Source organism: Pseudoxanthomonas sp. UC19_8 (assembly GCF_042700505.1).
GTDB classification, from domain to species: Bacteria; Pseudomonadota; Gammaproteobacteria; order Xanthomonadales; family Xanthomonadaceae; genus Pseudoxanthomonas_A; species Pseudoxanthomonas_A winnipegensis.
The window spans coordinates 2,009,307-2,921,894 of the sequence record NZ_CP170559.1 but is presented as its reverse complement, the minus strand read 5'-3'; the positions used below and the strand labels follow the sequence as shown (position 1 = coordinate 2,921,894).

761 protein-coding genes, 25 tRNA genes, 1 other RNA gene, 43 pseudogenes and 2 riboswitches (2 of these 832 running past the window's edge) are annotated in these 912,588 nt (G+C 68.1%); of the genes and pseudogenes, 516 read left to right on the top strand and 314 right to left on the bottom strand.

The annotated features are described in order from the left end of the window. The 19 genes and pseudogenes from ACFJIT_RS12895 to flgB all read right to left on the bottom strand — a co-directional run. Positions 1-424: the 5' portion of a sigma-54 dependent transcriptional regulator gene (locus tag ACFJIT_RS12895; RefSeq protein WP_379653825.1), read on the bottom strand. It extends 1,091 nt beyond the left edge of the window; 424 of the gene's 1,515 nt are visible here — the first part of the coding sequence; the start codon lies at positions 422-424; its stop codon lies off the left edge, out of view. Between the two features lies 1 nt (position 425). Then, a complete protein-coding gene (gene rpoN, locus ACFJIT_RS12890; protein WP_379653824.1) occupies positions 426-1,820 on the bottom strand; it encodes an RNA polymerase factor sigma-54 in 1,395 nt (464 codons plus the stop codon). 363 nt (positions 1,821-2,183) lie between these two features. Further along, positions 2,184-2,813: a response regulator transcription factor gene (locus ACFJIT_RS12885; RefSeq protein WP_130516209.1), complete on the bottom strand. Its 630-nt coding sequence runs from the start codon at positions 2,811-2,813 to the stop codon at positions 2,184-2,186. A gap of 103 nt (positions 2,814-2,916) precedes the next feature. Next, a complete protein-coding gene (locus ACFJIT_RS12880) occupies positions 2,917-3,498 on the bottom strand; it encodes a PilZ domain-containing protein (protein WP_379653823.1) in 582 nt (193 codons plus the stop codon). 98 nt (positions 3,499-3,596) lie between these two features. Beyond that, positions 3,597-3,914 carry a hypothetical protein gene (locus tag ACFJIT_RS12875; protein ID WP_130533503.1) on the bottom strand — a complete coding sequence of 106 codons (318 nt, stop codon included), beginning with the start codon at positions 3,912-3,914 and terminating at the stop codon, positions 3,597-3,599. Further along, positions 3,914-4,303: a flagellar export chaperone FliS gene (gene fliS / locus ACFJIT_RS12870; RefSeq protein WP_379653822.1), complete on the bottom strand. Its 390-nt coding sequence runs from the start codon at positions 4,301-4,303 to the stop codon at positions 3,914-3,916. Before fliS ends, ACFJIT_RS12875 begins: the two co-directional genes overlap by 1 nt. Positions 4,304-4,318: 15 nt before the next feature. Then, positions 4,319-5,677, bottom strand: a complete 1,359-nt coding sequence (gene fliD, locus ACFJIT_RS12865) for a flagellar filament capping protein FliD (RefSeq protein WP_379653821.1) — start codon at positions 5,675-5,677, stop codon at positions 4,319-4,321. A 214-nt stretch (positions 5,678-5,891) separates the two neighbouring features. Next, positions 5,892-7,045: pseudogene (locus ACFJIT_RS12860) on the bottom strand (flagellin). Positions 7,046-7,509: 464 nt separating this feature from the next. After that, positions 7,510-8,712, bottom strand: a complete 1,203-nt coding sequence (gene flgL / locus ACFJIT_RS12855) for a flagellar hook-associated protein FlgL (protein ID WP_130523225.1) — start codon at positions 8,710-8,712, stop codon at positions 7,510-7,512. 15 nt (positions 8,713-8,727) lie between these two features. Beyond that, entirely contained in the window at positions 8,728-10,620 is a 1,893-nt protein-coding gene (gene flgK / locus ACFJIT_RS12850) for a flagellar hook-associated protein FlgK (protein ID WP_379653820.1), read from the bottom strand. Between the two features lie 19 nt (positions 10,621-10,639). Next, the gene (gene flgJ / locus ACFJIT_RS12845; RefSeq protein ID WP_130561196.1) at positions 10,640-11,806 is read right to left on the bottom strand and encodes a flagellar assembly peptidoglycan hydrolase FlgJ; all 1,167 of its coding nucleotides are present in this window, start codon (positions 11,804-11,806) and stop codon (positions 10,640-10,642) included. Between the two features lie 423 nt (positions 11,807-12,229). Continuing rightward, entirely contained in the window at positions 12,230-13,342 is a 1,113-nt protein-coding gene (locus tag ACFJIT_RS12840; RefSeq protein WP_130530823.1) for a flagellar basal body P-ring protein FlgI, read from the bottom strand. An 11-nt stretch (positions 13,343-13,353) separates the two neighbouring features. Continuing rightward, entirely contained in the window at positions 13,354-14,127 is a 774-nt protein-coding gene (locus ACFJIT_RS12835) for a flagellar basal body L-ring protein FlgH (protein ID WP_379653819.1), read from the bottom strand. An 8-nt stretch (positions 14,128-14,135) separates the two neighbouring features. After that, positions 14,136-14,921: a flagellar basal-body rod protein FlgG gene (gene flgG / locus ACFJIT_RS12830; protein ID WP_130515592.1), complete on the bottom strand. Its 786-nt coding sequence runs from the start codon at positions 14,919-14,921 to the stop codon at positions 14,136-14,138. Between the two features lie 33 nt (positions 14,922-14,954). Further along, entirely contained in the window at positions 14,955-15,701 is a 747-nt protein-coding gene (locus tag ACFJIT_RS12825) for a flagellar basal body rod protein FlgF (RefSeq protein ID WP_130523230.1), read from the bottom strand. Positions 15,702-16,010: 309 nt separating this feature from the next. Continuing rightward, positions 16,011-17,231 carry a flagellar hook protein FlgE gene (gene flgE, locus ACFJIT_RS12820; RefSeq protein WP_379653818.1) on the bottom strand — a complete coding sequence of 407 codons (1,221 nt, stop codon included), beginning with the start codon at positions 17,229-17,231 and terminating at the stop codon, positions 16,011-16,013. 36 nt (positions 17,232-17,267) lie between these two features. Beyond that, a complete protein-coding gene (locus ACFJIT_RS12815; protein ID WP_130523232.1) occupies positions 17,268-17,963 on the bottom strand; it encodes a flagellar hook assembly protein FlgD in 696 nt (231 codons plus the stop codon). 30 nt (positions 17,964-17,993) lie between these two features. Next, positions 17,994-18,401 carry a flagellar basal body rod protein FlgC gene (flgC, locus tag ACFJIT_RS12810; protein WP_130515600.1) on the bottom strand — a complete coding sequence of 136 codons (408 nt, stop codon included), beginning with the start codon at positions 18,399-18,401 and terminating at the stop codon, positions 17,994-17,996. A gap of 13 nt (positions 18,402-18,414) precedes the next feature. After that, complete coding sequence (gene flgB / locus ACFJIT_RS12805; protein WP_130515602.1) at positions 18,415-18,789, bottom strand: flagellar basal body rod protein FlgB; 375 nt, start codon at positions 18,787-18,789, stop codon at positions 18,415-18,417. A 530-nt stretch (positions 18,790-19,319) separates the two neighbouring features. Here flgB and flgA point away from each other — a divergent pair. From flgA to ACFJIT_RS12785, 4 genes and pseudogenes are all read left to right on the top strand, one after another. Further along, entirely contained in the window at positions 19,320-19,985 is a 666-nt protein-coding gene (gene flgA / locus ACFJIT_RS12800; protein WP_130561192.1) for a flagellar basal body P-ring formation chaperone FlgA, read from the top strand. Between the two features lie 97 nt (positions 19,986-20,082). Then, positions 20,083-20,394, top strand: a complete 312-nt coding sequence (flgM, locus tag ACFJIT_RS12795; protein ID WP_130515606.1) for a flagellar biosynthesis anti-sigma factor FlgM — start codon at positions 20,083-20,085, stop codon at positions 20,392-20,394. 1 nt (position 20,395) lies between these two features. Next, entirely contained in the window at positions 20,396-20,743 is a 348-nt protein-coding gene (locus tag ACFJIT_RS12790; protein WP_130515608.1) for a flagellar protein FlgN, read from the top strand. 180 nt (positions 20,744-20,923) lie between these two features. Further along, a pseudogene (locus ACFJIT_RS12785) lies at positions 20,924-21,650 on the top strand (hypothetical protein). A 61-nt stretch (positions 21,651-21,711) separates the two neighbouring features. Here the strand turns inward: ACFJIT_RS12785 and ACFJIT_RS12780 are convergent. Next, entirely contained in the window at positions 21,712-21,948 is a 237-nt protein-coding gene (locus tag ACFJIT_RS12780; protein ID WP_379653817.1) for a hypothetical protein, read from the bottom strand. A 291-nt stretch (positions 21,949-22,239) separates the two neighbouring features. On the opposite strand from ACFJIT_RS12780, the gene ACFJIT_RS12775 reads away from it, so the two are divergent. After that, complete coding sequence (locus ACFJIT_RS12775) at positions 22,240-23,361, top strand: OprO/OprP family phosphate-selective porin (protein ID WP_165403053.1); 1,122 nt, start codon at positions 22,240-22,242, stop codon at positions 23,359-23,361. Between the two features lie 571 nt (positions 23,362-23,932). On the opposite strand, the gene ACFJIT_RS12770 is transcribed toward ACFJIT_RS12775, so the two are convergent. The 3 genes from ACFJIT_RS12770 to ACFJIT_RS12760 all read right to left on the bottom strand — a co-directional run bounded on the left by ACFJIT_RS12770 (position 23,933) and on the right by ACFJIT_RS12760 (position 27,917). After that, positions 23,933-24,922, bottom strand: coding sequence for a glycosyltransferase family 2 protein (locus ACFJIT_RS12770; protein ID WP_379653816.1), 990 nt, complete (start codon positions 24,920-24,922; stop codon positions 23,933-23,935). A gap of 13 nt (positions 24,923-24,935) precedes the next feature. Then, positions 24,936-26,459 (bottom strand): lipopolysaccharide biosynthesis protein, encoded by a 1,524-nt coding sequence (locus tag ACFJIT_RS12765; RefSeq protein WP_379653815.1) that lies wholly within the window; start codon positions 26,457-26,459, stop codon positions 24,936-24,938. Positions 26,460-26,984: 525 nt separating this feature from the next. Next, the gene (locus ACFJIT_RS12760) at positions 26,985-27,917 is read right to left on the bottom strand and encodes a carbohydrate kinase family protein (protein ID WP_130523238.1); all 933 of its coding nucleotides are present in this window, start codon (positions 27,915-27,917) and stop codon (positions 26,985-26,987) included. Positions 27,918-28,219: 302 nt separating this feature from the next. On the opposite strand from ACFJIT_RS12760, the gene ACFJIT_RS12755 reads away from it, so the two are divergent. The 11 genes and pseudogenes from ACFJIT_RS12755 to glnE all read left to right on the top strand — a co-directional run bounded on the left by ACFJIT_RS12755 (position 28,220) and on the right by glnE (position 42,360). Beyond that, positions 28,220-29,266: a rod shape-determining protein gene (locus ACFJIT_RS12755; RefSeq protein ID WP_130515619.1), complete on the top strand. Its 1,047-nt coding sequence runs from the start codon at positions 28,220-28,222 to the stop codon at positions 29,264-29,266. 143 nt (positions 29,267-29,409) lie between these two features. Next, positions 29,410-30,558 (top strand): rod shape-determining protein MreC, encoded by a 1,149-nt coding sequence (gene mreC, locus ACFJIT_RS12750; protein WP_379653814.1) that lies wholly within the window; start codon positions 29,410-29,412, stop codon positions 30,556-30,558. After that, positions 30,555-31,034, top strand: a complete 480-nt coding sequence (gene mreD, locus ACFJIT_RS12745; RefSeq protein ID WP_130515623.1) for a rod shape-determining protein MreD — start codon at positions 30,555-30,557, stop codon at positions 31,032-31,034. Before mreC ends, mreD begins: the two co-directional genes overlap by 4 nt. 16 nt (positions 31,035-31,050) lie before the next feature. Continuing rightward, positions 31,051-33,077, top strand: a pseudogene (mrdA, locus tag ACFJIT_RS12740) (penicillin-binding protein 2). After that, positions 33,074-34,189, top strand: a complete 1,116-nt coding sequence (rodA, locus tag ACFJIT_RS12735) for a rod shape-determining protein RodA (RefSeq protein ID WP_130530844.1) — start codon at positions 33,074-33,076, stop codon at positions 34,187-34,189. The pseudogene mrdA and the gene rodA overlap by 4 nt, the downstream one beginning before the upstream one ends. 130 nt (positions 34,190-34,319) lie before the next feature. Next, on the top strand, positions 34,320-35,483 hold the full coding sequence (gene mltB, locus ACFJIT_RS12730) for a lytic murein transglycosylase B (protein ID WP_130515630.1): 1,164 nt from the start codon (positions 34,320-34,322) through the stop codon (positions 35,481-35,483). Beyond that, positions 35,480-36,889: a septal ring lytic transglycosylase RlpA family protein gene (locus ACFJIT_RS12725; protein WP_379653813.1), complete on the top strand. Its 1,410-nt coding sequence runs from the start codon at positions 35,480-35,482 to the stop codon at positions 36,887-36,889. Before mltB ends, ACFJIT_RS12725 begins: the two co-directional genes overlap by 4 nt. Positions 36,890-36,962: 73 nt before the next feature. Further along, positions 36,963-38,162 carry a D-alanyl-D-alanine carboxypeptidase family protein gene (locus ACFJIT_RS12720; RefSeq protein ID WP_130530850.1) on the top strand — a complete coding sequence of 400 codons (1,200 nt, stop codon included), beginning with the start codon at positions 36,963-36,965 and terminating at the stop codon, positions 38,160-38,162. 176 nt (positions 38,163-38,338) lie between these two features. Further along, entirely contained in the window at positions 38,339-38,617 is a 279-nt protein-coding gene (locus tag ACFJIT_RS12715) for a DUF493 family protein (RefSeq protein ID WP_130515636.1), read from the top strand. Further along, positions 38,605-39,333, top strand: a complete 729-nt coding sequence (gene lipB, locus ACFJIT_RS12710; protein WP_379653812.1) for a lipoyl(octanoyl) transferase LipB — start codon at positions 38,605-38,607, stop codon at positions 39,331-39,333. Before ACFJIT_RS12715 ends, lipB begins: the two co-directional genes overlap by 13 nt. Before the next feature lie 189 nt (positions 39,334-39,522). Continuing rightward, the gene (gene glnE / locus ACFJIT_RS12705; protein ID WP_379653811.1) at positions 39,523-42,360 is read left to right on the top strand and encodes a bifunctional [glutamate--ammonia ligase]-adenylyl-L-tyrosine phosphorylase/[glutamate--ammonia-ligase] adenylyltransferase; all 2,838 of its coding nucleotides are present in this window, start codon (positions 39,523-39,525) and stop codon (positions 42,358-42,360) included. 513 nt (positions 42,361-42,873) lie between these two features. Here the strand turns inward: glnE and ACFJIT_RS12700 are convergent. Further along, positions 42,874-43,842, bottom strand: coding sequence for a mitochondrial fission ELM1 family protein (locus ACFJIT_RS12700; RefSeq protein WP_379653810.1), 969 nt, complete (start codon positions 43,840-43,842; stop codon positions 42,874-42,876). Positions 43,843-44,013: 171 nt separating this feature from the next. Between ACFJIT_RS12700 and ACFJIT_RS12695 the strand changes: the two genes are divergently transcribed. Together ACFJIT_RS12695 and ACFJIT_RS12690 are read left to right on the top strand one after the other, a co-directional pair. Continuing rightward, positions 44,014-44,604 carry a malonic semialdehyde reductase gene (locus ACFJIT_RS12695; protein WP_130515644.1) on the top strand — a complete coding sequence of 197 codons (591 nt, stop codon included), beginning with the start codon at positions 44,014-44,016 and terminating at the stop codon, positions 44,602-44,604. Continuing rightward, positions 44,604-45,263 (top strand): YceI family protein, encoded by a 660-nt coding sequence (locus ACFJIT_RS12690; RefSeq protein WP_379653809.1) that lies wholly within the window; start codon positions 44,604-44,606, stop codon positions 45,261-45,263. The genes ACFJIT_RS12695 and ACFJIT_RS12690 overlap by 1 nt, the downstream gene beginning before the upstream one ends. A gap of 748 nt (positions 45,264-46,011) precedes the next feature. On the opposite strand, the gene ACFJIT_RS12685 is transcribed toward ACFJIT_RS12690, so the two are convergent. Beyond that, a complete protein-coding gene (locus ACFJIT_RS12685) occupies positions 46,012-46,671 on the bottom strand; it encodes an HAD-IA family hydrolase (RefSeq protein ID WP_130561188.1) in 660 nt (219 codons plus the stop codon). 263 nt (positions 46,672-46,934) lie between these two features. Here ACFJIT_RS12685 and ACFJIT_RS12680 point away from each other — a divergent pair, with 263 nt between their 5' ends. From ACFJIT_RS12680 to ACFJIT_RS12660, 5 genes are all read left to right on the top strand, one after another. Continuing rightward, on the top strand, positions 46,935-49,715 hold the full coding sequence (locus ACFJIT_RS12680; RefSeq protein ID WP_130530866.1) for a TonB-dependent siderophore receptor: 2,781 nt from the start codon (positions 46,935-46,937) through the stop codon (positions 49,713-49,715). A 135-nt stretch (positions 49,716-49,850) separates the two neighbouring features. Further along, on the top strand, positions 49,851-51,437 hold the full coding sequence (locus ACFJIT_RS12675) for a flavin monoamine oxidase family protein (protein WP_130516213.1): 1,587 nt from the start codon (positions 49,851-49,853) through the stop codon (positions 51,435-51,437). After that, on the top strand, positions 51,434-51,901 hold the full coding sequence (locus ACFJIT_RS12670; RefSeq protein WP_130515651.1) for a cytochrome c: 468 nt from the start codon (positions 51,434-51,436) through the stop codon (positions 51,899-51,901). The genes ACFJIT_RS12675 and ACFJIT_RS12670 overlap by 4 nt, the downstream gene beginning before the upstream one ends. A gap of 37 nt (positions 51,902-51,938) precedes the next feature. Beyond that, positions 51,939-52,433 carry a RidA family protein gene (locus ACFJIT_RS12665; RefSeq protein ID WP_205953491.1) on the top strand — a complete coding sequence of 165 codons (495 nt, stop codon included), beginning with the start codon at positions 51,939-51,941 and terminating at the stop codon, positions 52,431-52,433. A gap of 22 nt (positions 52,434-52,455) precedes the next feature. Beyond that, positions 52,456-53,679 (top strand): pyridoxal phosphate-dependent aminotransferase, encoded by a 1,224-nt coding sequence (locus ACFJIT_RS12660; protein WP_131660157.1) that lies wholly within the window; start codon positions 52,456-52,458, stop codon positions 53,677-53,679. Between the two features lie 48 nt (positions 53,680-53,727). Here the strand turns inward: ACFJIT_RS12660 and ACFJIT_RS12655 are convergent, their stop codons facing one another. Both ACFJIT_RS12655 and hemL read right to left on the bottom strand, forming a co-directional pair. After that, complete coding sequence (locus ACFJIT_RS12655) at positions 53,728-56,481, bottom strand: LuxR C-terminal-related transcriptional regulator (protein WP_379655775.1); 2,754 nt, start codon at positions 56,479-56,481, stop codon at positions 53,728-53,730. Between the two features lie 181 nt (positions 56,482-56,662). After that, a complete protein-coding gene (gene hemL, locus ACFJIT_RS12650; RefSeq protein ID WP_379653808.1) occupies positions 56,663-57,955 on the bottom strand; it encodes a glutamate-1-semialdehyde 2,1-aminomutase in 1,293 nt (430 codons plus the stop codon). 312 nt (positions 57,956-58,267) lie between these two features. Between hemL and ACFJIT_RS12645 the strand changes: the two genes are divergently transcribed. Together ACFJIT_RS12645 and ACFJIT_RS12640 are read left to right on the top strand one after the other, a co-directional pair. After that, the gene (locus ACFJIT_RS12645) at positions 58,268-61,444 is read left to right on the top strand and encodes a TonB-dependent receptor (protein WP_306993406.1); all 3,177 of its coding nucleotides are present in this window, start codon (positions 58,268-58,270) and stop codon (positions 61,442-61,444) included. Between the two features lie 117 nt (positions 61,445-61,561). Continuing rightward, entirely contained in the window at positions 61,562-62,827 is a 1,266-nt protein-coding gene (locus ACFJIT_RS12640) for a dipeptidase (protein WP_379653807.1), read from the top strand. A 23-nt stretch (positions 62,828-62,850) separates the two neighbouring features. On the opposite strand, the gene thiE is transcribed toward ACFJIT_RS12640, so the two are convergent. Then, the gene (gene thiE, locus ACFJIT_RS12635) at positions 62,851-63,480 is read right to left on the bottom strand and encodes a thiamine phosphate synthase (RefSeq protein WP_379653806.1); all 630 of its coding nucleotides are present in this window, start codon (positions 63,478-63,480) and stop codon (positions 62,851-62,853) included. A gap of 64 nt (positions 63,481-63,544) precedes the next feature. Here thiE and ACFJIT_RS12630 point away from each other — a divergent pair, with 64 nt between their 5' ends. The 5 genes from ACFJIT_RS12630 (at position 63,545) to hemC (ending at position 67,316) form a co-directional block, all read left to right on the top strand. Next, a complete protein-coding gene (locus ACFJIT_RS12630) occupies positions 63,545-63,736 on the top strand; it encodes a rubredoxin (protein WP_130515663.1) in 192 nt (63 codons plus the stop codon). Positions 63,737-63,778: 42 nt separating this feature from the next. Next, positions 63,779-64,447 carry an alpha/beta hydrolase gene (locus tag ACFJIT_RS12625; protein ID WP_286576700.1) on the top strand — a complete coding sequence of 223 codons (669 nt, stop codon included), beginning with the start codon at positions 63,779-63,781 and terminating at the stop codon, positions 64,445-64,447. Between the two features lie 44 nt (positions 64,448-64,491). Next, positions 64,492-65,502, top strand: a complete 1,011-nt coding sequence (locus ACFJIT_RS12620) for a sensor histidine kinase (RefSeq protein ID WP_379653805.1) — start codon at positions 64,492-64,494, stop codon at positions 65,500-65,502. A gap of 7 nt (positions 65,503-65,509) precedes the next feature. Next, on the top strand, positions 65,510-66,250 hold the full coding sequence (locus ACFJIT_RS12615) for a LytTR family DNA-binding domain-containing protein (RefSeq protein WP_205953480.1): 741 nt from the start codon (positions 65,510-65,512) through the stop codon (positions 66,248-66,250). A 145-nt stretch (positions 66,251-66,395) separates the two neighbouring features. Then, on the top strand, positions 66,396-67,316 hold the full coding sequence (gene hemC / locus ACFJIT_RS12610; RefSeq protein WP_379653804.1) for a hydroxymethylbilane synthase: 921 nt from the start codon (positions 66,396-66,398) through the stop codon (positions 67,314-67,316). A gap of 445 nt (positions 67,317-67,761) precedes the next feature. On the opposite strand, the gene ACFJIT_RS12605 is transcribed toward hemC, so the two are convergent. Beyond that, the gene (locus ACFJIT_RS12605) at positions 67,762-68,514 is read right to left on the bottom strand and encodes a YdiY family protein (RefSeq protein WP_130515669.1); all 753 of its coding nucleotides are present in this window, start codon (positions 68,512-68,514) and stop codon (positions 67,762-67,764) included. 162 nt (positions 68,515-68,676) lie between these two features. Next, entirely contained in the window at positions 68,677-69,291 is a 615-nt protein-coding gene (locus ACFJIT_RS12600; protein WP_379653803.1) for a hypothetical protein, read from the bottom strand. A gap of 121 nt (positions 69,292-69,412) precedes the next feature. Here ACFJIT_RS12600 and ACFJIT_RS12595 point away from each other — a divergent pair, with 121 nt between their 5' ends. After that, a complete protein-coding gene (locus ACFJIT_RS12595) occupies positions 69,413-70,396 on the top strand; it encodes a YafY family protein (RefSeq protein WP_130523262.1) in 984 nt (327 codons plus the stop codon). A 367-nt stretch (positions 70,397-70,763) separates the two neighbouring features. Continuing rightward, positions 70,764-71,723, top strand: coding sequence for a Nudix family hydrolase (locus tag ACFJIT_RS12590; protein WP_379653802.1), 960 nt, complete (start codon positions 70,764-70,766; stop codon positions 71,721-71,723). A 16-nt stretch (positions 71,724-71,739) separates the two neighbouring features. On the opposite strand, the pseudogene coaE reads toward ACFJIT_RS12590, so the two are convergent. Continuing rightward, a pseudogene (gene coaE / locus ACFJIT_RS12585) lies at positions 71,740-72,352 on the bottom strand (dephospho-CoA kinase). Positions 72,353-72,499: 147 nt separating this feature from the next. Beyond that, positions 72,500-73,003, bottom strand: coding sequence for a methyltransferase family protein (locus tag ACFJIT_RS12580; protein ID WP_379655774.1), 504 nt, complete (start codon positions 73,001-73,003; stop codon positions 72,500-72,502). Between the two features lie 99 nt (positions 73,004-73,102). On the opposite strand from ACFJIT_RS12580, the gene ACFJIT_RS12575 reads away from it, so the two are divergent. From ACFJIT_RS12575 to ACFJIT_RS12545, 7 genes and pseudogenes are all read left to right on the top strand, one after another. Beyond that, positions 73,103-74,122 carry a 3',5'-cyclic-nucleotide phosphodiesterase gene (locus ACFJIT_RS12575; protein WP_379653801.1) on the top strand — a complete coding sequence of 340 codons (1,020 nt, stop codon included), beginning with the start codon at positions 73,103-73,105 and terminating at the stop codon, positions 74,120-74,122. A gap of 523 nt (positions 74,123-74,645) precedes the next feature. Beyond that, the gene (locus ACFJIT_RS12570; RefSeq protein ID WP_379653800.1) at positions 74,646-75,947 is read left to right on the top strand and encodes an NCS2 family permease; all 1,302 of its coding nucleotides are present in this window, start codon (positions 74,646-74,648) and stop codon (positions 75,945-75,947) included. A gap of 169 nt (positions 75,948-76,116) precedes the next feature. Beyond that, positions 76,117-77,549 (top strand): annotated as a pseudogene (locus tag ACFJIT_RS12565) (adenosine deaminase). Further along, a complete protein-coding gene (locus tag ACFJIT_RS12560; RefSeq protein ID WP_379653799.1) occupies positions 77,546-78,685 on the top strand; it encodes a nucleoside hydrolase in 1,140 nt (379 codons plus the stop codon). The pseudogene ACFJIT_RS12565 and the gene ACFJIT_RS12560 overlap by 4 nt, the downstream one beginning before the upstream one ends. 116 nt (positions 78,686-78,801) lie before the next feature. After that, positions 78,802-81,168 (top strand): TonB-dependent receptor, encoded by a 2,367-nt coding sequence (locus ACFJIT_RS12555; RefSeq protein WP_379653798.1) that lies wholly within the window; start codon positions 78,802-78,804, stop codon positions 81,166-81,168. A gap of 260 nt (positions 81,169-81,428) precedes the next feature. Continuing rightward, the gene (locus ACFJIT_RS12550; protein WP_379653797.1) at positions 81,429-82,448 is read left to right on the top strand and encodes a purine-nucleoside phosphorylase; all 1,020 of its coding nucleotides are present in this window, start codon (positions 81,429-81,431) and stop codon (positions 82,446-82,448) included. A 4-nt stretch (positions 82,449-82,452) separates the two neighbouring features. Then, positions 82,453-83,373: a glycerophosphodiester phosphodiesterase family protein gene (locus ACFJIT_RS12545; protein WP_379653796.1), complete on the top strand. Its 921-nt coding sequence runs from the start codon at positions 82,453-82,455 to the stop codon at positions 83,371-83,373. 495 nt (positions 83,374-83,868) lie between these two features. On the opposite strand, the gene cysK is transcribed toward ACFJIT_RS12545, so the two are convergent. Both cysK and cysG read right to left on the bottom strand, forming a co-directional pair. After that, positions 83,869-84,828, bottom strand: a complete 960-nt coding sequence (gene cysK, locus ACFJIT_RS12540) for a cysteine synthase A (RefSeq protein WP_130515693.1) — start codon at positions 84,826-84,828, stop codon at positions 83,869-83,871. Positions 84,829-84,861: 33 nt separating this feature from the next. Next, entirely contained in the window at positions 84,862-86,316 is a 1,455-nt protein-coding gene (cysG, locus tag ACFJIT_RS12535) for a siroheme synthase CysG (RefSeq protein WP_379653795.1), read from the bottom strand. A gap of 171 nt (positions 86,317-86,487) precedes the next feature. Here cysG and ACFJIT_RS12530 point away from each other — a divergent pair, with 171 nt between their 5' ends. Further along, positions 86,488-87,471 carry a LysR family transcriptional regulator gene (locus tag ACFJIT_RS12530; protein ID WP_131660140.1) on the top strand — a complete coding sequence of 328 codons (984 nt, stop codon included), beginning with the start codon at positions 86,488-86,490 and terminating at the stop codon, positions 87,469-87,471. A 191-nt stretch (positions 87,472-87,662) separates the two neighbouring features. Further along, complete coding sequence (locus ACFJIT_RS12525) at positions 87,663-87,938, top strand: DUF4242 domain-containing protein (protein ID WP_379653794.1); 276 nt, start codon at positions 87,663-87,665, stop codon at positions 87,936-87,938. A gap of 64 nt (positions 87,939-88,002) precedes the next feature. Here ACFJIT_RS12525 and ACFJIT_RS12520 read toward each other — a convergent pair whose 3' ends face one another. Further along, positions 88,003-89,223 (bottom strand): ATP-binding protein, encoded by a 1,221-nt coding sequence (locus tag ACFJIT_RS12520; RefSeq protein ID WP_379653793.1) that lies wholly within the window; start codon positions 89,221-89,223, stop codon positions 88,003-88,005. 167 nt (positions 89,224-89,390) lie between these two features. Between ACFJIT_RS12520 and ACFJIT_RS12515 the strand changes: the two genes are divergently transcribed. From ACFJIT_RS12515 to ACFJIT_RS12490, 6 genes and pseudogenes are all read left to right on the top strand, one after another. Beyond that, positions 89,391-89,861, top strand: a complete 471-nt coding sequence (locus tag ACFJIT_RS12515) for a DUF2946 family protein (protein WP_379653792.1) — start codon at positions 89,391-89,393, stop codon at positions 89,859-89,861. A 67-nt stretch (positions 89,862-89,928) separates the two neighbouring features. Continuing rightward, positions 89,929-92,037, top strand: a complete 2,109-nt coding sequence (locus tag ACFJIT_RS12510; protein WP_379653791.1) for a TonB-dependent copper receptor — start codon at positions 89,929-89,931, stop codon at positions 92,035-92,037. Positions 92,038-92,118: 81 nt separating this feature from the next. Continuing rightward, positions 92,119-94,158, top strand: a complete 2,040-nt coding sequence (locus ACFJIT_RS12505) for a TonB-dependent receptor (RefSeq protein WP_379655773.1) — start codon at positions 92,119-92,121, stop codon at positions 94,156-94,158. Continuing rightward, a pseudogene (locus ACFJIT_RS12500) lies at positions 94,158-95,631 on the top strand (PepSY-associated TM helix domain-containing protein). Before ACFJIT_RS12505 ends, ACFJIT_RS12500 begins: the two are co-directional and overlap by 1 nt. Positions 95,632-95,706: 75 nt before the next feature. Further along, positions 95,707-96,180 carry a copper chaperone PCu(A)C gene (locus ACFJIT_RS12495; protein WP_379653790.1) on the top strand — a complete coding sequence of 158 codons (474 nt, stop codon included), beginning with the start codon at positions 95,707-95,709 and terminating at the stop codon, positions 96,178-96,180. A 53-nt stretch (positions 96,181-96,233) separates the two neighbouring features. After that, positions 96,234-96,584 (top strand): hypothetical protein, encoded by a 351-nt coding sequence (locus tag ACFJIT_RS12490; RefSeq protein WP_130533551.1) that lies wholly within the window; start codon positions 96,234-96,236, stop codon positions 96,582-96,584. A 213-nt stretch (positions 96,585-96,797) separates the two neighbouring features. Here ACFJIT_RS12490 and ACFJIT_RS12485 read toward each other — a convergent pair whose 3' ends face one another. The 5 genes from ACFJIT_RS12485 to ACFJIT_RS12465 all read right to left on the bottom strand — a co-directional run bounded on the left by ACFJIT_RS12485 (position 96,798) and on the right by ACFJIT_RS12465 (position 104,718). Then, a complete protein-coding gene (locus ACFJIT_RS12485; protein WP_379653789.1) occupies positions 96,798-98,417 on the bottom strand; it encodes an AMP-binding protein in 1,620 nt (539 codons plus the stop codon). A gap of 74 nt (positions 98,418-98,491) precedes the next feature. Beyond that, on the bottom strand, positions 98,492-99,883 hold the full coding sequence (locus ACFJIT_RS12480; RefSeq protein ID WP_379653788.1) for an APC family permease: 1,392 nt from the start codon (positions 99,881-99,883) through the stop codon (positions 98,492-98,494). A 432-nt stretch (positions 99,884-100,315) separates the two neighbouring features. Beyond that, complete coding sequence (locus ACFJIT_RS12475; RefSeq protein WP_379653787.1) at positions 100,316-101,053, bottom strand: phosphoadenylyl-sulfate reductase; 738 nt, start codon at positions 101,051-101,053, stop codon at positions 100,316-100,318. Further along, positions 101,050-102,762, bottom strand: a complete 1,713-nt coding sequence (cysI, locus tag ACFJIT_RS12470; protein WP_379653786.1) for an assimilatory sulfite reductase (NADPH) hemoprotein subunit — start codon at positions 102,760-102,762, stop codon at positions 101,050-101,052. The genes ACFJIT_RS12475 and cysI overlap by 4 nt, the downstream gene beginning before the upstream one ends. Before the next feature lie 93 nt (positions 102,763-102,855). Then, the gene (locus ACFJIT_RS12465) at positions 102,856-104,718 is read right to left on the bottom strand and encodes an assimilatory sulfite reductase (NADPH) flavoprotein subunit (RefSeq protein WP_379653785.1); all 1,863 of its coding nucleotides are present in this window, start codon (positions 104,716-104,718) and stop codon (positions 102,856-102,858) included. 191 nt (positions 104,719-104,909) lie between these two features. On the opposite strand from ACFJIT_RS12465, the gene cysD reads away from it, so the two are divergent. The 3 genes from cysD to ACFJIT_RS12450 all read left to right on the top strand — a co-directional run bounded on the left by cysD (position 104,910) and on the right by ACFJIT_RS12450 (position 109,022). Beyond that, positions 104,910-105,821 carry a sulfate adenylyltransferase subunit CysD gene (cysD, locus tag ACFJIT_RS12460; RefSeq protein ID WP_379653784.1) on the top strand — a complete coding sequence of 304 codons (912 nt, stop codon included), beginning with the start codon at positions 104,910-104,912 and terminating at the stop codon, positions 105,819-105,821. Then, positions 105,821-107,806: a sulfate adenylyltransferase subunit CysN gene (gene cysN, locus ACFJIT_RS12455; protein ID WP_379653783.1), complete on the top strand. Its 1,986-nt coding sequence runs from the start codon at positions 105,821-105,823 to the stop codon at positions 107,804-107,806. The genes cysD and cysN overlap by 1 nt, the downstream gene beginning before the upstream one ends. A gap of 361 nt (positions 107,807-108,167) precedes the next feature. Continuing rightward, the gene (locus ACFJIT_RS12450; RefSeq protein WP_379653782.1) at positions 108,168-109,022 is read left to right on the top strand and encodes a TrmH family RNA methyltransferase; all 855 of its coding nucleotides are present in this window, start codon (positions 108,168-108,170) and stop codon (positions 109,020-109,022) included. Between the two features lie 330 nt (positions 109,023-109,352). On the opposite strand, the gene ACFJIT_RS12445 is transcribed toward ACFJIT_RS12450, so the two are convergent. From ACFJIT_RS12445 to ACFJIT_RS12430, 4 genes are all read right to left on the bottom strand, one after another. Further along, the gene (locus ACFJIT_RS12445; protein ID WP_379653781.1) at positions 109,353-110,762 is read right to left on the bottom strand and encodes a M28 family peptidase; all 1,410 of its coding nucleotides are present in this window, start codon (positions 110,760-110,762) and stop codon (positions 109,353-109,355) included. A gap of 73 nt (positions 110,763-110,835) precedes the next feature. After that, positions 110,836-111,240 carry a large-conductance mechanosensitive channel protein MscL gene (mscL, locus tag ACFJIT_RS12440; RefSeq protein WP_130523292.1) on the bottom strand — a complete coding sequence of 135 codons (405 nt, stop codon included), beginning with the start codon at positions 111,238-111,240 and terminating at the stop codon, positions 110,836-110,838. 67 nt (positions 111,241-111,307) lie between these two features. Next, the gene (locus tag ACFJIT_RS12435; RefSeq protein WP_130532376.1) at positions 111,308-112,015 is read right to left on the bottom strand and encodes a fumarylacetoacetate hydrolase family protein; all 708 of its coding nucleotides are present in this window, start codon (positions 112,013-112,015) and stop codon (positions 111,308-111,310) included. A 58-nt stretch (positions 112,016-112,073) separates the two neighbouring features. Further along, a complete protein-coding gene (locus ACFJIT_RS12430; protein WP_130515732.1) occupies positions 112,074-112,349 on the bottom strand; it encodes a hypothetical protein in 276 nt (91 codons plus the stop codon). Positions 112,350-112,432: 83 nt separating this feature from the next. On the opposite strand from ACFJIT_RS12430, the pseudogene ACFJIT_RS12425 reads away from it, so the two are divergent. Beyond that, positions 112,433-112,755, top strand: a pseudogene (locus ACFJIT_RS12425) (Rieske (2Fe-2S) protein). A gap of 240 nt (positions 112,756-112,995) precedes the next feature. Here ACFJIT_RS12425 and ACFJIT_RS12420 read toward each other — a convergent pair. The 3 genes and pseudogenes from ACFJIT_RS12420 to trmB all read right to left on the bottom strand — a co-directional run bounded on the left by ACFJIT_RS12420 (position 112,996) and on the right by trmB (position 116,051). Further along, positions 112,996-113,400, bottom strand: a complete 405-nt coding sequence (locus ACFJIT_RS12420; RefSeq protein ID WP_379653780.1) for an ACT domain-containing protein — start codon at positions 113,398-113,400, stop codon at positions 112,996-112,998. Positions 113,401-113,418: 18 nt separating this feature from the next. Continuing rightward, the gene (locus ACFJIT_RS12415) at positions 113,419-115,281 is read right to left on the bottom strand and encodes an SLC13 family permease (RefSeq protein ID WP_130515739.1); all 1,863 of its coding nucleotides are present in this window, start codon (positions 115,279-115,281) and stop codon (positions 113,419-113,421) included. 36 nt (positions 115,282-115,317) lie between these two features. After that, positions 115,318-116,051: pseudogene (gene trmB, locus ACFJIT_RS12410) on the bottom strand (tRNA (guanosine(46)-N7)-methyltransferase TrmB). 404 nt (positions 116,052-116,455) lie between these two features. Between trmB and ACFJIT_RS12405 the strand changes: the two are divergent. The 6 genes and pseudogenes from ACFJIT_RS12405 (at position 116,456) to ACFJIT_RS12380 (ending at position 122,113) form a co-directional block, all read left to right on the top strand. Continuing rightward, positions 116,456-118,253 (top strand): annotated as a pseudogene (locus ACFJIT_RS12405) (autotransporter domain-containing protein). A gap of 109 nt (positions 118,254-118,362) precedes the next feature. Continuing rightward, positions 118,363-118,436: transfer RNA gene (locus ACFJIT_RS12400), tRNA-Gly, on the top strand. Positions 118,437-118,538: 102 nt separating this feature from the next. Continuing rightward, positions 118,539-118,718: pseudogene (locus ACFJIT_RS12395) on the top strand (DUF6538 domain-containing protein); the annotation flags it as partial. Between the two features lie 24 nt (positions 118,719-118,742). Then, on the top strand, positions 118,743-120,119 hold the full coding sequence (locus tag ACFJIT_RS12390) for a site-specific integrase (RefSeq protein WP_379655772.1): 1,377 nt from the start codon (positions 118,743-118,745) through the stop codon (positions 120,117-120,119). An 80-nt stretch (positions 120,120-120,199) separates the two neighbouring features. Beyond that, the gene (locus ACFJIT_RS12385; RefSeq protein ID WP_379653779.1) at positions 120,200-120,994 is read left to right on the top strand and encodes an SEC-C metal-binding domain-containing protein; all 795 of its coding nucleotides are present in this window, start codon (positions 120,200-120,202) and stop codon (positions 120,992-120,994) included. A gap of 69 nt (positions 120,995-121,063) precedes the next feature. Continuing rightward, the gene (locus ACFJIT_RS12380; protein WP_379653778.1) at positions 121,064-122,113 is read left to right on the top strand and encodes a hypothetical protein; all 1,050 of its coding nucleotides are present in this window, start codon (positions 121,064-121,066) and stop codon (positions 122,111-122,113) included. Between the two features lie 134 nt (positions 122,114-122,247). Here the strand turns inward: ACFJIT_RS12380 and ACFJIT_RS12375 are convergent, their stop codons facing one another. From ACFJIT_RS12375 to ACFJIT_RS12365, 3 genes are all read right to left on the bottom strand, one after another. Further along, positions 122,248-123,123, bottom strand: a complete 876-nt coding sequence (locus ACFJIT_RS12375) for a hypothetical protein (RefSeq protein WP_379653777.1) — start codon at positions 123,121-123,123, stop codon at positions 122,248-122,250. 106 nt (positions 123,124-123,229) lie between these two features. Next, positions 123,230-126,322 (bottom strand): UvrD-helicase domain-containing protein, encoded by a 3,093-nt coding sequence (locus tag ACFJIT_RS12370; protein ID WP_379653776.1) that lies wholly within the window; start codon positions 126,320-126,322, stop codon positions 123,230-123,232. Between the two features lie 59 nt (positions 126,323-126,381). Beyond that, positions 126,382-127,416 carry a lysozyme inhibitor LprI family protein gene (locus ACFJIT_RS12365; protein WP_379653775.1) on the bottom strand — a complete coding sequence of 345 codons (1,035 nt, stop codon included), beginning with the start codon at positions 127,414-127,416 and terminating at the stop codon, positions 126,382-126,384. Between the two features lie 221 nt (positions 127,417-127,637). Between ACFJIT_RS12365 and ACFJIT_RS12360 the strand changes: the two genes are divergently transcribed. After that, the gene (locus ACFJIT_RS12360) at positions 127,638-128,033 is read left to right on the top strand and encodes an H-NS family nucleoid-associated regulatory protein (protein ID WP_379653774.1); all 396 of its coding nucleotides are present in this window, start codon (positions 127,638-127,640) and stop codon (positions 128,031-128,033) included. A gap of 90 nt (positions 128,034-128,123) precedes the next feature. Next, positions 128,124-128,810, top strand: a complete 687-nt coding sequence (locus ACFJIT_RS12355; RefSeq protein ID WP_379653773.1) for an exodeoxyribonuclease III — start codon at positions 128,124-128,126, stop codon at positions 128,808-128,810. Between the two features lie 896 nt (positions 128,811-129,706). Here the strand turns inward: ACFJIT_RS12355 and ACFJIT_RS12350 are convergent. Continuing rightward, a complete protein-coding gene (locus ACFJIT_RS12350) occupies positions 129,707-130,741 on the bottom strand; it encodes a cytochrome-c peroxidase (RefSeq protein ID WP_379653772.1) in 1,035 nt (344 codons plus the stop codon). Positions 130,742-130,854: 113 nt separating this feature from the next. Between ACFJIT_RS12350 and ACFJIT_RS12345 the strand changes: the two genes are divergently transcribed. The 7 genes from ACFJIT_RS12345 (at position 130,855) to ACFJIT_RS12315 (ending at position 143,003) form a co-directional block, all read left to right on the top strand. Continuing rightward, entirely contained in the window at positions 130,855-135,186 is a 4,332-nt protein-coding gene (locus ACFJIT_RS12345; RefSeq protein ID WP_379653771.1) for an IPT/TIG domain-containing protein, read from the top strand. 118 nt (positions 135,187-135,304) lie between these two features. Beyond that, positions 135,305-140,314: an RHS repeat-associated core domain-containing protein gene (locus ACFJIT_RS12340; protein WP_379653770.1), complete on the top strand. Its 5,010-nt coding sequence runs from the start codon at positions 135,305-135,307 to the stop codon at positions 140,312-140,314. Continuing rightward, on the top strand, positions 140,307-140,735 hold the full coding sequence (locus tag ACFJIT_RS12335) for a hypothetical protein (RefSeq protein WP_379653769.1): 429 nt from the start codon (positions 140,307-140,309) through the stop codon (positions 140,733-140,735). The genes ACFJIT_RS12340 and ACFJIT_RS12335 overlap by 8 nt, the downstream gene beginning before the upstream one ends. Positions 140,736-140,742: 7 nt before the next feature. Further along, positions 140,743-141,201 (top strand): Imm26 family immunity protein, encoded by a 459-nt coding sequence (locus tag ACFJIT_RS12330; protein WP_379653768.1) that lies wholly within the window; start codon positions 140,743-140,745, stop codon positions 141,199-141,201. Between the two features lie 58 nt (positions 141,202-141,259). Further along, positions 141,260-141,670: a DUF4259 domain-containing protein gene (locus ACFJIT_RS12325; protein ID WP_379653767.1), complete on the top strand. Its 411-nt coding sequence runs from the start codon at positions 141,260-141,262 to the stop codon at positions 141,668-141,670. A 271-nt stretch (positions 141,671-141,941) separates the two neighbouring features. Continuing rightward, on the top strand, positions 141,942-142,592 hold the full coding sequence (locus ACFJIT_RS12320; protein ID WP_379653766.1) for a hypothetical protein: 651 nt from the start codon (positions 141,942-141,944) through the stop codon (positions 142,590-142,592). Positions 142,593-142,769: 177 nt separating this feature from the next. Further along, positions 142,770-143,003, top strand: a complete 234-nt coding sequence (locus tag ACFJIT_RS12315; protein ID WP_379653765.1) for a hypothetical protein — start codon at positions 142,770-142,772, stop codon at positions 143,001-143,003. A gap of 593 nt (positions 143,004-143,596) precedes the next feature. On the opposite strand, the gene ACFJIT_RS12310 is transcribed toward ACFJIT_RS12315, so the two are convergent. Further along, positions 143,597-144,964 carry a site-specific integrase gene (locus ACFJIT_RS12310; protein ID WP_379653764.1) on the bottom strand — a complete coding sequence of 456 codons (1,368 nt, stop codon included), beginning with the start codon at positions 144,962-144,964 and terminating at the stop codon, positions 143,597-143,599. Between the two features lie 401 nt (positions 144,965-145,365). Between ACFJIT_RS12310 and ACFJIT_RS12305 the strand changes: the two genes are divergently transcribed. Beyond that, positions 145,366-146,430, top strand: a complete 1,065-nt coding sequence (locus ACFJIT_RS12305) for an ankyrin repeat domain-containing protein (RefSeq protein WP_379653763.1) — start codon at positions 145,366-145,368, stop codon at positions 146,428-146,430. Positions 146,431-146,547: 117 nt separating this feature from the next. Further along, complete coding sequence (locus ACFJIT_RS12300; RefSeq protein ID WP_379653762.1) at positions 146,548-147,411, top strand: MobA/MobL family protein; 864 nt, start codon at positions 146,548-146,550, stop codon at positions 147,409-147,411. A 51-nt stretch (positions 147,412-147,462) separates the two neighbouring features. Here ACFJIT_RS12300 and ACFJIT_RS12295 read toward each other — a convergent pair whose 3' ends face one another. Beyond that, entirely contained in the window at positions 147,463-147,855 is a 393-nt protein-coding gene (locus ACFJIT_RS12295) for a DUF4755 domain-containing protein (protein WP_379653761.1), read from the bottom strand. Between the two features lie 37 nt (positions 147,856-147,892). Beyond that, on the bottom strand, positions 147,893-148,201 hold the full coding sequence (locus tag ACFJIT_RS12290) for a hypothetical protein (protein ID WP_379653760.1): 309 nt from the start codon (positions 148,199-148,201) through the stop codon (positions 147,893-147,895). Between the two features lie 126 nt (positions 148,202-148,327). On the opposite strand from ACFJIT_RS12290, the gene ACFJIT_RS12285 reads away from it, so the two are divergent. The 3 genes and pseudogenes from ACFJIT_RS12285 (at position 148,328) to ACFJIT_RS12275 (ending at position 150,786) form a co-directional block, all read left to right on the top strand. Further along, positions 148,328-148,807, top strand: coding sequence for a helix-turn-helix domain-containing protein (locus tag ACFJIT_RS12285; RefSeq protein ID WP_379653759.1), 480 nt, complete (start codon positions 148,328-148,330; stop codon positions 148,805-148,807). A gap of 335 nt (positions 148,808-149,142) precedes the next feature. Further along, positions 149,143-149,845: pseudogene (locus tag ACFJIT_RS12280) on the top strand (MobA/MobL family protein). Between the two features lie 71 nt (positions 149,846-149,916). Then, complete coding sequence (locus tag ACFJIT_RS12275) at positions 149,917-150,786, top strand: plasmid mobilization protein (RefSeq protein WP_379653758.1); 870 nt, start codon at positions 149,917-149,919, stop codon at positions 150,784-150,786. A 74-nt stretch (positions 150,787-150,860) separates the two neighbouring features. On the opposite strand, the gene ACFJIT_RS12270 is transcribed toward ACFJIT_RS12275, so the two are convergent. Next, positions 150,861-151,610 carry an abortive infection family protein gene (locus tag ACFJIT_RS12270; protein WP_379653757.1) on the bottom strand — a complete coding sequence of 250 codons (750 nt, stop codon included), beginning with the start codon at positions 151,608-151,610 and terminating at the stop codon, positions 150,861-150,863. Positions 151,611-151,762: 152 nt separating this feature from the next. Between ACFJIT_RS12270 and ACFJIT_RS12265 the strand changes: the two genes are divergently transcribed. The 3 genes and pseudogenes from ACFJIT_RS12265 (at position 151,763) to ACFJIT_RS12255 (ending at position 158,152) form a co-directional block, all read left to right on the top strand. Continuing rightward, positions 151,763-152,919 (top strand): IS3-like element ISStma5 family transposase gene (locus tag ACFJIT_RS12265; RefSeq protein ID WP_087944427.1). Its coding sequence is split into 2 segments (ribosomal slippage): positions 151,763-152,003 and positions 152,003-152,919, totalling 1,158 coding nucleotides; the frame shifts between segments, so codons are not numbered across the junction. 6 nt (positions 152,920-152,925) lie between these two features. Then, positions 152,926-157,356: pseudogene (locus ACFJIT_RS12260) on the top strand (DUF3320 domain-containing protein); the annotation flags it as partial. Between the two features lie 19 nt (positions 157,357-157,375). After that, positions 157,376-158,152: a hypothetical protein gene (locus ACFJIT_RS12255; protein WP_379653756.1), complete on the top strand. Its 777-nt coding sequence runs from the start codon at positions 157,376-157,378 to the stop codon at positions 158,150-158,152. A 473-nt stretch (positions 158,153-158,625) separates the two neighbouring features. Here the strand turns inward: ACFJIT_RS12255 and ACFJIT_RS12250 are convergent, their stop codons facing one another. Next, entirely contained in the window at positions 158,626-158,901 is a 276-nt protein-coding gene (locus ACFJIT_RS12250; protein ID WP_379653755.1) for a hypothetical protein, read from the bottom strand. Positions 158,902-159,094: 193 nt separating this feature from the next. Here ACFJIT_RS12250 and ACFJIT_RS12245 point away from each other — a divergent pair, with 193 nt between their 5' ends. Beyond that, entirely contained in the window at positions 159,095-160,909 is a 1,815-nt protein-coding gene (locus ACFJIT_RS12245; RefSeq protein ID WP_379653754.1) for a P-loop NTPase fold protein, read from the top strand. Between the two features lie 401 nt (positions 160,910-161,310). On the opposite strand, the gene ACFJIT_RS12240 is transcribed toward ACFJIT_RS12245, so the two are convergent. Further along, positions 161,311-162,051 carry a DNA/RNA non-specific endonuclease gene (locus tag ACFJIT_RS12240; protein WP_379653753.1) on the bottom strand — a complete coding sequence of 247 codons (741 nt, stop codon included), beginning with the start codon at positions 162,049-162,051 and terminating at the stop codon, positions 161,311-161,313. Between the two features lie 654 nt (positions 162,052-162,705). Here ACFJIT_RS12240 and ACFJIT_RS12235 point away from each other — a divergent pair. After that, positions 162,706-164,226 carry an XVIPCD domain-containing protein gene (locus ACFJIT_RS12235; protein WP_379653752.1) on the top strand — a complete coding sequence of 507 codons (1,521 nt, stop codon included), beginning with the start codon at positions 162,706-162,708 and terminating at the stop codon, positions 164,224-164,226. A 27-nt stretch (positions 164,227-164,253) separates the two neighbouring features. Here the strand turns inward: ACFJIT_RS12235 and ACFJIT_RS12230 are convergent, their stop codons facing one another. After that, positions 164,254-164,496: a hypothetical protein gene (locus ACFJIT_RS12230; RefSeq protein WP_379653751.1), complete on the bottom strand. Its 243-nt coding sequence runs from the start codon at positions 164,494-164,496 to the stop codon at positions 164,254-164,256. Between the two features lie 623 nt (positions 164,497-165,119). Here ACFJIT_RS12230 and ACFJIT_RS12225 point away from each other — a divergent pair. The 8 genes from ACFJIT_RS12225 (at position 165,120) to ACFJIT_RS12190 (ending at position 179,741) form a co-directional block, all read left to right on the top strand. Further along, positions 165,120-169,532 carry an OmpA family protein gene (locus tag ACFJIT_RS12225; RefSeq protein ID WP_379653750.1) on the top strand — a complete coding sequence of 1,471 codons (4,413 nt, stop codon included), beginning with the start codon at positions 165,120-165,122 and terminating at the stop codon, positions 169,530-169,532. An 11-nt stretch (positions 169,533-169,543) separates the two neighbouring features. Continuing rightward, on the top strand, positions 169,544-171,547 hold the full coding sequence (locus tag ACFJIT_RS12220) for a hypothetical protein (protein WP_379653749.1): 2,004 nt from the start codon (positions 169,544-169,546) through the stop codon (positions 171,545-171,547). Positions 171,548-171,637: 90 nt separating this feature from the next. After that, complete coding sequence (locus ACFJIT_RS12215) at positions 171,638-173,263, top strand: hypothetical protein (protein ID WP_379653748.1); 1,626 nt, start codon at positions 171,638-171,640, stop codon at positions 173,261-173,263. Then, positions 173,263-174,948, top strand: a complete 1,686-nt coding sequence (locus tag ACFJIT_RS12210; RefSeq protein WP_379653747.1) for a CshA/CshB family fibrillar adhesin-related protein — start codon at positions 173,263-173,265, stop codon at positions 174,946-174,948. The genes ACFJIT_RS12215 and ACFJIT_RS12210 overlap by 1 nt, the downstream gene beginning before the upstream one ends. A 312-nt stretch (positions 174,949-175,260) precedes the next feature. Next, positions 175,261-176,550, top strand: a complete 1,290-nt coding sequence (locus ACFJIT_RS12205) for a hypothetical protein (protein WP_379653746.1) — start codon at positions 175,261-175,263, stop codon at positions 176,548-176,550. 79 nt (positions 176,551-176,629) lie between these two features. Then, positions 176,630-177,547: a 30S ribosomal protein S6--L-glutamate ligase gene (gene rimK, locus ACFJIT_RS12200; protein WP_379653745.1), complete on the top strand. Its 918-nt coding sequence runs from the start codon at positions 176,630-176,632 to the stop codon at positions 177,545-177,547. A gap of 186 nt (positions 177,548-177,733) precedes the next feature. Continuing rightward, positions 177,734-178,411 carry a response regulator transcription factor gene (locus ACFJIT_RS12195; RefSeq protein WP_130515758.1) on the top strand — a complete coding sequence of 226 codons (678 nt, stop codon included), beginning with the start codon at positions 177,734-177,736 and terminating at the stop codon, positions 178,409-178,411. Further along, on the top strand, positions 178,374-179,741 hold the full coding sequence (locus ACFJIT_RS12190; protein WP_379653744.1) for a sensor histidine kinase: 1,368 nt from the start codon (positions 178,374-178,376) through the stop codon (positions 179,739-179,741). The genes ACFJIT_RS12195 and ACFJIT_RS12190 overlap by 38 nt, the downstream gene beginning before the upstream one ends. 76 nt (positions 179,742-179,817) lie before the next feature. Here the strand turns inward: ACFJIT_RS12190 and ACFJIT_RS12185 are convergent, their stop codons facing one another. Both ACFJIT_RS12185 and metF read right to left on the bottom strand, forming a co-directional pair. Beyond that, a complete protein-coding gene (locus ACFJIT_RS12185) occupies positions 179,818-180,426 on the bottom strand; it encodes a DUF4124 domain-containing protein (protein WP_379653743.1) in 609 nt (202 codons plus the stop codon). Between the two features lie 466 nt (positions 180,427-180,892). Further along, positions 180,893-181,723 (bottom strand): methylenetetrahydrofolate reductase [NAD(P)H], encoded by an 831-nt coding sequence (gene metF / locus ACFJIT_RS12180; protein WP_130515763.1) that lies wholly within the window; start codon positions 181,721-181,723, stop codon positions 180,893-180,895. A 137-nt stretch (positions 181,724-181,860) separates the two neighbouring features. Here metF and ACFJIT_RS12175 point away from each other — a divergent pair, with 137 nt between their 5' ends. Together ACFJIT_RS12175 and ACFJIT_RS12170 are read left to right on the top strand one after the other, a co-directional pair. Beyond that, positions 181,861-182,784, top strand: coding sequence for a M14 family metallocarboxypeptidase (locus ACFJIT_RS12175; protein WP_379653742.1), 924 nt, complete (start codon positions 181,861-181,863; stop codon positions 182,782-182,784). 6 nt (positions 182,785-182,790) lie between these two features. Continuing rightward, positions 182,791-183,348, top strand: coding sequence for a DUF3228 family protein (locus ACFJIT_RS12170; RefSeq protein WP_379653741.1), 558 nt, complete (start codon positions 182,791-182,793; stop codon positions 183,346-183,348). A 72-nt stretch (positions 183,349-183,420) separates the two neighbouring features. Here ACFJIT_RS12170 and ACFJIT_RS12165 read toward each other — a convergent pair whose 3' ends face one another. The 6 genes from ACFJIT_RS12165 to ACFJIT_RS12140 are packed head-to-tail and all read right to left on the bottom strand — an operon-like array spanning position 183,421 to position 191,719. Further along, positions 183,421-185,265 carry an NPCBM/NEW2 domain-containing protein gene (locus ACFJIT_RS12165; protein ID WP_379653740.1) on the bottom strand — a complete coding sequence of 615 codons (1,845 nt, stop codon included), beginning with the start codon at positions 185,263-185,265 and terminating at the stop codon, positions 183,421-183,423. Positions 185,266-185,308: 43 nt separating this feature from the next. Next, positions 185,309-186,256 carry an N-acetylglucosamine kinase gene (locus ACFJIT_RS12160; protein ID WP_379653739.1) on the bottom strand — a complete coding sequence of 316 codons (948 nt, stop codon included), beginning with the start codon at positions 186,254-186,256 and terminating at the stop codon, positions 185,309-185,311. 5 nt (positions 186,257-186,261) lie between these two features. Further along, positions 186,262-187,434, bottom strand: a complete 1,173-nt coding sequence (locus tag ACFJIT_RS12155) for an SIS domain-containing protein (RefSeq protein ID WP_379653738.1) — start codon at positions 187,432-187,434, stop codon at positions 186,262-186,264. Continuing rightward, positions 187,406-188,695 (bottom strand): D-tagatose-bisphosphate aldolase, class II, non-catalytic subunit, encoded by a 1,290-nt coding sequence (locus ACFJIT_RS12150; protein ID WP_379653737.1) that lies wholly within the window; start codon positions 188,693-188,695, stop codon positions 187,406-187,408. The genes ACFJIT_RS12155 and ACFJIT_RS12150 overlap by 29 nt, the downstream gene beginning before the upstream one ends. Before the next feature lie 16 nt (positions 188,696-188,711). Next, the gene (locus ACFJIT_RS12145; protein WP_379653736.1) at positions 188,712-189,632 is read right to left on the bottom strand and encodes an EamA family transporter; all 921 of its coding nucleotides are present in this window, start codon (positions 189,630-189,632) and stop codon (positions 188,712-188,714) included. Beyond that, entirely contained in the window at positions 189,629-191,719 is a 2,091-nt protein-coding gene (locus ACFJIT_RS12140; protein ID WP_379653735.1) for a glycoside hydrolase family 36 protein, read from the bottom strand. The genes ACFJIT_RS12145 and ACFJIT_RS12140 overlap by 4 nt, the downstream gene beginning before the upstream one ends. Positions 191,720-191,836: 117 nt before the next feature. Between ACFJIT_RS12140 and ACFJIT_RS12135 the strand changes: the two genes are divergently transcribed. Next, the gene (locus ACFJIT_RS12135; protein WP_379653734.1) at positions 191,837-192,979 is read left to right on the top strand and encodes an amidohydrolase family protein; all 1,143 of its coding nucleotides are present in this window, start codon (positions 191,837-191,839) and stop codon (positions 192,977-192,979) included. A 207-nt stretch (positions 192,980-193,186) separates the two neighbouring features. Here the strand turns inward: ACFJIT_RS12135 and agaR are convergent, their stop codons facing one another. Beyond that, entirely contained in the window at positions 193,187-193,969 is a 783-nt protein-coding gene (agaR, locus tag ACFJIT_RS12130; protein ID WP_130561167.1) for a transcriptional repressor AgaR, read from the bottom strand. Between the two features lie 143 nt (positions 193,970-194,112). Here agaR and ACFJIT_RS12125 point away from each other — a divergent pair, with 143 nt between their 5' ends. Next, entirely contained in the window at positions 194,113-194,499 is a 387-nt protein-coding gene (locus tag ACFJIT_RS12125) for a TonB-dependent receptor plug domain-containing protein (protein ID WP_379653733.1), read from the top strand. 372 nt (positions 194,500-194,871) lie between these two features. Continuing rightward, the gene (locus tag ACFJIT_RS12120) at positions 194,872-196,986 is read left to right on the top strand and encodes a TonB-dependent receptor (RefSeq protein ID WP_379655771.1); all 2,115 of its coding nucleotides are present in this window, start codon (positions 194,872-194,874) and stop codon (positions 196,984-196,986) included. Positions 196,987-197,347: 361 nt separating this feature from the next. Here ACFJIT_RS12120 and ACFJIT_RS12115 read toward each other — a convergent pair whose 3' ends face one another. Further along, positions 197,348-198,268, bottom strand: coding sequence for a LysR family transcriptional regulator (locus ACFJIT_RS12115; RefSeq protein WP_130523353.1), 921 nt, complete (start codon positions 198,266-198,268; stop codon positions 197,348-197,350). A 108-nt stretch (positions 198,269-198,376) separates the two neighbouring features. On the opposite strand from ACFJIT_RS12115, the gene ACFJIT_RS12110 reads away from it, so the two are divergent. From ACFJIT_RS12110 to ACFJIT_RS12090, 5 genes are all read left to right on the top strand, one after another. Beyond that, a complete protein-coding gene (locus tag ACFJIT_RS12110; RefSeq protein ID WP_379653732.1) occupies positions 198,377-199,483 on the top strand; it encodes a 4-oxalomesaconate tautomerase in 1,107 nt (368 codons plus the stop codon). Positions 199,484-199,544: 61 nt separating this feature from the next. Beyond that, on the top strand, positions 199,545-200,621 hold the full coding sequence (locus ACFJIT_RS12105) for an ABC transporter substrate-binding protein (RefSeq protein ID WP_130515788.1): 1,077 nt from the start codon (positions 199,545-199,547) through the stop codon (positions 200,619-200,621). A gap of 15 nt (positions 200,622-200,636) precedes the next feature. After that, the gene (locus ACFJIT_RS12100) at positions 200,637-201,470 is read left to right on the top strand and encodes an ABC transporter ATP-binding protein (protein ID WP_130515790.1); all 834 of its coding nucleotides are present in this window, start codon (positions 200,637-200,639) and stop codon (positions 201,468-201,470) included. Then, positions 201,454-202,230 (top strand): ABC transporter permease, encoded by a 777-nt coding sequence (locus ACFJIT_RS12095; RefSeq protein ID WP_130515792.1) that lies wholly within the window; start codon positions 201,454-201,456, stop codon positions 202,228-202,230. Before ACFJIT_RS12100 ends, ACFJIT_RS12095 begins: the two co-directional genes overlap by 17 nt. Positions 202,231-202,347: 117 nt before the next feature. Beyond that, positions 202,348-203,772 carry an OprO/OprP family phosphate-selective porin gene (locus ACFJIT_RS12090; protein ID WP_379653731.1) on the top strand — a complete coding sequence of 475 codons (1,425 nt, stop codon included), beginning with the start codon at positions 202,348-202,350 and terminating at the stop codon, positions 203,770-203,772. A 34-nt stretch (positions 203,773-203,806) separates the two neighbouring features. Here ACFJIT_RS12090 and ybaK read toward each other — a convergent pair whose 3' ends face one another. The 4 genes from ybaK to ahcY form a co-directional block, all read right to left on the bottom strand. Then, complete coding sequence (gene ybaK, locus ACFJIT_RS12085) at positions 203,807-204,280, bottom strand: Cys-tRNA(Pro) deacylase (protein WP_379653730.1); 474 nt, start codon at positions 204,278-204,280, stop codon at positions 203,807-203,809. A gap of 398 nt (positions 204,281-204,678) precedes the next feature. Further along, positions 204,679-204,978, bottom strand: a complete 300-nt coding sequence (locus tag ACFJIT_RS12080; RefSeq protein WP_379653729.1) for a type II toxin-antitoxin system RelE/ParE family toxin — start codon at positions 204,976-204,978, stop codon at positions 204,679-204,681. 1 nt (position 204,979) lies between these two features. Further along, the gene (locus tag ACFJIT_RS12075; protein WP_379653728.1) at positions 204,980-205,264 is read right to left on the bottom strand and encodes a DUF1778 domain-containing protein; all 285 of its coding nucleotides are present in this window, start codon (positions 205,262-205,264) and stop codon (positions 204,980-204,982) included. 145 nt (positions 205,265-205,409) lie between these two features. Further along, entirely contained in the window at positions 205,410-206,852 is a 1,443-nt protein-coding gene (ahcY, locus tag ACFJIT_RS12070) for an adenosylhomocysteinase (protein ID WP_130515798.1), read from the bottom strand. Positions 206,853-206,890: 38 nt separating this feature from the next. After that, a riboswitch (S-adenosyl-L-homocysteine riboswitch) is annotated at positions 206,891-206,980 on the bottom strand. 98 nt (positions 206,981-207,078) lie between these two features. Here ahcY and ppc point away from each other — a divergent pair. Further along, positions 207,079-209,808 (top strand): phosphoenolpyruvate carboxylase, encoded by a 2,730-nt coding sequence (gene ppc / locus ACFJIT_RS12065; protein ID WP_379653727.1) that lies wholly within the window; start codon positions 207,079-207,081, stop codon positions 209,806-209,808. A 105-nt stretch (positions 209,809-209,913) separates the two neighbouring features. Here ppc and ACFJIT_RS12060 read toward each other — a convergent pair whose 3' ends face one another. Further along, positions 209,914-210,741 (bottom strand): aldo/keto reductase, encoded by an 828-nt coding sequence (locus ACFJIT_RS12060; RefSeq protein WP_379653726.1) that lies wholly within the window; start codon positions 210,739-210,741, stop codon positions 209,914-209,916. Between the two features lie 110 nt (positions 210,742-210,851). Here ACFJIT_RS12060 and ACFJIT_RS12055 point away from each other — a divergent pair, with 110 nt between their 5' ends. Then, positions 210,852-211,880 (top strand): DUF4105 domain-containing protein, encoded by a 1,029-nt coding sequence (locus ACFJIT_RS12055; RefSeq protein WP_379653725.1) that lies wholly within the window; start codon positions 210,852-210,854, stop codon positions 211,878-211,880. Positions 211,881-212,090: 210 nt separating this feature from the next. Here the strand turns inward: ACFJIT_RS12055 and ACFJIT_RS12050 are convergent, their stop codons facing one another. Next, the gene (locus ACFJIT_RS12050; RefSeq protein ID WP_379653724.1) at positions 212,091-213,992 is read right to left on the bottom strand and encodes an ATP-binding cassette domain-containing protein; all 1,902 of its coding nucleotides are present in this window, start codon (positions 213,990-213,992) and stop codon (positions 212,091-212,093) included. A 47-nt stretch (positions 213,993-214,039) separates the two neighbouring features. On the opposite strand from ACFJIT_RS12050, the gene ACFJIT_RS12045 reads away from it, so the two are divergent. Both ACFJIT_RS12045 and ACFJIT_RS12040 read left to right on the top strand, forming a co-directional pair. Then, positions 214,040-214,552 (top strand): hypothetical protein, encoded by a 513-nt coding sequence (locus ACFJIT_RS12045; protein WP_379653723.1) that lies wholly within the window; start codon positions 214,040-214,042, stop codon positions 214,550-214,552. Further along, the gene (locus ACFJIT_RS12040) at positions 214,549-215,877 is read left to right on the top strand and encodes a DUF6056 family protein (protein WP_379653722.1); all 1,329 of its coding nucleotides are present in this window, start codon (positions 214,549-214,551) and stop codon (positions 215,875-215,877) included. Before ACFJIT_RS12045 ends, ACFJIT_RS12040 begins: the two co-directional genes overlap by 4 nt. Positions 215,878-215,905: 28 nt before the next feature. On the opposite strand, the pseudogene ACFJIT_RS12035 reads toward ACFJIT_RS12040, so the two are convergent. From ACFJIT_RS12035 to ACFJIT_RS12025, 3 genes and pseudogenes are all read right to left on the bottom strand, one after another. Continuing rightward, positions 215,906-216,043 (bottom strand): annotated as a pseudogene (locus ACFJIT_RS12035) (phosphatidate cytidylyltransferase); the annotation flags it as partial. A gap of 44 nt (positions 216,044-216,087) precedes the next feature. Then, positions 216,088-218,379 (bottom strand): glucosylglycerol-phosphate synthase, encoded by a 2,292-nt coding sequence (ggpS, locus tag ACFJIT_RS12030; protein WP_379655770.1) that lies wholly within the window; start codon positions 218,377-218,379, stop codon positions 216,088-216,090. Between the two features lie 61 nt (positions 218,380-218,440). Then, the gene (locus tag ACFJIT_RS12025; protein WP_379653721.1) at positions 218,441-219,682 is read right to left on the bottom strand and encodes an MFS transporter; all 1,242 of its coding nucleotides are present in this window, start codon (positions 219,680-219,682) and stop codon (positions 218,441-218,443) included. A gap of 223 nt (positions 219,683-219,905) precedes the next feature. On the opposite strand from ACFJIT_RS12025, the gene ACFJIT_RS12020 reads away from it, so the two are divergent. After that, positions 219,906-221,207 carry a cation:proton antiporter gene (locus ACFJIT_RS12020; protein WP_379653720.1) on the top strand — a complete coding sequence of 434 codons (1,302 nt, stop codon included), beginning with the start codon at positions 219,906-219,908 and terminating at the stop codon, positions 221,205-221,207. 65 nt (positions 221,208-221,272) lie between these two features. Then, a complete protein-coding gene (locus ACFJIT_RS12015; RefSeq protein ID WP_130523365.1) occupies positions 221,273-221,569 on the top strand; it encodes an FmdB family zinc ribbon protein in 297 nt (98 codons plus the stop codon). A gap of 692 nt (positions 221,570-222,261) precedes the next feature. Here the strand turns inward: ACFJIT_RS12015 and ACFJIT_RS12010 are convergent. After that, on the bottom strand, positions 222,262-222,972 hold the full coding sequence (locus tag ACFJIT_RS12010) for a DUF3011 domain-containing protein (protein WP_379653719.1): 711 nt from the start codon (positions 222,970-222,972) through the stop codon (positions 222,262-222,264). Positions 222,973-223,137: 165 nt separating this feature from the next. Between ACFJIT_RS12010 and aspS the strand changes: the two genes are divergently transcribed. From aspS to serB, 22 genes are all read left to right on the top strand, one after another. After that, entirely contained in the window at positions 223,138-224,892 is a 1,755-nt protein-coding gene (gene aspS, locus ACFJIT_RS12005) for an aspartate--tRNA ligase (protein WP_379653718.1), read from the top strand. Between the two features lie 96 nt (positions 224,893-224,988). After that, positions 224,989-225,498 (top strand): GNAT family N-acetyltransferase, encoded by a 510-nt coding sequence (locus ACFJIT_RS12000; protein WP_379653717.1) that lies wholly within the window; start codon positions 224,989-224,991, stop codon positions 225,496-225,498. A gap of 64 nt (positions 225,499-225,562) precedes the next feature. Next, positions 225,563-225,838 carry a hypothetical protein gene (locus ACFJIT_RS11995; RefSeq protein WP_379653716.1) on the top strand — a complete coding sequence of 92 codons (276 nt, stop codon included), beginning with the start codon at positions 225,563-225,565 and terminating at the stop codon, positions 225,836-225,838. Between the two features lie 83 nt (positions 225,839-225,921). Then, positions 225,922-226,506 carry a lipase family alpha/beta hydrolase gene (locus tag ACFJIT_RS11990; protein WP_379655769.1) on the top strand — a complete coding sequence of 195 codons (585 nt, stop codon included), beginning with the start codon at positions 225,922-225,924 and terminating at the stop codon, positions 226,504-226,506. A gap of 127 nt (positions 226,507-226,633) precedes the next feature. Then, positions 226,634-227,371: a YebC/PmpR family DNA-binding transcriptional regulator gene (locus ACFJIT_RS11985; protein WP_379653715.1), complete on the top strand. Its 738-nt coding sequence runs from the start codon at positions 226,634-226,636 to the stop codon at positions 227,369-227,371. 158 nt (positions 227,372-227,529) lie between these two features. Then, positions 227,530-228,042 carry a crossover junction endodeoxyribonuclease RuvC gene (gene ruvC, locus ACFJIT_RS11980; RefSeq protein ID WP_379655768.1) on the top strand — a complete coding sequence of 171 codons (513 nt, stop codon included), beginning with the start codon at positions 227,530-227,532 and terminating at the stop codon, positions 228,040-228,042. A 141-nt stretch (positions 228,043-228,183) separates the two neighbouring features. Beyond that, positions 228,184-228,774 (top strand): Holliday junction branch migration protein RuvA, encoded by a 591-nt coding sequence (gene ruvA / locus ACFJIT_RS11975; protein ID WP_379653714.1) that lies wholly within the window; start codon positions 228,184-228,186, stop codon positions 228,772-228,774. A gap of 45 nt (positions 228,775-228,819) precedes the next feature. Beyond that, positions 228,820-230,742, top strand: a complete 1,923-nt coding sequence (locus ACFJIT_RS11970; RefSeq protein WP_379653713.1) for a potassium transporter Kup — start codon at positions 228,820-228,822, stop codon at positions 230,740-230,742. Between the two features lie 87 nt (positions 230,743-230,829). After that, the gene (gene ruvB / locus ACFJIT_RS11965) at positions 230,830-231,870 is read left to right on the top strand and encodes a Holliday junction branch migration DNA helicase RuvB (protein ID WP_379653712.1); all 1,041 of its coding nucleotides are present in this window, start codon (positions 230,830-230,832) and stop codon (positions 231,868-231,870) included. 52 nt (positions 231,871-231,922) lie between these two features. Continuing rightward, complete coding sequence (gene ybgC, locus ACFJIT_RS11960) at positions 231,923-232,372, top strand: tol-pal system-associated acyl-CoA thioesterase (RefSeq protein ID WP_379653711.1); 450 nt, start codon at positions 231,923-231,925, stop codon at positions 232,370-232,372. A gap of 53 nt (positions 232,373-232,425) precedes the next feature. Continuing rightward, positions 232,426-233,199, top strand: coding sequence for a protein TolQ (tolQ, locus tag ACFJIT_RS11955; RefSeq protein ID WP_130515834.1), 774 nt, complete (start codon positions 232,426-232,428; stop codon positions 233,197-233,199). 11 nt (positions 233,200-233,210) lie between these two features. Beyond that, positions 233,211-233,669, top strand: coding sequence for a protein TolR (tolR, locus tag ACFJIT_RS11950; protein ID WP_130515836.1), 459 nt, complete (start codon positions 233,211-233,213; stop codon positions 233,667-233,669). Beyond that, positions 233,659-234,690, top strand: coding sequence for a cell envelope integrity protein TolA (tolA, locus tag ACFJIT_RS11945; protein ID WP_130515837.1), 1,032 nt, complete (start codon positions 233,659-233,661; stop codon positions 234,688-234,690). Before tolR ends, tolA begins: the two co-directional genes overlap by 11 nt. Before the next feature lie 109 nt (positions 234,691-234,799). Then, entirely contained in the window at positions 234,800-236,128 is a 1,329-nt protein-coding gene (gene tolB / locus ACFJIT_RS11940) for a Tol-Pal system beta propeller repeat protein TolB (RefSeq protein ID WP_130515839.1), read from the top strand. 89 nt (positions 236,129-236,217) lie between these two features. After that, positions 236,218-236,733 (top strand): peptidoglycan-associated lipoprotein Pal, encoded by a 516-nt coding sequence (gene pal, locus ACFJIT_RS11935; RefSeq protein WP_130533607.1) that lies wholly within the window; start codon positions 236,218-236,220, stop codon positions 236,731-236,733. Positions 236,734-236,912: 179 nt separating this feature from the next. Continuing rightward, entirely contained in the window at positions 236,913-237,743 is an 831-nt protein-coding gene (gene ybgF / locus ACFJIT_RS11930; RefSeq protein ID WP_379655767.1) for a tol-pal system protein YbgF, read from the top strand. A 104-nt stretch (positions 237,744-237,847) separates the two neighbouring features. Then, entirely contained in the window at positions 237,848-238,534 is a 687-nt protein-coding gene (gene queE, locus ACFJIT_RS11925; protein ID WP_379653710.1) for a 7-carboxy-7-deazaguanine synthase QueE, read from the top strand. A gap of 85 nt (positions 238,535-238,619) precedes the next feature. Next, on the top strand, positions 238,620-239,285 hold the full coding sequence (gene queC / locus ACFJIT_RS11920; protein WP_379653709.1) for a 7-cyano-7-deazaguanine synthase QueC: 666 nt from the start codon (positions 238,620-238,622) through the stop codon (positions 239,283-239,285). A 70-nt stretch (positions 239,286-239,355) separates the two neighbouring features. After that, positions 239,356-239,431, top strand: a tRNA-Lys gene (locus ACFJIT_RS11915). A 506-nt stretch (positions 239,432-239,937) separates the two neighbouring features. Continuing rightward, on the top strand, positions 239,938-240,846 hold the full coding sequence (locus ACFJIT_RS11910; RefSeq protein ID WP_379653708.1) for a DUF922 domain-containing protein: 909 nt from the start codon (positions 239,938-239,940) through the stop codon (positions 240,844-240,846). Positions 240,847-240,957: 111 nt separating this feature from the next. Next, a complete protein-coding gene (locus ACFJIT_RS11905) occupies positions 240,958-241,644 on the top strand; it encodes a YoaK family protein (protein ID WP_286576874.1) in 687 nt (228 codons plus the stop codon). 72 nt (positions 241,645-241,716) lie between these two features. Further along, positions 241,717-242,430: a phosphoserine phosphatase SerB gene (gene serB, locus ACFJIT_RS11900; protein ID WP_379653707.1), complete on the top strand. Its 714-nt coding sequence runs from the start codon at positions 241,717-241,719 to the stop codon at positions 242,428-242,430. A 93-nt stretch (positions 242,431-242,523) separates the two neighbouring features. On the opposite strand, the gene ACFJIT_RS11895 is transcribed toward serB, so the two are convergent. The 5 genes from ACFJIT_RS11895 to ACFJIT_RS11875 all read right to left on the bottom strand — a co-directional run bounded on the left by ACFJIT_RS11895 (position 242,524) and on the right by ACFJIT_RS11875 (position 248,525). Beyond that, positions 242,524-243,483, bottom strand: coding sequence for a transaldolase (locus ACFJIT_RS11895; RefSeq protein WP_379653706.1), 960 nt, complete (start codon positions 243,481-243,483; stop codon positions 242,524-242,526). A gap of 43 nt (positions 243,484-243,526) precedes the next feature. Next, positions 243,527-244,489, bottom strand: a complete 963-nt coding sequence (locus tag ACFJIT_RS11890; protein ID WP_130515859.1) for a LysR substrate-binding domain-containing protein — start codon at positions 244,487-244,489, stop codon at positions 243,527-243,529. Positions 244,490-245,216: 727 nt separating this feature from the next. Then, a complete protein-coding gene (ahpF, locus tag ACFJIT_RS11885; RefSeq protein ID WP_379653705.1) occupies positions 245,217-246,812 on the bottom strand; it encodes an alkyl hydroperoxide reductase subunit F in 1,596 nt (531 codons plus the stop codon). 158 nt (positions 246,813-246,970) lie between these two features. After that, entirely contained in the window at positions 246,971-247,531 is a 561-nt protein-coding gene (ahpC, locus tag ACFJIT_RS11880) for an alkyl hydroperoxide reductase subunit C (RefSeq protein WP_130515863.1), read from the bottom strand. 154 nt (positions 247,532-247,685) lie between these two features. Beyond that, positions 247,686-248,525, bottom strand: coding sequence for an alpha/beta hydrolase (locus tag ACFJIT_RS11875; RefSeq protein WP_379653704.1), 840 nt, complete (start codon positions 248,523-248,525; stop codon positions 247,686-247,688). A 63-nt stretch (positions 248,526-248,588) separates the two neighbouring features. Between ACFJIT_RS11875 and prmC the strand changes: the two genes are divergently transcribed. After that, on the top strand, positions 248,589-249,461 hold the full coding sequence (gene prmC / locus ACFJIT_RS11870) for a peptide chain release factor N(5)-glutamine methyltransferase (protein WP_379653703.1): 873 nt from the start codon (positions 248,589-248,591) through the stop codon (positions 249,459-249,461). Between the two features lie 35 nt (positions 249,462-249,496). After that, positions 249,497-250,438: a prolyl aminopeptidase gene (gene pip / locus ACFJIT_RS11865; RefSeq protein WP_379653702.1), complete on the top strand. Its 942-nt coding sequence runs from the start codon at positions 249,497-249,499 to the stop codon at positions 250,436-250,438. Positions 250,439-250,451: 13 nt separating this feature from the next. On the opposite strand, the gene ACFJIT_RS11860 is transcribed toward pip, so the two are convergent. The 5 genes from ACFJIT_RS11860 to ACFJIT_RS11840 form a co-directional block, all read right to left on the bottom strand. Next, positions 250,452-251,318 (bottom strand): transglutaminase family protein, encoded by an 867-nt coding sequence (locus ACFJIT_RS11860; protein WP_130523384.1) that lies wholly within the window; start codon positions 251,316-251,318, stop codon positions 250,452-250,454. A gap of 43 nt (positions 251,319-251,361) precedes the next feature. Continuing rightward, the gene (locus tag ACFJIT_RS11855) at positions 251,362-252,138 is read right to left on the bottom strand and encodes an N-formylglutamate amidohydrolase (RefSeq protein ID WP_379653701.1); all 777 of its coding nucleotides are present in this window, start codon (positions 252,136-252,138) and stop codon (positions 251,362-251,364) included. Beyond that, positions 252,131-252,682 carry an NUDIX hydrolase gene (locus ACFJIT_RS11850; RefSeq protein ID WP_130523386.1) on the bottom strand — a complete coding sequence of 184 codons (552 nt, stop codon included), beginning with the start codon at positions 252,680-252,682 and terminating at the stop codon, positions 252,131-252,133. Before ACFJIT_RS11850 ends, ACFJIT_RS11855 begins: the two co-directional genes overlap by 8 nt. Continuing rightward, positions 252,679-253,572 (bottom strand): 5'-3' exonuclease H3TH domain-containing protein, encoded by an 894-nt coding sequence (locus tag ACFJIT_RS11845; protein WP_340647775.1) that lies wholly within the window; start codon positions 253,570-253,572, stop codon positions 252,679-252,681. The genes ACFJIT_RS11850 and ACFJIT_RS11845 overlap by 4 nt, the downstream gene beginning before the upstream one ends. Positions 253,573-253,689: 117 nt before the next feature. Continuing rightward, a complete protein-coding gene (locus ACFJIT_RS11840; RefSeq protein ID WP_340647776.1) occupies positions 253,690-254,274 on the bottom strand; it encodes a nitroreductase in 585 nt (194 codons plus the stop codon). A gap of 139 nt (positions 254,275-254,413) precedes the next feature. Here ACFJIT_RS11840 and ACFJIT_RS11835 point away from each other — a divergent pair, with 139 nt between their 5' ends. From ACFJIT_RS11835 to ACFJIT_RS11825, 3 genes are all read left to right on the top strand, one after another. Continuing rightward, positions 254,414-256,639 (top strand): DUF1631 family protein, encoded by a 2,226-nt coding sequence (locus ACFJIT_RS11835; protein ID WP_379653700.1) that lies wholly within the window; start codon positions 254,414-254,416, stop codon positions 256,637-256,639. Between the two features lie 136 nt (positions 256,640-256,775). Beyond that, complete coding sequence (locus ACFJIT_RS11830) at positions 256,776-259,166, top strand: DUF1631 domain-containing protein (RefSeq protein ID WP_379653699.1); 2,391 nt, start codon at positions 256,776-256,778, stop codon at positions 259,164-259,166. Positions 259,167-259,233: 67 nt separating this feature from the next. Next, positions 259,234-260,331 carry an NAD(P) transhydrogenase subunit alpha gene (locus tag ACFJIT_RS11825; protein ID WP_379653698.1) on the top strand — a complete coding sequence of 366 codons (1,098 nt, stop codon included), beginning with the start codon at positions 259,234-259,236 and terminating at the stop codon, positions 260,329-260,331. A 186-nt stretch (positions 260,332-260,517) separates the two neighbouring features. Here the strand turns inward: ACFJIT_RS11825 and ACFJIT_RS11820 are convergent, their stop codons facing one another. From ACFJIT_RS11820 to ACFJIT_RS11810, 3 genes are read right to left on the bottom strand one after another with little or no spacing between them, the layout of a single operon-like run. Beyond that, entirely contained in the window at positions 260,518-261,003 is a 486-nt protein-coding gene (locus tag ACFJIT_RS11820) for a DUF3106 domain-containing protein (protein WP_130523391.1), read from the bottom strand. Continuing rightward, positions 261,000-261,368, bottom strand: a complete 369-nt coding sequence (locus tag ACFJIT_RS11815) for a hypothetical protein (protein WP_131660842.1) — start codon at positions 261,366-261,368, stop codon at positions 261,000-261,002. Before ACFJIT_RS11815 ends, ACFJIT_RS11820 begins: the two co-directional genes overlap by 4 nt. Next, a complete protein-coding gene (locus tag ACFJIT_RS11810; RefSeq protein WP_130515885.1) occupies positions 261,365-261,937 on the bottom strand; it encodes an RNA polymerase sigma factor in 573 nt (190 codons plus the stop codon). The genes ACFJIT_RS11815 and ACFJIT_RS11810 overlap by 4 nt, the downstream gene beginning before the upstream one ends. Before the next feature lie 145 nt (positions 261,938-262,082). Here ACFJIT_RS11810 and ACFJIT_RS11805 point away from each other — a divergent pair, with 145 nt between their 5' ends. Continuing rightward, positions 262,083-262,382 (top strand): NAD(P) transhydrogenase subunit alpha, encoded by a 300-nt coding sequence (locus tag ACFJIT_RS11805; RefSeq protein WP_130515887.1) that lies wholly within the window; start codon positions 262,083-262,085, stop codon positions 262,380-262,382. Continuing rightward, positions 262,379-263,833 (top strand): NAD(P)(+) transhydrogenase (Re/Si-specific) subunit beta, encoded by a 1,455-nt coding sequence (locus ACFJIT_RS11800; protein ID WP_379653697.1) that lies wholly within the window; start codon positions 262,379-262,381, stop codon positions 263,831-263,833. Before ACFJIT_RS11805 ends, ACFJIT_RS11800 begins: the two co-directional genes overlap by 4 nt. Before the next feature lie 27 nt (positions 263,834-263,860). Here the strand turns inward: ACFJIT_RS11800 and ACFJIT_RS11795 are convergent, their stop codons facing one another. Continuing rightward, on the bottom strand, positions 263,861-264,274 hold the full coding sequence (locus ACFJIT_RS11795; RefSeq protein WP_130515891.1) for a hypothetical protein: 414 nt from the start codon (positions 264,272-264,274) through the stop codon (positions 263,861-263,863). 155 nt (positions 264,275-264,429) lie between these two features. On the opposite strand from ACFJIT_RS11795, the gene sufT reads away from it, so the two are divergent. From sufT to ACFJIT_RS11780, 3 genes are all read left to right on the top strand, one after another. Continuing rightward, positions 264,430-264,981: a putative Fe-S cluster assembly protein SufT gene (gene sufT / locus ACFJIT_RS11790; RefSeq protein WP_130515893.1), complete on the top strand. Its 552-nt coding sequence runs from the start codon at positions 264,430-264,432 to the stop codon at positions 264,979-264,981. Between the two features lie 109 nt (positions 264,982-265,090). Further along, the gene (locus ACFJIT_RS11785) at positions 265,091-266,185 is read left to right on the top strand and encodes a branched-chain amino acid aminotransferase (RefSeq protein ID WP_130523395.1); all 1,095 of its coding nucleotides are present in this window, start codon (positions 265,091-265,093) and stop codon (positions 266,183-266,185) included. Positions 266,186-266,595: 410 nt separating this feature from the next. Continuing rightward, complete coding sequence (locus ACFJIT_RS11780; protein WP_337054770.1) at positions 266,596-268,401, top strand: S8 family peptidase; 1,806 nt, start codon at positions 266,596-266,598, stop codon at positions 268,399-268,401. 497 nt (positions 268,402-268,898) lie between these two features. On the opposite strand, the gene ACFJIT_RS11775 is transcribed toward ACFJIT_RS11780, so the two are convergent. From ACFJIT_RS11775 to wrbA, 3 genes are read right to left on the bottom strand one after another with little or no spacing between them, the layout of a single operon-like run. Continuing rightward, positions 268,899-269,384, bottom strand: a complete 486-nt coding sequence (locus ACFJIT_RS11775) for an asparaginase domain-containing protein (RefSeq protein WP_130516244.1) — start codon at positions 269,382-269,384, stop codon at positions 268,899-268,901. Positions 269,385-269,440: 56 nt separating this feature from the next. Then, on the bottom strand, positions 269,441-269,803 hold the full coding sequence (locus ACFJIT_RS11770; RefSeq protein WP_379653696.1) for a DUF2069 domain-containing protein: 363 nt from the start codon (positions 269,801-269,803) through the stop codon (positions 269,441-269,443). Next, positions 269,800-270,399, bottom strand: coding sequence for an NAD(P)H:quinone oxidoreductase (gene wrbA, locus ACFJIT_RS11765; protein WP_130523398.1), 600 nt, complete (start codon positions 270,397-270,399; stop codon positions 269,800-269,802). The genes ACFJIT_RS11770 and wrbA overlap by 4 nt, the downstream gene beginning before the upstream one ends. A gap of 117 nt (positions 270,400-270,516) precedes the next feature. On the opposite strand from wrbA, the gene ACFJIT_RS11760 reads away from it, so the two are divergent. From ACFJIT_RS11760 to ACFJIT_RS11750, 3 genes are read left to right on the top strand one after another with little or no spacing between them, the layout of a single operon-like run. Further along, positions 270,517-271,794, top strand: a complete 1,278-nt coding sequence (locus tag ACFJIT_RS11760) for a YihY family inner membrane protein (RefSeq protein WP_379653695.1) — start codon at positions 270,517-270,519, stop codon at positions 271,792-271,794. Next, the gene (locus ACFJIT_RS11755) at positions 271,794-272,369 is read left to right on the top strand and encodes a TlpA family protein disulfide reductase (protein WP_379653694.1); all 576 of its coding nucleotides are present in this window, start codon (positions 271,794-271,796) and stop codon (positions 272,367-272,369) included. The genes ACFJIT_RS11760 and ACFJIT_RS11755 overlap by 1 nt, the downstream gene beginning before the upstream one ends. After that, positions 272,366-272,638: an acylphosphatase gene (locus tag ACFJIT_RS11750; protein ID WP_379655766.1), complete on the top strand. Its 273-nt coding sequence runs from the start codon at positions 272,366-272,368 to the stop codon at positions 272,636-272,638. Before ACFJIT_RS11755 ends, ACFJIT_RS11750 begins: the two co-directional genes overlap by 4 nt. Before the next feature lie 12 nt (positions 272,639-272,650). On the opposite strand, the gene ACFJIT_RS11745 is transcribed toward ACFJIT_RS11750, so the two are convergent. From ACFJIT_RS11745 to ACFJIT_RS11725, 5 genes are all read right to left on the bottom strand, one after another. Further along, positions 272,651-273,718: a glycosyltransferase gene (locus ACFJIT_RS11745; RefSeq protein ID WP_379653693.1), complete on the bottom strand. Its 1,068-nt coding sequence runs from the start codon at positions 273,716-273,718 to the stop codon at positions 272,651-272,653. A 155-nt stretch (positions 273,719-273,873) separates the two neighbouring features. Next, a complete protein-coding gene (gene ppk2 / locus ACFJIT_RS11740) occupies positions 273,874-274,659 on the bottom strand; it encodes a polyphosphate kinase 2 (RefSeq protein WP_379653692.1) in 786 nt (261 codons plus the stop codon). A gap of 32 nt (positions 274,660-274,691) precedes the next feature. Then, on the bottom strand, positions 274,692-275,210 hold the full coding sequence (gene moaB / locus ACFJIT_RS11735) for a molybdenum cofactor biosynthesis protein B (RefSeq protein ID WP_130523401.1): 519 nt from the start codon (positions 275,208-275,210) through the stop codon (positions 274,692-274,694). Between the two features lie 108 nt (positions 275,211-275,318). Next, a complete protein-coding gene (locus tag ACFJIT_RS11730) occupies positions 275,319-276,203 on the bottom strand; it encodes a hypothetical protein (protein ID WP_379653691.1) in 885 nt (294 codons plus the stop codon). A gap of 83 nt (positions 276,204-276,286) precedes the next feature. Then, positions 276,287-277,513, bottom strand: a complete 1,227-nt coding sequence (locus ACFJIT_RS11725; protein ID WP_379653690.1) for a S8 family serine peptidase — start codon at positions 277,511-277,513, stop codon at positions 276,287-276,289. A gap of 139 nt (positions 277,514-277,652) precedes the next feature. Between ACFJIT_RS11725 and ACFJIT_RS11720 the strand changes: the two genes are divergently transcribed. Beyond that, a complete protein-coding gene (locus ACFJIT_RS11720; protein ID WP_379653689.1) occupies positions 277,653-278,162 on the top strand; it encodes an RNA polymerase sigma factor in 510 nt (169 codons plus the stop codon). Further along, positions 278,159-278,905, top strand: a complete 747-nt coding sequence (locus ACFJIT_RS11715; RefSeq protein WP_379653688.1) for a hypothetical protein — start codon at positions 278,159-278,161, stop codon at positions 278,903-278,905. The genes ACFJIT_RS11720 and ACFJIT_RS11715 overlap by 4 nt, the downstream gene beginning before the upstream one ends. A 434-nt stretch (positions 278,906-279,339) precedes the next feature. On the opposite strand, the gene prfA is transcribed toward ACFJIT_RS11715, so the two are convergent. Then, positions 279,340-280,422 carry a peptide chain release factor 1 gene (gene prfA, locus ACFJIT_RS11710; RefSeq protein ID WP_379653687.1) on the bottom strand — a complete coding sequence of 361 codons (1,083 nt, stop codon included), beginning with the start codon at positions 280,420-280,422 and terminating at the stop codon, positions 279,340-279,342. Then, complete coding sequence (hemA, locus tag ACFJIT_RS11705) at positions 280,400-281,680, bottom strand: glutamyl-tRNA reductase (RefSeq protein ID WP_130523406.1); 1,281 nt, start codon at positions 281,678-281,680, stop codon at positions 280,400-280,402. The genes prfA and hemA overlap by 23 nt, the downstream gene beginning before the upstream one ends. A 64-nt stretch (positions 281,681-281,744) precedes the next feature. Between hemA and ACFJIT_RS11700 the strand changes: the two are divergent. The 8 genes and pseudogenes from ACFJIT_RS11700 to ychF all read left to right on the top strand — a co-directional run bounded on the left by ACFJIT_RS11700 (position 281,745) and on the right by ychF (position 288,784). Continuing rightward, positions 281,745-283,428, top strand: a pseudogene (locus ACFJIT_RS11700) (tetratricopeptide repeat protein). Then, entirely contained in the window at positions 283,425-284,072 is a 648-nt protein-coding gene (gene lolB / locus ACFJIT_RS11695; RefSeq protein WP_379653686.1) for a lipoprotein insertase outer membrane protein LolB, read from the top strand. The pseudogene ACFJIT_RS11700 and the gene lolB overlap by 4 nt, the downstream one beginning before the upstream one ends. 11 nt (positions 284,073-284,083) lie before the next feature. After that, positions 284,084-284,951 (top strand): annotated as a pseudogene (gene ispE, locus ACFJIT_RS11690) (4-(cytidine 5'-diphospho)-2-C-methyl-D-erythritol kinase). Positions 284,952-284,956: 5 nt separating this feature from the next. After that, positions 284,957-285,034 (top strand) — tRNA-Gln (locus tag ACFJIT_RS11685). 149 nt (positions 285,035-285,183) lie between these two features. Further along, on the top strand, positions 285,184-286,143 hold the full coding sequence (locus ACFJIT_RS11680) for a ribose-phosphate diphosphokinase (protein WP_130515930.1): 960 nt from the start codon (positions 285,184-285,186) through the stop codon (positions 286,141-286,143). 165 nt (positions 286,144-286,308) lie between these two features. Beyond that, positions 286,309-286,977, top strand: coding sequence for a 50S ribosomal protein L25/general stress protein Ctc (locus ACFJIT_RS11675; RefSeq protein WP_130533641.1), 669 nt, complete (start codon positions 286,309-286,311; stop codon positions 286,975-286,977). A gap of 54 nt (positions 286,978-287,031) precedes the next feature. Further along, positions 287,032-287,613, top strand: coding sequence for an aminoacyl-tRNA hydrolase (gene pth, locus ACFJIT_RS11670; RefSeq protein WP_131658398.1), 582 nt, complete (start codon positions 287,032-287,034; stop codon positions 287,611-287,613). Between the two features lie 79 nt (positions 287,614-287,692). Continuing rightward, the gene (ychF, locus tag ACFJIT_RS11665; protein ID WP_379653685.1) at positions 287,693-288,784 is read left to right on the top strand and encodes a redox-regulated ATPase YchF; all 1,092 of its coding nucleotides are present in this window, start codon (positions 287,693-287,695) and stop codon (positions 288,782-288,784) included. 217 nt (positions 288,785-289,001) lie between these two features. Here the strand turns inward: ychF and ACFJIT_RS11660 are convergent, their stop codons facing one another. After that, the gene (locus tag ACFJIT_RS11660) at positions 289,002-290,162 is read right to left on the bottom strand and encodes an isovaleryl-CoA dehydrogenase (RefSeq protein ID WP_379653684.1); all 1,161 of its coding nucleotides are present in this window, start codon (positions 290,160-290,162) and stop codon (positions 289,002-289,004) included. Positions 290,163-290,469: 307 nt separating this feature from the next. On the opposite strand from ACFJIT_RS11660, the gene ACFJIT_RS11655 reads away from it, so the two are divergent. The 45 genes and pseudogenes from ACFJIT_RS11655 (at position 290,470) to ACFJIT_RS11435 (ending at position 324,911) form a co-directional block, all read left to right on the top strand. Next, a tRNA-Tyr gene (locus ACFJIT_RS11655) sits at positions 290,470-290,555 on the top strand. Positions 290,556-290,584: 29 nt separating this feature from the next. Further along, positions 290,585-290,658, top strand: a tRNA-Gly gene (locus ACFJIT_RS11650). A gap of 53 nt (positions 290,659-290,711) precedes the next feature. After that, a tRNA-Thr gene (locus ACFJIT_RS11645) sits at positions 290,712-290,787 on the top strand. Positions 290,788-290,838: 51 nt separating this feature from the next. Next, entirely contained in the window at positions 290,839-292,029 is a 1,191-nt protein-coding gene (tuf, locus tag ACFJIT_RS11640; RefSeq protein ID WP_130515940.1) for an elongation factor Tu, read from the top strand. Positions 292,030-292,228: 199 nt separating this feature from the next. Continuing rightward, positions 292,229-292,304 (top strand) — tRNA-Trp (locus ACFJIT_RS11635). 59 nt (positions 292,305-292,363) lie between these two features. Next, on the top strand, positions 292,364-292,756 hold the full coding sequence (gene secE, locus ACFJIT_RS11630) for a preprotein translocase subunit SecE (protein ID WP_130515941.1): 393 nt from the start codon (positions 292,364-292,366) through the stop codon (positions 292,754-292,756). A 13-nt stretch (positions 292,757-292,769) separates the two neighbouring features. Then, positions 292,770-293,327: a transcription termination/antitermination protein NusG gene (nusG, locus tag ACFJIT_RS11625; RefSeq protein WP_130515943.1), complete on the top strand. Its 558-nt coding sequence runs from the start codon at positions 292,770-292,772 to the stop codon at positions 293,325-293,327. A 203-nt stretch (positions 293,328-293,530) separates the two neighbouring features. Further along, positions 293,531-293,959 (top strand): 50S ribosomal protein L11, encoded by a 429-nt coding sequence (gene rplK, locus ACFJIT_RS11620; RefSeq protein WP_130515946.1) that lies wholly within the window; start codon positions 293,531-293,533, stop codon positions 293,957-293,959. A gap of 4 nt (positions 293,960-293,963) precedes the next feature. Then, the gene (rplA, locus tag ACFJIT_RS11615) at positions 293,964-294,662 is read left to right on the top strand and encodes a 50S ribosomal protein L1 (protein WP_130515948.1); all 699 of its coding nucleotides are present in this window, start codon (positions 293,964-293,966) and stop codon (positions 294,660-294,662) included. Between the two features lie 408 nt (positions 294,663-295,070). Then, entirely contained in the window at positions 295,071-295,607 is a 537-nt protein-coding gene (gene rplJ, locus ACFJIT_RS11610; RefSeq protein ID WP_130515950.1) for a 50S ribosomal protein L10, read from the top strand. Between the two features lie 42 nt (positions 295,608-295,649). Beyond that, the gene (gene rplL / locus ACFJIT_RS11605) at positions 295,650-296,018 is read left to right on the top strand and encodes a 50S ribosomal protein L7/L12 (protein ID WP_130515951.1); all 369 of its coding nucleotides are present in this window, start codon (positions 295,650-295,652) and stop codon (positions 296,016-296,018) included. 296 nt (positions 296,019-296,314) lie between these two features. Further along, positions 296,315-300,508, top strand: a complete 4,194-nt coding sequence (rpoB, locus tag ACFJIT_RS11600) for a DNA-directed RNA polymerase subunit beta (protein ID WP_130515953.1) — start codon at positions 296,315-296,317, stop codon at positions 300,506-300,508. A gap of 133 nt (positions 300,509-300,641) precedes the next feature. After that, positions 300,642-304,865: a DNA-directed RNA polymerase subunit beta' gene (gene rpoC / locus ACFJIT_RS11595; RefSeq protein ID WP_130528942.1), complete on the top strand. Its 4,224-nt coding sequence runs from the start codon at positions 300,642-300,644 to the stop codon at positions 304,863-304,865. A gap of 233 nt (positions 304,866-305,098) precedes the next feature. After that, positions 305,099-305,473: a 30S ribosomal protein S12 gene (rpsL, locus tag ACFJIT_RS11590; protein WP_130515957.1), complete on the top strand. Its 375-nt coding sequence runs from the start codon at positions 305,099-305,101 to the stop codon at positions 305,471-305,473. A gap of 11 nt (positions 305,474-305,484) precedes the next feature. Then, positions 305,485-305,952, top strand: coding sequence for a 30S ribosomal protein S7 (gene rpsG, locus ACFJIT_RS11585; RefSeq protein ID WP_130515959.1), 468 nt, complete (start codon positions 305,485-305,487; stop codon positions 305,950-305,952). A 186-nt stretch (positions 305,953-306,138) separates the two neighbouring features. Continuing rightward, positions 306,139-308,226: an elongation factor G gene (gene fusA / locus ACFJIT_RS11580; protein ID WP_130515961.1), complete on the top strand. Its 2,088-nt coding sequence runs from the start codon at positions 306,139-306,141 to the stop codon at positions 308,224-308,226. A gap of 53 nt (positions 308,227-308,279) precedes the next feature. Next, positions 308,280-309,470, top strand: a complete 1,191-nt coding sequence (tuf, locus tag ACFJIT_RS11575; protein ID WP_130515940.1) for an elongation factor Tu — start codon at positions 308,280-308,282, stop codon at positions 309,468-309,470. 508 nt (positions 309,471-309,978) lie between these two features. Then, a complete protein-coding gene (gene rpsJ, locus ACFJIT_RS11570; protein ID WP_014161383.1) occupies positions 309,979-310,290 on the top strand; it encodes a 30S ribosomal protein S10 in 312 nt (103 codons plus the stop codon). Positions 310,291-310,301: 11 nt separating this feature from the next. After that, complete coding sequence (gene rplC / locus ACFJIT_RS11565) at positions 310,302-310,955, top strand: 50S ribosomal protein L3 (protein WP_130515965.1); 654 nt, start codon at positions 310,302-310,304, stop codon at positions 310,953-310,955. An 11-nt stretch (positions 310,956-310,966) separates the two neighbouring features. Then, positions 310,967-311,572 (top strand): 50S ribosomal protein L4, encoded by a 606-nt coding sequence (gene rplD / locus ACFJIT_RS11560; protein ID WP_130523414.1) that lies wholly within the window; start codon positions 310,967-310,969, stop codon positions 311,570-311,572. Next, positions 311,569-311,868: a 50S ribosomal protein L23 gene (gene rplW / locus ACFJIT_RS11555; RefSeq protein ID WP_130515969.1), complete on the top strand. Its 300-nt coding sequence runs from the start codon at positions 311,569-311,571 to the stop codon at positions 311,866-311,868. Before rplD ends, rplW begins: the two co-directional genes overlap by 4 nt. 11 nt (positions 311,869-311,879) lie before the next feature. After that, positions 311,880-312,707 (top strand): 50S ribosomal protein L2, encoded by an 828-nt coding sequence (gene rplB / locus ACFJIT_RS11550; RefSeq protein ID WP_130515971.1) that lies wholly within the window; start codon positions 311,880-311,882, stop codon positions 312,705-312,707. Between the two features lie 6 nt (positions 312,708-312,713). Then, positions 312,714-312,990 (top strand): annotated as a pseudogene (rpsS, locus tag ACFJIT_RS11545) (30S ribosomal protein S19). 12 nt (positions 312,991-313,002) lie between these two features. Further along, positions 313,003-313,344, top strand: coding sequence for a 50S ribosomal protein L22 (gene rplV, locus ACFJIT_RS11540; RefSeq protein ID WP_130515975.1), 342 nt, complete (start codon positions 313,003-313,005; stop codon positions 313,342-313,344). Between the two features lie 4 nt (positions 313,345-313,348). After that, the gene (rpsC, locus tag ACFJIT_RS11535) at positions 313,349-314,068 is read left to right on the top strand and encodes a 30S ribosomal protein S3 (RefSeq protein ID WP_130515977.1); all 720 of its coding nucleotides are present in this window, start codon (positions 313,349-313,351) and stop codon (positions 314,066-314,068) included. Between the two features lie 5 nt (positions 314,069-314,073). Then, positions 314,074-314,487, top strand: coding sequence for a 50S ribosomal protein L16 (gene rplP, locus ACFJIT_RS11530; protein WP_130515980.1), 414 nt, complete (start codon positions 314,074-314,076; stop codon positions 314,485-314,487). Beyond that, positions 314,487-314,672 carry a 50S ribosomal protein L29 gene (gene rpmC / locus ACFJIT_RS11525; protein ID WP_093135061.1) on the top strand — a complete coding sequence of 62 codons (186 nt, stop codon included), beginning with the start codon at positions 314,487-314,489 and terminating at the stop codon, positions 314,670-314,672. The genes rplP and rpmC overlap by 1 nt, the downstream gene beginning before the upstream one ends. A gap of 11 nt (positions 314,673-314,683) precedes the next feature. Continuing rightward, positions 314,684-314,950, top strand: a complete 267-nt coding sequence (rpsQ, locus tag ACFJIT_RS11520) for a 30S ribosomal protein S17 (RefSeq protein ID WP_130515982.1) — start codon at positions 314,684-314,686, stop codon at positions 314,948-314,950. A 15-nt stretch (positions 314,951-314,965) separates the two neighbouring features. Further along, positions 314,966-315,334: a 50S ribosomal protein L14 gene (gene rplN / locus ACFJIT_RS11515; protein ID WP_014161372.1), complete on the top strand. Its 369-nt coding sequence runs from the start codon at positions 314,966-314,968 to the stop codon at positions 315,332-315,334. Between the two features lie 15 nt (positions 315,335-315,349). Then, a complete protein-coding gene (rplX, locus tag ACFJIT_RS11510; protein ID WP_130515984.1) occupies positions 315,350-315,667 on the top strand; it encodes a 50S ribosomal protein L24 in 318 nt (105 codons plus the stop codon). An 11-nt stretch (positions 315,668-315,678) separates the two neighbouring features. Continuing rightward, positions 315,679-316,221, top strand: a complete 543-nt coding sequence (gene rplE, locus ACFJIT_RS11505; RefSeq protein WP_130515986.1) for a 50S ribosomal protein L5 — start codon at positions 315,679-315,681, stop codon at positions 316,219-316,221. A gap of 15 nt (positions 316,222-316,236) precedes the next feature. Beyond that, complete coding sequence (gene rpsN, locus ACFJIT_RS11500; RefSeq protein ID WP_379653683.1) at positions 316,237-316,542, top strand: 30S ribosomal protein S14; 306 nt, start codon at positions 316,237-316,239, stop codon at positions 316,540-316,542. A 186-nt stretch (positions 316,543-316,728) separates the two neighbouring features. Continuing rightward, positions 316,729-317,127, top strand: coding sequence for a 30S ribosomal protein S8 (gene rpsH, locus ACFJIT_RS11495; protein ID WP_130533646.1), 399 nt, complete (start codon positions 316,729-316,731; stop codon positions 317,125-317,127). A 16-nt stretch (positions 317,128-317,143) separates the two neighbouring features. Beyond that, positions 317,144-317,670: pseudogene (gene rplF / locus ACFJIT_RS11490) on the top strand (50S ribosomal protein L6). Between the two features lie 80 nt (positions 317,671-317,750). Continuing rightward, positions 317,751-318,107, top strand: coding sequence for a 50S ribosomal protein L18 (rplR, locus tag ACFJIT_RS11485; RefSeq protein WP_379653682.1), 357 nt, complete (start codon positions 317,751-317,753; stop codon positions 318,105-318,107). Between the two features lie 155 nt (positions 318,108-318,262). Continuing rightward, the gene (rpsE, locus tag ACFJIT_RS11480; RefSeq protein WP_130515996.1) at positions 318,263-318,799 is read left to right on the top strand and encodes a 30S ribosomal protein S5; all 537 of its coding nucleotides are present in this window, start codon (positions 318,263-318,265) and stop codon (positions 318,797-318,799) included. Beyond that, positions 318,792-318,983: a 50S ribosomal protein L30 gene (gene rpmD, locus ACFJIT_RS11475; protein ID WP_014161364.1), complete on the top strand. Its 192-nt coding sequence runs from the start codon at positions 318,792-318,794 to the stop codon at positions 318,981-318,983. Before rpsE ends, rpmD begins: the two co-directional genes overlap by 8 nt. Continuing rightward, positions 318,983-319,426 (top strand): 50S ribosomal protein L15, encoded by a 444-nt coding sequence (rplO, locus tag ACFJIT_RS11470; protein ID WP_165394587.1) that lies wholly within the window; start codon positions 318,983-318,985, stop codon positions 319,424-319,426. The genes rpmD and rplO overlap by 1 nt, the downstream gene beginning before the upstream one ends. Before the next feature lie 7 nt (positions 319,427-319,433). Next, positions 319,434-320,777 carry a preprotein translocase subunit SecY gene (secY, locus tag ACFJIT_RS11465; protein WP_130516000.1) on the top strand — a complete coding sequence of 448 codons (1,344 nt, stop codon included), beginning with the start codon at positions 319,434-319,436 and terminating at the stop codon, positions 320,775-320,777. A 354-nt stretch (positions 320,778-321,131) separates the two neighbouring features. Then, a complete protein-coding gene (rpsM, locus tag ACFJIT_RS11460) occupies positions 321,132-321,488 on the top strand; it encodes a 30S ribosomal protein S13 (protein ID WP_130516001.1) in 357 nt (118 codons plus the stop codon). A gap of 12 nt (positions 321,489-321,500) precedes the next feature. After that, a complete protein-coding gene (rpsK, locus tag ACFJIT_RS11455; protein WP_130516003.1) occupies positions 321,501-321,896 on the top strand; it encodes a 30S ribosomal protein S11 in 396 nt (131 codons plus the stop codon). Between the two features lie 15 nt (positions 321,897-321,911). Continuing rightward, on the top strand, positions 321,912-322,541 hold the full coding sequence (gene rpsD, locus ACFJIT_RS11450; protein ID WP_014161359.1) for a 30S ribosomal protein S4: 630 nt from the start codon (positions 321,912-321,914) through the stop codon (positions 322,539-322,541). A 49-nt stretch (positions 322,542-322,590) separates the two neighbouring features. Next, positions 322,591-323,589 (top strand): DNA-directed RNA polymerase subunit alpha, encoded by a 999-nt coding sequence (locus ACFJIT_RS11445; protein ID WP_130516005.1) that lies wholly within the window; start codon positions 322,591-322,593, stop codon positions 323,587-323,589. Between the two features lie 271 nt (positions 323,590-323,860). Next, a complete protein-coding gene (gene rplQ / locus ACFJIT_RS11440) occupies positions 323,861-324,232 on the top strand; it encodes a 50S ribosomal protein L17 (RefSeq protein ID WP_130516007.1) in 372 nt (123 codons plus the stop codon). Positions 324,233-324,377: 145 nt separating this feature from the next. Further along, complete coding sequence (locus tag ACFJIT_RS11435; RefSeq protein WP_130516009.1) at positions 324,378-324,911, top strand: disulfide bond formation protein B; 534 nt, start codon at positions 324,378-324,380, stop codon at positions 324,909-324,911. Positions 324,912-324,978: 67 nt separating this feature from the next. Here ACFJIT_RS11435 and ACFJIT_RS11430 read toward each other — a convergent pair whose 3' ends face one another. Next, complete coding sequence (locus ACFJIT_RS11430) at positions 324,979-327,102, bottom strand: TonB-dependent receptor (protein WP_379653681.1); 2,124 nt, start codon at positions 327,100-327,102, stop codon at positions 324,979-324,981. 198 nt (positions 327,103-327,300) lie between these two features. Between ACFJIT_RS11430 and ACFJIT_RS11425 the strand changes: the two genes are divergently transcribed. Together ACFJIT_RS11425 and ACFJIT_RS11420 are read left to right on the top strand one after the other, a co-directional pair. Continuing rightward, positions 327,301-328,692 (top strand): class II 3-deoxy-7-phosphoheptulonate synthase, encoded by a 1,392-nt coding sequence (locus tag ACFJIT_RS11425; protein WP_130523418.1) that lies wholly within the window; start codon positions 327,301-327,303, stop codon positions 328,690-328,692. A gap of 280 nt (positions 328,693-328,972) precedes the next feature. Then, a complete protein-coding gene (locus ACFJIT_RS11420) occupies positions 328,973-330,136 on the top strand; it encodes a mechanosensitive ion channel family protein (RefSeq protein WP_379653680.1) in 1,164 nt (387 codons plus the stop codon). A gap of 19 nt (positions 330,137-330,155) precedes the next feature. Here ACFJIT_RS11420 and ACFJIT_RS11415 read toward each other — a convergent pair whose 3' ends face one another. The 3 genes from ACFJIT_RS11415 to typA all read right to left on the bottom strand — a co-directional run bounded on the left by ACFJIT_RS11415 (position 330,156) and on the right by typA (position 334,203). Then, positions 330,156-331,754 carry an amidase gene (locus ACFJIT_RS11415; RefSeq protein ID WP_379653679.1) on the bottom strand — a complete coding sequence of 533 codons (1,599 nt, stop codon included), beginning with the start codon at positions 331,752-331,754 and terminating at the stop codon, positions 330,156-330,158. Positions 331,755-331,818: 64 nt separating this feature from the next. Further along, positions 331,819-332,295 carry a DUF2127 domain-containing protein gene (locus ACFJIT_RS11410; RefSeq protein WP_130516019.1) on the bottom strand — a complete coding sequence of 159 codons (477 nt, stop codon included), beginning with the start codon at positions 332,293-332,295 and terminating at the stop codon, positions 331,819-331,821. Between the two features lie 78 nt (positions 332,296-332,373). Beyond that, the gene (gene typA / locus ACFJIT_RS11405; protein ID WP_130516021.1) at positions 332,374-334,203 is read right to left on the bottom strand and encodes a translational GTPase TypA; all 1,830 of its coding nucleotides are present in this window, start codon (positions 334,201-334,203) and stop codon (positions 332,374-332,376) included. Between the two features lie 101 nt (positions 334,204-334,304). On the opposite strand from typA, the pseudogene ACFJIT_RS11400 reads away from it, so the two are divergent. From ACFJIT_RS11400 to ACFJIT_RS11390, 3 genes and pseudogenes are all read left to right on the top strand, one after another. Then, positions 334,305-334,798, top strand: a pseudogene (locus tag ACFJIT_RS11400) (peptidylprolyl isomerase). A 267-nt stretch (positions 334,799-335,065) separates the two neighbouring features. Beyond that, positions 335,066-336,052: a malate dehydrogenase gene (locus ACFJIT_RS11395; protein ID WP_130528956.1), complete on the top strand. Its 987-nt coding sequence runs from the start codon at positions 335,066-335,068 to the stop codon at positions 336,050-336,052. A gap of 183 nt (positions 336,053-336,235) precedes the next feature. Next, positions 336,236-336,985: a hypothetical protein gene (locus ACFJIT_RS11390; protein ID WP_379653678.1), complete on the top strand. Its 750-nt coding sequence runs from the start codon at positions 336,236-336,238 to the stop codon at positions 336,983-336,985. 187 nt (positions 336,986-337,172) lie between these two features. Here ACFJIT_RS11390 and ACFJIT_RS11385 read toward each other — a convergent pair whose 3' ends face one another. The 3 genes from ACFJIT_RS11385 to ACFJIT_RS11375 all read right to left on the bottom strand — a co-directional run bounded on the left by ACFJIT_RS11385 (position 337,173) and on the right by ACFJIT_RS11375 (position 341,757). Further along, complete coding sequence (locus ACFJIT_RS11385; RefSeq protein ID WP_379653677.1) at positions 337,173-338,408, bottom strand: FAD-dependent oxidoreductase; 1,236 nt, start codon at positions 338,406-338,408, stop codon at positions 337,173-337,175. A gap of 68 nt (positions 338,409-338,476) precedes the next feature. After that, the gene (locus tag ACFJIT_RS11380; protein WP_165422671.1) at positions 338,477-338,881 is read right to left on the bottom strand and encodes a c-type cytochrome; all 405 of its coding nucleotides are present in this window, start codon (positions 338,879-338,881) and stop codon (positions 338,477-338,479) included. Between the two features lie 104 nt (positions 338,882-338,985). Further along, positions 338,986-341,757 (bottom strand): TonB-dependent receptor plug domain-containing protein, encoded by a 2,772-nt coding sequence (locus tag ACFJIT_RS11375; RefSeq protein WP_379653676.1) that lies wholly within the window; start codon positions 341,755-341,757, stop codon positions 338,986-338,988. Positions 341,758-342,179: 422 nt separating this feature from the next. Between ACFJIT_RS11375 and ACFJIT_RS11370 the strand changes: the two genes are divergently transcribed. From ACFJIT_RS11370 to prpE, 3 genes are all read left to right on the top strand, one after another. Beyond that, positions 342,180-343,805, top strand: coding sequence for an acyl-CoA synthetase (locus ACFJIT_RS11370; protein WP_379653675.1), 1,626 nt, complete (start codon positions 342,180-342,182; stop codon positions 343,803-343,805). Positions 343,806-343,854: 49 nt separating this feature from the next. Further along, positions 343,855-344,646, top strand: coding sequence for a hypothetical protein (locus ACFJIT_RS11365; protein WP_379653674.1), 792 nt, complete (start codon positions 343,855-343,857; stop codon positions 344,644-344,646). Positions 344,647-344,779: 133 nt separating this feature from the next. Beyond that, complete coding sequence (gene prpE / locus ACFJIT_RS11360) at positions 344,780-346,684, top strand: propionate--CoA ligase (RefSeq protein WP_379653673.1); 1,905 nt, start codon at positions 344,780-344,782, stop codon at positions 346,682-346,684. Positions 346,685-346,726: 42 nt separating this feature from the next. Here the strand turns inward: prpE and ACFJIT_RS11355 are convergent, their stop codons facing one another. Then, positions 346,727-347,956 carry a citrate synthase family protein gene (locus ACFJIT_RS11355; RefSeq protein WP_379653672.1) on the bottom strand — a complete coding sequence of 410 codons (1,230 nt, stop codon included), beginning with the start codon at positions 347,954-347,956 and terminating at the stop codon, positions 346,727-346,729. 117 nt (positions 347,957-348,073) lie between these two features. Here ACFJIT_RS11355 and prpB point away from each other — a divergent pair, with 117 nt between their 5' ends. From prpB to prpC, 3 genes are read left to right on the top strand one after another with little or no spacing between them, the layout of a single operon-like run. Continuing rightward, positions 348,074-348,961, top strand: a complete 888-nt coding sequence (gene prpB, locus ACFJIT_RS11350; RefSeq protein WP_379653671.1) for a methylisocitrate lyase — start codon at positions 348,074-348,076, stop codon at positions 348,959-348,961. A gap of 33 nt (positions 348,962-348,994) precedes the next feature. After that, positions 348,995-349,600, top strand: a complete 606-nt coding sequence (locus ACFJIT_RS11345; RefSeq protein WP_130523431.1) for a DUF1003 domain-containing protein — start codon at positions 348,995-348,997, stop codon at positions 349,598-349,600. A gap of 36 nt (positions 349,601-349,636) precedes the next feature. Continuing rightward, complete coding sequence (prpC, locus tag ACFJIT_RS11340) at positions 349,637-350,791, top strand: 2-methylcitrate synthase (RefSeq protein ID WP_379653670.1); 1,155 nt, start codon at positions 349,637-349,639, stop codon at positions 350,789-350,791. 105 nt (positions 350,792-350,896) lie between these two features. On the opposite strand, the gene ACFJIT_RS11335 is transcribed toward prpC, so the two are convergent. Both ACFJIT_RS11335 and ACFJIT_RS11330 read right to left on the bottom strand, forming a co-directional pair. Then, positions 350,897-351,355, bottom strand: a complete 459-nt coding sequence (locus ACFJIT_RS11335; RefSeq protein WP_130516048.1) for a cell wall hydrolase — start codon at positions 351,353-351,355, stop codon at positions 350,897-350,899. A gap of 325 nt (positions 351,356-351,680) precedes the next feature. Beyond that, positions 351,681-353,738, bottom strand: a complete 2,058-nt coding sequence (locus tag ACFJIT_RS11330; RefSeq protein WP_379653669.1) for an FAD-dependent oxidoreductase — start codon at positions 353,736-353,738, stop codon at positions 351,681-351,683. Between the two features lie 372 nt (positions 353,739-354,110). On the opposite strand from ACFJIT_RS11330, the pseudogene ACFJIT_RS11325 reads away from it, so the two are divergent. The 3 genes and pseudogenes from ACFJIT_RS11325 (at position 354,111) to ACFJIT_RS11315 (ending at position 357,336) form a co-directional block, all read left to right on the top strand. After that, positions 354,111-355,200: pseudogene (locus ACFJIT_RS11325) on the top strand (outer membrane beta-barrel protein). A gap of 774 nt (positions 355,201-355,974) precedes the next feature. Next, positions 355,975-356,499 carry a hypothetical protein gene (locus ACFJIT_RS11320; protein WP_379653668.1) on the top strand — a complete coding sequence of 175 codons (525 nt, stop codon included), beginning with the start codon at positions 355,975-355,977 and terminating at the stop codon, positions 356,497-356,499. Between the two features lie 48 nt (positions 356,500-356,547). Continuing rightward, on the top strand, positions 356,548-357,336 hold the full coding sequence (locus ACFJIT_RS11315; protein ID WP_379653667.1) for a pseudouridine synthase: 789 nt from the start codon (positions 356,548-356,550) through the stop codon (positions 357,334-357,336). Between the two features lie 142 nt (positions 357,337-357,478). Here the strand turns inward: ACFJIT_RS11315 and kbl are convergent, their stop codons facing one another. After that, positions 357,479-358,687, bottom strand: coding sequence for a glycine C-acetyltransferase (gene kbl, locus ACFJIT_RS11310; RefSeq protein WP_379653666.1), 1,209 nt, complete (start codon positions 358,685-358,687; stop codon positions 357,479-357,481). A gap of 197 nt (positions 358,688-358,884) precedes the next feature. Between kbl and ACFJIT_RS11305 the strand changes: the two genes are divergently transcribed. From ACFJIT_RS11305 to ACFJIT_RS11290, 4 genes are all read left to right on the top strand, one after another. Further along, positions 358,885-359,925, top strand: a complete 1,041-nt coding sequence (locus tag ACFJIT_RS11305; RefSeq protein WP_379653665.1) for a sulfate ABC transporter substrate-binding protein — start codon at positions 358,885-358,887, stop codon at positions 359,923-359,925. Further along, on the top strand, positions 359,922-360,782 hold the full coding sequence (gene cysT, locus ACFJIT_RS11300) for a sulfate ABC transporter permease subunit CysT (protein WP_130516063.1): 861 nt from the start codon (positions 359,922-359,924) through the stop codon (positions 360,780-360,782). Before ACFJIT_RS11305 ends, cysT begins: the two co-directional genes overlap by 4 nt. A gap of 65 nt (positions 360,783-360,847) precedes the next feature. Further along, complete coding sequence (cysW, locus tag ACFJIT_RS11295; RefSeq protein WP_379655765.1) at positions 360,848-361,699, top strand: sulfate ABC transporter permease subunit CysW; 852 nt, start codon at positions 360,848-360,850, stop codon at positions 361,697-361,699. A gap of 20 nt (positions 361,700-361,719) precedes the next feature. Then, positions 361,720-362,763, top strand: a complete 1,044-nt coding sequence (locus tag ACFJIT_RS11290) for a sulfate/molybdate ABC transporter ATP-binding protein (RefSeq protein WP_379653664.1) — start codon at positions 361,720-361,722, stop codon at positions 362,761-362,763. Between the two features lie 147 nt (positions 362,764-362,910). Here ACFJIT_RS11290 and tdh read toward each other — a convergent pair. Both tdh and ACFJIT_RS11280 read right to left on the bottom strand, forming a co-directional pair. Next, positions 362,911-363,946 (bottom strand): annotated as a pseudogene (gene tdh / locus ACFJIT_RS11285) (L-threonine 3-dehydrogenase). A gap of 97 nt (positions 363,947-364,043) precedes the next feature. Next, complete coding sequence (locus ACFJIT_RS11280; RefSeq protein WP_379653663.1) at positions 364,044-366,350, bottom strand: TonB-dependent receptor family protein; 2,307 nt, start codon at positions 366,348-366,350, stop codon at positions 364,044-364,046. Between the two features lie 166 nt (positions 366,351-366,516). Between ACFJIT_RS11280 and ACFJIT_RS11275 the strand changes: the two genes are divergently transcribed. The 7 genes from ACFJIT_RS11275 (at position 366,517) to ACFJIT_RS11245 (ending at position 374,701) form a co-directional block, all read left to right on the top strand. After that, complete coding sequence (locus tag ACFJIT_RS11275; protein WP_379653662.1) at positions 366,517-368,574, top strand: phosphocholine-specific phospholipase C; 2,058 nt, start codon at positions 366,517-366,519, stop codon at positions 368,572-368,574. A 73-nt stretch (positions 368,575-368,647) separates the two neighbouring features. Then, entirely contained in the window at positions 368,648-369,922 is a 1,275-nt protein-coding gene (folC, locus tag ACFJIT_RS11270) for a bifunctional tetrahydrofolate synthase/dihydrofolate synthase (RefSeq protein WP_379653661.1), read from the top strand. Between the two features lie 65 nt (positions 369,923-369,987). Continuing rightward, positions 369,988-370,995 (top strand): SPOR domain-containing protein, encoded by a 1,008-nt coding sequence (locus tag ACFJIT_RS11265; protein WP_379653660.1) that lies wholly within the window; start codon positions 369,988-369,990, stop codon positions 370,993-370,995. A gap of 94 nt (positions 370,996-371,089) precedes the next feature. Beyond that, complete coding sequence (locus ACFJIT_RS11260; protein WP_130516079.1) at positions 371,090-371,866, top strand: CvpA family protein; 777 nt, start codon at positions 371,090-371,092, stop codon at positions 371,864-371,866. Between the two features lie 43 nt (positions 371,867-371,909). Further along, complete coding sequence (gene purF / locus ACFJIT_RS11255) at positions 371,910-373,379, top strand: amidophosphoribosyltransferase (protein ID WP_306993107.1); 1,470 nt, start codon at positions 371,910-371,912, stop codon at positions 373,377-373,379. A 15-nt stretch (positions 373,380-373,394) separates the two neighbouring features. After that, positions 373,395-373,883: a T6SS immunity protein Tdi1 domain-containing protein gene (locus tag ACFJIT_RS11250; protein WP_306993105.1), complete on the top strand. Its 489-nt coding sequence runs from the start codon at positions 373,395-373,397 to the stop codon at positions 373,881-373,883. Then, on the top strand, positions 373,880-374,701 hold the full coding sequence (locus ACFJIT_RS11245; protein WP_379653659.1) for a ferritin-like domain-containing protein: 822 nt from the start codon (positions 373,880-373,882) through the stop codon (positions 374,699-374,701). The genes ACFJIT_RS11250 and ACFJIT_RS11245 overlap by 4 nt, the downstream gene beginning before the upstream one ends. A gap of 166 nt (positions 374,702-374,867) precedes the next feature. Here the strand turns inward: ACFJIT_RS11245 and lpxH are convergent, their stop codons facing one another. Beyond that, complete coding sequence (gene lpxH, locus ACFJIT_RS11240) at positions 374,868-375,611, bottom strand: UDP-2,3-diacylglucosamine diphosphatase (RefSeq protein ID WP_130533677.1); 744 nt, start codon at positions 375,609-375,611, stop codon at positions 374,868-374,870. An 81-nt stretch (positions 375,612-375,692) separates the two neighbouring features. On the opposite strand from lpxH, the gene gltX reads away from it, so the two are divergent. Both gltX and ACFJIT_RS11230 read left to right on the top strand, forming a co-directional pair. Beyond that, positions 375,693-377,099 carry a glutamate--tRNA ligase gene (gene gltX, locus ACFJIT_RS11235; RefSeq protein ID WP_379653658.1) on the top strand — a complete coding sequence of 469 codons (1,407 nt, stop codon included), beginning with the start codon at positions 375,693-375,695 and terminating at the stop codon, positions 377,097-377,099. A gap of 20 nt (positions 377,100-377,119) precedes the next feature. Continuing rightward, entirely contained in the window at positions 377,120-377,614 is a 495-nt protein-coding gene (locus ACFJIT_RS11230; RefSeq protein WP_130516090.1) for a transcriptional repressor, read from the top strand. Between the two features lie 679 nt (positions 377,615-378,293). On the opposite strand, the gene ACFJIT_RS11225 is transcribed toward ACFJIT_RS11230, so the two are convergent. The 3 genes from ACFJIT_RS11225 to ACFJIT_RS11215 form a co-directional block, all read right to left on the bottom strand. Next, positions 378,294-379,523, bottom strand: a complete 1,230-nt coding sequence (locus ACFJIT_RS11225) for an MFS transporter (protein WP_379653657.1) — start codon at positions 379,521-379,523, stop codon at positions 378,294-378,296. Next, positions 379,520-379,960 (bottom strand): MarR family winged helix-turn-helix transcriptional regulator, encoded by a 441-nt coding sequence (locus ACFJIT_RS11220; protein WP_228257773.1) that lies wholly within the window; start codon positions 379,958-379,960, stop codon positions 379,520-379,522. Before ACFJIT_RS11220 ends, ACFJIT_RS11225 begins: the two co-directional genes overlap by 4 nt. A 317-nt stretch (positions 379,961-380,277) precedes the next feature. After that, on the bottom strand, positions 380,278-382,335 hold the full coding sequence (locus ACFJIT_RS11215) for a TonB-dependent receptor (protein ID WP_379653656.1): 2,058 nt from the start codon (positions 382,333-382,335) through the stop codon (positions 380,278-380,280). A gap of 99 nt (positions 382,336-382,434) precedes the next feature. On the opposite strand from ACFJIT_RS11215, the gene ACFJIT_RS11210 reads away from it, so the two are divergent. Continuing rightward, entirely contained in the window at positions 382,435-382,842 is a 408-nt protein-coding gene (locus ACFJIT_RS11210; protein ID WP_130516096.1) for a MerC domain-containing protein, read from the top strand. 122 nt (positions 382,843-382,964) lie between these two features. Then, positions 382,965-383,132 (top strand): 30S ribosomal protein THX, encoded by a 168-nt coding sequence (locus ACFJIT_RS11205; RefSeq protein WP_130516098.1) that lies wholly within the window; start codon positions 382,965-382,967, stop codon positions 383,130-383,132. A 663-nt stretch (positions 383,133-383,795) separates the two neighbouring features. On the opposite strand, the gene ACFJIT_RS11200 is transcribed toward ACFJIT_RS11205, so the two are convergent. The 4 genes from ACFJIT_RS11200 to ACFJIT_RS11185 all read right to left on the bottom strand — a co-directional run bounded on the left by ACFJIT_RS11200 (position 383,796) and on the right by ACFJIT_RS11185 (position 387,656). Then, positions 383,796-384,176: a VOC family protein gene (locus ACFJIT_RS11200; protein ID WP_379653655.1), complete on the bottom strand. Its 381-nt coding sequence runs from the start codon at positions 384,174-384,176 to the stop codon at positions 383,796-383,798. Between the two features lie 164 nt (positions 384,177-384,340). After that, on the bottom strand, positions 384,341-384,853 hold the full coding sequence (locus ACFJIT_RS11195; protein ID WP_130519810.1) for a methylated-DNA--[protein]-cysteine S-methyltransferase: 513 nt from the start codon (positions 384,851-384,853) through the stop codon (positions 384,341-384,343). Further along, positions 384,850-386,358 carry an AlkA N-terminal domain-containing protein gene (locus tag ACFJIT_RS11190; RefSeq protein ID WP_379653654.1) on the bottom strand — a complete coding sequence of 503 codons (1,509 nt, stop codon included), beginning with the start codon at positions 386,356-386,358 and terminating at the stop codon, positions 384,850-384,852. Before ACFJIT_RS11190 ends, ACFJIT_RS11195 begins: the two co-directional genes overlap by 4 nt. A 50-nt stretch (positions 386,359-386,408) precedes the next feature. Continuing rightward, positions 386,409-387,656, bottom strand: coding sequence for an ectonucleotide pyrophosphatase/phosphodiesterase (locus tag ACFJIT_RS11185; protein ID WP_379653653.1), 1,248 nt, complete (start codon positions 387,654-387,656; stop codon positions 386,409-386,411). A gap of 189 nt (positions 387,657-387,845) precedes the next feature. Between ACFJIT_RS11185 and ACFJIT_RS11180 the strand changes: the two genes are divergently transcribed. The 3 genes from ACFJIT_RS11180 (at position 387,846) to ACFJIT_RS11170 (ending at position 397,173) form a co-directional block, all read left to right on the top strand. Then, positions 387,846-388,025, top strand: coding sequence for a CsbD family protein (locus ACFJIT_RS11180; RefSeq protein ID WP_130533684.1), 180 nt, complete (start codon positions 387,846-387,848; stop codon positions 388,023-388,025). Positions 388,026-388,288: 263 nt separating this feature from the next. Continuing rightward, entirely contained in the window at positions 388,289-396,952 is an 8,664-nt protein-coding gene (locus ACFJIT_RS11175; protein WP_379653652.1) for a GH36-type glycosyl hydrolase domain-containing protein, read from the top strand. Next, positions 396,949-397,173 (top strand): hypothetical protein, encoded by a 225-nt coding sequence (locus tag ACFJIT_RS11170; RefSeq protein WP_379653651.1) that lies wholly within the window; start codon positions 396,949-396,951, stop codon positions 397,171-397,173. The genes ACFJIT_RS11175 and ACFJIT_RS11170 overlap by 4 nt, the downstream gene beginning before the upstream one ends. A gap of 18 nt (positions 397,174-397,191) precedes the next feature. Here ACFJIT_RS11170 and ACFJIT_RS11165 read toward each other — a convergent pair whose 3' ends face one another. From ACFJIT_RS11165 to ACFJIT_RS11155, 3 genes are read right to left on the bottom strand one after another with little or no spacing between them, the layout of a single operon-like run. Further along, entirely contained in the window at positions 397,192-397,416 is a 225-nt protein-coding gene (locus ACFJIT_RS11165) for an RNA-binding S4 domain-containing protein (protein ID WP_130529011.1), read from the bottom strand. A gap of 59 nt (positions 397,417-397,475) precedes the next feature. Further along, on the bottom strand, positions 397,476-398,114 hold the full coding sequence (locus tag ACFJIT_RS11160; protein WP_379653650.1) for a hypothetical protein: 639 nt from the start codon (positions 398,112-398,114) through the stop codon (positions 397,476-397,478). Between the two features lie 45 nt (positions 398,115-398,159). After that, positions 398,160-398,687: an RNA polymerase sigma factor gene (locus ACFJIT_RS11155; RefSeq protein WP_130519825.1), complete on the bottom strand. Its 528-nt coding sequence runs from the start codon at positions 398,685-398,687 to the stop codon at positions 398,160-398,162. A gap of 107 nt (positions 398,688-398,794) precedes the next feature. Here ACFJIT_RS11155 and ubiM point away from each other — a divergent pair, with 107 nt between their 5' ends. The 4 genes and pseudogenes from ubiM (at position 398,795) to ACFJIT_RS11135 (ending at position 404,210) form a co-directional block, all read left to right on the top strand. Beyond that, positions 398,795-399,982 carry a 5-demethoxyubiquinol-8 5-hydroxylase UbiM gene (ubiM, locus tag ACFJIT_RS11150; protein WP_379653649.1) on the top strand — a complete coding sequence of 396 codons (1,188 nt, stop codon included), beginning with the start codon at positions 398,795-398,797 and terminating at the stop codon, positions 399,980-399,982. A 134-nt stretch (positions 399,983-400,116) separates the two neighbouring features. After that, positions 400,117-402,045 (top strand): DEAD/DEAH box helicase, encoded by a 1,929-nt coding sequence (locus tag ACFJIT_RS11145; RefSeq protein ID WP_379653648.1) that lies wholly within the window; start codon positions 400,117-400,119, stop codon positions 402,043-402,045. A 258-nt stretch (positions 402,046-402,303) separates the two neighbouring features. Continuing rightward, positions 402,304-403,047 (top strand): pseudouridine synthase, encoded by a 744-nt coding sequence (locus ACFJIT_RS11140; protein WP_379653647.1) that lies wholly within the window; start codon positions 402,304-402,306, stop codon positions 403,045-403,047. Positions 403,048-403,137: 90 nt separating this feature from the next. Next, a pseudogene (locus tag ACFJIT_RS11135) lies at positions 403,138-404,210 on the top strand (GGDEF domain-containing protein). 10 nt (positions 404,211-404,220) lie between these two features. Here ACFJIT_RS11135 and ACFJIT_RS11130 read toward each other — a convergent pair. Then, a complete protein-coding gene (locus ACFJIT_RS11130) occupies positions 404,221-405,165 on the bottom strand; it encodes a DMT family transporter (protein WP_379653646.1) in 945 nt (314 codons plus the stop codon). Positions 405,166-405,206: 41 nt separating this feature from the next. Continuing rightward, positions 405,207-406,055 (bottom strand): DUF72 domain-containing protein, encoded by an 849-nt coding sequence (locus tag ACFJIT_RS11125; RefSeq protein WP_379653645.1) that lies wholly within the window; start codon positions 406,053-406,055, stop codon positions 405,207-405,209. A 150-nt stretch (positions 406,056-406,205) separates the two neighbouring features. Between ACFJIT_RS11125 and ACFJIT_RS11120 the strand changes: the two genes are divergently transcribed. From ACFJIT_RS11120 to ACFJIT_RS11095, 6 genes are all read left to right on the top strand, one after another. Next, positions 406,206-407,243, top strand: a complete 1,038-nt coding sequence (locus ACFJIT_RS11120; RefSeq protein WP_379653644.1) for a lipid A deacylase LpxR family protein — start codon at positions 406,206-406,208, stop codon at positions 407,241-407,243. A gap of 23 nt (positions 407,244-407,266) precedes the next feature. Next, on the top strand, positions 407,267-407,746 hold the full coding sequence (rraA, locus tag ACFJIT_RS11115; protein WP_130519837.1) for a ribonuclease E activity regulator RraA: 480 nt from the start codon (positions 407,267-407,269) through the stop codon (positions 407,744-407,746). Between the two features lie 104 nt (positions 407,747-407,850). Next, the gene (locus tag ACFJIT_RS11110; RefSeq protein ID WP_379655764.1) at positions 407,851-409,701 is read left to right on the top strand and encodes an ABC transporter ATP-binding protein; all 1,851 of its coding nucleotides are present in this window, start codon (positions 407,851-407,853) and stop codon (positions 409,699-409,701) included. Positions 409,702-409,885: 184 nt separating this feature from the next. After that, the gene (locus tag ACFJIT_RS11105; protein WP_379653643.1) at positions 409,886-411,166 is read left to right on the top strand and encodes an HD-GYP domain-containing protein; all 1,281 of its coding nucleotides are present in this window, start codon (positions 409,886-409,888) and stop codon (positions 411,164-411,166) included. Positions 411,167-411,219: 53 nt separating this feature from the next. Next, on the top strand, positions 411,220-412,440 hold the full coding sequence (locus ACFJIT_RS11100) for a bifunctional diguanylate cyclase/phosphodiesterase (protein WP_130519839.1): 1,221 nt from the start codon (positions 411,220-411,222) through the stop codon (positions 412,438-412,440). Between the two features lie 69 nt (positions 412,441-412,509). Further along, a complete protein-coding gene (locus ACFJIT_RS11095; RefSeq protein WP_130533697.1) occupies positions 412,510-412,857 on the top strand; it encodes a GFA family protein in 348 nt (115 codons plus the stop codon). Between the two features lie 8 nt (positions 412,858-412,865). On the opposite strand, the gene ACFJIT_RS11090 is transcribed toward ACFJIT_RS11095, so the two are convergent. Then, a complete protein-coding gene (locus ACFJIT_RS11090) occupies positions 412,866-413,801 on the bottom strand; it encodes a LysR substrate-binding domain-containing protein (protein WP_379653642.1) in 936 nt (311 codons plus the stop codon). Between the two features lie 78 nt (positions 413,802-413,879). Then, complete coding sequence (locus tag ACFJIT_RS11085) at positions 413,880-414,002, bottom strand: hypothetical protein (protein ID WP_379653641.1); 123 nt, start codon at positions 414,000-414,002, stop codon at positions 413,880-413,882. Between ACFJIT_RS11085 and ACFJIT_RS11080 the strand changes: the two genes are divergently transcribed. Further along, positions 414,001-414,912, top strand: coding sequence for a DMT family transporter (locus ACFJIT_RS11080; RefSeq protein ID WP_379653640.1), 912 nt, complete (start codon positions 414,001-414,003; stop codon positions 414,910-414,912). The genes ACFJIT_RS11085 and ACFJIT_RS11080 overlap by 2 nt on opposite strands. Before the next feature lie 34 nt (positions 414,913-414,946). Further along, complete coding sequence (locus ACFJIT_RS11075) at positions 414,947-415,441, top strand: DinB family protein (protein ID WP_379653639.1); 495 nt, start codon at positions 414,947-414,949, stop codon at positions 415,439-415,441. Between the two features lie 60 nt (positions 415,442-415,501). On the opposite strand, the gene ACFJIT_RS11070 is transcribed toward ACFJIT_RS11075, so the two are convergent. The 8 genes and pseudogenes from ACFJIT_RS11070 to ACFJIT_RS11035 form a co-directional block, all read right to left on the bottom strand. Continuing rightward, the gene (locus ACFJIT_RS11070) at positions 415,502-416,434 is read right to left on the bottom strand and encodes a peptidylprolyl isomerase (protein ID WP_379653638.1); all 933 of its coding nucleotides are present in this window, start codon (positions 416,432-416,434) and stop codon (positions 415,502-415,504) included. 153 nt (positions 416,435-416,587) lie between these two features. After that, positions 416,588-417,771, bottom strand: a pseudogene (locus ACFJIT_RS11065) (DUF4105 domain-containing protein). A 2-nt stretch (positions 417,772-417,773) separates the two neighbouring features. Then, positions 417,774-418,637 (bottom strand): HlyC/CorC family transporter, encoded by an 864-nt coding sequence (locus ACFJIT_RS11060; RefSeq protein ID WP_379653637.1) that lies wholly within the window; start codon positions 418,635-418,637, stop codon positions 417,774-417,776. A gap of 81 nt (positions 418,638-418,718) precedes the next feature. Beyond that, positions 418,719-419,303, bottom strand: a complete 585-nt coding sequence (locus tag ACFJIT_RS11055) for a hypothetical protein (protein ID WP_379653636.1) — start codon at positions 419,301-419,303, stop codon at positions 418,719-418,721. Beyond that, entirely contained in the window at positions 419,300-419,797 is a 498-nt protein-coding gene (gene ybeY, locus ACFJIT_RS11050) for an rRNA maturation RNase YbeY (protein WP_130523466.1), read from the bottom strand. Before ybeY ends, ACFJIT_RS11055 begins: the two co-directional genes overlap by 4 nt. A 12-nt stretch (positions 419,798-419,809) precedes the next feature. Then, a complete protein-coding gene (locus ACFJIT_RS11045) occupies positions 419,810-420,784 on the bottom strand; it encodes a PhoH family protein (protein ID WP_130523467.1) in 975 nt (324 codons plus the stop codon). A gap of 7 nt (positions 420,785-420,791) precedes the next feature. After that, complete coding sequence (locus ACFJIT_RS11040) at positions 420,792-421,712, bottom strand: class I SAM-dependent methyltransferase (protein WP_379653635.1); 921 nt, start codon at positions 421,710-421,712, stop codon at positions 420,792-420,794. 1 nt (position 421,713) lies between these two features. Beyond that, complete coding sequence (locus tag ACFJIT_RS11035) at positions 421,714-423,120, bottom strand: FAD-dependent oxidoreductase (protein ID WP_379653634.1); 1,407 nt, start codon at positions 423,118-423,120, stop codon at positions 421,714-421,716. Between the two features lie 121 nt (positions 423,121-423,241). Here ACFJIT_RS11035 and ACFJIT_RS11030 point away from each other — a divergent pair, with 121 nt between their 5' ends. After that, on the top strand, positions 423,242-424,018 hold the full coding sequence (locus ACFJIT_RS11030; protein WP_130519862.1) for a helix-turn-helix transcriptional regulator: 777 nt from the start codon (positions 423,242-423,244) through the stop codon (positions 424,016-424,018). On the opposite strand, the gene ACFJIT_RS11025 is transcribed toward ACFJIT_RS11030, so the two are convergent. Beyond that, positions 424,019-424,837 (bottom strand): shikimate 5-dehydrogenase, encoded by an 819-nt coding sequence (locus ACFJIT_RS11025; RefSeq protein ID WP_130529043.1) that lies wholly within the window; start codon positions 424,835-424,837, stop codon positions 424,019-424,021. Beyond that, positions 424,834-426,264: a tRNA (N6-isopentenyl adenosine(37)-C2)-methylthiotransferase MiaB gene (gene miaB / locus ACFJIT_RS11020; protein ID WP_379653633.1), complete on the bottom strand. Its 1,431-nt coding sequence runs from the start codon at positions 426,262-426,264 to the stop codon at positions 424,834-424,836. The genes ACFJIT_RS11025 and miaB overlap by 4 nt, the downstream gene beginning before the upstream one ends. A gap of 200 nt (positions 426,265-426,464) precedes the next feature. On the opposite strand from miaB, the gene ACFJIT_RS11015 reads away from it, so the two are divergent. The 7 genes from ACFJIT_RS11015 (at position 426,465) to ACFJIT_RS10985 (ending at position 431,929) form a co-directional block, all read left to right on the top strand. Then, entirely contained in the window at positions 426,465-427,385 is a 921-nt protein-coding gene (locus ACFJIT_RS11015; RefSeq protein WP_379653632.1) for a lytic transglycosylase domain-containing protein, read from the top strand. Positions 427,386-427,572: 187 nt separating this feature from the next. Next, positions 427,573-428,193 (top strand): ubiquinol-cytochrome c reductase iron-sulfur subunit, encoded by a 621-nt coding sequence (gene petA / locus ACFJIT_RS11010; protein ID WP_130519869.1) that lies wholly within the window; start codon positions 427,573-427,575, stop codon positions 428,191-428,193. Further along, the gene (locus ACFJIT_RS11005) at positions 428,193-429,458 is read left to right on the top strand and encodes a cytochrome bc complex cytochrome b subunit (protein WP_130519871.1); all 1,266 of its coding nucleotides are present in this window, start codon (positions 428,193-428,195) and stop codon (positions 429,456-429,458) included. The genes petA and ACFJIT_RS11005 overlap by 1 nt, the downstream gene beginning before the upstream one ends. After that, positions 429,451-430,197 carry a cytochrome c1 gene (locus ACFJIT_RS11000; protein WP_130519873.1) on the top strand — a complete coding sequence of 249 codons (747 nt, stop codon included), beginning with the start codon at positions 429,451-429,453 and terminating at the stop codon, positions 430,195-430,197. Before ACFJIT_RS11005 ends, ACFJIT_RS11000 begins: the two co-directional genes overlap by 8 nt. Positions 430,198-430,361: 164 nt before the next feature. Further along, positions 430,362-430,991 carry a glutathione S-transferase N-terminal domain-containing protein gene (locus ACFJIT_RS10995; RefSeq protein ID WP_130523470.1) on the top strand — a complete coding sequence of 210 codons (630 nt, stop codon included), beginning with the start codon at positions 430,362-430,364 and terminating at the stop codon, positions 430,989-430,991. 100 nt (positions 430,992-431,091) lie between these two features. Next, positions 431,092-431,535 carry a ClpXP protease specificity-enhancing factor gene (locus tag ACFJIT_RS10990; RefSeq protein WP_130519878.1) on the top strand — a complete coding sequence of 148 codons (444 nt, stop codon included), beginning with the start codon at positions 431,092-431,094 and terminating at the stop codon, positions 431,533-431,535. Positions 431,536-431,689: 154 nt separating this feature from the next. Then, positions 431,690-431,929, top strand: coding sequence for a hypothetical protein (locus ACFJIT_RS10985; RefSeq protein ID WP_379653631.1), 240 nt, complete (start codon positions 431,690-431,692; stop codon positions 431,927-431,929). 33 nt (positions 431,930-431,962) lie between these two features. Here the strand turns inward: ACFJIT_RS10985 and ACFJIT_RS10980 are convergent, their stop codons facing one another. The 4 genes from ACFJIT_RS10980 to ACFJIT_RS10965 all read right to left on the bottom strand — a co-directional run bounded on the left by ACFJIT_RS10980 (position 431,963) and on the right by ACFJIT_RS10965 (position 434,617). Further along, the gene (locus tag ACFJIT_RS10980; protein WP_130553893.1) at positions 431,963-432,295 is read right to left on the bottom strand and encodes a DUF3301 domain-containing protein; all 333 of its coding nucleotides are present in this window, start codon (positions 432,293-432,295) and stop codon (positions 431,963-431,965) included. Positions 432,296-432,338: 43 nt separating this feature from the next. Beyond that, positions 432,339-433,406: a DUF2272 domain-containing protein gene (locus ACFJIT_RS10975; protein ID WP_379653630.1), complete on the bottom strand. Its 1,068-nt coding sequence runs from the start codon at positions 433,404-433,406 to the stop codon at positions 432,339-432,341. Between the two features lie 84 nt (positions 433,407-433,490). Further along, a complete protein-coding gene (gene nadC, locus ACFJIT_RS10970; RefSeq protein WP_379653629.1) occupies positions 433,491-434,354 on the bottom strand; it encodes a carboxylating nicotinate-nucleotide diphosphorylase in 864 nt (287 codons plus the stop codon). Further along, positions 434,351-434,617 (bottom strand): Trm112 family protein, encoded by a 267-nt coding sequence (locus ACFJIT_RS10965; protein WP_130529061.1) that lies wholly within the window; start codon positions 434,615-434,617, stop codon positions 434,351-434,353. Before ACFJIT_RS10965 ends, nadC begins: the two co-directional genes overlap by 4 nt. A 58-nt stretch (positions 434,618-434,675) precedes the next feature. Between ACFJIT_RS10965 and purE the strand changes: the two genes are divergently transcribed. Beyond that, the gene (gene purE / locus ACFJIT_RS10960; protein WP_379653628.1) at positions 434,676-435,179 is read left to right on the top strand and encodes a 5-(carboxyamino)imidazole ribonucleotide mutase; all 504 of its coding nucleotides are present in this window, start codon (positions 434,676-434,678) and stop codon (positions 435,177-435,179) included. A 34-nt stretch (positions 435,180-435,213) separates the two neighbouring features. Beyond that, positions 435,214-436,359, top strand: coding sequence for a 5-(carboxyamino)imidazole ribonucleotide synthase (locus ACFJIT_RS10955; protein ID WP_379653627.1), 1,146 nt, complete (start codon positions 435,214-435,216; stop codon positions 436,357-436,359). 90 nt (positions 436,360-436,449) lie between these two features. Here the strand turns inward: ACFJIT_RS10955 and ACFJIT_RS10950 are convergent, their stop codons facing one another. Further along, positions 436,450-437,028 (bottom strand): superoxide dismutase, encoded by a 579-nt coding sequence (locus tag ACFJIT_RS10950; protein ID WP_130519894.1) that lies wholly within the window; start codon positions 437,026-437,028, stop codon positions 436,450-436,452. A gap of 158 nt (positions 437,029-437,186) precedes the next feature. Between ACFJIT_RS10950 and grxD the strand changes: the two genes are divergently transcribed. The 12 genes and pseudogenes from grxD (at position 437,187) to ACFJIT_RS10890 (ending at position 451,193) form a co-directional block, all read left to right on the top strand. Then, positions 437,187-437,507, top strand: a complete 321-nt coding sequence (grxD, locus tag ACFJIT_RS10945; RefSeq protein ID WP_130519896.1) for a Grx4 family monothiol glutaredoxin — start codon at positions 437,187-437,189, stop codon at positions 437,505-437,507. Between the two features lie 17 nt (positions 437,508-437,524). After that, positions 437,525-438,241 (top strand): annotated as a pseudogene (locus ACFJIT_RS10940) (SDR family NAD(P)-dependent oxidoreductase); the annotation flags it as partial. A gap of 4 nt (positions 438,242-438,245) precedes the next feature. After that, complete coding sequence (locus ACFJIT_RS10935; RefSeq protein WP_379653626.1) at positions 438,246-438,845, top strand: MarC family protein; 600 nt, start codon at positions 438,246-438,248, stop codon at positions 438,843-438,845. 384 nt (positions 438,846-439,229) lie between these two features. Next, positions 439,230-442,505: a TonB-dependent receptor gene (locus tag ACFJIT_RS10930; RefSeq protein WP_130529069.1), complete on the top strand. Its 3,276-nt coding sequence runs from the start codon at positions 439,230-439,232 to the stop codon at positions 442,503-442,505. Between the two features lie 141 nt (positions 442,506-442,646). Continuing rightward, positions 442,647-444,029: a nucleotide 5'-monophosphate nucleosidase PpnN gene (ppnN, locus tag ACFJIT_RS10925; RefSeq protein ID WP_130529070.1), complete on the top strand. Its 1,383-nt coding sequence runs from the start codon at positions 442,647-442,649 to the stop codon at positions 444,027-444,029. Between the two features lie 158 nt (positions 444,030-444,187). Further along, on the top strand, positions 444,188-444,730 hold the full coding sequence (locus ACFJIT_RS10920; RefSeq protein WP_379653625.1) for a GspH/FimT family pseudopilin: 543 nt from the start codon (positions 444,188-444,190) through the stop codon (positions 444,728-444,730). Beyond that, positions 444,727-445,218 (top strand): type IV pilus modification protein PilV, encoded by a 492-nt coding sequence (gene pilV / locus ACFJIT_RS10915; RefSeq protein WP_379653624.1) that lies wholly within the window; start codon positions 444,727-444,729, stop codon positions 445,216-445,218. The genes ACFJIT_RS10920 and pilV (ACFJIT_RS10915) overlap by 4 nt, the downstream gene beginning before the upstream one ends. Then, positions 445,215-446,378, top strand: a complete 1,164-nt coding sequence (locus ACFJIT_RS10910) for a PilW family protein (RefSeq protein ID WP_379653623.1) — start codon at positions 445,215-445,217, stop codon at positions 446,376-446,378. The genes pilV (ACFJIT_RS10915) and ACFJIT_RS10910 overlap by 4 nt, the downstream gene beginning before the upstream one ends. Positions 446,379-446,389: 11 nt before the next feature. Next, positions 446,390-446,893 carry a PilX N-terminal domain-containing pilus assembly protein gene (locus tag ACFJIT_RS10905; protein WP_379653622.1) on the top strand — a complete coding sequence of 168 codons (504 nt, stop codon included), beginning with the start codon at positions 446,390-446,392 and terminating at the stop codon, positions 446,891-446,893. 8 nt (positions 446,894-446,901) lie between these two features. Continuing rightward, positions 446,902-450,318: a pilus assembly protein gene (locus ACFJIT_RS10900; protein WP_379653621.1), complete on the top strand. Its 3,417-nt coding sequence runs from the start codon at positions 446,902-446,904 to the stop codon at positions 450,316-450,318. A 292-nt stretch (positions 450,319-450,610) separates the two neighbouring features. Next, on the top strand, positions 450,611-451,021 hold the full coding sequence (locus ACFJIT_RS10895; protein ID WP_379653620.1) for a type IV pilin protein: 411 nt from the start codon (positions 450,611-450,613) through the stop codon (positions 451,019-451,021). Between the two features lie 95 nt (positions 451,022-451,116). Beyond that, a tRNA-Asn gene (locus ACFJIT_RS10890) sits at positions 451,117-451,193 on the top strand. Between the two features lie 176 nt (positions 451,194-451,369). On the opposite strand, the gene ACFJIT_RS10885 is transcribed toward ACFJIT_RS10890, so the two are convergent. Next, positions 451,370-451,921, bottom strand: coding sequence for a GspH/FimT family pseudopilin (locus tag ACFJIT_RS10885; protein ID WP_379653619.1), 552 nt, complete (start codon positions 451,919-451,921; stop codon positions 451,370-451,372). Between the two features lie 157 nt (positions 451,922-452,078). Here ACFJIT_RS10885 and uvrB point away from each other — a divergent pair, with 157 nt between their 5' ends. The 19 genes and pseudogenes from uvrB (at position 452,079) to ACFJIT_RS10790 (ending at position 470,037) form a co-directional block, all read left to right on the top strand. After that, on the top strand, positions 452,079-454,100 hold the full coding sequence (gene uvrB, locus ACFJIT_RS10880) for an excinuclease ABC subunit UvrB (protein ID WP_379653618.1): 2,022 nt from the start codon (positions 452,079-452,081) through the stop codon (positions 454,098-454,100). A gap of 119 nt (positions 454,101-454,219) precedes the next feature. Continuing rightward, positions 454,220-454,294: transfer RNA gene (locus tag ACFJIT_RS10875), tRNA-Val, on the top strand. 216 nt (positions 454,295-454,510) lie between these two features. Beyond that, entirely contained in the window at positions 454,511-454,780 is a 270-nt protein-coding gene (locus ACFJIT_RS10870) for a hypothetical protein (RefSeq protein ID WP_306993004.1), read from the top strand. A gap of 43 nt (positions 454,781-454,823) precedes the next feature. Beyond that, positions 454,824-456,494, top strand: coding sequence for a type IV secretory system conjugative DNA transfer family protein (locus ACFJIT_RS10865; protein WP_379653617.1), 1,671 nt, complete (start codon positions 454,824-454,826; stop codon positions 456,492-456,494). Positions 456,495-456,897: 403 nt separating this feature from the next. Continuing rightward, positions 456,898-457,347, top strand: coding sequence for a hypothetical protein (locus ACFJIT_RS10860; RefSeq protein ID WP_379653616.1), 450 nt, complete (start codon positions 456,898-456,900; stop codon positions 457,345-457,347). A 67-nt stretch (positions 457,348-457,414) separates the two neighbouring features. Beyond that, a pseudogene (locus tag ACFJIT_RS10855) lies at positions 457,415-457,708 on the top strand (VirB8/TrbF family protein); the annotation flags it as partial. Positions 457,709-457,824: 116 nt separating this feature from the next. After that, positions 457,825-458,981, top strand: a protein-coding gene (locus tag ACFJIT_RS10850) for an IS3-like element ISStma5 family transposase (RefSeq protein WP_087944427.1) whose coding sequence is annotated in 2 segments (ribosomal slippage) — positions 457,825-458,065 and positions 458,065-458,981 — 1,158 coding nt in all. Because the reading frame shifts where the segments join, the coding sequence is not laid out codon by codon here. Further along, positions 458,882-459,529, top strand: a complete 648-nt coding sequence (locus tag ACFJIT_RS10845) for a VirB8/TrbF family protein (protein ID WP_379655763.1) — start codon at positions 458,882-458,884, stop codon at positions 459,527-459,529. The genes ACFJIT_RS10850 and ACFJIT_RS10845 overlap by 100 nt, the downstream gene beginning before the upstream one ends. Next, positions 459,526-460,311 (top strand): TrbG/VirB9 family P-type conjugative transfer protein, encoded by a 786-nt coding sequence (locus ACFJIT_RS10840; protein WP_130533783.1) that lies wholly within the window; start codon positions 459,526-459,528, stop codon positions 460,309-460,311. Before ACFJIT_RS10845 ends, ACFJIT_RS10840 begins: the two co-directional genes overlap by 4 nt. Continuing rightward, entirely contained in the window at positions 460,308-461,531 is a 1,224-nt protein-coding gene (locus ACFJIT_RS10835) for a TrbI/VirB10 family protein (protein ID WP_379653615.1), read from the top strand. The genes ACFJIT_RS10840 and ACFJIT_RS10835 overlap by 4 nt, the downstream gene beginning before the upstream one ends. Before the next feature lie 17 nt (positions 461,532-461,548). Then, positions 461,549-462,592, top strand: a complete 1,044-nt coding sequence (virB11, locus tag ACFJIT_RS10830; protein ID WP_379653614.1) for a P-type DNA transfer ATPase VirB11 — start codon at positions 461,549-461,551, stop codon at positions 462,590-462,592. Positions 462,593-462,782: 190 nt separating this feature from the next. Next, a complete protein-coding gene (locus ACFJIT_RS10825) occupies positions 462,783-463,628 on the top strand; it encodes a lytic transglycosylase domain-containing protein (protein WP_379653613.1) in 846 nt (281 codons plus the stop codon). An 80-nt stretch (positions 463,629-463,708) separates the two neighbouring features. Then, positions 463,709-464,119, top strand: coding sequence for a TrbC/VirB2 family protein (locus ACFJIT_RS10820; protein WP_379653612.1), 411 nt, complete (start codon positions 463,709-463,711; stop codon positions 464,117-464,119). Between the two features lie 3 nt (positions 464,120-464,122). Then, a complete protein-coding gene (locus ACFJIT_RS10815) occupies positions 464,123-464,434 on the top strand; it encodes a type IV secretion system protein VirB3 (RefSeq protein WP_130519931.1) in 312 nt (103 codons plus the stop codon). A 64-nt stretch (positions 464,435-464,498) separates the two neighbouring features. Continuing rightward, positions 464,499-466,959, top strand: a pseudogene (locus tag ACFJIT_RS10810) (VirB4 family type IV secretion/conjugal transfer ATPase). Positions 466,960-466,999: 40 nt separating this feature from the next. Then, positions 467,000-467,746, top strand: coding sequence for a hypothetical protein (locus ACFJIT_RS10805; protein WP_379653611.1), 747 nt, complete (start codon positions 467,000-467,002; stop codon positions 467,744-467,746). 57 nt (positions 467,747-467,803) lie between these two features. Continuing rightward, positions 467,804-468,910, top strand: coding sequence for a type IV secretion system protein (locus tag ACFJIT_RS10800; protein ID WP_286577057.1), 1,107 nt, complete (start codon positions 467,804-467,806; stop codon positions 468,908-468,910). Positions 468,911-469,014: 104 nt separating this feature from the next. Beyond that, entirely contained in the window at positions 469,015-469,527 is a 513-nt protein-coding gene (locus ACFJIT_RS10795; protein ID WP_379653610.1) for a DUF4189 domain-containing protein, read from the top strand. Between the two features lie 138 nt (positions 469,528-469,665). Next, the gene (locus tag ACFJIT_RS10790; RefSeq protein ID WP_379655762.1) at positions 469,666-470,037 is read left to right on the top strand and encodes a DUF4189 domain-containing protein; all 372 of its coding nucleotides are present in this window, start codon (positions 469,666-469,668) and stop codon (positions 470,035-470,037) included. Between the two features lie 13 nt (positions 470,038-470,050). Here the strand turns inward: ACFJIT_RS10790 and ACFJIT_RS10785 are convergent, their stop codons facing one another. The 3 genes from ACFJIT_RS10785 to ACFJIT_RS10775 all read right to left on the bottom strand — a co-directional run bounded on the left by ACFJIT_RS10785 (position 470,051) and on the right by ACFJIT_RS10775 (position 472,964). Further along, entirely contained in the window at positions 470,051-470,392 is a 342-nt protein-coding gene (locus ACFJIT_RS10785) for a lipid-A-disaccharide synthase N-terminal domain-containing protein (protein ID WP_130519944.1), read from the bottom strand. Between the two features lie 3 nt (positions 470,393-470,395). Next, a complete protein-coding gene (locus tag ACFJIT_RS10780) occupies positions 470,396-471,118 on the bottom strand; it encodes a glycosyltransferase family 2 protein (RefSeq protein ID WP_379653609.1) in 723 nt (240 codons plus the stop codon). A gap of 160 nt (positions 471,119-471,278) precedes the next feature. After that, positions 471,279-472,964 (bottom strand): electron transfer flavoprotein-ubiquinone oxidoreductase, encoded by a 1,686-nt coding sequence (locus ACFJIT_RS10775; RefSeq protein ID WP_379653608.1) that lies wholly within the window; start codon positions 472,962-472,964, stop codon positions 471,279-471,281. A 207-nt stretch (positions 472,965-473,171) separates the two neighbouring features. Here ACFJIT_RS10775 and acnD point away from each other — a divergent pair, with 207 nt between their 5' ends. The 7 genes from acnD to hflX all read left to right on the top strand — a co-directional run bounded on the left by acnD (position 473,172) and on the right by hflX (position 480,841). Next, positions 473,172-475,781 carry a Fe/S-dependent 2-methylisocitrate dehydratase AcnD gene (acnD, locus tag ACFJIT_RS10770; RefSeq protein ID WP_379653607.1) on the top strand — a complete coding sequence of 870 codons (2,610 nt, stop codon included), beginning with the start codon at positions 473,172-473,174 and terminating at the stop codon, positions 475,779-475,781. 16 nt (positions 475,782-475,797) lie between these two features. Beyond that, positions 475,798-476,439 carry a hypothetical protein gene (locus ACFJIT_RS10765; RefSeq protein WP_379653606.1) on the top strand — a complete coding sequence of 214 codons (642 nt, stop codon included), beginning with the start codon at positions 475,798-475,800 and terminating at the stop codon, positions 476,437-476,439. Positions 476,440-476,478: 39 nt separating this feature from the next. Beyond that, entirely contained in the window at positions 476,479-477,666 is a 1,188-nt protein-coding gene (prpF, locus tag ACFJIT_RS10760; RefSeq protein WP_379653605.1) for a 2-methylaconitate cis-trans isomerase PrpF, read from the top strand. A 285-nt stretch (positions 477,667-477,951) separates the two neighbouring features. Next, positions 477,952-478,908, top strand: coding sequence for a tRNA (adenosine(37)-N6)-dimethylallyltransferase MiaA (gene miaA / locus ACFJIT_RS10755; protein WP_379653604.1), 957 nt, complete (start codon positions 477,952-477,954; stop codon positions 478,906-478,908). A gap of 149 nt (positions 478,909-479,057) precedes the next feature. After that, a complete protein-coding gene (gene hfq, locus ACFJIT_RS10750) occupies positions 479,058-479,342 on the top strand; it encodes an RNA chaperone Hfq (RefSeq protein ID WP_130533796.1) in 285 nt (94 codons plus the stop codon). Positions 479,343-479,483: 141 nt separating this feature from the next. After that, entirely contained in the window at positions 479,484-479,813 is a 330-nt protein-coding gene (locus tag ACFJIT_RS10745) for a hypothetical protein (RefSeq protein WP_379653603.1), read from the top strand. Beyond that, a complete protein-coding gene (hflX, locus tag ACFJIT_RS10740) occupies positions 479,792-480,841 on the top strand; it encodes a GTPase HflX (RefSeq protein ID WP_379653602.1) in 1,050 nt (349 codons plus the stop codon). The genes ACFJIT_RS10745 and hflX overlap by 22 nt, the downstream gene beginning before the upstream one ends. Positions 480,842-480,859: 18 nt before the next feature. Here hflX and ACFJIT_RS10735 read toward each other — a convergent pair whose 3' ends face one another. The 8 genes and pseudogenes from ACFJIT_RS10735 to ACFJIT_RS10700 form a co-directional block, all read right to left on the bottom strand. After that, on the bottom strand, positions 480,860-481,405 hold the full coding sequence (locus tag ACFJIT_RS10735; protein ID WP_379653601.1) for a phosphatase PAP2 family protein: 546 nt from the start codon (positions 481,403-481,405) through the stop codon (positions 480,860-480,862). Next, positions 481,389-482,533, bottom strand: a pseudogene (locus tag ACFJIT_RS10730) (glycosyltransferase family 4 protein). Before ACFJIT_RS10730 ends, ACFJIT_RS10735 begins: the two are co-directional and overlap by 17 nt. A 657-nt stretch (positions 482,534-483,190) precedes the next feature. Next, on the bottom strand, positions 483,191-484,441 hold the full coding sequence (locus ACFJIT_RS10725) for an EAL domain-containing protein (RefSeq protein WP_379653600.1): 1,251 nt from the start codon (positions 484,439-484,441) through the stop codon (positions 483,191-483,193). Positions 484,442-484,623: 182 nt separating this feature from the next. Beyond that, positions 484,624-486,156 (bottom strand): exopolyphosphatase, encoded by a 1,533-nt coding sequence (ppx, locus tag ACFJIT_RS10720; protein ID WP_379653599.1) that lies wholly within the window; start codon positions 486,154-486,156, stop codon positions 484,624-484,626. Positions 486,157-486,214: 58 nt separating this feature from the next. After that, a complete protein-coding gene (ppk1, locus tag ACFJIT_RS10715; RefSeq protein WP_379653598.1) occupies positions 486,215-488,296 on the bottom strand; it encodes a polyphosphate kinase 1 in 2,082 nt (693 codons plus the stop codon). Then, positions 488,293-489,627: a phosphate regulon sensor histidine kinase PhoR gene (phoR, locus tag ACFJIT_RS10710; RefSeq protein ID WP_379653597.1), complete on the bottom strand. Its 1,335-nt coding sequence runs from the start codon at positions 489,625-489,627 to the stop codon at positions 488,293-488,295. Before phoR ends, ppk1 begins: the two co-directional genes overlap by 4 nt. 139 nt (positions 489,628-489,766) lie before the next feature. Further along, entirely contained in the window at positions 489,767-490,456 is a 690-nt protein-coding gene (phoB, locus tag ACFJIT_RS10705) for a phosphate regulon transcriptional regulator PhoB (protein WP_130519977.1), read from the bottom strand. 96 nt (positions 490,457-490,552) lie between these two features. After that, positions 490,553-492,217: a M48 family metalloprotease gene (locus tag ACFJIT_RS10700; protein WP_235872769.1), complete on the bottom strand. Its 1,665-nt coding sequence runs from the start codon at positions 492,215-492,217 to the stop codon at positions 490,553-490,555. 147 nt (positions 492,218-492,364) lie between these two features. Here ACFJIT_RS10700 and grxC point away from each other — a divergent pair, with 147 nt between their 5' ends. The 3 genes from grxC to ACFJIT_RS10685 all read left to right on the top strand — a co-directional run bounded on the left by grxC (position 492,365) and on the right by ACFJIT_RS10685 (position 494,828). After that, complete coding sequence (grxC, locus tag ACFJIT_RS10695; RefSeq protein ID WP_379653596.1) at positions 492,365-492,634, top strand: glutaredoxin 3; 270 nt, start codon at positions 492,365-492,367, stop codon at positions 492,632-492,634. Continuing rightward, entirely contained in the window at positions 492,631-493,026 is a 396-nt protein-coding gene (locus tag ACFJIT_RS10690) for a carboxymuconolactone decarboxylase family protein (protein WP_379653595.1), read from the top strand. The genes grxC and ACFJIT_RS10690 overlap by 4 nt, the downstream gene beginning before the upstream one ends. A 794-nt stretch (positions 493,027-493,820) precedes the next feature. Next, complete coding sequence (locus tag ACFJIT_RS10685; RefSeq protein ID WP_130529136.1) at positions 493,821-494,828, top strand: isocitrate dehydrogenase; 1,008 nt, start codon at positions 493,821-493,823, stop codon at positions 494,826-494,828. 130 nt (positions 494,829-494,958) lie between these two features. On the opposite strand, the gene ACFJIT_RS10680 is transcribed toward ACFJIT_RS10685, so the two are convergent. The 6 genes from ACFJIT_RS10680 to ACFJIT_RS10655 all read right to left on the bottom strand — a co-directional run bounded on the left by ACFJIT_RS10680 (position 494,959) and on the right by ACFJIT_RS10655 (position 496,523). Next, a complete protein-coding gene (locus ACFJIT_RS10680; RefSeq protein ID WP_306992962.1) occupies positions 494,959-495,735 on the bottom strand; it encodes a Bax inhibitor-1/YccA family protein in 777 nt (258 codons plus the stop codon). Positions 495,736-495,768: 33 nt separating this feature from the next. Then, positions 495,769-495,854, bottom strand: a tRNA-Leu gene (locus tag ACFJIT_RS10675). Between the two features lie 209 nt (positions 495,855-496,063). Beyond that, a tRNA-Lys gene (locus tag ACFJIT_RS10670) sits at positions 496,064-496,139 on the bottom strand. A gap of 73 nt (positions 496,140-496,212) precedes the next feature. After that, positions 496,213-496,289, bottom strand: a tRNA-His gene (locus ACFJIT_RS10665). A gap of 36 nt (positions 496,290-496,325) precedes the next feature. Further along, positions 496,326-496,402, bottom strand: a tRNA-Arg gene (locus ACFJIT_RS10660). 44 nt (positions 496,403-496,446) lie between these two features. Beyond that, positions 496,447-496,523, bottom strand: a tRNA-Pro gene (locus ACFJIT_RS10655). Positions 496,524-496,785: 262 nt separating this feature from the next. Here ACFJIT_RS10655 and tig point away from each other — a divergent pair. The 9 genes from tig to ACFJIT_RS10610 all read left to right on the top strand — a co-directional run bounded on the left by tig (position 496,786) and on the right by ACFJIT_RS10610 (position 506,178). Continuing rightward, positions 496,786-498,078, top strand: a complete 1,293-nt coding sequence (gene tig, locus ACFJIT_RS10650; protein ID WP_379653594.1) for a trigger factor — start codon at positions 496,786-496,788, stop codon at positions 498,076-498,078. 128 nt (positions 498,079-498,206) lie between these two features. Then, on the top strand, positions 498,207-498,833 hold the full coding sequence (gene clpP, locus ACFJIT_RS10645) for an ATP-dependent Clp endopeptidase proteolytic subunit ClpP (protein WP_130519989.1): 627 nt from the start codon (positions 498,207-498,209) through the stop codon (positions 498,831-498,833). A 232-nt stretch (positions 498,834-499,065) separates the two neighbouring features. Next, positions 499,066-500,352 (top strand): ATP-dependent Clp protease ATP-binding subunit ClpX, encoded by a 1,287-nt coding sequence (gene clpX, locus ACFJIT_RS10640; protein WP_130519991.1) that lies wholly within the window; start codon positions 499,066-499,068, stop codon positions 500,350-500,352. Between the two features lie 145 nt (positions 500,353-500,497). Then, on the top strand, positions 500,498-502,939 hold the full coding sequence (lon, locus tag ACFJIT_RS10635) for an endopeptidase La (RefSeq protein WP_130519993.1): 2,442 nt from the start codon (positions 500,498-500,500) through the stop codon (positions 502,937-502,939). Positions 502,940-503,149: 210 nt separating this feature from the next. Continuing rightward, on the top strand, positions 503,150-503,422 hold the full coding sequence (locus tag ACFJIT_RS10630) for an HU family DNA-binding protein (protein ID WP_130519995.1): 273 nt from the start codon (positions 503,150-503,152) through the stop codon (positions 503,420-503,422). Between the two features lie 16 nt (positions 503,423-503,438). Then, positions 503,439-503,513, top strand: a tRNA-Val gene (locus ACFJIT_RS10625). A gap of 27 nt (positions 503,514-503,540) precedes the next feature. Beyond that, positions 503,541-503,617 (top strand) — tRNA-Asp (locus ACFJIT_RS10620). Between the two features lie 84 nt (positions 503,618-503,701). Then, positions 503,702-503,778 (top strand) — tRNA-Asp (locus ACFJIT_RS10615). A gap of 429 nt (positions 503,779-504,207) precedes the next feature. Further along, positions 504,208-506,178, top strand: a complete 1,971-nt coding sequence (locus ACFJIT_RS10610) for a SurA N-terminal domain-containing protein (protein ID WP_379653593.1) — start codon at positions 504,208-504,210, stop codon at positions 506,176-506,178. 355 nt (positions 506,179-506,533) lie between these two features. On the opposite strand, the gene ACFJIT_RS10605 is transcribed toward ACFJIT_RS10610, so the two are convergent. The 3 genes from ACFJIT_RS10605 to gloB form a co-directional block, all read right to left on the bottom strand. Continuing rightward, the gene (locus ACFJIT_RS10605) at positions 506,534-507,181 is read right to left on the bottom strand and encodes an enoyl-ACP reductase (protein WP_379655761.1); all 648 of its coding nucleotides are present in this window, start codon (positions 507,179-507,181) and stop codon (positions 506,534-506,536) included. Between the two features lie 207 nt (positions 507,182-507,388). Continuing rightward, on the bottom strand, positions 507,389-508,546 hold the full coding sequence (locus ACFJIT_RS10600) for a transglycosylase SLT domain-containing protein (protein WP_379653592.1): 1,158 nt from the start codon (positions 508,544-508,546) through the stop codon (positions 507,389-507,391). 14 nt (positions 508,547-508,560) lie between these two features. Then, entirely contained in the window at positions 508,561-509,337 is a 777-nt protein-coding gene (gene gloB / locus ACFJIT_RS10595) for a hydroxyacylglutathione hydrolase (RefSeq protein WP_379655760.1), read from the bottom strand. Between the two features lie 48 nt (positions 509,338-509,385). Here gloB and ACFJIT_RS10590 point away from each other — a divergent pair, with 48 nt between their 5' ends. From ACFJIT_RS10590 to dnaQ, 4 genes are read left to right on the top strand one after another with little or no spacing between them, the layout of a single operon-like run. Continuing rightward, positions 509,386-510,021 (top strand): methyltransferase domain-containing protein, encoded by a 636-nt coding sequence (locus ACFJIT_RS10590; protein ID WP_130534579.1) that lies wholly within the window; start codon positions 509,386-509,388, stop codon positions 510,019-510,021. Between the two features lie 17 nt (positions 510,022-510,038). Beyond that, positions 510,039-510,488: a ribonuclease HI gene (rnhA, locus tag ACFJIT_RS10585; RefSeq protein ID WP_130520007.1), complete on the top strand. Its 450-nt coding sequence runs from the start codon at positions 510,039-510,041 to the stop codon at positions 510,486-510,488. Next, on the top strand, positions 510,485-511,036 hold the full coding sequence (locus ACFJIT_RS10580; protein ID WP_379653591.1) for a GNAT family N-acetyltransferase: 552 nt from the start codon (positions 510,485-510,487) through the stop codon (positions 511,034-511,036). Before rnhA ends, ACFJIT_RS10580 begins: the two co-directional genes overlap by 4 nt. 3 nt (positions 511,037-511,039) lie before the next feature. Next, complete coding sequence (gene dnaQ, locus ACFJIT_RS10575; RefSeq protein WP_379653590.1) at positions 511,040-511,795, top strand: DNA polymerase III subunit epsilon; 756 nt, start codon at positions 511,040-511,042, stop codon at positions 511,793-511,795. A gap of 309 nt (positions 511,796-512,104) precedes the next feature. Here dnaQ and ACFJIT_RS10570 read toward each other — a convergent pair whose 3' ends face one another. Continuing rightward, positions 512,105-512,809 carry a PP2C family serine/threonine-protein phosphatase gene (locus ACFJIT_RS10570; protein ID WP_130520013.1) on the bottom strand — a complete coding sequence of 235 codons (705 nt, stop codon included), beginning with the start codon at positions 512,807-512,809 and terminating at the stop codon, positions 512,105-512,107. Positions 512,810-513,017: 208 nt separating this feature from the next. Here ACFJIT_RS10570 and ACFJIT_RS10565 point away from each other — a divergent pair. Next, positions 513,018-513,107, top strand: a tRNA-Ser gene (locus tag ACFJIT_RS10565). A 112-nt stretch (positions 513,108-513,219) separates the two neighbouring features. Then, entirely contained in the window at positions 513,220-513,627 is a 408-nt protein-coding gene (locus tag ACFJIT_RS10560; protein WP_130529152.1) for a DUF6165 family protein, read from the top strand. A gap of 58 nt (positions 513,628-513,685) precedes the next feature. Here ACFJIT_RS10560 and ACFJIT_RS10555 read toward each other — a convergent pair whose 3' ends face one another. Continuing rightward, complete coding sequence (locus ACFJIT_RS10555) at positions 513,686-514,729, bottom strand: glycosyltransferase family 9 protein (protein ID WP_379653589.1); 1,044 nt, start codon at positions 514,727-514,729, stop codon at positions 513,686-513,688. An 18-nt stretch (positions 514,730-514,747) separates the two neighbouring features. On the opposite strand from ACFJIT_RS10555, the gene ACFJIT_RS10550 reads away from it, so the two are divergent. The 7 genes from ACFJIT_RS10550 to ACFJIT_RS10520 are packed head-to-tail and all read left to right on the top strand — an operon-like array spanning position 514,748 to position 518,865. Next, positions 514,748-515,497 (top strand): 3-deoxy-D-manno-octulosonic acid kinase, encoded by a 750-nt coding sequence (locus tag ACFJIT_RS10550; protein WP_130534572.1) that lies wholly within the window; start codon positions 514,748-514,750, stop codon positions 515,495-515,497. Between the two features lie 8 nt (positions 515,498-515,505). Continuing rightward, the gene (locus ACFJIT_RS10545; RefSeq protein ID WP_379653588.1) at positions 515,506-516,261 is read left to right on the top strand and encodes an MBL fold metallo-hydrolase; all 756 of its coding nucleotides are present in this window, start codon (positions 515,506-515,508) and stop codon (positions 516,259-516,261) included. A gap of 1 nt (position 516,262) precedes the next feature. Further along, on the top strand, positions 516,263-517,288 hold the full coding sequence (gene moaA, locus ACFJIT_RS10540; RefSeq protein ID WP_379653587.1) for a GTP 3',8-cyclase MoaA: 1,026 nt from the start codon (positions 516,263-516,265) through the stop codon (positions 517,286-517,288). A gap of 3 nt (positions 517,289-517,291) precedes the next feature. After that, on the top strand, positions 517,292-517,672 hold the full coding sequence (locus ACFJIT_RS10535) for a DUF4440 domain-containing protein (RefSeq protein WP_379653586.1): 381 nt from the start codon (positions 517,292-517,294) through the stop codon (positions 517,670-517,672). A gap of 25 nt (positions 517,673-517,697) precedes the next feature. Beyond that, a complete protein-coding gene (gene moaC, locus ACFJIT_RS10530; RefSeq protein ID WP_379653585.1) occupies positions 517,698-518,186 on the top strand; it encodes a cyclic pyranopterin monophosphate synthase MoaC in 489 nt (162 codons plus the stop codon). Beyond that, positions 518,183-518,425 (top strand): MoaD/ThiS family protein, encoded by a 243-nt coding sequence (locus tag ACFJIT_RS10525; protein WP_130520054.1) that lies wholly within the window; start codon positions 518,183-518,185, stop codon positions 518,423-518,425. The genes moaC and ACFJIT_RS10525 overlap by 4 nt, the downstream gene beginning before the upstream one ends. Before the next feature lie 2 nt (positions 518,426-518,427). Beyond that, positions 518,428-518,865, top strand: coding sequence for a molybdenum cofactor biosynthesis protein MoaE (locus ACFJIT_RS10520; RefSeq protein ID WP_379653584.1), 438 nt, complete (start codon positions 518,428-518,430; stop codon positions 518,863-518,865). Between the two features lie 147 nt (positions 518,866-519,012). On the opposite strand, the gene ffs is transcribed toward ACFJIT_RS10520, so the two are convergent. Together ffs and ACFJIT_RS10510 are read right to left on the bottom strand one after the other, a co-directional pair. Beyond that, positions 519,013-519,109, bottom strand: an RNA gene (ffs, locus tag ACFJIT_RS10515) — signal recognition particle sRNA small type. Positions 519,110-519,343: 234 nt separating this feature from the next. Beyond that, positions 519,344-519,436, bottom strand: a tRNA-Ser gene (locus tag ACFJIT_RS10510). 178 nt (positions 519,437-519,614) lie between these two features. Between ACFJIT_RS10510 and dnaX the strand changes: the two genes are divergently transcribed. From dnaX to ACFJIT_RS10490, 4 genes are all read left to right on the top strand, one after another. Then, entirely contained in the window at positions 519,615-521,477 is a 1,863-nt protein-coding gene (dnaX, locus tag ACFJIT_RS10505) for a DNA polymerase III subunit gamma/tau (protein WP_379653583.1), read from the top strand. Between the two features lie 7 nt (positions 521,478-521,484). Then, complete coding sequence (locus tag ACFJIT_RS10500) at positions 521,485-521,805, top strand: YbaB/EbfC family nucleoid-associated protein (RefSeq protein ID WP_130520062.1); 321 nt, start codon at positions 521,485-521,487, stop codon at positions 521,803-521,805. An 82-nt stretch (positions 521,806-521,887) separates the two neighbouring features. Beyond that, on the top strand, positions 521,888-522,484 hold the full coding sequence (gene recR, locus ACFJIT_RS10495; RefSeq protein ID WP_235873078.1) for a recombination mediator RecR: 597 nt from the start codon (positions 521,888-521,890) through the stop codon (positions 522,482-522,484). A gap of 108 nt (positions 522,485-522,592) precedes the next feature. Continuing rightward, on the top strand, positions 522,593-522,949 hold the full coding sequence (locus ACFJIT_RS10490) for a histidine triad nucleotide-binding protein (RefSeq protein WP_130520065.1): 357 nt from the start codon (positions 522,593-522,595) through the stop codon (positions 522,947-522,949). Positions 522,950-523,532: 583 nt separating this feature from the next. Here ACFJIT_RS10490 and ACFJIT_RS10485 read toward each other — a convergent pair. The 4 genes from ACFJIT_RS10485 to ACFJIT_RS10470 are packed head-to-tail and all read right to left on the bottom strand — an operon-like array spanning position 523,533 to position 527,985. Next, a complete protein-coding gene (locus ACFJIT_RS10485; protein WP_130520067.1) occupies positions 523,533-524,060 on the bottom strand; it encodes a Slp family lipoprotein in 528 nt (175 codons plus the stop codon). Between the two features lie 26 nt (positions 524,061-524,086). Continuing rightward, positions 524,087-526,054, bottom strand: a complete 1,968-nt coding sequence (locus tag ACFJIT_RS10480) for a transglutaminaseTgpA domain-containing protein (RefSeq protein WP_379655759.1) — start codon at positions 526,052-526,054, stop codon at positions 524,087-524,089. Positions 526,055-526,065: 11 nt separating this feature from the next. Continuing rightward, positions 526,066-527,022, bottom strand: a complete 957-nt coding sequence (locus ACFJIT_RS10475) for a DUF58 domain-containing protein (protein WP_379655758.1) — start codon at positions 527,020-527,022, stop codon at positions 526,066-526,068. A gap of 9 nt (positions 527,023-527,031) precedes the next feature. Continuing rightward, a complete protein-coding gene (locus tag ACFJIT_RS10470) occupies positions 527,032-527,985 on the bottom strand; it encodes an AAA family ATPase (protein WP_379653582.1) in 954 nt (317 codons plus the stop codon). A 41-nt stretch (positions 527,986-528,026) separates the two neighbouring features. Here ACFJIT_RS10470 and ACFJIT_RS10465 point away from each other — a divergent pair. The 15 genes and pseudogenes from ACFJIT_RS10465 to ACFJIT_RS10395 all read left to right on the top strand — a co-directional run bounded on the left by ACFJIT_RS10465 (position 528,027) and on the right by ACFJIT_RS10395 (position 541,696). After that, positions 528,027-529,891 (top strand): annotated as a pseudogene (locus tag ACFJIT_RS10465) (ArnT family glycosyltransferase). 159 nt (positions 529,892-530,050) lie between these two features. After that, positions 530,051-530,557, top strand: a complete 507-nt coding sequence (locus ACFJIT_RS10460) for a DUF177 domain-containing protein (protein WP_130520073.1) — start codon at positions 530,051-530,053, stop codon at positions 530,555-530,557. A 45-nt stretch (positions 530,558-530,602) separates the two neighbouring features. Further along, the gene (gene rpmF / locus ACFJIT_RS10455) at positions 530,603-530,797 is read left to right on the top strand and encodes a 50S ribosomal protein L32 (RefSeq protein ID WP_130520075.1); all 195 of its coding nucleotides are present in this window, start codon (positions 530,603-530,605) and stop codon (positions 530,795-530,797) included. A gap of 84 nt (positions 530,798-530,881) precedes the next feature. After that, positions 530,882-531,877: a beta-ketoacyl-ACP synthase III gene (locus ACFJIT_RS10450; protein ID WP_379653581.1), complete on the top strand. Its 996-nt coding sequence runs from the start codon at positions 530,882-530,884 to the stop codon at positions 531,875-531,877. A gap of 238 nt (positions 531,878-532,115) precedes the next feature. Continuing rightward, on the top strand, positions 532,116-533,021 hold the full coding sequence (locus tag ACFJIT_RS10445) for a serine/threonine protein phosphatase (RefSeq protein WP_379653580.1): 906 nt from the start codon (positions 532,116-532,118) through the stop codon (positions 533,019-533,021). Then, on the top strand, positions 533,018-533,965 hold the full coding sequence (gene fabD, locus ACFJIT_RS10440; RefSeq protein ID WP_130520080.1) for an ACP S-malonyltransferase: 948 nt from the start codon (positions 533,018-533,020) through the stop codon (positions 533,963-533,965). Before ACFJIT_RS10445 ends, fabD begins: the two co-directional genes overlap by 4 nt. After that, positions 533,962-534,711, top strand: coding sequence for a 3-oxoacyl-ACP reductase FabG (fabG, locus tag ACFJIT_RS10435; RefSeq protein ID WP_379653579.1), 750 nt, complete (start codon positions 533,962-533,964; stop codon positions 534,709-534,711). The genes fabD and fabG overlap by 4 nt, the downstream gene beginning before the upstream one ends. A 116-nt stretch (positions 534,712-534,827) precedes the next feature. Beyond that, positions 534,828-535,067: an acyl carrier protein gene (acpP, locus tag ACFJIT_RS10430; RefSeq protein WP_130520084.1), complete on the top strand. Its 240-nt coding sequence runs from the start codon at positions 534,828-534,830 to the stop codon at positions 535,065-535,067. A gap of 128 nt (positions 535,068-535,195) precedes the next feature. Beyond that, entirely contained in the window at positions 535,196-536,434 is a 1,239-nt protein-coding gene (fabF, locus tag ACFJIT_RS10425) for a beta-ketoacyl-ACP synthase II (protein WP_286577101.1), read from the top strand. Positions 536,435-536,515: 81 nt separating this feature from the next. Then, the gene (locus ACFJIT_RS10420; RefSeq protein WP_379653578.1) at positions 536,516-537,874 is read left to right on the top strand and encodes an aminodeoxychorismate synthase component I; all 1,359 of its coding nucleotides are present in this window, start codon (positions 536,516-536,518) and stop codon (positions 537,872-537,874) included. 120 nt (positions 537,875-537,994) lie between these two features. Continuing rightward, entirely contained in the window at positions 537,995-539,128 is a 1,134-nt protein-coding gene (mltG, locus tag ACFJIT_RS10415; RefSeq protein WP_379655757.1) for an endolytic transglycosylase MltG, read from the top strand. Further along, positions 539,125-539,773, top strand: a pseudogene (tmk, locus tag ACFJIT_RS10410) (dTMP kinase). Before mltG ends, tmk begins: the two are co-directional and overlap by 4 nt. Beyond that, positions 539,770-540,729, top strand: coding sequence for a DNA polymerase III subunit delta' (locus ACFJIT_RS10405; protein ID WP_130520094.1), 960 nt, complete (start codon positions 539,770-539,772; stop codon positions 540,727-540,729). The pseudogene tmk and the gene ACFJIT_RS10405 overlap by 4 nt, the downstream one beginning before the upstream one ends. Further along, positions 540,726-541,073 (top strand): PilZ domain-containing protein, encoded by a 348-nt coding sequence (locus ACFJIT_RS10400; RefSeq protein ID WP_130520096.1) that lies wholly within the window; start codon positions 540,726-540,728, stop codon positions 541,071-541,073. The genes ACFJIT_RS10405 and ACFJIT_RS10400 overlap by 4 nt, the downstream gene beginning before the upstream one ends. Continuing rightward, positions 541,070-541,696, top strand: coding sequence for a hypothetical protein (locus ACFJIT_RS10395; protein WP_379653577.1), 627 nt, complete (start codon positions 541,070-541,072; stop codon positions 541,694-541,696). Before ACFJIT_RS10400 ends, ACFJIT_RS10395 begins: the two co-directional genes overlap by 4 nt. Positions 541,697-541,722: 26 nt before the next feature. Here the strand turns inward: ACFJIT_RS10395 and ACFJIT_RS10390 are convergent, their stop codons facing one another. Further along, on the bottom strand, positions 541,723-541,896 hold the full coding sequence (locus ACFJIT_RS10390; protein ID WP_165394575.1) for a hypothetical protein: 174 nt from the start codon (positions 541,894-541,896) through the stop codon (positions 541,723-541,725). 367 nt (positions 541,897-542,263) lie between these two features. Next, on the bottom strand, positions 542,264-544,327 hold the full coding sequence (locus ACFJIT_RS10385; RefSeq protein WP_379653576.1) for a 3-hydroxyacyl-CoA dehydrogenase NAD-binding domain-containing protein: 2,064 nt from the start codon (positions 544,325-544,327) through the stop codon (positions 542,264-542,266). A gap of 233 nt (positions 544,328-544,560) precedes the next feature. On the opposite strand from ACFJIT_RS10385, the gene rpoE reads away from it, so the two are divergent. From rpoE to recO, 9 genes and pseudogenes are all read left to right on the top strand, one after another. After that, positions 544,561-545,178, top strand: a complete 618-nt coding sequence (rpoE, locus tag ACFJIT_RS10380; protein ID WP_130520214.1) for an RNA polymerase sigma factor RpoE — start codon at positions 544,561-544,563, stop codon at positions 545,176-545,178. After that, positions 545,175-546,008: a sigma-E factor negative regulatory protein gene (locus ACFJIT_RS10375; protein WP_379653575.1), complete on the top strand. Its 834-nt coding sequence runs from the start codon at positions 545,175-545,177 to the stop codon at positions 546,006-546,008. The genes rpoE and ACFJIT_RS10375 overlap by 4 nt, the downstream gene beginning before the upstream one ends. A gap of 72 nt (positions 546,009-546,080) precedes the next feature. Further along, a pseudogene (locus ACFJIT_RS10370) lies at positions 546,081-547,623 on the top strand (Do family serine endopeptidase). 137 nt (positions 547,624-547,760) lie between these two features. After that, positions 547,761-549,554 (top strand): translation elongation factor 4, encoded by a 1,794-nt coding sequence (lepA, locus tag ACFJIT_RS10365; protein WP_130534445.1) that lies wholly within the window; start codon positions 547,761-547,763, stop codon positions 549,552-549,554. Between the two features lie 109 nt (positions 549,555-549,663). Beyond that, positions 549,664-550,458 carry a signal peptidase I gene (gene lepB / locus ACFJIT_RS10360; protein WP_130520105.1) on the top strand — a complete coding sequence of 265 codons (795 nt, stop codon included), beginning with the start codon at positions 549,664-549,666 and terminating at the stop codon, positions 550,456-550,458. Between the two features lie 29 nt (positions 550,459-550,487). After that, on the top strand, positions 550,488-550,871 hold the full coding sequence (locus tag ACFJIT_RS10355) for a DUF4845 domain-containing protein (protein ID WP_130520107.1): 384 nt from the start codon (positions 550,488-550,490) through the stop codon (positions 550,869-550,871). Then, positions 550,858-551,538 carry a ribonuclease III gene (rnc, locus tag ACFJIT_RS10350; RefSeq protein ID WP_131661009.1) on the top strand — a complete coding sequence of 227 codons (681 nt, stop codon included), beginning with the start codon at positions 550,858-550,860 and terminating at the stop codon, positions 551,536-551,538. The genes ACFJIT_RS10355 and rnc overlap by 14 nt, the downstream gene beginning before the upstream one ends. A gap of 158 nt (positions 551,539-551,696) precedes the next feature. Then, the gene (gene era, locus ACFJIT_RS10345) at positions 551,697-552,605 is read left to right on the top strand and encodes a GTPase Era (RefSeq protein WP_379653574.1); all 909 of its coding nucleotides are present in this window, start codon (positions 551,697-551,699) and stop codon (positions 552,603-552,605) included. Between the two features lie 128 nt (positions 552,606-552,733). After that, complete coding sequence (gene recO / locus ACFJIT_RS10340; RefSeq protein ID WP_379653573.1) at positions 552,734-553,483, top strand: DNA repair protein RecO; 750 nt, start codon at positions 552,734-552,736, stop codon at positions 553,481-553,483. A 156-nt stretch (positions 553,484-553,639) separates the two neighbouring features. On the opposite strand, the gene ACFJIT_RS10335 is transcribed toward recO, so the two are convergent. After that, positions 553,640-554,341 (bottom strand): response regulator, encoded by a 702-nt coding sequence (locus ACFJIT_RS10335; RefSeq protein WP_379653572.1) that lies wholly within the window; start codon positions 554,339-554,341, stop codon positions 553,640-553,642. A gap of 92 nt (positions 554,342-554,433) precedes the next feature. On the opposite strand from ACFJIT_RS10335, the gene rlmD reads away from it, so the two are divergent. The 7 genes from rlmD (at position 554,434) to ACFJIT_RS10300 (ending at position 560,783) form a co-directional block, all read left to right on the top strand. Continuing rightward, positions 554,434-555,774 (top strand): 23S rRNA (uracil(1939)-C(5))-methyltransferase RlmD, encoded by a 1,341-nt coding sequence (gene rlmD, locus ACFJIT_RS10330; RefSeq protein ID WP_379653571.1) that lies wholly within the window; start codon positions 554,434-554,436, stop codon positions 555,772-555,774. Between the two features lie 202 nt (positions 555,775-555,976). Then, the gene (locus ACFJIT_RS10325; protein WP_379653570.1) at positions 555,977-556,504 is read left to right on the top strand and encodes a CYTH domain-containing protein; all 528 of its coding nucleotides are present in this window, start codon (positions 555,977-555,979) and stop codon (positions 556,502-556,504) included. A 103-nt stretch (positions 556,505-556,607) separates the two neighbouring features. Then, complete coding sequence (nagZ, locus tag ACFJIT_RS10320) at positions 556,608-557,609, top strand: beta-N-acetylhexosaminidase (RefSeq protein ID WP_379653569.1); 1,002 nt, start codon at positions 556,608-556,610, stop codon at positions 557,607-557,609. Next, on the top strand, positions 557,609-558,175 hold the full coding sequence (locus tag ACFJIT_RS10315) for a hypoxanthine-guanine phosphoribosyltransferase (RefSeq protein ID WP_130520121.1): 567 nt from the start codon (positions 557,609-557,611) through the stop codon (positions 558,173-558,175). Before nagZ ends, ACFJIT_RS10315 begins: the two co-directional genes overlap by 1 nt. Then, positions 558,172-558,918 carry an S-methyl-5'-thioinosine phosphorylase gene (locus ACFJIT_RS10310; RefSeq protein WP_130523541.1) on the top strand — a complete coding sequence of 249 codons (747 nt, stop codon included), beginning with the start codon at positions 558,172-558,174 and terminating at the stop codon, positions 558,916-558,918. The genes ACFJIT_RS10315 and ACFJIT_RS10310 overlap by 4 nt, the downstream gene beginning before the upstream one ends. Positions 558,919-559,009: 91 nt before the next feature. After that, positions 559,010-559,216 carry a cold-shock protein gene (locus ACFJIT_RS10305; protein ID WP_130520125.1) on the top strand — a complete coding sequence of 69 codons (207 nt, stop codon included), beginning with the start codon at positions 559,010-559,012 and terminating at the stop codon, positions 559,214-559,216. Positions 559,217-559,928: 712 nt separating this feature from the next. Further along, complete coding sequence (locus ACFJIT_RS10300) at positions 559,929-560,783, top strand: pirin family protein (RefSeq protein ID WP_379653568.1); 855 nt, start codon at positions 559,929-559,931, stop codon at positions 560,781-560,783. 88 nt (positions 560,784-560,871) lie between these two features. Here ACFJIT_RS10300 and ACFJIT_RS10295 read toward each other — a convergent pair whose 3' ends face one another. Then, the gene (locus tag ACFJIT_RS10295) at positions 560,872-561,330 is read right to left on the bottom strand and encodes a hypothetical protein (RefSeq protein WP_379653567.1); all 459 of its coding nucleotides are present in this window, start codon (positions 561,328-561,330) and stop codon (positions 560,872-560,874) included. Between the two features lie 252 nt (positions 561,331-561,582). Next, on the bottom strand, positions 561,583-562,446 hold the full coding sequence (locus ACFJIT_RS10290; RefSeq protein ID WP_379653566.1) for a pirin family protein: 864 nt from the start codon (positions 562,444-562,446) through the stop codon (positions 561,583-561,585). A 198-nt stretch (positions 562,447-562,644) separates the two neighbouring features. Here ACFJIT_RS10290 and ACFJIT_RS10285 point away from each other — a divergent pair, with 198 nt between their 5' ends. Continuing rightward, positions 562,645-563,547: a LytR/AlgR family response regulator transcription factor gene (locus tag ACFJIT_RS10285; protein WP_379653565.1), complete on the top strand. Its 903-nt coding sequence runs from the start codon at positions 562,645-562,647 to the stop codon at positions 563,545-563,547. Positions 563,548-563,697: 150 nt separating this feature from the next. Continuing rightward, entirely contained in the window at positions 563,698-565,974 is a 2,277-nt protein-coding gene (locus ACFJIT_RS10280; RefSeq protein WP_379653564.1) for a CocE/NonD family hydrolase, read from the top strand. Between the two features lie 255 nt (positions 565,975-566,229). Here ACFJIT_RS10280 and nfi read toward each other — a convergent pair whose 3' ends face one another. The 7 genes from nfi to ACFJIT_RS10245 form a co-directional block, all read right to left on the bottom strand. Further along, positions 566,230-566,934 carry a deoxyribonuclease V gene (nfi, locus tag ACFJIT_RS10275; protein WP_379653563.1) on the bottom strand — a complete coding sequence of 235 codons (705 nt, stop codon included), beginning with the start codon at positions 566,932-566,934 and terminating at the stop codon, positions 566,230-566,232. Beyond that, on the bottom strand, positions 566,931-567,443 hold the full coding sequence (locus ACFJIT_RS10270) for a histidine phosphatase family protein (RefSeq protein WP_379653562.1): 513 nt from the start codon (positions 567,441-567,443) through the stop codon (positions 566,931-566,933). The genes nfi and ACFJIT_RS10270 overlap by 4 nt, the downstream gene beginning before the upstream one ends. A 61-nt stretch (positions 567,444-567,504) precedes the next feature. Then, positions 567,505-567,696: a DUF3606 domain-containing protein gene (locus ACFJIT_RS10265; RefSeq protein ID WP_130520139.1), complete on the bottom strand. Its 192-nt coding sequence runs from the start codon at positions 567,694-567,696 to the stop codon at positions 567,505-567,507. A 99-nt stretch (positions 567,697-567,795) separates the two neighbouring features. Continuing rightward, a complete protein-coding gene (locus ACFJIT_RS10260) occupies positions 567,796-569,583 on the bottom strand; it encodes an ABC transporter transmembrane domain-containing protein (protein ID WP_379653561.1) in 1,788 nt (595 codons plus the stop codon). Positions 569,584-569,734: 151 nt separating this feature from the next. Then, positions 569,735-570,331 (bottom strand): IMPACT family protein, encoded by a 597-nt coding sequence (locus ACFJIT_RS10255; RefSeq protein ID WP_379653560.1) that lies wholly within the window; start codon positions 570,329-570,331, stop codon positions 569,735-569,737. Then, positions 570,328-570,726 (bottom strand): hypothetical protein, encoded by a 399-nt coding sequence (locus ACFJIT_RS10250; protein ID WP_379653559.1) that lies wholly within the window; start codon positions 570,724-570,726, stop codon positions 570,328-570,330. Before ACFJIT_RS10250 ends, ACFJIT_RS10255 begins: the two co-directional genes overlap by 4 nt. A 765-nt stretch (positions 570,727-571,491) precedes the next feature. Then, positions 571,492-572,046: an RNA polymerase sigma factor gene (locus ACFJIT_RS10245; protein ID WP_130523550.1), complete on the bottom strand. Its 555-nt coding sequence runs from the start codon at positions 572,044-572,046 to the stop codon at positions 571,492-571,494. A gap of 234 nt (positions 572,047-572,280) precedes the next feature. On the opposite strand from ACFJIT_RS10245, the gene ACFJIT_RS10240 reads away from it, so the two are divergent. Further along, on the top strand, positions 572,281-575,181 hold the full coding sequence (locus ACFJIT_RS10240; protein WP_379653558.1) for an EAL domain-containing protein: 2,901 nt from the start codon (positions 572,281-572,283) through the stop codon (positions 575,179-575,181). On the opposite strand, the gene ACFJIT_RS10235 is transcribed toward ACFJIT_RS10240, so the two are convergent. Then, a complete protein-coding gene (locus ACFJIT_RS10235) occupies positions 575,178-576,917 on the bottom strand; it encodes a von Willebrand factor type A domain-containing protein (RefSeq protein ID WP_379653557.1) in 1,740 nt (579 codons plus the stop codon). The genes ACFJIT_RS10240 and ACFJIT_RS10235 overlap by 4 nt on opposite strands. A 177-nt stretch (positions 576,918-577,094) precedes the next feature. On the opposite strand from ACFJIT_RS10235, the gene ACFJIT_RS10230 reads away from it, so the two are divergent. Both ACFJIT_RS10230 and ACFJIT_RS10225 read left to right on the top strand, forming a co-directional pair. Next, complete coding sequence (locus ACFJIT_RS10230) at positions 577,095-578,333, top strand: virulence factor family protein (protein WP_130561813.1); 1,239 nt, start codon at positions 577,095-577,097, stop codon at positions 578,331-578,333. Positions 578,334-578,485: 152 nt separating this feature from the next. Next, entirely contained in the window at positions 578,486-579,715 is a 1,230-nt protein-coding gene (locus ACFJIT_RS10225) for an AcvB/VirJ family lysyl-phosphatidylglycerol hydrolase (RefSeq protein WP_379653556.1), read from the top strand. Here ACFJIT_RS10225 and xseA read toward each other — a convergent pair. Next, positions 579,687-581,027, bottom strand: a complete 1,341-nt coding sequence (gene xseA / locus ACFJIT_RS10220) for an exodeoxyribonuclease VII large subunit (protein WP_379653555.1) — start codon at positions 581,025-581,027, stop codon at positions 579,687-579,689. The genes ACFJIT_RS10225 and xseA overlap by 29 nt on opposite strands. 244 nt (positions 581,028-581,271) lie before the next feature. On the opposite strand from xseA, the gene ispG reads away from it, so the two are divergent. Together ispG and ACFJIT_RS10210 are read left to right on the top strand one after the other, a co-directional pair. Then, complete coding sequence (gene ispG, locus ACFJIT_RS10215) at positions 581,272-582,549, top strand: flavodoxin-dependent (E)-4-hydroxy-3-methylbut-2-enyl-diphosphate synthase (protein WP_379653554.1); 1,278 nt, start codon at positions 581,272-581,274, stop codon at positions 582,547-582,549. Next, positions 582,527-583,243, top strand: coding sequence for a phosphatase PAP2 family protein (locus ACFJIT_RS10210; RefSeq protein WP_379655756.1), 717 nt, complete (start codon positions 582,527-582,529; stop codon positions 583,241-583,243). Before ispG ends, ACFJIT_RS10210 begins: the two co-directional genes overlap by 23 nt. Here ACFJIT_RS10210 and ACFJIT_RS10205 read toward each other — a convergent pair whose 3' ends face one another. From ACFJIT_RS10205 to ACFJIT_RS10145, 13 genes are all read right to left on the bottom strand, one after another. Continuing rightward, positions 583,244-583,933: an aspartate/glutamate racemase family protein gene (locus ACFJIT_RS10205; protein WP_379653553.1), complete on the bottom strand. Its 690-nt coding sequence runs from the start codon at positions 583,931-583,933 to the stop codon at positions 583,244-583,246. A 273-nt stretch (positions 583,934-584,206) separates the two neighbouring features. Further along, entirely contained in the window at positions 584,207-585,085 is an 879-nt protein-coding gene (locus ACFJIT_RS10200; RefSeq protein ID WP_379653552.1) for a TPM domain-containing protein, read from the bottom strand. Between the two features lie 219 nt (positions 585,086-585,304). Beyond that, positions 585,305-586,216, bottom strand: coding sequence for a DMT family transporter (locus ACFJIT_RS10195; RefSeq protein ID WP_379655755.1), 912 nt, complete (start codon positions 586,214-586,216; stop codon positions 585,305-585,307). Next, complete coding sequence (gene murB / locus ACFJIT_RS10190) at positions 586,216-587,259, bottom strand: UDP-N-acetylmuramate dehydrogenase (RefSeq protein ID WP_379653551.1); 1,044 nt, start codon at positions 587,257-587,259, stop codon at positions 586,216-586,218. The genes ACFJIT_RS10195 and murB overlap by 1 nt, the downstream gene beginning before the upstream one ends. Further along, positions 587,256-588,311, bottom strand: coding sequence for a quinone-dependent dihydroorotate dehydrogenase (locus ACFJIT_RS10185; protein WP_130529850.1), 1,056 nt, complete (start codon positions 588,309-588,311; stop codon positions 587,256-587,258). Before ACFJIT_RS10185 ends, murB begins: the two co-directional genes overlap by 4 nt. A gap of 17 nt (positions 588,312-588,328) precedes the next feature. After that, positions 588,329-588,613 (bottom strand): DUF4190 domain-containing protein, encoded by a 285-nt coding sequence (locus ACFJIT_RS10180; protein WP_130523561.1) that lies wholly within the window; start codon positions 588,611-588,613, stop codon positions 588,329-588,331. Between the two features lie 12 nt (positions 588,614-588,625). Then, a complete protein-coding gene (locus ACFJIT_RS10175) occupies positions 588,626-589,399 on the bottom strand; it encodes a class I SAM-dependent methyltransferase (RefSeq protein WP_130520168.1) in 774 nt (257 codons plus the stop codon). A 272-nt stretch (positions 589,400-589,671) separates the two neighbouring features. After that, positions 589,672-591,234: a sodium/sugar symporter gene (locus ACFJIT_RS10170; RefSeq protein WP_337054523.1), complete on the bottom strand. Its 1,563-nt coding sequence runs from the start codon at positions 591,232-591,234 to the stop codon at positions 589,672-589,674. Positions 591,235-591,316: 82 nt separating this feature from the next. Continuing rightward, a complete protein-coding gene (locus tag ACFJIT_RS10165) occupies positions 591,317-592,192 on the bottom strand; it encodes a 2-dehydro-3-deoxygalactonokinase (protein ID WP_379653550.1) in 876 nt (291 codons plus the stop codon). Continuing rightward, a complete protein-coding gene (locus tag ACFJIT_RS10160) occupies positions 592,189-593,088 on the bottom strand; it encodes an SMP-30/gluconolactonase/LRE family protein (protein ID WP_379653549.1) in 900 nt (299 codons plus the stop codon). Before ACFJIT_RS10160 ends, ACFJIT_RS10165 begins: the two co-directional genes overlap by 4 nt. Before the next feature lie 4 nt (positions 593,089-593,092). Continuing rightward, a complete protein-coding gene (gene dgoD / locus ACFJIT_RS10155; protein ID WP_379653548.1) occupies positions 593,093-594,241 on the bottom strand; it encodes a galactonate dehydratase in 1,149 nt (382 codons plus the stop codon). After that, positions 594,238-594,864: a 2-dehydro-3-deoxy-6-phosphogalactonate aldolase gene (locus ACFJIT_RS10150; RefSeq protein ID WP_379653547.1), complete on the bottom strand. Its 627-nt coding sequence runs from the start codon at positions 594,862-594,864 to the stop codon at positions 594,238-594,240. The genes dgoD and ACFJIT_RS10150 overlap by 4 nt, the downstream gene beginning before the upstream one ends. Positions 594,865-594,868: 4 nt before the next feature. After that, positions 594,869-595,609, bottom strand: a complete 741-nt coding sequence (locus ACFJIT_RS10145; RefSeq protein WP_379653546.1) for an SDR family oxidoreductase — start codon at positions 595,607-595,609, stop codon at positions 594,869-594,871. A gap of 284 nt (positions 595,610-595,893) precedes the next feature. Between ACFJIT_RS10145 and ACFJIT_RS10140 the strand changes: the two genes are divergently transcribed. From ACFJIT_RS10140 to galA, 4 genes and pseudogenes are all read left to right on the top strand, one after another. Continuing rightward, entirely contained in the window at positions 595,894-596,811 is a 918-nt protein-coding gene (locus tag ACFJIT_RS10140; protein WP_379653545.1) for a LysR substrate-binding domain-containing protein, read from the top strand. A gap of 301 nt (positions 596,812-597,112) precedes the next feature. Next, the gene (locus tag ACFJIT_RS10135; protein WP_379653544.1) at positions 597,113-599,794 is read left to right on the top strand and encodes a TonB-dependent receptor; all 2,682 of its coding nucleotides are present in this window, start codon (positions 597,113-597,115) and stop codon (positions 599,792-599,794) included. Positions 599,795-599,807: 13 nt separating this feature from the next. Then, positions 599,808-600,935, top strand: a pseudogene (locus tag ACFJIT_RS10130) (arabinogalactan endo-beta-1,4-galactanase); the annotation flags it as partial. 11 nt (positions 600,936-600,946) lie between these two features. Beyond that, positions 600,947-603,514 carry a beta-galactosidase GalA gene (galA, locus tag ACFJIT_RS10125; protein ID WP_379653543.1) on the top strand — a complete coding sequence of 856 codons (2,568 nt, stop codon included), beginning with the start codon at positions 600,947-600,949 and terminating at the stop codon, positions 603,512-603,514. Between the two features lie 81 nt (positions 603,515-603,595). On the opposite strand, the gene ACFJIT_RS10120 is transcribed toward galA, so the two are convergent. The 3 genes from ACFJIT_RS10120 to ACFJIT_RS10110 all read right to left on the bottom strand — a co-directional run bounded on the left by ACFJIT_RS10120 (position 603,596) and on the right by ACFJIT_RS10110 (position 607,150). Next, complete coding sequence (locus ACFJIT_RS10120) at positions 603,596-605,128, bottom strand: aldehyde dehydrogenase family protein (RefSeq protein ID WP_379653542.1); 1,533 nt, start codon at positions 605,126-605,128, stop codon at positions 603,596-603,598. A 359-nt stretch (positions 605,129-605,487) separates the two neighbouring features. After that, the gene (locus ACFJIT_RS10115) at positions 605,488-606,315 is read right to left on the bottom strand and encodes a S1/P1 nuclease (protein ID WP_379655754.1); all 828 of its coding nucleotides are present in this window, start codon (positions 606,313-606,315) and stop codon (positions 605,488-605,490) included. Between the two features lie 211 nt (positions 606,316-606,526). Then, positions 606,527-607,150: an OmpW family protein gene (locus ACFJIT_RS10110; protein WP_379653541.1), complete on the bottom strand. Its 624-nt coding sequence runs from the start codon at positions 607,148-607,150 to the stop codon at positions 606,527-606,529. A gap of 224 nt (positions 607,151-607,374) precedes the next feature. Between ACFJIT_RS10110 and gap the strand changes: the two genes are divergently transcribed. The 6 genes and pseudogenes from gap (at position 607,375) to ACFJIT_RS10080 (ending at position 614,591) form a co-directional block, all read left to right on the top strand. Continuing rightward, the gene (gene gap / locus ACFJIT_RS10105) at positions 607,375-608,379 is read left to right on the top strand and encodes a type I glyceraldehyde-3-phosphate dehydrogenase (RefSeq protein ID WP_379653540.1); all 1,005 of its coding nucleotides are present in this window, start codon (positions 607,375-607,377) and stop codon (positions 608,377-608,379) included. A gap of 230 nt (positions 608,380-608,609) precedes the next feature. Continuing rightward, positions 608,610-609,122, top strand: a complete 513-nt coding sequence (locus ACFJIT_RS10100) for a hypothetical protein (protein WP_379653539.1) — start codon at positions 608,610-608,612, stop codon at positions 609,120-609,122. An 824-nt stretch (positions 609,123-609,946) separates the two neighbouring features. Continuing rightward, positions 609,947-611,122, top strand: coding sequence for a phosphoglycerate kinase (locus ACFJIT_RS10095; protein ID WP_379653538.1), 1,176 nt, complete (start codon positions 609,947-609,949; stop codon positions 611,120-611,122). A gap of 75 nt (positions 611,123-611,197) precedes the next feature. Beyond that, the gene (locus ACFJIT_RS10090) at positions 611,198-611,860 is read left to right on the top strand and encodes an HAD-IA family hydrolase (RefSeq protein ID WP_379653537.1); all 663 of its coding nucleotides are present in this window, start codon (positions 611,198-611,200) and stop codon (positions 611,858-611,860) included. Positions 611,861-612,045: 185 nt separating this feature from the next. Beyond that, positions 612,046-613,516: pseudogene (gene pyk / locus ACFJIT_RS10085) on the top strand (pyruvate kinase). A 70-nt stretch (positions 613,517-613,586) separates the two neighbouring features. Then, positions 613,587-614,591: a class I fructose-bisphosphate aldolase gene (locus ACFJIT_RS10080; RefSeq protein WP_130561822.1), complete on the top strand. Its 1,005-nt coding sequence runs from the start codon at positions 613,587-613,589 to the stop codon at positions 614,589-614,591. A 237-nt stretch (positions 614,592-614,828) separates the two neighbouring features. On the opposite strand, the gene ACFJIT_RS10075 is transcribed toward ACFJIT_RS10080, so the two are convergent. The 6 genes from ACFJIT_RS10075 to ACFJIT_RS10050 all read right to left on the bottom strand — a co-directional run bounded on the left by ACFJIT_RS10075 (position 614,829) and on the right by ACFJIT_RS10050 (position 623,014). After that, a complete protein-coding gene (locus ACFJIT_RS10075; protein ID WP_130561823.1) occupies positions 614,829-615,692 on the bottom strand; it encodes an A24 family peptidase in 864 nt (287 codons plus the stop codon). A gap of 3 nt (positions 615,693-615,695) precedes the next feature. Further along, positions 615,696-616,958: a type II secretion system F family protein gene (locus tag ACFJIT_RS10070; RefSeq protein ID WP_130561824.1), complete on the bottom strand. Its 1,263-nt coding sequence runs from the start codon at positions 616,956-616,958 to the stop codon at positions 615,696-615,698. Between the two features lie 141 nt (positions 616,959-617,099). Next, complete coding sequence (gene pilB / locus ACFJIT_RS10065) at positions 617,100-618,824, bottom strand: type IV-A pilus assembly ATPase PilB (RefSeq protein WP_130561825.1); 1,725 nt, start codon at positions 618,822-618,824, stop codon at positions 617,100-617,102. A 208-nt stretch (positions 618,825-619,032) separates the two neighbouring features. After that, entirely contained in the window at positions 619,033-619,479 is a 447-nt protein-coding gene (locus ACFJIT_RS10060; RefSeq protein ID WP_130561826.1) for a pilin, read from the bottom strand. 351 nt (positions 619,480-619,830) lie between these two features. Further along, positions 619,831-621,294, bottom strand: coding sequence for a sigma-54 dependent transcriptional regulator (locus tag ACFJIT_RS10055; RefSeq protein WP_130561827.1), 1,464 nt, complete (start codon positions 621,292-621,294; stop codon positions 619,831-619,833). A 91-nt stretch (positions 621,295-621,385) separates the two neighbouring features. Further along, positions 621,386-623,014 carry a PAS domain-containing sensor histidine kinase gene (locus ACFJIT_RS10050; RefSeq protein ID WP_130561828.1) on the bottom strand — a complete coding sequence of 543 codons (1,629 nt, stop codon included), beginning with the start codon at positions 623,012-623,014 and terminating at the stop codon, positions 621,386-621,388. A gap of 188 nt (positions 623,015-623,202) precedes the next feature. Here ACFJIT_RS10050 and sucC point away from each other — a divergent pair, with 188 nt between their 5' ends. The 3 genes from sucC (at position 623,203) to tsaB (ending at position 626,391) form a co-directional block, all read left to right on the top strand. After that, positions 623,203-624,372 carry an ADP-forming succinate--CoA ligase subunit beta gene (gene sucC, locus ACFJIT_RS10045; protein WP_130519285.1) on the top strand — a complete coding sequence of 390 codons (1,170 nt, stop codon included), beginning with the start codon at positions 623,203-623,205 and terminating at the stop codon, positions 624,370-624,372. 23 nt (positions 624,373-624,395) lie between these two features. Continuing rightward, entirely contained in the window at positions 624,396-625,271 is an 876-nt protein-coding gene (gene sucD / locus ACFJIT_RS10040; RefSeq protein WP_130519284.1) for a succinate--CoA ligase subunit alpha, read from the top strand. Between the two features lie 400 nt (positions 625,272-625,671). Beyond that, entirely contained in the window at positions 625,672-626,391 is a 720-nt protein-coding gene (gene tsaB, locus ACFJIT_RS10035) for a tRNA (adenosine(37)-N6)-threonylcarbamoyltransferase complex dimerization subunit type 1 TsaB (protein ID WP_130561829.1), read from the top strand. 287 nt (positions 626,392-626,678) lie between these two features. Here the strand turns inward: tsaB and ACFJIT_RS10030 are convergent, their stop codons facing one another. Beyond that, the gene (locus ACFJIT_RS10030) at positions 626,679-627,554 is read right to left on the bottom strand and encodes an energy transducer TonB (RefSeq protein ID WP_130519280.1); all 876 of its coding nucleotides are present in this window, start codon (positions 627,552-627,554) and stop codon (positions 626,679-626,681) included. Positions 627,555-627,562: 8 nt separating this feature from the next. Next, positions 627,563-628,513: a glutathione synthase gene (gene gshB, locus ACFJIT_RS10025; protein WP_130523588.1), complete on the bottom strand. Its 951-nt coding sequence runs from the start codon at positions 628,511-628,513 to the stop codon at positions 627,563-627,565. Positions 628,514-628,709: 196 nt separating this feature from the next. Here gshB and pilG point away from each other — a divergent pair, with 196 nt between their 5' ends. From pilG to ACFJIT_RS09995, 6 genes are all read left to right on the top strand, one after another. After that, a complete protein-coding gene (pilG, locus tag ACFJIT_RS10020; RefSeq protein WP_130561830.1) occupies positions 628,710-629,111 on the top strand; it encodes a twitching motility response regulator PilG in 402 nt (133 codons plus the stop codon). A gap of 348 nt (positions 629,112-629,459) precedes the next feature. Then, complete coding sequence (locus ACFJIT_RS10015; RefSeq protein WP_130519341.1) at positions 629,460-629,990, top strand: chemotaxis protein CheW; 531 nt, start codon at positions 629,460-629,462, stop codon at positions 629,988-629,990. 76 nt (positions 629,991-630,066) lie between these two features. Continuing rightward, positions 630,067-632,100: a methyl-accepting chemotaxis protein gene (locus ACFJIT_RS10010; RefSeq protein ID WP_130519273.1), complete on the top strand. Its 2,034-nt coding sequence runs from the start codon at positions 630,067-630,069 to the stop codon at positions 632,098-632,100. Between the two features lie 60 nt (positions 632,101-632,160). Further along, positions 632,161-639,516, top strand: a complete 7,356-nt coding sequence (locus ACFJIT_RS10005) for an Hpt domain-containing protein (RefSeq protein WP_130561831.1) — start codon at positions 632,161-632,163, stop codon at positions 639,514-639,516. After that, entirely contained in the window at positions 639,503-641,050 is a 1,548-nt protein-coding gene (locus ACFJIT_RS10000; RefSeq protein WP_228257965.1) for a chemotaxis protein CheB, read from the top strand. Before ACFJIT_RS10005 ends, ACFJIT_RS10000 begins: the two co-directional genes overlap by 14 nt. Before the next feature lie 4 nt (positions 641,051-641,054). After that, complete coding sequence (locus ACFJIT_RS09995; protein ID WP_130519269.1) at positions 641,055-641,525, top strand: chemotaxis protein CheW; 471 nt, start codon at positions 641,055-641,057, stop codon at positions 641,523-641,525. Between the two features lie 251 nt (positions 641,526-641,776). On the opposite strand, the gene ACFJIT_RS09990 is transcribed toward ACFJIT_RS09995, so the two are convergent. Beyond that, positions 641,777-642,511, bottom strand: a complete 735-nt coding sequence (locus ACFJIT_RS09990) for a 16S rRNA (uracil(1498)-N(3))-methyltransferase (RefSeq protein ID WP_130561832.1) — start codon at positions 642,509-642,511, stop codon at positions 641,777-641,779. A gap of 118 nt (positions 642,512-642,629) precedes the next feature. On the opposite strand from ACFJIT_RS09990, the gene nudE reads away from it, so the two are divergent. The 8 genes and pseudogenes from nudE (at position 642,630) to ACFJIT_RS09950 (ending at position 648,670) form a co-directional block, all read left to right on the top strand. Beyond that, positions 642,630-643,178 carry an ADP compounds hydrolase NudE gene (gene nudE, locus ACFJIT_RS09985; protein ID WP_130519266.1) on the top strand — a complete coding sequence of 183 codons (549 nt, stop codon included), beginning with the start codon at positions 642,630-642,632 and terminating at the stop codon, positions 643,176-643,178. Beyond that, positions 643,175-643,969 carry a 3'(2'),5'-bisphosphate nucleotidase CysQ gene (cysQ, locus tag ACFJIT_RS09980; RefSeq protein ID WP_130519264.1) on the top strand — a complete coding sequence of 265 codons (795 nt, stop codon included), beginning with the start codon at positions 643,175-643,177 and terminating at the stop codon, positions 643,967-643,969. The genes nudE and cysQ overlap by 4 nt, the downstream gene beginning before the upstream one ends. A gap of 39 nt (positions 643,970-644,008) precedes the next feature. Then, positions 644,009-644,830 (top strand): nucleoside triphosphate pyrophosphohydrolase, encoded by an 822-nt coding sequence (gene mazG, locus ACFJIT_RS09975; RefSeq protein ID WP_130561833.1) that lies wholly within the window; start codon positions 644,009-644,011, stop codon positions 644,828-644,830. Then, positions 644,827-645,150: a YnfA family protein gene (locus tag ACFJIT_RS09970; RefSeq protein WP_130561834.1), complete on the top strand. Its 324-nt coding sequence runs from the start codon at positions 644,827-644,829 to the stop codon at positions 645,148-645,150. Before mazG ends, ACFJIT_RS09970 begins: the two co-directional genes overlap by 4 nt. A gap of 72 nt (positions 645,151-645,222) precedes the next feature. Next, complete coding sequence (locus tag ACFJIT_RS09965; RefSeq protein WP_130519258.1) at positions 645,223-645,525, top strand: DUF962 domain-containing protein; 303 nt, start codon at positions 645,223-645,225, stop codon at positions 645,523-645,525. 179 nt (positions 645,526-645,704) lie between these two features. Next, a complete protein-coding gene (locus ACFJIT_RS09960) occupies positions 645,705-646,406 on the top strand; it encodes a response regulator transcription factor (protein ID WP_014159900.1) in 702 nt (233 codons plus the stop codon). A 60-nt stretch (positions 646,407-646,466) separates the two neighbouring features. Beyond that, positions 646,467-647,728 (top strand): annotated as a pseudogene (locus tag ACFJIT_RS09955) (sensor histidine kinase). A gap of 12 nt (positions 647,729-647,740) precedes the next feature. Then, positions 647,741-648,670, top strand: coding sequence for an isoaspartyl peptidase/L-asparaginase family protein (locus tag ACFJIT_RS09950; protein WP_130561836.1), 930 nt, complete (start codon positions 647,741-647,743; stop codon positions 648,668-648,670). A gap of 4 nt (positions 648,671-648,674) precedes the next feature. Here the strand turns inward: ACFJIT_RS09950 and ACFJIT_RS09945 are convergent, their stop codons facing one another. Next, a complete protein-coding gene (locus ACFJIT_RS09945) occupies positions 648,675-649,418 on the bottom strand; it encodes an SGNH/GDSL hydrolase family protein (protein ID WP_379655753.1) in 744 nt (247 codons plus the stop codon). Positions 649,419-649,686: 268 nt separating this feature from the next. Between ACFJIT_RS09945 and ACFJIT_RS09940 the strand changes: the two genes are divergently transcribed. The 9 genes from ACFJIT_RS09940 (at position 649,687) to ACFJIT_RS09900 (ending at position 656,352) form a co-directional block, all read left to right on the top strand. Beyond that, positions 649,687-650,088, top strand: a complete 402-nt coding sequence (locus ACFJIT_RS09940; protein ID WP_130519253.1) for a diacylglycerol kinase — start codon at positions 649,687-649,689, stop codon at positions 650,086-650,088. Between the two features lie 16 nt (positions 650,089-650,104). Further along, the gene (locus ACFJIT_RS09935; RefSeq protein ID WP_130523597.1) at positions 650,105-650,842 is read left to right on the top strand and encodes a TerC family protein; all 738 of its coding nucleotides are present in this window, start codon (positions 650,105-650,107) and stop codon (positions 650,840-650,842) included. Between the two features lie 94 nt (positions 650,843-650,936). Further along, a complete protein-coding gene (locus ACFJIT_RS09930) occupies positions 650,937-651,605 on the top strand; it encodes a LemA family protein (protein WP_130519249.1) in 669 nt (222 codons plus the stop codon). Between the two features lie 19 nt (positions 651,606-651,624). Further along, the gene (locus ACFJIT_RS09925; protein ID WP_130561837.1) at positions 651,625-652,527 is read left to right on the top strand and encodes a YgcG family protein; all 903 of its coding nucleotides are present in this window, start codon (positions 651,625-651,627) and stop codon (positions 652,525-652,527) included. Further along, positions 652,527-653,015 (top strand): TPM domain-containing protein, encoded by a 489-nt coding sequence (locus ACFJIT_RS09920; protein WP_130523599.1) that lies wholly within the window; start codon positions 652,527-652,529, stop codon positions 653,013-653,015. The genes ACFJIT_RS09925 and ACFJIT_RS09920 overlap by 1 nt, the downstream gene beginning before the upstream one ends. Before the next feature lie 366 nt (positions 653,016-653,381). Further along, positions 653,382-653,951, top strand: coding sequence for a hypothetical protein (locus ACFJIT_RS09915; RefSeq protein ID WP_379653536.1), 570 nt, complete (start codon positions 653,382-653,384; stop codon positions 653,949-653,951). A 108-nt stretch (positions 653,952-654,059) separates the two neighbouring features. After that, positions 654,060-654,959, top strand: coding sequence for a prolipoprotein diacylglyceryl transferase (gene lgt, locus ACFJIT_RS09910; protein ID WP_379653535.1), 900 nt, complete (start codon positions 654,060-654,062; stop codon positions 654,957-654,959). After that, positions 654,959-655,753, top strand: a complete 795-nt coding sequence (locus ACFJIT_RS09905; RefSeq protein WP_130519240.1) for a thymidylate synthase — start codon at positions 654,959-654,961, stop codon at positions 655,751-655,753. The genes lgt and ACFJIT_RS09905 overlap by 1 nt, the downstream gene beginning before the upstream one ends. Then, the gene (locus ACFJIT_RS09900) at positions 655,750-656,352 is read left to right on the top strand and encodes a dihydrofolate reductase (RefSeq protein ID WP_379653534.1); all 603 of its coding nucleotides are present in this window, start codon (positions 655,750-655,752) and stop codon (positions 656,350-656,352) included. Before ACFJIT_RS09905 ends, ACFJIT_RS09900 begins: the two co-directional genes overlap by 4 nt. Positions 656,353-656,494: 142 nt before the next feature. Here ACFJIT_RS09900 and ACFJIT_RS09895 read toward each other — a convergent pair whose 3' ends face one another. The 9 genes and pseudogenes from ACFJIT_RS09895 to ACFJIT_RS09855 form a co-directional block, all read right to left on the bottom strand. Continuing rightward, the gene (locus ACFJIT_RS09895; RefSeq protein ID WP_379653533.1) at positions 656,495-657,340 is read right to left on the bottom strand and encodes a symmetrical bis(5'-nucleosyl)-tetraphosphatase; all 846 of its coding nucleotides are present in this window, start codon (positions 657,338-657,340) and stop codon (positions 656,495-656,497) included. Between the two features lie 5 nt (positions 657,341-657,345). After that, positions 657,346-657,726: a Co2+/Mg2+ efflux protein ApaG gene (gene apaG / locus ACFJIT_RS09890; protein WP_379653532.1), complete on the bottom strand. Its 381-nt coding sequence runs from the start codon at positions 657,724-657,726 to the stop codon at positions 657,346-657,348. Between the two features lie 20 nt (positions 657,727-657,746). Further along, positions 657,747-658,560, bottom strand: a pseudogene (gene rsmA / locus ACFJIT_RS09885) (16S rRNA (adenine(1518)-N(6)/adenine(1519)-N(6))-dimethyltransferase RsmA). A 284-nt stretch (positions 658,561-658,844) separates the two neighbouring features. Next, positions 658,845-659,825: a 4-hydroxythreonine-4-phosphate dehydrogenase PdxA gene (gene pdxA, locus ACFJIT_RS09880; RefSeq protein ID WP_379653531.1), complete on the bottom strand. Its 981-nt coding sequence runs from the start codon at positions 659,823-659,825 to the stop codon at positions 658,845-658,847. Between the two features lie 10 nt (positions 659,826-659,835). After that, positions 659,836-661,269 (bottom strand): peptidylprolyl isomerase, encoded by a 1,434-nt coding sequence (locus ACFJIT_RS09875; protein ID WP_379653530.1) that lies wholly within the window; start codon positions 661,267-661,269, stop codon positions 659,836-659,838. A gap of 8 nt (positions 661,270-661,277) precedes the next feature. After that, entirely contained in the window at positions 661,278-663,707 is a 2,430-nt protein-coding gene (lptD, locus tag ACFJIT_RS09870; protein ID WP_130523604.1) for an LPS assembly protein LptD, read from the bottom strand. A gap of 113 nt (positions 663,708-663,820) precedes the next feature. After that, positions 663,821-664,729, bottom strand: coding sequence for a histone deacetylase family protein (locus tag ACFJIT_RS09865; RefSeq protein ID WP_379653529.1), 909 nt, complete (start codon positions 664,727-664,729; stop codon positions 663,821-663,823). Beyond that, complete coding sequence (locus ACFJIT_RS09860; RefSeq protein ID WP_130523606.1) at positions 664,726-665,289, bottom strand: cob(I)yrinic acid a,c-diamide adenosyltransferase; 564 nt, start codon at positions 665,287-665,289, stop codon at positions 664,726-664,728. The genes ACFJIT_RS09865 and ACFJIT_RS09860 overlap by 4 nt, the downstream gene beginning before the upstream one ends. 16 nt (positions 665,290-665,305) lie before the next feature. After that, on the bottom strand, positions 665,306-665,926 hold the full coding sequence (locus tag ACFJIT_RS09855; protein WP_379653528.1) for a hypothetical protein: 621 nt from the start codon (positions 665,924-665,926) through the stop codon (positions 665,306-665,308). Positions 665,927-666,073: 147 nt separating this feature from the next. Here ACFJIT_RS09855 and ACFJIT_RS09850 point away from each other — a divergent pair, with 147 nt between their 5' ends. The 9 genes from ACFJIT_RS09850 to ACFJIT_RS09810 are packed head-to-tail and all read left to right on the top strand — an operon-like array spanning position 666,074 to position 676,466. Beyond that, entirely contained in the window at positions 666,074-666,751 is a 678-nt protein-coding gene (locus ACFJIT_RS09850; protein WP_379653527.1) for a GspH/FimT family protein, read from the top strand. After that, entirely contained in the window at positions 666,748-667,233 is a 486-nt protein-coding gene (pilV, locus tag ACFJIT_RS09845; RefSeq protein WP_379653526.1) for a type IV pilus modification protein PilV, read from the top strand. The genes ACFJIT_RS09850 and pilV (ACFJIT_RS09845) overlap by 4 nt, the downstream gene beginning before the upstream one ends. Then, positions 667,230-668,423 (top strand): PilW family protein, encoded by a 1,194-nt coding sequence (locus ACFJIT_RS09840; RefSeq protein ID WP_130519220.1) that lies wholly within the window; start codon positions 667,230-667,232, stop codon positions 668,421-668,423. The genes pilV (ACFJIT_RS09845) and ACFJIT_RS09840 overlap by 4 nt, the downstream gene beginning before the upstream one ends. Beyond that, positions 668,413-668,892 (top strand): PilX N-terminal domain-containing pilus assembly protein, encoded by a 480-nt coding sequence (locus tag ACFJIT_RS09835; protein ID WP_130519218.1) that lies wholly within the window; start codon positions 668,413-668,415, stop codon positions 668,890-668,892. The genes ACFJIT_RS09840 and ACFJIT_RS09835 overlap by 11 nt, the downstream gene beginning before the upstream one ends. Next, on the top strand, positions 668,889-672,209 hold the full coding sequence (locus ACFJIT_RS09830) for a hypothetical protein (protein WP_379653525.1): 3,321 nt from the start codon (positions 668,889-668,891) through the stop codon (positions 672,207-672,209). Before ACFJIT_RS09835 ends, ACFJIT_RS09830 begins: the two co-directional genes overlap by 4 nt. Then, a complete protein-coding gene (locus tag ACFJIT_RS09825; protein WP_379653524.1) occupies positions 672,148-673,605 on the top strand; it encodes a pilus assembly protein in 1,458 nt (485 codons plus the stop codon). Before ACFJIT_RS09830 ends, ACFJIT_RS09825 begins: the two co-directional genes overlap by 62 nt. A gap of 24 nt (positions 673,606-673,629) precedes the next feature. Beyond that, a complete protein-coding gene (locus tag ACFJIT_RS09820; RefSeq protein WP_379653523.1) occupies positions 673,630-674,037 on the top strand; it encodes a type IV pilin protein in 408 nt (135 codons plus the stop codon). Positions 674,038-674,082: 45 nt separating this feature from the next. After that, positions 674,083-675,291 (top strand): 2-octaprenyl-6-methoxyphenyl hydroxylase, encoded by a 1,209-nt coding sequence (gene ubiH, locus ACFJIT_RS09815; protein ID WP_379653522.1) that lies wholly within the window; start codon positions 674,083-674,085, stop codon positions 675,289-675,291. Beyond that, entirely contained in the window at positions 675,288-676,466 is a 1,179-nt protein-coding gene (locus ACFJIT_RS09810) for a UbiH/UbiF family hydroxylase (RefSeq protein WP_379653521.1), read from the top strand. The genes ubiH and ACFJIT_RS09810 overlap by 4 nt, the downstream gene beginning before the upstream one ends. 479 nt (positions 676,467-676,945) lie before the next feature. On the opposite strand, the gene ACFJIT_RS09805 is transcribed toward ACFJIT_RS09810, so the two are convergent. The 6 genes from ACFJIT_RS09805 to ACFJIT_RS09780 all read right to left on the bottom strand — a co-directional run bounded on the left by ACFJIT_RS09805 (position 676,946) and on the right by ACFJIT_RS09780 (position 682,259). After that, complete coding sequence (locus ACFJIT_RS09805) at positions 676,946-677,665, bottom strand: hypothetical protein (RefSeq protein WP_130519209.1); 720 nt, start codon at positions 677,663-677,665, stop codon at positions 676,946-676,948. Between the two features lie 150 nt (positions 677,666-677,815). Then, positions 677,816-678,868, bottom strand: coding sequence for a 23S rRNA (cytidine(2498)-2'-O)-methyltransferase RlmM (gene rlmM / locus ACFJIT_RS09800; RefSeq protein WP_379653520.1), 1,053 nt, complete (start codon positions 678,866-678,868; stop codon positions 677,816-677,818). A gap of 49 nt (positions 678,869-678,917) precedes the next feature. Beyond that, entirely contained in the window at positions 678,918-679,427 is a 510-nt protein-coding gene (locus ACFJIT_RS09795) for a GNAT family N-acetyltransferase (RefSeq protein ID WP_379653519.1), read from the bottom strand. Positions 679,428-679,480: 53 nt separating this feature from the next. Further along, positions 679,481-680,038: a nucleoside deaminase gene (locus ACFJIT_RS09790; RefSeq protein ID WP_379653518.1), complete on the bottom strand. Its 558-nt coding sequence runs from the start codon at positions 680,036-680,038 to the stop codon at positions 679,481-679,483. Next, entirely contained in the window at positions 680,038-680,481 is a 444-nt protein-coding gene (locus ACFJIT_RS09785; protein ID WP_379653517.1) for a hypothetical protein, read from the bottom strand. Before ACFJIT_RS09785 ends, ACFJIT_RS09790 begins: the two co-directional genes overlap by 1 nt. Continuing rightward, the gene (locus tag ACFJIT_RS09780) at positions 680,481-682,259 is read right to left on the bottom strand and encodes a glutamine--tRNA ligase/YqeY domain fusion protein (protein ID WP_379653516.1); all 1,779 of its coding nucleotides are present in this window, start codon (positions 682,257-682,259) and stop codon (positions 680,481-680,483) included. The genes ACFJIT_RS09785 and ACFJIT_RS09780 overlap by 1 nt, the downstream gene beginning before the upstream one ends. A gap of 427 nt (positions 682,260-682,686) precedes the next feature. Here ACFJIT_RS09780 and ACFJIT_RS09775 point away from each other — a divergent pair, with 427 nt between their 5' ends. The 3 genes from ACFJIT_RS09775 (at position 682,687) to ACFJIT_RS09765 (ending at position 684,483) form a co-directional block, all read left to right on the top strand. Beyond that, on the top strand, positions 682,687-682,953 hold the full coding sequence (locus tag ACFJIT_RS09775) for a DUF2007 domain-containing protein (RefSeq protein WP_130519198.1): 267 nt from the start codon (positions 682,687-682,689) through the stop codon (positions 682,951-682,953). A gap of 92 nt (positions 682,954-683,045) precedes the next feature. After that, a complete protein-coding gene (gene msrA / locus ACFJIT_RS09770) occupies positions 683,046-683,717 on the top strand; it encodes a peptide-methionine (S)-S-oxide reductase MsrA (protein WP_379653515.1) in 672 nt (223 codons plus the stop codon). Positions 683,718-683,841: 124 nt separating this feature from the next. After that, entirely contained in the window at positions 683,842-684,483 is a 642-nt protein-coding gene (locus tag ACFJIT_RS09765; RefSeq protein WP_379653514.1) for a hypothetical protein, read from the top strand. A 30-nt stretch (positions 684,484-684,513) separates the two neighbouring features. On the opposite strand, the pseudogene ACFJIT_RS09760 reads toward ACFJIT_RS09765, so the two are convergent. Next, a pseudogene (locus ACFJIT_RS09760) lies at positions 684,514-684,735 on the bottom strand (glutamine amidotransferase); the annotation flags it as partial. Between the two features lie 2 nt (positions 684,736-684,737). Between ACFJIT_RS09760 and ACFJIT_RS09755 the strand changes: the two are divergent. After that, a pseudogene (locus tag ACFJIT_RS09755) lies at positions 684,738-685,403 on the top strand (IS3 family transposase); the annotation flags it as partial. Between the two features lie 357 nt (positions 685,404-685,760). On the opposite strand, the gene ACFJIT_RS09750 reads toward ACFJIT_RS09755, so the two are convergent. The 3 genes from ACFJIT_RS09750 to ACFJIT_RS09740 form a co-directional block, all read right to left on the bottom strand. Next, entirely contained in the window at positions 685,761-686,453 is a 693-nt protein-coding gene (locus tag ACFJIT_RS09750; protein WP_379655752.1) for a hypothetical protein, read from the bottom strand. A 17-nt stretch (positions 686,454-686,470) separates the two neighbouring features. Beyond that, positions 686,471-687,475, bottom strand: a complete 1,005-nt coding sequence (locus tag ACFJIT_RS09745; RefSeq protein WP_379653513.1) for a transglutaminase family protein — start codon at positions 687,473-687,475, stop codon at positions 686,471-686,473. Between the two features lie 154 nt (positions 687,476-687,629). Further along, positions 687,630-688,241, bottom strand: a complete 612-nt coding sequence (locus ACFJIT_RS09740; protein ID WP_379653512.1) for a type 1 glutamine amidotransferase family protein — start codon at positions 688,239-688,241, stop codon at positions 687,630-687,632. A 120-nt stretch (positions 688,242-688,361) separates the two neighbouring features. On the opposite strand from ACFJIT_RS09740, the gene ACFJIT_RS09735 reads away from it, so the two are divergent. The 3 genes from ACFJIT_RS09735 (at position 688,362) to ACFJIT_RS09725 (ending at position 690,489) form a co-directional block, all read left to right on the top strand. After that, complete coding sequence (locus ACFJIT_RS09735) at positions 688,362-688,928, top strand: YqgE/AlgH family protein (protein ID WP_130529401.1); 567 nt, start codon at positions 688,362-688,364, stop codon at positions 688,926-688,928. Positions 688,929-689,004: 76 nt separating this feature from the next. Continuing rightward, positions 689,005-689,454, top strand: coding sequence for a Holliday junction resolvase RuvX (gene ruvX, locus ACFJIT_RS09730; protein WP_130519188.1), 450 nt, complete (start codon positions 689,005-689,007; stop codon positions 689,452-689,454). 93 nt (positions 689,455-689,547) lie between these two features. Further along, positions 689,548-690,489 (top strand): aspartate carbamoyltransferase catalytic subunit, encoded by a 942-nt coding sequence (locus ACFJIT_RS09725; RefSeq protein ID WP_130519186.1) that lies wholly within the window; start codon positions 689,548-689,550, stop codon positions 690,487-690,489. 52 nt (positions 690,490-690,541) lie between these two features. On the opposite strand, the gene ACFJIT_RS09720 is transcribed toward ACFJIT_RS09725, so the two are convergent. The 6 genes from ACFJIT_RS09720 to ACFJIT_RS09695 form a co-directional block, all read right to left on the bottom strand. Continuing rightward, positions 690,542-691,198 (bottom strand): thiopurine S-methyltransferase, encoded by a 657-nt coding sequence (locus tag ACFJIT_RS09720; RefSeq protein ID WP_130534803.1) that lies wholly within the window; start codon positions 691,196-691,198, stop codon positions 690,542-690,544. Then, positions 691,199-691,732: a DinB family protein gene (locus ACFJIT_RS09715; RefSeq protein ID WP_379653511.1), complete on the bottom strand. Its 534-nt coding sequence runs from the start codon at positions 691,730-691,732 to the stop codon at positions 691,199-691,201. A gap of 51 nt (positions 691,733-691,783) precedes the next feature. Then, entirely contained in the window at positions 691,784-694,030 is a 2,247-nt protein-coding gene (gene parC / locus ACFJIT_RS09710; RefSeq protein WP_379653510.1) for a DNA topoisomerase IV subunit A, read from the bottom strand. A 78-nt stretch (positions 694,031-694,108) separates the two neighbouring features. After that, the gene (locus ACFJIT_RS09705) at positions 694,109-695,935 is read right to left on the bottom strand and encodes an SLC13 family permease (protein WP_379655751.1); all 1,827 of its coding nucleotides are present in this window, start codon (positions 695,933-695,935) and stop codon (positions 694,109-694,111) included. Between the two features lie 156 nt (positions 695,936-696,091). Then, positions 696,092-696,176 (bottom strand) — tRNA-Leu (locus ACFJIT_RS09700). Positions 696,177-696,872: 696 nt separating this feature from the next. Then, positions 696,873-696,957 (bottom strand) — tRNA-Leu (locus tag ACFJIT_RS09695). Between the two features lie 94 nt (positions 696,958-697,051). Here ACFJIT_RS09695 and rnr point away from each other — a divergent pair. The 4 genes and pseudogenes from rnr to ACFJIT_RS09675 all read left to right on the top strand — a co-directional run bounded on the left by rnr (position 697,052) and on the right by ACFJIT_RS09675 (position 703,988). Next, a pseudogene (rnr, locus tag ACFJIT_RS09690) lies at positions 697,052-699,594 on the top strand (ribonuclease R). 15 nt (positions 699,595-699,609) lie between these two features. Beyond that, positions 699,610-700,059, top strand: a complete 450-nt coding sequence (locus ACFJIT_RS09685; protein ID WP_286577235.1) for a GFA family protein — start codon at positions 699,610-699,612, stop codon at positions 700,057-700,059. 142 nt (positions 700,060-700,201) lie between these two features. Next, the gene (gene rlmB / locus ACFJIT_RS09680; RefSeq protein ID WP_130529409.1) at positions 700,202-700,948 is read left to right on the top strand and encodes a 23S rRNA (guanosine(2251)-2'-O)-methyltransferase RlmB; all 747 of its coding nucleotides are present in this window, start codon (positions 700,202-700,204) and stop codon (positions 700,946-700,948) included. Positions 700,949-700,984: 36 nt separating this feature from the next. Further along, positions 700,985-703,988, top strand: a pseudogene (locus tag ACFJIT_RS09675) (diguanylate cyclase). Between the two features lie 178 nt (positions 703,989-704,166). On the opposite strand, the gene ACFJIT_RS09670 reads toward ACFJIT_RS09675, so the two are convergent. Both ACFJIT_RS09670 and ACFJIT_RS09665 read right to left on the bottom strand, forming a co-directional pair. Next, on the bottom strand, positions 704,167-704,673 hold the full coding sequence (locus ACFJIT_RS09670) for an O-acetyl-ADP-ribose deacetylase (protein WP_379653509.1): 507 nt from the start codon (positions 704,671-704,673) through the stop codon (positions 704,167-704,169). Between the two features lie 47 nt (positions 704,674-704,720). Next, a complete protein-coding gene (locus ACFJIT_RS09665; RefSeq protein WP_379653508.1) occupies positions 704,721-705,263 on the bottom strand; it encodes a helix-turn-helix domain-containing protein in 543 nt (180 codons plus the stop codon). 99 nt (positions 705,264-705,362) lie between these two features. On the opposite strand from ACFJIT_RS09665, the gene rhtA reads away from it, so the two are divergent. Further along, a complete protein-coding gene (gene rhtA / locus ACFJIT_RS09660) occupies positions 705,363-706,253 on the top strand; it encodes a threonine/homoserine exporter RhtA (protein WP_130529417.1) in 891 nt (296 codons plus the stop codon). A gap of 4 nt (positions 706,254-706,257) precedes the next feature. Here the strand turns inward: rhtA and ACFJIT_RS09655 are convergent, their stop codons facing one another. The 9 genes from ACFJIT_RS09655 to pstS (ACFJIT_RS09615) form a co-directional block, all read right to left on the bottom strand. Beyond that, positions 706,258-706,599 carry a DUF6966 domain-containing protein gene (locus ACFJIT_RS09655; RefSeq protein ID WP_130519163.1) on the bottom strand — a complete coding sequence of 114 codons (342 nt, stop codon included), beginning with the start codon at positions 706,597-706,599 and terminating at the stop codon, positions 706,258-706,260. Continuing rightward, on the bottom strand, positions 706,599-707,258 hold the full coding sequence (rnt, locus tag ACFJIT_RS09650; RefSeq protein WP_340650129.1) for a ribonuclease T: 660 nt from the start codon (positions 707,256-707,258) through the stop codon (positions 706,599-706,601). The genes ACFJIT_RS09655 and rnt overlap by 1 nt, the downstream gene beginning before the upstream one ends. Positions 707,259-707,375: 117 nt before the next feature. After that, complete coding sequence (locus ACFJIT_RS09645) at positions 707,376-707,696, bottom strand: RcnB family protein (protein ID WP_306992706.1); 321 nt, start codon at positions 707,694-707,696, stop codon at positions 707,376-707,378. A gap of 102 nt (positions 707,697-707,798) precedes the next feature. Next, the gene (gene phoU / locus ACFJIT_RS09640; protein ID WP_130519159.1) at positions 707,799-708,530 is read right to left on the bottom strand and encodes a phosphate signaling complex protein PhoU; all 732 of its coding nucleotides are present in this window, start codon (positions 708,528-708,530) and stop codon (positions 707,799-707,801) included. 138 nt (positions 708,531-708,668) lie between these two features. Further along, complete coding sequence (pstB, locus tag ACFJIT_RS09635; RefSeq protein ID WP_379653507.1) at positions 708,669-709,499, bottom strand: phosphate ABC transporter ATP-binding protein PstB; 831 nt, start codon at positions 709,497-709,499, stop codon at positions 708,669-708,671. Between the two features lie 19 nt (positions 709,500-709,518). Beyond that, entirely contained in the window at positions 709,519-710,370 is an 852-nt protein-coding gene (gene pstA / locus ACFJIT_RS09630) for a phosphate ABC transporter permease PstA (RefSeq protein WP_130519155.1), read from the bottom strand. Continuing rightward, positions 710,370-711,338, bottom strand: a complete 969-nt coding sequence (gene pstC, locus ACFJIT_RS09625; protein ID WP_130519153.1) for a phosphate ABC transporter permease subunit PstC — start codon at positions 711,336-711,338, stop codon at positions 710,370-710,372. The genes pstA and pstC overlap by 1 nt, the downstream gene beginning before the upstream one ends. Positions 711,339-711,700: 362 nt before the next feature. After that, positions 711,701-712,801: a phosphate ABC transporter substrate-binding protein PstS gene (gene pstS / locus ACFJIT_RS09620; protein ID WP_130529427.1), complete on the bottom strand. Its 1,101-nt coding sequence runs from the start codon at positions 712,799-712,801 to the stop codon at positions 711,701-711,703. A gap of 628 nt (positions 712,802-713,429) precedes the next feature. Next, the gene (gene pstS, locus ACFJIT_RS09615; protein ID WP_379653506.1) at positions 713,430-714,494 is read right to left on the bottom strand and encodes a phosphate ABC transporter substrate-binding protein PstS; all 1,065 of its coding nucleotides are present in this window, start codon (positions 714,492-714,494) and stop codon (positions 713,430-713,432) included. Positions 714,495-714,714: 220 nt separating this feature from the next. On the opposite strand from pstS (ACFJIT_RS09615), the gene ACFJIT_RS09610 reads away from it, so the two are divergent. Continuing rightward, complete coding sequence (locus tag ACFJIT_RS09610) at positions 714,715-716,004, top strand: porin (protein ID WP_130519147.1); 1,290 nt, start codon at positions 714,715-714,717, stop codon at positions 716,002-716,004. A 619-nt stretch (positions 716,005-716,623) separates the two neighbouring features. Here the strand turns inward: ACFJIT_RS09610 and nth are convergent. The 3 genes from nth to ACFJIT_RS09595 are packed head-to-tail and all read right to left on the bottom strand — an operon-like array spanning position 716,624 to position 718,445. Continuing rightward, the gene (gene nth / locus ACFJIT_RS09605) at positions 716,624-717,301 is read right to left on the bottom strand and encodes an endonuclease III (protein ID WP_379653505.1); all 678 of its coding nucleotides are present in this window, start codon (positions 717,299-717,301) and stop codon (positions 716,624-716,626) included. Continuing rightward, positions 717,298-717,663, bottom strand: coding sequence for a hypothetical protein (locus ACFJIT_RS09600; protein ID WP_379653504.1), 366 nt, complete (start codon positions 717,661-717,663; stop codon positions 717,298-717,300). The genes nth and ACFJIT_RS09600 overlap by 4 nt, the downstream gene beginning before the upstream one ends. Next, positions 717,663-718,445 carry an enoyl-CoA hydratase/isomerase family protein gene (locus ACFJIT_RS09595; RefSeq protein ID WP_379653503.1) on the bottom strand — a complete coding sequence of 261 codons (783 nt, stop codon included), beginning with the start codon at positions 718,443-718,445 and terminating at the stop codon, positions 717,663-717,665. The genes ACFJIT_RS09600 and ACFJIT_RS09595 overlap by 1 nt, the downstream gene beginning before the upstream one ends. A gap of 175 nt (positions 718,446-718,620) precedes the next feature. Between ACFJIT_RS09595 and ACFJIT_RS09590 the strand changes: the two genes are divergently transcribed. From ACFJIT_RS09590 to ACFJIT_RS09580, 3 genes are all read left to right on the top strand, one after another. Continuing rightward, entirely contained in the window at positions 718,621-719,349 is a 729-nt protein-coding gene (locus tag ACFJIT_RS09590) for an FKBP-type peptidyl-prolyl cis-trans isomerase N-terminal domain-containing protein (protein ID WP_130519139.1), read from the top strand. 98 nt (positions 719,350-719,447) lie between these two features. Next, positions 719,448-720,248, top strand: a complete 801-nt coding sequence (locus tag ACFJIT_RS09585) for a CoA pyrophosphatase (RefSeq protein WP_379653502.1) — start codon at positions 719,448-719,450, stop codon at positions 720,246-720,248. Next, positions 720,245-721,099 carry a sulfurtransferase gene (locus tag ACFJIT_RS09580; RefSeq protein ID WP_379653501.1) on the top strand — a complete coding sequence of 285 codons (855 nt, stop codon included), beginning with the start codon at positions 720,245-720,247 and terminating at the stop codon, positions 721,097-721,099. Before ACFJIT_RS09585 ends, ACFJIT_RS09580 begins: the two co-directional genes overlap by 4 nt. Here the strand turns inward: ACFJIT_RS09580 and ACFJIT_RS09575 are convergent. The 3 genes from ACFJIT_RS09575 to uvrA form a co-directional block, all read right to left on the bottom strand. Next, complete coding sequence (locus tag ACFJIT_RS09575) at positions 721,074-721,865, bottom strand: enoyl-CoA hydratase/isomerase family protein (protein WP_379653500.1); 792 nt, start codon at positions 721,863-721,865, stop codon at positions 721,074-721,076. The genes ACFJIT_RS09580 and ACFJIT_RS09575 overlap by 26 nt on opposite strands. Before the next feature lie 82 nt (positions 721,866-721,947). Continuing rightward, positions 721,948-722,376, bottom strand: coding sequence for an acyl-CoA thioesterase (locus tag ACFJIT_RS09570; protein ID WP_379653499.1), 429 nt, complete (start codon positions 722,374-722,376; stop codon positions 721,948-721,950). Further along, the gene (gene uvrA / locus ACFJIT_RS09565; protein WP_379653498.1) at positions 722,376-725,345 is read right to left on the bottom strand and encodes an excinuclease ABC subunit UvrA; all 2,970 of its coding nucleotides are present in this window, start codon (positions 725,343-725,345) and stop codon (positions 722,376-722,378) included. The genes ACFJIT_RS09570 and uvrA overlap by 1 nt, the downstream gene beginning before the upstream one ends. 276 nt (positions 725,346-725,621) lie before the next feature. Here uvrA and rplU point away from each other — a divergent pair, with 276 nt between their 5' ends. From rplU to obgE, 3 genes are all read left to right on the top strand, one after another. Further along, entirely contained in the window at positions 725,622-725,945 is a 324-nt protein-coding gene (rplU, locus tag ACFJIT_RS09560) for a 50S ribosomal protein L21 (protein WP_130519127.1), read from the top strand. 12 nt (positions 725,946-725,957) lie between these two features. Then, on the top strand, positions 725,958-726,218 hold the full coding sequence (rpmA, locus tag ACFJIT_RS09555; RefSeq protein WP_130519125.1) for a 50S ribosomal protein L27: 261 nt from the start codon (positions 725,958-725,960) through the stop codon (positions 726,216-726,218). Between the two features lie 242 nt (positions 726,219-726,460). Beyond that, positions 726,461-727,528 carry a GTPase ObgE gene (gene obgE / locus ACFJIT_RS09550; RefSeq protein ID WP_337052150.1) on the top strand — a complete coding sequence of 356 codons (1,068 nt, stop codon included), beginning with the start codon at positions 726,461-726,463 and terminating at the stop codon, positions 727,526-727,528. 269 nt (positions 727,529-727,797) lie between these two features. Here the strand turns inward: obgE and rpsT are convergent, their stop codons facing one another. Then, the gene (gene rpsT, locus ACFJIT_RS09545; protein ID WP_130519121.1) at positions 727,798-728,067 is read right to left on the bottom strand and encodes a 30S ribosomal protein S20; all 270 of its coding nucleotides are present in this window, start codon (positions 728,065-728,067) and stop codon (positions 727,798-727,800) included. A gap of 119 nt (positions 728,068-728,186) precedes the next feature. Between rpsT and murJ the strand changes: the two genes are divergently transcribed. The 5 genes from murJ to ispH all read left to right on the top strand — a co-directional run bounded on the left by murJ (position 728,187) and on the right by ispH (position 735,344). Then, entirely contained in the window at positions 728,187-729,779 is a 1,593-nt protein-coding gene (gene murJ / locus ACFJIT_RS09540) for a murein biosynthesis integral membrane protein MurJ (protein ID WP_379655750.1), read from the top strand. Positions 729,780-729,878: 99 nt separating this feature from the next. Then, positions 729,879-730,829 (top strand): bifunctional riboflavin kinase/FAD synthetase, encoded by a 951-nt coding sequence (locus ACFJIT_RS09535; RefSeq protein WP_379653497.1) that lies wholly within the window; start codon positions 729,879-729,881, stop codon positions 730,827-730,829. Between the two features lie 76 nt (positions 730,830-730,905). After that, entirely contained in the window at positions 730,906-733,737 is a 2,832-nt protein-coding gene (gene ileS / locus ACFJIT_RS09530) for an isoleucine--tRNA ligase (RefSeq protein WP_379653496.1), read from the top strand. 110 nt (positions 733,738-733,847) lie between these two features. Further along, on the top strand, positions 733,848-734,336 hold the full coding sequence (gene lspA / locus ACFJIT_RS09525; RefSeq protein ID WP_379655749.1) for a signal peptidase II: 489 nt from the start codon (positions 733,848-733,850) through the stop codon (positions 734,334-734,336). Positions 734,337-734,393: 57 nt separating this feature from the next. Next, on the top strand, positions 734,394-735,344 hold the full coding sequence (gene ispH, locus ACFJIT_RS09520; protein WP_130523648.1) for a 4-hydroxy-3-methylbut-2-enyl diphosphate reductase: 951 nt from the start codon (positions 734,394-734,396) through the stop codon (positions 735,342-735,344). 9 nt (positions 735,345-735,353) lie between these two features. On the opposite strand, the gene ACFJIT_RS09515 is transcribed toward ispH, so the two are convergent. Beyond that, entirely contained in the window at positions 735,354-736,328 is a 975-nt protein-coding gene (locus ACFJIT_RS09515) for a Dyp-type peroxidase (protein ID WP_379653495.1), read from the bottom strand. Between the two features lie 168 nt (positions 736,329-736,496). Here ACFJIT_RS09515 and ACFJIT_RS09510 point away from each other — a divergent pair. From ACFJIT_RS09510 to ACFJIT_RS09495, 4 genes are all read left to right on the top strand, one after another. Then, positions 736,497-736,572: transfer RNA gene (locus ACFJIT_RS09510), tRNA-Thr, on the top strand. Between the two features lie 146 nt (positions 736,573-736,718). Beyond that, entirely contained in the window at positions 736,719-737,501 is a 783-nt protein-coding gene (locus ACFJIT_RS09505; protein ID WP_379653494.1) for a hypothetical protein, read from the top strand. A gap of 120 nt (positions 737,502-737,621) precedes the next feature. Beyond that, on the top strand, positions 737,622-738,461 hold the full coding sequence (locus ACFJIT_RS09500; RefSeq protein ID WP_379653493.1) for a hypothetical protein: 840 nt from the start codon (positions 737,622-737,624) through the stop codon (positions 738,459-738,461). A 208-nt stretch (positions 738,462-738,669) separates the two neighbouring features. Continuing rightward, positions 738,670-738,918, top strand: a complete 249-nt coding sequence (locus tag ACFJIT_RS09495) for a hypothetical protein (RefSeq protein ID WP_379653492.1) — start codon at positions 738,670-738,672, stop codon at positions 738,916-738,918. A gap of 8 nt (positions 738,919-738,926) precedes the next feature. On the opposite strand, the gene ACFJIT_RS09490 is transcribed toward ACFJIT_RS09495, so the two are convergent. Continuing rightward, a protein-coding gene (locus ACFJIT_RS09490) for an IS3-like element ISStma5 family transposase (RefSeq protein WP_087944427.1) occupies positions 738,927-740,083 on the bottom strand; the annotation gives its coding sequence in 2 pieces (ribosomal slippage) (positions 738,927-739,843 and positions 739,843-740,083; 1,158 coding nt in all). A 921-nt stretch (positions 740,084-741,004) separates the two neighbouring features. Here ACFJIT_RS09490 and ACFJIT_RS09485 point away from each other — a divergent pair. From ACFJIT_RS09485 to ACFJIT_RS09400, 18 genes are all read left to right on the top strand, one after another. After that, positions 741,005-741,895 (top strand): hypothetical protein, encoded by an 891-nt coding sequence (locus ACFJIT_RS09485; RefSeq protein ID WP_379653491.1) that lies wholly within the window; start codon positions 741,005-741,007, stop codon positions 741,893-741,895. Positions 741,896-741,929: 34 nt separating this feature from the next. After that, on the top strand, positions 741,930-742,712 hold the full coding sequence (locus ACFJIT_RS09480) for a hypothetical protein (protein WP_379653490.1): 783 nt from the start codon (positions 741,930-741,932) through the stop codon (positions 742,710-742,712). A gap of 115 nt (positions 742,713-742,827) precedes the next feature. Then, positions 742,828-745,290 (top strand): hypothetical protein, encoded by a 2,463-nt coding sequence (locus ACFJIT_RS09475; protein WP_379653489.1) that lies wholly within the window; start codon positions 742,828-742,830, stop codon positions 745,288-745,290. Continuing rightward, entirely contained in the window at positions 745,290-745,766 is a 477-nt protein-coding gene (locus ACFJIT_RS09470) for a toxin-activating lysine-acyltransferase (protein WP_379653488.1), read from the top strand. The genes ACFJIT_RS09475 and ACFJIT_RS09470 overlap by 1 nt, the downstream gene beginning before the upstream one ends. After that, the gene (locus ACFJIT_RS09465) at positions 745,744-747,174 is read left to right on the top strand and encodes a hypothetical protein (RefSeq protein WP_379655809.1); all 1,431 of its coding nucleotides are present in this window, start codon (positions 745,744-745,746) and stop codon (positions 747,172-747,174) included. Before ACFJIT_RS09470 ends, ACFJIT_RS09465 begins: the two co-directional genes overlap by 23 nt. Positions 747,175-747,225: 51 nt before the next feature. Further along, the gene (locus tag ACFJIT_RS09460; RefSeq protein ID WP_379653487.1) at positions 747,226-748,110 is read left to right on the top strand and encodes a hypothetical protein; all 885 of its coding nucleotides are present in this window, start codon (positions 747,226-747,228) and stop codon (positions 748,108-748,110) included. Continuing rightward, positions 748,100-750,223 carry a peptidase domain-containing ABC transporter gene (locus ACFJIT_RS09455; RefSeq protein WP_379653486.1) on the top strand — a complete coding sequence of 708 codons (2,124 nt, stop codon included), beginning with the start codon at positions 748,100-748,102 and terminating at the stop codon, positions 750,221-750,223. Before ACFJIT_RS09460 ends, ACFJIT_RS09455 begins: the two co-directional genes overlap by 11 nt. 1,958 nt (positions 750,224-752,181) lie before the next feature. After that, positions 752,182-756,225 carry an RHS repeat protein gene (locus tag ACFJIT_RS09450; protein ID WP_379653485.1) on the top strand — a complete coding sequence of 1,348 codons (4,044 nt, stop codon included), beginning with the start codon at positions 752,182-752,184 and terminating at the stop codon, positions 756,223-756,225. A gap of 31 nt (positions 756,226-756,256) precedes the next feature. Further along, positions 756,257-757,258, top strand: a complete 1,002-nt coding sequence (locus ACFJIT_RS09445; RefSeq protein ID WP_379653484.1) for an RHS repeat domain-containing protein — start codon at positions 756,257-756,259, stop codon at positions 757,256-757,258. Beyond that, a complete protein-coding gene (locus ACFJIT_RS09440) occupies positions 757,255-757,644 on the top strand; it encodes a hypothetical protein (RefSeq protein ID WP_379653483.1) in 390 nt (129 codons plus the stop codon). The genes ACFJIT_RS09445 and ACFJIT_RS09440 overlap by 4 nt, the downstream gene beginning before the upstream one ends. Positions 757,645-758,805: 1,161 nt before the next feature. Further along, positions 758,806-760,227: a DUF262 domain-containing protein gene (locus ACFJIT_RS09435; protein ID WP_379653482.1), complete on the top strand. Its 1,422-nt coding sequence runs from the start codon at positions 758,806-758,808 to the stop codon at positions 760,225-760,227. Next, a protein-coding gene (locus tag ACFJIT_RS09430; protein WP_087944427.1) for an IS3-like element ISStma5 family transposase occupies positions 760,178-761,334 on the top strand; the annotation gives its coding sequence in 2 pieces (ribosomal slippage) (positions 760,178-760,418 and positions 760,418-761,334; 1,158 coding nt in all). The genes ACFJIT_RS09435 and ACFJIT_RS09430 overlap by 50 nt, the downstream gene beginning before the upstream one ends. A 12-nt stretch (positions 761,335-761,346) precedes the next feature. Then, the gene (locus ACFJIT_RS09425; RefSeq protein ID WP_379655748.1) at positions 761,347-761,874 is read left to right on the top strand and encodes an HNH endonuclease family protein; all 528 of its coding nucleotides are present in this window, start codon (positions 761,347-761,349) and stop codon (positions 761,872-761,874) included. 688 nt (positions 761,875-762,562) lie between these two features. Continuing rightward, the gene (gene cyoA / locus ACFJIT_RS09420) at positions 762,563-763,648 is read left to right on the top strand and encodes a ubiquinol oxidase subunit II (protein WP_130519066.1); all 1,086 of its coding nucleotides are present in this window, start codon (positions 762,563-762,565) and stop codon (positions 763,646-763,648) included. A 2-nt stretch (positions 763,649-763,650) separates the two neighbouring features. Continuing rightward, positions 763,651-765,648 carry a cytochrome o ubiquinol oxidase subunit I gene (gene cyoB, locus ACFJIT_RS09415; RefSeq protein WP_130519321.1) on the top strand — a complete coding sequence of 666 codons (1,998 nt, stop codon included), beginning with the start codon at positions 763,651-763,653 and terminating at the stop codon, positions 765,646-765,648. 1 nt (position 765,649) lies between these two features. Continuing rightward, on the top strand, positions 765,650-766,273 hold the full coding sequence (cyoC, locus tag ACFJIT_RS09410; protein ID WP_130519064.1) for a cytochrome o ubiquinol oxidase subunit III: 624 nt from the start codon (positions 765,650-765,652) through the stop codon (positions 766,271-766,273). Further along, positions 766,273-766,617 (top strand): cytochrome o ubiquinol oxidase subunit IV, encoded by a 345-nt coding sequence (gene cyoD, locus ACFJIT_RS09405; protein ID WP_130519062.1) that lies wholly within the window; start codon positions 766,273-766,275, stop codon positions 766,615-766,617. Before cyoC ends, cyoD begins: the two co-directional genes overlap by 1 nt. Positions 766,618-766,779: 162 nt before the next feature. Further along, on the top strand, positions 766,780-768,672 hold the full coding sequence (locus ACFJIT_RS09400) for a M61 family metallopeptidase (protein ID WP_130523663.1): 1,893 nt from the start codon (positions 766,780-766,782) through the stop codon (positions 768,670-768,672). Between the two features lie 247 nt (positions 768,673-768,919). Here the strand turns inward: ACFJIT_RS09400 and ACFJIT_RS09395 are convergent, their stop codons facing one another. Further along, on the bottom strand, positions 768,920-770,620 hold the full coding sequence (locus tag ACFJIT_RS09395) for an alkaline phosphatase (protein WP_379655679.1): 1,701 nt from the start codon (positions 770,618-770,620) through the stop codon (positions 768,920-768,922). A gap of 203 nt (positions 770,621-770,823) precedes the next feature. Here ACFJIT_RS09395 and ACFJIT_RS09390 point away from each other — a divergent pair, with 203 nt between their 5' ends. After that, positions 770,824-772,146 carry a dicarboxylate/amino acid:cation symporter gene (locus tag ACFJIT_RS09390; protein ID WP_130519056.1) on the top strand — a complete coding sequence of 441 codons (1,323 nt, stop codon included), beginning with the start codon at positions 770,824-770,826 and terminating at the stop codon, positions 772,144-772,146. A 261-nt stretch (positions 772,147-772,407) separates the two neighbouring features. On the opposite strand, the gene ACFJIT_RS09385 is transcribed toward ACFJIT_RS09390, so the two are convergent. After that, complete coding sequence (locus ACFJIT_RS09385) at positions 772,408-772,812, bottom strand: hypothetical protein (protein WP_130519054.1); 405 nt, start codon at positions 772,810-772,812, stop codon at positions 772,408-772,410. 149 nt (positions 772,813-772,961) lie between these two features. Between ACFJIT_RS09385 and ACFJIT_RS09380 the strand changes: the two genes are divergently transcribed. Continuing rightward, complete coding sequence (locus tag ACFJIT_RS09380; protein ID WP_130519052.1) at positions 772,962-773,453, top strand: acyl-CoA thioesterase; 492 nt, start codon at positions 772,962-772,964, stop codon at positions 773,451-773,453. Positions 773,454-774,022: 569 nt separating this feature from the next. On the opposite strand, the gene ACFJIT_RS09375 is transcribed toward ACFJIT_RS09380, so the two are convergent. Both ACFJIT_RS09375 and ACFJIT_RS09370 read right to left on the bottom strand, forming a co-directional pair. Beyond that, positions 774,023-774,847 (bottom strand): C40 family peptidase, encoded by an 825-nt coding sequence (locus ACFJIT_RS09375; protein ID WP_379655747.1) that lies wholly within the window; start codon positions 774,845-774,847, stop codon positions 774,023-774,025. 236 nt (positions 774,848-775,083) lie between these two features. Further along, positions 775,084-775,662, bottom strand: a complete 579-nt coding sequence (locus ACFJIT_RS09370; protein ID WP_379655678.1) for a C40 family peptidase — start codon at positions 775,660-775,662, stop codon at positions 775,084-775,086. A 73-nt stretch (positions 775,663-775,735) separates the two neighbouring features. Between ACFJIT_RS09370 and ACFJIT_RS09365 the strand changes: the two genes are divergently transcribed. The 3 genes from ACFJIT_RS09365 (at position 775,736) to gorA (ending at position 778,978) form a co-directional block, all read left to right on the top strand. Further along, entirely contained in the window at positions 775,736-776,215 is a 480-nt protein-coding gene (locus ACFJIT_RS09365) for a peptidylprolyl isomerase (protein WP_130519048.1), read from the top strand. Between the two features lie 72 nt (positions 776,216-776,287). Continuing rightward, the gene (locus tag ACFJIT_RS09360; RefSeq protein WP_379655677.1) at positions 776,288-777,526 is read left to right on the top strand and encodes a DUF418 domain-containing protein; all 1,239 of its coding nucleotides are present in this window, start codon (positions 776,288-776,290) and stop codon (positions 777,524-777,526) included. A gap of 87 nt (positions 777,527-777,613) precedes the next feature. Further along, on the top strand, positions 777,614-778,978 hold the full coding sequence (gorA, locus tag ACFJIT_RS09355; RefSeq protein ID WP_379655676.1) for a glutathione-disulfide reductase: 1,365 nt from the start codon (positions 777,614-777,616) through the stop codon (positions 778,976-778,978). Between the two features lie 12 nt (positions 778,979-778,990). Here the strand turns inward: gorA and ACFJIT_RS09350 are convergent, their stop codons facing one another. After that, entirely contained in the window at positions 778,991-779,860 is an 870-nt protein-coding gene (locus tag ACFJIT_RS09350; RefSeq protein ID WP_379655675.1) for a LysR family transcriptional regulator, read from the bottom strand. A gap of 110 nt (positions 779,861-779,970) precedes the next feature. Here ACFJIT_RS09350 and ACFJIT_RS09345 point away from each other — a divergent pair, with 110 nt between their 5' ends. Continuing rightward, positions 779,971-780,957 carry an alpha/beta hydrolase gene (locus ACFJIT_RS09345; protein ID WP_379655674.1) on the top strand — a complete coding sequence of 329 codons (987 nt, stop codon included), beginning with the start codon at positions 779,971-779,973 and terminating at the stop codon, positions 780,955-780,957. Positions 780,958-781,150: 193 nt separating this feature from the next. Here the strand turns inward: ACFJIT_RS09345 and ACFJIT_RS09340 are convergent, their stop codons facing one another. The 5 genes from ACFJIT_RS09340 to ACFJIT_RS09320 form a co-directional block, all read right to left on the bottom strand. Further along, positions 781,151-782,740: a DHA2 family efflux MFS transporter permease subunit gene (locus tag ACFJIT_RS09340; RefSeq protein WP_379655673.1), complete on the bottom strand. Its 1,590-nt coding sequence runs from the start codon at positions 782,738-782,740 to the stop codon at positions 781,151-781,153. A gap of 10 nt (positions 782,741-782,750) precedes the next feature. After that, positions 782,751-783,947 carry an efflux RND transporter periplasmic adaptor subunit gene (locus tag ACFJIT_RS09335; RefSeq protein WP_379655672.1) on the bottom strand — a complete coding sequence of 399 codons (1,197 nt, stop codon included), beginning with the start codon at positions 783,945-783,947 and terminating at the stop codon, positions 782,751-782,753. After that, a complete protein-coding gene (locus ACFJIT_RS09330) occupies positions 783,944-785,428 on the bottom strand; it encodes an efflux transporter outer membrane subunit (RefSeq protein WP_337052158.1) in 1,485 nt (494 codons plus the stop codon). The genes ACFJIT_RS09335 and ACFJIT_RS09330 overlap by 4 nt, the downstream gene beginning before the upstream one ends. Positions 785,429-785,430: 2 nt before the next feature. Further along, positions 785,431-785,892: a MarR family winged helix-turn-helix transcriptional regulator gene (locus tag ACFJIT_RS09325; RefSeq protein ID WP_130519036.1), complete on the bottom strand. Its 462-nt coding sequence runs from the start codon at positions 785,890-785,892 to the stop codon at positions 785,431-785,433. Positions 785,893-785,991: 99 nt separating this feature from the next. Then, the gene (locus ACFJIT_RS09320) at positions 785,992-786,783 is read right to left on the bottom strand and encodes an inner membrane protein YpjD (RefSeq protein ID WP_130523671.1); all 792 of its coding nucleotides are present in this window, start codon (positions 786,781-786,783) and stop codon (positions 785,992-785,994) included. A gap of 189 nt (positions 786,784-786,972) precedes the next feature. On the opposite strand from ACFJIT_RS09320, the pseudogene ffh reads away from it, so the two are divergent. The 10 genes and pseudogenes from ffh (at position 786,973) to ACFJIT_RS09270 (ending at position 793,970) form a co-directional block, all read left to right on the top strand. Further along, positions 786,973-788,360: pseudogene (ffh, locus tag ACFJIT_RS09315) on the top strand (signal recognition particle protein). A gap of 7 nt (positions 788,361-788,367) precedes the next feature. Next, positions 788,368-789,438, top strand: a complete 1,071-nt coding sequence (locus ACFJIT_RS09310; protein ID WP_379655671.1) for an NAD(P)H-dependent flavin oxidoreductase — start codon at positions 788,368-788,370, stop codon at positions 789,436-789,438. After that, on the top strand, positions 789,435-790,241 hold the full coding sequence (locus ACFJIT_RS09305) for an aminotransferase class IV (RefSeq protein WP_379655670.1): 807 nt from the start codon (positions 789,435-789,437) through the stop codon (positions 790,239-790,241). The genes ACFJIT_RS09310 and ACFJIT_RS09305 overlap by 4 nt, the downstream gene beginning before the upstream one ends. A gap of 101 nt (positions 790,242-790,342) precedes the next feature. Beyond that, positions 790,343-790,606 carry a 30S ribosomal protein S16 gene (rpsP, locus tag ACFJIT_RS09300; RefSeq protein ID WP_130519026.1) on the top strand — a complete coding sequence of 88 codons (264 nt, stop codon included), beginning with the start codon at positions 790,343-790,345 and terminating at the stop codon, positions 790,604-790,606. A gap of 38 nt (positions 790,607-790,644) precedes the next feature. Further along, positions 790,645-791,160 (top strand): ribosome maturation factor RimM, encoded by a 516-nt coding sequence (gene rimM, locus ACFJIT_RS09295; RefSeq protein ID WP_130519024.1) that lies wholly within the window; start codon positions 790,645-790,647, stop codon positions 791,158-791,160. Between the two features lie 78 nt (positions 791,161-791,238). After that, positions 791,239-792,006 (top strand): tRNA (guanosine(37)-N1)-methyltransferase TrmD, encoded by a 768-nt coding sequence (gene trmD, locus ACFJIT_RS09290; RefSeq protein WP_379655669.1) that lies wholly within the window; start codon positions 791,239-791,241, stop codon positions 792,004-792,006. Between the two features lie 428 nt (positions 792,007-792,434). Continuing rightward, a complete protein-coding gene (rplS, locus tag ACFJIT_RS09285; RefSeq protein WP_130519020.1) occupies positions 792,435-792,839 on the top strand; it encodes a 50S ribosomal protein L19 in 405 nt (134 codons plus the stop codon). A 122-nt stretch (positions 792,840-792,961) separates the two neighbouring features. Further along, positions 792,962-793,246: a hypothetical protein gene (locus ACFJIT_RS09280; protein WP_379655668.1), complete on the top strand. Its 285-nt coding sequence runs from the start codon at positions 792,962-792,964 to the stop codon at positions 793,244-793,246. A 63-nt stretch (positions 793,247-793,309) separates the two neighbouring features. Next, positions 793,310-793,573 (top strand): hypothetical protein, encoded by a 264-nt coding sequence (locus ACFJIT_RS09275; protein WP_379655667.1) that lies wholly within the window; start codon positions 793,310-793,312, stop codon positions 793,571-793,573. Then, positions 793,566-793,970: an RNA-binding S4 domain-containing protein gene (locus ACFJIT_RS09270; RefSeq protein ID WP_379655666.1), complete on the top strand. Its 405-nt coding sequence runs from the start codon at positions 793,566-793,568 to the stop codon at positions 793,968-793,970. The genes ACFJIT_RS09275 and ACFJIT_RS09270 overlap by 8 nt, the downstream gene beginning before the upstream one ends. 15 nt (positions 793,971-793,985) lie before the next feature. Here the strand turns inward: ACFJIT_RS09270 and ACFJIT_RS09265 are convergent, their stop codons facing one another. The 6 genes and pseudogenes from ACFJIT_RS09265 to ACFJIT_RS09240 form a co-directional block, all read right to left on the bottom strand. Further along, positions 793,986-795,473 (bottom strand): MATE family efflux transporter, encoded by a 1,488-nt coding sequence (locus tag ACFJIT_RS09265; protein WP_130529518.1) that lies wholly within the window; start codon positions 795,471-795,473, stop codon positions 793,986-793,988. 58 nt (positions 795,474-795,531) lie between these two features. Then, positions 795,532-796,113 carry a nicotinamide riboside transporter PnuC gene (pnuC, locus tag ACFJIT_RS09260; RefSeq protein WP_337052171.1) on the bottom strand — a complete coding sequence of 194 codons (582 nt, stop codon included), beginning with the start codon at positions 796,111-796,113 and terminating at the stop codon, positions 795,532-795,534. Then, positions 796,110-798,285: pseudogene (locus ACFJIT_RS09255) on the bottom strand (TonB-dependent siderophore receptor). The gene pnuC and the pseudogene ACFJIT_RS09255 overlap by 4 nt, the downstream one beginning before the upstream one ends. Positions 798,286-798,358: 73 nt before the next feature. Further along, positions 798,359-798,454: riboswitch (TPP riboswitch) on the bottom strand. Positions 798,455-798,497: 43 nt separating this feature from the next. Further along, entirely contained in the window at positions 798,498-799,637 is a 1,140-nt protein-coding gene (locus ACFJIT_RS09250; RefSeq protein WP_379655665.1) for a phosphotransferase enzyme family protein, read from the bottom strand. A 243-nt stretch (positions 799,638-799,880) separates the two neighbouring features. Next, entirely contained in the window at positions 799,881-802,076 is a 2,196-nt protein-coding gene (katG, locus tag ACFJIT_RS09245; protein ID WP_379655664.1) for a catalase/peroxidase HPI, read from the bottom strand. A gap of 161 nt (positions 802,077-802,237) precedes the next feature. After that, on the bottom strand, positions 802,238-802,867 hold the full coding sequence (locus ACFJIT_RS09240) for a DUF937 domain-containing protein (RefSeq protein ID WP_379655663.1): 630 nt from the start codon (positions 802,865-802,867) through the stop codon (positions 802,238-802,240). A 112-nt stretch (positions 802,868-802,979) separates the two neighbouring features. On the opposite strand from ACFJIT_RS09240, the gene ACFJIT_RS09235 reads away from it, so the two are divergent. Continuing rightward, positions 802,980-803,675, top strand: coding sequence for a YafY family protein (locus ACFJIT_RS09235; protein WP_130529526.1), 696 nt, complete (start codon positions 802,980-802,982; stop codon positions 803,673-803,675). A gap of 68 nt (positions 803,676-803,743) precedes the next feature. After that, complete coding sequence (locus tag ACFJIT_RS09230; protein WP_379655662.1) at positions 803,744-804,391, top strand: glutathione S-transferase family protein; 648 nt, start codon at positions 803,744-803,746, stop codon at positions 804,389-804,391. Positions 804,392-804,796: 405 nt separating this feature from the next. Here the strand turns inward: ACFJIT_RS09230 and mutS are convergent, their stop codons facing one another. Continuing rightward, positions 804,797-807,391 carry a DNA mismatch repair protein MutS gene (mutS, locus tag ACFJIT_RS09225; RefSeq protein ID WP_379655746.1) on the bottom strand — a complete coding sequence of 865 codons (2,595 nt, stop codon included), beginning with the start codon at positions 807,389-807,391 and terminating at the stop codon, positions 804,797-804,799. A gap of 355 nt (positions 807,392-807,746) precedes the next feature. After that, positions 807,747-808,748: an NAD-dependent epimerase/dehydratase family protein gene (locus ACFJIT_RS09220; protein ID WP_379655745.1), complete on the bottom strand. Its 1,002-nt coding sequence runs from the start codon at positions 808,746-808,748 to the stop codon at positions 807,747-807,749. A gap of 100 nt (positions 808,749-808,848) precedes the next feature. Between ACFJIT_RS09220 and ACFJIT_RS09215 the strand changes: the two genes are divergently transcribed. From ACFJIT_RS09215 to ACFJIT_RS09205, 3 genes are all read left to right on the top strand, one after another. Further along, positions 808,849-809,775, top strand: coding sequence for a LysR family transcriptional regulator (locus tag ACFJIT_RS09215; RefSeq protein ID WP_379655661.1), 927 nt, complete (start codon positions 808,849-808,851; stop codon positions 809,773-809,775). 117 nt (positions 809,776-809,892) lie between these two features. After that, positions 809,893-810,282: an OsmC family protein gene (locus ACFJIT_RS09210; protein WP_379655660.1), complete on the top strand. Its 390-nt coding sequence runs from the start codon at positions 809,893-809,895 to the stop codon at positions 810,280-810,282. A gap of 155 nt (positions 810,283-810,437) precedes the next feature. Further along, positions 810,438-811,274, top strand: coding sequence for an aldo/keto reductase (locus tag ACFJIT_RS09205; RefSeq protein ID WP_379655659.1), 837 nt, complete (start codon positions 810,438-810,440; stop codon positions 811,272-811,274). Positions 811,275-811,346: 72 nt separating this feature from the next. Here ACFJIT_RS09205 and ACFJIT_RS09200 read toward each other — a convergent pair whose 3' ends face one another. Then, the gene (locus ACFJIT_RS09200) at positions 811,347-812,360 is read right to left on the bottom strand and encodes a transporter (RefSeq protein ID WP_379655658.1); all 1,014 of its coding nucleotides are present in this window, start codon (positions 812,358-812,360) and stop codon (positions 811,347-811,349) included. A 206-nt stretch (positions 812,361-812,566) separates the two neighbouring features. Beyond that, the gene (locus ACFJIT_RS09195) at positions 812,567-814,858 is read right to left on the bottom strand and encodes a glycoside hydrolase family 3 N-terminal domain-containing protein (RefSeq protein WP_379655657.1); all 2,292 of its coding nucleotides are present in this window, start codon (positions 814,856-814,858) and stop codon (positions 812,567-812,569) included. Between the two features lie 174 nt (positions 814,859-815,032). On the opposite strand from ACFJIT_RS09195, the gene ACFJIT_RS09190 reads away from it, so the two are divergent. The 12 genes and pseudogenes from ACFJIT_RS09190 (at position 815,033) to ACFJIT_RS09135 (ending at position 828,412) form a co-directional block, all read left to right on the top strand. After that, complete coding sequence (locus ACFJIT_RS09190) at positions 815,033-815,524, top strand: CinA family protein (protein WP_130518983.1); 492 nt, start codon at positions 815,033-815,035, stop codon at positions 815,522-815,524. Positions 815,525-815,541: 17 nt separating this feature from the next. Next, positions 815,542-817,209, top strand: coding sequence for an AarF/ABC1/UbiB kinase family protein (locus ACFJIT_RS09185; protein WP_130519312.1), 1,668 nt, complete (start codon positions 815,542-815,544; stop codon positions 817,207-817,209). Between the two features lie 202 nt (positions 817,210-817,411). Beyond that, a pseudogene (gene lexA, locus ACFJIT_RS09180) lies at positions 817,412-818,057 on the top strand (transcriptional repressor LexA). Between the two features lie 173 nt (positions 818,058-818,230). Beyond that, positions 818,231-819,265, top strand: a complete 1,035-nt coding sequence (recA, locus tag ACFJIT_RS09175; protein ID WP_130518973.1) for a recombinase RecA — start codon at positions 818,231-818,233, stop codon at positions 819,263-819,265. A gap of 197 nt (positions 819,266-819,462) precedes the next feature. Further along, positions 819,463-819,951, top strand: a complete 489-nt coding sequence (recX, locus tag ACFJIT_RS09170; RefSeq protein WP_379655744.1) for a recombination regulator RecX — start codon at positions 819,463-819,465, stop codon at positions 819,949-819,951. Between the two features lie 114 nt (positions 819,952-820,065). Continuing rightward, entirely contained in the window at positions 820,066-822,714 is a 2,649-nt protein-coding gene (gene alaS, locus ACFJIT_RS09165; RefSeq protein WP_379655656.1) for an alanine--tRNA ligase, read from the top strand. Positions 822,715-822,857: 143 nt separating this feature from the next. Beyond that, complete coding sequence (gene csrA, locus ACFJIT_RS09160; RefSeq protein ID WP_130518967.1) at positions 822,858-823,067, top strand: carbon storage regulator CsrA; 210 nt, start codon at positions 822,858-822,860, stop codon at positions 823,065-823,067. 75 nt (positions 823,068-823,142) lie between these two features. Further along, a tRNA-Ser gene (locus ACFJIT_RS09155) sits at positions 823,143-823,235 on the top strand. 69 nt (positions 823,236-823,304) lie between these two features. Continuing rightward, complete coding sequence (locus tag ACFJIT_RS09150) at positions 823,305-824,765, top strand: DUF6538 domain-containing protein (RefSeq protein ID WP_379655655.1); 1,461 nt, start codon at positions 823,305-823,307, stop codon at positions 824,763-824,765. Between the two features lie 431 nt (positions 824,766-825,196). Next, positions 825,197-825,817 carry a hypothetical protein gene (locus tag ACFJIT_RS09145; RefSeq protein ID WP_379655654.1) on the top strand — a complete coding sequence of 207 codons (621 nt, stop codon included), beginning with the start codon at positions 825,197-825,199 and terminating at the stop codon, positions 825,815-825,817. 163 nt (positions 825,818-825,980) lie between these two features. Continuing rightward, a complete protein-coding gene (locus tag ACFJIT_RS09140) occupies positions 825,981-826,385 on the top strand; it encodes an H-NS histone family protein (RefSeq protein WP_379655653.1) in 405 nt (134 codons plus the stop codon). Between the two features lie 146 nt (positions 826,386-826,531). Beyond that, positions 826,532-828,412 carry an ATP-binding protein gene (locus ACFJIT_RS09135; RefSeq protein WP_379655652.1) on the top strand — a complete coding sequence of 627 codons (1,881 nt, stop codon included), beginning with the start codon at positions 826,532-826,534 and terminating at the stop codon, positions 828,410-828,412. 114 nt (positions 828,413-828,526) lie between these two features. Here the strand turns inward: ACFJIT_RS09135 and ACFJIT_RS09130 are convergent, their stop codons facing one another. From ACFJIT_RS09130 to ACFJIT_RS09120, 3 genes and pseudogenes are all read right to left on the bottom strand, one after another. After that, positions 828,527-828,901, bottom strand: a complete 375-nt coding sequence (locus ACFJIT_RS09130) for a hypothetical protein (RefSeq protein ID WP_379655651.1) — start codon at positions 828,899-828,901, stop codon at positions 828,527-828,529. After that, positions 828,898-829,212 carry a hypothetical protein gene (locus ACFJIT_RS09125; protein WP_379655650.1) on the bottom strand — a complete coding sequence of 105 codons (315 nt, stop codon included), beginning with the start codon at positions 829,210-829,212 and terminating at the stop codon, positions 828,898-828,900. The genes ACFJIT_RS09130 and ACFJIT_RS09125 overlap by 4 nt, the downstream gene beginning before the upstream one ends. A 77-nt stretch (positions 829,213-829,289) precedes the next feature. Further along, a pseudogene (locus tag ACFJIT_RS09120) lies at positions 829,290-829,568 on the bottom strand (hypothetical protein); the annotation flags it as partial. 64 nt (positions 829,569-829,632) lie between these two features. Between ACFJIT_RS09120 and ACFJIT_RS09115 the strand changes: the two are divergent. Continuing rightward, positions 829,633-830,789 (top strand): IS3-like element ISStma5 family transposase gene (locus tag ACFJIT_RS09115; RefSeq protein WP_087944427.1). Its coding sequence is split into 2 segments (ribosomal slippage): positions 829,633-829,873 and positions 829,873-830,789, totalling 1,158 coding nucleotides; the frame shifts between segments, so codons are not numbered across the junction. A 60-nt stretch (positions 830,790-830,849) separates the two neighbouring features. Here ACFJIT_RS09115 and ACFJIT_RS09110 read toward each other — a convergent pair. Continuing rightward, entirely contained in the window at positions 830,850-832,250 is a 1,401-nt protein-coding gene (locus ACFJIT_RS09110) for a site-specific integrase (protein WP_379655649.1), read from the bottom strand. 515 nt (positions 832,251-832,765) lie between these two features. Between ACFJIT_RS09110 and ACFJIT_RS09105 the strand changes: the two genes are divergently transcribed. The 3 genes from ACFJIT_RS09105 to ACFJIT_RS09095 all read left to right on the top strand — a co-directional run bounded on the left by ACFJIT_RS09105 (position 832,766) and on the right by ACFJIT_RS09095 (position 834,794). Beyond that, positions 832,766-832,990 carry a hypothetical protein gene (locus ACFJIT_RS09105; protein ID WP_379655648.1) on the top strand — a complete coding sequence of 75 codons (225 nt, stop codon included), beginning with the start codon at positions 832,766-832,768 and terminating at the stop codon, positions 832,988-832,990. Positions 832,991-833,391: 401 nt separating this feature from the next. After that, positions 833,392-833,871: a RadC family protein gene (locus tag ACFJIT_RS09100; RefSeq protein ID WP_379655647.1), complete on the top strand. Its 480-nt coding sequence runs from the start codon at positions 833,392-833,394 to the stop codon at positions 833,869-833,871. Between the two features lie 533 nt (positions 833,872-834,404). Beyond that, positions 834,405-834,794 carry a hypothetical protein gene (locus ACFJIT_RS09095; RefSeq protein ID WP_379655646.1) on the top strand — a complete coding sequence of 130 codons (390 nt, stop codon included), beginning with the start codon at positions 834,405-834,407 and terminating at the stop codon, positions 834,792-834,794. Between the two features lie 249 nt (positions 834,795-835,043). Here the strand turns inward: ACFJIT_RS09095 and ACFJIT_RS09090 are convergent, their stop codons facing one another. After that, positions 835,044-835,298 carry a hypothetical protein gene (locus tag ACFJIT_RS09090; protein ID WP_379655645.1) on the bottom strand — a complete coding sequence of 85 codons (255 nt, stop codon included), beginning with the start codon at positions 835,296-835,298 and terminating at the stop codon, positions 835,044-835,046. Between the two features lie 261 nt (positions 835,299-835,559). Between ACFJIT_RS09090 and ACFJIT_RS09085 the strand changes: the two genes are divergently transcribed. After that, a complete protein-coding gene (locus ACFJIT_RS09085) occupies positions 835,560-837,143 on the top strand; it encodes a MobA/MobL family protein (protein ID WP_379655644.1) in 1,584 nt (527 codons plus the stop codon). A gap of 51 nt (positions 837,144-837,194) precedes the next feature. Here the strand turns inward: ACFJIT_RS09085 and ACFJIT_RS09080 are convergent, their stop codons facing one another. From ACFJIT_RS09080 to ACFJIT_RS09040, 9 genes are all read right to left on the bottom strand, one after another. Next, positions 837,195-837,521, bottom strand: coding sequence for a hypothetical protein (locus ACFJIT_RS09080; RefSeq protein WP_379655643.1), 327 nt, complete (start codon positions 837,519-837,521; stop codon positions 837,195-837,197). A gap of 162 nt (positions 837,522-837,683) precedes the next feature. Continuing rightward, positions 837,684-838,343: a hypothetical protein gene (locus ACFJIT_RS09075; RefSeq protein ID WP_379655642.1), complete on the bottom strand. Its 660-nt coding sequence runs from the start codon at positions 838,341-838,343 to the stop codon at positions 837,684-837,686. Between the two features lie 673 nt (positions 838,344-839,016). Continuing rightward, a tRNA-Arg gene (locus ACFJIT_RS09070) sits at positions 839,017-839,093 on the bottom strand. Positions 839,094-839,236: 143 nt separating this feature from the next. Further along, complete coding sequence (locus tag ACFJIT_RS09065) at positions 839,237-840,244, bottom strand: NAD-dependent epimerase (RefSeq protein WP_379655641.1); 1,008 nt, start codon at positions 840,242-840,244, stop codon at positions 839,237-839,239. Between the two features lie 34 nt (positions 840,245-840,278). Next, positions 840,279-841,562, bottom strand: a complete 1,284-nt coding sequence (locus tag ACFJIT_RS09060; RefSeq protein WP_379655640.1) for a nucleotide sugar dehydrogenase — start codon at positions 841,560-841,562, stop codon at positions 840,279-840,281. A 77-nt stretch (positions 841,563-841,639) separates the two neighbouring features. Beyond that, a complete protein-coding gene (locus ACFJIT_RS09055; protein WP_379655639.1) occupies positions 841,640-842,488 on the bottom strand; it encodes an alpha/beta fold hydrolase in 849 nt (282 codons plus the stop codon). 60 nt (positions 842,489-842,548) lie between these two features. Beyond that, entirely contained in the window at positions 842,549-843,952 is a 1,404-nt protein-coding gene (locus ACFJIT_RS09050) for a PhoH family protein (RefSeq protein ID WP_130518959.1), read from the bottom strand. A gap of 82 nt (positions 843,953-844,034) precedes the next feature. Beyond that, a complete protein-coding gene (locus ACFJIT_RS09045; RefSeq protein WP_379655638.1) occupies positions 844,035-844,517 on the bottom strand; it encodes a peroxiredoxin in 483 nt (160 codons plus the stop codon). A gap of 2 nt (positions 844,518-844,519) precedes the next feature. Then, the gene (locus tag ACFJIT_RS09040; protein ID WP_130518955.1) at positions 844,520-845,095 is read right to left on the bottom strand and encodes a glycine cleavage system protein R; all 576 of its coding nucleotides are present in this window, start codon (positions 845,093-845,095) and stop codon (positions 844,520-844,522) included. 136 nt (positions 845,096-845,231) lie between these two features. On the opposite strand from ACFJIT_RS09040, the gene dapA reads away from it, so the two are divergent. After that, a complete protein-coding gene (gene dapA / locus ACFJIT_RS09035; RefSeq protein WP_379655637.1) occupies positions 845,232-846,140 on the top strand; it encodes a 4-hydroxy-tetrahydrodipicolinate synthase in 909 nt (302 codons plus the stop codon). Between the two features lie 22 nt (positions 846,141-846,162). Beyond that, complete coding sequence (locus ACFJIT_RS09030) at positions 846,163-846,684, top strand: hypothetical protein (RefSeq protein WP_130518951.1); 522 nt, start codon at positions 846,163-846,165, stop codon at positions 846,682-846,684. Between the two features lie 94 nt (positions 846,685-846,778). Here ACFJIT_RS09030 and fdxA read toward each other — a convergent pair whose 3' ends face one another. Both fdxA and ACFJIT_RS09020 read right to left on the bottom strand, forming a co-directional pair. Next, positions 846,779-847,102, bottom strand: a complete 324-nt coding sequence (gene fdxA / locus ACFJIT_RS09025) for a ferredoxin FdxA (protein ID WP_130518949.1) — start codon at positions 847,100-847,102, stop codon at positions 846,779-846,781. A gap of 138 nt (positions 847,103-847,240) precedes the next feature. Further along, positions 847,241-847,315: transfer RNA gene (locus tag ACFJIT_RS09020), tRNA-Glu, on the bottom strand. Positions 847,316-847,371: 56 nt separating this feature from the next. On the opposite strand from ACFJIT_RS09020, the pseudogene pcnB reads away from it, so the two are divergent. The 6 genes and pseudogenes from pcnB (at position 847,372) to pgi (ending at position 852,914) form a co-directional block, all read left to right on the top strand. Continuing rightward, a pseudogene (pcnB, locus tag ACFJIT_RS09015) lies at positions 847,372-848,746 on the top strand (polynucleotide adenylyltransferase PcnB). Next, entirely contained in the window at positions 848,743-849,234 is a 492-nt protein-coding gene (gene folK, locus ACFJIT_RS09010) for a 2-amino-4-hydroxy-6-hydroxymethyldihydropteridine diphosphokinase (RefSeq protein ID WP_379655636.1), read from the top strand. Before pcnB ends, folK begins: the two are co-directional and overlap by 4 nt. 17 nt (positions 849,235-849,251) lie before the next feature. Beyond that, on the top strand, positions 849,252-850,064 hold the full coding sequence (gene panB / locus ACFJIT_RS09005) for a 3-methyl-2-oxobutanoate hydroxymethyltransferase (RefSeq protein WP_379655635.1): 813 nt from the start codon (positions 849,252-849,254) through the stop codon (positions 850,062-850,064). A 44-nt stretch (positions 850,065-850,108) separates the two neighbouring features. Further along, complete coding sequence (gene panC, locus ACFJIT_RS09000) at positions 850,109-850,951, top strand: pantoate--beta-alanine ligase (protein WP_379655634.1); 843 nt, start codon at positions 850,109-850,111, stop codon at positions 850,949-850,951. Between the two features lie 80 nt (positions 850,952-851,031). After that, on the top strand, positions 851,032-851,412 hold the full coding sequence (gene panD / locus ACFJIT_RS08995) for an aspartate 1-decarboxylase (RefSeq protein ID WP_130518939.1): 381 nt from the start codon (positions 851,032-851,034) through the stop codon (positions 851,410-851,412). Then, positions 851,412-852,914, top strand: a complete 1,503-nt coding sequence (gene pgi / locus ACFJIT_RS08990) for a glucose-6-phosphate isomerase (protein ID WP_379655633.1) — start codon at positions 851,412-851,414, stop codon at positions 852,912-852,914. Before panD ends, pgi begins: the two co-directional genes overlap by 1 nt. A gap of 204 nt (positions 852,915-853,118) precedes the next feature. Here pgi and queG read toward each other — a convergent pair whose 3' ends face one another. Continuing rightward, entirely contained in the window at positions 853,119-854,189 is a 1,071-nt protein-coding gene (queG, locus tag ACFJIT_RS08985; protein WP_379655632.1) for a tRNA epoxyqueuosine(34) reductase QueG, read from the bottom strand. A gap of 25 nt (positions 854,190-854,214) precedes the next feature. Here queG and ACFJIT_RS08980 point away from each other — a divergent pair. The 6 genes and pseudogenes from ACFJIT_RS08980 (at position 854,215) to ACFJIT_RS08955 (ending at position 861,636) form a co-directional block, all read left to right on the top strand. Further along, positions 854,215-855,703 (top strand): annotated as a pseudogene (locus tag ACFJIT_RS08980) (NAD(P)H-hydrate dehydratase). Further along, a complete protein-coding gene (gene tsaE / locus ACFJIT_RS08975) occupies positions 855,703-856,158 on the top strand; it encodes a tRNA (adenosine(37)-N6)-threonylcarbamoyltransferase complex ATPase subunit type 1 TsaE (protein ID WP_130534096.1) in 456 nt (151 codons plus the stop codon). The pseudogene ACFJIT_RS08980 and the gene tsaE overlap by 1 nt, the downstream one beginning before the upstream one ends. Positions 856,159-856,258: 100 nt before the next feature. Then, positions 856,259-857,836 (top strand): N-acetylmuramoyl-L-alanine amidase, encoded by a 1,578-nt coding sequence (locus ACFJIT_RS08970; RefSeq protein WP_379655631.1) that lies wholly within the window; start codon positions 856,259-856,261, stop codon positions 857,834-857,836. Positions 857,837-857,933: 97 nt separating this feature from the next. Continuing rightward, on the top strand, positions 857,934-859,769 hold the full coding sequence (mutL, locus tag ACFJIT_RS08965; RefSeq protein WP_379655630.1) for a DNA mismatch repair endonuclease MutL: 1,836 nt from the start codon (positions 857,934-857,936) through the stop codon (positions 859,767-859,769). 8 nt (positions 859,770-859,777) lie between these two features. Further along, the gene (locus ACFJIT_RS08960) at positions 859,778-860,728 is read left to right on the top strand and encodes a DUF1684 domain-containing protein (RefSeq protein ID WP_379655629.1); all 951 of its coding nucleotides are present in this window, start codon (positions 859,778-859,780) and stop codon (positions 860,726-860,728) included. After that, a complete protein-coding gene (locus ACFJIT_RS08955; protein WP_379655628.1) occupies positions 860,728-861,636 on the top strand; it encodes a TraB/GumN family protein in 909 nt (302 codons plus the stop codon). The genes ACFJIT_RS08960 and ACFJIT_RS08955 overlap by 1 nt, the downstream gene beginning before the upstream one ends. A gap of 29 nt (positions 861,637-861,665) precedes the next feature. Here the strand turns inward: ACFJIT_RS08955 and rnfB are convergent, their stop codons facing one another. The 6 genes from rnfB to ACFJIT_RS08925 all read right to left on the bottom strand — a co-directional run bounded on the left by rnfB (position 861,666) and on the right by ACFJIT_RS08925 (position 868,353). Continuing rightward, positions 861,666-862,085 carry an Rnf electron transport complex subunit RnfB gene (gene rnfB / locus ACFJIT_RS08950; RefSeq protein ID WP_130529583.1) on the bottom strand — a complete coding sequence of 140 codons (420 nt, stop codon included), beginning with the start codon at positions 862,083-862,085 and terminating at the stop codon, positions 861,666-861,668. A 37-nt stretch (positions 862,086-862,122) separates the two neighbouring features. Continuing rightward, positions 862,123-862,713: an HAD-IB family hydrolase gene (locus tag ACFJIT_RS08945; RefSeq protein WP_379655627.1), complete on the bottom strand. Its 591-nt coding sequence runs from the start codon at positions 862,711-862,713 to the stop codon at positions 862,123-862,125. 21 nt (positions 862,714-862,734) lie between these two features. After that, complete coding sequence (locus ACFJIT_RS08940) at positions 862,735-863,982, bottom strand: arsenic transporter (protein ID WP_379655626.1); 1,248 nt, start codon at positions 863,980-863,982, stop codon at positions 862,735-862,737. Next, complete coding sequence (locus ACFJIT_RS08935) at positions 863,979-865,217, bottom strand: MFS transporter (protein WP_379655625.1); 1,239 nt, start codon at positions 865,215-865,217, stop codon at positions 863,979-863,981. The genes ACFJIT_RS08940 and ACFJIT_RS08935 overlap by 4 nt, the downstream gene beginning before the upstream one ends. Before the next feature lie 83 nt (positions 865,218-865,300). Continuing rightward, positions 865,301-867,379 (bottom strand): methionine--tRNA ligase, encoded by a 2,079-nt coding sequence (gene metG, locus ACFJIT_RS08930; RefSeq protein ID WP_379655624.1) that lies wholly within the window; start codon positions 867,377-867,379, stop codon positions 865,301-865,303. A 533-nt stretch (positions 867,380-867,912) separates the two neighbouring features. After that, positions 867,913-868,353, bottom strand: a complete 441-nt coding sequence (locus ACFJIT_RS08925) for a DUF2147 domain-containing protein (protein WP_130522197.1) — start codon at positions 868,351-868,353, stop codon at positions 867,913-867,915. A gap of 391 nt (positions 868,354-868,744) precedes the next feature. On the opposite strand from ACFJIT_RS08925, the gene ACFJIT_RS08920 reads away from it, so the two are divergent. Continuing rightward, a complete protein-coding gene (locus ACFJIT_RS08920) occupies positions 868,745-871,783 on the top strand; it encodes a carboxypeptidase regulatory-like domain-containing protein (protein ID WP_379655623.1) in 3,039 nt (1,012 codons plus the stop codon). A gap of 114 nt (positions 871,784-871,897) precedes the next feature. Here ACFJIT_RS08920 and ACFJIT_RS08915 read toward each other — a convergent pair whose 3' ends face one another. Both ACFJIT_RS08915 and ACFJIT_RS08910 read right to left on the bottom strand, forming a co-directional pair. Further along, complete coding sequence (locus ACFJIT_RS08915; protein WP_379655622.1) at positions 871,898-873,496, bottom strand: sulfotransferase; 1,599 nt, start codon at positions 873,494-873,496, stop codon at positions 871,898-871,900. A gap of 68 nt (positions 873,497-873,564) precedes the next feature. Continuing rightward, positions 873,565-876,339, bottom strand: a complete 2,775-nt coding sequence (locus ACFJIT_RS08910) for a TonB-dependent receptor domain-containing protein (protein WP_379655621.1) — start codon at positions 876,337-876,339, stop codon at positions 873,565-873,567. A gap of 298 nt (positions 876,340-876,637) precedes the next feature. On the opposite strand from ACFJIT_RS08910, the gene apbC reads away from it, so the two are divergent. Beyond that, positions 876,638-877,477, top strand: a complete 840-nt coding sequence (apbC, locus tag ACFJIT_RS08905; RefSeq protein WP_379655620.1) for an iron-sulfur cluster carrier protein ApbC — start codon at positions 876,638-876,640, stop codon at positions 877,475-877,477. A gap of 64 nt (positions 877,478-877,541) precedes the next feature. Further along, entirely contained in the window at positions 877,542-878,117 is a 576-nt protein-coding gene (dcd, locus tag ACFJIT_RS08900) for a dCTP deaminase (protein WP_379655619.1), read from the top strand. A 588-nt stretch (positions 878,118-878,705) separates the two neighbouring features. Here the strand turns inward: dcd and ACFJIT_RS08895 are convergent. Genes ACFJIT_RS08895 through ACFJIT_RS08885 form a run of 3 tightly spaced genes read right to left on the bottom strand, consistent with a single transcriptional unit; the run spans position 878,706 to position 880,105 of the window. Continuing rightward, complete coding sequence (locus ACFJIT_RS08895) at positions 878,706-878,969, bottom strand: LiaI-LiaF-like domain-containing protein (protein WP_379655618.1); 264 nt, start codon at positions 878,967-878,969, stop codon at positions 878,706-878,708. Positions 878,970-879,020: 51 nt separating this feature from the next. Continuing rightward, positions 879,021-879,437, bottom strand: a complete 417-nt coding sequence (locus tag ACFJIT_RS08890; RefSeq protein WP_379655617.1) for an HIT family protein — start codon at positions 879,435-879,437, stop codon at positions 879,021-879,023. Then, positions 879,434-880,105 carry a dienelactone hydrolase family protein gene (locus ACFJIT_RS08885; RefSeq protein ID WP_379655616.1) on the bottom strand — a complete coding sequence of 224 codons (672 nt, stop codon included), beginning with the start codon at positions 880,103-880,105 and terminating at the stop codon, positions 879,434-879,436. The genes ACFJIT_RS08890 and ACFJIT_RS08885 overlap by 4 nt, the downstream gene beginning before the upstream one ends. A gap of 166 nt (positions 880,106-880,271) precedes the next feature. On the opposite strand from ACFJIT_RS08885, the gene rimO reads away from it, so the two are divergent. Continuing rightward, positions 880,272-881,645, top strand: coding sequence for a 30S ribosomal protein S12 methylthiotransferase RimO (gene rimO, locus ACFJIT_RS08880; protein WP_379655615.1), 1,374 nt, complete (start codon positions 880,272-880,274; stop codon positions 881,643-881,645). A gap of 163 nt (positions 881,646-881,808) precedes the next feature. Here rimO and greB read toward each other — a convergent pair whose 3' ends face one another. The 3 genes from greB to ACFJIT_RS08865 all read right to left on the bottom strand — a co-directional run bounded on the left by greB (position 881,809) and on the right by ACFJIT_RS08865 (position 884,402). Then, positions 881,809-882,315 carry a transcription elongation factor GreB gene (gene greB / locus ACFJIT_RS08875; RefSeq protein ID WP_130518891.1) on the bottom strand — a complete coding sequence of 169 codons (507 nt, stop codon included), beginning with the start codon at positions 882,313-882,315 and terminating at the stop codon, positions 881,809-881,811. A 51-nt stretch (positions 882,316-882,366) separates the two neighbouring features. Then, complete coding sequence (locus ACFJIT_RS08870; RefSeq protein ID WP_379655614.1) at positions 882,367-882,798, bottom strand: hypothetical protein; 432 nt, start codon at positions 882,796-882,798, stop codon at positions 882,367-882,369. A 95-nt stretch (positions 882,799-882,893) separates the two neighbouring features. After that, positions 882,894-884,402 carry a helicase HerA-like domain-containing protein gene (locus ACFJIT_RS08865; protein WP_379655613.1) on the bottom strand — a complete coding sequence of 503 codons (1,509 nt, stop codon included), beginning with the start codon at positions 884,400-884,402 and terminating at the stop codon, positions 882,894-882,896. A gap of 171 nt (positions 884,403-884,573) precedes the next feature. Here ACFJIT_RS08865 and ACFJIT_RS08860 point away from each other — a divergent pair, with 171 nt between their 5' ends. The 5 genes from ACFJIT_RS08860 (at position 884,574) to ACFJIT_RS08840 (ending at position 894,681) form a co-directional block, all read left to right on the top strand. Next, a complete protein-coding gene (locus ACFJIT_RS08860; protein ID WP_379655612.1) occupies positions 884,574-886,163 on the top strand; it encodes a transglycosylase SLT domain-containing protein in 1,590 nt (529 codons plus the stop codon). Between the two features lie 208 nt (positions 886,164-886,371). Further along, positions 886,372-887,598 carry an efflux RND transporter periplasmic adaptor subunit gene (locus ACFJIT_RS08855; RefSeq protein ID WP_379655611.1) on the top strand — a complete coding sequence of 409 codons (1,227 nt, stop codon included), beginning with the start codon at positions 886,372-886,374 and terminating at the stop codon, positions 887,596-887,598. Between the two features lie 72 nt (positions 887,599-887,670). Continuing rightward, a complete protein-coding gene (locus ACFJIT_RS08850; RefSeq protein WP_130522208.1) occupies positions 887,671-890,904 on the top strand; it encodes an efflux RND transporter permease subunit in 3,234 nt (1,077 codons plus the stop codon). A gap of 39 nt (positions 890,905-890,943) precedes the next feature. Further along, positions 890,944-894,090 carry an efflux RND transporter permease subunit gene (locus ACFJIT_RS08845; RefSeq protein WP_379655610.1) on the top strand — a complete coding sequence of 1,049 codons (3,147 nt, stop codon included), beginning with the start codon at positions 890,944-890,946 and terminating at the stop codon, positions 894,088-894,090. 243 nt (positions 894,091-894,333) lie between these two features. Next, entirely contained in the window at positions 894,334-894,681 is a 348-nt protein-coding gene (locus tag ACFJIT_RS08840; protein WP_379655609.1) for a hypothetical protein, read from the top strand. A 200-nt stretch (positions 894,682-894,881) separates the two neighbouring features. Here ACFJIT_RS08840 and asd read toward each other — a convergent pair whose 3' ends face one another. Beyond that, positions 894,882-895,730 (bottom strand): archaetidylserine decarboxylase, encoded by an 849-nt coding sequence (gene asd, locus ACFJIT_RS08835; RefSeq protein ID WP_337052223.1) that lies wholly within the window; start codon positions 895,728-895,730, stop codon positions 894,882-894,884. Beyond that, positions 895,727-896,383 carry an SCO family protein gene (locus tag ACFJIT_RS08830; protein ID WP_379655608.1) on the bottom strand — a complete coding sequence of 219 codons (657 nt, stop codon included), beginning with the start codon at positions 896,381-896,383 and terminating at the stop codon, positions 895,727-895,729. The genes asd and ACFJIT_RS08830 overlap by 4 nt, the downstream gene beginning before the upstream one ends. An 85-nt stretch (positions 896,384-896,468) precedes the next feature. Between ACFJIT_RS08830 and prmB the strand changes: the two genes are divergently transcribed. The 9 genes from prmB to ACFJIT_RS08785 all read left to right on the top strand — a co-directional run bounded on the left by prmB (position 896,469) and on the right by ACFJIT_RS08785 (position 906,203). Continuing rightward, positions 896,469-897,398, top strand: coding sequence for a 50S ribosomal protein L3 N(5)-glutamine methyltransferase (prmB, locus tag ACFJIT_RS08825; RefSeq protein WP_379655607.1), 930 nt, complete (start codon positions 896,469-896,471; stop codon positions 897,396-897,398). Positions 897,399-897,417: 19 nt separating this feature from the next. Continuing rightward, positions 897,418-898,521, top strand: a complete 1,104-nt coding sequence (gene aroC / locus ACFJIT_RS08820) for a chorismate synthase (RefSeq protein ID WP_131660711.1) — start codon at positions 897,418-897,420, stop codon at positions 898,519-898,521. After that, positions 898,514-899,566, top strand: a complete 1,053-nt coding sequence (locus tag ACFJIT_RS08815) for a 2-hydroxyacid dehydrogenase (protein ID WP_379655606.1) — start codon at positions 898,514-898,516, stop codon at positions 899,564-899,566. The genes aroC and ACFJIT_RS08815 overlap by 8 nt, the downstream gene beginning before the upstream one ends. A 103-nt stretch (positions 899,567-899,669) precedes the next feature. Beyond that, positions 899,670-900,695, top strand: coding sequence for an aspartate-semialdehyde dehydrogenase (locus ACFJIT_RS08810; protein ID WP_130529623.1), 1,026 nt, complete (start codon positions 899,670-899,672; stop codon positions 900,693-900,695). 151 nt (positions 900,696-900,846) lie between these two features. Further along, positions 900,847-902,781 (top strand): FimV/HubP family polar landmark protein, encoded by a 1,935-nt coding sequence (locus ACFJIT_RS08805; RefSeq protein WP_379655605.1) that lies wholly within the window; start codon positions 900,847-900,849, stop codon positions 902,779-902,781. A gap of 26 nt (positions 902,782-902,807) precedes the next feature. Continuing rightward, entirely contained in the window at positions 902,808-903,602 is a 795-nt protein-coding gene (gene truA, locus ACFJIT_RS08800) for a tRNA pseudouridine(38-40) synthase TruA (RefSeq protein ID WP_379655604.1), read from the top strand. A gap of 80 nt (positions 903,603-903,682) precedes the next feature. Then, positions 903,683-904,318: a phosphoribosylanthranilate isomerase gene (locus ACFJIT_RS08795; protein ID WP_130534069.1), complete on the top strand. Its 636-nt coding sequence runs from the start codon at positions 903,683-903,685 to the stop codon at positions 904,316-904,318. Between the two features lie 116 nt (positions 904,319-904,434). Beyond that, positions 904,435-906,036 carry an ABC transporter transmembrane domain-containing protein gene (locus ACFJIT_RS08790; RefSeq protein WP_379655603.1) on the top strand — a complete coding sequence of 534 codons (1,602 nt, stop codon included), beginning with the start codon at positions 904,435-904,437 and terminating at the stop codon, positions 906,034-906,036. Between the two features lie 5 nt (positions 906,037-906,041). Further along, positions 906,042-906,203, top strand: coding sequence for a hypothetical protein (locus tag ACFJIT_RS08785; protein WP_379655602.1), 162 nt, complete (start codon positions 906,042-906,044; stop codon positions 906,201-906,203). 10 nt (positions 906,204-906,213) lie between these two features. On the opposite strand, the gene ACFJIT_RS08780 is transcribed toward ACFJIT_RS08785, so the two are convergent. Further along, on the bottom strand, positions 906,214-907,113 hold the full coding sequence (locus tag ACFJIT_RS08780; RefSeq protein ID WP_379655601.1) for a LysR family transcriptional regulator: 900 nt from the start codon (positions 907,111-907,113) through the stop codon (positions 906,214-906,216). Positions 907,114-907,209: 96 nt separating this feature from the next. Between ACFJIT_RS08780 and trpB the strand changes: the two genes are divergently transcribed. The 6 genes from trpB to ACFJIT_RS08750 form a co-directional block, all read left to right on the top strand. Beyond that, positions 907,210-908,427: a tryptophan synthase subunit beta gene (trpB, locus tag ACFJIT_RS08775; protein ID WP_130522221.1), complete on the top strand. Its 1,218-nt coding sequence runs from the start codon at positions 907,210-907,212 to the stop codon at positions 908,425-908,427. Positions 908,428-908,475: 48 nt separating this feature from the next. Next, the gene (locus ACFJIT_RS08770; protein ID WP_379655600.1) at positions 908,476-908,850 is read left to right on the top strand and encodes a DUF3144 domain-containing protein; all 375 of its coding nucleotides are present in this window, start codon (positions 908,476-908,478) and stop codon (positions 908,848-908,850) included. After that, entirely contained in the window at positions 908,847-909,659 is an 813-nt protein-coding gene (gene trpA / locus ACFJIT_RS08765; protein WP_379655599.1) for a tryptophan synthase subunit alpha, read from the top strand. Before ACFJIT_RS08770 ends, trpA begins: the two co-directional genes overlap by 4 nt. A gap of 57 nt (positions 909,660-909,716) precedes the next feature. After that, positions 909,717-910,604, top strand: a complete 888-nt coding sequence (gene accD, locus ACFJIT_RS08760) for an acetyl-CoA carboxylase, carboxyltransferase subunit beta (RefSeq protein ID WP_130518839.1) — start codon at positions 909,717-909,719, stop codon at positions 910,602-910,604. Further along, positions 910,604-911,968 (top strand): phosphoglucosamine mutase, encoded by a 1,365-nt coding sequence (gene glmM / locus ACFJIT_RS08755; RefSeq protein WP_130534064.1) that lies wholly within the window; start codon positions 910,604-910,606, stop codon positions 911,966-911,968. Before accD ends, glmM begins: the two co-directional genes overlap by 1 nt. A gap of 124 nt (positions 911,969-912,092) precedes the next feature. Continuing rightward, positions 912,093-912,588, top strand: the 5' portion of a protein-coding gene (locus ACFJIT_RS08750) for an isopenicillin N synthase family dioxygenase (RefSeq protein ID WP_379655598.1). Its footprint extends 458 nt past the window's final position; the window shows 496 of its 954 coding nt (coding positions 1-496); the start codon lies at positions 912,093-912,095; its stop codon lies beyond the right edge, outside the window.

Below are 912,588 nucleotides of genomic sequence, written 5' to 3'. Positions count from 1 at the left end.
CCGCGCTGCGCCCGGTCGGGCCGGACTGGGCGCGGCCGACGCGGGCCTCGGCCTCGGCGTGCTTGACCGCGGCCTTGGACAGCGCGTCCTGCAGCTGGGTGCGGCGCACCGGGAAGTCCAGCGGCCACACCGTCTGCCGATGCAGCGGCGCGCGCCAGGCCGCGTCCGGCGCGTGGCCGGGCAGCTCCAGCACAGGCGGGTGCAGCGGCTGGGTCGACAGCCAGCTGGTGAAGGTGACCAGCGCGGACGCCTCGACGTCGCCGACGATCACCGCCATCCAGTCGTTGGGACGCGCGCGGCCCAGGTCCAGGTCGGCGACCTCGGCGACGATGCGCGGGGTGTAGTCCATGAATTCCAGCAGCGTGGCCACGCGCTCGGCGCGGTCCATGTCCTGGTCGATGACGAGAATGCGGGCGGTGTTCATGTCAGGCGGCAACCGAAATGGAAGGACGGGACAGCTGGCGGGCCTTGGCCGGGCCGATGGCCAGCTGGTCGCGGTACTTGGCCACGGTGCGGCGCGCGATGCGCACGCCCTGGCGGGCCAGCAGGCTGGCGATGACGTCGTCGGCCAGCGGCGCGGTGCGGGGCTCTTCCTCGATCAGGCGCTTGACCATGGCGCGCACGGCGCTGCCGGAGACGTCGGCGCCTTCCAGGCGCACGGCGAACAGGCGCTTGAGTTCGATCGTGCCGCGCGGGGTCTGCATGTACTTGCCGGCGACGATGCGCGAGACGGTGGACTCGTGCACGCCGATGGCGTCGGCCACCTCGCGCAGGGTCAGCGGCAGGATGGCTTCCTCGCCCTGCTCCAGGAATCCGCGCTGGCGCTCGACCAGCAGCTGGGCGGTGCGCAGCAAGGTGTCGTTGCGCATGTTCAGGCCACGCACCAGCCAGCGCGCCTCGTCCAGCAGGCCGCGCAGCACGGCGTTCTCGCCGCCGTTGCCGGCCAGGGCGCGCTCGCAGTGGGCGCTGATGCGCACGCGCGGGGTGGTGTAGCGGCCCAGCGCCACGCGCCAGGCGCCGCCGGCGAACCAGGCCACCACGTCGGGCAGGATGTGGCTGTCCTCGGTCGCGGCCGGGGCTTCGACCGGATGGGCGCGCAGCGACAGCACCAGCGCCACCGCGGCGCGCACCTCGTCCAGGCTGGCCTGGGTGGCGGCGGCCAGCGCGGCATCGTCGTGCGCGGCCAGCAGGTCCAGGTGATCGGCCAGGATGCGCGCGGCCAGGGTGCGGGCCGGGCTGTCGGCTAGCGTGCGCAGCTGCGCGCGCAGGCACTCGGCCGGATCGGTGGCGGCCATGCCGGCCCATTCGCCGTGCAGCAGGCGCTGGCGCACCAGCTGCAGCGCGTCCAGGTCGAACTGCTGTCCGCCTTCGGCCAGCAGCGCGTCCAGCGGCTGCTCCAGATAGCCGCGGTCGTCGCAGCGGTCCAGCCACCAGGCGGCCATGGCCAGATCGGCGGCGGTCCAGCTCACCGCCAGCAGGGTCAGCAGGCGCACGCGCATGTCCGACGACTCGCCGGCGGCGATGCGCGCGGTGGCGTCTTCGTCCAGGGTGCCGCCGGCGTTGCCGGACAGGCCGGCCATGAACGCAGGCTCGGGCAGTTCGTCCCACGCGGCCGCTTCCAGCTGGGCCGCATCGTCGGCTTCGAGCGTCTGCGCCTCGGCCTCGGGCTCGTCGGTTTCCAGCAGCGGGTTGCGCTCCAGGGTCTGGGCCAGCTCCAGCTCCAGCTGCTGGCTGGTGAGCTGCAGCAGGCGGATGGACTGGAGCAGTTGCGGCGTCAGGTTGACGCCTTGCGCCATCTTGGCGGTCAGGGTGCCTTTCACGTTCATGATCTCCGTCGCATCGGCCCAATGCCGGTGTGTGGAGCTATCGTGGAATTGACGCGCCGACTTCCGAATCGGGGCAAACCCTGTAGGGACTCAGGGTAATCCTGTCGTCTTGTAGGGGCATCCCCCACTTTGCGTCGTAAATCTGACGTGAAAGCCAGCTGAACGTAGAAAGTTGACCCAATGCGTCACGTGCGACACGGATCACAAGCCGGGTTTTTGGCGGACCGTGCGCCATGTGCCGACACCTTGCGGCAACGCACCCGGGCAAGGCGTCGAAAAGTGGTCGCCGATGCGCGGGCTGCTGAGCGTGTCAGCACGCGCCGTGCCACGGGACGATGACGGCCTTCCGACGCGCGATCAGGGACGATCGTGGTGACGCATCGCCACGCGCAGCAGCTCGCTGGCGTTGCGGCAGCCCAGGGCTTCCATCATCCGCGCGCGATGGGTCTCCACGGTCTTGACGCTGATGCTGAGGTCAGCGGCGATCTGCTTGGTCGTCCGCCCGGCGCCGAGCGCGTCGAGGATCTCGCGCTGCCGGCGCGGCAGGCTCTCCACATCGCCCGGCTCGCGCGGGGCGCGATAGCCGCGCAGCTGCGGCGCGGACACCTGCGGACTGAGGAAGGTCCGGCCGGCTGCCGCGGCGCGCAGCGCGATCTCCAGTTCCGCCGGCGAGGAATCCTTGACCACATAGCCCAACGCGCCGCGCGTGAGCGCCTCGCGCACGTGCAGCACATCCTCGTGCATGGACAGCACCACGATGGCCACGTCGGGATGCAGCCGGCGCAGTTCGGCCAGCGCGTCGAAGCCGGTGCGGCCCTTGAGCGAGAGGTCGAGCACCACGACATGGGGCAGCAGCTGCTTGGTGCGTATCACCACCTCGTCGGCGCTGGCGGCTTCGCCCACGATCTCGACGCCTTCCATGGCTTCCAGCAGGCGTCGCACGCCGGCTCGCACCAGCGCGTGGTCATCGCATATCAGGACGGACAGCACGCGCCGCTCCTTCGTTTTGTTTCCGTGTAACCCCCTGCGCGTGGCACCTTAACGAACCACGTCGCGGCTGAAAAGGGCTTGCATCACGTCGCAAGCGTGCCTAGGTCCCGCGCCGACGTTGCGCGATGTCACGTCGATGGATGCGGAACACGTGCCGTTCCAGCGCCGCCTCGAGCGCGGGCGAGCTTGGCCCGAAGGCCAGCCAGGCGCGCGTGCCGGCCGCGTCGGGCGCGGCGGCCACCACCTGCGCGGGCAGTACCAGCGGGGAGGGCAGCCAGTCCGAGGCGCGCACGCGGAAGACGCCCTGCGTGCCGGGTGGCACGGCCTGGTCCAGCACCAGTTCGACGCCGCGCGCCGACCAGCGCAGCGCGCGCTGTGCGTCCTGCGCGGCCTGTCCGCCGGCCAGGTCGGCCACCAGCAGGGTCAGCAGATCCAGCTTGGCCTCCAGGCGCAGCAGCGCCGGGTCGGGCGGCTGGTCCGGATCGTCGCCGCGGCCGATGCCATCGTCGATCACCGCCAGCGCGCGCAGCAGCGACTCGGCCCGGCCAAGCAGTCCCTCCACGGCCGACGGCACCAGCGCCTGCGGCACGAAGGCCGCCGCGCGCGTCTCCTCCAGCGTCAGGATCTCGTCGAACAGCAGCGCGTGCGCCTGTTCGGGCGTCGCGGGCACGGGGTCGGTCATCGCGCGGACTCGGGGGACGAAGACGGCAGGATGCCGCAAGTCGCGTGCAGGATGCGGATAGGACAGCGGCGGCGCGTCAGCTGCGCCGACGCGGGGCGCTACTTCAGCGCACGCATCCAGGCATTGGCGCCGCGACGGCCGGCGCCGAGGCGGGCCAGTTCGGCGCTGGCGGCGTCGCGGCCGGCGCGCAGTTCGTCCATCAGCAGCTGGTAGTCGGCCAGCAGGGCCAGCCACGGGCCGCGGTCGGCGGTCTTCAGGTCGATCCGCGACAGCGCCAGGACCAGCTGGTGCTGGTAGCGGCTGAGCAGTTCGTCCGCCGCCTCCCAGGTCTCCAGGTGGATGGCGTGGCGGATCTGCTCGATCGGCAGCGCGGGCACCTGCGCCAGGGCCGACGAGGGCGGCTGCGCGATCTCCATCACGCGCTCTGCGGCGCGATCTGGCGCCAGGCGGCCTCGATCTCGCCCAGCAGGCCGTCCACTTCCTGCAGCGGGGCCAGGTCGTTGTTGAGGTTGGCGGCCAGCAGGCGGCGCTGGCAGTAGTCGTACAGCGCGGCCAGGCCCGCGGCGATCTCGCCGCCGGCGTCCATGTTCAGCGAGCCGTTGAGCCCGCCGATGATGGCGCAGGTGTCGGTGATCGCATGCGCCTTGCGGGTGACGTCGCCGCGTTCGAGCGAGGCGATCGCCAGGCGGATGCGCTCGCGCGCGGTGGACAGCATGATCGCGATCAGCTGGTGCGGGCTGGCGTCCAGCGTCGCGCTGCTGGCGCCGGTCTGCTTGTACTGGTTGGCTAGGCTGCGGGCATTCATGGCAAGGCTCGTCGATTAGTCTTCGCTGCTGCTCTTGCTGAGCTGCTGGGTCAAAAAGTCGCTGGTGCTCTGCAGCTTGGTCATCATCGTGTCCAGTGCGGTGAACTGCGCCTTGTAGCGGGCCTCGGCCGCGGCCATGCGCGTGTCCAGGGCCTCCTTCTGCGCATCGAGCTTCTTGGTCTGTGCGGTGAGGCTGTCGCTGCGGGTGCTGAGCAGGCCGCCGCTGTCGATCATCGCGCCCATGGTCGTGGCCATCTTGCCGGCCATGGTGTCGCTGCCGCTGCCGAACACGCGGCTCAGCGCGGCGGGGTCCTTGGACAGCCCCGCGTTGAACTGGGTCTGGTCCAGGGTCAGCGTGCCGTCGGTACCGATGCTGATGCCCAGCGACTTGAGGTCGACCACGTTGGCGCTGAGCGTGTTGCGCAGCTGGCTGGTCACCCCGCGCACCATCGCATCGCCGTTGAGCGCGGCGGCGACCTTGGTGCTGGCGTTGTAGTTGGTGGTGCTGGCGATGGCGTACAGCGCGGCGTTGAACTTGTCGACGAAGTCCTTGACCGCGCTCAGCTGCGCCGAGGTGTCGGTGGCCACGTCCATGGAGATGACCGTGCCCGGCGCGGCCGCCTTGAGATTCAGGGTCACGCCCTGGACCAGGTCGGTGATGGTGTTGCTCGAGCTGGTGCGCAGCACTCCGTCGACCTTGACTTGGGCGTCGCTGGCGGCCACCAGCTGGGTCATGCCGCTGCCGGCGCTGCCGTCGTAGGAGAACGCGGCCAGGCCGCCGTCGCCGCCGCTGGCGGTGACCGAGATCTGGTTGGCCGTGCCGCCGTCGAGCGAGGTCAGCACCAGATGCGCGCCATCGTCGCCGGTGACGATGCTCGCCGAGATGCCCGAGCCGCCCGCGGCGGTGTTGATCGCATCGCGGATGCCCGACAGCGTACCGTTGGCTGTGGTGATGTCCACCGACAGCGTCTTGCCGCCGTAGCTGATGCTGAGGTTGCCGGTGCCGACCACCGCGGTGCCGTCGCCGCTGAAGCCGCTGGAGGCGAGCTTCTGCGCCGCGGCCAGCGACAGCACTTCGACGTTGTAGCTGCCGCGCGCCGCGCCTGCGGCGGCCGTGGCGCTGAAGCCGGTGTTGGCCGACAGGCTGACCGCGCGCGCGTTGGCGGTGCTGCCGCCCTGCAGGACGGTGAGCGAGGAATCCAGGTTGGAGAAGGCCGAGCGCAGCGTGGCCACGGCCGAGACCTGGGCGGTGATCTTGGTCTGCGTCGCGGCGTAGCGGGTGTCGGTCGGCGCCCGTTCGGCGGCGACCAGCTGCGCGGCCATCGTCGCCGGGTCGATGCCCGAGGAGCTGCTGGTGCTGCCGATGGTGGTCATGCGCGGCCTCCGGCGAGGGCGCTCGGCGCGGTGGGCAGCGTGTCGGCGTTGCGCATGGCGCGGTCCTCGCGGGGCGGGAAGAACGGGGGGGCGATCGTGCTGGCGGCCGTGGGGTCGCCGTGGAAAGACGCAGCTCGTCCTGTTCCAAGCCGGCGCGGCGCGCGGGCTTGGAACAGGACGCGACCGGAAGGTCGCGTCCTGGTGACGCTTGGGATTACGAGATCAGCTTCAGCACCGACTGGGCCGACTGGTTGGCCTGGGCCAGCATCGCCGTACCGGCCTGCTGCAGGATCTGGTTGCGGGTCAGCTTGGCCGACTCGGCCGCGTAGTCGGTGTCCTGGATGCGGCTGCGGGCCGCCGACAGGTTCTCCGAGGTGGTCGACAGGTTGGACACCACCGAGCTGAAGCGGTTCTGGATGGCACCCATGTTGGCGCGGGCGGTATTGACCGAGGCCAGGGCCGCATCCATCAGGTTGATCGCATCGTTGGCATCGGCCGCGGTGGTCAGCTTGAGGTCGGTCAGGCCGGTGTGGCTGACCGAGGTCGCAGCCGCGGTCGTGGTGCCGCTGACGCCGCCGGCGTTGGTGAGCGCGGTGAAGGTGGCCGTCGAGCCCTGGCCGGTGACCGTGAACTTGCCGGTCGCATCGTCGAAGGACACGTTGGCCAGCGCGGTGTTGGACGCCTTGGCGGTGTTGAACGCCGATTCGAACGCGGTGGCGGCCTGCGCGGCGGTGCGGCCGGACGCGGCGGCGATGGACACGGCCACGCCGTTGATGGTCACTGAGGTCGCGGCGGCGGCGTCTGTGTAGGTCAGCGCGGCGCTGTCGGCGGTGTAGGTGGTCGAGGTCCAGGTGCCGCCCAGCGAGGCCTTGGTGGCGTTGGCGATGCTGGCGATGGAGATCGTGTCGCCGACGTTGGCGCCGACCTGGAAGGCCTGCGCGGTGAACGAGCCGTCCAGCAGGTTCACGCCGTTGAACTTGGTGCTGGTGGCGACGCGGTCGATTTCGTCCTTCAGGGCCTGGGCTTCCAGATCCAGCGCGGCGCGGTCGGTCGAGTTGTTGGTGGCGTTGGCCGACTGCACGGCCAGTTCGCGGATGCGCTGCAGGTTGTCGCCGATGGCGCTCAGCGCGCCTTCGGCGGTCTGCGCCAGCGAGATGCCGTCGTTGGCGTTGCGGGCAGCCGGTCCAGGCCACGGATCTGGGCGGTCATACGCTGGCTGATGGCCAGGCCGGCCGCGTCGTCCTTGGCGCTGTTGATGCGCAGGCCCGAGGACAGACGCTGCATGGCGGTGGCCAGGTCGCTGCTGGACGCGGTCAGGTTGCGCTGAGCGTTCAGCGAGCTCACGTTGGTATTGATGACAGACGACATGAGAAGTCTCCTAGTTGAGGGTCCGGCGGCGACTGAGAGGGTTGGGGCCGGTTCCGCAGGGTGTGGCCGGGATTGGCCCTCTCCGCTGCTGATAGGGTTATCGGCGCGCTCGGCGCCGCCTTTAGCCCTGGGTCGAAAGAAATCCGAGCTTTCTTCCCAGCGCGACATGCCAAACACGTGCACAAGCAGTAGCGCGAACCGGACGTGTCATGTGGGTCATGCCGCGACGCCAACGCGCTTGCCTCCTGTAACGGCGACCCGAGCGCGGACTTGAGTCCGGATCAAAAATCCCTTGTTTTGCGCTGTTTCCCGCGCTCTTGACCTCGAAGCTTCTTGTGCGAAAACACAGAACCGCACTGGCTTGGTGGGAGCCGCCATGGCGGCGACGAGGCTCTCCCTGGACAGCCCTATCGCCGCCATGGCGGCTCCCACCGAGCAGCCGAACGACTGTCGCGTTCTGTGACCTACATCAAATCGAACAGTGACTTGCTTTGCACCGCGAGCATCGTCTTCTGCGCCGCCTCCAGCGCGACCTGCTGCAGCGAGAGCCGGCTGGCCGCCTCGGCCGGGTCGACGTCGCGCAGGTTGGACAGGGTGCTCTGCAGGCTGACGCCGTAGGCGCTGCGCGCGTCGGTGGCATCGTCCAGCGCGGCCAGGCGCGAACCGGTCTGCGAACGCGACAGCAGGAAGTGGTCCTGTGCGCTGGCGATGTCGCTCAGCGCGCCATTGAGCGCGTTGCTGCGCGCGGCCTTCTGCGCATCGGTCGTGGCCGGGGTCTCCAGCGCGGTGGCCAGGCTGTCCAGCGTGCTGAAGATGTCGCGGTTGGGCGCCTTGCCCACAGTGAAGGTGTCGCCGGCCGCGGGCGCGCCGCTGAGGGTCATCTGGATGCCGCCGCCGCTGATCGCGCTGCCGGCGGTGTAGGTGCCGGTGGAGACGACCGCGCCGCTGCCGTCCAGGATCTGGTAGCTGTCGGCGGCGGTGAACTTCACGGTGACCGACTGCCCGTTCCAGGCGCTGCTGTCGATCACCGAACTGTTGCCCAGCACGCCGGTGCCGGTGTTGCCGGCACCCACGCTGGCCACGCTGATGCCATCGCCGGTGCGCACGCGCAGGAACAGGTCGCTGCCCGGATCGGTGTCGGCCACCTTGAGGTTGGGCGCCACCTCGACCTGGTTCTGGCCGTCGTCGCCGACATAGGTCACCTGGCCGCTGGCGTTCTGCGCGAAGGGGATCACGCCATCGCGCGATCCGGCGAACAGCTGCTTGCCGGTGCCGTCGTCGCGGTTGGCGATGGCCAGGATGGCCGCGCGGATCTGGCGCAGCTCGTCGGCGATCGAGGCGCGGTCGCTGTCCGAGACGGTGGCGGTGTTGGCCTGGATGGTCAGCTCGCGCGCGCGGTCCAGCTGCGTGCCGACATCGCTCAGGGCCTGCTCCTGCGAGCGCAGCCGGTGCTCGACCAGCGCCGCGTCCTTGTCCTGCTGGTCCAGCGTGGACAGCGCATGGTCCAGGCGTTGGGCCTGGGCCATGCCGGCCGGGTCGTCGGCCGCGGTGATCAGCTTCTTCTGCGTGGTCAGTTCCAGCTGCGTGCGCGAGACCTTGGACTGCTGGGCCAGCATCGCGGCCAGACTCTGCTGGTGCATGCCGTTGGTGGAAAGGCGAAGGGTCATGAACAGGCTCCGGGTTCAGCGCGCCACGGCGGACAGAAGGGTCTGGAACAGGGTGTCGGAGGTCTTGAGTACCTGCGCGGCGGCCTGGTAGGCCTGCTGGAACTTCATCATGTCGGCCGCTTCCTCATCGAGGTTGACGCCGCTGACCGACTCGCGCTCGGCGCTGACCTGCGCATCGATGGTCTGCTGCGCCTCCAGGCTCATCTGCGCGTGGCTGGCCTCGGTGCCGGCCTTGGCGGTGAGCTGGCTCATGGCCATCGTCAGCGACTGGGTGCCCCCGCTGAGCAGTTGCTTGGTATCCAGGGCCGAGAACGCCTGGGCATTGGCATTGCTGGACGAGCGTGCGGGCGTCGGCGCCAGGCTGAAGCTGTCGCCCGCCGTGGGCGTGCCCTTGAGGGTGATCGACCAGCCGCCGGCCGGATCGCTGATGGCACCCCCGCTATAGGTCTGCGGACTGCCACCGTTGATGGTGTAGGTGGTGTCGTCGATGAATTCGATGTGCGCGCCGCTGAAGGAGGCGAAGGCGCTGGCGCTGGTCACCGCCGTGCTCGCCACCGAAGCCTTGCCCAGGTTGCTGGTGGCGGCGCTGGCGCTGATGGCGCCGGCCGCGGCGATGCCGGTCGGGTCGCTCATCGTCACCGTCAGGCTGCCGGCCGCGCCGGTGGTCGGGCGCACGGTGAACTTGTCGCCGGCCGCGGCTGCGCCGGACAGCACCAGCGAGACACCTTGCACGACGAACGGGTTGCCGGCCGAGCCGTCGCCGCTCATCGGCACCGTCGCGCCGGTGTCGGCGCGCTGGGCGGTCCAGCCGCTGCCGCTGTAGCGCAGCACGATGTCGCTGCCGGTGAGCTGGGAGACGTCGCCGACCGTGGCGGCGAAGCTCGCCGAGCCGGTGTTGGCCGCGTTGGACGCCACCGCCGGTGCGGCCAGCTTGAACAGGTCGGCGCCGATCTGGCCGTTGTAGTCCACGCCGTTGGCCTGGGCCTGGTTGAAGGCCAGCGCCACGCCGGTGGCCAGGCGGCCGAGTTCATTGCGCGCCGGGTCGAGCACGTTGGTGCGGAACTGCAGCAGGCCGCCCAGCTCGCCCGAGATCGAGGCATCGGGCAGACGCACCGGCGTGCCGTTGCCGGCGTCCAGGCCCACCTGCAGCCGCCCGGGCTGGTCCGGGTCCTGCAGCGCGGTCAGCGTGCTGGCCTTGGCGCCGATCACCAGCGGCTGGCCGCCGGTGGTGAACACGCTCAGCGAGCCGTCGGCCTGCTGGACCGTCGTCGCCCCGATCAGCCCGGCCAGCTTGGTCACGCGCAGGTCGCGCGCGTCCAGCAGTTCGGAGGAGGCGTTGGCGCCGGAGGAGGCGATGGTCTTGTTGAGGTCGGCGATCTCCTTGGCCAGCTGGTTGGCCTGGCCGACCTTGTCGGAGAGGTTCTGGTTGGTCTCATCGTCGATGGTGGACAGCTGGCCATCGAGGGAATTGAAGCGGCCGGCCAGCGACCGGGCCGCCGCCAGCAGCGCCTCGCGCGCGCTGGTGCTGGTCGGGTCGCTGGACACCCCGCGCGCGGCGTCGAAGAAGGCCGACATCGGCGTGGACAGGCCCGTGCTCGAATCGGACAGCAGCGTATCGACCCGCCCGGCCATCGACGACAGGCTGGTCAGGCGCCCGACCTCGCCGCTGCTGTCCACCTGGCGGGCGAACACCAGCCCGTCGGCCAGGCGCTGCAGCGCGGCCACATCCACGCCCTGGCCGCTGTTGCCCACGCCGGCGGCGATGTTGTTGCCCACGCGCGCGGCCAGGCTCACGCGCTGGCGGCTGTAGCCCTCGGTGGTGGCGTTGGCCACGTTGTTGCTGACGGTGCCCAGCGCGCGCTGGAACGCCAACAGGGCCGAGCTACCGGTGGAAAGCAGACTGGTCATGGCGCGGTCCTGTCAGAGGTCAATAGCGCGCCACGGCGCGATAGCGGTCGCCGAGCGCGGCGAACACCGAGGTGTCCACGCCGGCGCCGGAGGCGGAGGTAGCCGGCTGGGCCGAGGCCAGCTGCGCGTCGTTGCCGTAGCGGCCCAGTTCGCCGCCGCCGGGCAGGCTGGCCAGCGCGCGGTTGATCGTGGCGCCGTTGGCGATCGCGGTCAGCTTGGAGGCGTAGTGCGGGTCGGTCGCATAGCCGGCGCGCTGCAGCGCGGTGGCGAAGCGGTGCGTGTCCTGGCCGGTGCCGCGCGCCCCGGCGTAGCGCTCGTTGCCGAGCAGGCGCGTGTAGTCGGCGAAGCTCTCGGCGGCCGAGCCGTAGGCGCGGAAGTTGGCGCGCTCGGAGCGGCGCACGCCGTTGCTGTATTCGGTGGTGGCGACGTTGACGCTGTCGCCGTCCCAGCTGGCGCCGGCCTTGATGCCGAACAGGTTGTTCGAGGTCACGCCACCCTTGCCGGCCAGGCGCCGGCCCCAGCCGGTCTCCAGCGCGGCCTGGGCGACCAGCGCCTTGGCCGGGACGCCCAGGGCCTGCGCGGCCTTCTGCGCGTGCGGCCAGATGGACTGGACGAAGGCCTCCGGACTACTGCAGTCCAGCTGGCAGTCCTCGTCGATCGGCGGCGGCAGCGGCGTCGCCGTGGCCGGCAGCGCCTGCAGCGACACCCCGGCATGCGAGGCCGCGAGCGACAGGCCGCCGACGCCGGCCACCGGCGTCGCGCCGGAGGACGCATTGGGCGCGCGCAGCGGCAGCACGCCGGACAGCGGGAAGGCGCTGGCGCGCGCAGAAGTGTCCAGCCGCATCGGCGCGCCCTGCGCGCCGCGGGCCGCCGGCAGCGTCGTGTCCAGCGCCTGGCCGGCCGCGCTGCCGCCGTTGTCGCGGCTCAGCTGTTTCTCGATCACCGCCTGCAGGCCCAGGCCGCGGCCCTTGGTCAGCTCCTTGGCCAGCTGCTGGTCGTACATGTCGCGGTAGGTGGTATCGCCGCCGGCCAGCGGATCGCCGCCGGTGGTGCCACGCATGGACTTGACCAGCATCGAGGCGAACTGGGTTTCCAGTTCCTTCGAGGCCTTCTTGATCTGCTCGGGCGAAGCGGTATGCGACTTCGTCAGGGGCAGTGCAGTGGTGCCGGGCAGCTGCAGGGTCATGGCGGTAGGTCGGGCGGGCCGGGAAAGCGGTGTCGTTCCTTCCTAGGCAAGAGCTGTGCCGGGGGGTGTCAAAAGGCTGGCGGGGGATTGGAGCTGGGAATCGGGAATCGGGAATCGGGAGTCGGGAGTCGGGAGTCGGGCAGCGGCGTCTCCGACCTCGGGGTCTGCCCCCTCCCTTGCGAAGCAGGGGAGCTCGAAGTCGCGGCTAGCGACTGAGGGGGAGGGGTTGGCTTTTGCTTTTGCTGTTGTTGTCGCTTTTGCCTTCGCCGTTGCATCAAGCGAAAAGCGACCCCTCCCCAGCCCTCCCCTTCGCTGCGCGAAAGGGAGGGGGCGGAAGCGTCGCTTTGGGCGAGTTCATTGCGATTGTCAGCAGTTCAATCCGCGGCATTGAGTTGCCGCCACTTGGGCCTAACCCCTCACCCCTCAAATAATCTCCAGCTCCGCCCGCAGCGCCCCGGCGCGCTTCAGCGCTTCCAGGATCGCCACCAGGTCACCCGGCGCGGCGCCGACGGCGTTGACTGCGCGGACGATGGACTCCAGCGAGGTGCCGCCCTGGAACATGAACATCTTGCCGCCCTCGGCGGTGGCGCTGATGGTGGACTGCGGGACCACCGCGGTCTGACCGCCGCGCGAGAAGGGTTCGGGCTGGCTGACCAGCGTGTTCTCGCTGATCGACACGGTCAGTGAACCATGCGAGACCGCCGCCGGCAGCACGGCGATGTTGCCGCCCATGACCACCGTGCCGGTGCGTGCATTGACCACCACCTTGGCCGCGGCCGCGCCGGGGCTGACGTCCAGCGACTCGAGCTGGGCCATGAAGCCGATGCGGTTGCCCGGCGGGGCGGCGATCTGGATGGTGACCGGATCCACCGCCTGCGCGCGGCCGTTGCCGAAGGTGCGGTTGACCGCATCGACGATGCGCGAGGCGGTGGTGAAGTCGGCCTCGTGCAGGTTCAGCGTGACCAGGCCGTTGTCGGCGCCGCCGCCGGGCGCGGGGCGTTCGACGGTGGCGCCGTTGGGGATCGAGCCGCCATTGGGCGCGTTGACCGAGATCTTGGAGCCATCCTTGCCCGAGGCGCCGAAGCCGCTGACCACCAGCGTGCCCTGGGCCATCGCATAGATCTGGCCGTCGGCTCCGCGCAGCGGCGCCATCAGCAGCGCGCCGCCGCGCAGCGAGCCGGCGTTGCCGATCGAGGACACGGTCACATCGATGGTCTGGCCCGGCTTGGCGAACGGCGGCAGCTCGGCCTGAATGGCCACCGCGGCGACATTCTTCAGCTGCGGATTGGTGCCCGGCGGCAGGGTCACGCCCAGCTGGTCGAGCATGGTCTTCAGGCTCTGCACGGTGAAGGGCGTTTGGCTGGTGCGATCGCCGCTGCCATCCAGGCCCACGACCAGGCCATAGCCGACCAGCTGGTTGCCGCGCACCCCGGCCACCTGGGCCAGGTCCTTGATGCGTTCGGCCTGGGCGGGAGCGGCAATGAGCGCGGCCAGGGCCAGCACGGCGGTGACAAGACGGGAGTTCGAAGCGCGCATGGCGGCGTTACTCAGTAGGGCGCGGCGGCGGAATTGAAGAAGCGGCTCAGCCAGCCCATGGCGTTGGAACGCGCCACGGCGCCACGGCCGCCGTACACGATGCGGGCATCGCCCACGCGGTCGGAGGTGATGCGGTTATCCGGGCCGATGTCGGCCACGCGCACGATGCCCTGCACCTGCACCAGCTCATCGCCCTGGTTCAGGCGCACCTGCTTCTCGCCGGCCACGCGCAGGTTGCCGTTGCCCAGGCGCTGGACCACGGTCACGGTGATGTCGCCATCCAGCGAGTTGCTCTGCTGGGTGTCGCCGGCACCGTTGAAGCCGCGCTTGGCGTCCACCTCGGCCTGCAGGATGTTCTTGCCGTTGTAGGTCACGCTCTGGCCGAGCACGGTCGGCGCGCCCATGGCGATGCTGTCGTTCTTGCTGATGCCGGTCTTGGCGTTGGACTTGGCGCTGGTGCTCTCCACCAGCACGATGGTCAGCAGGTCGCCGACCTCGCGCGCCTTGTTGTCCTGGAACAGGCGAATGCCGCGGTTGCCGCTGCCGTCGGCGGCGGTGGCGAAGATCGAGCCCCCGCCATCGCCCGGCGCCGGCTGCGCATAGCCCGGCTGCGGCGAGGGCAGCTGGGTGTACTGGCCCGGCGAGCGGCCCAGCAGGGTGTTCTTGTCCAGCGCCTGCTGCGGTGCCAGCTGGTCGGAGAAGGGACGCACGTCGCCGACCACCGTGGCGCAGCCGGTGAGCAAGCCGAGGGCGCAGAGCAGGGCGAAAGACAGGAGCACACGCATGGCGACGGTCACAGGTTCTGGTTGAGGAAGCCCAGCATCGAATCGACGGTGCTGATGGCCTTGGCATTGGTTTCGTAGGCGCGCTGGGTCTCGATCATCGACACCAGCTCTTCGACGCTGTTGACGTTGGAGCCTTCCAGCGAGCCCTGGATCAGCAGGCCGGCGCCGTTCTCGCCCGGCGTGCCGGTCTGGGCCGGGCCGGAGGCGCCGGTCTCGGTGTACAGGTTGCCGCCCTTGGACTGCAGGCCGGCCGGGTTGACGAAGTCGGTGACGGTCAGCTGGCCGACCTGCGTGGCCGCGGCCTGGCCGGCCAGCTGCACGCTGACGGTGCCGTCGCTGCCGATGGTGATGCTCTGCGCGCCTTCGGGGATCTGCAGGCCCGGCTGCACCGGATAACCCTCGTTGGTCACCACCTCGTTCTCGGCGTTGACCTGGAAGGCGCCGTCGCGGGTATAAGCCGACGAACCATCGGGCAGCAGCACCTCGAAGAAGCCGCGCCCGTTGATCGCCACATCCAGCGCGTTGCCGGTCTGGCTCAGGTTGCCCTGGGTGAATGACTTGGCCGTGGTGGCCACGCGCACGCCGGTGCCGGTGGACATGCCCGAGGGCAGCATCGTCTGCTCGGAGGTCGCACCGCCGGGCTGGCGCTGGGTCTGATACAGCAGGTCCTCGAAATTGGCACGGTCGCGCTTGAAGCCGGTCGTGTTGATGTTGGCGAGGTTGTTGGAGATGACCGCCATGCGCGTCTGCTGCGCGTCGAGGCCGGTCTTGGCGATCCAAAGCGCCTGGGTCATGACGGTTCTCCGTTACGGGAAAGGGGCGGGGGGTCAGCTCGAACGCAGCAGGGAATTGGCGCTCTGCGCGGTCTCGTCTCCGCTGTGCAAGACGCGTACCTGCATCTCGAACTGGCGCGCCAGCTCGATCATCGACACGAGCGAACCGGTGGCATCGACATTGCTGTTCTCCAGCACGCCGGTGGACAGCACCGCGCCGGCGGCCGGCGTCGGTGCGGGCGCACCCGGCGCCTGGCGCATCAGTCCATCCTCGCCGCGGGCCAGGTCCAGGGTGCTGGTGCGCACCACCTGCAGGCGGCCGATCTGGGTCATCGATGAGGCAGGCGAGCCCTGCGGAATGACCGAGATCGTGCCGTCGGCGCCGATGTCCATGCCGTCGTTGGGCGGGATCACCATCGGCGCGCCGCCGGCATCGAGCAGCTGCAGGCCGGAGGAGGTGGTGAGCAGCCCGTTCTGGGTGATCTTCAGATCGCCGGCGCGGGTGTAGGCGGTGCCGCCGGCCTTGTCCTGCACGGCGAACCAGTGGCCTGGCTGCAGCGCCACGTCCATGCCGTTGCCGGTGGTACTGAGCGAACCGCTGGCATCGGAGACGCCGACCAGGCGCTGGGCGGTGGCCACGCGCGAGGCCAGCCCGTTGCCGGTCACCGGCATCGCCTGGGTCGCATCGAGCGTGGCCTGGAAGCCGACGGTCTGCGCATTGGCCAGGTTGTGGGACACGGTCGCCTGCGACTTGAGCGTCGCGCTGGCGCCGGTCATGGCGATGTAGAGGGCTCTGTCCATACCCGGAGCATGCAAGTGGTGTGCCGGGGGTGAGGAGTGAGGAATGAGTGGGAAGCGCGATCCGCAAGAGGCACGCAGTAAGACGTCATCCCGACGTGGCTTGCAGCCGCCAAAGCGAAAGCGCCGGCACAGGGCCGGCGCTTCGCTTTGGCTTTTTTGCCCCCTCCCTTGCGAAGCAGGGGAGGGCTGGGGAGGGGTTGGCTGTTGCTGTTGCTGTTGCCCTTGCTTCTTCTCGCCCATCGGGAAAAAGCAAAAGCACCCCTCCCCAGCCCTCCCCTTCGCTGCGCGAAAGGGAGGGGGCGAAGCGGATCACCGCAGGTTGATGATCGTCTGGGTGATCTGGTCCTGGGTCTGGATCATCTGCGCGTTGGCCTGGAAGTTGCGCTGGGCGCTGATCATGTTGACCAGCTCGGCGGTCTGGTCGACGTTGGAGGCCTCCAGCGCGCCACCCTGGACCAGGCCGAAGTCCGAGGTGCCGGCCGCGCCGCGCACCGCCTGGCCCGAGGCGAAGGTCTCGGCGAAGGCGTTGTCGCCCTTCTGCTGCAGGCCCTGCGGGCTGGCGAAGCTGCTCAGGGCGACCTGGCCGATCGCCTTGGTCACGCCGTTGGAGTAGCTGGCCTGGACCACGCCCTCGGACGACACCGAGATGCCCGACAGGCTGCCGGTGCCGTAGCCGTCCTGGTTCAGCGCCGACACGGCGAACTTCTGCCCGTACTGCGCCGACTTGCTCAGGTCCAGGCTCAGCGCCATCGCGCCGGCGCCGCCGGGCGGGGTGTAGGCGGGCAGGGCGAGCTGGCCGTTGGCCGGGCTGACCAGCGCACCGCTGGAATCGTAGGTCAGCGTCTGCGTGCCGCCCACGCTGACCCCGTCGATCTGGGTCTGCACCGTCCATTCGTTGGGGTTGGCGGTCTTGCTGAAGTACAGCGACTGGGTGTGCGCCGCGCCCAGCGAGTCGTACACCGTCAGCGAGGTGGTCTGGCTGTAGGTGGTCGGGTCGGCGGCGTTGAACGGGCTGTTGGTCGGCGCGGTGGCGTTGCCGGGCAGGGTCACGCTGGCCTGGACCTTGGTGGTGACCTTGGGCGGCGCATCGCCGGTGGCCAGCTGCAGGTCGCTGAGCTTGCCGGTGTTGAAGGTGGTGCCGTCGTCGTTGGGCGCGAACACCTGCAGGCGCTGGCCGGACGGGTTGACCACGTAACCGCTGGCGTCGGTGCTGAAGTTGCCGGCGCGCGAATAGACCGTGGTGCCGTTGTCGGACAGGGTGAAGAAGCCCTGGCCGGAGACCGCCATGTCCAGCGAGTTGCCGGTGAAGTCGATGTTGCCCTGGGTGAACTGCTGGGCCACCCGCTGCAGGCGCGCGCCGGCGCCGGTGGCGTTGCTGGACACGCCATAGACCGAGGCGGCGAACACGTCGCCGAACTCGGCGCGGCTGCTCTTGAAGCCGGTGGTGTTGCTATTGGCGATGTTGTTGGAAACGACGTTCAGGTCGGACGAGGCGGCGTTCATGCCGCTTAAGGAAATGCGGAAGCTCATGGAAGGTTCTCCGTGGAGGCGTGACGGTGAGAGGGATCAGCTGACGCGGCGGATCGAGGACAGCGGGAAGCCGCCCACGCCCGCCAGGTTCAGGGTCAGTCCGGTGGACTCGATCGAGACGCTGTCCACATGCGCCATCACCCCGATGTCCAGGGCGGTGGCGGATTTCATGTCGGCGGCGGCCACCGAGCCGGTCACCGCCTTGAGGGTGTAGGTGCCGGTGCCGGCGGCAGTGCCGCTGTCGGTCAGGCCGTCCCAGTGGAACGCGGTGGCGCCGGACGCCGCCGCCTCCACCTGCAGGGTGCGCACTACGTTGCCGTTGGCGTCGGTGACCTGCAGGGTGACCGGGCCGGCGGTGGCGGCGGTGATTTCGCCGTCCAGCGTGGTGCCGGCGGTGTGGGCGACCGAGGAGGCGGTGACCATCGCGTCGTGGCCGACCAGCGAGGCCGCGCGCAGGGTCTGGTCGGACTCCATGACGCTGGCCATCGAGCCCATCGCCGTCTGCATGCCCTCGATGCCCTGCACCGTGGAGAACTGCGCCAGCTGGCCCAGGAACTGCTGGCTGTCCAGTGGCTTGAGCGGGTCCTGGTTCTTCAGCTGCTCGGTCATCAGCTTGAGGAAGTCGGCCTGGCCCAGCGCGCCGGTCGAGGCGTTCTTGTCGCTGGTGGACTTGGCCGTGCTGCTCAGGCCCAGGGCGGTGAGCTTGTCGGTGCTGGCGGTGGTGGTGACCATGGTGTGGTTGTTGTCCTGGGAAGAGCCGTTTTAGCGGCCCATGTTCAAGGTGGCGGTGGCCGTGTCCTTGGCGCTGTTGAAGACCTCCACGTTGGCCTGGTAGCTGCGCGTGGCCGAGATCAGGTCGACCATCTGCGCCACCGGATCGATGTCCGGCGCGTAGACGTAGCCATTGCCGTCGGCCAGCGGGTTGCCCGGCTCGTAGCGCTTGATCGGCGCGGCGTTGGAGTCCTGCACGGCGGCGGTGCGCACGCCGACCAGCGCCGGGTTGTTGCCGACCTGTTCGGTGGTGAACACCGGCTGCTTGGCGCGGAACACGCTGCTCGGGTCGCCGGAGACCGAGTCGGCGTTGGCCAGGTTGGAGGCCACCGTGCTCAGCCGCACCGACTGGGCGTTCATCGCCGAACCGGCGACGTCGAAGATGGGCAGGTTGCTCATGGCGGGACCTCGCTTACTGGCCGGTGATGGCGGTCAGCATCGACCGCACCTTGGATTCGATGAACGACAGCGAGGCCCGGTACTCCAGCGTGGCCTGGGCGTAGGCGGCGTTCTCGCGATCGCCGTCCACGGTGTTGCCGTCCAGGCTGGGCTGGCTGGACGGGCGGTAGAAATGCGCCGCCGCGCCGGCCTGGCCGATGGCGTTGCCGCCCTCCAGCGCGTTGGCGCCGGCCGGGGCCTGCAGGGCCGCGCCCAGGGCCGCGTTGAAGTCCAGGTCCTGCGCCTGGTAGCCGGGGGTGTCGGCGTTGGCGATATTCGAGGCCAACAGCTGCAGCCGCTGCTCGCGGATGGCCAGCGCGGTGCCGTGGATACCAAGGAAGTCGGACATGGGACGCTCCGGGGACGGATGTACGTCCAAGGCAAGGCAAGCGGCGTGCCACGCCCGGCGCGCAGGCGCGGGTGTCGGGATGCCGACGGCTTTGGTGCGGGGGTGCTCGCGTGCCTACGCGCGCGAGCACTAGTTGGGATTTGGTGCGGCGGCGCGTTCGGCATCGCCACACGTCGGCGAGCGCCGGATCAGGCGCGGCGCTCGCCGCCGCCTTGCCAAAAATCCGGCACCTGCGACGCACTGCCCAGTTCGCGCATCCAATCCCCCCGCGCGCGTCTCGCGATGCGGCGCTGCTCTCCTTCCCCAGCAATGCTGCTTGGCCCCCTCCCTTGCGAAGCAGGGGAGGGCTGGGGAGGGGTTGGCTGTTGCTGTTGCCGTTGCTCCTTCTCGCCCATCACGAAAAAAGCAAAAGCAAAGGCACCCCTCCCCCATCCCTCCCCTTCGCTTCGCGAAAGGGAGGGGGCGGGTCATGGCGACGGAAGGGGGCATGGGCACCCCTTGCCGGCACAGGACTTGCACCCACCCGCGCCATGAATCGATGCCTCGCTTCCGTCGTCCTGTCCCTGGCCGCGCTGGCGCCCGGCAATGGCCGTGCCGCCGAGCTGCAGTCGCTCGACGCCGTGCGCGCCGCGGCGCTGCAGGCGGTCGGCGGCCCGCAGGCGCAGGGCGAGGCGCGTCTGGACAACGCCCTGCGGCTGGTGGCCTGCACCCAGCCCCTGCAGGCCGTCGCCCAGGGCACGCGCATGGCCCAGGTGCGCTGCGACGACGCCCCGGGCTGGAAGATCTTCGTCCCGGTGACCGTGCGCCGCGAGGCCGACGTGGTCGTGGCCGGCGGCCCGGTGCGCCCGGGCGAACCGGTGGCCAACGCCAACCTGGTCGTCCAGCGCCGCGACCTGGGCACCACCGAAGGCGCGACCTTCGCCAGCCCCGAGCAGCTGACCGGCGCCATCGCCGCCCGCGCCCTGTCGGCCGGTGACATCGTCACCGCCGGCGACCTGCAGCAGGGCCAGCCGCTGCACCGCGGCGACCCGGTCGTGCTGGTCTCGCGCGTGGCCGGGGCGGAGATCCGCATGCCCGGCGTGGCCCTGGGCAACGCCCAGGCAGGCCAGCGCGTGGCCGTGCAGAACAGCGCCTCCAACAAGGTGGTGCGCGGCCGCGTATCGCTGGTCCCCGGCGAAGTGGACGTCGTCCAGTGAAGCTGAACAGGCACGTGACAAAATCTGTCACCCAGGTCTCAAGTTCCTGCCTGGGACGCCGTTACCGGGTTCGACTGAAGCACTTCAGGAGTGCCCCATGAGCTACAAGATCGACGGACTGCCGCCGGCCGCACACGCCGCCACCGTCGCCGCCTCGCTGGCGGCCACGCGGGTCGGTGGCGCGCGCAACGAACCCATTTCCGCCACGGCCGAGACCGACCGCCTCAGCCTGACCGGCGACGCAGAAGGACTCAAGGCCATGGGACGTGAACTGGGATCGGCACCGGCCGGCATCGACATGGGCCGCGTCGCCGCGCTCAAGGACGCCATCGCCCACGGCCGCTATACGATCGACCCGCAGGCCATCGCCTCGCGCATGCTCGACCTGGACCGCGAGCTGGGAGGCTGACATGACGACCGCCACGCTCGACCACGGCCCGCTGGGCGCGCTGGAGCAGGCGCTGCAGGAAGAACGCCGCGCGCTGCTGGACAATGATGTGATGGCCCTGCTGGCTTCCACCGAGGCCAAGGTGCGCGCGCTGCGCCAGGCCGAGGCCAACCCGCCGCCGGCCGCCGCCGCCGAACGCCTGGACGATCTGCGTCGGCTCAACCAGGCCAACGGCGTGCTGCTGGCGCGCCGCCGCCGCGAAGTGGACTGGGCGCTGCGCCACCTCGGCCGCGTCGAATCCACCGGCACCTATAACGCCGCCGGCCTGGCCGGCACGCGCGCCCACGGGCGCAGCCTCGCCGTTGTCTGAGCGGCCTGCGGGCGGGCCCGACCGCGCTCGGCAGGCGCCGCCACGCCCTGTACGCTGTGCGCCGTGTGCCTCGCCACGCGCCGCATGGCTTCGCTGGTCACCGACTGACTGAACCGGTGCAAGCATCTCCCAAGCGCGCCGGCGGGCCCGAACCCGCCCGCCGTTGAGGAGTCGCCCGTGATGAAAGCCGTGCTGTCCGTCGCCCTGTGTGCCCTGGCCCTGGCAGGCTGCACCGACCAGGAGGCCCAGCGCCGCGAACAGGCCGCCCAGCAGGCCGCCGCGCAGGCCAAGGCCGCCGACGCGCTGGCCGCGCAGTTCGACCAGGCCTATACCGCGCAGAACTGGGACCTGGCCCGCGCCCACGGCAGCGCACTGCTGCAGCAGTATCCCGACAGCCCGGCCGCGCAGAAGATCCAGGCGCGGTACGAGGAGGCCAAGTCCAAGGCCGACGCCGCGCGCGAACAGCGCCGCCTGGCCAACCTGTGGAACTACAACCAGGTGATGATCGGCAAGGGCGCCCAGGTCTCGGCCTCGATCATGAGCGCCGAGCCGCTGGACACCGACGGCAGCGGCCGCAAGCAGGACGTGCAGCTGGTGTTCCGCGACCACCCTGAGTGGAAGCGCAGCGCCTATCTGGTGCTCAAGGCCGGCGACTTCCCGTGCCTGAAGGGCTGCAAGGTCAAGGTCAGCGTCGACGACGGTAAGCCCAAGGCGATGGACGCCTGGCGCCGGACACCGACGAGGCCATCGCCATGTTCATCGAGGACTACAAGGGCCTGTGGAAGCTGGCCGCGCAGGCCAAGACGCTGAAGATCGAGTTCCCGGTCAAGGCCGGCGGCACGCGCACGGCCGAGTTCGAGACCGGCGGCCTGATACGGCGCAGATGCCGGGGTGGGGTGGGAAGTAGGCGATTGGTCGTTGGCGGAGATCTGCGGGCTGGCGTCAGAAGCAAGCCATCCGTCCATCCGTCATTCCCGCGAACGCGGGAAGTGCTTCTTGGCAGGCGCATGTCTGACCATCCAGTGCCTTCGCCTTTCTGCGAGCCCTTGCAAAAGTCCCTGGATTCCCGCGTTCGCGGGAATGACGATAAGGGGTGTTTCGCGCACCTTGGGGTTGAAGGCGGTGCGTGCCAAGGGGCGCTGATGCGCCTGCGGCATCTGCTCATGGTCGATGCTTATCACCGCGCCGCGCGCGGCGTGATGCACTGGCCGGCCTCGATCTGCCCGGGAGCCGCCCTTGATCCGCGTGCCTGGCGATGACCTCGCCACCTCGCTCCGTCCCCGCCACGCCGCGTCCCCGTTCAGGCGCATCGCGGCCCGATGTCGCGGGCCCACGGCCTGCCCGCGACCCGCGCTTTCGACGATTGGGCTATACAGCCCGGCCGGCGCGGGCGACTAAAGTCCTGCACACGGCATCTGGCTGACAAAGCCGTCACACCCGCATGCCACGCGGCCAAACGCCGCGCTCGGGCATGCACAAGCACATTGGGAGAGAACATGAAGCGGACACTGCTCACCGCAGGTCTTCTGTGCGCCGCGGGCGCTGCGAGCGCGGCGGACTGGCCGACCAGCTACAAATTCGACAACGGCGGGCAGCTGGGCATCACCGGCAACTTCGCCTACGACCAGAACCACTTCAGCGGCGACGACGCGCGCTTCGAGAACGCCGACGACATGCGGCGCAAGGAGTTCGGCGCGTTCTACAAGCTCGATGGCGTGTTCGAGATCGGCGCCCAGTACGATTACCAGTCGCACCTGTGGCTGGACGTGGCCGCGCGCTTCCAGACCAAGGCCTGGTTCGGCAAGGACTACGGCGCCATCCGCGTGGGCTACTTCAAGACCCCGATCGGCCTGGATTCGGTCGGCGCTTCGCGCACCATCTCCTTCCTGGAAGCGCCGCTGGCCACCCAGGCCATCTACGAAGGCCGGCGCACCGGCGTGGAGTGGTCGCTGACCCGCAAGACCTGGAACGTGCAGCTGCAGGCGCTGTCCGGCGCGACGATGGAAGGCACCAACTCCGGCACGACCATGGCCGGGCACTTCGCCTGGACGCCGCACAAGGCCGAGGGCGATGTCATCCACCTGGGCGTGGGCTATTCGGTCGAGAACCCGGACGCCACCTCCACCCGCGTGCGCACCAAAATCGAGGCCGGCCTGACCGACACCCGCCTGATCGACAGCGGCGCCCTGCCGGGCACCACCCATATCGAACGCGGCGGCCTGGAGTTCATCCGCATCGCCGGCCCGTTCACCGTGCTGGCCGAGCACCTGGAGGAACAGGTCGCGCGCGACGGCTACAGCGACTTCCACGCCCAGGGCAACACCGTCTACGGCAGCTGGATCGTCACTGGCGAGTCGCGCCCGTACAACGGCACGCTCGGCAACGTTGTGCCCAAGAACCCCGCCGGCGCCGTGGAACTGCTGCTGCGCTACAGCGACCTGGACCTCAACGACGCCGGCATCCGCGGCGGCTACCAGCACGACTGGACCGTGGGCGCCAACTACTACTACTCCAAGCACTTCAAGGTGCAGGCCAACTACATCAAGGCCTACAGCCGCCGCGCCGGCGTGGAAGTCGACCCCAATGCCTTCGAAGTGCGCGCGCAGGTGATGTTCTAAGCACGCCGCGCCGCGTCCTTCGACGTGGAAGAGAGCGGGCCTTCGGGCCCGCTTTTTTTGTGGTTTTTCATCAGCGTGCGCGGGACGTGTACAGGATGACATGCGCACGTGGGCGGAGAGCCCACTTCGCCGAGGAGCCGCGCCCGGCCGGGTCGAGGCGCCGCGGTCGGAAAGATCAGGACTGCTTTAGACCCAAAGGCGTTGGGCAAGCGCCTTGCCCCCTCCCTTTCGCCGCAGGCGAAGGGGAGGGCCGGGGTGGGGTGCTTTTGCTCTTCGCTTCGGTGGCTTGCCCGGTAAAGCCCCAACCCCTCCCCATCCCTCCCCTGCGCTTCGCGCAAGGGAGGGGGCACAAACCGAAGCCCTTTTACCTGACGCGCGATGCAGCGGTCCGGCGGGCGGGGGCCGCGCCTAGCGAGGCAGGACGCCGAGCGCCCGAATCAGGGCAGGATGCCCTGATTGAGGGGAAAGCGGCCCCCGCCCGCCGGACCGCTGCCCCTCCGAAGCGGGAAACGCTCGCCCAGTGGCCCCAGCGCTGGCGAGAAGAATCTCTACTCCAGCCGCGAGATGCCGCTCAAGAAGCCAATCGCGACGACAGGTTGCGCAGCTTGATCGAAGTCGAGCGCGCCGCGTAACCCCACAGCCGCGGCGTGGTGGCCAGATCGAGCATCGCCGCGGCGCGGCCTCCGTAGAGATCGGCCTTGATCTGTTCGAACTGCTGCAGCCCCTGCGCCCCCTGCTTGCAGCGCGCCAGCGCCCGCCGTAGCTCGGGCGACAGACGATCGCGATAGGCGTGCAGCAGATGGTCCACGTTGCGCAGCACCGGCTGCAGATTCATCACCGTGCGCGAATGCGGCGAGCGTGTCCTGGACACCTCGCTGTACGGCAGGGTGTACACGTAGTACGCCTCCGGCACGATGACCACGCTGGCGCCTTCCAGCAGACAGCGGATGTGCAGATCGAAGTCCTCCCCGATCTTGCAGGCCGGGTCGTAGCGCAGCGCATGCGCCTGCAGGAAGTCGCGGCGCACGATCGGCTTGATCACCGGGAAATAGGCGGCGATCCGCCCCGACAGGATCTCGCGCACCTTGGGCACGTTGTCGGAGTTGCGCAGGAACGTCGCCGCGTCCAGCCGCATCGGCGCGTCTCCCGGATTGAACGCCATCACCCCGACGTTGCGATCCAGATGCACATCGCGCAGCCACTGGTTGTCGCCGACCACGTCCAGCGCCTGCGCATCGGCCAGCGCGACCAGCCGCTCCAGCCGCTCCGGCAGCAGCGCATCGTCGGCATCCAGGAACGCGAGATAGCGCCCGCGCGCCTGATCGATGCCCGTGTTGCGCGCCACCGCCACGCCCCCGTTGCGCGCCTGCGTGAAGACACGGATGCGCGCGTCCTGCGCGGCCAACGCCTGAGCCGTGGCCAGCGTGTCGTCGCCCGAGGCGTCGTCGACGATGAGGATCTCGAAATCCTGCAGCGTCTGCTGCTGTACCGAGGCCACCGCACGGCCGATGAACTCGGCCGCGCGGTAGGCGGGAATGACGATCGAAACCAGAGGGGCCATGGGGGAGGGCTGCCTATGCGTGGGGGAGGGGTTTGCGAACCAGGTGCGCGCGCAGGACCGAACTGCCCAGCGCCGCGGCGGCCATCACGCACAGGCCCATCGCGCTCAGCGCCAGGAAGATCTCCAGCCGACCCAGGCCCATGACCCAGTGCCGCCCGAGCCCGTACAGCACGGCCAGCGTCACCAGCGCACAGGCGGCGATCGGCAGCAGATCCTGGCGCATCCAGGCGCCGTAGAGGCCCGGCACCAGCCGCCGCTGCACCACCGGCGGGTAGGCCACAAACGTCACCACCTGCACGGCGCAAGTGGACAGCGCCGTGCCCATCGCCCCGTAGCGGTAGGCCGACCAGGCGATCAGCGGCGCCCCCAGCACGGCCTGCACCGTGCTCACCCGCAGGTTCAGGCGCAGGTCGCCGAAGGCGTACTGCAGGTAGTACTGGTAGGAAGTGAAGGTCAGGAACGCGATGCCGACCATGTACCAGAACAGGATCGGCGCGGCCCACTGCGCCGCGGCCAGGTTGCCGGTCCAGGCGTACATGAGCTCCTCGCCGAACACCGCCACCATGCCGGTCAGGGGAATCATCACCACCGCGGTGAGCTGGGTGGCGCTGCGGTACAGGCGCACCAGCGGCCCAATCTCCCCACGCGAGTGCAGATAGGTCAGGCGCGGGATCAGCGCACTGCTGATCGGCGAGGCCGCCAAGATCACCGCCCCGCACAGCGCGGTGACCAGCGAGAAATACCCGTAGTCGGTCAATGGCAGCAGGCCGGACAGCAGCAGCCGGTCCAGCTGCGACAGCAGCATCCACAGCACCGAGGTGTAGGCCACGCTCAGGCCGAAGGGCAGGGCGGCCACCAGCGGCGCCCGGGCGAAGCGCAGGCCGATGCGCATGGCCGTGGCCGGGAACACCTGGTAGCTGCGCCAGGCCAGCACCACCGGCTCGACCACGGCCACCACCAGCTGGAACAGGAAGAACGCCAGCGGCGTGGGGCTGACGAACTTCAGCACCGCCAGCGACCCCAGCGCCTTGACCAGCGCCAGCACGATGTTGATGGCATTGAGCGAGACTTGCGCCTCCATGCCGTTGAGCGCGGTACGGTAGATCGAGGCGAAGAAGCGCAGGCCGATCATCCAGCCCATCAGCGCCACGCACAGACTGACCTGGCCGGGGTCCAGCGTCTGCACCTTGAACCAGTGCGCGCCGATCAGCGGACTGGCCGCACTCATCGCCAGCCCGGTCGCCAGCGCGATGCCGGCGAAGATCAGCTCGACGCTGCGCAGGATCCGGCGGAAGTCCGTGAAGCCCTCCGCCGTGGCGCGCGCACGCGCCACCTCGCGGTTGAGCATCGGGGATAGCCCCACGTCCAGCAGCCCCAGCCACAGCTGCAGGACCACGAAGAACCCGACCAGGCCATAGGCCTCTGCCCCCAGGTACTTCAGATAGAACGGCACGAACACGATGCCGACCAGCGTCGAGACACCCTGCCCCAGATAGTTGGCCAGCGCATTCATGCGCACGGAGGGGGGGCGGGTCATGGAATCCAGGTGTGGCCGAAAGCTGCGAGAGAACATAACGCGCGGACCGGTCTTTTTAGGACGCCGTCGCACGAATCTGTAACGTCCTGACAAAAAGCGGCTCTCGGCCGAGGCAGCGTGAGGTCCGTGCACGCGCCCAGCCCCCTCCCTTTCGCCGCAGGCGAAGGGGAGGGCCGGGGAGGGGTGCTTTTGCCTCGCTTCGGCGGATTGCCCGGGAAAGCCTCAACCCCTCCCCATCCCTCCCCTGCGCTTCGCGCAAGGGAGGGGGCTCAAACCGAAGCCCCTTAACCTGACGCGAGAGGCAGCGGGCCGGCTGGCGGGGGGCGCCTAGCGAGGCAGGAGCCGAGCGCCCGAATCAGGGCAGGATGCCCTGATCGAGGGAAAAGCGGACGCCGCCCGCCGGACCGCTGTCCATCCGAAGCCAGAGCGCTCTCAACCGCCCGATCCCCAAACCGAGAGAAGAACCAAAACAAAGGGCGGCCCAAAGGCCGCCCCTTCACACCCAGGTCGCGACCAGCGCAGCCCCTACAGCGCGTAGCCGAACTGCTGCTTGAACTGGTCGTTGAACTCGTCGAAGTCGAAGCGCTGGTTCTGCGTGCCCGGATGCTCGACCTTGAGCGCGCCCATCAGATTGCCCATGCGGCCGATGGTCAGCCAGTCGCAGCCACGCTCGATGCCGAAGATCAGCCCCGCGCGGAACGCATCGCCGCAGCCGGTCGGGTCCACCACCCGGCGCTCGTGCGCCGGCGGAATGTCGTAGGTCTTGCCCGGCGTATGCACCAGCGCCCCCTTGGGGCCCTGCGTGGTGATGTAGGCCTCCACCCGCGAGACGATGTCCTGCTCGTTCCAGCCGGTGCGCTCCTGCAGCAGATTGGACTCGTAATCGTTGACGACCACGTAGTTGGCCTGCTCGATGAAGGTGCGCAGCTCCTCGCCGTTGAACAGCGGCATCGCCTGACCCGGATCGAAGATGAAGCGGATCCCGCCTTCGGCGAACTCCTGCGAGTTCTGCAGCATGCCCTCGCGCCCGTCGGGCCCGACCAGCCCGATGGTCACCCCGGGCACATCCTTCACGTGGTTCTCGTAGGACCGCATCATCGCCCCCGGATGGAAGGCGGTGATCTGGTTGTTGTCGTGATCGGTGGTGATGAAGGCCTGGGGCGTGAACAGCTCATCGATCACCTTCACACAGGACAGATCGATGCCCAGCGACTCGAAATGCTCCCGGTACGGCCCGAAGTCCTGGCCCACCGTGCCCATCGGCAGCGGCTTGCCGCCCAGCAAATGCAGGTTGTAGGCGATGTTGCCGGCGCAGCCGCCGAACTCGCGGCGCATGCGCGGGACCAGGAAGGACACATTCAGGATGTGCACCTTGTCCGGCAGAATGTGGTTCTTGAACTGGTCCGGAAACACCATGATGGTGTCGTAGGCGAGGGAACCACAGATCAGTGCGGACATTGGCTCGTGTCTGGCTGGCGTTGGCGCGGCCGGCCGGCGCGGGTCGCACGCGGCAGGCTCGGGATAAGAGGAACCGACCCGACCGGGGCGGCAAACGGCGACAAGGGTATCGTCTGGGGCCGGGCAGGGCCAGACGCGCGTGCGGCGGCCGACCCGCCGAAGGTGGCCGAGGGCCTTGTTCAGCCAGCGATTTTCCTTGTATGGCGCAGGGGGGATTGCTAGGCTAGCCGACCCCTTTTTTGCCCATTTTTTCGCCAGCGGCGCAGGGCATTCGCACTTTTTTCGAAGGATCTGGTCCCCCGATGTTCAAAAAGCTGCGCGGCATGTTCTCCAACGACCTGTCCATCGACCTGGGCACGGCCAACACCCTGATCTACGTGCGCGGCCAGGGCATCGTGCTCAACGAACCCTCGGTGGTCGCCGTGCGCCAGGACCGCGCCATCGGCGGCACCCGCTCGGTCGCCGCGGTCGGCTCGGAGGCCAAGCAGATGCTGGGCCGCACCCCCGGCCACATCACCACCATCCGCCCGATGAAGGACGGCGTCATCGCCGACTTCACCTACACCGAGGCGATGCTCAAGTACTTCATCAAGAAGGTGCACAAGTCGCGCGTACTGCGTCCCTCGCCGCGCGTGCTGGTGTGCGTGCCGGCCGGCAGCACCCAGGTCGAGCGCCGCGCGATCAAGGAATCGGCCGAGGAGGCCGGCGCCCGCGACGTCTACCTGATCGAGGAACCGATGGCCGCGGCGATCGGCGCCGGCCTGCCGGTGACCGAGGCGCGCGGCTCGATGGTCATCGACATCGGCGGCGGCACCACCGAGGTGGCGGTGATCTCGCTCAACGGCATCGTCTACTCGCAGTCGGTGCGCATCGGCGGCGACAAGTTCGACGAGTCGATCACCAACTACGTGCGCCGCAACCACGGCATGCTGATCGGCGAGGCCACCGCCGAGCGGATCAAGGTCGAACTGGGCTGCGCCTACCCGCCGCCGGTGGTGGAGGAGATGGAGATCTCCGGCCGCAACCTGGCCGAGGGCGTGCCCAAGATGATCCGGATCAACTCCAACGAGGTCCTCGAGGCCCTGCACGAGCCGCTGTCGGGCATCGTCAGCGCGGTCAAGCTGGCCCTGGAGCAGACCCCGCCGGAGCTGTGCGCCGACGTGGCCGAGCGCGGCATCGTGCTGACCGGCGGCGGCGCCCTGCTGCGCGACCTGGACAAGCTGATCTCCGAGGAAACCGGCCTGCACGTGCAGGTCGCCGACGATCCGCTGACCTGCGTGGCCCGCGGCGGCGGCCGCGCGCTGGAGCTGGTGGACATGCACGGCAACGAGTTCTTCGCGCCGGAATGAGAGCGGCGCAGGGAGCGGAGTCCAGGGGCCAGCGGCCAGTGCAAGGCGCCTGATCGTCCGTCTCCCGAGCGCGCGCCGTCGGTGCCGCCCGCGTTCGCTGTTTCCTGATCCCTGGCCTCCGACCCCTGGCCCCTGCCGAGTTCATGCCTTCCTACGCCGGCCCTCCTGTAGCCCCCCGTCCGGGCGAGATCGCCAGCTCCCTGCGGCTGCTGGCGTACCTGGCGCTGGGCGTGGCGCTGGTGATCCTGGACCACCGCGGCGGCTGGCTGGCCCAGGCCAGGCAGCAGCTGGGCCTGGCCGCGCAACCGCTGTGGTGGGTGGCCGGGCTGCCCGGCAAGCTGGGCGCGCGCCTGCAGGACGACGCGGCCACGCTGGGCCAGCTGACCGAGGAAAACCGCCGCCTGCGCGACGAGCTGCTGATCTCCAACGCGCGCCTGACCCGGCTGAGCGCCGCGGTGGCCGACAACGCCCAGCTGCGCGCCCTGCTGGGCGCGGCCGGCAACCGCGGCCTGGACGTACAGCTGGCCGCGGTGCTCAACATCGACCTGGACCCGACCCGGCAGCGCCTGGTGATCGACGCCGGCAGCCGCGACGGCGTGCACGTGGGCCAGCCGGTGATCGACGCCGGCGGCCTGCTCGGCCAGATCGTGCAGGTGATGCCGACCTATTCCACCGTGCTGCTGCTGACCGACCCGGACCACGCCGTGCCGGTGATGGTCCAGCGCAGCGGCGTGCGCCTGCTGGCCTCCGGCAACGGCCGCAGCGACCAGCTGCAGCTGGTCAACGTGCCGCTCAACGCCGACATCAAGGACGGCGACGTGGTGGTGACCTCCGGCCTCGGCGGGCGCTTCCCGCCCGGCTTCCCGGTCGGCACCGTGGCCGACCTGCACGCCGACGACAGCCGCACCTTCCTGGTCGGCGAGCTGCGCCCGGCCGCGCACCTGGACCGCGGGCGCAATGTGCTGCTGCTCAAGGCGGCCGCGGCGGTGCCGGCGGTTCCCAATGTCGGGATGCCAGGCGAGGGACCGGACGCCGGGGGCCAGGAGCCGGCGAAAGGCAATGGCAAGGCCAGCGGCAGGAACGACGGCGGTGGCGTGGCAGGCGCGACACTTTCGCAGCCCTCGGCATCTGCCGCTTCCGCGCCTCGCCCGGCACCTGGCGCCCAGCCCGCAACCCCAACTCCCGGCGCCTCCGCTTCTGCCCCGGCTGCAGGCGCACGCTCGCCGAGCCCGGCGCCTGACGCCTCTGCTGCTTCCCCGGCCCCCGCCTCTGCGCAGGAGCCCCGCCCATGAGCCGCCAGCGCAAGGGCTGGGTGCTGCCGGTGAGCGTGCTGGTGGCGCTGCTGCTGGCCCTGCTACCGCTGCCGCCGCTGCTGCAGCCGTTGCGGCCGTACTGGCTGGCGCTGGTGCTGGCTTACTGGGTGATCGAGGAACCGGAACGGGTCGGGCTGGGCTTCGTGTTCGTGGTCGGGCTGATCGCCGACATCAGCTTCGGCGGCTTGCTCGGCGAGCAGGCGCTGCGGCTGGTGGTGATGGCCTTCATCCTGCAGCGCTTCCGCGCACGGCTGCGCTTCTTCCCGCTCTCCCAGCAGGCGCTGGCGCTGGGCGGGCTGCTGCTCAACGACCGCATCGTCGCCAGCGCGATCCATCTGGCCATCGGCGAGCCGCTGCTGCCCTGGGCCTACTGGTGGGCGCCGCTGATCGGCATGGCGCTGTGGCCGCCGGTGTTCGTGCTGCTCGACGCGCTGCGCCTGGGCCGGCGTTCCTGAGCGGGCAACCCTGACCATGTCGCGTCGCCGCCCGCTCAAGAATGCCCATGCCGAGGCCGACCAGTTCCGCCGGCGCGCGGCGCTGGGCTTCCTGGGCGTGTTCGTCTGCCTGGCCGGGCTGGGCGCGTGGTACTTCAAGCTGCAGGTGCTCGATCACGCCGAGTACGCCACGCGCTCGGAGGCCAACCGCATCAAGCTGCGCCCAGTCGTGCCGGCGCGCGGCAGCATCTACGACCGCAACGGCGTGCTGCTGGCCGAGAACATCCCGGCCTTCCGCCTGGACGTGGTGCCCGACCAGGCCGGCGATCCGGACGAGTGGCTGGATGCGCTGGGCAAGGTGGTGGCGCTGGATCCGGAGGAGGTCAAGCACTTCCTGGCCGTGCGCAAGGTCAGCCGCGGGTTTCGCGGCATCACCATCAAGCCCAAGCTGAGCGAGGAGGAGATCGCCGCGCTGGCGGTGGACCGCTGGCGCTTCCCGGGCGTGGAAGTGGTGCCTTATCTGACCCGCCACTACCCCTATGGCCCGCTGCTGGCGCACGTCATCGGCTACGTCGGGCGCGTGGACGAGGCCGACCTGGCGCAGCTCGGTGAAGGCAACTCGGCGCTGACCCATGTCGGCAAGACCGGCCTGGAGCGCTATTACGAGCAGCAGCTGCGCGGCAAGGTCGGCTACGAGAAGGTCGAGACCAACGTGGAAGGCCGCGCCCTGGGCGTGGTCGGGCGCGTGCCGGCCCAGGCCGGCACCGATCTGAAGCTGTCTATCGACATCAAGCTGCAGCAGGCCATGACCGAGGCCTTCGGCCAATACGAGGGCGCGGCGGTGGCGATGGACCCGCGCACCGGGCAGATCCTGGGCATGGTCAGCCTGCCCAGCTACGACACCAACCTGTTCGTCAACGGCATCTCCACCCGCGACTTCAAGGCGCTCAACGAGAACCCCTCGCGCCCGCAGTTCAACCGGCTGGTGCTGGGCGGCGTGGCGCCGGGCTCGACCATCAAGCCGCTGATGGGCCTGGCCGGGCTGGACAGCGGCACGCGCCGGCCGCAGGACAAGATCCTGTCCACCGGCATGTTCTACCTGCCCGGCGTCAGCCGCGGCTGGGCGACTCGCACCGCGGCGGCCATGGCTGGACCGACCTGCGCAAGTCCATCGCCCAGTCGGTCAACACCTACTACTACAAGCTCGCCGTGGACATGGGCATCACCCAGGTCGACGCGTACATGACCAAGTACGGCTTCGGCGCGCCCACCGGCATCGACCTGGCCGGCGAGATCGGCGGCATCGTGCCGTCGCCGGCCTACAAGATGAAGAGCCGCAAGGAGGCCTGGTATCCCGGCGATACGGTCAACATCGCCATCGGCCAGGGCGACTGGAAGGTCACCCCGCTGCAGCTGGTGCGCGCCATCTCCGGCGTGGCCGACGGCCAGCTGCGCACCCCGCGCCTGGTGATGGACACGCGCAACGGCTTCGACCAGCCCTGGCAGCCGATCGCGCCCGGTCCGACCAAGCCGATCAGCGATCGCCCGGACAATCTGCAGTGGGTGCGCGAGGGCATGATGGACACCATGCGCCCGGGCGGCAGCGGCTATGCCATCGCCGTCGGCGCGCCGTACCAGATGGCCGGCAAGACCGGCACCGCGCAGGTGGTCAGCCGCAAGGGACTGGCCGCGGTCGATCCGCGCAGCCTGCCCATGCACCTGCGTCACCGCTCGCTGTTCGAGGGCTTCGCCCCGGCCCAGGCGCCGACCATCGCCCTGGCCATCGCGGTGGAGGGCGGCGGCTACGGCGCCAGCACCGCCGCGCCGATCGCGCGCAGGATCTTCGACGCCTGGCTGCTGGGCAAGATGCCGGGCGACACGCCGGACGCGCCGGACATCGTCGTGCCCGAGGACGGCACCGACACCGGCGCCGCGCCGCCGGCCCCGTCCGAGATCCCGGGCGCGCCCGGACCGACCCCGCCGCCGGCCCCGACCGCCGCGCCGGTGCCGGCCGCCGCGCCGGTGCCGGCCGAGGCGCCGCGCGAACCGCAGGCCGCGCCATGACCGGCCTGCTGCGCTACCTGGGCGATCTGGTCTGGCGCTTCGCGCGCAGCCTGGACTGGGTGCTGTGCCTGGCCCTGGCCGGCGTGATGTGCTTCGGCCTGGCGGTGATGAAGAGCGCCGGTGGCGCCACCGGCGGCACCCATCTGGTGATCGCCCAGGGCATGCGCTTCGTCATCGGCGCCGGCGCGATGTGGGCGCTCTCGCGCGTGCAGATGCCGCGCCTGCGCGCCTGGACGCCGCTGATCTACGCGCTGTCCATGTTGCCGCTGCTGGCGGTGTTCGTGCTGGGCACCGGCAAGTACGGGCGCCAGTGGCTGGACCTGAAGGTGTTCTACCTGCAGCCGGCCGAGCTGCTCAAGATCACCATGCCGATGATGGTGGCCTGGTACCTGTACCGCGTGCCGCTGCCGCCGCGCTTCACCACCGTGCTGATCGCCGCGGCGATCATCGGCATTCCCACCGGGCTGATCATGCTGCAGCCGGACTTCGGCACCGGCGTGCTGATCGCCGCTTCCGGCGCGTTCGCGCTGCTGCTGGCCGGGCTGCCGTGGTGGTGGGTCGGCATCGGCGTGGCCGGCGTGGCCAGCGCCGCGCCGCTGGCCTGGTTCTTCCTGCTGCGGCCCTACCAGAAGGACCGCATCATGATGTTCCTCAACCCCGAGAGCGATGCGCTGGGCGCGGGCTGGAACATCATCCAGTCCAAGATCGCCATCGGCTCGGGCGGCCTGACCGGCAAGGGCTGGGGCCTGGGCAGCCAGTCGCATCTGAACTTCATCCCCGAGCAGACCACCGACTTCGCCTTCTCGGTGCTGAGCGAGGAGTTCGGCTGGATCGGCGTGGCCACGCTGCTGACGCTGTATCTGGTGATCGTCGGGCGCTGCCTGTGGATCGCCATGCAGGCGCGCGACACCTATTCGCGCGTGCTGGCCGGCTCGCTGGGGCTGGCGTTCTTCGTCTACGTGCTGGTCAACGGCGGCATGATCTCCGGCCTGCTGCCGGTAGTGGGCGTGCCGATGCCGCTGATGAGCTACGGCGGCACCTCGGCGGTGTCGCTGCTGGCCGGACTGGGCCTGGTGATGGCGGTGCGCTCGCACCGGCCGGTGAATCGCTAGCGCCTGCCTGGGCACCGATCACAGGCCCTGGATGTCCGTCGCAATCCCGCGACGACACATGAACAAAATCGGGCAAGTGACTGACGCGACAGGGTTCATTTCCCGTTATCGCGTGCTAATCTCGGCGCCGATGATCCGACGCGCACTTGCCTGCCTGTTCACGCTCGGCCTGGTCGCCTGTGCGACCCAGCCAAGGCCTTCGACCCCGCCGAAACAGACCGCCCCGCAGCCGCGTCCCACGCCGGCCGCGCCGGTGCCGACCGGTCCTGCGCCCGCGGAGACCTCGGTCGAGCGCCGCGCCGACGCGGCGCCGGTGGACCTGACCCCGGTGCCCTTCGAGGTGGCGCGGGCCAACTTCATCCGCGACACCGCCGCGCGCTTCGGCTTGGATCCGGCCTTCATCGAGGCCACGCTGGCCCGCGCCAATTGGCGCGAGGACACGATCAAGCTGATGTCCAAGCCGGCCGAGCGCACCATCGGCTGGAACGAATACCGGCCGCGCTTCATCACCGCCTCGCGCATCAGCGCAGGGCAGGCCTTCCTGGCCGAGCATCGCGCCCAGCTCAGCCGCGTCGAGCAGCGCACCGGTGTGCCGGCCGAGATCATCGTGGCCATCCTCGGCGTGGAGACCAGCTACGGCGGCTACACCGGCAAGACGCCGGTGATCGATGCGCTCTACACGCTGGCCTTCCGCTATCCGCGCAGCGGCAATCCCGACCGCGCCCAGTACGAGGCGCGCCGCGAGCTGTTCTTCCGCGATGAGCTGGCGCAGCTGTTCGCCCTGGCCAAGGAGCAGCGGCTGGACCTGTCCACGCTCACCGGCAGCTACGCCGGGGCGATGGGGCTGGGGCAGTTCATGCCTTCCAGCTATCGCGACTTCGGTGTGGACGGCGACGGCGATGGCCGCATCGACCTGCTGACCGACCTGGACGATGTCTTCGCCTCGGTGGCCAACTACTTCGTCAAGAAGGGTGGCGCCTACGGCTGGGAACGCGGCGGCCCGGTGGCCGTGCAGGCCAGGCTGGCGCCGGGCGCGGTGGAGTTCAACCCCGATGACTGGACCCCGACCTGGACGCTGGGCGAGCTGGCCACGCGCGGCTACACCCCGCTGGCGCCGGTGCCGGCCGGCGAGACCGCCACGCCGGTGACCCTGTCCACCAGCAGCGGCCCGCAGTACTGGCTGGGCTTCCGCAACTACTACGCCATTACCCGATACAACAACTCCAAAATGTACGCGATGGCCGTATGGCAACTTTCAGAAGCGATCGCCGGCCGCCCGCTGCCGCCGGCATGAAAACCTGGCTGCTCCTGGCGCTGGTGGCGACCCTGGCGGCGTGCAGCAGCGCGCCGCGCAGCAAGGGCGCCAAGCCGGGCGAGGCCACCATCATCGTCCCCAAGGGCGAGAAGGCCCCGGCCGCGGTCGCCGCCGGCTGCCTGGGGCGTTACGCCCCGGCGGTCGAGGATCCGTCCACGCGCGGCGACTACACCGCCGGCGGGCTGTACAAGCCCGGCGTGTCGGACAGCACGCCCACCGAAGTCCCCGACGTGGACTGCATCGCCGAGCCGACCATCGCCGCCGAGCCGCTGTCGGACTACGGCAACAAGTCGCCCTACAGCGTGCTGGGCAAGAACTACACGGTGCTCGATACCGCCGCCGATTACGAAGAGACCGGCCTGGCCTCGTACTACGGGCAGAAGTTCCATGGCCGCAAGACCTCCAACCACGAGGTCTACGACATGTACCAGTTCACCGCCGCGCACAAGACGCTGCCGCTGCCCAGCTTCGCCCTGGTGACCAACCTGGACAACGGCAAGAACGTGATCGTGCGCATCAACGACCGCGGGCCGTTCCACGATGGTCGCGTGATCGATCTGAGCTACGCCGCGGCGGTCAAGCTGGGCATCACCGGGCGCGGCACGGGCCGGGTCGAGGTCAAGGCACTGCATCCGGACGATCCCAAGCTGCCGGCGCTGCTGGCCAGCCGCAACGCCGTGCGCAGGCCAGTGGCCACCACCGTGGCGACCGGCGTGCCCACCACCATCGCCACCGGCAAGCCGGCCGCGGTCAGGCCCTCGGCCATGGATCAGCTGGTCGGCGGCCTGCCGGCCGCGTCGCGGACCGCGGCGGTCGCGGCACAGCCGGTGCCTGCCGCCGCCGCCCCGATGGACACCAAGGCGGCGCCGAGCGATCCCTCGCTGCGCTACTACACCATTCCCAATACCAAGAAGCCGGCCAGCGCCGACCGCTTCGAGGCCTGGATGAAGAGCCAGGGCGTGCACGTGGCCACCGGCAAGCCCGGTGCCCCGGCACCCGCGCCGGCGACCGCGGTCGCCGTGGCGACGCCCGTCGCTGCCGGCAAGGGCGCGGCCGAGGCGGCGCCTGCCGCACGCCCGGCCCCGGCGCCGGCCCGGCCGGTCGCCTCGGCCGCCAGCACCGGCAACGGCAACGGCACCTATGGCCAGTCGGCCATGGCCGTGCTGCTGCAGGTCGCCAGTTTCGCCAGCCGCGACAATGCCGAGCGCGCCCTGGCCCGGCTGGTGGCGGCTGGCATCCCCACGGCGACGCTGAGCGATGTCATCGCCGGCGGTCGCACCCTGTGGCGCGTGCGGGTCGGCGCAGCGGACAATGACGGGGCCGACGCCCTGGCCGCGCGCATCGCCGGGCTGGGCTTCGCGCGGCCGCAGGTCGTGCGCGAGTGATCCGCACGCCGCCGCGCGGGTCGCGGCCGGCGTCTCTTTTCTTCGTCTTCGCTTTTGCAAAGGTAAGTCCTCCATGAAGTTCCGTTTCGCCTTCGCCGCCCTGGCGACCGTCGCCTTCGGCGCGGCCATCGCCCAGACGCCGCCGCCTTCCGACGCCGTCACCGCGCCGCCGCCGGACATCAAGATCCCCGACGCGCCGGCGCCGGCCGTGGCCAAGGCCTGGATCGTGATGGACGCGGCCAGCGGCCAGGTGCTGGCGGGCAACAACATCCATGAGCATCTGGCCCCGGCCAGCATGACCAAGGTGATGACCTCCTATGTGCTCGCCGCCGAGCTGAAGGCCGGCAAGATCACGCGCGACGACCAGGTCATGATGAGCGAGCGCGCCTGGCGCGAGGGCGGTGCCGGCACCGATGGCAGCTACAGCGGCTTCCCGGTCAACCAGACCGCGCGCCTGGAGGACATGGAAAAGGGCATGGTGGTGCAGTCGGGCAACGACGCGGCCATCGCCCTGGCCGAGCACACCGCCGGCAGCGCAGAGGCCTTCGTCGAGCTGATGAACGCCTACGCCCAGCGCATCGGCATGAAGGACAGCCACTTCGTCGACGTCCACGGCCTGGCCGCCGACGGCCACTACTCCAGCGCCTACGACATGGCCCTGCTGGGCCGCGCGCTGATCCGCGACTACCCCGACACCTACGCCTACAACAGCATCAAGGAACTGACGGTCAACGGCATCACCCAGCCCAACCGCAACCTGCTGCTGTGGCGCGACCCGAGCGTGGACGGCATCAAGACCGGGCATACCTCGCAGGCCGGCTACTGCATCATGAATTCGGCCAAGCGCGGCGACCAGCGCCTGATCACCGTGATCATGGGCGATGTGTCGGAGAAGCAGCGCGCCGAGGACTCGCTGGCCCTGCTCAACTGGGGCTTCCGCTTCTACGAGACCCATCGCCTGTACGAGCCGGGCAAGGTGCTGGCCACGCAGAAGGTGTGGAAGGGCGACCAGCGCCAGGTGCAGCTGGGCGTCGCCGCGCCGCTGCTGGTGACCGTGCCGCGCGGGCGCTATGAGCAGCTCAAGCCGTCGATGGACGTGCCCAAGCAGCTGGTAGCGCCGATCAAGCAGGGTCAGCAGATCGGCACCGTCAAGGTCAGCCTGGATGGCAAGGTCATCGCCCAGGCGCCGCTGGTGGCGGTCAATGCGGTCGAGGAGGGTGGCTTCTTCCGCCGGCTGTGGGATGCGTTCTGGATGTGGTGGGAATCGGTCTGACCAGACCCGGGGCGTCCGCAAACGTGTGAGCGGGGCGCCTTTGTCTGAGCGTCCCGCGTTCGCGGGCACGACGATGAGACCGCATGTTGGAACGAAGAAGCCGGCGCAAGCCGGCTTCTTCGCGTGCGGGCCGCGGTGGACTTGGGTTTGCGCGGGTCCGACCCGATAATCCGCCGATGGACATCACTTCGGACAATCCCGAACACGGCTTCCAGTTTCCCGGCACCTTCGAGCTCAGCGCCATGGGCCGGGCCGGCATCGAACTGGAGCGCGAACTGCCGCGCCTGCTGGCCGGCGCCGGCGTGGACGTACTCGAAGAGCGCGTGAGCTGGAAGCATTCGGCCAACGGCAAGTACGTCTCGGTGCGCATCGCCTTCCGCGCCGACTCGCGCGAGCAGTACGACGCGGCCCACCGGGCCCTGCGCGGCCACCCGGAAGTGAAGTGGACGCTCTAGCCGCGGCCTGCCCCTCGCCGCAGGGCGATGCGGCCATCGCCGCGCGCGCGCCGCTGCCGGCCAGCGTGTACGAACTGGGTCGCCAGCCCTACGAACCGGTCTGGCGCGCGATGCAGGCCTTCACCGACGCCCGCGACGAGACCACGCCCGACGCGCTGTGGATGGTCGAGCACGAACCGGTGTTCACCCTGGGCCAGGCCGGCAAGCCCGAGCACGTGCTGGCGCCGGGCGACATCCCGGTGCTGCACGTGGACCGCGGCGGCCAGGTGACCTACCACGGGCCGGGCCAGATCGTGCTCTACCCGCTGCTGGACCTGAAGCGGCTGAAGATCGGCGTGCGCGACTACGTATGCCGCATCGAGCAGGCGATCATCGACACCTGCGCCGAATGGAACATCCATGCCGAGCGCAAGGACGGCGCGCCCGGCGTGTACGTGGCCGGCGCCAAGATCGGCGCGCTGGGCATCCGCGTGCGTCGCGGCTGCACCTTCCACGGCCTGAGCTTCAACATCGCCATGGACCTGGAGCCGTTCCACCGCATCAATCCCTGCGGCTACGAAGGCCTGCAGACCGTGGCCCTGTCCGACCTGGGCGGCCCGTCCTCGATGGAGGCGGTCAAGGCGGTGCTGCTGGAGAAGATCGCCGCGCAGTTCGGGCTGGTGCTGACGCGTGCGGACGGCTTGCCGCCTGGCGTGCCCGCGCCGCACGCCGCCTAGCGCGACCCGCCCTGCGGCTCCCACCTGTAGAGCGGAGCTTGCTCCGCTGCGTTTCGTCCGGATTGTCGGGAAGGCCCCAGCGGAGCAAGCTCCGCTCTACAAGGAGGCGGCGACTCGATCTGAGAGACCGTTGCTCCCACAGGGCATAGCGCGCCATGCGCAACGCAGGCTGATGCACACTTGCCGCCCATGATCGATGTGCAAGCCCATGTTGCCGCGTCCCTGCGCCGGCTGATCGCCACGGCACCCGAGCTCGAGGCCACGCTGGAACAGCCGCAGGCGCGGGCCGCGGTCCAAGCGCTGGCGCTGGTCAGCGACTTCGCCATCGACACGCTGTGCCGGCAGCCGGCGGTGCTGGAGGAGCTGCTCGACGATGCGGCCACCGCCTTCGCGCCGCCGGACCTGCGGCAGGCGCCGGCCGCGCAGTGGCCGGCGCTGCTGCGCCGCTTCCGCGCGGCCGAATCCACCCGGCTGATCTGGCGCGACGTGGTCGAGGGCGCCGATGTCGACGAGATCCTGGCCGGCAGCACGGCCCTGGCCGAGGCCTGCCTGCATGCCGCGCTGGACGCGCTGGAGGAGGAATTCGCCCAGCGCCACGGCGTGGTGCGCGATGCCCAGGGCCAGCTGGTGCGGCTGGTGGTCTTCGGCCTTGGCAAGCTCGGCGGTGGCGAGCTGAACTTCTCCTCCGACATCGACCTGGTCTACGCCTTCGCCGGCGGCGGCGAGTCCGAGCCTGCCTCCGCGCAGGCGGGGAAGCCGCGGACGCTGGCGGCCGAGGAGTACTTCTCCCGCCTGGGGCAGCGGCTGGCCCGGCTGCTGGACGAGACCACCGCCGAGGGCTTCAGCCACCGCGTCGACCTGCGCCTGCGGCCGTACGGCAGCGCCGGGCGCGTGGCGCTGTCGTTCGCGGCGATGGACCGCTACTTCCAGACCGAAGGCCGCGACTGGGAGCGCTACGCCTGGCTCAAGGCGCGCGCGGTGGCCGGCGACATCGCCGCCGGCGAGGCCTGGCTGCATACCCTGCAGCCGTTCGTGTACCGGCGCTACCTGGACTTCACCGCGCTCGATGGCCTGCGCGCGATGAAGGCGATGATCACCGCCGAGGTCGCGCGTCGCGAGCTGGCCGACGACATCAAGCGCGGGCCGGGCGGCATCCGCGAGATCGAGTTCCTGGCCCAGGCCCTGCAGCTGGTGCACGGCGGCCGCGATGCGCGACTGCGCCAGCGCGGCCTGCGCGCGGCGCTGCAGGCGCTTGTGCAGGCGCGCCTGCTCGCGCCGGAGACCGGCGCCGCGCTGCGCGAGGCCTACCGCTTCCTGCGCGTGCTGGAGAACCGCCTGCAGATGCTGCGCGACGCGCAGACCCACGTGCTGCCGGACAACGCGCAGGACGCGCTGCGCATCGCGCGCGGGCTGGGCCATGCGGACGGCGCCGCGCTGCGCGCCGCCCTGGCGGCGCAGCGCGCGGTGGTGAGCGCGGCCTTCGCGCCGCTGATGGCCGCGCCCGAGGACGCCGAGGACGGCGCGGCGCTGGCGCCGTTCCAGCGCATGCTCGATGGCGCCAATGCGAGCCAGGCGCTGGAGGATGCCGGCTTCGCCGATGCCGCGCAGTCGGCGTCTCGGCTGCAGGATTTCCTCGCCTCGCCGGGCGTGGCGCATCTGTCCGACAGCGCGCGCACGCGGCTGGAGCGCGTGCTGCCGGCCATGCTGCAGGCCGCCGCGGCCTCCGATCTGCCCGACGCCGCCCTGCAGCGCTGCCTGGCGCTGCTGCAGTCGATCCTGCGCCGCACCAGCTATCTGGCCCTGCTGGACGAAGTGCCCAGCGCGCTGGCGCGCCTGGTGGATGTGGTCGCGCGCAGCGCCTGGCTGGCCGAGCGCGTGGCCCAGTACCCGCTGCTGCTGGACGAACTGCTCGACGCGCGCGCCGCCGGGCCCTTGCCCGATCGCGCCGCGATGCAGGCCGCCTGCGCGGCCGCGGGCCAGCACGCCGACCCCGAGCAGGCGCTGCGCCGGCTCAACGAGACGCGCCTGGCCTTCAGCTTCCGCATCGCCCTGGCGGCGCTGGACGCGCGCCAGCCGCCGCAGGATTCGGCGCGGCAACTGGCCTGGCTGGCCGATGCGGTGTGCGTGCAGGTGCTGGCGATGGCGCGGGCCGCGGTCGAGGCGGCGCACGGCCGGGTCGCCGGCGGCCAGTTCGGGCTGATCGGCTACGGCAGCCTGGGCGGGCTGGAGATGGGCTTCGGCTCGGACCTGGACCTGGTGTTCCTGTACGACGCGCCGGGCGATGCGGTCTCCGCGCCTGTTTCCGCGCACGCGGGCGGCGCCCGCGCGCTGGAGCCGGGGCGCTACTACGCACGCGTGGCGCAGAAGGTCGTCGCGCTGCTGGAAACCATGACCGGCGCCGGCCGTCTCTACGCGGTGGACGTGCGCCTGCGCCCGGACGGCGCCAAGGGCCTGCTGGTGACCTCGCGCGCCAGCTACGAGGACTACCAGCGCCAGCGCGCCTGGACCTGGGAACACCAGGCGCTGGTGCGCGCGCGCCCGGTGGTCGGCGATGCCGCGCTGCTCGAGGCCTTCGAACGCATCCGCGCCGAGACGCTGGGCCGGGCGCGCGAAGCGGAGGCGCTGCATCAGGACGTGGTGCACATGCGCGGCCGCATGCGCGCCGAGCTGGACCGCAGTGCGCCGGGGCGGTTCGATCTGAAGCAGGGCGCCGGCGGCCTGGTGGATCTGGAATTCCTGCTGCAGGCGCGCGTGCTCGAACATGCCGCCGCGCATCCGGCCGTGCTGGCCCCCCGCAATACCCGCGACCTGATCGCCGCGCTGGCCGATGCCGGGCTGCTCGAAGCCGGCGAGCGCACGGCGCTGCTGGAGGCGCACGCGACCCTGCTCGCCGCGGGGCTGTCGTGCACGCTGGACCGTCGCCCGCGCCTGACCGCGCCGACGCCCGCGCTGGAGCACGCGCGGCAGGCGGTGACGGCGGCCTGTCGGGCCCATGGCTTGGCGTTCGCGCCGGGCAAGGACGTCTGAAAGCCAAAGATTCGGTCATCCCGCGTACGGGGGCAGGGCTGTTCGGCGGACGCATGTCCGACAGTCCAGCGCCTGTGCCGTTCCGCGCGAAAGTCCCTGGGTTCCCGCATTCGCGGGAACGACGGTCTGGTTGAGTACGCGCGCCTCAACTTGCCCGACCTGGCCTGAGCGAAGCGGCCCAGTCGCCGCCGCAGAACGCAGCGGCTGCTGAGCGACGCAGTAAATGTTCGCTTCTCCCGTGGGAGCCGCCATGGCGGTGATGGGGCTTTACCGGCAGAGCCCTATCGCCGCCATTGGCCGAAAAGGCCACAAGGGCGGCTCCCACCTGTAGAGCGGAGCTCGCTCCGCTGGGGCCTTCCCCACGCACCGAACGAAGCGCAGCAGAGTCCCCTGAAAAGAGATTGCCACAAGCTCCGCGCTACAGGCAGGCCGCCGCGAGATTTGAGGAGGCAGTGGCTCCCACCCAGCATGGCCAGCCGCGCGCCTCACGCGAAAGCGATGTCTTGCTGCGCGTTACTGAGCGCCCGCCTCATCCCACCCGCCCAACCGCTCGCGCACCAGTGCGGCGATCCGCGCGGTCTCGCGCAGCGGGGTGACGGCAAACGGCGCAAGCCCCCCGTCCAGCGCGGCGATGCGCCCGCGCGCCTGCAGGGCGGCGATGAACTGCGCCGGCCGACCGCGCACGCGCTGCGGCGCATGCACGAACACCGGCGCGGGCGTGGCACAGGCCTCGGACAGCATGTTGACCGAGTCGGCGGTGCAAACGATGCGGTCGGCGCAGGCGAGCAGGCCAGGGTAGGGGTTGGGCCCGTCCTGCGCGCCGGTCCACACCAGGTGCGGCGTGCCGGCGTAGTGGCGGCGCAGCGCCTCCACCAGTGCCGGCGGCGTGCGCCGCGACACGGTGGCCATCACCGTGCCGCCGTGCGCGCGCAGCGCGGCATCGAGCGCGGCGGTGATCGAGGCGAGGTCCTCCGCTTCCAGCCGCGCATGCGCGCTGGGCCCGCCGACCAGCAGCGCGGTCCGCGGGCCGGGCAGGGCGCCCAGGGCAGGGAAGTCCGCGCGCGCCTGCGCCAGCCAGGCGTCATCGACCGGATGCAGGCTGCCCAGCAGGGTCAGCACATTGGCCGCGCGCAGCCCGTCGTGTTCCGGCGCGATCACCAGGTCCCAGTGCCGCGGCGCGAGGCGCGGATCCAGGATCTGCACGGCCTGCGCGCCGCGCGCCCGCAGCAGCCGCGTGGCCAGCGCCGCCTGGCGCCCGCAGCCGATCGCCAGCCGCGGCGGTGCCGCCAGCGCCTGCGCGAAGCCGGGCCCGAACGCCTGGTCCGCGCCCGGCAGCCGGCGCGGTGCGAGCGTCTTCCACGGCGCGCGCGGCTGCAGCGTCCAGGCCTGCGCGGGCAGGCGCAGGGCCCGCGCCAGCGCCTCGGCCTGGCGCAGGTTGCCGGCATGGCCATCGGTGAGAGTCCAGGTGCGCGCGGGCGTCATGGGCAACGTTCGACGAAACCGACAAAGCTGTCAGGAGGGGATTGGTGTTGCAACCCAAAACAATCCGTTGCGGGTCCCCTTGGTGTCGCCGGGGTGGTCGCACCCTACACTGCGCCCGGTCGTCGCGCTGGTTCGGCGTCCGTACCCCCTTGCTCTGATGGAGTGGTTCCGATGTCGCAGTCCCTCGATGCCGCCGCGCTGGATCAGCTGTTCCGCAGCGCGCGCACCTATAGCGCCTTCACCGACGAGCCGGTCACCGATCAGACGCTGCACGCGCTCTACGACCTGCTCAAGTGGGGCCCGACCGGCGCCAACAGCACCCCGGCGCGCTTCGTCTTCGTCCGCTCGCCCGAGGCCAAGGCCAGGCTCAAGCCCTCGCTCGCCCCGGGCAACGTGGACAAGACCATGGCCGCGCCGGTGACGGTGATCGTGGCCTACGACCTGGATTTCCACGAGCACCTGCCCAAGCTCTACCCGCATACCGATGCCAAGGCCTGGTTCGACGGCCCGCAGGAGGCCCGCCGCGAGCCGGCCCTGCTCAGCGCCGTGCTGCAGGGCGCCTATCTGATCCTGGCCGCCCGCGCACTGGGCCTGGATGCGGGCCCGATGTCCGGCTTCGACGCGGCCAAGGCCGACGAAGCCTTCTTCGCCGGCACCTCGCTGCGCGCCAGCTTCCTGGTCAACCTGGGCTATGGCGATGCGTCCGCGCTGCATCCGCGCCTGCCCCGGCTGTCCTTCGACGAGGCCGCGCGCATCGTCTGATGCCGCGGCCGGTTTGCGATTCACCCGGCTCCAACGCCACCGCTGTTCCCTTAGCGCCACACCACCAAGGAGTTCCTCGCATGCGCAAGTTCCTGCTCGCCGCCGCCCTGTCGGCCCTGGTCGCCCCGGCCTTCGCCGCCCCGACCACCTACAAGCTCGACCCGGGCCACACCGATGTGATCGCCACCTGGAACCACTTCGGCTTCTCCAACCCCAGCGCCCACTTCGGCAACGTCGACGGCACGCTGACCTACGATCCGGCCAACGTGGCCGCCTCCAGCGTCCAGGTGACCCTGCCGCTATCGGGCCTGGAAAGCTTCGTGCCCAAGTTGAACGAGCACCTGGCCGGCTCGGATTTCTTCGACGCCGCCAAGTTCCCCACCGCCACCTTCAAGTCCACCAAGGTCCAGTCGACCGGCAAGGACAAGCTCAAGGTGACCGGCGACCTGACCATCAAGGGCATCACCAAGCCCGTGGTGCTGGACGTGACCCTGAACAAGGCCGGTGAGCACGCGATGAAGAAGGTGCAGTCGATCGGCTTCGACGCTACCGCCACGGTCAAGCGTTCGGACTTCGGCGTCGGCGCCTACGCGCCGATGGTCAGCGACGAGGTCAAGCTGCACATCACCACCGAGGCCGACGCGGCCAAGGCCAAGTAAGCCCGCGCGGCCGACTCGGCCGCGTCTTGCGCAAGCACGGAAGCCGCTGGGGATGTCCCGGCGGCTTTTTTCTTTTGGAGTGCTTCGCGCGGTGCGAGGTCGCTGATCCCACTTCGCCGACCAGCCTCGACCCGGCCGGGCGCGACTCCTCGGCTCGGTCCGCCATCCCTGGCGGACTCGCCGCTGCGGGCCATCTCTGGCCCGCTCCCCGCGCGCCTGACCGTGTCGAGGCTCTGCGAGCGTACAGAACAGGACTCCTTCCAACTCGAAGGCACTGAGCAAGTGCTCTGCCCCCTCCCTTTCGCCGCAGGCGAAGGGGAGGGCGGGGGTGGGGTGCTTTTGCTTTTGCTTCTGTGGCTTACTCGGGAAAGCCCCGACCCCTCCCCCTCAGTCGCTAGCCGCGACTTCGAGCTCCCCTGCGCTGCGCGCAAGGGAGGGGGCTCAAGCCAAAGCCTTCTGACTTCAAGCGCGGCACCGCTCGCCGAACCGCTGCCCTTTCGAAGTGAGCAACACCCCAGCGTGAGCCCCAGCCTCGTGGTCGTTTTGATCAATGGCGAAAGGTTTCGCCGGGAAAGCCTCATCGCCGCCATGGCGGCTCACACGTGTAGAGCGGAGCTTGCTCCGCTGGGGCTTTCCCCACGAACCGAACGAAGAGCAGCGGAGCAAGCTCCGCTCTACAGGCAGGCCGCTGCGAGATTTGAGGAGACAGTTGCTCCCACATGGAGCGAACCGCTTCGGAGGAGCTCTTTCAGGCACCGGTTTCCAGACCGTAGAGCGCCAGCGCACGCCGCAGGGTGGCGGCGCTCGAGAAGCCCAGCGCGTCCAGTCCCGCCGCGCGGGCGCCGTTGACGTTCTCGTCGCGGTCGTCGATGAACAGCGTCTCGGCCGGCGCCGCATCCAGCAGCGCGAGCGCACGCAGGTAGGCCTCCGGCGAAGGCTTGGCGATGCCGACATCGCCCGCGCCCACGACCCGGTCGGCGAACAGCGGGAACAGCGGCGGACAGATGCGCCCCAGGTGCAGCGTCAGGAACGGCCCGTTGTTGGTGAAGATCGCCACCGCCGCCTGCCGCGACACCGCCCCGGCCAGCGCCACCATCGCCGGATCGGCCGGCGTGGCCAGCGCACGCGCGGCGATGCAGTCCTCCAGCGTCAGCCGCGCCCCCAGGCGGCGCGAGAGCTCGTCGGCATAGTCCACCGGCCGCCACAGACCGACGTCCGACTCGTGTTCCAGCCCCGAGTCGAACAGCGCCGCCTGCACCGCGCCCGGCGTGGTGCCGCTGCGGCGCGCCAGCTCGCACAGGCGCAGGCGGCGGTCGTAGCGCGCCAGCACGTCGTCCAGATCGAACAGCACCAGCCTGGGCTGGCGGAACGGGCGTGGCCGGGAGCGGGGTTGGGGTGTGGACAACATGAACAGGCCGATCGGAGCGAGCTGCCGAGCATAGCCGCCTCCGGGCGGGTGGGCCGAGGTTGTCCCAATTCCTGTCCCGGCCTACCCACCAAGGCGCCACTCACCCGTCACGGGAGATGGCCGGGGTGACAGCTGAGGTTAGCTTCGTGTCAACGCAGGGCGTCGCCTTCCCGCACGCCGCACGGTCAAGGGGGCCGTTGCGCCGCCCTGCGCCCCACCCCCCACCTCGCTTTACCTATTCCGCCTTGCAAGGAGTACAGGTCATGCGCAGTCGCTTCACCCGCCATTCCCTCGCCGTCGCCGTCGCGGCTTCCCTCGCCCCCTCCCGTGCGAGCCTGCGTGGCCTGTCCTCGGCCATGCTGCTCGGCCTGGCGGTCCAGGCGGCCAGCGCCGCCGACCTGCCCGCGGCGCCCGCCGCCGACGAGACGCCGGCCGAGCCCCAGGCCAAGACCCTGGACGCCGTCAGCGTCATCTCCACCGGTACGCGCAAGGCCAACATGGCCGTGACCGACAGCCCGGCGCCGATCCAGCTGGTCAGCGCCGAGGCGCTGTCCAAGACCGCCGCGCCCGACCTGATGAACGCCATCGCCAACCAGGTGCCCTCGTACAACGCCTCCCAGGTCGGCGGCGACATGGCCAGCCAGACCCTGACCGCCTCCATGCGCGGCCTGACCGCCAACCACACCCTGGTGCTGGTCAACGGCAAGCGCCGCCACGTCACCTCCAACTTCGGCGTGGCCGGCAGCGGCGAGATGGCCACCGACCTGTCCTTCATCCCGCAGTCCGCGATCGACCATGTCGAAGTGCTGACCGACGGCGCCGCGGCGCTGTACGGCTCGGACGCCATCGCCGGCGTGATCAACATCATCCTGAAGAAGAACTCCTCCGGCGGCGAGTTCAACGCCGGCTATGCCGGCTACTCCGATGGCGGTGGCGGCACCGATTCGTGGGGCGGCAACATCGGCCTGGGCGGCGACAACGGCTTCGTCAGCATCAGCGTCGAGGCCGAGAACCGCGAGTCGGTCTACCGCTTCTCCAACCCCAGCTACGCCAACTGCCTGCTCAACCAGGACGCGTGCCGCGCCTACGCCACCGCCAACGGTCGCTCGGACCTGCTCAGCCGCCTGGCCAACGACCAGGGCGCGCTGCTCAACAAGCGCTTCCCCGGCCTCAACGCCTGGCTGAACCCGCCCGAGATTCACCGCAAGATCGCCATGTTCAACGCCGGCTACGACTTCGGCGACGGCCTGGAGTTCTACGCCTTCGGCAGCTACGGCAAGAAGACCGCCCAGTCCGAGGAGAACTATCGCCGTCCCTCGCAGGACGGTGGTTACACCGATCCGACCACCGGTGAGGTCAAGCACAAGTACGCCTACGGCTTCAATCCGTCCGAGCGCTCGGAGGAGAAGGACTACGACATCACCGCAGGCCTGAAGGGCGATTTCGCCGACGGCTGGATGTGGGACATCTCGACCGAGTACGGCCGCAACGAGATGGACGTCTACACCGTCAACTCGATGAACTTCTCGCTGTGGCAGGCCACCGGCAGCTCGCCGGAGAACTTCTACGACGGCACCTTTTACAGCACCCAGTGGGATACCAACGCCAGCGTCACCAAGGACTTCGACATCGGCCTGAGCGGCGGCCCGCTGACCCTGAACGCCGGCCTGAACTACCGCCGCGACGGCTACGGCATCGAAGCCGGCGAGCCGGCCTCCTACTACGGCGCCGGCGCCTCGTCCTTCCCGGGCTACAACCCCCTCTCGGCCGGCGACTACTCGCGCCACAGCCAGGCGGTGTTCGCCGACGTGATCCTGTACCCGGTCGATGCCTGGCTGGTGGACATCGCCGGTCGCTACGAGAAGTACAGCGACTTCGGCAGCAAGGCGATCGGCAAGTTCACCACGCGCTACGACTTCTCCGACACCTTCGCCATCCGCGGCACGGCCAGTACCGGCTTCCGCGCGCCGAACATGGGTGAGAACTATTACACCGCCATCCAGGTCAGCCCGACCGGCGCGACCGCCACGCTGGCCGGCGCCTCGGTCGGCAACGGCCTGAAGCCGGAGACCAGCACGAACTTCTCACTGGGCCTGGTGTTCTCGCCGCTGCCCAACCTGACCTCGACCCTGGACGCCTACCAGATCAAGATCTCCGACCGCACCTACATGGGCTCCTTCGCCTATTCGCAGGCGCAGTCGGCGGCCACCCGCACCGGCCGCACCACGGGCCGCTGGAACGCCGACCTGCCCGATCCGGCCGACACCGACGGCGACGGCGTTCCGGACGACAACTACAACCAGATCCTGGGCAACGCCCTGGTCGCCGGCGGCTTCATCAGCAACGCCAACGACCCGTCCGCGCCGGGCGGCAGCTTCGACCAGACCGCGCGCGCCAACATCAACCTGAGCTTCCTCAGCAATGTGCTGGACACCAAGACCACCGGCGTGGACTGGGTGACCAACTACACCAGCGACATGTCCTGGGGCTCGATCGACTGGCTGCTGGCGGCCAACTACAACAAGACCGAGGTGACCCGGGCCGGCCGCGTGCCGGGCTTCGAGACCATCCCGCTGTTCACCGAAGCCAACATCTACGACATCGAGCACGCCAGCCCGAAGTTCCGCGTCAACCTGGCGGCGACCTTCAACTGGCAGAAGTTCACCCTCACCCTGCGCGAGTCGATCTACGGCCCGCAGACCCAGGTCAACAGCCTGGCCGGCTATGAGAGCCTGGCCGACCAGCTGGACGTGATCACCCTGGGCAGCGGCGAGTACTACAAGCTCAAGCTCGGCACGATGGCCACCACCGGCTTCGACCTGAGCTTCAAACCCACCGACAGCTGGACCCTGAGCGTGGGCGGCGACAACGTGTTCAACAAGTACCCCGACAAGATCCCGTCGGCGGTGTGGAACTACGACGTGGCCAACTACCAGAACGGCAACAACGAGTACATCGCCAGCAGCAACTACGCCGGCTTCAGTGGCAGCCCGATCGGTTACTTCGGCGCGCGCTACTACGCCAAGCTCACCTACCGCTTCTGATCCAAACCCGCCGGTGCGCGCCTGGTGCGCGCATCGGCGGTGCCTTGCGCGGGTGCGTTTCCGCGTTCTCCCGAAACAGGCCGCTTCGGCGGCCACGCAGACGAGTCAGACATGCAAGACAGTGTTCGTAACGGCATGACCCGTCGCCAGCTGCTGGGCCGCATCGGCCTGGCCGCCGGCGGCACGATGATGTACCAGGCGATGACCAGCCTGGGGTTCGCCGCCGATTCGGGCTACGCAGGCCCGGTCAAGCTGCAGGGCAATCCCAAGGGCGCCACCGTGCTGATCCTGGGCGCGGGCCTGGCCGGCATGAGCGCAGCCTACGAGCTGCGCAAGGCCGGCTACAAGGTCAAGATCCTCGAGTACAACGCCCGTCCCGGCGGTCGCAACTGGACCCTGCGCGGCGGCGACACCTATACCGAGCTGGGCGGCGAGACGCAGCACTGCGGCTTCGACCCCGGCCTGTACATCAATCCCGGTCCGTGGCGCATCCCGCACCACCACCGCGCGATGCTGGCCTACTGCAAGCAGTTCGGCGTGGCGCTGGAGTCCTTCGTCCAGGTCAACTACAACGCCTACCTGCACAACACCAACGCCTTCGGCGGCAAGCCGCAGCGCTTCCGCGAGATCGATGCCGACTACCAGGGTAACGTCTCCGAGCTGCTGGCCAAGATCACCCGCCAGGGCGCGCTGGACAAGCTGGTCACCAAGGAGGACCAGGAGCTGCTGCTCGAATCGCTGCGCAGCTGGGGCGCGTTGGACAAGAACTTCGCCTACACCACCAGCGACATCAGCAGCATGCGCCGCGGCTTCGCCAAGTACCCCGGCGGCGGCGTGTCGGGCAAGCCGGAGTTCTCCAAGCCGATGTCGCTGCAGGACGTGCTGGGCTCGCACCTGTGGAACCAGCTGGCGGCCGGCAAGAACATCGAGATGCAGACCGCCATGTTCCAGCCGGTCGGCGGCATGGACATGGTCGGCAAGGCCTTCGCCCGCGAACTGGGCCCGGGCGTGATCCAGTACAACGCCAAGGTCGTGGACATCGACCAGGACGACCACGGCGTCAGCGTCACCTACGAGGACACCGGCGCGCCGGGCAACAAGCAGGTCGCCAAGGCCGACTGGTGCATCTGCACCATTCCCTTCTCGGTGCTCAGCCGCATCCCGGTCAAGGTCGGCCCGGCCATGACCGAGGCGATCACCAATCTGCCCTACGCCTCCTCGGTCAAGGTGGGCCTGCAGTTCAAGCGCCGCTTCTGGGAGGAGGACGACAACATCTACGGCGGCATCAGCTACACCAACCTGCCGATCACCAACATCAGCTATCCCAGCACCGGCTTCCACGCCGCGGGCAAGGGCGTGCTGCTGGGCGCCTACATCTGGGGCCTGGACGCCTACGACTTCACCTCGCACAGCCCGGCCGAGCGCGTGCGCCGCGCGGTGGCCTTCGGCAGCCAGATCCATCCGCAGTATCCGGCCGAGTTCGACAACGGTGTGTCGGTGGCCTGGCATCGTGTGCCCAGCAACCATGGCTGCTTCGGCCAGTGGGACGAAGCCCTGCGCGCCAAGCACTACGCCGCGGCCACGCAGATCGACGGCCGCATCGCCATGGCCGGCGAACACATCTCCTACATCCCGGCCTGGCAGGAGGGCGCGGTGCTGTCCGCGCACGATGTCATCGGCCGCCTGCACGCCAAGGTCATGGCGACCGGAGGCCGGGCATGAGCCGCCGCACGTGGTATCGCTTCGGCGGCGCGCTGACGCTGGCCGCTTCCGCGCTGGCCCTGCCGGCGCTGTGGGCACCGGGCGCGCAGGCGCAGACCTCGGACGCCACCGGCCTGCTGCAGACGCGCGATTTCTCGCACGCTGACGGCGCCCAGGTGTACGCCACCATCTGCGCCGGCTGCCACATGCCGGCCGGGCAGGGCGCGCGCGGCGCGGGCGAATACCCCGCGTTGGCGGGCAACCCCAAGCTGGGCGCGGCGCCGTACGTGGAAATGATGGTGTTGAACGGCCATGGCGCCATGCCGGGCTTCGGTCCTATGCTCAGCGACGGGCAGATCGCGCAGGTCACCACCTACGTGCGCACCCATTTCGGCAACCAGTACGACGATGCGGTGAGCGAGGCCGACGTCAAGGCGCTGCGCGCCTCGCTGGCGAGCACCGCCACGCCCGAGCAAGACGACTGACATCCTTTCCATGAAGATCCCAGGAGCCACCATGACCCTGTCCCGCCGCCTGTCCCTGTTCCTGCTGGCCGCGCCGCTGGCGCTGTCGGCCCACGCCGCCGACGTCAAGCGCTACGCCATCCCCGGCAGCGACTTCCCGATCGCCTCGGCCGTGGAGATCCCGGCCGGCAAGACCACCATCTACCTCAGCGGCAAGGTGCCGGCCGTGGCCGACCCGGCCGCGCCCAAGGACTCGATGGAGGCCTTCGGCGACACCAAGACCCAGACCATCAGCGTGCTCACCCAGATCAAGCAGCAGCTCGAAGGCATGGGCCTGGGCATGAAGGACGTGGTCAAGATGCAGGCCTTCCTGGTCGGCGGCCCGGAGAACGGCGGCAAGATGGATTTCAAGGGCTTCATGGAGGGCTATACCCAGTTCTTCGGCAAGGAGGCCAAGCAGATGAACCTGCCGGCGCGCTCGGCCTTCCAGATCGCCGCCCTGGGCAATCCGGGTATGCGCATCGAAATCGAAGTCGTCGCCGTCCGTCCCTGATCCCGATCGAGGAATCGTTCCCATGAAGCAGCCGCTCTCCCGTCGTGGTTTCCTGCGTGGTTCCGCCCTGGCCGCCGGTGCGGGCGTCGGCGCACCCCTGCTGTCCCTGTCCGGCCTGGCCCTGGCCCAGAACCAGTCGCGCAAGCGCCTGAAGGTCGACCCGGCGGCCTCGGCCGCCGCCGGCCTGGCGCCGGTCTACATCAACGCCAACGAGAACCCCTACGGCCCCAGCCCGGCGGCGCTGAAGGCCATCGACGGCATCGCCCCGCAGGGCGGTCGCTATCTGGGCGATCTGCAGACCGAGCTGGTCGGCGAGCTAGCCAGCCAGCTCGGCCTCAAGCCGGAAAACATCGTGCCCTACGCCGGCTCGACCCCGCCGCTGCAGTACACGGTGATGGCCTTCACCTCGCCGAGCGCGGCGCTGGTCACCGCCGACCCCACCTTCGAGCAGGCCTGGCGGGTGGCCGATGCGATCAAGGCGCCGGTGCACAAGCTGCCGCTGCGCAAGGACTACAGCCACGACGTGCAGGCCATGTGCGCCGCCGACGCCAGCGCCGGCATGCTCTACATCTGCAATCCCAACAATCCCACCGGCTCGCTGACCACGCGCAAGGACATCGAGTACGCCCTGGCCAACAAGCCCAAGGGCAGCATCCTGGTGCTGGACGAGGCCTACATCCATCTCTCGCCCAACGCGGTCAGCGGCGTGGACCTGGTGGCCAAGGGCGAAGACGTGGTGGTGCTGCGCACCTTCTCCAAGCTCTACGGCATGGCCGGCATCCGCCTGGGCTATGCGGCCGCCCGCCCGGACCTGTTGGCCAAGCTGACCTACTACGGCTTCAACTCGCTGCCGGTGACCGCCGCCGCGGCCGGCCTGGCCAGCCTGCGCGATCCGCAGCTGGTCCCGCAGCGGCGCAACGCCAACACCGTGTTGCGCGATGAGGTCACCACTTGGCTGACCGCGCAGGGCTATCCCTGCACGACGTCGGAAAGCAACTGCTTCATGGTCGACGTCAAGCGCCCGGCGCCGGAGTTCATGAAGGCCATGGCGACCTACGGCGTCTTCGTCGGTCGCGCCTGGGCGGTGTGGCCGACCTGGTCGCGCATCACCGTGGGCACGCCGGCGGAAATGGCGCGATTCAAGGACGCCTTCGCCAAGGTCATGGCCGGGCAGATGGGTCCGCTGGACGTCAAGACCGCGATGCTCAGCGACGAACGCCGCGACGGCAGCCTGACCCTGGTCTGATCTCTGCGTTGAAGCAAGGGCCGGCGCGCAATGCGCCGGCCCTTTGCGTTACTCCGGGCTGCTGGCCGCGCCGATCAGCCCGCGCTGCAGGGCGTTGCCCAGCGCGGCTTCGCGTGTACCGGCTTCCAGCTTGCGGTAGAGATTCTTCAGGTGGAACTTGACCGTGTTCTCCGACAGCGACAGGCGTCGGGCGATCTGCTTGTTGGACAGGCCGCTGGCCAGCTCCTGCAGGACTTCCAGCTCGCGCTCGCTGAAGAGTTGCACCGCCAGCGCATCCTCGCAGGACAGCTTGTCCAGCAGGGTCTGGATGGTCAGGGCGCGGGTGGTGCCGGCCACGGCTTCGGGATCGTGCTGCCGCGCCACGCGTAGCAGCGCCTTGACCGGCAGACCCGGTTCCAGTGCGACCTGCCAGGCACGCGTGGCGGCGATGCGGTCCAGCGCGGCCGACAGTGCCGGCAGGGCCTGCTGCAGTTCGCCGCGCTGCTGGCGCACCAAGGCCATGCGCACGCGCACGCGGTCCAGGTGGTGGGCGTCGTCGCGTTCGCGGGCATCGTTCTCCAGCGCCTGCAGCAGCGCCAGGGCGCGGCCGCTGCGGCCGGCTTCGGCATGCCAGCGCGCCAGCGCCAGGCCCAGCGCCTGCGACTGGCGCCAGGTGTGGGCATTGGCCAGCGCGTGCTGCAGGGCCATTTCGCCGCCGCTGCGGGCCAGGGCGGCATCCAGTGCGTGGTCGGCGGGCAGGTCCAGCTGCACGTCCACCCGCCAGGCGGCGGAGAGGTCGGCCAGACGCGTCAGGTGACGACGCGCCGCCAGTGCATCGAGGCGATCGAGCAGCGCGCAGGCGGTACGGCCGCTGCGGTCGCGCTGGCGCGCCAGTGCCAGTGCGGTGCCGAAACCGGCGACGTAGACATCGACCCAGCCGTCGCCCGCTTCCAGCACCTCGAGCGCGCCGTCAAGCTGGTCTGCGGCCTCGTCGTGGCGCCCGCGTTCGAGCAGCAGCTGGGCGATCAGGCAGCGGCAGGCCGCCACCAGCACCGCATCGCTGCCCTGGTGCGATTGCGCCAGCTGCATGGCGCGCGCGTATACGGCTTCGGCCTGATCCAGCGCGCCGCGGTAGAAATAGCTCTGGCCCAGGTGCGTCAGCGCATAGCCCACCGCGATCTGGGTGCGGTCCTGTTCGAAGGCCAGCGCGCCCTCGCGCGCCAGCTGCTCGGCCTGGGCGAACTGACCGCGCCCCAGCGCGGTGGTTGCGCAGATGCACAGCAGGGTGCCGCGGCCGAGGTGGTCCTCCTGATCCAGCGCCTGCGCCTGCGCGGCCAGCTGCGCCACACCGCGCGGCTGCGAGCAGATCTGATCCATCAGGTCGCGCAGCAGCGCCACGACCACGGTGTAGTCGCGCTCCAGCGGCGCGCGCACCTCGTCGGGGAAGCTGCGGAACCGCTCCAGCAGAGTCTGCGCGTGGCCGAATTCGCCCACGCGCAGGTGCAGATAGGCCTGGGTGAGATTGAGCGCCGGGGTATCGCGCACCGTGCGCGGATCGAACTGGCGCAGCAGTGCGCGTGTGGCGGCGATGCCCTGGGAGAGCAGCAGCTGCCAGGTGCCGGCGCGCGCGATGCAGTCGGCGGCCAGGGCCACATCGTGGGCGCCCAGCGCATGGCGCACCGCTTCGGCCAGCTGCCCGTGCGCGGCGCACCATAGCGCGGCGCGGCGATGCAGGGTCTGGCCCAGCGCCGGCGACCGGCGCTCCAGCTGCAGATGCAGGAACTCGGCGAACAGCGGGTGGTACCGGAACCAGGCGTGGTCGTCGTCCAGCGGCACCAGCAGGCCGTGGAAGTGGCCCAGCCGGTCCAGCAGCCGGCCGCTGTCCTGGCGCTGGCGCACCGCATCGGCCAGGGGCGCGTTGAAGCGCGCCAGGCCCGAGGTCTCCAGCAGGAAGTCCCGCAGCTCCTCGTCCAGGTCGCTGACCACCTGTTCGGCCAGATAGGCCGCCAGTCCGGCCGAGCGGCCGCTGAAACGCGCGATGTCATCCCCGCGGGTCTGGCCGCCGGCGAGCCAGGCGGCAGCCAGGCGCACGGCCACAGGCCAGCCTTCGGTCTTGCCGCGCAGACGCTTGGCATCCTCGTCGCTGGCCTGCGTGCCGAGCAGGGCGCGGGTCTCGCCGCCGTTCATGGCCAGCTGCGCGGCATCGATCCGCTGCAGGGCGCCGCGCACCGACAGCCGCGCCAGCGGCAGCGCGGGCGCGCGCCGGGTCGCCAGCAGCACATGCAGATGCGGGCCGCCGTGTTCGACCAGCAGGGTGATCAGTTCGTCGTTGCGCGGGCAGGCGGCGCGGTCGTAATCGTCCAGCACCAGCACCAGCGGGCGCTGCGTGCAGCGGATGGCGCGCAACAGCGCGGTGCGCAGCGCGGCCAGGTCCAGTTCGCGCCAGTGCAGCCCGCCCAGCGGCGTGGCGCCGGCCTCGCCAGCGGTGACGCCCAAGGCCAGGCCCAGATAGGCCAGCAGGCGGCCGGGCTCGGCATCGTCCTCGTCCAGGGACAGCCAGGCCGCATCGACGGTGCAGCGCTCGAGCAGATGCGCATGCCACTGCGCCAGCAGCGTGGTCTTGCCGAACCCCGGCGGCGCCAGCAGCAGGGTCAGCGGCACGCCGATACCGGCGTCCAGGTGCGCCAGCAGACGGTCACGGCGCACGGCGTCCAGATGCAGGCGAGGCGGCTCGAGCTTGTCCGGCAGCACCCAGTCCCCGGTGGAGCCGGGCTCACGGGCAGCGGGTGGACGGCGTCCGACCAGAGCAACGGGTTTGGCGATGGGCACGACGAGTCTCCGCAGCGGCGGCCTCGTCCAAGGCCATCCCGCGTGGTGTGGCAGCCCGGCGGTTCAGACCCGGCTGCGCGTGGGCCCCCGCCCATGCCCATCCACTGGACATCCTGTTCCAGACATTAAAGTTTCGTGAGGCGCTTGCCAAGCGCCGGGCGTCGGCTGCGCCGGTTCAGTGTGCGGAGATCGCCCTGAAGGCGCCGCGCGCCGCCTCCAGTGTGGCCTGGATGACAGAATCGTCATGCGCGCTGGAGACGAAGCCGGCCTCATAGGCCGAGGGCGCCAGGAACACGCCGCGCTCGAGCATCGCCTGGAAGAAGCGGTTGAACGCGCCGATGTCGCAGGCCGTGGCCTGGGCATAGGTGTCCACCTGGGCATCGGTGAAGAACAGGCCGAACATCGCCCCGACCTGGTTGGTGGTCACCGCCACGCCGGCCTCGTGCGCGGCCGCGCGCAGGCCTTCGCACAAGCGCGCGGTGGTGGCGCTCAGCCGCTCGTGGAAGCCGGGCGCCTGGATCAGCTCCAGCATCGCCAGGCCGGCGGCCATGGCCACCGGATTACCGGAGAGCGTGCCGGCCTGGTAGATCGGCCCGGCCGGCGCGATCTGCTGCATCAGGTCGGCGCGGCCGCCGTAGGCGCCCACCGGCATGCCGCCGCCGATGATCTTGCCGAAGGTGGTCAGGTCCGGGGTGATGCCGTACAGCGCCTGCGCGCCGCCCAGGGCGACGCGGAAGCCGGTCATCACCTCGTCGAAGATCAGCAGCGCGCCGTGGCGGGTGCACAGCGCGCGCAGGTGCTGCAGATAGCCCGGGCGCGGCGGGATGCAGTTGGCGTTGCCCACCACCGGCTCGATGATCACCGCGGCGATCTCCCCCCCGCAGGCATCGAACAGCGCGCTGGCCTCGTCGAAGTCGTTGTAGCTCAGCGTGCTGGTGAGCTCGCTCAGCGCGGCCGGCACGCCCGGCGAGGTCGGTACGCCCAGGGTCAGCATGCCGCTGCCGGCCTTGACCAGGAACGAGTCGCCGTGGCCGTGGTAGTTGCCCTCGAACTTAACGATGCGGCTGCGCCCGGTGGCGCCGCGCGCCAGGCGGATCGCCGACAGGGTGGCCTCGGTCCCGGAATTGACCATGCGCACCATCTCGCACGCCGGCACCAAGCGGGTGATCGTCTCGGCCATGGTCACCTCGGCCGGGCAGGGCGCGCCGAAGGACAGGCCGTCGGCGATCGCCCGGGCCACCGCCTCGCGCACGTGCGGATGGTTGTGGCCGACGATCATCGGACCCCACGAGCCGACGTAATCGATGTAACGGTTGCCGTCGACGTCGTACAGATACGCGCCGTCGGCGCGCTGGACGAAGAACGGCTCGCCGCCGACCGACTTGAACGCCCGCACCGGCGAGTTCACGCCCCCGGGGATCAGCTGCCGGGCGCGGGCGAAGAGGGCGTGGGAGCGGTCGTGGTTCATCGAGGCGAGTCCTGGCAGGGCGGGGGTCGTTTCATCGGAAAGCGACGAAACGCAGCGCCCTATTGTCGTGGCAGCGCCCTGCCGGGGCCAACCCGACCCGAACTACCCGGCCGGGTGGGCCCTACCCGCCGCTGATGGGGCGCCAGGTCGTGTCGGCGCATAGCATCGGCCGACACACAGTGGCCGGCATAAGGTCATGGCGAAGCATCATTCGCCATCTGCGGCATGCAGCTCCCACTGTGTAAGACGCAGCGCCACATGGGGGTGGCGCTGTGTATCGACCACAGTTCCACTCGGGGAAAACACCAACATATGAAGCGCATCCTCCGCCGCAGCGCCCTGGCGCTCGCATTGACGCTGGCTGCAGGCAGCACCTATGCCCAGTCCACCACCGGCCGCATCTTCGGTACCGTCCAGGGCGCAGAGACCGGCGACACGGTCCTGGTCCAGAGCGGCAGCGGCTTCTCGCGCGAAGTGCCGGTCGAAGGCGGCCGCTACGCGCTGGGCAGCCTGCCGCTGGGCAGCTACACCGTGACCCTCAAGCACGCCGGCCAGACGGTCGACACGCGCGAGAACGTCAGCATCCTGGTCGGCGCGGGCACCGAGGTCGGCCTGTCGGCCGGTGGCGGCGGCTCGGCCACCACGCTGGGCGCGGTCAAAGTCTCGGCGATGAGCCTGTCGCCGATCGACGTGTCCAGCGTCGACACGCGCACGGTGGTCACCGCCGAGCAGCTGCAGCAGCTGCCGCTGGGCCGCAACGCCGAGGCCATCGCCCTGCTGGCGCCGGGCGTGGTGGTCAACAGCGGCGGCTTCGACAACGGCCCGCTGGGCGGCTCGCTGCCGAGCTTCGGCGGTTCGGCCGCGTCGGAGAACGCGTACTACCTCAACGGCTTCAACACCACCTCGACCGCCAACAACCTGGGCGGCCTGACGCTGCCGTACGGCGCGATCGACCAGCAGGAAGTCATCGTCGGCGGCTACGGTGCCCAGTACGGCCGCTCCAACGGCGGCGTGATCAGCCAGATCGGCAAGAGTGGCACCAACGAATGGAAGTTCGGCGCCTCGGCGGTGTTCGAGCCCGAGGCCTTCAAGGCCAGCCAGAAGGACATCTACTGGCGTCCTGACAGCCAGAGCTCCACGGTCAACAACACCGCCTACCGCTATGCGCGTGCGGCCAATGGTCTGTACCAGCCGCTGAGCGAGACCAAGGCGACCTCGGAGACCTACAGCGCCTACGTCGGCGGCCCGATCATCCAGGACAAGCTGTTCTTCTTCCTCGCCGGCGAACGCGTCAACTCGCACGGCACCCGCATCCTCAGCAACCGCGACGCCGACAACGGCAATGTCGGCGGCCTGACCGAGTACGAGTATCAGCAGAACCGCCTGTACGGCAAGGTGAACTGGTACATCACCGACAACCACCTGCTGGAACTGACCGGCGCCAGCGACAAGTACAAGACCAACGGCGACATCTATCGCTACAACTACATCACCCGCACCAAGGGCGCGTTCTACAACAAGGAAAACACCAACGAGGCCGGTCCGCGCCTGTACCTGGCCAAGTACACGGGCTATTTCGGCGACAACGTCACCGTCAGCGCGCTGTACGGTCAGATGAACACGCCCGACGAGATCAGCTACTACAACTACGATCCGGGCAAGGGTCCGGTGATCAACAGCGTCGCGCTGCAGAACCCGGCCTACAACGGTGGCACGCCGATCGTCGGCGCGCAGAAGCAGACCTCGATCACCGCGCCGGACCGTGAGTACGAGAAGCGCAACCTGCGCCTGAGCGTGGAATGGCGCATCGGCGATCACGCGATCACCGCCGGCGTCGACAACCAGAAGCTGCAGGCCACCAACATCGGTACCTACGCCTCCGGCCCCGGCTATGCCTGGACCTACGGCCGCACCAATGATCCCTATGGCCTGCAGACCGGCGGCCTGATCAGCCAGTCCGCCAACGAGGCGGGTGGCAAGGGCGCGCCGAGCCCCGGCCTGGTCGATCCGACCTACGGTGCCTCGGGTTACTACGTGACCAAGGACACCACCACCGGCCTGAACTCATACGACGCCGACCAGAAGGCCTACTACCTGGAAGACAAGTGGCAGGTCACCGACAACGTGCTGCTGAGCCTGGGCCTGCGTAAGGACGAGTTCACCAACTACGTGCCGATCAGCCACGTGCCCTACATCAGCGTCGACGCCTGGTCGCCGCGCGTGGGCTTCAGCTGGGACGTGCACGGCGATTCCAGCCTGAAGATCTTCGGTAACGTCGGCCGCTACTACCTGGGCCTGCCGCTGTCGGCCGTGGGCCTGTTCACCGCCAACGTCTCCAAGAGCGAGTACTTCACCTACAGCGGCATCAACCCCGACGGCACGCCGATCGTGTCCAGGTCGCTGGGTCCGGCGGTGTCGGCCAACTCGCGCTTCGGTCGCGCCTCGGACCCGAGTGCCGCGGTGGTCAAGGACATCAAGGGCGAGAACCAGGACGAGGTCATCCTGGGCTTCAGCCAGGATCTGAGCATCGGCTGGACCTATGGCGTGCGCGCCATCTACCGCCGCCTCAACGACGCCATCGACGACCAGAACTTCGACACCGACAACCGCGGCCTGGTGCAGTCCGCCGCCGCCCAGGGCGTCGCGGTCGACTGGACCCGCACCGCCGGTGCCGAGCTGATCAACCCGGGCAAGACCAATGTCTGGAACGTCTACGACACCAGCGGCAACCTGCGCCAGGTGACGGTGACGCGTGAGGCGGCCGGCTTCCCCGAGCTCAAGCGCGACTATGGTGCGCTGGAGTTCAACCTGGAGCGTCCGTTCGACGGCAAGTGGTACACCAAGATGAACTACGTCTGGTCCCACAGCTATGGCACCACCGAGGGTCAGCTGCGTTCGGATCTGTTCCGTTCCGGCGGCGCCCTGGGCAGCTACCAAGGCCAGGCGGCGGTCTCCACGACGCAGAGCTGGGACCACGCGGCGCTGATGGAGCACGTCAACGGCGATCAGTCCAACGATCACCGTCACCAGATCAAGATGTACGGCTATTACCAGCTGACCGAAGAATGGGGTGTCTCGGGTAACCTGAGCATGATCTCCGGCGCGCCGAAGCACTGCCTGGGCAACTACTACGGCACGGCCTATACCGGCACCGACCCGGCCGGTTACGGCGGCAGCTCGGTCACCGGTGGTCCCTACCACTACTGCTACAACCCCGCGACCGGCAAGGGCGAGCCTTCGCCTCCCGGCTCGCATGGGCGCCTGCCGTGGGTCAACCAGTTCGACCTGGGCCTGACCTGGAAGCCGGTGTTCGCCGACGGCAAGCTGGCCGTGAGCCTGAACGTGTTCAACCTGCTCAACGCGCAGAAGGCGATCACGGTCTATCCGTTCTCGCAGCTGCCCGATGGTTCGGTCAACCCGCTGTACGGCCAGAACGTGGTCTACCAGACTCCGCGCTACGCCCGTCTGACCGCCAGCTACGATTGGTAAGCCGCTGTCGCGTCCGCCCCGGCCTTCGGGGCGGACGCATGGGGACATCGAGTGGATCACGGCGCCGCGGCACGTCCGCGGCGTCGTCTTGTTCGAAAGCACAATGAGGAGTGGGTCATGGGTGTCATGAAGAAGAAGTTGCTGGTCGCCGCGCTGCTGGCGTGCACGGGCCTGTCCGGCCAGGCGCCGGCCAAGGATGTGGTGGTGTCGGAGAAGGCGCGCGCGCTGCAGGCCAGCGCGATCAATCTGGATACGCATCTGGACACGCCGGCGCTGTTCGGCCAGCCGGGCTGGAAGATCACCGACCGGCATTCCTTCCAGGGCGACGGCAGCCAGATCGACTATCCGCGCATGGTCGAAGGCGGCCTGGACGGCGGCTTCTGGGTGGTCTACACCGGCCAGGGTCCGCTGGATGAGATGAGCAAGCGCAAGGCGCGCGATTTCGGCCTCAAGCGACTGGGCGAGATCCGCGAGATGGTCGCGGCCAACCCCGACAAGTTCGCGCTGGCCACCGTGGCCGGCGATGCGGCGCGGATCAAGGCCGAGGGCAAGAAGTCGGTCTACATCAGCATGGAGAACGCCTATCCGCTCTCGCACGATCCCACGCTGCTGAGCTACTACTACAAGGCCGGCCTGCGCATGCTCTCGCTGGTGCACGGCAGCCACAACGACTTCGCCGACTCGGCCGGCACCGCGCCCGGCGCGGTGACCGCGCGCGAGGGCCTGACCGACAAGGGCCGGCAGATGATCGTCGAGGCCAACAAGCTCGGCATCATCCTGGACCACTCGCACGCCTCGCCGGAGGTGTTCGACCAGATGATCGCCCTGTCCAAGGCGCCGATCATCCTGTCCCACAGCGGCGCGTGGGACGTCTACCCGCATCCGCGCAACCTGGACGACAAGCGCCTGAAGGTGCTGGCCGCGCATGGCGGCGTGATCCAGGTGAATTCGCTGGGCGGCTACCTCATCGACACCGGCGCCACGCCGGAGTACCGCGCCGAGCTGGGCAAGATCTACCAGTCCTTCGGCGGTCGGCGCGGGCTCGATGCCGACGCGCGCAAGCAGGCGATGGCGCAGATCGCCGCGCTGGACGCCAAGTACAACATCAAGAAGGCCAACTTCGACGATTACATGCGCCACCTGCTGCACATCATCGAGGTGGCCGGCTGGCAGCACGTCGGCCTGGGCGCGGACTGGGATGGCGGCGGTGGCGTGGCCGGCTACGAGGACATCACCGCCCTGCCCAAGGTGGTGCAGGCGCTGCTGGACGCCGGCTACAAGAACGATCAGGTCCGCGCCATCCTCGGCGGCAACACCGTACGCCTGATCGAGACGGTGCAGTCGCTGGCCGACCCGGCCGCGGTCAAGGCCGCGCTCGATTAAACGAGCGGGCCGCGGCGTCCGCGTTAGTCCTGGTCGAAAAAGGCCCGCAGCGCGCGGGCCGTGGCCACCGGATCGGGCGCGTCGAACACACCGCCGATCGCCGCCACCAGGTCGGCGCCGGCGGCGATGATCGGCCCGGCGTTGGCGGGCGTCAGCCCGCCGATCGCCACGCGCGGCACGCGCAGGCCTGCGGTGGCGTCGAACACCGCGGTGGTCGCCCGATGCGGGCCCGGCTTGCTGCGGCTGGCGAAGAAGGCGCCGAAGCTGACGTAGCTGGCGCCTTCCTCCACGGCCTCGTAGGCCAGCGCCGGCTGGTCGTAGCACGAGGCGCCGAGCAGCGCGTCGGGGCCGAGGGCGGCGCGCAGCTCGGCCAGCGGCGTGGTGGTGTCTTCGCGATGCAGGCCGGCCGCGCCGAGCTCGAGCGCCAGCGCGGCATCGTCGTTGATGATCAGCGGCACGCCTGCGGCCCGGCACAGCGTCAGCAGGGCGGTGGCCTGGCGCGCGCGCTGGGCATCGCCCACCGACTTGTTGCGGTACTGCAGCCAGGTGACCGCGCCGCTGTCCAGCAGCGGTCGCACGCGCGCCAGCAGCTGCGCGTCATCGTCGAGATCGGGCGTGAGCAGGTACAGGCCACGGGGCAGGGAAGCAGGCATGGCGACTCCGGTGTGCAGGGGGGCTGTGTGACAATGGGGCACCCCTAGGACCTGCGATTATCCGATGCCCGAGCCCGATGCCACCACCTACCGCAACTGGATGTGCGTGGTCTGTGGATTCATCTACCGCGAAGCCGACGGCCTGCCCGAGGAAGGCATCGCGCCGGGCACGCGCTGGGAGGACGTGCCGGACACCTGGACCTGCCCCGACTGCGGGGTGACGAAGGACGACTTCGAAATGGTCGAGCTGGACTGAGCCTCCGGCGCCCGCGTCGTCGCCCCTGACACGAGAATCCCCATGACCGAACTCCTCGACGCCGTCGAACTGCAGACCGGCCCCCAGCCGGCCTGGAGCGTGCTGTGGCTGCATGGCCTGGGCGCCGATGGCAACGATTTCGCGCCGATCGTGCCCGAGCTGGTGCGTCCGGGCTGGCCGGCGCTGCGCTTCGTGTTCCCGCATGCGCCGGTGCGGCCGGTCACGATCAACAACGGCCTGCGCATGCGCGCCTGGTACGACATCGCCGGCATGGATTTCGCCACGCGGGCCGATGCCGCCGGCGTGGAACAGTCCATCGGCCAGGTCGAGGCGCTGCTGGCGCGCGAGGGCGAACGTGGCATCGCGCCGTCCAACGTGCTGCTGGCCGGGTTCTCGCAGGGCGGGGCGATCACCCTGGCCGCCGGCGTGCGCCGCCGCGTGCCGCTGGCGGGCCTGATCGCGCTGTCCACCTATCTGCCCGGCGCGGACCAGCTGGCCGATTTCGCCAGCGAGGCCGCCAAGGCCCAGCCGATCTTCATGGGCCATGGCACCTCCGACCCGGTGGTGCTGCCGGCCTTCGGCCAGCGCAGCGCGCAGGCGCTGAAGGCCGCCGGCTTCCAGGTGGACTGGCACGACTATCCGATGGCGCATTCGGTCAGTGCCGAGGAAGTGCGCGACCTCGGCGACTGGATGTCGCGGCGCTTCGCCTGACGCATGACCACCACGCCCGCCGCGCAGGGGTGGTTGCCCGAACTGTGCACGCTGCCGCGGCTGACGATCATCCTGGCCTGGCCGAGCTGGTGGTCGTGGTGCTGGCGCTGGCGCCGGATCGCACGGGCAAGTGGAGCGTGGAGCACTTCGCCTCGATCAGCGCCTTCGCGCTGTGGCAGGCGATCGCGGCGACCGCCCTGCTGTGCCTGCTGCGCCCGCAGCTGAGCCGCCTGCCGCCGCGCCTGGGCGCCGTGGCGGCGCTGGCGCTGGCCGGCGCGGTGGGACTGCTGTCGGCCAGCGCGTTGTTCGTGCTGTATTCCACCATCGGCCTGCCCGAGGGCGCGCCGGCGGTGGGCTTCTGGCGCTTCAGCCTGAGCAGCGCGGCGATGGTGATGCTGATCGGCGCGCTGGCGCTGCGCTACTTCTATGTCAGCGATCGCTGGGCCGCGCAGGTGCAGGCCAGCGCGCGTGCCGAGGCCGATGCGCTGCAGGCGCGGATCCGCCCGCACTTCCTCTTCAACAGCATGAATCTCATCGCCGGCCTGCTGCACAGCGCGCCGCAGGTGGCCGAGCGCGCGGTGCTGGATCTGTCCGACCTGTTCCGCGCGGCCTTGGGCGCGGGCGAGGACAACTCCACCCTGGCCCAGGAAGTGGAGCTGGCCGAGCAGTATCTGTCGATCGAATCGCTGCGCCTCGGCGAGCGCCTGACGGTGCGCTGGGAGCGTACCGAGCCGCTGCCCTGGGACCTGGTGCTGCCGCGCCTGGTGCTGCAGCCGATGGTGGAGAACGCGGTGCTGCACGGCATCTCGCGCCTGCCGCAGGGCGGCACCATCGACATCGCCCTGGCGGTAGAGCACAAGACGCTGCGCATCGTCGTGCGCAATCCGGCGCCCGAGCCGGGCAGCGTGCCGGTACCGGCGGTGGGACGCGGCGCTGGCCACGCCCAGCGCAATATCGCCCACCGGCTGGCGTATCGCTTCGGCGCAGGGGCGCGGGTGACGGGCTTCTGGGCGCAAGGCTACTATGCCTGCGAACTCGCCCTTCCCCTGGCCTGAGGTGCGCATGCCCCTGACGGTGGTGATCGCAGACGACGAACCGCTGGCCCGCGAGCGCCTGCGCACGCTGTTGGCCGAGCAGCCCGGCACCGAAGTGGTGGCCGAGGTCGGCGATGGGCTGGCCGCGCTGCAGGCGGTGGCCGAACTGCGCCCCGATCTGGTGCTGCTGGATATCTCCATGCCCGGGGTCGATGGGCTGGAAGCGGCGCGTCATCTGGCGGCGTTCGATCCGCGGCCGGCGGTGGTGTTCTGCACCGCCTACGATGCGCATGCGCTGTCGGCGTTCGAGGCCGCGGCGATCGACTACCTGATGAAGCCGGTGCGCGCCGAGCGCCTGGCCTCGGCGCTGGAACGCGCGCGCACCTTCGCCGCCGGCCGCAGCACCGCGCCGGCGCCCAGCGCGGCGCAGCGCCAGGCGCGCACGCACCTGTGCGCGCGCCTGCGCGGCAGCCTGCGGCTGATCCCGCTGGACGACATCCACTACCTGCAGGCCGAGGAGAAGTACGTGGTGGTGCACCACGCGCGCGGCGAGGACCTGATCGAGGAATCGCTCAAGTCGCTGGAGGAGGAATTCGCCAGCCGCTTCGTGCGCATCCACCGCAACTGCCTGGTCGCTCGCCACGAGCTGATGGAACTGCGCCGGGTCGACGACGGCAAGGTGCAGGCCGTGTTGCGTCATGCGCCCGCGCCGCTGGAAGTCAGCCGCCGCTGCGTGCCCGCCCTGCGCGAGACGGTCAAGACACTCTAGGGGCTGGGATCGGCGGGGCAGGGAAAAGTAATCTGCTTGTGCTCGTCATTCCTGGGGTCGCGGAAATGACGGTACGAAAGTCAACCTAAGCTCCCCAATCCCCAATCCCCAATCCCCAATCCCCACTTGCGGCGATAATGCCCGCATGAGATCGCTGCGCATCGCCACCCGCAAGAGCGCGCTCGCCCTATGGCAGAGCGAGTATGTCGCCCACCAGCTGCGCTTGGCCCATCCGGGCCTGGAGGTCGAGCTGGTGCCGATGAGCACGCGCGGCGACGAGGTGCTGGACCGCTCGCTGGCGGCGATCGGCGGCAAAGGCCTGTTCCTCAAGGAACTGGAGCTGGCCATGCTCGATGGCCGCGCCGACTGCGCGGTGCATTCGCTCAAGGACGTGCCGATGGAGCTGGAGGGCCCGTTCGTGCTGCCGGCCATCCTGGAGCGCGCCGATCCGGCCGATGCCTTCGTCTCCAATGCCTATCGGCGGCTGGATGCGCTGCCGCATGGCGCGCGCGTGGGCACCTCCTCGCTGCGGCGCCAGGCGCAGCTGCGCGCGCTGCGGCCGGATCTGCAGCTGGTCGACCTGCGCGGCAACGTCAACACCCGTCTGGCCCGGCTCGACGCGGGCAGCTACGACGCCATCATCCTGGCCTGCGCCGGCTTGCAGCGGCTGGGCTTCGACGCGCGCATCGCCACGCGCCTTGCCGCACCGCAGTGGCTGCCGGCACCGGCGCAGGGCGCCATCGCGGTGGAATGCCGCAGCGATGCGCCGCAGGTGCTGGCGCTGTTCGCCGCCCTGGACCACCTGCCCACGCGCCGCTGCGTCGAAGCCGAGCGCGCCATGAACCGCGCCCTGCACGGCAGCTGCCACGTGCCGGTCGGCGCGTTCGCCGAGGAAACCGCCAGCGGCATGCGCCTGCGCGGCCTGGTGGGCTCGGCGCAGGCCGGCACGCTGGTGCACGCGGAGGCTTCCTCGCCCGATCTGACGCCCGAGAACCTGGGCCATCAGGTCGCCCAGGCGCTGCTGGCCAATGGCGCCGATGCGCTGCTGGCCGAGCTGGAAGTCTGAGGCACCAGATCGCTTGCCGGCAGGTCGAACCCTGCGCTGCGTCGACGCCCGGCAGCACCATTGTTCGAGAACGACGGGCTGCGTCGTCCCTTCAGCACGCCCAACAGCCATCGTCGTTCCCGCGAAGGCGGGAACCCAAGGACGTTGCCGGACCTGCATGGAAGTCCATGGATCCCCGCGTTCGCGGGGATGGCGAGCTTTGAGTTGGCAGTGCTAGGTCGCGAGCAAACCTCTAAGCGTCGTTCCCGCGAGCGCGGCAACCCAGCGACTTTGCTGCTAGGGCTGAAGGCGCTGGATGGTCAGACATGCGTCTGCCAAGAAGCACCTCCCGCGTTCGCGGGAATGACGGGAGGGGTGTCCCGCGTCTTCGATGCACTCGGGCTTCAACGTAAAAAGCCCCCGCCGTGTCGCCACGGCGAGGGCTTTGATCGCGCAGGCGCGCGGCTTACTTGAAGTTGTAGACGATGTTGACCGTGGTCAGGTTGTCGGTCTTCTTGGTGTCCGGATCGACCTCGGTGTTGTGGCGCGTCTCCAGCCCGGCCTTGAGCGCCAGGCGTTCGGACATGGCCACCTGCAGGCCGAACAGGTTCTTGATGAAGGTGTTGTCGCTGCCCGATTCGACCAGCAGGGTGTCCACCAGCGAGGTGGTCGAGGTCAGCTTGTAGCCGTAGTCGATCATGCCGCGGCCGATGGTCTCGTTGTGGTGCACCTGCACGCCCTGGTCCTTGGACCAGCGGTAACCCGGACCGATCTCGAAGGTCAGGTGCTGGGTGTCGTTCTTGATCGCCTCGTAGCCGTAACCGACGGCGGTGGTCCACTGGTACTCGTAGCTGGTGTAGTGGTCGCGCTCGTTGCGCACCGAGCCCCAGATGTAGCTGCGCTCGCTCAGGCGGCGGCCGCTGGTGCCGAACAGTTCGTAGCGGCGCGCGGTCTCCTCGCCGTCGTCCTTGGCGTACTGGCCGGCCACGCCGAAGGCGTGCTTCCAGGTGTCGTCGCTGTAGGCGAGGTTGGCCTTGCCGACGAAGGTCTCGTTGTCGGTGTTGCCCTTCGAGATGGCCAGGCCCAGTTCGCCGTTGCCGGTCCAGCCGGTGTTGTTGTCGATCTTGGCCAGGCTGGGCGTGTCGACCAGATTGCCGGCCAGGGCGGGCAGCGGCGCTGCCACGGCGAGCAACAGGGCGCAGGGAAGGCGTCGGAACATGAGGAATCTCCGTGTGGGTGGGGGGCGCGGGGATAGCAAAAAGGCCGGTGATCCCCGGCCTTCGGCGCGAAAGTGTCTTTTCGCAACGTTGAATGTCAACGTAATGCGCCCGCTTGCCGTCCTCGTCTCCAGACGCTAGGCGAGCCCGATCTGGCGGCGCCCTCAGGGCGTGGACACGGGCGTTTCGATGACGATGGCCGGGTCGTTGAAGCGGCTGTAGCGCACCGTCATGGTGTAGGGCTGCTGTTGGGACAGGCCGCTGTGGCGCAGCTGCAGCGGCAGGCCGTCCGGCCCGATCCAGTAGGTGAACTGCACCGGCGCCTGCGCCGGGCCGTTGGTCACTTCGTACTGCCGCGCCTGCACGCCGTCGATCCGGCTGACGCCGGCCTCGCGCACGCGTAGCTGGCCGCGGCTCTCGTGTACGCGCATGGGGTCGCGCCACTGCGCCACCATGCCTTCGGGCAGCTGCAGCTTCTCGGTGCGGCCCTGCGACTGCAGGTAGAGCACGTTGCCGACGATCACCTGGGTGCCGATGGGCATCTGCAGGCGGTAGCGGTCGGGGGCGACGAAATCCAGCGTGTCGCGGGTTTCGCGCGCGCCCTGCAGGTGCATCTCGGCGTGGAAGCTGCGCGCGTCCTGGAAGGCCTGCATCGACGCGGTGACCCGTTCGAGCGGCGTGCCGGCCGCCGTGGCGGGCGGGGGGCTGGCCGGTGGCGAGGAGGGGCTGCAGGCGGCCAGCAGCAGGCAGGCCAGGGCGGGGACGGCGGGGCGGTGCATGGGGCGAACGGACTCCGGCGGCGGGCAGGGCGGGAACCCGTCCCGCGGGCGCAAGACTGCGCGCGGGCGGCTGAAGCGCACCTGCGTCTTCTTGATGCCATGCTCGGCCATAATCGGGCGCATGGACAAGATCGAACGCATCACCGCGCTGCATCGCATCCTCAAGGGCGCGCGCTACCCGGTCACCGTCAAGCGCCTGCAGGACGAGCTGGGGTGCTCGCGCGCCACCGTCTACCGCGACCTGGCCTACCTGCGCGATGCGCTGATGGCGCCGGTGGAGGGCGACGGCGAGGCCGGCTTCCGCTATGCGGCCGGGCAGAGCGACCGCTTCGAGCTGCCGGGCCTGTGGCTCAGCTCGGACGAACTCTACGCGCTGGTCGCCTCGCAGCAGCTGCTGCTGCGCACCGGCGGCGGGGTGCTGGCCGGCGCGCTGGCGCCGCTGCAGAAGCGCCTGGAGGGCCTGCTGGCCGACCATGCCGGCGCCCAGCGCTGGCCGGTCGAACGTGTGAGGGTGATCCCGCATCGCGGCCGGCGCCTGGACGAGGCGGCGTTCCGCTGCGTGGCCAGCACCGTGCTGGAGCGGCGCCAGCTGAGCTTCGAATACCGCGCCCGCTCCACCGACGAGCGCACCCGCCGCGTGGTCTCGCCCCAGCGCATCACCCACTACCGCGACAACTGGTACCTGGACGCCTGGGACCACGGCCGCGAGGCGCTGCGCAGTTTCGCGGTGGACCGTATCAGCAATGCCCGCGCACTGGACGAGGCCGCGGTGGAGATGGGCAAGGACGAGCTGAGCCAGCACCTGGCCTCCAGCTACGGCATCTTCTCCGGCGAGCCCAAGGGCTGGGCGACGATCGTGTTCAGCCCCAAGGCGGCGCGCTGGGTCGCCGACGAGCAGTGGCATGCGCGCCAGGAGGGCCGCTTCCTGCCCGACGGCCGCTACGAGTTGAAGGTGCCCTACAGCGCCTCGCGCGAGCTGCTGATGGACGTGCTGCACTACGGCTCGGACGCGGAGATCGTCGCCCCGCCGGTGCTGCGCGAGCAGGCCAAGGCCCTGCTCGAACTGGCCCTGTCCAACTACGAGCGCGTGCCGGACAAGCACTGAGCGGTTGTGGGAACAGCTGTCCCCTCCAATCCAGTCGCGGACTCCCTGTAGAGCGGAGCTTGCTCCGCTGGGGCCTTCCCCGCCAACCGAACGAAGAGCAGCTGAGCTTGGTCCGCCGCGTTTCGGCCGAATCGGCGGAAAGCCTGAGCGGAGCAAGCTCCGCTCTACAGGTGGGGGCCGCCTTTGTGGCCTTCGGGCAACGGCGGCGAGGGCTTTACCAGGAAAGCCTCGTCGCCGCCATGGCGGCTCCCACGGGCGCTCGTCCGGTACCATGGTGGCGTTCCCGCATGATCGGTGCGGTGGCCGCGCGGTTGGCGGCTGCCGGGTCCGAGTGCGCACCTTCCCCTCTGACGATCCCGCACCGCCCGTGTCCACCACCGAGCCCGCACCGCTGCGCTTCATCCATGTCGTGGCCGCCGCCATCACCGATGCGCGCGGCCGCCTGCTGCTGGCCCGACGCGGCGACGGCCGCGATCTGGCCGGGCTGTGGGAGTTCCCCGGCGGCAAGCGCGAGCCGGGCGAATCCACCGAGGAGACGCTGGTGCGTGAGCTGCAGGAGGAGCTGGGCATCACCGTGCAGGTCGGCGCGCCGATCATGCGCGTGCCGCACCTGTATCCGGACAAGCGCCTGCTGCTGGACGTGCGCCGGGTGACCACCTGGAAGGGCGTGCCGCGCGGCATGGAGGGCCAGGCGCTGGCCTGGGTGGCGCAGGACAAGCTGCAGCGCTATCCGATGCCGGCGGCCGACAAGCCCGTGGTGGCGGTGCTGCAGCAGCCCGACCGGTACCTGATCACGCCCGAACCGGATGCGGACTCCGCGGCCTGGCTGGCGGGCCTGGAGGCCGCGCTGGCCGGCGGCGCGCGCCGCGTGCGGCTGCGCGCGCGCAGCCTGGAGGGCGACGCGGGCTGGCCGCCGCTGGCCGCCGCCGCGGTGGCGCTGTGCCGCGATGCCGGCGCCGAGGTGCTGCTGGAGGGCGCCGCCAAGCTGGCGCGCGATCTGGGCGTGGGCCTGCACCTGCGCACCGAGCAGCTGATGCGCATCGAGGCGCGCCCGGTCGCGGCCGGTGTGGGCCTGGCCGCCTCGTGCCGGTCGGCCGAGCACCTGCGCCGCGCCGAGGCGCTGGGCTGCGACTTCGTCACCCTGGGCCCGGTGCGCGGCACCGACACCCAGCCCGCGCTGGGCTGGGACGCCTTCGCCGCCCTGCGCGAGATCGTGTCGCTGCCGATCTACGCCACCGGTGGGCTGGGGGTGGACGACATGGCCCAGGCGCACCAGCACGGCGCACAGGGCATCGCCGCGCTCCGCGGGCTGTGGCCTTCGGGCTGAGGTCCTTGTGCGGCGCTCAGGCGCCGGCGAGCAGGCGATAACGCGCGTCCAGCTCGGCCACGGCCTGGTCGATCTCTTCCAGGCTGCCATCGTTGCGCACGATGTCGTCGGCGATGGCCAGGCGCTGGGCGTCGCTGGCCTGGGCCTTGGATCATGCGCTGGGCCAGCGCCTGGTCGATGCCATCGCGCGCCAGCAGCCGCGCCATGCGCACCTCCAGCGGCGCGGTGACCACGCAGATGCGCTGCAGCCACGGGTAGCGCTCGCGTCCGCCGCCTTCGGCCAGCAGCGGGATCATCGCCACCGCATACGGGCTGGCGGCGGCGCGGCACTGCGCCTCCAGCGCCGCGCGCACGGCCGGATGGACGATGGCCTCCAGCGCCCGGCGCGCGTTTTCGTCCTCGAACACGCGCCGGCGCATCGCCGCGCGGTCCAGCCCGGCCTGCGCATCGAGCACCTCCGCGCTGAAGTGCGCCACGATGGCGGCCAGCGCCGGGGTGCCGGGCGCGACCACCTCGCGCGCGATCCGGTCGGCGTCGGCCACGACGATGCCGCGCGCCAGGAAGGCGCGCTCCAGCGCGCTCTTGCCCGAGGCGATGCCGCCGGTGAGGCCGATGCAGGTCTGGCTCATGACCGCATTATCCACGCGTCCCTGCCACGGTAGAGCGGAGCTTGCTCCGCTGCGCTTCGCTCGGTTCGTGGGAAAGTCCCCAGCCGAGCTTGCTCCGCTGCGCTTCGTTCGGTCCGTGAGCAAGGCCCCAGCGGAGCAAGCTCCGCTCTACAGCCAGCGGCGCACGCGGGCGCAGTAGCGCGCGTAGGCGGGGCCGAACTCGGGGCGCAGGCGCGCTTCCTCGAACGGGATCACCACCTGCCGCAGCGCCAGCCACGGCAGCGGCAGCAGGACCAGCGCCCAGGGCACGACCACATAGCCGGCCAGGCCGATGTAGCTGGCCAGCAGGCTGACGTACATCGGGTTGCGGGTCAGGCGGTACGGGCCGCGCTCCACCAGGGACGAGGGCTGGCTGGAGGGCAGGATGGTGGTGCGGCGCGTGGCGAACAGCGCGAAGCACCACAGCGCCAGGCCCAGCGCGGCCAGGGCCAGCAGCGAGCCGGCCCATTGCATCGCCAGCAGCGCGCCGCCCTGCGGCAGCGGCAGGGCCAGCACGCGCTGGGCCAGCGCGGCGAGGCCGAAGGCGAGCAGGAAATGCACCGGCGCGGTCAGGCGGACCAGCAGCGGGATGTTCGACAGGCGCGCAGCGCCTTCCAGGGTGTGTTCTTCCAGCACGCCGCGTGATCGTCCTTGTGTCCGGGGCGACATCTTAGCCCGCGGCCTGCGGGAAAGCGCCCGTAGACTGGCCGCCCCACCTGCCAGGGTTCGCCGATGTCCATCGCCCGTCTTCGTACGCTCTTCCGCATTGGCCTGCTGGCGCTGCTACTGCCGGCCAGCCTCGCGCTGGCCGCGCCGAAGGACGCGGGATTCGAGCTGGTGGCGCTTGGGGTCGAGGGCGGGCTGGACGAGGGCAACCTGTCGTCCTACCTGATCCGCGCCAAGGCCGACACGCGCTATCTGGCGCTGGATGCCGGGACCGTGCTGCCGGGCATCGCGCAGGCGCTGCGGCAGGGCGCGTTCGCCGATATACGGCCCGCCGACGGGCTCACCCCACAGGGACAGGTGCTGCGCAACCTGATCGCCGGCACCTTCATCAGCCATGCGCATCTGGATCATGTCGGCGGGCTGCTGGTCGCGGCCACCGACGATGCCGGCCGCAAGCCGATCTACGGGCTGGCGCCGACGCTGGAGACGCTCAGCGCCGACTACTTCAACTGGCAGGCCTGGCCCAACTTCGCCGACCGCGGGCCGGCGCCGGCGCTGGGCCGCTATGTGCTGACCGAAGTCTTACCGGGGCGGTGGTTCGATGTGCCCGGGACCTCGCTGTCGGCCTGCGCCTATCCGCTGTGGCACGACCGGCTGACCTCGACGATGCTGCTGGTGCGCAGCGGCGATGCGTACTTCGCCTACTTCGGCGATACCGGGCCCGATGCGCTGTCCGGCGGCCAGCATCGGCTGGCGGACATCTGGCAGGGGCTGGCGCCGCTGGTGCGCCGGCACGCGCTCAAGGGGCTGCTGATCGAGGCCTCGTTCCCGGACGATGTGCCCGATGCGCAGCTGTTCGGCCATCTCACCCCGGCCTGGCTGCTGCGCGAGCTGGACGGGCTGGCCGCCGCGACCGGCGGCACCGCGCCGCTGAAGGGCCTGCCGGTGCTGGTGGGGCATATCAAGCCGAGCCTGGTGCAGGGGCGCGATCCGCGCGCGCTGGTGAAGACCGAGCTGGAGGCGGGCAACCGCCAGGGCGTCGCGTTCGTGCTGCCGGCCCAGGGGCAGGTGCTGCGGCTGCCTTGAGGGGGGGCAGGGGGAGCGGCCGCCGAGCGATACGGGGCGAGCCCCAAAAGCGACCCCTCCCCAGCCCTCCCCTTCGCTGCGCGAAAGGGAGGGGGCGGATCCTGCGGCGGGATGCAGTCGGAGCAGTGCCGCGGGAATCCTCCTACCGTCATTCCCGCGAACGCGGGAATCCGGGGACTTTCGCTGGGGGGGCGAGAGGCGCCGACCTCCGCCCCTCGCGGCAAGGGCGACCCCGCGCGCCGCATCCAATAAGGCGGAAATGTCGCCTATCTGTCACACACCGTGACTTTCGACGGCTTGCAAATCCGTAAGTTCCGTGTGAAAAGATCGTGTTGCTCTGCAGCATCGCCTGGCCGGCCGCGCGCCGGGTCCGGCGCGGGAATCCGCCCGTGCCGTGATCCGCGCCGTGCAGCGCCCGCGCCGCGATGCCGCCCAAGCCGCACCCCTTCGCCACCGGACCGCTCATGCCCCGATTGCAGCCCGCCGCCATTGCCTCGCCCGCTCCCGTACGGGGCGCCCGCCGGTGAGGGGCCGCGGCTTCGATCTGGCCGGCAACGGCAGCTCGGTGCGCACCGAGCTGCTGGCCGGGGCGACGACCTTCCTGACGATGGCCTACATCGTCTTCGTCAACCCGGACATCCTGGGCGCGGCCGGCATGGACAAGGGCGCGGTGTTCGTCGCCACCTGCCTGGCCGCGGCGCTGGGGTCGGCGCTGATGGGGCTGCTGGCCAACTGGCCGATCGGCCTGGCGCCGGGCATGGGGCTCAACGCCTTCTTCGCCTTCACCGTGGTCGGCACGATGGGCTATCCCTGGCCGCAGGCGCTGGGGCTGGTGTTCCTGTCCGGCTGCCTGTTCGTGCTGCTGACCCTGACCGGGGCGCGGCGCTGGCTGGTCGACGGCATCCCGCTGTCGCTGCGCAGCGGCATCGCCGCGGGCATCGGCCTGTTCCTGGCCTTCATCGGCCTGCAGGGCGCGGGGCTGGTGGTGGACAGCCCGGCCACGCTGGTGACCCTGGGCGACCTGCACCGGCCCGAGCCGCTGCTGGCCCTGGCAGGGCTGGTGCTGATCGGGATCCTGGACGCGCTGCGGGTGCGCGGGGCGATCCTGATCGGCATCCTGGCGGTGACCGCCGCCGGGCTGGCGCTGGGCAAGGTGCACTACGCCGGGCTGATGGCGTGGCCGCCGAGCCTGGCGCCGACCTTCCTCAAGCTCGACATCGCCGGGGCGCTGAGCCAGCACGGCGGCGTGGCCGCGCTGCTGCACGTGCTGCTGGTGTTCCTGCTGGTGGAGATGTTCGACGCCACCGGCACGCTGGCCGGCGTGGCCCAGCGCGCCGGGCTGCTGGATCGCCCGGACCAGCGCAAGCGTTTCGACCGCGCGCTGGTGGCCGACAGCACCGCGATCCTGGCCGGCTCGCTGCTGGGCACCTCCAGCACCACCGCCTACGTGGAGAGCGCGGCCGGCGTGCAGGCCGGCGGCCGCACCGGGCTGACCGCACTCACCGTGGCGGCGCTGTTCCTGCTGGCGCTGCTGTTCTCGCCGCTGGCCGCGATGGTGCCGGCCTACGCGACCGCGCCGGCGCTGATCTACGTGGCCGGGCTGATGCTGCGCGAGCTGGTCCACCTGGACTGGAGCGATGTCACCGAGGCCATGCCGGCCAGCCTGGCGGCGCTGGGCATGCCGTTCACCTATTCCATCGCCAACGGCCTGGCGCTGGGCTTCGTCAGCTATGCGCTGCTCAAGCTCGGCACCGGGCGCTGGCGCGGCGTGCACGCGGCGACCTGGGTGGTGGCGGCGCTGTTCGTGCTGCGTTACGCGCTGTAGCGCGACGCGGGCGGTGAGGGTTTCGCAAGACGTTTTGGCAAGGGGAGTCGTGCACGTGGTGGGAAGTAGAACAATCTGGGGCGTGATCGCCTGTGTGGCGCTGGCCGGCCAGGCCTGGGCGGCCGATGGCGGCGGCGCGGCTGGCGCGCGCGAGGCGAAGGTGGCCGCGCTGATGCAGCGCGTGGCGGGCAACGGCCCGCAGCTGCGCGCCTTCCTGCAGGCCATGCCCAAGGGCGCGGACCTGCACAACCATGTGGGTGGCAGCAACTACGCCGAGGATTTCCTGCGCTGGGCCGACGAGGACCAGGGCTGCATCGCCCGCGACACCCACCAGCTGCTGCCGCCGCCGTGCGGCGAGGGCACGGTGCCGGCGCGCGGCCTGGCCGCGCGCGATGCGGCGTTCTTCTCCGCCACGGTCGATGCGCTGTCGATGCGCAACTTCGTGCAGGGCAATGCGGCCGCCTCGGGGCACGACCAGTTCTTCAGCACCTTCGCCCGTTTCGGCAGTTCGCAGGCGCGTCGCCCCGACGCGATCGCCGCGACGCTGGAGCAGGCCGCGCGCGACCGCGTCAGCTATGTCGAGCTGATCGCCAACCCCGCCCAGTCGGCCGAGCTCGGCAAGCGCGCCGGCGCGCTGGACTGGGACGCCACCGACCTGGCCGCCAACCTGACGCCGCTGCAGGCCCAGCTGCCGGCTCTGGTCGAGGCGGCCAAGGCCGACACCGCCGCGCTCGATGCGCGCGTGGCCCAGCTGCTGCGCTGCGGCCAGGCCGATGCCAGCATCGGCTGCGGCGTGCGCTATCGCTATGTGCCGTACGCACTGCGCACGCTGCCGGCGCCGGTGGTGTTCGGACAGATGCTGATGGGCTATGCGGTGGTGCAGGCCGATCCGCAGCGCTACGCCGGGGTCAACATCGTCGCGCCGGAGGACAACCCGGTCGCGCTGCGCGACTACCGCCTGCACATGGCGATGTTCAAGCTGCTGTCCGCGCGCTACCCGCAGGTGCCGCTGACCCTGCACGCGGGCGAACTGAGCCTGGCCTGGTGCCGCCGGCGGACCTGCGCTTCCACATCCGCGATGCGGTGGCCATCGGCGCCCGGCGCATCGGTCACGGCGTGGACATCGGTTACGAGGACGATGCCGCCGGACTGCTGCGACAGATGAAGGCCCAGCACGTGGCGGTGGAGATCAACCTGACCAGCAACGACGTGATTCTCGGGGTCAAGGGCAGCGACCATCCGCTGCCGATGTACCTGGCCGCCGGCGTGCCGGTGGTGCTGTCCACCGATGACGAGGGCGTCTCGCGCAGCGACATGACCCACGAGTACCAGCGCGCGGTGACCGAGCAGGGCCTGGACTACGCCACGCTCAAGCAGGTCGCGCGCAATGGGCTGACCTATTCCTTCGCGCCTGGCCAGAGCCTGTGGGACGCGGACGGCCGCACGCCCGTGGCCGCCTGCGCCGGCTCGCTGATTTCCGGCAGCGCCGATGCGCGCTGCAAGGCGCTGCTCGAGGGCAGCGAGAAGGCGCGCCTGCAGTGGCAGCTGGAGCGCGACTTCGTCGCCTTCGAGACCCAGCAGCTGGCCGAGGCGGGCCGATGAGCCGCCTCGCACGGGCCCTGGCGCAGGGCGTGCTGCTGCTGTCGCTTGCCGCGAGCGCCTCGGCATGGGCGGGGCAGAAGCAGCTGGTGATCCTGGACGACGACCTGGACGGCTTCGCGCCGGCCCAGGTGATGGCGCTGCAGGCGCCCGATGTGCAGGTGCTGGGCCTGACCACGGTCAGCGGCAACGCCTGGGCCACCCAGGCCACCGCGCATGCGCGGCGCATGCTGGAGATCACCGGTCATCCCGAGGTACCGGTGGTGCAGGGCGCGATCGATCCGCTGGTCAACACCGAAGCGCAGACCGAGCGCTGGGAAGCGCTGTACGGCAAGCTGGTGTGGAAGGGCGTGTGGATGAGGCACTGGGTCGAGGACAACTTCCAGGCCGACCCCGATTACCACGGCCCGGAGGTGGTGCGCGATCTGAAGCTGGGCAATCCCAGCGTGGTCAAGGCCAGCGACGAGCCGGCGGCGCTGTTCCTGGTGCGCATGGTCCGCGCGTGTCCGGGCCAGGTGACCATCATCGCCACCGGCCCGCTGACCAATCTGGCGCTGGCCCAGCGCCTGGATCCGCAGTTCGCCAGCCTGGCCAAGGAACTGGTCTACATGGGCGGCAGCCTGGAGCCCAGGCAGACGCGCGACAGCGAGGCGGCGCGGCAGTTCGCGCGCGAGTTCGTCAACACGCCGCGGCGCGAGTTCAACATCCGCTTCGATCCCGAGGCCGCCAGCATCGTCATGCGCGCGCCGTGGAAGAAGATCGTGATGGTGCCGGTCGATCCGTCCACCGCCACCGAGGTCACCCCGGCGCTGCTGGCGCGCATGCGCGCGGCCGACACGCCGATCGCCCGCGCGCTGGCCTCGCGCCAGACCGGCTTCCCGCTGTGGGACGAGCTGGCCGTGGCGGTGTGGCTGGACCCCTCGCTGATTACCCAGTCCGACGAGTTGATGGTCGATACCAACCTCGACCGCGGCGCCGGCTACGGCGACATCCTGTCCTGGAGCCCGCCGTACGCGCCGGGCCTGGGCGAGCGGCGTCAGACCGTGGTGCGCAGCGTCGATGTACCGCGTTTCGAGGCGCTGATGGCGCGCCTGCTGACCCGGCCCCAGCCGCGCGCGGTCGGCGCGGCGGTGCCCTGAATCCCGGAGTTGAAAGCGGCAGGGCCAAGGACGCGGCCCGGACGCTGATCGGTGCCCGCGCGCGCCGACGCGGCGGTGTCTTGGCTAGAACCCTTACCCACACAGGCAATCCCCACATGAACAAAGCGCTCCTTTCCCTTGCCGTCACGGCCGCGTTGTACGCGACCGCCGGCGCCGCCTTCGCCCAGGACGCCACCGGCACCGACGCCGGGCAGCGCAGCAGCGTCACCACCACCTCCAACACCACCAACTCCAACGCCACCCAGCGCGCGCGCCAGCTCGACGCGGTCAAGGTCACCGGCACCTCGCTGTCGCTGGGCGGCGGCAACATGCAGGTCCAGGACGCGCCCAAGGCCGTGTCCACCATCGGCCGCGAAGCCATCCTCAAGGCCGCGCCCGGCGCCAACTTCACCCAGATGCTGTCCAGCATCCCCGGCGCGACCTCGGCCACCAACGACGTGACCGGCCTCAACGACGGCCAGTTCTCCGTGCGTGGCTACCCGCCCGATGAGGTGGGCGTGACCGTCAACGGCGTGCCGATCAACGACTCGGGCAACTACAAGATGTACGCCACCGAGTACGGCGACACCGAGAACATGGGCGACATCACCGTCGAGCAGGGCTATCCCAGCGTGACCTCGCCGGTGATCGGCGCGGCCGGCGGCAACATCGCCTGGGTCACCGTCGATCCGACCGCCGAGGCGGGTCTGGACTTCAGCCAGAGCGCGGGCAGCAACGGCTACCACCGCACCTTCCTGCGCTACAACACCGGCGATACCGGCCCGCTGCGTTCGTGGATCTCCTACTCCAACAACGAGACCAGCCTGTGGCGCGGCACCGGCAAGTCGCTGGTGACCAAGGTCGACGCCAAGTCGGTGTGGACCATCGACGAGGACAACTCGATCACCGGCTCGCTGCAGTACAACCGCGAGTTCAAGAACAACTACCGCAACGTCACCAAGGCCCAGGCCCACCAGAACTACCACTTCGGCTACGACGGCAACTACAACCCGGCCGTGCCCAGCGCCTATGCCTGGATGCAGACCAACCCGTTCCGCAGCTGGATCGCCAGCCTGGACGGCGAGTTCACCCTGACCGACTCGCTGCACCTGTCGGTGGTGCCGTACATGGTCTACGGCTACGGCGGTGGCGGCAGCGGCACCACCCAGAACGAGTCGGCCTATGGCGGCATCGACGCCAACAAGGACGGCGACACGCGCGATACCAATGTGCCGGTCTATCAGATGTTCACCTCCGACACCTACCGCCCCGGTATCCACGTCAAGTTCAAGCAGGACTTCGGCCTCAACGACAGCCTGGAGTTCGGCGCACTCTACGAGCGTCCGCGCAACCAGCAGAGCCGCAACCTGATGCCCACCAGCATCGATGGCGACCCGTCCAACCTGTGGGGCCAGGACAACGAGGACATGCTGACCTATCCCAACGGCAGCGCCCTGCAGACCTATCGTTCCTACTCGATCACCGATACCAAGCGCCTGTTCGCGACCAACACCTGGACGCCCAACGACCAGTGGACCGTGACGCTGGGCGGCGCCTACACCTGGGTCAACCGCAAGGGCTGGTACACCAATCTGCCGGATTCGGGCATCGCGACCACCGGCATCAGCCTGGGTGAGGTGACCGGCGAGGGCGAGGCCAAGTACAACAAGTTCACCCCGACCGGCGGCGTCAAGTTCCAGCTCGACGAGCGCAACCAGTTCTACTTCGGCATCGGCCAGGCCTACCGCGCCCCGATCAACACCGCGGCGCTGAACTACTTCTACAGCAAGGCCGCGGCCGCGGCGCTGGCCCAGCCCAGCGGCACGATCAAGCCCAAGCCCGAGTCCTCCTGGACCGCCGACCTGGGCTGGCGCTACTACGGCGATCAGATCAGCGCGATGGTCGACATCTACAGCAGCAAGTTCAAGGACAAGCAGGTCAGCGGCACCGACCCGGTCAGCAAGGCCTCGGTCTACACCACGCTGGACAAGGTCGATGTGACCGGCATCAACGGCGAGGTCAGCTACAAGTTCAACGACAACTGGTCCACCTACGCCTCCTACGCCTACAACAAGTCGGAGATGAAGAGCGATCTGACCGTGGCCGGCGTCACCTACGACACCGACGGCAAGACCATGATCAACGCGCCCAAGAACGTGGGCTACGTCGCGGTGAACTACGACCAGGGTCCGTTCTGGGCCAGCGCCAACGCCAATGTCCTGGGCGGCATCTATGCCGACTGGGAGAACCGCGCCCATGCCGGCGGCTACACCACGATCAACCTCAATGGCGGCTGGAACTTCGCCGATGCGGGCTGGCTGAAGAAGCCCTACATCAAGGTCAACCTGTGGAACGTGGCCAACCGCAAGGCCTTCACCTGGGCCTCCAGCGTGACGACCTATCGCTCGGTCGGTACCGATACCTACCAGCTGCTGCAGGACCGCACCTTCATGGTCACGGTGGGCGGTTCGTTCGACCTGTAACGCCGGGGTGCCGCGCAGCCGCGGGCCACGGTCCGCGCTGCGCGCTTCATCGTCCGCGGGGCCTCGTCCCCGCGGACCCTGCGTCTGTCGCCCTGCCCGCAGGGCGGCAGAGGCGGTGCGAGTCTTTCCATGCGGTCGATGGTCCGCTCCCAGCGCGTGATGCGCGGAGATCGTGACCTCGTTGCGTCCGCGCTTCCCGACGATCGGCGCCGCCTGTCCGGTCCGTGCGTCTCCTTCTCCTATTCCACACCGGAGGCCCTATGTTCCGTCCTCTGATCAAGCTCCTGCTGCCGACGCTGCTCGGCCTGTGTGCCATGCCGGCGCTCGCGCAGAAGCCGCTGGCGCCCAAGGTGCTGGTGATCACCATGTTCGCGCCGGAGGCAGCGCCCTGGCGCGAGGCCGAGCGCTTCGACACGCAGGTGTCCGTGCCGGGCCTGTCGCCCAAGTACCCGACCGTGGACTGCACGCGCGCCGGGCTGTGCCTGATGACCACCGACATGGGCCTGGCCAACGCGGCCAGCTCGGTCGCCGCGCTGGTGGCCTCGCCGCGCTTCGACCTGCGCCGCACCTACTTCCTGATCGCCGGCATCGGCGGCGTCGCGCCGGAGCAGGGCACGCTGGGCTCGGCGCACTGGGCACGCTACGCCATCGATGGCGGCCTGATGCGCGCGGTCGATCCGCGCCAGCAGCCGGCCGGCTGGTCGTCCAACCTGCTGATGCTCGGCGCCACCGCGCCGGGGCAGAAGGTCGAGCACCGCACCGGGACCGAGGTGTTCCAGCTCGACGAGGCCCTGCTGCAGAAGGCCTACGCCCTGAGCGCGGGCGTGCCGCTGGAGGACAGCGACGCGGCCGCGGCCTATCGCCTGCAGTATCCGCAGCCGGCCGCGCGTGCCGCGCCGGCGGTGAGCATCTGCGACAGCCTGACCAGCGACACCTACTGGCACGGCAGCCTGATCGCCACGGCGATGGAGGCTTACGTGCAGCTGACCACCGACGGGCGCGGCCACTACTGCATCACGCAGATGGAGGACAATGCCACCCTGACCGCGCTCCAGCGGGGAGCCGAGGCGGGCAGTCTGCAGTTCGCCCGCGTCGCCCTGCTGCGCACGGCCTCCAATTTCGATCGCGAGGCGCCAGGACAGGACGTGGGCGCCTCGCTGTCGGCCAAGTCCGGTGGCTTCCTGCCATCCACCCACAACGCCTACCGAGTCGGGCATGCGTTGACCGAGGCCATCCTGGCGCACTGGGAGGCGTGGTCGCACGGCGTGCCGAAGGAATGACCTCATGCCTGCCAACCTCGCTTCCTCCCGCCCCCTGCGCGCCCTGTCGCTGGCGGCCCTGGCCCTGCTGATGGCCGCGCCCGCGCTGGCGCAGAGTCGCCGCCAGGGCGCCGAGCTGCCGCAGATGCGACTGTCCCAGCGGCCGCTGATCGTGGCCCACCGCGGCCGCGCCACCTCCGACGGCGCCGAGAACAGTCTGGTGCAGATGCAGCAGGTGGCCAGCCACCAGATCGGCGTGGAAATGGACCTGGCCGCCAGCCAGGACGGCGTGCTCTATCTGCTGCACGACGCCACCCTCGACCGCACCACCACCGGCACCGGCCCGATCAAGGCGCAGACCAGCCAGGCGCTGGACGCGGTCAAGCTCAAGGACGGCCACGGCAAGCCGACCGACGAGGCCCTGCCGCGCCTGACCAAGGTCCTGGACTGGGCCGCCGGCGTGCCCGACGTGATCCTGATGATCGATCTGAAGGGCATCAAGGCGGCCACGCTGGCGCCGCTGCTGCGCGAGCGCAAGCTGCAGGACCGCGTCATCCTGCTGACCTTCGAGCGCGGCGCGGCGGCCGAGGCGCTGGCCAGTGCCGATGGCGCCATGGTCTCGGTGCTGATCAAGACCCAGTCCGACGCCAACTACTACAAGCGCATCGCCGCCGGCCGGCCGCTGGCGATGTACGTGCCGCAGGACTCCAAGAACAAGGTCTTCGGCTACGCAAAGACCGCCGGGGCGGTGCTGGTGACCGACGTGATCGACGGCGAGGGCGAGGACAGCGCGGCGCTGAACGCCAAGGTCGCCAAGCAGGGCTGCAAGGCCTATCTCGACTACATCGATGCCCACTACACCGACGTGCTGGTGACCAACCACCCCAAGTGCGCGGCGCAGACGCTCAAGGCCTACGTGCCGACCACGGACAACGGGCCGCATTGAGCGGCCGTCGTTGCCTCTTCGACGCTGGTGGGGAGCCTTGAATTAGGTTCTTCTCCTGATCGAGGGATCAAAGGGCGTTCGCGTTCTTGCTTCCTTCGGAGGCGCTGCGGTCAGGCGGGCTGTAACCGCTTATCCCTCGATCAGGGAATCCTGCCTCCTGCCTTAAGGCGCTCTGCCTCCTGCCTCGCTCGTCGCGGACACCACCCACCGCACCTCTGCCTTGCGCGGTGAGTTGGAGGGCTCCGGATCGTGGGAGCAGCTGTCTCGCAGTGGCATGACTGTAGAGCGGAGCTTGCTCCGCTGCTGTTCGTTCGGTTCGCGGGAAAGGCCCCAGCGGAGCGAGCTCCGCTCTACAGGTGGGTCCGCCTGGTGGGCGGGCCGAGCAGAGGCGCCATGCAGGGTCGGGTCGAGGCGGGTTTAAGAGGCGTGCCCACCGGCCCGGTCCTCAGGCCATCAATACGTCGACATTCCCGTTCACCGGCGAGGGACCCCGAATCAGGGCAGCCCGGCCAGCCAGTCGTCGTCGCTGCCTTCGTTGATGTCGGCGAACAGCGGCGTGGAGAAGTAGCGCTCGCCCGTATCGGGCAGCATCGCCAGGATCACCGAGCCCGGCACGGCCTTCTCGGCCACTTCCAGCGCGGTGGCCAGGGTGGCGCCTGCGGAGATGCCGACGAAGATGCCTTCCTCGGCCGCCAGCCGGCGCGAGGTCTCGATCGCGCGCTCGTCGGTGACGGTGTAGAGCTCGTCGTAGACCTCGCGGTTGAGCACCTCGGGCACGAAGTCCGGGGTCCAGCCCTGGATCTTGTGCGGCTTCCACTCATCGCCCTTCAGCAGCGCCGCGCCGGCCGGCTCGGTGGCGATGATCCTGGTCTCCGGGCGCGCGACTTTAAGCACTTCGCCCACGCCGGTCAGCGTGCCGCCCGTGCCCCAGCCGGTGACGAAGAAGTCCAGGCGCTGACCGGCGAAGTCGCGCAGGATCTCAGGCCCGGTGGTGTTGCGGTGATAGGCCGGATTGGCCGGGTTGGCGAACTGGCTGGCCAGGAACCAGCCGTGCTGTTCGGCCAGCTCCTTGGCCTTGCGCACCATGCCGCTGCCGCGCTCGGCGGCCGGGGTGAGGATGACCTTGGCGCCGTAGGCGCGCATCAGCTTGCGGCGCTCGATGGAGAAGGTCTCCACCATCGTGGCCACGAACTTGTAGCCGCGCGCCGCGCACACCATCGCCAGCGCCACGCCGGTATTGCCCGAGGTGGCCTCGACCACCGTGTCGCCCGGCTTGAGCAGGCCGCGGGCCTCGGCGTCTAGGATGATCGCCAGCGCCAGGCGGTCCTTGACCGAGCCGCCGGGATTGAACGACTCGACCTTGGCATACACCGTGGTGTGCGCCGGCGCGAGGCGATGGAGCTTGACCACCGGGGTGCGGCCGATGGTGTCCAGGATGTTGTCGTAGATGGCCATGCGAAGACGTCTCTTCCGATTAGAAGGGTGGGATCAGGCAGCGAGCGACAGCGTGGGCGCGTCGATGTTGTCGGGATGTTGTGATGCCGGCGCGGACAGGGGCGCATCGCCGTGCCAGTGCAGCGTGTGCGCCAGCGCGGCGACCTCGCCCAGGATCAGCAGGGCCGGCGAGCGCACCTGGTGGTGGCGCGCGGTCTCGGCCAGGTCGGCCAGGGTGCCGGTGACCACGCGCTGGGTGCGGCGCGAGCCGTTCTCGACCAGCGCGAAGGGCGTGGCGGCGGCGCGGCCGTGGGCGATGAGGCGCTCGCGGAAGGTCTCCAGCCCGGCCACGCCCATGTAGACGGCCAGGGTCTGGCGTTCCTGCGCCAGCGCCTGCCAGTCCAGCGTGTCCAGGGAGTCGCGGCAGTGCGCGGTCACCAGGCGCAGGCCTTGCGCGTGGTCGCGGTGGGTCAGCGGGATGCCCGAATACGCCGCGCAGGCCAGCGCGGCGGTGATGCCGGGCACCACTTCGAAGGCGATGCCGTGGGCCTTGAGGAATTCCAGCTCCTCGCCGCCGCGGCCGAACACGAACGGATCGCCGCCCTTGAGCCGCACCACGCGCCGGCCGGCGCGGGCGTGTTCGAGCATCAGCGCGTGGATGTCGTCCTGGCGCGTGCTGTGGCCCTGGGCCGACTTGCCCACCTCGATGCGGGTGGCGTCGCGTCGGGCCATGGCCAGCACCTCGGCGCTGACCAGGCGGTCGTGCAGGATCACGTCGGCCTCGTTCATCGCGCGCAGCGCGTTGAGCGTGAGCAGGCCGGCATCGCCCGGGCCGGCGCCGACCAGCGTGACGGTGCCGGCGTGGGCCTGGGCGGCGCTGGACAGCGCGCGCTGCAGTTCGGTCTCGGCGGCCGCGTCCTGTCGCTGGCGCAGCAGGCGCGGCACGGTGCCGGCGAGCAGTTGCTCGAAGAAGCGCCGGCGAGCGCCCATCTCGGGGAAGCGCGCGCGGATGCGGGCGCGCTGCCGGCCGAGCAGGGCGACCAGCGACCCCCAGGACTCGTCCAGCAGCGTCTCCAGCTGACGGCGGATGTGGCGCGCCACCATCGGCGCATGGCCGCCGCTGGAGATGGCGATCTGCAGGGCGCCGCGTTCGACCAGGGCCGGCACCTGGAAGCTGGACAGCTCGGCGTCGTCGACCACGTTGGCCAGCAGGCGCCGCGCGGCGGCCGCGTCGGCCACCGCGCGATTGACCTCGCCCTCGTCGGTGGCGGCGATCACCAGCCACACCCCGTCCAGCCAGTCGGGCGTGAAACTGCCCGGCTGCCAGGCGATGCGGCCCTGCTCGGCCCACTGCGCCAGGCGCGGGGTCAGGGTCGGTGCGCCCACGTGGGGGAGGGCGCCGGCGTGGAGCAGGGCCTCGACCTTGCGCTCGGCGACCGCGCCACCGCCGACCACGCGGACCGCACGGCCACGCAGGTCGGCGAACAGAGGAAACAGGGCAGCGCTCACGGGCGGGTCCGGGTCGAGAGGGCCACGACGCTACGCCCCGCTTATGACGGTCGGAAATGACTTGCCGCTGCGTTCAGATAACCCTACGTTATAAGCAGCGGTGGCCGGAACACGTAAATTCGTTTTCCCCATAAGCGGCCGCGCCGCACCTCGCCAGCGATCCTTCCGCAGATGACCCTGACCCAGCTCCGCTATCTGGTCGCCATCGCCGACGCCGACTTCAACATCACCCTGGCGGCCGCGCGCGTGCACGCCACCCAGCCCGGTCTGTCCAAGCAGCTCAAGCAGCTGGAGGATGAGCTGGGCTTCCTGCTGTTCGTGCGCAAGGGCCGCAGTCTTGAATCGGTGACCCCGGCCGGGGTGGAAGTCATCCAGCGCGCCCGTGCCGTGCTGTCCGAGGCCAACAACATCCGCACCTACGCGGCCAACCAGCGCCGCGAGAGCCAGGGCCAGCTGGTGCTGGCCACCACGCACACCCAGTCGCGCTTCGTGCTGCCGCACGCGGTGGCGCAGATCAAGCGCGCCTATCCGCAGGTCAGCGTGCACCTGCAGCAGGCGGCCGAGGCCGATGCGCTGGATCTGCTGGGCCAGGGCGATGCCGACATGGCGGTGATCAGCACCTCCGGCGACACGCCGGCGGCCGGCCTGGCCGTGCCGCTGTACCGCTGGCGCCGCCTGGTGGTGGTGCCACGCGGGCACGCGCTGGACCGCAAGGGCGCAGCGCCGGACCTGGCCGCCCTGGCGGGCCAGCCGCTGATCAGCTACGAGTCCTCGACCCGGCCCGGCTCCTCCCTGCAGCGCGCCTTCGTGCATGCCGGCCTGGAGCCCAACATCGCGCTCACCGCACTGGATGCGGACCTGATCAAGACCTACGTGCGTACCGGCATGGGCGTGGGCCTGCTGGCCGAGATGGCGGTCAATGCCGGCGACGCCGACCTACGCGCCTGGCCGGCGCCGGCGGAGATCAGCGAGTGCATCGCCTGGGCGGTGCTGCCGCGTGAGCGGGTGCTGCGCGATTACGCGCTGGATCTGGTGCACGTGCTGGCGCCGCAGATCGACAAGCGCGACCTGCGTCAGGTGATGGATGGCAACCGCGAACCGGACTGGCCGGTGCCGCCGACGTGGGAAGCGTTGACCCAGACCATCACGAGTTGAGGGTCCGCGTCAGCGAGCGCCAGGATGAGCGCAGGCGCGAGCGACCAGACCGATCTCGAAGTCGTCATTCCCGCGCCTGCGGGATCCAGGCGAAAGTCCCCTTGCTGTTGCGCCGCGTCACGCCCTGCAAAACCGTGCGCGCTACGATCCGCCTCCCCCGCGTCCATGCAACGTCTTTCGAGGAGGCCATCGTGCCCAAGTACGTGATCGAACGTGACATCCCCGGCGCGGGGAAGCTGACGCCCGCCGAGCTCAACGGCATTTCCCAGCACTCCTGCAGCGTGCTGCACGGGATGGGGCCGCAGATCCAGTGGCTGCACAGCTATGTCACCGACGACAAGATCTATTGCGTCTATATCGCGCCGGACGAGGCCAGCGTGCGAGAGCACGCGGCCAAGGGAGGATTCCCGGCCAATTCGGTCGCCCAGGTGCGCACGGTGATCGATCCGACCACCGCCGAAGCCTGATGCCCCTTCAGGGATCGACCCCAACGCGCCGCTGATCCGGCGCGTTGCTGTCCGCCAGGCCGGCTCAGGCCAGCGGCACCACCACCCGAAAGCGACTCCCGCGCCCCTTGCGCGTGTGCACTTCGACCGGATACCCCAGCGTCTGCGCGGTGCGACTGACGATCCACAGGCCCAGGCCCAGGCCTTCCCCGTGCGGATTGGCCTGGCGGAAGGCGCTGAAGATCTCGCGCGCGTCCTGCGCGTCCATGCCCACGCCGGTGTCGAGCACCTCGATCGCCACGTGGTCGCCGTGGCGGCGGCAGCCGATCAGCACTGAGCCGTTCTCGGTGTACTTGACCGCGTTGCCGAGCAGGTTGCCCAGCAGCGTGGACAGCAGCGTGCGATGGCTGCGCACGCGCAGGGTGGTGGGGACATTGCGCAGGCGCAGACCGCGCTGCTGCGCCGGACGACGCCAGGTGGCCAGGATGTCGTCGAGCACGTCCTGCAGGGGCAGTTCGATCAGGTCGGGGCGCACCTCGTCGCCGCCGGCGATCGCCAGGCTGGCCAGTTGGTCGAAGCCGCGGCTGATCTGCCCCAGCGAGACGCGCGCGTCGTCCAGCGCCGGCAGGGTGGGGGCGTCGCTGGGCAGGGTGCGGCGCAGCTTCTCCAGCGCATAGCCGGCGCTGCGCAGCGGCGTCTTGAGGTCGTGGCCGGCGATGGCCATCAGCCGCGCGCGGTAATGGTTGGCCTCCTGCGCCATGGCCAGGGTGCGGCGCAGTTCCATCAGGGCCATGGTCTGGCGCGCCAGGGCCTGCAGGGCGTCGAGCTGTTGCGGGCTGATGCTGCGCGGCAAGGTGTCGAGCACGCACAGCGAGCCCAGCGGCAGGCCGTCGGGGCTGCGCAGCACCGCGCCGGCGTAGAAGCGCAGGTACGGCTCGCCGCTGACCAGCGGGTTGCAGGCGAAGCGCGGCTCGGCCAGCGTGTCCTCGACCACCAGCACCTCGTCCTCCAGGATCGCGTGGGCGCAGATGGACGAGTGCAGCGGGGTCTGCTGCGCGCCCATGCCGACTTCGCTCTTGAACCACTGCCGGTCGGCATCGACCAGGCTGATCAGCGCCATCGGCGCATTGCAGATCAGCGCGGCCAGGTTCGTGATGTCGTCGAAGGCGGCCTCACGCGGTGTATCGAGGATCGCGTAGGCGTGCAGCGTCTCCAGCCGCAGCGTCTCGTTGACGGCGCGCGGCGCGGTGGACGCGGCGCACTCCAGGGGCGGCGTGGCGCGCGGGGGCGGACTGACGGCTGACATGCGAAGAGAAGCTTCCTGGCGGAGGCGCTGCGCCGCGGCGGACCGCCGCAACGGGGCGGACAGAGTAGGGCGCGCCTGGGTCTGGGCCGTGAAGGTTCTTACACGGCCGCGCTGGCGCGTCGCCGCCGGCTTCGCACTTGCCGGCCGGAGGCTCTAGACTGCGCGCCATGCTGCGCCACCGCCGCTTCCTGGGACTGATGCATCGGCTCGCCCTGCTGGGCGCGCTGCTGATGGTCGTGGCGCCGGTGGTCAGCCGCTGGCTGCAGTGGCATGGCCCGGCCGAGCCGCTGCGCGTCCTGACCGCGCTATGCACCAGCGGCGGCATGCGCCTGGTCGATCTGGGCGCCGCCGCGCCGCAGGCCGCAGGCCACGGCGACCACGCGCCGAACCTGGCGATGGACATGGCCAGCATGGGCCACGCCGCGCCCGACGGCATGCCCGCCGACCACCACGAGGGCATGGCCTGCGACTACTGCCTGCTGGCCGCGCGGCTGCTGCCCTTCGTCCTGATCCTGCTGTTGCTGCCGCTGCTGCAGGCGGCGCCTTCGCTGTTGCCCGAACACCGGGCCACGCCGCGCCAGGCGCTGCCCTGGCCGGCCCACGCCGCACGCGGACCTCCGCACACCCTGGTCGCCTGATCCCACCGATCCGCGCGGGCGCTCGCCTGCGTGGGCGTCGACCCGTGTGCTGTGCTGGAGTGTCCCGATGTCTGTTTTCCGCCCCGCGACGGCCGTGCCGTCGCGCCTGGCGTGCGCGCTCGCGTGCGTCCTGTCGTCCCCTTGCGTGTCCGCCGCCGATGTCGATCCGGTCGACGACGCGCACACCTTCGCGCCGCTGGTGATCACCGCCGTGCGGCCGTCCACGCCGCTGACCTGGACCACCGACCCGCGGCTGCCGCGCCAGCCGGTGCCGGCCAGCGATGGCGCCGATTACCTCAAGACCATTCCCGGCTTCACCGCCATCCGCAACGGCGGCACCAATGGCGACCCGGTGCTGCGCGGGATGTTCGGTTCGCGCCTGAACGTGCTGACCAACGACGGCGCCATGCCCGGCGCCTGCCCGGCACGCATGGACAATCCGCTGAGCTATGTCTCGCCGGAGACCTACGACGGCCTGACCATCGTCAAGGGCCCGCAGACCGTGCTGTGGGGGCCGGGCGCCTCGGCCGGCACGGTGCGCTTCGAGCGCGACACGCCGCATTTCGAACGGCCCACGCTGCAGGCGCAGGGCAGCGCGCTGGGCGGCTCGCGCAGCCGCAACGATCAGAACCTGGCCGTGACCGGCGGCGACACGCACGGCTATGCGCGGGTGACCGCCAGCCGCTCGGAGTCGGACGACTACAAGGACGGCGCCGACGACGTGGTGCCCTCGAAGTGGCGCAAGTGGAACACCGACGCGGCCATCGGCTGGACGCCCGATCCCGACACGGTGCTGGAGGTCAACGCCGGCGTCGGCGATGGCCTGGCGCGCTATGCCGGGCGCGGCATGGACGGGCGCCAGTTCCGCCGCACCAGCGTTGGCGCGCGCTTCGAGCAGACCGGCCTGCCCGGCGCCTGGGAGTCGATCAAGGCCAGCGTCTACGCCAACGATGCCGACCACATCATGGACAACTACAGCCTGCGCACGCCCAACCCCGACTCGGCCATGCCGATGCCGATGGCGGCCAACGTCGACCGCCGCACCAGCGGCGGACGGATCGCCTCGGAATGGGCCTGGGACCATGCGGGACTGACGGCCGGTGTGGACTGGCAGGCCAGCCGCCACCGCAGCCGCAATGCGATGGCCCGCATGCCGTATGAGCCCTGGCAGCGCGATGCCAATCTGGGCAACCAGGGCGTGTTCTCTGAACTGACCCTGCATCTGGCCAAGACGCAGCGGGTGATCGTCGGCGCGCGCCTGGACCGGGCGTCGGTCAAGGATCTGCGCGCGCAGGCCAGCGGCATGGCGATGGACGATGGCATGGGGTCCGGGATGGGCATGGGCGCTGCGATGCCCAACCCCACCTTCGGCCAGATCCGTCGGCAGACGCTGACCTCGGGCTTCGCCCGCTTCGAGGCCGATGCGGGCGATCTGCCGCTGACCTGGTATGCCGGCCTGGGCCATGTCGAGCGCATGCCCGACTACTGGGAACTGTTCTCCGCCGACCGCGGGCCGGTGGGCGCGGTCAACGCCTTCGCCGCACTGCGGCCCGAGAAGACCACCCAGTTGGACATCGGCGCGCAGTACAGGAGCGCGCGCGTGGATGCCTGGGTCTCGGCCTATGTGGGCCGCATCGATGACTATCTGCTGTTCACCTACAGCGCGGGCGGGATGATGAGCCCCAGTTCGCAGGTGGGCAACGTCGACGCCGACATCCATGGCGCCGAGGCCGGCCTCGAACTGCGCCCGGCCGACGGCTGGAAGCTCGGCGGCAGCCTGGCCTGGGCCTGGGGTGCGAACCGCAGCGACGGCCGCGCGCTGCCGCAGATGCCACCGCTGGAAGCGCGGGCGAATGCCTCCTGGGAAGGACGGCGCTGGTCGGCTGGCGCACTGCTGCGCGCGGTCGCCCGCCAGGACCGGGTCAGCGTGGGCCAGGGCAACGTCGTGGGCCGCGACCTGGGGCCGAGCGCGGGCTTCGCCACCTTCGCGCTCAACGCCGGCTACCGGCTCAGCGACGCCTGGCAGCTCACCGCTGGCGTGGACAACGTGTTCGACCGCGACTACGCCGAGCACCTGAACCTGTCCGGCAGCGCGGACTTCGGCTTCCCCGCCGATCCGGTGCGCATCCACGAGCCCGGCCGCACCGCCTGGGTGCGGCTGGGCTTCAAGTACTGAGCAACGCGCGGCCGCCTGTGCGGCGCGCGTCACCGGTGCCGGGCATCGCGCCCGCACCGCATGAATCGAAAGGGATCGAAGATGACGTGTTGTTCTCCACCTCTGATCAGGACCGTCGGCTGGGCGCTGACGGCCTGTGCGTTGTACGTGCCGGTTGCCGTCGCGCAGACCTCCGGCGCCGATGAGCGCGATGCCGTGTTGACCCTGGGCAAGGTCCACGCCCAGGGCGCCAAGCGCGGCGCCTTGCCCGCGCGCAAGGTACTCAGCTCGGTCGATGTGATCGGTGCCGATCAGGTCCAGGACCAGCACGTGGACAACAGCTGGGAGCTGTTCGCCAAGGTGCCGGGCATGCAGCTGACGCCGTTCCGCATGGGCACCGAGGCGGGCCGGTTCTCCTTCCGCGGGTTCAACGGCGAAGGGCGCATCAACGCGGTCAAGCTGCTGATCGACGGCATTCCCAGCAACGACAACGCCGGCGCCATGCCTTACCTGGACTCGGTGATGTCCGGCGACATCGCCGCCATCGAAGTCGTGCGCGGCACCAACGATGCGCGCTACGGGCTCAATGCCATCGCCGGCGACGTGAACCTGGTCACGCGCGTGGGCGGCGACGAAGGGCATCTGAGCGTCACCGCCGGCAGCTTCGGCACCCGCGAGGTGCAGCTGTCCAAGGGCTTCGAGACCGGGCCGTGGACGCAGAACTACTTCCTGGGCTGGCGCGACTCGGAGGGGTATCGCGACCATGCCAAGGCGATCAAACGCAACTTCGCCGGCAAGTGGGGCTTCAACGCGCCCGAGGGCGACTGGAGCGCGCTGCTGAGCACGCGCTACTACCACAACCAGGCGCAGGAGCCCGGCTACTTCCCCACCTATCTGCAGGCGCGCGCCGCGCCGCGCGATGCGGTGGCCTATGCGGCGGCCGACGCCGGCGAGCGTCAGACCACGCAGACCGCGCTGCATCTGGATGGCCTGATCGGCAGCGACTGGACCTGGAGCAGCAAGGCCTACGTCAATCGCTACACCAATGCGCGCTACGTGCGCTTCTCCCAGGCCGGCAGCCAGCAGGAGCGCGACAACGACGAGACCCAGCGCGGCGCCATCGCCACCGCGACCTGGACGCCGAGCCGCGTGCTGGCCGTGGAGACCGGCGTGGACGCGCAGTGGCAGGACAACACCGCGCGGCGCTGGCGCACCGCCGCGCGCCAGCGCCTGGCGCACACGCGCGACTGGGACTACACGCTGCAGACCCACGGCACCTACGTGCAGGCCGTGCTGCAGCCGCTGGAGGGCCTGCAGCTGGTGCCGGCCTATCGCATCGACCGGGTCGACGGACACCTGGACGACCGCCTCACCGGGCGGCGCTACGACGCCTATGGATACGGCACGATCCGCCAGCCCAAGCTCAGCGCCTCCTACGCGCTGGGCGCGGCCTGGACCGCCTATGCCAACTGGGGGCGCAGCTTCCAGATCGGTGCCGGCGACGGCGCCTACCGCACCACGGTCCACGACCTGGGGCCGTCCATCAACACCGGCTGGGAGGCGGGCCTGAAGTTCGTGCCGGCCACGTGGCTGAGCGGACGGGTGGCCTATTGGGAGCAGCGCGCCGACGGCGAGGTCGCCACGGTGCTGGGCGCGACCGGGACCGGCAGCGACGTGGTCAATGTCGGGCGCACCTTCCGCCGCGGTTGGGACGCACAGGTGAACCTGCAGCCGGACGCGCGCTGGAACGCGTGGCTGGCCTATTCGCGGCAACGCGCGACGGTGGCGCGCGCCGCGCCCGGCGCGCTGCAGACCGAGGGGCGCGACATCGAGAACGTGCCGCACTGGCTGGCCTCGGCCGGCGTCGATTGGCAGGTCAGCGACCGGCTCAGGCTCAGCGCCTGGGGCAACGGCCAGGGCGACTACCACCTCGAACGCACCAACACGCTCGGGCGCTACGGCGGCTACGCCCTGGCCAACCTCGGTGCCAGCTGGACGCTGGATGCGCGCAACGAGGTCTCGCTGCAGCTGAAGAACCTCACCGATCGCTTCTACGTCTACGCCTGGTACGACAGCGGCGTGTACGGGTTCTCGCCCGGCGACGGGCGCGGGCTGTACGCCAGCTGGAACTGGAGCTTCTGATGGCCAGCACCGCCGCCGCGCAGGCCTCCACGACGCATGCCGGCGCGCTGTATCGCGCGATCTGGCGATGGCACTTCTACGCCGGGCTGCTGGTGCTGCCGCTGCTGGCCTGGCTGGCCGTGACCGGGGCCGGCTTCGTGTATCACCGGCCGCTGGATCGGCTGGTGCATCACCAACTGCTGATGGTGGCGCCCGCCGCGCCCGGCGAGCGCCCGGCCACGCCGCAGCGCATCGTGCAGGCGGCCCTGGCCGCGCAGCCGGGGCAGGTGTTCCGCTACACCACGCCGGCGGCGGCCGATGCCTCGGCGGAGGTCGGCATCGTGGCCCCGGACGGCGCGCGTCGGGTGGTGTATGTGGATCCGGTGCACGCGCGCGTGCTCGGCAGCCTGGCCGATCGCGGCACCTTCGGCTGGACACTGCGCCGCCTGCACAGCCTGGACCTGCTCGGCGACGGGGCCCGTGCGCTGGTGGAGCTGGCCGCGGGCTGGGCCATCGTGCTGGTGTTGACCGGTGTCTACCTGTGGTGGCCGCGCGGCACCGTGCGCATCCCCAGCAAGCGCGCGCCCACGCCTGAGCGGGGGCGCACGCTGGGCGGCGTGGTCACGGTGCGCGGCAGGCCGTCGCAGCGCCTGTTCTGGCGTGACCTGCATGCGGTGGTCGGCATCGGCGCGGGCGCGGCGGTGCTGTTCCTGGCCATGTCCGGCATGCCCTGGTCGTGGCTGTGGGGGGCGCAGGTCAACAAGGTGGTCAACGGCCACAACTTCGGCTATCCCGCCGGCCTGCGCGTGCAGCTGCCGATGTCGCAGGCGCGCGTGGCCGACAGCGCCGACCAGGCCTGGTCGCTGCAGCAGGCACGCGTGCCGCAGTCGGCCGCGCACGCGGCCATGGCCGACATGCCCGGCATGGAGCACGCCGGGCATGGGGCGGGCCATGCGAGTGCGGCGCAGCCAGGCGCGATCGGGCTGGATCGCGCCGTTGCCGCGTTCGACGCGCGCGGCATCGGCGCCGGCTACAGCGTGTCGATGCCGCAGGGTGCGCGCGGGGGTCTATACCGCCTCGCTCTACAACGGCGTGTTGGACCAGCAGCGCGTGATCCACCTGGACCAATACAGCGGGCGGACCCTGCTCGACATGCGCTATGCCGACTACGGCCCGGCGGCCAAGGCGCTGGAATGGGGCATCAACGTGCACATGGGCGACGAGTTCGGCAGCACCAACCGGGTGCTGCTGGTGCTGGCCTGCGCCTGCACGCTGGTGCTGTGCATCAGTGCCGCGGTGATGTGGTGGAAGCGGCGTCCGCGCGGCGCGCTGGGCGTGCCGCCGCTGCCGGCGCAGCCGCGGACGCTGAAGGTCGTGGCGGGCATGCTGGCGGTGGGCGGGGTGCTGTTCCCGCTGGTGGGCGCCTCGTGGCTGGTGATGCTCGCGGTGGACCTGGGCTGGGTGCAGCCTCGCCAACGGGCGCGGCGCGCATGAGATAACAGCCGGCGGCGGCCGGCGCGTTGGCAACGGGCAAGACGTCGTTCAACCTTGAAGGAGAGGGCAAGGCTTATGGGCAAGATCATCATCACCGCGGCAATGCTGCTGCTGTCCGCGCTGGCGCAGGCGGCCACGCCGGGCTCAGGCATCCAGGTGCGCGCGGCCTGGACGCGCGCCACCCCGCCGCAGGCGCCCAGCGCGGCGGGCTATCTGACCCTGGTCAACAGCGGGGCGCAGGCCGACCGGCTGGTGTCGGTGAGCTCGCCGGCGGCGACGCGGGTGGAGCTCCACGAGAGCCGCATGGACGGCGGCGTGATGCGTATGCGCCGCCTCGACGGGCTGGACCTGCCGGCCGGTGCGACGGTGGCGCTGGCGCCCTCGGGCGCGCACCTGATGCTGATCGGGCCCAGGCAGCCGCTGGTCGCCGGCCAGACGATCGAGCTGGTCCTGCGCTTCGCCCACGCGCCCCCGCAGACCGTCAGGTTGCAGGTGCGCCCGATCGACGCGGCGGGGCCTGCGGATGACATGCACGGCATGCACATGTGAGCGGATAGATTGCGGCGGCAGCGCCGCTGGCGGCGCACGGACAGGGGGCGGGGATGAGGCGGTTTTCGCGGATGGTGGCGCGGCTGTACGCACCGGCGCCGGTGCTGGTGGCCGCCGGCTGGGTGCTGTCGTTCGTGGTCGAGCACCAGGAGGCGCTGATTGGCGCCGCCGCGGCGCGACGGGTTGGCTCGCTGCTGGCCCTGACCGGTGTCGCGCTCGGGCTGGTGTGGGCGTCGCTGGCCAGCTGGCGCCTGTACCTGTGGCTGCGCGGGATGGAGCAGGGGCGCTGCCCCTGCGGCGGGCTGCTCTCGCGGCCGCGCCACAAGCATGGTCAGCACTATCGCAAGTGCCTGGCCTGCGGCGAGAAGGTGCCGCTGACGCCGGTGCCGGTGGTGGGGGATTAGGGGTTCGGGATTAGGGATTCGGGATTCGGGATTCGGGATTCGGGATTCGGGATTCGGGATTCGGGATTGTTGCAAGGTTTGCGGACGGATGGGGCGCTGTGTTGTCGCGGGGGTGTAGGGCCACGTCTGCGTTCGGTTGTGCGCGTTGACGTCCATGGGTTCCCGCGTGCGCGGGAACGACGGTAGAGGGGGCGTCGGGCGTTTGAGGGCGGCTTAGGCCGCTGGTGCCGTTTCGGCTTCGGCGCGGGCCTGGTTGCGCAGCAGGAAGCGCTGGATCTTGCCGCTGGGGGTCTTGGGCAGCTCGTCGACGAAGGCGATCTCGCGCGGGTAGGCGTGGGCCGACAGTCGTGTCTTGACGTGCTGGGCCAGCGCGGCCGCCAGCGCCTCGTCGCCGGCCACGCCGGGGCGCAGCACCACATAGGCCTTGACCCGTTCGAACCGCTCCGGATCCGGCTTGCCGACCGCGGCGGCCTCGACCACGTCGGGATGCTCGAGCAGGCAGCTCTCCACGTCAAACGGACCGATGCGGTAGCCGCTGGAGGTGATCACATCATCGCTGCGGCCGACGAAGGCGATGGAGCCATCGGCGTTGCGCTCGACCGTGTCGCCGGTGAGGTACCAGCCGTCCTTGAACGGCTGCGTCTCCGTGTTCTCGTAGCCGCGGAAGAACAGCGCGGGCGAATCGTCGACATGCACGGCCAGCATCCCCGGCACGCCGACCGGCTGCGGCTGGCCGTCGTCGCTCAGCACGTCCAGCCGGTACCCCGGCAGGGGAAAGCCGGCGCTGCCCGGCTGCACCGGATGGGCCAGCGCGTGGTGGTTGCACAGGGTCATGCCGGTCTCGGTCTGGCCGTAATGGTCGTGGATGACCGTCCCCAGCGCCTGGTCGAACCAGCGGATCACCTCGGGGTTGAGCGGCTCGCCGGCGCTGCTGACCACGCGCAGCCGGCCCTTGACCGGCGCGGCCGCGGCGTCGCCGGCGGCCATCAGCATGCGGTAGGCGGTGGGCGCCCCCATCAGATTGGTCACGCCCAGCTCGGCGATGGTGCGGTAACAGCTGTCCACGGTGAACGGGCCTTCGTGGAAGGTCACCGAATGCCCGAGCGCCAGCGGCCCGGCGATGCCGTAGTACAGCCCGTAGGCCCAGCCCGGGTCGGCGATGTTCCACAGCACATCGTCCGGCCGCAGGTCCACCGCGTCGCGCATATACGTGGCGATGGCATCGAGCGCGTGCAGCGGCACGCGCAGCGCCTTGGCCGCCCCGGTGGTGCCGGAGGTGAACATGATCATGCACGGGTCCTCGCGCCGCCGCGGCACGGGGTCGAAGGTCTGCGGCTGGCCTTCCAGCGCGGCCCAGAAGTCCTCGCCATCGCCGCTGCCCAGGGTCAGGATCGGCGGCGCGGCGGCGACCTCGTCCAGCTTGGGGCGCTGCTCGGCCGAGCACACCACCAGCGCCGCGCCGCTGGCCGCCAGCCGGTGCTCCAGCGCCTTGGGGCCGAAGGCGGTGAACAGCGGCTGGTACACCGCGCCCGCGCGCCAGGTGCCCAGCACCACGATCAGCAGCTCCAGCCGCCGCGGCAGCAGCCCGGCCACCACCGCGCCCGGCCCGATTCCGCGTGCGCGCAGCAGCTGGGCGAACTGGGCCGACCAGCTGTCGAGCTGTTCGAAGGTGTAGCGCCGCACCACGCGCTGGGTGTCGATCCAGCACAGCGCCTCGCGCTGCGCGCCCAGGTGCGCGCCGATGCAGGTCTGCCAGGCGTTGCGCGGCCCGGGCGCCGGCACGAAGTCGAGCGTGCGGACGTGTTCGAAGTAATCGCGGATCGGGCGGTCCATGCGGTACGTCATGTGATGCGTTGGGGACCCACTCTAGCGCGTCGGTCCCGGCCACGACGCTGCGGCGCAGCGCTTCAAGGCCCCGGCGGCGAGGCCTGGTCCAGGGCGAGCTGCAGCGAACGCCCGCGCCGGCGCAGCACCAGCGCCACCACCGCGCCGGTCGCCAGCCAGGCCAGGCCGCCGATCTGCGCCAGGCGATCTGCGTTGTAGAGCACGTACAGCAGGATCAGCCCGCCCACCAGCGGCACCACCCCATGGATCAGCCAGCGCCCGGAGCGGCGGAAATGCCAGGCCACCGCCACGTGCAGCAGCGCGAAGGCCGTCAGCGCGCCGAAGTTGCACACCGTGGCCAGCAGCGCGATCTTGCCAAGGAACAGCAGACCCAGCACCAGGCTCAGGCCTGCCACCAGCAGGATCGCCCGGCGCGGCACGCCGCTGCCTGCATGCACCTTGCGCAGGAAGCGCGGCAGCTGACCGTCGCGCGCCATCGCGAACAGCAGCCGCGAGGTCGCCGCCTGCGAGACCAGCGCGTTGGCCAGCGCCGCGCCGACGGCCACGGTCAGCGCGATCACGATCTGCATCCACGGCCCGGCCACGCGCCGGCCGACCTCGAAGAAGGCGTTGTTGGACGCCGCCTCGTCGGGGAAGCGGCGCAGCTCGGGCAGCAGCAGCGCCGCCAGCCAGGTCTGCAGCACGAACAGCGCCGCCACCAGGGCCAGCGACACCACGGTCGCGCGGCCGACGGCGCGCGCGCCGCCACGGCTCTCCTCGGTCAGGGTGGAGATCGCATCGAAGCCGAGGAAGGACAGCACCGCCATCGACAGCGCGCCGAACAGCATCGGCAGCGAAAAGGCGGTCGGGTCGTACAGCGGGCGCAGGCTCCAGTGCGCCCCGTAGGCGCCACGCTGGATCGCCAGCGCCGCCAGCACGGCGAACACCGCCAGCACCACCAGCTGCACGCCCAGGAACACCAGGTTGGCGCGCGCCGTGGTCTCCACGCCACGCAGGTTCACCGCCGTGTTGAGCACGACGAAGAACACGATCCACGCATGTTGCGGGATGCCCGGCCACACGGTGGCCATGGCGTTGGCGCCGATCACGTAGAGCAGGGTGGGGATGAGCAGGTAGTCCAGCAGGATCGCCCAGCCGGCCAGGAAGCCGACGCTCTCGTGCAGGCCGCGGCCCACATAGGCGTAGACCGAGCCGGCGACCGGGAAGGCCTGCGCCATCTGCTGGTAGCTCAGCGCGGTGAACAGCATCGCGCCGAAGCCCACCAGGTACACCAGCGGCACCATGCCGTGGCTGACGTCGAACACCCCGCCGAAGATGGCGAACGGCGCGGTCGGCACCATGCAGACCAGGCCATAGACCAGCAGATCGCCCAGGCCGAGCCTGCGGCGCAGTTCGGGTCGGTAGCCCAGGCGGGTGAGTTCCTGGTCGGGGGAATCGGAGGCAGCGTCGGTCATGGCGGGCGGGAGGCGGTGGGCGCGGGCGCGTGGCGGGGCCAGCCTCCCTCCGGGGCCGGTGCGACAGTTCTAGCGCATCGCCCCGGTCCAAGGCCAGTGGCACAGCAGCGCCCGCAGGATGCGGCCCCACCTGTAGAGCGGAGCTTGCTCCGCTGGGGCCTTCCCCAAGAACCGAACGAAGAGCAGCGGAGTCCCCAAGAGGGGATTGCCACAAGCTCCGCTCTACAAGCAGGCCGCTGAGATTTGAGGAGACGATTGCCCCCCCGCGCGCTCTGCCCCTCCCCCTTCGCGCAGCGAAGGGGGAGGTTGGGAGGGGGTGCTTTTGCTTCTGACGTTGCCGCGAAGAGCGACCCGCCCCCCTCAGTCGCTAGCCGCGACTTCGAGCTCCCCTTGGCCTATGGTCAAAAGGGAGGGCGCGAAAGCGCACAGCGCTCAGATGTCCTCGTGGATCCCGCACTCGCGCTTGAGGCCGAAGAAGCGGGTGTCTTCCTCGCGCATGCCCGGCTCCCAGCGGCGGGTGGTGTGGAAGTCGCCGATGGACACGTAACCCTCTTCCCACAGCGGGTGATAGGGCAGGTCGTGCTGCTTCATGTACTGCCACACGTCGCGGTCGGTCCAGTCGGCGATCGGGCTGACCTTCCAGCGCTCACCGCGCAGCTGCACGATCGGCGTGGCGGCGCGGCTGGTCGACTGCTGGCGGCGCAGGCCGGTGAACCAGGTGCCCACGTCCAGCTCGTCCAGCGCCCGGCGCATCGGCTCGACCTTGCGCAGGTTGTTGTACTGCTCGATGCCGACCACGCCCTGTTCCCACAGGCGGCCGTGGCGCGCCTCCATCCAGGCGCGGCTGACCAGCGGGCGGAAGATCTGGATGTTGAGCTTGAGCCGCTCGATCAGCGCGTCGGCGAAGCGATAGGTCTCTGGGAACAGATAGCCGGTGTCCACCAGGATCACCGGGATGTCCGGCTGCTGCTGGGTCAGCAGGTGCAGGGCCACGGCCGACTGCGCGCCGAAGCTGGAGGACAGCGCCGCCTGCGCCGGGCCATGCGCCAGCGCCCAGGTCACGCGCGCCGGCGCGTCCATCGCCTCGAGCGCGGCGTTGGCCGCGTCCAGGTCGATGGTGGACGGACGGGCGTCCAGATGCGGATCGTCGTTGGCGGGCAGGGCGGTCATGCGTGCAGCTCCACGGGAATGGCACGATGGGTGGGATAGGGCGGCAGGTCGATCTCGCCGGCGCGGTGCAGGAAGTCGCCGAAGCCTTCGGCGTCGTCGCGTTCGGCGGCATAGCGGCCGAACAAGGGGTCGAGCGCGCCGAGGATCTCCTCCTCGGTGATGTTCTCGCGGTACAGCGTGTTGAGCCGCTGGCCGCGGTGGTCGCCGCCCAGCATCAGGTTGTAGCGGCCGGGCGCCTTGCCGACCAGGGCGATCTCGGCCAGGTACGGCCGCGAGCAGCCGTTGGGGCAGCCGGAGATGCGCAGCACGATCGGCGCCTGGGCCAGGCCGTGTTTCTCGAGCAGCGGCTGCAGCTTGCCGGTGAAGTCGGGCAGATAGCGCTCTGCCTCGGCCATGGCCAGCCCGCAGGTGGGCAGGGCGACGCAGGCCATGGCCTTGCGCGCCAGCGCGGTCGGCAGCGCGTTGCCGGCATCCAGGCCATGGGCCGACACCAGCGCATCGACGGTGGCCTTCAGCGCATCGTCGAGGTTGGAGATGACCAGGTTCTGGTTGGAGGTCATGCGGAACTCGCCGACACCCGCCTCCTGCAGCCGCAGCGCGATCTCGCGCAGCCCGGTGAGCTGGGTGGCGGTGCCGACATCGGCGATGCGCCCGGCGCCCAGCGACAGGGTCAGATGCCAGCGGCCGTCGCTGCCCTGCGTCCAGCCGTAGCGGTCGCCGTTGTGCTCGAACGCGAACGGTCGCGCCGGCGCGAAGGCGATCCCGGCGCGCTGCTCGATCTGCGCCTTGATGAAGTCCAACCCGTGGTCGTCGATGGTGTACTTGAAGCGCGCGCGCTTGCGCACCGCGCGGTTGCCGTAGTCACGCTGGGTGGTGACCACGGCGGTGGCCACCTCCAGCAGCCGCTCGCGCGGGATGTAGCCGGCCACATCGGCCACGCGCGGCCAGGTCTGCGCATCGCCATGGGTCGCGCCCATGCCGCCGCCCAGGCTGACGTTGTAGCCGACGATCCGGCCGGCTTCATCGGTCACACCGATGAAGCCCAGATCGTTGGCGAACACGTCCACATCGTTGATCGGCGGCAGCGCGAACCCGATCTTGAACTTGCGCGGCAGATACTTGTTGCCGTAGATCGGCTCTTCTTCCTCGCCCGCGCCGGCCACCTTCTCCTCATCCAGCCAGATCTCGTAATAGGCGCGGGTGTTGGGCAGCAAATGCTCGGAGGTCGCCGCGGCATCGGCGTAGAGCGTGGCGTGCGCCTCGGACAGCAGCGGGTTGGCCGCGACCTGCACGTTGCGGTTGACGTCGCCGCAGGCGGCCAGCGTGTCGATCAGCGCGGCGTTGATGGCCTGCATGGTCGCCTTCAGCTCGCGCTTGATGACGCCATGGAACTGGAAGGCCTGGCGCGTGGTCACGCGCAGCGAGTGGTTGCCGTAGCGGGTGGCGATGGCATCCAGCTGCAGCCACTGCGCGGGCGTGACCACGCCGCCGGGCGTGCGCGTGCGGATCATGAACTGGTAGGCCGGCTCGAGCTTCTGCCGACGGCGCTCGTCGCGCAGGTCGCGGTCGTCCTGCTGGTAGCTGCCGTGGTACTTGATCAGCGTCTGGTCGTCCTCGCGCAGCGCGCCGGTGACCGGATCGGCCAGGCTCTCGAGCAGGCTGCCGCGCAGGCGGCGGCTCTCGGCCTTGATGTCTTCTACTGAATGCATGGGGATTGGGGATTCGGGATTGGGGATTGGCAGAGGCAAGGGCGTGCGGGCTGCGGACATCGCATCCCCAATCCCGAATCCCCGATCCCCGTCTCAATAGACATCGCGCGCATACCGCCCCTCCGTCTGCAGCGTGGTGAGGTAGTCGTGCGCGGCATCGGCGTCCAGGGCGCCGTGTTCGGCGACGATGTCGGTCAGGGCGGCGTGCACGTCCTTGCCCATGGCGATCGAACCGCACACGTAGAAGTGCGCGCCGGACTGCAGCCAGTCGAAGACCTCGCGGCCGCGCTCGCGCAGCCGGTGCTGCACGTACAGCTTGTCGGCCTGGTCGCGCGAGAACGCCAGGTCCAGCCGGTCCAGCTCGCCGCGCTTGAGCGCGTCCTGCCATTCGCTCTGGTAGAGGAAGCCGCTGTTGAAGTGCTGCGCGCCGAAGAACAGCCAGTTGCGCCCGCGCGCACCGGTCTCGGCCCGCTCCTGGACGAAGGCGCGGAACGGCGCCACGCCGGTGCCGGGGCCGACCATGAGGATGTCGCGCGCACCGTCGGCCGGCACGCGGAAGCGGTCGTTGGCTTCGATGTAGACCGGCGCGCGGTCGCCCTCGGCCAGCCCGGCCAGGAAGCCACTGGCCGAGCCGCTGTGCGCGTGGCCGTGCGCGTGGTAGCCCAGCACGTCCACGGTCAGGTGGACCTCCTCGCCCACGCGCTTGCGGCTGGAGGCGATGGAATACAGGCGCGGCGCCAGTGGCCGCAGCGCGGCCAGCAGCTCGCCCACGTTCCAGTCCACCGGCCAGCGGCGCAGCACGTCGATCACCTGGTGGCTGGAGAGCAGGGCGGAGAGGTCGGCATTGCCGGGGGCGAGCAGGTCCTCCAACTCGCGCGCGCCGGCCAGGCGCGCATGCGCGGCCAGGAACGGGCGCGAGAGCTTGCTCAGCTCACGATGCCCGGCCAGCCACTCGCGCACGCTGCGCTGGGTGCCATCGACATGGTGGGCAGCGTCGCCGTCCAGCTTGAGCGCCGCCAGCAGGGGCTCGACCAGCGCGTCGGGATTGCGGTGGACGATGCCCAGCGCATCGCCGGGCTCGTAGCTCAGGCCGCTGCCATCCAGCGACAGCTCGATGTGGCGCACCTGCTTGTCCGGCGCACCGTGGCGGCCGAAGTCCGGACCCTTGAAGTCGCGGCCGGCGATGGGCTGGTTGGCCAGCACCTCGGCCTGGAAAGGCGCGCTGTGCGAGACCGCCTGCGTCGCCGGCGCCGGGCGCAGCGGGGTGACCTTGGCGCTGGGCGCGGCCGGGGCGCTCTTGAGGACCTTGCGGGCCTGCTCCAGGGCCTGCTCGCGCCAGGGCTGGGCGACGGTGTCGATGTCCAGGTCGGCCTCGCCGGCCGGCAGCAGGCGGGTGGCGCCCAGCTCGGCCAGGCGCGCGTCCAGGCGCCGGGAGATGCCGCAGAAGTCGGCATAGCTCGAGTCGCCCAGGCCGAGCACGGCGAACTTCAGCTCCGGCAGCTTGGGCGCGCGACGGCCGAGCAGGAATTCGCTGAACCCGATCGCATCGTCCGGCGGATCGCCCTCGCCCTGGGTGCTGATCACCAGGTAGAGCAGGCGCTCGGCGGCCAGTTCGCGCGTGGCATAGGCATCGGTGCGCAGCAGGCGCACGGCCAGGCCGGCGCCCTCCAGCGTGGCGGCCAGGGCCTCGGCCGCGCGCTTGGCATTGCCGGTCTGGCTGCCGTACAGCACGGTGGCCCGTTCGCCGCTGCCCGTGGCGGGCGGCGCCGCTCCGGCGGCCGTGCCCTGCAGCAGGGCCAGGTGCGGCGCCGGGTGCGCGGCCTGGGCCAGGCCGGCGGTGAAGCCGGACAGCCACCACAGCGAGGCGCTGTCCAGGCCATCGACCACCCGTGCCAGCAGCGCCTTGCGGTCGTCGGGCAAGGGGCCGGCAGCCAGCGCGGGGGGTACAGCGGACATCGCGATTCCGTAGAGCGGCGTGTGGGAGCGTCGATGCTAGGCGCCGCTGTCACAGGGCTGAAAGGATGCAGGGTTATGGGCTTATGCTCCCTGCTTATTTCGTCCGGGAATAAGCGGTGCCAATACTGCCGGCCCACCGTCCGAGTCCGGTCCCCGCTGCGTCCGGGCCCCGTTCCTCTCCACCCGAGCCGATGAGCGCTGTGCCGACCCTGTCCCATCTCGACCGCCTGGAGGCCGAGAGCATCCACATCCTGCGCGAGGTGGCCGCCGCGTTCCGCAACCCGGTGATGCTGTATTCGGTCGGCAAGGATTCCTCGGTGCTGCTGCACCTGCTGCTCAAGGCCTTCGCCCCGGCGGTGCCGCCGATCCCGCTGCTGCACGTGGACACGCGCTGGAAGTTCCGCGAGATGATCGCCTTCCGCGACCGTCGCGCCGCCGAGACCGGCGTCGAGCTGCGCGTGCACATCAACCCGGATGGCGTGGCGCAGAACGTCGGTCCGTTCAGTCACGGCGCCACGGTCCACACCGACATCATGAAGACCCAGGGCCTGAAGCAGGCGCTGGATCAATACAAGTTCGACGCGGCCATCGGCGGCGCGCGCCGCGACGAGGAGAAGGCACGGGCCAAGGAACGCGTGTTCTCCTTCCGCAACGACAGGCACCGCTGGGACCCCAAGCACCAGCGCCCCGAGCTGTGGAACCTCTACAACGCCCGCATCCACCCCGGCGAGAGCGTGCGCGCCTTCCCCTTGAGCAACTGGACCGAGCTGGACATCTGGCTCTACATCTACCGCGAGCGCATCCCGGTGGTGCCGCTGTACTTCGCCGCCAGGCGCCCGGTGGTCGAACGCGACGGCGCGTTGATCATGGTCGACGACGAACGCCTGCCGCTGCGCGAGGGCGAGGTGCCGCAGCTGAAGTCGGTGCGCTTCCGCACGCTGGGCTGCTATCCGCTGACCGGCGCGATCGAGTCGCAGGCCGACACCCTGGAGAAGATCATCGCCGAGATGCTGGTGGCCACCAGCTCCGAGCGCCAGGGCCGCGTGATCGACCAGGATCCGGGCGCGTCGATGGAGCAGAAGAAGCTGGAAGGGTATTTCTGATGGAAGGCAGGGATTCGGGATTGGGGATTGGGGATTCGCAAAAGCGCGGCCTGCTGGCGGATGCGGCAACGGGAGGAAGCGCCGTTGCCAATCCCGAATTCCCAATCCCCAATCCCGACGACAAAGCCGTCAAAGCCTACCTGCGGCAGCACGAATCCAAGCCGCTGCTGCGCTTCATCACCTGCGGCAGCGTGGACGATGGCAAGAGCACGCTGATCGGGCGGCTGCTGCACGACAGCAAGCGGCTGTTCGACGATCAGCTGGCCGCGCTGGAAAGCGACAGCCGCCGCCATGGCACGCAGGGCGCGCGCATCGACTACGCCTTGCTGCTCGACGGCCTGGCCGCCGAGCGCGAGCAGGGCATCACCATCGACGTGGCCTACCGCTATTTCGATACCGAGCGGCGCAAGTACATCGTGGCCGACTGCCCGGGTCATGCGCAGTACACGCGCAACATGGCCACCGGCGCCTCCACCGCCGACGTGGCCGTGGTGCTGGTCGACGCGCGCAAGGGCCTGCAGACCCAGACGCGCCGGCACAGCTACATCGTCTCGCTGCTGGGCCTGCGGCACGTGGTGCTGGCGGTGAACAAGATGGACCTGGTCGACTTCGACCAGGCCGTGTTCGACGCCATCGTGCGCGACTACGGCGCGCTGGCCGAGCAGCTCGGCATCGCGCAGGTGCAGGCGATCCCGCTCTCGGCGCTGGAGGGCGACAACCTGTCCAGCCGCTCGTCGCGCACGCCTTGGTATGACGGTCCCAGCCTGCTGGAACACCTGGACACGCTGACGCTGGACGACGCGACGCAGACGCTCGGCCTGCGCCTGCCGGTGCAGTACGTCAACCGCCCGCACGCGAACTTCCGCGGCTTCGCCGGCACCCTCGCCGCCGGCGAGGTGCGCCCGGGCGATGCGGTGGTGGTGCTGCCCTCGGCGCGACGTTCGACCGTGGCCAGGGTGCTGGATGCCAATGGCGACGTGCCGTTCGCCCGCGCCGGCCAGGCGGTGACGCTGACCCTGGCCGACGAGATCGACATCAGCCGCGGCGATGTGATCGCCGCCGCCGGCGACCCGCCCGAGGTGTCCGACCAGTTCGCCGCCCATCTGCTGTGGATGGACGATGCGCCGCTGCTGCCGGGCCGCCCTTACTGGCTGCAGATCGGCGCGCGCACCGTGCCGGCCAGCGTCAGCGAGATCAAGCACCGCATCGACGTGAACACCCAGGAGGCGCTGGCCGCCAAGCGCCTGGAACTCAACGAAGTGGGCGTGTGCAACCTGTCGCTGGACGCCCCGATCGCCTTCGAGCCCTATGCGCGCAACCGCGCGCTGGGCGGCTTCATCCTGATCGACCGCCAGACCAATGCCACCGTCGGCGCGGGCACGCTGGACTTCGCCCTGCGCCGCGCCGGCAACGTGCACTGGCAGCATCTGGACGTGGACAAGGCCGCGCGGGCGCGGATCAAGGGCCAGACCCCGCGCGTGCTGTGGTTCACCGGCCTGTCCGGCGCCGGCAAGTCCACCATCGCTAACCGCGTCGAGAAGCGGCTGCACGCCGCGGGCCACCACACCTTCCTGCTCGACGGCGACAACGTGCGCCACGGCCTGAATCGCGACCTGGGCTTCACCGACGAGGATCGCGTGGAGAACATCCGGCGCGTGGCCGAGGTCGCGCGGCTGATGGCCGACGCCGGGCTGATCGTGCTGGTGAGCTTCATCTCGCCGTTCCGCGCCGAGCGGCGCATGGCGCGCGAACGCTTCGCGCCGGGCGAGTTCGTCGAGGTCTTCGTCGATGTGCCGCTGGCCGTGGCCGAAGCGCGCGACGTCAAGGGCCTGTATGCCAAGGCGCGCGCCGGCAAGATCCCCAACTTCACCGGCATCGACTCGCCCTACGAGGCCCCCGAGGCACCGGAACTGCATCTGCACGCCGCCGAGGAATCCACCGACCAGATGGCCGAGCGCGTTCTGGACCACCTCGGCCTCGCCTGACTGGACTGCCCCGTGGGCGTGGGAGCCACTGTCTCCCATCTCAATTCGCGGCCTCCCTGTAGAGCGGAGCTTGCTCCGCTGCTCTCCGTTCGGTTCGTGGGGAAGGCTCCAGCGGAGCAAGCTCCGCTGATCTTCGTTTGTCTCCTAGGGAAGGCCCCAGCGGAGCAAGCTCCGCTCTACAGGTGGCGCCACGCCGACCCGTGCACGCGCATCGAACGCCCCTCCCATCGGCCGCCGCTCCGCTGTGCGAAGCGGTCTCTGCCGACGCTTCGGGTAAGGTAGGCATCCAGTTGCCCTCACCGCCGCGCGCCGGCGGACGTCCCATGAAGTCTTTCCTCTCCGCTTTCCCGCTGGTGCACGCATGACCGGCCCCTGGCAGAAGCTCCCCCCGCGCCGTCCGCCGGTTGCCCGCAAGGCGCCCGACGGCGAACGCGCGCCGCCCGAGGGGCCGCAGGCGCCCGCACGTCCCGTCCGGCGCGGCGAGGAAGTGCGCCTGTACGGCCTCAACGCGGTGCGTGCGCTGTTCGACGCGCGGCCCGAGGCGCTGCGCAAGCTCTACCTGACCCAGGCGCGCGTGCCGGCGCTCAAGCCGATCCTGGCCTGGTGCGTGGCCAACCGCGTGGGCTATCGCGTGGTCGAAGAGGGCGACCTGGACCGGCTCGCCGCCAGCAGCCATCACGAAGGCGTCGTGGCCGACGTGCTGCGGCGCGCGCCGCTGTCGCTTGATGCCTGGCTCGAGGCGCTGCCGGCCGGCCCGGCGCTGGCGCTGTGGCTGGACGGGGTGGGCAATCCGCACAACTTCGGCGCGATCCTGCGGTCGGCCGCGCACTTCGGCGTGGCCGGCGTGCTGCTGCCGCAGGATTCGCCGCTGGCGTTGTCCGGTGCCGCCGCGCGCGTGGCCGAAGGCGGCGCCGAGGCGGTGACGCTGGTGCAGGCCGGCGCCCCCGCGGACGCGTTCGCCCCGCTGCGCGCCGCCGGCTTCGGCCTGGCCGCCACGCTGGTGCACGGCGGTGGCGACCTGTTCGCCGCGCGGCTGCCGCAGCGGCTGGTCTATGTGATGGGCGCCGAAGGCGAGGGCATGGACCGCGGCCTGGCCAAGGCCTGCGACCTGGCCCTGTCCATCCCCGGCACCGGCCGCGTGGAGAGCCTCAACGTCGCCGCGGCCACCGCCGTGCTGCTGGCGCAATGGGCGAGCGGGCGCGCGCGAGGCGGTTGATACGCGGGCGGGCGGCCATATGGCGCATGCCGCTGGGCCTCGTGTGGATCGATCTCGGCACACCTGACGAGGCGCATCAGCGAACCCGCCGAGGTGATGCCTGGTGGGAGCCGCCATGGCGGGGAGTGGCCTTACCGGGAAAGCTTCATCGCCGCCATGGCGGCTCCCACAGGGTCTATCGCTCGTCCTCGCGTTTTCGGGGGGATAGCGCTGCTTGCCGCGAAAAGCAAAAGTCCATGGGTTCCCGCGTGCGCGGGAACGACGGTAGGAGACTACCGGCGGCTTTGGGTCTGCGTAGTCGAGCGCGACGGCAAGGAGCGAACCCGCGACTCAGTGCGCTTCCTTGTTCGTCCCCGCCGGCACCGGCGCGCTGCCGAAATCGCCCTTCGCTTCCGCCGCCAGGTACAGGAACACCGCGTAGGCGGCGACGTTCTGCGCCAGGACCTTCGGGTCGATCTTGTCCAGCGTGTCGTCCGCGTTGTGGTGCAGGTCGAAGTAGTCGGTGCCGTCATGGCCCAGCCAGGCCCAGCGCATGCCGAGCTGGGCCATCGGGCCGATGTCCGACTCCGGATCGCCCTGGCCGGGCAGATAGGCCACATCCAGCGGCTTGAGCGCGGCGGCGATCGTCTCGATCGCGCCCTTGGCATGGGCGTCGGCATTGCTGCTGAAGCCATAGATGTGATCCGCGCCGAAGTCGCTCTCGGCGGCGATGACGTGCTGGGCGATCTCCTTGGCGTGCGCCTGCGCGTAGGCGCGGCCGCCGTACAGGCCCTGCTCCTCGTTGGCGAAGGCGACCACGCGGATCGTGCGCGCCGGGCGCAGCTGGCCGGCGAGTCTGGCGGCGGCCATGGAAATGCCGATGCCGGCCGCATCGTCGATGGCGCCCGTGCCCAGATCCCACGAATCCAGATGCCCACCGGTCAGCACGATCTCGCCGGGCTTGCTGCGCCCGGTGATCTGGCCGATCACGTTGTAGCTGGTGGCCTGGCCGTCCCAGCCGCAGTCCAGCGCCAGGCGCACCTTCACCGGGCCGCGCGCGACCAGGCGCGCCAGCTGGTCGGCGTCGGGAATCGACACCGCCGCCGCCGGGATCGGCGTCAGCCCTTCCTCGTAGCGGGTGATGCCGGTATTGACCACGCGATGCGGCGTGGTGCCGGCCGAGCGCATCAGAAAGCCGATCGCGCCCTTCTTGATCGCCTCCGACGGGCCGCGTCCGCGGATCCCGCCGCCATAGCGGTAATCGCCGCCGTCCTGCTTCTTGTGCATCTGGAAGTCGACGAAGGCGATCTTGCCGGCCAGCGACCCGGCCGGCGCGGCCTGCAGCGCGTCCAGGTCGGCGAAGCGCACGATCTCGCCTTCGACCGTGCCGCCGGCGCTGCCGCCCAGCGCGGTCACCAGCAGCGGCTGCGCGTTGGCGCCCAGCACCTGGGCATGCTCACTACGGCGCTCCCATTTGGGGAAGGTCACCGGTTCGGTCCACACCTTGTCGAAGCCGAGCTGCTTGAACTTGGCCTGCGCCCAGGCCACCGCACGCGCATCGGCCTCGCTGCCCGCCAGACGCGGGCCGACCTCGGTGGTCAGCGATTCGACGACCTTCCAGCCGGTATCGTCGGCCAGCGCCTGCTGGCGCAGCGCGTCGGCGCGTTTGAGTGCCGCGTCGGGGATCGTGGTCGGGCCGGCGGCCTGCAGTGGAAACGAGGCGCACAGCAAGAGGGCGCAGGACAGGATCGAACGACGCATGCAGGCAGGCTCGCGAGTGGGGGAGCGGCGAGCTTAACAGCCGCCGCTTGCCTCGCTCGCCGCCGCCCGAGGCTTACCTCTTGAGCGAGTCGCGGATCTCGCGCAGCAGCAGCACGTCTTCCGGCGTGGCGGCCGGGGCGGCCTCCTTCTTCGGCGCCAGACGGTTGATCGCCTTGACCACCAGGAAGATCGCGAACGCCACGATGATGAACTGCACCAGCGTATTGAGGAAATCGCCGTAGCCGATCACCACCGCGGGGATCTCCTTGCCATCGGCACCGATGGTGGCCGGCTTGAGCACCCAGGCGAGCCTGGAGAAATCGATGCCGCCGATCAGCAGACCGATGGGCGGCATGATGATCTTGTCCACCAGCGAGGTGACGATCTTGCCGAAGGCCGCACCGATCACCACACCGACCGCCAGATCCACCACGTTGCCGCGCATGGCGAAGGTCTTGAATTCGCTGAGCATGCCCATCTCTCGTCTCTCCTGAAGGCTCGGGGGAAGGTCCGGCAACGTTACCGGACCCCACGTGCGCGCGGAGTCAAACGCCGATCGCGCCGCGCAGTTCGCCCACCCCCTCCAGCGTGGCCACGAACGTGTCCCCACGCTGCAGCGCGCCGACGCCGGAGGGCGTGCCCATGAAGACCAGGTCGCCCGCCTTGAGCGCATAGAGCTTGGACAGCTCGTGCAGGATCTCCGGCACGTTCCAGATCATGTCGTGCAGCGTGCCGCGCTGGCGCACCTGATCGTTGACGGTCAGCGCGATCACGGCGTCCTGCAGCGCCCCGACCTGCGCAGCGGGCACGATCTGGCTGATCGGCGCGGAGTGATCGAAGGCCTTGCCGGTGTCCCAGGGCAGGCCGGCCTTCTTGGCCGCGGCCTGCAGATCGCGGCGGGTCAGATCCAGGCCCACGGCATAGCCGTAGATCAGCGCGTTGCCGGCCTCGCCTTCGAGCACGCCGGCCGGCGCGTCCTGGCCCAGCGCGACGACCAGCTCGACCTCATGGTGCAGGTCGGCCGTGCCGGGCGGGTAGGGGATGGTGCGATCGCCGGTGACGATGGCATCGGCCGGCTTGGAGAAGAAGACCGGCTGGCCGCGTTCGGCCTTCGAGGCCGGCGCGGTGGCGCCCATCTCGCGCGCATGGTCGGCGAAGTTGCGGCCGACGCAGTAGATGCGGTGCACCGGGAAGGTGCCGCCGCCGCGTACCGGCACGCGCGCCTGCTCGGGCGCGGGAATCACATCGGACATCTGGGCGTTCCTCGATCACGCTAAAGAGGAACGCGAGTGTAAGGCGCTTGACGCGCCTTCAGTGCGAGAGGGGCAGGGCCTGCTTGCGTACGACCTGGTATTCGCCTTCCACCACGCGCTGCTGCGCGTTGGCGCGCGCCCGAGGGCGCAGCAGGCGATAGGCCATGCCGGCGGCGAGCATGGCCGCGCCGACGAACAAACCGAAGAACACCAGCACCGCTAGCACCGCCAGCCCCAGCAGGCCGACGACCACGCGCAGCAGCGGATGCCGGGGCTTGCGCGGCGCAAACGCGTTGCGCAGGCGCTGAGAGTCGAAGGAGAAGGTGCGGATCATGGGCTCGTGACAGAATGTGTGGCGAACGGATGCCAGTATGGCGAGCCGCCCGCCGGACGTGTGAAACCTTCGTTAAGCCCTGCATGGATCCGATCCCTTTCGACAGTCTCGCTGACGGCCAGCCCACCGAGGTGGAAGCCACGCTGGACGACGGCGCCGAATCGCTGCTCCTGGTCCGCCAGGGCCCCAGGTGCGCGCCTGGCGCAATGTCTGCCCGCATGCGGGGCGGCGCCTGGACTGGGCCCCGGGCAAGTTCCTGCTGACCACGCAGGGCCATCTGGTGTGCGCCGCGCATGGGGCCACGTTCGAATTACAAGGCGGTCAATGTCTGTCCGGGCCGTGCCGCGGCGAGGCGCTCAGCCAGGTGCCGGTTCAGGTGCGCGACGGGCAGGTAGTGCTGGGCTAGGGCCTTTCCTCAATTCCTGGGTAGGTCGCGCCGCCCTTGCGCGTGCCCGGGGCAAGGAAGCGGGAGGGAGTGGACGTCCGTCCACGACCGAGCAATGACGCTGTCCCGGGTGCGCGCAAGGGCGGCCCTTCGGGTTGGCGCTGCAAGGCCGCCATCTTCGCGCCGCGCGGCTTGGCCTGACGGCCAGTCAAGCCTGCGCCGCGCGACGCAAACCTGACAGCCTTGCAGCGCCAACGCGGCCTACCCAGGAATTGAGGAAAGGCCCTGGTCCAGCACGGTGTGCCCGGCCGCGCGCAGCGCCGCGATGGCCGCCTCCAGCTGCGACTGTTTGACCAGCACATAGTCGGTGTCGAAGGTCGAGACGGCGAAGATGCCGACCCCGGCCTGCGCCAGCGGCTGCAGCACCTGGGCCAGGATGCCGGTGAGTTCGAAGGCGAACGGGCCGTGCAGCATCAGCGTGCGCCAGCCGCGCTCGCACTGCACGTCTTCCGGCACGCGCCCCTCGTCGCAGACGATCGACAGCTCCTCCTCGGTCCAGCTGATATGCGTCTGCGCGGCCGGCGCGCACCACTCCGGCAGCGGCGCGCCGGCCGGCAGGCGGCACACCGCGGAGGTCAGCCCCAGCAGGCGCAGCGTCAGCGCCATGCCGCGTGCGCCTCGCACTCAGGCACGGGTCGCCCACCACGACATCAGGTTGACCATCGCCACCACCACGCAGGTGTAGATCAGCGACATCGGCCCGCCCACGCGCCACATCTGGCGCGCGGTGTAGTTGGCCGGGCCGGTGACCATGGAGATCACCGGGTTGGAGGCGGTCATCAGGTTGTTGGACGCCGACAGCGCCGTGATCAGCGCGAACGAGGTCGGGTTGCCGCCGGCGGCCAGCGCCAGGCTGATCGCGATGGGCACCATGACGATGGTCGCGCCGACATGGCTGATCACCAGCGAGAAGGCCGTGGTCAGCAGAGCGATGGCGATCTCCAGCACCCACACCGGCAGCCCGTCGGGCAGGCGCTCGATGGTGTGGCCGGCGACCCAGGCGGCCGCGCCGCTGGAATCCATCGCCCAGCCCAGCGGGATCAGCCCGGCCATCAGGAACACGGTCTTCCAGTTGATCGCCGCGTAGGCCTCGTCCATGCGCAGCACGCCGGTCAGCAGCATGCCGGCCACGCCGGTCATCAGGATCAGCGCCACCGGGATGTGCGAGGTCAGCGCGATGATGATGGTCAGGGCGAAGATCGCCATGGCGATCTTGAACTTGTGCGGACGCTGCTCGCCCTTGGGGTAGTCGGTGACCACCACGAAGTCGCCGCCCTTGGCCGCGGCGGCCAGGTCCTGCCAGATGCTGTGGAACACCAGCATGTCGCCGGCGCGCAGCGGCACCTTGCGCACGTCCTCGCGCAACACCTTCTTGTCGCGGTTGATCGCCAGCAGGCTGATGCCGGCCTGCTTGCGCAGCGCCAGCTCGGCGGCGGTCTTGCCGATGAAGCGCGAGGTCGGCGGGATCACCGCCTCGGAGATGCCGGCGCGGCTGGGATTGAACAGGTCGCCGAAGTGGCGCAGGCGCGAGGACATGCGCAGGAACTGGTTCTGCGCGAAGTCGGCCACCTCGGCGCGCCTGCCCATCACGCCCAGCACGCTGCCGACCCAGATGCGCATGTCCGCCGGCGGCGCCAGGCGCGTGTCGTTGCCGGTCTGCAGGGCCAGCATCAGCGGCGCGCCGTGCAGCGTCTCGGCCTCGCCCAGTGTCATGCCGACCAGCGGGCTGTCGGCGCTGACGGTCAGCTCGAACACCTCGCCCTCGATGCCGTAGGTGCTGGCGAAGTAGCTCTCGGTGCGGGCCGGCGTCGAGCTCGTGGACGTGGTGGTCTCGCGCTGCAGCTTGGCATCGCCGTAGAAGCGGAAGTACGCCAGCGAGGCCAGCACCAGCGCCACGCCGATCGGCAGCGGCGCGAACATGCGCAGCGGCTCCAGCGTGGCCATGCCCGAGGGCAGGTTGTTGTTGGCCGAGATCATCAGGTCGTTGAGCAGGATCAGCGGCGAATTGCCGACCATGGTCAGCGCGCCGCCCATGACGATGGCCGAGGCGATCGGCAGCAGCAGGCGCTGCAGGTTGAGCGTGGTGCGCGAGGACAGGCGCGCGGCCACCGGCAGGTACAGCGCCATCACCGAGGGGTTCTGCATGAACGAGGAGTTGAGCCCGGCGATGGCCGTGGTCAGCAGCAGCAGCCGCTGTTCCACCCCATGTCCGCGCCGTAGCAGCCAGGACGCCAGCCGGTTCAGTGCGCCGGTGCGCTCGAGGCCCGCGCCCAGGATGGTGGTGGCGATGATGCTCATCACCGCGTTACCGGAGAAGCCGCCGAAGATCTCCTCCGGCGCGACCAGCCCGGTCAGGCCCAGCACCACCAGCACGACCAGCGCGACCACGTCGGCGCGGATGCGCTCGAACAGGAACATCACCATGACGAAGCCGACCAGCCCCAGCACCAGGCGCATGTCGTTGGTCAGCGTCAGGCCGGTGTCCATTACGCGGCGGATGCCCCGGTGGGCGAGGGCGGTTCGTCAGCAGCGGTCATAGAGCAGGTCCCAGACGCCGTGGCCGAGCTTCTGCCCGCGGGTCTCGAAGTGGGTCTGCGGGCGCCAGTCCGGGCGCGGCACGCTGCCGCGCGCGCCGGCGCGGTTGCGCAGGCCCGGCGTGGCGTCGAGCACGTCCCACATGTGCTCGGCATAGGCCTCCCAGTCGGTCGCGCAGTGCAGGCGGCCGGTCGGGGCCAGCTTGCGCACCAGCAGCGCGGCGAACTCGGGCTGGACCAGCCGGCGCTTGTTGTGGCGCTTCTTGTGCCAGGGGTCCGGGAAATAGATGCGCACCTCGTCCAGGCTGCCGTCGGCCACCTCGTTGCGCAGCACTTCCACCGCATCGTGATGGTAGACGCGCACATGGTCGCTGCCGTCGGCTTCCAGCGCGTTGAGCAGCCGGCCCACGCCCGGGGCGTGCACCTCGATGCCGAGGTAGTCGCGCGACGGGTCCTGCCTGGCCGCGAAGCGCAGCGCATCGCCGTTGCCGGTACCGATCTCCACCACCCGCGGCGCGGCGCGACCGAACACCGCGTCGAAATCGCGCAGCTGGCCGGTGTAGTCCAGGCCGAAGCGCGGCCACTGCACGTCGAACGCGCGCTGCTGGGCCTCGGTGAAGCGCCTCCGCGCAGCACGAAGCTGCGGATCTCGCGACGGCCTTCGGTGACGGTGAACGGCTTGGCCGGGGCCTTGGCGCCGGGGCTGGAGAACGGATCGGTCATCGGCCGATCGGTCCTGGGGCGGCGTGGCGACGGTGACCGGTGATCGCGCAGACGACCGGCGTGAAGGGCGGGGGCAGGGACGACATGAGACGAATTATCGCCCAACTCGCCGCCAGGATCGCGTGGTCGCCGCCGTTAGGCGGCTGCAGCCTGATCTGTCCGCCGGGCCAAGGCTTCGCTCGAGTCGAGCATCGCGCCTGTGGCGCCCCTTGTCGCCGCGTGTCCCTTGCCTGCCTGTCGATGGCGGGCGCCATGCCGCACTGCAGCGTGAGTTGCCGCAGCGCAAGATGAACCATTGCTGCCAGTGCGCCGCCGTATGGCGGCCACCGCATCCTTGTTCTTCTTCTGATCCGTTGGAGGATCGCATGTCCGCACCCCGTTCCCTGTCCACCCTGTCCGCAGCGGTGGTCGTCGCCCTGGCCGCGTTCGCCGTGCCGGCGCAGGCCGAGCAGCCGGCCTATTCGCAGACCGTGTTCTTCGGCGACAGCCTGACCGACTCGGGTCACTTCCGCCCGGCCCTGATCCAGGTCGCCGGCCCGTCGGCGGCCATCGTCGGCCGCTTCACCACCAACCCGGGTCTGGTGTGGGGCGAGTACGTGGCCGACTTCTACGGCACCAACGCGACCAGCGACAACCAGGGCGGCACCAACTACGCGGTGGGCGGCGCGCGCGTGAACGCGACGGTCAACACCGCGCTGGGCCCGTCCCCGTCGATCGTGTCGCAGGTGAACAGCTACCTGACCAAGACCGGCGGCGTCGCCGACGCCAAGGCGCTGTACACCGTGTGGGGCGGCGCCAACGACCTGTTCGCCGCGGCCCAGGCGCCGGCGCAGGCCCAGACCATCATCGGCTCGGCGGTGACCGCGCAGGTGGGCGTGATCGGCCGGCTGCAGGCGGCCGGCGCGCAGTACGTGCTGGTGCCGACCATCCCGGACCTGGGCAAGACCCCGCAGTTCCTCGCAGGCGGCGCGGCGACCTCGGCCGCCGGCACCCAGCTGGCCACGGGCTACAACACCGCGCTGTTCAACGGCCTGGCCGCCTCGGGCCTGCGCGTGATTCCGCTGGACACCTTCACCCTGATCGACGAGGTCACCAGTAACCCGGCCGCGTATGGCTTCACCAATGCCACCGGCACGGCCTGTGGCGCGATGTCCTCGGTGACCTGCAGCCCGCTCAACTACGTCACCCCGACCGCCAACACCGACTACGTGTTCGCCGACGGCGTGCATCCGAGCACCGCCGCGCACCAGCTGCTGGGCCAGTACGCGCTGTCGGTGCTGGAAGGCCCGCGCCAGATCGCCGTGCTGCCGCACTCGGCCTCGGTGGTGGGCTATTCGCGCGCCGAGCGCGTGTCCATGCACGCCGACACCACCGGCCAGGCGCAGGGCTGGAGCTGGTGGGGCGACCTGCGTGCCGACCGCCAGCGCCAGCAGGACGGGGACCTGTACGACGGCACCACGCCGGCCGGGCTGTTCGGCGTCGATTGGGCGCAGAACGGCTGGACCCTGGGCGCCTTCGCCGGCTACGGCAAGGGCAAGCAGGACTTCGGCCACTCCAGCGGCAAGTTCGACCAGGAAGACACCACCGCCGGCGTGTTCGCGCAGTGGGCCGGGCGCGGCGCCTGGGTCAATGCGCAGCTGAGCTACACCTGGCTGAGCTTCGATGTGACCCGCCAGATCCAGCTGGGCACGGCCACGCGCAAGCAGGAAGGCTCGCCGGACGGCAGCAACTTCACCGCGACGATCAACGCCGGCTTCGACTTCAATCAGGGCGGCCCCTGGCATACCGGCCCGGTGCTGGGCCTGGTCTCGCAGACGATCAAGGTCGACGGCTACGACGAGAACAACCTGTCCTCCACGGCGCTGTCCTTCCCCAACCAGAAGTTCGATTCGCTGATCGGCAGCGCCGGCTGGAGCGCCAGCTTCGACATCTCGCCGACCTGGACGCCGTACGTGCAGGCCACCTACAACCGCGAGTTCGAGGACAGCCCGGCCCAGGCCTCGGGCCTCGCTGCAGTCCATCCCCGGCGCGATGCGCTACGCGGTGCCGGGCGTGAGCTTCGACCAGGACTACGGCGTGGTCGTGGTCGGCGCCCGCGGCCACGTCGCCGGCCTGAACGCCGACTTCGGCGCGCGCAGCACCATCGGCCAGAGCAGCGCCAACGACTCGGGCGTGTTCGTCAGCCTGGGCGGCAGCTTCTGATCCATCCGGTCCGGCCTGCCGGACCGCACCGCCCGGCCCCGCGCCGGGCGGTGCATCGCTCGACGGCGTTGCGCCGGCCGCCGGCCAGCGCATAGACTGCCCACCCGACGCGGGTGTAGCTCAATGGTAGAGCTGTAGCTTCCCAAGCTACTGACGAGGGTTCGATTCCCTTCACCCGCTCCACTTCCCTAAATCGCGCCTCATGCGATTGATTTCAAAGGGAATTTTTGCGGCGATATCCGCAAGCGATACCCACTCCAAAGGTATCGTCTGAGGTATCGTTTCGTGCCCAAGCCCTATCTTCTAACGCGTCCATCGGGGCTTGTCGTTCGCTTCCTGGTTCCTGCTGATCTGCGCGGCCAAGTCGGCTCGCGCTTCATTGTTCGCTCCTTGGGCGCCCGTCGAGGTGACCATGCACGCCTAGCCGCTGCCAGCATGGCCGTGGCACTCTCCTCCTGGTTCGAGGGAGTTCGGCAAGGAGTCGCCGTGGTGGACATCAAGAAGTTGCTCGAAAGCGCTCAGCGCGCTGCCGATAGCGGCACGACGCGTGAATGGACTGCCTCAGGCGTCCAGATCGGGCGCGTCAACTTCGGTGATGTTGAGGCCAGGGGCCGAGAGGACACGCTCGATTTCATCCAAGCTGTGCGCGCGGCGCTAGAGGATCCAAACAACCAAGGGCCGATTGCCGTTCAAGCCCCAAAGCTCGCTGCGCAAGTGGCAACGCCTGCCCCCGAGCCTGATAGCCCCAAGCTGTCAGATGAAATCGCCAACCATCTGGCCGATCTGGAACGCCGTCAGTTGGCGTCTGACACCATCACCGAAAGCCGCCATTCGCTGCGCATCTTCCTCGCGGTGACGGGAGACATTCCCGTCTCAACCATCAAAGTCGCTCACGCCAGAGCGTTCTTGGATGCGGTTCGCTGGTGGCCAGAGCGCGCGACAATTCGGCCTGAATTTCGCGGCATGAGCGTGCTCGACATCATTGCCGAGGGCAAGAAGCGTCAAGTCCAGCAGCCCTCAAAGCACACGCTCAACAAGCATCATCAGCGCCTTGGGGCGTTCTTGAATGGCTTGGTCAAGATGGATCTGCTGACTAAGAACCCGCTCAAAGCACTCGATGCGGATCTGGACACCTCCACCGATTTGGATACGGGGCGGCCGTTTACCCCCGAAGAGCTGTCCAAGATGTTCGAGCCTGAGCGATTCAGGCGCTGGGCAAAGTATCCACACCGATGGTGGGGCGCGATTTTGGGCCTTTACACAGGCGCCAGGGTGAACGAGATCGCGCAGCTTTACCTGGACGATGTGCGCCAGATCAATGGCGTCTGGGGGGTGTTCTTCTGGAAAAGTGCCAGAGGTGCCAAGGGCGCGCAGAAGATCAAGAACAAGTCGTCCATCCGCTTCGTGCCGTTGGCAGAGCCCGTCCTTAACGCCGGCTTCTTGGATTTCGTCGAAGACATGCGCCAAACCGGTCACCCAAGACTGTTTCCACACCTGCCCGCTGGCACCAAGAAAGACGGCACGCCGAATGGGAAAGGCTATGGACGGCAGCTGTCTCGGCAGTTCGCTGCCTATATGAAGACCATTGGGATCGAGAAGGGCACCGCGTTTCACTCGTTCCGGCACACGATGTCCACAACACTTGCCGAAGCCGGTGTTGCATCAATGGACATTGCGATGATTACGGGGCATACGGTCCCCAACCAAGTGCCAACCTTGGACAACCACTACATCCATATTGCGCAGACCGCGACCTTGGCTAAGCGCGTGGAGACACTGGCGAAGTTTCAGTTAGAAATACCCTTACCCGCTTACGCAAAGGGGCAGATGTTTACGCAGCTCAGGTCCGATTCATTCCATTCGTGAGGCTCGCTTCAAAAATGTAGGGTTTGGCCTAAGTCGGTCGAGAAATTTGTCGTAAAATAACTCTTTAGTCGAGAGGCAGTATGACGAACTATCTACAGTCGCAAGCCGAGCTAGAGCAGCACTTGCAGGACCACTTGAGATTTTTGAAGGCGTCGGCTGATTCTTTTGACCGAGGATTCGAAGGGGAGGCTAAGCGGATCGCGGCCTCGCTGCGCGTTCTCCTCCACGATACGAAGTCGTCGCATTCATTGCTTGGGCAGCTTGGTAGCTTGAATGAGACACGCTTTTGTGATTCTTCCCCTCCCGTCAATGAGAACAATCTCCTGGGGCACAGCGGGCTTGTCGCCATGCGTATTGGCGACGGGGGTGCAAAGTATGTGGCGATGTTGGATGACAGTCCTTTCCTTCCGTTTCCTGAGGCCGATTTCAAGACTTGGTGGGCGTCAATCGTCTTCAAGGATGGCAAGCAGCAAACCTTCAGCAGAAGGGATATCGTATTGAGGGTGGCCAATCAGGATGGCGGCGCGCACGTCGATCCCGAGCTTAACTCCGCGTATAGCGATTTGTCGCGCAACAATTCGCTTGGATGGGTCTATTCAGATGGCAACACAGAGACTCCGATGGAGGGACCAGAGAAGGCGGCGCTTCGCCAGATTTGTCACGAGGTTCTGAGGTCGTTAGACCCGAGCTACCCGAGCAAGGTGAGCCAGATCAACGAGGGGATGAGGGTCGGTGGAATGACGATCCAGGTCGGAGAAGCGGCGCAAGCGCGTGCCCGCGAGTTGGAAGCGGCTTCCCATTTGGTCCGTCGAAATCAGGCATGCCCGTGCGGCAGCGGACGAAGGCACAAGCGCTGCTGTGGCGCGCTTGGGTGAGTTCGAGGCGCGCAGGTAGCCTGCTTTCCTGCTCGGTAAACACAAGCGTCACAGCGGGGGAGTAACGACATGGATCTGTTCACGCCTATTACTGAGCACGGCAAGCTCCATCCAAATTTCCTGAACGCCCTTGAAGTAGACCGACAGGGTGAGCGAAACGTTGTTCAGTCATGGGCCGAAGGATTCCCAGATCGAGACAACAAGTTCGTCCATGAGTTTCAGACGACCTTCAACTCCTCCTTTTGGGAACTTTACTTGCATGGGTTGTTACGAAGCTACGACTTCGAACTTGATTGGGCCCACGCGAGCCCGGACTTCAATGTAAGAGCGCATCAGAGCGAGTTCATTGTTGAAGCAGTGACCGCTAACGCAGCTTCTGGAGCGCGGCCCGAATGGGACAAGCCTGTGTTTGACGTCAACGACCTTCCTCTGAAGGAGTTTTGGCCATTAAACCATGTGGCGATGGTGAGATTGTCTAACGCTCTTTCAGGAAAAGTTCGCAAATACGGTCAGTCTTACAGCAGGCTTCGGCATGTCGCTGGCAAGCCGTTTGTCATCGCGGTGGCTCCTTTTGAGCAGCCATTATTCCAGCATCAATACGATCGCCCTATCCGTGCGTTGCTCTACAACGACTATGTCGATGAGGACGCATTCATCGCAAGTCCCGAGTCATTTCCAAGCGGCCATCCTCCAAGCGTTGCGTTGAATTCAATTGAGAAGAGCAACGGTGCAACTATCGACCTTGGTATATTTTTGGACGAAGGATGGGCTGAGGTGAGTGCTGTTCTTTATTCTTGTGCCGCAACTTGGGGCAAGACAGTCGCGATGTCTTCTAGCTTTAGAGAAGGGGTCATCGCTACGCTTCGAATGGGAGAGAACGGACCTGAGAGGCATGTTGCCAGAGTGGGTGAGCCCTCAGAAGTCGTCTCTGATGGGCTGCAGATCTATCACAATCCCTTCGCTTTCCATCCGCTTCCACTGGACGTCTTCCGACGCGATGGAGTAGTTCAGCACTATTTTTCGGAAGATGGCTGGCATCGTGAGGGAGAGATTGGCTCGCTTCTTTACCGAATGCCCATTTCGATTGGCGTTGCTCCGAAGAGCGCCAGCACGCCATGAAAACAATAGCGCTGAGCTTGCGGTTGTAGTCTTCGCCGACAATGGTCTAGGTGTCTTGGCCTTCTAAAGAACTTGCACTGATGACCAGCGGCGACCAAACCAGGCGCCTATAACTACCGCGAGTTGGCTTGGTCCTAGCTCTGGGTGGCTACCGCTTGATTGGCAAGCAAGAAGCCGATGTGATTGACCGAATTGACATCAGCAATGAAGCGGCCTGACGTCGACCTACGAGCATGATCGAAGAGAAGGAGGTAGTGACCCACTATGTCCTCGATTCGAGTAAGCCCGTGCCGGGCCAGGATCGCGGGAATCTGGCTCTTATGGATGGCAATTCGGAAACTGGTGTTGAAGCCACCAAAGTTTGAGAAATAGGTCTCGCCATGCTGCCAATAGCTCAGGGGCCGCACGATGCCCCAGAAGCCGTGCCAGCGCGTAGTGTGGTCTTCGAGGGTGGCCGTTTCAAACCTCACGAAAGCATCGTGAACCGGCATCTCCGTGTGCTCAGGACCCGGCATGCGCAAAGTCAAGGCACTGGTCTTGAAGCTTGGCCACTCAACCAGCTGCTCTAAGAGCTTCTGTGGTCCACGAGAGACGGTGTTGGTTGAGCGGGTCCGATCCCCGCCACCGCGTGTGTGGCTCTCGCTTTCATCTCCATCATCCGGTTCAGCCGATGAGTCGGTAGCCTCTTCCGATACGGAGATGATGCGCACGACTAACTTGGTATTGCGCTGCTCCCATTGGGCAACGGTGCGATCGCTCTCTTCGGTGTCCCAGGGATCGGCATAGCTGCGGGTGATGTCGCAATCTTCGTCGTGAGGGAGACAGAAGAAATGCTCAACCCGTCCACGCCTATTGGCAGTCGGAGCCGATGCTCTTCGAAAGTGAGCAGTCGCCTGGCAATACGGGCAGCGCAGATGAGGCTTCAGGGCCTGGCGTTGGGCCGCAGGCAGCTGTGCAACTTCTTGGGCGGAATAGTCGCGTTCATCGCGGCGATCCTTCGCTTGATGCATTAGACACCCCCTGTCCTAATCACAAGCTTCCGAAATCGCGAGTCACTTCGTCAAGTCCTTCTGGATGCCGGCTGCCAGGCTGGGCCTGATTTGCGGCGTTCGCTCGTCAGGATGAGTGACGCCGGTTCGGGAGCTGTGCTTTGCCATCGCAGGCCGGATAGCGGCTACAACCAAGGAACGGCCCGAATCTGGACTGCCTTCTAACCAGTCGACCCTCGCGGCACTTTGGACAGCTTTCCCCAGGCGGCGCCGACGCGTTGCCAGTGGCGCCGCCGCTCTCCTTATATGCGCATGCGGGGAACTGGCTGCAGGCGAGGAAGGGCCCGTAGCGGCTCGACCTAGTGACCAAAACTCCTTTGCCGCACTGCGGGCAGGCATCGCGCGACTGCTTATTACTGTCTTCAATGCTCAGTCGACCGTTCTTCTGAAGCTCAACGACGAACTGGGAAGGATTGGTCGTGGTGGTGAAGATCCAGGTCTCAAGCCGAGCACGAGTAAGTGCGACGTAGAACAATCGACGCTCTTCGGCAAACGGGAAGGGATCTGCATCGGGCATAGCCAATGCAAGAACGGGGTCGTCTTCGATCTTGCAGGGGAAGCCTAACGTGCCTTCGACCACATTGAGCAAGAAGACGTAGTCAGCCTCTAGGCCCTTGGCCGAGTGGACGGTTGAGAAGCTGACGTCTAGCGTGCCCGAGAATTCATCTATCCAGGACTTGAGTTCGTAGGGCCGATCAAGCTTGCCGTAACGGCCAAGGAGCTTGACCGTGGGCCTTGCCTGCTCTTGTGCGCTGCGCAGGGATAGCTCAAGCAACTTCTCGTAAATCAGGCCGGGCAGATCTTCTTTGGTCTGTGCTGCAAACGCATAGAGCGAAAGTGTGCTCTTGGCGTTGGTGGTGCGCACGTCTTTCTTGATCTGCGCGGGATTGGCCGAGACGAACTGGCTACTGGCGTCGCACAAATCTTGTGGGCAGCGGAAGGTCGTGGTGAGCATGTGCGTTTCTGATGCGCCGAAATGCTCTGTAAAGCGAGTCATCAAGGAGATGTCGGCACCAGCGAACCGGTTGATCGCCTGCCAATCATCGCCGACCACGCAAAGATGTGCCGGCTCCTTGGCGGACTTGATCAAGCCCTTGAGAAGACGTGCGCGAGCGGTCGAGCTGTCCTGAAACTCATCGGCCAGGATCACCAAATAAGGACTGTCGAAATCTCCGTGGTCTAGGAGGTCTGCGGCCTGGTTGAGCATGTCCTCATAGTCGATATAGCCACCTTGTCGCAACCGCCGTTCCCATTCATTGGCGATCTTCTCGAACAGGGAGAGATAAATCTTGAGGCGGATTTTGAAGGCATCGTCATGCGCATCTTCCAGGGCATGCAGGAGCGCCGCATGGTCTAGCCTGTTCGACTTGACGTGTTGCTGGAAGACGCGGAAGGAGCGCGATAACTGGGCGCCATCCAGATGCTGCTTGCCATTCGGTGCACGATTAGGATCGAACACCAGGTCAAGGCCACGCTTGGTGAGATCTGCGCGCAGCTTGCTGAAAGCTAGGCCGCTTCTCAGCTCATGCGAGGTAGTCTCGATCAGGGGGGTGCCAAGGCGGGCATGGAGATCGCGCTTCCATTGCGCTGATGCGACATAGCCCTCAAAGTGCGGAGGAGCATGGCCTTTGGAATCTAGGGCGAAGTGCTCGTAGTAAACGCCAACATCAGGGAAGTAGAAGTCGGGCAGATACTGCCGATGTTCCGTGTCCGCAGTTGGGTGTTCGTAGGGCTGCTCATAGACATAGCGCACGCCATGGTGGAATAGCCAGTTAGCAATGGTCCGCTCTTCCTTACTGCGCACCACCTCGCCCTGAGCGGTGCGAAAGCCTCTCGCCCCAGTCGACGCATCCCAGTCCTCTGGCTCTTCAGGGAGGTCCCAGCGGCCAATGTCTTGCGCGAAGATGACGCGGAACTCTGCCCACTGATGCGCGAAGTCGGCATCGCTCGATTCTAGTGATCGAATGATGTCAGCGATCTGATGGATGTCTTGGCCGTCTCTCTCCAACCAAGGAGCAAGCATTGGCTTAGCTCCGGTGGCTTGTGCAATGACGGTCATGCTGAAACCATGAAAGGTCTTGGCGGTGATCGCATCGGCCTTGGGCACACCCGCGAGACGCTGCTGGAGGCGTTCGCCTAGTTCTTCCGCAGCCTTGCGATTGAACGCCAGGAGAAGCACCTGCTCGGGCTGACAGATGCCTTGGACGATTGCGTAGCCTGCTTTGGCCACCATGGTCGAAGTCTTGCCAGATCCTGCGGCAGCAACCACAAGCTCGTGGTCATCGAAGCAGACCACCGCCTCGATCTGCTGCTCGGTCAGTGGCGAACGCTCGATCGTTTGGAAGAAGACGGCCAACTCAGCTTTGCGGTCTCGAATGAAAGTGTGGTTGTAGCCTTTGCGGAATTGCTCCGCGACATCCAGCGGTGACTTGCCCAAAGCTGGGTCAGCCAACTCGCTCCAGCGCTTATGTGGTGGCAGATTGATTGGTAGACGCGCCAGCCAAGTTCGACTTGCTGAGTGGCGCCACCAATGTGTGCGTTCGCCCGTCGCCTTGTTTCGCAGTTCTTCGCGCCACGTCAGTGCGCGGGTGTGAAACAGCTTTCGATTGTGTGCGTCTTGGGTTGCCAGAAGTTGATCACGCGTAGGCGCCAGCGGACTTTGAGCCATCTTGCTGATCCCGGGCACGCGTTTGGCCAGGGGATGCCCAAGCAAAAGATCAGTGGCGACATCCTTCACTGGTTGTGGCGGAGCGGGGGCTCGATTAAGCACTGCATCGATGTGCTCGGGAAGAGCCCAGTCGTTGGCATCTGGCACGACTTGCGATGAGTAGCGGTCGACCCAGTGTTTGACGCTTTGGAAAAACACTGGACTGAAGACTTGGCCCAGCCAGTGGATCAGGGACCGTTCAAAGCCCTCGACCATCGCCCGGGCTTCATGATTGGGGATGCCGTCCACACTCAAGGTGCGTCCATCAGCAAGCTCGAAGCGACAGGCTGCCCAGAAGAGGCCTGTCGCGCACGAAACGGCCCTGATATCGATCGGATGACCTGAGATACGATTCTGGCCAACAGTGAGCGTAAACGAGCTGGTTAGCAGCTCGAAGTGCCAGTCCGGGCTCTGGGTCAGCAGCTTGCCAACTGCGGCGGGCTTCCATTTCATAGCCTGATGCCTCGGTCCATATCCTTATGGTCAAGGCATCGGAGCCTCGCCCTCTACGCTTACCACGTCAGCTGTGCAATCCTGGCGTTGTACGCCCGCGCGACGCACACGGCATCCGAACAGGCGTCCCGAACTTCGCGCCTCCAAGCATTCTGTTCTCTCTTTAAAACATCTGCGTCGGCGGCATTGGCGCGTGCGGAACGGTAAAGCGAGGCCAGGTGCACGTCTTGCTGGGCGAGTGCACTGTCCCCGCAAATCATGTGCTCTACACGGCTTCCGGCCTTAGCGCAGTCAAAGCTGGCAGAGACCATAAGCGGGTTTGGTGTTGAATCATCGATCGGCATCTGAGCTGCTGTTGCAGCAGTTGCTGCCGCCGCTGCTGCCGCTTCGGCCATGGCGTTGCCTGCCGATTGCATATAAGCGTCCGACTCCTTGATCTGCTGCTCGATGACCTTAGGATCTTTCCCGATAGGCTCAGGCTCGGCTTCGACTGTGGACTCGGGCGATGGTTTTGTAACCTGTGCGACATGTTGGGGCTGTTGGACCGTAGGCGATGGCTCATCGTGGTCGTAGCGCGGATCGTGGAGGGCATCAACTATGTCTTCGAAAGTCACGGTCCGGCCTAGGTCCCTCCTAAGGCGGCTGGTTAGCCCGTGCTTAACGTTGTAGTCCTCTACACCCGCACCCATCACCATGAAAAAATCTTCTTGAGTGAGTAGCTGGGTGGTAAAAGCCGTCCGCTTCCCCCAATACTCGCGTCCCCCCATGAACCATCGAGCGAAGAAGCCCGGTCGCTGATCTTTTAGGTTGCCTATAATGACCGTGTCCACTGCCTTCATCCCGGCTTCCATCTGCTCGTCTCTAATCCGGTCTCCGAACTCCTCTCGCTTTTTGATGGCAAGGTCCTTTCCGAGCTCAGCGATCCGCAGGTTGATTTTGACAAGCCGGTTCACGCATTCGACGGTGTAATCACCAAAGCACTCTTGACGCCAAACGCTCGCATCCCAGTCGATCTTAGCCGCAGTAACTTTCGAGCAACCGCCAAGCGTAACGGCGCCGATCGCTATTGCTAGCGCGATATTGTATTGCTTCATGTTGCCCCCTGTTGCGATGTGAGTGTCAAGCCCTGTAGCGCCTGAATTCGTGTGATTTCAAGCGAAACCCGGACTCTGAAGAGCCCGCTACTGAAAGCGGGGGGCGTCGGCACATCGAGCCATGAGATAGACGACAGAGTAATCCTGAGGCTGCTGGCATCTATCCTCAAAGCGGCTGTTAGGCCATAGTAGTTGTGTCCCTTTTTATGAGGTTTTGAAGTATGGCAGGAATTTCCCTCGATTCGATCGCCGCCACCAAGGCAAAGTTGGAGGAAGAACTTCGCAAGTTGGAGGAGCAAGAAGCTCGGTTGCGGCAAGATCAGGCTGCCGAAGCGTTCAATAAGGTGGTCAAGCTGCTTGAAGAATTTGCTCGGCACTTCAATGCTCAGCAGCGTGCGGAAATTGCGGGCTTTGTCATTCATGGGGCGGCAAAGCCCAGGAAGGCAGCTGCTTCAAAGAAGGAGGTCGCTCCCAAATACTGGCTGCCTCATACCCAAGAGACTTGGTCGGGTCGTGGACGCACTCCGAGGAGCTTTGCTGCGTGGGAAGGCACTGCCGCGTATAACGACTGGAAGGCAAAGCACCCGGACGAGAAGTTCCCCAAGTATCCTGGCTGAGGACTTAGGCTGCGAGGCTGACCCACATCCAGGCACAAGGGTTTCCAGCCTCACAGCTGCCGGCAAGAGGGCAAGCCACCAGGAGTAGCGATGCCGAAACGACGGACCTTGAAGCTAGCGACATTCAACGTCAACGGCATCAACACGCGCTTGGCGAACTTGCTCAGCTGGTTGGAGGAAGCCAAGCCAGACGTAGTCGCGCTTCAGGAATTGAAGGCAACCGATGGAGCCTTCCCCGTCCAAGCGCTCGAGGTGGCTGGCTATGGAGCGATCTGGCATGGGCAGCAGTCCTGGAACGGCGTGGTGGTGGCTGGCCTCTATCTGCCCAACGGCAACCCGCAGCCTGGGCCGAAGTTCGACTACAAGTTGGCGTGGATGAAGCGGCTGGAACAGCACGCAAAGACCCTGGTGGCCTTGCCGCACCCGGTGGCCCTGATGGGCGACTTCAATGTCATTCCCACCGATCTGGACGTCTACGACCCGAAGTCATGGAAGAAGAACGCCCTGATCCAGCCTGAGTCCCGAGAAGCGTTTGGACGCCTGGTCGGGCAGGGGTGGACGGATGCCGTGCGCGAAGCCTTCGGTGAAGAGCGGATCTATACATTCTGGGACCACTTCCGCCAACACGCCGAGCGAGACCGAGGCCTTCGCATCGATCACATTCTGCTCAACCCTGTCCTGGCCGAAGGTTTGGTCGAGGCGGGGGTGGACCAATGGGTCCGCCTGGAAGAACGCGCGAGCGATCACGCCCCGACCTGGGTGACCGTGAGGGTCTGATCACATCCGGCAGAGGAAGCCGTGGCTACAACCATCCGAACGCTTTGGGAAGCGGCCGATTGCCTCTGGCCAGAAGATTGATCGTTGACGCCTGCCGTTCGGACTTTTCTGACGTCCCACCGCGTCAATGTCTGATGGATTTGTGGCGCTCACAACGGCCAGACTAGTTCCATCGTCCAGGCCACTTCACCCGTCATGGATGGGGGACGGAAGGTAGAACTTCCACAAAGCGCCGACGTTCGAAGGCCCCGCATGCGGGGCCTTTGTCTTTCGCGATGCAATGCGGGCAGCTACAGTTTTCAGCGGCAGGTCGTGCACTATGGGGTCGTCTGGGACGCCGCCACGTTTCAAGTGGTGACCTTTCGTCTGTAGAGTTCGAGCGGCGCTATGTGCAACCCGGGTCCTGAGGGTCCACAAAACCCTGGGCGTATCAATCGCATGCTAGTAAAACCATGGACGTCAAAAAGGACGACTGAGATGAAGGGACTAACGTTAGCGCTTTTTCTATGTGCAGCAACTCTCTCCGGCTGTAATAAGGAGGGGGCTGGTGACGGCTCACCATTGCCAGCGATAAAGCCGGCTGTCCTTGAGGCGCGGTTGCTCACAGGGGATGCTACCGCTCCGACGATTCAGTATGCGGATAAACCCGTTACTTTTGCGGTAAGGACATCAACTGACGGTGCTGCGATTACCGGTCGCCTCATTGAGCTAGGGACAGGCATTGAATCGGCAACGGAAGCAACCACCTCGAGCGTTGCAAAGCCTGCAACGCTAAAGTTCATGCCGACAGGCGGTTCCTGGGCGCCAGGACGCTACGTACTGGAGATATCAATGGACGGAAAGATGGCGCTCCAGCGAGACCTCGATATCTACGAGCGCGATGCTCAGTGATCTATCTACTGATGCTGAGTGTTTAAGGTGCTCAGGAAATCGACCAACTGCTGTTGCTCTTCCACGGTTAGGGAAATCGGCTTGCCCGCTGACAAGCTTCGATAGTAGATCTCCCGTTCCACAGCCTCGCGTAAGGTGGCTATGCTTCCGTCATGCATGTAAGGTTGAGTTATAGCGACATTGCGCAGGGACGGCGTGCGAAATGCGCCAAGATCAGAGGGGGCGCGCGTACTAACGAATCGGCCAAGTTCTGCGAGAGCTTGATCCTCTAGTACAGCTTGTCCAACGGCTAGCCGCTCGTGCGCATCATCTAACTTTTCAAGTAATGGTCTGACGTTGCCAGCCACTCGCTCAAACCCAATGCCGGCGTGGTGAAATTTTCCGTCGGAAAATGTTGCGGGACTACCTGCTAACGAATGGCACTCGCTACAGCCCGCACGCCCAGAAAAGAGTTTCAACCCAGCAAGCTGGTTTTCCGATAGGGGATGCTTAACTGGGTCGGAAACGTAGTCGTCGTAGCTGGCGCCTCCACTTGGCAAGGATTGGAGATAGGCCGATAGGGACCGAGCTATACGTTCTTTAGTTACTTCCTCTGTGCCAAACGCAGCCTTGAAGAGCGGGCCGTATCTTTTCTGGGCGGCAACCGCGTCTACCAAAATTTGAGTATTCGCCAAGCCCATCTCAACCTGATTGGTGAACGGCTGAAGCACGGCGCTATCAAGAGAGGCCTCTCGGCCGTCCCAGAAAAAATTCTGGACATCGCTCAAGCCAAGAAGACTCGGCGCGTTTCTGGTGCTTTCTAATCCGTAGACACCGACCCCGCGTGGACTCTGGGAAGAAAAAGCCAGCTGTGGATCGTGACAATTCTGACAGCTCACTGTCAGATCTGCACTCAAATTTGAGTCGGAGAAAATCGCCGCTCCAAGCTCAAAAGTAGCCTTATTTGCGATGTTTTTATCCGTGCAACCCGCAAAGGAGAGGATCGCAAGCAAGCTTGCCAGAAGCAATTTTGTTAACGACTTCGCAGTTTTGCGTTCCATGTCCGCCTTGACAGCCCTCCTAGCGCCTGCATAAGTATAGGCACACAGGTGCAAGAAGCGCATCGTCTTAATTAATGGACACTGGCCCGCCAGCCGGCGCTAGGAGAGCGGATATGGAAAGTCGCTTGTGGCGTTGCTTGCTACGCATTTCAGGGGCGATGAAAAAGCGCGGCTTGAGTGCACGGCTGCCTGCTTATTTGATGGTGTCCGTCCTTGCGCTCACGATTTTTGGCGCTTGGGCGACCTCCTATGTCTACGACGCAAACGGTCGCCTGACGATGGTGACTAACGATAGCGGGCAAAGTGCGCGCTATCGATACGACGCAATGGGAAACATACTCGAGGTTACAAGGCACCAAGTCTCTGACCTCGTAATCTTTGGTTTTTCTCCCGAGCAAGGAGCCCCTGGCAACCAAGTCACAATAACAGGGCAGCAATTTTCCGCTACAGCGGGCTCAAATCTGGTCACGTTCAATGGAACAGCTGCGTCAGTTGTCTCCGCTGATGCTTCCAAAATTGTCGCGCTGGTCCCAGCGGGTGCGACGACTGGAAAAATCGGCGTGACAGTTGGCGCGCGCTCAGCAATGTCTGCGGATAACTTCGTCGTAGATGCTAGTCATACGCAGCCGATCATCTCCACTGTCAGCCCGCTGGTCGCGCAGCCAGGGGATCTCATAACGGTTACGGGATCGAATATGGTTCCTAGCCCTAATCAGACATCTGTAAAAGTGGGCGGCTTAGTCGTCCAGCCACTGACAAGTTCCAACGCGTCAATCACGTTCAACTTACCGACGGGCGTTGGCGGTGGCCATGTATCAGTCACAACCCCATTTGGTGTTGCAGTCTCTGCTGATTCGATATTGGTGCTGCCTGCGGATGTTGATCCCGACAAGATCGATGGCGCGGTCTCTCTTGCGGTTGATGATCCAGCCCAGTCGCTCTCAGTGAGCGAATCGCAAAAAATCGCTGCGGTTAAGTTCGAGGGAGAGGGAGGCGAGTGGCTGAGTGCACAGTTTGCCTCCATCACATCTTCATATATTTCTTATACGCTCTACGACCCAACCAACAGGGTAGTTGGTAGCGGCACAATATCGCCAAGCAGTCCCACAATCCATCTTCCGAAGATCGCGCGCAAGGGAGAGCATCTCTTGCTTCTGGCTCCTTCGGCGGGACCGGCATCTTGGACCATTCAATTGGAACGTTCCGCGACTTTAAGCGTAAACGGCGCGCCAATCGCCTTGAATACCGCCCAGGCCAGTCAGAGCAAGCGAATATTGTTTGAAGCAGAAGCAGGCAAGAATTTGGGGCTGGGCCTATTTGATAGAGATCCATCCGAGGATTGGCATTCAGCTACGGCCACAATTTTGGGGCCTGATGGAAGTCAGCTAGCTCAGCAGCTCTGCGCCAAAGCCAACGCTGGCTGTGGCTTGAATGTCACGGCGCTTGCCTCCGGAACCCACAGCATCATCGTTGTTCCGAGCACAACTGCTCCAAGGAAAATCGCCTTTGATGCGATCTTGTCAGGCGACATCACTGCGTCCCTAGCGATTGAGAGTCAGTACTCTCTCAATATCAGCAAGCGAGGCCAAAATGCGCGACTGAGTTTCGCGGGTCAGGAAGGCCAGAGCCTCGCGCTGAAGGTGTCGGATCAATCGTCTGTACCAGCCGACCGTTCTGTTTACTACCGCATTCAGACGCCAGACGGAAAGTTGTGGAAAACACTCCAAGTGACTACTGGCGCGCTGCTCAGCTTTGTGTTGCCAAGCAGTGGCACCTATCAAGTCATGGCGGACCCCGCCTACGGTGAAACCGTCCAGGCAAAGGTGACCTTAACTGCTGGGCAAGCATCTAGCATGCAGCTAGATGGCGCTGATGGTGCGTTCTCAACGAGCTTGCCTGGTGAGGGTGTGTACTTCAACTTCGTTGTCTCAGGCGGGCAGAACCTGGGCTTGGGTATCAGCGATCTGATTATCAGCAACGGCACGGCTGCAAACGTCACCGTAACAAAGCCGGATGGGACGATACTTGGCTCGCAACGTTGCGTGGCTTTGAACGCTGGCTGCGACTTTAACCTTTCCGCCACGGTTGCTGGAAGATACGCGGTAGAGGTGACGCCGGTTGACGAACAGCAAACCATGTCTTTCAAGTCCACGCTATCGACAGATATAACGGGAGCTTTGCTCCGCGATACGCCTTCTGGCTTAAGCGTCACTCGCCGTGGTCAGAACGCCCGCCTCAGTTTCAGCGGAGTATCGGGCGATACCGTTGCACTGCAGCTAACCGGACAGATCACAACACCTGCCTCTGGTCGCGTGTACTACCGTGTCTCAAAACCTGATGGCACGAGCCTCACTTCGAGCATCGCGACACAAGATAGAACTATCAATATGGTGCTGCCGATTTCCGGTGAGTATCAGATACTTGTCGATCCTGAGTTTGGTGCCAAGCTCACCACAACACTTGACATGGTGGCAGGCCAACTGGGCCAGATGGAGCTGGATGGAAGCGAAGGGCTTTTTCAGACTACTGTAGCAGGGCAGGACATCGCGATAACTGTGCCAGCAACCGCCGGTAAGGGTATGGCGCTTGCCATAAGCGACATAGTCGTAAGCACCGACAACCGCGTTTCCGTCAAGGCCTATACGCCGAGCGGCAGTGTTCTTCAAAGCAGTACTTATTGCTACATCTCGGACGGTGGTTGCGACATCGAGTTCTTCAGGCCGGTCTCTGGCAACTACAGCGTCATCATCAGTCCTACGAGTTCTTCGCAGACAATGAAGTTCAGGGCAACGCTGTCTTCGGATCTGGATGCAAGACTCGAGCGCGATGTGCCATTCAATTTGGCCCTGGATCGGCGTGGACAAAACGGCTGGCTGAGCTTTGACGGAACGGTTGGCCAAACAGTTGCTTTGCAAATTGCCAATCAGCAGACGGCGCCAGTTGGGAAACGGACCCGCTATCTGGTATTCCGACCGACGGACACCGGGAACAACTCGTGGAAATCCAATACGGATGTCGTGTCTGGAGGCGATCTCAATCTCTCGCTGCCGCAAACGGGCACGTATCGGGTGTTTGTTGACCCAGACTATGGCGCGGCTACCAACGCGCAACTAACGTTGACAAGCGGACAAACAAATGGTCTTGCGATCGATGGCGAGGCAATTGACGCTGCGACAAACCTTCCAGGCGAGCGGATCTACTTCAAGGTCGATGCAACTGCCGGGCAAAATATTTCCGCTGCGATCTCCGCGCTATCTGTAAGTGAAGGAACGTACGTAAACATCGCTGCCTATGAACCTGACGGTGACACGTATCAATCGGAAACGAGATGCTACGTGAGCGAGGGGGGATGCGACGTAGACATCTTTAGGCCCGTCACCGGGTCATACATGGTGGTCGTCAGGCCCGCTACAGCCACGCAGGTAATGCAGTTTAAAATGTCACTCGCCAGCGATGTCACGGGTGTGTTGCCGCGCGATACGGCAACTGAGCTTAATCTTAGCCGCCCAGGCCAAAACGGCTGGCTGAGCTTCAACGGCACAGCCGGCGAGTCGCTAGCAATACAGGCGGCTAACCAACAAACGTCTCCAGTGGGCACGGAAGCTCGTTACTTGGTATTCCGTCCATCCGATACTGGGTCCACTTCTTGGAAATCGATCACCGGCGTTCTAAGTGGTGGAGTGCTCAATCTCTCACTGCCGACAACGGGCACCTACATGTTGTTCGTTGACCCCGATTATGGTGCGGTGGGATCCACCCAGTTGACGCTGTCGACCGGAACAACCAACGGCCTAGAACCCGACGGAGCACCGGTGAGTGTGGAAACCGGACTTCCCGGGCAAACGGTTTACTTTTCTGTGCCGACGGTTGAGGGACAAAATCGGTCCTTCTCGGTATCCAACTTGGTTGTCAGCAGCGGAACTTACGTGGATATCATGGCTTACGAGCCCGACGGAGATATTTATTCCTCAACGACTCGTTGCTATGTGGCTGATGGCGGCTGCGATGTGGACTTCTTCAAGCCAGTCACTGGTGCTTATAAAGTGGCTATCTCGCCTCAGACAGGCGACCAAGCCATGCAGTTCGATGCGCTGGTCTCCTCCGACGTGACAGCCGTCCTTCAAAGGAATGTGTCGTTTACGCTCAACTTAGCTCGAAGAGGACAAAACGGTTGGCTGAGCTTCACAGGAACAGCAGGTGAATCTGTTGCGCTACAAGTCGCCAATCAACAGAGCTTCCCTGCCAATACAAAGGTCCGCTATCTCGTCTTCCGGTCTACGGACGGAACTACCGCCTGGAAATCAATGACCGGCGTCGTAAGTAGCGGGGCGCTCAATCTTTCTCTGCCAACGACCGGAACCTACATGCTGTTCGTTGACCCTGACTACGGAGCGACGACTGCAACGCAGTTAACCCTGTCTACTGGTGCGGCTGGTGGTTCGTGAGCAGTGAGATAAAACACCGAAAGGCGTTCTTGGGAATTAGTTAAGGAATACGAATTTCTCCCTATGGGGACTAACGGAGCGGGCAGCCAACGCTGCGTCTGGCAAAGGAGTGTTAGCGATGGGCATCGAGAAGCTAGGGGTCAGTAAATGGGCGGTCTTTCTAGGACTGTTTGGAGGCACGCTCGCTGCTAGTGGCGCCTCAGGTCGAGTGGACGCGCTCGCTCAGGTCACGCCCGTGCAATCGGCAAAGATGCTGGAAGCGTCGCTCCCCGCCTATACAGAGAAAACAGTCCGATTGGCTAGTGGCGAGGCGCTGACACTATCGGCGGATGGATCATCACTGACGCTTACGGCCTCTAAGTCACACGCACAGTCACGAAGCTTTGCGTTGGTTCCTCGACGAAAAGGCGCGAGCCTTACTGCTCTACCCTCAGGCCGGGTGCTGATCTGGGGTGGCCTAGACGAACACGGAAAACTTGTGCGGGATGGCGCTTGGTTCAACACAGAACTCAAGACCATGGAGGTTGCACATAACCTTGCTCCTGCGCCTCGTGCTGGCCATACAGCGACGGTCATGACGGATGGGCGCGTGCTGTTCGCTGGCGGGCTGCCTTCGACCTTGCCGTCTGAGCTTTGGGATGAGAAAAGCGATCGTGCATTAGCGCTGTCTGATGTGACCCGGATTGATCGAGCCAATGCCCGCGCCATATTGCAGGAAGACGGCGCTGTTCGTTTGATTGGTGGTGTGGATGAGGCAGGACGGAGGGCTGGGCAGGAGCTGGTGTTCGACACGGTATCGGGGCGCTTTCAAGACAGGCCCGTCCAACTCCATCAGTGGCCTAAGGGGAAGGCCGATATAGCTGCGACGCTTCCTGTGCAGGGGGCTTCGAACGTGTCGATCGACCCTCTCTTGGCCATCCGTTTCAATCAGCAGGCCCGTGTTACCGACCTTAGCGCGGCAAACTTTTCGCTAGTTGGTCCTGGTGGACCTGTTCCCGTGAGTGTCGTGGCGGCAGAGGAAGGGCGTCTGGCTTTCGTTCGTGGCAAGCAGACGCTTTTCCCAGACTCCAAGTACACGTTGATGATGAACGGCGTCCATGCGGATGCGTCTGGGGAGCGCTTGCCGCTGTCGGTTGTGGATTTCCGCACTAGCGCTATTGGAAACGACGGTCGACCTGCAGCGCGCCCCAGTGCAGTGAGCGAAGATAATGCTCAGGCGCAGCGCATCTTGGCCGGAGACTCAGCGGAAACTGGATGCAAAGCAGAGGCTGCTTACTTCTCGCCGTGCAGGTCGAATGGGCGTCTGCTTGATGCAGTATGGTATCCAGGCAAGGACAATGCAGATAACCGTTGGCGCATTCCCGGCAATGGGCTTAGTGTTGAAAAGAGCCCGAATATTGCACGGATTGCTTCTGTCTACCACGTAACAATGGTGCGCGGTAGGATTCTTCGTATCGATCAGAAGCCTGTGGCTAACGTAGAAGTAAGCATAGGTGGCGAGGTCACAAAGACTGATCGCCACGGCTGGTTCACTCTGGTAGATGTGCCGAGCGGGTATCGGGAACTCTATGTCGATGGGACAACAGCGAACAGTCGTGGCGAGGAATACGGGCAGTTTGTCGTAGGCGTGAATTTAAAGGCTGGTCAGCTCAACGAACTTCCGTATCTGATGCATCTTCCAAAGATCAGTCGGCGCGATAAAGTAAAAATTCCATCGCCCCTAGCACAGGATATGGTGATTGGGCATCCGGATATTCCCGGGCTTGAGCTTCATATTCCAAAAGGCACGATAATCTACGATCGTAAGGGTCGTCTCGTAACTGAGCTGGCGATTGTTCCAATGCCGGTAAATCGAGCCACGTTCCCGGTCATGGAAAATCATCCCATGGCGTTTACGGTCGAACCTGGCGCTGCACAAGTGCGCGGGCTCGAGCCCAGCGCCGCTAACGGTATACGCGTCTACTACCCGAATTACGACCGTTATCCAGCCGGTACCGAGGCTAATTTCTGGATTTATGAGCCGCAGCAGGGCTGGCGCGTCTATGGAAAGGGAACCGCATCTCCGGACGGAAAACACTTTGTGCCCGAGCAGGGAGTTGCTCTCCATCAAACGATGGGTGGCATGTACAGCGTTCCGGGAACAAACAGGCCTAGCGAGCCTAGTCTGGCTGCGGATAACACCGGCGCATGTGGGTGCAACGGTGATGCTGCGGTAGAAGGCGACCCGATTGACCTGAGAACAGGGGAGTACACCTATTCAGAGAAAGACGTAACGATCCATGACATCGTGCCTATCACTGTAGCTCGAAGCTACAGGCCGCACGATATGAATAGGCGTGAATTCGGAATTGGCACATCATGGAACTGGGGCTACACGCTTAGCCGGCCTGATACATCATCTTATGATGTGATTGACCTGGTTCTGCCAAACGGATCTTCAGTTCAGTTCGGAAGAATATCGGGAAGTGGTAACCAGGGCGAGTGGAGGCAAGCAGGTAGCAATACGGAGTTTGCGGGGGCACTTTTAAAAACAGTCTACGATTCGGATCCAACGCAGCCTTGGGGCCGTGCTTACAGGCTCACATTACGCGACGGTTCGCGAATGCAATTCTCAAGCTACAACGACATTAGAGTCCGTTGGATTGAGGATCGCCACGGGAACAGGACCTCTTTGGTCTACGACGCGGGTCTAGTGGTCAAGGTGATATCACCAAGCGGGCGATCGATATCAATAGATTACGACGGAAATAGCAGAATTTCCACGATAGCTGATTCAGCTGGTCGCGAATGGGTATATCAGTATAATTCCGACGGGCTCCTGTCGGATGTGACTTATCCTGATTCGACGACAAAACATTATTCATACAAAACAGTTAAACAAGGAGGTGCTCTTAGTCTGCATCGCGTCGAAGCAGTCACTGACCAAAGAGGGATCCGTATACTGCTGAATGAGTTTGAGGTCGTCTCCGGTGCGGTGACAGGACGGGTGATTAAGCAAACCCAGGCCGACGGCGGTGAAATTACCATTGACTATGCCCATGTCGACGGAGCGACGACCGGCACACTCGTTACTAAGCCCGATGGTAGCAAGCGCCGATTTATATTTAATGCGCTGAGCGCGTATCCGACCTCAATTACGGAAGGATACGGTACGTCAAAGGCGAGGACGACAAATTTTGAACGGAATTCCAATGGACTACTTACTGCGATAACCGATCCACTCGCACGTCGCACCGAATACGCGTACAACCTCGACGGGCAGCCTATTTCTGTCAAGGAGTTGGCAGGTACCTCTATGGAGCGAGAGGTATCGATGTCCTACTCGGTCGATGGCGATATTTCAGTCATTACTGACCCGCTTGGGCGACAGAAGCACTTTGGATACACGAATCGCTGCCTGACGTCGGTCGTTGATCAGCTTCAGCGGGAGACGCGTTTAATTTGTAACGTCGCTGGCCAGCCAACCAAGATCACTGATCCAATTGGCAGAAGCATGGATCTATCGTACGACGGCTACGAATTAGTAAGCGTGACCGATACGCTCGGGCGCACAGTTCGATATCGCTATGATGCATTTGGACGTCCTATCTCTAATGAGGATTCCGAAGGAAACCTCGTTCGATTTGAATATGACGTCATGGGGCGATTGTCGAAGAAGATCGACGGCCGGGCGAATGCGACAAGTTTTGCTTACGACAATAATGGCAATGTTGTGGCCGTTCTTCTGCCAAATGGAAACGGTGCAACGTACGAATACGATGTTAATAATCATCTGATATCGCGTACTGATGCTTTAGGTCAGGAAGAGACTTGGACCTATGGCGCATCCGACCGTGTTGAGACTTACACGGACCGAAAGGGCCAATTAACCAGCTATTCGTATGACATCTTGGGCCAACTTGAGGCGACTTCGTATGATGATGGTAGCTCAGTCACTGCTACTTTTGATGCGGTAGGTCGGCTTACCTCGCTAGCTGACAGCATGGCGGCGAGTTCAATCACCTGGCAGTACGATGATTTCGATCGAGTGCTGTCTACGACTGGGCCACCTGAAAGCATCACATACGGCTATGACACGATCGGCCGCCGCACTAGCATGGCGGTGGCCGGACAGCCTACGCAAACCTACGAGTACGATTCAGCAGACAGGCTGACCAAAATTCTGCGTGGTACCGAAGTCGTCAGCTACGCCTATGATCAAGCTGACAGAATTTCGGAAGTAATCCTGCCAAATGGCGTTCGCGCTGGTCACGCATACAACGACGCGAACCAAATTACTGGTTTGGCGTGGCGCAAGCCAGACAACACGCTACTTGGCGACCTCGGTTACGGCTATGACGTTACCGGTAAAATTGCATCCCAGACGGGCAGCTTTGCGTCTCAGCTGTTACCTGATGCATCGGGTGGTGTTAGCCAGTACGACGATAATAATCGACAAACTTCGAAGAATTCTCAGCCTATCGCATACGACGCCAATGGCAACGTAACGAGTGACGGCGTACGGACTTATGTTTGGGATGTCAGGGATCAGCTAGCTGAGATTCGGGAAGGATCTTCAGTAATAGCAAGTTTCACATACGACGCTTTGGGGCGGCGTATATCAAAGACAGAAGGAGGTTCATCGGTCAGCTACCTCTACGACGCGCAGGATGTCGTCCAAGAGACCAGGGCCGGGGTTACAAACCCTATTTTTACTGGCCTTGGGGTCGACCAGCGCTATGCGCGGAGTGAACAAAGTGGCAGGGTCTACTATCTTGTAGATGCGCTAGGTAGTACGCGCGCCCTAACCGACGGTCAAGGCGGGGTAGTTCAGCGCTACGATTATTCACCTTACGGTGAAACTTCCCAAACGAGTAGCTCCTTTACAAATCCGTACAAGTTCACAGGTCGCGAACAGGACTTAACAGGCCTTTACCATTATCGGGCTCGCTATTATTCGCCTGAAGCGGGTCGTTTTATAAGCGAAGACAGCTTCAAATTTGCATCAGGGGATGCGAATTTTTACGCCTATGCGCTTGGAAACCCAGTTTCGTATACCGATCCGTCAGGAACATTTTGTCTGGCTCGCTTTGATCCCAATTGTTTGGGGCGGGATCGAGCTTGCTCTATCGCTGTACGACTTGTATGACACCAGCAGAACGCTGATGGACCCATGTGTCTCTGGGCGCCAGAAAGCACTTGCCGCTAGTCTCTTTGTAGCCGGCTTGGTCCTCCCAGGTGGTGGCTATAGTAAGGCAGATGATGTCGGAGGGTTTATTTATCGCCGGATCAACCCGGTCACTGGTGAACATTACATTGGCCAATCAAAGTCAATGAAGCGCTACATCGAACGTCAAGCTGAGCACAATCGAGCGCTTGGAGTCCAACATGAATACGAAGTGCTTGGCAACGCCGCCCCCGGGCGTGATCTCGATGTTCTCGAAGAGACAATGATCAGGCAGAATGGAGGCATCCAGAAGAGAGGCGGTACGCTCGCCAACAAACGGCATCAGATGAGCGAGAAAAGATATAGGGCTGCGGGCGGCACCACGGACTTACCTTACGATTGAGATAGAAATGAAAAAGCGATCTAAACAACGCTGGGAAGTTGGAGACTATTTCAAGGTGCCGCTTTCTGATGGCTCTTGGGGGTTTGGTCAGGTTGTCAGTATTGAGCCTGAGATGGCGTCAGCAATTTGTGCATTCTTTGCAGTTCGAGAAGAGTCCAGTGAGGCCATACCAAGTGACTTTGGTAGGCCGTTCTCCGTTATTGTTGTTACAAAGGATCTTTTGGATTCTGCGGATTGGCCTGTGTGTGGTTCAGGAAAGGCCATTGAGGTTGCAGATTACATTGATGTTGATTCAATGCGAGCAAGACGCTACGTCGGGACGCGAATTATTGGTTCTGGGATCGCCATGAAGATGGTCGAAGCATACTTCGGCCTATATCCGTGGAACGGATTTCACGATCCGAATTACTTGGACGGACACCTTGTCTCCCCTGAAATGAAGTCGAAATGGGCTGTCTATAAGTAATGCTTGCATGCTTTTGTGCGGTCATGCATGGGGTCCTTTTACTTAGTGCGAGGTGATTATGGGAGCTTGGGGGCTTGGATCCTTTGAGAATGACGAGGCGGCAGATTTAGTTCTGGATGCGCTTGAAAGAAACGACTTGAGCGTGTTGCAAGATGCTCTGGAGGCTGTGTTGACTACAAGTGGTGAGATCGAAGCTTCTGACGCTTGCCGCGCAATCGCCGCAACGGAGATGCTGGCTGCTATCCTTGGTGAACCGGCTGAGGCGGCGCAAGAGCAAGACGGCGTTATGGACTGGGTGGCGCGCGTGGATCAGTTCCCTGATGAGCGCCTTGTTGCCAAGGGGCGCTTAGCGCTGCAGAAGATTCTAGGCCCTGACTCGGAGCTTTGTGATCTTTGGCGTGAATCTGGCGACTTAGAGGCGTGGATGGCCGAGGTCGTAAAAATAGAGTCGAGGCTTCGTGTGAAATAATGTGTTTGTGAAGCCATTCCGGCAAGGAGCTTTCTGGCAACGTGCTGCGGTCAGTCATGAGTGATGCTCACGACCCAAAGCGCTTCAACGCTTCGCTGCGTTTGACTCGAACCTGGTCGTCGCGCTTTCCTGGCGGGATGGCCTTGACCTCTAACAGAACCCGGCTATGACCTCTTTATCCCCACACAGGATGATGCGCTGCTGTGCCGGGCTGGCTGAGTGAGGACGAACGTGGCATCGGCCTTGACAGTCACGGCACGCTGGGTAAGGCATGACGAATATCAGCAAGGCGGAAAGCTTCGAAGAAGGATTTTTACGCGCAGCACTTGAAGTCATCGCTAAGCGCGATGAGCGCAATGCCGTCATCGATGCACGAGACTTCTTCAGTCTGCACAAGATGCTCGATCAATCTCCTGGCACAACGCGCTTTACCCAAGCCATGGCGGAGTTCTATCTCAGCATCCCAAGGCGCCAGTTCGACCAATTCAAGCGTGAGCACGGCAATCCCTTTGCAGCGAGCAAAAGCACCCCCAGATCCATCGCCAAGTTGGACTTGCTGAGGTGGTATGCCCAAGTCGCCAAAGCCCGAGAGCAGATCCAAGAGCCCATCTCAGGCAAGTTTGGCCGAACGCGGAAGGGCATTCCCTTCATCGTGATCCGTGAGTCGCCCGACAAGATTAAGAGCGTGATCTCGCATGCCGGGATTACTGGCCTCGACATGAGTGCGATTGAAGAAGCATTCCAGCAAGGGGCAACGGTGGTGGCACTGACCATCGATCAAGCCTTGGCGCTCCCTTGGCGATCAAGCCCTGAGAAGAGGCGCTGGCGAAATGCCTACCGCTCCCATCTGATGGCTGTCCATGCAGCTCAGATGGCCGTGCTCGATCGCCAAGAGTTGGATGAAGACACGAAGCTTGTCTAAGACAACCGGAGCATAGCGAGCATTGACTGCCCGATCCATCTCGCCGCAAGCGTTGCCGGCGACTGAGGGGATGAATGGTTGTTCAGCGATCCGGGACACTTTTGTCCTGTAGCGACGCACGCGTGGCGCATAGATTGCGTTCCGAAGCTTGGCGCGTTGCTAAGCACGGAGAGCGAGATGAAATACACCATCGAGATCAACGGCACCGTTCAAGTCGTCCACTGGGCAGTCATTGAGGCCAATTCGCCAGCGGAGGCACTTGCTCAGTGCGACATCGATGCGTTGGCAGAGAGCGATTTCGAGTTCGAGCATTGGCTCAGTGACCTTGCCATCGAACGCATTGAAGATGAAGCTGGAACGCTGATTGCGTGCGACTACGAGGATCATGTCCCTGACATTGGTGAGCTGTAGTCATCATGGTGACCTCTGATCCCTACTGTGCCATGGCAAGCCCTACATGCCCCCGCGCCTGACCACAGCGGCCGATTACCAAACACATAGACCGCGTCTTTAGTGCGCGTCCCGACGCAGGATGTGCCAGGTCTGGACTACGAGCAGTCTCGGCCTTTGAGACCACCATGCGGGAGCCTATGCTCCATGCCCTCTCGCCATGCCCACCGCGCAGCCTTGCGCCGCTCGAAAGAACCCTGCGTCGTTCCGCCTAGGGGGTTGTCAGAACTTCCGCTCCTTCCTACCGGCATGGCATGGCGGAATCCGGTGCGGGACTACGACTATGATCGATCAGAGTGGCAGATCTACATCGTCTTGCCGCATGCCTCGGTAGAGCTGGCGCGCGTCAATGAGCTTGGCGATCAGACCTTCGAAGCTAGGGCGGGGATGGACCACGCACGTTGCGACACCGCAGTGGCGGCGTTCGACCTCGCCCTTGTCTGGGCCGAGAGGGTCCTCAAAGCGTCGCCTTGCATTGCGCCATGACGGCAATGTGCAAGCGCCTGCGATCCGGCGCTTGCAAGCGAGCGATTGACGTTTGAACTTCCAGGCGCTCAGGGGTAGACCTTTGCGTCCTTCCGGAGCTTGCTGGCGAACTGCCCTTTGACATAACGCGGGAGAACGACACCTGGTTTGAACTGATCGATGGTTGCGATCTGTCGAGCCAGCACATGTGTCGTCGCCTGATGGATGTAGTGCGTTTGAAGCACGGGCGCAGACTTAGCGAGAGAGTGGCCCGTGATCAGCGCAATATCCTGCGGTGTGACGCCTGCGGCATGCAGCTCCGTCGCCAATGTATGGCGAAAGCCATGGAAGCCAACGCCTTTTGGAAAACCAAGACTTTTCAGGTAGTCGCTGAACTGATTGAGCAGGCCCTGACTGTATCTGGCATTGCTTTGGCCAGTCTTTCGGTTCTTCCCAGAGGATAGGTGGGGGAAAAGTCGCGCGTGCCCGAACGCTTTCATGTCCTGCAAGAAGTCGAGGAAGCCAGCTTCGATGACCTGGTCGTGGAGAGGGATCGTGCGGATCGCGTTCTTCCCCTTTAGACGCTGCCGGGTCGGTTGAGCGCTGCTCTTCAAGTCGTCGTCTGGCGTCATCCGAATGGCAATGCACCACTTGCCCTGATCGCAAAGCACATCGGTGACTTTGAGTTGCGCGATCTCGCCAATCCGCGCTCCGGTGTATAGACCAAGAATGGGCGCCCACCATCGATGGGGGAGCTCTCTCGCCCAGGGAACGAAAGTTCGATCGTCGAAGATCTTCTGAAGATCGGCCAAGCTCAGCAAGCGTGACTGAGCATTCTGAGTGATCAAGGAGGGCTTCGGTGGCTTAAAGCCTGCCATCGGTGAATGAGGGATAGCCTTTGTTTTTTCCAAGGCGTTGAAGAAGCTCGTAAGCCAACGCTGATGCAGCGCAAAGGTCGCCTGAGCTGGGCAACGGACATTCAGCGCTGTGCCGTGGGAGATGATCTGAGCTGCACTCATGGACTGATAGATCACATTGCTCAACAAGTCCGGCGGAGCCCAACGGAGCAAGTCCCAGAATTGATGGATGTCCTGCGGCGTGACTTTGGCGGCCGGAACATTTCCGCAGCTCATGACCAAGATCTTTAATGACCGAGCAGCCGATGTCACCGTGTTTGGTTGTAAGCGTCTTCGCTGCATGTCTTTGAGGAAGTCGGCAGCTTCCACAGAGAGCAGTCGGCTTGGTGTGGCCAGTGGTAAGGCTTGCGGGTAGCGGCTTTGCCGGCGTCGCTTGCTTTGGCGGATGCTTTCCCATGACTGGAAGATGAGATCGCCAAGATCGTTGACGGATTGCCGCCCATAGGCGCTTACATCGCTAAACTCGATCTTGTCGATTTTGATGGATTTGAAGTGAAGCGTTTCGCCTTGTGCTGGGTGAATAGGATTATTTTGCGTCATGATGTTTCCTGTTTGTTGAAAGGGAAATCATCGATAACGTTCAACCTAAATCTGTCAACAGATAAAAATGGCGATAATAGAATTCGGAGATGCGTGGGCATCGTTCAAGCGAAGGAGCATTGGGTCAATTTGAGGCGATGAAATTATTGCAGGTGCAGGTCTTGAAACCCTTGCTGTGCCTGATTTTAAACTGATTTAAGGTATAAGATCGAGCTAATTATGTATAGTGTTTATTTAGTCAAACTTGATACCTAAACGTGTTCTTATTATATTTAGCTATAAGGCGTCTTTGGCGGAGCGATCGCCACTTCGATCTCTCCCCAAATCTTTTATCGCGATTTTGCGAGCGCCTTGACGAATGCCATGGCTGCCTTAGCGTGGATGTTCAAGCGGGAGAGCACATGAACGAAGAAAGCAAGGCTTTGATCCAACAGGCAATATGCGTTAACGACTATTCGACCATCACCCAAATGATCCAAGCAGCAGATGATCCTTCGCGCTTTGCCGGGGAAATCTTGGGCCTGGCGGTCGATGCCAAGGATGAGTCGCTCGTCGATGCTTTGCTCCCGCACTTGGACGGCGTCTCACAGAGTTATCCAATCATTCGGGCGGTGCAGCGCGGGACAGCGTCGATTGTGAAGAAGCTGATCTCGTTGACAGAGCCGGACCTTGACAACTCAGAAGCCTTGATCAGAGCTGCAAGTTTGGGACGCGTGGCGATGGTGGAGGCTCTGCTTCCGCATTCGGATGCCTTAAGCAATGAAAGCGAGGCGCTCCTGCGAGCCGCCCGGAACGGTCATGTGGCAACTGTGCTTGCTCTGATCCCGCGTTCGGATCCCAAGGCGCAGGACAGTCGGGCGCTCCAAGCCGCCTGTTCGAAAGGGCACGTCGAGGTGGTGCGCGTTCTCCTTCCCGTATCGTCACAGATCCAGTGCGCACTTGGCGCTTTCCCCAGCGCGGCGTCCCAGGGACAGTTGGAAGTCATCGAGCTTCTCATCGACAGCAACTTGCCAGATGCGGTTGACACATACTGCGCCGGATTAGACAGTGCCGTCCGAGGCGGTCACTTGGCCGTGGTGCAGCGGCTGATCGAAGCCATCGTCCCGCTCGAGCGCCCGCGCCAGTTCGGGCGCACCGCGCTCAATGAGGCAGCGGGGAGTGGTCACTTGGATATCGTCAAGGCGCTTCTTGCGGTGACCGATGAAAGTGCGGTCCCGGGACGCGCTCTAGTCAATGCGTTGGAGCAGGGGCACGACGAAGTTGTAGGGGCGCTGCTGGGGCATGTCACAGCAGAAGAGGTCAGAAGTAACATCCATGGCGCTGAGTTGCTGGCGAAGTTCGAAGCGATCGTTGCCCGCCAGGCCGCTGCTGCCCAGCGTGCTGACCTGGATGAGGTCACCGAGCCTGTGGTTCCTTTTGCTTTCGAATCGAACGTCGAAATCAAGGCTGCAAAATTACGCCTCTGATGGTTTGGAGCGCTGCCTTAGCGCCTGAGTGCACGAAGAGAAAAAATTGAGCTAGGGGGCTTGCCAAAGAAAAATATAGCTCCTCGCTCTCCTGACATTCACCATCAGGAGCCTTCCATGATCTTCCACACTTCCGTCAGAACCTTTAGCCGAGCCAAAGGGCACAACGCCCTTGATCAAGCCGCATATCGCGGTGCGCTGCTGCTCGCCAATCCGGTGACCAAGGCCGTCTACGACTATCGAGGACGAGCAGGCGTGCTTCGCGTGCGCTGCATGGTCCCCCCAGACGCGCCCACCTGGGCCGATGACCCCCAAACGCTTTGGATAGCCGCAGAGGCTGCTGAGAAGCGCAAAGACAGCACGGTGTGCCGAAATTTCCAGGTGACACTTCCTCATGAGCTGGATGAGGAGCAGCGCTGGGACCTGACGCTCGACATCGCCAAGGCGCTGGTCGACCGCTTTGGCTTTGCGCTACAAGTCAGTCACCACGCGCCGACAAGCGAAGACCCGCGCAACTTCTATGCGCACTTCCTAGCCACCACGCGCCGCATGGAAGCGCAAGGCCTGACATCCAAAACGCGCGAACTTGATGGACGCATCAATGGGAAGCCGGAGGTCGATTGGATCCGTTCGCGCGTGGTGCAAGAAGTCGAGCGACACCTAGATCTGGCAAAGGTCGCACGTAGACAGCACACTGAGACCGGGCTCGCTGAGCGCTTAGCGGCGCGGCGCCAAACTGCTTTGCCGGCAGATCTCTCGACTACACCCTTTGATGCGCTTCTCGCACGCTACCGTGACCAGGCCCGGTTGATGGGCTTGCCAGACAGGCACACGCACCACGCGGCAAAGCGTGAGTTGGCTCAGGAGTCGAGGGACGGGTCACCTGAGAACCGGTTGGCACTCGACCCTTACAGTTCTCATTGCCTATCCCGAGCGTCCGGTGATGGGGGAGAAGCTTCTTCCTTGGGCAAAGCGGAGTGATATCGATCAGACTTTGCGATGCCAATGCGCTTTCGTCAGAAGGCGCATTGGTCAGAGCTTCAACTTCTCGTTGATCGCTTGACTAACAAGTTCGTACCAGCGGTTCATCTCGTCTTGATTTGCGAAATTGATGGTCCACACCGGATGATTGATGTCCCTCACGCTCAGGGTAAGCGTCCCTTCGTGGCGTGAGTTGTGCCAATGCTTTTCCCACGACCGCAGATCACTGAAGTCGTAACGCTTGATGTCTCTCCCCTCGCGGAGCTTGATCGCCGATCGAGCAGTGGAGAGCGCGATGTCCGTGTTTTTGTAGCCGTGATAGCGCTGATAGTCTTCCTGAAAAGCAGCGCTCGCGCGGCGCGTTTTCAACGTCTTGCTCAGTCCAAGCGCGATCAGTGCACCCGCACCAAGGGCGAAGAAAAACAGCAGGTTCCAAATGGTCATGGGTCATTCCTTGTGGAGAGGAGTGCGAGCATTGGCGTTACTGGATGCGGCCAGTCACTTTCCATTTGCCGCCTATCTCCGCAAAGGTGTAGATCCCGTCCAGCTCGTGGTCGAAGTCACGACCCATTGCCTGGACCGTTGCACTCACATCGCACGCATAGGTCGGGGCGCTCTCAGACTTCGTGCACTTGCTGCTCTCGAAGTCTCTGATTTTGGCGTTGTCACTGCCTTCCTCCTTCAAGTGGAGCAAGAAGGCCTCTTGTCGCTGGGATTCCGATGGTCCGTCGCCCGAGCAAGCCGCCAGAAGGGCCGTCAGTCCGATGACTGCAACGAGTGCTCTGGACATGTGTATTCCTTACAGGGTGGAGAGGGGGCCGGCATGGCACGTGGCGGCCAGGCTGGGTCAGAGCTGTTGACAGCGCTGCCGGCCGAGACGAGTATGCGTTGAACGAATCATTCGTTCAACGAATCTTTGCAGGTCTGGTGGCTCACGTTCATCCTTGTAGGGATGAGTGCGCGGCCCCCTGAAATCCTGTCGCTGTTTGCGTCGCGCCTCAAAGCGCGTCGTCTAGCCCTTGGCCTGCCTCAGCAGGCTTTGGGAGAAGCCTTAGGGTTGGAGGGACGCATCGCTCAGTCACGGATCAGCCGCTACGAAATTGAGCTTCACACCCCTGACCTCAAAACGGCTTATGAGCTTGCTGAGATCCTTGGTGTGTCGCTAAGCGCGCTCGTTGCGGAGTCCGATCGACTTGGACAGATCTTCGAGCTGGTGCGCCAGTTGTCCGAGAGCCAACTAGAAGAGCTTGAAGCGCAGCTCGCGGCCTTGGTGAAGCCAACGACGGAGCCTGAGGCAGCAGAAAGCCAGGTGCCAGAAGAGGACTCCTCAGTTGAGGCAGCGCCGGCAAATGACGAAGAAGCGGCGTCTCGTGCGAATATCGGCGAAAATGAATAGGCGCCGTTTATACTTCGTTCATCTATAGGTTGGCGATTTTTTCGCCACGCCTCTCCCGGGTCTACGGCACCTCTCTTCTAAGCCGCAAGTCAGCATCCGGGCAAACCCAAAAATGACAAGCAACAACGCACTTATGGTTTTCGATTCTCGAAAACCGTGCGCCGCCGACAGGTCGTCGGTGCGGTGGCCGTTGGCCACCTCGTTGAGCTGCTAGCGCTGCTCAACAGGGCGAAAAACCCTGAGACGTAAATCTCAGAATCGCCGAGGCGATTGATGCCTAGACAGGATCCGTTCTGCCTCTTTCTTGGGTTCTCCAATCACAAAGGAGTTCCAAGATGGCGATCTATCACGCAACGATGAAATCATTCAGCAGAGGAAAAGGCGACTCATCCGTCGCCGCTGCGGCCTACCGGGCCGGCTTTGTTCTCGTGGATGAAAGCACCGGCTTAGGCCACGACTACTCACGCCGGCACGGTGTGGCGTTCTATCAAATGCTCGCCCCACGCGGCGCGCCCCGAATGGTGCCTTGATGCCCAAAAGTTCTGGCCCGCCAATGAGGCGGCGGAGACTCGCAAGAACGCGCGCGTCTGTCGCGAGGTTGAAGTGTCACTTCCGCAAAGCCTCGATGAGGCGCAGCGCAAGGTCTTGGCGTTAGCGCTCGGACAGTTCTTGGTTGATCGATACCGTGTTGCGGTGCTCGTCGCAGTGCACACGCCAAGCAGGCTAGGTGATCAGCGCAACCATCATGTCCACTTGTTGATGAGTGCTCGGGAGGTTGGGCGGGATGGCCTCGGGGAGCGCGCTTGTCAAGAGTTTGATGCGCGCCGTGGTGGCGGAACACGCGAGCTTCGCCAGATCCGCAAGCACATTGCTGAGATCATCAACAAGCACTTGGCCCAAGCAGGCGCTGCTGCAAGGGTCGATCATCGTTCGCTTAGGGCACAAGCCAGAGATGCTGTTTGCGAGGCGATCTGGATCGTGCCCGTGAACTTACGCGGGAGCCGACCAAACATCTGGGCAAAGCCAAAGTCGCAATGATGCGGAAGGCCAGGTTCACGCCAGAAGTGACCGGGCACAAGGGGCAAGACGTGGCCATTGAGCTATCAAGGATGGTCGCCGCACGCATGAAAGCGAGCGGCGCTCTCGTGCAGCCCGTGCCGCCGTCTCACAGCCATGCCGCAGCGCTGCGTGATCGTGCACGCGCACGAACCTCAACATCAGAGGCCAATACGAGCCCAGAACAAGCCCGATCGCGAGTTGCTGAACGTATCCAACAGATCAAGGAGCGCTTAGCGCGGCAACCTGCACCAAGCGCCGGGCTCTACACACGATACAGTGGGCGAACGGGTCACCTGAGCCGGGTGACGCGCCTGGCGCGCGCTTCGGGCAGGAAGGATGCAGAGGTCCTGAACGCGCAGGCCCAGCTTATTGAAGACTGGCTTGAAGCGCAACGCGAAGTGGCTCAGCAATCGCTTGCGGTCCTGCGCCAAGTCCCAGGGATCCAGATCGAGCCCGCTTTCAGACACGCTTACACAGCGCTGCGCTGCCGTCGGACGGAAAGCTACGCGACAAAGCCCTTTCTGTTTGAAGACACCGAAGCCTTGGCCAACGCAGTTAAGCGCTATACGCATGTGATGACCGGTCCTCACCGGTCACGCCTGAGAGTGGTCAGGGCAGAAGCGAAGCTCTCGGAGCACGATCCGTCTTCCAACACACAAGCAGCGCACCGTGCACAACGGCGCTTGGCGCGCGCGAAGGTGCATGTGTCGCCAAGAATTCAGGCCATCCAGCGATGGCGGATAGATAAGGCGCGTCAAGAGATGACGCAGGCTTGCGAAGCATTGGAGAAGAACTTCAAGATGGAGCTACCAGAGGACATTACGTCAACGAGTGGTATGAATTCGAACGCGGAAACTGGGGCCGGGCAGCATTCTGGGCATTGGGAACTGAAATTCCGCCGCGCAAAGCCATCGATGTAAGAAAGAATGGCGCGATTGTCCTCCTCAAAAAGAGGAGGGCAGTCACGGCAGGTAACCTATAGTGGTCCAACTTGTTAACGGAACTTGCTGTCCAGATACTGGGAAACGGTTCTCGCTGCGTTGATCGCGAGCATGGCCTCGTCTTTGCCCAAAAGTTCTTCATTGGCGTGCGCCAAGCTCGCATTGTTGCGCACGGGATTGAGACAGTCGATGACATTGCTCAACGACCGCAGGACATTGTTCATCGTGTCCGATTGGCTGCCCAAGTCGCGCAAGCCCGGATGCTCGTTGCGGAGCAGCTTGAACAAGTTGGTGATGGTCGCGCCGGCGGGGGCGTCAATCCCTTGGGCGTGACAGACTGCTTTGAGGTAAGCATGAAGCGCTGTGTGGATGCGATCAACCGCATGTGTGGGGCCGGCTCTTTGGATCAGCGTGTTGGCGTCAGCAAGCGCACGCTTCAAGACATCGCTGGTGATGGCTGGACTGCTGTCCTGGACCGAGAGCCCATCGGCACAGCGCTTGGCCAGCTCTAAAAGCTTTTGGTAAGCCTGTGGCGTCCGGAAGTGCTCCCCACCTTGCGGATACTTCTTAGCGATGCCTCGAAGAATTGCCGCTTGTTGGTGTCCTTCCACCCCACTCAGGACGGCCAGAAACCGCTCGCGCGTGGTGTTGCCGCCGAAGGCGTCAAGATCTAAGTCCAGGTCGCAGAATGCTGAATAGAACTCCCGGTGGGTCCGGTAGGAGAAATCGCCCAAGTAGCCGCCTTCTACCCCGATGTAATGGTGGACCACCCAGTGAATCTCACTGTTGCGCAACTCGCCCACAGACCCCCCCAATCGGCTGGAACACGCGTCACTTTGGGAGCATTATAGGCAGACGCGTTGGGGCAGCGGATGGGGGCGTTTGGACGCCTGGGGTTCACCCCCGTTTTCACGGACACTTACGAGAAGGCCGATCAAGGCCATGAGGAGTGTTCATGTCGAAGCGAAGGAAGTTCAGCACCGAGTTCAAGCGCGGTGCGGTTGAGCAGGCCAGCCAGCCGGGCGTCAGCTGTGCCCAGGTGGCCCGGGAGCTGGGGATCCGGGATGCATTGCTGACCCGCTGGAAGCGGGAGGCCCAGAGCCGGGGCCAGGTGGCCTTCGGTGGCACCGGGACGCCCCGGGACGAGGAACTGGCGCGGCTCAAGCGCGAGCTGGCCCGGGTGAAGAAGGAGCGGGATTTTTTGCGAGAAGCGGCGACGTTCTTTGCCAAGGGATCATCCTGAGGTATCAGGTGATCGAACGTTGCCGCGATGAGTTTCCAGTGCGACTGATGTGTCGTTGCCTGCGGGTCTCGGCCAGCGGTTACTACGACTGGAGTAAGCGCTTGCCCAGTGCCCGGGAGCGCGACAACCAGCGCTTGCTCGGCCGGATCCGTGAGTTGCATGAGGACAGCCGGGGCACATTGGGCGCCGGCCGGATGCATGAAGACCTTGCCGAGGAAGGCGAGACGGCGAGCCTGAACCGGGTGGCGCGTCTGATGGCGACCGATGGCCTGCAGGGTTGGCCGCGACCGAAGCGGCGAGGCCAGCGCGGCAAGCCGGCGCTGACGCCGCCGGGTGTGCGCAACCTGCTGGAGCGGGACTTCACCGCGTTGGAGCCGGAGACCAGGTGGGTCACCGACATCACCGAGCTCAAGACCCGGCAAGGCAAGCTGTATCTGTGCATCGTGCTGGACCTGTTTGACCAGCGGGTGGTGGGGTGGTCAATGCATCATCGTCAGGATCGTCAGATGGTGATCAGGGCCGTGCAGATGGCGGTCTGGCAGCGCCAAGGCAGCCATCCACTGATCCTGCACTCCGACCGTGGCAGCCAGTTCCGAAGCGGCGACTACCAGCGTTACCTGGCGGCCAACGGCTTGGTGTGCTCGATGAGCGCGGTGGGCCACTGCGGTGACAACGCCGCGTGCGAAGGCTTCTTCGGCCTGCTCAAGCGCGAGCGGGTCTACCGCATGACCTACCCAACGCTCGATGCCGCGAGGGCGGATGTGTTCGAATACATCGAGCGGTTCCACAACCCGAGGATGCGACGAAGGGTCGCCAGGCAAGACCAGAAGTTCTCAGCCCTTTTACAACCGTCCGTGATTTCGGGGTAGAACCCGGTCAAACGCCGTTTGGATCAGGTCGGTGTGGGTGTGGCCTGCCTGGAACTCCATAGCAACAAAGCCAACAAGCGCTCATTACTGGAAGAACTTCGCCACACGCTGAACTTAGGCGAGCCCAAGCGAGGCAGTGCTGCGCCCATCATCGAGCAGCTCACCGAGCGACGTGACACGCTCAACGCCCATGTGGAACGGCTGCACGAAGCTCACCAGCCGTCTGGACTGACGCCTTACCAAGTCTTCGGACACATGGTGCGCCTGCGTCGCTTGGGCTACACGACCCAGAGTTTGCCTCTGGACGCCCCGACCTCCTGGGCGTCCCATCAAAAAGAGGAGCGGGAATCGCTCCTGCGCGAACTGATCGAGCGAGTTGAAGAAATCGGCGTTCCAGATGAGCACGCTTGGAGCGGCGTTCAGAACGACGGTCTCTTGCCGAGTGAACGCGACCGGTTGCTCATTTTGGTCGCAGGATTGTCCCAGCGGCTGGGGGACTGGGAAGCGTCAAGCACTTCGCTCCATCACACACTGGACCTTGCCTCTCCGGCGCGCTTTGATGATGCGGGCCTTGCGGTTCAGCGCGTGAAGGCGCTCCTAGAAGCGCCAAAGCTTGGCTCCAACGCGCTCCAAAGCGAGGTTTGGGGCGAGCCTGGTCGTGCTTCGACAGTCATTGATGCGCTGGAAAGCGCTCAGAAGGCCAGGGCGGCGGTCGAAGCCAAGATCAAAGTGGACGCGTTGGCGCAAGACTGGGACGCCACTAAGGCCACCTTGGGTGCCTTGCCAAGCAGTTTCGTCTTGGGGAAAGAGCTTGCAACGCTCGGAGGGGCACACAGCGCGCTGGTTCGGCTTCTGCCAGACCTCACTCGCTTGACGCAGCTTCTGGCTGAGAAGTCACCGCTGACGCTGGATCTCGCGCTCCGCCTCGTTGCGATCGCTGAGCGGGCCACGAGCATTCCGGAACTCGATCGCGATGCGCTGGTGGCTCACATTTGGGACCGAGGGGTTGATGCGGTCGAAGAGATCGTCGTGGCCGTTGAAAGCGTCCAGCAGGCCAAAGCAAGCCTCTCAACGGTCTTCCGGGACAGCGCCTGGAACAAAGACCCTGCGGAACTTGAAGCGGCGCGTGGGCATTTGGCCATGCGCGGCACGAGCCTGTTTCGCTTTCTCAGTGGTGATTGGCGTCGCGCCAATCAGACAATCCGCCCACTGCTTTCTAACCCCAAGTTTCCGGCTCTGGACATGCTCGGGTCTTTGGATGTGCTGCTCGATGCCAAGGCGGCGCAGCGCAAAATCGCCGAGCACGACCCCCAAGGCCAAGAGGCGTTTGGCTCGAACTGGCAACGCGAGCGCTCAAACCCTTCGTTCCTCAGAGGCGTTGTGGCTTGGATGCGCACGCTCCGTCCCTTAGGGAGTGGAGTGCGTGAGCGCTTAGCTGACATCGGTGACCGGGTTCTGGCAACCGAGATTGCCAAGCGCGTGAAGCCAGTTCTGGAAGAACTCGGTCGCAATCTTTCGCCCGTGCACGAAGCATTACTTGCAGCTGAGCGCAATCCTTGGGGCGAGGAGACCGTCTTAAAGCGTGTTGCGCTTTCTGATCTCATGGATAAATCGGCGCTTTGGCTGGCCGCATCTGAGCAGGCAGCCTTCTTGCTCGGGGCAGAGGACCTGACCGTCGAGCAGGCGCTCGCGGCGATAGGTGAGATCCAACAGGCACAAGCGGCCAATGCTGCGTTTGAGGCAGTGGCCAATGACGGGGCATCTGCGTTTGGCCCGTTTTGGCTAGCGCTCGACAGTAAGGCAAGTGAGCTTCATCCGATCGTGTCTTGGATTGAGCAAAATCCCGAGCTTCGGCCCTTGGCCGCACGCATCAGTCAGCCCCAACCGCTGCTGGACCAAGCCGAGCGAGCGTCGTCAGCTGCGGGCATCCTGGCAGGCGAAGTGATGGACCTTCTGGTTGGCTTGCAGTTTGAAGGCAACGCCGAGATCACGCGTGACCCAAGCCAAACATCCTTGGCGACGCTCAAATCACAGCTGGCGAGCTGGCAAGCCGATCCAGAAGGGCTCAGGACTTGGGTGGCGTATCTGGCCATTGCCAATGAGGCCAAGCGTAAGGGGCTTGGCGCGGTGGTCGATGCGCTTGCCAAGGGGGACTTGGCAGTTGCTGACGCTTTGGGCGTGTTTGAGCTGTCTTATTACGAAGCGGTGCTTCAAGCACTGGTGCAGCGCGACCGAGCGCTGGCAAGCTTTGACGGGCAGCGTCAATCGCAGGTGGTGGCAAGCTTTGCAAGCCTCGATCAAGAGCGCATGCAGCTCGCGTGCTACGAGGTCGTCAAGGCGCACCACAGCAAGATCCCCCGTCAAGGTGGAGCAACAGGCCCGACCGCTGTCTTGATTGGCGAGATGGCTAAGAAGAAGGGGCATCTGCCGATCCGGCAACTGATGCAACGGTGTGCCCCTGCGATCCAGGCGCTTAAACCCGTCTTCATGATGAGTCCGCTTTCGGTGGCGCAGTTCCTGCCGGCAGGCGCGCTGGACTTTGACATGCTGGTCATTGACGAGGCGAGCCAGGTGCAGCCGATCGATGCGCTCGGTGCGATTGCGCGCGCAAAGCAGTTGGTGATCGTGGGTGATGAGCGGCAACTCCCGCCCACGCGCTTCTTCTCCAAAGCGCTTGGCGATGGGGGCGATCGGGAAGACGATGAGGGCGGGGCGCAGGCGTCGGATGTGGAAAGCATCTTGGGCCTTTGCCGTGCGCGAGGCTTGCCTGAGCGCATGCTGCGTTGGCACTACCGGAGCCGCCATCAGTCGTTGATCGCTGTTTCTAATCAGCAGTTTTACGAAGGCAAGCTCTTCATCGTTCCAAGTCCCTACACGAGCGAAGCCGGTGTTGGGTTGCGACTGCACTATTTGCCAGAAGCGATCTACGACCGGGGCAACACGCGCACCAACCCCAAAGAAGCCAAGGCTGTGGCACTCGCAGTGCTCGCGCATGCGCAGAACACACCTCAGCTCACACTTGGTGTGGCGACCTTCTCAACAGCGCAGCGCCGCGCCATTCTCGATGAACTGGAACTCTTGCGCCGCCAGCACCCTGAGACGGAAGGGTTCTTTGCCGATCATCCAGCAGAGCCTTTTTTCGTGAAGAGTTTGGAGAACATCCAGGGCGACGAGCGCGATGTCATCTTCATCTCTGTGGGCTACGGGCGCGACGCGCAGCGCCACATGACGATGAATTTCGGTCCCGTGAGCAGTGAAGGGGGCGAGCGTCGCTTGAACGTGTTGATCAGCCGGGCCAAGTCGCGCTGCGAAATATTCACTTCGATCACTGACGAAGACATCGATACCGATCGCGCTAAGGGCAAGGGCACTTTCGCTTTGAAGCTCTTCTTGAACTACGCCAGGACTGGTCGCCTGACGCTCACCACGGAGAAGCGCGACGTCAGTCAAAGCGTGTTCGAGCAAGAGGTTGCCCAGGCGCTTCGTGCACGAGGCTACGATCTTCACACCGATGTAGGCTTGGCAGGCTTCTTCGTCGATATCGCGATTGCCAATCCGGACGAACCTGGACGCTACATCTTAGGGATTGAGTGCGACGGGCAGTCGTATCGGGACGCCCGAAGCGCGCGTGATCGGGACCGTTTGCGTGCGAGTGTGCTGCGCGACAAGGGCTGGCAGGTCTACCGAATTTGGAGTTCGGACTGGTTCCACCGTCCTGAGGCGGAGCTTGAAAAGCTTGTCGCCGCTATTGAACGGGCGAAGTCGGAGTCAGTGAACTCAGAGCCCAGTCCCAAGCCTTCGCACCGTGCGGTGCCGGTGGAGATCCTGACAGTCGATCGCGGTGAAGTGACCGAGATGGGGCTCATCGAGGCGCAAAGTCCTCCGGACACCGAGCCTTACATCGAAGCGTCCTTTGCGGTGCCAAGCAATCAGTTTGAATTGCATCTCGTCCCAACAGGACAACTCGCGACCATCGTGCGGCAGATCGTGGAGGTGGAAAGCCCCATCCATCGCAGCGAGGTCGTCACGCGTGCTCGGACGCTTTGGGGCTTGCAGCGCGCAGGCTCGCGCATCCAGCAAGCTGTTGAGGATGCGATTGGGTCGGTGGTGTCGATGGGTGGTGTGCAGATCGTCGACAAGGACTTCTTGGCCATTCCGGGCAAAGAGGTCCGCGTGCGCGACCGCTCGATAGTCGAGTCCCTGACATTGCGCCGCCCCGAGCTCTTGCCGCCAGGCGAGATCAGGGTTGCGATCTTAAAGGTGATCTCTGACAACCTTGGGGCAAAGCCGGACGAGTTGGTGTTGATCGTATCGCGTCAGCTTGGCTATCGAAGCACCAGTGCGCAGCTTCGTCAGCTTATTCTCGATTGCGGTCAGGAGCTTGTTTCCAGTGGCGCCTTGATCGATAGAAACGGAACATGGTTCCTGAAAAGTTGAGCCCCAAGGAGGGGGAAGTATGAAATTGATCGCCTCGCTGTGGGATAGATTCGATCCAGACCGGTCTCGTATCAAACGGGATCTTGAAGGTGCCCTTACTGACCTTGCTGGTTTGGAGAAAAATATAGAACTTCTACGTGCTTCGCTTGAGTCAGTAAAAGAGCGTTGCCAGGCTTTGGAAGATCTGAATAGTGACTGCAAGGCTGAGCTTGATGCGCATGAGCTGCGTCTGCAATCGATTGATGAAACTCTATTAAAGCAATCCGGATCATCACTAAGTGGCGCCCCTTCGCTATTTAATATCCTGTTGAGCTTTTTCATTGTGCTGGTGATATGTGGAGCGTCAGCTGTCTTGAATCACGCTGTGGATCAAGAGGTAGTCGACTACGCGCTTTTTAACCTCCCGATTCTCGCTGCCGTTTTTGCGGGACTAGGACTCTTTGTTAGGAAAGATAGACGGATTTTTGGTCAGGCGGCGGATGGATTCTTCTTTTGCTGTTCGGTGTTATTGTTGATCGTTTCTGTGGTCGCCTACGGTCTGTACAAGGACTATTTATGGGAAATGGTAATTAATTCCTCAGGCGTTTGTCCGCTTGCGGTTGCCACTTTTTGGCTTTGGCATATCAGGAAGGAATACGATCGGACTTCGGTTGCTCTCGTCGCTTTAGTTATTGCTCTCGTCGCTTTTTTAGCCCTAGCGGTACGCTGGAGCTATGTTGTTAGCGAGTATAATCCTAAGAATGTTTGGGATATAATTTTTAATCTGATTCAGCGCTCTTGGTTCAAAGTGATCTAACAATCATCGCGATGACCATCCAGCTCGCAAGAATAGTAATTAATCCTACAGTAACGGCGACGATGAGCAGGCCGTCATCATCATCGTCCTTGTTTTTCTTTGGCTCTCGGTCCATATTTTTATCGATTTGATGGAATGCCCAATTTCTAATCGAATATTAGGTTATGTCAAGAGGCATCTACGTTGAAAGGTCGCGTGACTTACCAAGAGCTAAGATGCGGCAATGGCTCAGGTTCGCTTTGATTGCCTGGTAAAACGATTGATCTCGCCCAGAGGCTCGTCCCTGATAAAGCCTTGCGTTGCGCTCAGGCGCTGAGAGAGGTGCGAGGATTTGTCAACGAGCAGAATTGTCTCTGCGGGTCAACGGACGGTGACAAGCTCTTACAGGAGGACGCGTTAGCAGAACCCAGGCGGCCACACTTTCCGCTGCCCGGCGCCTCCTGAAAGCTTCGGTCTGCCGTTCTTGGCAGAAGCTACTTTGTGTTGTGAAGGTAAAGGCTGACGGCTTCTGCGAACTGGGCGCGCTCATCAATGACTTCGAGGTGGTGCCGCGTTACCTCCCCATGGTGCTCGCGGGCAAGTTCCAGCATTGCCGTTTCAAGGTCTAGCGCGTCAGCAGGGGTGCCAAGCACCTCGAACGCAGCAGCCAAAGCTCGATGGAAGCGTTGCTCGTCGAGCCCATCAAAAGTGTGCCAAGTCGCCTCCCGCATCCAAGGGTCCAAAGCAGCCTTAAGTCGTTGACTTTTCATGGCGGTGTGAAGTGCTGGACTGGAATCAGCTTGCCATATCTAAAATCCCGTAGATAGAGGTCGCGAAAGACCCGTCATGAGCGGGATTCAGCCGAGTCTTCCAAGCTCTAGGCGGCTTTACGGAGTGGATGCCAACTAGGCGTGCCAGGATCATGGGGCTAGCATGGTGCGGAGATTGGAGGAGTGCATACTCATGCAGCAGCTTGATTCATACCTACAAAGTCCGCAGCCTGGCTACGCCATCCTCATCCATGGAGGATGGGGCGTCGGTAAGTCATTTATGTGGCGGAGCTATGCAGATCAACTGAAAGGACTGACTCCAATCACGGTGTCAGCTGCTGGTCTTCAGAATTCTGAGGAATTGGAGCGCGCTTTATTTCAGGCATCGATCAAAGACATCGGCACTGAAATGGTGAGAGAAGTTAGCACGGTGGTCGGCAGGGCGCTCCTGCGCTTTGCAAAAATTGACCCGAAGGACATCAAACTCAAGGCTGACGCAACGGCCGGGAAGAGCGTGGTGTGCATCGACGACGTAGAACGCTTTGCGGGTAACTTCGACGTATTGTTCGGTTTTGTGGTTAACTTGATCGACGACAGTGGCGTTCACTGTGTGCTCATCGCAGATGAGGAGCGAGCCAAAGATAACTTCAAAGGAAGTTATGGAAAATACAAGGAACGCATTATCGGGAAATCGGTGGCTTTACAGCCTAAACTGCGTGATTTTTGCGATCAGGTGATCAAAGGCTTTGTCGATCAATCTGTGCGCGAATGCCTGCTCGAAGGGCTGGATAAGCTGGTAGACCTCATTCAAGGGGCCAAGATAGAAAATTTGCGTACCGTGAGGTTCTTCTTGACTGAGATGGATTTACTGCTGCGGCAACTTCCAAAGGATCTCCTGGGTAAGGTATTCCAATCACAGCTGCCAAGCGCAGCGCTTTTCTGGACCGCGGCGACAAGGTTGGATGCTGATAACATTAAGCTGGTCGAAAGGCCATTCTTGAACCAAGACTTCGGAATGGCTCTGGCGATGCGCAGTTATAACCGGCGTAGAAAAGGGCAGCAAGGTAAGGCCGATGATGAGTCGCCAGATGATCTGGATACATTCAGTGAGCTTGTCAGTGAGCTTGGCCTTGCGCAAGTTAGTGACATGTGGCCAACCTCTCCATCCTTTGTCGACCACATGCGAGGGCGTGACGGGGTGGACTACCAAGAGCTTGCTGCGAACTTTCAGCTCACACTTGAAAAAAATAAGCAAGATTCGATTGCTGTAATCAATCACTACAATCGGCACTCCGATGAGGAGGTTCAGGGGGCGATTGTCGAGGCGCGAGCAGAGTTTGGGAATGATCCCATCACACTGGAAAGGTTACTGAGGATCTACCGAGGCCTTAATTACATGGCGCTGCGGGGGATCTTCGAACTAGAGCCGGAGCAATGGAAAGACGAAGCATTAGCGCGTCTTGACGGGTTGCTTGCTGATCCACGCCGCGTCGCACGTCACGCGTTCGAAATCTACTCGGCCAGTGGCGATACTAATGAAGCTGTCGTCCTCGAGAAGTGCAAAGAGTTGGCAGCTGCGGTTGAAAGCATTGAGCGCGCCGATGATCGAGCGGCAGCATTGAAGGCGCTTTATGAGGGCAACTCTCTGGTGTTTGATGCAACCACTACGCCAATTCTGGTCGGCGCGCCCGATGATCCGCGAGAACTTTTAAGCCTGCTTCGCACTGGTGGCGTTCTTGCTGTGACGCGTCTTGAGGAAATCATGCGTGGCCGCGTTCGGATAACTAATTCAGCGTCTTTCGTTGGTGTTGATAAGGACTACGCGAGCAAGCTCGCTGATTGTATTGAGGCCGAAGTGATCCTCAAAAGGCCTGCGTCAATTCTTGATGCGTCCCTGCACAGCTTGAGTGGTGCGTTGCGGTTGTTCGTGAACCACATCGACGGCCAGATGCCGGTAACAAAAGCGTCTGCCATGGAGGTCGAAGAGTTAAGTCCTAACGGGCACTAGCAGCCGCCTGGTTCGGGTCAGGCCTGGCTTGCGGGTGGCAGGCGTAAGGCCTCTTCTGGGTCTGACGCTCTGTCCCTCGTGAACGTTGGCTTCTTCTATACCAGAAAAAGCTAGGAAGGGTGGGGTGGCTGCGCTAGCATGTAGGTATCGTTTCGGGTATCTTCATTACGGACGCGGATCCACCGTAAGTCCTTGATTGAGAAGAGTCTCGGCTCCTGGAGCCGATTCCCTTCACCCGCTCCAGTTTCAGCAAGGCGCCCGGCGATTTCCGCCGCTCCGCATTCGGCGACTCGCTCCGCAATCCTCCCTTCGGCGTGGCTTTGACGCGGTTGTCCCCATGGCACGCTGTCGTCCTTGATGCGCATGCCCGGCCCGGGCGGGCACGCGCGCGCCGCTGGCGATCAGCTCAGGTCGCAGTTGCTCGGCAGTGTCCAGGTCGAACTGGGCAGCATGTGCTTCACCTCATAGGACGCGGTGATGCTGACATTGCTCGCTCCGATGAGTTCCTCCAGATCCGCGATCGAGACGATGTAGTCGTCCAGGCTGCCCAGGCCTGTCTCGTTGGGAATGATCCAGCTGATGGCCTTCTCGGCGCCCGTGTTCGGATCCGTGGTGATGATGGTCTTCCAGAAGTATTCCGGCGTGCGGATGCCGTGGCTGGCCAAAAAGTAGTCGTTGGAGGTGTCGCCATAGACCACGCCGCCGTACACCTCGACGGGGTTGATGTCCCGGTAGCACTCGGCGACGTTTTCGGCCTGCACCCAGATGCCCTGGTTGAAGCCCGACACCTGCGGCACGATGTTGGACATCAGGTTGGCGCGGCGGATGTAGGTCGTGTTGTAGTCCATGTGGTTGGAGGTGACCAGATGGCCGCGATCGTAGCCGGAGCGTACGCTGGAATAGGACTTCGTCGAGGTCTGGCCACCGCAGCCGCTTGGCAGCGTCGTGTCGAGGTTGAAGTCGGAGGGGCGAACGGCGGAGCCGTTATCGGCGCCGAGGGTGTATTCGTAGCGCGTGGCGGTGTGCTCGGTGCAGTCGTAGGTGAGGATGAAGCCACCCTTGTTGAGGGTGACCACCTGGGCCTGCGCTGCGGCGCTGAAGGTGGTGAGCAAAAAGACGGCGAGAAAGATCGGGAATCGCATGGCTTCTCCATGATGTTGGCGGGCCGCACGAAGCCAGCACGCACGGCCCTGGGCCGTGCCTGTTGAGCGACATGCGAGTTGACGGAGGTGGAGCAGACAGCCGAGACCGGCGCGATGCCGGAGTGGTGTGAGAAAGACGACCACCGCGCCCCTTTGCCACGACGTGGCACGCGGTGACCGCAGATATCCAACAGAGTTTCTGCGTGGTCAACAGCCAATGAGGCAAGCTGGGACTGAGTCCTTGAACCCGACTTGTGTCAATGAAGCGCCATCAGGATGAAACGTCGATCAGGGCTGCCCCTGCTGGGCCGGCCGATTGAGCATGGCGCATGGCACGTGCTTCCAGGCGTCGTGCGGCTCACGCATCCGTGCCTCAACACGACGCAGCCGTCGCAATCGATGAGGGCAGCGACGTTGGCATGCCGACCTGGCACATCGTTGAGCACTGCGGAATGATTGCGCGGTTGCAGGCGCTCAACTTCAGCAGGTTGGCGATCCGATCGGGCCGTGTCGGTCCAGGTGGCTGCAGACGACAGAGGTCGGTTCGAGCGTCCAGTCACATTTCGAGGCGCCGCCCCTCCAGGATCTTCCAGCCACGCTATGCACCGGCGCTAGGATGTTCCAGACAAGGAATCCCACAAAAGGAGATTGGCCATGGGCGCCTCGAAGCACCCGCTCCAAAGCGGGCAGCAGGTGGAACTCGTGGATTGGGAGGGGTTGAAGCCGCCCCAGCACGGGGCCGCACTGCAGAACGCGGCGTGGGATCCGGAGGCCTCGCGCATCGGCCTGGCGTTCTACGGGTCCACCGAAGAATTCATGCGCAACGACTGGGCCAGGCAGCACATGAGCCCGACGCCGGCAGCGCTGCCGGGACAGCGCCCGGTGCTGCTGTACTACAGCGAGCGAGAGGGGAGCTGGCATACGCCCGAGGCGTTGGATATCGACCACATCGTGCAGTGGAAGGACCATCTCAAGGCGCTGGACGTTCGCAATCTGGCCGAAGCCCAGATGGGCTACAACGATGTGAGCAACCTCAGATTGCTGCCAGCGGCGGTCAACCGCGCACGCGATGCAGCGGATCGTGTCCACGACCAACATGGGCCGCAATCGGCCGAATGGCGCGCATGGTGCCATGCGCGTTTCGGCTTCGATCCGTCGGCGCCGCGGGCGGCCTTCGATCCGGACACCGACGGCGCCAAGCGGCGCGCCGCGACGCTCGAGGCCGATTGGACGCCGGCGATGACGCGCAAGGACCTCTCATTCGATACGGCCGTGGTGGAGAAGTGGTTCGAAAGCGCCTTGAAGGACGCCTACCGCGGTGAAGCCTCGGTCACGCGTCCGGTGGCGCCTTTCGACACGATGAAGGTGCCGCTCTTCGAGTGCGCAGTCACCAGGCAGCTCTGCACGCGCGACGCGTTCGATATCGATCATGCCATCGCATTCGAGGCGCTTCTCAAGGAATTGCCCAAGCACACCGGCGGCCAGGGCCTGAAGAAGGCCGATGTGCTGGATGCCTTCAACGACACCAGCAATCTGCGCCTGGTCAGCCGCGCGGCCAATGCGTCGCACGAGTTCGAGCTCAGTGGCCAGGGTCAGTATCAGGAAGCGCTCAAGGAGATGCCGGAGCAGCCCGGAGAGTTCAGGAACTTTCTGGTGCCGGGCGCGATGAGTGCGGCCGACCAGCAGGTGCTGACCGACGCCATCCAGGCATTCGTGGGAAGGGATCGGCACAAGGCCGAGGTGTATTCACAACTCAAGGCCAGCGGCGTGATCGACTTTCAGGATCCGCGCGCGACCGCGGGGCCGGTATTGCAGCTGTCCGATCCGCATCATCCCGACCATCACCGGTTCGACATGGTCATGCGCAGGATCGAAGTCCTGGACCCCAACGGGCAGGTGCTTCCCATGCAAGCGCATCGCGAGAATCTGGCAGCGGCGCTGGCGGTGGAATCCAAGCGTCAAGGCATGACCAGGATCGACATGGTCGACAAAGGTGGGCCCGAAGGCACCCAGCTGTTTGCCGCCGAGAAGCAGGGCGCGGTGCTGGGGCGGGCCCAGGTCTCGGTGACCGAAGGCGCCCTGACGCCGATGTCGTTCAGCACGGCCGCGGCCGATGCCATGTCTGCCCCGGTTCAGTCGCAGGCGCACGCGCTGCAAAGAACCGCGCATCAATAGCCTCGGGCTCGGGCCCATTAGACGGAACTAGGTCTGCGCTTTGCGCTTCGGCCTTGCCTTGGTGATCGGAGTCGGAGCTTTGGGCGCCTTTACGCCCAGCAATGCCCGAACCTGACGCTGCTGCTTGTCCGTGAAGTCATGGAAGTGCGCGGACAGCGCGCGTTTGATGCGCCGGTGGGCCTCTGTGATCGCGGCCTGGATCAGCGCCCGATCCGCATGTTCGGCTACGGGCTTGCGGGACAGCAACGGCGTCTGAGGCTTGGATGGCATGGGCGAGAGGGGCAAGAGCGAAGCCAATCCTCGGACCTGCCATGCCCGCTCGCAACCCCGTGCTGGCTCGGTCGTCCAAGGCGCGGTGCTCTGCGAGCGCAGGCAACAAGGGTGGCCGGGTGCATAGGCGGCCGATCGACGCTGCGCACCCAGAGATCTGGAGGCGTTCCACGCCTGCATCAGGTCGGGTTCTCTCCGACCGCTCTTGTCCCCAGCCCGCTCCGAAACCGAGTAGCGCGTGCCGGCCCTTGGGCACGCCTTCCGCCGCTGCCGCTTGTCTGCCGAAACCCGCCGGTCGTCGCCTCCTCGGTATCGCCCTGGGTTGACCCCTTCCCTGTTCATCCCGGGCCGGAGCGGGCTAATCGCCCGTCTGCAAGGCATTCCCGCCGGAGCTGAACGTTTCAATTCACCTAGGTGAAAATAGGTGACTCAAATCACGTTTATTCCTGGGGGTGGCCAGAAAAGCGTGAGCCAGTTATCATTTATAAGCGACGTGTTACGCACTTTTTTGCGGCGCGCGTCGTACATCGCGGTCCTTGGCCGTGATGGGGGAGGCTCGCAAGGCTGCGTTGGCCACGATTGGACCGGCGCTGCCTTGTGTCTTTGAAACAGGGGGCAGTTCCGTGGCAGTGACGTCAATCCTTGGCGCGCAGAAGGTCTTGCGCGCGCTCTCTTCGTTCGCGCTGCTGATCGGCCTGGCCGCCGCGCTTCCCGCCGTCGCCCAGACCTCGGTCACCAATACGGTCACTGTCACCAACCCGTCCGGCGTGACCTGCACCGCCGGCGGCAGTTGCGAGGTCTCGGCCACCGACTCGGACACCGTGGTGGCGCCCCAGCTCAACCTGGCCAAGAGCCACAGCGGCAACTTCCGCCAGGGCCAGAACGGGGTCTACACCCTGACCCCCGGCAACACCGGCACCGCGCCCACCAGTGGCGCGATCAGCGTGGTCGACACCCTGCCGAGCGGCCTGAGCTATGTCTCGGCCACCGGTGCCGGCTGGGCCTGCGGCAGCTCCGCCGCGACCGTGACCTGCACCAGCACGGACGCCATCGCCAACGGCGCGTCCGGCAACCCGATCACGCTGACGGTCGCGGTCGCGACCGGCACCACGGGCAGCGTGACCAACACCGCGCGCGTCAGCGGCGGCGGCGATGCGACCTGCCCGGCGTCCGGCGCGACCCAGTCGCGCTGCACCCCGTCCGACGCGACCGCCATCGATCCGCCCATCGATGCGGTCAACGATCCGTTCGGCACCGTGGTCAGCGGCACCAGCACCGCTTCGGTGCTGGGCAACGACACCTTCAACGGCGCGGCGGCCACCACCGCGACGGTCGCGCTGACGCCGGGCACGGCGCCGTCGCCCGCGGCCGGCAGCATCGCCATGAACGCCGACGGCACCATCGCCGTCGCGCCGGGCACCACGCCGGGCAGCTACAGCTATCCCTACACGATCTGCCAGGCCGGCCAGCCGAGCAACTGCGATACGGCCACCGCGACCCTGACCGTGGCGGCGCCGAGCATCGATGCGGTGAACGACACGGCCAGCACGCCGGCCACCACGCCGGTGACCACCGCCGTGCTGAGCAACGACACCCACGTGGGCGGCACGATCAACCCGGGCTCGGTCACGGTCACCACGCCTTCGCCCAATGGCAGCACCACCGTCAACGCGACGAGCGGCGCCATCACCTTCACCCCGAACGCCGGCTTCAGCGGCACGACCACCTACCAGTACCAGGTGTGCCTCACCAGCCCGAACCAAGCGGTGTGCGACATCGCCACGGTCACGGTCAACGTGGGCAGCGCGATCGACGCGGTCGACGATGCGACCGAGACGCTGACCAGCGCCGGTGGTACCACCGCCACGTCGGTGACCAGCAACGATACGGTCAACGCGGTGCCCGCCGTGCTGGGCACGGGTGGCAATGCCACGATCACCGGCTCGACGCTGTCGAGCACGCCGGCCGCGGGCGGCATCACGCTGAATCCGGCCACCGGCCGCGTCACCGTGGCGCCGGGGACCACGCCGGGCAGCTATACGCTGACCTACACGCTGTGCACCAACCCGCCGACCACGCCGGCGACCTGCGACACGGCGGTCAAGGTGATCGTGGTCCAGGCCGGCATCGACGCGGTCGACGATGCGGCCGAGACGCTGACCAGCGCCGGGGGCACGAGCGCCACGCCGGTGACCAGCAACGACACCGTCAACAACGCACCGGCCGTGCTGGGCACCGGCGGCAATGCCACGATCACCGGCTCGACGCTGTCGAGCACGCCGGCCGCGGGCGGCATCACGCTGGACCCGGCCACCGGCCGCATCACCGTGGCCCAGGGCACCACGCCGGGCAGCTACACGCTGACCTACACGCTGTGCATCAACCCGCCGACCACGCCGGCGACCTGCGACACGGCCACCAAGGTCATCGTCGTCCAGGCGGCCGTGGATGCGGTCGACGACACCATGCCGGCCATCGGCAGCGGCTCGGGCGGGACCACGCCCTCGGTCCTGGTCAACGACACCCTGGCTGGCCAGCCGGTGTCGCTCAACACGGTCACGCTGACGCCGGGCGCCTCGCCGCAGGCGGGGCTGACGATGAACGCGGACGGCACCATCACCGTGGCGCCCGGTACGCCGGCCGCGACCTACGCCTATCCGTACACGATCTGCGCCAAGAACAACGCCAACAACTGCGACAGCGCCGTCGCCACCGTGGTCGTGGCCCCGCCGATCGTGGCCAACGACGACCGCTTCCCGGCCATCAACGAAGCCGGCACGACCACCACGGTGCTGAGCAACGACACCCTCGGCGGCCAGCCGGTCAGCACCTCGACCGTGTCGCTCACGCCGGGGACGTCGCCCAATGCCGGCCTCGCGATGAACGCCGACGGCACCATCAGCGTCAGCCGCGGCACGCCGGCCGGCAGCTACGGCTATCCCTACACCATCTGCGAACGCGCCCATCCGACCAACTGCGATCCGGCCGTGGCCACCGTGGTGGTGACCGTGACCCCGATCGTGCCGGTGGACGACCATCCGCCCACGGTGGACAGCAGCGCCGGCGCCACCCTGCCCAGCGTGCTCGGCAACGACACCGTCGGCGGCAGCGGCGCCACCATGACCAATGTGGTGCTGACCCCGGGCGCCTCGCCGCAGCCTGGCCTGGTCATGCGCGCCGATGGCACGATCGCCGTGGCGGCGGGCACGCCGGCCGCGACCTACGCCTATCCGTACACGATCTGCGAGGCCGCCAACCCCAGCAACTGCGGCAGCGCCATCGCCACGGTCATCGTGGCCTCCAGCTACGACATCCGCCTGACCAAGACCGTGGCCGTCAACACCGCGGTGGTCGGCGACCTGGTGCGCTACACGCTGACCGTGCGCAATGTCGGCGACGGCAACTTCGTCGGCGGTGCGATCACCGATACGCCGCCGCCGGGCTTCACCTACGTGGCCGGCTCGCTGGTCGCCGGCGATGACGACCGCAGCGCCACGGTCAGCGGCCAGTCGCCGATCCGCATCGCCGGCGTGGACGTGGCCGCCGGGCAGAGCGCGACCTTCGTCTACCTGATGCGGGTAGGTGCCGGCGTGCGCCAGGGCACCCAGGTCAACCAGGCCCAGGCGGTCACCGCCGCCGGTGCGCCGGTGTCCAACGTCGCCACCGCCTCGCTGACCATCTCCTCCGATCCGCTGGTCGATGAGAGTCTGCTGCTGGGCACGGTGTTCGACGACCGCGACGGCGACGGCTGGCAGGACAGCGCGGCCATCACCGGGCTGCGCGTGCAGGGCGGGTTCGATCCGTCGGCCTACGTGCCCAACTCGACGCTGATGGATGCCGGCCAGGGCTGGCAGCCGCAGGCCGACGCGAGCGCGCCGCTGCTGCACGGCATCGCCGTCGGCAAGCTCAGCGCACGCCAGTCCGAGGCCGATCCGGCCGAGGCGCACCAGGTGGTGATCCGCCAGGTGCTCAGCGCGCCGCGCTTCAGCGACGATTTCGTGCTGACCACCGACCAGGGCGTGACCGTGCGCATGGATGCGGCCGGCAGGACGCGCGTGGACACCAGCGGCCAGGCCGCCAAGGGCCTCACCGCAGCCGCGCCGACGGTCGAGCGCCGCCTGTCGCAGGGCGAGCAGGGCTACGTGGTGGACTACGTAATCCGCAACAGCGGCATCGACGAGCGCGGCATTCCCGGCGTACGCATCGCCTCGGTCGAAGGCCTGGTGATGGAGACCGACCAGTTCGGCCGTTATCACCTGGAAGGCGTCGACGGTGGGCAGTGGTCGCGCGGCCGCAACTTCATCCTCAAGGTCGATCCGACCACGCTGCCGAGCGGCGCGCAGTTCACCACCGCCAATCCGCTGGTCCGTCGCATCACGCCCGGCATGCCGGTGCGCTTCGACTTCGGCATCAAGCTGCCGCAGGGCCTGATCGAAGGCGGTGCGCGCACGGTGGAACTGGAGCTGGGCCAGGTGCTGTTCGAGGCCGACAGCGCCCAGCTCAAGCCGCAGTACCTGCCGGTGGTGGAGAAGATGGCCGGCCGCATCGAGGCCTATCACGGCGGTGAGGTGGTGATCGCCGCCGACGGCGAAAGCGCCGCGCTGGCGTTCGACCGCGCCAACGCGGTCAAGGCCGCGCTGGTACCGCGACTGACGGCCGCCACCGCGGCGGCCACGCGCGTGAGCCTGCGCAGCGAGGCGTCCGATCCGGACACGATGATCGCCGGCCTGGACGGGCGCGGCCCGCTGCTGGGCTCGGTCCTGTTCGACACCGGCAAGGCCACGATCAAGCCGCAGGCCGATGCGCTGCTGGATGGCGTGGCCCGCTATCTGGAACAGCGCGGCGGTGGCGTGGTGGCGCTGGTCGGCCATGCCGACCGTCGCGGCGACGCGGCGCGCAACGTCGAACTCGGCCTGCGCCGCGCCAAGGCGGTGTACCAGGCGCTGGCCCAACGACTGCGCCCCGAGGTGCGCGCGAAGGTGACGGTGCAATCCAGTGACGATCCGACGGCTCCTGCCGGCGTGGCCGGGCAGTAAGGGGGCTGAGCATGAAGACCATCACGATGAAGTTGCTGGACTACACCCTGATCAGCCTGCTGGCCGGCACCGCGCCGCTGGCGGCCGCGCAGGAAGCGTCCCCCGCTCAGCCCGAGACCCCAGAGCCGCAGTGCGGCCCGGAGGGCTGCCAGGCGAGCGAAGGCCTGTTGTTCAAGGTGCGCACCCGCGGCGATACGCAGCCGGTCACCGCGCCGCAGGCGTCCGATGCCGCCGCGCTGGCCGCGGACCGCCGCGTGGACATCCTGCAGGTGCAGCCGGGCCAGGCCACGGCCACCGGCAAGTTCTCGATCAGCCTGGCCAACGGCGGGGTGATCTGGGCAACCGAGGATCCCCAGATCGGCACGGCCGAGCTGTCGGTGTCGGCGCCGGGGCTGGTCGCCTTCGACGGTGCGCGCATCACCAAGCCGGTGCAGTTCTATGTGCGCAGCAACTACTCGGCCTTCGTCGCGCGCTACGAGCTGGCGATCTATCGCGCCACCGACACCGACCTGGTCGCGCCGCTGGCCACCGTGCCGATGCAGGTGGGCAACGTCAGCCATGTCGACTGGGATGGGCAGCTGCCGGCCGACTACCACTATCGTGCCGGCGATTCGCTGGCCTATGTGCTGCGCGCCTACGACGCGCAGGGCCGCTTCGACGAGACCACGCCGCGCACACTGCAGCTGGTCCGGCCCGACGAAGCCCAGCGCGGTAGCGACCTGCTGCGCACGTCGACCGAACGCAGCCTCGGCACGGCGCTGACCGACGACCAGGCCCAGACCCAGCGCCTGGTGGAGGACGTGTTCGCCGGCAACGGGCTGCGCCTGCAGAACATCCCGCTGTACGGCTCGCGCGTGCGCATCCAGGGCCGCAACCTGCCCGAGGGTTACCAGCTGGCGATCAACGGCGAGACCTATCCGGTCGACCTGGAGCGCAAGTTCGCCGCCGAGTACCTGGTGCCGGTGGGCCATCACAGCTTCGACGTGGCGCTGCAGGACGGCGCCGACGGGCTGGGCGGCGCGGCCGCGGGCACCGGCGTGCCGGCCGCGCACCGCACGCTGGATGTGGATGTCACCGGGCGCTATTTCTTCGGCGTCGGCCTGGCCGATGTGACCGTGGCGCAGAACAAGGTGTCCGGTTCGACCGCGACGCTGTCGGCCACCGATCCGCGCTACGCCGACGACATCATCAGCGACGGCCGCCTGGCCTTCTACGGCAAGGCCAAGTTCAACGGCAAGTACCTGGTGACCGCGCAGGCGGACACCACCGAGCAGGATCTGGAGCACCTGTTCGACCACTTCACCCAGGCCTATGCCACGGACGTGTTCCGCAGCCTGGACCCGGACCTCTACTACCCGACCTACGGCGACGACTCGTCCGTGCGTCGCGACGTGGACACGCAGGGCCGGTTCTACGTGCGCGTGGACTGGGACAAGAACCAGGCGCTGTGGGGCAACTACGCCACCGGCTTCACCGACACCGAGTACGCCCAGTACGTGCGCTCGCTGTACGGCGCGGCGATCGACTGGCGCTCGCACGCGATCAATCCCTGGGGCGAGGCCAAGACCCAGGTGCGCGCGTTCGGCTCGCAGGCGCAGAGCGCGCCGGGGCATAGCGAGTTCCTCGGCACCGGTGGCAGCCTGTACTACCTCAAGCACACCGAGATCCTGGCCGGTTCCGACCAGGTGGTGCTGGAAGTCAGCGACCCGACCACCGGCCGCGTGGTCGACCGGGCGACGCTGGTGCGCGGGGTGGACTACGAGATCGACCAGATCCAGGGTCGCATCCTGCTGACCCGTCCGCTGGCGCAGATCACGCGCGACAACGTCACCACGCTCACCCGCGACACGCCGCTGGACGGCTATACGCAGCGCCTGCTGGTGGACTACGAATTCGTCCCGACCGGGTTCGACGACGACGAGGTCACCGCCGGCTTCCGCGGCAAGCAGTGGCTGGGCGACCACGTGGCCGTCGGTGCGACCTACGTCGACGAGAACCGCAGCGGCGAGGACTAAACGCTCAAGGGCGGCGATGTCACCCTGCAGGCCGGTCGCGGCACCTATCTGAAGGCCGAGTACAGCCAGACCGAGTCCTACGCCACGCCGGTGTTCTTCTCCGACAACGGTGGCTTCACCTTTACCCAGATCAACGCCACCGGCCCGCGCCAGGGCGAGGCCAAGGCCGTTGAGGCGCGCGCCAATCTGAAGGAGCTCGGCTGGACCCAGCAGGACTGGGCGGCCGGCGCGTGGTGGCGCGAGGTCGGCGCTGGCTATTCGATCAGCCGCTACGACACCGGCGAGGACCTCACCGAGTACGGCGCGGAAGTCACCGGCCAGTTCACCCAGGACCTGAGCGTGTACGCGCGCTACAGCAAGACGCAGAGCGGTGCGCAGTCGCTGATCCAGGCGCAGGTCACCAGCGAGTGGCGCATCGGCGACTTCGACACGCTGGCCGCCGAGATCCGCCGCGTCGAGGAGCAGCGCACCGTCGGCGAGGCCGCCGGCCTGCTGGGCGCGTTGAAGTACACGCACCGCTTCGGCGACACCTTCGACCTGTATGGTCAGGCGCAGCTGACCCTGGACGACGACCACGGCAAGTACGCCGACAACGACGCCTACACCGTCGGCGGCAAGTACCTGTTCGGCAACCTGTCCTCGGTCGGCGCGGAAGTCACCAGCGGCGATCGGGGCGATGCGGCCACGGTCAATGCCGAGTACCGCCTTACGCCCGATCACAGCCTGTACGGCGCCTACACCGCCACCCACGACGACACCCAGGCCTACGACCCGCTGTTCAACAACAGCGCGCGCGACGGCTGGACGCTGGGCCAGCGCTGGCGCCTGTCCAACCAGATCAACGTGTTCAACGAGAGCCAGTTCCTCAAGGACGACACCGCCGGCGAGTCCGGCCTGGCGCATACCTTCGGCCTGGATTTCTACCCGGCGCAGGGCTGGACCAGCGGCTTCACCCTGCAGCGCGGCGATCTGGTCAACAGCGCCGGCGGGCAAGTCGAGCGGCGCGCGATCAGCGTCAGCCTGGGCCGCACCTCGCCCGATACGGATTGGGCTTCCAAGGTGGAATGGCGGCGCGACACCGGTGCGGAGGAGCGCGAGCAGTGGGTGTCCACCAATCGCCTGACGCATCGCTTCAACGACAGCTGGCGCATCGCCGGTCGCCTGAACTACTCCGACACCGACGACAAGCTCGATCCGCTTGCCGGCGCCAGGTTCATCGAGGGCAACCTGGGCTTCGCCTGGCGTCCTTGGGACTCGGTGCGCTGGGCCGTGTTCGGCCGCTACACCTATCTGTACGACCTGGCCACGCTGGCGCAGATCGGCGGGCACGACTACGACCAGAAGACCCAGGTGCTCTCGCTGGAGGGTGTGTACAAGCCCGACCAGCGCTGGGAGTTCGCGGCCAAGGTCGCCCAGCGGGTGGGCAAGGCGCGCTATGGCCGCGGCGCGGGCCAGTGGTTCGATTCGACCACGACCTTCTACGGCACCACCATCCGCTACGACCTGGGTCAGCAGTGGCACGCAATGGGCGAGTACCGCATGCTCAAGGTCGAGGACGGCGGCAACCGGCGCGGCTGGCTGGCCGGCGTGGACCGCGACATCGGCAAGAACCTGCGGATCGGGCTGGGCTACAACTTCACCCAGTTCAGCGACGACCTGACCGACTTCGACTACGACCACAAGGGCTGGTTCATCAACCTGGTGGGGAGCTACTGATGCGCATCAACTTCAAGCAGGCCTGGGCCATGCGTGGCCTGGGGCTGGCGCTGGCCGCCGGCGCGGCGCTGGCGCCGATGCAGCAGGCGCAGGCCGCGGCCTACGCCACCGGCGGCACGGGCAAGTACCGCAAAGAGATCCTCTGGCTGACCTGGGGCGGCGGCGTCAACGGCACCGATGGCGTGGCGCTGGCCAACGGCAACTCGACCACGGCCACCCTGCAGGTGGCCAACGGCCAGCAGATCCAGGTGACCTGCACGCTGGCCAACCTCAATGGCGCGCTGAGCAGCTATCGCTCCGGCGATTACAGCGGCGATGGCCTGGAGGACATGTACAACATCGATGGCACCGGCGGCGCCAACAATCTGGTGGCGGGTCTGGCCACGGCGATGGCCTCGACGGCCAGCTTCGATATCGACTGCTCGGCGACCCGCAACGGGGCGTCGTATCCGATTCCCGGCCTGGTCATCGCCGATGCCGAGTCGCTCAAATCCACCTTGGACGGCAACGGCGTCCCCAGCGAATACATCCGCGGCACGGCCGCGGGCAACTGGAACATCCTGGAGATGTTCGCCGGCAACGGCAATCCCTATACCGCCACCAAGACCACCAACGGCGGCAGCCAGACCATGGAGTTCGGTCCGGGCGGGCAGGGCGGCGGCACCAGTCCCGTGGCGCTCAGCTACCTGACCTTCACCACGCCGACCGCCACGCCGAGCATGTCCTTCGCCATGCGCGGCAGCGGTATCACCGCCATGTCCATCGGCCTGCTGGTGCCGCGCGCGGACTACGGGGATGCGCCCAGCAGCTACGGCACCGCCGCGCACCTGTTCTACGACTGGGTGCACGGCGACGACAGCGGCGTATCGGCCACCGGCACGAACATCAACGCCTCGTCCTTCCGCCCTGGTGGCCTGTCGCCGCTGACCACCGATCGCGTGGGCACCGTCGGCCCCGATGGCGAGCCCGACACGTCCTCCTCCGACAACGCCTACGGCATCGCCGGCGCCAATGAGGAAAATGGCTGGCCCGCCTCGCCGGCGATCAATGCCGGCACCGCGGGCACCACGCTCACGCGCAGCATCGCCTGCAGCGGCACCGGAACGGTGGCCGGCTGGATCGACTTCGACGGCAACGGGACCTTCGACAGCGACGAGCGCGCCGCCGGCACATGCTCGGGTGCCAATGGCACGGCCAGCCTGAGCTGGACAGTGCCCAACGACATCCAGGCCGGCACGACCTGGGTCCGCCTGCGTTACGCGCAGAACGCCAGCGAGGTCGCCAGCCCGTCCGGCACGGCGACCAGCGGCGAGGTCGAGGACGCGCAGATCACCATCGCCCAGGCCAGTGCCAACCTGGTGGTCACCAAGACCAACACGCCCGCCGCGGGCGCCAACGATCAGGCCAACGACACGGTGGTCAAGGGATCGAGCCAGACCTACACCATCGTGGTCACCAACAACGGTCCGCAGCCGGCCAATGGCGCGATCGTGCGCGATCCGGCCAGCAGCGGCCTGACCTGCACGAGCGCCAGCTGCACCGGTGCCACCAACGGCGCGGCCTGCCCGACCCAGGCCAGCGGCAGCGCGCTGTTGGGTGCCCTGCAAAGCTCCGGCGGGGCTGCGATTCCCACGCTGCCCAATACCGGCACGGTCACGCTGACCGTCACCTGCACGGTCGACTAAGATCCCGCCGCACTCCACATCGTGAGGGGCGCCATGGCGGCGGTGATGCTTTCCCGGCAAAGCCCTATCGCCGTCATGGGGGCTCCCACCTGTAGAGCGGAGCTTGCTCCGCTGGGGCCTTCCCCACGAACCGAACGAAGAGCAGCGGAGTCCCCAAGAGGGGATTGCCACAAGCTCCGCTCTACATGCAGGCCGCAAGATTTGATGAGAAAGTTGCTCCCACCAAGGCGGGGGCTTCTACCAGAGGCCTCAGCTTCGCGGTTTCAACCGCGATCGGGCATTTCCCGTGATTGAGCAAGGTCTCCAGGTTCGATGAAGTCTTCGTTCGTGTTCGTCCGTGTGGGGCTCGGCCTGGCGCTGCTTGCGGCCATGGCCTCGGCCCAGGCCCAGGAAGTCACCAGCTGCCCGGCCGGCCTCGAGCAGACCCGCCTGTATGCCTACACCGGCAATACGCCCGCCACGTTCACCGTGCCGGCGCGGGTGACCTCGGTGCGTCTGATCGCCGTCGGCGCCGATGGCGGCGAGCGCACGCTCAATCCGTATCAGGGCGGCGCCGGGGCGCGGGTCGAGGGCACGTTCGCGGTCGCGCCGGGCGATGTGATCACGCTGCTGGCGGGCCAGGCGCCGCCCGGCGCCAACGACCAGGAGTCCGGTGGCGGCGGCGCCTCGGGCGCGTATCTCAATGGCGCGCTGGCGCTGATCGCCGGCGCGGGCGGTGGCGATGACAACACCGGCAATGGCGGCGGCGGGCGCGCGGGCCTGGATGGCGGCAACGGCGGCTCGCCGGCCGGTGGCGACTGCGCGGCCGGTGGGCTGGGCGGCGTCAACGGGGCAGGGGGCCAGTTCGGCGAAGTCGCCGCCGACGGCAGCACCAGTTGCCAGACCGGCGACGGCGGCGCAGGTGGCGGTGGATTCAACAGCCCCGGGCAGGGCGTGACCTTCGTCGGCGCGCACCAGGGCGCGGGCGGCGGCGGCCAGTGTTCGATCAACGGCGCGTCCGGCGGCGCCGGCGGCACGGGCGAACCGCTGGCCGGCGATCGCATCGGCGCGGCCGGCGGCTGGGGCGTGTGCGGCGGTGGCGGCGCGGACGATCGCGAGAGCGGTGGCGGCGGCGGGTATTCCGGCGGCGGCGGTGGCCCCGAGTCGGCTTACCCGGGCGGCGGCGGCTCCTATGTCGCGGCCACCGCGACCTCGCCCACGCGGGTGGCCGGCGCCGACGGCGGCGGCAGCGGTCGCAACGGCTCGGTGCGGGTGTGCTATTCGCTGCGCGCCGAACTGAGCGTGACCAAGACCAATACGCCGTCGGCCGGTCCCAACGACCAGGCCGGCGACACGCTGACCCGTGGCGAGGCGACCAGCTACCGGATCGTGGTCAGTAATGCGGGGCCGGTCGCCGCCGATGGCGCGGTGCTCCGCGATCCGGCCGCGGCGGGCCTGACCTGCACCGCGGCCCGCTGCGGCAACGCCAGCGGCGGTGCGATCTGCCCGACCGGCAGCGATGCCGCGCTGCTGGCCGCACTGCAGTCCAACACCGGCCTGCAGCTGCAGACCTTGCCGGTGGGCGGCGCGCTGACCTTCACGGTCGACTGCACCGTCGACTGAGGGCCGCGGCGGCGCGCGCATGAGCGGTCACGGCGCCGTGTCATGCTGTGCGCCGTTTTCTACCCCGGCCCGCAGCCGCATGAAACTGGCGATCCTCTCCCGCAACACGCGGCTGTATTCGACCAAGCGCCTGGTCGAGGCCGGACGCCTGCGTGGCCACACCGTGCGCGTGCTCGATCCGCTGCGCTGCTACATGCGCATCGACCGCGGCCGCTTCGACCTGCGCTACAAGGGCGCCACCCTGTCCGGTTTCGACGCGGTGATTCCGCGCATCGGCGCCTCGGTCACCCGCTACGCCACCGCGGTGCTGCGCCAGTTCGAGCTGATGGGCTGCCACACGCCCAACAGCTCCGATGCGATCCTGCGCGCGCGCGACAAGCTGCGTGCGCACCAGCTGCTGGCCGCCCACGGGATCGACCTGCCGGCCACCGTGTTCGGCGACAACCCGGACGACACCGCCGACCTGCTGGCGCTGCTGGGCCCGCCGCCGCACGTGATCAAGCTCAACGAGGGCGCGCAGGGCGCCGGGGTGATGCTGACCGAGAAGCCCTCGGCCTCGCGTTCGGTGATCGAGGCGCTGCGTGGGCTGTACGCCAGCTTCGTGGTGCAGGAGTTCGTCGAGGAGGCCAAGGGCGCGGACCTGCGCTGCTTCGTGGTCGGCGACCGGGTGGTGGCGGCGATGCGCCGGCAGGCGCCGGAGGGCGACTTCCGTTCCAACCTGCATCGTGGCGGCGAGGCGTTTCCGGCGATCGCCAGCGACGAAGAGGCGGCCGTGGCCGTGCGCGCTGCCCAGGTGCTGGGCCTGGGCGTGGCCGGCGTGGACCTGATCCGCTCGGCGCGCGGCCCGCTGGTGCTGGAGGTCAATTCCACGCCGGGGCTGGAAGGCATCGAGCAGGTCTCCGGGGTGGACATCGCCGGGGCGGTGGTGGAACTGGTGGCCGCTGCCGCGGTCCAACGCCCATCCCCCCTCGCACGCCGCCCCGCCAGCCGAACGTGAACGGCCATGCAGGGAGGCTCACCGACGGTGTGACAGAATCGCCCCGTCCCGCGCGGAAGGCTGAACAGGCCGGCCCGCTGCGGCTTGGCCCGCACAGGAACAACCCAAGGATCCCCATGACTTTCCCATTCCCGATGCGCCGTGCTGGCGCCGTCCCGGCCGCCCGGCCGCAGGAGACCTGCTGACATGCGCATCCTCGTCATCGAAGACAACAGCGATATCGCCGCCAATCTGGGGGATTACCTCGAAGATCGCGGCCACACCGTGGATTTCGCCGCCGACGGCGTCACCGGCCTGCACCTGGCCGTGGTCCACGACTTCGACGCCATCGTGCTCGACCTCAACCTGCCGGGCATGGATGGCCTGGAGGTCTGCCGCAAGCTGCGCAACGAGGCGCGCAAGCAGACCCCGGTGCTGATGCTCACCGCCCGCGACAGCCTGGACAACAAGCTGGCCGGCTTCGACTCCGGCGCCGACGACTACCTGATCAAGCCCTTCGCCCTGCAGGAAGTGGAGGTGCGCCTCAACGCGCTCTCGCGCCGCGGCAAGGGCGTGCAGACCCGCGTGCTGGACGTGGGCGACCTGGAATACAACCTGGACACGCTGGAAGTGCGTCGCCAGGGCAAGCTGCTGCAGCTCAACCCGACCGCGCTGAAGATCCTGCAGGCGCTGATGGAGGCCTCGCCGGCGGTGGTCACCCGCCAGGAGCTGGAGACGCGCGTGTGGGGCGAGGAGCTGCCGGACTCGGACTCGCTGCGCGTGCACATCCACGGTCTGCGTGCGGTGGTCGACAAACCGTTCGAAGTCCCGCTCATCCAGACCCGCCATGGCATCGGTTACCGCATCGCCGCTCCCGAAGCCTGAGGGCCCCGCGTCCGCGCGGCCGGCCGCGACGCGGGCGCGCAAGTTCCGCCGGCGGCTGCGCACCCGCATCGTCTGGTCCTTCGCCCTGCTGGGCCTGTGCCTGACGGTGCTGTTCGCCTATGCCTCGAACGTGGCCCGCCAGCGCGTGGAGAACCAGCTGGTCGAGGACGTGATGAACCGCAACATGGAAGCGTCCTGGCGCAGCTATGTGGCCAGCGGCGGACGCAACCTGGACATCCCGGTCCAGCAGATGAAGGGCTTCGTCTATCGCCCGGACAAGCTGGACAGCCTGCGGCGCGATTTCCCAGAGTGGGAAAAACTCGACGACGGCATCCACCCCATGTCGGGCACCGATCCGGATGGCAAGCCCTTCGCCTACAAGGTCGGCGTGCGCAAGACGCCCAATGCCTGGTTCTTCATCGCCTACGACATGGGCCAGGTCGCTCAGGGCGAGGTGCAGTTCAAGCGCACGCTGTACGGCACCGTGCTGGTGTTTACCCTCGTCTCGCTGCTGATCGGCTGGTGGGCGGCCTCGCGGGTGATGAGCCCGGTGTCCGAGCTGGCCAACCGCCTGCGCGCCTACCGCGGCAGCAGCAACCCGACCCAGCTGGGGCCGCTGTTCCCCGAGGACGAGGTGGGCGAACTGGCGCGCGCGCTGGACGACTATTCCAACCGCCTGACCGAGGTCGTGCAGCGCGACCGCGAGTTCAACGCCGACGTCAGCCACGAGCTGCGCACGCCGCTGGCGGTGATCCGCGGCGCGACCGAACTGCTGCTGGGCAAGCCCGACCTGGAGCCCAAGATCCAGGCGCGCCTGCTGCGCATCCAGCGCGCCGAGCAGGCGTGCTCGGACCTGATCGGCTCGCTGCTGCTGCTCTCGCGCAACGAGCGCGGGCAGGGCACCAGCAATGTGGCCAAGGTCGCCGAGCAGCTGCTGGATTCGCACCGCGCGCAGATCGGCGGCAAGCCGCTGGAGCTGATGCTGGAAGGCAACCAGGACCTGGTCATCGACGCGCCGGAGGCGGCGCTGTCGGTGGCGCTGGGCAATCTGGTCGGCAATGCGGTCAAGTACACCCAGGAGGGCACGGTGCGGGTGCGCGTGCTCAACGATGCGGTCGAGGTCATCGACTCCGGCCCGGGCCTGAGCGAGGAGGACGCGGCGCGGCTGTTCGACCGCGGCTATCGCGGCACCCACGCCGGGCATTCGCAGGGCGGCGGCATCGGCCTGTCCATCGTCAGCCGGCTGTGCGACCTCTACGGCTGGCAGGTCAGCGTGCGCCCCGGCGCCGAACGCGGCGTGGTGGCGACGCTGCGGTTCCATCCGGCCTGAAGGCCGCGACCAAGACTTTCCTGAGCCGTTCGCGGCACCTCCGACCATGGAGGCCCGCACCCGCGGGCATGATGGGTCAGAGCGAGATCCAGAAGCAGTCGTAGCTGCGGCGGATGCCCAGTACCGTCGAGGTCGGCGTGCCGTTGGACAGCGTCTGCTGCAGGCGCAGGCCGACCGGGCGCCGGCGCTGCGGCGGGGTGGCCTGCGGATAGAAGCCATCGGTGTTGGCATCGGTGATGGTGCCGTCGGCCTCGACCACCGGGTCGGGCGCCGGCAGCACCGGGGTGATGTCCAGCAGGGGCCGCCGCACGATGCCCTCCATGCGGTCGAGCAGGCGATTGGCCGACGCGTCGGAGACGCCGTTCCACTGGTACAGCGCGGCCAGGTCGTTGGCGTCCTTGGCGGCGATGGCCGCGCCGATGCGCTGGACCAGGTCGGACAGCTTGCGCGGGCAGCCCAGGTGGGTGCGCGCCGGCGCGTCGCCGGCCTCGCCGGCGATGGTCGGCAGCGGGCGCGGCACACGGCTGGCCGCGCCCAGGTCCTCGCAGCGGCGATCGGTGAACACGCTCACGCCGCTGGCGTCGGTGCAGCGATGGATCGCCTGGGCCCGCGCCGAAGCCGACCATGCCAGCGCGGTCAGCGCGAGGGCCAGGGTCAGCAGCAGGAGCGGGACGGGCATGCGCATGAAGGGGCGCAGCCTACCCCAGCCAAGCTGAAGTCCATGACGCGATCCGGTAAGAGCCGGCATGCCGGCGATGGGCCTCACCCGTGAAGCCACCACCGCCGCGGGCCAGAGGACTGCCAAGGCACCGAAGAACAGAAGACCGGAAGCCGCTGCAAAACCCGCCGTCGTTCCCGCGAACGCGGGAACCCATGGACGTTGCGCGGCCTGTCCGAACGTCCCTGGATTCCCGCATTCGCAGGGATAACGAGCTTTGGGGTTGGCGCGCGCATCCGGTGGCGCTTTCCGGCGAGCGCGTGGGTTCCGGCGAGTGGCCAGGTTTACGGCGCGCACCGCACGCAGCGGCGAAACCTCCCTCGTCGTTCCCGCGAACGCGGGAACCCAGCGACTTTCCGCGCAAAGGCCAAACACCCCAGCCCGCGCTTCCGCGGGAGCACTGCGTTCCTAGGAAATGCTCAACCGCGCGTCCCTAGCGAATCCCCAACCGCTGCAGCACCGTCTGCGTGGGCTTGGCCAGATTGAGCGTGTAGAAGTGCAGCGACGGCGCGCCGCCGTCGATCAGGCGCTGGCACAGCTGGGCGACCACGTCGGCGCCGAAGTCCTTCACCGCCGCCGCGTCGTCGCCGTAGGCCGCCATGCGCTTGGCGATCCAGCGCGGGATCTCCGCGCCGCACTGTTCGGAGAAGCGCCGCAGCTGGGCGAAGTTGGCGATCGGCATGATCCCGGGAATGATCGGGATCTCCACGCCCAGCCTGCGCACCGCCTCGACGAAGCCGAAATAGGCATCGGCGTTGTAGAAGTACTGGGTGATGGCCGCGTCGGCGCCGGCGTCGACCTTGGCCTTGAAGTGCTTCAGGTCCGACAGCGCGTCGCTGGCCTGCGGATGGGTTTCCGGATAGGCGCCGACTTCCAGCTGGAACGCATCGCCGTGCTCGGCGCGGATGAAGGCGATCAACTCGGAGGCATAGCGCAGGTCGCCCGCATGGCCCATGCCCGAGGGCAGGTCGCCGCGCAGCGCGACGATGCGCTTGCAGCCAATCGCGCGGTAGAGCTTGAGCAGCTCGCGGATCTCCTCGCGGCTGCCGCCCACGCAGGACAGGTGCGGGGCGGCGTCGAAGCCGTGGTGCTGCTTGAGGTGCCGCACCGTTTCGGCGGTGTAGCTCAGGGTCGAGCCGCCGGCGCCGAAGGTGCACGAGACGTACTCCGGCGCGTAGCGCGCCAGCCGCTCGGCGGTGCGATTCAGCTGGGCCCGCTGCTCGTCGGTCTTGGGCGGGTAGAACTCGAAGCTGATCGGCGTCATGGCGGGGCGTTGGGCGGCGGGTGCGGCATCTTATCGCTTCATCGCGATGGATGCATGGAGAGCGGTCGATGCGGCCAGCCGGGCGGCCGGCGGGTGCTAAAGTCCCGCGCCTCTTTCCGCTGCCAGGGTGTCGCTGCATGACCGTGTCCACGTCCCTTTCCATCGGCACGCCGGGCCGCCCCTGGGGCGCGGCCGAGAAGGCGCAGTGGCGCGCCGCCCAGACCCGCAAGCGCGGCTATGCCGACGAGGTGCTGGCCCGGATCGAACCGCTGCGCGCGCGCTTCGACGTCGCGCCGTACGGCCATCTGGACTACGACGCGGACCAGTACGACCTGTTCGCCGTGCGCAGCCGCTCCTGGGACCCGGCTCTGCCGACGATGCTGGTCACCGGCGGCGTGCACGGCTACGAGACCAGCGGCGTGCAGGGCGCGTTGCAGTTCCTCGAACACCACGCCGCCGCCTATGCTGGTCGCGCCAATCTGCTGGTGGTGCCGTGCGTGAGCCCGTGGGGCTACGAGCGCATCCACCGCTGGAACCCCGACGCGCTGGACCCCAATCGCAACTTCCGCGCGCACAGCCCGGCCGCCGAATCGGCCGCCCTGCTGGCGCTGATCGCGCCGCTGCGCGCCGGCATCGTGATGCACATCGACCTGCACGAGACCACCGACAGCGACGAGACCGAGTTCCGCCCGGCGCTGGCCGCGCGCGACGGCAAGCCCTATGTGCCGGGCACGATCCCCGACGGCTTCTATCTGTGCGCCGACAGCGCCGCGCCGGCGCCGGCCTTCCAGCAGGCGGTCAACGCCGCGGTGGCCAAGGTGACCCACATCGCCCCGGCCGATCCGGACGGCACGCTGATCGGCTCGCCGGCGGTCGCCCCGGGCGTGATCGAATACGACTGCAAGGCGCTGGGCCTGTGCGCCGGCATCACCGACGCGCCCTACCGCACCACCACCGAGGTCTATCCCGACAGCCCGCGCGCCACGCCGCAGCAGTGCAACGACGCGCAGGTGGCGGCGATCCGCGCGGCGATCGACTACGCGCTGGCGCAGCGGGGCTGAGCGGCGATGTCGATCGTGCTGACCCCGTTCGCGCGTGCGCGGCTGTTCCCGCGCACGCCGCGCGGCAACACCATCCAGGACTGCACCGCGGAAGGCTTCGAGGCCTATCTCAACGCCCACACGCCGCTGCGCGTGCTCGACGGCTACGCGCCGTTCTGCAAGCTGCACGTGCACCGCAACTGGACCTCGACCCGATGCCTGACCGTGCCGATCACCGCCGACAACCGGCATCTGCTGCGTTCGGCCTACGAGGCGCGCACCTCGGCCGAACTGCCGGTGCTGGTGCGCTGGTTCGAGGGCGTGCAGGCCCCGCGCGCCGACTACCTGCTGCCGATCCTCTACAGCCGCGCGCAGCTGGCCAAAGAGGGTGAGGCCATCGACGCGGACTGGGGCGTGGTCGGCTGCCTGTACACCGCCAAGCCGGAGGAGATCCCGATGGCCCCGATCACCATGCTGCGCAACGCGCTGGGCGTGGAGGAGGGCGGCTCCGGCGTGCCGCTGGACCGCGAGGCGTATCGGCGCGCAGTGGCGTTCTGGGAGCGCAACGCGAACTGGCGGCCTTGAGGCGCCTCAAGGCCATGCGTTCTCAGGCGACAGACCAAGCGGGAAGCACCTCGGGATGATCAGCGACGCGCGCTAGCGTTCGAGCAGCCGCGCGTCGGCCCAGGCGATCACCGGCGGCAGGTCGCCTGCGGAGGTGTCCTGCGCCTCGGCCACCAGCTCCAGCGTGCGTACGCCGTCGATCGGCAGGTCGAGCGTGGCCGCCTGATGCGCGCCCAGCGGCGCGGTGGCGTGCAGCAGCCGGCCGTCGCCGTAGACGCGGAACACGACACGGTCTCGCACCGGCGCCGCGTCGTCCTGCGGTCCGACCCGCGCGCGGAAGCGTACGAAATCTCCGCGCGTGGCGACTTCCAGGCGCGAGTCGGCGTGGGCGCCGATGCCATATGGATAAGCCCTGCCGGCCACGCGCAGCGTCGCGCCGTCGGGGGTGAGGTCGGCGCGGGGCGTGCCGGCCGGCTGGTCGAACCGCGTGCTGTAGAGCGGCAGGCCATCGGCGGCCACATGGACGCGCGCGGTCAACTCGCTGAGCAAGGCGCCGCCGGCCTGCACCGGCGTGCCGCTGACCTTGAGCAGCACGACCTCGCGTGGGGCGAGCGCGAACCGCAGGCTGCCGCGCGTCTGCGTCAGATCCTTGCGCTGCCACAGATCGCGCGCGCTGAAGCCGGCTTCGGCCAGCTTCATCTGCGCCGGCGTGACCTGCGCCGTGGCCGGCGCATCGCCGCGGTTGAACAGCAGCACCGCGCGTTCGCCGCGTGCCGCCAGCGGCTTGACCAGCAGCTGCAGCCCATCGGTATCGGAGACCAGCACGGCCTGGTTGCCGGCCGGGTCCTGGTCGATCGCGATCACCTCGGGATTGGACAGCAGATCGATCAGCGGCTGCGGCGCGCTGCGCAGATCGAAGCCCAGCAGCAGCGGCGCCGACAGCATCGCCCACAGCGAGAAATGCGTGCGCGCCTGCGCCAGATGCTGCGCGTCGAACTCGCCCAGCCCGATCGCCAGCATGTCCGGGTCGTTCCAGCGGCCGGGGCCGGCGTAGAGCTCGCGACGCGACGCCGAATCGAAGTTGTGCAGCATGCTGGCCCAGGTGGGCTCGATATCCGGACTGGTGCGCCACAGGTTGCCGTGCGCGCCGCCCCAGTCGCGCACGCCGGCCTCGCCCCAGGAGCAGATCGACAGCACGAAATCGTCGTCCGGATTGAGGTCGGCCAGCAGCCGCCCGATGCGGGCGTAGCGCGTCTCCACCGCGTCGGCATCGGTGCGCTGCGCGTCGCCGCGCACGATCAGCGGCCGTAGCGGGCGATGGCCGCTCTGCCGCACCGGCTCGCTGTCGGCGCCGAAGTCCGCCAGCCCGCAGGCATCGACCTTCAGATAGTCGAAGCCCCAGTCCTGGAACATCGTCTTCAGGTCCGAGGCCTCGAAGCCCTGCAGTCCGATCTCGCGCTGCGCCACGCTGCCGACCGGCAGGTTGGGGCTGTGCCGGTCGAAGGCCTGCGAGCACGCGTTGCGGCCGGCATCGGTATACAGCCCGGCCTTGAAGCCGCGCGCGTGCAGCAGGTCGGTCCAGGCGCGGAAGCCGGTGCCGCCGTCGGCCTGCCTGGCGATGGGGAACATGCTCGTGCGGATCTCGATGCGCCCTTGCGCGTCGCGCCGCAGCCACCAGCCATCGTCGAGGTTGACGTAGCGATAGCCGGCCTGCTGCAGGCCGCGCTGCTGCAGGGCGTCGACCACCGACAGGATGCGCGCCTGATCGACCTCGGTGCGGAACGCGTTCCAGGGGTTGAAGCCCATCGGCGGCGTGGCCGCCGCGCCGTGCCCGTAGACGCTGAAGCGCCCGCTCGGCTGCAGCGCATCGCTGGGCTGGCCGGCCGCGGCGGGCAAGGCGCACAGCGCGAGCAGGGAGGCCAGCAGCCGTCGATTCATCGCTTCATTCCTTCTGCGGGGCCGGCGGACTGCGGCGGGGCGTTCAGCGCGGCGCCGCGCCGGCCAGCTGCAGCGCGTAGAGCGCCGCGCCGTAGTGCGGGGGATGGATCGGCGTGCGCAGGACGAAGTCCTCGCTCCACCGGGCCAGCGCCGTCTGGAACGGCTGCATCAGCAGCGCGCCGGCACTGAAGGCGCCGCCGGAGTAGGACAGCGGCACCGGCTCGCCGGGTTCGAAGCCGAGCAGCGCGCGCAGCGCCTGCGCGATCCGCGCCAGTTCCTCGCCGGCCTGCTGGAAGATCCCGATCGCCACCGCATCGCCCGCGTCGGCGGCCTGCGCTACCTGTACGGACAGGCGGGCGATGTCGCCGCGCGTGCCGACGCCCTCGCCATAGACGTGCGCGCACAGGTCCAGGTCGTCGTCCAGGTCGAAGTGCGCGCGCAGGATCGCGTGCAGGGGCCCGCGCGGCAGGCGGCCATCGCTCATGCGCGAGAAGGCGTTGAGCCCCTGCGTGGCGATCCAGTGGGCCGACCCTTCGTCGCCGAACGCCTCGCCCCAGCCGCCGGCGCGCGCCGCGGCCGCGCCGCGCCGTCCATAGCCCATCGAGCCGGTGCCCGCGATGATGTTGATGCCATCGGCGCAGGCCAGCGAGCCGGCCCAGCCGCACACCATGTCGTTGTCGCAGGCGTAGCGCTGGTGGCCAAGCACCTGGCCGGGGATGAGGTCCAGCGCCGCGGTGGCGCGGCGGTCCTCGCCATAGGCGGGCAGGCCGAAGAACGCCTGCGCGATGTCATCGCGGCCGCGCTGCAGCGGCGCCAGCACGGTGGCGATGCCTTCTTCCAGGATGCGGCGCACGCCGTCCAGCCCGACCTGCGGGTGGTAGGCGGTGCCCAGCTGGGTCTGCGCCAGCAGCGTGCCGGCGGCATCGATCAGCGCGAAGCGCGTCTTGGTGCCGCCGCCATCGACGCCCAGATACAGCGCGTGTCCAGGCATCGGGCTCAGGATTCCAGCGCGTACAGCTGCACGCCCTGCACGACGCGGTTGACGATGCCGGCCGGGTTGGGATTGTCCGGCGTGACGCCGCGCACGCGCGCATGCGCGAAGGCGTAGATCTGCGCGGCGGCCACGTAGGGCCACAGCAGGTCCACGTCGGCGGCCTGGGCCAGGCCGGGCACGGCCAGCGTGTCGGCATCGTCGCTGCGCGGCCGGGCTGAGATCTCGATCACGCGCGCGGCCACGCCGTCGCGGCGCAGTTCGTCGATCAGGTCGTGGTCGTAGCGGCGGGTGTAGGGATCGTTCGACACGAACACCACCACAAGGGTCTTGGCGGTGACGAAGGTCTTGGGCCCATGGCGGAAGCCCAGCGGCGAGTCGTAGCAGGTCGCCACCGCGCCATTGGTCAGCTCGCCCAGCTTGAGCGTGGCCTCGCGCGCCAGGCCCTGGAACAGCCCGCTGCCCAGGTAGACGACGCGGTCGTGGCGGGCATTGGCCAGGGCCTGCAGCAGCGGCAGCGCGTCCTGGATCACCGCCTCGGTCGCCTGCGCGATCGGCGCGATGCGCGCATCCAGTGCGCCGGCCGGCAGCAGCGCGGCCAGGGCGGTGTACATCATGCAGCTGAAGGAGGAGGTCATCGCGAAGCTGGTGTCGTGCGTCTCTTCCGGCAGCGTCACGGTCATCGCCTGCCTGACCGGCGCGGTGGCCAGCTTGCCCTGCGCGTTGCAGGTCACCACCAGATGGCGCACGTCGCGCACCAGCGATTCGGTCAGCTCGACCGCGGCGATGCTCTCCGGGCTGTTGCCCGAGCGGCCGAAGGAGATCAGCAGCAGCGGTTGCGCCGGGTCCAGATACAGCTGCGGCGCGCACACCAGATCGGTGGTCGGCACCGCGTCCACGCGCGCGGCCAGCGCACGGTCCAGCAGCGGCGCCAGGCACTGGCCGATATAGGCCGAGGTGCCCGCACCGGTGAGGATCACGCGCGCGGCCGGGTCGTTGGCGATCGGCGCGGCGAAGGCCTGCAGCTGCGCGTGCAGGTCGGCGATCAGCGCATGGGTGCGACGCAGCAGCCGCGGCTGCTGGGCGATCTCGCGCGCGGTCCAGATGGCGTGGCTGGCCTCCAGCTCGGCCTCGGGCACGCCGAGGAGCTCAGGAACGGTCTTGGTCATGGCATGCATGGTGATACTCATCGAGAACGGCACTGACGTGGGCCATGGCCAGGGACTGCGGGTCGAGCGTCGCGGTTCCGGTGCGGAGGGCGTGCAATGCGTGGGGAAGGAACTGGCTGACCAGCGAGAGCGGCGGCGGGTCGCGCCGCAGGTTGTCGAACAGCTGCAGGCGCGCCTGTTCGATGCGCGCATCCGGCCAGTAGTAGCGGATGCGGTCGGACAGGCTGTACTGCAGGTCGATGTCCAGCGCGTGGCCCTGGCCGTGGTAGTAGCGGCGCCAGTGGCCGGGTTCGGCGTGCAGGCGCTGCAGCACGACCTCGCGCAGGCGCGCCTGCCGGGTCGGCTCGATCCACTCGCGCTCGATCGCATCCAGCGCCCACAGCGCCTCGCGCAGGGCGAAGGTCAGGCCCGGGCCCACCTTGAGGATGGCGAAGTGATCGCGCACCAGCGCGGCCAGCGCATCGCGGGTCTGGTAGTCGGTGGAGTGCGCCTCGAAGACCATGTCCGGCACGGTGGTGATCGACCGGCTCAGGGCCACGGCCTTGTCGGGCGCGTAGTCGATGACGCTGTGGTGGTCGAACTCCACGCCCGGCTGCACGACCGAGGCGACCACGCGCTGCCAGGCGGCCTCCAGGCCGGCCTCGACGAAGGCGACGCGGTGGGCCTCGATGGTGGCCAGCGCCGCTTCCGGCGTGGTGACAGCAAGGCCCTCGATGGCCTCGGTGGCGCCGCCGGGGACCGGGACCTCGGTACCGATCACGTAGACCGGCGCCTCGCCGCCGGCCTGCTGCCAGGCGGCCTCGGCCGCGCGCGCCAGCCGCACGGCGCGCTGCACGATCTGCGCCTCCGGCAGCGGCTCGGCATCGCCCGCGCAGGCCATCGAGCAGTCCAGGTGGATCTTGCGGAAACCCGCCGCGACGTAGGCGGCGACCATTGTCTCGGCCTTGTCCATCGCGGCCGAGGCCTCCAGCGTTGTCCACGGGTTCGGCCCCAGGTGATCGCCGCCCAGCGCGATGCGCGAGGCATCGAAGCCCACGCGCCGGGCGATGCCGTGCACGAAGGCGACGAAGTCGGCCGGCGTCATGCCGGTATAGCCACCGTCCTGGTTGACCTGGTTGCAGGTCGCCTCGAACAGCACCAGGTCCTGTCCGGTGCGCTGGGCGTGATGCAGCGCGGCTTCGATGACGAGAGGATGCGCCGAGCAGATCGAGGTCACGCCGACGGCGTGGCCCGAGGTGTGGCGTGCGATGAGGTCGAGCAGAACTTGCACGGGGGAATGATCCGGATCAGGAAAGAGGAGCGTCGGCCGGGCGCTCGGGTTCGAGCACCAGCAGCAGCGAGGCGATCAGGGCCAGCACCAGGCCGGCGGCCTTGAGCGGGCCGGGCACCACGCCGGCGAACAGCAGTGCCAGCGCCGCGGTGACCAGGGGCGCGCCGGCATTGCTCAAGGGCGCGACCACCATCGCCTTGCCGTAGCGGAAGGCGAACACCAGGGTCAGCGCGCCGATGGCGTTGAGCACCTGGATGCCGGCGGCCAGCCAAGGACCGGTCAGGCCGGTGTTGATCGGCTGGTCGAAGTCGGTCATCCACAGCGCGACCGGGGCCAGCAGCAGCGCGCCGAGGGTCATGTAGGCGAAGATGCTGTCGGCGCGCACGCTGTCGTTGGCCAGCTTCATGAAGAACGCCTGCACGCCCCAGGCCAGCATGATCAGCAGCGACTGCACGAACCAGCCCAGGCCCCCGCCCGCGCCGCGGCCGAAGGACAGGTCCAGCATCGGCAGCGCGACCAGCGCCAGCACGATGCCCAGCGTGCCCTGCCAGCCGGTGCGCTCGCGCAGCAGCACGAAGGACAGCGCGATGGTCACCACCGGCGAGAGCGAGATGATCGGGAACACGAAGTACGCCGGCCCGATGATCAGCGTATGGAACAGCAGCATCTGCCCGCCCGCGCCGAGCAGGCCGATGGTCAGGCCGTAGACCACGGCCCTGGGCGAGCGCTCCAGCTGCCAGCCGCCGCGCCACAGGATGTAGAGCGCCGGCGGCAGCATGGTCAGCGCCCACACCACATAGACCAGCGTGTCGGAGAACCCGTGCGCGGCCGACAGCGGCGACAGCGCGCCCCATACGCCCCACAGCACGACGGTGACCAGCGCATAGGCCAGCCAGGGGCGCCGACGCGGCGCGCTCGCGGTGAGCGTGGCGCTCATGCGGCGGTCTCCGGCGTGGCCTGCAGGAACAGAAAGCGCTCGAACGACGCCGGCAGCGTCGCCGTCGGCCCCTGGACCACGCCCAGGTCGCGTGCGTTGAACAGGTCGCGCACCTTCCAGCGGCCGGCGGAAAGCCCGCGCAGTTCCACCTGCCCGTCGAAGCGCGGCGCGTAGAAGGTGTAGTACTGCGCCCCGTCCTTGGCGATGACGTGGGTCTCGGGCCGGTCGAAGCCGATGTCGTAGAGCGTGCCCAGGTACTCGCCCTTGGGCAGCATGTGCGCCTTGTACAGGTCGACCCACTTGCGCCATAGCGCCTCGCGCTCGGGCGTCAGCACGAAGCCGCCCGGCGGCAGCGGCTCGGCCGGATGCTCGGTGTCCCTGGGCCAGGTGAACTTGGTGGAGATCACCGCGCCGATGCCGACGGTCGAGGCGAAGTCGTCGCGCTGGTCCGACAGCTCCACATGGTCGCCGGCATAGCTGCTGCGATGGCCCATCAGCGCCTTGATCGACTTGCCCTTGCTGCGCACCTGCCAGGAGGACAGCGGATCGGAGGCCGGGTACTGGTCGGTGGCCGGCAGGTTGTGGAAGGCGAACGCGGTCCCACACGGGCACAGTTCGACCACCGCCTCGGGATTGGCCTCGTGCGCGGCGTGGTAGATCGCCTGCCAGAACCTGGCCAGGCCTTCGACCGAGTCCTCGGGCCGGGCGTGGCGGTGGGCCGGGTTGTAGCAGGGCGCCACCGCATTGAGGTGCTGGCCGTCCAGCTTGATGCCCTCGAAACCCCAGTCGCCGATGATCTTCTTCACCAGCGCCACGTAGAAGTCGATCACCGGTTGATAGGCCGGGCACTGGGTCAGCGCATTCCACCAGGTCACGGTCTGGAAGGCGCCGGTCTTGTCCAGCAGCAGCATGTCGACGTGGTCGTGCAGCACGTCGCTGCCCGGATCGGCGGCCAGCGGCGCCAGCCACAGGCGCGGACGCATGCCGTGCTGGCGCACCTGCGCGGTAAAGGCGCGCATGTCCGCATCGCCGCGCGGGAACTTCTTCAGGTCGATCTTCCAGTCGCCCTCGTTGGTCTGCCAGCCATCGTCCAGCACCGCCCATTCGAAACCCAGCGCCTGCGCCTTGGGCAGCGTGTCGACGATCTGCTTGACGGTGAAGTCGCGCTCGTAGCCCCAGGCGCACCAGATCGGCGCGAAGGCCGAGTCCGGCGGACGCGGGCCTTCGATGCCCTCGGCCGCCATGAACTGGCGGTACTGCCGCAGCGGTGCGTAGAAGTCGCCGCGATGCACGGCCAGGAAGGTGCGTTCGGTGACCAGCTCGGCGCCGGGCGCCAGGGTGATCGGCTGCTGGCCCTCGATGGCGATCGACGCGCCGGTCGCGGTGCGCTTGACCGGCATGGCCAGAGGCCGCGGCACCGGTTCGACATGGCCGACCGCCAGGCCGACATCGCGGCGCCACAGGTTGGCCACCGGCGTGCCGCCGCCGTAATCGGAGGAATCCATCGCCAGGCTGTTGCGCTGGTCGAAGTCCTCGCCCAGCGGCTGCACCCAGTCGCGGCGATCGGTATGGGTGGACCCGGAGAAGCTCCAGAAGCCGCCCGGCGCCTCGCGCAGCGCGTGGGCGCTGCTGCGCCAGCCGATCACGCTCAGCGGCGTATCGCCCAGGTTGCGGTAGCGCACCTGCAGCAGGGCCAGGCCGGGCAGGGCCTCGAACCAGCTCACGGCGACCTGCTTCTCCACGCCCTGCGCGGCGCGGCCGGTGAACACCACCTGCCGGCCGCGGCCATGGCGCGGATCGTCCAGGTCGTGGGCCTGCTGGCCGCTCAGGCTGAAATCGCCGATCTGATCGCCGTCCAGCAGCAGGACCTCGCTGGGCTGCCAGTCGGTCAGCGGCTTGCCCCAGGCCGACAGGCGCGTATGCATGCGCTGGTCGAAGGCGATGCCCAGCACCGCATCGCCCGCCTGCGAACCGGTGGCCGGTGCGGCAGCCGCGGCGCGCGCCCAGGGCAGGGTGCTCCAGGTCATGCCGCCGGCCACGCTGCCAGCAATGAACTTCAGGGCGGTGCGGCGTCCAATCGGGGGCATGTGGGCTGATCCGGTGGCGATGCCGGGCATTCTGCGTGCGCAGGGCGCGTTGATGCAAGCGTTTTGTTGCGATATGGTTCCTATAAGTTTCGTTTGGTTACCAGAAAAGGGCGTGCGATGCGTTGGAAGCAGCAGGGGCTCTTCGTCGGTGTGGCGGTGCTGGGGTTGGCGGCCTGCTCGCCTTCGACGCGGCCCGCAGTGTCCATGCCCGCCGAGGCCGACGCGACGCCGCCGGCGACCTACGCCATGGACGACTACGCCAGGGTGCGCAAGTTCGATGCGCATGTGCATGCCAACGGGACCGATCCGGTGTTCCTGCAGCTGGCGCGGTCGGACAACTTCGAACTGCTGTCGATCAACGTCGACTACCCGGACTTCCCCACGCTCGAGGCGCAGCATCGCCTCGCCCTGGCGCTGGCCCGGGAAGAGCCACAGCGCTTCCATTGGGCGGCGTCCTTCACGATGAAGGGCTTCGGCACGCCGGGCTGGCTGGCGCGCACCAACCAGAGCCTGGACGCGGCGGTCGCCGAAGGTGCGCGCGCGGTGAAGGTGTGGAAGAACATCGGCATGGTCGAGCGCAACGCCAGGGGCGAGCTGATCACCCTCGACGACCCGGGCCTGTCGCCGGTGGCCGATCACGTCCAGTCGCTCGGCGTGCCGCTGATCGCGCACCAGGCCGAGCCTTATAACTGCTGGCTGCCGCTGGACCAGATGACCACCGACAACGACCGCGAGTACTTCGCGCACCATCCGGACTACTACATGTATCTGCATCCGGAGATGCCCTCGCACGAGGCGCTGATGGCCGCGCGCGACCGCTTCGTCGCCGCGCATCCGCGGCTGCGCTTCGTGGGCGCGCACATGGCCAGCCTGGAATACGACGTGGACGTGCTGGCCAAGTTCCTCGACACCCATCCCAACGCCACGGTCGATCTGGCGGCGCGCATGAGCCAGGTGCAGTACCAGTCGCTGCGCGACCCGGCCAAGGTGCGCGACTTCTTCGTCCGCTACCAGGACCGGCTGCTGTACGGCACCGACCTGACCCAGGCGCCCGATGCCGACCCGGCCGCCTTCCGCGCCGAGGCGCACGCGATGTGGATCTCGGACTGGAAATACCTGGCGACGGGCGAATCCCAGCGCATCGACATGCTCAAGGCCGACGTGCCGGGCCTGGCGCTGCCGCGCGCGGTGATCGACAGGATCTACTACGCCAATGCGCTGCGTGAGTTCGGTTTGAAGCGCCAGGTGGCCGCCAGGTAGTCCGAAGACCACGTGGCGCTGCCTAGGGGTGGCGGGTTCACCGGGAGACCTTCATCGCCGCCATGGCCCCCCTGTAGAGCGGAGCTCGCTCCGCTGGGGCTTTCCCACGAACCGCCCGCCGGGGGGGGCTTTCCCACGCACCGAACGCAGAGCAGCGGAGCGAGCTCCGCTCTACAGGTGGGCGTTTGAGGAGCCAGTGATCCGTGGTCAGGCGCGCACGACTTCGACGCCGAGGGCCTGGCAGGCGCCGGTGATGTCGTCCGGCGCGCCGGTGTCGGTGATCAGCGCGTTGAGCCCGGACACCGGGATGATCCGGTGCAGGCAGACCTTGCCGAACTTGGAGCTGTCGGTGATCGCCACCACCATGCGCGCGGCCTCGACCATCTTGCGGTTGAGCATGGCCTCGGGCTCGTAGTGGGTGGTGATGCCGCGTTCCAGGTCGAGGCCGTCGACGCCCAGGAACAGCTTGTCCACGTGCAGGGCGTCCAGCGCCTCGACGGTCAGGCCGCCGTAGAAGGCCATGTTCTTGCGGCGCAGCTCGCCGCCCAGCATCACGATGTTGATGTTGGACTTGGGCGCCAGCGAGGACAGCACGCCGAAGTCGTTGGTGACCACGGTGATCTCGATGTCCGGCAGCGCCTCGGCCAGCTGGATCGCGGTGGTGCCCGAGTCGATGGCGATGGTGTCGCCGGCCTGCACCAGCGCGGCGGCGCGCGCGCCGATGCGGCGCTTTTCGTCCAGGTGGGCGGTGCGTTTCGTTTCGTAAGGCGGTTCGGTGGCGGTGTGGCCGACCACGTTGCTGTCGATCGCGCCGCCGTAGGCGCGCGCCATGACGCCGCGTTCCTCCAGGTAGCGCAGGTCCTTGCGGACGGTCTGCATGCTCACGCCGAACCGCTTCGCCAGCGCGGTGACCTGGACGCTGCCGTGCTGGCGCACGAGCTCGCTGATCTGCAGGCGGCGCTGGCTGGTGTCGCGGGTGACGGGCGGCATGGAGACTCCTGGGGCAAACGCTCCAGAGTATACGGGCATTTCGTTAAATTTCGCTATTGATACAAAACGAAACATCATTTAGGCTCGGTTTCGTTGCTTCATCAGCCAGGCCCCCCACCAGCCTTCCTCTCCAGGAGATCGCCGTGAACGCCGTCCCTCTGCAGCGCCGCCGTCTGTGTCATGGAATCGCCCTCGCCCTGTTGGTGCCGGCTACCGCCTGGTCCCAGGAGACCACCCCGGCGCCTGGACCGCAGGTCCAGCAGGAGGCCGCGCCGGCCGATGCGCAGGACGCCACCGATCTGCAGACCGTCCAGGTCAAGGGCGTGCGCGCCGCGCTGACCCGCTCCAACGATCTCAAGCGCGACGCGTCCACGGTGCAGGACTCGATCACCGCGCTTGAGCTGGGCAAGTTCCCGGACAACAACGTCGCCGATTCGCTCAGCCACATCACCGGCGTGTCGATCAGCCGCACCGCCGGCGGCGAGGGCCAGAAGGTCAGCGTGCGCGGCCTGGGCCGGAGTACACCCTGACCACGTTCAACGGCCGCATCCTGGCCACCGACGGCGAAGGCCGCGACTTCGCCTACGACGTGCTGCCGGCCGACGTGATCAGCGGCGCCGACGTGATCAAGGGCGCCGAGGCCGCCAACACCGAGGGCGCGATCGGCGGCTTGGTCAATCTGCGCTCGGCCAGCCCGTTCGACCAGCCGGGCCAGCACGGCGCGGTGCGCATCGAGGGCGACCGCAACCAGATGTCCGACCTCAACGGGCACAAGTTCTCCGGCGTCTACAGCAACACCTTCGCCGACGACACCATGGGCGTGATCCTGGGCGTGGTCTCGGCGCGCCGCAAGGACCGCACCGACACCGCCGGCAACGACGGCGGCTGGACCCGCAACCCCGATCCGAACGATCCCTCCTGGGGCGGCAACGCCTGGGGGCGGCAACATCGATCTCAACAACAACGGCGAGCTGGACCCGGACGAATACGGCCTGATCGCGCCGGGCCAGTTCCGCGTCGGCTCGATCCTGGAGAACAAGAAGCGCACCGCCTTTTCCGGCAAGTTCGAATGGCGGCCCAGCGACAGCTTCAGGCTGACCGTCGACGGGCTGAAGACCAAGCTCGACTCGCCGCAGGTCGGCTACCAGCAGTCCTATTACCCGCTGTTCTCGCCGGGCCGCTGGTCGAACGTGACCGTGCAGAACGGCATCGTCACCGGCCTGACTCTGGACAACCCCGATCCCGAGCTGCGCCTCAACCCCGAACTGCTCAACAAGACCGAGTACCGCGTGGTCGATACCGCGCTCTACGGCGCCAACGCGCAGTGGAAGGTCACCGACGACTTTACCGTGACCGGCGATGTCTACCGCTCCACCTCGCGTCGTCATTCCGGCGGCCAGGACAGCTATGTGGTGCTGCGCCTCAACCAGCCCAACACCACCACCATCTCGCTCAATCCCTCCGGCATCCCCAACGTCACCACCTCGCTGACCGACGGTCGCGACTGGGCCAGCGGGCTGGCCAAGGGCGAGTTCGGCCCCAACGACTTCATCACCCACTACAACGAACTGGCCGGCGACAACATCGAGGACCGCATCACCGGCGGCACGGTCGGCGGCGACCTGTTCGTCGGCGCCGGGCATGTGGACCATTTGAAGTTCGGCGTGAGCCTGACCGATCGTCGCAAGTCGCGCGACCTGATCACCAACACGCTCACCGGCGGCGCCGACTACTATTCCGGCGACAACGCGATCAACGTCGGCGCGCTGGGCGGCAATCTGCTCTCGGTGTACTCGCTGCCCAACTTCATGAGCGGGGTGAAGTCGCGCTTCCCGCGCAGCTTCATCGCCTTCGACGTGCCGGCCTACGAGGCCGCGCTGGCCGCGTACAAGGGCACGCGCGCCGACGGCAGCGCCTACGACTACAGCAACGCCGCGCCGGCGTGGAATCCGCTGGAGAGCTACCGCGTCAGCGAGAAGACCGCCTCGTTCTATGTGCAGGCCGACCTGTCCGGCGATCGCTGGGACGGCAACGTGGGCGTGCGCGTGGTCTCGACCAACACCACCTCGCAGGCCTGGGACGCCAAGATCACCAGCATCACCGAGAACGGGGCGTTCAACTACACCGCGACCTACGCCGATCCCACCGGCATCAGCCAGAAGGGCAGCTACACCTACGTGCTGCCGGCGGCCAACTTCATCTGGCACTTCAGCGACGACCTGCAGCTGCGCCTGGGCGCGGCCAAGACCATGGCGCGGCCCTCGGTGGAGCAGCTGGCGCCGACCAGCACCACCCAGAGCGTGTCCTGGGGCGAGTTCACCCAGGTCTACGGCGGCAACGTCGACCTGAAGCCCTACAGCGCCAAGCAGGGCGATGCCTCGCTGGAGTGGTACTTCTCCGAGCACTCCATCGCCAACCTGGCGGTGTTCTACAAGCGCATCGACAACCAGATCACCACCAGCTGGGAGACCGGCCAGGACATCGGCGTGGGCGGCATCACCGATGCCAACGGCAACGTGGTCTCGCCGGGCCCGACGCTGTTCAACGTCATGCGCCCGATCAACGGCGATTACGCCAAGGTGCACGGCATCGAGGCGGGCCTGCAGCACTTCTGGGACAACGGCCTGGGCTTCCGCGCGCAGTACACGCGCAACTGGTCCGAGAGCTGGGTCGATGGCGAGAAGCGTCCGCTGGAGGGCATCGCGCCGTCGGTCTATTCGGTCAGCCTGATGTACGAGAAGGGCCCGTGGGACCTGGGCGTGACCGCCGACCACACCGACGGCTTCGTCAGCGCGGTCAACGTGCTGGGCGCCGGCTACAACGAGAAGGCCGATCCGATCACCTGGATGACCGCGCACATCACCTACAACATCAACGACATGTTCACCGTCTCGCTGGAAGGCAACAACCTGCTCGACGAGGAGCAGACCACCAGCATCAACGGCAACCCGCTGCTGCTCAACAGCTACTACCGCTACGGCCGCAGCCTGACCCTGGGCCTGACGATGCGGTTCTGACCGCCGCGCGCTCTGGATCACGGAAAAGGCCTCGCGAGAGGCCTTTTCTGTTGGTTCCTCCCTGTAGAGCGGAGCTCGCTCCGCTGGGGCTTTCCCCACGGACTGAACGGAGAGCAGCGGAGCAAGCTCCGCTCTACAAGGGGGGGCGCGACGTCATCGGAAGAAGGAGTTGCTCCCACGGAGGCGTGACGCGCTGTCCCAGCCAAGCGTCCACCAGTTGGGGCTGGCGAACCGAGGCGCGGCGCCCGGCCCGGTCGAGGCTGGGCGGCGAAACGGGCTTTTCGCACCCGCTCACTGCATCGATCGGTTCGCGCCTCGCACGTCGGCGAGGCATCTCTTTAACTGCGTCGTGCGTGCCGCGCTAGCCGCGCGTGCGCTCGGTCGTGCGCGCGCCGGGCTTCCACTGCTTCTGCAGCATCTGCAAGAAGCGCTCGGCCATCGGCGAGAGCGCCGCGTTGTTCCGGCGCACGATGCCGATGGTGCGCGAGACCACCGGGCTGTCGATCGGGCGCGTGACCAGGGTGGGATGGTCGCCCTGCGGCGTGGCCATGCGCGGCAGCACCGACACGCCGATGCCGGCCTCGACCATGCCCAGCGAGGTCGACAGGTGGGTGACCTCGTAGAACCAGCGCAGCTTCAGGTTCTCGCGTGCGAGCGCGCCGTCGAGCAGGGTGCGGTTGCCGCTGGTGCGGTGCACGGTGATCAGCTGGTGCTTCTCCAGGTCGCTCCAGGCGATCTTGCGCTTCTTGGCCAGCGGGTGATCGCGCCGGCAGGCGAGCACGAAGGGATCCTCCACCAGCACCTCGAAGCTCAGGTTGGGATCGGAGGCGCCCATGAAGTTGATGCCGAACTCGACCTCGCCGCGCTCCACCGCCTGCAATCCCTCGGTGGCCGGCACGTCCAGGATGCGGAAGCGCACGTTGGGATGCTCGGCATGGAAGCGCGCCATCACGCTGGGCAGGAAGTAGAACGCCGCGGTGGGCAGGCAGGCGATGGTGATCTGGCGGCCGACGTGATCGCCGCGCTGGGCGAACAGCGAGCCGTCGAACTCCTCCAGCATGCGCCGCACCAGCGGCAGCAGGTTCTCGCCCACGGCCGTGGTGGAGACGCTGCGCGTGGTGCGCTCGAGCAGCGGCGAGCCGATCGCCTGCTCGAGTTTCTGGATGCGCCGGCTCAGCGCGGGCTGTGAGACGTGCAGGGTCTCGGCCGCGCGGTGGAAGCTGCGCGACTCGGCCACCAGCAGGAAGGCGCGCAGGTCCAGGATTTCGCAATTCATGCTCATATCGGATCAATCCACCGAAAAATAGCAATTCACAGATCAATCGTGGCCATGCCAGGATCGCATCACACCGGATCATTAATCCGGAACTGGTATGAATCTACCACGCCCATGTCCAACGACCTGCTCAGCGTTCCCTGTGTTCTGATGCGCGGCGGCACCTCCAAGGGGCCGTTCTTCCTTGCCTCGGACCTGCCTGCCGACGCGGCCGAGCGCGACCGCCTGCTGCTGGAGGTGATGGGTTCGGGCCATCCGCTGCAGATCGACGGCATCGGCGGCGGCAACGCGCTGACCAGCAAGGTCGCGATCATCGATCGCGCCAGCCGCGCCGACGCCGATGTCGATTACCTGTTCGCCCAGGTGCGCGTGGACCAGCGCGTGGTCGATACCGCGCCCAACTGCGGCAACATGCTGGCGGCGGTGGGGCCGTATGCGATCGAGCGCGGCCTGGTGCCGGCACGGCATCCGCGCACCCAGGTGCGCATCCACAACGTCAACACCGGCAAGGTGATCGTGGCCACGGTGGAGACGCCCAACGGCCAGGTGGCCTACCTGGGCGATACCCGCATCGCCGGCGCGCCCGGCACCGCCGCGCCGATCTCGCTGGCCTTCCTGGATGCCGCCGGCGCGCGCACCGGCAAGCTGCTGCCGAGCGGGCGCGCCAGCGAATGGATCGACGAGGTCGAGGTGAGCCTGGTCGACTGCGCCATGCCGCTGGTGCTGATCCGCGCCGAGGCGCTGGGCCTGCGCGGCGACGAGACGCCGGCCCGCCTCAACGCCGATGCCGCGCTGCTGGCGCGGATCGAGTCCATCCGCGTCGAGGCAGGGCGACGCATGGGCATCGCCGACGCCGCCGACCGTGTGATTCCCAAGCCGGTGCTGCTTGCTGCGCCGCAGCACGGCGGCCACCTGCAGGTCCGCTACTTCATGCCGCATCAGTGCCACACCGCGCTGGCCATCACCGGTGCGGTGGGGCTGGCCACGGCGGTGGTCACCGAGGGCACGCTGGCCCACACCATGGTGGGATATCTGCCGCTGCCGACCACGATTACCCTTGAGCATCCCAGTGGCAGCCTGGCCGTCGGGCTCAGCCGCGCCGCGGGCAGCGAAGCGGTCGTCGCCAGCGTCGTGCGGACCGCGCGGCGTCTGTTCGAAGGCCGGGTGTTCGCCCCCTCGCCACGCACTTCCGTCGCTGCCGAATGGACCTCAGCGGCATGACCTGATTCGCCGGGTCCGACCCGGTCCCCGTTTCGCATCGCATACATCCTGGGAGGGATCGATGTACAAGCCACTCATGGCGGCCACCCTGGTCGCCGCCGCCCTCGTCCTGTCCGCCTGCGGCAAGGACGCCAGCCACGCCTCCGGCGCCGCGCCGGGCGCCGACGATGCGCCGGTGCGCATCAGCGTCGGCTCCTACAATCTCAACAACCTGCCGTTCTTCGTGGCCGATGCCCAGGGCTACTTCAAGGACGAAGGCCTCCAGGTCAAGACCGAGAACTTCGCCCAGGGCGGCTCGAAGGTGCTGCAGGCGCTGGTCGCCGGTTCGACCGATGTGGCGGTGGGCTTCTACGACCACACCATCCAGATGCAGGCCAAGCGCAAGGACGTCACCGCCTTCATCCTGCTCTCGCGCAATTCGGGCCTGGTGCTGGCCGGGCGCAACGACGGCACCTTCGATCCGGCCAGGCCGCAGACGATCCAGGGCATGAAGGTCGGCATCACCGCGCCGGGTTCCTCGTCGGACTTCTTCGTCCGCCACTACCTGGCGCGCAACAAGATTCCCGAGACGGCCGTGTCGCTGATCGGCGTGGGCTCCGGCGCCGCCGCGGTGGCCGCGCTGGAGCAGGGCAAGGTCGACCTGCTGGTCAACTACGATCCGGCCGCCACGCTGATCGCCGAACGCAAGGTCGGCAAGATCCTGATCGATGCGCGCAGCGACGCCGGCGCGCGCCAGGTCTACGGCGGGCTGTACCCGACCTCGGTGCTGTACGCGCAGTCGGCGTTCCTGCAGCAGCGGCCGCAGGCGGTGGAGAAGATCGTGCGGGCCGAGCAGCGCGCGCTGGCCTTCATCGCCGATCACAGCGGCGAGCAGATCGTGGCCGCGCTGCCGGACAGCTACGTCTCCGGCGACCGCGCCACCTACGCCAAGGCGGTGGAGAACGCGCGCGCCATCTTCACCCGCGACGGGCGCTTCGTGCCCGAGGACCTGACCACGCCGCTGGCCGTGCTGAGCGAGTTCAACGACGGCGTGGCCCAGGCCAAGGTGGACCTGTCCAAGACCTATACCAACGCGTTCGTCGATCGTGCCCTGGCCGCCGGAGGTGGCGCATCGGCCACCGCCGCGGCCAGGCAATAACCGGAGGATTCCCTGATGGCGCTCAACGCCAGTGTGCGCAGCCTCAATGGCGCACCCCAGTTCCATCCCGCCGAGACCATGGTCGCCATCGACAAGGTGACCATGTCCTTCGGCGACTTCACCGCGGTGCGCGAGGTCGACCTGCAGGTGGGCAACGGCGAGTTCGTCGCCATCGTCGGGCCGACCGGCTGCGGCAAGAGCACCGTGCTCAACGCGGTGGCCGGCCTGCTGACGCCGGCCAGCGGCGGCATCACGATCGATGGCGTGCCGGTCAAGGGCGTGCAGAAGTCGGTGGGCTACCTGTTCCAGCAGGACGCGCTGCTGCCGTGGAAGACCGCGCTGCAGAACGTCGAGCTCGGCCTGCGCTTCCGCGGCATGGCGGCCAAGGAGCGCGAGGAGCGCGCGCGCGCCTGGCTGGCCAAGGTGGGCCTGTCCGGCTTCGAGCATCGGTATCCGCACCAGCTCTCCGGTGGCCAGCGCAAGCGCGTGCAGATGGCGCAGGCGCTGATCGTCGAGCCCAAGGTGATCCTGATGGACGAGCCGTTCTCCGCGCTCGACATCCATACCCGCCACCTGATGCAGAACGAGCTGCTGCGGCTGTGGCAGGAAGACCGCCGCTCGGTCGTGCTGATCACCCACGACCTGGAAGAGGCCATCGCGCTGGGCGACCGCGTGGTGGTGCTCTCGGCGGGGCCGGCCAGCCGCGTGGTGCGCAGCTTCGATGTCGACCTGGAGCGCCCGCGCAACGTGGCCGAGATCAAGCTGGATCAACGATTCACCGACCTGTACCGCGACATCTGGGCCTGCCTGCGCGGCGAAGTGGAGAAGAGCTATGCACGCCAAGACTGACAAACTGATCCAGATCGTCCTGATCGTCGTGCTGTTCGGCGGCTGGGAAGCCGGCGTGGCCAGTGGGCTGATCGATCCGTTCTTCTTCCCGGCGCCGTCGGGCATCGCGCGGCAGATGTGGACCTGGCTGTCGGACACCTCGTTCTACCAGCACGTCTACATCACCCTGACCGAGACCGCGCTGGGCTATCTGATCGGCACCGCGCTGGGCGTGGCCGGTGGTGTGTGGCTGGGGCTGAGCCGGCGGTCGGCGCGGATCCTGGACCCGTTCATCAAGGGCTTCAACGCGATCCCGCGCGTGGTGCTGGCGCCGATCTTCGTGCTGTGGCTGGGCCTGGGACTGTGGTCGAAGGTGGCGCTGGCGGTGACGCTGGTGTTCTTCACCACCTTCTTCAACGCGATGCAGGGCGTGCGCGAGGTCAATCCCACCGTGCTGGCCAATGCACGCATCCTCGGCGCCGGGCGCGGCGATCTGTTGCGGCATGTGTACTTCCCGGCGGCGGCCAGCTGGATCCTGTCCTCGCTGCGCACCTCGGTGGGCTTTGCGGTGGTCGGCGCGATCATCGGCGAGTATCTGGGCGCCTCGGCGGGCCTGGGCTATCTGATCGCGCAGGCCGAAGGCAACTTCAACGCGGTCGGCGTGTTCGCCGGCATCATCATCCTGGCGGCCTTCGTGCTGATCATCGATGCCTTGCTCGATATCGTCGAGAACCGCGTGATCACCTGGCGTCCCAACGCCCAGCAGGGCGCGACCAGCTGATCGCACGCGTCACGGTGCCGGCGCTCTAGCCGGCACCGCGCTGGACCCATCCCCCCGCACCATCCCCGTGTGGCCGCCGACGCGCCTGCGTCGCCGTGCCCGAGAGAGAGCTTCCCCATGATGCGAATCCACGTGCTGCCCAAGGCAGCGCTGACGGTGGCGATCGGCCTGTTGCTGACCACCGGCCAGGCCGGCGCGCAGGCGCTGAGCCAGGCAGAACTGACCCGCCTGGTGCAGGCGCAGGCCCTGAAGATCGAGCAGCTGGAGGCGCGCCTGAAGGCGGTCGAAGGCGGCGGCAGCGCGAGCACCGCGACGGCAACGCCCGCGCCGCCCGCCGCGGACCCCGCCCTGGAAGCGCGCGTGGCCAAGGTCGAGGCCGCCCAGGCCAAGGCGCCCAAGGTCAGCTGGTCCAAGGGCGCGCCGCAATTCTCCAATGCCGATGGCAGCTTCACCTTCCGGCCGCGCGGTCGGTTGTTCGTGGACGCCTCCAGCACGGGCGGCTCGGACTTCGCCGACCGCAACATCTCCGGCACCGAGATCCGCTCGGTGCGCCTGGGGGCCGAGGGCAGCTACGGGCGGGTGGGCTATGTGGTGGAAGGCGACTTCGCCGACAACGAGGTGGCCTGGAAGTCGGTCTACGCCAGCGTCGATCACCGCCTGTTCGGCACCCAGGCCGAGCTGAGCATCGGCAACCGGCTCAACGACCGCGGCCTGGATGGTTCCAGCAGCACGACCAACACGCCGTTCGCCGATCGCAACGTGGTCGGCACGCTGATCCTGCCCCAGCGCGGCCTGTTCGGCGTGGGGCTGACCGAGCGGGTGTTCGGGCAGGGCTGGCACGCCAGCCTGTCGGTGGCGGGCAACGACCTCAACAATGCCGGCGAGGACAACGACAGCCTGACCGTGGCCGCGCGCGCGCACTGGAACCTGCTGCTGAGCGAGGCCGCCACGGTGCATCTGGGGGCGTGGGCCTTTCACGAGGACATTCCGGCCGGGGCCACCGGTGTGCTGCGCAGCTCGGCGATCTCGGGACACTTCAACGATCTGGTCAAGATTGCGCCAGGCGCGCTGGCCGGTGCCGAGCGTGGCACGGCCTATGGCGTGGAAGCGGCCGGTTTCTTCGGGCCGGGCTGGGTGAGCGGCGAGTGGGGCACGCGCCGCATCGGCGGGGTGGGCAGTGCGGGCCGCTACGATCTGGATCATTCGGCCTGGACGGTGTCCGGCGGCGTGTTCCTGTTCGGGGCGAGCCCGGCCTATACGGCCAAGAGCGGCACCTGGGGCAAGGTCAAGGTGCAGGATCCGGTCACGTCCGGCGGGCGCGGGGCCTGGGAGCTGCGCGCGCGCTACGAGGATGTGGACTACGACGAGTTGCCCACGGGCGGCACCGGGCATGCCTGGACCGTGGGCACCAACTGGTATCTCAACGACTATGCGCGCGTCATGCTCGATGCGGTCTTCTGGCAGACCGACAACCGCAGCGGTGCCTATCGGGGGCAGGACGAGGGCTATACGTTCAACACGCGCTTCCAGGTGGCGTTCTGAGGCGGCGTGTGCTCGCTTCGGCGGCGCGGGTCGCTCAGCGCGGCTTGCCGATCGGGGCGTAGCGGCCGCCGGTCAGGCGCAGCAGGTCGGCAGGGGCCAGTTCGACTTCCAGGCCGCGTCGTCCTGCGCTGACGTGCAGGCGGGGCAGGGACTGTGCGCTGGCGTCGAGGAAGCTGCGCAGGCGCTTCTTCTGCGCCAGCGGGCTGATGCCCCCGACCAGGTAACCGGTGGCGCGCTGCGCTTCGTCGACGCCGGCCATCTCGCAGCGCTTGCAGCCGGCGGCTTCCGCCAGGGCCTTGAGGTCGAGCTGCCCGGCCACGGGCACGATCGCCACCAGCAGTTCATGGGTCTCGCTGCTCGCCAGCAGGGTCTTGAATACCTGCGCGGGGTCCAGGCCCAGCTTCTCCACCGCCTCGCCGCCGTAGGAATCGGCCTTGGGGTCGTGCGCGTAGCTGTGCACGGTGTGGGCGATCTTCTCGCGCTTGAGCAGGGCGATGGCGGGGGTCATGGGGGCTTTTCAATGATAGCGGGCCGCTTTTTTCGAAGCGGCTCTTCTCGCTTGATCGAGGGGGCGCGGCGTGTGCGAGTTGCCAATGACTTCGGTGGGGCAGCGGCCCGGCCGGCGGTGTCCGCTTCTCCCTCAATCAGGGCATCCTGCCCTGATTCGGGCCTCGGCATCCTGCCTCGCTCGTCGCGGCCACCGCCGGGCGGACCGCTGCCTCGCGCGTTGAGTTCTATGGCTTCGGGTCGAAGGAAGCTCCGGTCCATTCGCCGCGAAGCTTCGCCCGGTCGGTCGAGTGAGGATGCGGCCAGGGCAGAGAATCCAGTCGTGGACCTGTGTGCACTCCGCCACGTCGAGGCCTAGGTTGCGCGACACGATGAAAGCGGCGTGCGTCCGACCCGGTTTCACGCATCGCTTGGGTAACCCGATTCGCGCTGTGCGCGAACTCCGAGTACGAACACGGTCTCCAAGGCGGCTGCGTACTGGTACAGCGCGACGTAGCCACGGGCGCTGCGCCCGATCACCAGCTCCCTCAGATCCCCGTGGATGGGGCGACCGATCAAGGGATTGTCCGTGAGCACGTCGAAGGCACTGACAAGCTCGCCCAGGCGGTCCGGGACGTGCTCGACCTCGTGCTGTTCCAGATGCTTGACGATGCGCTGCAGGTCCTGGTACACGCGGGGCAGGAACTCCAGGTACGCCATGTCATTTCGCGAGTTTGCGGGCGACCGGACGCGGCATGTCCTTGCCTTGGACTCGGCCCATCAGATAGCGGCGCATCTCCTCCCAGGGAATGCTTTCACCCGTTTCCAGGAACTCGGCCCAGCGCCGATCGGCCTCCGCCAGGAAGTCCGCGCGCCGTTCCGCCTGGTCGGTCTTCTCGGCGATGGCTTCCAGGATGAAGTTGTGCGACGTGGTGCCCGCGGCTTCGGCCGCTTTCGCGATGCGGGCCTTGAGCGCGTCCGGCAGGCGGATGGTCGTGGTGCTCATGAGAGGACGTCCGGCGGTGGATCCTCAAGCAATGTAGCACAGACGTGCTACATGGGTTGGATCAAGCAATCCGCTGCCCAGCCGCCAAATGCGAACGGGCGCCTCGCGGCGCCCGTTCGTGATCACGCGATGACCGCTGCGTCGATCAGTAGCGGTAGTGGTCCGGCTTGTACGGGCCTTCCACCGGCACGCCGAGGTAATCGGCCTGCTGCGCGGTGAGCTTGGTCAGCTTCACGCCGATCTTGTCCAGGTGCAGGCGCGCGACTTCCTCGTCCAGCTGCTTGGGCAGGCGGTAGACGGTCTTCTCGTACACGTCCTTGTTGGCCCACAGGTCGATCTGCGCCAGGGTCTGGTTGGCGAAGCTGTTGGACATCACGAAGCTCGGATGGCCGGTGGCGCAGCCCAGGTTGACCAGGCGGCCTTCGGCAAGCAGGAAGATGCTGTTGCCGTTGGCGAAGGTGAACTTGTCCACCTGCGGCTTGATGTTGGTCTTCACCGCGCCCGAGGCGTACAGCGCATCGACCTGGATCTCGTTGTCGAAGTGGCCGATGTTGCACACGATGGCCTGGTCCTTCATCGCCTTCATGTGCTCGAGGGTGATGATGTCCTTGTTGCCGGTGGTGGTGACGTAGATGTCGGCCTGACCCAGGGTGTCTTCGACGGTGTTGACCTCGAAGCCTTCCATCGCCGCCTGCAGGGCGCAGATCGGGTCGATCTCGGTGACGATCACGCGGGCGCCGTAGGCGCGCAGCGAATGCGCCGAGCCCTTGCCCACATCGCCGTAGCCGCAGACCACGGCGACCTTGCCGGCCAGCATCACGTCCATCGCGCGCTTCAGGCCATCGGCCAGCGACTCGCGGCAGCCGTAGAGGTTGTCGAACTTGGACTTGGTGACCGAGTCGTTGACGTTGATCGCCGGCACCAGCAGCTTGCCGGCCTCGGCGATCTGGTAGAGGCGGTGCACGCCGGTGGTGGTCTCCTCGGACACGCCCTTCCAGTCGGCGACCACGCGCGTCCAGTAGCCCGGGCGCTCGCTGGCCACGCGCTTGAGCAGGTTCTTGATCACCTGCTCCTCGTGCGAGGAGGCCGGCTCGTCGACCCACTTGCTGCCGTTCTCCAGCTCGTAGCCCTTATGGATCAGCAGGGTCACGTCGCCGCCGTCGTCCACCACCAGCTCCGGGCCGGTCAGGGTGCCGTCGGGCAGGGTGAAGGTCAGCGCGTCCAGCGTGCAGTCCCAGTATTCCTCCAGCGTCTCGCCCTTCCAGGCGAACACCGGCGTACCGGTCGCGGCGATCGCGGCGGCGGCATGGTCCTGGGTCGAGAAGATGTTGCACGAGGCCCAGCGCACGTCGGCGCCGATGTCCTTGAGCGTCTCGATCAGCACCGCGGTCTGGATGGTCATGTGCAGCGAACCGGTCACGCGCACGCCCTTGAGCGGTGCGGTGGCCTGGTACTTGCGGCGGATCGACATCAGGCCCGGCATCTCGTGCTCGGCGATGTCCAGTTCCTTGCGGCCCCAGTCGGCCAGGGAGATGTCGGCGACCTTGTAGTCGCCTTCGGTCGAGAAGGTCTTCAGTTGCGCATTCATGGAGTTGCTCCGGTCAAGGGCGGGCGTGGAAAGCTCGCGGTTGCCGGGCGCCGTTGCACAGGTGGATCGCCGAGCCTGGCCCGTGGCGCGTGCATGGCACGGCTTGGGTCGCAGCGCCCCTCGGCGAAGCCGGCAGTATATCGCCGTGCGTCGGGGCGGCGATGAACACGGCCGCCTTTGCAGTAGGCTTGGCGTCCCTCCACGATCGGCATCTGGCGCGACCGCGATGAATTCACCTGCAACTTTGTCGGCATCGTCTGCGATCTTGGAATTCGCCGCGCCGGACCTGCCGCTGCGCGACGATGTGCGCCGGCTCGGCGCGCTGGTCGGCGACATGCTGGCCGAGCAGGTGTCCGACGAATTCCTCGCCCAGGTCGAGCGCATCCGCACCCGCGCCATCGCCCGCCGGCAGAAGGGCGAGGGCACGCAGGGCCTGGCCGCGATCCTGGCCGGCATGTCCGCCGAGGACGCCGAGGCGCTGATCCGCGCCTTCAGCGCCTATTTCCAGGTGGTCAACATCGCCGAGCGCGTGCACCGCATCCGCCGCCGCCGCGACTACCAGCGCCAGGGCGATGCGCCGCAGCCGGAAGGGCTGCACGCCAGCCTGCTCAGGCTCAAGGAGCAGGGCGTCGGCCTGGAGGAGGCCACCGCCTGGCTGGAGCGGCTGGATCTGGAGCCGGTGTTCACCGCTCACCCGACCGAAGCGGTGCGCCGCGCGCTGCTGGAGAAGGAGCAGCTCATGGTCGCCGCGCTGGTGGCCGGCCTGGACGGCGCGCAGACGCCGGGCGAGGCGGCCAGCGAGGCGGCGCGCTTCCGCATGGCGCTGACCGCGGCCTGGCAGACCGCCGATTCCTCGCCGGTGCGACCGACGGTGGCCGACGAGCGGGAGCACGTGGGGTTCTACCTGACCCAGGTGCTGTACCGCGTGGTGCCGGTGTTCTATGAATCGCTGGAGCACGCTTTCACCGAGGTCTACGGCAGCGCGCCCGACCTGCCGCGCGTGCTGCGCTTCGGCACCTGGGTGGGCGGGGACATGGACGGCAATCCCAACGTCGATGCCACCACCATCGCCGATACGCTGCGCGCCCAGCGCGCGGTGGTGCTGGAGCGCTATCTCAAGGAGCTGTGGCAGCTGGCCAGCCTGCTGAGCCAGTCGACCACGCTGGTGCCGGTGAGCGAGGCGCTGCTCGCGCGCCTGGCGCAGTACCAGGCGCAGCTGCCGCAGGCCGCGGCGCGCTCGCGTCCGCGCCATGCCGACATGCCCTACCGCCTGCTCAACGACCTGATGCGCGCGCGGCTGCGCGCGACGCTGGACGATGCGCCCGGCGCGTACGCCGCGCCGGAGGAGTTCGCCGCCGACATCCAGCTGATCCTGGACAGCCTGGCCGCGCACCGGGGCCTGCATGCGGGCTGGTTCGCGGTGCGCCGCCTGCAGTGGCGCGTGCGCACCTTCGGCTTCCATCTGGCGCGGCTGGACGTGCGCCAGGAATCCAGCGTGCACGGCCGCGCGGTCGCCGCCGCGCTGGGCCAGAGCGACTGGGACACATTGGACGCGGTCGCGCGCGCGGCGCTGCTGGGGCCGTACGCCGCCGGCAGCGAGGCCCTGCCGGCCAGCGAGGAGGAGGGCAATCCGCGCCTGGACGCGGTGTTCGCCGCGCTGGGCGAGGCGCGGCGGCTGCACGGCGCCGACGCGCTGGGCGCCTACATCATCTCGATGGCGCACAGCCGCGCCGACGTGCTGACCGTGCTGGCGCTGGCCCGTCGTGGCGGACTGGTGGATGACAGCGGCCAGGTGCCGCTGGACATCGCGCCGCTGTTCGAGACCGTGGACGACCTGCGCCACGGGCCGGAGGTGCTGCGCGACCTGGCCGCCGATCCGGTCTACCGCCAGCATCTGGCCGCGCGCGGCGATACGCAGATGGTGATGCTGGGCTATTCGGACAGCGGCAAGGACGGCGGCACGGCGGCCTCGCGCTGGGGTCTCCAGCGCGGCCAGGTCGAACTGCTCGAGGCCGCGCACGAGCTCGGCATCAAGCTGACCTTCTTCCACGGCCGCGGCGGCTCGATCAGCCGCGGCGGCGGCAAGACCACCCGCGCGGTCGACGCCTCGCCGCGCGGCAGTGTCGATGGCCGCCTGCGCGTGACCGAGCAGGGCGAGGTGATCCATCGCAAGTACGGCATCCGCGCGCTGGCGCTGCGCTCGCTGGAGCAGTCGCTGGGCGCGGTGATGGTGTCGAGCATCCGTCCGCGCCCGCCCGAGCCGCGCGAAGCGCACTGGCGCACGTTCATGGATACCGTCGCGCGCGCCAGCACCGAGGCCTATCGCGACTTCGTCAGCGCCAAGGGCTTCATGGACTATTTCCGCGCCGCCACGCCGATCGACGTCATCGAACGCATGACCCTGGGCTCGCGTCCCTCCCGCCGGCTGGGCCAGGACGCGGCGCTGAGCAATCTGCGCGCGATCCCGTGGGTGTTCGCCTGGAGCCAGGCGCGCGCCACCATCCCCGGCTGGTACGGCGTGGGCAGCGGCCTGGCCGCGGCGGTGGAGCAGTTCGGCGAGGAGGCGGTGCGCGAGATGGGCCGCGACTGGCCCTTCGTGCGCACCTTCCTGGACGACATCGCCATGGTGCTGGCCAAGGGCGATCTGGATATCGCGGCGCTGTTCTCCCAGCTCTCCGGCGATCTGCACGGGCAGTTCTTCCCGCGCATCCAGGCCGAGCACGAGCGCACCCGCCACTGGGTGCTCAGGCTGTCCGGCAACGACAGCCTGCTCCAGCACGACCAGCGCCTGGACCTGTCCATCCGCCTGCGCAACCCCTACGTCGATCCGATCAGCCTGCTGCAGGTGGACCTGCTCAAGCGCTGGCGTGCCGCCGACCGCGAGGACGACGCCCTGCTGCGCGCTCTGGTGGCCAGCGTCAACGGCGTCTCGCAGGGCTTGCAGAACACCGGCTGAGCCGCGCAGGCCGCGCGGCTCCCACAGGGCTGTCCGTCACTCCGTGGGCATGAAGATCCGAGGCAGTTAAAGAATCGGCGGGAGTCACCCCGCCGATTCTTTGCCTCAGTTCAGCTCCGCCGGATCCGGCCCGCGCCGCTTGCCAGCATCCAGGCTGGCGATCGCGGCCATGTCGTCCAGGCTGAGCTTGAAGTCGAACACGTCGATGTTCTCCTTGAGCCGCGCCGAGTTGGCCGACTTGGGGAACACGATGTTGCCCAGCTGGATGTGCCAGCGCAGGATCACCTGGGCGGCGGTCTTGCCGTGGCGCGCGGCGATGTCCTTGAGGATCGCGTTCTCGAGCAGCTCGCCGCCCTGGGCCAGCGGGCTCCAGGCCTCGGTCAGGATGCCGTGGGTCTGGCCGTAGTCGCGCAGCGGTGCCTGCTGCAGCAGCGGATGCAGCTCGATCTGGTTGACCACCGGCAGCACGCCGGTCTCGGCGGCGATGTGCTCGATGTCCTCGACGCGGAAGTTGGACACGCCGATAGACTTGACCTTACCCGCGTCGCGCGCGGCGATCAGCGCCTTCCAGCTGTCGACGAACTTGCCCTTGGCCGGGCAGGGCCAGTGGATCAGGTACAGGTCGACATAGTCCAGTTGCAGCTTGCCCAGGCTGGTGTCCAGGGCCTTGAGCGCGCTGTCGTAGCCCTGGTCCTCGTTCCACAGCTTGGTGGTGATGAACAGCTCGTCGCGCGGCAGGCCGGAGGTGGCGATGGCCTGGCCGACGCCTTCTTCGTTCTTGTAGATGGCCGCCGTGTCGATGTGGCGATAGCCCAGCCGGAAGGCCTCGCTGACCACGTTGGCGGTCTCGTCGGCCGGGGTCTGCCACACGCCCAGGCCGAACTGGGGAATCGTGCGGCCGTCGAGCATTTCAAGGGCGGGGATCGTGTGCATGGAAGCCTCCTGTCGCGATAGACCTAAGCAGTGTAGGCGGCACGACGTTGCCTCCATGCCAAGGCCGGCACGATGATGGCCACGATGCACGCCTTCACGGACTCGCGCTGATGCGCTCTGACTCATACGGTCCCACGCAGGCGTCCGGCCGTTGGCGGCGCGCGCTGACCTGGTGCGTGCTGCCGCCGCTGCTGGCCTGGGCGGTGCTGGCCAGCATCTATCTGGACCACTGGCCGCACGTGTTGCGCGGCGTGCTGGCACTGGCATGGCTCTGGCTGGGGTTGAGGGTGCTGCGTGCGCGTCATCGCGCCGGCGGCGCGCGCTGGGCGGGCGTGGCGCTGCTGGTCTGGCTGGGGTTTCTGGCCGGCTGGTCGCTGCAGGCACCGCGGCAGGACCGTCTGTGGGCCGACGATGTCGCGCGTCTGCTGCAGGCGCAGGTGCAGGGCGATACGGTGGTGCTGGAGAACGTGCGCGACTTCCGCTGGCGCAGCGACACCGACTACGACGTGCGCTGGGACACGCGCCGCTACGACCTGTCCCAGCTGCGTTCGGCCGATCTGGCGCTGTCGTACTGGATGGGGCCGGCCATCGCCCACACGCTGGTGTCCTTCGGCTTCGCCGATGGCCGGCATCTGGTGTTCTCGCTGGAGATCCGCAAGGAGCGCGGTGAGGCGTTCTCCGCGCTGGGCGGCTTCTTCCGCCAGTACGAGGAAACGCTGGTCGCCGCCGGGGAGGACGACATCCTGCGCGTGCGCACCAATGTGCGTGGCGAGGACATGTGGCTGTACCGGCTCAACCTGCCGCCGGCTGCGCTGCGCCAGCTGTTTTTAGCCTATCTGGACAAGGCCGACGCGCTGCGCGCGCGGCCGGCGTTCTACAACACCGTGATGAGCAACTGCACCACGGTGATTTTCCAGCTGGCCAGGCGCATCGATGCCCGCCTGCCGCTGGACTGGCGGCTGCTGCTGTCGGGGTACTTCGATCGCTACGTGGCCGACCATGGCGGGCTGATGCCGGGGATCGACTTCGCGACGCTGCGGGCGCGGGGGCATATCACGGCCAAGGCGCGGGCGGTGGGGGAGGGAGAGGATTTTTCGCGGGCGATTCGGGTGGGGGTGCCGGGTGAGGTGGGGCCGTAGGGGCGCCGCGCGCTGATCGATGCGGAAGAGCTCAGGACTCGTCGTTTCCGCGAAAGCGGGACGCCAGCGGCTTGAGGCTTCGACGCGAAAGTCCATGGGTTCCCGTTTTCGCGGGAACGAGGGTAGCGGGTTTGCGGCGGCTTGTGGGGGGAGCTTGCTGGCAAGCCTCAGCCTAGGCCTGCCGCCTGCCGCCTCAGCCGCTCAGCCGCCTCAGCCGTCCAGCTCGCTCCAACGGGCGTAGGCGCGTTCCAGTTCGGCCTGCAGGCCGGCCAGGGCCTCGTTCTCGGCGACGATGGTGGCGCTGTCCTGCTGGAAGAAGGCCGGGCCGGACATCGCCGCGGTGCGCGCCTCGATGTCGGCTTCCAGCTGCTCGATGCGGGCGGGCAGCTGCTCCAGTTCGCGCTGTTCCTTGAAGCTGAGCTTCTTCTTCGGCGCGGCGGCGGGCGTGGCCGCCGCCGCGCCGGCGTTGGCCGCGACCACCTGCTCGGTCACGCTGCGGTCGGTCTGCCGGGCCTGGCTGTCGAAGCCGGCGCGGCCGCGCGGGCGTTGGCGCAGCCAGTCGTTGTAGCCGCCGACGTAGTCGCCGACGCGGCCCTCGCCTTCCAGCACCAGCGTGCTGGTGACCACGTTGTCGATGAAGTCGCGGTCGTGGCTGACCAGCAGCAGCGTGCCCTTGTACTCGGCCAGCAGCTCTTCCAGCAGCTCCAGCGTCTCCACGTCCAGGTCGTTGGTCGGTTCGTCCATGACCAGCAGGTTGGAGGGCTGGGCGAACAGCTTGGCCAGCAGCAGGCGGTTGCGCTCGCCGCCGGACAGGCGGGTGATCGGCGCGCGGGCGCGTTCGGGCGAGAACAGAAAGTCCTGCAGGTAGCCGATGATGTGCTTGCGGCTGCCGTTGATCTCGACGAAGTCGGTGCCCTGGGCGACGTTCTCCAGTGCGTTGCGCGACTCGTCCAGCTGGCTGCGATGCTGGTCGAAGTAGGCGATCTGCAGATTGGTGCCCAGCTCGACCGTGCCCTGCTGCGGCGCCAGTTCGCCCAGCAGGATCTTCAGCAACGTCGACTTGCCCGAGCCGTTGGGGCCGATGATGCCGACGCGGTCGCCGCGCATGATCGTCACCGCGACATCGTCCAGCAGCGTGCGCCCGGCGTAGGCCTGGGTGATGTGCTCGGCGCTGATGACCTTCTTGCCCGAGGCCTGCGCGTTGGAGGTCTCCATGCGCACGTTGCCCTGCAGGTCGCGGCGGGCGGCGCGTTCGCGGCGCATGGCCTTGAGCGCGGTCACGCGGCCCTCGTTGCGGGTGCGGCGGGCCTTGATGCCCTGGCGGATCCAGACTTCCTCCTGGGCCAGCAGCTTGTCGAAGCGCGCGTTCTCCTGCGCCTGCGCGTGCAGGCGCTCCTCGCGGCGGCGCAGGTAGTTGTCGTAGTCGCCGGGCCAACTGGTGACCTGGCCGCGGTCGATCTCGACGATGCGCGTGGCCAGGTTGCGCAGGAAGCTGCGGTCGTGGGTGATGAAGATCAGGCTGCCTTCGAAGGACTTGAGGAAGCCTTCCAGCCAGTCGATGGCCTCGATGTCCAGGTGGTTGGTCGGCTCGTCCAGCAGCAGGATGTCCGGCTGGCGCACCAGCGCCTGGGCCAGCAGCACGCGGCGCTTCATGCCGCCGGACAGGCCGGCGAAGTCCGATTCGCCGTCCAGCTCCAGCCGGTCCAGCGTGGCCTGCACGCGGCGATCCAGGTCCCAGGCGTTGTGGGCCTCGATCTGCGCCTGGGCGCGGCCCATGGCGTCCATGTCGCCCTCGTGCACGGCGTGGTGGTAGTCGGCCAGCATCCGGCCCAGCGCGCCCAGGCCCTGGGCGACCACGTCGAAGATGCTGCCGGCGGTGTCCGGCGGCACTTCCTGGGCCATGCGCGCGACCACCGTGCCCGACTGCAGGCGCACCTCGCCGTCGTCGGCCTGCAGCTCGCCGGCGATCAGCTTCATCAGCGTGGACTTGCCGGCGCCGTTGCGGCCGACGATGCACACGCGCTCGTGGGGTTCGATGGACAGCTCGACCTGTTCGAGCAGCAGCGGGCCGCCGACGCTGTAGTCGACGCGGGAAAGTTGCAGGAGGGACATGCGACCATTGTAGCCGGGCATCTGGCACGGGCAGCGGGCACGACGGCATGGCGGCGGTGAGGGAAGGGCGCGCGCTGTCGCGCTGGGCGGGAATCGGCGTGGCGGCCTGTGCGCTGGGATTCGCCGCGTTCTACGCATTGCTGTTCTGGCGCGACAACGCCGCGCCGGTGGCGAGCGACGCGGCGGCCGCGGCGCCGGCGCCGGGGATGTTCCTGTACGCGACCGAACGCTGCGAGGTCGACGGCGAGCGCCTGCGCGTGCAGGGCTGGGCCCTCCGCAAGGGCCAGGGCTGGCCGATCGGCGGCAACCGCGTGCTGCTGCGCCTGGCCGACGGCCGCCTGCGCGCGCTGGACACCGCCTGGCAGGCGCGGCCGCAGCTGGCGCCGCTGCTGAAGGCGCGCACCGGCGAGAAGCGCACCTATTACGCGCCCGGCTTCGCCGCCTCGCTGAACCTGGCCGTGGCCGGTGTCTCGCTGCAGGGCGCGCGGCTGTTCCTCGACTGGCGCACCGGCGACACGCCTGCGCTGCTGCCGCTGGACTGCGCGGGGCTGTCGCCGTGAGCGCGCCGCGCCTGCGCTGGCACTGGCCGCTGCTGGGCCTGGCCTGGATGCTCGCCTCGATCGCCTCGATCCACGCCTTCGGCATCAGCTCGGCGCCGGTGGCCGACGACAGCTACTTCGCCAGCATGCTCGACACCTACACGCTGCGCGACTACCTGGTGCACCGCTATCACACCTGGACCGGGCGGCTGCCGATCGAGGCGCTGCTGGTGACCATCGTCCATGCGCCCGGCCTGTGGCGCGCCTGCAACGCGGTGGTGATGGCGCTGCTGTGCGTGGGCCTGGCGCGGCTGGCGCGGCCGGGCACGCGCTGGTCGTGGCCGGGCGCCACGGGGGTGGTGTTCGCGCTGGTGATGCTGATGACGCCGCAGGCCATCTACGAGGCGTGCTGGTGGCTGACCGGCTCGCTCAACTATCTGTGGCCGGTGACGCTGGGCGTGTGGAGCCTGGTGCCGCTGGTCGAGGACCTCCCCCATCGCTGGCCGGCGCGGCTGGCCGCCTGCCTGGCCGCGGCGCTGGCGGCGTACTGCGACCAGCTGGCGCTGGTGATGGTGCCGCTGACGCTCGGGCTGTGCCTGTGGCGCGCCCGGCAGCGCCGGGCCAGCGGCTGGGACTGGGCGCAGCTGGCGCTGCTGTGCGCCAACGCGGCCTTCGCCCTCAGCGCGCCGGGCAATGTCGAGCGGTTCCGCGAGGAGACCGGCATGCGCTTTCCCAACTTCGCCGACCTGGACGTGCTGGAGAGGCTGCGCATCGGCCTAGGGTTGATCGAGCGGGCGATGATCGACCCGCGCAACTACCTGTTCGGCACGGTCACCGCGCTGACCCTGGTGCTGCTGTGGCGCGCGCCGCTGGCGCGCTGGCTCAAGGCGGGGCTGGGCGTGGTTCTGGCGGTGTCGCTGCTGCAGATGCTGCTGTTCGTGCCGCACGTGCCGGGCGATCCCCTGCAGCTGTCGCTGCCGCTGCGCCTGGATGGCGATGCGGTGTGGAACCCGTGGCTGTATGCGCTCAGCGCGTGGTCGGCCTTCACCGTGGGCTGCGTGGTGATCGCCGCGGCCTGCGGCTTCTGTCGCGATGGGCGCGAGGCTGCACGGATGCTGGGCCTGCTGCTGCTGGGCCTGGCCTCGCTGGGGATGATGGGCTTCTCGCCCACGGCCTATCTGTCCGGCCAGCGCATCGCCTTCCTGTGTCTGCTGGCGCTGGTGGTGGTCGGCCTGCGTCAGCTCGACCGCATCGGGCTGGACTACGGGCCGCGCGTGCGCGGCGGCCTGCTGGCGCTGATCGTGGTGCTGGCCAGCTGGCGTGTGACGATGGCCGCCTTCGTCTGAAGGCCCATCGGCAGGCGTCGAACGCGTCGCGCACCACGGGGAAGAACACCGGCGCCGCGAACACCACCGAGTCCAGCCGGTCCAGCGCGCCGCCGTGCCACTCGATCATCGTGCCCCAGGCCTTGGCGCCCGGGCTGCGCTTGGTCGCCGACAGTGCCAGCCCGCCCAGCAAACGGCCGGCGCCCGGACAAGGGCGCCGGCTGTGGCGGGTCAGGCGTGGGCGGCCCGCTTCGGTGCGGCGGCCAGCGCGTGCACCTCGGGCGAGGCCGGGGTGAAGTCGCGCACCGCCGCCAGGAAGTCCCGGCCCCAGCGGTCCACGTCGTAGTACTCGACGATGTCGTTGAGCTGGCGCAGGCGGCCGGCGGCCTCGTCCTCGGGCATGCGCAGGGCCTGCGACAGGGCCGCGGTCAGGTCGGCCTGGTCGTGCGGATTGGTCAGCACCGCGCCCTTCAGCTCGGCCGCCGCGCCGGCGAACTCGCTCAACACCAGCACGCCGTTGCCGCCCTCGATGCCTTGGGTGGCGACGAACTCCTTGGCCACCAGGTTCAGCCCGTCGCGCAGCGGGGTGATCCACATCACCTGCGCGGCGGCGTAATGCGCCACCACCTCCTCGAACGGGAAGGCCTGGGCGAAGAAGCGCACCGGCGTCCAGTCCATCCGCGCGAAGCGGCCGTTGATGCGGCCGACCGCCTGTTCGATGGCGTTCTGCAGCTGGCGGTAGACCGTCATCTCCTTGGCCGCCGGCACGCAGATCATCAGCAGGGTGACCTTGTTGTGCAGCTGCGGGTGCGATTCGAGCAGGCGCTCGAACGCCTCCAGCTTGGCCAGCGTGCCCTTGGTGTAGTCCAGGCGTTCGACCGAGAGCACCAGCTTGCGCGCGCCGATCTCGCGGCGCAGCTTGAAGATGTTGTTGCGCACCTCCGGGTTGGCCAGCACTTGGTTGATGCGGCGCAGGTCGGTGCCGACCGGATGGGCGCCCAGCGCCACCTCGCGGCCGGCCACGCGCAGGCGGGTGGTCATCGTGTCCAGGCCCACCGCGCAGCCGTAGGTGAGAAAGCGCGGCGCGCAGCTCTCGGTGCGCAGGCGCTCCACCGGCGCCACCCCGCGCACCACGTCGACGAAGTTCTCCACCTGGCGCGGGATGTGGAAGCCCACGTAATCGCAGGACAGCAGGCTGCCGATGATCTCGCGCCGCCACGGCACCACGTTGAACACGTCGGCCGAGGGGAAGTAGGTGTGGTGGAAGAAGGCGATCTTCAGGTCCGGGCGCATCTCGCGCAGGTAGGCCGGCACCATCCACAGGTTGTAGTCGTGGATCCACACCGTCGCCCCTTCGGCCGCCTCGGCTGCGGTGGCCTCGGCGAACTTGCGGTTGACCTTGAGGAACACCTTCCAGTCGTCCTCGCGGAAGCGCGCGCGCTCCCAGAACACGTGCAGCATCGGCCAGAAGGCCTCCTTGCTGAAGCGCTTGTAGAAGATGTCCACCTCGGTCTTGCTCAGCGGCACGCGCGCGGCGGTGAGGTTGGGATAGCGCTCATCGACCGAGGTATGGGTCTGGAACGGCCCATGCTTGGGATCGTCGATGCTCCAGGCCACCCAGGAGCCGGTCTGCCCGCCCTGGAAGAACCCCAGCAGCGAGGGAATGATGCCGTTGGGCGACTTGGGCTGGCGGCGCACCAGCTCGCCGTCCTCCACGACCTCCTCGTAGGGCAGGCGGTGGTAGACCATCAGCAGCTGCGCCTTGCCGGTCGGCGCGGTGCGCGCCACCGGCAGCCACGGGTCGTCCTTGTCGAGCAGCTTGAAGTGGGCGATGGCCTCCAGGATGCCGCCGCAGCCGGGCGCCTTGGCGTGCAGCACGTCGGACAGCGCGCCGGTGGCCTCGATCAGCGCGGCCTCCGAGTCGCCCACGCAGACGCCGCGGAAGCCGGCCAGGTACATCGACAGGTCGTTGAGCGTGTCGCCGGCGACCAGCACGCGTTCGCTGGGCAGCTTGAGCTGCCGGGCCAGCGCCTTCAGCGTGCGGCCCTTGTCGGTGTCCGGCGGCAGGATGTCCAGGTAGCGGTCGGCCGAATACAGCACCGAGCAGCCCAGCGCATGCGCGGCCTCCTCCAGGTCGGCGCGGATCGGCGCCAGCGTGTCCGGGTCGCAGTAGTAGGAGCAGCGGCGTTCCTGCGGCACGTCCTGGCGGACCAGGTCGGGGAAGGCGCGCATCGCGGCGGCCACGGTGTAGTCGCCGGGCCAGCGGCTGTCGATCTTGGACTGCAGCGGCTGCAGCGGCTGCAGCGTATGGCCGTCGACCACGGTGGCGCCGACGTCGCACACCACATAGTCGGGGCGGGGAATCGCGGGGTCGGTCAGCAGCGGCATCACCGCTTCCAGGCCGCGCCCGGTGATGAAGATCAGGCAGATCTCGGGGTGCTGGTCGACCAGGCGGTACAGGCGGTGGCGCTGCTCGGCGTCGCCGGCCAGGAAGGTGCCGTCCAGGTCGGTCGCCAGGATCAGGCGCGGATCGGGCCGGGCCTGGGTGGAGCGGGGTGAGGTGTTGCGGATGGGTGGGGTCAGATCAGTCAAAACGTTCCTCTTGAGGTTGCGATGGGAGTTCGGTTTCCGGCATCAGCTCCAGCGCGGTGGGCGTGGTGCGCAGCATCGGGCGGAAGGGCGCGGCGAAGGTGCGGTCGCGGTGGAAGCGCAGCCGGGCGAACAGATAGGCCGCCAGCGCGATCAGCATCACCGCGAAGTAGATCGGCAGCGCGGAGGGGCCCAGACGCTGCATCGCCCCGCCGGCCAGCGCCGGGCCGATGGCCGAGCCGACGCCGTTGACCAGCAGCAGGCTCGAACAGCCCGACAGCAGGTGCTCGCGCGGCAGGTAGTCGAGCATGTGCGCCACCGCGAACGGATACAGCGAGAAGCTCAGCCCGCCGAACAGGAAGAACAGCCCGAACAGCGCCCGCCGGTCGGCCTGGACCGCCGGCAGCAGCATCGCCAGGGCCACGCCTGCGGCGGCCAGCGCGGCCAGCGCCAGCGCCAGGCGGCGGTCGCGGCCATCGCTGATCCGGCCGATCGGCACCTGCAGCAGCGCGCCGCCGGCGATCGCGGCCAGCATGAACAGCGCCACGCCGCGCGTGTCCAGGCCGATGCGGCTGGCGTACACCGGCGACAGGCCCCAGAAGCCGCCCATCGCCAGACCCGACAGCGCCGCGCCGACCGTGGCCGCCGGCGCCAGCGCATACAGCCGGCGCAGGCTGAAGCGCTGGATCGGCGGCACCTCGGGCTGCTGCAGGCGCGTGGCCGCCACCGGCATCACCGAGGCGCACAACAGGATGGCGGTCAGCGAGAACAGGGTGGCCATCGCCATCCCGCCCCAGCCCAGCAGCACCTGGCCCAGCGCCAGCGCCGACAGGTTGACCATCATGTACACCGAAAACACCCGCGCGCGGGTGCTCGCATTGGGCTCGGCGTTGAGCCAGCTCTCGATGACGGTGTACAGCCCGACCAGCGCTACGCCGGTGACCAGGCGCAGCAGGCCCCAGGCCCAGGGATCGAGCCAGATCGGGTGCAGCAGCACGGCAATGGCCGCCAGCGCGGCGAAGAAGGCGAAGGCGCGGATATGCCCGATGCGGCCGATCAGCGGCGGGCCGATGAAGGTGCCGAAGAAATACCCGGCGAAGTAGCACGACATCACCAGGCCCAGCGTGCGATCGTCGAAGCCCGCCTGCGCGCCGCGGACCGCGAGCAGCGTGCCGAGCAGGCCGCTGCCGGTCAGCAGCAGGGCCACGCCCAGCAGCAGGGTGAACAGCCGCAGCATCAACGCGACCTTCTGGGGGAAGGGGGGTTGGTCACCTTCATCATCATAACATATTGATTAATTTGGGGAAAGTTGCGTAAGGTGCGCGACCCCCGAGCGCAGCGGCGTCCTGCGTCCGCGCGCCGGGGTGCCCGAAGCCATCCCTTGGCCGCATCCTCCGGGACGGGCATGCTGCATTGCAGCATGCCTCGCATCCTCGCCCACCCCGCATGAAAGGACCGTCGTGAGCCAAGAACTGATCTACCTGCTGCTGATCTTCGGGCTGCTGGTCATTCCGCGGTTCCTGCAGCAGTTCAAGCTGCCGGCGCCGCTGACCTGCCTGGCCTTCGGCGTGGTCGCCGCGCTGATCATCGGCAAGCCGGTCGAGGACGGAGTGGTGGCGCTGATGGCCTCGCTGGGCATCTCCTCGCTGTTCCTGTTCGCCGGTCTGGAGGTGGATCCCAAGGCGCTGCGCAAGGGCTGGAAGCAGCTGGTCATCCATCTGGTGGCGCGCTCGGCCAGCCTGGCCGTGGTGGCGTGGCTGGCCTGGCGCTATGCAGGGCTGTCCTGGCAGGCGGCCGCGCTGCTGGCGCTGGCCCTGCTGACGCCTTCCACCGGCTTCATCATCGACACGCTGGGCCGGCTGGGGCTGGACGCCAAGGAGCAGTTCTGGGTGACCAACAAGGCCATCGCTGGCGAACTGCTGGCGCTGGCGGCGCTGTTCGTGGTGCTGCAGTCGGCCAGCCCGCCGCTGGAGATGCTGGGCTCGACGCTGGCGCTGCTGGCCATGCTGGTCGGCCTGCCGCTGCTGTTCATCGCGCTGGGGCGCTGGGTGCTGCCGCATTCGCCGGGCGCGGAGTTCTCGCTGCTGGTGATGGTCGGCGTGATCGCCGCCTACGTGACCCATCTGATCGGCGTGCACGATCTGGTCGGCGCCTTCGTCACCGGTCTGGTGGCGCGCCTGCTGCGCCAGCGCATGCCGACGCTGGCCTCGCACGACAACCTGCATGCGGTGCGGCTGTTCGCCAGCTTCTTCGTGCCGTTCTATTTCTTCTATTCGGGCACAAAGGTGCCGGCCGGCGCCTTGAGCCTGGGGGCGCTGGGTGTGGGCCTGGCGCTGACCGCGGTGGTGCTGCCGCTGCGGGTGGGCCTGCTGGCGCTGCAGCGCAAGCTGACCTTCGGCGAGTCCTTCCGCACCGGCCTGCGCATCGGCACGGCGCTGGCGCCGACGCTGATCTTCACGCTGGTGCTGGCCGGGGTGCTGCGCGAGCGCTTCGCCATCCCCGATGCGCTGTTCGGCGGGCTGCTGCTGTATGCGACGCTGACCACGCTGCTGCCTTCGCTGGTGTTCCGCACGCCGTTCGACGTGGATCCGGTGGAGACGGCGCCGGAGCGCTACGCCCCGGCGGCCGGCGGGGCGGCGGCCACGCTGCTGGCGCCGGGGGCTTCGGAGTTCCACCAGGAGCGGGTGCGCGCGGCCGCGCCACCGGCGCAGGACTCGGGTCCGCTGCCCGAGGATGCCGATCGCACCGACCGGACCGCTTGATTCGGCGCCCTCCAGCCCCCACCGTTGGCGCCCGCCATCCGCTAACGCCAACCCCTGTCATCGCCATGCCGATCTACGCCTACCAGTGCACCACCTGTGGCCACAGCTTCGACAAGCTGCAGAAGCTCTCCGACCCCGACCCGGACACCTGCCCGCAGTGCGGCGCGCAGACCGTCAGGCGCCAGGTGACGGCGCCGGCGTTCCGCCTGGCGGGCGGCGGCTGGTACGAGACCGACTTCAAGAAGGACGGCGACAAGAAGCGCAACCTGGTCGAGGGGGCGGGCAGCAGCGCTTCCGGCAGCAGCGAGTCCAAGCCGGCGGCCAGCGAGGCCAAGCCAGCTACGCCATCCAGCGGCGATTGATCGATCGCCTGCTTCGCTGGGCTGCAAGAGGTTCGTCCCTCGATCTTCCGGAGCCCGGCCAGCGCGCTCTGGCTCCGGAAGGGCAGCGGTCCGGCGGGCGGAGGCCGCTTCTCCCTCAATCAGGGCATCCTGCCCTGACTTAAGGCGCTCGGCGTCCTGCCTCGCTGGGCGCGGCCGCCGCCCGCCGGCCCGCTGCCGCGCGCGTTGCTCAGATGGCCTCGGGCCGAAAGTCAAAAGAAGCCCTGATCGATTGCCGCGCAGCCTCGACTCTCTCGGGCGCGTACCCAATCGCCGTGTGCGCCACTGTCTCTTCCGTTCACGCCGCCCTCCTTGTAGAGCGGAGCTTGTGGCAATCCCCTTTCGGGGACTCCGCTGCTCTTCGTTCGGTTCGTGGGGAAGGCCCCAGCGGAGCAAGCTCCGCTCTACAGGTGGGAGCCGCCGTTGGCCAAAACGGTCACACGGGCGGCTCCGATCGAACGATGAGGCGCGGTTAACCGGAAAATCCGCCAGGGGCGGCGGGCCAAGCCGAGGAGCCGCGGCCGGCCAGGTCGAGCCTGCTTGGCGAAGTCCGCCTTACTGACCAGGCATTCGGCGAACGGCGGAGCGCACAAAAGAGAGGCCGGGCGTCAGCCCGGCCTCTTTTGCGATGCCTGCCACGTTTGTCCGCGTGGCCGGATCGACCCTGAAACCGATCAGCGGGCGCCGAAGCGGGCGCGGCAGCCTTCATCGACCCAGATCTGATCGCCGCGCCAGGCCCAGGTGCTGCCCTCGATGCAGGGGCTGCTGGAGAGCTGCTTGACGATCACCGGGCGGCCATTGCGGCGGTCCCAGCCGCAGCTGGTGCGGCGGTTGTCGCTGCTCGAGCAGGTCACGGTGTAGTTGGGATTGGCGTTGCCCCAGCCCGGGTCGCCCGGGGGGCCGCCGCCCCAGCCGCCGCCGCGGCCTTCGGTGAACTCGCCGCGGCAGCCCTGGCTGACCCAGATGTTGCCGCCGCGCTGGCCCCAGCTGCGGCCCTCCACGCAGCGGCTGTCGGACAGCTGGCGCACCAGCACGGCGCGGCCGCGGAAGCCGGTGGCGCACTCGCGGGTGCGGTTGTCGGTGCTTTCGCAGCGCACGGTTCGGCCCGCACCGGGGCGGTCGCCCCAGCCGCCGCCGCGCACGGACACGAAGCGCCCCCGGCAGCCGCGGTCGACCCAGATCACTTCGCCGCGTGTGCCCCAGGTGCGGCCCTCGATACAGGGCGAGTCGGACAGCGCGCGGTCCAGCCGCACGCGGCCGCCAAAGCCGCGGCATTCGCGGTAGCGGTTGTTCTGGCTCTCGCAGGTGACTGAATCCTGGGCGTGGGCCGGCGCGGCCGCATACACGCCCAAGGCAAACAGCAGCACCGCAAACAGTCGCAACATGGCACGGCTCCGGGTGGTCGAGTGGGCCGGACTATACACGCGGCCCCGCCGCCGTCCCGTCAGCCGGCGCGGGCCGCTGGGCCCGCATTTGCCGCGCCCCGGCGCGGGCCGCAAAATAGCCGGCTTTCCCGGCCGCGGCGTGCGGCCTGCCCGGAGTTTGCTCACATGCGTACCCACTTCTGCGGCCTGGTCGATGAGACCCTGATCGGCCAAACCGTCACTCTGGCCGGCTGGACCGACGTGGCCCGCAATCAGGGCGGGGTGTGCTTCATCGACCTGCGCGACCACGAGGGCATCGTTCAGGTCACCGTCGAGCTGGACAACGCCGAGGTGTTCGCCGTGGCCGCCTCGCTGGGCTATGAGGACGTACTGCAGGTCGAGGGCGTGGTCCGCGCGCGCCACGCGGTCAACGACAAGCTCAAGACCGGCAAGGTCGAGGTGATCGCCTCGAAGATCACCGTGCTCAACAAGGCCGCGCCGCTGCCGTTCCATGCGCACGAGAACCCGGGCGAGGACACCCGCCTGAAGTACCGGTATCTCGATCTGCGCCGTCCGGAGATGCAGCGCATGCAGCGCACCCGCATCAAGCTGGTGCAGGCGCTGCGCCGCCACCTGGACGCGCGCGGCTTCCAGGACATCGAGACCCCGATCCTGACCAAGGCCACGCCGGAAGGCGCGCGCGACTTCCTGGTGCCGGCGCGCATGCACCCGGGCGAGTTCTACGCCCTGCCGCAGAGCCCGCAGCTGTTCAAGCAGATCCTGATGGTGGCCGGCTTCGACCGCTACTACCAGATCGCGCGCTGCTTCCGCGACGAGGCCCTGCGCGCCGACCGCCAGCTGGAGTTCACCCAGCTGGACATGGAGTTCGCCTTCGTGCGCGAGCGCGATGTGCAGGACTTCGTCGAGGAGATGATCCGCGCGATCTTCAAGGAGGTCGTGGACGTCGAGCTGGACGCGCAGTTCCCGCGCATGACCTGGGCCGAGGCGATGGCCCGCTACGGCTCGGACAAGCCGGACCTGCGCATCGATCTGGAGCTGGTCGACGTGGCCGAGCTGGTCAAGGACAGCGACTTCGCCGTGTTCACCGGCCCGGCCAACGATGCCGACGGCCGCGTGGCCGCGCTGCGCATCCCCGGCGGTGCGACGCTGTCGCGCAAGCAGATCGACGAGTACGCCGCGCACGCGGCCAAGTACGGCAGCAAGGGTCTGGCCTACATCAAGATCGGCGAGACCGGCGAGATCACCTCGCCGATCGCCAAGTTCTTCGCCGAGGACAAGTTCGCCGCGCTCATCGCACATGTCGGCGCGGGCAAGGGCGACCTGGTGTTCTTCGGCGCCGGTGCCTACGGCAAGGTCTCGGACTTCATGGGCGCCGTGCGCCTGAAGGCCGGCAAGGACTTCGGCCTGGTCCAGGAGGGCTGGCGCCCGCTGTGGGTCACCGACTTCCCGATGTTCGAGTGGGACGAGGAGGCGCAGCGCTACGTGGCCCTGCACCATCCGTTCACCGCACCGGCGGTGGATTCGATCGAGGACCTGAGCGCCCACGCCAGGACCGCGGTCTCGCGCGGCTACGACATGGTGCTCAACGGCAACGAGATCGGCGGCGGTTCGATCCGCATCCATCGCCCGGAGATGCAGAGCGCGGTGTTCGAACTGCTCGGCATCGGCGCCGAGGAGGCGCGCGCCAAGTTCGGCTTCCTGCTCGACGCGCTCAACTACGGCGCCCCGCCGCACGGCGGCATCGCCTTCGGCATCGACCGCATCGCCGCGCTGATGGCCGGCACCGAGTCGATCCGCGACGTGATCCCCTTCCCCAAGACCACCGGCGCGCAGGACCTGATGACCGACGCGCCCTCGCCGATCCCGGACGCGCAGCTGGCCGAGGTGCACGTGCAGGTGCGCGAGAAGAGGAACGAGTGAAGAGGAACGAGGAACGAGTACCAAGCGCTGCTTTGACCGGCTTTCGCCCGTGCTTCTCCACTCGTTCCTCGTTCCTCTCGACTCGTTCCTAGCCCGATGCTGATCCGCCGCGCCACCCTGGACGACGCCCACACGCTCTCCGCGCTGGCCGAGCGCACCTTCGTGCAGACCTTCGGTCACCTGTATCCGCCGGGCGACCTGCGCGATTTCCTGGATGAGGCCTATGCACTGGAGCGCATGCGGATCGTGCTGGCGCATCCGGACTACGCGATCTTCCTGGCCGAGCGCGAGGGCCAGGCGATCGGGCACGCGGCCGCCGGCCCCTGCGGGCTGCCGCATCCGGGCGTGCAGCCCGGCGATGGCGAGCTCAAGCGCCTCTATCTACTGCAGGAGCAGCAGAACGCCGGCATCGGCACGCAGCTGTTCCAGGCCACGATCGACTGGCTGCTGCGCGACGGCCCGCGCCCGCTGTGGGTCGGGGTGTGGTCGCAGAACTTCGGTGCGCAGCGCTTCTACGCGCGGCACGGGTTTGACAAGGTGGGCGAGTACCAGTTCGCCGTCGGCAACGTGCTGGACGACGAGTTCATCCTGCGTCGCCCCGCCTGAGCGCACGGTTGAGCGCGGCCCGCGCTTGGGTCATGCTGCGCCCATCTCCAAGGAGGAATCCGAAATGCAAGGAAGGCGCGCGCTGTTGGCACTGTCCCTGGCCTGCGGGCTGTTGGCCGGCTGCGGGGGAGAGAAGATGATGCGCTGCACGTCGGCCTCGGGCAGCTGGGCCATCGGCCGGGTGGCCGAGCAGGGCGTGCTGGACCGCATCCAGGCCGAGAGCCGGGCCAAGCGCCTGCGCACCCTCGGCGCGGGCGAGACCTCCTCGGACATCGGCATGGACCGGGTCACCGTGCACGTCGATGCCCAGGACCGGATCACCGCGGTGACCTGCGACTGAGCCGACCCGACGCTCGCGCCGACCTGCGGGCGCCGTTGCCATCGGTGCTGGTGCTGCATGGCATCTGGAACGCGCCGCTGTGGATGCAGCCACTGGCCTGGCGGCTGCGACGGGCGGGTTTCGCCGCCGAACCCTTCGGCTATCCCAGCGTCACCGGCGGTCCGCAGGTGGCCATCGCGCGCCTGGCCGCGCACCTGCGCCAGGCGCGCCCGACCCATCTGGTCGGCCATAGCCTCGGCGGGCTGATCGCGCTGGAGACCTTGCGCCGGCATCCGGGCCTGCCCGTGCCGCGCCTGGTCTGCCTGGGATCGCCACTGTCCGGCAGTGCGACCGCGCAGGTGCTCGCGCAGCGCGGCTGGGGCAGCGTGCTCGGCCGTAGCGCGCTGCTGCTGGACCGGGGCTGTCCGCCGTGGAGCGGCCCCACCGAGGTCGGCATGATCGCCGGCGACGTGCCGCGCGGCGTCGGCCGCCTGCTGGCCGGCGTGAACGAACCTTGCGACGGCACCGTGGCCCTGGCCGAGACCCGCCTGTCCGGCCTGGTCGATCACTGCTGCGTGCACGCCAGCCATTCCGGCCTGCCGTTCTCGCCGCAGGCCGCGCGCCAGGTGGTGGCCTTCCTGCGGCACGGGCAGTTCCGGTGCCAGGGTCTGTCATCCCTCCCCGGGTAGGCCGCCAACCCGAAGGTCGGCGCGACCGGCCCGGGGAGGGATGACAGGCCCCAGGCCCCGGCGGCAGGGCGCGCGGCATGGGGTAAAATTGCCGCTTCGTCTCAAGTTCAGCCAACGGAAGTGTGTCATGGGTCGAGGCCCTTCGATCGAAGCCCGCAAGAACGCCATGGACGCCAAGCGCGGCAAGGTGTTCACCAAGATCATCCGCGAGATCAGCGTGGCCGCGCGCGGCCCCGGCGGCGGCGATCCGGCCAACAATCCCGCCCTGCGCACGGCCATGGACAAGGGCCTGGCGGCCAACATGACCAAGGACGTCATGGAGCGCGCGATCAAGAAGGCCACCGGCGAACTGGAAGGCGTCGAGTACGAGACCATCCGCTACGAGGGCTACGCGCCCGGCGGCGTGGCCGTGATCGTGGACTGCCTGACCGACAACCGCGTGCGCACCGTGGCCGACGTGCGCCACGCCTTCGCCAAGTGCGGCGGCAACATGGGCACCGAGGGCTCGGTGGCCTTCATGTTCAGGAAGCTCGGCGTGCTGAGTTTCGACGGCGGCCTGGACGAGGACGCGCTGACCGAGGCGGCCATCGAGGCCGGCGCCGAGGACGTGGTGGTGTACCCGGAGGACGGCGCGATCGACGTGCTGACCACGCCGGAGGGCTTCGAGGAAGTCCGCCAGGCGCTCGCCGCCGCCGGCTTCACCCCCGGCTATGCCGAGGTCACCCTGCGCGCCGACAACGATGTGGCCGTGGACGGCGAGACCGCCCAGCAGGTGTCCAAGCTGCTGGCCATGCTCGAGGACCTGGACGACGTGCAGAACGTCTATTCCAACGCCGATCAGGCCGCGCTGGGCGAGGGAAGCTAGGTGACGCGGCCCGGGGCGCGGCAGGGGAGGGGCCGGGGACCAGGGGCCGGGGCCAGGGAGAAGCCCCGAGCGTTGCACCAGCGCGATCAGTTTTGGATCGGGCGCTTGTTCCTCCTGGTCCCCGGCCTCCGGCCCCTGGTCCCGGCTCCACCCTTCGCATCCTCGGCATCGACCCCGGCTCGCAGCGCACCGGCATCGGCATCATCGATGTCGACGCCGCCGGGCGGGCGGTCCACGTCTACAACGGGCCGCTGGTGCTGCTGGGCGAGGGCGGGTTCCCGCTGCGGCTCAAGCGCCTGCTGCTGGGGCTGGCCGAGCTGGTGGACGCCTGGCAGCCGCACGAGGTGGCGATCGAGCAGGTGTTTGTCGGCAAGAGCGCCGACTCGGCCCTCAAACTGGGCCAGGCGCGCGGCGCGGCGATCAGCGCCGTGGTCCTGCGCGACCTGCCGGTGCACGAGTACGCGCCGAAGCAAATCAAGCTGGCGCTGGTCGGTCGGGGCAGCGCCGAGAAGGAACAGATCCAGCACATGGTCGCGATCATGCTCAACCTGAAAGGCAAGCTGCAGGCCGACGCCGCCGATGCGCTGGCGGTGGCCATCACCCACGCCCACGTGCGCGCCACCGCCGCGCGCATGGGCGTTGACGCCCGTGTGGCGTGGAGCCGGAAATGAGGCCGGAGGTCATGGGCGAGGGACGAGGGGCCAGGGGACGCAGCGAAGCTGCGCTCCTTACATCGCCATGTGCCGCCTGCTTCGCGCTTTCCTCTGGCCTCCGGCCCCTGGCCCTGGCCCCTGCATGCCGGAGGCATGCCCATGATCGGCCGCCTGCGCGGCATCCTCATCGCCAAGTCCCCGCCCTGGCTGGTGATCGAGGTCGGCGGCGGCGTCGGCTATGAGCTGGAAGCGCCGATGAGCACCATCTACGACCTGCCCGAGCTGGGCCGCGAGGTCACGCTGTTCACCCATTACGCGCAGAAGGAGGACAGCGTCTCGCTGTACGGCTTCCTGCGCGAGGGCGAGCGCCGGCTGTTCCGCGACGTGCAGAAGGTCACCGGCATTGGCGCCAAGATCGCCCTGGCCATCCTGTCCGGGGTCAGCGTGGACGAGTTCGCCCGGCTGGTGCAGGCCGGCGACGTCACCGCGCTCACCCGCATCCCCGGCATCGGCAAGAAGACCGCCGAGCGCATGGTGGTGGAGCTGCGCGACCGCGCCGCGGCGCTGACCGGCGGCGATGTGGTCTCGCCCATGAGCGCGCCGGCCGATCCGCAGTCCGAGGCGATCGTCGCCCTGCAGCAGCTCGGCTACAAGCCGGCCGAGGCCCAGCGCATGGCCCGCGACGCGGCCGCCGCCGGCGACGACGCGGCGCAGATCATCCGCAAGGCGCTGCGTTCGGCCCTGCGCTGAAGCGTGCAGGACATCCTCACTTTTTCAGCAGTAGGCTAGCGCCGCATGTCTTCGCCCTCCGCCACGACCTCGACCAGCAACGCGCCCGCCCACCACGGCCACGGCAACCGGGGCATGCCCGGCCTGGTGCTGGGTGCCATCGGCGTGGTGTTCGGCGACATCGGCACCAGCCCGCTGTACACGCTCAAGGAAGCCTTCTCGCCGCACTTCGGCCTGGTCGGCAACCACGACACCATCCTGGGGATTCTGTCGCTGGTGTTCTGGGCGCTGGTGATCACCGTGACGATCAAGTACGTCACCATCATCATGCGCGCCGACAATGACGGCGAGGGCGGGATCATGGCGCTGATGACCCTGGCCCAGCGCACCCTGCCCAAGGGCTCGCGGTCGGCCTATGTGGTCGGCATCCTCGGCATCTTCGGCGCCTCGCTGTTCTTCGGCGACGGCGTGATCACCCCGGCCATCTCGGTGCTGGGCGCGGTCGAGGGCCTGGAAGTGGCGGCGCCGGCGCTGGACCACTGGATCGTGCCGATCACGGTGGTGATCCTGATCCTGGTGTTCATGGCCCAGCGCTTCGGCACCGAGAAGGTGGGCAAGATCTTCGGGCCGATCACCACGGTGTGGTTCCTGGCCCTGGCGGCCATCGGCATCTACAACATCTTCGACGCGCCCGAGGTGCTCAAGGCCTTCAACCCGTTCTGGGCGGTGAACTTCTTTGCGACCCACGGCTGGCACTCGGTGCTGATCCTGGGCGCGGTGGTGCTGGCGGTGACCGGCGGCGAGGCGCTGTACGCGGACATGGGCCACTTCGGCGCCCAGCCGATCCGCTACGCCTGGTACATCCTGGTGCTGCCGTGCCTGATGCTCAACTACCTGGGCCAGGGCGCGCTGGTGCTGCAGGACCCGGCCGCGGTCAACAACCCGTTCTACGAGGCGGTGCCGGACTGGGCGCTGTACCCGATGATCGTGCTGGCCACCATGGCCGCCATCATCGCCTCGCAGGCGGTCATCAGCGGCGCCTTCTCGGTGGCGCGCCAGGCCATGCAGCTGGGCTACATCCCGCGCATGACGGTCAAGCACACCTCGCACGACACCATCGGCCAGATCTACGTGCCGGGCGTGAACTGGCTGATGATGCTGGCGGTGCTGGCCGTGGTCCTGGCCTTCGGCAGTTCCACCGCGCTGGCCACCGCCTACGGCATCTCGGTGTCGGCCACGATGATGATCGACACCCTGCTGCTGGCGCTGGTGGCGCGCGCGCTGTGGCCGAAGTGGCGCACCTGGGTGCTGCCGCTGTGCGTGGTGTTCTTCATCGTCGATGTCGGCTTCGTCATCGCCAACGGCGCCAAGTTCTTCGACGGCGCGTGGTTCCCGCTGGCGCTGGGTCTGGTGGTGTTCACCCTGCTGCGCACCTGGCGGCGCGGGCGCGAGCTGCTGGGCGCGGAGATCCGCAAGGACGGCATCGCGCTGGACAGCTTCCTGCCCGGGCTGATGCTGGCCCCGCCGGCGCGCGTGCCGGGCACGGCGGTGTTCCTGACCGCGCAGACCGGCATGGTGCCGCACGCGCTGCTGCACAACCTCAAGCACAACAAGGTCCTGCACGAGCGCAACGTCTTTTTGACCGTGTACACCCTGCCGCTGCCTTACGCGCCGGCCGACAAGCGCATGAAGGTCGAGGAGATCGGCGACGAGTTCTACCGCGTCATCGTCAAGTTCGGCTTCATGGAGACCCCGGACGTGCCGCTGGCGCTGATGCGCAGCTGCGATCAGGGCGGGCCGTACTTCGATCCGATGGACACCACCTTCTTCGCCAGCCGCGAGAACATCGTGGCCAGCGCCCACCGCGGCATGCCGGTCTGGCGCGACAAGCTGTTCGCCGCCATGCACCGCAACGCCGCCCCGGCCACCAACTTCTTCCGCATCCCCGGCAACCGCCTGGTGGAGCTGGGGGCGCAGGTGGAGATCTGAGGGCGGGGCGTAAGCGAAGCGCAGTGAGCACGCGTCAAAGCAGGCTCGCTTCCCCTCACGCCGCACTCCTGCCCGTACCATAGCCGCATGACCCAGGACCGCATCATCGCCGCCGACGCCACCCGTGAGGACGATGCCCTGGAGGCCTCGATCCGGCCCAAGCGCCTGGCCGACTACCTGGGCCAGCAGCCGGTGCGCGAGCAGCTGGACATCTACATCCAGGCCGCCAAGGGTCGCGGCGAGGCGCTGGACCATGTGCTGATCTTCGGGCCGCCGGGTCTGGGCAAGACCACGCTCAGCCACGTCATCGCCAACGAGCTGGGCGTCAGCCTGCGCACGACCTCTGGCCCTGTGATCGAGAAGGCTGGCGACCTGGCCGCGCTGCTGACCAACCTGCAGCCGCACGATGTGCTGTTCATCGACGAGATCCATCGTCTCTCGCCGGTGGTGGAGGAAGTGCTGTACCCGGCGATGGAGGATTTCCAGCTGGACATCATGATCGGCGAGGGCCCGGCCGCGCGTTCGATCAAGATCGACCTGCCGCCGTTCACCCTGATCGGCGCGACTACCCGCGCCGGCCTGCTGACCGCGCCGCTCCGCGACCGCTTCGGCATCGTCCAGCGCCTGCAGTTCTACGACACCGCCGAGCTGACCCGGATCGTGCGCCGCTCGGCGCAGATCATGGGCATTCCCTGCGAGCCCGAGGGCGCGGCCGAGATCGCGCGCCGCTCGCGCGGCACGCCGCGCATCGCCAACCGCCTGCTGCGGCGCGTGCGCGATTACGCGCAGGTCAGGGCCGGCGGCCAGATCAGCCGCGACACCGCCGATGCCGCCATGGCCATGCTCAAGGTCGATCCGGAAGGCTTCGACGAGCTCGATCGCCGCCTGCTGCACACCATCGTGGAGAGCTTCGACGGCGGGCCAGTCGGCGTGGAGTCGCTGGCCGCGGCCCTGTCCGAAGAGCGCGGCACGCTGGAAGACGTGATCGAGCCCTATCTGATCCAGCAGGGTTTCCTGGTGCGGACCGCACGCGGGCGCATGGCCACGGCCAAGGCCTATTCGCACCTGGGGCTGCAGCCCAAGCGCGACGCCGGGCTGCCGTTCCCGGACTCCGAGGCCTTGTTCTGATGCACCGTAAGGCCTGCCGAATCCCGCGCCCCACAGCGCTCCGGAGCACCCGATGACTGTTGAATCGCCCGCCCAGGCCGTCGCCGATGGGCAACCGTTCAGTATTCCGACAAGGGTCTACTGGGAAGATACCGACGCGGGCGGGGTGGTCTACCACGCGCAGTACGTGGCCTTCCTCGAGCGCGCGCGCAGCGAATGGATGCGATCGCGCGGCCAGATGCAGGAACAGCTGCGCCGCGAACACGATCTGGTGTTCGTGGTGCGCGGCATGCAGTTGGACTTCCTCAGGCCCGCGCGCCTGGACGACCTGCTCACCGTGACCGTGCAGGTGCGCCAGGTGCGGCGCGCCAGCATCGTGTTCGACCAGGCGATCTGGCGCGGGGAGGAACGGCTGCTGGCCGCGCAGGTGAAGATCGCCGCGGTGTCCGCGTCCGCGTTCCGCCCGGTCGGGCTGGACGAGGCGCTGTACCAGGAATTCAAGCTGTTGGAAGTCCCCGCCTGACCCCTTTGCCGCTCCCCCTTCTTTAAAGCGTAGAACCCCCGAGGAAACAACGGATGATTGGATTGCTCCTGGCGCTGCAGGACGCCGTGACCGAGACCCTGCCGCCGGAGGCTGCCGCCGCGGCTGCCCAGGCCACCGCGCAGGCCGCCCACAGCTCCATCAACTACTTCGAGCTGCTGCTCAAGGCCAGCCTGCCGGTCAAGGTGATCGTGCTGCTGCTGCTGACCGGCTCGCTGGTGAGCTGGATCATCATTTTCCGCAAGGCCGGCGTGTTCAAGCGCGCCAACCGCGATGCCGACGAGTTCGAGGGCCGCTTCTGGTCCGGCGCCGATCTGGGCAAGCTGTATGCGGCGGCCACCGATCGCGGCCGCGTGGTCACCGGCCTGGAGGCGATCTTCGAGTCGGGCTTCCGCGAGTTCGCCCGCCTGCGCGACAAGCGCCACACCGATGGGCGCGTGCAGCTGGAGGGCGCCCAGCGCGCCATGCGCACCGCCTACGTGCGCGAGATCGACGCGCTGGAGCGCAACCTGGAGCTGCTGGCCAACATCGGCTCGACCGCGCCCTACGTGGGCCTGGTCGGCACCGTGTTCGGCATCATGGTGACCATGCACGACATGCTCAACAGCGGTGAGCAGGCCGGCATCGCCGCGGTCGCGCCGGGCATTTCCGAGGCGCTGTTCGCCACGGCCATCGGCCTGTTCGTGGCCATCCCGGCGGTGTGGGCCTACAACCGCTTCACCACCCGCGTCGAGCGCATCTCGGTGCGCTATGAAACCTTCGCCGACGAGTTCAGCTCGATCCTGCAGCGCCAGACCGGCGAAGCCTGAGGGAGGCGTCCATGCAGTCGGCCATTTCGCGCAGCCGCAAGCGGCGCAAGCTGAAATCCGAGATCAACGTCGTGCCCTACATCGACGTGATGCTGGTGCTGCTGATCATCTTCATGGTGACCGCGCCGATGCTGACCCTGGCGGTCAACGTGGAGCTGCCCAAGTCGCACGCCAAGTCGGTGGAGAGCAAGAGCGATCCGATCATCATGACCGTGGACAAGGACGGCAACTACTTCCTCAAGGTCACCAAGGACGACAAGCTGCAGGCGTATTCGCCCGAGGAGATCTCCGCGCGCCTGAAGGCGATGGTGGCCGAGCAGGGCGAGGACAAGATCAGCGTGATGCTGGCCGCGCCCGGCGATGCGGACTACCAGAAGGTGATCACCGCCACCGCGCTGCTGTCCGAGTCCGGCGTCAAGAAGGTGGGGCTGGTCTCGCAACCCGGCGGCACGGGCGGCAATGCACGCTGAGGCCACGCATCTGGATCGCCGCGACCCGCGCGACCGCCCCGGCACGGCGGTCGCCCTGGCCGTGGGCGTGCACGTGTTGCTGCTGGCCCTGATCATCGCCTCCTCCTATTTCCACTGGAACCAGGACCAGGCCGAGGCCGCCGCCGGCTCGCCCGCGATCGAGGCCTCGCTGGACCTGTCGGCCGCCGACATGCGCGCCGCGCAGCAGGCCGTGCGCGAGTCGGCCAAGGTCGAGCCCAAGCCGACCCCGCCCACGCCCATGCCGCAGCCGGTGGCCGACGAGGACACCGTGCCGCCGCCGCAGCCGGTGCCGGAGCCCAAGCCGCAGGATTCGCCGGTGCCGCGCCAGCAGCAGGCCCAGGAGCGCGTGCCCGATCCGCAGCAGGTCAACCAGGAAGAGGCCAGCCGCCTGGCCATCGCCCAGGAGAAGGCCGAGAAGGAGCAGGAAGCCAAGCGCCGCCAGGAGCAGATCGACCTGACCGAGCGCAAGAAGCAGGAAGAAGCCGAGCGCCTCCAGCGCCTGGCCGCGCAGCAGGAAGAGGACGACCGGCAGAAGAAGCTGGCCGCCATCCGCGCCCAGCGCGCCCAGGCCGACAAGCAGGCCCAGCTGGCCGAGCAAAAGCTGCGCCAGCTGGCCGACGCACGCGCCCGCCAAGCCTCGCAGCAGCAGGCCACGCAGGCGTCCTCGTCGCAGGCCGCCGCGTCCAACCCCTCGCCGGGGCAGAACGGCACCGATCCGGGCCTGCTGGCCAAGTACCAGGCGGCCATCCAGAGCGCGGTCATGAACCAGTGGACGCGTCCGGACTCGGTGGCGGTGGGCACGCGCTGCAAGGTGCTGGTGACCCAGCTGCCCGGCGGCGAGGTGATCTCGGCCGAGGTACAGCCGGGCTGTCCGATGGACGCGGCCGGTCAGCGTTCGATCGAGGCGGCCGTGCTCAAGGCCCAGCCGCTGCCGTACCGCGGCTTCGAACCGGTGTTCAACCGCCGCCTGATCTTCAATTTCGAGGCGCAGGACCGCTGAGCGCGGCATGCCGGGCGGTGGTTCACACCGCCTTGGCGTTCATGATTGCGAAAATGTTCACCCGTCGGCTGCTATCCCTAGCCGATCTTTTCGCACAAGCCCAGCCTTCATGAAGAAACTCACGCGGTACTTCGCCCTTGTCGTGGCCCTGTTCCTGCCTGCAGCGGCCTTCGCCCAGAGCCAGGGCCTTGAGATCAACATCGTCGGCGGCAACCCTTCCGCGCTGCCGATCACCATCGTGCCGATGCCCTACCAGGGCTCGGGCGCCGCACCGACCACCGACGTCTCGCAGGTCGTCAGCGCCGACCTGGATCGCTCCGGCGCGTTCCGCACCCTGCCGGTGGCCAGCATCGTCGAGAAGCCGACCCGCGGCTCGGAGATCCAGTACCCGACCTGGCGCGCGCTCAAGCAGGATTACATTGTTGTCGGTCGCGTGCTGGACGGCGGCAACGGCGCCTACCGCGTCGAGTACGAACTGTTCGACGTGGCCAAGCAGGAGCGCCTGCTCGGCCTGGCCATGACCGGCCGCGCCAACGCCATGCGCGATGTCGCCCACCAGATGGCCGATGCGATCTACGAGAAGATCACCGGTATCCGCGGCGCCTTCTGGACCCGCATCGCCTACGTCACCCAGACCGGCCTGGGCGCCAATGCGCGCTACGCGCTGATGGTCGCCGACTCGGACGGCTTCAACCCGCAGACCATCGTGCGCTCGGCCGAGCCGCTGCTGTCGCCGGCCTGGAGCCCGGATGGCCGCAAGCTGGCCTATGTCAGCTTCGAGCGCGGCAACTCCTCGATCTACATCCAGGACATCACCACCGGCGCGCGCGAGCTGGTCGCCAGCTTCCGCGGCATCAACGGCGCGCCGGCGTTCTCGCCGGACGGCCGCAAGCTGGCCCTGACGCTTTCGCGCAGCGGCAACCCGGAGATCTACGTGATGGACCTGGGCAGCAAGGCGCTGACCCAGATCACCAACCAGTACGGCATCGACACCGAGCCGACCTGGAGCGCCGACGGCAGCTCGATCTACTTCACCTCCGACCGCGGCGGCCGTCCGCAGATCTACAAGGCCTCGGCCAGCGGCGGCGGCGCCACGCGCGTGACCTTCGAGGGCAACTACAACGCCACCCCGACCGTCTCCTACGACGACAAGAAGATCGCCGTGGCCCAGGGTTCGGGCAACACCTATCGCATCGCCATGATGGATTCCAGCACCGGTTCGCCGCGCTGGACCACGCTTTCGCCCGGTTCGCTCGATGAGTCGCCGAGCTTTGCCCCCAACGCCTCGATGATCCTGTACGCCGCACGCGAGGGCGGTCGGGGGGTGCTGTACGCCGTGTCCGCCGATGGCCGTGTCCGCCAGCGCCTGGTGCTGGCCCAGGGCGATGTGCGTGAGCCGGCATGGTCGCCGTATCGGAACCAGACCCCGCAAAAATAATGCGAAAGGGTCATTCCGCCGGTTTAACATTGCGTTAAACTAACCCGCGTTTTTGCATCCACCACCCCGGATCCGCGTAAGGAACCCAAATGAACACCACTCTCCGCGTCGTTGCTTTGTCCCTGATGTCCGTGGCCGTTCTGGCCGGTTGTAAGAAGAACACCAAGACCCAGACGCCGCCGCCGGCCGTCGAGCCGCCGCCGGCCATGACCCAGCCGACCACCAATGCCGGTGCCTATGGCCCCAGCGATCTGGATACCGACGCCTGCCTGCGCCAGCGCGTGGTGTACTTCGATCTGGACCAGGACGCCGTCAAGCCGGAGTTCCAGGCGATCATGGCCTGCCACGCCAAGTACCTCAACGATCGTCCGTCGGCCCGCATCAACCTGGAAGGCAACACCGACGAGCGCGGTTCGCGTGAGTACAACATGGGCCTGGGCGAGCGTCGCGGCAACGCGGTCTCCTCCGCCCTGCAGGCCGCCGGCGGTTCGGCCAGCCAGCTGTCGGTGGTGAGCTACGGCGAAGAGCGCCCGGTCTGCACCGAGTCGACCGAGGAGTGCTGGGCCAAGAACCGTCGCGTCGAGATCGTGTACACCGCGAAGTAATCGACGTTCGACCTCGGGCCACCGTTCGCGGTGGCCCAACGGGGGCCGGTGACCGGGGCGGGGCAACAGGACACAACCTGTCTGCCCCGGTCGGCACCGGCCCTTTTCGTTGGATGGCCATGGTTCAATGCTCCGGCCGTCCGATCCGCAACCCTCGTTACGTGAGCGCCATGCGTCCCATCCGATTCCGTCTTCTCCTGCCGGCCCTGCTGCTGTCGCTGGGCACCGCGCCCGCCGCCTTCGCGCAGAAGGCCAGCCTGGCCGACCGCGTCGCCGCGCTGGAAGTGCGTGCCAACAACACCCAGGCCAATACCGACCTGCTCAACCAGATCACCCAGCTGCGCCAGGACCTGGCCAGCCTGCGCGGCACCGTCGAGCAGCTGCAGAACGAGAACGAGCAGCTCAAGCAGCGCGCGCGCGACCAGTACCTCGACCTGGACGGCCGCATCGGTCGCCTGGAGAGCGGCGGTGGCGGCGGCGCGGCCGCCGGTGCGCCGCCACCCGTGTCCGCGGCGCCCGCGGCCGGCGCCAAGGCTGCGCCGCCGGCGGCGGGTGCGCCCGCCGCGACCGCCGAGGCCCCGCCCGCGGTCCACGGCGACGCCGGCGCGATGGCCCAGGCCGGCGACGAGCGCACCGCCTACGGTGTGGCCTTCGACGCGCTGAAGAAGGGCGACTACGCCGACGCGGCCAACCTGTTCACCAGCTTCCTGCAGCTGTATCCCAGTGGCGTCTATGCGCCCAACGCGCTGTACTGGCTGGGCGAGAGCTATTACGTCACCCAGAACTACCAGATGGCCGCCGACCAGTTCCGCGCGCTGCTCTCGCGTTATCCCACCCATGACAAGGCGCCCGGCGCCCTGCTCAAGCTGGGGCTGGCGCAGTACGGACTGGGCAAGGTCAACGACGCGCAGACCACGCTGCAGCAGGTGATCCAGCAGTACCCCGGCAGCGACGTGGCCCGCACCGCCGACGATCGCCTGCATTCGATCCAGGTCGGGCAGATCCGCTGAGCCCGACGAGGTCCGCCAGGACCTTTCGCAGTACCGCTACACGCACCACTCGAACGCCACCGCGAGGTCTGCGGTGGCGCCGCCGTTTTGAGAGAGCCTCCGCAATGAACGCCGCCGCCGCCGTCCCCAGCCAGATCGAACAATCGCCGCAGGACCGGCTGAAGATCACCGAGATCTTCGTCTCGCTGCAAGGCGAGGCCGACGCCGCCGGCTGGCCGACCGTGTTCGTGCGCCTGACCGGCTGCCCGCTGCGCTGCCAGTACTGCGACACCGCCTACGCCTTCCACGGCGGCACCTGGTGGGAGATCGAGGACATCCTGGCCGAGGTCGCGCGCGCGGGCGTGCGCCATGTCTGCGTGACCGGCGGCGAGCCGCTGGCCCAGAAGCGCTGTATCGGCCTGCTGGCGCGGCTGTGCGATGCCGGCTACGACGTCTCGCTGGAGACCTCCGGCGCGCTGGACGTCTCGCAGGTCGATCCGCGCATCTCGCGCGTGGTCGACATCAAGACCCCCGGCTCGGCCGAGGAACACCGCAACCGCTGGGACAACCTGCCGCTGCTGACCGCGCGCGACCAGGTCAAGTTCGTGCTGTGCAGCCGCGCCGACTACGAATGGGCCCGCGAGGTCGTGCGCGAGCACGCGCTGGACCAGCGCTGCGCCGTGCTGTTCTCGCCGTCCAAGGATCAGGTGAGCCCGCGCGCGCTGGCCGACTGGATCGTCGAGGACCGCCTGCCGGTGCGCTTCCAGATGCAGTTGCACAAGCTGCTGTGGAACGACGAACCCGGCCGCTGAACCCGCGCGGGAAGTGCCGGCCCGGCGCCCGGGCGGTAGGCTATGCGCTCCCCGGCCTGTCTCGCCGGCAAGAAGAACACCCCACATGAACAATGCAGTCGTCCTCGTCTCCGGGGGCATGGATTCGGCCGTGGTCCTGGCCATCGCCCGCGAACACGGTTTCCGCACGCACGCGCTGAGCGTGCAATACGGCCAACGCCACACGTCCGAACTCGACGCCGCCGCGCGCGTGTCGCAGCAACTCGGCGCCGCCGCGCACAAGACCGTCCACGTCGACCTGCGCAGCATCGGTGGCTCGGCGCTGACCGACGACATCGAGGTGCCGCAGGCCGGCGGCGAAGGCATCCCGGTCACCTACGTGCCGGCGCGCAACACCATCATGCTGTCCATCGCGCTGGGCTGGGCCGAGGTGCTCGGCGCGGCGGACATCTTCTGCGGCGTCAACGCCGTGGACTACTCCGGCTATCCGGACTGCCGGCCCGAATTCATCTCCGCCTTCCAGACCCTGGCCAACCTGGCGACCAAGGCGGGCGTGGAAGGCGCAGGCCTGCGCGTGCACGCGCCGCTGCAGTTCATGAGCAAGGCCGACATCGTGCGCGAGGGCGTGCGCCTGGGCGTGGACTTCGGCGCCACCGTGTCCTGCTACAACGCCGATGCCAGCGGCGCGGCCTGCGGGCGCTGCGACGCCTGCCGCCTGCGCGCGGCGGGCTTCGCCGACGCCAGCGTGCCCGATCCCACGCGCTACGCCTGAAGCGCGGGTCGCATCGCCAGCCCTTTCCGGTAGAATGGCCGGCCCCGGCGCAACGCCGGGCCGCGTGTCCGGGCCGTTAGCTCAGTCGGTAGAGCAGAAGACTTTTAATCTTTTGGTCGAAGGTTCGAATCCTTCACGGCCCACCATCGCAGGATTTCAGGGGGTCCGGTAAGTTTTCAGCAATGCCGGAAAGGCCTTAAAAAGTACATGGTTTAGGTCTCAGTGAGTCTCGGACCACCCTCCATGAGTCGGCGGTCTTCCGGTCGAGTAAACGACTGCCCGCGTTGCAAAAAGACGAGCGCTCAGAATGAGCGCATTAACGCTGCCGCAGATTGCGGACTCCGCAGGAATAATGACCCGCGCCGCAGCGATGCGTACCGCCAGAACAACGGGTGGCTTGAACAATTGGTTCCCCCGAGCCTTGTCCACTTCTCAGCGCTGTACGGCAGCCCGCCAGTCTCACTTGGTCATGCAGATCTCCAGTCCCTTGCGAGTGCCGACGCTTTGAGAGATTCAGTCACTGTCCTGCTAGTCCGCGAACATCTTTCCGCGAGGTGGATGCGTTAGGCTCATCCCGCGGGGACAGACAATGGACGGTCTAATGTGCTCAAGGATGTTGCGACGCGCTGGATGGCGTCTTGCTGTCGTGGTCATGCTCGCCCTGGCCACCGGTGCACACGCTGGCACGGTTCGGGAGAACCGCAAGGATTCCAGCTACACCGTGACGGGGCGGGATGGTCACCAGATCCTTGCCTCCATGAAGGCCTGGAGCGATCGGGCCAAGGCTCAGCTGGGAAAGGATGATGGGCCGGCGGAGGAAACACTCGCTGGCCTGACGCGCGCAAAAATGCGCCTGGATTATGTCCTGCGCGAGTCGTCAGGGGCTTGCCGCATCACCAGGAGTCAAGTGGGGATCGGTATCTCCGTCGCCTTGCCTGTCTGGACCCCGGATCCCAGGGCGTCGGTGGCGACGCGCGAATTCTGGCGTGATCTCCAGCAGCGGGTGCAGGTCCATGAAGAGCACCATGTGGCGATCGCCCGCCGCTATGCACACCAGCTGGCAGACGCGGTCGAGCGCATCCAGGCCTCTTCGTGTTCAACCGCTGAGCGGCTGGCCAAGCAGAAGGGTGCCGAGGTCGTCGCTCAGATGCAGAAGGCACAGGCGGACTTCGACAAGGTCGATGGACACCTTAAGCTTTCATGGGCGAAGCCTGGTGCGGCGGTCGAACGTAGGCTGTCGAATTCGCGAGCGAGCAAATCCCTGCTGTGGGTCTTCTTCTTCGCCGCGTATGGCATCGGCGCACGCTATCTCTGGGCGCTGATGGCGCGCAGGCAGGCTGCGACCGAACGCACGCGGACGGGCCCGAGGCTGCAAGACGACGTGGTCGCGGTCGCTTGCCTCTTCGCCACCGCAATCCTTCCGCCATTGGCCATGCTCTTGATCGAGCATGGGAGAGCGAGCGGGCCGGCGGTGCTGATTTTCATCCTGGCCTGGGGATGCTCGATCGTTCCGGCAGCCATCGTTGCAGGACGCATCATGGCCGGAGCCAAGCGGCGCTAGTGTTGGCGAACGGTCCGTCGCCACCATTGAGATTTTGCCGGCCGTGGCGTTGACAGCCATCGCGCCGCGGCGCGACGCTTGCTGCGTCCGCGAGCCATTGGCGCCCCTCCGATGATTTCCAAACTGCCGCGCTGGGTCTGGTCCGGTGCCTGGGTCATGGCCTTCACCGCCGGCATCGTCAATGTCGTGGCGCTGCTGGGGTTCGGCCATCAGGGCGTGAGCCATATGACCGGCATCACCTCGGAGATGGGCGCACGCGCGGCGGTGCTGGATCTGCGGGGGCTGGCGCAGCTGGCCGGTGGCGCGTTCTTCTTCGTCGCGGGAAGCGCGCTCAGCGGGGCGCTGATCGGCGATGTCGCCCTGCAGCTGGGGCGGCGCTATGGGCTGGTGCTGGTGCTGGAAGCCGGCCTGCTGCTGGCCTCGGTGCCGCTGATGACGCGTGCCTCGATGTGGGGCCTGTGGCTGGCGGCCTGCGCCTGCGGCCTGCAGAACGCGATGGCCACCACCTACAGCGGCGCGGTCGTGCGCACCACGCATGTCTCGGGCATGTTCACCGACCTGGGGCTGGCCATCGGCCATGGGCTGCGGCGCATGCCGCTGCCGTGGCGCCGGCTGTCGCTGTGCGTAACGGTGATCACCGGCTTCCTGGCCGGCGGCCTGGCCGGCGCGCTGGGCTTCCACCGCTGGTCGTATACGGTGCTGATCGCGCCGGCGGTGATCTGCCTGGGGCTGGCCTGCGTGTACGCGCTCTATGCGCGGCGCGTAGCGGAGCACGCCGCTTCCAAAGGCGTCGCCTAGGCCTAGCCCGGTGCGGCCGAGGTCTTTACGCTTGCAGGCCCCTCGTCCCACCGCCGGTGCGCCTGTTCGCCCATGACCGATTCCCACGCACCCGTCGATGGCCTGCAGCTGCGTCGCGCCACGCCGCTGCCGCCCCTGGCGCATTTCGGCCTGATCGCGCTGGACATGGATTCGACGCTGATCACCATCGAATGCATCGACGAGATCGCCGCGGCGGTGGGCCTGAAGGCGCAGGTGGCCGCGATCACCGAGGCGACCATGCGCGGGGAGATCGCCGACTTCCGCGAGAGCCTGCTGCGCCGCGTGGCCCTGCTCAAGGGCGTGCCCGAGGGTGCGCTGCAGGAGGTCTACGACACGCGCCTGCGGCTCACGCCTGGCGCAGAGCAACTGCTCGAGGCCTGCAAGGCCGCCGGGCTGAAAACGCTGCTGGTCTCCGGCGGTTTCACCTTCTTCGCCGAGCGCCTGCGCGCGCGGCTGGGGCTGGACTTCGTCCGCTCCAATCAGCTGGAGGTGGTCGACGGCGTGCTGACCGGGCGCGTGCTGCCCCAGGCCTGGGGCGATGTCTGCGATGGCGCGGTCAAGCGCGCGACGCTGCTGGACGTGGCCTCGCTGCTGGGCCTGGACCCGGCGCGCACGATCGCGGTGGGCGATGGCTCCAACGACATTCCGATGATGCAGGCCGCGGGCCTGTCGGTGGCCTTCCACGCCAAGCCGCGCGTGCGCGAGGTGGCGGAGGTGTCGATCGACACGGGCGGACTGGAACGGCTGCTGGACGTCCTGGGATGACGCAGTCGCGAGCCTGCTGCCGCAGTTGGCGCGGAAGCGGGCCCGGGTGCCGGGCCTTCCCTCACGAGCGAGGGAAGGGCGCGGCGGAGCCGATCAGGCCAGACGGTCGGCGATGGTCTTGCGCAGGCTCTTGAGATCTTCGGCGAAGATGCGGATGCCGTCGGCCAGCTTCTCCTTGGCCATCGGGTCGGCTTCGACGTCGGCCTTGAACTTGGCCGCATCCACCGGCGTGTGGCTGCCGCCTTCGGCCTTGGTGGGCGTCAGCTTGCGCGGCAGCTCGCCGTGGTCGGCATCGAGCTTGTCCAGCAGGTCCGGCGAGATGGTCAGGCGATCGCAGCCGGCCAGCGCTTCGATCTGCTCGGTCGAGCGGAACGAGGCGCCCATCACCACGGTCTTGATGCCGCGGCGCTTGAAGGTGTCGTAGACGCCGCGCACGAACACCACGCCCTGGTCCTCATCGATGCTGGCCGGCGCCTGGCCGTGGGCCTTGTACCAGTCCAGGATGCGGCCCACGAACGGCGAGATCAGGAACGCATCGGCCTCGGCGCAGGCCAGGGCCTGGGTCGGGTTGAAGATCAGCGTGCAGTTGCAGTCGATGCCCTCGGCCTGCAGCTGGCGGCAGGCCTCCACGCCTTCCCAGGTCGAGGCGAGCTTGATCAGCACGCGGTCCTTGGGCACGCCGTTGTCGGCGTACATGGCGATGAACTTCTTCGCCTTGGCCACGCTGGCGGCGGTGTCGTAGGCCAGGTCGGCATCGACCTCGGTCGACACCCGGCCCTCGATCAGGCCGGAGAGCTTGGTGCCCACGCCGACGGTGAGGCGATCGGCGACCTCGGCGACCAGTTCATCGGTGACCTCGCCCTGGCCGCGCGCCCAGGCGATCTGCTCGTCGATCAGGTCGGCATAGACCGGCAGGTCCAGCGCCTTCTTCACCAGAGTCGGGTTGGTGGTGCAGTCCACCGGCTTGAGGCGCTTGATCGCGTCGAAGTCGCCGGTGTCGGCCACGACCACCGACAGGTCGCGCAGCTGCTGCAGTTTGCTTGGGGCACTCATGGGTCGTTCCGTCAGGTTGGAAGAGAGGAATGGGGAAAGGGTCTCACGCGCGTCGTTGCCGGATCGTCGATGCGGCGCGGCGCGGCGGTGCGGTGGCAGGCGCGGAAGGATCCAGCAGCGCGGGCGGCAGGTCCTTGAAGACCTGCGCCAGCTGCATCAGGAAGCCGGACATCGCCGAGCTCTTGCGCCACACCATGGCGATGCGCCGGCTGGGATGGGAGTCACTGAAGCCCAGCAGATGGATGTTGTCCGAGCGCGCCACCGGCGGCTTGACCGCCAGCGTCGGCAGCAGGGTCACGCCGACATCAGCGGCGACCATCTGGCGCAGGGTCTCCAGGCTGGTGGCGCGGAACTCGGACTTTTCGTTGGCGCCCGAGAGCCGGCACACCTCCAGCGCCTGCTCGCGCAGGCAGTGGCCATCCTCGAGCAGCAGCAGCTTCTGGTCGGACAGTTCGTCCAGGGTCAGCGAATCGCGCGCGGCCAGCGGATGCCCCTCGGGCACGGCCAGCACGAAGGGCTCCTCGAACAGGAACTCCACGTGCAGCTGGTCCTCGTCCACCGGCAGGGCCAGCAGGCCGGCGTCGAGCTTGCCCTCGCGCAGCCGCTGCAGCAGCACATCGCTCTTCTCCTCCACCAGCAGCAGCTCCAGCTGCGGGAAGCGCGTGCGGATGGACGGCACCACATGCGGCAGCAGATACGGGCCGAGCGTGGGGAAGATGCCCAGCCGCACGGTGCCGGCCTCGGGGTCCTGACTGCGCCGCGCCGATTCCTTCATCTGCTCGACCTCGGCCACGATCCGGCGCGCGCGCTCGGCCGCGTCGCGACCGGCCGGGGTCAGCATGACCTTGCGCGGCGCACGCTCGACCAGCGACACGCCCAGCTCGTCCTCCAGCTTCTTGATCTGGGTGGACAGGGTAGGCTGGCTGACGAAGCTGGCCGCCGCGGCGCGGCCGAAATGCATGTGGTCGGCGAGGGCGACCAGGTACTTGAGGTCACGCAGGTTCACGGCTGGAGGACTTGTCTGACACGGCCATCGGCGCCGTCGATGCATTCAACGCCTTTTGCCTCGCCCGATCAATCGACGCAGGCTGAACCCCCTAGCGAGAGCTCTCCACTGGTGAGGATGACCCGTGTGCGTTGATGGTTAGCGCGAGGTCGGTGAGCGGAGTTCGCCGATCAGCCTCGACCCGGCCAGGCGCGGCTCCTCGGCTCACCAGCTCTCCCTGGCTCAGCCTGGGACCGGAGAGGATAGAGACTCCGCATCATGCTTGGGGGAGCAACTGTCTCTCAGATCAAGCCGTGGCCTCCTTGTAGAGCGGAGCTTGCTCCGCTGGGGCTTGCCGATGATCCGGTCGAAACGCAGCGGAGCAAGCTCCGCTCTACATGCAGGCCGCGAGATTTGAGGAGACAGTTGCTCCCACGATGGGATCTGCACCCAACCGGTAGAGGCCCGCTGCAGGTGGATCGGGACTTCTTTCGACCCGAAGGCATAGACCAACACGCGCGAGGCAGCGGGCCGGCGGGCAGGGGCCGCGACTAGCGAGGCAGGAGCCGAGCGCCCGAGTCAGGGCAGGATGCCCTGATCGAGGGAAAAGCGGCCCCTGCCCGCCGGACCGCTGCCCATCCGAAGCCGCAGCGCACAGTCGCGGCGATCCCTCATTCCCGCAAAGCAAAAAAAACGCCCGCCGGGGTCACCGGCGGGCGTCATTCACACCTTATCGCGTGGTGGCGGATCAGGCCGCCTTGGCGGCAGCCGGCTCCTGCGCAGCGGGGGCGCTGTGGCGGATCAGGTGGTCGAAGGCGCTCAGCGCAGCCTTGGAGCCTTCGCCCATGGCGATCACGATCTGCTTGTACGGCACCGTGGTGGCATCGCCGGCGGCGAACACCCCCGGCACGTTGGTCGCGCCGCGGTCGTCGACGATGATCTCCCCGCGCGGCGACAGCGCCACGGTGTCCTTGAGCCACTCGGTGTTGGGCAGCAGGCCGATCTGCACGAAGATGCCTTCCAGCTCCAGCGTGTGCTTGGCCTCGTTGGTGCGGTCGGTGTAGGACAGACCGGTGACCTTGTTGCCGTCGCCGTGCACCTCGGTGGACAGCGCCGAGACGATGATGTCCACGTTGGGCAGGCTGCGCAGCTTGCGCTGCAGGACCTCGTCGGCACGCAGCTTGTGATCGAACTCGATCAGCGTGACGTGCTTGACGATGCCGGCCAGGTCGATGGCCGCCTCGACGCCCGAGTTGCCGCCGCCGATCACCGCCACGCGCTTGCCCTTGAACAGCGGGCCGTCGCAGTGCGGGCAATAGGCCACGCCCTTGTTGCGGTACTCGTTCTCGCCCGGCACGTTCATCTGCCGCCAGCGCGCACCGGTGGACAGGATCACCGTCCTGCTCTTGAGCGAGGCACCGTTGGCCAGCTGCACCTCGATCAGGCCATCGGGTCCGGCGGGGATCAGCTTCTCGGCCCGCTGCAGGTTCATGATGTCCACCTCGTACTGACGCACATGCGCCTCGAGCGCGGCGGCCATCTTCGGTCCCTCGGTCTCCTGCACGGAGATGAAGTTCTCGATCGCCATGGTGTCCAGCACCTGGCCACCGAAGCGCTCGGCGGCCACGCCCGTGCGGATGCCCTTGCGCGCGGCGTAGATCGCCGCGGCCGAGCCCGCCGGGCCACCGCCGACCACGAGCACCTCGAACGGCGCCTTGGCCGAGATCCTCGATGCGTCGCGCTTGGCCGCACCAGCGTCCAGACGCCCGACGATCTCTTCCAGGTTCATGCGACCCTGGCCGAAGGTTTCACCATTGAGGTACACGGTCGGCACCGACATCACCTGCCGCTGTTCCACCTCGTCGGGGAACACCGCGCCGTCGATGGCCACGTGCTGGATCCTGGGGTTGAGCACCGCCATCAGGTTCAGGGCCTGAACCACGTCCGGGCAGTTCTGGCAGCTCTGCGAGAAGTAGGTCTCGAACCTGTAGTCGCCTTCCAGCGCCTGCACCTGCTCGATGGTCTCCAGCGAGGCCTTGGACGGATAGCCGCCGACCTGCAGCAGCGCCAGCACCAGCGAGGTGAACTCATGGCCCATCGGCAGGCCGGCGAAGCGCAGGTGGATGTCCTGGCCCGGCGAGTTGAGGGCGAAGGAGGGCGTGTGCACATCGGCATCGCGGTGCTCGACCAGCGAGACCTGGTCGGACAGCAGCACGATGTCGCTCAGCAGCTCCAGCATCTCCCTGGAGGTGGGCGAGTCGTCGACCGAGGCGATCAGCTCCACCGGGCGCGTCAGGCGCTCCAGGTAGGCCTTGAGTTGGGTCTTGAGGGTGTCGTCCAACATGGCGCTTCTCCTTGAAAGGGCGGCAAAGGACCGTCCGGCCCGGCGTGGGCAGACGAGGGGGTCAGGGGACAAACCGCAGGCCGCGACGCAGGCGGGCTCCGGTTTGCCGCCTGCGCCGCCCCGCGCAAGGCGGGGCGGCGTGGCAGCAGCCAGGCGGCTTAGATCTTGCCGACCAGGTCCAGCGACGGAGCCAGGGTCTTGGCGCCTTCCTTCCACTTGGCCGGGCAGACCTCACCCGGATGCGAGGCCACGTACAGGGCGGCCTTGACCTTGCGCAGCGTGTCGCCGGCTTCGCGGCCGATGCCCTCGGCGGTGATTTCCACCGACTGGATCACGCCCTGCGGGTCGATGATGAAGGTGCCGCGGTCGGCCAGACCCGCCGGACGCAGCACGTCGAAGTTTTTGGAGATCTGGTGGGTCGGGTCGCCGATCATGGCGTACTTGATCTTGCCGATCGCCGCCGAGGTGTCGTGCCAGGCCTTGTGCGAGAAGTGCGTGTCGGTGGAGACCGAGTAGACCTCCACGCCCAGCTTCTGGAACTCGGCGTAATGGTCGGCCAGGTCTTCCAGCTCGGTCGGGCAGACGAAGGTGAAGTCGGCCGGGTAGAACACGACCACGGACCACTTGCCCTTCAGGTCGGCATCGGAGACTTCGATGAACTCGCCGTCCTTGTAGGCGGTGGCCTTGAACGGCAGGATTTCGGTGTTGATGACGGACATCGTTTTCTTCCTTTTTGCTGAGGGGGTGGAGGCGATAGGGGCATCCTACGCACCGCGAATCGATTTCTCAAATCGATGGATGGCATCGATTCGATAGCTCGAATCAATTGACGGGCGAGTGCCTCATCCTAGGCCGCGCCACGTTTCAGTTCGGTCACGGCGCGCGGACGAACTCCCCGATCCGCGCCAGCAGCGCCGGGTGCCGGCGGGGCGCGTACAGGTCGATCAGCGGCGCCAGATGGCCACCGGGCAGCCACAGCACCTCGACCTGCCCGCCCGCCGCGCGCAGGCGCTCGGCCAGGTCCTCGGTCTGGCGCGGTTCGACCTCGGTGTCCTTGCGCCCGCTGACCAGCAGGAAGGGCGGCTCGTCGCCATCGACGAAGCCGATCGGCTGCGCCCGCGGCCAGCGCGACGGCGGCCCGAACACCTCTGTGAGCTCCCCGCTGATCTGGAAGTCGTACGGCCCGGCCAGCCCGATCACGCCGGCGATCGCCGAGCGGGGCACGCCCTGGTCGGTCAGATAGTGCGCATCGGTGCCCAGCAGGGCGGCGATCTGCGCCCCGGCCGAATGGCCCGCGAGGAAGATCCGTGCCGGGTTGGCGTCGTAATCGGCCGCATGGGCGCGCGCCCAGGCCACCGCGCGCGCGCCGTCCTCGACGAAGCCGGGAAAGACCGTGTCCGGCGCCAGCCGGTAGTCGGCGATCATCACCACCGCGCCGGTCGAGGCCAGCCGCCGGCCGACGAAGCGGTAATCGCTGCGGGACCCGTGCTGCCAGCTGCCGCCGTAGAAATAGACCAGCACCGGCGCGTCGTGGACCGCGGCGACGGGGCGATAGACGTCCAGCGAGAGCTGCCGCACCGGGTCGTAGACGGCTGTGGCGTCGGGCTGGCCCTGACCATGGTTGGCGATGCCGAAGGCCAGGCTCTGGCACGCGCTCAGGGTCAGTGCGCTCAGCGCGCCCAGACCCAGGCGCAGCAAACGGGAAGGCTTCAAGGCGTAGGGCTCCGGCAAGGACAATAGGAAAGGGCGCAGGGTGCAACGGCTACCATGGCGCGAATGAAAACGCAGTCACCCGAACGCCTGGACGCGCTGCTGCGGCACGGCGCCGCACAGCTGGGCAGCGACGCGGCGCGCTTCGAGGCCGAGCTGTTGCTGCTGCACGCCCTGGGCCGCGACCGCGCCTGGCTGTTCGCGCATGGCTCCGACCCGGTCGAACCCACCGTGCACGACGCCTACGCCGCGCTGCTGGCGCGGCGTGCGGCCGGCGAGCCGATCGCCTACATCACGGGCCGGCGCGGCTTCTGGACGCTGGACCTGCGGGTCGGCCCCGCCACGCTGATCCCGCGCGCCGAGACCGAACGCCTGGTCGAACTGGCCCTGGACCGCCTGCCGGCCGACACACCGGCACGGGTCGCGGACCTGGGCACCGGCAGCGGCGCCATCGCCCTGGCCATCGCCAGCGAGCGCCCGCTGGCGCAGGTGGTCGCCACCGACGCCAGCGCCGCCGCGCTCGAGATCGCCCAGGCCAACGCGCGCGAGCACGGCCTGGGCCAGGTGCGCTTCGTCCACGGCGACTGGCTGGCGCCGCTGGCCGGCGAGCGCTTCGACCTGATCGCCAGCAACCCGCCCTACATCGAGGCCGGCGATGCGCACCTGACGCGCGGCGACCTGCGCTTCGAGCCGGCCAGCGCGCTGGCCTCGGGCGCCGATGGCCTGGACGACATCCGCCGCATCGTCGCCCAGGCGCCCGCGCAGCTGCGGCCGGGCGGCTGGCTGCTGCTGGAGCATGGCTTCGATCAAGGCGAGGCGGTGTGCGCGCTGCTGCGTGAGGCGGGCTTCGACCAGGCGCGCACCGAACAGGATCTGGAGCACCGCGACCGCGTGAGCCTGGGTCGCTGGCCCGGCGAGTCGCAACAGGGCGTGGCGTAAACTGCCGATCGTTTTTCCCGACTTCCAGGCCGTCCATGCGCCAGCTCTATCCCGCCATCGAACCCTTCGACACCGGCGAACTCCAGGTCGACGCGCGTCATACGCTCTACTTCGAGCAGTGCGGCAATCCGCAGGGCAAGCCGGTGGTGATGCTGCACGGCGGGCCGGGCGGCGGCTGCAACGCGAAGATGCGCCAGTTCCACGATCCGGCCAAGTACCGCATCGTGCTGTTCGATCAGCGCGGCTCCGGCCGCTCGCGGCCGCACGCCGATCTGGTGGACAACACCACCTGGGACCTGGTGGCCGATATAGAGAAGCTGCGTACGCACCTGGGCATCGAGACCTGGCAGGTGTTCGGCGGCAGCTGGGGCTCGACCCTGGCGCTGGCCTACGCGCAGACCCATCCGCAGCGCGTGACCGAGCTGGTGCTGCGCGGCATCTTCATGCTGCGCCGCTGGGAGCTGGAGTGGTTCTACCAGGAAGGCGCCAATCGCCTGTTCCCCGATGCCTGGCAGCACTACATCGCCGCGATCCCCGAAGTGGAGCGCGCCGATCTGATCTCGGCCTTCCACCGCCGGCTGACCAGCGACGATGCGGCCACGCGCCTGTCCGCCGCGCGCGCCTGGTCGGTGTGGGAAGGCGCGACCAGCTATCTGCGCGTGGACGAGGACTTCGTCAGCGGCCACGAGGATGCGGAGTTCGCGCTGGCCTTCGCCCGCATCGAGAACCACTACTTCGTCAACGGCGGCTTCTTCGAGGTCGAGGACCAGCTGCTGCGCGACGCGCACCGCATCGCCGACATCCCCGGCGTGATCGTGCACGGCCGCTACGACGTGGTCTGCCCGATCCAGAACGCGTGGGACCTGCACCAGGCCTGGCCGAAGGCGAGCCTGGAGATCACGCCGACCTCGGGCCACTCGGCCTTCGAGGAAGAGAACATCGACGCGCTGGTGCGCGCGACCGACCGCTTCGCCTGAGCCGGCCGCGCGCTCAGGTGAGCGCGTAGCCCAGCGGCATGGGCGGCACCGGCACGCGTGGAGAGAGGGTCGGATCGTCGGTCTCGTCGGTCCAGACCTCGAACTTCTCCAGCGTGTTGAAGCCGAAGCTGTTGCTGATCGCCGCATCGGCCGCATCGCGGCCGCGGGCGATCAGCACGCGGCCGATGCGCGGGGTGTTGTGGCGCGCGTCGAAGGTGTACCAACGCCCGTCCAGATAGGCCTCGAACCAGGCCGAGAAATCCATCGGCGCATCCACCGGCGGGATGCCGATGTCGCCCAGGTAACCGGTGCAGTAGCGCGCCGGGATGTTCATGCAGCGGCACAGGGCGATGGCCGAATGCGCGAAGTCGCGGCACACGCCGCGGCCCTCCTGCAGCGCCTCGACTGCGCCCTTGGTGGCGCGCGCATGCTGGTAGCCGAACTGGATCGCGTTGTGCACGTAGTCGCAGATCGCCTGCACGCGCGCCCAGCCCGGCGGCGTGGCGCCGAACAGGTCCCAGGCCATGGAGACCAGCTGGTCGGTCTCGCAGTAGCGGCTGCCGAGCAGGAACAGCAGGGTGTCGTCCGGCAACTGGTCCACCGGCACCTCGCGCGCGCCCGGCGCGACGGGATCGGGCTGGCCGTCGTCCTGCACCACCGCGTCGGCGTACAGGGTGAACAGCCCGGCCGGCGCGTGCAGGCGGGTGCAGGTATTGCCGAAGCTGTCGTGGTACTGGCGCATCGGCACGCCGGGCAGGGCGCGCAGCTCCTGGCCGATGACGATGTCGGTGCGGCGGCTGTCGTGGATGTTCAGCGTCACCAGCATCGAGGTGGGCTGCGGCAGCCGGAAGGCGATTTCGTAACCCAGGCGGATGAGCATGTGGGAGGGCGGTCGGGGGACAGCCATCCATATAGCGGGATTTTCAGGGTTGTGGTGTGAAATCCGGCGCCAGACGGGTGAACAGGCGCGCCAGCCGCTGCGCCCAGGCGCGCTGGCCCTCGTCGGTGGCGATCAGGTCCTGGCGGATTTCCAGTTCCAGGTGCACCAGCCCGCGCGCCTCGCCGTGCACGGGGATGGCGTAGTCGGTGGCGTCGCTGACCGCGTAGGGTTCGTTGTCGCCGACGGTCAGCCCCTCGGCTTCGAGCAGCGGCTTGAGGGCGTGGGCCAGGCGCGCGTCGCGCTGGTAGAGCACGCCGGCGTGCCAAGGCCGCACGATGCCGGCGAACACCGGAGTGAAACTGTGCATGGCGATCAGGATCGTCGGCTGCCCGCGCGCGGCGCGCGCGTCGAGCTGGCCGCTGATCGCGTCGTGGTAGGGCTGGAAGATCTCCGCGGCCCGCTGCGCGCGCTGCTGCGGGTTGGCGGCGACGTTGGCGGCGATGTCGGTGCCGTCGCTGACCGCGGCGATCGAGCCCGCCGCGTCCAGCGGCCGGTTGCAGTCGATCACCAGGCGCGAATAGGTCTGCAGGATCGCGGTGGCGTCCAGCAGCGCGGCCAGCGCGCGCGTGGTTCCGGCGATGCCGATGTCCCAGCCGATGTGGCGGTCCAGCTCGGCCTGCGGCAGGCCCAGCTGGTCCAGCGCGGCCGGCACGGCCTGGCCGGCGTGGTCGGCGATGAGCAGGTAGGGCGAGGCGCCGTGCTCGCCGAGCACGGTGAACGGCGGCGGGTCCTGCGGCCCCAGCAGGGTCGGCTCAGCCACGCGGCGTGCCGTCCAGATGGTGCTCGATCATCCACAGGCCGGCCCAGAGCTTGGCGTCGAGCTCATAGCCCTCGCCGAGCTTGCCCACCAGCCAGGCCGCGGCCTGCGCGCGCGGGATCTCGTGCACGGTGATGTTCTCGTCCTCGTCGCCGCCGCCGGGACCGACGCGGCGCAGGCCGGTGGCGAGCACGAAGGCGATGCGCTCGTTGGTCGAGCCCGAGGACACCGGCCCGATCAGCAGCACCTCGGCGTGCTCGGCGGTCCAGCCGGTCTCTTCCTCCAGCTCGCGGATGGCCGAGACCTCGATCGACTCACCGGCGTGGATGTCGCCGACCAGGCCGGCCGGCATCTCGATGGTCTTGGCCTGCAGCGGCACGCGGAACTGCTCGACGAAGACGATCTTGTCCTCCGGGGTGACGGCGATGATGATCGCCGCCAGCCCGCCGGCATGGGCGCGCTCGGCGTATTCCCAGGTGCCGCGCCGGATCAGGCGCAGGTACTGGCCGTCGTACATCACTTCTGCGGGTTCGGTCTTGGAACTCATTGGGCCGGCTCGTAGGAGGGGAAATGGGGGGCGTCGTCGTGCGGTGGCGTCCACGGCTGTTCCAGCCCGGAGGCGGCGCGCAGGCGCCGGCGCAGGGTCGGCCCGAAGCGCAGCGCTTCGCACAGTGCGTCGAGCAACTGGCCATCGGCCGGCGCGCGCGCGAAGCCGGGCACGATCCCGTCCAGCGGCGCATCCAGCGCGATGGTGGTCAGCTGCCGCCACAGCAGCGCGTGTTCGCGCTGCTCGCGCAGGCGCAGGGCGACCTGGGCGGCGCCGCGCAGGCGCAGGAACGCGACTTCGTCGCAGCGCGCCAGCAGCGCGTCCAGGCTGCCGAAGTGCGCCAGCAGGATCGCCGCGGTCTTGGCGCCGATACCGCTGACGCCGGGGATGTTGTCGATGGCATCGCCGCACAGGGCCAGGTAGTCGGCGATCTGGTGGGCTTCCACGCCATGGCGCGCCTTGACCCCGGCCGCGCCCCAGCGCACACCGCGGGCGAAATCCCACTGCTCGTCGCCTTCGCCCAGCAGCTGGGAGAGGTCCTTGTCGGCCGAGACGATCACCCCGCGGAAGCCCAGCGGCCGCGCCGCGTGCAGGGCGCTGCCGATCAGGTCGTCGGCCTCGTACTCGGTGTGGGCCAGCACGTTGAAGCCCAGTGCCGCGCACAGCGCCTTGCAGTGCGCGAACTGGCGCCGCAGCTCGGGCGGCGCCGGCTCGCGGTTGCCCTTGTAGGCCGGATACAGGCCATGGCGGAAGCAGCTGTCCAGCGCCTCGTCGAAGGCCACCGCGATATGCGTCGGGCGCTGGCGTTCGCCCAGCTCCAGGAGGAAGCGCGCGAAGCCATGCACGGCGTTGGTCGGCCAGCCCTCGGCGTCGCGGAACTGATCGGGCATCGAGTGCCAGGCCCGGAACACGTACAGGCTGGCATCGACCAGATACAGGTCCTTCAGCACGACCCACCTCCGCCGCCATGCCAGGCCCGGCAAGGCCGCACGCAGGCCGGTTGCGGACTAGGCACGTTCACCGGTCCAGTCGGTGAGCAGCGCCGCCGCGTCCGGGCGCTCGCGCTCGGGGACCTCGATCGCGGCGGTGCCGATATGGACGAAGCCGGCGATGCGCTCGTCCGGGCCCAGGCCCAGTTCGGTGCACACCACCGGATCGCTGGCCGCCCAGCCGGTCAGCCATTGCGCGCCGAAGCCGAGCGCCTGCGCGGCCTGCAGCAGGGCGAAGCACACGCTGCCGGCGGTCAGCCATTGCTCCTCGAGCGGCACTTTGTGACCGGGCTGCAGGCGGGCGACCACGGTGATGATGACGGGCGCGTAAGAAAACCTGCCGCGCTCCTTCTCCAGCGCCGCCTCGGAGGCCTGCGGATCCTTCTGCCGCGTGCGGGCTTCCAGCAGCCGGCTCATCGCCGCGCGGGCCTGGCCTTCGATGCGGATGAAGCGCCAGGGCACCAGCTTGCCGTGGTCGGGCACGCGGCTGGCGCTCTCCAGCATGCGCAACAGCGTCGGCGTGTCCGGCCCGGGCGCATGAAGCTGCTTTGACGGGACTGAACGGCGCTGGTCGAGCGCTTGCAGCAGTTCTGGGGTCGGCATACGCTGAAGTTTAGCGGCTTGGCATGGTTTTTGAGTGTTGGACAGGTCGACCGGCGCATGCGGCGCTGGTCTCATGGTCATCCGGCCAGGAGATTCTCGAGCGACTTGACGGCACTGACGGGGGGCGTGGGATCGGGGCATGTTGAACGGTTTCACCCAGGACAGCAGGCGCGACCGCAATGCGGCGCTGCTGGAGCACGTGCGGCTGCTGGCCGTCGTGCCGCTGGGCGAGATTTTCCAGTCGGTGATGGACGTATTGCCCGCGCGCCTGGATGAACAGGCCGGCAGCGGCGGCGCCTCGCAGATCGACCTGATCGAGGCCAAGCAGGAAGTCCGCCGCCGCCGCGAACACAGCCTCTCGCGCTTCCGCAGCCACCTGGTCAACGCCTGGCAGCTGCTGGAACTGGGCCGGCCGCTGTCGGTGGAGTACAAGCTGGCCGAGGCCGACCTGGACCGCGACGGCGCCGCGCGCCTGAGCCTGCTCAGCTACCAGGACATGGAGGTGCGCCTGGCGATCCGGCGCATGGCCGACGCCATCGCCGCGCGCTGGCGGACCGAGCTGATGCGGGTGAACCGCTACGTCGGCCTGCTCGCCGGCGGGATCAAGCTCAGCGACGACACGCTGCCGTTCGGCCCGCATCACCTCGGCGCCGGCGTGTTCGACGCCTTCGAGGAGCTGACCCTGGCCCCGGCCGCGCGGCTGGAGATCATCCGCATCTGCGAGGACGAGCTACAGTCGCGCCTGGGCGTGCTGTACGCCGGGCTGGAACAGCGCCTGATGCAGGTGATCCAGGCCTCAGAGCGCGCGCTGCTGCAGCCGCGTTCGCGCCGGCGCATCCCCAGCGCGCGGCTGATCACCGAGGGTGAGGCCGATGGCGAGCAGGCGCCGGACTGGATCGCGCGCTTCTTCGCCCAGTGGCAGCCGCCGGATGCGGCCGGCGCCGCGCCGGCCGGCAACGAGCACGCCCGCGCGGTGCAGGAGATCCTGCCGGCGGACCTGCACGCGCTGCTGCAGCGCTCGCGCCAGCTCGAGCAGCAGGCCGGCCCGGACGCGCGGCGGGCGCTGTCGCAGCGCGAGCTGCTCTCGGTGCTCTCGCTGCTGCAGTCCATGCCGGAGGAGTCGTCCACCGGCCCGCGCCCGGCGCGGCTCAAGGACCGCCTGAAGGACGACATCCGCGCCACCGGCGCCAAGCTGGGCATCGACCCGGCGCGGGTGCGGCTGGATCCGGTCGATGAGGACATGCTGGACCTGGTGGCGATGCTGTTCGAGGTGATGCTCGACGAATGCAACCTGCAGGGCCCGGTGCGCCAGGACATGCAGCAGCTGCTGGTGCCCTACGCCAAGGTCGCGCTGCTGAGCCCGGACCTGTTCCTGCGCGAGAACGACCCGCCGCGCCGCCTGCTCAACCTGCTGGCGGACGCGGCCGAATCCCTGGTCGGCGACGAGGCCGCCGAGAAAGCCCTGCGCGCGGAGTTCGACCGCACCGTCGACGCCATCCAGCAGGACTTCGCCGAGCACACCGAGGTGTTCGCCGGCTGGCTGCAGTCCTTCGGCACCGCCTTTGCCAGCTACAAGCGTCGGGTCGAGATCGCCGAGCGCCGCGCCACCGAGCTGCATCGCGCCCAGGAGCGCCGCGAGGAAGCGCGCCGGTTCGCCGACGGCGCCGCCGCCGCGCGGCTGCAGGGCCGCACCCTGCCGCCGGCGATCAGCGATTTCATGACCCGCTACTGGTCGCCCTATGTGGGCATGACCGTGCTGCGCGGGGAGAGCGGCGCGGACGATCTGGCTCAGGCGCTGGCGCTGGCCGATGCGCTGCTGGAGGAACTGGACCTGGCCCGCGTCCACGATCAGGCCCGGCCCTGGCTGGAGCAGCTGCAGCCGGCGCTGACCAAGCTGCTGGACAACCTGGGGCTGAGCCAGGCCGATGCGCAGGCCGCGCGCGCCGCGCTGCGCGATGCGCTGTCCGGCCAGGCCAGCAAGGATGCGGCGGCCCTGTCCGAGCTGCCGCCGCTGCCGCGTCCGCCGCTGATCGCCCAGCCCGAGGCGCCCGCGCCGGCGGCGTGGGAGGAGCCGCACGCGCTGGCCGAGGTCGACGAGGTCACCGCCGACTACTTCCGCCAGCTGCCGATGGGCACCTGGCTGGACTTCGTCTCGCGCAGCGGCAGCGTGCGCGCCGGCAAGCTGAGCTGGATCAGCCCGATCTCGGCGCGGCTGATGTTCGTGGACCGCAGCGGCAGCCGCATGTGCGTGGCCTCGCCCGACGAGCTGTCGGCGATGGCGCAGCTGGATCGCGTGCGCATGCACAGGCACGAGGACGCCTTCTACAGCGCCATGCAGGGCGCCATCGATCAGCTGGAGAACTGAGGCGCTAAGTCTTTGTTTTTGGAGGGACAGGCAGTGGGAGTTCCGTCACGGTTCATGGCCCGGGCTCACACTAGGATGACGCAGCGGTCGGGGACCGCATTCCCCCCAGTCTGACCCCCACGGACACGATGCCCGTATGTCTTCTTACGCCGACTTCCAGCACGGACTGGGACGCAGTCCGCGTCTGCTCGAGCAGGCCCGGCGCACGGTACTGCCCGCGCTGACCAGCGCGTTCGGCGAGGCGCTGGGGCGGTTCGACGATGCCTTGTTCGACCGCGCCGAGCGCGCGGGTCCGGCGCAGATGGCCTTCCTGGACGGCATGCGCGAACTGCGCCGCCAGCGCGAACCCTCCGTCGCCCGCTTCCGCGATCACCTGGAAAAGGCCTGGCGCGCGCTGGAGGACGGCAAGCCGCTGTCGGTCGACACCGCCCTGACCGATGCCAACGTCACCGGCCTGAGCCTGCTGTCGGAGACCGAGCTGGAATCGCGCCTGGCCGCGCGCAACCTGGCCGGCGTGGTCGGCCGCGACTGCCGCCAGGTGCTGCAGCGCCTGGACCGGCGCCTGGCGATGATCGCCGGGATCGAGGAGCTGGACGCCGAGCACAACCCGATCGGCGCCGAACACGTCGGCGTGGCCCTGCACGAGGCCTTCGCGCCCTGCGACTTCGCCCTGGAAGTGCGCCTGACCGTGCTCAAGCTGGGCGAGCGCGAGCTGGTCCCGCAGCTGGGCCGCATCTACGACACGCTCGATCTGCTGCTGGCCCAGGCCGGGGTGATGCCCGAGCAACCCACCGCCGCGCGCAGGCCGGTGCCGCGTCCGGCCGCGCCGCCGCCGGCGGCGATCCCGGGCCTGGAATCGGTGGAGGTGCGCCAGGCCGCCAGCGAAGGCCAGAGCGCGGTCAACGACGACGACGCGCTGCCCGCATGGATGGCGCGCTTCACCGAGCGCCTGAGCTCGCCCGCGCAGCGCTGGCCCGGCGAGGGCCAGGGCGGCGACGGCTACGGCGCCTGGTCCGGGGCCGAGGCGCCGCTGGCGCCCGGCGCGCAAGGTGTGTTGCTCGAGGCCCTGCACCACCTGCTGCAGGAGTCGCGCAGCCACCGCGTCGGCGACGTCGCCGCGGCGGGGCCCGGCGATGGCCGAGGCCAGGGCGTGGAAGGCATGGACAGCCGCTCGCTGTCCAAGCGCGAGATGCTCTCGGTGCTGTCCATGCTGCAGACCACGCCCAGCGACACGCTGCAGGAGGTGGCCACCGGCAGCAGCAGCGAATCGTTGGCCCAGCGCCTGAAGTGCGAGGTCATCCAGAACGCCTCGCGCCTGGGCATGGAGCCGGGCGCCACGCGTCTGTCGCCGGTGGACGAGGACGCCATCGACCTGGTCGGCATGCTGTTCGACGTGATGCTCGACGAGCGCGACCTGGAGACCCATTCGCGCGAGCTGATGGGCAAGCTGGTGGTGCCCTTCGTCAAGGTCGCCCTGCTGGACCGGCGCATGTTCGTGCAGAAGACCCATCCGGCGCGGCGCCTGCTCAACGTGCTGGCCGAGGCCTGCGAGGGCAATACCGGCGAGTCGCAGGCCGACCGCACGCTGCTGGCCAAGGTGGAGGAAGTGGTCGACCGGCTGGTGGCCGAGTTCAACGAGAACCTGGCGATCTTCCAGATGCTGGAGGAGGAGTTCCGCGACTTCCTCGGTCAGCACAAGCGCCGCATCGAGATCGCCGAGCGGCGCGCCACCGAGCTGCAGCGCGGCCAGGAGCGGCTGGAGGCGGCGCGGGCGCGCGCCGCGATCGAGCTGGCCAAGCGCCTGGAGAGCCGGCGCGTGCCGCAGACGATCGAGGATTTCCTGCGCCAGCCCTGGGCGCACCATCTGACCATGGCCCTGCTGCGCGAGGGCGAGGACAGCCAGATGGCGGCCAGCGCGCTGGCCCTGGCCGACGGCGTGCTGCACGAGCTGGCCGAGGCCCAGGCGCAGGTGGTCGGCAAGCCGTGGCTGTCCGAATGGCGGCACGGGCTGATCAAGGTGTTCAGCAGCGTGGGCATGGGCGGCGAGGCCGCCGGCGCGGCGATCGACGCGCTGCACGACACGCTGCAGGCGGTGTCGGTCTCGCGCCCGGACCTGGAGCGTGCGCTGCCCGATCTGCCGCCGGTGGCCGAACCGGCCGCGCAGGCCGCCGCGGCCGCGGCGCAGTCGCCCAACCTGGCCCTGGTCGGCGGCACCGACGCGCTGGAGTTCGACAGCGCCGATGCCGAGCATTTCCGCGGGCTGCCGATCGGCACCTGGCTGGACTTCATCGACAAGGACAACAAGGTCCAGGCCGGCAAGCTGTCCTGGGTCAGCCCGATCTCGGCGCGGCTGCTGTTCGTCAACCGCCGCGGCGTGCGCTTCTGCGTGGCCTCGCCCGAGGAACTGGCGGTGATGGTGCGGCTGGGTCGTCTGCGCCGGCACCGGCACGAGGACGCCTTTGACAGCGCCATGCAGGGCGTGATCGACCGCCTGGACGGCGTGCTGCGCCAGCCCGGCCCGGGCTGAGGGCCGGCCACCGGCGGCGCGGCGCTTTGCTAGCATCGCGGCTCCTTCGATGGCGGGCGCAACCGGGATGACGGTCGAGGTACGGGTGGTGCGGGAGACGGCAGCGGGCGAACGGCGCGTGGCCGCCGTCCCGGAGACCGTGAAGAAGCTCATCGCCGCCGGCGCCGCCGTGCAGGTCGAATCCGGCGCCGGGGCCGCGGCCGGGTTCCCCGACCAGGCCTATCGCGATGCGGGCGCGGCGGTGGTGGACGCCGGCGCGTCGATCGGCGGCGGGCTGGTGCTGTGCGTGCAGTGCCCGCCGGCGCCGGCCATCGCCAGCTGGCCGGCCGGCACCGTGCTGGTGGGCATCCTGCATCCGCAGGCCGATGCCGACCGCGCGCAGGCGCTGCAGCGTGCCGGCGTGCTGGCCTTCCCGCTGGAGCGGCTGCCGCGCACCACGCGCGCCCAGGCCATGGACGTGCTCAGCTCGCAGGCCGGCATGGCCGGCTACAAGGCGGTGCTGATCGCGGCCGAGCTGACGCCGCGCTTCTTCCCGATGCTGACCACCGCGGCCGGCACCATCCGGCCCTCCAAGGTGCTGATCGTCGGCGCCGGCGTGGCCGGGCTGCAGGCGATCGCCACCGCGCGCCGGCTGGGCGCGCAGGTGGAAGGCTTCGACGTGCGTCCGGAGACGCGCGAGCAGATCGAATCGCTGGGCGGCAAGTTCCTCGACCTGGGCGTGAGCGCGGCCGGCGAGGGCGGCTATGCGCGCCAGCTCACCGAGGACGAGCGCGCCGAACAGCAGCGCCGCCTGGCCGAACATCTCAAGAGCGTGGACACCCTGGTGTGTACCGCCGCGGTGCCCGGGCGCCCAGCGCCGAAGATCGTCAGCGCCGCGATGGTGGAAGGCATGCGGCCGGGCAGCGTGATCGTCGACCTGGCGGCCGAGACGGGCGGCAACTGCGAACTGACCCAGCCCGGCCAGACCGTGACCACGGAGGGCGGCGTGACCGTCGCCGGGCCGCTCAACCTGGCCAGTCTGGGCGCGGTGCACGCCAGCGAGATGTATGCGCGCAACGTCTACAACTTCGTGGCGCTGTTCCTGAAGGGCGATGCCCTCTCGTTCGACTGGGACGACGAGCTGCTGGCCAAGACGCGATGGCAGGCCGAGGCCGTGCCGGCCTGAAGGCGGCCGGCACGGCCCTCACCTGTAGAGCGGAGCTCGCTCCGCTGCTCTTCGGTGGGATCATCGGGGAAGCCCCAGCGGAGCGAGCTCCGCTCTACAAGTGGGAGCCTGCATGCCGGCGATGCGGCTTTACCGAGAGACCGATCGCCGCCACTGGCCTGAAGGCCACGAACACGGCGCACACCGTCAATCCGGATCGTCTTCCGGCGACGGCGGGTGGGCGCGGACCCAGTCCTCGCGCTGCTGCGGCGTCATGGCGTCCCACTGGTCGCGCAGCTGCTTGCGCTGGGCCGGGGGCAGGGTGCGCATGCGGTCGAACAGGGCGCGGGCCTGGTCGCGCTGCTCGGGACTCATGCGCTCGTAGCGCTCCATGCCGCGCTTGGCCTGGTCGCGCTGCTGCGGGCTCATGCGCTGCCAGCGCTGGGCGTGGTCCATCATCCGGCCGCGCCGGGACGGGTCGTCGTTCCAGCGATCGCGCAGCTGCGAGACCAGCACGTCGCGCTGTTGCGCGGTGAGCTGGTCCCAGGCCGGCCAGTTCTGCTGCGGCCCCTGGTCGCCCGGGGGCGGCGGAGGCGGGGGCGGCGGACGACGGTCCTGCGCGGTGGCCGTGACGGAGCACAGCGCGAGCAGCAACAGCAGCAGGGGGGAAGCAAAGCGGCGCATGGGCGTCATTCCATCTTGGTGTCCGAGGCCCCCAGCCAGACGTACAGGTCCGGGTTCTGGTCCAGCACGTCGGCGGTGCTGACATAGGCATCGGTGGCATCGGAAGGCAGGGTGGCCTGCACGGCCAGCACCTGGTGGGTGGCGCTGGACGAAACGGCCGGGGAAGAAGGCGGCATCAGCCGGGCGGCGGCGACCACCGCCAGCACGGCCGCCAACGCACTGGCACCCAGCCAGGCGTAGCCGCGCGGCCGCCGCGCGCGGCCGGCGCCGTGGCGCGCATCGCGCAGCCGCGCCAGCGTCTGCGGCGACAGCGCCTGCAGCGAGGCGGCATGGCACTGGCGCATGCGGTGGTCGAAGTCGGACGGGGCGTTCATCGGAACTCCTCCAGTTGTTTCTGCAGAGCGTCGCGCGCACGCGACAGATGCGTCTTGACCGAGCCTTCCGAGCAGCCCATCGCACGCGCGGTCTGGGCCACGTCCAGCTCCTCCAGCACGCGCAGGGTGAAGGCCTCGCGCTGTCGGGCCGGCAGGCCGCGCAGGGCCTCCACCAGACGCGCATAGCCTTCGCGCTGGTCGTGGGTGTCGGCCGGGCCGGCGTGCGGATCGGCCCAGTCGATGAGCGACTCCTCGCTGCGCTCGCTGGCCGGCACCATCCAGCGCAGGCGGAACCGCCCGCGGCGCTGCAGGTCGATCATGCGCCGGCGCAGGATGCTCCAGAACAGCGGCGTCCATTCGGCGGCGGGTTTGTCGGCGTAGGTCAGCATCTTGATCATCGCATCCTGGACCGCGTCCAGCGCGTCCTCGCGGCTGCGCAGCCCGGCCTCGGCGAAGCGGAAGGCGCGGGTGGAGATGCCGCCCAGGAACGCCTCCAGCGAGGCCGGGGGCACGGCGGGCGCAGGCGATTGGATGTCGGGTGGATCGGGGAGCAGGGGACTCACCAGCACGAGGATAGCCAACGCAGCACGGTTACCGGAGCAAACGCGCCGCGCACGGCGCGGTTGACCGGCGCGGCGGGCCCGGTCAGGTCGCGGTTATGATGCGCCCCGCCCCGGTCGGTGCCGGGCGCGGGTCCATGAGGAGCGCGGTTCCATGATCGACGGCTTCGTTGCGCTGTACATCTTCATGCTGGCGGCCATCGCCGGCCACGTCATCATCTCGCGCGTGCCGGTGATCCTGCACACGCCGCTGATGTCCGGTTCCAACTTCATCCACGGCATCGTGCTGATCGGCGCGATGGTGGTGCTGGGCCATGCCGACACCACGCTGGAGAAGGCGCTGGGCTTCGTCGCGGTGCTGCTGGGCGCGGGCAACGCCGCTGGCGGCTACGTGGTGACCGAGCGGATGCTGGACATGTTCAAGCCCAGCCGCAAACCCGGGGACGCGCCGTGAACCCGACCACCGTGGGCGTGCTGGACTGGGTGGTCAGCGCCAGCTATCTGGTGGCAGCCACGCTGTTCCTGCTGGGCCTGCAGCGCATGGCCTCGCCGGTGACCGCGCGCAGCGGCATCCGCTGGGCCGGCGCGGGCATGCTGCTGGCCACCGGCGCCACGTTCTTCCTGCCGGGCCTGCACAACCTGGCGCTGATCGTGCTGGCGATGGCGATCGGCGTCGGCGCGGCCTGGATCTCGGCCAAGAAGGTGGCCATCACCGACATGCCGCAGATGGTGGCGCTGTACAACGGCATGGGCGGCGGTTCGGCCGCGGCCATCGGCGCGGTGGAACTGCTGCGCTACGCCTTCATCGTCCATCGCGACACGTCCAACTGGAGCGAGGCCGCCGTGGCCCAGCTGGCCGCGCGTGCGCCCGGGGCGACCACGCTGGCGCTGGCGGTGATCGGATCGGCCATCGGCGCGGTGTCGCTGTCCGGCTCGGTGATCGCCTGGGCCAAGCTGGACGGGCGCCTGGACCGGCGCGTGACCTTCCCGGGCCAGCAGCTGCTCAACCTGGGCGTGGCGCTGGCGGTGGTCGCGCTGGGCGTGTGGGCGGCGGTGTCGCTGTCGCCGCTGGCGATCGTGGCCTTCTTCGTGGCCGCGCTGGCGCTGGGCGTGCTGATGACCCTGCCCATCGGCGGGGCGGACATGCCGGTGGTGATCTCGCTGTACAACGCCTTCACCGGCCTGGCGGTGTCCTTCGAGGGCTATGTGCTGGGCAACGAGGCGCTGATCATCGCCGGCATGATGGTCGGTGCGGCCGGCATCCTGCTGACCCGGCTGATGGCCAAGGCGATGAACCGCCCGGTCAGCGGCGTGCTGTTCTCCAACTTCGGCGGCGGCGGCGCGGCGGCCGAGATCAGCGGCACGCAGAAGCCGATCGAGGCCGGCGACGTGGCCGCGATGATGGCCTACGCCGAGCGCGTGGTGATCGTGCCCGGCTACGGCATGGCCGTGGCCCAGGCCCAGCACAAGATCTGGGAACTGGCCCAGCGCCTCATCGCGCGCGGGGTGAAGGTGAAGTTCGCGATCCACCCGGTCGCCGGGCGCATGCCCGGACACATGAACGTGCTGCTGGCCGAGGCGGGCGTGCCCTACGACCTGATCGCCGACATGGACGACATTAACCCCGAGTTTCCCAACACCGACGTGTCGCTGGTGATCGGCGCCAACGATGTGGTCAACCCGGTCGCCAAGACCGATCCGGCCAGCCCGATCTACGGCATGCCGATCCTGGACGTGGTCGAGTCCCGCAACGTCATCGTCATCAAGCGCGGCAAGGGCACCGGCTTTGCCGGCATCGAGAACGCGCTGTTCTACGCCGACAACACGCGCATGCTCTACGGCGACGGCGCGGAGATGGCCAGCGCGCTGGTGAGCGAACTCAAGGCACTCGACGGCGGACACTGAGCCGCCGGCAGTACGGCGTGCGGGCCGTCAGCGCGCCAGCACCGCCGCCACGATCACCGCCAGCGCCATCAGCGCCCAGTCCAGCGGTGTGGTGGCCAGCGTGATCAGGGTCCAGGCCAGGTGCGCGCCGAGCTTGCCGGCCGACTCCTGCGGCGTCACGCCCATCATCACGCCCACCTGCAGCACCACGATGCCCCAGTTGGCCCAGGCCACCGTCAGCAAGGTCAGCAGGCCGGCCCACAGCGCGCGCCACGCGCCGGGCGCCATGCCGCCGGCGCGCAGCAGCCAGGCCGCGGTCAGCGCCGGCAGCAGCGCCATCCAGCCGCACTGGCGGTCCAGCCAGGCGGCCAGGCCGATCCACATCAGCGATTGCAGCAGGGCCAGCAGCGCGAAGACGACCAGGGCGGTCAGCGGAGGGAAGCGAACGGACGGGGCGGGCATCGGCAACGGCGCGCAGGGCAATCGGACAAGCATACCTGTCCCGGCCGGCGCGATCGGCCCGCAACGCTGTGGCGCGCGGCGTGGCGCCGTGGCCGGGCGATGCGCCGGGTAGAATGCGCGCTTGCCTCGCGGCCCCGCGTCCCCATTTCTCCCCCATGTATTCCAGCAGCAGCGAACCGGTCCAGTTCGAGCGTGATTGCGCCGCCGTCATGGTGCCCGCCGGCGAGTCGGTGACGCTCCCGGCCGGCACCTACGGTTACATCACCCAGGCCCTGGGCGGCAGTTACACCGTCTTCGTCGAAGGCAACCTGTTCCGCATCGCGGGCAAGGACGCCGATGCGCTGGGCAAGGAGCCGCCCGAGCCGCTGGAACTGGACGACAACGCCAGCGACGAGCAGGTCGAGCAGTTGGTCTGGCGCCAGCTGCGCACCTGCTTCGACCCGGAAATCCCGTTCAACATCGTCGATCTAGGCCTGGTCTACGAGGTCGACCTGCGCCATCGCGACGGGGGCGAGCGCGAGGTGGGCGTCAAGATGACCCTGACCGCGCCCGGCTGCGGCATGGGCGAGATCCTGGTCGACGACGTGCGCAGCAAGCTGGAGATGATCCCCACCGTCACCGAGGCCGATGTCGAGCTGGTGTTCGACCCGCCGTGGAACCGCACGATGATGTCCGAGGCCGCGCGCCTGGAAACCGGCATGCTGTAAGGCGCCGCGCCGGGGCCGGCGCATTGGTTGCGTGTGGTCGCGTCGGGTGAATCGCCGCGCGCGCGGCGCTATCCTTGCCGGGTTTTGTCCTCCAGCAAGGTCGCGGTCCATGTCTTCGTCCCAGGCTTTCACCGTCCAGCCCTCCGCCGCCGCGCGCAGCGATGCCGATCGCCAGGCGATCCTCGCCGCACCGGGCTTCGGCAACCACTTCACCGACCACATGGTCGCCATCCGCTGGACGCGCGCCGACGGCTGGCACGACGCCCGGGTGCAGCCCTACGGTCCGCTGTCGCTGGATCCGGCCGCCTCGGTGCTGCACTACGGCCAGGAGATCTTCGAAGGCATCAAGGCCTATCGCCACGCCGATGGCTCGATATGGACCTTCCGTCCGCAGGCCAACGGCGCGCGCCTGCAGCGCTCGGCCAAGCGCCTGGCGCTGCCGGAGCTGCCGGTGGAGCTGTTCGTCGAGTCGCTGCGCCAGCTGATCGCCGTCGACGGCGCCTGGGTGCCCTCGGCGCCGGAAACCAGCCTGTATTTCCGCCCCTTCATGATCGCCGACGAGGCCTTCCTGGGCGTGCGCGCGGCGCAGAAGGCGTCCTACTACGTCATCGCCAGCCCGGCCGGCCCGTACTTCACCAAGGGCGTGGCGCCGGTCTCGATCTGGCTGTCCACTGACTATGCGCGCGCCGGCAAGGGCGGCACCGGCGCGGCCAAGTGCGGCGGCAACTACGCCGCCTCGCTGCTGCCGCAGACCATCGCCCAGGCCCAGGGCTGCTCGCAGGTGCTGTTCCTGGACCCGGTCGAGGGGAAGTACGTCGAGGAACTGGGCGGCATGAACGTGTTCCTGGTCTTCGCCGACGGCCGCCTGGTCACCCCGGCGCTGTCCGGCAGCATCCTGGAAGGCATCACCCGCGAATCCATCCTGCAGCTGGCGCGCGACCGCGGCCTGCAGGTCGAGGAGCGCAAGGTCTCCATCGACGAGTGGAAGCAGGGCGTGGCCGACGGCACGATCTCCGAGGTCTTCGCCTGCGGCACCGCCGCGGTGGTCACCCCGATCGGCGAGCTGAAGGGCGAGGGCTTCGCCGTGGGCAGCCCGGATGCGCCGGCCGGCGAGGTCACCATGTCGCTGCGCAAGGAGCTGACCGACATCCAGTACGGCCGCCTGCCGGACCGCCACGGCTGGCTGGTGCGCCTGGATGCCTGATCGCAGACCCTGACGCGCCGCAGCAAGCGGCCCCCCGACGCCCGGCCTCGCGCCGGGCGTCGTCGTTTGCGGCGAGGGATGTCTCGCCGAGGTCGCGGAATGACGCGCTCAGGCCTTGAAAGGCCAAGACAGGACAGGTTTCGACCGCAACAGCTCGCATCCTGATGGTTTCAGTGGGTGTCTAGATGAGTTTTTTTCATGACGCACTCGGTCACAGAATGACATCGAGGCCATCTCGCGGCACGTTCGCCTCGGTTAGGTTTCGGTCAGGTTCGCCATAACGGCAAACCCGTCCGCCGGAGGTCACACGCGCTGCAGTCCACGCCAAACAGCCCCCGATGTGGCCGTGGGTCATCGCCGGTTCTTCTCCGCGCCAAGCGCGGTCTACTCAAGCGAAAAAGGAATTCACGATGTCCGATGTTGTGTCCAAGCGTCGTCTGCAGCTGCGTGCCCTGACCGCCGCAACCGCCATCGCGTTGTCCACGATGGTGTTGTCCCCGGCGATGGCCCAGGGTCGGGTCAACCTCAGCGGCCTGCAGTCGACCGAGCAGCAAGGATTCCAGCGCTTCATCGTCAAGTACCGTGACGGCAGCACCAAGGCGACCAGCGACGCGTCGCTGACCCAGTCCCTGAGCGGCATCGCGCGCGCCGTGCCCTCGGCGCAGGGCGCGGCCCTGGGGCTGCGGCACCTGCGCCGCACCGCGGTGGGTTCGGATGTGGTGGTGGCCAGCCGCAAGCTGGACCGCGCCGACGCCGAGACGCTGATGCGCCAGATCGCCGCCGATCCCGACGTGGATTACGTGGAGGTGGACAAGCTCAATCGCCCCACGCTGACGCCCAACGACACCCGCTTCGGCGACCAGTGGGACCTGGGCACCGGCACCGGCGGCATGTACGCCACCACGGCGTGGGACGTGACCAACGGCGCGGGTACGGTGGTGGCGGTGCTGGATACCGGCATCACCTCGCACTCGGACCTCAGCGCCAACATCCTTCCCGGCTATGACTTCATCACCGCCTACACGCTGCCGGGCGGCACCACCATCGGCAACGACGGCGACGGCCGCGATTCGGATCCCAGCGATCCGGGCGACTGGCTGGCCGCCGGCGAGTGCGGCACCGACTCGGCTGGCCGCCCGGTGCCGCAGTCTGCGCAGAACAGCAGCTGGCACGGCACCCACGTGGCCGGCACCATCGCCGCGGTCACCAACAACAGCAAGGGCGTGGCCGGTATCGCCTACGGCGCCAAGGTCGTGCCGGTGCGCGTGCTGGGCAAGTGCGGCGGCTTCGATTCGGACATCGCCGACGCGATCGTCTGGGCCTCCGGCGGCACGGTCAGCGGCGTACCCGCCAACCAGAATCCGGCCGAGGTGATCAATCTCAGCCTGGGCGGCAGCGGAGCCTGCGGCACGACCACGCAGACCGCGATCAACGGCGCCGTGTCGCGCGGCACCACGCTGGTGATCGCCGCCGGCAACGACAACACCAATGTCTCCAACGCCAGCCCGGCCAACTGCAACAACGTCGTCGCCGTGGGCGCGACCACCAGCAGCGGGGCGCGTGCCAGCTACTCCAACTACGGTTCGCTGGTGGACATCGCCGCGCCGGGCTCGGGCATCCTCTCCACGCTCAATTCCGGCACCACCTCGCCGGGTTCGGAGACCTACGCCTCCTACAGCGGCACCTCGATGGCCACCCCGCACGTGGCGGCCGTGGTGGCGCTGATGCAGTCGGTGGCCAACCCGGCGCTGACCCCGGCCCAGGTCGAGACGATCCTGAAGAATACCGCGCGGGCCTTCCCGTCCACGCCGTCGCAGCCGATCGGCGCCGGCATCCTGCAGGCGCGTGCGGCGGTGGATGCGGCCAAGGCCGGCGGTAGCAGTGGCGGCGGCGGTAGCAGCGGTTCGACGCTCACCAACGGCGTGGCGGTGACCGGGCTGTCGGCCAGCACCGGCAATTCGGTCAACTACACGCTCAACGTGCCGGCCGGCGCCACCAACCTGAAGTTCACCATCAGCGGTGGCTCGGGCGATGCGGACCTGTATGTGAGGTTCGGCAGTGCGCCGACCGATTCGACCTACGCCTGCCGGCCGTACAAGTCGGGTAATTCGGAGAGCTGCAGCTTCGCCTCGCCGCAGACCGGGACCTACTACGTGCGGGTCAAGGCCTACTCGACCTATTCGGGCGTGCAGCTGACCGGGAGCTACACCCCGTAATCCGTCACCAGGTTCGCAGGGTCGCGCAAGGATTGCGCGGGGTAAAGGACGCCCGCCCTGCGCCGTAAGGAAGCGCGCAACGAACGACCCGCCGGAGCAGGGATGCCCGGCGGGTTTTTTTGTTGCTCTTCGCGGAAGTGTGTGGGTGCGTGAGTCAGTCGGTGACATGCACGCGGGGCGACAAGCGCACCTCGCCCACCGGCCTCGATCCGGCCGGGCGCGGCGCCTCGGTCCGCAGAGCCGGAATGGGGAAGCACTGACCGCGCCTCATGCTTCGGTGGGAGCCGCCATGGCGGCGATGAGGCTCTCCCATTAAAGCTCCACTGCTGCTCAAAGCATTGCCCGGCCAAGCCCCATCGCCGCCACGGCGGCTCCCACAATGACGGGGGGTGCGCACCCAACCGGTAGAGGCCCTTCGCGGATGGATCGAGGGCTTCTTTCGAACCGAAGCCTCAAAACATGCCGCGCGAGAGCCTCCGCTGACAGCTACGCCTGCCTCAGGCCGGTTCGAAGCGGTTGGCTGCCACGTTCTTGCGCACATGGCGCGGGTCCCAGATGCGGCCGTTCATGGCGATCCATACGCCTTCCGGCGCCGACTGCACCGCACCGACCGCGCAGCCGATGTTGAACTCGGCATCCGAGCCGCGGAAGCCGGCCGGGTTGAGGGCGCCGGTGAGCACGATCACGCGGTCCTCCAGCGAGGCCAGCGCCTGCGCGGTCTGCACCATCGAGTCGGTGCCGTGGGTGATCAGCACATGCCGCGCGGACTGCGCGGCGATGGTGGCGCGCATCAGCTCGCGGTCGGCGTCGGTGATGTGCAGCGAATCCTTGCGGATGATCGGGATCACCGTGAAGCGGAACGCGACGCCCAGCTCCTTGAGGATGCGACCGATCTGCGGCTCGCCGACCTGATAGTCGGACTTGTCGTCGAAGTAGATCTTGTCGATGGTGCCGCCGGTGGTGACGATGAGCAGATCGTCCATGGGCGAGGAAAGAGCGTTCACGGCGTGGTCCAGGCAGGGATCGAAGACGGACGATTTTAGCGTGCGTCGCCGCCGGTCTTCGGCTTGCGGCTCAGCCGCGCGCGCAGCCCCGGCCAGCTGGAGGTCAGCACGATGGCCAGCGCCAGCACCAGCTCGATCCAGCCGTACAGCCGCACTTCCGGATGCGACCAGGCCGTCATCACCCCGTGGCTGAACCAGCCCAGCGCCAGCACACCCGACCAGAACACCGCCAGCCGCGATCCCAGCCGCGCACCGATGGCCAGCAGCAGCGGCGGGGCGGTGAACACCAGCAGCGTGGCCAGCGCATGGCGATCGTCGCGGAACCACCAGCCGAACAGCGCCGACAGCGCCAGCAGCATCAGCGCCAGCAGTGGGCGCGGGGTGCGCACGCCGCTCATGGCGTGGCCTGCAGCCGACGCGCGATGTCGGCCAGGCGCCGGCCCAGCGCACGGGCCAGCGCGGCCTCTTCCTCGCTGGGCTGCGGATCGTCCTCGCCGCCGGCCACGTGGCTGGCGCCATAAGGCGTGCCGCCGGTGCGCGTGGTGCTCAGCTGCGGCTCGGTGAACGGAATGCCGGCGATCAGGCAGCCGTGGTGCAGCAGCGGAATCTGCATGCTCAGCAGCGTCGCTTCCTGTCCGCCGTGCTGGCTCGCGGTGGAGGTGAACACCGCCGCCGGCTTGCCCACCAGCGTGCCGCTGGCCCATTCGGCGCCCAGCGAATCGAAGAAAAACTTCATCGGCGCGGCCATGTTGCCGAAGCGCGTCGGGCTGCCGATCGCAAGCCCGGCGCAGTCGGCCAGGTCCTGCTTGTCGACGTAGGGCGCCCCCTCGTCTGGGACCGGCGGCGCGCTGCGCTCGGTCACCACCGCCACCGGCGGCACGGTGCGCAGACGCGCCGCCATGCCCTCGACCTCGCCGACGCCGCGTGCGATCTGCCGCGCCAGGCGCGCGACCGAACCGCCACGGCTGTAGTAGAGGACCAGGATCTCGGGCATCGGCGGGGCATCCACGCGGCAAGGGGCGCCAGTATCGGCGCTGGCAGGCCGGCTTGTCGCGGCCGAGGATGGCCGCCACCACAGCCGCCCACGCCACTTCGGGTAGGCTTGGCCCCGATGTCCCTGGCCTCCACCTTGCATCGCTGGAACGAGCACGTGCGCGACCGGGCGCGGCTGACGGCGTTCGCGCGCTTTCTGCTGGGGCGCTTCTGGGACGACCGCCTGTTCCAGACCGCGGCCGCGCTGGCCTATACGACCATGTTCGCGCTGGTGCCGCTGGCGATGGTGGTTTTCGGCGTGCTGGCCGCGTTCCCCGGCTTCCGCCAGTGGAGCGACACGCTCAGCGACTATGTGTTCTCCAACTTCGTGCCCAGCGCGGCGCGCTCGGCGCAAGGCTATCTGAAGGAGTTCGCCGCGGCGGCGCGCGATCTGACCGTGGCCGGCGTGATCGCCCTGGTGATCTCGCTGCTGATCACGCTCAACAGCGTCGAGGCCGCGTTCAACCGCATCTGGCGCGTGTCGGGCACGCGCCCGCGGCTGGGGCGCTTCGTCATGTACTGGACGGTGCTGACGCTGGGCGCGCTGCTGTCGGCCGCTTCGCTGGCCATTACCGCCAAGGTGTTCGCGCTGCCGCTGTTCCGGACCGCCGAGGGGCGGCAGGTGGCCTCGCTGGCCCTGTCGCTGGCGCCGGTACTGATCGAGCTGTGCGCGATCGCCGCGATCTACCGCGTGGTGCCGCATCGATCCATCCAGTGGCGCTACGCCTTCGCCGGCGCGCTGCTGGCCACGGTGGGGCTGGAGGCGATCAAGTGGGGCATGGGCCTGTATCTGGCCAGCTTCAATTCCTATACGCGCATCTATGGCGCGGTGGCGGTGGCGCCGATCCTGATGCTGTGGATCTATCTGAGCTGGAGTTCGATCCTGCTCGGCGCCTCGCTGGCCTCGTCGATGGCGGCCTTCCGCTACCAGCCGCAGGCCATGCGCCTGCCGGAGGGCTTCGAGATCTACGGCCTGCTGCGCCTGCTCGGGCGTTTCGTCGAGGCGCGGCGCCACGGCCATGGCCTGACCGACAACCAGATCATGAAGCTCGAGCCGATGCTGACCGACTCGCTGGTCCAGGAACTGATCGGCCATCTGGCGCGCATCAACCTGCTGCGCTGTGCGGACGACGGCCAGTGGCTGCTGGCCCGCGATCTGGAAGACACCACGCTGGCCGAACTCTACGAGGCCTGCCAGCTGCGCATCCCCATCGCCGAGGTGACGCTGCCCTGCCAGGACGACGCGCTGGGCGTGGCCGCGCGCGAGGCGCTGGACCGCGTCCGCCTGCCCGTGCGCGAGCTGCTGCAGCACCACGCCGGCACCCTCTACCGCAACCTGCCCGAGTCGCACCGCTGATGACGCCCTCCCGTTCCCGCGTTCTGCCCCTGTTCCTGGCCTGCACGGCGCTGCTCGTGCTGGCCGCCTGCCAGCGCGCGCAGGCGCCCGCCCCGTCCGCACCCGCCGTCGCCGCGCCCGAAGCGACCACCGCGCCGCCGTCCACACCGGCCGCCGCCGACGGCCCGGTCGCGCTGAAGCTGACCGCCACCGACGGCAGCACGCTCGACCTGGCCACGCATCGCGGGCGCTGGGTGGTGGTGAACTTCTGGGCGACCTGGTGCCATCCCTGCCTGGCCGAGATGCCGGCCCTGTCCGAACTGGACCAGCGGCGCCAGGACATCGACGTGGTCGGCCTGGCCTTCGACGACATCGCGTCGGATGCGCTGGTGGCCTTCCTCAAGCAGCACCCGGTCGCCTATCCGATCGCGCAGGTGTCGATGGATCACCCGCCGGCCGCGTTCGAGACGCCGGCCGGCCTGCCCACGACCTATCTGCTCGATCCGCAGGGCCGGATCGCCAAGCGCTTCCTCGGGCCGATCACCCCGCAGGAGATCGAACAGGCCGTCGACGCCGGCACGGCGGCCAAGTCCTGAGCGCCATCGCCGCCCGGTTCCTGGTCAGCGGACGGGTGCAGGGCGTGTTCTTTCGCGCCTCCACCCGCGATCAGGCCCGCGCGCTGGGGCTGGACGGCTACGCGCGCAATCTGGCCGATGGCCGGGTCGAGGTGGTGGCGCGCGGCGAGCCCGCCGCCGTGGAGGCGCTGGCCGTCTGGCTGGCGCACGGCCCCGCGCTGGCGCGGGTCGATGCGCTGGAACGTGCAGCCTGGGATGAGGCGGTCGCGCCGGGCTTCGGCATCGGCTGACCGCCGCGGTGCTCAGCCGGTGCTCTGGCCCGGCAGCATGGCGGTGGCCAGACGGGCCAGGCCGCGGCGCGGCACTTCCGGGTCCAGCGACAGCTGCAGGGCCTGGGCCAGGCGCTGGGGGAAAGCCGCGTCGTTGTCCAGGAAGAAGGCCCGCGCGGCCTCGCCCAGCGCGGCGCAGGTCTCGGGGCTGAGCGCCAGCGCGCGTTCGACCACCGCCTCGATCGCCTCGGCCTCCACGCGGTAGCGCGTGCCCAGCGCCATCGCCCGCTGCGCCGAGGGCTGCAGCAGCAGGCCGCGCTCCGGGGTGACCAGCTCGTTCATCGGCTCGCCGTCGGTGGTGATGACCACCGCGCCGGTGCTCAGCGCCTCGACCAGGTAGTGGCCGAAGCCTTCAGCCTCGGACGGGCACAGGTGGAAGGCGTGCGCGTTCTGCAGTTCGCGCAGCTGCGCATCGTCCAGGTAGTCCAGGCGGTGATTGATGTTGGGGGCCACGATCCGGGGCACATCGCGCGACTGCACCACCGTCAGGGTCGGCCACTCCGGGTGGCGCAGCCAGGCCTGGACCACCGCCTCGGTGCCCTTGGCGGTGCTGCGCCCGGCCACGTGCAGGAAGGCGCGGCGGCGCGGCACGCTGGCGTCGAAACGGTCCTCGCTGGTGAAGCCGATGTAGCGCGTCTCGCAGCCCAGCGCGCCGAATACCCGCTCGGCGTGGCGGGTCTTGCACAGCACCCGCTCGAACCGCGGCAGCAGCGGCAGCCACTTGTCCAGCATCCACTCCGGATTGGGGACCAGCACGTTGCGCCGGGCGGCCGGCAGGCAGCCCCGGTAGACACGCTCCAGGAAGATCTGGGTCTCGATGCGCCCGGTGGCCAGGGCCCCCAGTCGGGCCCGGGCCTGGCGCAGGTTGTTGCCCATGCGCGATCCGCCGAAGGCCAGCGCCTGGCTGCCGATCTGCGCGCTGGCCAGGGCCCGCGACATGATGACCAGGTCGCGGCGCAGCCCCACCCCGTTGTCACGGGTGATCAGGCGGACGCGCGGCGGGAGGGGGGGCGAGGCGGAAGCAGGGGCGAAATGCAGCATGGGTGACGTCCGGCACGGGCACAGGTGCCGTGATGAACACATGATGAAAGGTTTAGCGCATTTCGTCACGCTGCGGGGGCAGCATTTGTCACCGTGTATTCAGTCGCTGTGGCCCGGACGCCCTCGCCGGGCGATTGGCTGACGCGTTACCGGCGTTACCGCTCGTCGCTGGTATCCGGGATCGGCTCGATCAGGTGGTAGGTCTCGGTCAGCAGCTTGCCGTGCAGGGGTTTCATGTCCAGCCGGGCCGGTGGCACGGTGGTATCCGGCAGGCGCGAGAGCAGGTCGCGGATCAGGGTGATGCGCCCGCGCCGCTGGTCGTTGAAGTCCACCAGGGTCCACGGCGCGTGGTGAGTATGGGTAGCGGCCAGCATCGCCTCGCGTGCCTCGGTATAGGCCGCGTACTGCTTGCGCGCCTCCAGATCCACCGGCGAGAGCTTCCAGCGCTTGAGTGGGTCCTCCAGCCGCTCGGCGAAGCGTGCCTCCTGCTGGGCCTGGTCCACGGTCAGCCAGTACTTGAAGAGCAGGATGCCGTCGTCGATCAGCAGCCGTTCGAAGATCGGCACCTGCTGCAGGAAGGAGGTGTACTGGTCCGGCGTGCAGAAGCCCATGACCCGTTCCACGCCGGCGCGGTTGTACCAGCTGCGGTCCATCAGTACGATCTCGCCGCCGGCCGGCAGCTGCTGCACGTAGCGCTGGAAATACCACTGCGTGGCCTCGCGGTCGGACGGCCTGGGCAGCGCCACGACCTTGCACTGGCGCGGATTGAGGTGCTCGCGGATGGCATCGATGGCCCCGCCCTTGCCGGCGGTGTCGCGGCCTTCGAAGATCACCACGACGCGCTTGCCGGTCTGCAGCAGCCAGCGCGACAGGTTGACCAGCTGCAGCTGCAGCGGCGCGAGCGCTTCCTCGTAGTCCTTGCGCTTGAATTTCTTGCTCATGACGGGTCCTGGCGCGGGCGTGGCGGCCGAGCTTATTCCTTCAGCCGTGGCCGCAGGGTCGCCAGGTTGCAGGGCCGGGTGCGGGCGTCGAGCTGGGCCGAGACGATCTTCTCCCAAGCCGTGCGACAGGCCGAGGTCGAGCCCGGCAGGCAGAACACGAAGGTCTGGTTGGCCAGCCCGGCGAAGGCGCGCGACTGCAGCGAGGAGGTGCCGATCTCCTCCACGCTGACCGCGCGGAACAGCTCGCCGAAGCCGGGCATCTGCTTGTCCAGCAGCGGCGCGATCGCCTCGGGCGTGGAATCGCGCCCGGTGAAGCCGGTCCCGCCGGTGATCAGCACGCCGTCCACCTCGTCATCGGCGATCCAGGCCGAGACGATGGCGCGCATGCGGTAGATGTCGTCCTTCACCAGCGTGCGCTCGTGCAGCAGGTGGCCGGCGTCGGTGGCCGCCTGGACCAGGTAGTCGCCGGAGCTGTCGTTGGCCAGGGTGCGCGAGTCGGAGACGGTCAGCACGCACAGGCGCAGGGGAATCAAGGTATCTGCATGGCTCATCGCGCCAGCCTAAGCCCAGGGCGGTGAGGCTTCAACGAAGGCCGCGTCCAAATGAAAGGCGCCGGCCTCCCGAAGGAAGCCGGCGCCGGTGCGGACCGCAGCTGACGTTTACGGCTGGGTGCTGGCGTTGGCCGACCCGTTGGCCGAGCCGCCGACCGAGGCGTTCACGCCATTGCGCGAGGCGCTGCCGCTGGCGTTGCCGCTGGTGTTGCCGGAGGCGGCGGCGTTGCTGGTGCTGTTGCCCAGGCTGTTGCCCAGCGCGCCGCTGCCGTTGGCGTTGCCCGAGGCCGAGCCGTTGGCGCTGGTCGACGCGGCGCTGTCACCTGCCTGCGAGACGGCGCTGCCGACCTGGCTGGCGGCGCCCTGCACACCGCTCTGGGCGCGGGTCGCGGCGGCCTGCGCGCCGTTGCGCACGCGGCCGGCGGTGTTGCGCACGCCCTGCGCGGCCTGGCTGGCGCCGGCGCGGGCCGAGCCGGCGGCCTGCGCCGCGCTGGACTCGGCGGCGCTGGTCACACCGCTGGTGTCGAGGCTGGCCGAGCCAGCCGCGTTGCCGGCCCCGTTGAGCGCACCGCTCAGGTCGCCGTTCGAGGCGCTGGCCGCGGCGTTGCCGGTGCCGCTGGCGTCCCCGGTCAGCGACGCGGCCGAACCGGCGGCGCTGCCCAGCGCCTGCGCCTGACCGCCGACCGACTGCGCCTGATCGCGCACCGAGGCGGCGGTGTCCGACGCGCGCTGCTGGGCGCGCTGGGTGGCGCGCTCGGCGCGGTTGCGGGTCTGCTGCAGGCGATCGCCGGCCATGCCGCGGGTGTTGTCGACGGTGTTGCCGATGCCGTTCACGGGCGCACCGATGCCGCCGATCTGACCGCCAAGGTTGCCGGCGCCGCCGATGGCGCCGCCCACCTGGCCACCCAGGCCGCCCAGGACCTGAGCCGATGCACCGGTGGTGGCCAGCGCGATGATGGCGGCCGTGGCCCACGTCAGAGTGTTGTGACGCATGAGATGTCTCCCTCGTTGGCGCGGGAAATCCGCTGCCTTCAGGAAGCACTACGGCCCAGCGGGAAAATTTCTTCCCGGCGTTTCTAACGTGTTGCCGCCTGTTCATCTGGCGTGCCCGGGACCAGCCCGCGGCCGTAGACCGGGTCCGGGCCCGGCTTGCCGAGGTCGCGCGCATGCGCCGCCAGGGCGGCTAGCAGGGCGTCGGCATCCTCGTCCGGATGCACGGCCAAGGCTTGCGCAGCGAGCGCGGCCACGCGCGGAGCGGCGAACGAGGTGCCGCGCATGCGTTCGAACCTGCCGCCCGGCGCGGCGGCTTCCACCTGCGCGCCGACTGCCGCCAGATCCACCTGCGGACCGCGCCCGGCTTCGGGCAGCACGCGATCGCGCGGATCGACCGCGGTCACGCCGATCACCTCTGGATAGGCCGAAGGAAACAGTGGCGCCGCCGCCGGCCCGTCGTTGCCGACCGCGGCGACCACGACCATGCCGCGCCCGATGGCCGCGGCCACCGCCCGCTTGAGCAGCTTATTGTCCGGACCGACCAGGCTCAGATTGACCACGCGGACCTGCTGCCGGGCCAGCCAGGCCAGTGCCTGGGCGACCTCCAGCGCGTTGCCGCCGGTCGGCGCGCCGCAATACACATCGGCGGCGAACAGCTGCACGCCGGGCTGCGCGTGCTGGCCATCGCCGACCAGCAGTGAGGCCACCGCGGTGCCGTGCAGGTCCGGGTGCGGCTGGTCGTCGCAGCCCCAGCGCTGCACCTGCACGCCTTTCAGCGCGGGGTGGCCGGCGTCCACGCCGCTGTCGACCAGGCCGACGCGCCAGGGCGTGGCCGCTCCCGCGGCGGGCGTCGCCGCAGCGCCGCTGGCCGCTTCGGCCGCGCCGCTGCTGGCATAGAGATGGTCGTAGTCGTAGCTGCCGGCCGGATCGAGTGCGCGCAACGCCTCCACCGCCCGCCGCGTGGACTGACCGGCCGGCGCGCGCAGCGGCACGACCTCCAGGTCCAGCCCGTCGAGCCGGCGCGGCGCCTCGACGGTGAAGCCGGCCTGGCGCGCGCGTTCCAGCGCCTCAGGGGTCGGCGCCAGCGCCAGGACCTGGCTGCGGATCACCACGTTGTCGTTGGGATCGGTATCGAGCACGTCGCGGTGCTCGCGCAGCAGCTGGCGCTGGCCGAGCTGGCGTGCCTGGGTGAGGGTGCGGTCGGCCAGGGTGGTGGCGTCGCGCATCAGCGGGTCCACGACCTGCCCCAGCGTCCGGGTGATCGGCGCGGCGGCCTGCGGCAGGGGCGGCAGCGGCTGCAACTGGGCCATGGCGACCGGCGCACAGGCCAGCAGCGCCGCAAGGGCGGCGGTCTGCGCTAGGATCGCGCCGCCTTGGGATCGCCGTGGCAGGGGGAAAAATGTTGCGCGGGTCATGGAAGCAATCTGGCTTCCCAATCGTATATCAGGCATGAAGCAGGACGCGGCGAGCCCGTCTTTCCGCCAGGCGCTGTGCGAGCGGCTGCCCAAACTCCGCCGTTACGCACGCAATCTGGCCGGCACACCGCACGATGCGGACGACCTGTTGCAGGTCGCCGCCGAGCGCGCGCTGGCGCGCGCGGCGCAGTGGGATCCGGCCCAGCCGCTGGATCCCTGGCTGTATCGCATCGTGCGCAACGCCTGGATCGACGAGGTGCGCGCGCGCCGGAGCGGCCAGGAGATGTTCGCCGATGCGGAGCTGGGCGAGCAGGTCGGCGAGGACGCGGTCGGGGCGCACGCGCTGCGCCTGTCGGTGGAGGCGGCGATGGCGCGCCTGCCGGAGGAACAGCGCAGCGCCATCGCGCTGGTGCTTGTGGAAGGCCTGGCCTACCGCGAGGCCGCGCAGGTGCTGGAGATTCCGATCGGCACCCTGACCAGCCGACTCGCGCGTGGGCGCGAGGCGTTGCAGGCCCTGCTGGGCGAACCTGGAGAAGCGACATGAACATCGACGACGCCACCCTGATGGCTTACCTGGACGAAGAGCTGGACCCGCAGGACGCGGCGCAGGTCGATGCCGCCCTGGCGCGCGATCCGGAGCTGGCCGCGCGCGTGGCGCGGCAGCGGCGCCTGGACGCGCGTGTGCGCACCTCGCATGCCGCCGCGCTCGAAGAACCGGTGCCTGACGCGCTGGTGCAGTTCGTCCTGGGCCACGGCGCGGCATCGCCCGAGCCCGCGGCCGAGCCGACGGCGGCGCCGAGCAACGTGGTGGCGTTCCCGCCGCGCAAGCGGGCGCGCACGCTGTGGACGCACCTGGGCGCGCTGGCGGCCGGCGTCATGCTTGCGGTGATCGCGCTGCCCTGGCTGCGCGGCACCGGCGGCACGGATTGGGTGCAGGGCGCCGATGGCCTGCAGGCGCGCGGCGCGCTGGCCGCCGCGCTGGACGATCAGCTCTCCGCCGATCACGCGGGCAAGGTGCAGATCGCCCTGAGCTTCCGCGACCAGGACGGGCAGTACTGCCGCGCCTTCCGCGTCGAATCGGCCAGGACCGCGGGCCTGGCCTGCCGCGGCGCCCAGGGCTGGTCGCTGCCGGTGCTGGCGCGCGATGCCGAGCACGCGCAGGGCGAGCTCAGGCAGGCCGCCTCGCCGCTGCCGCCGGCGGTGCTCGATGTGGTGGATGCGCGCATCGACGGCGACGCGCTGGATGCCGGCGGGGAGCAGGCTGCGCGCAAGGCGGGCTGGCGCTGAGTGACGGGCAAGCTATCGGACCAGAGGCGGGCGAGATGTCGCTGCTGGAAGCGCGCATTGCCTAGTCTGCTTTCCGTTTAAAGCCCCCACAGCCCCACTACCGTCGTTCCCGCGAATGCGGGAACCCATGGACTTTGACGCGGGAAACTCAAAGGCGCTGGATTCCCGCGTTCGCGGGAACGACGGCTGCTGGTGTTCTGCCTCGGGCGGCCATCACCTGGTCCGATGCCCTTCAATCTGAAGCTTCACGTCCATGGATTCCCGCCTTCGCGGGAATGACGGACTGATGCATGTCGGCAAGCGCATGGATGGCGCGGTTCTCCCGGCCTGGGCTCTTGGTCTTTAGCCTGCCGCGCCGTTCCTCGGCCCGATACGCGCGTGCCGGAAAGACGGCCTGATCCACCCAGCAGGCGCGTCGACGGCCTGCGCTTGGCTCAACCCTCAGCCAACCGCGCCAGTTCGTCGGCCTGGTGCTCCTGCGCCAGCCGGCCGATCAGTTCGTCCATACCGCCTTCGATGATGTTGGGCAGGTCGTACAGGGTCAGGCCCTCGACGCGGTGGTCGGTGATGCGGCCCTGCGGGAAGTTGTAGGTGCGGATGCGTTGGCTGCGGTCGCCGCTGCCGACCTGCAGCTTGCGCGTCTGCGCCTCGGCCGCGGCCTGCCGGCTGCGCTCGGCGTCCAGCAGCTGGGCCTTGAGCCGCTTCATGGCCTTGTCGCGGTTGGCGTGCTGGCTGCGCTCGGTCTGCGATTCGACCACCACGCCGGTCGGCACGTGGGTGATGCGGATCGCCGAATCGGTCTTGTTGACGTGCTGGCCGCCGGCGCCGGAGGAGCGGAAGGTGTCCACCTTCAGGTCGGCCGGGTTGATCACGATCTCCTCGACCTCGTCGGCCTCGGGGATGATCGCCACCGTCGCGGCGGAGGTATGGATGCGGCCCTGCGATTCGGTCGCCGGCACGCGCTGCACGCGATGGGTGCCCGATTCGAACTTCAGCCGGGAATACGCGCCGCGGCCGACGATGCGCGCCACCACCTCCTTGTAGCCGCCGTGCTCGCCGGGGCTGTCGGATTCCACTTCCACCTTCCAGCCCTGACGCTCGGCGTAGCGCGCGTACATGCGGAACAGGTCGCCGGCGAAGATCGCCGCCTCGTCGCCGCCGGTGCCGGCGCGCACCTCCAGGAACAGGTTGCCCTCGTCGCGCGGATCGCGCGGGACCAGCAGGGCCAGCAGTTCGTCCTCCAGCTCGGCCAGGCGCGTCTGGGCGCTGGCGATTTCCTCTTCGGCCAGCTCGCGCATCTCCGGGTCGGCGCGCAGCGCCTCGGCGGCGGCCAGGTCGGCCTTGGCGCGCGCCTCGGCGTCCAGCGCGCTGGCCAGCGGCGCCAGCTGGGCGAATTCGCGCGAGAGATCGCGGAAGCGCGACGTGTCGGCGACAACGGACGGGTCCGCGAGCAGGCGTTCGAGTTCTTCGCGACGCTCGGCCAGCGCCTCCAGCTTACGGCGCAGGGTCGGCGTCATCGGGCAACGTGGCGTGGGAGTAGGGGGCCTTGGCCGGGAACAGCCGTTCGGCGGCGCGGGTGAGTTCGGTATCGCCGCGCAGCGCCGCTTCGCGCAGGGCGGCGGTCGGCGGGTGCAGCAGGCGATTGGTCAGGGTGTGGGCCAGCTGCTCCAGCACCTGGGCCGGGTCGCGGCCGTTGGCCAGCTGCGCCTGGGCCTTCTCCAGCGCGTCGCGGCGGGTGGTCTCGCCGTAGGCGCGCAGGCGCTTGAGCGGCTCCTGGCGCGGGGCGGCCTGCAGGGTCTCGACGAAGCGCGCCACCTGCAGGTCGATGATGGCCTCGGCCTCGTCGGCGGCCTGGCGGCGGCTGCGGCGGTTTTCCTCGACCGCGCGCTCCAGGTCGTCGACGGTATAGAGGTAAGCGTCGGCCAGGTCGGCGACGCTGGCCTCGATGTCGCGCGGCACGGCCAGGTCGAACAGCATCATCGGCTTGTGCCGGCGCCGCGTGAGCGCCTGGGCGACCTGCGCGCGGCTGATCACCGGCTCGCGCGCGGCGGTGGCGGAGAACACCACGTCGGCCTCGGCCAGGTGGCGGTCCAGTTCGTCCAGGGGCAGGGCATAGCCGCCGTGCTGGCTGGCCAGCGCCTGGGCATGGGCCAGGGTGCGGTTGGCGATCAACAGGCGCCGCACCTTGCCCTCGCTCAGGTGCCGGGCGGCCAGCTCGATGGTCTCGCCGGCGCCGACCAGCAGCACGGTCGAGTCGCTCAGGCGGGCGAAGGAGTTCTGCGCCAGCCGCACCGCGGTGGAGGCCACCGACACCGGGTTGGCGCCGACCCGGGTGTCGGTGCGCGCGCGCTTGGCCACGGCGAAGGCCTGCTGGAACAGCCGGTCCAGGCCGTTGCCCAGCGCCTGATGCTCGCGCGCCAGGGCCCAGGCGTCCTTCACCTGGCCCAGGATCTGCGGTTCGCCCAGGACCATGGAATCCAGCCCGGTGGCCACGCGGAACAGGTGGCGCACGGCCTCGGCATCGCGGTGGCGATACAGATACGTGTCCAGCCCCTCCCCATGCGCGGCCAGCCACTGCACCAGCGGCGTGGCGTCGTCGGCCACGGCGTAGAGCTCGGTCCGGTTGCAGGTGGACAGCAGCGCGGCCTCGCTGACCTGCGGCAGGGCCCGCAGCGCGTCCAGCGCCGCCGGCAGGGCCTCGCCGGCAAACGCCACCCGTTCGCGCAGGGTGACCGGCGCGGTCTGGTGATTCAGTCCAAGGACCCACAACGTCATTTCGGGGCTTGCGCTAAGCTGCTGGCGTGTTGTTGCCCGCCATTTTACGGCCCGGTTCCCCCTAATGCCCGCAAAGATGCGTTTCGTCCCGCCGTTGCTGCTGTTCGTTGCCGGATTCGCATCCTCTGCCGCGGCGCTCGCCAAGGAGTCGGTCCCGCCAGGCGGGACGACCGGCGCGGTGCTCGAGCCGGTCATGGCTGGCGAATTCGCCCTGCAGGCCGGCAAGCTGCCCGAGGCCGCGCGCTGGTACCTGCAGGCCGCCCAGGCCGGCCACGACGTGGGCCTGGCCGAACTGGCCACCCGCATCGCCCTGCTGGCCAACGACGACGCGCGCGCCGCGCAGGCGCTGGCGCTGTGGCAGCAGCGCGCGCCCAGCTCGCTGGCCATGCGCGCGGCCCAGGCCACCGTGGCGCTGCGCGAGGGGCGCGAGCGTGTGGCCCGGCGCCAGCTCGAATCCCTGCTGCGCGACAAGGATCCGCAGGCCTGGCGCTACGCGCTGACCGTGCTGGGCAGCGGCGGCCGCGACCCGGCCCTGGCCGGGCGCCTGCTCGGCCAGCTGCTGGACGACAAGGCGCTGCCGAACGACCTGACCGCCTGGCTGGCCTTCGGCGGCCTGGCCCAGTCGCTGGACCAGCCGGCGCTGGCCGAACGCATCGTCGGCGAGGTGGTCAAGCGCTTCCCGGTCAATCCGCGCGTGGCCCTGCTGCATGCCAGCCAGCTGCGCCAGGCCGGCAAGCTCGACCAGGCCCGCCAGGTGCTGGCCGACCTGCAGGGCCAGGCCAACCTGGACCCGTCGGTGCGCCTGGGCGTGGCCGCCGAATACGACCACCTGGGTTCGCCCGCGCTGGCCGCCGCCGCCCTGGCCAAGGGGCCGCAGGACACGCGCAGCTTCGGTTTGCGCGCCTCGCTGCTGGCCAAGGCCCAGGATGACGCCGGCCTGGCCGCGCTGTACGACGAGGCCAAGGCCTCGGCCGAGGCGCAGGACCCGGCCCAGCGCCTGCTGCTGGGCCAGATCGCCGAATACCTCAAGCGTCCGCAGGACGCGCTGGGGTGGTACGAGGGCGTCGGCGCCGGCGAGCACGCGATCGAGGCGCGCCTGCGCGCGATCGGCACCCTCGACCAGCTCGGCCGCACCGACGAGGCCTTCGCCCGGGTCCATGCCATGCAGGCCGACGCGTCCATCGACGAATCCGCCCGCCGCGACGCATACCTGCTGGAGGCCGAGCTGCGCCAGAAGCACGACGACGATGCCGGCGAACTGGACGCCCTGGCCCGCGGCCTGGCCGCCTATCCCGACGACAACAACCTGCTCTATGCGCGCGGCCTGGCCTGGGAGCGGCGCGACCGCATCGACCGCGCCGAGGCCGACCTGCGCCGCGTGCTGGTCACCGACCCGACCAACACCGCCGCGCTCAACGCGCTGGGCTACACCCTGGCCGACCGTACCGACCGCTACAAGGAAGCGCTGGAGCTGATCGACCGCGCCCGCGCCGCGGCGCCGGACGAGGCGGCCATCATCGACAGCTACGGCTGGGTGCTCTATCGCCGCGGGTCGCAAGGACGAGGCGCTGGTGCAGCTGCGCCGCGCCTACACACTGATGAAGGACCCGGAGATCGCCGCCCACCTGGGCCAGCTGCTGTGGGAGAAGGGCCAGCACGAGGAGGCGCGCAAGCTGTTCGACGAGGCGCGCCGGCTCGATCCGGACAACCGCTCGCTGCAGCGCGCGCTGGAGAAGACCGGCGCATGACCGCTCGCCTCCTGTCCGTGGCCGCGCTGTGCGGCGTCCTGCTGCTGGCCGGCTGCGCCAGCCCCGGCGTGCGTGGGCCGGCGCCGACCCCGGTCGATGCTGGTATCGCGGCCGATGCCCAGGCCGCGCGCGAGACCTGGCTGGCCGCCCACCGCGACTGGTCGATGACCGGGCGGGTGGCGATCCGCCGCGCCGACAAGGGCGGCAGCGGCCGCATCGACTGGACCCAGCGCGGCGACGCGTTCGATGTCGCGCTCGCCGCGCCGGTCACGCGCCAGACCTGGCGCCTGGTCGGCAGCCCCGGGCAGGTGCGGCTGGAGGGCGTCGACGGCGGCCCGCGCCAAGGCGCCGACGCCGGCCAGCTGCTGCTGGAGACCACCGGTTGGGAGATTCCCGTGCAGGCCCTGGCTTACTGGATCCGCGGCCAGGCGGCGCAGACGCTGGCGCCGGCCCGGCTCGCCTACGGTGCCGACGGGCAGCTGTCCCAGCTGCAGCAGGGCGGCTGGACCATCGACTTCACCGCCTGGCAGCCGCCGGCGGCGGACGGCACGCCGGCGCTGCCGGCGCGGATCGAGGCCCAGCGCGGCGATGCGCGCGTGCGCCTGATCGTCGACACCTGGCAACCGGCCGTCGCGACGCCATGAGCCAGTCCCCCATGTCCGGCGGCTGGTCCTGGTGGCCGGCGCCGGCCAAGCTGAACCTGTGTCTGCGCATCACCGGCCGTCGCTCGGACGGTTATCACGCACTACAGAGCGCCTTCCGGCTGCTCGAATGGGGTGACACGGTCGGCATCCGGCTGCGCCCGGACGGGGTGATCGCCCGCGTCGGCGACTCGGTGCCGGGCGTGGCTGAGGCCGACGACCTGCTGGTTCGTGCGGCAAAATTGCTGCAAACGCACGCCAACGTCGCGCTTGGTGCGGATATCCGCGTCGAAAAGCGCATCCCGGCAGGCGGCGGCTTCGGCGGCGGTTCGTCCGATGCCGCCACCGTCCTGCGTGTCCTGGACCGCCTCTGGGGCACGGCCATGGGCGAGGACGCGCTGGCCGCGCTGGGCCTGACGCTGGGCGCGGACGTGCCGATCTTCGTGCGCGGGCGCAACGCCTGCGGCCGAAGGCGTCGGCGAGCGCCTGACCCCGATCGTGCTGCCGCCGGCCTGGTATGTGCTAGTCGACCCCGGCCTGCATGTCGCCACGCCGGTCCTGTTCGCCTCCCCGGATTTGACGCGCAATGCCGCACCCGTGAAAATAGCGGACTTCCTTTCCGGATCCGTGCCCGACAACGTGTTCGAGCCGGTGCTGCGTCGTCGCGAACCTGCCATCGAGGCGGTCTTCGCCACGCTCTCGCGCATCGGGACGCCACGACTGACGGGGACGGGCAGCGGCTGTTTCGTGGAGTTCGCAAGCCTTCAGGCCGCCCAGGCCGGACTGGCCTTGCTGCCGAGCGAACTGCGCGGCTGGGTGGTGGCCGGGGCGGCGCGTTCGCCCCTGCTGGACGCCCTGGACGGGAGCGCACGCAAGGACTGATCCACTGGGGCGTCGCCAAGAGGCCTAAGGCACCGGGTTTTGATCCCGGCATTTCGTAGGTTCGAATCCTACCGCCCCAGCCAGTGTCCTCATCGCATGCGCGCGCGGCCCGACCGGTTGCCTCATCGGCCCGGGACGCGCAAGGCGAGTCCTCGGCCTGCACGCCACGCAGTCCGGCGCCCGCGCAGTGCCGTCCATCCCGCTTTCCTGCCGCTGTCCCACGAGATTCCCCATGCAAGACGATCGCAGCCTGCTGGTCTTTTCCGGCAACGCCAACAAGCCGCTGGCCCACAGCATCTGCCGCGAACTCGGCGTGCGTCCGGGCAAGGCGATGGTCTCGCGCTTCTCCGATGGCGAAGTGCAGGTGGAGATCGAGGAGAATGTGCGCCGGCAGGAGGTGTTCGTGATCCAGCCGACCTGCGCGCCCAGCGCCGAGAACCTGATGGAGCTGCTGGTGATCATCGACGCGCTCAAGCGCGCCAGCGCCGCCAGCGTCACCGCGGTGGTGCCGTACTTCGGCTACTCGCGCCAGGATCGCCGCCTGCGCTCCTCGCGCGTGCCGATCACCGCCAAGGTCGCCGCCAAGATGTTCAGCGCGGTCAACGCCGACCGCGTGCTCACCGTCGATCTGCACGCCGACCAGATCCAGGGCTTCTTCGACATCCCGGTCGACAACGTCTACGCCTCGCCGCTGCTGCTGGCCGACATCTGGCGCGCCTACGGCACCGACAAGATGATGGTGGTCTCGCCGGACGTGGGCGGCGTGGTGCGCGCCCGCGCGGTCGCCAAGCGTCTGGACGATGCGGAGCTGGCGATCATCGACAAGCGCCGTCCGCGCGCCAACGTGTCCACGGTGATGAACATCATCGGCGACGTCGAGGGCAAGGAGTGCGTGATGGTCGACGACATCGTCGACACCGCCGGCACCCTGTGCGCCGCCGCCGCGGCGCTGAAGGACCGGGGCGCGACCAAGGTTGCCGCCTACTGCACCCATCCGGTGCTGTCCGGCCCGGCCGTGGACAACCTCAACAAGTCGGTGCTGGACGAGCTGGTGGTCACCGACACCATCCCGCTGTCGGATGCGGCCAAGGGCTGCAGCAAGATCCGCCAGCTGTCGGTGGCCAGCATGCTGGCCGAGACCATCCGCCGCATCGCCTTCGGCGAGTCGGTCAGCTCGCTGTACGTGGATTGAGGTCGGGATTGGGGATTGGGCATTGGCGATTCGCAGGGCGTTAGCGCGCTTGGCGAATCCCCAATCCCGAATGCCGAATCCCGGCCTTCCAACGGCTCTCCTGGTCGCGGGGGAGTCGCATCGCCACCGCGAGGTGGCTTACTCAAGCAAAGAAGTGAAAAACCCATGGCAACGACACATGAAATCAAGGTGGAGCGCCGCGAGGACGGGGGGAAGGGTGCGAGCCGCCGCCTGCGTCACGCTGGTAGCGTCCCCGCCATCGTCTACGGTGGCGACCTCAAGCCGGTCAGCATCCAGCTGAGCCACAACGATGTCTGGCTGGCCAGCCAGCACGACTGGTTCTACTCCTCGATCCTCTCGCTGAGCCTCAACGGCGACGTGCAGAAGGTGCTGCTGCGTGACATGCAGCGCCATCCGTACAAGCAGCAGATCATGCACCTGGACTTCCAGCGCGTGAACGACAAGGAGTCCATCCGCACCGCCGTGCCGCTGCACTTCCTGGGACAGGACACCTCGCCGGCCGGCAAGGCCGCCGACGTCGTGGTCGCCCACGAGCTCAATGAAGTCGTGGTCGAGTGCCTGCCGGGCGACCTGCCCGAGTTCATCGAGCTGGACCTGTCCAACCTGGCCGTCGGCGACGTGATCCACCTCTCGCAGCTCAAGCTGCCCAAGGGCGTGGAACTGCCGGAGCTGAAGCTGGGCGCCGAGCACGACGTGGCCGTGGTCACCGCCAAGTACGTCAAGGTCGAGGACGAGTCCGCCGAGGGCGAGACGTCGGCCGACGTGCCGGCCGCCAAGGTCGCCGACGACAGCGAAGCCAAGGACGCCGAGTAACCGGACGCGCCGGGGCGCGCCAGCGGCGCGTCCCGGCGGTTCGGCGAACCTTCGATGGAAGGCGTGCGTCTCATCGTCGGGCTGGGCAATCCCGGACCCGAACACCTGCGGACCCGGCACAACGCCGGGTTCCGTTTTGTCGACACCCTCGCGATGCAGCTGGGCGCGCGCTTCGCCGTGGACGCCAAGCTGTTCGGCGAGACGGCCCAGGTCAGCGTGGGCGGGCAGACCGTGCGCCTGCTCAAGCCGGCCACCTACATGAATCTATCGGGCAAGTCGGTGGTGGCGGCCCTGCGCTTCTGGAAGCTCGAGCCCGAGCAGACGCTGCTGGTGCACGACGAACTGGACCTGCCGCCCGGCATCGCGCGCCTGAAGTTCGACGGCGGCCACGGCGGCCAGAACGGGCTGCGCGACACCATCAGGCTGCTGGGCCATGCGCGCTTCGGCCGCCTGCGCATCGGCATCGGCCATCCCGGCCACAAGGACAAGGTCACCGGCTGGGTGCTGGGCCGACCGAGCGCGGACGACGAAATCCTGATCGGCCGAGCGATCGACGACGCGCTGGACGTGCTGCCCCTGGCAGTGGCCGGCGATTTCAACGAGGCGATGAAGCGGTTGCATACGCAGGGCAAATAGGGAATGGGGAATGGGGAATGGAAAGGCGGCCACGCTCTTCGATTCCCTATTCCCGATTCTCCATTCCCGGATGACACACATGGGCATCAAATGCGGCATCGTCGGCCTGCCGAACGTCGGCAAGTCGACCCTCTTCAACGCGTTGACCAAGGCGGGCATCGCCGCGGCCAACTTCCCGTTCTGCACCATCGAGCCCAACGTGGGCGTGGTGCCGGTGCCGGATCCGCGCCTGGGCGCGCTGGCGGAAATCGTCAAGCCGCAGCGGGTCGTGCCCACGGCGGTGGAGTTTGTCGACATCGCCGGCCTGGTCGCCGGTGCGGCCAGCGGTGAGGGCCTGGGCAACAAGTTCCTGGCGCACATCCGCGAGGTCGATGCGATCACCCATGTGGTGCGCTGCTTCGAGCATGGCGACATCATCCACGTGAACAACAAGGTCGATCCGATCTCGGACATCGAGACCATCGACACCGAGCTGGCGCTGGCCGACCTGGACAGCGTGGAGAAGGCGCTCAATCGCGCCGAGCGCGGCGCCAAGGGCGGCGACAAGGAGATGATCGCGCGCAAGCCGGTGCTGGAGAAGCTGCGCAAGGCGCTGGACGACGGCAAGCCCGGTCGTGCGGCCAGCCTGGACGATGAGGAGAAGGCGCTGGTGCGCGACCTGTTCCTGCTCACCCTCAAGCCGGTGATGTACATCGCCAACGTGCTGGAGGACGGCTTCGAGAACAATCCGCACCTGGACGCCGTGCGCGCCCGCGCGCAGGCCGAAGGCGCCCAGGTGGTGCCGGTGTCGGCGGCGATCGAGGAGGAGCTCTCGCAGCTGGAGGACGCCGACCGCGACGCCTTCCTGGCCGACCTGGGCCTGGAAGAGCCCGGCCTGAACCGCGTGATCCGCGCCGCCTACCAGCTGCTCGGCCTGCAGACCTACTTCACCGCCGGCGTGCAGGAAGTGCGCGCCTGGACGGTCAAGGCCGGCTCGACGGCGCCCAAGGCCGCGGCGGTGATCCACACCGACTTCGAGAAGGGCTTCATCCGCGCCGAGACCATCGCCTACGACGATTTCATCAAGTACAAGGGCGAGGCCGGGGCCAAGGAAGCCGGGCGCCTGCGTCTGGAAGGCAAGGAGTACAAGGTGCAGGAAGGCGACATCCTGCATTTCCGCTTCAACGTCTGAAGCCGGACGCGGCCCGCCGGGTCGCTATTGCCAAGCCGTCACGAAAAGGCCGCGCATTGCGCGGCCTTTTTGTTGCATGCGCCCTGGGGTCGCCGACAGGTCTCCTGTCGTCGTTCCCGCGAACGCGGGAACCCAGCGACTCTGGCGCAGTGAGCCAAGAGCGCTGGGCGCTGCGGACACGGCAGGCGTCACCCGTTCCGGGATCCCGCCGGACCGCTCAATCCGAGCGGCCCACCAACTCACGCCCGATCAGCATGCGCCGGATCTCCGAGGTGCCCGCGCCGATCTCGTAGAGCTTGGCGTCGCGCCAAAGCCGCCCGGTCGGGTACTCGTTGATGTAGCCGTTGCCGCCCAGCGCCTGGATCGCCTGTCCGGCCATCCAGGTGGCCTTCTCGGCGCTGTAGAGGATCGCCCCGGCCGCGTCCTTGCGCGTGCTGCGGCCGCGGTCGCAGGCCCGCGCCACCGCGTACACGTAGGCGCGGCAGGCGTTGAAGCCCACGTACATGTCGGCCAGCTTGCCCTGCATCAGCTCGAACTCGCCGATCGGCCGGCCGAACTGCCGCCGCTGGCGCACGTAGGGCAGCACCGTGTCCAGGCACGCGGCCATGATCCCCAGCGGACCGCCGGAGAGCACGATGCGCTCGTAGTCCAGGCCGGACATCAGGACCTTCACGCCCTGGCCCAGGCCGCCCAGGATGTTCTCCTCGGGCACCTCGCAGTCCTCGAACACCAGCTCGCAGGTGTTCGACCCGCGCATGCCCAGCTTGTCCAGCTTCTGCGCGGTGGAAAAGCCCTTGAACCCGCGCTCGACGATGAACGCCGTGATGCCGCGCGCCCCGGCCGCAGGATCGGTCTTGGCGTACACCACCAGCGTGTGCGCGTCCGGTCCGTTGGTGATCCACATCTTGGTGCCGTTGAGCAGGTAGCGATCGCCGCGCCGTTCCGCGCGCAGCTTCATGCCGACCACGTCCGAGCCGGCCCCGGCCTCGCTCATCGCCAGCGCGCCGATGTGATCGCCGCTGACCAGCCTGGGCAGGTAGCGCGCCTTCTGCGCGGCGTCGCCGTTCTTGCGCAGCTGGTTGACGCACAGGTTGGAATGCGCGCCGTAGGACAGGCCGATGGCCGAGCACGCGCGCGAGATCTCCTCCATGGCCACCACGTGCGCCAGGTAGCCCAGCGCCGTGCCGCCGTATTCCTCCTCCACGGTCAGTCCGAGCAGGCCCATCTGCCCCAGCTGCGGCCACAGCGCGTTGGGGAAGGCGTTGTCGCGGTCGGCCTGGTCGGCCAGCGGGGCGATCACCTCGCTGGAAAACGTGCGCACGGCGTCGCGGAGCTGGTCGATGTCCTCGCCAAGCTCGAAGCTGAAATCCTGTGTCATGAGTCTCCGAAGTCAGGCGCCACGCCACGATTCGACGCGCTGCGCACCATACAGGCTGAAGACGACCGCCCGTGATGGCACGCCGCAGGGCAACATGGTGCTTCCCGTGGCGGCCATTGCCTGCCACAATGCGCGCCCCCGCGGCAGGCCGCCGTGGGGCGCGCCTGCGAAGGCGGGCATGCGCCCGCTCCAGGCGCATCGGTGAATCGGGCAGGATCCTCGCGCAGTCGTTGACAGCACATCGATCCCACGCCAGAATCACCGGCTGTTTCACCCCGGCCCGAAAGGCCGGACAAAAGCGTCATCCGGAGGGATACCCAAGCGGCCAACGGGGGCAGACTGTAAATCTGCTGGCTTACGCCTTCGGTGGTTCGAATCCACCTCCCTCCACCAAGAAGTTCGAGCAGTTGCGGTATCCCAGCGCGGGAGTAGTTCAACGGTAGAACCTCAGCCTTCCAAGCTGATGGTGCGGGTTCGATTCCCGTCTCCCGCTCCATTGAACTGCCGCTCTATCGTCGCCAGATGGTCCGCAGCTGCCACATGTTTCACGCTCACGTAGCTCAGTCGGTAGAGCACCTCCTTGGTAAGGAGGAGGTCGAAGGTTCGATTCCTTTCGTGAGCACCATCCAAGCAGTACGTTTCACCCTCTTATCTAACGATCCGAGAAGAAGCAGCCATGGCAAAGGGTAAGTTCGAGCGCACCAAGCCGCACGTGAACGTGGGCACGATTGGTCACGTTGACCATGGCAAGACGACGCTGACGGCGGCGCTGACCAAGGTGGGCGCGGAGCGTTTCGGCGGCGAGTTCAAGGCCTACGACGCGATCGACGCGGCGCCGGAAGAGAAGGCGCGCGGCATCACGATCTCCACGGCGCACGTGGAATACGAATCGCCGAGCCGCCACTACGCGCACGTGGACTGCCCGGGCCACGCCGACTACGTGAAGAACATGATCACCGGCGCCGCCCAGATGGACGGTGCGATCCTGGTGTGCTCGGCCGCTGACGGCCCGATGCCGCAGACCCGCGAGCACATCCTGCTCTCGCGCCAGGTGGGCGTGCCGTACATCGTCGTGTTCCTGAACAAGGCCGACATGGTGGACGACGCCGAGCTGCTGGAGCTGGTGGAGATGGAAGTCCGCGAGCTGCTGAGCAAGTACGAGTTCCCGGGCGACGACACCCCGATCATCCACGGTTCGGCCCGTCTGGCGCTGGAAGGCGACCAGTCGGAGATCGGCGTGCCGGCGATCCTGAAGCTGGTCGAGGCGCTGGACACCTGGATCCCGACCCCGGAGCGTGACGTCGACAAGGCGTTCCTGATGCCGGTGGAAGACGTGTTCTCGATCTCGGGCCGCGGCACCGTGGTGACCGGCCGTATCGAGCGCGGCGTGATCAAGGTGGGCGAGGAAATCGAGATCGTCGGTATCCGCCCGACCCAGAAGACGACCGTGACCGGCGTGGAAATGTTCCGCAAACTGCTGGACCAGGGCCAGGCGGGCGACAACGCGGGTCTGCTGCTGCGCGGCACCAAGCGTGACGACGTGGAGCGTGGCCAGGTGCTGGCCAAGCCGGGTTCGATCACCCCGCACACCGAGTTCGAGGCCGAGGTGTACGTGCTGTCCAAGGATGAGGGTGGCCGTCACACGCCGTTCTTCAAGGGCTACCGTCCGCAGTTCTACTTCCGCACCACCGACATCACCGGTGCGATCGAGCTGCCGGAAGGCACCGAGATGGTGATGCCGGGCGACAACGTGAAGATGAAGGTCACGCTGATCAACCCGGTGGCGATGGACGAGGGCCTGCGCTTCGCGATCCGCGAGGGTGGCCGTACCGTCGGCGCCGGCGTGGTGGCCAAGATCATCAAGTGACGATCTGACCCCTGCGCGTCCAAGGCGCGCAGGGCTTTGTCAGATCGTCATCCCCGCGAAAGCGGGGATCCAGCGGTCCGACACGGCGACATCGACCCGTGAAAACGGGATCCGGCGCCAGTAATCAGTCCCGCACCCGCGGGAGTCCACGCATCGGCACGGGCGAGTCTTGCGGTTCGCCGGTGCCTTTACAGTTCATACGCCAGTAGCTCAATTGGCAGAGCAGCGGTCTCCAAAACCGCAGGTTGGGGGTTCGAGTCCCTCCTGGCGTGCCACTGTCCAGATCGTCCCGCCTTCGCAGGCGGTGCAGTGCAAGGCGGCACATCCAACCCGAATGAACAGCAAGATCCAACCATCCAAGGCGCCGACCACGTCCGCGGGCGATATCGCCAAGTACGTGGCGGCCGGGGCACTGGTCGTTGCCGGCCTGGTGGTGTGGTGGTGGTCTGCCGGCCAGTGGGCGACCCCGCTGCGCGCGCTGATCGTGATTGTCGGCCTGGTCGCCGGCGCCGCGGTGTTTGTGGCCACGGCCAAGGGCAAGGACACCCTGGAATTCCTGTCCGAGTCGCGCTTCGAGCTGCGCAAGGTGGTGTGGCCGACCCGTCAGGAGTCGCTGCGCATGACCTGGGTGGTGATGGTGGTGGTGGTGATCCTCAGCCTGATCCTGGCTGGCTTTGACTTCGGCATTCAGTGGCTGGTCGAAAAACTGTTCACGATGGGCCGTTGAGGAGATTTCCACAGTGAAGCGTTGGTACGTGGTACACGCCTATTCAGGCTTTGAGAAGTCCGTGGCACAGGCGCTGCGCGATCGGATCGTGCGCGACGGCATGGAAGATCGCTTCGGCGACGTGCTGGTGCCCACCGAGGAAGTGGTGGAGATGCGGTCGGGCCAGAAGCGCCGGTCCGAGCGCAAGTTCTTCCCCGGCTACGTGCTGGTCCAGATCGAGACCCACGACGAAGCCGGCATCCCGCGCATGGACAACGAGTCCTGGCACCTGGTGAAGGACACCAGCAAGGTCCTGGGCTTCATCGGCGGCACCGCCGACCGTCCGCTGCCGATCCGTGACGAAGAGGCTGCCGCGATCCTGGACCGTGTTCAGGAAGGCGTCGAGAAGCCGCGTCCAAAGGTGCTGTTCGAGCCGGGCGAGATGGTGCGCGTGGTCGACGGCCCGTTCAACGACTTCAACGGCGTGGTCGAGGAAGTCAACTACGAGAAGAGCCGCCTGCGCGTGGCCGTGCTCATCTTCGGCCGCTCCACCCCGGTGGAGCTGGAATTCGGCCAGGTCGAGAAGGCCTGAGCCCCCGCCGCCGGCGCCGCTTGCGCCGGACGGCCCAAAACCTGCTATAGTGCGCGGCTCCCTTGTCCGGTCAGCCGGGCAACCGCAATGGCCGCCCTCGTTGGCGGCCTTTGTCGCGAACGCATACGCGATGTCGGGACGCGTGATTTTCCCGATCCGATGGGGAGCCTGATCCTAGGCGCTAGCACCCGGAGAGCATTGAAATGGCAAAGAAAGTTGTCGGTTACATCAAGCTGCAGGTGAAGGCCGGTCAGGCCAACCCCTCGCCGCCGGTCGGTCCTGCGCTGGGTCAGCGCGGTCTGAACATCATGGAGTTCTGCAAGGCGTTCAACGCGGCGACCTCCAAGCTCGAGCCGGGTCTGCCGACCCCGGTCATCATCACGGCCTACTCGGACCGTACCTTCACCTTCGTGACCAAGTCGACCCCGGCTTCGGTGCTGCTGAAGAAGGCGGTGGGCATCCAGTCCGGCTCCAAGCGCCCGAACACCGAGAAGGTGGGCAAGGTCACCCGCAAGCAGCTCGAGGACATCGCCAAGGCGAAGGAACCCGATCTGACTGCGGCCGATCTGGATGCAGCGGTGCGCACGATTGCGGGCTCGGCCCGTTCCATGGGTCTGACGGTCGAGGGCTGAAGACATGGCAATGAACAAGCGACAGAAGGCCATCCTGGCCGCCGTGACCCCGGGCAAGGCGTACGCCTTCGAAGAGGCCGTGAACATCCTCAAGACCGCCGCCAAGGCCAAGTTCGTCGAGTCCATCGACGTGGCCGTTCGTCTGGGCGTGGATGCCAAGAAGTCCGACCAGCAGGTGCGCGGTTCGACCGTGCTGCCGGCCGGTACCGGCAAGGCCGTGCGCGTGGCGGTGTTCGCCCCGGCCGGTGCCAAGGCTGACGAAGCCCTGGCCGCCGGCGCCGAAGCGGTCGGCATGGACGACCTGGCCGAGAAGATGCAGGCCGGCGATCTGAACTACGACGTGGTCATCGCCACGCCGGACGCGATGCGCGTGGTCGGTAAGCTGGGTCAGGTCCTGGGCCCGCGCGGCCTGATGCCGAACCCGAAGGTCGGCACCGTCTCGCCGAACCCGGCCGAAGCGGTGAAGAACGCCAAGTCGGGTCAGGTGCGCTACCGCACCGACAAGGCCGGCATCATCCACTGCACCATCGGCAAGGCCTCCTTCGAGGACGAAGCCCTGAAGAACAATCTGCAGGCCCTGCTGGCCGACCTGGTCAAGGCCAAGCCCTCGACCGCCAAGGGCCAGTACCTGCAGAAGATCTCGATCAGCTCGACCATGGGCCCCGGCGTGACCGTGGACCAGTCCTCGCTGAACCTGAAGTAAGAAAGACGGGAGCGCGTAGCGGGGCAGGGCGACGAGTCAAGGCAAAGCAACAGCGCCGGCCACTCGTCTCTCGATCCCCGCCATGTGTTCCCGCGTTTGGGGGCGATCTGCGGTGCGAGCCGCAGAAAGCCGTCAAAGACCGCAGGTGCGGTCAGCGCGCTCCGACGACGGGCAGGGAAGCTCGGTCCTGGCAGGGATTCGGCGTCGGCGCTAGCGGGACTGCTTGATTGGCCTTGTACCAGCCCGCGCAGATGGTGCCGCCTTCATCGGTTTCTGGTCTTGCTTCGCGCAGGCCAGTTGATAAGGCCACCAGTGGGGCGCGAAGGCGTCCCCGGCGTCCAGGACGGACGCTGCCCTGGACCGCAAGCGGCAGGAGCCGTGAGCGGAGTTCACAATGAGGAGTGATTAATGGCTCTCAATCTGTCCCAGAAGCAAGAAGTTGTCGCCGAGCTGGCAGACGTCGCCGCCAAGGCGCACTCCTTGATCGCCGCCGAGTACGCAGGCACCACGGTCTCCCAGATGACCGCGATGCGCAAGCAGGCGCGCGAGTCCGGCGTGTACCTGCGCGTGGTCAAGAACACCTTGGCCGCCCGTGCTGTGGAAGGTACCGAATACGAGTGCGCCAAGGACTCGCTGGTCGGACCGCTGCTGTACGCGTTCTCGACCGAGGAGCCCGGCGCTGCCGGTCGCCTGATCAAGGAATTCGCCAAGTCCAACGACAAGCTGCAGCCCAAGGTTGTGGCCGTGGGCGGCCAGCTGTATCCGGCCAGCCACGTCGACGTCCTGGCTTCGCTGCCGACCCGCGATCAGGCCCTGGCCATGCTGGCCCGCGTCCTGGCCGAACCCGTCACGATGTTCGCCCGCGCCATCAAGGCCGTGGCCGAGCAGCAGGGCGGTGGCGATGCAGCGCCGGCCGAGGCGGAAGCCCCGGCTGAAACGGCCTGATTCCCGTATCCCATTCCAGAAATTTGACCGAAGGTAAACACAATGTCCCTGTCCACCGAGCAGATCGTCGACGCCATCGCTGAAAAGACCCTCATGGAGATCATGGAGCTGGTCAAGGCGATCGAAGACAAGTTTGGCGTCTCCGCCGCCGCCCCGGTTGCCGTTGCCGCCGCCGCTGGCCCGGCCGCCGCCGTCGAAGAGCAGACCGAGTTCAACATCATCCTGAAGGACGCCGGCGCCAAGAAGGTCGACGTCATCAAGGCCGTCCGCGCCATCACCGGCCTGGGCCTGAAGGAAGCCAAGGACCTCACCGAGGCCGGCGGCGTCCTGAAGGAAGGCGTGTCGAAGGAAGATGCCGAGAAGATGAAGAAGGACCTCGAGGCCGCTGGCGCGACCGTCGAAGTGAAGTAATTGCAATTCGTCGCCTAGTTCCATCGGCGACACCCAAAGGCCGGGGGCGAAAGCCCCTGGCCTTCGGTCGTTGTTGAAAAAGCAGTCCGCAACACGCAAGTCGTAGCAAACAACGCCGTTCGTTGTCCGCCGCACCGCGGCGAGAAAATCCACGAGTTGGTAGTTGGAAGTAGCGGGAGATGGCGTGCTGGTGCCGGCAATACCAGCGACTTCCAACTGACAGTTCTTCCCATTCGAAAGAAATGTTCCCCAGGGGTCGCGGACGCGTGGCCCCCCGATGCCAGAGGCAATGTCCTATGTCGACGACATACTCGTTCACTGAAAAGAAGCGCATCCGCAAGGACTTCGGCAAGCAGCGGTCGATCCTCGAGGTCCCGTTCCTGCTCGCCATCCAGGTCGATTCCTACCGCGAGTTCCTGCAGGAGCACGTTGACGCCGCCAAGCGCGAGGACCGTGGTCTGCACGCCGCGCTCAAGTCCGTGTTCCCGATCTCCAGCTACTCCGGCAACGCCGCGCTGGAATACGTCGGCTACAAGCTGGGCGAGCCGGCGTTCGACGAGCGCGAGTGCCGCCAGCGCGGCATGAGCTACGGCGCGCCGCTGCGCGTGACCGTGCGCCTGGTCATCTACGACCGCGAGTCCTCGACCAAGGCCATCAAGTACGTGAAGGAGCAGGAGGTCTATCTGGGCGAGATCCCGCTCATGACCGACAACGGCACCTTCATCGTCAACGGCACCGAGCGCGTCATCGTCTCCCAGCTGCACCGTTCGCCGGGCGTGTTCTTCGACCACGACCGCGGCAAGACCCACAGCTCGGGCAAGCTGCTGTACAGCGCCCGCATCATTCCTTACCGCGGCTCGTGGCTGGACTTCGAGTTCGACCCGAAGGACGCGCTGTTCACCCGTATCGACCGTCGCCGCAAGCTGCCGGTGTCGATCCTGCTGCGTGCGCTGGGCTACTCCAACGAGGAGATGCTCAACCACTTCTTCGAGATCAACACCTTCCACATCGACCCGAGCGAAGGCGTGCAGCTGGAGCTGGTGCCCGAGCGCCTGCGCGGCGAGACGCTGAACTTCGACTTGGCCGATGGCGACAAGGTCATCGTCGAGGCCGGCAAGCGCATCACCGCGCGCCACGTCAAGCAGCTGGAAGCCTCCGGCATCGCCGCGCTGGCCGTGCCCGACGAGTACCTGGTGGGCCGCATCCTCTCGCACGACGTGGTCGATGCCTCGACCGGCGAGCTGCTGGCCAACGCCAACGACGAGATCACCGACGACCAGCTGGCCGCGTTCCGCAAGGCCGGCGTCGAGGTGGTGGGCACGCTGTGGGTGAACGATCTGGATCGTGGCCCGTACCTGTCCAACACCCTGCGCATCGACCCGACCAAGACCCAGCTCGAGGCCCTGGTCGAGATCTACCGCATGATGCGTCCGGGCGAGCCGCCGACCAAGGACGCCGCGCAGAACCTGTTCCACAACCTGTTCTTCACCTTCGAGCGCTACGACCTGTCGGCCGTGGGCCGCATGAAGTTCAACCGCCGCGTGGGCCGCAAGGAAACCACCGGTGAGTCGGTGCTGTACGACCACAAGTACTTCAGCGTGCGCAACGACGAGGAATCCAAGCGCCTGGTCGCCACCAATGGCCAGAGCTCGGACATCCTGGACGTGATCTCGGTCCTGACCGAGATCCGCAACGGCCGTGGCGTGGTCGACGACATCGACCACCTGGGCAACCGTCGCGTGCGTTCGGTCGGCGAAATGGCCGAGAACGTGTTCCGCGTAGGCCTGGTCCGCGTCGAGCGCGCGGTCAAGGAGCGCCTGTCGATGGCCGAGTCCGAAGGCCTGACCCCGCAGGAGCTGATCAACGCCAAGCCGGTGGCCGCCGCGATCAAGGAGTTCTTCGGCTCCTCGCAGCTGTCCCAGTTCATGGACCAGAACAACCCGCTGTCGGAAGTCACGCACAAGCGTCGCGTCTCGGCCCTGGGCCCGGGCGGCCTGACCCGCGAGCGCGCCGGCTTCGAAGTGCGCGACGTGCACCCGACCCACTACGGCCGCGTCTGCACCATCGAGACGCCGGAAGGCCCGAACATCGGCCTGATCAACTCGCTGGCGGTGTATGCCCGCACCAACGCCTACGGCTTCCTTGAGACGCCGTACCGCAAGGTCGTGGACGGCCGCATCACCGACGAGATCGAGTATCTGTCGGCGATCGAGGAGAACGAGTACGTCATCGCCCAGGCCAACGCGCTCAGCGATGCCAAGAACCAGCTCACCGAGCAGTTCGTGCCGTGCCGCTACCAGGGCGAGTCGCTGCTCAAGCCGCCGTCGGACGTGGACTTCATGGACGTCTCGCCCATGCAGACCGTCTCCATCGCCGCGGCGCTGGTGCCGTTCCTGGAGCACGACGACGCCAACCGCGCGCTGATGGGCGCCAACATGCAGCGCCAGGCCGTGCCGACGCTGCGTGCGCAGAAGCCGCTGGTCGGCACCGGCATCGAGCGCGCCGTGGCGCGCGACTCGGGCGTGACGGTCAATGCCCGTCGCGGTGGTGAAGTGGTGCAGATCGACGCGGCCCGCATCGTGGTCAAGATCAACGAGGACGAGATCTCCGGTGAGCACGATGCCGGCGTGGATATCTACAACCTGATCAAGTACACCCGCTCCAACCAGAACACCTGCATCAACCAGCGTCCGCTGGTGAACGTGGGCGACGTGGTGGCGCGCGGCGACGTGCTGGCCGACGGTCCGTCCACCGACATTGGCGAACTGGCCCTGGGCCAGAACATGCTGATCGCGTTCATGCCGTGGAACGGCTACAACTTCGAAGACTCCATCCTGCTCTCCGAGCGCGTGGTGGAAGAGGATCGCTACACCACGATCCACATCGAGGAACTGACCGTCCAGGCGCGCGACACCAAGCTGGGGCCGGAGGAAATCTCGGCCGACATCCCCAACGTCTCGGAGAGCGCGCTGAACCGCCTCGACGAGTCCGGCGTGGTGTACATCGGCGCCGAAGTGCGCGCCGGCGACATCCTGGTGGGCAAGGTCACGCCGAAGGGCGAGAGCCAGCTGACCCCGGAAGAGAAGCTGCTGCGCGCGATCTTCGGCGAGAAGGCCTCCGACGTGAAGGACAGCTCGCTGCGCGTGCCCCCGGGCATGGACGGCGTGGTCATCGACGTGCAGGTGTTCACCCGCGACGGCATCGAGAAGGACAAGCGCGCGCGCCAGATCGAGGATTCCGAGATCAAGCGCGTCAAGAAGGACTTCGACGATCAGTTCCGCATCCTGGAGAACGCGATCTTCGCCCGCCTGCGCTCGCAGCTGGTCGGCAAGGTGGCCAATGGCGGTGCCGGCCTGAAGAAGGGCGACACCATCACCGACGCCTACCTGGACGGCCTGAAGAAGGCCGACTGGTTCGCCATCCGCATGAAGGATGACGACGCGGCCGACGCCATCGAGCGTGCGCAGAAGCAGGTCCAGGCGCACGAGAAGGAGTTCGAGCGTCGCTTCGCCGACAAGCGCGGCAAGATCACCCAGGGCGACGACCTCGCGCCGGGCGTGCTGAAGATGGTCAAGGTGTTCCTGGCCGTGAAGCGCCGCATCCAGCCGGGCGACAAGATGGCCGGCCGTCACGGCAACAAGGGCGTGGTCTCCAACGTGGTGCCGGTCGAGGACATGCCGTACATGGCCAATGGCCAGACTGTGGACATCGTGCTGAACCCGCTGGGCGTGCCTTCGCGCATGAACATCGGCCAGATCCTCGAGGTGCACCTGGGCTGGGCCGCCAAGGGCCTGGGCAAGCGCATCCAGACGATGCTGGAGCAGCAGCGCGCGGTCAGCGAGCTGCGCGCGTTCCTGGCCAAGGTCTACAACCACGACAAGGCCCTGGCCGGTGATCGTGTGGACCTGGACCAGTTCAGCGATGAAGAGCTGATCGGCCTGGCGCAGAACCTCACCGACGGCGTGCCGATGGCCACCCCGGTGTTCGACGGCGCCCACGAGGACGAGCTGCGCGAGATGCTCAACCTGGCCTATCCGGACGGCGATGCGGAAACCGAACTGCTCGGCTTCAACGCCAGCAAGACGCAGATGCAGCTGTACGACGGCCGCACCGGCGAGGCGTTCGATCGCAAGACCACGGTCGGCTACATGCACTACCTGAAGCTGAACCACCTGGTCGACGACAAGATGCACGCCCGTTCCACCGGCCCGTACTCGCTGGTCACCCAGCAGCCGCTGGGCGGCAAGGCGCAGTTCGGCGGCCAGCGCTTCGGCGAAATGGAAGTCTGGGCGCTGGAAGCCTATGGCGCGGCGCACACCCTGCAGGAAATGCTGACCGTCAAGTCCGACGACGTGCAGGGCCGCAACCAGATGTACAAGAACATCGTCGATGGCGAACACGAGATGGTCGCGGGCATGCCGGAGTCCTTCAACGTCTTGGTGAAGGAAATCCGCTCGCTGGCCATCAACATGGAGCTGGAAGACAACTGAGGAGGCGGGAATGGGGAATCGGGAATAGGGAATGGTCAAAGCCGGCGCGCAGGCGCCGCCGACCATCCCCAGTCACCCGATTCCCCGCTTCTGACGATTCCCCATTCTCAATTCCCGATTCCCGGAGAAGAACATGAAAGACCTGCTCAACCTCTTCAACCAGCAGCGCCAGACCCTGGACTTCGACGCGATCAAGATCGCGCTGGCCTCGCCGGATCTGATCCGCTCGTGGTCCTTCGGCGAAGTGAAGAAGCCGGAAACCATCAACTACCGTACCTTCAAGCCCGAGCGTGACGGCCTGTTCTGCGCCGCCATCTTCGGACCGATCAAGGACTACGAGTGCCTGTGCGGCAAGTACAAGCGCATGAAGCACCGCGGCGTGGTCTGCGAGAAGTGCGGCACCGAGGTGACCCTGGCCAAGGTGCGCCGCGAGCGCATGGGCCACATCGACCTGGCCTCGCCGGTCGCGCACATCTGGTTCCTCAAGTCGCTGCCCTCGCGCATCGGCCTGATGCTGGACATGACCCTGCGCGACATCGAGCGCGTGCTGTACTTCGAAGCCTACGTGGTGACCGAGCCGGGCCTGACCCCGCTGGAAAGCCGCCAGCTGCTGACCGAAGAGCAGTACCTGACCGCGCGCCAGGAGCACGGCGACGACTTCGACGCCGCCATGGGCGCCGAGGCCGTGTTCGAACTGCTGCGCCACATCGACCTGCAGGCCGAGATGGTCAAGCTGCGCGAGGAAATCGCCAGCACCGGTTCGGAGACCAAGCTCAAGCGTCTGACCAAGCGCATCAAGCTGGTCGAGGCCTTCCTGGAGTCCGGCAACCGTCCGGAGTGGATGGTCATGACCGTGCTGCCGGTGCTGCCGCCGGATCTGCGCCCGCTGGTGCCGCTGGACGGCGGCCGCTTCGCGACCTCCGACCTCAACGACCTGTACCGCCGCGTCATCAACCGCAACAACCGTCTGCGCCGCCTGCTGGAGCTCAACGCCCCGGACATCATCGTGCGCAACGAAAAGCGCATGCTGCAGGAATCGGTCGACGCGCTGATGGACAACGGCCGTCGCGGCCGCGCCATCACCGGCACCAACAAGCGTCCGCTGAAGTCGCTGGCCGACATGATCAAGGGCAAGCAGGGCCGGTTCCGCCAGAACCTGCTCGGCAAGCGCGTGGACTACTCGGGCCGTTCGGTCATCGTGGTCGGTCCGTACCTCAAGCTGCACCAGTGCGGCCTGCCCAAGAAGATGGCGCTGGAGCTGTTCAAGCCGTTCGTGTTCGCCAAGCTGCAGCGTCGCGGCCTGGCCACCACGATCAAGGCCGCCAAGAAGCTGGTCGAGCGCGAGGAAGGCGAGGTCTGGGACATCCTGGAAGAAGTCATCCGCGAGCACCCGGTGCTGCTGAACCGCGCCCCGACCCTGCACCGCCTGGGCATCCAGGCGTTCGAGCCGGTGCTGATCGAGGGCAAGGCCATCCAGCTGCACCCGCTGGTCTGCACCGCGTTCAACGCCGACTTCGACGGTGACCAGATGGCCGTGCACGTGCCGCTCTCGCTGGAAGCCCAGCTGGAAGCGCGCGCGCTGATGATGTCGTCCAACAACATCCTCTCGCCGGCCAACGGCGAGCCGATCATCGTGCCCTCGCAGGACGTGGTGCTGGGTCTGTACTACATGACCCGCGCCCTGGAGAACAAGGCGGGCGAGGGCATGGCCTTCGCCAACATCGCTGAGGTCAAGCGCGCCTACGACAACCGCGTGGTCGAACTGCACGCCAAGGTCAAGGTGCGCATCACCGAGACGGTGATCGCCGAGGACGGCAGCCGCGAGAAGAAGACCTCGATCGTGGACACCACGGTCGGGCGCGCGCTGCTGGCCGAGATCCTGCCCGATGGCCTGCCGTTCGCGCTGGCCAACACCGACCTGACCAAGAAGAACATCTCGCGTCTGATCAACTCCAGCTACCGCCAGCTGGGTCTGAAGGACACGGTCGTGTTCGCCGACAAGCTGATGTACACCGGCTTCGCCTACGCCACCCGCGCGGGCGTGTCGATCGGCATCGACGACATGGTCATCCCGGACGAGAAGAAGGGCATTCTGGGCGAGGCCGAGCAGGAAGTGCTCGAGATCCAGGAGCAGTATCAGTCCGGTCTGGTCACCGCCGGCGAGCGCTACAACAAGGTCGTGGACATCTGGTCGCGCACCAACGAGCGCATCGCCAAGGCGATGATGGACACCATCGGTACCGACAAGGTGCTCAACGCCAAGGGCGAGACCATCAACGAGAAGTCGATGAACTCGCTGTACATCATGGCCGACTCTGGTGCGCGTGGTAGCCAGGCGCAGATCCGCCAGCTGGCCGGCATGCGCGGCCTGATGGCGCGTCCCGATGGCTCGATCATCGAGACGCCCATCAAGGCGAACTTCCGCGAAGGCCTGAACGTGCAGGAGTACTTCAACTCCACCCACGGCGCCCGCAAGGGTCTGGCCGATACCGCGCTGAAGACCGCCAACTCCGGTTACCTGACCCGTCGCCTGGTCGACGTGGCGCAGGACGTGGTGATCACCGAGGTCGACTGCGGCACCACCGACGGCCTGACCATGACCCCGATCGTGGAAGGCGGCGACGTGGTCGAGCCGCTGAAGGACCGCGTGCTGGGCCGCATCGTGGCCGAGGACGTGTTCCTGCCGGGCAACGACGAGGATCCGATCGTCACCCGCAACACGCTGCTGGACGAAGCCTGGGTGCAGAAGCTGGAAGACGCCGGCGTGCAGATGGTGAAGGTCCGCTCGACCATCACCTGCACCTCGGACTTCGGCGTGTGCTCGCATTGCTACGGCCGCGACCTGGCCCGTGGCCACATCGTCAACATCGGCGAAGCGGTCGGCGTCATCGCCGCCCAGTCGATCGGCGAGCCCGGCACGCAGCTGACCATGCGTACGTTCCACATCGGTGGTGCCGCTTCGCGTGCCGCCGCGGTGGACAACATCACGGTCAAGACCACCGGCTCGGTGAAGTTCAACAACCTCAAGTCGGTCGAGCACGCCAACGGTTCGCTGGTGGCGGTGTCGCGCTCGGGCGAACTGTCGGTGCTGGACGCCCACGGTCGCGAGCGCGAGCGCTACAAGCTGCCCTACGGCGCCACCATCACCGTCAAGGACGGCGATGCGGTCAAGGCCGGCCAGACCGTGGCCAACTGGGATCCGCATAACCACCCGATCGTGTCGGAAGTGGCCGGTTTCGTGCGCTTCGTGGACTTCGTCGACGGCATCACCGTCATCGAGAAGACCGACGAACTGACCGGTCTGGCCTCGCGCGAGATCACCGATCCCAAGCGTCGTGGCTCGCAGGGCAAGGACCTGCGTCCGCTGGTGCGCATCGTCGACAAGGACGGCAAGGATCTGTCGATCCCGGGCACCGACATGCCGGCCCAGTACCTGCTGCCGCCGCGTTCGGTGGTCAACCTGCAGGACGGCGCCGCCGTCGGCGTGGGCGACGTGGTCACCAAGGTGCCGCAGGAGGCGTCCAAGACTCGCGACATCACCGGTGGTCTGCCGCGCGTGGCCGACCTGTTCGAGGCGCGCAAGCCGAAGGATCCGGCGATCCTGGCCGAGCGTTCGGGCGTGATCAGCTTCGGCAAGGACACCAAGGGCAAGCAGCGCCTGATCATCAAGGACACCGACGGCAACGAGCACGAGGAGCTGATTCCCAAGTTCCGCCAGATCATCGTGTTCGAGGGCGAGCACGTGGCCAAGGGCGAGACCATCGTGGACGGCGAGCCGAGCCCGCAGGACATCCTGCGCCTGCTGGGTGTCGAGCCGCTGGCCGCGTACCTGGTCAAGGAAATCCAGGACGTCTACCGCCTGCAGGGCGTGAAGATCAACGACAAGCACATCGAGGTGATCACCCGCCAGATGCTGCGCAAGGTGGAGATCACCGATGCGGGCAACAGCAAGTTCCTGGCGGGCGAGCAGGTCGAGAAGCAGCGCGTGATCGAGGAGAACGCCAGGCTGGTGGCCCGCAACGAGCTGCCGGCGCAGTACGAGCCGGTCCTGCTGGGCATCACCAAGGCCTCGCTGGCGACCGAGTCGTTCATCTCCGCGGCCTCCTTCCAGGAGACCACCCGCGTGCTGACCGAGGCGGCCGTGCGCGGCACCCGTGACAGTCTGCGCGGTCTGAAGGAGAACGTGATCGTCGGCCGTCTGATCCCGGCCGGTACCGGTCTGACCTACCACAGCCAGCGCCGTCGCAACGCCTCGGGCCTGACCGAGTCGGAGATGGCCGCCCTGTCCGGGCCGGTGACCGCCGAGGCCGTGGCCGAAGGTGGCGAGGCCGAGTCGGAAAGCAGCACCGAGCAGTAAGCCAGCAAGACGGGCCGGCCCCAAGCGGGGCCGGCCTGACCAAGCGGAAGGGGGCGCAGGATGTGCCCCGTATCCCGGCCCGGGACCGGCCAGACGGTGGTGAGGATTTCGTCGGTTGACGACAAATTCCGCTGCCAGCTATACTCTCCTGTCTCGGCAGGCCGCATCTACGGCCTGCCGTCGTTTTCACGCAAAAGGCCCGGCGTCACGGCCTTCATCCAAAGAATCCAAAGATGGCAACGATCAACCAGCTGGTCCGCAAGCCGCGGCAGGCGACGACCTACAAGAGCGCCTCGCCGGCACTCGACAACTGTCCGCAGCGCCGCGGCGTCTGCACGCGCGTCTACACCACCACGCCCAAGAAGCCGAACTCGGCGCTGCGCAAGGTGGCCAAGGTGCGCCTGACCAACCAGGAAGAAGTCATCAGCTACATCGGTGGCGAAGGGCATAACCTGCAGGAGCACTCGGTGGTGCTGATCCGCGGCGGTCGCGTCAAGGACCTGCCGGGCGTGCGTTACCACACCGTGCGCGGTTCGCTCGACGCCGCCGGCGTTGCCAAGCGCCGCCAGGCCCGTTCCAAGTACGGCGCCAAGCGTCCGAAGAGCTAAGGGAATAAGACATGTCTCGTAAAGGTTCCGCGCCGCAGCGCACCGTTCTGCCCGATCCCAAGCACGGCAGCCACACCATCGCCCGCTTCATCAACATGGTGATGCTGAGCGGCAAGAAGTCCGTCGCCGAGAAGATCGTCTACGGCGCGATGGACGTCATCGGCGAAAAGAATCCCAACGCCCTCGAGCTGGTCGAGAAGGCGCTGGACAACGTCGCGCCGGCCGTCGAGGTCAAGTCGCGCCGCGTCGGTGGTGCCACCTATCAGGTGCCGGTCGAAGTGCGCGCCTCGCGCCGCCTGGCCCTGGCCATGCGCTGGCTGATCGAGTCGGCCCGCAAGCGCGGTGAGAACACCATGCCGCGCAAGCTGGCCGCCGAACTGATCGACGCCTCGGAGAACCGCGGCGGCGCCATCAAGAAGCGTGAAGAAACCCACCGCATGGCCGAAGCCAACAAGGCGTTCGCGCACTATCGCTGGTAAGGCAGTACCGGGGGCCTTGAATCTTCGGGCCCCAGGCGCCACCTAGGCGCCACACAACGCGCTGATCATCGCGCACGACAGCGAAAGCCGCCCCCGGGCGGCATTCGGTCTTTAGGACCCGTGTGATCATCGCCCCCGTTCGCGCCCATGGCGCGACGTTCTTTTCATCAAAAAGAGAGACTCCTCGTGGCTCGCACCACTCCCATCGAGCGTTACCGCAACTTCGGCATCATGGCCCACATCGACGCGGGCAAGACCACCACGTCGGAGCGCATCCTGTTCTACACCGGTGTCAGCCACAAGATCGGTGAGGTGCACGATGGCGCCGCCACGATGGACTGGATGGAGCAGGAGCAGGAGCGCGGCATCACCATCACGTCCGCCGCCACCACGGCGTTCTGGACCGGTATGGACAAGTCCATGCCGCAGCACCGCTTCAACATCATCGACACCCCCGGCCACGTCGACTTCACCATCGAAGTCGAGCGTTCGCTGCGCGTGCTCGACGGCGCGGTGTTCGTGCTGTGCGCCGTCGGTGGCGTGCAGCCGCAGTCCGAAACCGTGTGGCGTCAGGCCAACAAGTACGCCGTGCCGCGTCTGGCGTTCGTCAACAAGATGGACCGCACCGGCGCCAACTTCGACAAGGTCGTGGACCAGCTCAAGGCTCGCCTGGGCGCGTACGCCGTGCCGATGCAGGTGCCGATCGGCGCCGAGGACGGCTTTGAGGGCGTGATCGACCTGGTCAAGATGAAGGCGATCCACTGGGATACCGCCTCGCAGGGCACCGTGTTCGAGTACCGCGACATCCCCGCCGAGCTGCAGTCCAAGGCCGACGAGGCCCGCAGCTTCATGGTCGAGGCCGCGGCCGAGGCCAGCGAAGAGCTGATGGACAAGTACCTGGGCGGCGGCGACCTGTCCGAGGCCGAGATCCTGAGCGGTCTGCGCGAGCGCACCCTGCGCGTGGAGATCGTGCCGGTCTACTGCGGCACCGCCTTCAAGAACAAGGGCGTGCAGGCCATGCTCGACGGCGTGATCCAGCTGCTGCCGTCGCCGGTGGATCGTCCGCCGGTGCAGGGCATCGACGAGAACGAGCAGGAAGACAGCCGCAAAGCGGGCGACAACGAGCCCTTCTCGGCGCTGGCGTTCAAGATCATGACCGACCCGTTCGTGGGCTCGCTGACCTTCTTCCGCGTCTACTCGGGCGTGCTCAACTCCGGCGACCAGGTCTACAACCCGGTCAAGTCGAAGAAGGAGCGCGTGGGCCGCATCCTGCAGATGCACTCCAACAACCGCGAAGAGATCAAGGAAGTGCGCGCGGGCGACATCGCCGCGGCGGTGGGTCTGAAGGACGTCACCACCGGCGACACGCTGTGCGCGCAGGACAAGATCATCACCCTGGAGCGCATGACGTTCCCGGAGCCGGTGATCTCGATGGCGGTCGAGCCGAAGACCAAGTCCGACCAGGAGAAGATGGGCCTGGCGCTGGGTCGCCTGGCGCAGGAAGATCCCTCGTTCCGCGTGCGGACCGACGAGGAATCCGGCCAGACCATCATCGCCGGCATGGGCGAGCTGCACCTGGAAATCATCGTCGACCGCATGAAGCGCGAGTTCAACGTTGAAGCCAACGTCGGCAAGCCGCAGGTGGCCTACCGCGAGACGATCCGCAAGGGCGTCAAGCAGGACGGCAAGTTCGTGCGCCAGTCGGGCGGTCGCGGCCAGTACGGCCACATCGTGATCGAGATGGAGCCGGCCGAGCGTGGCGCGGGCTTCAGCTACGAGAGCGCGATCGTCGGCGGCGTGGTGCCGAAGGAATACGTCGCCGCCGCGGGCAAGGGCATCGAAGAGGCCATGCGCAATGGTCCGCTGGCCGGCTTCCCGGTGGTGGACGTCGCGGTCAAGGCCGTCGACGGTTCGTTCCACGACGTGGACTCCAACGAAATGGCGTTCAAGGTCGCCGGCTCGATGGCGTTCAAGGAAGCCTTCTCCAAGGCCTCGCCGGTCCTGCTCGAGCCGATGATGAAGGTCGAGATCGTCACGCCCGAGGATTACCTGGGTGACGTGATGGGCGACGTGAGCCGTCGTCGCGGCATCCTGCAGGGCCAGGACGAAAGCCCGTCGGGCAAGGTCATCAACGCCATGGTGCCGCTGGGCGAGATGTTCGGCTACGCGACCACGCTGCGCTCGATGTCGCAGGGTCGCGCGACCTTCTCGATGGAGTTCGACCACTACGCCGAAGCGCCGGCCAACATCGCCGAAGCGGTCACCAAGAAGTAATCGACCGCTTCGCACCGCATTCCAACTGACACAACTTTTGAAGGATTACGACAATGGCAAAGGGTAAGTTCGAGCGCACCAAGCCGCACGTGAACGTGGGCACGATTGGTCACGTTGACCATGGCAAGACGACGCTGACGGCGGCGCTGACCAAGGTGGGCGCGGAGCGTTTCGGTGGCGAGTTCAAGGCCTACGACGCGATCGACGCGGCGCCGGAAGAGAAGGCGCGCGGCATCACGATCTCCACGGCGCACGTGGAATACGAATCGCCGAGCCGCCACTACGCGCACGTGGACTGCCCGGGCCACGCCGACTACGTGAAGAACATGATCACCGGCGCCGCCCAGATGGACGGTGCGATCCTGGTGTGCTCGGCCGCTGACGGCCCGATGCCGCAGACCCGCGAGCACATCCTGCTCTCGCGCCAGGTGGGCGTGCCGTACATCGTCGTGTTCCTGAACAAGGCCGACATGGTGGACGACGCCGAGCTGCTGGAGCTGGTGGAGATGGAAGTCCGCGAGCTGCTGAGCAAGTACGAGTTCCCGGGCGACGACACCCCGATCATCCACGGTTCGGCCCGTCTGGCGCTGGAAGGCGACCAGTCGGAGATCGGCGTGCCGGCGATCCTGAAGCTGGTCGAGGCGCTGGACACCTGGATTCCGACCCCGGAGCGTGACGTCGATAAGGCGTTCCTGATGCCGGTGGAAGACGTGTTCTCGATCTCGGGCCGCGGCACCGTGGTGACCGGCCGTATCGAGCGCGGCGTGATCAAGGTGGGCGAGGAAATCGAGATCGTCGGTATCCGTCCGACCCAGAAGACGACCGTGACCGGCGTGGAAATGTTCCGCAAGCTGCTGGACCAGGGCCAGGCGGGCGACAACGCGGGCCTGCTGCTGCGCGGCACCAAGCGTGACGACGTGGAGCGTGGCCAGGTGCTGGCCAAGCCGGGTTCGATCACCCCGCACACCGAGTTCGAGGCCGAGGTGTACGTGCTGTCCAAGGACGAGGGTGGCCGTCACACGCCGTTCTTCAAGGGCTACCGTCCGCAGTTCTACTTCCGCACCACCGACATCACCGGTGCGATCGAGCTGCCGGAAGGCACCGAGATGGTGATGCCGGGCGACAACGTGAAGATGAAGGTCACGCTGATCAACCCGGTGGCGATGGACGAGGGCCTGCGCTTTGCGATCCGCGAGGGTGGCCGTACCGTCGGCGCCGGCGTGGTGGCCAAGATCATCAAGTGACGATCTGACCCCTGCGCGCCCAAGGCGCGCAGGGCTTTGTCAGATCGTCATCCCCGCGAAAGCGGGGATCCACCGCTCCGATGAAGTACACTGCAGGCCCCGGCCAGCCCGGGACCAAGTAATAAAGCAACACCGCAATACCCGCCGGCCCCTCCCTGGGAGGTGTGGCCGGCCTACCGCGAAAAGAGGTGCAGGAAGCGCCTCGTGTTCGCCAGATAAGGATGTTGAACGTGTGAACCGGTGGCGCGAAAAGGCGACTTTTCGCGTCGCGATGCGTCCGGGTTGTTGACGGGCGTAGTTGACGCGTTCTATACTCTTTCGTCTGGGCAGGCCGTTCATCGGTCTGCCTTGTTTTTCAGGAAGATTCCCGGGCCCTCGCGGCCCCGGCGCGTCCCCCGGCAAGGGGTGACTCAAGGCGCAGGGACTTCGAGAAAAAGCTTGTGGACCATTACCGGGGCAAGGCATCCCAGAGGCCGCGCCCGTCGCTCTTTCAACACAGGAAACCGTCATGGCGGACCAGAAGATCCGTATCAGGCTCAAGGCCTACGATCATCGCCTGATCGATCGCTCGGCGAGCGAGATCGTCGAAACGGCCAAGCGGACCGGCGCGCAGGTGCGCGGCCCGATCCCGCTGCCGACCAAGATTGAACGCTACACCATCCTGGTGTCGCCGCACGCCGACAAGGATGCGCGCGACCAGTACGAGACCCGTACGCACAAGCGCGTGCTGGACATCGTCGATCCCAACGACAAGACCGTCGACGCGCTGATGAAGCTCGAGCTGGCGGCTGGCGTTGACGTCCAGATCAAGCTGACCTAAAGGCACCGACCATGACTGCGAAGAAATATTCGTTGGGCATCGTTGGCCGCAAGGCCGGCATGACCCGGGTGTTCACCGAAGATGGCAAGTCCATCCCGGTCACCCTGATCGAAGCCACCCCGAACCGCATCACCCAGATCAAGACCTCCGAGACCGACGGCTACAGCGCCGTGCAGGTCGCCGTGGGTTCGCGCCGCGCTGCGCTGATCACCAAGCCGGTCGCCGGTCACCTGGCCAAGGCCAAGGTCGAAGCCGGTCGCGGCCTGTGGGAGCTGCGCGTGGAAGCCGACAAGATCGGCGACTTCAGCGTCGGCGGCGAGATCAAGGCCGACATCTTTGAAGTGGGCCAGAAGGTCGACGTCCAGGGTGTGACCAAGGGCAAGGGCTTCCAGGGCACGATCAAGCGCTGGAACTTCCGCATGGGCGACGCCACCCACGGTAACTCGCTGTCGCATCGCGCGCCGGGTTCGCTGGGCCAGCGTCAGACCCCCGGCCGTGTGTTCCCGGGCAAGAAGATGTCCGGCCACATGGGCGCCGCGCAGCAGAGCACGCAGAACCTGGAAGTCGTCCGCGTGGACGCCGAGCGCGGCCTGATCGCCGTCCGCGGCGCCGTGCCGGGTGCGCCGGGTGGCGACGTGATCGTGCGTCCGGCGAGCAAGGCATAAGGAGAACCAACATGGAACTCGCCATCAACGGCAGCGCCAACAAACTGTCGGTCTCCGACGAAGTGTTCGGTCGCGAATTCAGTCAGGACCTGGTGCACCAGGTCGTCGTCGCCTACCGCAACGCCGGTCGTGCGGGCACCAAGGCCCAGAAGACCCGTGCGGAAGTCAACGGCACCACCAAGAAGTCGAAGAAGCAGAAGGGCGGCGGCGCGCGTCATGGCGCCCTGACGGCCCCGATCTTCGTCGGCGGCGGCGTGACCTTCGCGGCCAAGCCGCGTAGCTTCGACCAGAAGGTCAACCGCAAGATGTACCGCGCCGCGATGAAGGCCATCCTGAGCGAGCTGGCTCGTCAGGACCGCCTGACCGTCGTCGACGCCTTCAACGTCGATGCCTCCAGCACCAAGGGCCTGGTCTCCAAGCTCAAGGAACTGAACGTCGGGAAGCGTCCGCTGATCGTCACCGAGGATGCTTCGGAGCACCTGTATCTGTCCGCTCGCAACCTTCCCTACGTGGAAGTGCGCGACGTCCAGGCGCTGGATCCGGCGTCGCTGGTCGGTGCCGACACCGTCGTGATCACCGCCGATGCGGTGAAGAAGATCGAGGAGTGGCTGGCATGATCAGCAACGAGAAAATCTTCAGCGTGCTGCGCGCCCCGCGCGTGTCCGAAAAGACTGCACGTCTGCAGGAAGTAAGCAATCAGTACGTCTTCGAAGTCTCGAACGACGCCACCAAGGCCGATGTCAAGGCCGCGGTCGAGCAGCTGTTCGACGTCAAGGTCGAGGCCGTCAACGTGGTCAACGTCAAGGGCAAGAACAAGTCCTTCCGTAACCGCGGTGGCCGTCGCGGCGACTGGCGCAAGGCGTATGTGCGTCTGGCCGACGGCCAGGCCATCGACGTGTCGGCCACGGCCTGAGGTAGACCCACATGCCATTGATGAAATTCAAACCCACTTCCGCCGGCCGCCGTTCGGCCGTGCGCGTGGTGACGCCCGACCTGCACAAGGGTGCTCCGCACGCTCCGCTTCTGGAGAAGCAGAGCAAGTCCGGCGGTCGCAACCACCACGGTCGCATCACCACCCGTCACATCGGTGGTGGTCACAAGCAGCACTACCGCGTCATCGACTTCAAGCGCGACAAGGTCGGCATCCCGGCCCGTGTCGAGCGCATCGAGTACGATCCGAACCGCACCGCGCACATCGCGCTGCTGTGCTACGTCGACGGTGAGCGCCGCTACATCATCGCGCCCAAGGGCCTGAAGGCCGGCGACCAGGTGATCGCGGGCCGCGACGCCCCGATCCGCACCGGCAACACCCTGCCGCTGCTGAACATCCCGGTCGGTACCACGGTGCACTGCATCGAGCTGAAGGTCGGCAAGGGCGCCCAGATCGCCCGCGCCGCCGGCGCCTCGGTCCAGCTGGTCGCGCGCGAGCAGGGCTTCGCCACGCTGCGCCTGCGTTCGGGCGAAATGCGCAAGGTTCCGGCCGAGTGCTGCGCCACCATCGGCGAAGTCGGCAACGACGAGCACAGCCTCGAGAAGCTGGGCAAGGCCGGTGCCAAGCGTTGGCGCGGCGTGCGTCCGACCGTTCGCGGTGCGGCCATGAACCCGGTCGACCACCCGCACGGTGGTGGTGAGGCCAAGGCCGGCCAGGGCAACCCGCACCCGGTCACCCCGTGGGGCGTGCCGACCAAGGGTTACAAGACGCGCCATAACAAGCGCACGCAGCAATTCATCGTCCGCGATCGTAGGGGCTAATCGACCATGGCACGTTCACTCAAGAAAGGCCCGTTCGTCGATCACCACCTGGTCAAGAAGGTGGAGGCTGCGGCCGGTAGCAAGCGCCCGATCAAGACCCTGGTCGCGTCGCTCCATGATCCTGCCGGAGATGGTGGGTTTCACCATCGCCGTGCACAACGGCAAGAACCACGTTCCGGTGCTGGTTAACGAGAACATGGTCGGCCACAAGCTCGGCGAGTTTGCCGTCACCCGGACCTTCAAGGGTCACGGTGGCGACAAGAAAGCCGGCGGCAAGAAGTAAGGAGAGATGACAATGGAAGCGAAAGCCATCCTGCGCACCGCGCGCATCTCCCCGCAGAAGGCCCGCCTGGTCGCCGACCAGGTGCGTGGCCTGTCGGCCGAGCGCGCCGTCAACCTGCTGAAGTTCTCGGACAAGAAGGCTGCCCACCTGATCAAGAAGGTGGTGGAGTCGGCGATTGCCAATGCCGAGAACAACCAGGGCGCCGACGTCGACGAGCTGAAGGTCCAGACCATCATGGTCGACGAGGGCCCGACGCTGAAGCGTTTCATGGCCCGCGCCAAGGGCCGCGGCACGCGCATCCTCAAGCGCACCAGCCATATCACCGTGGTGGTTGGCGAAGGCAAGGGCAAATAAGACTATGGGCCATAAAGTACATCCGACCGGTATTCGCCTGGGCATCGCCAAGGACTGGAATTCCAAGTGGTACGCCAACAAGCGCGAGTACGCCAGCTACCTGGCCGCTGACCTCAAGGTCCGCGAGATGCTCCGCAAGAAGCTGGCCCAGGCCGGGATCAGCAAGATCCTGATCGAGCGTCCGGCCAAGACCGCCCGCGTGACGATCCACACCGCCCGCCCGGGCGTGGTGATCGGCAAGCGCGGTGAGGACATCGAGAAGCTGCGCAAGGAAGTGAGCGATCTGATGGGCGTCCCGGCGCACATCAACGTCACCGAAGTGCGCAAGCCCGAGCTGGACGCCCAGCTGGTCGCCGAGTCCATCGCCCAGCAGCTGGAGCGCCGCATCATGTTCCGCCGTGCGATGAAGCGCGCGGTCGGCAACGCGATCCGCCTGGGTGCCCTGGGCATCAAGGTGAACGTCGCCGGCCGTCTGAACGGCGCCGAGATCGCCCGTTCCGAGTGGTACCGCGAAGGCCGTGTGCCGCTGCACACCCTGCGCGCCGACATCGACTACGGCTTTGCCGAGGCGAAGACCACCTACGGCATCATCGGCATCAAGGTGTGGGTCTACAAGGGCGAAGTGTTCGACTTCAGCCAGGTGGGTCAGGAGAAGCAGGACGACGCGCGCCCCGAGCGCAGCGAACGTCCGTCGCGCCCGTCCCGCGATCGTGATGCGAGGTAACGGCAATGTTGCAACCCAAGCGAACCAAATACCGCAAGATGCACAAGGGCCGTAACGAAGGCCTGAGCTGGAGCGGAAATCTCGTCTCGTTCGGCGAGTACGGCCTGAAGGCCACCGCGCACGGTCAGCTGACCGCGCGCCAGATCGAGGCCGCGCGCCGGTCCATCAGCCGCTACGTCAAGCGCGGCGGCAAGATGTGGATCCGCGTGTTCCCCGACAAGCCCATCACCAAGAAGCCGATCGAGGTCCGCATGGGCTCCGGTAAGGGCAACGTGGAGTACTGGGTGGCCCAGATCCAGCCGGGCCGCATGATCTATGAAATCGAGGGCGTGGACGAGGCAACGGCACGCGAGGCGTTCCGCCTGGCCGCCGCCAAGCTCTCGGTCACCACCACTTTCGTGACCCGGACGGTGCGCTAATGGCTATCAAGGAACTCCGCGAGAAGTCTGCCGACGAGCTGAACGCCCATCTGGGCGAGCTGCGCAAGGAGCAGTTCTCCCTGCGCATGCAGAAGGCGACCGGCCAGCTGCCGAAGACCCACGAAACCCGCCGGGTCCGCCGCGAGATCGCTCGCGTCAAGACCCTGCTCGGCAGCAAGAAGTAAGGACCGCCGACATGAGTGATAACGAACAGAAAACGCAGCGCACGATCGAAGGTCGTGTCGTCAGCAACAAGATGGACAAGACGGTCACCATTCTGGTCGAGCGTCAGGTCAAGCACGCGCTGTACGGCAAGTACATCAAGCGCTCGACCAAGCTGCACGCCCACGACGCCGACAACGCCTGCAACGAAGGCGACCTGGTCCGCGTGGTGGAGATCGCGCCGCTGTCCAAGACCAAGAACTGGCGCGTGGTCGAGATCGTCGCCCGCGCGGCCGAATAAGAGGAGTCCTGAATCATGATCCAGATGCAGAGCTATCTCGATGCGGCCGACAACTCCGGTGCCAAGGAGCTGATGTGCATCAAGGTGCTGGGCGGCTCCAAGCGCCGTTACGCCGGCATCGGCGACATCATCAAGGTGACCGTCAAGGACGCGATCCCGCGTGGCAAGGTCAAGAAGGGCGAGGTCTATGACGCCGTGGTCGTGCGTACCCGCAAGGGTGTGCGTCGCGCCGACGGTTCGCTGATCCGCTTCGACGGCAACGCCGCCGTCCTGCTGAACAACAAGCAGGAGCCGATCGGCACCCGTATCTTCGGACCGGTGACCCGCGAACTGCGCTCCGAGAAGTTCATGAAGATCGTCTCGCTCGCACCCGAAGTGCTGTGAGCGGAGGAAATCACAATGGCTAACCGTATCAAGAAGGGCGACCAGGTGGTCGTTATCACCGGCAAGGACAAGGGCAAGCAGGGCGATGTGCTGCGCGTGGATGGCGACCGTGTGGTCGTGTCCAACGTGAACATCGTCAAGCGCCACACCAAGCCGAACCCGCAGGCGGGTGTCGCCGGCGGCGTCGTCGAGCGCGAAGCCTCGATCCATATCTCCAACGTCGCCTTGTTCAATGCCGCTTCCGGCAAGGGCGAGCGCGTTGGCTTCAAGGTGCTGGAGGATGGACGCAAACTGCGTGTGTTCCGCTCCAGCGGTGAGGCGCTCGACGCCTGAGGAATGAGGTCATGACCACTCGTCTCGAAAAAATCTACAAGGAAGAGGTCGTCCCGGCCTTGACCAAGAAGTTCGGCTACTCCAACCCGATGGAGGTCCCCAGGCTCACCAAGATCACCATCAACATGGGTGTGGGTGAGGCTGCGACCAACAAGAAGATCCTGGAGAACGCCGTCGCCGACCTGGCCAAGATCTCCGGCCAGAAGCCGGTCACGACGAAGTCGCGCGTCTCGGTCGCGTCCTTCAAGATCCGTGACGGTTGGCCGATCGGCTGCAAGGTGACCCTGCGTCGCGCCCACATGTACGAATTCCTGGACCGCCTGATCAGCATCTCGCTGCCGCGCGTGCGCGACTTCCGTGGCGTGTCCGGCCGGTCGTTCGACGGCCGCGGCAACTACAACATGGGCGTTAAGGAACAGATCATCTTCCCGGAAATCGACTTCGACCAGGTCGACGCGGTCCGCGGCATGGATATCGCCATCACCACCACCGCCAAGACCGACGCCGAAGCCAAGGCGCTGCTCGAAGCGTTCAAGTTCCCGTTCCGCAACTAAGTCGAGGACCAAGACATGGCAAAGACCTCCATGGTCAACCGCGACCTGAAGCGGGCGAAGCTGGCCAAGAAGTACGCGGCCAAGCGTGATGCACTGAAGAAGATCATCTCCAGCCAGGACGCGTCCTACGACGAGAAGATCGAGGCCTCGACCAAGCTGCAGAAGCTGCCGCGCGACTCCTCGCCCAGCCGCTTCCGCACCCGTTGCGAGCTGTCCGGCCGTCCGCGCGCCGTGTACAGCAAGTTCGGCCTGGCCCGCAACAAGCTGCGCGAAGCCACCATGCGTGGCGACGTGCCCGGCCTGCGCAAGGCCAGCTGGTAACACAGCTAGGGAGTGGTGTAGAATCCGCTCCCCGGATTTTCACCACCTAGAGCCTGGCGGCCCGATGGGCGCCAGGCTTTGGTGCTAGAGATCTTCCGCGCAAGGGCGCAGGCCTCAAGGCCCGCGCCACCCACAACACGAGATTTTCGCGAAAGCGGATATCGGTGCTACTCATAGGAATCGCACATGAGCATGACTGATCCCATCGCCGACATGCTGGTCCGCATCAAGAATGCGGCCGCCGTCGGCAAGCAGACGGTGAAGATGCCGTCGTCCAACATCAAGGTCGCCATCGCCGGCGTCCTGAAGTCCGAGGGCTACATCGCCGATTCTCGCGTCACCAAGACCGAGAACAACAAGGCCGAGCTCGAGGTCGTCCTGAAGTACTTCGAAGGCAAGCCGGTCATCGACACGCTCAAGCGTGTGTCGCGCTCGGGCCTGCGCCAGTACCGCGGCAAGGACGAACTCCCCAAGGTCCTCAACGGCCTGGGCATTGCCATCATCTCCACGTCGAAGGGCATCATGACCGACGCGCAGGCCCGTGCGGCCGGCGTGGGTGGTGAAGTCCTGTGCTTCGTGGCCTAAGGGAAGGAGTTCTTACATGTCCCGCGTCGCCAAGAAGCCGATTGCCCTGCCCAAGGGTACCGAACTGAACAACGCCAACGGCACCGTGACCGTCAAGGGCCCCAAGGGCACTCTGACGATCGCCCAGCCCGAGGGCGTGAACATCGCCGTCGAGAACGGCACCGTGAGCCTGTCGCCGTCCTCGCTGGACCACGACGCCATCACCGGCACCATCCGCGCGATCCTGGCCAACATGGTCAAGGGCGTATCCGATGGCTTCGAGCGCAAGCTCGAGCTGGTCGGCGTGGGTTACCGCGCCGCGATGTCCGGCAAGGACCTGAACCTGTCGCTGGGTTTCTCCCACCCGATCCTGTTCAAGGCCCCGGAAGGCATCACGCTGGCCGCCCCGACCCAGACCGAGATCCTGTGCAGGGCGCCGACAAGCAGCGCGTCGGTGAAGTCGCCGCCAAGATCCGCGGATTCCGTCCGCCGGAGCCCTACAAGGGCAAGGGCGTGAAGTACTCCGACGAAACCATCATCCGCAAGGAAGCCAAGAAGGCTTAACGGCAGTCGGGAGGCGAGGGCATACCGCTGCTGCCTCCCCACTGGCTCAACGCCGATCCGCTTCCACGAGGTCACTGAACATGAGCATCAAGAACACCGCCCGCCAGCGCCGCGCCAAGTCGACCCGCGCCCACATCCGCAACCTGGGTGTGCCGCGCCTGAGCGTCCTGCGCACCGGCCAGCACCTGTACGCGCAGATCTTCACCGCCGACGGCTCCAAGGTGCTGGCTTCGGCCAACACCCTGCAGGCCGACGTCAAGGAAGGTCTGAAGAACGGCAAGAACAGCGACGCCGCCGCCAAGGTCGGCAAGCTGATCGCCGAGCGCGCCAAGGCCGCCGGCGTCGAGAAGGTCGCTTTCGACCGCTCGGGCTACCGCTACCACGGCCGCGTCAAGGCGCTGGCCGATGCCGCGCGCGAAGGCGGCCTGCAGTTCTAAGCTTGAACCGCGTGGGGTTCATCCCCACGCAACCTCTGCCGGCGCGGATTGCGCCGGGCGCCGCGGCTCTTCTGCAGCCGCGTCACGCTCCACCGCGGTAGACCACAACCATAAGCGGCCAAGCCGTACAGACCCTCTCAACAGGAATCAACAACATGGCAGAAGAACAACGCTCGCGCGGGCGCGATCGCAACCGCGAAGAGAAAGTCGACGATGGCATGATCGAGAAGCTGATCGCGGTCAACCGCGTCAGCAAGACGGTCAAGGGTGGTCGCCAGTTCACCTTCACCGCGCTGACGGTGGTGGGCGACGGCAACGGCCGCATCGGTTTCGGCTACGGCAAGGCCCGCGAAGTCCCGGTGGCGATCCAGAAGTCGATGGAGTACGCGCGCAAGGGCATGCTCAACGTCGATCTGAACAACGGCACCCTGTGGCACCCGGTCAAGGCCGGCCACGGCGCGGCCCGCGTGTTCATGCAGCCGGCCTCGGAAGGTACCGGTGTCATCGCCGGTGGCGCCATGCGCGCCGTGCTGGAAGCGGTGGGTGTGAAGAACGTGCTGGCCAAGGCCGTCGGTTCGCGTAACCCGATCAACCTGGTGCGCGCCACGCTGCGCGGCCTGGAAGACATGCAGTCGCCGGCCCGCATCGCGGCCAAGCGCGGCAAGTCGGTGGAGGAACTCACCCATGGCTAATGAGTCCAACAAGACCGTCAAGGTGCGCCTGGTGCGCGGCCTGCGTGGTTCCCAGTCGCGTCACCGCCTGTCGGTGAAGGCGCTGGGCCTGAACAAGCTCAACGATGTGCGTGAACTCAAGGACAGCCCGCAGGTACGCGGCCTGATCGCCAAGGTTCACTACCTCGTCCGCGTCGAGGAGTAATCAACATGCGTCTCAACACTCTGTCGCCTGCAGAAGGCGCCCGCACCGAGCGCAAGCGCGTCGGTCGCGGCATCGGTTCGGGCCTGGGCAAGACCGCCGGCCGCGGCCACAAGGGTTCGTTCGCCCGCGCCGGTAAGGGCAAGATCAAGGCGAAGTTCGAAGGCGGCCAGATGCCGCTGATCAAGCGTCTGCCGAAGGTCGGCTTCCGCTCCAAGCTGAAGAAGGACACCGCCGAGGTGCTGTCCTATCAGCTGGATCGTCTGGAAGCCGGCGAGATCGACTTCGCGGCCCTGCGCGCTGCCAAGCTGGTGCCCAGCACCGCCAAGCGCGCCAAGATCGTGAAGAAGGGCGAGTTGACCAAGGCGTTCACGCTCAAGGGCGTGCAGGCCACGGCGGGCGCGAAGGCCGCCATCGAAGCTGCCGGCGGCAGCATCCAGGAGTAAGCACGGCATGGCGCAGCAGGGCATCGCGGGTGGTCTGGGCAAATTCACCGAGCTGCGGCAGCGTCTGCTGTTCGTGCTGGGTGCCCTGGTCGTCTACCGGATCGGTTGCTTCGTTCCGGTTCCGGGCGTCAACCCGGACGCGATGCTCGCGCTGATGCAGGCGCAGGGCGGCGGCATCGTGGACATGTTCAACATGTTCTCGGGCGGCGCCCTGCACCGTTTCAGCATCTTCGCGCTGAACGTGATGCCGTACATCTCGGCGTCCATCGTCATCCAGCTGGGTGCGCACATCTTCCCGGCGCTCAAGGCGCTGCAGAAGGAAGGCGAGTCCGGCCGTCGCAAGATCACCCAGTACTCGCGCATCGGCGCGGTGCTGCTGGCGGTGGTGCAGGGCGGCAGCATCGCGCTGGCGCTGCAGCATCAGACCGCGCCGGGCGGCGCGCCGGTGGTGTACGCCCCGGGCCTGGGCTTCGTGGTCACCGCGATCGTGGCGCTCACCGCGGGCACCATCTTCCTGATGTGGGTCGGCGAGCAGGTCACCGAGCGCGGCATCGGCAACGGTGTGTCGCTGATCATCTTCTCGGGCATCGTCGCCGGCCTGCCGGCCGCGGTGATCCATACCTTCGGCGCCGTCAACGACGGCACGATGAGCCCCATCGCGCTGATCATCGTGGCGGTGGTGGTGTTCGCGTTCACCTGGTTCGTGGTGTTCGTCGAGCGCGGGCAACGCCGGATCACGGTCAACTACGCGCGCCGCCAGGGCGGTCGCAACGCGTACATGAACCAGACCTCGTTCCTGCCGCTCAAGCTCAACATGGCCGGCGTGATCCCGCCGATCTTCGCCTCGTCCATCCTGGCCTTCCCGGCCACGCTGGCGATGTGGTCCGGTCAGTCGCCGATGGCGGTGACCCTGCAGCGCATCTCCCAGGCGCTGTCGCCGGGCGAGCCGCTGCACATGATCGTGTTCGCGGCGATGATCATCGGCTTCGCGTTCTTCTACACCGCGCTGGTCTTCAACTCGCAGGAAACCGCCGAGAATCTGAAGAAGTCCGGCGCGCTGATCCCGGGCATCCGTCCCGGCAAGGCCACCGCCGACTACGTCGACGGCGTGCTGACCCGCCTGACGGCCGCCGGTTCGCTCTATCTGGTGGCGGTGTGTCTGCTGCCGGAAGTGATGCGTACCCAGCTGGGCACCTCGTTCTACTTCGGCGGCACCTCGCTGCTGATCGTGGTGGTGGTGGTGATGGACTTCATCGCGCAGATCCAGGCGCACCTGATGTCCCACCAGTACGAGAGCCTGTTGAAGAAGGCCAACCTGAAGGGCGGCAACCGCGGCCTGTCGCGCGGCTGACCTCTTCCGGTCGTAATTTCGGCGGTCCCATCCGCCACCAAGCCCGGCCATCGGCCGGACTTTCAAAATGGGCGGCTCGTGCGGCGGTCTCGCGCGCGAGTGTGAAGCGGCTCGTCCCTGCGCCAGAGTAGCGCGGGCACCGGCGGACCCTTGCGGGTCTGTCCGGTAAGCGGCTTCCGGCGCCGGAGCATGGGCACACTCCCCATGCCGGGTCCGTGGAACCTCCCCAGGTTCCATGGACTTCCAAGCAACCCGAGACCTTGGTACACTTTCCAGTTCCCTACGCCATATGCCGTCAATCCGTGTTCACGGAGGGCGTGCAGCCGGCCATCAAACAGTTTGGAGAATCGCGTCATGGCGCGTATTGCAGGTGTCAACCTGCCTGCCCAGAAGCACGTCTGGGTGGGGCTGCAGAGCATTTACGGCATTGGCCGTACCCGGTCCAAGAAGGTCTGCGAAGCCGCAGGCGTGACGGTGACCACCAAGATCCGCGACCTGTCCGAGCCGGAAGTCGAGCGCCTGCGCGCCGAAGTCGGCAAGTACATCGTCGAGGGCGACCTGCGTCGCGAAGTCGGCATGGCGATCAAGCGCCTGATGGACCTGGGCTGCTACCGCGGCCTGCGCCATCGTCGCGGCCTGCCGCTGCGTGGCCAGCGCACCCGTACCAACGCCCGTACCCGCAAGGGTCCGCGTAAAGCCATCAAGAAGTAAGGGGCGAACATCATGGCAAAGCCGTCCGCCGCCAAGGCACCGAAGAAGAAGATCAAGCGCGTCGTCACCGACGGCGTCGCCCACGTCCACGCTTCGTTCAACAACACCATCGTCACCATCACCGACCGCCAGGGCAATGCGCTCTCGTGGGCCACGTCGGGCGGTGCGGGCTTCCGCGGTTCGCGCAAGTCCACCCCGTTCGCCGCGCAGGTCGCCGCCGAGAAGGCCGGCCGTGCCGCGCTGGACTACGGCCTGAAGTCGCTGGAAGTCCGCATCAAGGGTCCGGGTCCGGGCCGTGAGTCGGCCGTACGTTCGCTCAACAACGTCGGCTACAAGATCACCAACATCATCGACGTGACGCCTATCCCGCACAACGGGTGCCGTCCGCCGAAGAAGCGTCGCGTCTAAAGGGAGCGATTAGAAATGGCTCGTTATATCGGTCCTACCTGCAAACTCGCTCGTCGCGAAGGCGCAGACCTGTCCCTCAAGAGCCCGGCGCGCGCGCTGGACTCCAAGTGCAAGCTGGAGCAGAAGCCCGGCCAGCACGGTGCCACCGCCCGCAAGGGCAAGCTGTCCGACTACGCCACCCAGCTGCGCGAGAAGCAGAAGGTCAAGCGTATCTACGGCCTGCTGGAGCGCCAGTTCCGCAACTACTACAAGAAGGCCTCGACCAAGAAGGGCAACACCGGCGAGAACCTGCTGCAGCTGCTGGAAACCCGTCTGGACAACGTGATCTACCGCATGGGTTTCGCGGTCACCCGTCCGGCGGCCCGCCAGCTGGTCTCGCACCGCGGCGTGCTGGTCAACGGCAAGTCGGTCAACCTGCCTTCCTACCAGGTCAAGGCCGGCGACGCGATCGAGCTGTCGGAGAAGGCCCAGAAGCAGCTGCGCGTGCAGGAATCCCTGACCGTGGCCGAGCAGCTGGACCTGAGCCCGTCCTGGGTCGAGGTGGATTCGAAGAAGTTCGCCGGCGTGTTCAAGGCCGTGCCGGTCCGTTCGGACCTGCCCGCCGACATCAACGAAGCGCTGATCGTCGAGCTGTACTCGAAGTAATCACACACGCACCCCCGCCCTGGCGGGGGTTTGCAGGAGACAAAGCAACATGACGGGTATCACTCAGCAAGTGCTGCGCCCCCGCGGCCCGCAGATCGAGCGCCTGACCGACAACCGCGCCAAGGTGGTCATCGAACCGCTGGAGCGTGGCTACGGCCATACGCTGGGCAATGCGCTGCGCCGCGTGCTGCTGTCGTCCATCCCCGGCTTCGCCATCACCGAGGTCGAGATCGACGGCGTGCTGCACGAGTACAGCACCATCGAGGGTCTGCAGGAAGACGTGCTGGAAGTCCTGCTGAACCTCAAGGATGTGGCCATCCGCATCCACACCGGCGACAACGCCACCCTGAGCCTGACCAAGCAGGGCCCGGGCGTGGTCACCGCCGGCGACATCAAGACCGACCACAACGTCGAGATCCTCAATCCCGACCACGTGATCGCGCACCTGACCAAGGACATCGCGGTCAACCTGCGCCTGAAGATCGAGCGCGGCTTCGGCTATCAGCCGGCCGCCGCCCGTCGTCGTCCGGACGAAGAGAACCGCGCCATCGGCCGCCTGGTGCTGGACGCCTCGTTCTCGCCGGTCCGTCGCGTCGCCTACGCCGTCGAGTCCGCTCGCGTCGAACAGCGCACCGACCTGGACAAGCTGGTCCTGGACATCGAGACCAACGGCACGATCGACGCCGAGGAAGCCGTGCGCACCGCCGCCGACATCCTGAGCGACCAGCTGTCGGTGTTCGGCGACTTCACGCACCGCGACCGCGGCGCGCCGAAGCAGCAGACCGGCGGCGTGGATCCGGTGCTGCTGCGCCCGATCGACGACCTGGAGCTGACCGTGCGTTCGGCCAACTGCCTCAAGGCCGAGAGCATCTACTACATCGGCGATCTGATCCAGAAGACCGAAGTCGAGCTGCTCAAGACCCCGAACCTCGGCAAGAAGTCGCTGACCGAGATCAAGGAAGTCCTGGCCCAGCGCGGCCTGTCGCTCGGCATGAAGCTGGAGAACTGGCCGCCGGCCGGTGTTTCCCAGCACGGGATGATGGGGTAAGCCCAAGCCGCTTGCGCGGCACTGCCGCGCGCTTGGGCGAACGCCCGGCGCGCTGCGCCGGGCCGGGACGGGCGATCCGTCTCGGCTCGATGCTTCAGCGAAGTAAGTCCAGCGATACCGCTTCACCCGCAACACCTCGACGACGGGCCGCAAAGGCCCGCGCGATGTCCGGACAGGATGACCGGATCAGGACCAACCGCAGTCCAGGCAACAACGCCACGAAGGCGACAGCGAACCTCAACAGCCGCACCATTCATCAGGAATCCACCTCATGCGCCACCAGAAAGCCGGCCGCAAGTTCAGCCGCACCAGCTCGCATCGCGCCGCGATGTTCTCCAACATGGCCGCCTCGCTGATCAAGCACGGCCTGATCAAGACCACCCTGCCCAAGGCCAAGGAACTGCGTCGCGTCGCCGAGCCGCTGATCACCCTGGCCAAGGTCGATGGCGTGGCCAACCGCCGTCTGGCCTTCGCGCGTCTGCGCGACAAGGAAGCGGTCGGCACCCTGTTCACCACCCTGGGCCCGCGCTACCAGTCGCGTCCGGGCGGCTACCTGCGCATCCTCAAGTGCGGCTTCCGCGCTGGCGACAACGCGCCGATGGCCTACGTGGAACTGGTCGATCGTCCGGAAGCGGCCGAGTAATCGACCCAGTCCCGCACGCGTCACCTGCAGACCCCGGCTCCTGGCCGGGGTTTTGCGTTTGGGGCGCAGGTCGCGCGGAGGGGCGGATTTGGCCCTGGGCGCGCGGGGTGGCGATAATGCGGGGACTTCCCCGTTGCCGCTGCCCATGAATCCTTTCCGTTGGTCCTTCCGCGCGCAGTTCCTGGCCGGTTTCCTCGTGTGCGTCGGATTGCTGGGCGCCGCGCTGTACACCCAGTACTACCAGCACCAGATCCCGTGTCCGCTGTGCAGTTTCCAGCGCGGCGCGTTCGCGTTGCTGGGCCTGGTGTTCCTGATCGGCGGCCTGCATGGGCCGCGCAGCCGCGGCGGGCGCATCGTCTACGGCCTGCTGGGGCTGGTGCCGGCGCTGATCGGCATCGGCATCGCCGGGCGCCACGTGTGGCTGCAGCATCTGCCGGCCGACAAGGTGCCGGCCTGCGGCCCCGACCTGGCCTACATGATGGAGGCCTTCCCGCTGGGCGATGTGCTGCGCCAGGTGCTGACCGGCTCGGGCGAATGCGCCGAGGTGACCTGGCGTCTGCTGGGCCTGTCGATGCCCGAGTGGAGCCTGCTGTGGTTCGTGGTGCTGACGCTGTGGCTGCTGCTGGCCGCCTTCCGCCGGCGCAAGCGCACGCTGCTGCGCGAGCTGCGCCCGTCCTGAGCCAACCTGGCGCCGGACCGGTCGCGCGCGTCGACCGGTCCGCAGCCTGGACGCGGCGCAGGTCGCCTCAGAAGTCCTGCTGCACGCTGAGGAACACGCCGCGGCGCGGCGCCCACTGCGGCGCGAACACGCCGATGCCGCCGCCGTCGCGCAGCTGGTAGCTGCGATCCAGCGCGTTCACCGCGGCGACCTGCACATGCAGCGGATGCGAGGTGTCGGCCTCGAAGTCGTGCCCCGCGCTCAGGTTGAGCTGGAAGTAGGACGGCAGCGCCGCGCCGTTGGGCACCGTGGGCGTATCGGTGCGCAGGCCGCTGCCATAGAGGTAGTTGGCGCCCACCCGGTTGTGGCCGGCGAAGCTGTAGTTGATGCCGCCCGACGAGGTGAGCTTCTGGTCGTGGTCCAGGTGGATCCAGTTGTCCGCCACATAGGCCAGGGCGTCGGGGTCGAAGTTATAGGCGCCGGTCATGACCTGCTTGCCCATCGCCCGGCTGTAGGCCGCATTGAAGTAGGCGCTCACCGGGCCGTTGTTGTAGTCGGCCGAGAACTCCAGGCCATGGACGTGGCCGTAGCGGTAGTTGAAGGTCGAATAGATGTAGGCGGCGCCGAACTGGCCCTCGTCCTGCAGGCGGTCGGCCAGGCGGTCGTAGGCGTCCAGGCCCAGGGTCAGGTGGTCGCCGACCTGCTGGGAGATGCCCAGGTCGTAGTAGTCGCTGCGCTCGCTGAGCGGGATCTGCGCGCCGGCGGCCAGCTGCTGGTTGGTGGTGCCATCGAACAGGGCGATGTCCCCGGAGGAGATCAGTTCGCTGGCCGGCGGGGTGAAGTAGCGCGCGTAGCCGGCGTGCAGGGTGGTGCTGTCGGTGGCGCGCCAGATCGCGCCCACGCGCGGGCTGAGCTGGCTTTCGGTCCGCCCGAAGGCCTTGTAGCGATCGCCGCGCAGGCCGTAGTTCACCGTCCAGTCCTCGCCGAGCTTCCACTCGTCCTGCAGGTAGAGCGCGGTGGTGCTGGCGTGGAAGCGGCTGCTGTCGCCGATCAGCTCAGGGATGTTGCTGGTCTGGTTGCCGTCGGCGTCGGCCGGGAAGACCCAGCTGTTGTTGCTGGCGGTGGCGTGTTCGAAGTCGCCGTACAGGCCGTAGCGCAAGGTGTGCGAGGCGCCCAGCGGGGTGGAGATATCGGCCTGCAGCACGTTGGCGCGGTTGCCGCGATCGACCTGCGAGGCGACGCCGTCGAAGATCAGATCGCCGGTGACGTCCGGATCGAAGGCCACGCTGCTGTAGCGCTGGCCCAGCGAGATCTGATAGGCGCTGTCGCCGACCAGGCCCTGCAGGGCGACGGTGGCGAAGCGGGTGTTCTCGCGCTGGCGCTCGTCCAGCGCGCTGGAATCGAAGTCGGTCTGGCCCTGGTCGTCGAAGGCCGGGGTCTGGCCCGGGTTGTTGGGCACCTGGAAGCGGTTGTTGGCGTAGCCGGCCATTACGCTCAGGCGCGTGTCCTCGTTGACCAGATAGGTCAGGTCGGCGAAGGCCTTGCCCTGGTGGGTCTTGTCGTGATCGGGCGTGCGGCTGTTGGTCGGGTTCTCCAGGCCGATCTTGTTCTGGTCATAGTCGCCGGTCACGAACCAGCTCCAGCGGCCCTGGCTGCCCCACCAGGCCAGCGAGGGATTGAAGGTGCCGAACGAGCCCGCGGTCACCCCGACGCTGCCGCCGTTGCCGAGCGCCTGGCCGCTCTTGGTGGTGATGTCGACCACCGCGGCGGTCCGGTCGCCGAACTGGGCCGGCAGCGCGCCGTCGAGCAGCCGGATGCTGGACACGGTGCGCGGGTCCAGGCTCTGGCCGAAGCCGGAGATCGACTCGGGCAGGATCACGCCGTTGATGCGGTACTGCAGATTGGCGTGGTCGCCGCGCACGTGGACGCCGCCGTAAGAGTCCTGGACGACGCCCGGCGCCTGCAGCAGCACCTGGTTCATCGGCGTGGAGGCGCCCAGCGGCAGCCGGTCGATGTCGGCCGCGGTGATGGTGAACTGGCTGCTGCCGATGTCCGGGGAGAGCGCATTGCGCGCCTCGTCCAGCTTGGCGTGGACCTTGACCACGTCCAGGTCGACGGTAGTGTCGGGCGGGGCGTTATCGGCCAGGGCGAGCAGAGGTGTGGTCGCCAGGGCCAGGGCGATGGCGGAGGCGAGCAGGGTCGGGGTCTTCATGGAGGGGGCGTGGGCCGTTGGGGAAATGTTATGAAGTAACGGTCCTCCTGTCAGGACTGTCATGCCTAGGCCGAAAGTCATGGGCGCGTGCCGTACGTTTCCTGGGGTTTAGAGACCTCAGAAAACTGTCGGAATTGACAGGAAGTGCGTGCGACGCCCCGCGCTCTGCGATCATGGCGGCTTCTCCAGGAGCCCCGCATGTCCGCCGCAGCCCCCGCCATTCCCTTTCCTGCCGCCTCCGGCGACTGGCGCCCCGACAGTTGGCGCGCGCGCCCGGCGATGCAGCTGCCGACCTATCCCGACGCCGAGGCGCTGGACCGGGCGGTCGAGGAGCTCGGCCGGTTGCCGCCGCTGGTGACCTCGTGGGAGATCTTCGCGCTGAAGAAGCAGCTGGCCGAGGCGCAGGAGGGCAAGCGTTTCGTGCTGCAGGGCGGCGACTGCGCCGAGAGCTTCTCCGACTGCGAGTCCGGGCTGATCTCCAACCGGCTGAAGGTGCTGCTGCAGATGAGCCTGGTGCTGGTGCACGGGCTGCAGCTGCCGGTGGTGCGCGTCGGGCGCTTCGCCGGGCAGTACGCCAAGCCGCGTTCGACCGACATGGAGACCCGCGGCGAGATCACCTTGCCGAGCTATCGCGGCGACCTGGTCAACGGGCCCGAGTTCACCGCGCAGGCGCGCATTCCCGATCCGCAGCGCATGATCCGCGCGCATTCGCGTTCGGCCATGACCATGAACTTCGTGCGGGCGCTGATCGACGGCGGCTTCGCCGACCTGCACCATCCCGAGTACTGGAACCTCAGCTGGGTCGGCTACTCGCCGCTGGCCAACGAATACCAGCAGATGGTGGCCGACATCGGCGGCGCGGTGCGCTTCATGGAAACCCTGGCCGGCGCCGAGGTGCACAACCTCAATCGCATCGATTTCTACACCTCGCACGAAGCGCTGCTGCTGCCCTACGAGCAGGCGCTGACCCGCGAGGTCCCGCGTCAGCACGGCTGGTTCAACCTGTCCACGCACTATCCCTGGATCGGCATGCGCACCGCGGCGGTCGATGGCGCGCACGTGGAATATCTGCGCGGCGTGCGCAATCCGATCGCGGTGAAGGTCGGCCCGTCGGTGAAGCCCGATCAGTTGCTGGCGCTGATGGACATCCTCAACCCGGACGACGAGCCGGGCCGGCTGACCTTCATCCATCGCATGGGCGCGGCGCAGATCGCCGAGAAGCTGCCGCCGCTGCTGGAGGCGGTCAAGCGCGACGGCCGGCGCGTGCTGTGGGTGTGCGATGCGATGCACGGCAATACCGAGTCGACCAGCAACGGCTTCAAGACGCGCCGCTTCGACAACGTGCGCGGCGAGGTCGAGCAGGCCTTCGACATCCATGCCGCCGTCGGCACGCGCCTGGGCGGCGTGCACCTGGAGCTGACCGGCGAGGACGTCACCGAATGCACCGGCGGCGCGCGCGAGCTGACCGATGTGGACCTGGAGCGTGCCTACCGCTCGACCGTCGATCCGCGTCTGAACTATGAGCAGTCGCTGGAAATCGCCATGTCGATCGTGCGCAAGCAGCGGCAGCTGCAGGCGACGGTGGCTTAGCGATCTTCGGTGGGAGCAACTGTCTCCTCGAATCTCGCACCGGTCTGCCTGTAGAGCGGAGCTTGCTCCGCTGCTCTTCGTTCGGTTCGTGGGGAAGGCCTCAGCGGAGCAAGCTCCGCTCTACAGGTGGGAGCCGCCATGGCGGCGATGAGGCCTTCCCGGTAAAGCCTCATCGCCGCCATGGCGGCTCCCACTCGCCCTTCCAAGGCGTGATGCGCCCAGTCGTTCGCGACGCGTGCCCACATACCCTCGACGCGCGCTTTGGCAGTCTCCGGTGGGGATGGCTGACCTGCATTGGATGACCGCGCGCGACTACGTGATTCCGCTGGGAATTTCCCTGGCGCTGGGCGTGCTCGCCTGGGGATTGTTCGCCTGGCTGGAGCGGCGCTCGCGCGGCAAGGATTTCCGGCGCGCGCGCATCACCCGCATCCTCAGCCTGCCGCTGGCCTTCGTGCTGCCGCTGATCTTTCTGCGGGCCGGGCTCGAGGCCACGCCGCTCAAGGACGCGCAGCTGCTGCTGGTCAAGCAGCTGCTGCATATCGGCATCGTCGCATGCGTGACCTGGCTGCTGGTGCGCGTGGTGTCCGGCATCGTGGCGGCGATCCTGCGCGACAACCGCATCGATGTGGCCGACAACCTGCATGCGCGCACCATCCACACCCAGGCGCGGGTGCTGGGGCGCGTGGCCTCCGGCGCGGTGATCCTGGTCGGCGCCTCGGTGGTGCTGCTGCAGTTCGACGAGGTGCGCCAGCTCGGCCGCACGCTGCTGGCCTCGGCCGGCATCCTCGGGCTGGTGGCGGGCATCGCGGCCAAGCCGGTGTTCGGCAACCTGATCGCCGGCCTGCAGATCGCGCTGACCCAGCCGATCCGCCTGGACGACGTGGTCATCGTCGAGGGCGAATGGGGCCGGATCGAGGAGATCACCAGTTCCTTCGTGGTGGTGCACATCTGGGACCAGCGCCGCATGGTGGTGCCGCTGACCTGGTTCATCGAGAACCCGTTCCAGAACTGGACGCGGCGCAGCGCCGACATGCTCGGCACGGTATTCCTGTGGCTGGACTACCGCACCCCGATGGCCGCCGTGCGCGCCGAAACCGAACGCGTCTGCCGTGAGGATCCGCGCTGGGACGGCCGGGTCTGCATCGCCCAGGTCACCGAGACCTCCGAGACCGCCATGCAGGTGCGCCTGCTGGTCAGCGCGCGTAGTTCCGGCGATGCCTTCGACCTGCGCTGCGTGGTGCGCGAGCGCGTGCTGGACTACCTGGCGCGCGAGTATCCCGACGCGCTGCCGCGTCAGCGCAACATGCTCACCCGCGAACAGACTCCGCCCGACACGCCGCAGGTGTTGCCCAGCGCGCGTCAGACCTCCTCGCCCGGCGCCGAGGACGGCCCGCCGCCGGTGTCACCAGAAGCGCCGGGGCCGGTGCCCCCGCCGTCGCACTGATCCGCCGGGTGTGCGGCGCTCAGGGCGTGCGCGGTTCCAGCGTGGCGCGATAGGCCGGCGGCACGCGCGCCTGGGTGCGCTGCTCGTAGTCGTAGCCCAGCCCGATCAGCTTGGCCTCGCTCCAGGCGGTCCCCATGAACAGCAGGCCCAGCGGCAGCCCGCGGCTGTCGCCCATCGGGATGGTCAGGCTGGGATAGCCGGCCACCGCCGCCGCGCCATAGCCGGCGCCGGGGAAGGGATCCTTGAACGCCGGGTCGGTGCGCCAGGCCGGGCCCGTCGCCGCGGCGACCAGGGCGTCCAGGTGCTGCGCCTTGAGCGCCGCATCGATGCCTTCCGGGCCGGCCAGCCGCTTGATGCGCGAACGGGCCTGGATGTAGGCCGGGTCGTTCAGGCCGCCCATCGCCGCGGACTGTTCGAACAGGTCCTGCCCGAACAGCGCCAGCTCCTCGTGCGCATGCTGCTGGTTGAAGCCGATCAGCTGCTGCAGCGAGTCCACGGGCGCGCCCTTGCTGGTGAGGTAGCGCGCCAGCCCGTTCTTGAACTCGGTCTTGAGCACCAGCAGCTCGTCCTGGTCCCACTGGCCGGCGGTGGGGATCTCGGCGTCGACCACGGTCGCGCCCGCCGCGCGCAGGGTCGCGACCGCGCCTTCCATCGCCTTGGCCACGTCGGGGCCGAACTTGAAGCTGCTGCGGATCACGCCGATGCGTGCGCCCTTGAGCGCGCCGGGGCGCAGGCGCGAGACGTAGTCCAGCGGGGCATTGAGCGTGGCGTAGCCGGTGCTGGCATCGGCGCTGTCGCGACCGGCCATCGCCGCCAGCAGGATGGCCGCATCGGCCACCGTGCGGGTGATCGGCCCGGCGGTGTCCTGGCTCCAGGAGATCGGTACGATGCCGTCGCGGCTGACCAGACCGACGGTGGGCTTCAGCCCCACCGCGCCGTTGACCGCCGCCGGGCAGATGATGCTGCCGTCGGTTTCGGTGCCGACCGTGGCCGCGGCCAGGTTGGCCGAGGCGGCCACGCCGCTGCCGGCGCTGGACCCGCAGGGGTTGCGGTCCAGCACATAGGGGTTATGGGTCTGGCCGCCGACCGCGCTCCAGCCGGAGATCGAGTCGCTGGAGCGGAAGTTGGCCCACTCCGAGAGGTTGGTCTTGCCCAGGATCACCGCGCCGGCCTCGCGCAGGCGCTTGACCAGGAAGGCGTCGGCCTTGGGATGGAAATCGCGCAGCGCCAGCGAGCCGGCGGTGGTGGCCATCGGCGTGGCGTCGATGTTGTCCTTGAGCAGGATCGGGATGCCCTGCAGCGGCCCGCGCACGGTGCCGCCGGCGCGCTCGCGGTCGCGCAGCGCCGCCTCTGTCATCGCCTCGGGATTGAGCTGGATCACGGCATTGAGGTGCGGCCCGGCGCGATCGACCTGGGCGATGCGGTCCAGGTAGGCGCGGGTCAGGGTGCGGCTGTCCAGCGCGCCGCGCTGCATCTGTTCCTGCAACTGGGCGATGGTCAGCTCGGCGTAGCGGAACTGGGCGGGCGCGGCGGTCTTGGGCGGCGCGGACGCCGGGGCGGTGCAGCCGGCCAGCGCGGCCAGGCACGACAGCGTCAGTGCAAGCCTGAAGGCGTGCATCGGTTCGATCCCCTCATGCGGATCGTCGCAGGCTAAACGCAGCGGCGCGGCGGCCGCAAGCGGCTCAGTGGCGCCGGCGGCGGATCAGGTCGCGGGCCAGCACGGCCACCACGATCACGTTGATCAGCACCACCACGGCCGTATGCCAGCCCGGGTGCCGGACCAGCGCATACATGTCGAAGGGCAGGTAGACCGCCGTGCCCACGCAGCCCAGCCACGAGGCCCAGGCCTTGGCCCGCCACAGGCCCCAGGATTCCACGAGCCGCCACAGCGCATAGATGGCCACCACGGCCACGGCCAGGTGTACCGCCTTGGGGTCGATCTGCTTGAGCAGCGAGGGCAGGGCGCCGTGCGCCGGGTCCAGATGGAAGCGCTCGATCAGCCAGTACACCGCGCGCCGGATCGGGTCGGGCCCGAGGACTTCCAGGCTGGCCGCGGCGATCAGGGCCAGCAGACCCTTGGCCAGTTCGAACAACGCCAGCGCATGCAGGCCCGGATGCGCGTGCGGATCCGGATCGTAGGGACGTTGGGTATGAGGCATCGGGCCGGAAGGATACGCCGGTTGGTGCGCGGGCGGCGACCCGTGGGCCGCCACCCGCGCCAGCTTGCACAGACCGCCTTATGCCGCGCGCGAGGCCTTCTTGCGCTCGCTTTCGGTCAGGTGCTTCTTGCGCAGGCGGATCTCCTTGGGGGTGATCTCCACCAGCTCGTCGTCGTCGATGAAGTCCAGGGCCTGCTCCAGGGTGAACTTGATCGCCGGGGTCAGCTGGATGGCGTCGTCCTTGCCCGAGGCGCGCATGTTGGTCAGCGGCTTGGTCTTGATCGCGTTGACCGTCAGATCGTTGTCCTTGGAGTGGATGCCGATCAGCTGGCCCTCGTAGACGTTGTCGCCCTCGGCGGCGAACAGCTTGCCGCGCTCCTGCAGCGGGCCCAGCGAATAGGCCGGCGTGGCGCCCGGCGCATTGGCGATCATCACGCCGTTGGGACGCTTGGCGATGGCGCCCTGTTCCTTCGGGCCGTAGTGGTCGAACACGTGGAACAGCAGGCCCGAGCCCTGGGTCAGGGTCTTGAACTCGTTCTGGAAGCCGATCAGGCCGCGCGCCGGGATTTCATAGTCCAGGCGCACGCGGCCCTTGCCGTCGGGCTCCATGTTCTTCAGCTGGCCCTTGCGCACGCCCAGCTTCTCCATCACGCCGCCCTGGTGGATCTCTTCCACGTCCACCACCAGCTGCTCGATCGGCTCCATCTGCTGGCCGTCGATCTCCTTGATGATGACCTCCGGGCGCGAGACGGCCAGCTCGTAGCCTTCGCGGCGCATGTTCTCGATCAGCACCGACAGGTGCAGCTCGCCGCGGCCGGAGACCAAGAACTTGTCCGCGTCCTCCAGCTGCTCGACCTTCAGCGCCACGTTGTGCACGGTCTCGCGCTCCAGGCGGTCCTTGAGCTGGCGGCTGGTCAGGAACTTGCCGCCGGACAGGTCCTTGTTGCCGGCGAAGGGCGAGTTGTTGACCTGGAAGGTCATCGAGATGGTCGGCTCGTCCACGGTCAGCGCCGGCAGCGCCTCGGGCGCCTCCAGGGCGGTGACGGTGTCGGAGATGGTCAGCTCCTGGATGCCGGAGATGGCCACGATGTCGCCGGCCTCGGCGGTCTCCTGCTCGATGCGCTCAAGGCCGAGGAAGCCCAGCACCTGCAGCACCTTGCCCTGACGCTTCTTGCCTTCGCGGTCGATCACGGCCACCGGCATGTTCTTGCGCAACGTGCCGCGCTGGATGCGGCCGATGCCGATCACGCCGACGAAGTTGTTGTAGTCCAGCTGGCTGATGCGCATCTGGAACGGGCCTTCCGGGTCGACCTCCGGCTTGGGCGCGTGCTGCATGATCGCCTCGTACAGCGGGGTCATGTCGCCGTCGCGGGCGTTCTCGTCCAGCGAGGCGTAGCCGTTCAGCGCCGAGGCGTAGACGATCGGGAAGTCCATCTGCTCGGGCGTGGCGCCCAGGCGGTCGAACAGGTCCCACACCTGCTCCACGACCCATTCCGGACGCGCGCCGGGACGGTCGATCTTGTTGACCACCACGATCGGCTTGAAGCCCATCGCGAAGGCCTTCTGGGTCACGAAGCGGGTCTGCGGCATCGGGCCGTCCATCGCGTCGACCAGGATCAGCACGGTGTCCACCATCGACAGCACGCGCTCGACCTCGCCGCCGAAGTCGGCGTGGCCCGGGGTGTCGACGATGTTGATGCGGTTGCCATTCCACTTGATGGCCGTGTTCTTGGCCAGGATGGTGATGCCGCGTTCCTTTTCCTGGTCGTTGCTGTCCATCACGCGCTCGGCGATGACGGCACGCTCGGAAAAGGTGCCGGACTGCTTCAGCAGACAGTCGACGAGGGTGGTCTTGCCATGGTCAACGTGGGCGACGATGGCGATGTTGCGAAGGTTTTCAATGGACATGCGGCACGGGCGCGGCGGTGCGCGCAGAGGTGTGGAGGGAAGCGCGTATTATAGCCGGTTACCGCCCACGACCGGGCTGCCTGCTCCAAAGGAGTTCCACGATGTCCCTCACCGCCACCTTCAACACCTCCCGCGGCCCGATCCAGGTCGAGCTGTACCCGGACAAGGCGCCGCTGACCGTGGCCAATTTCGTCAACCTGGCCAAGCGCGGCTTCTACGACGGGCTGAACTTCCACCGCGTGATCCCGGACTTCATGATCCAGGGCGGCTGCCCGGAAGGCTCCGGCCGCGGCGGCCCGGGCTACCGCTTCGAGGACGAGACCAGCAACGGCGTGCGCCATGAGCGCGGCGTGCTGTCCATGGCCAACGCCGGCCCGAACACCAACGGCAGCCAGTTCTTCATCACCCACGTGGCCACCCCGTGGCTGGACGGCAAGCACACCGTGTTCGGCAAGGTCGTCTCGGCCTGGAGGCCGTCGATGCGATCAAGCAGGGCGACACCATCGACTCGGTGGTGATCGAGGGCGACGCCGACGCCGTCCTGGCCGCCAAGGCCGACCGCGTGGCCGAATGGAACAAGCACCTGGCTGCCTGAACACGGCCCCCGCCCCCCGGTGCGTCCGCAAGTAGACCATTGGTCGAACGCGGCCGCGCCGGGCGCGCGTGCTAAAATTCCGCGCCGCACAATCGAGGCGGCGCCACCAGGAGCCGCCGTCCATGCCGATTTCGCGCTGCCATCCGCTGGATGCCTGCGAGATCGTGACGTCGGCCTGCGTGACCCCTCCATCCGCCTGGCGCGCCTAGCGCCTATCCCATCAGGCGGGCATCGCACCCGCCATCCGATGCACGAGGAATCCACACCATGAAACAACCCGTCCGAGTCGCCGTTACCGGTGCCGCCGGCCAGATCGGCTACGCCCTGCTTTTCCGCATCGCCTCCGGCGAGATGCTGGGCAAGGACCAGCCGGTCATCCTGCAGCTGCTCGAGCTGCCGATGGAGAAGGCCCAGGCCGCGCTGAAGGGCGTGATGATGGAGCTGGAGGACTGCGCCTTCCCGCTGCTGGCCGGCATGGTCGGCACCGATGACCCGGAGGTGGCCTTCAAGGACGCCGACTACGCCCTGCTGGTCGGCGCCCGTCCGCGCGGCCCGGGCATGGAGCGCAAGGACCTGCTGCTGGAGAACGCCAAGATCTTCACCGCCCAGGGCGCCGCGCTGAACAAGGTCGCCTCGCGCAACGTGAAGGTGCTGGTGGTCGGCAACCCGGCCAACACCAACGCCTACATCGCCATGAAGTCCGCCCCGGACCTGCCGGCGAAGAACTTCACCGCGATGCTGCGCCTGGACCACAACCGCGCCCTGAGCCAGCTCTCGCTCAAGCTCGGCAAGCCGGTGGCCGGCATGGAGAAGCTGGTGGTGTGGGGGAACCACAGCCCGACCATGTATCCGGACTACCGCTTCGCCACCGCCGACGGCGCCTCGATCGGCGAGGCGATCAACGACCAGGAATGGAACGCCAACACCTTCATCCCGACCGTGGGCAAGCGCGGCGCGGCGATCATCGAGGCGCGCGGTTCGTCCTCGGCCGCCTCGGCCGCCAACGCCGCCATCGACCACGTGCGCGACTGGGCGCTGGGGAGCAACGGCAAGTGGGTGACCATGGGCGTGCCGTCCGACGGCTCCTATGGCATCCCGGAGGGCGTGATCTTCGGCTTCCCGGTGACCACCCAGAACGGTGAGTACACCCTGGTCAAGGACCTGCCGATCGACGACTTCAGCCAGAAGTACATCGACAAGACCCTGGCCGAGCTGGAAGAAGAGCGCAGCGGCGTGGCCCACCTGCTGGGTTGATCCTCCGCTGGAGGTCGCTGCGACGCAAACGCCGGGCCGTGAGGTCCGGCGTTTTGCTTTGCGGGCGCCGCCGGCCGTTCCGTGGGCCTGAAACTCCGCGCCATACCTTCGATTCACGGCGATCCGCATTCGCCGTGATGCAGGCGTAGTATCGAGGACGACAGCCTCAGCGAGGAACGTTGCATGGAACGCATCGCCCATTCCCTCCGCCACGTCCTGCGCCGCGGGCTGTTGGCATCGTTCGTGGTCTTCATTGCCTTGCATTCCCCGCCGGGCGCCGCGAAAGAGCGTCCGCGCCGGGGTCCCGCGGTCGACGTCTCGCCTTGCAGCCAACTGCTGGAACAGCTGCTTCCCGGCGATTACAACTTCTGCATGGGGGCGGCCGCGATGCGACAGGGCGACATGCCCCAAGCCCTGTCTCGCATGCTCGAGGCGGCGGCGTGGGGCGACAAGACGGCGCAGAAGGTGCTGGGCGTGGCCTACTTCAATGGCGAGGGCGCGACCCAGGACCGCGCGCTGGGTCTGGCCTGGCTGGGGCTCTCGACCGAACGCATGCAGCCGGAGAACGTGGGGCTGTTCAACTCCGCGCTGGAGAAGGTGACGCCGGCGCAGAAGGCCAGGGCGGATGCGCTGTACAAGCAGATGCGCGCCAAGTATGCCGATGACGTGGCCGCCGTCCGCGCCGACAAGCTGTTCCGTCGCAAGATGCGCGAGCTGGCCAGCAATCCGGTTTACGGTTCGGGCAAATGCATCAGAGGCGTCAACAGCATGGGGTTCGCCAACCCGCGAAACCCGGAGTCCGTCTATCCGTGCTCGCTCTTGTCCGAACAGCGTGTCCTCAACGGGCTGCAGGCCCGCTATGACACCTATTTCCAGGACTGGAGCGGGCGGGTCAGGACAGGCGAAGTCGAGGACATCGGTCCGGGCAGATAGGCGGCGAGACGCCAGGATCCGACCGGACGCCGTCCAGGCCAGAGTCGAGCCGCGCAGCGGACGATTCGCCACGCGGTTGATCTGATGCGTCGAATCTTCCTCCGCGCCTCGGCGCTGCGGGACGTAGAACACAAACGCCGGCCTTGAGGGCCGGCGTTTCCGCTTTCTGACGCTGCGGTCGGCCGCTCTACCGGGTGAAGCGCTCGCACAGCGCGGCCAGCTTGAGCACGGCGGCCTCCGACTCCTTGCGGTTGGGCACGACCGAGGGGTTGTTGTAGCCGTCCATCTCATCGCCGATGGCCTGCACCAGCAGGCCGTCGCGGCGGGGGACCAGGCTCACGCCTTCGAAGCGCAGCGCGTAATCGACCTCCGGCTGCGGCACCAGATGCGCGATCTGGCCGCGCACGGGAACCAGCGTCTGGTCGCCCATCAGCGCACGCGCGCCGTAGCCGGTGGCATTGACGATGGTCTTCTCGCGGATCAGGCCGAAGTCTTTCGGCGTGCGCAGGTCGATGAAGTCGATCGCACCGCCGTTGAGCAGGAACTCGTGCTCCAGCCAGTTCATATAGGCCGGGATGTTGAACATCATCGTCGAGGCGCGCCGCACATGGCGTGCCGGAAACGGGTGGCTGCCCGCCGGGACATCCTCGGATGCCGGCGTCAGGTCGCGCACGCGGTCGGCGAAGCTGGCGAAGTGGACCGCAGTGCCGGCAGCCTGGGCCATGTGCTCGCTGCGCGCCTGGTCGAAGGGGATGTCCGAGAGCGCGTAGGACTCGATCCATTCGACCGGGTTGCCGGGCAGGCCCATGATCGCCTGGAACATGCGGAAGGAGTTGCGGCACAGCTCCTCCCACAAGGCGCCGTCGGCCTGCTCGACGGTGCCCACGCGCGAGTCCGGCGTCCACAGGCCGGTGGCGTTGAACGAGCGCACGTCCGGGGCGCGTTCGCGGGTGTAGATGCGGGTCTTGATGCCCTGGCGCTGCAGGACGACGGCGGTGGTCAGGCCGATCACGCCGCAGCCCACGACGGCGGCCTGGCGCACGCCGGTGCTGCGCACCTCGGCCGCGGCCGCCAGGCCCGAGCCCCAGGACAGCGACCAGCCGCTGCCGCCGTGCCCGTAGTTGTGGATGACCTCCCTGCCGGCGATCTTCTCGCGCTCGATGCGCGGGCCTTGCGCCCGGAATGGGCGCGTGCAGACGGTGATGCGCGCGATGCGGTCGGTGCGCGCACGCACGGGCGCGATGGTGCCGGAGGTGGGGACGAACGCCGGCGGCGGCGTGCGCGCGCCGAGCGGGTCGGCCAAGGCCCCTCCGGGCGGCGCGGCCTGTGCGGTCGCCGTTCCCGCAGCAGCCGGCGGTGCGGCCGCGCCGAGCGTGGCCAGCGTCGCGGCCCCCGCGCCAATCATGAAGTCTCGTCGTTGCATCGAAGCAGTCCTTGGATGGGGCATCCATGCGGCGCGGCGGGAGACTTGCCCGCCCGCCGCATGCACGCTCAGGGGCGATGGAAGTAGAGCGGGGCGTCGGCGTGCAGGGCGGTGTCGTAGTCCAGCGCGACGTCACCGGCGGGGTAGCCGTTCTTCTCCAGGATCAGGGCCATCAGCGCGGCGTAGTCCTCGCGACGCAGCGAGCCGGGGCGGCCGACCGGCATTTCCCGGGCCATGTACTGGAAGGTCGCATGCAGCGGCACGCCCATGTCGCGGCCGTAGAACGCCGGACCGGCCAGCACCGGCCCGGAGAAGCCTTCCAGCTGCTGGCCATGGCATGCGGCGCAGTGCTGGGCGTAGACGCGTGCGCCCTGTGCGCTCTGCTGCGCGGTGAAAGGCACCGCGTCCGCCGCCTGCCCGCTTGCGCCCACGGCCGGCGAAGCGAGCAGCAGGAAGGCCAACACGCCAGGCATGCGATGGCGAGCGGACCTGGAACTGGAAGAAGGCGTCTGCGCGCCGACGCCCCCGCCCGAAGGCGGGGGCGCCGTGGCCGATGCGCGGACGCCGGCGCGGTCGCTTACCATGTGTAGGACACCTTGGCGAACCAGCGCGTGCCGAAGAAGCCCAGCGGACTGCCGAGCAGGTAGTCGCGCGCGCCGGTGGTGGCATAACGCTCGATGTTGTACTGGCGGATCGCCGCGGGCGTCTTGTCCGGGTAGGCGTTGAACAGGTTGTCGGCGCCGATGCTGAAACGCAGGCGCTCATCGAGGGTGTAGGCCAGTTCGATGTTGGTGGTGTAGAGCGTGCCGATCTTGGCCTTGTAGTAGGTCACTCCGTTGATGGTGGTCAGGTCCAGCGTGTTCATGATCTGCGGGAAGGACGCGTAGGCGCTGGTGGTGCCCAGCGTGTACTGCGGGCCGTAGACGTTCTCGCGGATGTTCAGGGAAAGGCGCTCGCCGAAGCGGATGTTCACACCCAGGTTGACCCGGTATTTCGGGCTGTTGTACTGGATGGTGGCGACGTCGGCATCGGTCAGCAGCGCGCGTCCGCCGAGGTCGGCGGGCGCGTTGCCGACGCGGGTGACTTCGGTCTTGTTGTAGTTGGCCGCCAGGGTCCAGTCGATGGCGGCCCAGTCGAAGGCGGTGTTGTAGGTCGTCACCCAGTCCACGCCGGTGGTCTTGGTGTCCATGGCGTTGGTGAAGAAGTTCAGGCCGATGTTGGCGCGCGCGGTGGCGTCCATGCTGCCGCCCGGCGCGGTGGGATCGCTGCCGTTGGAGATGAAGCCACCCGCGACCAGCGCGGCGCCGAGCGTCTGGTTGTAGGCATCGTCGGGGCGACCGTCGCGGTTGGTGTCGGCCGGGTCGGGCAGGATGGGGTTGGGCACGCAGCCGGCGGTGCGTCCGCACAAGGTGTCCACCGACTGGCTGGTTGAGTACAGCAGCGTGCTGCCCAGGCGGATGCGGTCGTCGATGCGGATCTGGTAGGCATCCAGGGTGGTGGTCAGGTTGTCCAGCGGCTTGAACACCAGGCCCACGCTGAAGTTGCGGCTGGTTTCCGGCTTCAGGCCGCTGCCGACGTTGGCCGCCTGCAGCGTCGCGGTGGCCGCGGTCGGACCGACCTGGATGGCGGTGTAGTAGCTCTCGCCCATGGTCGGGGCGCGGAAGCCGGTGCTGTAGGTGCCGCGCACGGCGAAGCGCTCGTTGAAGTCGTAGCGCGTGGTCAGCTTGCCGACCGCCTTGCTGCCGAAGTCGCTGTAGCGCTCGTAGCGCGCGGCCGCGTCGACGATCCAGTGCTCGGTCGGGTTGAGGATCACGTTGACGAAGGCGGCCTTGTTGTTGCGCTCCCAGCTGCCGGTGGCGGCCGGGTTGTAGCCGGGAAAGGAGGCCGAGCCCGCGCCGGTGTACGAGGCCGCATCGCCCGGGTCGATGCCGTAGGTGTCCTCGCGATACTCCAGGCCGGCCGCGATGGTGGTCGGCGCGGCCAGGCCCCAGTCGAAGTCGCGGCTCAGGTCCAGCGCGGTATCCCACTGCGTCGCGCTGAAGCGGCCGACGTAGAAGCTCTCGGGCGAGGCGCCGGTGCGGTTCCACAAGGTGAAGTTCATCGACTTGGTGACGTCGATCTCCATCTGGTTCTTGCCGTAGTTGGTGGACAGGTCGTAGCGCCAGCCGGCCAGCTCGCCGGTGATGCCCACGCCCACCTCCCAGTCCTTCTCGTCGGTATCGATCGAGGGCGAGAAGCCGTAGGGATACTTGTTGATGTCCGCTTCGGTCAGCGGCCTGCCGCTGCGCGGGCCGGTCCCGCCGATCGGATCGGTGCGGTCGCCGTCGCCGTTGCGGTCCACGCCGCCGTCCTGCGAGGGGCGGCGGTAGCTCTGCCAGCTCTGGGTCTTCTTCTTGCCGAAGCTGCCGGTGCCGTAGAGCTCGGTGCCGTCGTCCAGGAACATCCCGGCGCTCAGGAAGCCCACATCGCGCTGGATCGCCGGCGCATCGCCCTGGTGGCTGTTATTGGGGAACCAAGGGTCGTAGATCATGTTGTATTCGTTCTCGCGCCCCAGCGCCGCGTTGCCGGTCGAGCTGGGATAGCCGCTGGGCGTGGTCGCGGTACCGGTGGCCGGGCAGCCGCGGGTCGGATTGGCCAGGCGGTCGGCCACGCAGGCGGCCGCGCCGTAGGGCGCGCCGGGCCGGTTGATGGTCTGGCGGCGTTCGCTTTCCAGGGCCAGGTTGAAATAGGTGGTGTCGTCGCCGATGCCGAAGTCGCCCTGATAGTTGGTGGTGAAGCCGCCGCCATCGTCATAGCCGGAGGTGCCGGCCGAGACGCTGCCGCCGCTGGCGTTCTTCCTGGTGATCAGGTTGATCACGCCGGCGATGGCGTCCGAGCCGTACAGCGCCGCGGCGCCGTCGGTGAGCACCTCGGCGCTGGCGATCGCGCTGGTCGGGATGAAGCTCAGGTCGGTCGAGGCCGCGCCCGCATAGCCGCCGGTGACCGCGACGTTGGAGGTGAAGTGCCGCCGCTTGCCGTTGATCAGGATCAGCGTGTGGTTGGGCGAGAGCGCGCGCATGTTGGCCACCAGCGTGGCGCTGGTCATGTCGGTGCCCTGCTGGCTGGCATTGAAGCTGGGGACCTGGAAGGCCAACTGGTTCATCAGATCCGGGGCGCCGGACTGCTCCAGCGCCTCGGCGGTGACGACCTGGACCGGGGCCGGGCTGTCGTCCACCGACATGCCCACGCGGCGGGTGCCGGTCACGATGACGTTGTCCAGCGTCTTGGCGGCGTTGGATTCGGAGGTTTCCTGCGCCTGGGCGGGCGCCGTGGCGGCGATCGCCAGCGCCACGAGGATCAGGCGGGTCAAGGGGGCGCGACGGAGCGGGCGCGGGCTGCGGTGGGAGCGGAGACGGCGGGTGGTCATGTTGGGCTCTATCCAGGCGAGGGGAGGGGAGGGCGCGACAACGACTACGGCCATGCAGGGATCGACACGCGGCCTGCTGGCCGCGCGGACGGATGACGGTCTGTGATCCCCTATTGCGGTGCCTGACATGCGTCGGACACGTTCCGCAGTATGTGTAAGCGTTAACAGCGGGTGACGATCGCCGCGAGTGGGGTCTAGCTGGGCGGGTAGGTGCGCCGCATCACGCGGGTGGCAAGGATCCTGACGTTCTTGTCAGAATCGATGTGGCGGGGATCGGCGCTGTGGAGCGCCGGCTTCGACGAAGGTCGAGCCGCGCCGCCTGGGGCGCGTCGCTACGCTGGCGCCTCCGCCATCAGGGACGTGTCATGTCGCAGCAGGCCTATGCCGCCGGGCTGGAGCGCAACCCGGCGAACTTCACCGCGCTCTCGCCGCTGACCTTCCTGCGCAAGGCCGCGCTGGTGCATCCGCAGCGCGTGGCCCTGGTCCATGGCGAGCGCCGGCTGACCTGGGCCGATGAGTACGCGCGCTGCCGGCGCCTGGCCAGCGCGCTGCAGCGCTGGGGCGTGGGCAAGGGCGATACGGTGGCGGCGATGCTGCCCAACACGCCGGCGATGTTCGAGCTGCATTACGGCCCGGCCATGCTCGGTGCGGTGCTCAATACGCTCAATACGCGCCTGGACGCGGCGACGCTGGCCTTCATGTTCGACCATGCGCAGGCCAGGGTGCTGTTCACCGATCGCGAGCTCGCGCCGGTGATCGCCCAGGCGCTGGAACTGTGCACGCACCGGCCGCGGGTGATCGATGTGGACGATGCGCAGGTGACCGAGGGCGCCTTCCTCGGCGAGATCGAGTACGAGGCGTTCCTCGCCGGCGGCGATGCCGGGTTCGAGATGCAGCTGCCGCAGGACGAGTGGGAGGCGATCTCGCTCAACTACACCTCCGGCACCACCGGCGATCCCAAGGGCGTGGTCTACCACCACCGCGGCGCGTACCTGAATGCCGTGGCCAACATCATCGACTGGGGCATGCCGCAGCATCCGGTCTATCTGTGGACGCTGCCGATGTTCCACTGCAACGGCTGGTGCTTCCCGTGGACGATGGCGGCGGTAGCCGGACTGCAGGTGTGCCTGCGCAGGTTCGATGTCCAGCGCGTGTTCGCGCTGATGCGCGAGCACGGCGTCACCCATTACTGCGGCGCGCCGATCATCCACAGCGCGCTGGTGGCCGCGCCGGAGGCGTGGAAGCAGGGCATCAGCGGCGTGCGGGCGCAGATCGCCGGTGCCGCGCCGCCGGCGGCGGTGATCGAGGGCATGGAGCGCATGGGCTTCCACATCACCCACGTCTACGGCCTGACCGAGGTCTACGGGCCGGCCTCGCTGTGCATTCCGCGCGCGGAATGGGACGCGTTGGACATCGCGCAGCGCGCCGAGCGCAACAGCCGCCAGGGCGTGGCCTGCCTGCTGCAGGAGGACATGCAGGTGCTCGACCCGGACACGCTGGCGCCGGTGCCATGGGACGGCACGACCGTGGGCGAGATCATGTACCGCGGCAACCTCACCATGAAGGGCTATCTGAAGAATCCCGACGCCACGGCGCGGGCGTTCGAAGGCGGCTGGTTCCATACCGGCGATCTGGCCGTGGTGTATCCCGACGGCTATGCCAAGATCCGCGACCGCTCCAAGGACGTGATCATCTCCGGCGGCGAGAACATCTCCTCCATCGAGGTCGAGGACGCGCTGTGCCGGCACCCGTCGGTGATGGCCGCGGCCGTGGTGGCGCGGCCGGACCAGCAGTGGGGCGAGACCCCGTGCGCCTTCGTCGAGCTCAAGTCGGGCGCCGACCCGCTGGATGCGGCCACCCTGCAGCTGCATTGCCGCTCGCACCTGGCCGGGTTCAAGGTGCCGCGCGCCTTCGTCTTCGGCGAACTGCCGCGCACGGCCACCGGCAAGGTGCAGAAGTTCGTGCTGCGCGACCGGGCCAGGGAGCTCTAGCGGCGCCTCGTTCTGGCATGATCGATCCACCACAGCGAAGGAGTGCGCAATGGACGTCGGAGCGTGGTGTGCGAGAGCAGCCCTGAACCTGCTGGTGGCCTTGTCCCTGTCGTGGATGCCGCTGGCCGTGCAGGCACGGCAGAAGGCGTCCACGCAGGACGAGGAGACCATGTCCGAGGAGGCGGCCCGGGTGGCCTCGACCGATGGACGCGTCAATCCCTCCTGTGGCGAGCTGATGTTCCGCGTGCTGCCGGGCGAGTTCAATTTCTGCTTGGCTAAGCGTTACTGGCTTGAAGGCAAATACCAACAGGCCGAAGAGATGTTCAGGCTGTCCGCGGGGTGGGGCAACAAGTTTGCGCAGCGGGCGTTGGGAACGGCGTACTTCAATGGTGACCACGTGGCGCAGGATCGACCGCTGGGGCTGGCCTGGCTGGCGCTCGCCGCCGAGCGCAAGGAACCGGATGCCGTGGCGCTGTACCAGTCAGCGCTGTCCAAGGTCTCCCCGGCGGAGAAGGAGCGCGCGATTTTGCTCCAGCAGCAGCTGCAGCCACGCTACGGAGATGCGTTCGCCGCGCTTCGGGCGGACCGGCGCTTGAACCGCAACCTCAAGGAGATCACCAGCAATCCGGTCTACGGCACGGGTTGGTGCTTCAGCGGTGTCAACGGCGTGGGAATTACCCGGATCGAGGGCCTGGAGACACAAGGAAGCGGGACACCGGAGGCATGTACGTTGGCCTCCGAGGACGCAGTCGTGCGCGCGATCCGGGTCTATTCGGACAAGTATTTCGATGGCTGGAAGGGGCACGTCACCGTCGGCGAGCTCGAAGCTGCCGGGAAATAGGCCAGGAGAGATCGACGGCTGAGGCAGGGCCGGCGCGGCTTCGACCATGGTCCAAGCATCGACCATGGTCCAACGGTCTGGCGCGCGGGCGCCCTCTATGCTCGCTGGCATCGGCGCTCGGGAGGGGGCTTGGATGTCATCGTATGAAGAGGTGTACCGCCGTTCGGTCGAGGAACCGGAGGCGTTCTGGGCGCAGGAAGCCAAGGCCATCCACTGGCATGTCCCGCCGCAGCAGATCTTGGATTATTCCAATCCGCCGTTCCGCAAGTGGTTCGTCGGCGGGCAGACCAACCTCTGCTACAACGCCGTCGACCGCCATCTGGAGACGCGACCCGACCAGCTGGCGCTGGTGGCCGTGTCCACCGAGACCAACGTCACCCGCGAGATCACCTATCGGCAGCTGCATGAAGAGGTCAACGCCTTCGCCGCGGTGCTCAAGCAACTGGGCGTCGGCCGCGGCGATCGGGTGGTGGTGTACATGCCCAACATGGCCGAGGCGGTGTTCGCCATGCTGGCCTGCGCGCGGATCGGGGCGATCCACTCGGTGGTGTTCGGCGGCTTCGCCGCACACAACCTGGCGCTGCGCATCGATGATGCCAAGCCCAAGCTGCTGATCGCCGCCGACGCGGGCATCCGCGGCGGCAAGGTGATTCCGTACAAGCCGATGATCGATGCGGCCTGCGCCGAGGCCAAATTCGCACCGCCCAAGGTGCTGATCGTCTCGCGCGATCTGGATCCGGCCGAGCCGAAGGTGCCGGGGCGCGACGAGGACTACGCCACCCTGCGCGCGCAGGTCGGGCAGACGCAGGTGCCGGTGGAATGGCTGGAATCCAACGAGCCCAGTTATCTGCTCTACACCTCCGGCACCACAGGCAAGCCCAAGGGCGTGCAGCGCGATGTCGGCGGCTACGCGGTGGCGATGGCGCAGTCGATGCGCACCATCTTCGACTGCGCGCCGGGGCAGGTGATGTTCTCCACCTCGGACGTGGGCTGGGCGGTGGGGCATTCGTACAACGTGTACGGGCCGCTGATCGGCGGCTGCACCTCGCTGCTGTACGAAGGCCTGCCCACCCATCCCGATCCGGGCATCTGGTGGGCGCTGTGCGAGCAGTACGGCGTGCGCACGATGTTCTCTTCGCCGACCGCGATCCGCGTGCTGAAGAAGCATGACGTCGACTTCATCCGGCGCCACGACCTGTCCGAGCTGAAGTACCTGTTCCTCGCCGGCGAGCCGCTGGACGAGCCCACCGCGCACTGGATCACCGACGCGCTGCGCAAGCCGGTGATCGACAACTACTGGCAGACCGAGACCGGCTGGCCGGCGCTGTGCGTGCTGCCGGGCGTGGACATGAAGCCGGTGCGCTTCGGCTCGCCGGGCTTCCCGAATCTCGGCTACCGGATGAAGGTCATCGACGAGGCCACCGGCGAGGAAGTCGCGCCCAACCAGAAGGGCGTGCTGGTGATGCAGCCGCCGCTGCCGCCGGGCTGCATGAGCACGATCTGGAACGACGACCAGCGCTTCCTCGACAGCTACTTCAGCCATTTCAAGGAGCTGCTGTACAGCTCGCTGGACTGGGCGATCCGCGACGAGGACGGCTACACCTTCATCCTCGGCCGCACCGACGATGTGATCAACGTGGCCGGGCACCGGCTGGGCACGCGCGAGATCGAGGAGTCGGTGTCCGGCTTCGGCGCGGTGGCCGAGGCGGCGGTGGTGGGCGTGGCCGACGAGGTCAAGGGGCAGGTGCCGATCGTGTTCGCCACCCTGCGCCAGGCCACCGACGAGACGGCCGCACGCAACAGCGCGGCCGATGGCATGCGCAGGATCGTGGAGACCGATCTGGGCGCGGTGGCGCGGCCTGCGCGGGTCTATATCGTCAACGCGCTGCCCAAGACGCGCTCGGGCAAGCTGCTGCGGCGCTCGATCCAGGCCTTGGCCCAGGGCGCCGATCCGGGCGACCTGTCCACGCTGGACGATCCCAATGCGCTGGAGGAAGTGCGCCGCGCGCTGTCGCGCGGACCGGACGCGGGGAGCTGAGTAGAAAGGAATGAGTGGAAAGCGGCAGCGACGCTTCCGCTTCTACTCCTCTTTCGTTCCTCGCTGCTGCTCACTCGCTGCTCGCTCCTCCGGCGGCAGGCCCACGTACCGCGCCCGCGGACGGATCAGCTTGCCCAGGGTCTGCTGTTCCAGCGCGTGCGCCAGCCAGCCGGCGAGGCGGCCGCTGGCGAAGACCACCAGCGCGGGCGAGGCGGGCAGGTCGTAGAGAAAGCACAGGGCCGCCAGCATCAGATCGATATTGGGGCGCAGGCCGCTGGCTTCCTCGGCGCGCGCGATCAGCGCTTCGAGCTGCGCCAGACGCGGACGGTCGGCGCGGTGGGTGCGCAGCATCGACAGCAGTTCGGCCGCGCGCGGATCGCCATGCGGATACATCGCATGGCCGAAGCCGGGCAGGTCGTCGCCGCGCGCCCAGCGGGCGGCCACTTCGTCGGCGCCGGCCTGCAGCAGCGCATAGGCGCGCGCGGTGGCGCCGCCGTGACGGGGGCCGGACAGCGCGGCCAGTCCACTGCAGACCGTGGCATGCAGGTGCGCGCCGGTGGAGGCCACCACGCGCGCGGCGAAGGCCGAGACATTGAGTTCGTGGTCCGCGCACAGCACCAGCGCGGCGCGGACCAGTTCGGCGAAGTCCGCATCGCCAGGCACCCAGGCCTCGGCCAGTTGAAGATGCACGGGAGTGGACGCGGGCTGCTGGCCGATCAGCAGCGCCGCGTTCTGCCGCAGCAGCTGCGCGGCCACGTCGAAGCGCACCGCCGGGGCCAGGTTGAACGAATGCCGCACCTCCAGCGCCAGCAGCGGGATGCAGGCCAGGGTGCGCTCCAGCGGCGGCAGGCCCTGGTCCAGCGCCAGTCGCGCCACCGTCGGCGGCCAGGCCGATGGCGAGGCGGCGAAGGGGTCGTGGCCGGCGCTGTCCCACAGCAGCCGCGCGGTCTGCTCCAGCGTGGCGCCGTCGCGGACCGCAGCCACCGCCGAGCGGCCGCGGTAGTAGGGACCATCGGCCTGGATCAATGAAATGCCGGTCTCCAGGACGGGCAGGCCGCGATCCAGGCTCTGCGCGGCGCCGCGCGCCGCGCCGCGGCCGGCGCGCTTGTTCTGCGCCAGGCGCTCCACGTCCTGGCGCCGGTACATGCGGCTGCGATGGTCCGGACCGGGGCGCGATTCCAGCAGGCCGCGGCTGACGTAGGCGTAGAGCGTGGCGCTGGTGATGCCGAGCAGCTCACAGGCCGTGGTGGCCGGAATCAGGTCGTGGTCCATGACAGGTTGATTTGTGCGATCAAGATTGATCAATGCATCGCAGGGTGCCAGATTGCGCCTCGCCCCGCGAGTGCGCCACTGCCGCGCCGTACGCCCGTCCCGATCCAGGAGTCCGCCATGTCCACTTCCAGCCCCGGCGCCCGCTTCCGCGCCGCCCTGGCCGCCGAGTCGCCGCTGCAGGTGATCGGCGCGATCAACGCCAACCACGCCCTGCTGGCCAAGCGCGCCGGCTACAAGGCGCTCTATCTGTCCGGCGGCGGCGTGGCGGCCGGCTCGCTGGGCCTGCCGGACCTGGGCATCAACACGCTGGAAGACGTGCTCATCGACACCCGCCGCATCACCGATGTGTGCGAGCTGCCGCTGCTGGTGGACATCGACACCGGCTTCGGCGCCAGCGCGTTCAACATCGAGCGCAGCATCAAGTCGTTGATCAAGGCCGGCGCGGCCGCCTGCCACATCGAGGACCAGGTCGGCGCCAAGCGCTGCGGTCATCGCCCGGGCAAGGAGATCGTCAGCCAGGGCGAGATGGTGGACCGGGTCAAGGCCGCGGCCGACGCCAAGACCGATCCGGACTTCTTCCTGATCGCCCGCACCGACGCGATCCAGGCCGAGGGCGTGGACGCGGCGATCGCCCGCGCCATCGCCTGCGTGGAGGCCGGCGCCGACGGCATCTTCGCCGAGGCCGCCTACGACCTGGAGACCTATCGGCGCTTCTTCGAGGCGGTCAAGGTGCCGGTGCTGGCCAACATCACCGAGTTCGGCGCCACGCCGCTGTTCACCCGCGACGAACTGGCCAGCGTGGGCGTGGCGATCCAGCTGTTCCCGCTGTCGGCCTTCCGTGCCGCCAACAAGGCCGCCGAGCGCGTCTACCAGGCGATCCGCCAGGACGGCTCGCAGCAGGCCGTGCTGGACACCATGCAGACCCGCGAAGAGCTGTACGAACGCATCGGCTACCACGCCTTCGAGCACAAGCTGGACGCACTGTTCGCCGGCAAGCGGGCATGATCGGGCTCCCTTCGACCTGATCCTGCGCATGCCATGAACTTTTCGCGTCCGCCCGCCGCAGAACGCCAGCGCCGTACCCGCATCGACCGGCGCGAGACCGCGCGCCACCTGCTGCAGACCGAACTGGAGAAGCTGCAGGGCGAGGAGCGCGCGATCGTCGAGCGCTTCATCGCCAAGCGCCAGGTCGCACGCAACGTGGCGCGCGAGTTCAGCCAGAACCGCACGCTGGGCGAGCGCGTGGCCGACCGGGTCGCCGAGGTCGGTGGCAGCTGGAGCTTCATCATCGCCTTCGGCGTGTTCCTGGCGGTGTGGATGGCGATCAACAGCTTCGTGCTGGCCAAGGCCTTCGATCCCTATCCTTACATCCTGCTCAACCTGTGCCTGTCCTGCCTGGCGGCGATCCAGGCGCCGATCATCATGATGAGCCAGAACCGCCAGGCCGCCGCCGACCGCCTGCGCGCGGAGAACGACTACCAGGTCAACGTCAAGTCCGAGCTGGAGATCCTGCAGGTGCACGAGAAGCTCAACCAGCTACGCGAGCAGGACTGGGCCACGCTGGTCGAACTGCAGAACCGCCAGATCGAGATGCTGCAGCAGCTGCTGGTCCAGCGCGACGCGCCGCCGACCGCTGCGCCTTAACACGTCACATCGAAGCAAACCCCGGGAGGAAACACCGTGTCCGAGCAACCCACCGCCACCGGCTTCAAGCCGAAGAAATCCGTCGCGCTGTCCGGCACGCCGGCGGGCAACACCGCGCTGTGCACCGTCGGCCGCACCGGCAACGATCTGCACTATCGCGGCTACGACATCCTGGACCTGGCCAAGAGCGAGTTCGAGGAAGTCGCCTACCTGTTGGTGCACGGCAAGCTGCCCACGCGCGACGAGCTGCGTGGCTACAAGGCCAAGCTCAAGTCGCTGCGCGGCCTGCCCGCCGCGGTCAAGGCCGTGCTGGAGGAGCTGCCCGCTTCGGCACACCCGATGGATGTGATGCGCAGCGGCGTGTCGGCGCTGGGCTGCGTGCTGCCCGAGAAAGACGATCACAACCATCCCGGCGCCCGCGACATCGCCGACAAGCTGATGGCCTGCCTCGGTTCGATGCTGCTGTACTGGTATCACTGGAGCCACAACGGCCGCGCCATCGACGTGGAGACCGACGACGATTCGATCGGCGGCCATTTCCTGCATCTGCTGCACGGCGTGGAGCCACGCAAGGAATGGGTCGAGGCGATGCATACCTCGCTGGTGCTCTACGCCGAGCACGAGTTCAACGCCTCCACTTTCACCTGTCGCGTCATCGCCGGCACCGGCAGCGACATGTACAGCGCCATCTGCGGCGGCATCGGCGCGCTGCGCGGGCCCAAGCACGGCGGCGCCAACGAAGTGGCCTTCGAAGTGCAGAAGCGCTACGACACGCCCGACGAGGCCGAGGCCGACATCAAGGCGCGCGTGGAGCGTAAGGAAGTGGTGATCGGCTTCGGCCACCCTGTGTACACGGTCAGCGATCCGCGCAACAAGGTGATCAAGCAGGTCGCCCACGACCTGTCCAAGGGGCAGGGCAGCACCAAGATGTACGACATCGCCGAGCGCCTGGAGACGGTGATGTGGGACATCAAGAAGATGTTCCCCAACCTGGACTGGTTCAGCGCGGTCAGCTATCACATGATGGGCGTGCCGACGGCGATGTTCACGCCGTTGTTCGTCATCGCGCGCACGGCTGGCTGGAGCGCGCATGTGATCGAGCAGCGCATCGACGGCAAGATCATCCGTCCCAGCGCCAACTACACCGGTCCGGAAGATCTCGACTTCGTGCCGATCGACAAGCGCAGCTGATGCGACGCGCGATGTGGCGCTGAAACAAAGAAGGAGGGCCGGCAATGCCGGCCCTCCTTCTTTGTGCGTCGCGATGAAGTCGCTTGCGTCAGCAAGCCGGCGTGTTCACGAGCGTGGCTTGAGCGACTGCACGCGATAGAAGGTGTGATCGCCGATCGTGGCTACGGTGTAGGCGTTGGCCCAGCTGGGCGCGACCAGTTCGTGCGCGGCGAAGTGGCTGGCACCGGGGACGATCTCGCGCCGCGCGCCGCGCGGCAGCGCCCAGTTGCGCTCCGAATCCAGCGCCACCGACACAGAGCGCGCCCATGCGCCGCCGTTCTGCAGACGCGTGGAGCTGGGCACGATGCCAGGGGCGAACTGATGCCGTGCGGTGACCACCTCGCACAGCGAGTTGCCCCACAGCCCGCTGTCGCGGCGTCGCAGCGCGACTTCCGCAACGGCTTCTTGTCCACGCATGCTCTGGTCCCGCGCCTCGAGATAGACGGTGGTGGACAGACATAGCGAATCGGCGGCCGGCTGTGGCATCACGTGTGACGACAGCCATAAGATCCAGGCCAGTTTCATCGAACTCCTTGCTCCGTTTGGCCGCATGCGAAGGGGTCGTCCCACGAAACTGGGGAAGACGGCCGGCACAGCGGTTGGGCGTCATGGGGAGGCAGCCATCTCACGGGCTACCCGGGTGCTGGCCTTGAATGAAAGGTGGCCAGGCAAGACCCGCCTGAACTGGGCGGCGGGTCAGAAAGTCGGCGCAAGGTACGGGCCGAATTCAAAACGTCAACTGAATATCTACGCTTGCATCACGACGCTGACTACGGCAGTCAGCGTCTCATGACAGTGCGATGTTGATGCCGCGATGCAGCACGTTCGCAGCGCGCGTGATGCGCGTTTTTCAAAGCGTTGCGGCGAGACGACTGGCCTGATCGATCGCACGCTTGGCATCGAGTTCGGCCGCCACATCCGCACCGCCGATCAGATGCGGCGTGATGCCTTGCGCCTGCAGCAGATCGAACAACTCGCGTCGCGGTTCCTGGCCTGCGCAGATCACCACATGGTCGACCGGCAGCGTCTGCTCGGATCCATCCACGCGGAGATGCAGGCCTTCATCGTCCACACCCAGATACTCCACGCCACCGAGCATGCGCACCTGCTTGGCTTTCAGTGTGGCGCGATGCACCCAGCCCGACGTCTTGCCCAGGCGCGCACCGGGCCGCCCCGGCGTGCGCTGCAGCAGCCACACCTCGCGTGCCGGCGGTTCGGGCTTCGGCGCGACCAGACTGCCCGGTGCTTCGAAGCTTGCATCCACGCCCCACTGCGCCATCCAGCGCTTGGGATCGGTGCTCGGCGACGCACCGTGTTCGACCAGATACTCGGCCACGTCGAAGCCGATGCCGCCGGCGCCGATCAACGCCGCACGCGCGCCGACCTGCACGCGCCCCGAGAGCACATCCACATAGCTGACCACCTTGGGATGATCCGCGCCCGGCATCTGCACCGTGCGCGGCGTGATGCCCGTGGCCAGCACCACCGCATCAAAGCCCTTGAGCGTGTCCACATCGGCCAGCGTGTCCAGGTGCAACTCCACGCCGGTGTCCTCCAGGCGCTGGCGGAAGTAGCGCAGCGTCTCGTGGAACTCCTCCTTGCCGGGGATGCGCTTGGCGTAGTTGAACTGGCCGCCGATCTCGCTGCCGCCTTCGAACAGGCTCACCCGGTGCCCGCGTTCTGCCGCGACCGTGGCGCAGGCCAGGCCGGCAGGACCCGCGCCGACCACGGCGATGCGACGCGGGCGCTCGGTCATGCGATAGATCAGCTCGGTCTCGGCGCAGGCGCGCGGGTTGACCAGGCAGCTGGCGCGCTTGTTCTGGAAGACGTGGTCCAGGCAGGCCTGGTTGCAGGCGATGCAGGTGTTGATCCGCGCCGCATCGCCGGTGCGCGCCTTGCGCACCCAGTGCGGATCGGCCAGCAGCGGTCGCGCCAGCGACACCATGTCGGCCTTGCCGGCCGCCAGGAGGTCCTCGGCCACCTGCGGCATGTTGATGCGGTTGGTGGCGATCACCGGCACCGACACCTCGCCCCTGAGCTTGGCGGTGACATCGGCGAAGGCCGCGCGCGGCACCGAGGTGACGATGGTCGGCACGCGCGCCTCGTGCCAGCCGATGCCGGAGTTGATCAGGGTGGCGCCGGCGGCCCGCACCGCGCGGGCCTGCGCGAGGATGTCCGGCCAGGCGTTGCCGCCTTCGACCAGGTCCACCAGCGACAGGCGGTAGATGATGATGAAGTCCGGCCCGCAGGCCTCGCGCACGCGTCGCACGATCTCCACCGCGAAGCGCATCCGGCGCGCGGCATCGCCGCCCCAGGCGTCGTCGCGCTGGTTGGTGCGCGCGGCGGTGAACTGGTTGATCAGATAACCCTCCGATCCCATCACTTCCACGCCGTCGTAGCCGGCCTGACGGGCCAGGCGTGCGGCATGGGCATAGGCATCGATCTGGCGCTCGACCCCGCGCGCGCTCAGCGCCCGGGGCGTGAAGGGATTGATCGGCGCCTTGAGGCGCGAGGGCGCCACCGATAGCGGGTGATAGGCATAGCGCCCGGCATGCAGCAGCTGCAGGCAGATCTTCGCCCCGTGCGCATGCGCGGCCTGCGTGACCTGGCGATGCGGGCGTGCCTCCCATGGCCAGGACAGCTTGCCGCCGAACGGCTTGAGCCAGCCGACCAGGTTGGGCGCGAAGCCGCCGGTCACGATCAGCCCGACTTCGCCCTGCGCGCGCTCGGCCACGTAGGCCGCCAGCTTGGGGAAGTCGGCGGCGCGGTCTTCCAGGCCGGTGTGCATCGAGCCCATCAGCACCCGGTTGCGCAGCCGCGTGAAGCCCAGGTCCAGCGGCGCCAGCAGATGCGGGTAAGGGATGGCGGCTTCGTTCAGGTTGGCCTGGCTCGGCGTCTGGCTGGGCATGTCAATACGCTTGCGTATGGAAGAGTGCGCGCACCTTGCCGCAAGGCGCTGCGCCGGACAAGAGGCGCTGACGTAAAGGCAACGCTGGCTTCACCTGAACCGAAGGCAATGAACGATTCGGACACACAATTGGCGCATGGTTTTCACACCACGTGCGCTTTGGCGCCCGTATAACGTGGCCCGCGCCAGGCAGGGGCGCGAGTCGACTTGTTAGGCTGCTGTTAACACGATCTTCACGAGCCCCTGCATAATCTGCGCCGGTGTTGACGGCACCCTCGCCGTTCAAACATTGGACTGAATGCCGTAAGGCTCGGGATGACCCCACGCCCACGCAGTCGGTTTTCAAAACCCTGAACTCTCAAGGAGTCGCAAATGAACAAGAAACTTCTCTGCGCCGCGATGCTGGCCGGACTGAGCGTGGCGCAGGCCGCTTCGGCTCAGGAGTTTGATGACCGCTGGTACCTGACCGGTTCGGTCGGCTACAACCTGCAGGACAGCGACCGCAAGACCGACGACGCTCCGTTCGCCACCCTGGGCCTGGGCAAGTTCATCAGCCCGAACTGGTCGCTGGACGGTGAGCTGAACTATCAGAACCCGAGCCTGGACCCGGAAGACAACCTGAACTGGTCGCAGTACGGCATCTCGTTCGATCTGCGTCGCCACTTCATCCAGGAAGGCCGCGGCTGGAACCCGTACGTCCTGATGGGCCTGGGCTACCAGCGCTCGGAGGAAGAGTACGACAACTTCCCGAACCCGGATTCCCCGGCCAAGAACAAGGACGGCAACTTCGCCGCCAAGGTCGGCGTCGGTCTGCAGACCACCTTCGACAGCCGCGTCGCCGTGCGCGCCGAAGTGGCCTACCGTGGCGACTTCAACGACCAGAGCCACCGCGCTCCGGACGAGTCGTGGTTCGGTGACGTGCTGGCTTCGGTCGGCGTCGTGATCCCGCTGGGCACCAAGGCTGCTCCTGTCGTCCCGCCGCCGCCGCCGCCGCCGGCTCAGACCTGCGCCGACCTGGATGACGACGGTGACGGCGTCAACAACTGCGACGACAAGTGCCCCGGTTCGCAGGCTGGCCAGACCATCGGTCCCGGACGGCTGCCCGGCTCCGGTCACCATCGACCTGAAGGGCGTGAACTTCGACTTCAACAAGGCGACCCTGCGTCCTGACGCGGTGGCGATCCTGAACGAGGCCGTCGAGATCCTCAAGCGCTACCCCGACCTGCGCGTCGAAGTCGCCGGTCACACCGACCTGTGCGGTACCGAGACCTACAACCAGAAGCTGTCCGAGCGTCGTGCGAAGACCGTGTACGACTTCCTCACCAACAATGGTGTGTCCTCGTCGCGTCTGGTTGGACCGATCGGCTACGGCGAGAGCCGTCCGCTGGAGCAGACCCCGAACACCTTCCCGGCCTGTAAGAGCGAGAAGAACCGTCGTACGGAGCTGAACGTCCAGAACTAATCTGGCCGATCAGGGGGTTGGCTGCGGGATACCGCAGCCGCCTTCAGCAGTGAAGAAAAGCCCGGCCTTGCGCCGGGCTTTTTCTTTGTGCTTCTGCCGAAATCGAGGTCTCGCCGCGATTAAGCGCGCGGCTTTCGATGTCGGGGTTTCGCAGCGGTCGAGGTCGCGGCCTCGGAAGCGCCGCGGTCCGGGCTGCGTGGCATGAGTGCACAGGGTGGCCGGTGGCGCACAGTTCTCCGGGTCTCGACCCGATCTCGGTGGGCGCCGCCATGGCGGCGATGAGGCCTTCCCGGTAGAGCCCCCATCGCCGCCATGGCGGCTCCCACCTGTAGAGCGGAGCTTGCTCCGCTGGAGGCCTTCCCCACGAACCGAACGGAACGCAGCGGAGTCCCCAAGAGGGGATTGCCACAAGCTCCGCTCTACAGGCAGGTCGCTGCAAGATTTGAGGAGACCGTTGTTCCCACCGAAGCTTGCGGCGCGATCAGGCCTTTCCCAGCCAGACATTGGCCATGGAGGAGTCGCCCAGCCGTGGAGCCGCGCCTGGCCGTGGCGGGGCTGCCGGACGAGATGGGCTCACTGGCCCGCACGCGCTTCACCGACGGATTGGCGGTTCTGAGCTCCGGCGAAGAATCCTCTGTCTCGCGCGGGGCTCCGTGCACCGTATTCAGTCTTTTCTTTCAGTGATTTGCATGGAAAACATCGTGTAACGGTTGATTGTCTGCGCGCCGCCTGCCTAAACTCCCGCAACCCTCCTTTTCTCCTTGCGAACTCCCTATGCGCGCATCCCTCGTTGCGGTCGTTTCCCTGCTCGCCGTTGCTCCGTTCGCACACGCCGAAGCGGCGCAGGACTGTAACGGCGTGGTGCCGCAACCGCTGCCGCAGCGCACGACCGTGCTCTCGCCGGTGGCCGTGGAGCTGTTCGCCAACACCACCAGCCTGGGCGCGCCCAGCGGCGTGCTGGCGCAGTCCTACAACGATGCGCAGTCGGTCGATCGCGTGCTGCTGCGAATGAAGGTCGACGGCTGCCGCGAGCTGGCCATGGCCACGCCGGCGGTGAAGGCCAACGATCCGGCCGCCTACCAGCCCAAGACCCAGTACGACAACACGCCCTGGCGCTTCGACATGAACCAGAACGGCAAGCGCATGACGGCCGACGAGTTCGATGCCTGGATGAAGTCGCGCGGCGTGCGCGTGGTCAAGGCCAAGCCGGCTGCCGCGGTCGCCGTACCGCCGGGCGAAGTGGTCGCGACCCCGGCCGCCGCGCCCGCCGCGGTAGTGCCGGCCGCCGACAAACAGTAAGTCCGCGCCGTCGGCCCACGCGGCGACGGCATCCAGGGGCGCATTCCGATGGCGACGCACAAGCCGGTTCGCGACGATGCGCTGCGGCACGGGTTGGCGCGCGCGCTGTCCAAGCTGGGCCTGTGTTCGCGCACCGAAGCGGCGCGCTGGATCGCGGCCGGGCGCGTGCGGGTGGACGGCCGCGTGGTGCGCGATCCGGAGTTCCCGACTGTCGCCGGCCGTTCGCGGATCGAGGTCGATGGCCAGGCGGGCGCGGAAGTGGGCGCCGAACGCCGCTATCTGATGCTCAACAAGCCGCGCGGCCTGGTCACCACGGCGCGCGACGAACAGGGGCGCGACACGGTCTATCGCTGCCTGGACGGCGCGGGTCTGCCATGGCTGGCGCCGGTGGGGCGGCTGGACAAGGCCAGCGAAGGCCTGCTGCTGCTGAGCAACGATCCTGTGTGGGCGGCGGCGATCACCGACCCGTCGACGGGGCCGAGCAAGACCTATCACGTGCAGATCGATGCGATTCCCGATGCCGCGCTGCTGGCGCGGCTGGAGCAGGGCGTGCCGGTCGACGGCGAACACCTGCGTGCCGCCCGCGCGCAGCTGCTGCGCAGCGGCGGGCGCAATGCCTGGCTGGAGATCACGCTGGACGAGGGGCGAAACCGCCAGATCCGGCGGCTGCTCGAGGCGTTCGGCCTGTCCACGCTGCGGCTGGTGCGTGTGGCGATCGGCGAGCTGCCGCTGGGCGCATTGGCCAAGGGCGCGTGGCGTGAACTGACGCCGCAGGAGGTGAGCGCGCTGGCACCGCCTTCCGACGTGGCCCCGCCCGGAAAGAAGGCCGCTCCCTGACCTGATCCGGGCCTAGATGGATTCCAGCGCGGGCGGCGCTTGTGGCCGCCATCCGCGCCCGGCGCCTCACCTCTGCGCCGATGGAACCTTCAACCAATGGCCCGGGCCAAGGCCGTTCTGGCCCCGGCCAGCGGTAAACGAATCAGCTCTTCAGCACGCCCAGCTCGTGGCCGATGCGGGTGAAGGCGTCGATGGCCTGGTCCAGGTGCGCGCGGGTGTGCGCCGCGCTGATCTGGGTGCGGATGCGGGCCTGGCCCTTGGGCACCACCGGGAAGAAGAAGCCGATCGCATAGATGCCTTCTTCCAGCAGGCGCTCGGCGAAGCGCTGCGCCAGCGGCGCGTCGTAGAGCATCACCGGGCTGATCGGGTGCACGCCGGGCTTCAGATCGAAGCCGGCGGCGGTCATCCGCTCGCGGAAATAGGCGGTGTTGTCGCGCAGCTGCGTGCGCAGATCGCCGGCGGCGTCGAGCATGTCGAAGGCCTTGATCCCGGCGGCCACCACGTGCGGCGGCAGCGAATTGGAGAACAGGTAGGGACGCGAGCGCTGGCGCAGCAGTTCGACCACCTCGGCGCTGGCGGTGGTGAAGCCGCCCAGCGCGCCGCCCATCGCCTTGCCCAGCGTGCCGGTGATGATGTCGATCCTGTCCAGCACGCCCTTGACCTCGGCCGAGCCGCGCCCGGTCTGGCCCAGGAAGCCGGTGGCGTGGCATTCGTCGATGTGGACCAGCGCGCCGTACTTGGCGGCCAGGGCGGTGATCTCGTCGAGCGGGGCGATGAAGCCGTCCATCGAGAACACGCCATCGGTGGTGATCAGCTTGGTCCGGCAGCCGGCGGCGTCGGCCGCCTGCAGCTGCGCCTCCAGGTCGGCCATGTCGCAGTTGGCGTAGCGGAAGCGCTTGGCCTTGCACAGGCGCACGCCGTCGATGATCGAGGCGTGGTTGAGCGCGTCGGAGATGATCGCGTCGTCCTCGCCCAGCAGCGGTTCGAACAGGCCGCCGTTGGCGTCGAAGCAGGCCGCGTACAAGATGGTGTCCTGCTTGCCGAAGAAGCGCGCGATGGTCCGCTCGAGCTGCTTGTGCAGGTCCTGGGTGCCGCAGATGAAGCGTACCGAGGCCATGCCGAAGCCGTGCGTGTCCAGCGCCTGCTTGGCCGCGGCGATGATGTCCGGGTGGTCGGCCAGGCCCAGGTAGTTGTTGGCGCAGAAGTTCAGCACCTGGCGCCCGTCGGCCAGGGTGATCTGCGCCGACTGCGGGCCGGTGATGATGCGCTCGGACTTGAACAGCCCGGCCTCGCGGATGCCGTCCAGCTCCTCGGCGTAGCGGTGGGTCAGGGCGGGGAGGGCATCGGTCATCGCGGCGGGCCTGGGAACGGGAACGGAAGGGCGCATTTTACGCGCCGCCCCGCCGGGGCCGGCTCGCGGGTTCAGCCTGATTCCCGTTGGCGATAAGCACGCGCGCTTTCATTATTTCGTGGCACATTCATGCCTGGGCAGCATAAGCATTCCTGAATGCAGCCCCGCTCGCTGTCCATTACGCAAGGAAATCCGCCATGACCCTCGCCCGCACCCGCCGCCTGACTCGCCTGTTCGCGCTGGTCATGGCCTCGTGCCTGCTGACCGTGGCCGCGGCGGCCATGGCCCAGCAGAAGCAGCTGCTCAACGTGTCCTACGACCCCACGCGCGAGCTCTACCGCGCCCTGTCCGACGCCTTCAGCCAGGACTGGAAGGCCAAGCACGGCGAATCGGTCAGCGTTGAAAGCTCGCACGGCGGCTCGGGCAAGCAGGCGCGCGCGGTGATCGATGGCCTGGAGGCCGACGTGGTCACCCTGGCGCTGGCCTATGACATCGACTCGATCGCCAGCCAGGCCAAGCTGCTGCCGACCGACTGGCAGAAGCGCCTGCCGGACAACAGCGCGCCCTACACCTCGACCATCGTCTTCCTGGTGCGCAAGGGCAATCCGAAGCAGATCAAGGACTGGCCCGACCTGCTCAAGCCTGGCGTGCAGGTGATCACGCCCAATCCCAAGACCTCCGGCGGCGCGCGCTGGAACTATCTGGCCGCCTGGGCTTATGGCCTGCACATCTTCAAGGGCGACGAGGCCAAGACCCGGCGCATGGTGACCGCGCTGTACAACAACGTGCCGGTGCTGGACACCGGCGCGCGCGGGGCGACCACCACCTTCGTCCAGCGCGGCATCGGCGATGTGCTGCTGGCCTGGGAGAACGAGGCCTTCCTGTCGCAGGAAGAACTGGGCAAGGACAAGTTCGACATCGTCGTGCCCAAGCTGTCGATCCTGGCCGAGCCGCCGGTGGCGCTGGTGGACAAGAACGTGGACAAGCACGGCACGCGCGCCGAGGCGCAGGGCTTCCTTGAGTTCCTATACACGCCGGAAGCGCAGAAGATCATCGCGCACAACTTCTACCGCCCGCGCCATCCCGAGTTCGCCGACGCGGCCGACATCGCGCGCTTCCCCAAGGTGCAGCTGGTGACGGTGGACCAGGTGTTCGGTGGCTGGGCCAAGGCGCAGGCCAAGCACTTCGCCGACGGCGGTGAGTTCGACAAGATGCTGGCGGGAAAGAAGCGGCCTTGAGCGTTGCGATTCCTGCGGCAGGGCGCGCGCGCCGAAGGCGGGTGATTCCCGGCTTCGGCCTCAGCCTGGGCACCACCTTGCTGTGGCTCGGGCTGATCGTGCTGCTGCCGCTGGCGGGGGTGTTCATCAAGTCGGCCGGCCTGGGCTGGCACGGACTGTGGGCGGTCTGGACCGACCCGCGCGTGCTGGCCGCGCTGCGCGTGAGCTTTTCCACCGCGCTGGCGGCGGCGGCGTTCAACGCGGTGGCCGGCACGCTGGTGGCCTGGGTGTTCGTGCGCTACGACTTTCCGGGCAAGCGTCTGTTCGATGCGGTGGTGGACCTGCCGTTCGCGCTGCCCACGGCGGTGGCCGGCATCGCGTTGACCCAGCTCTATGGCCCGACCGGCTGGCTCGGCCGCTGGCTGGAGGCCGGCGGCCTCAAGGTCGCCTACACCCCGCTGGGCATCACGGTGGCGCTGGTGTTCATCGGCCTGCCGTTCGTAGTGCGCGTGGTCGAGCCGGTCCTGGCCGAGGTGGAATCCGAACTGGAGGAGGCCGCCGCCAGCCTCGGCGCCGGGCGGCTGCGCACGGTCGCCCAGGTGGTGCTGCCCACGGTGTGGCCGGCGGTGCTGTCGGGCTTCGCGCTGGCGTTCGCGCGCGGGGTGGGCGAATACGGCTCGGTGATCTTCATCGCCGGCAACCTGCCGGGCGTGTCGGAGATCGCGCCGCTGCTGATCACGATCAAGCTGGAGGAGTTCGATTACGCCGGCGCCACCGCGATCGCCGCGGCGATGCTGCTGCTGTCCTTCGTCCTGCTGCTGGTGATCAACACGCTGCAGGCGCGGCTGGCGCGGCGCGGCCTGAAGGTGCCGGCCTGATGGCCGCCGTGTCCGTGCCTGTGCCACGGCGCGCGCTGCGCGCGCCGACCACCGAGCCGGCGTGGATGAAGTGGACGCTGGTGGGGCTGGCGCTGCTGTTCCTGCTGTCCTTCCTGCTGTTGCCGCTGGTGCTGGTGTTCACCGAGGCGCTGCGCAGCGGGCTGCCGACCTTCCTCAAGGCGATCACCGACCGCGACGCGCTGGCAGCGATCCGGCTGACCCTGGTGGTGACCGCGATCGTGGTGCCGCTGAACCTGATCTTCGGCATCGCCGCGGCTTGGGCGGTGAGCAAGCACCGCTTCCCCGGCAAGCGCATCCTGGTCAGCCTGATCGACCTGCCGTTCGCCGTCTCGCCGGTGGTGGCCGGCCTGGTCTTCATGCTGATCTTCGGCCGCCAGGGCTGGGCCTGGCCGCTGATCGACGAGGGCTGGCGCGTGCATCTGCCGCTGTTGGGGGACACGCTGATCCAGCTGCCGAAGATCGTGTTCGCGCTGCCGGGCATCGTGCTGGCTACGACCTTCGTCACCTTCCCCTTCATCGCCCGCGAGCTGATGCCGCTGATGGAGCAGCAAGGCAGCGACGAGGAGCTGGCCGCGCTCAGCCTGGGCGCCAGCGGCTGGCAGACCTTCTGGCGCGTGACCCTGCCCAACATCCGCTGGGCGCTGCTGTACGGCGTGCTGCTGTGCGCGGCCAGGTCGATGGGCGAGTTCGGCGCGGTCTCGGTGGTGTCCGGGCACATCCGCGGGCGCACCAACACCTTGCCGCTGCACGTGGAAATCCTCTACAACGAATACGCCTACAGCGCGGCCTTCGCCGCCGCCTCCCTGCTGGCGCTGAGCGCGCTGGTCACCCTGGCGCTCAAGTCCTGGCTGGAGTGGCGCCACGGCGAGGCGCTGGCGGCCAGACACCGACACTGATTCAAGATCCGCAACAACCCATGGGCATCACGGTCGAACACCTCTCCAAGCGCTTCGGCGCCTTCGCCGCGCTGGACGCGATCGATCTGGACATCCGTCCGGGCGAGCTGCTGGCGCTGCTGGGCCCGTCCGGGTCGGGCAAGACCACGCTGCTGCGGGTGATCGCCGGGCTGGAGCATGCAGACGGCGGGCGCGTGCTGTTCGACGGCCAGGATGCCTCGGTGCTGCCGGTGCAGCAGCGCCAGGTGGGCGTGGTGTTCCAGCACTACGCGCTGTTCAAGCACATGCGGGTGGAGGAGAACATCGCCTTCGGCCTGAAGGTCCGGCGCGGCCGCGCGCGCTGGCCGAAGGCCCGGATCGCCGAGCGCGTGCGCGAGCTGCTCTCGCTGGTGCAGCTCGAGGGCTTGGGCGCGCGCTATCCCACCCAGCTCTCCGGCGGTCAGCGCCAGCGCGTGGCCCTGGCGCGCGCGCTGGCGATCGAGCCGAAGATGCTGCTGCTGGACGAGCCCTTCGGCGCGCTCGATGCCAAGGTGCGCCGCGACCTGCGCCGCTGGCTGCGCCAGGTGCACGAGGCGACCGGGGTGACCACCGTATTCGTCACCCACGACCAGGAAGAGGCGCTGGAGCTGGCCGACCGCGTGGCCATCCTCAACAAGGGCCGCATCGAACAGATCGGCACGCCGGCGCAGGTTTACGATCAGCCCGCGTCGGCCTTCGTCTACGGCTTCGTCGGCGAGGCCAACCGCCTGACGGGGGATAAGTCCGGCGAGGCGCTACGTGTCGGCGGGCTGGAATTGCCGGTGCCGCAGGGCGATGCGCTGGCCGACGGCGCGGTGGCGCTGTTCGTGCGTCCCCAGGATCTGCAGCCGGTCGCGCCCGGGCAGGGCGGCTGGCAGGCGCAGGTGGAGAGCGTGCAGCGCAGCGGTCCGCGCCAGCGCATCCATGCCCGTCTCGACGATGGCACGCCGCTGGAGCTGGAGCTGCCGGCCGCGACCGAAAGCGTGCAGGTGGGCGAGCGGGTCGGCCTGGTCCCGGCGCGCTGGGGCGCCTTCGCCGAGCGCTAGCCGGGCCTGCCGGTGCGCCGGCAGCGTGCGGATGAGTGAAAGCTGCTGTATGACCTGCGGATCGCCCACCCATGGCGTGCCTGCGGCATGCACATGAACGAAAAAGGCGCCTTGCGGCGCCTTTCGCGTGATGACCCGAGGCGGACCTCAGTTCCAGCTCAGCACGACCTTGCCGGCCTTGCCTTCCTCCATCAGGTCGAAGCCCTTCTGGAAGTCGTCGATCGGCAGCTGGTGCGTCAGCACCTTGCCCAGCGGGAAGCCGCTCAGCACCAGCTGGGTCATCTTGTACCAGGTCTCGTACATCTTGCGGCCGTAGATGCCCTGCACGGTCAGGCCCTTGAAGATGATCTTGTCCCAGTCGGCGCCGGCGCCGCGCGGGCATGATGCCGAGCATGGCGATCTTGCCGCCGTGGTACATGCAGTCGAGCATGTCGTTGAACGCGCGCGGGTTGCCGCTCATCTCCAGGCCGACGTCGAAGCCTTCCATGTGCAGGTCGGCCATCACGTCCTTGAGCGAGGTGTTGGCGACGTTGACCACGCGCGTGGCGCCCATGTCGGCGGCCAGCTTGAGGCGGAAGTCGTTGACGTCGGTGACCACCACGTTGCGCGCGCCGATGTGCTTGCAGATGCCGGCGGCGATGATGCCGATCGGGCCGGCGCCGGTGATCAGCACGTCCTCGCCGATCACGTCGAACTCCAGCGCGCAGTGCGCCGCGTTGCCGTAGGGGTCGAAGAACGCGGCCAGCTCGGAGGGGATCTGGTCGGGGATCGGCCACAGGTTGGAGGCCGGCATCACCATGTACTCGGCGAAGGCGCCGTTGACGTTGACGCCGATGCCGACCGTGTTGGGGCACAGGTGCGGACGTCCGCCGCGGCAGTTGCGGCAATGCCCGCAGACGATGTGGCCCTCGGCCGAGACGCGCTGGCCGACCTGGTAGCCGGTCACCGCCGAGCCCAGCTGCGCGATGCGGCCGACGAACTCATGGCCGATGGTCAGGCCCGGCTTGATGGTGCGCTGGCTCCACTCGTCCCACAGGTAGATATGCAGGTCGGTGCCGCAGATGGCGGTCTTCTCCAGTTTGACCAGCACCTCGTTGGGGCCGGGCACGGGCTTGGCGACCTGTTCCATCCAGATGCCCTTGCCCGCCTCGCGCTTGACCAGCGCTTTCATCGTGTCCGCCATGGTGCGTTGCAACCGAAGACAAAGAGGAGACCAATTATAAGCCGCGGCCCGGCGTGGACCTTTCATCCACGCCGGGCCGCCGTCCCCGCTTGCGCGATCAGAAGCGCGCGTCGACCGTGAAGAACACCTGGCGCGGGGCGCCGGCCATCAGGGTCTGGTTGTAGCCGTCCGGATCGGAGGCGACATAGCCGTTGGTGCCGGTGGTGGCGAAGTAGCGCTTGTCGGCCAGGTTGGTCACGTTGACCGAGACGTCCAGGCGGGAGAGCGCGCCGACCCGGCCGAAGTCGTAGCCGCCGCCGGCGTTGAACAGCCAGTAGCTGGGCACGCTGGAGTCGTTGAGGTAGGTGAGGTAGCGCTTGTCGGTGTACTTGCCGTCGATCGAGGCGTGCCAGCCGTCCTGCCGCCAGGACAGGCTGGAGGAGAACATCCATTCCGGCAGGCCGACGACCTGCTTGCCCTTGGTCGCCACCACGCCGTTGTTGAGGTAGTCGTCCTGGTACTTGGAGCGGTTCCAGGACAGGGTGTTGAGCCAGCTCAGCCCGTCGATCGGCTTCCACACCAGGGCCAGGTCGACGCCGCTGCTGTCCACCTCGCCGACGTTGCTCAGGATCGCCGAGCAGGTCTGGATGGCGCTGCACGGGGAGATGGTCAGCAGGCGGTTGGAGAAGCGCGTGTAGTAGGCGCCGACCGAGGCCTCGTAGCGCTCGCCGTGGGTACGCCAGCCGGCCTGCACGGTCTGCGACTGCTCCGGGTCCAGGGTGTTCTTGAGCTGGTTGAACGTGGCCTGGTTGGTGGCGAACGGGCTGTAGCCGAAGGCGGCGATGTTCTTGCTGTAGGAGGCGTAGACGTCCTGCGCCTCGTCGAGCTTGTAGCTGATGCCGACCTGCGGCAGGAAGTGGTCGTCGGCCTTGATCGTGCCCTGCGCATAGCTGCTGCTGGGCACCAGCGAGCGCGCCTGGATCTGCGTGCTCACCGCTTTTGCGCCGAAGTTGAGGCTCAGCCGGTCGTCGAGCAGGCGCAGGGTGTCCTGCGCGTAGGCCATGCGCGTGCGGATCTGGTACTTCTGCAGGAACTGGCGGTAGAACGGGTCGCCGGCCTCGTAGAAGTTGAACATGGAAGTGAACGGCCCACCCAGCTGGAAGTAATTGCGCTCCTGGGTGTTCTGCGCGTTCTCGGCCCAGCCGCCCAGCTCGATCTCGTTGATGCCGATGTTGAACTTCAGCGCGGCGGTGCCGCCGAAGCGGTCCAGGCCGTAGTCGGTGGTGCGCATGGACAGCGGCACGCTGGCCGAGGTCGGCACGTAGGGCGTGACCCATTGCCCCTCGCCGCGGTCGCCGTGGTAGTAGCCGGTCACGTCCAGCGAAACGGCGGGACTGAAGACGAAACTGCCGGCCAGCGCGACCAGGGTGTCGTCGCGCAGGCCGGCGCCCCAGTAGTAGGTGGCGTCCAGCCAGTCGTAGTCGGCCGGCAGGCCGGCCAGCGAGGCCGGGTAACCGTTGGCCACGCCGGCATAGGTGCCGGTGCGCTGGTAGGCGCGCGCCATCTGCGCGGCGGTGGCCCAGTCCGGCACCAGGTAGTCGTAGTCCCAGCCCAGCACCTTCTGGCTGGTCAGCGACAGGTCCATGTAGTCCTGTTCCTTGCGCCGCGACTTGTCCACGAACAGGCTCACGCGGTTGCCCTCGCCCCAGGCGTACAGCGCCTTGGCGTTGAACTGCTCGTAGCGCTGGCTGCCGTCGCCCTTCCACTTGTCCATGTCCGAATCGGCATAGGCCACGTAGGCCGACAGGCCGTTGTGCTCGCCGGTGTCCAGGCGCGCATAGGTGCGGCTGGCGTTGCGGTCGCCGACGGTCTGCGAGAAGCGCCCGCCGAACTCGGTCTCCGGATCGGCCGAGTAGAACTGCAGCGTGCCGCCCAGGTTGCTGTTGGAGGCCGTGCCCAGCGCGCCGGCGCCCTGCGCCAGTTCGACCGAGGCGATGTTCTCGGAGAGGATGGCGCGGGTGATGGACAGGCCGTTGGTGACGCCGTAGCTCATGTTGCCCAGCGGCACGCCGTCCAGGGTGAAGCCCAGGCGGCTCTGGTCGAAGCCGTGCAGGTAGATCGCGGTGGACCATTCGTAGGCGCCGGTGGCGTCGGCCGACTGGAACTGCACGCCGGGCAGCTTGTCGATCGCCTTCAGTGCGCTGCTGCCGGCGGGCAGGCGCTCGATGTCCTGCTGGTTGACGCGCTGCACCTGGCGGGTCGCGCCGCGCGCGACCACCGAGACCGCGTCGAGCTGCTTGGCATCGGCCGGGGCCGCCTCGGCCGCGTCGGCCGGCGGGTCGGCGGCCTGGGCCAGGCCGGAGATGGAGCAGAGCAGGGCGAGCGCCAGGGCGCTGCGGCGCGGCGTGGGAATCGAAAGTGACATCGGTGAAAGCCGTGAGGGAGGAGGCGGCGGAACGGTGTCACCGATTCATGAAGTTGCGATGACGAGGCGATGACGTCCCGGATGTCGTGCGCCTGACAAACATCTGGCGTATACCGCTGGGCGGCCGGCATTGCGCCGGGCTTTCTTTCGTTTCCGAGATGTCGGTATGCACAAACTTTCGCGTCGCGATTTCCTGCAGCGCCTCTCGGCGCTGACCGCCGCCGGCCTGCTGCCTGCCTCCATCGGCCGCGCGCTGGCGCTGCCGGCGCAGGCGCGCAGCGGCACGCTGACGGACATGGAGCATGTGGTGATCCTGATGCAGGAGAACCGCGCCTTCGATCATTACTTCGGCACGTTGCGCGGGGTGCGCGGCTTCGACGATCCGCGCCCGCTGCGGCTGCGCGATGGCGCGCCGGTATGGCAACAGCGCCAGGACGGCGGCGCGCCCGTGCTGCCCTTCCACCTGGACACGCGCGCCACCAGCGCGGCGGTGATGAAGAGCCTGGACCACAACTGGAAAGGCGCGCGCGGCCAGGACGCCGCGCGCTGGCAGCAGTACGACTGCTGGGTGCCGTACAAGGGCGCGCTGAGCATGGGGCATCTGCAGCGCGCGGACATCCCGTTCTATCACGCGCTGGCCGATGCCTTCACCGTGTGCGATGGCTATTTCTGCTCGCTGCACGGGCCGACCAATCCCAACCGCATGTATCTGTTCACTGGCAGCAGCGGGCTGAGCGTGGGCAACGACGGCGATCAGGCGGTGGACAACGTGGACGATGGCAACTGGACCGCGGACATGAAGCGAGACCGGGCCGATTTCGTCGGCCTGCGCTGGACCACCTATGCCGAACGCCTGCAGGAGGCCGGCATCGACTGGCGCGTCTACCAGGAGTACGACAATTACGGCGACAACCCGCTGTCCTCGTTCGCGCGCTTCCGCGCGATGGACGTGCGGGACCCGCTGTACAAGCGCGGGCGCGGGATCGTGCCCGGTTCCGAGGCCGGCAATGCGCAGCACAGCACCGCCCAGCACCTGGTCGATGCCTTCGCCGCCGATGTGCGCGATGGGAAGCTGCCGCAGGTGTCGTGGATCGTCGCGCCGTATCCGTACAGCGAGCATCCCGAGGCCACGCCGGCCCATGGCGAGTCGCTGGCCTCGCGCATCCTCGATGCGCTCACCGCGGTGCCCGAGGTCTGGGCCCGGACCTGCCTGATCATCAACTACGACGAGAACGACGGCTTCTTCGACCACGTGCCCGCGCCGCTGCCGGCGCTGGACGCGCGCATGGGCGCCAGCCAGGTCGAGGTGCGCGGCGAGAACTACAAGGGCACGCCGGTCGGCCTGGGCGTGCGCGTGCCGATGACGGTGGTCTCGCCGTGGACGCGCGGGGGCTGGGTCGATTCGCAGGTGTTCGATCACACCTCGGTGCTGCGCCTGCTGGAGGCGCGCTTCGGCGTGGCCGAGCCGAACATCAGCCCGTGGCGGCGCGCGGTGGCCGGCGATCTGACCAGCGTGTTCGACTTCGCCACGCCCGACGACTCGGCGCTCTCGGCCCTGCCGTCCACCGCCGACTACCTGCAGCGCATGCAGGCCGCCGCGCGCCAGCCCGCGCCGGTGGTGCCGGTGCCGGGTGCGCAGCCGAAGCAGGAGCCCGGCCAGCGCCCGGCGCGCGCCCTGCCGTACGCGTTGCAGGTGCACGCGCGCCACGGCGAGGACGGGCTGCGCCTGGTCTTCGTCAACGACGGGCCGGCGGCGGCGGTGTTCAACGTCTACGCCGACGGCGGCGCGGCCGGGCCCTGGTACTACACGGTGCTGCCGGGCCGCACGCTGGAGGACGCGCCGCATGCGCTGCCGGCCGGCGCCTACGCGCTGGCGGTGCACGGGCCGAACGGCTTCCTGCGCGAGTTCGCCGGCGAGGGCCATGCCGCGCCGCTGGTCGAGGCCACCCAGGACGGCGAGACGCTGGTGCTGCAGCTGTCCAATCCCACGCGCACGCCGGTCGCCCTGCAGCTGCGCGCGCTGGACTACGCCGACCCGGCGCCGCGCAGGATCAGCTTGCGCCCGGGCGAGCGACAGACCGTGCGCATCGAGGTGGCCCAGTCCGACCACTGGTACGACCTGGAGCTCACCCAGCCAGGCGGCGCCTTCCGCCGCCGTCTGGCCGGGCACCTGGAAACCGGCCGCCCCAGCCGCAGCGACCCGGCGATCGGGCGGGTGAGCTGAACGCAGCGGGTGCGCTTCGCGGCGCGGGCGGGGTGCGGTCACAATGGCGCCCCCCAACGCCCCGTACCGCCCGATGTCCGTCCCTGTCTCCCGTTCCCTGGCCGATTGGCTCAGCTACATCCAGGCCCAGCATCCCAGCGCCATCGAACTGGGCCTGGAGCGCGTGCGCGCGGTGGCCGAGGCGATGGGCCTGGGCAAGCCGGCGCGCCAGGTCGTCACGGTCGGCGGCACCAACGGCAAGGGCTCGACCGTGGCCTTCCTCGAGGCCATCGCCCGCGCCGGCGGCTGGAAGGTCGGCGCCTACACCTCGCCGCATCTGCGGCGCTACAACGAGCGGGTGCGCATCGACGGCGTGGAGGCCGACGACGCGGCGCTGGTCGAGGGGTTCGAGGCGGTCGAGGCCGCGCGCGGCCACACCCCGCTGACCTATTTCGAATACGGCACGCTGGCCGCGCTGTGGCTGTTCCAGCGCGCCGGGTTGGACCTGGCCGTGCTGGAAGTCGGCCTGGGCGGCCGGCTCGATGCCGTCAACGTGATCGACCCGGACGTGGCGGTGATCACCACCGTGGACATCGACCACACCGACTGGCTGGGCGCCGACCGCGAGGCCATCGGCAAGGAGAAGGCCGGCATCGCCCGGCCGTGGACGCCGCTGGTGCTGGGCGAGGTCACCGCGCCCTCCAGCGTGCTCGGCCACGCCTACGCCATCGGCGCGGCGGTGATCCAGCTGGGCAACGACTTCTTCCACGAGGCGGCCGAGGACGGCCAGTGGCGCTGGCGCGAGGTCGGCACCGAGCTGCTGCTGCCGGCGCTGCCGCTGGACGCGCCGGCCCAGCGCGCCAACGCCGCCACCGCGATCGCCGCGCTGCGCGCGCTGCCCGAGGAGCTGCCGGCCAGCGCCTTCGCCGCCGGCATCGCCCAGGCGCGCGTGCCCGGGCGCCTGCAGCGGCTGGAGCGCGCGGGCATCGAGATCCGCCTGGACGTGGGCCACAACCCCCAGGCCGCGCGCGAACTGGCCGCGTTCCTGGACCGGCACCCGGCGCGCACGCTGGCGGTCTACGCCGCGCTGTCGGACAAGGACGCCGCCGGCGTGGCCGCCGCACTGGCGGGACGCGTGGCGCGCTGGTTCCTGGCCGGGCTGGAGCCGGGCACGCCGCGCGGGCAGGACGCCGACGCGCTCGCCGCGCGCCTGGCCGGCACGCCAGCCGCGGCGGGTGAACGTTTCGCCGGCATCGCCGAGGCGCTGCACGCCGCGCTCGAGGCCGCCGCGCCGGGCGAGCGCGTGCTGGTGTTCGGCTCGTTCCATACCGTGGCCGAGGCGCTGGCGGTGCTGGATTCAGGCGCATGAGGAAAGCGCCGCGGCGCGCGCGCTTATAATTCGCCACTTCATCACCAAAGCCGTCGCCCAAGACGATGGATACCGCTTTGAGAAACCGCATCATCGGCGCCATCGTCCTGGTCGCCCTGGCCGTCATCTTCCTGCCCATGCTGATCAAGGGCCCCGCCAGCGACAGCGGCGTCTCGGATGTCTCCACCGATGTGCCCAAGGCGCCGGAGGGCCAGTTCGAGACCCGCGACCTGCCGCTGGTGACCCCCGGCCAGCCCGGCGCCAACGGCGCCACCGGCATGCCCGCCCAGGCCAAGCCGGCCACCGAGACGCTGACCCCGGCCGACGCGCCCAAGCCGGCCACCAACGCCCAGGGCCTGCCGTTGGCCACCGCCGGCGGCGACTACGCGGTGACCTTCGGCGCCTACGCCAGCCAGGCCGATGCCGATGTGGTCATCGACCGCCTGCGCCAGTCCGGGCTCGAGGCCTTCCGCCAGGAGGCCACCATCGGCGGCAAGCCGGCCTGGCGCGTGCGCGTGGGGCCGTACGCCGACCGCGCGCAGGCCGAGATCGCGCGTCTGGCCGCGGTCAAGGTGCGCAGCGACGTCAAGGCCGAGGTGATCGCGCTGGACGCTGGCCGCGACGCGCCGGCCACCGCGCCCGCGGCCTCCACGCCGCCTGCGGCCACGCCCAATCCCGACGCGGCCCAGCTGGCCTCCGAGGCGCCGCCGGCGGCCAAGCCCGCGCCCGCGGCCAAGCCTGAACCGGCCGCCAAGCCGGCGCCGACGCCGGCCAAGCCGGCCGCGCCGGTCGAATCCAAGCCCCCGGTCGCCGCCGTGCCCAAGCCGGCCGCCACCGGCGTGGGCTTCGCCGTGCAGGTCGGCGCGTTCGGCAAGGAAGCCGATGCCAACGGCCTGCGCGACAAGCTGCGCGGCAACGGCTTCAGCGCCTTCGTCGAGCCGGTGTCCACCGACAGCGGCCGGCTGTTCCGGGTGCGGGTCGGGCCGGTGTCCACCCGCGCCGAGGCCGACCAGCTCAAGGCGCAGGTCGCCGCGCGCAACGGCCTGACCGGCATCGTCCGCCCGCATCCTTAGACGCCTTGAAGGACGCCGGTTGGTCCAGGGAGGAAGACCGATGACTTCGAAGCGCGCCAATCCGTCCATCTCTTCACGGCGCCGGGAGTAGCCCGTGATCGACCTGGTGCTGGGCACGGTGATCGTGGTGTCCACCCTGCTGGGGCTGCTGCGCGGCTTTGTCGGGATCGTGGTCGGCACCCTGTCCTGGGTGCTGGCGGGCCTGGCGGCCTTCCTGTTCGGCGACCGCGCGGCGCGCCAGTTCGCCGACGGCGGGACGCCGGGCATGACCGACTACCTGGGCGGTTACGCGCTGACCTTCGTCGGGGTGATGATCGTGGTGGCGCTGATCGGCATGGTGATCAAGGCCTCGGTGCGCAACACCAGCCTCTCGGGCGTGGACCGCCTGGCCGGCGGCGGGCTGGGGCTGGTGCGCGGCGGGTTCTTCGCCTGTGTGCTGGTGCTGCTGCTGTCCTTCACCCCGCTGCCGCACGAGGCGGCCTGGCGCCAGTCGCATCTGATGCCCCTGATCGCGCCCGGCGCGGCCTGGATGCGCGCGCAGCTGCCGGAACTGTCCGTGCCGCAAATGCCGGCGATGCCCGATCTGCGGGACATGAACGTGGACCGGTTACGCAACCTGGATCTCAACAATCCGGCCTTGTCAGGCGATAATGGCGCCCTCAACGACAAGTTCCAGCAGGCGGCCGCGCAGCTGCCGCAACTCGGGCAGACGGTGTCCGAGGCTCTGAAGGGCGACGGCGGACGCAGTGCCGGCCGCTGGCCCCAGCCCCTTGAAGACCCCGCACCGGGCGATCCGGCCCAGGTGCATCCCAACGAAGGCGACCCGGCGCGGGTCGTGCCAACGCCCAAGGGCCAGGAACGGTCGCGCTAGTTTCGTCACGTCACCTCGCAGCAAACCCGAGCGGAGAACACCCATGTGCGGCATCGTCGGAATCGTCGGTACCCAGAACGTCGCTGGCCAGCTCTATGACGGCCTGACAGTGCTGCAGCACCGCGGCCAGGATGCCGCCGGCATCGCCACGGCCAACGGCACCCGCCTGCGCGTGCAGAAGGCCAACGGCCTGGTGCGGGATGTGTTCGACGAAAAGCGCATGGCCGTGCTGGAAGGCCGCGTGGGCATCGCCCACTGCCGCTATCCGACCGCCGGTTCGGAGGGCATGGACGAGGCGCAGCCGTTCTACGTCAACTCGCCCTACGGCATCGCCCTGGCGCACAACGGCAACCTGACCAACACCGAGGCGCTGCGCCAGCAGGTGTTCGAGGCCGATCGCCGCAACATCAACACCGACTCGGACAGCGAGGTGCTGCTGAACGTGTTCGCCCACGAGCTGGACGCCCAGCGCATGCTCACTCCCGAGGCGGCGATCCGCGCGGTGGCCGGCGTGCACCGGCGCTGCCGCGGCGGCTACGCGGTGGTCAGCGTGGTGCTGGGCCTGGGCCTGGTGGCCTTCCGCGACCCGCACGGCATCCGTCCGCTGGTGCTGGGCAAGCGCGAGAGCGTGGAGGGCGACGAATACATCGTGGCCTCCGAATCGGCGGTGCTGGACATCCTGGGCTTCGCGCGCGTGCGCGACGTGCGCCCGGGCGAGGCGCTGGTGGTCACCGCGCGCGGCGAGCTGTTCTCCGAGATCTGCGCGACCAGCACCGAGCACGCGCCGTGCATCTTCGAGTACGTGTACTTCGCCCGGCCCGATTCGATGATCGACAACGTCTCGGTGCACAAGGCGCGCATGCGCATGGGCATGAAGCTGGGCGAGAAGATCCTGCGCCTGCGGCCCGACCACGACATCGACACCATCATCCCGATCCCCGACACCTCGCGCGATGCGGCGCTGGAGATCTCCAACGTGCTGGGCGTGAAGTACCGCGAGGGCTTCGTCAAGAACCGCTACGTCGGCCGCACCTTCATCATGCCGGGGCAGGGCGAGCGCACCAAGTCCGTGCGCCGCAAGCTCAACCCGATCCATCTGGAGTTCCGCAACCGCGTGGTGCTGCTGGTCGACGACTCGATCGTGCGCGGCACCACCAGCCGCCAGATCGTGCAGATGGCGCGCGACGCCGGCGCGCGCAAGGTCTACCTGGCCAGCGCCGCGCCGCCGGTGCGCCATCCCAACATCTACGGCATCGACATGCCGGCCGCCGAGGAGCTGGTCGCCCACGGCCGCACCGAGCAGGAGATCGAGGAATTCCTCGGCTGCGACTGGCTGATCTACCAGGACCTGGACGATCTGGAAACGGCCGTGCGCGAGGGCAACCCGCAGCTCAAGCGCTTCGATTCCTCGTGCTTCGACGGCGACTACGTGACCGGCATCGATCCGGGCTATTTCGAGCGCATCCAGCAGCTGCGCTCGGACGAGGCCAAGCGCAAGCGCCGCGCGGTCTGAGGCCGCGTCGCGTCGATGGCGATCACCCTGGAAGACCTGTGCGTGGCGCTGGGCGAGGACATCGATCGCGCCACGCTGCTGACCGACTGGGCCTGGCTGACCGGCGGCGGCATGCAGCCGCTGATGCTCAGCGTGGCTGGCGATGCGTTCGTGCAGGCCCGGCAGGAACAGGCCGTGTATTTCCTGGACTGCGTCGACGGCGTGCTGGAGAAGGTCGCCGACGATCTGCCTGAGTTCCTGCAGCGGCTGGGCGATGCCGAGTTCGTCGCGCACTGCTTCCGCTTCGACCTGGTCGCGCCGCGGCTGCGCGCCGGCGAGGCGCTGGCCGCGGGCCAGGTCTGGGCCTTCCGCCTGCCGCCGGTCCTGGGCGGCGCGCGCAGCAGCGAGGCGCTGGAGCCGACCGATCTGAAGGCCTACCTGTCGCTGACCGGACAGCTGCACGCGCAGGTCGCCTCGCTGCCGCCGGGCGTGACCGTCGACGATCTCTCCCACGCGCTCGAATGAGCGCGGCGGTCGCGAGCCCCGCGCGCGAGCTGTTCGCCGCGGCGCGCCAGTGCCTGGACGCGGCCGATCCGGCCGAGAAGGTCGCCCTGACCCAGCGCTACGCGGCGGCCTTCGCGCGCGGCGAGCTGCCGCTGCCCGAGGACGCGCCGCCGCCCGATCCGATCCGCATGCCCGGCCGCCCGCCGCGACCGCGGCTGGTGCATCCGCGCGAAGTGCCCAAGCGCGGCCTGGGCAGCGTGGAGGGGCGCGCGGCCTTCGTCCATGCCATCGCCCATATCGAACTCAATGCCATCGACCTGGGCTGGGACGCGGTCTACCGCTTCCGCGGCCTGCCGCCGGCGTTCTACGCCGACTGGGTGGGCGTGGCCCACGACGAGTCGCGCCACTTCATGCTGCTGCGCACACGGCTGCAGGCGCTGGGCTACGACTACGGCGACTTCGACGCGCATCACGGCCTGTGGGAGATGTGCGAGAAGACCGCCCAAGACGGCCTGGCGCGCATGGCCCTGGTGCCGCGCGTGCTGGAGGCGCGTGGGCTCGACGTCACCCCGGGCATGATCGGCAAGCTGCGAGCGTTGGGCGATGCGCAGACCGTCGCGATCCTGGAGCTGATCCTGCGCGAGGAAGTGGCGCACGTGGCGGCCGGCTCGCGTTGGTACCGCTGGTACTGCGCCCGCGAGGGCGTCGAGCCGCGCGCGCGCTTCCGCGAACTGCTGCGCCAGTACGCCGGCGGCTACCTGCGCGGCCCGTTCAATCTGGAGGCCCGCCTGCAGGCCGGCTTCGACGAGGACGAGCTGGCGGCGCTGGAAGCGCCCTGAGCCCGAGCGCGTTGGGGAAATGCGATGGAGTGAGACCCCCCTGTAGAGCGGAGCTTGCTCCGCTGGAGCCTTCCTCACGAACCGAACGAAGAGCAGCGGAGCAAGCTCCGCTCTACAGGCGGGCCGGGAGAGTTGTGGAGACAGTTGCTCCCGCCAAACTTCGCCGCTATTGCACCGGCAGCGACTGCAGGTCGTAGCCCTGCGGCGTCACCCGCAGCACCGAGCCCTGCTCGTACCAGTCGCCCAGCACGATGCGGGTGCAGGCCTTTCCGTCGACGGTGAGTTCGTGCACGGCCGGGCGATGGGTGTGGCCATGGATCATGCGCGTCAGGCCGTAGCGCACGAAGCTGGTCTCGACCTCGGCCGGGGTGACGTCGGTCAGCGTCTCGAACTTGGCGCTGTCGTTCTTCATGCCGCCCTGATGCGCGGCGCTGGCCGCACGGGCCTGCGCGGCGAAGGCGATGCGCGCGGCCAGCGGCTGGGCCAGCATATGCGCCTGCCAGGCCGGATTGCGGGTCTGCGCGCGCACCTGCTGGTAGGCCACGTCCGAGGTGCACAGCAGATCGCCGTGCAGCAGCAGCACCGGCTCGCCGTAGAGTTCGACCACGGCCGGGTCGGGCAGCAAACGCATGCCGCAGCGCTCGGCGTAGTCCTGGCCGAGCAGGAAGTCGCGGTTGCCGTGGATGAAGAACACCGCCACGCCCGCCTCGCTGACCGCGCGCAGCCCCTGGGCGACCTGGGTGGCCAGCTCGGAGGGGTCGTCGTCGCCCACCCAGGCCTCGAACAGGTCGCCCAGGATGTACAGCGCCTCGGCCTGCAGCGCCTCCTGGCGCAGGAACCGCAGGAACAGGTCGGTGATGGCCGGACGGCTGGCGTCCAGGTGCAGGTCGGAGATGAACAGCGTGGTCATCGGCGCATGATACCGGCCCGGCCGCGTGGCGCCGGGTAAAATGGCGGCCATTCCCCGTTCGCACGTTCCCTTGGGCTCTTCATGACCTGCCGTACCCGCTTCGCCCCCAGTCCCACCGGCTACCTGCACATCGGCGGCGCGCGCACCGCGCTGTACTGCTGGCTGGAGGCGCGCCATCGCGGCGGGCAGTTCGTGCTGCGCATCGAAGACACCGACCGCGAGCGCAGCACGCAGGCGGCCATCGACGCGATCCTGGAGGCGATGGACTGGCTGGGCCTGCACTACGACGAGGGCCCGGTCTACCAGACCCAGCGCATCGCACGCTACCAGGAGGTGGCCGAGCAACTGCTGGCACAGGGCAAGGCCTACTACGCCTACGAGACGCGCGAGGAGCTAGACGCCATGCGCGAGGCGGCCATGGCCAGGCAGGAGAAGCCACGCTACAACGGCGCCGCGCGCGAACTGAACCTGCCGTACCGCGACGATCCCAACCGCGTGATCCGCTTCAAGAACCCGCTCGATGGCAGCGTGGTGTTCGACGACCTGATCAAGGGCCGCATCGAGATCGCCAATGCCGAGCTGGATGACATGGTGATCTTCCGCCCGGACGGCTACCCGACCTACAACTTCGCCGTGGTGGTGGACGACTGGGACATGGGCATCACCGAGGTCATCCGCGGCGACGACCACATCAACAACACCCCGCGCCAGATCAACATCTACCAGGCGCTGGGCGCGCCGGTGCCGAAGTTCGCGCACATGCCGATGATCCTGGACGAGCAGGGCGCCAAGCTGTCCAAGCGCACCGGCGCGGCCGACGTGATGCAGTACAAGGACGCCGGCTACCTGCCGCACGCGCTGATCAACTACCTGGCGCGACTGGGCTGGTCGCACGGCGATCAGGAGCTGTTCTCGCGCCAGGAGTTGATCGAGCTGTTCGACGTCAAGGACGTCAACTCCAAGGCCGCGCGCCTGGACATGGCCAAGCTGGGCTGGGTCAACCAGCACTACCTCAAGACCGACGCGCCGGAGACCATCGCCCCGCAGCTGGTGTACCAGCTGGAGAAGCTGGGCGTGGACCTGGCCGCCGGCCCGGCGCCGGTGGACGTGGTGATCGCCCTGCGCGAGCGCGTGCAGACCCTGAAGGAGATGGCCGAGAAGGCCGTGGTCTGGTACCAGCCGCTGACCGAATACGACGAGGCCGCCGTGGCCAAGCACCTCAAGCCCGCCGCCGCCGCGCCGCTGGCCAAGGCGCGTGAGCTGCTGGCGGCGCTGGGCGAGTGGCAGGTCGAGTCGGTCTCGGCCGCGCTGCACGAGGCCGCCGCCGCCCTGGAGCTGGGCATGGGCAAGGTCGCCCAGCCGCTGCGCGTGGCCATCACCGGCACCCAGGTCAGCCCGGACATTTCCCATACCGTGTACCTGGCCGGCCGCGAGCAGGCCTTGAAACGCATCGACGCGGCGCTTATCAAGACCGCGCAAGCCGCCTGATCCCCTAAGGAACGAGCCCCATGGCCGCCGCCAAGCCCGCCTGCATCGCGCCCCATCATCATGTGCACAACGCCGAAGGCTTCGTGCATGCGGTCGAGCACGCCTGCGGCGAGCGCGGCCTGCGCCTGACGCCGATCCGCGCGCGTGTGCTGCGCCTGATCGCCGAGGCCGGCAAGCCGATCAAGGCCTACGAGCTGCTCGACCTGGTGCGCGCCTCCAAGGGCGTGGGCGCCGATGCGCCGCCCACGGTGTACCGCGCGCTGGATTTCCTGATGGCCAACGGCTTCGTGCACAAGCTCGAGTCGGTCAACGCCTTCGTCGCCTGCCACCACCCCAACAGCGCCGCGCATTCGGTGCCGTTCCTGATCTGCGACCGCTGCCATTCGGCGGTGGAGCTGGAGGATCGGGTGGTGGTGGATCAGCTGGAGGCGCGGGCCAAGGCGCTGGGGTTTCAGCCGCAGGCGCAGACGCTGGAAGTGCATGGGTTGTGTGCGCGGTGCGCGGAGGCGCAGTAGTTCGCTTCACTTGTGCTGGGGGCCGCGGTTCGCGGGCTTTTCTTTATAAGCAACGGCTTTATAGCTTCTGGAGCAAGGACTTTCGTGCGGCTTCGCCGCCCGACCTACCTTTCTTTGCTTGTGCAAAGAAAGGTAGGCCAAAGAAAGCACACCCCGGCGGTCGGCTTTTCGCTGCGCGAAAAGTCCGCTCCGGCCGCCGGGAATTTTTGGAAGGGACATCCATGTCCCTTCCAAAAACGACGCGCGTCCTGCGCGTCGCCCTTCGGGTTTGACCCGTCGTCCTCCGCCCGACCTCAAGGGGGGTTAGGGCAACAGCAGAAACAAGAACCAAAGCAAAAGCCAAAGCACGACGGCTTCGGCTGTTGTGGTTGCTTCTGCTTTGGACTTTCAGACCCCCGTGAGGCACGGCGGAGGGGCGAGGACAAGACCCGCAGGGCGCCGCACAGGGATGTGCGGCGTTTTCCGAGGGGACAGGATGTCCCCTTGGAAAATCCCTCGCCCCGCAGCGGACCTGCGCGCAGCGCAGGCGTGCCGCTTCGGGGCGTGTTGACCAGACATGCGTCTGTGGAAAAACGCTTCTTTGCCTACCTTTCTTTGCACGAGCAAAGAAAGTAGGTCGGGCCGCGAAGCGGCACGAAAGCTCTTGCTTAAACACACAACAAGAAGTGATGGTCGAGCCTCACGCCAGCGCTGGTCGAGCTTCCAAAGCCCGCTCCCGGATCGGCAGATTCGCCACCGCCGCCACGAACGCCAGCGCCATGTCCGCGTACCACATCCACGCGTAGCTTCCGGAGCGCTCCAGCGCCACGCCGCCCAGCCAGGCGCCGAAGAAGCCGCCGATCTGGTGCGAGAGCAGGGTCAGGCCGAACAGCGTGCCCAGGTAGCGCGGTCCGAAGCGCTTGCCGATGATGCCGGCCGTGGGCGGCACGGTCGCCAGCCAGGTGAAGCCCAGCGCCGCGGCGAAGAGGTAGAAGGTCATCGGCGTGGGCGGCGAGATCAGGTACAGCGCGATCAGCAGGGCGCGGCTGCCGTACATCGCGGCCAGCACGTACCTCATCGGCATGCGCTGGCCGAGGGCGCCGGCGGTCAGGCTGCCGGCGACGTTGAACAGGCCGATCAGGGCGATCGAGGTGCCGGCCACGCTGGGCGAGAGGCCGCACAGCGCCACTTCGCCCGGCAGGTGCGTGACCAGGAAGGCGATGTGCACCCCACAGGTGAAGAAGCCCAGATGCAGCAGCCAGTAGCTGCGATCATGCAGCGCGATGCGCAGCTGTTCGCGCAGGGTCAGGTGGGCGGCCTCGGCGGCATGGGCGATGGCCGCGGCCGGGTCGCCCCGGCGCGGTTTCAGCAGCGGGGCGATCAGCGGCAGCGTCAGCAGCGAGGCGAAGGCCAGGCCGAACATGGCCGCCGACCAGCTGGCCATGCTGATGCCCAGCGTCACCAGCGGTGCGAAGAGGAACTGCCCCAGCGAGCCGCCGGCGTTGATGACGCCGGAGGCGAAGGAGCGCCTGGCCGCCGGGATGTGCCGGGCGGTGGCGCCGATCAGGATCGAGAAACTGCCGGCCCCCGCGCCGGCCGCCGCCATCAGCCCCAGGCTGAGGATCAGGCCGGCCTGGCTGGTCATGAACGGGGTCAGCGCGCAGCCGGCGGCCATCAGCAGGCCGCCGAACACCAGCACGCGCGCCGGGCCGTGGCGGTCGGCGATCGCGCCGAACACCGGCTGCACCGCGCCCCACACCAACTGCCCGATCGCCAGCGCGAAGCTGATCGAGGCGATGCCGATCCCGGTGCTGGCGGCGATGGGTTTGACGAACAGGCCCGTGGTCTGGCGCACGCCCATGGTCAGCAGCAGCATCGTCGAGGCCACCGCCAGCAGCAGCCACGGCGTGCGCGGGGCGGTCGTGCTCATGCGGCCTCCCGCAGCGGACGCAGCGCCGCATGCAGGGCATCCAGGTCGTCGTTGAGGCGCCGCATCGGGCCGGCGCCGAACAGCGCGGTCATCTGCGCCTGGGCCTGCTGCCACAGCGGGATCGCCTGGGCGATGGCGCGCTCGCCCTTGGGCGTGAGTTGGATCAGGCGCTGGCGCGCGTCTTCGCCGCGCGCTTCGCGCAGCAGGCCACGGGCGAGCAGCGGCCTGAGGTTGCGGGTGAGCGTGCTGCGGTCCATGCCGCAGACCTCGGCCAGTTCGCCCAGCGTGCGCGTGCCCTTCTGCGCGCGGCGCAGGATGGAGTATTCGTTGAGGCTCAGGCCGATCGCCGCCAGGGCGCGGTCATAGAGCTGCGAGGCCTGGCGCGCGGCGCGGCGCAGCCGGAAGCAGGTGCAGGCGGTGTCCGGGGGCAGGGGCATGACGGGGCTCCGGCGGGTGTCGGCTCGCATGATGCATGCATATGCACGTATTCTGGAATCCGACTTTCCGCAACGCCGGATTCCATACGCATGCGGGCCTGGCGACGTCGCGCCAGCGCCGTTGGCGGATCAGGCCTTTACCCAAGCGACCTCAGTCCCGCTTGTGATGCGTGCAAAAAAAACGGGCCGGAAGACAGGGGAACGTCTTCCGGCCCGCAATCCCGTGCGGCAGCGCGGGGAGAGAGCAGATGCGCCACGCATGGGGTGCGCTTGTAGCGCGCGCCCCTCCGGTGGGAGGGGCCGCGCTCTGTCTTGGATCAGAAGAACACGCGCACGCCGAAGGTGCCGTTGCGCCCGGGCAGCATCACATCGTCCTTGAGGAAGGAGGTGTGCACGCGCGCGTCCTGGTCGAGCAGGTTGTTGCCGTCCAGGAACACTTCCCACGCGGTCGAACCGGTGTCGATGTGGTAGGCCAGGTGGGCATCGACCATGGTGTAGCCGGCGGTCTCGGTCTCGTTGGCGCCCAGCTTGTCCTGCTTCATGTAGCGCGTGGCACCCAGCGAGGCGCGCCAGTTGGTGGCCTGCCAGCGCAGCTGCGCACCGAAACGGCCCGGCGGGATGCGCGGCACGTTGCCGCCATCGTTCAGACGGGCGCGCACGGTGTCGCCGAACACGTGCAGATCCCAGTCGCCGGCGGTGTCGGACTTGGCCAGGTGGAAATCGGCCTCGCCCTCGAAACCGTGGAAGGTCGCATCGGCCTGGGTCCACTGGCGGATCGGCAGGTAGTCGTCGTCCTCCTCGTGGTACCACTGGCCGCCGGTGTCGGCCACGTAGATGAAGTTGTTGTAGCGGTTGTAGTAGGCCGAGACCTTGGCATCCATCCAGTCGTTGCTGTACTGCAGGCCCAGCTCGGCCTGGTTGGCCTTTTCCTTGTCCAGGGTCGCATCGCCGATCTCGTAGGCCAGCGTGGCGATGTGCGGGCCGTCGGCGAACAGCTCTTCTTCCACCGGCGCGCGCTCGGAGTGGTCCAGGTTGGCGGTCAGGCGCCAGCCTTCGGCCAGGCCGAAGCCGAAGCTGGCCGAGAAGCTGGCCGGCTTGAAGTCGGGCGACAGGCCGGTATCGGTCTCGTACTTGACCCGGTCGATGCGCGCGCCCAGCTCGGTGGAGAAGCGGCCCCAGGCGTTCTTGGTCACCGCGAACAGGCCGACCGACTTGGTGTCGGTCTTGGGCACGAAGGATTCCTCGCCCACGGCGCGGAAGGTGCTGTCGGTGCCCTGCAGGCCGACCGCGCTCTGCCAGCCGCTGTCGGCGCTGAAGGTCGCTTCCACGCGGCCCTCGTTGGCGCGCTTGAAGAAGCTGGTGCCGACTTCCTCGCCCTCGAACTCGGTGTGGTCGTAGCGGGTGTGCGAGAAGCTGTAGCGCAGGCCGCTGCCGGCGCCCCAGGGATCGTTGAGGCCGCCCTTCACGTCGAAGCGGTCCTGGTGCAGCTCCAGGTGCACGCCGCGCTCGCCCTGCGCCAGGTCGCCCGGCTCGCCGGGGTTGCCGTAGCTGTCGTTGAAGCGCGAGATCGACGCGCCGAAGAAACCCCAGTCACCGGACAGCGACGCGCCGAACGAGCCGGTCTTGGTGTCCTGGAAGGTGTTGGCCTGCGGCCCCTTGGGCGTGTCGTAGTCCTTGGCGTTGCGGTAGACGCCGTCGGCGTGGATCGACAGGCCGCCGTTGCCGGCGTCGATGCGCGCCATGCTGGTCTGGCCGTCCTTGTCGCCAAAGTCCACGCGCGTCTCGGCGCGGCCGGTGACGCCCTGCACCGGCGTCTCGGCGATGCGGCCGTCGACCACGTTCACCGCGCCGCCGATGGCGCCGTTGCCGTAGAGCAGGGTGGACGGGCCCTTGAGCACCTCGATCTGGTCGGCCAGGAAGGGCTCGATCGCCGGGGAGTGGTCCTGGCTCACGGTGGACACGTCCTGGGTGATCATGCCGTCGGACATCACCGCCACGCGCGGGCCGTCCAGGCCGCGCATGATCGGCCGGCCCACGCCGGGACCGAAGTTGGACGACTGCACGCCGGGGATGCCCTGCAGGGTCTCGCCCAGGCTGGAGGCGCGCGCCTCGTCGAGCCGCTCGCCGGCCAGCACGTTGACCGGCTGGCTCAGGTCGTCGGCGGCGCTGCGGAACGGGTCGGCGGTCACCTTGATCGCGTCCAGGTCCTTGGCATGCAGATGCTCGGCGCGGCCGTGGCGGCTGTCGCTGGACGGGGCGGTGGTCGCCTCCTGGGCATGGGCGCCGAAGCCGATCAGGGCCAGGCCGAGGGCGGCGGCGAGCGGGGCGCGTGACAGCGCGGACACACCGGCGCTGCGGAAGGAAGATCGCGTCATAAATGGCAACTTCTGGGGAGGGAGGTCATCAGGAAACATTAACGTTATAATATATCGACATCAACTCGGTGCCTGGCCCGAAAGTCATACTCCACCCGCATGAGCTCTCCCTTCCGTTCCTGGCTGGACCGCATCGGCGCCACCGGCTCCCTGGTCTGCGCCGTGCACTGCGCGGTACTGCCGCTATTGATCGCGCTGCTCCCGGCGCTGGGGCTGTCGGCCTGGCTGGGCGAGGGCTTCGAGCGGATCTTCGTGGTGTTCGCTTCGCTGCTGGGGGTGTTCAGTCTGGCCGCGGGCTATCGCCGGCATCGGGTGCTGCGCGCGCTGGGCGTGCTGCTGGTCGGGCTGGCGGTGCTGTGGGTCGCGGTGCTGTACCCGCCGCTGCATCACAGTCTGGTGCCGCATGCGGTGGCCATGACCTTCGGCGGCACGCTGGTGGGCGTGGCGCATCTGGTGAATCTGCGGCTGAACCACGGCCACGTCCACGACGCGCGCTGCGCGCACTGAGGGCCTGGCCGGCCTGTGGTGCCCCGCGGGGCTGTGGTAGCCTCTCCGGCCCTGCGCGCCGGCCTTCACGTCGGCCGCGCACTCGCCGCAACCGGCGGGCCACCAACACGAGGAGTACGCAGATGGGCAAGGGTGATCGCAAAACCGCCAAGGGCAAGCGCTACAACGCCAGCTATGGCAATTCGCGCAAGCACGGCGCCGCCGTCGCCGCGCCGGTGACCGCCAAGTCGGTCGCCAAGTCGCCGGCCAAGAAGGCCGTGGCGAAGAAGACGGTGGCCAAGGCCGGCTGATCGCCGCCTTCCATCGCTCTGCAGACAGAAGCGCGGCGCCCCTTGGGCGCCGCGTTTTCTTTTGGGTTCTCGGCTGGCGTGCGAGGTCGGTGAAGCGGACTTCGCCGGCCAGCCCCGATCCGGTCGGGCGTGCCTCCTCGGCTAGGTCTGCCGACACCAGGATGGGAAAGGACTGACGGCGCCGCATGCTTCGGTGGGAGCAACTGTTTCTCAGGTCAAGCCGCGGCCTTGTTGTAGAGCGGAGCTTGTGGCAATCCCCTCTTGGGGGCTCCGCTGCGTTTCGACCGGATCATCGGCAAGCCCCAGCGGAGCAAGCTCCGCTCTACAGGTGGGAGACGCAATGGCGGCGATGAGGCTTTACCGGGAAGGCCCCATCGCCGCCATTGGCGGCTCCCACAGGGAGTGGGTCGGCACCCGCGACAGAAAAGATCAGGACTTCTTCAACCCGGAGTCCTTCGACTTGACGCACGAGGCAGCGGGCCGGCGGGCAGTGGCCGCGCCTAGCGAGGCAGGAGCCGAGCGCCCGAGTCAGGGCAGGATGCCCTGATCGAGGGACAAGCGGCCACTGCCCGCCGGACCGCTGCCCTTCCGAAGTCAGAACACGCGCACGCGCCAAGATCCCTTGATGTGCGAGAGCGGCTTCCTTCCTGCCTGCTTCAGCCGCTAAAGCCGCTGGCCGACGTCGATGCGGTTGCCATCCGGGTCGGCGAAGACGAAGCCGCGCAGCCCATAGTCCGCATCGCGCAGCGCCTTGATGATGCGGATGTCGGCCTGCTGCAGATGCGCGTAGAGCCCGGCCGCGTCGTCGACCAGCAGATGCGCCAGATTGCGCCGGTCCGGCTTGTGCGTCCGGTCCAGGGAAAGGTGCAGCTCCGCCGCATCCTTCTTGAGGATCACGAAGCCCACCGGGGTGCCGTTCTCGAAGGTCTTGGCGAAGCCCAGGACGCCGACGTAGAAGGCCAGCGCCCGCGCGATGTCGGCGACCGGCAGCGTCGGGGCGATCCGGCCGAACGCGAAGGGGTGCGGGAATGAGGTCAGGGACATGCATTGAACTCCAGCTCGATCGCGCAGCGGCCAGGGGCGGGGCGGTGCCCGGGGGGGCTGGCGTGCGCGCAGGAGCGGAGCGGTGTCCGCAGGCAGGCGCATGGTAGCGCGCCGCGCGTGGCGATCCATGGCCCGCCTGCGACACGGCCGGCAGGCGCGCCTGGTCAGTTGAACAGGCCGGCGCGCTGCGGCACGGGCGGCAGCGCGCCCTCCAACTGCAGCAGGAACTGCTTGGTCGGCAGGCCGCCGCCGAAGCCGGTCAGCGCGCCGTCGGCGCCGATCACGCGATGGCAGGGCAGCACGATCGGCAGCGGGTTGCGGCCGTTGGCCGCGCCGACCGCGCGGCTGGCGCCGGGGCGACCGACGCGCTGGGCCAACTGCGCGTAGCTCCAGGTGGCGCCGAAGGGGATCTGCGCCAGCGCCAGCCAGACCTGGCGCTGGAAGGCGGTGCCGTGCGGCGCCAGCGGCAGATCGAAGGCCTGCAGGCGCCCGGCGAAGTAGGCGTCGAGCTGGGCCTGGGCCTCGCGCAGCAGCGGATGATCGCCCTGTTCCCAGGCTTCCAGCCGCTTGACCGGGTGCCGGTTCTCCGGGAACTCGATGCCGTGCAGGCCGGCATCGCTGGCGGCCACGCGCAGCGGGCCGACCGGGCTGGGGAAGTGGCGTTCGAAGATGGTCATGGCAGGTCCTTGGCAGGGCGTTCGGGCGATCGGGTGGGCGTGGCCGGCATGGCGTCCTTCCACAGGTGCAGCACGGCGTAGCCGCGCCAGGGCCGCCAGGCCTGCGCATGGGCGGCCAGCGCGCGCGCGCTCAGGCGCGTGCCGTCGTTGGGCAGTGCCCGCTGCAGGACCAGGTCTTCGGCCGGGAAGGCGTCGGGATGGCCGAGCCCGCGCAGCGCCAGGTAGTGCGCGGTCCACGGGCCGATGCCGGGCAGGGCGACCCAGCGCGCGACGAAGTCGTCCAGCGGCGCGTCCGGGCGGAAGTCCACGCGCCCGTCCAGCACCGCCCGCGCCACCGTGCGCACCGTGGCCGCGCGCGCCTGGGTCAGGCCGATCGCGGTGAGATCGGCGTCGGCCAGCGCCTCGGGGGTGGGGAACAGATGCGTGTGGGCCTCGCTGCGCAGCGGCTCGGGCAGCGGCGCGCCGAAGGCCTGCGCCAGCCGGGCGGTAAAGGTGCGCGCGGCGGCCACGCTGACCTGCTGGCCGATCACCGCGCGCACCGCGATCTCGAAGCCATCCCAGCCGCTGGGGATGCGCAGGCCGGGCCTTCGCTCGAGCAGCGGCGCCAGGCGCGGGTCGTGGCCCAGCGCCGCGGCGATCGCCTGCGGATCGGCGTCCAGGTCGAACATGCGCCGCAGCCGCGCGACCACGCCGAGCATCCGCGCCGGCGCGATCCGCTGCAGTTCCAGCCGCAGCGCGTGTTCGCCGCGCGGCCAGGCGCTGACGCGCAGCCAGCCAGGGGACTCGATCGGGCCGACCACGCGCGCGTAGGAGATCGCATCGACATGCTCCACGCCCGGCAGTGCGCGCCCGCGCAGGAAGTCGAGCATCGCGCCGAAGTCGTACGGCGGGCGATAGCCCAGGCGCAGCACCAGGGTCTCGTCGGCCGCCGCCGGCACCTCGCGCTTGCGCAGCTCGCGCGGGGCCATGCGATAGGCCTCCTTGAACACGGTGTTGAAGCGCCGCAGGCTGCCGAAGCCGGCGGCCATGGCCACGTCGGTGATCGGCAGGGCGGTCTCGGTCAGCAGCTGCTTGGCGAACAGCAGCCGGCGCGTGGCGTGCACGCCCAGCGGCGAGGTGCCCAGGCGATCGGCGAACAGCCGTCGCAGCTGGCGTTCGCTCAAGGCCAGGCGCTGCGCCAGCGCCGCCAGCGGGGCATCGGTCAGCAGGCCGGCGTCGATCAGCTTGAGCGCACGCGCCACCGCGTCGTCGCCGCGGCGCCAGGCGCCGTGCTCGGGCGACAGCTCGGGGCGGCAGCGCAGACAGGGACGGTAGCCGGCGGCCTCGGCCGCGGCGGCGGACGGGAAGTAGCTGACGTTCTCGCGCCGCGGCGCCGGCGCCGGGCACACCGGGCGGCAATAGATCCCGGTGCTGGACACGGCGGTGAAGAACAGCCCGTCGAAGCGCGCATCGCGGCTCAGGCGGGCGCGTTCGCACAGGGCGGCATCGGGCAGGGGCGAGGACATGGCCGGCAGGCTAGCACCGGCCATGCGGCCCTACTGGCCGTTTTCGGACATCAATGCGCGGGCGGCTGCAGCCCTGCCTGCAGCGGCGCCAGCGTGCCGTCGTTGGGCTGGGGCGGCACCTGCAGCAGGCGCGCCAGCAGCGGATAGACATCGACATTGTCGAACGCCGGCAGCACCACGCCGCGCCGGAACGCTGGACCGTGGGCGATGAAGATGGCGCGCATCGATTCCAGTGCCGGGTCGTAGCCGTGCGAGCCGCGGTCGTGGCCGAGCAGGCGGCGGCGCGCGGCCTGTTCGGCCGGCAGGGCGTCCCAGCCCTCGTCCATCTGGCACACGATCGGCGGGATGCGCGCGTTGCTGCCGTAGTGCCAGCGCGCCGGCAGTTCGCCCTTGCGCCAGCAGGTGTAGGGCGGATGGCGGCCGAGCAGGCGCGCCTCGACCGCCGCCTCGAAGCCCGGGTTGGGCTGCACGCCGACCACCTGGCCGACCGACACCACCACCGCCTCCTGCTTACTGACCATGTCCTCCACCGCGACCACATGCTCGGGGGCGACGGTGGCCATGCCGTGGTCGGAGACGATCACGATGTTGGTGCGCTCCAGCTGGCCGTGCGCCCGCAGCGTGTCCAGCAGCGCGCCCACCGCCGCGTCCACGCGGTGCAGGGCCTCGCGCACCTGCGGCGAATCGGGGCCGTGGTTGTGGCCCTCCTCGTCCACGTCCTCCATATACAGCGCGGCCAGCGCCGGCCGTGCCTGGACCGGTCCGGTCAGCCAGCCGGCCACATCGGCGGCGCGGGTGGCGGCCGGGATGGCGGTATCGAACAGGCGGTATTCGTTGGGGCGCACGCCGCCGATGGGCGCGCTGCTGCCCGGCCAGGCCCAGATCGCGGTCTTCAGGCCGTGCTGTTCGGCCGTGACCCAGATCGGCGTGGCCTCGCTCCACCAGCGCGCATCCCCGGTAGCCTGGGTGTCGGCGACCTTGAATTCGCCCAGGCCTGCCTCGCGCATGGAGTTGTGGATCACCCCGTGGTGGTCCGGGCGCTGGCCGGTGACCAGGGTGTAGTGGTTGGGGAAGGTCAGCGTCGGGTACGAGGGTGTCATCCACTGCGCGCGCACGCCGTCGCGCGCCAGCGTATCCAGGTGCGGCGTGTCGCCCCGGCCCAGGTAACTGGCGCGCAGGGCGTCGATGGAGATCAGCAGGACCGGGTCGGGGGACGCGGGCCGGGTCGGCGCGGAGGTGCAGGCCGACAGCAGCAACAGGCCGGCCAGCCACGCGGCCCGAAAAGCAGACGAAAACATGCGGGACACAGGCGATGAGGGGCCTTCGAGCTTGGCAGAAAGCCATGACCGCCGCACGGCGGACCGGTGCCGCACGCCGATCCATCGGTGCGCGTGAAGGCGTCCGTGCACTTTTTTCACTCCTGCATTGCGCGCGCGGGTCTACACGGTCTGCGCCACATGTGTGGCGAGCTCGAGCGAGTACGCACGATGGACAAGAATCGCGTGGAAGGTGCCAAGCACCAGGTCAAGGGCGGCCTGAAGGAAGCCGCCGGCAAGCTGACCGGCAACAAGACCAAGGAAGTGGCCGGCAAGCTGGAGAAGAACGCCGGTAAGGTCCAGCAGGACGTGGGCAAGGCGGCAGACGCGGCCCGTCGCCCCAAGCACTGAGTGCGGGCAGGCCCGACGCGTCCGCCACGGGGCGATCACGCGTGCTGGCGTATCAGCTGACAGGCCGAGGCATTCGCTTCGGCCTGTTTGTCTTTGGCTCCCTGCCCAGGGCGTGGGCGGGGGATCAAGGATCTCCGGAAGGCGCTTGGTCTCTTCAAGGCAGCGGTCGCGCATCGTTGCCCGGCAAGAGGTGCGCGCCTTCCTTCCACTGATCAACGGGATGTCAGATGCGTGCAGGGTGGCGGCGGCGGGGCAGGAGGATCTTGAGGCGGTTGCTGGCGCGTTGGCGGCAGCGCCACCGCGACGCGGTCCGCACCGCCACGCCCGAGCCGCCGCTGCGCGCCCAGCTGTTCAACGCCACCCAGATGGAACAGCTGGGCCGGCGCCTGTCCCAGCAGCACACGCTGCAGGCCGGGCAGGGGCCGGAGCGGATGCTGGCGCGGCTGGCCGAGAACGGCGCGGTGCTCGAGGGCGCGGTCCAGGCCCTGGACGCCTTCGCCCGCGACAAGCTGCCGATGGTGCCGGCCGGCGAATGGCTGCTGGACAACTACTACCTGATCGACGAGCAGGTGCGGCTGGCGCGGCGCCACCTGCCCAGCGGCTACAGCCGGGCGCTGCCGGCGCTGGCCAGCGGGCCGTCGGCCGGCCTGCCGCGGGTCTACGACCTGGCCATGCAGGCGGTGTCCCACGGGGATGGCCAGGTCGATGCCGAGACCCTGGAGCGCCTGGTCAAGGGCTATCAGCAGGAGCAGGCGCTGAGCATCGGCGAGCTGTGGGCGGTGCCGATCATGCTGCGTCTGGCGGTGATCGAGAACCTGCGCCGCATCGCGGCGCGCATCACCCGCGACGTCGGCGATCACCGCCTGGCCCAGGCCTGGGCCAAGCGCATGGCCGAAGCCGCCCAGCGCGCGCCCAAGGACGTGGTGCTGGTGCTGGCCGACATGCTGCGCTCGCAGCCGCCGGTGCGCGGGGCCTTCGTGTCCGAACTGCTGCGCCACCTGCGCGGCGGCAACTTCGCCACGCACATGCCGATCGACTGGGTGGAGCAGTGGGTGGCCGAGAGCGGGCGCTCGCTCGAGGCCGTGGTCCAGCGCGAGAGCATCCGCCAGGCCGCCGCGCAGGCCTCGATCCGCAACAGCATCGGCAGCCTGCGCTTCATCACCAGCATGGACTGGCGCGGCTTCGTCGAGCGCTGCAGCGTGATCGAACACCTGCTGCGCCAGGACCCGGACGGCACCTATCCGGCCATGGACTTCGCCAGTCGCGACCAGTACCGGCGCGTGGTCGAGACCGTGGCCCGGCGCGCCGGGCGGCCGGAAGGCGAGATCGCCGCGATGGTGCTGGAACGCGCACGCGCGGCCGCGGCCGCGGCGCCGGAGGGCCACGGCCACGTCGGCTGGTGGCTGCTGGGCGACGGCGCGCGCGAGATCGCGCGCACGCTGGCCGGCCGCGGCTGGCGCCGGCTGCTGCCCGATGTAAGGCCGGTGCCGCTGCTGGCCTATGTCGGGCCGATCGCGGTGTTCGCCGCGCTGTTCGCCGCCGGCCTGCTGGCCAGCACCCTGGCCCCGTCCGTGCCGGCCTGGGGCTGGGTGGCCGGCGCGGCGGTGCTGGCGCTGCTGGCCTTCAGCGAGCTGGGCGTGGCGCTGGTCAACTGGACCGCGAGCAACCTGGCGACGCCGCATCCGCTGCCCAGCCTGGATTACCAGGCCGGCATCCCGGCGCAGGCGCGCACGCTGGTGATCGTGCCCTCGATGATCCCCGACACCGAGGCGGTCGATGAACTGGTCGATGCGCTGGAGGTGCGGTTCCTGGCCAACCGCGGGCCGCATCTGCACTTCGGCCTGCTGACCGACTTCGCCGATGCCGCGCAGGAACACCTGCCGCAGGACGCGGCCGTGCTGGCCCATGCCCAGGCGCGCATCGCCGCGCTCAACGCCCGCCACGGACAGGGCCGCGATGCGGCCGAAGGCGAGCTGTTCTACCTGTTCCACCGCCCGCGCCAGTGGAATCCGCACGAGGGCCGCTGGATGGGCCTGGAGCGCAAGCGCGGCAAGCTGGCCGCGCTCAACGCGCTGCTGCGCGAGGGCGACGCCGCGCCGTTCAGCTGCATCGTCGGGCGCACCGAGGTGCTGCGCGGGGTGCGCTATGTCATCACTCTGGATGCCGATACCCAGCTGCCGCTGGAGTCCGCGCGCGCGCTGGTGGGCACCATGGCCCATCCGCTCAACCGGCCGGTGGTCGATCCGGACACGCGCACGGTGGTGCGCGGCTACGGCATCCTGCAGCCGGGCCTGGGCAGCGCGATGGCGCTGCGCTCGCGCTATGCGCGCATGTTCGGCAGCGAGGCGGGCATCGACCCGTATACGCGCACCATCTCCGATGTGTACCAGGACCTGTTCGCCGAAGGCTCCTTCGTCGGCAAGGGCATCTACGAGGTCGAGGCCTTCGAGCAGGTCTTGGCCCGGCGCATGCCCGACAACGCCATCCTCAGCCACGACCTGCTGGAAGGCTGCTACGCGCGCGCCGGGCTGGTCAGCCAGGTGCGCCTGTACGAGGACTATCCCGAGCGCTATTTCGCCGATGCCAAGCGCCGCCAGCGCTGGGTGCGCGGCGACTGGCAGCTGCTGCCGTGGCTGCTGCCGCGCGTGCCGACCGCGCGCGGCTGGGAGCGCAGCCCGCTGTCCTGGCTCTCGCGCGGCAAGCTGGCCGACAACCTGCGCCGCAGCCTGGTGCCGATCGCCGCGCTGACCCTGCTGGTGGCCGGCTGGTGCGCGGTGCCCGCCCCGGTGGTGTGGACGCTGTGGCTGCTGTGCCCTTGGTGGCTGCCGCCGCTGCTGGCGGCGCTGCGCGATGCGCTGGCCGGCCCGGGCGAGCTGCCGCTGGATGCGCACCTGTCGCTGCTGCGCACACGCACGCTGCGCGAGCTGCGCCGCTCCGCGGTGACCTTCGCCTGCCTGCCGCACCAGGCCGGCAGCAATGCGCTGGCGATCGTGCGCACGCTGTGGCGCCTGGCGGTCTCGCGCCGGCACCTGCTGCAGTGGAACGTCTCGCGCGATGTCGAGCGCAGCGTGCGCGGGCAGATGCCGGAAGTGGCGCTGATGTGGCCGGTGACGGTGTTCGCCGTGTTCGTGCTGGTGGCCGTGGCGCTGCTGCAGCCGTGGGCGCTGCCGGCGGCCGTGCCGTGCCTGGCGCTGTGGGCGGCCTCGCCCTGGCTGATGGGCTGGCTGGGCCGGCGCCCGCCGGCGGCCTCGACCCATCTGGACGACGAACAGCGCCGCTTCCTGGGCCAGCTGGCGCGGCGCACCTGGGCCTTCTTCGAGACCTGGGTCGGCCCGCAGGAACACTGGCTGCCGCCGGACAACCTGCAGGAACATCCGGCGCAGGTGCTGGCCAGGCGGACCTCGCCGACCAACATCGGCCTGTCGCTGCTGGCCAACCTCTCGGCCTGGGACCTGGGCTATCTGCAGCTGCCCGGCGTGCTGACGCGCGTGCGCGGCGCGCTGGACACGCTGGGCCGGCTGGAACGCTACCGAGGCCACCTCTACAACTGGTACACCACCGACACGCTGCGTCCGCTGGCGCCGCGCTACGTGTCCACCGTGGACAGCGGCAACCTCACCGGCCATCTGCTGACCCTGCGCCAGGGTCTGCTGCAGCTGGCCGATGCGCCGCTGCTGGCGCCCAAGACCTTCGACGGCCTGGCCGACACGCTGGGTGCGCTGGAAGACGATGCCCAGCGCGCCGGTCTGGGCGAGGCGCTGGCCGCCCCGCTGCAGGCCTTCGCCGACACGCTGCGGTCGCTGCGCACGGATGAGCAAACGCTCTCGCCCGAGCGGCTGGCGCAGGTCCGCACGCTGCTCGAACGCGCGCAGGCGCTGGACGCCGCCGCCACGCAGGCCGCGCTGCCGCGTGCGCCCATCGACTGGCCGGCGCGCCTGCTGGAGGCCTGCCAGTCCGCGCTGGCGATGCTGGAACAGGCCGGCCCCCTGCCGGCCGGCGAGCAGGCCGCGCCTGTCACCCTGCGCGCGCTGGCCGATGCCGAGCCCGGCGGCCTCGCGGCGCGCCAGCTGGACGAGCTGGAAGCGCTGGCCGAACTGGCCGCCCGGCACGCCGAGCAGGACTATCGCTTCCTCTACGACCCGGCGCAGCGAATGCTGTCGATCGGCTACAACGTCGATGAGAGCCGCCTGGACGCGGGCTTCTACGACCTGCTGGCCTCCGAGGCGCGGCTGGGCTGCTTCGTGGCCATCGCCCAGGGCCAGCTGCCGCAGGAGAGCTGGTTCGCCCTGGGCCGGCTGCTGACCGAGGGCGGCGGCGAGCCGGTGCTGGTGTCCTGGAGCGGCTCGATGTTCGAGTACCTGATGCCGCAGCTGGTGATGCCCAGCTACCCCGGCTCGCTGCTCGACCAGACCGCGCACGGCGTGGTCCAGGCGCAGATCGAATACGGCCAGGCGCGGCAGATCGCCTGGGGCGTGTCCGAGTCCGGCTACAACGCCGTGGACGTGAACATGAACTACCAGTACCGCGCCTTCGGCGTGCCGGGACTGGGGCTCAAGCGCGGCCTGGCGCAGGACGCGGTGATCGCGCCCTACGCCACGGTGATGGCGCTGATGGTGCATCCGCCGGCGGCGCTGGAGAACCTGCAGGCGATGGCCGCGCAGGGCTTCTCCGGCGCGTTCGGCATGTACGAGGCGGTGGACTACACGGCCGAGCGCCTGCCGCGCGGCGAACGCCACGTGGTGATCCGCTCCTACATGGCCCATCACCAGGGCATGGCGCTGCTGTCGCTGGACCATCTGCTGGTCGAACAGCCGATGCAGAAGCGTTTCGCCGCCGACCCGGCGCTGCGCGCGGCCCTGCTGCTGCTGCAGGAGCGCATGCCCGCCGCCGGGGTGGTGCCGGCGCACGAGTCCGAGGCGCCCAGCCCCGCCGACGGCGCGGCGGCCGCGGCTGGCCCGCAGCTGCGCATCCTGCGCGATCCCGACGGCCCGCGCCCGGAGGTGCAGCTGCTGTCCAACGGGCGCTACCACGCCATGCTCACCGTGGCCGGCGGCGGCTATACGCGCCTGGAAGGCACCGCGCTCACGCGCTGGCGCGAGGATCCCACGCGCGATGCCTACGGCAGCTTCTGCTATCTGCGGGATGCCGAATCGGGCGAGTACTGGTCGGCCGCGTATCAGCCCACCTGCGTGCGCACCCAGCACTTCGAGGCGATCTTCTCCCAGGCCAAGGCCGAGTTCCGCGTGCGCCACCGCGGCATCGACAGCCATCTGGAGATCGCCGTGTCGGCCGAGGACGACATCGAGCTGCGCCGCCTGCGCCTGAAGAACCGCGCGCGCCATCCGCGCACCGTCGAGGTCACCACCTATGCCGAGGTCGTGCTGCAGGCGCCGCGTGCCGACGAGGCGCACCCTGCCTTCGGCAACCTGTTCGTGCAGACCCGCATCCTGGCCGCCAAGCAGGCCATCGTCTGCCGGCGCCGCGCGCGCGAGGCCGGCGAGCGGCCGCCGCAGCTGCTGCATCTGGTGGCCGCGCACGACTGCGACATCGAACAGATCTCCTACGAGACCGACCGCGCCCGCTTCATCGGCCGCGGGCGCAGCGCGGCGCGGCCGCTGGCGATGGAGCGTCTGGCGCTGGACAACAGCGAAGGCTCGGTGCTCGACCCGATCGTCGCCATCCGCGTGCGCATCACCCTGCAGCCCGGCCAGCAGGCCGTGCTCGACCTGGTCACCGGCGTGGGCGAGGACGAGGCCGCCTGCGATGCGCTGATCGAGAAGTATCGCGACCGGCGCCTGGCCGACCGCGTGTTCGACCTGGCCTGGACCCACAGCCAGGTCGTGCACCGCCAGATCAACGCGCACGAGGCCGACGTGCAGGTCTACGAGCGCCTGGCCGCGCTGGTGCTGCAGCCCGACCCGGTGCTGCGCGCCGACGCCGACACCCTGCGCCAGAACCGCCGCGCCCAGCCGGCGCTGTGGGCGCAGGCGATCTCCGGCGATCTGCCCATCGTGCTGCTGCAGGTCTCCGACGTGGACCACCTGCCGCTGGTCGAACAGGTCGTGCAGGCGCACCAGTACTGGCGTCTGAAGGGCCTGGAGACCGACCTGGTGATCTGGAACGAGAGCCAGGCCGGCTACCGTCAGCAGCTGCAGGAGCAGATCCTGGCGCTGCTGGCGCGCGACCAGCGCGCCGAGGTGCTGGAGCGGCGCGGCGGCATCTTCGTGCGCGCCGTGCAGCAGCTGGGCCAGGAAGACCGCGTGCTGCTGCTGTCGGTGGCACGCGTGGTGCTGACCGACCGCGCCGGCACCCTGGCCGAGCAGGTCGATCGCCTGCCGGTGCTGGAGCGCGAGCCGCCCGCGCCGCTGCCGGCGCCGCCGCCGCGACCGGCCGCCTGGCGGGCGGGCGAGGGCGCCGTTGCCGGGCTGCCGCCCGCGGTGCAGACCGATCCGGCCGACGAGGATCCCTGGCCGTTCGAGCCGCTGCAGGCCGGGCCGCTGCAGTTCGACAACGGCACCGGCGGCTTCAGCGCCGATGGCCGCGAGTACGTGATCACCGTGGCGCCCGGCCGGCCGACGCCGGCGCCGTGGTCCAACCTGCTGGCCAACCCGGTGCTGGGCGCGGTGGTGACCGAATCCGGCGCCGGCTACAGCTGGGGCGAGAACGCCCACGAATACCGCCTCACGCCCTGGGACAACGACCCGGTGTGCGACAGCAGCGGCGAGGCGTTCTACCTGCGCGACGAGGACAGTGGCCATCTGTGGTCGCCCACGCCGCTGCCGTGCCCGGGCAGCGGCGCGTACCGGGTGCGCCATGGCTTCGGCTACAGCGTGTTCGAGCACGTCGAGGACGGCATCCACAGCGAGCTGTGGCTGTACGTGGATGCGGAGCTGGCGGTGAAGTACAGCGTGCTCAGGCTGCGCAACCTGTCCGGCCGCGCGCGCCGGCTCAGCGCCACCGGCTATGTCGAATGGGTGCTGGCCGACCTGCGCAGCCGCTCTCAGATGCATCTGATCACCGACGTGGACATCGCCAGCGGCGTGCTCACCGCGCGCAATCCGTTCAACGGCGATTTCGAGGGGCGCTGCGCGTTCTTCGACGTCGATGCCGGGGTCAATCCGGAAGACGGCACGCTGCTGCGCCAGTTCACCGCCGACCGGCTCGAGTTCCTGGGCCGCAACGGCAGCCTGGCCGCGCCGGCCGGGCTGCGCCGCGAGGGGCTGTCGGGCCGCTTCGGTCCCGGACTGGACGCCTGCGCCGCGCTGCAGGTGCCGATCGCGCTGGAGGCCGGCGGCAGCTTCGAGACCACCTTCCGGCTGGGCATGGCGGCCGATGTCGGCGCCACGCTCGAATTGGCGCGGCGCACCCGCGGCGCCGGTGCGGCGCACGATGCGCTGGACCGCGTGCGCATCCACTGGCGCGGCGTGCTGGGCGGCATCCGGGTCAACACGCCCGATCCGGCCTTCGACCTGCTGGTCAACGGCTGGCTGCTCTATCAGGTGATCGCCAGCCGCTACTTCGGCCGCAGCGGCTTCTACCAGTCCGGCGGTGCCTGGGGCTTCCGCGACCAGCTGCAGGACTGCATGGCCATGGTCCATGCCCTGCCGCAGGTCACCCGCGAACACCTGCTGCGCGCGGCCGCCCAGCAGTTCCCGCAGGGCGATGCCATGCACTGGTGGCATCCGCCGACCGGACGCGGCGTGCGCACGCGCTGCTCGGACGACTACCTGTGGCTGCCGCTGGCGACCTGTCGCTATCTGGACGTCACCCAGGACTGGGGCGTGCTGGAGGCGCGCGCGCGCTTCGTCCAGGGCCGCCTGGTCAACGACGACGAGGAGTCCTACTACGACCTGCCGGTGGTCTCGGCCGGCGATGCCAGCCTGTACGAGCACTGCGTGCTGGCGCTGCGCCGCGGCTGTCGCCTGCTCGGCGAGCGTGGCCTGCCGCTGATGGGCACCGGCGACTGGAACGACGGCATGAACAAGGTCGGCGAGCACAGTCGCGGCGAGAGCGTCTGGCTGGGCTTTTTCCTGATCCACGTGCTCAAGGCCTTCGTCCCGGTGGCGCAGCGGCGCGGGGAGAGCGCGTTCGCGGACTGGTGCCAGGCGCAGGCCGACACGCTGGCCGCGCGCATCGAGGAGCACGCCTGGGACGGCGGCTGGTACCGGCGCGCGTGGTTCGACGACGGCACGCCGCTGGGCTCGGCGCAGGCGCAGGAATGCCGGATCGATTCGATCTCGCAGAGCTGGGCGGTGCTGTCCGGCGCCGGCCAGGCCCAGCGCGTGCAGCAGGCGATGACCGCGCTGGACACGCATCTGGTCAAGCCCGAGGTGGGCATCATCCAACTGCTGGATCCGCCGTTCGATCGCCACGGCCCGGACCCGGGCTACATCCGAGGCTACGTGCCCGGCGTGCGCGAGAACGGCGGCCAGTACACCCATGCCGCTGTGTGGACGGTGATGGCCTTCGCCGAACTGGGGCAGGTCGAACGCGCCTGGCAGCTGCTGGAGATGATCAACCCCATCCACCATGCGCGCGATGCGCAAGGCGTGGCGCGCTACCGGGTCGAGCCCTATGTCATGGCCGCCGACGTCTATGCCGTGGGCGACCACGCCGGCAGCGGCGGCTGGACCTGGTACACCGGCTCGGCCGGCTGGATGTACCGGCTGCTGCTCGAATCGCTGCTGGGTTTGCGGCGCGAAGGCGAGATGCTGACGCTGGAACCGCGCGTGCCGGCCGGCTGGGAGACCTTCAGCCTGCAATACGCCGCTGGCCAGGCCACCTACGCCATCACGGTGCGTTACGGGGAGGCGGCCGCCCCGTCGCTGTCGGTGGACGGCGTGCGCCAGCCGGGCAACCGTTTCTCGCTGCACGACGACGGCGCGGTCCACCAGGTGCAGATCGATCTGCCGGGAGGTTCGCCATGACCCTGACACGCCAGGCGCTGGACGCCGCACTGGATCGGCTGGAACGCGACGTGGCCGAGTGGGTCACGCATCTGCGCGAGCCGCGCATCTTCCGCAAGCAGTTCGATGCGCTGTGCGCGGACATCGTGTCCCAGGCGGCGCCTGAGGATGCGGAACACGCGCGGGACCGGATCCGCGTCATCCTTGCCCGCCACGCGCCGGGAAGCGAACGCCAGGCCTGATGGCCGGCGCCGTCAGGCTCAGGCCGGATCCATCACCCGGATCTCGACCTGATCGTCCACCCGCACGACCTGGCCGGCGCGGATCTTGGCGGTCTTGCGCAGCTCCTGGGCGCCATCGACGCTGACCACGCCGCTGGCGACCACCTGCTTGCCCATGCCGCCGCTGTCGACCAGCCCGCACAGCTTGAGCAGGATGTGGAGTTCGACGTATTCGCCGTCGAGATCGAATTCGAGGATCTGCATGCGCGCAGTCTAGGGCCCGAGCGGGGACGGATGACAGGCCCCGCCCCGGGCCGCGGCGCTCATTCGCGTTCGAAGGCGTGCAGCTCGTCCAGGGTGCGCCGGGCGTCGCGCAGGCTGCGCGGCGCGTCGTTCCCCTCGCCCAGGCGAGCGTCGCGGCGGCGCAGATACGCCAGGGTCGCGATCAGGCCGATCGCGCCGACGGCGGCGCTGACCCAGACGAAGGCCGGCGCGGTGACGAACAGGTCCACGCCCAGATTGGCCTTCACCTCCAGGACGAAGATGGCGATCCACAGGAACCACCACGGCAGTCCCAGCCACCGGTTGGCCAGGCTCTGCAGCCGCACCAGGCCCAGGGCGCGTCGCTGGATGTCCAGCACCGGCGCGGCGTAGTCGATCTTCGAGATCCGGCTCAGCGTCAGGCCGGCCAGCACCAGGGTCAGCACGCCATAGGCCAGCATGAGCACGCTGCAGGCCAGCAGGTGCGGGGTGGCCAGGTGCTTGAGGCCGGTGGTGATGCCGAAGTAGATCAGCGCATCGCCGAACAGGATCTGCGCGATCTTGCCCGCATACATCCAGCGCATGTTGCTGCGCACCCGGTCCAGCCCGCGTTCGCGCAGCAGCTGCCGGGCCAGCGTGTCGGAATGTTCGATGCGGCGGCCCAGGGTTTGCCAGGCGGCCTTGAGTTCGTCGGGTTCCATGATGTGGTCCATGTGGGAAGTCCAGGGTGGAGGAGGCGGCAGTGGTCAGAGTTCGGCGCGGATGCGCTGCTTGAGCCGCGCGATCTTGGTGGTGACATTGGTCTGGGTCAGGCCCAGGATCTCGGCGATCTCGCGCGTGGGGCGGTCTTCCAGGTACAGCACCAGCAGGGCGCGCTCCAGCGGCGGCTGGCGGGCCATGAAGTCGCGCAGCAGACGCAGCTGCTGGTCGCGTTCGGGATCGGCCGCGTTGGGATCGGCCAGGTCGTGCAGGTCCTCGTCCATCGGCAAGGCGTGGCGCTGGCGCAGCGTGTGGCCGCGCACCTGCGAGATCGCCACGTTCAGCGCGATGCGGTACATCCAGGTCGAGAACGGGCGGTCGCCGTCGTAGCGCGGGAACGCGCGCCACAGCTGCGCGGCGATCTCCTGCGCCAGCTCGGCCCGGTCCTCGGGATGGAAGGCGTAGCTGGCCGCGACCTTGAGCACGATGCCGCGATGGGCCTCCAGCAGGGACTGGAAGCGCGTCTGGGCAGCGGGGTCAGGCGCGGTGGCCGAGGGCATGGCGAGGTCGTCCATGGAAGAAGGGGCAGTGTGCGTCGATGCCAGGGTGATTCGCGCCGACGCGCCGCTTGTCACAGCCGGCCTTGCGCCAGATCAATGCGGCGCGCACCGATCCCGCTAGGATGCGAGCCATTCTCATCCTGATGGGTGCGCACATGCGGTTCGACGTGGTCATTGGCGGGGCGGGCCCGGTCGGGCTGTGCCTGGCGCGCGCGCTGGCCGTGCAGGGGCGCCGCGTCGCGGTGGTCGATCGCCAGCCGCGCGCGGCGCTGGAGGCGCCTGCCTTCGACGGCCGCGAGATCGCCCTGACCCATGCCTCGCGGCAGGTGCTGGAGGCGCTTTCGGTCTGGCCGCGGCTGGACGCGCGGACGATCTCGCCGCTGCGCCAGGCGCGGGTGCAGGACGGCGTGTCGCCGTTCGCCCTGGACATCGGCGGCCGGGAAGGCGAGGACGCGCCGCTGGGCTGGTTGGTGGCCAACCACCGCCTGCGGCGGGCGGCATTCGATGCCGCACTGGCGTATCCGGGCGTGACCCTGCTCGACGGCGCCGGCGTGGCCTGCCTGCGCCGCCATCGCGACCGGGTCGAGGTTACGCTGGACGACGGCCTGGTCCTGCAGGCCGACCTGCTGGTGGCCGCGGACGGGCGCCTGTCCGCGCTGCGCCGGCAGCTGGGCGTCGGCGCCGAGCTGCACGAGCTGGGCCGCAGCATGCTGGTCTGCCACGTGGCCCACACCCAGCCGCACCACGGCGTGGCGCTGGAGTGGTTCGCCTACGGGGCGACGGTGGCGCTGCTGCCGCTGACCGGCGCGGTGTCCTCGCTGGTGCTGACCCTGAGCCCGCAGCGCGCCGCGGCGATGCTGCAGCTGGACGAGACAACCTTCTCGGCCGAGGTCTCGCGCCTGTGCGAAGGCCGCCTGGGCGCGATGCGCCTGGCCAGCACACGCCATGTCTATCCGCTCGTGTCCAGCTACGCCCGGCGCCTGGCCGGGGCCCGCTTCGCCCTGGCCGGCGATGCGGCGGTGGGCATGCACCCGGTGACCGCGCACGGCTTCAACTTCGGCCTGGGCGGGGTGGGGCGCCTGGCCGATGCGCTGGACGGCCACGCGGATGCGGGCGATCCGGCGCCGCTGCAGGCCTACGCCCGCGCCCACCGGCGCGCGACCTGGCCGCTGTACGCGGCCACCCAGCTGGTGGCGCGGCTGTACGCGGACGAGCGCCCGGGCGCGCGCCTGCTGCGCGGCGGCGCGCTGCGCCTGGCCGCGGCGGTGCCGCCCTTCCGGCAGGCCTTGCGGCACCACCTGCAGCACTAATTCGCCGGTCCGGGTGCCGCGGACCCTGCCGGGTGGGTCAGGGCCCGAATCCGGCGGAAAGCGCCATTCAAAGCGCGTCGGGCCGCCAGGGCGCACAATAGGCGGCCGTTACGCGTCTTCAAGCGAGCTGCATCATGTCTTCCGAAACTGCCGCACCCGCGGTGCCGTTCTCCGCCCTTGGCCTGTCCGCGCCGGTCCAGGCCGCCCTGGTCGCCGTCGGCTACGAGTCGCCTTCGCCCATCCAGGCCGCCACCATCCCGGCGATGCTGGCCGGGCGCGATGTGCTGGGCACCGCGCAGACCGGCACCGGCAAGACCGCGGCGTTCGCCCTGCCGGTGCTGTCCAACCTGGACCTGTCGGCCGGCAAGCCGCAGGTGCTGGTGCTGGCGCCCACGCGCGAGCTGGCCATCCAGGTGGCCGAGGCGTTCCAGAAGTACGCGGCCAAGATCCCCGGCTTCCACGTCCTGCCCATCTACGGCGGGCAGAGCTACTACCCGCAGCTGCAGGCGCTCAAGCGCGGCGTGCACGTGGTGGTCGGCACGCCGGGCCGGGTGATCGATCACCTGGAGCGCGGCTCGCTGGATCTGTCCGGCCTGACCACGCTGGTGCTGGACGAGGCCGACGAGATGTTGCGCATGGGCTTCATCGACGACGTCGAGACCGTGCTGCAGAAGACGCCGCCCACTCGCCAGGTGGCGCTGTTCTCGGCGACCATGCCGGCGCAGATCCGCCGCATCGCCCAGACCTATCTCAACGATCCGGCCGAAGTCACCATCGCGTCCAAGACCACGACGTCGGCCAACATCAGCCAGCGTTACTGGTTCGTCTCGGGCCTGCACAAGCTCGACGCGCTGACCCGCATCCTGGAGGCCGAGACCTTCGATGCCATGATCATCTTCGCCCGCACCAAGGCCGGCACCGAGGAGCTGGCCGAGAAGCTGCAGGCCCGCGGTCTGGCCGCCGCGGCGATCAACGGCGACATGCAGCAGGCGCAGCGCGAGAAGACCATCGCCCAACTCAAGGACGGCAAGCTGGACATCCTGGTGGCCACCGACGTGGCCGCGCGCGGGCTGGACGTGGAGCGCATCAGCCACGTGCTGAACTACGACATCCCCTACGACACCGAGAGCTACGTCCACCGCATCGGCCGCACCGGCCGCGCCGGGCGCAGCGGCGAGGCGATCCTGTTCGTGACCCCGCGCGAGAAGTCGATGCTGCGCGCGATCGAGCGCGCCACGCGCCAGCCGATCACCGAGATGCAGCTGCCCACGGTCGAGGCGGTCAACGACCGCCGCGTGGCGCGGTTCCTGGCGCGCATCACCGACACGCTGGCCACCGGCGAGGCGGGCGAGTACCGCGCGCTGATCGAGACCTACGAGCGCGAGCACAACGTGCCGGCGGTGGACATCGCCGCGGCGCTGGCGCGGCTGCTGCAGGGCGACACGCCGCTGCTGCTGTCGGCCGCAGACCGCGCGCCGCGCGGCGAGCGTCCCGAGCGCGCCGCGCGTCCGGAGCGCAGCGAGCGCTACGAGCGTGCGCCGCGCCCCGAGCGCGCCGAACGCGGCGAGCGTCCGCCGCGTTTCGAGCCGGGCGAGCGGAGCGAACGCGCGCGCCCGGAGCGCCCGGCGCCTGCGTCCTTCGACGAGGCCCCGGCCGAACGGCCGCGGCGCGCGCCGGCCGGCGAGGCCGAGGTCGGCATGGAGCGCTACCGCATCGAGGTCGGCCACGCCCATGGCGTCAAGCCGGCCAACATCGTCGGCGCCATCGCCAACGAGGCCGGGCTGGAGAGCCGCTACATCGGCCGCATCGACATCCAGGACGATTACTCGATCCTGGATCTGCCCGAGGGCATGCCGCGCGAGACCCTGACCCATCTGAAGAAGGTCTGGGTGTCGGGCCAGCAGCTGAAGATCCACAAGGTCGGCGAGGACGCTGGCGATGAGGCCCCGCGCGGCTTCCGCCCGGCCTCGGCCCGCCCCGGCGCGGGCAAGCCGCGCCCGGGCGGCAAGCCCGGCTTCAAGCCGGCGGCCAAGCCGCACCGCAAGGGCCCGCCGAAGGACTGAGCTTCGCCCCCTCCCTTGCGCGCAGCGCAGGGGAGCTCGAAATCGCGGCTAGCGATTGAGGGGAGAGGGAGCTTTTCGCCATTCGCGCGATGTTTGGAAGGCAACCGCAACAGCAACAGCGACCCCTCCCCAACCCTCCCCTGCGCTGCGCGCAAGGGAGGGGGCGGATCATGCGGTCTGACGCGATGCTGCCAACGCCAATCCTCAATCCCCAATCCCCAATCCCGAATCCCGAATCCCGAATCCCCAACCGCCTCCATGAACGACACCTCCCCCCCCACCCCCACCCGCCTCAACAAGCACATCGCCGAAACCGGCTTCTGCTCGCGGCGTGAGGCCGATCGGCTGATCGGGGAGCGGCGGGTGACGGTCAACGGGCATCCGGCCGGTGCGGGCGCGGTGGTGGGGCCGGAGGACGTGGTCCTGGTCGATGGCCAGCCCCTGCGCGCGCGGACGGTGTCCAAGTCGAGCGGGCGGCGCCACGTCTATATCGCGCTGAACAAGCCGGTCGGCATCACCTGCACCACCGAGGCCAGCGTCAAGGGCAACATCGTCGACTTCGTCGGCCACGAGCAGCGCATCTTCCCGATCGGGCGGCTGGACAAGGACTCCGAAGGGCTGATCCTGATGACCAGCAACGGCGACATCGTCAACCAGATCCTGCGCGCCGAGAATCGCCACGAGAAGGAGTACCTGGTCGAGGTCAACAAGCCGGTGACCGAGGAGTTCCTGCGCGCCATGGCCAAGGGCGTGCGCATCCACGACCAGACGACGCTGCCGTGCCGCACCGGGCGCATCGCCAAGTTCGGCTTCCGCATCGTGCTCACCCAGGGGCTGAACCGGCAGATCAGGCTGATGGCCGCGGCCTTCGGCTATCGCGTCACCCAGCTGCGCCGGGTGCGGATCGACAACGTCAAGCTGGGCCCGCTCAAGCCGGGCCGCTGGCGCAATCTCACCGATGCCGAGCTGCGCGGCCTGCTGCCCGATCTGACGCAGTGGTGAGCCCGCCTCACTGAGTCTGCCCTGTGACAGGCTGCGTGGTTTTAGCTTCCTCGATTGGTCCGACGAACGGTCACTGGCTAAGTTCGCCGCATGCCAAGTCCCCCGCATCCGCACGACGAAGCCCGGCGCCAGGCCGTCCTGGCGCGCTATCACATCCTGGACAGCGAGAACGAACAGGCCTACGACGATCTGGTCACCATCGCCGCGCGCATCTGCGATGCGCCGATCGCGGCGATCAGCCTGATCGATGAGGATCGCCAGTGGTTCAAGTCGCGCAAGGGCGTGGAAGCGCAGCAGACCGGGCGCGACGTCTCCTTCTGCGGCCACGCCATCCTGGCGCCGAGGAAACGACGGTGGTGCGCGATGCGAGCACCGATGCGCGCTTTCTCGACAACCCTCTGGTGACCGGCGCGCTGGGTGTGCGCTTCTACGCCGGCGCGCCGCTGGTGACGCCCGATGGCCAGGCGCTGGGCGCGCTGTGCGTGCTGGACAGCAAGCCGCGCACGCTCAGCCCCGGGCAGGCGGAGGCGCTGCGCGCGCTGGCGCGCCAGGTGATGTACCTGCTGGAGCTGCGGCGCATCTCCAGCGCGCTGGCCACGCAGATGGCCGAGCGCGACTGGTACGAGCAGCAGCTGCGCCAGTACCAGGACGAGCTGGAAGTCCAGAACGCCGACCTGGCCGAGCAGACCCGCACCGACCCGCTGACCGGCCTGCCCAATCGCCGCGCGTTGACCATGGCGCTGGACATGGCCCTGGAGCAGCACGCGGCCGGGCGCGGCAAGGGCGTCAGCGTCGCGGTGGTCGATGTGGACCACTTCAAGGTGATCAACGACGTGCACGGCCACGCCACGGGCGATGAAGTGCTGGTGGCGCTGGCCGACACGCTGCGCGCGCACAGCGCCGACGGCATGGCCGCGCGCTACGGCGGGGAGGAGTTCGTGATCCTGTTCCCGGACAGCACCGGCGAGCAGGCGCGTGCGCAGTGCGAGTTCCTGCGCACCGCGGCCACCTCGCTGCCGGTCGACCTGGCGGTGACGGTGAGCATCGGCGTGGCCGAATGCCGGCGCCGCGACGACACGGCCGAGGACGCGTTCCGCCGCGCCGACCAGGCGCTGTATGCAGCCAAGCGCGGCGGCCGCGACCGCGTGGTGCTGGCGCCCTAGCCGGGCGGGCTCAGTCGGCCACGCTCTTGGCTTCGGCGGTGACCAGCAGCTCGGGATGCGCGGCTGGGCTGCGCCGCGCCACCACCGGGTGGGCGAAGACCGCGACCAGGATGATCGCCACGCCGCCGTAGAACATCGGCGTGAGTTCGCGCTGCTCGCCCAGCAGCACGATGGCCAGCAGGATCGCGTAGACCGGCTCCAGGTTGGTGGCCAGCTGCATGCCGTAGGCGCTGACCTGGCGCAGGGCCACCAGCGCCAGGGCGAAGGGCAGCAGCGTGCAGACCAGCGACAGCACCACTAGCAGCGCCGCATCGTGCAGGCCGGGCAGGACCAGCAGCGCGCCGCCGAAGCCGGGCACCAGCGCCATCAGCGGCGCCAGCGCGGTCAGCAGCACGGTGCCGGCGCCCAGCTCCAGGGCGGTGACGGTCAGCGGTTCGCCACCTTCCACCATGCGCTTGTTGAGCGAGCCGAACACCGCCACCAGCAGCGCTGACAGCGCACCGACCGCGATGCCGGCGCGCATCTCGTGCGGCACGCCGCCGACCACCATCGCCACGCCGGGCAGGGTGGCGATGCCGAAGAACAGCTCGCGCGCATCGAACGGCCGGCGCGTCACCCATGGCTCGATCATCGCGGTGAACGCCGGCGCCAGCGCGATGCAGGTCGCCGCGACCGAGGCATTGGCCAGCTTGATCGCGCCGTAGAAGGTCAGCCAGTGCAGTGCCACCAGCGCGCCGATGCCGGCATAGGCCCAGCGCCGCCGCACCGGCATCGCGCGCAGGCCGCGCCAGACTGTCGGCAACAGGGCCAGGGCGAGCACCACCAGCAGCATGCGCCACCACACCAGGGGCAGCGCGGGCAGGGTGATGAGCTTGCCGAGGATGGCGGTGAATCCCCACAACAGCACGCACAGGTGCACTTGCAGGTGGGCCTTGCGGCGGACGGACATGGGCATGGCCGCAATTATCGCCGCGCCGCCTCGCCGTGGCGAAACGATTATTTGCGCAAGCGTTCCAGCAAGGCCATGGCCGCGGCGGGGTTGCGTTCCTTGGCCGCGGAAATGAAGAACACGAAGACCTCGCGCGGCTGTTTGGGCGCCGGCGTCGGGCCCACGTGCGGCAGCTCCTCGGGGTCCTCGCCGGCGCGCCAGGCGCGTGCGCGGCGCGCCCAGGCATCCAGTTCGGCCGCCGGATAGCCGGTGGCCTCGTCGCTGCGGCTGGCCATCAGGCGCGCATAGACGAAGTCGCCGGTGATATCGGCGAAGGAGGGATATTCGGTGGATTCGGAGAACACGGTACCCATGCCGTGCGCGCGGACCAGGGCCAGGAAGTCGGGCGTGATGAAGTCCGGATCGCGCACGTCCAGCACGTGCCGCAGCGTGCGCTTGCCGGCCTTCTTCGGCAGCAGGTCGAGGAAGCCTTCGAACTGCTCGGCATCGATCCTGCGCCCGGCCTCGAACTGCCACACCAGCGGCCCGAGCTTGTCGCCCAGTTCGCCGATGCCGCCGATGAAATCCTCCACCTGCGCACGCGTGCCGGTCAGCTTGCGCGACTGGGTGATGCGCTTGGGCGCCTTGGCCGAGAACATGAAGCCCTCCGGCGTGGCATCGCGCCACTTGGCGTAGGTGGCCGGCTGCTGGGTGCCGTAGTAGGTGCCGTTGATCTCGATCGCGGTGAGGCGGGCGCTGGCGTATTCCAGCTCCAGCCGCTGCACCAGTCCGGCCGGGTAGAAGTTGTCGCGCCAGGGCGCGTACACCCAGCCGCCGATGCCCACGCGGATGCCCTCCGGGGCGGCGGGCGTCTGGAACAGATCGGCGTCGGGCGGTGCGGCGCTGCGTTTGGCCATCGCGGTGCTCCGGCAAGGACGAGGGCCGGTGAGCATAGCCGGGCAGGCTGGCAAGACCGGCCATCGCGACGCTGCGTGTCATGCCTTCACACCAATTTCAGTACTGAGCCGTTCATGATTCCCTGCACTCAACTTTCACGCGGGAATCCCATGTCCAAGGCAGGCTGGCTGCTGATCGCAGCCACGGCGAGCGGCAGCGCGCAGGCGGTCACGTCGGAGCAATGTCCCACCCGCACCGACATCCCCAAGGCCGTCAGCCTCCGCGTCGACAACGACCTGTTCGGCGGCGATCACCAGGACCAGGGCTATACCAGCGGTGTGGAGCTGGGTTGGGTCTCGGCCAACCTCAAGGACTACCAGGACGATCCGTGTCTGTCGCCGATGGCGCGTCTGGTCAACCGCTACCTCGGCGCGATCAAGCCGGAGGGCTTCGATGAGCAGAACATGGTCTTCAACCTCGGCCAGGCCCTGTACACGCCCAAGGACAACACCCGCAGCGACCTGATCCCGGACGACCGACCCTATGCCGGCGTGCTGATGGCCACCTTCGGCTACAACGCGCGCAAGGGCGATGCGCTGCAGACCACGCAGATCGGCCTCGGCTGGGTCGGGCCGTCGGCGCGCGGCAAGCAGATCCAGGAGGCGGTGCACCGGGTGCTCAGCGACAAGAAATTCCGCGGCTGGGACAACCAGCTGCGCGACGAGCCGCTGTTCCTGCTGCGCCACGAGCGCATGCATCGCTTCGCCTGGGGCTCGGGGCTGTGGACCTGGGACGCGATCACCCATTACGGCGCGGCGCTGGGCAACTACCAGACCTTCGCCAACGGCGGCGCCGAGCTGCGCTTCGGCCGCCATCTGCCCGACGACTTCGGCAGCACGCCGCTGCGCCCGGCCGGCGAGAACACCGCCCCGGCCAGCCAGACCCGTCCGGGCGGCGAATGGCGCTTCCACGCCTTCCTGACCACCGACGTGCGCTGGGTGCTGCGCGACATTACCCTGGACGGCAACACCTGGAAGGACAGCCACAGCGTGGACAAGCGCAATGTGGTGGGCTACATCGGCTACGGCGTGGCGGTCATGAAGGGGCGCTGGAAGTTCGCCGTGGCGCGCTACCATTCCAGCCGCGAGTTCGACGGCCAGAGCGAGCCGCCGGTGTTCGGCAGCTTCACCATCAGCCGGGCGCTGTAGTCCCGTCCAAGCGGAGAACGCCAATGCCCCAGTGGAGTACGCCCGACCTGTGCGATGCCCATCCCGAGGTGCAGGTGGCCGAGCCGCTGTTCCGCGACTTCGGCGGCGCGCAGGCCTTCAGCGGCACGATCGTCACCCTGCGCTGCCCGGAGGACAACTCGCGCGTGCGCGAGCAGGTCGAACAGGCCGGCACCGGCAAGGTGCTGGTGATCGAGGCCGGCGGCTCGCTGCGCCACGCGATGCTGGGCGACATGCTGGCCGAGAAGGCCGTGGCCAACGGCTGGTCCGGCGTGCTGGTGCACGGCTGTGTGCGCGATGTGGAAGTGCTGGCCAACCTGCCGCTGGGCATCAAGGCGCTGGCCGCCGTGCCGATGAAGACCGAGAAGCGCGGCCTGGGCGAGGTCGATGTGCCGGTGCGCTTCGCCGGGGTGTCCTTCGTGCCCGGGCAGTGGCTGTACGCCGATGCCAACGGGGTGATCGTGGCCGAGCATGCGCTGACCTGAGACCAGGCGCAGGCGAAGCGGGTTGAGGAGCGGGCAAGGACGGCGCCGTCCTTGTCTTCGCCGCTGCTCACGCCGGACTCCTCTAGACTTCGCCTGCTCCCATGATCTTCCGCTGGTTCGAATCGCTGATCGACGTGTTCGGCCGTCCCGACGAGGCGACGCCGCCGAGCGGGCTGGTGCGTTTCTATCTGCACTATCTGCGGCCGGGCGGCTGGGTGCTGGCGGCGATGTTCGTGGTCGGTTTCGCGGTGGCGCTGGTGGAAGTGGCGCTGTTCGACTTCCTCGGCAAGCTGGTGGACCTGGCCAAGGACGAGACGGCGGCCGGCTTCTTCGACCGCCACGGCCCGCAGCTGCTGGGCATGGCGGGCGTGGCGCTGGTGCTGCGGCCGCTGCTGATGGCCCTGGGCGACCTGCTGATGCACCAGTCGGTGACGCCGGCGCTGACCGCGCGCACGCGCTGGCAGCAGCATCGGCACGTGGTGCGGCAGAGCCTGGCCTTCTTCCAGAACGACTACGCCGGACGCATCGCCAACCGGATCATGCAGACCGGCGCCTCGCTGCGCGAGTCGGCCACCCAGCTGATCGATGCGCTGTGGTACGTGGCGGTGTATACCGGCAGCGCGCTGGTGCTGTTCGCCCAGTCGGACTGGCGGCTGATGCTGCCGCTGATCGCCTGGCTGCTGGCCTACGTGGCGGCGCTGGCGTATTTCGTGCCGCGGGTGAAGGAGCGCTCCTGGCGCGCGTCGGAGTCCAAGTCCAGGCTGATGGGCCGGGTGGTGGACGGCTATACCAACATCGCCACGCTCAAGCTGTTCCCGCATCCGCGGCGCGAAGACGACTATGTCGCCGAGGCGGTGCGCGAGAACCTGGGCAGCGTGCAGCGCATGACCCGCATGACCACCGCGATGGACGTGGTCATCGCCGTGCTCAACGGCCTGATGATCGTGGGCACCGCCGGCCTGGGCCTGTGGCTGTGGCAGCGCGGGGCGATCACCGTCGGCGCCATCGCCCTTTCCACGGGGCTGGTGATCCGCATCGAGAACATGTCCGGCTGGATCATGTGGGTGGTCAACGGCCTGTTCGAGGACATCGGCACGGTCCAGGACGGCATGGAGACCATCGCCCGGCCGCATACCGTCATCGATCGTCCCGGCGCGCCGCCGCTGCGGGTCACGGCCGGGCAGGTGCGCTTCGAGGGCATCCACTTCCACTACGGCCAGCGCGGCGGGGTGATCGCCGGGTTGAATTTGACCGTGGCCGCCGGCGAGCGGATCGGCCTGGTCGGTCCGTCCGGCGCCGGCAAGTCGACCTTGGTCAACGTGCTGCTGCGGCTCTACGACCTGGAAGCCGGGCGCATCCTGATCGATGGCCAGGACATCGCCGGCGTCACCCAGGCCAGCCTGCGCGGGCAGATCGGCGTGGTCACCCAGGACACCTCGCTGTTGCATCGCTCGATCCTCGATAACCTGCGTTACGGCCGTCCCGAGGCGACGCCCGAGCAGGTCGCGGCGGCCATCGCCCAGGCGCGTGCCGATGGCTTCATCAATACGCTGGTGGATGGTGAGGGGCGCACCGGACTGGATGCCCACGTGGGCGAACGCGGGGTCAAGCTCTCCGGCGGCCAGCGCCAGCGCATCGCCATCGCCCGGGTGCTGCTGAAGGATGCGCCGATCCTGCTGCTGGACGAGGCCACCTCGGCGCTGGATTCGGAGGTCGAGGCGGCCATCCAGGACAGCCTGGACGTGCTGATGCGCGGCAAGACCGTCATCGCCATTGCGCATCGGCTGTCTACGATCGCCCGGATGGACCGGCTGGTGGTGATGGATGCGGGGCGGATCGTGGAGACGGGGACCCACGCCGAGCTGCTGGCCGAGGGGGGGCTCTATGCGCGTTTGTGGCAGCGGCAGACGGGGGGATTCGTGGCCGCCGACCCGCTCGTCGGGGACACGCGCTAGTCGCTAAAGAAAGCCGTTGTCCTGCCGTTACGCTGCTCAGTCCGTCTTTCCTTGAAAGCCGGCTGGGGTCTAGGGATGATGCGTGCAAGGGATGGGGAGCATGTTCGCTGATGCGACTGCGAGAACGGCAGGGACTGCGATGGCTGCGACGGCTGCAAGTACTGCGAGGGGCGGGCATCAACGGATGTGGATCGAGGAACGCGAGCTGCAGGTGGGCGAGCTGCGCCCGGGGATGTACGTCAGCCGGCTCGACCGCGACTGGCTGGGCACGCCGTACATGCTGGAAGGATTCCTGATCGAAAACCCGGCCGATATCGCCGAGCTGGCCAAGTACTGCGCCAAGGTCACCGTCGATGTGATCAAGAGCGAGAGCTTCGTGCGCGCCGCCCTGCGCAAGCCGGCGGCTGCGCCCATGGTCGTGGGCGACCCGGAGCCGGAGCCGGCGCCGGCGAAACGGCGCAAGCCCTACGTGATCCCCGAACTGGCCACGCTGACCGCCAATCCGCGCCCGATCCTGTCGCGCGTCCAGGACGAGGTGCCGCGTGCCAGCCAGGCGCTGGAATCGGTGGACCGTGCCGCCGGCGGCATCATCGCCGAGCTGCGCAACGGCGGCCGGCTGGACGTTGAGGCGGTGGAGGAGGCGGTGACGCCGGTGGTGGACAGCATCGTGCGCAATCCCGATGCGTTCTTCTGGCTGGAGGCCCTGCGTCAGCACGACGGCTACACCTACAGCCACGCGGTGAACTGCTGCGGCTTCATGGCCGCCTTCGGCCGGCATCTGGGATTCCCTGATGAGGCCCTGCACGACCTGGCCACCGCCGGGCTGCTGCTGGACATCGGCAAGACCGCCTTGCCCGAGTCGCTGCTGGAACACGATGGCGCCCTGTCTGCCGAAGAGCTGGAGCTGCTGCGCAGCCACCTCGGCCACAGCCTGCGCCTGTACGACGCCTCAGGTGCCTCCAACAGCGTCGTGCGCGAGATGATCCTGACCCACCACGAGCGCGAGGACGGCTCGGGCTATCCCGCCGGCTTGACCGGCTCGCAGATCCCGCTGTTCGGGCGGATCGCGGCGATCGTCGACTCGTTCGACGCCATGACCAGCCCGCGGCCTTACCGCGAGCCGCTGTCGCGCTACGAGGCCATGCAGGCGCTCTACCGCCAGCGCGGCGCGTCCTATCAGCCCGACCTGGTCGAGCAGTTCGTGCAGTGCCTGGGCGTGTATCCGACCGGCAGCCTGGTGGAACTGTCCACCGGCGAGGTCGCCATCGTGGTCGAGCAGAACCCGGTGCGCCGGCTGTTCCCGCAGGTCATGCTGCTGACCGATGCCGACAAGCAGCGGCGCGAGGCCTTCGAGCCGCTGGACCTGCGCGACACCTGGGGCGCGCACGACAACCGCCAGATCAGCATCCGCAAGGGGCTCAAGCCCGGCAGTTACGGGCTCGATCCCAAGGAACTGTATCTGTGAGATGTGCACAGGCCAGCATGACGCTGCGCCAGGCAAGGCGCTAGGACGGCCAGATGCTCAATCGCGAAATCCTGTTCGACACCATCGCGCGCCTCGTCCCCGAGCCGGCCGCGGGCGGCGCGCTGCTGGTGGTGCGCATGCAGCGGCTGCGCGAGTACGAGGCGGTGTTCGGCTACGGCGCCAGCGATGCGCTCATCGCCGCCTTCACTGCGCGCCTGGGCGACTGCCTGCGCGAGGTCGATGCGCTGGTGCGCATCGGCGAGTGCGATTTCGCCGTGCTGCTGCCCGGCGTGCGCGACCAGAACCTGGCCATGCTGGCCGCGGGCAAGATCGCGCGCGCCTTCCGCTATCCGCTGGAAGCCGGCGGCCGCCCCTCCCGGGTGACCGTGGCCGTGGGTGTGGCCATGGCCGTCAACGCAGCCGACGCCGAGCAGCTGTGCCGGCACGCCGACGTGGCCTGCGCGAGCGCCGCCCAGCGGCCTGAGCATCACGCGCTGTATGCGGGGCAGATGCCGGCCAGCGTGGGCTACGAAGACCTGCACCGCGCGATCCATCACAACGCGCTGCAGGTCCACCTGCAGCCCATCTTCGCCCTGGACAGCGGTGCCCTGCGCGGCTTCGAATCGCTGGCGCGCTGGCACGACCCCGTGCTGGGTCCGGTGCGGCCGGACCTGTTCGTCGTCGCCGCCGAGCAGACCGGCCTGATCGACGGCCTGACCCGCTGGAGCATCAACGCCACGCTGCGCCACTGCGCGCCGGTGTTCGCCGAGCATCCGGACCTGCAGTGCGGCTTGAACGTGTCGCCGATCGCGCTGACCGCCGGTGGCTTCGTCGAACAGATGGCCTCGGCCCTGCGCATCTGGAACGTCAACCCCGCCCAGGTGATGCTGGAAGTCACAGAGACCGCCTTCGTCGACAATCCGCAGCAGATCGGCCAGGCGCTCACGCGTCTGCGCGAGATGGGCCTGCGCATCGCGGTGGACGATTTCGGCGTGGGCTACTCCTCGCTGTCCTACTTCCGCCACTTCCATGTGGACGAGCTGAAGATCGACATGAGCTTCGTGCGCGACGTCATCGACAGCCGGCGCATGTGCCGCCTGGTCGAATCGATCGTCAACATGGGCCACAGCATGGAAGCGGTGGTGGTGGCCGAAGGCATCGAGAGCTCGGCGGTCTGGAGCCGCCTGCGCGAGATCGGTTGCGACCTGGGCCAGGGCTACTACCCGGGCCGCCCGGCGCCGGCGGAAGAGGCCCTGGCCCAGTTCGTCGACTGAAGGCGCCACCGGCCCGCACGCGCCGGGCGATGTCCTAGACTGGCGCTTCCAACGCGCGGAGCGCTCGCCATGCACCATGCCGGAAGTTGCCACTGCGGCGCCATCGACTTCACCGTGACCGGTGAGGTACGCGAGGTGATCGACTGCAACTGCTCGCTGTGCCGGCGCCGCGGCGGCCTACTCTGGTTCGCGCCGCGCGCGGCGTTTTCGCTGCGCAGCGATCCAGGCGCGGTCCAGACCTACACCTTTCACTCGCACACGTTGCGCCACCACTTCTGCGCGACCTGCGGGATCGCGCCCTACAGCGAAGGCACCGGGCCGGACGGCGCGGCGATGGTCGCGATCAACGTGCGCTGCCTGCCGCAGCTGGATCTGGCCTCGCTGACTATCCTTCCTTACGACGGCGCCGGCCGCTGACGTGGCGCTCAGCCCGGTGCGCGGCCGAGCAACTCGTCGGGCACCGCCGGCATCGGCGTGCGCGTGTCCTTGGCCTGTTCCTTGAGCCAGTCCATGAACAGCCGCGCGGCCGGCGACAGCGGGCGATGCGTAGCGTGCACGGCGTAATAGGCGAAGCGCGCGCGGATGGCCGGGCCGGGCAGACGCACCAGCTCATAGCGCTGCAGATAGGGCAGGGCGATGTGCTTGCGCGCCAGCGCCGCGCCCAGGCCGTAGACCGCCGCGCGCATCACGTCGGTGCTGTCGCTGAACACATGCGCGATCGGCAGCTGCGCGCCATGCACGCCGACTTCGCGGAACCACTCGCGCCAGCCCTGCAGGCCCAGGTCGGCCAGTAGCGGCAGCCGGGCGATCTGGGCCGGCGTGGTCACCTCGCCGATGCCTTGCAGCGCAGGGGAGGCGACCGGGAACAGCTCATCGTCCATCAGATGATGGGCGGTGATGCCCGGCCAGTCGCCGCTGCCATAGCGGATGCCGACCTCCGGGCCGTTGTCGTCGAAGCGCGCCATCGCCGGGCTGGAGTCCAGTTCCACCCGCACCCGCGGATAGGCGGCGCAGAAGCGCGGCAGGCGCGGCAGCAGCCAGCAGTAGGCCAGCGAGTGCAGCGTGGTCACCTTCAGCGGCACCACCTCGGACTGCGGATGCAGCGCGCCGGCGACTGCGGCCACGTCGGCCAGCGCAGCGGTGGCGGCATCGGCCAGCTGGCGGCCTTCCGGAGTGAGCTTGACCCCGCGCGCGTGACGCTGGAACAGGCTCACGCCCAGCAGCGCCTCGAGCTTGCGCACGTGGTGGCTGACCGCGCTGGCGGTCAGGTGCAGCTCCTCGGCGGCGTGGGCCAGGTTCTGGTGGCGGGCGGCCGCGGCGAACACGCCGAGGGAGGGCAACAGGGTCGGGCGCAAGTGCATGGCGAGGCACAAATCAGATTTGTGGCAGGCGCCGATACTACGCGCTTGTAGGGCCAGGCCGCGCGCTGGACCATGCAATCACGCTGCGATGTCCGGAACCGGCCAGCGCGCCGCCGCCGCCTCGCGCAGGCTGGCGGCGCCTGCCGACGGCGCGCTGCCGTCCGCACCTTCCCTCACGATTTCCATGTGGAACCGCGCCATGTCCCATGCCTCGCCTTCGGCCGCCTGCCCGCCCACCGACACCGCCCGCGACTGGCGCACGCCCATCGAGCTGGCCGTGCTGGGCGTGATCTGGGGCAGCTCCTTCCTCTTCATGCGCGTGGCCGCGCCGCATTTCGGCGCCTATGCCCTGGTCGAGCTGCGTCTGTGCCTGGGCGCGCTGGTGCTGCTGCCGTTCCTGTGGCGCGACCGGGCGCAATTTCCGGCCAAGCGCTGGCCGGTGCTGGCCGGCATCGGCGTGCTGAACTCGGCCTTGCCCTTCCTGCTGTTCGCCTGGGGCGCGCAGCACGCGCCGGCGGCGATCGGCGCCATCACCAATGCGATGACGGTGCTGTTCACCGCGCTGATCGCCTTCCTGTTCTTCGGCGAGAAGATCGGCGCGCGCCGCGCCATCGCCCTGCTGGTCGGCTTCATCGGCGTGCTGGTGCTGGCCACCGGCAAGGCCGGCGGCCTGAGCGTGGGTCCGGCGGCGCTGGCCGGCGCGACCGCGTCGCTGCTGTACGGCATCGGCTACAACCTGGTGAAGCGGCACATGGCCGATCTGCCGCCGGCCAGCTCGGCGGCGGCGACGCTGGGTTGCGCGGCCCTGCTGCTCTCGCCGCTGGCGGTGACCCACTGGCCCACCGCGCCGGTGCCCGGCGTGGCCTGGGCCTGCGCCGGCGCGCTGGGCATCGTGTGCACCGGCCTGGCCTACCGCGTGTACTACCGCCTGATCCAGCGCATCGGGCCGGCCCGCGCGGCCACGGTGACCTATCTGATTCCGGTGTTCGGCGCGCTGCTGGCCTGGGCCATCCTGGGCGAACCGCTGACTTGGACGATGCTGCTGGCGGCGGTGCTGATCCTGGGCAGCGTCGCGGTCAGCCAGCGCGCCACGGCCAGGCGCCCGCGCTGACAGCCCCTCGGACCTGACCTTTAGGAGCAAGCGGATGGATAAGCAGTTCGGCTACAAGGCATGGGCCAACGCGGAGATGTTCGAGGCGCTTGCCACGATCGATCCGCAGCAGCATCCGGCGCAATGGAAGCGCGCGGTGCGGCTGATGAATCACGCCTACGTGGTGGACCGGATCTTCGCCGCCCATCTGCAGGGGACGGCTCACGCCTACCAGGCGACCAACACGCCGGACACGCCGACCCTCGAAGCCTTGCGCGAAGACGTCGCCGCATCCGACGCCTGGTACCGGCAGTACGTGGCGACGCTGAAAGCCGGCGCGCTGCACGCGCCGGTCTCCTTCTCCTTCACCGACGGCGAAGCGGGCACCATGACCCGCGCGGAGATCCTGTTCCACGTGCTGGCGCATGGCGCCTACCATCGCGGCAACGTGGGGATGGTGCTGGCCGAGTGCGGCTGCGATCGCCCCAGCGACACCTTCACCCGCTATCTGCACGCCAGCGAACCGGGGCGGCGCCAAGGGATTGTCTAGGACGCGCGGATCGCGTCGGCACGTCCCGCGGCGCTGACGCGGGGGCTCCCCGCGCCTCGCTTACTTCTTGCCGCCCGGCGTCCGCACCGGCAGCGGCACGTTGCACAGGTCGATATGGCCGGCCGGACGCTTGTAGAAGTCGTCCACGCGGTTGCGCTTGGCTTCGACCACGTCGCGGAAGGTCTGGCTGTCGGTGCGCAGCAGCTCCAGCGGCGTGCGCTCGGCGGCGGGCACCTCGCTGGCCAGGCGGATCGACTTGATCGGCGTGCGTTGCGCCGGGTCGGTATAGAAGCCCATAGGCTCCGGGCCGCGCTGGATCGTGCTCAGCAGCTCCATGCCCTTCACCACGCGGCCGACCACGGTGATGTTGTCGTCCAGCTGGCGCGGCGACTGGCCGATGACCACGTACAGCTCGGCGCCAATGCTGCTGTCGTCGGCGTTGTTGCGGCCCGCGCCCAGCGTGCCGTAGCAGTGCGCCAGCCAGGCCTTGCCGTCGGCGCCGTCGCGCGCGGCCGGGAAGCCGTCGACGAAGCCCACCTGCCTGGCCCAGCCATCGCGGTCGGGCAGCGGCTGGAAGTCCAGGCCCTTGGCGCTGCGGTGGAACTCGGCCGGCAGATGCGTCTTCGCGCTGCCCAGCGACTTGGCCTTGGCCGGATCCTCGCCATCCACGTCGCCGAACTGCACCACGAAGTTGTCTTGCGAGCGGTAGATGCTGGTGCCATCCCAGAAGTGCTCGTGGGCCAGGGTCGTGATGTTGGCCACATGCTCGGGCGCGAACGCCGGCGCCAGTTCGATCACCACCCGGCCGCTGGCCAGCTCCAGGTAGAGCGTGCGCGCCGGGTCGAGCGTGCGCCAGTCGCTGGCCGGGGATGCGTCGAGGATCTGCTGCCCGCTGCGGTACGGCTTCTTGGCCTGCGCGGCCGCGCCGCCCACGGCCATGGCGGGCAACAGCGCGAGCAGCAGCGCGGCGGTGAGGCGGGCGGGAGCGGGCATGTGGCGACTCATGGCATGGAAAGGATGGGCCCGATTCTGACCGGGCGCCCCGCGCCACGCCAGCTAGGCGCGCGCCTGCGCGCTCCGGCAAGACAGGCGGGAAGCGGAACCCAACGCTGGCGCAGGCCCGCGCGGGCCTGCAAGCGCGTGGAATCAGCGCGTCGCGCGCTGAGCGGTCAGCACATACGCCAGCGCCAGATGCACCGGCACCAGCAGCGCGACCCAGGCGATGTTGGCCTGCACGTTGAACGGGAACCAGTGCAGCATCCACGCCAGCACCGACAGCGCCGCCACCAGGCGCAGCAGCCAGCGCGACCACGCGGCCAGCGCGCGGCCGCGCAGCACCTGCACCGCCGCGGGCAGCAACAGCACGCACAGCGGATCGAGGAGCAGCAGGTTGCGGTTGGCCCAGCCGGCCACGTGGCCGCTGCCGAACCAGATGAACAGCATCAGCGCGCCGGCCAGCGTGCACACCAGCCAGAACACCAGCGCCACGCCGCCGACCACGCGCCGCGCGCGCGTGCCCAGCCACACCAGCGCGAACGCCACCAGCACGCCGGCCAGCAGCCACGGCCACCAGCTGCGCGCGGTCTCCGGCGGTTCGGGTGCGATGCGGTGCGGCAGCAGTTGCTGGGTCGACTGCACCAGCGGGCGACCCTGGGTGTCTTCACCTGGGTCAGCGCATCGGCCAGGCGCATCGGCACGAAGGCCTCGTCCCAGCGCGAGAGCTGGCGGTCGGCGTAGGGGCCGAAGCCCAGGTCGAAGCCGATCCACATCCACCAGGCCGGCGAGGCCAGGCGCACCGACTCGCTGCGGTAGGTGTTGCCGCGCGAACGGCCGGCCAGCTGCTTCTTCAGCGCCCCGCCCATGGCCGCATCGAGCGCATCGCGCACCTGCGTGGCGCAGTTGCTGGTGAAGTAGTCGTAGGGATAGCGCGCATTTTCCGGACGCGCGCGCCAGGCCAGCGAATCGGCCAGCGCCTGCGCCTGCTGCGGGGTCAGGTCCAGCCACTGGATCGACACGCCGCGGCCTTCGGCCTGATAGCTCTGCAGGTCCTCCTGCAGCGGCAGCGCGACCAGGTAGTACAGCATCTTGCCGTCGATGAAGCGGCGCACGAAGCCCGGCTCGTCCGGATCGAAGAAGCCGAAGTTGTACGAGGTGGCCTGGCCGGTCTGCGGGTCGGCGACCACCAGCGCGTCATGGCCGAAGCGTTCGAAGAACACCTCGCCCGGCTGCATCGTCATCACCCCGATGCGCGGTGCGGCCGGCGCGGCACAGGCCAGCAGCGCGAACACGAGCGCGCACAGCAGGCGCGCCAGCAGGCCGGTGGTCTTCAAGCTCAATCCTCGGGCAATACGCCGACGTGGAAAGCGTGCACGCGGCGCGCATCGGCCTTGGCCACGCGGAAGGCGAAGCGTCCCAGCGTCAGCTCCTCGCCGGTCTCGGGCAGGTGGCCGATGGCGTCGGTGACCAGGCCGCCGACGGTGTCGTACTCGTCGTCGGGGAAGTCCGCGCCGAAGCGCTCGTTGAAGTCCTCGATCGGCGTCAGCGCGTCGACCACGTACTGGCCATCGGCCTGCGCGGCGATGCGCGAGGCCTCGTCCTCGGCCTCGTCGTGCTCGTCGTCGATCTCGCCGACGATCTGCTCCAGCACGTCTTCGATGGTGACCAGGCCCGCCACGCCGCCGTATTCGTCCACCACCAGCGCCATGTGGTTGCGCGAGAGGCGGAACTCCTTGAGCAGCAGGTTGAGCTTCTTCGATTCGGGGATCAGCACCGCCGGGCGCAGCAGCTCGCGCACCGTGCCCGGGCCGTTGTCGGCGACCACGCCGCGCAGCAGGTCCTTGGCCAGCAGGATGCCCAGGATCTCGTCCTTGTTCTCGCCGTGCACCGGGAAGCGCGAGTGGCCCGATTCGACCACCTGCTGCATCAGCTGCAGGAAGGGCGTGTCCACGGCCAGGGAGACCATCTGCGAGCGCGAGACCATCACATCGCCCACGGTGAGTTCGGCCACCGACATGGCGCCTTCCATCATCTTCATGGTGTCGGCCTCGAGCAGGCCGTTGTGCTGGGCGTCGCGCAGCAGCGCGAGCAGGTCTTCGCGGGATTCCGGTTCGCCGGAGAACGCCTGGCTCAGGCGTTCGAGCCAGCTGCGTCGTTTTTCAGGGATTTCCGACGCGGTTGTACTGTCGTCTTCTGACATTGGGGGGTAGACGGCACCCGGCGATCGCGGGCGTTACGGTCAGTCTAGCAGAACGGTTTCAAGCGCCGTCTGACGCCGCGTTCAGTGGGCCTGAGCCTGGGCGGCGGGCGCCGCCGGGGCCGGATCGGGGCCTTCGGTGTCCAGGTTGTAGCTGCAGCCGGCCAGCGTCTTGCCCGGGTGCGAGGCGACGTTGGAGACATTGAGGATGATGGCCTGGATCAGGGTCTGGCCGCTGGCCGGATCGGTCCGTGTCGTCGCGCGCAGCTGCTTGCCGAAGATGGCCTTCTCCGGCGTGTCGATGCCGGTCTCCAGCTCCAGCTGGTGCGCCAGTGGGCGTGGATCGGGCAGGTCCAGGATCGCCATGATGCTGTCGCCGGCGAAGGCGATCCGGTCGGTGGCATGGCCGAAGACGGTGATCGGCGCGGCCAGCTGGAATTCGGTCATGAACTGGTTGACCTGCGGCAGCGGCTTCCAGCCCAGCGCCACGGCCTTGAGCGGGTCGCTCACGGCCGGGGCCAGCGCGAGGAAGTCCGGAACCTCCTTGCGGCATTCGATCAGCGCGGCCAGGTCGGGCTTGGCGATCGGCGTGGCCTCGGCCGCATGCGCGCGCGGCGGGGCGAACGGCGCACACAGCAGCAGCGCGGTGACGAGCGCGCGCCGGCTCATGCGGCGCCGTCCGCCGCGTAGGGATCGTCGATGCCCAGCTCGGCCAGGATCTCGCGTTCCAGCTGCTCCATCGCCTCGGCCTCGGTGTCGTCCTCGTGATCCCAGCCCAGCAGGTGCAGGGTGCCGTGCACGGTCAGGTGCGCGTAGTGCGCCAGCAGCGCCTTGTCCTGCTCGCGCGCCTCGCGCGCCACGACCGGCGCGCAGATCACCAGGTCGCCCAGCAGCGGCATGGTCACGCCCTTGGGCAGCTTGATCGTCTCGTCCAGCTCGCCCGGGAAGGACAGCACATTGGTCGCGTAGTCCTTGCCGCGGTAATGCCGGTTGAGCGCGCGGCCTTCCTTGGCATCGACCAGGCGGATGGCCAGGTCGGCCTCGCGGATGCGGCCCTTCAGCGCCGCGGCGACCCACTTGCGGAAACTCACCGCGGACGGAAGGCCGGCGCGCGGCAGCGCATAGCTGACCGCGACCTGCAGATGGATCGGACCCTGGGTCATGTCGGTTTCAACTCACGCCGGATCGGCGGCCTTGTCGTCGCGCGCATCGTAAGCCCGCACGATGCGCGCCACCAGCGGATGGCGCACCACATCGCGCGCGCCGAAGAAGCTGAAGGAGATCCCGTCCACGCCGCGCAGCACCTCCAGCGCGTCCTTGAGCCCGGAGCGGATGTGCTTGGGCAGGTCGGTCTGGCTCATGTCGCCGGTCACCACCGCGGTGCTGCCGAAGCCGATGCGGGTCAGGAACATCTTCATCTGCTCGACGGTGGTGTTCTGCGCCTCGTCCAGGATCACGAAGGCATCGTTGAGCGTGCGTCCGCGCATGTAGGCCAGCGGCGCGATCTCGATGACGTTCTTCTCCAGCAGCTTGGCCACCTTCTCCACGCCCAGCATCTCGTACAGGGCGTCGTAGAGCGGGCGCAGGTAGGGGTCCACCTTCTGGCTCAGGTCGCCGGGCAGGAAGCCGAGCTTCTCGCCGGCCTCCACCGCCGGGCGCACCAGCACCAGGCGCTGCACGCGCGCCTCGTTCAGCGCCTCCACCGCCATGGCCACGGCCAGGAAGGTCTTGCCGGTGCCGGCCGGACCGATGCCGAAGTTGATGTCGTGGGTGGCGATGGCGTGCAGATAGGCGGCCTGGTTGGGGCCGCGGCCGCGCACCGTGCCGCGCTTGACCTTGATCGCCACGTCCTGCGGCGCGTAGCCACCTGCGGCGACATGCTCCAGATTGGCCTCGTTGAGGCGCAGGTGGATCGCATCGGCGTCGAAGGTCTCCGTCGCGGCTTCCGCGTACAGCGTATGCAACAGCTGCTCGGTCGCCGCCACGGCCCGGTCAGGGCCCTGCACGCGGAACACGTTGCCGCGGTTGGAGATCTCCACGCCCAGCTTCAGTTCGATCTGGCGCAGATGCGCATCGAACGGCCCGGCCAGGTTGGCCAGCTGCTCGGTGTCGTAGGGGTCGAGGGTGAAATCGTGATGGTGGGTCGTCATAGGCCGCCTAGGGTAGCGCGGCGGCCCTGAGTCGGCTGTGTGGAGAGGCGGCTGCAACGCTGTGGTCCGGATGCAGCAGGCGGCCGTGGAACAGCCATTCCCCGGGCGCGGGGTCGGGATCATCCGCATCGTCTGCGTCGGCGATTCCGTCCATCCGTACGCCGCCTTGGCCGAGCAGCGTCGGCAGGGCCTGGCGCGTCGCGCCCCAGCGGAACGGTTCGCCGCGCCGCCCCAGCCAGCGCCGCACCCAGGGGTGCTGCCGGACGAAGCCGGGCGCGCCGTCGTGGCGCAGCGCCATCGCGGTGGCAATCAGGCGTGCATCGGGCAGGGCGCGGGCCAGTTGCCGCAGCAGCGCCTGCGCCGTGTCCAGCGGCAGGTACATCAGCAGGCCCTCGGCGACAATCAGCGTGGGCAGTTCCGGCGCGAAGCCGGGCAATCCGCGCAGCCAGCGCGCCAGCGGCACCGTCCCGAGTTCGCCAGGACATAGCCGCAGGCGCGGATCGTCGAGGCGCAGCGCGCGCAGCGCGGCCTGTTTGATCGCCAGCGTGGCCCCGCGATCGACCTCGAACACGCGCAGCGCCGGCGCCTGGTCCAGCAACGCCTGCGCCAGCCCGTCGAAGCCGGCGCCCAGGATCAGCACCTGCTGCACGCCCTCGGCGCAGGCCTGTTGCGCCCATCGCCGGATCCGACGCTTGCGCCAGGTGTAGTGCGCACCGATGCCAGGCAGGCAGGCGGCCTCGAGCAGCCGCAGCAGGCCGCGTCCAGGCCGCGTATCGACTGCGCGCAGCAGGCGATCGCCGCCGCTCCCGGCGCGCTGCAGGCAGGCACGGGCGATGGCGGCGTTGCGCTGCGCGGACGGCGTGCGATCCGTCCGCGCCTCGCGTACCGCGGCGGCGGCGAGCAGCATCGAGGTGCTGATGCCGGCCATGTCAGCGCGTCACCAGCGCGGCGTGGTGGCGATACCAGTCGCTCTGCCAGCGGCCCTGCGGATCGAGTGCGCGCTTGGCGCGGAGGAGCTCGGCGAAGCGCGGATGCGCCGCCTGCACCTGCTCGCGTGTGGCCCAGCGGTGATAGGTCAGGTAGTAGCTGCCGCCGAACCACAGCGCATCGTCGATCAGCGCGCGGAAGGCCACGGCCGCGGCCTGCACGCCGGCCGGGCCATGCTGCACGTGCAGGTTGAACACCACACAGGCCCAGTCCTGCCGTGCCCACGCCAGCACGCTGGTCGTTTCGCGTTCGATCAGGCGCACCGTGCCGTAGACCGGCTGGGCGTGGTGGCGACGCAGGCTGTCGGCGGCGCGGCCCATGAAGCCCGCCAGCGCGCCGCGGGGCACGTACAGCTCGGTGATCATCTCCGAGCCGCAGTGGCCCAGGCTGCGATCGACCGCCGCGTGATAGTCCTCCAGATACACGCCGGTCTGCTGCGCATCGCTGGCGTAGTGCTGTCCGTCGGTAGACAGATAGAAATCGGCGTATTCCTGGAAGGCGCGCGAGGGCGCTTGGTGGGCCAGCCACAGCAGCCGGCCGAAGTCCTCGGCCTGCAGATGGCGCGGCGCGTCGGGCTCGACGCCATCGACCGGGCGATAGCAGGACAGCACGCCCAGATCGAGGAAATCCTCGCTACGCGGATCGATCGCGAACTGGAAATCGCCATACGTGCAGCCTTGGGCGATCGCGTCCTCGAATGCGCGCTGCACGCCGCCGATGCGGGCCAGCGACACCTGACGGCGCAGCGTCCGCCGGGGCGTCAGCCGCAACGTCATCTCCACCACCAGGCCGAAGAGCCCGTAGCCGCCGGCCACCAGGGCGAACAGCTCGGCCCCCTCGCCGCGGCTGGCCTGTACCCGCTGGCCCTGCGCATCGATCAGCATCAGCGCCTCCACGTCCTCCACGAACGGGGCCAGGCACAGCCCGCGCCCATGAATGTTGGCGGCCAGTGCGCCGCCCAGGCTGAAGTCGTCGGCGCCGGTCTGCTTCTGGCGGATCGTCCAGCCCGCCGTGTTGCCCGGGCACGCCGCCAGCCAGGCCAGCAGCGCGGGCCAGCGGATGCCGGCTTCGACCGTGATCAGGCCGCGCACCGGGTCGAAGTCCACGACGCGGTCCAGCGCGGCGGTGTCCAGCACCTGACCATCGGCGAGAAACTGCTGGCCGCCCATCGCATGCCGCGCGCCGGCGGCGATCAGTGGCGATCCGGCCCGCGCGCTGGCGCGGATCGCCGCGCAGGCCTCGGCCACCGAGCCGGGCCGCAGCATGTGCGCCCGTGTGGGATTGAGGCGGGCATGGACATCGTTGAGCAGTTCGGCGGGCCGACAGGCGGGAGCGGGCAGGGCGGGCATGCGCGTACTTGGCTGGAGAGGTGAGCGCACCCTGCACGCCGCGGATCAAGATCCGCAATCAAGTTCGGACAAGTATCGGAATATGATCCCGTCCCTCCTTCTGTGACGCGCCTCCATTGCCATGGCCGACCGCGAACGCCTGCTCACCGCGCTCAAGCGCCTGCTCAAGGAACGCGGCTGGCGCTATGCCGACCTGGCTGCGGCGCTGGGGGTGTCCGAGCCGACGATCAAACGCGTGCTTTCCAGCGGGCGCATGGACCTGGCGCGCCTTGAGCAGATCTGCGAGGTGCTGGACATCGACTTCTTCGAGCTGGCGCGCACGGCCCGCGGCGCGCGCGAGTCGCGCCGCCATCTCACCCTGCACCAGGAGCGGTCGTTGGCGGCCGAGCCGCGGCTGATGACCGTCTTCCACCTGCTATGCCAGGGCTGGCGGACCGCGGCGATCGGCGAAGGCTTCGGACTCAGGCCGCCCGAGCTGGTGCGGCTGCTGGCCCAGCTCGATCGTCTGCGCCTGCTCGACCTGCTGCCGGGTAACCACGTGCGCCTGCGCGTGCCGCGCGATTTCTCATGGCGCGACGACGGGCCGGTGCGCGCCCGCTACCTGCAGATGGCCAGCCATGAATTCCTCAAGGACGACTTCGCCGCGGCCGAGGCGCACCTGGCCCTGGAAATCGGCGAACTCGGCGAGGCGTCGGTCGCCACCCTGCGGCGCAAGCTGGACAAGCTGGTGGTCGACTTCAAGGAAGCGGCCGAGCTGGACATCAGCCTGCCGCCGGAGCGGCGGCGCAGCGTCGGTATGCTGGTCGCGCTGCGGCCGTGGGTGTTTTCGCTCGTCGACAGCCTGCGTGCGGAAAGTGCGCCGCCTGCCCGCGATCCGCGCAGGCGCGCGCGCCGCTGATCAGCCCAGCGCGTGCGCGGCGGCGCGGGCGACCAGCTCGGGTTCGGGCCGCACGCCGGTGTACAGGACGAACTGCTCTACCGCCTGCAGCACGATCACCTCGCCGCCGGTGATCACCGGCTTGCCCAGGGCGCGCGCCAGCCGGATCAGCGGGGTTTCCACCGGGATGGCGACCACGTCGAAGACCAGCTGCGCCGCGGCGACTTCCGCTTCGGTGAAGGCCAGCGACTGCGCATCGGAACTGCCTTCCATGCCGATCGGGGTGACGTTGACCAGCAGCCCGGCGGTCACGCCGCGCATGTCCTCGGACCACTGCCAGCCGGCGGTGCGCGCCAGGCGCTGGCCGGCCACCGCGTTGCGCGCCACGACCCAGCCCCGGGCGAAGCCGCCGTCGCGCAGCGCACAGGCGGTGGCCTTGGCCATGCCGCCGCTGCCGCGCAGCGCGACCGGCGTGTCCGGCGACAGCCCGCTGTCGGCGATCAGCGTGGCCACCGCGGTGTAGTCGGTGTTGTAGCCGCGCAGCACGCCCTCGGTGTTGAGGACGGTGTTGACCGAATCGATCGCCTTGGCCGACGGCTCCAGGCCGTCCAGCAGCGGGATCACCGCCTCCTTGAACGGCATCGACACCGCGCAGCCGCGGATGCCCAGCGCGCGGATGCCGGCGATCGCGCCCTCCAGGTCGGTCGTGGTGAATGCCTTGTACAGGTAGTCCAGGCCCAGCGCGTCGTAGAGGTAGTTCTGGAAGCGCGTGCCGAAGTTGCCCGGCCGTCCGGACAGCGACATGCACAGCTGGGTGTCGCGGCTGATGCGCGCGGTCATGCGGCCCGCTCCGTGTCGGTGACCACGCGGCCGCGCAGCGAGTTGGTCAGCGCCTCGGTGATCAGCACATCGACGAACTGGCCGATCAGGCGCTGCGGCGCGGGGAAGTTCACCGAGCGCATGTTCTCGGTCTTGCCGGTGAGCTCGTTGGGATTCTTCTTCGACGGGCCTTCGACCAGTACGGTCTGCACGCTGCCGACCATCCTCTGTGAGATCTCCGCGGCGAAGGCGTTGATGCGCGCCTGCAGGCGCTCGAGGCGCGCGTGCTTGATCTGGCTGGGTGTGTCGTCGGCCAGGTCGGCCGCCGGCGTTCCGGGACGGCGCGAGTAGATGAAGGAGAAGCTCTGGTCGAAGCCCACGTCCTCGATCAGCTTCATGGTCTTCTCGAAGTCCGCATCGGTCTCGCCGGGGAAGCCGACGATGAAGTCCGAGCTGATCGAGATGTCCGGCCGCACCGCGCGCAGCTTGCGGATCTTGGACTTGAACTCCAGCGCGGTGTAGCCGCGTTTCATCGCGCTGAGGATGCGGTCGCTGCCCGCCTGCACCGGCAGGTGCAGGTAGTTGGCCAGCTGCGGCACGTCGCGGTACGCATCGATGAGCGTGTCGGAGAACTCCAGCGGATGGGAGGTGGTGAAGCGGATGCGGCCCACGCCCTCGATCTGGGCGATGGTGCGGATCAGCATGCCCAGATCCGCGATCTCGCCCTCGCCGTACGGGCCGCGGTAGGCGTTGACGTTCTGGCCGAGCAGATTGATCTCGCGCACGCCCTGGGCGGCCAGCTGCGCCACCTCGACCAGCACGTCCTCGAATGGCCGGCTCACCTCGGTGCCGCGGGTATAGGGCACTACGCAGAAGCTGCAGTACTTGCTGCAGCCCTCCATGATCGACACGAAGGCGCTGGGGCCCTCGGCCCGCGGTTCGGGCAGGGCGTCGAACTTCTCGATCTCCGGGAAGCTGATGTCCACCTGCGGGCGGTTCTGCTCGCGCCGCGCACGGATCAGCTCGGGCAGGCGGTGCAGGGTCTGCGGGCCGAACACCAGATCCACATAGGGGGCGCGCTTGACGATGGCCTCGCCTTCCTGGGACGCCACGCAGCCGCCGACGCCGATGATGACCTCGCGGTCGCCGGTCTTGAATTCCTTCCAGCGGCCCAGCTGGCTGAAGACCTTCTCCTGCGCCTTCTCGCGGATCGAGCAGGTGTTGACCAGGATGACGTCGGCCTCTTCGGGCCGGTCGGTCAGCTCCAGCCCTTCGGCCTGGGCGAGCACGTCGGCCATCTTGGCCGAGTCGTACTCGTTCATCTGGCAACCGTGGGTCTTGATGTACAGCTTGCCGCGCACATGCGCCGGCCGGGTGGCGACGAAGGGCAGGGGGATGAGCGAGGTGTCGCCCGAGGCGGGCGGGGTGACGTCTGGCGTCCCGGTCATGGCGCTTAATCCAGTCGGGTGGGCGGGGAAGCCGGCTAGTTTAGCGGCTTGGCGGCTTGAGCCGGACGGCAGGCGCAGCGGGCAGTCGCACGCGAGGGACGAGGAGGGCAAACGCTGTGCCGCGCCCCACCGGAGCGTCACCCTGCCGACCGCACGCCGAATGCTTGTTAAGTCATTGATAAGCTGGGACACTCGCGCCCATGAGGGGGCTGCTGCGACTGGGGATGATCGCTGCCGCGCTGGTCGCGCTGCCGGCCAGCGCCGGCACGTTGTATAAGTGCGTCGGCGCCGACGGGATCCCGGCCTACGTCAGCAAGCGCGTCTCCGGCGCCACCTGCACGGTGGTGAGCCAGTACCGGGCCGAGCCGGCGCGCCGCGCCCAGGCCAGCGCGCCGACACACAGACCTCCCGCGTCTGCCGCGCCTGCCGCCATCGTGCCGCCCAGCGTCGAGTCGCGGCCTTCGACGGCCATCGTCCCGGCCGCACCGCCGCCGCCGACCGCCGCCGTGGCCAAGCCCGCGGCCGTGCCGCCGCGCCGCGTGGTCAGCGGCCAGGTCTATTCCTTCATCAAGGACGGGGTGCGCAACTACACCAGCGCCCGTCCGCGCGGGCTGGCCAGCGCCGACATCCGCACGATCAAGTACAGCTTCATCGAGACCTGCTACGCCTGCGGCAATCCCAACCTCAACTTCGGCGCGGTACGGCTGAACACGGTCGCCTACGAGAGCGAGATCGCCTCGGCCGCGCGCGAATTCGGCGTGGAAGAGGCGATCGTGCGCGCCATCATCCATGCCGAATCCTCCTACAACCCGCTGGCGCTCTCGCGCGCCGGCGCGATGGGGCTGATGCAGCTGATGCCGGCCACCGCGCGCCGTTTCGGCGTGGACGATGCCTACAACGCCACGCAGAACATCCGCGGCGGCGTGCAGTACCTGGCCTGGCTGCTCAAGCGCTACCAGGGCAATCTGACCCTGGCCGCAGCCGGCTACAACGCCGGCGAAGGCGCGGTGGACCGCAACGGCGGCGTGCCGCCCTATGCCGAGACCCAGCGCTACGTGCAGCGCGTGGGCGTGCTGGCCGAGCGCTACCGGGCCAACCTGGGGACGGTCGGCCTTCGCTGAACGGATGTTGCGCTGCAGTACCGGAACGGCCGGGTTTTCCTTTTCCAACTGATTGATCGGAAAGGGATTGTTGTGGCGAAATTTTTTATTCAGTTAGACTCCGACGCGCTCTTGCGATGAGGCCATTCCATCGGCCCCATCACTGGCAGCCAGACAGCTACCTCAAGATGTTTTCGCGGAGTAAGGGATGGCCAACGACGAGGTCACAATGCCCGTGGATGCGGGGCGCCGCCGGTTCCTGACGGCCACCACCGCAGTCGTCGGTGCCGTGGGTGCAGGCTTTCTGGCCGTCCCGTTCATCAAGTCATGGAATCCAAGCGCCCGGGCCAAGCTCGCCGGCGCACCGGTGACCGCCGACATCACCGGGCTGCAGGAAGGCCAGCGCATGGTGCTGGAATGGCGCGGCCAGCCGATCTGGGTGGTCAAGCGCTCCAAGGCGATCCTGGACGCGCTGCCGAGCCTGGACGATCGCCTGCGCGATCCGGAGAGCACCAACAAGGACCAGCAGCCGGCCTACGTGCTCAAGGGCAATCCCGAGTTCCGTTCGATCAAGCCGGAAATCTCGGTGCTGGTCGGCCTGTGCACGCACCTGGGCTGCTCGCCGGAGATCATCGCCGAGATCCGGCCCGAGCCGTTCGATCCGCAGTGGAAGGGCGGCTACTTCTGCCCCTGCCACAAGTCGCGCTTCGACATGTCCGGGCGCGTGTTCCAGGGCGTGCCGGCGCCGATCAACCTGCTGGTGCCGCCGCATCACTACCAGGACGACAACACCATCATCATCGGCGTCGATCCGCAGGGAGCTGCCTGATGTCCAACGTCATCACGCGAGCGGCCAACGGGGTCTTCGACTGGGTCACGGCGCGGGCGCCCGGGCTGATGCCCATGTACCGCAAGCACATGAGCGAGTACTACGCGCCGAAGAACTTCAACTTCTGGTACTACATGGGCTCGCTGGCCCTGTTGATCCTGGTCAACCAGATCGTCACCGGCATCTTCCTGACGATGAACTACAAGACCAGCGCGGCCGAGGCCTTCGCCTCGGTCGAGTACATCATGCGCGACGTCGAGTGGGGCTGGCTGATCCGGTACATGCATTCCACCGGCGCCTCGCTGTTCTTCATCGTGGTCTACCTGCACATGTTCCGCGGGCTGATGTACGGCAGCTACCAGAAACCGCGCGAGCTGGTGTGGATCCTGGGGATGCTGATCTACCTGGTGCTGATGGCCGAGGCCTTCATGGGCTACGTGCTGCCCTGGGGCCAGATGTCGTTCTGGGGCGCCAAGGTGATCATCTCGCTGTTCGGCGCCATCCCGGTGATCGGGCAGGGCCTGACCGAATGGATCATGGGCGACTACCTGCCCAGCGATGCCACGCTCAACCGTTTCTTCGCCCTGCACGTGATCGCGCTGCCGCTGGTGCTGTTGCTGCTGGTGGTGCTGCACCTGGGCGCGCTGCATGAGGTCGGCTCCAACAACCCGCAGGGCGTGGACACCAAGCACGGGCCCAAGGGCAACCGCTGGAGCAAGACCGCGCCGATCGACACGATCCCGTTCCACCCGTACTACACGGTCAAGGACCTGGTCGGCGTGGGCTTCCTGCTGGTGATCGGTGCGTTCATCATCTTCTTCGCGCCGGCCTTCGGGGGCCTGTTCCTGGAGCACGACAACTTCACCGAGGCCAACCGCCTGGTGACGCCCGAGCACATCAAGCCGGTCTGGTACTACACGCCCTACTACGCGATGTTGCGCGTGGTGCCCAACAAGCTGGGCGGCGTGCTGGTGATGTTCTCGGCCATCGCCATCCTGTTCACCGTGCCCTGGCTGGACCGCGGCAAGGTGCGCTCGATCCGCTACCGCGGCCTGGCCTACAAGATCGCGCTGGGAATTTTCGCCTTCAGCTTCGTCTACCTGGGCAAGATCGGGTCGGGCCCCGGCACGGACATCACCGAGACCTACATCGGCCGGGTGCTGACCTGCTGCTACTTCGGCTTCTTCATCTTCCTGTGGGTGTACACGTTCTTCGGCCTTGAACGCACCAAGCCGGTGCCCGACCGGGTGAGCACGCATGACTAAGCGCCTTCTCCCGCGGCTGGCGGCCTTCGCCGCTGGCCTGCTGCTGAGCACCGGCCTGCTGGCCGCCGAGGGCGGCGCGACGCTGCAGGCCGGCAACGACCTGAGCGACAAGGCCTCGCTGCAGCGCGGCGCCAAGCTGTTCATGGGCTACTGCTCGGGCTGCCACTCGCTCAAGTACCTGCGCTATTCGCGCATGGCCCAGGACCTGGGCCTGACCGAGGACCAGGTGATGGCCAACCTCAACTTCACCGGCGCGCCGGTGGGGCAGCAGGTGCAGGTGGCCATGCCGCACGACGGGGCGACCAAGTGGTTCGGCAAGATGCCGCCGGACCTGAGCCTGATCGCGCGCGTACGCGGTCCGGACTGGGTCTACACCTACCTCAAGTCCTTCTACCTGGACGAGAGCCGGCCGCTGGGCTGGAACAACAAGCTGTTCCCCAACGCCTCCATGCCCAACCCGTTGTGGGAGCTGCAGGGCCTGCAGCACGCCAAGTTCGGCCCGGAAGACCCGCAGACCAAGGAAAAGCCGGTCGAGGCGCTGGTGCTGGCCTCGCCCGGGACCGAGAGTCCGGCCGAGTTCGACCGCACCGTGCGCGATATCACCAACTTCCTTGAGTACGCCGGCGAGCCGGCCGCGCTCAAGCGCCAGAGCATGGGCGTGTGGGTGATCCTGTTCCTGGCGGGGCTGACCTTCCTGGCATTCCTGCTGAAGAAGGAGTTCTGGAAGGACGTCCACTAAAGCGGGGTCATGACCTCCAGCAGGGGTGCGCAAATCGGCGGCTGCCTGCTATGTTCATGTTCATCGCGTCTCGCGGCATGCCGCGACGCGGTGTCCAGGCAGGAAGCCTGGCAGAAACAGGCGTGGCCGGTGGATGCCGGCCGCTGGATGAGCCCGACAAGGTGATGAGTGCCCGCATGCGAAATACCCTGACGCTGTTCTCCTCCGTGGATGATGTGCTGTGCCACCGCGTGCGGCTGGTGCTGGCCGCCAAAGGCGTCAGCTACGACCTGGTGCCGGTCGATCCGCAGAATCCGCCCGAGGACCTGATCGACCTCAACCCCTATCACTCCGTGCCGACCCTGGTCGAGCGCGACCTGACGCTGTACGCCGCCTCGGTGGTCAGCGAGTACCTGGACGAGCGCTACCCGCACCCGCCGCTGATGCCGGTCGATCCGCTCTCCCGCGCGCGCCTGCGCCTGGCGATGCTGCGCATCGAGGTGGACTGGGTGCCGCAGGTGCAGGCCATCCAGCTGGGCAACAAGGCCCAGGCCGACGCCGGCCGCAAGCGCCTGAAGGAGCTGCTGACCGCCTCGGTGCCCCTGTTCAAGGCCAGCAAGTTCTTCCTCAACCCGGAAATGAGCCTGGCCGACTGCGCCATGGCCCCGATCATCTGGCGCCTGCAGTCGCTGGACGTCGGCCTGCCCAAAGACGGCAAGGCGATCGAGGATTACGGCAACCGCATCTTCCGCAATCCGGGCTTCGTGCGCAGCCTGACCGAGCAGGAAAAGAAGCTGCGCGATCTGCCGGCCTGAAGGCAGGAGTGAGCCCGAAGCGCTGAGGCGTGGATGAGCAGGTGGCGCTTGCGCCGCCGTCTTCTCCCCCTCATTCCTCGCTCTTGGCTAAACTGCGGGCATGACTGAAGACGTGCCCCCGATGACCAGCCATCGCCCGTATCTGCTGCGGGCGCTGGCCGAATGGATCGCCGACAACGACATGACCCCGCACCTGCTGGTCGATGCGACCCAGCCCGGGGTGCAGGTGCCCTCCAGCGCGGTCAAGGAAGGCCGGGTGGTGCTCAACATCGCCCAGCGTGCGGTCGCGCACCTGGTCATCGACAACCTGACGGTCAGCTTCAGCGCCCGCTTCGGCGGGGTGAGCTATCCGGTCAACGTGCCGATCTCGGCGGTGCTGGCGATCTATGCGCGCGAGACCGGCCAGGGCATGGCGCTGCCCGAGGACATCGCCGCCGGGCAGGGTCCGCACGACGATGATGAGCCGCCTTCGCCCGATGGCGCGGCCCCGGACGAACCGACGCCGCCACCGGCCAAGCGCCCGCATCTGCGCGTGGTGAAGTAGCACAGCCGATAAAATCCCCTGCCGTCGTTCCCGCGAAAGCGGGAACCCAGCGACTTTCAAGCGGTAAGGCCAAAGGCGCTGGATTCCCGCTCTCGCGGGAATGACGGAGTTATGGTTTGCCGTAAGCCTGCACCGTTGCCGCCGGGAAGCCGCCATGCCTGATCCACACGCCGACTACTGGTTCCCCGCCAAGCGTTTCGGCTTCGGCTGGGGCCTGCCGTGCCGCTGGCAGGGCTGGCTGACGATGGTCCTGTACCTGGGCGTGGTGGGCGGCGCGAGCGGGCTGTTCCGCCACGGCCATCACACGCAGGCGCACCTGATCGTCATCGGCGTGGCGACGGCGCTGCTGGTGCTGGTCTGCGTGCTCAAGGGCGAGCCACCGCGCCGCCGTTGAAACACGCGGTGCCGGCCGAATGAAGCCCCGGCGTCAGTGCAGGCTGGGGAACTGCGCAGTGTTGTCCGGGCGCGTAGGCCCGACGAAGGACACCAGCCGCTGCCCATGCAGCACCATCTTGCCGGTGTGGCGCTCGACGCCGTCGTGGGAATAGTCGAAGCGGAAACTGCGCTCCAGCCCCAGCCTGCCGTCCTCGCCGCGGCGCAGGCGCACGCCGGTGGCCTGCACGCTCTGGTCCAGCCACAGCACGCCGGCCGCCTCGCAGGCGTTGCGACCGACCTGGGTGGCGCGTTCGGCCGCGGCGCGCGAGGCGTTCCACCAGAAGAACACGGCCGCGCCGAAGATCAGGATGAGGATCGGAGTCATGGCGCGACTTTAGCGGTGCGCGGGCCTGCGCGGCAGGCGTGGATCACTCGCCGCTTTTCAAGGGCGCCGGTGCCTCGACCGGAGGTGCCGCGGCGGGCGGCGCATTCGGGGCCGGGGCCTGGCCCGGCGCCTCCGGCGCAGGCGGGGCCTGCGGCAGGGGCTGCGGTTCCACGGGCGGCGGCGCAGCAGGCGCGGCGGGTGCCGGGTCGGCCACCTGCAGCTTCAGCAGCACCGCCCAGTCCTGACGGTTGAAGTTGCACTGGTCGGGTTGTGCGGGCGTGCATTCGGCGCCCGGACCGGTGGCATCACCGCCGTCCTCGCTCACACGCGGCAGCGGCAGGACCACGCGGCCGCTGCGGTCCAGGTCCAGCTGGCGCATGGTCACCGCGTTGAGCACGTTGCCGCCGATCAGGTGCAGAGTGCGGTCGCCGCCGACATTGGCGGCCACCACGATGTCGCAATGGGATTGGTTGGGCACGCCGGCGCGGGAGGCCAGGGCGGCGTTCAGGCCGGCGAAGCCCATCACCTGCCGGCGGTTGCGGATGAAGCACAGCAGATCGCCGGGCGCAGGCTTCTCGGTGGCCGGATCGGTGAAGCGGTAGGGGCCGCCGCTGCCACCGTCGCGAAAGGCCGCGCGGATGTAGTCGATGTGGCGCGGCGATCGGGTGAAGTTCATGACGCCGGCCCGCGTCATGACCCAGGACACGAATGCCGCCGACCACGGCGTATCGATCAGGAACGCGCGGCAGTCGCTGTCCGTGAAGCGATTGCCCGGCGGTGCCCAGCAGCTGGCCGCGCCGGGCTCGCCCGCCACCTGCGACAGCGTGCCGCTCTCGCGCCAATAGCCGGCCACGCGCTGCCAGGGCACCAGGCCGTGGTCGGCCAGGTTGCCGCTCTCGGCTTCGGTGACGCGCAACGAGGCCAGCCGGCCCTGACGGTCGATGAAGGGGCGCATCCACTGCCGGTGCTCCTCGCAGGCGGCACGGACGATGGCGATCGCGGCCTGGCTCAGGCCGAAGCGCGGCGGGGCGTCGCAGACCTCGATCGCCTGCGCCCGGGTGCCGATGCCCAACAGCAGCAGTGCCAGGACGCGCGTCCAGCGAAACGGCATCGTCTGCGGATCCTTGATGAAGGTGAGTTCTCACTACGTACGCTGGCAGAGTCACAGGCCAAGACGCGTGAAACCCCACGCCGATCAAGCGCTGTGCGGCGGCGGGCCCAGCTTCAGCGACAGGTCCACGGCGTGCACATGCTTGGTCAGCGCGCCGATGGAGATGCAGTCCACGCCGTCCTGCGCCACGGCGCGCACGGTGTCCAGATCGACCATGCCGGAGACCTCCAGCGGCACGCGGCCGGCGGCGATGCGCACCGCTTCGCGGCGCTGCTCGGGGCTGAAGTCGTCGAGCATGATCCGGGTGCAGGGCAGTTCCAGTGCCTGGCGCAGCTCGTCCAGCGACTCGACCTCGACCACCAGCGGCAGCTGCGGGTACAGGGCGCGGGCCGCGCGCATGGCCGCGGCGATGCCGCCGGCGGCGCGCACATGGTTTTCCTTGAGCATCACCATGTCGAACAGGCCGATGCGGTGGTTGTCGCCGCCGCCGCAGCGCACGGCGTACTTCTGCGCCAGGCGCAGGCCCGGCACGGTCTTGCGCGTGTCCAAGATGTGCGCGCCGGTCCCGCGCACGGCCTCGACGAAGGCCGCGGTGACCGTGGCCGTGCCGCTCAGGGTCTGCAGGAAGTTGAGCGAGGTGCGCTCGGCGCTGACCAGCGTGCGCGCGCGCCCGCGCAGGGTGGCCAGCACGGTGCCGGCGGCCACGCGCTGGCCCTCGGCCACGCGCCAGTCGATGGAGACCTGCGGATCGAGCTGGCGATGGCAGGCGTCGAACCACGGCCGCCCGCAGATCACCGCTTCCTGCTTGCACAGCAGATAGGCGACATCGTCGGTATCCGGCAGCAGCGCGGCGGTGACATCGCCCGGGCCGAGGTCCTCGGCCAGGGCGCGGCGCACATCGTCCAGGACCACCGCCTCGGGCGGCGGCAGCGGCGCGGCGGCGCTCACGCCGGGAAGTCGGCGACCTGGACGGTGGCGATGCCTTCCTCGGGCAGCAGGACCGGGATGCCGTCCTCGACGCGGTAGACGGTCTTGCGGTCGCGGGTGACCAGGGCTTCCTTGAGCGGTTCGGCCTGGGCGCTGCCGTCCACGCGCTTGAGCGCGCCGGCCGCGATGACGCGGTTCAGCGCCTCCACGCCGCGGGCCTCGAGCGGGCCCAGCGGTTGGCGCGAGACGGGGCAGCACAGCAGATCGAGCAGTTTGCGGTCCATGGAAGGTCCGTTGGCGAACAAGATCGCTAGAATATCGTTTTGTCGCAGGGCAGGGCCAATGACCGACGATCTGGCAGCGCCGCGTGTGGGCATCGTGATGGGCTCGCGTTCGGATTGGGAGACCATGCAGCACGCCGCGCAGAAGCTCGATGCGCTGGGCGTTGCCTACGAGGTGAAGGTCGTCTCGGCCCACCGCACGCCCGACGTGCTGTTCTCCTATGCCGAGCAGGCCGCCGCGCGCGGACTGCGCGCGATCATCGCCGGCGCCGGCGGCGCGGCGCACCTACCCGGCATGCTGGCGTCCAAGACCGCGGTGCCGGTCCTGGGCGTGCCGGTGCAGTCCAAGGCCCTGAACGGCATGGATTCGCTGCTGTCCATCGTGCAGATGCCGGCCGGCATCCCGGTAGCGACCTTCGCCATCGGCAACGCCGGCGCGGCCAATGCGGCGCTGTTCGCCGCGGCGATGCTGGCGCCGGAGGCGCCGGCGGTGGCGCAGGCGCTGGACGCCTTCCGGGCCAAGCAGACCCAGGACGTCATGGACCATGACGATCCGCGGCGATGAGCACGGTCGGCATTCTTTCGCAGCGGGGGCGCGCATGACGACAGTGGGGATCCTGGGGGGCGGGCAGCTGGCCCGCATGCTGGCGCTGGCGGGCGTGCCGCTCGGGCTGAAGTTCCTCGTCCTGGACCCGTCGGCCGCGTCCTGCGCCGGCCAGTGCGCGCCGCTGCAGGTGGGCGCGTTCGACGACGAGCCGGCGCTGGCGCAGTTCGCGTCCAGGGTCGATGTGGTGACCTTCGATTTCGAGAACGTGCCGGCCGCCAGCGCGCAGTGGCTGGCCGAGCGGGTGCCGGTGTATCCCAATCCGCAGGCGCTGGGCGTAGCGCAGGACCGCCTGTCGGAGAAGACGCTGTTCGGCGAGCTGGGCATCCCGGTGCCGGCGTTCGCGGCGGTCGACTCGCGCGAGGGGCTGGACGCGGCGCTGGCACGGATCGGCACGCCCTGCATCCTCAAGACGCGGCGCTTCGGCTACGACGGCAAGGGCCAGTTCCGGATCAAGTCGCCGGCCGACGCGCAGGCCGCGTGGGACGCGTTGGGCGCGCAGGCCGTCACCGTCGGACTGATCGTGGAGGGCTTCGTCGCCTTCGAGCGCGAGGTGTCGGTGGTGGCCGTGCGCGGCCGCGATGGTGCGTTCAAGGCCTTCCCGCTGACCCAGAACTGGCATGTCGACGGCGTGCTGTCGGCCAGCCTGGCGCCGGCGCAGGCCAGCCAGGCGCTGCAGGCGCAGGCGGTCGACTATGCGCGGCGCGTGGCCGAGCGCCTGGATTATGTCGGGGTGTTCGCGCTGGAGCTGTTCTGCCAGGGCGAGACGCTGCTGGCCAACGAAATGGCCCCGCGCGTGCACAACTCCGGGCACTGGACCATCGAAGGCGCGGAGGTCTCGCAGTTCGAGGCGCACCTGCGCGCGGTGCTGGGCCTGCCGCTGGGCGAGCCGGCCATGCGCGGACACGCCTGCATGCTCAACTGGCTGGGGCAGATGCCCGACGCCAACGGGGTGCTCGACCAGCCCGGAGGCCACTGGCACGACTACGGCAAGTCGCCGCGCGAGGGTCGCAAGGTCGGCCACGCCACGCTGCGTGCCGATACCGCACAGGCCCTGTCCGTCGCCCTGACCGCGGCGGGTGAGGCGCTTTCGCGTCAGGCCCAGGTGCAGCCGGTGCTGGAGCGCCTGGCGCGCAGCTGAGCGGATCGCCTCCCGCGTCCCGGTTGCCGCTGGACGCGCCCATGAAAAAGGCCGGGGAATCCCCGGCCTTTTCGTACAGCCAGCGAAGGATCAGGCCAGGTTCTTGGCCACGAAGTCCCAGTTGACCAGCGACCAGAACGACTCGACGTACTTCGGACGCGCGTTGCGATAGTCGATGTAGTAGGCGTGCTCCCACACATCGATGGTCAGCAGCGGGGTGTCCTCGCCGGTCAGCGGCGTGGCGGCGTTGGAGGTGCTTACCAGGCCGACGCTGCCGTCCTTCTTCTGCACCAGCCAGCCCCAGCCCGAGCCGAAGGTGCCGATGGCGGTCTTGGTGAACTCTTCCTTGAACTTCTCGAAGTCGCCGAAGGCCGCGTTGATCAGCTCGGCCAGCTTGCCGCTCGGCGCGCCGCCGCCGTTGGGCGACAGGCAGTTCCAGTAGAAGGTGTGGTTCCACACCTGCGCGGCGTTGTTGAACACGCCGCCCTGGGACTTCTTGATGATGCTCTCCAGCGGCTGGTCGGCGAACTCGGTGCCCTCGATCAGCTTGTTGAGGTTGTCCACATAGGCCTTGTGATGCTTGCCGTAGTGGAAATCGATGGTCTCGCCGGAGATGTGCGGTTCCAGTGCGGTGCGGTCGTAGGGCAGGGCGGGGAGCTCGATGGCCATGGCGGTTCCTCTTGGCTTGGCGTGTCTGGCAGATGCCGGGGGCGGGGGCGCAGGGCTTACAATTGCGTCCGACCAGCGGCGATGGAAAGCGCCGCGCAGTTTACTCGACGAGGGTGCGCATGCCGTCAAGGGCGTGCGGCAACGCAGGAGAACGCAACATGCCGGTGCTGGAACGTATCCAGGCGGAGCTGGACCGCCACCCCATGGTGCTCTTCATGAAGGGCACCCCGGAGTACCCGATGTGCGGCTTCTCTAGCCGCGCGGTCCAGGCCCTGCTGTCGGCCGGCGCGGTGGACCTGCGCGCGATCAACGTGCTGGAAGAGCCCGAGATCCGCGCCAACCTGCCGCGCTTTTCCAACTGGCCGACGTTCCCACAGTTGTTCATCCATGGCGAACTGATCGGCGGCTGCGACATCACCCTGGAACTGCACGAGTCCGGCGAACTGGAACGCATCGTCGCCGAGGCCATGCCGCGGTGAGTCTGCTGCAGGTGCCCATGCGCCCCGTGCAGTCCCTGGCCGGGCGTGTGGTGCTGATCAGCGGGGCGCACGGCGGCCTGGGCGAGGCCAGTGCCCGCGCCTGCGCGCAGGCCGGTGCCACCCTGGTGCTCCTGGGCCGCCGGCCGGCCAAGCTCGCCCGCATCTATGACGCCTGCGCCCAGCTCGGCCCCGAGCCGCTGCTCTATCCGCTGGACCTGGAAGGCGCCGCACCGGACGACTACGCCGAACTGGCCCAGCGCATCGAGGCTAACCTCGGCCGCCTCGACGGGGTGCTGCACTGCGCGGCCGAGTTCCGCGGCCTGACCCCGCTGGAGCACACCGACCCGGCTGCCTTCGCGCGCGCCATCCATGTCAACCTCACCGCGGCGTGGTGGCTGAGCCAGGCCTGCCTGCCGCTGCTGCGTCGTGCGGCGGACAGCGCGCTGGTGTTCACCCTGGACAATCCGCGCCGCGTCGGTCACGCCTACTGGGGCGGCTACGGCGTGGCCCAGCACGGGCTGGCCGCGCTGGTGCAGATGCTGCACGCCGAGCTGGCCAGCACCCCGGTGCGGGTCAGCGCGCTGCAGCCCGGGCCGATGCGCACCATGCTGCGCGCCCGCGCCTACGCCGAGGACACCGATCCGGCGCTGGCCGATGCCGACCAGTACGCCGCACACTGCGTGACCCTGCTTTCTCCAGACGGCGCCGAGCGGCGCGGCCTGGTCTGGAATCCCTGGCATGACCATCCTGTCCGCAGCGCTGCTGCTGTTCCTGATCCTCGACCCGCTGGGCAACATCCCGGTGTTCCTGTCGGTGCTGCGGCCGCTGCCGCCGCAGCGCCAACGCATCGTGCTGATCCGCGAGCTGCTGATCGCGCTGGTCGTGCTGATGGGGTTCCTGTGGGGCGGCAAGTACTTCCTGGAACTGATGCACCTGCGCCAGGAGTCGGTGCAGATCGCCGGCGGCATCGTGCTGTTCCTGATCGGCATCCGCATGATCTTTCCGCGGCCGGAAGGCCTGATGGGCGAGATCCCCGGCGGCGAGCCCTTCATCGTGCCGCTGGCCATCCCGCTGGTGGCCGGCCCCTCCGGCATGGCCGCGGTGATGCTGATGGGCAGCAACGAGCCCGAGCGTCTGCTCGGCTGGAGCCTGGCCCTGGGGCTGGCGTGGCTGGCGACGGCGATGATCCTGTTCTCGGCCACGCTGGTCTACAAGTGGCTGGGCATGCGTGCGCTGACCGCGATCGAGCGGCTGATGGGCATGCTGCTGGTGGCCATTTCCGTGCAGATGCTGCTCGACGGGATCGGCACGTATCTCGGCGCGCTTCGCGGCGGTTGAGACCTGAGGGGGCGTCTGATTGGATGCCAACCCGTGTCCGTATTTCCTGCTCCGCCCCGAGTCCAGGCCGTAGGCGTTTAATCGCCCAAAGATGTCATTTAAGTGACGGCGACCGGCAGGCGCAGTCGCATGAATACCATTTAAGCCATTGATTGGAAGGGGATTCTCCCCCCGCTTTCGCGCGAATGCCGCAGCGCGCAAAAGTCGTCACGATCCGGTCACATCGCGCCTTTACCGTGTTAACCTGTCGTTAACGCGCGGCTGCCGTGCCTGCCGCGTGTTCCAGGGGCCACATCCTAAGCAAGTCCATGAGAGCCATGCCACACAGCATGGCCGGCCGGCACGATTTTTCTTCTGACCGCCACAAAACTTCGAGGCAGCGCAATGACACATCATCGTATCCGGACTTCCAAACTTGCCCTTGGCCTCCTGGCCGCGCTGGCCGCTGCGCCGGCCATGGCGCAGACCACGTCCGCCGGCGTCGGCGGCCAGGTCGTCGGTTCCGGCGGTGCGCCGGTCGCCGGCGCCGAGGTGACCATCACCCACGTGGAATCCGGAACGGTCAGCCACGCCACCACCGATGCCGCCGGTCGCTACACCGCGCGCGGCCTGCGCGTGGGTGGCCCGTACACCATCACCATCACCAAGCCCGGCGAAGGCACCAAGACCGAAGACGGCGTCTACCTGGATCTCAACAAGATCAACACCGTCGATGCGGCCCTGACCGGTGACGTGACCAACCTGGGTTCGGTGCAGGCCATCGGCTACAGCGGCGGCTCGGACGTGTTCAGCGCCACCAAGATGGGCTCGGGCACCAGCGTCAACCAGCAGACCATCCAGGCGCTGCCCTCGATCAACGGCAACATCCAGGACTACATGCGCCTGGATCCGCGCGTGGCCTTCGTCGACCGCGCCTCGGGCACGATCTCGGCCGGCGGCCAGAATCCGCGCTACAACTCGATCAACATCGACGGCGTCTCGGCCAGCGACACCTTCGGCCTGGAAGGCAACAACATGACCACCCGGCGCCAGCCGGTGTCGATGGAGGCCATCGAGGCCATCGACGTCAACCTGTCCAACTACGACGTCAGCATCGCCGCGGCCGCCGGTGCGACGGTCAATGCGGTGACCAAGTCCGGTACCAACGAGTTCCATGGTTCGGTCTACGGCTACATGCGCGATGGCGACTGGTTCGGCGACAACCCGGACGGCACCAAGTTCAACGGCTTCACCAAGGAAAAGACCTACGGCGCGACCTTCGGCGGCCCGATCGTCAAGGACAAGCTGTTCTTCTTCGCCAACTACGAGAAGTTCCAGCAGGACGCGCCCGGCGGCGACCTGTCCGGCAGCGCGCTGGGCAAGGCCGGCCACGTCATCACCAACGCCGACGTGGCGCTGGCGCAGAGCATCGCGCAGAACGTCTACGGGTTCGACGCGGGCCAGCTGGCCAGCAACGGCAACACCGATCTGGAAGAGTACGCACTGAAGCTGGACTGGAACATCAGCGACGCGCATCGCGCCAGCTTCCGCTACAGCAAGCTGGACCAGAGCAAGCTGCGCATCAACGGCATCAGCAGCACCGGCGTGTCGCTGAGCACCTACTGGTACCAGCACAACAAGACCGTGGAGAGCTACACCGGCCAGCTGTTCAGCGACTGGAGCGACAACTTCTCCACCGAGTTCAAGGCCTCCTACCGCGACTACACCGCCGAGCGCGTGGTGCCGAGCAACCTGCCGAGCATCCAGATCTTCTTCGGCGACGCCACCTCCACCACCAACGGCACCCGGGTCAGCGGCGACTCGCTGTATTTCGGCACCGAGGTCAACTCGCAGGGCAACTACCTGCGCACCAAGACCTGGAACTACACCGGCTCGGGCACCTGGACGCTGGGCGACCACGACCTGAAGTTCGGCGCGGACTACGCCACCAACGACATCTACAACCTGTACAGCGCGCAGGCCTGGGGCGTGTACACCTTCTGGGCCGGCGCCGCGGATGCCAACGGCAACCATGCGCTGACCAATTTCCAGAACGGCCGCTGGGCCACCTACAACCATCGCACCGAGTATTCGCCGGGCTCGTTCGCCGCCGACTACAAGAACAGCAACCTGGGCCTGTTCATCCAGGACACCTGGTACGTCAGCCCCAACCTGACCCTGACGCTGGGCGTGCGCGGCGATCGGCCGGACGTCAGCCCGGAGCCGCGTTACAACGCGCTGGCCGATCAGGTGTTCGGCTATGACAACAGCCAGGTGTTCAGCGGTGACTTCCTGGTGCAGCCGCGCTTTGGTTTCAACTACACCTTCAATTCCGAGCGCCCGATGCAGGTGCGCGGTGGCGTGGGCCTGTTCCAGGGCGACGCGCCCCAGGTGTGGATCGGCAACAGCTACGCCAACAACGGCTACAACTACGCGCAGCTGCAGGCGACCGCCTACGATCCGACGCTGCGCTTCTCGCCCGATGGCAACAACCAGCCGGGCTCGGGCAGCTGTAACCCGTATCCGAGCTCCCGGACCGGCTGCCAGATGAGCGTCAACTTCACGCAGAAGGACTTCGAGCTGCCGTCGATCTGGAAGGCCAACCTGGCGTTCGACCACGAGCTGCCGTGGTACGGCGTGGTCGCGTCGGCCGAGCTGATCATGACCGACGTCAAGAATGCGCTCTACTACCGCCGCCTCAACCTGGGTCCGGGCTTCACCGGCCCCGATGGCCGCTCGCTGTACTGGAACCCGACCAAGCGCGGCGCCGCCTATGCGACGTCCGACAACCAGTACGGCCGCGACACCCGCTTCGGCGATGTGTACCTGATCGACAACACCAGCAAGGGCAAGAGCCAGCAGTTCACCGCTTCGCTGACCAAGCCGTGGAGCCCGGGCAGCGACTGGTCTTGGACCTTGGGCTACACCTACACCCATGCGACCGAGGTCGGTCCGCTGACCAGCTCGACCGCCAGCTCCGGCTACACCTACCAGTACAGCTTCAATTCCGGCGAGGACATCTCGCAGACCTCGCGTTACGAGATCAAGGATCGCATTTCCGGATCGCTGAACTGGAAGCACAAGTTCTTCGGTGACTACGACACCAGCGTGGGTCTGGTCTACGAAGGCCGCAGCGGACGTCCGTACAGCTACGTCTTCGTCGGTGACGCCAACGGCGACAGCCGGACCTATAACGACCTGTTCTACGTGCCCAAGGGCACCGGTGACGTGTACTTCGGCAAGTTCAACGCCAACGGTACGGTCGCGGTGGATTCGGCGATGGAGAAGCGGTTCTACGACTGGCTCGCCACGAAGCCGGAACTGGCGGCATACAAGGGCAGCTACGCCCCGGCCAATGCGTTCCGTACCGGCTTCATCAATACCTTTGATCTGCGTCTGAGCCAGCAGATCCCGGGCTTCTTCAAGGGCAACAAGGCCGAGGTCTGGGTGGACATCCAGAACGTGGGCAATCTGCTGAACAAGAAGTGGGGCAACATCTACGATTACGGCTTCTACGCCGATGCCTCGGTCGCCTCGCTGGTGGGGATCAGTCGGGACGGCAAGTACGTGTACAACTTCACCGGTGCCAGCTCGCCGACCGTTGCCAACTCCGACGCCGACGGCTTCAATGTCGGTGTGTCCCAGTGGTCGCTGCAGGTGGGCCTGCGTTACGAGTTCTGATCCATCGAATTCGAAGCGATACGTAACGGAAAGCGGCCGGGGCAACCCGGCCGTTTTCCTGTGCGCGGCCATGACATATGCGCCATCGGCCGGCTGCGCTACAGTCCCGGGACAAGACAGACGAACAAGCAGGAACACGCAATGAGTGAAGTGGAAACCCGGGCGCTGCCGGTCGTGAGCACCCGCATCTACCCGCGCGGCGGGCTGGATATCCTGTCGCGCACCGAAGTGGCGCGCCTGCGCGACGCCTCGGCCGGCGGCATGCACGAGCTGCTGCGCCGCTGCGCGCTGGCGGTACTGACCAGCGGCAGCGCCTCCGACGACCCGCGCGCCGCGCGCGATCTCTACCCCGACTTCGACATCCAGGTGCTGCAGCGCGACCGCGGTGTCCGTATCGAGCTGCTCAACGCGCCGGCGATGGCCTTCGTCGATGGCGAGATCATCCGCGGCGTGGCCGAGCTGCTGTTCGCCGTGGTGCGCGACCTGGCCTACATGGCCATCGAGCTGGGCGAGGAATACGCGAGCGCCCTGGAGACCTCGGCCGGCATCACCGATGCGGTGTTCGGGCAGCTGCGCAATGCGCGCATCATCAAGCCGCAGGAGCCCAACCTGGTGGTGTGCTGGGGCGGCCACTCGATCTCGCGCGAGGAATACCTCTACACCAAGGAAGTGGGCTACGAGCTGGGCCTGCGCGGCATGGACATCTGCACCGGCTGCGGCCCTGGCGCGATGAAGGGCCCGATGAAGGGGGCCACCATCGCCCACGCCAAGCAGCGCCAGAAGCAGGTGCGCTACATCGGCGTGACCGAGCCGGGGATCATCGCCGCCGAGTCGCCCAATCCGATCGTCAACCACCTGGTGATCATGCCGGACATCGAGAAGCGCCTCGAGGCCTTCGTCCGCATCGGCCACGGCATCATCGTCTTCCCCGGCGGCGTCGGCACCGCCGAGGAGATCCTGTATCTGCTGGGCATCCTGCTGCGCGAAGAGAATGCGCACCTGCCGTTCCCGCTGGTGCTGACCGGTCCGGTGGTGGCCGCGCCTTACTTCGAGCAGATCGACACCTTCATCCGGCTGACGCTGGGCGAGGCCGCCGCTTCGCGCTACCAGATCATCATCGGCGACCCGGTCGCCGTGGCGCAGGCGATGAAGGCCGGCATCGCCAAGGTGCGCGAGCACCGCAAGGAGGCGCGCGATGCGTATTACTTCAACTGGTCGATCGATATCCCGCTGGCCTTCCAGCAGCCGTTCGCGCCCACCCATGAGGCGATGGCCCAGCTGGACCTGCACCATGGGCGCGCACCGCACGCCATCGCCGCCGACCTGCGTCGCGCCTTCTCGGGCATCGTCGCCGGCAACGTCAAGGAGGACGGCATGCGGCGGATCGAGGAGTTCGGGCCCTTCGAGATCCACGGCGACCCGCAGATCATGGCCGCGCTGGATGACCTGCTGCAGGCCTTCGTCGCCCAGCGCCGCATGAAGATCGCCGGCGACTACAAGCCCTGCTATCGGGTCGTGACCTGAGGATTGCGCGCCTGTCGGACCTTGGGCCGTGCGCGCACGTGCCCAAGGACACCGTCCGCATCGTTCGTCTCCCTGAACCGACCGCCCATCGTGCCACGCTGGGCGGGCGGCGGCGGCTTCCGTAACCTTCATCTGCCGAAAAGGGGATGGGACCGGGAATGGGCCGACGCTCGCAAACGAGGGGCTTCACGCTGCTGGAGCTGATGGTGACGGTCGCCGTGATGGCGATCCTGGCGGCGATCGCGTTTCCGAGCTTCCAGAACACGATCCGTTCGACGCGGGTGGCGACCGCGAGCAATCAGGTGTTGGCCGCGATCGCGCTGGCCCGTACCGAGGCCATCAAGTCACGCGCGGCGGGCCTGTGCCCCAGCGCCAACGCCACGTCCTGCAGCGGCAACTGGTCCGATGGATGGCTGGTCTGGCAGGACCTGGATCGCAATGGCAACCTCGACGGCACCGAGCCGATCGTGAGCTACTCCAGCAAGCCTTCGGGCATCACGGTCACCGGTGGCGAAGCCAATCAGATCAATTTCGATGCCCGGGGCCGGGCGACCGGCCGCGATTCCTCGAACACGGCGCTCACGGGCGGCACCGTATTGACGATCTCTTCCGATCCTTGCCCGTCCGGACAACGGCTGAGGAATGTGCTCACGGTCAATCCCAGTGGCCAGGTCACGCGCGAGCAGGTCAATTGCCCATGAACCACGCCAAGCCAGTCAACGGACATCGCGCCGGCGGCTTCACCCTGCTGGAAGTGATGATCGCCATTCTGATCCTGGGGTTCGGCCTGCTGGGGTTGGCCATGATGCAGACGATGAGCGTGCGTTTCAGCGAGAGCTCGAATCAGCGCACGCAGGCCACGAATCTGGTCTACGAGCTGCTCGACCAGATGCGTTCCAATCGGCTGCTTGTCGCGCAGTACGCGGCTGCGAGCTATACCTCGACTGCGACCGGTACCGCCTGTTCTTATCCAGCCTCCGGCGCTGCTGTCAGTGTTTCGGCCAACATTGCGCTCTGGCAGTGCCGGGCGCGCGCGACACTGGGAGAAGGTTCTTCGGCTGTGGTGACATATGCCGATGGTGTAGCGACGGTCTCGTTGAACTGGAACGATCAGCGCTGGGAGAAGAATGCGTCACGCACCACTGGCGTCTTCCAGACCGGCAACGTGACAATGAGCAGCCGACTGTGAACATCTCGACACGTAGACATGCCCAAGGCCTGTCCCTCATCGAACTGATGATTGCACTTCTGATCGGCTCGATCCTGATGCTTGGTGTCATCCAGGTGTTTTCTGCTTCGCGCAACGCATATCAGCTATCGCAAGGAATGGCTCGCGTGCAGGAGAACAGTCGCTTCGCGATGGACTTTCTCCAGCGCGATGTGCGCATGGTGGGTCATTACGGCTGCGTCAACGACCAGGCGCGCTTGCAAACGCCTGGCTTGCTCACCTCTTACGTGACAGCCGGCGATAACCCACTCAACTTCGCTGTTTCCTTGCAAGGATATGAGGCCAACGGTACGGCGCCAGGCGCGTCCGTGAATCTGGCTTCTCCACAGGCAGGATGGCAGCCCGGGCTGCCCGCTTATTTGGCAGGACTTAATCCGAAGGCCGGCAGCGACATCATCGTGCTGCGATTCTTTTATGGCAGTGGCGCGCCCATCACCGTCGTCAGCCCGACCCAGCTGACCGTGCTCGCCGCGAACTGGAATGCGTTGACTCTCGATGGCGTAGGCAATCCCGCATTGTTCGGGGTGGGCGACTGCTCCTATGCGGATGTCTTTCAGGCGAGTGCGACGAATTCGGGCGCCGGCACCGTGGCTACTACCGACTCGGGTGGCGTGCGTACCGGCATCCCTGATTTCGTGGGCCACTACACCGCTACGCCCTCAGGCCAAGCCACGCTGTATAGAGCCGAATCGATGGTTTATTACGTGGGTACGCGCGCTGGTTCGCCCGTCTCTTCTCTCTACAGAACCCGCTTTGGTACCGCTGTCAACGGCACCGCGGTTGTGACCACGACCGAGGAACTGGTCGAGGGTGTCGACAGCATCCAGTTGATCTACGGCCAGGACCAATCCACCAATGTCAGCTCGCTGACCGGCAACATCGGCATTCTTGCCACGGCCGATACCTTGGGTTCGGCAGTTGCCAATGAGAACGCATGGCGTCGTGTGGAGCAGGTGCGGATCGGTGTCATCGCCAGCAGCGCCGAGGTTGCTGCTTCCGCGCAAAGAACGCAGGGCTCGCTCACAGCCCTGGGGACAACGTTCACCGCACCTAATGATGGGCGCTATCGTTCCTCTTACGAGTCGGTTATCGCCCTGCGCAACCGACTCTACGGAAACTGAAGGTCAAGCCGATGCGATCCGGTTCCCTCTCTTCCTCCTCTTCGCAGAATGGCGCGGTGCTGTATGTCGCGCTGATCATGCTGATTCTGATGGCGCTGCTTGGCGTGGTCGGCATGCAGGTCACCGGACTGCAGGAAAAGATGTCGGCAAATTATCGAAACAGCAACATGGCATTCCAAAATGCCGAAGCGCGGGCCCGTCAGGCGGAGTGCTATGTCGAAGCTCAAGTCAACCGTGCATCTACCGCCTGTGCCGCAGTAACGGTGGATCTGGTCTGCGATACCGGCTTCGACGCCACGAGCTGGGCGTATCAGCGCTCCATGAATAACTCGACCGCGGACAGCACGAAGGTGCGATCCATCGGGCGCTGCATCTCCGGCAACACCAGCCTGGCGATGGGCGGCCGGCCGGAAAGCGAAGATCCCAATCCCGTCTATCAAATCAGCGCCTACGCCACCGATGTGGACACCGCGCCCTCGGCCGACGCGGCCGTCGATACCATCTTCCGCCCCTGAGGCTCGACATGAAGCACCGTCGCCTACTGCTGTCCTCCAGTCTCCTTCTTGCCTTGGCCGGAGGCGCCGGATACGTCGCCTACTCGGTCTTCGCGGCGCAGGGTGCGGGTACGCTCTCTCAATCGCCGCTCAACATCGAGACGAACATCAAGCCTGCTTTCATCATGGGCGTCGACGATTCAGGCTCGATGATCAGTGATGAACTGTTGTTTGCGACGTCGTCCGGCTCCGGATGCTGGAACAACAACACGAAGAGCTTCTTCGCTTCTGACGGAACGCCGTTGGGCTCGGGCACTTGTTACAACAAGGCCGTGAGCAGCGGCGTGCCCAGGGCTGACCAGTACGGCGCCGCGCGCGACCCGGAATACAACCGCGCTTACTTCAATCCAGCGGTCACTTATCTGCCTTGGCAGACATCCGACGGAAGCTATGAGGCCAATTCGAGTCCTACGGCGGCGAAGGAGGATGTCAGATCCAACTCCGGCACCACGTTCGACTTCACCAAGACGCTGGACTCGGGCGCTATCGCCTATACCGCCGGCATGATTCTTTTTGAAGGGACGACCTATCTCAACAGTGACAGTTGTAGCAATACGCCTACGCCAGGCCTCGGTGCGCCGACCAATAAGTGGATCACGCTTTCTTCGAATCTGACGCTCGCGTCGAACTGCAATATCAAGCTGCGCTATTACCCTGCGGTCGTCTATCTGAGTGAGAACGCGACGCCGCCGCCGGGATTTGACCTGAGCAAGCGTGTCCTGATCACCGGCGCCGGTCCGAAGGGAAGCAATCTTTATAAGTACGAATATCTTGAGGGCAACTTCGAAAAGGGGGGCGCAACGGCGGTTCAGAATTTCGCCAACTGGTGGACTTATCACGGCAATCGTAACCGCGCCACCATCTCCGCGATGACGCAGTCCATCTCGGAAGTAAAAGACATGCGCGTGGGCTACTTCACGATCAACAAGCGCAATGCGGTGACGATGTTCGATCTAAATGTTGCTGACGATCGCCAGACGCTGTACTCGAACATGCGTGCGTTGACCGGCAATTCCGCCACGCCTTTGCGCCAGGCGGTCCGTTTCATGGGCGACCAGTTTCGTCGAAAGGACATTGGAGCGCCGGTCCAGCTGTCTTGCCAGAAGAACGCCTCCATGCTCTTCACCGATGGATATACCAATGACAGCTACACGGGTGGAGGAAGCATTGGCGTGGGTGACGTCGATGGCTCGTTGCCTGTACCTCTGAACGGAAGTCCGTCCAAAGATACCATCGCCGATTTCGCGAGCTGGTCCTACGAGAACAATATCCGACCTGATCTGGTCGCTGGTCAGGTGCCGGTGCCGGACGCATGCAGCGGCGCCAACCCGGATCTGAAGCTCGATTGCAACAAGAACCAGCATGTCAATTTCTACGGTATTACGCTTGGCGCGGTAGGCAAAGTGTATGGAGTCGACGCAGCGGCGACAGCGGATCCTTACAAGAATCCCCCTACCTGGTACGCCACGAGCTCCATGAACCTGCAGCCCGCGAATGTCGATGACATCTGGCATGCAGCGCTTAACACACGTGGCGAGTTCATCAACGCCCAGTCGCCCGCGGAAATCGCGGAAGCCATGCGTCGCATTCTGGCATCGGTGGGCGCCGGCACCACGCCGTCGGGAAGCATCGGGTTGACCGGCGCGCGTATCGGCGCTGGATCGTTGACGGTGGTTCCCGCCTATACGTCCACCAACAACAGTACCGACTGGTACAGCACGCTGACGGCACAGTCGGTCTCCAGCAACATCCTGACTGGCGCGATCTCCTACGCCAAGCTTTGGGAAGCCACCGATGCGGGCAAGATCCCCGCCGCGGCATCGCGCAATATCCTCTTTGGCAAAACGGCGGGCGCGGTGAAGCCGGCGGTGTCGGCGTTCACCAGCGCGAACATAGGCGACGCGTCGGCGCTCTGTTCTGATGCCTTGACCCGTTGCTCGGCCAGTGGTTCGGGCAATGGCATTGTCGGGCCGGGTAGCAAGCTGAATGTGACCTTGGATCAGGCAGTGGACTATCTGCGTGGCGACCAGTCACTCGAGAAAGATGAGAAGACGCCTCTGCGTACGCGAAGTACCCGCCTCGGCGATCTGGTCAACTCGACGCCCGTCATCAGCGCGGCCACCGACGACTATGGATACGCCAATTCTCTGCGCGACATCCAGAGCAATGGCGGCTCTACCTATCCCTTTGCGACCAGCTATAAAGCGTATGTCGCAAACAAGAAGACCCTCGATCGTCCGATGGTGTATGTCGGAGCGAATGACGGCTTCTATCATGGATTTGATGGCAAGACTGGCGCCGAGCTGTTCGCCTATGCGCCCTCGGCCTCGGTTGGGCATATGGGCAATCTGTTGTTCCCGTACAACGCCGACGACAAGAACAACCAGGCCTTCCGCCACACCTTCTTCGTCGACGGGCCGTCAGTGGTGTCCGATGCCTACTGGGGGTCGACCTGGAAGACGGTGGCGGTCGGTGCGCTGGGCGCCGGCGGACGCGGCGTGTTCGCGCTCAACGTGAGCAACCCCTCCAGCTTTGGCGCGGCCAGCGTGCTCTGGGAGATCAACGACAGCGTCAGCACAGGCAACATCAAGAACAACATCGGATACGTGCTGGGCAAGCCTGTGGTGGTGCCGGTCAAGGCCAGCGATGGGACGGTCAGATGGAAAGCTATCTTCGGTAACGGCTACAACAGCGTGAGCAATCGTGCAGTGCTGTTCGTGGTAGACATGGAGACGGGCGCGGTCACGACGATCATGGCGAAGGAGGCTGGACGCGATGCCGTCGCCAACGGGCTCGGGAACGTGGTGGTCCTGGATCGCTACGTGGGAACAAGTTCGACCGCTGGACGCGATGGCTACGCCGACACGGTTTACGCAGGCGACCAGAATGGCGCGGTGTGGAAATTCGACCTTCGCAACAATTCGACTCAGACCGTGCCGCTGTTTGTGGCGAAGGATCCCAGCGGCGCGCGTCAGCCGATCATGGGTGGCTTCGATGCCGCCTCCGGGGCGGGCGGCGGCGTGATGCTGTATTTCGGAACAGGCAGTTTTTCCTTCGAGGACGACAAGAGCGACAAGCAGATCCAGACGCTCTACGGCATCCTCGATTCGGGATCGATATCGATGGGCGCTCCGATCTGCAGCAGCAGACCATTACCGCAGAGACCGCCGGAAAGACGCGGACCGTCACATCGAACGTGGTGCCTGCTGGCAAGCGAGGCTGGTACCTGGATCTTGGTATCAGCAGCGGCGGGGTGGTCGCGGCCTCGGGCGAACGTTTTGTCGGTTACCCGCGCGTCGACAGCGGCCTTGTGTACTTCCCCACGTATTCGCCTGAGAGCAACGGCTCCTGCGCCGGCGAGGGTATCAATCGACTGTACGGGTTGAATGGTCTATCAGGTGGCGCCGGCCTGTCGGTCGTTCGCGTCGGGACCCCAACCGGCTCGACCCCAGGCACTGGGACCGGCGCCTTGACACTGACGACCAGTGGTTCTTCGCCGGTGAAGGATGTGGCCGTGATGTCTACGGCACGTGTGGCCCCGCTGGCCAGCGCGACGCCGACGGCCGCCGAAGAAGACAGTGCGCTGGGTGCGCGCTGCTCGATGGTCGTCCAAGTCGCCGGTGCCGATCCCCTGTATGTGCCCCGGCCCTGTGGGCGTCAGTCTTGGAGACAGATCCGATGAGTAGTCGTGGCAACAGACTTGCGTCTGGCTTTACCTTGATCGAATTGATGATCGTCGTTGCAGTCGTTGCGATCCTTGCTTCGATTGCGTATCCGTCCTACCAGGAATACGTGCGCAAGGCGCGTCGCGCCCAGGCCAAAGCCGATCTTCTGGAATATGCGCAGCTCGCTGAGCGCTTCCACACGGTCAACAACACATACGTGAACTTCACGCTGCCGACGACACAGTCCCCGCGCGAAGGAGGTACGGCGTACTACACCTTGGCGCTTTCCAACCAGGCGCAGTCCACCTTCATGATCACCGCGACCGCCAAAGGGCCGCAGAGCTCGGACAAGTGCGGAAACCTGAGCATCAATCAGGCAGGCGTCAAGGGCAACACGGCGGGAACGCTTGCCAGCTGCTGGTAGTGAGAAGTGTCGACGGAGGCAGTCGTGTGGTCCGTTTGCCAAGCGGCGGAACCGGTTGCATGAGACGGACCTCGGCCGCTAGAATGCGCTCCCCCGCCCGAATAGCTCAGCCGGTTAGAGCACTTGACTGTTAATCAGGGGGTCGTTGGTTCGAGTCCAACTTCGGGCGCCAAGATTCAAGCCACGGGCCTGCAGCGATGCAGGCCCGTGGTGTTTGTGTGCTCCGGACTAAGTTGCCGGCCCACGCAGCTAGTGCTTCGAGGCGGCGTTTCAGATTCAAGCGGGTCAGTCCGCGACCAGTGAGGGGTCGCCCTGGCTGATGCCGCAGCACCGCGCTGCTCGCCCTGTTCAGCTTTCGCACCCCTTTGACGTCCGCGGCTTTTCCACCCGCGTGCGCCCGCTCTGATTGACGATCACCGCCGCGTGGGAGGTGGTGCCGCGGCACAAGCGGATGGTCAGGTTGGTGCCGGCGGCGCTGCCGTTGGCCAGGAAAGTGACCTTGGGACGCCCGCCAGTGGAGAGGATCCTCAGGTCAGGATCGCGCGGGGCCGATTCGACGCGCAGCAGGTCCTCGCTCAGGTCCGGGCGGCGGTTGCCGTCGGCATCGAAAAACATGATCCAGCCTTGTGTCCAGTCGCTGTCGTCCCGACATTCCTTCTTGTCCAGCGACGGGCAGACCACCGTCGGGATGCGGTAGCTGATCGCGGTGCTGCGTGCGGAGGCCAGGAAGGAGCTGAGCAGGTTGGTCGTGGCCGCTTCGCGCTGGTGACGCAGCAAGGCGTTGTAGGACGGCACGCCGATGGCCAGGCCGATGCTGGCCACGGCCAGGACCACGAGCGATTCGACCAGGGTGAAGCCACAGGCATGTCGTCGGTCCTTGCGGGACGGGCGGATGTTCATTGGGCATTCCTTGTCCGAGTTGGGAGGGGAGGGTCAGCCTCGCTCCTGCGGCCGGCTGCCGAAATCGGCGCTGGGCGCACCGATCGGTAGGAAATGTCTGCATCCGGAGCTCACCAACCCCGGCGCTATACTTTTTTTCGACTTCGAAGGCGTGACCATGAGCGAAGACCGCTTCCAGCTCGTTTCCCCTTATTCGCCTTCCGGCGACCAGCCGCAGGCCATCGACCGGCTGACCGAGAACTTCGAGGCGGGCCTGGCCAAGCAGACGCTGCTGGGCGTGACCGGCTCGGGCAAGACCTACACGATCGCCAACGTGATCGAGCGCATCCAGAAGCCCACGCTGGTGATGGCGCCCAACAAGACGCTGGCGGCGCAGCTGTACGGCGAGTTCAAGTCGTTCTTTCCGCACAACGCGGTGGAGTACTTCGTCAGCTACTACGACTACTACCAGCCCGAGGCCTATGTGCCCTCCTCGGACACCTTCATCGAGAAGGACAGCTCGATCAACGAGCACATCGAGCAGATGCGCCTGGCCGCGACCAAGACGCTGCTGTCGCGGCGCGATGCGCTGGTGGTGGCCACGGTCTCGGCGATCTACGGCCTGGGTGCACCCGAGGACTATCTGTCGCTGCGCCTGATCCTCTCGCGCGGCGAGCACATCGACCAGCGCCAGCTGATCCGTCACCTGACCGACCTGCAGTACACACGCAACGAATACGAGCTGCAGCGCGGCGCCTTCCGCGTGCGTGGCGAGGTGATCGACGTGCATCCGGCGGAAAACGATGTCGAGGCGCTGCGCATCGAGCTGTTCGACGGCGAGATCGAGGGGCTGACGTTGTTCGACCCGCTCACCGGCGAGACCATCCGCAAGGTGCCGCGTTACACCGTCTACCCGAAGACCCACTACGCCACCACGCGCGAGCGCACGCTCAGCGCGGTCGACACGATCAAGATCGAGCTGAAGGAGCGGCTGGAGCAGCTGTACCAGCAGAACAAGCTGGTCGAGGCGCAGCGCCTGGCGCAGCGCACCCAGTTCGACCTGGAGATGATGGCCGAGGTGGGTTTCTGCAGCGGCATCGAGAACTACTCGCGCCATCTCACCGGCAAGGCGCCTGGCGAGCCGCCGCCGACCTTGTTCGACTACCTGCCGGCCGATGCGCTGCTGGTCATCGACGAATCGCACGTGACCATTCCGCAGATCGGTGCGATGTACAAGGGCGACCGTTCGCGCAAGGAGACGTTGGTGGAGTTCGGCTTCCGGCTGCCCTCGGCGCTGGACAACCGCCCGCTGCGCTTCGAGGAGTGGGAGGCGCGTTCGCCGCGCAGCATCTATGTCTCGGCAACGCCCGGGCCGTACGAACTGCGCGAATCCGACGGCGAGATCACCGAGCTGGTGGTGCGCCCGACGGGCTTGACCGATCCGGAAGTTGAGATCCGCCCAGTCGGCACGCAGGTCGACGACCTGCTCTCGCAGATCAACGATCGCATCGCGATGGGCGACCGCGTGCTGGTGACGACGCTGACCAAGCGCATGGCCGAGAACCTGACCGAGTACCTGGGCGAGCACGGCATCAAGGTGCGCTATCTGCACTCGGACGTGGACACGGTCGAGCGGGTCGAGATCATCCGCGACCTGCGCTTGGGCAAGTTCGACGTGTTGGTCGGCATCAATCTGCTGCGTGAGGGCCTGGACATGCCCGAGGTGTCGCTGGTGGCGATCCTGGACGCGGACAAGGAGGGCTTTCTGCGCTCCACCGGTTCGCTGATCCAGACCATCGGTCGCGCCGCGCGCAACCTGCGCGGCAAGGCGATCCTGTACGCCGACCGGATCACGCCCTCGATGAGGGCCGCCATCGACGAGACCGACCGCCGTCGCGCCAAGCAGGAGGAGTACAACGCCGAACACGGCATCGTGCCCAAATCGGTGGCGCGGCCGATCGTGGACATCCTGGAGGGCGCGCGCGAGGCAGCCAACGAGGATGCGCCCAAGCGTGGCAAGGGCCGCAAGGTCGCCGAGCCGACCGAGGACTACGGCGCGCTCAGCCCGCAGCAGATCGCGGCGCGCCTGAAGACGCTGGAGACACGCATGTACCAGCACGCGCGGGATCTGGAGTTCGAGGATGCCGCCCGCCTGCGCGACGAGATCCAGAAGCTCAAGTCCGTCAGCCTGACCGTGTGAGGCAGGCGGCTGGCCGGCAGGGGCAGAGAAAAAGCCGCGCAGGGCTGTTCACGCCGCGCGCAGGTGATGTTATGATGCGCGCCCCTCGCACCGAGGGCGCGGCGACACGATGTCGCAACGGGCGGTTAGCTCAGCGGTAGAGCACTACCTTGACATGGTAGGGGTCACAGGTTCGAACCCTGTACCGCCCACCACCTCCTGCCAGAAGCAGGCTGGTGAAGATGAAACGGACCGGGCAGCGCCCGGTTTTTTCATATCTGGCGCCAGGTTGCCAGAAGATGTTTGCTGATCCTGGAGCGCCTGCCGGGCGAGGCGCAGCCTGCCGCGACCTAGAGGCTGGGGGCGAAGGTGGCCTCGTCACGCCGGGATCGCTTAGGATCGCGCTCTCGGACCGTCGAGGAGCGCCAGGGATGGAATACCACCACACCCTTTTGCAGAAGCACGGCTATCAGGTTGTCGCCATCACACGCGATGCCGATCCGGCCTATGCGCCGGACGAGGTGATCGGTTACGCGGTGGTGACCGACTCGGGCGCCAAGCTGCGCGAGGAGACCTCGCTGGAGCAGGCGCGCCTGTACATGGAGCAGCTCATCGAGGACGAGCAGCCGATCCGCGCCGACGATGCGCGTCCGCGCCGGCGCAAGTCGGTTCGGCCCAAGACGGCCCGGTTGATCCGTTGATGATTCGCGCCGCGCGCGGGCGCGGCTTCAAGGAGGAGTGCGCTTGAGCAAGGGCAAACTTGGGTTCGCCGTCGTGTTGACGGTGCTGGCCGTGGCGGCGGGGCTGTACCTGTCCGGCTATGTGACGATGGCGCTGCTCAAGGTGCATGCGCCGCTGCACTGGAACACCTATGTCGAGTACGTCCAGGCGCTGGGTGATGCGCGCTATCGGCCTTACGCCGGCAAGATCAAGGCGGCCGGCTGGATCGGCTTCGGCGCGGTGCTGATCTTCTATGTTCTGGTCCTGGCGCTGCTGTTCAAGGGAAAGCGGCAGTCGCTGCATGGCGATGCGCGCTTCGCCAATGCCGGCGACCTGAACAAGCACAAGATGCTGCAGCCGTCGAACACCGGCATCATCGTCGGCAAGTTCGGCGGCAAGCTGGTGCGCCTGCCGGGGCAGCAGTTCGTGATCCTGGCCGCGCCCACGCGTTCGGGCAAGGGCGTGGGCATCGTAATTCCCAACCTGCTCGATTACGCCGAGTCGGTGGTGGTGCTGGACATCAAACAGGAGAACTTCGAGCTGACCAGCGGCTGGCGCAGGTCGCAGGGACACGAGGTCTACCTGTTCAACCCCTTCGCCGAAGACCGCCGCACCCATCGCTGGAATCCGCTGACCTACGTCTCGCGCGACCCGGCCTTCCGCGTGTCCGATCTGATGAGCATCGCGGCCATGCTGTATCCCGATGGCGCGGACGAGCAGAAGTTCTGGGTCAGCCAGGCACGCAACGCCTTCATGGCCTTCGCGCTGTTCCTGTTCGAGAATCATGACGACGAAGTCGCCACGGGCTTCCCGTTCTCCTCCGGCCCGCCGACGCTGGGGCGCATCTATCGCCTGTCCTCGGGCGACGGCACGGACCTGAAGGCCTATCTGCGCGGCCTGGCCTCGCGCAAGTTCCTCAGCGACAACGCGCGCTCGGCTTTCTCCAACCTGCTGTCGCAGGCGGATGAGACCTTCGCCTCGATCATGGGCACGCTGAAGGAGCCGTTGAATGCCTGGATCAATCCGGTGCTGGATGCGGCCACGTCCGGCGACGACTTCCTGCTCACCGACCTGCGCAAGAAGAAGATGAGCATCTATGTCGGCATCCAGCCCAACAAGCTGGCCGAGAGCCGACTGATCGTGAATCTGTTCTTCAGCCAGATCATCAATCTCAACACCCGCGAGTTGCCGCAGAACAATCCCGAGCTCAAGTACCAGTGCCTGCTGCTGATGGACGAATTCACGGCGATCGGCAAGGTCGACATCATCGCCTCCGCCGTGTCTTACATGGCCGGTTACAACATCCGCCTGCTGCCGATCATCCAGTCAATGGCGCAGCTGGATGCGACCTATGGCAAGGACGTCTCGCGCACCATCATCACCAACCATGCGCTGCAGATCATCTACGCGCCACGCGAGCAGCAGGACGCCAACGACTACTCGGAGATGCTGGGCTACACCACCTTCAAGCGGCGCAACATCACCCGCGGGCGTGAAGTGACGCGCAGCGTTTCGGAGGAGCGGCGCGCGCTGATGCTGCCGCAGGAACTCAAGGCGATGGGATTCGATCAGGAGGTCTTCCTGTACGAAGGCATCGCGCATCCGGTCAAGTGCGAGAAGATCAAGTACTACAAGGAGCGCTACTTCACCGCGCGCGTGATGGACAAAGTGGATGTGGAGCGCATCACAGTTTGATGCGCGTATCGCGTTCCGTTATGGCTTGTGAAGGACAGATGAAGCTGTGCTGAATCCTTGACGCACCCGTCAGGTGCACGTTAGCTTTACTGCACGGGGCACCTGGAGCGGAGTCCTTCCAGGTGGTGGTGGCCGCGGTGTTGCTTGCCGCGGCGGTTGTCGAACAAGGGGGCGGACAAGGGATGTCAGGAGATTCTTCAGCGCTAAGAGCGCATCGCGCAGGTTGTGCGCACAGTCGCATCGACAGGCCAGTCGAACAATGGCGTCGCGTTGATCGTATCGATCAGGCGCGACGCACTGTCATCTTCAGATACTAGAAACGATCGATCGTCATTCCAGAGTGCGGATGGCGCGTCGTTTCTTGTGCGCCTTGTCCGGATTGCCCTTTACAGGAGTTGCCGTGTTGCAGCGGAACATCGTCAAACTTTCTTCGATGCTGGTCGTGTCGAGCGCGCTGCTCGTCGGATGCGGCACAACGCCGGCGCCCGACTTCGGTGGCAAGTGGCGTCCGATCAACAACTACTCCGAGACGCCGATCGAGATCCCGCTGTCGAGTACCTACATCTTCCAGGCCTCGCCGATGGACGGCACCCTGAAGACCATGCTCACCCGTTGGGCCAAGGACAGCGGCATGCAGCTCGACTATCGCTTCGGCTCGGATTTCACACTGTATGGCCCGGTCTCGCAGATCGACACCACCGATATCCGCGATGCGGCCGCGCAGCTCACCAGTGCATACGGTCCACGCGGGATCGCGGTGTCGGTCGTAGGCAACAGGATCACGGTGACGTCGGCTTCCGCCGCGCCCGCCGCGACGACCGCACCGGCGGCACAGCCGCCTTCCAAGCCATGACGTTTCCAGCGTCGGTGTCCTATTCGGCGCCGGCATCCTCTATCCCCGACAGGCGCAGCGTTCCTGCATGATTTCCCGAAAGAAAGAAGAAACGCCCAAGGTCAAGGCGGCCATCCAGAAGGCGGTGAACTACGAGCTCACCATCGCCGACATGGCCAAGCGCAGCGAAAAGCGCGCCTGGCAGGTCGCCACGGGTGCCATCGTCCTGTCGCTGGTGCTGGCCGGCGGCTATTTCATGCTGCTGCCGCTAAAGGAGCGCACGCCGTTCATCGTGATGGCCGATCCCTACACCGGCAATGTGCAGGCCAGCCGCCTGGTGCCGGATGTGATGGACAAGACCATCACATCCAACGAGGCGATCAACCGCGCCAACGTCGAACGTTATGTGCTGGCCCGTGAGTCTTACGATGCGGACGGGTTCACCCCCGTTTTCACGGACACTTACGAGAAGGCCGATCAAGGCCATGAGGAGTGTTCATGTCGAAGCGAAGGAAGTTCAGCACCGAGTTCAAGCGCGGTGCGGTTGAGCAGGCCAGCCAGCCGGGCGTCAGCTGTGCCCAGGTGGCCCGGGAGCTGGGGATCCGGGATGCATTGCTGACCCGCTGGAAGCGGGAGGCCCAGAGCCGGGGCCAGGTGGCCTTCGGTGGCACCGGGACGCCCCGGGACGAGGAACTGGCGCGGCTCAAGCGCGAGCTGGCCCGGGTGAAGAAGGAGCGGGATTTTTTGCGAGAAGCGGCGACGTTCTTTGCCAAGGGATCATCCTGAGGTATCAGGTGATCGAACGTTGCCGCGATGAGTTTCCAGTGCGACTGATGTGTCGTTGCCTGCGGGTCTCGGCCAGCGGTTACTACGACTGGAGTAAGCGCTTGCCCAGTGCCCGGGAGCGCGACAACCAGCGCTTGCTCGGCCGGATCCGTGAGTTGCATGAGGACAGCCGGGGCACATTGGGCGCCGGCCGGATGCATGAAGACCTTGCCGAGGAAGGCGAGACGGCGAGCCTGAACCGGGTGGCGCGTCTGATGGCGACCGATGGCCTGCAGGGTTGGCCGCGACCGAAGCGGCGAGGCCAGCGCGGCAAGCCGGCGCTGACGCCGCCGGGTGTGCGCAACCTGCTGGAGCGGGACTTCACCGCGTTGGAGCCGGAGACCAGGTGGGTCACCGACATCACCGAGCTCAAGACCCGGCAAGGCAAGCTGTATCTGTGCATCGTGCTGGACCTGTTTGACCAGCGGGTGGTGGGGTGGTCAATGCATCATCGTCAGGATCGTCAGATGGTGATCAGGGCCGTGCAGATGGCGGTCTGGCAGCGCCAAGGCAGCCATCCACTGATCCTGCACTCCGACCGTGGCAGCCAGTTCCGAAGCGGCGACTACCAGCGTTACCTGGCGGCCAACGGCTTGGTGTGCTCGATGAGCGCGGTGGGCCACTGCGGTGACAACGCCGCGTGCGAAGGCTTCTTCGGCCTGCTCAAGCGCGAGCGGGTCTACCGCATGACCTACCCAACGCTCGATGCCGCGAGGGCGGATGTGTTCGAATACATCGAGCGGTTCCACAACCCGAGGATGCGACGAAGGGTCGCCAGGCAAGACCAGAAGTTCTCAGCCCTTTTACAACCGTCCGTGATTTCGGGGTAGAACCCGACCAGACTTTCACACAGCTAGGCGGTTGGCGTCAGGTGAACGTGATGTCCTCCACGCCGGTGGCCAACGAGTACCGCGCGCTTTACAGCCGGAGCAATCCGGTCAATCTCATCGAGACCTACGGCCGCTTCGCCAGCATCCGCGTCAAGATTCTGAGCACGGTGCTGGTGCGCTCGCCGGACGGGCAGGGGTTCCGCGGGGCGACGGTGCGGTTCCAGCGCTTCAAGTACGACAAGAAGACCGGCCAGACCCAGCCGCTGGACAACAAGCTGGCCACGATCGATTACAGCTACAACAAGAACCTCAAGTTCGAGGATCAGGATCGCGTGATCAATCCCCTGGGGTTCCAGGTCACCAGCTATCGCGTCGATAGCGACGCCGCCAGCCTTCCGGTCGCCGAAACGCCGGTGCCTGCCGCTGGCAGTGCGGCGGCGGCGCCTGGCCAGGTTGCTTATCCTCCCGTCGAGTCGACGCCGGCCAATGGTCAGCCGGCGCCGACACAACCCTCCACCACTGAGCAGAACGGAGCTACCTCGCAATGAGTGCGCCACGTCGCGCCGGCGCGCTGCCGGTCTTCTTCCTGCTGCTGTCGGGCCTGTGTGCGTCCGCGTCCGTCGGGGCGCAGGTCATCGATCGCTACGAGTACAAGCCGGACGCGATCTACCAGGTCAGGACCGGGCTGGGCATCACGACCCAGATCGAGCTGAGCCCCAACGAAAAGATCCTCGATTACAGCACCGGCTTCAGTAGCGGCTGGGAGCTGTCGCGCCGCGAGAACGTGTTCTACCTCAAGCCGAAGAACACGGACGTGGACACCAACATGATGGTGCGCACGGCCACCCACTCCTACATCTTCGAGCTCAAGGTTGTCGCCACGGACTGGAAGGCGCTCGACCAGGCGCGTGCCGCCGGCGTGCAGTACAAGATCAGCTTCGTCTACTCGCCGGACACGCAGTTCGCGACCACGCCGGTGGCGGAGACGACGGCTCCGAGCGAACCGCCGGCGCAGATCGATCTGGGAATCGACAAGTCCCGGCGCTACTACTACGACTATTCCTACGCGACCCGCAGCAAGGCACAGTGGCTGATTCCCACGACGGTCTACGACGATGGGCGCTTCACCTACGTCAAGATGAATGATGGTGTGAGCTTCCCTAGCGGAAACTTTCCCAGCGTCTATGGCCGGCAGGAGGAGCACGGCGAGGATTTCGTGGTGAATACCACCGTCGACAAGAACACGATCGTCGTCCATGGCACCTATCCCTACCTGGTGATCCGTCATGGACTGAACGTCGTTGGGCTGCGGAGGAATCAGCAAAAATGAGCCAGAACAACATTCCGCCCGAGCATCGCGACCCTCCCGGCGCAGGGGAGCCGCCGGAGGACCGGGGCAATCCGTATTTTTCCTCGAGCAGGCAGCCGGAGGTCGAGGATCTCGATAGCGCCGCGCCGAGCCTGCGTTCCGAGGAAGGCCAGCGCCTCAATCGGCGTGCGCTGCTGTTCATGGGCGCGACGCTGCTGCTGATTCTGGTGATGGCGGCGATGTTCCTGAAGATGTTCAACTCCGGCCAGGACAAGCCTGAGCCCAGCCGGCAGGCGCGTGTCGAGCGGCCGCTGGTGCCGGACGCGCCGCAGGTCGAGCCCGCGCTGCCAGCGGCAAGCGCGGAGCCGGCGACGCCGGTGGCTCCGCTGCCGCTGGAAGAGCCCCAGGAGTTCGGCCGCGAGAACCTGGCCGGTGCCCGGCGCGAGCAGCGTCCGGCCGGTCCTTCGCTGGTGGAGCGCCGGATCGCCGATAGCGGCGCAAGCGTGGGCGGTAACGCAGGCGGTGCGCCGATGGGCGGTCCCGATGGCCTCGGCACCGCGCCGATGCCCCGGAACGGCGAGCCCGGGACGCAGCCGCCCATCCAGGCCCAGCTTGGCGAAGTGTCCGCGGCGAGCTACCTGCAGAAGCCCGACACGCTGCTGCTGCGTGGCACCTACATCCGCTGCGTGCTGGAGACGCATATCGTCACCGACGTGTCCGGCTTCACCAGCTGCATCGTGACCGAGCCGGTGTATTCGGTGAACGGCAAGAGCCTGCTGTTGCCGAAGGGCTCGAAGGTCAGCGGCACCTACTCGGGCGGCGGCGGACGCACCAATCGCGTGGCGGTCATCTGGGATCGCATCACCACGCCCACCGGGATCGACGTGATGATGTCGAGCCCCGGTGTGGACAATCTCGGCGGCGCCGGGCATCCGGGCGATCTGAACAATCACTGGGCCAGCAAGATCACCTCGGCGCTGATGATCAGCCTGATCGCCGACGCCTTCAAATACGAAGGCCAGAAGCACGGCCCGCAGCGGACCACCATCACCGAGAACGGCACCACCTACATCGAGCCGTACGAGAGCGAAACCGCGCAGACGATGCAGCGCCTGTCCGAACAGATGATCAGCCAGCAGATGGCGCGGTCGCCGACGATTACCATCAACCAGGGCACGGTCCTGAATGTCTACGTCGCCAAGGACGTGGACTTCTCGGGTGTGCTCCCAAGCTACCAGTGATGCTGGAGGGACGACTCATGGAAGGCGGTGTCACCGAAGGGCCAGTCGCCCAGGTGTCCAACGAGTTCCTCGACTATCAGTACGAGGTGCTCGGCATCCGCGAGTATATGTCGTCCCACGACGTGACCGAGATCTGCGTCAATCGACCGGGCGAGCTGTATCTGGAGGGGCGGGATGGCTGGCGCCGGATCGAGGTGCCGTCGCTGAACTTCGAGCGGGCCCGTCAGTTCTGCACCGCCGTGGTCAACGAGAGCAACACCGGTCAGCGCATCACCGATGCCGATCCGGTGGTGTCGCTGACCTTCCCGACCGGGCAGCGTGCGCAGTTCGTGATTCCGCCGGCATGCGATCCGGGCAAGGTCTCGATCACGATCCGCCTGCCTTCGCATCAGACGCGCACGCTCGATCAGTATCAGCAGGAAGGCTTTTTCGACCAGATTCTGGAAGGCAACGCCGGGCTCAGCGTGCACGACGAGGAACTGCTCGAGCTGCGCCGGCGCCGCGATTACGCCGAGTTCTTCCGCAAGGCCGTGCTCTACAAGAAGAACATCGTGGTGTCCGGCGCCACCGGCAGCGGCAAGACGACATTCATGAAGGCGCTGGTCCACCACATCCCGCGCGATGAGCGTCTGGTGACCATCGAGGACGCGCGCGAACTCTTCATCGAGCAGCCCAACGTCGTGCATCTGCTGTACTCCAAGGGCGGGCAGAGCACCAGCAACGTGACCGCCAAGAGCTGCATGGAAGCCTGCCTGCGCATGAAGCCCGACCGCATCATCTTGGCCGAGCTGCGCGGCGACGAGTCGTTCTACTTCATCCGCAACTGCGCGTCCGGCCATCCCGGTTCGATCACCAGCTGCCACGCGGGCAGCATCGGTCAGACCTGGGACCAGCTCGCGCTGATGGTGAAGGCCTCGTCGGAGGGCGCGGGCCTCGAATTCAGCGTCATCAAGCGGTTGCTGATGATGACGATCGATATCGTGGTGCATATCAAGGCCCACGCCGGTGGGCGGTACATCACTGGGATCGATTTCACCCCGGACCGTGTTTTCACTGACTGACGACGCGGGCGACGGACCATGTTTCAAGCCAAATTTAGCGTGCGCTCCATCACGAAGGAGGAGGGGTGAACGAATTGACATCGCCTTCGAGGCTGGCAGAAGATGCGGCATCGCAGATGCCGCGCCATGGATCGCGCGCCCGGCCCCGTGGGAAGCGGACAGATGGTGCCTACAGGCAAAGGAGGTGCGCATGCTTCCCTTCGTGGACATGATGCAGTGCCAAAACCTCGCGGTGCCCATGGACGTCATGCATCACGTGGTGCAGGTCGAGTCCTCAGCCAACCCCTATGCCATCGGCGTGGTGGGCGGGCGTCTGGTGCGCCAGCCACGTAATCTTGCCGAAGCGGTTGCGACCGCCGAGATGCTCGAAAGCCGTGGCTACAATTTCTCTGTCGGGTTGGCCCAGGTCAATCGCTACAACCTGCGCAAGTACGGGGTCGCCTCGTATGCGCAGGCCTTCGATGGTTGCGTGAATCTGCGAGCAGGCGCGCGGATTCTCTCCGAGTGCCATGCGCGCGCGCAGGGAGACTGGGGTAGCGCGTTCAGCTGTTACTACTCGGGTAACTTCACCACTGGTTACCAGCACGGTTACGTCCAGAAGATCTTCGCGTCCATCGCCGGTCAGCGCGCCGGGATGGATCCCGGCAACGCCATCCCGGTGGTGGCGACCGTGTCGCCGTCGGCCTCTCGCGCCGGGTCGGTTGCGGACACGCAAGCGCCGCTTTCGCGCCGTGTCGTGGGCCAGGACGACGGGCAGGAGACGCTTTCCAGGTCCGCCTCGCAGGACGCCGCTGCTCCTGTCGTGAGCGCGGCCCGTGACGCCGTGGCGCCTGCTGCTGCGGCCGCGCCTGGGCCTGCCCAGGCGGCGCCGTCGGCCAGCGGCGTGGTGCGATTGACCCGCAACGGGCCCGTCTTTCCCACGCCGCTGCAAGGCCAGAAGCCGGAGGCCGCGCCCGCCCAGGCGGCCGCGCCTCAGGTGGCCGACGAGGCGGGCAAGGCGCAGGGACAGGCGGGCGACAACGCATTCGTGTTCTGAGTTCCTGGCGCCGTTCTAGGGAACGGCGTCGATCCCGGGGAGGCATTCCCCCATCCCACCCTCGAAGCAAGGAGAGTCACATGGAAAAGCAAGGCAAGTTGGTCTCGACCCAGACAGCCGCGACGTGCAAGTCGCTGCTGAAGGCTGCAATTCTCCTAGGCGCAGTGTTTGCACTGCCGGCGTTCGCTCAAAACGATGGCTATGGCGAAACTGCCGACAGCGTCTGCGGCTTCTTCGGCAATGTGAACAATATTCTGACGATCGCCTCGATCGCTGTGGTGACCATCGCCGTCATTTTCGCAGGCTATCAGATCGCTTTCGCCCATAAGCGCATCGGCGATGTCGCTCCCATCCTGATCGGCGGTCTGTTGATCGGCGCGGCAGGCCAGATCGCCGCCATGGTCATGCCGAAGAACGAGAACAGCTCGAAGTGCATGACGACTGGTGCAACTGCGAGCATGATCGTGCTGCCGGTGGAACAGGTCCGCTGATCCATGCAAAAGAACATCATGTTCCGCGGCTGCACGCGCCCGGCGATGTTCATGGGCGTGCCGTATGTCCCGTTCTTCATCGGGGCAGGCGGCACGCTGCTTTTCGCGATGTACAGCGGCAACCTGCTCTGGCTGCTGGCCTTGCCTGTGGTGATCTTCGTGATGCGGCAGATGGCCAAGCGCGACGAGATGATTTTCCGCTTGATGGGGCTGCGTCTGCAGTTCCGCATGCGGACCCGCAACATCCGTCACAACGACGGTCTTTGGGTGTTTTCGCCCAACCCGTACCGGAAGAAGCCTGCCGAGCGCGAGTAGGCAGTTCGTGTTTGTGCCAGGCGCCGATCGGCGCCTGGCAGTTGCAGTAAACCAGGAAGGTCCTATGTTCAACCCCGATTCGCCCGTCAGCGAGTTCATTCCCTATTCGAGCCATGTGGCGCAGTCCGTGGTCAAGACCACGGGCGGGGACTATCTGCTGACTTGGCACCTGGGCGGTCTGCCCTTCGTCGGCCGCGAGGAGTGGGAGCTGGAGCACCGGCACAACACGTTCAACCGGATGCTGCAGACCCTGCGGGCGCCGGATTTCGTCAATGTGGCGTTCTGGGTCCACGATGTGCGTCGCCGCGGCAGCATCAAGCAACGCAGCACCTTCGCGCAGAAGTTCAACCAGCAGCTGTCCGACGATTATTTCGAGAGCCTGTCCAGTCAGAAAGTGATGCGCAACGAGATGTATCTGACGTTGCTGTATCGCCCCATCGTCGCCGGCAAGGCCTTCGTGGAGAAGAGCGGCGATCTGGAACGATTGAGGGCGATGGAAGAGCAGGCCGTCGCCAAGGTCCTGGAGCTGGCGGGCAACGTGGAAGCGGTGCTCAAGGATTATTCACCGTATCGCCTGGGCATCTACGAAGCGCGCAACGGCATCGTGTTCTCCGAGACGCTGGAGTTCCTGGGCTACATCCTGAATCGCGTGACCGAGCCGGTGCCGGTGCTGGGCGCGTCGATCAAGGACTATCTGCCGGTCAGCAAGCATCTGTTCTCGGCCAAGACCGGTGATTACATCATCGCCACGCCCAACGGCGAGAAGCACTATGGTGCGATTCTCAACGTGAAGGAGTATCCCGACGGGACCTTTCCGGGCATCCTCAATGGCTTGAAGTATCTGGACTTCGAATACGTCATCAGCCATTCCTTCAGCCCGATGGGCCGGCACGATGCGCTGAAGGTGCTCGACCGCACCAAGGGCATGATGATCTCCTCCGGCGACAAGGCAGTCAGCCAAATCGCCGAGCTCGACCATGCGATGGATCAGCTGTCTTCGGGCAACTTCGTGCTGGGCGAATACCACTTCGTGATGGCGCTGTACGCCGATAGCCAGGCGCAGCTGCAGCAGAACGTGGCTACCGCGCGGGCCGAGCTGTCCAATGCGGGCTTCGTCTCGGCCAAGGAGGACCTGGCGGTGACCGCCTCGTTCTACTCGCAGCTGCCGGCCAACTGGAAGTATCGGACGCGGCCGGCCAACATCAGTTCGCTGAACTTCCTTGGCCTCTCGCCGCTGCACAACTTCGCCACCGGCAAGAAGGACAACAATCCCTGGGGCGAGTGCATCACCACGCTGCAGACCACCAACGGGCAGCCGTACTACTTCAATTTCCACGCCACGCATCCGGCGGAAAATTCGTTCGGCGAGAAGGCCATCGCCAATACGATGGTGATCGGCAAGTCGGGTACCGGCAAGACGGCGCTGATCAACTTCCTGTTGAGCCAGGTGCAGAAGTACACGCCATCGCCGACGATCTTCTTCTTCGACAAGGATCGCGGCGCGGAGATCTTCGTTCGCGCGTGCGGCGGCAACTATCTGGCGCTGGAGAACGGCCGGCCGACCGGATTCAACCCCTTCCAGTGCGAGCGTAACGAGGCCAACGTCCAGTTCCTGGCCGATCTGGTCAAGGTGCTGGCCGGCAAGATCGCCTACACCGCGCGCGAGGAGGAGGACATCTTCCGCGCCGTCGAGAACATTCTGGACACGCCGCCGCACCTGCGGACGATGACCAACTTCCAGAAGAGCCTGCCCAACATGGGCGACGACGGATTGTATGCGCGCATCCGCAAGTGGACGGCGGGCAATTCGCTCGGCTGGGTGTTCGACAATCCGGTGGACACCATCGATCTGCAGAAAGCCAACATCATCGGCTTCGACTACACCGACATCATCGACAATCCGGAGGTCCGCGCGCCGGTCATCAACTATCTCCTGCACCGCCTGGAGGAGTTGATCGACGGCCGTCCGCTGATCTATGTCATGGACGAGTTCTGGAAGATCCTGGACGGAAAGGGCGGGCTGAAGGAGTTCGCAAAGAACAAGCAGAAGACCATCCGAAAGCAGAATGGCCTCGGGCATCTTCGCTACGCAGAGCCCCGAAGACGCGCTGGCGAGCGACATTTCCGCCGCGCTGATCGAGCAGACCGCGACCCTGATCCTGCTGCCGAATCCGAACGCCAGTCGCGAGGATTACATCGAGGGGCTCAAGCTCACCGAGGCCGAGTATCAGGTCGTCGTCAGCCTCGACGAGCGCTCACGCTGCTTCCTGGTCAAGCAGGGCCACGGCTCGGTGGTGTGCCAGCTGAACCTGCGCGGGCTCGATGATGCGCTCTCGGTGATCTCGGCCTCCACCGACAACATCGAGATCATGCACCAAGTGCTAGCGCAGCGTTCGATGCAGCTGGAGAAACCTGCGGCCGATCTGACGCCGGAAGAGTGGCTTGAGCTGTTCTATGAAAACCGCAAAGGGTCTGGCAAGGGCGGGCGTGTCGCTCACCGCGCAGGCCGCAGCGCATTAGCGTGATGACAATTCGATGAATCGTATCTGGATCCAAGGAGTTCCCATGAGCACGACTGCTATCCCTCTCCGCCGCCGGTTCCAGCGGGCGCTTCGGGCCTGCGTCTGCTTCGGCCTCTTGGCAGCCGGTGCGCCGGCGTTCGCGCAATGGCATGTCACCGATGAAACAACACAGACCAAGATTGACAACCTGAAACAGGACGTCAATGAGCGGCTGGATAAGATTTACAAGCAGAGCCATGTGAAAAGCGATGCTTACGATACAAGTAAGAACAAGACGCTCAGCCTTCAGGATGATAACGACAGCAAGATGTCGGAGCGAAACGACGCTTCCGATGTGCAGTCGTCGCGCTGCCGTGTGCAGCCCGATAACGCGGTCAGTACGGATCAAAATAAGATCTGTACGGATATGGTCACCAAGGAAATCAAACTCAACAACTACTTGGTGAAAATGCTCGAGCTGACCAAGAAGCGGCAAGAGGAGCTCAACGCGATTCTTCAGGAACGCAAGCAAATCGATACGGGGGCGGAGACCGAGTTCGGCTCCCTCGAGTCCAACACCAACAAGCTCCTGGCGCTGCAGACGCAAATCCAGATCGATCAGATGAACCTGAGGCTGACCATGGACAGCTACAGCCGCTACTTCACCGATCAGAACGCCAAATTGGCTGATCTGACGCGAGACCTTCAGCGCGGTAAAGGGTCGTCCTTTGTCGACGGCGCAGTGAGAAGCGCGCTCTTGACAGCGGCTTTGGCCGGCGCTCACTTATATCAGTCGAATGCGCAGGAATGATGCAAGTCATCTTGGCGATCGCGCGCTCGACGAAGTAGACAAGGACATCTCTTAGCCATGCCCGACTTTCTTTTCTTTCCTCTTATCTTCGAGTTCCTGCAGGAGGAGATCAATGGCTTCCAGTCCAGTCTCCTCAGCCGGTTCGCCGCGCTGTTCGGGATGCTGGCGCTCAGCCTGCTGACCATCTGGATCTTCATTCAGGGCTGGCGGGTGATGACCGGGCGTTCCCGGGAGCCGATGATGGCTCTGGTGGGGGACACGCTGAAGGCCATGCTCGTGATCGGCATCGCGACGGGCTTCGCGGGCAATTCATCGGCCTTGTACAAGAGCCTGACCTCGGGGTTGGGCGAGGCCATCTACGGCATGGTGACCAACAACGCCGATCAGAGTAACAAGGACATGTTCGAGAGCATCAACGCGAGCCTGGATGCGACCTCGCTTGCGATGAATGCGCTGACGGCGGTCAGTTCAGCCCAGACCGGCGGCGATGGCGCGCTGGAAGGCGAGTCGGGGATGTTGCGGGTCATGGTGATGTTGGGGATCGGGGGCCCTGCGATCACGGGTGGCGCGATGGTGCTGATGTACGAAGTGGGAATGGCGCTGTTCGTCGGATTGGGGCCGCTGTTCATTATTTGCCTGATGTTCGATGCGACCAAACAGTTGTTCTCGCGTTGGCTCATGTACGGTGCGGGGATGATGTTCTCGCTGGCGACGCTGTATGTGTTGTCGAACATCGCGATGAAGCTGATGATCACGGTGGCGGGCGTGCAGTGGGCGACGACGCAGTTCCAGCTAGCCAATCCAGCTGGGCTTCGAGAAGCAGCGATGCAGACGGCCGGACTGGGATTGATCCTCACGACAATGCTGATCACCTGTCCGCCAATGGCAGCCTCGTTCTTCCAGGGCATGCTGGCCAGCTTCAGCCCGTACTCGGCGATCAATGCCAATGCCCCGCAGAGTGGGCAGCCTGGCCCGAACGGGCAGCCGGCGGGTAGTTACATGCCGGCGCAGATGGGAAGGAGTTCTCAGCTCGACACCATCAAGAATGAACAAATGCAACAAGGGCGTAACGTTAATGTTCTTGGGTCAGGAAACTCAACGTTAACGGCGTCCTCTGGTTCAAAAGGTGCGCATCCGGATCCGCAGGGTTCTGGTCCCACATAGATTTATGTGTCAAGCGGTACATTACGGCCAGTGGGGATTCAGGTGAGATGGCATAATTGTATTTCTCTCGGTCATTCGAGGTGATTTGATCGGAGGAGGGCGTAGTGAAGATCTTTGGAGTCTTGATAATAAATTGCGGACTTTTCTATTGTTCGCATGCTTTTGGCCAGGATGCTGTGCAACAGCAGCAGCAACAGCAGTTCCAGGCCGAACAGAATCGACTCGGGTACTACAACCAGCAAGGCAACGAGATCGCGTTGCCGCCACGGCCTGCAGGTAAATGGATCAAGACTTGGGGCGCGATTGCCAAGGATAGTGTTGGAACTGAGGTTGGAGCATCTGTAGGCAAGTTAAGTAGGGGCGAAGCGGAGCAGGCAGCGCTCACCGCGTGCGCACGGGGCGGCGGCAGCAGTTGTAAGGCGTTATTTGCGTATCAAAACCAGTGCGTCGCCTACGCGACGGGTTTGCAGTCCAGCGGCAGGGCGTGGGAAGTACAGTCGAGTGCTAAGAACATTGAGATTGCTAGCAGCGAGGCCCTAAAAGGTTGTGCCGAGAAAAGCTCTGATTGCAAGATACTTTATACGGACTGCACCGATCCGATCTTCCAGCGCTACTAAAGGTGCAAGATTTATGGCGCGGTTGGGCCTGATTGCGGCACTAACGCTCATGGCGGCGGGCGCAGATGCACAGACGCGCTGTCCTGGCGGAGTCGCGGCCGGCTCAGTGTTGTGCCAGCCTGATTTGCCCAACTATGGATCTGGTTCGGGAAAGACCATCGTGAAGATCGTCGGCCATGGGACAAAACGTGGGGCGCGATTGCCGACAGCCCTAACTTAATCGGGGGCGTGTCAACCGGCGAGTTGTCCAAGCGGGCCGCCGAGCAGCGTGCACTGGGCGCATGCGAGGAGCGCGGCGGGCATTCATGCGTCGTGACCTTTACCTACTTCAACCAGTGCGTTGCACTGATCGATCCCAACATCCTCGGCACCTCAAACTTCGCTCAGACGGCCGATTCGATCGAGACCGCCAGTGAGCTAGGTCTTAAGTACTGTGCAGAGAAAGCCGGCCCTAAGGCGTCCTGCAAGGTGGTGTACTCCGACTGCACCATGCCCAAGTACAGGGAATAGGCATCTCCCGCGCCTAATGCGTAGCGCGATCGCGCTTCCAGCCGCGATGCTTGATGTCCAGGTGCAGGCTGTAAAGCGCGGTGAAGGCGGGGAAGAGGTTCTGCAGGACGCCGACCGAGTCCTGTTTGGCCGAGAAGATGAAGTAGGCCAGGGTCATCAGGCTGCCGACGACGCTCATGTACCAGAACAGCCGCGGGATCACAGGCTTGCCCGCGCGCTTGGAGGCGATGAACTGCACCAGCCAGCGGCCGCCGAACATCAGGGCGCCGGTGTAGCCTATGAGCTTCCAGCCGGTGATGTGGATGCCGGTCCAGAATAGGGCCTGGATCGGCTGGTCCAGCCAGTGGATTTCCATTCCTTAGAGTTCCTTCACCGCGGTGCGCTTGCTGCGGGCGATCAGCCACGCCACGCCGCGCAGGTCGCGGATGCCGACCAGGGCGCGCTGCAGGTTGTTGTACTTGGACACGCCGGCGCCGCGCGGACGATGGTTGACCGGCACGCTGATGGTCTTCCAGCCGGCGCGCTGCATTAGCGCCGGCAGGTAGCGGTGCATGTGGTCGAAGTAGGGCAGGTCGAGAAAGGCGTCGCGCTCGAACAGCTTGGTACCGCAGCCGGTGTCCGGCGTATCGTCGCGCAGCATGCGCGCGCGGATGGCGTTGGCGTAGCGCGAGGCCCACCGCTTGCTGCCGCTGTCCTTGCGGTCGACGCGCCAGCCGGCGTAGAGCTTCACCAGCGGATCGCCGGCATCGCGCGCGCGCAGCAGCTTGGGCAGATCGGCCGGGTCGTTCTGGCCATCGCCATCGAGCGTGGCGATCCACGGCGCGCGCGCGGCCTTGACGCCGGTGCGGATGGCCGTGCTCTGGCCGCTCTGTGTCTGGTGCTGCAGCACGCGCAGTTCGGGCACCTGCGCCTTGAGCGCCTGCAGCGTGGCCAGCGTGTCGTCGCGCGAATGGTCGTCAACGTAGAGGATCTCGAACGGCACCGCGCCGCGCAGGGCGGCGACGATCTCGTGGACCAGGGGAGCGGTGTTGTCGCGCTCGTTGAAGACGGGCACGACGACGGACAGGGCGGGGTTCTGCATGGGCGCATTATCCGGTTTTTGCCGGCGGGGGACGACTGGAACGCCACCTGCGCGTATCACGCGCAGGCCGGGCCGGGCGCAGTAGGCCGTGTAGCCCTGTCGGAATTCGGTCGAAGGCGCCGCCAGCGGCGGCGCGAGGTCGCGGCGCTAAGCTTCCGGCCTACATGCCCGCGTAGTTCGGGCCACCGCCGCCCTGCGGGGCGACCCAGACGATGTTCTGGGTCGGATCCTTGATGTCGCAGGTCTTGCAGTGCACGCAGTTCTGGGCGTTGATCTGCAGGCGCTGGCCGCCGCCGTCGGCGGCGACGAACTCGTAGACGCCGGCCGGGCAATAGCGCGCTTCTGGGCCCGCATAGGTCGCCAGGTTGATCTCCACCGGCACGGCCGGGTCCTTCAGCGTCAGATGCGCCGGCTGGTCCTCGTCGTGGTTGGTGCTGGACAGGAACACCGAGGATAGCCGGTCGAAGGTCAGCTGGCCGTCGGGCTTGGGGTAGGCGATCTTCTGGTGCTGGTTGGCCGGCTCCAGGCAGGCATGGTCCGGCGTGCTGTGGCGCAGCGTCCACGGCGGGTTGCGGATACCCAGCTTGGGCAGCAGCCACTGCTCGATGCCGGTCATCAGCGTGGCCAGCGTGCGGCCCTTCTTGAACCATTGCTTGAAGTTCTTGGACTGCTGCAGCTCGGCGTACAGCCAGCTGGCCTCGAAGGCCGCCGGGTAGGCGCTCAGTTCATCGCCGCTGCGGCCTTCGCCCAGCGCCGCGAACGCCGCCTCGGCGGCCAGCATGCCGGTCTTGATCGCCGCGTGGCTGCCCTTGATGCGGCTGGCGTTGAGCGTGCCGGCCTCGCAGCCGACCAGCGCGCCGCCGGGGAAGACCAGCTTGGGCAGCGACATCAGGCCGCCGGCGGTGATCGAACGGGCGCCGTAGCCGATGCGCTTGCCGCCTTCCAGGTGCTTGCGGATCGCCGGATGGGTCTTGAAGCGCTGGAACTCCTCGAACGGGCTCAGCCACGGGTTCCTGTAGTCCAGGCCCACGACCAGGCCGATGGCGACCTTGCCGTCCTCGGCGTGATAGAGGAACGAGCCGCCATAGGTGTCCGCATCCAGCGGCCAGCCGGCGGTGTGGACCACCAGGCCGGGCGTGTGCCTGGCCGGGTCGATCTGCCAGAGTTCCTTGATGCCCAGCCCATAGGCCTGCGGATCCTTGCCGGCGTCCAGCGAGAACTTGGCCAGCAGCTGGCGGCCGAGCTGGCCGCGCGAGCCCTCGGCGAAGATCGTGTACCTGGCGTGCAGTTCCATGCCCAGCTGGAACTCGGCCGTCGGCTCGCCGTCCTTGCCCAGGCCCATGTTGCCGGTGGCCACGCCCTTCACCGCGCCGGCGTCGGTGTAGAGGATCTCGGTGGCGGCGAAGCCCGGGAAGATCTCCACGCCCAACCCCTCGGCCTGGGTGCTGAGCCAGCGCGTCAGGGCGCCGAGGCTGATGATGTAGTTGCCCTGGTTGTGGAAGCACTCGGGCAGCAGCGCATGCGGGGTCGCCTTGGCGCCGGTGTCGCTGAGGAACAGGAACTGGTCCTCGGTCACCGGCTGCTTGAGCGGGGCGCCCTTTACCTTCCAGTCGGGGAACAGCTCGGTCAGCGCGCGCGGGTCCATGATCGCGCCGGACAGGATGTGGGCGCCGGGCTCGGAGCCCTTCTCCAGCACGCATACCGACACGTCGCGACCGGCCTCGGCGGCCAGCTGCTTGAGCCGGATCGCGGTGGCCAGGCCGCCCGGGCCGGCGCCGACCACCACCACGTCGTATTCCATCGATTCGCGGGGCCCGTACTGGGCGAGTAGCGCGTCGGGGGTCATCGGCTGTGCTCCATCGGCGGGGCATGGCGAAAGGGGCGTCATCATAGCGAAGCCAAACGCGCGTTTGAATTCACGCCCGGGCGCCGCAGACAGGTTGATTCTGCCGCTCAAGATTGATCAATGCATCGTGCGGTGCCAGATTGCGCCCCGGTACGGGCCACGTCCGTATCCGACGTCGTCCGCCAGATCTGATCGCAGGATCCCGCCATGAACACCGCTTACCGCACCTCGCTCCCCGGCACCGCGCTGGACTATTTCGACGCCCGCGCCGCGGTGGAAGCGCTCGTGCCGGGCGCCTGGGCAGGGCTGCCGTATACCGCGCGTGTGCATGCGGAGAACCTGGTGCGCTGCGCCGATCCGGCGCAGCTGCCGGCCTACCTGGGCCAGCTGATCGAGCGCCGGCGCGACCTGGACTTCCCGTGGTTCCCGGTGCGCGTGGTCTGCCACGACATCCTGGGCCAGACGGCGCTGGTGGATCTGGCTGGCCTGCGCGATGCCATCGCCGAGCAGGGCGGCGACCCGGCCCAGGTCAATCCGGTGGTGCCGGTGCAACTCATCGTGGACCACTCGCTGGCGGTGGAATGCGGCGGGACCGACCCGCAGGCGTTCGCCAAGAACCGCGCCATCGAGGACCGCCGCAACGCCGACCGCTTCGACTTCATCGACTGGACGGCCAAGGCGTTCCGCAACATCGAGGTGATCGGCCCGGGCAACGGGATCATGCATCAGATCAACCTGGAGAAGATGTCGCCGGTGATCTACACCCGCGACGGCGTGGCCTTCCCCGACACCTGCGTGGGCACCGACAGCCATACCCCGCACGTGGACGCGCTGGGCGTGATCGCCGTCGGCGTGGGCGGGCTGGAGGCGGAGAACGTGATGCTGGGCCGCGCCTCGTGGATGCGCCTGCCCGATATCGTCGGGGTCGAGCTGACCGGCCGCCCGGGCGAGGGCATCACCTGCACCGATATCGTGCTGGCCCTGACCGAGTTCCTGCGCAAGCAGAAGGTGGTCGGCGCCTACCTGGAGTTCTACGGCGCGGGCGCGGCGACGCTGAGCATCGGCGACCGCGCGACCATCTCCAACATGTGCCCCGAGTACGGCGCCACCGCTGCGCTGTTCCACATCGACGACCAGACCCTGGACTACCTGCGCCTGACCGGCCGCGAAGAGGCGCAGGTGCGGCTGGTGGAGACCTACGCGCGCACCGCCGGGATCTGGGTCGACGACCTGGTCAGTGCGCAGTACGAGCGCGTGCTGCAGTTCGATCTGTCCACGGTCGATCGCACCCTGGCCGGCCCGTCCAACCCGCATCGGCGCCTGCCCACCCGCGCGCTGGCCGAGCGCGGCATCGCGGTGGACCTGGACAAGGCGCGCGCGGAGGAGGCCAACGGCCTGATGCCCGACGGCGCGGTGGTCATCGCGGCGATCACCAGCTGCACCAACACCTCCAATCCGCGCAACGTCATCGCCGCCGCGCTGCTGGCGCGCAACGCCAACGCGCGCGGGCTCACGCGCAAGCCGTGGGTCAAGACCTCGCTGGCGCCCGGTTCCAAGGCGGTGCAGCTGTATCTGGAGGAATCGGGACTGCTGCCTGAGCTGGAGCGGCTGGGCTTCGGCATCGTCGCCTTCGCCTGCACCACCTGCAACGGCATGAGCGGCGCGCTGGACCCGAAGATCCAGCAGGAGATCATCGAGCGCGATCTGTACGCCACCGCGGTGCTCAGCGGTAACCGCAACTTCGACGGCCGCATCCATCCTTATGCCAAGCAGGCCTTCCTGGCCTCGCCGGCACTGGTGATCGCCTATGCCATCGCTGGCACGGTGCGCTTCGACATCGAGAAGGACGCGCTGGGCTTCGACGCCGACGGACAGCCGATCACGCTCAAGGACCTGTGGCCTTCGGATGCGGAGGTGGACGCGGTGGTCAAGGCCAGCGTCAAGCCCGAGCAGTTCCGCAAGGTCTACGGGCCGATGTTCGACGTGCGCGTCGAACACGGGCAGAAGATCAGCCCGCTCTACGACTGGCGGCCGATGAGCACCTACATCCGTCGCCCGCCGTATTGGGAGGGCGCGCTGGCCGGCGCGCGCACGCTGCGCGGCATGCGTCCGCTGGCGCTGCTGGGCGACAACATCACCACCGATCATCTCTCGCCGTCCAACGCCATCCTGGCCAGCAGCGCGGCCGGGGAATACCTGGCGCGCATGGGCGTGCCGGAGGAGGACTTCAACTCCTACGCCACCCATCGCGGCGACCATCTCACCGCGCAGCGCGCGACCTTCGCCAACCCCAAGCTGCTCAACGAGATGGCGGTGATCGACGGGGTGGAGACGCAGGGCTCGCTGGCGCGGATCGAACCCGATGGCCGGGTGGTGCGCATGTGGGAGGCCATCGAGACCTACATGCAGCGCGGCCAGCCGCTGATCATCATCGCCGGCGCCGACTACGGCCAGGGCAGTTCGCGCGACTGGGCCGCCAAGGGCGTGCGTCTGGCGGGGGTGGAGGCGATCGTGGCCGAGGGCTTCGAGCGCATCCACCGCACCAACCTGATCGGCATGGGCGTGCTGCCGCTGGAATTCCTGCCCGGCACCGACCGGCGCACGCTGCGTCTGGACGGCACCGAGACCTACGATGTCCTCGGCCAGCGCGCGCCGCGCGCCACGCTGACGCTGGTGATCCACCGCAAGGACGGCAGTACGGAACAGGTGCCCGTGCGCTGCCGGCTGGACTCGGACGAAGAGGTGTCCATCTACGAAGCTGGCGGCGTGCTGCAGCGCTTCGCCCAGGACTTCCTCGAGTCGTCCAAGGCGGCCTGAGCGCGTGCTGACCACCATGCGACCGCAGCCTCCCGCGCCGCCGCCAGGTCAGCTGCTCGACCGGCTGTGGAGCAAGGAAATGGGCGGCGATCGCCTGCTGTTCATCGCCCGCCCCGACGCGGCGATGCGCGAGGTCTTCGATGTCGCCACGCGCGAGCAGGGCATCCAGGCGGCCACGGGGCTGGCGATGTTCCCGCTGGTCAACTGGCACCAGACGCTGTCGGATCGCTTCATCGATTCACCGCAGACACGCGCGCTGCTGCTGCAGGCCGGTCAGGCCGTGCAGGCGCGCGGCTTCCTGCTGTCGCTGGACCAGCTGCGGGTGAGCCCCAACGCGCGCGCCAGCGCCAATATCGAGCTGTGCTGTTCGCAGCCGGTCAATGCGCTGAAGGAACTGCTGCTCGCGCTGAAGCTGGCCATCGCCGACCAGGGGCTGTTGACCAGTCGCAAGGGCCACCGCCCGCACGTGACGCTGAGCTATCGCTACGACCTCGAGGCCCGGCGCCAGCGCATCAAGCCGATCCGCGCGATCGACTGGCCGATCGAGAGTTTCGAGCTGGCCATCGGCAGCGGCGATCCCTACCGCTACCGGACCCTGTCGCGCTGGACGCTGGCGCCCGCCGCGACGCAGCCCGTGCAGGCGGCCTTTTCCCTCTGATGCAACGCGTGCCGCGCGCACGCTGAAAGGATGTCCCCCATGTCGCATGTTCCGCAGATCAGGATCCCCGCCACCTACCTGCGCGGTGGCACCTCCAAGGGCGTGTTCTTCCGCCTGCAGGACCTGCCCGAGCGCGCGCAGGCGCCCGGCGCGGCGCGCGATGCGCTGCTGCTGCGGGTGATCGGCAGCCCCGATCCGTACGGCAAGCAGATCGACGGCATGGGCGGCGCGACGTCCAGCACCAGCAAGGCGGTGATCGTCTCGCGCAGCGCGCGCGCCGACCACGACGTGGACTATCTGTTCGGCCAGGTGTCCATCGACAGCGCCTTCGTGGACTGGTCGGGCAACTGCGGCAATCTGTCGGCGGCGGTGGGGCCGTTCGCCATCGCCTCCGGCCTGATCGATCCGGCGAAGGTGCCGCGCGATGGCCTGTGCACGGTGCGCATCTGGCAGGCCAACATCGGCAAGACCATCGTCGCCCACGTGCCCATCACCGACGGGCAGGTGCAGGAGACCGGCGACTTCGAACTCGACGGCGTGACATTCCCGGCGGCCGAGGTGCAGCTGGAGTTCCTCGATCCGGCCGACGACGGCGAGGACGGCGGCGCGATGTTCCCCACCGGACACGTGGTCGACACCCTGGAGGTGCCCGGCGTGGGCAGCTTCCAGGCCACGCTGATCAATGCCGGCATCCCGACGATCTTCCTCGACGCCGCGGCGCTGGGGTACACCGGCAGCGAGCTGCAGGGCGCGATCAACGAGGACGCCGCGGCCCTGGCGCGGCTGGAGACCATCCGCGCCCACGGCGCGCTGCGCATGGGCCTGATCCGGACGCTGGACGAGGCCGCCCGGCGCCAGCACACGCCCAAGCTGGCCTTCGTCGCGCCGGCCGAGACCTACGTCGCCTCCAGCGGCAGGACCGTCGAGGCCAGCGAGATCGACCTGCGCGTGCGCGCGATGTCGATGGGCAAGCTGCACCACGCGATGATGGGCACCGCCGCGGTCGCCATCGGCACGGCGGCGGCGATTCCCGGCACGCTGGTCAACCTGGCCGCCGGCGGCGGGCCGCGCAGCGCGGTGCGCTTCGGCCACCCTTCCGGCACCCTGCGCGTGGGCGCCGAGGCGCAGCAGGTCGAGGGCCAGTGGCAGGTCACCAAGGCCCTCATGAGCCGCAGCGCGCGCGTGCTGATGGAAGGCTGGGTACGCGTCCCCGGCGACAGCTTCTGACGGCCCGCGCGCCGGCGCGTTCTTTTTGTCGGAGCTGTCTCTTCAAATCGCGTCGCGCTCTCCTTGTAGAGCGGAGCTTGCTCCGCTGGGGTTTTCCCGATGATCGGGCCGAAGGGCAGCGGAGCAAGCTCCGCTCTACAGGTGGAGGGCGCCCTGTCGGCCAACGGCGGCGAAGGGCTTTCGCGGAAAACCTTCAGCCCCGCCATCATCGGCTTCAGGAAGCGGGTGATCGCCCGGCGCCCAGCGCAATGGACCCCTCGCCCGACACCCCGCAGACTGTCGCGCATGTCGAACCTGCTGCTGCCGCCTGCCATCGCCTTGCTCGGGCCCACCGCCTCGGGCAAGTCCGCGCTGGCCCTGGACTGGGCGCAGCGGCTGGGCGGGGAGATCGTCAGCGTCGATTCGGCGCTGGTCTATCGCGGCCTGGACATCGGCGCGGCCAAGCCCAGCGCCGAGGAGCGGGCGCAGGTGCCGCATCATCTGATCGATGTGCGCGATCCCTGGCAGACCTACTCGGCGGCGGACTTCGCGCTCGAGGCACGCGCCGCGCTTGAGGCCATCCTCGCGCGCGGCCGCATCCCGATCCTGGCCGGCGGCACCGGCCTGTACTTCCAGGCGCTGACCGAGGGCCTGGCGGCCATGCCGCAGGCCGATCCCGAGCTGCGCGCCACGCTTGCCGCCGAGGCCACCGCGCAGGGCTGGCCCGCGCTGCATGCGCAGCTGGCGCAGGTCGACCCCTTGGCGGCGGCCCGGATCAAGCCGACCGATCCGCAGCGCATCCAGCGCGCGCTGGAGGTCTACCGCCTCAGCGGCAAGCCGATCAGCGCCTGGCAGGCCGAGGGCCGCGGCGACGCGCGGCTGCCCGTGCGCCTGCTCAAGCTGGCCCTGGCGCCGGCCGACCGCGCGGTACTGCACACGCGCATCGCGCAGCGCTTCGACGCGATGCTCGCGGCCGGATTCCTCGATGAAGTGCGCGCGCTGCGGGCCCTGCCGCAGATGCAGGCCGCCCCGGCGCCCCTGGACCTGCCGGCGGTGCGCGCGGTCGGCTATCGCCAGGCCTGGGAATTCCTGGACGGGCAGGGCAGCGCGGAGGACTTCCGCGAACGCGCCATCGCCGCCACCCGCCAGCTGGCCAAGCGCCAGTCCACCTGGCTGCGCGCGCGCCACGACCTGCGCTGGTTCGACCCGGCGACCCAGCGCGCCGGGCTGGAGGACGCGCTGGCGCTGTTCCTGGGCCGCTGAGCCGCCTTGCCGCGAAAACCGCGACATGGCGTCTGGTCAATCCGCCGGCCTTGTGTAATATCCCGTGACCGGCCGCGGTTCGGGGAGCAGTCACCGCGCCGGCCCATTACAAGAACAGTCCCATCGAAAGAATGGGCGGGAGCATTCGCATGTCCAAGGGGCAATCCCTGCAGGATCCTTTCCTCAACGCGCTGCGCCGCGAGCGGGTTCCGGTGTCGGTCTATCTGGTCAACGGCATCAAGCTGCAGGGGACGATCGAGTCCTTCGACCAGTTCGTGGTACTGCTGCGCAATACCGTGAGCCAGATGGTCTACAAGCACGCCATCTCCACCGTGGTGCCGGCGCGCAACGTGCGCGTGGGGCCTGGCGGCGGCTATGTGCAGCCAGGTGCCGACGGCGCCGAGCCCTCGTCTGACGAGGCCGAGGACGAGTAGTCGTCAGAGGCGCCCGGTTCAGGCCGGGCGTCCATTGGTCGGAACGCGCATCGCCTCGCGTCCGCCAGCGGTTGAAGCGGGGCATCGTCGCCACCATGCTGTGGCCTTAGCCCGTGATTGCCGTGACCGATGCCGACTGAGTTGTTCGAACGTTCCCGCCGGGGCGAGCACGCCCTGCTGATCCAGCCGGTGCGCGGCGGAACCGCCGCCGCCTCCAGCGACGAGGATGCCGCCGAGGAGTTCACCGAGCTGGCGCGCTCGGCCGGCGCCACCATCGCCGCCCTGGTCACCGCCCGCGCCGACCGGCCCAGCCCCTCCACCTTCATCGGCAGCGGCAAGCTGGACGAGGTCAAGGCCGCGGCCGATGCCACCGGCGCCGACCTGATCCTGGTCAACCACGCCCTGACTCCGGCCAGGAGCGCAACCTGGAAAAGGCCCTGGAGCGCCGCGTGCTGGACCGCACCGGGCTGATCCTGGACATCTTCGCCCAGCGCGCGCGCAGCCACGAGGGCAAGCTGCAGGTCGAACTGGCCCAGCTCAAGCACATCGCCACGCGCCTGGTGCGTGGCTGGACCCACCTTGAGCGCCAGCGCGGCGGCTCCATCGGCCTGCGCGGCCCGGGTGAGACCCAGCTGGAAACCGACCGCCGCCTGCTGCAGAAGCGCGTGGACCAGCTGCAGAAGCGGCTGGAAAAGGTCGAGGTGCAGCACACCCAGATGCGCCGGGCGCGCGTGCGCAGCGAGCTGCCGCGCGTGGCGCTGGTCGGCTACACCAACGCCGGCAAGTCGACCCTGTTCAACGCGCTGACCGGCGCGGAGGCGTATGCGGCCGACCAGCTGTTCGCCACCCTGGATCCGACCGTGCGCCGAGTGAATCTGGCCGGCGGCGCGGTGGTGCTGGCCGACACGGTCGGCTTCGTGCGCGATCTGCCGCATGAGCTGGTCGCCGCGTTCCGCTCCACCCTGTCCGAGGCGCGCGAGGCCGACCTGCTGCTGCACGTGGTCGACGCGGCCGATCCGCTGCGCGAGGAGCGCATGGCCCAGGTCGACCTGGTGTTGAACGAGATCGGCGCCGGCGACATACCGCAGCTGCTGGTGTTCAACAAGATCGACCGCATCGAGGGCGCGCAGCCGCGCCACGACGCGCCCGAGGGCGCGCTGGACGAGACCACAGAACCGGGCACGTTGGGCCTGGCGCGCGAGCGGGTGTGGATCTCGGCGCGCGACGGCGTGGGCCTGGATCTGCTGCAGGACGCGCTGGCCCAGCGCCTGGGCCTGGAGCGCATCCGCGGCGAGGTGCTGCTGCCGTCCAGCGCGGGCCGGCTGCGCGCGCGCCTGTTCGACCTGGAAGCCGTGCGCGGCGAAGCCCACGAAGAAGCCGGCTGGCGCCTGACCCTGGACATGGCGCGCAGCGACGCGCAGAAGCTGCTCTCCCAGCCCGGCGGCGAGGCCCTGCGCCCGCTGCTGCCGGCGGTGGAAGTGGAGCAGTGGGAAGCCTGAGCGGCGTGTAAGACGCGCTCAGACGAACAGGCTGACGCCCGGCACCACCCACAGCGCCAGCGCGGCCAGGCCGACGCCGATCACGGTGGCGGCCAGCACGTCGCTGGGGTAGTGCAGGCCCAGCACCACGCGCGAGGTCGCCACGCAGGCGGTGAAGGGCAGCAGCAGCGGCGCCAGCGCCGGATAGTGCGCCAGCGCCACCACGGTGAAGGCCACCGCATGCAGCGTGTGGCCCGAGGGGAAGGAGAACTCGTCCAGCGGCGCCACCCAGGCCTGGATGCGCACGTCCGAGGCGAACGGCCGCGGCCGCCGGGTCCAGCGCTTGAGGCCCTTGTACAGCACCAGCGCGATCGCACCGGTCGCCGCCAGGTGCGCCGCCGCCGCCAGGCCATGCCAGCCGTCGAACACGATCAGCGCGCCCATCAGCGCGTACCAGAACACGCCATCGCCCAGGCGGCTGACGACGGCGAAGAAGCGCCGCACATCGCTGCGGCGACCGCGGCGATTGGCCAGCAAGCACACGCGCGCTTCGCGCGGCAGCGAGAGTTCAGACGGCGAGCGCATCGGCGGACTCCTCCTTGCGGGAATGGGCGAGCCCGGCGAGCAGGGCATCGAAATCCGCGGCCACCTGGGCCGGCTGCAGCGCCTGGACCGCCTGGTGCGCCGCGGCGCCCATCGCGCGCAGGCGCTGCGCATCGCCGCCCAGTTCCAGCACCGCCGCGACGAACTGCGCGTCGTCGCCGACCGCCGCCCCGTGCAGGCCATTGCGCAGATGCTCGTGCGCGGCGCCGGAGTCGAAGGCCACCGTGGCCAGGCCGCTGGCCATCGCCTCCAGGGTCACGTTGCCGAAGGTCTCGCTGCGGCTGGGGAACACGAACAGGTCGGCGCTGGCGTAGTGTCGCGCCAGCTCGACGCCGCGCTGCACGCCGCAGAACACGAAGTCCGGATTGGCCTGCTGCAGCGCCGCCCGCTCGGGACCATCGCCGACCCAGACCATGCGCGCCTGCGGGACGCGGGCCTGCAGTTCGCGGAAGGCCTGGACCGCCAGGCCAGGTTCTTTTCTGCCGCGATGCGACCCACCGACAGCAGCACCGGCGTGGCCTCGCCGGCGCCCCACAGCGCGCGCAGCGCGTCGCTGCGCAAGCCCGGATGGAACTGGCCGGTATCCACCGCGCGCGCCAGCCGCTTGACCTTGCCGAAGCCCTGACCTTGCAGCCACTGCGCCAACTCGTGGGTCGGCACCAGCGTGGCGTCACCGCGGTTGTGGAAGCGGCGCATCCAGCCCAGCGCGACCGGCTGCAGCCAGGGCAGGCCGTAGTCGCCCATGTAGTGGTCGAAGCGCGTGTGGAAGCCGGTCGCCACCGGAATGCCCAGACGCTGGGCCGCGCGCAGCGCCGACCAGCCCAGCGGGCCCTCGGTCGCCACGTAGATCGCGTCGGGCGCGAAGGCGCGGAAGTGCTCCTTCAGCTGCAGCGGCGCCGGCAGGCCGAAGCGCAGGCCGGGATAGCGCGGCAGACCCGCACCGCGCACCAGCACGGTGTCCTGCGCGGTCTGCGCCGCGCCGTCCTGACGCGGGCGCACCACGCTGACGTGGTGGCCGCGCTGGCGCAGGCCTTCTTCCAGACCCTGCACGGTCAAGGCGACGCCGTTGACTTCCGGCGGATAGGTCTCGGTGACGATGACATAGCGCATGGGCGCCTCCCGGGTTTGACATAGGGTGGGAGGTGCGGATGCAGCGTCGATGTCAGTGCGATGTCAGTTGCATGAAAGCCACCACGGTCGCCGTGACCCTGTGGGGCCTATGGGATCTGTGGGATCTGTGGAGCCGCCATGGCGGCGATGGGCTTTACCGGTAAAGCCTTCGCCGCCATTGGCCGAAAAGGCCACAAGGGCGGCTCCCACAAGGGCGGTGACTGACAGGCGCCAGCCACTTTCTACCGTCATTCCCGCGAAGGCGGGAATCGGGGATTTTCGCGCGGTGGATCGAGGCGCTGGGTTCCCGCGTTCGCGGGAACGACGGGTGTGGGTTTCCTCAGGAAGGAAAGTTTGACTCCTGGGTACAGCTGGGAGGGCCGAGAAAGCGCGGAAAGCCCGTCGCCGCCACGGGCGGCCCCCACCTGTAGAGCGGAGCTTGCTCCACTGCTCTTCGTTCAGTTCGTGGGAAAGGCCCCAGCGGAGTCCCCAAGAGGGGATTGCCACAAGCTCCGCTCTACAGGCAGACGGCCGCGAGATTTGAGGAGACAGTCGCCCCCACCGACCTCTTCCCTTTCGCGCAGCGAAGCGGAACCCGAAATCGTCTCGTCGCGGGTGCAGGCGCGCGCAGCCGCCCGGCGAGCGTCGCGGCGGCCTTCAGCCGAGCACGGCGTCGGGCTGCAGCAGTGCGCGCAGATCGTCGTGCTTGAGCGGATGGGACAGGTAGTAGCCCTGGCCCTGGCCGACGCCCAGCGATTGCAGCGCCTCGAGCTCCTCGCGTGTCTCGATGCCTTCGGCGGTGACGTGACTGCCGGTCTGGCGGCCGAAGCCGACCAGCGCCGCGGCCATCGCCTGGCGCGCGCGGTCGTGGTCGATATCGCGCGTCAGGCTGATGTCCATCTTGATGATCTCGGGGTGCAGCGTGAGGATGTGGCGCATGCTGGAGTAACCGGCGCCCGCATCGTCCACCGCGAAGCGCACGCCGGCCGCGCGCAGATGCTTGATGGTCGTCTGCAGCGCCGGATAGTCCTCCACCAGCGCATGCTCGGTCAGCTCCAGCACCAGCCGGCCGGCATCGATCACATCCAGATGGCCCAGGATGTTCTGCGTGACCAGGGTCTGCGGCGAGATGTTGACCGAGACATAGAAGTCGCCCGGCATGCCGCGCAGGCCCTGCAGCGCGGTCAGCATGGCGTTGATCTCCAGGCGCATGCCCAGGCCGATCTCGTTGGCCTCGTTGAACCACACGTCGGGCGAGCGCTTGGGTTCCATGTCGAAGCGCGACAGGCATTCCACGCCGATCAGGGCGCGGTCGTGCAGACGGTAGATGGGCTGGTACACCGTGCGCGGCTGACCCATCTCCAGCACGCCGCTGATGCGCCGCAGCTTCTCGTTGTGCAGCCGCACCGCATCGATGTCGCCTTGGACCTGTAGGGAGACCAACTGGGCCAGGGCGCGCATCACGTGCAGGTCGCGCTCGTCCAGCCCCGGCTTGGCCTCGAAACTGAAGCAGCAGAACGTGCCGTACACGCTGCCGTCGGAAAGCCGGATCGGCACGCTGATGTGCGAGCCGATCGGCACGCTCATGGTTTCCGGCAGCCCCATCGCCTCGGGCAGGAGGGAGGTGTCGGGAATCAGCGATGGCAGGCGACCATCGACCACCCGCGGACAGTAGCCAGCCTCCATCGGCATGGAATCGCCGCGGCTGAGCACCACACGCCCAGTGGGATTGATGACGTGGCGGAACACGCGGTCGCGCGAGCCGAACTCGGACACGAACGCCACGTCCATCTGCAGATGTTCGCGCATGACGCCCAGGATCTGCTCGATGTTGCGGTCGATCGAAACCGACGCCGACGCGATCTGCGTCAGCACGCGCTGGATAAGGTCTTCCGAGTTGTTGTGCACGATGCATGCCCTCTTGGACGTTGCCCAAGGCAAGGTGCGAGCGGGATTACGGCACTGCCGCACTTCGCCTGTTCAGGTTCCTCGAAAGTAGCATCCGTACCCGATTGAAGATGAACGCGGCGTGTTGGACACGGCAAGAATGCGTGCACGTGCGCAAACCGGCGTGACGCCGGTCGCTGAATTCAGGTGACGAAGGGCTTGAAGTCCACACCGAGGCCGGGCATGTCGTCTGATTCGCCGATCAGGTCTGCACGCAGCAGCGGGCGTGCGTCGATCCACTGCTTGTCCAGCAGCAGGCGCAGCGTGTCGCCTTCGGCCGTCAGCTCCAGGGTGGGGATCGGCGCGGCGTCGTGCGCGCGGTGCAGCAGCACGGCAAGGCGCAGCAGCGCGGCCAGGCGCCGGATCGCCGGAATGCGACGGTCCGGCAGGGCATCGAACGCCGCTTTGGGGATGCCGCGGCGGTGCGTGCGCACCAGGGCCGCCAGCATCAGCTGCTCCTGGCGCGAGAAGCCGGCGATGTCCGAATGCTCGAGCAGATAGGCGCCGTGCACGTGGTACTGGCTGTGCGCGACGGCCTGGCCGATCTCGTGCAGGCGCGCGGCCCAGTGCAGCAGGCGGGCATCGTCCTCGCCCAGGTCCCAGGCCTTGGCGACCTGTTCGAACAGCCGCTGCGCCGTGGCGTCCACGCGGTCGGCCTGATCGATGTCCACGCCATAGCGCTGCATCATCGTGGCCACCGACAGCTCGCGCGGATCGTCGCTGCCGCGGCGGCCGAGCATGTCGTACAGGATGCCTTCGCGCATGGCGGCCTTGCTGACCATCATGCGGTCGATGCCGAGCGCCTGGAACGCGGCCTCCATCACCAGCACGCCGCCGGCGATGATCGGCTGGCGGTCCTTGCTCAGGCTCGGCAGGTCGATCGCGTCCACGCGCTCGGCCTGCAGCAGGCGCTCGCGCACCTGCGGCAGCGCCTCGGCGGTGATCGCGCCCTTGGTGAGCTTCATCGCCGCGCAGATGTCGCCGATGGCCTTGGCCGTGCCCGATGAGCCGATCGCCTCCTGCCAGCCCAGCGCCCGGTACTGCTGGGCGAACTGCTGCAGCTCGGCGGTGATCTCGGTCAGCGCCGACATCCAGCGCTTGCGCGAGAGCTTGCCGCCGGGAAAGAAGCGCCGCGTGCTGGCGATGCAGCCCACCTGGATGCTCTCGCGCTCCAGCGTCTGCAGGCCGCTGCCGATGATGAATTCGGTCGAGCCGCCGCCGATGTCGATCACCAGCCGGCGCGTGCCCGGCTTGGGCGGCTGCGCCTGGGCCACGCCCAGATAGATCAGACGCGCCTCCTCGCGGCCGGACACCACCTCGATGGCATGGCCGAGCGCGGCCTCGGCCGGCACCAGGAAGCTCTGCGGCAGCGCCAGCCGGCGCACCGTGTTGGTGGCCAGCGCGCGCACGCGCGAGGCGGGCAGCTCGCGGATGCGCTGGCCGAAGCGCGACAGGCAATCGATCGCGCGCTGGTGGGCTTCCTGCGACAGGCCGCCGCGGGCGTCCAGGCCGTCGGCCATGCGCACGGTCTCGCGCAGGCGATCGATCACGCGCAGCTGACCCTGGGTATAGCGGGCCACGACCATGTGGAAGCTGTTGGACCCTAAGTCCACAGCGGCCAGCTGGTCGTTGTCCTGCAGCGGGCTGGAAAGGGTCTCGAGGAGCGTGAAAGGCATGGCGCGCATGGTAGCCGAAGCCGCTCCCTCGTCCGTGCCTGGACCGGCGGGCACGGCCTCAGAGCTTGGCCAGCAACGTGCCCTGCGCCGAATGCGGCGCCTGGTCCGGGCCGGGCGAGAGCTTGTGGTAGACCCCGTTGGTATCCAGCTCCCAAGCGTTGGTGTTGTCGTCCAGGTAGTTCTGCAGATGGTCGCGGAACACGCGCGCGGACAGCTTCTCGTCCAGGATCGGGAAGCAGGCCTCGACCCGGTTGAGCAGGTTGCGCTCCAGCCAGTCGGCACTGGCGCAGTACAGCTCCGGATCGCCGTCGTTGCCGAACCAGTACACGCGGCTGTGCTCCAGGAAGCGTCCGACGATCGAGCGCACCCGGATGTTCTCCGACACGCCCGGCACGCCCGGGCGCACGGTGCAGGCGCCGCGCACGATCAGGTCGATCTGCACGCCGGCCTGCGAGGCGGCGTACAGCGCGCGGATCACGCGCGGCTCGTTGATCGCGTTGACCTTGATGATGATCCGCGCCGGCCGCCCGGCGCGGGCGAAGCGCGCCTCGCGCTCGATCTTCTTGATCATCCCCGGGTGCAGGGTAAAGGGTGACTGCAGCATCAGCTTGAGCTTGGTGGTCGGCGCCAGCCCGGAGAGCTGCTGGAACAGCAGGTGCACGTCGTTGCCGATGTCCTGGTTGGCGGTGATCAGCCCCAGGTCGGTGTAGGCGCGCGCGGTGCCGGCGTGGTAGTTGCCGGTGCCCAGGTGCACGTAGCGGCGCAGCTTGCGGCCCTCGCGGCGCACGATCAGCAGCATCTTGGCGTGGGTCTTGAAGCCGACCACGCCGTACACCACCTGCACGCCGGCGGCCTGCAGGCGGTCGGCCTGGCCCAGGTTGGCCTCCTCGTCGAAGCGCGCGCGCAGTTCGACCACCACGGTGACGTCCTTGCCGTTGCGCGCGGCCAGCACCAGCGCATCGACGATGGCCGAGTCCTTGCCGGTGCGGTACAGAGTCTGCTTGATCGCCAGCACGTTGGGATCGGTGGCGGCCTGCTTGAGCAGCTCCAGCACCGGAGTGAAGGCATCGAAGGGATGGCTCAGCAACACATCGCCGTCGGCCACCGTCTCGAACATCGCATCGCCATCGCGCAGCTGGCGCGGGGTGAAGGGCGGGTACTTCAGCTCCGGGCGCTGCACCAGGTCGTAGACCTGGATCACGCGGTTGAGGTTGACCGCGCCATCGATGCGGTAGACCGCGTTCTCGGTGAGGCTGAAGTTCTCCAGCAGCGTGTTGACGATGGCCTTGGGGCAGTCGTGGGCGATCTCCAGACGCACCGCCGGGCGGTAGCCGCGCCCGGCCAGCTCATCGCGCAGGGCCAGGGCCAGGTTCTCCACGTCCTCCTCGTCCACCACCAGCTCCGAGTTGCGGGTGACGCGGAACTGGTAGGCGCCCTTGACCTCCATGCCCGGGAACAGGTCGTCCACGAACGCCGACAACACGCTGGAGAGCAGCACGAAGTCGTGCTCGCCGCCGGACACGCGCTGGGGCAGGTGGATGATGCGCGACAGCGAGCGCGGCGCACGCACGATGGCCATGTGGCCGGCGCGGCCGAACGCGTCCTTGCCCTTGAGCACCACCACGATGTTGAGCGACTTGTTGAGGATGCGCGGGAACGGGTGCGAGGGGTCCAGGCCCAGCGGCGAGAGCACCGGCATGATCTCGTTGCGGAAGTAGGCGCGCAGCCAGCGCTTCTGGCGCGCGTTCCACACCGACTGGCTGAGCACGCGCACGCCGGCCTCGTTCAGCGCCGGGCGCAGCACCTGGTTCCAGCACTTGTACTGCGCATCGACCAGCTCGGCGGCGCGGTCATGGATGCGCGCCAGCACGGTGGCCGGCGTCAGCCCGTCCGGGCCCGGCGGCAGGCCGAAGTCCTGCGCGTGGCGCACGGTCGCGGCGCGGATCTCGAAGAACTCGTCCAGGTTGGTGCAGCTGATGCACAGGAAGCGCAGTCGCTCCAGCAGCGGCACGCTGCCATCCAGCGCCTGCGCCAGCACGCGGAAGTTGAAATCCAGCTGCGACAGCTCGCGGTTGAAGTACAGCGACGGATCGCGCAGCGGATCTGCGGCTTCAAGGGTCGGCTCGACGGCGGCGATCATGCGGGAAGGCTCTGCTGGAAGGGGAAGGCGGACTCACGGGGCTGTACGCGCGCCGGGCCGAAGTGGACCGAGAAGGTGCTGCCCTGGCCGACGGCGCTCTCGATCTCCAGCCGCGCCTGGTGCAGGTTCAGCACATGCTTGACGATGGACAGGCCCAGGCCGGTGCCGCCGCTCTCGCGCGAGCGGCTGGTCGAGACGCGGTAGAAGCGCTCGGTGATGCGCGGCAGGTGCGCGGCCGGGATGCCGTAGCCGGTGTCGCGCACGCTCAGCACCGCGCCGGCGCCCTCGTGGGCCAGGCCGATGGTGATCGTGCCGCCGGCCGGGGTGTAGCGCACCGCGTTGCTGACCAGGTTGGAGAAGGCGCTGTGCAGCTCCTTGTTGGAGCCGCGCAGGTCGATGTCGCCGCTGTCTTCCACCACGATGGTCTGGCGGCCGCGGCTGAGCGCCTCGGCCTCGCGGCGCAGCGTGGCCAGCATCGGCGCCATGGCGATGGCCTCGTCGGCCAGGCTGTCCTGCACTTCCAGGCGCGAGAGCGTCAGCAGGTCCTCGACCAGCTGGGTCATGCGCGCGGACTGCTTCTGCATCTCGTCCAGGATCGGCTTCCACTCGGGCATCTCGTCGGCGTCGAGCATGTCCAGGTAGCCGTGCACCACGGTCAGCGGCGTGCGCAGCTCGTGGCTGACGTTGGCCACGAAGTCGCGGCGCATTTCCTCCAGCCGGTTGAGCTTGCTGACATCGCGCGCCACCAGCAGCCAGTACTGGTCCGAGTAGGGGATCAGGCGCAGGTTCAGACGCAGGTCCGGGTTGATCGGCGATGCGGCGTCGAGCATCGGCTCGGCGTTGCGTCCGGCGCTGAGCCAGTGCGCCATCGGCAGCGGCTGCAGGCGATCGACCACCGGCGCATGCAGATCGGCCGGATGGCGCAGGCCCAGCAGCGTGGTGCCGGCCTTGTTGAACCACTGCACGCGCTGGCTATTGCGGTCGATGACGACCACCGCGTCCGGCAGGGCCGCCGCGGCGGCGCGATAGGCGCGCAGCATCGCCAGCAGGCGTCGCTTGCGCGTGCGCATCTCGACCTGGCCGCGGTGCAGCAGGCGGTCCAGCTCGTTCCACACCCCGTCGCCTTCGGCCGGCTTGATCCGCGCGCGCGCCGTCAGCCGGCGCAGCACCGCCCGCAGGCGCAGGAACTGCCAGGCCACCACGCACAGCGCGCCCACCGCCAGCACCGGCCAGAACGCGCCCGCCAGCCAGCCGGCGACCGCAACGATCAGGAGCAAGGTGGCGAGGCGGAACAGGGTGCGGTTCCAGGCCGAGCGCAGGTGCTGAGGCATGTGGGGATTGTGAGTCAGAACATGTGACAGGGCGAGCAGCGCAAGGCGAGGCACGCGTGTGGAGGAACGTGGCACGAGCGGGGCGGACGCCCCGGTTGCGGGGCGGCCCACGCGTCGCGGCTTTCCCTCGTTCCTGGCCTTAAGTGGACACCGAGAAGCGGTAGCCCGAGCCGCGCACGGTCTGCACCATGTTGTCCACGCCGTGCGGTTCGAGGGTCTTGCGCAGGCGGCGGATATGTACGTCCACGGTGCGCTCTTCCACGTAGACGCTGCCGCCCCAAACGTGGTCGAGCAGCTGGGTGCGGGTATAGACGCGCTCGGGGTGGGTCATGAAGAAATGCAGCAGGCGGTACTCGGTCGGACCGATCGGCACCGGCGTGTCCTCGGCGAATACCCGGTGGGCGGCGCCGTCGATGCGCAGTGCGCCCAGGGCGATGCTGCCGTCCTCCTCGTCCTCGCGCGAGCGGCGCATGACCGCGCGGATGCGGGCCAGCAGTTCGCGCGCCGAGAAGGGCTTGACCACGTAGTCGTCCACGCCGGCCTCCAGGCCGCCGACGCGGTCGTTCTCCTCGCCGCGCGCGGTGAGCATGATGATCGGCACCTCGCGGGTCAGGGCGTCCTTGCGCCAGCGACGGGCCAGCTCCAGGCCGCTGGTGCCGGGCAGCATCCAGTCCAGCAGGATCAGGTCGGGCACCTTGTCGGCGATGGCGCCCTGGGCCTCGCGGGCGTCGCCGGCATGCACCGGCTCGAATTCGCCCTTGCGCAGGGCGAAGGCCACCATGTCACGGATGGCGGGTTCATCATCGACGATCAGGATGCGCTTCTGCACGGGTCGGGAGCCGGACGGATTGGGGACGTGCGGCAGTAGACGACAATTTTGTGACTCGATTGTGACACTCGCGGCGGATCGGTGCGCCCCAGGCCCTCAGCGGTTGCGGTCCAGGTCCGGATCCTTGACCCCGGCATCGCGCAGGGCCAGCACCTCCGGGGTGATGGCCGCGATGCGGGCGTCGATGCGGGCGCGGGCGTAATAGTCCAGCGCCTCGCGCTTCTTCAGATTGCTGAGCTGTGTCAGGGCCTGCTCGGGGCGGCCGTTGAGGTAGGCGACCTGGGCGTAGGCCTCGCCGGCCCGGACGCTGTCGCCGGCCAGCTCGCAGGCGCGGGCGTAGGCCTGCTGGAAGATCGGGTCCTGCGCGCTGGCGTCCAGCAGCGGCTGCAGCACGGCCTGGGCCTGCTGGCCGCCGGCGCGGTCGCCCTGGCCGTTGAGCACCTGGGCGTAGCCCAGGGCCACGGCGCGGCTGTTGGGCGTGCGCGCCATCAGGTCCTTGAAGCGCGCCTTGGCCCCGGGCACGTCGCCGGCCCGGGCCTGAGCCTCGGCCAGGCCGATGCCCAGCCACTGGTTGCCGGGCGAGCGCTGGAGCAGCTGGGTCAGGGCGGCCACGGCGGCGCCGGGCTGGTTGTTGCGCAGCTGCGCCAGGGCCAGGCCGTACTGCTGGGCCTCGCTCAGTTCGCCGGTGCTGCGGCGGATGCTCTCGTACTCGCGGATGGCCTGATCGGGTGTGTTGGCGCTGAGCACGCGCAGGCGCTCCTTGGCCCACTGGAAAAGCCCGGTGGCGCCATTGTCGAAGCTGGCCTGCGGCAGGGTCACCTGGAAGGGCAGCAGCGGGTTGTTGCTGCGCGCGCCGGCGGCGTAGTCGCCCTCACGCGGACTGGACTCGACGATCTTGCCGCCCGGGGTGCTGACGGTGGTGATGACGTTCTTCTCGCGCTTGATCCGCTCGGCGCGGTCGTGCGCCTCGCTGATGCGCGAACTGGTGACCGGGTGGGTCTGCAGATAGTCGGGCGTGCGCTCGCGCTCGCCGCCCTTGTTGGCACGCATGGCCTGGTCCATGCGGCTGAAGAAGCCGGCCATGGCGTCGGGGTCGTAGCCGGCGCGGGCCAGGGTCTGGATGCCGATGCGGTCGGCCTCGGACTCGTTGGAGCGGGTGTAGTCGATCTGGCGCTGCTGCATCAGCCCCATGCCGCTGACCACCGCGGCCTGGGTCGCATCGCCGCTGGAATGGCCGCCGGCCGCCTGCGCGGCGATGATCGCGCCCAGCATGCCCAGCAGGATCGGGATCTGGTCGCGCTGGGCGCGCTCGACGCTGCGCAGCACGTGCTGCTGGGTGACGTGGGCGATCTCGTGCGACAGGACCGCCGCCACTTCGTCCTCGCGCTCGGCGGTCAGCACCAGGCCGGAATTGACCGCGATGTAGCCGCCCAGGGTGGCGAACGCGTTGATCTGCCGGTCGCGCAGCATGAAGAAGGTGAAGGGCTGCGAGGGCCGGTCGCTGTTGGCCGCCAGCTTGCCGCCCACGCGGTCAAGCCAGTCGTCGATCAGCGGGTCGTCCAGCAGGTAGCCGTAGTTGCGCAGTTCGCGCAGGGTCATGGCGCCGTACTGCTGCTGGCGGGCGGGGGTGAGCAGTTCACCGGCCGATGAGCCGATGTCGGGCAGTCTGTCGGCCTGGGCGAACGCCAGCGGTGCGGCGATCAGCGTGGTCAGGGCAGTGGCCAGCAGGGTCAGGCGCACGCGGTCGATCCCTCGATGCATCGGCGGAAATCCGCGCAGCATGGCGGTGCGCCTGTGCCCAGGGGTGAATCCGTGGTTAATCCGCAGCGTTGCATTGCGCCCTCTGGTCCGCCGGTGACATGTCACCATGATGCGTCTTCAGACCTTCCCACGTGCCGAGAATTCCCCATGAGCGCACCCCAGATCACTTTGTATTCCACCGCCGCCTGCCCGTACTGCGTGGCCGCCAAGAATTTCCTCAAGTCCAAGGGCCAGACCTGGACCGAGGTGCGCATCGACACCGATCCGGCCGAGCGCGAGAAGATGATGGCGCGCACCCGGCGCACCAGCGTCCCGCAGATCTTCATCGGTCAGACCCACGTCGGCGGCTACGACGACATGATGGCGCTGCACCGTGCCGGCAAGCTCGAGCCCCTGCTGGCCGGAGACGCGGCATGAGCCAGGGCGGGGAGACCGAGGCCGACCGCGTCCAGGCCTTCACCGAGTTCCGCCAGCGCATGAACCAGCGCATCCTGGGCGAGCCCAACCAGGTCGTGCGCCGGTTCTTCGCGCTCGATACGCAGACCTACCAGGCCGGCGCGCTGGACGTGAAGACCAAGGAGCTGCTGGGCCTGGTGGCCTCGATGGTGCTGCGCTGCGACGACTGCATCAGCTATCACGTGGCCCAGTGCAAGGAAGTCGGCGTCACCCGCGAGGAGTTCTTCGAGACCTTTTCGGTCGGGCTGGTGGTGGGCGGTTCGATCGTGATCCCGCACCTGCGCCGTGCCGTGGACTTCCTCGACCAGCTCGAAGGCGGCGCGCCGGCGCCTGCCGCGCACGATCACGGCTGACGGTCGGTTCTTTTGCTGGCCGGGGCGCTCGGTGCGAGGGCCTTGCCGCTCGCAAGGGCTGCGGTTCGGCTTCGGTGAGGCGGCGGCCGGGCGGGCGGTGTCCGCCTTTCTCTGTCCGCCTTTCTCTCGGTCGGGTCATCTGCCCCGCGTTACATCCCGCTATCGTCGTTCCCGCGAACGCGGGAACCCAGGGACTTTCGCTCGGAGTACCAAGATCAGAGTGCTTCTCGCAGTACTAGGGTCGCGTTGCAGTTGAGCGTCTTGGCTTCGGAAGGGCAACGGTCCGGCGGGCGGGGGCTGTTTTCCCCTCGATCAGGGCATCCTGCCCTGCCTTAAGGCGCTCGGCTTCCTGCCTCGCTGGGCGCGGCCCCCGCCCGCCGGCCCGCTGCCTCGCGCGTCAGGTCACAGGGCTTTGGCTTGAGTCCCCTTGCGCGTAGCGCAGGGGAGGGATGGGGAGGGGTCGGGGCTTTCCCGGGCAAGCCGCCGAAGCAACAGCACCCCACCCCGGCCCTCCCCTTCGCCTGCGGCGAAAGGGAGGGGGCAAAGGAGCCCCAATCCTGCGCATAGCGGAACTTTTCAGGGGTCTTCAGGTATGCATTTCTAATGCATACCTGAATCGACATACTCATGGTTTTCCGATCGTTGGCGACAAGATCGCGGGCTTTCCGAAGATTTAGAGGAATTTAGGGTGTCCACGCCAATGGTTGCATTTGAGGGCAAGCGGGCGACCCTGCATACTGGCGAGCCCCCCGCGCGGCACTCCTGCTGCGCGCCACAGCTTGGATCCCCACTCAATGACGCAAACCATCACGGTCATCCGCGGCGACGGCATCGGCCCGGAAATCATGGAAGCCACCCTGTACGTGCTCGACGCGCTCAAGGCCGGCCTGACCTATGAAGAAGCCGACGCCGGCCTGGTCGCGCTGGAGAAGCACGGCGACCTGCTGCCCGCCTCGACCCTGGCGTCGATCGAGAAGAACAAGGTCGCGCTGAAGAGCCCGCTGACCACGCCGGTGGGCGAGGGCTTCACCTCGATCAACGTGACCATGCGTCGCCACTTCGACCTGTACGCCAACGTGCGTCCGGCGATCTCCTTCCCCAACACCAAGTCGCGCTTCGGCAGCGGCGTGGACCTGATCACGGTGCGCGAGAACACCGAGGGCGCCTACTTGAGCGAAGGCCAGGAAGTCTCCGCCGACGGCGAAACCGCCGTGTCGATGGCGCGCGTGACCCGCAAGGGCTCCGAGCGCATCGTGCGCTACGCCTTCGACCTGGCCCGCGCCACCGGCCGCAAGAAGGTCACCCTGGTGCACAAGGCCAACATCATCAAGTCGACCTCGGGCCTGTTCCTGAAGGTCGGCCGCGAAGTGGCCAAGGACTACCCCGACATCGAGTGCAACGAGATGATCGTGGACAACACCTGCATGCAGCTGGTGATGCGTCCGGAGCAGTTCGACATCATCGTGACCACCAACCTGTTCGGCGACATCCTCTCGGATCTGTGCGCCGGTCTGGTCGGCGGCCTCGGCCTGGCCCCGGGCGCCAACATCGGCACCAACGCGGCGATCTTCGAGGCCGTGCACGGCTCGGCGCCGGACATCGCGGGGCAGGGCAAGGCCAACCCCTGCGCGCTGCTGCTCGCCGCCGCGCAGCTGCTCGACCATATCGGCCAGCCGGACAACGCCACGCGCCTGCGCAAGGCGATCGTGGCCACGCTGGAAGCCAAGGATTCGGTCACCCCGGACCTGGGCGGCACCGGCAACACCATGGGCTTCGCCAAGGCCATCGCCAGCCGCCTCTGAGCCCCGCCGACCCCGCAACGAAAAAGGGCGCCTCGCGGCGCCCTTTTTCGTTATGCGGGTTGATGGGTGATTCGATCAGTGACCGAGAAGCGGGCTCTTACGATTCCCCACTCCCGATTCCCCATTCCCGTCAATTCCGCGACTGCAGCTTGGAGAGCAGACGCAGGAATTCCACGTACAGCCAAACCAGCGTGACCATCAGGCCGAAGGCGCCGTACCACTCCATGTACTTGGGCGCGCCGGCGTCCACGCCGGATTCGATGAAGTCGAAATCCAGCACCAGGTTCAGCGCGGCCACCACCACCACGACCAGGCTGATGCCGATGCTGACCACGCCCGAGCCGTGCAGGTAGGACACGTTCATGCCGAACAGCTGCATCACCATCGAGACCAGGTACATCACCATGATGCCGCCGGTGGCCGCGACCACGCCCAGCTTGAAGTTCTCGGTCGCCTTGATCAGGCCGCTGCGATAGGCCATCAGCAGCGCGAACAGCGTGCCGAAGGTCAGCAGCACGGCCTGAAACACCACGCCGTGGAAGCGCATTTCGTACAGGGCCGAGACCGAGCCGAGGAAGAAGCCTTCCACCAGCGCGTAAAGCGGCGCGGTGACCGGCGACCATTCCTTCTTGAACACCGTCACCAGCGCCAGCACGAAGCCGCCGATCGCGCCGCCGATCACGTAGACCGCCGCGCCGGCGGCTGCGGTCATCTCGCCGTTGGGCAGGGCGACGGTGGACTGGTTCCAGGCGAAGGCCGCGGTCAGCAGGCTCAGCAGCAGCAGGAAGCCGGTCTTGTTGACCGTGCCGTTCAGGGTCATCGCCCCGCCGTCGCGGGTGACCACCGCGCCGGTGCCGAGGTCGAGGAACGTGGACTCTTTCAGAGCCGGATTGCCGCTGCGGATCATGGTGCCTCCCTGGGCGATACCTTCGAATGATGCTGGTGCGAAAGGCGGGACTCGAACCCGCACGGGGGTTACCCGCTGGAACCTAAATCCAGTGCGTCTACCAGTTCCGCCACTTTCGCATGAGGTCGCGCGCATTCTACCTGTCGATTGCGACAGTAGGCGCTGACGATGCTGTTAGTGGTCGGTTTGCCCGATCGTTGCGGCAGCGGCGCTGGCCGGGTCCAGCGGGCGAGGAAGTCGCCGCGCTGCCTTGCGCCGCGCCGGAGCGCGCGGCTTTGCGAAGCCGGAAAAGAAAGAAGGCGCCCAGAGCACTGGACGCCTTCTTGTTTGGTGGGCCGTCAAGGATTCGAACCTTGGACCTATTGATTAAGAGTCAACTGCTCTACCAACTGAGCTAACGGCCCCGAAAACTGGTCGCGCAGTATACGCGATGATTCGGTTTGTGCAACACCCTTGTCGAAGAAAACCGCTGCGGATTGGGGTGGCTGAGGGGACTCGAACCCCCGACATCTGGAATCACAATCCAGTACTCTAACCAACTGAGCTACAGCCACCACTGATACCGCATCCAGCCTCGTGCACCGGTGAATTGGCGCGCCCGACAGGAATCGAACCTGTAACCGCCGGCTTAGAAGGCCGGTGCTCTATCCAGTTGAGCTACGGGCGCCCGGCTGGATCGCATCCGGACTACATCGATCGGACCGCGTTGGATGGTCGGGGTAGAGGGATTCGAACCCCCGACATCCTGCTCCCAAAGCAGGCGCGCTACCAGACTGCGCTATACCCCGGAAACCGTGTGCGGGCCGGCGACTCGCCGGTCCCTGACCGACGTTGCCCGCCGGAAAGGACGCGTATTGTCTGGATGCGAGGTGCACCTGTCAACGCGCCTGGACGCATTTGTGGTCAAACCGCGCCCGATCGGCGAAACTAGCGCGTTCGGCAAGGGGCCCGACCGCGGCATCCGCGGCCCGCGTCCGAAGCAACCCCTTCAACCTTCAACAACGATGACCCGCGACCAGCCTTGCGTCGCGGTTGCAGGAGCTAAGTGAGATGACCGTTTCCGTCGAATCGACCGGCAGCCTTGGGCGCCGCATGAGCTTCACGCTGCCGGCCGAGCGCCTGGACAACCACATCGGCGGCCGCCTGCGCGAGCTCAGCCGCACCGTGCGCATCAAGGGCTTCCGCCCGGGCAAGGTGCCGGCCAAGGTGATCGAGCAGCGCTTCGGCAAGCAGGTGCGCGCCGAGGCCCTGGACGGGCTGCTGCGCGAGACCTTCGACTCGGCCGTGCGCGAACAGGCCCTGCAGCTGGCCGGCAATCCGCGCCTCGAGCCGGCCGGCGAGGGCGAGCTGGAGTGGGTCGCGACCTTCGAGGTGGTGCCGGATTTCGGGCAGATCGACGTCTCCAAGCTCAACGTCGTGCGCCATACCGCCGAGGTGACCGACGCCGACATCGACCAGATGATCGAGAACCTGCGCCTGCAGCGCCGCACCTTCGAGGCGGTGGATCGCCCCGCCGCCGAGGGCGACCGCGTCGCGCTGGAGACCTGGTCGCAGACCGGCGACGAGCGCCTGCCCGCCGAGGGCGTGGAGACCGGCGCCACCCTGATCGGCTCGGGCGTGATGTTCGCCGACATCGAGCAGGCCCTGGTCGGCATGTCCAAGGGCGAGGACAAGGAAATCACCGTCGCCTTCCCGGCCGACTGGCGCGTGCCGCAGCTGGCCGGCAAGAGCGTCCAGGTGCACCTGAAGGTCACCGACGTGGCCGCCTCGGTGCTGCCGCCGGTGGACAAGGACTTCATCAGGAGCTTCGGCGTCAAGAGCGGCGACGAGACCCAGTTCCGCGCCGACATCCGCACCAACCTGGAGCGCGAGCTCAAGGGCGCGCTGGCCAACCGCCTGCGCCGCGAGGTGGGTGAGCAGCTGATCGCCGCCTACGCCTCTGTCGAGATGCCCGAGCGCCTGGTCGAGAACGAGGCCCGCGCCATGCTGGCCCAGCAGGTCGAGCAGGCCCGCCGCCAGGGCCAGAACGTGCAGGTGCCCGACGACGCCTACCAGGGCTTCCTGGACCCGGCGCGCAAGCGCGTGCTGGTCGGCCTGCTGGTGGGCGAGGTCGCCCGCCGCAACGAGCTGCGCCTTGACCCCAAGCGCGTGCAGGAAACCCTGCGCCTGATCGCCTCCACCTACGAGGAGCCCGAGCAGGTCATTGAGTTGTACCGCAACGACCCCCAGATGATGGCTGGGCTGCAGTCCCGTGTGATGGAGGAGCAGGTGATCGACTGGATCGCCGAGCGCGCCCAGCACACCGAACAGGGCCTGTCCTTCCAGGACGCGATCCGGCAGTAACGGTCCCCGGTTTCGCCATCGGTCCGGCGCCCCAAAGGCGCCGGCCGGTGCGGTGAGGCGGGATCCAGCGCAATCCACGTGTCCCCTCCCGGGGAGACGGATCCAACAACGATAAGGTGCCTCACTCCATGGATAACCTGACCAAGGCCTTGAATCTCGTTCCGATGGTGGTCGAGCAGACCAGCCGCGGCGAGCGCGCCTACGACATCTATTCCCGCCTGCTCAAGGAGCGCGTGATCTTCCTGGTCGGGCCGGTCGACGACCACGTGGCCAACGTGATCGTGGCGCAGATGCTGTTCCTTGAGGCCGAGAATCCCGAAAAGGACATCAGCTTCTACATCAACTCGCCCGGTGGCGTGGTCACCGCCGGCATGGCGATCTACGACACCATGCAGTACATCAAGCCGGACGTGAGCACCATCTGCGTCGGCCAGGCCGCCTCGATGGGCGCGCTGCTGCTGGCGGCCGGTGCGGCCGGCAAGCGCTATGCGCTGCCCAACTCGCGCGTGATGATCCACCAGCCGCTGGGCGGCTTCCAGGGCCAGGCCACGGACATCGACATCCATGCCCGCGAGATCCTAACCCTGCGCCACAAGCTCAACGAGATCCTGGCCAAGCACACCGGCCAGTCGCTGGAGACCATCGCCCGCGACACCGAGCGCGACAACTTCAAGAGCGCCCAGGACTCCAAGGCCTACGGCCTGGTGGACGAGGTGCTGGAGCGCCGTCCGGACGAGTCGATCCAGTCTGCCTGAACGAACGGCCGGCTGGCCGGGATCCTTTCGGCCCTCGCGCGCCGGGCGGCAACGACCCGGCGCGCGTCGTTTCAAGCCGGTCCAGCCGCCCGGGGCGGCCCGGGGCCCGGAACTTGCAGACGGATTTCTGCGTTCCGGGCGCGGCGCCGGGCAGACGCCAACGGCGCCGATCCGGTGCTATTCTCGAAATCGAATGCCCCCGCGGGGGCAGCTGTGAGTGGGTAAAACAAGCATGAGCGAAGACCGCCAAGGCCGTTCCGGCGAGAGCAACAAAATCCTGTACTGCTCGTTCTGCGGAAAGAGCCAGCACGAGGTCCGCAAGCTGATCGCCGGCCCGAGCGTGTTCATCTGCGATGAATGCGTGGAGCTGTGCAACGACATCATCCGCGAGGAGCTCGAGGAGAAGGCGCAGTCGGCGCGCAGTTCGCTGCCCAAGCCGCGCGAGATCCTCGAGGTGCTCGACCAGTACGTGATCGGCCAGCAGCGCGCCAAGCGCACGCTCGCCGTGGCCGTGTACAACCACTACAAGCGCATCGAGAGCCGCCAGAAGAGCGACGACGTCGAGCTGGCCAAGTCCAACATCCTGCTCGCCGGGCCGACCGGTTCGGGCAAGACGCTGCTGGCCGAGACGCTGGCACGGCTGCTCAACGTGCCGTTCACCATCGCCGATGCGACCACGCTGACCGAGGCCGGCTATGTCGGCGAGGACGTGGAGAACATCATCCAGAAGCTGCTGCAGAAGTGCGACTACGACGTCGACAAGGCGCAGCAGGGCATCGTCTACATCGACGAGATCGACAAGATCTCGCGCAAGAGCGAAAACCCGTCCATCACCCGCGACGTGTCCGGCGAAGGCGTGCAGCAGGCGCTGCTGAAGCTGATCGAAGGCACCGTGGCCAGCGTCCCGCCGCAGGGCGGCCGCAAGCACCCGCAGCAGGAATTCCTGCAGGTGGACACCAAGAACATCCTGTTCATCTGCGGTGGTGCCTTCGCCGGCCTGGACAAGATCATCCAGGCGCGTTCGACCGAGGCCAGCGGCATCGGCTTCGGCGCCAAGGTCAAGTCCTCGGAGAAGAAGCCGGAGATCGGCAAGGTGCTGTCCGAGGTCGAGCCGGAAGACCTGATCAAGTTCGGCCTGATCCCCGAGTTCGTCGGCCGCCTGCCGGTGGTCGCCACGCTGGAGGAGCTGGACGAGCCGGCGCTGGTGAAGATCCTCACCGAGCCGAAGAACGCCATCACCAAGCAGTTCAAGCGGCTGTTCGACATGGAGGGCGTGGAGCTGGAATTCCGCCCCGACGCGCTGTCGGCGATCGCGCGCAAGGCGCTCAAGCGCAAGACCGGCGCCCGCGGCCTGCGCACCATCGTCGAGTCGGTGCTGCTGGACACCATGTACGACCTGCCGTCGCTGGAAAACGTCGGCAAGGTGGTGGTGGACGAGTCGGTGATCGAGCACAAGTCCGAGCCCTACCTGATCTACCAGAATCCGCCGGCCGCGCCCAAGGTCGCATCGGCCGAATGATCGGGTAAGTCCTTGATCGCAAAAGGGCTCCGGATTCTCGCTTGCATCGCCCAGCCAATGGCCCCATAACGGGGCCATTGGCATTTTTGCGGCACGTGTTCGCACTGCTTCCCAGCCTGCCTCCCCGCACTTTCCTGGAGCCCCCATGGCCCGTACCGAACCCCAGATCCTGGACCTGCCCGTGCTGCCGCTGCGCGACGTGGTGGTCTTCCCGCATATGGTCATCCCGTTGTTCGTCGGCCGCGACAAGTCGATGCGCGCGCTGGAGCAGGCCATGGCCGCCGACAAGCGCATCCTGCTGGTCGCGCAGAAGTCGGCCGACACCGACGACCCGACCGCGGCCGACCTCTACCAGATCGGCACCCTGGCCCAGGTGCTGCAGCTGCTGAAGCTGCCCGACGGCACGATCAAGGTGCTGGTCGAGGGCATCGCGCGCGTGGCGGTCAGCGAGATCGTCGAACGCGAGCAGTCGCTGTACGGGCAGGGCGAGGAGATCGACACCGACGAGGCCGCCGAATCGCGCGAGATCGAGGCCGTCGCGCGTTCGCTGATGAGCCTGTTCGAGCAGTACGTCAAGACCAACCGCAAGCTGCCGCCGGAGCTGCTGCAGACCCTGGCCGGCATCGACGAGCCCGGCCGCCTGGCCGACACCATCGCCGCGCACCTGGGCGTGCGCCTGAGCGACAAGCAGCGCCTGCTGGAGACCATCCCGGTCGGCGAGCGGTTGGAGCTGCTGGTCGGCTTCGTCGATGGCGAGATCGACGTGCAGCAGCTGGAGAAGCGCATCCGCGGCCGGGTCAAGTCGCAGATGGAGAAGTCCCAGCGCGAGTACTACCTCAACGAGCAGATGAAGGCGATCCAGAAGGAGCTGGGCGAGCTGGACGACGCGCCCAACGAACTGGAGGAGCTGACCCGCAAGATCGCCGCGGCCGGCATGCCCAAGGCCGTGGAGACCAAGGCGCGCAACGAGCTCAACAAGCTCAAACAGATGTCGCCGATGTCGGCCGAGGCCGCGGTGGTGCGCAACTACCTGGACTGGATCCTCGGCGTGCCGTGGAAGAAGCGCTCCAAGGTGCGCAAGGACCTCAAGGTCGCCCAGGAGACGCTGGACGCCGATCACTACGGCCTGGAGAAGGTCAAGGAGCGCATCCTCGAATACCTCGCCGTGCAGTCGCGCGTGAAGCAGATGAAGGGCCCGATCCTGTGCCTGGTCGGGCCGCCGGGCGTGGGCAAGACCTCGCTGGGCCAGTCCATCGCCAAGGCCACCAACCGCAAGTTCGTGCGCATGGCGCTGGGCGGCGTGCGCGACGAGGCCGAGATCCGCGGTCACCGCCGCACCTATGTCGGCTCGATGCCGGGCCGCATCGTGCAGAACCTCAACAAGGTCGGCACCAAGAACCCGCTGTTCGTGCTGGACGAGATCGACAAGATGTCGATGGACTTCCGTGGCGATCCGTCCTCGGCCCTGCTGGAAGTGCTCGACCCCGAGCAGAACCACACCTTCAACGACCACTACCTGGAAGTGGACCTGGACCTGTCGGACGTGATGTTCGTGGCGACCTCCAACTCGCTCAACATCCCCGGCCCGCTGCTGGACCGCATGGAAGTGATCCGCATCCCCGGCTATACCGAGGAGGAGAAGCTCAACATCGCCCAGCGCTACCTGGTGCCCAAGCAGCTCAAGGCCAATGGCCTCAAGCCCGATGAGCTGAAGATCGAGGAAAGCGCGGTGCGCGACATCGTGCGGTACTACACGCGCGAATCCGGCGTGCGCAGCCTGGAGCGCGAGATCGCCAAGATCTGCCGCAAGGTGGTCAAGGAGATCGCGCTGGCCGGCCCGCAGCCGGAGAAGAAGGCCAAGAAGGGCCAGGCGCGCATCGTGGTGTCCGAGAAGAACCTGGAGAAGTACCAGGGCGTGCGCCGCTTCGACTTCGGCCGCGCCGAGGAAGCCAACGAGATCGGCCTGGTCACCGGCCTGGCCTGGACCGAGGTCGGCGGCGACCTGCTGCAGATCGAAGTGACGCTGGTGCCCGGCAAGGGCGGCATGACGCTGACCGGTCAGCTCGGCGATGTGATGAAGGAATCCGCCTCGGCCGCGCTGTCGGTGGTGCGTTCGCGCGCCGAGAGCCTCGGCATCGACACCGAGTTCCTGCAGAAGCAGGACGTGCATCTGCACGTGCCCGATGGCGCCACGCCCAAGGACGGCCCGAGCGCCGGCATCGCGATGGTGACCGCGCTGGTGTCCACGCTGACGCGCAATCCGGTCAAGGCCGAAGTGGCGATGACCGGTGAGATCACCCTGCGCGGCCGCGTCTCGGCCATCGGTGGCCTGAAGGAAAAACTGCTGGCCGCCATGCGCGGTGGCATCACCACCGTGATCATCCCCGAGGAGAACCGCAAGGACCTGGCGGACATCCCCGAGTCGGTGCTCAAGGGCATGGAGATCGTGCCGGTGAAGTGGATCGACGAGGTGCTGGACCTGGCGCTGGAGCGCCCGGTCGGGCCGGTCGGCGGCTCGGAAGGCGACAAGGGCGTGGAGGTGCCGCAGCCGGCCAAGCGTGCGCCGCAGCGCGATGTCAAGCATTGACTTTGCGCGCTTCATGAAACCTAAAACGCGCTGAAACCCGCGCCGTTATTAGGTTTTTTGGTTGCGGCACCGGGGTGCGGCTGGTATAAAAGCCGCACCCAAGGACGTCCCCAACGGTCGTTCGCAGTGGGATCCAACCGGCCCGACGTGGCGCAAGCCCCGGGCCGGTCACACATTCAGCGGTTGCATACCGCACATGGAGTTATCGCAATGAACAAAGCCGAATTGATCGAGGCTGTCGCCAGCCGTTCCGACCTGAGCAAGGCTGATTCCACCCGTGCTGTCGACGCCGTCGTGGCCAGCATCACCGAAGCGCTGAAGGGCGGCGACTCGGTCACCATCGTGGGCTTCGGCACCTTCCAGGTGCGTGGCCGCGCCGCGCGTACGGGCCGCAACCCGAAGACCGGCGAGAACATCGAAATCGCCGCTTCGAAGAATCCTGCATTCAAGGCTGGCAAGGCTCTGAAGGACGCTGTAAACTAATCCGCTCAGCTCGCCAGGGTGCTTAGCTCAGCGGTAGAGCGTCTCCTTTACACGGAGAGGGTCGGGGGTTCGAAACCCTCAGCACCCACCAAGCACCACAGCCAAGAGTTTCAAGCGCGGAGCGGTAGTTCAGTCGGTTAGAATGCTGGCCTGTCACGCCGGAGGTCGCGGGTTCGAGTCCCGTCCGCTCCGCCAGTTGTTCCAAAAGCCCCCGAGCGATTGGGGGCTTTGCTTTCCCCGAAGGGTGAAGGCAGATGTTGTGCAAAGCGTTTCAAGCGCGGAGTGGTAGTTCAGTCGGTTAGAATGCTGGCCTGTCACGCCGGAGGTCGCGGGTTCGAGTCCCGTCCACTCCGCCAGTTGTTCAAAGCGCCCGCCGGCGACCCCGGCGGGCGTTTTCTTTTGTGCTTCGCCGCACGCGGCGCGGGCAAACACGTTTCGCCAGCCTCGACACGATCGGGCGCGTTTACTCGGCAGATGACTGCGATTTTTCTCCACCCGAAGTCTTAAGGCGTAACGCACGCGGCAGCGGTCCGGCGGGCGGCGGACGCGACCAGCGAAGCAGGACGCGGAGCGCCCGAGTCAGGGCAGGATGCCCTGATCGAGGGACAAGCGGCCACCGCCCGCCGGATCGCTGCCCCTCCGAAGCCGGAACGCCCAGGGCGCCGCGATCCCGCGGAGCCTTTTCCCGTGCCTGAGCATCGTGTCAGGGGCGCGGCCTAGCCGGCGGCATTGCGCGTGGAACCACGCTAAACTGCGCGGCTTGCCGAACCTGACCTAACGACTCGATGTTGCAGACTCTTCGCGAAAAGACCTCAGGCTGGATCGCCACCGTGGTGATGGGCCTGCTGATCGTTCCGTTCGCCTTCGTGGGCGTGAACGAGTACATGAGCGGTGGTCCGGATTCCTCCGTGGCACGCGTGCAGGCCCCGCCGACCTGGTGGCCCTCGGCCCCGTCGTGGCCGCCGCTCTCGCTGCTGTGGCAGCACGCCGACATCAGCGTGCAGGACTACCAGCGCGCCGTGAGCGACGCACGCCGCCGCCAGCAGGCGCAGCAGCGCGATGCCTTCGACGCCCGCGAGTTCGACTCGGCCGCCAACAAGCGCAAGATCCTGGACGACCTGATCGACCGCAAGGTCGTCGAACTGGCCGCCACGCGGGACGGCGTGGCGGTGAGCGATGCCGCGCTGCGCGAAGCGATCGCCTCGGACGCCAGTTTCCAGCAGGGCGGCAAGTTCGACGGCGCCACCTACGCCGCGATCCTGCAGCAGAACGGCCTGACCCCGACCACCTACCAGCAGCAGCTGCGCCAGGACATGACCATCTCCCTGGTGCCGCAGGGCCTGGCGATGAGCAGCTTCGTCACCGATCAGCAGATGGACCAGTTCTTCAAGCGGATGGGCGAGACGCGCGATGTGACCCTGGCCACCCTGCCGGCGCCGACCCCGGACACCGCGCCGGTCACCGATGCCCAGGCCAAGCAGTGGTACGACGCCCACCGCGCCGATTTCCGCAAGCCCGAGCAGGTCAGCGTGGAGTACGTCGAGGTCGACGCGTCCAAGCTGCCGCCCGCGCCGGCCGTCGACGAGGCCGAGCTGCGCAAGCGCTACGAAGCCGATACCGCGCGCTTCTCCACCGAGCAGCGTCTGGCCTCGCACATCCTGATCTCGGTGCCCGCCGGCGCCGATGCGGCCACGCAGAAGGCGGCCGAGGACAAGGCGGCCAAGCTGGCCGAACAGGCCAAGGCCCCGGGCGCGGACTTCGCCGCGCTGGCCAAGGCCAATTCGCAGGACCCGGGCTCGGCCGAGAACGGCGGCGACCTGGGCTGGGTGACGCGCGGGATGATGGTCGGCCCGTTCGAACAGGCCCTGTTCGGCATCGCCAAGCCGGGCGAGGTGGTGGGCCCGATCAAGAGCGAGTTCGGCTACCACGTGATCAAGCTGCGCGAGGTCAAGGGCCAGTCCGCCAAGCCCTTCGAGGACGTGCGCGCGCAGTTGGCCGCCGAGGCGCAGAAGGAAGCCGACGCCAAGCACTACAACGACGTGGCCGGCAAGCTGGTCACCGCCACGCTGGACAACCCGGATTCGCTCACCGCCGGCGCCCAGGCCGCCGGACTGCAGGTGCAGAAGGCCGGCCCCTTCTCGCGCGGCGACGCGCCGGGCCTGCTGGCCAACCCGCAGGTGCTGCGCGTGGTGTTCGACGAGCAGCAGATCGCCGACCGCACCGCCAGCCAGCTGATCAAGATCGATGACACGCACGCCCTGGTGGTGCGCGTGACCGACCACAGCGAAGCGACCGACCAGCCGCTGGACAAGGTCAAGGACCAGGTCGTGGCCGCCGTGCGCGCAGACCGCGCCGAAAAGGCCGCCGAAAAGCTGGCCGACGACGTGCTGGCGCGGGTGAAGAAGGGCGAGAGCCTCAAGGCCATCGCCGACGCGGCGCATTACCAGTTCGGGCTGATCCCGGGCCTGCCGCGCGGCGCGCAGATCCCCTGGCGCGAAGGCAGCCAGGCCCTGTTCGCCGCGCCCGCGCCCGAGGCCGGCAAGGTCACCCCGGGCAAGGTGCGCATGGAAGACGGCCGCTTCGTGGTGTTCACCGTGGACAAGGTCACCCCGGGCGATGCCGGCAAGCTGCCCGAGGACCAGCGCGAGCAGCTGCGCCAGCAGATCACCCAGCTCTATGCGGGCGCGGACGTGCAGCAATACGTCCAGGACACGCGCCGCAAGTTCAAGGTCGTGGTGCACGAAGACAAGCTGTAAGCGCGTCCTCGCCGCACGACATCGAAAGCCGCGCCTGGCTGACAGGCGCGGCTTTTTCGTTCTCGCCGGTGTTGGCGCGTGAGCCAGCCGATGACGTGAGAGTGGAGTGGGCGAGCTGACTTCGCTAACCCGCCTCGACCCGGCCGGGTATGGCTTCCGCACTCCATGCCGGATTCATCGTCGGGCCGGCATGGCCCGCGCTCCGCACTCCCAGGTCGAGGCGCTGCGGCGAATCGATCAGGACTTCTTCGATCCTAGGCTTTGCTTCGATCCGAAGCCTCCTAGCGTGACGCGCGAGGCAGCGGGGATCCCTAGATCGGCAGATAAGCTTTTAAGCGTGAGCCCAGCTCGCGCCTCAGCCGCCATCAACCCCGCTCATCCCCAGGATGTTGTAACCGGCATCGACATAGGTGATCTCACCGGTGATGCCGGCGGCCAGATCCGAGCACAGGAACGCCGCCGCATTGCCCACATCGTCGATGGAGACGTTGCGGCGCAGCGGCGCATGTTCCTCGACATAGCTGAGCGTCTTGCGGAAGCCCGCGATGCCCGAAGCGGCCAGCGTCTTGATCGGCCCGGCGGAGATGGCGTTGACGCGCGTGCCTTCGGGACCGAGATTGAGGGCCAGGTAGCGCACGGTCGCCTCCAGGCTGGCCTTGGCCACGCCCATCAGGTTGTAGTTGTAGAGCGCACGCTGCGCGCCGAGATAGCTCAGCGTCAAAATCGCACCCTGCTGGCCCCGCATCAGCGGCCGCGCCGCGTGGGCGAGGGCGGCCAGCGAATAGGCCGAGATGTCGTGGGCCTCCGCGAAGTTCTCCCGCGTTAGGCCATCGAGGAACTCACCGGCGATGGCCTCGCCCTGGGCGAAGGCGATGGCATGCACCAGCACGTCCAGACTGTCCCAGTGCTCTGCCAGGGCCTCGAAGCAGGCATCGATCTGCGCATCGTCGGCCACGTCCAGCGGCAGCGCGATCTCGCTGCCGAAGGTGGTCGCCGCCTGCAGGACACGCGGCTTGAGCTTGTCGTTCTGGTAGGTGAACGCCAGTTCGGCCCCTGGCGATGCATGGCTTCGGCGATGCCCCAGGCGATGGAGCGGTCCGACGCGATGCCGGTGATCAGGACACGTTTGCCTTGCAGAAACCCCATTGCGCCTCTCGCGTGCGAGCCGAAAACCAAGCGCTCATTCTGCCATCGCCCAAGGATGCGGGTCTCAGCGCAGCGGATCGGCCAGCTTCAGCACCATGCCCGGCTTGATCAGCGCCCGCTTGCCCAGCGCGTTCCAGCGGATCAGCTGCGCGGTGGCCAGGCCGTAGCGGCGGGCGATGGCCGAGAGCGTCTCGCCGCGCACCACCGTGTGCGTGGCCGGCGGTTCGGCCGGCGCACTGGACGACGCGGGAGCCGCGTCGCCGCCGCCCAGCGCACGCAGATCCGCGGCCACCGCCGGCGTGCCGGTGCGCGGGCCGGCCAACACCCACATCGTCTCGCCGCCCAGGCCGCCGCGCAGGCGCGACACCGCCGGATTGAGGCCGGCGATCTGGTCCACGTCGCGGCCCTCGCGCGCGGCCCAGGCCGAGAGCGAGCCGTAGTCGGCCGGCAGCGCCGTGGCCTGCAGATGCGCGACCGGCCGCGCGAGCGAGGCCAGCCACTCCGGGCGCTCCCCCGCATCCTCGAGCACACAGGCCAGCGCGTGCAGCTTGTCCACGTAGGCGGCGGTGTTGCGCGAGACCCCGGGCAGCGTCGTGGGCCGTTCCATCGCCGTGCCGCGGCCGGCGCGGCGCACCGCCTGCACGATGCGGTTCTCGCCGGCGTTGTAGGCCATGATCGCCAGACGCCAGTTGCCGTCGAACATGTCGTGCAGCGTCTTGAGATAGCGCACCGCCGCCTGGGTCGATTCCACCGGCGACAGCCGCCCGTCGTAGCCCTTGCGCATGCGCACGCCGTGGTTGCGCGCGGTCAGCGAGACGAACTGCCACAGGCCGGCCGGGCCCGCGCCGTTGGCGGCGCCCGGGTGGTACCCGCTCTCCACGAAGGGGATCAGCGAGTACTCGGTCGGCAGGCCGGCCTGGCGCATCGCGCCGACCACGTAGCCGAACAGCGGCAGGATGTCGTCGTCGCGATCGGCCAGCCGATTCGGCGCGTGGGCGAAGTTGCGCCGGTACTGCGCATCGCTGGCCTGCGCGGTGCAGCTGGGTTCGGCCAGCCCCTCGCGGAACTGGCGGAAGATCTCGCCGCCATCCACGCTCTGCTGCGCCGGATCGACGCCTGCATCGGCCGCCGCAGTCCCGGCCCCGCGCGCCTCGGCCGGCGCGTCGGTCGCCTGCTGCGCCCAGCCCGGGGAGACGCCGCCAGCCAGGGCCAGCAGACACACGGCCGCCACCCGCCTCACGCGCGGAAGCCGTCCTTCCAGCGCCGCAGCCCGGCGAAGGTCTCCACCCGGTCGCCGGCCCGATGCACCAGCCAGGCGTCCACCGCCTGGGCGACCTCGGGGACGTCCACGCGCAGGAACGGGTTGGTCGCGCGTTCCTCGGCCAGGCTGACCGGCAGGCTCGGCCGGCCCTGGGTGCGCAGGGCGCGCACCTGGTCGGCGCGCTGCCGCAGGGCCGCGTTGCCCGGTTCGACCGCCAGTGCGAAGGCGGCGTTGCTGGCGGTGTATTCGTGGCCGCAGCACACCGGCGTGTCCCCGGGCAGCGCGGCGAGCCGGTCCAGCGAGGTCAGCATCTGCGCCGGCGTGCCTTCGAACAGGCGCCCGCAGCCCAGGCTGAACAAGGTATCGCCGCTGAACAGCTCGCCGCCCTCGGCCAGCCGTTGGAAGGCGACGTGGCTGCGGGTGTGTCCAGGCACGAACAGCGCCTGGAACCTCATGCCCGCGGCCTCGAAGGTTTCGCCATCGCCCACGCGGTGGGTCGCGGTGACGATGCGGTCATCGTCGGCGGCGATCACCGGCAGCCCGGGCCAGCGCGCCAGCAGTTCTGGCACGCCGCCGATATGGTCGTCATGGTGGTGGGTGAGCAGGATCGCAGCCGGCGCCAGGCCTTGCGCGGCGGCCTCCAGCACCGGCGCGGCCTGGCCCGGGTCGACGATCAGGGACTGCCCGGCATCGCCGCGCAGCACCCAGATGTAGTTGTCGTCGAAGGCGCGCAGCGCGGTGAGGCTTGGCATCATGGATCGGGTCGGCAGACGCGGGGGCGTCCTCTACAATCCCCGACCATGCCTGCCGCCGCCTCCCAACGTCAACCCGAGCCCCTGGCGTGGTTCGGGACCGCGGACGGGCAGCGCCTGCTGGCGGCTGAACAGCCGCGCATCGCCTCCCTGCTGGCCGCCAAGGCCGCCGCGCCCACGCTATGGCTGCATCCCGGCGCCGGCGCGGGCGTCTCGGTGGTGGCCGCCGGCCTGGCGCTGCAGGCCTCCGGCGGCGGTTTCGACGGGCCGCTGCGCTGCGGCCCCAGCCTGCCGCTGGCCTCGGACAGCTTCAGCGCGGTGGTGGTGCAGCACGTGCCGGAGAACGGCGCGCGCGGCGTGCTGGCCGAATGCGCGCGCGTGCTCGAGCCGGGCGGCCGGCTGTGGCTGTTCACGCTCAATCCGGTCAGCCCATACCGCCTGCGCTGGCGCCGCACCGGCCTGTCGGTGCGCAACCCCGGGCGCTGGCGCCGGCTGCTGCAGCAGGCCGGGCTGGACTGCGAGGCCCATCCCCCGCAGTGGCTGGGGCCGGCCTGGCGCAACGACGGCCGCGCGCCGGACATGATGCGGGCGGTGTGCCTGCTGCAGGCCGACAAGCGCGGCCCCGACCTGATCCTCTCGCCCGCCCGGCCGCCGCGATGGCAGCCCGGCGCGGTGCCGGCCTGACTCCTACGGACAGCTCCATGAAACAGATCACCATCCATTCCGACGGCTCGTGCCTGGGCAATCCCGGGCCCGGCGGCTGGGCCGCGCTGCTGCGCTACGGCCGCATCGAACGCGAGCTGTTCGGCGGCGAGGCGCATACCACCAACAACCGCATGGAGCTGATGGCCGCGATCATGGCGCTGGAGGCTCTGACCGAGCCCTGCCAGGTGATCCTGATCACCGACTCGCAGTACGTGCGCCAGGGCATCACCGAATGGATGCCCGGCTGGATCCGCAAGCAGTGGAAGACCGCCGCTGGTGGCGCGGTCAAGAACCGCGAGCTGTGGGAGCGCCTGCACGCGGCCACCCAGCGCCATCAGATCGACTGGCGCTGGGTGAAGGGCCATTCGGGCGACGCCGACAACGAGCGCGTGGACGTGCTGGCGCGCAACGCGGCCATCGCCGTGCGCGACGGCGCGGCGGCGTGAGTGCCTCCTCGCCCGAGCAGGCGTCGGCGCTGCGCAGCGCGCGTCTGACCCTGCACCTGCCCACCGACAGCGAGCGCGATGCGGCGCTGATGCTGGCCGTGCTCAACGATGCCGACTTCATCGCCCAGGTCCGCGACGCCGGCGTGCGCGACCTGGCCACGGCGCGCGAGGCGGTGCGGCGCGGGCCGCTGGCGTATCGCGCCGCCAACGGCCTGGGCCTGTGCCGGGTGGTGGAAACCGCGAGCGGCCGCGACATCGGCCAGGCCGGCCTGGTCACCCGCGATTATTTGCCCGCGCCGGACCTGGGCTATGCGCTGCTGCCCGAGGCGCGCGGCAAGGGCTACGCGACCGAGGCCGCGCGCGCGGTGCTGGACCACGCGCGCGACGTGCTGCGCCTGCCGCGCGTGCTGGCGCTGGTCAATCCCACCAACACCGCATCGCTGACGGTGATGGACCGCCTGGGCTTCGTGTTTGAGACAATGGCCCAGCTGCCCGGCCTGGACCATTCGCTGCGGCAGTTCTCCATCACGCTGCACGAGGACCGCTAGGCCATGCGCCAGATCATCCTGGACACCGAAACCACCGGCCTGGAATGGAAGAAGGGCAACCGCGTCGTCGAGATCGGCGCGGTCGAACTGATCGAGCGCCGCCCCAGCGGCCACAACTTCCACAAGTACCTCAGGCCCGATTGCGAGTTCGAACCCGGCGCCCAGGAAGTGACCGGGCTGACGCTGGAGTTCCTGGCCGACAAGCCGGCGTTCGAGGAGATCGTCGAGGAGTTCCTCGACTACGTGCGCGGCGCCGAGGTGATCATCCACAACGCCTCGTTCGACGTGGGCTTCCTGGACAGCGAGCTGGCGCGGCTCGGCGCGCAGTACGGCCGCCTCACCGACTACTGCACCGTGGTGGACACCCTGGCCATGGCGCGCGAGCGCTACCCGGGGCAGCGCAACTCGCTCGATGCGCTGTGCAAGCGCCTGGGCGTGGACAACACCCACCGTCACCTGCACGGCGGCCTGCTCGACGCGCAGATCCTGGCCGATGTCTACATCGCGCTGACCTCTGGCCAGGAGGAGATCGGCTTCGGCAGCTTCGACGAGGGCGGCGGGCATGCCGCGCCGGTGGTGCACGCCTTCGATGCCAGCAATGTCGGCCTGCGCGCGCGGGTGACGCCGACCGCGGGTGAGCTGGAGGCGCACGCCAAGCGCCTGGAGAAGCTGCGCGCCAAGGCCGGCGGACCGTGCCTGTGGGATCTGATCGAGGCGCCGCCGGCGCCGGCTAACGCCGAGGCCGCTGCGGTCGCCTGAGGGGGCTGGGAGGCCTGGGGCAGGGCGGCGAATGCCCCGAGGCGGGTCTGCAGGTCCAAACGTAGAGAGGACCAACCCTTCCGTCATTCCCGCGAAAGCCCAGCGCCTGTGGCGCTTCAGATGAAAGCCACTGGATTCCCGCCTTCGCGGGAATGACGGCGGTGGGTGGGTGCTTGGGTGGCTCGAAATGCGCGGCCGGTCCTGCGAGGCACGGCGGAGAGGCAAAACTTCCTGAGGCGGCTCCGGCTTACTTCAAACTCCAGGACACACAGCGAGACGCCAGGCCCGGCCGGCGCTGCCTCGCCCCGCTCAGCCGCAGCGCACCAGGATCGCGGTGACGTTGTCCGAGCCGCCGCCGTCGAGCGCGGCGGCGATCAGCGCGTCCACGCATTCCTGCGCGCTGCAGTCGTCCTGGCGCAGGATCGCGGCGATGCCGCGGTCGTCCACTTCCTCGGTCAGGCCATCGCTGCACAGCAGCAGCTGCATGCCGGGGCGGAATTCGCCGGTCAGCGTCTCGACGTTGAGCTGCGCCGGGTCGGTCACCCCCAGCGCCTGGGTGACCACGTTGCGATGCGGATGCGAGCGCGCCTGCTCGCTGGTCAGCGCGCCCTGTGCGATCAGTTCCTGCACGTAGCTGTGGTCCTGGCTGAGCTGGGCCAGCTGGCCGTCGCGCCACAGGTAGGCGCGGCTGTCGCCGACCCAGGCCACCTCGAAGCGGTTGCCCTGCACGCGCGCGGCCACCACGGTGGTGCCCATCGGCAGGGAGTCGTTGCGCCGGCGCGAGGTGCGGATGATCTCCTCGTCGGCCACGCGGATGGCCTGGCCCAGCGCGGCGCCGGCGTTGATCTCGCGCACGATGGTCTCGCGCGCCAGGGCGCTGGCGACTTCACCGCAGGCGTGGCCGCCCATGCCGTCGGCGACCAGCCACAGGCCGAGCGCGCTGTCGCCGTAATAGGTGTCTTCGTTCAGGGCGCGCCGCAGGCCGACGTGGCTGAGGTGTCCGAACTCGATCATGTGGCGCCTGACGTCCCCGGTTGCATTGAAAAATGAACGCTATGATTGCGTCGAAGCGGACAAGGGACAAGCTGCAGTGCATCGGCGGCGTCCGCCAACATCCGGTCCGGCGCCCCGCCGCGTGGTGCTTGTCCCGGGCCGGCGCGGCCCGTATCATGCGCAACCCCGGATCGACCCCCGGGGACCGCCGACAGGCGGTGCGACACCCGGAGAGGTGGCAGAGTGGTCGAATGTACCTGACTCGAAATCAGGCGTACGTGCAAGCGTACCGTGGGTTCGAATCCCACCCTCTCCGCCATGTTCCGCAGACGGCCCCCGATGGGGCCGTTTGCTTGTCCGCCCTGCGCTGCGTGGCCTCGCGCCGACGGCGACGCCGGTACACTTGCGGCCTTTCATCGCGATGGTGCGCCATGTCCGAAATCCTCACTCCGGTCTCCTTCGGCGAGCTGCTGGACAAGATCTCGATCCTGCAGATCAAGTCCGAGCGCATGACTGACGCGGCCAAGCTGGCCAACGTGCGCAAGGAGCTCTCGGCGCTGGAGCAGACCTGGATGGCGCATCCGGCGGCGGTGCAGGACATCGCGCGCCTGCGCGCCGAGCTCAAGGCGGTCAACGAGCGGCTGTGGGTGATCGAGGACGACATCCGGCTCAAGGAGAAGGCGCAGGCCTTCGACGAGGAGTTCATCCGCCTGGCGCGCAGCGTCTACTTCGAGAACGACACCCGCGCGCGGATCAAGAAGGACATCAACCTGGCGCTGGGCTCGGCCTATGTCGAGGAGAAGTCCTACGAGGACTACGGCAGCGGCGCCGCGCCCTGACGCGTTGCCGGGGCAGTGAACGCGACGCCGGCCTGCGCGGCCGCCGGGTCCGGTTCGATCAGCCTGCCGTGTCGGCGCGATAGCGCTCGAACGCGGCGATCGCGTCGTCGACGGTGACCAGCGCCATCACCTCGTCGAACTCGATCTTGGTGCGCCATTTCAGCTCGCTCGCCGGCTTGTGCAGGTAGCGCCGCGCCGCGTCGTCGTAGCGGTCCACGCAGTAGCGCACATCCGAGTACGGCCCGCTGCGGCGCGGGTTGCTGGCCGCATGCAGGCCCAGCACCTTGGTGCCCATGGCGTTGGCGATGTGCATGGGGCCCGAGTCGGGGGTGACCACCAGGTCGGCGCGGGCCAGCAGCGCCGGCAGCTGCTTGAGCGTGTCCTTGCCGACCAGGTCCAGCACCGGGCCACGCATCTGCGCGGCGATGGCGTCGGCGGTCTGCCGCTCCAGCACGCTGCGCCCGCCACACAGCACCACGCGCCAGCCCTGGACGATGGCGTGGTCGGCCAGCGCCGCGTAGCGGTCGGCATACCAGTTGCGGCGCACATGGCTGGAGCAGGGCGAGATCATCAGCACGCGCCGGCCATCGTCCGGCCACTGCGCGCGGGCCCAGTCCCAGGCCTCGGGCGGGACCGGCAGGTCCCAGGTCACCACGTCCTGGCGCAGGCCCAGCGGTTCGCAGAAGCTGCCGATGGCATCCAGGACATGGATGCCCGGCCGGTCGGCTATGCGCTCGTTGACGAACAGGCCGTGCAGATCCTTGGAGCGGCTGCGGTCGTAGCCGATCCGGCGGCGCGCGGGGACGAAGGCAGACAGCACATTGGCGCGCAGCGCGACCTGCATCTGCAGCAGCACGTCGAAGCGGCCGGGCAGGGTGGCGCGCAGGGCGCGCATGCCGGCCAGCCCGGTCTTCTTGTCGTAGACGTGGAAGCGCACCCCCGGCAGGCCGTCGAGCAGCTTGCGGCCGCCGCCATCGATGATCCAGTCCAGCGTCAGCTGCGGCCAGGCGCGCTGCAGCGTGCGCACCAGCGGCACCACGTGGGTGACATCGCCCAGCGCGGACAGGCGCAGCAGGCACAGGGACTCAGGGGCGTTCGACAAAATTGTTAGACTCGCGCGATGGCCGCTTTTGACGCGACGGAAGTGCTGATGCCGTACCGCGATGCGCGCGGTGACGGGGCGATTCTGTTCGACCGCCAGCGCCTGCGGCAAGCGCAGCCCGAATGGCTGGACCCCGCCCACTGGGGCGACCAGGCCCGGCCGGTGGACAGCGGCGGCCGCGGCGGGGCCTGGTTCGTCGATGCGCCGTTCGGACAGAGCCTGCTGCGCCAGTACAAGCGCGGCGGCCTGGCCGCCAGCGTCAGCAGCGACCGCTACCTGTGGCGCGGCGCCAATCGCACGCGCAGCTTCGCCGAGTTCCGCCTGACCCGCGCCCTGCACCGCATGCGCCTGCCGGTGCCGCAGCCGTTCGTGGCCCGCTATCTGCGCCAGGGCCTGACCTATCGCGCCGCGATCCTGATGGAACGCCTGGCCGACGTGCGCTCGCTGGCCGACCGTTACCAGGTGGCCGGGCAGAGCGCCCCGCTGGAGGAAACCGGGCGCCTGATCGCGCGCTTCCACCGCGCCGGCCTGGATCATGCCGACCTCAACGCGCACAACATCCTGTTCGATGCGCAGGGGCGCGGCTGGCTGATCGACTTCGACCGCGGCGTGCTGCGCATCCCGGCCACGCGCTGGCGCGAGGCCAACCTGGCCCGATTGCTGCGCTCGCTGATGAAACTGCGCGGGGAACGTAGCAGCCAGCAGGTGCAGGAGGACTTCGCGCGCTTGCGCAAGGCCTACGACCGCGCCTGGGAACGGGGCTTCTGAGGGCCGACATGCGCTGGTCGCTGCGTTTCCAGGGCGTGGGCAATGCCTCGGCGGTCGAGCTGGGCTCGGCGATGGCGACCATCGAGCGCGATGGCGCGCCGTGGCTGACCATCGACTGCGGCAGCGAGGGCCTGGACGCCTACATCCGCCAGTACGGGCAGGCGCCGTCGGCGGTGTTCGTCACCCATACCCACCTGGACCATGTCGGCGGTTTCGAGCGCCTGTTCGGCAGCGCCTATTTCGATCCGGCGCGGCGCGGGCAGGTGCGGCTGTACGTGCCCGCGCCGGTCGTGCCGCTGCTGCACCAGCGCGTGGCCGAGTATCCCAACGTCCTGGCCGAGGGCGGGGCGAACTTCTGGGACGCCTTCCGCCTGGTGCCGGTGGGCGAGGCGTTCTGGCACGACGGGGTGCGGCTGGAGGCGTTCCCGGTGCGCCACCACTGGCCGCAGACGGCCTTCGGCCTGCGCCTGCCCGGTGCGCTGGTGTGGACCGGCGACACCCGTCCGATTCCGGAGATGCTGGCGCAGTACGCCGACGCCGGCGAGGTGATCGCGCACGACTGCGCGCTGCACGGCAATCCCTCGCACAGCGGCATCGAGGACCTGGAGCGCGAGTACCCGCGCGCGCTGCTGGCGCGCTGCGTGCTCTACCACCACGCCAGCGCCGAGGACGCGCGCGCCCTGGCCGGGCGCGGCCATCGCGTCGCCTTGCCGGGGCAGGTGCTAGCGTTGCCGGACCCGATCCCAGGCCCCTTGCCGTCCTGACATGAACGCCTTGCCACGCACGCCGGAACTGCCGCTGGACCAGCGCGGCCGGCCGCTGCGCGATCTGCGCCTGTCGGTGATCGAGGCCTGCAACTTCCGCTGCGGCTACTGCATGCCGGCCGACAAGGTGCCCGACGACTACGGGCTGGACGCGGCCTCGCGCCTGTCCTTCGACCAGATCGAGACGCTGGTGCGCGGCTTTGCGCGGGTAGGTGTGAACAAGCTGCGCATCACCGGCGGCGAGCCGCTGCTGCGCAAGGACCTGCCGACGCTGATCGCGCGGCTGGCGCGCATCCCCGGCATCGACGACCTGGCGCTGACCACCAACGGCGCCCTGCTCGCACGCCATGCCCAGGCGCTGCGCGATGCCGGCCTGCATCGCATCACGGTCAGCCTGGACGCGCTGGATCCGCAGCGCTTCGCGCAGATGTCCGGCGGACGCGGCGACATCGCCACGGTGCTGCGCGGCATCGACGCCGCGCACGCGGCCGGCTTTGCCAGCCTCAAGCTCAACTGCGTGGTCCAGCGCGGCGTCAACGAGGATCAGGTGCTGCCGCTGGTCGAACACTTCCGCGGCAGCGGCCACGTGCTGCGTTTCATCGAATTCATGGACGTGGGCACCTGCAACGACTGGCGCGCGGCCCAGGTGGTGACCTCGCGCGAGCTGCGCGACGCGATCCACGCGCGCTGGCCGCTGCATGCGTTGGATGCGCACTACCGCGGCGAAGTCGCGGTGCGCCACGCCTTCGACGATGGCGGCGGCGAGATCGGCTTCGTGTCCTCGGTCAGCGCGCCGTTCTGCGGCGATTGCCAGCGCGCGCGCGTCTCGGCCGATGGCCGGCTCTACACCTGCCTGTTCTCCGGCGCCTCCACCGACCTGCGCCCGAGCCTGGCCCAGGGCGAACTGCCGCTGGCCGAGCGTCTGGCCGGCCTGTGGTCGCGCCGTGCCGACCGTTACAGCGAGCTGCGCGGCCAGCCGGTCCAGCCGCCGCGCAAGCGCGTGGAGATGTTCCTGATCGGAGGCTGATGCGTGGACGCCGCGTTGCGCACCTGGTTGATCGCCCAGGAGCGCGCGCTGCTCACGGCCCAGGTGCGCGCCAGCACAGCGCGCCTGCAGGCGCTGCTTGCCGAGGACTTCGTCGAGTTCGGCGCCTCGGGCCGGCGCTATACGCGCCAGGACATCGTGGCCGAACTGGCGCAGGAATCCGACCAGACCCGCTACAGCGCCGACGCCTTCGAGTGCGTCGAACTGGCGCCAGGGCTGGTCCAGCTGCGCTACGTCTCCCGGCGCGAGGATGCCGCTGGCGTGCGCCTGGCCCGGCGCAGCTCGCTCTGGCGTCAGGAGGCGGCGGGGTGGCGCATGGTGTTCCACCAGGGCACGCCGCTGCCGGACGCTCTAGACGCCGGCTGAGCGCGACTTGCACTACGCTTGCGCGATGAATGCACCGCGCACGCTTACCCATCTGGATGCCTCCGGCCAGCCGGCCATGGTCGATGTCTCGGACAAGGCCGTCACCGCGCGCCAGGCCACGGCCGAATGCCTGGTGGCGTTCCCGCGCGAGGTCGCCGAGCAGCTGCGCCGCGATGCGCTGCGCAGCGCCAAGGGCGGTATTGTCGAGACCGCGGTGATCGCCGGCACCATGGCGGTCAAGCGCACCCACGAGCTGATCCCGTTCTGCCATCCGCTGCCCGTCGACGGCTGCCGGCTGGCCATCGACTGGCACGACGCGGACACGCTGCGCATCGAATGCAGCGTGCGCACCACCCATCGCACCGGCGTGGAGATGGAGGCGATGACCGGCGCCACCGTCGCGGCGCTGACGGTCTACGACATGTGCAAGGCGCTCTCGCACGCCATCGTGCTGGGCCCGGCGCGGCTGCTGGGCAAGCACGGCGGCAAGCGCGACTTCGGGGTGTCGGCATGACCGGCGTGCAGGTGCTGTACTTCGCCAGCCTGCGTCAGGCCGCCGGCGTGGAGCGCGAAAGCGTGCAGACCACGGCCTCGGACCTGGCCGGCCTGTATGCCGAGCTGAAGCAGCGCCATGGCTTCGCCTGGGAACCGGCGCATCTGCGCGTCGCCCAGAGCGGCGCCTTCGCGCGCTGGGACGATGCGATCGCCGAAGGCGCGCAGATCGCCTTCATTCCGCCGGTCAGCGGAGGCTGAGAATGACCAGCTTCGCTATCACCGACCAGCCGATCGAGCCCGCGCCTTTGCGCACGCAGCTGCTGAGCGCGCGCGCCGGCGCCTTCGCCAGCTTCGAAGGCTGGGTGCGCGACCACAACGAAGGGCAGGGCGTGTTGGGCCTGCACTACGAGGCCTATGCCGAGCTGGCGCGGGCCGAAGGCGAGAAGATCCTCGATGAGGCGCTGACGCGGTTCGACATCGTCGACGCGCGCTGCGTGCATCGCGTCGGCGAGCTGGCCGTGGGCGAGATGGCGGTCTGGGTCGGCGTGTCGGCCGGCCACCGCGACGGCGCCTTCGCCGCCTGCCGCTGGATCATCGACGAGACCAAGGCACGCGTGCCGATCTGGAAGCAGGAGCGCTACCTCGACGGCGCGCAGAGCTGGCTGCATCCGGGCGCATCGGCCGCCGACGCCGAGTGAGGCGCCTTGCGCGCTGCCGGCAGCGTGGCGTTGCCCGAGGAATCCAGCCCTGTTTCCATGACTTCTGCTCTGCACGCGCCGCGGAAGCGTTCGTGCACAGCGAACGCGCATGGCGTTGCGCGCGGGCGGGGCCTGAAAAAGGTGGCGGCCCCGCCGGCTGACCTCGGCGCCCGCGTCAGTCGATACCGTTGCTGCCTTCCGGCCCTGGCGGGATTTTCGACCTAGCGTCGCGAGGGGCCGACGGGGCCACCATGGACGCGGGCCGCGCATCGCGCGGCCCGGGTGCGTTGCGTCATCGTTGGAGGCGATGACCTGTAACTGGCGGAGAGAGGGGGATTCACTCGGCATCTTTCGATGCCTCGCCCTACGGGCGGTTTCGCCGTGCAGGTGGCTGCGCCACCTGTCGAACCCGGGGTTCTCACCCCCTCCCAGGCGCCGGCGAAACTCACGCGGCTGGGCCATCTCGACACTTTCAAACTGGCGGAGAGAGGGGGATTCGAACCCCCGAAGCGCGGTTTAGACGCTTACACACTTTCCAGGCGTGCTCCTTCAACCACTCGGACACCTCTCCGGGACCTGAACACGGCTGCGGGGCCGCGCTCAGGGGCGCAGATTCTAGCCGCGCGCCGGATTTATTGCGAGTCCCGCGAACCTGTCGTGCGCGACGGGCCGTTCATGCCGGGACGCTGGAGGGTCTCTTCGCTACGTTCGTCCTTGGAACGCCCCCCCTGGCGCGGCACAATGACCGCATGTCCTACCTCGTCCTGGCCCGCAAGTGGCGCCCGAAGCGTTTCGCCGAACTGGTCGGTCAGGAGCACGTGGTGCGTGCGCTGTCCAACGCGCTCGATAGCGGCCGCATCCACCACGCCTTCCTGTTCACCGGCACGCGCGGGGTGGGCAAGACCACCATCGCGCGCATCTTCGCCAAGTCGCTGAACTGCGAGACCGGTACCAGCGCCGATCCGTGCGGCCAGTGCGCGGCCTGCCTGGACATCGACGCCGGGCGCTATATCGACCTGCTGGAGATCGACGCGGCCTCCAACACCGGCGTGGACGATGTTCGCGAGGTGATCGAGAACGCCCAGTACATGCCCAGCCGCGGCAAGTTCAAGGTCTATCTGATCGACGAAGTGCACATGCTGTCCAAGGCGGCGTTCAATGCGCTGCTCAAGACGCTGGAGGAGCCGCCGGAGCATGTGAAGTTCCTGCTGGCCACCACCGATCCGCAGAAGCTGCCGGTGACCGTGCTCAGCCGCTGCCTGCAGTTCAACCTCAAGCGCCTGGACGAGGCGCAGATCGGCGGGCAGATCACCAAGATCCTCGGCGCCGAGCAGATCCCCTCGGAGGACGGCGCGGTGCGCCAGATCGCCAAGGCCGCCGATGGATCGCTGCGCGACGGCCTGTCGCTGCTGGACCAGGCCATCGCCTACACCGCCGGTGAGCTCAGCGATGCCGGCGTGCGCACCATGCTGGGCACGGTCGACCGCACCCAGGTCGGCGCGCTGCTCGACGCGCTGGCCGACGGCGACGGCGCGCGGCTGATGGCCACCATCGCCACGCTGGCCGAGTTCTCGCCGGACTGGGGCGGGGTGCTGGAGGCCTTCGCCGAGGCGCTGCATCGCATCCAGGTGCGCCAGCTGGTGCCGGGCGTGGCGATCGAGGCCGAGGGCGTCGACGCCGAAGGCTTCGCCCAGCGCCTGCGCCCGGAAGTGGTGCAGCTCTGGTACCAGATGGCGCTCAACGGTCGCCGCGATCTCTACCTGGCGCCGAGCCCGCGTGCCGGGTTCGAAATGAGCCTGCTGCGCATGCTGGCCTTCCGTCCAGCCGGAGCCGGCGATGTCGCGCCGGCCTCCGCCGCACCGGCCAAGCCGACCGCGGGCACGGTGGACGAGACCGCAAGCGGACGCGCCGCCGCGGCCCCGCTGATGCCGGAGATGGCGACGGCCCCGCATGCGTCGGTCGAGCCCGTGCCTGCGCCCGCGCCGAAGCCATCCGTGGTGAGCGAGCCGGAACCCGCGCCCTTCGCCGCTGCGCCTGCGGTCCAGGTCGCGCCAACGCCGGCATCAGCACCAGCCATGGACGATGTCCCGCCGTGGGAAGTGCCGGCGCAGAAGATCAGCGTCGCCGAGCCGGTGCAGGCAGCCCCGAGCCCCATCGCCGCGCCTGCCACGCCCGCGCGCGCGCCGTCCGCGCCGCCGCCGACCAGTGACGGCATCGCCGATACCGATCACTGGCTGGCGCTGGTCGCCTCGGCCAAGCTGAGCGGGCCTTCGCGCCAGCTCGCCGCCAACGTCGCCTTCGCCAGCTACGGCGATGCGGTGCTGCGCCTGTCCCTGGCGCCCGGCCTGGACTATCTGCGCACCGAGCGCTCGGTGGGCGACCTGGCCGATGCGCTGTCCGCCTCGCTGGGGCGCGTGCCCAAGATCGTGTTCGACACCGGCGCGGTCGCCGGCGAAGGCGCCGAGACGCTGGCCATGCGCGATGCGCGCCAGCAGGACGCGCGCCGCGCCTCGGCCGAAGAACAGTTCATGAACCACCCCGACGTGCAGCGGCTGATCCAGCAGCACGGCGCGCGCGTGGTGCCCGATTCCATCCGACCTTTCGACGAGTAACCAGACCATGCGTGGAAACATCGCCCAACTCATGCAGCAGGCGCAGAAGATGCAGGAAAACCTGCAGAAGGCGCAGGAAGAGCTGGCCAAGCTGGAAGTCACCGGCAACGCCGGCGGCAACATGGTCAGCGTGACGCTGACCGGCGCCAAGGAGTGCCGCAAGGTGCGCATCGACCCGACCCTGCTGTCCGATGCGGAAATGCTCGAGGACCTGATCGCCGCGGCGTTCAACGACGCCTCCAACAAGATCGACGCCGAATCCAAGACGCGCATGGGCTCGGCCACCGCCGGCATGCAGCTGCCGCCCGGCATGAAGCTGCCGTTCTGAAGCGCAGGGGGCAGGGACCAGGGGCCGGTATGTCCCTGCGTTTTCCCTGGCCTCTGGTCCCTGACCCCCGGCCCCTTCCGCTTTGACTTCTTCGCTGCTCGAACAGCTCATCGACGCGCTCAAGGTCCTGCCCGGCGTGGGCAGCAAGAGCGCCCAGCGCATGGCCTACCAGCTGCTGGAGCGCGATCGCGCCGGCGGCCGCCGGCTGTCGTCCGCGCTGGCCGAGGCCATGGAGCACATCGGCCACTGCCAGCAGTGCCGCGACTTCACCGAAGGCACGCTGTGCGCCATCTGCGCCAGCCCCAGCCGCGACCGCCACCAGCTGTGCGTGGTCGAATCCCCAGCCGACCGATTGGCCATCGAACAGGCCACCGGCTATCGCGGCCTGTACTTCATCCTGCAGGGCCGGCTCTCGCCGCTGGACGGCATCGGCCCGCGCGAACTCGGCCTGGAACAGCTGTCCCAGCGCCTGGCCCAGGGCGAGGTCGCCGAACTGATCATCGCCACCAATCCCACCGTCGAAGGCGAGGCTACCGCGCACTACCTGGCGCAGCTGGCGCGCCAGGCGGACGTCAAGCCGATGCGCCTGGCGCACGGCGTGCCGCTGGGCGGAGAGCTGGAGTACGTCGATCGCGGCACGCTCTCGCACGCGTTCGGTTCGCGCAGCGAGATGAGTTGAGGCAGGCGTGAGTGGAGAGAAGTGAGGGGCGAGCGCAAGCCGGAGCTCCCTTCTTGCGCATCGCGCTAAGCTCTTCCCACTTCTGACTTCACTGCACTCACTCTTCCAATGAACGACACCATCTTCGGCAAGATCATCCGGCGCGAGATCCCGGCCACCATCGTCTATGAGGACGATGAGGTGCTGGGCTTCAAGGACATCGCGCCACAGGCGCCGGTGCACGTGCTGTTCATTCCCAAGCAGGTGCACGTGCCCACGCTGGACGACCTGACGCCGGACCAGGCCACGCTGGTGGGCAAGCTGGTGCTGGCCGCGGCGCACTACGCCCGCCAGGAAGGCTTCGCCGACAAGGGCTATCGCGTGGTCATGAACTGCCGCGACGATGCCGGGCAGACCGTCTATCACATCCACCTGCACCTGCTGGCGGGCGCGGCGCTGGGCCACTTCGGTGCACCGGGCGGCTGAAGCCCGCGGGACTGCCCACGCGGCCATTTGGAACGGCTTTTCGCCGGAGTGCAGGGACGTGAACCATGGGGATGGCATGCGTGCGCCAGCGGGGGACTCGCTTCGCCAACCCGCCTCGACCCGGCCAGGCATGGCGCATCGGCTCGTCAGTCATCCCTCGCTGGCTCTTGGGCGGGCGATGAGGCGCTATCGGGAAAGCGCCATCGCCGCCATTGGCCAAACAGATACAAGGTCGGTTCCCACCTGTAGAGCGGAGCTTGCTCCGCTCAGGCTTTCCCGATGATCCGGCCGGAATGCAGCGGAGCAAGCTCCGCTCTACAAGAGGGCGGCGACTTGCTCGTTCCGCAGAGCCGCTCGGATCGAGGCCCTGGCAGCAGATGGATCAACCTTCTTCTCCCAAAGCCTTGCTTTCGACGCGAAGTGCTTGGGCATGACGCGCGTGGCAGCGGTTCGGCGGGCGAGGGCGCGACCAGCGGGAAAGGAAGCAGACGCCCACGCCAGCGATCGATTGATAGGCAGAAGCACTTCAAAGAAAAGGCCGGCAATCGCCGGCCTTTCTCTACTACGCGGAAACTGAGGCGACTTACCACCAGCCCCAGCGCGGACCCCAGCCCCAGCCCGGGCCAGGACCCCAGAACGGGTCGTAGTACGGATACGGGCGCACCTGCACCTCGCGCACCTTCGGCCACAGATAGACCACGTCGGCGTCGACCTTGGGCAGGCGGTAGTCGTACTCGCCGATGCGCGTGGTCTCGGTGCCGGACACACGACCGACGAAGGTCACCTCACGGCCCTTGGAGAAGATTGCCGGATCGTAGAAGCCCGCGCGGCAGGCGATGAAGCGCCCATCGGTCGCATCCGGCGTATCGCTCTGCGGACGGCCCGTGGCGCTGAGCGGCGCGGAGATCATCTCAAAGCACGTGCTGTTGGCACCCGGCTTGGTCTCGACGATGCGGCCACCCCAGCGCACCTGCGCGCCGGTCTGCACGCCGACCACCGCATCGCGCGGCGTCACGCCGGGGAACTGACCCTGCAGCGGCTTGGGCGCGGTCGCGCAGGCGCCTAGGGCGATCGCAAGGCCAGTCACGGCCAGCGGACGGAGAAAAGACATGCGCTTCATACGGGCCTCGGAATGGATCACGGACGGTGCCGGCGAAGATCGCGTATCAGCGCCCGGACGTCCGCGTGACCGGCAGCGTAGCGTGCCTGTGCGAAACGCTGGCTGAGTGAGATGAGTTCCTCGTTTTTGTGCGCTGCAGTGGCGTCGCGTCGCACGCCCGCCACACGCTGCGCCCAGCGCTGCGCCGGCTCGTCCGCGCCGGGCGCCAGATCGAACCGGCGATAGCGCCGCCCCAGCGCATGCCACTGCCGCAGCAGCGGATCGCGCTCGCGTTCGCCGCGCGCCAGCAGCCAGGCCATGCCCAGCAGCGCGCCGCCGCCGGCCAGCGCGAACAGCAGGCCCAGGCGCCCTTCGTCCAGGCGCTCGATGCCGAAGGGCTGCAGCAGCCGGCGCTGGCGCTCGACATCGAAGCCCAGCACCAGATCGTTCCAGCCGCGCCGCAGCCAGTCGCTGACCTGCGCGTAGCGGCTCAGGCCGAACAGACCCTCGCCCCCGTCGCCAGCGGCCTGGGCACGGTCGTCCAGCGTGTCGTAGATGCGCTCGGGCGCCACCGCGGCGGTGGGGTCCACCCGCACCCAGCCGCGCTGCGGCAGCCACACCTCGGCCCAGGCGTGGGCGTCCTGGCGGCGCAGGATCCAGTAGCCGCCGCCGAACGGATTGCGCACCCCGCCCACGTAACCGGTCACCACCCGCGCGGGAATGCCGGCCGCACGCATCAGGATCACGAAGGACGAACTGAACTGCTCGCAGAAGCCCTGCCTGGTCTGGAACAGGAACTCGTCGGCCATGTCGCGTCCCGGCAGCGGGATGTCCAGCGTGTAGCCGAAGTCCTTGCGGATCCAGGTCAGCGCGCGCTGGACGATGGCCGCATCGCCGTTGGCGCCGGCTTCGGCGCGCCACTGCCGGCCCAGCGCGACCGTGCGGGGATTGAGCCCCGGCGGCAGGCGCAGATCGCGCTGCAGCGCCTGCGGCGGCAGCTGGGCATCGAAGCGCGCCGGCGCCTGGCCCTGCATGCGCCAGCGCGTCAGCGAGGCCAGCGGGCGCTGCGCGCTCAGTTCGTAGTCGGCCGACAGCCGCGCGCCCTCGGGTGCCGCGAAGGGTAGGTCCAGCGCGACGAGCTGGCTGCGGTCGGTGGGTTCGTAGTCGAGCTGGTAGTCGTAGCGCGGGCCCTGGCGCGACACCTCGGCCGGCGCGCGCCCACCGCTCCAGCCGCGGCGCCACACGCGGCCGTCGAAGTCGTCCAGCACCGGCCCGCGCCAGTACATCTGCGAAGGTGGTGGCGTGGCGCCGAAGAAGGTCACGCGCGCGGCCGGCGTGTCGTCGGCCAGCAGGTCGATCCACTCGCCCGGCCGCATGTCGTCGGACAGCCCTGGCCGGCCGACCGCGCGGTCGGGCAGGCCCCACAGCGGGCTGCCCAGGCGCGGGAACAGCCAGAACGTCAGCAGGACCAGTGGCAGCCCCATCAGCACCAGCCGGCCGAGCTGCCAGGGGCTGATGCGCGCCGCGCTGGCGCCGCTGGCGTCGAGCAGGCCGGACTCCAGCGCGGCCAGGCGCAGCATGGCCACCAGTGCGCACAGCACCGAGACCAGCCCCAGCGCCATCGTCAGCGGGCCCTGATCGAGCAGGAACGCGGCGAACGGCGCGAACAGCGCAAAGCCCACCAGGCTGCGGCCGTCGCGCAGCGTGGTGGTCTCGGTCGGCTTGATCGCCAGCATCGCCGCCAGCAGCGCGCAGCCGGTATCGCGGCCGACGCGCGGCCCGGCCGACCACAGCACCGCGGCCAGCGCCGCCAGCGCCAGCAGCACGCGCAGCGGCAGCGGGATGCGCCGCTTCCACGAGGCGCCCGCGCTGAGCACGCCGATCGCCCCGATCGCCAACGCCGTGCCGCCCGGCAGCTGCAGCAGCAGCGGCAGCAGGCCGAAGCCGGCCGAGGCCAGCGTCCACAGCCGGCTGCGCGCGTCCAGCGCGGGCGAATCGGCGTGCACGCGCCGGCCGATCACGTCCTGCTCCTGGGCAGCAGCGCCAGGGCGCGCAGGCACTGGTGGCGATGGGTCGGCCCGCTGGCCGGCCCGATCGGCGGCTGGCCCGGCAGCACCAGGCGCGTGCGCCGCGCCTGGCGTTCGGCCAGCTCGATCCAGTGCGTCAGCCGCGCGATGCGCGCCTCCTGCGGCAGGGCGGCCAGCGCGGACCAGTCCAGCACGACCTCGCGGCCGACCGGGCGTTCGTACTCGCGCACCAGCAAGGTGTCGCGGCGCGCCGAGGGCTTCCAGGCGATGGTGTGCTGCGCATCGCCGGGACGATAGGCGCGCAGGTGGTGCAGCTCCTCGCCGGCCGCGTCCACGCGCGTCTGGCGCGACGCGCCGCCGGGCTCGGGCAGGGGCGGGCCGTCGACTTCCACGGCCGGATAGACCAGCAGCGCCGTCTCGGGCCACACCCACGACCACGCGCGCGCCACGCCCAGCGGCTGGGTGGTGGACAGGCGCAGCCGCGGCAGCGTGAGCCAGCCGCGCGTGGCGGTCGGATAGTCGAGCGTGGCGATGACCTGGTGGCCCTCGTGCAGCGCCGGCACCAGCGCCTCGTCCTGGCCGGCGCGCAGGCGCAGGCCGATGCGCGGGCGCGCATCGCGCGCGGACACGGCCAGCTGCAGCTGCAGCGGCTGGCCGGCATGCACCGGCTCGGCGCCGATCGCGTCGACGCGCAGACCCGAAAGCTGCAGGTGCGCGGCCATCAGGCTGGCCATCAGCGTCGCTGCCAGCAGCAATGCCAGCAGCAAGGCCGGGTTGTTGTTGTAGTTCAGCGCGCCCAGCAGCATGACGCCGACCAGGCCGCCGGCGAACAGGCCGAAGCCGGTCGGCAGTACATAGACGCGACGTCGGTCGAGGCTGACCGGCAGCGATTCGGGCGCCTGCGGCCTGGCCATCAGTGCCGCCTTGCTGCGCAGGCGCGCGAGCAACGCCACGCCTCAGTCCACCGCGACGGCTTGGGCGATGGCCTGGGCCAGCTCGGTGGCCGAGACGCCTTCGGCGTCGGGCACCAGACGATGCGCGGCCACGGCGGCGAACAAGGCCTGCACATCCTCAGGGATCACGTGGTCGCGGCCCAGCAGCAGCGCATGCGCGCGCGCGCCGCGCAGCAGCGCCAGGCCGGCGCGGGGCGAGAGGCCCACGCGCACGCCGGGCTGGCGGCGGCTGCGGTTCACCAGCGCCTGGACGTAGTCCAGCAGCGCATCGCTGGCATGCACCTGGGCGACGGCGGCGCGCAGTTCGAGCACCTGCTCCACGCCCAGCAGCGGACGCGCCCGGGCGATCAGTTCGCGCCGGTCGCTGCCGGCCAGCAGCGCGCGTTCGTCCTTGGGCTCGGGATAGCCCAGCGCCATGCGCAGCAGGAAACGGTCCAGCTGCGAATCCGGCAGCGGATAGGTGCCCGACAGATCGACAGGGTTCTGCGTGGCGATGACGAAGAACGGCTCTTCCAGACGGTGCGTGGTGCCGTCCAGCGTGACCTGGTGTTCGGCCATCGCCTCGAGCAGCGCACTCTGCGTACGCGGCGGCGCGCGATTGATCTCGTCGGCCAGCAGCACATGGGTGAAGACTGGGCCGGGATGGAACTGGAAGCGGCGCGCCTGCGCATCGTAGATCGACACGCCCAGGACATCGCCGGGCAACAGATCGGAGGTGAACTGCACGCGTTGGAAGTTCAGTCCCAGCGTGGCCGCCAGCGCATGGGCCAGCGTGGTCTTGCCCAGGCCGGGCAGGTCCTCGATCAGCAGATGGCCATCGGCCAGCAGCGCGACGAAGGCCAGGCGCACCTGGCGCGGCTTGCCAAGCACCAGTCCATTGACCTGCGCCTGGGCCTGCTGCAGAGCCGTCGACAAGGCCTCGGGTAGCATGGGGCGTGCTGAAGACCTGAGCTGCATCATGGCTCCACGTTGTCCTTTTTTCCGAGTGTAGCGGCTATATGAATGAAGAAGCGCGCGCACAGCGCACGTTCCTGGCGCTGTGGATCGTCCTGACTGTCATCAAGGTCATGATCGCCGCGCGCCTGCCGCTGTTCGTCGACGAGGCGTTCTACTGGCAGGAAGGACGCCACCTGGCCGCGGCGTATTCGGACCTGCCTGGACTGACCGCGTGGATGACGCGTCTGGGCACGCTGATCGGTGGACAGCATGTGCTGGCGATCCGGCTGCCGTTCCTGCTGCTGTCGGCGCTGCTGCCGTGGCTGCTGGTCGGCATCGGCACGCGCTGGTTCAGCGCGGTGGCCGGCTGGCGCGCGGGCAGCCTGCTGCTGCTGATGCCGCTGTCGGGCAGCCTGGGCATCCTGGCCATTCCCGATGTGCCGATGGCCTTCGCCACGGTCCTGTGCCTGGATGCCGGCGCGCGCCTGCTGCGCCAGATCGATGCGGCCGGCGCGGCCGAGCTCGCGCTCGGCCTGGCCATCGGCGCGCTCAGCCACTATCGCTTCGTCGGCGTGATCGGCACCGGGCTGATCGCGCTGCTGCTGATTCCCGAAGGCCGGCGCGTGCTGCGCGATGTGCGCGTGTGGGTGGCGCTGGCGCTGGGCGTGGCGGCCTGGGCGCCGCTGATCGCCTGGAACATCGAGAACGCCGACGCGGGTCTGCGCTTCCAGCTTGTCGAGCGCCATCCGTGGACCTTCCAGTGGACTGGGCTGTGGTTCCTGCTGGTGCAGGCGGCGCTGGTGACGCCGCTGCTGTTCTTCGCCCTGATCACGGTGCTGACCCGCGCGCTGCGCAAGGGCGATGCGCTGCCGCCGCAGCGGCGCTACTTCGGCCTGCTGGGCGCGGTGTCGACGATCGGCTTCTTCGTGCTGGGCTTCTTCGCCGATGTCGAGCGCGTCAGCTTCCACTGGCCGCTGCCGGGCTATCTCCCCCGCTGCTGGCCGTGCCGGTGCTGCTGCGCACCTGGTCGCCGTGGCTGCGGCGCGCGACCTGGACGCTGTGCGGGCTGGGCCTGGCCAGCGTGCTGGGCTATTACCTGATCGCCTCGGTACCGCGCTGGCGCGCGGACCTGGCCGGGCAGAAGTTTTATCCCTACAACTTCGCAGGCTGGAACGTGCTGGCCGACGCGGTGCGCGAGGAACTGGCGCGCGCGCCGGAGCCGACCGGCATGCTCGCCGACAACTTCAAGGTCGGCGCCGAGCTGGGCTTCGCGCTGGGCGACGATGCGATCCCGGTGCTCGACCATCCGCTCAACATCAAGCACGGCCGCGCACCGCAGCTGCGCCTGTGGGGCCTGCACAGCGACGGCGCCAGCCCGACCGCGCAACTGCTGGTGGTCGGCGCCAGCGAGGTGTCCTACAAGGATCTGCTGGTGCAGTACCACTTCCTGTGCTCGCAGGTCGGGCCGTTGCCGCCGCCGCGGGTGATCAATGTCGACCACGGCCGTCAGCGCTTCCTGCTGTTCCGCCTGCCGCGCCGCGATGCGGCGGCGCTGGAGGCCGCCCGCGCGCAGCCGTGCGTGACCCCGGCGATGGCATGGATCGATACGCCGGTGGGCGGCGCGGACGTGTCGGGCGTGTTCGACGTGGCGGGGTGGGCGTTCAAGGACGGGGTCGGGCTGGATGCGGTCGAGGTGCTGATCGATGGCCGGGTCGTGGCCCGCGCCCGCTACGGACTGCCCGCGCCGGGCGTGGCCACCTACTGGAAGATCTCCAACGACCCGCAGCATCCGGACGTGGGGTTCCGCGTGCGGGTGGATGCCAGCGGTCTTGCGCCGGGCCAGCACTGGCTGGGGCTGCGCCTGCACGGGCGCGACGGCAGCGTGGAGGACTGGTCCGAGCAGCCGATCCGCGTGCGGAAGCCTTGAGGCCAGCGGCGCCGGCCGAACGGTCAGGCCGCTCGGCGGCCATCTGCCAAGGCCGGGGGAGGTGGAGCGGGGCAGGGCCGCGGCGATCGGCGCTCCAGGCCGGGCGCCGGTCCGGCGCATTTGACATGACCAGGCCGGCTCTTTAACATTTTGCGGCTTATGTCCGCGCACGTGCCCGAAACCCTGGATATCTGGCGCATGGTGGCCGGGCGGCGCAGTCTCGAAGGCAGGGTGCCGCTGGCGGCCTTCCGCCGGCTGGACGGGCTGCTGACCGATGCACAGGGCGAGGTGGGCTTCACGATGCAGTTCGATCGCGATGCGCTGCAGGTGCCCTATGTGGAGCTGACGATCGATGCCGCGTTGCCGCTGGAATGCCAGCGCAGCCTGCAGCGGTTCCTGTTCCCGGTGTCGATGGTGCAGCGGCTCGGTCTGATCCGGGACGAGGCCGAGGAAGCGGCGTTGCCGCCGGAGATGGAAGCGCTGCTGGTGCCCGAGGACGGCATCCTGCGCACGCTGGACCTGGTGGAGGACGAACTGGTGCTGGCGGTTCCCGCCGTGCCGATGGATCCGGAATTGCCCGCGGTGGAGCTTGACGCTGCCCCGCAGCAGGAAGAACTGGCGAAGGCCAACCCGTTCGCGGGCCTGGCCTCGCTCAAGAAGAACTGACCGCCCCGCAGGCGGTTGAATCGCAGACACGTTTGGAGCACGACCATGGCAGTTCAGAAATCCCGCGTCACCCCGTCCCGTCGCGGCCAGCGCCGCGCCCACGACGCCCTCACCGCCAAGCAGCTGGCCACCGACCCGACCACGGGCGAGACCCACATCCGTCACCACGTGACGGCTGACGGCTACTACCGCGGCAAGAAGGTCATCGCGACTAAGTCGGCTGTCGTCGACGAAGAATGAGCCTGACGGCGCGCGTCGCCTAAGCGCGCGCCCGATCGCCGCATCATTCAGGCCCGTCTTGCGGGTCGCGCAACGGGAATCACGATGAGCCAGCCGGTGACGAACGGTCGTATCTACTCGCGTATCGCAGGCACAGGCAGCTGCCTGCCGGACAAGGTGGTGACCAACGACGATCTGTCCAAGATCGTGGACACCAGCGACGAGTGGATCCGCACCCGCACCGGCATCCGTGAGCGACGCATCGCCGGCGAAGGCGAGACCAGCGCCTCGCTGGGGCACCTGGCCGCCCTGCGCGCGCTGGAAGCCGCCGGCGTGGCGCCGTCCGAGCTGGACATGATCGTGGTGGGCACCACCACGCCGGATCTGGTGTTTCCCTCCACCGCCTGCCTGATCCAGGCCAAGCTGGGCGCCGAAGGCTGCATGGCGCTGGACGTCAACGCGGCCTGCTCGGGCTTCATCTTCGCCCTGTCGGTGGCCGACAAGTTCATCCGCACCGGCGATGCCCGCACGGTGCTGGTGGTCGGCGCCGAGACCCTGACCCGCATCACCGACTGGAGCGATCGCACCACCTGCGTCCTGTTCGGCGATGGTGCCGGCGCGGTGGTGCTCAAGGCCGATGCGACCACCGGCATCCTCAGCACCCACCTGCATGCCGACGGCAGCAAGAAGGAGCTGCTGTGGAATCCGGTCGGCGTGTCCTCCGGTTTCAAGCCGGAAGAGCCCAACAACGGCTCGCGCATCCTGATGAAGGGCAACGACGTGTTCAAGTACGCCGTCAAGGCGCTGGACGCGGTCGTGGACGAGGCCCTGTCGGCCAATCAGCTCGACAAGACCGACCTGGACTGGCTGGTGCCGCACCAGGCCAACCTGCGCATCATCGAAGCCACCGCCAAGCGTCTGGACATGTCGATGGAGCAGGTGGTGGTCACCGTCGACCGCACCGGCAACACGTCCTCGGCCTCGGTGCCGATCGCGCTGGACGAGGCCGTGCGCGATGGCCGCATCCAGCGCGACCAGCTGGTGCTGCTGGAAGCCTTCGGCGGCGGCTTCACCTGGGGCTCGGTGCTGCTGCGCTTCTGAGCCGTGCTTGCGCGGCCGGCGCCAGGTTGTCCGTCCGCCAGCCACCCGATTTCTTGAGCGATCCAGGGCCGGCGCAAGCCGGCCCTGGCGCATGGTGCGTGCGATCCAGGGCGGCTTGGGCCTGCCTGTGCTGAATGCAACGTGGCTTGCGTCCGACCGCAAGTTGTAATTGCGTTAACGCTTCGGGTTTAACATGTTTCCGACATGTCGGGTCCAGGCCCGAGGCGCGAGAACTCCCATGGTCGAACCCATCCTCATCGACGGCCGGCAAGCCTGGCTCAAGCACTACCGCGACGGAGGCAGCCGCCTGCTGTCGCTGGGCGCATTGAAATTCGTCGCCGACAAGCTCGGCATCGATCCCCTGCGCCCGCCGCCGCACCACGTCGGTGCCGGCGCGCTGGATACCGAGGCCCGCCGCCTGGGCGAGCTGGCCGCGCAACGCGTGCACGTGCCCGAAGTGATCGGCCGTGGCCGCGCCTCGCTGGTGCTCAGCGACAACGGCAAGTCGCTGGCCAGCTGGCTGCGCAATGCGCGCGACGATGCGCAGTGCGATCAGCTGGTGCGCCTGGCCCTGGAGGCCATGGCCAAGGCGCATGCGCAGGGCGCGTATCTCGGTCAGCCCTTGCCGCGCAACATGACCTACGACGGCCAGCGCATCGGCTTCATCGACTTCGAGGAAGATCCGCTGGAGGTGATGAACCTGGCCCAGGCGCAGGCGCGCGACTGGCTGATGTTCGGCTATGGGGTGGCGCGCTACTACGAGCACCGGCCCGAGGCGCTGCAGGCGCTGATGCACGAGGCGATGGCGCGCGATGCCAGCGACGTGCAGCAGCAGACCCATCAGGTCACCGGCCGCCTGCAGCGGCTGGCGGCGGTGTGCAATCGCCTCGGGGCGCAAGTCGCGCCGGCTGGCGCATGCGCTACTGGTGCTGCATGCGGCCAGCACCTTCAGCGTGCTGATCATCGGCACGCTGGCGATCGACTGGTTCAGCGACGGCGACCTCGACGTGCTGCGTCTGCTGCTGGGATGAGCCGCGCGTCATCGCGAGGCCGACCGCTGGCATACGCCCCAGTACAGACGGCGCGCGCCTTTCACGCTTATCATCGCCGCTCGTTTTTCCCAGCAGGGCGTTTTTGCGCGTGACTGACACCTCACTTGCCTTCGTGTTTCCCGGCCAGGGATCGCAGTCGATCGGCATGCTGGCCGAACTGGCCGAGCTGCACCCGCAGGTGCGCGACACCTTCAACGAGGCCTCCGACGGCGCCGGCACGGACCTGTGGGCGCTCTCGCAGGGCGGCCCGGAAGAACTCCTCAATCGCACCGAATACACCCAGCCGGCGCTGCTGGCCGCGGGCATCGCGGTGTGGCGCCTGTGGCGCAAGGAAGGCGGCCCGACGCCGGCCCGGCTGGCCGGCCACAGCCTGGGCGAGTACACCGCGCTGGTCGCCGCCGGTGCGCTGTCGCTGCGGGATGGCGCGCACCTGGTGCGCATCCGCGGTCAGCTGATGCAGGAGGCCGCGCCGGCCGGCGTCGGCGCGATGGCCGCCGTGCTCGGCGCCGAGGACGCGCTGGTGGCCGAGGTCTGCACGCAGGTCTCCGGCAGCAAGGTCGTGGTGCCGGCCAATTACAACTCGCCTGGCCAGATCGTGATCGGCGGCGACGCCGAGGCGGTCGATGCGGCCATCGCCGAACTCAACGCGCGCGGCATCCGCAAGACGGTCAAGCTGGCCGTCAGCGTGCCCTCGCACACCCCGCTGATGCGCGAGGCCGCCAACCGCTTGGCCGAGACCATCAAGGGCCTGTCCTGGCACCTGCCGGCGCTGCCGGTGGTGCAGAACGTCGATGCCCAGGTGCACGATTCGATCGAGTCGATCGCCGAGGCGCTGGTGCGCCAGCTGTATCTGCCCGTGCGCTGGACCGATTGCGTGCAGGCGCTGGCCGCCGGCGGTGCCACGCGCATCGCCGAATGCGGGCCGGGCAAGGTGCTGACCGGCCTGGTCAAGCGCATCGACAAGTCCCTCGACGGCCGCGCGCTGTCCACCCCGGCCGACTTCGCCTCGGCGCTCGAGACCTGGAAGACCGCATGAACGCAGCACTCCCCCTGGCCGGCGAGATCGCCCTGGTGACCGGCGCAAGCCGCGGCATCGGCGCGGCCATCGCCGACACGCTGGCCGCGCAGGGCGCCACCGTCATCGGCACGGCGACCACCGACGCCGGCGCGCAGGCCATCGCCCAGCGCATGGAGACCCTGGGCGGCCATGGCCGTACCCTGGACGTCACCGACGCCGAGGCGGTCGAGGCGCTGATCGATGCCACCGCCAAGGAGTTCGGCCCCGTCTCGATCCTGGTCAACAACGCCGGCATCACCCGCGACAACCTGCTGATGCGGATGAAGGACGAGGACTGGAACGCCATCCTGGATACCAACCTGTCCAGCGTGTTCCGCACCTCCAAGGCCGTGATGCGCGGCATGATGAAGGCGCGCCGCGGCCGCATCATCAACATCGCCTCGGTGGTCGGCGTGACCGGCAACCCGGGCCAGACCAACTACGCCGCGGCCAAGGCCGGCATCATCGCCTTCTCCAAGTCGCTGGCCAAGGAGATCGGTTCGCGCGGGGTCACCGTCAACGTGGTGGCGCCCGGATTCATCGATACCGACATGACCAAGGCCCTGCCCGAGGACGCGCGCGCGGCCCTGCTGGGCCAGATCGCGCTGGGCCAGCTGGGCGAGCCGGCCGACATCGCCAACGCCGTGGCCTTCCTGGTCGGGCCGGGCGCCAAGTACATCACCGGCGAGACCCTGCACGTCAACGGCGGCATGTACATGCCGTAAGGCAAAAATCCGCCCTAAGTGGCTGATTCACGGGGCGATACGCGCACGCGCGCGTAACGTCCTGTTTCCACTACACTATCCCGTGTTTACTACCCACCTCCGTCTGGAGCGAATCCATGAGCAGCATTGAAGAACGCGTCAAGAAGATCGTTGTCGAACAGCTTGGCGTCAAAGAAGAAGAAGTCACCACCAACGCATCGTTCGTGGACGATCTGGGCGCCGACTCGCTGGACACCGTCGAGCTGGTCATGGCGCTGGAAGAAGAGTTCGAGTGCGAAATTCCGGACGAAGAGGCCGAGAAGATCACCTCCGTCCAGCAGGCCATCGACTACGTCAAGGCCCACGTCAAGGCCTGATCGGCGCTGACGCCATGCATCACGCCGGGGCCGCGCTTGCGGCCCCGCGCGCATCTGGTCGCAGGTGCGCCGACATCCCTGTCAACGCCGGTTCTGGACCGGCCTGCAGCATTGCGGAGTAGAACGTTATGAGCCGACGTCGCGTCGTCGTTACCGGCATGGGCATGGTCTCGCCGCTGGGCAACGACCTGGTCACCAGCTGGGACGGCATCAAGAATGGTCGCTCGGGCATCGGCCCGCTGACCTCGTTCGATGCCTCGACCTTCGCCACCCGCATCTGCGGCGAGGTGCGGGATCTGGACATCAGCCAGTTCATCCATCCCAAGGAAGCCAAGAAGATGGATGCCTTCATCCATTACGGCATGGCGGCCTCGCTGATGGCGCTCGAGGACTCGGGACTGGAAGTCACCGAGGCCAACGCCGAGCGCATCGGCGCCATGGTCGGTTCGGGCATCGGCGGCATCCTGGGCATCGAGCAGCAGACCGAAAAATACCTGGAGGGCGGCGCGCGCAAGGTCTCGCCGTTCTACATCCCCAGCACGATCATCAACATGCTGCCGGGCCATCTGAGCATCATGAAGGGCCTCAAAGGGCCCGGCTTCTCGGCCGTGTCGGCATGCGCGACGGCCAACCACTCCATCGGCATGGCCATGCGCACCATCCAGTACGGCGATGCCGACGTGATGGTCTGCGGCGGCGCCGAGCGCGGCTCCTCGCCGACCTCGATGGCCGGCTTCTGCTCGATGAAGGCCATGTCCACCCGCAACGACGATCCCACCCGCGCCTCGCGGCCGTGGGACGCCGAGCGCGACGGCTTCGTCATGGGCGACGGCGCCGGCATCCTGGTGATCGAGGAATACGAACACGCCAAGGCCCGCGGCGCGCGCATCTACTGCGAGCTGGCCGGCTTCGGCGCCAGCCAGGACGCCTGGCACATGACCGCGCCCAGCGAGAACGGCGACGGCCCGGCGCGCTGCATGACCATGGCGATGAAGGACGCCGGGGTGAACCCGGAAGACGTGGCCTACCTCAACGCGCACGGCACCTCCACGCCGCTGGGCGACCTGGCCGAGACCCTGGCGATGAAGCGCGCCATGGGCGATCACGCCTACAAGATGATGGTCAGCTCGACCAAGTCGATGACCGGTCACCTGCTCGGCGCCGCCGGCGGCGTGGAGGCCATCTTCTCGGTGATGGCGCTGCACGAGGGCGTGATCCCGCCGACCATCAACCTGGACAACCCGGGCGAGGGCTGCGATCTGGACTACGTGCCCAATGTGGCGCGCGAGAAGAAGATCGACGTGGCCATGTCCAACGGCTTCGGCTTCGGCGGGACCAACGGCACGCTGGTGTTCAAGCGCCTCTGAGCGTGCCGCGCCGTGCAACATCCGCATCGGGAGCGGCCTCAAGGCCGCTCCCGATGTGCATTGCGGGATGACGATGCTTCCATGCTGATCCACGACCTGCCCGGCGATACCGACCTGCTGGCCCTGCAGCGCAGCGCGCCGGCGCGCTATCCGCTGCTGATGGAGTCGGTCGCGTCCGGCACGGTGCATGGGCGCTGGGACCTGCTGCTGGCGAGCACGGGCGAAGGCCTGCGCCTGGAAGGCGATGGCGTGACCCGCACGCTGGACGGCGCGCCGCTGGATGGCGATTTCCTCGAACTCCTCGATGCCGCGTGGCAGCCGCTGCGCGCGGCGCGTGCGGCCTCGCCCTGGCCGTTCCACGGCGGCTGGGCGCTGAGGCTGGATTACGAGCTGGCCGCCCAGGTCGAGCCGGTGCTGGCCTTGCCGCAGGGCGAGGGCGCCGGTCCGGTGGCCTTGGCGCTGCGGTGCCCCGCCGCGGTGCTGCGCGATCGCGCGAGCGGCCGCTGCGTGGCCGTGGCCGAGCCAGGGCGTGAGGCGCTGCTGGAGCTGATCGCCGCGGATCTGGCGCGGGCGGTGACGCTGCCGGCGCCTGTCTGGTATGCGCCCGAGACGCTGCACGAGGACGCGCCCGAGCGCTTCACCGAGGGCGTGCGCCGCATCCTGGATTACCTCGCCGCCGGCGACGTGTTCCAGGTGAATCTCTCGCGCGGCTGGCAGGGGCGGTTCGCGCCGCGGCTGGAGCCGGCCGCGCTGTACACGCGGCTGCGGGCCAGCAATCCGGCGCCGTTCGCCGGGCTGTTCCAGTACGACGGACACGCCGTGGTCAGCGCCTCGCCCGAGCGGCTGGTGTCGGTGCGCGAGGGTGTGGTGGAAACGCGCCCGATCGCCGGCACCCGGCCGCGCTTCGCCGGCGACGACGATGCCGCGCGCATCCGCGAGCTGGTCGGCCATCCCAAGGAGCGCGCCGAGCACGTGATGCTGATCGACCTGGAGCGCAACGACCTGGGCCGGGTGTGCAGGCCCGGCACGGTCGAGGTCGACGAGCTGATGACGGTGGAAAGCTATGCCCACGTGCATCACATCGTCAGCAACGTGCGCGGCCGGCTGCGCGCCGGGGTCACGCCGGGGCAGGTGATCGCCGCGACCTTTCCCGGCGGCACCATCACCGGGTGCCCCAAGGTGCGCTGCATGCAGATCATCGCCGAGCTGGAGCAGACCCCGCGCGGGGCCTATACCGGCGCGTTCGGCTGGCTGGGGCGCGATGGCGACATGGACCTCAACATCCTGATCCGCAGCGCGCAGCTGGACCAGGACCCGCACGGCACCACGCTGCGCTTCCGCACCGGCGCCGGCATCGTGGTCGATTCGGACCCGCAGGCCGAGCTTGACGAGACCCGGGCCAAGGCGCGCGGGATGCTGCTGGCGCTGGGGCAGGCGTGAGCGAGCAGAGGTGAGGAGCGAGCGAACGCCGAATTCCGGCCCTGGCTCACCTCGCTCCCCGCTCCTCTGCGCTCACTTCTCCGGCTGGTATCCTGCCGCCCACTTCCGTCATCCCCCCGAATCGCCGTGGCGTCAGGTTGCAAGCGCGGTTGCCGCGCCCTCGTGTTCCTCCTCGTGCTGCTGGCGCTGGCCGTGGCCGCCGTCGGCGTGTGGGGCTGGCAGCACTACCAGGCCTTCCAGTCGCAGCCGCTGCCGGGGCTGAAGCCCGACCAGGTGGCGCAGGTGCGCCAGGGCGACAGCTTCCGCGGCGTGCTGGCGCATCTGCGCGCGCAGCGCATCACCACCGGCGCCGACATCGAATGGCAGCTGCTGGCGCGTCAGCTCGACGCAGCCGGCAAGCTCAAGGTCGGCGAGTACGCGCTCGAGCCCGGCGTGACCACGCCGCGTTCGCTGCTGCAGGCCATGCGCGCCGGCCGCACGATCCAGTACCGCTTCACCATCGTCGAAGGCTGGAACATCCGCCAGCTGCGCGCCGCGCTCAACGCCGCCACGCCGCTGCGTCACCAGACCATGCAGCTGGACGATGCGGCGCTGATGGCGCAGCTCGGCCACCCCGGACAGCATCCGGAAGGCCGGTTTCTGCCAGAGACCTATCTTTACGCGCGCGGCGATTCGGACCTGGACGTGCTCAAGCGCGCCCACGAGGCCATGGACAAGACGCTGGCCGCGCTGTGGTCCACCCGTGAGCCCGAGCTGCCGCTGGACTCGCCCGAGCAGGCGCTGACCCTTGCCTCGATCGTGGAGAAGGAGACCGGCATCGCCGAGGAGCGCGCGCAGATCGCCGGAGTGTTCGTGCGTCGCCTGCAGCTGGGCATGAAGCTGCAGACCGACCCGACCGTGATCTACGGCATCGGCAGCCGCTACGACGGCAACATCCGTCGCAGCGACCTGACCACCGATACGCCGTACAACACCTATACGCGCACCGGGCTGACGCCCACGCCGATCGCCATGCCCGGCCGCGCCGCGCTGGAGGCCGCGCTGCATCCGGCCCAGGGCGACGCGCTGTACTTCGTCGCGCTGGGCGACGGCAGCGGGCGGCATGTGTTCTCGGCCACGCTGGACCAGCACAACGCGGCCGTGCGCCAGTATCTGGACCGCCTGCGTCGCCCGCCGCTGCCGGAGGACGCCGCCATGGCGCCCGGTGACGCCCAGGCCGCGCCGGCGCAGGACGCCAAGGCCAGGCAGCCGTGAGCGCGCGTCCGCTCAAACACCGGCACTTCCTCAGCCTGGAAGGGGGCGAGGGTGCCGGCAAGACCAGCGCGCTTGGCGCAATCCGCGAGACCCTGCAGGCGGCCGGGCACGAGGTGCTGCTGACCCGCGAACCGGGCGGCACGCCGCTGGCCGAGCGCATGCGCGACATCGTGCTGCAGCCGGGCGACGAAGCCCTGGCGCCGGAGGCCGAACTGCTGCTGATGTTCGCCGCGCGCGCCCAGCACGTGCAGCGCGTGATCGCCCCGGCGCTGGCGCGTGGCGCCTGGGTGGTGAGCGACCGCTTCACCGATTCCAGCTACGCCTACCAGGTGCATGGGCGCGGCCTGGATCGCGCGCTGGTGGAAGACCTGGAGCAGCGCGTGGTGCATGTGGCGCCGGCGCTGACCCTGCTGCTGGACCCTGGACGTGCGCGTGGGCCGCGCGCGCACCGCCGGCCGCGACCTGTGGCCGGACCGCATCGAGCGCGAGCAGGACGACTTCTTCGAACGGGTGCGCGAAGGCTACCGCCGGCGCGCGCAGGCCTTCCCGCAGCGTTTCCGCGTGATCGACGCGGCGCAGTCGCCGCAGGACGTGGCCGCGGCCGTGCGCCAGGCCGTGCAGGCCTGGCTGGACACGCAGGCATGAGCGCGGCCGCGTTCACGCCGTGGCAGCAGCGCGCCTACGATCAGGCGCTGGCCGCGCTGCAGGCCGGGCGCTTGGGCCATGCGCTGGTGCTGGCCGGTCCGGCGGGCGTGGGCAAGCGTGCGGTCGCCGATCGCCTGGCGCGCTACGTGCTCAGCGCGGGCGCGCCCGATGGCGACAACCGCGACACCCAGCTGATCGATGCCGGCACCCATCCGGACCTGCAGCGGGTGTCCTTCATCCCCACGCGCGATGGCACCAAGCTGCGCACCGAGATCGTGATCGACCAGATCCGCGAGCTCTCCCAGAAACTCTCGCTGACCCCGCAGTACGGCCGCGCGCAGGTGGCGATCATCGACCCGGCCGACGCGGTCAACACCGCGGCCTGGAACGCCCTGCTCAAGACGCTGGAAGAGCCCCAGCCCGGCCGCTACCTGTGGCTGCTCAGCGCCGAGCCCATGCGCCTGCCGGCCACCATCCGCAGCCGCTGCCAGCGGCTGGAGATCCGTCTGCCGGCGCGCGAGGAGGCGCTGGCCTGGCTGGCGGCGCAGGACTATCCGCACGGCGCGGCGGCCGAGGCGCTGGACGCCGCGCGCGGGCATCCCGGCCTGGCGCTGTCGTGGCTGGCCGAGGGCGGCATGGCGCTGCGCCGCGAGGTCGCCAGCGATCTGGCCAAGCTCGAACGCGGCCAGGTGTCGGCGGTCGAGACCGCCCAGCGCTGGGCCGGCGACGAGCACGCCGCGCTGCGCCTGCGCTTCGCCGCCGAGCTGGCGCTGACCCAGTCGGCCGATGCGGCCTTGACCGATCCGGCGCGATTGAACAAGCTGGCCGCGTGGTTCGACGCGGCCAACCGCACGCGCGACCTGCTGCGCACCACGGTGCGCGCCGACCTGGCGATCGTGGACCTGTTGCTTGCCTGGCGCGGCACGCGTGATGCGTCGAATGGAGGACGAGGATGAATGCAACAAAGGGCGGCATCCTGTCGCTGACGGTGAAGGACAAGGCCCAGCTGTACAGCGCCTACATTCCCTTCGTGCGCAACGGCGGCATCTTCGTGCCCACGCCCAAGCGTTACTTCCTCGGCGACGAGGTGTTCGTGCTGCTGACCCTGCCCGAGTCCAGCGAGCGCCTGCCGGTGGCCGGCAAGGTGATCTGGGTGACGCCGGTCGGCGCCCAGGGCGCCCGCACCGCCGGCATCGGCGTGCAGTTCAGCGAAGGCGGCGAGGGCGACGCGGTCCGCAACCGCATCGAGACCCTGCTGGCCGGCACCCTCAACGCCGACAAGCCGACGCACACGATGTGAGCGCGCGCTGGCTCCTCGGGCAAGTTCGGGGAGTGTGGCTGGCGGTCTGCGTCTGTCTGGCGCTGCCGATGTCGCCGTCGGCGCAGGCGGAGATTAGCCGCATCGAAGTGTGGACGGATCGGGCGCCAACGGCGCTCTGGAAGCGAGCCTCGCCGTTCCAGCGTCGCTACACGCTGGAGACCGAACTTGGCGACAGCGTGCGCATGGTCAAGGTGGAGCAGGGCGAAGATACGCCACGCGAAAAGCTCCGGATCCGTTTCCAGTACCAAACCAGTCTGGCGCTCGGTGACGAGGGGCCGCATCTGGATCTGCTGGATTGGAAGCACTGCACGACGGCCTGGCAGTCCATCGCCGACCCGGGTGACGGGCACTTCGATATTCAGCCGCCCACAACGCGGCAAGCCAGTTGCTTTCCGTCGTTCGGTCAGGCCGAACTGCTCGCCGCGGTACGCGCTCATGGCGGCGAAGGGAAGTGGATCACGCTGGCCAAGGACGTCTCGCGCGCCGGGCAGGGCGCGTCCTATGTCGCCCCGAGCCTGCTGCGCATGCAGGTGCAGCGCTGGGACGGTGCGGCGTGGGTGGTCGACCTGGAATTAGATGTACCCATAGCGATGGGCTGCTGAGCCAGAGGCTTGTGCTGGCGTAACGCCTATAGCCCCTTGAACAGGTTGCCGATCAGCAGCACGACCAGCCCGGCGCAGACCAGCCAGAACGCGTACGGCACCAGCGCCGGGATGTAGTGCAGCTTGGCCGCCACGCCCAGGCCGCCGAGCAGCAGCGAGAGGAAGAACATGCCGGAGGTCGGTGGGGACAGATTGAACATGGCGATCGGCTCGCGGTCTTTCGTCAGGACTGAGGCGCCATGATGCCGCAACGCGCCGCCGGGCGGCAGCGCTTGGCTTGATGCTCAAAGCTTAGAGATGCATTCGAAGGCGCTTAAGAAGGCGCCGAGCCCGCCTTGCTGCGTGCTTTGCTGACCGATCCGCTTTGCACTCGACGCCACCAAGAACACTACTACCGTCGTTCCCGCGAAGGCGGGAACCCAGTGGCTTTCGCAGCGAGCGTCAGAAGCGCTGGATGGTCAGACACGCGTCTGCCAAGAAGCCCTTCCCGCATTCGCGGGAATGATGAGTTTGTAGGTCGTTCTATCCGGCACAGTGCCGCGCTAGGACACCCACCGCCGCAGCGGCTTACGCCACCGGCTCGCGCAGCACGGGGTTGTCCCAGCCCGGGCGCGGGGCGAAGCGATCGCCGTGGCGGGCCTGCAGGGCGCGCAGGCGTTCCAGCAGGGCATCGGCGCCGGCGGCACGGATGTGCTGGATCGGACCGCCGCGGAAAGGCGCGAAGCCGGTGCCGAAGATCACGCCGGCATCCAGCAGGTCGGCATCGGCCACCACGCCGTCGTGCAGGCAGGCCACCGCCTCGTTGAGCAGCGGCAGGATCAGGCGATCCTCCAGATCGGTCGGGGCCTGGTAGTCCTTGGGTACTTCCGGTTTGACGGCGCGCCCGTTCTCCCATTTGTACAGGCCCTGGCCGTCCTTCTTGCCGCGCTTGTCCGGCTCGAGCGTGGCCAGCGCCGCCGGCACCTGCAGGCCGAGGAAGGGCGAAAGCTCCCTGCCCACGCCGGCGGCCACGTCCAGGCCGACGGTGTCGATCAGTTCGATCGGGCCCATCGGCATGCCGAACTTCACCGCCGCCTTGTCGATCACCGGGCCGGGGATGCCTTCGGCGTAGGCGTTGGCCGCCTCGAGCATGTACGGGAACAGCACGCGGTTGACCAGGAAGCCCGGCGTGCCGGCCACCGGCACCGGGAACTTGTCCAGCGCCTTGCAGAACGCGGCCAGGCGCTGCACGGTCTCCGGCGCGATGGTGTCGTGCTGGACGATCTCCACCAGCGGCATCATCGCCACCGGATTGAAGTAGTGCAGGCCGCCGAACTGTGCCGGCTTGTCGATGTGCTCGCGCAGTTCGACCAGCGGGATCGAGGAGGTGTTGGTGGTCAGCAGCGCGTCGGGCTTGAGGTTGGGTTCCAGGGTCTCGTACAGCGCGCGCTTGGCTTCCGGGTTCTCGATGATGGCCTCGATCACCAGGTCGGCATTGGCCACACCCGCGCCGGCTAGGTCGGCCTTCAGGCGCGCGGCCACGGCCGGACGCTTGGCCGGGTCCTTGACCTTCTTCTCGAACAGCGCCTGGGCGCGTGTCATGGCCGGGTCGATGAAGCGCTGTTCGCGGTCCTGCAGCGTGACCTCGAATCCCTTGTAGGCCGACCAGGCGGCGATATCGCCGCCCATCACGCCGGCGCCGACCACGTGCACATGCTTGATCCCATGCTCCTTGCCCCCCAGGCCCTTGAGGCGTTCGGTGAGGAAGAAGATGCGGATCAGGTTGCGCGCGGTCGGCGTGCCGGCCAGCTTGACCACCGCGCGGCGCTCGGCATCCAGGCGCGCGCCGATGCCCTGGCCGCCGCTGCGCTCCCACACGTTGATCAGCGCGTATGGCGCCGGGTACTGGTCCTTGCGCGCCTTGCGCGCGACCTGCTTGGCCATCTGCGGCGCCAGCAGCTTGCGCGCCGGCCAGGTGTTGGTGGCCCAGGCGGTGGCGCGCTGCTTCAACGGGCGCACCGTGCCCTTGAGCGCCAGCGACACGGCCGTGTCGATCAGCACCGCCTTGTCCACGACCTTGTCGACCAGGCCCAGGCCGCGCGCGGCGCTGGCCGAGACGGTGCGGCCGGTGAGCATCAGGTCCATCGCCGCCGGCGCGCCGATCAGGCGCGGCAGGCGCGCACTGCCGCCCCAGCCGGGGAAGATGCCGAGCTTGGTCTCGGGCAGGCCGATGCGCGTGGAGGCATCGTTGGACGCCACGCGATAGCGGCAGGCCAGCGAGATCTCGGTGCCGCCGCCCATGCAGAAGCCATGGATGGCCGCCACGGTCGGGCAGGGCAGTTCGGACAGCTTCTGGAACACCATCTGGCCACGCCGGATCGCGTCGTTGACCGTGCCGCGGCGGTCGAACTCCTGGAACTCCTTCAGATCGGCGCCGGCGATGAAGCCGCTGGCCTTGGCCGAGGCGACGACCACGCCCTTGGGCGGGTCGATGGCCAGGCGTTCGATGATGTCGCCCAGCTCGATCAGCACGTCCTGCGAGAAGGCGTTGACCGAGGCATCCTGACGGTCCAGCCACAGGACGACCACACCTTCCGGACGGCTCTCCGTGCGCCAGTGACTGAATCGAAGCCCATCGAAGCTGGCTGCCATGAGCGGGACCATCCGTTGCAGTATGGGAAGACCGTTATGATCGTGAGCTTGTCTGGGTCGCGTCAAATCCCCACGTTCGAGGCTCCACCGCCGACAGGCCTGCCACGCGCGATGCGTTATTTTTCCGCTCCGAACCCCTTGCAGCAGGACTGCCATGCCGCCGGTGAACTTTTTTGCGTCGCCGCGGTCTCAGGATCCGGCTCATGACGACGCCCACTTCCGTGCGGCCCGGCATGCGCGACGCTGATCCACCCATCGAGCTGGATCTCGAGCTGGTCAAGCGCGTCCAGCGCGGAGACAGCGCCGCCTTCGATCTGCTGGTGCGCAAGTACCAGCATCGGATCCTGGCGCTGATCGGTCGCTACGTGCACGACTGGAGCGAGTGCCAGGACGTGGCGCAGGAAACCTTCATGCGGGCCTATCGCGCGCTGGGGAATTTCCGTGGTGACGCGCAGTTCTATACGTGGCTGCACAGGATCGCCGTGAATACCGCCAAGAACCATCTGGTCGCCCACAACCGACGCCCGCCCACCGACGATGTGGACGCCGCCGACGCCGAGCAGTACGACGCCGGCGCGCGGCTGCGCGACACCGACACGCCCGAGCGCGAACTGATGCGCCAGCAGCTGGAGCAGTCGGTGATGCGCGCGGTCGATGCATTGCCCGAGGAACTGCGCACGGCCATCACCCTGCGCGAGGTCGAGGGCCTGAGCTACGAGGAGATCGCCACGAAGATGGGCTGTCCGATCGGCACGGTGCGCTCGCGCATCTTCCGTGCCCGCGACGCCATCGATGCCGAGCTGCGGCCGCTGCTGGACACCGGCAGCGCCACCCGGGAGCAGAAACGATGATCGACGACAAGTTCCAGCAGCATTACCGCCAGCAGATGTCCGCGCTGATGGACGGCGCGCTGGCCCCCGACCAGGCGCGTTTCCTGATGAAGCGCATGGCCGACGACGAGACCCTGGCCGCGACCTGGGAGCGCTGGCAGCTGTGCGGCGACGTGCTGCGCGGCCAGGCCCAGGCGCCGGCGCCGCACGGCTTCGCCGAGCGGGTGGCCGCCGCCATCGCGGCCCAGCCCGTGCAGCCGGCCGCGAACCAGGCGCCGGCCCGCGGCGGGCGCGTGCTGCGCTGGGGCGGCGGTGCGGTCGCCGCCGCCGTGGCGCTGGTGGCGGTCTTCATGGCCGGGCAGCAGAGCGGCCGGCCTTCGGCCTCGCCTGAGACACCGGCGCTGGCCAGCGCGAGCGCGCCAGGGCCGGCGCCTTCGCCCGCAGCGCCGGCCCCCGCCGATGCTTCGACCGCGGCCGGATCGGCGCTGCTCGCCTCGGGCATGGCCGTGGCCAGCCTGCCGCGCCGGGCCGAGGACAGCCGCCGGGGCAGCGCCACGCGCAACCAGCAGGCCGCCCGGGCGACCGCGGCGATCACCCAGCAGGCCCTGGCCGCGGTGAACGCGCCGGCGCCGCCCATTGCGGCCAGCTCGCAGGATCCGTTCGCCGGCACCCGCCTGGGCCAGCCGGCGGCGCGGCCGTGGCCGCGCTCCAGCCTGTCCCAGCTGCGCGGCAACGGTGCCTACGCCACCGGTTACGCGCCCGGCGAGCAGACCTCGTACTACCCGTTCCAGCCGCGCCTGCCGGTGGCAGAGCCGGCGCCCTCGGCGCAGCCAACCCCGGCGCAGCCGTAAGTCCGGCGGCGGCCTGCGCTGGGCTGCCGCCTCATCCCCACTTCTTCTTCCGACGCAAAAGGCGAGCAGTCGATGAATCCACGTCTCCGCATGGGCCTGATCGGCCTGCGTTTCCCTCACCGTCCCGCTGTCCGCCTGCGCGCAGCAGGGCGGCAGCGGCGCCGCCGCAGTGGCGCCCACCATCGCCCAGAGCAGCGCGCCGCAGATCGTCACCGGCCTGCCGGACTTCACCAAGCTGGTCGAGCAGGTCGCCCCGGGCGTGGTCAATGTCGATGCCACCATCGGCGACGACAGCAGCAGCGCCGATGATCAGATCACCCAGGACGATGACGACGACCAGGGCATGGACCAGTCGCAGATCCCGGAAATCTTCCGCCAGATCTTCGGCCCCGGCATGCAGATTCCGGGGCCCGGTCGCGGCGGTGGCGGCGGCCGTCCGCGCGGCGAGTCGATGGGCTCGGGCTTCATCATCTCGCCCGATGGCTACATCCTGACCAACAACCACGTGGTCGATGGCTCCAAGAACGTCAAGGTCAAGCTTTCGGATGGCCGCGAGTTCAAGGCCAAGGTCGTCGGCGCCGACCAGGGCTACGACGTGGCGCTGCTGAAGATCGACGCCACCGGCCTGCCGTCGCTGCGCATGGGCGAGTCCAACAACCTCAAGCCCGGCCAGTGGGTGGTGGCCATGGGCTCGCCGTTCGGCCTGGATCATTCGGTGACCGCCGGCGTGGTCAGCGCCACCGGCCGCACCCAGGCCGGGATGGGCGGCAGCAACTACGTGCGCTTCATCCAGACCGACGTGGCGATCAACCCGGGCAATTCCGGGGGGCCGCTGCTCAACACCTCCGGCGAGGTCGTCGGCATCAATTCGCAGATCTTCTCCCAGTCCGGCGGCTACATGGGCATCAGCTTCGCGATCCCGATCGACCTGGCCGTCAGCGCCGCCGACCAGCTGAAGAAGACCGGCAAGGTCAGTCGCGCCATGCTGGGTGTGAGCATGAACCAGCGCATCAGCGAGGCGATGGCCAAGACGCTCAAGCTGCCCGATACCAACGGCGTGCTGGTGACCCAGGTGACCCCGGGCAGCGGCGCGGCCAAGGCCGGCCTCAAGCCGATGGACGTGATCACCGAGTTCAATGGCGCCAAGATCACCGACTACTCCGATCTGCCCTCGCGCGTGGCACCGCTGCCGCCGGGCACCAAGGTCACCCTCACGGTCATCCGCGATGGATCCCCGCGTAAGGTCGACGTCACCTTGACCGAGCTGGATCCGAAGCTGGCCATGGGCGGCCGCGGTGGTGCCGGCGCCCAGGACGAGGAGGGCGGCAGCCGCGCGTCCCCGGCGCTGACGGCCAAGGAGCTGGGCTTCTCGGTGCAGGCCGACGGGCGCGGTAAGGTCGTGATCGTGGGTGTCAGCCCGGCGGTCAGCCAGGACACCGGCCTGGAGCCGGGGCTGGCCATCGTCCAGGCCAACCGCCGCGACATCGGCAGCCTGGAGGACTTCAACAAGGCCACCGCTGGCCTGAAGAAGGGCGACGTGCTGATGCTGCTGGTCGAGAGCGGCCGCAGCGGCGTGCGCCAGTTCGTCGCGGTCACCGTCGGCGGCGCGCGCTGAGCGCGCCCCGGTCCTGGCGCCGGGCGATCCCGGTGCCGGGGCCGGACGGCGGGGCGGCGGCGGCCATGCGATAATCCCCGTTTGCCCTTCGACGGCCCCCGCCCGCCGCCCCCATGCCGCCTGAAACGCCCGCTTCGATGCGGAACATCCGCAATTTCTCGATCATCGCCCACGTCGACCACGGCAAATCCACCCTGGCCGACCGCATCATCCAGCTGTGCGGCGGTCTGCAGGCCCGTGAGATGGAGGCCCAGGTGCTCGACTCGAACCCGATCGAGCGCGAGCGCGGCATCACCATCAAGGCCCAGTCCGTCTCGCTGCCGTACAAGGCGCTGGACGGCCAGACCTACCAGCTGAACTTCATCGACACCCCCGGCCACGTGGACTTCTCCTACGAGGTCAGCCGTTCGCTGGCCGCGTGCGAGGGCGCGCTGCTGGTGGTCGATGCCGCCCAGGGCGTGGAAGCCCAGTCGGTGGCCAACTGCTACACCGCCGTCGAGCAGGGCCTGGAAGTGGTGCCGGTGCTCAACAAGATCGATCTGCCTACAGCCGATATCGAGAAGGCCAAGGCCGAGATCGAGGCGGTGATCGGCATCGACGCCACCGACGCGGTCGCGGTCAGCGCCAAGACCGGCCTGAACGTCGAGCAGGTGCTGGAGGCCATCGTCCACCGCATCCCGCCCCCGCAGCCGCGCGACACCGACAAGCTGCAGGCGCTGATCATCGACTCGTGGTTCGACAACTACCTTGGCGTGGTCTCGCTGGTGCGCGTGATGCAGGGCGAGATCGGCCCGAAGTCCAAGATCCTGGTGATGTCCACCGGCCGCACCCACGAGGTGGACAAGGTCGGCGTGTTCACGCCCAAGCGCAAGGAGCTGCCCAAGCTGGGCGCCGGCGAGGTGGGCTGGATCACCGCCTCGATCAAGGACGTGCACGGCGCGCCGGTCGGCGACACGCTGACCCTGGCCTCGGACCCCGCCCCCAAGCCGCTGCCGGGCTTCCAGGAGATGCAGCCGCGCGTGTTCGCCGGCCTGTTCCCGACCAATGCCGAGGACTATCCGGCCCTGCGCGAGGCGCTGGAGAAGCTGCGCCTGAACGATGCGGCGTTGCGCTTCGAACCGGAAAGCTCCGAGGCGATGGGCTTCGGCTTCCGTTGCGGCTTCCTGGGCATGCTGCACATGGAGATCGTGCAGGAGCGTCTGGAGCGCGAGTACGACCTTGACCTGATCAGCACCGCGCCGACGGTGGTCTACGAGGTGCTCAAGACCGACGGCAGCATCGTCTCGCTGGACAACCCGGCCAAGCTGCCGCAGTCCAACCTGATCGAGGAGGTGCGCGAGCCGATCATCCGCGCCAACATCCTCACGCCGGAAGCCTATATCGGCAACATCATCAAGCTGTGCGAGGAAAAGCGCGGCGTGCAGATCGGCATCCAGTACCTGGCGAGCCAGGTGCAGATCAGCTACGAGCTGCCGATGGCCGAGGTGGTGCTGGACTTCTTCGACAAGCTCAAGTCGGTCTCGCGCGGCTATGCCTCGCTGGACTATTCGTTCCTGCGCTTCCAGGCCGGCCCGTTCGTGCGCCTGGACACGCTGATCAACGGCGACAAGGTCGACGCGCTGAGCCTGATCGTGCACCGCAGCCAGGCCGATCGCCGCGGCCGCGAGCTGTGCGAGAAGATGAAGGAACTGATCCCGCGGCAGATGTTCGACGTGGCCATCCAGGCCGCCGTCGGCGCGCAGATCATCGCCCGTTCCACGGTCAAGGCCATGCGCAAGAACGTGCTGGCCAAGTGCTATGGTGGCGACATCACGCGCAAGAAGAAGCTTCTGGAAAAGCAGAAGGAAGGCAAGAAGCGCATGAAGCAGGTCGGCCGCGTGGAGATCCCGCAGGAGGCCTTCCTGGCCGTGCTGCAGGTGGACAGCAAGTAAGAGGCAGGCCGGCCCTGGCGCCGGCTGCAGGCGGGGCGGGTCGCATGGCCCGCCCTAGTTTTGTGCAAGTACGCGCGATGCCCGCCGCATCGCGCGATAAGGACAAGCGATGGTCTGGTTCGAAACAATCCTGGTCGTGCTCACCCTGCTGACCGGCTTCATCTGGCTGCTGGACAAGCTGTTCCTGGCCAAGCGCCGCGCCGCCAAGGCCGGCCTGCTGGACGAAGAGCCGGTGCTGGTGGATTACTCCAAGGCGTTCTTCCCGGTGCTGGCGATCGTGCTGATCCTGCGCAGCTTCGTGGCCGAGCCGTTCAAGATCCCGTCGGCCTCGATGATGCCCAACCTGCTGATCGGCGACTTCATCCTGGTCAACAAGTTCTCCTACGGCCTGCGTCTGCCGATCACCAACACCAAGTTCCTGCCGCTGGGCGAGCCCAAGCGCGGCGACGTGGTGGTGTTCAAGCCGCCGATGGATCCGGAGAACAACTGGGTCAAGCGCATCATCGGCCTGCCGGGCGACACGATCACCTTCTCCGGCAACACGCTGGCGATCAACGGCGTGCCGGTGCAGTACAAGCCGCTGGGCACCTATACCGGCCGCGGCCTGCCGCCGGGCAGCGACCGGGTGACCCTGCTGCAGGAAGACCTGCCGGGCAAGACCCACACCATCTACGAAGACCTGGGCCACTACGTCGGCGAGGGCACCTGGAAGGTGCCGCCGGGGCACTATTTCGTGATGGGCGACAATCGTGATAATAGCGAGGACAGCCGCCTGTGGCCTGACACGCACTTCCTGCCCGAGTCCAACCTGCGCGGCAAGGCGTTCGTGATCTGGCTCAACTGCGAGGGCTGGTTCTGCAAGAACGGGTTCGATCCCTCCCGCATCGGGACCCGGATCGAGTGACGCGGTTCCACAGGGGTGAGGGGAAGGACATGAAGCGCAACCAGAGCGGCATGACGCTGATCGGTTTTGTGATCACGCTGGCGGTGGTCGGATTCGCCGCCTATATCGGCATGAAGCTGTTTCCGATGTACCAGGAGTTCTATTCGGTCAAGGCCGCGGCCAAGGGCCTGTCCGAGCAGTCCGGCTCGGCCGACATGGATCCGGCGCGGCTGCAGGACCTGTTCTTCCGTCGCCTGGACATCAACTACTCCGAGAACGTCAAGCCGGAGAACGTGAAGTTCAAGCGCATCAACAACGGCTGGAACCTGCACGTGCAGTACGAAGTGCGCCGGCCGATGATCGGCAACCTGGACGTGGTCGGCAAGTTCGAGACCTCGCAGGACATCGTGCGGAGCGGTGGTGGCGAAGGCTGAGCCGACGGCCGGCGGTGCGGGCATCGGTCATGTCTTCACCGATCCGCAGCTGCTGGCCCAGGCGCTGACCCATCGCAGCGCCGGCGCGGTCCACAACGAACGGCTGGAATTCCTCGGCGACAGCATCGTCAACCTGCTGATCGCCGAAGCGCTGTTCCAGCGCTGGCCCAAGGCCGACGAGGGCGCGCTGACCCGCGCGCGCGCCGAGCTTGTGCGCGAAGGCTCGCTGGCGACCCTGGCACGCGAGCTCGATCTGGGCGCGCGCCTGACCCTGGGCCCGGGCGAGCTGAAGTCCGGCGGGCATCGCCGCGACTCGATCCTGGCCGATGCGTTGGAGGCGGTCGTGGCCGCGATCTACCTGGACGCCGGCTTCGAGGCCTGCCGCGCCTGCGTGCTGCCCTGGTTCGAATCGGCCCTGGCCGCTCTGCCGGTCGGCAAGCCGGAGAAAGACCCCAAGACCCGCCTGCAGGAATGGCTGCAGGGCCGGCAGAAGGCGCTGCCCAGCTACGAGCTGGTCTCCGAGAGTGGCGAGGAGCACGCGCGCCATTTCCAGGTGCGCTGCGTGCTGACCGACCCCGCGCTGTCGGCCGAAGGCGAGGGCGGCTCGCGCCGCGCCGCCGAACAGGCCGCCGCCGCCGCCGTGATCGCCCAGCTGCCGCGCAAATAGACCTGCTAGAGATTTCGGCCGCGCTTCATGTAGAGCGGAGCTCGCTCCGCTGGGGCGTTCCCCATGGCCTGCACGAAGAGCAGCCGAGCAAGCTCGGCTCTACAAGGGGAGGTCCCGATCATTCGCACTCATCCCCGACACGCTCTAAGCTCCCTACCATGACGACTCCACAACCCCACCGTAGCGGCAGCGTTGCGGTCATCGGCCGTCCCAACGTCGGCAAGTCCACCCTGACCAACGCGCTGGTCGGCGCCAAGGTGTCGATCACCTCCAGCCGTCCGCAGACCACGCGCCACCGCCTGCTGGGCATCGCGACCTTTCCGGAAGGGCAGATCGTGCTGGTCGATACGCCCGGCCTGCACAAGCAGCAGGGCAAGTACTCGGCCTCGGCCATGAGCCGGGTCATGAACCGCGCCGCGCGCGGCGCGCTCGAAGGCGTCGATGCCGGCCTGCTGGTGATCGAGGCCGGGCGCTGGCACGAGACCGACACGCTGGCCTACAACGTGCTCAGCGACGCCAAGATCCCGCTGGTGCTGGTGATCAACAAGGTCGACCGGCTCAAGGACAAGTCCGAGCTGCTGCCGTTCCTGGCGCAGGTGAGCGAGGGCCGCAGCTTCGCCGCCGTGCATCCGATCTCGGCGCTGAAGAAGAGCGGCCTGGACGCGCTGGTGCGCGACATCCTGGCGCAGCTGCCCGAAGCGCCGCCGATGTACGGCGAGGACGAGATCACCGACCGCAGCGAGCGCTTCCTGGCCGGCGAGCTGGTGCGCGAGCAGCTGATGCGCCAGCTCGGCGCCGAGCTGCCGTACGCCACCACGACCGAGATCGAACACTTCACCGTGGACGGCAACATGCTGCGCATCGGCGCGGTGATCTGGGTCGAACGCGAGAGCCAGAAGGCCATCGTCATCGGTAAGGGCGGCGCGCGCCTGAAGGACATCGGCAGCAAGGCGCGCCAGCAGATGGAGCATCTGTTCGACCGCAAGGTCTTCCTGGAAACCTGGGTCCGCGTGCGCGAGGGCTGGTCGGACGACGAGACCGCGCTGAAGGCGTTCGGGTACGAATAGGGAAGTGGGCGAAGCGAAGTGAGCAGCGAGGAGCAGCCTGGGCGCACAACACACTGCGCGACCGCAGGCGCCTTGGGTGTCGCTGGCTTTTGCTCATCGCTGACGTCTCTGGGCGCACGTCTGCTTCCATGGAGCTGATCGCCGAGCCGGTCTTCGTCCTCCACACCCGGCCCTGGCGCGAGACCAGTCTGCTGGTCGAGGTACTGAGCGCCCGCCATGGCCGGCTGGGCGTGGTCGCGCGCGGCGTGCAGGGGCCGAAGAAGCAGGTGCTGCGCGCGGCGCTGCAGCCGCTGCAGCACATACGGCTCGAGGCGCAACTGCGCGGCGAGCTGGGGCGGCTGACCGGCGCCGAGGCGCTGGACGCCGCGCCGCGCCTGCAGGGCGATGCGATGCTCGCCGCGTTCTACATCAATGAGCTGGTGCTGCGCCTGGCCCCGCGCCAGGACCCGCTGCCGGACCTGTATCTGGCCTATGCCCGGGTGCGCGCGCGCCTGGCCCACGACGAGCCGCTGGCGTGGTCGCTGCGCCGCTTCGAGCGCGACCTGCTCGAGGCGATCGGTTTCGGCCTGGTGCTCGATCACGATGGCGACGGCGCGCCGGTCGACCCGGCCGCGCGCTACCGCCTGGACCCCGAGCACGGCCCGCGCCGCCTGCTGAGCGAGCGCAGCGGCGAGCGCGCCTCGGCGCCCAGCGGCCGCGCGCTGCTGGCGCTGGCCTCCGACGCCCAGCCCGAGGCGGCCGACCTGGCCGACCTGCGCCGGGCGATGCGCCAGCTGCTGGCCCACCACCTGGGCGCCCGCGGCCTGAAGTCCTGGGACATGCTGGCCGCGCTGCCGCGCCCGTCGACACCATCGGCTACCAGCGAAGACGCCCCCTGAAACACTGGTGGGAGCGCCTGCCTCTTCCGATCAGATCGCCGCCTCCCTGTAGAGCGGAGCTTGCTCCGCTGGAGGCTTCCCGAGGAACCGAACGAAGAGCAGCGGAGTCCCCAAGAGGGGATTGCCACAAGCTCCGCTCTACAGACAGGTGGTGGCTCAGGCGCGCGTCTGTTGCCAGGCGGCGTGGAATTCGGCCTGGGCGGCGCGGTCGGGCAGGCTGGCGTCCAGGGTCTTGGCGGCGGCATGCAGGCGGGCGGCGCCGACGAAGCCGCTGCTGGCGCGCAGACGGTGCAGTTGCTGGTGGGCGCCGGGCAGGTCGTCGGCGGCCAAGGCGGCCTCGATGGCGGCGGCCTGGGCGTCGAGCTCCTGCAGGAACAGCCCGCGCAGCGTCTGCAGATGCTCGAGGTTCCCACCCAGCGCCGACAGCGCCGCCGCGTCGTCCCACACCGGCACCTCGTCGCTGCAGGTGCGGATGGCCGCGGTCTCCGGCGGGGTGCGCGCCTGCAGCGCGTCGCGCGCGGCCTGGCGCAGCGAGGCCGCGCCGACCGGCTTGACCACCACCGCGGCAAAGCCGGAGGCGCACAGCGCGGCATGCAGGCCGGGCGAGGGATCGGCGGTGTGCGCCAGCGCCGGCAGCGCCGGCTGGCGCGCGCGCAGGTGGGCCAGCAAGGCATCGCCGCGGCCGTCGGGCAGGTTGGCATCGACCAGGCACAGGTCGAAGCGGCCCTCGGTCGCGAGCGCCTCGGACTGGCTGCGGGCCACGGCCACGGTGGCCGGCAGCGTTTCGAGCGCGGCGCGCATGAACTCGCTGGTGGTGGGGTCGTCCTCGACCAGCAGGATGTGGGGCGTGGCGGCCATGCGGGCTCCTTTCGCGGCGGCGGGCCGCGCCGGGCGTCGGCCCCGGCGCTTCTGCGACAATACGCGATTCCCCGCACGCAGCTCATCGCCACGTGGCCCGTTCCCCGCGCATCGACAAGACCCCGTTCGACCTTGAGATCCACGACCTGAGCCACGACGGCCGCGGCGTGGCCCGCCGTCCCCCCACCGTGCCCGGCGAATCGGGCAAGGCTGTGTTCGTCACCGGCGCGCTGCCGGGCGAGCGGGTGCGGGTGGAACAGACCGCGCGCAGCAAGCACTTCGACGAGGCGCGCACGCTGGAAGTACTCGACGCCTCGCCCGACCGCGTCACGCCGCGCTGCCCGCACTTCGGCACCTGCGGCGGCTGCGTGTTGCAGCATCTGGAGGAGACCAAGCAGATCGCCTACAAGCAGCACGCGCTGCTGGAGAACCTGACGCGCATCGGCCACGTCGCGCCGGCCAGCGTGCTGCCGGTGCTGCACGAAGGCAGCTGGGGCTACCGGCGCAAGGGCCGCTTCTCGGTGCGGCGCGTGGAGAAGAAGGACAAGACCCTGGTGGGCTTCCGCGAGCAGGATCCGCGCTTCGTCGCCGATCTGCGGCAATGCCATACGCTGATCCCGCAGATCGGTTTCCGCATCGAGGCGCTGGCGCAGTGCATCGACCGCCTGGCCGGACGCGCGGACATCCCGCAGATCGAGTTCATCGCCGGCGATGCGGCCATCGCGCTGGTGGTGCGCCACCTGGCGCCGCTGGTGCAGGACGATCTGGACATCCTGACCGCCTTCGCCCAGGAGCAGGACTTCGCCATCTTCCTGCAGCCGGGCGGCAACCACACCGTGCATCCGCTGTGGCCGGCGCAGGTGCCGCTGTCCTTCCGGCTGGCGCCGTGGGACATCGAGCTGGCGTTCCGGCCGCTGGACTTCATCCAGGTCAACGGCAAGCTCAACGAGAAGATGATCGCGCATGCCTTCGCGCTGCTGGATCCGCAGCCGGGCGAGCGCGTGCTGGACCTGTTCTGCGGCCTGGGCAACTTCACCCTGCCGCTGGCGCGGCTGGTGGGCGAGGTGGTCGGCGTGGAAGGCGAGGCCGGGTTGGTGGCGCGCGCGCAGGAGAACGCGCAGCGCAACGGGCTGTCCAATGCGCAGTTCTTCGCCGCCGACCTGACCACCGACCAGCGCGACGCGCCGTGGATGCGCGCCGGCTTCGACAAACTGCTGCTGGATCCGCCGCGCTCGGGCGCGATCGACGTGCTGCGGCAGCTGCCGCTGCAACAGTTCTCGCGCATCGTCTACGTCAGCTGCCATCCCGGCTCGCTGGCGCGCGATGCGGGTTATCTGGTCAACGAGTGCGGCTTCAGGCTGGTGTCGGCGGGGGCGATGGACATGTTCCCGCAGACCGCGCATGTGGAGTCGATCGCGTTGTTCGAGCGGTAGTCGCTTTCGCCCCCTCCCTTTTGCGCAAAGCGCAAAGGGGAGCTCGAAGTCGCGAACTAGGGACTGAGGGGGAGGGGGGCTTTTGCTCTTGCTCTTGATTTGCCGCGAAAAGCGACCCCTCCCCAGCCCTCCCCTTCGCTGCGCGAAAGGGAGGGGGCAAAAGCAGGGCGCACTTGTTTTCCCCCCACACACAGGCAATCCCATGGGCATCGAAATCGAACGCAAGTTCCTGCTGGCTAACGAGGGGTGGCGCGCGGCGGCGCATCGCGCCATCCCGATGGCGCAGGGCTATCTCAACGACCTGTCGGTGGTGGCCGGGGGTGCGCAGCTGGCCTCGGTGCGGGTGCGCCTGGAGGGCGAGTCGGCGGCGCTGAACATCAAGTCGCGCCAGCTGGGGCATACGCGCCAGGAGTTCGAGTACCCGATCCCGGTCGCCGACGCCCAGGCCCTGCTGCAGCTGTGCGTGGGCGGGCGCGTGGAGAAGACCCGGCACCTGGTGCAGGTCGGCGCGCACCTGTGGGAGATCGATGAGTTCGCCGGGGACAACGCCGGGCTGGTGGTGGCCGAGATCGAGCTGGCTCACGCCGATGAGCCGTTCGAGCGCCCGGCCTGGCTCGGCGCGGAAGTGACCGACCAGCCGCGCTACTACAACCTGGCGCTGGCCGACCGGCCGTATGCGCAGTGGAGCGAGGCCGAGCGCGCCGCCCAGACCTCGGGCACGGCGGGCTGAACCGGGCCGCCTCCCGCGTCCGGCGCCCATGCCGCCCGCCGACTTGTGCTTCTGCGACAATCTTGACCCCCCGCGCAAGCGCGGCCCACGGAGTTTCGACCCAATGCTCGTGATCGGCCTGGCCGGCACCGAACTGGCCCCCAGGGAACGCGACTGGCTGCAGCACGATGCGGTGGCCGGGGTGATCCTGTTCGCGCGCAACTTCGCCTCGCGCGAACAGGTCACGGCGCTGAGCGCGTCGATCCGGGAGGCCGCACCGCGTCCGGTGCTGGTGTGCGTGGACCAGGAAGGCGGGCGCGTGCAGCGCTTCCGCGACGGCTACGCCGCGCTGCCGCCGCTGGCCAGCTTCGGCGCGCAGTACGCGACCGATCCGGCCGGTGCGCTGGAAGCCGCGCGCGAGCACGCCTGGCTGATGGCGAGCCAGGTGCGCGCCAGCGGCGTGGACCTGAGCTTCGCCCCGGTGGTCGACCTGGGCCGCGGCAACCGTGCCATCGGCGACCGCGCCTTCGCCGCCGATCCGCAGGTGGTGGCCGCGCTCACCCGCGCCTACGTGGCCGGCATGCACGCGGCCGACATGGCCGCCACGCTCAAGCATTTCCCCGGCCACGGCACCGTGCTGGAGGACACCCACGTCGATGTCGCCACAGATCCGCGCCCGCTGGACGAACTGCAGACGCAGGACCTGGTGCCCTTCGCCGCCGGCATCGACGCCGGGGCCGATGCGGTGATGATGGCGCACGTGGTCTACCCGGCGGTGGCGCCGGAGCCGGCCGGCTATTCGCCGCGCTGGGTGCGCCTGCTGCGCGAGGAGCTGGGCTTCCGCGGCGTGGTGTTCTCCGACGACATCTCCATGGCCGCCGCGCACGCCGCCGGCGGGGTCGCCCGGCGCGTGGCGCTGCACCTGGACGCCGGCTGCGACGTGGTGCTGGCCTGCCATCCCGAGGTCGTCGACGAGGCGCTGCGCGCCGTCGAAGGCCGCTCACTCAACACCGCCGCGCTGATCGGGCTGATCGGCCGCGGCCCGCGCGCGTGGGAAGGCCTGCTGGCCGATACGCGCCACGAATCCGCGCTCGCGCGCCTGTCATTGCCCAAGGGAACCGCCTGATGTCCAACACCGCCCCGACCATCCGCCAGGCCCTGGCCAACGCCGACCTGCTGGTGGATCGCCCGACCATCGATGCCGCCATCACCACGATGGCCGACGCCATCGCGCGCGACTACGCCGGCGAGGTGCCGGTGTTCCTGACCATCATGCACGGCGGCCTGCCCTTCGCCGGCCAGCTGTCGCTGGAGCTGGGCCTGCGCGGCCTGGACCTGCAGTACGACTACCTGCACGCCACCCGCTACCGCGGCGAGACCGAAGGCGGCGAGCTGGTGTGGAAGCACCGCCCGGCCACCGCGCTGTACGGCCGCCGCGTGCTGCTGGTCGACGACATCCTCGACGAGGGCCTGACCCTGCTGGCCGTGCGCCAGTGGTGCCTGGAGCAGGGCGCCACCGACGTGCGCATCGCCGCGCTCACCGTCAAGCGCCACGACCGCGCCGTGGCCGAGGTCTCGGCCGACTACGTCGGTGTGGAAGTGCCGGACCGCTACGTGTTCGGCTTCGGCATGGACGTGCACGAGCACCTGCGCAACCTGCCGGCCATCTACGCGATGAAGGAGGACGTGTGAGCCAGCACATCGACCTGGCCGTCATCGGCGGCACCGGCGTCTACAAGCTGGCCACGCTGGACGATGTCGAAACCCGCCACGTCGACACGCCCTACGGCGCGCCCTCGGGTCCGGTGCGGGTGGGCACGGTGCTGGGCCGGCGCGTGGCCTTCCTGGCGCGGCATGGCGAGGGTCATTCGCTGCCGCCGCACAAGGTCAACTACCGCGCCAACCTGGCCGCGCTCAAGCAGCTCGGCGCCACGCGCGTGCTGGCGCTCAACACGGTCGGCGGCATCACTGAAGCGTACGGCCCGCGCGTGCTGGCCTGCCCGGACCAGCTCATCGACTACACCTGGGGTCGCATCTCCACGCTGTGCGAGGAGGGCGGCGAGGTGCTGCACGTGGACTTTGGCGATCCCTATACGCCGATGCTGCGCCACAAGGTGCTGGCCGCGGCGCGGGTGACGGGGGTGAAGGTGGTCGACGGCGGCTGCTACGGCGCCACCCAGGGCCCGCGCCTGGAAACCAAGGCGGAAATCGCGCGCATGAAGCGCGACGGCTGCGACCTGGTCGGCATGACCGGCATGCCCGAGGCCGGCCTGGCGCGCGAGCTGGGCCTGGACTACGCCTGCCTGGCGATCGTGGCCAACTGGGCCGCCGGCTGCGGCACCGGCGAGGAGATCACCATGGCCGAGGTGCTGGCCAATGTGGAGGCGGCGTCCTCTGGGATGGCGGAGTTGGTGGGCGAACTGGCGCGCGGGTGATTGTCAAGCTCCCCGCGTCTTTGCATACTCGGAATTGCGCGGCTACCTGGCAGCGCAACACCACCGATCCAATCTGGGGATACAAAGAGCTATGCCGTACGGTACCGTCAAGTGGTTCAACGATGCGAAGGGCTTCGGATTCATCGCGCCGGAAGATGGCAGCGCCGATGTCTTCGCGCATCACACCGCGATCAACGCCAAAGGCTTCCGCACCCTGCAGGAAGGCCAGCGCGTGAGCTACGAGGTGACGCAGGGCCCCAAGGGCGCGCAGGCGTCCAACATTACCCCGGCCACCTGAAGAAGCCGATCTCGCACCGTTTTCTTGAACCCCGCTCCGGCGGGGTTTTTTATGGCCGTTCTCCTGCGTCTCGCTGATACCAATGCGTGGCCGGCCACCACTTCGCCAACCAGCCTCGACCTGGCCGGATGCGGATCCCCGGCTCGGTCCGCCATCTAAGGCGGACCGAGCCGCGCTTTGCCCCCTCCCTTTCGCCGAAGGCGAAGGGGAGCTCGAAGTCGCGAACTAGCGACTGAGGGGGTGGGGTGCTTTTGCTCTTCGCTTCGGTGGCTGACAGGGAAAGCCCCGACCCCTCCCCATCCCTCCCCTGCGCTGCGCGCAAGGGAGGGGCCTCAAGTCGATAACTTCCCGTCACTGATCGCGTTGTGCGCAACGGAGGGGTTAGCACGACCCCGCAAACCGAAGTCCTGTGAGCTGACGTGCGCGGCAGCGGGCCGGCGGGTGGTGGCCGCGCCTAGCGAGGCAGGATGCCGAGCGCCCGAGTCAGGGCAGGATGCCCTGACCGAGGGAAAAGCGGACACCGCCCGCCGGCCCGCTGCCCCTCCGAAGCCGGACCGCTCAGGCCGCGCGTTCCAACCAATTGACGATCTTTGCTGCCACCCGCAGCCCCGGCCGTCGCCCGCCGCAATGGATCGTTGCGCGGCGTGGCGGTACTGTCGGCGGCGCGGCGTCGCCATCATCTGGCCAGACGCAAGCCTTCTGGAGTAACGCCATGAACGACACCGCCCATGCGGCCCGCATCGTCCGTACCGTGCGCGGCATGCCCGCCTCCGACGGCGCCGGGGTCAAGCTGACCCGCGTGATCGGCACGCCCGAGCTGCCGGATCTGGATCCGTTCCTGATGCTGGACGAGTTCGGCACCGACAAGGCCGAGGACTACCTGGCCGGCTTCCCCGAGCACCCGCACCGCGGCTTCGAGACGGTGACCTACATGCTCGACGGGCGCATGCGCCACCGCGACAACCATGGCAACCAAGGCCTGCTCACCCCGGGCAGCGTGCAGTGGATGACCGCCGGGCGCGGCCTGGTGCATTCGGAGATGCCCGAGCAGGAATCCGGCCGCATGCGCGGCTTCCAGCTGTGGGTCAACCTGCCGGCCAAGGACAAGATGACCGCGCCCAGGTACCAGGAATTCGCCCCCGAGCGCATCCCGGTGGCCACGCCGGCCGCGGGCGTGGAGGTCAAGGTGATCGCCGGTGCGGTCGGCGAGGTGACCGGCCCGATCGTGCAGCCGGCGACCGACCCGCTCTACCTGGACATCGCGCTGGCGCCCGGCGCGCGCTGGACCTACACCCTGCCCGCAGGCCACAACGCCTTCGCCTATGCCTACGAAGGCGAGATCACGGTGGGCGAGGGCGAGGGCGCGCGCGAACTGCCCAGCCGCACGCTGGCGGTGCTCGGTGGCGGAGAGTCGCTGGTCCTGCAGGCCGGTGCGCAGGGCGCGCGCGTGATCCTGGTGGCCGGCCGCCCGCTGCGCGAGCCGGTGGTGCGCCACGGCCCGTTCGTCATGAATACCCGCCAGGAACTGATGCAGGCCTTCGTCGATTTCCAGGAAGGCCGCTTCTAGCGCGAACCGGTCGGAAAGCCGCCTGCGCTGCCGCCGCGAAACGAAAAGGCCGCCCTCGAGGCGGCCTTTTCGTCGTCGGGGCGATGGCTCAGCGGCGGGTGTTGGCGTCGGCCATCGAGGCCGGGTCGAAGCGCAGGCTGCCCACGGTGGCCATCGCCGCCTGCAGCGCGGCCTCGCTGGGGGCATCGATCCAGACCTGCGCCCAGCGCTCATCGCCCAGCTCGATCAAGGCCATGCGGCTGCGCGCGTCGGGGCGATTGGCGATCCGGGTGTGGTACCAGCGCGCCTTGCGGCCGTCGATCTCGGTCTTCTCCTCGCGCGCGCCGGCCGGCTTGTCCGGCTCCTTGGCGGCCAGCATCACGCCGAAGGCCTGCTGGCCGGCGGCGTCGAGGGCCTTGCAGATCACCAGCGCGGCGGTGCCGCTGCGTTCCCAGTGCAGCCCGGTGCCGGCCGGCAACTGCGGGCAACCGGCCGTGGACTGGGCGGACGCGCCGGCGGCGGCCAGCGACAGCAGCAGGCCGGCGGCGGAGGCAAGGCAGGCTTTCATCGAACGATCCCCAATGCGCAAGGCGCATCGCGCCAGGGGCGATGCGCGGTGGATGGAAGACGAACGCCTCGTCCGGGCCGTGCTGCGCACCCTTGGAACTCCCCTGCGCGCCCGCACGCTGGTGCGGGCCGCCCGGTCGACGCGTCGTGCGGGCGATGCCGGGCGCGCCGGCATCGCACTGCAACATAAGCCAAACCCGGCCCCGCGTGTTGGTCCGGCGGAAGGCTTCGGCGCTGCCGAACGTGCGCCGCGTCAACGTTCCGGCAGGGGGATGAACTCCGGATCGCCGGCGATGCGGCCGAAGCGGCCCTCCAGCCAGTCCTGCTTGGCCTGCTCGATGCGCTCCTTGGAGCTGGACACGAAGTTCCACCACAGATGGCGCGGGCCGTCGAGCGGCTCGCCGCCCACCAGCATGGCCTTCAGCGGCGTCTTGGCGCGCAGCACCGGGCGGGTGCCGCGCTCGAGCACGATCAGGTGGCGCATCGGTACATCGCTTCCGTCCAGCTGCGCCTGGCCGTCCAGGATGTAGAGCGCGCGTTCGACCGCGCTGTCGTCGATGGCCAGCTCGGCCTCCGGCGCCAGATCCAGGGCGACGTTGAAGGTGTCCGAGTACACGCGCACCGGCGATTCGCGGCCCCAGGCGCGGCCGGCGATCACGCGCAGGCGCGCACCATGCTGGTCCCAGTGCGGCAGGGTGGCGGCGGCATGGTGGTAGAACTCCGGCGCGACTTCCTCATCGGACTTCGGCAGCGCCACCCAGGTCTGCATGCCGTGCAGCGGCGCGTGGTCCACGCGCTCGGCCTGCGGGCTGCGCTCGGAATGGGCGATGCCGCGGCCGGCGGTCATCCAGTTCACGTCCCCGGGCCGGATGACCGTGTCCGAGCCGAGCGTGTCGCGGTGACCGATGGCGCCTTGCCACAGGAAGGTGACCGTGGCCAGGCCGATATGCGGATGCGGGCGCACGTCGATGCCGTGCCCGGCGTCGAACTCGGCCGGCCCCATGTGATCGACGAACACGAACGGCCCCACGCTGCGCGCCTGCAGGGTGGGCACGGCCCGGCGGACCTGGAAACCGCCCAGGTCGTGCACGCGCGGTTCGATGACGGTGGCGGTCATTGGCGTCTGCTCCGGTTCGAAAGGCCGGCAGGATCGCATGCCGGCCGGGAGCTCGGCCTGACGATCGCGCACAACGGATTGTTGCAGGTCGGGTAGCAAGTCCGTCACGCGGCGGACGGCGTCCGGCCGCCTGGCCCATCGCTAAGATGCACGGGAGAAAGCCGGGCGCATGGGCTCGCCTGTCGCGCGGAACGAGTGATGAAGCAGCGGAACTTTGATCTTTGCGCGGTCCTGGCGGTCTTCGTCGCCTATACGGTCACGCTCCGGTTCGCGCTCGGCCTGGATCTGGCCGGATCCCTGCTGGGAGGCCTGGCCAACACCCTGCCGGTGGTCATCTTCGGCCTGGCCGTCAGGCGCATCGTCGTCCGGTACCTGATCGGCAAACCCGCCACGGTCCAGCTGCTGGCCCATGCCGTGCTGTGCGCGATGTTCATGCTGCTCTCGTACTGGTTGCTGATCGTGCTGCTCGGCTTTTTCTTCGGCGCCGCGCCCGATGGTTTCGTGGTGCGGCCTTTCAAGGGCGGCGGGGCGGCCTGGCAGTCGCTTCAGAACTTCACGACCTACGCGCTGATCGCCGCGGCTTCCTATCTTTCCGTGCAGATGCGGGTGGCGGCTCCAGCCGGTGCTGGCCAGACCGCAGGGGCACCGGCCGGCGACGTCGCGGTCCAGGCGGCCGAGACGGCGCAAGAGTTCGACAGTGCGCCTGCCTTGGACCCTGTGCAGGAACCGGCGCCCTCCCTCACGCCGCCGGAACCCGAAGCCCGGGTGGACGCGGCGCTGTCCCGCTACTTCGTCAGGATCGGCGACGAGCTTCGCCCGCTCGACATCGGATCGGTCGTCTGCATCGGCGGAGCAGGCGACTACGCGGAGGTGACGACCGTGACCGGCAAGCATCTGGTTCGGGTCACCCTGGCCGAGTTCGCCGGTTCCCTGGACCCGGCCAAGTACGTCTGCGTGCATCGCTCCTGGCTCGTCAACACCGACCGCATCGCCCGGCTGGAGTCGGCGGGCGGCGGGCGGTTGCTGCTGCATCTGGAGACGGGGCAGACGATCTCGACCAGCCGGGAAGGCGCGAGCCTGCTGCGGAGCCGGGTGCTCTGACCGCGGCGAGGTCCCGTTCGCCGTCCGGAAGTGTCCACTCGCCGAATTTCTGACACGGCGTCCCGCGGGTTCAGGACGATCGCCGCCCACAACACGATCGGGTGAGCGGGAGGCGTCGCCCCCGGCCCGGTCCGAAAGGAGCGGTCCCGCATGATCCTGTCCCGTTTGCGTTGGGTGGCCTTCGCAGGCTTGTTGGCGTGTTGCATCGGCTGGGCGGCACCGCCCGGGCAGGTCGCGACGGAGGCGGCGGCGGCGCTGATCCCTCGTTACGAAGGCGCCAGTCAACCCGACGATCTGGTGACGCTTTACCGGCTGCAGTTGTCCGCTGGGCGCTACGGCGCGGCAGAGGCGACGCTGGAGAAGCTGAGCGACCTGTACCGGTCGGTCGAGCCGCGGCGCGTGCCGGCCTTGGTGCCCTGGCAGCTCTATGCCAGGGCCAAAGGCCACGAAGCCCACGGTCAGGCGCCCGGCGAGGCGTTGGCGCAGGCGTTCAACGAGCTCGTCGCCAGTTTGCCGGACGACCGCATCGCGCGGATTCTTCCTGCGTTCCAGGTCGACCTCGACGCGCTCCAGGCCGAAGAGGCCAAGCAGGCGCGCGCCTGCCCGGATCCGGCGACAGCGAGGTGCGCCGCCCCGGAGGCCCTGATCGCGGCGCGCGCAGCCACGGCGGCCTGGCGCTTTCTCATGCCTGTGTCGGAGACCTTGCTGAAGGCCGAGCTGGAGCGGCGCTTCTCGATGCAGCGGGTCCTGATTCCGACTCCCGATGGCGCCCGGATCGACGCGCTGCTGGTGCGCCAGCGTCACCTGGAGGGTGCGCGGTTGACCGCACTGCTGAACTTCACGATCTACGCGCGGGACGACTGGGCGCTGGACGATGCGGTGCAGATGGCTGGGCGCGGCTATATGGGGGTGGTCGCCTTCACGCGGGGCAAGGGACGGGGCAGCAGCCCGGGCCCGGTGGTGCCCTATGTCCACGATGGCCGCGATGCGGACACGGTCATCGATTGGCTTTCCAGGCAGGCCTGGAGCGATGGCCGGGTGGGCATGTTCAGCGGCAGCTACAACGGATTCACGCAGTGGGCCGCGGCCAAGCATCGTCCACCGGCGTTGAAGGCGCTGGCGACCCATGCGACCAATGCGCCCGGTATCGACACGCCGATGCAGGGCGGCGTCTTCCAGAGCTTCATCTATCCATGGCCGCTCTACACCGCCACGGGCAAGTGGCTGGACGACCAGACCTACGGAGACCGTGACCGCTGGGAGCGGCTGCAGCGGCAGTGGTATCGGAGCGGGGCACCGTATCGCGACCTGGACAGGATCGATGGCACGCCCAACCCCGTCTTCGATGCCTGGCTGGACCATCCCGACTACGATCGGTACTGGCAGCAGCTCATTCCCTACGGTCGTGAGTTCGCCGCGATCGACATCCCGGTGCTGGTGCAGACCGGGTATTACGACGGGGGCATGGTCGGCGCCCTCTACTACCTGGAGCAGCATTACCGGTACAGGCCCGACGCCGATCATCGCCTGCTCGTCGGTCCCTACCACCACATCGCGATGCAGACCGGCGTGCTCGCCAGCGTCAACGGCGAGCAGGTCGACCAGGCGGCCCTGATCGATCTGCAGGAGGTGCGGCTGGACTGGTTCGATCATGTCTTCCGCGGCGCGCCGCTGCCGGACGTCCTGCGCGATCGGATCAATTTCCAGGTCATGGGTGCGAACACCTGGCGACACGTCGCGACCCTGGGAGCGATGGCGACCGAACGGCGACGTCTCTACCTGTCCGGGACGCGGGATGCGGACGGTCTGCTGTTCAGCGCCTTGCCGGTCGGACAAGTCGCGCCGACGCTGTCCGTCGACTTCAAGGATCGTCGCGATGCGGATCTGAGCCTTCCGCGCGGAGTGCCCGATACGCGAAATGCGCTGGTCTTCCGGACCGAAAGATTGCGAGAGCCTCTGGAAATCGACGGCCTGTTCCAGGCAAGACTGCAGTTGGTGACCAACAAGGAAGACTTCGACCTGCAGGTCGACTTCTACGAACAGACGCCCGAGGGTCGCTACCTGGATCTGGCGTCCTATCTGGGTCGAGCCAGCTATATGCAGGACCGAACGCGCCGACACCTGCTGCGGCCGGGGCGCACGCAGGTGCTGTCCTTCCAGAGCCAGACGCTGACCGCGCGCCTGCTGGCGCCCGGAAGCCGCATCGTGGCGGTGGTGGGCGTGCCCAAGCGCCCCTATGTCCAGATCAACTACGGCACCGGCGGTGCGGTGAGCGACGAATCCATCGCCGACGCGGGCCACCCGCTGCGGATACGGCTGATGCCGCAGAGCTACTTCGAGCTCGGCGTGCGCGAGAAGCCTGCGGATCTCGCGCCCGGCTCGGCCACAGGGCCTGCATCTGTCGCTTCCGATGGAATGCGCGATTGACGATAGCCTGCGCTGGATCGCTGCGACCGCCGTGCGAGGACCTCGATCCGCGTTGCCCTTTTCGCTGCGCGAAAAGGGGGAGGGCGTGGCTTGCGGCTTGTCTCCCGAGGCGCTGCGCGCTTTTGCCCCCTCCCTTTGGCCGCAGGCCAAGGGGAGGGATCGGGAGGGGTGCTCTTCGCAGGGAAGGCAACAGCAAAAGCACCCCCTCCCAGCCTCCCCCTTCGCTGCGCGAAAGGGGAGGGGCTAGCGCTGCGGCTAGGCCAGCGGCAGCTGCGGGGTGTCGCCGGGCATGGGGCCGCGGCGCGAGGCGAGACGGTCGGCCAGGCGCGTGGGTTCGGGCAGGCGGTAGCCGCGCAGCAGGGCGCGGGTCCAGGTGAGCGCGCCGTCCATCGTCATGCCGGAGCCGGGCGAGACGATCAGCGGATTGCAGCGCAGCTTGCTGCGCAGGGCCCAGCCGATCTGTTCGCCGCGATGGATCAGCGGCGTGTGCTCTCCGGGCTGCGTGCCGGGTGCCTCGAAGCGCCCGCACAGCACCTGCTTGGCCACGCCGAGCGTGGGCAGGCCGGTGACCACGCCGAAATGCGCGGCGATGCCCAGCCGGCGCGGATGGGCGATGCCCTGGCCATCGACGACGACCAGGTCCGGCACCTGCGGCAGGAACTCCAGCGCCTGCACCAGCGCGGGCAGCTCGCGGAAGCTCAGCAGGCCGGGGACGTAAGGCATCGAGGTCGGCACGCGCTGGACCGTGCTGGCGATCAGCTGCAGGCTCGTGCCATCCAGCAGCACGGCGGCCGCGCGCGTGGTGTGGCCTTCGTCCTCGAAGCCGACGTCGAAGCCGGCGATGGTGCGCGGCGCCGCGGGCACGCGATCCTCCAGCACCACGCGCGCCGCCAGCCGCTCCTGCAGGGCGCGCGCGCCGGCGATGCTGCCGTCCCAGCCGGCGAAGACATGACTCGTCATGGGGAAGGTCCGCCGTAGCGCATGTCCTGCACCTGGGCCGCAGCGCGCGCGGAGAGGTGGATGCGCAGCAGTCGATCGGTCTCGCCGTCGCGCAGCGGGCGCACGGTGCACCCGCACAGCGCATCGGCCAGTGGCGCCAGCGTGCTGGGCTGGCCTACCACCAGCACCGTGTCGTGCGGATGCGCCGCCCGCCACTGGCGCGCGCTGTCGTCGGCCGGTCCGCGCGAGAAGTAGCGCAGGCGCTGCGCCCGCGGATGCTGTGCGGCCACCGGTGCGGCGGTCTGCTGGGTGCGCTGGAACTCGTCGGTGTAGATCGCCGCCAGCGGCGCGTCGGCCAGCGCCTGCGCCAGCCGCTGGGCGCGGGCCAGCCCTGCGGGCGACAGGGGCGGGTCTTGGTCGTTGCCCGCCACGGTGTCGGCGTTGGGCACCAGCAGAAAAGTCGCGCCCGCCGCGCTGGAAGCCGTCGGGCGCATCGAAGGCGTGGTGCTGCAGCCGACGAGCAGCAGCATCAGACAGCCGGAGAGCGCGTGGCGAAGCCTGAGCGTGGGAGCGTGGCGCACAGGCGGCGGATCAGGACTGCTGCGGGCGCGATTCGAGGTGGCGCTTGACCTGGTCGGTGGCGGTACCGGCTTCCTGCACGGCGGCGCGCAGGTCCTGCTCGTTGACGTTGAAGTGCCGGGTCCAGTAGGCCAGCTCCCATTCCTCGGTCAGCTCGACCTTGGCGATGTCCTTCGGGATGCGGGGATTGTCGGCGGAACTCATGGCGATCTCACGAGGGAAGACAGGCGACCAGCCTGGGAACCTGCACCGTAAAGGCGCGTGAGCCGCGCCGGCTTCATCTGCACACGGCGGCACGCGGGCTCAGTCGATGAACTGCAGCCGCGCCAGCTCCGCGTACAGCCCGCCCTGGGCCATCAGCGACTCGTGCGTGCCCTGGGCGATGATGCGGCCGCGGTCCATCACCACGATGCGGTCGGCCTTGAGCACGGTCGCCAGGCGATGGGCGATGACCAGCGTGGTGCGCCCGGCCATCAGCCGCTCCAGGGCACTCTGCACGGCGCGCTCGCTCTGCGCGTCCAGCGCGCTGGTGGCCTCGTCCAGCAGCAGGATCGGCGCGTCCTTCAGCAGCGCGCGGGCGATGGCGATGCGCTGCTGCTGGCCGCCGGACAGGCGGGCACCGCGTTCGCCCAGCTGGCTGTCGTAGCCCTCGGGCAGTTCGCGCAGGAAGCCGTCGGCCTCGGCCGCCACCGCGGCGGCGTGCAGCTGCTCGTCGGTGGCCTCGAGCCGGCCGTAGCGGATGTTCTCGGCGGCGCTGGCGGCGAAGATCGTCGGCGCCTGCGGCACCAGCGCGATCTGTTCGCGCAGCGCGGCGGTATCCAGCTGGCGCAGGTCCAGCCCGTCGATGCGGATCGCGCCGGCGTCCACGTCGTGGAAGCGCAGCAGCATCGACAGCACCGTGCTCTTGCCCGCGCCGGACGGGCCGACCAGGGCCACCGTCTCGCCCGGGGCGATGTCCAGGGTGAAGTCGTCCAGCGCCGGCGCGTCCGGCCGGGTGGGATAGCGGAACGAGACGTGGTCGAACTGCACCTGGCCGCGCAGCGGGCGCGGCAGCGGCAGCGGCTGGGCCGGCGGGCGCACGTGCGCCGATTCGTCCAGCAGTTCACCGATGCGGCCCATGCCGCCGGCCGCGCGCTGCAGCTCGTTCCACACCTCGGCCAGCGAACCGACCGAGCCGCCGCCGATCAGCGCATACAGCACGAACTGCGCCAGCGTGCCCGCACTCATGCGCCCGGCGATCACGTCGTGCGCGCCGGACCACAGCACCAGCGTGATCGCGCCGAACACCAGCGTGATCGCCCCGGCGGTCACCAGCGACTGGGCGCGGATGCGCTTGCGCGCGGTCTGCACCGAGACCTGCACCGCCGCCTCGAAGCGCGCCTGCTCGTAGGGCTCGCGCGCATGCGCCTGCACCGTGCGCACCGCGCCCAGCGACTCGCTGGCCAGGGTGTTGGCGTCGGCCACGCGGTCCTGGCTGGCGCGCGCGATGCGGCCCAGCCTGCGCGCGCCCAGCACGATGGGGACCACCGCCGCCGGGATGCCGACCAGCGCGAACGCGGCCAGGTGCGGGCTGGCGATGAACATCATCACCACCGAGCCGATCACCGTGACCGAGCTGCGCACCGCCACCGACATCGCGCTGCCGACCACGCTGCGCAGCAGTTCCGAGTCGGCCGACAGGCGCGAGACCAGCTCGCCGCTGCGGGTGCGGTCGTGGAACTGCGCGTCCAGGCCCAGCAGGTGCGCATAGAGCTGGCGGCGCAGGTCGGCCACCACGCGTTCGCCCAGCAGCGAGACGAAGTAGAAGCGCGCGGCGCTGGCCAGCGCCAGCACCACCGCCACGCCGAACAGGCCCAGGAAGGCGCGGTCGATGTTCGCCCCGCTGGAAAAGCCCTGGTCGATCATCTGCTTGAAGGCGTACGGCAGGCTCAGGGTCGCCGCCGAGGCCATCGCCAGGGCCACCAGCCAGCTCACGAACAGCCCCATGTGGGCGCGCACGAACGGCCACAGCGCGCGCAGGCTGCCCAGCCGGGCCTTGGGGCGCGCGTCGGGCGCGCCGGTGGCGGGAAGCGTCTGGGCTTGGGAATTCATCGGTGCGGACAACCAGTCGAGAGGGGAGGCGCCGGCGGCGATCCGGCCAACGCGTGCCGGCGGTCGGCGCAGGCGCTGGCGCGGAGGCGTCAGGCCGCAGCGGCCGGGCCGGCGCGCATCCTGCCATGGGTGGCGGTGGGCGGCGGGGTTTTCAATGCGCCGGCGCGGCGTCGCGGCACTGCACGCGCCCGCGGGTGGCCTCGCGCAGGGCGTGTTCCAGCGCCTGGCGCCGGTCGGCCGGCAGCTGCACCTGCAGCACCGCGCCGTCGCTGTTGAAGCGCTCGGCGTCCTTCTGCGCGGCGAACGCCGTCAGCGCCGCGTGCACATGGCCCAGGTCGTCGAAGCCGCAGCCGATCTCCAGCCCGGCCATGGCCACCAGCGGCACGCGCGGCGCCTGCCGCAGCGCGCTGGCGGTGCTGCCGCCGTAGGCACGCACCAGCCCGCCCACGCCCAGCTTGATCCCACCGAACCAGCGCGTCACCACCACGGCGATCCGGTCGAAGCCGGCGCCGTCGATCGCCGCCAGGATGGGCCGGCCGGCGCTGCCGCCGGGTTCGCCATCGTCGCTGGAGCGGAACGCCGCGCCGACCCGCCAGGCCCAGCAGTTGTGGGTGGCGTCGGCGTCGCTGACCGCGGCGATGAAGGCCATGGCCGCCTCGGCCGAGTCCACCGGCCCGGCCTGGACCAGGAACCGGCTGTGCTTGACCAGCTGTTCGTGCCGCAGCGGCGCGGCCAGGGTGTCGCTCATGGCAGCAGCGCGCGCAGATCCTCGGGGATCGGCTGCTCGGGATGGGCCTGGACGAAGGCGGCCAGGCTGGCGCGGGCCAGCGCGCCCTCGCCCTCGAAGCGATGCAGGCGGATGCGCTGCAGCCATTGCGCGGGCGGCAGGGCGCGATCCTCGGCCAGGGCGCGTTCCAGCGCTGCAGGCGTCTGATCGCCGGGCATGTCGATGGTGCGCGGTAGCGGAATGTCCCCGGCGCCCGTTGCCTGGGCCGCGCCCAGGGCTTCGCCGGCCGGTGGCGCGGCGCGCCCGGCCTGGGACCTGCGGTCTTCCTGTACGTCGGCGGTTTCGGCCTGGCGCTCGACCTTGCGCGATAACGCCTGCGTGGCGGCGGGCGGCGGGGGTGGGGGCGGCGGTGCCACGGCGTTCGGCGCAGGGGCGGGCGGCGCTGGTGGGGCGGGCGGCGTGTAGAGATCGGCGGCAGGTGCCGGTGCGGGCGGCTGTGCAACTGCAGAGGCCGGCGGGGGGGCGGGCGCGGCCGAGTACGCCTCTGTCTGGGTGCCATCCGCCGACGGTGTGGGTGCGGCCTGCCCAGCCGCAGCCTGGGGCAGGGGCTTCGTCTGCTCGGCCGGCGCCACGAACGGCGCCTCTGGCGGGGGCGGCACGGCGGCGGGCAGCGGCGGCGGCGCTGCTTTGCGCGTGGCACGGCGCCGGGCGGCGTCTGGTTCGGCTTGGGCCGGAGTTTGAGCCGATGCCGGAGCAGATGCCGGAGCCGACGAGGGAGCAACGGCCTCGGACCCGATCCGCAGCCGCCGCGGGCTCGGGCGGCGACGTGGACGGCGAGACGAGGCGCGAGGGCGCGGCCGGCGCCTCTTCGTAGACGACCTGCGTGGTGCGCTGCGGACGCAGCTGCCAGGCCAGGGTCACGGCCAGCAGCAGCGAGGCGGCCACGCCCAGGCCAAGCGACCAGCGCCGGCGCGGGCGGCGCGCACGCGACGCGCCGGTGGCGACCGGGGGTGCCGGCGTGAGGGATGGGCCCGCGTCGTGCGTGGGCGCGGGTTCTTCCGCGGCGGCGCGGGCCGCGGCCAGGATGCGCGCGTCCAGCGCCGGGCCGGGCTCGGCGCGCGCATTGCCGGCGGCCAGGCGCTCGGCCAGGGCGCGCTCTTCCGGCGTCAGCGGCTCTCGGCTCATCGGCCCAGCCCCGCGCGCAGCTTGTCCATGGCATAGCGCAGGCGCGACTTGACCGTCTCGCGGCCCACGCCGGTGATCTGGCCGATCTCCTCCAGGGTCAGTTCCTGTTCCAGTCGCAACAGCAGCACCTCGCGTTGTTCGTCCGGCAGCGCGTCCAGCGCGCGCTGCAGCTCCCGGCGCGATTCGAAGTCGCTGAGCTGGCGCTCCGGGGTCTGCGGGTCCTCGACCCGTTCGGTGCGCGCGTCGGCGTCTTCCGGTGCCGGCGGACGATGCTTGAGCGCGCGCCAGTGATCGTTCAGCCGATTGTGGGCGATCCGGTACAGCCAGGTCGCGAAGCGCGCCTCCGGCTGCCAGCTGGCGCGCGCGCCGATCACCCGCTGCCACACGTCCTGGAACAGCTCGTCGGCGGTCGCGCCATCGCGCAGCTGGCGCAGCAGGAAGCGGTACAGCGGCCCGCGATGGCGCGCGTAGAGCAGCTCGAAGGCGCGCACGTCGCCGGCGGCATAGGCCAGCATCAGGGCGTCGTCGGCGGGCTCGGCGGCATCGTTCACCGCCGCTAGCCTACGGGGTGAGGCCTGCGTCTCAAAGTCGGCGGGCCGCCACGGGCTGCGGCCACGCGCGCGGGGCGGGCGTCCGTATACTCGCGCGTTCGGTCGGGCCGCAGGCATGGAAGGAGCAACGTCCATGCGCCCGGTGCGGGGTCGCGCCACCGTCACACGGCCGGCTGGAAGCTGGCACGAAGTGTGCATCTGCTCTGTGTAATCGCAGTGACTGGGGGGGAATCGATGTCGGGCCAGACCGCCACTGCCGTGCAGCAGGCCGGGATCAGCGCCGTGGCGGCGGACGCCGTGGCGCAGGTCCTGTGCGGCCTGCTGCCCGATGGCTCGCAGGTCGTGGCCTGCTGGCGGGACTGGGCGATCGGCGCCGGTGGCGCGGCCAGCGAAGGCGCCGGCCCGGCACTGCGCCGGCGCGCCGAGCAGGCGCTGTGGGACAACCCCCAGCACGTGGTCCGCAACGAGGACGAGCTGCTGCTGGCCTGGTCCAACGTGGAAGGCAATGCGCGCATGTCCCTGGCCGCCAGCCTGGCCGCGCCGCTGTCGCCGGCGCAGGTCACTGCGTGGAAGGCGGCCGCCCAGGCGCTGATCGGTGCCGTGCTCGAGGCCGAGCGCGCCGCCGCCCGCGTGGTCACCCTGGAGAAGTCCAAGCGCCTGCAGCAGGCGCTGTACGAGATCGCCGACCTGGCCAGCGCCGATCTGGAAATGAGCGAGATGCTGGCCCGCATCCACGCCGTGGTCGGCACGCTGATGTACGCGGAGAACTGCTACATCGTGCTCTACGACGAGGTGCGCCGCACGATGCGCTTCCTCTACTTCGCCGATCTGATCGACCCCTACGTGGCCGATCCGGAACGCGAGTTCGGCGAGGAGGAGATGCGCAACAGCATGACCCTGGCCCTGCTGCACCACGGCAAGCCGATGCGCGGGCCGTCGGCGGCGGTGAGCCAGCGTCTGGGAGTGACGCTGGACGCCAGCCATGGCCCGGAAAGCGTGGACTGGCTGGGCGTGCCGATGCGGCGCGACGACCGCGTCTGCGGTGCGATCGTGGTGCAGAGCTACGACACCCCGGCCAGCTACACCGACGAGGACCGCGCGCTGCTGAGCTACGTGGCCCAGCACATCCTCACCGCGCTGGACCGGCGCCACGCGCACGAGGAGCTGGAGGCGCGCATCGAGGCGCGCACCCGCGAGCTGCAGCTGACCAACCGCGAGCTGCAGGCCGAGATCCAGGAGCGCCGCCGCGCCGAGAAGCTGCAGACCGCGCTGTTCCGCATCACCGAGCTGGCCAACACCTCGGCCTCGCTGGAGGAGTTCTACGCCGCCGTGCACGGCGTGGTGGACGAGCTGATCGTGGCGCGCAACTTCTACATCGCGTTGCTCGACGACGATGGCCAGACGCTGCATTTCCCGTATTCGGTCGATCAGCAGGATCCGGCGCGCCGATCGCGGCGCGCCATCCGCGGCCTGACCGAGTACGTCATCCGCACCAGCCGGCCGCTGCTGGCCGAGGCCGAGGACGTGGCCGAACTGGTGGCCAGCGGGCAGGTGATCCAGCACGGCCCGCCGTCCTACAGCTGGCTGGGCGTGCCGCTGGACCAGGGCGGGGAGACCCGCGGCTGCGTGGTGGTGCAGAGCTACTCGAGCGAGGTGCACTACACCTTGCACGACCAGAACCTGCTGTCCTTCGTCGCCCACCATTTCGGCGCCGGCCTGGCCCGGCAGCGCGCGCGCGAGTCGCTGCGCGCCGCGCACCTGGAGCTGGAGGCGCGGGTGGAGGCGCGCACCTTCGAGCTGGCCGAGGCCAACGCCAAGCTGATGGCGCAGATCGGCGAGCGCCTGCGCGCCGAGCAGCGCCTGACCTACCAGGCCACGCACGATGCGCTGACCGGGCTGCCCAACCGCGCCTTCCTGCTCGAGAGCCTGACCGCCGCCATCGCCCGCGCCCAGGCCAATCCGGGGCATCACTTCGCGGTGCTGTTCATGGACCTGGACCGCTTCAAGCTGGTCAACGACTCCATCGGTCATGCCGCCGGCGACGAACTGCTGATCGAGGTGGCGCGGCGCATCACCTCGCAGGTGCGCGAGGGCGATCTGGTCGCGCGCCTGGGCGGCGACGAGTTCGCGATGGTGATCGCCTGCCGGCGCGGCGCGTACGAGGCGGTGGAGTTCGCCTCGCGCCTGCTCGAAGCGCTCAACCGGCCGATGTGGGTGGCCGGGCGCGAGCTGTTCCCGGCGGCCAGCATCGGCATCGCCGCCTGGCATCCGCGCTACCAGCGCGGTGAGGATCTGCTGCGCGACGCCGACGCGGCGATGTACCGGGCCAAGGCCGAAGGGCGCGAGCGCAGCGCGGTGTTCGACGAGCACATGCGCGAGGCGGCGATGCAGAGCCTGGACCTGGAGGCCGACCTGCGCCGTGCGATCAACAGCCAGCACTTCAGTCCGCATTTCCAGCCGATCCTGCGCGTGTCCGACGGCGCGGTGGTCGGCCACGAGGCGCTGCTGCGCTGGCACCACGAACGCCGCGGCCTGCTGCTGCCGGGGCAGTTCCCGGCCCAGGGCGAGGACAGCGGCCTGATCGAACAGATCGACTGGCTGCTCTACGAGCAGGTGGTCAGCCGCATCAGCGCCGGCGTGGACGGCTACGTCTCGGTCAACGTCTCGCCGCGACACTTCCGTTCGCCCGATTTCGCCAGCCGGCTGCTGCGGCTGCTCGACCAGCACCATGCCGATCCGGCGCAGCTGCGCGTGGAGATCACCGAGATCGCGCTGCTGGACGATGCCCCGCGCGCGCTGCGCATGCTCGAACAGCTGCGTGCGCGCGGCGTGCTGGCGCAGCTGGACGATTTCGGTACCGGCTTCTCGGCGCTGTCGTATCTGCATCGCTTCCCGATCTCGGCGCTGAAGATCGACCGCAGCTTCATCGCCGGCCTGGGCGAGGAACATCGCGAGGAAAGCCTGGCCCTGGTGCGCGCCATCCTGGCCCTGGCCGGCACGCTGGGCATCGAGACCATCGCCGAAGGCGTGGAGACCACGCCGCAGCTGGCCGCCCTGCGCGAACTGGGCTGCAGTTACGCGCAGGGCTATCTGCTCGGCCGCCCCGGGCCGGTGCTGGGCGAACGCGCGCTCTAGCGCACCACCGCCGGCACCGGCGCCACCGCCATGCCTTCATCCTGGCTCGGTGCCACCAGCGCGCGCGCCTGGCCCGCCAGTTCGACGAACTCATGGCGCAGGCCGTCCGGATCCTCGCCGCTGGCCGCGCGCGCCGTGGCGATCACCTGGTCCCAGCCCCAGCCGTCGAAGCGCGTGCCGCCGCGCAGCAGGTCGGCATAGCCGGCCACCGCGCTGGCGAAGCGCAGCGAGGCGCCGGGCTGGGCCTGCGCGGAGGACGCCAGGATCGGCACCTCGATCAGGCGGCTGGTGTCCTCGCCGGGGCGCTTGTAGCGCAGGCGCAGGTCGGCGACCTCGCGCGCATCGCCGGAAGGCTTCGACGAGGCGCCGTAGCGCAGCGCCGGCAGGCGCGCCGCGCCCGATCCGGCCGGGGTCAGCTCGTACAGCGCGGTCACTTCGTGGCCGGCGCCGATGTCGCCGGCATCGACCTTGTCGTTGGCGAAGTCCTCGCGCGCCAGGGCCCGGTTCTCGTAGCCGATCAGGCGGTACTCGGCCACCGCGGCGGGGTTGAACTCCACCTGGATCTTCACGTCGCGCGCGATGGTCAGCAGCGTGCCCTGCAGCTGCTGCACCAGCACCTTGCGCGCCTCGCGGTCCGAGTCGATGTAGGCGTGCTGACCGTCGCCGACATCGGCCAGGCGCTCGGCCAGTTCATCGTTGTAGTTGCCCTGGCCGAAGCCGAGCGTGCTCAGCGCCACGCCCGCCTTGCGCGCATCGCCGACCAGGGTCTCCAGCGCGCGCTGGTCGACCGTGCCGACGTTGAAGTCGCCATCGGTGGCCAGCAGCACGCGGTTGCTGCCGCCGGGGATGAAGGCCTGGCGCGCCATCGCATAGGCCAGCGCGATGCCCGCGCCGCCGTTGGTGCTGCCGCCGGCCTCCAGCCGGTCCAGCGCGGCCAGGATTTTGGCGTGGGCGTCGCCCGGGGTCGGCGGTAGCACCAGTCCGGCCGAGCCGGCGTAGACCACGATCGAGACGCGATCCTGCGCGCGCAGCTGCGGCACCAGCAGCGCCAGCGACTGCTTGAGCAGCGGCAGCTTGTCCGGCGCGTCCATCGAGCCGGAGGTGTCGATCAGGAACACCAGGTTGGACGGCGGCAGCTCGCGCTTGGGCAGCGCGTAGCCCTTGATGCCGATCATCAGCACCTGGCGTTGCGCATTCCACGGCGCCGGAGCCAGTTGCGTGGTGACGCGGAACGGGACCTGCGGGCTCTCGGGTGCGGGATGGTGGTAGTCGAAGTAATTGATGAATTCCTCGGCGCGCACCGCGTCGGCCGGCGGGCGCTCGCCGGCGCGGACCATGCGCCGCACGTTGCTGTAGCTGCCGGTGTCCACGTCGATGGAGAAGGTCGAGACCGGCTGCTCGTCGGTGCGCCGCACCGGGTTGTCGTCCTGGTGGGCGTAGCGCTCGGTATCGACCGCGGGCGGTGGCGGCACGGCGGCGGGCAGGGGCGCCACGATGCCGGCGGCCGCCATGCGCATGGCGCGTTGCGGCATCGGAGGTGGCGGTGGCGGGGCCGGCGGTGCAGGCGGTGAGAGCAAGGGGGCGGACTGGTAGGAGTCCGCGGCAATAGCGGCCTGCTCGGCGGCCTCGGTTGCCACTGCGCGCTCCTGGGCGGCGGGCGACGGCGGCGTGGAGGAGCAGGCCGCCAGCGCGGCGGCGATCAGCAGGGACAGGCAGGTGCGGGGTGTGCGGCGCATGGCGGTGGCTTCCTGGGTTGGACGACAGGCAGGCAAACGCGCCAGCCGACGTAGCGGGGTTGCGGCGTTGCACGGTCCGGGTCGGTTCAACCGCGACAAAACGGACCTGGTCCGGGCCTTCACGCCACGACAACATTTCGCTAGGCTGCGGCACCTTTTTTGCCGTCTGGAATCGCGATGCGCCTCCGACCCTGGGTCCGCTGGACGCTGCTGGCCCTGCTGTTGAGCGTCTGCGCCTGCGTGGCGCTGGCCTCGCATCTGCGCCGGGATCATCTGGGCAAGCCGTTCGGCGTGGCGCTGACCTTCGAACCGGCCGGCAAGGCGCGCGGCGTGGTGGTGGTGATGGCCGAGCGTGCCCGACGGCGCAGCGAGGCGGCGCAGCTGGCGCAGTCGCTGGCCGACCGCGGCCTGCTGGTGGCGCTGGTGCCGGCCGGCCAGGCGCTGGCGCACGTCGATCCACATCATTGCGAGCTGGTCGCCAACAGCGTGGAGCGCGTGGGCCGGCGCCTGATGCGCCAAGGCGGGGTGGATGCCTACTTCGCGCCGATGCTGGTCGGCGCCGACGCGGCGGGCGGCGCGCTGGCGCGCTTGGCGGTGGCCAATGCGCTGCCGCAGACCGTGGTCGGCGCGGTCCTGAACGGACCCGCCGCGGCCGCGCCTCCGGGCTGTGCGCTGGCGCCGTCCTCGGCCGAGCAGGGCTTCGTGCTGGAGCAGGCCGGCCCGCAGGCGGTGGCCGATACAGTGGTGGCGCACCTGCCGCGGCCGGAGCCGGCGTTCCGCGGCCTGCCGCTGACCGAGCTGCCGGCCGCCGGCAGCCATCGTCTGGCGATCTTCATTTCCGGCGACGGCGGCTGGCGCAGCCTGGACAAGGGCGTGAGCAGCGGCCTGCGCGCGCAGGGCGTGTCGGTGGTGGGCTGGGACAGCCTGCGCTACTTCTGGTCGCGGCGCACGCCCGAGGAGACCGCCGCCGACCTGGCCGCAGTGATCGACGAATACCGCCAGCGCTGGCATGCCGACGAGGTCGAACTGATCGGCTACTCGTTCGGCGCCGACGCCATGCCCTTCCTCTACAACCGCCTGCCACCGGCCACGCGCGCCAGCGTACGCTCGATCTCGCTGCTGGGACTGGGCCATGACGCCTCGTTCCGCGTCTCGGTCGGCGGCTGGCTGGGGACCCCGTCCTCGGACGACGCGCCGGTGGAGCCGGAGCTGGCCAAGCTGCCGCCCGGCATGCTGCTGTGCGTCTACGGCGAGGAAGAGAAGGACACGCTGTGCCCGGCGCTGGCCGCGCGCGGCATCCGCGTGGCCAAGACCGGTGGCGGCCACCATTTCGACCACAACATCCCGGCCATGGTCGAGCGCCTGCGCGCCAACTTCGAGCGCAACGCGCCCGCCGGCGCACGGGTGGCCCAGTAGGGGTTCGAGCGGCGCGCTCTTCCCGCGCCGGGCCCCTCGCGGCCCCGCTGACGAAATCCCCGCAAGTCCGCGCCGGCCCGATTGGCCTTCGGCCGCGGCCCGTTGCGTTGTTGGGGAATGAACGTGCCGTGGGGTCGTGCAGGGGAAGGGATGTGAAACGTGTTGGCTGGATCGCCGCGGCCGTGGTGGGCGTGCTGGTGTTGGGGGGATGGGGCGGCTACCGCCTGCTGCAGCTCAAGCGGGTCGGGGGGCCGTTCGGCCTGGTCCAGGTGCAGCGGCCGGCCTCGGCGCCGCGCGCGCTGGTCCTGCTGCTGGGCGAAGGCCGCGACACCCCGCGCCTGGCGGCCGATGCGCAGGCGCTGACCGCCGCCGGGGCCGTGGTCGGCGTGGTCGATGTGAGCCGTTACCTGGCGCGGGCGGGCCAGGACTGCGCCCAGTACGCGGTGGATCTGAACTGGCTCGGCGAGCGCGTGCTGCGCGGCGCCGGTGTGGACGACTACATCGCGCCGCTGCTGGTGGGCGTGGGCCAGGGCGCGCAGATGGCGCGGGCGGCGCTGGTCCACAGCCGCAGCCCGGACGTCAGCGCCGGGGTGGTCGAGCGCGTGGCCGGCGCGGCACCGGTCGCCTGCCAGGCAGCCGCGGCGCCGGGCCTGGGCGAAGTCGTCGAGGCCGCGCCCGATGCCGTGGTCGCCACCAGCGTCGCGCGTTTTGCCCCGCCGGCGGCACCGTTCCGCGGCCTGCCGCTGGTGGAGATGCCGCATGCGGACGCGCAGCGGCTGGTGATCCTGATGACCGGCGACGGTGGCTGGCAGCCCATCGACCAGCAGATCGCCACCGCGCTGCACGACCAGGGCGCGGCCGTGATCGGCTGGAGCAGCCTGCGCTATTTCTGGAAGGCCAAGACGCCCGAGCGGACCGCGGCCGACCTGTCGGCGGTGATCGCCGAGTACCAGCGCCGCTGGCATGTGTCGCAGGTCGACCTGGTGGGCTATTCGTTCGGCGCCGACGTGCTGCCGTTCCTGTACGGGCGGCTGCCGGCCGCCCAGCAGGGGCAGGTGCGGCGCGTGGCGCTGCTGGGGCTGGCGACCAATGCCAACTTCACCGTGCGCATCGGCGGCTGGCTGGGCTGGAGCGCGGGCAGCGCCTATCCGATCAAGCCGCAGCTGGCCAGGATCCCCGCGCAGAAGATCCTGTGCGTCTACGGCCAGGATGAGGACGAGGACGCCACGCTGTGTCCGTCGCTGCGCGGCACCGGCGTCGATGTGCGCATGGCGCCGGGCGGCCACCACTTCGAGACCGGTCAAGTCGCCGGCTGGATCACCGGTCCGGCGCCCGGCGTGGCGGTCGCCGGGCTTACTTCGGCGGCAGCACCTGCACGCTGAGCGTGCCGTCGGCCAGTCGCGCCTCCAATCGATCGCCCACCGCCACCTGCGTAGTCGAGCGCACCAGCGTGCCGTCCTCGCGGCTGACCAGCGCGTAGCCGCGGGCCACGGTCGCCAGCGGGCTGATGGCCTCCAGCGAGCGGGCCAGTCCGGTCAGGCGCAGGGCCTCGCGCTGCAGCTGGCGGCCGATGGCCGCCTGCGGCCGTGCCTGCAGGGCGGCCAGACGCTCGGCCAGCGCGGCCAGGCGCCGCTGCGGTGAATGCGCGCGCAGCACGCCTTCGGCATGGCGCAGCCGCGCGCGGCGCCGTTCCAGCTGGCGCTGCCACTGCGCCTGCAGGTGGCGCAGGGCATCGGCATGGCGGCGGCGCATCAGCGCCAGTCGCGCCTGCGGGCCTTGCGCCTGCAGGCGCAGCCAGGCGCGGTCCACGCGCTGCTGGACGCGGTCCATGTGGTGGGCGTGCAAGGTGTGCAGGCGCCGGCCCAGGCCGCGCAGGCGGGTGCCCAGGTCGGCGATCGACGGCACCAGCAGCTCGGCCGCGGCCGAGGGCGTGGGCGCGCGCAGGTCGGCGGCGAAATCGCACAGGGTGAAGTCGGTCTCGTGACCGACCGCCGACACCACCGGCACGGCGCAGGCGGCCACCGCGCGCACCAGCGCCTCGTCGTTGAACGCCCACAGGTCCTCGATCGAGCCGCCGCCGCGCGTGACCAGCACCGCGTCGTAGCGGCCGCTGGCCCCGGCCGCCTGCACCAGCGCGGCGACCTGCGCCGCGGCCGTGGCGCCCTGCACCTGGGTCGGCAGCACGTCCACCTCCAGCAGCGGGAAGCGTCGGCCCAGCACGCTGATCACATCGCGCACCGCCGCGCCGCTGGGCGAGGTGATGACCGCCAGGCGGCGCGGGAAGGCCGGCAGCGGGCGCTTGCGCGCGGGGTCGAACAGGCCCTCGGCCGCCAGCCGTGCCTTGAGCTGCTCGAAGGCGCGCCGCAGCGCGCCTTCGCCGGCCTCTTCCATGTGGTCCAGCACCAGCTGGTACTCGCCGCGCGCCTCGTACAGCGTGACCCGCCCGCGCGCCAGCACGCGCAGGCCCTCGCGCGGGACGAACTTCAGCCAGCTGCTCTTGGGCTTGAACATCGCGCAGCGCACCTGGGCGCGCGCGTCCTTGAGGGTGAAGTACAGATGTCCCGACGCCGGCCGGGTGACGTTGCCCAGCTCGGCCTCCACCCAGATCGCCGCGAAGCTGCCTTCCAGCAGGTCGCGGGCCAGGGTGTTGAGCTGGGACGGGGTCAGGACGTCGCGGTCGGGCAGGTCGTTCATCAGCGCGCCAGTGTAGCGGTGTGCATGTCGTTGGGGCGGAGCAACTGTCTCTCAGGTCAAGCCGCGGCCTCCTTGTAGAGCGGAGCTTGCTCCGCTGCGTTTCGACCGGATCATCGGAAGGGCTCAGCGGAGCAAGCTCCGCTCTACAGAGGCATGAGAGGCATGCCCGTCTAGCCCCATCCCCGGTAAAGCCCCGTCGCCGCCGTGGCGGCTCCCACACCTGGCACGGGCTAAAATGCGGGCCATGAACGCCATTCCCACACCGCTGCCCGTGTCCGAACCCATGCCCATCGCCGCCGGCGGCCAGCCGCGGCGCGTCACCCATGGCGTGCACGTGGGCAAGGTGCAGCTGGGCGGCGGCGCGCCGGTGGTGGTGCAGTCGATGACCAACACCGACACCGCCGACGTGGCCGCCAGCGTCAAGCAGGTGGCCGAGCTGTGGCGGGCCGGCTCGGAGCTGGTGCGCCTGACGGTCAACACGCCCGAGGCCGCCGCGGCCATCCCGCGCATCGTCGACAAGCTGGCGATGATGGGCATCGAGGTGCCGCTGATCGGCGACTTCCACTACAACGGTCACCAGCTGCTGGCGGGCGAGCCGGCCTGCGCCGAGGCCCTGGCCAAGTACCGCATCAACCCCGGCAACGTCGGCTTCGGCAAGAAGAAGGACACCCAGTTCGCCCAGCTGATCGAGTTCGCCATCCGCTACGGCAAGCCGGTGCGCATCGGCGCCAACTGGGGCTCGCTGGACCAGTCGCTGGCCGCCGCGCTGATGGACCAGAACGCCCAGCGCACCCAGCCCTGGGACGCGACCGCGGTGCTGCGCGAGGCGCTGATCCGCTCGGCGCTGGACTCGGCCCATCGCGCGGTGGAGCTGGGCCTGCCGGCCGACCGCATCGTGCTCTCGGCCAAGGTCTCCGGCGTGCAGGAGCTGATCGCGGTCTATCGCGACCTGGCGCGCCGCAGTGAGTTCGCTCTTCACCTGGGCCTGACCGAGGCCGGCATCGGCTCCAAGGGCATCGTGGCGTCCTCGGCGGCGTTGGCGGTGCTGCTGCAGGAAGGCATCGGCGACACCATCCGCATCTCGCTCACGCCCGAGCCCGGCACCTCGCGCACCCAGGAAGTCATCGTCGCCCAGGAGCTGCTGCAGACCACCGGCCTGCGCGCGTTCACGCCGATGGTCACCGCCTGCCCGGGCTGTGGGCGCACCACCTCGGAGTTCTTCCAGGAGCTGGCCAAGGTCGTGCAGGAGCACGTGCGCGGCAAGATGCCCGAATGGAAGATCACCCGCCCCGGCGCCGAGCACATGACCCTGGCGGTGATGGGCTGCGTGGTCAACGGCCCGGGCGAATCGCGCCACGCCAACATCGGCATCTCGCTGCCGGGCACGGGCGAGGCGCCGTCGGCGCCGGTGTTCATCGACGGCGAGAAGGCGGTGACCCTGCGCGGGGAGAACATCGCGCACGAGTTCGTCGCGCTGATCGACGAGTACGTCGACCGCCATTACGCGCGCAGTGCGGGCTGAGCATCCCGGAGGCGGCGCGGGCGTCGTCGGCCGCATCCTGCGGCGCATCGGCTGGCGTATGGGCCTGCTGTTCGCGGCGATCCTGTTGCCGCTGTGGGGCTTCGCCGAGCTGGGCGAGGAGGTGCACCAGGCCGAGCGTTTCGTCTTCGACGATCCGATCCTGCTGCGCGCCAAGGCGCTGTCCGGGCCCTGGCTGGACCAGGCCTTCCTAGGCATCAGCTGGGCCGGCTACCAGGGCGTGATCCTGGTCGATGCGCTGCTGGTGGCCGGCCTGCTGCTGGCGCGGCGCTGGCGCGAGGCGACCTTCGTCGGCGCGACCGTGGTCGGCTCGGCCCTGCTGAACATGGGCACCAAGCAGCTGTTCGGGCGCGCACGGCCAAGCCTGTGGGAGTCGATCTCGCCCGAGGACACCTTCAGCTTCCCCAGCGGCCATGCGATGGGCTCGATGACGCTGATGGTGGTGCTGGTGCTGCTGGCCTGGGGCACGCGCGGGCGCTGGCTGGCGCTGGTGCTGTGCGCGCTGTTCGCGCTGGCCGTGGGCGCCTCGCGCGTCTACCTCGGCGTGCATTACCCCTCGGACATCCTCGGCGGCTGGGCCGCGGCGATCGCCTGGACGGTGGGCGTGTACGCGGCCATCTTCCGCGGCGCGCGGCGGCCGTGGAAGACCCCGCAGGTCGAACCGCCGGCGCGCTGATCAGTCCAGTGCGCGCAGCGCCGCGGCACGGGCGTGCAGGGTGGTGGTGTCGAACAGCGGCACGGCGGCATCGTCCCGGTCGACCAGCAGGGAGATCTCGGTGCAGCCCAGGATGATGCCCTGGGCACCGGCCTCGACCAGGCGCGCCATCACCTGGCGATAGGTCGCCCGCGAGGCCTCGTCGATCACGCCCTGGCACAGCTCGTCGTAGATGATCCGATGCACGTGGTCGCGATCCGGCGCCGGGGGCACGAGCACTTGCAGCCCGCGCGCTTCCAGCCGCTTGCGGTAGAAGTCCTGCTCCATGGTGAAGCGCGTGCCGAGCAGGCCGACGCGGGCGACGCCGGCATCGAGCAGCGCCTGGGCGGTGGCATCGGCGATATGCAGCAGCGGCAGCGGCGTGGCGGCGGTGATCGCGTCGGCGACCTTGTGCATGGTGTTGGTGCACAGCACGATGAAGTCCGCGCCGCCGGCGTGCAGGCGGCGCGCGGCGTCGGCCATGGCCGCGCCGGCCGCGTCCCAGTCGCCGGCGTGCTGCAGCACCTCGATCTCGTGGAAGTCCACGCTGTACAGCAGCACCTTGGCCGAGTGCAGCCCGCCGCGCGCCTCGCGCACGGTCTGGTTGATGAGGCGGTAGTAGGGCAGGGTGGATTCCCAGCTCATGCCGCCGATCAGGCCGATGGTCTTCATCCGTGCGTTGCGCTCGTTGTCCGGTGGAAGGTCACTTTGCGCGGCCGGGGGCGGTGCGACAAGTCGCCGTCATGCGGGGATGGGCCTCACCAGCTGGAGCTAGCGCCGCCGCCGCCGGAGCTGCCACCGCCGGAGGAGGAACCGCCGCTCGAAGAAAACGCACTCTGGCTGGCGTAGTAGGCGGTGGTGTAGGCGTACGCGCCAGATTCCGTCCGCGCGATGTGGCCCTTGCGGATCAGGCTTGCCCGTTCGCTGGCCACGCGGCGGAGAAACTCACGGAAACGGGCTTCGCTGCGGTAGCGCCGGCCCGCGTGGGAGAGGGTGAGCGTGAGGAACAGCAGTTCCAGCGCGATGATGATTGCGAAGGCGGGCGCGAACGTCGCCGACAGAATGAGGACGAAACACCCCCGGGTTGAGGGTCATGAATCCCTTGATGAACAGACCGAGGTAGCGTCTGGGGCGGGCTTGGGCGCGGGCGACTTCTTCATCCTCCCCGATCAGCTCCGGGTGTCGCGCCATCAGCCGGGCGCGCCGCCGGCCGGCCAGCCAGCGGACGAGCGGCTGGAACAGCCACACCAGGGCCGCGAATCCGGCCCAGGCCGCCAGACCACGGTTCCACTTGCCGCGCTTCTCCGCCTGCGCCTGCGCCAGCAGCTCCAAGGTGGCCGGATCCTTCGCCGCCACGCGGGCCATGAAATCGAAGGCGTCGATGATCGCGCCCGCGATATCGCCCTGTCGCATCTTCGGAGCCAGGGCATCGTCCAGCGCGCGCTTGGCGACGAGGTCCGGCAGGGTGCCTTCCAGACCATAGCCGACCTCGAAGCGTGAGCGCCGCTCCTGGATCGCCAGCACCAGCAACAGGCCGTTGTCCGCGCCGCGCTTTCCCAGCCGCCATTGTTCAAAGGCGGTGGCCGCCACCTGCTCGATGCTTTCGCCCTCCAGCGACGGCGCCAGATACACCGCGCCCCAGATCTGCTGGCCGTTGCGGATCTCCGCCAGGGCGTGGTTGATACGCTGCGTGTCGTCCTCGCTGAGCAGGCCGGCCGGGTCGACGACATTGGGCGTGTACGCAGGAATCTGGAGCGCGCGTGCCGCCAGCGGCACCAGCAGCAGGACCAGGATCAAGGTGCACAGCAGGCGGTGCGGTTTCATCCTGGTCCTCGGGCGCATGACGAACGTAGAACGGGCGTGCCGCAGGCAGGGCGATCATCGCAGGATCGCGGCCGAACCAGAACCGGCGTGCTGGCCGCCGCGATCGTCCCGCGCGCCGGCCGCGACGGCAAGCGTCCGCGTGGTGGTCCATCTGGCCGATCCGGTCATCACCTCGGGCGCCTCGCGGGAGATCCTGTATCTAAACGCTGGCGGCGAGGCTCATTCGCCCGGCTTGGCGCCTTCCACCGGGGCGGTGGTCGCCGCGCGCCGGGCCAGGGTCGCCTCGCGCTGGGCGATGTAGGCCGTGGAGGCCAGGATGATGCCGGCGCCGACCGCCGTCCACACATCCAGGCGTTCGTCGAACAGCCAGCCGCCCAGCACGATCACCAGCGGCAGCTGCATGAAGCTGATCGGCTGCAGCGCCGAGACCTCGCCCAGCTTCAGCGCGCGCGTCCACAGCAGCTGGCCGCCGGTACCGAACACACCGCAGCCCACCAGCCACAGCCAGGTGATGCCCTGCGGCCAGCGCCAGTGCGCCAGCGCCAGCAGCAGCGACATCGGCACCCAGAACACGTAGGTGTAGAACACCACCGTGTCGGGCGGATCGATGCGCGAGAGCTGCTTGATCTGGATCGCCACCACCGCGCTGGTCACCGCCGCGGCCACCGCCACCAGCAGCCCGGGCGAAAACTGCGAAGAGCCCGGGCGCAGGATCACCAGCACGCCGATGAAGCCTGCCGCCACCGCCAGCCAACGCCGCAGGTGGACGCGCTCGCCCAGCCAGAACACCGCCGCGATGGTCGCGAACAGCGGCGTGGAATACGACAGCGAGATCGCCTGCGACAGCGGCAGATGGGCGATCGCCCAGAAGCCGCACAGCATCGAGCACAGCCCGATCAGGGTGCGCACCAGATAGCGCGGCAGATGCGCGGTGCGCGGCGCCGGCCGGCCCGGGCGCAGCACCATCGGCAGCAGCACGGCCAGGCCGATGGCGTTGCGGAAGAAGGCGATCTCGGTGGTGCCCAGCGACTGCGAGGCCAGGCGGATGCTGATGGCCATCAGGCCGAAGGACAGCGTGCTGGCCAGCATCAGCAGCGCCGCGCGCAGCGGCGCGACCGGCGCCGGGGCGATCACCACGCGGCGCCGACGATGCGCGGCTCGGGTTCGATGGCCACGCCGAAGCGCGCCTGCACCGAGGCGGCGATGCGCCGGGCCAGCGCCAGCAGCTGCGCGCCGCTGGCGCCGCCGTGATTGACCAGCACCAGCGCGTGGTCCGGCGAGACGCCGGCATCGCCATCGCGCTGGCCCTTCCAGCCGGCCTGTTCGATCAGCCAGGCCGCCGAGAGCTTGCGCGTGTCCTCGGCATCGCCGGGGAACACCGGCAGCCCCGGGAAGTCGGTCGCCAGCCGTTCGGCCAGCGCTGCCGGCACGATCGGGTTCTTGAAGAAGCTGCCGGCGTTGCCCAGCACCGCCGGGTCGGGCAGCTTGCGGCTGCGCACGCGGATCACCGCCTGCGCCACCTCGGCCGGGCCGGGATCGGCCACGCCCATGGCGTCCAGCTCGGCGCGCAGCCCGGCGTAGTCCAGACGCAGGTCCGGCACGCGCGACAGGGCGAAGGTCACCGCGGTGATGATCCAGCGCCCGGGCTGGCGCTTGAACACGCTGTCGCGATAGCCGAAGGCGCACTCGGTCCGCGACAGCCGGCACCAGTCGCCGGCGCGGGTATCCCAGGCCTCGACGCTGTCGATGTGCTCGCCGACCTCCACGCCGTAGGCGCCGATGTTTTGGATCGCGCAGGCGCCGACGGTGCCGGGGATCAGGGCCAGGTTCTCCAGGCCGAACGCGCCCTGCGAAAGCGTCCACAGCACCAGCTCGTGCCAGACCACGCCGGCCTCGGCGCGCACCCGCACGCCGGCCTCGTCGTCGTCGAGCAGGTCGATGCGCCGCGCGTCGAAGCCCAGCGCCACGCCCTCCAGATCGCCCGCCAGCAGCAGGTTGCTGCCGGCGCCGATGGGCAGCAGCGGCTGGCCCTGGATCGCCGGCAGGGCCAGCGCCTCGGGCAGCGCGGCCAGGTCGGCCACCTGCAGCAGATAGCGCGCCTGCGCGGCGACGCCGAAGGTGTTGCGGGAGCGGAGCGGGGCGTGCTCGGTCAGCAGCCAGCGCGATGCGCTCATGCCGGAGCGACCGGGCCGCGGCTGGGCTGCTCGCGGCGACGGCGGATGGCTTCCACGCATTCGTAGACCAGCGAGGGCCCGCGATAGACCAGGCCCGAATACAGCTGCACCAGCGAGGCGCCGGCCGACATCTTGGCCACCGCATCGGCGCCGGAGGTGACGCCGCCCACGCCGATCAGCGGGATCTCCTGCGGCAGCCGCGTGCGCATGCGCCGCAGCACCAGCGTGGACTGGCCCATCAGCGGCGCGCCGGACAGCCCGCCGGCCTGGCCGGCATGCGGGTGGGCGAGCACCGCGCTGCGGTCGACGGTGGTGTTGGTGGCGATCACGCCGTCCACCGACAGGTCGGCCAGCACGCGGCACACCGCGTCGATGTCGTCGTCGGACAGGTCGGGCGCGACCTTGACCAGCATCGGCACGCGCTTGCCGTGCTGGGCGCCCAGCCGCTCCTGCGCCTCGCGCAGCGTGCCGATGAGCTGGCGCAGGGACTGTTCCTCCTGCAGCTCGCGCAGGCCGGCGGTGTTGGGCGAGGAGATGTTGATGGTGATGTAGTCGGCCAGCGGGTAGACGCGCTCCAGGCAGAACAGGTAGTCCTGCGCCGCATCCTCGTTGGGCGTGTCCTTGTTTTTGCCGATGTTGATGCCCAGCAGGCCGCCCTTGCGGCGCGCGCGCTGCACGTTGCGCACCAGCGCATCGACGCCCTCGTTGTTGAAGCCCAGCCGGTTGATCACCGCCCGGTGCTGCGGCAGCCGGAACATGCGCGGCTGCGGATTGCCGGCCTGCGGGCGCGGGGTGACCGTGCCGACCTCGACGAAGCCGAAGCCCAGCGCCAGCAGCGCATCGATATGCGCGCCGTTCTTGTCCAGGCCCGCGGCCAGCCCGACCGGATTGGGGAAGTCCAGCCCCAGCACGCGCGTGGGCATCGGCCCCGGCTGGCGTGTGGCCAGGCCGAGCGTGCCGCTGCGATAGGCCAGCTCCAGCGCCCGCAGGCCGGCGCCATGGGCCTGCTCGGCGTCCAGGGCGAACAGGAACGGGCGCGCCAGGGAATACATCGGAATCATGCGGTCCTTTAGTTGGCGTACGCAGCCAGCGCCGCGATGCCGCCGAAGAACAGGAACAGCGCCGCAATGCCCAGCACCAGCAGCACCAGGTGCAGCCAGCCCAGCACCAGCCCGGCCACGGCCATGCCGTCGCCTTCCAGCGCGCCCTGGCTGCGGCGGATCTCGGCGCGGGCCATGTGCCCGGTGATGACCGCCACGAGCGCGCCGATGGTGGGCAGCAGGCTCCAGCCGAGGATGCCGAATACCAGCGAGACCACGGCCAGGCTGCTGGTGGGACGTGCGATGGCGTTCATGCGGCGGTTCCTTCAGGAAGTGAGCGCAAGGGTACCGGCAAAGGCCCGCGTGTCGTAGTCGAACGACACCGTCCCGTCCACCGCGGTGGCGTCGAACAGCGCACGCAGCGCGGCCATCATCGGCGCATGGCGCGGATGGCCGGCCTGCGGCGCATAGGACGAGGACAGCAGGCGCCCGCGCAGCGCGTCGAAGTCCAGCCGCTGCCCATGGTCGAAGCGCACCGTGCCCTTAAGCCCGCCACCGAACCAGGCCGTCATCGCCGCATCGTCGCTGTAGCGCTCGGCCACGCTGGTGTAGTCCAGACCGTAGTCCAGCAGCAGCTGCTCATAGCCTTCCAGGAAGGGCGTACCCGTCAGCCGGCGCGAATTCCAGAACACCACCGCCAGCCCGCCGGGCCGCAGGATGCGCGCCCACTCACGCCTGACCGCCTGCTGGTCGAACCAGTGGAACGCCTGCGCCGCGGTCACCAGGCCGACACTGGCATCGGCCAGCGTGGTCGCCTCGGCCGTGCCGTCCACCGCGGCAAAGCGCGCATCGCCGCCCAGCCACTCCACCGCCGCCGCGCGCATGGCGGCATTGGGCTCCACCGCCGTGACCGGATGGCCACCGTCGAGGAACAGCCTGGAGGAAATGCCCGTGCCGGCGCCGATGTCGGCCACCGGCGCGTCGCGCGCCACGCCCATCGGCCCATGCAGCCAGTCGATCAGCGCCGGCGGGTAATCGGGCCGATAGCGCACATAGTCGGCCACGCGTGAGGTGAAACGTTGGGTTGAATCCAGCGACATGCCCATCTCCCGGTAACCCGCCCGGGGAACGTCCGGACTGCGATCGGTCCGCAGATTTTAGGCCTTTCGCCAGCGCGCGGGGCTGGGAGGATTCGCCTCCCTCACCAGACTCGACCCGGGAGGATTCAGGTTCTGAGACGCCGCCCGCCGGACCGCTGCCCCTCCGAAGCCCAAAAACGCTCAGACGCCGCAATCTCTAGCCGAGATATGCCAACAGCGAAAACGAACGGATACCAGCACGTCGTCTACGCGCTGGCCACTCGGCTCCAGACTCACCAGAACACGGCGTACAGACCGATCAGAATCACCACCACCAGCAGCGCGGCCAGATTGAAGCCCTTGCTGGTGGTGTAGTCGATGTCGTCCAGTTCCACGTTGTAGCGGCTCTGGCCACCGCGCTGCAGCAGCGAGATCACCACGGCCAGCGCGATGCAGGCCAGGAACACGAGGCCGACCCGGTCCATGAAGGCCACCGAAGGCAGCCACAGCTTCAGCGCCAGCGACAGCACCGCCGAGGCCACCGCGGCCACCAGCGCCGCCGTGGCCGTGGTGCGCTTCCAGAACATGCCCAGCAGGAAGATCACGCAGATGCCCGGCGTGAAGAAGCCCGTGAACTCCTGGATGTACTGGAACGCCTGATCGAAGCTGCCCAGCAGCGGACGCGCCGAGAAGATGGCCAGCACCAGTGCCAGCGCCGCGGCGATGCGACCCACCCGCACCAGCTGCTTCTCCGACGCCCCGCGCCGCAGCGGCCGATAGACGTCCATGGTGAAGATGGTCGCGATCGAGTTGATCTTGGAGCCCAGCGACGCGATCACCGCCGCCATCAGCGCCGCGAACACCACGCCCAGGATGCCGTTGGGCAGCAGACTCATCAGATGCGGATAGGCCGCATCCGGACGCTCCAGGCCCGGCGCCAGCAGCACCGCCGCGATGCCCGGCACCACGATGATCAGCGGCATCATCAGCTTCAGGAACGCCGCCAGCACGATGCCCTTCTGCGCCTCGCCCAGGCTCTTGGCCGCCAGCGCGCGCTGGATGATGTACTGGTTGAAGCCCCAGTAGGACACGTTCATCACCCACATGCCGCCCAGCAGCACCGACAGCCCCGGCAGATCCTTGTAGTGCGGATTGGAGCGGTCCAGGATCATGTGGAACTTCTCCGGCGCACGCTGCAGCAGCACCTGGAAACCGGCGACCACGCCCGCCCCATCGGCCACCTTGTCCAGCGCGATCCAGGTGATGAGCAGACCGCCCAGCACCAGCAGCGAGACCTGCACGAAGTCCGTCAGCGCCACCGCCTTCAGCCCGCCGTACAGCGCATACGCGCCGGCGAACAGGCCCAGCGCCACCAGCGCCACATCCACGTCCACCCCGGCCACGGTATGCACCGCCGTGGCGCCCAGCCACAGGATCGAGGTCAGGTTGACGAACACGTACACGCCCAGCCAGAACAGCGCCATCACCGTGCGCACCGTCGGGCTGTACCGCTTCTCCAGGAACTCGGGCATCGTGTAGATGCCGTTCTTCAGGAAGATCGGCAGGAAGAACTTGCCGACGATGATCAGCGTCAGCGCCGCCATCCACTCGTAGGAGGCGATGCCCAGGCCGATCACATAGCCCGAGCCGGACATGCCGATGATCTGCTCGGCCGAGATGTTGGCCGCGATCAGCGAGGTGCCGATGGCCCACCACGGCAGCGCACGGCTGGCCAGGAAATAGTCCTGCGCACTGCGCTGCCCGCCGCGCTTCTCGCGCGAGACCCACTGGGCGAGGGCGAAGATGAAGATCGCATAGAGGACGACGATGCAGGTGTCGAGAGGGGACAGGCTCATGGTGTGCGGGTTCCAGGCAGGACCGCTTGGCCGCGCCACCGATGGTGGAAGGCGGACGCTGCGGCACAGGGGCGGCGGACGTTCATCGAGTCAGGTGGAACAACCCGCAGGCGGCAAGATCCTCGCCGTGCAGGTGGCTGTCGATTCCCAGTAAGTCGAAGGCCTGTCGGTAGCGCGCACCGAGCGTTGGCCCACCGATCAGGTGCACCGGCGCCTGCAGCGGCAGCTGCGCGCGGACCTCATGGCCGATCAGCAGCCCGGACAGGTAGGCGGGCGCCTGCGCCGGAACGAGCCGGTCGAACAGGCCGAGCGTGCGCACGCCGAACAGGTGATGCAGCAGCCCGCCCAGCTCGCCGCTGCGCCGCACGCCGGCGGCGAAGGCGTCCGCGTCGAAGACCTCCGGCCCGGACGTCGGCGGCATGCTGCGCGCGAGCATGCTGTGCTGCCGATACAGCGCGTAGGACTCGCCGGTCATGGCCGTGTGCACGCTGGCGATCGCGCCGGCCCGCAGCGACACCCACTTGCTGTGGGTGCCGGGCAGGCAGACCTGCGCCGCATCGGGGCATTGCCCGAGCAGGCCGACGATCTGCGTCTCCTCGCCACGCATGACATCGGGCAGCGCCTGGCTGCCGCCGCGCACGCCGGGCACGATGCGCGCGCGCCGGCCCTGCAGCGCGGTGCCCTGCGTCGGGACCTCCTGCAGCGCCTGCGCCAGCGCCGCCGGCGTGGCCGGACAGGGCAGGTAGGGCGCCTCGGACCAGCCGCCGCGTGCGCCGACCATGCCACACAGCAGAAGCTCGGTGTCGTCCCAGCCCTGCAGCGCATCGGCCAGCAGTGCCGGCGTCGCCGCGCCATGGCCGAGCGCGCCCAGATCCGCGCGCCGCGTGTCCACGATCGCGCCGGCGGCATTGAGCCGCCAGGCACGCAGGCTGCTGCTGCCCCAGTCGATCGCGATCATGCGCGCACCCGGCCTTCGGGCAGGCCGACGACGCCGGGTTCGCAGGCGAACAGCCCGCCGGCGTGTGGCGTGCGCTCCAGCTCCTCGGTGGTGTGGTCCAGGCGCGAGCTGATCGCGAACAGGCACCCCAGCGCAGGTCCGCCGAAGGCCGGGCAGGTGGGATGCTTGACCGGCATCGGCACGATCCGTTCGATCCGGCCATCGGGCGCATGGCGCACCACGCGCCCGGCGCGCCACTGCGCATTCCACAGATGGCCCTCGGCATCGATCACCGAGCCATCCGGTTCGGCGCCCTGCACATCGACCTGCGCGAACACGCGCGGATCGGCCGTCCAGGCGCGGTCCGGATCGTAGTCGCAGCACAGGATGCGCGGCTGCAGCGAGTCGCAGTAGTACAGCGTGCGGCCGTCGCGGCTGAAGCAGATCGAGTTGGGAATCGACACCCCACCGAGCGGCAGCCGGCGCAAACCATGGGCGAAGGAGAACTGGTAGAAGGCGCCGCGTTCGGCCTTGTCGGGATGCTCATCCATGGTGCCGAACACGAAATGGCCGTGGCGGTCGGCGCGGCCGTCGTTGCTGCGGGTATGCGGCTGATCGGCCTCGACCGCGCACACCGTCTGAAGCGCCAGCGCGCTGGCGGGCGCGTCCGGGTCGGCCAGCGCGATCGACTTGGCCAGCACCACCAGCAGCCTGCCGTCTTCCATCAGGCCCAGGCAGGCCGGACGATCGGGCAACGACCAGGCGCGGGTGAGGGCGTCGAGCGGGTCGTGGCGCCACAGGCGCTGCCCGCTGATGTCCACCCAGAACACGGCCTGCCGGCGCTCGCACCACAGCACGCCTTCGCCGTGGGTGCAGCGGCTGTCCACCGCCAGGGCGACGCTGGGCGCGGCGCTCACCGGCTCACCATTCGGCCACGCTGCCATCGGCATGGCGCCAGAGCGGGTTGGCCCAGTCCGGCGGCGTGCGGTTGGCGTGGATCAGCCTTTCCTCATTGATTTCGACGCCCAGACCCGGCTTGGGCAGCGCGGCGATGTAGCCGTCCACGCAGGCGAAATCTTCTTTGTTGATCAGGTAGTCCAGCAGGTCGGCGCCCTGGTTGTAGTGGATGCCGATGCTCTGTTCCTGCAGCACCGCGTTGTGCGAGACCAGGTCCACCTGCAGGCACGCGGCCAGCGCGACCGGACCGAGCGGGCAGTGCGGCGCCAGCGCCACGTCGTGGGCCTCGGCCATGGCCGCGATCTTCAGGCATTCGGTGATGCCGCCGGCATGCGACAGGTCCGGCTGCAGCATCGCCAGGCCGCCCTGGGCCAGCACGTGCTTGAACTCGAAGCGCGAGTACATGCGCTCGCCGGCGGCCAGCGGGATGCTGGTGGTATCGGCCAGGCGCGCGTAGTGCTCGTAGTGTTCGGCCAGCACCGGCTCCTCCACGAACAGCGGCCGGTAGGGCTCCAGTTCGCGCAGCAGCGTCTTGGCCATCGGCACGCCGACGCGGCCGTGGAAGTCGATGCCGAAGTCCACCGTATCGCCCAGCGCCGCGCGGATGCCGGCGATCTTGGCCACCGCCGCATCGACCGCGCGCGGGCTGTCGATCAGCCGCATCTCCTCGGTGCCGTTGAGCTTGAAGGTGTCGTAGCCCAGCGCCTGGTGGGCCTGCATCTGCGCCACGATGTCGGCCGGGCGGTCGCCGCCGACCCAGCGATAGGTCTTCATCCGGTCGCGCACCAGGCCGCCGAGCAGCTGGTACACCGGCACGCCCAGCGCCTTGCCCTTGATGTCCCACAGCGCCTGGTCGATGCCGGCGATGGCGCTCATCAGGATCGCACCGCCGCGATAGAAGCCGCCGCGGTACAGGGTCTGCCAGAGGTCGTTGATGCGCGCCGGGTCCTGGCCGACCACGTACTGCGACAGCTCGTGCACCGCCGCCTCGACGCTGCGCGCCTTGCCTTCGATGACCGGTTCGCCCCAGCCGGTGATGCCCTCGTCGGTCTCGACCTTGAGGAACAGCCAGCGCGGCGCGGCGTGATAGGTGGTCAAGCGGGTGATCTTCATCCCTGGGCGTCCTGATAGGCCTGTACGAAGGCACGCGCGTGCGCGGCGGTGGTCTCGGGCGTCTGGCCCGGCCGGTACAACTCGCCGCCGATGCCGGCCCCGGCCGCGCCCTGGGCGAGGAAGCCGGCCAGCGTGTCGGGGGTGACGCCGCCGACCACGTACACCGGCACCGTCGCCGGCAGCACCGAGCGCAGCGCCCGCACATGGCCGGCGCCGTAGGTGGCGGCGGGGAAGAGCTTGAGGATCTGCGCGCCGGCATCGATGGCATCGAAGGCCTCGCTGGCCGTGGCGAAGCCGGCCACCACCGTCATGCCGCGTTCGACCGCATGGCGGATCAGCGAGGGCCGGGTGTTGGGCGTGACGATGAAGTGCGTGCCGATCTCGGCCAGCGCATCGACCTGCTCGTTGCGCAGCACGGTGCCGGCGCCGATATGCGCGTGCGCGCCGTATTCGCGATGGGCCAGGGCGATGCTGTCGCGCCAGCGTGGCGAATTGAGCGGGATCTCGATGGCATCGAAGCCGGCGCCGACCAGGGCGTCGACATGCGCCGCGGTCTCTTCCGGCGTGATGCCGCGCAGGATCGCGACCAGCGGCAGCTTGAACAGGCGCGTGTCGTGGGACATGGACTTACTCGTGATAGAGCTGGGAGCGACCGCCATCGATCAGGATGTCGGTGGCGTTGATGAAGCGGGCCTCGTCGCTGGCCAGGAACAGGGCGGTGTAGGCCACTTCCTGCGGCGTGCCGATGCGGCCGGGCGGCAGCAGCGCGGTCTGGCGTTCGCGCGCGCCCGGCTCGCGCTCGAACCAAGCCTCGATGCGCGGCACCAGGATCAGGCCGGGCGAGATCGAGTTCACCCGCACGCCGTGCGCGGCGTATTCGATGCCCAGCGCCTTGGTCATGCCGATCAGCCCGTGCTTGGCGACCGGGTAGGGGAAGGCGTGCGGGATGATCTTGTGGCCGTGCACCGAGGCGATGTTGACGATGCTGCCGGCGCCGGCGGCGACCATCGCCGGCAGCGCCGCCTTGCACAGGTTCCATGCGCCCTTGAGGTTGAGGTCCAGGCAGCGCTGCCAGTCGGCGTCGGTGAGCTGCAGCGGATCGGAGAACACGTCCGCGCCCGCGTTGTTGACCAGCACGTCGAGGCGGCCGTGGCGCGCCAGGATGTCGGCGACGAGTGCCTGCACGCCCGCACCGTCGGTGATGTCGCCCTGCACCAGCGCCAGGCGCGCGTCGGCCGCGGCCGGCGCGTTGCGATCCAGGCCGATGACCGTGGCGCCGTGCTCGGCGAACAGCGCGGCCGTGGCCGCGCCAATGCCGCTGGCCGCGCCGGTGACCAGCGCGACCTTGCCGGACAGCCGGCCGCTCATGCGCAAGGCGCCGGCGATGGGCCGGCGTCTGTCTGCGAATGCGTCATGGAACCCCTCCTCGGTTCATCACGATCCGTGACGGAATGGTCCGGTGCGGCCGTCAGGACGCGACGCTACCGGATTGGACGCCCCGGCGGACCATGCGGGGCCGGAGCGGCGCTGATTATTGGAAGCCAAGCTATACCTGGCAAATGAAATTTTTCGAGTGTTCTATTTCGCCACGGAATACGTTACGGTCCGCCACCGTCTGCGTCGTCGACGCCGGTTGAGAAAGGGGCTGGACCATGCTGTTGAAGACGCGCCACCTGCTGCTCTTGCAGCACCTGCACGAGCAACGCTCGGTCCTGCGCGCTGCCGAGGCGACGCGGATGACCCAGCCGGCCGCCTCCAAGCTGCTGGCTGAGATGGAGAGCCTGCTGGGCGTGCCGCTGTTCGAGCGCCACGCGCGCGGCGTCGAACCGACCCGCTACGGCGAGGTGCTGGCGCGCCACGCGCGGGCGGCGCTGTCCGAGCTGGCCCACGCCGGCGATGAGATCGCCGCGCTGCGCGAGGGCCGGCTGGGCCAGGCGGCGCTGGGCACGGTGGTCAACCCGGGCACCAACCTGGTGCCGCTGGCGGTGGCGCGGGTCAAGCGGGCCTTCCCCGGCATCCTGGTGCGGGTGGAGATGGACTACAGCCGGCCGCTGGTCTCGCGCCTGCTCGATGGCCAGCTGGACATCGTGGTGGGGCGGATCATGGATGCCGAGCTGCGCGATGAGCTGGAGTTCGAGCGCCTGGCCGACGAGCCGCACGCGGTGATCGCCCGCGCCGGCCATCCGCTGAGTGGGCGCTCGCTGTCGCATGCCGACCTGGCCGGATGCGGCTGGATCGTCCCGCCGTGCGAGAGCGTGCTGCGCGCGCGGCTGGGCACGGCCTTCATGCGCTACGGCATGCCCTGGCCGGACAACGTCATCGAGACCTCGGCCCTGCCGGTGATCACCGCGCTGCTGGCCGAGAGCGACTTCCTGACCGTGCTGCCGGCGCGCTCGGTCGCCGCCCACGTCCAGGCCGGGCAGCTGGCCGTGCTGCCGATCGACATGGACGTGCAGATGGAGGATTTCGGCATCGTGCGCCGCCGCGGCCATCAGCTCTCGCCCGCGGCGGCCTGCGTGCTGGAGGCGCTGCGCGAGACCGCCCGGACCCTCTACGACGCACCTGCTTGAGGCGCGCACGTATTCCAGGGCTGGATAGCTCCCTGTGAATATTTCATTTGTGCGGCATGTCTGCCGTTCCTATGCTGCCGCCCGCAGACACACCGTGGCCCTGCGGGGTCCCGCCGAACCTGCCCAGCGTGGCGGGCCAGGCTCCCCTGACACGGGTGCGCCCCCGGCGGGATCTGAGGGTCCGGCCGATCGGCACCGCGGCACCGCCTTCGGGTGACTGCCGCACGGTGGGGCCGCCAGGGGCGACCCGTGCACATCACAACTTAAGTTCGGCCAATTTGTCCTTGGGAGGGAGCAAATCATGCCAATGCACCAAGTGCGCGCCCCGCAACGCGGCGCGTCGGAACGTCTCGTCCGTCATCTGCTCACCGTCGCCGTGCTGGGCATCCTGGGTGGCGTGGCCGGGCAGGCGCTGGCCCAGGACGCGGCCGCCAAGCCGGACGCGGCCCAGGACGGCGAGGCCGTCACCCGTCTGGACACCGTCACCGTCACCGGCCAGCGCGCCGCGCTGGACAAGGCGGTGTCGGTCAAGCAGATGGAAGATCACGTGGTCGAGGTGATCTCGGCCGACAACATGGGCCAGATGCCCAACGTCACCGTGGCCGAGGCGCTGGCGCGCCTGCCCGGCGTGACCGCCTCGCTGGACCGCGGCAACGCCAGCCTGGCCACCGTGCGCGGCCTGGGCCCGCGGATGACCATGGGCACGGTCAACGGCCGCGAGATCGCCTCCTCCGAGCCGGACCGCGCGGTGCGCTGGGAGATCTTTCCCACCGAGATCGTCTCCACCGTCAAGGTCTACAAGACGCCCTCGGCCGACCTGATCGCCGGCGGCATCGCCGCCACGGTGGACATCGCCACGATCGATCCGCTGACCTATACCGGCCCGCGGTTCGTGGCCAGCGCCGGCCCGGTGTTCTACGACCAGGGCAAGGACGTGGATGGCTACAGCCCCTGGGGCAGCCGCTTCGGCGCCAGCTGGGTGCACAAGATCAACGACGACCTGGCCATCGCCATCGGCGCGACCTACCAGAAGCAGAAGAACGCCAACGCGCTGATCGGCAGCTGGGGCTATACCGACGACGCCAGCGCGGTGGACGTGGATGGCGACGGCACGCGCGACTACACCCCCTGGGGCGCGGCCGACCAGCTCAAGCTGATCGACCAGACCCGCACCGGCGCGATGGCCGCGCTGCAGTGGCGCAGCGGCAACTTCGAACTGAAGGCCGATGCGCTCTATTCGAGGGTGCGCATCGACGAGGACCAGTCGCAGACCTGGTACCGCAACTGGGACGACAGCATCTGGTCGTGGTGGAACCCCTACGGCCAGCCGGGCTCGTCGATCCACATGATCGACCACAGCGTGGTCGGCGGCACGCTGATCAACTCGCAGTGGGGCACGCCGCTGGAGATGGACCAGGTGCTGGCCAAGTACAGCGAGGTCAAGACGCTGACCGCCGGCGGCCTCAACGGCAAGTGGACCGGCGAGGTGTGGACCCTCGGCGCCGACCTGTCGGCGTCGGAGGCCAAGCGCGAGAACCGCTGGCGCTCGGTGCAGTTCGGGCTCAACCCGGACAGCGTGTCCTTCGACTTCGCGCCGGGCCACGCGCCCTGGATCTCGGCCAGCAGCGCTACGCCGGCCTGGGGCATCGCCGGCAGCGACGAGCCGCAGGCGCTGCACGACCGCATCGCCGCGCTGGCGCTGGATGCCAGCCGCCCGCTCGATGGCGCGTTCAACCGGCTGTCCTTCGGCGCGCGCGTCTCCGACCGGGTCAAGCGCAACCGCCACGAACTGGCCAACTACTCGGACTACAACCAGCCGATCTCGGCCTATGCCGACCTGATCCATCCCCTGGACATCCCCGGCCTGAACGTGCCGCCGGTCTATGCCGGCAACGTGGACGACATCGCCGAGCGCGGCTTCGGTGGCTTCGCCCCCTCGGCGCTGGCCGAACAGATGCTGGACCACTGGAAGGTGCAGGAGCGGGTCAAGGAAGCCTTCGCCAAGGCCAACTTCAGCTCCAACTGGCTGGGCGTGGATGTGACCGGCAATGTCGGCGTGCGCGTGGTCGGCACGCATACCCGCAGCGACGGCTACGACACCGTCGATGGCAATACCTATGCGCCCAGCAGCGCCAGCAAGGACTACACCGACGTGCTGCCCAGCGCGACGGTCAACTTCCTGATCGCTGACGACAAGATCCTGCGCCTGTCCGCGGCCAAGGTGGTCGCGCGGCCGCCGCTGGACGAGCTGCGCACCGGCCGCTATCTGGACAATCCGGCCACGGTCAGCGGCCAGCTCACCGGCAGCGGCGGCAACCCGCGGCTGGATCCGTTCCGCGCCACCCAGCTCGACCTGTCCTACGAGTGGTACTTCCACAAGGAGGCGTTGGCCGCCGTGGCGGTGTACCGTAAGTGGGTCGATTCGAGCATCGGCTACAAGACCGAGCACGAGACCATCGATGGCCGCGACTATCTGATCAGCGGCCCGTTCAACGGCGGCGGCGGCTACATCGACGGCGTCGAGCTGACCTTCCAGACCCCGTTCTGGTTCATCCCGGGCATGGAGAACTTCGGCATCTACTCCAACCTGTCGCTGGTGGATTCCAACCTGCACGAGTTCTCGCCGGCCAACAATCCGCTGCCGCTGAGCGGCCTGGCGCGGCGCACCGGCTCGGCCGACCTGTGGTACAGCAGCGGCAAGCTGGAGGCGCGCGCGGGCTACAGCTACCACAGCCCCTACACCACGGTGTACGGCTGGAACGCCGCCCACCTGGTGCGCCTGGACAGCATGGGCACCTGGGACGCCAGCCTGGGCTGGCAGTTCAACCCGCGCTGGGCGGTGAAGCTGCAGGTCAGCAACCTCACCAACGAGGCCATGCGCGCCTATACCGACAACCTGCCGTATCGCCTGGCCAACATGGACGACGGCGGCTACCAGTTGTTCGGCCGGCGCTTCTCGCTCGAAGCCACGTTCCGGTTCTGAGAGGACGACGACTGTGAGCGATCGAAACAGAGGCTGGCTGCGCGCGGCGATGCTGGCGGTGGCGCTGTTCGCGCTGCCGGCCGGCGCCGAGGAGCGCGCGCGGCCGTTCTACCTGGGGGCGGACCTGTCCTTCGCCAACGAGATGGAGGACTGCGGCGTGCAGTACCGCGACGGCGGCAAGGTCGAGGACGTGTTTTCGATCTTCCGCGCCCATGGCGCCAACCTGGTGCGCGTGCGGCTGTGGAACGACGCGCGCTGGACGCGCTACAGCGACCTGTCCGACGTCAAGAAGACCGTGCGCCGGGCCCGCGCCCAGGGCATGCAGGTGCTGCTGGACCTGCACTACTCCGACGACTGGGCCGACGGCGACAAGCAGTACATCCCCAAGGCCTGGGCCGATATCGCCGACACCGACGACCTGGCGCGCACGCTCTACAACTTCACCTACGACACGCTGATGGCGCTGGACCGCGAGGGGCTGATGCCCGAGCTGGTCCAGGTCGGCAACGAGACCAATCCCGAACTGATGAGCTCCAGGGTCTGGGACAAGCAGAAGGACCGCATCGACTGGACGCGCAACGCGGCCCTGTTCAACGCCGGCATCCGCGCGGTCCACGATGCAGGCGCCCACTCCAGGATCCAGCCGCGGGTGATGCTGCATATCGCCCAGCCGGAGAACGTGGAGCCGTGGTTCGCCGCGGCCGACCGCGCCGGAGTGCGCGGCTTCGACCTGATCGGCATCAGCTACTACCGCAAGTGGTCCACGCAGACGATGGCGCAGCTGGGCCAGACCATCGCGCGCCTGCGCAAGACCTATCCGGACAGGGACGTGGTAGTGGTGGAGACGGCCTACCCGTGGACGCTGGAGGCGGGCGATGAATCGCACAACCTGCTTGGCGAGGACTCGCTGATCCCGGGCTACCCAGCCACGCCCGATGGGCAGCTGCGCTACCTCACCGACCTGACCCAACTGGTGGCCGACAACGACGGCAGCGGCGTGGTCTATTGGGCGCCGGAGTGGACCACCAGCCGCTGCAAGACGCGCTGGGGCACCGGCTCGTCCTGGGAGAACGCCACGTTCTTCGATTTCCGGCACGGCAATGGGTTGCTGCCGGGCATCGACTTCATGCGCCACGACTACCGTCTGCCGCGATGAGCGAGCTGAGCCGTCGCGAACTGCTGCGCGCGCTGATGGCCGGCGGCGTGGCGGTCACCGTGCCGGCGGGCCGCGCGGCGGCGACGCCGAGCGCCGCCGGTGACGCGGCCGTCGCGCAGGCATCCTCGGCACTCGCATTGCCGCGGGCGCCGGCCGGGCGTCCGACGCCTGGCGCGCGCCAGCGCGACCGCCTGGATGCCGACTGGCGCTTCGCCTTCGGCCATGCCGACGACCCGGCGCGCGACTTCAACTTCGGCACCTACCAGCGCAGCTACGCCAAGGCCGGCAAGGACACCGCCGATGCGGCGCTGATCGCTTACGACGATGCGGGCTGGCGCGCGCTGTCGCTGCCGCACGACTGGGCGGTGGAACTGCCCTTCGTGCCCAATCCCCATCCGCCCGCCGGCGTGGATGATCCGGCCGCCGCGCACGGCTATCGCCCCGTGGGCCGCGACCATCCCGAGACCAGCATCGGCTGGTATCGGCGGGAGCTGGACATTCCCGCCAGCGATGCGGGCCGGCGCTTGGTGATCGAATTCGACGGGGTGTTCCGCGACTGCATCGTGTTCTGCAACGGCCATATCGTCGGTACTAACGCCAGCGGCTATATCGGCTTCGAGGTGGACATCACCGATGTGGTCGACTACGGCGCACGCAATGTGATCGCCGTGCGCGTGGACGCCACCCTGGGCGAGGGCTGGTTCTACGAAGGCGCCGGGATCTACCGCCATGTCTGGCTGCGCAGGACCGATCCGCTGCACATTCCTGCCGGCGGGCTCGTGGTGCGGGCCACGCCCCGCGCCGGGCAGGCCGCCTGCGTGGTGGAGGCCACGCTGCACAACGCGGGCGACCAGGCCGAGGCCTGCGTGCTGGTGCTGCAGGTCCTGGCCGACGACGGGCATGTGGTCGCCAAAGCGCAGCTGCCTGCAACGCAGGTGGCGCCGGGCGATGCGACCACGGTGCAACACGCGCTGGCCTTCGACGCGCCGCAGCTGTGGTCGCCCGAGACCCCGGTCCTGTACCGGCTGCTGGCCGAGCTGCGTGTGGACGATGTCGCACGCGACGCGGTCCAGGTCGCGTTCGGCGTGCGCAGCATCGCCTTCGACGCCCAGCGCGGCTTCCTGCTTAATGGCGCGCCGTACAAGCTCAAGGGCACCTGCAACCACCAGGATCATGCCGGCGTGGGCACCGCCATCCCAGACGCCTTGCACGCCTGGCGCCTGCAGCAGCTCAAGGCCCTGGGCTGCAACGCCTGGCGCATGGCGCATAACCCGGCCAGCCCGGCGCTGATGGACCTGTGCGACCGCCTGGGCATGCTGGTGATCGCCGAGACCCGGCGCATGTCCTCCGACCCTGAGGCGATGCGCGAACTGCAGCGCCTGCTGCTGCGCGACCGCAACCGGCCCAGCGTGATCGCCTGGTCGCTGGGCAACGAAGAGCCGCAGATGGTCACCGCGTGCGGCGCGCGCATCGTCGGCACGATGCAGGCGCTGGTGCGCCGGCTCGATCCGACCCGGCCGACCACCTTCGCCATGGACAAGGGCTTCGGCGAGGGCGTGGGGCAGGTGGTGGACGTGGTCGGCTTCAACTACCGCACCAACCAGATGGACGCCTTCCACGCGCGCGAGCCGCAGCGGCCGGTGTACGGCAGCGAGACCGCCAGCACGGTGTCGGTGCGCGGCAACTATTTCGTCGACGACGCCTGCGGCTATACGCGCGCCTACGACGTCGACCACCCGTGGTGGGCGTCCACGTCCGAGTCGTGGTGGGCGTTCGTGGCCGAACGGCCGTGGATCGCCGGCGGCTTCGTCTGGACCGGGTTCGACTATCGCGGCGAGCCCACGCCGTACAACCGCTGGCCCAACGTGGCCTCGCAGTTCGGCGTGCTCGACAGCTGCGGCTTCCCCAAGGACAACGCCTGGTACTACCGCGCGCAGTGGACGCAGGCGCCGGTGCTGCATCTGTTTCCGCACTGGAACTGGGACGCGCTGCCGGCCTTGGCCAACGGCATGGTGGATGTGTGGGTCCACAGCAACCTGGACGAGGTCGAGCTGTGGGTCAACGGCGTCAGCCAGGGCCGGCGTCGCGTGCCGCGCTACGGCCACGTGGAGTGGCGCGTGCGCTACGCGCCGGGCGCGATCGAGGCGCGTGGCTATCGCGGCGGCGAGCAGGTGCTGGTGCAGCGGCGCGAGACCACCGGCGCGCCGGCCGCCATCGCACTGCGCTGCGAGCGCGCCAGTCTGCTGGCCGACGGCCAGGACGTGGGCATGATCGAAGTGGCCATCGTGGACGCGCAGGGCCGGCAGGTGCCGACCGCCGGCGACGAGGTCCGTTTCCAGGTGAGCGGGGCGGGGGCGTTGATCGGCGTCGGCAACGGCGACCCGGCCAGCCACGAGGCCGACAAGGCCGAGCGGCGCCGCGCCTTCAACGGGCTGTGCCAGGCGATCGTGCAGAGCGCGCGTGCGCCTGGCCGCCTGCGGCTGCAGGCCAGCGCGCCAGGCTTGCGGGGTGCGACGCTGGAGCTGGAAGTCCTGGCCGCGCCTACGTCGGCGCGCGCGAGCTGAGACACGCTGTCGCCGAGCATGCGGCGAAGGCAAGGTCAGGCACTGATCGGTCCCAAGGCCGATCAGTGCCGTTGAGACCCCTTAAAGATCGAACTTGATGCCCTGCGCCAGCGGCAGCGAATCGGAGTAGTTGATCGTGTTGGTCTGGCGGCGCATGTAGGCCTTCCACGCATCCGAGCCGGACTCGCGCCCGCCACCGGTGTCCTTCTCGCCGCCGAACGCGCCGCCGATCTCCGCACCGGAGGTGCCGATGTTGACGTTGGCGATGCCGCAGTCGCTGCCGGCCGCGGAGAGGAACTTCTCGGCCGCCTTCAGGCTGTTGGTGAAGATCGACGAGGACAGGCCCTGCGGCACGCCGTTCTGCATGTCGATGGCCTCCTCCAGCGTCTCGTACTTCATCACGTACAGGATCGGGGCGAAGGTCTCGTGCTGGACGATGGCGTCGGTGTTCTTGAGGCCGGAGATGATGGTCGGCAGGACGAAGTTGCCTTCGCGCTCCAGCGCCTTGCCGCCGGTTTCCACCGTGCCGCCGGCGGCCTTGGCCTGCTCGACGGACTTCAGGAAGGCATCGACCGCGGCCTTGCTGTTGAGCGGGCCCATCAGATTGGCTGCATCCAGCGGATCGCCGATCTTGCCTTCCACCTGCTTGTAGGCCTTGACCAGCGTGGCCAGCACGGTGTCGTAGATCGAGGCGTGCACGATCAGGCGGCGGGTGGTGGTGCAGCGCTGGCCGGCGGTGCCCACCGCGCCGAACACGATGCCCGGCACGGCCAGCTTCAGGTCGGCGGTCTCGTCCAGGATGATGGCGTTGTTGCCGCCCAGCTCCAGCAGGCTGCGGCCCAGGCGCCGCGCCACGCGCTCGCCGACGATGCGGCCGACCTCGGTCGAGCCGGTGAAGCTGATCAGCGGCACGCGCTTGTCGTCCACCAGCTGCTGGGACAGTTCGATGCCGGCATCGTTGATCAGGAAGAACAGGTCGGGGAAGCCGGCGTCCTTGAGCGCGTCGTTGCAGATCTTCTGCGTGGCCAGCGCGGTCAGCGGGGTCTTGTTGGACGGCTTCCAGATGCAGATGTCGCCGCAGATGGCGGCCAGGAACGCATTCCACGCCCACACCGCGACCGGGAAGTTGAACGCGCTGATGATGCCGACCAGGCCGATCGGGTGGTACTGCTCGTACATGCGGTGGCCCGGGCGCTCCGAATGCATGGTGTAGCCGTAGAGCATGCGGCTCTGGCCCACGGCGAAGTCGGCGATGTCGATCATCTCCTGCACTTCGCCGTCGCCCTCGGGCTTGGACTTGCCCATCTCCAGCGCCACCAGCGAGCCGAGCAGATCCTTGTGCCTGCGCAGCGCCTCGCCGCACAGGCGCACGGCCTCGCCGCGACGCGGCGCCGGCGTGGTGCGCCAGCTCTTGAACGCCGCCTGCGCGCGTTCGATGACCGTGTCGTAGTCGGACTGGCTGCTGGCATGCACCGTGGCGATGACGGCATTGGTGGTCGGGTTGACCGACTCCAGCACCCCGGCATCGGTGGTGCTGGACCACTGGCCGTTGCCGAGATAGGTGCCGGGGTTGGTCGGGCCAAGGCCCAGGGCCTTGAGCAGGTCAGCAGACATGGAAACTCCGTGTTCGGGGACGCGATGCGCCGCGGGCGGGGGACGCGGCAGGGCCGGCAATTTTAGCAGGCCGTCCGGGTCGGCCCGGGCTGGGCCAGGGGTGGCGATCTTGTGGCAGTGACGCCGCTACCTCCGGCCGTGGCTCTCCCGGTGTGCGGCCAGGTGCCGTCAGCGCGCCTGATCATCGGGATTCGGGATTCGGGAATCGGGAATCGGGAATCGGGAATCGGGACCAGGGACTGGGGACTGGGGGCTCGCAGCCAACATCAAGACCTCACCAAAGCCGCCCCCTCCCTTGCGCGCAGCGCAGGGGAGGGTTGGGGAGGGGTTGGCTGTTGCCGTTGCTTTGAGTGGCTTCGTCAGCCGCCCTGCGTCTGCCCCAGCGCCGCGTTCAGCACCGCCGCCAGGCGCACGCCGGCCAGACGCAGCTGCTGCTCGGCCACCGGCGTCCAGGTGGTGAAGTAGGCCGGGTCCAGCTTGGCCCGGGCCGGGTAGAACCCCGGCGAGCGGACGATGCGGCAGGACGCCTCGGCCCACGAGGTCGCCTCCGGCGGGAAGCCGGTGCCCGCGCCGGGCGCGGGCCGGGGCAGGGCGCGGATCTGCGCCAGCAGCGCGTCTTCGTCCAGGCCGGTGTGGCGCAGCAGCCCGCTGTCCCACAGCGCATGCAGATTGCTGCCCCGGCCGTCCACGTTGATCTGCACGGTATTGCCGCCCTTGTCGCGGGCGAAGCCGGCGTGCAGCGGCTGGTGGGCATCGCCGACCAGATGCACGACGAACTTCAGCGCCTGCAGGCGCGCGGCGGGCGGTGCGCCGCGGTCGGCCAGCACCTTGGTCTGCGCGGTGAGCGCGGCGATCGTGCAATCGCCGTTGCGGCAGTCGCGCGGCGGGTCGTAATGGCAGTCGCCCTCGCCCAGGTTGACGTAATGCCAGGCGGCGGTGCGCTTGCCCAGGTCGGGGTCGGATTCGCGCAGTTCGTCGGGCCAGCTGGCGATGCCGGGCAGCGTCGCCCCAGGCTCCAGCGCCAGCAGGGCGTCGATCTGCGCGCGCGCCTGCGCGGTGAGGTCCGGCTCGGCCAGCTCGGCCACCAGCCGATGCCCGGTGCGGCCCGAGGCCAGGGCGGACACGGGGCAAGCCAACAGGCTCAGCGACAGCAACGCGGCCACCGGCCGCACGAACGGAATCTTCAACACGCAACATCCGGCTTTCGACACGAGCGCCGGATGATACCCGCGCGCCCGCGCCGGCTCGATGTCGCTGATGCACCGCGGCGCTGCATGCCGACCCATGCGTTGCTACGTGTCACAAACCGAAAACCGCCCTCCGTGGCGGCAAGACACCCGGCCATCCCGGCCGGCCCCCATCGGGCATGCGCGCGTCGCCAGCGACGCGCGCGCCTGCTCAGAAGCGGTAGACCCAGGCCGCGCCGTAGACCATCGGATCGATGTTGGCCGTGCCCAGCTTGGCCCCGTTGAGCTTGACCTTGGTGTCGATGTCGGCCCAGCGCACGTCCACGCGCAGGGCGCTGCGCGCGTTCAGCGCGAAGTCCAGGCCGGCGTGCGCGGCCAGGCCCGAGGAGTCGCCCAGGTCCAGGTCGCTACCGGCCAGGGCGCCCTTGGCGTCGGTGCTGAAGAACTTGGTGTAGTTCACGCCCAGCCCCACGAACGGCGACACCTTGCCGGCGCTGTTGAAGTGGTACTGCAGCGACACCACCGGCGGCAGCTGCTTGGTGGTGCCGACCTTGCCCAGGCCCTTGATGTTGATATCGTGCTGGAACGGCCAGGCGGCCAGCACCTCGAGGCCCAGGTTGTCGGCCACGAAGTACTCGCCGGTGATGCTGGGGCGGGTGCTGCTGTCCACGCTGACCGGCAGCGTGCCGCCGGCCAGCTTGCCGTTGTCCGACTTCGGATTGACCTGGTGGATGCCGACGCCGACGGTGATCTCGCCGCGCGACTGGGCGGCGGCCTGGAGGCAGACGCCGCCCAGGGCCAGGGCGAGCAGGCAGGGGAGGAGGGACTTGCGCATGACGATGAGGCTCCGTTGTGTGTGGCGCACATGCTCCAACCGGGCCCGGGCGCCCGCCTTGATCCGGATCAAGGCGCACGGCGGGCGGCTGCCGTCCTGGCATCGCCGCCGGATTCAGCCCGGTGCGGCTCACGACCCGGCGGCAACGGGGCGCGCTGCTAGAATGCGGGCCCCTTCACCGCCGCGTCGCGCACCCGCGTGCCGCTTACAGGAGTCCTCCAGCAATGAGCATCAAGGTAGGCATCAACGGCTTCGGCCGCATCGGCCGCAATGTGCTGCGTTCGGCCGTGCAGAATTTCGAGGGCGAGATCGAGATCGTCGCCATCAACGACCTGCTCGAACCCGACTACCTGGCCTACATGCTGCAGTACGACTCGGTGCACGGGCGCTTTGAGGGCACCATCTCGGTCGAGGGCACCACGCTGATCGTCAACGGCAAGAAGATCCGCCTGACCGCCGAGCGCGACCCGGCCGCGCTGAAGTGGGACGAGGTGGGCGCCGAGGTGGTCATCGAGTCCACCGGCATCTTCCTCACCAAGGACGGCGCGCAGAAGCATCTGGACGCCGGCGCCAAGAAGGTCATCCTGTCCGCGCCGTCCAAGGACGACACGCCGATGTTCGTCTTCGGCGTCAACGACAAGACCTACGCCGGCCAGGCGATCATCTCCAACGCCTCGTGTACCACCAACTGCCTGGCGCCGCTGGCCAAGGTGATCAACGACAAGTGGGGCATCAAGCGCGGCCTGATGACCACCGTGCACGCCGCCACCGCGACGCAGAAGACCGTCGATGGCCCGTCCAACAAGGACTGGCGCGGCGGCCGGGGCATCCTGGAGAACATCATTCCCTCGTCCACCGGTGCGGCCAAGGCCGTGGGCGTGGTGATCCCCGAGCTCAACAAGAAGCTGACCGGCATGAGCTTCCGCGTGCCGACCTCCGACGTGTCGGTGGTGGACCTGACCTGCGAGCTGGAAAAGCCGGCCACCTATGCCGAGATCTGCGCCGAGATGAAGGCCCAGAGCGAAGGCGCGCTGAAGGGCGTGCTGGGCTACACCGAGGACAAGGTCGTGGCCACCGACTTCCGCGGCGAGACCCGGACCTCGGTCTTCGATGCAGAGGCCGGCATCGCCCTGGACTCCACCTTCGTCAAGCTGGTGTCCTGGTACGACAACGAATGGGGCTACTCCAACAAGTGCCTGGAGATGGTCAAGGTCGTCGCGGGCAAGTAAGCCGCGCGATTCAGGACAAGGGCGCCTTTCGGGCGCCCTTTGTCTTGATGCGGTCACGAGAGTCGGGTAGACCGCGCCAGGCGGCGCGGGTGAGGGAGCCCGGTAGTGCGGCAACGGGGGTGCGGGTCTCTTTTTTCGGGCCGGGTGTCGTGCTATCAATCACCCGCGGATCGTCCAACGGCCCGTGCCGTGGGCAGGGAAGCGAATTTCACTCAAGGGGTAAGTGTTTCATGAAGATCAAGCAATGGTTTGGAAGCGGCCTGATTGCAGTGGCCGCCGTGCTGATGGCGCCGGGTGCATGGGCGCAGACGGCCGACATCTTCGACATCGATTACGTGCAGGGCCACCTGGTGGCCGGCAAGACGACCAAGGCCCAGGTGCTGGAGAGCTTCGGCGAGCCGACCTCCAAGAAGGCCAAGCTGAGTTCGTCCGGCGGCGCCTCCGAGACCTACGTCTACATCAAGGGCGCGGCCAAGAAGCCCGCGGCTACGGCCGGCACAGGCTTCGGCAAGATGGTGGGTTCGCTGCGCGGCGTGCTGGGCGATGTCTCCGACCTGACCGGCAAGAATGTCGGCGGTGAGGTGGCCTCCAACAGCTATCGCGCACAGCGCAGCGCCAACGCCGCCGACCGCCTGTCCGCACGCGCGGGCACCGACGCGGATGCATCGGCCGAATCCGATGGCGCCTCGCGGCTGACCATCCAGCTCCAGGGCGGCGTGGTGACTTCGTTCGATATGGAGTGAGGCGCGCCCTGCGGTCGCTTGCGCTTAGACCCCGCGCCCAAAAGCGCGGGGTTTTTCGTTTGGATCGTCTCCGCAGTGCAGGGAGTAAACCGTGAGCGAGGTCGGCGAACGGATTTCGCCAACCAGCCTCGACGCGGCTGGGCGTTGCTCCTCGGCTCGGTCCGCCCTCCTGGCGGACTCACCGCCGCGGGCCATCCCTGGCCCGCTCTCCGCACGCCCGCCCGGGGCGATGCTCCGCAGTTGCTAAGTCACGACTTCTTTCGACCCGAGGGCGTGGTGCAAGCGCTCTGCTCCCTCCCTTTCGCCGCAGGCGAAGGGGAGGGTCGGGGTGGGGTGCTGTTGCTCTTCGCTTTCGGCGGCTTGACCGGTAAAGCCCCGACCCCTCCCCATCCTTCCCCTGCGCTGCGCGCAAGGGAGGGGGCCTCAAGTCGCAAACCGAAGTCCTGTGACTTGACGCGCGCAGCAGCGGGCCGGCGGGCGGCGGCCGCGCCTAGCGAGGCAGGAGCCGAGCGCCCGAATCAGGGCAGGATGCCCTGATTGAGGGATAAGCGGCTGCCGCCCGCCGGACCGCTGCCCATCCGAAGCGGGAACGGCAAAGCGCCCAGATACTTGGAGGCGAGAAACCCACTTGGGCGCCAGAGTGGCAAGTGAGCGCCTCGGGATGCGACATACAAGACCCGCCATGTCCTGCAACGCAGCCTCCAGTACCAGGCTTGTGTTGCCGGTTCTATCGATCCACTGGGATTTCAACGAAGCAGGTTTGCCGCTCTCCCGCACAGCGCGGACAATGGGCGCCTGATCTTTCCCCTGCACAGGACCCAAGCATGACCATCGTCCGCATGAGCGACCTCGACCTGTCCGGCAAGCGCGTGCTGATCCGGCAGGATCTCAACGTGCCGATCGAAAACGGCCAGATCACCTCCGAACAGCGCATCACCGCCTCGGTGCCGACCCTCAAGGCCGCGCTGGAGCAGGGCGCCGCGGTGATGGTCACCTCGCACCTGGGCCGGCCGAAGGAGGGCACCTGGAGCGGGGAGGATTCGCTGGCGCCGGTGGCCGAGCGCCTGACCGCCCTGCTGGGCACCAAGGTCGAGCTGGTGCGCGACTGGGTCGACGGCGTGGACGTCAAGCCCGGCCAGATCGTGCTGCTGGAAAACTGCCGCATGAACGTGGGCGAGGCCAAGGACGACGAGACGCTGGCGAAGAAGTACGCCGCCCTGTGCGACGTGTTCGTCATGGATGCCTTCGGCACCGCCCACCGCGCCCAGGCCTCCACCCACGGCGTGATCAAGTACGCGCCCATCGCCGCCGGCGGCCCGCTGCTGATGGCCGAGCTGGACGCCCTGGGCAAGGCGCTGGACAACCCGGCCAAGCCGCTGCTGGCCATCGTCGCCGGCAGCAAGGTCTCGACCAAGCTCGAGCTGCTGTCCAACCTGGTCGGCAAGGTCGACCAGCTGATCGTCGGCGGCGGCATCGCCAACACCTTCATCGCCGCGGCCGGCTATAGCGTCGGCAAGTCGCTGTGCGAGCCGGACCTGATCGGCACCGCCCAGCAGATCGTCGCCGATGCCAAGGCGCGCGGCGCCGAGATCCCGCTGCCCACCGATGTGGTGGTGGCCAAGCAGTTCCTGCCCGACGCCCCCGCGACGGTGAAGCGCGTCGATGCGGTCGAAGCCGATGACCTGATCCTGGACATCGGCCCGGACACCGCCCAGGCCTACGCCGCACTGATCGCCAAGGCCGGCACGGTGGTGTGGAACGGCCCGGTCGGCGTGTTCGAGTTCGACGCCTTCGGCAAGGGCACCGAGACCCTGGCGCGCGCGATCGCCGCCTCGCCGGCGTTCTCCATCGCCGGCGGCGGCGACACGCTGGCGGCCGTGGACAAGTACGGCATCGCCAAGGACGTGTCCTACATCTCCACCGGCGGCGGCGCCTTCCTGGAGTTCCTGGAAGGCAAGACCCTGCCGGCGGTCGCGGCACTGGAAGCGCGCGGCAGCTGATCGGCGCGCCGCTGTCACTTCAGAGGCCCGGCCCTGAAAAGCCGGGCCTTTTCGCTTCTTATTCGAGGTATCCGCATGACTTCGCTTCCCACCCTGTTCTTCGACCTGGATGGCACGCTGATCGATTCCGAGCCCGGCATCGTCAACGGCATCGCGCATGTATTCGCGTCCCTGCAGCGGCCGACGCCGTCGCGCGAGGCGCTGCACGCGTGGATCGGGCCGCCGATGCGCGACAGCTTCCAGGCCGCGTTCGGCGACGAGGATTTGGTGGCACGCGCGCTGACGCTCTATCGGCAGCGTTACGACACGCTGGGCTGGACCGAGCTGACTGTGTACCCCGGCATTCCTGAGCTGATCGAAGCGCTGGCGCAGGCCGGCCATCGGCTGGCGGTGGTGACCTCGAAGAACGAGCGCGCGGCGCGGCGCATCCTGGGCGCACTGCCGTTCGGCGCGGCGTTCGAGGAAATCGTCGGCGCCAGCGACGACGGGGCCCGCCGCTTCAAGCGCGACCTGATCACCGAAGCGCTGACGCGGCTGCAGGTCTCCGCATCCGACTGCGTGATGATCGGCGACCGCCGCATGGACATCGAGGGTGCCGCGGCGCACGCGATGCGCAGCATCGGCGTGCTGTGGGGCTTCGGCGATCGCGACGAACTGCTTGCCGCAGGCGCCGGACAGGTGGTCGAGACGCCGTCCGCGCTGGCCGGCGCGCTCGGCGTCGCGCTGCGGCGCAGTTGAATACCATTACAAGGCCATTTCAGCTCTTCGCTTTCTGAAGCCGCAGGAGCCAAGGCCTTTTCATATCAATAAGTTGGCTAAAGACGGGCGCTGCGGAGCGCTGCAGCCTTGTTCCATGCTGCAGTGCAGAAGCGGACCACCACCAGTCCTGTGGTAGCGTTTACGGCAAGACGGAGACCCTCGCCATGACCCAATCCAACGCCCGCCGCACCAAGATCCTGGCCACCCTTGGCCCCGCCACCGACCCGCCTGGCGTGCTGGAGCACCTGCTGCGCGCCGGCGTGAACGTGGTGCGGCTCAACTTTTCCCATGGCGACCCGTCGGCCCAGCGCGATCGCGCCGAGGCCGTGCGCAGCGCCGCCAACAAGCTCGGCCTGGAAGTGGGCATCCTGGCCGACCTGCCCGGTCCCAAGATCCGCATCGAGCGCTTCGCCCAGGGCAAGGTGCAGTTGAAGACCGGCGCGCGCTTCGACCTGATCGCGCGCGAAGGCGTGCCGGCCGGCGATGAGACCCAGGTCGGCGTGAGCTACCTCGACCTGCCGGGCGACGTGGCGCCGGGCGATGTGCTGCTGCTGGACGACGGCATGATGCAGCTGCGCGTCACCGCCGTGGAAGGCGAGCGCATCGTCACCCAGGTGCTCAACGACGGCGTGCTGTCCGACCGCAAGGGCCTGAACAAGCAGGGCGGCGGGCTGTCGCTGGGTGCGCTCAGCGACCGCGACCGCGAGCTGATCGCCATCGTCGCCGACATCGGCGTGGACTTCATCGCCGTCTCCTTCTGCCGCAACGCGGCCGACATGGAGGAGGCGCGCAGCCTGGCGCGCAAGCACGGCAGCGACGCCTTCCTGGTGTCCAAGATCGAGCGTACCGAGGCCATCGAGAACCTGAAGGAGATCGTCGGCGCCAGCGACGTGGTGATGGTCGCGCGCGGCGACCTGGGCGTGGAAATCGGCGATGCCGAACTGCCCTGGTCTGCAGAAGCAGATCATTCGCGAGTCGATCGAGCAGAACAAGGTCGTCATCACCGCGACCCAGATGCTGCAGTCGATGGTCGAGAGCCCGCTGCCCACCCGCGCCGAGGTCATGGACGTGGCCAACGCGGTCATCGACGGCACCGATGCGGTGATGCTCTCGGCCGAGACCGCCGCCGGCACCTACCCGGTGCGCGCGGTCGAGGCGATGGCGCGCATCTGCGTCGGTGCCGAGCGCTCGTTCTCGATGGATACCGACTTCGAGGCGGCCCAGCGCAACCTGCAGCGCGCCGACCATGCCATCGCGATGGCCACGATGTTCCTATCCGAGCACATCAAGCTGGGCGGCGTGGTGGCCTTGAGCGAATCCGGCGGCACGGCGGGCTTCCTGTCGCGCTTCCGCTCCACCGTGCCGGTCTATGCGTTCTCGCGCCATGGCGGCGCGCGCCGGCGCATGGCCTTGATGCGCGGCGTCCATCCCATTGCCTTCGACAGCCGTGGCATGGTCCCGCGCGAGGCCGCGCGCGCCAGCATCCAGATGCTGGTCAAGGCCGGTGCGCTGGGCCCGGGCGACCGCGTGGTGTTCACCAGCGGCGAGCACATGGAGACCCACGGCGCCACCAACACCCTGCGCCTGCTGGAAGTGGGCGAAGACGGCCGCGCCAGCGGGCTGGGCGAGCTGTAAGCCGCACCTGGGCGATGAGGGGGCGCCGCTATACTGCGGCCCCCTCGCAGTGCGTTCTCCAGGAGCTCCAATGAGCATCGAATCGCTCGCCGAAACCGCGCAGGCGCTGGTCGCCCCCGGCAAGGGCATCATCGCCATCGACGAATCCACGGCCACCATCGGCAAGCGTTTCGCCGCGGTCGGCATCGAGAACACCGAGGCGCATCGCCGTCGCTACCGCGAGCTGCTGCTGACCACGCCCCGGCTGAGCGATCACATCTCCGGCGCGATCCTGTTCGAGGAGACCCTGCGCCAGAGCACCGAGGACGGCACCCCGTTCCCCAAGTACATGGACAGCCACGGCCTCATCCCCGGCATCAAGGTCGATAGGGGCACTTCGCCCCTAGCCGGCTGCCCGGGTGAATTGGTGACCGAGGGCCTGGACGGCCTGCGCGACCGGCTCAAGGCCTACTACGCCCTGGGCGCGCGCTTCGCCAAGTGGCGCGCGGTGATCACCATCGGCGAGGACATCCCCTCCGGCACCTGCATCGAGGTCAACGCCCACGCCCTGGCGCGCTACGCGGCGCTGTGCCAGGAGCAGGGCCTGGTCGCCATCGTCGAGCCGGAAGTGCTGATGGACGGCGACCATGACATCCAGGTCTGCTACGAGGTCACCGAGGCGATGCTGCGCTCGCTGTTCGGCGCGCTGCACGATCAGGGCGTGCTGCTGGAGGGCACGCTGCTCAAGGCCTCGATGGTCGTGCCGGGCCAGGACTGCGAGGAGCGGGCCGACATCGAGGAAGTCGCCGAGTCGACCCTGATGTGCCTCAAGAGCACCGTGCCGGCGATCCTGCCGGGCATCGTCTTCCTCTCCGGCGGCCAGTCCGACGCGGACGCCACCGCGCACCTGGATGCGATGAACCGCCTCGGCAACCTGCCATGGCCTTTGAGTTTCTCTTACGGCCGCGCCATGCAGCAGGCCGCGCTGGCTCACTGGGCCAAGGACCCGGTCGGCAACTTCGCCAAGGCACAGGCCATCGTGCTGGAGCGTGCGAAGGAGAACGGGCTGGCGGCGCTGGGGAAGTGGAAGGGGTAGGGCGCGGGCCCGCGGCGATGAGGGTCGGCGGATCTGCGCTGAAGTGGCACCTGGCGTTGCCGTTGAGGATGGCCTTTGCGCGGTATGCAGCCGGTGGCGCGGAAAGTGAGCTCGTCATCCCCGCGAAGGCGGGGATCCAGCGGCTCTCCCTGGGCTCCACACTCACTTGAGCGCACCTAACGAAAAACGCCGGCTTCGAGCCGGCGTTTCATCATCAAGGGTCGAATCGGCCGCGCGTTACCGCAGCCCCGACAGCCGCAGATATCCGTCGATGATCTGGTCGCCCCAGAAGAACACCACCCATCCGGCCACGGCCAGATAAGGCCCGAACGGGATCTGCGTCGAGCGGTCGCGCCCCTTCGTCGCCAGCCACGCCGCACCCACCACGGCGCCGATCAGCGAGGAGAACAGGATCACCGGCAGGATGCCGCGCAATCCGACCCATGCGCCGATCGCGGCCAACAGCTTGAAGTCGCCGTGGCCCATGCCTTCCTTGCCGGTGAGCTGCTTGAACAGCCACCACACCGACCAGAGCGACACATAGCCCGCCATCGCCCCCAGCAACGCGGGCTTGGGCGGCAGATAGAGATGCTCCAGGCTGGAGACCAGCCCCAGCCACATCAGTGGCAGCGTCAAGGTATCGGGCAACAGCCGCGTGCGCAGATCGATCCCCGACAGCGCCACCAGGAAACAACTCAACACTGCCGCGCCAAAGCCCTGCCAGCCGAAACCGAAGCGCCACACGCAGAGCACCGCCAGCAGTCCGACCAGCAGCTCGACCGCCGGATACTGCACCGAAATCGGCGTATGGCAGTACCGGCACTTGCCGCGCAGCGCCAGCCAGCTGAACAGCGGAATGTTCTCGAACCAGGCCAGCTTGTGCTTGCAGTGCGGGCAATGCGAAGGCTCGACCACGATCCCGGGCGGCGGCGGGTCGTACAGATCCGGCTGCTCCAGGATCTCGGTGGCATCGCGCCGCCACTGCCACTCCAGGCGCCGCGGCAGCCGCAGGATCACGACATTGAGGAAGCTGCCGACCATCAGGCCGAGCGCGCCCACCACCGGATACCCCAGCTCGGGGTGTTGATCGAGAAACGCCATGGATCAGCCGACCACTTCGCCCAACTTGAATATCGGCAGGTACATGCCGATGACCATGCCGCCGACAAGCACACCCAGAATCACCATGATGGCTGGCTCGATCAGACTGCTCAGCGCATCGACTGCATTGTTCACTTCCTGCTCGTAGTACTCAGCCACCTTGAACAGCATCGTGTCCAGCGCACCTGCCTCCTCACCGATTGCGGTCATCTGGATCACCATATGCGGAAACAGGTTGGTCTGCTTCATTGCCATGTTGACCGGATAACCGACCGCTACGTCATCGCGGATGCGGAACACCGCCTTCTCGTAGACCGTGCTGCCTGTGGCACCTGCGACAGTGTCCAGCGCTTCTACCAGCGGAACGCCTGCCTTAAAGGTGACCGCCAACGTGCGCGCAAAACGGGCGATGGCGCTGTTGTTGAGGATCTGGCCGATCACTGGGACCTTGAGCAGCGCGCGGTCGAGTGCATGCTGCATTGGAAGGGAGCGCTTGAGCGCGAAGATGAAAGCGAAACCACCGCCACCAACAACCAAAAGGGCAAGCCACCAATATGAGGTTGCTACCCTGGAGGCGGCCACGATCAGCTTGGTGAAGGCGGGAAGATCTGCGCCAAATCCAGCGAAAACCGCCTCAAACTGAGGGACGACAAAAATGAGCAAAATCGCACTGACAATCAGCGCAACCGCGATCGTCATTGCAGGGTAGAACAGCGCCTTCTTGATTTTTCCCTTCAAGGATTCAAGGTTCTCCTTGTAGGTGGCAATCGTATCCAGCACGGTCTCCAGGACGCCCGCGCCTTCGCCGGCCCGAACCAGGTTGCGGTACAACTCGTCGAACTGAACGGGGAACTTGCCGATCGCCTCGGATAGCGACGAGCCGCCTTCGATGTCCGTCCTGATCGCTTCGATCATCTTCTTCATTCGCGGGTTTTTGTGTCCGCCGCCGATGATCTCCAGCGAAGTGATAATCGGCACACCCGACTTCATCATGGTCGCCATCTGACGGCTGAAAAACGCGATATCACCTTGTTTGATCGGCTTGCCTGCCGAGCCGAACAGTGGTTTGGGCTTGGGCTTGAGGACGGAAGGCGTGATGCCCTTGCCGCGCAGTTCCGCCCTTAGCAGATTGGCGTTACGCGCCTCCTGCTCGCCCTTCATCTTGACGCCGCGCTTGTCGGTCCCTTGCCAAACGAAGGTGACCAACTGCTTGGTGTCACGCGTGACCGGTACGGATTTCTTGGCGGCTGAACGGCTTACGGCCATGTGCGTTCCCCAGTTGCCGGCATCCCCATGCCGGGTAGCTCGACCCGCATGGTAGCGGGTTCTGCTGGCAAAACAACGTGCAAGTGCGCGATTTCACTGGGCATTTGTCCAGTGTCTCCGTCCTTTTTGGACGGACTTTGCTCAGTCCTTGGTGACCCGGTTGATCTCGGCCAGGCTGGTCAGCCCCTGCTTGACCTTCCATAGGGCCGACTGGCGCAGGTCACGGATGCCCGAACGCTGCGCGGCCTCGGCGATCTGAATGGCGCCACCGCCCTCCAGGATGATCGTGGCGATCTCATCGGTCATCGGCATGACCTGGTAGATGCCCACGCGTCCTTTGTAGCCTTCAGTGCACTCGTCGCAACCCACCGCCTCGAAGACGGTAAACCCCTCGTCCAGCTCTGCTTGGCTGAACCCCTCGGCCAGCAGCGCCTTGGCCGGGATCGTGGCGGATCGCTTGCAGCGTGGGCACAGGCGGCGCGCCAGGCGCTGCGCGATGACCAGGGTCACCGAACTGGTGATGTTGTAGGGCGCGATGCCCATGTTCATCAGGCGCGCGATGGTCTGCGGTGCATCGTTGGTGTGCAGGGTCGAGAGCACCATGTGGCCGGTCTGGGCGGCCTTGACGGCGATCTCGGCCGTCTCCAGGTCGCGGATTTCGCCGACCATGATGATGTCCGGGTCCTGGCGCAGGAACGAGCGCAGCGCCGCGGCGAAGGTCATGCCGCGCTTGTTGTTCTGCTGGACCTGGTTGACGCCGGGCAGGCGGATTTCGACCGGGTCCTCGGCCGTGGAGATGTTGCGCGTGTCGTCGTTGAGGATGCCCAGCGCCGTATACAGCGACACGGTTTTGCCGGAGCCGGTCGGGCCGGTCACCAGCACCATGCCGTAGGGCTTGTGGATGGCATCCAGGAACAGCTTCTGCTGGTCCTCCTCGTAGCCCAGCTTGTCGATGCCCAGCTTGGCGGCGCTGCCATCCAGGATACGCAGCACGATCTTCTCGCCGAACAGCGTCGGCAGGGTGCTGACACGGAAGTCGATCTGGCGGGTCTTGGATAGGTTGAGCTTGATGCGGCCGTCTTGCGGAACGCGCTTTTCGGCGATGTCCAGCTGCGACATGACCTTCAGGCGCGCGGCGATGCGCTGGTTGAGCTTCTGCGGGGCCCGCGCGACGGTCTTGAGGATGCCGTCGATGCGTAAGCGCACACGGTAGTCGGTCTCGTATGGCTCAAAATGAATGTCAGAAGCCCCCTTGCGGATGGCATCGACCAGCATTTTGTTGACGAACTTAACGACTGGCGTATCCTCACCCTTGGCGTCGATGCCTGTGTCGCCGCTCTCCTCGTCGCCTGCCGCCGTGTCCAGGCTGCCGAAATCCTCGTCGTCGCCACCCATCCCGGCGAGCGAGTCGGAGGCATTACTCCATGTTTCCAGCGTCCTTCTAAGCTGGTCATCAGCGACCAGAATCGGCTCCACAGCAAGGTTCGTATGGAACTTAATTTCGTCGAGACCTTGCATGCGCGTCGGGTCGGAGACCCCGACGTACAGCTTGTTGCCACGCTTGAACATGGGCAGGATTTGGTGCTTTTGCAGCAGTTCCTCGCTGACCAATTTCAGAGCGTTTTGAGCAGGGTCGAACGCTGACGCATCAATCAAAGGAATGCCAAACTCGATGGCGTTGGCAGCAGCAAGCTGGGCAGGGCTTACAAGCTTCATCTCTTGTATCCACTGCGCCAATGGAATCTTGGCATGAGATGCTTCGGCCATCGCGGTGCGAGCGGCGCCTTCTTCAAGCGCGCCATCCATCACGAGGCGGCGGGCGATTCCAGTAATGCCGACAAGGTTAGGAGATGCAATTGCGTTCATGCGCAATGATTCTTTCTCTTCTGTTTGACGACAGATTAGCGCGTTTCGCGTCTAGCTGAGAGATGTTCACTCAAGACTATCGGATCGACCTGGATCGACCGCGCTGGTTAGGGAAAATTCCACAGGCTCTGGCCCAGACGTGGATTGGCGCCTAAAAAAAAGCCTCCAATCTCTTGGAGGCTCTCTTAAACAAGTTAGTTAAGCTGAATCATGCGCCCTTACAGCTGCTGGGCAGGTACTTCTGCTTGATCGTGCCTGTGCAGGTCCAGACGATCGTGCCGTTCGGCGGAGTGTTGGCAGCAAGAGCGGCCCCGCCGGCGGTCGGCGTCAGAACAACAGTACCATTGCCGGCCTTGGCGGTCGTTGTAACAGTGATCACGCCTGTGGCTGCGGCAATCGCAGTGGAGGTCACGTTGGGGGACTTATCAGCCGCGGTGGTCAAGGTTGCGCCGGTGCCAAGATCCGCCGCGCCTTGGGCGGCATTCTCGGCGACAGTGACCTTCAGGCCATCTGCTAGCACCATAGCTTCTGAAACGCGCGACCGCACAACGTAATCTTGATACGCCGGCAGCGCGATGGCGGCCAGGATGGCGATGATGGCGACCACGATCATCAGTTCGATGAGGGTGAAGCCGCCCTGCATGTTCTTCTTCATGAGCAATTCCTTCGAAGGGTGGTGGAACTGGTTGAGGGACACTGTCTCCCCGTGTCCCTGGGATGTCGCGGACCGTGGGCGCCGTGGATACCCACGTGCGGGAGGTACTCAGCACGAAGCGTGCCAACATCGTCATCGCCTCAAGGCCTATCGGTGGGCAACTCACCCGCGTTTAGGCAGTTGCGCGATGAGCTATCGATCCGCTTCTGCCTTGCTGCGTCAAAAAGTGACGCATCTCGTCAGCTGTTGGTCGCTGGGGAAAGATTTGTAGGGAGAAGCTGAGCGAAGTCTCAGTTCAAGTCGCACACCAAGTCTCACTTCTGGGTTGCCTATCAGTGCGTGGCCTCGGGCTCATTCGATGCCGAGCTTCTTGAGCTTGTAGCGCAGGGCGCGGAAGGTGATGCCGAGCTGGGCCGCAGCCTTGGTCTTGTTCCAGCGGTTGTCCTCCAGGGCCTTGTGAATGGCGGCGCGCTCCATCTGTTCGATGTAGGAGGGGAGCGGGCCTTCGGCTTCATTGGCCGTTGGCGCGGACGAGGCGCCGGATTGCGACGGCAGGCCTTGGCCGAACTGGGGAGTGGGTGCGGAGCGGAACGGGTCGTAGTCCTGGGGCGGCGGGGACTGTGGGGGAGGCTGCGCCGCGGCAGATCGGCGCTCACCCTGCGGCAGGCGCAGATCGCTGGCGTCGATGGCGTCCTCGTCGGCCATGGCCATGGCGCGCTCTAGGATGTTCTCCAGCTCACGGACGTTGCCAGGGAAGGCGTACTGCGACAGCGCATCCGCCGCGGCTGGGGTCAGGCGCGGGGCCGGGCGTCCCTGGCTGCCTGCCAGCCGGTTAAGGATGGCGCCGGTCAGCTGCGGCAGGTCGCCGGTGCGTTCGCGCAGCGGCGGCACGCGCAGTTCGATGACGTTGATGCGGTAGTACAGGTCGTGGCGGAAGCGGCCGTCGTGGGCCAGTTCGCCCAGGTCCTTGTGGGTGGCCGACAGAATGCGCACGTCGACCTGGATCTCGCCCGAGGCGCCGACCGGGCGAACGGCCTTCTCCTGGATGGCGCGCAGCAGCTTGACCTGCATGGGCAGCGGGAGTTCGGCCACCTCGTCCAGGAACAGGGTGCCGCCGCTGGCCGCCTGGAACAGGCCCTGCTTGTCGGCGTGTGCGCCGGTAAAGCTGCCTTTCTTGTGGCCGAAGAACTCGCTTTCCATCAGCTCGGCCGGGATCGCGCCGCAATTGACCGGCACGAAGGGACCCGACGAGCGCGCGCCCTGCTCATGAATCGTGCGGGCCACCAGCTCCTTGCCCACGCCCGATTCGCCGAGGATGTAGACCGGCGCCTGGCTGCGGGCGACCTTGGCGATGGTGTCGCGCAGCTCGCGCATCGCCGACGACTCGCCCAGCAGGCGCATCGCGTGCTGGGCAGGCGCGGGCGCCGGCGAGGGGCGCTCGACGTTGTTGAGTTCAAGCGCGTGCTTGACCAGGCCGCGCAGGACGTTGATGTCCACCGGCTTGCTGACGAAATCGAAGGCACCCGCCTTGAGCGCCTCCACCGCCAGCTCGACATTGCCGAATGCAGTGATCATCGCCACCGGCGTCTTGGGGAACTGCCGCGAGATCTCGCCCACCAGCTCGATGCCGTTGCCGTCGGGCAGTCGCATGTCGGTGAAGCACAGGTCGTAGGCATTGCGGGCCAGCAGCGCGCGCGCCTCGCCCAGGTTGGCAGCGGTGTCGATGCGGATGCCCATGCGGCCCAGGGTGAGGGTCAGCAGTTCGCGGATATCGCGTTCGTCATCGACGATCAGGGCGCTTCGGGGGTCGCTCATCGTGGTCTCGCGTGGTTCGCCGCCAGTCTACCGGCTGAACGGGCCGGCGAGCGAGAGGCGCGCCGCGGATATCGGCCCAACCCCTCACGCGTCAGTTCGTCAGCAGGGCGTTGGGCCCGGGCATGGCGATGCGGAAACAGCTGCCGCCTCCGGGCACCGAGACATAGTCCAGCGTCGCCTGGTTGGCCCGGCACAGCTCCTGGGCGATGTACAGGCCCAGCCCGGTGCCGTGCTCGGAGGTGGTGAAGAACGGCCGGAACAGCTGCGCCGCGACCGAGGGCGGAATGCCGGGTCCACGATCAAGCACGTCGATCATGGCACGCTTGTCGAGCTGGAACACGCGCAGGCGCACGCGCGCCGGCTCGCCTGGCAGGCGGCCGTAGTTGAAGGCGTTGTGGACCAGCACCGTGCAGACCTGGTGCAGGTGGCGCGGATCGACCAGGGCGGTGACCTGATGCCTGCCGGTAACCGCTTCCAGGCTGTCGGTCTCGATCGACATCGACTGCTGGTACTCGTCGACGAACTGGCGGGTGAAGAGGTTGAGGTCGGTGTGCTCGGGAATGGCGCGCTCGCGCCGGGCCAGGCCGAGCACGCTTTCGACGATGCCGTTGGTGCGCTGGCACTGCTGATGGATGATGCCCAGCAGATGGCGATCGCTGGCGTTGAACTCGCGCGACTCTTCCAGCAGCTGCACGGCGTAGTTGATGGCGGCCAGGGGATTGCGGATCTCGTGGGCCAGGCTGGCCGAGAAGCGTCCCAGCGCGGCCAGGGTCAGCGATTCGGCCCGGCGCGAGACCACCGTGGCGTCGTCCAGGAACACCAGCGAGAGGTCGCTGCCGGCCAGCAGGCGGGCGAAGCGCGGCTGGATGTCCGGCTGGTCGGGCGAGAGCGCCAGCGGTGTCTCGTCCTGCTGCCAGCCGTTGCGCCAGCGCTGCATGCGCCGGGCCAGCTCCGGCGACACGTTCTGCAGCAGGTTGCCCTCACTGGCCTCGGGCACTTCCGCGACTGCGCCGAGCAGGGCGGTCGCCGCCTCGTTGGACAGGCGGATGCGCCCGCCGCCATCGACCACCAGCACGCCGGTGCGCATGCGGCGGATGATCAGCTCGTTGACCTCCACCAGGTTGGCGACCTCGGCCCCCCGTTCGTCCGCCAACTGTTGGCTGCGCCGCGCGCGCAGGCCGACCTGCACCGACAGCAGGCCCACGGCCAGGTAGCTGATGCAGAACATCACGACCTCGGCCACAGGCCGCGGGGGTGCGTTCAGCGCGAAAGCGGCCACCAGGTACTGACCAAAGTGCGCGGCCGTCGCGGCCACGGCCACGCCGATGCCCCAGCGTAGCGGCAGCAGGGCGCAGGCGGCGGCCACGTTGAACAGCAGCAGCATGGCCACGCCCTGTGCGGACGGGGGCAGGGCGGAGGTCACCACGCAGGCCACGGCGATGTCGACGCCGACGCCGATCGTCACGATCGGCAGCAGGTGCTTCTCGTTGCGGCCGAAGATCAGCATCGCCGCCGAGAACACTAGGTAGAACACGGTGAGACAGGTGACCAGCAAGGGCGACTGGATGTCGTCCCCGCCCAGGATGTCCGAGAGCGGGCTGAACAGGATGCCGGCCAGAATGCCGGCCTCCAGGACCCGGTACAGGGCCAGCGAATACAGCTCGCGCCGCGGAACCGAGGCCAGTGGCAGGGTCGGCGTCTTGGCGGGCCCGTTACTCAAGTTGGACGAATCCTTCCACTGGATGGAACGAACCCGAGTATAGGAGCCCGGCGCCAAAACCGCCGCTTTTGCGTCGCAACAGCGCCATGGGCGACAATGTGCGGCCCATCGGCGCCCAGGCTGCCCCCGTCTTGAGGAGGGCGCGCCGACGCGCGCGATGCGTACTGACCTTATCTATACGGTGACGCATGAATTTCCACGAATACCAGGCAAAACAACTGCTTGCCGAATACGGCATCCCGGTCCCGGCCGGCAAGGTCGCTGCGACCCCGGACGAAGCGGTTGAAGTGGCCAAGTCGCTGGGGCAGGGCCCTTGGATGGTCAAGGCCCAGATCCACGCCGGTGGCCGCGGCAAGGCGGGTGGCGTCAAGTTCTGCAAGACGACCGACGATGTGAAGGCGGCCGCGGCCAAGATGCTCGGCACCAAGATGGCGACCTACCAGACCGCCGGCGTCGAGCTGCCGATCGGCCTGGTGCTGGTGACCACCGCCGGCGAGATCGTCAAGGAGCTGTACCTGTCGGTTCTGGTCGACCGTGGCACCAAGACCATCACCTACATCGCCTCTTCCGAGGGCGGCATGGAGATCGAGCAGGTCGCCGCCGAGACCCCGGACAAGATCCATACGCTCAACGTTGACTTCGTCGAGGGCGTGCAGGGCTACCACGGCCGCGACATCGGCTTCAAGCTGGGCCTGACCGCCAAGCAGGCCGGCCAGCTGGCCAGCATCATGGTCAACCTGTACCGCATCTTCAACGACAAGGACCTGGCGCTGGTCGAGATCAACCCGCTGGCGATCCTGGACGATGGCAACCTGTACGCGCTGGACGGCAAGTTCAACAGCGACGACAACGCCAACTTCCGTCACAAGGATCTGGTCGCCATGCGCGACAAGACCCAGGAAGATCCGACCGAGGTGATCGCCTCGGAGCTGGACATCAACTACGTGACCATGGACGGCAATATCGGCTGCATGGTCAACGGCGCCGGCCTGGCCATGGCCACCATGGACGTGATCAAGCTCAACGGCGGCGAGCCGGCCAACTTCCTGGACGTGGGCGGCGGTGCCAACAAGCAGCGCGTGATCGAGGCCTTCAAGCTCATCCTGTCCTCGGACAAGGTGCAGGGCATCTTCGTCAACATCTTTGGCGGCATCGTGCGCTGCGACATGATCGCCGAGGGCATCATCGCCGCGGTCAAGGAAGTGGGCGTCAAGGTGCCGGTGGTCGTGCGCCTGGAAGGCACCAACGTGGAGGAAGGCAAGCAGCTGCTGCGCGACAGCGGCATGGCCATCATCCCGGCCGACAACATCAACGACGGCGCCAAGAAGGTCGTTGAAGCCGTCAAGAACGCCGCCTGATCCACGACACCGAAGGAAATCCAATGTCTGTCCTTATCAACAAGAACACCAAGGTGATCGTGCAGGGCTTCACCGGCCAGCAGGGCACCTTCCACGCCACCCAGATGCTCGATTACGGCACCCAGGTGGTCGGCGGCGTGACCCCCGGCAAGGGCGGCACCACCCACCTCGAGCTGCCGGTGTTCAACACCGTGGCCGATGCGGTGCAGGCCACCGGCGCCGACGCCTCGGTCATCTACGTGCCGCCGCCGTTCGCGGCCGACGCCATCCTGGAAGCGGCCGCGGCCGGCATCAAGGTCATCGTGTGCATCACCGAGGGCATCCCGGTGCTGGACATGCTGCGCGTCAAGAACGTGCTCACCCGCGCCCATCCGGACACCGTGCTGATCGGGCCGAACTGCCCGGGCGTCATCACTCCGGGCGAGTGCAAGATCGGCATCATGCCGGGCCACATCCACAAGCCGGGCAAGATCGGCATCGTCTCGCGTTCGGGCACGCTGACCTATGAAGCGGTCAAGCAGACCACCGAGGTCGGCCTGGGCCAGAGCACCTGCATCGGCATCGGCGGCGACCCGATCAACGGCCTGAACTTCGTCGACTGCCTCAAGCTGTTCAACGAAGACCCGCAGACCGAAGGCATCATCATGGTCGGCGAGATCGGCGGCGACGCCGAGGAAGCCGGCGCCGAGTACATCGCCAAGCACGTCAAGAAGCCGGTCGTCGGTTTCATCGCCGGCGCCTCGGCCCCGGCGGGCAAGCGCATGGGCCATGCCGGTGCGATCGCCTCGGGCGGCAAGGGCACGGCCGAAGGCAAGTTCGCGGCGATGGAAGCCGCGGGCGTCAAGACTGTCCGCTCGCCGGGCGATCTGGGTGCCGCGATCGCTGCGCTGGTCAAGTAAGCAGCGCCGCCAGCTGCTTGTTGCACACGACGGGTCGCCTTCGGGCGGCCCGTTTTGCTTTTGGCGCCTTCGCGCGGCCGACGGCGGCTCGAAGTGAAGCGCGAGGTCAGCGTTTCGCTTCGGCTTTCGCTGCAGAAGGCCAAGCGCCGTCGACGAACCTTCTATCGTCTTTCCCGCGAAAGCGGGAACCCAGTGCCTCTGGCTCCTGCGCGCGTAAGTCGCTGGGTTCCCGCTGTCGCGGGAACGACGGTAATGAGCACTTTCCCCAGCAGTCGCAAGCTGTGCTCGTGTGCATGGCAGCGACGGGGAGGCCTGTGAGCACAGGCAACCTTGGCGCGTTTGGCCGCGCCGGTGCGAGGGCGCAGAATGGCGCACTGTTTCTTCGCTCCCGATCCGCCGCATGCGCCTGCTCGCCTTTGAAACCTCCACCGAAGCCTGTTCGGTTGCCCTGTCCGTCGATGGTCAGGTGATCGAGCGCTTTGAGCTCGCGCCGCGTCGCCATGCCGAACTGGCGCTGCCGTGGGCGCAGGCGCTGCTGGACCAGGCGGGCGTGGCCAAGTCTCAGCTCGATGCGATCGCGGTGGGACGCGGGCCCGGCGCGTTTACTGGCGTGCGCCTGGCGATCGCGCTGGGCCAGGGCCTGGCGCTGGCACTGGACCGGCCGCTGCTGTCCGTGTCGACGCTGCAGGCCCTGGCGCTGCGCGCCCCTGCCGAGGCCACCCGCGTGATGGCCGCGATCGACGCGCGCATGGGTGAGGTGTATTCCGCCTGCTATCGCCGCCAGGGCGAGGTGCTGGAGGCGCTGGATGCCGAGACGGTGGGCGCGCCCGAGGCGGTCGCGCTGGCCGATGGTGAAGGCGGGTGGCAGGCCGTGGGCACCGGATTCGCCGCGGTCGACGGCGCCCTTGCCGCGCGGCTGCAGGACCAACTCATCGCCGTGGACGCAGGCGCGCTGCCGCATGCCGCCGACGTGGCCACCCTGGCGCTGCAGGCCTGGGCGCGCGGTGAGCGCCCGTCTCCCGAATCCGTCGAACCGGCCTACTTGCGCAACAACGTGGCGCTGACGCTGGAGGAACAGCAGGCGCTGCGCGCGGCGAAGGCGGCGAAGACAGGAGGATGAATATGTGGGGCCTTGTGCGAAGCGGCTTCTTCGGGAAAGCCTGATCGCCGCCAGGGCAGCTCACACGATGCGATGCGCAGCGTGCCTGGGGGGGCGCCTGTATCTTCACATTACTCGTGGCCTCGTAGAGCGGAGCTTGCTCCGCTGAGGCTTTGCCAACGATCCGGCACAAGCGCAGCGGAGCAAGCTCCGCTCTACAGGGGGTGGTCAACGGTGGCGAGGCGGATCCGTCGGCACCGCCCACCGGCTCTCATCTGTCCGCTCTGCCGCCCGTGTTTTGCGCGGACCTACTGATCGCGCAGCTCACCCGCCGGCAGGAACACCCAAGTCCGGGTGACGTGCAGGATGTCCACGTGCTCGTCGGTGTCGGGCAGAGGCGGGAAGGGCGCGGCCAGCGCGACCACGCGCAGGGCGGCCGAATCCAGCAGCGGCACGCCGCTGGACTGGATGATCCGGCTCTGTTCGACCGTGCCGTTGCGGCGCACCGCCACCGAGATCACCACCTGCCCGGACAGGCGCTTGCGGCGCGCCTCGTCGGGATAGTTGAGGTTGCCCACGCGCTCGGCGCGGTCGACCCAGGCGCGCAGATAGTTGGCCCAGGCGTACTCCTGGGTGCTGGCCGAGACGAACTTGCGCTTGGGCCGCTTGGCGTACAGGTCCGAGCGCAGATGGATTTCGGCGGCCAGGCGCGCCATTTCCATGTCGTGCTCGATCTTCTGCTCGCCCGGCGGCAGGTCCGGCCGGTCCGGACGCGGATGCGCTTCCTGCGGCGGGACGATGATGTCCGAATCGGCGGTGGTGACGACCCGGGTCTGCGGCGGTGGGGCGGCGTCGGGCGCCTGCGCGCGCAGCGGCACCGGCGAGACGCCGGCCTCGGCCTGCGGCACCACGCCGGCCTGGCTTTCGCGCGGCCGCCGCGACTTCTGCGCATCGCCGCCGCCCTGCTGGCTGGCGGCCGCCAGGAAGTCGGCCTGCTTGGGCGTCAGCGGCGTGCTGGTCTGGCTGAGGATCACGTCCAGGGTCGGCACCACCGGCGCGTTGTCGTCCAGCGCGAAGCCCAGCCCGAGCAGCACGATGCCGTGGATCAGCACCGACAGCGCCAGGGTGGCGCCGAGTCGGGCGTTCTCGTCGAGCGGGGGCGCGGGCAGCGCGGCGGACGACATGGCGCGGATCAGGCCGCGAGCTTGCGCTCGATCGCGTCGAACAGCTGGCCGGCGATGTTCAGGCCGAACTGGGCGTCCAGCTCGCGTACGCAGGTCGGGCTGGTGACGTTGACCTCGGTCAGGTAGTCGCCGATCACGTCCAGGCCGACGAACAGCATGCCATGCGCCTTCATCGCCGGGCCGACCTGGCTGGCGATCCAGCGGTCGCGCTCGCTGATCGGGCGGCCCTCGCCGCGGCCGCCGGCGGCCAGGTTGCCGCGGAACTCATCGCCCTGCGGGATGCGCGCCAGGCAGTAGTCGATCACCTCGCCGTCGACCAGCAGCACGCGCTTGTCGCCGGCGCTGATGTCCGGGATGAACTTCTGCGCGAGCGCCAGTTTGCGGCCGCCGTCGGTCAGCGTTTCCAGGATCACGTTAAGGTTGGGATCGCCGGTGCCGGTGCGGAAGATCGAGCGCCCGCCCATGCCGTCCAGCGGCTTGAGCACCGCCTGACCGTGCTCGTGGACGAAGGCCTTGAGCTCGGCGGCGCTGCGGCTGACGCGCGTGGGCGGGCAGCACTGCGGGAACAGCAGCGCGGCCAGCTTCTCGTTGTAGTCGCGCAGGCCCTGCGGGTTGTTGACCACCAGCGCGCCGGCGCGCTGGGCGATCTCCAGCACCTGCGTGTCGTAGACGTATTCCGGATCGACCGGCGGGTCCTTGCGCATCAGCACGACCTGGCCCGGGCCGAACACGGTCTCGGTCTCGGCCCCCAGGGTGAACCAGCCGGCCTTGTCGTCGGCCACGGTCAGCGGCGCGGTGCGCGCCAGGGCCGCACCGCCGCGCAGCGACAGCCCGCCCGGAATGACGTAATGCAGCCGGTGGCCGCGCCGCTGGGCCTCGAGCAACATGGCGAAGGTGGTGTCCTTGGCGATCTTGATCGACCCGATGGGGTCCATCACCACGATGACGTCGAGAGGCATGAGGCGTACAGGAAGGGGGTGCGACAGGGTCTTGATGGTAACAGGCGCCGGCCGCGCCCCACGGTTCTGCAATGGGCGTCACAGAGCGCGCGCCACCGGCTGCGCCGTCTTGACAGGCCGCGTGGACGGGTGGGATATAAGGCGCTTCGCAGCGATGCCGCCGATGAAGCGTCGCGCGCCAGGGGAATGCTCCGCCATGACAGACAACGATAGCCAGGCCGGTGGATTGGACGGCCTGCGGGTGATGGTGATCGACGATTCGAAAACCATCCGGCGCACGGCCGAGACCCTGCTCAAGCGCGAGGGCTGCGAGGTGGTGACCGCCACCGACGGCTTCGAGGCGTTGGCCAAGATCGCCGACCAGCAGCCGCAGATCATCTTCGTGGACATCATGATGCCGCGCCTGGACGGCTACCAGACCTGCGCGCTGATCAAGAACAACCAGGTCTTCAAGCGCACGCCGGTGATCATGCTGTCCTCCAAGGACGGCCTGTTCGACAAGGCGCGCGGGCGCATCGTCGGGTCCGAGCAGTACCTCACCAAACCGTTCACGCGGGAGGAGCTGCTCGAGGCCATCCGCACCCACGTCGCCGCCTGATAGAGCGTGCTATGCACATTGAGATGAGATGCGTTGGCTGTCAGCGGTGCGGAGGTGGTGTCGCGCGGTGCGGCCTTGGCTGGCTGCCAAGGCAAGCCGCGCGGCGCCGGCTCCGTGCCGCTGACGGCCAACCCGGAGGGAAGCGACCTGGCGCGCGCCGATACTGCGTTGCGCGCTTTGCCCAGGCGGCCAGCCTGGGCGGCAGCGCACGCCTTGTCTCGACACGCCCCAGGTCGCTTCGCACTCATCTCAATGTGCATAGCACGCTCTAGGGAACGCCATGGACGCCGTTTCCCATCGCCCCGCCGCCCACGCCTCCGGCCTCGCCTCGTCGCAGGTGTCGGCATGATCCGCACGCCTTTCGACATCCTGGCCGACTACGAGCGCCGCAGCCTGGCCCACGCGGTGGCCCTGCCGCAGGCGCGCGCCGAGGAGGATCAGTGGCGCGGGGTCGCCTACCGGATCGGGTCGCGCCGGCTGGTGTCCAGTTTCGATGAGGTGGTGGAGATCGTGCCGATCCCGCCGGTGACGCCGGTGCCCGGCGCGCAGCCGTGGATGCTGGGCGTGGGCAATCTGCGCGGCAACCTGTTCCCGGTGATCGACCTGAAGCAGTTCCTCCAGGGCGAGCGGACCGTGCTGCACGAGGGGCAGCGGGTGCTGGTGATGCGCCAGGCCGGTGGCGATGTGGCGCTGACCATCGACGAACTGTACGGGCAGCGCAGCTTCGGCCGCGACCAGGTCACCGCGCCTGGGGCGCTGGCCGATGGCCGCTTCGGACATTTCGTCTCGCAGGCGTTTTCCAGCGACGGCCAGGATTGGGGGGTGTTCGCGCTATCGCTGCTGGCGCGAACGCCGGAGTTCCGGCAGGCCGCGCAATAGCGCGGCGCCGGAGACGCAGCGCCGCTGGGGTGGCGGCGCGCGTGCATTCACTGATGTTCTTTTCGGGGATCAAGCAATGAGTACTGCCGCGGAAACGCCCAAGGCCAGGCTGGGCGGCATGGGGACCACGTTCTGGGCGATCCTGCTGGTGCTGTCCTTCCTGGTGGTGACGGCCAATACGGCCATGTCGACCTATCAGGGCAGCCGTTTGTCAGGCGCCGCCACCGGCGCGGCCGATCTGCAGGTGCTGTCCCAGCAGCTGGCCAACCAGGCCAACGAGGCCGTCGGCGGCAACGCCCCGGCCTACGCCGCGTTCAAGGCCACCCGCGGCCAGATCAACAAGACGCTGAGTGGCTTGCAGGAGCGCTTTGGCCAGGAGCCGGGCGTGCAGGGCGCGCTGCAGCAGCTGCTGACCACCTGGAAGCCGCTGGACGCCAGCGCCGGCCAGATCGTCAACGCCGAGCCGGCCGTGCTGGCGCTGGCCGGCAACGCCAACCGCTTCGGCGCGCAGGTGCCGCAGCTGCAGGCGCAGCTCAACGAGGTAGTGCGCGCCATGTCCGCCAGCGGCGCACCGTCCTCGCAGGTCTACAGCGCGCTGCAGCAGGTCGTGGTGGCCGGCCGCATGGCCCGCAACGTCACCGAGATGCGCGCCGGCGGCAGCACCGCGACCATGGCCGGCGACGCGCTGGCGCGCGATGCGCTGCTGTTCGGCCAGGTGATCGAAGGCCTGCGCAACGGCAACGAGGAGCTGGGCATCGCCCCGCTGCGCGTGCCGGCGGCGGTGCAGGCGCTGGAGCAGTCGCAGACGCTGTGGACCGGCATGAAGCGCGACCTGGACGCGATCCTGGGCAGTGCGCGCAGCCTGTTCGCCGCGCAGTCGGCCTCCGGTGCGATCACCGAGGGCTCGGGCAAGATGCTGGAGGACAGCAAGAAGCTGTTCGACGCGTTCTCCGCCTTCGGCTCGGTGCGCGATACGCGCGTGTTCCCCAACCTTTGGTACACCATCGTCGGCGGCGCCATCCTGGTGCTCTCGCTGATCGCGCTGCTCTACAGCCTCTACGCCGGGCGCCAGCGCGAGCAGGAAATCCGCTACCAGACCCAGGTCGAATACAACAGCCGCAACCAGCAGGCGATCATGCGCCTGCTCGACGAAATCTCCTCGCTGGGCGAGGGCGACCTGACGGTCAAGGCCTCGGTCACCGAGGACATGACCGGGGCGATCGCCGACGCGATCAACTACGCGGTGGACGAACTGCGTCACCTGGTGACCACGATCAACGACACCTCGGTGCAGGTGGCCGCCTCGACCCAGGAGACCCAGGCCACCGCGCTGCAGCTGGCCGAGGCGGCCAACCATCAGGCCGAGCAGATCACCACCGCCTCGGACCGCATCAACGAGATCGCGGTCAGCATCGAGGAGGTCTCGCGCAACTCCACCGACTCGGCCGAGGTGGCGCAGCGCTCGGTGCTGATCGCCACCGAGGGCGCGGGCGTGGTGCGCGAGACCATCCGCGGCATGGACCAGATCCGCGACCAGATCCAGGAGACTTCCAAGCGCATCAAGCGCCTGGGCGAGTCCTCGCAGGAGATCGGCTCGGTGGTGGAACTGATCAACGACATTTCCGAACAGACCAACATCCTCGCGCTCAACGCGGCGGTGCAGGCGGCCTCGGCCGGCGAGGCCGGGCGCGGGTTCGCGGTGGTGGCCGACGAAGTGCAGCGCCTGGCCGAACGCACCTCGGGCGCGACCAAGCGCATCGAATCGCTGGTCCAGGCGATCCAGGCCGACACCAACGAGGCGGTCAGCTCGATGGAGCAGACCACCTCCGAAGTGGTCTCCGGCGCGCGCCTGGCGGAGGACGCAGGCACGGCGCTGGGCGAGATCGAGCGGGTGTCCAGCGACTTGAACGAGCTGATCAAGAACATCTCCGCCGCCGCCCAGCAGCAGTCCACCGCGGCCCTGGACATCACCCAGACCATGGGCGTGATCCGCCGCATCACCCTGCAGACCTCGCAGGGCGCCGGGCAGACCGCCGAATCGATCGGACACCTGACCCAGCTGGCATCGGATTTGCGTCGCTCCGTGGCCGACTTCAAGCTGCCGGGCTGAGGACATTGAACGCATGACCAGCATCGTCCACCACCCGGCCTTCGGCATGCGGGGCTCGCCATGAGCGCGCTGCGCGAGGCGATGAGCCACGCCGTGCTCGGCTGGGTCAAGCCCGAGCTGGACCAGACCCTGCGCCTGGTGCGCGGTGAGATCGAGTCCTTCGCCGAGCATCCGGCCGATGTCTCGCGCATGCACCTGTGCGTGGGCTACCTGCACCAGGTGCAGGGCACCTTGCACATGGTCGAGCTGTACGCGCCGGCGATGGTGGCCGAGGAGCTGGAAAAGCTCGCCCAGGCCCTGCAGGACGGCCAGGTCGCCGATCCGGCCGAGGGCTGTGCCACGCTGATGCGCGGCACCGTGCTGCTGCCGGACTATCTGGAACGCCTGCAGAGCGGCCATCGCGACATCCCGATCGTGCTGCTGCCGCTGCTCAACGAGATCCGCGCCGCGCGCGGCGAGGCCGGCCTGAGCGAAAGCGTGCTGTTCGCCCCGGATCTGAGCCGCCCGCTGCCGCAGGACGTGCCGGCCACCGAGCCGCTGCCCTCCAGCACGCGCGAGGCCCGCTTCGCCCAGGCGGGCGATCATCTCGAACGCACCTTCGCCGGCTGGCCCGAGGACGGTACGCCGGCCGACGCCGGCGCCCTGGCGTCGGCCCTGATCCCGCTGCAGCGCCTGGCCGAGCACACCGCCGCCCGGCGCATGCTGTGGGTGGCCAGCAGTGTGGCCGAGGCGCTGCGCGATGGCGCGCTGACGCCCAGCCCGGCGCTGCACCAGGGCTTCGCCGCGGTGCTGCGCGCCGTGCGTCAGCTGCGCCAGGGGCTGGTCCCCGGCGCCACGCCCGGGCAGGAGCCCACCCGGCTGCTGCTCTACCAGGTGGCGCAGACCGATGCGCGGCATCCGGCACTGGAAGACCTGCGCCGCGCCTTCGACCTGTCCGCGGCCTCGCCCAGCCAGGCCGAGATCGACCACGCCCGCAGCAGCCTGAGCGGGCGCAACCGCGCGCTGCTGGACACCGTTGGCGGCGTGGTCAAGGAAGAGCTGATGCGCGTCAAGGACGCGCTGGATCTGCAGCTGCGCACCGGCGCGGAGATCGCGGGCCTGGCGCCGCAGGTGGCACAGCTGGGCAGCGTGGCCGACACGCTCGGCATGATGGGCCTGGGCCTGGCGCGCAACGTGGTGCTGCAGCAGCGCGATTCGCTGGCCGACCTGGTCGATGGCCGGCGCGCGCCCGACGAGAGCGCGCTGCTGGATATCGCCGGGGCGCTGCTCTACGTCGATGCCTCGCTGGACGACCAGGTCGCGCACCTGGGCGATGCCGGCGGCGCGCCGGACGCCCAGGCCGCCGAGTCGCGGCGCACGGTCGAGGCGCTGGCCGGCGAGGCGATGCGCAATTTCGCCGAGGCGCGGCAGCAGTTCGTGGCCTTCATCGAGACCGGCTGGGACCACGCGCAGCTGGAGGCGATGCCGCGCCTGCTGGGCGAGGTCGGCGGCGCGCTGCGCATGCTCGAGCTGGCCGAACCGGCCGACTATGTCGAAGGCGTGCGCCGCTACATCGGCACCGAGCTGATCGAGCGCCGGCGCGTGCCGGGCGGGGCGCAGCTGGACACGCTGGCCGACGCGATGGCCAGCCTGGAGTACTACCTGGAAGCGCTGCGCGAGCATCGCCCCAACCGCGAGGAAATCCTCGGCATCACCCGCTCTAGCCTGGAGACGCTGCGCTACTGGCCGCTGCCGGTGCCGCAAGTGCCGGAGGTGCGGCAGGCGGAAGCCGAAGGCGCGCACGATGCTGACGATTCGAGCGCGCAGGCGTCGGTCGGTCTGACGCCGGAGGCCGCCGACAGCGTGCCCGCCGGCGAGGCGCTGGAGATCGAACGTGCGCCGGCGCTGCCGGCGTTCGAGCCGCAGGCGAGCAGCGCCTCGGCGTTCGATCCGGTGGCCAGCGAATTCGACGGCCAGGACGATGCGCCGGCGCAGGCGATCCGCCTGGACCTGCACGATGCGCTCGAACACGCCGACGCTTTGCCGGCGTTCGAACCGACGGCCAGCGATGCCTCGGTGTTCGATCCGGTGGCCAGTGAACGCGACGAGGTGCCGTCGCCGGTCGGCGTGGCGGAGTTTGAGCTGCGCGATCAGGCGCCGGACGTGGACGTGCCGCCCCTGGCTGCGCCCGACGAAGACGTCGCGGCAGACACGGACGCGATGGCATTCGATCTCACCGCCGAGGCGCCCGTCAACGAGCAACCCACCGAGCGCTCGCCCGAACCCGAGCAAGCGCCGGAAGACGCACTGCGGCCCGATCCCACGCTGGAAGCGCTGCTGCCTTCGGTCGGCCAGCCGGCCTTCGCCTACGAGCCCGAGGCCGCCGCGCCCGCGCAGCCGCCGCCGACGACGACCGCCGCGCCCGAGGACGCCGCCTATCCGGTCTCCTCGCTCCCGCCGCAGGACCTGGCGCCTGCGACCGATGCGCCCGCGCTGGCCGCCGGCTTCGACGTGTCCGGCCACGATATCGACGACGAGATCCGCGATGTCTTCCTGGAGGAGTTCGACGAGGAGATCGGCAACCTGCGCCAGCTGCTGCCGCTGTGGCTGGCCAAGCCGGACGACCTGGAGCGTCTGCGTCCGATCCGGCGCGTGTTCCATACCCTCAAGGGCAGCGGCCGCCTGGTCGGCGCGCGCCTGCTCGGCGAGTTCTCCTGGAAGATCGAGAACATGCTCAATCGCGTGCTGGACGGTTCGCGTCCGCCCAGCGCGGCCGTGCAGACGCTGCTGCAGCAGGCCACCGACACGCTGCCCCAGCTCGATGCGGCCCTGCGCGGCCGCGCCGGCGTGCAGGCCGACCTGGCCGGGATCGAGGCGATCGCCGAGCGCCTGGCCAGCGGCGAAGAGGCGTGGTACGCCGCCGCCCCCGCCAGCGAAGTTCCCGCCGCCACCGCTGCGCAAGACGAGAGCGAAGTCGCAGCGCCCACGCCTTCAAGCGACGGCACGCCCGCCACCGTGGACAGCGTGCTGCGCGAGATCCTGGAAACCGAGGTCGCCAACCACCTGCAGGTGGTCGATGCCTGGCTGGCGCAGGCGCGCAACGCCCAGTCCGCCGCGGCGAGCGAGCCGCTGCTGCGCGCCTTCCACACGATCAACGGCGCCTTCGCGATGGCGGACGTGCCGGAGATCACCGAGGTCACCGGCCGCGCCGAGCAGTACGTCAAGCGGCTGCTGGCCAACCAGGTGCAGGCCGATCCGGCCGGCGTCGAAGGGCTGGCCTCGGCCGCCGCGGCCGTGCGCGCCACCATCGCCGCGCTGCAGGAGCCGCAGCCGCGCATCCCGCAGTTCCTGGTGCTGCGTGCGCTGCTGGAGGAGCGGCGCGACAGCCTGCCCGCGGCCCAGCGCCTGTTCACCGCCTCGGTAGACGATCAGGATCAAGCCACCTATCCAGGGCTGGCGCCCGTGGCGCCATTGAAGCCTGAGACGCCGGGCGATCTGGAACTCACCGGCGCGATGGACCTCTCGCGCTTCGTCGACGGACACGTGGAATTCGTGCCGACGCTGGACGCGTTCGAGCCGCCGGCGCCGCACGCCCCGCCGGTCGACGACGGCCAGGCGACCTGGTTCGACCTGCGCCTGGATTATCAGGCCGAGCGTCCCAACAGGGCGACGGCAGAGCCGCCGGTGCCGACGTTCGAGGCGCCGCTGCCGCCGGAACTGGCCGCTTTCGATACCGGCGCGCCGCAGCCGGAGGGCGCGGCCGATGACGTCTCGCTGGAGGCCCATGCCGAGCGCGACCCGCAGATCGATCCGGACCTGCTCGCCCTCGAGGACCTGCCCGACACCGCCGACGACGCCGATGTGCGCGCGCTGGACGACGAAGATGCGCTCAGCGAGGAGGAGCGGGCCGAGCTGGAGGCGCTGGCGCAGACACCGGCCGATGGCGATGTCGCCCTGACCGAGCCGGAAGCGGCGGCCGGGGCCATGGCCTGGTACGAACACGCGCAGGCCTTCGCGCCGCAGGCGCCAGCCGCGCCGGAGCCGAGCGAGCCGACGGTCGCCGAGGTGAGCGAGGTGGTGCAGGGCGGCCCGGTCGCGCTGGAAGCCGCCGCCGAGACCGCCGAAGACGCGCCGTTGCCCGAATCGGCGGACGCCACGTTCGCCGCCACGCCGACCGCGCCGACGCACATCGCCGACGCCCAGGACGACTACGCGCCCGAGGCGCTGTTCGCCGAAGACCAGGCCGAGGACATCGAGGCTCTGGATGGTGCGGCGGGCCATGGTCCGCCGCACGAGGAGGCGCATGCGGCCTCTTTGAGCGAGCCGGTGGCCAACGAAGCGAAGGATCAGACCGAGCACCTGCTGGATTTCAGCGTGCTCGACCGCGATCTGGTCGATATCTTCGTCGAGGAGGGCAACGACCTGCTCGACCACTCCGACGGCCTGCTGGCGCGCCTGCGCCAGGCGCCGGACGACCGCAGCCTGGTGATCGGGCTGCAGCGCGACCTGCACACCATCAAGGGCGGCGCGCGCATGGCCGGCATCGAGCCGATCGGCGACCTCGGCCATGCGATCGAGTCGCTGCTGGAGCAGGTCGCCGAACACCGCACCGACGTGGACCGCGGCGTGATCGGCCTGCTGGAGCGCGGCTTCGACGCCCTGCACGGCATGCTCGGACGCACGGCCGCCTACCGCGTCGTAGCCCCGCAGCCGGCGCTGGTGGCCGAGTTCGACGCGCGTGCGCGCGGCGAGGTGACCACGGACGAGGGTGCGGCCGCGCCGGCCGAATCGTCGGCGTTCGATGAGCTGCAGATCGAGGAAGTGTCCTTTGACGACGTGGCCCCGCCCGAGGCGGCCACGCCTGAGGCGACGTCGTTCGACCAGGCGCCGCCGTCGATCGAAGCGGCCCCGTCCGGCGCTGACGCCGATGCGGAAGCCCTGGACGAGCAGGAGCCGGGCGTCCAGGAACCCGCCGCCGACCAGCAAGCCGAGCCGTTCGCCTTCACCGTCTCGCCAGAGCGCGAGGATGCGCTGCCGGCCGAACCCGCCGACGCGCTGGACGCCGTCGACGAATCGATGCCGGACAGCCAGGATGCCGAGGCCTTCGGTTTCCTGCCGGAGGCCGATGCGAGCCAGGCGCCGCACGAGCCGGTATCAACGGAGGAGCATCGCGATGCCGCGTCGTCGGCCTGGGATCTGCAGGACGAAACGCAGTCGCCCTCGCAGCCAGGCTTTGCTGAGGAGCCTGCGAGCGTAGAACCCGAGCCGGCCACTGCCTCGTCGGCCGACTATCTGGACGCGGAGCTGCTGGCAGCGCTGGACGTGGCCCTGGGCACCTCCTACGCCAGCGCCATCCGCCAGGCCGAGGCCGAGCGTGCGGCGATGTCTTCGGACGAACCGGCCAGCGACGCGGCCTTCGTCGACGCCGAGCCGCGCACGCCGTGGGCCGTCGAGGCCGCCGCCGAGCCGACGCCGCCCGCCGCGGAGACGAGCGCCGAGTCGCTCGCGCCCGCGCCCGTGGCCATCGCGCCGCTGGTGCCGCAGCCGATCCCGGACCTGCCGCCGCTGTCGGCCCCGCTGGACCTGCATGGCCAGGGCGAGGACGAGCAGGCCTCGTCGGGCAGCGGCCAGGAGCAGGTGCGCGTGCGCGCCGATCTGCTCGACCAGCTGGTCAACCACGCCGGCGAGGTGGCGATCTATCGCGCCCGCCTCGAGCAGCAGATGGGTGCCTTCCGCGCGGCCATGGCCGAGCTGGACCGCACCAATACGCGTCTGCACGATCAGCTGCGCCGTCTGGACCTGGAGACCGAGGCGCAGATCGTCGCCCGCTATCAGCGCGAGCAGGACACGCGCGACACCGCCTTCGATCCGCTGGAGCTGGACCGCTTCTCCACGCTGCAGCAGCTGTCCCGCGCGTTGGCCGAATCGGCCGCCGACATCAGCGGCCTGCAGGGCGTGCTGGACGACCTGGCGCGGCAGAACGACAGCCTGCTCGGCCAGCAGTCGCGGGTGAGCTCGGAACTGCAGGACGGCCTGATGCGCGCACGCATGGTGCCCTTCGAAGGCAGCGTGCCGCGGCTGCGCCGGGTGCTGCGCCAGGCCGCAGCCGACACCGGCAAGCAGGCCCAGCTGCAGCTGGAAGGCGCCCACGGCGAACTGGACCGCAACGTCCTCGAGCGCATGACCGCGCCGCTGGAACACCTGCTGCGCAACGCCGTGGCCCATGGCCTGGAGTCGCCGCAGGCGCGCCGCGCGGCGGGCAAGCCGGAAGAGGGCACGGTGCGCGTGGTGCTGCGCCGCGAAGGTTCGGAAATGGTGCTGCAGGTGGCCGACGACGGCGCCGGCATCGACCATGCCGCGATCCGCCGCCGCGCCGAACAGCGCGGGATGCTGCAGCCCGGCGCGGAGATCGCCGACGTCGACCTGGAGCGGCTGATCCTGGAGCCGGGTTTCTCCACCGCCGAGGAAGTCAGCCAGCTGGCCGGACGCGGCGTGGGCATGGACGTGGTCCACAACGAGGTGCGCCAGCTCGGCGGCTCGCTGGAGATCGCCTCGACCCGGGGCCAGGGCACGCGCTTCACCCTGCGCCTGCCGCAGACCCTGGCGGTGACCCAGGCGGTGTTCGTGCAGATCGGCGAGACCCAGTTCGCCGTGCCGGTGGCGGCGGTGGGCGGCGTGGGCCGCATCAGCCGCGAGCGCTACGAGTCCGGCAGCGGCTCCTACGTCTATGGCGGCGAGGAATACGCCCTGCACGATCTGGGCACGCTGGTCGGCCAGGCCCCGGCCAAGGCCGAAGGCCAGCCGCAGGTGCCGCTGCTGCTGGTGCGCGCCGGCGAGCTGCGCGCCGCCGTGGCGGTGGACCAGGTGCTGGGCAACCGCGAGATCGTGGTCAAGCCGGTGGGCCCGCAGATCGGCTCGATCCCGGGCATCTACGGCGCCACCATCACCGGCGACGGCAGCGTGGTGGTGATCCTGGACGCCGCGCCGCTGGTGCGCCGCTATATCGCCCAGCCGGTCTCGGCCGTGCCGGCCTCGGCCCAGGTCGAGCAGCGCCACGTGCCGCTGGTGATGGTGGTCGACGATTCGCTGACCATGCGCAAGGTCACCGGACGCGTGCTGGAGCGGCACAACTTCGAGGTGGCCACCGCGCGCGACGGCGTCGAGGCGCTGGAGCGGCTGGAGGAGCGCGTGCCCGACCTGATGCTGCTGGACATCGAGATGCCGCGCATGGACGGCTACGAGCTGGCCACCGCCATGCGCGCCGATCCGCGCTTTGCCGGCGTGCCGATCGTGATGATCACCTCGCGCACCGGCGACAAGCACCGCCAGCGCGCGCTGGAGATCGGCGTGCAGCGCTACATGGGCAAGCCGTACCAGGAGCTGGATCTGATGCGCAACGTGTACGACCTGCTGGGGATCGCCCGTGTCCGCGACTGAGGCCGCCCTGTCCGCGCCGCGCGTGGTGCTGCTGGCGCGCCCGGGCGCGGCCCGCGAGCAGCTGCGCGGCGCGCTGCTCGGCGCCGGCGCGCGGATCGCGCTGGAAGACGACCCCAACAGCCTGGATGCCGACACGCTGGCCGCCAGCGGCCCACAGGTGGTGCTGGTGGCGCTGGAGCCGGCCATCGAGGACGCGCTGGCCCGGCTGGAGGCGGTCCTGGCCGACCCCGCCCTGACCGTGATCTACGACGAGGCCGCGCTGGCCAGCGCCCGCGAGGGCTGGGACGCGCAGCGCTGGGCGAGGCATCTGCGCGCCAAGCTGCATGGCCACGGCGACGTGCTGCCGCCGGGCGCGGAGATCGAACCGCCGCAGGCGCCCGAACCCGGCCGCCCGCCGGCGCCGGAACAGCTGCACGAAGGCGCGCGGCTGGAGCTGCATCTGGACGAAGCCGCCGGGCAGTCGGCCGCGCTGCCGGTCGATCCGGGCTTGAACGTGCCGACGGACGCGCTTGAGGCGTCGGTCGACCCAATCGAAGGCGTGGACACGCAGACTGCTTCGCCTTCGCCCGTGTCCTGGTCGTTGGCGGATGTCCCGGATCCGCAGCCCGGCGATCGCGACCCGGCCACGCTGCCGCCGCTGGAGCTCGAGGACGAGGCCGCCGGCGCACAGCCGGCCGATGCCTTCGTCATCGACCTGGACAACTGGACGCCGCCCGAGACGCCGACGCGCCAGGCCCTGGTCGACACGCCCGTGCTGGCGCCGCTCGAACCGGCCGAGCCGGCCGCGGAGGCGCCGCCGGTTGCGATCGAAGCGCCGCCGCCTCCGCCGCGGCCCTCGTTCGGCACGCTCTCGCTGGTCGAGGATTTCCAGGTCACGGTGCCGGAGAAGCGCGCGCCGGCCGAACCGCCGCCGCTGCCGCCGGGGTTCGGCGATCTGAACCTTGAGCTTGAGGCGCTGGACCCGGCGCATGGTGTGGCGGCCGATCCGCAGCCGAAGGGCGAGATCGTGCCCGGCGCGGTGCTGCTGTTCGCCGGCATCGGCGGGCCCGACGCGGTCCGTCGCGTACTGGCCGAGCTGCCCGACACGCTCGAGCAGCCCGTGCTGGTGCACCTGCGCCTGGATGGCGGTCGCTACGACAACCTGGTCCGGCAGATCGAGCGCGTCTCGCCACTGCCGGTGAGCATCCCGGTCGCGGGCATGGTCGCCCGTGCCGGCGTGGTCTACGTGGTGCCCGACGATCTGTCGGCGCGCGCCACCGCCGGCAAGGTCGAGTTCGTCGCCGAAGCCGTCGATGTCACCGCGCTGCTGGGCGGGCTGCCGCCGTACCGCACCGCCGTGCTGCTGCTCAGCGGCGCCGACCCGGCCCACGCCGAGCCCGCGCTGATGCTGGCCGCGCGCGGCGGCCTGATCGGCGGCCAGTCGCTGCAGGGCTGCTACGACTGGGCGGCCTCGCGCGCCCTGGAAGCCGGCGGCGGCGACATCGCCGCGCCGGAGGAACTCGCCCGCCGCGTCGCACAACACCTGGGAATCTGACGCCATGTCCCGAGCCAATGACGAAATCCGCGGCGTGCTGGTACAGACCGGCGACGAACGCGTGCTGCTGCCCAACGCGACCGTGGCCGAGGTCCTGGCCCGGGTGCCGGTCCAGCCGGTGGCCGAGGCGCCGCACTGGCTGCCTGGCACCATCGACTGGCACGGCTGGCAGGTGCCGCTGTTCTCCATGGTCGCGCTGGGCGGGCTGGGGCGCGAGAGCGTCAACGCCGCCAGCAAGTTCGTGGTGCTCAAGACGCTGACCGGGGGCGAGGGGATGCCGTACATCGGCCTGCTGACGCAGTCCTTCCCGCGCCTGATCTCGGTGCCGCGCGATGGCCTGTTGGCCGACGCCAGCGAGGAGGCGCTGCCGCACGGGGTGCACATGCGGGTGCTGCTGGGCGACGAGGCGGCGCTGCTGCCTGACCTGGAGGCGATCGAGGCGATGCTCGCCCAGGTGATCGCCGAGCCGGCCTGAAGTCCTGTGCCTGCGGATTCACGCCTCATGCGCGGAGGGCGATGGCACTGAAGGCCTGAAAAAGCGCGTCGTGTCAGTGTCGCGTGCAGGATGAACTGCGAGCCGTCAGCGAACGTCTTTTGAAGCGGTTGTCAGCTTAAAGCCGCTGAAACGTCTCTGCCGTCGTTCCCGCGAACGCGGGAACCCATGGACTTTCGCGCACAGCGCGAGAAACGCACCCTCCCGAAACAGCCACGCGATCGCGGCCTGTCTTACAGATCCCCCAGCCGTGCCTGCAGTGCGGCGATGGCGGCCAGGCCGGCGGTCTCGGTGCGCAGCACACGCGGGCCCAGGCGCAGGCCCTGGAAGCCGGCGGCCTCCAGCGCCTGGCGGTCGCGCGGCGACCAGCCGCCCTCGGGCCCGATGGCGATCACCACCCGCTGCGAGACCGGGGCCTGCAGCGTGCTCAGGGCGTGTGCGCCCTGCGGATCGAGCAGCAGGCGCAGGGCATCGTCGGGCAGGGCCGCGGCGGCGGCGATCAGGGCTTGCGGGGAGGCGACCTCCGGCACGCGAGCACGCCCGGACTGTTCGCAGGCGGCCACGACCACGCCCTGCCAGTGCGCCAGTCGCTTGTGCAGGCGCTCGCCGGACAGCTTGACCTCCGAGCGCTCGGAGTCGACCGGCAGGATCTGCGCCACGCCCAGTTCGGTGGCCTTCTGCAGGATCAGGTCCATCTTCTCGCCGCGGGCGACGCCCTGCAGCAGCACGATGCGCAGCGGCGATTCGTTCTGCAGCGGCTGCGCGGCCTCGATGCGGGCGCGCACCTGACGCTTGTCCAGCGACACCAGGCGCGCCGGGTAGTCGTGGCCATCGCCGTTGAACAGCACGCAGGCATCGCCTTCGCGCAGGCGCAGCACACGCGCCAGGTGCGCGGCGGCGTCCTCGGGCAGGGCGACCTCGTGCCCCGGTGCCAGCGCCGCCTCCACGTGCACGCGCGTCACGCGCATGGTTCGCGCCTGAAGGCGGGCGCAGTGCTGTTCTGCTCTGCTAGCATTCGCGGCTGATGATCGACTCGCATGCGCCCATGATATCGACCGCTGCCGCGCGCGGCAGCAGGCTGGGCGCGTGAGCCGCAGATTGCCGCTGATCCATGGCGTGACCGAGCACCAGGTCGGCCCGCTGCGCATGGAGAAGCTGGACCTTGAATTCTCCAACGGCGAGCGGCGCGTGTTCGACCGCCAGGTCAGCGGCGGCCATGGCGCGGTGGTGGTGGTGCCGTTGATCGACAAGGACACCGTGCTGCTGGTGCGCGAGTACGCCGCCGGCATGCACCGTTACGAGCTGGGCCTGGTCAAGGGCCGCATCGACGCGGGCGAGACGCCGCTGCAGGCCGCCGACCGCGAGCTCAAGGAAGAGGCCGGCTATGGCGCGCGCCAGTTGGACGTGCTGCGCGCCCTGACCCTGGCGCCGACCTACATGAGCCACCAGTCCTGGCTGGTGGTCGCGCGCGACCTGTATCCCGAGCGATTGCCGGGCGATGAACCCGAGGAACTTGAAGTGGTGCCGTGGAAGCTTGATGCATTGGACCAGTTGATGCTGCGCGAGGACTTTTCCGAAGGCCGATCACTGGCGGCGCTGTTCATCGCCCGCGAGTGGCTGGCGGCCCAGGCATGAGTCGCATCACCGCGGACCTGCACGAGGCGGTGCTGACCATCGCGCGCGACGCCTCCGACGCGATCATGCAGGTCTATGCCGAGGACTTCGAGGTCGAGCACAAGGCCGACAACAGCCCGCTCACGCGCGCCGACCTGGCCGCGCACCGGATCATCGCCGACGGGCTGGCGCGGCTGACGCCGGACCTGCCGCTGCTGAGCGAGGAGGGCGCCAAGACGCCGTGGGCCGCGCGCCAGGACTGGCACGCCTACTGGCTGGTCGATCCGCTCGACGGCACGCGCGAGTTCGTCAAGCGCAACGGCGAATTCACCGTCAACATCGCGTTGATCGAGGCGCACCAGCCGGTGTTCGGCGTGATCATGGCGCCGGTCACCGGCACGCTGTGGCACGCCCAGGCCGGGCAGGTGGCGCTGCGCCGCGACGGCCAGACCGACCGCGAACTGCGCACGCGCCAGCCGGCCCGCGCGCCGCTGCGGGTGGCCGCCAGCCGCTCGCACCGCGATCCGCGCACCCAGGCGGTGCTGGACCAGCTGCCCGGCGCCGAACCGGTGCCGCTGGGCTCGTCGCTGAAGTTCTGCCGCATCGCCGAGGGCACGCTGGACGTGTACCCGCGCTTCGGCCCGACCTGCGAATGGGATACCGCGGCCGGGCAATGCATCCTGGAGGCCGCCGGCGGCGCGCTGCTGGCGCCCGATGGCCGCGCCTTCCGCTACAACCGACGCGAGAGCCTGCTCAACGGCGACTTCATGGCGCTGGGCGACCCTGCGCTGCCGTGGCGCGACTGGCTCTGACGCGCCGCCGATCTTCCCCACATCGCAAGAGGTGACCCCATGGCCGAGCCGGGCACGCAGATCGCACGCCTGCTGTCGATCATGTCGCAGCTGCGCAATCCCGACGGCGGGTGCCCTTGGGATCTGGAGCAGGACTTCTCCACCATCGCGCCGTACACGATCGAGGAGGCCTACGAGGTCGCCGATGCGATCGACCGCGGCGATCTGGACGACCTGAAGGACGAGCTCGGCGACCTGCTGCTGCAGGTGGTGTTCCATGCGCAGATGGCGGCCGAGCAGGGCGTGTTCGCCTTCGAGGACGTGGCGCGCACGATCTCCGACAAGCTGGTGCGGCGCCACCCGCACGTATTCGCGCAGACCCAGGTGGACGGCAGCGCGGCGGTCAGCGCCAACTGGGAGGACATCAAGCGCCAGGAGCGCGCGGCCAAGGGGCAGACCGATCCCTCGGCGCTGGCCGGGATCGCGCGCGGTCTGCCCGAATGGCAGCGCGCGACCAAGCTGCAGTCGCGCGCGGCGCGGACCGGCTTCGACTGGCCGGGCCCGGCGCCGGTGCTGGACAAGCTGTACGAGGAGATCGACGAAGTGCGGGCCGAACTGGCGCGCGGCGAGGACGATCCGCAGCGCGCGGTGCGGCTGGAGGACGAGATCGGCGATGTGCTGTTCGTCTGCCTCACCCTGGCGCGCAAGGCCGGCGTGGACGCCGGCGGCGCGCTGCGCCATGCCAATGCCAAGTTCGAGCGCCGCTTCCGGGCGATGGAGGCCGAAGCCACGCGCGAGGGCCGGGTCTTCGCCGAGCTGGAGCTGGAGGCGCAGGAGGCGCTCTGGCAGCGGATCAAGCGACACGAGCGCGTTGGCGCATGACCACTGTCCTGCTGTTCTTCGCCACCGCGCTGGCCGAGATCCTCGGCTGCTATCTGCCATGGCGGTGGCTGCGCCGCGAGGGCAGCCCGTGGCTGCTGCTGCCGGCCGCGGCGAGCCTGGCGTTGTTCGCCTGGTTGCTGACCCTGCATCCCGCCGCTTCGGGGCGTGTGTACGCGGCTTACGGCGGGGTCTACATCGCCGTGGCGCTGGGCTGGCTGTGGGCCGTCGATGGCGTGCGCCCGACGCGCTGGGACGTGCTTGGCGCGGGCCTTTGCCTGTGCGGGATGGCCGTGATCATGTTCGGGCCGCGCCACGCCTGACGCCGCGTCGCAGCGTGACCTTCGGGGACACGGGCGCGACACTGCGCGCGTCTTTCCGAGTGCCGCCCGGACATGCGCCGCTTCGCTTCCTTTCGCGCGTTCTATCCGTTCTATCTGAGCGAGCACGCCAACCGCACCTCGCGGCGGCTGCACTTCCTGGGCAGCTGCGGCGTGCTGGCGCTGCTGGCCGCGGCGCTGGCCACCGGCCGCTGGGGGTTCGCGCTGGCCGCGCTGGTGTGCGGCTACGGCTTCGCCTGGGTGGGGCACTTCTTCTTCGAGAAGAACCGGCCGGCGACTTTCCGCCATCCGTTCTATTCGCTGGCCGGTGACTGGGTGATGTTCGTGGACATCCTGCGCGGCAAGGTGCGCCTCTAGCGGGGCAAGCGCGCGCCGAAATCTCGCAAAACCGCGTCTGTCGCGCAGTCGCCCGAGCCTGCACCAGTACCCGATCACGGTCGATCACGTGATCGGGACACCGCCTTCACGCATCGTCGACTCCACGCCCGATAGTTTCACAAACCTGAAAGTTTGGGCACTTTTTCGGAGATCACGTTATGCGTCATGCACAGGAAACCTCGGGACTGGTCCTGGTCGTCGAGGACAACCGCAACATCTCCGAGATGATCGGTGAGTATCTGGAGGGCAAGGGCTTCGAGGTGGATTACGCCTCCGACGGCCTGGATGGCTACCGCCTGGCCACCGAGAACAGCTACGACGTGCTGGTGCTGGACCTGATGCTGCCGCGCATGGATGGCCTGGAAGTCTGTCGCCGCCTGCGCAGCGAGGCGCGCAAGTCCACCCCGGTGCTGATGCTGACCGCGCGCGACACGCTGGACGACAAGCTCAGCGGCCTGGGCACCGGCGCCGACGACTACCTGACCAAGCCCTTCGCGATCCAGGAGCTGGAAGCGCGCCTGCGCGCGCTGATCCGCCGCGAGCGCCGCCAGGTCGGTTCGGAAGTGCTCAAGGTCGCCGACCTGGTGCTGGACCCGGTCAGCATGCGCGTCACCCGCGGCGGCACCGAGCTGATGCTCTCGCCGATCGGCCTGCGCCTGCTCACCATCCTGATGCGCGAATCGCCGCGTGTGGTCACCCGCCAGGAAATCGAGCGCGAGATCTGGGGCAACGGACTGCCGGATTCGGACACCCTGCGCAGCCACCTGTACAACCTGCGCAAGGTGATCGACAAGCCGTTCGACAAGCCGCTGCTGCACACCGTGCAGAGCGCCGGCTACCGCGTCGCCGACATCGCCTGATGCGTACAGGCGCCTTCCGGCGCGGTGGCGTGCGGTTCTCCTGAAGACTGATCGCGCGTCGTGCCCCAGGAACTTCCCCATAGCATCCGCATCGCGTTCATCCTCAGGGTGGCCCTGGCCAGCCTGGCGGTGATCGCGTCGGTGCTGATCGTCTCGGCGGTCATCAAGCGCAGCCTGGTGCAGACGATGCTGCACGAGGAGGCCGCGCATTATTGGGACCTGTACGCCACCTCCAAGGCGCAGCCGCCGCCCAATACGCACGATCTGCGCGGCTATCTGGTCCTGCCGGGCCAGTCCACGCTCAACCTGCCCGAGCCCTTGCGCAACCTCGAGCCCGGAGTGCATACCGTCGGCAGCGAGGTGGTGCTGGTCGACGACCGCCCGCAAGGGCGGCTCTACCTGGCCTGGCTGGGCACCCGGCCGAGCGCCTGTTCTTCTGGTCCGGCGCGCTGCCGATGCTGCTGTGCCTGGGCGCGCTGTATGGCGCGTCCTATCTGACCTATCGCTTCTTCCGTCCATTGGTGTCGCCGACCTCGTGGCTGGCGCGCCAGGTCTCGCAATGGGATCCGCGCGCGCCTGACACCTCGGCGCTGGCCTCGGACAAGCTGCCGCGCGAGGTGCAGGGGGAGGCGCGCAGCCTGGCCGAGGCCCTGCACGGCCTGTCGCAGCGCGTGGAGGCCCACGTCGCCCGCGAACGCGACTTCACCCGCGACGCCAGCCACGAGCTGCGCACGCCGCTGACCGTGATCCGCGTGGCCACCGACCTGGCCCTGGCCGGCGAGCTGCCGCCGCGCGCGGTGCGCTCGCTGCAGCGCATCCAGCGTTCGGCGCGGGAGATGGAGGCGGTGATCGACGCCTTCCTGATCCTGGCGCGCGAGGCGGACGTCGAGCCGCAGAGCGAGGACTTCGAACTGGTCGATGTGGTCCTGGACGAGGCCGAGAGCGCGCGCGACCTGCTGATCGGCAAGCCGGTCGATCTGACCGTGGTCTGCAACGCCAGGCCGCGCCTGCACGCGCCGCCGCGGGTGATGCATGTGGTGGTCAGCAATCTGCTGCGCAACGCCTGCAGCTATACCGACGAGGGCCAGATCGAGGTGCGCGTGGAGAGCGACCGTCTGGTGGTGCGCGACACCGGCATCGGCATGACCGCCGACGCGGTGCAGCGCGCCTTCGAACCCTTCTATCGCGCCGACGACACGCGCCAGCACAGCACCGGGCTGGGCCTGTCGATCGTCTCGCGGCTGTGCCAGCGCTTCGGCTGGAAGATCGAGCTGGACAGCGTGCTGGGGCAGGGCACCACCGCCACGGTCCGGTTCTTCTAAGCGCCGCCCGGCATGCCTGCGCCCGATGCGCCCATCGCCCTGGCCGTGCACGGCGGCGCGGGGGTGATCGATGCGCTGGCGCCGGACCAGGAGCAGGCCATCCACGCGGCCCTGGCGCAGGCGCTCGACGCCGGTCACGCGCTGCTCCAATGCGGCGGCGCCGCACTGGACGCGGTCAAGGCCGCGGTGGTCGCGCTGGAGGAGGCGCCGTGGTTCAACGCCGGCCATGGCGCGGTCTTTACCGCGCAGGGCGACCACGAGCTCGACGCGGCGCTGATGGAAGGCCATACCCGCCGCGCCGGCGCGGTGGCCGGCGTGCGCACGGTGCGCAACCCGGTCCAGCTGGCGCGCGCGGTGATGGAGCACAGCCAGCATGTGCTGCTGGTCGGGCCGGGCGCCGAGCGTTTCGCCGATGGCCAGCCCGGGATCGCGCGCGTGGATAACGCCTGGTTCGACACGCCGGCGCGCCTGGCGCAGCTGCAACGCGCGCAGGCGGACGAACGCGAGGGCGCGTCGGCCGCGGGCCGCTACTTCGGCACTGTCGGCGCGGTGGCGCTGGACCGGCACGGCCACCTGGCCGCGGCCACGTCCACCGGCGGGATGACCAACAAGCGCTGGGGCCGCGTGGGCGACTCACCGCTGATCGGCGCCGGCACCTGGGCCGATACGCAGGTCGCCGTCTCGGCCACCGGCTGGGGCGAAGCCTTAATCCGCTGCGCGGCTGCGCACGACATCGCCGCGCGGGTGGCCTACGGCGGCGCCAGCGTGGGCGAGGCGGCCGACGCGGTGATCTTCGGCACGCTGCCGGCGCTGGGCGGCGACGGCGGGGTGATCGCCGTCGATGCGCAGGGCCGGCTGGCGCTGCCGTTCAACACCGCCGGCATGTATCGCGGCTGGATCGATCGCGACGGCCGGCGCGGCACCGCGATCTTCGCCGCTTAGGCACTCAGCGCGCGCTGCCTTCCACGTATGGCTTCAGCGCACGGGTCCAGATGGCATAGCCCTCCGGCGTCATGTGCAGCATGTCCTCGCGGAACAGTTCCCTGCGCGGCTGGCCATCGGCGCCCAGCATCGGGGTGAACACGTCGACGAAGTGCACGCCCTGCAACTGCGCGGCGCGGGCGGCGATCTGCGCATTGACCTGGCGGATCTGCGGCAGCAGCTGCGCGCGCGAGGGGCTGGGCTTGATCGACAGGTAGACCACCGGCACGCCGGGCAGGTCGCGGCGCACGCGGGCGATGAAGGCGAAGGTGTCCTGCACCACCTGCTGCACGCTGCGGCCGGCGGCCAGGTCGTTGTCGCCGGCGTAGAACACGATCTCGCGCGGCTGGTCAGGCACCACGATGCGGTCGGCGTAATAGGTGCTGTCGCGCACCTCCGAACCGCCGAAGCCGCGGTTGATCACCGGCGTGCCAGCGAAGTCCTGCGCCAGCGTGCTCCACATGCGGATCGAGGAGCTGCCGATGAACAGCACGGCGTGCCTGGGCGGCGGGTTGGCCGCGTCCTGCGCGGCGAAGGCGTCCATGTCCTTGGCCCAGGCCGGGTTGGACACCGCGCCGCTGGCCACTTCGGGCGGTGCGGCCGGCGCGGTCGCGGGCGGCGGGGTGGGCGCGGTGGCGAGCTGGGTCTGCGCACAGGCGGTCAGCAAGGCCACGCAGGCGGCCAGCACAAGGGAAACACTCGACTTGATCGACACGGTAGAACCCTCCACGGAACCTTCGAACAGCGGCGCACAGTGAACCAGCCCGAGGCCTGCCGTCCACCCCGACGGCGCGCGCCGCCTTGCCGCACCAGCGCGGCCTGCCCGGAAACGCACAACGGGCCCGCCGGCATGCGGCTAACCCGGCCCGTGTGCCGGCTATGGCAAAATCGCCGCTTTCCGCCGCTGCCCTCCCGACCCGGCCCATGCTCCAGCCGCTTCCGTCGTCCCCGATCCGCCCGCGGGACGCGCGTTGACCATGGCCGACCTGTACGGCCATACCCCGCGCGGCCCCGCGCGCCTGCTCAAGGCGGCGCGCTGGTCCTGGCAGGGGCTGTGCGCGGCCTGGCTGCACGAATCCTCCTTCCGCCTGGAAGTGGTGCTGTTCGTGGTGCTGGCGCCGCTGGGCCTGTGGCTGGGCGGCGACGGCGTGCAGCGCGCGCTGCTGGTCGGCTCGCTGCTGCTGGTGCTGGCCGTGGAGCTGCTCAATTCCGCCGTGGAGGCGGTGATCGAGCGCTACGGCGCCGAGTTCCACGAACTGGCCGGCCGCGCCAAGGACATGGGCTCGGCCGCGGTGCTGATGACGATGCTCAATGTGCTGCTGTGCTGGGGGCTGATCGCCGGCCCGCGCCTGTGGCTGCTGTTCTCTCCCTCGCTCTAGAAGGTTTCCCCCGCGCATGAACCTGGACTTCCTCGCCGACCCCAACACCTGGCTGACGCTGCTGACGCTCAGCACGCTGGAGATCGTGCTGGGGATCGACAATCTGGTGTTCATCTCGATCGCGGTCAGCCGCCTGCCGGAGAGCCAGCGCTCCAAGGCGCGCAAGCTGGGCATCGCGGTGGCCTGCATCACGCGCATCGCGCTGCTGGTGTCGCTGGCCTATCTGTCGCGCATGAGCAGCGATCTGTTCGAAGTGGGCGGCATGGGCATCTCGATCCGCGACCTGGTGCTGATCGTGGGCGGCGTGTTCCTGGTGGTGAAGGGCATCGGCGAGATCCGCGAGCTGATCACCGGCGGCGACGACGGCGATCCCAACACGACCAAGGCCTCGGCGGTGTTCGGCATGGTGATCGCGCAGATCGCGATCATCGACATCGTGTTCTCGCTGGACTCGGTGATCACCGCGGTCGGCTTCGCCAGCCACATCCCGGTGATGGTCGCGGCGGTGGTGCTGGCGGTGCTGGTGATGCTGCTGGCGGCCAATCCGCTGGGCCGCTTCATCGACGCCAACCCGACGGTGAAGATGCTGGCGCTGGCCTTCATCGTGCTGGTCGGCGTGGTGCTGGTGCTGGATGGCCTGGACGTGCACGTGCCCAAGGCCTACGTGTATTTCGCCATGGGCTTCTCGGCGCTGGTCGAGGTGCTCAACCTGCTGATGCGCCGCCGCGCCCAGGCGCACGGGGTCGATGCCTGAGGGCAGGCGGCCACAGCGTTTTAATGAAAGCCTGTTCATGATGCGCGGCGTGCGCACCTCGCGCCGCCGGTCGACCCTTCAGGAGAGTCACGCCATGCGCCATGTTTTCCGTTCCCTGCTGATGCTCGCGGCCCTGACGCTGCTGGCCGGCTGCGGATACAACACCATCCAGCAGAAGGATCAGGCGGTGAAGGCCGGCTGGTCCGAGGTGCTCAACCAGTACCAGCGCCGCGCCGACCTGATCCCCAACCTGGTGCGCACCGTGCAGGGCTACGCCCAGCAGGAGCGCCAGGTGCTGACCGAGGTCACCAACGCCCGCGCCCGGGTCGGCCAGATCCAGGTCAACGCCGATGACGCCAACTCGCTGCAGCAGTTCTCCCAGGCGCAAGGGCAGCTGGGCAGTGCGCTGAGCCGCCTGCTGGTGGTCAGCGAGAACTATCCGACCCTGCAGTCCGACCAGAACTTCCGCGACCTGCAGGCGCAGCTGGAAGGCACCGAGAACCGCATCACCGTGGCCCGCGGCCGCTACATCCAGGCCGTGCAGGACTACAACACCTATATCCGCCAGTTCCCGCAGGCGCTGACGGCCAAGGTGACCGGCGCCAAGGAGAAGCCCAACTTCTCGGTCGCCAACGAGGCGCAGATCTCGCAGGCCCCAACCGTGGACTTCAGCCAGCCGCCGCCGAGCGCGCCGGCGCAGCAGCAGGCCCTGCCGGCGCAGGCGCCGCAGCAGACGCCGCCGGCCACGACCCCGGCCCAGTAAGCTGCCGCCGCAACACGCGATGAAACCGCTGCTGCGCCTGGCTGCGCTGCTGCTGGTCCTGCTGCTCGCGCCCGTGGCGCTGGCGCAGGAGGCGGCCATCCCGACGCTGGACTCGCCGGTCATCGACACCACCGGCACGCTCACGGCCGAGCAGGCCGGCGCGCTGCGCCAGCAGGCGCTGGACCTGCAGCAGCGCAAGGGCGCCCAGCTGCAGGTGCTGATGGTGCCGACCACTCAGCCCGAAGAGATCGAGCAGTACACCCAGCGCGTCTTCGACCAGTGGAAGCTGGGCCGCAAGGGCGTGGACGACGCGGTGCTGGTGGTGGTGGCCAAGGACGACCGGCGCGTGCGCATCCAGCCCGGCTACGGGCTGGAAGGCGCCATCCCCGACGCCATCGCCAACCGCGTCATCCAGGAATACCTGGCGCCCAAGTTCCGCCAGGGCGACTACGCCGGCGGCCTGACCGATGCCACGGCGGTGCTGGTCAAGCTGATCGATGGCGAGCCGCTGCCGGCGCCGGAGAGTTCGCACCCGGCCGGCGGTCGCCAGGGCGGCGGCGACTGGCTGTTCGCGCTGGTCGCCGGCCTGGTCGTGGCCGGCTTCGCCCGCACCGTGCTGCGCGCGCTGCCGCGGCCGCTGCGTGCGCTGGCCGGCGGCGTGGCCGGTGGCGCGGTGGCCTGGCTGCTGGCCTCCGTGCTGGTGGGAGGGCTGGCGGGCGTGATCGGCCTGCTGATGGGACTGCTGGGCGGTTCAGGCGGGCGCTTCGCCGGGCCGGGCGGCTTCGGCGGCTGGGGCGGTGGCCTCGGCGGCGGCGGTTGGGGCGGCGGTGGATTCGGTGGCGGGGGCGGCTTCGGCGGCGGCGGTGGCTGGAGCGGTGGCGGCGGCTCGTCCGGAGGCGGTGGCGCCTCGGGGAGCTGGTGATGCGCTGGCTGCGGCACCTGTTCGCGCCCTCCGCGCACCGGCTGTTCCCGGCCGATCGTCTGCAGCGCATCGCCCAGGCCATCGCCGAAGGCGAGCGCCTGCACAGCGGCGAGGTGATGTTCGCGGTCGAGTCCGGCCTGCACCCGTCTGCGGTCTGGGCGGGCGTGGACGCGCGCGCGGCCGCGCATGCGGCGTTCGCCCGGCTGCGCACCTGGGATACGGCCGCCAACAACGGGGTTCTGATCTACCTGCTGCTGGCCGATCACCAGATCGAGATCGTCGCCGACCGGGGGCTGGAAGGCCGGGTCAGCGCCGAGGAATGGCACCAGGTCTGCGCGCAGATCGAAGCCGGCATGCGCCAGGGAGATCCGGAGGCCGCGGTCGTTGCCGGGGTGCAGGCCGCCTCGGCGCTGCTGGCCCGGGCGTTTCCGGCGGTGCCCGGGCAGCGCGGCGACAACGAACTGCCCGATCTGCCGCGGATCCTCTGAGCGTTGTAGAGCCGAGCTCGCTCCGCTGGGGCCTTCCCCACGAACCGGACGAAGAGCAACGGAGCTTGCTCCGCTGGGGCCTTTCTCACGAACGGGGCGAAGAGCAGCGGAGCGAGCTCCGCTCTACAGGTGGGCGAATCGACGTGCCACCTCTGCATCCCACCGGTGCCGTCCTGTGATCTCGACCACAGGAATGCCCGCCGTTCGCCGATATTCATCACGCGCCCTTCACGGGGCTGCCGCACTGCGGCATCATCCAGGCACCTGCTTCGCCGCCAGGCACGGTCCGTGCAGCGAAATCCAGGCAGGCGCCGTGCGCGCCGCCGGCCTCTGCGCCGCCCCCGCCCGCCGCGCCAGGATGTCCTCATGCACCCAGCCCTCACCGCCACGCTGACCCGCCTGCCCGGGCTGTACACCGCCGCCATGCGCCCGCGCCGCCGCGACCTGGCCATCGCGGTGGCCGCGTCCAGCGCGCTGGTGCTGGCCGGCTGCAACGCGCTGGCGGCCTTCGCCCTGGTGCTGACCTGGTTCGAATACCTGCATCACCAGCGCTGGCAGATGCCGGGCGAGAACACCCGCGCCACCCTGGTGCGGGCCCTGGCCTGCGTGGCCTTCGCCTGGTTGACCACGGCGCGCGGCGTGGGCGATGCGGCCTGGGGCATCGGCGCCTTCCTGCTGGTGCAGACGGTGCTGGCGCTGCGCGGCTCGCTGCGGCTGCGTCAGGTGTTCCTGCACAACGTCGCCCAGGCCAGCCCGTCGGTGCCGGCGCACGAGCTGCTGCTGGCCTGCCGCGGCGACCGCACGCTGGTCGAATCCTGGCTGGCGGGCGAAGAAGACCTCGCCGGGCCGGCGCAGTCCGCGCTGAACGCGGCGGGCCTGCGCCTGTTCCGCCTGCGCCCGCCGATGCCGGCGGTGGAAGAGGGCTCGGCGCCCTGATCCGGCGGCGCTGAGCGCGGCCGCGGATCGCCGCGTTGCGGCGCGCCGCATGCGCGCGCCAGCCGGGTACGTCAGAATGTCGGCTGTTTCGTCCGCCGTCGGCTACGCATGATCTTCCTGCACCACCTCGACCCAATCGCCTTTTCCATCGGCCCGGTCGATGTGCACTGGTACGGCATCGCCTACGCGCTGTCCTTCTTCGCCGCCTGGTATCTGGGCCGCCGTCGCGTGCAGGCCGGGCGCCTGCCGGGCGTGAACCTGGAGCATTTCTCCGACCTGATGTTCTACGCCATGCTCGGCGTGGTGCTGGGCGGGCGGCTGGGCTACATCCTGTTCTACGACCTGCCGGTCTACCTGGACAATCCGCTGAAGGTGTTCAAGGTGTGGGAGGGCGGCATGAGCTTCCACGGCGGCCTGCTCGGCGTGCTCACCGCCGCCTGGCTGTGGTCGCGCCGGCATCGGCTGCACTTCTTCGACACGATGGACTTCCTGGCGCCGCTGGTGCCGGCGGGCCTGGGCCTGGGCCGCCTGGCCAACTTCGTCAACGGCGAGCTGTGGGGCAAGTACACCGGCACGAACTGGGGCGTGATCTTCCCGACCACCGATCCGGCCCTCTACGAGCAGCACCTGAGCCAGGCGCAGCTGCAGGCGCAGTACGCGGCCGGCGCGCTGGACCGCTACGCGCGCCATCCTTCGCAGCTCTACGAGGCGCTGCTCGAAGGCGTGCTGATGTTCGTGGTGCTGTGGGTGTTCTCGATGCGGCCGCGCCATCGCTACGCGGTGTCCGGGCTGTTCGCGCTGCTCTACGGCCTCTCGCGCTTCCTGGTCGAACTGGTGCGCGTGCCCGATGCGCAGCTGGGCTACCTGGCCTTCGGCTGGGTGACGATGGGCCAGCTGCTGAGCCTGCCGCTGGTGGCGCTGGGCCTGTTCCTGCTGTGGCGCTCGCGCCGCGCGCCGGTGCTGCGGCCGGTGCCCCCGGCGCAGGCCACGCCCGCGGAGGCGCACTGATGCGCCAGTACCTGGAGCTGCTGCGCCACGTGCTGGAGCACGGCGCGGAGAAGTCCGACCGCACCGGCACCGGCACGCGCAGCGTGTTCGGCTGGCAGATGCGCTTCGATCTGGGCGAAGGCTTCCCGCTGGTCACCACCAAGAAGCTGCACCTGCGCTCGATCATCCATGAGCTGCTGTGGTTCCTGAAGGGCGAGACCAACATCGCCTATCTGAAGGACAACAAGGTCAGCATCTGGGACGAATGGGCCGACGCGGACGGCAATCTCGGCCCGGTCTACGGCAAGCAGTGGCGCAGCTGGGAGGGCGCCGACGGCCAGACCATCGACCAGATGCAGTGGCTGGTGCAGGAAATCAAGCGCAATCCGGATTCGCGCCGGCTGGTGATCAGCGCCTGGAACGTGGCGCAGCTGCCGCAGATGGCGCTGATGCCGTGCCACAGCCTGTTCCAGTTCTACGTGGTCGACGGCAAGCTCAGCTGCCAGCTCTACCAGCGCAGCGGCGACATCTTCCTGGGCGTGCCGTTCAACATCGCCAGCTACGCGCTGCTGACCCACATGGTGGCGCAGGCCACCGGTCTGGGCGTCGGCGATTTCGTGCACACGCTGGGCGATGCGCATCTGTACTCGAACCACTTCGAGCAGGCGCGCGAGCAGCTCACGCGCACGCCGCGCGCCTTGCCCAGGCTGCATCTGAATCCGGAGGTGACCGATCTGTTCGGCTTCACCTTCGAGGACATCGAGATCCTCGGCTACGACCCGCATCCGGCGATCAGGGCGCCGGTGGCGGTATGACGCACGGCGGGGGGCAGGGGCCAGGGGCCGGAGGCCAGGGAAAGGCGACGGCGACGCAGGCTGCCGATGCTTTTCCCTGGCCTCTGGCCTCTGGCCCCCGGCCCCGCGTCAGCCTCATCGCCGCGCTCGACCGCCACAACGCCATCGGCCGCGACAACGATCTGCCGTGGCGCCTGCCCGATGACCTCAAGCGCTTCAAGGCGCTGACCCTGGGCAAGCCGGTGCTGATGGGGCGCAAGACCGCGCAGTCGCTGGGGCGCGCCTTGCCCGGCCGATCGAACCTGGTGCTGACGCGTGGCGGGCGGGTGCCGTTCGAGGGCATGGTCGCGGTCGATTCGCTCGATGCCGCGCTGCGCCAGGCGAGCAGGCAGGGGGCCGAGGAACTGTGCGTGATCGGCGGCGGGCAGGTCTATGCGCTGGCCTTGCCGCTGGCCGACGTGCTCTACCTGACCCATGTGGACACCGAAGTGCAGGGCGCCGAGGCGTTCTTCCCGCATTTCGATCCGGCGCAGTGGCGCGTCACGGCGCGCCAGCCGCATGCGGCCGACGACCGCCACGCGCTGGCGTTCGAGTTCGTGGATTACGTCAGGCGAACCTAGGAACTGCCATCAGGCAGGCCCGAAAGCCTCTGCAAAAAACCTTCTACCGTCGTTCCCGCGCACGCGGGAACCCAGCGCCTTTTGGGGCTTCCCCGAATCAACGTCCATGGGTTCCCGCTTTCGCGGGAACGACGATCTGACGCTAATCGCGCCGTGCCGTGCCCGGGTCGACATCGCGCCCCGGCACCTGCACCACGCGCAGCTCATCGGTATCCAGCTGCAGCGCGGTGAGCCTGCCGCCCCAGACCGCGCCGGTGTCGATGGCGTGCACGCCCAGGCCCAGCATCAGCCCCAGCGTGGACCAGTGGCCGCAGACGATCTTCAGTTCGCGCGGCTCGTGGCCGGGCACGGCGAACCAGGGGTACAGGCCCTGCGCCTGCGTGCCCGGCGTGCCTTTCTCTTCCATCGCGATGCGTCCGCGCGGCGTGCAGTAGCGCATGCGGGTGAGCACGTTGATGATCGCGCGCCAGCGGTCCGGGCCGGCCAGGCCGGTGGACCAGTTGGGCTTGTCGCCGTACATGCTGCGCATCAGCTTGCGAAAAGCCGGGCCACGCAGCTGCTTCTCCACCTCGCGCGCGTAGCCCTCGGCCGCGGCGCAGTTCCAGCGCGGGGCCAGGCCGGCATGCACCATCATCCAGCCCAGCTCGCGGTCCACGTGCACCAGTTCGCGGTGGCGCAGCCATTCCAGCAGCGTGTCGCGGTCGTGCGCCTGCACGATCCGGCCCAGGTCCGGATTGACCTTGCGCTGCTCCTCTTCGGTGCGCGCGCCGATGGCCAGCAGCGACAGGTCGTGGTTGCCCAGCACCACCTCGCAGTGGTCGCGCAGCGAATGCACCAGGCGCAGGGTCTCCAGCGACTGTCCGCCGCGGTTGACCAGATCGCCGCAGAACCAGATCCGGTCGCACGCGGGATCGAAATCGAGTTTTTCCAGCAGCCGTGCCGTGGCGTCGTAACAGCCCTGCAGGTCGCCAATCGCCCAGACCGCCATGGCGCTTAGTGCAGCGTACGCGGCACCGACAGCGCGAAGGGCGCGATCGGGGCATCGAAGTGCGTGCCGTCGTCGGCCACCATGTCGTAACGACCGCGCATGGTGCCGTGGTCGGTCTCCAGCACCGCGCCGGAGGTGTACTGGAACAGTTCGCCCGGACGCAGGCGCGGCTGTTCGCCGACCACGCCCTCGCCGTCGACATGCTCGGTCTTGCCGTTGCCGTCGGTGATTTCCCAATGGCGCGCGAGCAGGCGCGCCGGCTGCGTGCCGCGGTTGCGGATCACGATGGTGTAGGCGAAGACGTAATGGCCGCTGGCAGGTTCCGAGCGTTCTTCCAGGAACCGGGTGGCGACATCGACATCGATGGCGTAATCGTTGCTGCTCATGCGCACAGTGTACTCAAGCCTCAGCCCGGTTCGGCCGCCTCGCCGTACGGCAGGTTGGCCAGCGCGATGAAGTCGCTCACGGCCACCTGTTCGGCGCGCGCATCGGGGCGGATGCCGGCGGCCTCGATCTGGGCCACGTCGCACACGCTGGACAGCGCATTGCGCAAGGTCTTGCGGCGCTGGCCGAAGGCCGCGCGCACCACCGCTTCCAGGCGCTTGGGATCGCGTACGTCGATACGCGCCGGATCCCGCGGCACCAGGCGCACCACGGCCGAATCGACCTTCGGCGGCGGGCTGAACGCGCCCGGCGGCACCACGAACAGCGGCGTCACCTCGCAATAGGCCTGCAGCATCACGCTCAGGCGTCCGTACACCTTGCTGCCCGGGCCTGCGGCCATGCGATCGACCACTTCCTTCTGCAGCATGAAATGCATGTCCGCGATCGCCGCGGCATGGTCCAGCGCATGGAAGAGGATCGGCGAGGACAGGTTGTAGGGCAGGTTGCCGACCAGGCGCAGCGTGCGGCCCTGCGCCAGCTCGGTGAAATCGACCGAGAGCACATCGCGGTGGAGGATGGTCAGATCGCCCACGTCCTGCGCGGCGGCGGTGAGCGGGGCGATGAGGTCGCGGTCGAACTCGATCGCGGTCAGCGCGCCGTGCCGGCGCAGCAGCGGGAAGGTGATCGCGCCCTGGCCTCGGGCCGATCTCCACCAGGGTGTCGCCCGGCTTGGGATCGACCGCCTGCACGATGCGGTCGATGTAGTGCCGCTCGTGCAGGAAGTGCTGGCCGAGCGACTTCTTGGCCGGTGCACTGAAGTGGGGAGTAGCGGTCATTGCGACAGTTTACCCGGCATGGGCAGGCCGTCCTCTTTGTCGTAGGAGCCGCATCACGTCCCGGCATCCTGGTAGAGCGGAGCTTGCTCCGCTGCTCTCCGGCGGGATCATCGGGAAAGCCCCAGCGGAGGGAGCTCCGCTCTACAACCGTTGGAGCGGTGGGAGAGCCCCAGCGGAGCGAGCTCCGCTCTACATCTGTGGGATCGGTGGGGAAGGCCTCAGCGGAGCAAGCTCCGCTCTACAGGGGGGGGCGGGTGCTCCCAGGCGGGGGCTTGCCGCTGAGCTCACCGTGTGCGCCTGCGCGCGGCCATCGCCGCGCAGGTGCGCACCGCGGCGAACAGGCTTGAGGGGTCGGCCACGCCCTGGCCGGCCAGCGCCAGCGCGGTGCCGTGATCGACTGCCACGCGCGGGTAGGGCAGGCCCAGGGTGAGGTTCACGGCCTGCTCGAAGCCGCTGTACTTGAGCACCGGCAGGCCCTGGTCGTGATACATCGCCAGCACCGCGTCGAAGCCGGCCAGCTTGTCGGGCAGGAAGGCCGTGTCGGCCGGCAGCGGGCCGATCAGCTCCAGGTCTTCTCCACGCAAGCTCGCCAGCGTCGGGATGATCAGGTCCAGCTCCTCGCGGCCCAGGTGGCCTTCCTCCCCGGCGTGCGGGTTCAGGCCGAGCACGCACAGGCGCGGGCGGGCGATGCCGAAGTCCTCGCGCAGCGCCTGCGCGGTGGTGTGCACGGCGTGGCGCAGGGCGGCCTCGGTGATCGCGTCGGGCACCGCGCGCAGCGGCAGGTGGGTGGTGACCAGCGCCACGCGCACGATCTGGTTGGCCAGCATCATCACCACCGCGCGGCCGGCATGGTGGGCCAGCAGTTCGGTGGTGCCGGTATAGGCGATGCCGCCTTCATTGATCACCGCCTTGTGTACGGGGCCGGTGACCACGCCGGCGAAGCGGCCGGCGATGCAGCCATCGGCCGCGGCGAGCAGGGCGTCGATGACCGCGGCCGCGTTGCGCGGATCGGTCCTGCCGAAGCGGCTGGGCACCGCGTTGGGCACCGGCACGAAGGCCAGATCGCCCGGCGCCTGGGGCTGCGCGTCGGCGGGCAGCAGGTTTAGCGGCAGCGCCAGCGCCTGGGCCGTCGCGTGCAGGGTGTCGGCATCGCCGAAGGCGACCAGCCGGCAGTCCTGGCGCGGCTGCTGGATCAGCCGGATGCAAAGTTCCGGCCCGATCCCGGCCGGCTCGCCGGGGACGAGCGCCAGGTCGGGCCGCATCACCTTGGCTGCCTTACGGCATTTGGCTGGACGAGGCCGAGCCGGGCATGTCGTTGTTGTCGCCGCCGCGCTGCTTCTTGCCGGCACGGGCCGCTTCCTCGGCGGCGCCCGGGGCGCTTATCGCGGTATCCGGCGTGGCGTTGTCGATGGCCGGGTCGCCGGTGCGGAAGCTGACGTAGGCTTCGCCGCGCAGCTCCAGCAGGTAGCGGTTGTATTCCTCTTCCAGCTTGCGCCGGCCGATCGTGTCGCGAACCTGGGCACGGCGGTTCTGATCGGTCACGTCGGTCTGGCGGGTGCCTTCGCGCTGAACGATGTGCCAGCCGGCCTCGGTACGGAAGGGCTCGCTGACCTCGCCATCCTTCAGCGCGGTCAGGCGCTGGCCGAAGTCCGGGCCGAACTGGTCGGCAGTGAACCAGCCCAGGTCGCCGCCATCGTTCTTGGTGTTGGCGTCCTCGGAGTCGGCCTTGGCCAGCTCGGCGAAGTCCGCGCCGCCGGCGATGCGGGCGCGCAGGGTGTCGATCTTGGCCTTGGCCGCCGCGGCGTCCTGCACCGGCGTGACGCGCACCAGGATGTGGCGGGCGTGGTACTCGGTGGTCATCTGGCTGGGCGCCTGCGAGGCGTCGCGGGTCTCGACCAGCTTGAGCAGCTGGAAGCCGGACGGACCGCGGATCGGGCCGACCACCTGGCCGGCCTGCATGCTCTTGAGCGTGTCGACGAAGGCCACCGGGATCTCGTCCAGGCTGCGCCAGCCCAGGTCGCCGCCTTCCAGCGCGTTGGGGCTATCCGAATAGCGCACGGCCGCGGCCGAGAAGTCCATCTCGTTGCGGTCCAGCAGGCTCTTGACGCCCTCAGCCTTCTTCTGGCCGGTGGCGATCTGCTCGGCGGTGGCGCCCTCGGGCAGGCCGATCAGGATGTGCGCCAGGTGGTACTGCACGCCGCCGTTGGCCTGGGCCTTGAGCGCGGCGTCGACCTCGGCCTCGCTGACCCGGATGCGGCTCTGGCCGTAGCTCTGGCGCAGGCGCTGGACGGTGATCTCGTCGCGCAGCGAGCTGCGGAACTCGTCGAAGGACAGGCCTTCGGCAGCCAGGCGCTGGCGCAGGCCGTCGACGGTGGTGTTGTTCTGCTGGGCCACGCTGGCCACGGCGCTGTTGACTTCCTCGTCGCTGACGCTGATGCCGTTTTCCTGGGCGCGGGCGACCTGCAGCTTGACCAGCACCAGGCGCTCGAGCACCTGCCGGCGCAGCACTTCAGGCGGCGGCAGCTGGGCGGGGTTGCTGGCGTACTGGGCCTGGACGTTGGCCACGGCGCGGTCCAGCTCGCTCTTCAGCACCACGTCCTCGTTGACCACGGCGGCGATGCCGTCCAGCGGCTGGGATTCCTGCGCGCGCAGCGGCGCGATGACGGTAGCGGCCAGCAGGCCGGCAACGAAAAGGGATCGAATGGTCATGGATATCTTCAGAACGGATCGGAACCGGTGTCGTCGTTGTCGTCGAGATCCGGGGCGGCGACGCTGGGAGGCACCAGATACAGGTCGTCGCGGTAATAGCCGAGAATACCACGGCGCAAGGTCTTGTCCGTGTTCTGGCCCAGCGAGGACAGGCCCTTGAGCACGAACTCCATCTGGATCTGGTTGTCCGAATCGCCTTGGCGATTGCGCACGTAATGACGGCCGAGCAGGCGTACGGCCAGGCAGCAGCTGTCCCACTGCACGCCGCCGATCGCTTCCAGCACCTTGTTGTCCTGGAAGGAGTAGTAGTAGCGTCCGACCACGCTCCACACCGGGTTGATCGGGTAGAGGAAGGACAGGTCGGCCTGCTTGAGCAGGTCGCGGCGGTAGCGGTAGGACAGGTTGACCACGCCGTCGTTGCCGATCAGATAGCGCGAACGGAAGCTGATCAGGTCGGCGCGGCTGTTCTTGGCGTCGTACTGGTAGGACGCGCCCAGCGTCCAGCGGTCGGTGGGCATGTAGTTGGAGTCGACGATCCAGGCCGACTTGCCCTTCTCGATCGGCTGCGAGTTCTGGTTCAGCAGGACATTGGAATCCTCGAAATAGAGGATCTGGCCCAGGCTGATGTTGAACTTCTCCAGGCCGTCGGTCTGGCGGATGCTGCGGCTGGTCAGCGCCAGGGTCAGCTGGTTGGCATCGGTCTGGCGGTCGGCGCCGGAGAAGCGGTTGTCGCGGAACAGCTGGCCCCAGCTATAGGTCATGTCGCCGGTGTCGAACAGCGGCAGGTTGTTCTGGTTGCGGTAGGGCACGTTGAGGTAATACAGCCGCGGCTCCAGCGTCTGCAGGTAGGGCGTGTCGCCCCACTGCGTGTCGCGGTCGAAGAACAGCCCGGCGTCCACCGTGGCGATGGGCGTGGAGCGGGTCGGCGAGCGGTCGCCGCCGAGCTGGTCGGCCAGGCCCTGCTCCAGGTGGTAGGCGGTGTAGCGATAGGCCAGGCCCGGCTCGATGAACCAGGCCGCGCCGCGCAGCGGCAGCGACACATACGGCTTGAGGTCCAGGCGGCTGCCGCCATCCTTCTCGCTGTGGTCGAAGCGGCTCAGGTCGCTCTTGAAGCCCACGGTCAGCCAGTCCAGCACCGGCCGGTCGTAGTTGAAGAACAGCCGCGGCAGGCTGTTATAGGGCAGGGTGGCCTTGTCGACGGTGTAGTCGGCCGAGGTGTAGGTGATCGTCTCGGCACCGGCGTTCCAGTACTGGGAGCGCCCGTAGATGCCCACGGTGCTGGTCAGGGCCGAGGTGGCATAACCGTAGCCGCCGTTGGTGCCGTTGGAGATGCCGCCGTTGTCCTCCAGATAGCGCGAGTCGCTGATCCAGGAGAAGTCGGCGCGGGCCTGCCAGGTGCTGCTGAGGTCGTGATGGCCACGGAAACGGAAGAAGCCGCGGTTCTTGTCCTGCAGAGGATCGTTGTAGATGTTCTCGTCGCCGCTGCCGGGCAGGGCGTTGGCGTAGTCGCGGGCGCGGCGGCGCACCAGGTCGTCGCTGGGCATCCAGGCGCCTTCCAGCTTGCCTTCGCCGCCGTGGTAGAGGTAGCGGAACTCGCCGCCGAACACCACGCCGCGGTCGCTCATGTAGCGCGGATACAGCGTGGAGTCGTAGTTGGGCGCCAGGTTGAGGTAGATCGGCTGCTCGTAGCTCAGGCCGTTCTTGCCCGACAGGCCCACGCGCGGGAACAGCAGGCCGGTCTGGCGGCGGTCGTCGATCGGGAACTTGAACCAGGGCGCGTACAGGATCGGCACGCTGCCGATGCGCACCACCGCGTGGTGCGCGGTGGCGAAGCCTTCGTCGGTGTTGACGTCGATCTCGCGCGAGCGCAGGTACCAGCGCTGCCAGGCCGGGTCTTCCGGGTCGCAGGTGGTATAGGTCGAGCCCATCAGCTCGCCCTGCGGGCCGACCATGTTGATCGTGTCGGCCACGCCGTTGCCGCGGCGGGAGATCAGCTGGTACTGCACGTCCTCGATGTGATGCGAGTCGTCGTTCTGGTTGCCGCTGGCGCGCTTGGCGATGACGCGGATGCCCGAGTCCTGGTAGCGCACGTTGCCGTCGGCGGTGTAGGTGCCTTCCTCCTGGTTGAGGAAGAGGTTGTCGGCATTGAGAAACTGATCGCCACGGATCAGGCGCACATTGCCCTGGTAGTTGGCGGTGCCGTCGATGTTGTTGCCGTTGAGCGTGTCGCCGGTCACATCGGTGGGCAGCAGCTGGCTCTGCTGGCGCTGGGCGGCCTGGTCCTTCGGCGCGACGGCGGCGGGCGCCCCGTCGAAGGCGGGGATCGCATCCTGGACCGGGCACAGCGCGTAGCTGACGGGTTTTTCATCCGCGGCCATGGCCGGCAGGGCCAGGGCAATGCTGAACGGAATGGGCAGCAGGCGAAAGGCTCGGCGCACGCGTTGGGGAATCCGGACGAAAAACGGCCGTTAGCTTGCCGTATCGGGATGGACGGGGCAATGAAGACGCGCCGACAACGGCCGGCTCGGGTTCAGGGCAGGCTCTGCGGCCGTCAGCGCAGCGCCGCCACGTGCGCGCTGGCGCACTCGCGCAGGGCGTCCAGGTCGTAGCCGCCCTCCAGCGCCGAGACGATGCGGCCGCCGGCGTGGGTCTGCGCGATCTGGCGCAGGCGCCGTGTGATCCAGTCGAAATCCTCGGTGTCCAGCATCAGGTCGGCCAGCGGATCGCGCATATGGGCGTCGAACCCGGCCGAGATCATGACCAGCTGCGGGCGGAAGGCCTCGATCGCCGGCAGCATCCGGTCCTCCCACAGGTTGCGGAAGGCGAAGCTGCCGCTGCCCGGCGGCAGCAGGGCGTTGAGCACGTTGCCGACGCCGCGTTCGGACGGGGCCCCGCTGTAGGGGAACAGCCCCGACTCGTGGCTGCTGAAATAGGCCACCCGCGGGTCGTCCTGGAAGATGGCCTGGGTGCCGTTGCCGTGGTGCACATCGAAATCCACCACCGCCACGCGCTCCAGCCGGTGGTGCTCGCAGGCATAGGCCGCGCCGATGGCGATGTTGTTGAGCAGGCAGAAGCCCATCGCCGTGCTGGCGGTGGCGTGGTGGCCGGGCGGGCGCACGGCGCAGAAGGCGGCCGGGTCGCGCCCGTCCATCACCGCATCGACCGCGGCGATCACCGCCCCGGCCGCGCGCAGCGCCGCGGCGCGCGAGCCCGGGCTGACCACCGTGTCCGGGTCGAGCATCACATGCCCGCTGAAATCGTGTTCCATCACCGCCTGGATGTGCTCGGGCGTGTGGACCCGGCGCAGGTCGCCGAGCTTGGCCGAGGGCGCCTCCCGCCAGTCCAGGTCGCCGTGGTCGCGGCGCAGCGCCTCGAGCACGACCTCCAGCCTGGCCTGGCGTTCGGGATGCTCGGGGCCGGGGTCGTGGCCCAGGCAGGCCGGGTGGGTCAGGATGATCACGGCGCGGCGAGCCGGCGCCGGTGGTCCCACAGCACTTCGCCGGCGCCATCGGCGCGGGCCAGCACGCGGGCCAGCACGAACAGCAGGTCCGAGAGGCGGTTGAGATAGCCGATCGCCTCCGGCCGCACCGGCTCCAGGCGCGACAGCGCCACGGTCTCGCGTTCGGCCCGGCGCACGATGGTGCGGGCCAGGTGGCAGCGCGCGGCCGCCTCACCGCCGGCCGGCAGGATGAAGTCCTTCAGCGGCGGCAGGTGCTCGTTGTAACCGTCCAGCTGGCGCTCCAGCGCGTCCACGTCGGCCGCGGTGATGGCCGCATGGCCCGGGATGCACAGCTCGCCGCCCAGGTCGAACAGCTGGTGCTGGACCGTGGTCAGCAGCGCCTGGATGTCGTTGGCCACGCCGGGCGCGGCCAGCACCACGCCGATGGCCGAGTTGGCCTCGTCCACGGTGCCGTAGGCGCTCACGCGGGCCGAATCCTTGCCGGTGCGGCTGCCGTCGCCCAGGCCGGTGGTGCCGTCGTCTCCGGTCCGCGTATAGATGCGCGACAGGCGGTGTCCCATGCGCGGCGCGCCGGCTTCAGCCGGCGGTGCGGTCCTGCGGTCGGGCCAGGCGCACGACCTGCTGCACGCCCACATGGACGATCACGCCCAGGCCGACGTAGATGGCGGTGCTGCGCAGGAAGGGCCAGAACCAGTCGGAGTAGTTCTTCCACCAGCCGGCCAGCGTCGCCGGCTGCGGCACGCTGTCGCTGAGCCAGTAGAAGCTGCCCTGGCTGATCAGGTGGCAGACCGCCACCGAGGCCACCAGCGCGACCACGGCCACGCCGAGGGTGCGCTCCTGGCGCAGGCGGGCGGCGGCGCGCGCGGTCAGGCTGCCGCCGAGCCACAGGGCCAGATAGGCCGGCACCAGGCACCAGTAGGCCGGCGAGACGCAGTAGTGCTTCCAGAACTCCAGACCCTGGCCGGTGATGACGGCGTAGTCCACGCCCACCGCCAGCGCCATGAACAGCGGGAAGGCCCAGCGCGACCAGCCGCGCAGGTAGAACCCGGCCATGAAGAACACCGCCCAGGAGGCATCGGGCAGCGCGCCGATGTGCGTGGACAGCGCCGGCAGGTGCAGGCGGGTGGCGATCATCACGGCGGCCAGGATGGCCAGGATGGCCGCGCGCGGGCCGGTACGGGTGGGGAGCGGGGTCATGGTGGCAGTCTGGTGCATGAACGGCGATTCTACCGTGCGCGTCCCCAGGCGTGGGGGCGCCATCCGTTCACGGCGCGCCGCCGACCGCTCATCGGTGTCGCGGGCGCGCTCCTGCCTTTGCTTGCCCGCGCTGCGTGCCGGCGACACATGCCGCAAAAGACGGTCATCGGCCGCGGCCTGGCCGGGATTAGCGTGCGCCCGCGCTCGCCAAGCCGTGGAGGTGCCCGGCTCGTGCGCAGGGGGGGCATGCCGGTGGATGCTTGCGAACGGTTCGGAAGGGGGGCCAGGGCCTGGCGCGCCGGAGGATGGCGCGGCGGGAGCGCGGGCTTCACCCTGCTCGAGCTGATGGTCGTGGTGGTGGTGCTCGCCATCCTGGCGGCCATCGCCTTTCCCAGCTTCAAGTCGGTCATCCAGCAGACCCAGCTGACGACCCAGGCCAATTCGCTGGTGGCCGGGCTGGCCCTGGCCCGGTCCGAGGCCATTCGCACGATCCAGGCATCCGGGCTGTGTCCCAGCACCGACGGCAGCAGCTGCGCGGCCAGCTGGTCCGGCGGCTGGCTGGTGTGGGACGACACCAATGGCGACGGGGTCCTGAGCGCGGGCGAGCCGGTGGTGCGCTACGAGGCCGGCAACGACCGGCTGCAGCTGAGCGGGACCGGCGGGGCGGTGGTGAACTTCGATTCGCGCGGGCGCCGTGCCTCAGCCGTGGATCAGGTGCTGAGCCTGCAGCCGGTGGACTGCGCGAGCGGCGCGGCGGGACTGCGCCGCGACATCACCGTGGCCGCGACCGGCTCGGTGAAGGTGGTCTCGGGAGCCTGCTCGTGAAGGCTGTGACCTATCCGGTGAGTGCCCGCGCTCGAAACCAGGGCGGCTTCACCCTGCTGGAGGTCCTGATCGCCCTGCTGGTGCTGGCGGTCGGGCTGCTCGGCTTCGCGATGCTGCAGGTGGTCAACGTGCGCTACACCGAGAGCGCCAACTACCGCACCAAGGCCACGCAGCTGGCCGACACCTTGCTGGACCAGGTGCGCGCGGATCGCAAGTCCGTCGCGGCCTACGCCACCACGTATACCGGGACCGCCGACGCCAGCGCCTGCGCGCTGGCGACCGGCGCGATGACCGCGGCGACCTTCAAGACGCTCTGGCAATGCCAGCTGGGTCGCGCGCTCGGGGCCGATGCCTCGGCCACTGTCACCCAGACGCCCAGCGGCGATGCGACGACGCTGACGGTGTCGATCAGCTGGACCGACGATCGCGGCAACGCCGCCTCGACTGGCCAGCAGGTCTTCAGCACGAGCACGACGCTATGAGCCGCCTTCGCCGGACATCCCGCTCCAGGCAGGCGGGCCTGTCGCTGATCGAGCTGATGATCGCCCTGCTGATCGGCTTGCTGCTGCTGCTGGGCGTGGTGCAGGTCTTCTCGGCCTCCAGCAACGCCTATCGCCTGGCCAAGGCGCAGGCGCGCCTGCAGGAGGGCGGCCGCTTCGCCATGGACTACCTGAGCCGGGACCTGCGCATGGCCGGGCACATGGGCTGCAGCAGCGACACCATCCTGACCCGCGACGGATCCTCGCTGCTGACCACGCGCACCACCTTCGGCGCCGGCGCCGACGCCGCGCTGCAGTTCAACTTCGCCGTGCGCGGCTATGGGGCGAACGGGACCACGCCGGGGACCACGGTGACCCTGAGCAGCACCCCCACGGTGGGCGGCAGCTTCACCCCGGCGCTGCCAGCGCAGATCGCCGCCGCCTTGACCAACCGCGTCGCCGGCAGCGACATCCTGGTGCTGCGCTATCTGGAAGGGCAGGGCCTGCCCATCGCCACGGCGGTCAACGGCGCGACCCCCACGTTCGCCATCTCGCCCAGCGCCGCGGACTGGACGCTGTTCAAGGGCGGCATCGCAGCGCCAGGCCTGTTCGGCATCACCACCTGCGACAACGCCATCGTCTTCCAGGCCGCCGCCGTGTCTCCGGCGGCGAGCGTGTCGGTGGGAGCGACGGCGCTCAATGCCGGCCTGGCCAACGTCAACTTCAAGTTCCCGCAGGGGGCCGAGCTGTATCGCGCCGAGAGCGAGGTGTACTACGTCGGCCTCAACAGCCAGACCCAGCGTCCCTCGCTGTATCGGGTCCGCTTCACGGCCGCGCCGGGCGGCGCGCTGACCACCCAGTCCGAGGAACTGGTCGAAGGCGTGGAGAACATGCAGCTGCTCTACGGTCAGGATCAGGCCTCCGGCACCACGCCCAGCGGCGCGGTGACCCAACTGCTGACCTCGGCCCAGGTCGATGCCTCGATGGGCGATCCGGAGAAGGCCTGGCGCCGGGTGGTCAGTGTGCAGATCGGGCTGGTGATGGCCAGCCCGGAACCTGCGTCGGCCACCCAGGCCACGGCCGACAACCGCCTGACCACCCAGGGCGTCACCTTCATCACGCCGGACGATGCGCGCGCGCGCTCGGTCTACCAGTCCACCGTCACGTTGCGGAACCGCCTCTATGGAAACTGAGCGCAAGCTCCGTGCGCCGCGCACGCCGGGCCGGCAAGCCGGTGCGATCCTGTATGTCGCCCTGGTCATGCTGTTGCTGCTGGCCCTGCTGGGGCTGAGCGGCATGACGGTGGCCTCGATGCAGGAAAAGATGGCCTCCAACTACCGCCAGTCCGATCTGGCCTTCCAGAACGCCGAGGCGCAGGCCAGGCAGAAGGAGGCCGCGCTGAAGGCCTCGGCCCTCTCCGTGACCAAGGACAGCACGGCCTGCACCTTCGATGCCCTGGCGTGGTCGCGGACGCAGGGCGCCGCCAATGCGGTGTACGTGCGTCGCCTGGTCTGCGACGCCACCACAGGCACCTCGAGCAACCTGGGGGCCACGCTCGACGCAAGCTCGGTCGGCAGCGCCTACGAGATCACCTCGCTGGCCGTCGACACGCCCTCCAGCCCGGCCGCCACCGCGGTCGTCCAGACGATCTATATCCCATGACCTCCCCGGACCTGCCCGCCCGCGCTCCGCTGCGGCTGTTGCGCGCCGTGGCCGCGATCGCGCTGCTGCTGATGGTGTTCATGCCGCTGCTGGCGTCCACCAGCGACTTCGCCATGTCGCAGAGCCCGATGTATCTGGGCGACAGCGAGCCGCCGCTGATGATGATGGTGATGTCGCGCGACGAGCAGCTGTTCAACCGCGCCTACTCGGATTACACCGACCTGGATGGCGACGGGCGGATCGACACCACCTATACCGACACCTTCAGCTATTCCGGCTACTTCGATCCCAATCTCTGCTACGCCTACACCGGCTCGGTGTTCAAGGCGGCCGCCGCGGCCAGCGGGGCCAATGCGCACCAGTGTGCGGGGACCTGGTCGGGCAACTTCCTCAACTGGGCCACGATGAGCCGGCTGGACCTGCTGCGCTATGTGCTGTACGGCGGCAAGCGCAGCACCGACACGGTCGGCGGCAAGGGTGCCTACCAGACCATCCTCGAGCGGTCCTATGTGCCCAACGACCTGCATGCCTGGGTGAAGGTGTATTCGGGCAGCGACATCGGCCAGTACACGCCGTACACCTCCACCATGTCCTTCTGCAACGCCTCGCTGTCGGTCGGCGGGGCGCCGCTGATGCGCGCGGCCGCCGGCAGCTATACCGAATGGGCGGCCACCTCGAACAGCCAGTGCACGGTGGGCTCGACCACCGACGACCCGAGCAGCGTGAAGCAGGATTTCAGCGTCCGCGTGGACGTGTGCGACAACAGCGATGCCAGCCTGCGCGAATCGTTCTGCCGCAGCTACAGCGACGGCACCTACACCTACTACCGGCCTGCCGGGCTGCTGCAGCAGTACGGCGAGAGCGGCAAGCTGCGCTTCGGCCTGATCAGCGGTACCTACGACCAGCCGCGCGCCGGCGGCGTGCTGCGCCGGAACATCGGGCGCTTCGCCGGCAACGGTACCAGCGCCTGCGCCACCGGCGATGAGGTCAACACCCAGAACGGGCGCTTCTGCTACCTGATCAGCACCGCCGCCGGCGACGAGGGCATCGTCAAGGCGGTGGACAACTTCACGATCAGCTACAAGAACGGCGCCAGCACGGTCGGCTGGACCGGCTCGGTCTGGAACGACTGCGGCACCTACGGCATCCTCAACCGCAACGGCTATCCCGCCGGCGCCGGCAACGGCTATCTGAACGACCCGGGCAACAGTTCCGGCTACGCCTGCAGCGCCTGGGGCAATCCGCTGGCGGAGATGTACGGCGAGGCGCTCAAGTACATCGCCGGCGGCAGCAAGACCGCGGCCTTCGGCACCAACAGCAGCGCCGACAGCGCGCGCAGCATTCCGGTGGGGCTGACCTGGAAGGATCCCTACGGCGCGGCCTCCGGCAACGGGCTGGGCTATTCCTACTGTTCCAGCTGCAGCATCCTGGTGCTGTCCTCCGGCGTGCCTTCGTTCGACAGCGACGAGATCCCCACCGTCACCGGCAGGAGCAGCAGCCTCAGCCTGGATGCGGACTCGGCGACCAAGACCGTGGGCGATGACGAGGGCATCACCGGCGGCAGCTATTTCGCCGGCCGCATCACCAATACGCTGGCGGTGGGCGCGCCCGCGGACACCTATGCCGACTACTGCCAGTCGCAGACGGTGACCAGCCTGGGCAAGGTGCTGGGCCTGTGCCCGGATGCGCCTTCCACCGAAGGCAGCTACCGCATCGCCGGCCTGGCCTTCAAGGCGGCCACTACCGACCTGCGTCCGGACCTGGTGGGCAGCAACGGCAAGACCGCCAGCTACAAGAACGTGGTGCGCACCTACGCGGTGCAGATGGCCGAGAGCCTGCCCACCTTCAGGATTCCGGTCGGTGGCTCCTTCATCACCATCTCGCCGGTGTGCCAGGCCAACAACAATGGCTCGGCTACCGCGACCAGCAGCGGCTGGCGCACCTGCACGCTGGGCAACATCGGCGCCGGCAAGACCGCCTCACAGGTCTCGCCGCGCTATGTCTATGGTCGCGATCTGCAGTACGACGGCAGCGGCAATCTGGTCGCCGGCAGCTACAAGATCGTGTGGGAGGATTCGCTGTGGGGCAACGACCACGACAACGACGTGGTCACCATGCTCAGCTTCTGCGTGGGCAGCGCCTGCACCAGCACCGGTGGGGTCAACGATGCGACCTATACCGGCTACGACATCTGCTGGCGCTCGGATTCGGCCCTGTGCACCGGCAGCGGCGACAAGCCGGCGGTGGGTGGTGGCCAGATGATGCTGCGCGTCGAGCTGCTGTCGGCCTATGCGGGCAACGCGCTGCTCTCCGGCTTCACCGTGACCGGCTCCGGGGCCGACGGCACCTACCGCGATCTGCTGCGCCCGGGCAGCAACGATGGCTCCTACCTGACCGCCACCAGCGCGCAGTACGGCCGGTGGAGCCGGCCCAAGGTCTATCTGTTCACTACCGGCAGCGGCAATACCGGCGTGCTGCAGAACCCGCTGTGGTTCGCGGCCAAGTACGGCAACTTCACCGACCGCAACGGCAACGGCAAGCCCGACGCGGGCGAATGGGACAGCGCCACCAGCGGCACGCCGGATGGTTACTTCCTCGCGCGCGATCCGACCAAGCTCAAGACGCGCCTGCAGCAGATCTTCGATTCGGCCGCCAGCAGCGCGGTGGCGGTGTCCGGCAATTCGTCCAGCAGCAGCATCGACAGCAACGCGTTCTCGGTCTACGCCTCGTTCGCGGCGGGCAGCGACAACGACTGGACCGGCGATGTCATCGCCACCTCGCTGCAGACCAAGGCCCGGCTGTGGTCGGCGGCCAACAAGCTCGACGCCGTCGCCAGCCCGGACACCAGCCGCAACCTCTTCACCGCGATCGCGCCGACCCTGATCCGGGGCGATGGCAGCGTCAGCATGGCGGTCAAGACCGGCGCGCTGGTCTCGACCAACATCCCCGGCGGCTCGCGCACCGCGCAGATGGCGGCCCTGGGCCTGAACACCGGCGACAGCGATACCCAGGCCTGGCTCGGCAGCACCACGGTCGACAGCCTGCTGGCGTATCTGAAGGGGCAGAGCAACAGCACGCTGCGCACGCGTTCCTCGCGGCTGGGCGACATCGTCAATTCCGGCCCGGTGGTCTCGCTGCCGACCGACGACTACGGCTATGGCGCGGCCTGGGGCTCGACCACGGGCCTGACCGGCCTGGCCACCAGCTACAAGGCCTTCCTGACGCAGGAAGGCCGGCCGCACGCCGGCCGTTTACGTGGGGGCCAACGACGGCATGCTGCACGGCTTCGACGCCAGCACCGGCAACGGCGGCAATGAGCTGTTCGGCTTCGTGCCCTACAGCGCACGCCAGCATCTGGGCGAACTGGCCGACCCGGTGACCAGCATCACCAACGCCACCAGCGGCTTCCAGCATCGCTATTACGTGGACGGCCCGGTGTCGGTGGGCGATGCCTACTACGGCGGCGCCTGGCGCACCGTGGCGATCGGGTCGACCGGCGCGGGCGGTGCCAGCGAGACCAACGCCGGCACGCTGCCGCAGGGTTCGGTGTTCGCGCTGGACGTCACCGATCCCACGGCCGTGAGCGCGGCCAGCGTGCTGTGGGAGCTGTCCGGCCAGAACGATGCCAATCTGGGCCAGGTGCTGGGGTCTGCCGTGGTGGTGCCGGTCAGGACCAGCAGCGGCGTGCGCTTCGTGGCGATCTTCGGCAACTGCGCCAATTCGGTGAACGGCAACCCGGTGCTGTACGTGGTCGATGTCGGCACCGGCCAGGTGATCAGCAGGCTGGCCCCGACCGCGGGCGCGTACCTGGGCAAGAACGGCATCGTCAACGTGGCGGTGGCCGCGCTGGGCAACGGCCAGGGCCTGGCCGACACCGTCTATGCCGGCGACCTGCGCGGCAACGTGTGGAAGTTCGACCTCAGTGCCACCGATCCATCCGCCTGGTCGGTGGGCTTCGGCGGAAAACCGTTGTACAGCGCCGTCGACGCGCAGGGCAACGAGCAGCCGATCACCGGCCATCTGCTGCTGAAGGAGGCCGCCTCCGGCGCCGGCGGGGTCATGGTGTACTTCGGCACCGGCCGCTACTTCGTCAACGGCGATGCCTCCAGCGTCAGCGTGCAGAGCCTGTACGGCATCCAGGACAACCTGAGCACGCCGGTCGGCGGCCGCTCGGCGCTGGTCGGGCAGAGCGTCACCGCGACCAGCTCGCCCTCGTCCAACTACGCCGCGCGCGCGGTGTCGAGCAACCCGGTCAACTACGCCAACAGCCGCGGCTGGTATGTGGATCTGGAGGTCGGCTCGGATGCGCAGGGCGAGCGCTTCATCGGCACGCCTTATCTGCTCAGCGGCGTGGTGTATTTCGCCACCTATACGCCCACGGTGGGCAACAACTGCTCGGGCGGCGGCGAGAACTGGCTGTATGGGCTGGGCGTGCTGACCGGCGGCGGGGCGATGTCGGGACTGACCGACGCCAACGGCAACGCGATCTGCACCGCCAGCTGCGGCGCGGTCAGCGCCAGCGCGTCCTCCAACACCTCGGCCACGGCCACCTCGACCGCGCCGGTGCTGTCGCTGGGTTGGCTGCGCGGCGTGGAAAGCGCGGGCACGCAGCAGACCGGCCAGTGCACGGTCGCCGGCATCGCCAACGGCAGCGTCACCGGCCTGTACGGCAGCGTGCCGTGCGGGCGCCAGTCCTGGCGCCAGCTGAAATAGCAACGGAAGAGAGGCGCGAAGACGATGTCCAGCAGGCACGACAGCGTGCGCGGCTTCACCCTGGTGGAGCTGATGATCGTGGTGGCGGTGGTCGCCATCCTGGCGGCGATCGCCTATCCGTCCTATACGCGCTACGTGCTGCGCAGCTACCGGGCGCAGGCCAAGGCGGATCTGGCCGAGGATGCCGGCCTGGCCGAGCGCTTCCATACCGCCAACAACACCTATCTCGGCTTCGCCCTGCCGAACAATGCTTCGCCGCGCGAGGCCTCCAGCCCGCGCTACACCCTGGTGCTGTCCGGTCAGGGTGCCAGTACCTTCACGCTCACCGCCACGCCCACGCCGATCCAGGCGGCGGACAGCTGCGGCGCGCTGAGCATCAACCAGGCCAACGTCAAGACCGCCTCCGGCGATACCGTCGCCAACTGCTGGTAAACGGTTCACCACAAGGGCGGATGGGTCAGGTCGTATCATGGCGGCATGAGTGCACGACATGATGTGGTGATCGTCGGCGGCGGCCTGGTCGGGGCCAGTCTGGCGATCGCGCTGGACCGGCTGGGGCGCGATGTCGCCCTGATCGAGGCGACGCCGTCGGGGCAGATGCCGGCGGTGTTCGACGAGCGCAATCTCAGCTTCGCCGCGGCCACGGTCAATGCGCTGACGGCGCTGGGCGTGATGTCCCGGCTGCACGCGCCCACCGGCGCGATCCGGCGCATCCACGTCAGCCGCCGCGGCGATTTCGGCCGGGTGCTGCTGGAGGCGTCCGATTACGGGCGCGAGGCCTTCGGCCAGGTGGTGGTCGCGCGCGACTTCGGCCAGGCGCTGGAAGAGACGCTGGACGCCTGTTCGCATGTGACCCGCTACCGGCCGGCGCGCTTCGTCGCGCTGGCCGGCCTGGCCGACGGCCTGCGCCGGCTGCGTATCGCCACCGACACGGACGAGCAGGAGCTGCGCACGCCGCTGCTGGTCGGCGCCGATGGCAGCGCCAGCAGTGTGCGCGACGCGCTGGGCATCGAGGCGCAGCGTCACGATTACGGGCAGCGCCTGTTCGTGGCGCGCGTGCGCACCAGCCGCGCCCCGGACGGCAGCGCCTGGGAGCGGCTGACCGACGACGGCCCGACCGCGCTGCTGCCGCGCGGCGATCGCCATTACGGGCTGATCCATGCGGTGCGCGAAGACGACGCCGAGGCGGTGGCGGCGCTGGACGAGGCGGCATGGCTGGCGCGGGTGCAGGCGGTGTTCGGCTGGCGCGCCGGGCGCTTCATGGCCAGCGGGCCGCGCAGCGGCTATCCGATCGTGCGGGTGCTGGCCCAGCGCACCGTCGCGCCGCGCGCCGTGCTGCTGGGCAATGCCGCGCAGACCATCCATCCGCTCGGCGCGCAGGGCTTCAACCTGGGCCTGCGCGATGCGCTGACCCTGGCCGAGCTGATCGCCGCCGGCGACGACCCGGGCGAGGACGCGCTGCTGGCCGACTACACCGCGCGGCGCGGTCCGGACTGTGAGCGCACGCTGCGCTTCTCCGATGGCCTGGCGCGGCTGACCAGCAATGCGGCGCCGCTGCTGCGGCCGCTGCGCAGCGCCGGGCTATTGGCCATCGACCGGATGCCGAGCCTGCAGTCGATGCTGGTCGGCGGGGCGATGGGCTTCGCTGGCGACGTGCCGGCGCTGTGTCGGGAGGCGGCGCCATGAGTCGGCGCGCGCGCAGCGATGTGATCGTGGTTGGCGGCGGCGTGGTCGGCGCGGCCTGCGCGCTGGGCCTGGCCCAGCGCGGGCTGGAGGTGGTGCTGATCGAAGGCCAGGCGCCGGCCCCCTGGTCGGCGCAGGCGCCGGACCTGCGCGTCTACGCCTTCGCCCCGGACAACGCGGCCCTGCTGCAGCGCCTGGGCGTCTGGGACGCGGTGCGCCTCGCGCGTGCCCAGCCGTACCGCCGCATGCGCGTGTGGGATGCGGCTGGTGGCGGCGAGCTGATGTTCGACGCCGACCGCCTGGGCCGACGCGAGCTGGGCTGGCTGATCGAACACGGCCTGCTGGCCGATCGCCTGTGGGCCGCGCTGCCCGCGGCCGGCGTGCAGCTGCGCTGCCCGGCGCGGGTGGAGGCGATGGAACAGGACGCGGCCGGCGTGCGCCTGACCCTGGACGACGGCGCGCGGCTGGAGGCGCGGCTGGTGATCGCCGCCGACGGCGCGGCCTCCACGCTGCGCGAGCTGGCCGGACTGGGCACGCAGGGCCACGACTATCGCCAGCGCGGCGTGGTCGGCTACATCCGCACCGAACGCCCGCACGAGGACACCGCCTGGCAGCGCTTCCTGCCGACCGGGCCGCTGGCCGTGCTGCCCTGCACCCAGGGACGCAGTTCGATCGTGTGGACCTTGCCGCAGGCCGAGGCCGCGCGCGTGCTGGCGCTGGAGGAGGAGGCGTTCTCGCGCGAGCTCACCCAGGCCTTCGCCGGGCGCCTGGGCGAGATGGTCATAGACTCGCCGCGCGCAGCCTTCCCGCTGCGCCTGCAGCTGGCGCGCCAGTACGTGGAGGGCCGCCTGCTGCTGGTCGGCGACGCCGCGCACGCGGTGCATCCGCTGGCCGGGCAGGGCGTCAACCTGGGACTGCGCGACGTGGCCGGCTTGCTGGACAACGTGGCCCAGGCCCAGGCGCGGCAGGCGCCGTGGGACGGCGCGCACCGGCTGCAGCGCTGGGCGCGCACGCGCCTGAGCGAGAACGCCGTGGCCGCCTACACCTTCGACGGCATCAACCGCCTGTTCTCCACCGACGAGCTGCATACCACCCTGGCGCGCGGCCCGCTGCTCGGTCTGGCCGGCAGGCTGCCGCCGCTGACCGACCTGCTGTGGCGCCGCGCGGCGGGGCTCTGACGCGGCGCTGCTGTTGGTAGAGCGGAGCTTGCTCCGCTGTTCTTCGGCCAGGTCGCTTGGAGAGCCTCAGCGGAGCGAGCTCCGCTCTACAGGCATCCCTTCACCCCGCCCTCGGCGGTGGGGGCGATGGCCTTGGCGCCGAGACTGTTGAGCGCGTTGCGGGGCGCGGCGGGGCTCTGACGCGGCGCTGCTGTTGGTAGAGCGGAGCTTGCTCCGCTGTTCTTCGGCCAGGTCGCTTGGAGAGCCTCAGCGGAGCGAACTCCGCTCTACAGGCAGTTCCTTCAACCCGCCCTCGGCGGTGGGGGCGATGGCCTTGGCGCCGAGACTGTTGAGCGCGTTGCGGGGCGCGGCGGGGCTCTGACGCGGCGTTGCTGTTGGTAGAGCGGAGCTTGCTCCGCTGTTCTTCGGCCAGGTCGCTTGGAGAGCCTCAGCGGAGCGAGCTCCGCTCTACAGGCGTTGGCATTTGCCGTCCGGTGTAATTACGGCAGGAAGGGGAACACCAGCTTCAGCAGTCCCTTCAGCCCGCCCTCGGCGGTGGAGGCGATGGCCTTGGCGCCCAGGCTGTTGAGCGCGTTGCGGGCGTCGACCCAGCGCAGCTTGGTGACGTCCTTCTGCAGCAGGTCGGCCACCTCGGCCGCGGTCGGCTGCAGCTTCTTCAGCTCGCGCGTGATCGCGGCCGGATCCGGCTGCAGATAGCCCCACTTCTCGGCGATCTTCAGCAGCGTGTCGAAGCGCACCGCGACCACCTCGCGGTTGCGCTCGTACACCGGCAGCGCGCCGACCTCGAGAATGGCCTGTTCGAACTGCTGCGCATCGTCGGGATGCTCGACGCGGATGGCGAGGAAGCCCTCCTTCTTGGCGCGCTCACTGACGTGCTTGGCGCCCGAGCGCAGGTTGTCCTCGGTCAGCACCGTGGCCACGATCCGCTGCAGGGCCGCGTCGGGTTCTTCCGGCACCAGCGCCCGCCAGCGCGCATAGCCGTCGCGGCGCAGGCTCTTGACCCGCGTGGCGGTGATGCGAAGCTGCAGCGCGGCGGCGGCGTTGGAACTGTCGCGCGGGATCGCGCCATCGCGCTCGAGCAGCACGAAGGTCAGCAGCTCCAGGTCGCGCTTGTTCAGCGAGCCGAAGCCCTGCATCAGCGACAGGCGCAGGAACTCCTCGGCGAACCCGGCCGGGTCCTTGAGCTGGATCGGTTGCATGGCGCGGCCCTCCCTTTGACGGAGGTCAGCATCGCATGGGGCGATTGCAGCGGCTGAGACCGTCAGGGCTGGCGATCACGGGTTGAGCGAAGTGGGCAATGCGTCAAGCCACGCGCCCAAGCGTCGTCGCCTACCGCTACCGCGCGGTGCTCATTTCTCGCCCTTGGAGGCGAACACCGTGATCTCCTCACGGTCGTGATACAGCTGCTTGGCGCGCAGGGTGCGCAGGCCGCCGGATTGCGTGCGTAGGATCTCCAGGCACAGCACCGTCTCGTCCCAGCGCTTCTTCATCGGCAGCTTGAGGTTGAACACGCTGTGCCGGCACCAGCCCTCGCGCAGCCAGGTGGCCATGCGCTCGGCCACGCGGCGCGGCTGCTCGACCATGTCGCAGACCATCCAGTCCAGCGGCTGGGCGGGCTTCCAGTGGAAGCCGTCGGCGCGCAGGTGGGTGACCAGGCCGGTGTCGAGCACGTGCTGGCGCAGCGGGCCGTTGTCGATGCTGGTGACCTGCAGCTGCTGGCGGGTCAGCACCCAGGTCCATCCGCCGGGGGCGGCGCCCAGGTCGGCCGCGCGCATGCCGGCGCGCAGCAGCGCGGCGCGCTCGTCGGCATCGAGCAGGGCCAGGAAGGCTTCCTCCAGCTTCAGCGCCGAGCGCGACGGCGCCTCGGGCAGCAGGCGCAGGCGCGGGATGCCCAGCGGCCAGGGCGCGGCGTCGCCGGGCCGGGCCAGGCCCAGCAGCGCGTGATCGCCGGCGACGAACAGCACGTGCAGGCGCGGCAGCCGCGGGTCTTCCTTCGGTGTCAGCAGGCCGGCCTTGCGCAGCGCCGGACGCAGCGCATTGCCGAAGCTGCGCGCCAGCCCGGCCAGCGGCTTGGCCGTGTCCGAATCCGGGTGCTCCACCCACACATCGCCGAACCGGGGCAGGCCGTCCAGCGCGGCCAGCATCGGCGCGATGCGGTCGGCCGGGTCCAGCCCGCGCAGCTCGGCGATCAGCGCCAGCTTCTGGCGCGCGAACACCAGCGTGCGCCAGGGCAGGGCCTCGGCCAGCTCCGCGTCCTGGCAGGCGAAGACCGCATAACCATCGTTGCGCTGGGTGCGGGCGTAGCCGGCCAGCCCGGCTTCACCCGCACGCTGGGTCAGCTCGGCCGCCAGCTCCGGCTCGAAGCCCTGGCGGCAGTAGCACAGCAGGCCAATGGTCTTCATGCCTGCCTCCGGCGTGCGCGCGGCTGCGAGCCGGCCGTTGCGTGGCCGCTCATGGGCCCGGCGCCTGCAGCGCCAGCCGCATCAGGAGCTGGTCCTCATCCGCGCCGTCCCGGCGCACGGCGCACGGTTCGATCCCGTAGACAGCGAAGCCGGCCTGCTCGTACAGGCGGCGGGCCGGCAGATTACCGGCGACCACGGTCAGCAGCAGCGCCTCGATGCCGCTGTCGCGCGCCTGCGCGATCAGGTGCGAGAGCAGGCGGCCGGCGATGCCCTGGCGGCGATGCGACGCGCGCACCACCACGCTGCGGACCTCGGCGACGTGGCGCCGCGCCCGCCGCGAGAAACGCACGCTGCGCATGAAGCCCACCAGCCGCTCGCCCTCGAAGGCGCCGGCATAGCGGATATCGGCATCGGCCAGCTCGGCCTCGAACTGCACCACCGGCGTGGCCTCGATCTCGGCGGCCGTCGACAGGAAGGCCTCGGGCGTTTCCTGCAGCCCGGCCACGCGGCACGCCTTCAGCGCTGACGCATCGGCCACCGTCAGGGGGCGGATCGTCACGGCCGAGGGCGCGCGGGTGGCGGCTGCGTTCGCAGGCATCGAAGCGATGGTCTTCAGTACTGCGGGCCGTGCTGGCCGTAGTGCGCCAGCACCGCGCGGGCGTCGTCGCGGTGCAGGTCGCGCACGACCTCGATGCCGCGCCTGCCCAACTCGCCGACCCAGTCGGCCGGCAGCGGGCCTTCGTCGAAATCGGTCAGCGATTCGACATCCTCGGCGCGCGCGCCGATCAGCAGCCGGTCGATGCCGGCCCACACCGTGGCGCCGAAGCACTGGCAGCAGGGCTGGGCCGAGGTGGCCAGCGCGACCGGGCCGGACAGCACCGCGTTGAGGCGGAAGCTCTGCGTGCGCTGCTGGGCCAGCATGTAGGCCATGTTCTCGGCATGGGCCAGCGAGGTGTTGTGCGGCACCACGCGGTTGACGCCGGCCGCGACGATGCGGTCGCCGTCGAATACCACCGCGCCGAACGGGCCGCCGCTGGCGTGCTCGACGTTCAGCCGCGACAGGGTGATGGCCAGCGCCACCTTGTCGGCATCGCTGGCGTAGGCGCGCCCCAGGTCCACGGCGGCGTGGACCCAGGCGGGCAGGGTGAGATGGACCTGGGCGTAAAGCATCAGCGGATCTGCAGCGGTGCGGGGGAAGGAGAATTCAGGCTGCCGGCGCCGTCGCCCGCCGGCTGGCAGGTGCCGGCCTGGCACTGGCAGGCGCTGATCGGGCGGAAGCCGCAGATGCCCATGCGGCCGCTGGCCTGGCACTGCGCCTGGACCGCGGCCGGGTCGGTGGGGCTATCCACATTGACGCAGGCCGGCAGTTCGCCGCAGCAGCTGCCGATGTTCTTGACCACGCACTGCGCGTCGCTGGTGCACTGGGTCTGGACCTTGGCCGGCGTGCTGGGGGGGCGCGAAGGCGCGGGCGTGGCGTTCGAGCCGGTCTGCGTGCTGGGAGCCGGGGCCGGGGCGGGGTTGGCTGGCACGGCCTGGGTATTGGCCGGCGCGGCGCAGCCGGCCAGCAGCACGGCGGCCAACAGCGGGGCGAGCAGGGCGCGCCAGGCGCGCATCACGCCTGCGCCGCCCAGGTGTCGCGCAGGGTCACGCTGCGGTTGAACACCGGCTTGTCCGCGGTGTGGTCGCGGCGGTCGGCGACGAAGTAGCCGGTGCGCTCGAACTGGAACGACTGCTCCGGCGCGGCCTGGGCCGCGGCCGGCTCGACGAAGCCGGCGACCACGCGCTTGGACTCGGGGTTGAGGTAGTCGCGGTAGGTCTTGCCCTCGCTCTCATCGTCCGGCTTGGCCACCGAGAACAGGCGATCGAACAGCCGGATCTCCGCCGCCACGCCCGCCTTGGCATCGACCCAGTGGATCGTGCCCTTGATCTTGCGGTTGGCGCCTTCCATGCCCGGGCGCGACTCGGGATCGAGCGTGCCGTGCAGCGCGACGATCCGGCCCTCGCCGTCCTTGATGACCTCTTCGCACTTGATGATGCCGGCACCGCGCAGGCGCACTTCGCCGCCGGGCACCAGGCGCTTCCAGCCCTTGGGCGGCACCTCGGCGAAATCCTCGCGCTCGATCCACAGCTCGCGCGAGAACGGCACCTGGCGCGTACCGGCCGCCTCGTCCTTGGGGTGGTTGGCGAAGGTCAGCGACTCGGCGTGGTCCTCGGGCAGGTTGGTCAGCACCAGCTTGAGCGGGTCGATCACCGCCATGCGCCGCGGCGCGCTGGCGTCCAGGTCGTCGCGCAGGCAGCCTTCCAGCACCGAGAAATCGATCACCGAGTTCTGCTTGGAGATGCCGACCCGATCGACGAGCAGGCGCAGGCTCGCCGGGGTGTAGCCGCGGCGGCGCAGGCCCTGCAGCGTGTACATGCGCGGATCGTCCCAGCCTTCGACCAGGCCCTCGGTGACCAGCGTGGTCAGCTTGCGCTTGCTCATCACCGTGTAGTTGATGTTCAGACGCGAGAACTCGATCTGGCGCGGCTTGTCGGCCTCGTTGGGGAAGCCCTTGTCCAGCAGCGGCTGCAGCAGCTCGGGGTGGCCGACCAGGTCGACCTTCTCCACGCACCAGTCGTACAGCGGGCGATGGTCCTCGAACTCCAGCGTGCACAGCGAATGGGTGATGCCTTCCACCGCATCGCTCAGTGAATGGGCGAAGTCGTACATGGGGTAGATCGGCCAGGCGTTGCCGGTGTTCTGGTGCTCGACATGCTTGATCCGGTACAGCGCCGGATCGCGCAGGTTGATGTTGCCGCTGGCCATGTCGATCTTGGCGCGCAGCGTGCGCGCGCCGTCGGGGAACTCGCCGGCGCGCATGCGCCGCAGCAGGTCCAGGTTCTCCTCCACGCTGCGCTCGCGCCAGGGCGAGTCGCGGCCCGGCTCGGTCAGCGTGCCGCGGTACTCGCGCACCTGTTCGGCGCTGAGGTCGCACACGAAGGCGTCGCCCTGCTTGACCAGCTTCTCGGCGGCCAGGTAGAGCACGTCGAAGTAGTCCGAGGCATGGCGCAGGTTGGCCCAGTCGAAGCCCAGCCAGCGCACGTCGTCCTGGATGGCGGCGACGAACTCGGGGTCTTCCTTGGCCGGATTGGTGTCGTCCAGGCGCAGGTTGCACACCCCGCCGAACTCGGCCGCCACGCCGAAGTCCAGGCAGATCGCCTTGGCGTGGCCGATGTGCAGATAGCCGTTGGGCTCGGGCGGGAAGCGCGTGCGCACGCCCTGGTGGCGGCCCTGGGCCAGGTCCTCGCGCACGATCTGGCGGATGAAATCGCGCTTCTCCGCCGGCGCCTGGGCGTCGGGGGCGCGGGTTTCGGGCGCGGAATCGGCGGAAGCGGCAGGCGTATCGGACATGGGCAGCGGCAAGACGAGATCTAAACGCCAAGTCTAGCCCAAGCGGCCGCGGGCCCTCCGCCCGAAGTCTCGCGCTGGGCGCGCTGTGGGCGCCGCAGTCGCAGCTTTGTTCGAGCCCTGCGGGAGCTTGGTGGAGGCTCGGTGCCCGCTCGGTGGGAGCCGCCATGGCGGCGATGAGGCTCTACCCAAAAGGCTTGGGGACGCTCGGTAAGCCCCCATCGCCGCCATGGCGGCTCCTACCTCCTACCTGTAGAGCGGAGCTTGCTCCGCTGCTCTTCCTTCGGTTCGTGGGGACGGCCCCAGCGGAGCAAGCTCCGCTCTACAGGCGGGCCGCTGCGAGATTTGAGGAGACAGAGCGGCACATCGACAGGCTGCCCGCCACGCCGGGCGTATGCTCGCGGCCAATCCCGCCCTGCTGGAGGTCCGCATGCAAGTGGCCTATCGCGCCGACAACCTGTTCGATGCCCATCTGGCGCGGCATGCGCTGGAAGACGCGGGCATTCCGGCCTTCGTGTTCGGCGAGTCGCTGCTGGGCGCCGGCGGCGAGCTGCCGCTGTTCGGCGTGCTGCGCGTGTGCGTGCCCGACGTAGCCCTGCCGCAGGCCCGCGATGCGCTGCAGGCAGCGGGCTTGCTCGACCCCCCGTCCGACCCCATCTGTGGGGATCTGGACGCTCCCGACCTGCTGCCGGCCTAGCGCCGGCCATCCGCGCGGCGTCCAGGCGCCCCCGGAGCGCGAAGACAGGCCCCGCGCCGCCCGCCATCCATATCGTCGCAAGGAGGTTTCCCATGCTCGAGTCCCTCACCAGCCGCCTCGGCATCGGCGCGTTCAAGCAGCGCCTGCCGCGCGCGGAAGAAGCCCTGCCGGGCCGTCAGACGCCGCTGCCGCTGCGCAATGTGCATTTCGTCAACGGCCAGCCGCTCCAGGGCGAGTTCCCGAGCATGGAGACGATCGGCTTCGGCATGGGCTGCTTCTGGGGCGCCGAACGCAAGTTCTGGCAGCTGCCGGGCGTGGTCACCACGGCGGTGGGCTACCAGGGCGGCTTCACCCCCAACCCGACCTACGAGGAAAGCTGCACCGGCATGACCGGCCACGCCGAGGTGGTGCGGGTGGTGTTCGACCCGGCCAAGGTGTCGCTGGACGAGGTGCTGCGCACCTTCTGGGAAAACCACGATCCCACCCAGGGCATGCGCCAGGGCAACGACCGCGGCACCGAGTACCGCTCGGCGATCTACTGCGAAACCCAGGCCCAGTACGACGCCGCGCTGGCCAGCCGCGATGCCTATCAGCAACGCCTGGGCGAGGCCGGCTACGGCCAGATCACCACCGAGATCGTCTACCCGGCGCCGCCGTTCTACTACGCCGAGGACTACCACCAGCAGTACCTGGCCAAGAACCCGGCCGGCTATTGCGGCCTGGGCGGCACCGGCGTGAGCTGCCCGATCGGCCTGGAGGCCTGATCGGTCCACTGGCCGGATCGCGTGCGCGTCATCGGCCGCCCATGCCGGTGACGCGGCTCAACCGGGGCTGACCTGCGCCGCCTCGAGGCGGCGTTGGTGTCATCGAGCCCTCGAGTTCTCCGTCATGACCACGCGCCGCCCGTACCGCCACCTTGGCTTCTTCTTCCTGGGCTTGCTGGCACTGGTCCTGGCCGGCTTCACGCCGCGTATCCCGGACACGCCGTTCTTCGGCTATCTCAGTCGCGCGCCGGACTTCGCGGGCGTGCCGGCCGCGGTCCACTTCCACGCGCTCGTCTGCGTCGCGTGGTTTGCGCTGCTGATCGTGCAGCCCTTCCTGATCGAGGCGGGCAGGCCGCGCCTGCACCGTTGGCTGGGCTGGGGTTCCATCGTGCTGGTGGCGCTGTTCGCGGTCAGCGTCGGATGGTTGCAGTGGCGACGGTTTTCACCGGGCCTCCTGTTCGATCCGGCGTTCTTCGTGGCGTTCTACGCGCTCGCGCTGCTGTACCGGCGCCGCTTCTTCCGGCACGTCGCCTTCGTGGTCGCTGCCGCGCTGATGGTGGCCCAGCCTGGTCTGGCGCGGCTGGGGATCCACCTGGCCGGCGGCTTCGCGGGCGTGATCTATACGATGATCGCGCTGTATCTGGCGATCATCGTTTTCTGGCTGCATGCCCGCTTCGCCTATGGGCGGCCGTTGCTGCGCAGCCCGTTTCTCGTGGTCCTGGCGATGTTCATGCTGGACCACGCGCTGACCTTCGCGGTCGGCTGAGTTGGTGCCGCGCTTGGCCCGCCGAGCAGGTCAGCCAGCGAACTCCGCGGCGAACATCGCCTCCACGCCGGCGATGTCCTCCTCGCGCTCGGGATGCAGCAGGCGCAGGCAGGCCGTGGCGAAGCCGACCGGGCTGGTGCCCGGCGCGGTGACCACGCCGTCGGCGCTGACCACCTTCTCCTCGCGGTAATGCGCCTGCCCGGCGTAGGCCAGCGCCAGGGTGGCCCCGCAGATGGCCGCGACCGGGCGCTGGGCGGAAGATCACCGTTGATCTGCGCGACTTGGGTGAATCGTGCGGCAAGCATCGGAGGGCACGATTGATGCGGCAGGAAGGCCTGCGGGCTCAGGTGGGCTATCACCCCCGGCCGAGCATGCGCGCAGGGAAGCCGGCTATCGTCGCCAACAATGAGCTGGCGCGTCAGTTCGATCCTGGCATTGCAAATCAGGCATGGGTGACCGAAATCACCTACATCCGAACGCAGGAAGGCTGGCTGTACCTGGCCGTGGTGCTGGATCTTTTCTCAAGGAAGATCGTCGGTTGGGCGATGCAATCAACGATGCACACCGACGTGGTGCTGCAAGCCTTGATGATGGCCGTATGGCGACGTAAGCCGCCTGCGGGGCTGCTGGTGCACTCGGATCAAAGCACGCAATTCACTGGGCACCACTGGCAAGATTTCCTGAAAGCACATGACCTGGCCAGCAGCATGAGCCGGCGCGGCAACTGCTACGACAACGCGGTCGCCGAGAGCTTCTTTCAGCTCCTCAAACGCGAGCGCATCAAGCGCAGGATTTAAGTGACTCGTGAGGAAGCAAAGTCCGACGTCTTCAACTACATCGAGATGTTCTACAACACCAGACAGCATGGACACAACAACGGGCTGTCTCGGGTAGAGTTCGAAAAGCAAAGATCAAAATGAGGCTTCGGGAGTGTCTACAGAAGAAGCCGGGGCGATTCACCACAAGCGCGGATCGCCTTATTCGAGTTCTGGAGCAAGACGTGTCAAATAGATCCGTAACTAGCTTCGCTACGGCACGGCCTATTGGCCTTTTTTTAGTAGCGTGGCCAGAGCCATCGCAACTAAAGCTAGCGAAAGAATCGCGCCAATAATCCCGCCAAAAGTCGCAGTCATTCGGAAAGGAAAAGTGGCAGGGAAAATTGGACAGTCGTAACCGCAATTACTCCAAACAAAGAATGATCGCGCACATAGACCTAATGCTGATGCGGCCAGACCCAGCAAAAAGATTCTTTTAAACATGGTTATTTAGGATTGAGATCATTTCTCAAAATCTTTCTTTGGCAGAGGATTATCAGAGAGAGGAGTGCGAACTGGGGCTACTAATGGTTGCGCACCTACCGCCTGCAATAGACCATTTGCGTATGAGTTCGAGTTGTAGCCGGTCCCACCGGGCAACCCATAGGGAACATTGTCCTTGTAGTTGGCATCGGCAGAGAACAACGCACCGATAAACTGATCCTCATTCGTATACTGGCTGGGCATTGCCACAGGCAAGTCGTTTGAAGAAGGGTGTGTAGACCTTTCGGCATCGCTTGGACGGTTGTTATTGCTCACCAAGTTGACGGCGGTTGGGATCTTAATAATCGGTTGAATTGGGAAAATTAAAGAGCTTGGAAAAGCTACCGGATTACCCAGCTCCGGCCCAGCGCCAAAGGTTGTATATCGCTGTCCCGTTGCACTATCAGTCAAGAATCGCGGATCGTCTTTATACGCCGCCTGATTATCTGGCGTAACTCGAATTGAGAGGTGGTACGCGCCTGGCACCACTTGATGGTATTGTCCTTTGACTTCTCGTCCATCCGGATCGGTGAACTTGTAAGGGTTGTTGGCAGCATAGTGATAACGGTTAAACGTTATTGGGCTGTTAGGTTGCGCCTGAACTGGATCGACCGACAGCCAGCGGGCTTCTGCTACTCCCTTAGTCGTCATCAAGGCCACACCTAGTACCACAAGGCTCAAGTTCCGCATCATTGCCCCCTCCTCGCCTTTTCGTTCTGGATCGATTGCAGGTAGGCCGCATCCTGCTCGGGCGTCTTCTGTGCCCAGCCTAACGCTTCGGCTCTCTCAAACCAAGCTAGATTCTCCACGCTCAGCCGCTGAAAGTCGGATACCAGTTCCTTCGGGATATCTGCCGCATTGGGATACTTGCGCTGGTAGCGGGACTGGATCAACAGGTACGAGGCGTTGGCCTTCCAGATCATCGCTACTGTGTCCTTCGGATTGGCGATCAAGGCCAGGTCGGCCACCTCCATCAGGGCCGCTCCATTGCCTTCACGAGCGTAGTGCTCCATGAGTGTGTTGGCGATCACGCCGACGGCCTCATGCGGTCGCAGCGGGCGCAGGTAGATCTCGTTTTCGAGGGCGGTCTGGCTGATGCCCGTATCCCGAATATAGCTGTCGTCGCGCTTGTAGCCGCCGCCAGTTGCTTCCACGTTGATCCACATATGCAAGCTGTCGTCGGCGAACTTCGCCAGGACATGCTCAGGTGCCGTGGAGAGCGTGATGGTCAGGCCGAGACGCTGACCAAGGATCGCCACCAAGATGGGCATCGATACGCAGTTACCTTTGCGGGTCGCCAGATAGGTGGCTAGCCGTTTGTTGGCAGGCTGCTTGCCCAGCGGATCGTCCAGGTCATAGCGGAAGGGCTTGCCGTCATTCCATGAGCCGGGCTCATAAAGCGTCTTGAGCAGCGCATCGAGCACCTGACGGCCATTAGAGCCTGCTGGCACATTGGAGCGGACAGCACGCTCCCAGCGGTCGAGATCACGCCGAATGGCGGCCGTGTCGGTGCTGGGATCAATCAACTGGTCAACGACCAGCTTGGCTTCGACGAAGTTCACCTGCTCATCGGGCAAGGCGAACTGCGCCTTCAGGCTGGCAAGCGGATCTGAAGCAGCCGCAGCAGGCATTGCTGACGCAAGCAGAAGCGCTGCCAACCGTGCAAACCAGCGGTGGCAATTGGAATTCCCCATGCGTCCAAGCGTCCTGCCAATTGACTGAAGTTTTATTCCTGCCAACCGTATGTTGTCAAACCTGGAGAAGGCCGAATCCCACACGGGAGACCGATTCAGGTAGACAGGTAAAGTGGAGGAAACCTATGGACAGAAGCTCACAAGCTAGAAGTAGCTAGACTCCGTGGGCTACTAGAATCCGGTCCCCAGTTTTTTTGGCGAACTCCCCGGCGAACATCGCCTCCACGCCGGCGATGTCGTCCTCGCGCTCGGGATGCAGCAGGCGCAGGCAGGCCGTGGCGAAGTTGACCGGGCTGGTGCCCGGCGCGGTGACCACGCCGTCGGCGCTGACCACCTTCTCCGGGCGGTAATGGGCCTGCCCGGCATAGACCGGGCCCAGGCGCTCGGTCAGGAAGGCCAGCGCATTGCTGGTATGTGGCCGCGCGTCCAGCAGCCCGGCGTAGGCCAGGGCCAGGGTGGCTCCGCAGATCGCCGCGACCGGGCGCTGGGCGGCCACGCGCTCGCGCAGCAGGCCGCTCAGGCCGGGGATCTCGCCCGCCTGCCACTGGTCCGAACCGGGCAGGATCCACAGGTCGGCCTCCAGCGGCGCCAGGTCGGACAGGGCGAATTGCGGGACGATCTGCAGGCCGCCGATGCTGGTCACCGGCTTGCCGTCGATGCTGGCGCTGAGCACGGTATCGCCGAACCACGCCCGCGCCGCCGGCAGCACCACGCCGATCTCCCAGTCCGCCACGCCATCGACCATCACCACCGCGATCGTGCCCATTGCCGCCTGCGCTCCGTCATAAGGTTGGAGGCCGAGTGTGGCAGGGCCATGCAGGCACGCAAGTGACCGGCCCGCGCCGCGGCGGCGTGCGCCCGACAGGCGATGCCCTAGAATGGCCGCATGCCCCTGCAGACCGACACCCTGGCCAATCAGCTGCTGATCGCGCTCCCGGCGCTGGACGATCCGCATTTCGCGCGCAGCGTGGCGCTGATCTGCCAGCACGACGACGAGGGCGCCATGGGCGTGGTCGTCAACCGCGCCTCGGAATACACCCTGGGCGAGGTCCTGCAGCAGATGAACCTGCACACCAGCGACGAGGCGCTGCGCAACCGCGTGGTGCTGTACGGCGGCCCGGTGCATCCCGAGCGCGGCTTCGTCCTGCACGACGGCGGTGAGGACTGGGATTCGACCATGCAGATCGGCGCCGGCCTGTACCTGACCACCTCGCGCGACATCCTGGAGGCCATGGCCCGCGGCGACGGCCCGGCCCATGCCGTGGTCGCGCTGGGCTGCGCCGGCTGGGGCGCCGGGCAGCTGGAGTTCGAGCTGGGGGAGAACAGCTGGCTGACCGCACCGGCCGATGGCGAGCTGCTGTTCGACCTGCCGCTGGATCAGCGCTGGCAGGCCGCCGGCGGCCGCATCGGCGTGGACATGACCCGCATGACGGATTACAGCGGACACGCATGAAGACGGCGGCCGGACACCGTGCCGCAGGGCGCCGTCCGAGACCGGCGGCGCCGCACTTTCCGATCCCGGAGCGCCGATGAAGCTGGACGGCACCGTCCTGGGCTTCGACGTGGGCGCGCGCCGCATCGGCGTGGCCGTGGCCAGCGCCTTCGGCACCGGCGCGCGCGCGCTGGCCGTGGTCGATGTGCATCCGGGCGGGCCGGACTGGGCCGCCATCGACAAGCTGCGCGGCGAATGGCGCCCCGACGGCTTCGTGGTCGGCGACCCGATGACCCTGGACGGCGGCGACCAGCCGATCCGCAAGCGCGCCCAGGCCTTCGCCCGCGAGCTGCGCCAGCGCTACCAACTGCCGGTGGTACTGGTGGACGAGCGCTCCAGTTCGGTCGAGGCCGCGCAGCGCTTCGCGGTCGACCGCGCGCAGGGGCGCAAGCGCAAGCGCGACGCCGCGGCGCTGGACGCGGTGGCCGCGGCGGTCATCGTCGAGCGCTGGCTGGCCGCCCCGCAGGACGCCACGCATGTGCCATGAGCGACCGCGCGCGGGCAGGCGCGGTGCCGAACGCCCGATTCCTTCCCGCCGCGCGCCGCGCGCGCGGCTCCTTCGCCTCACCACGAGCACACCATGAGCCAACTGGATTCCAACGGACGCCTGCTGCACCTGCTGACCCTGGAGGGCCTGCCGAAGGACACGCTGTGCCGCATCCTCGACCGCGCCGGCATGATCCGCGACACCGCGCTGGGCCGCACGCACAAGCGCGACACGCTGGTCGGGCGCACGGTGTGCACGCTGTTCTTCGAGCCCTCCACGCGCACGCGCAGCTCGTTCCAGATCGCCGCCCAGCGCCTGGGCGCGGACGTGGTGAACTTCGACGCCTCGACCTCCTCGGCGCGCAAGGGTGAGACTGCGCTGGACACCTTGCGCAACCTGGAAGCGATGGGCGTGCGCGGCTTCGTGGTGCGCCATCCCGACGACGGCGCCGCGCAGATGCTGGCCGCGCACGCGCACGAGGGCACCACGGTGATCAACGCCGGCGACGGCCGCGCCGCGCATCCCACCCAGGGCCTGCTGGACGTGCTGACCATCCGCCAGGCCAAGGGCCCGGATTTCTCCAAACTCAAGATCGTGATGGTCGGCGACATCAAGCATTCGCGCGTGGCGCGCTCGGACCTGCATGCGCTGCGCACGCTCGGTGCCACCGACATCACCCTGTGCGCGCCGGACACGCTGCTGCCCGGCGGCGAGGTGTGCGACGGCTGCCGCACCACCGGCGATTTCGATGCCGCCCTGGAGGGCGCCGACGTGCTGATGATGCTGCGCCTGCAGCGCGAGCGCATGGAGGAAGGCCTGGTGACCTCGCTGGAGGATTACCACCGCGACTACGGCCTGACCGCCGCGCGCCTGAAGCGCGCCGCGCCCGAGGCGGTGGTGCTGCATCCGGGCCCGATCAACCGCGGCGTGGAGATCACCGACGAGGTGGCCGACGGCCCGCAGTCGCTGGTCCTGCGCCAGGTCGGCAACGGCGTGGCCATCCGCATGGCCGTGCTGGAGATGCTGCTGGGCTGAAGGCCCCAAGCGGTTTGACCGCGCGCGCCGCATGGCGCGCGCGGCCGGCGAATCAGCGCCGCTGCAGCCGATAGACCGTGGTGTGCAGCGCGGTCATGCCGTCGGCGGCGAAGCGCGGCTCATCGGCCAGGATCTCGCGCCGTTCCAGCGGCGCGATGGTCCAGTGCGCGGCATAGCGGGCCTGGACCTCGTCCGCATCGACCGAGAACGGCGGGCCGGCGCGCTCGTGCTGGGCGTATTCCAGCGTGATCAGCAGCGCCCGGCAGTGCGCCGGCAGGCGTCCGTAGACCTCGTCCACGTAGCGGGCCCGCAGCGGTTCGGGCAGGGCGATCAGCGCGGCGCGGTCGTAGACGCCGGCGCAGTCGGCCAGCAGTCCGGCATCGACATCGAACACGTCACCGCAGATCAGCTCGATGGCGCCGGCCGTGTAATGGGTGCCGTAGCGGGTGACGCGGGTCTGCGGCGTCAGCCCGTGCTCGGCGAAGAACTGCGCGACCGCCAGCGGCGACAGCTCCAGACCCAGCACACGGTGGCCCTGCGCGGCCAGCCAGGCCAGGTCCAGCGACTTGCCGCACAGCGGCACGAACACCTGGCTGCCGGCAGGCAGCTGCAGTGCCGGCCAGTGCTTTTCCAGCAGCGGCATCACCTTGTGCTGGTGGAAGGGGATCTGGTTGTCCTGCCATTTCTGAAGCCAGAAGTCCGGTTGCATTCAAAGCTCCTCGGTCGGCAGCGCGATCAGGTCGGTCGCGCCCACATCGATGCCCGCCTGGAACAGCAGCGTGCTGGCCTGGCCGCGATGATGCGTCTGATGGTTGAAGAAATGCAGGACCAGCTGCCGCCAGGGACGCGTGAACGTCTTGCCGGCCGTATTGCGATAGACCAACTCGCCCTCCAGCCGCGCCTCGGTGAGCGTGCCGGCCCACTGCGCGATGACCGCATCCAGCGCGGCCCGGTAGCGCTGCAGCTCGGCGAAGGAACCCGCCAGCTCCTGCCGAAGTGAGGTCGGCAGGGGAAAGGGCCGCAGCGCTTCGCGCAGCGCCGAGGCCGCCTCCGGCTGCGCGAAGCGGTGCAGCCAGATCGTGTCGCCCACGGCGATGTGGTTGAGCGTGGCCTGGATGGAGCCGAAGAAGGCGCCGCGATCCTGGCGCAGCGCCGCCTCCGGCAGCTGCGCCGCGGCCTCGTACATCCGCCGGTTCATCCAGCGGTTGTACGCGGCCATCAGGACGGCGACGTCTGGCGTCATGGCACGGGTCGCGTCGACGACAAACGCGCCGCTGCGCGCCGGGAAGGTGAACTACTGGACATCCAGGCCGTCCACCTTCTGCCAACCGCGCGGCAGCAACATCCCCCGTGTAGCACGCGTCCCGGTATACAGATCCAGGTCCTTGAACGACAGGGTCATGGTGCGCGCGCCGCTGTGCACGGCCAGCGTGCCGCCGGGGCCGATGGCGGCGATGGCGACCACGCGCTCGGTGGCCAGCTTGGCCTTGGGGATGTCGATCAGCTTGTTGCCCTTGCCCTTGTCCAGCTCGGGCAGGTCGCTGGCGGCGATCGCCAGCAGGTTGCCGGCGCTGGTCACCGCCACGATGCGGTCGGTGGCCGGGTTGGCCACCAGCGCCGGCTGCAGCACCTTGGCGTTGGGCGTGAGGTTGAACATCGCCTTGCCGGCCTTGTTGCGGCTGGTGAGGTTCTCGAAGCGGGTGACGAAGCCGTAGCCGTGCGAGGAGGCCAGCACGAAGCGGGTGTCGTTCTCGCCCGAGGCCAGCGCCTGGAACGAGGCGCCGGCCGCCGGCGAGAAGCGCCCGGTCAGCGGTTCGCCGTTGCCGCGCGCCGAGGGCAGGGTGTGCACCGCGGTCGAATACGCGCGCCCGGTCGAATCCAGGAACGCCACCTGATGGTTGCTGCGCGCGCGCACCGCCGCCAGCAGGCCATCGCCATCGCGATAGGACAGCTTGGCGGTGTCGATGTCGCCGCCCTTGGCCGCGCGCACCCAGCCCTTCTCCGAGACCACCACCGTCATCGCCTCGCTGGCGACCAGCTCGGTCTCGTCCAGCGCCTGCGCGGCCTGGCGGGCGATCAGCGGCGAGCGGCGCTCGTCGCCGAACTTCTTGGCATCGGCCAGCAGCTCGTCCTTGACCAGCTTCCTGAGCTTGGTCTTGGAATCCAGCGTGGCCAGCAGCTTCTCGCGCTCCTTGGTCAGCTCGTCCTGCTCGCCGCGGATCTTCATCTCCTCCAGGCGGGCCAGCTGGCGCAGGCGGGTTTCCAGGATGTAGTCGGCCTGGTCCTCGGACAGCGCGAAGCGCTGGATCAGCGCCGGCTTGGGCTCGTCCTCGCTGCGGATGATGCGGATGACCTCATCCAGGTTGAGGAAGGCGGTCAGCAGGCCTTCCAACAGGTGCAGGCGGCGCTCGACCTTCTCCAGGCGGTGCTTGAGGCGACGGGTGACCGTGTCGTAGCGGAAGCCCAGCCATTCGCTCAGCAGCGACTTGAGGTTCTTGACCTGCGGGCGACCGTCCAGGCCGATGATGTTGAGGTTGACCCGGTAGCTCTTCTCCAGGTCGGTGGTGGCGAACAGATGGCCCATCAGCTGGTCGGCATCGACGCGGTTGGAGCGCGGGATCAGCACCACGCGCACCGGGTTCTCGTGGTCGGACTCGTCGCGGATGTCCTCCAGCCAGGGCAGCTTCTTGGCGCGCATCTGCGCGGCGATCTGCTCGATCACCTTGGACGGGGAGACCTGGTAGGGCAGGGCGGTCACCACGATGTTGGCGTGCTCGCGGGTGAAGGTCGCCCGGGCGCGCACGCTGCCGTTGCCGGTCTCGTACATGGCGCGCAGGTCGGCCGGCGCGGTGATGATCTCGGCGGTGGTCGGGTAGTCCGGGCCGCGCACGTGCTCGCACAGGTCGGCCACGGTCGCGTCCGGGTCGTCGATCAGGCGGATCAGCGCGCTGACGATCTCGCCCAGATTGTGCGGCGGCACGTCGGTGGCCATGCCCACTGCGATGCCGGTGGTGCCGTTGAGCAGCAGGTGCGGCAGGCGCGCCGGCAGCCAGGTCGGCTCCTCCAGGGTGCCGTCGAAGTTGGTCGACCAGTCGGTGGTGCCCTGGCCCAGCTCGCCCAGCAGCACTTCGGCGATCGGGGTGAGTTTGGACTCGGTGTAGCGCATGGCCGCGAACGACTTGGGATCGTCGGACGAGCCGAAGTTGCCCTGGCCGTCGATCAGCGGGTAGCGGTAGGAGAACGGCTGGGCCATCAGCACCAGCGCCTCGTAGCAGGCCGAGTCGCCGTGCGGGTGGTATTTGCCGATGACATCGCCGACGGTGCGCGCCGACTTCTTCGGCTTGGCGGCGGCGCCCAGGCCGAGCTCGCTCATCGAATAGATGATGCGGCGCTGGACCGGCTTGAGCCCGTCGCCGATGAAGGGCAGGGCACGGTCCAGGACCACGTACATCGAGTAGTCCAGGTAGGCGCGTTCGGCGTACTCGCGCAGCGGGATCTGTTCGAATCCGTGGAAGGTGGGGCGGATGGCGTCGTCGGTCATGCGGCACTGCGGTTGAGGTGAACCCGCCGATTTTAGCCCCCCGCCCGTCGCAGTGCCCGCGACACGACGGGCCGAGCGTCAGCCGCCCCAGCCGAACGGCAGCAGCGGCCCGCCCAGCCACATCCAGCGCGCCATCCACGCCGTGGCCAGGGCGATCAGCGCGGTCAGGGGCGCGCCCACGCGCAGGAAGTCGCCGAAGGTGTACTGGCCCGGGTTGAGGATCAGCAGGTTGCCGTGGTGGCCGATCGGGGTCAGGAACGAGGCCACCGCGCCCATGGCGATGCAGATCACGAACGGGGTCGGCGGCTCGCCCAGCGCCTGGGCCATGGCCAGGGCGATGGGCGTGAGCAGCACGGTGGTGGCCGCATCGGAGAGGATCTGGGTCAGCAGCGCGGCACTGGCGAACATCACCAGCAGCAGGGTCAGCGCGCTCCAGTGCGCGGCATGGCGGCCGAGGATGTCGGCGAACCAGGCGGCCGTGCCGGTCTTCTCCATCGCCATGCCCAGCGGAATCACGCCGGCGATCATCACGTAGATGCGCACGTCGATTTCCTCGTAGGCGCGTTCCACGCCCACGCAGCGGGTGATGATCATGGCCACCGCGCCGGCCAGGAAGGCGATCTGCGGGGTGAGCCAGCCGGTGGCCGCGGCGGCCACCGAGGCCACCATGATCGCCAGGGCCAGCGGCGCGCGCCGGCGGCTGCGCTGATGCGCCTCGAACGGCATCAGCATCAGGAAGCCATGGTGCTGGGCCAGCTTGCCGAAGATGTTCTGCCGGCCCCACAGCACCAGCAGGTCGCCTTCCTCGAGCACCACCTCGGACAGCTCGCCGTGCAGCCAGCCCTCCTTGCGCCACAGGCCGACCACCACCACGCCCAGGGTATGCAGAAAGTCGATGCTGGCCACGCTGCGGCCGACGAACTCCGAATGCGGCGCCACCACCGCCTGCACGAGCTGTTCCTCGCCCAGCAGCTCGGTCTTGCGCGCATCCTCGCGCGGCTGCTCGCCGTACTTGACCACCGCGTGCAGCGACAGCCCGGGCTCGTCCTTGATCGAGGCGATCTCGTCGGGCGAGGCGCGCACCAGCAGCACGTCGCCGCGCTGCAGCGGGCTGTCGGCGCGCTGACGGGGCCGGCGCACGCCGTGGCGCAGCCAGTTCACCACCTGCAGGCGCTCGCCGAAGTGCGTGCGGAAGGACTCGTAGGTCTGGCCGATCCACGGCGAGTTCTCGTCCACCACCAGCTCGGTGTAGTAGCGCTCCAGGCGCATGTAGCTGTCGTTGCTGGACTCGCCGCTGCGCTTGGGCACCAGCCAGCGGCCCAGCAGCATGTAGACGGTGCCCAGCAGCACCAGCACCGCGCCGATCGGGGTGATGGCGAAGAACCCCAGCCCGTCCTGGCCCGAGCGCTTGAGCAGATCGTTGGCCAGCAGGAAGGCCGGCGCGCTGATCAGGGTCAGCGTGGTGCCCAGCGAGGCGGCCAGCGACATCGGCATCAGCAGGCGCGAGGCCGCCAGCTTCTGCTCGCGCGCCAGCCGCATCAGGATCGGCAGCATCATCGCGGTGACCATCAGATGGTGCGAGAACGCGGCCAGCGCCGCGGTGGCCGGCATCACCACCGCGATGGTGCGCCACTCGCTGCCACCGGCGGCCCGGCCGATGGCCTGGCCGATGCGGTCGGTGATGCCGGTGGCGGCCAGGCCCGCCGAGAGCACGAACACCGCGGCCACGATGATCGCCGGCTCGCTGGAGAAGCCCGACAGCGCCTCGCGCGGGTTGAGGATGCCGGTCAGCGTCAGGGCCAGCATCGCCAGCATCGCCACCAGATCCACGCGCAGCTTCTCGCTGACGAACAGCGCCAGCGTCACCGCCAGGATGACCAGGAAGAGCAGCTGCTGAGGTTCCAGTGACACGCGATGGCTCCGGGAAGGGCGCGCGCCAGCTTAAGCCCGGGCCTCCACGCGCACGGTGTAGGCGCCTGGGCCTGAAGCGGCGCGCCGCGGTGGCAACAAAAAACCCCGCGCTGGCGGGGTTTGATGTGAGGCAGTGGCCTGCCGATCCGTTGGTGCCCAGGAGAGGACTCGAACCTCCACGGTTTTACCCGCTAGTACCTGAAACTAGTGCGTCTACCAATTCCGCCACCTGGGCAACGGGGCGCGCATTCTGCGGTCAGGGCGGGGCGCACGTCAACAGGTTTTGCGCATCGCATCGCGCGCGCGGGCAGGAAGATCGGAAAGTCGCTTCGCCGGAGTGCGGCGACGCGGACCTGTTGATGCGCTTGCGGCCGGTGAGCTCGCTTCGTTTACCAACCTCGGCCCGGCCTGGTCGAGGCTCTACAGCGCAGAGATCAGGACTCCGCTCGACCGGAGGCATTGAGCAAGCGCTCTGCCCCCTCCCTTTCGCCGAAGGCGAAGGGGAGGGCCGGGGTGGGGTGCTGTTGCTCTTGCTCTTGCTTCTGTGGCTTGCCCGGTAAAGCTCCGACCCCTCCCCATCCCTCCCCTGCGCTGCGCGCAAGGGAGGGGGCCTCAAGTCGAAGCCATCCCGTCACTGATCGCGCTCTGCGCAAAGGCGAGGGGCTCGACGACCGCACAAACCTAAAGCCCTGCGACCTGACGCACGAGGCAGCGGTCCGGCAGGCGGGGGCCGCGCCTAGCGAGGCAGGACGCCGAGCGCCCGAATCAGGGCAGGATGCCCTGATTGAGGGAAAAGCGGCCCCCGCCCGCCGGACCGCTGCCCTTCCGAAGCCAAGAAAGCCCGCGCGCCACGACTCTCTCGCCAAGGAAAGAACAACAAAAAACCCCGCGCTGGCGGGGTTTGATGTTTGGCAGTGGCCTGCCGATCCGTTGGTGCCCAGGAGAGGACTCGAACCTCCACGGTTTTACCCGCTAGTACCTGAAACTAGTGCGTCTACCAATTCCGCCACCTGGGCAACGGGGCGCGTATGGTGCGGTGAACGGCGAGGATTGTCAACGCGGCGGACGTGCCAGGCCGGAAGCGCGGGCCTTGGGGTGTACCATGCGCGCATGACCAAAAAAACTGGATCGGGCGGACGCAACCCCCCATCGGGCAAGGCTTCGCCTTCCAAATCACGTAATGCCGCCGGCGGCGGAAAGAAGCCCGCCGGCAAGTCGCTCCCCCCTGGATGCCGCAACTGCCCGACGCGCCCGCCCCGGCGCGCCCCGGCAAGAGTGCGCCCGGCGGGCGCCGCGGCGGCGATGACCGGCCGCGCGATGCGGGGCCGCGTCCGTTCGAACGCCGCCCGCGCGGTCCACGCGTGGTGGTGCCCGCGCAGGGCGCGGGCCACGCCGGCTTCGTCGACCCCCATGCCGCCCGCGAGGCCGAGCGCTACGCCCAGCCCATCGCCAGCCGCGAAGTGATCCTGGGCACGCTGGCCGCCAGCGAAGGCCCGCTCACCGCCGAGGAAGTGGCGGCCAAGCTCGACCTGACCGCGCCGGACCGCTTCGAGGCATTGAGCAAGCGCCTCAATGCGATGGTCCGCGACGGCCAGCTGCTGCTCAACCGCCGCGGCGGTTACGCGCCGGCCGAGCAGATGGATCTGGTGCCGGGCGTGGTGATCGCCAACCCGGAAGGCTTCGGCTTCCTGCGGCCCGAGGCGGGCGGCGACGACCTGTTCCTGCCGCCGTTCGAGATGCGCAAGGTCATGCACGGCGACCGCGTGCTGGCCAGCGTCACCGGCATGGACCGGCGCGGCCGCCGCGAGGGCGCGATCGTGGAAGTGCTCGAGCGCCGCGTGCACCGGCTGATCGGCCGCTTCGCGATCGAGGCGGGCGTGAGCTTCGTGGTGCCCGACGACAAGCGCATGCAGCGCAACGTGATGATCCCGCCCGACGCGCGCGGCGAAGCGCGCGACGGCCAGCTGGTCGTGTGCGAGCTGACCCATGCGCCGGACGGGCGCCGCGAGCCGATCGGCAAGATCATCGCCGTGCTCGGCGACAAGCTCACCCCCTCGCTGGTGGTGGAGACCGCCATCCACGGTCACGAGCTGCCTTACGAGTTCCCGCAGGCCGTGCTGGACGAGGCCGCCGCGGTGCCGCTGAAGGTCGAGCCGTCGATGATCGGCGGACGCGTGGACCTGCGCGACATGCCGCTGGTGACCATCGACGGCGCCGACGCCAAGGACTTCGACGACGCGGTCTACTGCGAGTCCAACCGCAAGGGCCTGCGCATCAGCAACCGCTCCGGCTACCGGCTGGTGGTGGCCATCGCCGACGTGTCGCACTACGTGCGCCCGGGCACCCCGCTGGACGAGGAGGCGCAGCTGCGCGCGACCTCGGTGTACTTCCCCGGCTTCGTGGTGCCGATGCTGCCGGAGACCCTGTCCAACGGCATCTGCTCGCTCAATCCCAACGTGGACCGCATGTGCTTCGTGTGCGACATGCAGGTCAACAAGAACGGCGAGGTCACCGAGTCGAAGTTCTACGAGGCGGTGATGCGCTCGCATGCGCGCCTGACCTACGACCAGGTGTGGAAGGCGGTGGGCGAGGACGACGCCGAGGCGCAGGCCCAGATCGGCCCGGCCATCCTGCCGCACGTGCAGCGCCTGCACGCCCTGTACGGCCTGCTGGCCAAGGCGCGGCAGAAGCGCGGCGCGATCGAGTTCGAGACCAGCGAAGTGCGCTTCGTCCTGGACAACAAGGGTGAGGTCACCCAGGCCGGCATGCAGGTGCGCAACGACGCGCACAAGCTGATCGAGGAATGCATGATCGCGGCCAACGTGCAGGCCGCGCGCTATCTGCTGGCCAAGGGCGTGCCGGCGCCGTACCGCGTGCATGAGCGCCCGCCGGAGTCCAAGTACGCCGACCTGCTGGAGTTCCTCAAGGAATTCAAGCTGTCCATGCCGCCGTGGAGCAAGGTCGAGCCGCGCGATTTCACCGCGCTGCTGCACAAGATCCGCCAGCGCCCGGACGTGGCCCTGCTGGAGTCGGTGGTGCTGCGCAGCCAGAGCCTGGCGGTGTACACGCCGGACAACGCCGGCCACTTCGGCCTGGCGCTGGACGCCTATGCGCACTTCACCTCGCCGATCCGCCGCTACCCGGACCTGCTGGTCCACCGCGCGATCAAGCACGCCCTCAGCGGCAAGCCGGTGGAGAAGTTCCAGTACAGCCCGCGCGAGATGGCCGCGCTGTCGCTGCAGTGTTCCGAGCGTGCGCGCCGTGCCGACGAGGCCGAGCGCGAGGTCGACGAGCGCTACCGCGCCGCCTGGATGGAGCAGCATGTCGGCGGCATCTTCGACGGGGTGATCAGCGGGGTGACCAGCTTCGGGCTGTTCGTCGAGCTCAACCAGTCCAAGGTCAACGGCCTGGTCCACGTGACCCAGCTGCCGCACGACTATTACCACTTCGACCCGATCCGCAAGACGCTCTCCGGCGAGCGCCGCGGCATGGAGTTCCGCCTGGGCGACGCGGTCCAGGTGCAGGTCATGAAGGCCAGCATGGAGGAGCGCAAGATCGACTTCAGGCTGGTCGAGCAGCGCCAGGACGGGGCCGCCGCGGACGAGCAGCCGCCGCAGGCCTTCCCGGCCAAGCGCAAGAAGCAGAAGTACTGAGCGAGGCGGCGGACGATGGGCGAGTACAGCGGCGGATGTCAGTGCGGGGCGGTGCGCTTTCGCGTCAGCGGGACGCTGGACGACGCCTCGATCTGCCACTGCCGCATGTGCCAGAAGGCCTTCGGCGCGTACTACGCGCCGCTGGTGTCCACCCGCGGCGCCACCCTGGAGTGGACGCGCGGCCAGCCCACGCGCTTTGCCTCCTCCAATCTGGTGGAGCGCGGCTTCTGCAACCAGTGCGGCACCCCGCTGACCTACGAGGCGCCCGACGGCGTGGCGCTGGCGGCCGGCGCGTTCGACACCCCGGCGCTGTTTCCCCCGCACATCCAGTACGGCGTGGAGGGGCGGCTGCCGTTCACCGACACGCTGGCGGCGCTGCCGACGCGCCGCACCGAGCAGGACAGCGCCGCGCTGGAATTCCTCTCCCGCATCGTCTCCTTCCAGCATCCCGACCGCGACACCTGACGAGGCGAAATCGTCTTCTGGATTCGGGAACAATCGCGCGGTGCCGACGGTCCGTCCTCGGTGGCGCCACGGTCTTCCGCCCGCCCAGGTCCCACGCCCCGCCTTCCCCTTCAAGAAAGCCGATTTCCCAAGACTTTCCCTCATGAGCAAACAGAACCAATGGATCGTCGGCGTCAACGCCGTCGCCTCCGCGATCGACAACGATGCCGACCACGTGCGCGAAGTGCTGATCGACGGCAGCAGCAAGAACGCGCGCCTGACCGAGATCGAGGAGAACGCGCGCCGCAAGGGCATCGACGTGCGTCGCGTCACCACCCAGGCGCTGGACGGCGTCGGCGGCCAGGTGCGCCACCAGGGCGTGGCCGCGCGTTACGCCGCCGCGCGCACCTGGGACGAGGGCGAGCTGGCCGGCCTGATCGAAGGCGCGCAGGGCCGCGCGCTGCTGCTGGTGCTCGACGGCGTGCAGGACCCGCACAACCTCGGCGCCTGCCTGCGCAGCGCCGCGGCCGCCGGCGTCACCGCGGTGGTCATCCCCAAGGACAAGTCGGTGGGCCTGAACGCCACCGTGCGCAAGACCTCGGCCGGGGCCGCCGACCGCATCCCGGTGATCGCCGTGACCAACCTGGCGCGCACCCTGCGCGAGATCCAGAAGGCCGGCGTGTGGATCTACGGCCTGGCCGGCGAGGCGGACAACTCGCTCTACGCCCTGGACCTCACCGGCAACATCGCCCTGGTGCTGGGCGGCGAGGGCGATGGCATGCGCCGGCTCACGCGCGAGCACTGCGACGGGCTGGTCAAGATCCCGATGCCGGGCGATATCGAAAGCCTCAACGTCTCGGTCGCCACCGGGGTGACCCTGTTCGAGGCCGTGCGCCAGCGCGGCCTTTGAGGCGGGCGAAGGGGGTCACGTGCGGCAGGGGGCGGCATGACGCGGACGCATCGGCATCGCGCTGCATGGCGACGGGCGTGGGCGCTGCTGTGGCTGTGCGTGTTGCTGACGCCGGCCGCGTCGGCCCTGGCCGCCGCCTCGCTGTCGCCGGCGCCGCCGCTGCGCGATTACGCCATCGACCTGTGGACCTCGCGCGAGGGCCTGCCGCACAACTCGATCCGCGACATCGCCCAGACCCCGGACGGCTATCTGTGGTTCGGCACCTGGGAAGGGCTGACGCGCTACAACGGCCTGGACTTCACCACCTTCGACCGCGGCACCCGGCCGGCGCTGGCCGACAACGGCATCGGCGCGCTGTACGTCTCGCCGGACGGCGCGCTGTGGCTGAGCGATTCGCGCGGCAACATCAGCCGCTACGGCACCGATGGCACGTTCAAGATCTGGCCACGGCCGGCCGATGCGCCGGCCGTGCTGCTGCCGGCCATGACCATGGACCGCCACGGCCGGCTGTGGATGCTGTTCGAGGGCCGGGGCCTTGCCTGCCTGGAGCCGGACGGCCGCTACCGCTACGAGACGCCGGGGCCGGATTCGCCGCTGCGCACCGCCTATGCGCACCTGGCCGTCGATGCGCAGGATCGCGTCCTGGTCGGCAGCACCGAGGGCCTGCTGCGGCGCGATGACGACGGCACCCTGCACAACGTCTCCCAGGAGGCCGGCCTGCCGCCCGGCGCGGCCTGGCCCTACCCTGGCGCCGGACGGCGCGCTGTGGGTGGTGGCGCAGGACCATCTGTACCGCATGGAGGGCCAGGGCCTGGTGCTGCGCCATGTGCTGCCCAAGGTCGGGCGCCCCAGTTCGATGCTGCAGGACCGGCGCGGCGAGCTGTGGATCGGCACCGAAGGCGGCGAGGTGCTGCGCATCGGGCGCAACGGCGTGGAGACGCTGACCTCGGCCTGGCCGCTGCCGGGCGGCCGGATCACCGCGCTGAAGGAAGACGCCGAGGGCAGCCTGTGGATCGGTGCCAACGGCGGCCTGTTCCGCCTGCACGAGACGCTGTTCTCCAACATCACCAAGCGCCACGGCCTGGACTCGGACTACGTGCGCGCGCTGCTGGAGGCGCCCGATGGCGCGATGTGGGTAGGCCATCCGCTGGGCCTGCAGCGGATCAGCGCCGACCGCCACGTCACGCCCGTGGCCCTGCCCACGCAGACCGGCAAGCCGCCCTCGGTGCTGAGCCTGGCGCGCCAGCGCGACGGCACGCTGTGGGTGGGCACGGCCAGCGACGGCGTGTACCGCGTGCCGCTCCAGGGCGCGGTCACCCGCTACGGGACCGAGCAAGGCGTGCCGCAGGGCACCGTGCGCGCGATCAGCGTCGGCCCGGACGATGTGGTGTGGCTGGCCACCCAGCGCGGCCTTGCCTATATCGACGGCGCACGCGCGGTGCGGCCGCAGGTGCCCGGCCTGCCCAGCGGCCTGATCACCTCGGTCTACAGCGAGCCCGGCGCGGTCTGGATCGGCACCCTGGAAGGCGCGCTGGTGCTGCGCGGCACCCAGGTGCAGCCCCTGCCGCTGGAAGGCCTGGGCGGGGCGCGCACGGTGTTCGGCTTCATCCGCCTGGGCGATGCGGTGTGGATCACCACCGATCGCGGCCTGTACCGCGTGCGCGGCGGCAAGCTGGCGCGCGTGGGCCGCGAGCAGGGCATGCCGGTGGACACGGTGTTCGAGCTGCGGCCCGACCAGGCCGGCCACCTGTGGATCACCAGCAACCGCGGCGTGCTGTACACCGACCTGGCCAGCCTGGACCGCGTCGCCGACGGCCTGCAGCCACGCGTGGTGCTGACCAGCTTCAACGAGATGGACGGCATGGCCAATTCGCAGGCCAACGGCAGCTCGGGGCCGACCGCCGTGGTGCGCGGCGACGGCACGGTGTGGATCGCCACGGCCGGCGGGGTGACCATCGTCGATCCGGCGCGCATGCAGTGGTTCCGCGACCGGCCCGCGCCGCCGGTGGTGATCGACGAGGTGCAGCGCGACGGCGCGCCGCTGGCCTGGCGCACCGAGCAGCCGCTGCGCCTCAACGGCGACCAGCGCCTGACGGTCAGCTATGTCGGCCTGAGCTATCTGCTGCCCGAGCGCACCGAGTACCGCACCAAGCTCGACGGCCTGGACGGCGACTGGGTGCGGCGCGGCCATCAGCGCAGCATCGAACTGGCGCGCCTGCCGCCCGGCGATTACACCTTGCGCGTGTCCGCCGCGCATCCGGACGGGGCGTGGAGCGCGCGGCAGGCGGTGCTGCACTTCACCGTCGAGCCCTTCGTGTGGCAGCGCCACGGCGTGCAGTTCGGCGCGATCGCGCTGCTGGTGCTGGTGCTGTTCGGCCTGTACCGGTATCGGGTGCACTGGTATCGCCACCGCACCGAGCGCCTGGCCGGGCTGGTCGATGCGCGCACCCGCGACCTGCAGGCCCAGGCGCAGCGCCTGCGCCTGGCCGACCAGGAGAAGACCGACCTGCTGGAGCAGCTGCGTGCGCAGGCCGAGGCCTTCGAACGTCAGGCGCGCGAGGACGTGCTGACCGCCCTGCCCAATCGTCGCGCGTTCGAGGAGCGGCTGGCGCAGGAGATGGCCCGGGCCCGGCGCAGCGGCCAACCGCTGTGCCTGGCGATGCTCGACGTGGACCACTTCAAGCGGGTCAACGACCAGTACTCGCATACCGTCGGCGATGCGGTCCTGCGCGAGGTCGGCCAGGTGCTGGCCGCGCAGCAGCGCGAGGCCGACATGGCCGCGCGCAGCGGCGGCGAGGAGTTCTGCCTGCTGTTCACCGACACCGCGCTGGAACAGGCCGCGCTGGCCTGCGAGCGGCTGCGCGCGCTGTTCCATGCGCGCCGCGACTGGGGCGGGATCGCCGGCCTGGCCATCACCTTCAGCGCCGGGCTGGTGGTGCTGGAGCCCGGGGATGCCGCGCCGGCCGCGCTCTATCAGCGCGCCGATCGCCTGATGTATCGCGCCAAGCGCAATGGGCGCGACCGGATCGAGCACGATTGAGTGCTTGGGGGTGTGGGGTTGGGGTTGAGGGCGGCCTTGTGAGCGTCCTTCGTTCCCGCGAAAGCGGGAACACCGCGACTTTGATTCCTTGCGCGAACGTCCATGGATTCCCGCTTTCGCGGGAATGGCGATGGGTGGTGTGTTGCGGGCCTAGCGCTGGTCGCCGCAAGGACCATCGCTAGCGCAGCAGCGCTTCGTACAGGGCCAGGTCTTCCTGCGAGAAGCAGCAGAACAGCACCTCGCGCAGGCTCGGATACGCGACAGCCTCGGCGCGCACGGTCTCCACGGCGATCTTGGCCGCGGGCGCCGGCGGGAAGCCGTAGATGCCGGTGCTGATGCAGGGAAAGGCGAGGCTGGCCAGGTCGCGTTCGCCGGCCAGGCGCAGGCTGTTGCGGTAGCAGTCGGCCAGCAGCGCGGCCTCGCCATGCTCGCCGCCGCGCCAGACCGGCCCGACGGTGTGGATCACGTAGCGCGCCGGCAGGCGATAGCCGGCGGTGATGCGCGCCTGCCCGGTCTGGCAGCCACCGAGCAGCCGGCACGCGGCCACCAGCTCCGGGCCGGCGGCGCGATGGATGGCGCCATCGACGCCGCCACCGCCGAGCAGGCTGCTGTTGGCGGCATTGACGATGGCATCGACGTTGAGCGTGGTGATGTCGGCGCGGAGGGCACGGAGTTCGGGTGGCATGGGAGCAGCCTGCGACGGCGCGCGTGGCCTGGGTGCGAAGAAGGCCGTCAGTACACCACGTTGCGCACCAGCCGCAGCGGTGCGTCGCCATCGTTGCGGTAGGCGTAGTCGCCGGCATCGCTGGCGAACATCAGGTGTTCGCCAGCGGCGAACTGGCGCAGGCCGTGGACGCTCTCCAGCGTCAGCGTGCCTTCGATCACCAGCAGCAGCTCGCGCCAGCCGGCCGGATCGGCCTGCGAGGCATAGCGCTCGCCCGGCATCAGCGTCCACTGCCACAGTTCGACCTGATGGCCCGCCGGCACGCTGGACAGCATCACGCCGCGCGAGGCGGGGTCGCGTCCGCGCCAGGCCAGCGCATCCACGCGCGTCGGGTCGTCGATCGCCGCGGACTTGAGCAGGTCGGCGAACTGCACGTTCAGCGCCGCGGCCAAGCGGTCCAGGGTGTTGAGGCTGACGTTGGCATCGCCCGATTCGATCGCCACCAGCATCCGCCGGCTGACCTGGGCGGCCTCGGCCAGCGCCTGCTGGCTCAGGCCGGCCTGCTGGCGCAGGCGGCGCAGATTGCCCGCCACGTGTTCGAGCACGCTCATCGCGCCTCCGTCCGGTTGCGCACTATATTGCGCGTCATTAGACTGACCATCCTGCGCAATATAGTGCGCAGCCTCGCGCTCATCCACTGCAGGCTCTTCGTGTCCGCCTCGTCCCCCTCGCTGAAGTCCTCGGTGCTGTTCCCGGTGCTGCTGTTGCTGGCCTCGATGGTGTCCATCCAGGCCGGCGCGAGCCTGGCCAAGACGCTGTTCCCGGTGGTCGGCGCCACCGGCGCGACCGCGCTGCGGCTCGGCTTCGGCACGGTGCTGCTGTGGATCGCCTTCCGGCCCTGGACGCTGCCCTGGCGCGCGCTGCCGTGGAAGATGCTGATCGGCTACGGCGTGTCGCTGGGCACGATGAATACCTTGTTCTATCTCGCCCTGCAGACCGTGCCGCTGGGCCTGGCGGTGGCGCTGGAGTTCACCGGCCCTCTGGCGCTGGCGCTGCTGGGCTCGCGCCGCGCGCTGGATCTGGTGTGGGCGCTGCTGGCCGCGCTCGGCCTGGTGCTGCTGGTGCCGTGGCCGGGTCGCGACGCCGCGCTGGATCCGTTCGGCGTGGCCTGCGCGGTCGGTGCCGGCGTGTGCTGGGCGCTGTACATCGTCTTCGGGCAGAAGGCCGGCGCCGGGCATGGCCCGCGCATGGTCGCGCTGGGCTCGTCCATCGCCGCGATGGTGGCCGTGCCCTGGGGCGTGATTCACGCCGGTAGCGCGCTGCTGGCGCCGGCGCTGCTGCCGGCGGCGCTGGGCGTGGCGGTGCTGTCGATGGCGCTGCCGTACTCGCTGGAGATGATGGCGCTCACCCGCCTGCCCACGCGCACTTTCGGCATGCTGATGAGTCTGGAGCCGGCCATCGGCGCCCTGTGCGGACTGGCGTTCCTGCACGAGCGCCTGTCGGGCCTGCAGTGGCTGGCGATCGCCGCGGTGATCGTGGCCTCGGCCGGGGCCACGCTGGGCGCCCGGACCCCGCCGCCTGCGGCGCCGCTGCCGGACTAGGGGCTCAGGCGCGCCGCCGCCGGATCTGTTGCGCCAGCTCCCAGGCGCGGCCGCGCAAGTCGTCCAACCGCTCATTGAGTGCGGCGTAGCCCGGTTTCCAGGCGAAGCGTCCGTCCTGGTACGACTGGCCGAGGATCAGGTCGTTGAACGATCCCATGCCGCCGTAGGCGCCGAGCAGGTCGTCCGCGCCGCGATCATCGCCTTGCGCCAGGCGGGACTTCGCGCGCCGCATCCATGCGCTCCAGTGGGTATCGCCGTCCTGTTCGAGCACCTGGATCAATGCGTCCAGCACATCGATGAGCGGCTGTAGCGAGGCGTCAGCCGGCGGCGGGACTTCGCGCGTCATTATTCGGACGCGGCCTGCATTCGCGGCCACTGGTTGGCGATGTTGCAGAACAGCCGCGCGGTCTGCTCGACGTCGTAGACGGCCGAATGCGCCTCGTCGGCGTTCCAGTGCATGCCGGCCGCCTGCACCGCGCGCGCCAGCACCGTCTGCCCGTAGGCCAGCCCGCCCAGGGTGACCGTGTCGAACACGCTGAAGGGATGGAACGGATTGCGCTTGTGCTGAGTGCGCGCCACCGCGGCATTGAGGAAGTGCAGGTCGAAATGCGCGTTGTGCCCGACCAGGATCGCGCGCTGGCAGTTGTGCTTCTTCACCGCAGCCCGTATCGGCGCGAAGATGTGGTCCAGCGCTTCCTTCTCGGGCTTGGCCAGGCGGAAGGGATGGTCGAGCACGATGCCGGTGACCTCCAGCGACTTGGGGTCGATCTCCAGCCCCGGCGCCGGCTCCAGATGCACGCAGGCGGTGTCGCCCAGCACGAAGCGGCCGGCCTCATCCAGGTCCAGGGGCACGGCGGCGATCTCCAGCAGCGCGTGGCGGTTCCAGTCGAAGCCGCCGGTCTCCACGTCCACCACCACCGGCAGGAAGCCGCGGAAACGGCGTGCCATCGGGGTGAAGGGGGGGGCGGTGGGATTCGGCGATAGCGGGGTGGGGGCGTCGTGCATCGCGAAAGCCTAGCAGACAGGCCTCGCGCGTCCGCCCGCGCAAGGCGCTCGCGACCATGAAAAAGGGACGCGTCGTTGCCGGCGCGTCCCTTTCGATCGCCGCATGACGCCATTGGGTCAGTGACTGGCCGCGATCACGCTGGTGATGATGCCAGTGGCCACGGCCACCAGTACATAGTCGTTGTCGACGCGGCGCCACTGGTGACCGCGCGGCGGCGGAGGCAGGTGGTGAATGCGATAGTCGCGGACGTAGACGCCGCGGTGATCGTGGCCCAGATGCTCGCCACGGCTCCAGTGATGCGGGGCATCGTGATGGCGCGCCGGCGGCGGCGGACCGCGACGGTCGTCATGGCGATCGTCATGATGCTGCGGAGCGGCCATTGCGGTGCCGCTCGCGGCCAGCGACAGGGCCAGGAAGAGGGTGGACAAGCGTTTCATGGCGTTCTCCTTTGCAGGGGGCCCGATCTCCGGGCTCGCGTGCAGCCTGCGCTGGCGAATATGAATACGCTGAAAATTTTCGTTACATCCCGCACTCAGGAGTCAGGATTGCGAAAGCCCGCCTGACGGGATATTGGTGGTCGAGGTCTCGTCGCGCTTGTCGCGCGGCGGCAGCGGATGATCGCCCTGTACCAGGAACCACACGTTCTCGGCGATGTTGGTGGCGTGGTCGCCGATGCGCTCGAGGTTCTTGGCCATGAACAGCAGATGCGTGCACGGGGTGATGTTGCGCGCGTCTTCCATCATGTAGGTCAGCAGCTCGCGGAACAGCGAGGTATACATCGCGTCCAGCTCGGCGTCGCGGTCGCGCACTTCCAGCGCCAGCTGCGCGTCCTGGTCGCGGTAGGCGGCCATGGCGTCGCGCACCAGCTCGGCGGCCAGCTGGCCCAGCGAGCGCAGGCCCGTGGCGTGCGGCACCGGCGGCAGCATGTTCAGCGCCATCGAGCGCTTGGCCACGTTGGAGGCGTAGTCGCCGATACGCTCGATGTCGTTGGGGATGCGCAGCGCGGCCAGGATCACGCGCAGATCGCGCGCCATCGGTCCGCGCAGGGCCAGCTGCATCACGTCGTGGCTGACCTTGTCCTCCAGCGTGTCGATGGCCTCGTCGTTGGCGATGATGCGTTCGGCGGCGCGGTCGTCGCGGCGCTCGACCACGTCCAGCGCCGCTTCCAGCTGGGCCACGGCGATCTCGCCCATGTGCAGGATCTCGGCCGCGATGCGGCGCTGCTCCTCGTCGTAGCTCTTGACGATGTGGTCGTGCGGGAAGTTGTTCATGGGCGCGGGAAATGAGTGGAGAGGAATGTGGAGCTTCAGGCGGGAAGTGAGCGGAGAGGCGTGAGGCGTGAGCGGTGCGGCGTGGCAGCGAGGATCTTGCTGTCTCTCATTCCTCGCTCCTGTTCGCTCCTCAACCCATCATCCGAATCTGCCGGTGATGTAGTCCTCGGTCTGCTGCTTGGACGGACGCGAGAAGATGATCGAGGTGGCGTCGTGTTCGATCAGATCGCCCAGATACATGAAGGCGGTGTAATCGCTCACGCGCGCGGCCTGCTGCATGTTGTGGGTGACGATGGCGATGGTGTAGTCCTGCTTGAGCTCTTCGACCAGCTGCTCGATGCGGCTGGTGGAGATCGGATCCAGCGCCGAGGTCGGCTCGTCCAGCAGCAGCACGCTGGGACGCAGCGCCACGGCGCGGGCGATGCACAGGCGCTGCTGCTGGCCGCCGGACAGGCCGAGCGCGCTCTGGCCCAGCTTGTCCTTCACCTCGTCCCACAGCGCGCCCTGGCGCAGGGCCTGCTCGACGCGGTCGTTCATGTCGGCCTTAGACAGCTTCTCGTGGTGGCGGATGCCGTAGGCCACGTTCTCGAAGATGGTCATCGGGAACGGCACCGGCTTCTGGAACACCATGCCGACCTTGCTGCGCAGGCGGTTCATCGGGTACTTGGGCGAGAGGATGTCCTCGCCGTCCAGCAGCACCTCGCCGGTGGCGCGCAGCTTGGGGTAGAGCGCGTAGATGCGGTTGAAGATGCGCAGCAGCGTGGACTTGCCGCAGCCCGACGGGCCGATCAGCGCGGTCACGCGCTTCTCCGGGATCTGCAGGTTGATGCCCTTCAGCGCATGGAAGTTGCCGTAATAGAAATCCAGGCCGCGGGCCTCGAGCTTGACCTCGGCCGGCGGCAGCGCGCCGCGGTCGGCGGTGACCGGGGTCAGGCGCGGGGAGGGCGAGGCGTGCTGCACATCGTTCATGGTGGGATCCATCGAGAGATCAGTCATTGGAGATCCGGTTGCGCAGCAGGAAGAAGCGCGCGCCGAGGCTGACAAGCAGCACGAACACCGTCAGGACCAGCGCGCCGGCCCAGGCCAGGGTCTGCCAGGTTTCGTAGGGGCTGCCGGCGAACTGGTTCATCACCACCGGCACCGAGGCCATCGGGCGGAAGATGTTGGTGCTCCAGAACTGGTTGCCGAAGGCGGTGAACAGCAGCGGCGCGGTCTCGCCGGAGATGCGCGCCAGCGCCAGCAGGATGCCGGTGACGATGCCGGCCGAGGCGCTGCGGTAGAGCACCTGCATGATCACCTTCCACTGCGGGATGCCCAGCGACAGCGCGGCCTCGCGCATCTGCGCCGGCACCAGGCGCAGCATCTCGTCGGTGGTGCGCACCACCACCGGCAGCACGATGAAGGCCAGCGAGATCGCGCCGGCCAGCGCCGAGAAGCCGATCACCGACACCACCATCGCGTACACGAACAGGCCCAGCACGATCGACGGCGCCGACAGCAGGATGTCGTTGACGAAGCGCACGACCGTGCCGGCCTTGCGCGCATTGCCGTACTCGGCCAGCCAGGTGCCGGCCAGCACGCCCAGCGGCGCGCCGATCGCGATCGCCAGCACGCACATCACCGCACTGCCGAAGAAGGCATTGCGCAGGCCGCCTTCCTGCATCGGCGGCGGCGTGTTCTGGGTGAACAGGTCCAGGTTGACCCCGGCGATGCCCTTGGCCACCAGCGTCCACAGGATCCAGGCCAGGAAGGCCAGGCCGAACAGCGCGGTGATGCAGGAGACGAAGATCGCCACCGCGTTGACCACGCGGCGACGGGCATAGATGGCGGCGCTGGACATCAGTTGCCCTCCCGGCGGGCCAGCTGCATCAGCATGAAGCGCGCGACGGCCAGCACCGCGAAGGTCACGATGAACAGGATGAAGCCCAGCAGCAGCAGTGCCGAGCGATAGGTCTCGGTGGCCTCACCGAAGTCGTTGGCGATCAGCGCGGCGATGGTGGTGCCCGGCATCAGCAGCGAGGCCGACAGGCTCACGCTGTTGCCGACCACGAAGGCCACGGCCATGGTCTCGCCCAGCGCACGGCCCAATCCCAGGAAGATGCCGCCGATCACCGCCGAGCGGGTGTAGGGCAGCACGATGTCCCAGCTCACCTCCCACTTGGTCGCGCCCAGCGCGTAGGCCGATTCCTTCAGCCGCGTGGGCACGGTCAGGAAGACCTCGCGCATCACCGAGGAGATGAAGGGGATGACCATGATCGCCAGCACGAAGCCGGCGGTGAGGATGCCGATGCCCAGCGGTGGCCCCTGGAACAGCGCGCCGATCACCGGCAGCGTGCCGAGGGTGTCGTTGAGCCAGGGGGTGACGTACTCGGTCATCACCGGCACCAGCACGAACAGGCCCCACATGCCGTAGATGATCGAGGGGATGCCGGCCAGCAGCTCGATGGCCGTGCCGATCGGCCCGCGCAGCCAGCGCGGCGCCACCTCGGTCAGGAAGAAGGCGATGCCGAAGCTCACCGGCACCGCAATCAGCATGGCGATGACCGCGGTGACCAGCGTGCCGTAGATCGGCGCCAGTGCGCCGTACTTGTTCTCCACCGGATTCCAGTCGGTGGAGGTGATGAAGTGCCAGCCCTGGTCGAGCAGCACGTGGCGGCCGCCCCAGAGCATGGACAGGGCGGCGCTGGCCAGCGCGACCAGCACGAAGACCACCGTGCCGACCAGCACCCAGCGGAACAGGCGATCGGCCCGCGCGTCGCGCGCATCGCGCGAGTTGCTGTCGGGGAGGGGGAGCGTTGCTGCGTTCATGCAGGATGAGGGCTCGGATGGGGGCGGGAGACGCGACGCGGCGTGTTTCCACGAAAGCGTGAACGCACAATCTTTCAGTTCGTCATTGCCGCGGAGGGGCAAGTGATCTTTCAACTCGTCCATTGCCGCGGAAGCGCAAAGCAATCTTTCAACTCGTCATTCCCGCGAAGGCGGGCAAGCCATCTCTCAGTTCGTCATTCCCGCGAACGCGGGAATCCAGGGACTTTGCTTTGGCTGTGAGGCGGGTGGAGCAAGAGCAACCGCAACGTCCCTGGATCCCCGCTTTCGAGGGGATGGAGGCGGCACGCCGCCTCCGGCAGCGGCAAAGGCGGCCGGGCCTATGGCCCAGCCGCGCCATTGCGTCACTTGAACTCCGCCGCCCAGTACGCCTCGATCTGCTGCACCAGCGGTGCCGGGAGCGGCACGTAGTGCAGGTCCGCCGCCTGCGCCTGCCCGTGCTCGAAGGCCCACTTGAAGAACGCCAGCGTCTCGGCATTGCGCTTGGCATCGGCCGACTGCTTGTGCATCAGCATGAAGTTGGTGGCCGTGATCGGCCAGGCCTTCTCGCCCGGCGCATTGGTGATCACCAGGTTGAAGTCCTTGGCGTTGGCCCAGTCGGCGCTCTCGGCCGCGGCGGCGAAGGAGGCCGCATCCGGCTGCACCCACTGGCCGGCCGCGTTCTGCATCGCGGTGTAGGGCATGTTGCTCTGCAGGGCGTAGGCCAGCTCGACGTAGCCGATCGAGTTCTTGATCTGCTTCACGTACGAGGCCACGCCCTCGTTGCCCTTGCCGCCCACGCCGTCGGGCCACTGCACCGAGGTGCCTTCGCCGACCTTGGACTTCCACTCCGGGCTGACCTTGGACAGGTAGTTGGTGAAGTTGAAGCTGGTGCCCGAACCGTCGGAGCGGTGCACCAGGTTGATCTTCGCGTCGGGCAGCTTCAGGTCGGGGTTGGCGGCCTGGAGCGCCGGGTCGTTCCACTTGGCGATCTTGCCCAGGAAGATATTGGCCAGCAGTTCGCCGGTCAGGCGCAGCTTGCCGGCGTCCACGCCGTCCAGGTTGACCACCGGCACCACCCCTCCAATCGCCGAGGGGAACTGGCCCAGGCCCGACTGCGCCAGCTCCTCGCTGGACAGCGGCTTGTCCGACGAGCCGAAGTCCACGGTCTTGGCCTTGATCTGGGCAATGCCGCCGCCGGAGCCGATCGACTGGTAGTTCACCTGGTTGCCGGTGGCCGCCGCATAGTCGGCCGACCACTTGGACACCAGCGGATAGATGAAGGACGCGCCGGCGCCGGAGATCTGCGCGGCATTGGGGTTCTTGGCGGCCGCGGCCGGCTGGGTGGCGCCGTCGGCGGCCGGCGTGGCGGCGGTGTTGGCCTGGTCGGCGGGCTTGCTGCAGGCCGCGACGGCCAGGGCAACGGACAGGGACAGCAGGGCCGCACGGGCCGGCTTGAAACGCATGGACAACTCCAGGGAAGCGAAGAGGGCGCAGACGAGCATCCGGCCTGCTTGGCGCTATTGGATGATGCTTTTGTTACAGGGTCATGACGCCGTGATCGGGGCACGTTTTCAGGCCTCGGAGGGGCAGCGGTCCGGCGGGCGGGGGGCGCTTGTCCTCAATTGAGGCATCCTGCCCCGACTCGGGCGCTCGGCTTCCTGCCTCTAGGCGCGGCCCCCGCCCGCCGGACCGCTGCTGCGCGCGTCGAGTGCGCGGGGCTTCGAGCCGAACGAGTCCTGATCTTTCCTCGCCTGTCCTCTACCCTGCCGGGCTTAGCGCAGAGCGGCCGGGACGACCGGCGACCGCGCGTGCGCGTGCGGTCTTTCTGATTGCCGACGCAATCCCGGTGCGAGCCCTGTGGGAGCAGCTGTCTCTCAGATCAAGCCGTGGCCTCCTTGTAGAGCGGAGCTTGCTCCGCTGGGGCTTGCCGATGATCCGGTCGAAACGCAGCGGAGCAAGCTCCGCTCTACACCGAAGCATGCGGTGTGGCAGGCCCTCCCCATTCAAGCGCCAGGGCGAACAGAAGAAAAAACGCGGCCCACAAGGGGCCGCGTCATCGAACGTCATGCGGCCGCAGGAGGCCGCGCCCGCTCAGTACTTCAGGTTGGTCGACCAGTAGGTCTGAATCTGCTGCACCAGCGCGTCGGGCAGCGGCACGTAGTCCAGCGCCTTGGCCTGGGCGTCGCCGGAGGCGTAGACCCACTTGAAGAAGTCCTTGGCGCCCTTGGCGCTGGCGGTGCTCTTGGGCGACTTGCGCATCAGGATGAAGTTGGTGGCGGTGATCGGCCACGCATCGGCGCCCGGCGCGTTGGTGATGACCAGGTTGAAGTCCTTGGACTTGGCCCAGTCGGCGCTGGAGGCCGCGGCCGAGAAGGTCTCATCGCTGGGCAGCACGAACTTGCCGGCCGAGTTGCGCATCGAGGCATAGGCCAGCTTGTTCTGCAGCGCATAGGCGTACTCGACGTAGCCCACGCCGCCCTTGATTTGCTTGACGTAGGCGGCCACGCCCTCGTTGCCCTTGCCGCCGATGCCGGCCGGCCACTGCACGGTGGTGCCTTCGCCGATCTTGGACTTCCACTCCGGGCTGACCTTGGACAGGTAGTTGGTGAAGTTGAAGCTGGTGCCCGAGCCGTCGGAGCGATGGACGATGGTGATCTTCTGGTCGGGCAGGGCCAGGCCCGGGTTCAGCGCGGCGATGGCCGGGTCGTTCCACTTGGCGGTCTTGCCCAGGAAGATGTTGGCCAGGGTAGCGCCGTCCAGCTTCAGCGCGCCCGGGGCGACGCCGGCCACGTTGAACACCGGCACCACGCCGCCGATCACCGACGGGAACTGCACCAGACCCGAGGCCGACAGCTCGGCCGAATCCAGCGGCTTGTCCGAGGAGCCGAAGTCCACCGTATTGGCCTTGATCTGGGCGATACCGCCGCCCGAGCCGATGGACTGGTAGTTGACCTTGTTGCCGGTGGCGGTGGCGTAGTCGGCCGACCACTTGGTCACCACCGGATAGATGAAGGACGCGCCGGCGCCGGTGATGTCCGCCGCCGAGGCCGGGTTGGCGGACAGCGCCAGGGTGGCGACGACAGCACCCGCGAGCACGCGGATCTTGGAAAGGTGGGTCACGAAAGAAGCTCCTGACGGGTGGTGCACCGGCGGCATTGCCGGCGATGGGCGCCATTGCAGGACGATTCGATGATGCTTTGAAGAAATATTCGTGACACCCGGATGACACGCCCGCCGTGACGGGGTTCCGGATCGGCTGTCTTGCGAATGTCATCAAAGTGACCCGTGAGCGTCACTGGCTTAGCGGAATCTTCACGCCGTCGCCCCGGGGGAGCACCAGGGGCACAGCCCTCGCATCCACCACCCGGAGAGAACCATGCGTTCCCATATCCTTGCCGTGGCCGTCGTCGCCGGCCTCGGCCTGGCGTCGAGCCCCTACGCCCACGCCCAGTCGAGCAAAAAGGCCAAGCCCGTCGCCGCGACCTCCTCGACCGCGACCGAGATCGAGGCGCTGAAGGCGCAGCTGGCCGCGATGCAGTCGCAGATCCAGCAGCTGCAGACCCAGGTCGCCCAGCAGGAGGCCCAGTCCGACGCGCAGTCCGAGGTCAACGTCGTCCAGGCGCAGGCCATCGAGGCCTCGGCCGCCACCACCACCAAGGTGGACGGCCTGTCCAAGCTGGTCAACGACAACAAGATCGGCGGCCGCATCTTCTTCGACCTGACCAGCGTCGATCAGAAGAGCAACGGCGTGAAGACCAACTCGACCGGCACCGGCTTCGACGTCAAGCGCTTCTACCTGACCTTCGACCACAAGTTCAACGACATCTGGTCGGCCAACATCACCACCGATGCGCAGTACTTCTCGGTGACCCCGGGCCCGGGCAGCGCCAACGGCGACGGCAAGCGCGCCGACAGCGTCGAGGTCTTCATCAAGAAGGCCTATGTGCAGGGCAAGTTCGACGACGCCTTCACCGTGCGCGTCGGTGCGGCCGACATGCCGTGGGTCCCGTTCGTGGAGAAGTACTACGGCTACCGCTACGTCGAGAACACGCTGATCGACCGCCTGTCCTACGGCACCTCGGCCGACTGGGGCGTGCACGCCTTCGGCGACCTGGGCGCCGGCTTCAACTACGCCACCTCGGTGGTCAGCGGCGGCGGCTACCGCAATCCGGGCCGCAGCAAGGGCATGGACTGGGAAGGCCGCCTGGGCTTCGCGCCGACGCCGGAGACGATCATCGCTATCGGTGGCTACACCGGCGAGCGCGCCAAGGAAACCCAGAACTTCGACCCGCCGCAGACCGCCAAGCGCTTCGACGCGATGGCCGCCTACGCCGGCTCCAAGTTCCGCGCCGGCGTGGAGTACTTCCAGGCCAAGAACTGGGCCGTCACCAACACGGTCGAGGACAAGGCCGATGGCTACTCGGGCTGGGCCAACGTGGCGCTGACCGACGGCGGCATCAATCTGTTCGCCCGCTACGACAAGGCCAAGCTGAGCAAGGACGTCGATCCCAACCTGGAAGAGACCTACTACAACCTCGGCGTCGAGTTCCCGGTGACCAAGGGCTTCAAGCTGGCCACCGTCTACAAGAACACCCACCGCGACAACGACCGCAACATCGACACCAAGACCAGCGAGTTCGGCGTGTGGGGCGACGTGTCGTTCTGATCGACTTCCCCTCGATCGACGTCATCCGGCGGCGGAGCGAAGGCTCCGCCGCTTTTTTGTTTCTTGCTTTTCTTTCGATAGGGGCATTGTGGTGCGTGTGCGTTTTTGCTTCGGAAGGGCATCGGTCCGGCGGGCGCTGGCCGCTTTTCCCTCCATAGAGGGCTTCGGGTCGAGGTCGAAGTAAGTCCTGATCTATCCGCCGCGGTGCCTTGACCCGGCCACGCGCGGCTCCTCGGCCCGGTCAGCCCTGCATCGTTGATTCTTGAGGGTAAAGGGGCGGCTGCGCCTCATGTTCCGGTAGGAGCAACTGTCTCCGCAAATCGTGTAGCGCACTGCCTGTAGAGCGGAGCTTGCTCCGCTGCTCTTCGTCCGGTTCGCGGGAAGGCCCCAGCGGAGCAAGCTCCGCTCTACACATAGGCCGTTGCGAGATTTGAGGAGACAGCGGACGCCGCCCGCCGGACCGCTGCCCTTCCGAAGTCCGAACGCGCAGGCGTCGCATTCCCGAGCCAGGTCGCGGGTTCGAGTCCCGTCCGCTCCGCCAGTTGCAAGTGCCTCTTTGAGAAAGAGCAAAGAGGAGTGCGTGAGAGCGGCAAATCTGCCGCTCTCTTCACCCCGCCACTCACTCCTGCCGCTCAACCGTCTTGTCCGGAAACCGGCACAGATCGCGGATCACGCATTGTGGGCAGTCCGGCTTGCGCGCCTTGCACACGTAGCGGCCGTGCAGGATCAGCCAGTGGTGCGCGTTGTAGAGATACTGCGGCGGGATCACCTTGACCAGCCGGTCCTCGACTTCGCGCACGTTTCTGCCCGGCGCCAGGCCGGTGCGGTTGGCGACGCGGAAGATATGCGTGTCCACCGCCATCGTCGATTCGCCGAACGCCGTGTTGAGCACCACGTTGGCCGTCTTGCGGCCCACGCCGGGCAGCGCCTCCAACGCCTCGCGCTGGCGCGGCACCTGCCCCTCGTATTGCTCGACCAGGATCCGGCAGGTGGCGATGACGTTCTTGGCCTTGGCGTTGAACAGGCCGATGGTGGAGATGTAGCGCTTCAGGCCGTCCTCGCCCAGCGCGAGGATCGCCTGCGGCGTGTTGGCCACCGGGTAGAGCCGGCGCGTGGCCTTGTTGACGCCCACATCGGTGGCCTGCGCCGACAGGATCACCGCGATCAGCAGCTCGAACGGCGTGGTGTATTCCAGCTCGGTGGTCGGGTTGGGATTGAGCTCGGCCAGGCGCGAGAACAGCTCGGCGATCTCCGCGCGCGTGAGCGTGCGGGAGCGGCGTATCGCAGCGGGGCTCACGTGCGCGGCGTTCCGGCGGCGCGCGCCTTGGCCCGGGCCAGGGCGGCGGCCACGGCAGGGGGCAGGGCGGGCGCCTGCGGGCTCGGCGTGGCGGCGGGCCTGATCCGGCGTGCCTGGCGCTCGGCCGCACGCCGGGCCAGACGCGCGGCGCGTGCGCGATAGCGCTCCCTGGCCGCCCAGGCGACGTGCAGGCGCTGCTGCGCCGCGACCACCTGCGCCAGCGCGGCGGCGCAGTGCGCGCAGGTCCCGGCGTCCGCAGGCACGTCCATCAGCCCAGCCTCGAGCGCGGCATCGAGCCTGTCCTCGGCCAGCTGCGCGGCCAGCGCCCGCACCTGCGCGCAGTCGTGTCCGTCGATGCCCATCAGCGCCCCGAGAACTGCGGCTTGCGCTTCTCGACGAAGGCCGCGGTGCCCTCGCGCATGTCGGCGGTGGCGAACATCAGTCCGAACTGCGCGCCCTCGAACTGCAGGCCTTCGCCCAGCGCGCATTCGCCGCCATGGATGACCGACTCGAGGATCGCACGCAGCGCCAGCGGCGCGGCGCTGGCCAACTGCGCGGCCAGCGCATCCACGCGCGCGTCCAGCGCGTCGGGCGGCACGACCTCGTTGACGATGCCCAGCGCCAGGGCGCGCGCGGCGCTGATCGGCGTGCCCAGCAGGCACAGCTCCAGCGTGGCCGCGCGCCCGGCCAGGCGCAGCAGGCGCTGGGTGCCGCCGAAGCCGGGGATCAGGCCCAGGTTGATTTCCGGCTGGCCGACCTTGGCGGTCTCCGCGGCGATGCGCAGATGGCAGGCCATCGCCAGCTCCAGCCCGCCGCCGAGGGCGAAGCCGTTGACCCGTGCGATCACCGGCTTGGTCAGGGTCTCGATGGTGCGCATCAGCGCCTGGCCGCGCAGGCCGAAGTCGCGCCCGGCCATGGCATCCATCGTGGTCATGCCGGCGATATCCGCGCCGGCCACGAACGCCTTGGGCCCGGCCCCGGTCAGGACCACCACGCGCACGCCCGGGTCCGCGTCGGCGGCGCGGAAGGCCTCGGTCAGGGCGGCGATGGTGTCGGCGTCGAGCGCATTGAGCTTGTCGGGGCGGTTGACGGTGATGCGGCGCACCGCGCCCTCATCGGCGACCAAAACGGAGTTCTCAGCCATGCGACACGCCTTGTTCGTGAAAAATTGGTGAAGCGGGAACTTTCCCGCGGACAGGCCGGTCAATCGCGTCCATGCCTCACTGGCCGTTAAGTCCGGCGGGGGCTATCCTAGCGCGTCCATTTGGGCCGCAAGTGCTTGCTGGACCCAACCCTTGAACCCCGGAGGTTTGTAAGACATGAAGTTGCGTTTGCTTCCCGCCAGCGTGCTGGCCATGACTCTGGCCGCAGGCACCGCCGCAGCACAGACCTCGACCGCCCCGGCTTCCACGCCCGCTCCCGACCGCAATGCACTGAGCTATGCGCTGGGCTACGACCTGGGCCGCAACCTGATCGAAAGCGGCGAGTCCGTCGATCTGGCCACCGTGCAGAAGGCCTTGAACGAAGGCTACGCCAAGAAGGAACCCTCGGTTCCGGTCGACCAGCTGCGCACCGCCGTGCAGCAGATGGAAGCGCGCCAGATGGCCAAGGCCAAGGCCGCGTTCGACCAGGCCGCCGCCGCCAACAAGACCAAGTCCGACGCCTTCCTGGCGCAGAACAAGGCCAAGGCCGGCGTGCAGTCCCTGCCGGGTGGCGTGCAGTACCGCGTGGTCGAAGCCGGCAGCGGCGCCAAGCCGACCCAGGCCAGCACCGTGACCATCCAGTACAAGGGCTCGCTGGCCGATGGCCGCACCTTCGTCGATACCTTCAGCCCGCAGCAGGGCCAGACCACCCCGCCGCCGCCGGCCAGCCTGAAGGTCAGCGAGATCCCGCTGGCGGGCCTGCGCGACGCGCTGGTGCAGATGCCGTCCGGCTCGCGCTGGGAAGTGGTGCTGCCGCCGGAGAAGGCCTACGGCAACACGCCGCAGTCGCCGATCGGCCCGAACCAGGCCGTGGTGTTCGATGTCAAGCTGGTGGGCGTCAAGTAAGCCTGCGCGCTGCCGCAGTGTGACAAGACGATGCGCCGGCCCGTCCGGCGCATCGTCGTTTCAACCGTCCCAAAACTTCGTTCCGCTTCCGATCGTCCATGTCTGCCGCCTCCGCCCCCAGCCTGCTGTCGCCGTGCATCGGCGTGTGCCGCATGCGCGCCGACGGGCTGTGCGCGGGCTGCCTGCGCACGCTGGACGAAATCGCCGGCTGGGCGCGGATGGGCGATGATGCGCGTTCGACCCTGATGAGCGCGCTTCCGCTGCGTCGCATGCCTGCCGATCTTCCCGCGCTGTTGCCCGAGTACCCCCAGCTGCAGCGCGCGCTGCATCCGCTGGACGCGGCACCGGCGGCACGCGGCTGGAACCAGGGCGAGATCGACGACATGCTCCGCACCAAGCCGCCCGCCGCCGCCGCGGTGCTGGCCGGGCTGGTGCCGCGTGCGAACGGGACGACCGTGCTGCTGACCCGCCGCCACGACGACCTGCGCCACCACGGCGGGCAGGTGAGCTTCCCGGGTGGCCGCGTGGATCCGGGCGACGCCGATGCCATCGATGCGGCCCTGCGCGAGAGCCACGAGGAAATCGCGCTCCCGCGCCACCAGGTGCAGCCGCTGGGCCTGCTCGATCCGCTGGCCACGGTCAGCGGCTTCCTGGTCACACCGGTGGTGGCGGTGGTGGATCCGGCCTTCGTGCCGGTGCCCAACCCGGGCGAGGTCGCCGAGGTGTTCGAAGTGCCGCTGGACTATCTGATGGCGCCGGACAACCTGCGCAGCGTGGAGCTGTCGTTCAAGGGCCGCGCGCGCACTGTGCTGGAATACGACTGGGCCGCGCAGCACATCTGGGGCGCGACCGCGGCCATCCTCTACAACCTGCGCCGACGCCTGGAGTCTGTGGCATGAACTGGACCACCCTGGTCGATCCCACCGTCCTGCTGCTGCACCTGCACGACCCGGACCTGCGCCTGGTCGATGCCCGCTTCGCGCTGTCCGACCCGTCCGCCGGCCGCGCCGGCTACACGCAGTCGCATCTGCCGCACGCGGTCTTCGCCGATCTCAACGAGGACCTGTCCGACCTGTCGCGGATCGCCGAAGGGCAGGGCCGGCATCCGCTGCCAGACGAGGACGCGTTCAAGGCCCGGCTGGGGCGCTGGGGCATCGGGCCCGAGCACCAGGTCGTGGTCTACGACGCCGGCGATGGCAGCATGGCCGCCGCGCGCCTGTGGTGGCTGCTGCGCCTGCTGGGTCACGCGCGGGTGGCGGTGCTCGACGGCGGCCTGGCCGCCTGGCGCACCGCCGGCCTGCCGGAGACCGAGGCAGTGCCCGCGCCGGCGCCGCTGGCGCCGTATCCGGGCCACTTCGACCGCACGCGCATCGTCGATGCCGACCAGGTCGCCGCGCGCCGCGCCGAGGCGCCGGGCTGGCTGATCGACGCGCGCGCCTTCGAGCGCTACAGCGGCCAACAGGAGCAGGTCGATCGCGTGGCGGGGCATGTGCCCGGCGCGGTCAATCGCCCGTTCCAGGACAACCTGGTCGATGGACGCTTCCGCGATCCGCAGGCCCTGCGGCTGGAGCTGCTGGCCCTGCTCGGGCCGCATGCGGCGCGCGATGCGGTGCTGATGTGCGGATCGGGCGTGACCGCCTGCCATCAACTGCTCGCGTTCGAACACGCCGGCCTGCCCGGGCCGAAGCTCTACGCCGGCTCGTGGAGCGGCTGGATCGCCGACCCTAAGCGGCCGGTGGCGACTTCCTGAGCCGGGCGGCCATCGCCTGCAGGGCGGCCTGGGTGTCCGGGCCGAACCACTGCTCGATGAACTCCTCCAGCACCACCGTCTCCAGCGCGGCGATCATGTCGGCGCGGGCGATCGCGCGGGTCCTGCGCAGCGGCGTCTGCGGCAGCCGCGCCAACGACTGCAGCCGCTGCACCGCGTGTTCGACCGTGGCCGCGGCATCGTCGGCGAGGGCGTCGACCAGGCCGATGCGCAGCGCGTGCTCCGCGCTGACCATCGCCCCGGGCACGACCAGCAGGCTGGTCTGGTGGGCGCCGATCGCGCGGCGCATCAGGTGCTGGATCCCGTCGGGCACGGCCAGGCCGACCTGGGTCTCGTTGAGGCCGATCTGCAATGGATGCGCCGCATCGACGCTGTGGCACATCACGCGGTAGTCGCTGCACAGCGCCAGCACGCAGCCGCCGGCCGGCGCATGGCCGGTCAGCGCGGCGGCCACCGGGATCGGCGCGGCGGCGATGACGCCGGCCAGGCCGAGGAAGGCCGACCACGTCGCACGCAGGGCGTCGCGGTCCTGCCCGTGCGAGATCAGATGCGGCACATCCAGCCCGCCACTGAACACCCGTTCGTTGCCCGACAGCACCACGCCGGCAACCTGGGCATCGGCGAAGCTGTCCTCGAGCGCGCGCGCCAGCGCCTGCATCAGCGCATCGTCGAGCGCGTTGACCGGCGGCCGCGCCAGGCGCAGTTCGCGCACGGCACCGTGGGACAGGACCTGGACCAGCTCGGACATCGCACGCCTCCTACCAATGCAGCGGGCCCGCATGATAGCGGGCCCGTGCGGTGAGGTATGGAAAGGCGCGGGGGCCTCTGCCCTAGACGCTGGCCTGGCGCACCGCCTCGGGAATCGGCGCGCTCTTGCCGGTGGCCGTGTCGATCCACACCACCACCACGTGGCCGTCGGAGTAGAGCACCGTGTCATCGTTGTCGGCCACGATGCGGTGGCCGATGGTCACGCTGGAATTTCCCAGCCGCTCGACGAACAGCTCCACGACGATGTCGTTGGGCCACACGATCGGCCGGCGGTAATTGACGTCGGTATTGGCCACCACTGGCGAGATGCCGCGGCCCATGGCCTGGCCGCCGGTGACGCCGTGCAGCCAGCGCACGCGCGCCTCCTCCAGGTAGGAGATGTACTTGGCGTTGTTGACATGGCCATAGGCGTCCATGTCGCGCCAACGCACGGAGATCGGCACGCGCGCCAGCACCTTGCGCGCAATCGGGGTATCGCTCGCTTCGCTCATCAGGAAGAGGCCTTCTTCTTGCTTGGGATCCTGGCGGACTTGGCCGCGGACTTGGCGGCCTTCTTGGCGGCCTTCTTGGCGGCCATGCGCGGCGGCAGCACCTCGTCCTTGGCCACCGCCGCCGGCTTGCTGGCCTTGGCCTTGGTGTCCGGCAGCAGGTGCGCCAGGAAGCGGCCGGTGTGCGAGGCCGGGTTGGCCGCCACTTCCTCCGGCGTGCCGGTGGCGATGATGGTGCCGCCGCGGTGGCCGCCCTCGGGGCCGAGGTCGACGACCTGGTCGGCGGTCTTGATCACGTCCAGGTTGTGCTCGATCACCACGATGGTGTTGCCGTCGTCGCGCAGCTTGTGCAGTACCGCCAGCAGATGCTCGATGTCGTGGAAGTGTAGGCCGGTGGTGGGCTCGTCCAGGATGTAGAGCGTGCGCCCGGTGTCGCGGCGCGAGAGCTCCTTGGACAGCTTCACGCGCTGGGCCTCGCCGCCGGACAGCGTGGTCGCGCTCTGGCCCAGCTTGACGTAGCTCAGGCCCACGTCCATCAGCGTCTCCAGCTTGCGCGCGATCGACGGCACCGGTTCGAACAGCTTCAGCGCGTCCTCGACGGTCATCTCCAGCACGTCGTTGATGTTGAAGCCCTTGTAGAGGATCTCCAGCGTCTCGCGGTTGTAGCGCTTGCCGTGGCACACATCGCAGGGCACGTACACGTCGGGCAGGAAGTGCATCTCGACCTTGATCAGGCCATCGCCCTGGCAGGCCTCGCAGCGCCCGCCGCGCACGTTGAAGCTGAAGCGCCCCGGCGAATAGCCGCGCGCACGCGCCTCGGGCACCTGCGCGAACAACTCGCGCAGCGGCGTGAACAGCCCGGTATAGGTGGCCGGGTTGGAGCGCGGCGTGCGCCCGATCGGCGACTGGTCGATGTCCACCACCTTGTCGAACAGGTCCAGCCCGGTAACCTCGTCGTAGGGCGCGATCTGGTGCGAGGCGCCGTTGATCTCGTTGGCCGCCAGGCTGAACAGCGTGTCGTTGATCAGCGTCGACTTGCCCGAGCCGGACACGCCGGTGATGCAGGTGAACAGCCCCGCGGCGATTTCCAGGTCCACGCCCTTGAGGTTGTTGCCGCGCGCGCCGGTGAGCTTGAGCGTCATCTTCGGGTTGGGCTTGTGCCGCGCCTTGGGCACCTCGATGCGGCGCTTGCCCGACAGGTATTGCCCGGTCAGCGAGCGCGGCGCCTTGAGCAGGTCCTCCAGCGTGCCTTCGCCGACGATCTCACCGCCGTGCACGCCCGCGCCCGGACCGATGTCCAGCACGTGGTCGGCCGCGCGGATCGCGTCCTCGTCGTGCTCGACCACGATCACCGTATTGCCCAGGTCGCGCAGGCGCGTCAGCGTGCCGAGCAGGCGCTCGTTGTCGCGCTGGTGCAGGCCGATGGACGGCTCGTCCAGCACGTACATCACGCCGACCAGGCCGGCGCCGATCTGGCTGGCCAGGCGGATGCGCTGGGCCTCGCCGCCGGACAGCGTGTCGGCCTTGCGCTCCAGGGTCAGGTAGTCCAGGCCCACGTCGATCAGGAAGCCCAGCCGCTCGGCGATCTCCTTGATGATCTTGACCGCGATCTCGCCGCGCCAGCCGGCCAGCTTGAGCTCGCGGAAGAACGCCAGCGCCTGGTCCACGGGCAGCACGGCGATCTCCGGCAGCGGGCGATCGGCGACGAACACGTTGCGCGCCGCGCGGTTCAGGCGCGCGCCGCCGCATTCGGGGCAAGGCTGCTCGGAAATGAACTTGGCCAGCTCCTCGCGCACGGCCGGCGATTCGGTCTCGCGGTAGCGCCGCTCCAGGTTGGGCACGATGCCTTCGAACTTGTGCTTGCGCTGGGTGCGCCCGCCCGACTCGGTGAGGTAGGTGAAGGTCACCAGCTCATCGCCGCTGCCGTACAGCACCGCCTTCTGGACCTTCTCCGGCAGGATCATCCACGGCGCATCGACGTCGAACTTGTAGTGCTTGGCCAGCGAGGCGATCAGCTGGAAGTAGTAGGCATTGCGCCGGTCCCAGCCGCGCACCGCGCCGGCGGCCAGCGACAGCTCCGGATGCACCACCACGCGCGCCGGGTCGAAGAACTGCGCCACGCCCAGGCCATCGCACTTGGGGCAGGCGCCGACCGGGGAGTTGAACGAGAACAGGCGCGGCTCCAGCTCGGGTAGCGAGTAGTCGCACACCGGGCAGGAGTACTTGGACGAGAACAGCTGCGGCGGCGCGTCGGGCTGATCCAGCGACATCACCGCGGCCATGCCGTCGCCCAGCTTCAGCGCGGTCTCGAAGCTCTCCGAAAGACGCTGCTTGATGTCCTCGCGCGGCTTGAAGCGGTCGATCACCGCCTCGATGGTGTGCTTGACGCGCAGCGCCAGCGGCGGCACCGCGTCGATCTCGTAGAGCTCGCCGTCCACGCGCACGCGCACGAAGCCCTGCGCGCGCAACTGGTCGAACACCTGGGCGTGCTCGCCCTTGCGCTCGCGGATCACCGGGGCCAGCAGCATGTAGCGCTGCTCGCCATCCAGCGCCAGCACCTGGTCGACCATCTGGCTGACCGTCTGCGCCTCCAGCGGATAGCCGTGGTCCGGGCAGCGCGGGATGCCCACGCGTGCGTAGAGCAGGCGCAGGTAGTCGTAGATCTCGGTGATCGTGCCTACCGTCGAGCGCGGGTTGTGCGAGGTGGACTTCTGTTCGATCGAGATCGCCGGCGACAGCCCCTCGATGTGGTCCACGTCCGGCTTTTCCATCACGCTCAGGAACTGGCGCGCGTAGGCCGACAGCGACTCGACGTAGCGGCGCTGGCCTTCGGCGTAGATGGTGTCGAAGGCCAGCGAGGACTTGCCCGAGCCGGACAGGCCGGTGATCACGATCAGCTTGTCGCGCGGCAGATCGAGATCGATGTTCTTCAGGTTGTGCGTGCGAGCGCCGCGGATGCGGATACTGTCCATGCCTTGGGGGTCTGGCCTGTGCAGGAAGGGGAGGGCGCCGGCACGTGTCGATCCGTCGCGAATCGGTCAGCCTAGCGAGTCCCCTGTATGGGGGCAATTGACGGATTTCCGAAGGCCCCGGGGCGGCCGGACGACCCCCGGGGACCGCCGGCGGGTACGGCATGGGGTGACTTGCTCCAAGTCACTGATCCGGCTATCATTCCGCTTCTGTCCGCCCCTCGATGGGCGGCAGGCACGAGAATAACTACGAAAAGCCAACACAAAGAGGAAGCACCCATGTACGCAGTTCTGGTCACGGGCGGCAAGCAATATCGCGTCATGCAGGGCGAGACCCTGCGCGTTGAGAAGCTGGACGCCGAAGCCGGTAAGGCCATCACCTTCGACACCCTGCTGATGCTCGGCAGCGACGACGGCATCAAGCTGGGCGACGCGCTGAAGGGCGCCACGGTCACCGCGACGGTCAAGTCGCACGGCCGCGCCGACAAGGTGAAGATCATCAAGTTCCGCCGCCGCAAGCACCACATGAAGCACCAGGGTCACCGGCAGCACTACACCGAAATCGAGATCACCGGAATCAACGCTTCCGGCGACAACAAGTAAGGAGCGCAAGTCATGGCACATAAAAAGGGCGTAGGTTCTTCGCGCAACGGCCGCGACTCCAACCCGAAGATGCTGGGCGTGAAGGTCTATGGTGGCCAGGCGATCGAAGCCGGCAACATCATCGTCCGTCAGCGCGGCACGCAGTTCCACCCGGGTCCGGGCGTCGGCCTGGGCCGCGACCACACGCTGTTCGCGCTGGTCGACGGCAAGGTCGATTTCTCGGTCAAGGGCGCGGCCAAGCGTCGCACCGTGAGCGTGGTGACCGAGGGCTGAGCCTTCGCGTCGCTGCGTCGCGAAAGCCCCGCTTCGGCGGGGTTTTTCGTTTGTAGCCGGGAATCGGGAGTGGGGAATCGGGAATGGCCAGAGCGCCTGCCGCCTCCCCGCCCTGTCCCGGTTGCGCCAGGCAATGCCGTCATGGCGTTGCCGGTCTGTTGCCGCGGCATAGAATCGTCGCCCTGCGGCGGTTCGCTCTCCCGATTCTCGTTTCCCCATTCCCCATTCCCGGCTGTTAACCCATGAAACTCGTAGACGAAGCGGAAATCCAGGTCATCGCCGGCAATGGCGGCAATGGCTGCGTCGGCTTCCGGCGCGAGAAGTTCATCCCGCTGGGTGGCCCGGACGGCGGCGACGGCGGCAACGGCGGCAGCGTGTGGCTGCAGGCCGACGAGAACCTCAACACGCTGGTCGACTTCCGCCACCAGAAGAACTTCCGCGCCCAGCGCGGCGAGAACGGCATGGGCCGGCAGATGTACGGCAAGGCCGGCGAGGACCTGACCATCACCGTGCCGGTCGGCACGATGGTGGTCAACGTCGGCACCGACGAGGTGATCGGCGACCTCACCACGCACGGCGATCGCCTGCTGGTGGCGCGCGGCGGCAAGGGCGGGCTGGGCAACATGCACTTCAAGTCCTCGATCACCCGCGCCCCGCGCCGGGCGACGCCGGGCGAGGAGGGCGAGGAGCGCCTGCTCAAGCTCGAGCTCAAGCTGCTGGCCGACGTGGGCCTGCTCGGCTTCCCCAACGCCGGCAAGAGCACGCTGATCCGCGCGGTGTCGGCGGCCACGCCGAAGGTGGCCGACTATCCGTTCACCACGCTGTATCCCAATCTGGGCGTGGTCAGCGTCGAGCCGCACCGCAGCTTCGTCATCGCCGACGTGCCGGGCCTGATCGAGGGCGCGGCCGAGGGCGCCGGGCTGGGCACGCAGTTCCTGCGCCACCTGCAGCGCACCCGCCTGCTGCTGCACCTGGTGGACATGGCGCCGGTGGACGAGGCCTTCGCCGACACCGGCGTGACCGTCTCGCCGGCCGAGCAGGTGCGCGCCATCGAGCGCGAGCTGCGCAAGCACGATCCGGAGCTGCTGGAAAAGCCGCGCTGGCTAGTGCTCAACAAGGCCGACCTGATGTTCGAGGACGAGGCCGCCGAGCGCGCCAAGGCAGTCATCGAGGAACTGGGCTGGACCGGTCCGTGGTATGTGACCTCGGCGATCTCGCGCGAGGGCACCTGGCCGATCATGCAGGCGATCATGGCCTTCTTCGACCGCCAGCGCGAAGAGGCGCTCGAGGCTGCGCAGAACGCCGGCTAGGTCTCGCGGGAGGCATGGCCGTGACGCATCCAACGCTGGAATCGGGCGGTGTCCGCCTGTGTAGAGCGGAGCTCGCTCCGCTGAAGCTTGCCCAGGATTGTCTGTCGCCCGTCCGCTCCAGATGCGCCGCTCCCATGTGCGAAGCAGGCAAGAGCAGCGGAGCAAGCTCCGCTCTACGGGAGCGCCTGACCGTTGTCTGCGGCAAACCGTGGGCAACAAAAAACCCGGCCGAAGCCGGGTTTCCTGTTGCCCTTGCCGTCAGTGGAGCGTCAAGCGGCCTTAAGGGCCTTGATGCGCGCGGTGAGGCGGCTCTTATGACGGGCGGCCTTGTTCTTGTGGATCAGGCCACGCGAGCTGAAACGGTCCAGCAGCGGCTGGGCGGTGGCGAAGGCGGCTTCGGCGCCGGCGGCGTCGTTGGCGTCGAGGGCCTTGATGACTTTCTTGACGGCGGTGCGCAGCATGGAGCGCTGAGCGACGTTGCGCGCGTTGCGCACGACGGTCTGCTTGGCGCGCTTCTTGGCGGACTTGATATTGGCCACGTTGGGATCCTGAGAAGACTTGGGGTTGACGGCGGGCGGGAAAACGAACGGGAAATTATGGGCTGTTCAAGGACTTGCGTCAACCACATGGCCTGGGGTAGGGCGTGAGCACACCGAAAATGCTGAAAGGGCTGCTGTCGTTCAGCAGCATGACCATGATCTCGCGGGTGCTGGGGCTGGTGCGCGACCAGGCCATCGCCGCCAGCTTCGGCGCCAATGCGGTGACCGACGCGTTCTGGGTGGCGTTCCGCATCCCCAACTTCCTGCGCCGGCTGTTCGCCGAAGGCTCGTTCTCCACGGCCTTCGTGCCCGTGTTCACCGAGGTCAAGGAGACCCGGCCGCATGCCGACCTGCGCACGCTGATGGCCAGCGTGTCGGGCACGCTCGGCGGGGTGCTGTTGCTGGTGACCGCGCTGGGGCTGATCTTCACCCCGCAGGTGGCGATGGTGTTCAACCCCGGCTCGGCCGACGACCCGGCCAAGTTCGGCCTGATCGTGGACCTGCTGCGGCTGACCTTCCCGTTCCTGCTGTTCGTCTCGCTGACCGCGCTGGCAGGCGGGGCGCTGAACAGCTTCAACCGCTTCGCCATCCCGGCGCTGACGCCGGTGATCCTCAACCTGTGCATGATCGCCGGCGCGCTCTGGCTGGCGCCGCTGATGGGCATGTCGATCCTGGCGCTGGGCTGGGCGGTGCTGGCGGCCGGCGCGCTGCAGCTGCTGTTCCAGCTGCCGGCGCTGCGCGGGATCGACCTGCTGACCCTGCCGCGCTGGGGCTGGTCGCATCCGGACGTGCGCCGGGTGCTGCGGCTGATGGTGCCGACCCTGTTCGGCTCGTCGGTGGCGCAGATCAACCTGCTGCTGGATACGGTGATCGCCTCGTTCCTGTTCGCCGGCTCGCAGAGCTGGCTTTCCCAGGCCGACCGCTTCCTGGAGTTGCCGCTGGGCGTGTTCGGCGTGGCGCTGGGCACGGTGATCCTGCCGGCGCTCTCGCGCCACCACGTCAAGACCGACGCCGCCGGATTCTCCGCGGCGCTGGATTGGGGCCTGCGCACGACCCTGCTGATCGCCGTGCCGGCGGCGGTGGGCCTGATGCTGCTGAGCGTGCCGCTGGTGGCCACGCTGTTCCAGTACGGCAAGTTCACCGCCTTCGATACGCATATGGCGGCCATGTCGGTGTTCGGGCTGAGCTTCGGCCTGCCGGCCTTCGCCCTGCTCAAGATCGTGCTGCCGGCCTTCTACGCGCGGCAGGACACCACCACCCCGGTCCGCGCCGGCATCGTCGCGCTGGTGTCCAACATGGTGCTGAACCTGCTGTTCCTGGCGCTGCTGTACCAGCTGATGGTCAAGCCGGAGGTGCGCGCGCTGGGCGTGACCGAGGCGCTGGCGCGGACGCCCGGCCTGCATCTGGCCCTGGGCATCGCCAGCGCGGTGGCCAGCTACATCAACCTGGGCCTGCTGTGGATGTGGCTGCGCCGCGCCGGGGTGTATCAGCGCCGCGCGGGCTGGGGCGGCTTCGTCCTGCGGCTGCTGCTGGCGTGCGCGGCGATGGCCGCGGTGGTCGGCGCCGGGCTGCACTGGCTTCCCGATTTCACCGTGCTGCCCAAGCTGACGCGCGTCCTCGGTCTGCTGGGCCTGGTCGCGGCCGGCGGTCTCACCTACGGCGTGGTGCAGGTCGCACTGGGCCTGCGGCCGCGCGACCTGCGTGGGCACTGAGTCGGTGGGCCTTGCGCCAGCGCCTGACGGCTATACTTCACGGGTTTCCCCAGAGATTTCCTGGGCGGTCTCTTCTGGCCGCCCGATCGCCCAATCCCGATGAGCAGGCTGTTCCGTGACATCGAAGGCGGGGTACTGACCCCGGGTGGCAGTGTGGTGTGCATCGGCGCCTTCGATGGCCTGCACCTGGGCCACCGTGCGCTGCTGCGCCATGCCCAGGCGCGCGCCCGCGCGCTGGGGCTGCCGCTGGTGGCGGTGAGTTTCGAGCCGCTGCCGCGCGAATTCTTCCAGCCGCAGGACCCGCCGCCGCGCCTGAGCCTGCCGCGCGCCAAGGTCGAAGGACTGCTGCAGGGCGGGGCCGACCGCATCGGCCTGCTGCGCTTCAACCAGCGCATGACCGCGATGTCGGCGCAGGATTTCGTGCACACGCTGCTGGTCGGGCGCCTGGCCGCGCGCGAGGTGTGGATCGGGCCGGAGTTCCGCTTCGGCCACAAGCGCGGCGGCGATGTGGCGCTGCTGCAGGCGATGGGTGCGGAGCTGGGCTTCGCCGCGGGCCAGATCGAGCCGGTGCACTGCGCCGATGGCGAGCGTGTGTCCTCCACCCGCATCCGCGCCGCGCTGCGCCAGGGCGACTTCGTCCATGCGGAGCGCCTGCTCGGCCACCCGTACGCCATCGGCGGGCGGGTGGTGCGCGGCAAGCAGCTGGGCCGCACGCTGGGCTTCCCCACCGCCAACCTGCGCTTCCCCAAGACGCCGGCGCTGAGCGGCATCTACGCGACCTGGGTGCATGGGCTGACCGAGCGGCCGTGGTCGTCGGTGTCCAGCTTCGGCACCCGGCCCACCGTGGAGGGCGTGGAGCCGCTGCTGGAGGCGCATCTGTTCGACTTCAGCGGCGACCTGTATGGGCGCCACCTGCGCGTGGAATTCGTCGCCAAGCTGCGCGACGAGGAAAAATTCGACGGCCTGGAGGCGCTGACCGAGCAGATGCAGCGCGACGCCGCCAACGCCCGCCGACTGCTGTCCGCCGAACGCCTGCGGGCCACGGCCTGAACGACCATCTTCTTGAATCCAGGCCCGCGTGGCGCCGCGCAGGCCTCCCCCGCATAGCCGCAGAGAACCGCCACCTGTGAGTACCGACTACAAAGCCACCCTGCATCTGCCGGCCACGGAGTTCCCCATGCGCGGGGACCTGCCCAAGCGCGAGCCGGACACGCTCAAGCGCTGGTACGACCAGGACCTGTATGCGCAGCTGCGCGCCAACGCCAAGGGCCGGCCGCTGTTCGTGCTGCACGACGGCCCGCCCTACGCCAACGGCGCCATCCACCTGGGCCATGCGGTCAACAAGATCCTCAAGGACATCATCGTCAAGTCGCGCTATCTGGCCGGCTTCGACGCGCCCTACGTGCCGGGCTGGGACTGCCACGGCCTGCCGATCGAAATCGCGGTGGAGAAGAAGTGGGGCAAGGTGGGCACCAAGCTGGACGCGCGCGCGTTCCGGCAGAAGTGTCGCGAGTACGCCGAGGAGCAGATCGACCTGCAGCGCAAGGACTTCAAGCGCCTGGGCGTGATCGGCGACTGGGACCATCCGTACAAGACGCTGAACTTCCGCTTCGAGGCCGACGAGATCCGCGCGCTGGCCAAGATCGTCGCCAACGGCCATCTGGTGCGCGGCGCCAAGCCGGTGCACTGGTGCTTCGACTGCGGCTCGGCCCTGGCCGAGGCCGAGATCGAGTACCAGGACAAGGTCTCCCCGGCGGTCGACGTGGGCTATGCCGCGCGCGATCCGCAGGCCTTGGCCGCGGCGTTCGGCGCGCAGGCGCCGGCCGGGACCGAGGTGGCCGTGCCGATCTGGACCACCACGCCGTGGACGCTGCCGGCCTCGCTGGCGGTGAGCCTGGGTCCGGAGCTGGACTACGTGCTGGTCGAGGGCCCGGCCCGCGACGGCGCGCCGCGCTGGCTGGTCGTGGCCGAGGCGCTGGCCGCGCGCGCCCTGGCGCGCTACGGCGTGTCCGAGGTGGTGGTGCACGGCCATGCCAAGGGCGCGGCGCTGGAAGGGCTGCTGCTGGGCCATCCGTTCTACGCGCAGCGCGACATCCCGCTGATCCTGGGCGATCACGTTTCCGCCGAGGACGGCACCGGCGCGGTCCACACCGCGCCCGGCCACGGCCAGGAGGACTACGCGGTCTGCCTGAAGTACGGTCTGGTCGATCGCTACACTGCCGCGCAGATCACGCCGGTCGACGGACGCGGCGTGTACTTGCCTTCCACGCCGCCGTTCGGTGAGATGGCCCTGGCCGGCCAGCACATCTGGAAGGCCAACGACGCCATCGTCGAGGGTTTGCGCGGCAATGGTGCGCTGCTGGCCTTCCATCCGCTGACCCACAGCTACCCGCACTGCTGGCGGCACAAGACGCCGGTGGTGTTCCGCGCCACGCCGCAGTGGTTCATCTCGATGGACCAGGCCAACCTGCGCAGCGATGCGCTCAAGGCCATCGATGCGGTCAAGTGGTATCCCGAATGGGGCCGCGCGCGCATTGCCGGCATGGTCGAGGGCCGCCCGGACTGGACGATCTCGCGCCAGCGCACCTGGGGCGTGCCGATCGCCCTGTTCATGCACCGCGAGACCGGCCTGCCGCATCCGGACAGCGTCGCGCTGATGGAGCAGGTGGCGCTGAAGGTGGAGCAGGCCGGCGTGGACGCCTGGTACGACCTGGATCCGGCCGAACTGCTCGGCGATGCGGCCGCCGACTACGAGAAGGTCACCGACATCCTCGATGTCTGGTTCGACTCGGGCGTGAGCCACGAGGGCGTGCTGCTGGAGCGCGGCTTCGGCAAGCCGGCCGACCTGTACCTGGAAGGCAGCGACCAGCATCGCGGCTGGTTCCAGTCCTCGCTGCTCACCGGCGTGGCCATCGACAAGGCCGCGCCGTACCGGCAGTGCCTGACCCACGGCTTCACCGTGGACGAGCACGGCCGCAAGATGTCCAAGTCGCTGGGCAACGGCATCGAGCCGCAGGACATCATGAAGACCCTGGGCGCGGACATCCTGCGCCTGTGGATCGCCAGCGCCGACTACAGCAACGAGATGTCGCTGTCGCAGGAGATCCTCAAGCGCAACGCCGACGCCTACCGCCGCATCCGCAACACCGCGCGCTTCCTGCTGGGCAATCTGCATGGCTTCGACCCGGCCGTGCACCTGCGTGAGCTGGACGACATGGTCGCGCTGGATCGCTGGATCGTGCATCGCGCCTGGCAGCTGCAGGAGAAGATCGAGGCGGCCTATGCGCGCTACGACCTGCCGGCCATCGTGCAGGCGCTGCTGAACTTCTGCAGCGTCGACCTGGGCTCGCTGTACCTGGACGTGACCAAGGATCGCCTGTACACGATGCAGGAGGATTCGCGCGGCCGCCGCAGCGCGCAGAGCGCGATGTACCGCATCGCCGAGGCCTTCGTGCGCTGGATCGCGCCGATCCTGAGCTTCACCGCCGACGAGATGTGGGGCTACCTGCCCGGCAACCGCCTGGACAACGTGCTGTTCACCACTTGGTACGACGGCCTGGCGCCGCTGCCGCCGGAGGCCAAGCTGGGCGAGGCCGACTTCGACGCGCTGCTGGCCCTGCGCGAGCAGGTGGCCAAGGTGCTCGAACCGATGCGCGCCAGCGGCGCGATCGGCGCGGCGCTGGACGCGGAGATCGCCATCGCCGCCGACGCGGCCACAGCCGCGCGCTGGCAGCCGTTGGCCGATGAGCTGCGCTTCCTGTTCATCAGCGGCGATGTCACCGTGCGCGAGGCCAGCGCCGAGGCGCTCTTCGTCAGCGCCCAGCCGACCGACAAGCCCAAGTGCGTGCGCTGCTGGCAGCGTCGCGCCGACGTCGGCGCCTACGCCGCGCATCCGGAGCTATGCGGACGCTGCGTGGACAATGTCGATGGCGCAGGGGAGGACCGGCAATGGTTCTGAAACAAGCCGGGACCGGGGACCAGGGACCAGGGACCGGGGAACAGCAAAAGCAGGCCGGCTCTGGCTCTTCCGGGTCCCGGGTCCCGGGTCCCAGGTCCCGGCCTTCAGCACTGATCTGGCTGCTGCTGTCGGCCGTGGTCATCGGCCTGGACCAGTGGTCCAAGGCCTGGGTGCTGACCAGCCTGCCGGAGTTCCAGGCGGTCAAGGTGATCGACGGCTTCTGGAACTGGTACCGCACCTACAACACCGGCGCGGCCTTCAGCTTCCTCAGCAACGCCGGCGGCTGGCAGATCTGGTTCTTCACGGCGCTGGCGCTGGGCGTGTGCGGCCTGCTGGGCTGGTGGCTGTCGCGCACGCCGCGCGGCGACTGGCGCGTGGCCCTGCCGTACGCGCTGGTCATCGGCGGTGCGCTGGGCAACGTGATCGACCGGCTGATGCACGGCCATGTGGTCGATTTCATCCAGTGGTACGTGGGCGACCACTACTGGCCCTCGTTCAACATCGCCGACTCGGCCATCGTCTGCGGCGCGGTGGGCATTGCGCTGTTCGGGCTGAGCAAGAAGGGCGGGGCCGAGGCGCGGACCACGGAGAAGCCGTAGGGCCTACGGGACCGCTGTTACGCGTTCCTTTCCCCTCACTCCTCTACACTGCCTGCCATGGACGTCCTGCTCGCCAATCCCCGCGGTTTCTGTGCCGGTGTCGACCGCGCCATCGAGATCGTCAAGCGCGCCATCGAGACCCTGGGCGCGCCGATCTACGTGCGCCATGAGGTCGTGCACAATCGCTTCGTGGTCGACGACCTCAAGCGCCGCGGTGCGATCTTCGTCGAAGAGCTCGACGAGGTGCCGGACAACAACACGGTCATCTTCAGCGCCCACGGCGTGTCCCAGGCCGTGCGCGCCGAGGCCAGCCGGCGCGGGCTGAAGGTCTTCGACGCGACCTGTCCGCTGGTGACCAAGGTCCACCTGGAGGTGGCGCGCCACTGCCGCGCCGGACGCGACGTGGTGCTGATCGGCCACGCCGGCCATCCGGAGGTCGAGGGCACGATGGGCCAGTGGGATCGCGAGCGCGGTACCGGGCGCATCTACCTGGTGGAGGACATCGACGATGTCGCCACGCTGCAGATCGAGCAGCCGGACAACTTCGCCTACACCACCCAGACCACGCTGTCGGTGGACGACACGGTCGGCATCATCGAGGCGCTGCGCGCCCGTTTCCCGGCGATGCAGGGGCCGAAGAACGACGACATCTGCTACGCCACGCAGAACCGCCAGGACGCCGTGCGCGATCTCGCGCGCGAATGCGATCTGGTGCTGGTGGTCGGCTCGCCCAACAGCTCCAACTCCAACCGCCTGCGCGAGCTGGCCCAGCGCGACGGCGTGGAGGCGTATCTGATCGATGGCGCGCAGGAGATCGATCCGCGCTGGATTGCCGGCAAGCGCAGGGTCGGCGTGACCGCCGGCGCCTCGGCGCCGGACGTGCTGATCGACGGCGTGATCGCGCGACTGCGCGAGCTGGGCGCCAACGACGTCAGCGAACTGGCCGGCGAGCCGGAGAGCATGGTCTTCGCCCTGCCCAAGGAACTGCGCCTGCAGCTGGTGGACTGACCGGCGCGGTCAGTCGCCCATCGCATCCAACACCGCGCGTGCCGGCACGAAGAACACCGCCCCGGTCTGGGCGGTGGAGAAGTCCAGGATGCGATCGTGCAGCGGCGCCGGGTCGCCGATGAACATGCGTTCGAGCATCTTCTCGATCACCCACAGATGGCGCGTGTAGCCTATGAAGTAGGTGCCGTACTCGCCGCGCGCCGGCGAGGCGAAGGGCATGTTGTCGCGCAGGATGTCGTGCTCGCCCTGCGCATCGCTGATCGTGCACAGCGTCTTGTGCGATTTCTGCGCCGGCGCCGGGGCGTCCGGCAGCTCGGTGTTGTCGAACTTCCTGCGCCCGATGATCGCCTCCTGCGCCTCCACCTGCTGTGCGCGCCAGGCGTCTAGGTCGTGCAGATACTTCTGGATCACCACATAGCTGCCGCCGACGTGGTCCGGATCCTCCTTGCCCACCAGCGTGGCCTGCGGCAGCGCCAGCCCGTCCGGGTTGGCCGTACCGTCGACGAACTCGAGCAGATCGCGCCCGTCGAAGTAGCGGAAGCCGCTGACTTCATCGACCGGCTCGACCGCATCGCCGAAGGCCTGCATCAGCAGCTTCTCGAACTCCACGATCAGGTCCATCGTGGGGGCGCGCAGGTGGTAGAGCAGATCGCCCGGCGTGGAGACGGCGGTGTGGGCCGCGCCGCGGATCTCCCTGAAAGGATGCAGCTCGCGCGGCTTGGACAGCCCGGTCAGCGTCTCCCAGACCCGCGACCCGATGCCGACATTGCAGGTGAAGCCACGGCTGAGGTCGCGGCTGGTGATGGTCTTGATCAGATCGCCGGTGGCGCCGAGCGTGGCGCGCACGGCCGCCTGCGCCCGCGGCGTGTCCTTGACGTTGAGCACCAGGAACGTCGCGGCGATGGACAGCGGTGCGTCGATGGCCTGCGGCTCGGCGCCGGCGGGCGTGGCGTCGGACGAAGCGGCGGTGGTGCGGGCGGGCATGGCGGCTCCTTGCGGCAGCGAGAGCGGGGCAGCGCGCCGAGGGCGCGTCCACGGCGATGATGCCGCGTCCCGTACCTCGCGTCGCGCAGCGGCAGCGCCGCTGGACACGATCGCGCCAGCCGACTCAATTGACCGGAAGCGGCACGATCCCTAGAATTCGCCCTCCCCGCCGGAATAGCTCAGTTGGTAGAGCGGCGCATTCGTAATGCGTAGGTCGTAGGTTCGATTCCTATTTCCGGCACCAGATTTAAGCTAGCAATCTGTAAGAAAGTATCGAAAAATCAAGGGGTTGGCCGGGTTCCCGTCCAGCCCCTTTTTCATGCCCTCCCGGTCCGTCCCGGGAAAAACAGGGATTTCCAAGGATCGTTTTTCCCATCATTTTCCCCGCTTATGACCGGAATGCTGCCCATCCTGCGCGTCATGTTCCCCGACAAGCCACTCTTGTCGGTCGAGGATGTGGCGCGTGTTCTCAACAAGACGGGGGCAGGCGGTTACGAACAAACCCGAGAACAGCTGGCCGCCGGCGTCATCGTTCCAGGTCTGCGCAAGCTCGGTGGCAGTTGGTTGGTGCCGGTGACGGCACTTGCTGATGCGCTGGACGGCTTGGTTGACGCAAACATTGCTGGGTTGGCTATCCCCAAGCCGTTGCCCACAAGACATACGGTCACCCGGGTGAACCCCATTGTTCCCCGCAAGGGCGGACGGGTTCCCGATCGGACCAAGTCCATGGCGCTGGCGGACATGACATCCCTTTCCCTTGCGATGGCCACTCATCAATCGGTCGAGTTCTGGAACGAGGTGCTGGCTTTGCTGGACTGCCCCACGGAACAAGCTGCGCTGATCCTCGCGCCGAGCGATGCCTTCGCCGAGCTCCAACCATGGGTGCGGCAGAACGCGCGAGTGGTGGGGCACGCGCACCTCCTACCGGTGGAAGAGCGGGATCAGGCGTTGGATACCGGCGAGGCCTGGGAAGCGACCTTGGCTGACGCGTTGCTCGAGCCGTGGATCAGTGTCGAGGCGCGCGATCCCTTCGATGACGCCATGAAGGAGGCGCTAGCTGCCTTCCAGGGTGCCCGGGACCACGCACGCAACCAGGATCGAGCTCGAGGGCTGGAGGACAGGCTGCCACCGGCCACGGCAGCAGAGATCCCGCGCAAGCCGTTCCGGTTCTGACCGGCTACCATCGAGCCATCCCCTTGCGGTATCCCCGATGTCCCTCGACTCGATAAAAGACGCTGAAAAAGAGCTCCTCAAGCGCTACAAGAAAACCTGGGCCAGAAGCACCCGGAGTTCTTGGCGGGGAAGGGGGTTTCCTGGAAACGCCTGAAGGACGACTTCGACAAAGAAGCCGCTGCTGAAAAGACGGAAAAGAACGTGCAGTTCACCGCGCCGTGGTCTTCTGCCGAAGCTGCGGGCCTTTTGGGACTCAATCAGAAGGTGTTTCGCGCACTCGCTACGATGGACAGCAAAACCGGTTCGCTCATCGTGGGCGAGGGCAAGCACGTCTCCATCCGGTTGTGTCGGTTGCTGGAGTGGGCAGAGGGGATGACCGACGCGGCTAAGGTTCGGCGCTGGCGAGAGTCCCGGAACGATGAGGACTTGCTGGGAAAGACAACGCCTAGTTCTCCCGCGGCGGCCTTCCGAGTTGTAAAGAACGCCCGGATCGAGTTCGGCCTCATCGAAGGCAAGGTGACGTCGCTCGATCTCTCTCACTTGAGCGATGCGGAGCGGGCGAAAATCACAGAAATCTTGCGGGGAGGACGTGGCGCGATCCAGCACGACGAGCGCGGCCTGGCGATGCTCACACCCGTTGCATCGACGTTGCCTGAAGCCTTCAGGATGCAGTGGACTGACGAAGCCCTCAAGAGCGAATACGTGGAGCGCTACCAGGGGTTGCTCGAAAGCGCACAGGACGAGCTGGCCCAGCATCTGGAGCGGGTCAAGGAAGACATTCGTGATGCAGGGTCGGACGAAGAGGGCTCACCCGGGGCGTTGGCGTTGGCTGCCCTGCTGGACATGTGGAAGGACGAGGAGCGCGACGTGCAAGAGCTCCATTCGGAGGTCCGTGCCGAACTGCTGGACATCTCCCTTCCCCCTGCTGTCCCAACAACAAGGACACCTTTCCGCTTTTGAGCAGGACTCGCCGGCTGCCCGCCGGCTCGGTCTTGGAGGAAAAAGCAGGATGCAGCGGCTTCCGCCGCAGCCCAGAAGGCCATCCCAAGCCCCGGCTCACCCCCGGGGCTTTTTCGTGTCCTGACGCCAAAGGGGTGAGCACCCCTTATCGGGACAATGTCGGTTTCTGGATCCGTAGGCTGGCGCCACACCAATCGGGAACACAGACATGCAGCCGCTCATCCTCTCGCTCGACCCCTCGCTCTCGGCCCACTTCTCCACCCTGACCCCGGAGGCCCTTGCTGACGCCCTGGCCGACGCGTTGCCCGAGGCCCTGGCCCAGCTCGCCAGCGACCGCAGCACGGCGGCCATCGTCCAGAGCGGCGACACGGGCGGCCTGCATCCGGGCCAGGTGCTCACCCTGCAGATCGCCACGTTGCAGAGCTTCCTCGACGTGTCCGACGCCGCCAACAGCTAACCCGGGTTCTACCCCGAAATCACGGACGGTTGTAAAAGGGCTGAGAACTTCTGGTCTTGCCTGGCGACCCTTCGTCGCATCCTCGGGTTGTGGAACCGCTCGATGTATTCGAACACATCCGCCCTCGCGGCATCGAGCGTTGGGTAGGTCATGCGGTAGACCCGCTCGCGCTTGAGCAGGCCGAAGAAGCCTTCGCACGCGGCGTTGTCACCGCAGTGGCCCACCGCGCTCATCGAGCACACCAAGCCGTTGGCCGCCAGGTAACGCTGGTAGTCGCCGCTTCGGAACTGGCTGCCACGGTCGGAGTGCAGGATCAGTGGATGGCTGCCTTGGCGCTGCCAGACCGCCATCTGCACGGCCCTGATCACCATCTGACGATCCTGACGATGATGCATTGACCACCCCACCACCCGCTGGTCAAACAGGTCCAGCACGATGCACAGATACAGCTTGCCTTGCCGGGTCTTGAGCTCGGTGATGTCGGTGACCCACCTGGTCTCCGGCTCCAACGCGGTGAAGTCCCGCTCCAGCAGGTTGCGCACACCCGGCGGCGTCAGCGCCGGCTTGCCGCGCTGGCCTCGCCGCTTCGGTCGCGGCCAACCCTGCAGGCCATCGGTCGCCATCAGACGCGCCACCCGGTTCAGGCTCGCCGTCTCGCCTTCCTCGGCAAGGTCTTCATGCATCCGGCCGGCGCCCAATGTGCCCCGGCTGTCCTCATGCAACTCACGGATCCGGCCGAGCAAGCGCTGGTTGTCGCGCTCCCGGGCACTGGGCAAGCGCTTACTCCAGTCGTAGTAACCGCTGGCCGAGACCCGCAGGCAACGACACATCAGTCGCACTGGAAACTCATCGCGGCAACGTTCGATCACCTGATACCTCAGGATGATCCCTTGGCAAAGAACGTCGCCGCTTCTCGCAAAAAATCCCGCTCCTTCTTCACCCGGGCCAGCTCGCGCTTGAGCCGCGCCAGTTCCTCGTCCCGGGGCGTCCCGGTGCCACCGAAGGCCACCTGGCCCCGGCTCTGGGCCTCCCGCTTCCAGCGGGTCAGCAATGCATCCCGGATCCCCAGCTCCCGGGCCACCTGGGCACAGCTGACGCCCGGCTGGCTGGCCTGCTCAACCGCACCGCGCTTGAACTCGGTGCTGAACTTCCTTCGCTTCGACATGAACACTCCTCATGGCCTTGATCGGCCTTCTCGTAAGTGTCCGTGAAAACGGGGGTGAACCCCCTGCATCTGCCACAGAAGGCTGGTGAAGGTCATCCGGTCTAGATATGAAGTTTCCGCGAGTGCGTTGGTGTGCCCACGGCATAGCGGGTGCGTCGTCGTAGGGCTGGAGGCTGGTCTGTGATCCTGATGTGCTATTCGCCTTTCCTCGTCCTGACGTCTGCCTGGCTGGTATGCGCGCTGTTGTCCCATTGATTGGCCAACGCCGCAGAAGTCGCAACCCGAAGCTTTGAAGCAGGGGCAAATGCGCAGCAGGAGTAGCTCGCCTCGCCTTACTGGCTTATCTGGTACTTATGAGACGCCCGGGGTGCCACAACTAGCTGAATTATAAGGATATTTTAAGGTTAGCACTTTGCATTGCTCATGCGTCGCTCCGCCGTATCATCTCAACAAGGATGATCCTCATTACGGAGAACAAATGCCCACTGCCTTGGACGAACGCCTTAGCCGACTGTTCTGTCTTGAGCACAAGCCTAGTGAGCGCCCCTATCTCTGCAAGCTTCAAGACAGCGAGAATGGTCGCGTAACTTACCGTACAGCAGCAGCTTGATGTCCCTCATTCTCCGGCTACTGGAAACGATTACTCGTCCGCCAGATCTTCGCTATTTGCAATTGTGCTTGCCTAGATGGGGCCGCTCATGGTAAGCCTAGCCCACCTCCTTTCTAACCTGTGAAGTGGGGCTTGCGATCAGGGCGGGGATGCTACTCAGCTTGGAAGATTTGTAGTTTGGGCTGAGCTAGCAGGTCGATGGTCTTAAAAAGTAGTGTCAAAATATTAACGTTTGTAACAGTTAAAAAAATCAAGTTAAGGGTCTTGCTTCTATGGGCAGGCGAAGTGTCTACGCACTCGGATTACTAGCCTTGGCGGCGCTAGCGGCGGTGTTGGTTATGCGCAGCTTTCACGGCGAGTCGGCGGCTAAGGTGATTCAAGCCCAAGTCGCAGCAGAGATATCCCCCCCTATTTACGCACCAAATCCGGCGAGTGGGGCCAATAAAATTAAAGATCCAGTGGCCGCTCCATTAACAGATTTTCCCGCTAGTGTGGGCGCTGATCCTCAGAGTCGTTACAAGTTCGCTAAAAATTGTGCGAAGTTCCGCCAGTTCGACTCTTTCTATAAATCGCAAGCTGCATCGAATCCAAATTGGCCTTTGAATAATGCCAAGGCCTTGGCTGCCGCGGATCCTGAGTTGCGTAATGGCATTATAGCAACTTCGCGTTTCCTCGATCAGAACCGTGAGGTATGCCAGCCCTGGCTTGACTCGACTCCGCAGGACCTAGCCAACGCCCAAATTTATGACGCGTCTCTGCGAGCTGCTCTTCAAGGGAACAAGGATGCCGCCGCTTGCTATATTTTAGCCGCCTGGCAGCAGCCTGGGTCGGATAGTTCCTACTACGCAGATATGCTGAAGAACTACACCGATAATGTTGGAAATTTTATCCACGAGGGTTTGATGTCGGGGAACTGGCCGATAGTACTTGCCGCCTACAAAGCATCTTTGAAAGAGAATGATCTCCAGGCTAAAGTGGAGATCTCTAATAAAGACTCTTACTTAATCGCACGTTTGGCACAGCAGGCCTCACCTGACGGATTGGCCGAAGAGCAGTTTGGCTATGAGGCTGCTAACAGATCCCGAAACCTTCCTGCTTCCGACGTTATTGACATCGACAAGCAGGCTGCCGGTCTTTTCGCTTCCAAATTCGGTAGACGTAAGGTTTCTGTGCAGTCGGTAATAGATATGTGCGTGAACTGATAATTCCTCCACCTCACATTAGTAAGGAGAAATCATGCGCTTGCTCAGCGAAGAAGAACTGGATGAGATCTTCGGCGGACAAAGCACTTCGACCGTGGTACCTACTCTTGATCGCGTCAGTGTGACGGCGCCGCGCTACAACCAGCTCAGCGGTGGCTACTGGCTGGGCGGCGGAGGTGGATTCGGACAATACGACGAATCGTCCTCAGGTAACCATGGCGGAAGCTGGTACGACTGCGGTAACCCTGACGGAACGTGGTGTCGCTCGGGAGTTAACTATCCACCGAAACCCGCTCTCCCATCGGTTCCGACACCTGAAAAGTTGAAATGTATCATCAACGCGGTATCGGCTTCTACTGGCGAAACTATGCGAACAGACTATCGCTTTGCAGTGGTTAATAGTTATGGCTATTACAATGAAAGCGCCCAATCGCTTTATTTGTCTTCAACAATGACTACGCCGCCATCAGGCTTCATTTCGATAAATGGATTAAATAACCCCGCAGGTCCAAGTAAAAATAGCCCTTTCAGCGGTACCACCACCATTTATGCAGGTGGGATGGACGGTAGTGATGGAGGCAACGCACACTATGGTTCTTACTATGACTCTGCCGGAAAACTGAAGGATAGTTACGCGCTAGGGCCGATCAGCCCTCTCGAAGAGGCGGTACTCACCGCAGGTCATGAGGTTCGTCATCAGTATACGGCGCAGAATCCAGCCCTGCTTGGTGGACGCGAGAAGGAGGCCGACGCGAGGACTTACGGGATCCAGGCACTGGAGGCTTTCCGATCAGGGATCGGCCAAGACTGTAAATAGGCGTAAAAGTCGGTTAATTCTGAACTAATATAACCTGCAGCGCGAGGCTGGTGCGCTGCGTTTGGTACTGCATGTGAAAGAGCGCGAGCAATTTACTCATCTTCCGTGAATAGTGATGGCCTCGACAAATCCACTGTCCTTTGCCGAGTCGCTTGAGCTGATCCGTACTGCAGATGATGATAACGTTAAAGCAAAAAGTTGGTTAGGTTCCGCTGCAAACTACCAATTTCAGCTTGCAGCTGAGTTAAAGGTGCGGTTCCATCGCTCTTTCTTCTTCCCTGTTACGAGGGGGGCGCGCGCTTCAGTCAAAGACTTGGAATTCGCATGGAATGTAATATCCCTATATTTGAATAACTCTCTTGGGTTGTTCAAGATGGACGACTGCGCGCACTTCCTACATAATCTGGAATTAGCGCGCGTAATGCCGGTTCGTGTCGCTAAGAGATTGCTCGATGCTGCTTTGCTACACCGCCTCACATGCTTTTATCAGCCTAATTCATCGACAGAGCAGTGCAATGCTGCTTCTATAGATATGGCTGAGATTTATGCCACGATGCGGAAGCCGTGGTACGAGCGCGTCATCTCGTTCGAGCCCCTCCTCAAGCGGGATCCAGCCGGAATTTATCCATTGATGGAGGGGGCGAGCAAAGATGTTTATAGGAGTAGGGTAGAGTGGCTGGCAGGCCAGTTTCGAACGGATGAGTTTGAGGTCGCGAGCATCGCACTGAGCTTATCCCGCAATGGTGCTCGTCCGCCCTTTAACCACATTGGCTATTATCTATTCGATGGCGTGGACGCGCTTCGCTTGGCGCTCTTTGGCGAAAATCCCAGCCCTTTGCTCAAGTCACAATATCCCGGCACGTCAGCGATTATAGTATATTGGATGGTTCAGGCTGGTTTTGTCAGTGCCGTAATTTGTATGGTTTCAGCTATAATCAGAGCTGGCGGGAGTGTGGTCGGAGCCGCGTACTTAGCAATAATTGGATTGGTCTCTGCTGAGACCCTAAAAGGTTCTGTCGATTTCTTTCTAAAATTCTGGTCGATTAAGCGTCCAAGCTTCGCTTTGGATTTTAATCAGGACGGATTGCCGCGGTCTGCCTCTGTCCTCATAGCTGTGCCCATGCATTTAGTTAGTTTTGAACAATGGGATTGCGCCCTGCGGGTGGCATGCTGGAACTTGATACAGGCCAACGACACAAACGTGTCAGTCGTTTTTCTTACTGACTTCCCGGATTCAAGTTCCCCGAGTGACACTAGCGCCGAGAGGGACTTGCTGTTGTATGCAATGGAGAGGGTAAAACGAGATAGCTCAAATTGGGCCGGACGCAATGTCGAAGTGCATATTTTGCATCGGGATCGCGAGTTCGTGTCGAGAGAAGGATGTTGGATGGGTCACGAGCGCAAGCGTGGCAAACTCACGTTGCTCAATCGATTGATATTGCACGGCGAGGATCGCTTCAGCGCGGCCACCTCGGGAGCGCATGCGATTTGCAGATCTTCTAATTACGTGCTGTGCCTTGACGAGGACACGCGTCTAGCCCGTCACTCCTTGCAGCGTATGGCGGGTTTCTTGGCCCATCCCCTGAATATACCTAAGTTTGAAAATGGTAGGGTATGCCGTGGTTATGCTTTGGCGGTTCCATCTGTTATGACGGATGCTGAAAGCTTAAAGACTTGGCGGTGGCCCAGTTTCAGCGTTGGCCCTAGTATCGATCCTCGCTCTAAGATTTCGCCAAGCCGAAATTTCTTTTTCGACTGGTTTGGGCAGGCTCTTTACAGCGGTAAGGGAATGTATGCGCCTAAGGATTTCGAGGCTGCGATTGCAGATAAGATTCCAGACGGCATAGTTCTCAGCCACGACACCATGGAAGCCGCTTGGCTGAGACCCGGATATGTGGATGGCGCGCTGGTGACGGATGCACATCCCTCGTCTTTTCATTCATTTCTCGTGCGGCAAGAACGCTGGTTGAGGGGCGACTTACAAAATGCTGCCGTTCTGATGCAACTTTGCTTCACGCAGCAACGGCGTCCGCCTTTGTTGACCTACTTCACCGTCACGGCTCAGCTGCTCGCATGGCTAGGCAATGCGGGCCTTTTCTCGCTATTTGTCGTGTTACTTGCCTTCAATCTACCAGGGGCATGGTACGTAACAGTTTTTGCAATTATGCTGGCCGGCGGATATCAGCGGTTTATCATAAATGCATGGCATGACAGAAAATTGCCGATTAAAGAAAAGATGCGAATTTATCCTCCTTACTTTCTCAGAATTCATCTTGCTCAGTTTATAAGATTTGTGTCACTGCCGCTTCATGCCGTGTTGCTAATCCGGTCGGTGACAATTACTGCCTGGCGCTTGGCAACTCGCCGTCGACTCTTACGGTGGCGCGCTTCTGTGATTGCAAACGCGTATCAAGGTCGTTTGGACTCTGCGTTACCATTGGTTTGGTCTGTTTCCGCGCTTGCCACTTTTTTACTGCTCATGAATTGGCCAGAAAGGTTGCGGCCTGTGCAAATCTTGGTGCTTTGCGCTTGGGCCTTAGCTCCTGGACTTAATGTTTTGCTCAACAGGAAGCTTTGATGATCGGAGCTGAAAAACGGCGCGGCGAGGCTTCCGAGTATGTAGAGTATGCTCAGGCTCTGGGATATGTTTGTCATCTTGCGTCACGCACGACGCGTTATGCCTTAGCCCCAATGGCGCTGCTGCCAATGTGGATAGAGCCGGCAATTTGGCTTGGGCAAATATGTTTCTTGTTTGATGGGCGAGGGCAACCAGTCGCATACTTCACGTATGCCTATTTGACCAAGGAAGTGGAGAACCGACTGCTCAGTGATCCTCGCGTCACCTTCCATATAAGCGAGTGGAAGGAGGGGGATCGAGTTTGGATCATGGATATGGTTGCAATGCCGGGTAGGCTTCGCGAAACCTTATCGCTAGCCGCGGCCGAGTTCAGCGACTTGGGTCAGGTTGCATATCTGCGACGTGGTGTAGACGGTCAAATAAAAAAAGTGGTGCGGATAGTAAGGAGTGGCGATGGCCTACACTTGCAGCGATGAGGTTATTGCACCAGGGCCCAGCTACTATTGCAGCTTGGAGGAATGCCCCGGCGTGGTCGAATACCCGGTGCGTCCCCGATATGATGCGAGTGTTGCGTGGATGAATCTGCGCTGGCTTTCCGATAATGGATACAGAGTCGACTCTGCTGATGCGAAGGAGCATGTCGCCAAGCGTCTTCTGCGTTCTTTTGCTTATGATCTAGATGGAAGAACTCGTTTCTCCACATCGTCGAAGGTCATCGGATATGAACGGTGCTTTGTTGACGGTTACGGGACGACGAGTCTCGCCCGCTACGGTGGAAGTGGGCGTGCCGGCGTGTTAAATGGAATGCAAGTAAAAGGTATTGGCCGCACGCTTTTCGCCGATGCGGACGCGGATTGGGATCATGGGCACGGTTATGTCTGGTTAGAAGAGGGGCTGCGCGAAGCAGTCTTTTCTGAGGTGTGCCGTAGAGAGGCGCCTTGTAGTGCCGTGCCGGTCGTGGCCGTTATTGCGTTAGAGGAGACTGTTACCGCGCCAAGTGGTGAGCGCTTTCAGCGCGCGCTTCTGGTAAGACCATTTTTTGTGCGACCTGCTCATCTACAGCGCTCATTACTGCTGGAACGGCATGATTGTCGACGGATGTCCACTCACTTGCTCGACGTTGATCGGGTGCGCTGGCACATCGATCAATGGAATCATCGCAGCGGAGATGTCAGACGAGCATTTCCTGCCTTGGCCCATGCTTACGGGAGGCAATCCGCTTACGCCCACTGTTATGGTTGGTTCAACGGTGGCTTTACATCGTCTAATTTGACGCTAGAAGGGAAATTTATCGACTTCGGTGGTGCGAGATTTGTCGCCGACTGTTGCTCACGAGCTTACGACAGTCTCGGTCTACGGTTTGGCGATGAACTGGCTACATCAGTCGCAGTACTATCGAATCTAGCATTACTGCTCTCTAAATATGCAGGTTTCGACCTTTCCCAGATGGAATTGACGGAGTACTTGCTTTCGGGATACGAGAGGGGACTAGCAGAAAACACGTCCCGGCTCTTAGGTGCAATCCATTTACAGAGCGGAGACAATTACGAACTCCACGCATTGAAGGATGGCTTGGCTCGTGCTAGAGCTAAAAAGCAGGCCTCCCATTCTTATGAAGCTGAGGAAGCGGCTATCGCTCGCTATGCCGTTTGGCTGGGAAAGCAAGGCGCATGTGATCCAGCCTCAGCAATGAAGCGGTGGAGAGCTATCCGTTACCGCGAAGGTGCTAGCAGGGAAGCTATTCAGCATGAGGCTGCAGCCGCAGCTGCTCAAGAGCGTGAATGCATCCAGAACTGGGTCGATGGGCTTATCGAGCGCCTTTGTTTGCCAGTTAACGCAGTCCAGAAAGATGACCGCTGGTCGCCACCAGGGACCGGCGACTGAGGCAATGACTTCAGACCAAACGCCATCTGCAGCTATTGGGGCTAGGAAATAATGGAACAAGATCTATTTAGAAAGGAATTTTTGGAAGCTAGGGCTCGGGCAGATTTCGGTGAAGTTGCGTTGCCGCCACAGCGGGCTGTACGCATAGCTGCGGTTGTTTCGATGGTTACCGTCGCTCTGCTTTTGGCAGTGTTGGCAACATTGCCATACACTCGAATGGAAACCAATATGGGTTTTGTCATATCAGATGCGGATGCTTTTGCGGTCACATCTGCGTTCAAAGGCCCAGTGCGCGTAGAAAACATCTTGGTCGGAAGCGGTGACCTTATTATGCCGGGAAAGCCTATGCTAGTTGTCAGTATGGAAACTGGCGAAGAGGGATTAGACAATGAATCTAGATCCAATAGCTTGGCAGTTATGACCAACTCGAGGCGTACTGATGGCGTTGAGGGGGGGCGGAAGCTGGCAACTTTACTTAGTACGCAGCGCGGCTATTTTGATAAATTGCTGGTGTTGCCTGGTGAGGACGTCGTTCAAGGGCAGCCAATTCTATTGCTGCGCCGTGAAAGAGGACATATTGCGTTTAGAGTACTGGCGGACAGTAGGTCGATCGGTTTTCTAGAGGAGGGGCAAACAGTTTTTATTCGCGTAGAAGCTTTTCCTTTTCAAAGATTTGGAACTGTTCGCGGTCACATTGCTGCCATTTCTGAATCTTCGCTTTCTCCATATCAAGCGGCGACTATGTTTGGTATGCAGCCTCCTGGCCAGAATCGCTTTCTGGTTGATGTAGCTATAGACGATCCCAGATCTATTAATGGAAGTCACACACTGAAGCCTGGTATGAGTGTGAGGATTGACTTTCCGGTAGAACGAACGAGCGTATTGGGCTGGATTTTCTCGTCGTTATTCAAATTAGGCAAGCGAAATGAACTTTGATCGACTAGATGAAGATCATGCCAGTTTTCGTTTTGGCTGGTGGTCAAGGGCTACGGTGGTGCGTCAAGGGCATCCGTCGGAATGCGGACTTGCCTGTATAGCAATGCTTCTCGCTTATCACGGACAATCGATATCGCTCTCAGATTTGAGAAGAAGGCTTGCTCTCTCTAACAGAGGAATGACGCTTGCCCAGTTAGTTAGCGCCGCAGACCAGATGGATCTTCAAACTCGGGCGCTTCGTATTGAGATCGACGAAGTACGTAACTTGCGTCTTCCTGCAATAGCTCATGTGGATGGCAATCACTTCGTCGTGCTGGACCGCGTTGTTGGGCGCAGAGTTACTATTTTGGATCCCGCGTTAGGCCGACGCGAAGTCACCTGGGCAAGCTTTAGTGAAATTTTTACGGGTGTGGTATTAGAAGTTTTCCCGTCGCCCAAGTTTGTTCCTCGCGGGGTGAAAAAGCCAACGATCTCTCTTTCTCTGTTTGGGCGCGTTAGCGGCATACGCAGCAGTCTTTTATGGATATTTGTGCTGGCGCTAACGTTAGAGGCAACGATAGTGGTTATTCCGCTAATTGTGCAGACTACAGTCGATGTTGTGGTTGCAAACCACGACGAGAGATTGCTTGCCCTTATCGCCGTTGCATATTTTGCATTGGTTGTCTCACAGACTCTTATTTCCGGCATCAGAACTTGGGCCATATCAGTTGTCAGTGCGTCATTAAATATTGGCTGGAATTCCAATATATTTCGCCATCTTCTACATCTTCCTGAGCAGTATTTCCATAGCCGCGACCTGGGGGACATAGCGTCGCGTTTCGCGGGTATCGACTCCATCCAAAGAACGTTGTCGGTGAGTGCTGTTGAGGTAGCAATGGATGGAGCGATGGCAATCGTGACCATGTTAATTCTTTTTGCATACAACGTTCAGATCGCGTCGATCGTCTTGATCGGGCTGCTGGTATATTTGGGCGTGCGGGTGTTGGCACTAAAGATGTTGATGGAATCAAATATAGATGTGGTTACCGCTGCAGCCAAGCAAGAGACCGCCTTCATAGAGGCGGCGCGATCTTCTACTTTGATCAAGCTAAATGGTCCTCTTTCAGTACATACCGGGCGCTACTTAGGTCGAATAAGCGATACTCAGAAGAAGAATGTTAAGCTGCAATCACTGACGATGGTGTTTGCTGGCGCAGGGGGCATCCTTTTTGGTGCTATTAAGATCGCGACTCTCTATCTCGGTGCCGAGTACGCAATAGCAGGCGCGTTCAGTGCGGGCATGCTTGTCGCTTTTTTAGCTTATGTTGATCAGTTCGCTAGCCGTGGAGCAAAGCTGGTAGATTTTTTTGTCGCCTTAAAGCTTGTTCGAATTCAGATTGACCGTGTGCTCGATATTGCCGAGACACCTCCCGAAAGATACCTGGCTAGCCAAGTTGGTTTCTCGACTTGCGGTAGTGATTTGAACTGCTTGGATTTGAGATTTCGTTATGGGTCGAACGATGATTGGGTGATCGACGGAGTAAATTTAAAGGTTGACGAGGGCAAGTTCGTAGGAATTATTGGCCGCTCTGGTAGCGGGAAGTCGACGCTTATAAAGGTTATCTGTGGATTGTTAGATCAAGAAGCTGGCACGGTGAGCGTCGGCGGTATTGATATACGCGCCTTGGGTAAGAAGCGACTGCGTGAAGTGGTGGCTACAGTGATGCAGGATGACACTCTTCTGAATGGAACGATTGCACAAAATATAAGTGGCTTTGCGGATCCCTGTCCGCTGGATGAGGTTGTACATGCTGCTACTATAGCTGGCGTGCACGAGGCGATACTCGCTATGCCGATGCGCTATGAAACGATGATCGGAGATATGGGTATTCTGATTTCCGGCGGTCAAAAGCAACGAGTCTGTTTAGCACGGGCCTTGTTTAGGCATCCGAAGATTCTACTGCTGGACGAGGCCACGAGCAGTTTGGATTTGTTGACTGAAGCTGGCGTCTCCGACGGCATTGCGAAACTCAGCATCACTAGGATCGTGATCACACACCGCCCAGAGGCCCTGTCGCGAGCCGATCAGATCTATATGCTTGAAGCGGGGCGATTGCATCTTGTGAAGAAGTAGTGTGTCCGAGCAAGCTTGCCTTGGATATGTCGAGAGCATGGCGGCAAGCTCTCCGATCGTCAGTGCCAAGGGGCCCTTCCGTGGAATGTGTGTTCGCGTCCGGCTCCGTAAAGAAGACAGCGAACGGGCTCAACATACGGACCTCCGGCTTAGGTGCCACTTAAGTGAGTGGTAGGCCGACACGGCCCGGCTGGGAATGAGCCGCTTGGCTAGACGCATGATCACCGCGCCGCTTGCCGGCATGGTCCTTTCTTGCCTTGCGTAGATTGGGCGCAATGTGGTACCTGGCTGGATTCGTAATGCGTAGGTCGCAGGTTCGACTCCTGTTTCCGGCACCAAGGTCATTCTCAAGGCTCCGTCGCAGCGTTGGCGGGGCCTTTCTTTTCAAGGGCTTACGCGGCGGTGTACGCCCGGCGCGGACGACCCGCATCCGAGCATGGCTCGCCTGTCAACCCTAAGTCGGCTTACCAGCCGCTTACGGTCACACTCAGGCTCGCCGGTCTGCCCCCGTCCCCGATGCCCACTTCTACTAACTGCCGCAGGCCATACTGCCTGCCATGAACAACTGCGTGCGCCGGGGGGTAGTTCACAGACGGGCCTCAGTTGCCTCAATGGCCCCTCCTCCCGCGGCATTACTTTCAAGGGCCGCACTTGACAAGGCTGACATCTTTGCCGGCTAATGGCTCGAACTGCTAGGGAACAAGCGGTATGGGGCTGCAGCCCCTAGCACAGGGGATGTCGATGCGTGCGAATCAAAGTGCCGGCCTCAGGTCGTGTTGCGCTCGAGCGTTGTTTTCTTTCCTACCTGGGGTGATAGCGCTGGCGGTCATGGCGCGAGCCGATGCCCAGACCGTCACGATCCCTGAAGAGTTCAGCAAGCTGGTGACAGCCACCTCGCAGGTGAAGGGATTAAACACTGGTCTGGTGGGTGACGAGGTCAATCTCTACAGCGGTTCGCTCGGTCTAACTCAGACAGACGTTTCAGTGCCTGGAAATTAAGGCTTGGCGGTCGAGCTTACCCGCCGGCTGAGCGCGGGTCAGGGAGTCGACGGCTTCCGGGGATTCTTCGGGGACTGGGATCTCTCCATTCCCAGTATTCACGGAGTGTTTCCGCAGGGGAGCAAGTGGGCGTTCGGTGTTCCGTCCGTATATGGCAAGCGTTGTTCCAGCTATGAAGCTCCTTTGGATGCTGTCGGTCAGCAGGGGGGCGATTTTTCAGCAACCGAGTACTGGCAGGGGACTTTCGTCTACCTGCCCGGGAAAGGAGACCAGGAACTTTTAAGTTACCCCTCCAGCGCCATGCCGACCGATGGTCGCGCATATCCTTTGACCTTGGCGGATGGTTCGGCGGTATCTTGCGTCGCCAACCTCGCCGCTGGCAGTAACCCTTCCGTGGGTGAGGGGTTCGAGGTCGTGACCCGAGATGGCACGCGCTACAGGTTTGACCACATGGTCACCCGTGCCCATTCGGCCCTGAAGAAATCATCGCCAGCTCCGCAGGCGGCTTCTGCCAGCGCCAAATCCGGAGTGACGCCACAGGCTATTAATGGGTACATTCTGTATCGAGATGAGTACATCATCTACCCGACACAGGTAACAGACAGGTTCGGCAACTCTGTTACCTACAACTGGAATTCTTCCAATCCGAACCAATTGCAATCCATTACCAGTAGTGACGGTCGTTCCATAAGCTTTACCTACGTTGATAGCGTGGGCTATCAGATACAGTCGGCGAGCAGTGCAGGGCGAACCTGGACCTACACCTATACCTCTTCCATATCGCTGAGTCAGGTCACTCTGCCCGATCAGAGTAGCTGGAAATTCAATCTCCGATCCCGGTCTCCAGAACGCCTGGGCAGAATGGGCAATGCGATAATACGAACGGCGGTGGAACTTCCACCGGAAGCGTCACGCATCCCAGTGGTGCGGTGGTCACGTTCGGACTACAGGCAGTACGCATGTCGCGCACGTGGGTGCCGCGTGAGTGCTTCTACGTGGATGGTGCGCCGACGAGTGCGTACTACCCCAAAGAGTCGTTCGTCATGGCCTTGGTGTCCAAGAGTATCAACGGACCAGGCTTGCCAAGCGCGGGATACAGCTGGACATACAGCTACGATGGAACGGCAGGCTGCTGGGATCCGGCGACTGTACAGGCCAACGCCAGCGGTGCTCCCAAGTGTACTTCATCGACACCATCGGTCCGGACAGCAACTGTCACCAATCCTGACGGAAGTGTGGACAAGCATGTCTATGGCAATAGGTGGCAGGTCAATGAAGGACAGCTGCTGTCCACGCAGACTGCGGTATCCGGCACTGCGGCGCTTCGTACGGAAACCGTGGCCTATGGCGCGCCAGACGAAGGGCCGTATCCGACAAGCATCGGCTTCAGTATCCAGCCTCGAGGCGACGGTGGCTATGCGAGCCGCCACCACCCTGTCAAACAAAGGGTTGTTCAACAAGACGGCGTCACTTTTTCGTGGTCCACGACCTTCGATGCGATGGCACGGCCTTCGCAGGTAACTCGCAGTGGCCCTTCCGCTGCTGTGACGGAGAAAACGGTCTATTCGGATCTTCCTTCCATCTGGGTGATGGACCAGCCAGCTTCGGTCACCAATCTGGGGAACGGACTGGTTGTCGCTGCTGGCGAGTACAACAATCTGGGTCAGTTGACCAAGACATATGCGTTCGGCCGACTGACGGGCACCTATGGATACGGGACGGATGGAATGCTTTCCACGGTGACCGACCCGAATAATCGCACGACCACTTACTCCAACTGGAAGCGCGGTATCCCGCAAAGTGTCGGGTACGCTGATGGAAATGGGCGCTCGGCGGTCGTCAGTGACGCTGGCTGGATTACCAGTCATACCGATGAAGTCGGCTACCAGTACATCTTTACTTATGATGGGGCGGGGCGATTGGCCTCGACCAGTTACCCAAGCGATGGCGCACCAGCGAATCCCACGACACAGGTGTTTGAACCGATTGGCATGGCCGAGTTCGGACTGGCGGCCGGTCATTGGCGACAGACCGTTTCGACTGGTAACGCGCGGAAGGTAACTTACTACGACGGCTTGTGGCGTCCGATCGTGACCCGGGAATACGACAATGGGAATGAGACCGCCACCAAGCGTTTCCAGCGATTCGCATACGATCACGAAGGCAGGACCACCTTTGCCTCTTATCTGGGGACGACAGATAGCTTGGCCACTGGCTACTGGACTTCTTATGATGCGTTGGGACGTGAGACGTCGGTAGGTCAGGACACCGAACTGACGCCAAGTGTCCAGGTGACCACCACCGCATACTTGAGCGGTTTCAAGACGCGCACTACCGATCCGCGCGGCGGAGTGAAGATCACCTCATTCAAGGCTTACGATCAGCCGAGCTACGATCTTCCTATAAAGATAGAGGCTGCCGAGGGCACTATCACTGAGATCAATCGTGATGACTTTGGCAAGCCCACCGCAATCACCCGGCGAGATGTTTCAAATACGGTCAGCGTCACTCGCAGCTATATCTATAACGGCTATCAGCAACTTTGTCGCAGCGTGGAACCGGAAAGCGGCGCAACCCTGGTCGGCTATGACTTGGCTGGAAACGTGGCTTGGACCGCCGCGGGTTTGGCCGCGACGCAGGCTTGTGATGATGGTAGCGGCACGGCTGTCGCCGCTCGCAAAGTCGGGCGTACCTACGACGCTCGGAATCGGCTCAGTACGCTGAGTTTTCCGGACGGACGGGGTAATCAGACCTGGACATATACACCGGACGGTAAGCCTTACCAAGTCACCACCGCCAATGCCGGAAGCGGGGCGGAAAGTGTCATCAACACCTACACCTACAACGCGCGTCGCCAGCTCATCGGCGAAGGTATGGCGCAGGCGGGCCAGGCCGCGGCGCTATCTATCGGGTACGGATACGATGCCAACGGCAACCTTGCCACCCAGACCTATCCTTCCGGGCTGACCCTGTCCTACGCCCCCAACGCGCTGGGCCAGCCGACGCAGGCGGGGTCCTACGCCACGGGCGTGTCGTACTACCCCAACGGGGCGATCAAGCAGTTCACGTACGGCAATGGTGTGGTCCACACCATGGCGCAGAACGCTCGCCAGATGCCGGCGCGCAGCACCGACACCGGCGGCGGCGCCGTCATCGACATGGCCTACGGTTTCGACCCGAACGGCAACGTCAGCGCGGTCACCGACTACGTGGACGGCCGCCAGACCCGCAGCATGACTTACGACGGACTGGATCGCCTGGCCACCACCCAATCGGTGATGTTCGGCGGCGACAACCAGGCTGCATTCACCTATGACGCACTGGACAACCTCAAGACCTTCAAAGTCGGCGCGGTGTCCAACTACGTCTATGCGTACAACGCCAGGCAGCAGCTGGAAACGGTCAGCAACGCCGGAAGCGGCAGCGCGGTGATCGGGTTGGGCTACGACGCGCAAGGCAACCTGGCCAACAAGAACGGGCAGACCTACGCCTTCGACTACGGCAATCGTCTGCGCTCGGTCCCGAACAAGGAGTCCTATCGTTACGACGCCAGCGGACGCCGCGTGTTGTCGGTCGCCTCAAATGGCAACATCTACTCGCTCTATGGCCAGGACGGCGTGCTGCGCTATCAGCAGAACCAGCGCGCGAATCGCCGATACGAATACGTCTATCTCGGCGGCAGCCTTGTGGCGCGGATCAGTAACGTGCAGAGCGTGGGCACCGCGACTGCCAGCGTGCCCGCCTCGAATGGCACCGGGGCCTATACGGTCAGCTGGACCGCGGTCACCGACGCCACCACCTACACCCTGCAGGAAAAGGTCGGTAGCACTGGGGCATGGACCACGGTCTACAGCGGGAGTGCCACAAGCTACGGCGCCAGCGGCAGAGGCACGAGTGTCTACAGCTATCGGGTGCAAGCATGCGCGGGCAGTACCTGCGGCGGCTGGAGTAACGAAGCCACCGTTGCGGTGACGCTGCCCAGCGCGCCCTCGGCCGCTCCTGCCGTCAGCGCGCCCGCGAACAGCAGCAATGGTGCCTATTCCATTTCCTGGACGTCGGTGAATACGGCCACGTCGTATGAGGTGAAAGAGAACGGCAACGGCCTTTACAGCGGGGGCGGGCTATCGACCTCGGTCAGCGGGCGTGGCACGGGTAACTACACCTACACCGCCCGTGCCTGTAATAGCGCCGGGTGCGGGCCGTGGAGCGCAGGGGCCACCGTGGCGGTGACGATCCCGACGCCGCCGTCGGGCGCGCCTGCCGTCAGTGCTCCGGGCTCAAGCAGTACAGGCTCTTACACCGTTTCGTGGAGCGCCGTCGGCAACGCTTCTTCCTATGAGCTACAGGAGAACGGGAGTACCGTCTACAGCGGGGGCAACCTGTCGGCTGGCATCAGTGGTCGTGGGACGGGCAACTACACCTACACCGCCCGAGCATGCAACAACGTCGGGTGCGGACCGTGGAGCGCCGGTGCGCCGGTCGCGGTGACGATCCCGACCCCGCCATCTGGTGCGCCCACTGTCAGCGCTCCCGGCTCGAGCAGCACCGGGTCCTACACTGTTTCGTGGAGTGCGGTCGGCAACGCTTCTTCCTATGAGTTGCAGGAAAACGGCAACACCGTCTACAGCGGTGGCAATCTCGCCCTAGCAATCGGTGGGCGCGGCAACGGCACTTACGCTTACACGGCTCGAGCATGCAATAACGTCGGGTGTGGCCCATGGAGCGCTAGCGCGTCAACCACAGTGGCGTTGATCCCACCAACACCTGTCAACACGCAGCAGGATTTGACTAACACCGGCGGGAAACGCTGGCAATACACGGCTTGGTGGGATGCGGCTCCCAATGCCACGAGCTATGAGCTTCAGGGTTACATCACTTACTCGGGTCCGAACACCTCTGCGTCCACGGTGAAGGTTGGGGTTAATCCTCCCTCCAACAATCCCACATACCGCGTGCGCGCTTGCAATGCGACCGGGTGCTCGGCATGGTCCGCGGTGTTCTGAATCAAATTCGAGCTGTCAAGGATCCGTATTAATGAATAGTAATTCGACGGGCAGTTTCGCAAGGAGCCGTTGGGGCGCGAATCGGCTCCTCTGGTTCATGTTCGCGCTGTGGTGTGCCTGCGTTGGAGTGCCGGCACACGCTCAAACGGTCGAGTACATCCACACCGATGCGTTGGGAAGCCCTATCGCGGTCACGAACGCCAGCCAGCAGGTGATAGAGCGTAGCGAGTACGCGCCGTACGGCGATCTGCTCAACCGACCCGATACAGATGGGCCTGGATACACCGGGCATGTGCAGGATGCTGCGACGGGCATGTCGTACATGCAGCAGCGCTATTACGACGCTCAACTAGGACGCTTTTTAAGTGTTGACCCGATTGGCATTGGCCTGGAAGGTGAAAACTTCAATCGTTTTTGGTATGGTGCAAATAACCCATATAAATTTAAGGACCCCGACGGGCGTTACACTTGCGATTCATCTACAGCTTGTAAAGCAGCCGCAGCGGGACTAGGCGCCATCAAAGCCGCATTGAATAATCCTAACAACTCCGAGAAAACTAACTCTCTCCTTTCCGCAACACTCGGGTTCTATGGCAAAGCTGGAGAAGCGAATGGGGTCATGGTCCAAGCAGCTAACTTTACTGACCGCACTGGCGGCGATGCAATGACTTATAGCAAAAAAGGGGAGCCTCAAGGCTTACTAACCGTAATTCGCCTGAACGTTAAGCAATCGAACTCTGATGCGAAAATTCTAGGTGTTGGAGCTGCAAAGCTTTTGGGCGGAACGATGACTCACGAGGCAAGTCATGGAATTTCGCAGAGAGTCGGTGACGGCTATACGCCATACAGGCGTGACGAGATCAACACTGGTGAGATTAGAGCCTATACGGCTGAGGCGCATTTTTATCAGGGTGCGCGGATCAATCCATATGGGCTATTGAACCCAGGTGGCGAGATCAACTCTGATGCGATACTTAGAGGAGCAGACAGATCTACGAATTCAGTTTGCGAAGAGCCAGGAGCATGCGAATGAAGGCAACAGCCCTATTGATTTTTGCCGCGCTTTTTCCGGGATACGCGACGGCTGATTCCGGCAAAGAAGTTTGCTCAACCGCATCAGATGTCAAGGAGAGAAAAGAGACTTGTTCTAACCGCTCCATCAAAATTAACGCTTACTTGATATCAACCCGCCATGGCGCCTATCTAGTGGACGAACCTGACGGGTCTGACGTGTTGGCAGTAGTATTCTCAGATTCACCTCAATACAGAAGATCAACTGCCCTGCTATTGAAAGAGCTTGCATACGCCAATAGAGGACAGCCCTACGCTCAGATACAAGGAACCTTCGAAGGCCGCCTGTTGCTAGATAGGGACGGGCGAGCAGTTAGCTTCGAAGTTCATGCAAGAGTGCATGAGTGAGTGATGCCCCTTGCCGGGTAGCGGTCCCGCAAGTGTTAGCTAGGGAACCTTTAAACAAGCCCCTCTTTTCGGCGACACGACTGGCATCCGATCCAGGCGCGCCGGTCGCGTTGACGATACCGACACCCTCGTCGGGCGCGCCTGCCGTCAGTGCTCCGGGCTCAAGCAGTACCGGCTCTTACACCGTTTCGTGGAGCGCGGTCGGCAACGCTTCTTCCTATGAGCTACAGGAAAACGGCAACACTGTCTATAACGGTGGCAATCTCTCCTAAGCCAGCAATAACCCATATCGGTTTACTGATCCGGATTGGGCGGTATACCTGATCAGGTAGAAAAACTGATTGTGGGAACTTTGACAAAGCAATTGACGCGGCTAAAGCGGCTTCACCCCTTGTTCAAGGGGCGCCAACTGGTCGTGCGGAGCGGCATCCTTGCGGTGCGAAGGCGTGCTGCCGGGGGGGGGGCTACCAAAGGTTCATGCCTTTGGGATGGCGAGGGAGCCGGATGAGTCCCCTAGCTTGTGTAGGAAAAATCCGTAAGTACAGGTCTTGGTTTGAGCACAAGTCTGGCGAGCGCCTATATCCTATAAGATTCGAGACAGCAAGACTGGCCGCGTCACCTATCGTGTAGCCGTTGGACAAGCAGGTGCAAACAAGGTAGCTAACCAAGTGCAGCTTGATGACGTAGAAGACGTCTATCGCTATGTGTTTGGCAAGAACCACTCGGTTCGGATGTGCTCAGCTGACGGGGAGACTGAGGGCCTGTATGCCAAAGATGGCTACAGCATTGTTTGCACTTCTGAGAGCCAGAAAGTCAGCTAAAACTGCTTTTGAGACACGATTTTTGTTCGCCTAACAATCCACGCTGCCCAGTCAAGCTGACCCGCTCAGACATCGCTCAAAACCATTGCAGCCATAGTATCCAGGCAAACTGCGAAACGCCGAAGAGGTTATGGACTACGCCCTAGGTGTGGGCAAGCGCAGACGCCGCGGCGCGATATGCTGGCTCTGGACCGGGGCGATAGATTCGCAATGGCACAGCCGCTTCCTAGCATCCCAAGCCGCGCCGAAGCAGCAAACGAAGAGCTGGAAGCAGGCGGTGGCGATCGGTCTGGGGAATGCAGTTAGTCTATAAAAAAATCCTAGGGAATAATAATAATCGATGGACGCCAATCCAAGAAATCTAGACGACATCTTTGGATCGAATTATCAGTATCAGATCCCGCTTTTCCAGCGGCCATATGTGTGGGAAAAGGACCAGTGGGAGCCGCTATGGTTAGACATCCGGAGCCACATGGCCCGCATGGTCAGAAAGGATCGCTTGTTGCCGCACTTCATGGGGGCTGTTGTATTAGAGAGATCTCCTAATCCAACGGGCTCTCTACAAATTCGTTCAGTCATCGACGGCCAGCAGCGATTCACGACGCTGCAGATATTGCTAATGGCGGCGCGAGATGCAGCGTTTGCTCGCGGCCAAAATGATCATGGTGAAAACTTTAATTCGTATGTGACTAATGATCGAAAGGTAAAAGATAAGCGGCTCAAGCAGAAGGTCTATCCATCTAATGCTGATCGTGATGGTTTTGATGCCATCCATGGAATTAAGTCGCCAGAAGAACTTGATGAAAAGATGAAAAGTAATATTCCCCTTGCAAATACTAACATAATCTGCGCCTACAGATTCTATGCTGAGCAAATCGCCAACTGGGCTGATGGAGCTGACGTAGATGATTTTCCTGCCATGGACATGGACGTTGAGAATCGATTTGAATTGCTCTGGAACGTTTGTTCCATGCACCTTCTTTTGGTAGTTGTTGACATCGATGCGGACAAGGAAGACAGCCAAGTCATCTTCGAAACGCTCAATGCTCGTGGCACGCCGTTACTGCCTGCAGACTTAATAAAAAACTATCTGTTTCGTAGTGTTTCTCAGATGGAGCAATACGACGAAGCAAGCTTGCGGGAGCTTTACGATAATAACTGGAAGCAATTTGATCGGAATTCATGGCGCAAGTTGTACAGGCAGGGTCGGCTAGAGCGGCCAAAGATCGATACCTTCATCAACCACTACCTATCAATGAGGACCAGGGACGACATCCGCACTGGACACCTGTTCGTCGCCTTCAAAGAGTTTTGCGAAACAGCGCTAGATGGTGATGGCGGGATCATCAGTCCTGACACCCATATCAAGGATATCGCGCGCTTCGCAGCCACATTTTTGAAGATTGTAGAGCCTTCAGATCATCCTGAGCTTAAGCGCTTTATGTCGCGCCTGGCAGCGGTGGACACTGCCACCATCTATCCATTTTTGCTCTTTGCCTATGACCGGCTGATGCCTGACAACCGCGAGGCATTCAATGATGTGCTTGGTGTGCTTGAAGCGTTCCTGATGCGTCGAATGATCACTGATGCTGGAACTAAGGCTTACAACAGACTGTTTGTTGAGCTGACAAAAGCAGTAGACCGAGAAACGGGTTCACCCCCGTTTTCACGGACACTTACGAGAAGGCCGATCAAGGCCATGAGGAGTGTTCATGTCGAAGCGAAGGAAGTTCAGCACCGAGTTCAAGCGCGGTGCGGTTGAGCAGGCCAGCCAGCCGGGCGTCAGCTGTGCCCAGGTGGCCCGGGAGCTGGGGATCCGGGATGCATTGCTGACCCGCTGGAAGCGGGAGGCCCAGAGCCGGGGCCAGGTGGCCTTCGGTGGCACCGGGACGCCCCGGGACGAGGAACTGGCGCGGCTCAAGCGCGAGCTGGCCCGGGTGAAGAAGGAGCGGGATTTTTTGCGAGAAGCGGCGACGTTCTTTGCCAAGGGATCATCCTGAGGTATCAGGTGATCGAACGTTGCCGCGATGAGTTTCCAGTGCGACTGATGTGTCGTTGCCTGCGGGTCTCGGCCAGCGGTTACTACGACTGGAGTAAGCGCTTGCCCAGTGCCCGGGAGCGCGACAACCAGCGCTTGCTCGGCCGGATCCGTGAGTTGCATGAGGACAGCCGGGGCACATTGGGCGCCGGCCGGATGCATGAAGACCTTGCCGAGGAAGGCGAGACGGCGAGCCTGAACCGGGTGGCGCGTCTGATGGCGACCGATGGCCTGCAGGGTTGGCCGCGACCGAAGCGGCGAGGCCAGCGCGGCAAGCCGGCGCTGACGCCGCCGGGTGTGCGCAACCTGCTGGAGCGGGACTTCACCGCGTTGGAGCCGGAGACCAGGTGGGTCACCGACATCACCGAGCTCAAGACCCGGCAAGGCAAGCTGTATCTGTGCATCGTGCTGGACCTGTTTGACCAGCGGGTGGTGGGGTGGTCAATGCATCATCGTCAGGATCGTCAGATGGTGATCAGGGCCGTGCAGATGGCGGTCTGGCAGCGCCAAGGCAGCCATCCACTGATCCTGCACTCCGACCGTGGCAGCCAGTTCCGAAGCGGCGACTACCAGCGTTACCTGGCGGCCAACGGCTTGGTGTGCTCGATGAGCGCGGTGGGCCACTGCGGTGACAACGCCGCGTGCGAAGGCTTCTTCGGCCTGCTCAAGCGCGAGCGGGTCTACCGCATGACCTACCCAACGCTCGATGCCGCGAGGGCGGATGTGTTCGAATACATCGAGCGGTTCCACAACCCGAGGATGCGACGAAGGGTCGCCAGGCAAGACCAGAAGTTCTCAGCCCTTTTACAACCGTCCGTGATTTCGGGGTAGAACCCAACCACGCTGGATGGAAAGACGGTTGCTCTACTGTTACTGAAAGCTGGTGGAGAAAGCAGTAAGTTTCCAAGTGATGATGAACTGCACAATGCTATCTTTGAGCAGAACTTCTACAGACTCAAGAAAGAGAAGGTGAGAGCTGTTTTGCAGGCGCTGGATATGCAGGCTGCTTCAAAATTTAGTGAGGATGTTATCGCCCATGACAAGCTCACCATTGAACACCTACTTCCCCAGAGTTGGGAAACGCACTGGGCTTTGCCTGAAGGCTTAGGCGAGCTGGAGAGGCAGAAGGCCATCATCAGGCGGAATCGTTTGCTCCACTCTATTGGTAACCTTACATTGATCACCGGCAGCTTTAACAGTAAGCAGCAGAACTACGGCTGGTCAGAAAAGAAAGCCGAATTGATCAAGTTTTCGAAGCTCAACCTCACACAGTACTTTCATGACATTGATCGGTGGGATGAAGATGCGATCAATAAACGTACAGAACACCTGTTCGTTCATATGAAGGAAATCTGGCCCTATCCAGGCTAATTAATGCCCATCTAGTCAATGAATGCACGCCGAGTTTTGGCAGAGCTGGACTGCGCCTGTGACTTGTGTAGCGGCGCCCGGCTCCGCCAAGAAGACGGTGAATGTGCTCAACATACGGACCTCCGGCTTAGGTGCCACTTAAGTGTGGGTAGGCTGACACGGCCCGGCCGGAAATGAGCCGCTGGCTAGACGCATGATCGCGGCCGGCGCTTGCTGGCGTGGTCCTGGCCTGTCTTGCGTAGGTTGGACGAAATGTGGTAGACGGCTGGATTCGTAATGCGTAGGTCGCAGGTTCGACTCCTGTTTCCGGCACCAAGGTCATTCTGAAGGATTCGTCGCAGCGTTGGCGGGGCCTTTCTTTTGCGTATTCATGCGTGCCGTGTCGACAGCGCAACGCGCCGACAGGCGTAGCATCGGAACGTGCCGAGAGCGCACGGCGCGGCGCCGAAATCGCCTTGGGAGATGGATCACACGAGCGCGGCCGGCGAGATCGCGGCCGCCTGACGCAATCGCGTCGGCCGAGGGATTCCTTGATGTTGCTTGGCAGCATAAGATAGTGCGGTTCTAGCGCAGGCTCTGCCAGCGTCCGGGCGCCTGTGCGGCAGCCCACGCGCGGCCTGTGTTGCGGGCGGTCGGCCAGCCGACCGTCCGTCTAGGTCGCCGATTTCTTCTCGCAACTGGATAGACCATGTCCCTGCTGAAGCTTCCTGGACGACTGCGTCCATGGGTCTTGCTGGCAAGTGTGCTGTTTCTCGGCGGGTGCCAGTCCGCCATCCTGAACCCCAAGGGGCAGATCGGCATCGACGAGCGCAACCTGCTCGTCACCTGCACGGTGCTGATGCTGCTGGTGGTGGTGCCGGTGATCGTGATGGCGCTGGTGTTCGCCTATCGCTACCGGGCCTCCAAGCAGAACCGCTACGAGCCCGAGTGGCACCACTCCACGCCGATCGAGATCGTGGTCTGGGCCATCCCGTGCGTGATCATCACGGTGCTGGGCGTGCTGGTGTGGCGCTCCTCGCACGCGCTGGATCCGTACCGTCCGCTGGACTCTGACGTACCGCCGGTGACCATCCAGGCGGTGTCGCTGGACTGGAAGTGGCTATTCATCTATCCGGACCAGAACGTGGCGGCGGTCAACGAGATGGCCTTCCCGGAGAAGACGCCGCTCAACTTCCGCATCACCTCCGATTCGGTGATGAACGCCTTCTTCATCCCCGAGCTGGGGACGATGATCTACTCGATGGCGGGCATGGAGACCAAGCTGCACCTGATCGCCAACGAGCAGGGCGATCTGCGCGGCATGTCCTCGCACTACAGCGGCCAGGGCTTCTCGGGCATGCAGTTCAAGGCGATCTCCACCGATCAGGCGGGCTTCGAGGCCTGGATCGCCAAGGCCAGGGCCTCGGGCAAGACGCTCGACGACGCGTCCTACGCCGAGCTGGCCAAGCCCAGCGAGAACGTGGCGCCGATCTACTACGCCTCGGTCAAGCCTGAGCTGTTCAACGGCATCATCGCCAAGTACATGATGGGCTCGCACGGCAAGGGCGGGCATAAGATGCTCGGCATGGACAACCCGGCCGAGCCGGGCACCGAGGCCGCGCAGCAGGCCGACGCCCACGCGGGCGATCACGCACCGCCCGGCGCGCCCGCCGGCGATGCGCACGACGGTCACGACATGCAGTCCATGGACGCCATGCCCGGCATGGAGCACATGCACCACGACGACGCCAAGGCGCCGGCGGGTGAGACGCGCAATCCGCAGGAGACGCACTAATGTTGTTCGGTAAACTGACGCTCGAGGCGATCCCGTACCACGAGCCGATCCTGATCGCGACCTTCGCCGGTACCGCGCTGGGCGGCCTGGTCGTGCTGGCGCTGATGACCTACTACAAGAAGTGGGGCTGGTTGTGGCGCGAGTGGCTGACCTCGGTCGACCACAAGAAGATCGGCGTGATGTACATCTTCGTGGCGCTGGTCATGCTGCTGCGCGGCTTCGCCGACGCGATCATGATGCGCACCCAGCTGGCGCTGGCCCATGACGGCGGCGCCGGCATCCTGCCGCCGCATCACTACGATCAGATCTTCACCGCGCACGGCGTGATCATGATCTTCTTCATGGCCATGCCGTTCATCACCGGCCTGATGAACCTGGTGGTGCCGCTGCAGATCGGCGCGCGCGACGTGGCGTTCCCGTTCCTGAACTCGCTGAGCTTCTGGCTGTTCGTGGCCGGCGTGGTGCTGATCATGCTGTCGCTGTTCGTGGGCGAGTTCGCCCAGACCGGCTGGCTGGCGTTCCCGCCGCTGTCGGGGCTGCAATACAGTCCCGGGGTCGGGGTCGACTACTACATCTGGGCGCTGCAGATCTCGGGCCTGGGCACGACGCTGACCGGCATCAACTTCCTGGTGACCATCCTCAAGATGCGCGCGCCGGGCATGAAGCTGATGCACATGCCGATCTTCACCTGGACCGCGCTGATCACCAACATCCTGATGATCGCCGCGTTCCCGTTCCTCACCGTCTCGCTGGCCCTGCTCACCGCCGACCGCTACCTGGGCACGCACTTCTTCACCAACGACGGTGGCGGCAACGCCATGATGTACATCAACCTGATCTGGATCTGGGGCCACCCGGAGGTCTACATCCTGATCCTGCCGTGCTTCGGCGTGTTCTCCGAGGTGGTGTCCACGTTCTCGCGCAAGCCGCTGTTCGGCTATACCTCGATGGTGTGGGCCACCAGCTGCATCGGCCTGCTGTCCTTCATCGTGTGGCTGCACCACTTCTTCACGATGGGCTCGGGCGCCAACGTCAACGCGTTCTTCGGCATCACCACGATGATCATCGCGGTGCCCACGGGCGTGAAGATCTTCAACTGGCTGTTCACCATGTTCCGCGGTCGTCTGCAGATGACCTCGATGATGTACTGGACGGTGGGCTTCATGGTCACCTTCACCATCGGCGGCATGACCGGCGTGATGATGGCGATCCCGGCGGTGTCCTTCGTGCTGCACAACTCGCTGTTCCTGATCGCCCACTTCCACAACGTGATCATCGGCGGCGTGGTGTTCGGCTGCCTGTGCGGCCTGACCTACTGGTTCCCCAAGGCGTTCGGCTTCAAGCTCATCGACAAGCTGGGCAAGGCCTCGTTCTGGTGCTGGATCGTCGGCTTCTTCGTCGCCTTCATGCCGCTGTACGTGCTGGGCTTCCTGGGCATGACCCGTCGCCTGAACAGCTACAACAACCCGGAGTGGACCCCGTGGCTGATGGTGGCGGCCGGCGGTGCGGTGATCATCGGCTGCGGCATCTTCCTGAACATCGTCCAGATCGCCTGGAGCATCATCAAGCGCAAGGAAAACCCCGACCTGACCGGCGATCCGTGGGATGGCCGCACGCTGGAGTGGGCCACGTCCTCGCCGGCGCCGTTCTACAACTTCGCCCACCTGCCCAAGGTCAATGGCCTGGACCAGCACTGGCGTGACAAGGAGGCCGGTACCGCCTACCAGCGTCCGACCCACTTCGAGGACATCCACATGCCGCGCAATACCGCCATCGGCGTGTGGATGGGTGCCTTCAGCGTGCTGCTGGGCTTCGGCATGATCTGGCATATCTGGTGGATGGCCATCATCGGCCTGGTCGGCATGATCGGCAGCTTCCTGGTGCGCGCCTTCGACGACGACATCGATTACTACGTGCCGGCCGCCGAGGTGGCGCGCATCGAGAACGCGCGCTACGACCAGCTTGACCGCCTGCGTGCCGCCAAGACGGGGGCCCTCTGACATGTCCGCGAGCAACACCATGAGTCACGCGCACCACGACGCGCACGCCCACGACCACGGGCACCACGATGCCGGCGCCAATTCGGTGTTCGGCTTCTGGATCTACCTGATGAGCGACTGCCTGATCTTCGCAGGCCTGTTCGCCACCTACGCGGTCCTGTCCGGCGCCACGGTCGATGGCCCCACGGCCAAGGAGCTGTTCGACCTGAAGTTCGTGCTGGTCGAGACCTTCCTGCTGCTGTTCTCCAGCTTGACCTTCGGCCTGGCGATGATCGGCGCGCACAAGGGCAGCAAGGGACAGCTGCTGGGCTGGCTGTTCATCACCTTCCTGTTCGGTGCCGGCTTCCTCGGGATGGAGCTCTACGAGTTCCACCACCTGATCGAGGAGGGCGCGGGCCCGGGGCGCAGCGCGTTCCTGTCGGCGTTCTTCACCCTGGTGGCCACCCACGGTCTGCACGTGACCGCCGGTATCCTGTGGATGGCGGTCCTGGTGATCCAGGTCCTGACCAAGGGCCTGACGCCGCGCGTGATGACCCGTCTGTCCTGCCTGAGCCTGTTCTGGCACTTCCTGGACATCATCTGGATCGGTGTGTTCACCGTCGTCTATCTGCTGGGAGCCCTGTGATGAGCGGTCCTGTCCATTCTTCCCATGACCATGCCCACGAGGCGGCCGGCCACGGCAGCGTGAAGTCGTATCTGATCGGCTTCGTCTGGGCGGTGATCCTGACGGTGATCCCGTTCGGCCTGGCGATGAGCGGCTTCTTCCCGGCCGGCGTCACCGCCGCCATCGCCGCCCTGTGCGCGGCGGTGCAGATCGTGGTGCACCTGGTGTACTTCCTGCACATGGACCTGACCCCGGCCCAGCGCAGCAACGCCATGGTGTTCATCTCCACGGTGGTGGTGATCGGCATCGTGATCGTCGGTTCGCTGTGGGTGCTGCACAACATGAACGCGAACATGATGCACTGAGGCCTCCGGGCTTCCGCTGCGTCACGAACAGGCCGCCCCTTGGGCGGCCTTTTTCGTGGGCGGAAGGCTGGCGACCGTGACCAATGGCAGGAACGTCAGGTGGGCGACAGGGGATAGCATCGAGGGTTGCCGCCCTGGCCTCATCCTCGTCCCGGAGACTCCATGAAGATCGCTTTCTCGCCCGTCGCCCTGGCCGTCCTGTGCGCCCTGGCGGGTACCGCGCAGGCCCAGCAGTCCAGCACGCCCGCGCCGCAGGACATCCCGTATCCCGGCACCCTGCGGGTGGACGTGGATGCCACCGATCTGGGCCGGCGCATCTTCAAGGTGCGCGAGACCCTGCCGGTGAAGGCGGGCGAGCTGACCCTGCTGTATCCGGAATGGATCCCCGGCAACCACAGCCCGACCGGCCAGGTGGCCAAGGTCGCCGGGCTGAAGTTCACCGCCAACGGCCAGAAGCTGGCCTGGACGCGGGACCAGTACGACGTGTTCGCTTACAAGGTGAACATCCCGGAAGGCGTGAGCGAGCTGCAGGTGGAGTTCGACTACCTCTCGCCGCTAAACCGCGACCAGGGCCGCGTGGTGATGACCCCGGCCATGCTCAACCTGCAGTGGAACCTCACCGTGCTGTATCCGGCCGGCTACTACAGCCGCCAGATCCCGGTGCAGGCCAGCGTCAAGCTGCCGGCCGGCTGGTCCTACGCCACCGCCGCCGAGACCGCCAGCAAGGCCGGCGACACGGTGCAGTTCAAGACCCTGCCTTGGAACGTGCTGCAGGACTCGCCGCTGTTCGCCGGCAAGTACTACAAGCAGTTCGACCTGAGCCAGGGCGAGACCCCGGTCAAGCTCAACGTGTTCGCCGATGCGCCCAAGTCGCTTGAGGCCAAGCCCGAGCAGATCGCCAAGCACAAGGCGCTGGTCGAGCAGGCCTACAAGCTCTATGGCGCGCACCACTACGATCACTACGACTTCCTGCTGGCGCTGACCACGCAGATGGGCGGCATCGGCCTGGAGCACCATCGCTCCAGCGAGAACAGCGGCAGCCCGGACTACTTCACCAAGTGGGACGAGACCTGGGGCGGTCGCGATCTGCTGCCGCACGAGTTCAACCACTCCTGGAACGGCAAGTTCCGTCGCGGCGTGGACCTGACCACGCCCAACTTCAACGTGCCCATGGGCGACAGCCTGCTGTGGGTGTACGAGGGGCAGACCCAGTTCTACGGCTATGTGCTGGCCGCGCGCTCGGGCCTGTGGTCCAAGGAGCAGACGATGGACGCGCTGGCCAGCGTCGCGGCGACCTATGCCCGCGGCCGGCCGGGCCTGGACTGGCGTCCGCTGCAGGACACCACCAACGATCCGACCATCAACATGCGCCGCCCGCTGGCCTATCGCAGCTACCAGCTCAGCGAGGACTACTACTCCGGCGGCCAGATGGTGTGGCTGGAGGCCGACGCCAAGCTGCGCGAGCTGAGCCGGGGCAAGAAGTCGATCGATGATTTCGCCAAGGCCTTCTTCGGCATGGACAACGGCAGCTACCAGGTCAAGACCTACGACTTCGACGAGGTGGTGTCCACGCTCAATGGTGTGGCGGCCTACGACTGGGCCACGTTCCTGCGCGACCGCCTGGATGGCCGCAAGCCGCTGACCGGTGGCATCGAGGCCAGCGGTTGGAAGCTGGTGTTCAGCGACAAGCCCAGCGCCGCGATCAAGGCCGCCGAGGGCCGCAGCAAGTCGACCAACCTGACCTATTCGCTGGGCCTGTCGGTGGGCAGCGACGGCGGTGTGGGCGATGTGCTGTGGGACAGCCCGGCGTTCCAGGCCGGCATCGCCCCGGGCATGACGATCGTGGCGGTCAACGGCCAGGCCTATTCCGGTGATGCGATCAAGGACGCGGTGACCGCGGCCAAGACGGGCAAGGCGCCGATCGAGCTGCTGGTGAAGAACTTCGACCGTTACGACACCTACAAGCTCGATTACCACGGTGGACTCCAGTACCCGTCGCTGGAACGCGTGGCCGGCACCACGGACACCTTGAGCAAGCTGCTCGAGGCGCGTTGAGTCAGAGGTTGGCATCCGGCCGGGGTGGTGCGGGTGCCAGGCTGAGGGAAAAGGCCGCGAAAGCGGCCTTTTCTTTTCGGGCGTCTGGCAACTGTGCAACGGCGATAGCAGTAGCAACAGCAAGCCGAGCCAGAGCATCACTCCCAGTTCGTCATTCCCGCGAAAGCGGGAATCCAGGGACTTTGCTTCTTCCGCGCTTGCTCCGCCCTTGTTTCAAGACATCGTCCGCAGACAAAAGAGCGCAGCCTCACTCCACCTCAAACGCCTTCGCCACCGGCAGCTCCACCGGCACCCCATCGGCATTGCACGTCCCGGCCTTGCACAGGCGTGCGCGCAGCGCGGGCGTGGCCTGCACGATCAGGTGGTAGAGCGTGTTCTGCTCGATCGTGCCGTGCACCGCCTCGCTGCCAGGTCCGCTGGCCCAGACGCCGACATCGTCGCCGCCGTGGCTCTCGGACTTCATCGGGATCATGCCTTCCTGCAGATAGTCCGGATCTTCGGTGTTGACCTCGTCGAGCACCGGGCGGCCCTGCGCGGCCTTGAACTCCGAGGGCTCGTGCGGGAAGCGCTTGGGGCCGGCGGGCTGGGCGTTGCTCGCGCCGGGATAGCCCGGGCCGTTGGCGTAGTTGAGCGTGGTATAGGTCTGGCCGTTGGCATCGCGTGCGTACTGCGTGCGGTCGCCATCCTCGCCGGAGACGCCGCGCACCTTGCCCAGGATCGGGTTTCCGCGCACCGGGTAGCCGACGAAGTTCAGCGAATGCGAGTGGTCGGCGGTGACGATGATCAGCGTGTCCGGCGGCGCGGTTTTGACCGCCGCGCGCACCGCGTCGGACAGGGCGATGGTTTCGTCCAGGGCGCGGAAGGCGTTGCCGGAGTGGTTGGCGTGGTCGATGCGGCCGCCCTCGACCATCAGCGCGAAGCCCTGCGGCTGGCGCGCCAGGGACTGGATGGCCGCGGTCGTCATCTGCGCCAGGCTGGGCTCGCCCTGGGCGCTGCGGTTGCGGTCGTGGTCGAACTGCATGTGGTCCGGCTCGAACAGGCCGAGCAGGGCCGGCGCGTCCTTGGCCGCTTCGAACTGGCCCGCGTTCCAGACGTAGGCGCCGCCCGGGTGGGCCTGCTTCCACTCCTCGACCAGATCGCGGCCGTCCAGGCGCAGGCCGACCTTGTCGTCGTACTCGGGATCGCGCTCGGTGGCGTTCTGGAACTGGCTGCGGCCGCCGCCCAGGACCACTTGCGGGCCGCGGCCGAAGCGCGCATCGGTCAGCAGCTGCTGGGCGATGTCGGTGCAGCCGGCCTGGCGCGCGGCTTCGGGCAGGTCGGCGTCGTTCTCCCAGTTGCGCTCGGGGCTGTGCGCATAGGTCGCCGCCGGGGTGGCGTGGGTGATGCGCGTGGTGGTGACGATGCCCGTGGCCAGCCCGGCGCTGTCGGCCAGCTGCAGCCAGGTCAGCAGGCCCTTGTTCAAGCTGTCGGCGCAGTCGCCGCGGGTGCCGGCGCTGACGCCGATGGCGCCCATGTGCGACTTCACGCCGGTCATGATCGCGGTCATGGTGCCGGCCGAGTCGGGCGTCTGCGAATCGGTGTTGTAGGTCTTGCTCAGCGCCGTGGCCGGGAAGGTCTCCCAGCTCAGCGCATTCTCCTCACCCGGGGCGCCGCGGCGCTGGCCTTCCAGGATGCGGGCGGCCGCCACGGTGGTCAGGCTCATGCCGTCGCCGAGGAACAGGATCACGTTGCGCGCCTTGCCCGCCATGGCGCCGTTGCCGGCCGCGCGCGCGGCGCCGCTGCGATACCACCACTGCGGCGTCTCGCCCTGCGGGTGGGCGACCTGCGGCACCTCCGGCGCCGCGGCGGCGATGGTGGGCCTGGCGCCGGCGGTGCTGGCGCAGCCGGCCAGCAGGGTCAGGCCGAGGGAGGCGGTCAGGGCGAGAACGGGAGGGCAGGGCAGGCGCATGCTCGAGAGACAGGAAGAGGACCGACCGCCAAGTCTGCCTCGCCAAGACAACAGCAGGATGACGATCCGGACCGACGCGCCCGGCGGGGCGCTGGCCCGGCATGTCCCGCTGCTGGTCCGCCGGGTTCCACGCCGGGCATCGCCAGGCGCGGCCACCGCGCGGTAAGGTGCGCGATGGGACACCGACGACGGGGCGTGATTTCGTGAAACTCGTGCAGGCATGGCTGAAGATCCCGTTCTGGCAGCGGGTGGTGGCCGGTTTCGTGCTCGGCGCCCTGGCCGGCTGGGCGCTCGGCCCGCGCGCGGAGACCTGGTTCGGTCCGCTGGGCGATCTGTACGTCACCCTGATCAAGATGATCGCGATCCCGCTGGTGTTCTTCGCGGTGATCAACGCGATCTCGGCGCTGAGCGGGCAGAAGTCCATCGCCGCGCTGGGCGCGCGCACCTTCGGCTGGTTCGTCATCACCGCCTGCCTGGCGGTGGGCGTGGGCCTGCTGGTGGGCACGGTCATGCAGCCCGGCAGCGGCGCGCTGAGCATCGCCATCGACTCGGCGTGGAAGCCGCGCGACGTGCCCAGCCCGGTCAAGGTGCTGCTGGACGTGGTGCCGTCCAACCCGTTCTTCGCCCTGACCGGCATCGGTACCCGGACCAACGCCGCTGGCGAGACCGTGCTGGCGGCCGGCCGCGGCTCGATCCTGCCGGTGATCTTCTTCGCCGCGCTGCTGGGCTTCGCCATGGTCAAGCTGGGCGACCGCGTGGCCGAGGCGCGCAAGGTCACCGCGCAGATGAGCGAGATCATGATCCAGGTGACGCGCTTCGTGCTGGAGGTCACCCCGATCGGCACCTTCGGCCTGATCGCCGCGCTGGTGGGCGCCTATGGCTTCGAGAAGCTGCTGCCGCTGGGCAACTTCGTGCTGGCCCTGTACATCGCCTGCATCCTGCACATCGTGGTGGTCTACGGCGGTCTGCTGCTGATCCATGGGCTGAACCCGCTGAAGTTCTTCCGTGGCGCCGCGCCGGGCATGCAGGTGGCCTTCGTCAGCTCGTCCAGCTTCGCCGCCATGCCGGTGTCGATGCGCTCGATCACCCACAACCTGGGCGTCAACAAGGACTATGCGGCCTTCGCCGTGCCGCTGGGCGCGAGCATCAAGATGGACGGCTGCGGAGCGATCTATCCGGCGCTGTGCGCACTCTTCATCTCGCAGTACACCGGCGTGCCGCTGACCGGCAACCAGTATTTCATCGTGCTGATCGCCTCGGTGCTGGGCAGCTTCGGCACCGCCGGCGTGCCCGGTACGGCCGTGGTGATGGCCACGGTGGTGCTCACCGCCGCCGGACTGCCGCTGGAGACCATCGGCTACCTGTATGCCATCGACCGCATCCTGGACATGATGCGCACCCTGACCAACGTGACCGGGCAGATGCTGGTGCCGACCCTGGTCGCGCGCGAGACCGGCCTGCTGGACAAGCAGATCTACGACGCGGCGCCGACCAATGTCGGCGTGGAGTCCGCGCCGCAGCGCTGATCCGTCCGGTGCTGGACCAAGGCGAAGGGCGCGCTGCCGGTCAGCGCGCCCTTCCTGTTTGCGCGGCGCGTGATGCTTCTAGCTGCTTCCGTGATGCGTCCATGGTGGCCGCACAAGTTGTAGCGTGAAGATGGAGGTCCGCGACGCCGAGCCATGCGGGGCGGCGACCGATCGAGCGGCGCATCTCGTCGATGAGGAGCCAGACGCATCGCGCCAGTCGCCGGCCTGGCCAAGGCGACTGCGCATTTCTCCGCGCCGTGCTCAGACCTCGTGGCGCGGCGTGGCCAGGCGCGTGGCGCACAGGGCCATCGGGATCGGCAGCAACAGCGCGACCACCGTGACCCAGGCCGGGAAGGGAACCAAGGCCGCCAGCGCGATCACCGCCGCCATCACCAGCGCGCCGACCGCGATCGCCGGGGCGCTGCGGTTGGCGCTGGAGACCTTGGCCGCGACCCCGCCGCCGAGCAGCCCGGCCAGCGCACAGCCGGCGATCAGGCAGGCCAGCGCCTCGCGCGGGGCGGAGACGGCGTAATCGGCCAGGTTGGAGACGGTATAGAAGTCCGCGCCGGAGGGCAGGCGGTACAGATGCTGGTAGGCATAGGTGCCGCCGGCGATGACGGCCGCGGCGACGAGGATGCCCAGCAGCAAGCCCAGGAAGCTACGCATGTGGTGTTCATTCCATTGAGCGGGAAGCCGACAGGATGGCGCGAAACTCGCCTCGCCCGCAACCGACTATCCTCGCCCGACCGGCGTTGGCGCCGGCCTCTCGACCAGCCCGGCGCGGCGCGCGCCCAGCACGATCTTCAGGAGACCCCATGCGTGGCGAGCAACGTGAACTGACCTTCCGCTTCCTGGCCGAGCCCAAGGACGTCAACTACGGCGGCAAGGTCCACGGCGGGGTGGTCATGCGCTGGATTGACCAGGTCGGCTATGCCGCGGCCGTGGGCTGGAGCGGGCACTACAGCGTCACCGTCGCGGTGGGCGGCATCCGCTTCGTCGCCCCGATCCGCATCGGCGACCTGGTGACCGTCACCGCCAAGCTGGTCCACACCGGCACCAGCAGCATGCACTTCGCTGTGGACGTGCGTGCGCGCGACCTGGAACCCGGCGAGCGCGACGCGGTCAGCCGCCTGTGCACGCATTGCGTGATCGTGTTCGTGGCCATGGATCAGGCCGAAGGCAAGCCGACCGCCGTGCCGCCGTGGACGCCGACCAGCGAGGCGGACCAGCGCCTGGCCGACTACGCGATCAAGGTGATGGAGCTGAGCAAGGACATCGAGCAGACCGTGGCCGCGTTCCACGCGTAGCTTTTTCGGCCCGGCAAGGTGGAGATGACGACTCGTCCTTGGCCGGCATGCGGCGAGGTGAGCCCGCTGATGACAAGCGTGCGGCCGACGAACGGACTTCGGCCACCAGCCTGGATCCGGCTGGATGTAGCGCCTCGGCTCGGTGATTCCGGGAAGGCCGACGCTTGAAAGGAAGAGGCCTGACTGCGCTTCGTACTTCGGTAGCGGCCGCCCTTGTGGCCTATCTAGCCAACGGAGGCGATGGGCGCTGCGAGGGGATCCTTGAGCAGCGGTGAAGCTTTAATGGGAAAGCCCCATCGCCGCCATGGCGGCTCCCGTCCGCTCTACAGGCAGGCCGCTGCGAGATTTGAGGAGACAGTTGCTCCCACGATGGGGTCCGCACGCAACCGGTAGAGGCCCACTGCGGATGGATCGGGGTTCTTTTGAAACGAAGCCTCATACCTCGACGCGCCGGCCCGCTGCACTTCCGAAGCCGGCACTCGCACGCACCACGATCTCTCAAGCGGGAAGAACAGCCACAAAAAAGCCGGCGCATGCGCCGGCTTCTTCTTGCATCCCTGGGGCCGCGCTTACAGCGAGACGCGGCGCGCCTGCATGAAGCGACCGCCCCAGTAGCCGGAGGTCAGCGTATCGACGCGCACGTCCTTGCCGGTGCTGGGGGAGTGCAGGAAGCGGCCTTCGCCGACATAGATGCCGACGTGGTTGACCCGGCCGCGAGCGCCGAAGAACACCAGGTCGCCCTGGCGCAGCTGGTCGCGGTTCCTGATCAGCTCGCCCTCGCCGTCGGCAGCCATGTCGCGCGAGACGCGCGGCAGGTCCACGCCCAGCGCGGTGCGGAACACGTAGCCCACTAGGCCGCTGCAATCCAGACCGCTGTCCGGATCGCTGCCGCCCCAACGGTAGGGCGTGCCGAGCAGGGCCAGCGCGCTCTGCAGGACGCTCTGGACCTTGCCGACATCGGCCTGGCCGCCGGCCGCAGCCGCGGCACCGGCCAGGTTGTAGTGGCTCAGCAGGCGGCTCAGGTCGCCGGCCAGCGTGGTCGAGCGGTCCATGACCGGCACGGTGTCGCTGGCGGCCAGGCGCGGCAGCAGCGCGGTCAGGGTGGCGGCGGCGGCCTCGGTGGCCTTATCGCGCAGCGAGCCGTTGCCGGCCACGGCCGGGACTGCGGCGGCCGGCGCCAGCGCGGCGACCGGAATGCTCACCGCGGGAGCCGTCGCAGCGGCGGCGGGAGCAGGCGTGGCAGCGGCGATCGGCTGGCCGGCCGGAACGGCGGCAGCGCTGTTGGCGTTGATCGGAGTCGGCACGCCAGTGGCGACCGTGGTGGCCACCGGGCTGGTGACCGTGGCCACGTCCGAGGACGGCGTGGCGGGGAGATGGGTAGCGTCCTGGGCCATCGCCAGCGGCGCGGCACCGGTACCAAGCAACGCCAGGATCAGTAGCGGAAGCGGGCCACGATGCAGGCGGCGGGTGGTGAGCGGCTGGCCCAACTTCAGGTCGTCGTTCGTCACGGGCGGGTGAAGGTTTCGCGGCGGAGACTGGAGTTTGCCGTTAGTCGCCAGTGAAGATGTTCAAAGTTCGTTACAGGAGCGTAGAGGGCATTGAGAAGTGCATCACATTTTACGCATCACATTTAATTAACAACCCGGCGGGCCCCGCTGTAATGGTCGCGCCAGTAGGCTCCGTCCAGCGAGTCCAGGCGGACCGTTCCGCCGCTGCTGGGCGCATGGACGAAGCGGCCTTCGCCCACATAGATGCCCACATGGCTGACGCTGCCGGGCGTGCCGAAGAACACCAGATCGGCCGGCGCCAGGCGGCTCTCATCGATGCGCGGCCCCTGGATCTGGGCCAGCTCCCTGGAGGTGCGCGGCAGGCGCAGGTCGAGCATGTCGCGGTAGACGTAGTTGACCAGGCCGCTGCAGTCGAAGCCCGATTCGGGCGTGTTGCCGCCGTAGCGGTAGGGCGTGCCGACCAGCCCCAGGGCGCGCATGATCACGCCATTGACCGCCATCGGGTCGGCCACCGGCTGCACCGACCAGACCCGGGGCGGCGGTGGCGGCGTCTTGCTGCGCACCACCGGGCGCTCGCTGCCGCAGCCGGCCAGCAAGGCCAAGACCAGGGCGAGTCCGCTCAGGACCAGACCGCGCCGGAGCCAGGCGGTTGGCATGCGCCGGGGCGAGCCCGGATAATGGACGGTCTTCATCGCGGCCATTGTGGTCCGCACGCCCTGCGGCGGACAAGCCGCGCACCCTGCCGCGCCACCGCGGCCTTCACCAGAGTTTGCAATGAAAATCGCCAAAGACAGCGTCGTGCGTTTCCACTACACCGTGTCCGAAGTCGGCGCCGAGCCGCTGGAGTCCTCCAAGGACCGCGAGCCGCTGGCCATCCTGATCGGCCACGGCAACATCATCCCCGGCCTGGAGGCGGCGATGATGGACAAGGAAGCCGGCGAAAGCTTCGGCGTGGACGTGGCCGCGGCCGAGGCCTACGGCGAGCGCCGCGATGGCCTGAGCCAGCGCGTGCCCAAGAAGCACTTCGGCGGCCAGAAGCTCGCCGCCGGCCAGCAGGTCGTGCTGCAGACCAACTTCGGCCCGCGCGCGGTGACCATCCAGAAGGTGGGTATGAGCGTGGTCGACGTGGACCTCAACCACCCGATGGCCGGCAAGGACCTGCATTTCGACGTGGAGATCGTCGAGGTGCGCGAGGCCTCGCCCGAGGAGATCGAGCACGGTCACGTGCACGGCGATGGTGGCCACCAGCACTGAGCCATGCGCTTGCTTGTGCAAGCTTTGCGGCGGCCCGCGTGATGCGGGCCGTCGTCGTTTGCGGCCGGCGCGATGCGCCCTGACTCCGCCGTGACGGCGCTGCCCGCACCGCTGGGCGAGCGCGCGCGCCTGCCGGCGATGGATATGCTGCGCGGCCTGGCGCTGCTGGGCATCGCGCTGATGAATCTGGAGGGCTTCGCCGGCCCTCCGGCGTCGATGGGCACCGGCGTGGATCCGGCGCTGTCCGGCGCGGATCGCTGGGTGGACGCGGCGATCTATGTGCTGGTCCAGGGCAAGTTCATCGCGCTGTTCTCGCTGCTGTTCGGCGCGGGCTTCGCCGGCCTGGCCGTGCGCGCCGAGCGCGAGGGCTGGGCGCTGGGCCCGGTGTGGCTGCGCCGCTGCGCGGGGCTGCTGCTGATCGGGCTGGCGCACGCGCTGCTGGTCTGGTCCGGCGACATCCTGGTGACCTATGCGCTGTGCGGGCTGCTGTTGCTGGCCTTCCGCGAGGTCATCGGCGGCGTGCTGGCGTGGATCGGAGTGGCGTTGTTCCTTGTGCCGGCCGGGCTGATGCTGGGCGTGGCGGCGATGGGCGCATCGCTGGCCCATGATCCGGCCTGGCAGCAGGCGCTGCACGAACAGGCCGTACACGCCCACGCCCAGGCGCAGGCCCAGATCGGCGCCTACGCGCACGGCGATTACCTCGCCGCCACGCGCCAGCGGCTGGAGGACTTCGTCTCGAACCTGCAGGTGCTGCCGATCTACGGGGCGCAGGTCTTCGGCCTGTTCCTGATCGGCGGCTGGCTGGGCGGGGTGCTGGCCGAACCGGCGCGGCATGCGCGCGCGCTGCAGGCGATGCGCTGGATCGCGCTGCCGCTGGGCCTGGGTGCGATGGGGCTGGCGGTGTGGCTGGCGCCGTGGATCGGGCCGGGGCGTACCGATGCGCGGACCTGCCTGGGCGCGGCGCTGGCGTCGGCGGCGAGCCTGCCGATCTGCCTGGGGTACGTGGCCTGGACCCTGCGCTGGCTGCAGGGGCGCCCCTCGCTGACCGGCCTGTGCGCGGCGCTTGCCGCGACCGGCCGGCTGGCGCTGAGCAACTATCTGCTGCAGTCGCTGGTGTTCACCATGCTCTTCTATGGCTATGGATTCGGGGCCTTCGGGCTGGCGCGACGCTGGCAGCTGCCGCTGGCGCTGGCCCTGTTCGCGCTGCAGCTTGTCCTGAGCCGGTGGTGGCAGAAGCGCGGGCTTCCCGGGCCGGCCGAATGGGCGCTGCGCGCGCTGGCCTATGCGCGGCCGCCGCGCCGCGCCGGATAGAGATGAGTCGCCTTGTCCTCACCCGTCGTGGGCCGGGGCTTGGGCATGCTGTGCAACGACCCTGAGACCCGAGCGGAGTGAACATCCATGCAGGCAGCGGCTGACAGCGCCTTCGATCTGATCGTCATCGGCGGCGGCTCCGGGGGGCTGGCCGGCGCCTTCCGCGCGGCCGAATACGGCGCCAGCGTGGCGCTGCTCGAGCCGGGCGAACTGGGCGGGACCTGCGTCAACGTCGGCTGCGTGCCGAAAAAGGCGATGTGGCTGGCCGCCGAGATCGCCCGGCATCTGGACATGGCCGCCGACCTGGGCTTCCCGATCGAGCATGGGCCGCTGGACTGGCAGGAGTTCGTGGTCCATCGCCAGCGCTACATCGCCGGCATCCACGACAGCTACCGCCGCCGCCTGCACAAGGGCGGCATCAACCGCATTCCCTCGCGCGGCCGGCTGATGCCGGGCGGCGTGCGCTGCGAGGACGGACTGGAGCTCAAGGCGCGGCATGTGCTGATCGCCACCGGCGGTCATCCCAAGCGGCCGGACATCCCCGGCGCGGAGCTGGCGATCGATTCGGATGGCTTCTTCAACCTGTGCTCGGCGCCGCCGCGGGTGGCGATCGTCGGTGGCGGCTACATCGCCGTCGAGCTGGCCGGGGTGCTGCAGGCGCTGGGCAGCCAGGTCGAGCTGTTCGTGCGCGGCCCGTGTCTGCTGCAGGCCTTCGACCGCGGGCTGACCCACCAGCTGGCCGAGAACCTGCGCCAGGGCGGCATCCGCTTGTTCTTCGACATGCAGGTGACCGCGCTGGAACGCCACGGCCAGGCCACGCGCGTGCTCACCGACACCGGTCCCATGCCGGGCGAATACGACTGCGTCATCTTCGCCACCGGCCGCGCGCCCAATACGCACGACCTGGGTCTGGAGACCGTGGGCGTGCGCACCGATGACGAAGGCTACGTCCAGGTCGATGAGTGGCAGGACACCAACGTGGAGAACATCCATGCCATCGGCGATGTCACCGACGTCGGCGTCGAGCTGACCCCGGTGGCGATCGCCGCCGCGCGCCGGCTGATGGACCGGCTGTTCGGCGGCAAGCCGCAGGCCAAGCTGGATTACGCCAACATCCCCAGCGTGGTGTTCTCGCACCCGCCGATGGGGGGCGTCGGCCTGAGCGAGAAGGAGGCGCAGGCCAAGTTCGGCCAGGACGCGGTGAAGGTGTATTCGACCACGTTCCGACCGATGCTCTATGCGCTGGCCGACGCGCCGCAGCACAGCCTGTTCCGGCTGGTGTGCGTGGGCCCGGAGCGGCGCGTGGTCGGCGTGCACCTGATGGGCGAGGGCGCCGACGAGATCCTGCAGGGCTTCGCGGTGGCGGTGAAGCTGGGCGCCACCCTGGACGACCTGCACGAGACGGTCGCCATCCATCCCACCAGCGCCGAGGAAGTGGTCCTGCTGCGCTAGCCGGCCGCGCTGCTACGGCCCGGGCAGCTGCGCCAGCAGCCATCTTCTGAAGCTCGTCATCGCCGGAGTAAGCGGACGACGCTTCAACATGGTCAGCCAGTACGCGCCGGTGCTGACCATGACCGGAAACGGCTGGACCAGGCGCCCGCTTTCGAGGTCGCGCTCGAACATGCACGGCGGCACCAGGGCCACGCCGTGCCCGTCGATCGCCGCGTGCGCCATCAGCGTCGAGGCATCGAAGACAGGGCCACGCAGTGGGACCGGCGCGCACCCGGCGGCCTGGAACCAGGCCGGCCAGTCCTGCGGCCGGTAGGAACGCAGCAGCGGCACGTCCTTCAGGTCCGCGGGCGTCTGCAGGCGCGCCGCCGTCGCCGGCGAGCACAGCGGCGAGAGCGGCGCGTCCAGCAGGCATTCGGCCTGCAGCCCGTGCCAGGCGCCGTCGCCGAAGCGGATGGCGAAGTCCAGGCTCTCGCCGGCCACGTCCACGCGGTTGTTGTTGGTCAGCAGGCGCAGGTCGACCAACGGATGCTGCGCCTCGAAGTCGCGCAGGCGCGGCAACAGCCATCCCATCGCGAAGGTGCCCACGACGCTGACGGTCAACACCTCGCGCCGGTGGCCGTGCTCGAACTGCTCCAGCAGGCGGCCCACGCGGGCGAAGGTATCGCTCAGCGTCGGCACCAGGGCCAGGCCTTCGTCGGTGATGACCAGGCCCTTGGAGGTCCGCCGGAACAGGCGCACGCCGAGCCGGTCCTCGAGCGACTTGAATTGGTGGCTGATGGCCGCGGGCGTGACCGAGAGTTCGTCGGCGGCCAGGGTGAAGGACAGATGCCGCGCCGCGCTTTCGAAGGCCTTGAGCGCGTTCAACGACACCGACGGCCCCATGGGCACATGAGATCTTCTTGAAGCTGCCAAGAGATAACATCCTTTGCGCGCGTACGGGGCGGATCAGACTATAGCGCCGACCTTTTTTCTCAGTCGGAAGGCGTCGGAACATGCATCGGATCGTGTATGGCGTGGTGTGCGCAGCGGTTGTCTTTGGCTTGTCCGGCCGTGCGGCGTTGGCCGCGCCGGCCAATCCTTCTTCGAAAGAAGTCGCACGTGTCGAGGTGTGGCAGGCGCCCGCAGGCACGACGCAGCTGCCGATCTGGCCGCATGCCGCGCCGGATCCGGAAGAGACCACGCGCAAGCCCGAGCGCGTGCTGACCAAGCTCACGCCGGATGCGCTCGGCGGCGACGTGTCGCAGGGCGTGTTCGACGTCAGCGTCCCCACCATGACGGTCTACCCGCCGAAAGGACGCAATACCGGCGCGGCCGTGGTGGTCTTTCCCGGCGGCGGCTTCGTGATGCTGGCCATCACCCTGGAAGGCACCGAGATCTGCGACTGGATCACCGCGCACGGCATGACCTGCATCCTGTCCAAGTACCGGGTGCCCGGCGGCAACCACCACTACGACAAGGACTGCAACTGCGCGGTTACGCCCAGGACGCCGTTCGCCCTGCAGGACGCACAGCGCACCATCCGCCTGGTACGCGCGCACGCGGCGCAGTGGCACATCGATCCGGCCAAGGTCGGGGTGATCGGCTTCTCCGCCGGTGGCTATCTGGTGGCGCAGACCAGCAACATCTTCACTTCGACCTATGCGCCGGTGGACGCGGCCGACAAGCTCAGCAGCCGGCCGGACTTCGCGATCGCGGCCTATCCCGGGCACCTGTGCCGCGAGGGCAAGTTCGCCCCGGGCTTCAAGGTCACCGCGCGGACGACGCCGACCTTCCTGCTGCAGGACTGGGACGACCCGGTCGACGATATCTGCAACAGCACCGTCTATGCGCGCGCGCTGGAGCAGGCCGGCGTGCCGGCCGAGGTGCACCTGTTCGCCAAGGGCGGCCATGCCTTCGGGCTGCGCCCGTCCAAGCATCCGGTGGTGAAGATGTGGCCGGTGCTGCTGGAGCAGTGGCTGAAGGAGATCGGGATCCTGTAAGCGCGGGGCGGGACGGCTGGGAACGGCCCGTCATTCCCGCGAACGCGGGAATCCAGTGCCCTGGCTGCCTGAGTGCGAGAGTCGCTGGGTTCCCGCGTCCACGGGAACGACGATGTGTGGCGGTTGGCAGTGACGCCAAAAGCAAAGGGCCGCATCGCTGCGGCCCTTTGTCGTGGTGCGAAAGGCGCCGACCTCAGTGGCCGCCGGCCGCCGCGCCGCCGCCGGCCTTGGCCGCGAACGGCGGCTTGGCGAACCACACCACCACGATGATCGAAAGGAAGACGATGCCCAGCAGGTGGAAGATCTCGTTGAAGCCGATCTGCGCGGCCTGCTGGCCGATCATCTGGTTCAACGCCACCGCGCCGGTCTGCAGATCGCCGCGGCCAAGCTGGTTCACGGTCTGCTGCATGGCCGGATCGTAGGCGTTGATGTGCTCGGTCAGCTGCGCATGGTGCACGGTGGTGCGCTGGTTCCAGGCCCAGGTGGTCAGCGAGGCGGCGAAGCTGCCGCCCAGCGTGCGCACGAAGGTGGCCAAGCCCGAGCCGGCGGCGATCTCATGCGGCTCCAGGTCCGAGAGCAGGATGGTCAGCACCGGCATGAAGAACAGCGCCACGCCCAGGCCCTGGATCAGCTGCACCTCGGCCACGCGGCCGAAGTTGACGTCCAGGTTGAAGCCCGAGCGCAGGAAGCTGGTGGAGGCCATGACGAAGAACGCGAAGCTCGCCAGCAGACGCAGGTCGAAGCGCGAGGCGTACTTGCCCACGAACGGCGTCAGCAGCACCGGCAGCACGCCCAGCGGCGCCGAGGCCAGGCCCGCCCACAGCGCGGTATAGCCCAGGTTGCGCTGCAGCCACAGCGGCACCAGCAGGCCGATGGAGAAGAACGCCGCATAGCCCAGCACCATCGCCAGCGTGCCGGCGGTGAAGTTGCGGTGGCGGAAAAGGCGCAGGTTGACGATCGGATCCTTCTCGGTCAGTTCCCAGATGACGAACACCGTCAGCGCGAGCACCGCCACGATGGTCAGCCATACGATCTTGGTCGAGTTGAACCAGTCCTCGTCGTTGCCCAGGTCCAGCATGATCTGCAGCGCGCCCACGCCCAGGATCAGCGTGGCCAGGCCGACGTAGTCCATCTTCGGCGACTGCAGCTGTTCGGGCCGCCCCTTCATCTGCCGGCCGACCACGAAGCTGGCGAAGATGCCGATGGGAATGTTGATGAAGAAGATCCATTCCCAGCTGTAGTTGTCGGTGATCCAGCCGCCCAGGATGGGGCCGGCGATCGGCGCGACCACCGTGACCATCGCCAGTAGGGCGATGGCCTGGCCGCGCTTGTGCGGTGGATAGATCGAGATCAGCAGCGCCTGGGTCACCGGATACATCGGGCCGGCGACGAAGCCCTGCAGCGCGCGGGCCACCACCAGCAGGCCCATCGAGTTGGCGATGCCGCACAGGAAGGAGGCGACCACGAAGGCCAGCGTGGCCAGGGTGAACAGCCGCACCTCGCCGTACTTGCGGGTCAGAAAGCCGGTCAGCGGCAGCGCGATCGCGTTGCTCACCGCGAACGAGGTGATGACCCAGGTGGCCTGGTTGGCGCTGGCGCCCAGGTTGCCCGAGATGGTGGGCAGGGAGACGTTGGCGATGGTCGTGTCCAGCACCTGCATGAACGATGCAAGCGCCAGGCCGATCGTGGTCAGCGCCATGTTCGGCGGGCGGAACGGCTGGGCCGCCGGCTTGGGGGCGGCCGGCGCGCCGCCGCCGCCCGCGTCTTCGGCGATGGTGGACATCAGTGCGCGCTCAGTTGGTCTTGGCCGACTCGGGCAGGTTCTGCTCGATGATCGAGGTGATCAGCTGGTTGGCGTCGGCCAACTGCTTGTTGTAGGCGGCCGTGGTCATCAGCGGCTTGGCATCGGCCGGGCGGGCCGGCGCCAGGACCGGGCCGTTCTGGTCCTTCAGGCTCACGTTGACGTCCGTGCTCAGGCCGATGCGCAGCGGGTGGGACTGCAGCTGCTTGGGGTCGAGCACGATCTTGACCGGCAGGCGCTGGACGATCTTGATCCAGTTGCCGCTGGCGTTCTGCGCCGGCAGCAGCGAGAACGCACTGCCGGTGCCCAGGCCCAGGCTGTCGACCTTGCCCTGGTAGGTGACGTCATCGCCGTACAGGTCGGCACGCACCTCGACCGGCTGGCCGATGCGCATCTTGCCCAGCTGGGTTTCCTTGAAATTGGCCTCGATCCACACCTGGTCGATCGGCACGATCGTCATCAGCGTGGTGCCCGGCTGGACCTGCTGACCCAGCTGCACGCGGCGCTGGGCCACGTAGCCCGAGACCGGCGCGAGGATCGCGGTGCGCTGCAGATTGAGATAGGCCTGGCGCAGCTGCGAGGACGCGGCCTGCACCTGCGGGGTCTTGGACACGGTGGTGGCATCGACCAGCGCGCGGGTGCGCTGCAGGTTGCCGCGCGCGCCGCCCAGGGCGGCCTCGGCCGAGGCCAGGATGTCGCGGGCGTGGGCCAGCTCCTCGCGCGAGACCGCGCCGGTGGCGACCAGGCCTTCGCGGCGCTTGACGTCGGCGCGCGCCTGATCGACGGCGACCTGGCGGGCGCGCAGGTCCGATTCGCTGGACTCCACGCTGCTGTACAGGCCGCGCACCTGGCGCACGGTGCCGGCCAGGTTGGCCACGGCCTGGTCGTAGCTGACCTGGGCATCGTTGGGATCCAGGTGCACCAGCGGCTGGCCCGCCTCGACCTTCATGCCGTTGTCGGCGTCGATGCTGACCACCGTGCCCATGGTCTGCGGCACGATCGAGACGATGTTGCCGGCGACGTAGGCGTCGTCGGTGCTCTGGTGCCAGCGGCCGTACAGCAGCTCGTAGGCGATCCAGCCCACGCCGGCCACGACGATCACCAGGAGCAGGATAAGCAGGGAACGCTTGCGGTTGCTCTTCTTCGGCGGCTGTGCGCCGGCCTGAGCGTTGGGAGTCTGCGAGTTCATGGCGTGGAGGTATCGGCGGTATTGGTGGAAGAGGGAGTCGGCGCGGTCAGCGGCAGGCCGCCGCCCAGGGCCTGGTCGAGATCGACCACGGCGACGTAGCGGCGGGCGTGGAGATCGGCCAGCTGCTGTTCCAGCTGCAGCAGCGGTCGCTGCGCGGAGAGAACGTCCAGCTGGGTGCCCAGGCCCGCGTCGTAGCGGTTGGAGGCTAGGTCGTAGGCCTTCTGCGCCGCATCGCGCGCCGCGGTCAGCGAGGCGACCTGCGCATCGAGCGAGCGCGCCGACTGGACCGCATCGGCGACCTCGTGCATGGCACCGACCAGGGCACCGTTGTAGCTGGCCACAGCCAGGTCGTACTGGGCGTCGGCGTTGTCGAGGTTGGCGCGCAGGCGACCGCCATCGAAGATCGGCAGGCTGATCGCCGGCCCGCCCAGGCCCAGTACCGCATCGCTGTCGAACAGGTCCGACAGGTTGGCCGAGGCCAGGCCGACGATGGCCGATAGGTTCACGCTGGGCTTGAAGGCGGCCTTGCGCGCGTCGATGCCGCGGTTGGCGGCCTCCACGCGCCAGCGCGCGGCGACCACGTCGGCGCGATGGCCGAGCAGTTCGCTGGGCAGCACGCCGGGCACCGACGGCGCGGGCGCGGCGAGCAGCTTGGGCTGGGCGATGGCCAGGCCGCGGTCCGGGCCCTTGCCGAGCAGCGCGGCCAGCGCGTTGCGCAGGGCATCGATCTGCTGCTGGGCGGCCTGTTCCTGCTGGCGCGCGCTGGCGATGGTGCTCTCGGCCTGGCGCAGCTGCAGGTTGTTGTCCAGGCCGGCATCGACGCGCTGCTGGCTCAGGTCGCGCAGGCGGCCCGAACGCTGCTGCTCGCGGCGGGCCACGTCCAGCGCCTCGTAGGCCTGCGACAGCGAGATGTAGGTGCGGGCGATGTTGGCCGACAAGGTCAGGCGGGCGGCCTGGGCGTCGACTTCGGCGGCGCGCGCCTGGCCGACGGCGGCCTCGTAGGCGGCGCGCTGGCCGCCCCACAGGTCCGGCGCCCACTTGAAGTCGAGCATCAGCACGTTGGCCCACATCACATCGCCGCCGATCTCCGGACCGGCCAGGCCCTTGGGCAGCTGCACGCCGCTGTATTCGCCGGTGGCGTCGAGCGTAGGCTTGCGCTGCGCGTCGGCCAGGCCGGCCTGGGCCTTGGCCTGGCGCAGGCGCGCGTCGGCCGCGGCCAGCGACGGATTGCCCTGCAGGGCCTCGCGGATCAGGCCGTCCAGCTGCGGATCGCCCAGCGCGTTCCACCAATCCTGACGCGGGAAGGCGGCGGCGCTGAAGGCATCCGCGCCCAGGACCTGGCGCGCGCCGAGGGTGTCTGCGTCGAGCGGCTGGCCGCTGGTGGTCAGGCCGCGGCTGCTGGCGCAGCCGGCCAGCACCAGCGCGCAGGCCAGCGCCGCGGCGAGCCTGCCGTGCAGGCGTGGGGGAACGGACGTGGACATGGTCAATCGGTCTCGGAGGTGAGGTTGTCGCGCGCCTGCTCGAGCAGGCGCATCAGTTCGCTGGATTCGGCCTCGGACATGCCGCGCGTCGCGCGCTGCAGCACGCGCTGGCCGCACAGGTTGATGTCCTGCCAGATGGCGGTGCCGGCCTCGGTCAGGTGGATGTGCAGGGCGCGGCGATCGCCGGGATCGGCCTTGCGCGTGACCAGGCCGCGCGCCTCCAGGCGATCGAGCAGGCGGGTCATCGCGCCGGGGTGCACTTCGGCGGCGCGCGCCAGGTCGGTGACGCTGGCGATGCCGTCGGCCAGCTTCTTGATGGTGACGAACTGGCTGAAGGTCAGGTCGTGGCCGGCGGCGATCAGCTCGCGCTCCATCGCTTCCCAGATCGCGTCACGCGTCTGGCGGATCAGCAGGCCGAGCGAGGACCCGCTCGCGGGCGGGCAGATGGACGCGGGGGAATTCATGGCGCGGCATGATCCGCGCGGGTGAGATATTTGTCAATGCAAATATTGTTTCAGCAATGGAATGCCGCGTCGCGCCATTCTGCTGACAGAACGGTCAGCTCATAAGGTGCGTTTCAGGATGAGCTCCAGCACCGCCTTGCTGCCGAAAAACGCGAGCAGCAGCAGCGCCATGGCCACCAAGGTCCAGCGCACCGCAGTCGTGCCGCGCCAGCCGCGCCGCCAGCGCCCAAGCAGCAGGCCGCCGAAGACCAGCCAGGACAGCACGCTCAGCACGGTCTTGTGCACCAGGTGCTGGGCGAACAGGTTCTCCACGAACATCATTCCCGTCAGCAGCGTGGCGGTCAGCAGGGCGAAACCCACCGCGATCGTGCGGAACAGCAATGTCTCCAGCTCGGTCAGCGGCGGCAGTGCGCGCAGCCAGGCGTGGAACTCGCGCCGGCGCAGGGCGCGCTCCTGCACCCACAGCATGATCGCCAGCAGCGCCGCCACCGCCAGCGTGGCGTAGGACAGCAGCGCCAGCCAGGCATGCAGCTGCAGGCGCCAGTCCAGGCCGGAGGAGGGCCGGTGGCCGTAACCGTGATAGACGGCCAGCAGCAGCGCGGCCAGCGGGAAGGACACCACGCCCACCGCCGCCATGCGGCCGCGCGCGACCAAGGCGGTCATCGCCGCCATGCCCAGGCTGACCAGCGACAGGGCCGCGAAGAAATGCATGTCCGGCCCGCCCGGCGTGCGCCAGGCCACCCACAGGTGGTAGCCGCCGTGCAGGGCGATGGCCAGCAGCGCCGGCAGGCGCCAGGCGCGGGTCGGCCCGGCGGCGTCGGGCGCGACGGCGCGTACCAGCAACAGGGTCGCCAGCAGGTACAGGACACAGGAAGGAAGGACGAACCCCATGGCGCGCAGTGTCGCACGCGGCTCCGCTTTTCGAGAACCATTCTTGTTGGACGGGCGGTGGGATGGGGCGCGCACGGAGAGGCACAAGCCGCGTTGAGAAGGCTCAGCTCGCTCCTCATTCCCACCCGGCCGCAAAACCCACCCGGATATACTGCGCGCCCGCTTCGCGTCCGCTTTCCGGTTGCCCCCATGTTCGAATCCCTGACCCAGCGCCTGTCCGGCACCATCGAGCGCCTGCGCGGCCGCGGCCGCCTGACCGAGGACAACATCCGCGAGGCCACCCGTGAGGTGCGCATCGCCCTGCTGGAAGCCGACGTCGCCCTGCCGGTGGTCCAGGCCCTGGTCGAGCGCATCAAGGTGCGCGCGGTCGGCCAGGAAGTGCTGAAGTCGCTGACGCCCGGCCAGGCGCTGATCAAGGTCGTGCGCGACGAGCTGACCGCGGTGATGGGCTCCACCGCCCAGGACCTCAACCTCAACGTGCCGGCGCCGGCGGTGATCCTGATGGCCGGCCTGCAGGGCGCGGGCAAGACCACCACCGTGGGCAAGCTCGCCAAGCACCTGAAGGAGAAGCGCAAGAAGAAGGTCATGGTGGTCTCGGCCGACGTCTACCGCCCGGCCGCCATCGAGCAGCTCAAGGCGCTGGCCCAGCAGGTCGACGTGCCGTTCTTCCCCTCCGATGCCTCGCAGCAGCCCGAGGCCATCGTCCGCGCCGCGATCGAGGACGCGCGCAAGTCCTTCACCGATGTGCTGATCGTCGATACCGCCGGTCGCCTGGCCATCGACGAGGCGATGATGGCCGAGATCAAGGCGCTGCACGCCGCGGTCAAGCCGGTCGAGACGCTGTTCGTGGTCGATTCGATGACCGGCCAGGACGCGGCGACCACCGCCAAGGCCTTCTCCGAGGCGCTGCCGCTGACCGGCGTGGTGCTGACCAAGACCGACGGCGATGCCCGCGGCGGCGCGGCGCTGTCGGTGCGCTACATCACCGGCAAGCCGATCAAGTTCATCGGCGTGGGCGAGAAGCCCGACGGCCTGGACGTGTTCCATCCCGAGCGCGTGGCCAGCCGCATCCTGGACATGGGCGACGTGCTGTCGCTGGTGGAGCAGGTCGAGAGCCAGGTCGACAAGGACAAGGCGCAGAAGCTCGCCGAGAAGGTCGCCAAGGGCAAGAAGTTCGACCTCAACGACATGCGCGACCAGCTCGAGCAGATGCAGAACATGGGCGGCATCGGCGCGCTGATGGACAAGCTGCCCGGCCTGGCCAGGTGCCCGAGCACCTCAAGGCGCAGGTCGCCGGCAACAAGGAAGTGCCGCGCATGATCGCCATCATCAATTCGATGACCAAGAAGGAGCGGCGCAATCCGGCGCTGCTCAACGGCTCGCGCCGCGCGCGCATCGCCAAGGGCTCGGGCACCCAGCCGGCCGACGTGAACAAGCTGATGAAGCAGTTCACGCAGATGGAAAAGATGATGGGCAAGCTGGGCCGCGGTGGCATGAAGGGCATGATGCGCGGCATGCGCGGGATGATGGGCGCCATGGGCGGCGGCGGCGGTCGCGGCGGCATGCCGTTCCGCTGATCGGCTGATGGCCTCGGCCGCGCGCCTGCGATCCGATGCGTTCTGCGCGCGCTTCGGCGTGCGCGTGCCGATCCTGCTGGCGCCGATGGCCGGCGCCTGCCCGGTGCCGCTGTCGGCGGCGCTGGCCGACGCCGGCAGCCTGGGCGCGATGGGCGCGGTGCTGTCCACGCCGCAGGAGATCGGCGCGTGGATGGATGAGTTTCGTGCGCTTTCCAGCGGACCTGCACAGGTCAATCTGTGGGTGCCGGACGCGCCGCCCGCGCGCGATGCGCAGGCCGAGGCCGCGGTGCGTGCGCTGCTGGCGCAGTGGGGGCCGGATGTGCCCGCCAACGCGGGCGATGCGGTCCCGGCGGATTTCGACGCCCAGTTCGACGCCGTGCTGGCGGCGCGGCCGCAGGTGCTGTCCACGATCATGGGCGTGCTGGAACCGGCCCAGGTGCAGGCGCTGCGCCGTGCCGGCATCGCCTGGTTCGCCACCGCGACCACGCTGGCCGAAGCGCAGTGCGCGCAGGACGCCGGCGCCGATGCGGTGATCGCGCAGGGCTTCGAGGCCGGCGGGCATCGCGGTGCGTTCGATCCGGCCGCCGCCGAGCGCCAACTGGTCGGCCTGTCCGCGCTGGTGCCGCGCCTGGCCGATGCGCTGTCGGTACCGGTGATCGCCGCCGGCGGCATCGCCGATGGCCGCGGGGTGGCCGCCGCGCTGACGCTGGGCGCGAGTGCGGCGATGGTCGGCACCGCCTTCCTGCGCACGCCGGAGGCCGCCATCGCGCCGGCCTGGGCGCAGGCCCTGGCCGGGACCGAGCCGCAGGACACCTGGCCGACGCGCGCGTTCTCCGGCCGGCTCGGGCGTTCGATCGCCACGGCCTATGTCCGCGCGGCCGCGAATCCTGAAGCGCCATCGCCCGCGCCGTATCCAGTGCAGCGCGCCCTGACCGCCGCGATGCGCAAGCAAGCGGTGGCCGAGGACCGGCTCGATGCGATGCAGGCCTGGGCCGGGCAATCGGCCTGGGCCGCGCAGGCCAGGCCCGCCGCCGCGCTGCTGCGGGACTGGTGGGCGCAGGCCGACGCCCTGCTGTGAGCACGCCCCGCCTGAGCATCGCCGGCCGGCCCGTTACGCTCGACGACCTGCGTCCGCTGGCGCAGTCCAACTACGGCCACTTCACCGCCTTCCGCACGCGCGGCGGCGCGGTGCAGGGGCTCGATCTGCACCTGGCGCGGCTGCGCGAGGGCCATGCGACGCTGTTCGACGCCCCGTTCGACGAGCCCGCGTTGCTGGCGCAGCTGCGGCAGGCGTTGCACGGGGTGGAGGACGCGTCGGTGCGGATCACCGGCTTCGCGCGCGACTTCGACTATCGCGATCCGCTCAAGCCGGTGACGCCGCAATGGCTGATCTCCGTGGCGAATGCGCGGCCGGCGGCGCCGACCGGGCCGCTGGCCCTGAAGTCCTACGCATTCGTGCGGCCGCTGCCGCAGATCAAGCACATCGCCACGCTGCCGCTGTTCCACTACCGGCGCCAGGCGCGGCTGGCCGGCGCCGACGACGCGCTGTTCGTCGAAGCGGCGGGGCAGGGCGCGCGCGTGGTGGAAGGCTCGGTCTGGAACATCGGGTTCTGGGACGGCGGCCAAGTGCTCTGGCCGCAGGGCCCGGCGCTGCGCGGCACCTGCGAGGCGCTGCTGCAGCGGGGCCTGGATGTCTTGGGTGTGCCGCAGCGGAGCGCGGACGTCACGCTGAAACAAGCGGGCACGTTGGCCGCCTTCACCGCCAACGCGAACGGCTGCACGCCGGTGTCCGCGCTCGATGGCCGGCCTCTGCCGGCCGCGCCGGAACTGCCCGCCCTGCTGGCCCGGGCGCTGGGCACCCAGCCCTGGGATCTCCCCTGAGTCCCGGCGGGAAGGTTGGGGCGGGTTTGCGTGGCGCGCGCGGCCAGCTATAATCGCCGGCTTACCTCGCCATCCTGGCGACTGGGCAACACGAGAGCACCATGGTCAAGATCCGCCTTACCCGCGGTGGCGCCAAGAAGCGCCCCTTCTACCACATCATCGTCACCGACGTGCGCAGCGCGCGCGACGGCCGCAACATCGAGCGTCTGGGTTACTACAACCCGGTCGCCCAGGGCGCCGAGCCGCGCGTGGTGCTGGACACCGCCCGCGTCGACCACTGGGTGAGCAACGGCGCCCAGCTGACCGACAAGGTCCGCAACCTGTACAAGGAAGCGGCCAAGGCCAACGCCCAGGCTTCGGCCTGATTGCTGCGGCCGCGCCTGGCGCGGCCGGTCTTCTCGCAATGAGTGAGAACGCAACGCGCCGCATCCTGCTGGGCAGGGTGGTCGGCGCGTTCGGCGTGCGTGGTCAGGTCAAGATCGAGTCCTGGACCGAGCCGCGCGAAGCCATCTTCCGCTACCAGCCCTGGACCCTGCGCGATGCGGCCGGCCGCGAGCGCGAGCTGTCCGGCGTGCGCGGCAAGCCTTCGGGCAAGCACCTGATCGCCAGCTTCCCCGGCGTCGAGGACCGCGACGCGGTCGAGGCGATGGTCGGGCTGGAGATCGCCGTGCCGCGCAGCGCGCTGCCGCCGCCCCAGCCCGACGAGTACTACTGGGTCGACCTGGAAGGCCTGCGCGTGATCAACGCCGACGGCCGCGACTTCGGCACGGTCTCGCACCTGTTCTCCACCGGCGCCAACGATGTGCTGGTGGCGCGGGGCGACAAGGACCGGCTGATCCCGTTCATCCAGCCGGACTTCGTGACCCGCGTGGACTTCGAGGCCGGCGTGGTGGGCGTGGACTGGGACCCCGAGTTCTAGGAACGAGTGGAGAGGAGTGAGGAGCGAGCGTAGTGCTCTACTAGGCTCCATCCCACTCGTCTTGGCTCACCGCTCGCCATGCGCATCGACGTCATCAGCCTGTTTCCCGAGTTCATCGACCAAAGCGCCGGCTATGGCGTGGTCGGTCGTGCGCGCGAGCGTGGGCTGCTGGCCTTGCAGGGCTGGAATCCGCGCGACTACGCCGCCGGCAACTACCGCCGCGTGGACGACCGTCCGTTCGGCGGCGGCCCGGGCATGGTGATGCTGATCGAGCCGCTGCGCGCCTGCCTGGACGAGGTCCGCCAGGCCGATCCGGCGCCGGCGCCGGTGATCTACCTGACCCCGCAGGGCCGACCGCTGACCCAGGCGCGGGTGCGCGAACTGGCCGCGCTGCCGCGGCTGGTGCTGCTGTGCGGCCGCTACGAGGGCGTGGACGAGCGCTTCCTGGCGCACGAGGTCGACGAGGAGATCTCCATCGGCGACTACGTGCTCTCCGGTGGTGAACTGGCCGCGGCGGTGCTGATCGACGCGGTCACCCGCCTGCAGGACGGGGCGCTCAACGACGCCGAGTCCGCCGCCCAGGACAGCTTCGAAGGCGAGGCCGGGCTGCTGGACTGCCCGCACTACACGCACCCGGCCAGCCACGCCTGGGGCGAGGTGCCCGAGGTGCTGCGGTCGGGCAACCATGCCGCCATCGCGCGCTGGCGCCGGCAGCAGTCGCTGGGCCGGACCTGGCTGCGGCGGCCCGACCTGCTGGACGAGGCCGCGCTGTCCAAGGCCGATCGCAAGCTGCTGGAGGCCTTCCGGGCCGAGCACGCCGCCGAAGGCGAGGGGCAGGGCGGCTAGGGCCCGTCATCCCTTCCCGGGCAGGTCGCGCCGCCCTTGCGCGTGCCCGGGGCAAGGAAGCGGGAGGGAGTGGACGTCCGTCCACGACCGAGCAATGACGCCGTCCCGGGTGCGCGCAAGGGCGGCCCTCCGGGTTGGCGCTGCAAGGCCGCCATCTTCGCGCCGCGCGGCTTGGCCTGACGGCCAGTCAAGCCTGCGCCGCGCGACGCAAACCTGACGGCCTTGCAGCGCCAACGCGACCTACCCGGGAAGGGATGACGGGCCCTACCACGCGCCGGAAATTTCGTCTACAATGCGCAGTTCCCGCGGGCCGCTCGGCCTGGGCGGGCCGCAAGATCACGATAAACGTGCAGCGACTTCTCCGCGACTGCATCAGCCTTTGTTGTCGAGACCCGACACACCCACCCGAACATTGAATCGGTGCCACCATGAGCAAGTTGAACAAGTCCATCATCGCGGAGTTCGAGTCCGCCCAGATTTCCCGCGAGCTGCCGCAGTTCAGCCAGGGTGACACCGTCGTCGTCAATGTGAAGGTGAAGGAAGGCAACCGCGAGCGCGTGCAGGCCTACGAAGGCGTGGTCATCGCCAAGAAGAACGCCGGCCTGAACTCCGCCTTCACCGTGCGCAAGATCTCGCACGGCTACGGCGTCGAGCGCGTGTTCCAGACCCACAGCGCGACCATCGACTCGGTCGAAGTCAAGCGCCGCGGCAAGGTCCGCGCCGGCAAGCTGTACTACCTGCGCGGTCTGCAGGGCAAGGCCGCCCGCATCAAGGAAGACCTGGCCGCCGCTGCCGCCGCCAAGGCTGCCCGCCAGGCTGCCGCTGCCGAGTAAGCCTTCGGCACATTCGCCCGGCTTGCGCCGCGCTAAGCTCGAAACCCGGCCCTCGTGCCGGGTTTCTTGTTTTCAGCGCCACGCACCCGTGCGGCCCGGCGCGCCCACGGAAGGAGGATGGGATGTCACGCAATCTCAATACCAAGTGGATCGTCGGCGTCGGCCTGGCGCTGGGGTTGGCCGGCTGCGCCAGCACCAACGGCCTGGACGGCCCGAACATCGCCTACGAATGCCAGCTGCAGGCGCGCGACGCCGCCAACCAGCCACCGTTCCCGGACAAGATCCGCGACGGCAAGCACGGCCAGGCGTTCGAGCAGGGCGTGCGCGATGCGCATATGACGCAGGCCTGCCAGCGCGACACCGAATCGCACGCCGAGATCCGCTTCGGCAACAAGCCGGGCACGTGAGCTTCACGCACCGCGTCGCCCACTGGCACGTGGAAGAGCACACGCATGCACAGGAACACGAAGATGAAACTGCAGGGAACCTCGCTGGCCGCCGCGCTGTTGCTGCTGTCGGCCTGCGCCAGCCACCAGGCGCGCGATGATGCGACCGCGCTGCGTCCGGCCGACCGGCTCGAATGCCAAGTCGCCTCGTCCTCGGCGGCCGATACGCTGGCGCGATCCTCGGCGGGCACGATGGTGCGCGATCCCTGCCATCCGGAGGCCTGGGCCGAGCCCGGCCCGCGCGCGAGCCAACCGATCAAGCCGGACTTCTCGGGAAAGCATGACTGAGCCCGTCGTCCCGCAGGCGGTGCGCCTGGACGTGTGGCTGTGGGCCGCGCGCTTCTTCAAGACCCGCGCCCTGGCCAAGGACGCGGTAGGCCTGGGCAAGGTGGAGATCGGCGGACAGCGCGCCAAGCCCTCGCGCACGGTGCGGGTGGGCGATGCGCTGCGCGTGCAGCGTGGCGAGGAATGCTTCGAGATCGCCGTGTGCGGCCTGTCCGACCAGCGCGGCCCGGCGCCGGTGGCGCAGGCGCTATATCAGGAAACCGAGGAATCGCGGCAGCGGCGCATCGAGGCGCGCGCGCTGCGCGCGGCCGAGCGCAGCGGCTATCGGCCGCCGGAGAGCAAGCCGGACAAGCGCGCGCGCCGGCTGATCCAGGCGCTTGGCGACATCGACGCGCTCTGAGCGCCCGCGAGGCGATCAGGATTTCTGCAGGACATCGTCCGGCGCGCGGTCCGGATCGGCCGGATCGGCCACCGGCGAGGGCGGGCTCGCCGGCACCTCCGAGGGCACGGCGATGGTGCGCGTATCGGCCGCGCCCATGCGCGCCTTGCGCCAGCCGCCCCAGCGGTAATAGGCGATGGACATCAGCATCGAGCACAGCGAACTGGTCGGAAAGCTCCACCACACCGCATCGGCGCCCAGCGTGGGCTGCAGCAGCTTGGCGAACGGCACGCGGATGCCCCACAGCGAGATCACCAGCATGATCAGCGGCGGGATCACCGCGCCGGTCGAGCGCACCACGCCGGACAGCACGAACATCACCCCGAAGAACAGGAACGACCAGATCGCGATGTGGTTGAGATGGCGCGCCGTGTCGAAGGCGGCGCTGCCCGGCGCCAGGAACAGGCCGAAGGTCCACTGGTCGAGCAGGATCAGCGGCGCGATCAGCGCGCCGGTCATCAGGAAGTTGAACAGCACGCCGGTGCGCGCGATCGCCGAGACGCGGTCCCAGCGCTGCGCGCCCACGTTCTGCGCGGCCATCGAGGACACCGCCGCGGCGATGGCCATGGCCGGCATCTGCACATAGGCCCAGGTCTGCAGCGCCGCGCCGTAGGCGGCGGCCGTGTCGGTGCCGAAGCGGTTGACCAGGGTCATCATGGCGATCATCGCCAGCGACACCAGCACCATCTGCAGGCCCATCGGCACACCCTTGGTGACCAGCGACTTGAGGATGGCCGGGTCGATGCGGAACAGGCCCAGATCCTTGCGGCCGAGCCACAGCACGTGGCGCCGACGGCGCAACGCGATCAGCATGGCCAGCAGCGCGATGGCCTGCGTGATCAGCGTCGACCAGGCCGCGCCGGCGATGCCCAGCTTCGGGAACGGCCCCAGGCCGAGCATCAGCACCGGGTCCAGCGCGCAGTCCAGCGCCACGGCCAGCAGCAGATAGCGGAACGGCGTCTTGGCATCGCCCGCGCCGCGCAGCGCCGCCGAGAGGAAGGCGAAGGCGTAGATCAGCGGTATCGCCAGGAAGATCACGCGCAGATAGCTTTCGGCCAGCGGCAGCGAATCGGCCGGCGTGCCCATCGCCGCCAGCAGATGGCGCGCGGTCCACACGCCGGTACAGGCGATCAGCACCGACAGGCCAATGAAGAAGCTCGCGCTGGTGCCGAACACCTGGCGCGCGCGGGCGATGTTGCCCGCGCCGATCGCCTGGCCGATCAGGATGGTGGCGGCCATGCCGATGCCGAACACCGAGCCGATCAGGAAGAACAGGATGCTGTTGGCGTTGGCCGTGGCGGTCAGCGCCGATTCGCCCAGGAACTTGCCGATCCACACCGCGTTGACCGAGCCGTTCAAGGACTGGGCCACGTTGCCGCCCAGGATCGGCAGCGAGAACAGCCACAGGTTGCGGCCGATCGGGCCTTCGGTCAGCGAACGCGGGGGGGCGGCAGGGGCGGGCATGGAGAAAGCGGGGCCGGCGAGGGTCCGGCACCCTACCATCGCCTGACCGTCGCGTCAGTCAAGCCGCCGGCAGCGGCGCGGCCTGGGCCGCCCGGCGCCACTGGCGCAGGCCCATCACCGCCAGGCCGACGAAGCCCAGGTACAGCGCCGCGGTCACCTCGAGCGACTTGAACAGGTACAGCCCGACGTAGATCAGATCCAGCACGATCCACAGCCACCACGCAGCCACGTGGCGGCGGCCCTGCCACCACTGCGCCACCAGGCTGAAGGCGGTCAGCGCCGCATCCAGCCACGGCAGCGCCGCGTCGGTGTAGCGATGCATGCAAAAGCCCAGCAGCAGCGCGCCGAGCGCGCCCAGCCCCAGGTCGCGCAGCGCCGCGCCCGGCGCGAGCGCGGCCACGCGCACCAGGCCGTCATCGTCCAGGTTGGCCTTCCAGCGCCGCCAGCCGTAGACGATGAAGCCGGCGAAGGCGACCTGCAGCAGCGCATCGGAGTACAGCCGGGCATCGACGAACACCAGCGCATACAGCGCCACCGAGGCCAGGCCCACAGGCCAGCCCAGCATGTGGCGGCGCGCGGCCAGCCAGACCGCGGCCACGCTGACCACCGCGCCGATCCATTCCAGCGCGTCGATGTTCACAGCGCCCAGGTCACGGTGAGGCGCGCCAGCCGCGGCGCGCCGGGGAACAGGTAGTAGTCGCCGCCGCTGCTGCCGGTGTCGCGCCAGTAGAACTTGTCGAACACGTTGTCCACCGACAGCCGCCAGGTCAGCGCCTGGCCGCCGATCCGGCTGCGCAGGCGCAGCCCGGCGTCGAACACGTGATAGGCCGGCACGCGCAGCGCGCCATCGGGCGTGGCGACGTTGGCGGCGGCATAGCGCCAGCCGGCGTTGAGGCTCAGGGCGGGCAGCGACTGCAGCTGGTAGTCGAGGAATACGCTGGCACGCGCCTTGGGCACGTTGATCAGCTGATGGCCGTCGACCGCGGGCGTGCCGCTGTCTTCGGCGCGCGCGCGCCAGCACGCTGGCGCTGGCGACGATGCGCAGCTGTTCGGTCAGCCTGCCGTTGGCGGTGAGCTCCAGGCCTGTGTGCACCTGCTGGCCGCGCTGAACGAAGGTGTAGCCGGCCTCGCTGGCGTCGGGCATCGCGTACTGGAACGGCTGGCGGATGCGGAACAGCGCCGCGCCCAGGTCCAGCGCATCGCTGGCGGCGAACTTCACGCCGGTCTCCCATTGGCGCGACTGCAGCGGCGGCAGGAAGCTGTCGGCGTTGGAGGTCCAGTACGGCGCCTCCTGACCCAGCGACAGGCCTTCGCTGTAGCTGACGTAGGCGTTGAGCCGCGGCGTGGCCTGCCACAGCAGCGCGGTCTGCGGCAGGAAGGTGCTCAGCCGGGTGCGACGCTCGCGCACGCCTTCGCTGTCGTTGGCCGTCTCGGTGAGCCGGACCCAGCGCCCGCCGGCCAGCCACTGCCAGCCCTCGCCCAGCGTGATGCGGTCCAGCGCGAACAGCGCGCGCTGCTTGTCGTCCAGCCGGCGCGCGGACGGGCCGGGCATGTTGGGCGAGGGTGCGAACACCGGCGTATCCCGGTCGATGTTGGCCGTGCCGACGTAGTCGTACACGTCCTGGCGGCGATCGACCGTGTGCCGATAGCCGTCCACGCCGACGGTCAGCTGATGCTGCAGCGCGCCGGTCTGGAACTTGCCCTGCAGCTGCGCGCGCAGCTGCTGGTTGTGGCGCGTGTCGTCCGGGCTGCGATAGTCGTAGACGTCGTAGTCGCCGTTGGGCGCGAAGTAGTTGCCGGGCACGCTGCCATCGGCGCACTGCGGCGCATAGAAGCAGCCGTAGGCGAAGGCCACGTTGTCGTCGATCACGCTGCGGCTGCTGCCGAGTGCGACGCTGCCCTGCCAGTCGGCGTTGAACTGGTAGCGGTAGCGGGCGGTGAGGTTGGTGGTCTGGATCGCCACCGGCTGCGCCCAGGGCTGGTAGCCGAGCAGCTTGGTCGCGCTGGGGTGCGGCGGCAGGGCGTCGCCGCCCAGCAGCTGGTAGCCCGAGGCCGAGCGCTGCGAGCTGGTCTGGTAGTTGCCGTCCAGCTCCAGCTTGCCCTTGTCGCCGATCAGCCAGTCGGCGGCCAGCGAATAGAAATTGCGCCGGCCATCGAGGTGCTCGATGTAGGAATGGGTGTCTTCCCAGGCCGCGTTGAAGCGCAGCCCAAAGCTCGGCGTCAGCCAGCGGCCCCAGTCCACGGCGGTGTAGCGCGAGCCATGCGAATCGGTGCCCAGGGTGAGCTCCTGCACGCGCTCGGGACGCTTGGCCACGAAGTTGAGGATGCCGCCGGGCGCCATGATCCCGGCGGTCAGGCCGGCCTCGCCCTTGAGGATCTCCACCTGGGCGATGTTCTCCAGCGCCAGGCGCTGCTCGCCGGCAATGGACAGGTCGTTGAAGCGCAGGCCGGTGGCCAGATCGAGCGCGAAGCCACGGATCGACACGTCCTGGTAGTAGCCGGCCGCCGCGTAGCTGTCGCCCAGCGAGGCGTCGTTGTGCGCCAGCTCGCTCAGGCTGCGCGGCTGGCGCGCGTCGATCAGGGCGCGGGTCAGCACGTTGATCGACGCCGGCGTGTCGCGCCAGCTGGCGGGGCCGAAGCTGTTGGACTGGCTGGTCGGCGTGGCCTGGGTCTGGCCCTTGACCTGCACGGTCGCCAGATCGGTGGCCTTGGCGGCGGAAGCGGATTCGTCGGTCTGCTGCTGCGCGTGCAGCGGCAGCGCGGCGGAGGACAGCAGGCAGGACAGCAGCAGGGTGGAGCGTGGGCGGTTCATCGGTTCGTCACCAGGCAAGGGCTCAAGGACGAAGCGACGGCGCGCACGGCGCACGCCGTTGCCGGGCGTGCCTGCCGTGCTGCTCAAAGCTCCCTACGCCGGTGCAAACCGGATCAGGTTCCAAGGGACTCTCTCAGCCCGGCAACGCCGGGCACCCCCGCTTCAGAGTGCGCATTGGACACCATTCGGCGTCGATTTGCACACCTTGCGTCTCAGGCGGCCGCGCGCAGCGCTTGCAGCAGGGCCTGGCCCGCCGCGCTGGCGAACCAGTCCGCATGGCCGAGCAGGAAGGTCGCGTAGGCCACCTGCGCGTTGTCCGGCGCGTGGGTGATGGCGTGGAAGTACTCGACCTCGGACAGGGCGAAATCCAGGTGCACCAGCGGCAGCAGATCGGCCAGCAAGCGCACCCGGTCCGGCGACAGGGGCGCCACCGTGCGATAGCCATCGAGCAGGGCCAGCGCGGTGTCCACATGTGCGGCGTCCAGGCCGTCTTCCAGCGACAGCCAGGCGATGGCGTTGCGTTCGATCGCGGTGGCCAGGTCGAACAGCGCGCCGGTCGGCGAGGCCAGGCCGAAGTCGAGCACGCTGCTGATGCGCGGCGCATCGGCCTGGCTCTGCCAGAGCAGATTGGAGACGTGCAGGTCGTTATGCGCCCACAGGCGCGGCTCCTCGCGCAGCGCTTCGGCAAGGCCGGCATGCCAGGGCAGCAGATGGCGTTCGAAGTCCGCCTGCCAGTCGCGTGCGCGCAGCCATTCGGCCAGCGCCGGGCGCTGTGCGAGCTGCGCCTGCAGCGCGGCGACGGGATCGTCCGCGCGGATCAGGTCGTCGCGTGCGACCAGCAGATGCGTGCTGCGCTGTGGCGCGGTGTAGTCGGCCGCGGCCAGATGCAGCCGTGCGAGCATCGCGCCCAGTTGCCGCGCCTGTGCCAGGTCGGTCAGCGGCGTCCACGAGGTGGTCTCGCGATACAGGTCCGCGCCGATGCCGGCGCGGTGCACTTCATAGGTCCAGTCGCCGTGCGCACGCGCGGTGCGGCCGTGCGCGTCGGCAAAAACCTCGACCACCGGCAGCCCGCGGTCGCGCAGATGCGCCATGAAGCGATGTTCCTCCTCCAGGCCATCGGCGCTGCGCACGCTGCGATGGTGTCGCTTGATGAAGAGCGGGCCGTGCGCGGTCTCCACCAGGGCGGCGGCCGACAGGGGACGCGGGCTATGCCAGGTGATGCGATGCGGGCCTGCGGCCAGCGGCGGGTAGGCGGCCAGGAGGGTGTCGACTTCGTCGGCGCGCAGCGGCGGCCAGTCCGGCGTGGCGTCTTCGGGGCCCACGCCATGCACGCGGTGGGAGGCATCACTCATGGCGGGAACGGGCGCGTGGCATCGGCCCGGTATTGTGCGGCAAGGCGGGGAGGATGCCGGTCGTTGTGGCTTGAGGCGCGTGGCGGCGGTGTCGCACCCGTGCGGCGAGAGAAATTTCGAGGTCGGGGGATTCCCGCGAAGAGCACGCCCTCCCGGCCTCCCCCTTGCGCGTTGCGCAAAGGGGAGGGGCGAGGCGTGCGGGTACGCGCCGCGCAACGCGCGGCAGGTCCCGGCGCGCGACGCTTACTTCTTCAGGTCGAAGCGGTCCAGCTCCATCACCTTGGTCCACGCCGCCACGAAGTCGTGCACGAACTTCTGCCTGGCATCGTCGCTGGCATAGACCTCGGCCAGGGCGCGCAGGACGGCGTTGGAACCGAACACCAGGTCGGCGCGGCTGGCCGTCCACTGGATCTCGCCGGTGGCGCGGTCGCGGCCCTCGTAGGTCTCCTTGGAGGTCGGCTTCCACTCGGTGCCCATGTCCAGCAGGTGGACGAAGAAGTCGTTGCTCAGCACGCCGACCCGATCGGTCAGCACGCCGTGCGCGCAGTCGTCCACGTTGGCGCCCAGCACGCGCAGGCCACCGATCAGCACGGTCAGCTCCGGCGCGGTCAGGGTCAGCTGCTGGGCCTTGTCGATCAGCAGCGTCTCGGTGGTCGGGCCGCCGGGCAGGCGCCGGTAGTTGCGGAAGCCATCGGCGATGGGCTCCATCGCCTCGAAGGACGCCACGTCGGTCTGGTCCTGGCGCGCATCGACGCGGCCAGGGGTGAAGGGCACTTCGATCTGGACGCCGGCCGCGGCCGCCGCCTTCTCGATGCCGACCACGCCGGCCAGCACGATCACATCGGCCAGCGAGGCCTTGCCGGAGGCCTGCTGGATCGCCTGCAGGGTAGGCAGGGCGGCTACGGCGCCGGCGTTGACCGCCCAGTCCTTCTGCGGGGCCAGGGCCAGACGCGCGCCGTTGGCGCCGCCGCGCTTGTCGCCACCGCGGAAGGTCGAGGCCGAGGCCCAGGCCACCGACACCAGCTCGCTCACCGACAGCCCGGACTGGGCGATTTGGTCCTTCAGCGCGGCGATGTCGGCCGCGCCGGGCTGGTGCACCGGCGCCGGCAGCGGGTCCTGCCAGATCAGGTCTTCGGCCGGCACTTCCGGGCCGAGGTAGCGCGCCTTCGGGCCCATGTCGCGGTGGGTCAGCTTGAACCAGGCGCGGGCGAAGGCTTCGTTGAAGGCCTGCGGGTCACCCAGGAAGCGGCGCGAGATCTTCTCGAACTCCGGATCGAAGCGCAGGGTCAGGTCGGTGACCAGCATGGTCGGCTTGCGCTTCTTCGACGGGTCGAACGGGTCGGGGATCACCGCCTCCGCGTCCTTGGCCTCGAACTGGATCGCCCCGGCCGGGCTGCGGGTCTGCACCCAGTCGAACCTGAACAGGTTCTCGAAGAAGTGGTTGCTCCACTGGGTCGGGGTCTGCGACCACACCACCTCCAGGCCGGAGGTGATCGCATCGGCGCCCACGCCGCTGCCGAACTTGCTGTGCCAGCCCAGGCCCTGGGCCTCCAGGTCGGCCGCTTCCGGGTCCAGGCCGACGTGGTCGGCGGCGCCGGCGCCGTGGGTCTTGCCCAGGGTGTGGCCGCCGGCGATCAGGGCGACGATCTCCTCATCGTCCATGGCCATGTTGCCGAAGGTGGCGCGGATGGCGGCCGCGGCCGAGGCCGGATCGCCACTGGCGTTGGGGCCTTCGGGATTGACGTAGATCAGGCCCATCTCGGTGGCGGCCAGTGGGTTGCGCGCCAGGCTTTCCGGGTCGCGGTGGGCCAGCCAGGTGGTCTCATCGCCCCAGTTCACGTCCAGGTCCGGCTCCCACACGTCCTCGCGTCCGGCGCCGAAGCCGAAGGTGCGGAAGCTGCTGCTCTCCAGCGCCACGTTGCCGGCCAACACCATCAGGTCGGCCCAGGAAATCTGCTGGCCGTACTTGCGCTTGACCGGCCACAGCAGGCGCCGGGCCTTGTCCAGGCTGACGTTGTCCGGCCAGCTGTTGAGCGGGGCGAAGCGCTGCTGGCCGCGCCCGGCGCCGCCGCGGCCATCGACCATGCGATAGGTACCGGCGCTGTGCCAGGCCATGCGGATGAACAGGCCGGCGTAGGTGCCCCAGTCGGCCGGCCACCAGGCCTGCGAATCGGTCAGCACGCGGCGGATGTCGGCCTTGAGCGCGCTGTAGTCCAGCTTGGCGAACTCGGCGCGGTAGTCGAACGCCTCGCCCAGCGGGTTGGAGCGGTTGGAGTGCTGGTTGAGCAGGTCCACGCGCAGCTGCTTGGGCCACCAGTCGCGGTTGCCGGTGCCGCCGCCGGCCACCTGCAGCGGCGCCTCGTGGAAGGGGCACTTGGCCGGAGCGGGGGTCGGTGCCTCGACCGGGGCGGGGGTGGCGTTGTCGCTGGGCGTGCTCATGGGCGCTGGCTCGTTGCGTGGAAAGATGCGGCAACGGTATCGGCCCTTGATGACTATGAATAGTCGATAGATTTGAACTTTACGATAGGCAGTCGCTATCGTAAGAGCGCCGCGCGCTCGCCACGCGCGGCGCCTACCGGCTCAACGCCGGGTGCGCGCCCTCAGCGCGAGCCGCCGAACAGGCCGCCGCCGAGCTTCATCAGATCGCCCAGGTCCAGCTGGCCGTTGCCGTCCTGGTCGAGCACCTTGCCCAGCAGGCCGCCGGCCAGGCCGCCGGACTGCTGCACCTGCGTGTGCTCCTGGCCCAGCGCCTGGCCCAGCTGCGAGGCGTCGCCCTGGCCGTTGCCGAGGAAACGCTGGGCCAAGTAGGACATCACGATCGGCGCCAGCAGCGCCAGCAGCTGGCTGGCCTTCTCGCCGCCCAGGCCGGTCGCCTGGCCCAGCCCGCTCGCCGCCGTCGGCGTGCTGCCGCCGAAGATGTGGCCGAGGATGCCGGCACCGTCGGTCTGCGGACCGGCGCCGCCGCCGAGCACCGAGCCGAGCAGTCCGCCCAGGTCGAAGCCCGAGGCCGCCCCGGCGTGGTCGCGCTGCAGGGCGCCGAGCAGCGCTTCGGCGCCCTGCGGCTGCTGGGCGTTGCGGCCCAGCGCGCCGAGCAGCAGCGGCAGCGCGGTGGCGATGGCGCTCTGTGTCTGGGCCGGCGCGGTCCCCAACTGCGCGGAGATCTGCTGCACGGGCGCGCCCTGCAGCTGCTGGAACAAGGCCTCGGCCATGCCGGAAAGGGAAGAGGTCATCGTGCGGCTCCGCCGTCAGGGATTGGGGCGTGGACGTTAGCCCAAAGCGGATTGCGCCGAAGTTAACGCGCGCAGCTGCCGGCGCGCGCGTGCCAGCCTCTATGCTGATGGGATGACCGCCCGCGCCACGCGCCTGCTGCACCTGCTCGACGCCCTCGGTGGCCGGCGCCACCCGGTGGCCGGCGCGCGCCTGGCCGAGCAGCTCGGCGTCAGCCTGCGCACGCTGTATCGCGACATCGCCACTCTGCGCGACCAGGGCGCCGACATCGCCGGCGACCCGGGCGTTGGCTATCTGCTGCGGCCCGGCTTCCTACTGCCGCCTCTGAACTTCGGCGAGGAAGAACTCGAGGCGCTGGTGCTGGGCGCGCGCTGGGTCGCCGCGCATGCCGACCCGGAGCTGGCCGCCGCCGCGCAGCGCGCGATGGAGCGGGTCACCCGCGTGCTGCCGGCGCGACTGCGGCTGGAGGTGGAGACCAGCGGCCTGTTCGCCCCGGAGTGGACGCCGCCGCCGCCGGAGCCGTGGCTGCCGGCGCTGCGCCTGGCCATCCGCGCCGGGCATGCGGTGCGCGTGTGCTATCGCGACGGCGAGGGACGCGACAGCGAGCGCACGCTGTGGCCGTTCGCGATGGCCTTCCTCGACGACAGGCGTCTGCTGGCGGCCTGGTGCGAGTTGCGCGGCGACTTCCGCCATTTCCGCGCCGACCGCATGCAGTGGCTGGTGGACACCGGCCAGCGCTATCCCGCCCAGCGCCACGCGCTGATCAAGCGCTGGCGTGCGCAGCTCAAGCCGGCGCCCGCGGTGCGCTGAGCGCTGCTGACAGTGGCTGTCAGCAGGGGCTGAGGACACTGGCGGCTCATCCACAGCGGAGCGCCGTCATGCAAGAACCCCTGATCCTCTACACCCATCCGATGTCCCGTGGCCGCGTGGCGCGCTGGATGATCGAGGAGACCGGCCTGCCGTACGAAGCGAAGATCATCGACTTCGGCGCGCCGATGAAGTCGCCCGAGTACTTGGCGATCAACCCGATGGGCAAGGTGCCGGCGCTGCGCCACGGCGAGGCCATCGTCACCGAGAACGCGGCCATCTGCGCCTACCTGGCCGAGCTGGTGCCCGAGCGCCGCCTGGCACCGCCGGAAGACTCGCCCGAGCGTGCGGCCTACCTGCGCTGGCTGTTCTTCATGGCCGGGCCGTTCGAGGCCTTCCTGACCGCCAAGCACAGCGGCACGCTGGCGTCGGCGTTCGATGCCGGCTATGGCGAGGAGGGCACGCTGCTGGATACGCTGGAGCAGGCCGTGAATGGCCGCACCCACCTGGCGGGCGACCACTTCACCGCGGCCGATCTGTATGTGGCCGCTTGCCTGGGCTACTACCTGCGCACCGGCGAGCTGGAGTCGCGCCCGGCCTTCGTCGCCTTCGCCAAGGCCCATACCGTGCGCCCGGCGGCGCTGCGCGCAGGCGAGCTCGACAACGCGCTCATCCCCCAGCATCCCAACCCGAACATGCCCGCGAGCGTCTCTGCCTGATCGACCGTTCTCCGCGGGAGCCGCCGTGGCGGCCGTCTTCTGGCTACTGGCGGCCCCACCTGTAGAGCGGAGCTTGCTCCGCTGAGGCTTCCCCGAAGATCCGATCGAAACGCAGCGGAGCTTGCTCCACCGGGGCTTTCCCCTGGATCTGATCGAAACGCAGCGGAGCAAGCTCCGCTCTACCTCCGCTGAGGCTTCCCCGAAGATCCGATCGAAAACGCAGCGGAGCTTGCTCCGCCGGGACTTTCCCCTAGATCTGATCGAAACGCAGCGGAGCAAGCTCCGCTCTACAGGTGGGCGGCGATGTGATCGGAAGGGACAGTGGCTCCCGCCAAGCCGATCCCTCGTGTTTTTCCCACGACGTCGGCTCACACCGGAGCGGTCCTCAACAGCGATTCGCGCTCGCTACAGCAGCGCCTTCAACCGGTACAGCGCCTCCAGCGCCTGCTTGGGGCTGAGTTCGTCCGGGTCGAGCGCGGCCAGGGCTTCCTGCGCGGCCGAGGGCGCGGCGGCGAACAGGCCGAACTGCTGCGGCGCGTCCAGCGCCTGCGGCGCCATCTTCGAGGCGTGGGTGTCGCTGCCGCGCCGTTCCAGTTCGGCCAGGCGGCGGCGCGCCTGGTTCAACGTGCTGCGCGGCAGGCCGGCCAGCGCGGCGACCTGCAGGCCGAAGCTGCGGTTGGCCGCGCCGTCCTTGACCGCATGCATGAACACCAGCGACTCACCATGCTCGATCGCATCCAGATGCACGTTGGCGATGCCGCTGGGCCCGCCTTCGACGCTCTCGTCGGCCAGCGCGGTCAGCTCGAAGTAGTGCGTGGCGAACAGCGTGTAGCAGCGGTTGACCGCGGCCAGATGGCGCGCGACCGCGTCGGCCAGCGCCAGGCCGTCGTAGGTCGAGGTGCCGCGGCCGATCTCGTCCATCAGCACCAGCGAGTGGCGCGTGGCGTGGTGCAGGATGTAGCTGGTCTCGGCCATTTCCACCATGAAGGTCGACTGGCCGCGGGCCAAGTCGTCGCCGGCGCCGATGCGGGTGAGGATGCGGTCGATCGGCCCGATCTTCGCGCGGCTGGCCGGCACGAAGCTGCCGATATGCGCCAGCAGCACGATCAGCGCGTTCTGGCGCATGTAGGTGCTCTTGCCGCCCATGTTCGGGCCGGTGATGACCAGCATGCGTCGCGCTGAGGCGGTGTCGCTGCCGTCCAGGCGCAGGTCGTTGGGTTCGAACGGCTCGTTGCGCACGGCCTCGACCACCGGATGGCGGCCGCGTTCGATCAGCAGGCAGGGCGCCTCGAGCAGTTCGGGTCGGGTCCAATCCAGCGCCTGGGCGCGCTCGGCGAAGGCGCACAGCACGTCCAGTTCGCTCAGCGCCGCCGCGCAGCGCTTGAGCGGCTCGAGCACCTCGCCCAGCGCATCCAGCAGCTGTTCGTACAGCACGCGCTCGCGGGCCAGCGCGCGCTCGCGCGCGGACAGCACCTTGTCCTCGAAGGCCTTGAGCTCCTCGGTGATGTAGCGCTCGGCATTGGTCAGCGTCTGGCGGCGGGTGTAGTGCACCGGCGCCTTGTCGGTCTGGCCCTTGCTGATCTCGATGTAGTAGCCGTGGACGCGGTTGTAGCCGACCTTCAGCGTGGCGATGCCGCTGGAGGCGCGCTCGCGCGCCTCCAGGTCGATCAGGAACTGGTCGGCGTTGGTCGACAGCTGGCGCAGTTCGTCCAGTTCCGCATCGAAGCCTTCGGCCAGCACGCCGCCATCGGTGAGCTTGAGCGGCGGCTGCTCGGCCACGGCGCTGACCAGCAGGTGCGCGGTGGCGTCGTGTTCGCCCATGGCCGCGGCCAGCGCCGCCAGGCGTGGTGAATCCAGCGGCACGAGCAGTTCGCGCAGGCGCGGCAGCAGCGCCAGGCTGTTGCGCAGCGTGGACAGGTCGCGCGGGCGCGCCGAGCGCAGCGCCACGCGGGTGAGGATGCGTTCGACATCGCCGAAGGCGCGGAAGGCCTCGCGCAGCGCCTGGCCGACGCTGGTCGTGGGGTCGACCGCGGTGCCGCGCTCGATCAAGGTCTCCACGGCGTGGTGGCGCTGGTTCAGCACGTCGTGCGCGCGCAGCGGGCGATGCAGCCAGCGGCGCAGCAGGCGCCCGCCCATCGGCGTGACCGTGCTGTCCAGGATGCCCAGCAGCGTGTGGCGCACATCGCCGTCCACGCGCGTGTCCAGCTCCAGATGGCGGCGCGTGGCGGCGTTCATGGCGATCGCCTCGGCCGAGGGCTCCAGCGCGATGGCGCTCAGATGCGGCAGCTGCGACTTCTGCGTCTCCTCGACATAGCCCAGCAGCGCGCCGGCGGCGGCAATGGCCTGCGGCCGGTCCTGGATGCCGAAGCCGGTCAGGTCGTGCAGCTTGAAGAACTGCAGCAGCTGGCGCCGGCCGCTGTCGGCATCGAACAGCCACGGCGCGCGCCGGCGCACGCCGCTGCGCCCGGCCAGGAACGCCGGCCAGCCTTCCTCGTCGGGGACCAGCAGTTCGGCCGGCTCCAGGCGCGCCAGCTCGGCCTCCAGCGCGTCGTCGGATTCGACCTCGTTGATCAGGAAGCGCCCGCCGGCCAGATCCGCCCACGCCAGCCCGTAGCCGGCCTTGCCGCGCGCGAGCGCCATCAGCAGCGTGTCGCGGCGCTCGTTGAGCAGCGCCTCGTCGGTGACCGTGCCCGGGGTGACGATGCGCACCACCTTGCGTTCGACCAGGCCCTTGGCCAGGGCCGGGTCGCCGATCTGCTCGCAGATCGCCACCGACTCGCCCAGCGCCACCAGCCGCGCCAGATAACCCTCGTAGGCGTGCACCGGCACGCCGGCCATCGGGATCGGCGCGCCGCCCGAGCTGCCGCGCTGGGTCAGGGTGATGTCCAGCAACCGCGCGGCCTTGCGCGCGTCGTCGTAGAACAGCTCGTAGAAGTCGCCCATGCGGAAGAACAGCAGCAGGTCCGGATACTCGGACTTGGCCGCGAAGAACTGCTTCATCAGGGGCGTGTGCTCGACGGCGCCCTTGCTGTTGCTCGGTTTGTTGGCTGCTGAATCGGTGGACTGCAACATCGGGTTCTCGGTGGGGGAGCGGTCAGGCTGGGCGCGAGGCGAGGCGAGGCGGCGGCTGAGGGCTGAGGCGCCCTTGGCATCAGGCGATGCGCCTGTCGCGGCGCCCGGCGTCGGCGGACACGCCGGGCGCCAAGTTTAGAACGGCTGACCGCACCCGTCCTTCCCCGCGGGCCAGGAACCGGGTGTCTGTGGGGGCTGATGTCGGCGCGGCGCTGCGTCTGGATTTGCGCAAGGGCTTCTTATGGAGCCGCTGCGCTAAGGACGAGCGGCAGGCGTGTATGCATCAGTTGGTACGCGCTGAGGCCGGCGACGCGCCCATGCGGGGGATGCAGCCCATTCCGGCCAGCGTCGCCTCCACCGCGTCTTGCAGTGGCGTGTGCGGCTCCTCGCCCAGGACGGCCGCGAGGTGTCGGCCGTCCAGACGCACCGGCGCGTTCCAGAGATACCGCATCTCCCGCAGCTCGCGCAGTGTCGGGACGAATGGCGCCAGCGCCCAGGTCAGCCACCAGGGGAAGGCCGCCACGGCCGGGTCCTGTCCGTGCCTGCGGGCGACGGTGCGGATCGCCTGTGCCATCCGGGTTCCATCCGCGTCCCAGTGCCCGGCCATGTGGAAGCGGGCGAACGGCGCCAGGGTCTCGCCGCGACCGAGCAGCGCCACCATCGTCCGCGCCACATCGGGCAAGTAAGCCCACTGGTGCCCGACGCCAGGTTTCCCGGGCAGCAGGATCTTCTTCACCGGCTGGCCCGGCTTGACCAGGCCCTGCGAGAACCAGCTGTTGCCCGCGCGCGGCCCGAAGAAGTCGCCGGCGCGCACCACGATCACACGCGCGCCCTGCGCGGTGGCAGCGTGCAGGCGGTCCTCCATCTCCACGCGGATGCCGCCCTTGCGGCTGGTCGGATGCTGCGGGGCGTCCTCGGCGATCAGGGGAAACGCGTCGGGGCCGTAGTTGTAGACCGTCCCTGGCAGGACGATCGTGGCGCGTTCGGCGATGGCGGCGGCGATGGTGTTGTCCACCATCGGCAGCACCCGCTGCCCCCAATGGCGATAGCCCGGCGGATTGACCGCATGGACGATGGCCTGGCAGCCGCGCGCGGCGCTCATGACATCGTCGCGGTTCATCGCGTCGCCGCGCTGCCAGGTGATGCCATCGCGCTGCTCGGCCACCGTGTCCAGGCCGCGCTTGAGGGCCCGGACGCGCCAACCCGCATCGCGCAGCTGGCGCGCGACTTCGCCGCCGATGCCGCCGCTGGCGCCCAGGACCAGCGCTTGTTTGTTCGAAGAGATATCCATGGAGCTGCTTCCTTCCTGTCGATGGGAGGCAGCGTCGGCCAGATCCGGATGGCTGTGAATTGCCGATCGCCATCGATCCGCTATACATTTTCGTATGGCCGAAAAGATCGGATGGGAGCACTACCGCAGCCTGCTGTCGGTCCTGACGGAAGGTTCGCTGTCCGGCGCCGCGCGTGCCCTGGGCATCACCCAGCCGACCGTCGGCCGGCACATCACCGCCCTGGAAACCGCCTTCGGGCAGACCCTGTTCACCCGCACGCAGGCCGGCCTGGTGCCGACCGATGCCGCCGTCGCGCTGCGGGGGCATGCCGAGGCCATGCGCAACACCGCCGCCGCCCTGGAACGTGAAGCGCTCAGTCAGGGCGAGGGCATCCGCGGCACGGTGCGCATCTCGGCCAGCGAGGTCATCGGCATCGAGGTGCTGCCGCACGCGCTGGCGCGCCTGCGCAACGAGCACTCGCTGCTGAAGATCGAACTGGTGCCCACCAACCGCGTGCAGGACCTGCTGCAGCGCGAGGCCGATATCGCCATCCGCATGACCCCGCCCCGGCAGCAGGCCCTGGTCGCGCGCCGGGTCGGCAGCATCGAACTGGGGCTGTTCGCCCACGCCGACTATCTCGAACGGCACGGGACGCCGGCCACGCTCGCCGGACTGAAGCAGCACGCCCTGATCGGCTTCGATCGCGAAACGCCGTTCCTGCGTGCCGCCACGGCGCGCTTCCCGTTCCTGGGCCGCGACGCCTTCGCGCTGTGCAGCGACAGCGATGTGGCGCAGCTGGCCATGATCCGCGCCGGCTGCGGCATCGGCGCCTGCCAGGCGGCGCTGGCCGCGCGCGATGCCAAACTGGTCCGCGTGCTGCCCGACGCGTTCTCGTTTCCGCTCGAGGCCTGGGTCACGATGCACGGCGACCTGCGCGGCAGCCGGCGCTGCAAGGCGGTGTTCGACGCCCTGGTGGCCTGCATGGAGGCGCATGTCGCGCTGTCGCGTCCGCTTTCCGCTTCCGGCGGTGCCGGGCGATGAGCGGCGGGGATCAACGAGTGCGCACCGCAGCCAGCACGACCCACATCGGCTCGCCCGTTCCGTTTGGCGGCGAGCTGGCACAGCCTCCCACCAGGCGATGAACCACAGGAGCCCCGCATGTCCCACGTCCGCATCCAGTCCACCGGCACCGACTACGCCCACCGCATTTCCACTGCGCACCACACGCTGATTGCCGACGAGCCGGCCGCGCTGGGCGGGCAGGATCAGGGCATGGCGCCGTTCGACCTGTATCTGGCTTCGCTGGCCGCCTGCACCGCCATCACGCTGCGCATGTACGCGCAGAAGAAGGGCTGGGACCTGGGCGAATTCAGCGCCGAGCTGTCCTCCGAGCGTGACGCCGACGGCAAGCTGCACGTGCATCGCAAGCTGCACGCCTCGGCCGAGCTGAGCGATGCGCAGTGGGAACGTCTGCTCGACGTGGTCGCGCGCACGCCGGTCACCCTGGTGATGCGCGAGGGCGCCACCATCACCAGCGAGCGCGCTTGAGATTTACGACCTGTCTGCCCTCGTGATGCTGCAGGGCGAGGGATGCATGTTCGCTGCTACACACATTGTCCGCGTGCCGCTCACGCCTCGCTGAGCGCTCGAGCGTTACGTTCGTCCGCACGGCAAGTCTCGTCGTGCAGCGCAGGTGTATCGCCATGTCTCCCATTCCGACCACCCGACTCGGCGGCCAGGACGTCCCGGTTCTCGGCCAAGGCACCTGGAACATGGGCGACGATCCGGCGCGGCGCAAGGCGGAGATCGAAGCCCTGCAGCGCGGCATCGACCTCGGCCTGCGCCTGATCGATACGGCCGAGATGTACGGCGAGGGCGCGTCCGAGCGCCTGGTCGGCGAGGCGATCCAGGGCCGGCGTGACGACGTGCTCGTGGTCAGCAAGGCCTACCCACAGAACGCCTCGCGCAGCCGTCTGCCGCAGGCGTGCGAACGCAGCCTGCGCCACCTGAGCACCGATCATATCGATCTGTACCTGCTGCACTGGCGAGGCGCGGTGCCGCTGGCCGAGACCGTCGAGGCGATGCAGGCGCTGCGCCAGGCGGGCAAGATCCGCCACTGGGGCGTGAGCAACCTCGACGTGGACGACATGGAGGAACTCATCGACGCCGGCGGCACGCACTGCGCGACCGACCAGATTCTCTACAACCTCACCCGGCGCGGGCCCGAATACGACCTGCTGCCGTGGCTGGAAGAACGTCAGATCGCGGCGATGGCCTACAGCCCGGTGGAGCAGGGCCGGCTCAAGGGCCACGCGGCGCTGCAGAAGATCGCCCGGCGCCACAACGCTAGCGATCTCCAGGTCGCGCTGGCCTGGGTGTTGCGCCGGCAGGGCGTCATCGCCATCCCCAAGGCCGCCAGCCGCGCGCATGTGGAGGACAACGCCGGCGCACTGTCGCTCACGCTGACCGAGGAGGACCTGGCCGATCTGGACCGCGCCTTCCCGCCGCCGCGTGCCAAGCGCGCGCTCGAGATGCTCTGAGGCGGAAGGCCGGCCTGCCGCGCACTTCGGGTTTTTCGTCGAAGCCTGTCGCTGCCCAATCCCGGCGAACGCCTAATCCGCGCGCCGACCGAAGGCCAGCCACGCCAGCACCGCGGTCAGCAGCACCAGGCAGGTGACCACCACGGCGAAGCCGTGCGCCGAGGTGGCCAGCGGCATGCCGCCGACGTTCATGCCGAACAGGCCGGCGATCAGGTTGACCGGCAGCGCCAGCACCGTGACCACGGTCAGGATGAACAGCGTGCGGCTGCTCTGCTCGTTGACCAGTGCGGCCAGCTCTTCCTGGATCAGCTTGACCCGTTCGACCAGCGAGGCCGAATCGCCCACGGCGGTGGAGAACTCCTCGGCGGCCTGCTGCAGATCGATCACGTCCTCGCGGCTGATCCAGGCCGGCGGCCGGTTCAACAGCCGGAACAGCGCGGTGGGCTCGGGCGCCAGCAGGCGCTGCAGCCGCACCAGCGAGCGGCGCAGCGCGCCCAGCTCCTTGCGGTCGGTGGCCACGCGGTTGTCCAGCAGCCGGTCCTCGATCTGGTCCACGCGCGCGGTCGACTTGCGCACGATGTCGCCCAGCACGCTGGCCTGGTCGCGCAGCAGATGCGCCAGCAGGTCCACCGGCGAGCGGAAGTCCTGGCCGTTGCGCACCGCCGTGCGCAGCTGCTCGACCGAACGCAGCGGCCGCAGCCGCGCGCTGACCACCAGCCGCGGCGCGATGCTCAGCGTGGTGGTGCCGACCTCGGATGCGTCGAAAGTGGAGTCGAACAGCACGTCGTGGATCACCGCCACCAGCGCGCCCTCGTCCAGCTCCAGCCGGGTCGAGCCCACGCCGCTGCCGAGCGAGTCGTGGAAGGCCTCCGGCAGGGTCAGGCGGTTGGCCAGGAAGCGCCGCGAGGCCTGGTTGGCCAGCGAGAAGTGCAGCCACAGGAACTCGCCGCGCGCGCGGGCCTGCGGATCGGCCAGGAAGGCATCGACGGCCTCGCTGCCGAACGCCTCGGCCGGCTGGCCGGGCACGAACCGGTAGCCCCAGATCAAGCCGTCTTCGTTGGAACCGTAGTACTCGAGTTGAGGCATGCGCGCGGGCGAGGGGAGCAGAAGGCGCAAGCGTAGCCTAGCCACCCGCCCCGCATGCGACACCGCCGACAAGCGCCGCCGCCTGTAGAGCGGAGCTCGCTCCGCTGGCGCTCTCCCACGATCTGGCCGAAGGGCAGCGGAGCAAGCTCCGCTCTACAGGGCGGCCGCGACGTGGTGTGAAGAGACCGCGGCCCCCAATGCGAGGATCAGCCCAGCAGTTCGAAGGTCGCGTGCAGCCCGTCCACCTCGGCCGACGGCGCCACCCAGACATCGAAGAGGCCCGGCTCGACCGTGGGCTTGAGGTCCTGGCCGATGAACAGCAGGTCGGCGCGACGCAGGGTGAACTCGACCTGCGCGCTGGCGCCGGGTTCCAGGCGGATCTTGCGGAAGTCCTTCAGCTCCTGCACCGGCCGGGTGATGCTGGCCACGCGGTCGTGCACGTACAGCTGCACCACTTCCTCGGCCGCGCGGCTGCCGCGGTTGCTGATCGTGGCGCGCACCGTCAGCGCACCATCGGCGGGCAGCCGGCCATCGCCGATGTCCAGCCCGCCGTACTCGATCCGCCCGTAGGTCAGCCCATGGCCGAACGGGAACAGCGCCGAGTTGGGCGCGGTCATGTAGCGCGTCTTGAACGGGCTGAGCTTCTCCGGCTCCGGGTCGGGCCGGCCGGTGCTCTTGTGGTCGTAGTAGTACGGCACCTGGCCGGACTCGCGCGGGAAGCTGACCGGCAGGCGCGCCGACGGCCCGTGCGCGCCGAACAGCACATCGCACAGCCCCAGGCCCGAACGCGAGCCCAGGTACCAGCCCACCAGCACCGCCTGCGCCTTGGGCGCCAGCTTGCCCAGCGCCAGCGCGCGGCCGTTGCCCAGCACCACCACCACCGGCTTGCCGGTGGCCGCGACCGCGTCGAGCAGGTCCTGCTGCACCTGCGGCACGGTGATCGAGGTGCGCGAACGCGCCTCGCCCGAGTCGTCGCGCGACTCGCCGATGGCCATCACCACCACGTCGGCCGCGCGCGCGGCGGCCACCGCCTCCTGCACGCCGCCGGCCAGCGGCTTCTGGTAGCCGCAGCCGGCCACCACCTGCAGCAGGGAAGGATCGGCCAGCGTCTGCTTCATGCCGGTGGCCAGGTCGCTGCCCGTATCGTCGCCCTCGAACAGCGTCCACGGGCCCTTGGTGCTGTCCCAGTCCTGCGCCAGCGGGCCGATCAGGGCGATGCGCTGGCCGCTGGTGCGCAGCGGCAGCACATCGTCCTCGTTCTTCAGCAGCACCACCGACTTGCGCGCGGCCTCGCGCGCCAGCTCCAGCGTCTCGGGCAGGCGCTGGCGCGAGGGCGCCGATGGCCTGATCCGGCGAAACGGATCGTCGAACAGACCCAGCTGCGCCTTGAGCTGCAGCACGCGCCGCACCGAGCGGTCGACCACCGCCATCGGTACTTCGCCGCTTTCCACCAGCGAGGGCAGGTGCTTGAGGTAGAGCGCGCTCTGCATGCTCATGTCCACGCCGGCCAGGATCGCCAGCCGCGCCGCATCGCGCCCGTCGCGGGCGAAGCCATGGGCGATCAGTTCCTCATCGCCGGTGTAGTCGGAGACGACCACGCCGGTGAAGTCCCATTCGCCGCGCAGCACATCGTCCAGCAGCCAGTGGTTGGCCGTGGCCGGGATGCCGGAGATCTCGTTGAACGAGGCCATCGTGGTCATCGCCCCGGCGTCGAAGCCGGCCTGGAACGGCGGGAAATAGGTCTGCCGCAGCACGCGTTCGGACACGTCGGTGGTGTTGTAGTCCAGGCCGCCCTCGGCCGCGCCGTAGGCGCAGAAATGCTTGGGGCAGGCGACCACGGCCTCGGGGTCGGCCAGGCCGCGCTCGCCCTGGAAGCCGTGCACGCGCGCGGCCGCCATGCGCCGGCCCAGCAGCACGTCCTCGCCGCTGCCTTCCACGCCGCGGCCCCAGCGCGCGTCGCGGGCGATGTCCACCATCGGCGCGAAGGTCCAGTCGATGCCGACCGCCGATGCTTCCATCGCCGCCGCGCGCGCGGTGCGCCGGGCCAGCTCAGGCTCGAAGCTGGCCGCCTCGCCCAGCGGCACCGGGAACACCGTGGTGAAGCCATGGATGACATCGGCGGCGAACAGCATGGGGATCTTCAGCCGGCTCTGCATGGCGGCCTTCTGCAGGCGCTCGTGCCAGAGCACGTTGGAGCTGTTGAATACGCCGGTCAGCTGGCCGGCCTTGACCGCGGCCACCTGCGCCGACACCGCCGAGGTGTTGCTGATCGGGTTGGCCGCGGCGGCCGCGCCGTTCTGGCTGGCCGAGGCCATCAGGGTCAGCTGGCCGGCCTTCTCGACTAGGCTCATGCGGCCGATCAGGTCGTCGATGAAGGCCGGTGTCTTCGCGCCGTCGCGCGCGCGGCCCAGCGCAAGGCCCATCGGCAGCTGCGAGAGCAGGGTGGCCGCGCCTGCGGCGGTAAGCAGCTGTCGCCGCGTGATTCGGTGTTGGGTCATGCCGCTCCCTCCAGGGCTTAAGCGTGTTCGGGCCACTTCGGGTGGCGGGGTCAGGTGGTGAAATGTAATCGTTTACACGGAAAACGCACGCGGCATCGCACGATGCCGCGCCCGATCGGGCCGGGTCCGACGATCTGGGATACTGGAACGGACCCGCCTGACCCTGGACGCCTCATGCCGCCTTCCGATGCCGAACTGACCCAACTGGCCACCGCGGTCGGCCAGCGCCTGCACGAGCAGCGCGACCGCCTGGTCACCGCCGAGAGCTGCACCGGCGGCTGGATCGCCAAGGCCATGACCGACATCGCCGGCTCCTCGGCCTGGTTCGACTGCGGCATGGCCGCCTACAGCTACGAGGCCAAGCAGGCGATGCTGGGCGTGCGCCCGCAGACCCTGGAGACCTTCGGCGCGGTCAGCCGCGAGACGGTGATCGAGATGGTCTCAGGCGCGCTGGTCAATTCCGGCGCCAGCGTGGCCGTGGCGGTGACCGGCATCGCCGGCCCCGGCGGCGGCAGCGAGGACAAGCCGGTGGGCACGGTGTGGATCGGCTGGAAGCGGCGCGGCGGCTACGCCCGCGCCCAGGTGTTCCACTTCGACGGCGACCGCGACGCGGTGCGCCGCCAGACCGTGGCCGCGGCGTTGAGCGGGCTGGGTCAGGCGCTGTGAACAAGCCCCACGGTGCGCTGTGGGAGACCCTGTCCACCGTGCGCGACCTGGGGCGCATCCAGGAGATCGCCACGGTGCTGGTGCGCTACGGCTTCGGCGACGTGGCCCGGCGCATCGGCATGACCGGCGCGCTGGAGAAGGCCGGCCGCCTGCTGCGCCTGGAGCACGCCGAGGAGTACCTGACCATGTCCACGCCCGAGCGCCTGCGCCGGGCGCTGCAGGAGCTTGGGCCGACCTTCATCAAGCTGGGCCAGATCCTGGCCACGCGCGTGGACCTGCTGGGGCCGGAGTTCCTGCGCGAGCTGGGCCAGCTACAGAACAACGTGCCGGCGCTGGACTTCGAACTGATCCGCGCGCAGGTGCGCGAGGACCTGGGCGCCGAGCCCGAGGCGGTGTTCGCCCGCATCGACACCACCGCGCTGGCCGCCGCCTCGCTGGCCCAGACCCACCGCGCCTGGCTCGCCGATGGCACCGCGGTGATCCTCAAGATCCGCCGGCCCGGCATCCGCGAGACGATCGAGGCCGACCTGCGCCTGCTGGCGCGGCTGGCCGAGATCGTCCAGGCGCGCGCGCCCGAGCTGCGCCGCTACCGCCCGCGCGAGATGGTGCGGCAGTTCACCGCCTCGCTGCGCAACGAGCTGGACTTCGCCGCCGAATGCCATAACGCCGAGCGCATCGCGGCCAACTTCGCCGGCCACCCGGAGATGGTCGTGCCCAAGGTCTACTGGGCCTGGACCAGCGAACGCCTGAACGTGCAGGCCTTCGTCGAGGGCATCCCCGGCGCGGACATCGCCGGGGTGGAGGCCGCCGGCCTGGACCGGCGCGGCCTGGCCCAGGCCGGGGCGGACATCGTGATGAAGATGGTGCTGGAGGACGGCCTGTTCCACGCCGACCCGCACCCGGGCAACCTGTTCTACCTGCCGGACGGGCGCATCGCGGTGATCGACTTCGGCATGGTCGGTCACGTCAGCGCCCCGCGCCGGGCGCAGATCGCGCGGCTGCTCTACGGCATGGTGGCCCAGCAGCCGCAGGACGTGGCCGACATTCTGATCGACTGGGCCGGCGATGCGGAGGTGGACGAGGAACGCCTGCAGGCCGACATCGACGAGATGATCGACCAGTACCGCGGCCTGCCGCTCAAGGACCTGCGCATGGGCCGGATGCTGCTGGGCATCTCGGCGCTGCTGCGCGAACACGGCCTGGTGCTGCCGGGCGACCTGGCGCTGATGGTCAAGGCCTTCCTGACCCTGGAGGGCCTGGGCCGCCTGCTGGACCCCGAATTCGACATGGCCGGCCAGGCGCGGCCGTTCCTGGAGCGGGCGATGCTGCGGCGCTATGCGCCGCGCCGGCTCGCCCGCCGCGGCCAGCGCGCCCTGGCCGGATCGCTGGACCTGCTCGAGGACCTGCCGCGCGAGCTGCGCCGGCTGCTGCGCCGCTACGGCCGCGGCAACATCCAGCTGGAGGTCACCAGCCTGCGCCCGTTCGGCAACCAGTTCGCGCATGCGGTCAACCGGCTGACCATGGGCATCATCACAGCCGCGCTGATCGTGGGCTCCTCGATCGTGATCGACAGCGGTGGCGTGCCCAGCCGCTTCCGCACCGCCCTGGGACTGGCCGGCTTCATCGGCGCCGGCCTGTGCGGCGTGGTGCTGCTGGTGTGGACGGTGCGCAGCGGGCGGCGCTGAAAGCGCGCCGAATCAAGCGCTGCACGAGGCAGGCCGAGTTCGACAAGGCGCGGGTGCTGGCGTGGCCTGGTTTGAGCGGGGCAGTAGCGATGGCGCAGGGGCCCACTGTCGGGTATGCGCCTGGCTCGTCTGCGCCACGCCGCCATCATCGGAGCGACCGCGCGCTTGCAAGGGTGATTTGTTAGTAGTATTACTACTAACCATGGAGCTCACCGACACCCAGCAGACCATCCTGGCCCTGATCGCCGAGCGGCTCGAGGCCGACGGCATGCCGCCCTCGCAGACCGAGATCGCCCGCGCGCTGGGCTTCAAGGGCGTGCGCGCCGCGCAATACCACCTGGAGGCCCTGGAGGCCGCCGGCGCCATCGAGCGCATCCCCGGCCGGGCGCGCGGCATCCGCCTGCTGCATGCGCCGCAGCCGGCCCAGGCCGCGATGCAGTTCGCGTCGGCCAACGACGATGCCTCCGCGCTGCGCCTGCCGGTGCTGGGCCGGGTCGCGGCCGGCGCGCCGATCGGCGCCGACGCCGACCACCACGACTACGTGGTGCTGGACCGGGTGTTCTTCTCGCCCTCGCCGGACTACCTGCTCAAGGTCAAGGGCGATTCGATGCGCGATGAGGGCATCTTCGACGGCGACCTGATCGGCGTGCACCGCACCGGCGAGGCGCGCAGCGGCCAGATCGTGGTGGCGCGCATCGATGAGGAGATCACCGTCAAGCTGCTGAAGATCGGCCGCGACTCGATCCGCCTGCTGCCGCGCAACCCGGACTACTCGCCCATCGACGTGCGCCCGGACGGACTTCGCCATCGAAGGCCTGTACTGCGGCCTGGTGCGGCCGAACCGGTGATGTCCCACGTTTCCATCCGGACTTTTCCGACCCGCGACGGCGGCATCGCCCGCTGCCGCCGTTCGGGCGCACGGCGCACCGTTGCAGCACGGCTCGCCGATGTCTCAATCCGTGCGATCCACCTGCTCTAGATTGCTCCCATCACCTCACCACACCTTCCAAGGACACTGACAATGGACGAGAACAAGAAGCGCGCCCTGGCCGCGGCCCTGACCCAGATCGAGCGCCAGTTCGGCAAGGGCTCGGTGATGCGCATGGGCGACCGCGTCATCGAGGCCACCGAGGTGATCCCGACCGGGTCGCTGATGCTGGACATCGCGCTGGGTATCGGCGGCCTGCCCAAGGGCCGCGTGGTCGAGATCTACGGGCCCGAGTCCTCCGGCAAGACCACCCTGACCCTGCAGGCCATCGCCGAGTGCCAGAAGCAGGGCGGCACGGCCGCCTTCATCGACGCCGAGCACGCGCTGGACCCGATCTATGCCGGCAAGCTGGGCGTCAACGTCGACGACCTGCTGCTGTCCCAGCCCGACACCGGCGAGCAGGCGCTGGAAATCGCCGACATGCTGGTGCGCTCGAATTCGGTGGACATCGTGGTCATCGACTCGGTCGCCGCCCTGACGCCCAAGGCCGAAATCGAAGGCGAGATGGGCGACCAGCTGCCGGGCCTGCAGGCCCGCCTGATGAGCCAGGCCCTGCGCAAGCTGACCGGCAACATCAAGCGCTCCAACACCCTGGTGATCTTCATCAACCAGCTGCGCATGAAGATCGGCGTGATGATGCCCGGCCAGAGCCCGGAAACCACCACCGGCGGCAACGCCCTGAAGTTCTACGCCTCGGTGCGCCTGGACATCCGCCGCATCGGCGCGATCAAGAAGGGCGACGAGATCATCGGCAACCAGACCCGCATCAAGGTCGTCAAGAACAAGATGGCTCCGCCGTTCAAGCAGGTCGTCACCGAGATCCTGTACGGCGAGGGCATCAGCCGCGAGGGCGAGCTGATCGACATGGGCGTGGAGGCCAAGATCGTGGACAAGGCCGGCGCCTGGTACAGCTACGGCTCCGAGCGCATCGGCCAGGGCAAGGACAACTCGCGTACCTACCTGCGCGAGAACCCCGAGGTGGCCGCCAAGCTGGAAGCCGAGCTGCGCGAGAAGTTCCAGCCGGCCGAGGTGGCCGGTCGTGAAAACGACGAAGGCGATGACGCCTGATTGCATCCGTTCCGCGCAGGTCGGCGCTGCTGTCAGTGGCGGCGCCGGCCTGCGCGGGGCGACCTTCCAAGATGGAGCACGACGGCGGCGCCCTCGCGGGCGGCGCCGTTCTGCGTTCGGGTTGGGACGGATCGGCCCCGACGCCGGCGTCCGGATGTCCGGCCATGGATGAGCACGACACGCCCGATTTGTCCGACGTGGCCGCGGCGGAGCAGGGCACCAGGCCGCGCCGCCGGCGGCCCGAGCCCACGCCGGTCCAGCGCGCCCTGTCGCTGCTGGTCCGCCGCGAGCATTCGCGCAAGGAGCTGACCCGCAAGCTGACCGCGCGCGGTGTCCAGGCCGAGGAGGCCAGGGCTGCCGTCGAGCGCCTGGCGGGGGAGGGCTGGCAGGACGACGCCCGGTTCGCCGAGTCCCTGGTCCGCAGCCGGGTGGCCGCCGGCTACGGCCCACGCTACATCCAGGTCGAGCTGGAAACCCACGGCCTGGACGCGGCCCAGGTGGACAGGGCCCTGGCCAGTTTCGAGGGCGACTGGCGCGAGCTGGCCCGCGACCTGGTTGCCCGGCGCTTTGGCCCCGAGCGGCTGGAAGACCTGGCCGCCCAGCGCAAGGCGGCCGACCTGCTGCTGCGGCGCGGCTTCGACGGCGAGGCGGTGCGTGCGGTCCTGCGCGGGCTGCCGGAGGACTGAGCCGCCCGGCTTTGTTACCCTTTGCGGTTCAAGGTTGTCTCAGGGCAGGTCGCATCCATCTAGAGGGGATCCGCGGCCTGTTTTGCCAGCCGCTCGCCCATTGCCCGCGCCCACATGACCGCCCCCACCTTCAGCAGCAGCCAGGTCCGTCAGGACTTCCTCGATTTCTTCCGCGCCAAGGGCCACACCATCGTGCCTTCGGCCCCGCTGGTGCCGGGCAACGACCCGACCCTGCTGTTCACTAATTCGGGCATGGTCCAGTTCAAGGACGTGTTCCTCGGCGCGGAGAAGCGCAGCTACGTGCGCGCGGCCGATGTCCAGCGCTGCCTGCGCGCCGGCGGCAAGCACAACGACCTGGATTCGGTGGGCTATACCGCGCGCCACCACACCTTCTTCGAAATGCTGGGCAACTGGTCCTTCGGCGACTACTTCAAGAAGGAGGCCATCGCCTGGGCCTGGGAGCTGCTGACCCAGGTCTGGAAGCTGCCGGCCGAGCGCCTGCTGGTCACCGTCTACCACACCGACGATGAGGCCTACGGCCTGTGGCACGACGTGATCGGCGTGCCCGCCGAGCGCATCGTCCGTATCGGCGACAACAAGGGCGCGCCCTACGCCTCGGACAACTTCTGGCAGATGGCCGACACCGGCCCGTGCGGGCCGTGTACCGAGATCTTCTACGACCACGGCGCGCACATCGCCGGCGGCCCCCCGGGTTCGCCGGACGAGGACGGCGATCGCTTCATCGAGATCTGGAACCTGGTGTTCATGCAGTTCGACCGCCAGCCCGACGGCACCCTGGTGCCGCTGCCGGCGCCGTGCGTGGACACCGGCATGGGCCTGGAGCGGCTGGTGGCCGTGCTGCAGCACGTGCACAGCAACTACGAGATCGACCTGTTCCAGACTCTGATCCGCAAGGCCGCCGAGCTCACCGGCACGGCCGACCTGGAGAACAAGTCGCTGCGCGTGATCGCCGATCACATCCGCGCCTGTTCGTTCCTGATCGTGGACGGCGTGCTGCCGTCCAACGAAGGCCGCGGCTACGTGCTGCGCCGGATCATCCGCCGCGCCCTGCGCCATGGCTGGATGCTGGGCGTGCGCCAGCCGTTCTTCAGCCAGCTGGTGCCGACCCTGGTGGCGCTGATGGGCGAGGCTTACCCGGAGTTGGCGCAGAAGCAGGACTTTGTCGAGCGCGCGCTGCGCGCCGAGGAAGAGCGCTTCGCCGAGACCCTCGACGCCGGCATGCGCATCTTCGAGGACGTGGCCGCGCGCGCGCAGAGCAGCATTCCCGGCGCCGACGCGTTCCGCCTGTACGACACCTACGGCTTCCCGGTCGACCTGACCGCCGACATCGCCCGCGAGCGCGGCATGGACGTGGACATGGCCGGCTTCGAGGCGGCCATGGAGCAGCAGCGCCAGACCGCGCGCGCGGCCGGCAAGTTCTCCGGCGGCACCGCGCTGCCGGCCGAGCTGGTCGCACAGCTCACGCCGACCGAGTTCCTGGGTTATGACCAGCTGCAGGCCGATGGCCTCAAGATCGTCGCCCTCCTGCACGACGGCCGCCCGGTGCAGCGCCTGGAGGCCGGCCAGTCCGGTCTGGTGCTGCTGGATCGCACCCCGTTCTACGCCGAGTCCGGCGGCCAGGTCGGCGACACCGGCCGGCTGCAGGGCGCCGGCGGCGCGTTCGCGGTCAACGACACGCTCAAGCTGGCCGGCCAGTTCCACGGTCACCTGGGCCAGGTCGAGCACGGCGCGCTGGCGGTCGGCGATGTCGTCGCCGGCGAGATCGACGCCCAGCGCCGCGGCGCGACCATCCTCAACCATTCGGCCACCCACCTGCTGCACGCCGCGCTGCGCTCGCTGCTGGGCACCCACGTGCAGCAGAAGGGCTCGCTGGTGGCGCCGGACCGGCTGCGCTTCGACTTCTCCCACTTCCAGCCGGTGAGCCCGGCGGAGCTGGCCGAGATCGAGCGCCGGGTCAACGCCGAGGTCCGCGCCAACCACCAGGCCGAGATCCACAACATGGGCATGCAGGAGGCCCTGGACTTCGGTGCGATGGCGCTGTTCGGCGAGAAGTACGGCGAGCGCGTGCGCGTGCTGCGCATGGGCGATACCTCGACTGAACTGTGCGGCGGCACCCACGTGCAGCGCACCGGCGACATCGGCTTGTTCAAGATCGTCAGCGAAAGCGGCGTGTCCGCCGGCGTGCGCCGCATCGAAGCGGTGACCGGGCAGGGCGCGCTGGACTATGTCGATGGCGAAGAGCGTCGCCTAAGCGAGGCCGCCGGCCTGCTCGGCGGCAGCGCGGCCGAGGTGGTCGAGCGCATCCGCCAGCTCACCGAGCGCCAGCGCAAGCTGGAGCGCGAGCTGGAAAGCCTCAAGGCCAAGGCCGCTTCCGGCGCCACCGCCGACTTGGCCGGCCAGGCGGTCGAGGTGGACGGCATCAAGGTCCTGGCGGCGCGCCTGGAAGGCTTCGACGCCAAGGCCCTGCGCGACGCGGTGGACCGCCTCAAGCAGCAGCTGGGCGACACTGTGATCCTGCTGGCCGGCACCGAGGGCGGCAAGGCGGCCCTGGTGGCCGGCGTGAACGGTGCCGCAATGGGTCGGGTCAAGGCGGGGGAACTGCTGGGTCACGTCGCCGGTCTGATTGGCGGCAAGGGCGGAGGTCGCCCGGACCTGGCCCAGGGTGGTGGCGAGGACGGGCCCGCCCTTGCTTCTGCGTTGGCTGGGGTCACTTCTTGGGTGGCGCAGCGCCTGGCGGCATAAGCCCGACGCCTTTTCCCTTGCGGCTGGAGGTGACCGGCCGCTACCATGTTTCACGTCCATGAACTTACCTGGAAGCGTTTTTGGCACTACGCGGGCCAAATGCTTCCACCGGCTATACGCTAGCCGGCCTACGGAGAATTGAAATGCTGATCTTGACTCGCCGTGTCGGCGAAACCCTGATGATCGGAGATTCGGTCTCAGTCACCGTCCTCGGCGTGAAAGGCAACCAGGTGCGCATCGGGATCACCGCGCCCAAGGACGTTGCCGTGCATCGCGAGGAGATCTACCAGCGCATCCAGCGTGGCGATGAGGCCGGCGCCGACGATCGCGTCGAAGGCAACAGCTCCAACTGACAGAATGTTTGCCGTGGAGGCGTTCAGCCGGTATCCTTGCCGGCCGTCGCGCAATGCCACGGCACGATGTTGTTCGGAGTGATGCCCGAGAGGCCGAAGGGGCTCCCCTGCTAAGGGAGTATAGGGTCAAAAGCTCTATCGAGGGTTCGAATCCCTCTCACTCCGCCAGATGTTAGGAAACGCCCGCAAATCAATGGTTTGTGGGCGTTTTTGTTTTTCCTGACCTTGGACACTCGCTTGGACACTTCCATGCGAGTTGCGCACTACCTGACCCGCGGCCCGACCGGCCGCTTCTACGTTCGCTTGCGCGTGCCCGCCGACGTGCAGGCACGGTTTGGACGCAAGGTCATCAAGCGCTCGACGGGCACGACGTGCGACCGCACCGCGCTGACGTGTGCCCTAGTCCTGCAGGCGCGCTATGCTCAGGCCTTCGCAGCCATCAGGAACGGCAGCATGGAGAAAGAGCTGGATGAGCTCTTGAAGAGCCTGGAAGGCACGTCGCCGCTTGAGCTGATCCTCAAGGACGTGAAGCTGCCTGGAGGCCAGTCGTTCGGTCAGGTCGAAATCAACGACGACAAGGACCTGGCCCTGTTCCAGAAGTTGGCCGCGGACTGCCCGGTGCCCGAGTTCAAGCCCTTCCCGCCGCGCCGGGTCGTCAAGCCCATTGGCGAGGCCCGGGCTGCCGGCCTCACCCTGGCGGACGCTCGGGACAAGTATCTGGTCAGCATCCAGGGCAAGAACACGGCCAAGACCATCGTCCAGAAGACTCGGGCCCTGAAGGACCTGGAAGCTTTCGTGGCCAGCCAGCTCAAGGGGAAGGGCAAGCAGCCGGTGATGCTCAAGCAGCTGACCCGGACGGACTTCTCGGAGTGGTTCCTGCACGAGACCGCGCAGAAGCGGGTCATCACCTACATTACGAATCGGTTCTCCGCCTGCGCGGACTTCATCAAGTGGGCCCAGACGGCGGGGCACTACCCGCAAGGGGACAACCCGGCTTCCGGGCACGCCTCCGTGCCCAAGCAGCTGAAGAAGCAGCGGGCGAAGAGCCACGGCTCCCAAGCCTTCACCCCGGAGCAAATCCAGCGGATCTTCGACCCGGAGAACTTCAAGCAGCTGAAGGGCGACGCGGCGCGGTGGATCCCGCTCATCTTGCTCTACACCGGTGCTCGGTCCAACGAGGTGGCCCGGTTAGAGCTGGAGGATTGCCGGGAAGAAGGCGGCCTTCCCATCTTCGACTTCACCTGGATGGGAGAGGACAAGAGCTTCAAGACCGACGCCAGCGACCGGAAGACGCCGGTGCACCCGGACCTCATCAAGCTGGGCCTGTGGGAACGCGTGGCGAGGCTGAAGGCCGCCGGCGAGACCGAGCTTTTCCCCGAGCTGAGCTTCGACGCCAAGAACGGCCCCGCCGGCCGGACCCAGCACGCCTTCTCGCGCTACCTGGTCAAGCTGGGCATCAAGGCGCGCGGCGGTGGCAGGGTGGGGCACCACAGCTTCCGAGACACGGTCATCGGCGCGCTGAAGGCGGCTGGGGTCCACCGGGAGATGCGAGAGGAATACACAGGGCACGAGCTGTCGGACCGGCAAGAGCATGCACATGCGTATGAGACGGAGTTCAGTCCTAGGGCGTTGGCGGAAGCTTGCCATTCGGCAATGGTATGGAGCCTGGGCCTGAGTTCGTTGGAATGCCGACCATAGTTAGGGTGATTGGCATAGCTGCGGCATGCGCTGCTGTAGTTCGGTTTAGAAGATAAGATTTGAACATTTGACTTTATTTTTATTTTGTGATAAAAAGGATTAGCTTAATATAATTTTCAAAACAAATTTGGGTGGCTGCTATGTCCATTAAGAAGACAGTAAAGAAGGCGACTAAGGCTAGAGGTGGGTTTTCTTTCACAGTTAAGGTCGCTCCGAAGAAAGTGACGCCGAGCGTTCATATTTCTCGCACCAGTGATGGCAAATTTGTTATCGATGGAACAATTCAGGGAAGGCTTGTGAATCGACACCCAGAGGTTAAATTGCGGAAGGCTTCGGTGAAGCCGTCGCATTTTTCTGAGTCAGACATTTCGGAAATCGTGAAGTCCATGAAGGTTGCATAGTTCATTTTTTGACAAGGGATTGAACTCCACATGGATGCGAAAAAGGTTTTCTTAAATTGTCCCTTTGATGTTTCCTATAAGCCTATATTCGATTCTGTAATATTTGCGATTCACGATTTAGGCTTTGAGGCTCGGCATGCGTTGATTGATAACGCTAATGCCGTTCGCTTGCTGCGTATTTCTGCTGAAATTCAATCTTGCAAGTATTCGATTCACGACATAAGCCGTGTTGAAAGCGGTGGATCACTCCGACTGCCTCGTTTCAATATGCCATTTGAAGCAGGGGTGGGATATCTTCTTCATGAGACATCTATAGAGCCGGACAAGCATCATTTTTTACTGTTGGATTCCGAGCCCTATCGGTACCATGCGTCACTAAGTGATGCAGCCGGGCTGGATGCAAAAGTCCATGGCGGTGATCAAAAGAAGGCGATTAATGCAGTTCGCTCTTTTCTCGTAGCTAAAAGTGGCGCGCAAGGCGGCGGTTTTCAAGGTGGGAGCCACATTTGGAAGCGCTTCAACCTATTTCAGCAACTCCTTAGATCGACTGCTCGAACTCGAAATATATCACTGCCCGAGCTGAAATCATGGTCATATGTTAATGATTTGCAGGCTATGATGGCAGAATGGGTTGGAAATAATCCTCCTTAATGATTTTTGCGGGAATTCGTTAAGTGAGTGAAGTTCTGCTTCGATACAACCATATTTAACTGATTCCAGCTAAAGTTTGCATGCCCATGGTGGAAGGGCAGTCAATTCACTTAGACTCTTCGCTTCCGGGATAAGACCCATGTTCTTAAAAGGCGACTGCTGAATGAGTGAGAAGACGTTGGAATCGATCATTTCTGCGAAGGCCAAGCTTGAAGAGGAGCTCCGCAAGCTTGAAGAACAGGAAGCTGCCCTTCGCCGAGAACAGGTGGCCTCGGCTGTAATAGAAATCCTGAGCCTTTTGACTCAGTACAGTGAACACTTCACCCCGAAGCAAAAGGCCGAACTTGCGGTCGCTATCGGAGCTGGTAGCCCGGGCAGGGGCCCCAAGGCCGCTCCGGCCCAAGGCAAGAAGGAAGTCGCACCCAAGTATTGGCTACCCCATACCCAAGAGACTTGGAGTGGGAGGGGGCGTCCTCCGCGCGCCTTCAAGGCGTGGGAAGGAACTGCTGCATACAACGAGTGGAAAGCCAAGCACCCCGACGAAAAGTTCCCCAAGTATCCGGGCTGACAACCCTATTTCGATGCAAGAATCCAAACTAGCTTAAGGGCTGCTATCGTCGCTTCTTTGGCTCAGTGCTTTTAGGGGAAGTCATGGAAGAGACGCAGGACCTTTTTTTTGAAACCCGGTTCTTGGACGCCTACGCTGGGTCCATCATGACCGACCCAGCCACGGCTATTGTGGAACTGGTCGCCAATGGTTGGGACGCCTATGCCACCGAGGTTCAGATCCTTTGGCCTGATTTAGAGACAAAGAGGCAGTTTGTAGTCAGGGACAACGGTCGTGGCATGACGTTGGACGATTTCAAATTCATCTGGCGAGCCATGTCTTATGACCGAGTGAAGCGGTCTGGCTTGACCGTCGATCCGCCTTCAGGCCTTGAAGGCTTGCCGCGACCTGTGTTCGGGCGAAACGGCAAGGGCCGCTTCGCTAGTTTTTGCTTCTCTAGCGAATACTTGGTTAGTTCTTGGAAGGATGGTGCCAAGTTCACCTGCAAGGTAAAGCGCTCCCCCACCGCTCCGCTGGTCCTTGAAACGCTAGAGCACATCGAAAGCGACGTGGATGGCCACGGGACAGAAATCCAAGGCTGTGGTGACATCGCTCAAATAGGCCTAGATGAAGCGAGCGCCAGAGACATCATCGGTAGTCGGTTCCTGGCCGATCCCCGCTTCAAGGTTCATCTTAATGGCCGGCAGATATCATTTGCCGACATCTCAAGCCAGTCCCTGTCCACCACCCGACTGAGCATTCCAAACGTCGGCGAAGTGACGATCCATCATATTGACGCACGCAAGGCTGATAAAACTACCAAGCAGCACGGTATCGCTTGGTGGGTCCAGCGTAGGGCTGTGGGTGACTTTGGTTGGCGCGGCAGCGATCTGGATCGCGTGCTCGATGGCCGCACTTCCGAAGCCAAGCGCTTTACCTTCATTGTGGAAGCAGATTTCCTCAATGAAGCCAACGCTGTCAAGCCGGATTGGTCGGGGTTCGAAGAAGAAAATTCCATCTGGAAAGCCGTCCAGCCAGTCGTCCAGCGGCGCATCCGGGACATCATTGACACGACCAACCAGGCCGCCCGTGAGAGCAAGCGGACCAGCGTCTTTGATCGCGTGGGCGGCGCGGTCAACACTCTTCCTCCACTAGGAAAGGACAGGGTGACCACGTTTGTCAACGAGGTGGTGGACAACTGCCCGAATTTCGGCGAGCAGGAAATCGTCCAGCTGACCACTATTCTAACAAAGCTAGAGAAAAGCAAATCCCTATATGGGCTGCTTGACGTGCTGCACTCGCAAAGTCCAGACGATTATGACGCCTTGCATGAGGTCTTGGCCGCGTGGACAATCGGATTGGCCAAGATTGTGCTCGACGAGATCCAAACCCGACTACGCCTGATCGATGAACTGAAGCGGAAGTTAGATAAGCCTGGAGTGGATGAAGTCCACGAGTTGCAACCTTTGTTTACCAAGGGTCTTTGGATGTTTGGCCCGGAGTTTGAGTCCATCGAGTTTACGTCCAACTTGGGCATGACTAAGGTGATTCAGACCATCTTCGGAGCCAAAGACGGCCGCGGCAGCCGTAACCGACCCGACTTCGTAGTGCTAGATGACAGCAGCATCGGTCTGTATGCGCGGTCTTCATACGACGAAGATTCCAACGAAGATGGTATCGCGCACTTGGTCATCATCGATCTAAAGACGACAGGGCTTCCGTTGGGCTCTAAGGAAAAGGAGCAGGTTTGGAAATATGTGAAGGAGCTGCGGGAGCGGGGATACCTTAGGCAGACTACTAAGGTCGATGCATTTATCTTAGGTGATCGCATCGATAACGGCGAAGCCGAGACTCAGACCCGAGGCGATTGGGTCCGCATCACTCCCATGCTTTACGACACGATCATTAGACGCGCTGAAAAGCGCCTGCTGAACTTGCACTCTAAAGTGAAGTCTGCGCCCTTCCTAGACGGCGGGCAGGTGTCGTTGGACCAGTTCTTAGAGCAGGTGCCCGTTCATCAACCTCAGCTGTTGGATTCTACGCAGTGAGCATCACTAATAAGGGTGCTTCGGCTCGACAGGGGCGGAAAGCCGGACGCCCTGGTGAAAGCTACTGAAGAAAGCCCGGATGGACGGGCTTTTAGATACGGACTATAAATCGGCTCAGCTGGTCAGCTGCACCCACATTACCAGTAGCAACATCGGCAGTGCCTTCAGCATCGCCAGCGCCCCCATGCCCATGGTCACCACTAGCGGCGTCATGACCCACCACTGCCCCCAGCTGAAGCCTTGGTCTCTTTGCCGAGCCGCGTAGGCTTCTTGAGGGTTGAGGCGCTCCGCTTTTCGCAGGCCCCGCCTGGCCATCAGCGGCCCAACGACGAATCCGAAAGGACCCAGCAGGAGCAGGCTCAGCGAGAACCACCAGAAGAAGCGGTTGTGCGGGGTCATGATCTTCTTGGGAACGGCGCGCAAGGCCTTGTCACCACGGAAGCCACCCACGGCACCGACGGATGTTCCAGTCATCGGATCGGTGCTCATCGCGTGTAAGCCCTCCAGACGCCATCGGCCTTGGCATAGCGCAGGCTCTTGTTGACCGGAATGGGCACCTGACGACCTGCAATCTCGAGCATCACCTGGCTACGGGTGTCGCAGCGGTAGCCATCGGTGCCGTCAGCGGCGGTGCAGCCGCTCAGCTCGAAGTCTCGGACCTCCACGATGCGCCCGGCGCCGCTTTGTTCCAAGAGGGTGGCCAGCGCCTGCTTGGCGTTGGCATTCGACGGTTTGCCGCTGCACGCGGTGAGACCAACGGCCGAGGCCAGAGCGGCCAGGCCAATCCATGTGTTTTTCATGTCGTTCCTTTGCTGGGTGGTGCGGGTCGGTAGGCTGTCCCGCGAGAGGGATCGGAGGTGGGAAGGCGAGTGCCTGCCTACCGGTCGCGGTTGCCGTCGGGCTTGAACCCGGCGATCCACATCCGCGTGTCCTTAAATGGGGTGAGGAGGCCGCTGGGCCCGGGGTGCAGGTCGGCGGTCTGGAGGAAGCCGGACAACCAGGCCGCGCGTAGTGCAACGTCAACGGCCTTGTCAGAGACGCCAGGGCGGGTCACGTTGACGACGAAGGGCTGTGCCGGCGGGTTGGGGCCGGTAGACCGGGTCGTGCCGGTGTTCGGCCTGCTAGGCGGAGCCCGAACACCGTTCAGGGCATCCCGACGGGTTCACCCCCGTTTTCACGGACACTTACGAGAAGGCCGATCAAGGCCATGAGGAGTGTTCATGTCGAAGCGAAGGAAGTTCAGCACCGAGTTCAAGCGCGGTGCGGTTGAGCAGGCCAGCCAGCCGGGCGTCAGCTGTGCCCAGGTGGCCCGGGAGCTGGGGATCCGGGATGCATTGCTGACCCGCTGGAAGCGGGAGGCCCAGAGCCGGGGCCAGGTGGCCTTCGGTGGCACCGGGACGCCCCGGGACGAGGAACTGGCGCGGCTCAAGCGCGAGCTGGCCCGGGTGAAGAAGGAGCGGGATTTTTTGCGAGAAGCGGCGACGTTCTTTGCCAAGGGATCATCCTGAGGTATCAGGTGATCGAACGTTGCCGCGATGAGTTTCCAGTGCGACTGATGTGTCGTTGCCTGCGGGTCTCGGCCAGCGGTTACTACGACTGGAGTAAGCGCTTGCCCAGTGCCCGGGAGCGCGACAACCAGCGCTTGCTCGGCCGGATCCGTGAGTTGCATGAGGACAGCCGGGGCACATTGGGCGCCGGCCGGATGCATGAAGACCTTGCCGAGGAAGGCGAGACGGCGAGCCTGAACCGGGTGGCGCGTCTGATGGCGACCGATGGCCTGCAGGGTTGGCCGCGACCGAAGCGGCGAGGCCAGCGCGGCAAGCCGGCGCTGACGCCGCCGGGTGTGCGCAACCTGCTGGAGCGGGACTTCACCGCGTTGGAGCCGGAGACCAGGTGGGTCACCGACATCACCGAGCTCAAGACCCGGCAAGGCAAGCTGTATCTGTGCATCGTGCTGGACCTGTTTGACCAGCGGGTGGTGGGGTGGTCAATGCATCATCGTCAGGATCGTCAGATGGTGATCAGGGCCGTGCAGATGGCGGTCTGGCAGCGCCAAGGCAGCCATCCACTGATCCTGCACTCCGACCGTGGCAGCCAGTTCCGAAGCGGCGACTACCAGCGTTACCTGGCGGCCAACGGCTTGGTGTGCTCGATGAGCGCGGTGGGCCACTGCGGTGACAACGCCGCGTGCGAAGGCTTCTTCGGCCTGCTCAAGCGCGAGCGGGTCTACCGCATGACCTACCCAACGCTCGATGCCGCGAGGGCGGATGTGTTCGAATACATCGAGCGGTTCCACAACCCGAGGATGCGACGAAGGGTCGCCAGGCAAGACCAGAAGTTCTCAGCCCTTTTACAACCGTCCGTGATTTCGGGGTAGAACCCCTCTCGGTTTCCCCAAGCATAGAACGTTCCGAGTTCGGATAGGGGGCGTCTTGAATCAAGGGTAGAACTTGCTCGGATCGACCAAGCACGCATCGAACTGACCCCGCTGGTAGCGCGGCAGCTCTACGTTGGGCTGATACAGCTCCAGAGCGCTGATTTGCTTGCTACGCGTCACCTGCGGTCGCTTGTGTAGGTAGTGCTTGCGCAGCACTTGGACCCGGTCGCGGGGATCCGTGCTATGGCCGGTGACCAGGGCAATCTCCTTCTCTGGAACGTCATTGGCATCGAGCTCGGTGGCCAGGGTGTGGCGGAAGGCGTGGAATCCGATGCCCTTGGGAAAGCCCAGGCTCTTCAGGTAGCGGCCAAAGTCGACCACGAACTGCTGGCTGTAACGTGCATTTGTTTCGCCAGTCTTCCGGTTCACGCCCGCGGAGAGGAGGGGAAACAGTCGGGGGTGCTCGGTGGCCTTCATGTCCTCTACGAACTCGAGGAAACCAGCGTCCAAGAGCGGTTTGGCGATGGGAACGATGCGCATGCAGCCCGCCCCCTTCATGCTTTGCCGGCTGCGCCGACGGCGTTTCGGGTCCGCGGCCAAGTCTTGGTCCAACGTCTTCTGGAAAGAGATGCACCACACCCCGCGTTCCTCGATGATGTCTGTCAGCTTCAGCTGGCAGACCTCGTTGACCCTGGCGCCGGTATACAAGCCGATCATCGGCGCCCACCAATACTGGGGTTTCTTGGCCCAGGGGATGAAGGTCTCGGAGTCGAAAATGGCCTGCAGGTCTTCGTCCTCGAACAGCCGGATGGCCTTCTCTGGATCGATGATGTCGTCCTCCTTGATTTTCCGGAAGGCTTTCATGGGCGAAGAAACGATGGCTTGCCCGTTGACCAGGTGGTTGAAAAAGGCGACGAGGAACCGGCGATGACGTTCCTCGGTGGCAGGCGCCAGCGGCGGCACGTCTTGCTCTCTGCCCATGGCGATGGCCTCGTCGAAAGTGAGGTCCTTCAGCAGCGGGTCCGACACCAAGTTCCTTGGGGCCCAGCGCAGCAGCTTCCAGAGCTCTTGAATGTGGTGATAGTCCACTCGAGCTGCTGAAATGTTGCCGCAGGTCAGGAGCAACAGCTTCAACGTGCGCTCCGTGGCCAGCACTGTCTTTGGGTCCAGCTGCCGGCGGCGCATGTCCTCCAGATGGTCTTCGATTTCTTTGGTCAAGGGGCGCGACAGGGTGCCCATGGGCAACTGCGCGGGATAGCGTGTGCTGTTCCTCAGGCCGCTCTTTCGTCCGGTTTCGTCGAGCGCGGCCAAGATGCACTCTTGGAGATTAATGGCCGCTTCCCGGCCTCGGATGATGGCGCGCTCGATGCGGAAGCGGCCGATGTGGATGCCTTCCAAATGCAGGAGGCCGAACGGCGAGGCGATGTAATCGTTGAGTGCTGCGGAGGGTAGAGTGGTCATGGGTCACTTCCATCGAAAGATGGAAGTAGGGATAAAACAGGGGGCGAATTCGTCAATGGGGGCGATACAAAAACTTGCGGCGTTGGCGAAGTCCTTAGGCGTCAGGGTATCGCCGATAGGGCGCTTCCGGAATTCGCTAATTCGTTATCCGGCGAGAGGCCTTATAAAACAAGGTCTTGAGAAAAATCGGTGCGATTTATCGCAGTCAATTGCGTACTGTTTGCATTAAATAAGCTAACTACGTGAGATTTTTGCTCGACTTTGAAAATGAATTTAAGCTAAATGTCATCCTGTTATTGTTAGTCTGAATTTATATTCAAAGCAGCGATACGCCTAGATCGGAACTTTCTGACATTCGATAGGGCGAGACACCGATGGTGCGACGAATGCCAGGAGTGCAGTCTGACCTTGCCGGACGTGGGAGCCAATGGTCGCTCAGCGCCATCTGAGGTTAGGCGTGTGGCGTTGGCGGCGGCATCTCAAGCGGTGCGACAGCACTGCCGATACTCAAGCCCATGGACAGAGTCGAGCTTCGCCGTTACCTCGAACGCCTGGATGCTGCGGTGCCCGCTCTGCGGGCCTCAAGTCCTGATCGCCGCCATTTTTGGCGGGCCTTTGCCAACATGGCTGCTGCCATCGAGAGCAAGGCGATGACGAGTGAGGACGCGCAGTTCGTCGGCCGTCGGGCCAAGGAAATCTTGTCTTGGCACGAGCTGGAAAACATAGACGAACAAGTCTGAGTCCATTGATGCCGACCAGCCTATCCCGATCCCCGCGTGCTTCTCATGCGCGGCGATGCTGCGTAGGGCAAGCATGCACAGGTCCGCAGTAGCCCATCACTAACTGCGAAGCCCAATCACGCCTGCTGACACCAGTTACCCCGTCCATCCGAATGCAGCTTGGTCCGCAAGCCTTGGGGGGGGCATGCATGATGCTGTCTCCACCAACGCTGGGCCTCTCAAAGGGACCTTAGCTTCGCTGTCCCTATCCGCAAGGGCAGGCCTCCTTCTCGGCGCTGGCGCTTTGTTGCGGCCCTTCGCTGTGCGCCGCTTGCGCGGTGCTCGCTCTCGGGTGCGGTAGGGCTGGACGCTTCGCCTATCGGTTCCCACGAGGCGCCTTTCGCGCCGGTGGAGAAGAACCAATGAAGTGCACCCAAGAGCGAGCAGTCCAGTATCAACTTCAGATTGACGAGGAAGGGATTCTGCTCGCCGCCGCAACCATCCTGGAGCAACGCCTTCAACGCCAAGGCCGCATCCACAGTCCCGAGCAGGCCGGCAGCTACTTGGTTGCTCGCTGCGCTCACTTGCCCCACGAAGTTTTCGGCGTCGTCTTCCTCGACACCAAGCATCACATCCTGGCCACCGAGCACCTTTTTACCGGCACCATCGACGCCTGCGAAGTCTATCCCCGTATCGTCGCCAAGCGGGCCCTGGAGCTCAACGCCATCGCGGTCATCCTCTTCCACAACCACCCGAGCGGAAACCCGGAGCCCAGCCGGGCCGACCGCCAGGTCACCGAGCGCCTGAAGCAGGCGCTGGCGCTTCTCGACATCCGGGTCCTCGACCACCTGGTCATCGGTGGGAGACAGCACGTCAGCCTGGCCAGCAGGGGGTGGGCGTAGCCCGCCCCTTCACCTATGCCGTCTACCAAGGCTAGACTGCCAAGGCAGACGCACTTCCAAGGAGCAGAAATGAAGGCGCTTCACGTGCGAGAGATTGTGCGGGGGACCAACGGCAAGAGTTCTGTGTTGCCGAGTGAAGCCACTGTCGAATGCGAGAGCGAAGATGGACGGGGCAGTGGGGGACGGCAGCCCGAAGTGCTTAGTTCAGAGACAGTTTTTTGAGGGGTGGCCTGGTCAATTCACTAATGAGGGAGCTAACCCGGAATCTGGTATATCCAACGCTAAGATATGCTCATCGTGTGTCTCTCGGCTTCTTAATAGACAGCCACCAAGAATATGCCCATCGCCCATGTGCCCATACTGCCAAGCGAGCTCTGTGGACAAGAATAGGCATGTCAATGACTGGAGTTGCTCGTCACTTAAGTTTTCGATGCGACGAAATAATTCATCACGATTGAACACCTCTAACCAATACATAGGCGGGCTGCTGCAACGAAGGTTCCTCTTAATACGACAAGGAAAAGGGAAGTCAAGTGGCTGATTACAGAAAGGTTCTAACATTTGAGACCATCGGCGGGAAGCGGGGTATCTTCCTGCAGTGCAATAAATCCGAGGCTGTGTCTCAGGTATTTCGCCTACTTCTAAAAGGGGGCAAAGCTTTTGTTCAGGGCGACGTGAAGATGTGGCATCCAAAGAAGCCTGACGAGAAAAGTAAGCCAAAAAATATTCACTTCATCATCGAAGACGAAGGCGTATATGAGATCACGAACCAGCCCAAGCTTGCAGGATTCTATCTTTTTACAAAGTCGCCTACTGGCCGCATGACCTATTTTGCAATCAGCGCCCAGCAGAAGGATTCTCTCCTCGCGGCTCCTGAAGGATCTGACTTAGAATCTTTGCTGAAAATTCTGAAGAATCAGTAAAAGGCCGCGCGCCTGCGAAGCTCCGTAATTGAGTGTGCCCTGCGCAACCGTCACGAACGGCGACACACCTCACGGAGCCGACACAGCAGAACCTGCAGCAGGCCGAAGTTCTTCAACAGACCCAAGCTCGCCAGCAAGCGTCAGAGCAGACGCAGCAGCAAAGCGACCAGCAGGAGCAGGGGCCGCGGATGGCCATGGGCGGCTCCTGAGTGGCGCTGGCCGATGAAGCCTGCTTTGTAGATTGGACGGTCAGTGGAGTGAGCCTGCCCGGCCCTTCATGTGATTGGTGAGCAGGGCTTCCAGTTCCTTGTCGTCCAACGCATGGGCACCGGCTAAAAAAACTAGGTCGGCCACGCGTTGCCGTCGTTTCATTTCTTCCCGCTTCGCTGTTTCCTGCGCCTTGGCTTCGCGCCGCTGGTTGGCTAAAAGCTCCTTCGCTTGCAGCTGGGCCAACCGTTCCATAGCTCGTTCGATTTGGTCCCGGCAGTGATTCGTTGCGGTCATGCGCGTCTCCCTTGTTCCTGGCATTGAGTCAACCAGGGAAAAGCGCCTCGTCAAGTTTCGACCGCTTCCGAAAATTCGAAGGTTGCCGAATCGTTCAAGTCTGAAAAACAGGAGCTTTCGAGAATAAGCAAGAGCGCACCTAGGCGTTCCTACGGAACGCGTGCGCAAAGGGCTTCGCCCCTTGAACCCCAAGCGCCATGGGCGCTTGCGCAAACCGAAAGCTACGGCATAACCAAAGCATCGTCACCGCTTTGGAGTCGCATGGCCATCTACCACGCCAACATCAAGACCTTCAGCCGCGCGAAAGGACATTCGTCCATCGCAGCGGCTGCATACCGGGCCGGCCTGCTGCTCGCAGACGAGCGCACCGGCGTGCGCCACGACTACCGGCGCCGGGACGGCGTGGTCGAGACTCGGGTCATCGCCCCCGAGCACGCGCCCGACTGGGCGCTGGTCCCTGCCGAGCTTTGGACCGCAGCGGAGGCCGCGGAGCGGCGCAAAGATTCGACGGTCGCTCGCGAGTTCGAGTTTGCTCTGCCTCACGAACTCAATGACGAGCAGCGGTCGGCCTTGGCGGTCGAGGTGACCAGGGCCCTCGTCAATCGTTACGGGTTTGCCGCCCAAGCCAGCATCCACAGCCCTGGCGCCAAGGACGGACTGAACTACCACGTCCATGTGTTGGCGACCACGCGTCGCGTTGGCCCCGATGGCCTGGCCGATAAAACGCGTGAGCTGGACGGCGGACCCTCGGGCAGGGCCGAGGTGGAGTGGGTGCGAGAGCTGGTGGCCGCCAAGACCAATGCCCACCTTGCGGCGGCCGAGCTGGACGCGCGGGTGGACCATCGCAGCCTCAAAGCTCAGGCAGATGAGGCTCTCGCCAACGGCGACTTGGCCACTGCCGCCGTCCTCTCTCGCGAACCCACCCAGCACGTGGGTAAGAACGGCACCGCCATCGAGCGCCGGGGCGGGAAGTCGGAGCGTGCCGAGGCCAATCAAGCGGTGGAGGAAGCGAATGACGAAACCTTCCGGAAACTGGTGGCACTGTTCGAAGACCAGGGCCGGGTGATGCCCGTGCCGGAGGGGCACGACCAAGCCCAAGCGGTTCGCGAAGCGCGCCGTCCCCCGGCCGTCTTGTCCCTTCCGCTGGGAGCAGGCCAAGGGCAGATCGTGGTCAACCGCCACTTGGCTCGGACTCTCCAAGGGCGCGGTGGCACTGCGACGGGCGAGGGCACTGTCACCGCTTCGCCGCCCAGTGCCGAAGAACTGTTCGCGGAAGCGGCCGACCTGTGGTCCCCGATCCTTGACCAGGCCTTGGCGCAAACCCTTCGCGCCACCCGGCAGCTGCTTGCCTGGGCCAAGGAACGGGCATCGGCGTTCGCGGAAAACACGCGGCTGCCGTCGGACCTCAAGGAACTGGTTCGCCGCCTTCGTCGCTTCAAGGCCAACCTACTGAAGTTCTCCCGTCGCCTGGACGCGGTGCGACGAGCCCAACGGCTTTGCCACATGGCGCAGCGATCTTGGGAAGAATTCACCGTCAACCACGCGCAGCCTGGCCCGTCGTGGAGTTCCAAAGATTGGACGCAGCGACGGGGGCGGCGCCTGTCCACCTTGGAAATGCGCACCCAGGAACTGGCAGAAGTCCGCGCCTTGGTGACTCCGGAGCAGCAAGCGGTGTGCGACGAGGAAGCCGCGGCCACGGCTGTGCACCTGGAAAGCTGGAGCCGTGAGCTGCTGGGGCGTTACCGCCTGGCATCGGAACCGGCGGAGCTTTTGGAGGGTCAGGATTTAGCAACGCCCTCACCAACGACGGCGCCTGCAGTTCGCCGCCGGCCACGCCTCCACTGAAAGGACAACGCCCCGCATTGCGGGGCGTCTTGCTGTTGAGGGGCTCGTCTCTCAGTGAAGCGTGGGCTTCTTCCGTGGCGTGGCGGCGGGTTCGGGTGCGGCCTTCCGCTGCCGGTTTGCCCGCCATTGGTCTTGACTCACCATCTCGCGAACGATGAGCGCTTCTCGGGTCCGAGGCTCTTCCGTTGGCTGGGGTGGGGCGTAATCGTAGGTGGGTGGTGCGCCGTTCCCGCCGCTTTGCTGACGCATCAGTTCGGCGGCGACATCCAGCGAATAGCGGATGTCCAGCATACTTCCGGGGATGGTCCTATTGGATTGCTGGGACAGCAGATGGCCGAGCAGTTGGCTGGCGATGCGTAGTTGGGTTTCAGCGGGCATGGTGCTCCTTTCGAGCTTTGAGGGGGTTGCCTGCATACAAGCGCGCTGCCCCGGAAGCGCAAGAGCCCAAACCCGCTCCTATTCACAAAAATGAAAATTAGTCGCTGCCAGAAGCAATGCCGAACCGGAATCCCACGCCTTTGTGGCCAGTTGGCCGCGCTGTCATTTCCTGTCGATCCGGTCTGCTGCGATTGCTAAGAGCCCAGCAATGTGTTCCAACTTCCCGGCAAAGACCGTCAGCGCTGCGGCTCCCAGCAGGACACCGAGGCTCCCGGAGTAGATGAAAAGGGGCACGCTCTTCAGTCGGGCAAACAGCTCAGCCTTTTCCGCCGAGTCCTGGAAGTTGATGACGACCACGCCAATGGCGGCAATGACAGGTCCCATGCCGGCCTGACGTGTCAACCGCTTGGCCTTGGCTTCCAGGTGCTTGGACCGCTCGCGCAACCTGAACGGATCGCACAGGGTCAGTTCTTGAACGATGGCGTCGTCTTGTTCGATGTCCTGATCCACGCGGTTGGCGGCGCGGCGGTAGCCGGTTCGCAGTGCCAGCAGCATTTCGACGATCTGGCTGATGGCCCATACCAAGAAGAGAGCCAGGATCGCGATAAGGATGGACATCGTGAGGAGCCGGATGACCTCCCTGGAGAGCACCCCTAGGACACCCAGACCCGCAGCGACGAGCATGAAACCCGCAAGGACCAGGGTCACTTTGAAAACCCCGCGCTCAATCCTGTCGAAGACGCTCGGGGGCTTGGAAGGCCGCTTGAGCTTGTCCAAGAAGGCCAGCGTATTGGGAATGGGGGCGTAGTCAGGGGCGTCCATGGCGTGCTTCAGAAGGTGGCCCGTTCATCTTGAAAGGCGGCTGTCTCACTGCTCGCGACCGGGCGATGTGGACGCCAGCGCGCACCCGCTGGGACCGCTCCGACTGAGGGATCCCAATTGCTGGTGACCTCGGCTAGGATTGGACCATCTCTTGGACACAATTTGCGGGTGTCCAGGCAGGGAAAAGCTAACAACTTCAAGGCGTTAGAGGATTCCAAATTGTGTCCCTCTCACTCCGCCAGTCCTTGAAACCCGCCTTCCGGCGGGTTTTTCGTATGCGCGATTCGGTAGTTGAAGCACGGAGTCGAATGCATGCCTGGTCGTCCATTGCCGCGCGTGTGGCGCGCATTCGCGCCTAAGTGCGGCGTGCGATCGCGATGGCATTCGGCGTGCGCCGTGCGAGGGGCCAGGCGCATACGCCTCGACGATTCACCGTGAGCGCTCCTGCAGCGCAGTGGCGTAAGCGACGCCTACTGTTGGCGCATCTGGACCATGCAATGCGCAGCGACTCGACTATCGCACCGACGCGCACAGACGGTCCGCGCGTTGTTCCGGGACATCGGCTCGGAAGCGCCGAAGAGAAGCCGGGGGCGGCCCGGAACCGCGCCATGGATCGGCGGAAAACAGGCAACAAAAAAGCCAGTGGAGTCCACTGGCTTTCTTGTCTTTGTAGTGGCGCGCCCGGAGAGATTCGAACTCCCGACCGCCTGGTTCGTAGCCAGGTACTCTATCCAGCTGAGCTACGGGCGCGCTGCGAAGGAGCGAGATTATTCGTGTTTCGGGCCATCGCGTCAACACCTTTTCTCAACTTTTCTAGCGTGCCGCCGCCGATGCTGACGCGGCGCCGTCGCCAGGCGGGCTGCATGCAGTCGGTGCGCGCGATCCGCCGCGCTTTAGACCCCGTAGTACTCCCGGTACCACGCCACGAACGCGGCAATGCCGGTCTGGATGGTCGTGGACGGCGCATAGCCCACGTCGCGCTGCAGGGCGCTGACGTCGGCGAAGGTATCGGGCACATCGCCAGGCTGCAGCGGCAGCAGCTTGCGCACGGCCTTGACGCCGAGCGCGCGCTCCAGGGTGTCGATGTAGTCCAGCAACTGCACCGGCGCGCTGTTGCCGATGTTGTAGACCCGGTACGGCGCATCGGAAGTGGAGGGGTTGGGCTGCAGCGGGTCGTAGTGCGGGTCGGGCCCGGGAACATGATCGAGCGTGCGGATCACGCCTTCGACGATGTCGTCGATGTAGGTGAAGTCGCGCGCGTGCTGGCCGTTGTTGAACAGCTCGATCGGCTCACCGGCCAGGATGCGCCGGGTGAACTGGAACAGCGCCATGTCCGGCCGCCCCCAGGGGCCGTAGACGGTGAAGAAGCGCAGGCCCGTGGTCGGCAGGCGATAGAGATGGCTATAGGTGTGCGCCATCAGCTCGTTGGCCTTCTTGCTGGCCGCGTACAGGCTCAAGGGATGATCGACGCTGTCCTCCACGGCGAAGGGCAGCTTGCGGTTGCCGCCATAGACCGAACTGGACGAGGCGTAGACCAGGTGCCCGACCTCGCGGTGGCGGCAGGCCTCCAGGATGTTCATGAAGCCGACCAGATTGCTTTCCACATAGGCGTGCGGATTGACCAGCGAATAGCGCACGCCGGCCTGCGCGGCCAGGTTGACCACCCGCTCGGGCTTGAACGCGTCGAACGCCGCCTCCAGCGCCGGCCTGTCTTCCAGCGCGCCATGGACAAACTGGAAACCCGGCTGCCCGGTCAGGCGCGCCAGGCGCGCCTGCTTGAGCGTGGGATCGTAGTAGTCGTTGAGGTTGTCGTAGCCCAGCACGCTGTCGCCGCGCGCCAGCAGGCGCTCGCTCAGGCGCGCGCCGATGAAACCGGCCGCGCCGGTGACCAGGATCTTCATGGTGTGGATCTCGTCTTCGAAATCATGGGAAGCGTCACAGACGCGCATCGACCAGGCTGCGGTCCAGCACGCGCTGCACATCGAACAGCACGCCGTCCTGGCGCAGCAGCGCGCGGATGCCGGCGGCGCCCAGGGCGATGAACTCGCGGTGCGCCACGGCCAGGATCACCGCGTCGTAGTGCGCCGCCGCGGGCGCGTCCAGCAGGGTCAGGCCGTATTCGTGGTGTGCCTGCTGCGCATCGACCCAGGGATCGTGGATGTCCGGCGCGATGCCGAACTGGCCCAGCTCGGCCACGATGTCCACCACGCGCGTGTTGCGCAGGTCCGGGCAGTCCTGCTTGAACGCCAGGCCCAGCACCAGCACCCGCGCGCCGGCCACGGCCAGGCCGCGCTGGGCCATCAGCTTGATCGTGCGCTGGGCCACGTGGGCGCCCATGCCGTCGTTGATGCGGCGTCCGGCCAGGATCACCTCCGGGTGATGGCCGACCTGCTGCGCCTTGTGGGTGAGGTAGTACGGGTCCACGCCGATGCAGTGGCCGCCGACCAGGCCGGGCTTGAAGCCGAGGAAGTTCCATTTGGTGCCGGCCGCGGCCAGCACGTCGCCGGTATCGATCCCCAAGCGATGGAACAGCAGGGCCAGTTCGTTGACCAGGGCGATGTTGACGTCGCGCTGGGTGTTCTCGATCACCTTGGCCGCCTCGGCCACGCGGATGCTCGGCGCGCAGTGCGTGCCGGCCGGCACGATCGCGCGGTAGAGCGCGTCCACGCGCGCGGCCGCTTCCGGGGTCGAGCCGGAGGTCACCTTGATGATGGTCTCCAGCCGATGTTCGCGGTCGCCTGGGTTGATGCGCTCGGGGCTGTAGCCGGCATGGAAGTCGCGGTTGAACACCAGGCCCGATTCGGCCTCGATGATCGGCACGCAGATCTCTTCGGTCGCGCCGGGGTAGACGGTGGATTCGAAGATCGCCAGGCCTCCGCGGCGGATCGCGCGTCCCACCGTGCGGCTGGCCGCCTCCAGCGCGCTCAGGTCCGGGCGCTTGTAGGCATCGACCGGCGTGGGCACGGTGACGATGAAGGCCTCGCAGCCGGCCAGGTCGGCCGCATCGTCGCTGCAGCGCAGGCCGGTGGCCGCGCGCAGCGCCTCGCTCGAGGTCTCCAGCGTCCGGTCGTGGCCCGCCTGCAGTTCGGCCACGCGCGTGGCATCCAGGTCGTAGCCGATCGTGGCGGTCTGCCTGCCGAAGGCCACCGCCAGCGGCAGGCCGACATAGCCCAGGCCGATGATGGCGATCTTCGGTGCCGGGGAAAGCGTGAGGGACATGCGCGTGTCGTTGGAAGGGGTCCGGCGCATAGCATCGCACCGCGCCGCTATCGGCGCGACGACGCACGGCTTCAGGCTTAGTCGAGCGAAGCCGCCAGTCGCTGCACAACCGGCTCCGGTTTGCGCATCCAGGCGAAGTGATCGGGCGTGGTCCCAAGCGCCTGACGGTCCAGCACGGCCACGCTGCGTGGACTGGCGTGCGCGAACTTCTCCATCAGTGCGCGCAGCGAGGCCGGCGGCCCGAGCCAATCCTGCGCAAACAGCAGTCCGGTCATGGGGATCGTGCAGGCGGCCATGGCGGCCTCGATGTCCACGTCCATGCCTTGACCGGCGTAGCGCCCGCCCAGGCCCACGCGGCTCCAGTCCTCGATCAGGCTGCGCGCCTCGTTGCCGCCGAAGCCGATGCGATGGCCGGGCAGGGCGCCGCGACGGCGCGCAAGCCAAGGCAGGAAGCGGTACGCCAGCGGCAGCAGCGGCCCGCGCGGCAGCGGGAAGGTGCGCCAGTACGGCGTGCCGCTGGCGACCAGCCACAGCGCGTCGAAGGGCGTGTCGGTCAGTGCGGCGTGGCAGCCGGCCAATTGTCCGCCCAGGCTGTGGCCGCCGATCACGCACGGCAGGCCGGGCAGGGCCTCGCGCATCGCCTGCGCGCTGACGGGGAGATCGAGCGTCAGCAGCTGGCGATAGCCCCAGTCCACCTCGCGCGAGGCACGCCAGCTGCTGCTGCCATGGCCGCGCGCCTCATGCAGGAACACGGCGATGCCGCGTTCGGCCAGGGCCTCGGCCAGCGGCACGTAATGGCGTGCCGCCACGCCCAGCGCCGGCAGCCACAGCAGGCTGGCCCGCGGCTGGGCCGGGACGCGGCGCAGCAGCGTCCAGCGATGGCCGTCGCTGGCCTGCAGCGGCAGGCCCTCGTGCGCCTCAGCCATGGCCCCGCGCCTCGCGCCTCCTGCGCCGTGGCCCGGGCCGGCGCGCGCCGGCCGCTGGCGTCACAGCACTTCCGAGGCGAAGTCGGCCAGGCGCGAGCGCTCGCCGCGACGCAGGGTGATGTGCGCGCTGTGCGCCCAGCCCTTGAAGCGGTCCACAGCGTAGGTCAGGCCCGAGGTGGTCTCGGTCAGGTACGGGGTGTCGATCTGCTCGACGTTGCCCAGGCAGACGATCTTGGTGCCAGGACCTGCGCGGGTGATCAGCGTCTTCATCTGCTTGGGCGTGAGGTTCTGCGCCTCGTCGATGATCAGGTAGCGGCTGAGGAAGGTGCGGCCGCGCATGAAGTTCATCGAGCGGATCTTGATGCGGCTGGCGAGCAGGTCGTTGGTCGCCTGCCGGCCCCAGGCGCCGCCTTCCTGGTTATGCGTGAGCACTTCCAGGTTGTCGGTCAGCGCGCCCATCCACGGCGTCATCTTTTCCTCCTCGGTGCCGGGCAGGAAGCCGATGTCCTCGCCCACGCTGACCGTGGCGCGGGTCATGATGATCTCGCGGTAGCGCTGCTGGTCCATGGTCTGGGCCAGGCCCGCGGCCAGCGCCAGCAGCGTCTTGCCGGTGCCGGCGGTGCCGAGCAGGCTGACGAAATCGATCTCCGGGTCCATCAGCGCATTGAGCGCGAAGTTCTGCTCGCGGTTGCGCGCGCTGATGCCCCATACCGCGTGCTGACCACCGCGGAAGTCGTCGACCAGCGTCAACGTGGCCTTGCCGTCCGGGTTGACCTTGACCACGCGCAGCTCGACTTCGTCCTCGCCCGGCAGGTAGAGGTACTGGTTGGGGAACCAGTCCTCCTCGTCGGCCATGGTCACCTCGTAGCTGGTGCGCCCGCCCTTGTCGCTCCAGGACTTCAGGTCGCCCTGGTGGCGATGCCAGAAGTCCTCCGGCAGCTGCGTGGCGCCGGTGTAGAGCAGGCTGAAGTCGTCCAGCGCGCGGTCGTTCTCGTAGTCCTCGGCGACCAGGCCGCTGATCGAGGCCTTGATGCGCAGGTTGATGTCCTTGGACACCAGGATCACCGGCGTGCCCGGATGCTCCTCGCGCAGCTGCAGCACCGCGGCCAGGATCTTGTTGTCCGGCGCGATGGTGCCGAAGGTGCGGCCCGGATCGACCGGCTTGAGCTGGAAGTGCAGCTGGCCGATCTGCGAGGGCTGGCGCAGGCTCAGGCCCTGCGGATGGACCAGCGTGATGCCCAGCTGGATCTGCTGGGCGTCGGCGCCGACGATGAGCTCGTTGAGGAAGCGGCTGACCTGGCGCGCGTTGCGGCTGACTTCGGACATGCCTTTCTTGGCATTGTCCAGTTCCTCGATCACCTGCATGGGCAGGAACACATCGTGTTCCTCGAACTTGAACAGCGCGGTCGGGTCGTGCATCAAGACGTTGGTGTCCAGCACGTAGATGCGCTTGCTTCGGGTCATCGGCGGTTCCTGTTGGACGGACAGCAGCAGGCCACCACGGCCCGCGGGGCGGGGTGGTGGGGGTAAAGGAAAACAGTGGGGGTCACTGGGATCGGGCGGCCTTGAGCGCGTCGAGCACGGCCTGGGCGTGGCCGGCGACCTTGACCTTGCGCCACGCCTGCACGATGCGCGCGTCGGGCGAGATCAGAAAGGTGCTGCGTTCGATCCCCAGCACCTGGCGGCCGTACATGTTCTTCTCGCGGATCACGTCGAAGGCCTTGCACAGCGCCTCGTCGGCATCGCTGACCAGCGGGAAGTCGAATCCCTGCTTGGCGCAGAAGTTGTCGTGCGATTTGACCGAATCGCGCGAGACGCCCAGCACCGTGGCGTCCAGTTGCCGGAACTGCGGCAGCAGCGCATTGAACTCCAGCCCCTCGGTGGTGCAGCCCGGCGTGCTGTCCTTCGGATAGAAGTACAGCACCAGCCAGTGGCCGGCGAAATCGGCAAGCGTGGTGGAGGTGCCGCCGGACAGGGCGAGCGGCAGTTTCAGGGTGGACTTGGACAGGGCCTGGTCGGCAGGTGCCATCGTCAGAACTTCATCGGGTCCATGATCGCGTCCAGGTTCAGATGGTCGCAGAATTCGAGGAAATCGTCGCGCAGCGCGGCGATGTGCATGTTGGCCGGCACGCCGATGGTGACCTGCGCCGAGAACATCTCCGCACCGGTCTGCATCGCGCGGTAGCGCGTGGACTGCAGGTTCTCGATGGTGATGCCCTGGCGGTCGAAGAAATCGGCCAGCTGGAACAGGATGCCCGGCTTGTCGGCGGCCACCACCTCGACGATGTAGGGCAGCAGGTTGGACTGTACGACCTTGGCGGCGGTGCGGTACCAGATCAGCTTGAGGCCTTCCTCGCGCTCGAGGCGGGTCAGCATGGCCTCCAGCTTGGCCACCGCGTCCCAGGAACCGGTGGCCAGCGCCGTCACCGACACGTCCCGCCCGACCGTGGACAACCGCGCATCGACCAGGTTGCAGCCCGAATCGGCGATCCGACGCGTCACGCCCAGCAGGGGCGACTCCGGATGCGTCGTGTAGGCGTTGATCAGGAGGTGGTTTTCGTTCGGCGAAGGCCGGGGCGTGGTGTCAGTCAAAGGGGCTTCCGGCATTGCAACGAGTCTGAATGGCGCCCGGGAGGGGGCCGGTGAAGCGCGGCCAGCATACTTGCCCGTCCTTTCGCGCCGCAAGTAACATCGCTGCCCGTGCGCGGCGTTCCGTGCGTATCCCTCCCTACAGGCGAAGCGCTTGTTCCTTTCCGGTTGTATCACCGCCCTGGCCACGCCGTTTTCCGGCGCCGGCGACCTCGATCTGGATGCCTGGCGCGCGCTGCTTTCCCAGCAGCTGCGCGGCGGCGTGCAGGGCGTGGTGGTGGCGGGCTCGACCGGCGAGGCGGCCACGCTGTCCGAAGATGAATACGCCCAGCTGATCCGCGCGGCGGTCGAGCAGATCGGCGACCAGGTCCCGGTCCTGGCCGGCACCGGCCAGTCCAGCACCGCCAGAACCATCGCCCAGACCCGCCTGGCGGCCGCAGCCGGCGCGCACGCCGCGCTGGTGGTGACCCCGCCGTACGTGCGCCCCACCCAGGCCGGTCTGGTCGCCCATTACCGCGCGGTGGCCGAGCAGGGCGGGCTGCCTGTGGTGCTCTACAACGTCCCCGGCCGCACCGGCTGCGACCTGTTGCCCGAGACCGTGGCCGAGCTGGCCGCTCACCCCGGCATCGTCGGCATCAAGGAGGCGGTGGCCGACCCGGCGCGCATGCAGGCGCTGCTGGCACTGCGCACCGAGACCTTCGCCGTCCTCGGCGGCGACGACGCCACCGCCTGTCGGGCGCTGCTGGCCGGCGCCGACGGGCTGATCTCGGTCGGCGCCAACGCGCTGCCCGGCGCCTACCGCCGCCTGTGCGATCTGGCGCGCGCCGGCGACGCCGCCCGAGCCGACGCCTGGGACGCGCAGCTGGCAGAATTCCATGCCTTCTTCGGCATCGAGTCCAATCCGATCCCGGTCAAGGCGCTGCTGCAGCGCGCCGGCATCGGCCAGGGCCTGCGCCTGCCGCTGCTGCCGCTGTCGGCCGCCCACACCGGGTTGGCCGATCGCCTGGCCGCACGGCGGGCCGTGCTCGAAGAACAATCCAGCCGCGAACCGCTCGCGGCCTGAATCAACAACGGAGAGTCATTCAATGCGTGTTTCCCGTCTTTCGCGTGTGGTCGTGCCGGTGGTGCTGGCGATGTCGATCGTCGGCCTGTCCGGCTGCAAGTGGTTCCACAAGGGGCCCAAGGGCGACTACGCGCTGAGCGAGCAGGCCCGCCCGCTGGAGGTCCCGCCGGACCTCAACCTGCCCAACACCGCCGGCGCGATGCAGGTGCCGACCGTGGCCAGCGGCAGCGCCGAGGGCCGCGGCCAGCAGGCCGCCCCGGCGGCCAGCAGCACCTCCGGCTTCAACGTCCCCGGCAAGCGCGACGAGGTGTTCGCCAAGGTCGGCGATGCGCTGGGCACGGTCGATGGCCTGACCATCGCCAGCCGTGCGCAGCTGCTGGGCAGCTTCGATGTGACCTACCAGGGCGCCAGCTTCCTGGTGCGCGTGGCCGAGACCAGCTCGGGCGTCTACGTCTCGGCTGTGGATCCGCGCGGCCTGCCGGCCAACGGCCCGGAGGCCACGCGCCTGATGGCCGAGCTGAAGAACAAGCTGGGCGGCACCTGATCCATCGGGTCCGCGCAGTCCACGAAAAAGGCGCCTTGCGGCGCCTTTTTTGTTGGCTGGGGGCGCGCCGGGCCTGGACGGCCGCGCGGTGGGCTCAGCGCTGCAGCAGCGGCAGCTTGTCCGGCTTGCCTTCCCAGTCGCCCGCGTCGGGCAGCGGTTCCTTGCGCACGGTGATCACCGGCCAGGCCTTGGCCAGCTCGGCGTTGAGCGCCACGAAGCCTTCCTGCCCGGCCGGCACGTCGTCCTCGGGGTAGATGGCGTTGATCGGGCACTCCGGCTCGCACAGCGTGCAGTCGATGCACTCGTCCGGGTCGATCACCAGGAAGTTGGGGCCTTCATGGAAACAGTCCACCGGGCACACCTCCACGCAGTCGGTGTACTTGCACTTGATGCAGTTCTCGGTGACGACGAAGGGCATGGGCGTTTCCGGTATGACGTGCGAGGAAGGCTGCGCATTCTATAGGAATGCGCTTCCATCCCCGCCTGCGCGCGGAGGGCGGCACAAACGAAAAGACCCGGCATCGGCCGGGTCTGATCGGGTCTCGCATTGCCACGGTGGCGCTCCCTAGGGGACTCGAACCCCTGTTTTAGCCTTGAGAGGGCCACGTCCTAACCACTAGACGAAGGGAGCGTTTTGGCCGTGACGGCTTGAGCTGGTTAGTATATTCGCAGCTTGGGCTCCCGGCAATCGGGTCAGCCGCCACATCAACGGACGCCGCGATCATCACCTCCGAACTTCAGCCCACCGTCATCCCGCGCGAAGCACACACCATCTCGCGCCGGGACATCAGCCCCAACGCTCTGCGCGTGCTCTACCGCCTGCGTGATGCGGGTTTTTCGGCCTATCTGGTCGGTGGCGCCGTGCGCGACCTGCTGGTCGGCCATCACCCGAAGGACTTCGACGTGGCCACCGACGCCACGCCCGAGCAGGTCAAGCAGCAGTTCCGCAACTGCCGCCTGATCGGCCGCCGCTTCCGGCTGGCGCACGTGGTCTTCGGACGCGAGATCATCGAGGTCGCCACCTTCCGCGCCAACAGCGACGACGGCAGCGGCGACCGCGAGCTGCACGAGGACGGCCGCCTGCTGCGCGACAACGTCTACGGCACCATCGAGGACGACGCGGTCCGCCGCGACTTCACCGCCAACGCGCTGTACTACGCCATCGAGGATTTCTCGGTGCGCGACTACTGCGGCGGCTTCGAGGACGTGCAGGCGCGCCGGCTGAGGCTGATCGGCGATCCGGAGCAGCGCTATCGTGAAGACCCGGTGCGCATGCTGCGCGCGGTGCGCCTGGCGGCCAAGCTGGGCTTCACCATCGACGGGCCGACCGCCGCGCCGATCCCCGAGCTGGCCCCGCTGCTGGCCGAGGCCGCGCCGGCGCGGCTGTTCGAGGAGGTGCTCAAGCTGTTCCTGTCCGGCCATGCCGTGGCCAGCTTCGAGGGCCTGGAGCGCACCGGCCTTTTGACCGTGCTGCTGCCCGAGAGCGCGGCGGCGCTGAAGTCCAACCGCAGCGGCGCGCTGCGCGCCATGGTGCTCGAAGGCCTGGCCGGCACCGATGCGCGCGTGGCGGCCGATGAGCCGGTCTCGCCGGCCTTCCTGTTCGCCCTGCTGCTGTGGCCGGCCTACTGCCGCGCGCTGATCGGCCTGCAAGCGCAGGGCACGCATCCGGAAGAGGCCGCGCGCCGCGCCGCCGACCGGGTCACCCTGCACCAGCTGACCACCATCGCGCTGCCGCGTCGCTTCTCCCTGCCGATGCAGGAGATCTGGCTGCTGCAGTCGCGCTTCTCCCAGCGCCAGCGCAAGCGCGTGGTGCGCCTGCTGAGCCATCCGCGCTTCCGCGCGGCGTTCGACTTCCTGGTGCTGCGCCAGTCGGCCTCGCCCGAGCACGCCGCCGATGTCGCCTTCTGGACCCGAGGCCCAGACCCAGTCCAACGAGGAACTGTCGGCCAGCCTGGGCCTGGAGCCGGCCATCGACAGCTATACCGACGAGGACGCGCCGCCGTCCAAGCGTCGCCGCCGCCGGCGTCGGCGCAGCGGCGCGGCCGGCGCCAGCGGGGAATGACCGCCCCGGTCACCGCCTGCATCGGCCGGGTGCCGAACCTGGGCGATGCGGCGGGCACGCTGCGCGCGGCCTTCGCGGCGATCGGCGCGTTGCCCGACACCGGGCTGGTGGCGGCCTCGCCGCTGTACGTGACGCCGGCCTGGGGCGTGGAAGACCAGCCGGACTTCGTCAACGCTGCCGCACGCGTGACCACCACGCTGCCGGCGCCGGCCCTGCTGGCGGCGCTGCTGGAGATCGAGCGCGGCTTCGGCCGCGACCGCAGCCGCGAACAGCGCTGGGGTCCGCGCACGCTGGACCTGGATCTGCTGCTCTACGGCGAGGCGGTGATCGATGTGCCTGGTCTGCAGGTGCCGCATCCGCGCCTGCACGAGCGCGCCTTCGCCCTGGTGCCGCTGGCCGATGTGGCCCCGGAGCTGCGCATCGCCGGCCACGGCAGCGTGCGGGAAGCAGCTTTCCGCATCGACCGTGGCGCCATCACCGCGTTATGAGTGGATAATGATCGGCTATGAGTACGCACGCCGACAGCAAGCCCTGGACCGTTCCCGCCCTGCGCCAGGCCAAGCAGGCCGGGCAGAAGCTGGTGATGCTGACCTGCTACGACTACGGCTTCGCCCGCACGCTCGACGCGGCGGGCGTGGACCTGGTGCTGATCGGCGACTCGCTGGGCATGGTGGTGCAGGGGCATGACTCGACCCTGCCGGTGACCGTGGAGGACATGGTCTACCACACGCGCATCGTCGCCCGCGGGCTGCAGCGCGCGCTGCTGGTGTCCGACCTGTCCTTCCAGTCCGACGCCACGCCCGAGCGCGCGCTCGAGGCGGCCACGCGCCTGCTGCAGGCCGGCGCGGAGATGGTCAAGCTGGAAGGCGCCGGCCACAAGCTGGAGGTCATCCGTTTCCTGAGCGAGCGCGACATCCCGGTGTGCTCGCACCTGGGGCTGACGCCGCAGTCGGTGCTGTCCTTCGGCGGCTACAAGGTGCAGGGGCGCGAGGACGCCGCGGCCGAGAAGCTGCTGGCCGACGCCATCGCGGTGGCCCAGGCCGGCGCCAGCCTGCTGGTGCTCGAATGCGTGCCCTCCACGCTGGCCGCGCGCATCACCGCGGCGGTGGACATCCCGACCATCGGCATCGGCGCCGGCGCGCAGTGCGACGGCCAGGTGCTGGTGCTGCACGACCTGCTGGGCCTGGAGATGGGCCACCGCCGGCCGAAGTTCGTCAAGGATTTCCTGGAGCAGGGCGGCTCGATCGCCGGCGCGGTGCGCGCCTATGCCGACGCCGTGCGCGAAGGCCACTTTCCCGATGCCGCCCATGCGTACTGACGCACGTCCGACCCCATCGACTCCGACGCGCGGGTAGGGCGCACATGATCGAAACCATCACTGAACTCGACGCGCTGCGCGCACGCGTGGCCGGCTGGAAGCGCCAGGGCCTGAAGGTGGGCTTCGTGCCGACCATGGGCAACCTGCACGCCGGGCATTACTCGCTGGTGATGCTGGCGCGCCAGTACGCTGACCGCGTGGTGTCCAGCGTGTTCGTCAACCCGACCCAGTTCGGCCCCAACGAGGACTACACGCGCTATCCGCGCACGCCCGATGCGGATACCACCGGGCTGGAAGGCGCCGGCTGCGACGTGCTGTGGCTGCCCACGGTCGAGTCGATGTATCCGTTCGGCATCGAGCTGGCGGCCAAGGTCCACGTGCCCGGCGTCAGCGGGGTGCTGGAAGGCGAGTGCCGGCCCGGCCACTTCGACGGTGTGTGCACGGTGGTCAGCCGCCTGTTCAACCAGGTCACCCCGGACCTGGCCGCCTTCGGCAAGAAGGACTACCAGCAGCTGGCGGTGATCCGGCAGATGGTCACCGACCTGGCCTTCCCGGTGGAGATCCTGGGCGGCATCATCGTGCGCGAGGCCGACGGCCTGGCGATGAGCTCGCGCAACCAGTACCTCTCCGACGAGCAGCGCCCCGTCGCCGCCGAGATCCGCCGCACCCTGCTGCAGATGCGCGACGCGCTGACCGCCGGCGCCCCGCGCGCCCAGGTCGAACAGGCCGCCGCGACGCGCCTGGCGCAGGTCGGCTACGTGGTGGACTACACCGTGGTGCGCCGCCCGGACCTGTCCGAGCCGGTGGACGGCGAGACGGGCCCAAAGGTGGCGCTGATCGCCGCCCGCCTGGGCACCACCCGGCTGATCGATAACCTGGAATTCTGAAAGTCGCCCAGGTTGGCCGATCGGACACGCCGTGCGCTGCTAGACTCGCCGGCCTGCTTTCCTCTTGCTGTCCTACGCCGATGCACCTGAGCCTGCTCAAGACCAAGATCCACCGCGCCACCGTCACCCATTCCGAGCTGAACTACGAAGGCTCGATCGCCATCGACGGCGACCTGCTCGACGCCAGCGGCATCCGCGAGTTCGAGCAGGTGCACATCTGGGACGTCACCAACGGTGCGCGCTTCAGCACCTACGCCCTGCGCGCCGACGAAGGCAGCGGCATCATCTCGCTCAATGGCGGCGCCGCGCGCCATGTGCAGGTGGGCGACATCATCATCATCGCCGCCTTTGCGAGCATGTCCGAAGCCGAGGCCGACGCGTTCAAGCCCACGCTGATCTACGTGGACGGCCAGAACCGCATCACCCACACCAACCAATCGATTCCCAAGCAGGCCGCCTGATGACGAACTTCGACGCGTTGCAGTCCCACGCCAACCGCCTGCGCGGCACCCGCGCGCCGGCCTTGCTGGAACAGGATCCTGCCCGCGCGTCGGAGCTGGCGCTGCGGGTGGGGCCGGTGTACGCCAGCTTCGCCCGCCAGGGCTATGACCGCCAGGCGCTGGACGCGCTGCATGCGCTGGCCTCGGACCTCGATCTCAAGGCGGCCTACCAGCGCCTGTTCCACGGCGAGATCGTCAACCCGACCGAGGGCCGCTCGGCCCTGCACACCGCGCTGCGCAGCGACCTGACCGACGCCCAGGTTGCCCAGGACGCCTATGCCGAGGCGGCCGGCGTGCGCGAGCGCATGGGCAAGCTGGTGGCCGAGCTGGAGGCCAGCGAGGTCACCGACATCGTCAGCGTCGGCATCGGTGGCTCGGACCTGGGGCCGCGCCACGTCTCCGATGCGCTGCGCCCGCTGCAGCCCAAGCTGCGCGTGCACTTCCTGTCCAACGTCGACGGCGCCGCGGCGCAGCGCGTGCTGGCCGGCCTGAACCCGGCGACCACCGCCGCGATCCTGATCTCCAAGACCTTCGGCACCCAGGAGACGCTGCTCAACGGCAAGATCCTGGCCGACTGGCTGGGCGGCAGCGAGCGCCTGTACGCGGTCAGCGCCAATCCCGAGCGCGCCGCCAAGACCTTCGACGTCCCCGATGCGCGCGTGCTGCCGATGTGGGACTGGGTGGGCGGGCGGTACTCGCTGTGGTCGGCGGTGGGCTTCCCGATCGCCCTGGCGATCGGCTTCGACAACTTCTGCGCGCTGCTCGACGGCGCCGCGCTGATGGACCAGCACGTGCTGGAGACCCCGGCCGAGTCCAACCTGGCCATCCGCCACGCGCTGACCGCCATCTGGAACCGCAACGTGCTCGGCCACGCCGCGCACGGCGTGATGACCTACGACCAGCGCCTGGCGCTGCTGCCCAACTATCTGCAGCAGCTGGTGATGGAGAGCCTGGGCAAGTCGGTGCGCATCGACGGCACGCCGGTGGACTGCGAGACCGTGCCGGTGTGGTGGGGCGGGGCGGGCACCGATGTGCAGCACAGCTTCTTCCAGGCGCTGCACCAGGGCACGCAGATCGTGCCGCTGGATTTCGTCGGCACCATCCACAACGACGACCCCTACGCCGAGAACCACATCGCGCTGCTGTCCAATCTGCTGGCGCAGTCCGAGGCGCTGGCCAACGGCCAGTCCAGCGACGACCCGCACCGCAGCTACGCCGGCGGGCGGCCGAGCACCATGATCCTGCTCGACGCGCTGACCCCGCAGTCGCTGGGCGCGCTGATCGCCATGTACGAGCACAGCGTGTACGCGCAGTCGCTGGCCTGGGGCATCAACGCCTTCGACCAGTTCGGCGTCGAGCTGGGCAAGCAGCTGGCCAACGGCCTGCTGCCGGCGCTCAAGGGCCAGGCCCAGGCCGACGATCCGGTCACCCAGGCGCTGCTGGAGCAGATCCGCACGCGCTGAAAAGCGAAGGTGGGTTTTTGCGCATGTAGAGCGGAGCTTGCTCCGCTGAGGCTTTACATGCGCCCTGTCCGAAGAGCAGCGGAGCAAGCTCCGCTCTACACAATGCGGCTTGTTCGAAGAGCAGCGGAGCGAGCTCCGCTCTACACAATGCGGGCTGTCTGAGGAGCAGCGGAGCAAGCTCCGCTCTACCGGCTTCCGACGCCTTCAGGCGCCGTGCTGCGCCAAGGCCCAGCCGACATGCTCGCGCACCAGCGCGGAAGGCGCGTCGCGGCGCGAGGCCAGGGCTGCGAGGATCTCCGGGGTGGTCGGCGCATTGCCCAGCGCCACGGCGATGTTGCGCAGCCAGCGCTCGTGGCCGCTGCGGCGGATCCCCGAGCCCTCCGTGCGGCGCAGGAATTCGTCTTCGTCCCAGGCGAACAGCTGCGGCAGCGTGGCCGTATCCAGGTCGTTGCGCGCGCGGAAGTCCGGCTCGTCGGTGCGCTTGGCGAACTTGTTCCAGGGGCAGACCAGTTGGCAGTCGTCGCAGCCGAAGATGCGGTTGCCGATCGGCTTGCGTAGTTCGATCGGAATCGCGCCGTCGTGCTCGATGGTCAGATAGGCGATGCAGCGCCGCGCATCGAGCCGGTGCGGGGCGACGATGGCCTGGGTGGGGCAGACCTCGATGCAGCGCACGCAGGTGCCGCAGTGCGCGCTGGCCGGCGCGTCGATGGGCAGCGGGATGTCGACGTAGATCTCGCCGAGGAAGAACCACGAGCCGCCCTGCTTGTCGATCAGGCAGGTGTGCTTGCCGATCCAGCCCAGCCCGGCGTTGCGCGCCAGCGCGCGCTCGAGCACCGGCGCCGAATCGACGAAGACGCGATGGCCGAAGGCGCCCACTTCCTCCTGCAGCTTCAGCGCCAGCTTCTGCAGGCGGTTGCGCATGAGCTTGTGGTAGTCGCGGCCCAGCGCATAGCGCGCCACATAGGCGCGCGTGCCATCGCCCAGCGTGGTCCAGGCGTCGTCGCTGTCGTTGCGCCCGTAGTCCAGGCCGACCGAGATCACGCGCAGGGTGCCGGGAATCAGCTCGGCGGGCCGCGCGCGCAGCTGGCCGTGGCGCGCCATCCAGTCCATCGAGCCGTACAGGCCCTCGGCCAGCCAGCTGCGCAGGTGGTCTTCGTCCTGGCCCAGCTCGATGCCGGCGATGCCGCAGCGCTGGAAACCGGCCGCGCGCGCCAGCGCACGGATCCGCGCGGCCAGCGCGTGCGGATCGGGCGATGTCGCAGACGAAGCAGTCATGGACGCAAGTATAGAATCGCGCGCCATGACGGCCCTTCTCCCCTTGTTCGGCACCGCCGCGGCACGTGCCCTGGACCAGCAAGCCAGCGCGCGCCTGGCAGGCGGCGCCTTCGCGCTGATGCAGCAGGCGGGGCAGGGCGCGTGGCGGGTGCTGGAACGCGACTGGCCCCGCGCCGAGCGCATCACGGTGGTGTGCGGGCCGGGCAACAACGGCGGCGATGGCTACGTGCTGGCCCTGTGCGCGCTGCGCGCGCGGCGGCAGGTGGTGGTGCTGCATCTGGAGGACCACACGCCGCGCACCGACCTGGCCCAGCGCGCATGCACCGATTACATCGCCGCCGGCGGACAGGTGGCCCTGTTCCCCGAGCAGTTCCCGCCGGCCGACGTGGTGGTCGATGCGCTGTTCGGCATCGGCCTGGCGCGCGCGCGCGGAAGGCCAGGCGCAGGCGCTGATCGAGGCGATCAATGCGCAGCCGGCGCCGGTGTTCGCGCTCGATGTGCCCAGCGGCATCGATGCGGGGCAGGGGACCGCGCCGGGCGCGGCGGTGCGTGCACGGTGCACGCTGCAGTTCATCGTGCGCCACCACGGGCTGCACACCGGCGCCGGGCTCGAACATGCCGGCGAACTGCTGCTCGATCCGCTCGAGGTCCCTGACGAATTGCTGCGCATGACCGCCCCCAAGGCGCAACTGCTGCAGGCCGAGCATCTGGCGACCTGGCTCAAGCCCCGTCGCCTGGACACGCACAAGGGCGAGAACGGCCGCGTGCTGTGCATCGGCGGCGATCTGGGCCACGGCGGCTCGATCATGATGACCACCGAGGCCGCGCTGCGCAGCGGTGCGGGCCTGGTCACGGTGGCCACGCGCCAGGCGCATGTCGGCGCGCTGCTGACGCGGCGTCCGGAGGCGATGGTGCACGCGGTGGAATCCGGCAGCGATCTGCAGCCGCTGCTCGAGGCGGCCGATGTCATCGCCATCGGCCCCGGGCTGGGCCAGGGCGACTGGGGCCGCGCGCTGCTGCGGCTGGCGCTGGAAGCCGGCAAGCCGCTGGTGCTCGACGCCGACGCGCTCAATCTGATCGCACAGCAGCCGCGCGCGCTGGGCGACGCCATCCTGACCCCGCATCCGGGCGAAGCCGGGCGCCTGCTCGGGCGTTCCACCGCCGAAGTGCAGGCCGACCGGTTCGGCGCGGCGGGCGAGCTGGCGGCACGCTGGCAGGCCACGGTCGTGCTCAAGGGCGCCGGCACGCTGATCGCGCAGGACGGCCAGCTGCCGCGCGTGATCACCACCGGCAATCCGGGCATGGCCACCGGCGGCATGGGCGATGTGCTGACCGGCGTGATCGCCGGGCTGCGCGGGCAACGGCTGGATGCGTTCGCCGCGGCCAGCGCGGGTGCGCTGCTGCACGGGCTGGCCGGCGACGCGGCCGCCGCGCAGCGCGGCCAGCGCGGCCTGCTGGCCAGCGATCTGTTCGACTGCCTGCCGACGCTGGCCAATCCGCAGGAGGCCGGCTGATGCGGCTGCACCTGGCGCAGGTCGAGGACACCGCGCGGCTGGGGAGCGCGCTGGCGTCCACCCGCCCGCCGCAGGCGGCCGTGCATCTGCATGGCGACCTGGGCGCCGGCAAGTCCACCCTGGCGCGCGCGCTGCTGCGCGGGCTGGGCGTGACCGGTTCGGTGCGCAGCCCCACCTACACGCTGATCGAGCGTTACCCCATCGACGGCGGCGAGGCCTGGCACCTGGACCTGTATCGGCTGGGCGATGCCAGCGAGCTGGATTTCCTCGGCCTGGACGAGGCCGTGGCCACGCTGTGGCTGATCGAATGGCCTGAAAAGGGCCGCGGCGGGCTGCCGCGCGCGGACCTGGAGATCTTCCTGGAGATCTCGGGTCAGGGCCGGGACGCGCGCCTGGTGGCGGGGACCGAGACCGGGCAGGCCTGGCTGGCCCGTCTGGCGGAAATCGTCAGTTAGGGGCGACTTATGCCGGGCGAGGCGAGAAAGTTTCGGCAGGTCACGGATTATTAAGGGAAAAGGGGTTGCCTTTACGCTTGGGCAGTGCTTGAATCGCCGCATGCCGAAGGGGATGACCGCATTTGCGATCGCATGGGGGAGCGCCGCGCTTCTGGCCAGCGTCGTGCCCGTCGCCCATGCCGGCGAAGTGCGCGCCATCGACCTGGTCAACGGCCCGACCGGCACCCGCGCCGAGATCCAGCTGCAGGGCGCGGGCAGCTACAAAACCATTTCCCTGGCCAATCCCAACCGCCTGGTCGTCGACCTGCCGGCCTCCACCGCGCTGAAATCCCTCAAGCTGCCCGCGCCCAGTGGCGTGGTCACCGCCGTGCGCACCGGGCAGCCGGTGCCTGGGACGTTCCGCGTGGTGTTCGACCTGGCCGGGCCCATCACGGCCGTCAATCCGCATATGGAAGGCGCCGGCGCGCTGTCGCGGCTGGTGATCGAGTGGCCCGGCGACGGCCCGGCGACCGCCAGTGCTCCCGCGTCCACGCCCAGCGCGACGGCGGCGGCCGTGCCGGCCAGCGTCGCCGCCGCGCAGACGACCTCGGCGCTGGTCGCCCAGGCCACGCGCCCGCTGCCCGCCACCCCGGCGCCCGTCGTTCAGGCGCCGGTGACCACGCCCGTCCCGTCGGCGCCTTCGCCCCAGCAGCAGGCGCCCGCCACGCCGGTGTCCAGCACGCTGTCGCCGGCGGCGATCCTGGCCGGCCAGCCCGTGCCCGGCGTCGTGGTGCCCACGCCGGCCGCGACGAACGTGCCGGAGACCATCGCGCCCGGCGTGACCATCGCCACCGGTCGCCCCGCGCCGGTCGAACCCAAGTCCGTCGTCGCCGACGCCCCGGCCCAGGTGCTGCCGCAGCCCAAGCTGGCCATGCGCGCCGGCATGCGTCCGCTGGTGATCGCCATCGATGCCGGCCACGGCGGCCAGGACTCCGGCGCCATCGGCCCGACCGGCAAGTACGAGAAGAACGTCACCCTGGCCATCGCCCGCCAGCTGGCCCGGCAGATCGACGCCACGCCCGGCCTGAAGTCCTACCTCACCCGCGACGGCGACTACTTCATCCCGCTCAACCAGCGCGCGGTCAAAGCGCGCGCGGCGCATGCGGACATGTTCATTTCCATCCACGCCGACGCCGCCGAGAACCGCAGCGCCAGCGGCTCGTCGGTCTATGTGCTCTCGCTCAAGGGCGCGACCTCGCAGCGCGCGCGCTGGCTGGCCGACAAGGAAAACGCCTCGGACCTGATCGGTGGCGTCAAGCTGCAGACCGTGGACAGCACGCTGGGCTCGGTGCTGATCGACCTGGCCCAGAGCGGCCACATGAAGGCCTCCGAGAACGCCGCCGGCCACGTGCTGGCCGGGCTCAAGGACGTGGGCAACGCGCACAAGGCCACGCTTGAGAAGGCCAACTTCGCGGTGCTGCGCACCTCCGACATGCCGGCGATGCTGGTAGAGACGGCCTTCATCTCCAACTACACCGAAGAGAAGCAGCTGACCGATCCGGCCTTCCAGGCCCAGATCGCCGGCGCGATCCTGCAGGGCGTGGAGACCTATTTCAGCCGCGAGCCGCCGCCGGGCACGCTGTTCGCCGCGCGCGCGCAGGCTGCTGCTGGCGGCAATTCGGGCGGCGGGGCGCCTTGAGGCGGGGGTGAGTGGGGCGCGGTGAGGCGTGGGCAAAGCAAGCGCGGTTCGGTGATTTAGACTGACCGCGGATTTCTTTCGCGCTCATTCCTCGCCCGTGCCCATTCGCCAGCTTCCCGACACCCTGATCAACCAGATCGCCGCCGGCGAGGTGGTCGAACGGCCTGCCTCGGTCGTCAAGGAACTGGTCGAGAACGCGCTGGACGCCGGCGCGCAGCGGGTGGACATCGACCTGGAGGAAGGCGGCATCCGCCTGATCCGCATCCGCGACGATGGCGGCGGCATCGCGCCGGAGGAACTGCCGCTGGCCGTCTCGCGCCATGCCACCAGCAAGATCGCCTCGCTGGACGATCTGGAGACCGTGGCCACGCTCGGCTTTCGCGGCGAGGCGCTGCCCTCGATCGCCTCGGTCAGCCGTTTCAGCCTCAGCTCGCGTCGCGCGCACGATGCGCACGGCGCCTGCCTGCAGGTGGACGGCGGGCGCATGGGCGAGGTCACGCCGCGCCAGCATGCGCAGGGCACCACGGTCGAAGTGCGCGAGCTGTTCTACAACGTGCCGGCGCGGCGCAAGTTCCTGCGCGCCGAGCGCACCGAGTTGGGTCACATCGAGGAATGGCTGCGTTCGCTGGCGCTGGCACGCCCGGACGTGGAGCTGCGCGTGTCGCACAACGGTCGGCCGTCGCGCCGCTACAAGGGCGGCGGCCAGCTCGAGCCCAGCCTGCGCCTGCACGAGACGCTGGGCGAGGAATTCGCCCGGCACGCGCTGCGCATCGATCACAGCGGCGCCGGCCTGCGCCTGCACGGCTGGATCGCGCAGCCGGCGTATTCGCGCGCCAGCGCCGACCAGCAATACCTCTACGTCAACGGCCGCGCGGTGCGCGACCGCAACATCGCCCATGCGGTGAAGCTGGCCTACCAGGACGTGATGTATCACGGCCGCCAGCCGGCGTACGTGCTGTTCCTGGAGCTGGATCCGGCGCGGGTAGACGTCAACGTGCATCCGGCCAAGCACGAGGTGCGCTTCCGCGAATCGCGGATGATCCATGACTTCGTCTTCCGCACCCTGCAGGAGGCGCTGGCCGGCACGCGCGCGGGCGTGACCGCCGACGGCGCCGGCGAGATGGCCGCCATGCCGATGCCGATGGCGCAGGCCGCCTACGGCGCCCCCGCGCTGGCAGCGGGGCAGGTGCCGCAGCACCTGCAGTGGACCGGCGCGCAGCAGTCGCCGCTGGGGCTGCGCGTGGCCGATGCGCCGGGGGCCTATGCGGCGCTGTACAGCAGCCCGTCGATCCGCAGCCCGCAGCCGGGTCCGGCGATGCCGCTGCCCGCCAACGACGCGCAGGACGTCATTCCTCCGCTGGGCTATGCGATCGCCCAGCTGCACGGCATCTACATCCTGGCCGAGAACGCCGACGGCCTGATCGTGGTGGACATGCACGCCGCGCACGAGCGCATCGGCTACGAGCGCCTGAAGACCGCGCACGACGGCATCGGCCTGACCGCCCAGCCGCTGCTGGTGCCGATGACGCTGGCGGTGGCCGAACGCGAGGCCGACGTGGCCGAGCGCGAGGCCGCCACCCTGACCGAGCTGGGATTCGATGTGACCCGCAGCGGCCCGCAGAGCCTGAGCGTGCGCAGCGTGCCGGCCCTGCTGGCCCATGCCGAACCCGGCGCGCTGCTGCGCGACGTGCTGGCCGACCTGCGCGAACATGGCCAGAGCCGGCGCGTGGCCGCCGCGCGCGACGAGCTGCTGTCGACCATGGCCTGCCACGGCGCGGTCCGCGCCAACCGCCGGCTCACGATCCCGGAAATGAATGCCCTGCTGCGCGACATGGAGATCACCGAGCGCTCCGGGCAGTGCAACCACGGACGCCCGACCTGGGCGCATTTCAATCTGGCCGAGATCGACAAATGGTTCCTGCGCGGGCGTTGAGGCAGTCGATGGGCAAGACCGGAGCGTTTTTCGGATGTCTGGCGCTGGCGTCGGTGCTGACGGCCTGCAGCGATCGCGCGGCGGCGCCGCAGGCCGGTCCGGCGGTGACCTCCGACACCACCTTCCTGGCCGACAACGCGATCTGGCGCACCGAGCGCCGCCAGGCGCTGCTGGCGCCCGACGGCTGGACCAGCCTGGTCGGGCTGCACTGGCTCACGCTCAAGGCGCATTACATCGGCCGCAGCGAGGCCAGCGGCATCAAGCTGGAAGTCGGTCCGCCCAAGCTGGGCCTGGTCCAGGTGGACGGCGACAAGGTGTTCTTCACCCCCGAGCGCGGCGTGGCGGTGACCGCCGACGGCCAGCCGCTGAAAGGGCGCATCCGCCTGGTCGACGACCAGTCCGGGCCGGCGACGGTGATCGGCTTCGACGACGGCGCCGACCGGATGACCCTGATCCACCGCGGCCCGCGCTACGGTCTGCGCATCAAGAGCGCCAACGCGCCGGCGCGGGTGGGCTTCACCGAGCTCGAATACTGGACGCCCGATCCGGCCTGGCGCATCGAGGGCAGGTTCGTGCCGGGTCCGGCCGGCGCCACGCTGACCTATGCCGACATGGTCGGCAACACCATTGCCGCGCCCAGCCCGGGCAAGGTGGAGTTCGAACGCGACGGCAAGCGCTACGCGCTCACCGCGATGGAAGGCGACAACGGCGGGCTGTTCCTGGTGCTGGCCGACCGCACCAGCGGGCATGGCTCGTATCCGGCCGGGCGCTTCATCGACACCGACGCGCCCGACGCGCAGGGCCGCGTGGTGGTGGACTTCAACCGCGCCTACAACCCGCCCTGCGTGTTCACCGTCTACGCGACCTGTCCGCTGCCGCCGGCGGAGAACCGGCTGGATCTGCTGGTCGATGCCGGCGAGAAGATGTACACCGGGCCGGTCGGCGGCGGCACGCACTGATGTCGGCGCTGCGCCGCCTCCTGCTGGCCGCGCTGCTGCTGGCCGCGGCCGCGCCGGCCTGGGCCACGCCGCCTGTGCCGCTGCTGTGGAAGGTCAGCAAGGGCGAGCACACGCTGTACCTGCTGGGCTCGTTCCACCTGCTCACCGCGCAGGACTATCCGCTCTCGCCGGACGTCGATGCGGCCTTCGCAGATGCCGAACAGGTGGTGCTGGAACTCTCCGGCGATGAGCTGCAATCGCCGGCGCTGGGTCAGGCGATGCTGGCCGCCGCGCAGCTGCCCGCCGGGCAGACCCTGCAGCAGCGCATCGATGCCAAGACCTGGACGAAGCTGCAGGCCTATGCGCAGGCGCACAACCTGCCGATCGACCTGTTCGCGCATCTGGAGCCGTGGCTGGTGGCGACCACCCTCAGCGTGCAGGAGATGACCGCGCAGGGACTGGACCCTCAGCTGGGCCTGGACCTGCACTTCATCCAACTGGCCCGCCAGGCCGGCAAGCCGGTCAGCGGGCTGGAGCGCGGGCAGGATCAGGTCGCCATGCTCGATGGCATGAGCGCCGAGGAGCAGCGCCAGTACCTGGCCGAGACCCTCGACGATGCCGGTGCCACCGGCGAGCGCGAAGCCCAGCGCCTGCATGCGGCCTGGCGTGCCGGCGACGTGCAGACGCTGCGTGACGGCCTGGCCGCGGACATGAAGCGCGAGTACCCCGCGCTGTACCAGCGCATCAACGTAGCGCGCAACGACGCCTGGCTGCCCAAGCTCGAGGCGCGTCTGCAGGGCCCGGGCGGAGACGACACGCTGGTGGTGGTCGGCGCGCTGCACCTGCTCGGGCCCGACGGCGTGGTCGAGAAACTGCGCGCCAAGGGCTATGCGGTGGAGCGCGTCTGCAGCGCGTGCGCCGCGCACTGAGGCAGCCCTGACGGGTTAGGCGTGCGGCTTTAAGCCGCCGGCTCCATCACGATGCAGTCCACCGGACACGGCGGCACGCACAGCGCGCAGCCGGTGCACAGGTCCTCCAGCACGGTGTGCATGAACTTGGCTCCGCCGACGATGGCATCGACCGGACAGGCCTGGATGCACTTGGTGCAGCCGATGCAGTCGGCCTCGACGATCAGCGCCACGCGCGGCGGCAGATGCGCACCGCGGCTGCGATCGAACGGCTGCGCCGGCACGCCCAGCACCTGCGCCAGCGCGCGCGCACCTGCATCGCCGCCGGGCGGACAGCGCTCGACTCCGGCCTCGCCGCGCGCCATCGCCTGCGCATAGGGGCGACAGCCGTCGAACCCGCACTGCCCGCACTGGGTCTGCGGCAGCAGGCGGTCGAGACGTTCGACGAGGGAAGGGGAAAGATCGGTCATGCGTGGCGGTCGGGCTGCGCGGGGGTGTGCGGATCGGTCAGGAGCAGGGCCGGCCGCGGTACCAGCGTGCGTGGGCCAGGGCGAGCATCGGCTTGTCTTCGCCGCTGTCGCCGTAGGCGTGGACGCGTTCGAAGCTGGCGATATCGTACTCGGCCGTGATGCGCGCCACCTTGTGCCGGCCCACGTCGCGCCCGGCATAGCGGCCGGTGCAGCGGCCGTCGACATGCTCGAGCGCATTGCAGATCAGCGCCACGCCCTGCGCCTGGCACCACGGGCGCAAGTAAGCATCGAGCGAGGCGGAGACCACGACCACGGTATGGCCGCGCGCCAGGTGCTGGTCGAAGCGCTGATACATGTCCGCCCGCAGCACGCCGGGCAGGACGTCGCGCGCGTAGTGTTCGCCGGCTGCCAGCACCTCGTCATGGGCCCGTCCTTCGAACGCGATGCGGGTCACGCGCGTGCGCAGCGCGCCGGCCGACACCAGCCGCGCTCGGTAGGCCAGCAGCCACGGCGCGACGTTCCAGCGCGCCCGCGCCAGCTGCTCGGGCGTGGCGATGCGGCGCAGGAAACCGGCATAGGTGTCCCGCGCGGTCAGCGTGTGGTCGAAGTCGAACAGCGCCAGCTGCATCGGATGGCCCGGTCGCCGTCTTCAGCCCAGCGCCAGCCGCAGCGCGATCGCCGCGGCCAGCGCAGGCAGGGTCACCACCAGGCCCAGGCGCAGGAATTGGAAGAAGCCGACGTGCTCGCCCTCGCGGCGCAGGATCGACAGCCACAGCAGCGTCGCCAGCGAACCGCTGACGGCGATGTTGGGTCCCAGGTCCACCGCGATGAGCGCGGCGTCGCGCACCACTTCCGGCGGCGCGGCCTGGGCCAGCGTGGCGCTGGTCAGCAGCCCCACCGGCAGATTGTTGGCGACGTTGCCCGCCACCGTCGTGGCGGCGGCCACCACCCAGGTGGCCTGGACCGTGCCGGCCTGCAGCTGGTCGCGCAGCAGGCCCGCCAGGGTCGCGACCAGGCCGGTCTGGCGCAGCGCCTCGACCAGCACGAACAGCCCGGCCACCAGCGGCAGCACGCCCCAGTTCACGCCGGCCAGCACCGGCCACGGCGCGCTGCGTCCGCGCAGCGAGACGGCCAGCACGGCCAGCGCCGCCATCACCGCCGTCGGCCAGCCCAGCGACCAGTCCTGCCACGAGGCCAGCATCAGCACCAGCGCGGTCGCGGCCAGGGCAAACAGCGTCAGCCGGGCGTGGGCGTTGATCGGCGTCATCGGCACTTCGGTGGACACCGCGCCGGCCAGCGCGCGTCGCTGGCTCCAGGCCAGCACCGCATAGGTCAGCACGATGGCCGCCAGCGACGGCAGCCCGAACCGCGCCAGCCACTGCGGCAAGGGCGGCATATGCGTGCCGAACATCACCAGGTTGGCCGGGTTGGAGATCGGCAGCACGAAGCTGGCCGCATTGGCGACGAAGGCGCAGGCGAACAGCAGCGGCAGCATCGGCGCACGCGCCTTGCGCGCCACCGCGATCACCGCCGGGGTCAGCACCACGGCGGTGGCATCGTTGGACAGGAAAGTGGTCACCACTACCCCCGTGGCGAACACCAGCGCGAACAGGCGCCGCCCCGAGCCGCGCGCATGCTGCGCGGCCAGCTGTGCGACCCAGTCGAACAGGCCTTCGCGGCGCGCAAGCTCGGACAGCAGCAGCATGCCGGCCAGGAACAGATACACGTCCAGGCCTTCGCCCACCGCATGGCCCACGCCCGCCCAGGGCAGGGCGCCGGACAGCGCCACGACCAGCGCGCCGGCCACGGCGTAGACCCATTCGGGCAGGCGCCCCGGGCGCGTCACCACGCACACCACCGTCGCCGCGGTCGTGGCCCACACCAGCCAGGGCGTCATGCGATCGCGTCTCGCGCAGCGGCCCGCCGGCCGTGCAGCAGCCAGGGGACCAGGGACAGCACGGCCACGCTGCCGAGCGCGAGGAAGGCGATGCGATAGCTCCAGTGCTGCGCGATCCAGCCGCCCAGCGCCGGGCTGAGCGAGGCGCCCACGCCCTGCAGCGTCATCACCAGGCCCTGCGCGGCGTTGGTGCGCCCGGTGCCGTGCATCAGGCTGGCGACCGTGGCCGGCACCGCCACGCTCTGCAGGCCGGCGCCGATGCCGTCCAGCGCCTGCACCGGCAGCACGCCCCAGAGCGAACCCAGCGTGCCGGCGGCGACCAGTCCACGCAGCGGCAGGGCGACGAAGGTCAACAGCAACACCCACCAATGCCCATAGCGCGGCAGCAGCCGCATCGCCGCCAGCGCGGCCAGCACCATCACCAGCTGCGCGATGATCACCGTGGCGGCGGTGAACACCGCCGGATTGGCCGCGTGCGTGGCCACCGCGGCTTGGCCGTACAGGGGCAGCATGGCGGCATTGCCCAGGTGGAAGAACAGCAGCGCCATGCCCAGCAACAGCAGCGGGCGCTGCCGCAGCAGATCGCGCCAGCGCACCGCCTGCGCGGACGGCGCCGTGTCGCTGCCCGGCTCGCTGCCGCGCGCGGCCTGGTGGTCGATCTGGCGCGGGTCGATCCGCCACAGGCTGGCGGTGGCCAGCAGGGCAAAGCCGCCCAACAGCGCGAACACCGCCACCAGCCCGAACTTCCAGCCCAGATAGCCGGCCGCGGCGGCCGCCACGACGTTGCCGGCATGATTCGCCACCTGGTTGCGCGCCATCTGCCGCTCGAACCCGGCCTGCCGCACCAGGCCCAGGGTCAGCCCGGTCAGTGCCGGGCCGATGATCGCCCCGCACAGGCCGCTGGCCACCTGCGAGGCGACCACCACCGGGAAGGCGTGCGAGGCCAGCACCAGGCAACTGCTCGCCACCGTGAGCAGGCAGGCGAGCGCCACGACCGCGCGCTTGCGCCGGGTCGCGTCCACCAGCGCACCTGCCGGGACGGTGCCGAGCAGGCCGGCGATGCCGCCGGCGGTCATCGCCAGACCGATGGCGCCGGCCTGCCAGCCGAGCGACTGCAGTTGGACGCCCAGGAACGGGCCGAGCCCGTCCTGCACATCGGCGACGAAGAAGTTCAGCCCCGTCAGGGCGCGGCGGGAGCGCGGGCTGGCGTCGGGAGTCGGAGGCGCTGGGGACATGGACGCGGGGCGCGATGTGCTCGGCCGACTGTACGCGGTTCGCGCCCGGCCGAGGTGTGAAGGAACGTGCCGCTGTGTGGCGGTCAGCGCACCGGCATGCCGGGCTGCGCGCCCGCGTCGGCGTCCAGCAGCGCCAGCGCGCCGCCGTCGAAGCCGGCCGACAGGATCATTCCCTCGCTGACGCCGAAGCGCATCTTGCGCGGCGCCAGGTTGGCGATGAACACCACGCTGCGGCCGACCAGCTTGTCCGGCTCGCCGTAGCTGGCGCGGATGCCGGAGAAGATCTGCCGGGTGCCCAGTTCGCCGGCATCGAGTTCGAAGCGCAGCAGCTTGTCCGAGCCTTCGACGAACGCGCAGGCGGTCACCTTGCCGATGCGCAGGTCGAGTTTGGCGAAGTCGTCGATGCCGATGAGGCCGGGATTGGGGATTGGGGATTGGGGATTGGTGGGCGCCTTCGTTTCGGTTTTGGCGGGCGCGGGCTTGGTCGCGGCGGGTGCTGCTGGCGCGGCGGCCAGAGTGTCTTTCGAGGCGTCGGTCATGGCGTCGATGCGCTTGGGGTCGATTCGGGTGAACAGCGGGGTGTAGGGCTGGATGACGTGCGCGGTCAGCGGCTGGGCCAGTTCCTCCCAGCCCAGCACCGGCGCGGACAGAAAGGCCTCGGCCTCGGCCGCGGTGCGCGGCAGCACCGGCTTGAGGCCGGCGGCCAGCACGCGGAACAGGTTCAGGCCCTGCGTGCAGACCGACTGCAGCTGGGCATCGGCGCCCTCCTGCTTGGCGATGACCCAGGGCTTGGTCTCGTCGACGTACTTGTTGGCCTCGTCGGCCAGCGCCATCACCTGACGGATCGCCGCGGCCGGGTCGTTGCGCTCGTAGGCCTCGCGCACCGGACCCAGCGCCTCGACGAAGCGCTGGTACTGCGCCGCGTCCGGCAGCGCATCGGCCAGCCGGCCCTCGAAGCGCTTGTCGATGAAGCCGGCGCAGCGGCTGGCCAGGTTGACGAACTTGCCGACCAGGTCCGCGTTGACCCGCGCGACGAAGTCGCCCAGGTTGAGGTCCAGGTCGTCCACGCCGCCGGAGGACTTGGCCGCGAAGTAGTAGCGCAGCGCCTCCGGCTCCAGGCCGACGTCCAGGTAGGTGCGCGCCATGATGAAGGTGCCGCGCGACTTGGACATCTTGGCGCCATCGACGGTCAGGTAGCCGTTGACGTGCAGGCGCGTGGGCGCGCGATGGCCGGTACCGTGCAGCACCGCCGGCCAGAACAGGCCGTGGAAGTTGACGATGTCCTTGCCGATGAAGTGGTGCAGCTCGGTCTGGGTACCGGCGGCCAGGTGCGGCGCGAAGTCCTCGCCCAGGCGCGCGCACAGGTTCCGGAAGCTGGACAGGTAGCCGATCGGCGCGTCCAGCCAGACGTAGAAGTACTTGCCCGGCTGGCCGGGGATCTGGAAGCCGAAGTAGGGCGCATCGCGCGAGATGTCCCAGGCGCGCAGGCCGCCTTCGGCATCCAGCCATTCGCGCAGCTTGGCCTTGACGCCGGGCAGGGCGACATCGCCGGCCAGCCACTCGCGCAGGAAGCCGTCGAAGTGGCCGACCTCGAAGAAGAAATGCTCCGAGTCGCGCAGCTCCGGCGTGGCGCCGGAGATCACCGACTTGGGTTCCTTCAGATCGGTCGGCGAGTAGGTGGCGCCGCAGACCTCGCAGTTGTCGCCGTACTGGTCCGGGCTGCCGCAGTTGGGGCAGATGCCCTTGATGTAGCGGTCCGGCAGGAACATGCCCTTGGCCGGGTCGTAGAACTGGGCGACGTTGCGCCGGCTGATGTGGCCGGCCTGTTCCAGCGCCACGTAGAACTGCTCCGTCAGCGCGCGGTTGGCGTCGCTGTTGGTCGAGTCGTAGTGGTCGAAGGCCACGCCGAAGGCGGCGAAGTCGCGCTCGTGGCTGGCCTGGATGTTGGCGATGAAGGCCTCGGGCGTGACCCCGGCCTTCTCGGCCGCCAGCATGATCGGCGTGCCATGGGTGTCGTCGGCGCAGACGTAGAAGACGTTGTCGCCGCGCATGCGCCGCGCCCGCACCCAGATGTCGGCCTGGATGTAGCCCACCAGGTGGCCTAGGTGCAGGGGGCCGTTGGCGTAGGGCAGGGCGTTGGAGACGAGCGCGGTGCGGGTCATGGCGATGGCGGACCAGAGGGGTCGGCGATTATCGCATGGCCGTCCGGTTGGGCTTTGGACTCCTGGAAAGGGTCTTCTTCCGATCCAGGGAACGTAGTCCTGGGCGTTGTGGCTTCGGGTGGGCAGCGGTCCGGCGGGCGGTGTCCGCTTGTCCCTCGATCAGGGCATCCTGCCCTGCTTTAAGGCGCTCGGCTTCCTGCCTCGCTCGTCGCGGCCACCGCCCGCCGGCCCGCTGCCTTGCTCGTCGCGCTACTCGATTCCGGGTCGAAGGAAGTCCTGATCCAACTGTCGAAGTGCCCAACTCGGCTGGGGCTACCGAGAGCGGCCCACGGGGCTGCAGCGACAAACCAGTGATGGATGGCTGATTTACCCGAGAACCCGCACCGAGTGGATCGAGGCGAGAGCGCGACGTGTGCGCATCGATACGGCAGGCAAGTCGCTGACAGGCCCCGTCCCTGCATGCTGGAGAAGGGCCACAAAAAAGCCCGGCGCGATGCCGGGCTGGTCGGGTGTTGGCGGAGGCGCGACTGGCGCTACTCGCGCAGCCAGGTCTGCGCGCGGCAGATGAAGGCGATGCAGCCGGAGACGTCGAGCTTCTTGCCGCCCGGCTGCAGCTCCATCTTGGACTTGTAGGTCTTGCCGTTGGCCGGATCGAGGATGGTGCCGCCGGCCCACTCGTTGGCGCCATCGGGCTTGAGGTCCCACAGGATGGTCATGCCCTTGATCGGCTTGTTCTTGCGCTCGCCCGAGCAGCCGTCGCAGACCGGGTTGGGGCCCTTGTCCGACTTGAGGATCTCCACGACCTTGCCGGTCAGGCTGCCGTTGGCCGCCTCGCTGATCTCGACGATGGATTTCACTTCGCCGGTCTTGTCGTCGATGGTCTTCCAGCGTCCCACCGCCCCGTCGGCCGCCATCGCGCTGGACGCGGCGCCGGCCAGCACGGCCAGGGACAACATCAGGATCGTCTTGTGCATCGCTCCCCTCCCAGGGATGTGGTCTTGCGCCCTTATACCGTACTGCGGCGTGTGGTGGGGAAGCCGGTCGCTTTTGGTCGTGATGTGTCGTGTGTGACAACAAAGTCATCTGATGGCCGTGTCGTCCGTGTGCGTAGGTAGGACAACGGGTCCACAACCCCCGTTCATCACGCAGAAGCATACTTTTACGCACTTGTAATTTTTGTCAGCTTGCGACAAATAAAACGCAGGTTAATCTCGGGTCAACCTTCCGTTAAGCCACTGATGGCGCCACGTCGCGACGTGTACGACTCTGTCACGTATCGACACATCCGGTGCGCGCCATCGACGGAGGGGACTACTTCTGGCGGGGCCGCCACCGGCCTGCGTCGCACTTATCTGAGAGAGAGATATGGCAACTCGTGGAGTTCGTGGAAGGCTGTCCAGCAATATCCGGCGCAGCGCGCTTAGCGTGGCGCTGGGCATGTGCGTGGCCGGCGGCGTGCAGGCGCAGAGCGCCGTGGGTTCGATCTTCGGCAGCAGTCAGCCGGGCAGCACCATCACCATCCAGAGCCCGCAGACGGGCTTTACCCGCTCCATCGTCGCCGACGGCTCGGGCCGCTTCACCTTCAGCCAGCTGCCGCCGGGCAACTACGCGATCACGGCCGATGGCCAGACGCGCGATGTCGTGGTCAAGGTCGGTAGCGGTTCGCAGGTGACCTTCGGTGGCGACGCCACCACGCTGGACTCGGTGACCGTGGTCGGCGCGCGTGCCTACAACCCCATCGACGTGTCCTCGGTCGAGTCGACCTCGGTCTTCACCGCCGACCAGATCGCCGCGCTGCCGGTGTCCAGCGACGTGACCTCCGTCGCGCTGCTCGCGCCGGGCACCGTGCGCGGCGATACCGGCTTCGGCAACCTGGCCTCGTTCGGCGGCTCCTCGGTCGCCGAGAACGGCTACTACATCAACGGCTTCGACGTCACCAACATGCGCAACATGCTGTCCTTCGCGCGCATGCCGTTCCAGGCCATCGCGCAGCAGCAGGTCAAGACCGGCGGCTACAGCGCCGAGTACGGCCGTTCGCTGGGTGGCATCGTGAGCATCGTGACCAAGTCCGGCTCCAACGACTGGCACTTCGGCGGCAGTGTCGAGTGGGAGCCGGAGTGGGGCAAGGCCTCGGGCAAGGACGTCTGGGAGCGCGATCCGGATGCCGCCGATCCGCTCTACCAGTATCGCAGCGACAACACCTCGAGCAGCCTGATCTATTCGGCCTACGCGAGCGGCCCGATCATCAAGGATCGGCTGTTCTTCTTCGCCCTGGCCGAAGGGCGTGACAACCAGACCGACGACTACTACTCGTTGAACAGCCGCAAGACCAGCGATACCACCCCGCAGGGCTTCCTGAAGCTGGACTGGTACATCACCGACAACAACCTGCTGGAGTTCACCGGGCTCTACAACAAGCGCAAGACCAAGTACCACACCTACGATTACAACCTCACCGCCGACGGCGAGAACCGCTACAACGTCGGTCGCCACGAGGCGCCGATCGAGCAGTACGAGATCGAGAACGGCGGCAAGCTGGGTATCCTGAAGTACACCGGCTATGTCACCGACAACTTCACCCTGTCGGCCCAGTACGGCTACCTCAGCAACCTGATCGACTCGCGCCTGCCTGCCAACCCGCCGGGCAGCGAGTGCCCCTGGGCCTACAGCTTCGGCCTGACCACCAGCGTCGTGGACCGCTACATCGGCTGCAACCCCGGAACCATCAGTTTTATCGCCGACCCGGACGTGGCACCGGACGAAGACGTGCGTAAGGCCTACCGCGTGGACGCGGAGTGGATCCTGGGCGATCACAAGCTGCGCTTCGGCGTGGACCAGGAAAAGTACGACTCCAGCCACCGCGGCCAGACCTATGCCGGCGGCATCAACTGGGCGTACTACACCGTGCCAGGCAACGCCGTCGCGACCGGCGCCTACGCCGGCCAGCCGGGCCGCACCGTCAATGGCCAGCTCGTCCCGCGTGGCGCGGTCTATGCCCGCTCGCGTGTGCGCGAGACCAGCAGCGCCAGCTACGAGAACGTCAACAGCGCGATCTACCTGGAAGACAACTGGCAGGTCACCGACAACTTCATGGTGCAGCTGGGTGTGCGTGGCGAGAAGTTCGAGAACAAGAACGGCGACGGCATCGCCTGGGTCGAGTCGGACTACAAGATCGCGCCGCGTCTGGGCTTCTCCTGGGACGTGGTGGGCGACGCCAGCCTGAAGTTCTTCGGTACCGCCGGTCGTTACTACATCCCGGTGGCCAGCAACTCGAGCATCCGCGCCACCGGCTCTGAGTACACCGAATTCAACTGGTACTACGTCAACGGCTGGAACGAGGCCGACGGCCGGCCCGTGGGCCAGGGTGCCCAGATCGGCCCGACCCAGGTCAACGGTTCGCGCCAGGCGCCCAATCCGGCGTCCGTCGCCTCGACCAGCCTGACCCCGATGTACCAGGACGAAGTCATCCTGGGCGCGCAGGTGCAGCTGACCGATGCCTGGATGGTTGGAACGCGCCTGACCTATCGCGAGGTGAAGTCCGGCATGGACGACACCTGCACGACCAATCCGTGGATCGACTGGGCCGCCGACAACGGCTACGACGACTTCGACTACACCTCGGTGCCCAGCTGCTACTTCCTGAACCCTGGCGACGACGTGACCATCAACGTCGATCTCAACGGCGACGGCGAAGTCGAACTGGCCACGCTGCCGGCGTCCTACCTGGGCCTGCCCAAGTACAAGCGCAAGTACAGCGGTCTGGAGCTATTCTTCGAGCGCACCGGCGAGAAGCTCAACCTGCAGGGTTCCTACACCTACGCCAAGAGCAAGGGCAACATCGAAGGCTACGTCAACTCGACGCTGGAGCAGGGCGATCCCGGCCTGACCCAGGACTTCGACCACAGGCTGTTCATGGACGGCAGCTACGGCTTCCTGCCCAACGATCGCCGCCATACGTTGAAGGTGTTCGGCGTGTATTCGCTGACCCCGGAGTGGCAGTTCGGCGGCAACCTGATCGTGCAGTCCGGCCGTCCGGTCAACTGCCAGGGTTACATCCCGCTGGAAGGCATCGCCCAGCCCGATGCCGGCACGCTCAACGCCTACAGCGGGTCGAGCTTCTACTGCCTCAACGACGATGGCACGCGCGAACTGCGCCAGCGCGGCGACGCCGGTCGCACGCCTTGGTCCTGGACGCTGGACATGTCGGCCGCCTATGTGCCGTCGTGGGCGGACAACAAGCTGAAGTTCAAGATCGACGTGTTCAACGTGTTCAACAACGGCAAGGTCACCGAGTACAACGAGTTCAAGGAAGCCTCGCGCGACGTGATCAGCCCGAACTACCTCAACGATGTGAACTACCAGACGCCGCGGTCGCTCCGTTTCACGGTCCGCTACGACTACTGATCGATTCGATCGGGTTCGATGCAACAGGAGGGCCGGTCCGAAAGGACCGGCCCTTTGCTTTGGGTGTTCTTCATTCCTCGCGTACGCAGCCGAGTCGGCGTGCGGCTTGTTGTTTCAGGTGTGCTCGACGCGGTTGCGCGGGCCGTTCATCAGGCCTGCTTGAGTCAGGAGTTCGCGAAGCGGGGCCAATGCCTCGCCGTAGCGTTTCGAGCGTCCCAGCGAACTGCGGTAGATCGGCGAGCGCACCTGCACCGCGCTCGCCGTCGACACCGGTGCGGTGTTGCGCTCGAACGACAGGCACGCGTCCTCCCAGTCCAGTCCGCAGAATGCGAGCAGCCTGCGCGTGCTGTCCGCCTGGTGCTCGACGATGTCCTCGTAGTCGATTTCCAGGATGCGATCCGGCAGCAGACGGTTCCAGTGCGCCATGAGCCGGTCGAATCCGATGTAGTAACGTCCCACATCAAGAAGGTCGAACGAGTAGTTGTACTGCGGGGTCGGTGCGAACAGCTGCCGAAAGTTGGCAACGCAGGTGTCCATGGGATCGCGTCGCAGGCAGACGACCTTCGCTTCGGGCAAGGCCTGGGCGATCCAGCCGACGTAGAGGAAGTTTTGCGGCAGCTTGTCGATGAAGAACGCCTTGCTTCCCGCGACCGAGCGTGCCATCTGCAGGTAATCCTCTCCCAGTGCGCGCCAGTCGATGCGCTGTGCTGCAGCCAGCGTCTCGGGATCCAGAATCCAGGGAGAGAGAATGCCGGTGGCCTTCTTGAACGCCACCGGGAAGTGCTGAAGCTCGCCGGCCGAGTGGACCAGGGAATGGGAGGACAGGATGCGTTCGACCAGGGTCGTGCCGCTTCTGGGCATCCCGACGATGAAAATGGGCTTCGGTGGCGCGCCGCGGTAGCCTGAGCCAGCCGAGTTAAGAACCTGGCTGGCCTGCTCGATGGCTTGGAAGACGGAGGCATCGCTCGGCCCGGACCGATTCAGCTGCGGCCGCCACGCCGCCTTGCCGGCGATCAGATGGGCCATGGCGCGCTGCGGCTCGCCCAGGTCATCGAGCTCCTTCTCCAGCGCAAGATTGAGGTGGAGCTGCGCCGAAGGGGTGGCGTGCTGGGCGAGCAGTTCCTGCAGGCGTTCGACGTGATTGTGCTCGGGCGTCTGCCTGGAAAGTTGCGCCAAAGTGAGATGCGCACGCCAGTAGTCCGGCTGCAGACGGATGCAGGCCTCGCATGCCTCGCTGGCGCCCGCGAGATCCCCTATCGCCGTCAGCGCGGTGGCCAGGTTGAAATGCAGGCTCGCCTCTTGCGGGGCTTGCTCGACCGCGGTCTTGAAGGCGGTCGCAGCACGCGCATGCGCGCCGCAGCGGGTCAACACCACCGCCAAGGTATTGAGCGTCATCGGGTCGGAGGGCTGCAGCGCCATCGCCCGTTCTGCTTGTGCCAGCGCATCGCCTGGCTGCTGGCATTCCAGCAGGAGCCGCGCAAACTGCGCCGCGTAGTCGGGGCGCTGCGGGTTGAGTCGGGTCGCCATTACCAGATGACGGAATGCGTCCTTCCAGGCGCCCTGTTCCAGGGCGGCCACGCCAATGACGAAGTGCAGGCCGGCGTGATCAGGCCAGTGCTGCAACAACGGCTCGCCCAGTTGTCTGGCCTGGGTCCATGCCCGACGATTCAGGGCATCCACGGCCGTGGCGTATTGGCGTTGGAGCTTCTCCATCGTCTCTCCTGCAACGAAAAAGGAAGCCCCCTTGCGGGGGCCTCCAGACAGCATGCCTCAGACGCGGCTTACCTGCCGAAGTCGTAGCGCATCTGAGCGTACACCGCGCGACCGTAGACGCTATACAGATAGTTGTTGTACGGCGTGGTGGACGTGCCGGGATAGTTGTAGGCCTGTCCGTCGGGCAGCTTGTTGCCGAAGTTGTTGACCTGCAGCGACAGCCGCAGGTTGTCTTCCACCTGATAGTCCACGCCCAGGTTGAACGTGGTGTAGGTGCCCCACTTGCCGGCCTTGGCACCGGCCGAGTTGGTGTAGTCCATGCTGCCCGAGGCGTAGGCCAAATAGTTGGGCGTCGCGCCCAGCATGTTGGCGTACAGCGTCGTGGTCCACTTGGAGATCGCCCAGCCCACGGACGCGTCGGCCTTCCACTTCGGGCCTGCGTCGTAGGTCCAGTTGGCGGTCGGGTCGCTGATCAGGTTGAGGTAGGGCTGGGTCTGGTCGGACTGCAGCTCATGCTTGCGCTTGTTGGTGTAGTTGGCGGCGAACATCAGCTCGCCGAAGCGGCCGATGTCCTGCAGGTACTTGCTGTTGACGGTGAACAGCTCCAGCTTCTGCCGCGACACGTTGATGCGTGGGGTGTAGACCTCCTGGAGCGTGCCGTCCTGGCCGCGCGTCACCCAGGCGTAGGCCTGGTCGCAGGACACGATTCCGGCGCCGGCCTGGTTGTTGCGGCAGTAGTACTCCTGCAGGAGGATCTGGTCGCTGTCCAGCTGCGCGACCTCGTTCTTGATGTCCCAGCTGTAGTAGTCCACGCCCAGCGAGAAGCGCGCGGTCGGTGCCCACACCGCGCCGACGCTCCAGGTGTCGGCCGTGATCGGCTCCAGATCCTTGTTGCCCTCCTTGGTGCCGAAGTACTGGGCATTGGAATAGCGCGTCGAGCAACCCTCGGTGTCGTCCGGGCTGTAGCCTTCAAGTCCGCAGTTGTAGTAGTCCGTCGCATAGGAGTACGAACCGCTCAACCCCTGGAACTGGTCGGGCAGCGTCGGCGACTTGAACGCGGTGCCGTACTTGCCGCGGATCAGCAGGCTTTCGATCGGACGGAATTCCAGGCTGCCGCTCCAGGTGGCCTTGTCGATCTTCTTGCCGTATGCGTCGTAGGCGTCATAGCGACCGGACAGCGACGCCGTGAGCATGTCCACGATCGGCAGGCGCAGCTCGGCCATGGCGGCGTATTTGGTGCGATGACCCGCGCCGGCCACGTCGGTCAGGCCCCAGACCGCGCCTTCCATGATTCCCGGGATCGGCTCATAGTTCCAGCCTTCGTTGCCGGCTTCCACCGCAAAAGCCAGACCGGCCGAGCCGCCCGGCAGCGCGAACAGATCCGTATTGGTCAACTGGGCACGGAAGGTGTCGTCCCAGGTCTTGGCCCGCGCCGTGCCATAGCCGGTGAAGCTGGCGAAGTCCTGAGACGGCATGACGGTGTAGAACGCCGCATAATCCGGACGGAAGACCGGATAGGCGCCGAAATAGGGATCCACCCCAAGCTGCGGACCCAGGATCTTGTCCTCGAAGTAGGCGTTGATCTTGTCGGCCCAGCGCACGAAGGTGCGCGAGTCCAGTCGGGTCTCGTTGCGGGTGAAGCCCACATCGTAGTCCCAGGCCTCACCGAAGGAGCCGTTGCCGCCCAGCGTGATGGTGTAGCTCTTGGTGGTGTCCTTGTTCATGATGTTCTTGTAGCTGCCGCCGACGTCCTCGGGCGAGAACGCGCGCTGCAGGTTCAGCAGGCTGTCGTAGTCCGGGTCGTAGTAGTACCCGTACTTCACGCCCGTGCCCCACCAGGTGTAGTTGCTGCCGGATGCATACTCGGCCGCGTCGTGGCTGTAGAGCACTTCGCCATAGAGATCGAAGTGGTCGTTGACGTTGAACGTGGTGCGGTTGTAGAGCTGCAGCGAGTCCTTGCCGTTCTTGATGGTGCGATAGCCCGGGGCGTAGTTGGAGCCGCAGTAGCTGCCGTAGCCCGCGCGCGTCTGGAAGCCCTCGGTGCCCGCGAACTGCGAGGTGACCGCCGAGCAGTCCACGCCGTCGGGGAACAGATAGCCGTTGCTGCCTAAGCCGTTCTGGCTGATCTGGCGGTAGCCGTAGACCAGGTAGTCGCGCGAAGCAGGCGAGGCGCTGTAGCCCTTGGTGTTGGTCGAGTCGGTGAGATCGCGCTGGTATCCCCAGATCGGATCGGAGGTCTCGTACTGGAGCGAGGTCACCGAATGCAGCCGGCCATCGAACGCGTTGAAGCCGTTGGTCAGGCTGAAGCGGACCGAGTTGCCGCCGCCCTCGGTATAGGTGCCGCCGCGCACGTTCAGCGTGGTGCCTTCGTAGTCCTTCTTGAGGATGAAGTTGATCACGCCGGCCAGGGCGTCCGAGCCGTAAAGCGAGGAGGCGCCGCCCGGCAGGATCTCCACGCGCTCGATCGCGTCGATCGGAATGCCGCTGACGCTGTTGAAGGCGTCGGTGCCGTTATACAGGGCCGGGTAATTGCCCATCGGCCGGCCGTTGATCAGGAATTTGGTGTAGGACGGCTTGAGGCCGAACATGCTCACCGTTTCGGCGCCCTGGGTGAAGCTGCCGGAGGTCTCGCCGCCCTGGACGCCGCCGCTGGCGAAGCTGCTGGAGCGCAGGATGTCGATCACGCTGTTGAAGCCGCGCGCATGGATGTCCTCTGCGCTGATGGTAATGACCTGGGTGGCAGTCTCGATCTGCGACTGCGGGATCAACGAGCCCGTGACAGTCACCTTGTCCAGATTGGTGGCGCTCTGGCCGTCCTGTGCGTACGCAACGGCGGTTGGCATCAGCAAAGCGGAGAAGACAGCGGCAGTCAGGCGACTGCGCGAGAGTGGCTTGCAAGTCATAGTGGGGTTCCCCAAAAAAGAGGCATGTACGCGCTGGAGGCCTTCCTGGCCATCGCACATGCGTTGATTCTTCCTTTCAACGGAAACCTAACATGGCGGAGTTTGGCGTCACCGCCGAAATTTGCGAGAAGCCGTGACGAAACCATCAGGATTTGGGTATTCCGGGTGAATTCTTGGACGATTTCTCGCCAAGTGAAGCCACTTCGCCCGTGTCGCGCTGCTCGGCGACAATAGGCACATGACCATTCCCGCACATCGGCCCCAGGGCGGCCTGCAGCCCCATCCCCGCGTCCGCAACGTCATCGCCGTGGCTTCCGGCAAGGGCGGGGTGGGCAAGTCGACCACGGCGGTGAACCTGGCGCTGGCCCTGGCGGCCGGTGGGGCCAAGGTGGGCGTGCTGGACGCGGACATCTACGGGCCGAGCGTGCCGGCGATGCTGGGGCTGTCGGGCCGGCCGGAGAGCCCGGACAACAAGTCGATCGAGCCGATGCGCGCGTTCGGCCTGGAGGCGATGTCGATCGGGTTGCTGATCGAGGCCGACACGCCGATGGTGTGGCGCGGGCCGATGGCCACCGGGGCGCTGACCCAGCTGTTCAACAACACGCTCTGGGGCGACCTGGACTATCTGCTGGTCGACCTGCCGCCGGGGACGGGCGATATCCAGCTCACCCTGTCGCAGAAGATTCCGGTCGCCGGTGCGGTGATCGTGACCACGCCGCAGGACATCGCCACGCTGGACGCGCGCAAGGCGCTGAAGATGTTCGAGAAGGTCGAGATCGCCGTGCTCGGTGTCGTGGAGAACATGGCCCAGCACGTGTGCAGCCAATGCGGCCACGTCGAGCATCTGTTCGGCCAGGGGGGCGGTGCGGCGATGGCGGCGCACTATGGCGTGCCGCTGCTGGGCTCGCTGCCGCTGGACGTGCGCATCCGCGAGCAGGGCGATCTGGGCACGCCGGTGGTGGCGGCGGCGCCGGATTCGCCGGTGGCCCAGGCCTACCGCCAGGTGGCCGAGGCGCTGGTGGCGGCGTTGGACCAGCGTCCGCGCGCCAGCATGTCCATCGCCTCCTCGCTGGTCTAACAGCATCCCGCCGCTGGCCTACAATGCGGCCTCCCGCACGCCGCCCTTCAGGAACACGCCCCGCATGAGCATCAAGTCCGACCGCTGGATCAAGCGCATGGCCGAGCAGCACGGCATGATCGAGCCGTTCGAGCCTGGCCAGGTCAAGCAGGACGCCGGCGGCCATCGCATCGTCAGCTACGGCACCTCCAGCTACGGCTACGACGTGCGCTGCTCGCGCGAGTTCAAGGTGTTCACCAACATCAACTCGACCATCGTCGACCCGAAGCACTTCGACAGCGGCAGCTTCGTGGACATCGAGTCGGACGTGTGCATCATCCCGCCCAACAGCTTCGCGCTTGCGCGTACGGTCGAGTACTTCCGCGTTCCGCGCGACACGCTGGTGGTGTGCCTGGGCAAGAGCACCTATGCGCGCTGCGGGATCATCGTCAACGTCACGCCCCTCGAGCCGGAATGGGAAGGCCACGTGACGCTGGAGTTCTCCAACACCACGCCGCTGCCGGCGCGCATCTACGCCAACGAAGGCGTGGCGCAGATGCTGTTCTTCCAGGCCGATGCCGACGATGTGTGCGAAACCTCGTATCGCGACCGTGGCGGCAAGTATCAGGGCCAGACCGGTGTGACCCTGCCGCGCACTTGAGGCCTGTGGACCGGCTTTGTCCGGCTTTCATCCAGGCATGGCGAAAAAGCCGCACCTCGGGTGCGGTTTTTTGTGGTTTTTCTCCGAGCAAGAGATTTCGGGGCGTGCGCGTTACTGCTTCGCGCGTCATGTTCTAACGCTTCGGCTCGAAGCGAATCCCTATCCATCCGCAACGGGCCTCCGCCGGTTGGGCGCCGACCTTATCGCGTGGGAGCAACTGACTCCTCGAATCTCGCAGCGGCCTGCCTGTAGAGCGGAGCTTGTGGCAATCCCCTTTTGGGGACTCCGCCGGGGCCTTCTCCACGAACCGAACGAAGTGCAGCGGAGCAAGCTCCGCTCTACAAGTGGGAGCCGCCCTTGGGGCCCTTTTGGCCAATGGCGGCGATGAGGCTTTATCGGTGAGGCCCTATCGTCGCCAGCATGAAACGCCGTCGATTCATTATTCAGAACCCGCAGGCGATGCTTGACGAGTCGAAGCATCGCGCTCGGTCGGGTCGAGGTCGGTCGGCGAGGTGAACCCGCCGGCCCGCGCGCCCTCATCAACCGGTCTACGCTCCCGAGCTGCGGCGGAGCCTTCCTCTATTGGGATCAGGGAACGTCGCGGCAGCGCGCCGGTTGGCCGCTGGCGCGGCGCAGCAGCAGGTTGATGCCACCCAGGATCAGCAGCAGCGGCCACCAGGTGGCGATGAGCTGGCCCACGTCGAGGCGTGAGAAGCCCAGGTTTTCCAGCAGGAAAAGCGTACCCAGCACGATCAGGATCAGGGCGGGGATCAGGTGGCGGCGCATGACGGGCATCCATTCGGAAGGTGAGGCCATCGTGCGCCCGCGGCCGCGGCGGATCAGGTGCCACAAGTCAACTTCTGTCGTGCCGGAAGGCATCCGGCGCAGGGATGGCGCGTGCCATCAACCCAGCAACGTGCGCCAGTACGCGATGCGCGCCTGCAGTGCGTCGGGCGCGTGGCGTTGGGCGGGGCCGCTGCCCCAGACCGGGCCTGGCCAGGCGGTATCGCCTTCGTGGCGGCCGACCAGGTGCACGTGCAGCTGGCGCACGATATTGCCCAGCGCGCCGATATTGAGTTTGGTCACGCCCGGCTCGGCGCGCACGCAGGCGCCGGCGCGGTTGACCTCGGCCAGGAGCAGGCGTTGCTGGCCGCCGTCAAGTTCGATCCATTCGCTGGCGCCGGCGACGCGCGGCACCAGCAGCAGCCAGGGGAAGCGCGTGTCGTCCATCAGGCGAACCTGCGAGAGCGGGCCGTCGGCGATGAAGGCGCTGTCGGCCGCAAGACGCGGGTCCAGCGCGAACGCGGGCGTCGCGCTCAACCGATGTTTTCCTGCAGGAACGCCACTGCGCGGCCGAAGGCCTGCTTCGCGCTGGCCTCGTCGTATACCGCCGGGCTGGCCTCACGGTTGAAGCCGTGATCGGCCGGGTAGGTGAACACGTCCATGTCGGGCCAGGCCTGGCGCTGGGCCTCCACGACCTCGGCGGTGATGTGCTTGTCGCGCTCGCCGAAGTGGAACTGCACCGGCACCTTGAGCGGCTGGTCCAGGAACTGCGCGTTGCGCCCGCCGTAGTAGCTCACGCTGGGCAGGCCCAGGCGCTGGGCGCAGAGCAGGGCGACGGTGCCGCCCCAGCAGTAGCCGACGGTGGCGACCTTCTCGTTGGCCGCGGCGGTGCGCGCGGCGTGTGCGGCGATCTCCACCACGTCCACGGCGGCGTCCAGGCCGATGGCGCCGACCAGTTCCAGGCCACGCTTGGTGCCGTCCTGGTCGTAGGGCAGCTCCAGGCCGGGTTCGACCAGGTCGAAGAACGCCGGCGCGATCGCCAGGTAGCCCTGCGCGGCGTACTGCTCGGCCACGCCGCGGATGTGTTCGTTCACGCCGAAGATCTCCTGGATCACGATTACGCTCCCGCGCGAAGCGCCGGCCGGCTCGGCCTGCCAGGCCGCGACCGGACCCTTGGAAGTGGAAAGCGTGATCCATTGGCCCATGGCGGGAACTCCTGTCTGGCGAGGGGGACGGCCAGTCTAGGGGCTGGCGCGTTCAGGAAAGGCAAGCCCGCCGGTCCGCACCGTTGCCGCGGTGGTGTTGCAGCCGCGCGCCGGGCGGGCCCGGCGCGCGGCGTATAATCGCCGGCCGCTCATCCCTGTGTCGCCCATGCCAGCTGCCGCCCCCAAGGTCGGCTTCGTCAGCCTCGGCTGCCCGAAAGCCCTCGTCGATTCCGAACGCATCCTCACCCAGCTGCGCGTGGAGGGCTATCAGCTGTCCGGCAGCTACGACGATGCCGACGTGGTGGTGGTCAACACCTGCGGCTTCATCGACGCGGCCGTGACCGAGTCGCTGGAGGCCATCGGCGAGGCCATGGCCGAGAACGGCAAGGTCATCGTCACCGGCTGCCTGGGCAAGCGCGCGGACATGATCCGGCAGGCGCACCCCGGCGTGCTGTCCATCAGCGGCCCGGCCGACTACGGCAGCGTGATGTCGGCCGTGCACACCGCCGTGCCGCCGCAGCACAATCCTTATCTGGACCTGATCCCGGCCCCGCGCCTGACCGGCGAGGACTTCGCCGCCGGGATCAAGCTCACCCCCAAGCATTACGCCTATCTGAAGATCTCCGAGGGCTGCAACCACCGCTGCAGCTTCTGCATCATTCCCTCGATGCGCGGCGATCTGGTCTCGCGGCCGGTGGACGAGGTGCTGCGCGAGGCCGAGAAGCTGGTCAAGGGCGGGGTCAAGGAGCTGCTGGTGGTCTCGCAGGACACCAGCGCCTACGGCGTGGACCTGAAGTACGCCGCGCGCACCTGGCAGGGCCGCGAGTACCAGACCCGCATGAAGGCCTTGTGCGAGGGCCTGGGCGAGCTGGACGCCTGGAGCCGCCTGCACTATGTCTATCCGTATCCGCATGTGGACGAGATCATCCCGCTGATGGCGCAGGGCAAGGTGCTGCCGTACCTGGACATCCCGCTGCAGCACGCCAGCCCGCGCATCCTCAGGCTGATGAAGCGCCCGGGCGCGATCGACAAGACCCGCGAGCGCATCGCCCGCTGGCGTGAGCTGTGTCCGGACATCACCCTGCGCAGCACCTTCATCGTCGGCTTCCCGGGCGAGACGGAGGCCGAGTTCGAAGACCTGCTGGACTTTCTGCGCGAGGTGCGGCTGGACCGTGTGGGCGCGTTCGCCTATTCGCCCGTGGACGGCGCCGGCGCCAACGCGCTGCCCGATCCGGTGCCGGAGGAGGTCAAGCAGGAGCGCCTGGCGCGCTTCATGGCAGTCCAGGCGGAGATCTCGGCCGAGAAGCTGGAGGCCAAGATCGGCAGCGTGCAGCGCTGCCTGGTCGACCTGATCGAGGACGGCATCGCGGTGGCGCGCTCGGCCGCCGACGCGCCGGAGATCGATGGCCTGGTGCATATCCAGGATGGCGAGCAGGCCGGACTCAAGCCCGGGCAGTTCGTCGATGTGACCATCGTGGACAGCGACGAGCACGACCTGTTCGCCGAAGTCCTGCGCCGCGAGCTGCCGGTCCTGTCCTGATCGACGGGATTTCAAGGTGGGGCGCCTCCTCTGGTAGAGCGGAGCTTGCTCCGCTGGGGCCTGCCGAAGATCCGGCCGGAAGGCAGCGGAGCAAGCTCCGCTCTACAGGTAGGACGCGATGTGATCGGGAGCGACTGCTGCTTCCACCATGCGCTTGCAGGCCTCAGCCTGCGCCGTAATCCACATCCACGATCACATAGCGCTGCATGCCGCCGGGCAACTGCGCCTCGAACTCGTCGTCCAGCCGCTTCTTCAGCATCGCCCGCGCCAGCGGCGAGTCGATGCTGATATGGCCCAGCGCCGCGTCGGTCTCGTCCGGGCCGACGATGCGGTAGCGCGCCGTCTCGCCGGTGACGATGTGCTCGACCTCGATGCGCGCGCCGAAGAACACCGCCTGCGGATCGCTGGGCCGGGTGTCGACCACGCGCAGCGCTTCCAGCCGCTTGCTCAGATAGCGCACGCGCCGGTCGATCTCGCCCAGCTGCTTCTTGCGATAGGTGTATTCGGCGTTCTCCGAGCGGTCGCCTTCGGCGGCGGCCGCGGCCAGCGCCTTGACCACCTCTGGCCGGCGCACGCGCCACAGTTCGTCCAGCTCGGCCTTCAGGCGCGCATGGCCTTCGGGCGTGATCAGGGCGGTGCTCTTCTCGGCGGGCGGGCGCCAGCGGCTCATGCGGACAATGCGGTCATGCGGCGGCGCGGCGACGGCGCGCCGCGCGGACGATCAATGGACGCGCTTGAAGACATAGGCGCCGTCCTGGCTGCGCAGCTCGTCGGCGCTGATCACGTCGAAACGCACGGCCTGGGCGGCCTTGTCGGTGGGCGTCAGCAGCATCACGCCGGTGCCGGCGGGCGACCAGGTGCCGCTGCTGGTCAGTTCGGCGCCGCCGGCCTTGAGGGTCTGCCGGTATTCGCCGTCGGCCTCGATCACCAGGGTCGAGGCATTGCCCTCGAAATCCCCGGCCAGGGCGCTCGCCGCGATGACCACGCCTTGCTTGTCGCTGATTTCCGCCGGGGCGCCGGTGGCAGGCGGCGGCGTCTGAGCCGGCGCCGTGGACGCCGGCGCGGGCGTGGTGGCCTGCGGGGTCTGCGCGGGCTTGCAGGCGGCGAGCCCCACGGCGAGAAGGGCACAGCACAGCAGGCGCGATCGTGTCATGGCAATTCCTGAGGTCTTCTTGGGGCAGGCGGAGCCTGCGCAGGGGCGAGCTTGGCAAAAAGCGCCGGCGAGTTGAAGCGCGCGGCCGCGCGCGTTCAGCGCCGGCGGCCGCCGAACAGGCCGCCCAGCACGCCGCGCAGGATCTGCCGGCCGACCTGATTGCCCACGGTGCGGGCGGTCTGCTTGGCCATGGCCTCGACCACGCCCTGACGGCGGCCGGTGCCGAACAGGATGTCCTTGGCCATCTGGCCGAAGCCGCCGCCGTCCTCGTCCTTGGCGCCGGCCTTGCCCACCGGCGGCGCCTGGGCCTGTTCGGCCGCGGTCTGCGCGCGCTTCAGCAACAGCTCGGCGGCCGATTCGCGGTTGACGGCGGTGTCGTACTTGATGCCGACCGGGCTGCCGGCGCGGACCTGGCTGCGTTCGGCCTCGCTGATGGCGCCCATGCGGCAGCGTGGCGGGGCGATCAGGGTCTGCTCGACCGGCATCGGCACGCCCTTGTCCTGCAGCGTGGACACCAGGGCCTCGCCGGTGCCCAGTGAGGACAGGGTGCGCGCCACGTCCAGCTTGGGATTGGGCACGAAGGTCTCGGCCGCGGTCTTGACCGCCTTTTGGTCGCGCGGGGTGAAGGCGCGCAGCGCGTGCTGCACGCGGTTGCCCAGCTGGCCCAGGATGTTGTCGGGCACGTCGTCGGGGAACTGCGAGCAGAAGTACACGCCCACGCCCTTGGAGCGGATCAGCCGGACCACCTGTTCGATGCGCTGCTGCAGCGCCGGCGGCGCGTCGTCGAACAGCAGGTGCGCCTCGTCGAACACGAACACCAGCTTGGGCTTGTCCAGATCGCCCACCTCGGGCAGGGTCTCGAACAGCTCGCTCAGCAGCCACAGCAGGAAGGACGAATACAGCCGCGGCTTGAGCACCAGCTGGTTGGCGGCCAGGATGCCGATCACGCCGCGGCCATCGGTCCCTACGCGCATCAGGTCGGACAGCTCCAGCGCCGGCTCGCCGAAGAAGCCGTCGCCGCCGTCCTGCTCCAGGCGCAGCAGGGCGCGCTGGATCGCCGCCACCGAGGTCGCGCTGACCAGGCCGTATTGGGTGGAGACCGCGCTGCGCTCCTCGACCACCAGGTTGAGCAGGGCGCGCAGGTCGGGCAGGTCGAGCAGCAGCAGGCCGCGGTCGTCGGCCAGCTTGAACACGATGTCCAGCACGCCGGACTGGGTGTCGTTGAGCTCCAGGATGCGGCCGAGCAGGGTCGGTCCCATCTCGCTCACCGTGGTGCGCACCGGATGGCCGAGCTTGCCGTACAGGTCCCAGAAGATGGTCGGCGAGGCCGCCGGTGCGTAGCCGGGCACGCCGATCTGCGCGGCGCGGGAGGCGACCTTCTCGTTTCCGTCGCCGGCCACGGCCAGCCCGGCCACATCGCCCTTCACGTCGGCCATGAACACCGGCACGCCCAGGCGCGAGAAGCCCTCGGCCAGCGTCATCAGGGTCACGGTCTTGCCGGTGCCGGTGGCGCCGGCGACCAGGCCGTGGCGGTTGCCGAACTTCGGCAGCAGGTGGACGGGGATGTCGTCGGTGAGGCCCTTGCCCAGCAGGATCGGATCCATGGATGTTCTCGCGTCAGGTGCCGCTGATTTTAGGCACAAGCCAAGCCCGGCTCGCGAACGCGCGCGCGCGTCGGCATGCACGGCCGCCAACGCGGTGCCGCGCGCGACCTTGCCGCTGCGGCGCGCGCGCGGCTACCCTGCCGGGCCGCTTTTCGCCCGTTCGTGTGCCTGATGCCCCTCCTGTCCCGCGTGGTGCCGCTGTCGTTCCTGTTGCTGCCGCTGCTGGCGGCGCCCGCGCAGGCGCGCGTGTCGGCCCGCGACCAGGCCGCCGCCGACGCGCTGACCCAGCGCATGGCGGCCGCCGAGAAGCGCTACACCGATGCGCTGGTGCTGACCGCCAACGCCGATCCCAAGGGCCAGGCCCAGGGCGATGCGGCGCTGGAGGACATGGAGGACGTGCTGGACGCCTGCACCAAGCAGAAGGGCTGCCAGATGCACACGCTGCTGGCCACCTACAAGCGCCTGCTCAAGGCCCAGGTGGATGCGCGGGGCGAGGACGACAGCGATGACCTGGTCGGCGAGGCCGGCAGCAACGATCCGCTCGACGACGGCACCGACCACAGCGCGCCGGCCAGCGCCGATGTGCCCGATTCGACCCGCACCGCGCGTCTGCTCGACGACGAGCGCCATCCCTTCGACAGCATGGTCGAGTACAACCCGGCCGTGCAGGCGGGCATCCGTCGCTGGCTGACGGACATGCGCGGGCCGCTGATCGACAGCTACGAGAACTACATGAATCTGCGCTCGCAGATGCTGCCGGCCTGGCAGATCACCGGTCTGCCCGAGGCGCTGCTGTTCGGGATCATGGCCAAGGAGTCCTACGGCCGGGTGCACGTGTCCTCGCGCGCGGGCGCGGCCGGGCTGCTGCAGTTCATGCCGGCCACGGGCAGCCGCTTCGGGCTGGGCATGGACGGTTCGGGCTTCGATACCCGCTTCGACCCGTACGCGGCGACCGAGGCGGCCGCCGCGTACATGAACGAGCGCATGGGCGAGCTGGGCCGCAACATCGAATTCGCGCTGGCCGCCTACAACGGCGGGGAAGGGCGCGCGGTGCGCATCTACCGCGAGCATCCGGGCAGCTTCTGGAACGCGGCGGCCTACAACCAGTTCCCGGCCGAGACCCAGGACTACGTGCCGATGGTGATCGCCGCGGCCTGGCTGTTCCTGCATCCCAAGCAGTACGGGCTGCAGTTCCCCAAGGTGGATGCGACGCCGGCGCCGCTGAAGCTGCAGCGCACCGCCTCGATCTACGAGCTGACCATCTGTCTGGGCACCGGCCGCACGCGCGAGGGCTTCATGCGCGCCCTGCGCAACCTCAATCCGCGCTACCAGGCCGAGACCTGGATCCCGGCCGGCACCGTGATCAACGCCAACCAGCACATGGTGAGCCTGTACAACCGGCTGTGCGTCAAGGGGACGACCGCCGAGCTGGCGCACACGCTGGTGACCGCCACGGTCGATTCGGCGATCAAGTACGACGGCCCGCGCAGCACGCGCGTGGCGGTGGGCGATGTCAGCGGCGTGCCGGTGGAGGCGCCGGCCGGCGTGCCGACCACCGTGGCCACCGGCAGTCCCAGGCCGGCCAAGCCCAAGGCCCGGCAGGTGCGCAGCTACAAGGTGGCCCGCGGCGACACGCTGGGCAAGGTGGCCGGCAAGTTCCAGTGCGAGCTGGGCGATCTGGCCAAGGCCAACAAGCTGCGCGCGCCGGCCTACGCGCTCAAGCCGGGACAGACCATCCAGCTGGTCGGCTGCGACCGCTGAGCCCGGCCCGTTGGCCGCGCCGCTCGACCTGGTCGGGAGGCGGGCGGGCATGTCCGGTGGATGACATCCAGCCTGCTGTTGGCTGAACGAAGCCGCCTGCACGCGTGCTGCCCCTGTCATCAGTCATGCAGGCACGCGCGTTACCAACCGCTAACCTTGCATGTCGTAGGCGGGGAACACGCCGTCCCCCATCCCGGAGAATCGTTGCATGTCGCGTAAATGGAAGATCGTCCTGTGGACGGTCGTGGTGGTGGTCGTGGTGGTGTTGGGCCTGCGCGCCTGCGGCAAGCGGGGTTCGGGCGATGCGGAGATGCGCCAGGGCGGCCAGGACAGCGACAAACCGGTCCCGGTGACGGTCGAGCCGGTCACCACCCAGGACGTGCCGGTCTACCGCAGCACCACGGGGACCGTGACCGCCCTCAACACCGTGACGATCAATCCGCAGACCGGCGGGCGCCTGATGAGCCTGGACTTCACCGAAGGCCAGCCGGTCAAGAAGGGCCAGCTGCTGGCGCGCATCGACCCGCGCGAGCTGCAGGCGACCTACGACCAGGCCGCGGCCTCGCGCAAGCAGAACCTGGCCCAGCTGCAGACCGCGCGCGACACCAATGCGCGTCTGACCGATCCCAAGTACAGCCAGTACGTGGCACGCACCGACCTGGACACCCAGAAGAACCTGGTCGCCCAGTACACGGCCGGCGTGGCCGCCGCCGAGGCGCAGATGCAGGCCGCCGCGGTGCAGCTGGGCTATACCCGCATCGTCTCGCCGATCGACGGCATCGCCGGCATCCGCGGTGTGGACGTGGGCAATGTGGTGACCACCAGCTCCTCGATCGTGACCATCACCCAGGTCGAGCCGATCTACGCCTCCTTCAGCCTGCCGGCGCAGGACCTGGACGTGGTGCGCGCGGCCCAGGCGCGCGGCAACGCCCCGGTCGCCGCGCTGGATGCCACCGACCAGCATGTGATCGTCGCCGATGGCGTGCTGGACGTGGTCGACAACCAGGTCAGCGCCGACAGCAACACCTTCCGCCTGCGCGCGCGCTTCCCCAACGCCGACCACGTGCTGTGGCCGGGCCAGTTCGTCAACGTGCGCCTGCAGGTGGACACGCTCAAGCAGGGCATGGTCGTGCCGACCCGGGCCGTGCAGCGTGGTCCGGACGGCGACTACGTCTATGCGCTGGACAGCGACAACACGGTCAAGATGACGCCGGTCACCACCGGCGTGGAGGTCGGCTCGACCCACATCGTGGTGACCAAGGGCCTGACCGCCGGGCAGCGCGTGGTGACCGAGGGCCAGTTCCGCCTCAAGCCCAACGCCAAGGTCAATCCGCTCAAGCCCGGCCAGGCCCCGCCCGAGCCCACCGCCGCCGAGCTGCAGCAGGCCATGCAGGGCCAGCGCGGCGGCGGCCGCCGCGGCCCGCCCGGTCGCTGATCCAATCGATCCACAGCCCGCGCAGTTCCACGCGCGGGCCGCCGCACGACGCTTCGACAGGACGGACTTCCCTTGGGCTTCTCCAGCATCTTCATCCGCCGCCCCATCGCCACCACGCTGCTGATGATCGGCGTGATGCTGCTGGGCATCATGGGCTACCGCAGCCTGCCGGTGTCGGCGCTGCCCGAGATCGATTCGCCCAGCCTGGTGGTGACCACGCAGTACCCCGGCGCCAGCGCGGCGACGATGGCCGCGCTGGTGACCACGCCGCTGGAGCGCCAGCTGGGCCAGATCTCCGGCCTGGACATGATGACCTCCGACTCCTCGGCCGGCCTGTCCACGATCGTGCTGCAGTTCGCGATGGACCGCGACATCGACGTGGCCTCGCAGGACGTGCAGTCCGCCCTGCGCCAAGCCACGCTGCCCAGCGGCCTGCCGTACCAGCCCACCTACAACCGGGTGAACCCGGCCGATGCGGCCATCGTCACCCTCAAGCTGACCTCCGACACGCTGCCGCTGCGCGAGGTCAACCGCTACGCCGACTCCATCCTGGCCCAGCGCCTGTCGCAGGTGCCGGGCGTGGGCCTGGTCTCAATCGCCGGCAACGTGCGTCCTGCCGTGCGCATCCAGGTCAATCCGGCCCAGCTGTCCAACATGGGCATGACTCTGGAGACGCTGCGCAGCGCGCTGACCCAGGCCAACGTCAACGCGCCCAAGGGCTCGCTCAACGGCGCCACCCAGACCTACAGCATCGGCACCAACGACCAGATCGACGACGCCCAGGGCTATAACGACACCATCATCAGCTACAAGAACGGCGCCCCGGTGCGACTGGGCGATGTGGCCAAGGTGGTGGACGGGGTCGAGAACGACCAGCTCTCGGCCTGGGCCGACGGCAAGCAGGCGGTGCTGCTGGAGATCCGCCGCCAGCCCGGCGCCAACATCGTCCAGACCGTGGCCGCCATCCGCGCGCTGCTGCCGCAGCTGCGCACGGTGCTGCCCTCGGAAGTGAAGCTGGACGTGTTCTCCGACCGCACCGAGACCATTCGGGCCTCGGTGCACGAGGTGCAGTTCACCCTGGTGCTGACCATCGGCCTGGTGGTGGCGGTGATCTTCGTGTTCCTGCGCCGGCTGTGGGCCACGGTGATCCCCTCGGTGGCGGTACCGCTGTCGCTGGTGGGCACCTTCGGCGTGATGGCCTTCGCCGGGATGTCGCTGGACAACCTGTCGCTGATGGCGCTGGTGGTGGCCACCGGCTTCGTGGTGGACGACGCGATCGTGATGATCGAGAACATCGTGCGCTACATCGAGCAGGGCCGCAGCGGTCCGGAGGCGGCCGAGGAGGGCGCGCGCGAGATCGGCTTCACCGTGCTGTCGCTGACCATCTCGCTGGTGGCCGTGTTCCTGCCGCTGCTGCTGATGCCGGGCGTGACCGGGCGACTGTTCCACGAGTTCGCCTGGGTGCTGTCCATCGCGGTGGTCATCTCGATGCTGGTGTCGCTGACGCTGACGCCGATGATGTGCGCCTACCTGCTCAAGCCCGACGCGCTGCCCGAGGGCGACGACGCGCACGAGCGCGCCGCGGCCGCCGGCAAGCGCAACCTGTGGACGCGCACGGTCGGCCTGTATGAGCGCACCCTGGACTGGGTGCTGGCGCGGCAGAAGCTCACCCTGATCGTGGCCCTGGCCACGGTGGTGGTGACGGTGCTGCTGTACATCGCCATCCCCAAGGGCCTGCTGCCCGAGCAGGACACCGGCCTGATCACCGGCGTGGTCGAGGCCGACCAGACCGTGGCCTTCGAGCAGATGCAGGCGCGCGTCCAGGCCGTGGCCGAGGCGCTGCGCCGCGATCCGGCGGTGACCGGCGTGGCCGCCTTCATCGGCACCGGCACCATGAACCCGACCCTCAACCAGGGCCAGGTCAGCATCGTGCTCAAGGAGCGCGGTCAGCGCGAAGCGCTGGAGACCGTCGTGCCGCGCCTGCAGAAGGCCGTGGCCGCCATTCCCGGCGTGGCCCTGTACCTGAAGCCGGTGCAGGACGTGACGCTGGACACGCGCGTGGCCGCCACCGAGTACCAGTTCTCCCTGTCCGATGTGGACACCGCCGAACTGCAGACCCAGGCCGACCGCATGACCGCCGCGCTGCGCCAGCGGCCGGAGCTGTCGGATGTGGGCAACAACGCGGCCAACGCCGGCCGCGCGCTGCTGGTGGACGTCAACCGCGACACCGCCAGCGCCCTGGGCGTGCCGATGCAGAGCATCGACGACACCTTGTACGACGCCTACGGCCAGCGCCAGATCTCCACCATCTTCACCTCGCTCAACCAGTACCGCGTGGTGCTGGAGGTCGCACCGGAGTTCCGCACCCAGGACGCGCTGATGAACAAGCTGGCCATCGCCAGCAACGGCAGTGGCGCGCTGACCGGCACCAACGCGACCGTGCTGGGCCAGGTGACCTCGTCCAACTCGGCCACCGCCACCGGCATCGGCAACGCCAACACCGGCATCACCGTGGGCAGCGGCGGGGCGATCCCGCTCTCGGCCCTGGCCACCGCCAAGGTCGGCACCACGCCGCTGGTGATCAGCCACCAGCAGCAGCTGCCGGCCACCACGATCTCCTTCAACGTCAGCCCCGGCTATTCGCTGTCGCAGGCGGTGGCGGCGATCAACGAGGTGCGCGATCAGCTGGACCTGCCGCAGACCATCCGCACCGAGTTCATCGGCAAGGCGGCCGAGTACTCGACCAGCCAGTCCGACGTGGTCTGGCTGCTGATCGCCGCGGTGGTGGTGATCTACATCGTGCTGGGCGTGCTCTACGAGAGCTACATCCACCCGCTGACCATCATCTCCACGCTGCCGCCAGCCGGCGTCGGCGCGCTGCTGGCGCTGTGGCTGTGCGGCTTCAGCCTGTCGGTGGACGGCATCGTCGGCATCGTGCTGCTGATCGGCATCGTCAAGAAGAACGCGATCATGATGATCGACTTCGCCATCGAGGCCCGGCGCACGGGCCTGAGCGCGCACGATGCGATCCGCCGCGCCTGCCTGCTGCGCTTCCGCCCGATCATGATGACCACCGCCTGCGCGCTGCTGGGCGCGCTGCCGCTGGCGCTGGGCGACGGCATCGGCTCGGAGCTGCGCAAGCCGCTGGGCGTGTCGATCGTCGGCGGTCTGCTGCTGTCGCAGCTGGTGACGCTGTACACCACGCCGGTGATCTACCTGTACATGGAACGCGCCTCCGAGCGCGTCCAGCGCTGGCGCGATGCGCGCGCCGCGCGTCATGGCGCCCCGGCGCCGGAGGCCGGCTGACGCTCGCCGCAAGGCGATCGTCCGTCGAGTAGCGCGCCCATGGTCCGTCGCGTCAGCCTGTCCTCCATCTTCATCCGCCGCCCGATCGGCACCTCGCTGCTGGCCGCAGGCGTGTTCGTCATCGGCCTGATGTGCTACCTGCGTCTGGGCGTGGCGGCGCTGCCGTCGTTGAGCATTCCGGTGGTGTTCGTCGGCGCCAGCCAGTCCGGCGCCGATGCCAGCACGATGGCCTCCACGGTGACCGCGCCGCTGGAGCGGCGCCTCGGCCAGGTGCCCGGCGTGGACACGATGCGTTCGAACAGCTCGGAAGGGCGCTCGAACATCTTCCTGAGCTTCAATTCCAGCCGCGATATCGATTCGGCCGCACAGGACGTGGCCGCCGCGCTCAGCGCCGCCAGCGCGGACCTGCCCTCGGGCATGGGCACGCCCGGCTACCAGAAGGCCAATCCCAACAACGATCCGCTGATCGCCATCGCGCTGGTCTCCAGCACCCAGTCCACGGCCGAGCTGTACAACCTGGCCGACTCGCTGCTGGCCCAGCGCCTGCGCCAGATCACCGGCGTGGCCTCGGTGGACATCGCCGGCGCGTCCACCCCGGCGGTGCGCGTGGACGTCAACCTGCGCGCGCTAAACGCGCTGGGACTGACCCCGGACAGCCTGCGCAACGCCATGCGCGCGGCCAACGTGGTCTCGCCCACGGGCTTCCTGTCCGACGGCAAGCAGACCGTGGCGATCATCGTCAACGACTCGGTGCGCAAGGCCGCCGACTTCGCCAACCTGGCCATCGCCAACCAGAACGGCGTGATCGTGCGCCTCAAGGACGTGGCCCGGGTCTACGACGGCCAGCAGGACGCCTACCAGGCGGCCTGGTTCAACAAGCAGCCGGCGGTGGTGATGTATGCGCAGATCCGCAGCGGTGCCAACACGGTCGAGACGGTGGACCGCATCCGCGCCCAGATTCCGCTGCTGCGCGAGTACCTGCCGCCCGGCACGACGCTGACCCCGTACTACGACCGCACCCCGACCATCCGCTCCTCGCTGCACGAGGTGGAGATCACCCTGCTGATCAGCCTGGCGATGGTGGTGCTGGTCATGGCGCTGTTCATGCGCCGCCTGGCGCCGACCCTGATCGCCACCATCACCGTGCCGCTGTCGCTGGCCGGCGCGGCGGTGGTGATGTATGTACTGGGCTATACGCTCAACAACCTCAGCCTGCTGGCGCTGGTGATCGCGATCGGCTTCGTCGTCGACGATGCGATCGTGGTGATCGAGAACATCATGCGCCACCTCGATGCGGGCATGTCGCGCATGGAGGCGGCGGTCACCGGCGCGCGCGAGATCGGCTTCACCATCGTCTCGATCACCGCCTCGCTGATCGCGGTGTTCATCCCGGTCATGTTCGCGCCGGGAATGATGGGCGCGTTCTTCCGCGAGTTCACCGTCACCCTGGTGGCGGCCATCGGCGTGTCGGCCATCGTCTCGCTGACCTTGACCCCGACCCTGTGCAGCCGCTTCCTGTCGGCCCACCCGGTCGAGGAGAAGCCCTCGCGGCTGGGCCGCACCATCGAGGCCGGGCATGCGCTGATGCTGCGCATCTACGTCAAGTGCCTGGACTTCAGCCTGCGCCATGCGCTGCTGTTGGCGCTGACGCCGCTGATCCTGATCGGCCTGACGATCTTCCTGTTCGGCAAGGTCAAGTCCGGCAGCTTCCCGCCGCAGGACACCGGCCTGATCTGGGGCCGCGCCAGCTCCAGCGCCACGGTGTCCTTCGCCGACATGAAGGAACGCCAGGCGCGCATCACCGACATGCTGATGGACGACCCGGCGGTGAAGATCGTCGGCGTGCGCCTGGGCAGCGGCTGGTCCGGCCAGCGCGCGCAGTTCAACATCGAGCTCAAGACCCGCGCCGAAGGCCGCAAGGACACCACCGCCCAGGTGCTGGCGCGGCTGAGCCTGAAGGCCGACAGGTACCCCGACCTGGACCTGCGCCTGCGCGCGGTGCAGGACCTGCCCAGCGATGGCGGCGGCACCGGCAACCAGGGCGCGCAGTACCAGAAATCGCTGCAGGGCAACGACCAGGCCGAGCTGGCGCTGTGGCTGCCCCGCGTGGTGGCCGAGCTGAAGAAGAACCCCAAGTTCCGCGATGTCTCCAGCGACGTGGACGAGGGCGGCCTGCGCCAGAACATCGTGATCGACCGCGCCCAGGCCGCGCGTCTGGGCATCACCATCGGCGCCATCGACGGCGCGCTGTATGGCGCCTTCGGCCAGCGCTCGGTGTCGACCATCTATTCCGAGCTCAACCAGTACTCGGTGGTGGTCAACGCGCTGCCCAACCAGACCGACACGCCGGCGCAGCTGGACACGGTCAAGCTCAAGGCGCGCGACGGGCAGATGGTGCCGCTGAGCGCGCTGGCCAAGCAGGTCGATGGCCTGGCGCCGGCGCAGATCACCCATCTGAACCAGTACACGGTGATGGATCTCAGCTACAACCTCGCCCCGGGGGTGAGCAGCGGCGAGGCCGATGCGATCTTCAAGTCGGTGGTGGAGGGCATGCGCATGCCCGGCGACATCAAGATCGCCGAGGACAGCGGCTGGCAGATCGCCATGCAGCCCAACTCGATGCTGATGCTGGTGTTCGCCGCCATCCTCACGGTCTACATCGTGCTGGGCATGCTCTACGAGAACCTGGTCCACCCGGTGACCATCCTGTCCACGCTGCCGGCCGCGGGCGTGGGCGCGCTGCTGGCGCTGGTGGCGACCAACACCGAGCTGTCGGTGATCTCGATGATCGCGCTGGTGCTGCTGATCGGCATCGTCAAGAAGAACGCGATCATGATGATCGACTTCGCCCTGGTGGCCCAGCGCGAGCATGGGCTAACCCCGCCCCAGGCCGCGCGCGAGGCCTCGATCGTGCGCTTCCGTCCGATCATGATGACCACCATGGTCGCGCTGCTGGCTGCGGTGCCGATCGCGATCGGCCTGGGCGAGGGCTCCGAGCTGCGCCGGCCGCTGGGCATCGCGATGATCGGCGGCCTGCTGTTCTCGCAGAGCCTGACCCTGCTGAGCACGCCGGCGCTGTACGTGATCTTCTCCTGCCTGCAGCAGCACTGGCGCAACTGGCGCGCGCGCCGTCGCGAGAAGAAGCTGGCGCGCCGCCGCCAGCGCCTGGCGCAGCAGGCGGGCTGAGCGCGTGGGCGCAGAGGCGGGCGATCCCGCCTCTCTTGCTCCGGCAAGCCCGTCGCTCATGCATCGAGGGCGCGCGGCGATGTCCGCGCCAGCCGGGTCTGTTGCGCGACCGCAGCGCCCGCCCGCTGAAAACGCTTCAAGCGTGAACCACGCCGCGCTTTGCGCTTTTCACGTGCACAGCTTCAAGCGACTGCAATCTGCGGCGCGCACAGTGGCTCGCACAGGGCGCACCAGGAGCCAGCCATGCAGGCGATTCCATGCGGCAGCCGCCTGCCGCGGATCTTCATCGATCTCCAGGCCGAGCAGGCGTACTGGCAGGACTGGTACCTCAACCTGCCGCGCGCCGGCGACGCGCGCGATTTCGCCGGCTACTGGCCGGTGATCGGCGCGGTCTACGGCATCTATCTCAACGCTCCCGGCTGGGACTCGGACCGCGCGCAGGCGCGCTATGCGCGCTGCGCGGCCGTGCAGCGGCGCGGCCTGAGCGAGCGCGAGGCCAGCGAGGTGTTCTCGCAGGTGTGGGGCCGCATCAGCGGCGAGCGCCTGGGCCGCGCGGCACTGGATCGCGGCGCCCGCCGCTACGCTGGCTAGCGGGCGCGATCATTGAAGCTGGCGGTGTACCGCAGGGCGGCTCCCGCCTGTAGAGCGGAGCTTGCTCCGCTGCTCTTCGTTCGGTTCGTGGGGAAGGCCCCAGCGGAGCAAGCTCCGCTCTACAGACGGGCTGCTGGATTTGAGGAGATCGTCGCTCCCCCCAAGCGAGCGTGTCTCTTGGACGGGCGCGCCGCCTTGAATCAGGGGCCTGTCCGCCTCGCCAGCGCCTGCCCCAGCCGCACCGGCGTCTCGGCGCCCAGGTTGGGCGCCAGCTCGGCCACGCCGGGCGGCAGCAGCACGATCACGGTCGAGCCGTAGTTGAAGCGCGCCATCTCGCCGAAGCGCTCCAGCACGATGCCGCGGCCGCGCCAGTCCTTGCGCGTGATCGAGGTGGCGTACTCGGGGATCTCCACGCCGCTCCACACCGTTTCCACGCCCGAGACCAGCATCGCGCCGACCATCACGCAGGCCATCGGCCCGAAGTCGGTGTCGAAGTGGCACACCAGCCGCTCGTTGCGCGCGAACAGGCCCTGCACGCGGGCCACCGCATCGGTGCCCACGCTGAACAGGCGGCCGGGCACGTGCACGGTCTCGCGCAGCGTGCCGGTCCAGGGCATATGGACGCGGTGGTAGTCGCGCGGGGACAGGTAGACGGTGGCGTAGCGGCCGTGTTCGAACGGGGCCGCGTCGGCCTCGCTGCCGAGCAGCGCGGCGGCGGTGAAGTGCCGGCCCTTGGCCTGGAAGATGCGGCCCGATTCGATCGGTCCGCACTGGCTGATGTGGCCGTCGGCCGGCATCAACAGGCTGCGAGGATCCGGATCGGGCGTGCGCGCGCCGGGCTTCAGGGCGCGGGTGAAGAAGGCATTGAAGGTGGGGTAGGCGGTCGGGTCGGGCTGCGCGGCCTCGGCCAGGTTCACGTTGAACCTGGCGACCACCGTGTCGATCAGCCGCTGCTTGATCGCCGGGTTGTCCGAATACGCCAGCTTGCGCGCGGCCGAGGACAGCAGCCGGTGCGGCAGCGCGTAGGTGAGGGTGGTGACCAGGCTCACGGGGTCATGGCCCGGGTCAGCTTGAGCATGTCCGCGGCGATCGGCGCGGGGGCGAACGGCGGCTGGATGATGCCGGCCATGCGGGCCTGCGGGTCGAGCACGACGATCTGTGCGGAATGGTCCATCGAATAGTCCTGCGGGTTGTCCTTGTAGTGTTCGCCCGGCACCTTGACGAACAACAGGCTCAGCGACTTGGCGAAGGCCTCCAGCGTGGGCACGTCGGCGGTCGCGGCCAGGGTGTCCTTGTAGAAGGCGTGGGCATATTCGCCGGTCTTGATCGGCGTGTCGCGCTCGGGATCGACCGAGACGAACAGCACGCGCGGCCGCGTGCTCTCCGGCAGGCCCGCCCACTGCTTCTGCGCCTGCGCCAGCTGGGCCAGCGTGGTCGGGCACACATCGGGGCAGAAGGTGAACCCCAGGAACACCAGCGTCCAGTGGCCGCGCAGCTCGCCCTGGGTCAGCTGCGTGCCGTCGGACTGGCGCAGCGAGAACTCCGGCAGCGGCCGCGGCGTGGGCAGCAGGGTCACCGCCTGCGTGGCCGGCCATTGCGCATTGCCGGCGGTGGAGGGCCCCAACAGCTTGTTGGCCGCCAGCACGCCGAGCACGCCGGCCACCACGATCAACACCAGGACGCCGAAGCTGCGTTTGGACATCTCGATACGTTTCCCGTGCAACGAAGGGGCATGATACCGGGCCGGCCGCCTTATAATCGGCGACCGCCTTCAGCCGTTGTTGTCCATGACTGCCAGCGCAGCCGACGCCCTGCATACCATCATCGACCTGATCCGCTACGGCGCCAGCCGGTTCAACGCGGCCGGGTTGACCTTCGGGCATAGCCACGACAACGCGCTGGACGAGGCCACCGCGCTGGTCCTGCACACCCTGCACCTGCCGCCGGACCTGGGCCCGGCCTATGGCCAGGCGCGGCTGCTGCCGGAGGAGAAGCAGGCCATCCTGGCGCTGATCGAGCGCCGCGTGGTCGAGCGCGTGCCGGTGGCCTACCTGACCGGCGAGGCCTGGTTCGCGGGCCTGAGCTTCAAGACCGATGCGCGCGCGCTGGTGCCGCGCTCGCCGATCGCCGAGCTGATCGAGTCGGGCTTCGAGCCCTGGCTGGCCGGGCGCGAAGTGCAGCGCGCGCTGGACCTGTGCACCGGCTCGGGCTGCATCGCCATCGCCATGGCCCACTACAACCCGGACTGGCAGGTCGACGGCGTGGACATCAGCGACGACGCGCTGGCGCTGGCCGCCGAGAACAAGGCGCGCCTGCTCGCCGACAACGTGACCCTGCTCAAGTCCGACCTGTTCGCCGGCCTGTCCGGGCGCCACTACGACCTGATCGTCACCAATCCGCCCTACGTCACCAACGCCGAGACCGACGCGCTGCCGCGCGAGTACGGCTACGAGCCCGAGCTGGGCCTGCGCGCCGGCGACGACGGCCTGGACCTGGTGCTGAAGATCCTGCGCGACGCGCCGATCCACCTGTCCGAGGACGGCCTGCTGATCTGCGAGGTCGGCGAGTCCGAGCAGCACCTGGTCCGGCTGCTGCCGGAGGTGGACTTGTCCTGGATCGAGTTCAAGGTCGGCCAGATGGGCATCTTCGCGGTCGAGTGCCGCGAGTTGATCGCGCACAGCGCCCGCATTACCGAGCTTGCGGCGCAGCGGTCGTGACGCATCGAGCACACCGCCCATGAGCGCCAACAGTTTCGGCAAGCTGCTGACCGTCACCACCTTCGGCGAATCGCACGGGCCGGCGATCGGCTGCGTGGTCGATGGCTGCCCGCCGGGGCTGGAGCTCGGCGCCGAGGAGTTCGCCCACGACCTGCAGCGCCGCGCCACCGGCAAGAGCCGGCATACCTCGGCGCGGCACGAGGCCGACCAGGTCGAGATCCTCTCCGGCGTGTACGAGGGCCGCACCACCGGTACGCCGATCGGCCTGCTGATCCGCAATACCGACCAGCGCAGCAAGGACTACGCGAACATCGCCGCGCAGTTCCGCCCCGGCCATGCCGACTACAGCTACTGGCAGAAGTACGGCATCCGCGATCCGCGCGGCGGCGGGCGCTCGTCCGCGCGCGAGACGACCATGCGCGTGGCCGCCGGCGTGATCGCCAAGAAGTGGCTCAGGCAGCGCTACGGCGTGACCGTGCGCGGCTTCCTCTCGCAGCTGGGCGAGATCAGGCCGGCGGGCTTCGACTGGAGCGCGGTGGAGGACAACCCGTTCTTCTGGCCGCATGCGCCGCAGGTCGCCGAGCTGGAGGCCTACATGGACGCGCTGCGCAAGTCCGGCGACTCGGTCGGTGCGCGCGTGGACGTGGTGGCCGACGGCGTGCCGCCGGGCTGGGGCGAGCCGATCTACGGCAAGCTCGACGGCGACCTGGCCGCCGCGCTGATGAGCATCAACGCGGTCAAGGGCGTGGAGATCGGCGACGGTTTCGCCGCCGCCGCGCAGAAGGGCACGCAGCACCGCGACCTGATCACCCCGCAGGGCTTCCTGAGCAACCACGCCGGCGGCATCCTCGGCGGCATCTCCACCGGCCAGCCGGTGACCGCCTCGATCGTGCTGAAGCCGACCTCCAGCCTGCGCCTGCCGGGCCAGACGGTGGACGTGAACGGCGAGTCGGTCGAAGTCATCACCACCGGCCGCCACGATCCCTGCGTGGGCATCCGCGCCACGCCCATCGCCGAGGCGATGGTCGCCCTGGTGCTGATGGACCAGGCGCTGCGGCATCGCGCGCAATGCGGCGATGTGGGCGAGGTCGCGCCGCGCGTGCCCGGGCAGGTCGATGGCTGAGTCGCGGCCCCGCGTCTGGGTGAGCCAGCCGCTGTTCGACGACCTCGTCGACCAGCTGCGGGCGCATTGCGACGTAGAGACCACCCAGGCCGTGACGACCTACACGGCCGAGCAGCTGGCGCAGAAGCTGGCGCCGCTGGACGGTGCGCTGATCACGCTCAACGAGCGCATCGGCGCCGCCGAGATCGCCCAGGCGTTGCGACTGCGCGCGCTGGCCAATGTCGCGGTCGGCTACAACAATCTCGACATCGCCGCGCTCAGCGCCGCCGGCGTCGCGGTCACCAACACGCCCGACGTGCTGACCGAGACCACGGCCGACCTGGGCTTCGCCCTGCTGATGGCCACCGCGCGCCGCATCACCGAGGCCGAGGCCTTCCTGCGCGAGGGCAGGTGGGGCAAGTGGTCCTTCACCACGCTGCTCGGCGCGGACCTGCACGGCAGCACGCTGGGCATCTTGGGCATGGGCCGCATCGGCCAGGCCATCGCCCGGCGCGCGCGCGGCTTCGGCATGCGCGTGCTGTACCACAACCGTTCGCGCCTGGCGGCCGAGGTCGAGACCGATGTCGGCGCGTCCTATGTGCCCTTCGACGACCTGCTGCGCAGCAGCGATCACCTGGTGCTGGTGCTGCCGTACACGCCGGCCTCGCACCACCTGATCGACGCCGCGGCGCTGGCGAAGATGAAATCGACCGCCACCCTGGTCAACATCGCCCGTGGCGGCATCGTCGACGAGCTCGCGCTGGCCGACGCGCTGGCCCACCGCCGCCTGGCCGGTGCCGGGCTGGACGTGTTCGAAGGCGAACCGACCGTGCGCCCGGAGCTGCTGGCGCTGAAGAACATCGTGCTGACCCCGCATATCGGCAGCGCCAGCCTGGCCACGCGCCGGGCGATGGTGCAGCTGGCGGTGCACAACCTGCTCGCCGCGCTGGGCTTCGGGCCCGATGCCGGCAATCCGCCCAGCCTGATCAACGCCGACGCGCGCAAAGCCGCCAAAACCGGCGGCGCGACCGTGGGCGCGACCACCATCACCGCGACCAAACGATAGGGAACCTTCCGCGCATGCACCGCCGGTGAGGTTCCCCGAACCCAAGGCTCTTCGTTTGTCGCGTTCGTCCTTCCCCTATCCATCCCCTTCAAGAAGACACCCCATGAGCAATGCAACCCGCAGCTTCACCGTCGCCGTCGTGGGCGCCACCGGCGCCGTCGGCGAGACCATGCTGTCCATCCTGGCCGAGCGCGACTTCCCGGTCGGCAAGCTGATCGCGCTGGCCTCCGAGCGCTCGGCCGGCGGCCAGATCGACTATCGCGGCGGCAAGGTCACCGTGCAGGACCTGGCCACCTTCGACCCGACCGGCGTGGACATCGCGCTGTTCTCGGCCGGCGGCAGCATCTCCAAGGAGTACGCGCCCAAGTTCGCCGCGGCCGGTGCGGTGGTGATCGACAACTCCTCGGCCTTCCGCTACGACGACGACGTGCCGCTGGTGGTGTCCGAGGTGAATCCGGAAGCCGCCAAGGACCGCCCGCGCGGCATCATCGCCAACCCCAACTGCTCGACGATGCAGCTGATGCCGGTGCTGGCGCCGATCCACAAGGAATACGGCATCGAGCGCGTCAATATCGCCACCTACCAGTCGGTGTCCGGCGGCGGCCGCTCGGCGCTGGAGGAACTGGGCAAGCAGACCGCGCAGCTGCTGGCGTTCCAGGAGATCGATCCGCAGCGCTTCCCGGTGCAGATCGCCTTCAACCTGATCCCGCACATCGACGACTTCCAGCCCAACGGCTACACCAAGGAAGAGATGAAGCTGGTCTGGGAGACGCAGAAGATCCTGGGCGACAAGTCCATCCAGGTGAACCCGACCGCGGTGCGCGTACCGGTGTTCTACGGCCACTCCGAGGCGGTCAACATCGAGACCAGGAAGAAGATCACCCCGGAGGCCGCGCGCGAACTGCTGGCCAGCGCGCCGGGCGTGGAAGTGGTCGACAGGCACGAGGCCGGCGGCTATCCGACCCCGGTGACCCATGCCTCGGGCAAGGACCCGGTGTTCGTCGGCCGCATCCGCGAGGACTTCTCGCATCCGCGTGGCCTCAACCTGTGGGTCGTCGCCGACAACATCCGCAAGGGCGCGGCGCTGAACGCCGTGCAGCTGGCCGAGCTGGTCGCGGCCGGCGGCTGAGAGGCCGGCAGTGGGCGAGGAACGAGATGGCCCGTTGCGGGCCGTCTCGCTCTTGGTTGTCGCTTGCTCCTCTGCGCTTGGCCGACCCCCGGCAGGGGCAAGCGCGGGCCAAACGCTCTATAGTCGCGGCGGTGTTCCACAGGGGATGTCCTTGAAACAGGCCTTCTTCAAACCCGCCGCACGCAGTGCGCTGGCGCTGGCCCTGCTGGCCGCCAGCCATGCGGCCTGCGCATCGGGCCTGGGCGAGATCCGGGTCATGTCGCAACCCGGCCAGCCGCTGCTGGCCGAGATTCCGGTCATTTCCAGCGAGCCCGGTGAGCTGGAGCAGCTGCGCGCGCGCCTGGCCTCGCCGGTCATCTTCGAACGCGTCGGCTTGGCGCGCCCGAGCGGGCTGGTCAGCCAGCTCGACTTCGCCGTGGCGATGTCCAGCGATGGCAAGCCGGTCATCCGCGTGACCAGCGCCGCGCCGGTCGACATGCCGGCGGTGAACTTCCTGATCGAGGTGGACTGGGGCCAGGGCCGCCTGGTGCGCGAGTACTCGGCGCTGGTCGGCGCCCCAGGCGCGGTCGCCGCCGCCGGACAGCCGCAGATCCAGGCGCCGGCCCCGGTGCCGTCGGACCGCATCGCGCCGCCCCCGTCGCGGGCCGAGCAGCTGCCGGCCGAGGTCGCCCAGGCCCCGGTCGTGCCCGAGCCGCCGGCCGAAGCCGCGCCATCGCCTGCCGTGGCCGCGACGCCCGCTCCGCCGTCGCCGGAGCCCGCGCCGCAGCCGGTCGCGGTGCCGCGCGCCGAGCCGACGATCGCCGCGCCGCAGGCCTCCGCCGCCGGCACGGTCACCGTCGCCCGCGGGCAGACGCTGTCGCAGATCGCGCGCGCGCTACAGCAGTCCGGCACGCTGGACCAGACCATGATCGCGCTGCTGCAGGCCAACCCCGAGGCCTTCATCGGCAACAACATCAACCGCCTGCGCGCCGGCGCCACGCTGCGCATGCCCAGCGCCGAGGAGACCGCCGCGCTGGCCGCCGCGGAGGCCTCGGCGATGGTGCGCCGGCAGATCTCGGACTGGCGCCAGGTGCGCGCGCCGGTGCCGCAGCCGGCCGGCAACGCGCCCACCGCGCCGCTGGCCGCTGGCGCCGCCAAGCCCGCGCGCGCGGCCGACGCACGACTGGAAATCGCCCCGCCCGTGGCCAACGCCACGCGGCGCGCGGGCACCACATCCGGCACCCAGGCCGGAGGCGAGGGAGACATGCTGGCAGAACAACAGCTTCGGCAGACCCGCGAGGACCTGGCCGCGCGCAGCGCCGAGGTCGATGAACTCAGGACCCGCGTGGCCGACCTGGAGAAGCTCAAGGACCAGCAGGCCAAGCTGATCGCGATGAAGGACAGCGACCTGGCCGCCGCGCAGAAGCGCCTGGCCGACAGCCAGGGCGCGGCCGCCGCCGGCGCACCGGCCTGGTGGTGGATCGGCCTGGCGCTGATCGTGGGCGGGCTGCTGGCCTGGGTCGGCCTGCGCGGTCGCCGCGCGCCGCGTCCGGCGCCGGTCTACCGCGGCCCGCTCGACGCCCCGGCGCCGGATCCGGTGCCGGCCGAGCCGGTGGCTGAGGTAGACGTCGCACCGCAGGCGCCGCCGGTCCAGGCGCCGACCCCGGAGCCCGAATCCGAACCCGCCGCGCCTCGCTACACACCGGTCTATGTCGGTGGCGAATCCCGCCCAGGTCCGGTGGACACGCCCCAGGCGGCGCCGTCCTCGCCGGCCTGGCTGAGCGCCACCGCCAAGCCGACCTGGCACACCGTCGACGGCCAGCATCCGACCGCCACGCGGGTGCCGTCCACCGTGGTGCCGATCTCCACCGCCACCCAGCCGCGCCCGGTGGCCCGGCCGACGCCGGTGCCCGCGCCGGCACCGTCCGAGCCGGTCGTGCCGATCGCGCTGCCGGCCGCCAGCGGGCGCGAGCGCCTGGAGCTGGCCATCGCCTATCTGGACCTGGGCGACACCGAGGCGGCGCGTGCGCTGCTGCAGCAGGTCAGCGCCAGCGACGATCCGCACGCCCGCGAGGAAGCCGGCCGCCTGCTGCGCGCGCTGGGCTGATCGACGCGCAAGGCGGACTGCAGGCGATGCGCTACGCGCTTGGCGTCGAATACGACGGCGGCGACTTCCAGGGCTGGCAACGGCTGGAGAAGCCCGGCGCGCCCGTGCACACGCCCAGCGTGCAGTCCACCCTGGAGGCGGCGCTGGCGGCCGTGGCAAATACGTCCATCGACACGGTCTGCGCCGGCCGTACCGACGCCGGCGTGCACGGCCAATGCCAGGTGGTGCACTTCGACACCGAGGTGGTGCGCACGCCGCGCGGCTGGACGCTGGGCGCCACGGCCAACCTGCCGCCATCGATCTGCGTGCGCTGGTGCGTGCCGGTAGCCGAGGACTTCCACGCCCGCTTCTCGGCGCGCGCACGCCGCTATCGCTACGTACTGCTGAACCGCGCGGTGCGCCCGGCGCTGGGCCGCCAGCTGCTGTCCTGGGAGCGCCTGCCGCTGGACGCGGCGGCCATGCATCGCGCCGCGCAGGCGCTGCTGGGCGAGAACGACTTCTCCGCCTTCCGCACCGTGCACTGCCAGGCCCGCCACCCGATGCGCGAGCTGCAGTCCATCGCGGTCGCGCGCCAAGGCGAGCAGGTGATCGTGGAGGTGCAGGCCAATGCGTTCCTGCATCACATGGTGCGCAACATCGTCGGCTCGCTGCTGCTGGTCGGCCGCGGCGAACAGCCCGAGGGCTGGGTCGCCGAGCTGCTGGCCGGACGCGACCGCACCCTGGCAGGCCCGACCGCGCCGCCGCAGGGCCTGGTGTTCGTCGGCCCGCTGTATCCGGCCGGCTGGGGCCTGCCGGATGAAGTGACCTTGCGCGAGGCGTGAGCAATGAGCGGCCGCCCCAGGCGTGCCGTATCCTGCCGAGCCACGCCCACGCCTCACTTCGCTCCGCTCACTCTTCGCCCATGCGTACCCGCATCAAGCTCTGCGGCATGACCCGCCCCCAGGACGTGCGCCTGGCGGTGGAGCTGGGCGTGGACTACATCGGCTTCATCTACGGCGGCGGTCCGCGCCAGCTGACGCTCGAACAAGGTGCCGCGCTGCGTGCGCTGGTGCCGGCCGAAGTGGCCGCGGTGGTCCTGGTGCGCGATGCGCCGCGCGCGCAGGTCGAGGCGATCATCGACGCGGTGGCGCCGGACGTGCTGCAGTTCCATGGCGGCGAGGACGACGCCTTCTGTGCGTCCTTCGGGCTTCCGTTCCTCAAGGCCGTGGCGATGACCGGCGTGACCGATGCCCGGCAGGCGCGCGCCGCGCTGCAGGCCTGGCCGTCCGCGGCGGGCTTCGTGCTCGACAGCCATGCGCCAGGGCAGGGCGGCGGCACCGGCAAGTCCTTCGATTGGACGCTGTGGCCGGGCGATGTGGGCACGCCGTGTCTGCTGGCCGGCGGCCTCAACGCCGACAACGTCGCCGAGGCGGTGCGTCGCGTGCGGCCCTGGGGCGTGGACGTGTCCAGCGGGATCGAGTCGGCGCCGGGCATCAAGGATGCCGAGGCGATGCGGCGTTTCGTCGCGCAGGTGCGCGGCGCCAGCGCCGCGGCGTAGCCAGGGCTTCGAACCGTTCGCATCGCGCGCCTTGAGCGCGCGATCGCGACAGCATTGATGGACCCTGCACGCGGGCCGCCCCTACACTGGCCGTGAGACCGACCGGAGAACTGCGCATGTCGTTGTGGCGTGTCTATCTGCGCGTGCTGCAGTTGCTCGCGCCCGAGAAGCGGCTCGCCGTGACCCTGGTCCTGGCCAATCTGGCCCTGTCCGGCGTGGCCTTCCTGGAGCCGGTGCTATTCGGCAAGGTCATCGACGCACTGGCCGCGCAGGGCAAGGGGCGTAGCGCCTGGCACTACATCGCCATGTGGGCCGGCGTGGGCTTCGGCGGCATCGCCGCCGGCGTGTTCGTCTCGCTGTTCGCCGACCGCCTGGCGCATCGACGCCGGCTGGCGGTGATCGCCCAGTACTTCGAGCACGCCATCGCGCTGCCGCTGTCGTATCACGGCCAGCACCACACCGGCCGGCTGCTGCGCATCATGCATACCGGCAGCAACAACCTGTTCGGCCTGTGGCTGGGGTTCTTCCGCGACCACCTGACCACGCTGCTGTCGATCCTGCTGATGATCCCCTGGTCGCTGTACGTCAACTGGAAGCTCGGCCTGCTGATGGTCGGGCTGATGGTGACCTTCGCCACCTTCAACGCCATCGCCATGCGCCGCACGCATCGCGCGCAGGGCCAGATCGAGCAGTTGCACAGCGCCATCTCCGAGCGCGCCGGCGACGTGCTGGGCAACGTGCCGGTGGTGCAGGTCTATACGCGCCTGCAGGCCGAGGTCGAGGCCATCCGTGAAATGTCCCGGCGCGCGCTGGACGCGCAGTACCCGGTGCTGCGCGGCTGGGCCTGGCTGTCGGTGGCCAACCGCGCCGCCTCCACGCTCACCATCGTGGCGATCTTCGCCCTCGGCGCGCAGCTCAACGCCAAGGGCGAGGTCACCGTCGGCGGCATCGTCACCTTCGTCAACTTCGCGTTGCTGCAGATCGGGCGGCTGGAGGCCTTCGCCGGCTTCATCTCCAACCTGTTCTTCCAGACGCCGTCGCTGAGCGACTTCTTCGCCGTGCTCGATACCGATGCCACGGTCAAGGAGGATCCCAAGGCGCCGCCGCTGCCGGACAAGGTGCGCGGCGAGGTGCGCTTCGAAGACGTGTCCTTCGGCTACGACGCCTCGCACCCGGCGTTGCGCGCGCTGAACTTCACCGCCGCCGCCGGCAGCACCGTGGCCCTGGTCGGGCCGACCGGGGCGGGCAAGTCGACCGCGCTGAGCCTGCTCTATCGCGCCTACGACCCGGACCGCGGCCGCATCACCATCGACGGCATCGATATCCGCACGGTCAAGCTGACCTCGCTGCGCGAGCACATCGCCGTGGTGTTCCAGGACCCGGGCCTGCTGTACCGCTCGGTGGCCGACAACCTGCGCGTGGGCAAGCCGGACGCCAGCGCGCTGGAGATGGAGGAGGCCGCGCGCGCGGCCGAGGCGCACAACTTCGTGGTGGTCAAGCCGGAGGGCTATTCGACTCTGGTCGCCGAGCGCGGCGTGTCGCTGTCCGGCGGCGAGCGCCAGCGCCTGTCCATCGCCCGGGCGATGCTGAAGAACGCGCCGATCCTGATCCTGACGAGGCCACCAGCGCGCTGGACAACGCCACCGAGGCGCGCATCCAGCGCGCCCTCAACCGGCTCACGCGCGATCGCACCACCTTCGTCATCGCCCACCGCCTGAGCACCGTGCGCAATGCCGACCTGATCCTGGTGATGAAGGACGGGGAGATCGTCGAGCAGGGTCGCTTCGACGCGCTGGTCGCCCAGGGCGGCCTGTTCGCCCAGCTGGAGGCGGGCGGGCAGTTCGTGGCCGATGCCGAAGAGGAAGTGGTGGCGGTGGCCGAGTAACGCCGGAGGCTCAGGCAGGCCCGGCGGCGCCGAGTTCCGCGCGCAGCCAGCCCGCCAGCCGCGTCAGGCGCGGATCGCTGCGGCCGCCCGCCGCGCACAGCGCCCAGCGCCCCGGCGTGGGCGCGAACCCCCACGGCGCCAGCAGCCGGCCGCTGGCCAGGTCCGCTTCCACCAGCGGCCGCGGCGCGATCGCCACGCCCAGCCCCGAGGCGGCCGCCTCGAGCAGGTAGTACAGGTGTGGGAAGCCTTCGCCGTACTGCAGCCCCTGCGGATCCAGCCCGTGCGCGGCGGCCCACTGCGGCCAGGCCTGCGGGCGCGAGGCGGTGTGCAGCAGGCGCTCGCCCAGCAGCGCCGTCGGCGGCTGGGCCTGCAGCGCCGGCAGGCCGGGATAGCGCGCGCCCACGACCGGCCCGATCGTCTCGCCGGCCAGTTCGGCCACCTGCCAGCCGGCCGGCCAGGGCGCCTGGCCGAGCAGCAGGAGGGCGTCGACCTCGCCCAGGGCGCGATCCGGCGATTCCTGCGCGGAGAAGTGCAGCGACACGCCGGGCAGCGCCTGCTGCATGCGTTCCAGCCGGGGAATCACCCAGCGCGCCAGGACGCTGGCCGAACAGCCCAGCACCAGCGTGTCGCCGGCCGGCCCGCGCCGCAGTTCGCGCCAGGCCTGGCCCAGCTGGGTGAAGGCCTGGCCGCAGGCGTCGCGCAGCCGGCGGCCGGCGGGGGTCAGCACCAGGCCGCGCCCGACGCGGTCGAACAGCGGCTGGCCCAGCGCGTCCTCCAGCGCCCGGATCTGCCGGCTGACCGCACCGTGGGTCACATGCAGCTCGTCGGCGGCGCGGCTGACGCTTTCCAGCCGGGCCGCGGCCTCGAAGGCGCGCAGCGCGCCCAGCGGGGGCAGGGCAGGGGAGGCCATGTGTGAGATTTCCTGACAGGTCGAGGCGATCTTATCGCTATTGCCGCCCGCCGCGCTGGGCTAGGATGGCGGCCTTCGTTCAATGCCGGTGCCCTCATGTCCGCTCCCGCCATCCGTGACTTCCACGCCTATCCCGACGCCGCCGGACACTTCGGCCGCCACGGCGGGCGCTTTGTCGCCGAGACCCTGATCGGGCCGCTGCAGGAACTGGCCGCCGCCTACGACACGGCCCGCGCCGATCCGGCCTTCACCGATGCGTTCTACGACGACCTCAAGCACTACGTGGGCCGCCCCAGCCCGATCTACCATGCCCGGCGCCTGAGCCGCGAGGTGGGCGGCGCGCAGATCCTGCTCAAGCGCGAGGACCTCAACCACACCGGCGCGCACAAGATCAACAACGCCATCGGCCAGGCCCTGCTGGCCAGCCGCATGGGCAAGACCCGGATCATCGCCGAGACCGGCGCCGGCCAGCACGGCGTGGCCAGCGCCACCGTGGCCGCGCGCCTGGGGCTGGAATGCGTGGTCTACATGGGCTCCACCGACATCGAGCGGCAGAAGGCCAACGTCTACCGCATGCGCCTGCTCGGCGCCACCGTGGTGCCGGTGACCAGCGGCTCGGCGACGCTCAAGGACGCGCTCAACGAGGCCATGCGCGACTGGGTGACCAACGTGGCCGACACCTTCTACATCATTGGCACCGTGGCCGGCCCCGACCCGTATCCGCGCATGGTGCGCGACTTCAACGCCATCGTCGGCCGCGAGGCGCGCGCGCAGATGCTCGAACAGTTCGGCCGCCTGCCCGATGCGATCACCGCCTGCGTCGGCGGCGGCAGCAACGCCATCGGCATCTTCCACGCCTTCCTCAACGATGCGAACGTGCGCCTCTACGGCGCCGAGCCGGCCGGCGATGGCCTGGAGACCGGCCGCCACGCGGCCTCCATCGCCGGCGGGCGGGTCGGCGTGCTGCACGGCAACCGTACATACGTGCTGTGCGACGACGATGGCCAGATCATCGAGACCCACTCGATCTCCGCCGGCCTGGACTACCCGGGCGTGGGCCCGGAGCACGCCTTCCTGGCCGATTCGGGCCGCGCCACGTACCTGGGCATCACCGACGAGGAGGCGCTGGCGGCGTTCCACACCCTGGCGCGCACCGAGGGCATCCTGGCGGCGCTGGAATCCAGCCATGCCGTGGCCCAGGCGATCAAGCTGGCGCGCGAGCTGCCCTCCGACCAGCTGGTGCTGTGCAACCTCTCCGGCCGCGGCGACAAGGATGTGCACACCATCGCCGCGCGCGAGAACATCCAGATCTGACGGCGCCCGCGCCGCGCTTTCCCTCTACGCAATCGCTAAGGAATCCTCATGGCCGACGACACCCAGGCGCCGCCGAGCATCGACGCTCCGCTGGACCCGCAGTTCTTCGATGTGGTCAACAAGTTCGTGCAGCTGGCCAACCGCCAGGGCGGCATCCACGGCAGCAAGCGCACCAGCTTCGCCGCGCTCTACGGCGTGGCCCGCTACAACGCGCACGTCTACCTGACGGTGGAGCCGAGCCCGGCCGAGTCGCGCCAGGGCTTCCTGGCCTACATGACCGGCCTGTACCGGCGCATGCTCAACGAGCATTTGGACATCCTCGGCGCCGAGCGCGGCGTGGACGTGGGCGCCTCCGAGCTGGCCGCCGCCTACGCCGCCGCCCAGCAGGCCGAGCAGGCCTCGCGCGACAGCCAGCCCGAATGAACCGCCTGGACACCGCGCTGGCCGCGCGCAAGGCCGAGGGGCGCAAGGCGCTGGTCCCGTTCATCACCGCCGGCGATCCCTCGCTGGAGGCGACCGTGCCGGTCATGCACGCGCTGGTCGCCGCCGGTGCCGACGTGATCGAGCTGGGCATACCGTTTTCCGATCCGATGGCCGATGGTCCGACCATCCAGCGCAGCTCCGAGCGCGCGCTGGGGCGCGGCGCCGGCCTGCGCTTCGTGCTCGAGGTGGTGCGCGCGTTTCGTCAGACCGATGCGACCACGCCGGTGGTGCTGATGGGCTACCTCAATCCGGTCGAGATCCACGGCGCCGAGCGCTTCGCGCGCGAGGCCACCGAGGCCGGCGTGGACGGCGCGCTGCTGGTCGACCTGCCGCCGGAAGAGGCGGCCCAGACCCGCGCCACCTTCAATGCCTACGGCCTGCAGCTGATCGCCCTGGCGGCGCCGACTACCAGCCCCGAACGCATGGCGCTGCTGTGCGAGCAGGGCCAGGGCTATCTCTACTACGTCAGCTTCGCCGGCGTGACCGGCGCCTCGGACCGGCTGGACACCCAGGCCGCCGGCGAGCGCCTGCGCACCCTGCGTGCGGCCGCCAGCGTGCCGGTGGTGGTGGGTTTCGGCATCAAGGACGCGGCCAGCGCGGCGGCCATGGCGCCGGCGGCCGACGGGGTCGTGGTCGGCAGCGCCCTGGTCGAGGCCATTGCTGCGGCGCAAAACCCGGCGCAGGCGGCTGAACTGGCCGGAACCTTCCTGCGGCCGCTGCGTGAGGCGCTGGATCAGGCGCTGGGCTAAACTGCCGCGCTTGATCCCGCGCCCCCGGGGCGCGCCGTACCAGGTTTCCAAACACGCATGAGCTGGCTGAGCAAACTGATGCCCTCGGGCATCCGCACCGACGCGGCGACCCGCAAACCCAAGCGCAGCGTCCCCGAGGGGCTCTGGGAGAAGTGCGACAACTGCGGCGCGGTGCTGTACCGGCCTGAGCTCGAGGAAAACCTCGAGGTCTGTCCCAAGTGCGGCCACCACATGGCCATCCGCGCCCGCGCGCGGCTGGCGGCGCTGTTCGACGCCGGCAGCACCACCGAGCTGGGCGCCGCGCTGGGCCCGACCGACGTGCTCAAGTTCCGCGACCAGAAGAAGTACTCCGACCGGATCAAGGCCGCGCAGAAGGCCACCGGCGAGCGCGACGCGCTGATCACCCTGCAGGGCCAGGTCAAGGGGCGCGCGCTGGTCGCCAGCGCCTTCGATTTCGCCTACATGGGCGGCTCGATGGGTTCGGTGGTGGGCGAGCGCTTCACCCTGGGCGCGGAGAAGGCGCTGGAGCTGGGCTGCCCGTTCGTGTGCTTCTCGGCCTCGGGCGGCGCGCGCATGCAGGAGAGCCTGTTCTCGCTGCTGCAGATGGCCAAGACCTCGGCCGCGCTGGGGCGCCTGCGCGCGGCCGGCCTGCCGTACATCTCGGTGCTGACCCATCCCACCACCGGCGGCGTGTCGGCCAGCTTCGCCATGCTGGGCGACATCAACATCGCCGAGCCCAAGGCGCTGATCGGCTTCGCCGGTCCGCGCGTGATCGAGCAGACCGTGCGCGAGACGCTGCCGGAGGGCTTCCAGCGCTCCGAGTTCCTGCTCGACCACGGCGCCATCGACCAGATCTGTGACCGCCGCGAACTGCGCGACCGCCTGGCCGATCTGTGCGCGCTGATGATGAAGCAGACCCGGCCGGTCGAACCCGAGGTCGCCTGATGGTCGCCAGCCGGAAGTACTTCGGCACCGACGGGATCCGCGGGCGCGTCGGCCAGGGGCCGATCTCGGCCGACTTCATGCTGCGCCTGGGCAATGCCTATGGCCACGCCCTGGCCGCGCGCGTGCGCCGCGCCGGCGCGGGCAAGCCGGTGGTGATCATCGGCAAGGACACGCGCATCTCCAACTACATGTTCGAGGCCGCGCTCGAGGCCGGGCTGGTCGCCGCCGGCGTGGACGTGCAGCTGATGGGGCCGATGCCCACCCCGGCCGTCTCGCACCTGACCCGTGCGCTGCGCGCCTCCGGCGGCATCGTCATCTCCGCCTCGCACAACCCGCATTACGACAACGGCATCAAGTTCTTCTCCGCCGAGGGCGAGAAGCTCGACGACGCCACTGAGCTTGCGATCGAGGCCGCGCTGGACCAGCCGTTCCGCACCGTGGCCTCCGAGGCGCTGGGCAAGGCCGTGCGCACCCGCGACGCGGTCGGCCGCTACGTGGAAAGCTGCAAGAACTCGGTCCCGCGCGAGTTCGACCTGACCGGCATGAAGATCGTGGTCGACTGCGCCAACGGTGCCACCTATCAGGTCGCGCCGATCGTGCTGCGCGAACTCGGCGCGCGCGTGGAGGTCATCGGCGATGCGCCCAACGGCCTGAACATCAACGACGGCGTCGGTTCGACCCATCCCGAGGGCCTGGCCCGGCGCGTGGTGCTGTCCGGCGCCGACCTGGGCATCGCCTTCGACGGCGACGGCGATCGCGTGCTGTTCGTCGATGGCCACGGCCGCGTGATTGATGGCGACGGCCTGCTGTACGTGCTGGCCAGCGACTGGAAGCGGTCCGGGCGCCTGCATGGCGCGGTGGTCGGCACGCTGATGACCAACTACGGGCTGGAGCAGGCGCTGGGCGAGCAGGGCATCGCCTTCACCCGCGCCAAGGTCGGCGACCGCTATGTGCACCAGGCCCTGGTCGATGGCGGCGGCGTGCTCGGCGGCGAGGCCTCCGGCCACATCCTGTGCCTGGACCGGGCCAACACCGGCGACGGCATCGTCAGCGCGCTGCAGGTGCTGGAAGTCCTGCACCGCACCGGCCGCCGCCTGGACCAGGCCTTGGCCGGCCTGACCATGCTGCCGCAGCGCACCACCAACGTGCGCCTGGACGGCGTGGCCGCCAGGGCCGTGGTCGAGGCGCAGACCGTCCAGACCGCGCTCCAGCAGGCCCAGGCCGCCGTGGCCGGGCGCGGCCGCGCCTTCCTGCGCCCGTCCGGCACCGAGCCGGTGGTGCGCGTCACGGTGGAAGCCGACGACGATGCGCTGATGCAGGCCACGCTCGACACCCTGGCCGGGGCGGTGCGTGCCGCGGCATGAGAAAGTGCTGATCGCCCTGGGCGTGGCCGTCGTCAAGGCGCTCACGCTCTGGGCCCTGTACCTGCTGCTGCGTTAGGGCCCGAGGCGATAAACTGGAAGGCCACGTTCGCCTTCCGGTTTGCCCATGAGCAGCGCCATTCCCACCCTCGACATCGCCCGCTTCATCTCGCCCGTCAGCGCCGCCGACCGCGAGGCGTTCGTGGCCGAACTGGGCGCCGCCTATCGAGAGTGGGGCTTCGCCGGCATCCGCAACCACGGCATCCCGCAGGCCGATATCGACGCGGCCTACGAAGTGTTCAAGAACTTCTTCGCGCTGCCGGACGAGGCCAAGCTGAAGTACCGCGTGCCCGGCATCGGTGGCGCGCGCGGCTACACCGCCTTCGGCGTGGAGACGGCCAAGGATTCCAAGCACTTCGACCTCAAGGAGTTCTGGCACGTCGGCCGCGAACTCCCCGCCGACTCCAAGTACGCCGGCGTCATGCCCGCCAACCTGTGGCCGGACGAGGTGCCCAACTTCCGCGAGCACGCCTATGGCCTGTACCAGCAGCTCGATGCGCTGGGCAGCCACGTGCTGGCCGCGCTGGCGCTGCACATCGGCCTGCCGGAGGATTACTTCGCCG

What these genes read in the sequence shown, in the direction of transcription:
- ACFJIT_RS12880 (WP_379653823.1), bottom strand. Translation starts at nt 3,498, where the DNA reads ATGACCGACCCCGTGCCCGCGACGCCCGAACAGGCGCACGCGCTGCTG.
- ACFJIT_RS12875 (WP_130533503.1), bottom strand. Translation starts at nt 3,914, where the DNA reads ATGGAGATCGCGCAGCCGCCCTCGTCGGCCCTGGCGCAGGTGCCCGCG.
- fliS (WP_379653822.1), bottom strand. Translation starts at nt 4,303, where the DNA reads ATGAATGCCCGCAGCCTAGCCAACCAGTACAAGCAGACCGGCGCCAGC.
- fliD (WP_379653821.1), bottom strand. Translation starts at nt 5,677, where the DNA reads ATGACCACCATCGGCAGCACCAGCAGCTCCTCGGGCATCGACCCGGCG.
- flgL (WP_130523225.1), bottom strand. Translation starts at nt 8,712, where the DNA reads ATGACCCTTCGCCTTTCCACCAACGGCATGCACCAGCAGAGTCTGGCC.
- flgK (WP_379653820.1), bottom strand. Translation starts at nt 10,620, where the DNA reads ATGACCAGTCTGCTTTCCACCGGTAGCTCGGCCCTGTTGGCGTTCCAG.
- flgJ (WP_130561196.1), bottom strand. Translation starts at nt 11,806, where the DNA reads ATGACCCTGCAGCTGCCCGGCACCACTGCACTGCCCCTGACGAAGTCG.
- ACFJIT_RS12840 (WP_130530823.1), bottom strand. Translation starts at nt 13,342, where the DNA reads ATGCGCGCTTCGAACTCCCGTCTTGTCACCGCCGTGCTGGCCCTGGCC.
- ACFJIT_RS12835 (WP_379653819.1), bottom strand. Translation starts at nt 14,127, where the DNA reads ATGCGTGTGCTCCTGTCTTTCGCCCTGCTCTGCGCCCTCGGCTTGCTC.
- flgG (WP_130515592.1), bottom strand. Translation starts at nt 14,921, where the DNA reads ATGACCCAGGCGCTTTGGATCGCCAAGACCGGCCTCGACGCGCAGCAG.
- ACFJIT_RS12825 (WP_130523230.1), bottom strand. Translation starts at nt 15,701, where the DNA reads ATGGACAGAGCCCTCTACATCGCCATGACCGGCGCCAGCGCGACGCTC.
- flgE (WP_379653818.1), bottom strand. Translation starts at nt 17,231, where the DNA reads ATGAGCTTCCGCATTTCCTTAAGCGGCATGAACGCCGCCTCGTCCGAC.
- ACFJIT_RS12815 (WP_130523232.1), bottom strand. Translation starts at nt 17,963, where the DNA reads ATGGTCACCACCACCGCCAGCACCGACAAGCTCACCGCCCTGGGCCTG.
- flgC (WP_130515600.1), bottom strand. Translation starts at nt 18,401, where the DNA reads ATGAGCAACCTGCCCATCTTCGACGTCGCCGGTTCGGCGATGAACGCC.
- flgB (WP_130515602.1), bottom strand. Translation starts at nt 18,789, where the DNA reads ATGTCCGACTTCCTTGGTATCCACGGCACCGCGCTGGCCATCCGCGAG.
- flgA (WP_130561192.1), top strand. Translation starts at nt 19,320, where the DNA reads ATGAATCGATGCCTCGCTTCCGTCGTCCTGTCCCTGGCCGCGCTGGCG.
- flgM (WP_130515606.1), top strand. Translation starts at nt 20,083, where the DNA reads ATGAGCTACAAGATCGACGGACTGCCGCCGGCCGCACACGCCGCCACC.
- ACFJIT_RS12790 (WP_130515608.1), top strand. Translation starts at nt 20,396, where the DNA reads ATGACGACCGCCACGCTCGACCACGGCCCGCTGGGCGCGCTGGAGCAG.
- ACFJIT_RS12775 (WP_165403053.1), top strand. Translation starts at nt 22,240, where the DNA reads ATGAAGCGGACACTGCTCACCGCAGGTCTTCTGTGCGCCGCGGGCGCT.
- ACFJIT_RS12770 (WP_379653816.1), bottom strand. Translation starts at nt 24,922, where the DNA reads ATGGCCCCTCTGGTTTCGATCGTCATTCCCGCCTACCGCGCGGCCGAG.
- ACFJIT_RS12765 (WP_379653815.1), bottom strand. Translation starts at nt 26,459, where the DNA reads ATGACCCGCCCCCCCTCCGTGCGCATGAATGCGCTGGCCAACTATCTG.
- ACFJIT_RS12760 (WP_130523238.1), bottom strand. Translation starts at nt 27,917, where the DNA reads ATGTCCGCACTGATCTGTGGTTCCCTCGCCTACGACACCATCATGGTG.
- ACFJIT_RS12755 (WP_130515619.1), top strand. Translation starts at nt 28,220, where the DNA reads ATGTTCAAAAAGCTGCGCGGCATGTTCTCCAACGACCTGTCCATCGAC.
- mreC (WP_379653814.1), top strand. Translation starts at nt 29,410, where the DNA reads ATGCCTTCCTACGCCGGCCCTCCTGTAGCCCCCCGTCCGGGCGAGATC.
- mreD (WP_130515623.1), top strand. Translation starts at nt 30,555, where the DNA reads ATGAGCCGCCAGCGCAAGGGCTGGGTGCTGCCGGTGAGCGTGCTGGTG.
- rodA (WP_130530844.1), top strand. Translation starts at nt 33,074, where the DNA reads ATGACCGGCCTGCTGCGCTACCTGGGCGATCTGGTCTGGCGCTTCGCG.
- mltB (WP_130515630.1), top strand. Translation starts at nt 34,320, where the DNA reads ATGATCCGACGCGCACTTGCCTGCCTGTTCACGCTCGGCCTGGTCGCC.
- ACFJIT_RS12725 (WP_379653813.1), top strand. Translation starts at nt 35,480, where the DNA reads ATGAAAACCTGGCTGCTCCTGGCGCTGGTGGCGACCCTGGCGGCGTGC.
- ACFJIT_RS12720 (WP_130530850.1), top strand. Translation starts at nt 36,963, where the DNA reads ATGAAGTTCCGTTTCGCCTTCGCCGCCCTGGCGACCGTCGCCTTCGGC.
- ACFJIT_RS12715 (WP_130515636.1), top strand. Translation starts at nt 38,339, where the DNA reads ATGGACATCACTTCGGACAATCCCGAACACGGCTTCCAGTTTCCCGGC.
- glnE (WP_379653811.1), top strand. Translation starts at nt 39,523, where the DNA reads ATGATCGATGTGCAAGCCCATGTTGCCGCGTCCCTGCGCCGGCTGATC.
- ACFJIT_RS12700 (WP_379653810.1), bottom strand. Translation starts at nt 43,842, where the DNA reads ATGACGCCCGCGCGCACCTGGACTCTCACCGATGGCCATGCCGGCAAC.
- ACFJIT_RS12695 (WP_130515644.1), top strand. Translation starts at nt 44,014, where the DNA reads ATGTCGCAGTCCCTCGATGCCGCCGCGCTGGATCAGCTGTTCCGCAGC.
- ACFJIT_RS12690 (WP_379653809.1), top strand. Translation starts at nt 44,604, where the DNA reads ATGCCGCGGCCGGTTTGCGATTCACCCGGCTCCAACGCCACCGCTGTT.
- ACFJIT_RS12685 (WP_130561188.1), bottom strand. Translation starts at nt 46,671, where the DNA reads ATGTTGTCCACACCCCAACCCCGCTCCCGGCCACGCCCGTTCCGCCAG.
- ACFJIT_RS12680 (WP_130530866.1), top strand. Translation starts at nt 46,935, where the DNA reads ATGCGCAGTCGCTTCACCCGCCATTCCCTCGCCGTCGCCGTCGCGGCT.
- ACFJIT_RS12675 (WP_130516213.1), top strand. Translation starts at nt 49,851, where the DNA reads ATGACCCGTCGCCAGCTGCTGGGCCGCATCGGCCTGGCCGCCGGCGGC.
- ACFJIT_RS12670 (WP_130515651.1), top strand. Translation starts at nt 51,434, where the DNA reads ATGAGCCGCCGCACGTGGTATCGCTTCGGCGGCGCGCTGACGCTGGCC.
- ACFJIT_RS12660 (WP_131660157.1), top strand. Translation starts at nt 52,456, where the DNA reads ATGAAGCAGCCGCTCTCCCGTCGTGGTTTCCTGCGTGGTTCCGCCCTG.
- hemL (WP_379653808.1), bottom strand. Translation starts at nt 57,955, where the DNA reads ATGAACCACGACCGCTCCCACGCCCTCTTCGCCCGCGCCCGGCAGCTG.
- ACFJIT_RS12645 (WP_306993406.1), top strand. Translation starts at nt 58,268, where the DNA reads ATGAAGCGCATCCTCCGCCGCAGCGCCCTGGCGCTCGCATTGACGCTG.
- ACFJIT_RS12640 (WP_379653807.1), top strand. Translation starts at nt 61,562, where the DNA reads ATGGGTGTCATGAAGAAGAAGTTGCTGGTCGCCGCGCTGCTGGCGTGC.
- thiE (WP_379653806.1), bottom strand. Translation starts at nt 63,480, where the DNA reads ATGCCTGCTTCCCTGCCCCGTGGCCTGTACCTGCTCACGCCCGATCTC.
- ACFJIT_RS12630 (WP_130515663.1), top strand. Translation starts at nt 63,545, where the DNA reads ATGCCCGAGCCCGATGCCACCACCTACCGCAACTGGATGTGCGTGGTC.
- ACFJIT_RS12625 (WP_286576700.1), top strand. Translation starts at nt 63,779, where the DNA reads ATGACCGAACTCCTCGACGCCGTCGAACTGCAGACCGGCCCCCAGCCG.
- ACFJIT_RS12615 (WP_205953480.1), top strand. Translation starts at nt 65,510, where the DNA reads ATGCCCCTGACGGTGGTGATCGCAGACGACGAACCGCTGGCCCGCGAG.
- hemC (WP_379653804.1), top strand. Translation starts at nt 66,396, where the DNA reads ATGAGATCGCTGCGCATCGCCACCCGCAAGAGCGCGCTCGCCCTATGG.
- ACFJIT_RS12605 (WP_130515669.1), bottom strand. Translation starts at nt 68,514, where the DNA reads ATGTTCCGACGCCTTCCCTGCGCCCTGTTGCTCGCCGTGGCAGCGCCG.
- ACFJIT_RS12600 (WP_379653803.1), bottom strand. Translation starts at nt 69,291, where the DNA reads ATGCACCGCCCCGCCGTCCCCGCCCTGGCCTGCCTGCTGCTGGCCGCC.
- ACFJIT_RS12595 (WP_130523262.1), top strand. Translation starts at nt 69,413, where the DNA reads ATGGACAAGATCGAACGCATCACCGCGCTGCATCGCATCCTCAAGGGC.
- ACFJIT_RS12575 (WP_379653801.1), top strand. Translation starts at nt 73,103, where the DNA reads ATGTCCATCGCCCGTCTTCGTACGCTCTTCCGCATTGGCCTGCTGGCG.
- ACFJIT_RS12560 (WP_379653799.1), top strand. Translation starts at nt 77,546, where the DNA reads ATGAGCCGCCTCGCACGGGCCCTGGCGCAGGGCGTGCTGCTGCTGTCG.
- ACFJIT_RS12555 (WP_379653798.1), top strand. Translation starts at nt 78,802, where the DNA reads ATGAACAAAGCGCTCCTTTCCCTTGCCGTCACGGCCGCGTTGTACGCG.
- ACFJIT_RS12550 (WP_379653797.1), top strand. Translation starts at nt 81,429, where the DNA reads ATGTTCCGTCCTCTGATCAAGCTCCTGCTGCCGACGCTGCTCGGCCTG.
- ACFJIT_RS12545 (WP_379653796.1), top strand. Translation starts at nt 82,453, where the DNA reads ATGCCTGCCAACCTCGCTTCCTCCCGCCCCCTGCGCGCCCTGTCGCTG.
- cysK (WP_130515693.1), bottom strand. Translation starts at nt 84,828, where the DNA reads ATGGCCATCTACGACAACATCCTGGACACCATCGGCCGCACCCCGGTG.
- ACFJIT_RS12530 (WP_131660140.1), top strand. Translation starts at nt 86,488, where the DNA reads ATGACCCTGACCCAGCTCCGCTATCTGGTCGCCATCGCCGACGCCGAC.
- ACFJIT_RS12520 (WP_379653793.1), bottom strand. Translation starts at nt 89,223, where the DNA reads ATGTCAGCCGTCAGTCCGCCCCCGCGCGCCACGCCGCCCCTGGAGTGC.
- ACFJIT_RS12515 (WP_379653792.1), top strand. Translation starts at nt 89,391, where the DNA reads ATGCTGCGCCACCGCCGCTTCCTGGGACTGATGCATCGGCTCGCCCTG.
- ACFJIT_RS12510 (WP_379653791.1), top strand. Translation starts at nt 89,929, where the DNA reads ATGTCTGTTTTCCGCCCCGCGACGGCCGTGCCGTCGCGCCTGGCGTGC.
- ACFJIT_RS12505 (WP_379655773.1), top strand. Translation starts at nt 92,119, where the DNA reads ATGACGTGTTGTTCTCCACCTCTGATCAGGACCGTCGGCTGGGCGCTG.
- ACFJIT_RS12495 (WP_379653790.1), top strand. Translation starts at nt 95,707, where the DNA reads ATGGGCAAGATCATCATCACCGCGGCAATGCTGCTGCTGTCCGCGCTG.
- ACFJIT_RS12490 (WP_130533551.1), top strand. Translation starts at nt 96,234, where the DNA reads ATGAGGCGGTTTTCGCGGATGGTGGCGCGGCTGTACGCACCGGCGCCG.
- ACFJIT_RS12485 (WP_379653789.1), bottom strand. Translation starts at nt 98,417, where the DNA reads ATGGACCGCCCGATCCGCGATTACTTCGAACACGTCCGCACGCTCGAC.
- ACFJIT_RS12480 (WP_379653788.1), bottom strand. Translation starts at nt 99,883, where the DNA reads ATGACCGACGCTGCCTCCGATTCCCCCGACCAGGAACTCACCCGCCTG.
- ACFJIT_RS12475 (WP_379653787.1), bottom strand. Translation starts at nt 101,053, where the DNA reads ATGACCGCCCTGCCCGCCAACGACGATCCGCATCTGGACGCCCGTCCG.
- cysI (WP_379653786.1), bottom strand. Translation starts at nt 102,762, where the DNA reads ATGCATTCAGTAGAAGACATCAAGGCCGAGAGCCGCCGCCTGCGCGGC.
- ACFJIT_RS12465 (WP_379653785.1), bottom strand. Translation starts at nt 104,718, where the DNA reads ATGTCCGCTGTACCCCCCGCGCTGGCTGCCGGCCCCTTGCCCGACGAC.
- cysD (WP_379653784.1), top strand. Translation starts at nt 104,910, where the DNA reads ATGAGCGCTGTGCCGACCCTGTCCCATCTCGACCGCCTGGAGGCCGAG.
- cysN (WP_379653783.1), top strand. Translation starts at nt 105,821, where the DNA reads ATGGAAGGCAGGGATTCGGGATTGGGGATTGGGGATTCGCAAAAGCGC.
- ACFJIT_RS12450 (WP_379653782.1), top strand. Translation starts at nt 108,168, where the DNA reads ATGACCGGCCCCTGGCAGAAGCTCCCCCCGCGCCGTCCGCCGGTTGCC.
- ACFJIT_RS12445 (WP_379653781.1), bottom strand. Translation starts at nt 110,762, where the DNA reads ATGCGTCGTTCGATCCTGTCCTGCGCCCTCTTGCTGTGCGCCTCGTTT.
- mscL (WP_130523292.1), bottom strand. Translation starts at nt 111,240, where the DNA reads ATGGGCATGCTCAGCGAATTCAAGACCTTCGCCATGCGCGGCAACGTG.
- ACFJIT_RS12435 (WP_130532376.1), bottom strand. Translation starts at nt 112,015, where the DNA reads ATGTCCGATGTGATTCCCGCGCCCGAGCAGGCGCGCGTGCCGGTACGC.
- ACFJIT_RS12430 (WP_130515732.1), bottom strand. Translation starts at nt 112,349, where the DNA reads ATGATCCGCACCTTCTCCTTCGACTCTCAGCGCCTGCGCAACGCGTTT.
- ACFJIT_RS12420 (WP_379653780.1), bottom strand. Translation starts at nt 113,400, where the DNA reads ATGGCGCTGACGCTGCGCCTGCTGGGGCTGACCTCCGCGGTGTGCCGC.
- ACFJIT_RS12415 (WP_130515739.1), bottom strand. Translation starts at nt 115,281, where the DNA reads ATGGACACCGGCCTGACGCTGACCAACGACATGCGCCTGGTGCTGGGG.
- ACFJIT_RS12385 (WP_379653779.1), top strand. Translation starts at nt 120,200, where the DNA reads ATGACGAACTATCTACAGTCGCAAGCCGAGCTAGAGCAGCACTTGCAG.
- ACFJIT_RS12380 (WP_379653778.1), top strand. Translation starts at nt 121,064, where the DNA reads ATGGATCTGTTCACGCCTATTACTGAGCACGGCAAGCTCCATCCAAAT.
- ACFJIT_RS12375 (WP_379653777.1), bottom strand. Translation starts at nt 123,123, where the DNA reads ATGCATCAAGCGAAGGATCGCCGCGATGAACGCGACTATTCCGCCCAA.
- ACFJIT_RS12370 (WP_379653776.1), bottom strand. Translation starts at nt 126,322, where the DNA reads ATGAAATGGAAGCCCGCCGCAGTTGGCAAGCTGCTGACCCAGAGCCCG.
- ACFJIT_RS12365 (WP_379653775.1), bottom strand. Translation starts at nt 127,416, where the DNA reads ATGAAGCAATACAATATCGCGCTAGCAATAGCGATCGGCGCCGTTACG.
- ACFJIT_RS12360 (WP_379653774.1), top strand. Translation starts at nt 127,638, where the DNA reads ATGGCAGGAATTTCCCTCGATTCGATCGCCGCCACCAAGGCAAAGTTG.
- ACFJIT_RS12355 (WP_379653773.1), top strand. Translation starts at nt 128,124, where the DNA reads ATGCCGAAACGACGGACCTTGAAGCTAGCGACATTCAACGTCAACGGC.
- ACFJIT_RS12350 (WP_379653772.1), bottom strand. Translation starts at nt 130,741, where the DNA reads ATGGAACGCAAAACTGCGAAGTCGTTAACAAAATTGCTTCTGGCAAGC.
- ACFJIT_RS12345 (WP_379653771.1), top strand. Translation starts at nt 130,855, where the DNA reads ATGGAAAGTCGCTTGTGGCGTTGCTTGCTACGCATTTCAGGGGCGATG.
- ACFJIT_RS12340 (WP_379653770.1), top strand. Translation starts at nt 135,305, where the DNA reads ATGGGCATCGAGAAGCTAGGGGTCAGTAAATGGGCGGTCTTTCTAGGA.
- ACFJIT_RS12330 (WP_379653768.1), top strand. Translation starts at nt 140,743, where the DNA reads ATGAAAAAGCGATCTAAACAACGCTGGGAAGTTGGAGACTATTTCAAG.
- ACFJIT_RS12325 (WP_379653767.1), top strand. Translation starts at nt 141,260, where the DNA reads ATGGGAGCTTGGGGGCTTGGATCCTTTGAGAATGACGAGGCGGCAGAT.
- ACFJIT_RS12320 (WP_379653766.1), top strand. Translation starts at nt 141,942, where the DNA reads ATGACGAATATCAGCAAGGCGGAAAGCTTCGAAGAAGGATTTTTACGC.
- ACFJIT_RS12315 (WP_379653765.1), top strand. Translation starts at nt 142,770, where the DNA reads ATGAAATACACCATCGAGATCAACGGCACCGTTCAAGTCGTCCACTGG.
- ACFJIT_RS12310 (WP_379653764.1), bottom strand. Translation starts at nt 144,964, where the DNA reads ATGACGCAAAATAATCCTATTCACCCAGCACAAGGCGAAACGCTTCAC.
- ACFJIT_RS12305 (WP_379653763.1), top strand. Translation starts at nt 145,366, where the DNA reads ATGAACGAAGAAAGCAAGGCTTTGATCCAACAGGCAATATGCGTTAAC.
- ACFJIT_RS12300 (WP_379653762.1), top strand. Translation starts at nt 146,548, where the DNA reads ATGATCTTCCACACTTCCGTCAGAACCTTTAGCCGAGCCAAAGGGCAC.
- ACFJIT_RS12295 (WP_379653761.1), bottom strand. Translation starts at nt 147,855, where the DNA reads ATGACCATTTGGAACCTGCTGTTTTTCTTCGCCCTTGGTGCGGGTGCA.
- ACFJIT_RS12290 (WP_379653760.1), bottom strand. Translation starts at nt 148,201, where the DNA reads ATGTCCAGAGCACTCGTTGCAGTCATCGGACTGACGGCCCTTCTGGCG.
- ACFJIT_RS12275 (WP_379653758.1), top strand. Translation starts at nt 149,917, where the DNA reads ATGGTCGCCGCACGCATGAAAGCGAGCGGCGCTCTCGTGCAGCCCGTG.
- ACFJIT_RS12255 (WP_379653756.1), top strand. Translation starts at nt 157,376, where the DNA reads ATGAAATTGATCGCCTCGCTGTGGGATAGATTCGATCCAGACCGGTCT.
- ACFJIT_RS12250 (WP_379653755.1), bottom strand. Translation starts at nt 158,901, where the DNA reads ATGAAAAGTCAACGACTTAAGGCTGCTTTGGACCCTTGGATGCGGGAG.
- ACFJIT_RS12245 (WP_379653754.1), top strand. Translation starts at nt 159,095, where the DNA reads ATGCAGCAGCTTGATTCATACCTACAAAGTCCGCAGCCTGGCTACGCC.
- ACFJIT_RS12240 (WP_379653753.1), bottom strand. Translation starts at nt 162,051, where the DNA reads ATGCGATTCCCGATCTTTCTCGCCGTCTTTTTGCTCACCACCTTCAGC.
- ACFJIT_RS12235 (WP_379653752.1), top strand. Translation starts at nt 162,706, where the DNA reads ATGGGCGCCTCGAAGCACCCGCTCCAAAGCGGGCAGCAGGTGGAACTC.
- ACFJIT_RS12230 (WP_379653751.1), bottom strand. Translation starts at nt 164,496, where the DNA reads ATGCCATCCAAGCCTCAGACGCCGTTGCTGTCCCGCAAGCCCGTAGCC.
- ACFJIT_RS12220 (WP_379653749.1), top strand. Translation starts at nt 169,544, where the DNA reads ATGAAGACCATCACGATGAAGTTGCTGGACTACACCCTGATCAGCCTG.
- ACFJIT_RS12210 (WP_379653747.1), top strand. Translation starts at nt 173,263, where the DNA reads ATGCGCATCAACTTCAAGCAGGCCTGGGCCATGCGTGGCCTGGGGCTG.
- ACFJIT_RS12205 (WP_379653746.1), top strand. Translation starts at nt 175,261, where the DNA reads ATGAAGTCTTCGTTCGTGTTCGTCCGTGTGGGGCTCGGCCTGGCGCTG.
- rimK (WP_379653745.1), top strand. Translation starts at nt 176,630, where the DNA reads ATGAAACTGGCGATCCTCTCCCGCAACACGCGGCTGTATTCGACCAAG.
- ACFJIT_RS12195 (WP_130515758.1), top strand. Translation starts at nt 177,734, where the DNA reads ATGCGCATCCTCGTCATCGAAGACAACAGCGATATCGCCGCCAATCTG.
- ACFJIT_RS12190 (WP_379653744.1), top strand. Translation starts at nt 178,374, where the DNA reads ATGGCATCGGTTACCGCATCGCCGCTCCCGAAGCCTGAGGGCCCCGCG.
- ACFJIT_RS12185 (WP_379653743.1), bottom strand. Translation starts at nt 180,426, where the DNA reads ATGCGCATGCCCGTCCCGCTCCTGCTGCTGACCCTGGCCCTCGCGCTG.
- metF (WP_130515763.1), bottom strand. Translation starts at nt 181,723, where the DNA reads ATGACGCCGATCAGCTTCGAGTTCTACCCGCCCAAGACCGACGAGCAG.
- ACFJIT_RS12175 (WP_379653742.1), top strand. Translation starts at nt 181,861, where the DNA reads ATGACCGTGTCCACGTCCCTTTCCATCGGCACGCCGGGCCGCCCCTGG.
- ACFJIT_RS12170 (WP_379653741.1), top strand. Translation starts at nt 182,791, where the DNA reads ATGTCGATCGTGCTGACCCCGTTCGCGCGTGCGCGGCTGTTCCCGCGC.
- ACFJIT_RS12165 (WP_379653740.1), bottom strand. Translation starts at nt 185,265, where the DNA reads ATGAATCGACGGCTGCTGGCCTCCCTGCTCGCGCTGTGCGCCTTGCCC.
- ACFJIT_RS12160 (WP_379653739.1), bottom strand. Translation starts at nt 186,256, where the DNA reads ATGCCTGGACACGCGCTGTATCTGGGCGTCGATGGCGGCGGCACCAAG.
- ACFJIT_RS12155 (WP_379653738.1), bottom strand. Translation starts at nt 187,434, where the DNA reads ATGCATGCCATGACCAAGACCGTTCCTGAGCTCCTCGGCGTGCCCGAG.
- ACFJIT_RS12145 (WP_379653736.1), bottom strand. Translation starts at nt 189,632, where the DNA reads ATGAGCGCCACGCTCACCGCGAGCGCGCCGCGTCGGCGCCCCTGGCTG.
- ACFJIT_RS12140 (WP_379653735.1), bottom strand. Translation starts at nt 191,719, where the DNA reads ATGCCCCCGATTGGACGCCGCACCGCCCTGAAGTTCATTGCTGGCAGC.
- ACFJIT_RS12135 (WP_379653734.1), top strand. Translation starts at nt 191,837, where the DNA reads ATGCGTTGGAAGCAGCAGGGGCTCTTCGTCGGTGTGGCGGTGCTGGGG.
- agaR (WP_130561167.1), bottom strand. Translation starts at nt 193,969, where the DNA reads ATGCCGCCCGTCACCCGCGACACCAGCCAGCGCCGCCTGCAGATCAGC.
- ACFJIT_RS12115 (WP_130523353.1), bottom strand. Translation starts at nt 198,268, where the DNA reads ATGAGCATGAATTGCGAAATCCTGGACCTGCGCGCCTTCCTGCTGGTG.
- ACFJIT_RS12110 (WP_379653732.1), top strand. Translation starts at nt 198,377, where the DNA reads ATGTCCAACGACCTGCTCAGCGTTCCCTGTGTTCTGATGCGCGGCGGC.
- ACFJIT_RS12105 (WP_130515788.1), top strand. Translation starts at nt 199,545, where the DNA reads ATGTACAAGCCACTCATGGCGGCCACCCTGGTCGCCGCCGCCCTCGTC.
- ACFJIT_RS12100 (WP_130515790.1), top strand. Translation starts at nt 200,637, where the DNA reads ATGGCGCTCAACGCCAGTGTGCGCAGCCTCAATGGCGCACCCCAGTTC.
- ACFJIT_RS12095 (WP_130515792.1), top strand. Translation starts at nt 201,454, where the DNA reads ATGCACGCCAAGACTGACAAACTGATCCAGATCGTCCTGATCGTCGTG.
- ACFJIT_RS12090 (WP_379653731.1), top strand. Translation starts at nt 202,348, where the DNA reads ATGATGCGAATCCACGTGCTGCCCAAGGCAGCGCTGACGGTGGCGATC.
- ybaK (WP_379653730.1), bottom strand. Translation starts at nt 204,280, where the DNA reads ATGACCCCCGCCATCGCCCTGCTCAAGCGCGAGAAGATCGCCCACACC.
- ACFJIT_RS12080 (WP_379653729.1), bottom strand. Translation starts at nt 204,978, where the DNA reads ATGGCGTACCTGGAGTTCCTGCCCCGCGTGTACCAGGACCTGCAGCGC.
- ACFJIT_RS12075 (WP_379653728.1), bottom strand. Translation starts at nt 205,264, where the DNA reads ATGAGCACCACGACCATCCGCCTGCCGGACGCGCTCAAGGCCCGCATC.
- ahcY (WP_130515798.1), bottom strand. Translation starts at nt 206,852, where the DNA reads ATGAATGCGCAACTGAAGACCTTCTCGACCGAAGGCGACTACAAGGTC.
- ppc (WP_379653727.1), top strand. Translation starts at nt 207,079, where the DNA reads ATGAATTCACCTGCAACTTTGTCGGCATCGTCTGCGATCTTGGAATTC.
- ACFJIT_RS12060 (WP_379653726.1), bottom strand. Translation starts at nt 210,741, where the DNA reads ATGCACACGATCCCCGCCCTTGAAATGCTCGACGGCCGCACGATTCCC.
- ACFJIT_RS12055 (WP_379653725.1), top strand. Translation starts at nt 210,852, where the DNA reads ATGCGCTCTGACTCATACGGTCCCACGCAGGCGTCCGGCCGTTGGCGG.
- ACFJIT_RS12050 (WP_379653724.1), bottom strand. Translation starts at nt 213,992, where the DNA reads ATGTCCCTCCTGCAACTTTCCCGCGTCGACTACAGCGTCGGCGGCCCG.
- ACFJIT_RS12045 (WP_379653723.1), top strand. Translation starts at nt 214,040, where the DNA reads ATGGCGGCGGTGAGGGAAGGGCGCGCGCTGTCGCGCTGGGCGGGAATC.
- ACFJIT_RS12025 (WP_379653721.1), bottom strand. Translation starts at nt 219,682, where the DNA reads ATGCTGCGGCTGTTCACCCTGCTGCTGGGCGTGGCCCTGCTGCTGACC.
- ACFJIT_RS12015 (WP_130523365.1), top strand. Translation starts at nt 221,273, where the DNA reads ATGCCGATCTACGCCTACCAGTGCACCACCTGTGGCCACAGCTTCGAC.
- ACFJIT_RS12010 (WP_379653719.1), bottom strand. Translation starts at nt 222,972, where the DNA reads ATGTTGCGACTGTTTGCGGTGCTGCTGTTTGCCTTGGGCGTGTATGCG.
- aspS (WP_379653718.1), top strand. Translation starts at nt 223,138, where the DNA reads ATGCGTACCCACTTCTGCGGCCTGGTCGATGAGACCCTGATCGGCCAA.
- ACFJIT_RS12000 (WP_379653717.1), top strand. Translation starts at nt 224,989, where the DNA reads ATGCTGATCCGCCGCGCCACCCTGGACGACGCCCACACGCTCTCCGCG.
- ACFJIT_RS11995 (WP_379653716.1), top strand. Translation starts at nt 225,563, where the DNA reads ATGCAAGGAAGGCGCGCGCTGTTGGCACTGTCCCTGGCCTGCGGGCTG.
- ACFJIT_RS11990 (WP_379655769.1), top strand. Translation starts at nt 225,922, where the DNA reads ATGCAGCCACTGGCCTGGCGGCTGCGACGGGCGGGTTTCGCCGCCGAA.
- ACFJIT_RS11985 (WP_379653715.1), top strand. Translation starts at nt 226,634, where the DNA reads ATGGGTCGAGGCCCTTCGATCGAAGCCCGCAAGAACGCCATGGACGCC.
- ruvA (WP_379653714.1), top strand. Translation starts at nt 228,184, where the DNA reads ATGATCGGCCGCCTGCGCGGCATCCTCATCGCCAAGTCCCCGCCCTGG.
- ACFJIT_RS11970 (WP_379653713.1), top strand. Translation starts at nt 228,820, where the DNA reads ATGTCTTCGCCCTCCGCCACGACCTCGACCAGCAACGCGCCCGCCCAC.
- ruvB (WP_379653712.1), top strand. Translation starts at nt 230,830, where the DNA reads ATGACCCAGGACCGCATCATCGCCGCCGACGCCACCCGTGAGGACGAT.
- ybgC (WP_379653711.1), top strand. Translation starts at nt 231,923, where the DNA reads ATGACTGTTGAATCGCCCGCCCAGGCCGTCGCCGATGGGCAACCGTTC.
- tolQ (WP_130515834.1), top strand. Translation starts at nt 232,426, where the DNA reads ATGATTGGATTGCTCCTGGCGCTGCAGGACGCCGTGACCGAGACCCTG.
- tolR (WP_130515836.1), top strand. Translation starts at nt 233,211, where the DNA reads ATGCAGTCGGCCATTTCGCGCAGCCGCAAGCGGCGCAAGCTGAAATCC.
- tolA (WP_130515837.1), top strand. Translation starts at nt 233,659, where the DNA reads ATGCACGCTGAGGCCACGCATCTGGATCGCCGCGACCCGCGCGACCGC.
- tolB (WP_130515839.1), top strand. Translation starts at nt 234,800, where the DNA reads ATGAAGAAACTCACGCGGTACTTCGCCCTTGTCGTGGCCCTGTTCCTG.
- pal (WP_130533607.1), top strand. Translation starts at nt 236,218, where the DNA reads ATGAACACCACTCTCCGCGTCGTTGCTTTGTCCCTGATGTCCGTGGCC.
- queE (WP_379653710.1), top strand. Translation starts at nt 237,848, where the DNA reads ATGAACGCCGCCGCCGCCGTCCCCAGCCAGATCGAACAATCGCCGCAG.
- queC (WP_379653709.1), top strand. Translation starts at nt 238,620, where the DNA reads ATGAACAATGCAGTCGTCCTCGTCTCCGGGGGCATGGATTCGGCCGTG.
- ACFJIT_RS11910 (WP_379653708.1), top strand. Translation starts at nt 239,938, where the DNA reads ATGCTCGCCCTGGCCACCGGTGCACACGCTGGCACGGTTCGGGAGAAC.
- ACFJIT_RS11905 (WP_286576874.1), top strand. Translation starts at nt 240,958, where the DNA reads ATGATTTCCAAACTGCCGCGCTGGGTCTGGTCCGGTGCCTGGGTCATG.
- serB (WP_379653707.1), top strand. Translation starts at nt 241,717, where the DNA reads ATGACCGATTCCCACGCACCCGTCGATGGCCTGCAGCTGCGTCGCGCC.
- ACFJIT_RS11895 (WP_379653706.1), bottom strand. Translation starts at nt 243,483, where the DNA reads ATGAGTGCCCCAAGCAAACTGCAGCAGCTGCGCGACCTGTCGGTGGTC.
- ahpF (WP_379653705.1), bottom strand. Translation starts at nt 246,812, where the DNA reads ATGTTGGACGACACCCTCAAGACCCAACTCAAGGCCTACCTGGAGCGC.
- ahpC (WP_130515863.1), bottom strand. Translation starts at nt 247,531, where the DNA reads ATGTCCGTCATCAACACCGAAATCCTGCCGTTCAAGGCCACCGCCTAC.
- prmC (WP_379653703.1), top strand. Translation starts at nt 248,589, where the DNA reads ATGAAAACGCAGTCACCCGAACGCCTGGACGCGCTGCTGCGGCACGGC.
- pip (WP_379653702.1), top strand. Translation starts at nt 249,497, where the DNA reads ATGCGCCAGCTCTATCCCGCCATCGAACCCTTCGACACCGGCGAACTC.
- ACFJIT_RS11860 (WP_130523384.1), bottom strand. Translation starts at nt 251,318, where the DNA reads ATGCTCATCCGCCTGGGTTACGAAATCGCCTTCCGGCTGCCGCAGCCC.
- ACFJIT_RS11850 (WP_130523386.1), bottom strand. Translation starts at nt 252,682, where the DNA reads ATGAGTTCCAAGACCGAACCCGCAGAAGTGATGTACGACGGCCAGTAC.
- ACFJIT_RS11845 (WP_340647775.1), bottom strand. Translation starts at nt 253,572, where the DNA reads ATGCCCGATCAGTTCCGCGACGCCGAGGGCTGGCCGACCAACGCCGTG.
- ACFJIT_RS11840 (WP_340647776.1), bottom strand. Translation starts at nt 254,274, where the DNA reads ATGCCGACCCCAGAACTGCTGCAAGCGCTCGACCAGCGCCGTTCAGTC.
- ACFJIT_RS11835 (WP_379653700.1), top strand. Translation starts at nt 254,414, where the DNA reads ATGTTGAACGGTTTCACCCAGGACAGCAGGCGCGACCGCAATGCGGCG.
- ACFJIT_RS11830 (WP_379653699.1), top strand. Translation starts at nt 256,776, where the DNA reads ATGTCTTCTTACGCCGACTTCCAGCACGGACTGGGACGCAGTCCGCGT.
- ACFJIT_RS11825 (WP_379653698.1), top strand. Translation starts at nt 259,234, where the DNA reads ATGACGGTCGAGGTACGGGTGGTGCGGGAGACGGCAGCGGGCGAACGG.
- ACFJIT_RS11820 (WP_130523391.1), bottom strand. Translation starts at nt 261,003, where the DNA reads ATGACGCCCATGCGCCGCTTTGCTTCCCCCCTGCTGCTGTTGCTGCTC.
- ACFJIT_RS11815 (WP_131660842.1), bottom strand. Translation starts at nt 261,368, where the DNA reads ATGAACGCCCCGTCCGACTTCGACCACCGCATGCGCCAGTGCCATGCC.
- ACFJIT_RS11805 (WP_130515887.1), top strand. Translation starts at nt 262,083, where the DNA reads ATGATCGACGGCTTCGTTGCGCTGTACATCTTCATGCTGGCGGCCATC.
- ACFJIT_RS11795 (WP_130515891.1), bottom strand. Translation starts at nt 264,274, where the DNA reads ATGCCCGCCCCGTCCGTTCGCTTCCCTCCGCTGACCGCCCTGGTCGTC.
- sufT (WP_130515893.1), top strand. Translation starts at nt 264,430, where the DNA reads ATGTATTCCAGCAGCAGCGAACCGGTCCAGTTCGAGCGTGATTGCGCC.
- ACFJIT_RS11785 (WP_130523395.1), top strand. Translation starts at nt 265,091, where the DNA reads ATGTCTTCGTCCCAGGCTTTCACCGTCCAGCCCTCCGCCGCCGCGCGC.
- ACFJIT_RS11780 (WP_337054770.1), top strand. Translation starts at nt 266,596, where the DNA reads ATGTCCGATGTTGTGTCCAAGCGTCGTCTGCAGCTGCGTGCCCTGACC.
- ACFJIT_RS11775 (WP_130516244.1), bottom strand. Translation starts at nt 269,384, where the DNA reads ATGGACGATCTGCTCATCGTCACCACCGGCGGCACCATCGACAAGATC.
- ACFJIT_RS11770 (WP_379653696.1), bottom strand. Translation starts at nt 269,803, where the DNA reads ATGAGCGGCGTGCGCACCCCGCGCCCACTGCTGGCGCTGATGCTGCTG.
- wrbA (WP_130523398.1), bottom strand. Translation starts at nt 270,399, where the DNA reads ATGCCCGAGATCCTGGTCCTCTACTACAGCCGTGGCGGTTCGGTCGCG.
- ACFJIT_RS11760 (WP_379653695.1), top strand. Translation starts at nt 270,517, where the DNA reads ATGTCCCTGGCCTCCACCTTGCATCGCTGGAACGAGCACGTGCGCGAC.
- ACFJIT_RS11755 (WP_379653694.1), top strand. Translation starts at nt 271,794, where the DNA reads ATGACGCCCTCCCGTTCCCGCGTTCTGCCCCTGTTCCTGGCCTGCACG.
- ACFJIT_RS11745 (WP_379653693.1), bottom strand. Translation starts at nt 273,718, where the DNA reads ATGCTGCATTTCGCCCCTGCTTCCGCCTCGCCCCCCCTCCCGCCGCGC.
- ppk2 (WP_379653692.1), bottom strand. Translation starts at nt 274,659, where the DNA reads ATGAGCAAGAAATTCAAGCGCAAGGACTACGAGGAAGCGCTCGCGCCG.
- moaB (WP_130523401.1), bottom strand. Translation starts at nt 275,210, where the DNA reads ATGAGCCATGCAGATACCTTGATTCCCCTGCGCCTGTGCGTGCTGACC.
- ACFJIT_RS11730 (WP_379653691.1), bottom strand. Translation starts at nt 276,203, where the DNA reads ATGCGTCACAACACTCTGACGTGGGCCACGGCCGCCATCATCGCGCTG.
- ACFJIT_RS11725 (WP_379653690.1), bottom strand. Translation starts at nt 277,513, where the DNA reads ATGGCCCAGTTGCAGCCGCTGCCGCCCCTGCCGCAGGCCGCCGCGCCG.
- ACFJIT_RS11720 (WP_379653689.1), top strand. Translation starts at nt 277,653, where the DNA reads ATGAAGCAGGACGCGGCGAGCCCGTCTTTCCGCCAGGCGCTGTGCGAG.
- ACFJIT_RS11715 (WP_379653688.1), top strand. Translation starts at nt 278,159, where the DNA reads ATGAACATCGACGACGCCACCCTGATGGCTTACCTGGACGAAGAGCTG.
- prfA (WP_379653687.1), bottom strand. Translation starts at nt 280,422, where the DNA reads ATGACGCCGACCCTGCGCCGTAAGCTGGAGGCGCTGGCCGAGCGTCGC.
- hemA (WP_130523406.1), bottom strand. Translation starts at nt 281,680, where the DNA reads ATGACGTTGTGGGTCCTTGGACTGAATCACCAGACCGCGCCGGTCACC.
- lolB (WP_379653686.1), top strand. Translation starts at nt 283,425, where the DNA reads ATGACCGCTCGCCTCCTGTCCGTGGCCGCGCTGTGCGGCGTCCTGCTG.
- ACFJIT_RS11680 (WP_130515930.1), top strand. Translation starts at nt 285,184, where the DNA reads ATGCAAGACGATCGCAGCCTGCTGGTCTTTTCCGGCAACGCCAACAAG.
- ACFJIT_RS11675 (WP_130533641.1), top strand. Translation starts at nt 286,309, where the DNA reads ATGGCAACGACACATGAAATCAAGGTGGAGCGCCGCGAGGACGGGGGG.
- pth (WP_131658398.1), top strand. Translation starts at nt 287,032, where the DNA reads ATGGAAGGCGTGCGTCTCATCGTCGGGCTGGGCAATCCCGGACCCGAA.
- ychF (WP_379653685.1), top strand. Translation starts at nt 287,693, where the DNA reads ATGGGCATCAAATGCGGCATCGTCGGCCTGCCGAACGTCGGCAAGTCG.
- ACFJIT_RS11660 (WP_379653684.1), bottom strand. Translation starts at nt 290,162, where the DNA reads ATGACACAGGATTTCAGCTTCGAGCTTGGCGAGGACATCGACCAGCTC.
- tuf (WP_130515940.1), top strand. Translation starts at nt 290,839, where the DNA reads ATGGCAAAGGGTAAGTTCGAGCGCACCAAGCCGCACGTGAACGTGGGC.
- secE (WP_130515941.1), top strand. Translation starts at nt 292,364, where the DNA reads ATGAACAGCAAGATCCAACCATCCAAGGCGCCGACCACGTCCGCGGGC.
- rplK (WP_130515946.1), top strand. Translation starts at nt 293,531, where the DNA reads ATGGCAAAGAAAGTTGTCGGTTACATCAAGCTGCAGGTGAAGGCCGGT.
- rplA (WP_130515948.1), top strand. Translation starts at nt 293,964, where the DNA reads ATGGCAATGAACAAGCGACAGAAGGCCATCCTGGCCGCCGTGACCCCG.
- rplJ (WP_130515950.1), top strand. Translation starts at nt 295,071, where the DNA reads ATGGCTCTCAATCTGTCCCAGAAGCAAGAAGTTGTCGCCGAGCTGGCA.
- rplL (WP_130515951.1), top strand. Translation starts at nt 295,650, where the DNA reads ATGTCCCTGTCCACCGAGCAGATCGTCGACGCCATCGCTGAAAAGACC.
- rpoB (WP_130515953.1), top strand. Translation starts at nt 296,315, where the DNA reads ATGTCGACGACATACTCGTTCACTGAAAAGAAGCGCATCCGCAAGGAC.
- rpoC (WP_130528942.1), top strand. Translation starts at nt 300,642, where the DNA reads ATGAAAGACCTGCTCAACCTCTTCAACCAGCAGCGCCAGACCCTGGAC.
- rpsL (WP_130515957.1), top strand. Translation starts at nt 305,099, where the DNA reads ATGGCAACGATCAACCAGCTGGTCCGCAAGCCGCGGCAGGCGACGACC.
- rpsG (WP_130515959.1), top strand. Translation starts at nt 305,485, where the DNA reads ATGTCTCGTAAAGGTTCCGCGCCGCAGCGCACCGTTCTGCCCGATCCC.
- tuf (WP_130515940.1), top strand. Translation starts at nt 308,280, where the DNA reads ATGGCAAAGGGTAAGTTCGAGCGCACCAAGCCGCACGTGAACGTGGGC.
- rpsJ (WP_014161383.1), top strand. Translation starts at nt 309,979, where the DNA reads ATGGCGGACCAGAAGATCCGTATCAGGCTCAAGGCCTACGATCATCGC.
- rplC (WP_130515965.1), top strand. Translation starts at nt 310,302, where the DNA reads ATGACTGCGAAGAAATATTCGTTGGGCATCGTTGGCCGCAAGGCCGGC.
- rplD (WP_130523414.1), top strand. Translation starts at nt 310,967, where the DNA reads ATGGAACTCGCCATCAACGGCAGCGCCAACAAACTGTCGGTCTCCGAC.
- rplW (WP_130515969.1), top strand. Translation starts at nt 311,569, where the DNA reads ATGATCAGCAACGAGAAAATCTTCAGCGTGCTGCGCGCCCCGCGCGTG.
- rplB (WP_130515971.1), top strand. Translation starts at nt 311,880, where the DNA reads ATGCCATTGATGAAATTCAAACCCACTTCCGCCGGCCGCCGTTCGGCC.
- rplV (WP_130515975.1), top strand. Translation starts at nt 313,003, where the DNA reads ATGGAAGCGAAAGCCATCCTGCGCACCGCGCGCATCTCCCCGCAGAAG.
- rpsC (WP_130515977.1), top strand. Translation starts at nt 313,349, where the DNA reads ATGGGCCATAAAGTACATCCGACCGGTATTCGCCTGGGCATCGCCAAG.
- rplP (WP_130515980.1), top strand. Translation starts at nt 314,074, where the DNA reads ATGTTGCAACCCAAGCGAACCAAATACCGCAAGATGCACAAGGGCCGT.
- rpmC (WP_093135061.1), top strand. Translation starts at nt 314,487, where the DNA reads ATGGCTATCAAGGAACTCCGCGAGAAGTCTGCCGACGAGCTGAACGCC.
- rpsQ (WP_130515982.1), top strand. Translation starts at nt 314,684, where the DNA reads ATGAGTGATAACGAACAGAAAACGCAGCGCACGATCGAAGGTCGTGTC.
- rplN (WP_014161372.1), top strand. Translation starts at nt 314,966, where the DNA reads ATGATCCAGATGCAGAGCTATCTCGATGCGGCCGACAACTCCGGTGCC.
- rplX (WP_130515984.1), top strand. Translation starts at nt 315,350, where the DNA reads ATGGCTAACCGTATCAAGAAGGGCGACCAGGTGGTCGTTATCACCGGC.
- rplE (WP_130515986.1), top strand. Translation starts at nt 315,679, where the DNA reads ATGACCACTCGTCTCGAAAAAATCTACAAGGAAGAGGTCGTCCCGGCC.
- rpsN (WP_379653683.1), top strand. Translation starts at nt 316,237, where the DNA reads ATGGCAAAGACCTCCATGGTCAACCGCGACCTGAAGCGGGCGAAGCTG.
- rpsH (WP_130533646.1), top strand. Translation starts at nt 316,729, where the DNA reads ATGAGCATGACTGATCCCATCGCCGACATGCTGGTCCGCATCAAGAAT.
- rplR (WP_379653682.1), top strand. Translation starts at nt 317,751, where the DNA reads ATGAGCATCAAGAACACCGCCCGCCAGCGCCGCGCCAAGTCGACCCGC.
- rpsE (WP_130515996.1), top strand. Translation starts at nt 318,263, where the DNA reads ATGGCAGAAGAACAACGCTCGCGCGGGCGCGATCGCAACCGCGAAGAG.
- rpmD (WP_014161364.1), top strand. Translation starts at nt 318,792, where the DNA reads ATGGCTAATGAGTCCAACAAGACCGTCAAGGTGCGCCTGGTGCGCGGC.
- secY (WP_130516000.1), top strand. Translation starts at nt 319,434, where the DNA reads ATGGCGCAGCAGGGCATCGCGGGTGGTCTGGGCAAATTCACCGAGCTG.
- rpsM (WP_130516001.1), top strand. Translation starts at nt 321,132, where the DNA reads ATGGCGCGTATTGCAGGTGTCAACCTGCCTGCCCAGAAGCACGTCTGG.
- rpsK (WP_130516003.1), top strand. Translation starts at nt 321,501, where the DNA reads ATGGCAAAGCCGTCCGCCGCCAAGGCACCGAAGAAGAAGATCAAGCGC.
- rpsD (WP_014161359.1), top strand. Translation starts at nt 321,912, where the DNA reads ATGGCTCGTTATATCGGTCCTACCTGCAAACTCGCTCGTCGCGAAGGC.
- ACFJIT_RS11445 (WP_130516005.1), top strand. Translation starts at nt 322,591, where the DNA reads ATGACGGGTATCACTCAGCAAGTGCTGCGCCCCCGCGGCCCGCAGATC.
- rplQ (WP_130516007.1), top strand. Translation starts at nt 323,861, where the DNA reads ATGCGCCACCAGAAAGCCGGCCGCAAGTTCAGCCGCACCAGCTCGCAT.
- ACFJIT_RS11435 (WP_130516009.1), top strand. Translation starts at nt 324,378, where the DNA reads ATGAATCCTTTCCGTTGGTCCTTCCGCGCGCAGTTCCTGGCCGGTTTC.
- ACFJIT_RS11430 (WP_379653681.1), bottom strand. Translation starts at nt 327,102, where the DNA reads ATGAAGACCCCGACCCTGCTCGCCTCCGCCATCGCCCTGGCCCTGGCG.
- ACFJIT_RS11425 (WP_130523418.1), top strand. Translation starts at nt 327,301, where the DNA reads ATGTCCGCCGCAGCCCCCGCCATTCCCTTTCCTGCCGCCTCCGGCGAC.
- ACFJIT_RS11420 (WP_379653680.1), top strand. Translation starts at nt 328,973, where the DNA reads ATGGCTGACCTGCATTGGATGACCGCGCGCGACTACGTGATTCCGCTG.
- ACFJIT_RS11415 (WP_379653679.1), bottom strand. Translation starts at nt 331,754, where the DNA reads ATGCACGCCTTCAGGCTTGCACTGACGCTGTCGTGCCTGGCCGCGCTG.
- ACFJIT_RS11410 (WP_130516019.1), bottom strand. Translation starts at nt 332,295, where the DNA reads ATGCCTCATACCCAACGTCCCTACGATCCGGATCCGCACGCGCATCCG.
- typA (WP_130516021.1), bottom strand. Translation starts at nt 334,203, where the DNA reads ATGTCCATTGAAAACCTTCGCAACATCGCCATCGTCGCCCACGTTGAC.
- ACFJIT_RS11395 (WP_130528956.1), top strand. Translation starts at nt 335,066, where the DNA reads ATGAAACAACCCGTCCGAGTCGCCGTTACCGGTGCCGCCGGCCAGATC.
- ACFJIT_RS11390 (WP_379653678.1), top strand. Translation starts at nt 336,236, where the DNA reads ATGGAACGCATCGCCCATTCCCTCCGCCACGTCCTGCGCCGCGGGCTG.
- ACFJIT_RS11385 (WP_379653677.1), bottom strand. Translation starts at nt 338,408, where the DNA reads ATGCAACGACGAGACTTCATGATTGGCGCGGGGGCCGCGACGCTGGCC.
- ACFJIT_RS11380 (WP_165422671.1), bottom strand. Translation starts at nt 338,881, where the DNA reads ATGCCTGGCGTGTTGGCCTTCCTGCTGCTCGCTTCGCCGGCCGTGGGC.
- ACFJIT_RS11370 (WP_379653675.1), top strand. Translation starts at nt 342,180, where the DNA reads ATGTCGCAGCAGGCCTATGCCGCCGGGCTGGAGCGCAACCCGGCGAAC.
- ACFJIT_RS11365 (WP_379653674.1), top strand. Translation starts at nt 343,855, where the DNA reads ATGGACGTCGGAGCGTGGTGTGCGAGAGCAGCCCTGAACCTGCTGGTG.
- prpE (WP_379653673.1), top strand. Translation starts at nt 344,780, where the DNA reads ATGTCATCGTATGAAGAGGTGTACCGCCGTTCGGTCGAGGAACCGGAG.
- ACFJIT_RS11355 (WP_379653672.1), bottom strand. Translation starts at nt 347,956, where the DNA reads ATGGACCACGACCTGATTCCGGCCACCACGGCCTGTGAGCTGCTCGGC.
- prpB (WP_379653671.1), top strand. Translation starts at nt 348,074, where the DNA reads ATGTCCACTTCCAGCCCCGGCGCCCGCTTCCGCGCCGCCCTGGCCGCC.
- ACFJIT_RS11345 (WP_130523431.1), top strand. Translation starts at nt 348,995, where the DNA reads ATGAACTTTTCGCGTCCGCCCGCCGCAGAACGCCAGCGCCGTACCCGC.
- ACFJIT_RS11335 (WP_130516048.1), bottom strand. Translation starts at nt 351,355, where the DNA reads ATGAAACTGGCCTGGATCTTATGGCTGTCGTCACACGTGATGCCACAG.
- ACFJIT_RS11330 (WP_379653669.1), bottom strand. Translation starts at nt 353,738, where the DNA reads ATGCCCAGCCAGACGCCGAGCCAGGCCAACCTGAACGAAGCCGCCATC.
- ACFJIT_RS11320 (WP_379653668.1), top strand. Translation starts at nt 355,975, where the DNA reads ATGCGCGCATCCCTCGTTGCGGTCGTTTCCCTGCTCGCCGTTGCTCCG.
- ACFJIT_RS11315 (WP_379653667.1), top strand. Translation starts at nt 356,548, where the DNA reads ATGGCGACGCACAAGCCGGTTCGCGACGATGCGCTGCGGCACGGGTTG.
- kbl (WP_379653666.1), bottom strand. Translation starts at nt 358,687, where the DNA reads ATGACCGATGCCCTCCCCGCCCTGACCCACCGCTACGCCGAGGAGCTG.
- ACFJIT_RS11305 (WP_379653665.1), top strand. Translation starts at nt 358,885, where the DNA reads ATGACCCTCGCCCGCACCCGCCGCCTGACTCGCCTGTTCGCGCTGGTC.
- cysW (WP_379655765.1), top strand. Translation starts at nt 360,848, where the DNA reads ATGAAGTGGACGCTGGTGGGGCTGGCGCTGCTGTTCCTGCTGTCCTTC.
- ACFJIT_RS11290 (WP_379653664.1), top strand. Translation starts at nt 361,720, where the DNA reads ATGGGCATCACGGTCGAACACCTCTCCAAGCGCTTCGGCGCCTTCGCC.
- ACFJIT_RS11280 (WP_379653663.1), bottom strand. Translation starts at nt 366,350, where the DNA reads ATGTCACTTTCGATTCCCACGCCGCGCCGCAGCGCCCTGGCGCTCGCC.
- ACFJIT_RS11275 (WP_379653662.1), top strand. Translation starts at nt 366,517, where the DNA reads ATGCACAAACTTTCGCGTCGCGATTTCCTGCAGCGCCTCTCGGCGCTG.
- folC (WP_379653661.1), top strand. Translation starts at nt 368,648, where the DNA reads ATGTCCGTCCCTGTCTCCCGTTCCCTGGCCGATTGGCTCAGCTACATC.
- ACFJIT_RS11265 (WP_379653660.1), top strand. Translation starts at nt 369,988, where the DNA reads ATGGATACCGCTTTGAGAAACCGCATCATCGGCGCCATCGTCCTGGTC.
- purF (WP_306993107.1), top strand. Translation starts at nt 371,910, where the DNA reads ATGTGCGGCATCGTCGGAATCGTCGGTACCCAGAACGTCGCTGGCCAG.
- ACFJIT_RS11250 (WP_306993105.1), top strand. Translation starts at nt 373,395, where the DNA reads ATGGCGATCACCCTGGAAGACCTGTGCGTGGCGCTGGGCGAGGACATC.
- ACFJIT_RS11245 (WP_379653659.1), top strand. Translation starts at nt 373,880, where the DNA reads ATGAGCGCGGCGGTCGCGAGCCCCGCGCGCGAGCTGTTCGCCGCGGCG.
- lpxH (WP_130533677.1), bottom strand. Translation starts at nt 375,611, where the DNA reads ATGACCACGCTGTTCATCTCCGACCTGCACCTGGACGCCAGCCGTCCG.
- gltX (WP_379653658.1), top strand. Translation starts at nt 375,693, where the DNA reads ATGACCTGCCGTACCCGCTTCGCCCCCAGTCCCACCGGCTACCTGCAC.
- ACFJIT_RS11230 (WP_130516090.1), top strand. Translation starts at nt 377,120, where the DNA reads ATGGCCGCCGCCAAGCCCGCCTGCATCGCGCCCCATCATCATGTGCAC.
- ACFJIT_RS11225 (WP_379653657.1), bottom strand. Translation starts at nt 379,523, where the DNA reads ATGAGCACGACCGCCCCGCGCACGCCGTGGCTGCTGCTGGCGGTGGCC.
- ACFJIT_RS11220 (WP_228257773.1), bottom strand. Translation starts at nt 379,960, where the DNA reads ATGCCCCTGCCCCCGGACACCGCCTGCACCTGCTTCCGGCTGCGCCGC.
- ACFJIT_RS11215 (WP_379653656.1), bottom strand. Translation starts at nt 382,335, where the DNA reads ATGACGCGATCTTCCTTCCGCAGCGCCGGTGTGTCCGCGCTGTCACGC.
- ACFJIT_RS11210 (WP_130516096.1), top strand. Translation starts at nt 382,435, where the DNA reads ATGAGCTCTCCCTTCCGTTCCTGGCTGGACCGCATCGGCGCCACCGGC.
- ACFJIT_RS11205 (WP_130516098.1), top strand. Translation starts at nt 382,965, where the DNA reads ATGGGCAAGGGTGATCGCAAAACCGCCAAGGGCAAGCGCTACAACGCC.
- ACFJIT_RS11200 (WP_379653655.1), bottom strand. Translation starts at nt 384,176, where the DNA reads ATGTCCCTGACCTCATTCCCGCACCCCTTCGCGTTCGGCCGGATCGCC.
- ACFJIT_RS11195 (WP_130519810.1), bottom strand. Translation starts at nt 384,853, where the DNA reads ATGACCATCTTCGAACGCCACTTCCCCAGCCCGGTCGGCCCGCTGCGC.
- ACFJIT_RS11190 (WP_379653654.1), bottom strand. Translation starts at nt 386,358, where the DNA reads ATGTCCTCGCCCCTGCCCGATGCCGCCCTGTGCGAACGCGCCCGCCTG.
- ACFJIT_RS11185 (WP_379653653.1), bottom strand. Translation starts at nt 387,656, where the DNA reads ATGTTTTCGTCTGCTTTTCGGGCCGCGTGGCTGGCCGGCCTGTTGCTG.
- ACFJIT_RS11180 (WP_130533684.1), top strand. Translation starts at nt 387,846, where the DNA reads ATGGACAAGAATCGCGTGGAAGGTGCCAAGCACCAGGTCAAGGGCGGC.
- ACFJIT_RS11170 (WP_379653651.1), top strand. Translation starts at nt 396,949, where the DNA reads ATGACCCTGACACGCCAGGCGCTGGACGCCGCACTGGATCGGCTGGAA.
- ACFJIT_RS11165 (WP_130529011.1), bottom strand. Translation starts at nt 397,416, where the DNA reads ATGCAGATCCTCGAATTCGATCTCGACGGCGAATACGTCGAACTCCAC.
- ACFJIT_RS11160 (WP_379653650.1), bottom strand. Translation starts at nt 398,114, where the DNA reads ATGGAACCCGACGAACTCAAGGCCGCCTGGCAAACCCTGGGCCGCCGC.
- ACFJIT_RS11155 (WP_130519825.1), bottom strand. Translation starts at nt 398,687, where the DNA reads ATGGACGACCTCGCCATGCCCTCGGCCACCGCGCCTGACCCCGCTGCC.
- ubiM (WP_379653649.1), top strand. Translation starts at nt 398,795, where the DNA reads ATGCGAGCCATTCTCATCCTGATGGGTGCGCACATGCGGTTCGACGTG.
- ACFJIT_RS11145 (WP_379653648.1), top strand. Translation starts at nt 400,117, where the DNA reads ATGTCTTCCGAAACTGCCGCACCCGCGGTGCCGTTCTCCGCCCTTGGC.
- ACFJIT_RS11140 (WP_379653647.1), top strand. Translation starts at nt 402,304, where the DNA reads ATGAACGACACCTCCCCCCCCACCCCCACCCGCCTCAACAAGCACATC.
- ACFJIT_RS11130 (WP_379653646.1), bottom strand. Translation starts at nt 405,165, where the DNA reads ATGCCCATGTCCGTCCGCCGCAAGGCCCACCTGCAAGTGCACCTGTGC.
- ACFJIT_RS11125 (WP_379653645.1), bottom strand. Translation starts at nt 406,055, where the DNA reads ATGGCCAAACGCAGCGCCGCACCGCCCGACGCCGATCTGTTCCAGACG.
- ACFJIT_RS11120 (WP_379653644.1), top strand. Translation starts at nt 406,206, where the DNA reads ATGTCCAAGGCAGGCTGGCTGCTGATCGCAGCCACGGCGAGCGGCAGC.
- rraA (WP_130519837.1), top strand. Translation starts at nt 407,267, where the DNA reads ATGCCCCAGTGGAGTACGCCCGACCTGTGCGATGCCCATCCCGAGGTG.
- ACFJIT_RS11105 (WP_379653643.1), top strand. Translation starts at nt 409,886, where the DNA reads ATGTGGATCGAGGAACGCGAGCTGCAGGTGGGCGAGCTGCGCCCGGGG.
- ACFJIT_RS11100 (WP_130519839.1), top strand. Translation starts at nt 411,220, where the DNA reads ATGCTCAATCGCGAAATCCTGTTCGACACCATCGCGCGCCTCGTCCCC.
- ACFJIT_RS11095 (WP_130533697.1), top strand. Translation starts at nt 412,510, where the DNA reads ATGCACCATGCCGGAAGTTGCCACTGCGGCGCCATCGACTTCACCGTG.
- ACFJIT_RS11090 (WP_379653642.1), bottom strand. Translation starts at nt 413,801, where the DNA reads ATGCACTTGCGCCCGACCCTGTTGCCCTCCCTCGGCGTGTTCGCCGCG.
- ACFJIT_RS11080 (WP_379653640.1), top strand. Translation starts at nt 414,001, where the DNA reads ATGTCCCATGCCTCGCCTTCGGCCGCCTGCCCGCCCACCGACACCGCC.
- ACFJIT_RS11085 (WP_379653641.1), bottom strand. Translation starts at nt 414,002, where the DNA reads ATGGCGCGGTTCCACATGGAAATCGTGAGGGAAGGTGCGGACGGCAGC.
- ACFJIT_RS11075 (WP_379653639.1), top strand. Translation starts at nt 414,947, where the DNA reads ATGGATAAGCAGTTCGGCTACAAGGCATGGGCCAACGCGGAGATGTTC.
- ACFJIT_RS11070 (WP_379653638.1), bottom strand. Translation starts at nt 416,434, where the DNA reads ATGCCCGCTCCCGCCCGCCTCACCGCCGCGCTGCTGCTCGCGCTGTTG.
- ACFJIT_RS11060 (WP_379653637.1), bottom strand. Translation starts at nt 418,637, where the DNA reads ATGTCAGAAGACGACAGTACAACCGCGTCGGAAATCCCTGAAAAACGA.
- ACFJIT_RS11055 (WP_379653636.1), bottom strand. Translation starts at nt 419,303, where the DNA reads ATGAGCCGGCGCGCGCTCGTCACCGCGCTGCTGCTGTGTGCGCCGTTC.
- ybeY (WP_130523466.1), bottom strand. Translation starts at nt 419,797, where the DNA reads ATGACCCAGGGTCCGATCCATCTGCAGGTCGCGGTCAGCTATGCGCTG.
- ACFJIT_RS11045 (WP_130523467.1), bottom strand. Translation starts at nt 420,784, where the DNA reads ATGACGACCCACCATCACGATTTCACCCTCGACCCCTACGACACCGAG.
- ACFJIT_RS11040 (WP_379653635.1), bottom strand. Translation starts at nt 421,712, where the DNA reads ATGGCCGGCATCAGCACCTCGATGCTGCTCGCCGCCGCCGCGGTACGC.
- ACFJIT_RS11035 (WP_379653634.1), bottom strand. Translation starts at nt 423,120, where the DNA reads ATGCCCGCCCTGCCCGCTCCCGCCTGTCGGCCCGCCGAACTGCTCAAC.
- ACFJIT_RS11030 (WP_130519862.1), top strand. Translation starts at nt 423,242, where the DNA reads ATGGCCGACCGCGAACGCCTGCTCACCGCGCTCAAGCGCCTGCTCAAG.
- ACFJIT_RS11025 (WP_130529043.1), bottom strand. Translation starts at nt 424,837, where the DNA reads ATGACCGCGCGCATCAGCCGCGACACCCAGCTGTGCATGTCGCTGTCC.
- miaB (WP_379653633.1), bottom strand. Translation starts at nt 426,264, where the DNA reads ATGACCGGGACGCCAGACGTCACCCCGCCCGCCTCGGGCGACACCTCG.
- ACFJIT_RS11015 (WP_379653632.1), top strand. Translation starts at nt 426,465, where the DNA reads ATGAGGGGGCTGCTGCGACTGGGGATGATCGCTGCCGCGCTGGTCGCG.
- petA (WP_130519869.1), top strand. Translation starts at nt 427,573, where the DNA reads ATGGCCAACGACGAGGTCACAATGCCCGTGGATGCGGGGCGCCGCCGG.
- ACFJIT_RS11005 (WP_130519871.1), top strand. Translation starts at nt 428,193, where the DNA reads ATGTCCAACGTCATCACGCGAGCGGCCAACGGGGTCTTCGACTGGGTC.
- ACFJIT_RS11000 (WP_130519873.1), top strand. Translation starts at nt 429,451, where the DNA reads ATGACTAAGCGCCTTCTCCCGCGGCTGGCGGCCTTCGCCGCTGGCCTG.
- ACFJIT_RS10995 (WP_130523470.1), top strand. Translation starts at nt 430,362, where the DNA reads ATGAGTGCCCGCATGCGAAATACCCTGACGCTGTTCTCCTCCGTGGAT.
- ACFJIT_RS10990 (WP_130519878.1), top strand. Translation starts at nt 431,092, where the DNA reads ATGACTGAAGACGTGCCCCCGATGACCAGCCATCGCCCGTATCTGCTG.
- ACFJIT_RS10985 (WP_379653631.1), top strand. Translation starts at nt 431,690, where the DNA reads ATGCCTGATCCACACGCCGACTACTGGTTCCCCGCCAAGCGTTTCGGC.
- ACFJIT_RS10980 (WP_130553893.1), bottom strand. Translation starts at nt 432,295, where the DNA reads ATGACTCCGATCCTCATCCTGATCTTCGGCGCGGCCGTGTTCTTCTGG.
- ACFJIT_RS10975 (WP_379653630.1), bottom strand. Translation starts at nt 433,406, where the DNA reads ATGCCGTTTCGCTGGACGCGCGTCCTGGCACTGCTGCTGTTGGGCATC.
- ACFJIT_RS10965 (WP_130529061.1), bottom strand. Translation starts at nt 434,617, where the DNA reads ATGGACCGCAAACTGCTCGATCTGCTGTGCTGCCCCGTCTCGCGCCAA.
- purE (WP_379653628.1), top strand. Translation starts at nt 434,676, where the DNA reads ATGACCGACGATCTGGCAGCGCCGCGTGTGGGCATCGTGATGGGCTCG.
- ACFJIT_RS10955 (WP_379653627.1), top strand. Translation starts at nt 435,214, where the DNA reads ATGACGACAGTGGGGATCCTGGGGGGCGGGCAGCTGGCCCGCATGCTG.
- ACFJIT_RS10950 (WP_130519894.1), bottom strand. Translation starts at nt 437,028, where the DNA reads ATGGCCATCGAGCTCCCCGCCCTGCCCTACGACCGCACCGCACTGGAA.
- grxD (WP_130519896.1), top strand. Translation starts at nt 437,187, where the DNA reads ATGCCGGTGCTGGAACGTATCCAGGCGGAGCTGGACCGCCACCCCATG.
- ACFJIT_RS10935 (WP_379653626.1), top strand. Translation starts at nt 438,246, where the DNA reads ATGACCATCCTGTCCGCAGCGCTGCTGCTGTTCCTGATCCTCGACCCG.
- ACFJIT_RS10930 (WP_130529069.1), top strand. Translation starts at nt 439,230, where the DNA reads ATGACACATCATCGTATCCGGACTTCCAAACTTGCCCTTGGCCTCCTG.
- ppnN (WP_130529070.1), top strand. Translation starts at nt 442,647, where the DNA reads ATGAGTGAAGTGGAAACCCGGGCGCTGCCGGTCGTGAGCACCCGCATC.
- ACFJIT_RS10920 (WP_379653625.1), top strand. Translation starts at nt 444,188, where the DNA reads ATGGGCCGACGCTCGCAAACGAGGGGCTTCACGCTGCTGGAGCTGATG.
- pilV (WP_379653624.1), top strand. Translation starts at nt 444,727, where the DNA reads ATGAACCACGCCAAGCCAGTCAACGGACATCGCGCCGGCGGCTTCACC.
- ACFJIT_RS10905 (WP_379653622.1), top strand. Translation starts at nt 446,390, where the DNA reads ATGCGATCCGGTTCCCTCTCTTCCTCCTCTTCGCAGAATGGCGCGGTG.
- ACFJIT_RS10900 (WP_379653621.1), top strand. Translation starts at nt 446,902, where the DNA reads ATGAAGCACCGTCGCCTACTGCTGTCCTCCAGTCTCCTTCTTGCCTTG.
- ACFJIT_RS10895 (WP_379653620.1), top strand. Translation starts at nt 450,611, where the DNA reads ATGAGTAGTCGTGGCAACAGACTTGCGTCTGGCTTTACCTTGATCGAA.
- ACFJIT_RS10885 (WP_379653619.1), bottom strand. Translation starts at nt 451,921, where the DNA reads ATGAACATCCGCCCGTCCCGCAAGGACCGACGACATGCCTGTGGCTTC.
- uvrB (WP_379653618.1), top strand. Translation starts at nt 452,079, where the DNA reads ATGAGCGAAGACCGCTTCCAGCTCGTTTCCCCTTATTCGCCTTCCGGC.
- ACFJIT_RS10870 (WP_306993004.1), top strand. Translation starts at nt 454,511, where the DNA reads ATGGAATACCACCACACCCTTTTGCAGAAGCACGGCTATCAGGTTGTC.
- ACFJIT_RS10840 (WP_130533783.1), top strand. Translation starts at nt 459,526, where the DNA reads ATGAGTGCGCCACGTCGCGCCGGCGCGCTGCCGGTCTTCTTCCTGCTG.
- ACFJIT_RS10835 (WP_379653615.1), top strand. Translation starts at nt 460,308, where the DNA reads ATGAGCCAGAACAACATTCCGCCCGAGCATCGCGACCCTCCCGGCGCA.
- virB11 (WP_379653614.1), top strand. Translation starts at nt 461,549, where the DNA reads ATGGAAGGCGGTGTCACCGAAGGGCCAGTCGCCCAGGTGTCCAACGAG.
- ACFJIT_RS10825 (WP_379653613.1), top strand. Translation starts at nt 462,783, where the DNA reads ATGCTTCCCTTCGTGGACATGATGCAGTGCCAAAACCTCGCGGTGCCC.
- ACFJIT_RS10820 (WP_379653612.1), top strand. Translation starts at nt 463,709, where the DNA reads ATGGAAAAGCAAGGCAAGTTGGTCTCGACCCAGACAGCCGCGACGTGC.
- ACFJIT_RS10815 (WP_130519931.1), top strand. Translation starts at nt 464,123, where the DNA reads ATGCAAAAGAACATCATGTTCCGCGGCTGCACGCGCCCGGCGATGTTC.
- ACFJIT_RS10805 (WP_379653611.1), top strand. Translation starts at nt 467,000, where the DNA reads ATGAGCACGACTGCTATCCCTCTCCGCCGCCGGTTCCAGCGGGCGCTT.
- ACFJIT_RS10800 (WP_286577057.1), top strand. Translation starts at nt 467,804, where the DNA reads ATGCCCGACTTTCTTTTCTTTCCTCTTATCTTCGAGTTCCTGCAGGAG.
- ACFJIT_RS10785 (WP_130519944.1), bottom strand. Translation starts at nt 470,392, where the DNA reads ATGGAAATCCACTGGCTGGACCAGCCGATCCAGGCCCTATTCTGGACC.
- ACFJIT_RS10780 (WP_379653609.1), bottom strand. Translation starts at nt 471,118, where the DNA reads ATGCAGAACCCCGCCCTGTCCGTCGTCGTGCCCGTCTTCAACGAGCGC.
- ACFJIT_RS10775 (WP_379653608.1), bottom strand. Translation starts at nt 472,964, where the DNA reads ATGACCCCCGACGCGCTACTCGCCCAGTACGGGCCCCGCGAATCGATG.
- acnD (WP_379653607.1), top strand. Translation starts at nt 473,172, where the DNA reads ATGAACACCGCTTACCGCACCTCGCTCCCCGGCACCGCGCTGGACTAT.
- ACFJIT_RS10765 (WP_379653606.1), top strand. Translation starts at nt 475,798, where the DNA reads ATGCGACCGCAGCCTCCCGCGCCGCCGCCAGGTCAGCTGCTCGACCGG.
- prpF (WP_379653605.1), top strand. Translation starts at nt 476,479, where the DNA reads ATGTCGCATGTTCCGCAGATCAGGATCCCCGCCACCTACCTGCGCGGT.
- miaA (WP_379653604.1), top strand. Translation starts at nt 477,952, where the DNA reads ATGTCGAACCTGCTGCTGCCGCCTGCCATCGCCTTGCTCGGGCCCACC.
- hfq (WP_130533796.1), top strand. Translation starts at nt 479,058, where the DNA reads ATGTCCAAGGGGCAATCCCTGCAGGATCCTTTCCTCAACGCGCTGCGC.
- ACFJIT_RS10735 (WP_379653601.1), bottom strand. Translation starts at nt 481,405, where the DNA reads ATGCGCTCGCCGTCTGAACTCTCGCTGCCGCGCGAAGCGCGCGTGTGC.
- ppx (WP_379653599.1), bottom strand. Translation starts at nt 486,156, where the DNA reads ATGCCTTTCACGCTCCTCGAGACCCTTTCCAGCCCGCTGCAGGACAAC.
- ppk1 (WP_379653598.1), bottom strand. Translation starts at nt 488,296, where the DNA reads ATGATCGCCGCCGTCGAGCCGACCCTTGAAGCCGCAGATCCGCTGCGC.
- phoR (WP_379653597.1), bottom strand. Translation starts at nt 489,627, where the DNA reads ATGCCTCAGCACCTGCGCTCGGCCTGGAACCGCACCCTGTTCCGCCTC.
- ACFJIT_RS10700 (WP_235872769.1), bottom strand. Translation starts at nt 492,217, where the DNA reads ATGCATCGAGGGATCGACCGCGTGCGCCTGACCCTGCTGGCCACTGCC.
- grxC (WP_379653596.1), top strand. Translation starts at nt 492,365, where the DNA reads ATGAGCGCACCCCAGATCACTTTGTATTCCACCGCCGCCTGCCCGTAC.
- ACFJIT_RS10690 (WP_379653595.1), top strand. Translation starts at nt 492,631, where the DNA reads ATGAGCCAGGGCGGGGAGACCGAGGCCGACCGCGTCCAGGCCTTCACC.
- ACFJIT_RS10685 (WP_130529136.1), top strand. Translation starts at nt 493,821, where the DNA reads ATGACGCAAACCATCACGGTCATCCGCGGCGACGGCATCGGCCCGGAA.
- ACFJIT_RS10680 (WP_306992962.1), bottom strand. Translation starts at nt 495,735, where the DNA reads ATGATCCGCAGCGGCAATCCGGCTCTGAAAGAGTCCACGTTCCTCGAC.
- tig (WP_379653594.1), top strand. Translation starts at nt 496,786, where the DNA reads ATGACCGTTTCCGTCGAATCGACCGGCAGCCTTGGGCGCCGCATGAGC.
- clpP (WP_130519989.1), top strand. Translation starts at nt 498,207, where the DNA reads ATGGATAACCTGACCAAGGCCTTGAATCTCGTTCCGATGGTGGTCGAG.
- clpX (WP_130519991.1), top strand. Translation starts at nt 499,066, where the DNA reads ATGAGCGAAGACCGCCAAGGCCGTTCCGGCGAGAGCAACAAAATCCTG.
- lon (WP_130519993.1), top strand. Translation starts at nt 500,498, where the DNA reads ATGGCCCGTACCGAACCCCAGATCCTGGACCTGCCCGTGCTGCCGCTG.
- ACFJIT_RS10630 (WP_130519995.1), top strand. Translation starts at nt 503,150, where the DNA reads ATGAACAAAGCCGAATTGATCGAGGCTGTCGCCAGCCGTTCCGACCTG.
- ACFJIT_RS10610 (WP_379653593.1), top strand. Translation starts at nt 504,208, where the DNA reads ATGTTGCAGACTCTTCGCGAAAAGACCTCAGGCTGGATCGCCACCGTG.
- gloB (WP_379655760.1), bottom strand. Translation starts at nt 509,337, where the DNA reads ATGCCAAGCCTCACCGCGCTGCGCGCCTTCGACGACAACTACATCTGG.
- ACFJIT_RS10590 (WP_130534579.1), top strand. Translation starts at nt 509,386, where the DNA reads ATGCCTGCCGCCGCCTCCCAACGTCAACCCGAGCCCCTGGCGTGGTTC.
- rnhA (WP_130520007.1), top strand. Translation starts at nt 510,039, where the DNA reads ATGAAACAGATCACCATCCATTCCGACGGCTCGTGCCTGGGCAATCCC.
- dnaQ (WP_379653590.1), top strand. Translation starts at nt 511,040, where the DNA reads ATGCGCCAGATCATCCTGGACACCGAAACCACCGGCCTGGAATGGAAG.
- ACFJIT_RS10570 (WP_130520013.1), bottom strand. Translation starts at nt 512,809, where the DNA reads ATGATCGAGTTCGGACACCTCAGCCACGTCGGCCTGCGGCGCGCCCTG.
- ACFJIT_RS10560 (WP_130529152.1), top strand. Translation starts at nt 513,220, where the DNA reads ATGTCCGAAATCCTCACTCCGGTCTCCTTCGGCGAGCTGCTGGACAAG.
- ACFJIT_RS10550 (WP_130534572.1), top strand. Translation starts at nt 514,748, where the DNA reads ATGGCCGCTTTTGACGCGACGGAAGTGCTGATGCCGTACCGCGATGCG.
- ACFJIT_RS10545 (WP_379653588.1), top strand. Translation starts at nt 515,506, where the DNA reads ATGCGCTGGTCGCTGCGTTTCCAGGGCGTGGGCAATGCCTCGGCGGTC.
- moaA (WP_379653587.1), top strand. Translation starts at nt 516,263, where the DNA reads ATGAACGCCTTGCCACGCACGCCGGAACTGCCGCTGGACCAGCGCGGC.
- moaC (WP_379653585.1), top strand. Translation starts at nt 517,698, where the DNA reads ATGAATGCACCGCGCACGCTTACCCATCTGGATGCCTCCGGCCAGCCG.
- ACFJIT_RS10525 (WP_130520054.1), top strand. Translation starts at nt 518,183, where the DNA reads ATGACCGGCGTGCAGGTGCTGTACTTCGCCAGCCTGCGTCAGGCCGCC.
- ACFJIT_RS10520 (WP_379653584.1), top strand. Translation starts at nt 518,428, where the DNA reads ATGACCAGCTTCGCTATCACCGACCAGCCGATCGAGCCCGCGCCTTTG.
- dnaX (WP_379653583.1), top strand. Translation starts at nt 519,615, where the DNA reads ATGTCCTACCTCGTCCTGGCCCGCAAGTGGCGCCCGAAGCGTTTCGCC.
- ACFJIT_RS10500 (WP_130520062.1), top strand. Translation starts at nt 521,485, where the DNA reads ATGCGTGGAAACATCGCCCAACTCATGCAGCAGGCGCAGAAGATGCAG.
- ACFJIT_RS10490 (WP_130520065.1), top strand. Translation starts at nt 522,593, where the DNA reads ATGAACGACACCATCTTCGGCAAGATCATCCGGCGCGAGATCCCGGCC.
- ACFJIT_RS10485 (WP_130520067.1), bottom strand. Translation starts at nt 524,060, where the DNA reads ATGTCTTTTCTCCGTCCGCTGGCCGTGACTGGCCTTGCGATCGCCCTA.
- ACFJIT_RS10470 (WP_379653582.1), bottom strand. Translation starts at nt 527,985, where the DNA reads ATGCAGCTCAGGTCTTCAGCACGCCCCATGCTACCCGAGGCCTTGTCG.
- ACFJIT_RS10460 (WP_130520073.1), top strand. Translation starts at nt 530,051, where the DNA reads ATGTCCGCGCACGTGCCCGAAACCCTGGATATCTGGCGCATGGTGGCC.
- rpmF (WP_130520075.1), top strand. Translation starts at nt 530,603, where the DNA reads ATGGCAGTTCAGAAATCCCGCGTCACCCCGTCCCGTCGCGGCCAGCGC.
- ACFJIT_RS10450 (WP_379653581.1), top strand. Translation starts at nt 530,882, where the DNA reads ATGAGCCAGCCGGTGACGAACGGTCGTATCTACTCGCGTATCGCAGGC.
- ACFJIT_RS10445 (WP_379653580.1), top strand. Translation starts at nt 532,116, where the DNA reads ATGGTCGAACCCATCCTCATCGACGGCCGGCAAGCCTGGCTCAAGCAC.
- fabG (WP_379653579.1), top strand. Translation starts at nt 533,962, where the DNA reads ATGAACGCAGCACTCCCCCTGGCCGGCGAGATCGCCCTGGTGACCGGC.
- acpP (WP_130520084.1), top strand. Translation starts at nt 534,828, where the DNA reads ATGAGCAGCATTGAAGAACGCGTCAAGAAGATCGTTGTCGAACAGCTT.
- fabF (WP_286577101.1), top strand. Translation starts at nt 535,196, where the DNA reads ATGAGCCGACGTCGCGTCGTCGTTACCGGCATGGGCATGGTCTCGCCG.
- ACFJIT_RS10420 (WP_379653578.1), top strand. Translation starts at nt 536,516, where the DNA reads ATGCTGATCCACGACCTGCCCGGCGATACCGACCTGCTGGCCCTGCAG.
- ACFJIT_RS10405 (WP_130520094.1), top strand. Translation starts at nt 539,770, where the DNA reads ATGAGCGCGGCCGCGTTCACGCCGTGGCAGCAGCGCGCCTACGATCAG.
- ACFJIT_RS10400 (WP_130520096.1), top strand. Translation starts at nt 540,726, where the DNA reads ATGAATGCAACAAAGGGCGGCATCCTGTCGCTGACGGTGAAGGACAAG.
- ACFJIT_RS10390 (WP_165394575.1), bottom strand. Translation starts at nt 541,896, where the DNA reads ATGTTCAATCTGTCCCCACCGACCTCCGGCATGTTCTTCCTCTCGCTG.
- ACFJIT_RS10385 (WP_379653576.1), bottom strand. Translation starts at nt 544,327, where the DNA reads ATGGCAGCCAGCTTCGATGGGCTTCGATTCAGTCACTGGCGCACGGAG.
- rpoE (WP_130520214.1), top strand. Translation starts at nt 544,561, where the DNA reads ATGCGCGACGCTGATCCACCCATCGAGCTGGATCTCGAGCTGGTCAAG.
- ACFJIT_RS10375 (WP_379653575.1), top strand. Translation starts at nt 545,175, where the DNA reads ATGATCGACGACAAGTTCCAGCAGCATTACCGCCAGCAGATGTCCGCG.
- lepA (WP_130534445.1), top strand. Translation starts at nt 547,761, where the DNA reads ATGCGGAACATCCGCAATTTCTCGATCATCGCCCACGTCGACCACGGC.
- lepB (WP_130520105.1), top strand. Translation starts at nt 549,664, where the DNA reads ATGGTCTGGTTCGAAACAATCCTGGTCGTGCTCACCCTGCTGACCGGC.
- ACFJIT_RS10355 (WP_130520107.1), top strand. Translation starts at nt 550,488, where the DNA reads ATGAAGCGCAACCAGAGCGGCATGACGCTGATCGGTTTTGTGATCACG.
- era (WP_379653574.1), top strand. Translation starts at nt 551,697, where the DNA reads ATGACGACTCCACAACCCCACCGTAGCGGCAGCGTTGCGGTCATCGGC.
- recO (WP_379653573.1), top strand. Translation starts at nt 552,734, where the DNA reads ATGGAGCTGATCGCCGAGCCGGTCTTCGTCCTCCACACCCGGCCCTGG.
- ACFJIT_RS10335 (WP_379653572.1), bottom strand. Translation starts at nt 554,341, where the DNA reads ATGGCCGCCACGCCCCACATCCTGCTGGTCGAGGACGACCCCACCACC.
- ACFJIT_RS10325 (WP_379653570.1), top strand. Translation starts at nt 555,977, where the DNA reads ATGGGCATCGAAATCGAACGCAAGTTCCTGCTGGCTAACGAGGGGTGG.
- nagZ (WP_379653569.1), top strand. Translation starts at nt 556,608, where the DNA reads ATGCTCGTGATCGGCCTGGCCGGCACCGAACTGGCCCCCAGGGAACGC.
- ACFJIT_RS10315 (WP_130520121.1), top strand. Translation starts at nt 557,609, where the DNA reads ATGTCCAACACCGCCCCGACCATCCGCCAGGCCCTGGCCAACGCCGAC.
- ACFJIT_RS10305 (WP_130520125.1), top strand. Translation starts at nt 559,010, where the DNA reads ATGCCGTACGGTACCGTCAAGTGGTTCAACGATGCGAAGGGCTTCGGA.
- ACFJIT_RS10300 (WP_379653568.1), top strand. Translation starts at nt 559,929, where the DNA reads ATGAACGACACCGCCCATGCGGCCCGCATCGTCCGTACCGTGCGCGGC.
- ACFJIT_RS10295 (WP_379653567.1), bottom strand. Translation starts at nt 561,330, where the DNA reads ATGAAAGCCTGCCTTGCCTCCGCCGCCGGCCTGCTGCTGTCGCTGGCC.
- ACFJIT_RS10290 (WP_379653566.1), bottom strand. Translation starts at nt 562,446, where the DNA reads ATGACCGCCACCGTCATCGAACCGCGCGTGCACGACCTGGGCGGTTTC.
- ACFJIT_RS10285 (WP_379653565.1), top strand. Translation starts at nt 562,645, where the DNA reads ATGAAGCAGCGGAACTTTGATCTTTGCGCGGTCCTGGCGGTCTTCGTC.
- ACFJIT_RS10280 (WP_379653564.1), top strand. Translation starts at nt 563,698, where the DNA reads ATGATCCTGTCCCGTTTGCGTTGGGTGGCCTTCGCAGGCTTGTTGGCG.
- nfi (WP_379653563.1), bottom strand. Translation starts at nt 566,934, where the DNA reads ATGACGAGTCATGTCTTCGCCGGCTGGGACGGCAGCATCGCCGGCGCG.
- ACFJIT_RS10270 (WP_379653562.1), bottom strand. Translation starts at nt 567,443, where the DNA reads ATGCTGCTGCTCGTCGGCTGCAGCACCACGCCTTCGATGCGCCCGACG.
- ACFJIT_RS10265 (WP_130520139.1), bottom strand. Translation starts at nt 567,696, where the DNA reads ATGAGTTCCGCCGACAATCCCCGCATCCCGAAGGACATCGCCAAGGTC.
- ACFJIT_RS10260 (WP_379653561.1), bottom strand. Translation starts at nt 569,583, where the DNA reads ATGAATTCCCAAGCCCAGACGCTTCCCGCCACCGGCGCGCCCGACGCG.
- ACFJIT_RS10255 (WP_379653560.1), bottom strand. Translation starts at nt 570,331, where the DNA reads ATGAGCGACACCCTGGCCGCGCCGCTGCGGCACGAACAGCTGGTCAAG.
- ACFJIT_RS10240 (WP_379653558.1), top strand. Translation starts at nt 572,281, where the DNA reads ATGTCGGGCCAGACCGCCACTGCCGTGCAGCAGGCCGGGATCAGCGCC.
- ACFJIT_RS10235 (WP_379653557.1), bottom strand. Translation starts at nt 576,917, where the DNA reads ATGCGCCGCACACCCCGCACCTGCCTGTCCCTGCTGATCGCCGCCGCG.
- ACFJIT_RS10230 (WP_130561813.1), top strand. Translation starts at nt 577,095, where the DNA reads ATGCGCCTCCGACCCTGGGTCCGCTGGACGCTGCTGGCCCTGCTGTTG.
- xseA (WP_379653555.1), bottom strand. Translation starts at nt 581,027, where the DNA reads ATGAACGACCTGCCCGACCGCGACGTCCTGACCCCGTCCCAGCTCAAC.
- ispG (WP_379653554.1), top strand. Translation starts at nt 581,272, where the DNA reads ATGAACGCCATTCCCACACCGCTGCCCGTGTCCGAACCCATGCCCATC.
- ACFJIT_RS10205 (WP_379653553.1), bottom strand. Translation starts at nt 583,933, where the DNA reads ATGAAGACCATCGGCCTGATCGGCGGCATGAGCTGGGAATCCACCCTG.
- ACFJIT_RS10200 (WP_379653552.1), bottom strand. Translation starts at nt 585,085, where the DNA reads ATGAAACCGCACCGCCTGCTGTGCACCTTGATCCTGGTCCTGCTGCTG.
- murB (WP_379653551.1), bottom strand. Translation starts at nt 587,259, where the DNA reads ATGAGCGCATCGCGCTGGCTGCTGACCGAGCACGCCCCGCTCCGCTCC.
- ACFJIT_RS10185 (WP_130529850.1), bottom strand. Translation starts at nt 588,311, where the DNA reads ATGTATTCCCTGGCGCGCCCGTTCCTGTTCGCCCTGGACGCCGAGCAG.
- ACFJIT_RS10180 (WP_130523561.1), bottom strand. Translation starts at nt 588,613, where the DNA reads ATGAACGCCATCGCACGTCCCACCAGCAGCCTGGCCGTGGTCTCGCTG.
- ACFJIT_RS10175 (WP_130520168.1), bottom strand. Translation starts at nt 589,399, where the DNA reads ATGTCGCTGGATTCAACCCAACGTTTCACCTCACGCGTGGCCGACTAT.
- ACFJIT_RS10170 (WP_337054523.1), bottom strand. Translation starts at nt 591,234, where the DNA reads ATGAGCCTGTCCCCTCTCGACACCTGCATCGTCGTCCTCTATGCGATC.
- ACFJIT_RS10165 (WP_379653550.1), bottom strand. Translation starts at nt 592,192, where the DNA reads ATGATCGCGATCGACTGGGGCAGCAGCAGCCTGCGTGCCTGGCGGCTC.
- dgoD (WP_379653548.1), bottom strand. Translation starts at nt 594,241, where the DNA reads ATGAAGATCACCCGCTTGACCACCTATCACGCCGCGCCGCGCTGGCTG.
- ACFJIT_RS10150 (WP_379653547.1), bottom strand. Translation starts at nt 594,864, where the DNA reads ATGTCCCACGACACGCGCCTGTTCAAGCTGCCGCTGGTCGCGATCCTG.
- ACFJIT_RS10145 (WP_379653546.1), bottom strand. Translation starts at nt 595,609, where the DNA reads ATGAGCGGCCGGCTGTCCGGCAAGGTCGCGCTGGTCACCGGCGCGGCC.
- ACFJIT_RS10140 (WP_379653545.1), top strand. Translation starts at nt 595,894, where the DNA reads ATGCTGTTGAAGACGCGCCACCTGCTGCTCTTGCAGCACCTGCACGAG.
- ACFJIT_RS10135 (WP_379653544.1), top strand. Translation starts at nt 597,113, where the DNA reads ATGCCAATGCACCAAGTGCGCGCCCCGCAACGCGGCGCGTCGGAACGT.
- galA (WP_379653543.1), top strand. Translation starts at nt 600,947, where the DNA reads ATGAGCGAGCTGAGCCGTCGCGAACTGCTGCGCGCGCTGATGGCCGGC.
- ACFJIT_RS10120 (WP_379653542.1), bottom strand. Translation starts at nt 605,128, where the DNA reads ATGTCTGCTGACCTGCTCAAGGCCCTGGGCCTTGGCCCGACCAACCCC.
- ACFJIT_RS10110 (WP_379653541.1), bottom strand. Translation starts at nt 607,150, where the DNA reads ATGCGCAAGTCCCTCCTCCCCTGCCTGCTCGCCCTGGCCCTGGGCGGC.
- gap (WP_379653540.1), top strand. Translation starts at nt 607,375, where the DNA reads ATGAGCATCAAGGTAGGCATCAACGGCTTCGGCCGCATCGGCCGCAAT.
- ACFJIT_RS10100 (WP_379653539.1), top strand. Translation starts at nt 608,610, where the DNA reads ATGAAGATCAAGCAATGGTTTGGAAGCGGCCTGATTGCAGTGGCCGCC.
- ACFJIT_RS10095 (WP_379653538.1), top strand. Translation starts at nt 609,947, where the DNA reads ATGACCATCGTCCGCATGAGCGACCTCGACCTGTCCGGCAAGCGCGTG.
- ACFJIT_RS10090 (WP_379653537.1), top strand. Translation starts at nt 611,198, where the DNA reads ATGACTTCGCTTCCCACCCTGTTCTTCGACCTGGATGGCACGCTGATC.
- ACFJIT_RS10080 (WP_130561822.1), top strand. Translation starts at nt 613,587, where the DNA reads ATGAGCATCGAATCGCTCGCCGAAACCGCGCAGGCGCTGGTCGCCCCC.
- ACFJIT_RS10075 (WP_130561823.1), bottom strand. Translation starts at nt 615,692, where the DNA reads ATGGCGTTTCTCGATCAACACCCCGAGCTGGGGTATCCGGTGGTGGGC.
- ACFJIT_RS10070 (WP_130561824.1), bottom strand. Translation starts at nt 616,958, where the DNA reads ATGGCCGTAAGCCGTTCAGCCGCCAAGAAATCCGTACCGGTCACGCGT.
- pilB (WP_130561825.1), bottom strand. Translation starts at nt 618,824, where the DNA reads ATGAACGCAATTGCATCTCCTAACCTTGTCGGCATTACTGGAATCGCC.
- ACFJIT_RS10060 (WP_130561826.1), bottom strand. Translation starts at nt 619,479, where the DNA reads ATGAAGAAGAACATGCAGGGCGGCTTCACCCTCATCGAACTGATGATC.
- ACFJIT_RS10055 (WP_130561827.1), bottom strand. Translation starts at nt 621,294, where the DNA reads ATGAGCGACCCCCGAAGCGCCCTGATCGTCGATGACGAACGCGATATC.
- sucC (WP_130519285.1), top strand. Translation starts at nt 623,203, where the DNA reads ATGAATTTCCACGAATACCAGGCAAAACAACTGCTTGCCGAATACGGC.
- sucD (WP_130519284.1), top strand. Translation starts at nt 624,396, where the DNA reads ATGTCTGTCCTTATCAACAAGAACACCAAGGTGATCGTGCAGGGCTTC.
- tsaB (WP_130561829.1), top strand. Translation starts at nt 625,672, where the DNA reads ATGCGCCTGCTCGCCTTTGAAACCTCCACCGAAGCCTGTTCGGTTGCC.
- ACFJIT_RS10030 (WP_130519280.1), bottom strand. Translation starts at nt 627,554, where the DNA reads ATGTCGTCCGCCGCGCTGCCCGCGCCCCCGCTCGACGAGAACGCCCGA.
- gshB (WP_130523588.1), bottom strand. Translation starts at nt 628,513, where the DNA reads ATGCCTCTCGACGTCATCGTGGTGATGGACCCCATCGGGTCGATCAAG.
- pilG (WP_130561830.1), top strand. Translation starts at nt 628,710, where the DNA reads ATGACAGACAACGATAGCCAGGCCGGTGGATTGGACGGCCTGCGGGTG.
- ACFJIT_RS10010 (WP_130519273.1), top strand. Translation starts at nt 630,067, where the DNA reads ATGAGTACTGCCGCGGAAACGCCCAAGGCCAGGCTGGGCGGCATGGGG.
- ACFJIT_RS10005 (WP_130561831.1), top strand. Translation starts at nt 632,161, where the DNA reads ATGAGCGCGCTGCGCGAGGCGATGAGCCACGCCGTGCTCGGCTGGGTC.
- ACFJIT_RS09995 (WP_130519269.1), top strand. Translation starts at nt 641,055, where the DNA reads ATGTCCCGAGCCAATGACGAAATCCGCGGCGTGCTGGTACAGACCGGC.
- ACFJIT_RS09990 (WP_130561832.1), bottom strand. Translation starts at nt 642,511, where the DNA reads ATGCGCGTGACGCGCGTGCACGTGGAGGCGGCGCTGGCACCGGGGCAC.
- cysQ (WP_130519264.1), top strand. Translation starts at nt 643,175, where the DNA reads ATGAGTCGCATCACCGCGGACCTGCACGAGGCGGTGCTGACCATCGCG.
- mazG (WP_130561833.1), top strand. Translation starts at nt 644,009, where the DNA reads ATGGCCGAGCCGGGCACGCAGATCGCACGCCTGCTGTCGATCATGTCG.
- ACFJIT_RS09970 (WP_130561834.1), top strand. Translation starts at nt 644,827, where the DNA reads ATGACCACTGTCCTGCTGTTCTTCGCCACCGCGCTGGCCGAGATCCTC.
- ACFJIT_RS09965 (WP_130519258.1), top strand. Translation starts at nt 645,223, where the DNA reads ATGCGCCGCTTCGCTTCCTTTCGCGCGTTCTATCCGTTCTATCTGAGC.
- ACFJIT_RS09960 (WP_014159900.1), top strand. Translation starts at nt 645,705, where the DNA reads ATGCGTCATGCACAGGAAACCTCGGGACTGGTCCTGGTCGTCGAGGAC.
- ACFJIT_RS09950 (WP_130561836.1), top strand. Translation starts at nt 647,741, where the DNA reads ATGCCTGCGCCCGATGCGCCCATCGCCCTGGCCGTGCACGGCGGCGCG.
- ACFJIT_RS09940 (WP_130519253.1), top strand. Translation starts at nt 649,687, where the DNA reads ATGGCCGACCTGTACGGCCATACCCCGCGCGGCCCCGCGCGCCTGCTC.
- ACFJIT_RS09935 (WP_130523597.1), top strand. Translation starts at nt 650,105, where the DNA reads ATGAACCTGGACTTCCTCGCCGACCCCAACACCTGGCTGACGCTGCTG.
- ACFJIT_RS09930 (WP_130519249.1), top strand. Translation starts at nt 650,937, where the DNA reads ATGCGCCATGTTTTCCGTTCCCTGCTGATGCTCGCGGCCCTGACGCTG.
- ACFJIT_RS09925 (WP_130561837.1), top strand. Translation starts at nt 651,625, where the DNA reads ATGAAACCGCTGCTGCGCCTGGCTGCGCTGCTGCTGGTCCTGCTGCTC.
- ACFJIT_RS09920 (WP_130523599.1), top strand. Translation starts at nt 652,527, where the DNA reads ATGCGCTGGCTGCGGCACCTGTTCGCGCCCTCCGCGCACCGGCTGTTC.
- ACFJIT_RS09915 (WP_379653536.1), top strand. Translation starts at nt 653,382, where the DNA reads ATGCACCCAGCCCTCACCGCCACGCTGACCCGCCTGCCCGGGCTGTAC.
- lgt (WP_379653535.1), top strand. Translation starts at nt 654,060, where the DNA reads ATGATCTTCCTGCACCACCTCGACCCAATCGCCTTTTCCATCGGCCCG.
- ACFJIT_RS09905 (WP_130519240.1), top strand. Translation starts at nt 654,959, where the DNA reads ATGCGCCAGTACCTGGAGCTGCTGCGCCACGTGCTGGAGCACGGCGCG.
- ACFJIT_RS09900 (WP_379653534.1), top strand. Translation starts at nt 655,750, where the DNA reads ATGACGCACGGCGGGGGGCAGGGGCCAGGGGCCGGAGGCCAGGGAAAG.
- ACFJIT_RS09895 (WP_379653533.1), bottom strand. Translation starts at nt 657,340, where the DNA reads ATGGCGGTCTGGGCGATTGGCGACCTGCAGGGCTGTTACGACGCCACG.
- apaG (WP_379653532.1), bottom strand. Translation starts at nt 657,726, where the DNA reads ATGAGCAGCAACGATTACGCCATCGATGTCGATGTCGCCACCCGGTTC.
- ACFJIT_RS09875 (WP_379653530.1), bottom strand. Translation starts at nt 661,269, where the DNA reads ATGACCATTCGATCCCTTTTCGTTGCCGGCCTGCTGGCCGCTACCGTC.
- ACFJIT_RS09860 (WP_130523606.1), bottom strand. Translation starts at nt 665,289, where the DNA reads ATGGGACACCGCCTGTCGCGCATCTATACGCGGACCGGAGACGACGGC.
- ACFJIT_RS09855 (WP_379653528.1), bottom strand. Translation starts at nt 665,926, where the DNA reads ATGACCCCGCTCCCCACCCGTACCGGCCCGCGCGCGGCCATCCTGGCC.
- ACFJIT_RS09850 (WP_379653527.1), top strand. Translation starts at nt 666,074, where the DNA reads ATGCCGCAAAAGACGGTCATCGGCCGCGGCCTGGCCGGGATTAGCGTG.
- ACFJIT_RS09840 (WP_130519220.1), top strand. Translation starts at nt 667,230, where the DNA reads ATGAGCCGCCTTCGCCGGACATCCCGCTCCAGGCAGGCGGGCCTGTCG.
- ACFJIT_RS09835 (WP_130519218.1), top strand. Translation starts at nt 668,413, where the DNA reads ATGGAAACTGAGCGCAAGCTCCGTGCGCCGCGCACGCCGGGCCGGCAA.
- ACFJIT_RS09830 (WP_379653525.1), top strand. Translation starts at nt 668,889, where the DNA reads ATGACCTCCCCGGACCTGCCCGCCCGCGCTCCGCTGCGGCTGTTGCGC.
- ACFJIT_RS09820 (WP_379653523.1), top strand. Translation starts at nt 673,630, where the DNA reads ATGTCCAGCAGGCACGACAGCGTGCGCGGCTTCACCCTGGTGGAGCTG.
- ubiH (WP_379653522.1), top strand. Translation starts at nt 674,083, where the DNA reads ATGAGTGCACGACATGATGTGGTGATCGTCGGCGGCGGCCTGGTCGGG.
- ACFJIT_RS09810 (WP_379653521.1), top strand. Translation starts at nt 675,288, where the DNA reads ATGAGTCGGCGCGCGCGCAGCGATGTGATCGTGGTTGGCGGCGGCGTG.
- ACFJIT_RS09805 (WP_130519209.1), bottom strand. Translation starts at nt 677,665, where the DNA reads ATGCAACCGATCCAGCTCAAGGACCCGGCCGGGTTCGCCGAGGAGTTC.
- rlmM (WP_379653520.1), bottom strand. Translation starts at nt 678,868, where the DNA reads ATGAAGACCATTGGCCTGCTGTGCTACTGCCGCCAGGGCTTCGAGCCG.
- ACFJIT_RS09790 (WP_379653518.1), bottom strand. Translation starts at nt 680,038, where the DNA reads ATGCTTTACGCCCAGGTCCATCTCACCCTGCCCGCCTGGGTCCACGCC.
- ACFJIT_RS09785 (WP_379653517.1), bottom strand. Translation starts at nt 680,481, where the DNA reads ATGCGCGCCTGGCGCGCCCTGCTCGCCCCGCTGTTGGCCGCCGTGCTG.
- ACFJIT_RS09780 (WP_379653516.1), bottom strand. Translation starts at nt 682,259, where the DNA reads ATGTCCGATACGCCTGCCGCTTCCGCCGATTCCGCGCCCGAAACCCGC.
- ACFJIT_RS09775 (WP_130519198.1), top strand. Translation starts at nt 682,687, where the DNA reads ATGCAAGTGGCCTATCGCGCCGACAACCTGTTCGATGCCCATCTGGCG.
- msrA (WP_379653515.1), top strand. Translation starts at nt 683,046, where the DNA reads ATGCTCGAGTCCCTCACCAGCCGCCTCGGCATCGGCGCGTTCAAGCAG.
- ACFJIT_RS09765 (WP_379653514.1), top strand. Translation starts at nt 683,842, where the DNA reads ATGACCACGCGCCGCCCGTACCGCCACCTTGGCTTCTTCTTCCTGGGC.
- ACFJIT_RS09745 (WP_379653513.1), bottom strand. Translation starts at nt 687,475, where the DNA reads ATGGGGAATTCCAATTGCCACCGCTGGTTTGCACGGTTGGCAGCGCTT.
- ACFJIT_RS09740 (WP_379653512.1), bottom strand. Translation starts at nt 688,241, where the DNA reads ATGGGCACGATCGCGGTGGTGATGGTCGATGGCGTGGCGGACTGGGAG.
- ACFJIT_RS09735 (WP_130529401.1), top strand. Translation starts at nt 688,362, where the DNA reads ATGCCCCTGCAGACCGACACCCTGGCCAATCAGCTGCTGATCGCGCTC.
- ruvX (WP_130519188.1), top strand. Translation starts at nt 689,005, where the DNA reads ATGAAGCTGGACGGCACCGTCCTGGGCTTCGACGTGGGCGCGCGCCGC.
- ACFJIT_RS09725 (WP_130519186.1), top strand. Translation starts at nt 689,548, where the DNA reads ATGAGCCAACTGGATTCCAACGGACGCCTGCTGCACCTGCTGACCCTG.
- ACFJIT_RS09720 (WP_130534803.1), bottom strand. Translation starts at nt 691,198, where the DNA reads ATGCAACCGGACTTCTGGCTTCAGAAATGGCAGGACAACCAGATCCCC.
- ACFJIT_RS09715 (WP_379653511.1), bottom strand. Translation starts at nt 691,732, where the DNA reads ATGACGCCAGACGTCGCCGTCCTGATGGCCGCGTACAACCGCTGGATG.
- parC (WP_379653510.1), bottom strand. Translation starts at nt 694,030, where the DNA reads ATGACCGACGACGCCATCCGCCCCACCTTCCACGGATTCGAACAGATC.
- ACFJIT_RS09685 (WP_286577235.1), top strand. Translation starts at nt 699,610, where the DNA reads ATGGGCGAGTACAGCGGCGGATGTCAGTGCGGGGCGGTGCGCTTTCGC.
- rlmB (WP_130529409.1), top strand. Translation starts at nt 700,202, where the DNA reads ATGAGCAAACAGAACCAATGGATCGTCGGCGTCAACGCCGTCGCCTCC.
- ACFJIT_RS09670 (WP_379653509.1), bottom strand. Translation starts at nt 704,673, where the DNA reads ATGCCACCCGAACTCCGTGCCCTCCGCGCCGACATCACCACGCTCAAC.
- ACFJIT_RS09665 (WP_379653508.1), bottom strand. Translation starts at nt 705,263, where the DNA reads ATGAGCGTGCTCGAACACGTGGCGGGCAATCTGCGCCGCCTGCGCCAG.
- ACFJIT_RS09655 (WP_130519163.1), bottom strand. Translation starts at nt 706,599, where the DNA reads ATGACGCGCGAAGTCCCGCCGCCGGCTGACGCCTCGCTACAGCCGCTC.
- rnt (WP_340650129.1), bottom strand. Translation starts at nt 707,258, where the DNA reads ATGCACGACGCCCCCACCCCGCTATCGCCGAATCCCACCGCCCCCCCC.
- ACFJIT_RS09645 (WP_306992706.1), bottom strand. Translation starts at nt 707,696, where the DNA reads ATGAAACGCTTGTCCACCCTCTTCCTGGCCCTGTCGCTGGCCGCGAGC.
- phoU (WP_130519159.1), bottom strand. Translation starts at nt 708,530, where the DNA reads ATGAACAACTTCCCGCACGACCACATCGTCAAGAGCTACGACGAGGAG.
- pstB (WP_379653507.1), bottom strand. Translation starts at nt 709,499, where the DNA reads ATGAACGATGTGCAGCACGCCTCGCCCTCCCCGCGCCTGACCCCGGTC.
- pstA (WP_130519155.1), bottom strand. Translation starts at nt 710,370, where the DNA reads ATGTCCAGCGCCGCCATCTATGCCCGTCGCCGCGTGGTCAACGCGGTG.
- pstC (WP_130519153.1), bottom strand. Translation starts at nt 711,338, where the DNA reads ATGAACGCAGCAACGCTCCCCCTCCCCGACAGCAACTCGCGCGATGCG.
- pstS (WP_130529427.1), bottom strand. Translation starts at nt 712,801, where the DNA reads ATGCGTTTCAAGCCGGCCCGTGCGGCCCTGCTGTCCCTGTCCGTTGCC.
- pstS (WP_379653506.1), bottom strand. Translation starts at nt 714,494, where the DNA reads ATGCCGCCGGTGCACCACCCGTCAGGAGCTTCTTTCGTGACCCACCTT.
- ACFJIT_RS09610 (WP_130519147.1), top strand. Translation starts at nt 714,715, where the DNA reads ATGCGTTCCCATATCCTTGCCGTGGCCGTCGTCGCCGGCCTCGGCCTG.
- ACFJIT_RS09600 (WP_379653504.1), bottom strand. Translation starts at nt 717,663, where the DNA reads ATGGGCATCGACGGACACGACTGCGCGCAGGTGCGGGCGCTGGCCGCG.
- ACFJIT_RS09595 (WP_379653503.1), bottom strand. Translation starts at nt 718,445, where the DNA reads ATGGCTGAGAACTCCGTTTTGGTCGCCGATGAGGGCGCGGTGCGCCGC.
- ACFJIT_RS09590 (WP_130519139.1), top strand. Translation starts at nt 718,621, where the DNA reads ATGAAGTTGCGTTTGCTTCCCGCCAGCGTGCTGGCCATGACTCTGGCC.
- ACFJIT_RS09585 (WP_379653502.1), top strand. Translation starts at nt 719,448, where the DNA reads ATGTCTGCCGCCTCCGCCCCCAGCCTGCTGTCGCCGTGCATCGGCGTG.
- ACFJIT_RS09580 (WP_379653501.1), top strand. Translation starts at nt 720,245, where the DNA reads ATGAACTGGACCACCCTGGTCGATCCCACCGTCCTGCTGCTGCACCTG.
- ACFJIT_RS09575 (WP_379653500.1), bottom strand. Translation starts at nt 721,865, where the DNA reads ATGTCCGAGCTGGTCCAGGTCCTGTCCCACGGTGCCGTGCGCGAACTG.
- ACFJIT_RS09570 (WP_379653499.1), bottom strand. Translation starts at nt 722,376, where the DNA reads ATGAGCGAAGCGAGCGATACCCCGATTGCGCGCAAGGTGCTGGCGCGC.
- uvrA (WP_379653498.1), bottom strand. Translation starts at nt 725,345, where the DNA reads ATGGACAGTATCCGCATCCGCGGCGCTCGCACGCACAACCTGAAGAAC.
- rplU (WP_130519127.1), top strand. Translation starts at nt 725,622, where the DNA reads ATGTACGCAGTTCTGGTCACGGGCGGCAAGCAATATCGCGTCATGCAG.
- rpmA (WP_130519125.1), top strand. Translation starts at nt 725,958, where the DNA reads ATGGCACATAAAAAGGGCGTAGGTTCTTCGCGCAACGGCCGCGACTCC.
- obgE (WP_337052150.1), top strand. Translation starts at nt 726,461, where the DNA reads ATGAAACTCGTAGACGAAGCGGAAATCCAGGTCATCGCCGGCAATGGC.
- murJ (WP_379655750.1), top strand. Translation starts at nt 728,187, where the DNA reads ATGCTGAAAGGGCTGCTGTCGTTCAGCAGCATGACCATGATCTCGCGG.
- ACFJIT_RS09535 (WP_379653497.1), top strand. Translation starts at nt 729,879, where the DNA reads ATGAGCAGGCTGTTCCGTGACATCGAAGGCGGGGTACTGACCCCGGGT.
- ispH (WP_130523648.1), top strand. Translation starts at nt 734,394, where the DNA reads ATGGACGTCCTGCTCGCCAATCCCCGCGGTTTCTGTGCCGGTGTCGAC.
- ACFJIT_RS09515 (WP_379653495.1), bottom strand. Translation starts at nt 736,328, where the DNA reads ATGCCCGCCCGCACCACCGCCGCTTCGTCCGACGCCACGCCCGCCGGC.
- ACFJIT_RS09505 (WP_379653494.1), top strand. Translation starts at nt 736,719, where the DNA reads ATGACCGGAATGCTGCCCATCCTGCGCGTCATGTTCCCCGACAAGCCA.
- ACFJIT_RS09495 (WP_379653492.1), top strand. Translation starts at nt 738,670, where the DNA reads ATGCAGCCGCTCATCCTCTCGCTCGACCCCTCGCTCTCGGCCCACTTC.
- ACFJIT_RS09480 (WP_379653490.1), top strand. Translation starts at nt 741,930, where the DNA reads ATGCGCTTGCTCAGCGAAGAAGAACTGGATGAGATCTTCGGCGGACAA.
- ACFJIT_RS09475 (WP_379653489.1), top strand. Translation starts at nt 742,828, where the DNA reads ATGGCCTCGACAAATCCACTGTCCTTTGCCGAGTCGCTTGAGCTGATC.
- ACFJIT_RS09470 (WP_379653488.1), top strand. Translation starts at nt 745,290, where the DNA reads ATGATCGGAGCTGAAAAACGGCGCGGCGAGGCTTCCGAGTATGTAGAG.
- ACFJIT_RS09465 (WP_379655809.1), top strand. Translation starts at nt 745,744, where the DNA reads ATGGCCTACACTTGCAGCGATGAGGTTATTGCACCAGGGCCCAGCTAC.
- ACFJIT_RS09460 (WP_379653487.1), top strand. Translation starts at nt 747,226, where the DNA reads ATGGAACAAGATCTATTTAGAAAGGAATTTTTGGAAGCTAGGGCTCGG.
- ACFJIT_RS09455 (WP_379653486.1), top strand. Translation starts at nt 748,100, where the DNA reads ATGAACTTTGATCGACTAGATGAAGATCATGCCAGTTTTCGTTTTGGC.
- ACFJIT_RS09450 (WP_379653485.1), top strand. Translation starts at nt 752,182, where the DNA reads ATGTCGCGCACGTGGGTGCCGCGTGAGTGCTTCTACGTGGATGGTGCG.
- ACFJIT_RS09445 (WP_379653484.1), top strand. Translation starts at nt 756,257, where the DNA reads ATGAATAGTAATTCGACGGGCAGTTTCGCAAGGAGCCGTTGGGGCGCG.
- ACFJIT_RS09440 (WP_379653483.1), top strand. Translation starts at nt 757,255, where the DNA reads ATGAAGGCAACAGCCCTATTGATTTTTGCCGCGCTTTTTCCGGGATAC.
- ACFJIT_RS09435 (WP_379653482.1), top strand. Translation starts at nt 758,806, where the DNA reads ATGGACGCCAATCCAAGAAATCTAGACGACATCTTTGGATCGAATTAT.
- cyoA (WP_130519066.1), top strand. Translation starts at nt 762,563, where the DNA reads ATGTCCCTGCTGAAGCTTCCTGGACGACTGCGTCCATGGGTCTTGCTG.
- cyoC (WP_130519064.1), top strand. Translation starts at nt 765,650, where the DNA reads ATGTCCGCGAGCAACACCATGAGTCACGCGCACCACGACGCGCACGCC.
- cyoD (WP_130519062.1), top strand. Translation starts at nt 766,273, where the DNA reads ATGAGCGGTCCTGTCCATTCTTCCCATGACCATGCCCACGAGGCGGCC.
- ACFJIT_RS09400 (WP_130523663.1), top strand. Translation starts at nt 766,780, where the DNA reads ATGAAGATCGCTTTCTCGCCCGTCGCCCTGGCCGTCCTGTGCGCCCTG.
- ACFJIT_RS09395 (WP_379655679.1), bottom strand. Translation starts at nt 770,620, where the DNA reads ATGCGCCTGCCCTGCCCTCCCGTTCTCGCCCTGACCGCCTCCCTCGGC.
- ACFJIT_RS09385 (WP_130519054.1), bottom strand. Translation starts at nt 772,812, where the DNA reads ATGCGTAGCTTCCTGGGCTTGCTGCTGGGCATCCTCGTCGCCGCGGCC.
- ACFJIT_RS09380 (WP_130519052.1), top strand. Translation starts at nt 772,962, where the DNA reads ATGCGTGGCGAGCAACGTGAACTGACCTTCCGCTTCCTGGCCGAGCCC.
- ACFJIT_RS09375 (WP_379655747.1), bottom strand. Translation starts at nt 774,847, where the DNA reads ATGGCCCAGGACGCTACCCATCTCCCCGCCACGCCGTCCTCGGACGTG.
- ACFJIT_RS09370 (WP_379655678.1), bottom strand. Translation starts at nt 775,662, where the DNA reads ATGGCCGCGATGAAGACCGTCCATTATCCGGGCTCGCCCCGGCGCATG.
- ACFJIT_RS09365 (WP_130519048.1), top strand. Translation starts at nt 775,736, where the DNA reads ATGAAAATCGCCAAAGACAGCGTCGTGCGTTTCCACTACACCGTGTCC.
- ACFJIT_RS09360 (WP_379655677.1), top strand. Translation starts at nt 776,288, where the DNA reads ATGCGCCCTGACTCCGCCGTGACGGCGCTGCCCGCACCGCTGGGCGAG.
- gorA (WP_379655676.1), top strand. Translation starts at nt 777,614, where the DNA reads ATGCAGGCAGCGGCTGACAGCGCCTTCGATCTGATCGTCATCGGCGGC.
- ACFJIT_RS09350 (WP_379655675.1), bottom strand. Translation starts at nt 779,860, where the DNA reads ATGGGGCCGTCGGTGTCGTTGAACGCGCTCAAGGCCTTCGAAAGCGCG.
- ACFJIT_RS09345 (WP_379655674.1), top strand. Translation starts at nt 779,971, where the DNA reads ATGCATCGGATCGTGTATGGCGTGGTGTGCGCAGCGGTTGTCTTTGGC.
- ACFJIT_RS09340 (WP_379655673.1), bottom strand. Translation starts at nt 782,740, where the DNA reads ATGTCCACCATCGCCGAAGACGCGGGCGGCGGCGGCGCGCCGGCCGCC.
- ACFJIT_RS09335 (WP_379655672.1), bottom strand. Translation starts at nt 783,947, where the DNA reads ATGAACTCGCAGACTCCCAACGCTCAGGCCGGCGCACAGCCGCCGAAG.
- ACFJIT_RS09330 (WP_337052158.1), bottom strand. Translation starts at nt 785,428, where the DNA reads ATGTCCACGTCCGTTCCCCCACGCCTGCACGGCAGGCTCGCCGCGGCG.
- ACFJIT_RS09325 (WP_130519036.1), bottom strand. Translation starts at nt 785,892, where the DNA reads ATGAATTCCCCCGCGTCCATCTGCCCGCCCGCGAGCGGGTCCTCGCTC.
- ACFJIT_RS09320 (WP_130523671.1), bottom strand. Translation starts at nt 786,783, where the DNA reads ATGGGGTTCGTCCTTCCTTCCTGTGTCCTGTACCTGCTGGCGACCCTG.
- ACFJIT_RS09310 (WP_379655671.1), top strand. Translation starts at nt 788,368, where the DNA reads ATGGCCTCGGCCGCGCGCCTGCGATCCGATGCGTTCTGCGCGCGCTTC.
- rpsP (WP_130519026.1), top strand. Translation starts at nt 790,343, where the DNA reads ATGGTCAAGATCCGCCTTACCCGCGGTGGCGCCAAGAAGCGCCCCTTC.
- rimM (WP_130519024.1), top strand. Translation starts at nt 790,645, where the DNA reads ATGAGTGAGAACGCAACGCGCCGCATCCTGCTGGGCAGGGTGGTCGGC.
- trmD (WP_379655669.1), top strand. Translation starts at nt 791,239, where the DNA reads ATGCGCATCGACGTCATCAGCCTGTTTCCCGAGTTCATCGACCAAAGC.
- rplS (WP_130519020.1), top strand. Translation starts at nt 792,435, where the DNA reads ATGAGCAAGTTGAACAAGTCCATCATCGCGGAGTTCGAGTCCGCCCAG.
- ACFJIT_RS09280 (WP_379655668.1), top strand. Translation starts at nt 792,962, where the DNA reads ATGTCACGCAATCTCAATACCAAGTGGATCGTCGGCGTCGGCCTGGCG.
- ACFJIT_RS09275 (WP_379655667.1), top strand. Translation starts at nt 793,310, where the DNA reads ATGAAACTGCAGGGAACCTCGCTGGCCGCCGCGCTGTTGCTGCTGTCG.
- ACFJIT_RS09270 (WP_379655666.1), top strand. Translation starts at nt 793,566, where the DNA reads ATGACTGAGCCCGTCGTCCCGCAGGCGGTGCGCCTGGACGTGTGGCTG.
- ACFJIT_RS09265 (WP_130529518.1), bottom strand. Translation starts at nt 795,473, where the DNA reads ATGCCCGCCCCTGCCGCCCCCCCGCGTTCGCTGACCGAAGGCCCGATC.
- ACFJIT_RS09250 (WP_379655665.1), bottom strand. Translation starts at nt 799,637, where the DNA reads ATGAGTGATGCCTCCCACCGCGTGCATGGCGTGGGCCCCGAAGACGCC.
- katG (WP_379655664.1), bottom strand. Translation starts at nt 802,076, where the DNA reads ATGAGCACGCCCAGCGACAACGCCACCCCCGCCCCGGTCGAGGCACCG.
- ACFJIT_RS09240 (WP_379655663.1), bottom strand. Translation starts at nt 802,867, where the DNA reads ATGACCTCTTCCCTTTCCGGCATGGCCGAGGCCTTGTTCCAGCAGCTG.
- ACFJIT_RS09235 (WP_130529526.1), top strand. Translation starts at nt 802,980, where the DNA reads ATGACCGCCCGCGCCACGCGCCTGCTGCACCTGCTCGACGCCCTCGGT.
- ACFJIT_RS09230 (WP_379655662.1), top strand. Translation starts at nt 803,744, where the DNA reads ATGCAAGAACCCCTGATCCTCTACACCCATCCGATGTCCCGTGGCCGC.
- mutS (WP_379655746.1), bottom strand. Translation starts at nt 807,391, where the DNA reads ATGAAGCAGTTCTTCGCGGCCAAGTCCGAGTATCCGGACCTGCTGCTG.
- ACFJIT_RS09215 (WP_379655661.1), top strand. Translation starts at nt 808,849, where the DNA reads ATGGCCGAAAAGATCGGATGGGAGCACTACCGCAGCCTGCTGTCGGTC.
- ACFJIT_RS09210 (WP_379655660.1), top strand. Translation starts at nt 809,893, where the DNA reads ATGTCCCACGTCCGCATCCAGTCCACCGGCACCGACTACGCCCACCGC.
- ACFJIT_RS09205 (WP_379655659.1), top strand. Translation starts at nt 810,438, where the DNA reads ATGTCTCCCATTCCGACCACCCGACTCGGCGGCCAGGACGTCCCGGTT.
- ACFJIT_RS09200 (WP_379655658.1), bottom strand. Translation starts at nt 812,360, where the DNA reads ATGCCTCAACTCGAGTACTACGGTTCCAACGAAGACGGCTTGATCTGG.
- ACFJIT_RS09195 (WP_379655657.1), bottom strand. Translation starts at nt 814,858, where the DNA reads ATGACCCAACACCGAATCACGCGGCGACAGCTGCTTACCGCCGCAGGC.
- ACFJIT_RS09190 (WP_130518983.1), top strand. Translation starts at nt 815,033, where the DNA reads ATGCCGCCTTCCGATGCCGAACTGACCCAACTGGCCACCGCGGTCGGC.
- recA (WP_130518973.1), top strand. Translation starts at nt 818,231, where the DNA reads ATGGACGAGAACAAGAAGCGCGCCCTGGCCGCGGCCCTGACCCAGATC.
- alaS (WP_379655656.1), top strand. Translation starts at nt 820,066, where the DNA reads ATGACCGCCCCCACCTTCAGCAGCAGCCAGGTCCGTCAGGACTTCCTC.
- csrA (WP_130518967.1), top strand. Translation starts at nt 822,858, where the DNA reads ATGCTGATCTTGACTCGCCGTGTCGGCGAAACCCTGATGATCGGAGAT.
- ACFJIT_RS09145 (WP_379655654.1), top strand. Translation starts at nt 825,197, where the DNA reads ATGGATGCGAAAAAGGTTTTCTTAAATTGTCCCTTTGATGTTTCCTAT.
- ACFJIT_RS09140 (WP_379655653.1), top strand. Translation starts at nt 825,981, where the DNA reads ATGAGTGAGAAGACGTTGGAATCGATCATTTCTGCGAAGGCCAAGCTT.
- ACFJIT_RS09135 (WP_379655652.1), top strand. Translation starts at nt 826,532, where the DNA reads ATGACCGACCCAGCCACGGCTATTGTGGAACTGGTCGCCAATGGTTGG.
- ACFJIT_RS09130 (WP_379655651.1), bottom strand. Translation starts at nt 828,901, where the DNA reads ATGAGCACCGATCCGATGACTGGAACATCCGTCGGTGCCGTGGGTGGC.
- ACFJIT_RS09125 (WP_379655650.1), bottom strand. Translation starts at nt 829,212, where the DNA reads ATGAAAAACACATGGATTGGCCTGGCCGCTCTGGCCTCGGCCGTTGGT.
- ACFJIT_RS09110 (WP_379655649.1), bottom strand. Translation starts at nt 832,250, where the DNA reads ATGACCACTCTACCCTCCGCAGCACTCAACGATTACATCGCCTCGCCG.
- ACFJIT_RS09105 (WP_379655648.1), top strand. Translation starts at nt 832,766, where the DNA reads ATGGACAGAGTCGAGCTTCGCCGTTACCTCGAACGCCTGGATGCTGCG.
- ACFJIT_RS09100 (WP_379655647.1), top strand. Translation starts at nt 833,392, where the DNA reads ATGAAGTGCACCCAAGAGCGAGCAGTCCAGTATCAACTTCAGATTGAC.
- ACFJIT_RS09090 (WP_379655645.1), bottom strand. Translation starts at nt 835,298, where the DNA reads ATGACCGCAACGAATCACTGCCGGGACCAAATCGAACGAGCTATGGAA.
- ACFJIT_RS09085 (WP_379655644.1), top strand. Translation starts at nt 835,560, where the DNA reads ATGGCCATCTACCACGCCAACATCAAGACCTTCAGCCGCGCGAAAGGA.
- ACFJIT_RS09080 (WP_379655643.1), bottom strand. Translation starts at nt 837,521, where the DNA reads ATGCCCGCTGAAACCCAACTACGCATCGCCAGCCAACTGCTCGGCCAT.
- ACFJIT_RS09075 (WP_379655642.1), bottom strand. Translation starts at nt 838,343, where the DNA reads ATGGACGCCCCTGACTACGCCCCCATTCCCAATACGCTGGCCTTCTTG.
- ACFJIT_RS09065 (WP_379655641.1), bottom strand. Translation starts at nt 840,244, where the DNA reads ATGAAGATCCTGGTCACCGGCGCGGCCGGTTTCATCGGCGCGCGCCTG.
- ACFJIT_RS09060 (WP_379655640.1), bottom strand. Translation starts at nt 841,562, where the DNA reads ATGTCCCTCACGCTTTCCCCGGCACCGAAGATCGCCATCATCGGCCTG.
- ACFJIT_RS09055 (WP_379655639.1), bottom strand. Translation starts at nt 842,488, where the DNA reads ATGGCTGAGGCGCACGAGGGCCTGCCGCTGCAGGCCAGCGACGGCCAT.
- ACFJIT_RS09050 (WP_130518959.1), bottom strand. Translation starts at nt 843,952, where the DNA reads ATGACCCGAAGCAAGCGCATCTACGTGCTGGACACCAACGTCTTGATG.
- ACFJIT_RS09045 (WP_379655638.1), bottom strand. Translation starts at nt 844,517, where the DNA reads ATGGCACCTGCCGACCAGGCCCTGTCCAAGTCCACCCTGAAACTGCCG.
- ACFJIT_RS09040 (WP_130518955.1), bottom strand. Translation starts at nt 845,095, where the DNA reads ATGCCGGAAGCCCCTTTGACTGACACCACGCCCCGGCCTTCGCCGAAC.
- ACFJIT_RS09030 (WP_130518951.1), top strand. Translation starts at nt 846,163, where the DNA reads ATGCGTGTTTCCCGTCTTTCGCGTGTGGTCGTGCCGGTGGTGCTGGCG.
- fdxA (WP_130518949.1), bottom strand. Translation starts at nt 847,102, where the DNA reads ATGCCCTTCGTCGTCACCGAGAACTGCATCAAGTGCAAGTACACCGAC.
- folK (WP_379655636.1), top strand. Translation starts at nt 848,743, where the DNA reads ATGACCGCCCCGGTCACCGCCTGCATCGGCCGGGTGCCGAACCTGGGC.
- panB (WP_379655635.1), top strand. Translation starts at nt 849,252, where the DNA reads ATGAGTACGCACGCCGACAGCAAGCCCTGGACCGTTCCCGCCCTGCGC.
- panC (WP_379655634.1), top strand. Translation starts at nt 850,109, where the DNA reads ATGATCGAAACCATCACTGAACTCGACGCGCTGCGCGCACGCGTGGCC.
- panD (WP_130518939.1), top strand. Translation starts at nt 851,032, where the DNA reads ATGCACCTGAGCCTGCTCAAGACCAAGATCCACCGCGCCACCGTCACC.
- pgi (WP_379655633.1), top strand. Translation starts at nt 851,412, where the DNA reads ATGACGAACTTCGACGCGTTGCAGTCCCACGCCAACCGCCTGCGCGGC.
- queG (WP_379655632.1), bottom strand. Translation starts at nt 854,189, where the DNA reads ATGACTGCTTCGTCTGCGACATCGCCCGATCCGCACGCGCTGGCCGCG.
- tsaE (WP_130534096.1), top strand. Translation starts at nt 855,703, where the DNA reads ATGCGGCTGCACCTGGCGCAGGTCGAGGACACCGCGCGGCTGGGGAGC.
- ACFJIT_RS08970 (WP_379655631.1), top strand. Translation starts at nt 856,259, where the DNA reads ATGCCGAAGGGGATGACCGCATTTGCGATCGCATGGGGGAGCGCCGCG.
- ACFJIT_RS08960 (WP_379655629.1), top strand. Translation starts at nt 859,778, where the DNA reads ATGGGCAAGACCGGAGCGTTTTTCGGATGTCTGGCGCTGGCGTCGGTG.
- ACFJIT_RS08955 (WP_379655628.1), top strand. Translation starts at nt 860,728, where the DNA reads ATGTCGGCGCTGCGCCGCCTCCTGCTGGCCGCGCTGCTGCTGGCCGCG.
- rnfB (WP_130529583.1), bottom strand. Translation starts at nt 862,085, where the DNA reads ATGACCGATCTTTCCCCTTCCCTCGTCGAACGTCTCGACCGCCTGCTG.
- ACFJIT_RS08945 (WP_379655627.1), bottom strand. Translation starts at nt 862,713, where the DNA reads ATGCAGCTGGCGCTGTTCGACTTCGACCACACGCTGACCGCGCGGGAC.
- ACFJIT_RS08940 (WP_379655626.1), bottom strand. Translation starts at nt 863,982, where the DNA reads ATGACGCCCTGGCTGGTGTGGGCCACGACCGCGGCGACGGTGGTGTGC.
- ACFJIT_RS08935 (WP_379655625.1), bottom strand. Translation starts at nt 865,217, where the DNA reads ATGTCCCCAGCGCCTCCGACTCCCGACGCCAGCCCGCGCTCCCGCCGC.
- metG (WP_379655624.1), bottom strand. Translation starts at nt 867,379, where the DNA reads ATGACCCGCACCGCGCTCGTCTCCAACGCCCTGCCCTACGCCAACGGC.
- ACFJIT_RS08925 (WP_130522197.1), bottom strand. Translation starts at nt 868,353, where the DNA reads ATGCACAAGACGATCCTGATGTTGTCCCTGGCCGTGCTGGCCGGCGCC.
- ACFJIT_RS08920 (WP_379655623.1), top strand. Translation starts at nt 868,745, where the DNA reads ATGGCAACTCGTGGAGTTCGTGGAAGGCTGTCCAGCAATATCCGGCGC.
- ACFJIT_RS08915 (WP_379655622.1), bottom strand. Translation starts at nt 873,496, where the DNA reads ATGGAGAAGCTCCAACGCCAATACGCCACGGCCGTGGATGCCCTGAAT.
- ACFJIT_RS08910 (WP_379655621.1), bottom strand. Translation starts at nt 876,339, where the DNA reads ATGCCAACCGCCGTTGCGTACGCACAGGACGGCCAGAGCGCCACCAAT.
- apbC (WP_379655620.1), top strand. Translation starts at nt 876,638, where the DNA reads ATGACCATTCCCGCACATCGGCCCCAGGGCGGCCTGCAGCCCCATCCC.
- dcd (WP_379655619.1), top strand. Translation starts at nt 877,542, where the DNA reads ATGAGCATCAAGTCCGACCGCTGGATCAAGCGCATGGCCGAGCAGCAC.
- ACFJIT_RS08885 (WP_379655616.1), bottom strand. Translation starts at nt 880,105, where the DNA reads ATGGGCCAATGGATCACGCTTTCCACTTCCAAGGGTCCGGTCGCGGCC.
- rimO (WP_379655615.1), top strand. Translation starts at nt 880,272, where the DNA reads ATGCCAGCTGCCGCCCCCAAGGTCGGCTTCGTCAGCCTCGGCTGCCCG.
- greB (WP_130518891.1), bottom strand. Translation starts at nt 882,315, where the DNA reads ATGAGCCGCTGGCGCCCGCCCGCCGAGAAGAGCACCGCCCTGATCACG.
- ACFJIT_RS08870 (WP_379655614.1), bottom strand. Translation starts at nt 882,798, where the DNA reads ATGACACGATCGCGCCTGCTGTGCTGTGCCCTTCTCGCCGTGGGGCTC.
- ACFJIT_RS08865 (WP_379655613.1), bottom strand. Translation starts at nt 884,402, where the DNA reads ATGGATCCGATCCTGCTGGGCAAGGGCCTCACCGACGACATCCCCGTC.
- ACFJIT_RS08860 (WP_379655612.1), top strand. Translation starts at nt 884,574, where the DNA reads ATGCCCCTCCTGTCCCGCGTGGTGCCGCTGTCGTTCCTGTTGCTGCCG.
- ACFJIT_RS08855 (WP_379655611.1), top strand. Translation starts at nt 886,372, where the DNA reads ATGTCGCGTAAATGGAAGATCGTCCTGTGGACGGTCGTGGTGGTGGTC.
- ACFJIT_RS08845 (WP_379655610.1), top strand. Translation starts at nt 890,944, where the DNA reads ATGGTCCGTCGCGTCAGCCTGTCCTCCATCTTCATCCGCCGCCCGATC.
- ACFJIT_RS08840 (WP_379655609.1), top strand. Translation starts at nt 894,334, where the DNA reads ATGCAGGCGATTCCATGCGGCAGCCGCCTGCCGCGGATCTTCATCGAT.
- ACFJIT_RS08830 (WP_379655608.1), bottom strand. Translation starts at nt 896,383, where the DNA reads ATGTCCAAACGCAGCTTCGGCGTCCTGGTGTTGATCGTGGTGGCCGGC.
- prmB (WP_379655607.1), top strand. Translation starts at nt 896,469, where the DNA reads ATGACTGCCAGCGCAGCCGACGCCCTGCATACCATCATCGACCTGATC.
- aroC (WP_131660711.1), top strand. Translation starts at nt 897,418, where the DNA reads ATGAGCGCCAACAGTTTCGGCAAGCTGCTGACCGTCACCACCTTCGGC.
- ACFJIT_RS08815 (WP_379655606.1), top strand. Translation starts at nt 898,514, where the DNA reads ATGGCTGAGTCGCGGCCCCGCGTCTGGGTGAGCCAGCCGCTGTTCGAC.
- ACFJIT_RS08810 (WP_130529623.1), top strand. Translation starts at nt 899,670, where the DNA reads ATGAGCAATGCAACCCGCAGCTTCACCGTCGCCGTCGTGGGCGCCACC.
- truA (WP_379655604.1), top strand. Translation starts at nt 902,808, where the DNA reads ATGCGCTACGCGCTTGGCGTCGAATACGACGGCGGCGACTTCCAGGGC.
- ACFJIT_RS08795 (WP_130534069.1), top strand. Translation starts at nt 903,683, where the DNA reads ATGCGTACCCGCATCAAGCTCTGCGGCATGACCCGCCCCCAGGACGTG.
- ACFJIT_RS08790 (WP_379655603.1), top strand. Translation starts at nt 904,435, where the DNA reads ATGTCGTTGTGGCGTGTCTATCTGCGCGTGCTGCAGTTGCTCGCGCCC.
- ACFJIT_RS08780 (WP_379655601.1), bottom strand. Translation starts at nt 907,113, where the DNA reads ATGGCCTCCCCTGCCCTGCCCCCGCTGGGCGCGCTGCGCGCCTTCGAG.
- trpB (WP_130522221.1), top strand. Translation starts at nt 907,210, where the DNA reads ATGTCCGCTCCCGCCATCCGTGACTTCCACGCCTATCCCGACGCCGCC.
- ACFJIT_RS08770 (WP_379655600.1), top strand. Translation starts at nt 908,476, where the DNA reads ATGGCCGACGACACCCAGGCGCCGCCGAGCATCGACGCTCCGCTGGAC.
- trpA (WP_379655599.1), top strand. Translation starts at nt 908,847, where the DNA reads ATGAACCGCCTGGACACCGCGCTGGCCGCGCGCAAGGCCGAGGGGCGC.
- accD (WP_130518839.1), top strand. Translation starts at nt 909,717, where the DNA reads ATGAGCTGGCTGAGCAAACTGATGCCCTCGGGCATCCGCACCGACGCG.
- glmM (WP_130534064.1), top strand. Translation starts at nt 910,604, where the DNA reads ATGGTCGCCAGCCGGAAGTACTTCGGCACCGACGGGATCCGCGGGCGC.